This window comes from Bdellovibrio bacteriovorus (assembly GCF_025558485.1).
Classification (GTDB): domain Bacteria; phylum Bdellovibrionota; class Bdellovibrionia; order Bdellovibrionales; family Bdellovibrionaceae; genus Bdellovibrio; species Bdellovibrio bacteriovorus_G.
In genome coordinates this window covers 1,434,424-2,357,169 of the sequence record NZ_CP102930.1, presented here as the reverse complement: position 1 = coordinate 2,357,169, position 922,746 = coordinate 1,434,424, and the positions used below count along the sequence as shown (strand labels likewise).

Sequence of the window (922,746 nt, the reverse complement as noted above, 5' to 3'; positions counted from 1 at the left end):
TTCTAAAAATATTAAACAGGATCTGAGTTGAGAACAAAAGCAGATAGGTGTCCAAAGCCGACAAGGCCAGGCTTTGCATCGGAGTTTTCCAAATCAGGCGATAAGCATCAAACAATGTTGTCAGCACACCCGGAATCAACAGATGGAACACGATCAAAATCGCCAGGACTTTAAACCAATGACGACGCACCACTTGAGCAGACCCCTTCAGCGCGTCCACGCGACCGTCATCGTAGTCCTTGGACGAAGTCACCACAAGAGGCACCATGGTGTACTCGATATATTTCCAGACTCCCGGCAGAATCAAAAGTAACGACCACAACAGCGTCTTTCCCCAGGACCTTAAGGTTTCAATATACATTTGGTTTAAATAGCGGGCCCAGAAGTCCTGAAGGCTTTTTTGCAGGCTTTCCAGATTGGCAAAAGCGAAAAGAGCGACACTGATTAAGAGCACCGGGAAGAAGATGCTGCTGAGGATCGAAAAGAAGCCATAATATATGACATTACTTTGCACACCCAGAGGGTCGCGCAGGGCATTTTCCATCTTCAGATTTAGGTATTGATCTATGTTGTTCGACAGGACGACCAGGGCGAACAGGGGCAAGAAAACTTTTTTAAAGACCTTCAGGTTCTCGGCAAAAAAATTCACTTAAGTATTTAGAGCCTTAAAGGGCTGGGGAGTCAAGCGGACTCTTGCCAAGAAACAGATCTGTTTGGCGCTGGGACTTGGCATAATAGAGATGGAGGCGCTTATGGAACTGCGAATAATGGTCACGGGGGCCACCGGAACCATGGGAAGCGAATTACTAAAGATCCTGACTCGTCAGGGCATTGATGCTGTGGCGGTCAGTCGGTCTTTGGAACGATTGCCCGCCGGAGTGCGGGGAATGCAGCTGCCCTTTGAGAATCGTTATCTTTTAGAGCAGGCCCTGCGCAATGTGGATGTCTTGGCCTTTATCCAACCGCTGTGTGAAGACATGTTAAAGCAGGCCGAAAACGTGATTGCTGCGGCTCGGGCTTCAGGGGTGCAGTTTGTCCTGAAGGTGTCGGGTTTGGGGGCTTCGCCAGTGTCGCCATACTTATTCCAGCGCATTCAAGGGGACGCCGATGAAATGCTGCAGGAGAGTGGTCTGCGCTACTGCATTTTGCGCCCCAATATCTACATGCAATGCTTTTTAAAAATACATCATGAGGCTCTGATGCAGGGGATTTTATATTTACCTCAAGGGGAGGGGCGTACCAGCTTTGTGGACGCGCGCGACGTGGCGGAAGTGGCGGCTAAAATTCTGGGTGATCCATGGCTGTATAATAAGAAAACCTTGGAACTGACCGGGGAAAGAGCCCTGTCCAATGCCGAGGCTGTTTCATTGATTGCACATTATTCGCAAAGGCGTTTGGCCTATGTGCCGGTGACAGACGAAGCCGGATTGAAATTGCTTAAAAAAAACGAAGAAAATGAATGGATGGTGCAGGCGTTGATGAGTCTGCATCGGGCCACCCGCAGTGGGGCTGTGGCCCCTGTGACGTCGGGGCTGGCGCAGTTTTTAGGTCGGGAGCCGCGAAGTTTTGAGACCTTCTGCGCCGATATGAAGCAGGGGTGGATGTTACCCCTGGCTCAGGAAAACTTACTCTGACCAAAGTTCGCGAACCTCAAGAATATTGCAGCGGGAATCCACCAGAACTTCATGGGCGGCATCGCCACCATGGTAGTTGGTGCGAACGTAGTAAACTTTGTCGCCGTTTTCCAAAGTCTTTTGGAACTCTGCCTGACGGGTTTGATATCCTTGTGCGCGGAAATGGTCTTCGATTTTACCAGTGCAGGAACGACCGGCAAAGCTTGTGGAGGACAAAAGGGCTGTAAGGGCAAACACCAAAGTCTTCATTTCAAAATCCTTGTTAAGGTTCTGCGCCTGATATACCGATCGGCGCGGGCATTTGCCAGTCAAGATTGTGTTTGGAAAGTCTTTCAATGACCTCAGTCGTCCAGATAGGATTTCAGCTCTTTCAGGTGATAGCTCCAACCCAGCTTGAAATCCTTCATGGCGGCCTTTTTAAGAGGCTCTGGCAGCGTTTCCCAGCCTGTGTGGGTCAAAGTGAGGATTCTTTCCTTCCCTGTATCTTCAATTTTCAGGGAACACTCTGTGACAGCTTCTTTGGGCCACGTCTTTTCTTTCCAGGTAAAGACAATGAATTGTTCTTTCTTAAGCGCAAGCACTTTGCCGGAAGCCAACTGGCGTTTTCCCGTGTCGTCTTCCCAGGGCTCTTTGAACGAGCCACCCACTTTGGGTTCCAGCACGACATCTTCGCTCCACCAGTTTTCCAGTTCGCTTTGGTCAGTCAGGGCGTTCCAGATCCAGCCGGCGCTGGCTCTGAGTTTCACGGATAGTTCGATGCTGTCTTTCATTGGGGGCTCCTACGGGAGTTGCATGGTGGCTTTGCATTGATCTTCTGACAAAAATTCCTGATTGGCAAAGATCTTGGCTTTTAAGAAGAAATACTTTTCTTTTTGCTGGGCAAGAAGCCTGCGACCATTAAAGCGATAGGCGACCACGGATTCAGCAAAGTCTTCCGACGGATTGAGCATACCGTATTCGGAAACCGCTTTTTCAGGTTTTTCCAGAACATAATCCCTGTAGTTATGTCCCTCGAAATTTTTTTGCACTTCCTTCCAGCCGCCAATGGCCAGCCATTCTGCGGAGGTGTCCAGTCTTTGGCGATAAGCCAGGGTGTGTCCCAGTTCGTGCAGGAGGGTCTGTTGACGTTCACCAAAGGGCAGTTCGTTCCAGGCATCGAAAATTTCCATGCTGGCATTGGCGATGATATTTTCGCCAAAACTGTAGCGCTGGCCGCGGGTGAAATGGATCAGGCGTTTGTTATAAACCACCGGATACAGATGCAGGGGATAATCCTGCAGGGCTTGCAGGATTTCATTAAGTTCGCTGGCAGACCATGCAGACGCTTTGGTGGTGCGCAGATGAGATCCGTTAAAGCCAAACTGCTTTAGCAGAAACAAAAGCTGCACACCTTCGCTGTTGCCATAGAGCTCTTTCATGGCGCAAAGAACCCGGGTGCAGGACGTGGTAAAGCGCAGCTCGGGTTTTCCGCGCAGACTTAAATCGTAGGTGTGCAGATCTGCAAAAAGTTGCAGCAGGGAACTATTTTCATTTTTAAAGGAAATACCGTGAAGAACCCTGGATTGAGAGCTGCCCGGAAGTTTCGTCAGGGCTTGTTCCATAAACTCTGCAGTCGGGGGACGCTGGGTTTTGCATGGGGCTTGCAGGACCTCTTCAGCGCTGGCCGCCCACCACGGAAGTGTTTCTGCGGCTTTGGAGGTCAGGCTCCAAATTATCAAAAATGCCGATAGATAAAGCCGCATGTATTTTCCCCTTAGCTTTGCAGAGTCTTAACATCGGCGCGAAAGAGAGGCAAAAAATCCGTCCAATGGAGAGAATTAAAGCCCCTGAAATGAAGTTTTTTCTGTGTCAAAAGCAGACGTCGCGGATTTGTAATCTAAAAATTATTTACAATCTGCCGAAAAGACCAATGTAGGGGGGCGCGTGTCTGAAGATAAACCCACGAAATCATGGAATCTGTTTTGGCCGAAAATTGAATCCCCAGGGGATGCGGAAAAAGCCATCAAAGGAGCTGCGGGTATTTGTGCTTTTGTGGCGGTGATGGGTTTTTTGCTGAGCCTTGCATATAAGTACGGTGTCCTGCAAATTCCGGCAGCCAAGGATTCCTGGTACAATGTTTTCACCTATGGACCACTGGCATATTTTATCTATGAAAAATCCAAAACGGCGGTGTGGCTGGCATTGGGTCTTTATTTGGTGGATCGCCTGCTGACTTTACCGCACACCAATGTCGGAGGCCTTTTTATTTCGGTTATCTTCACGTGCACTTTTATTTCGGCACTGCGCGGACTGAAGTATCTGGAAAAGAATCCCCCGGGGAAAGCGGGTGTAGAGTCCCCGGAATCAGACAGGAAAGCCGGTTAGTCCAGAAAGTGCGCTGGACTTTACGCAAGGAATCCTTGTTGGGGGCAGACTTTCTTGAGTCTGCCCCTTTTCACTTTCAGAATATCCCTTTAACTCACACCTAAGGGAGGTTTTTGAATGAGAAATGTGATTCTGGGGCTGGTTGTTGTGGCTCTGTTCAGCGGTTGTGTGTCGTCTTCCAAACACCGTGCGGAAGTGGACAAAAAGAACGAAGAGATTCAAAAGGAAAAAGAGGCGTTGAGCGCACTTTCCAAGGAAAAATCCCAGCTTGAGGAAAAGCTGATCTCTGTGACCAAGGATCGTGGTCAGTTGAAAAGCTCTTTGGATGAAATGAAGCAGGCCATGGAAGAAATGCGCCAGCGTCAGGCCGAACAAAGAAAACGCCTGCGTGAGTTTGAAGACCTGACAGCCCGCTTTAAAAAGCTGACTGATGCTGGGGCTTTATCTGTAAAAATTGTTGATGGCAAAATGGTTGTGAGCTTGGGTTCTGACGTATTGTTCCCATCTGGTTCTGCCAAGCTGTCAGCAGCAGGTCTTGAAGCGGTGAAGGAAGTGACAACACAACTGCAGGCGATCACGGGTAAGACTTATCAGGTGGAAGGTCATACAGACAATCTGCCAATCGCAACAGCGGCATTCCCGTCCAATTGGGAACTGGCTTCGGCGCGCGCCCTGAATGTGACTCGTGCGATGATTGATGCGGGGATGCCTGCAACACGCGTCAGTGCGGCAAGCTTCGCGGACACTCATCCGGTTCAAAGCAATGACTCTGCGGAAGGTAAAGCGGCCAATCGTCGCATTGCGATCGTGGTGGTGCCGGATCTTTCCACTATGCCGGGTTATGAAGAGCTGAACAAAGTCGGTGCACAGCAGGCGACAGCTCAAGTGAAAGAAAATCAATAAGCAGAAATAGCAATTGAAAAATGAAAGCCCACAGCCGAATAGGTCGTGGGCTTTTTTTATCCGTAAATGTTAAAGCTCGTATTCCATTACACCCATGGCGCCGTTGCCACTGATCGGGAAGACGATTCGTTCTGGCAATGTGGAATCCGAGGCTTTGTAAAGCATCGAGCGACCGGTGCAGAAGATGCCCGGTGGCAGTTGCACTTCATAAATGGGATAAGCTCCGGTCAGTTCCTGGTATTTGAAACGCCCCAGATTGTTACAGAAATAGATTCTGTTATTGAGCTTCAGGAAGCTTGTCATGATTTCACCGGGCAGGGTGGTGACGTCCTCGATTCCTGCACCGATCTTGATCTTACGAATGTAAGATCCCGCAGGGGCATCCACGCCTCCGGGCCAATAGCCGACATCGAAGATTGGCACCAGCCAGGAGTTTTCTGCAGGCAGGTACTGAGATGTGGCCTGCATATAGAACGTGGGGTAGCGATGCGCCACACAGCTTTCAGAAAGCGTGCCTTCAGGACACAGGTTGGGATGTGCGTTCGGGGACTGCTGACCGCCACCGTAAATATTGGTGGCCAGAGTTGTGGCAATATTGACAACCTTCGCAGCAGAACTGTACTGAGCCCCATTCCAGGTTTGTGCACCGATCATCAGGAGCTTGTTGTTGCCGCTGTCCTTTGCAAACTGCATGATCATGGGGTTGTAACCAATGCTTAAAGTTGAATAGTTGGCCGGAGTTGTGGTGGTCATCCACGTTGTTCCCGCTGTTGTGCTCATCAGATAAGTCCAGGTCTTTGAACTGTGATTCAGGCGACAGATGGTCAGGCCAAAGCAGTTGCGGAAGACATCCCCGGTTTCGGGGTCGGTGATCAGCATCTGCTGGTTGTTGTTCTGAATCCCCATCTTGAGTCCGGAGGTCAGGGCAGAGGCTCCGTCAGTGGCTTCGGTCACAGTGCCATTGCCACCCAAGTGCACCATGGAGTTGGCATTGGCACCGACAGACACTTCGCGTATTTTCATCGCATCAATGTCCTGAATGATGACATTGTTGGCCGGGCCATGGGCGATGTCCTGAATGGAGCCAAAGCGCGACTTCAGCGAAGGCCCGCCATCACCCTGATCTTTGGAGATTCCATACAAGGTGTAGATCTTGCCGTTGCCATTTTTTACGACGCGGATTTTTCCGGCTTCGATAAAGTAAATATCACCTGTGCGTGTGACAAAGGCGGCCTCCATACGAACAGGTGAATTGATTGCTGAAGAACCATCCGGGCTGATGCCCACGGCGTCGCCACCCAGAACGCGGGTCCAGGTGCCGTCGGCCTTATTCAGCTTTTTTACATCAAGTGTGAAGTTTGAGTAGCTGGTTTTATTGTAAATATATGTTTCGCCATCCAGAGAGGGCAGGATTCTTGGGGTGTTGGTGGTGTTCGTGTAAGGCTGAGTATAATAAGGGGAAATAAGTGATCCATCCAGATTGATTTTTGAAAAGCGGATGTTGGTGTTTCCCACCACGTGTTCGGCCCAGCTAAGATTCAAGTGCGTGGTAATACGGTTGATGTTCCATTGGGGCATATAGCCCAGCAAAGGGCGATTTGCAGTCGATAAAGAAACATCGGACCAGACACCAGTGATACCGTTGTAGCTTTGCCAGGTTCCTGTGCCTGTGGTTTGGATTCTTTCCAGGCGGGGACTGCTGAGGCTGCCGCGGTAAACAAGTAAAGAAGCTCCTTCGTCGTCAGCGGAAAAATAAAGATCTCCGTTCGGTGCGGGGACCAGCGGTCGCCCTGAGTCGGTGTTATAGACTGTATCGATTTTCAGATCACGCGGGTCCAAAATGATGTCGTTATTAAGGGTGCCCAGGACGTTGTCGTTGGTGCCTCCGATGATGGATTCAATAATCCATGGTGTGACATGGGTGTTGATCCGACGGATTTTTTGGTGATCGTATATCCAGATGTTGTCGTTGAAGTCCACGGCAACTTTTAAAATTTTAATGGCCTTGGCCAGACGGACCGGTCCACCGTCACCTGAATAAGTGCCGGAGTTAGTCAGGGTCAAAAGCACTTCTGTCTGTCCGGCCTGGGGATCAACCAGAACCAGACCGCGATTGTCGTTGACCAGTATCTTTCCATCAGACATGACGGCCATGCCGTAGCTCATGGCATTGGAATAGTAAGGTGGCGAGAATAAAGCACCGCGGGCATCGCCGCCGTCGCCGGAGTTAATATTGCCGGCAATGATGCGGAACTGAGAGGAATTGAACGGGGTGCTGAGCCCCACGCCGATCTGACCGTCGTTGTCTTTGGCAAGGACTTTAATAAAGAAGGATGTGCCTGAAGTATAGGTGTTGGTCCAACGCGCGCATCCGGTGAAATCCGCCGACAAAGCACAACTGCCATTCACGCCATTGTTTAGTCCTGTGGCGATGTTTGTGTAGTTGATTCCATCGGTGCTGGCTTGCAGGTCAATGGAAGTCACGGTGTTATTATCGGTGGCGTTCCAATAAATAAAGACTTCGCTGCCTTGATTGACGATGGTTTGGGAACTAAGCGGGGGCGAGAAGGGGGCGCTGGTATTCGCGGCCAGAACATAAGAAACCTCAGGGATGGGATTTGGACTGTAGGTGATCGCAACATAATCTTTCCCGACCACGGGCGAAGCGGTTTGCACGGAGATATTTTGTTTTCGGTCCATCACCCACAGATGGATGTTATAGGTGCCGCTTACCGGTGGCAGAAGGACGTACTTATAGTCGCTCACGACAACATTGTTCGACGGAGCAACGCCAATATCCTCCAGAGAAATCCAGCAGGAGTCTGCGCTATTTACAGGAGCTGAATTGGTTGTCTTCAGACAGAAATGGGTTGTGGCCGTGTCGGCATCCTGAGTGGCAAAGGAAATATCCAGAACACTTTTGATGGTTGCTGCAGGCGTGGTGCTGCCATTGATCTTAAACAGGGGTGAGGTGATAGTGGGCGGGGCGACGTCATTAACGATTGTGAAAGTGTTTGATTCAGCGGTTGTGGTCAGGCCGCTGTTGTCGGTTACGGCGACGGAAATTTTTTGTCCCGCGCCAACAGTGCTTGGGGAATAACCGACTGACATCAGGTATTCACTTAGAGGTCCATTTTGACCGACAGTGGGCGTGGCGATGGTGGACCAAGTGCTGCCGTTGTACCATTTCACAGTGACGACGTTGGACGAATTGATCGCGGCTTCGGTGATTTTCCAGGAAAAGGCATAGGCTATTCCTGATGGCAGTGGGTCAGGGACATTTGTGATCTGAATTACCGGAGCTTGAGAGTCATAGTTTAGATTAATGCTTGTGGATGGGCTGATGTTGCCCGCTTCATCGCGGAAGAAGAACTTCACCGTGCGCAGACCATCGGCTCCCGCCGTCAAATCCCAGATGTAGTTGTCGGTGACGACAGAGCAGGCTTGCCATCCTGCGGTGGCTAAGGTTGGTATGGTTCCGCTTTCAGTGATATAGACGTAGGTGGCGTCGTTGCAATCCGAAAGTGTAAAGCTGGCATCGGGATGAGAGTCCAGAAGATGTTTGGCTGTGATTGTTGGGGCGACAATGCTGGTGTCCTTAATCACGGATTGAGAAGCTGAGTTTGTATTTCCCAGAGCATCTTCTGAGCTCACTGTAAATGTTTTGTTTCCGTCAGCACCACTGAAGACAACAGTTTTACTGAAGTTGCCATCCAGCGGACAGGTCATGGAATAAGGAAGACCGCTGTCGTCCCCACTGATGACAAGGGTGTCACCCGCATCGCAGCTTCCCAGAAGTGTGTAGCCGTTTTGGTAACGGCTGACCGTGGGGGTGCTTAAGCTTAAGTGTGAGGCCGTGTCGATGGTCAGCAAGCTGGAGGATGTTGGAACAGTTTGATAATTTCCTGCCAGGTCCCGGGCAAGGGCACAGATTTGATAAACGCCGTCCGAAGGGATATTTAAAGTATAAGAATCCCCTGTGCTGAGTTCTGTTGAGGCGATAAGATCCGCCAGACGCGTGATGCATAGTTCATCTTTTACCGCGAAAACTTTAAAGTGAGAAGAGTCTGCGGGAAGGATAAAGCCGACGGTTCGGTCGCTGGTGGAAGCGGAAGGACTGGGTGTCATGCCAGAGAAAGTGATACTTCCTGAGGGGGCGATGGTATCTTTTGTTGTGGAGGCAAACGCCACCATGGTTTCATTGTGAGCAGCATCGCTTTGTTTTGCCGTCAGATTCAGTGGCCCTTCGGCGGCTGAAGTCAGATCCAAAACCGCAGAGTAAGCCCCGGACTGGCAGGTCAAAGTCATCAGCGGGGTGGCGTTGAGGAAAAGAGCGACAGGAAGGTCTTCTTCACTGCATGTCCCGGCAATCGCTACCGTTGGAGCGGCCGTGGCATTCAGATATGGCGCGGGAATGTTGGTGGTGACCGTTACAGAGGGGGCTGTGGTGTCTTTGTGGATGGTCTGGGTGGTTTTGTGAATGACTCCGTTGCCGTCGGCTTGTCGAACCTCCAGTTCCAATATTCCATCGGGCCATGTGGAAGTGTCGATAATCACGGCATACTGACCCTTGATACATTTTTCAGTTTGCTGGCTGCCATCAGGAAGTTGAATAGTTACCGGGTAGTCGGCATCACAACTGCCGGAAAGTGAATATTGGTTCGGAACCGTGGTGTTGATCAGAGTGTCGCCCACGATGGAAGGGGCGTTAATATTTCTGGATGACAAAGAAACATTCATACTGCAACCGCCAGTGACGAGCGCAGACAACAGAAGAGTTGCCTCTATCCATAGATGAAAAATGACCTTGGGCCGCAACGTTCCATAATAGATTTTCATATTTTATCTATCGGCGTGCTGGGGTGATCTTTATAGCAAGAAAGGGAACGTTCCAGGTGATTCCGCTCCAGCCTGGGGCGGGTGAATCAAAATGAGAATAAGGACCTTAAGGAAGGTCTTGTTGCAAGGTGAGTTCAACGTCCCTCAGGATTTTTATTTCGATCGCGATGACCCCTAGGACCACTAAAATTTCGGCCGCCAGCACGATCCGACCCCAGAGGGTGAGTTCAGGATAAGTAAAAATCAGCAAGGCCGAGATCAGGCAATAACCTGTGTTTGCAGCGATAATACTTTTCAGCATCCAGAGCTTGGTCCGTGTTGCCAGAAAAAAACAGCTTAAGGAAAAAATAGAATAAAGAAGCGGGAAGAGAGCCAGACAATAAAGAATATGTCTGGGAACTCCCAGCAGTTCTGAAAAGTGTGGAAGTATGAAGCCAGTCAAAAGAAGGCTGAGCAGTGCCCCCACTCCATCAAAAAGGAACACAGTTTTTCCGTTGAGATATTTCATAGGGGGCGTGACGGATTTTAACATTTCTTAAGGCTATGCGAAGTCGTTTCCTGTGCAAAGGAGTTTCTTGTCTGATGATTGCCACTTGTGTTCAGTATTTCATATCTGCATAATGAAATGGACGCATTGCAGGAGTCAGCTCGATGATCTATTGGTTAGGGGAATTTCTTTCGCAGTATTACGGTCCATTTCGTCTTTTGACGTCGCATCTGGTTTTAAGCGGACTTAATTTTCTTTCCTGCTTTGTCTTGAGCTTCTTTCTGCTGCCAAAGCTGATGCACAGATTACCTCGCGATCGCGGTCGTAACCATGCTGTTCAGGCGGCGGTCGCGGCGGGGAAGCCGACCGGGGCCGGGGTGATCTTTATCTGCCTGTTTGTGGCGATTGAACTTTTGTTTTTGCCTTGGTCCATTGAAGTGCTAGGTATTTTACTTTTGACCTTTGCTGCCATGATGTCGGGCTGGCTGGATGACAAGTCGGTGACCTCGTGGGGGGAATATAAAAAAGGTCTGATTGATATGGTTCTGGCGGTCCTGACGGCCTTCCTGTTAAGTGGCTTAAAGGATGTTGAAATTTGGCTGCCATTTACCTCTCAGATGTTTTTGGTCCCTTTGTGGCTGTTTGTACCTTTGGCGACAATTCTTCTGTGGGCCACCATCAATTCCACGAATTGTACCGACGGCGTTGATGGTCTTTCCGGAACCCTGGTGGCCTTTGCTTTCACCAGTTTAGGGGCCTTGCTGTATTTCGTGTTAGGTCATAAGGACATTGCGCATTACCTGCTTCTGCCTCATTACGCGGATGGTTCTGTCTGGGGAATGATGTCCTTTGCAATGGTCGGCTGTCTTTTGGGGTATCTTTGGTATAACGCAAATCCGTCGGTGCTGTTGATGGGGGATGCGGGCTCGCGAGCTTTGGGCTTCCTGCTGGGGGTCTTTGTGATCAAATCCGGCAATCCATTTTGCATTTTGATTGTGTCGGCTGTTTTGATGGTCAATGGCGGGACGGGGCTTGTGAAGGTGGCCATCATGCGCTTCTTTAAAGTGGCCTTCCTGAAAAGTGTTCGTTTTCCTCTTCATGATCACATGCGCCACAATCGGGGCTGGTCCAACACGCAAGTTTTGGTGCGCTTCACGCTGGTTCAGGTGATGATCACTTTGACCCTTTTGATTTTCTTCATCAAGGTGAGATAGCGGAATTCTGCTTGAGTTTTAAGCAATTTGAGCCCATTAAGAAAAGCGTTGAGGCAAATATTGACGTTTGTTGGCGAAAATGTTTGAGTTACTGTTCGCGTGCCCCGGTGGCGAAACTGGTAGACGCACAGGACTTAAAATCCTGGGCTTCGTTTAAACGGGCGTGCCGGTTCAATTCCGGCCCGGGGCACCACTTTCAGTTCAAGGGAGTTCTATGAAAACATCACTCCAGCCTTCCCAGGATGCACTAAAAAATTTAGAACAAGCTCTTCTGATCAGTCAGCCTACGGATCTTGAACGTGATGGGACTATTCAACGCTTTGAGTACTGCTATGAAATTATGTGGAAAGCAGCACAGCGAATTCTCAAAGAAAATGAAGTTCATGCCGAAACGCCTAAAGTTGTCTTTCGGGAACTGGGTCGCTTGGGGTGGATCCAGAATGTTGAAGATTGGTTGGAGTTCCAAAAAGCACGCAATGAAACCAGCCATGAATATGGTTTGAAATTAGCTTTGCACAGCTATGAGTTGGCCAAGAAGTTCCTTCCTTTAGCGCAAGGTCTTTATAAAGTTTTATTCGAGAAAAGTCGTGACTAAACCCTTAGGTCTTTCGGACTCTCAAATCGAACTCATTGAAATCATCCTCCGAAACTTTCTTAAGTCTAAAGTGGAGTTCACAGTTTCAGTCTTTGGCTCTCGAGTTCGAGGCGGATATCGCCAGTATTCGGATCTAGATCTCTGGATTGAAGCGACTCCAGCACTCACTCGCTCTGAAGAGGCCGACTTAAGAAGCTTATTTGAAGAGTCCAGCTTGCCTATCAAAGTGGATATTGTGACTCCTGAAAGTTGTCTGGAATCTTATCGGGAGAATATTTCGGTGGAAAAAAAAGTTTGGTTGAAATAGAGAGTAAGGTTTTTACTCTGTCTTGGGTGGGCCCACCGAAAGTTTTGCAGAAATTGGTGCATACATTGCCCTAGATCCTGGTGCCTCTACCTATAAAGCAGGCCCGGGAGCGACCCTCTGTGTTGGAATCTGGCAGCTAATCCCGCTTCATAATCATAAAACGGTCTGAAGAGTTGCTGCGATATTGTTTGATTCTATCTTGCAGGAAAAGGGGACTGTCTTCTTCGCGAATGACTTTGAATTGAATCAGACCATAGAAGGACTCTAGGTGATCGTAAGGAATGCAGTAGGTGGGGCCGATATTATTTTCATTCAAATACTTTGCAAAGCTTTCAAGTATTTTAGCCCCGATTTTTTGCGAACGCAGAGAAGAATGAATAATCATGCTTCTTAAAAGAGGCGTGTTTTCCTCCACGCAAAATCGACAGACCCCAACGACATTGTTGTTTGCAAAAGCGATAAAGAATAAATCATCCGGGCGGGATTTGGCAAGGTCGGGGTGCCTAAAAACTTATGGCATCTCTAAAAATTACTAATTGGTCGTTCATGGATGCTTTGTGCGGTGGTGAGGTCATTCAAGCTGCATATTGAAAAGCGGGGCGGGCACATGGGATATCTGCATCAGGGGGCCCTGCCTGTGGGTGGTAAGTATGTGGCGATGCCTGAAAAGTGGGACTGGGCCGAAAGTGTTCTGCACGAAGTGCTGGTGGAAAATAATCTGCCGTTTGAAGAGGAAGCCGGAGAGGCCGCCTTTTATGGTCCGAAGATTGATATTCAAATTGAATCGGTGAATGGAAAAGAGGAAAGTGCTTCCACTGTGCAGTTGGACTTTATCAGTGCAGAGCGCTTTGATTTATCTTTCATCAACGAAGCCGGTGAAAAAGAACGCCCCGTGATTTTGCATCGGGCACCACTGGGTTCGCACGAACGCATGGTGGCCCTGTTGGTGGAACTGTATCAGGGCGCGCTTCCTTTGTGGCTGGCTCCGGAACAGGTGGTGATTGTGCCTTTGGCAGATCGCCATGTCGCCGCTGCGGAAGAGGCCCGAAAGATGTTACATAATGCTTTCTTGCGGGTGCGGGTCGATGAACGCGTGGAATCGCTGCAACGAAAACTGGCCGAAGCCTGGCAGGGGAAGGCCTGTTACGTCGTGGTCATCGGAGATAGGGAAGTGCAGGAAGGCCATGTCAGCGTGCAAAGGCGGGGAGAACCCGCACGCAAAAAAGCTTCCGTCGCAGAGTTGCGGGATTCCTTAGTCAGGGAGGTGGCGGAGCGCCAGTAAAAGGTGTCCGGCAGGCACCTTTTACCTAATAATGGAAGCTCATGCGGTCGGCGATGGATTTTGGCAGAGGTGGGACCTGTGATCTTGGGATCAGGAAGGTTGTCAGGTTGAAGAAGTCGCCAAAAATCTTATGCTTGCCGGTGGCATCAGCCAGGTACTTGTGACCGCTGGAACCTCCGGTGCCGATCTTCTGGCCTAACATGCGCATCGCCATCAAGGCGTGGCGATAGCGCCATGTGGTCATGGTTTCGTCGATGTCTAAAAGGGCGCGAATGATTCTGAACGGAGTTTGCAGAATCGGCTGATCGCGGTGCAGTTGAATCAATAAAGCCGCGTGCATGGCCTTGTGACTTAGGCGGAACTGGCCTTCGGCGCGCAGCTTTTCAAACGCCTTTTCGTCAAACAGAGCATCGAAGCTTTTCAAAGTTTGTTCCAGACCCTCGACGGTTTTCTTTTTGATTTCATCGCTTAGCTGCGGGTTTCTATTTACCGTGTTGATGTCGTCCTGGAACATTTTGTTCACGGCTTCTTTGTAGGATTCCCAGAAGTTGAAGTTTTCACCTTGCAGGAATGGAGTTCTTTCCAGCCATTTTTCCACGCAGTCATGCAAAGAGGGCTGTTTTAAAATTTCCATCATCTCGGCCTGCTGGGATTCACTTAAAGACTTATAGAACGGGGACTGGTTGTAAGCCAGACGATCCCCCATGCGCAGACCCAATTTTGTTTCGATCAAACGCCACTGGTAACTTTGGAAGCCGGAAGCCGGATAAAGCATGTCACGGAAATCCAGGAAATCCAGCGGTGTCATGGTTTCAAGCACATCAATCTGACCGATGATCAGTTTCAGGATGCTGACAATACGCTCTAAGCGCGCACTGGCCATGCCCATTTCCACTTCCGCCACCACGGGTTTTTGGAAGGTGGAAAGAACCGAATTCAATTCAAAGAGGATCTGTTTGAACCACAACTCGTAAGTCTGGTGAACAATAATGAAAAGCAATTCGTCATGAGCCGGTTTTCCGTATTCAACACTTTTCGGATGTTGGGCATCCAACAAAGGGTCCAGCCCAAGATAGGAATGATAATGCACCGGTGGGTATTTCATTGTGAAAGCTCCTTAAGTATTTGAACAAAACCGTCGATGTCCTGCTTTCGGGTGTCCCATGAGGTCATCCAGCGGCATTCAAAAGTGTTTTCGTCCCAGACATAGAAAAAATAATGTTCACGCAACTTTTTCACCCAGTGACTGGGAACGGTTGCGAAAACGGCATTGCTCTGTGGAACTTCCCGCACGCTGACGCCGGGAATGTTCTTGCAGGATTCGTAAAGATATAAAGCCATATCGTAGGAATGGCCGGCGATGTCCTGCCACAGATTGTTCTTAAAATACGCCTCGAACTGACAGGCGATAAAGCGGGTTTTTGAAGGTAATTGTGCTGATTGTTTGCGGATGTATTTAAAATCCGTGGCCAGATCCTTGTTCAGAATCACAACTGCTTCGCCCATCATCAGACCGTTTTTGGTGCCGCCAAAAGAAACAATGTCCACGCCCAGGTCCGTGGTGATTTCCTTGAAACTTTTTTTCAGGAAATAAGCGGCGTTGGCCAGGCGGGCACCGTCAATGTGAACATACAACTTGCGCGCCTTTGCCCACTGAATCAGATCTTTCAGTTCCTGCACAGAATATGTCGTGCCCAGTTCCGTTGGCTGTGTCAGGCTAAGCACTTGAGTTTGGGAATAATGCTGATCCCCGCGGCGGATGAAGGCTTTTTCCAGAGTTTCCACCTGAAGCTTTCCATTCACGGAAGGCAGTGGAAGCAGTTTGCAGCCCGCCATATATTCCGGGGCCCCACATTCATCCACATGGATATGGGCCACATCAGAACAGAATACGGATTGATGGGGCTTTGCCAGAGCTCGCAAGGCGGTGACGTTGGCAGCGGTGCCGTTAAAGACAAAGAACACCTGTGCCTCAGTGCCGAATTGTTTTTTAAATTCCCCCAAGGCTGCTTCGGTCCATTCGTCTGTGCCATAGGCTGGGGCGTGTTCGGTATTCGCCGTCAGCAATGACTCCAGAATGCGAGGATGAATGCCTGCGTGGTTGTCACTGCCAAAACCGCGTTTCATGCGCTAGCTCTTCTTTAGATTTGCAAAAATAAAATTATGAGCCAGCAACGCCGCCAGCTTGCTGGTGCGGTTGTCCTGATCCAGTGGCGGGGAGACTTCGTAAATGCCGATGCCGCGCACGTCGAAATTTTCAATCATCCACAGATAGCTTTGCAAAAACTCTTTGGTGAAAAGGCCGGTGGTCCAGGACTGACTGCATCCCGGGGCTTCGCTGGAAGTGAAGGCATCGATGTCGATGCTCAGGAAGATTTTCTTTTTCTCTTTGCCTTTAAGATAAGACTGCAAGACATCCTGCAAGCCGCGTTCGTTCACATCGTCCAGAGTGAAAACTTCCGCGCCGTGATTTTTCGCCCATTGAATGTGAGCTTTGCTGTTGCATTGGTTCTGGATGCCGACTTCCGCAAAATCCACGTGGCCTTGAAATTCAGAAAGCACACGATGGAAAGGGGTGCCAGAATTAAATCCCTTGTCTGTCGGGCGCACGTCCATATGAGCATCAAAATTGATCAGAACGGCCTCGTCCTTAAAGACATCCAGAAAGCCTGCACCATCGCAGTAGCCGTAGTCATGGCCGCCCCCCAAGGAGATCCAGCGCTTGCCTGACTGTGCCAGTGCGCGCGTGGTTTCACGCGCACGTTCATGTCGTTCGGCCAAAGGTTTTTCTTTGTCGATCAGATCACCCAAATCCAGAATTTGCGGCAGACGGGTGCTTTGCAGGTGCGGGGTCATTTTATACAAGTAAGTGCGGATTTCACGAGGTGCAACCTGTGCACCCACGCGGCCGCCGTTCAGGCCGATGCCCTCATCATCGGGAAAACCGATGATCGCAAAGTCGAAATTGTATTCAGGAAGTTTGCTTAGGTCGCCTTTGGCAAGGAGCTGGACGCATTCTCCAAGACGTGGATCTTCTTTGTCGTTTTTGGTGAAAAGAAGATGTTTGTCGATGGAATGTAGCCAGCTCATTATTTCAGGTCGCCCCACTTATTTAGGTGAAGAGTCCGAGTCACGTTACCCGTTTCGGAATCATAGATTTTCATTGTAGCACGGGATTTATTGAAGCGGATAGTGGCAAAGGTCGTGGACGTCGCGTCAGACAGGAAGACCACCCAGTCTTTACCGGTGGAAGGTGTCACGCTGTAACGATAAGTGATCGGATCAACAATAGTGTAATCCTGACCTTTTTGGAAATCCTTGATACTGATCGGATAGAAGCTCAACGAGTTGAAGTCACGAACAGTCAGCAGACCGTCGGAGCTGTGCCAGTAACCCAGCATTTTCTTCAGACCAACATAGTCCACGCTTTCAATGTAAGCGACACAGCTGTCTGTATCCAAAACTCCCGCAGCAGTCACAGAATCACCCGTGGAAAGACGGCGGATGTTGAATTCAGCATCTTGAGATTTGGCTTCAATTAAAAAACGAACACAGGCAGAATCGGCTCTCAGGTAGGTGCCGGTAATATCGCGTTCAATCGTGCCCGAAAGAGGGCGCGCTGATAAGGCAGCAGATCCTGAAATCAGAATGAGGACGAAAAGCAGAATTCTCATGCCCCACCTTTTTTCATGGGAGCAAATCCCGGTCAATAGTATTCCTACTCCATTTATTTGACCGAGCGAGTCAACTGCCGAAATATGCAGCATTTCTGGCGAAACTCCCGAGTAAAACTCGACATTTCTTGCCCGTCGGCCATGTGTGCTTCTAGGATTGAAATAAATGACCAATGAGAACCAAAACTGTCACTTGTTTTTCCCGTGGAACGGGGACCTGCCGTCCGCGGAAGTCGTCGTTCTGCGCGACGTGGAAATTGTCGGCGTGGGGGCCTTGCGCCGCCATCAACTGGAGACTTTGAAAAAGACCAAAAAGCTGGTGGTGCAAACTCACGAACCACAGATTCCCGATCAGGTGCGCGCGATCTACGACGCTGAACTGTTGCGCACTCTGGAATGGCTTCGTCCTTTCAAAGTGGAAGCCGGGCAGGCCATCGAATTTCAGGCGGAACAGTGGCGACTTTTTGAATTGTTGTTTCCGAAAACGCGGGAATCTTTAGGAGTCGCAGCCGATCGTCTGCGCAACGAGTATCTGCAGAACATGGAATGGAGCAGTTGGCTTTTGCAGGATCACTGGCGTTACTTCGTGGGCTTTCTTCGTCAAAAATTTCCGGGACAGGCGGATATTCTGGAATTAGCGCACTGGGAATGGGTACAGGCGTGGATTGAGATTCAGCCTTTCGATGGTGAAAGTGCCTCTGAACCTGATGTCCTGTCATTGAACCCCAGTCTGCAAATCGTGACTTTGACCAGGGAAAACCCCGTCCTGAAGCGAGACAAAGGTATGTATGCTTTTGTCTATAACTCGCGCACGGCCACTGTGGGGGAAAGGCCACTGGACCTGACAGAGGCGCTATTCATCGACTTATTACAGGAAGACAGGAAGTATTCAAAAAAGCAGCTTCTTGAAATGGCGGCGCTGGGCTTAAAAGCCACACCCTCGCCCTCAGCCGAAGAATTGGAAAAAAAGTTTTTATCACTCGTGGCAGACGATATACTCAAAGACGTTCCTTAATTTCAAACAAGGAGTCTGAATGAGTAAGAAAATCTTTGCCCTCGTTGCTGTTATGATGACAAGCCTCTATGCAGGGACTTCTTTGGCGGCAACCGCCAATGGTGTGATGTTGACGGCCAATGCCTTTATGTACAACACCACTGTGGAGGTCACGCCGGGCACTAAAAGTGAATCCAAAGTCAGTATCTATGACATCAAGCTGGGATATCTAAGTGGTAACGGTTTGTATCTGGGGGGCATCTACACCCTGAGAAATTCTGAAGCGGGCAATAGCAGTTCTGACGGAAATGCGATGGGAGCATCGATTGGTTATGTTGGTTCCAGCGGTTTTTACGTGAAGGGGCACTATCTGGTCAGTGCAGAGCTGGGTGACAACAAAGAAGGCACTGGCATTCAGGGGGACTTTGGTTATCTGACCAATATCACCGGTGCTCTGGTTGTTGGGGTGGAGCTGACTTATCGTTCGATTGAATACAAGAAGAATGACACCGCACCCACCATGGAAAAGCTAAAGCAGGACGAACTGTTTCCGATGCTGACAGTCGGTTTTGTGTTCTAGTTTGAATTTTGCAAAAAAAAAGATTTTTATAAGGGCCTCTTGTGGCCCTTATTTTTTGTTCTGATGCAGGAAATCCTCTTTGACCAGATCATAGAAGGATCTTTTATGGAACATTCGTGAAGCGCTCACTGCAATCGCCGCACTTAGCATCATTGGGAAAAGGGCGGAGTGACGATCCGTCATTTCAAAGATCAGAATAAACGCTGTAAAGGGCGTCTGCATGAAGCCGGACAGAAAAGAAATCATGCATGTCAGAATCAGCAGGTGATGGTTATGAGGCCAGAGGATTTGGGCCATGAATGATCCCATCACGGCTCCGACAGCAAGCGACGGGGCAAACAACCCGCCGGCCGCTCCGGCCAGTGCCATTAACAACGGCCCCGCAATACGCACCAGAACATCCAGGGATTCAGCAGATCCGTCCCTGAAAAGAAGATCTAAAATCAGGGATTTTCCGCCGCCGATGGCGTGGTGACTGATAAAGTAAACACTTGCCCAGAATAAGACCCCACAAGCTACATTTAGCAGGCTTAGGCGTGTGAAAGAGGTTATTTCCTTTCGACGTTGGTGGATGGAGAAAAGAACGGAGCCAAAACTTGCCCCGGCAATGCCAGTCACCGCCGAGGTCAGCACGACCCAAAGATAGGTTTCCCAGCTGATGGATTCGATGCTGGGAAAGCCCAGATAGAGATAGCTTCCCTGAAAGGTCTGAACCAGAAGACCTGTGGTGATGACTGACCAGATGACGTAGGTTTTGAAGTTGTTGAAATAGTCCTTGCTGAGTTCTTCCAATGCATAGGCAATCCCGCCCAGCGGGGTGTTAAAGGCTGCCGCCAGTCCTGAAGCACCCCCGGCCAGAATGAAGGAACGCATGGAAATCTGCTGAATCCATTTCGTGGATTTTTCCCCGATGCGATAGAACAACCCGGAGGCGATTTGCAGTGTGGGTCCTTCCTGTCCAACGGCGCCTCCGCCCAGAACGCAGGCGATGGAGGCCAGGATTTTCATTGTGATCGTGCGAATGCCAATCAAAGAGCGAATCAGGGGTTTGTCCGAGCTGGGATCAAGTTCGTTGGCAATAAGCATCTGGGGAATGCCGCTGCCGCCAGCCTGTTTGGCGAAGCGATAAGGCAAAAACCAGCTGAGATACACCATGGTGATGGTTGAAAGCAGAGAAAGGCTCCAATGCAGTTGTTCCACCACGTTGAGAGCCATTTCCTCGCCCCAGAAAAAAATCTGAGAATAAAGCAAAGAGGTGAGTGCCGCAACAAGACTGGCCACCAGAAAAGGGATCAGGCGCAAAGTGTCCTGATATTCAAAGCGGTCGATGATATTTTGCCAGTTCTGGCGCACGGATGCAAAAGTCATGTTTAACCCTTACTCCTGTTACGCCATGATGGAAACCTTTTTCTGGGAAAAATCACAATCCTTTCAGGATATCATTCAGAAGCTGCAAATGATTCAGAGGATGTTTCCCGACGTGATCGATCATCAGTTTTTTTGCCGCTTCATTTTTCGGCACACCTTCAAAGGTGATCAGACGATCCATCGCATTGGCTGACGACACCAGAACAGCCAACGGGTCCATGTCTTTTTCGCGCAACCCCTTGGGGCCGGAGCCGTTGATGGTTTCCTCGTGCTGGCCGATGATATTGATCACGGTTTGATCAAAGTGCTTTTTATCCTGCACTTTCTGGGCGCCGTCTTCGGGATGTTTCTTCCACAGAGCTACATCGGCTGCCGACATTTGCGCCAAAGGCTGATTCAGATTCAAGGGCGAGTTGTGGTGGCCGTAGTCATGCAGCAAGGCCCCCAAAGTCAGAAGCTGGGTTTTCTTGGGGTCATTGATTCCTAATTTTTGTGCCAGCGCAATGGACAGGGTTGCCACAGTCACACCGTGATGGGAGATGGTTTTGTCCGTGTTTTCAATATTCATCACCGCTGACATGGCCTGTGCGTTGGTCAGTAGGAAGTTGACGTACTTGCCGGCGGCATCTTTGGCGTCATTGTAGGTCGCCACGTTTTCGGGATTTTCAAAGACCTCTTCGGCGTTGCTTTGTTGTGACCCCTGAATGATTTCCGCACGGGTTTGTATGTCTTTGCTGCCGGTGCCGTCATAGGCGGTTTCGATATTCCGTTGCAGATAGGTGCGATAGTTGTTTTCTTCATCCGTCAGGATGTACATTTTGCGTAACTTTTTGTCCTTAAGACGTTGCAGTCGCTCACCTTCGAAGCTGTCGCCGCGACGAAGGTAGAGAATCATCTTGTCGTTGATCTTCACATAGGCATTGAAGTCGATTTTTTGATCACCGCGCAGGGTGCTCACACGAATAGAAACATAATCCATTGCCTGGGTATCCTTCGATTGTTATCGTTAATGGAATGGCGATTGATAAAGAAATTGTAGAAGATTTTGTGTCCGAGTCAAAGTCCTTGATTGAAGAGCTTATTGAGCTTCTCGAAAGTATTGAAGGTGACTTTTCGCAGGTGCAGAAACTGGCCGATTACGGCAACAATGTCGATCGTATTATGGGCGGAGCCAAGAGTCTGGCCTTGATGGCCCCCCCGGATCACGCCTTGCACATGATTGCGGACTATGCGGCGATCTGCAAAGCGGTGGGTTACAAGGCGTCACAAATCAAAGGCAATGAACAGTTCTTTGATATCTGTGTGGCTCTTTTGCTGGATGCGACTGAAACGCTGGAAACACTGTTGGGGCGCATTCATCAGGAGGGACGGATGTTGCGTGAAACGATTCCCCAGGCCTTTATCGAGCGTCTGCGCTGGGTGTCCAGTCAGTTCAGTGAATCCGTCAGTATCAGTGTGGGGACCGGTGCCGCTCCAGCTAAAATGAATCAGTCGGAAATTGATGATTTGTTGAAAAAACTGGGTCTTTAATTTGAAATTTTTTGCAAAGTCCACTGGGCCAGCTCGCCCAGTTTTTCATGTCCTAGCAGGGCCTCCACCTCAGGGCGGAGTTCCTGCAACTTACGATTGGCACAAACCAGCAAGGCATTGCGTTTTAAGCCAAAAGATCCCGCGCGGGCCAATGGAGTCCCCAGAAAATCCCGGCTGATTTTTTTGCCGGAAGCACTCAGGATATAGCGCAGATCCTCCACCAAAAGCTGTTCTTCGGTCCCTGAAAGCGACAGGGATTTTTCTATCGACAACTGACCTTTGAATACTTTTTGATTCCACGGACACACGGTCTGGCACAGGTCACATCCAAAAAACCAGTCACCGATGGCTTCACGCAGGTCCTCGGAAGGGACCTGGCGGGATTCGATGGTCAGATAAGAGATGCATTTTCGGGCATCCATTTTTCGTGGTTCAATCAGGGCTCCGGTGGGACAGATATCCAGACAGCGCGTGCAGGTGCCGCAGAAATCCGGCAGAGGCTCCATTTCCGTGTCGATCTTCAAAGAGGTGTAGATTTCACCAATAAAAAACAAGCTGCCTTTTTTGGGATGAATCAGACAGGTGTTCTTTCCAACCCAGCCAAGGCCGGCGCGTTTTGCCAGATCCCGTTCCAGCACCGGGCTGCTGTCGGTGAATGCTAAAAATTCCTCCTCCGGGAATTGGGCTTGAAGCTGGGTGCACAATTCCTTCATGCGATCCTTGAACCAGAAATGATAATCCATGCCTTGGGCATAAAGACTGACCCGGGCCTGCTTTAGCGGGAATTCGGATTTTTTCTGGGGATGGGGGAAGTAGCTCATGGCAAACACCAAAGCGCTTTGTGCCCGGGGCCACTTGCTTTGCGGATTTTCTTTGATCGGGGCGTGTTCCGCCAGATAGGTCATGTCGCCGTGAAGACCTTCCTGCAGCCATTCTTTGTAGAATTCAAAACTAAGGGGTTTGTTCAATGGCGTGATACCGAAATGGGAAACCCCCAATTCGGTCAAAGTTCCATCAATCAGATTTTTCATCTCCTGTGGCGTCACAAGAACAAACTCTTTCTTTCGGGCCGGTCTTTTTCTACACTGTCAGGGTGAACTCAGTGCAAAAGCTTATTCATTCTCACCCTCATTGGTCGGCAGTGGAATCAATCTACCACACTCTGCAAGCTCATGGCTACAAGGCCTTTTTGGCCGGGGGCTGTGTGCGGGATGCGCTTTTGGGCCTTCAGGCCAATGACCTGGATGTGGCGACAGATGCGAACCCGGATCAGATTGAGTCTTTGTTTAAAAAAACCGTTAATGTCGGTAAAAGCTTCGGGGTGATGCGTGTTCTGGTGGACGGCGCTGATATTGAAGTGGCCACTTTCCGCAATGATGGGGCTTATCTGGACGGGCGACGCCCGGAATCGGTGATTTTCTCAACTCCAGAGGAGGATGCACAAAGACGGGACTTTACCGTCAATGCCCTGATGTATGATCTGGCGACAGAGGAAGTTCTGGATTATGTCGGTGGACAGGCGGATTTGCAGGCAGGCATTTTACGTACGGTGGGTGATGCTGAACGCCGTTTTTTGGAAGATCATTTGCGCCTGTTGCGGGCGGCTCGTTTTTCCGCCCAGTTGAATTTTGTTATCGAAGAAAAAAGTTTTCAGGCCATGACCCGGATGGCCTCGCTGGTGAGCAAGGTCAGTGGCGAACGCATTCGCGATGAGATGAACAAGCTGCTTAAGACCTCGGCGGTCTTGCGCGGCTTGCAGGCGATGGCAGATGCTGGGCTGATGAAAGAACTATTTCCCTTCCGGCTGCGGGATAATTCCTGGCAGCAGAACAATCTGGCTTCGCAGTTCTGGCAGGCTTTGGCGCTGTTTGTGCGGCAGGCGGATTCCGTGGAAATGGAAAAGGCGCTGGATCTGTTAAAGCTTTCCAGTCGCGAACGAAGATGTATCGAGGACTCCTGGGCTGTGTGGCAGGATGCCCGCGCCCTTTTAGAGCTGAATATGGGAAAAAAACTGCAAAAGATGGCCCGTGACGGGGTGGCTTTTGCCCTGCGGATTTTACTGGAGGAAGATTCCGAAAAACTGCAGATTCAGGAGCTGTTTACTCAATGGAACTCCTGGCAGTGCGAATTGCCGAGGCCTTTTTTAACAGGCGAGGATGTTAAGGGGACGCTGACTGGCAAGGCCATAGGGAATTGTCTGGAACAAGCCTATGAATTGCAGCTTGAACGAAGTCTGCACAGCCGGGATGAGGCTTTGCAGTGGTTACAGACGTATTTGAAGAAAGAATCGTGATGACAGAAGCATATGTTCCCAGCACCTGGAGAAGACTTTTTGCCTACAGCATGGATCAGCTGGTGGTCCTGCCATTTTATCTGCCTTTTGCGGGGATCTTTTTACGACTGTTTTTCACTGACGACGAGGTCGTGGTTAATCTGACTCAGTTGTTGGTGCTTTATCTGATTCCGGCGGTGTTTGAAGTTGTGTTTTTGGTTTTGATGCAGGCGACACCGGGAAAATGGCTGATGGGTTTAAAGGTGGTTCCGGCCACGAATTATTCTGAAAAGCTGCATTGGTCTCAGTGTTTGTTGCGCCCGTTGGCGGGACGCTTAAGTTTCTTTTTCTCTGTGGCGATTTATGCCGTGGCCTTCTTTCGTTATGACCGCACTCATCTTTGTGACTGGATTGCGGAAACCCGGGTGGTGCAGGGGACTCCTCGTCCGAAAAAGGCCCAGATCCGCTGGATTCTGGGGACTTTGGTGGTTCTGTTGTATGTCTATGAAGGCATGGTATCGGCCAGGATGATTTTAAAATCCATCGACTGGCAGGAACGTCAGGCGGATTTACGCGAAGTCTTTGATTTGCAGGACTATGTGGACGTCAGTTTCGAGTGACTACTTCAGAACACTGATTTTCCCATTGGTTTCCAGCACGGCCTTTTTGACCTCTTCAGGATTTTCGACACCGTTTTGTCTTAAAGAGGACAGCAGCTCTTCCTGAGTGATGAACTCCTTCCGGCAAAGTTCCTCGTTGATTTTGCCGTCCTTAATCAGGGTTTTTGCGCTCCCATCCAAAAGCTGTTCCATTTTTCGGGAACGAAATATGACCAGATCCACTGTGCGATTCAGAGTTATAAAGGTGGCCACCGCAATCAAGGCTGCGGGGACCGAGTTGTCTCCGCCGGTGATGGCGGAACTGACGGATTCACTTAAGATCAGCAACAGGACCAGATCAAAAGGTCCCATTTCAGCAATCTACTTGTGTCCAAAGAAGCGCAGAAGCACAAAAACTGCCGCGTAAATTATTAAAGACCGTAGAATGTATTCCCACCACGGAAAGCTCAAGGTCCACATGGACTGACTGTAGAAAGATTCAGGATGCCGGGCAAGGCAGGAAAGTGTGTCTTGCGGCAACTTAGGCCGCTGCGGGTTTCCACTTTTTGAAAAGAGATGTGGTGAGCAGCAAATCCACCTCGCCATTGCCACTTAAGGCCTCATCACGAAGATCCGCGATGGCCTGACTGGCGGTTCTAGCTTTTTGATTTTCCTGCAAGGCGGTCATTTCGTGGAAGCGATAGGCAAAGCCCAGTAGTTTGCCCAGTTCGGAGATGTCGCCTCCCTGAAGCTTTTTCGGGAAGCCTTTGCCGTTTCCGGTTTCGCGGTGTTGTCCGATGGCTTCGGCGATTTCCAAAGGCAGCGGAACTTTTTTGGCTTTGACCATATTCACTGAACGCTCTGGATACAGGTGGTATTCAGACTGTTCTTCGTTGCTGTATTCTGTCACGGATTTGCAGCCCACGCTGGCTGGCAGCTGTGCTAGGCCGATATTATGCAGAAGGCCTGCGATCGCAGCGGCTTCGCGCTTTTCCACAGACCATCCCAGCAGTTGGGCAAAGTAGGCGGCATAGGCCGACAGACAAATGCAGTCGTGATAAAGAGTGCGGTTGTTGCCCGCAAAGCGGGAGATTTCATCAAACAGTTCATCCGTGGAAAGGTCCTTCGTCAGCTCAAAGTCAGCGACGATGGATTTGCATTTATCCAGGATTTCTTTCCCTTCAGAATAGTCCGTGGCAGAGCCGCTTAAGAACTGCGCCATGATCTGATAAATCACCTGTTTGGAACGGTGAAACTTTTCAGTCATGGAAATCGGGAAGGGCATGTTGCGCATGCTCATCACGGTGCGGGCGTATTCAAAGAACTGTCCCATCTGGGTTTTCTTGATATACATCTGCTGGCGCAGGGTTTTAAATTTGTCCAGATGCTTTTGATCGACGATGTCACCGGCTTTGCGCATCAGTACAGAACGATGATTGGCGGGCAGGTGGACATAGACATCAAAGTTGATTTGGGTGTCGGCATCCATGTCACGCAGATCCACGGGCATCAACGCGGTGATGGGGATCTGATCGCCTTCCATATTGATGGGCGCAAGTTTTAGCACCATGTCAGAAATGAATTCGCGGTCGAAATTGATGTGCATGATCTGGTCGGCGCCGTTTTTTTTGAGAACCTCAAAATCCAGCGGAGCCAGGGACGAGTGCAGTACAATCACCGGGCAGTCGGGGAAATTCATTTTTGTGGATTGAATCCATTCGCTGGTCAGATTGGTGCCATCCTGACCGTCAACCAGCGCCAAAATCGGGCTGAAGCCTTCCGAATTGCCATAATCCAGGGATTCATCAATAGAGCGGAAGTGTTTCAGGCGGTACGGATAGTAACCCTTCAGGACAACGGTGATGGTTTCCCAGAAGGAGTCGCGCGGACTCCCGATAAGAACATCAACCGTCTTGCCTGAAGCTGAAGTCATTGTTGTACCGAGATTTCCACATAGAAAGTGGAGCCGTTAGTCAGGTTGAAAGGGATCACCAGAGTGGCACCTTTGTCAGCGTGGGTGATTTTAAACTCACCGGAGATGACAGTGGGGATGGCCATTTCAAAGTTATAACCCAATTGATTCAAGGTTGTTTTTGCAGAGCCATAGATCATGTTGGTCATTTCACCCACAGCATCGGAAACATCCCCGTTGATGGAGGTGTATTTTTCGCCCAGCATGTTTTCCAGAATGTGGAAGATGCTGTCTTTGCCATAGGAAATCAGCAAAGTGCCTTTCAAAGGGGGTGCGACCATTCCGACCATGCCGGCGATTTCCCCTTTAAGCACAAACTGAGGCTCGATAAAGGGCTTACCCGGTGTGGCGTCTGTTTGAGCCATGGTTTTCAGGGTTTTAATAACGCCATCAACGAAGGCGTTGATCAGGCGTTTGTCGAAAAGGGGATTTAGGGCCTCTACTTTTGGTGCAGCAGACATTGATTACTCCTGGGCAAAGGCTTAGGAAGCTTTTGCCTGAGTTGAAGGGTTGTGTTTCGCCCAAACGCGCTCCATCTTGGCTTTCAAAGTCGCCGAGTTGAAAGGCTTCACCACGTAGTCGGAAACGCCGGCTTTTGCGGCCTCCAGAATGTGTTTTTGTTCGGACTCTGCCGTCACCAGCATGAAGGGAACAGACTTAGTGCGGGGATCTGCTTTGCAGGCCTTCAAAAGGTCAATTCCCTGCATTCCGGGCATATTCCAGTCCGAAATGATGAAACCGTAAGGCTGTCCTGCATCATGAGCGGCCTGGATCAACGGCAGGGCGGTTTTACCATCGTCAGCCTCCTCAACATTGGTGTAGCCCAGCTCATTTAGCACTTTTTTAATGATTTTTCGCATAGTTGCGAAGTCATCAACGACCAAAAACTTTGTATTTGTGGGAAACATAATATCTCCTGAAGGTTGTAAACTGTGTAAAATCCTCATGCTTATCGGTCTAGTTTTTTAAAACTAGAGTCCAAAGCTATTGCGAATTTCAGTTTTTGTTGTCAGACTTTATTACAGGTGGTCGAGGCTGCTTTTGGACATGAGTCCTGGGTGGCGTTGAAGGTTTAGACGGATTTAAAAACTAAAAACAATTAGCGGGAGGGAGCAAGGATGCTCAGAGATGTCCTGATTCAAAAAGGTCTTTCAAATAGAGAGGCAGAAGTTGCTGAACTTGTGTCTAAAGGCTTGTCCAACAAGGAAGTTGCGAACCAGCTTTTTGTAACTGAGAAAACAGTTAAATTTCACCTCACAAACATCTACAAAAAAATGAATGTGAAGTCTCGTGCACAGTTGATCGTATGGTGCTTGCCTCACCTTGGTTTTGTTGAAAGCGAAATTCGCGCTGAAAACAACAACCAAAGTGCAGCTGCTGCGACTGCATTCAATAACAACGCAACTCAAACGATCCCAGCTGGATCTGCGACAGTTGCAGGTACTACAACTCTACCAGGTAGCGGTTTGAACCGTGGCGGTAATTCCGATATTGGTATGGGCGGCATCTAATCTTTATTGATTAGATTGGTTCTAAGGCGCAGGATGTGGGAACACAGACCTGCGCTTTGTTTTTTTAGAAAGGGGCTGCAACTTGGCTGCTTCAAAACCCGTCTCATCTTCTCAAGTGGTAATGACTCAACTGGTTCTGCCTTCCCATACGAATTCCTTGGGAAGTGTCTTCGGCGGAACGATCATGTCCTGGATCGATATCTGCGCCGCCATCTGTTCTCAACGGCATTGTAACAAGGAAACTGTCACGGCCAGCATTGACCGTCTGGACTTCGTGGCACCGGTTTATAAGGGCTGGGTGGTAAACCTCAAAGCAAGTGTGAACTACACTTCACGCACTTCCATGGAAGTGGGGGTTCGCGTGGATGCTGAAAATCCAAAAACAGGCGAAACTTTCCATACGGCTTCGGCATATCTGACTTTTGTAGCTTTGGGCTCTATGGGAAAACCCACGGAAGTTCCGGGCTTGGTGCTTGAAACAGATGATGACAAGCGCCGCTATGAGCAGGCGAAAAAACGCCGCGAGATCCGTCTGCAGAACAAGAGTAAGTAGTTCTATTTACAAAGAAGTTCGATCCAGCGAAGGGCTTCCTTCACTTTTCGATTGGCAGGTGAGTCTTCGTTCTGGTTGTCGCCGGTCAGGACATCCTGCTTTTTGCGGGCGCAGTCTTTCTTGGATTTGTCTTTCATCTTGGCCAGCTCAAAAGCTGGTTCCATCGTATAAAACAGACGGGCCACGTTTTGTTCCTGATCATTGCCTTCCGTCGGGTGGGCCTTTTCGTACTGATTCAAAGTGAATTCAAATGATTTTTCCAGCTCTTGAAGGGCCGGGACTTTTTTTGCAAAAGTGGTTTCCTTCGAGGCTTTTTCAAATGCCGTCTGGGATTCCTTAAAAAAATCCTCGACCGATTTCAAAGGGGCAGCCTGAGCCTGGATCAGCAATAGAGTCAGGATTACATAAGACATGAATCCCCCTTTTTATCCGCGGGAGTGTGAGGAGCGCCGGGCTTGTATTCATCCAACAGTTCATTCATTTTCGCTTCGGTCTGACGGACGTAGGCGTTGTTTTGGATGATCTTGGAAACGGCTTCTCCGGGAGGGGTGTTATTGGAAAGACGCAGGCGACGGATCAGGGATTTGGCTTCAGCCGGACCTTGTGGACCATAGGCTACCAGAGTCAGATAATTCAAAACATCCTGATTTGCAGCAAGCTTACCGGAACGGGCTGCAAGGGCCGGTTTAACGATTTGATCGCGGATATGAGCATAATATCCCAAGGAATAAATCAGATTGCGTGCAACACCTTTTCCGGGGCTGACCCAGGTGCAATAATTTCTCGCAGAACCCGGGCGCGGCGGAGGATTCACCAGATCATCCTTCATGATTTCCTTGAAGGGCTTGCAGGCGGGGTTGGTGCTTTTCATCAGGGTTTCCAGAACATGTCGTCCATTGCCCTCGATAAATTGGCCGTCCTCTTTCCATCCGGCAATTTCTTTCACTGGATTGGAGGTCAACTGGCCCATGCCCACGCCACCGTTGTAGGCGACGTAGAAATTGAATGCGGTCTCGTTGTTGATTTTTTTCAGGATAAAGCGCGGATCAATCGGGGCACGTCCTGAAGACATGCAGGACAGGGCTTGATTCAGTGAATACTGGATAAAGTCCACGGTGGAGGAATTCAAGCACGGAGCGGATTTTCCGGCATTTTCAAATTTCACGGGTTTGTCTTTTAAGCAGCTATAGCCCTGATTGCCAACCTCGCGCTGTAAAGAGGCCTCAATGCATTCGCGGCGGATGGCTTTTACCGGACTTTGGGTTTTGGCCACCTTGACGATGTCCTTGCTGGCTTTTTGCAAAGTCTTAAAGCGGTCTTGCAGCTCGCAGGCCACGACATAACCCGCTTTTTGCGAGGCTTCAAAGTTGGAATAGGCAAAGGCTTGAGTCAGGGGATCGGTGGCCTGAATCAGGCTGCGATTGATATCCAGATTCGAGGCGCCTTTCTTTCCCGATTTATCATTCACGCATTGAGGGCCGTCGGCCCATGCGGGCGCTGTCGCAGCAAGAACAAAAGCCATCGTAATGAGTTGGGAAGTAAAGTGTCTCACCTGCGGCTTATCGGTGAGATTGTGGAAAAACTGAGTTAAAAATGAAAAATCCCAAGACCTTTGTCTTGGGATTTTTCATTAAGTGATCCTTAAATTTCGGGCAGTTATTTGACCAGATATTCTTTCCAGCGATTCAGCAGGGACGGCGTCAGTTGAGTGTAGCATACAGTCCCTTCCGTCGCGGTTTCTTTGCGCAGAATCTGGGCTTCGCGCCCCAGGTCGAAGATTTTGTATTCTTCAGATCTTGGGAAGTAAAGTTGAACATCCTGTTGCATCTCGCTGACGGTCTGAGCCATCAGCTTTTTCAACTGCTCCATGCCTTGTCCGGTCAAAGCGCTGACGAACACGCGTGGATAGGCTTTGACTCTAAATTGTCTTTCCAAAGGTGCGATATCACTTTTGTTAAAGACATGGATGATTTTTTTATCCTGCCAGTTGAATTCCTTGATCAGTTCCTCAACAACTTCAATTTGGCGTTCCATATTGGGTGAAGACAGATCCACCACATGCAGTAAAACGTCGGCTTCGGAGGATTCTTCAAGTGTTGCTTTAAAGGCTTCAATCAATTGAGTTGGCAGTTTGCGGATGAATCCCACGGTGTCAGTGACAACAGCCGGTGGACCATCTGGCAAAAAGATTTTGCGAGTTGTCGGGTCCAGGGTGGCGAAGACCTGATTCTTGGTCATCACTTGCGCCCCGGTCAGACGATTCAGAATGGAGCTTTTTCCAGAGTTGGTATATCCGATCAAAGCGAAAGACGGAATTTCGTGACGACGACGGGATTGTCTGTGTTGTGCACGGTTTTGGCGAACACTTTCAAGTTTCTTCTTAATAAGGGCCACGCGTTCACGGATGCGACGACGGTCATTTTCCAGCGCGGTTTCCCCAGGCCCCCGGGTTCCGATACCGCCCCCTTGACGGGACAGGGAATCCAGCCACGCGCCGACATTGCGAGGCATTTGATCCAGCAGTTGTGCAAGTTCCACTTGAAGTTTTCCTTCAAAGGTCTGCGCACGCTGGGCAAAGATATCCAAAATCAATTGATTGCGGTCGATCACGCGGGCTTTGACGATTTGCTGCAAGTTTCGTTGCTGAACTCCGGAAAGCTGGTGGTCCATCACCACAATTGTAGCGCCGCTGTCGCGAACCATCTCAGCCACTTCCTCGACCTTGCCGGTCCCGATCAGTGTTGCCGGATTCCACTGTGGCAGAACCTGAATAATAGAACCAACGATTTCTCCGCCTGCGGCAGAAACCAGCTCTTCAAGTTCCAGCAGATTTTCTTTGATTTCAGTAAGGGGCTCGGTCTTCAGACCGACACCAATGACGATTGCTCTATCCTGGTCTTTGACATGGGCTTGATTATTCAATCAGGAAAACCCTCCCTTGGTCTTAATTTTAGCACGGTCGCAGAAGCTCACAAAGTTAAATTTTGTCCTAACAAAGAAACGATTCCACCACCGAGAATCAGAATTGCACTGGGGATGCGGCGGGCCAGCAGCCGTAAGCTTAGCAGGAATAAGGTCCAGCTTAAGGCCCCGGTCAGGGAACCCATCGCAAGCGTTATGAAGACGGAAATCAAAAGCCCCACCGATACCGCCACGACACCTTTTAGAAAGTGTTGCAGGGATTCAGAGTTTTCCAGTCGGCGATGCAGAACGATACTTAAAGCCACAAATACAAATGCGGGCAGAAAAATTCCCAATGTGGCAACTGTAGCTCCCAAAGGCCCGTGCACCAGATAGCCCACGAAAGTGGCGGTGGTGAAAACCGGCCCCGGTGTGAACTGTCCGACCGCGACGGCATCCAGTAATTGTGTTTGGGTGATCCAACCGCGTTTTTCCAACAACTCGGTTTGTAGAAAGCTTAGTAAAACATAGCCACTGCCAAAAAGAACAGAACCGATTTTAAAGAACACCCAAAAAAGCGGCCCCAGATTCCACAGGCGCTTTTCAGGATGCAGAACCACCCACGCCAGTGCGCCCCCCACAAACAGCAGTGGAATTTCTGAAATGCCTCGTTGGTGCAGCCCCACCGTGATGCCCACGGCGGTTCCCATAAAAATATGAACAGGGGATAGGGAGCCTTGTTGCTGGAAAAGCTCCCGATAGGTTTTCTTATCAAAAAGACTTAAAATAAATCGCCCCAAGGCCTGAAGAATGATCGCCAGAATAACGGCTTTCACACCCGATAAAAAAGTTTCAGTTTCAGGGAGCTTTGCATAAAGACTGTAGAAATAAGCCAGGGTCAGAACAATCAGAAATGCGGGCAGGATAAAGCAGGCTCCGGCAATCCAGAAACCTTTCCAGCCAGCGCGGCGATAACCAATATGAATTGCAAGTTCGGTGGAATTGGGGCCGGGAATTAAATTAGCCAAAGCCAGAAGTTTTAAAAAATCATCCCGGCTGATCCATTGGCGATGGTGGACACACTCTTCCTCCATCATCGAAATATGGGCTGCGGGGCCGCCAAAAGAGGTGGCCCCCAGCTTCAGAAAAATCCTTGCCAGCTCTGTCACAGAGCTGGACGGACTATTTCTTTGCACGGTTTTTTAGAACTTCCTTGATGAACTGTGCTTCCAGCGCGGTGAACACCACAGAGTTCACGATGCCATCCACAGTTGTGGTTCTTTGCAGAACGTTTGCGGATCTGCGAATGCCTGTCAGGAATGGGCCGATCACTTCGACTTTGCCGATTTGTTGGATCAGTTTGTAAGTGATATTGGCGGATTCCAGATTCGGGAAGACCAGAATGTTGGCGCCACCTTTCAAGTCCGAGAATGGGAACAGGCGTTCCATGATTTCAGGGTTCACAGCCGTGTCGGCCTGCATGTCACCTTCGACCATCAGTTCCGGGCGGATTTCGCGCACCAGCTCTGCCGCACGTTTCATTTTCTTCGGAGTGCCATCGGCGCCGCTGAAGTTGGAATAACTTAGCATTGCCACGCGTGGCTGAATACCGAAGTATTCTACGATGCCCGCGGCCTGCAAAGCGATCTGCGCGCATTGTTCTGCTGTGGGGTTGAAGTTGACGGTCGTATCCGCCAAAACCAGGAATTTATCTTCAAGAAGAACAAAATTCAGTCCGGCAGGAACTCCATCTTTGAAAGTTCCAATGGATTGCAGAATTGGACGAACTGCATCGGCATAGTTGATGGAGGCCCCACTCACCATACCGTCAGCATCACCCATGCGCACCATCATGGCGGCAAAGTGATTTGGCTCTGCCATCAAGCGTTCGGCTTCTCTTAGGTTCACCCCTTTACGTTGTCTGTAGGCGTAAAGCTTTTCAACGTAAGAATAATACTTCGGATAAGAAGACGGGTGAATGATGGTGACATCTTTCAGTAGAGGAATATCCAGCGCGTTGATTTTTTCTTTCACGCGGTCCGGGTAACCCAAAAGAATCGGCTGGCAGATTCTTTCTTCAACCAAAGTCGCCAAAGCCTTCAAAACCTTGGTGCTGGTGCCTTCCGGGAAAACAATGCGCGGCAGTTCACCGCCATTGGCATCTGCATTCTGGTGCACACGATTGATAGCAGAGCGGATGAACACTTTAGACGGGCCCTGCAAAGCCTCCAAAGTTTCCAGATAAGAATCCCAGTCTTCGATTGCGCGAGTCGCCACGCCGGACTTCATTGCGGCCTTCGCCACCTCCGGAGCCACGCGCAAAAGCACGCGCGTATCAAATGGTTTTGGGATCAGATAGTCACGGCCGAATTTAAAGCTCTTACCACCGTAAGTGGCAGAAACTTTGTCCGGCACATCTTCGCGTGCCAGTTTTGCCAAAGCATGAACCGCCGCAAGTTTCATTTCTTCATTGATTTGGGTGGAGCGTGTATCCAAAGCTCCACGGAAAATGGATGGGAAGCCCAGAACGTTGTTCACCTGATTTGGATAGTCTGAACGGCCTGTGGCGATAATTGCATCCGGACGAGCGGCACGCGCCTTGTCCGGCGTGATTTCCGGTTCCGGGTTGGCCATGGCGAAGATGACAGGATCTTTAGCCATGTCTTTAAGCATTTCCGGAGTCAGTGCTCCAGCCACAGAAAGACCGACAAACACATCCGCGCCTCGCAAGGCTTCAGAAAGCGTGCGCGCCTCTGTATTAGAGGCGAAGAATTCTTTGTATTTATTCATGCCCACCGTGCGGCCTTTGTAGATAACGCCTTGAGAATCACACATAATGATGTTTTCGCGACGTGCACCCAGAGCGATAAAGATACGCGCGCAGGAATTTGCAGAAGCTCCTGCGCCGTTCACGACGATGCGGATTTCTTCCATTTTGCGGTTGGTGATCGCGCAAGCATTCAACAGCGCGGCCCCGGAAACAATCGCAGTTCCGTGCTGGTCATCGTGGAAAACCGGGATGTTCATTTCTTTTTTCAGACGCTCTTCGATTTCAAAACATTCGGGAGCTTTAATGTCCTCCAGATTGATACCACCGAAAGTGGGTTCTAAAACGCGAACGGCATTGCAGAAAGTGTCCACGTCATTTGTCGCCACTTCGATATCGAAAACATCAATGCCCGCAAACTGCTTGAACAAAATGCCTTTACCTTCCATCACGGGTTTGCCGGCAGCAGGACCGATATTTCCCAGGCCCAAAACGGCTGTCCCGTTAGAGATCACGGCCACCAGATTTCCCTTGGCTGTGTAGTCGTAAACTTTGGAAGGATCTTTGGCGATGGCTTTACATGGCGCTGCCACCCCCGGAGAATATGCTAAGGAAAGATCTTTTTCCGTCGCGCAGGGCTTTGAAGAGATGACTTCAATTTTCCCCGGCTTTCCCATTTGATGGTAAACCAAAGCTTCTTGATCGAAGTTCGTCGTCCCGGTTTTAGTATCGTTTTTCGTTTCCAAGGATGCTCCTTTATTTTTGCCCCTTTTAAGGGCAGTTGCCAGACTCCCGCAGAGAAGGATTTTACGACCCATTTCAATGGGTTAGGGGGAGTCCAGTTACAAGTGCCTTTACTCTACCGAGGGGTGCTAGGTGGGTCAATGAATGGGCGGATTGGCGCGGCGAGCCTTGTTCGTAAAAAAATCTTTCAGAATGAAAAGTGCTCGCTTTTAGAGCAGAATTTCTAGTTCTGACCGAAAAGCCCGCATTGGCGCACCTTTCCTGTTCCTAGACCAACAGCTCCAGAAGAAGCGCTTTGAACTCCGACCCAGATGGGGTGCTTTTACTATTTGGTGGAACTGCCGAAAAGACATATCATTTTAATGGTTTATACAACTAAGGAGTCAGTTCATGAAATCACCACGTGATGTTGTTCTTGTAGAGGGTCTGCGTACGCCTTTCGCAAAGGCAGGAACAAAGCTTAAGAAAGTTCATCCGGCAGAGCTGGGTAAAGTTGCTTTGAAACAAGTCATCGCCCAGGCAAATCTGGATGTGAATCTTGTCGATGAAGTGATCATCGGTAACACCGGAAATCCGCCTGATGCCGTGAATATCTCTCGCGTGGTGGCATTGAATGCCGGTATTCCTTTGAAAACTTCCGCTTATACTGTGCACCGTAATTGTGCCTCGGCCATGGAATCCATTTCCAACGGTTATGAGAAAATCAAATCCGGAACCATGGATGTGATCATCGCCGGTGGGACCGAGAACATGTCCCAGATGCCAACTCTGCCTCCGAAAAAGTTCCAGGAAATTTTTGAAAAACTTTTTGCGGCAAAAGGTCCGAAACAAGCCCTGCCACTGCTGTGGACTTTGTTCAAAGCTGACATGAAACAGATCAAAGCTTTGCTTTCCGGAAACATGAAGGATGAATACTTCCCGGTGATTTCCGTGATGGCGGGTCTGACAGACCCTTTTGTCGGCATCAACATGGGGCAGACCGCAGAGATTCTGGCAAAAGAATGGGGCCTGTCCAGAGAGACTCAAGATAAGTTTGCTCTGCGTTCTCACTTGCTGGCTTCCAAAGCCATGAAAGAAGGCCGCATGCGTGAAGAGATCGCTCCGGTGTATCTGGCTCCGGAATACAAGGAAGTGGTTTCTGATGACGTGGGTCCGCGGGAAAGTCAGACGATTGAAGCTTTGGCAAAATTAAAACCGTTCTTTGATAAAGCGACGGGTTCTATCACAGCCGGAAATTCCTGCCCGATCACAGACGGCGCGGCGATAGTGCTTATGATGTCCCGTGAAAAGGCCGAGGCTTTGGGTTACAAACCACTGGCAACCATCCGTTCTTATGGCTTTGCTGGTCTGGAACCGGAACGCATGGGTCTGGGCCCGGTGTATTCTTCACCAGTGGCATTGAAGCGTGCGGGTTTGACCATGAAAGACATCGGCCTGGTAGAGCTGAACGAAGCTTTCGCGGCTCAGGTTCTTTCCTGCCAAAAGGCATTTGATTCTGACAAATTTGCTCAGGAAAAACTGGGATTGTCTTCCAAAATCGGGGAAATCCGTGATGAGATTCTGAATGTCAACGGCGGGGCGATTGCTTTGGGGCATCCTGTGGGCGCCACCGGAACTCGTATTGTTCTTACTTTGGCTAAAGAGATGAAGCGTCGAAACACTCAGTTTGGTCTTGCTACTTTGTGTATTGGTGGGGGTCAAGGTGGAACCATGATCCTGGAGAACGAGGGTTAATTAAGAAACTCTCGGGGCCGAAGCCCTGACGACAGAGCCCAGCTCTGCGCTCGCAGCTTCGGACAGTCCTCGCGGACGCCTCCCTTTGGGATGAGCTGCTGTGGAACTTGCTTCGAGCCCAGAGCTGGGCTCTGTCGCCAGGGCTTCGGGAGAGGTTCTTTGAATCAGGTTCGCAAGGACTGTGTGGTTGGTGTGTTAAAGAATTAAGAATGTTTTTGATTTTGCAACTTAGGAGTTTTCAGAATGTCTATTCAGGAAAGTATTAAAATTGTTCCTCAGGGTGAGGTTGCTGTAGTTGAGTTTGATCTGGTGGGGGAGAAGGTTAATAAGTTCTCCACCCCGGTGATGATGCGCCTTAAGGAAGTTATTGAGGAGTTGAAGAAGTCCTCTTATAAGGCGGTTATTTTTAAATCCAATAAGGCAAAAATATTTATTGCCGGTGCGGATATTGAAGAAATTAAGAGTATGACCAAGACTGAGGAATTTGAGGCTGCCGTTAAAGGCGGGCAGGAAGTTATCAGTATGGTGGAAGATCTGCCGATGCCTACGATTGCGGCTGTGAATGGCGCTTGTATGGGTGGTGGGTGTGAGTTCATTTTGGCTTGTGACTATCGTATTGCCTCTGAAGATTCTTCCACGAAGATTGGGCTTCCGGAAATTCAATTGGGGATTTTGCCGGGCTTTGGTGGCTGTGTTCGTTTGCCTCGTGTGATTGGTTTGCAGGCGGCTTTGGATATTATTCTGGCTGGTAAATCTGTGAATGCCAAAAAGGCTCTGAAAATGGGTTTGGTTGACAAAATGGTTCATCCGAATCTGCTGGAGTCTTTCTCTTTGAAATGGGCGAAAGAAATTATTGCGGATGGTGGTAAAAAACGTCGTAAGAAATTCCAGCCTAAAGGGGCTGTGAATGGCATTCTTGAAAGTGCTTTGGGTCGCGGTATTGTCTTTAAGAAAGCTCGCGAGGGCGTTCTGAAGGCGACCAAAGGTCATTACCCGGCGCCACTTCAGGCTTTGGAAGTGATTCAAAAAACTTATGGCATGTCTGATCGCGAAGCGGCTTTGCGCATTGAGCGTGAAGGCTTCTGCAAGTTGGGTGTGACCGATATTTCCAAAAATCTGATTCACGTTTTCTATTTGACCGAGATGGTGAAAAAACAAAACGGTGTGCCGGGCGTGGATGTGAAGCCTCGTGATGTGAAAGGCCTGGGCGTTTTGGGTGCTGGCACCATGGGTGGTGGTATCGCTTACGTGGCGGCTGATAAAGGCATTCAGGTTCGTATGAAGGACTTGAACACCGATGCTTTGGGTAAGGGTCTTAAGCACGCCAGTGATCTTTGGATGAAACTGGTGAAAAGAAAATCCATCGACAAATATCAGTTCCAGCAAAAAATGGACATGGTGTCTGTGACAACGGATTATTCCGGATTCAAGAGTTTGGATGTGGTGGTGGAAGCCATCGTGGAAGACATGGGTATCAAGCAGAAAGTCATCGGTGAGTGCGCGGGGCAAATGCGCCCTGATGCGATCATTGCAACCAACACCAGTTCCCTGTCTGTGACAGAGATGGCCAAAGGCCATCCGCGTCCTGAGTATTTCGCAGGGATGCACTTTTTCAATCCGGTGAACAAAATGCCTTTGATCGAAGTCATCCGGGGTGAAAAAACTTCTGACGAAACCATTGCGACAATTTACGAGCTGTCCAAAAAAATGGGTAAAATGCCGGTGGTTGTAAAAGACGGTCCGGGCTTCCTGGTGAACCGTCTGCTTTTGCCTTACATGGGTGAGGCGGCGTTCCTGCTTCAAGAAGGTATGAGCATCGAATTCGTGGACAAGGTTTACGTCAAAGAATTCGGTATGCCGATGGGTCCGTTTGAATTGATGGATGAAGTTGGTTTGGATGTGTGTTTGAAGGTTCTAAAAATCTTCAAAAAAGCCTTCGGCGAACGCATTGAACTGGCGGCTTGTATGGAAGCCCTGGGGAACTCCGGCCGCCTGGGTCGTAAGAATGGAAAAGGTTTCTATACTTACTCTGAAGACGGTAAGCGTGGCGCGGTTGATCAGACTGTTTATGCGGCGTTGGGCTTGGGGCAGCCAAGCAATCCTTATGACTCTAAAGAATGCATCGAGCGCGGTGTCTTTGCGATGGTTAATGAATGCTCTTTGGCGTTGATTGAAGATCGCATTGTGGAAACTCCGCACGAAGTGGATCTGGCGATGATCATGGGAACAGGCTTCCCGCCATTCCGTGGTGGTTTGATGAAGTACACGGACAGCGTGGGAACTCAATACGTGGCTGATCAGTTGGCGATGTATGCTTCCAGTCGTAAGGCGGCTCGTCTGAAGCCAGCGACTCCGCTGACGAACATGGCAAAAGCCAACAGCAAGTTCTATAAATAGATTTTTGCTAAATAAAGATCTTTATAAGACCGGGCTCCAGTAGTGGAGTCCGGTTTTTTTATATGGGCATTTCATCATAGCCATCGCCGCGGCCGATGTTGAGTTTAAAACGAAACTGGGATTCATCCCATTGAGCATGCAGTGCGATCGGGTGACAGCAGACTTCGCAGTCGTAAACAAATTCCTGATCTTCACCATCCTCACGATAGATGGTCATCCAGAACTTCTCCCGGCAATAGGGACAGATGACTTTATATTCCATAAAACCTCCTGAAGTCCTCCAGTTCCATTGTCGGACGGAGACAGGGGACTTCAAGCTGCTTTGTGGAAATACATTTATTAGATTTCCTTACCCAGAGCTTGGGTCAGGAACTTGTGGCAGACAAAGAACAAGATCGCCGGGATCAGACTTAAGCCCGCCAGTAGCAGGAAGAAGTTATCTTTCCCGATCACCTCATAATACATGCCGATATAGCCTGCGACGTAGTTCCCAAAAAAGGCCGCTAGGAACCACACACCCATCATCATCGACACGATCTTGGCCGGAGAAACCTTGGTCACCAAAGACAACCCGATCGGAGAAATATAGAGCTCGGCCATTGTCAGCAGGAACGTGGAGCCGAACAGCCACAGCACAGATCCTTGTCCTGTACCGACAACTTGCGCGGCAATGTACATCACACCCAGAGCCAGTGCACCGATAGCACACCCCAAGGCCATCTTGGTCACTGTGGAAGGCGCATTTTTATGGCGAGCCTGCCATGCCCAGACGCGATCCAGTAAAGGCGCAAACAGAACGATCACAATGGGGTTGAAGGACTGATACCAAGTGGAAGGGATTTCCCAGCCGAAGAACACCCAGTCGGTGTTCTGATCAGACCACAGTTGCAAAGTGTTTCCTTGTTGTTCGTACACCCCCCAGAAGAAAATGGTAACCATGCACAGGAAGGTCAAAGCCCAGGTGCGGGTCCATTCCTCCTTGGTCAGGGGTTTGTGTGCGGTGGCCTCCACTTCGCGAACGGTTTTCTTGTGTTCTGTTTCCGGCAGATGTTTTCCTCCAAAGTGATAGATCACCATGGACAAAAGCATTCCCACGCCTGCCGCTCCAAAGCCCCAATGCCAGCCGACCTTTTGCCCCAGGGTTCCGCAGATCAGAGGTGACAGAATCGCGCCCAGATTGATCCCCATGTAGAAGATCGTATAAGCCCCGTCACGACGGGCATCGCCCTGCGCATAAAGGCCGCCGACCTGAGTGGAGATATTGGGTTTAAAAAAGCCATTTCCCACAATCAGAAACAGCAAGGCCGGGAAGAACATGCTTTCCACCGCCATCAGGAAGTGCCCAATGGCCATCAAAAAGCCCCCGACATACACCGAACGGCGCTGACCGATGAAACGATCGGCAATAATTCCCCCGAAAAAGGGTGTAAAATAGACAAAGCCCGTATAGAGCCCGTAGATCTGCGAGGACATGGCTTGATGGGAAAGCGTGCCAAAGAAGTACTCTTGGATGGACTTGATTGTTTCATACCCCCAAACAGTTTTGCCTTCTTGAGCCTGAATGAAAAGGTATTGAGTCATATAGAGCACGAGAAGAACGCGCATCCCGTAGTATGAGAATCTTTCCCACATTTCAGTGAAAAACAGTGTAAAAAGTCCTCGCGGATGTCCCAGAAAATTCTTCTCGGCGGTGGCACTCATGTCGGGTCCTCGTTGTCTAAGTTATGAACATTGCAAATTATCTTTTTTTCAGATGCCTTTTGATCTTGGCAATAGTTTGGCATAAAAGCACTCAAATTGTATGTCCGTGGGAGGGTCCTTCATGACATTTAATAAGCACTTCCTGGTTGTTAGCGCCTTGATTTCAACTTTGACGATGACTGCCTGTACGAAAACGGAAAAAGAAATCATCCGTGAAAAGCAGGCTCCCACGAACGTGATGCAGTCTTTCAGTCAGCCGACTGTGGAAGACCTTTGTGAAAAAGCCTCCTGCATCAAAATCCAAAAAGACGCTTTGGGTAAGATCTTTCTGTTGATCGCCTCCGGTATCACTTCCGGTTCCACGCCTCAGTGGTATGACCTGAAACCTTTGGTGGTCAGCTTTGAAAAATCCGGCAAAAAAATTGCGCTGATCGGCGAAAACTACAACAGCATTTATGAGGAAATCCGCACCGTCAACCTGCTGCAAAGCTTTGATGTGATTGCCGAGGACGACACTTCTGTGACCTTCGATTGGGGTCAAGGTCTGAAAACTTTTGTCCTTCAGCGTTCCTATGATGTCGATGCTCCACGCGGGAATGTGGATTTGACGGAAAGCTCTTTAAGCTCTTTGCCTGTGATTGATTCATTTGTGACGGGCATTCAGTTTGACGAAAAGAATATCGAACTGAACCAGCTTTCCAAGGTGCGCAGTGATGTGATGCGTGTGGGGTCGGACAAGAGCCTGAATGGGGAAGCCCGTGAAGAGACCATCAACATGAACATCCAGATCCGCGCTTATGATCTGGGAGATAACTTTAAAAAGAAAGAATACGACAGCTCCCGCCGTGTGGGCTTCTTTGTGACGAAGGTGGCTAAAGCCGGCTACAGCAAAGAGATGACCAACCTGATCACCAAGTGGGACTTGTCTGCGGAAAAAGGCCCGATCGTGGTGCGTATCTCTGATGCGGTTCCTGCCGATTATGAACAGTCTGTGATTGAAGGGGCCATGTACTGGAACAAGGTGTTCGGCCGTGATGTGGTTCAGGTTGAAACCAAAGTTCCGGCTCATGCGGCACCGAAAGATCGCACGATCATGGTGCGCTGGATTCCTTGGCTGGATTCCGGAGCAGCTTATGCTATCGGCCAATCGGACCCGTTAACCGGAGAACTGTTGCGTGCGCAGGTCTTTATGCCTTCTGTGTTCACCCGCGTGGGCTCTGCAGATTTGGTAAAATTGAACGGGGATATTCCAGTGGTGGCAGCGGGTGCGGTGGCCTGTGATTTGTCCCAGTCCTTGTTGGCTCTAAATAAGCTGGCTCGTGAAGCCAGTGATTCCCAGCGTCTGCGTCTGGCGCAGGACAGTGTTCGTTCCACGGTGGCTCATGAACTGGGCCATGCGTTGGGTCTTCGTCATAATTTCGCCGGTTCTTCATCAGCGAAAGTATCCACTTCTGAAATCTATGAATCTGCCAAGACCTATCTGAAAGATCTGGCGCATCAGGGATTGGAAACCTCCACCAGTATCATGGACTATGTCAGTGGTATTGATGATGTGTTGATGTCAGCTCATTTGAGATACGCGGCTTTGTCTTATGATAAGATGGCGATGGACTGGGCTTATTCTGAAGGTGATTCTGCCCTGAACGAAAAAATCTCCCGTTACTGCACGGATGACGATATTGCAGTGGCGAACTCTCAAGGTTTGCAGATTTATGGCTGTGAACGTTTCGATGCGGGTAATAATCCTCTGCAAAGAAAATATCTGGATGCCACTGATGAACGCGATGGCTTGGTGAATGTTCTGTTTGCCTCTATCATCGGACGTCTGCTGCCGGGTGACCAGCCGGACGCTATCGGCAATCTGGATGCGGTTCTTAAGGATACAGTAAAATGGTCCAAGGCTAACATTGATCTGACCTTTGTGGCGCAGACCCTGTTTGATAGTACAAAAAACGGTGCTCCGGCGGCGTCTTTTGCCTCTTTGTCCGGGGTTAAGAATGGTCAGGTGATCTATGCCCGATTTGGTATGGATCAGACCTTCAAGGCTGAACGTCAGATTTCTCTGCAAAATGCAGGCGGGTATGCGGCGTTGTTAAATGGTCTTTTGCGCGATGAAAACGGACAGATCAATATCCGGTGGCTGGACCGTCAGATTGAGGCCTTGAAAAACAGCTCCTATCTGGCTTCCGGCAAAACTCTTTCCGGTCGTGAGTACACTCTGACGCAGGAAGAACAGCGCAAGATTCTGCGCTTTATGGAATCCTTGAAGACCGCCAATGACAAGATTCTGTTGAAAGCGGCTGCGGCGATTCTGCCTCGTTTGAATGAAAAGATGGAAGATGAATCCGGCAAAGAGGCGATTGTGACCTCCGTGTTGGCGGAAAATGTGCTTCGTGCCGAAGATGCGGAATCTCTGACTCAGCTTTATCTGGATCTGACATCAGCTACGACAGGCACAGTGGCAGTAAGCATCGGCACCGGTCTGGCAAAACAGGTTGTGCTTCCGTATTACTATTTAAATGCCGAGGAAAAAGCGGTCTTTGCCAAGCTTCTGTCCTCCCAAGGTCTGCGCTTCAATATGACTTTGAGAGTGGCTCAGGCCAAGGCGGAGCTGGAAAACAAAATCAACGATCTTTTGGCTGAAATTGATCCGTCCTTAAATATAGTCACGGAAGCAGAACCTTCCACTTTGGCTTTGCGTTTGTTGCAGGCGGGTGTTGTGGATTCTGCCGCTGCCGCCTGGTTGAAGTCTGAAATCACAGTGCTGGGCGCCCTGAAAGCTGTTCAGTAAGTTCTTCGTCTCAAAATGAGATTCACGGCAAAGGCATGGATGCGCAGTCCATGCCTTTGTTGTTTAAAGTTTAGTCGTCTGATTCCCAGAAGTGGCTCTGGGGGCAATTGTGTTCCAGCGTGAAACGAAAGAACGCCCTCAGCTCAAATATAAGTATGGCATACCTGGTCCGGCTCTTGCCTTAGTGATAGGCAGGAGGCGATTATGATTAACTCTTTCTTTAAAAACAAAATGCTGGGTGTTCTGCTTTTGGCAGCTCTTTCCTTAAGCGCATGTGCGAAGAAAGACGGAAGCGCCGTCCGAGTTGCAGGCCGCGGAGCCGCGACAGGTGGAGTATCACAGGGTGGAACAACCACAACTCCAAATGGTTCCTGCAATACCAGCACAGCCGGTAAGATCTTTGATCCCTACGCTTCAGCTACTTTTGAACAACAGGTTAAAAGCTTTGTTTCCGCCACTTTGGATCCTGTAAACCTGGGTTCTATCAGCGGTAACATCTACGACAAAACAGGAATCGATCTTTTTGCAACATTCCGCTTCGACAGCACAGGAAACATTGTGGCTGGCAGCTCAAACGTGACGATTAAGATCTTCGATTCCTATGCGAAGCAAGTTTATAATGGTCAGGTGATCGAACCTTATGTAGTTCAATTCAATGCTGCATCTGAAGGCATGATTGATCGCAACACGCGTCAATTCCAAGTTAAGTTCAGAGATGGCTATGGTGAGATCATTTTCCAAGGCTCATATGACAACAGCATTGCTCAAGGCACTGTTTACTACCAAAACTACACAGCGGTCAGTGGTTACTCTCCAGCCAGCGGCACTTTGGGTTCCTTCCGCCTGTACTCTTGCTCCTTGATCACGCAATAAGCGGCGCGTCTTGCCTCGCCCCCTGTCGAGTTTAAGATAGGGGGTATGCCTCAACGTTTCATTTTTGATTCATCCATACTGGACTCCGTTGTCGGAGGACATTCAGCCATTGATATTCCGAAGCTGAATATTCATTCTCTTGAGGCTGCCAGTTCCTTTTTGCTTAGTTATGGCTTTGATTTGACCCGCGAAGAAGACGTGGAAAAGCTATGGTATTACCATCGCCGTGCTTTGGTTCTGATGCTGGAAAAACTGGGTTTTCAGGAAGCAGAGCTTCCCGAGGTCTTTCGTGATTACAAACAACTGGGCGACATCCGCCAGTTGCTGATCTACGCCAGCTCACAGAATCCTGATGAACAAAACCTGCAACGCTGGGCCTGTGCGATCATTCGTTGCATGCACGTTTTTGTTCATGCGGAAAATGATCTGTTCAGTTCTTTTGCCGAGGAAATTCAGTCTCAGATCCTGACACCGTTTCAGGATTGTATCCTGCATGACGGGAATACCCACCGCACATTCCTGAAAAGCCCGGCCGACCACCTTGATCCAATCGAGCTTTTGGGGTTTGAAGTAAAGCCGTTTAAAACCTCTTCCAGCACGGTGATCAAACTTTTGGCAAAACCCGATGCTTTGGCGATGAAGATTTTCGACAAGCTGGGCGTGCGTTTCGTGACCCGCAACCTGTTTGACACCTTCCAAGTGGTGCGTTTTCTGATCAAAGAAGATGTGATCAGTTTCCCGCACATCATGCCGGATCAGAGTTCCAATAACTTGTATCCGGTCAGTCTGTTTATGAAAGTGTGTGACGATCTGTCGCATCGTCTGGATACACTGGATGAAAAAAGCATCCAGGAGGCCTTTGACCTGAAGCTTCAGGAAGAGGGTGACAATGTGAAGTTCCTGCGCAAGGAAAATTTCTTTTCGGGTGAGGACTATCGTTTTATCAAATTTATTTCCCGTAAGTTGATTCATATCAAACCGCAAGGGGGGAAAGAAGCCTTTAGTTTCTTCTACCCATTTGAGGTGCAGATTATGGATCACGCCGCCCATGAGCGCATTTTATCCGGGCCTTCTGAACATCAGGCCTATAAAGAGCGTCAGCGCACGGCGGCCCGCAAACGTCTTTTCCCGGACCCGAGCTGAATATGTTTTTAAAGCTGTTATCTTATCCTCGTTCACTGATCGGCGTGGTTCTGCTGCCTATCCACACAGTGTTTTGTGCCGGATCGCTGGTGCTTGCCAACATTCTTTTTAATAACCGCAAGCTGGAAGATCACATTGTGGAATTCTGGACTCGCAACTGCTGTCGTATGTTTGGTGTGAAAGTTGTGGTGAAGGGCCTGGAAAATCGCCCGGAAGGCGGTTTTCTGTACGTCTTTAATCACACCAGTTTTTTTGATATTTTCGCCATGAACGGCTGGTTGGGCAGCTTCCGTTTCGGAGCCAAAATTGAACTTTTCAAAATTCCTGTTTTTGGAGCGGGGATGAGACGCGCGGGGATTTTGCCTATTGCACGCAATCGCCGTGATGAGGTCTTTAAGGTTTATCAGGCGGCAGAGGCCCGTATTCGTGCCGGGGAGCGTTTTGCACTGGCGCCAGAGGGCACTCGTCAGGAATCGGAAACCCTGGGCTCTTTCAAGTCGGGTCCTTTTATCTTTGCCATTAACGCCAAGGCGCCGATTGTGCCTGTCATCGTCAAAGGTGCGGCGGCGATTATGCCCAAAGGTTCATTCCTGCCGAATTGGGGCGTGTGGAGTCGCACGATCACTTTGGAGGTTTTGCCTCCAATCAGTCCGTTAGGATACACTTTGGATGAGCGTCCGGTTCTGCAGGACAAGGTTCGTAAAGTCATGGAACCCTATTTTGCGATGGATAACTTCTAAGAGGTCTTTGATGAAAAGCTTTGCAGAGTTCTGGCCTTTTTACCTTCAGGAGCATTCCCATCCGTTAAACCGTCGTCTGCATTTTGTCGGGACGTTTCTGGTGCATGCGGTGTTGATTGCAGCCGTACTGACGCAGCAGTGGGTATGGTTGTGGACTTTGCCGGTGATCGGCTATGGCTTTGCTTGGGTGGGACATTTTATCATCGAAAAAAACCGTCCGGCGACGTTCAAGCATCCCCTGTGGTCTTTGCGCGGGGACTTTAAAATGTTCTATCAAATGTGTGCCGGGAAGTTGTGGAACTAAGCTCTGTTTAAGAGCTTAGTTGCGAACGACGTTCCAGGTGTTTCCTTCCAACGAACTGCGCAGTTTTACGCGCGAACTTCCGGTGTCCACCTGAATCTGAATTTGGGAATTAGGTAAAGATTCAATCTGCGTCAGGCGCAGAATTTTTGGGTTTTTGTGATAAGCCGATTCAATGGCCTGCGCCAGCTTGTCCCAGCGGATGAAGGGTTCAAAGCTTTTGCCCTGATTGATGCTTTTGAAAGACCCCACGAACCACACACCGCTGGGATGAATGCTAACGGGGTAGTTCTGTTTTCCAAACTGTGGGATGGCTGTCCAGGTTAAACCGTCGTCGGTGCGATAAACCCCTTCAGAGGAAACAAGTCCGCGCACGGACGTTTTGCTTTCAAAGGCGATCGAATAGATTTCCCGCTTTAAAAGTGTGTCAGTCAGGATGTTTGACACGCTTTCGGTCTTTGCCACAGGCAATAGCAGATCTGTTTTTTTCCACCACACTTCGCCGTGACCGTCCACGCGGCTGATGCCCCAAATGTGGGCTTCAGGCTTTTGGATTTCCACGCGTGCACGCAAAGGCGGGCCGTAAGATGCAGAATCAGGGCGAACGACAATGCCGCGTAAAGGGCTGGTGACGTAACCCAGGACTTCATTCATCGGAACATTTTCACCTTTTTTAGTCAGCACTTTGTTGTTGTTGCGGAAGGCAACGGTGATCCAGTTTTTCTTGGGATGGTAGGCCAGTGTCGCAAAGTCAGCGCGGTTCACAAAATGTGTGATATCGACATAGCCGACATGATTTTTGTAGCGAATGCGCAGAAAGCCATCGTTAGCAACCAGTGGAATCACTCGCTGCAAACGCGGCAAAGTCGTCAGAACTTTGCTGTCACTGGAGGGCTGAGAACGGATGTAGGTGTCGATCAGATTTACGTAAACTCCGGAGTCATCATGACGGGAGTTCAGGTGCTGCAAAGCCACCCAGCCTTCAGAATTGGTTTTCTTGTCGCGAACGCGGGCCCAGTAGTCGTCACATTCCAGAATTTCCAGTGTGTATTTTCCGGGCACACCTTTGACGATAGAGGCATCACTGCGGTTCAGGCTTAAAAGATTGATCGGGTAGCGCGTATCGACCAGGCGAGCCACTTGAATGTCGCGCAGAATACGGTCCCCCGCCATGGTGTATTCTTTGTGGTCCCAGGCAACTTTAAAAGAGGCATCCATTTCCGAGCGAACCAGGGACTTCTCCAGAGAGCTTCGACTCACCTGGCCAGAGGGAAAGGCGCTGTTTTTATTGCGATAAAAAGACACAGCAGACGTGGCGTCCGTGGCTAAAGCCGCAAAAGTGCTGGAAGAGGCAAAAAAAATCGACAGGGACAGGCTTAAGACTGAACGCATTCCTCTATTGTGAGGGGTGCGGGGAGATGCTCTCAAGGCCAGAAGTTTCGCGGGCTAGTTTTAGAAGTTTTGACCTCTCGACCAAAGTAAAGTACGAATTCGGGGTTGGTTTTTGTTTTTATAACGCAGAGTGAGGTTTTTATGGAGATTAAATCTATTGGTGTTGTTGGTGCCGGGCAAATGGGTAACGGGATTGCTCAGGTTGCGGCTCAGTTTGGTTTCAACGTTGTTATGATGGACGTCAGTGGTGCTGCTTTGGAAAAAGGCATGGCGACGATCTCTGGCAGCTGTGATCGTTTGATCAAAAAAAATGCGATGACTGAAGCTGACAAGGCAACTCTTTTGGGACGCATTAAAACTGCGCAGGAAACTGCTGGCCTTAAGGATTGCGATATCGTGATCGAAGCGGCGACAGAAAACATTGATTTGAAACTTAAAATCTTCAAAGATCTGGATGCAACTGTAAAACCGGAAGCGTTGCTGGTGTCTAACACATCCTCCATCTCCATCACAAAAATTGCAGGCGTGACAAAACGTCCGACAAAAGTGGCGGGCATGCACTTTATGAACCCGGTTCCATTGATGAAGCTGGTGGAAGGTATCCGTGGTTTGCAAACTTCTGATGAAACCTTCAAAACGGTAAAAGCCCTGGCGGAAAAAATGGACAAGGTTTTCGTGGAGTCCGTGAAAGACATGCCGGGCTTTATCGTCAACCGCATCCTGATGCCCATGATCAACGAAGCTGTTTACACACTTCATGAAGGCATTGCTTCTGTTGAGGCGATCGACAACGCCATGAAGCTGGGAACAAATCAACCTATGGGTCCTTTGACTTTGGCGGACTTCATTGGGTTGGACACGTGTCTTGCAATCATGAACGTGTTGCACGACGGCCTGGGTGATTCCAAATATCGTCCATGCCCTTTGCTGGTGAAGTACGTTGAAGCCGGTTGGTTGGGCCGTAAGACAGGTCGTGGTTTCTACGACTATGCTGCAAAGTAATTTTTAGACAGGACACTGAAGATGGATTTTTCCTTTAGCACAATTAAACTTGAACAAAAAAGTCATGCCGTCTGGCTGCTGACGATTCATCGCCCCGAGGCGCTGAATGCCCTGAACTCCACAGTTTTGAACGAAATGGGCGAAGCCCTTCGTCAAATCGGTGAAATGGATTATTCCGATGCGCGTGCGCTGATTATTACCGGATCTGGTGAAAAAGCTTTCGTGGCGGGTGCGGATATCAAAGAAATCAATGCACTGGATGAAGAAAAAGCTCAAATCTTTGCAGAACGTGGCCAAAGCATTTTCCACGAACTGACTTTGTTGAAAATTCCGGTGATCGCAGCGGTAAACGGTTTTGCTCTGGGGGGCGGCTGTGAACTGGCGTTGGGTTGTGATTTTATCTATGCCTCTGAAAATGCCAAATTTGGTTTGCCGGAAGTGTCTCTGGGATTAATCCCGGGCTTTGGCGGAACTGTGCGCATGGCTCGTGCCATCGGTCAGCGTCGTGCTCGCGAATTGACTTACACAGGTGGTATGATCACCGCAGCGGAAGCTCAGACTCTGGGTCTGGTAAATAAAGTTGTTCCTCAAGCTGAACTGATGAACACAGTGATAAAAACTGTGGAAGCTATTTTGTCGAAAGCGCCGATTGCGGTGGGGTCTGCGAAGTTCTCTATCAATCAGGCGTGGGACATGGACGTTGAAGAAGCACAGAAAAACGAAGCAAGAATCTTTGCAGAGTTGTTCTCTTCTGAAGATGTTAAAGAAGGCACTGCTGCCTTCATCGAGAAACGTAAAGCTGAATTTAAAGGTCGATAATCTAAATGTACACACCGAAGAATCCGATCCGTATCGTAACTGCTGCCGCTTTGTTTGACGGCCACGACGCTAGTATCAACATTATGCGCAGAATCCTTCAGGATTTGGGCGCAGAAGTCATACACTTGGGCCACAACCGCTCGGTGAGTGATGTCGTCAAAGCCGTCTTGCAGGAAGGCGCTCAGGGCGTCTGCATCAGCTCCTATCAAGGGGGCCACATGGAGTACTTCAAATACATGAAGGACCTTCTGGATGAAGCAGGGGCTGGTTACGTTCGTATTTACGGCGGTGGCGGCGGTGTGATCGTCCATGACGAGAAAAAAGAGCTTGAAGCCTATGGCATCGCTCAAATCTTCCACCCGGACGACGGTCGTCGTTTGGGTCTGGAAGGCATGATCCAGATGATCGTTGAAGGTTGTGACTTCGACCTTCTGGCCAAACAAAAAGAATTTAAAACCAAAAAGAATATTTTCAAAGGCGACACGGTTCCTTCTGTGGAGCTGGGTGTGGCGCTGACGGCTATTGAAAATGGTCACGGTGATTATTCCCTGAATAATTTTGGCCTTGAATCTTTCAAAGCCAAAGACCGAAAGCCTTTGGTTCTGGGTATCACTGGAACAGGGGGGGCCGGGAAGTCCTCTTTGATCGACGAAATGGTTCAGCGGTATCTGAATGCGTACCCTGATAAAAAAATCGCCGTGGTGTGTGTGGACCCTTCCAAGCGCAAAACGGGTGGGTCTTTGCTGGGGGACCGTATTCGCATGAACTCTTTGTCCCGCAACCACGTTTACATGCGCTCTGTCGCTTCCCGTGGTTCAGGACGTGAAATTGCCTCATCACTGCCGGTTCATACCTTTCCGAGTCTGGCTTCTCACACCAATTGCTGGTTCTGGGGATCACCGGAACAGGTGGCGCAGGGAAGTCCTCTTTGATCGATGAAATGGTTCAGCGCTATCTGAATGCCTATCCGAACAAGAAGATCGCCGTGGTGTGCGTGGATCCGTCCAAGCGCAAAACGGGTGGCTCCCTGTTGGGCGACCGTATTCGTATGAACTCTTTGTCCCGCAACCACGTTTACATGCGCTCGGTCGCTTCCCGTGGTTCTGGAAGGGAAATTGCCTCTTCATTGCCGGATATTTTAAAATTCATCCGTCAGTTGGATTTTGATTTCATCATTGCAGAAACCTCCGGTATCGGTCAGGGTAATATGGCGATCACGGAAGTCAGTGATATGTCCATGTACGTGATGACGTCTGATTTCGGGGCGCAGTCTCAGCTTGAAAAAATCGACATGATCGACTTTGCAGATCTGGTGGCGGTGAATAAAGCCGACCGTCGCGGGGCTTTGGATGCTCTTCGTGATGTGACGAAGCAATATAAACGCTCGCGCAAAATCTTTGATGAAAAAGTCCAGGTGCCGGTGTTCCTGACTCAGGCGTCTCAGTTCAATGATGGCGGCGTGAATAAGTTGTTCTTTAAGCTGGCTGATGCCTTAAACGAAAAACAACCGGGCCAGTGGGTCATCGACAGCAAATACAAGGAAAACATCCTGTCTGCGGAAGAACATGTGATCATTCCGGCAGATCGTCAGAACTATCTGGCGGAAATCACCTCCACAATTCATAAATATAAAAAACGCACGGAAACATTGGCGGAAAAAGCATCCCAGTTGGGTGGTTTGCAAAAAATTGCTCCTTTGCTGGGTGCCACGCCTGAAACCGTGAAAAAAGTCGAGACGGATTTGTCTGCGGACTTTACTCAGGAAGAAATCGATCAGCTTAAAAACTTTGACGGTTTGATTGAAACCTATTCCGGGGACGAGTTGGTGTTTAAGGTTCGTGATAAGGAACTTCGCCAGCCGTTGGTGCGTGAATCTTTGTCTGGAACTAAGATCCGCCGTGTGGTGGTTCCAAAATTCAAAGACTGGGGCGATCGCTTCCGTTATTTGAAACTTGAAAACGTGCCGGGGGAGTTCCCTTATACAGCCGGGGTGTTCCAGTTAAAACGTGCCGATGAAGATCCAAAGCGTATGTTTGCGGGTGAAGGCACGCCGGAAAGAACCAATCGTCGTTTCCATTATCTTACAAAGGGTGAGACAGCTCATCGTCTTTCCACAGCGTTTGACTCTGTAACATTGTACGGTCAGGACCCTGATCAGCGTCCGGACATCTTCGGTAAAGTGGGTGAATCCGGCGTGAGCATCTGTACTTTGGATGATATGAAAAAGCTCTACGCAGGCTTTGATCTGATCAATCCAAATACCTCTGTCAGTATGACTATCAATGGTCCGGCGCCAATGATTCTGGCGTTCTATTTCAACACTGCTGTGGACCAGCAGGTTGAAAAGAAAGAAAAAGAACTGGGACGCAAACTGACCCAGGATGAATGGACTGATTTGGCGGTTTGGACTTTGCAGCAGGTGCGCGGAACCGTTCAGGCTGACATCCTGAAAGAAGACCAGGGTCAGAATACTTGTATTTTCTCTATTAACTTCGCTTTGAAGATGATGGGCGATATTCAGGAATACTTTGTTAAAAGTAAAATCCGTAACTTCTATTCTGTCAGTATCTCGGGCTACCACATCGCAGAGGCGGGTGCGAACCCGATCTCTCAACTGGCGTTCACGCTATCCAATGGTTTCACGTTTGTTGAGTATTATCTGGCGCGTGGTTTGAAAGTGGATGATTTTGCTCCGAACCTGTCGTTCTTCTTCAGTAATGGTCTGGACCCGGAATACTCTGTTCTGGGTCGTGTGGCCCGCCGTATTTGGGCGGTGGCGATGCGCGATCTTTACAAAGGCAATGATCGTTCTCAGAAGTTGAAGTACCACATTCAAACGTCCGGGCGTTCCCTGCATGCGCAGGAAATCGACTTTAACGACATCCGAACGACATTGCAGGCTTTGATTGCTCTTTATGACAACTGCAACAGCTTGCATACCAATGCATACGATGAAGCGATCACCACGCCGACAGAGGAATCCGTTCGTCGTGCGATGGCGATTCAGTTGATCATCAACCGCGAGTTCGGCATGACCATGAATGAAAACCCTATGCAGGGTTCCTTCTTCATTGAAGAGCTGACCGATCTGGTGGAAGAAGCGGTCTTGAATGAATTCAAAAAGATCAACGAACGTGGTGGTGTTCTGGGTGCGATGGAGACTCAATATCAGCGCTCTAAAATTCAGGAAGAGTCTTTGTACTATGAAAGACTTAAACACGACGGCACTTTGCCGATTATCGGCGTGAACACGTTCATTGATCCAAAAACAATGGCGGCCGACTATGTGCCACCAAAAATCGAGCTGGCGCGTGCATCTTACGAAGAAAAGAACGCCCAATTGGACAATGTTCACAAGTTCCAGGACAGCCACGCCACTCAAGGTGAAAAAGAATTGCAGAACCTGAAGAACACAGTTCTAAACGGTGGCAACATCTTCGCAGCCCTGATGACAGCAGCAAGACATTGCAGCTTGTACCAAATGACTCAGGCCTTATATGAGGTCGGAGGCCAATACCGCCGCAACTTGTAGGTCGGTAGCTTCAAAAGGTGCCTGGTTGTTTTTTCTGGCAATAGTGCGTTAGGTAGTTTGAGAAGAGATGGGGAGTCTGATGGTGAGTCGGGCTCCCTTTGTTTTTTCGGCTGCTTGGATATTTTCCAAGGCGACGCTGCCGTTGTGAAGTTCGGCGATGGCTTTCATAATTACGGAGCCCAAGCCCAATGAGAAGTGACCGTCTTTGGTGATTTTTCGGCCCCGGAATTCGCGGCGCTGGCCGAAGGACTTTAAGGACTCCGCATCGGCTCCGCTTCCGTCGTCGTTGATCTCAATGATCAAATCATTTTCTTTTTGTCGAATGTTGATCTCTACCTGTGCCTGAGCGTAGCGGGCGGCATTGTCCAGACCATTGCGAATCAGTCTTAAAATCAAATGACTGTCTCCGAGGACCACGGCAGAATCGGGGGCGGAGCTGTTAAAGCTCCATCGTAAATGGTTCTGGTTGCTTTGGCGATAGTGCACTTCCTGTGACAGAATATCCTGCACCTGAATTTTTTCGGTGCTGGCTTTAAAGTGTGGTTCATCCAATGAGGCAATCGTCATCAATTGTTCGATCAGATCTTTGAAGTAATCAATTTCGCGCACCAGAACATTGAAAAGCTCATTGCGTTCGGATTCAGAGATGCGGTTGTAGTGAATCTGCAAGGTTTCAAAAGAGGTTTTCAGGCTGGTCAGCGGTGTGCGCAGATCATGTCCCATTTCCTGCAACAACTGTTTGCGGGTTCTTTCGGTCGCGTGAATGCGGCTGACCAGTTTTTCGATCTCTTCGGCCATGCGGTTGAAGTCCAGCATCAGTTCACCGAATTCATCCAGACGGTGAATTTCAAAGCGGGCCTTTAGGTCGCCTTCTTCCAAGCGACGCAGGACAGAGCGTGCTTCGACGGACTTTTTGCGCATATAGAAGAACAAAGACGCCATCGCCAGAATCAAGGCAATGACAATCATTGCGGGTTCTTTCGGTCGCGTGAATGCGGCTGACCAGTTTTTCGATCTCTTCGGCCATGCGGTTGAAGTCCAGCATCAGCTCACCGAACTCGTCCAGACGGTGAATTTCAAAGCGGGCCTTCAGATCACCCTCTTCCAGACGACGCAGGACCGAGCGTGCTTCGACAGACTTTTTGCGCATATAGAAGAACAAAGACGCCATCGCCAGAATCAAGGCAATGACAATCATCGAAGCAGTCAAAAGGGCTTGAGTCAGAATCAATCCCCCCAGAATCGGGCGGGGCGGCTCTTTAACCACCAGATATGTCGGGCTTTCCGTGTCGAGCTTTAAGATCATATAAACCGTGCCCAGACGGAAGAAATTTTCAACGCTGACAACTTGCTTGCTGACCTTTGGATGAGGCAGTTGATTCCACGGGATAGGTAGCGCAGGAATGCGTTTAGCGATCAGGATCTCGCCGTTTTCATCCACGATCCAGGTTTCAAAATCCATAGGTGGTGGTGGGCGGAAACCGTCAGGTGGTGGTCCTTTCGGGAAGTCACGGTGACGTGGCTCTTCGTGGGGAGGGCGCGGCATGGGTGGAGGTCCCATCATGGCTCCCGGCGGAGGCATAGGAGGGCGGAAGTCGCGGTCCCGGCGCAGAATATCTTTTTGTTTTTTGATCTCGTCCAGCGAAAGACCTTGCAGGCGTTGTTCCAAAGATTGCGCGTAAAAGCGCAGGAAATCATCGCGGAAGCGGGCGCCTTGAATGGACATAAAGCGATGCATGAACAAAAGCGAAACCGCACTCAACGCCAGAGCAATGGTAAGGCTGAAAAGGGAAATCTTGATGAGAGCTTTTTTATTCATGGCTGAAGCACCTTCAAGGTAGTATCGGACAAAAATTCATTCCACTCATCATAAATTTAAAGCCAGAATTGTTGAGGCTTTGTGGAAATGCCCGGACCTTCGGTGAAAGTCTCATAATGAGAGGGTGTTTCAGAAATAAAAACGGCCCCGCTTCCATAGGTGGAGAAGCGGGGCCGTAACCTTCAGGACCGTTAGAAGGTTTTATTCACGATAAACTGAACTTTTTGGCCGCCCAGGTACTGAGCGCTGTCACGACGAACCACAAGGTCCATGTACAGTTTTGTGGAAGAAGATGGGTTCAGGTTGATCGCTTTCAGAGCGATACCCAGTTCATCTCCCGCCAAAGTGATGGTTTCACGAGTGAAGTTCTTTTCTCCCAACCATTCAATCTTGCCATTGGACAGTTTTTTCCAAACAACCAGTTTGTACTGGGATTGAACCTCTTCCATCGCCGGAGTCTGGTCGCGAATGATCACCACGCGCTCAGCCCCTGTGCCTTCGATGCGCAGGATCTGCACCTGAGACGCATTTTTCAGGTTCTGAATTTCGTCCTGGTCCAGGTCTTTCTTTTCATAAAGAGCGGTTTGTTCGAAGCTCAAAGCTCCGGAAGCCACGTTGGCACCATGACGTTCCACACGCAACTGGATGCTGTACTGACCTTCACGAGCCAGGCCCGGAGTCGCAATCGTCACGATCTTAGCGGCGGTGTTTTCCGCACGTTGTTCAAAGACCACGGCCTGACTTTGTTGATCACGGATAACCACTGTGTAAACAGATGTCACGCGTGCCGCACCGATGGATTCTTTGAAAGTGATTTGACCTTGTCCTTTAGTGAACTGAAGTTTCAGACCTGTCACTGTGGCAGTTCCTGCGTTGCTGTCGTTCCACTTCGGAGTTGTCTTGACCACGAAGACTTTTTCACGGCCTTCTTGTTTGGACTCTGCAACAACATAAGTGAAGATTTCAGACTGGATGGTCAATTGTACTTCAGGTTTTGCTTCCGTGCCGCCCAGAACCAGTTTGATCTGTTCAGTTTCACCAGCCAACAATGCCGCTTCTTGCGGGAAGATCACAGACACTGGTTGAGTGTACTGGTGATCGAACACGTCTCTGTATTTAGTTACGCAGCAACGTGTTTCTTCACGGTATTTTGTGACAGTGCGTGTGCGTGCTTCGGAACGGTGTTTGGTCACGGTGCGAGTTCTGGTCTCTTGACGGTATTTAGTCACAGTGCGAGTGCGCAGTTCCTGTCTGTAATGGGTTTCGTCACGGTAGCGGGTTACAGGACGGGTTTTGCGAACGCGTTCGTTGCTGCACTCACGATCAGTGTAGGGAACCTGACGGCATTGAGGAACGTCACGGCAGACGCGAGGACCTTCGGTGCACTCGTTACGTGTTTTACAGATACGCTCTCCGTGGGCATTGGTGCCGCACTCAGTGATGGGCTGACAGGTGCGTCCACCGGGTTCGCACAGGCGTTCGTTGGAACATTCCTGACGATATTTGGTGACGTTGCGGCATTGATATTCAGTATCCCAGTATTCCTCGTAGTCTGTGTAAGCTACACGTTCCGTGTAAGGAACATTTTCGTAGTATGTTTCAGTGGTTTGGTAGGGGACATCAACAGTATAAGTTTCTTCAGCCTGATAAGGGACATCGACATAGTAGGTTTCTTCGGCTTGATAAGGAACTTGTTCCGTGTAATTGGCCTGATAGGGCTCTTGTTTGTAAACGTTGGCAGAAAGCTCGCCTCTTACTGTGGTTCCGGATTGAGTGGTGCGTGTTAGTACGGTTTGCTTGGTTTCTTGCGGAGCTGCAAATGTTGAAGCTCCGATCATCAGAGTCACAATGGCTCCGATTAGTGGTTTTAGTGTCATGAATCCCCCTTCATTTTTGACGAAGAAGGACATTTGCAAGCACCAAGCCAAGACAAAAGGTGCCTGGTGATTTTTAAGCCAAATGGCTAAAAAATCACCAGGCACCTTTTTCCTTTTTCTCTTGCTGCGCCGTGGCCAGAAAGGCTGGGAGGGGGGGCGGCAGGCACCTTTTAAAGTTGGGCGATGATCTTTTCGGCGATGCGAACGCCGTCGCAGGCGGCGGAGGTGATTCCTCCGGCGTAGCCAGCGCCTTCACCTGCGGGGTAAAGACCTTTGTGGGAAACGCTTTCCAGTGTTTCATCATCGCGGGTCACGCGAACGGGACAGCTTGTGCGGGATTCCACGCCGTACACTTGGGCGTCTTCGACCAAAAAGCCTTTCATGCTGCTTTGGAATTTTTCAAAGCCTTCGCGCAGACGATCGCGCATATTGTTTGGCAACAGTTCATCCAAGCGGATGTTCAAAGCCCCTGATGGAGAAGACCCCGCACGCAAAGGGCGTGGGCCGGTTTTGCTGTTGGTGCCATACAGGAAGTCCAAAAGATTCTGGGCAGGAAGTTCACGGGTGCCTCCGGCCTTCAAAACAGATTGATAAGCGCGGGTTTCCAGTTCACGGCGCATTTTCATGCCACCAAAGACGTCATCACCGAAGTTCTTTTCATGATCAATACTGACCACGATCGCGGCATTGGCAAACGGGGAATTGCGATTGTAGTTACTCATTCCGTTGCACACGATACCGTCGGCCTCAGTGCCTGAAGACAGAACATAGCCGCCCGGACACATGCAGAAGGAATAAACCCCAATGCCGGATTTGTTGTCGTGGTGAGCCAGCTTATAGTTCGCGGCCCCCAGTTTCGGGTGCTCGGAAAACTGACGATATTGGATTTTGTTGATGGACGCTTGAGAATGTTCCACACGCAGACCCATCGCAAAAGACTTTCCATCCAGTTTGACACCAATATCACGCAAGTGGTTGATCATGTCTTCCGCCGAGTGCCCCGTAGCCATCACCACGTGAGGCGAACGGAATTCAGTTCCGTGCTCAGTGCGCACGCCGACGACTTGCTTGCCTTCCAATAAGACTTCAGTGACCTGAGTGTTGAAATGAATTTCGCAACCATTGGCGCGCAGGAATTCACGCAGTTTCGGAATCACCCGGCGAATACGGTCCGATCCCACATGAGGATTTGACAGCCATTGGATTTCCTCCGGCGCGCCAAACTGCACCAGACGGTTCATCACATAAGGAATGTGCGGGGATTTGATACGTGTGATCAGCTTGCCATCAGAATAGAGGCCTGCTCCACCTTCACCGAAACAGACATTGTTGCGCGGGTCCAGCTTGCCATAACGCCAGTATTGATTGATGCCCTTGATGCGCTCGCCACTGTCAGAACCACGTTCAAACAGCACGCAAGGCACACCCCGTTCAACAAAGCGCAGGGCCGCAAATAAACCCGCCGGGCCCGTACCCACAATCAGGGGCTTTTCCTTGGGGTTTTCAAGGCGCTCCATTTTAAATTCCGGCAAAGACAGGGCTTCGCCTTTTTCAGCGACTTCGACAGTATAAACAAAGTGAGGGGAATGGGATCTACGGGCATCCACGCTTTGGCGCAGAATACGATAAGGCCCGTGTTCGGGCATCAGCCACTGGAGTTTTTCTTCAAGATCATTATCAATAGGAATTTCGAGATTTTGGAAAATCTTGGACATGCAGCTTTGGACTCCGGGTCCCTGTTAAGGACCAAAATGGGGGGTGTATTGAGAACTATCATACTTGAAAGTCCTTTTGGTGACAAAGGGGTCTGTCTTAGATATAAAGATTTCTATGTCAGCAATTACAAGAATTCTTCCAAAACGTCGTCTCAGCCGCTGGATCGGTTATTTCATGCATTGGCAGGGGCCTTCTTTATGGGCTCGTCTGTCTATCCGTGGCTTTGCCTGGATGTATAATATCGACCTGAATGAGGCTGAAAAAGCCTATAGCGAGTATCCTTCTATTGGCGAGTTCTTTGTGCGTCGTTTGAAAGCAGGTCTTCGCCCTGTGGGGAATTCGTGGGCGGTGCATCCGGCTGACAGCAAAATCACTCAAGCCGCCCCCATTGACAACGGCACCCTGATTCAGGCCAAAGGACATACCTATAAACTAAGCGAGTTTACTCAAGATCCGGATTGTTCCAAAAAGTGGGCTGGCGGTTTCTTTATGACCTACTATCTTTGCCCTACGGATTATCATCGTGTGCATTCGCCAGTGGACGGGCAGATCACGGATGTCAGATATATGCCGGGTGAGTTGTGGCCGGTGAATGAATGGAGCACCAGCAATGTGCCGAATTTATTTTCTGTGAATGAACGTGTGTTGGTTGAAATTCAAACAGACCTGGGCCCGGTGGGTGTGGTGTTTGTCGGAGCTACAAACGTCGGTCATATTGTCTTGAGCTTTGATGAAACAATTCGCGGAAATCAAAAAGGCCCGCATATTTTCCAGCATAAGCACTATTCACCGGAAATTCCTGTTCATAAGGGATCTGAGCTGGGTATGTTCCGCATGGGTTCCACAGTGGTAATGTTGTATCCGCCAGCGTTCCGTCAGAAGTTTGAAAAGAATCTGAATCTGGGACCGGCAGTTCGGGTGAATGCCAGCCTGATTTCCTAAGAAGTGACTACGCCGGGTAGGAACACTCTGTCAGGGGTGTTTCTGCCACAGTGATTTTTGTCAAAGTCGGTAGCACGGCACGGGCTTTATCAAATAGCCATTTCGCCAGCAGTTCCGACGTCGGATTCTCAAGACCCGGAACCTCATTCAAAACACGATGGTCAATCTGTTCCAGAATAGGCTTCATCACGGCCTGAATGTCATTGTAATCAATCACCCAGCCAATTTGAGGGTCTAAATCACCCACCAATGTCAGGATCAGCTTAAAGCTGTGTCCATGCATACGAGAGCAGGGATGGCTTGCCGGAAGGTGTGGCAGGAATCGGGCGGATTCAATTTGAAAATGCTGCTTGAGTTCGAATTTCATGCTACTACTATAGTCATTCCGAGGTGATTATGTCCACGACCACATTGCATTTGGCGAAGCAAAATTTCAAATTTTCAGCGGCACATTTTCTGATCTTTGACGAAACGCACGCCGAGCGTCTGCATGGTCATAACTACCAGGTGAAAGTGGACATTAAAACCCCGTCTGAGGCCGAACTTCACGCTGACGGTTATTTTTTGGATTTCAACGTTTTCAAGAAATACATCAAAGCTCGTCTGGATCAGTGGGATGAAATCGTACTGTTGCCGGAAAAACAAAAAGATATGAAATTCAAAAAAACAGAGAAATCCCTGGAAGTCACTTTCCGCGACCGGTTCTATGTTTTCCCGCTAAACGAAGTGACTTTGTTGCCGGTGACAAACACCAGCGTGGAACAGCTTTCCCGTCTGTTGGCAGAAGAATTCCATGCCGAATTTAAACAGTATGGGGTTAAAGCCGTGCGTGTGTATGTCGAGGAAACCCGCGGGCAGGGGGCTTCCACCATCGCACCGACTAAGGCTTAAGTTTTCCGGAAGAAACCTCTTCCGCAGAAAGTTCCTTCACCACACGATAGCGCCAGAAACAGATGCGACCACCTTCATTCAGTTTTTGCATCAGGCGCTCTTCGGTCAGCTCAGGGCTGCCATCGCAGTCGATATGGGCAAAATCTGCAAAGGCATCCACACGATTCACTGACCAGGAATACGGAGCCTTGTCACGCGCCAGAAGGGCACGATTAAATCCACCATGACCCAGTTCAATTCCCGCCACCACGATTTTTTCCAAAGCCGGGTTGCGAATCTGCTCGCGAGCCGTGGCGATCAATTCGGGCTTATCCAAAGCAATCACAAAAGCCTCTTCAGGGCGGGCATCCCGGGTGGAGACCATAAAGTAAGTTTTGGAAGTATCCACCGGTAAAGAAACCGGCTTCATCGCCACAGCCGGGCTGACTTGTTCAGATGTGCCATTGTCATAAGTTAGAACCGAATGCAGGCGTTCCTGACCTTGGACCTCGATGCGAGCCACATCCTGTCCCAAGGACCATTTGAAGATTTCCGTATCATAATAGTTTTTCAACTCAACCTGGCGTTCTGCCACGGCGACCCCCAGTCGGTTGTAGGCCTTAAGCTGAACTGAGTTGGACTTCAAGTAAAGGTTCATAATATGAAGCTTCACAGTTTGCACAGAGGACGGCAGCCAGTGGGTGACTTCAGGGGAGGTCGTATCAGTTAAAGGGGTGCTGAAAGAATCTGAGCAAGTGCTGGTGACTTGCACGGTATTTTTGTCCCAGGCCTTGATAGAAAAGCCTCTTTGCGTTGGCAAGAACTCCGTACCGCGAATTTTAATCTGGGACTTGGGGTCCAGATCATGGTGGAGCTCATCAATGTCCTGATCGAATCTTATTTGAGTCCAGACTCTTTGCGGTTCTGAGGATTTATTCGTCACAAAGATGGTAAGGTTTTCCGGAGGGCATAAAGCGGGCGAATAGAATAACTGAGAGGCCGCTGCCGGAAGGTGGGTCAGAAGGATCAAGCTGCTAATACTGATAGAAGTCTTAATACTAAAATCCATGGACTTCGGATCGGCTTTGGCCGCGGGAACTTAACCAAAGGTCCTAAAAACCGGACTAAGATAGGGTGTTTGAGTGGAGCTCAGGATCATTTTCATTTGGTTTTCAACGCCCAAAAGCCGGGTTAAAGGGCTTCCCTTTGAGTCGGCAAGAACTTAACAAAGAGCCATAGATACAGAGGCAAAGTATGAAGTTACACGACACTGCGATCAAAACCGGGCAACAGGTCGAGATCACTGGTTTTACTGGTGAGGACGTTTTGCGGGAACGACTGCATGAGATGGGGCTGAGAGTCGGCTCTTTGATCACGATTTTGGGAAAAGCTCCATTTGGTGGCCCTTTGTTGATTCGCTTTAACACCAGCTTTCTGGCCCTGAGAAGTGAGGAAGCCGCATGCGCTCTAGTGACGTTGAAGTAACAGTTGAAGAAAAATGCATTGCTCTGGTGGGCGCGCCGAATTCCGGCAAAACGACGCTGTATAACTGGCTGACGGGATCACGTTTTAAAACTGTGAACTATCCCGGGGCCACTGTGGAATTTTCCATTGGTCATTTGGCTTCTCATTTGGGTGAGGGATTGATGGCAATGGATACGCCGGGCACCTACAGCCTGCATCCAAAATCCGCGGACGAATGGGTGACTCTGCGTTCGATCTATGAAAATCCAAAAGTAAAAAAAATTGATGGCATCGTTGTTGTGGTGGATGGAACGCAAATCTCCCGCCACCTGCAACTGGTGATGCAGCTGAAAGAAACCGGCTTCCCGATGATGGTGGTGATCACCATGTCGGATCTTCTGCGCCGTGAAGGTGTTGAGGTGGATTTTAATTACCTCAGCCAGACGTTCGGTTGTCCGGTGCTGGCTTTTGATGGTCTGCTGGCCGGAGGTCTTCGCGAAATTGTGACCGCAGCCAAGGGGCTGGGGTCCACACAAGTGCCGTCCCGGCCTGTGCCTTGGGGATTTGAACTGCAAGAACAAAAGCTGAAAGAATGCGAACGCATTGCTCAAGAGGCGCTAAGACATAAAACGGATCATGCGCTGGAGCGTTTGAATCGCATTGTGGCGACCACAGAAAAACTGGATCGCTTTCTTTTGCATCCTGTATTTGGGTTTGCTTTCTTTATTCTGATCATGGGTGGTTTGTTTGCCAGCGTGTTCTGGCTGGCAACGCCATTTATGGATACGATTGACGGCTGGTTCTCGGCGTTGGGTGAACAAGTGGCGGCGATGGGGCCGGGCACTTTGTGGGCGGATTTCCTGGCAAACGGAGTGGTGGCAAGCTTTGCCGCCTTCATGGTGTTTGTGCCTCAGATTTTCATTCTGTTTATTGCCATCGGTCTTTTGGAAAGCACGGGTTATTTAGCCCGGGCCGCGACCTTGATTGACCGGCCGTTTTCTGCTTTGGGTATGAGCGGACGTTCTTTCGTTCCTTTGCTGTCAGGTTTTGCCTGTGCGGTTCCGGCGATCATTGCCACCCGTAACATCCCGTCCACCAAAGATCGTTTGATCACGGCCTTTGTGATTCCTTTGATGAGCTGTTCGGCGCGTTTGCCAGTGTATGCCCTGTGTATTGCCTTCTTATTCCACGGTCAGTCGGCTCTTTATGCCGGACTTGCGATGGCGGCTTTGTATCTTGGCTCCATCATTGTCGGCGCGATTGCGGCAGGGGTGGTCAGTAAATTTATTCCTCGTAAAGAACCATCTTTCTTTATGATGGAATTGCCCATTTATCGTCGCCCTAAGGTGCGCGTTCTGCTTCGTCAGGCCTGGACAAGAACTCTGTCCTATGTGAAGCGCGCCGGTCCGATTATTTTTGCTTTTGCTGTGGTCATCTGGGTGGGAACGACCTTCCCGAATTATCAGACAGAAGACGCCCATCAAAAACTGGAAGACAGCTATGTTGGTCAAATGGGTAAATTCATCGAACCTGTGGTGGCACCGATGGGTGTGGACTGGCGTGTGGGGGTGGGGTTGATTTCAGCCTTTGCCGCGCGTGAAGTGTTTGTGTCTTCAATGGCTGTGACTTTCAATATTACCGATACGGACGAAGACACCCAACAACAGGCTTTGCTGACTCAGATGAGCACCGCGACCAATGCCGCCGGGGAAAAGATTTTCACCGTCAGCTCGGTGATAGGTCTGATGATCTTCTTCCTGATTGCCTTGCAGTGTATGTCCACTGTCGGGGTGCAAATCCGCGAATCGGGTTCATGGAAGTTTGCGATCATGCAGTTGGTGGTGGTGCCCAGATAATAACTGCGTTTGTAAGCAATCAGCAGGAGGGCCGGAGATTCATGTTGCGGGCGTGGATCTGATCGTTGTGGCTGTGGTGCAAGGACTCCGTGCTGTCGGAGTCCCTTAGATTTGAGATGCTACTTGAGGACAAAGTCCGGATAGTTCTGCAGGTGAGTGCGCAGATAGTCCGGACAGTCGGCCAATGGGTCCACGATTTTTGTTTTGATTCCTGTCCCAAACAGATCGCCGCCGGAAGAAATCAGTTCGCGGATTCTTTCCGGGGATCTGTTGGTTTCCGTGTTGTGCTCCTGATGGGAATAGGCTTCCAGCTTTTGCAGAACACGATCCACTCCACCCAGCCAACTATAGTGCCAGCCACCGTTCTCAATGAAACTGCGTTTTGTTTTCTTTTGATTGCGCGAGGTGCGCAGATCCTCAAAGTTTGTAAAGTCTTTGTAGTGAACCGCAATGCTGCCATGCCAGGGCATATAACCTTCCGCACAGTATTCAATTGGCTCGTTGTAGTCATACACAAAACAATTCACATAGTAATAGAACATCTTCTGACGGAAGACTTTCAGGTAAGGCAATGACTTGGCTTTTTCGATGGCTTCTTTGCGGGGAATTTCATCCACATCAGAAAGCAGAATCAAATCATCCGGCTGGCAGTCAGTCAGACCTTTGCTGACAAAATCCCTTTGATTGCGCTCAAAGTCCCAGGTTTTCGTGCGACGAAAACGTGTAAAGAAATTAGGATATTTATCAACGACAATGTGGCGGATCTTGGGCAGGAACTTGGCAAAGCGTTCCTTGTTCTTTTCAAAGATCAATTCTTTGGGTTTGTTTTGGAAAGACCGGCTGGCTTCGACCAAAACAAAAACATCCACGACATCATTGAGTTCATTCAAACGAATTTCCAGCAGATCCAGTTCATTGAAGAACGAAAAACAATCATAGACTTTAGCCACGATTAATTCCTTCCCAGCTCGTTATACAAGGCCAGGGTTTTGGTAAGAGTTTGTTCCCAGGAATGCTGGGTCAGAGTCCACTGGCGGGCCTTCACGCCTTGTAAGGGAACCTGATCCGGGTTCTGGATGTAGTATCGTAAAGCTTCACTAAGGCTTTTGGCATTGCGGGGCTCTGTTAAGAACCCACGCTCGTTCCGGCCGACTTGTTCGCTGGTGCCTCCTGCATCTGTGCCGATGACAGGTTTTTCCATCAACATCGAATCCAGAACACTCAAGGAATAGGTCTCATTGTAAGAGGCCAGAATAAAGACATCCAAAATATCAATGTAGGGGATGAAGTTCTTTTGAAACGGCACGCGGTGCAAATGCCCTTTCAAACGAGGCTCTGAAGCCTTTTTCGTAATCCAGTCAGCCAGTTCGATGGACTGACTTTCGTAAGTCAGATGGCCTTCGGAAGTACGCCCTAAAATGGTCGGATCGCCGACGATCACCATGTGGATCTTTTGAATTTCCTCGTCACTAAGGTAATCCAAAGCTTCAACCAGTTCACGAACGCCCTTGCCGGCATCAATACGGCAAAGAGTTCCAAAGACCAGATCACTTTTCCCAAGTCCCATCTTTAGACGCAGTTGTTCGCGTTGTTTGGGGTTTGTGTGATACTCCTCGGTCTTGCGACCATAGCGCATCAAGCGCAGTTTTTCCGGCGCGATGGGGAAATTCTTACGGGCTTCACTTAACACCCATTCCGAAGAACTGCACAGGGCATCGACCTTGGAAAAAAGCCAACGGTGAACCAGATCCTTTTTCGGTAAAGCATTCATGTACAGGTTGTAGATGTGCTTCGGGTGTGCGGAGGCCCAGCGGGACAGAACACACGTCCACATGTCGATGCGAGTGTGGGAATGCAGATGCGTGATGCCGTGTTCACGGCTGATTTTTCGGATCAAAGAGGCCGCTTTCAGTTTGGAAAGCTTTTTTTCCGGGAAGGTGATTAGTTCCACCTTGGTGTGACGAAGTTCTTCTGCCACACGGGAATGAGCCGAACAGAAAACGCGTTGATTAACGCCTGCTTCCGCAAGCTTTTGAATCAGCTCAGCCGTATAAATTTCCAATCCCCCCCAGGAAAGGGATTGGATGCAGTGAAGGACTTTTACTTCGCCCATAGGTTTTTGAAGTATTCGATCGTTTTTGCCAGACCTTCTTCCTCGAAATGCACAGTCGGATTCCAGTTCAGCTCACGCTGTGCTTTGGAATAGTTGATGGCATAACGGAAGTCATGACCTTTGCGGTCTGTAACAAAGCTTAGCAAGGATTCAGGCTTACCCAGATGTTTTAGAATCATCTTGGCAACGTCCAGATTCTGTCTTTCGGAATTCCCACCCAGGTTGTAAACTTCGCCCGCTGTTCCTTTGGTGAAGGCCAGCCACACGCCTTCGTTATGATCATCCACATAAATCCAGTCGCGGATGTTCATGCCGCTGCCATAGATCGGCAGCTTTTCGTTAGCAAGGGCGCGCTTGATCATCAGCGGGATGAATTTTTCCTCGACTTGCAGCGGACCGTAGTTGTTAGAACAGCGAGTGATCACCACCGGCAGTTTGTAGGTTTCAAAGAAGGCACGGCACATTAGATCCGCACTGGCCTTGGAGGCGCTGTACGGGCTGTTTGGCGCAATGGGTGTGTTTTCCGTAAAGGCAGGATCTTCCATGGTCAGGGTGCCATAGACTTCATCTGTGGAAACCTGCAAATAGCGGAAGTTCGGGTTTTTTTCAAAAGCGTTCAGGCTTTCTTTCAGCAGATTCAAAGTGCCCAGAACATTGGTTTCCACAAAGATGTTGGGATTTTCGATAGAGCGGTCCACATGGGATTCTGCCGCAAAATTCAGGACACCGGTGAACTGGTGTCTGTCGAACAGTTCGTGCATTTTTTGGGTGTCACGAATATCCGCTTGCACGAAAGTCAGGTTGCTGTGGTTTTGCAATTCCGCTTCAATGTTGGAAAGGCGACCGGCATAGGTCAAAGCATCCACGATCACAAAATCGTATTCGGCCTTAACAGCTTCGCGGCACGCCACAGTTTTTACAAAATTAGATCCAATAAAACCGGCACAGCCGGTCAGCATGACAGTCTTTTTCATAGTTCCTCAGAAATAATTTTTTCCAGATAGCTGCGATAAGAGCACTTCGGAAGCTCCATCGTGATGGCTTGAAGCTGTTGCAGGGTGATGAACTTCATACGGTAGGCAACCTCTTCAAGACAGGCGACTTTCATTCCCTGACGTTCCTCAATGGCGCCGATAAAGGACGCGGCATCCAGCAGGGAACGCGGAGTTCCCGTGTCCAGCCAGGCAAGACCGCGATACATCATCTCCACACCCAGCGTGTCTTCGTTGTGATAGGAAAGAATCAGATCGACGATCTCTGTTTCGCCACGCGGGGAGGGTTTTAAACCCTTCGCACGTTTGGCAACGGTATTGTCAAAAAGGTAAAGCCCCGGAATCGCATACTGGGATTTCGGAACTTTGGGTTTTTCCTCGATGGATTTTACTTTTTTGGTGTTCTTGTCAAATTCAACCACACCATAAGCCGACGGATCAGCAACGTAGTAGGCAAACACGCGGCCATTCAAACCACCCACTTTGTTTTTCTGGGCCTGAATTGCTTCACGGAAGAAGGTCAGATCACCGTAGAACAGATTATCACCCAGCATCAGGCAGACATCATCATTGCCGATAAAGTCTTCCCCCAGAACAAAAGCTTCCGGCAAACCATTGGGTTTTTCCTGAATTTTGTAGGACAGCTTAATGCCGAACTGGGACCCATCGCCCAGCAGGCGTTGGAATAACGGCTGATCATCCGGAGTGGTGATCAGCAAAACATCCCTGATCCCACCCAGCATCAGAATGCTTAGCGGATAATAAATCATAGGCTTGTCGTAAACAGACTGAAGCTGCTTGGTCATCACCCGGGTCATTGGGTACAGTCGGGAACCGGCTCCGCCGGCAAGGATGATACCTTTCATCGGGTCTCCTTAAAAAAATTATGAACTTCGTCCAAAACAGTTTGCGCATCCTGTAGCGACAGATCGGCGTACATTGGCAAGCGCAGCAGGCGGGCTGCCTGATCGTCGGTCACCTCAATAGATCCTGCCACACGACCGTATTTCAAACCTGCCGGAGCGGAATGCAAAGGCACATAATGGAACGTGGACTGAATGCCACGTTCTTTAAGATAAGCCCACAGATCCTGACGGATTTTTACAGTCGGCAAAAGCATATAGAAAATATGTGCATTCGGCTGGGCCTCACCCGGAATCGTCATGCGTTGCAGTTGTCCGGCTTTTTCCAGATCCGCAAGGCTTTGATAATATTTGTTCCAGATGGCCAGACGTTTTTTGGTGATCTGTTCACCTTCTTCCAGTTGCGCATACAGGAAGGCCGCTGCCAGTTCAGAAAGCAGGTAAGAAGATCCCTTATCCTGCCAGGTGTATTTATCCACCTGACCGTTTAAGAACTGCTGGCGGTTGGTGCCCTTGTCGCGCACGATTTCCGCGCGTGCCACCAGACGGGGATCGTTGATGGTCAAGGCGCCACCTTCGCCGCAGACAATGTTTTTAGTTTCATGGAAACTAAAGGCGGCCATATGACCCCAAGCCCCCAGATTCTTTCCTTTGTAAGAAGCAAAGATTCCCTGGGCGGCGTCTTCCACAACCCAGATATTGTGTTTGTTGGCCAGATCCATGATGCGATCCATTTCACAACCCACACCGGCGTAGTGAACCGGCATGATGACTTTGGTTTTTGGTGTGATGGCTTTTTCAATGGCATCCACATCAATGTTCATGGTCTTGGGATCAATATCGACGAACACCGGAATCGCTCCGTACAGAGCCACCACGTTGGCGGTTGAAGTAAAGGTGAAAGAGGGCAGAATAACCTCGTCGCCCGGAGTCAGATCGGCAAGAACCATCGCCATTTCCAGCGCAGAGGTGCAGGACGGCGTGATAACAGTCATTAAAGTCGGGATATTTTTATTCAGCCATTCGGTGCATTTTTTGTTGAACTGACCTTCGCCGCTAAGTTTTTTTGCGGCGATGGCTTGAGAAATGTATTTCTCTTCATTGGAGCTTCGGGGCGGAATATTAAAGGGTATTTTCATGCTCCCACATACTAGCTGAAGGCCGCAGTGGGAGCAAATCTTTAAAAGCCGTCAGTGGTTCCGACTTTGCCGCGTCCTTCGTCTTCATCGAACGGGATGATAGAGCTGCTCTGTGGCTTTTTTTCCACTTTCGGAGTTGCTGCTTTAACGGGCTGTTTTGGGAACGGAATCACTTTTTTAGGACTCGCAGACTTGGATGTGGACGCCGTCACCGGGGCCTTCGTCGCTTTCGCGGCAGGGGCGGAGGATGTCGGCGCCGCTTTGTCGATATGAACCCCTGCGACCACCTCATTCAGGTTGATCACCATGGTCTGCATTTGTTTAGCCTGGGCACTGATTTCCTCAGAGGACGCCGCGATTTCTTCAGAAGAGGCGGCATTGGCCTGTGAACCCTGATCCAGTTGGTTCATCGCCTTGGAAATCTGCTGAATTCCTGTGGTCTGTTCGGAACTGGCCGCAGCAATTTCAGTATTCAGGTCGGACACCTTTTTGACGGAATTTACGATGGTATTTAGAACATCACCCGAACGATCTGCAATTTGAGAACCGCGATCGACTTTTTCAACACTGTCTTTGATCAGCGTGGTGATGTCTTTCGCCGCAGATGCGGAGCGTTGCGCCAATGCGCGAACCGCTTCGGCCACAACCGCAAAGCCTTTACCTTGTTCGCCGGCGCGGGCGGCTTCCACGGCTGCATTCAGGGCCAGCAAGTTTGTTTGGAAGGCAATATCATCAATCACGCTGATGATTTCCTCGATCTTTTTAGAAGACTGGGAAATATCGTTCATGGATGTGATCAACAGCTGAATTTCAGACTGACCTTGTTCCGCCGCATCTTTAGACGACTGGGACAGTGCCGCCGCCTGTTTGGCGTTGTCAGAATTCATTTGCACCATGGAAGACATTTCCTCCAGAGAAGCCACGGTTTCTTCAAGGGACGCCGCCGCTTCGGTAGAGGATTGAGACAGCGTCTGCCCCGCAGCCGTCAACTGAACGATGGCACTGGAAACCTGATTGCCGGACTCAGAAAGGCCTGTGGCAATAGTGCCCACAGTATTAGAAACACGGTAAGCAATCCACATCAGAATACCGAATACCAGGAAAGAGCAGAATGCAGAGATAAGCCACAACAATTGAGTTTCATGAGTGCGTTGCTGCTGCTGAAGCTTATCGTTTTCTGCGGAAACGTCTCTATAAACCTTCATGTTGTCGGCAATCATGTTTTGGTAGGTGATAGCCATCACATGCCAGTCGCCACCATTCATCGCTTTGTGAACTTGTTTGTTGGCATCGGCATTGTTGGCCTCTAATAAATAAATCATCTGATCCGTCAAAGCATAGAACCGATCTTTGATAGCCTGGGTTTTTGCATAGTTTGCAGCTTCTTCGGGAAGGAAGTTGGACTTGGTATAAACATCTTCAAATTCCTTGAACCCGCTAAAGGCTTCGCGTGCTTTTTTTGTAAAGACTTCCCGGGATTTTGGATCGTCATTGTTGGCGAGGGCGGCCCAGATAAAGTAACCGATGCGCGCACGCTGCATGCCCAATTGTCCCAGGGCATCCATATTAGGAACAACATTGGTATAGGCGTCTGTCAGCATGCCTCCCAGATTGCTCATGGACTTCCAGGCAATTCCGGTCAGAATTGCAAAAGCCACGATGGGAAGAGTTGCAGAGAAAAGCAGACGTCCGCGCAAACCGCGGAACCAAGTCGTAAGGGAATTCATTAACCACTCCTTAAATTTATGAAGGAACCCACTGATTCTCTCTTTTCGACATTTGCATTGCGCTTCTTTAATTTAAGGAACGAGTTGTAATGTTAAATGACTGGACTAAGGTGCGGCGCATCCTAACCTATTTAAATATTTGAGTTTGTCCGCATCATGTTGATACGATTTTTCATACGTCTAGACTCAAGGAGGGGAAAGTCATGACAAATACGACACTACGTCGTGCGTTAGCCGTTGTTGCATTGGTTGCAACTGTAGGCTTCACGAACCAAACAGCTACGAAAGAAGTAAGTGAATTGTGCGCTGGCTTCGTACCAGAGAACAATTTGAATATCCCAGTGGGTCTTTTCACTGTGGGTGGCATCAGCGAAGAACAATTTAACCAAGTGATCGACCGTATCGAAAAGCTTTACACTAAAGACGTGGAAGCTATGGGCGATCGTTTGAAAGTAAATCGTCTATGGAATGACGGAACTGTAAATGCGTCTGCCCAAAGATCAGGCAATACACAGATTCTGAACATGTACGGCGGTTTGGCTCGTCACCCTGCGACAACTATTGAAGGTTTCGCATTGGTTATCTGCCATGAATTTGGTCACCACAACGGTGGCGCTCCTAAAATGCAAAGCTGGTTCGGTGGCGCATGGGCGACAAACGAAGGTGGATCTGACTACTATGCAGGCTTGAAATGTCTTCGTCGCTTCTTTGCTGAAGACGACAACGCTGCGATCCTGAAAGATCTTGAATTGGATCCGGTTGCTGAATCCGCTTGTACGGCTCAGTTCCCGGAAGAACAAGATCGTCTTATCTGCTTGAGAACTTCTTTGGCGGGTCAATCTGTAGCAAACTTGTTCCAAGCTTTGCGTAAAGAGACAACTCCACCAAACTTCGGTACTCCGGATAAAAAAGAAGTGACTCGCACTGACGACAGACACCCTGCGACTCAGTGCCGTTTGGACACTTACTTTGCAGGCAGCTTGTGCGTTGCTAAAGAAAGCGAAAAGCTAAGCAACTCTGACTACAAAGCAGGTTCTTGCTACACTCCACGCGATGCTGTGGGTGCGCGTCCACGCTGCTGGTTTGCTCCAGGCAACTAATTGCCGGGACTTCCAATAAGTAATACTGCAAAAAGCCGGGAATTCCCGGCTCTTACAACCGTCTTGGAGTGAATTACGGCGTTGTAAGTATCAATGGTTATTGGGATCTAACTCTGTAATTAGGTAGTCGATTTGAGATAATGGGGCAACCTTTAACCTTAAGCTAATATCAAGTTTTTCTGAAATACATAATACCGCAGTTTTTGTTGCTGGCTTATCTAGCCAAAGTTTTTCTTTTTAAAAGTTCTTTTTCTTATGCGGGAACGGTGGAGGTCACCAAGGTGGACATCCCTGCGCGCGTGGCTTCGGTCATAGAAGCCTTTCCGGTCAAAGAAGGTCAGACTGTACAAAAGGATCAACTGCTGGTCAGTCTGACCTGCGAGGAAATCAAGCTGGGATATGATCTGGCGAAACGAAACTTTGACCGGGCGGCACAGCTTTATCGCAGTGGCAGCATTGCTCAGGACAGCTTCGATCAGATTAAAAATAAAAAGGACGACATCGAAACCAGGAAAGGCTGGTGTTCGGTCATGGCGCCTCTTCAGGGCACGGTTTTAACGACCTACTTTGAACCCGGCGAAATGGTCCTTCCCGGAGCCAAGCTTCTGACCATCGGTGATTTGGAAGAGATCTATGCTTATTTCTATCTTCCCCATGATGAAATTGCAGCGCTTAGGATGGAACAAAAAATCGAAGCGATCCTGCCGGAAATGGACGATAAGAAATTTGCCGGAACAGTTTCCTATATCAATCCGGAGGCCGAGTTTACACCCAAGAACGTGCAAACTCGCGATGAACGAACACGTTTGGTGTATGCGGTAAAAGTGCGTTTTAAAAATCCCGACGGCATCTTAAAACCCGGGATGACTTTGGAATGGCAGAAGGATTGATGAACACGTCGGGTGTTTCCCTGAAGGTGACAGGTCTTTTTAAAAAGCTTCGGCAGACCCAGGCTTTGCAAGGGCTGGATATGACTTTTGAGTCAGGCCTGATTCACGGAATTATCGGTCCGGAAGGGGCGGGAAAAACCACTTTGTTGCGCCACCTGATGGGGCTGCTGCATGCCGATCGCGGTGAAATTCAATATCGGCGACAGGACGGGGACATTTCTTTTTCCGAACTTCGTCAGAATATTGCCTATATGCCGCAAACTCAAAGTCTGTACCCGGAGTTGAGTATTCACGAACATCTGGAGTTTTTTCGCACACTCTACCAGCTTTCCGATCAGGATTACGCCGAACGCCGCAGGGCTTTGTTGCAAATGTCCCGGTTGGAGGAATTCACAGAGCGTCTGGCTTCGGAGCTTTCCGGAGGAATGTATAAAAAGCTGGGGCTGATTTGTTCTTTGCTGGCATCGCCCTTGGTGTTGCTTTTGGATGAACCAACCAATGGAGTGGACCCGTTAAGCCGGCGGGATTTCTGGCAGCTTCTGTATGACCTGCAAAAGTCAGAGGACATTCTGATTCTGGTCACGACATCCTATATGGATGAAGCCCTGAAATGCCAAAAGGTGCATCTGCTATTTGATGGCAAGACTTTGCTGGAAGGACAGCCCGACGCTATTTTGCAGCAAAAGAAATGTAAAAGTTTTGATGAGGTCTTCCTGCAATACGACGCTTTGGAAGAATCCCCATGAGTGCCGTGCAGGTTAAGAATCTTTCTGTGCAGTTCGGGGATTTTTTTGCGGTAAAGGATTTGTCTTTTTCGGTGGAAAAAGGCGAGGTCTTCGGATTTCTCGGGGCCAATGGGGCAGGTAAGACGACAACAATTCGTGTGCTATGCGGCTTGCTTTTACCCAGTGCGGGGCAGGCCTCTGTTTGTGGTCTGGATGTCCTGAGTGATGCGTTTGAAGTGAAAAAGAAGGTGGGCTATATGTCGCAGAAGTTCACCTTGTATGATGATCTGACCGTGAAAGAAAATCTGGATTTCACATCTGCTTTGCGCAAGATGGAACCTGAAAAGTTTCGGGAACAAAAAGAAAAGCTGTTAAAAATGATCCGTTTTAAGTCATCGGAAGACATCTTGGTGCGGGATTTACCCGGGGGAATCAAGCAGCAGGTCAGTCTGGTCGCCGCCGTTCTGCATGATCCGGAGATTGTTTTTCTGGATGAACCCACCGCCGGGGTCAGTCCGGCTTTTCGTCAGCGCTTCTGGAAATTGATCGGTGGTTTGGCGGCTGAAGGAAAAACAGTTTTTGTAACCACTCACTACATGGACGAAGCTGAACAATGTGGGCGTATTGCCCTGATGAAGTCGGGGGAGCTTATCGCTCTGGATTCCCCGCAGGAATTAAAACGAAACAGTTTCCCTGACAGGGAACCGCAGGAAGTCAGTCTGGAGGATGTTTTCATTGAACAGGTGGAGGGAGGATGAGGCTTCGTTCGGTTTGGGCTGTGGCGAAAAAAGAGGTCTTTCATATCGTGCGGGACCCTTTCACACTGGCACTGGCCATGGGAATGCCCGTGATCATGGTGATTTTTTTCGGATACGCGATTGAATTTAACATGAAGCAAATTTCGCTGGCGGTCTTTGACAGCAGCAAATCGCAAAGTTCGCGGCAATTGCAAAAGACCTTTGTCAGCTCGTCTTATTTTCAGTCGCTGGCGGTGCTTAGTCCCGCAGAGGCGATTCAGGCGTTGGATGAAGGCCGGGCTCACGCGGCTTTGTTAATTCCTCCGGCGTATGCTGAAAACCTTCGGCCCCGGTCTGAAAGTTCAGTGCAAATTCTGATAGATGGTGCCGACAATTCATCGGCGGGGTCCATCCTGGGATATCTGGGGGGGATTCAGCAAAAGGTTTTATCGGCGGAGTTCGGACCTTATTCCGAACCCATCACCGTGCAAACCCGTTTTTTGTTTAACTCTGAACTGAACAGTCGGTGGTTTGTGGTGCCGGGTCTTTCGGCAGCGATCATCGCCATTTTATCGATTCTTCTGACTGCGTTGACTGTCGCCCGGGAATGGGAAAATGGTTCGATGGAGCTTCTGTTGTCAACCCCAGTGCGTCCGGTGGAAATTATTCTGGGAAAACTTTTGCCTTATTCGGTGATGGGGCTGGTTGCGGTGTTTTTTGTATTTATCATGTCACAGATTGTTTTTGCTGTTCCTTTTCGGGGGAATTTTCTTGTTTACCTGCTGGCGTGTTTGATTTTTTTATCCACCTATCTGGCTCAGGGGTTGTTAATTTCAGTTGTGACCCGCAAGCAGCAACTGAGTATGCAGATGGCGATGCTGTCGGGGTTGTTGCCGACAATTCTGCTGTCAGGATTCATTTTTCCGGTCGAACACATGCCGAGGTTTTTTTATTATCTGACCATGATCTTACCCGCCCGCTGGTTTATTTCCCTGAGCAGGGATTTGTTTTTAAAAGGTGCCAGCTTGCAGAATATTCTACCTGGTTTTTTAGCTCTGTGTGCTTTGTTTGTTTTAATGATGGTCCTTGCCACACGGAAATTTAAAAAGGATGTGGAGCCATGAAAACTTTGTGGGGCTTCATTCGTAAGGAATTTCGTCAGACCCTGCGCGACCCGCGAATGAGGATACTGCTGTTTTTGGCGCCTTGTGTGCAGTTGACGATCTTTGGTGTGGCGCTTTCCACTGAGGCGAAGAACATCCGTCTGAGTGTTGTGGGGGGATTGAGCGACACGACCTTGCAGGAAATTCATCGTAAAGCTCTGGCTTCAGGCTGGTTTATTCCGGCACGCACATCTTCGCAGGATCCTTTTATGCAGATTCAAAATGACGAAGCCGATGCCGTGATGGTGACTCCGGTGGGCGGACTGGATCGCAGTCTGGGGCGTGGGACGGGGGAATTACAGTTGCTGATCAACGCCACGAATGTCACCCGGGCGCAGGGAATTGAAAGATACTTTTCAAGCATCGTCAGGTCCCTATATGAATTTAAGCCACCGCTAAGTTTTGATGTCAGGGTTCTGTACAACCCCGCCATGCGCACGGCTTTATTTTTGGTCCCGGGGGTGATGAGTATGCTGGTGTGTCTGATCACGATCCTGCTGACCAGTATGTCGATCACCCGGGAAAAAGAACTGGGAACTTTTGAAACTTTGATCGCGGCTCCGGTAAGGCCCGAGGAAGTCATACTGGGGAAAACTGTGCCGTTTGTTTTGCTGGGGATGAGCAACATTCCGTTGATCGTCGGTGTGGCGATGGCTTTATTCGGAATGCCGCTGCGGGGAAGCTTATGGCTGTTGCTGCTGTCGGCCTTTGTGTTTGTCTGTTGCACGGTGGGGATTGGATTATTTATTTCCACCATTGCCCGGACTCAGCAGCAGTCGATGATGGGGGGATTTTTATATCTGTTTCCATCGGTGCTGTTGTCAGGAATGGTGTTCCCGGTGGAAAATATGCCGTGGGTCCTGCGAGTGTTTTCCTATATCAATCCGCTGACTTATTTTATCGAACTATTGCGCAACATAATGCTTAAAGGTGGTGATGCGCGCTTGATTGTGTTTAATATTTTGATTCTGTCTGCCATGGCTTTGTTGGCGATCACGGTCAGTTGGCGTCGCTTTAAAACCACATTGTCTTAGTAAAGCTTTTCCAGATCGACCTCGATAACATCCAGAGTTTTGGTCACGTCTGAACGCAGATGCACGGAAAGATGATAGAGACCGTTTTTAAGGCGGCGTAACATCACGACCTGACCTCCGTGGCGTCCTTCATTGCTGTAGATGGCAAAGGTGTCGCTTTTTTCGCGATAGCGGGCCGCTGGTTGATCTTCCAAGCTGGCGGGCAGGGTGAGTGTCAGGGTGTTATGATCCTGCGACGGATCGCCTGTAAAAGTGATTGCAGTAAAAAAGACCTCAGCGCGGATTGTAAGCTGAGCAAACTGGCAAACCGAGTTGTAGGGTGTGGCCCCGAGGTTTTCACAACCCAGAACCTGATAGGTTCCCTGAAGCTGTGAAAACAAAGCAGCATAAGCAGAGCTTGAGATCAGCAGGCCAAAGGCAATTCCCCAAAGTGTTTTCATGTGGTCTCCTTAAACTAAAATAAGTTCATGGAACCAAACGGGGGCGGAGTCATGTTTTAATCAGTTAACCTATATGACGATTTCGTAGCATTACTGGGGATTGCTTAAAACCGGCGCGGGAGTCGGAGGTTTTTGCTTTTGGCTTTGCCCCCAAATATAGCCCGCAAAATAAGCAGAACAGCCTATAAGAGCAAAAATCATCCATTTTTTGATGCGTCCGTACAATAAAGTCTTCATTTTTTTGATTTTTACCCGTTGACAATAGGGTGAGGCAACTGTAATTTTGGTTCTCTCGAAACGACACTGCGGGAGTAGCTCAGTTGATAGAGCGTCGCCTTGCCAAGGCGAAGGTCGCGGGTTTGAGCCCCGTCTCCCGCTCCAAATTTTCTCTTTTGAAAATTTTTGAGCAAAAATTCAAAACCCCTGATGAGCAATCACCAGGGGTTTTTTCTTTTTAAGCCGTCTTACTTAGAACTCTTTGAGCGATGCGCTTGGCATCCAGAATCAGGGCCGTTTTAGCGGCATCATCCTGTGTGCGGTACTGCACGGCTTCGATAATATCAACCATACTTTCTCCGGCCTCGCGATACATCAGTTCCGGTAGTTTTACTTTTTCCCCATCGGAAATTGAAATAATGGATTGCACGGAATCCACCAGCAGACCGAAGTGCACATCGTCGGTTTTAAAGATTAAAATTTTACCGTCATTTTCAGCGTCCTGTTTTTTCTTTTGATACATGGTTCTGGAATCAACGACCATGACCATTTCACCGCGCAAATTCGCGATACCGCGATAGTGGGGTGGCATTCCCGGAGGTGTCATCAGGGATTCAGGAATGTCGATGATCTCGCGCACATCGGAAATGCTGATGGCATACTCCTGTTCAATCGAGAAGGTGATAAAGGTGCGACGGACGCCGCTTTTGGTTTTGTCCTTTTTGGCGTCAGCGTCTTTGCTTGCATAAAGTTTGCTGTGTCCGTGAGTGATTTCGGTGATTTCAGAATCCGTCAGGATCTTGCGCTCGTCCAGCAGCAGCACATCCTCCTTGTCGATGGTGGAAATGCAGCCCCTGACCATTTCCATGCGTTCTGTGACCAGAACGGGGAAATGTTTCAGATCATCATCGTAGAAGGTGATGATACTATCGACTTTATCCACCAATAAACCAAACAGCTCTTTGCCAATTCTCATGACCACGACCCGGCGATCACCAGTGGTGGCCTGTGCACTGGAGTCTGTTTCGCGGTATTTTAGCAGGGCTGCAAAATCAATCACCGGAACCGTTACTCCACGCAGATCAAAGGTTCCAATGCAATTTCCCACAGCCAAAGCGGATTCGTTGACATGTTTGATCATCAGGATTTCCTGAATCTCGCTCATTTCGATGGAGCACTTGGAAGCACCCACCAAAAAGGAAATGGCCTGTCTGCGTTTGCCGCGATTGTTGGCTGTTTTATTACCGAACTTGCCGGCATCGGCTCTTTTGGGAAGATTTTTTAAACAGAAGATAGAGCCCACATCCAAAATCTGGATGATTCTTTTTCCGTCGTCTTTTTTAAAGACACCTTTTACGACGGCATGATCGTCGTCGTCCAGGAAGTTGCTTTGCTCTTCCATGTTGCTGCGGAAGACCTCTCCGGTCTTATCAAACAGCAGGCCGACGAAGTTCCCCTCCAGACAGATAATCGCGATTTTCTGTTCAGGGGCGGATGTGCCATCTTTTAGATTTAACACTTTTTTCAAGTCAATGACGGGGATGATAACCCCGCGCAGATTGATAAGACCTTTAAGGTAATCCGGTGCCAGTGGCATGGTGGAATAGTTTTCGGGGGTGTTGATAACCTCCTGAACAAATGACACCGACAAGGCGAATTCGCTGTGGTTTAAAAAGAAAGAGCAGAATATCTGTTTTTCCTGAGTGGATGTTGTCTCTTCCATCATTTTACTTTTCCCCTTTGCTGGCCAGTCTTGGGATCACATCCACGCGATAATTACAGGTGGATGAATCAATTATGACCTTGCGACCCTGACAGCCGCCGTGTTCTGTGAACACAATTTTCATTCCTTTTTTATTCAATTCCCGTTCGGCCACCTGCAGGTTTTGTCCACCTATAAGTTTTGAGTTATCGGCAGAGTCGGGATTTGTCATATTCCCGCCCCCCACAAAGATAACCTCAATGTCGTTCACATCCTCGTCGGCAATTTTCATAAGCGCGAAGAGGGAGGCGACGGCCTGGTCCACGTATCTGCCGCTGATCGCAAATGACTTTTCCGGGTTTTCCGGTAACAGACAGTGCGCCAAGCCACAGATGCCTTTCTTTTTCCAAATAAAACCAATCCCCACACAAGAGCCCAGGATCGCTTTTAAGGTTTCTCCATTTTTGGCAATTTTGACCTCGCCAATATGGACGTTCAGTACTTTCTCAGACACGTTTCATCCAGATGCTTTTCTGTAAATCAGATTTTCCACCTTGGCCAGTCCTGCATTGATGCCGGTGATACTTTCAGATTCTCCGATGATCAGAATACCGCCCGGGTTCAGGCGGGGCAGGATCAGATCCAGAACCTTTTTCTGATCAGCTGGTGTAAAGTAAATAAATACATTTCGGATCAGAATCAGATCGTACATTTTTCGATCTTTGATTGGTGCAAACAGGTTGTGCTCAAAGAAGTTTATTTTCTTCTTTATGTCAGCCTGAACCGAGAACGCCTCGGGGCCGTTTTTCACCATGTACTTGCTGAAGGCCAGTGGCATGGAGCTTTTAAAGGTTTCAATCGAGCGGCCCTGATAGATTCCGCTACGGCAGGCCGTGACGACTCTTTGGGAAATGTCGCTGGCGGAAATCTCGTAGTCGAAAGAATTGTTCCTGTCTTTAAACTGCTGGCATAGCACCGCCAGAGAGTGAGCTTCTTCCCCGGTGGAAGAGGCTGCCGACCATGCAGAAAAGGTTTTCCCGGGATGTTTTTGAAGATGGTCCGGCAGAAGCTGGGTTTCGATATAGTTCCAGATACGGGGAGTTCGGAAGAAGTAGGTTTCGTTGGTAGTCACGGAGTCAATGAACGGCGTTTTTTCCGCCTCGTTATTCACCACGAAGTCAAAGTACTCTTCATAACTTTTCAGTGAAAGGGCAAGGACGCGCTTACGCAGACGTCCTTGCACCATGCTTTTTCGGTTTTTGGCAATAGTGATGCCTGTCAAAGCATGAATCAGATTGATGAATTTTATAAAACAACCATCATCCAGCGTGTCCAGGCTATCGACAGACATATACACAATTACCTCGCAAATCTCAATACGGCTTCACGCAGTTGCTCAGAGCCCTGAGACAGATCCTTGGTCGCAGAAGCGATCAGATCCGAAGCTGTGGCGGATTTTTCTGTTGCGTCGGCCACTTCCTGAATCGCACTCGCCACATCGCGGGAGGCGGATTGCTGCTCTTGCGCGGCAGAGGAGATTTCAGAAATTGCCTGAGTCGTTTTGGAAACACCCTCCACGATTTTCTTAAAGGCGGAAGCGGCTTCCTTGGAGATTTCGCCACCCTGATTCACGCGTTTCATGGACTCGTTGATCAGTTTGGAAATATCCTTGGTGGCCTGGGATGATCTTTCCGCCAGTTTGCGAACCTCGTCCGCAACAACAGAGAAGCCCAGACCGTGTTCGCCGGCGCGTGCGGCTTCGATCGCGGCATTGAAGGCCAGAAGATTTGTCTGGCTGGCGATTTCGCTGATGACTTTCACGATCTCACCAATTTCCTCAGAGGATTTGTTGATCATTTCCATAGCCTCGATGGATTTGGTGATCGCCTGAACCCCGGTGTCCGCTTCTCCTTGAGTGGCTTTGGCAATCTGATCCGCGGACTTCGCATTTTGTGCGATAGAGTCAATGGAGGCGCTGAGTTCCTCAATAGAGGCGTTCATTTCCTCGGTTGTTGCACCCAGGGACTGGGCGCCGGAAGCCACGGTGGTGGACTGGTTGGAGATCTCTTTGGACTTGGATGAGAACTCTTCAACCACTTTAACCACTTCCTCTTCAAAGGCTTTTTTGTAGTTCACCTGTTCTGTCACGTCCGTTGCGATTTTTACAATCTTAATGACGCGACCGACTTCGTCGAAGACAGGGGAATAAATGGCCTGCAGGTAAGTTTCCTTGCCCGCTTTGTTCAGACGCTTGAAAATGCCGGATTTGTTTTTACCGCTTTTCAGGTCCGGCCAGAACTGGGAATACTCCACACCGGCTGCGTAAGTGGCATCACACAGCAGACGATGATGTTTGCTTTTCAGTTCTTCCACGGTGTAGCCCATGGTGTTTGTGAAGTTTTTGTTGAAGGTAAGGATGTTTCCTTCAGGATCGAATTCGATATAAGCGAAAGACGCATCGATGGCGGCGATAACGCCTTTCATGTTCTGTCTTTCGATTTCCGCTTCGGTGATATCGTAGCGAACACCGATGTACTTTCTTGGTTTGCCATTGTCGCCCATAACCGGGGCAATAACGGCATCAACATAGTAAGGAGTTCCGTCTTTGGCGCGGTTTTTCACCATACCACGGAAGATTTTACCGCGACCAATCGTGGACCACATTTCCTTGAAGACCTCTTTGGGCATATCAGGGTGACGTGTGGTGTTGTGGCCTTTGCCAATAAGTTCATCTTTAGGGTACTTGGACACTTCCAGGAATTTTTCATTCACGGACATGATGTCGCCCTTAAGATTTGCTTCAGACACGATGCTTGTCAGGTTGATGATATCATAAAGAACTTTAAGTTCGACCTTGGAGGCTGTGATGTCCGTGGCAATCTTGATGACCTTGGTCACTTTGCCGGAGGCATCGGCAACCGGGCTGTAAGAACCAATGATCCAGATCTCTTTGCCATTTTTTCCAACGCGCTTGAATTCTCCGGAAGCAGGTTCCCCCGCAGCCAAAGTCTGCCAGAATTTTTTGTAGTCATCAGAATCCGCGTAGGCTGGATCGCAGAACATTTTGTGTTTTTGACCGATGATTTCCTCTTCAGAATAGCCCATCGTTTTTAGGAAATTGCTGTTTGCACCAGTGATAGTGCCGTCCAACAGAAATTCAATCTTCGCCTGCGACTTTTCAATAGCATTCAAAACGGCAGCGGCGTTGTCATATTGCATTTCTTCAGCAGCGACCATGTTGGTTAACTTTTTTGCTTCTTGCATTTTCCCTCCAGAAAATAGCTCATATATATGTGAATGGATTGCGTATCGGTATAGCAAGACAGAACATAACGTCTATGTACACTTGCTAGTCCTTTGTGTTCCATTGTTAAGGAGTTGCAAAGAGAAACAGGATGAAGATCCAGTCTGGTTTTTTTGAGATTTGCAAAGGTTTAATATTGTTCCCGTTTTTCTTGTTTAGGGATAAGCCAAACGGGTGAGGGAAATTTCGGATTTTAAAAAATAAAAAAAGCGTGGTGTTGAGCCACGCCTTTTGTTCTTAGTGAGTTTGTAGGTCGGTCATTTCAAAGAAGCTGGTGGAAAGAGCGAATAAAGAGTCCTTGTCCTCGCAGTCTTGCAGTTCCTGCATCAGCTCCAGACGGAACTGGCGGATTTTCTGCGCGACTTCCTTGGCCTTGTCGCGATTGGTGGGAACCATTGTGCACCCCATATCCCAGCGCCGTTTATTATCGGCACTCATTGCCTCAACAGCTTTGGTCTGCATTTGTAGGAAATAGCTGCGAGCTGCTTCCGATGAACCGCCGTAAGTGGAGGAATACTTTCCGTCATCCGCCACCCAGCGGCCTTCCGGCGTTTTCATCACAAGCTTCAGGGATTCCAAACGCTCCAGTGCTTTTTCAACGATATCCTGGCTTAGTCCCAGGCGTTGTGCGATGTTTTCAACGGAAGGGTCAAAGTCCTTAAGCAAAAGAATCTGTGTGATCGCTGTGTGATACCAGTCAGAGATCACGGCAAACTGTTCTTCGCCGATTTTGCCAAAGGCCTCTTCACGGGCTTTCACCCGCTGTGCTGCCATTTCTCGCAAAACCGCACTGCGGGCATGTTCTGACAAAGCCAGATCGACAAAGAATTCCTGTTCAGACGGAGACAGATTCAGCTTTGAAGCCAGATTCACCGCACGGCTTTCAGACAGTCCGACTTTGCCGTTAAGAATCTCGGAAAGGCGTGAACAAGGCACTTCCAGATCTCTGGAAAAAGCGCGAAGTGAGTACGAAGGGTTCTTGCGCTGACGGCGTTCAAGTTCCTTCAGGATATAGTCTCTATAGTGGTGCTTCTTGGTCATATCGATGCTCCCTAATGAGTGGCTTTTATATATCTGATTTTCGCGAAGTCATCTAGGGGAGGCTGATCGAGTTTGCATTTTGTTCCGGGTTATTCCACGACATTCCGATTTTGGAACCTATCGTGAATCTAGGCACTTAAGAAAGATATACAAGCCAGGCTCAGAATCGTGATGAGAGCCATTTAAATGCGATATGAGAGCTTTTTGCGGACTTTCCGTTTTTTCAAATCGTCGGAAAATATGCGGATTCGGAAGGTCGGGTGTCGTTCCTTTTGAACCCCGGTTTTTGGTAAAGATTGCAGTATGCAGGCAGGCTTGCGGGGCTGATGACCTCTGACAGTTCCGCAGAAGGTCGATAAGTTTCTTCTATCCTTTGCGGAATATTAAAGCGTATTCTGTTTGTAATTAGACAGATGAGGACACCGATGAAGTTACCCCATGTGAAAGTCATCCCGGCTCTTATTGCCTTTGTTGTGACAGGTTTATTCTGGTTTGTGATGGCTCCGCCGGAAGGGGTGGACATCAATGCGTGGCGCTTGCTGGGGATTTTTGTTGGCACTATCGTCGCCATCATTGGCAAGGCCCTGCCTATTGGAGGAGCTGCCATGATCGGGATTTTGCTGGTTGGGATTACACAGGTGACCAGTCCGGGGAATCCGGCCAAAGCCATGGCTGATGCCTTAAGCGGGTATTCCAACACGCTGATCTGGTTGATCGGAATTTCATTTTTTATTTCTCGTGCATTTATCAAAACCGGTTTGGGATCGCGGGTGGCGTATCACTTTGTGCGCGCTATCGGTAAGAAGACCCTGGGTATTAGCTACGGACTTTCGTTTGCTGAGCTGGTCTTGTCACCTGTGATGCCCAGTAATACGGCCCGCGGTGGCGGGGTGCTGTATCCCATCAACCGTTCAATCTCTGAATCCATGGGGTCGTTGCCTGATGAGGCCAGCCGTTTGAAGGTCGGCGCGTTTCTGACCTTGGTGGCTTATCAGATCAACGTGATCACTTCAGCGATGTTTGTGACAGCGACGGCTCCGAATCCGTTAGTGACAGCCGGGATTCGCGATATTGCCAATATTGAGGTGTCCTGGGGGCAGTGGGCCCTGGCGGCGATTGTGCCGGGGGTGCTGGCGATTTTGATTATTCCGTGGGTGCTTTACAAGTTGTATCCTCCGCAGATCAAGGAAACTCCGGATGCTGCCGGTTATGCGAAAAAGAAATTGGATGAGCTGGGGCCGTTGAAACTGGATGAGAAAATTCTGATCGGGGTTTTCTTTCTGCTGCTCTTTATCTGGGCGGGTGGGCCGGAACTGCTGTCTGATGATCCGCTTTTAAAGGTGGATGCGACGGCCGGGGCCTTTGTGGGCCTGGGAGTGCTGCTGTTCAGTGGTGTTTTGACCTGGGATGATCTTTTAAAAGAAAAAGGTGCGTGGGATACGGTCACTTGGTTTTCTTCTCTGGTGATGATGGCGACCTTCTTGAATAAGCTCGGTGTTGTGGGGTGGTTTTCAAAGACGGTGGAATCCTCGATTGCTCACTGGGGCCTGGGGTGGTTTGAAGCGGCGGCGATTCTGGTTCTGCTTTATGTGTTTATCCATTATTTCTTTGCCAGTAACACGGCTCATATCTCGGCGTTGTTTGCCTCCTTCTTTGGGGTGGGGGTGGCCTTGGGGGCTCCGCCATTGATGTTTGGTCTGTTTCTGGGGTTTGCATCGTCATTGTGTGCGTCGCTTACGCATTACGGGACAGGCTCGGCACCGGTTCTGTTTGGTTCGGGTTATGTCAGCATGGGCGAGTGGTGGAAATGGGGTTTTGTCGTCACTGTGTTAAATTTGCTGGTTTTCGCCGTCGGTTCGGCTGTTTGGTGGAAGGTGTTGGGGTATTGGTAGGGGCTGGCGGAGCCTATTATCTGGGCATCCTGAAAATCCTTTTATGACCGTCTGCGAAAACAGTTCTAAGTTGTGAAAAAATAGTTCAAGATTGATTTTCCATTCGATGCGCGGGTGGTGGAATTGGTAGACACGCAGGTCTCAGAAGCCTGTGGGAGCAATCCTGTGGGGGTTCAAGTCCCCCCTCGCGCACCACTAAAAAAGCCGCTCTTATAGCGGCTTTTTTTTGTTCTACCAAGCAGGGCGAAACTGGATATGAAACTTGCATAGTCAAAATGCACATAAACACACCCTTGTCTGTTGTCGCGATTTGTAACCGGTTGTCTATAGCCTAAACCGGGGGCTGGCACCGTCTCTAATATGTTGTATCTGGCGGTGGCGAATCACTTGCATCACTCTTTTGGACTACTTCGGACAGGTGTGATGTGAAAATAAGAGCTTTACTATTATTGATGATTTTAAGCGCGGCAGGGCAGGCTCAGGCCGGCATGTTTACATGGCGTCGCTGGCATCCAGAGGCTGTAAAAGTCTGTTTTGCCAACCCCGTTGCGAACTCCAAGGATGCATATCGCCGGTCCACATGGAGTCTTGAAAACAAAGAACAGGTTCGCCGCTGGGTCGAGGATGAGTTTACCCCTTCGCGCACAGGGATTCACTTTGTCGGATTTGAAAACTGTGTTCGTGGTGATAACAGTAAAGTGATCATCAATTATCGCCCGAAAAATGCGTTGAAATGGCTGGGTGGTACACTTGCCAGTGCATCCATTGGATATCAGCTTGTCTATGTCTCCAAGGATTTTCCTGAAACCGCGGGCGTCATGCACTTCTTCGCTGGAGGTCTTAACAGATCAACTGTAGTGCACGAATTTGGTCATATCGCCGGTCTATACCACGAACACGATCATCCTCATTCCACATGCACTATTGGTGGCAAAGAAAAAGAGGATATGAAGTGGGGCTTCGGCTACACGGAATATGATGCGGACTCGATCATGAGCTATTGTGTGACCCGCAAGTGGGACGACCGGGGTTTGAGCGCCGGAGATCTCTTTACCCTGAAGTTGATGTACATCGATAAGATCGACTCCATGACTTCCACGGGTATCTTGAGATAGCTAGAACCAGCCTTCCTTTTCAAAAAGCCTGCGGCAGTCTTTGGACTTTACAAAATCCACGAATTTTAAGACTGCCTCTTTTTGCTTTGTGTTCTTCGCAACGGCAGTTCCCATGGATCGGTAGATTGTTAAATTCCTCTCGGTGGGAACGATGTCAGCAATGTCGGGGTTTCTGGTGCCCCAGATATTAAAGACCAGCCAGGCATCAATGCTGGAATCCTCTTTCCATTTTGTCTCGGCTTCGCCGGTGTTCTTTGCGGCAAAAACAATGTTAGCGCGAAATTTATTTAATGCTTCGGCACTTTTAAGTCCGCCGACGATATCTTCCCACATTCCGATCTGGCCTGCGCCATTGACGACGATGATCTTCATTTTTTTATTCACTAAATCCTTGATGCCCCGAACTTTCAATGGATTCTTTGGACGAACCAGGATTGCGGAGGGGCGTAGGTAGTGGGTCTGAATGCTCGCAGCATCCAGATTGGGGATTTTTTCTGTGAAAGAATCCATCATGTTTTCAGATCCGGAATAAAAAAGATCAGCACTGTCTGACTGTTTCTGCCATTTGTCCAAGGGGCCTGCTGTGATCTGAACTTTGGTGCCAGTGGATTTTTCGTAAGCTGTGGCGCAAGCCTTCATGGCGGGAGCTGGTCCGCCCGGTCCATAAACTTGCAGTGAAGTTTCAGCATTAGCGGAAAATGAAAGGGCAAATGTGATGGCAAGAGTGGACAGCATGAAGACCTCCGGATGTGTTTATCCTCTGTGAAACGAAGTAAACTCGCAAAGGAAAAATATAACAATTCAGGGTTGTGTGAAGGCGCAGGGCTGCGTATTCTTAAAGTATGTTCTGGCGAAGCATTTTTTCTTTTTTCTGTGCGTTGCAGATAAGTCCGATGGTATGGGCGACGGACTACAGTGCGGAAGTTGTTCGTTCAGCGCAAAAATACAATATTTCCATTTCCGATTTGTCAGCCCTTATTGTCAGTGCTGATAAAATCCCCAAGACCTTGGTCGATATCAATTCGGACCAGCGTATGAGTCTTGCCTCCGTGTCCAAAGTCATCACCTCCATGAGTGTCTTAAGTAACTTCGGGGCCAAAGAGCGCTTTGAAACAACGGTTAAGATGGCAAATACCCCCAGGGGCGGCACCTACAAAGGTGACTTGTATCTGATTGGTGGAGGAGATCCGTCATTTGGTGTTGCAGGAATGATGGATCTGGCAGCCAGGCTTCAACAGAGGAAAATTAAAAAGATTCAGGGTGATCTTGTTGTTGATGAATCTCTTTTTGAACAGGTCCGTTACGACAGTCGTGATTATGACCGGGTGGATGCTCTTCATGATGCCCGTATCGGAGCGATGAGTTTTCATTGGAATTCCTTTAAGGTGCTGGTTCAGCCCGGTCCGTTAGGAAAGAATGCAAAACTTCAAATGGTTCCGGCCAATGATTATATTAAAATTGTCGGACATATTAAAACGGTCAAAGGGTCTGCCAATGGGGTGATCGCCGAAAGACGCAAATTGTCCTCCGGGCAGGAGGTTTTGTATGTCAAGGGAACCTTGGGACGTGGATACACAGAATACGAGTTTGAAAAAAATGTTTCCAGTCCGGCGAAATGGTCCGGGCAGGCCCTGAAGTATCACTTGAAACAAAAGGGCATTCAGGTGACAGGAAAAGTAAAGCTGGGGAAAGCTCCGGCGGACGCGGTGACTGTGGCGACTCACTCCGGAAGGACTATTGCGGAATTGCTGGCGGACTTGAATAAGGAATCCAACAATGTGGTGGCTGAAATGCTGGCCACGCAAATTGCGATCAAGCACCATCGCAAGGCCTCAGTGTCTGAAGGGGTTGAAATTATCAATCAGCAATTGCTGGGAATGAATCTTCCCAAAGGCAGCATTACGTTCCTGAATCCGGCGGGGTTGAATCATGGCAATCAAACCTCTTCGCGGAATATGTTAAAAATCTTATCCAGCGTGGTTTCAGATGAAAAGTTGAGACCGGTGTTTATGGACTCGTTGCCAATTTCGGGTGTTGATGGAACGCTTAAGAAGCGTGGCCTGGCCTCGAAGAGCATTGAATGGGTGAAGGCCAAGACCGGCTATATGAAAAACGTGATCACCATGGTGGGCAGAGTCAAGGGATCGGACGGACGTATTTTTAATTTCAGCTTTATGTACAATGGCTCCGGCTCGGACCGCAATGTGATGCGCTTTTATGATGAGCTGCTGGTGAATGTGGTGGAAAAAGAACTGCAAATGTATGAGGGGACCTAAAGTATGAAAACCATTTATTACGGTGCCACCAGTCTGAATGGATTTATTGCCGATCAGAACAATTCTTTGGAATGGCTTTTTCAGTTTGATGGGGGCTCTGGTGCTCCGGATTTTGAATCCTTCATTCGCGATATCGGCGCCATTGCAATGGGTTCAACGACCTATATGTGGCTGTATGACCATTTACTAAAGAAAGACAAGCCCGAGCCTTGGCCTTATCAAATGCCATCCTGGGTTTTTACCACCCGCAACCTGCCGCTTTTTCCGGGTGCGGATGTTCGCTTTGTAAAAGGCGATGTTAAGCCGGTGTATTACGAGATGAAAGAAATTGCTGCCGGAAAAAATATCTGGATCATGGGCGGCGGAGAGCTGGCTGCAAAGTTTTACGATCAGGGGTTTTTAAACGAAGTGGTTTTAAATATTGCACCGGTGACCTTGTCGTCCGGGGCGCCGCTGTTTCCACGCACGATGAACCCTCCCATGAAGCTGAAGGCTGTTTTGGATCGAAATCCATTTGTTGAGCTTCATTATGAAGTCCCGGCTCCCGGGCTTTGAGTTCTTTTGACTAAAAGCGTGAGTTCGCAGTAGTCTTCCTGTTATGAATAAAAATGAACTTGTAATCACGGACACTGTTGTCGGCACTGGCGTTGAGGTCGTAAAGGGCGCTCTGGTTATCTGCAATTATGAAGGGCGTCTTGAGGACGGCACCAAGTTTGATTCATCTTACGATCACGGCAGACCATTTCAGTTTGTTATCGGTGCCGGGCGTGTGATCAAAGGCTGGGATATCGGTCTGATGGGGATGAAAGAGGGCGGAAAGCGCACTTTGTTTGTTCCGGCACATCTGGCCTATGGGGAGCGCCAAAAGGGGCCGCATATTGCACCTCATTCCAACCTGATCTTCGATGTTGAAATGATTGAAGTTCGTCCGCGCGAAAGTTGATTATGAGAATCAGGCAGGTTGGGTTTTCCTCCAGACTTAAAGCTCATCGCAAACTTCTGACGTTAGAGACGTTGAAATTTATCGTGGAATATCTAAAGGACGGCAATGCTCGTATGGCGGCATTTCGCTCCGGGGTTCCGGAAAACTACGCTTCCAAACAGGGGCAGTGGCTGAAAAAGCATCCGATAGTGCTGGCCGCGATGGAGGCCGAGGTTGATGAGAGGGATATGCTGAAGCTTGAAAAGTCCCTGGCTGAAATCGAACGGCATATGGAATCCTGCAAAGAGATCCTGGGTTTACAGGATTTTTGAATGCCGAGAGTGTCTATAGTTTGGACATATTAATAGCTTAAGTATGCATGTAGTGCATATCTGAATTCCATAAATGGCCTCACTCCTGCCAGTGGGATTCTGTTATTGTGTGTCCATGAAGCAATAACAAAAAAAGGAGGCTTCGATGATGGAATTTCTTTCATCCCTAAAAGTAAGATTGTTCGGTGAATCAACAGATCTTGAGATGCAAAACTCAACTCTTCTGTCCTGTTTAGCTCATCTCGAATAGATGACGCTGAGCAGGGGCTAATGCCCCTCTTTTTTTACACTTTTCCTTTCCCAAGCGTGTATTTGTCCTTTTCATGATCCTCCCGTGGTGGTACAGAAATAAACATCACCTTCAAAGCTAGGATCGCCAGTGAAAAAAGAAATCCTCAAGATGTATGCCGGCTTCCGCCGATTTCACGACCGCTTTTTTAATGAAGAGTCCTCTGTCTATAATCGTTTGGCCAGCAGTGGTCAGAGCCCCAAGACTTTGATGATCGCCTGCAGTGATTCCCGTGTGGATCCTGCAATTTTGTTCTCGTCTTCGCCGGGGGATATTTTTTGTATCCGCAACGTTGCCAATCTGGTGCCGCCGTTTGAATCATCTATTGGGTTCCACGGGGTGAGTTCGGCGATTGAATTTGCGGTGGTGAATTTGAAAGTCGAAAATATTGTGGTGCTGGGGCACCGTCAGTGCGGCGGGATCAGAGCCCTGTTTCAGACAGAAAACGTGAAGAAGGACGGCTTTGTGGCGCAATGGATGACCATCGCCAGCGATGCCCGCGAAAAGGTTCTGGTGCGTGCCCCGCATGCGGATGTGGATACTTTGTGTCGCGAGTGTGAAAAAGAATCCATCGTGACGTCACTTGAAAACTTAAGAACATTCCCGTTTGTTGAAGATGCTGTACAGGCTCGTGGTTTGCAGCTTTTGGGGGTTTACTTTGATCTGGAAAGTGGACAGCTCTGGTACTATGACGAAGCCACTCGGGCATTTGCTGAACTAAATCTGTAAAAATAAAAAAGGCGTGGTAAGCGCCTTTTTCTTTACTTGGACTTTTCTTTTTTGCAGGTCGGATGAATGGCCTGCCCTGACCACACACCATCTTTACATGTGATTGTGTCTGAAATGCAGATGTCATCCGCAGGCACGACCGCTTGCAGGTACCCTGTGGCTTTGCCGCCATCTGGAATTGTGCCCAGCGGGGTGTCGCAGCGTTTCCCTTCAATTACGGGCAGGGCCTCTTTGGCTGGAGTCAGCTCGATGGCATTTGGAGCTGCATGTCCCCCGTAAGTTGTGGTGGTGCCTCCGCGGGGAGGAGATGCTTTGGGAAGGTTTGCTTCGACCTCTTCTGGGGTGGCTTTGGGTTGGCTGGAGCAACCGGCAATGAAAATCAGGGTGGGAATCAATAGTCTTTTCATACTTCCTATTGTGAAGCAAAAAGAGGCCATTTAACAAGTCAGAATTCGATCAAGGGTCTAGGGGCCCCAGAGCCACCCGTGATCTTCCGCTTGAGGCTTATGGTCCGTAAATTTTCTAAGAATGGTGCCTAAGTCAGACCTTGTTTTTGACAAGGACAATGGGCGGGCCGGGGCCATGTTCTTTGGAAGTATTCGACCTTTCTGCTTCAATGAAGTCTCATCTTCTTTAAGATCATCTAAAAGGAGCTTTTTCGTCTTTATAAGAAAGAGGTGATTTATGATTTCCGGCTTTCTTTCTGCAGTGCTTATTGGATTTTTCCTGACCAGTCCGTCTTTTGCGGTAACGCCGAAAGAGGCGGATCTGGCTTGGGATCAGGCTCATCAAAGAGTTACACAACTGGTGGAGAATCTTTTTAATTCCGGCCAGCTGACCGACATCGACAGGCTGTTGTTGGTGTCGGACTTAAATGGCTACAAGACGGCCTATAAGGCCTATGCCAATTCTGCGGCACAGACACACACTTATTTGAAAAATAAAAAGCAGCGTGAAGAGCATTATGCCAACAAGATGATCTATGTGGCCGGTCGCTTGGTGAATTTAGCTAATCAGCACACCGGGTCTATTGCTGATCTGACGGAAGAGGTGACGGACTTTGTGCCTGCGGATCAAAAGTGCGGTGTGCCGGTGGACCTTCCCTGCGTTGCGCAGGAGGTTGAGCGCCGCATGGATGGAATCTATGTCAACATCAGTCGCCGCAGTTCCAAAGTCCGCGCCAAGTTTAAAACTGTCGCAGATCAGGGGCTGCATGCGGCGGAACTCTATGCCCGTATTCTGGCGTCTTTGCGAACGGATGGCGGAGCTCTCTATCCGGCGGAATATATTTATGACAAGGACCGGCTGGTCATGAGTGTAAAGCAGGAAATTGAAGAGGGTTACTAGGTGCAAAAGTCACTGGGCCTGATAATGCTGACATTTTATGCCACCGGAATGATTCTGGGGGCGGGAGTTTACTCTATTGTCGGTAAGGCCGCCGGTGTGGCACAGGAAGGGTTGTGGTTAAGTTTTATTTTAACTGCTGTGGCGGCTCTGTTGACGGCCTTATCCTATGCAGAGCTTGCGACTCTTTTTCCACAGGCCGGAGCTGAGTATATCTATCTGAAGACGATCTTTCCGCAGCATCGGATTCTGGCTTTTTTGTGTGGATGTCTGATGATTTTTGCCGCTATTTGCACGGCGGCAACGGTGTCTCTGGCGTTTGCGGCCTATGTGCAGGATTTTTGGAAAATTTCCGAGGTTCTGATCGCGGTGGCGATCCTGGTTTTTTTCACGCTGGTCAATATCTGGGGCATTCGTCAGTCGGGATGGGTGAACATTCTTTTTACTGTGGTTGAAGTTTCTGGATTAATTATTTTTATATACTTTGGTGTCCAGCAGCCTGATTTCGGCAAGGCTCTTTCCGCTTCGGTGTCCTGGGAGGTTGTGACCGGTGCATCTTTGATATTCTTTGCTTATCTTGGTTTTGAAAGCATGGTGACCTTATCAGAGGAAACCAAAAATCCGGAAAAGAACATTCCCCGGGCGATTTTACTGAGTCTGGCGCTGACCATGGTGGTCTATGTTTTGGTGGGGCTGTCAGCCCTGGCCTTTATGAGCCCGCAAGATCTGCAAAAATCGGATGCCGTTTTAAGTCAGGCACTGCGAAAAGAATCCGTCAGCGGAGCGCAGGCCTTGGGTGGTATTGCTTTATTCGCCACTGCCAACACCGTGATGATTGCCTTGCTGGCCGCCAGTCGAATCACACTGGGGATGGCGCGCGGTCGGGATCTGCCGCAAATGTTTTCACAGATAATGCCAAAGCGACAAAGTCCGTGGTTAGCATCTGTTTTGGTCTTTTTTCTTTCTTTGATTTTTTTACCGTTAAAGAAAGTTGAAATCATCGCCAGTGTTTCGTCTTTTGTGACGATGATCGTTTTTATCGTGATCAATGTGACGGTGATTTATTTTCGTCGGAAGGAGCCGCACCGCCAAAGACCCTTTATGATTCCGGGGGCGATAAGGGGATGGCCGGTTCTGCCCGTATTGGCCACGGCGATTGTTTTATTTTTTCTTTTTCATTTTGAAGAACAGGTCTATTACGTTGGCTGTGGTATCGTTGTCTTTATCCTGCTTGTGTATCAGATTTTGCACCGGCGGCGAGCTTAGAGGGCTTGTCCTGAATAAATTGGCTGACAACACAAGGAAGTTCTCTTTAGAATTTTTCTAAAGGGAGTTTTCAGCATGATGCGTCCTTGGGTGATTAAGTTTATGAGTTTTTGGCCGCCCTTTGTCGGTGCGGGCATTCGTGTTAAGAAGGTGGCTCCTCGTTTTGATTATATTGATGTCGAAATGAAGCTGCGTTTTTGGAATGCGAACTATGTGGGAACCCACTTCGGTGGCTCGATGTATTCCATGACTGATCCTTTTATCATGTTGATTCTGATTCAAAAGTTGGGGCGTGACTATATTGTCTGGGACAAGGCTGCCACCATTCGCTTTAAGAAGCCCGGCAAGGGGCGTATTCGTGCACGCTTTGCTGTGACTGATGCCGAGCTGGCGTCGATCAAAGAACAGGCTGCCCGGGATTATAAGGTCGAACCTGTTTTTACAGTGCAAATTATGGATGAACAAAACGAGGTCGTGGCCGAGGTGGACAAGGTTCTTTATATTCGCCGTAAAGACAAGACCAAAGAAGACTCTAAGTCTTCTTAGTCAGTCTGTTCCAGCCGCCGTAGAGTCGGTCCAAAGCCCCGGTCAAAGAGTGTTGTTGAATATTGATACTTTGCAGTCCCAGGGGCTTTTGCATTTCTTCATAAATCTTTGCCGTGGACAGTCCGTAAGGTTCACCGTCGGCATTTGAAAGTACAAAATACACTTCTTTGATTCCTGTCATGTGCATGGCGCTAAGGCACATCGGGCAAGGCTGGCCGCTGGCGTAAATCACACAGCCATCAAGGCGCGGGGATCTTAGGACCTGGCTGGCGGATCTCATGGCTGACAGCTCTGCGTGAGCCGTGGGATCGAAGGTCGCCAGAATGTCATTCACTCCTGTGGCGATCACTTCACCGTCCTTAACCAGAACGGCACCAAAGGGGCGGCCCTGGTGTTCTTGCAGGTTTTCCGCTGCCAGATTGACAGCCATTTCCAAAAAACGAATTTGATCTGCGTTCATGTCGGGTCCTGTTGAATAAGAAGTTTGGGAAGAATTTCCTTTATCAGTTCTTTTTCTTTGGCAGTCAAAGGGGACAGGAATTCATTTTCCATTTCTTTCTGTACTTTGACCAGCGCTTCCAGACCCTTTTGTCCTTTGGGGGTTAATTCGACCATTTTAATACGGCGATCGCCGGAGGCGGGGATTCGGCGGACATATTTGATTTTCTCCAGTCCGTCGATGAACTTAACCATGGAAGCTTTGTCTATAAACATCTCCTGACCCAGTGTTATTTGACTCTTGGGCCCCTGAATCTGAAGGAGCTTCATAATTCCCAATTGCGGGGTCACTATACCATAGTGGGCCAATGCCTGAGCTGTCATGGTCTTGTATTTCAGGGCGGCTTTATTAAGGCAATAGCCAAAATAAACTTTAAGGGCAGGATTAATAAAGGTGCTCTCGCAATGAGGGATGGGTTTTGCCGGTTTTTTCAAGAACACCTCCTGTTTGATAGATAGTATCACAAATCGTTTGCAACGCAAACTGTTTGGGCGTAGAACGAAGAAAGATTAGGTGGCTTATGATCACACACAATATCAGCAGATTTCTTGTTGTTGGTGCCCTGCTTACATCGTCCTCTTTTGCCCGGGCGGAAAGTCTTCGCTTGCAAGAGGCCCTGAAGGAAGCTTTGGCCCAATCCCCAAAAGTGCAAAGGTCGGAATCCCAGTACCGTGAAACCAGTTGGAAGAAAACGGAAAGCTATTCAGGCTTTTTACCGACTGTGTCGGCGCAGGCCAGTTATCTTTTTGATAAAAAGTATGCCTTGCTCGATGTGGACTTGATGGGATCGGCGCTGTCCATTCCTCAGGTGGTGCCAACGACCAATGCCTATATTACTGCCCAGTGGTCGGTCTTTGATGGTTTTTCCAGTACAAACAGATATCTCAGTGCCGATGCCTTTAAGGAATCGGCTAAAAATGATTTCGACTGGACCCGGTTTCAGGTGCAGCGTGAAGTGACCGTGCTTTTCTATAAGGCTCTGGCCGCCAAAGAATTAAAATCTGTGGCCGAACAAAACGTGCGCGCACTGGAGGATCATCTGAAGGATGTCCGTCTGTTTAAAAAAGTCGGATCGTCCACCAACTACGATGTTCTGCGCGTGGAAGTTCAGATGAGCGAAGCGCAATCCGAACTGCTTAATGCCGCCGACAATGTGGAGCTGAGCCGGGGACGTCTTAGTGAAGCGCTGGGAATGGATCAGGATGTCCCGGATGTGGACGGGGTTTTGCCGCGTCTGAAGCCTGAGCTGGTGACAAAGCTTGAAAAGGCTGAAATCGCGGATCGTAAGGATTTGCAGGCTTTGCGCCAGAAGGCGGAAGGCTTTGCTCATCAAGAGGACTCTGCGGAAAAGTACTGGGTGCCGCGCATCGCTTTGGTGGGGCAGTACCAGTACTACAATAATCGCAATGATCGGTTCGATGACTATGAAAACTTCCGCGATGCCTATCAGGTCGGTGTGACTTTGAATTGGAATCTGTTTGACGGAATGACCTCGATTGCAAAATCCAAACAAAGCATCGAACAGAAATATCAGGCGGAAAAAGCTCTGCGACAGGCCGAACTTAGGGCCCAGCGTGATTTTGATTTGTGGAAGAAAAAGTATCTTTACTACTGTGCTGTGTACGAAGCTCGCCTGAGCGACGTTCAGAAATCAGAGGAAAGTGTGCGTCTGGCCCGCGAGGGGCAGCGCGTGGGCGCGCGAACAAATACAGATGTGCTGGATGCCGAGGCCGAGTTGTTCAGGGCTCGTGCCGGTGTCGTGAATGCTCAGATCGGCGCGATAGAAGCCATCGTGAATTTGGAAATGAGCACGGGTCAGCAGTTGGTTCAGTTTAATTAAGGATCAGGAACATGGATAAGAAGAAAAAGATTTTAGCAGGTGCCGGGGTTGCAGTTTTATTGGTTGCGACCTATTTCATCTATGAACACTTTATGTACGTGACCACGGACAATGCACAGGTCGAAGCTCATTCCGTCATGATTGCGGCCAAGGTGGGTGGATATGTCAATGCGGTTCATATTACGGAAGGAATGAAAGTTCAAAAGGGCGACCTTCTGGTGGAAATTGATGATCGCGATTATCAGAACCACCTGCGTCAGGTGCGTGGGGAGCTTTCATCCATGGAAGCCAAAAAGCGCGATCTTGAAAAAAACCAGCACCGCTTCCAGGAACTGTTTTCCAAGGGCGTGGTTTCGCAACAGCAGTTTGAGGCGTCCACGACAGCGCTGGCTGAAGCCAAAGCAAAATATGAAGCCCTTTCCGCGCAAGTGGCACAGGCAGAGCTGAACTATCAAAATACAAAAATCAAAGCTCCTTCGGATGGTTTTATCGCCAAGAAATCCGTTGAGGTGGGGCAACTGGCGTCCCCGGGTGTGCCTTTAGTCGGCTTTGTGGATGCTGGCGAACGCTGGGTGACCGCGAACTTCAAGGAAACGGAAATCGAAGGGGTTGCGCTGGGTAAAAAAGTTGATATCAGTGTTGATGCGATTTCCGGCAAAAGCTTTGGCGGTGTTGTGGAATCCATCAGTTCCGCAACCGGGGCGACCTTCACGTTGCTTCCGCCGGACAATGCCACGGGTAATTTCACAAAAGTGGTCCAGCGTGTCCCGGTGAAAATTCGTTTTGAGGGTGTTTCGGCCGAGGAAGTTGAAATTCTGAAAGCCGGTCTTTCAGCGTTCGTGAAAGTTCATAAGCACTAGGAATTTGCCGCGAGGCTATTATGAAAAGAGAATCCGTACTGATAGTCGTGGTGGCCGTAATGGCCTCCTTGCTTGAGATCGTCGATGCCTCCATCGTGAATGTGGCCCTGTCGTCCATGATGGGAAATCTGGGTGCCACCTTGGAGGACATCAGTATGGTCATCACGGGCTATGCCATTGCCAATGCCATTGTTCTGCCGGTTTCGGCCTGGTTGGGGGAGCGTATTGGGCGCCGTGTGTATTTCCTGGGGTGTATTGCCCTTTTCACACTGACTTCGGTGGCCTGCGGTCTGGCTCCAAATCTGGAAGCCCTGATTGTTTTCCGAATTCTGCAGGGGATGGCGGGCGGTGCTTTGTTGCCGACATCGCAGACTTTGATTTATGAACAGTTCCCGAAGGAAAAGGCCGGCATTGCTGGTGCGATCTTCGGGATGAGCGTGATGATCGGTCCAGCGCTGGGGCCTGTTTTGGGTGGCTATCTGACAGACACCTTCGGGTGGAGATCTATTTTCAATATCAATCTTCCCTTGGGGATCATTGCACTCTTTATTGGCAGCCTTGTGATCTTTGATCGCGAGAAGGAACCCGGTAAGGAAAACGAAAAACCGGAACTGGATATTTGGGGTCTGACTTTCCTGGTTCTGGGGATCGGCTGTCTGCAATACGTTCTGGAGCGTGGGGAGGCGGATGATTGGTTCTCCTCCAATATTATCATTCTGAATTCGATTATTGCCGTCGTCAGTCTGCCGCTGTTTGTGTGGTGGGAACTGCGAGTGAAGAATCCTATCATCAATGTACGACTGTTCTTGCAGCCGATTGTCAGCAATGGTGTGTTTCTGATGTCGATGATTGGATTTTTCCTGTATGGGGTTGTCTTTATCCTGCCGGTTTTTGTTTCCAGAACACTTCACTATGATGCGACTCAGATCGGGTTGTTGTTTATTCCAGGGTCTTTATTGACGGCGGCGATGATGCCCATGATCGGGCAATCCATGTATCGTGGTGTGGACCCGCGCAAGCTGATCTTTGTGGGGCTGGTGTCTTTGGAGCTTTGTTTGTATTCCATGACACTTCTGTCGCCGCTGTCCTCGGAAGGGGAGCTGTTGCGTGTGCTGTTTATTCGTGGATTTGGCATGGCCTTTATCTTTGTGCCGATCAACTCTTCGATCTTAAGCCAGTTCAAAGGTATCGAAATGGGGCAGGTTTCAGGTTTGTTGAATCTGTCACGCCAGATCGGGGGCAGTGTCGGGATTGCCTTGATTGGAACGATGCTAAATAAAAACAGCCATCAGAATTATTTGGATCTGACCTCCAAAGTGTCACTTCTGAATGCCAATACTCAGAATGTTTACTATTCCTCGGCCAACAGTTTGGGGACGAAGATGAGTGACGGTTTGGGAATGGCAACGGGCACTGAAGCGGCTCTGAAAAGTCTGTATGCGCGAATTCAGAATCAGGTCTTTATGTTAAGCTTTACCCAGATGATGTTTATGATGATGATTGTTTTTGCAACGGCATTCATCCCGCTGGCCTTGATTCGCTTTAAAGGAAAAACCACCACGGTCGTGGATGCTCATTAAACGAAAAAAGCAGACCTTGTAAGTCTGCTTTTTTTATTCCCGGTTTTTTTGATTTTAGCGAAGTGCTGAAATGATCGAGGCGCTGGCGTATTGAATCGGACTTTGCGGCTTCCCAGATGAAAGCTTCACGAAGCTGCACAAAAGCAGCGCCAAGAAGATAAAGAACCAGTTACTGGGAGTGTATTGCATTAACATACGTGTTTTCTTTTCAGTCCGCTTTGCGACTTTTAAGATAGCCTAAATAGTACTCAATACCGCTGGTTATACTCAAAATGACGCTGACCCACAAGACCCCGTAGCCGATTTTGTCCAAATAAGGGACGAGGGGGTCCATATTTCCAATAATTACAATGGGAATAGCGACCATCTGCATGGCGGTCTTCCACTTTCCTGCGGGTTTGGCGGCAATAATAATTTGATCTGCCGCGGCAACTGAGCGAATACCCCCGATAAAGTTGTCTCGGGCCAGAATAATAATCACCATCCAAGCGTCGATTTTGCCCTGAGCCAAAAGCATCGCCAGGACGCTGGTGACCAGAATTTTATCAGCAATAGGGTCCATGAATTTACCGAAATTGCTGACGGCGTTGTACTTACGCGCATAGTAACCGTCGTAGTAGTCCGTGATAGAGGCCAGAATAAAGCAGCAGGCAGCGGCAATATTCCAAGGCATTGTATTGGGCCACATCAGTGCCACAATAACAGGCACAAAAAACACACGGCTCAGTGTGATTCTGGTTGCAAGATTCTTTTGAAACTCAGTCGCGGCCACAGGCTCTCCATTCCGTTGAAGTCTCTGCACACAGTCACGATACGTTGCAGAGGTTGCAACGCAGCTAGAAATTAAATGCGACAGCGTACTGGACTTAAGGTAGCAATTTAGAATAGTAATAATCAATGTTTATTCATCGTCACAAAGTGCAGTTTTACGAAACAGACCTGATGGGAATTGTTCATCACAGCAATTACCTCAGATTTTATGAAGAAGCCCGGGTGTCCTGGGCGCATTCCAAGGGTTTGCTGGATTATCAAAAGCCCGGGTCTGCCAGTCATTTTGCGGTTTATGAGACGCAGGTGAAACATCTGAAACCCACCTTCTTCGGTGATGATCTGGAGATTGAGGTTCAGGCCCGCACGGAAGGCAATCGGCTGGTGTTCCAGTATCGCCTGCACGGACGTGACGGCGAGGTGTGTTCGGTGGCAAAAACCGTCCACGTCCCACTGGGGTTGGATTTAAAATTATTAAGACTTCCGGCAGATATGAAAGCCATTGTGAATACAGAACTGGAGAAAGAACCATGGACAGAAACCTGGCTTTAGAATTCGTACGTGTGACTGAAGCAGCCGCTTTGGCTTCCGCTCGTTGGGTGGGAAGAGGCGAGGAAAAACCCGCCGATGCTGCCGCTGTCGATGCCATGAGAAAGGCCTTCGACATCATTCGTATGGATGGCACCGTGGTGATCGGTGAGGGGGAGCGTGATGAAGCCCCGATGTTGTATATCGGCGAAAAAGTCGGTGACACTTCCGGCGGAGACATCCCCGCTTTGGATATTGCTTTGGACCCATTGGAAGGTACAACAATCTGTGCCACAGGTGGCGTGGGCTCTATCTCTGTGATCGCTGTGGCTGAAAAAGGCAAGTTCCTGCATGCGCCGGATACTTACATGGATAAAATTGCCTGTGGTCCTGCGGCCAAAGGTTCTATTGATATTGATAAATCTGCGACTGAAAATATTCACGCCGTTGCAAAGGCTTTGGATAAAGCCGTGAACGATCTGACCGTGGTGATTTTGAATCGCCCCCGTCACGAGGCTTTGATTGCGGAAGTTCGCAGAACAGGCGCGCGCATTCATTTGATTGGTGATGGCGACGTTTCTGCGGCAGTGGGGGCGGCATGGCCGGATTCAGGGATTGATCTACTGATGGGTATCGGTGGCGCACCGGAAGGTGTGATTTCCGCAGCAGCGATGCAGTGTCTGGGTGGGGACTTCCAGGGGCGCTTGAAATTCAGAAATGACGAAGAGCGTGCACGTGCCACTCGTATGGGTATCAAGGATCTGGATAAGAAATTCACTGTGGATGAACTGGCTTCTGGTTCTGTGATGTTTGTGGCCACTGGTGTGACGGATGGGCCGTTCTTGAAGGGTGTTCGTTTCCTTCCTGATGGTAAAGCGAAAAGTCACTCTGTGGTGATGCGTTCCCAGACTGGAACGATCCGTACGATTGAAGCCTTCCACGATCTGTCTCGTAAACCGAATAAATAGGCTGGTTCGCGAAGCATGGCAACAACGCTGCACTGTTTTAATTGCAACAAAGAGCTGACATTCCCCGGGAATGTCGGCCGTCGTGACGAGTGCCCGCATTGTCGCTCGGATGTGCATGTTTGTAAAAATTGTGAGCACTATGATCCGAAGGTCTATAATGAATGCCGCGAAACGCAGGCCGATGTGGTTCGCGAAAAGGATCGCGCCAATTTCTGTGATTACTTCACGCCTCGAAAAGGGGCGAATTCTGCCGAAGATAAAAAGGCGGCGCTGAGAGCCGCAGCTGAAGCCCTTTTCAAAAAGAAATAAGCGTCCACGCTCGCGTAACATAATCGTTTTTTAAGAAATTAGTATGGTCTAGGCCCGCGTTGACTCGATGTAAACAAATAGTCACACTAAAGGCCTATGGCAAAAGCATCCACAACCGAAGTCTTTAATTGTACGGTCGAGCAATTCTTTAAAATCATCTCTGACTACGAAAAATATCACGAGTTTCTTCCTGAGGTTAAAAAGTGCACTGTGCTTAAGACTGAAGGCAATCGCAAACTGGTGGAATACAACGTGTCTGTGATTAAGAGTTTCAAGTATTCTCTATGGATGACAGAGACGGCTCCCAAAGGGATCACGTGGGAATTTGCCTCTGGTGATGTGTTTAAAACATCTGTCGGTTCCTGGAAGCTGGAAGATGAAGCCGGAAAAACCCGCGCCACTTATTCTGTGGAAGCGACTTTCAGCATGTTTGTTCCGGGGCCTATTGCCAATGCTCTGGTCAGTGTGAATTTGCCAAATATGATCAGCAGCTATCACAAACGAGTGAAACAACTTTATGGCAACTGATGGAAGCAAGAAAGATGACAAGGATAATTCCGGGGACCTGAAAGGTCTTCTGGGTGACACGGTGAAAAAAGTTTTCACCGCAGGTGTCAGTGCGGCCTTTATGACCGAGGAAAGTCTGCGCGCCTATGTCTCTGAGTTAAAACTTCCCAAAGAGGCTTTGAATCTGCTGATTCAAGGGGCCAATAAATCCAAGGAAGAAGTTACTCAAAGAGTGACAAAGGAAATCCTGGGAATCATTCAGAAAATTGATTTTGTGAAAGAGGCTTCTAAGTTTGCGGAAACGCACAAATTCAAGATCACTGCTGAAATTGATATCATCAAAAAAGACAGCCCGGACTCTTCATCCGGGGAAAAATCCTAGACCTAAGCAGATCTCAAGTTGAGACATCTTCCTGCCGAAGAGTTCGGTATGGAACAAATGCTTTTAAGCCTGATCTCTGTGACTTTATTTTGCGCCTGCTGCCATCAGTTTATTCGAACTGTGTTAAAGCCCATTCCGGCCTTGGCATCAGAGCGGGTTTACGCTCGCGGGGCCATGCAGCTTGGCAAGTTCTATAAGTCTTTGGCGTGGGGAACCATGACCATGGCATTTTTGGGCGGACTTGTAATTTCCTTTCAGGAAGTGTTCTTCGCTTTGTAAAATTCCATCCGACGCGCCGAGAGAGGCGTGATCTCATTTAGTGTGGCAACCTTAAGCTTTTCGGAGGTTGTCATGAGCAGTTTTCAGACCGTGAACCCCGCCACAGGGGATACTCTTAAATCCTATCAACACCTCACCTGGGCTGAGGCGGAAAAACAAATCGCACAGGCAGCAAAAGATTTTCAAGTGTGGCGCAGGGTTTCTTTTAAAGATCGCGCGAATGTCTTAAACAAACTTGCCACCGCCTTGCGCGCCCATAAGACCGATCTTGCGCAAATCATGAATCAGGAAATGGGAAAACTTTTGGCAGAAGGAAAAGCCGAAGTCGAAAAGTGTGCGGTGACCTGTGAATATTATGCCACTGAAGCTGAAAACATGCTTAAAAACCAAGTCGCTCCGGCGTCTCCGTATGCTCATGCGGAGGTCAGCTTTCAACCTTTGGGGGTTGTCTTTAGTGTGATGCCGTGGAATTTCCCTCTGTGGCAGGTGCTTCGATTTGCAGCTCCGGCCCTGATGGCGGGGAATGTGATTTTGTTAAAACATGCGGACCTGACTGCCGGAACAGCCGAGCTGATTGGAAAGATTTTTAATGATCTTACTGCGGATTACAAACTTCTGCGCAACTTGCAGGTGGATCACGAGGTGGCCGCGCAAGTGATTGCTGATCCGGCAGTTCATGGGGTGACCTTTACTGGCAGCAGCCAAGGGGGGCGCGCGGTTGCGATGGAGGCCGCAAAGAATTTGAAAAAAATTGTTCTGGAACTGGGGGGCAGTGATGCGTATCTGGTTTTGGATGATGCTGATGTGGAAATGGCAGCCAGGGTTTGTGCCAAGGCCCGACTGGTCAACTGTGGGCAAAGCTGCGTGGCGGGAAAGCGTTTTATCGTGCATGAAAAAGTGGCCAGGGATTTCCTGCATCACTTTGCCAATGAAATGAAAGCGGCGGAACTGGCGCCGCTGGCGTCAGTGAAATTCCAAAAAAACATTGTCGGTCAGGTGGAAAAATTAAAAAACTGGGGTGGCAAAGTGATTCTGGGCGGTTCTGTTCCGCAGGGGCCGGGGGCTTTTTATCCTGCGACGGTGGTGGTTTTTGAGCAGGACAATCCCGAAGTTCATAAGGAAGAGGTCTTCGGTCCGGTGGCTTCGGTGTTCATCGCCAGGGATGAAAAATCCGCGCTGGAAATTGCCAATTCCTCGCCGTTTGGTTTGGGTGGCGGTGTCTTTACTCGAAACACCAGCAAGGGCAAAGAGCTGATTGAAAAAGAGTTGCAGGCTGGTTTTGTCGTGGTGAATGATTATGTGAAATCCGATGCGCGCATTCCTTTTGGGGGAGTGAAAGAATCCGGTTACGGCCGGGAACTGGGGCATTTTGGAATCATGGAATTTGTGAATGTCAAAACAGTGGCTGTCGCGGGAGCTTAAGTGAGGCTGACAAGAGCAAAGCAGGATTTGGATCATCATGTTTGGAAATTGATCAAGCTGCACAGTTTGCAGAATAAAAAGATTCTGGTGGCCTTGTCAGGGGGAACGGACTCCGTGGCGCTTTTGCGGGTGCTGAATAAGGTGCATAAGAAAGACCTTGTGGGGGCGTGCTATTTTCATCACGGCGAGGATTCCAACCGTGAGTATCGTAAAGAAGCGCAGGAATTCTGTGAAAGGTTGTGCAAAAAGTTGGGCGTGGATTTTTACCCTTTAAAGGCCTCCCAATTGGCCAAATCAGAAGCAGAGTATCGCGACCTGCGTTATGAAGCTGTGGAGCGTCTGAAGAAGGACGAAGGGTTTCATCTGGTTGCCACCGGCCATCATCGGGATGACCTTTTGGAGACCCGGTTGATGCGTTTGATCCGGGGGACGGGGGCGCAAGGCTTTACCGCAATGCATGTTTTGCGGGATGGTTTGTTCCGTCCGTTTTTAGAGATTTCTAAAAAAGAACTTAAAAAATACCTTCGCGAAGAAAAACTGCGAAGCTTTGAAGACCCAACTAACAAGTCCCTGGACCCTTTGCGCAACTGGCTTCGGGAGGAATGGTTAAAATCCCTTGAAAGGCGCTCCAGAGGCTCGACAGCAGCCTTGGCCCGGTCGTTGGAAACGATAGCGCAAGAGATTGAGAACCGCCCGTGGGGGGATCTTTTGGGCCAAAATGAGGCTTATAAGTCACAGGGCCTGCAAAGGGCTTTTTACCTCACATTGAGTCCTTTTGAGCAAAAAAGATTGCTGGCCCAGTATCTATTTTCGCTGGGGAAAAAAGATTTTTCTCAGTCGCACCTTGAAGAAATTCAAAAGCGCCTGGACAAGTCACAAAAAGTGATCACATTCAAAGTCGCTGGTTGCCAATGGGAAGTTAACGCAGAGCAAATCAAGGTCCAGTCCTGATTTGAGAGGACTCATTTCTCACTCTAAAGTTTCTTTTTTTGAGATGGTAATCATGCTACCCTTGAGGGGTAATTAGACCTTCGACTGAAAGGAACTGAAATGCGATCAACCCAGAAAACGCTGGCTCTATGGTTCTTCCTGATCATCATGGCTGTGTTTTTATTCCAAGCCTATGAGAGCAAGCATCAAAAAGCGATTGCTGACTTCAATTTCTCCAAGTTCACTGAAGCGGTCAAAGCGGGCGAGGTGGCAACTGTCACTTTCCGTCAGGACACCAGTGAAATCGTTGGTGAGATGAAGCCTGATTTTGAAAAGAAATATAACGGAACTCACTTTGCCATCATCGGTAACACGCAAGATGAAGGATATAAATTCCTGCAACAGCATGGGATTACTCCGAACTACGAGCGTGCGGATAACGGTGGTTTCTTCCAGTCTCTGATCGTGAACTGGTTGCCACTGATCCTGATTGTGGCGATGTTCCTATTCATCATGCGCCAGATTCAAGTGGGCGGCGGCAAGGCGATGTCATTTGGCAAGTCTCGTGCGCGTCTTCTGACAGAGCATAAAAACCGCGTGACCTTTAAGGAGGTCGCAGGTGTGGATGAAGCCAAAGAAGATCTGCAAGAGATCGTGAGCTTCCTGAAAGATCCGAAAAAATACACAAAACTGGGCGGCCGTATCCCGAAAGGGGTTTTGCTGGTTGGTTCTCCGGGGACGGGTAAGACTTTGCTTGCGCGCGCTGTGGCGGGTGAAGCGGGTGTGCCGTTCTTTACAATCTCTGGTTCTGACTTCGTTGAAATGTTCGTCGGTGTCGGTGCCAGCCGTGTTCGTGATTTGTTTGAACAAGGTAAAAAGAATGCCCCGTGCCTGATCTTTATTGACGAGATCGATGCTGTAGGTCGCCATCGTGGTGCCGGTATGGGCGGTGGTCACGATGAACGTGAGCAAACTCTGAATCAGTTGTTGGTTGAGATGGATGGTTTTGAGTCCTCTGAAGGTGTGATCATGATCGCCGCGACAAATCGTCCGGACGTTCTGGATCCAGCATTGTTGCGTCCGGGTCGTTTCGACCGTCGTGTGATCGTGAACAAGCCGGACCTTAAAGGTCGCGAGCAGATTCTTGCTGTTCATATGCGTAAGACTCCATTGGGTCCTGATGTGGATGCTTCCAAGATTGCGCGCGGAACTCCGGGCTTCTCGGGTGCGGATTTGGAAAATCTTGTGAATGAAGCGGCCTTGGTGGCGGCTCGTTCTGACAAGAAGTATCTGGACATGGAAGACTTCGAAAAAGCCAAAGACAAAGTCACAATGGGTGCGGAAAGACGTTCCATGGTGATCTCTGATGAAGATAAAAAGGTTACGGCTTACCACGAAGCAGGACACACACTGGTTGGTAAAAAGCTGAGTGGCTTGGATCCAATCCACAAGGTGACGATCATCCCTCGCGGTATGGCGTTGGGTGTGACCCAGACTTTGCCGGAAAAAGAAAGCGTGTCTTTGTCCAAGTCCAAAGCTGAAAACATGATCGCTTTCCTGTTCGGTGGTCGTGCTGCGGAAGAACTGATCTTTAAAGACATCACAACCGGTGCCGGAAACGACATCGAACGTGCCACAGAGATCGCTCGTCGCATGGTGTGTGAGTGGGGAATGAGCAAGCTGGGGCCTTTGGCTTACGAGACTCGCGATAATCCGGTCTTTATGGGTATGAACTACGGCAACAAACAGAAAGAATACTCTGAAGCCAAAGCTGAAGAGATTGATTCTGAAGTTGAAAAGATCATCAAGCACGGTTACGACGTTTCCATTCAGATTCTGCGTGATCATCAGGACGCGCTGGAACGTTTGACTCAAGCTCTGCTTGAATACGAAACCATCGACGGCCACGAAGTGGATATGCTGGTGAATGGTGCGGCTGTTGCGGAAATTGAAAAATACCGTAATACCAAAAAGGACACCAACGCAGCGATCATGAACGCGGCGGAAAAGAAAGGGTCGTCCGGAGGAGATCCTGTTGGTAACACAGGGCCGGTGACGATCTAAAAAAATTCTGAACACTGAGCCTGCCGACGTTTCTGTCGGCAGGTGTTTTTAACGACAACCAGTTATAAAGGCATCTTGATGTTGCAGCAGTTCATCGACAACCTTGTCTTTATCGTCCAGCACCTTCGTGTGCAGGATGCCATCGATATGCTTCTGGTATGGATGGTGGTTTACCGTATCCTGGTCCTGATCAAGCGTACAGGAACGATCCAGATGCTTTCCGGCCTTGGAGTTTTAGCTATCGGCTACATCCTCAGTATCTGGCTGGAGCTTTTCACCTTTAACTGGATTCTGGAAAAGTTCTTCTCAAATTTATTCGTGATTGTGGTGGTTCTGTTCCAAGGGGAGATTCGTCGGGCCCTGGCGCATATCGGCAGCAATCCGTTTTTCAGTGATGCTTCAACAATTCAAGAAACCCAGGTCATAGAGGAAATTGCCAAAGGCATTATCCTGACCGCACAAAAAGGTTTCGGTGCCCTTGTCGTGGTCGAACGGGAAATTGTCATCGACTATCATATTGAGTTCGGGACAGAAATGGATTCCAAAGTCTCGGCCGAGTTGGTGGCTTCCATCTTCCATCCGGAAAGTCCGATGCATGATGGGGCGGTTTTGATTCGTAACGGAAAAATTCATTCGGCAGGTTGTTTCCTGCCTTTAAGTAAAAACCCGGCTCTGGATAAGAATCTGGGAACCCGCCACCGCGCCGCTATTGGTCTGACGGAAGAAACCGACGCTTTGGTTTTTGTGGTGTCTGAAGAAAATAAATCCATTGGTATCGTGCAAGGGGGCCACTTGAGTCCTAACGTGGAACTTGGCGATATTCGTAAAGCTCTGTATGAAACCTTCGGTCTTAAGTACAAAGCCTTCTCTCAGCAAGGGGAGGTTTCATGAAGCGTCGCTGGTCTAATATTGTTACTGAAAATTTCAGTTATAAAGTTGTCGCATTGTTTATCTCTTTGATCCTGTGGCTGACCATTTTGGGGCGCCGGGATTTCGTCCTAAGCAAGAATATCGACGTGGAGCTGATCACCGCGCCGGGCACGCATATCGTGGCTCAGACAACGGATCATATCAAGGTCAAGGTTTCAGGACCGCGATCGTCATTGAAAAAGTTTTTGGAAAGCTCGCTGTCTCAGAACATCACGCTGGATATTTCCCAGCGCGGTGAGGGTGTGGTGAATGTGGATATTCCATTGAACAAAATCGAAGTCCCTTTGGGGGTGCGTATTTTGGGAGTCCGCCCGAATCAGATTCAAGCAGAAGTTTTGTCGATAAAGGAAAAGCCCCGTGACGAACAAAAAGGCCAATAAAGTGGAAAAGAAATCAAGACTGTTTGGAACAGACGGTATTCGTGGCACTGCGAACCAGTGGCCGATGACGCCGGACATGGTTGTGAAAATCGGTCAGGCGATCGGTTATCTGCTGCGCAAGGAAGTGGAGCACACTCCGGGGGCGGTTCGTAAGGTTGTTATCGGAAAAGACACGCGTCTGTCCGGTTATATGATCGAACAGGCTTTGGCTTCGGGTTTGAATTCCATGGGTATCTTTGTGCAGTTGGTGGGCCCCCTGCCAACACCGGGGATTGGTTATCTGACCCGCACCATGCGTGCGGCGGCGGGTATCGTGATCTCGGCTTCTCACAACCCCTTCCATGATAACGGAATTAAAGTCTTCGGATCTGATGGTTTTAAAATCTCTGAAGACATGGAACGCGAAATTGAACGTCTGGTTTTGGAAGAAGACCTGACGCCACTTCTGCCGCCAAGTAAAGAGATCGGCCGCACTCGCCGTATTGAGGATTCCCAGGGTCGTTATATCGTGTATGTGAAGGGTACGTTCCCTTTAGAATACACTCTGGATGGTATGCGCATTGTTCTGGATACGGCCAATGGAGCTTCTTATAAAGTGGCGCCCTCTGTGTTTCAGGAACTGGGCGCGGAAGTGATTCTGTTGGGAGATGACCCTAACGGTATCAATATCAACGATAAGGTTGGCGCTCTTTATCCTCAGAAGCTGGCAGAAGCCGTGATGCAGTATCGGGCGGATGTCGGTATCAGTCTGGATGGTGATGCGGATCGCGTGATCATGGTGGATGAAAAGGGTGAGATCGTAAATGGCGACCGCATTTTGGCGATCTGCGCTTTGCATATGAAAGAGCGTGGACTGTTAAAGGGTGACACTTTGGTGGCGACCCAGATGTCGAACTTCGGGCTGGAAAAACGCATGAACGAAGCGGGCATTAAGCTGGTAAAAACCGGCGTGGGTGACAAGTATGTCGTCGAGGAAATGCGGAAAAACGGTTACAATCTGGGTGGTGAGCAGTCCGGTCACATCATTTTCCTGGATCACACAACGACCGGGGATGGTTGTATTGCAGCGTTGAGTGTTCTGGCGGTGATGAAACAAACCGGCAAAAAAATGAGCGATCTGAATCACGTCTTTGAAGATGTGCCGCAGATCCTGATCAATTGTCGAGTGAAACGTCGCGCGGAATTGCATGAGCTTGCAGGATACAACGACATGATACACGCCATTGAAAAGAAACTGGCGGGGAATGGTCGCGTGTTTGTGCGCTTCTCTGGTACAGAGCCGGTGATCCGGGTTCTGGTGGAAGGCTCTGACAAAACTCAGATTACTCAATTTGCGGAAGAAATTGCTTCTTTCCTGGAAAAAGAACTGTCTTAGGTAAAAGGGGGATGATTCTTTCCGGGTCATCCTGAAATTCTATGAAAAATAAAATTCGTCTTGGTGTAAATGTGGACCACGTGGCGACACTTCGTCAGGCGCGTGGAGGGACAACAGCTTATCCAAATCTGCTGGATATGGTGAAAAAATCCGTTAAAGGTGGGGCAGAGCAAATCACGATTCATTTGCGTGAAGATCGCCGTCATATTCAGTTGGAGGATTTGAAAGTTCTTTCCAAGCAATGTCCGGTGCCTTTGAATCTGGAAATGGCTGCGACATCTCAGATGGTGTCTTTTGCAAAAAAATACCGTCCTGATTGGGTGTGTTTCGTTCCTGAAAAAAGAGCCGAGCTGACGACCGAAGGCGGTCTGGATGTGAAAAAGGGCATGAAGAAGATGCTGCCTATGGTTGAAAAGCTTCAGCGTATCGGCATTGAGATTTCCATGTTTATTGAACCATCCATTGAGCAGGTCGAGGCCTCTTATGAAGCCGGTGCTGATGCTGTGGAATTCCACACGGGCAAATGGGTGATGCTCAAAGGGGCCAAGAAGAACGCTGAATGGAAGCGTCTGTGTGATGCCGCTGAATGGGCGCATTATCTGGGCATGAATGTTCATGCCGGACATGGTTTGGATTACGAGCACTCCAGACTTATTAATAAGTTGCCGCATCTTCAGGAAGTAAACATTGGACATTCTTTGGTGTGTTACGCGCTTGAGTATGGCATGGAAGAATCTGTTCGTAAGATGAGAAAAATCTTAAAGTAACATGTCCACCATTTTGAATTCCCAAAGAATTATTAAAAATCTGGAGGAACTTAAAGCCTTTTGGCAAGAGTTCCTGCCGCATTTGAACGACCGCTGCATTTTGCTTATGAGCGGTGATGTCGGAGCGGGTAAGACCACATCCGTCCAGATGATGGCATCAGTTTTGGGAATGAGAGACGTTCAGTCACCATCGTTTGCGATTCATCTGCGCTATGAAAATGCTGCTGGCAAAGCCATGGATCACTTGGATCTGTATCGGTTAAAAGACGACGACGATCTGGAAAGCTCCGGCTTTTGGGATCTGTTCGCACAAAAGAATTCACTGATCGTGATTGAATGGGCCAACCGTCTGGACTTCGACTATCTTCCACTGAACTGGCAAAGAATCGAAGTCGTCTTTGAAAAACTCTCTGACACAGAAAGAAAAATCACCACCCGAATAGTTTGAAAGGTATCGCGCTAGTTGTAGCCGTTTTGGTAGGCCATTTCGTAGTTCGGGAAGAAGACTCTTTTCCAGACGGGGACTTTGGTGATTTCTTCCGGGGGAAGAATCTTTTTTAGTTCCAAATCGCCGACAGGATTTCGGCCGACTTGTTTTTGCACTTTCATGCGGAATTGATAAGGCTCTTGCGTATCGCGATAGTCGTTTGAGAAAACACCGCGACGGTTGTCAAAGGCCTCTTTGGAGGCTTTGCTGTAATCACTGACGATGCGCTTTTCAAAGGGATAGATAAAGTAAATCATTCCCCAGCCATTTTTCAGCATTTCCAGATTCAGGTCTTTATTGCCGACCAGCAGTCGTCCCAGGATTCGTCCGTGCTTATCCACCTGACTGTCGTCACTCAAGATGATGATGCCGTCAGTGGGAATCAAAGATCTCAAGAAATCCCGAGCAGCCAGGGCCACCGGCCCTTGAGTTTCTTTCATAAAATCAACTTCGGGAGTGTCCACGCCCATCAGGCGGACTTTGTAGCGAACGGAAGGATCATCAGCGCCCACAGCAGTCAAGGTGTCACCGTCATGCACGCTGATGACTTTGATGCGCGTGCCTTGGGCCCAGAGGAAAGAAGGAAACAAAAGGACTATGAAGACATAGGACAGGTATTTCATGTCCCAAGGAAGTAATCGGTTTTCCTGCGGATTTCAAGGCGGGGAGGAAAATAGCGTATTAATTTCCCGTCTGTGTGTCGGGCTTGGGAGCTTTTATCGTGTTCCTGTGGAGCTTTTGGAATTTGCAGGGGCCGGATGGAATTTATTCCCGATGCCGTGGGATTTTAGATTATTCACGACCTCTTTGCATTGGGAACGATTGCCACGATGTCGCCAGGAAAGTTGGGCATCCCCTTTGGAGCCGGGCTGGGCATCAATGTGCAGTTCAATGCGACGGCGCAGATTGCGATTAAAGGACTTTTCTGCCGGAGAACAGGCTTCAGGTGTCATTAAGAAGATGACCTTGGCAATGCGACCACGAGAAGCGTCCTGCACGCTTTCCACAGCCAAGGGGCACGTCACAGTTTCTGTCGGCGACTGGATGGTCAGGCTGGCACGATCCAGGTCCTGAATATCAATGCCTGCGGAAAGCTTTTGCCCCTGCAGCCATTTGTCCTGGAGCTGGCAGGAATACATTAGTTTTTTGGATTGCGCCTGGGCCACTGAGAAACTTAAAAATACAAGGACGGTCAGTGCAATAAGACGAATCATTTCTGGCCTCCTTGAGGGCGGCAGTAGCGCATGGCATGGCTGGAACAGTGCAAGTTGCCATTCAGAGTGTGAGCAAAGTGTGTGTCGATATAATCAGTGTTCAGGCCCAGATCCTTGATGGATTTGTCGATGTCTGCTTTGAAGGCAGGGTTGACCGGTTCTGGCAGAATAAATGTGTTTTCGACAATTTCACCATTGGTGGGGTTCGGGAAAATCGAATCCGCGGACCCCACGGCATAAGTGGGTGGTTCGACGTCATAGTTCATGTCGCCAAGGAAAAGATCCGGCAGATCCACGGTTTTGGGATTGCATTGTGGGTAGGCTTTTTTAGCTTTGGCCAGTAGTTCCGCCTTGAATTTTTGCGTCGCTTTTTCAACAGACTCGTTGAATTCTTTCATCTCGAAGTCATCTTCAAACATGTCCGCCAGATCTTTATTGGTCATGTTATAACAATCTTTCAGCAGCGGGCCGGCATTTTCAGTCTTGATCATTCCAGCTTGTCTTAGCAGCGCACGTTCGCGGTTCATGCGATCAATTCGCGCCTGACGACGGTCACCACTGTCCAGCGGCGGGTCCGAGACACCTTCTTCATTAAGTGTTGCAATGTATTCTTCCATGCGCAGCGACTCGGCGTCTTTTTTCGTGGCGATAAAACTTCCGGCAGAAACCGGAGGAAGGATAATATCCAGCAGGAATTGGGAAACCCCGCGCATGCGCTTTTCCTTGCTGTTACCGGGTTTTATTCCACGGTTTTTTAAAGCTTTGGTATAGGCGTATTCCATGCAAATGCGGCTGTAGGGGGCCTGTCGCATGCGGACCATGACTTCTTCCGGTGAAACATTGGAAAAATCAAAGGCACGGCCTTGAGGATTTTTCTTTAAAAGCTCCAGACCTTTTTTCGGGCTGGCGAAGGCCAGACTGAAATCGCAAGGGGCTTTTTGTGATGGATCTTTCAGGGTTTTAAAGAATTCGTCCGTGTGTCCGACCCCTAAAAAGTCCGAGGGTGTTTTGACTGCGGCAGCCGGATTTTCACAGGTGACTTTGGCGTATTTGTCCCACTCATCGCCCTCAAAGTGGTCAGAACCCACAAGGCACAGTCCGTTCACAGCTTCGATATTCCCGCCACTGTGTCCTGATTTGTAATAGTCATTGCTAAGTTCTTTTCCGGCCTTAATGGAACAATCCGCGCCGGAGGCTTTGGTCAGATCTTTGAACGCGTTGCCGTGGCGGCCATAACCCTGTACTTCACGCAGAACCGGTCTTCCGGTTTTGCTGTCAAAGAAGCTTTCAAAATAATCCTGCTGCCAGTTCCAGCGATGGCGGGTTTGCACACGGCTTAAACCGGCAATCCAGCGTTTGGCGGTGGCTTCGTCAGGGGCTTGCTTCCTGATTTCCCGGACCACTTCGTTCCAGGTGTCATCAGTGACATGCAGAAAAAACTGAGGTGACTTGGTCGGCTGGGCTTTTAAGACTTTTGTGACATACTCTTTAACATAGCGGGAGCCCCCGGCATCATCAGAAACCGTGGCGGCCATGATCGGGTAGTTTTCCGACAGAAGTTTGCTGCCCGTGGTTGGGCAGGCCGGAACATCGGGACTCATCGGGTTGTGCTGATTGCAGGAGTTGGAGTTTGTTTGGGCAAATGTAACGGTCAGGAGAAGATGCAGAAGAAGCATCATAAATTATGCCGCCTGAAGACCTTTGATGAAGTCGGTTGAAAGTTTTTCTGCCAGATTCAACGAAACTTTGTTGTAAGCGGACTTTTCTGCAAAGCCCATCAGCATACCCACCATCTTTTCATTGATAATAATCGGCGTGATTGTGACATGGTCGGGGATGCGCCCTTGATTCCAGCCTTCGAAGAATTTTTCGTTGGTTTCGTTCAGGGAGATATAGCCATGATAAGGCTTCTGGGTGGATGCCACGATACTGAAAATGCTTGGCACTTGCAGAGGGAAGCGCATGGAGGTGTCCTTCATGCCTTTGAAATTTTCATCCCAGGCAAAGGCAATCATCTGCGTTTCCTGTTCATCCAAAGTCAGAATCATTGATTTTTCAAAATGCGCCTTCATTTCGCTTAAGACCAATTTGACCTTGTCGTTAAGGGCGGCGGCATTTTTCTTTTTGATTTTATCCAAAGCAAAGTGCCCTGTGGCCACGGGATTGATCGTGGGCTTGGCCACTCCCGCAGGACGAGGTGTGATGGCAATAGGGCGATTGCTGAAGCTGTCCTCGAATGGAGGCGGCAGATCAGATTTTGGAGGTGGTGGTGGAGTCGCTTTCTTGGGAGCCGGGCTTTCCTGTGCTTGGGCTGCGACGGGTTCAATCACCACGGCCGGAGCTTCCTCAACAACAGGTGCTGCGGCCGCCGGAGTTACCGCTGGCAATGGCATGATAGTCGTTTTCAATTCAGTCTCTGGAATGTCCAAAGACAGTTCCAAATCAGCGGTCGGAGCAGCAGCTGTTTCAATTGCCGGAGCTTCTTCAGAGGCCGCACTTAAAGCCTCCAGACGAATCACTGTTGGGCCATCAAAAAGACCGTCCAGTTTTTCTTCCGGTGTGCCTTCAACAGAAAGTTCATCAGAAGACAAAGGTTCAAAGTTAGGGGAAGATCCTTCCGCAGCGACACCCAAATCATCAAACGAGAAGCTGTCCGATTTTTTCTTTTGAGGTGTGCTTAAAGAAAGGTCAATACCTTCCGGAGCCGCTTCAACGGCAGGGGCTTGCTCCCTTTCCGGGTGCAGTTGTTTCCAGACTTGCTCCAGGTTTTCATAGGTGGCAAAAACCAGAATACTGGAAGGGAAGGAAGGAAAATCCTGCGGCGGCTGAAGACATGCTACGATGAGGGATCCGTCCCACTCCGCCACAGGCAGACACTCCGCAGACCACGGATAATGGGTCGCCCACTTCGCGAACATTTCCTGGGATACGGGAGTTTCTGTAAAAAATCGTGACTGAAGCAAAGGAAGTCTATGGTGAGTCATAGCCCATTGCAGATAGGCTTCAGAGCTGAGGCGCTGTTCCTTAATGGCATATGCCAGAAGGCTTAAGTGCGTTCCGCTTTGTTCAAAGGCTTCGGTAAGTCCTTGAAGTTGCTCTTTAAAATGTTCAAACCATAGGTGATGACTCATCACTGTGTTTATCGGAATTCTTCAAGAAAACCTGAGTAAAAACTGAGGTCTAGTCCAGTTGGGCCCCCGGCCGGGTATTTTGGGGTGTAGAATTTTCCCGAAATGTTAACGCGCTGGACACCCGGGGTTGGCAAATTATCTTAGAAGTTTTAAATACTTAAGAACTGTGATAGGTTCCGTGCGCTTATGATATCAACCAAAGTCCTTCACTATTTTGATCACAATGCCACGACCCCCGTGTGTGCAGAAGTTCTGGCTGCTTTGCCAGAGCTTGCGCAGGCCTGGGGGAATCCAAGCTCTATCCACTGGAGCGGCCGTCAGCCGAAAAACATCCTGCGTGATACGCGTAAAGCCATGGCCGATGCGGTCGGCGCACATCCTTTGGAAATCATTTTCACTTCCGGTGGCAGTGAAGCGAACAACACCGTTCTAAAAGGCCTGTTTGATTATTACCAGACAGCTCAGTTCCTGACTCCAGAACAGCGCGGTCGCACGCACTTCATGTGTTCTTCCGTCGAGCATCCCAGTGTGATGAAGACCATGGAACATCTGAAAGCTCTGGGCGCGCGCGTGGATTTTATTCCCGTGAATCGTCAGGGACAAATTGATTTGAAATTCTATGAAGAACATCTCAGCGAGGAAACCGCTTTGGTTTCTGTGATGTTTGCCAATAATGAAACTGGCACCTTGTTCCCGATCAAGCAGATGGCCGAGATGGCTCACAAAAAAGGCGCGCTCTTCCACACGGATGCGGTTCAGGCTTTTGGCAAAGTGCCAGTGAACCTGCACGATCTGAATGTGGACTTTGCCTCTTTCTCGGGTCACAAGTTTTATTCTGTCAAAGGCACCGGGGTTCTTTATTCCAAAAAAGGTTCCAACGTGAGTTCTCTGATTCACGGAGGCGGTCAGGAAAGACATCGCCGTGGTGGCACTGAAAACACTTTGGGTATTGGTTGTCTGGGTGTCGTGGCAAAACGAGTGTCTTTGATCGAAGAAAAGGCTCGCGCTATCGCAGCACTTCGCGATCACATGGAAGCCCGCATTCTGGCGGAAATCACCGACGTGACAATCACGGCCGTGGAAAGTCCGCGTCTGCCGAACACCAGTTCTTTGATTTTAAAAGGTGCTGACGGGGAAACCATGCTGATGTCTTTGGATATCAAAGGCTTTGCCGTTTCCACAGGGGCAGCCTGTTCTTCCGGAAATCCCGAACCCAGTCCGGTGCTTTTGGCGATGGGCTTGGCACGTTCTGAGGCGCAAAACAGTCTGCGAGTCAGTCTGGGGTGGGAAAGTACTTTGTCAGAAGTGGACTTGTTTGTAGATACATTGAAAACAGTAGTGGATCGCTTGCGATCACTGAACGATGACGAAGGAGATTCTTGTCATGTCTAAAGGGAGAGTCCTTGTTGCTATGAGCGGAGGCGTGGACAGTTCCGCCGCGGCTGCGCTCTTGGTCGAACAGGGTTATGAAGTTATTGGAGCCACGATGCAAGTCTGGGATTATTCCTCTTGCGATATTGAGGAAGGAAACGGCACCTGCTGTTCCAGTATCGACGTGGACGACGCCCGATCTGTGGCGGACCGCCTGGGGATTCCGTTTTACGTTATCAACTGCGAGGCGAAATTCCGTGCTGCGGTGATTGATCCTTTCTTGAAAGCGTATCTGGAAGGGCAGACGCCGCTTCCTTGCGTGAATTGTAATACCTATTTGAAGTTTGATCATCTGGTCAAAAAGATGAAAGAGCTGGAGTGCGACTACATCGCCACCGGCCACTATGCCAAGATCGTGACCGATGAAAAGGGCAAGTCCTCTATTCACACTTCCACAGATGACTGGAAAGATCAGACGTATTTCCTGTTCACTATTGAGCCGGAACTGGTTCCGAAGCTTTTGTTCCCTATTGGGGATATGAAAAAGCCGGAAGTGCGGGCTTATTCTGAAAGTCGCGGTCTGGTGACAGCTCGTAAGAAAGACTCTCAAGGCATCTGCTTTGTGGGTGGACAAGGGTATCAGAACTTTATCAAAGGCCAAGTACAGCCGGAAATTCTGGCGTCCAAAAAAGGTCTTTTGAAGCGCTATCCAAATGGTGAGGTGATGGCCCCGCACAACGGGATTCATAACTTCACCTACGGTCAAAGCAAAGGCTTGGGCATGGATCACCATGAAAAGCTTTTTGTTATTAAAATTGATGCCACTGACAACACGGTCTGGGTGGGGGACGAAAAATATCTTTTCGCCAACGAAGTCGATGTGGTTGATCCAAAACTGCTGGATGAAATTCAGGACGGCGAGATCATGAACGTGAAGATCCGCTATCAGCATAAAGGCTCTGAGGCCAAGGTTCTTAAAACTCCGAATGGCTTTAAATTGCAGTTCTCTGAACCACAAAGAGCCGTGACTCCCGGTCAGGCGGCTGTGTTCTATCGTGATAAGCAACTTGTGGGGGGCGGATGGATCACTCTATGAAGTATCAGGTCCACACCTTCGGTTGTAAGGTGAACACTTACGACGCGGGTCTGATTCAGAAGAACCTGAATGCCAGCGGTTTTGCACCGATTGTTTCCGGCGAAAAAAACGCGCGTATTCACGTGCTGAATACCTGCGCGGTGACGGCCGAAGCCACCAAAGAGGCTGTTCGCTATATCCGTCGCCTGAAAGTGAAAGATCCTTTCTGCACGGTGGTGGTAACGGGCTGTGCGGCTCAGGTGGATACCGGGTCGTTTTCAAGTTTGCCGGGGGCGGACCTGATTGTGGCCAATTCTCACAAAGGTTCTTTGCCGGATCTTTTGAATAAACACTTCCGCGGAGAATTGACTGAAAAAGTATTCAAATCCAACATCTTCAAAAAAGAAGATCTGGAAGCTGGTGGTGGCATTGAAAAAGAACACACCCGGACTTTCTTGAAGATTCAGGACGGCTGCAATAGCTTCTGCACTTATTGTATTATTCCTTACGCTCGCGGGAAAAGCCGTTCCATCCCTGTGTCGGACCTGGTGAATCGTATCAATGATCTCTACGCTCAAGGTTCCCGTGAAGTGGTTCTGACGGGCGTGCATATCGGGGATTACGAAGACAAAGTCGGTGATAAGACTTATGTGATGGAAGATCTGCTTGAAAATCTTCTGTTGAAAACCAAAGTTCCCAGGTTCCGTCTGGCAAGTTTAGAGCCGGTGGAAGTTTCTGATCGCCTGTTGGACTTGTATCAGGATTCCCGCCTGTGCCCGCACTTCCATATGAGCATTCAAAGTGCCAATACGGATGTGCTTTTCCATATGAAACGCAAATATACGCAAGCTGACGTGCAAAAATCTCTGCGTGCGATTGCAGATCGTGTGCCGGGCAGTTTTGTGGGGATGGATGTGATCACCGGTTTCCCGACGGAAACGGAAGAACAGTTTCAGGATACCTATGACTGTCTGAAAGACTTGCCATGGACGAAGCTTCACGTATTTCCCTACAGTGAGCGTCAGGGCACTCGAGCGGCGGCGATGGATGTGTCTGTTTATCCGCATGTTCGTGCTGAACGGGCCGCACGTCTGCGTGATTTAAGTATTGCCCGTTATGCCGAACAGGCCCAGCTTCAGATCGGAACACAGAAGAAGGTGTTGGTTCTTAAAAATGCCGCCAAAGGCGGTCAGGGATTAAGTCATGACTACTGGCCAGTGGATATCACAGGAGCTGACAGCTTCCTGGATCACTGGGCAGGTCAGGAAGTTGAAGTTAAGATTACAGGATATGATCATTCCAATAAGCAACACATGGAAGGGCATCTGATTGGCGAGGTCCTGACATGAATGATCAGTATCGAAAGGTTCTGGAAGAGCGTCTGGGATATCAGTTTCAGAATCAGGCGCTTTTAAAAAGAGCTTTGACCCACAAAAGTTTTGCCAATGAGCTGCGCAACTGTGTTGAGCACAATGAAAAATTGGAGTTCCTGGGCGACGCGGTTCTGGATCTGGTTGTGGGGGAGTTCTTATACGAAAAATTCCCGACAGACACCGAAGGGGGCCTGTCGAAAAAAAGAGCCAGTATCGTCAATGAGGAAGTTCTTTCTGAACTGGCTCTGGATATGGGTTTGAACAAGCTGATGCAGCTTGGAAAAGGCGAAGCGCAAACAGGTGGTGCGCAAAAACCGCGATTGATCGCGTCTTCCTTTGAAGCCATTATCGGAGCTTTGTATTTGGATGGTGGTTTTACGGTGGCGCGCAGTTTTATCCGTCAGGAGTTTGTTCCGTTGGCGGATCGGGTGTGTCGTCACGAGGACTTCGAGCGGGATTATAAAACCCGCTTGCAGGAACTGGTCCAGAAGTCCTCGAAAGAAACGCCAAGATATGAGGTTCTGGCGGAAGAAGGACCTCCGCATGACCGGGAGTTCCTGGTGTGTGTGAAAGTAAAAGAAGATGTCTGGGCTCAAGGGCGGGGCCGCAGTAAAAAGAATGCCGAGCAAATGGCGGCAAAAAATGCCCTTGAGATGAAATACAAGGAGACGAATTAAATGAGTTACAAAGCCGGATTTTTAGGTCTGATCGGACAGCCAAACGCAGGGAAGAGCACACTGATGAACTTCCTTGTGGATGAAAAGGTGTCCATCGTCTCTGCAAAGCCTCAAACAACCCGTCGTCGTATTCTGGGGATCTGGAGTACGGACAAAGGACAGATTATTTTCGTGGATGCTCCGGGTTTGATCCGTGCGGATGAAGGTCTTAATGGCTTCCTGGCTCAGGAAGCCAAAGAGGTTATTGGCAGCTCTGATGCCCTGCTGGCGATTCTTTCTGTTGATGAAGAGCGTCCTGAAGACGCTGAAAAAGTCATCGAAATGGTTTCCAAAAGTGGCAAACCCTGGATGGCGGTGATTACCAAAACTGACATTGAGGAAAAAGCTCACCGTGTGATGATCATTCGCAAGATGGTGGAAGACGCTGGTGGAAAAGCTTTCTCTGTTTCCGTCAAAGATTCTAAAAACGATCAGGAAGAGCGTGAAGCACTTTTGATTGAGTTCATGGAACTTCTTCCAGAATCGCCGGCTCCTTTGTACGATACAGAGCTTTATACCAATGAAAACGTGCGGGAAATGGCCTCTGAGATCATCCGTGAAAGATGTTTCGATGCTCTTCATCACGAAGTTCCTTACTCGATCGCAGTTCGTATTGTGAAGTTCGAGGAAGACGCCAAGCCGGTGCCTAAGATCTATGCCGAAATTGTTGTCGGCAAAGAAAGTCACAAAGCGATGGTTATCGGAAAAGGTGCCGCCATGATCAAACAGATCGGCATGGAAGCACGCAAGGAAATTGAAAAACTGATGGGAGAAAAAGTCTTCCTGGACCTGAATGTGGCGAGCAAGCCTGAATGGTTCTCCAATAAACGTATGATGAAGGAGCTGGGCTATGTCGTTGAATCAAAGGACTGAGTTTGCGCCGAAGGTGGCGATCATCGGTCGCCCGAATGTAGGTAAATCAACGCTATTTAATATCATCACGGACACACGTAAGGCCGTGGTAAAAAATCAGGCGGGCGTAACCCGTGATATTATCATTGAACCCGTTGATATCTGGGGTAAACAATTTGATTTGATCGACACTGGCGGTATCACAGAGGCCGGGGATATTTTCTCTAAACTGATCAAAGAACAAGTGACGGAATTCCTGCACTCTGTGGATTTGATCGTGGCGGTGATGGATGGTCGTGCCGGTCTGGTGCCGGAAGATCGTGATATTATCCGTGTGGCCAAGCAGACTGGAAAGCCGTTCCTGCTGGTGATCAATAAGGTGGACCGCGATTCTGAAGCGGATATGGCCAAAGCGGATTTCTATGAATTCGGTGTGGATATCATTTCGGCTTCATTTGAACAGCGCCGTGGCGTGGCTGATGTTCTGGAATGGATCACCAAACAAATCCCTGAAAATCCGGGCACGGTTAAAGAGGGCATCAATATCGCCATCGTGGGTAAGCCCAACGTCGGCAAGAGCTCTTTGTGTAATGCGATCCTGGGTGTGAATCGTATGATCGTTTCCGATGTTGCGGGAACGACGATTGACTCTGTGGATTCTCCGTTTGTTTATAACGGGAAGAAGTACACTTTGGTTGATACCGCAGGTCTGCGTCGCTCAGCCAAGCGTGAGGAAGATCTGGAAATCATCTCGGCCTTTAAATCTCAGGAAGCCATTCGCCGGGCGGATTTGATCTTGCTGGTGGTTGATGGGACTATTGGACCCACGGATCAGGATGCCCGTATCATGCAGTCCATTCTGGAAGATCACAAGGGTGTGATCGTGGTTGCAAATAAATCTGACTTGGGTGGCAAAGAAGTTCCGGAGTATCGCAAGACCTTCCGTGACCAGATTGAACGCGTGTTCCACTTCTTTACTGACGTCAATGTTGTTTTCACCAGTGCCAAGACTCAGTATGGTTTGGAAGACATGTTCGAGATGATCGAGCGTGTGGCTGATCAGATGACCATGCGTATTCCAACGGCGGAACTAAACGACTTCTTCTTTGAAACGATTCGTAAGGCCCCGGCTCCGGTTTGGGGGACGACGAACGTGAAGTTCTATTATCTGACTCAGACGTATCAAAGACCACCGGCATTTATTGCCTTTGCCAACCACCCTGACGGGGTGACGAATTCTTATCGTCGTTTCCTGATTAAGAACATCAAGGAACGTTGGGATCTGCACGGGATGCCGATTCGTATCTTCTGTATGAAATCACGCCGTGGCGGCAGTGGTGGCGGAGAATAATGGCAACTAAGCGCGGCTCCTGGAAAACACGCTATGGATTTTATCTTCTGGCCGTGGGCTCTGCCTGCGGTCTTGGAAATCTTTGGCGTTTCCCTTACGTGGTGGGGGAAAATGGGGGCGGGGCTTTTATCTTGTTATATGGATTCATGGCTTTGGCGATCGGGGCTCCGCTTCTGATTGCCGAGCTGATGCTGGGAAAAGGCACACGTCGTTCGGTGATCGTGGCCACTCAGCAGATGGGGCAAAAGTCCGGCGTGCGTTCTTTGCGTTGGGTCGGGCGGCTGGCGGTTTTGGTCAGTATTGTTGTTCTGTCGTATTATTCGGTGATCAGTGGCTGGGTTTTGCACTTCCTGACGCAGTTTTTGATTTCTCTGTTTTCGTCTTCGGATCAGGTGGTTGATAAAACCAACCTGGCGGCCTTGATGTCTAACGGCTGGTTGCAGTTGATGTTGGCCAGTGCGCATATTCTGATCACGGTTGTGGTTGTGGTCAAAGGGGTTCAGCAGGGCCTTGAACGCTGGATCGGTTATACGATGCCGCTCTTTGTGGCTTTGGTGGCGATTCTGGTGATGCGCTCTTTCTCTTTGCCATCCACGCCGGAAGTTTTGCGTTTTCTGTTTTATCCTGATTTTTCAAAGTTAACCTGGTCGTCTTTAAATCACGCCTTGGGGCATGTGTTTTTCACCTTGTCGGTGGGTTTTGGTACGATGGTGACTTTTGGTTCTTATATGCGTGAAGAGGACCATATTCCCACCGCAGGATTCCGTGTGACGATTGTCGATACGATGATTTCCATGATTGCGGTGGTGATGATTTTCCCGGTGGCATTTCAGGCATCCAATGTGCCGTTAACGGACCCGGCATTGATGTTCGAGGTTTTGCCGAAGTATTTACTTGGGGTTCCGGGCGGGGTGCTGTTTGGTCTGGCGTTCTTTGTGTGTCTGTATTTGGCGGCTTTAAATGCCAGTATCGGTTTACTGGAAGTGGTTGTTTCCAACTGGGTGGATGCACAAAAGGAAATGGAGCGCGGAAAGGCCACATGGTATTCCGGTGCGATCGCATTGTTGCTAACAGTTCTGCCGGCCTTGTCGAGTTCCATCTTTAAAGACATTCGGGTGGGCGGGCGCTCATTGATTGAAAATCTGGACTCTTTGCTGATCAATTGGTTGCTGCCAGTGGTGGCGCTGGGAATTCTGATTGCTTTTAATATGGGAATTTCAGAAAAGGAAAAAGAGCTGGGTTTTGTCGATAAGGACAAGTTCGTCAGCTATTCCATGTATCCTCACTGGTTGTTTATTCTGCGCTGGGCAGGCCCTATTGTGATTTTGCTGGGCCTGTTGTTGCAAATCGTGGGTGTTTTTACCCAGTAGCGCTGGCTTAGAAGTTCATTCCCAGGATCACCAGGAAGTTATAGAAGTCACCGGCCAGATTCTTTTCCAGCTTTTCTGTACCATCCACGTAGTTTTTGTTTTCATCGCTGAAGTTGACGTAGTGATAAGTGCCCTGCAAGCCCAGATAGGCTTTTTTGCGCATCAAAGGAATCTCAAGACCGGCACCGATATCAAAACCCATTGTGGAATCACGGCTGAATCCATCAAGTCCCGCAATGGTGTAGGTGCGATAGAACTGCCCCAAGCCGCCTAGGATGTAGGGATTTAAATCCGCCAGACCGCGAGTGACGTTCTGAGTGTTCATGTAGTACTTTAAGTCGAAATTGATCGCCGTGATCGACACATTTCCTTCGTAAGGATCGGTTTTGTTTAGAACTTTGAACTGAACCGAATGGTCACCAGTTTGAAAGCCCAAAGACATGGCCAAACGAAGATCAAAGAAGTAAGTCAGGAAAATACCAAAGGTCGGAGCGGAGGAATAAGCATCTGCAAAGTTACCGGTAAAGCCGCGCATGCCTCCGGCAAGACCAATCGTGAAAAAGCGTCCGTTACGGAAAAAGTTGATGTCCGCTTCTTCGTCGGATTCCTCTTCAAACTCACTATAATCAGTGAATGGATCGTAAGCCTCGTCCACATCAACTTGAGAAAGCAAATAGGATTTTTGATCAGACTGAGCCAGTGATTTTTGGGGCATGGCCATCGCCATGGAAAAAAGAACTACAAGAAGGCTGTATGTACGTAATCGAGCTGTGGTTTTCACAAGATCCCCCTTTTGATATTATCGAATCAAAACGGGGAAAACTTCAAAGTAAAGTATCAAAACGAAGTCCAGATGTCGCAGTTTGTCTCAGGCTGAGACATCTAGAGTGGCTCGTTGAGGGCCTTTTCGACGGCCTTGGTGATGCTGTCAGAGGAAGGTTTGGTGATGGAGCTCCATCTTTCTATGACCTGCCCCTTGCGGTTGATCAGGAACTTTTCAAAATTCCAGGCCACATCTTTGAATAGAAGTCCCGGCTTTTGTGTCGTCAGGAACTGGTACACGGGCTGTTTGTCTTTGCCTGTGACCGGGGCCTTGTCAAAGAGAGGGAATGTCACGCCAAATTCTTTTTCCGCAAAGGTCTGAACCTCTTCATTGGAACCTTTTTCCTGCTTGAAGTCATTGGACGGAAACGCCAGAACCACGAAGCCACGGCTTGCATATTTTTTGTACATTTCTTCCAATTCTTTGAGCTGCGGAGTGAAGCCACACTGCGAAGCTGTGTTTACAACAAGGACGACTTTGCCTCTGTAAGTTGAGAAGTTCACTTTCTTACCGCTTAAGGAATTGGCAGAAAGATCAAAGAAGCTGGTCGGGGGTGTGGAAGTGTCAGCCCACGCCAACTGAGTGCAAAAAACGAGGCCGAGGAGAGTTAAAAGACGCATGAGTTCCTCCTAATGAGCGTATTCTAGGTTCGCTCTTTGGAAATCACAAGAAAAAGCCGGGCGGGCAATTTGGATGCGGTGCGCACCTTTGACTTTATCAATTCGTGATTTTCTAATCATTAAGAGCCTTTAGGATTCAATTTCAATTCAAAAACAGGAGACATTTGCGGCGATGGAACTTGGCAGTCCCGTTATCCTAATTTCAGCTTTTGGTCGAGGTCACTGGTTGGCCGCTGCTTTGGCGAAAGAGGGAATCAAAACAACTCTTGTTGATGTATCAACTAAACTGGGTGTGTGGCCGTCGGAAGACGTCGAAGGACCTTTTGGTTTTTTCCGTAACGAACGTATTTCAGAATCTCAGTCTGAAAGAATGTATTCGGATGATCCGTTCGATGAAGTTTCAAATGGATTCACTCTGTGGTTGAAAGAGGGGCCTTTTGAATTCAAAGGTCCTGTTACAAAATATAAAATCGATCAGTCCTCGTTGTCGTCACAGGTGAAAGAACATCTGATCGGTGGTGGCGGAGACAAAGCTGCCAGAAGTTTATATAAAAATCTGGATGCTCTTGATTTTGATGCCAGTTGGATTTTGCATCTGGCGCATCAGTGGTCAGGCACGACTTACACGTCCAATGCCAAGGGCGCGCGGATGGGAGTTTCGACTCCGCTATCGTCTTCGTTTCTGGTTCGTCAGGCCACTCGCAATGGCCTGGAAAAATCCTTAAGCTGGTTGGCCAGCAAAGGCGTGGAAGTCATTCGACCGCATCAGATCATGGACGTTTCGTTTGGTGGCGGCAAGTCCATCACCGGTCTGGAGCTTTCTGGTGAAAAACAGGGGCTGTTCCGTCTGGAGCAGATTGTGTGGATGTTAACCAGTGAAGAAACCTATTTCCTGAATGAGCGTTTGGGGAAATATTTCTTCCCAGAGGGTGCTCTGGAGCCGGAATGGTGCTGGGTGCGTTACCGTGTGGGTCTGCAATCCTGTTTTGAGCGGGACCGTCTGCCACTGCATACGGTGGTCATTGACGATGTGGACTCCCCTTGGACACACGAAAATATGATGGTGCTGCAGAGAACTTCTTTGCCAGAGCAGTTTGATGTTTGGATGCGAATTCCCACAGTGCAAAGATTTAACAAGGAATATCTGACTGTGCGCAGTGAGCGCATGAAGAATCACCTGAAAGAACGCATGTCTTTGACTGATCCGCAAATTCTTAGTTTCCCGCAGGAGTATTATTACACCTATGCACAACTGGGGGCTTCGCGTTTCCCGGTGTTCGGTGAAAAACAAGGCGTGCGCCGCGGCCGCAGTTCTTACGGGAACCTGCATCTGGATGGTCCGGAGGTCTGGCCGAACTACAACTGGGGTTCGTACTTTGACAACCATGAATCCATCCAAAGTCGCATCGTGACCTGGTGGAAAGAAAAGCTGCTCAAAGAACAAAAAGAGAAGAAGCGAAAGGAACAGAACTCGTGATTGAAAGATACACTCGCCCTGAAATGGGTCTTCTTTGGGATTCTGATCACAAATTCGGTAAGATGATGGAAGTTGAAATCGCTGTTGCGCAAGTGCAGGCTCAACTGGGCATCATTCCGAAAGGGGCGGCGAAGACCATCGCACAAAAAGCCCGCTTCAACGTTAAAAGAATTTCTGAAATTGAACGCCAAACAAAGCACGATGTGATCGCCTTTGTTTCCAATCTGGCTGAAAACGTGGGGCCTCAAGGTAAATTCATTCACTACGGTCTGACATCTTCAGATGTTCTGGATACGGCTTTTAGTTTGCAGGTTCGAGAGGCCGGTATGGTCTTGATGAAATCTGTGGAGGGTCTTGAAAAATCCCTGAAGGTTCTGGTGAACCGCCACGCGGAAACTCTGTGCGCAGGGCGCACGCACGGCATGTTTGCCGAACCGACCACTTTTGGTTTTAAAATGGCGGGCTTTCTGGCTGAAACTCAGCGAAATAAAAAACGCGTGAAGGCGGCTTTAGACGGCATGATGATCTGCAAGCTCAGCGGAGCTGTGGGCACTTATTCCAGTCAGGCGCCAAAGATTGAAAACATGGTCGCTAAGAAATTAAAACTAAAAACCGAAACCATTGCCACGCAAGTAATCCCGCGCGACCGTCATGCTGAAATGCTGTCGGCTTTGGCAATTCTGGGCACGGGGCTGGAGCGTTTGGCCGTGGAGCTTCGTCATTTGCAGCGCAGTGATGTAGCGGAAGTGACTGAAGGTTTTACGAAGGGGCAAAAGGGCTCTTCGGCCATGCCTCATAAGAAAAATCCTATCAGTGCGGAGAATATCACGGGATTATCACGCCTGCTGCGCGGCTATGCGATTGCCGGTCTGGAAAACGTGGCCTTGTGGCATGAACGTGACATCAGCCATTCTTCAGTGGAACGCGTGGTGTTCCCGGATGCATTTATTGTGGCGGACTATGCCTGCCATCGCATGACGATTCTTTTGGATGGTCTGGATGTGAATAAAAAACGCATGTTGGATAATATTGAAAGTTCGCAGGGGCAGATATTTAGTTCGCATGTTTTGCTGGCACTTATTCAGAAGGGCATGATCCGCGAAGAGGCCTATGCTCTGGTGCAGCGCCTTTGCCATTCTCTGTCCTATGGCGAGCACTTGAAGGACAAGCTGATGGTGGATGATCAGATCAGTAAATTACTGAAACCAAAAGAAATCGACGAGATCTTCACTGGGAAAAAGCATAAAAAAGCCATCAAAGAAATTATCAAACGGGTGTAGCTCATGACTGGAAATTGGAAGTTTTTAAAAGAAGGCGATGTGATTGATGTGGTGGCGCCGGGCTATCCGTCAAAGCCTCATGAAGTTGAGGGCGCCCGTGATTTCCTGTTGAAGTGGAGCTTGCAGCCACGCATTCCTAAAGGGATCATCAAGCCGCACTTTCTGCATGCGCACGAAGATGAGGCGCGCTGGACTTTTTTAAAGGCTGCTCTTGAATCTAAGGATTCTCAGGTGATCTGGTGTCTGCGCGGTGGGTATGGCAGCAACCGTCTGCTGCCTTATCTGGCAAAGTTAAAGAAACCGAAAACGCCAAAGCTGTTGATTGGGATTAGTGATATTTCTTCATTGCATACTTTTGTAACGCAGGAATGGGGCTGGTCCACGCTGCATGCGCCGCTCTTGGATCGCCTGGGGCGCAATATGGTTTCCACCAAACATGAAAAAGAAATTCATGACATTCTGTTTGGGAAAGTTCGCCAGATTGAATTTAAAAAACTGAAACCGCTTAATCAGGCGGCTCGCGAGGTTAAAAATATCAAGTCGCGTATCACCGGGGGAAATTTGACCGTGCTACAGTCTTCGATGGGGACTCCGTGGCAGATCAACGCCGACCGAAAGCTTCTGTTCGTGGAAGATATTGGCGAGCGCGGTTATCGCGTGGACCGTATGTTTGAACAGTTCCGTCAGGCGGGTGTGTTTAAGAAATGTCAGGGCCTGATTTTAGGTGATTTCTTCGGGGGTGAAGAACCCGGCGGGAATGGCGAGGATAAAACAGGCAAAGTGTTTAAACGTTGGGCTGAGGATCTGGAGATCCCGCTCTTTAAGGGACTTGAAGCCGGGCATGCGCCTGTGCAGCGTCCAGTTCCTTTTAATACTTCCTGCGAACTCAAGGTTGCTAAAGGCCGTGTGTTGTTGCAGATCGAAACCGGAGGACGTCCGTAATGAAATATTCTATCTTGGAAAAAAATCTGATCTCGCAGTTGGAAGACCGTATCCGTGATACGACCCCGGGTGTGATGGTCAGAGCGTATCAGGGCGGTCGCATTATCTGTGACATCGCTGTGGGAAATACTTACGCATATTATGATCTGGCCAGTCTGACGAAAGTGATTTTCTCGACTCAGGCGATGTTGCAGGCCTATGAAAGCGGCAAATGGAATTTTGAAACCAAGGTCAGTGATTTGTTGTCGTGGTTCCAGCACAAAGAAACCCGCGTGACAGAGCTTCTGACTCACAGCTCGGGGCTTCCATGGTGGTTGCCGCTGTATCAGGAAATCAACACGTCTTTGCCGCGTGAAAAACGCCGCGAGCAATTGCAGTCCATTTTGCAGGGATTGAAATTGGATAAGCAGGAAACGGCTGTCTATTCTGACGTGGGTTTTTTGGTTTTAGGCTATGTGATTGAAAAACTTTACGATAAATCTTTGGATGATGTCTGGGGGGACATTAAGAATAAATTCTATCTGGGGACAACCCTGGAATTCCATCCGAACAATCAGATGACAAACAAGGTGTCGTTGTATGCTCCAACTGAAGAATGTCCCGTGCGCCGTAAGCTGGTGCAGGGGGAGGTTCATGATCTGAATGCCTGGGCGCTCGGTGGGGTTTCGACACACGCCGGATTGTTTGGAAGCATTGATGATGTGGGGTGGTTCTCACTGCACTTGCGTTCGCATTTGCTGGGTATTGCTCGTTATTCGATCCGTCAGAAGACGGCTCAACTTTTCGCCAAGCGTGCTTTGCCGGAAGGTAAAGGGGACTGGGCGATGGGTTATATGATGCCGACGCCGGGCTCTGCAAGTTGCGGGACTTATTTCTCTTTGGACTCTATTGGGCACACAGGTTTTACCGGGACGTCGGTCTGGTATGATCCGAAGATGGACTTGAGCGTGTGCATCCTTTCAAATCGCGTTCTTTATGGAGCGGACAATAAAGCCTTTGGCAAACTTCGTCCGGAAATTCATAATTGGATTGTCGAAAACTACAGAAGAAGTGGACTTTAAAATGAATATCAAACCAGGCAGTCACATTCACTTGATGGGTATTTGCGGAACCGCGATGGCTTCAATGGCCGGTCTTTTGAAAGACCGTGGTTTCAAAATCACAGGCAGTGATTCCAATCCGTATCCACCGATGTCCACGCAATTGGAAAATCTGGGCATCAACATCATGAAGGGCTACAAGGCGGAAAACCTGCACCCGAAACCGGATTTTGTGATTGTCGGGAACGTGATTTCCGCGAATAACGAAGAAGCGCAAGAGCTGATGAAGCTGGGGATTCCCTACACGTCTTTGCCAAAGGCGATGGGTGAATTCATCATTGAAAATCGTGAAAGCGTTGTGATCTCGGGAACTCACGGGAAAACCACGACAACTTCCATGATGGCGTGGGTGGCGGAAAATACGGGCGTGAAGCCGGGCTTCCTGATCGGTGGAATTCCGAAGAATTTTTCTCAATCCTTTAAAAACCCTGAAGGCAATTATTTTATCATCGAGGGTGACGAATACGACACGGCCTTCTTCGATAAAGTTCCAAAGTTCATTCACTATCGTCCGAAACATGTGATTCTGACTTCGGTGGAATTTGACCATGCGGATATTTATAAAGATCTGGACGATGTAAAAAAATCTTTTGCGCGGTTGATGAGCTTGATTCCGGAAGAAGGCACTTTGCTGGCGTGTTCAGAAGATGCCAACGTGATGGAACTGCGTAAACTTGCCAAGTGCAAAAACTCGTTCACGTATGGTTTCGGTGCTGAGGCGGACTTCCGCGCGAAGATCATGTTCCAGAACGCCAATGGTCTTGGTTTTGAGGTTCATCATCGGGGAGAGATTCTGGGGCCTTATGCTATGCAGATCACGGGCGAGTACAATGTTCTGAATGCGACGGCTGTGGTGGCGATGTCGAAGATGCTGGGCTTCTCTGAAAACCGCATCCAGATTGCCTTGGAATCTTTCGAGGGTGTCAAGCGCCGTCAGGAAATTCTGGGAGAGCCGAACGGTATTTTGGTGATTGAGGACTTTGCTCACCATCCAACGGCCGTGCGTGAAACCGTGAAGGGCATTCAGAAAAAATATCCGGGCCGCAAGGTGTTCTCAGTGTTTGAGCCCAGAAGTGCAACGTCCCGTCGCAAGGTCTTCCAAAAGGACTACGTGGAAGCTTTTAAGGGCTCTCACGAAGTGTTGCTGGCAAAGGCTTTTGATCAAACCAAGATCGACGAAGAAAACTGTGCAGCCACAACAAATAGAAAGTTCAGAGGGAAGCGACCGTTGTTCATGGTGCCATCATACTCTGGGGCAGATGGGTGATATCGAGCGCCGTTTGGGTAAGATCTCTCAACCACAGTGCAATGGTCGTGATCTTCTGGCGTTGGCTGGAAGTGTTCATGCCGGGATCAGTTCTTTGGAAGTTCTGGTTCATGCCACCGGCGGCACCGCGAATTTTGAATCTTTGCGTGAGCTGGCTTATAAAATTGAGCGCACTCTGGTCGAAGATCCTCCTTTGGCAACTAAACAAGGTTACCTGATTCGCAACGGAGTTTCCGCAGAGCTGGATGAATTGATCGAGCTTTCCACCAATGCGCAGGCCATGGTGTCTCGCATGGAAGCGGAAGAAAAAGAAAAGACCGGAATTTCCAGTCTGAAGATCCGCTATAACAATGTTTTTGGTTACTACATCGAAATCACAAATTCTCACAAAGACAAAGTCCCTGCGAACTATCAGCGCAAGCAGACTTTGACTAATGCTGAACGCTATTGCACGGATGAATTGATCGAGCTGGAACGCAAGGTCTTGAGTGCCAACACCAAGCGTGCGGATCTGGAATTTGAATTCTTTGAAGCTCTTCGTAAAGAGATTCTGAATCAGTGCCCGGCCTTGTTGGGGCTGGCGCATGAGTGCAGCGAAGTGGATGTGGTTTCAAGCCTTGCGTGGTTGAGCCTTGAAGAAAAATACGTTCGCCCAAGTTTCACTGCCGATGGTTCTTTGAAAATGAAAGCCAGCCGTCATCCCGTGGTTGAACAAACTGTGAAAAAGAACTTTGTCGCTAACGACATCGAACTTCGCCAGCATTCTTGTCTGCTGCTGACCGGACCGAATATGGCCGGTAAATCGACTTTGATGCGTCAGGTGGCGTTGATCGCGATCATGGCGCAAATGGGTTCTTTCGTTCCTTGTGACGAAGCTCAGTTGCCAATTTTTGATGCGATCTTCACGCGTATTGGTGCCAGCGATCAGTTGTCTGAAGGTCTTTCCACGTTCATGGTGGAGATGACAGAAACTTCTGCAATGCTGAAGAACGCCACCAAAGATTCTTTGGTGATTCTGGATGAAGTGGGTCGCGGGACCAGCACGTTTGATGGAATGTGCCTGGCGCAATCTATTTTGGAACATCTTCTGAGTGAAGTGAAGGCGCTGACTTTCTTTGCGACTCACTATCACGAACTGACCTCTTTGGATCAAAGCTTTGGTCAGATCACTAACGCCCACATGACCGTGGCGGAAAGAAATGGCGAAATCCGTTTCTTGCATACTTTGGTCAAAGGGCCTGCGCTGAAGTCTTACGGGGTGCAAGTGGCAGAGTTGGCAGGACTTCCAGCAACAGTCACGCGTCGTGCGAAAAGCCTGCTAAGAGATATTGAATCCAAACGTGTTCAGGCCTCCAGTCAGTTGTCTTTGTTGGATTCCTTGTCCGCGGATGTGGAAATTCCGGCGCTGGAGATGGATCTTCCGGAAGCGACTCAGATTTCAGAGAGCTTGAAGAATTTGCTGGATGAGGTGGAGAAGTATCCGCTGATGCAGATGAGTCCACTAGAAGCGATGAACCAAATCGCCAAATGGAAAGAACTAGTCTCCAACCAGTCCATTAAGGCTTGATCCTGCGTTGCTCGGTCGGTGCGCTTGTGCGGCCTACTGAGAGTAGGCCTCCGCGCTTACCTTCCTCCCGCCTTGTCTGAAGCCTTTATAGGCCGATTGACTCTTGCGGAGGGATTGAGAACTTAGGATTTTGTTTTGCTTGGGCTGGGGCTTCGTTTACCATGGGTGTATGGCGCAGAAGTCTTTTTTGAATTCGGAACAATGGAATCAAGCTCAGGAGGTTTTAATGCCTCCTTTGATGACACCTGACGGAGATGTTCGTCAGGTGTTTTGCTTTTCGGCAGAGAATCTTTCCCTGTGGCTGGGGGATCGGCTGGAAGAGCTTTTTAAATCCCGTCCGGAATGGAAAGACTGTCATCCTATCATTATTGGCTCTTGGGCGCGCGGGGAGCTTTGTCCTAAATCCGATATTGATGTTTTATTCTGTGGTGATGAAGAAAAAGTTCGCCTGCTGGTGGATGCGCTTCAAGAACAAGGCCTGAAGCTGCGCTATCGTATGCCCCAGAATCCGGCAGACTGGACTGAGAATGTCGAAGCGTTTGATATCTTAGCATTGTTAAAAGCCCGCCCCTGGACCCCGGAGGCCGCGCAAAAGCTATTCGAACAACAAAAGCGCATCTGGAGTAAAAAAAATCAATTCCGCCGTGGTCTTTTGCGTGCCGTAAAGGACGAACGCAAGAATCGTGAAAAGCGTTATGATTCCATCACCAACTATCTGGAGCCCAACATCAAGTTCGGCCCGGGGGGATTGCGTGATCTGGAACAAGGCCTGCAAATATACGAACTGTTCGCAGAAAAGTTCACCAATCCCGGCCATGCCTTGAACGTTCTGCAATACTACCGCAGTTATTTCCTAAGCTTAAGGCAGAAGCTTCATTTGGAAGGTCATGGCGACATTCTTTCCGGTGCTGTACAGTTTGATATGGCAAAATGGATGGGCTTTAAGTCGCACAAGGATTTTATGCGCGACTTGCAGCGTGGTTTGTCCCGCGTGCATTTCTATTCGGACTGGATCGTGGAAGTCGCCGAGGCCTCTGAAAAAGATCTGAAGAAAATCGAAAACCAATCCTTCAAAAAGTTCGAGGATTTTTTAACTGCGTTACATAAGAGTTCCCGTGTTTTAGTTCAGAAGAAAGTCCGCGAGAATCTGGACACATTGTTGCCGGATAGCGTGGTGAAGTCTGCGGCGAAACGTCGAGGACAGGTGCTGGATAAAGTTCTGGATGTAAAAACCTCCGACGAGCTTTTAGTCAGCGTGTTTCGCTCTCGCCTGATCGACAAACTTGTCCCTGAAATCAGACGCTTGGTCGGTTATGTTCAACATGATCAGTACCACCGCTTCACAGCAGATTCCCATATCATGCAGGCCTGCCGCGAGGTCAAACGTGTCTATAAAAAGCCTTCCGAACTAGGGCCACTGAAATTCATCGCCAAAGAACTCACAACTGAGGACTGGCGTATTTTAAGCTGGTCCTGTCTTTATCATGATCTGGCCAAGGGCATGGAAAGCACCGAACATCATTCGGACTTGGGCGTCACTATCACTGAGCGTGATTTCAAGTCCTATGGATTCAGCAAGGCTTTCACCACCGAAGTAAAGTGGATGGTGCAAAACCATCTGGAGCTTTCGCAAGCCGCTTTCCGCAAAGACCCCAAGGACCCCAGGGTCTGGCAGGAACTGCGCAATAAAGGCGCTAGCGGGGCCCGGCTTTTACGTCTGGCCCTGTTCACCGCCATCGACATTCGTGCCACCAATCCTGAGGCGTGGAACGAGTGGAAAGCCAAACTTTTAAAGGACTTGGTGCTAAGTCTTCAATCAAAGCGTGCGCAAAATTATTTTGATTTTGCGGCCTTAAAGAAAAGCAAGAAGTTGCAGCTTGATGCCGAGGTGGTGGAAGAGCTGGGACTGCAATTGCTTGAAAGTGTTTCGTTAAAAGATCTGGTGACGGATTTGAAAAAAGCCGAGATCAGTGAGGCTTCGTTAAAGCCTTTGGTGATTAAAACCCGCAAAGGGGACCTGTGGATTCGCTTCCATCACAAAGAGGACCGTCAAGGGTTGCTCAGTGATTACGTGGGACAACTCTATTCGCTGGGCCTGGGAATTCGTCATGCCTCGATTCAGACTTTGCCAAAAGTCGGAGTTTACGACTGGTTCCAGGTCAGCAGTTCACGGCCGGTAACCACCCTGACCAGGATACTTGAAAACAGCTCGACACAAAGTAAGCCCATTCCGAATGTGAAGTTTGATTCGATTCAAATTGTCAGTGCCGATGAAAAAGAATGGGTGATCAGCTTTAAGGCCGCCGATCAAACGGGCTTACTGGCTTCCGCCGCCCGGGCTTTAAGTGATTTGGGGATCAGTATTAAGTCAGCACGCGTGCATACCTGGGGGCGACAGGTGGATGATATATTTATCGTGAAAGCTCAAGGGGAACCTGAGTCAATTGTGAGGGCTCTTCAAGATAGATTCCGTCCGGCATGATGCCAGTCATGCTGTTTGCGCATTTCTAAAAAGTAATAATTCAGACTCACCGATAGACGGGATGTTGCAAGAGGTGAGTTATGAAAATTCTGAAAAGTCTCAATGGAAGACTGCTGCTGCTTTCCACGGTGCCTGTGCTGGGTTTGATTCTGACTTCGGTGGTGGCTTTGCGGGGAATTCAGAATCTGGATGAGGTGATTCGCGGATTAAGTTCAAAGCGCATCCCCATCACACAGATGATCGGGGATGCCCGAATTCATTCCAACGCGATTTCAAGACTGTTGTGGCAGGATCTTTCCATTCACGACCCTGATCAGCAAAAGATCACAGTCCAGTCCTTAAATAGAAGATTCCAGGAGATGGATCAAACCATCGAAAGCCTGCAAAGGATTGGGCTTGTTGCGGAAAACCAGCAGAATCTGAAGGACTTCGTGCAAATCTGGAAAGATCTGGAAAAAGACTACAAGAAAATTCTTTCTCGTGTGGGAATGGATGACGCCAATGTATTGGCTAAAGAGCTGGCAGCAACGGTGGGACAAGCCAACCAGATGACGGAAGTACTGTTGCGCATGGGGGCTGTATTGAAAGAGGCCAATAAGAAATCCATTGCCGATGCCGAACTTGTCCGTGAAAGAGTTCTGTTTTTGATGTGGTTGTCTGCCGGGATATTTGCGGCGGGCAGTTTGATTTTTGCCGCTCTTTTAAGTCGAAAGCTAAATAGAAGTTTTGAATCTCTTTCGGCCACGCTGAATGAATCCGGTTCTCACGTCGAGGCGGCGGCTGCAGAGATGTCGAAATCCAGTCAGGCTTTGTCCAGCGCAACAGTACAAGAGGCGGCGTCATTGGAGGAAACTGTGGCATCGTTGGAGGAGATCAACAGTCAGGTTACCTTGACTTCGGATCGGGCCGAGATGGCCCGGGACTTAAGCTCAACTGCGATGCGCTTTTCAAAAGAAGGCGAAGCGCAATTGCAGGAGCTCTTAAGCTCAATCACAGAGATCGAGGTCAGCTCCCGGCAGATTCAGGAGATTGTGGGCATTATTGATGACATTGCCTTTCAAACAAATCTACTGGCTTTGAATGCCGCAGTCGAGGCCGCCCGGGCTGGAGAGCAGGGGAGGGGTTTTGCCGTGGTGGCTGAAGCCGTGCGTGGACTTTCTCAACGAAGTGCCACTTCGGCCCGGGAGATCGCCCAATTGATTTCCCAAAGCGCGGAAAAAACCGGACAGGGTGCGCGACTGGCCAGTAGCAGTCACAAAGCCATGGAGCAGGTCTTTGCGGCTATCGAAAAACTAGCCTTGGTGAATTCAGAAATTGCAGTGACTTCGCGGGAGCAGGCACAGGGGTTGGCGCAGATTTCCACGGCGACAACACAGTTGGATTCTGCGACTCAGGCCAACGCGGCGGCGGCAGAGGAGACCTCCGCGGCGGCCGAGGATCTGAATGCTCAAAGTAAAGAGCTGCGTCGTTTGGTGGAAATGCTGAATCTGATGGTGCGCGGGGAAGAATCGAAAAAGCTGGCGGCTTAAAAACAAAAAACCCAGCTTGTTATGAGCTGGGTTTTCTTTCATTTGGCAGAGAATTTAGTTATTTTTCTTTTTTGCCGCACCGGTAATGCCAGTGTGGTTACGCCAGTTATACTGAGGGTCTGTTTTCGTGCGGTTGTGCCACATTTCCCAGGTTTTTTTAGGAAGTTTGTGAGAGACCTGACCCTTTTCATCAAAGATATCCGGATCTTTACCAACTAGAAATTGACCGATGGATTTAAGAATTCCCATTATAAAACCGCTCCTTAGATTGCCCATTCAATATAAGCGACCTCCCCAGTAACAGCAAGACCCCAAAAGGTACCTGCTTACTTTTTCCGAAGCGGTGCGTCTTTAGGAGCGTGGGTTGGCGCAGACGTCGATGATGTCCAGACCACGGTCTTCAGAGACCTTTCCAGTGCCTTTGTAGAAGTTGAAGCACTGTTGAGCGGCTTGTTCGTAGGCTTCCTCGTAGCTGCCGGCGGATCTTCTGAGTTCCAGACTTTGGCCAGCCATTTTGTATTTGAAGGTGTACTCTTTAGAAGCAACATCGCGGCTGCTCCATGCAAAGGAAGTGCAGGAAAAAGCCAGGATTGCGATAGTGATGATGGTCTTCATAAGTCCCCCTGTTATCAGGTTTGTTTCGTTACTTTTACATAGAGCAAGGGGTGGGCCAGGGCCCTTCGGGGCGAGGGTGCTAAAGGGGTTTGTAAGATATTGATAATACTTGCGAAAATAGTCTCAAGGTGAGTCGTATCAAAGGGGTATGCAGAAATTCGACAGGTGACATGAAGGGGAATGCGGTTGATAAACTTTTAGACACTGCTTAAGCTTGAAAAGAACTCAAAATCACAAACAAGGACGTGTCTGGTGAGAATTCTTCTTTTTGTCTTGATGATGCTTTCGGTTTCGGCCTCCTTTGCCGGGACTCGCGGGCAGTTTTTGGGAATGCAGTTTATCGTGAATATCGCTTCAGTGATGTATGATGGTTCCAACGACAGCTCCCCTCAGATACTTTTTGAGGCCATGGACCGCCCCGAACAAGATTCGATGATTGGCCGCGGGAAGGTGCTGGAATCCCCTCAGAAAGTGCTGAATTTCATCTGTGCCCGCAAAGGTGAAAATAATTATCACTGTGCCATTTATATTCACAAGTCCGCTCTGGGGCGTATTGCGCCGGGGAAAGCTTATTTCGATGCTCGGGGCGAACAGGCCCGTGCTCTGTTTGAGCAATTCCACACGGAAAATGGCCGCCTGTCCTTCAAGGATGGCGATGGTCTGTTTCAGATCGAGGCCACGCCTGAGCGCTTTGTCATGAAATTCGACGCTCAGGGTGTTTAATACAAGGTTTACAGAAAAAGGCCCTCGGCAAAGGGGCTAATGTGTTATAAAACCTCCTGCCAAAGAGGAGGTTTGACCTGATGAAAACATGGATTGCTTTTGTTCTGCTTTTGCTCAGCCTTTCGACGGAAGCGAAGACTCTTCTGGTCAGTGATATCGACGACACCATTAAGCTTGCGCATGTTAAAGATTTTTCCGAAGCGGCCCGTTATGCCTTTGATTCGCAAAGCCGTTTTTTGGGAATGAGCGAGCTTTACCAGATGATTGATCAGGATCAGCCGGATCTGGAAATTGTTTATCTGTCCCGCGCACCGAATTGGCTGATGGGGCGCACGCACCGCAAATTTTTGCTGAACGGTGGTTTTCCGGAAGGCCAGTACATCAACCGCACCAACTATGATTCTGATGTGCACAAGCTCTACTCATTGAGAGACGTGATGAACCGGGTGCGTCCCGACACGGTGATCTTTCTGGGGGACAACGGCGAGCAGGACGCTGAGGTCTATCAGCAAATCTCGGAAGAGTTTTCCAATAAAGGCATTCGCTTTCATCAGTTTATCCGCGTGGTTTATTCCAAAACGTCCTTTATGGTCGTGGATTCCTCGTTGCAAACAGGTCAGGTGGGCTTTGTAACGCCGATTGAAGTGGCGGTTGAGCTGGAAAAGGCCGGAATTTTGAAAACCTCCTCTGTGGATATTTTGATGGATGCCTTGATTCCTGAAATCATGATCCAGAAGAACTACACTGCGGAGGGTGTTGTGGCCTTCCCGTATTTTGTGAACTGCCGTGATTTCGTATGGAAATGGGATGCGGATGTGGCGCGCTTTGCGCCGTTGAAAAACTTAAAGCAACGCGTGGTTGAGCGCTGCAAGATCCGTCCTTGAGGCTTATGTAAGAAAAAACATGTTATTGAAATATCAGCTTCCCCGCATTTATGAAAACATCCTGCCGCGAGAAATTCTGCAATTTTCTCCGGAGGAAAAGAAAGCCACTTGTGACACTTGTGCGATGGCTCGTCCACGCAACAAGGCCAAGATTCATTATCGCGAAGATCTGAAGTGCTGCACCTTTCATCCGTTTTTAGCCAACTATCTGGTGGGGGCCACTTTACTGGATGAATCCTCAACGCAGGCCCATGGTATCCTTCGGGACAAGATGGCGCGCCGGGAGTATGCATTGCCGATTGGAATGGTGGCCCCGGTTAAGTATCAGGTCGAGTTCAACAACCGCGAAGAAGGCGATTTCGGTCAGCGCGAAGACTGGCTGTGTCCATACTACAATAAGCAGACTCAGAACTGCAATGTGTGGCGCAACCGCGGGGTGGTGTGTACGACCTTCTTTTGCAAAAGCTCTTATGGCAAAACTGGTCTGAAATTCTGGGAAAAGTTCAGTAATTATCTCTGGTATGTGGAGCTGGCCCTGTTGGAAGAGGCTCTGGCGATGCTGGATTTTTCCCCAAGACAAGTTATGACTTTACTTGATTATCACAACCGCTTTGATGGCACAGCGGCCGAAAAAAAGTCCTGGGTTTTGCCAGAAAAAACCTCCCGTGAGCTTTGGAACGGGTATTATGATGATCAAGAGGGCTTTTATAAAAAGAGCTTTGAGATCGTGGCGAATATGGATAAAAGGGCATTCCACGAACTGATCGGTGAACAAGGGCAATCTTTGGAAGAGGAGCTTTTCACCATCCTGCCCCAATTGAAAAGTGAATAAACTAAGATGACCATTCAAGAAAAACAAAACAAAGTGATTGCTGATTTTTCCGCTCTTTCCCAGTGGGAGGATCGCTATAGAAAGATCATTGATTTGGGAAAAAGCCTGCCGGAAATGCCCGAGTCTTTAAAGACCGAGCAGAACATGGTGAAGGGCTGCCAGTCCCAGGTCTGGTTGTCTGCGAGCTTGAATGAACAGGGGCAGATGGTTCTTCAGGGTGACAGTGATGCTTTGATCGTGAAGGGGCTTGTCGGACTGGTGTTGAGTGTTTATTCCGAAGTGACTCCGGCAGAAGTTCTGGCAACACCGCCGGAGTTTTTAAAAGCTTTGGGGTTTGAAGGAAATCTGTCTCCGAGCCGGGCAAACGGTCTTCATTCCATGTTGAAGCAGATCAAACTGTATGCGACAGCTTTCGATTATTTGTTAAAAACAAAAAAATAGTTTGTTTTTCCCTGTATTTTTACACAGACTTGTAAAGGTGGATGACCAAGAGGGTCGTTCGGAGGGGAAATCGTGAAAAGGAATTCATTCGTCGCGGCGCTTTCTGTCGCTGTTGCAGCTACGTTTTCAGTTGGATTTGTCAATATCACTCCCAAAGTCATTTACGGTGAAGATAATCGCGCGGACGTTTATCAGGTTCAGCGTTCTGATATTCGTGAAATCGCCGATTCAACAGTGGCGTTGATTCCTAAAAGCTCCCTGGTTCCAGGGGCTGAAGGTCAAATTAAAGTTCATGCTAAAATCTATGGAAAACAAATGAATCTTTGTTCTTCCGAGCCTTTCTATGACCAGCCAGCGGCTGCAAACTGTTCCGGCTCTTTGGTGGGCGAGGATTTGATTGCGACGGCCGGTCACTGTATTAGCAGCTCTGATTGCGGCAAGTACGCTTTCGTCTTCGGTTATCGCATGATTGACGAAAGAAGAGCTCCGCTGTCCGTGGCGGAAGACGATGTTTATTCCTGTAAAGAGATCGTGGCGCGTGAATACACTCGCGAGCAGGATTACGCTTTGGTTCGTTTGGACCGTCCTGTGCGTGGCCACCGTGTTTTGACGTTGCAATCCACTCCGGTTGAAGCGGGAGACGATATCTACGTTGTGGGTCATCCATCCGGTCTGCCAACCAAGATTGCTGATGGTGCGAAAGTGCGTTCTCAGAATGGTGCTTACTTCCAGGCCAACTTGGACACTTATGGTGGTAACTCTGGTTCTGCGGTCTTCAATGCCAAGACCAACGAAGTCGTGGGTATTCTGGTTCGTGGTGCACAGGATTTCTCTTATGACCGAGAGAACAAATGCACTGTCAGCAACCGTTGCGCTGATGAAGGCTGCCGTGGTGAAGATGTGACAAATATCTCTTACATCATCAAAGCTCTGCAAAAATAATTCTTTTAAAGACAGATGATAGAAAAACCCACAGCGCACACTGTGGGTTTTTTATTTTCAGCACCACTCTATTGGAAGCGCAAAGGTCTTCCGGGGTCCGGAACATTGGAAGGAGCCAGGGGATGACGTTTGATAGCGCCTTCTTCCGGACAATTCTGGTTGGTGCTTTCCAGTCTGGCCATGTCTGACAGTTTATCCCGGGCAGCTTCTCCGGGGCAGGGAAGCAGGGGAGACTCCTTCTGAGAGGAGGCTGGTTTGCGTTTCAAGTCCTCGGACATGGTGGAGCTGCTGCCAGTCGTGTCTTTGCTTTCCGACTGATAAGGAGCCCCGTCGGTCAGATGGGGAACTATCAGCAAAGCGGCCAGTATCCATAAAGCTTTTTGTCTCATAACGGCCTCCTTTGTGGAAGGACTCCTTTTTGAAACGGGAGCTTGTATATCTATTTTAACACAGCCATCGGGCCTGAAAAATATGTGTCCCGACACCGGATCAAAGTAAAAGAGGAGACCTTGCGGGTCTCCTCTTTATTAAGGCGGTTATGAAATAAAAATTTCTTTTAAATAGTTGCGTGAACGCGGTGAGTGTCGTCCATGTCGTCAAGGTAGTTCAGGAACTCCTCAACGTCTTTTCTTTGTTCGTCGGAAAGCTCTGTGATGTTCTTGGCTTTGTAAGAAAGCTCACCCGTGGTGATCTTCCAGCCACGCTTGGTCAAAGCTTCACGAACGGCATCCAAATCATCCGCAGAAGTGAAGAACTCATAGGTTCCTTCATCTACAGAAACCTCATTGGCGCCGGCTTCGATGGCTTCTTCATCCGGGTCGAAAGTGCCTTCTTTGGTGCCTTCAATCAGGCCGACGCGATCAAACATCCATGCTACAGAGCCGGATTCACCCATATTGCCTTCGTGAGATTTGAAGGCATGGCGCATGTCCGGCGCTGTTCTGTGTTTGTTGTCGGTCTGGCATTCCACGATAACGCCGACACCGTGAGGACCGTAGCCTTCGTAAGTCAGCTCTTCGATGATTTTTCCATCATCAAGAAGTCCCGCACCTTTTTTGATCGCGCGGTCGATCGTATCATTCGGGCAGGACACTTTCTTGGCGGCATCAATAGCCATACGAAGACGGGCATTCGCATTGGGATCAGGGCCACCAGCCTTTGCAGCAACAGCAATCTCGCGCGCAAGTTTGGTGAATATTTGGCCTTTTTGTTGAGCTTTCTCAACTTTACCGGCGTTTTTCCATGATTTACCCATATGTCTCCTTCTTCGCCTTGGGAGTTATTATTGCAGCAAATCAGGAAATATTTGGCAAGAATGGGAGCGGGATGTAAAAGGGGCTATGTTCAGTTTTTCCATCCCCGATGTGTTGAGCTTTCTCAACTTTACCGGCGTTTTTCCATGATTTACCCATATGTCTCCTTCTTCGCCTTGGGAGATATATTGCAGCAAATCAGTATATATTTGGCAAGAATGGGAGCGGGATGTAAAAGGGGCTATGTTCAGTTTTTCCATCCCCGATGTCTGGGAAAAAATAGGCACCATCGAACAGGCATGTGAGGCGGCTTTCAAATTAAAGCAGCCGTGGACGGATATGCCCGAAGACCCGGCCCGCGACGTTTTGTTGCTGCATCCCAAAGAACATCCTCCCAAAAAAGGTTTTGCCACCCCGGAAGGGCAGGCCCGCATGCTGCACGATCTGGCCAGTATCGAGCTGCAGGCCATGGAGCTGGGGCTGCGCACGCTGGTGGAATATCCCGATGCTCCGGAAGGCTTCCGGGAAGAGCTGGTTGCTGTCACCGTCAGTGAAGCCCAGCATTTGCGCATGTGTCTGGAAGGTATTGAGGCCTTGGGTTACAAGTGGGGGGACTGGCCGGTGCATTCCGCTTTGTGGCGTGCGGTCAGTGCTGAGGACTCTTTGCTGGATCGTATTTTGATTGTGCACCGTTATTTGGAAGGCAGTGGTCTGGATGCGGGCGACACCTTGATCCGCCGTCTGGAAGGCACAGCCGGTAAGGATACGATTCAAAAAATCGTCAAACAGATCAACTTTGAAGAAATCGGGCATGTGAACTTTGGTTCGGTTTGGTACCGCGAAATCTGCCGTCAGAACAAAATTGATGCTGCCCAGGATTTCCCGGAGCGTATGGCCTCCCTGCGTGTGCGATTGCCGAAGCGGGTGGAGCCGATCAATCGGGTGCTGCGCACCAAGGCTGGATTTTCGGAAGAGGAAATCAAGTACTTTGAAGATCTGCGTTTGGACTTCCTGAATCGGAAGTCCTGATTCTTAATCCAGACTTTCATCATCTTCCAGGAAGCGCCATTGGCCTTCCGGAAGTTTTCCCAGGCGGATGTTGCCAATACGCACGCGTTTAAGGCCTGTGACCTTCAAGCCCACCAGTTCGCACATGCGACGGATCTGGCGCTTTTTTCCCTCTTGCAGGACAAAGCGCAATTGATCTTCATTCAACCATTCGACCTTCGCGGGCTTTAGTTTTTTTCCATCCAAAGAAAGACCGTGATTCAAAAGTTTTAACTTATCCGGCGGAAGCTTGCCTTCCACGCGCACGATATACTCTTTTTCCAGTTTGGATTCTTCGCCGATGATACGTTTGGCGATACGTCCGTCCTGGGTGAAAAGCAAAAGTCCCTGTGAATCAATATCCAGTCGTCCGGCAACGGCCAGTCCTTTGAAATGCTCCTCTTTCAGGCGCAGCTTGGATTGGCCAAATTGGTTCTGGGCCGTGATCAGTTTGATCGCGGGCTGATAGGGTGGTTCCGGCTGGGCTGATACATAGCCAATGGGTTTGTTCAGCAGAATTGTCGCCAGTCGTTTTTGTTGCTTTAACGCCTGAGCTTCCAGAGTGATGCTGACATCTGGGTCCACCTTGGTGCCCAGTTGGCTGATGATCTCACCATTGACTCGCACCAAGCCGCGGGAAATGTAATCGTCAGCCTCGCGGCGTGAACAGATTCCGCGTTCTGCCATCAGTTTGGAAAGGCGTACTTTATTGTCTTCGCTCATAGGCGGATCTCCGTCCAGATGGTGTCCATCTCATAAAGGCGAAGGTAAGAAAGGCTTTCGACTTTGACCTGCTCTTTAAGTTTGTTCAGAAAGTATAGTGCAATATTTTCTGTCGTTGGGATGGTGTTTTTAAACTCCGGAATCACAAAGTTCAAGTGTTCATGATCAAGTTTCCGGGTTAATTGATTTAAAAGCTCTTCCAAATGGGGCCTTTCCTGCTTCCAGTCCTGAGCAGATACATGGAACCCCACCTCCAGAGTGTAGTTGTGTCCATGCCCATGCGGGGTGAAGCAGCGGCCAAATTCAGCCAGATTGGTTTTCTCATCCCATTGGGGCTGATAATAAAAGTGCGCGGCACTGAAGGGGCTTTTCAAGGTTAGGATCACAGATTAATCCCACCATCGACCGGCAAAATCGCTCCGGTGATCCAGGCTGACTGGTCAGAACCCAGGAAGTAGGCGGCCTTGGCGATATCCTCGGGTTGACCAATGCGACCCAGCGGTTGCAGGGATTTCATCTTGTCGGTGACTTCGTTTTTCTTTTCGGCGGGAAGATCGTGGAAGCTGTGCAAAGGTGTATCGACAATGCCAGGACACACGCAGTTGGCGCGAATCTTATAGGGCCCACCTTCCTGAGCCAGACTTTGTGTCCAGTTGATCAGTGCGGCCTTGGAGGCGGCATAAGCGGATGTCGGTCCTTCCGGGCGAAGCCCCAATGTCGAGGCGATGTTCACAATGCTGCCGCCACCTTGTTCTTTAAAGTAAGGGAAAAACGCACGGGCAATACGCAAAGGTCCCAGCATGTTGATTTCAAACTGACGGCGCCAGATTTCATCACTGCCTTCTTCCGTTGAATGAGTTTCAAAAACCCCTGCGTTGTTCACCACGCATTCCACGCGATGAATTTTGGCTCCGATAACCTCACCCAAGCGCTTGTTCAGGGCAGCTTCATCAGACAGATCACAAGAAACAATAGAGGCTCCGCTGCGGCACTTTAAAGCCACGTTCTGAAGACGCTCCTTGTTGCGTCCCATCAGATAAACGAAGTATCCGTTTTTGGAAAATTCGATGGCGATGGCGGCTCCGATGCCACTGCTGGCTCCGGTGATAAGGGCGGCTTTTTTCACTGTAAGGACTCCCGTTTTTTGAACTGGACTTATGGTAGCAAAGGAGGGGGCCGATGAGAAGTTATGTCCTTGCGCGAAGCGTTTTCTATTGGAATAAAGTTCTTTTTTGTCGGCCTGATGATTTTTGGGGCCTTTCTTATTCAAATTCCCTGAGCCTTACAAATGAAAAAAGCCGGGTGGGAAACCCGGCTTAACGGAAGAATTCGAAATAGGAACGGCTTTAAGCCACTTTTTTGGCTGCCGTATAATGGTAGTACTTCTTGTCGAAGTCCGGCGCCTTCATGCCTTCTTTGGTAATCAAACCGGCTTTAAACCAGTCAAAGTGCTCAGCGCAGAAGCCGGCTTTTTCGGATTTCTTTTTGCAGCCTTCGCCGCAGCAGCGTGCTGATTCAAGGGAAACAACGTTGTTGGGAATCTGTTTGGAAAAATTTTTGTCAGCCATCGAGTGACCTCCAGATGAAATCTTAAGCTGGTTAATTGTCTTAAGACATAAGACTTATCGGCGAAGGTCTAATGGACTTTAGGAAATCTTCTCAAGTTTGGAAGATCTCAAAATGAAACAGTTGCGGACTTATTTTTGGGTGTGCATTCGTATTAAATCAACTTCAGGAAACGCCCCAGATCCACCGGTTTGGAGAATAAATATCCCTGACCATAACGAGCACCCAGAGTCTCTAAAACCAGAGCTTCTTCATGGTGCTCGATCCCTTCGGCGATAACTTCGATATCCATGGCATGCGCCAAGTGGATGATGGAACTCACCACGGCTTTGGATTTTGGATCGCTGAGAATCTTCATCACAAAAGAGCGGTCGATTTTTAAAAAACTAATAGGCATCTGGGTCAGATACTGCAAACCGGAAAAGCCCGTTCCGAAGTCATCGATGGAAATGGCATAGCCCAGGCTGCGGCACTGGTTCAGGGCATCCAGGGCAATAGCCCCATCCATCATGATTCTTTCGGTCATTTCCAGTTTGATATTCTGAGTTTGCAGATCATGCTTTTCGCGCAGATCCTCCAGATTGTTCACGAAGTCGGAATGCGTGAACTGACGTCCGGAGATGTTGATGCTCATCATAAAATCATCGGACATCTTTTCTTTTTTATTCAGGCGCAGTTGATCCTGAATCGTGCGCAAATCCTTCAGGGCCTGATTGATAATCCAGTGACCAATCGGGATCACCATAGAGGAATTTTCAATAATATCAATAAACAGGTTTGGGGAAACCAAACCATGCTGAGGCGAATTCCAGCGCAGCAAGGCCTCACAGCCGGTGATTGTCTTGGTTTTCAGATTCACAATCGGCTGATAGAAAAGTTCAAATTCCTTGTTCTGGAAGGCCTGGAAGATTTGATTTTCAAGTTTAATTTGATCCAGAGCACTTTGCGTGCCGTCAGCACCGGCTCCGGAGTTGTCGATTTCCACTTCAGAAATTCTGGCAGGGCCGCCCATGTTTTTCCGGCGCAGGCGTTTTAATAAAACCCGCATCAGAAGCTGCACCACTTTATCGGCCGTGGAAACACGTTCCAGAACTTGTTGTTTGGTGACAATGGCCAGTCGAACATCCTCCAGCGCCCGTACCGAGGCGGAACGGTTTTGGTTGTCGATCAGGGCCATTTCGCCAAAGATTTCACCTTCACCCAGAATGGTAAGTGGAATTTCCTCTTTGTCCTTGGTCAGATAAATAAGAACCCGGCCCTTTTCGATAATATAGGCGCAGTCGCCCTCATCACCTTCGCTGAATATGATCTGGTCTTTGTGGATATCGACGGACTGAGTTGCTTCATTCATAGATGTTTATCATAGGGTCTTTAGTGCAGGTTCGACAAGTCCAGCTGATTCATTTGATTGATTTTCCAGCCCGTAAATTCCGGTTTTACCAGCATCGAGAAATGAATCCCGCCCAAGGGAATCCACAGATGTCGTTGCATCAGGAAGTCCATTCCCGCCTGACACCATTTTTTTTGTTCAGCCTGCTTGTTGGCTTTCGCAAGTGAGGACAAAATTCGCGAATACTCCGGGTCTTTCAGGCGGAAATAATTCTCGGGGCTTTCCGGGGCAAAGGTTTCCAATGCGGCCAGACAGGTCGGGCGATCCGGAGAAACACCTTTACGGAACAGGGCTGGGGGGCCGCTTTGCAGGATCTGCAAATAGACTTTATTTTCTTTGGCCTCAAGATGGGTTTTTAAACCTGCATGATTCATCCATTGATTTTGCATCCACTCGGTGGCGCGCTTGTGATCTTCGCCGCCCAGACTGGAAAACATAAATGTATAAGTGCTGCCGGAAAGACCCTTTTGCAGTTTCTTCAGGTCAAAATCGTAACAAGGTGCTTTTGTCGGGAACCAGTTGTCAGGTACACCCACGCAGCCCGGACGTCCTTCAGAGGAAAAGATCTTCTGTAGCTCCACGTAGTTCAGTGAATAAATAAAGGCCTTGCGCAGATCCTCGCGGTCTTTCAGTTCGGGGCCAAACCCCACATAATCCAGTCGTGTGACCGGAATCCAGTGAAAGTCCGGGCGTTTTTTATGGCTGGGAATAAAGAGCGTCGGCAGGCGACGCAGGAATTGCAGTTCATTTTTCTCGTAAAGCTGCAAAGCCACGGTGTCTTCCTCGATAAATAGAAATTCCACCACGGGGCGGGAGGCGTGGCCCCCTTGATAGGTCTTATTTGGGGCAAGAATAATCTTTTGTCCCTTTTTCCATTCTGCCAGTTTGTAGGGGCCGGAATAGGCAGAGAGATCACTTTTAGTCGGTGCCAGCAGGAAGCTTGCCAGATTGTATTCAAAGTCGGGATCTGCTTCCTGAAATTCAAAACGCAAAGTGAGTGCATCTGGTGTGGTGATTCCCAGCGCACCCATCTTTGTTTTGCCACTGTAAATATCCCGGGCGTTTTTGATTTTAAAAAGCAAATCTGCGCGCGGTGCCGCTGTTTTCGGGTCCAGAAGCTTTTTGTAAGTGCGCAGGAAATCCTCGGATGTCAGGGCAGAGCCATCGCTCCATAGCAGGTTCTTTTTCAGTTTGCAGGTCAGAATCTGTTTCCTGTCGCGCGAACACTTGCCGCCCAGATCCGGAACCAGACCAGCATTGTCATCAAAGGTGAAGATATTGCGATACATATTTCCCAGTAGATAGCTGGAGGCCGAGGTCTTTTGTTTGTTCGGGTCCAGACTACCGGGTTCGGTGGCTAAATGCAGACGAAAGACTTTGTCGGCGGAATAACTTAACAGGGGAAAAGACAGAAGAAGCGCAAGGATGATTTTCATGTCCTTGATCTTAACGGAGATAGCAGGTGAATTGAAGCGGGAAAACGTCCTGATGCCTGTGTTTTCGTTGCAAACTTCTTGCCCTCGGGAAGGGGGCTTGCTCAGAATAAAATCTTGAAAGAGGTTTTATGCTAAGACTGCTTATATCGCTGATGTTGCTGCTGTCCCTGGCGGCCTGCCAAAGTGCGAACCTAAAAAAACCAGAAGCTGAAATACCTCAGACCGAAGGGGCTATCCCAAGTGGAGGCCGCTGGGTGGAGGGGGCGATGGTCTCCGGGCGCAGTGCCTTTGTGGAAGTGGACAATAAATCCTCCAGCACCACCGAGGAAGCTCTGCTAAAAGATCTGAAAAAGAAGATCGAAAACCAACTGGTTGATGTGGGTTTTAAGCTGGTTTCTGAAAAAGTGGCAGCTCATGTTTTCGTGCGTGTTAGTTATTCCGAAGTCAGTTTTGATACAGCGTTCCCGACGGTGGGACTGGGGTCGGCCGAAACAACGCTGCCACTTGAATCCGGAACTGTTTCTGTAAAAAGAAATGTGCAGGTTCTTGTGGATGGCACATCGTATTCTTTACGCGCTGAGGGGGATCAGAAGGTCGGTGATTTCTATTTGGCTGTTTATGCACAAAACTATGGTGATCGTCCTACGGATATCTATTGGAGTCGTCAGCGTGGTCTGGCCGGCACGCAGGCACTTCTTGGTGCCATTCAGGATTTCACAAAGAATTGGCTGGCAGGGTTGGGAACTTTAAGGGACCGTGTGCAGGAACAAAAGCAGGCGGGGCTGCCGGGATGTATCCCTCGATTGGGGTTTGCGGTGGAGCCTGTGGCGATGAAAGGACAGTTGTATTATCTGGTGACCGCAGTGGATAAAAAATCCCCGGCAGAAAAAGCCGGAATGCGCACCGGGGATTTTGTTCTGGAAGTGGATTCGCATTCTTACGGTGAATTTTCCAAAAAACCGGAATTTAACAAGACAACTTATAAGGACTTAAAGAAGGTTCCTTTAAAACTTCTGCGTGGGGAAAAAGAGGTTCTGTCGCAGATTCAGGCGCAGATGGCCTGCCAATAAAATAGGCTGGAGATAGAATAAAAAAAGCTGGGAGGTTGTACCTCGCCAGCTTTTTTTTTGTTGGGGATGGGAAAAATAAAAACTATTTATCCAATTCCATTTTTGCAATCGTTTGCAATTGCATGTTGGTTGTGCCTTCGTAGATCTGACCGATCTTGGCGTCACGCCAGAATTTTTCAACCGGATATTCTTTCGTGAAGCCGTTACCACCGAACAAGTCGATCGCTTTGGAAGTGATTTTCTCTGCCGCGCGGGAAGAGTAAAGTTTCGCCATCGCTGCCGCTTCGATGAAGTCCTGACCTGCGTCTTTCAAGCGAGCCGCATTGTAAACCATCAAACGAGCTGCTTCCAATTCTGTGCGCATTTCTGCCAACTGGAACTGAACGCCCTGGAAGTGAGCAATAGGTTTGCCGAACTGCTCACGACCTTTAACGTAACCCAAAGCCGCTTCGTAGGCGCCTTGTGCGATACCGATCATTTGCGCGCCGATGCCGATACGGCCTTCGTTCAGTGTTTCAATCGCGATTTTGTAGCCTTTGCCGACTTCGCCCAAAACGTTTTCTTTTGGAACTTCGCAGTTTTCAAACAACAATTCGCAAGTGGAAGAAGCGCGGATGCCCAATTTGTCTTCTTTCTTACCAACTGTGAAGCCTTTGAAGCCACGCTCAACGATGAACGCTGTGATGCCTTTGTAGCCTTTTTCTGGAGCCATGTTCGCGAACACGATAAAGATGTTGGCCTCGTTGCCATTCGTGATCCACAGCTTGGAACCGTTCAGAACCCATTTGTCACCTTTGTCTTCGGCTTTCAATTTCAGTGCGAAAGCGTCAGAACCGGAAGAGGATTCAGACAAAGCGTAAGCGCCCACGGATTTCGTAGCCATTTGGCCCAGGTATTTTTCTTTCTGAGCTTCCGTACCCCATTTAAGGAAGGCATTTGTTGTCAGAGTGTTTTGTACGTCGACCAGAACAGAAACAGAACCATCCACGCGGCCGATTTCTTCCACAGCCAGGCAGGCCATGAAGAAGGTGGAACCAGCGCCACCCCATTTTTCAGGAGTTTCGATACCCATCAAACCCATTTCGAAAAGCTTCGTCAGGATCTCTGGATTCATGGCCGCTTTTTCGTCCATGTGAGTCACGTGAGGTTTGATTTCAGATTCTGCAAAAGATCTTACGGCGTCACGGAAAGCCAATTCGTCTTCAGAAAGTGTGGTTAGAGCTGGACGTGCATTTAGAGCATCAGACATTAAATTTCCCTTCGATCGAAAGCCACCAGCCAAAGGCTCCTAACTTAGATCTGCCCCTGCGAACAGTCCTCGCGGACGTGGTCCTGCTGGGACCTACTGCTGCGGAACTTGGTGCCGACCTAAGTTAGGAGCCTTTGGCTGGTGGCTTTAGTTCTTGTTAAAGCGTGTTTGAAAAGCGGAATGACCGTATCTGTTTTGGGGGATGATTTCAAGATTTTGAGAGGACAAGAGGGTTACTCTTAACAAGCTGTGTTAGACTGATTGCACTTTAAATGTGCAAGTGTTTCGCCGCACTAGACAAGGGTCTAGGTGTGTTTTAGCGTGAGGGTCTATGGATTTGATGGAAATTGGTGCCAAGATTGGCGTTTACTTTATTCCTTTTCTTTTTGCACTGTGCTTTCACGAGTTTGCGCACGGATGGGTGGCGCGTCTTCGTGGGGATAACACAGCAGAGCAAATGGGTCGCCTGACGATGAATCCGTTGGCGCACATGGACATGATTGGAACGTTCATTCTGCCGTTGGCGGCGATAATTTTCTCTTCGCCGATCTTTTTTGGCTGGGCGAAGCCGGTGCCGGTGAACTCGCGCAATTTGAAGAACCCCCGGGTGGATATGTTCTGGATTGCGCTGGCGGGGCCTCTTTCTAACATTCTGCTGGCGTGTGTGGGTGCTTTTGTGATTGCTCTGGTGGCGAAATACTACTCTTTCGGGATATATGCCAAGGGTGCGGTCACGATTCTGCAAACGTTTATTGTGACCAATATGTTCCTGGCTTTCTTCAACCTTTTGCCGGTGCATCCTCTGGATGGTGGCAAGGTGCTGGCGCGCTTCCTGCCTGCCAGCCTGAATTACAAGCTGGAACAGAATGAACACATCACCAGCATGGTGCTGATGGTGTTGGTTCTGACGGGTGTCCTGCGCTTTTTGGTGGGCCCGGTTATTTGGAGCTCCGAACGCCTGATCGGTCTTGCGATGGGTGGAGTGGGGATTTAGAAAGTTGTTGAATTAGTGCAGGCGGCTTGATTGAATTATCGCCGCTTGGCTTGTGGAACGAATGAAGAACGTTCTAATGAAATTGGTAGAGGGGACCATCTTTCATGAGTATTACAGTACAGTTGCCTAAATTCGAGGGACCTCTAGGGCTGCTTCTTTACCTTATCCGTAAAGAGGAAATGGACATCATGGACATCAAAGTCCATGAGATCACCAAACAATACCTTGATTATATCAAATTGATGAAAGAGCTGGATTTGGAAGTGGCCGGGGAGTTCGTGGCGATGGCTGCGACCCTGATTCAGATCAAATCCCGCATGCTTTTGCCTCAGTACGATGAAAATGGCGAGATCGTTGAAGCCGAAGATCCACGTAAAGAACTGGTGCAAAAACTTCTTGAATACCAAAAATATCAAGAGGCCGCGAAGCTTCTTTATGACCGTCCTTTGGTGGGGCGTGATGTGTGGTTGCGTGGAACACGCGAATCCCTGGATGAAAAAGAAGAAGAAATCATCCTGGAAGATAATGCTTTGTTCTCTTTGATCGCCAGCTACCGCAAAATGCTTCGTGCGGTGAAAAAGAAAATTCACCAGGTGACAGCAAAAGCTCAGTCTATCTCCAGCCGTGTGTTGGAAATCAAAGATCGTTTGATCGTGGGGCAGAAAACCACTTTGATGGAACTGGTGACTGCGACCGAAGATCGTGCCCGTCAGGCTCTGATCACTTTCCTTTCTTTGTTGGAGCTGGGTAAAATGGGTTTTGTCGGTCTTTATCAGACCGAAGCTTACTCTGATATCTGGGTGGATACGAAAAAGCCGATTGAAACGGACGTCCTAAGTCGTGTGGAAGAATACGACTCTATGGGCGCGGATCAGGTGGCTGCCAAAATGATGGAAGATTCAAAGAAAATCGACGCTGACGAAGAATTCCTTCTGACAGATGCAGAAGATCTGTTGGAGGAAAACAGTCAGATCCAAATGGAATTGGGTGCTGGTCTTGCAGAAGGCACAGAGCTGGTTGAAGGCGCTGGTGCTGACGTGACGATATCGCCACGGACGACGAAATCTTGGCTGCAGAAAATGAATTGTTTAAAGATGACGTGACGGAAGTGTAAGAGGGGACCATGTCTGAAGAAAAAGACGAATTGTTGAATGATGAAGTAAATCACTCCGAAGATTCTGAAATGGTGGAAACTGAAGCTGCGGAAATGTCCGACGCTGAAGAGTCCTCTGACGAACTTGCTGCCGGTGACGTGGATACAGAAGCGTCTTTGTTCCTGCAAGAGGAGGAAGAAACTGAAGGCTTCCTTCCTGAAGTCAGCGAGGACGAAGTGGCTGAAATGGAAGCGGCTTCCGATGACGAAGTTTCCGTGGATGGCACTGAACTTGACGGTTTTGATTCCGCTGAAATTGAAGAAGTTGAATTTGTTGAGGAAGAACGTCTGGAAAGCATCGTGGAAAGCGTTCTTTTTGCCTCGGATCGCCCGGTCAGTCTGGCTTCCTTGAAGTTGCTTTTCAAAGGCACCAACATCCGTGGTGACAAGATCCGCAGAGCTTTAGATCAATTGGCTGTGGAATACGCGGGTGGCCGTCGTGGTGTGACCCTGGAAGAAGTTCCGGGCGGTTACCAGCTGCGCACCAAAATCGACAATATGGAATTCCTGAAGCGCACTTTGAAAGCCCGTCAATTCAAGCTTTCCGGTCCAGCTTTGGAAGTTCTTTCCATCGTGGCTTACAAACAACCCACTGTTAAAGCAGAGGTTGATGAAATCCGTGGCGTTGAGTCCGGACATTTGCTGCGCGCTTTGATGGAAAAAAATCTGGTTTGCTTTGAAGGTAAATCCGAATTGCCAGGTCGTCCTATGCAATACGGAACCACCAAAAAGTTCCTTGAAATCTTCGGCCTAAGAAGCTTGAAAGAGCTTCCGACTTTGTCTCAGATCGACGAGTTGCTACCCGAAGGTATTGATGAACAACAGGCTGAAGAAAAACCAACTTTGGCCATGATTACTGACTCTATGTCTGAAACCTTCATTGGTTCTTACTCTCAAGGGGAAGAAGAACTGATGAAGATTCAAGAACAACTTGAAGATATTGCGACAACCAGCAACTTCTTCGAGGAAGAAAAACGCCGTCAGGCGGAAAAACGCGATCAGGAACGCGCACAGAACATCCGCGATGCTTTGGCATTCGGAGAGCCGGTGTCCACTCGTGATCAAAACTGGCTGACCAAGTACGACGAGGCTTTGGCCGCGGGTACAACCTTGGTTGCTCTGGCTGCTGAAAAGAAAGCGGCCGCCTTCGCTAAAAAACCTCTAGCTTCCATGGAAGACGGTGAGGCGGGCGAAGGAGTCTCTGCAGAAGGATCTGAAGAGACAGCTATGGAAGCCTCTGAAGAAGATATGGAATCCACCGGCGGGGGGGATTCTGATCTGGAAGATGCTATCGTAGCATTTGATAATGACGAAGATCAGGATGAAGCTTCAGACGATCAATTGTTTGCTGACTCTGACGATGAATCTTCTGACGAAGACGAGGAGTTGCCTTTCCTAGGCGAGGCAGACGATATTGATGAAGAAGGTGAAGCTTCTGTTTAAAGCTCTTTTGAGCTTGTGGATTGTCTATAATATCTTTGTGATGTTGGTTATGCCCAATGTAGGAGCCTACTTTGGGCGGGTCACCGCGAATGTGGTGACCCCGTACGCCAACACCGTCGGGTTGAATGCGGGCTGGAATTTCTTTTCTCCGGAACCCGCTCATCCGATGTATCTGAAATACACCGTTTATTACCCAGAACCTGAGATCACGCCTGAAAACGCGCCTGAAAGTGAAGAGGGGAGCGGGAGCTCTTCACCGTTGGAAGAGCGCGATCCTGTCGAGGGCTATTTCCCTGTTCAGAACGACAAGCGCGATGTTCCCAATATCACCCACAAACGTGAATGGGCCTTGATGCGCTATATGGTTCTGGATGCGAAAAGGTTGCGAATTCTGATGGGGCCTTGGTTGTGCCGTCAGTACCCGGGGGCGGTGTCCATTACGATGGAACATGTGATTGAAACCATACCGTTTCTGGATCAAGCCGTGCGCTTTCAGGACGAGAGTATGAAGGATCTGTCCAAAGAAGTTCAATCCTTGCGAGAAACTGTCTCCTGTCAGGGCGGAATGGACGAGGAGAGCTTATGATTAAGAAACTCTGGGCTCAATGGGATTGGTTCTGGTTTGCTCCGCAGAGTTTGCTGGGACTGGCGTACATGCGGATCATGTTGTGTGCGACCTTGCTGTATATGAACATCACACGTTTCTATAATCTGGAATTTTACACGGATTCCAGTTGGATTCCGCGGGTTCAGGCGATGAAGGTGATGCCGGAACTGGGACGGCCGCTATTTATGTGGATGTTCTGGCCGGATTCCATGAATTTTGCCATGAACCTTGTACTGGTAATTTTCTTAGGCTTACTGACATTGGGAATCGGCGGGCGCTGGTTGATGTGGATCACGTGGATCATCAATGCGGGCTTCCTGCAAAGAAACTACGCCGTGAATTTCGGCGCGGATATCATCGGAGCCTTGTTCCTGTTCTACATGTCGTTCACGCAGTCCTGTGAGCGTCTAAGTATTAAAAATCTGATTTTACCTAAGACCCAATTCCGTCAGTCGGATATTTTAAGCTCGGCGATGATTCGCATGATGCAGGTTCAGATCAGTGTGATCTATGCCTATACAGGATGGGAAAAACTCAAAGGTGGCAGTTGGTGGGATGGCACTGCGCTGTGGAGCGTGCTGGCCAACCCACAGATGACGACAATGGATTTTTCATTCCTGCGCCACTTCCCGTGGGTGATTCCGGTGATTGGCTATGTGACCATCCTCTTTGAAATCTACTTCCCGGCGATGGTCGTCTGGCACCGCACCCGCTACATCTGTCTTATGCTGGGATTGTCATTCCATGCAGGCATCGGCCTCTTCATGGGCCTCATGCCATTCGCCACAGTCATGGTCTCAACCTACTTCCTCTTCCTAGACCCCCAGCTCCTCGAAAAAGGTACCTGCTTACTTTTGCCGAAGCTTCGCGTTAAAGTCCGAACCTCGGACACCTAAGCCCCTCATCACAAGCTAGTTCATAGAAGGCACCTGCATGACTTGCCGCTTCTGCAAAAGTAAGCAGGTACCTTTTTTTCTCTGTTTGGGACGGGGGTGGGGGATTTTTTTTTGAATTGGTGTGTCTTTTTGAGATTGGGGTTATGCCAATGGTTTAGTTTGCCGATGAAGATAGGTATTCTAGTTTAGTGGGGGAACTTATGCGCTCAGTGCAGTATTTAGCAGGACTTTCGAGTCTTTGTCTGCTGGTGACGGCTTGTCAGCCGATCCAGGGGGATTCGCTTTTGACTGATCGTAAAGAGGATTCCAGCGCACACACTGTCAGTAAAGAACCCAAGTCCGAAGAGTTGATGCTGCAAATGTCCAACCCCAATGTCAATATGACCAGCACAGACACCAAGGCAGAACTGACGGGTGAGTGTTATGTGTCCACTTACCCCTCTCACTCCATTATTGTTTTAAACGGCCCAACGCCATTGCCAGTAACAGATTTAAATTCCAATACCCCGGCAGGTTCGGGGTATGGTACCTGTCGCAATGGAAGGTTTAATATTTTATTGAACATCACTTCTTTGGGCTCTCCCGCAGTTCATTCCCTGCGTCTTTATCTGCAGGCTCGCGATGCTGATGGTAATGTTGTCATCAATGAAGCTCGTGGTGCGCCGATCTTTAATCTAAGCAAGTAAAGCGAACCAGAGGGCACGGCAAGCCCTCTTCCGTGCGACAAAATACGTCCGTTCTTCAATCACTAGACATGCTCTAAAAAAACACGCACCCAGGGACTAATTGGTTTGAGGTGATCGTCGTTTTCTCACTTTGAGACAGTGCCTTTCTGGCCTCGGGATTGCACTTCTTAGAGGTATGAAACAAATTATTTTTCTTTTTATAGGCCTTGTTAGCTTTTTAGTTTCACCTGCATTTGCAGAAGCGCCGGAATACTTTGAAAAGATGAATCAGTTTGCGCGCCTGACCGAGCATCAAATTATCTCTTTTGAAAACTATGTTCAGGAAGTGCAGAAGGTGTCCCCGCAAGCACAGGCGCAGCTGAGTCAGTCGTTGAAACTTCAGCAAAAAGCCCTTTGGGGTGAGATTGAAAGGCTGAAATCCCTTTACGACAAAAGCTTCGTGGCAAAAACTGCAACCAAGGAAGATCGCAAGGCTTTGGTGTATCATGAGTCAAACCTGTCCATCGCAGTTCATCGTCAGTTGGTTCTGCTTCATGATTTCCTTAGTGAGGTTTCCCCGAAGAATGCAGAAAAGAAGCTGGCTGTTTTAGTGCGTAATATGGATGCTATTTCTGTTGATTTGCAAAAGGGCAAGTCCATCGAGGTGCCCGCAGGAATGGGAATCAATCAGGTCTTTCAATCCGGACAGAAAGTCGCCGTGTCCGTGTGTAAGCTTCTGGCGGGGTTTTGCACTCGAAAATCACTTTCGGGTCTGATGGATTCCTTGAATGAAGGAAATTTCCTGCGTTCAAAACAGTATGAACTTATCGGTGTTGAAGAGGCCAAAAAGGCTTTCCCTGCCAATGAAAAGTCAGTTTTCATTCTGATCGGAAATCATGATCAGCCACTGATGGATATTGCTCTGGCTCGCAAGGTTTCTTTGGCTTTGGGAAGCGACCATCATGTGACCATGACCAGAAAATCCGTTTATCCCATTCCGCCGCCAGTTTCAGCTGGTGACGTGGTCTTTGTTGTGGATAATGATCCTAAATCAAATCCGGTTCAGGAAAGTCTGGATATTTTAGCTAAAAACATCACAGAAAAATCCCATAACCGCGTCAGCCTGGCGGTTTATCCGGAAGGGATGCTGCCTTATACAGGCGGGCAAATGCCAATGACGGTGAAAGAGGGAGCCTTTGTTATTGCTCGTAAGATGGCGCATCAACTGTCACAGCAGGGGGTATCCGTGTATCTGGTGCGCATGAAATCCAATATCATTGAACATCTGACTGCGGCTGATACCATCCCGGCAAGAGTGGTGATGGAATCCGTGGAAAAAGTGCCGGATACGGCTATTGATCGCAGTCGTCCGGATGAATGGATTGAAAGAAACCGTCTTCAGGCCGAGAATTCATTTAATTCCCATCGTGGAAAAACGCAAATCGACATCTTTAACTTGGACAAGGTGCCTTACTCCAAAATACCATTAAGTATTGAGATAAGAGCATGTTCGAAAGTATTTGTCCTTTAGCCCATATTGTTGCCCTTGGTTGGTGTTTCCTTTTATTTGCCCCGGCGAAAAGGATTCGCTGGGGATGGCTTTGGTACGCCCAAATTCTCGCGACTGAGTGGGGATTTGCCACAGTTTTTTTGGCCATCGTCCTGACTCTTATAGATTCTTCAGCTATCTGGTTTCTTGGATTGGCCATCTACTCAATTCAATCCCGGTCTTGTCAGTTTTATTCCAGCGATATTTCCCTGCCCGCACTTTCAGGTATGCAGAAGCTCAATCAGGCCTTTGTTGGCATCTGGCCTTTTCGCTGGCCCCCTCAAGGGGAGACGTACCGGCTTTCAGGTGAAGATCTGAGTCATCTTAAATTTTTTCCTTCCCCGGGAGGAAGAGTCTGTATCCATATTCACGGCGGTGCCTGGATTCATGGAAGTGCCGATCAGTTAACATATTTGGCGGATGTTCTTAAATGTCATGATTACGAGATGGTTTCATTAAACTATAAAAAACATCCTGAATATTTATTGCCAGAGATTATGGCTTCAGTGGAAGAAACCTTCAAAAAAATCAGCGCCGCCTATGGGGCGGAACAAAAGTTTTTGCTTTATGGCCGTTCTGCCGGGGGACATTTGGCTTTGATGCTGGCGGCAAAGTTTCCTGCTCAGGTGCAGGCGGTGGTGGCTCTTTATCCTGTGACAGATTTTTCTTCCTTGGAAGAAACTGCCACCGATTCAGATATCCTAAAAACCAAAAGCTGGATTCGGAATTTGTTTGCGGGAAAAGAAAATCTAAAATCCGCGATGAGTCCCGCACAAATCTGCACCGCTGAGATGCCCCGGACTTTGCTTGTTCATGGCCGCAATGATCCCGTCGTGCCTATCCAGCAGAGTGATTTATTGTATAGCCATCTTCATGAATTGAAGGTCCCGGTCAGCTATTTAAGGTTTAGCAAAGGCACCCACGGTTTCGATGCCCTGTCAGAAGGTCTTTCGATGCAGACTTTTAAACAAGCCCTGGCAAAGGTTTTAGAAAGCTAGATTTTTTCTTCAAGCCATTGTTGTGTTTGGTGAAGGAAAAGATCCAGAACCTCTTTTCCTTTATCCAGTTTTTCCGGCCCCATTTTGTAAGGGCTGGGTCTTTTAAAGAAGAATGGATTTTTGTGCAGATGTGCATAGAAATATTTATCTTCAATGCGACTCATAAAGCCCTGAGCATGCAGATAGTGAATAACGGGGGTCAGAGAACTTGCTTGTACACCCTGAACTCCGGCGCGATCGCGAATGCCGCCATCCCAAAAATACTCGCCCTGAATTTGCACCGGATGAAAAAGGACCGGAACCGCGGCCGAGGCCCGACAGGCAGGGGCAACAAGTCCGCTTGTAAACACGGTGGTTTTTTGTTTGTTGATATTAAAGGCCGAGATATGAAGGGGGATATGAGTTTCAGCAAAGGTGCTGACACAATATTGTCCTAAAAGCTCTTCGATCTTCTGACCTTTTAAAAATCCCCAGCCCCAAGCCGGGTCCCAGAAGTCACTTTTTTTGATTCCCAGAAAGATCTCTTTAAGTTCGGAAGCAGAGCGACCACTGGCAAGTCCCGCGGCCACCAGAGCCCCCGCACTGCTGCCGCTAAGGCAGGAGGGCTTCAGGCCTTTTTCCTCCAGCCAGAGCCAGAGCAAAACCCACATGGGCGAAATAGCCAAAGAATCCCGAGGACAGGCTTAGGGAAAAAGGTTGTTCAGCAAGGACTTCTGCACGGGTTTTCATAGGCCTAATATCCTTTTTTCCGGGTGACGGGTCAATACCCGCTTCAAGTAAACAAGGAAAGCTGAGGTGACTATTATGGCCTGCTGTCGAAAGTTTTGTCGGACTTGAGCGCCATTAAAAAGCCTATTCCCACCTGCGTAGGCATCCTAATTGAAACATTTATAAAACTATGAAAGAAACTAAACGCTTCCTTAACAATAAGTGGTCCGCGCCTTTAACCGCCCTTCTGATTGCCGCCGCAATTCCTGCGGTGGTCCAGGCCGACGCCGCCCAGTGCGGAGCTGTGTTTCAAATTGAGACGCAGGCTTTGGCAGCCAAAAAGGAAGTCGTAAAGCTTGTCAGTCAGGATAAGCCCCAGACTCTGCGGGAAAAGCTGGAAACGAACTACAAGGCTCGCAACGAGGTTCTGGCAAAACGTTATCCTCAGTTGGAATACATCTTTAAAGACCCGGAAGCATTCGTGCAAACCATGAAGCAGCGTTTTGAAGCTCAGAAGCGCATTACGCCTGAGGACCCGCGCATGTTCGACTTCCCGGAAGCAGCTACCACGATGAAGGATATCCGTGCTGATCTGGAGGCGTTCCGTCAGGAGGTCGCGGCGGATCTTCGTTCCAATAAAGACACCTTCCGCAATCGTCTGGCACACACATTCTTGGGTCGTCGTTCCAGTAAAGTCGAAACTCTTTCAAAAACACTTACGTACATTCACAAGCTGCAAAGAGATCTGGATGTGATGATTGATTCCAATCACTATCCTTATCGCGACACGGTTTATACCTTGTATTACTATTCCCGTATTCGCGGTATTTTCCAGTTTAAAGAATTAAACACTTACTATCAGGTTGCGAAGTATATTGATATGTCCATGCACGGCTACCGCCGTTTGAACATTGATGCGGAATTAAACCTGTATAAAGCCAAAGAAAGTCCGATCATTCAGGTGCGCAGTGGGAAGATCGCTCACGAATTTCGCGTGGCTGAAGTTCCATTCCGTGAATCCTTTGAAAGACTGGATAAGCTCGACTTTGTGATTATTCCATCCACACATGCCCTGGGGTCTTCCGCCTTTATGCATGTTCTGCCTCACAAAATTCATTTCCTGGGTGCGACGAACACACCGGTTCCTGCGGATGGATTTAACAGACCGGGTGGTTTGTTCTGGATGCACGACGTTCGACATGAAGCTGATAGATTTATGAAAATGACCTCTTATCGTAAGGCCAATAACCTGACGGCAAAACAAGAGGAAACAATAGCTCTGCTAAGTCAGCAGTGGCAGGCGGACTTCCTGAAGTTGAAAAACTCAATCACCGACCCGGAACTTAGGGCTTCGGTAGAGCACTATCACTTCTACACTCACCATGATGTCGGCGTGCCACTGGTTCCAAGCATGTTCCTGAATCATCACAAAGACGGTATGGCTGTTTATTATGCATTCTTGTTCCACAAACGCAATGCCGGTCAGGAAGTTGGATTTAAAAATTGGTTTGAAAACACACGCAAAACCCAGGAGATTCTAACGAAGTTCTGGCAGGAAAGACTGCCTTTGGAACAACAGCTTCTGCGCAAAGAACCGGTTCGTCTTAAAAATTGGGAAGAATGGTTCCCGATGACTTACAAGCTGGATAAGTCACAGACCTCTGTGCTGAATCGCGCGGTGGAATCCGGATCGCTGGTTCGCCTGCAAACAGAGATGGCGGGTGTGGATGGCATTCTTTCCAAGGTGATCTATAGCAAGGATGGGCAGCCGATATATGTTCAGTTCTCCGGGGCAGCAAGACTGTTGGACCGCGCAGCTCAGGAACTTCCGGGGCAGGGTGTGTCTGTGCATTCGCAAGGCTATTCTTCTCCTATCGGAGCTGTAAAGCAGATCACGGCTGATGGTATCGTGAAGTCTGAGTTCTCTCAGATCCGCGAAAACCAGATGGTCGAAATTCAGTACGAATCAGGCATCGTGGTTAAAGGGCAGATGAAAGGCCTTACTCGTGATGAAAGTGGCGCTGTGAATGTTGTCACTTTCAAAACTGCCGAGGCCACTTTGGGCGAGCAAATGCTTTATAAGCCTGAATGGGGCAGTTTTGATTTGATGATAGGCTCCAAGATTCAATCTTTTGAATTCCTGAACTAATACTGGCGCCCGTTCGCGGGCGTTAAAGAATAAAATTAAAATCGTTCTTAAGCTTAAGAGGAGCTTCCTGATCCTTGGTTTCCAGAATCAAGGTGTCTTTCAGTTGAAGATCACGAATAAATTCCGCGCGCCGGTGCAAAGGGATTTCCTTTGCCGTGACTGTGGAAAAAACGGAATTAAAAGGTGTCTTTAGCAGACTTTTTTCCTGGTGTTCCGTCGAAGTCAAAGTGTCCAGAATCTCCAGTGCCAGGTCCTTTTGAGTTGAATTGGCGGGGATCGCTGCCCCCCAAATCAAAAGTGCACTTAGCAGCGGGTGTGAGCCTTCCTTGAACTCACGATTCAGTGGAGCTTCCACTGCGCCTTCGTCACTGGTTTTGGAAAGCTGGTCCAGTTGCAGCGTCAGAATTCTTTTTTGTGAAACCTGATCCCAGATGCCCTGATCCTTCCAGACCTGGAAGTGTTTTAGCAGCAGGTCTTCATCTGCCAAAAGAAACAAAAAGCTTTCTTTCTTGTTTTTCAGGAAATCCAGGAAAGTTTCATCCAGAGGTGTGTCGATACCGGTTTTGATCCAGTAAAAAGGCAGGAAGTGGAAATCCTCGGCCTTTTTACTTTTCACAAAATCCGAAGCCACTCGTTGAAGTAACTCGCCACGTGCACCCGCGGTATTTGCCAGCAGGTTTTGCTGAGTCAAAGTATTAGCCCAGTAAGAAGGCAGGAAAATCAGATCGGCAGAAGGACTGGCCACCACATTGGCAAGCATGGATTCCCAGTCGCGAGTCACCGTGACCGAGAAGCGAACATGAAGATCCTCTTCCAGTTCATGGCGCAGACTTTCGGGAAAGAGAATTTCATCAGTGGTTAAAACCTGAACTTTGCGAGGACTGACAAAGTAGGCTCTGGAAATGCCTTGAGGCAGGACTCCGTGAAGAAATCCCACCCCCATGCAGATTAGAAAAAAGAAGATCCAAAGAATGTTGCTTTTCACGCAACTCGATTAAAAGGCTTCGTCGAAGGCAACGGCGCCGGATACGCCTGTTTGGTAGGCGGAAACGCGTCTTTCGAAGAAGTTTGCAAGTTCTTGCATGTCCTGAAGTTCCATGAAGATGAACGGATTCTTCACGTTGTAGCGTGGAGCAATGTTCAAGCTTTCAAGGCGCTGATCCGCGCAGTACTCAAGATATTGTCTCATGTCTTTTGCAGACAATCCGGCAACACCCAGGTTCAGTACGTCGTGAGCAAATTCCATCTCACACTCAATGGCGTCTTCAAGCATTTGCACAACCATGTCTTCCATTTGCTGGTTGAACAATTCCGGTTCTTCTTTGCGAGCTGTTTTAACAACTTCGATCGCGAAAGCCATGTGCATGGACTCATCACGGAAGACCCAGTTGGTACCAGATGCCAAACCAGCCAAAAGACCTTTGGAGCGCAGGAAGTAAACATAAGCAAACGCCGCATAGAAGAACAAACCTTCAACGCAAGTTGCGAAGCAGATCAGGTTCATCAGGAAACGACGACGATCTTCGATCGTGTGCAGTTCATTCAGTTCATTGATGGAATCAATCCATTTATAGCAGAAATCAGCCTTCTTTTTGATGGAAGGAATGTTTTCAACAGCGGCGAAAGCCTCTGCGCGCTCGTCTGGATTTGGAATGTAGTTATCCAAAAGTGTCAGATAGAACTGAACGTGCAATGCTTCTTCATAAAGCTGACGGGACAAGTACATGCGACCCTCTGGAGAGTTCACGTGCTTGTAAAGGTTCAACACCAGGTTGTTCCCCACGATAGAGTCACCCGTTGCGAAGAAAGCCACCAAACGACGGATCAGATGTTTTTCTGATTCAGTCATTTTAGAGTGCAAATCCACAAGGTCCGTAGAGAAATCAACTTCATCCACAGTCCAGGTGTTTTTGATCCCGTTTTTGTACATTTCGTAGAAAACAGGGTATTTCATCGGGCGCAAAGTCAGATTAAAGCCAGGATCTAGAATCATAAAAATCTCCAAAAAAGTACGCGCTTATTTGCGCTGGTTCAACTTGAGGGGCTTGCGGCCCCGCTAGCTCTCCGCAGCTACCGCTGCTGGTTCAGCTTCGGGGGTGCAAGCCCCCCCTCAGCACTCCGGCTGCCGCCGATTACTGACAAGCTTCGCAGGCCTCTGGGTTTTCCAGAGAACATGCGATCACTTCTGCATCAGAATAAGTTTTCTTCGCAGTTGTTTCCTGAGCAGGAGCTGCATCCATGCCGCCTTCAGAAGCGTTTGGAGTCACTGTGCTGCCAGAAGCTTTAACAGTTGTTTTTGCGATCTTCGTCGCAGGACGGGAACGCAGGTAATAAGTCGTTTTCACACCTTTTTTCCATGCATACATGTACATGGAGGAAAGTTTGCCGATAGTCGGGCTTTCCTGGAACAAGTTCAAAGACTGAGCCTGATCGATGTAAGCGCCACGGTCAGCAGCCATATCAACCAAAGACTTCATCGGGATTTCCCAAACAGTGCGGTACAATTCCTTGATTTGTGGAGGAATCATCGCCACGTCCTGGATAGAACCATCCTGAAGTTTGATTTCGTTACGAACGTCTTCAGTCCAGATGCCCATCGCTTTCAAATCGCTCACAAGGTACTTGTTGATCTGCATGAATTCTCCGGAAAGAGTTTCACGTTTGAACAAGTTGGAAACCTGTGGCTCGATCGCTTCGTAGCAACCCACGATGGAAGCGATAGTTGCTGTTGGAGCAATCGCGATCATCAAAGAGTTTCTCAAGCCGTGCTTTTTGATTTTCTCCTTCAACTTCTCGAAACGCTCTGGTTGAGAAGGTGTCACACCCCAAAGGTCGTATTGCAACAAACCTTTGGCTGCTTTGGTCTGCTCGTAAGCGCCGTGAGGACCCAGTTGCTCAGCCAATTCACAGGAAGTAACCAGTGCATTGTAATAGATTTCTTCCTGAACTTTTGCAGAAAGATCACGAGCCGCTGCAGAGTCAAACGGAAGCTTCATAAGGAACAAAGCATCTTGCAGACCCATTACGCCCAAACCAACTGGACGCCATTTGTGGTTGGAGTCCTGAGCTGTCTGGATAGGGTAGAAGTTGATATCAACCACGCGATCCAGGTATTTCACAGCTGTGCGAACAGAACGAGCCAGTTTTTCAAAATTGAACTGACCGTTTTCCACGTGGCGAGCCAGATTCACGGAACCCAGGTTGCACACCGCAGTTTCTTTGTCAGAGGTCACTTCAAGGATCTCTGTGCACAGGTTGGAAAGGTGGATCACATTTCCAGCTTCGCCAGTCTGGTTGGCTTTCAAATTCGCATGGTCTTTGAAAGTCATCCAGCCGTTACCAGTCTGAGCCAATGTTTTCATCATACGGCTGTACAGGTCGCGAGCTTTGATTTGTTTGATGTAAAGTTTCTTTTCTTCCGCTTCAGCGTAAGCTTTTTCGAACTCTTCACCGTAAGTGTCCACGAAATGAGGAACCACTTTCGGATCGAACAAAGACCACATCGCATCAGCTTCAACGCGTTTCATGAACAAATCTGGAACCCAGTTTGCCAGGTTCAGGTTGTGCGCGCGTTTTGCTTCGTCACCTGTGTTATCGCGAAGTTCCAGGAACTCCTCGATGTCACCGTGCCATGTTTCAAGATAAACGCAGGCAGCGCCTTTACGTTTACCACCCTGATTTACAGCCGCAACGGAAGAATCCATTGTTTTCAGCCAAGGGATGATACCGTTGGAATGACCGTTTGTTCCTTTGATCAAAGAACCACGGGAACGAACGCGGGAGTAAGCCACACCGATACCGCCGGCGAATTTGGACAGAAGGGCGATGTCACCGATACCGCCGGCGAATTTGGACAGAAGGGCGATGTCCGTGTATTTTTGATAGATGGCAGACAAGTCATCGCTTGGAGAATCCAATAGATAACAAGAAGACATCTGCGGACGCATAGTGCCGGAGTTGAACAAAGTCGGGGTGGACGGCATGTAATCGTGAGAAGAGATCAAACGATAGAATTCGATCGCTTCTTCCACGGATTGAGCCAGACCGCAGGCAACACGCATGAAGAAGTACTGAGGAGTCTCAAACACCTGACGTGAAGTTGGGTTTTTCAAAAGATAACGGTCATAAACAGTTCTTAGACCGAAGTATTCAAAGCGGTCTGTTCTGTACGGCTCAATAGCAGCGCAAAGAGCAGCTTTGTTGGCCTCAACGAATTTGTAAGTGCTCTCAGCCAGAAGACCTGCCTGGAAGCCGAAGCTTACAGAGTCTGCGAAAGATTGAATCTTCTGAGAACGAACTTCTTCGTCAATATATGTGGAAAGAAGGCGAGCCGCCAGACGGGAATACTCTGGATCTTCACCGATCAGCAATGAAGCTGTCTGGATACAAAGGTTATCCAATTCTTTTGTGGATGCGCCATCGTAAAGACCGCTGATGGCCTTAGTGGCAACACGCAAAGGATCCACTTGAGTCAACCCTTGGCAATTCTTGGTTACGCGCTCAACGATTTTCGTTACGTCCACTGGCTCCAGTGTGCCATCGCGCTTTTTAACTCTCATGATGTGAGCTGTTGTTTCCAACATGGCTGTATCCCCTCTGCCCAGTTCCGTTTGGGCAAAAAAATCCCGCCCCAAAATCTTCACCCCTCGTAAAGACTTAGGTCTGGTTAGTGCATATATAAGTTGTATGGTAATTGGTGAGAACGAAGTTGCTAATCCTTAGCTGTTTCCCTTGAATCCCCCTTAGTTCGCCTTTCGGCTTGCCACTATATCTAGTGGTCTCTAATTGGTGACATATCCATATGCCGGGTATCTCTCTCAATTCCGATCTTGTAATTCTTTCGGGATGGTGTCCAGAACATTTTTTAAAATAACGCCGATTTTTTTGTGACGTTGCCCATCAAATAAGCAGAAAAAGACTTCCCCTTGACTCGATCTGTCTGCATTCAAAACTGGCAAGAGGATGTATTTCTACGTCGTAAAACTTTTGTCTAGGTTTAAAACCCATGTTTTGGGGCAATAAAGCTGAAATTTCCCTGTACTGATCTTACACGATCTTAAATTGCGCGGAAACTAAGCACGAACTGCGTCTGATCGTTGCGATTTTTCGAACAAACGCTTTTGCAAAACGACCTCAGATTCGGTGGCAGGCTGAAAATTCTGGGATTGGTAGGCCCCGTGAGCACGAAGAACATCAATAATGTGCTGATGTGTGCCCATTTTGTTCTTCGTCCACTCTGGCGCCACCAGTTCATCCCAACGGGACGAATAAGCCGCCAGACGGTGTAAAGCCAAACGTGGGGAAAGATGCCGTAGGAACAACTCTACACGGCGAGTGTAGGTGTCTTTATCGATCGGTGTGAATTCACCCTGGTGATACATCTCTTCCAGAGGGGTATTTTTCAGGACATGCAGGTTGTGCAGTTTCACGTTGGTGATCGGCAGGTTATTGCAGATTCTGGCTGTTTCAATAATCTGCTCGTCTGTCTCTGTCGGACTTCCAAAAATCAAATGAATGCCCAGATCCACTTTCGTGTTTTCCGTGATTTTGTGAATGGCGGCGATAGAGTCTTCCGCGGAATGCCCCCGGCGCATGAACTCCAGCTGATCATTGAAAAAGCTCTGCACGCCCAGTTCGACGGCAACAAAAGATTTTTCATGATATTCCTGCCATAGATCTAAAACCGACTTGGACAGGCAGTCCGGGCGGGTGCCCACAGTAAAACCCTTCACCCACGGATAGGACAGGGCCACGTCGAAGTTATTGCGCAAGGCTGACACTTTCGTGAAAGTGTTGGTGTAAGCCTGGAAATAGATAAGAAAGGCCTTGGCGTTGTACTTCTTGCTGATATGGCCATGGTACTTTTCGATCTGCGTGCGAAGTTCCATGGACAGACTTTCGGCGTTGGCAGCAGAGCCCCAGACGTCACAAAAAACGCAGGTCTGCATGCCTTTTAAGCCTCGGCGGTTCGGGCAGTCGTCCACGACGGACACCGGCACTTTATAAACCTTTTCGCCAAAGAGTTTATTGTAGTGCTCACTGATAGTGTGATAGGGAAGCCCTAACCAGCCTTTTTCCATAGGCACTTTTACAGTTTTCTTCTGCGGGAAGTCAATCAAATGAAGTCATGGGTCGATATTGGATTTGAAATTGAAATCACGGGCGATCAAAGCCCCAGTCTGCGCCTGTTGGAATCCATAGACGGTGCCACCGACCGTGGCGAATCCATGCACCACTCTGGCGGAGCCTGTGCTGAAACCTTGATGATTTATGGCGAACCCATTGGCAAAGTTTTTCAGAAAATCCAGAAACCTCACTTTTTAGTCGTCGGTTTGGGGTTGGGCTATATTGAGCTGGTGATTGCCCGCGAGGCTTTGCTGGCCGAAAAAGATCCTCAGGATGTGGGTTTGATCACCAGCTATGAAAGCGTGCCGGAACTGCGGGAGTTTTTCTTTCACTGGCTGGAGGACAGAAAAGACCTTCTTCATGAAGAAGTCTGGAATACCTATGATCTGGTTTTGGAACATGTCCTGCGTGGGACTGAACTATCGCCCGGGAAACTTAAGTTTTTCTTGAGGCAGCATTTTAAAAATGTGTCTGACATCCATGCCGCATTGAACGCAGATGTGGTGCTGCCGTCCCGGTATCATTGTATCCTGTATGATGCTTTCAGTTCCAAGACTTCTCCGCATTTATGGGAAGAGGAGTTTTTGAATTACATTCTGAAAACAGGGACTTTTGCAAACAGTCTGCTCTCGACTTATGCCTGCAAGGGCACGCTAAAAAGAGCTTTGAAGCAACAGGGCTTTGAAGTGATCTTGCGGGAAGGGTTTCAAGGCAAGAGAAACTCTACTCTGGGCTTGAAGAACCTCTAAAAATTGTAACGAAGCCCAGCCCGAAAGCCCTTGCTAAAATCTATCAATAAATCTTTACTTAGTTATGTCTCTGATTCGGAACGTCGCTGCTGCTATTTTATTTTTTCCCGCTGTGGTCCTGGCAAAGCCTTTGGTGCTGGCGACTTTCACCATTCCTTTAATGGTAGAAACCCCGGACAAGGGGCTTTTTATCTCTTTAACCCGGGAAATTGCCAAACGTAACAGCCGCGCGGTGGATATTGTGGTGCTGCCAACAGGAAAGACGTTGCTGGCATTCAGTAATGCCAAAGTGGATGGGTTCTTTCCGGCATTGGATGTGTATGTGCCAAAGACTTCGGCGAAATCCAGCCCGTTCTATCATAAAGTGGACTATGTCTTTTACCGCAAGTCGTCTCCGTTACGCAGTATCAAGGATCTTGAAGGTAAAAAAGTCGGTCTGACTTTCCGTTACCCTTACGGAAAAGATCTGATCAATAATAAGAAAATCAAATTTGAATATGCTGCTGATGATGTCTTGAACATGAGAAAACTGGGGCAGGGGTTGATTGACGCGTTTGTGGTCGAGGAAAGATCCGGCCTGAAGGCTCTGCAACTCAGTGGTGAGCGGGGCATCGAATTTGACAAGACTCAGCCCTTATCGGAACAAACAGTTTATTATGCTTTCCACGACAACGAAGAGGGACGCAAGCTGGCGGCACTTTTTTCCAAAACCATTGAGGATATGAAAAAAGACGGCAGCCTCGATCGGGTCCTGACCGAAGCTGCACAATCCCCGCCATGATTTACTCCACAGTTCCCAGACGGATTTCAGCATCAAGGACAACATAAAGTTGCATCTCTTCGCCTAAACTCCACTGTAAATCGTAAAGCTCACTTTGACGTGGGTATTTTTGAATCAAACCTGATAGCAGGGTGCGGGCCTCATTGCGGTACAGCTGCTGGCTGGCGCGGGACTGGCGAGCCTGCGGCTTCAGTGTTTCCGCACGGAATCTCCATAGATCCAGTTGGAAGTTTTCATAAGGGTGCAGGCTGTCCCCCAGCCGCGCGGCGATTTCAGAAAGTTTTTGCTGAGCGTCCGACAAGTCCTGGAAAGCCATCTCACGCTGTCCGGCCATAATATTTTTAGCGGCACGAAGAACCTTGATACGCGCCCACATAAATTCATAAGGGAATTCATACACGCCACTTTGAGCAGCCGTTGCAGAGGCATTTTCCAGAAGAGCCAAAGTGCGATCCAAGCCTGCAATGGTGCTGTGATCCTGTTCATTCGTCAGATAAGCCTGAACGTAATATTTCATGGAATCATACCATGCTGTCTTGCTTGGATCTTCCCAGGCTTTTGTAGTTCCTAAAATCTGTACGGGAACTTTGGCATCCGGACCCAAAAGGCGGAAGCCGACAAAGTGGGAACGATTGGTTGGATAGGTTTCCGCAACGCTCATCCACCATTCCTGACGGCCCGGCAGCATGACGTGAGTTGCCGCCGTGTAAAGCTTCGTTGTTGTGCGACCGAAGCTGCGCGGGCCCACCAGTTCATCGGTGTGGCCGCTCAGACGATTGATCACCCATTGGGCATCGATCTGCCCGAAGTCCTGCGCCAGTGTGCGTTCCACATGCGCTAGACGGGCCCGGGTTTCCAGAGTTTTATTCAGACTGTATTCATAGCCTTCCTGGCTGGTTTTTTCGCCCAGGAAGTGATTGCTTTGACCCAGGAATTTATTCTGGGCACGGCGGGCCACCACCACAGTGTTGCCGCTAAGTTCAATCGAGGCGGATTCATCGGTTTTTGAATCAGAAACAAAAAAAGTCCAGGCGCCAAAGCCTTTGCGGGTTTGAATCATCGCAATGGCTTCATTCAGCGTTCTTGCTTTCATCAGCACAGAATGCAGTAGATACGGGGCAATGTCCGATGCACCGTCGTCATAACGAAGCTGGGTGCCTTCAGTTTGCAGTTCATGCAAGCTGACAGACAGGCCGTAGTTATTAAAACCACTGATGCCACCGGCATAGTGCAGGCCTGCGGAACCAATGCCGACGGACGTCATTCCGTTTTTCTGACGATTGATGACGACAACCTGTTCAGGTTCATAGAACCCCAGAAGGCCGGTGTCGAAATTACGACCGTGAATAAGAGCTCCATCCCTGGAGCTGTTCGCAGATGCACTAATCCCTGTGCAACCCATTTTGATGGAACGAAGACCTTGAGCCAGCTTTTTAAACGGCTTGGCAAGGGCGTTGCCAATAAAATAAGGTGCGCAGGAGGCAAAGACCTTCAAAGATCCTTTGCGCGGGTTTTCATCGAGCTGGCGCTGCATGGAATCAGCAAAGATGGAAAACTCCACCATGTAATTGCTTTCTTCAAAGCGTTTCCAGTCCACAGAGCTTCCGGCAGCTTGCAGGCCCCGGTGCAGGTTTTTTAATCCACTTTTAAATTCGTCAGACACGCTGGAACGGTAATTGTTGATCACACACTTTTTGATCAGTTCAATTTTTTCGCGGCTGGATTTGTCCAGATCGGAGAAAGCTCTTTCCGTGCGCACCTGAACGCCCTTTAAGACCCCGGATTCAATTTCCTTTTTAAGGAAATAACCGTGATAGTAGGCGGTTTCAGCAAAGCCACCATAAAGATCCAGAACATGCACGGACTTGTTGGTGCCCGGAGCCTGACAGATAAAGTGTTTTTGACCGTTAAGTTCACTTTTAAGAACACAATCCGCCAGAGCGCCAGCGGGCAGGGAGAAGGCCAGAAGAAGAATTAATTTTTTCATAAAATCTCCAGAGAAAGATAAATGGAAAATCCGAGAAAGCCGCAGGCAGCGACAATTTCAATCTTACGCAGGAACTTTTTTAAAGGTCCGTGCAGTTGTTTAAGTCCCCACAGAAGCCCCAGAAAACTCAGCACGAAAGTCAGAAGATAAACTCCCGCTCCCAGCCACAGGGCCGCATTCTTTTCACCGCTCAGGTTTACGAACAGGCCGGCATAGATTAAAACCAGATGGAAATTGCTTAAGGTCAAAAGCAGGCTTTTTACAAATCCTTGAGCGGGAACCTCCAGACCGTGTGCCTGGGGCTTGCTTAGCAGAACCTTCACGGAATACAGAAGCAAGACTGTGGCGGTGAGGGCCGTCAGCAGATTTTTTAGCCAGACTTCGTGGAACAGCGGGCTTTGCAGCAAAGCCATCGCCAGCACGATGTAGATTAAATCCCCCACCAGAAAGCCGGCAATCGAGGACCACGGCCATTGACGGCGTGACACCAGACTGCGAATGATACTGAAGCTGGCAGGTCCCAGGGCAAATGCCGACAGGAACCCGACGGTGATCATCCAAAGAATCATTGAACAGCTCCGGCTTGATCCAGATGAAGATTGATAAAGTTCAGATATTCTTCAGCAGTTTCAAAAGTGGTTTTCATTTTGAACTGACCGCGGCTGCGGTTTTTTTCAAAATATTTTTGCAGGTAATCAGCGCTCATCAGTTGCACCTGTGCAGCACCCAGAACACCAACTTCACGGCAGTCGGAATAGTCACCGTTCAACTTTTGCATTTCCTTATCCAAAGTTTCCGCCAAAATCAAAGGATCAACCTGCGTTTTGGTCGGAACGAACAGCGTCCACAGATAAGAGGCTTTGCCATCTTTCATTTGCGGAGACAGGAAGAAGTGACGCAAATCCACATTGGTCGCGTTTTTTGCATTCAGATAGCAGTCCAGGATCTCATCGTCGCTGACTTTTTCCGCTGCCAGATTCATACCCGTGCTTTTGCGGCCGACAAATTCAAAGACCAGATCGTCATTATGGCGCTCAAAGCTGATAACGTCCTTCATGGAATAATGAATCATGCCATTGGGAGTGCCGATGTTGATATAATAAGGAACGCCCATTTCAATTTCATGCAGGCCCAGATTTCTCTTGGTGCCTTCCACCGGAGTGAAAGAATAAAGCAGATCCGGGTTCAGGAAATATCTTTGGCGGCCATTTTGATATTTTTCATAAGGCAGGCCAATCGCCGCTTCGGTGGCGGCATACAGACCGTAGTAGTTCAGTTCATGCCCCACCAGGCGGTCAATACGTTCCTTGTATTGTTTGATCGGAGTCGCAGCATAGACGAAGACTTTCAGATTGGGCCAGATTTCGCGGATCGTCTTTTTGCCGGTCTTCTGCAAAACCGCCTCGAAGATGCTGATAATATAAGTTGGGATTCCGCTCACCACTTGAATGTCCTGCTGGATGGATTCGGAAACCAGCATTTCAATCTTTTTATCCCAGTTGGAAATAGCCAGCACCTCCCGGCAAGGGAAGGTGTTTTTGGCCAAAGCCTTTGGAACACGGGTGCTCAGAATCCCGGAAATGTAACCAAATTTAAAACCGTTCTGAGAATACAGATACGGATCGGACCCGAAAGTCAGTCGGCCGACCTTCAGGAAGTTGATCTCAGGCTCCAGCGTGCTTAATTTACTGGCCACGCGTTTCTGAGATTTTACGAACATGCGGATCATGCGCTCATTATAAGGCACGCGTTTGGAATCCTTGCCGGAGGTTCCGGAGGACAGACCGAAATATTCCACTTTGTCTTTGAAAAGAATGTCATTGTGACCAGCTGCAATCATGTCCACATAAGGAGCATACTCGTCGTACCCGTACACAGGCACATGGTTCACGAACTCTTCATAGGATTGGATATGGGACAAGCGCAGGTCTTTGTAAAGGCGAGTGCCAGCAAGGCCACGTTTAAGGCTGGCGAAATTCTTCTCTTGTTTGGAAAGAAGATCTTGGTGAGTGACGGTCATTCTTTGACCGTAGGTCTTCAGATACTTTTGGCCCAGAGACTGAACAACATGATTCACTGCGAACATAAAAAACTCCTTCTTTGGAATGAAGGCAATTTATTGTGGTTTAGAGCGCTTGTCGCTTTCCGCCGTTGACAGGAATTGGCTAAATCTGTCGAAACTGGTTAGTTTCTGGGACCTTCCATTGACAGGTTTTGGTCTTTTTTGTCAAAATTACGAAATGGCAACTCAATCGAAGGAAGAAATCTATTTCGCGGTTTGTAATGCGATCCTGAAAATGGAGGTCGCCAAGGGGCATCTGGCATGGACTCTGTCGGATATTTCCCGGGAATCCAATGTCACCCGGTCCTTGATTTACTATTATTTTGGTAAAGAAAAGGAAGTGGTGCTGGAGGAAGCCTACAAATTCGTTATCTCCCACGTCTTTAATATCGAACGCACAAAGTCTGTCGGCATTCGCGACCGTCTGCGCGCGATTTTAAAAGACGTGAAAAACATGCCCTATCTGTTTGTTCTGTATTATCTGGAAAAAAATGCGGGAACTCGTTTCGGAAAAATGATTCATGAAGCCGAGGGCTTGCTATTAAAGGCGATGAAGCATGAGTTTCCCGACCTTCAGGACAGACAACTGCTGGAAATCTATCTGAAAGAACTCGGTGCCGTGGCCTTTCAACTGCCGCCAGAGCAGGTGGACACCCTATTTGAAGACTATATTAAAAAGCCGAACTAATCTTCTGCCAGTTTTTTTGGTGTAAAGCGGCTGGCGGTGAGTCCCTGATCCAGCTTGATCTGGGTCAGAACGATCACCGTGGATCTTTTATTCTGAACATTTTTAATGCTGATCTTGGAAGCGCGCATTTTCGTGCCGCCGACATTTTTATATCCGGTGAAATCCAGGACTTTTAAAAGTTTCCCCTGTTTGTCGAAACATTCCACTTTAATCGGGACATAGTCGGTGGCCGAAACATAGCTGATGATTTTGGAATAGCTGCCGGAGGTGCCGCCCACATCTGATTCAACCAGCAGATATTTTTTACCCTTAATGTTCAGCTCTTTTTTTACCGCACTTTGCGCGCTTTGATCGCGGTTGAAATCAAAATCCTCGGTGCTAAGTTCTGACCCCAGAATCCCGCCCTGACCCGATTCGCCAGTCAGGCGGCGGGTTTGTTTGGTGGACGGCAGATAAATCCATTTGTCCTCCTGATCACCTTTTAAGGTGGCCAACAGGGCGGTGCCCTTTAAATCCTGAGGCTTTTGCATACGAACCAGCAGATAGTGTTCTTTCTTCTGCGGGCTGAAACGCCAGATTTTCATTTCGCGATCTTTACTGGAACCGTCGGCTTCGATAATTTTCATCCGTACCACAAATTGTTCGTCTTTTGAGCGCAGGCGCTGTCCCATTTCCTCACCAACTTTTTCAACAGTGGGGAGCTGGGCATGGGTGCGCACCGGGGTCAGAGTCACCATCAGGGCAAAGAAGATCATTGCAGCTGTCGCCATAGTTTTCTCCTTTTTCCAAGGTACTGGCGTCAACAGCCAAGGGCAACTTTTCAGCAAAGTTGGAAGAAGAATCAAATCCCCCACCAGTCCAGCGAGCATTGACAAAAGCATGTAGAAGCCAAAGATCCGGTTCATTGCAAAATAGGAAGCCATAAAGACAGAAAAGCCGGCCAATAGAACCAATGTGGAAATCAGGCAGGGATTGCCTTCGCGCCACAGGGTCTTTTCAATTTCCAGATCCCTGCTTTTGGAGTTCTTTTGCAGGGCACGCAGGCGCTCAAGAAGGTAAACTGTGTTGTTAAACGCCAAACCCAGGGCAATCGAAAAGATAATTGCAATGCTGGGCTTGATCGGGGTTTCTGAGATCGCCAAAAAGCCCAGCAGGGCCGCAGGTGGAACCAGATTGGGAATACACGCCACCAAAGACCAGCGGACAGAGCGGAACACGATAATCAGCACCACGGCAATGGCCAGCATGGAATGCCAGAAGCCAAATATCAATTGTTTGGAAAGATCATTGTTCAGGTGGTGGATGGTGGACCCCATGCCCGTGATTTCCACGTTCATTTGCGGGAATGCCAGGGTGGCTTTTTCTTTTATTGCCTGAACCAGTGATTGCAGCTGGTTGGAGGGAAGATCGAATGTGCGCACGGAAACGCGGGTATTCGAGGAATCCGTGTTCAGGAAATTTTTTAACGGACTGTTGCTGGAAAGTGAGTAAAGAAAAAAGATCTCTGCGGTCTGTGAGCGACTGGCGGGAAGGCGCGTGTGGTGAATATTTGCCGCTGCGACCAGATCCGGCAGGCCGACCACGCTGCCGACACCTTCTGTTTGACGAATATCCTCTAAAAGCTGATCCAGACGGGCCAGTAACGCCGGATCATTCCAGGTGTCGGAAGGGCCTTTGACTTCGATATCCAAAGGAATCATCCCGCCCAATTCCCGGTCAATGGTTTCGGTGGAAAGGCGCACCTGATGATTTTTAGGAAGATCATCAAACAAGCGGGCGGACCACGACAGGCTTTGTCCCTTGATGGCCAGGGCCGAACAAACCAGAATAATTAGAAAAGCCCAGATGCCGGATCTGCGGAATAGATACAAACCCCAGCGCGCTTTGGCCCAGGCCCAGTCACGTGCTTTGGGTCCCGGCAGGAAGTAAAGCATCGGGAATAAGGTCAGCGTCATAACGACCCAGCCAATGACAATGGCTCCGGCGGCGGTCAATCCATAATCGCGAATCAACGGCACCTTGGTCACCAGCAGACTTAAAAAGCCGATCATGGTGGTGGTGGAAGCAAAGAAGTTCGGCCCCAGCAAAACCTTAAATGTATAAATCACACGCTCCTGATGGGTCAGGTGCGGCTGGTTTTTCTGCTCTTCAGAGTATCTTAATAATGTATGAATGATCAAAGACACCACATCCACGGTGGTCAGAATCGGGATGGTGGTGGAAAGAACTGAAAACGGATACCCGGCCAGAGCCATCACCGCCAGCACAATAATGTTGGCGCAGACAATCACTACAAAAGAAATAATCAAAGGCGACCAGTTGGCAAAGATCAGCCCCAGCACCAGAAAGCAGGCCAGAAAACCCAGCACAACAAAGTTGCGCAGCTCTGTTTGCAGTAACACCCCCACATCGGTCTGCACCGCCGGGGTCCCGCCAATTTCAATATGGGCAAACGGAACTGACGCGGTGGCGGTGACCTCCAGATTCTGGCGCAATGCCAGCAGTTCCTGTGTGTGCAGGGGTTTGATGTTGACAATCACCGAGGCGGTTTTTCCATCCTGGGAAATCAGAGTCGGGGAAATCAGCGGATTCTTAAGGGTTTCAGCGCGCCATTTTTGATAGGGCAGATTTTTCAGTAAAGGTCCCACACTGAGTCCGTCATCGCTGGTGATGGCACCTTGAACGGTGGCAAGGCTCAGGGTGTTTTTCACACCCGGATAATTTGCCAGCAGATCGGTCAGGGAAGCCAGGCTGCGGATTTTTTCTTTGTCAAACCAGGTTTCAGAATCCGCTTTCACTTTGGCAGTGATAATAAAAGGCTGGGAATCGGAAAGCTGGAAAAGTTGTTTGGTGTGATCATCCCGTTCCAGCAGCGGATTATCCTTGGGAAGAAATTGTTTTAAACTGTACTGCGTTTGTAAACGAGGAAGTGCGAACAGACCAAGGATGGTGACCAGAAAAACAAAAAGAAGAGTGGAAATGCAGAGAGTTTTGACGGAAACTTGGGAAAAAAGTTTGGCGATTTTCGTATTCTTCATTGGACTGTCTTCTTTCGATTCTGCTGGTAAAAGTTCCTTTAGATTTTTCAGTTGTAGCCGTAACTTAAGAACATGATGTCTATCGAGATGAGGAAACGAAGTTCTATGATGACAAGAAAACTATCGGTCGCGCTACTCACATTCTTAACTTCTGTACCTGCCTTTTCCGCTGCGGTGGTGGAATCAGAGTTTGAGTTGAAACTACCTAGACAATTTCAACAAAGTTTAATTGAAGAAAAGTGGAAAAGCCTCATGACTGAAAAGTTTGAGGCGAATTGGCAATTTCCTGATCAACGTCTGGTCAGTCAGGAAATTCCTGTGGATATAAAAGGTCTGTCCCTGCAAATGAAAACCCAGTTGCAGAAACCGTCCCTGGGATCGGCGGAAAGCACGCTGGAGCTGACTTCCAGAGATCTTGCGGCGCAGTTGCATATTGCGGAAGTTTCTGTGGACCATGTCATTGAAAAGAATGTGGGTGGCATTATCGGACGCTTCCGGGTGCAGGCCGTCTGTAAGGATATTGTCCTGAATCTGGGAAAAAACCAGGGGCAGTTTAAGGTGGTGGTGACCCCGCAGGTGTCCGGTGCTCAGGCGGCGACCACCGTGAATGCAGTTGATCTGTCCTGGAATCCGGGAGGCTGGGATTACAACAGTGAATTTCTATGCACAGGCGCGGAAGGTTTTGATTCCATTCTGCGTGCAGAGGTGGAAAAGATCATCAATGACTCGGCAAGCTTTATCGAGCCTCAGCACGATTTGCTGAAGAAATATGTTCAGGACTATCTGAAGAATGTGACGCTAGATTTTTCAGCTCCGCGCAAGCTGGTGCTGGCTCGTCCGGATATAGATGTGGTGATGAAAGTGCAGGATTTCACAGATTTTGGGGAGGAGGGCCTGCGTGCCAAAGGGGTGTTTGAAATCACCTTTGCTCGGATTCAGGATTCTTCGCGCACGGTTTTAAAGCTGGATGGGGATTCTGAAGTGAAGTCCGCAGATATGGCCTCTTTGCGTTTGCCGAAGGATTTTATTAAAGTGATTTTATCAGAGGCCTACCGTGCTAATACGTGGCTGCATCAGGTGAACTCCAGCCAGTTGCCGGGTTTTTCCACGGTGATGAATTCGCGCTTTGTGCAGTTCTTTGTGTGGCCGGCATTGATGAGCTTTTCCAAATCGGCAAAGTTTATTTTCGACGTGTACTCCAATAAGGATGTCAGCATCTCAGGTCAGGGGTTGCAGTATCAGGTGAAAAGTCAGATGTATGCCCGCATGCAGGCTCCGAAGTCCGGGGCTTATGTTCCTTTTATGAATTTCTCCCTGCCGTTTTCCTCCAAGATTGATGTCAAGGTCAGCCAGGGGAAAGCGCAGGCTAAATTTGTAAACCCCACGCTGGGAATGTCGGCGTCTTTTGATTCTGGGTATGTGGCCCGATACAGTCCATCCAGAAGATTTTCAACTTCCACCATCCGGGATAAAATTGTGGGTGGCTTGTGGGGGCAGACGATCAGTATGAGCATTCCTAAAGTGCCCGTGGCGGAAGGATTGAGCTTGCAGGTGAAAAAGCTGCTGACCACGAAATCTGCGGATCTGGTTTTGCAAGTGGCCCCTTAAAAGGAACGACTTAAAGAAAGCGAGTAAGAGCTGTTTTTGCCGTACACTCCCAGTGGCGTGTCACTGGAGCCTTGAATAAAACCTGCTGTCCCGGTCAGCACCCAGGCATCCAGAAAACGGCGGCTGAGGCTGTACTCCTGATAAGTGCTGCCGTGGATGCCGTCATAGAGTCCCAGGAAATTCGCGCTCCAGACCTCTTTCCAGCTAAGACGGCCGCCTCCCATATAGGCGCTACGAAAGATTTCTGAAATGGATAAATTCGAGTCGTTCTTTTTTTCGGTGTTTAAAAAAGAATATTGAAGAATGGCGATTAGCATGCCGCTGTCGCCGAAAGTGAAGGTTTTTTCCAGTCCCAGAACATTTTCATTGCTCCATTTTTGCAGATTTGGATTGTCTTCCAGTGTTTCTGTGTAGCTGCCCACAGCCTTAAATAGAAAATTCATCTGATTACTGACAAAAGAAATCCCACCCTGACGAATGCGATAGTTGTAGCTGTTTAAGGTTACATCCGGGTCCACGCGAATGACGGTCTTTGGCGACACCTGCACGATGGAGCCGGTCACTTCCGGGATAATCAGGGGAAAGCCCGCAGTGCCCTCAAAGGCGCTGATGGAAAAATCAATGAAATCCCCGCGACGTTGCAGACGAAGGGCATAGTTGTTTTCTGCGGAATCCCCCAGATTTTTGCGTGAACGGGAATGATAACGAAGATTTTCCGGTAGCAGGAGCACGAGATCATTCCCGGCTGTTTGCGGCAGAAAGATTTCCCGGGGCAGCCAGCGGCTGTTGTCTCCGGGCAGGACAGAGCCCTGATTCTGTGGGATGAAAATCACTTCATAGTCCCAGTTTCCCAGTGTTTGAGAATAAACCACAGACAGAAGCCCCAGCTTACGACTGTGCAAAGGATCGAAGTATTGCTTGGGATTGATGATGTCCAGGGGGTTGTAGCCATCTGTCACACCCCAGGTGAAGATGTTGTATCCGGCCTGCAACGAAAAACTTTCGCGTTGATAGTGCACAAAGGTCTCGCCGGGATCAAAGAAAGTCTGCTCTGTTGAGGACTTGTTATCCGGATTGGCAATAAACAGCGGCTTAAAGGTGAAACGGACCGAGTCCAGATATTTCCAGCGATAGATCGGAACAAGCTCCAGACGGTACAGTGACTCATTGGTGTCTTCGCCATAGACCTGCGGAAAGATAACGGCGTCAAGCCTGCTGTCCAGATGAATACTCCATTCTGTCTTCCGGGCCGCGCCAGCGATCGTCGTTGATAGTAGAATCAATGAAGAAAGAAAAAAAGCAAGAAATGGCATTCTTCATAGCACAGCACAGTTGCCCGCAAATCTCTACATCAGGACTGATGTTAGATTGCAGGGTGCTTCGGGGCTAAACGGTGGCGAACTTGCGAACGTATTCTATGATGGAACTTTTAAATTCCTCTGGCAGCCCCACAAAGCGCAAACCGGCATAACCGTCGTTACCGACATAGACGACTTCGCAAGTGGTGTTGATTGTCACAAAAAGATTGGGGCTGGTCAGTGTGCCTTTGAAGCGTTCGCCGATTTGCAGGTTTTGGGCATCATTAACGCCCAGACCGCCTTCACTGATGGAAATCACACGGCAGCTGAACTCCCCCTTGGGGCTTTCGCAGGCCAGGGTGCCCACCATTGGCACGCGCGGGTGAGAACGGCGACTGATGCCCAAGTCATCCACGATGCGCGGGACAGAATAAATTTCCTTCCAGACTTTGGAATTATCCGTGCAAACATCCACGGCGGAATAGTCTGTGAGTTTTTTTAAAGAGGCAATCATATCCGCGTATTTCATGGCGGGGTGTTCTTTACCCTCCACTCGCAGCTTCCACAGACCGGGAGGCTCATTTGCAGAGGCTGCCGCCACCTGGTGATGGTCTTTCAGTGACTGGCGCCATTTTAGCGGCGTCATCCATTCAGCCTGACCACGTCCCCAGATCTGGGCTTCTTGAGTATTGGTCAGGCGGGATTCGATCTCTTCATGATCAAAGGGGCCGGTGACCTGTCCTTCGCTAAGAATAAACCAGATTTTTGGATTCACGGTGATGCTCCTCGGCTTGCGCTTGTGTTTTATTACAGCGAAAGGTATATGACTTTGTCTAGGAGAATTACTCATGAAATATATCATCGCCGGAACAGATCGCCCGGATTCAAACACTCTGAAAGTTTCCAAAATTATCCAGGCTATCTACAAAGACCTGAACGAGGATGTTGAGATCATCGACCTGCGCGAAATCAAACAGCATCTGCACGATGATGTTCAGTACGGCAAGCCCAGTGAAGCTCTTAAACCTTATCTTGAAAAAGTCCTTGCGTCCGAAGGTTTGATTGTCGTGTGTCCTGAGTACAATGGTTCCATGCCGGGGATCTTGAAATACTTCATTGATCACTTGAAGTTCCCGGAATCCTTTGAATACCGTCCAGTGTGCTTTGTTGGTTTGGGTGCGATGTTCGGAGCTCTTCGCCCGGTGGAGCATTTGCAAGGCGTCTTCGGATACCGCAATGCCTTTATCTTCCCGGAACGTGTTTTCATGATGAACGTCTTTAAGATCATCAATGCCGAAGGGCAACTGACGGATGAACTGATGAAGTCGCTGTTGGTAAAACAGGCCCAGGGATTCCAGAAGTTCGCACAGGCCTTGAAGGCTTATGGACTGGATGCGAATTCGTTTATTGAGAAAAAGAAGTCGATGTAGGCTGGCGATTGCTTACCACCAGGCGATCCTGAACGCGGCCCTCAAAGTAAATCAATCCAAGGATTAAGAGGGCTGCCAGAAACCATTTCGATCGAAAAAGTGCATTCCGTATCATCCCTTAATGATGACAAAGAGCTTAAATTGAAGGCAACTGAAGTTCCTGTAATAGAGCGCCCTTGCGTCATTTTTTCATTGGGGATGCTGACAAGTGGGGTCTTCTTCTCTAGACTAAGAGCTTGTTTTTCAATTTAGACGGGGTCTTTTCTATCGAAAATCCGGGTCATCAAAATAAAAATGCCAATATCTTAATGCTCTCTTTAGGGGCCCTTGGAGTGGTCTTCGGAGACATTGGAACAAGTCCACTTTACGCGATGAGAGAGTGCTTCGGGGAATACGGTCTTGCGCCCACTCCGGAAAACGTCATTGGTATTCTGTCTTTGATTGTTTGGACACTGGTTCTTGCGATCTGTATCAAGTACATGGCTTTTGTGATGAGAGCCGACAATAAAGGTGAGGGGGGAATCCTTTCCCTGATGGCGCTGGCTGTGCGCAGTCAGCATGCCAAGGATGTTTCCCGTCGTCGCTGGATCATGACCATCATTGGTTTGTTCGGGGCCGCCTTGCTTTATGGTGACGGCATGATCACTCCGGCGATCTCGGTTCTTTCTGCGATGGAGGGTCTGACGCTGGTGGCGCCGCAATTCAGTCCTTACATTATTCCGCTGACCGTGTTTGTGATGAACGCCCTGTTCCTGATGCAGAAATATGGCACAGGCCGTATTGGGGTGATCTTCGGACCGATCCTGCTGGTCTGGTTCACCGTGCTGGGGCTTTTGGGTATTCGCGGGATGGCGGAAAACCTGCACATCTTCGAGGCGCTGCTGCCTCATCATGGTATCGAGTTCATGATGAATAATGGAGTGGCCGGATTCCTGGTTCTGGGATCTGTCTTCCTGGTGGTGACTGGTGGGGAGGCTCTGTATGCGGATATGGGGCACTTTGGAAAAAGGCCGATTCGTTTGGCCTGGTTCTTTGTCGCTTTGCCGGCCTTGGTGCTGAACTATTTTGGACAAGGGGCTTTGCTGCTGAATAATCCGGAAGCGGTTTCCAATCCTTTCTATATGCTGGCTCCGAAATGGGCGCTGCTGCCGATGGTGATGCTTTCCACGATGGCGACTGTAATTGCATCCCAGGCTTTGATCACAGGGGTGTTTTCAATCACTCGTCAGGCGATTCAGCTGGGTTTCTGTCCGCGCGTGAATATCATTCACACCTCCAGCCAGGAAATTGGGCAGATCTATGTGCCGATTGTGAACTGGTCTTTATTCATTGGTGTGATCTGGCTGGTGTTAACATTTAAGACCTCCAGCAATCTGGCGGCGGCCTACGGTATTGCTGTTACCGGGGCGACCACGATCACAACAATTCTGGCTTTTGAAGTGGCCCGTCAAAAATGGAAGTGGAGTCTTCTGAAAGCCTCTGCGATCTTTGGCTCTTTCCTGGTGATGGATTTGGCATTCTTCGGTGCGAATTTGCATAAGATTCCGCATGGGGGCTGGGTGCCACTCTTGATCGGGGCAGTGATTTATCTGTTGATGACGACCTGGCAAAAAGGACGTCAGATCCTGTTCCGTCGTTTGAAAGAGCGCTCGATGCCAATCGAGGACTTCTGTCAGAAGCTTCTGCGAGAGCCACCTTTACGCGCGCCGGGAACCGCGATCTATATGGCGGGTGATCCGTGGGGTGTGCCTGCACCTTTGTTACATAATCTGAAACACAACAAAGTCCTGCATCAGCGCGTGGCGATTTTGACCATTCAGACCAAAGAAGTTCCGTTTGTATCCAAGCGTGATCGTATTTCCATCCAGGAAGTCATTCCAAACATCTATCGCATCATTGCGAATTATGGGTTTATGGAAATTCCGAAGATGAAGCACATTCTGGAAGCCTGTCGTCAGCGCGATATTAATTTTAACGTCAACGAAACCACTTTCGTGCTGGGGCGTGAAACGATCATTGCGGAAAAAGGTCCGAATCGTCCGGGCGAAGCAGGTATGGCGCACTGGCGTGAACGCCTGTTTGCGATCATGTCCAAGAATGCGCAAAGACCGACGGCCTTCTTCCGTATTCCGCCGAATCAGGTGATCGAAGTGGGTATTCAGGTTGAAATCTAAACCTGAATACTACGGTTCAGAATTTTACGGTTCCAGAAGCAGGCGGCGAATCTGCTCTTTTTCCCGCATACCATCTTCGTAGCCAATTTCCAGCAGGCGTTCAGAATAAGTTTTTTCAAACAGCAGAAAGCTTGTGATTTCGCTGGCCTCATGAAGCGTTCCCAAGCCACGCAGAAGATAACGAATCATCGGCGGCAGCGAATGGGTTTTATCCGAGGCAATTTCCGAAAGATCGCGGGACGGCGAAATCCACAGATAGTCCACTTTGCGCACAGAAATCAACCCCAGTTCCCGTTCGGTTAGCTTGGAAAGATTGCTGTTAATGCGCTCCAAACGTTCAATATCAACCTCCAAACCATCCATCATGACGGCATTGAGCATGACACTGAGAACACGCGCCACGGACGGAGGTTCCGTGGTGTTGACCTTTTGTGAGGCATAACACACGTCCTGTCGTTTACGAATCCCAATGGCCAGCAGTTTATTTGCGCCCAAATAAATTGCCGGAGCACAAGGGGAGTGATTGCGAATGCAACCATCGCCAAAGAATTGCCCGTCAACCGTCACCGGGGGAAATAAAAGGGGAATGGCCGCCGAAGCCATGATGTGATCGGCAGTCAGTTGAGTGTTCACGGCCATCTTGCGCACCCGTTTCCAGAGCGGAGTTTTTTCCTCACCCTGAACAAAGCTGACCGTGGAGGTTGTGAAATAATCCAGAGCCGAAACGGTGACGGCCCGGAATTTCTTTTTCTCGATGTTCTTTTGAATGTTTTCAAAGTTACAGTTTTCCGCGATCAGTTTGCGTAAAGGGGTTGTTTCCAAAAAGGAACGGTTCGGAGAAGAGTCTTTAAGACCTCCCAGTGACAGAGCCAAAAGCCAGTGCAGGCCCCCCTTGGATAAGGAAATGGGATCGGTAATAAACACCTGTTCAGAGGAAATCTGACTCCACAGTTCGGTCAGGCGACGAGTGCCTTCGTCGAAATGATCGTGGCTGGAGGTTGTTAAAAATGCGGTATTGATCGCGCCAGCGCTGATGCCGGTATAAAGTTGAAAAGGATTGGCAATACCTTCCTGTTTGCAGATGTCTGCAATGGCGTTTAAAACACCGACCTGAAAAGCACCACGTGCCCCACCGCCCGAAAGAACCAGTCCCAAAGATGACATGAGAAAATTCCTTTTTCTGTTTTACAGACTAAAACGATTGACGGCCAGATAACAGACTTTTTCTGGACTTGCAGAAAAATACAGACGAGAGATACTAAGCGTGAACGAGGTCACAGTGATATTTTTCAGTCACTGATCCCATTGAAGGGAAACCTGCCTCGTAAAAGGGAGTCCGAGCGACTCCCTTCTTATTTCAGGATTCATTATTTTTTCATTTTATTTTCAACTGTCTTTGTCCTTGGTCCGGCGCTCCGGATTTAGGTGTTAATCTTTCTTTTCTGTATTGATCTCTGTTACATTTTGCGGGAGAGTCTTGATGGTTGACAGTGATGTTAAACAAAGGGAATTGCGAAGGAGAATATTGCAATGTTTAAAACTGTTTTTGCTGCACTTATCATGGTGGCGGCTGTCCAAGTACAAGCGGCTGATGTTTATAAAATTGATACCAAAGCAAGCTCTGTGGCTTGGAAGGGTACAAAGAAAATGGGCGATGCGCACAATGGTGGCATCTCTGTTAAAGAAGGCGATGTGACAATTGATAAAGGTCAGCTGACTTCTGGTAACGTGGTTGTGGATATGACAACGATCACGAATGCTGACGTTAAAGATGCCGGCTACAACAAGAAGCTTGTAGGTCACTTGTCCACAGAGGATTTCTTCAACGCAAGTAAATTCCCTACATCCACTTTCAAAATCACTTCTGTGGCTCCGGCCAAAGCAAAAGGTGAGGTTGTTGTGAAAGGTGAATTCACAATGATCGGCGTGACTCACCCAATCGAGTTCCCGGCAAAAGTGACTGTGGATAAAGGTGTTGCGACAGGCGAAGCGGTAGTGAAAATTGACCGTACAAAATGGGGCTTGAAGTACGGTTCAGGCAACTTCTTCAAAGAACTTGCTGGTGATAAGATCATCAACGACGAATTTGAACTGACTTTGAAACTTGTGGCAAAAAAATAAGCCTGAAAATTCAAGGCGTTTGTCAGGGGCATCCTCTTGGGGGGTGCCTTTTTTATTTGTCTAGCATGTGTTCAGAGTCCGGCTAAAAATGTTACTGCCGGGGAATGTGTTTTGAAGTGAGACGTGTTTCAGGATGAGATTCCTTAGCAGAAACAATCTCTTGCAATCTGTTATCGGGTGGTCAGTTCCTTGCACTTTTAAAGGTCAGCAAGGAGCTGACTATGCAAAAGAAAAATCTATTTTTTGCCTTTCTGTTGATGGGATCACTGGCGCTAAGTGCCTGCGCGAAGAAAGATTCCAACTTTGCAGCTCGCTACGCGAAAAACCGCATGGGTGCAACAGTGGTTGACGGGGTTAAGACCCAGCAGGCCGCAGAACAGGCTGCGGCTCAGGGGGTGGAAGCTGATATTGTTGGTGTCAAACGCTACTGGACGCCGGAAGGTCAGCCCGGCCCGCGTGTGGTGATGGCAACAATTCTGATTAACAATACAGAGTTCCCGGTGACCAGTCATCACTCTGGAACAGAGGTTGTCAATGGCAGCGTGACCGTGAACGGTTACAACATCAGTTACGAAGCCATGTGCGGAGATTCTTCGTGCAATCCTTATTATGCCTCAATGAAAGTGTACAGCAATGGTCGTCTGGTGATTCAGGAAGGTGTGCGTATCTTCTTTGAAAAGAACAATCAGGCGCAGACGGATCTCTATCAGTGGTTGCCAGCAGGGCAAGAACTGCCATTCATGGGTTCGGACGTTCAGGATACGCGCGGCATGGTGGGTTACCTGAACCAGTACGGAGCCAACAGCGGCTCAGGCATCATTCAGTAATATCGTTGTTTGAATTAAATCATGAAACAGGTGAGGAAGAGTTTCCCAGGGATCTCTTCCTTTTTTCTTTTTGGATCTGTTCGTTTAAAAGTTCCGACAGCAAGGTGTGACGGGCCTTGATCTGATAGTCGATTTTGACCAGTGCACTTGCCAGGTTGTTAAACAGCCGTTCAATTTCTGAATCTGTTTCCAGTCGGCCTTCCTCTTCTTTAATTTCCTCAATCAGGCGATCAATTATAAAGAGAGCCCCATTTAAAGAAACCCCCACTTCATGAAGGAAAGCTCTTTCGCGATCCAGTTCGGCAGGTTCAGCCATAAAAACCTCCTTATATAAGTATTGAAATGCGAGAGGCCTTCGGCAACTTGTAGGTTTGCAGGGACAAAGTGTCCCTGAATAAATTTCATCGCGCCATGTCGTAACGACAAGTTGAAAGTTTAATGAAACATGCTGACACCACCATAAAAAGGCCTTTCAGTGCTCAAATCGAATTAAATGCATGTTGATAGACAGTTTTTTTAGATATCCGTCAAGAATTGCTATTGCCGCCCAACCAAAGTCGTGGCACCTTACTTGCTTTATAGGCTACGTGGCTCCAATTTGGGACCATTTAGGCTCTTTTTCGGCACCAGGGATGTTCCGGGGGCCGAATTAGTTTGAAGAAGATTTTTAAGTCGCAAGACGGAAATAAATTAAGAAACATAATTAACCATTATTGAAAGGGAAAACAGTGAAAACACAAATTTTGATGTCACTGATTTTGGCAGCTTCCATGACTTCTGTTGCTCAAGCAGAAGAGCAAAGCTCAAACACAAGCACAGTAAAAGTGTCTGATGTTCAGGCTAAAGATGAACAAGTAAAAGACTTGGATCAAGAGATCACCAACGCGAAAATGCGCGCTGAATCCGGTTCCAAATCAAAATGGTCCATGAGTGCTGACCTGACTTTCAACGGTGGTAACCTTGAAGAGCCATTCGGTGCAGTTCGCCCGAACTATTCTGGTGAAGCGGCTCTTGACGGAAGATCAAACATCTCTGGTGAAATCGGTGTTTCTTACCGTGTAAATCCAAACAACCGCGTTAGCTTGTCCACTGGTGTGTCTGTATTGACTCCATTCCAAAGCCGTGGCGAAGACATGTTGAAAATGGCTAAAGACGGTGGTGCTTCTGATATCTCCACTCCGATCGCCGCGGCTATTACAGCTTACAACGATCGCAAATCCAAAGACGTTCGCCAGCTGAACCTGACTTCCAAGTTGATCGTTGGCGGCACCATTTGATCACGAATTGCCATCACACAGAAGGCAGATTCGATGGCACCGGCTGCACCCAAAGCATGACCCATCATGGACTTGGTGCTGGAAACCCAGACCTTTTTCGCATGATCTCCCAGCAAGCGTTTGATCGCCGCTGTTTCAAGGCCATCACCCACTGGCGTGCTTGTGCCGTGAGCGTTGATGTAATCAATTTCTTCAGCTTTTAAGCCAGAGTCTTTGAGTGCCATGGACATCGCTGCATAGCCACCAGCACCTTCCGGAGCCGGAGCCGTCATGTGGTAAGCGTCTGAAGAAACACCGTAACCCGTCACCTCACACAAGATGTTCGCACCACGTTTAAGTGCGTGCTCCAGGGATTCCAGGCAAAGCACCGCAGCACCTTCAGCCAAGACAAATCCGTCACGGTCTTTATCCCAGGGACGGCTGGCTTTTTCAGGAGCATCATTGCGTGTGGAAAGGGCTCTCATGGAAGCAAAGCCTCCGATAGCCAGACCACAGATTGTGCTTTCCGCACCACCAGCCAGCATCACGTCCGTCACGCCGTCGCGAATATAGCGAACAGCATCTCCGACAGAGTGAACGCCTGAAGCGCAGGCAGAAGTCACAGAGTAGTTCGGACCTTTCAGGCCCATAGCGATCGTCACCTGACCTGCGGCCAGGTTTGTGATCACAGAAGGGATGAAGAACGGACTGATACGGCCCGGACCTCTTTCCTTCATTTTGATGGCGGTTTCTTCGATGTTCGCAAGACCACCGATGCCGACACCAATGATGACTCCCGCTTGATTCTTCACTTCCTCGGTCAGTTCCAGCTTGGCCATTTCTACGGCCATTTTGGAAGCTGCGATCGAGTACTGAATGAACTCGTCCATTTTCTTTTGCTCTTTTTTCTCGATGTATTGGTCTGCATTGAAACCTTTTACTTCGCCGGCAAAAGTCACATCAAAGCCTGTCGTATCGAATTTGGTGATCTTAGCGATACCAGATTGCCCACGTGTCGCGGCTGCCCAGCTCTCCTCCAGGGTGTTACCAAGGGGAGTGACTGCGCCCACTCCGGTGACGACAACTCTTCTTTGTGGTTTGGATGGACGTTCAAATCGGGAGTTCATAATAAATTAAGCTTTTCCTTTTTTCTCAAGGTAAGAAGCTACGTCTTGAACTGTCTTCAGCTTTTCAGCGTCTTCGTCAGGGATTTCAAGATCGAATTCTTCTTCCATTGCCATCACAAGTTCAACGATATCCAAGCTGTCAGCGCCAAGATCGTCGATGAAAGAAGCTTCCGCTTTAACTTTATCTGGATCTACGCCAAGTTGTTCTACGATGATATCTTTAACCTTTGGATGAATAGCCATTTGTGCCTCCTAATAGTGCGTTCAATATTACTTATATTGCAAGTCTAGTCTAGTGCATTAGCTCTATCATGTCGCTTGTAGGCGAGATGATTTTATTCGCGAGTTAGCTCGCAAATATTAGTTCATATGCATGCCACCGTTCACATCCAAAGTGTGACCGGTGATGTATTTGGATTCATCACTGAGCAAGAAGCGCACAGCCTGAGCCACGTCAGTGCCTTCGCCGATTTTTGCCAGCGGAATCTTTTCCATCATTTTTGCTTTCACGTCTTCAGAAAGAACTTCCGTCATTTCTGTGCCGATGAAGCCGGGTGCCACGTTGTTCACGCGCACGTTGCGAGAAGCCAGCTCCAAGGCCACGGACTTCGCAAAAGCGATGGTTCCTGCTTTGGAAGCGGCATAGTTGGCCTGTCCGGCATTACCGGTTTCGCCGATGATGGAGGTGATGTTAACGATGGAACCTTTGCGCGCTTTCATCATAGGTTTGGTGAAAGCCTTTGTTACCAGGAACGTTCCGCGAAGGTTCGTGTTGATAACAGAGTCGAAATCTTCCGACTTCATACGCAGCAAAAGCTGATCTTTTGTGATGCCGGCATTGTTCACAACGCCATCGACATCGGTCCATTTTTCCAAAATATGTTCAACCGCCGAATTTACGGATTCTTCGTTGGCGATATCCATTTTGATGTAGAAGTGACCTTCACCCGGAAGCGTGTGAGCCACTTGTTGTGCAGATTCTTCACGAGACGAGTAAGTGAAAGCCACTTGTGCGCCTTCTTCCGCCAGAAGTTTTACAATAGCAGCGCCGATTCCACGGCTGCCGCCAGTCACAACAATTTTCTTTCCTTGAAGCGATTTTCCGCTCATGTGCAAAATCCTTTTAAGCAGTAACCTGTGTTGTTTTCAGCACACTTTGGCCGAACTCTGAGCAAATCTCAAGAAAATTTAATGACTCGTAGCTTTCAGGGAATCTTCAATAATTTTCACATCTTCCATTGAAGTTGTGGTCATGACTTTGAAGAAATCTGCATCGATCTTCTTAAGCAGTCCCTGCAAGACTTTGCCGGCGCCACACTCGATAACTTGAGCGCGTCCCATGCCCTTAAGGACTTCCATGCTTTGAGTCCAGCGCACCGGAGCAGAAACCTGACGAATCAGATTTTCACGAAGCACAGGGCCTTCCACCTCCGCTTTGGCGTGGAAGTTTTGAATGATCGGGAAGGAGGCTGTTTTAAATTCCATCGCGGTCAGAACTTCACGCATCTTGTCTTCGGCAGGCTTCATCATTTCACAGTGGAAAGGAGCCGACACAGACAGGGGAATCAACTTTGCTCTTTTTGGAGCTTCCGCAAAAATCACTTCCGGTTTGAAATTGTCTTTCAACCAGTTGATCGCGTTTTGTGAACCGGAAATAACAATTTGCCCAGGGGAGTTGAAGTTCGCCGCAGACAACGGACCTGCGCCCGAATTTTTCACAACATAGTTGCAAAGAGTTTCAACCTGTTCAGGCTCAAGACCCAGAACCGCGACCATGCCGCCTTTGCCGACGGGAACTGCGGATTGCATTGCCTGACCACGGGTCTTTACTGCACGCATGGATTCGTCAAAACGAGTCACGCCCGCAGCCACCAAAGCCGCGTATTCACCGATAGAGTGTCCTGCGGCCGCCACAGCTTTGATGCCGAATTCTTTGGTCAGAACTCTTTGGGTGGCCGTGGAAACCAAAAGCAAAGCTGGTTGAGTATTTTCAGTCAGTGCCAGATCCACTTCGGAGCCCTCAAAGCACAGCTTTTTCATATCCAGCTTCAACGCTTCAGAGCCTTCTTCGAAGGTTTCCTGAGCGATCTTGAAGTTTTCAAACAAAAAACGGCCCATGCCAGGTTGCTGGCTGCCTTGTCCTGGGAATACAAATGTAAACATGTCTTAGTACCTCAAAAGAATACTGCCGGAAGTAAGACCTGCACCGAAAGCGGTCAGCAGAATCGTCTGGCCTCTTTTGACTTTGTCGTTTTTAACGGCCCAGTCAAATGCAAGCGGGATGGATGCGGCAGATGTGTTTCCAGTTTCCTGAAGATAAACAATCACGCGTTCCATTGGGAATTTGAATTGATCAGCCACAGCTTCAATAATGCGCTTGTTGGCTTGGTGAGGGATGATCCAGTCCACCTGGTCCGGAGTCACCTTGTTGTGCTCCAGAGCTTCCTGGCAGCACTGGGCCATTGTACGAACCGCGCTTTTAAAGATTTCGCGGCCCTTCATGGTCATAAAGTTAAGACCCTTGTCGATGGCTTCATGAGATTGCGGGATTTTGCTTCCGCCCGCAGGAAGGATCAAAAGATCCGCCAGGTTGCCGTCCGCATGCAGGTGCGTGCTTTCGATCACGTTCTTATCACCTTCCGCGGCACGAGAAACCACCCACGCTCCTGCGCCGTCTCCGAAAAGAATGCAGGTTTCGCGGTCTTTGTAGTTCATGTAACGGGAAAGGACTTCCGCACCGATAACCAGAATGTTTTTGTACATGCCTGTGCGGATGAATTGATCGGCAATGCTGACGCCGTAAAGGAACCCGGAACAAGCTGCGTTTAAATCCACAGCCATGATGTTTTTAGCACCGAGTTTGGCCTGAACAAAGCACGCGGTCGAAGGCATCTGATGGTCACCAGTGACGGTGCCCACCAAAATCATATCAATGTCTTCGACTTTAAGATTTGCATCTTCAAGAGCGCGCTTGGCGGCAATGACACAAAGATCAGAAGTGGCCTGATCTTCAGAGGCGATATGGCGGCGTTCGATCCCGGTTCTTTCAACGATCCACTGATCGTTGGTTTCTACCATCTTTTCCAGATCCTTATTTGAAAGAATCTTTTCTGGTAGATAGGAGCCTATCCCTGAAACTCGAGATCGATACATTCCTGCCATGGAGTCAACCTATTCTGTTATCGCGCGAATTACTTCGCTGCGCTGATTTGTTTGCCTTTGTAGTACAAAGCGCCATCAGCACCTTTGGATGCGCGGTGAGGACGAACCAGCTCACCAGTCTTTTTTTCTACAGCTACTGCTGGAGAAGTAAGACCATCATGAGAGCGGCGCATGTCACGCTTAGAGCGGGATGTTTTTTTCTTAGGAGTTGGCATTTCAAACCTCGTTATTGAATCAGTTCTGATTGAAGCACGTTAATTTAACCAAAGAATGATAAAAATCAACAATTTAATTAAGTTTTAAGTTCTTAAGGGCGGCAAAGGGGCTCTGCGGCTTTTCAACGGGCATTTCCTCGTTGTAGCTAAAGAGCTGACCTTCCTCAGGAATTCTGCAATCTGAGGGCTTTCCATCGACCGTTTCCGGACATGCTGGATTAAAAGGCGCAGCAAGAGCAACCACTTCATGCAGGAACTCGCCCATATCAAATACCATATTTTCGTACTCAGACACCTCAGGGCCGCCTTCAGGCAGGTCGCTGACGTGATTGACCTTGGAATACTTGCCATTGCGAGGCTGACCTTGTTTAGGGATCAGGATCTCGTGGAATTTTTCATTCACTGGATAATCAATATCAATACCGCAGCGAGAGCAGACTTCCGGGGATTTTGTCACAATACGACCTGTCAGCTCGTAATCCTTGGAGTTCAGCGGTTTAATAAAAAACTCAGCTTCATAAGGATTCTTGCCCACGATATCCGCCAGAACCGCATTGGCTTCGCCTGTTTTGGTTGTCCAGACGTAGGATCGGCCCTCTTCAGGCACCTCAGTTAATTTGATTTTCATAGAAACTCCTCGGTTCTGCCACGGGAAAGCAAGGGCAGGGAACAGGAGGTTTTAGTTAATTTGGGGCGCTTGGTCAAGGACTGTTTTGGTCCAGAGGGCCTTGTTGCAACAGGAAGAGGGAGTAATCTCAGGCTGGAAGCCGAAAGGGGGTCTTATGGCAACCTTAAGAGTCAACAGTCATGAGTATTACTATGAAGATCATGGCTCTAAAGACGCCCCCTGCATCGTGCTGAGTCCTCTGTTATATACAGACACCACGGTTTTTGAACCCCTGACCCGCATTCTGGAGGATGACTACCGAGTCATTTGCTATGATCACCGGGGCTTGGGTCGCAGCGCTGGTCCTTCCATGAACAATCTGGAAAACAACGCCAAAGATGTCGCGGCCTTTATAGAACAGCTCAATATTGGACCCTGTCACTTTGTAGGGAACTGTCTGGGAGCTTTTGTAGGTCTGCAACTTGCCATCCATCGTTCTGATCTTTTGAAAAGCTGCACCTTGATGGGAGCCACTGCCGATGCCGACAGTGAGGAAACCATCCAGCAGATGGACGGCTTTGTCGCGAAAGCGAAGAAAGAAGGCATGAAAGCCAATGTTAAGGATTTTTCTGAAATGTGGTTTGGCTCAACATTCAAAGCCACCAAAGATCCGGTGCAAGTCAGTCGTCGGGAAAAATGGATCAGTCACGTCAGTCACATGAAGCCCGAAGAAATTGATGCCGCCACACAGATCTTCCATAGAAAAGATCTGTCCACGGATTTGTCGAAGGTTCGTTGTGCCACCCTGATTCTGGCTGGGGATGAAGATGCCCCTTCCAATTTGGAAGCCTATCGTCGTCTGGCCGATGGAATCACCGGGGCTGAATACAAAACCATTCACCATGCGGGATATGCGCTGGTGATTGAACAGCCTGAAGAGGTTGCGGAAGTCATTCGCAGCTTCGTCGGTAAAGTGGAACGTCAGTGGACTCGTCAGAGCAGGCAAGCTCCGCGCGATTTGGGCGCAGCAAGAGCCATGTAAGTTGAAGTCAATGTCAGCCTCTCTTCACGGAGGGGCTGGCATCTAAATGTACTTGGTGATTTCCTTGATTTCGTCCAGATCCAGATCTTTATGGTTTCCATCCAGACAGTGTTCGATATGGTCGTGAATATAGACACTTTTGGCGGCGGAAATCGCCTTGACCACGGCATGAAGCTGGCGGGCCACATCGACACATTCACGTTCATCCGCAATCATTTTAATGACAGTTTCAAGGTGGCCTCGGGCTCTTTTTAAGCGCTTCGAGACATCTTCATGACTTGCATGTTGCTTTTTGTGTGACATATTCCTAGTATCCCCTCCCGGGGGATAGGATGTCAATGAAGCTGCAAAAAACATTTGGAATTGAGACACAGTTGCTACTTGGAAGGTTTTTGACCCGGTCGGGTGATCAGGCATGGGACTTTGTGGTGCCCTTTGCCTTGCTGCATGTCTTTCCGGGGAAGCTACAGATTGCGGCATTCTATTATCTGATTATTAAACTGGGAACATTTTTTCTAACGCCATCGGCGGGGCAATGGATTGACTCCACTCAACGTCGCCGCGTGGTTCGATTTGGTATTTGTGTGCAGTTCTTTGCCGTATTTGGGGGGATGATTTGCTTTTATACCCTGGATCGTTTCGTGCACGCTGGGAATGGCAGCCCTTCTGTCGGTGCCGTAATATCTTTATTTTCCTTGTTGGCTGTTTTTGGGGTGATGGCTTCACTGGGGTCTTTGATTACGGATATTTCGGTGGGAAATGATCTGGTTCCGACTTTGGTTTCTTCGCACAGGCTGACACAGTTCAATAGCTGGCTGCGCCGGATTGATCTGGGAACTGAGGTTGGAGCCCCGATTGCAGCGGGCGCTCTTTTTGCTTTTTCATCTTCGCATATTCATTTGGCGGGATTGCTGCTGATTGCTGTCTGGAATCTCATTTCGTTTGTTCCCGAATATGTGTTGCTGCAAAACGTGATAAAGAAATCCGGTTTGCAAATCAAAAAAAACGGCACGGCAAAAAAATGGAAAGAGTTGCTTGGCCTGAATGTACAAGAGTCCGTATCCAACCCCCTTTTTTGGCTTATTTTCAGTTATGCCTTGCTGTGGCTTTCTGTTTTAAGTCCTCACGGCGTTTTGCTGGCAGGATATCTTAAGGATCGTGTGTCTTTGCCGGAAGCCGAAATAGGTGTTTTCCGTGGTTTGGGAGCGGTCTTTGGACTTATTTCGACGGTGACATTCCCTTATCTGGTGGCGCGCCGGGGACTGATTGCAAGCTCGAAGCTGCACCTGGGGTTTCAAGGAATGACTTTAACCGTGGGAATTTGCGCATTTGCCTGGGGCTCATCGCTATTGTCGGTATATGTTTTTTTGGGGTGTATCCTGCTTTCGCGCGTGGGGCTTTATGGATTTTCCAACGGAGAGTTTGAACTGCGCCAGCGACTGATTCCCGAAGGTCAGCGAGGGGAGTTGAATTCTTTAAGTTCATTGACGACCACTTTTGCGACGTTGATTTTATTTGGAATGGGCAGCCTGCTACCCAATACAGCAGATTTTAAATATTTGGTTTATATTTCTTTGGGAGCTGTTTTGCTGGCCAATATTGTCTTTTTGAGATGGGTCAGACAATATAACCACGCTCTGTCGGTAAGCGCATTGCCAGAGAAATCCTGATTCGCGCGAAACATGCCAAGGATTGAAACAATCACGAAATATAAGAGAACTGTAATCTTAAGGATATAAAAAGAGTCTCGTGATAATCCGAAAAGACAGTCATGAAGATCTTGTTCGTTTTCTTACTTCAGGCTCTCTTTTTTACTGTCTCATGTGGAAACATCTCGGCCTCGCTGGAAGGTGCTTTAGATAATCCCGGGTCTTTACCCTCGGAAGGGGTTCCTCGCGATCTGTTTGCCGCGCGGGGGTTTCTTACTGCGAAGATGGGGGAAGCAACAGACAGCCGCTATCAGAGTGTTCAAATCGCTGCGGACGGATCTATTTTTGCCGCTGGTGAATGTGTGGATGCCAGCAATGCATACAGTTTCTGCGTGTCCAAATTCAGACCCAATGGAATCCCGGATAGTACATTCGGAAAGAACGGACAGGCCAGTGTCGGCTATTACAGTGCGTTCTTTTCTCAAATAGCCTTGCAGGACGATGGCAGGGTGCTATTGGCAGGATCGGCCTTTACCCGTTCTTACACCCGGGATGGTCTGGTCGTTCGCCTGAATACCGACGGCAGTGTGGATGAATCTTTTGCCGATAAAGGATTTTATATTTTCGACAATGGCGGTACCGAAGAATTTTTCGATATGAAGATTCTTGGCGATAAAACCATCTGCGCCGCAGGTCTGGCGGATTTAGGAGCGGTGGTGGCTTGTGTAAACCCGGATGGCAGTCCTCAAACAAACTTTGCCAATGCGGGGAAGCTGGAGCTGGGTGACGGAAATGAGATTACTTCTTTCGCCGTGGATGATTCGGACAATCTTTATCTGTTCCGATATAAAATTCAGGCGGATACTTCATTGAAAATTCATAAGGTGAATTCTGCGGGGGCTCCTGACACTGGTTTTGATGGCGATGGAGTTCTGGAGATTTCCGAGGCTGGTGTGGACCTTTTTGCCGGCATTCTGCAGCTGCAGAATGATGGAAAAATCATTCTTGCTGGATATGAAGATAGCGAGATCATTCTTATACGACTGAATGCTGATGGCAGCGTCGATCCATCTTTTTCCGGTGATGGAAAAACCAAATTGAATCTGGGGGCGCCAGCCCGCCCTGAGGACATGGTGCTGGATAGCGATGGCAGAATCTATATCGCCACGAATATTCCCGATGGAGATTCTTTCGGCGAGATGTCAGTGGTACGGATGCTGACGGATGGCAACCTGGATCTGTCGTTCAATGGAACGGGTGTAAAGTCCTACGATATTGCAGGACCTGCGGGGACACAGGCTTTTGGAATTGTCCTGAGAGACGGTGGAAAAATTCTGATCGCTGGCGGCGTCTATGCTGATTTGAATAAGTCTTTTCTGTGGCAGCTTAACAGCGATGGATCGGTGGATAGCGGTGTCTTTAGCTCCGGAAGCTATATTGAAATTCTGGGTAACAACAGTGATGAGGCCTTGGCGGTGCAAAAAACCTCTGACGGGTCTTTAGTGGTGCTGGGTGATCTGATTGATGCCGAAGGAAACGTGAAGACCTACGTAAGCAAGATATCTGCAACCGGCAGTTACGACAGCTCGTTTGGAACTGAGGGAACCGCGATCATTCCGGTACATAAGTTTCCCGCAGCATTTAAAGTCCTTTCAGATGACCGGATCGCCATTCTGCTTGAAGATGAGATTTATATGCTGACTCCTAAAGGGGCGCTGGACACTTCGTTTGCCGGAGATGGTTCGCTGACCGTGGATTTGGGATTAGGGGACCATATTCTGCGTGCCCTGACTGAATTGCCGGATAAGAAAATTTTAGCTGTCGGCTCAGGATATGATGTGGATGACCGAGTGATTGCCGTGCGAATCCTTCCTGATGGGACCTTTGATGCCACTTTTGATTCTGACGGAAAATGGATGTATGACTTTGGGGTGGGTAATGATGTCGCTTATGCGGTTGAAATAACCTCTTCAGGAGACTACTTAATTGCCGGCGAACTCAGTCAGGGAGGGGCGAGAGATCTCTTTGTCGCCTGCTTAAAAGCGGATGGCAGCTTCAATACAAGCTTTGCCTCTGCAGGATTTTTCACTTCAGATCCCACAGGCTCTGAGGAGCTTTTTAGGGGTTTAAGGGTTGATTCTCAAGGCAGGCCTTTGGTGCTGGGAAGAAGACTGAGTTATCCTAATGACACGATCATCCTGCGCCTGACACCAGCAGGGACTTTGGATTCCAGCTTTGATGGAGATGGTCTTAAGACTTTATTGGCAACAGCTGGAGCTGTGCAGGCAGAGAATCTGCTTCTTCAGGATGATGGCAAGATTCTTATTGGTGGCAAGGCCTTGAATGTGGCCACTGATGAAATGGAACCTGCGCTGGTAAGGCTGAACACTGACGGCAGTATCGACACCACTTATGGTGTTTCAGGAACAGCCGTTTTACCCATTGTTAAAAATGAACTCTATACCGATTCGGCAATCTATTCATTGACTCAGGGAAGTAATGGCGAGGTGTATGTTGCCGGACACCTTGATTGGCATATGGGGGCGGATTCGTTCATTGCCCGTATTGGAAAGGACGGTTTCTTCGGGCCTTTGTAAAATGGCCCGAAGGTGACAGCAGGATCTTTGTGGTTACTTTATGTAAAGGTCTGCGGCTTTCGGAGTTGTCTTGATCAGCTTTAATTTTTTTAGCTGCCCGACCAACGTGTTCCAGCGCTCATCACTCATGCTTCCCAAACTCACGCCTGCGGGCTCGATCAAGGGCTTTTGAATTTCAGCGGCTTTGTTGAAAGTGTCCAGATCAAAGGACTTATTCAGGTTTGCCATGTGTTCGTTGGTGGCTTTGGGATCTTTTTGATAAGCCTGCCAGCCTGCGCGTGTGGCTTCGACCACTTTTTTCACCAGTTCGGGCTTGTTTTTTAGAACCTGCTCGGTCGTGGCAAGAACAACCAAATAAGGATTAAAGCCTTCATCTGCAATCAGGAAGGATTTTACTTTGGCCCCGGCTTTTTCTGCCGTTAAAGGTTCGGTGGTGACGAAGCCCTGTTGGGAAAATGTTTTGTCGTTCACGAAGTTGGCGACGCCTCCCATGTAGGGAACCACGCGAACTTTGGGTTTGCCGAATTTTTGCACCAGATATTGGTAATAGGGAAGACCGGATTGCATGGATAAAAAGCCTTCGCTGATAAAGACATCCTTCAGAGTTTTAAAGTTTCTTTCAGCGTGAGTCATCACGATGTACGGCGAAACCTGATAGACCGCAAACAGGGCTTTGACTTTATTGAGCTTATTACGATCCTGCGAAATAATCAGTTCATCGGCGCTGACAATAGCAAAATCCACTTTCCCGTTGGCCAGCATCTGCACCGTTGGGGTGCCAGAGCCCCCTTCCAGAATTTTCACATCCAGACCCTGGCCTTTGTAAAGGCCTTGCAAAGAGGCCGCATAGAAGCCCCCGAACTCAGGTTCAGCTTTCCAGTTCAGAGCGATTTCCACGGGCGTATCGGCAGCTTGAAGTGAAAGCGGTAGCACAAGGGCCATAAGAGCAAATAGAAACTTCATCAGCATCTCCTATTCCTGAGAAAGAGTCGCCAAGGGGCGTTTTCTTAAAATCATACGATTGATTAAAGCCATGGCGCCGATAAATAGCAACCCCATAAGCGAAAGCAATAAGAGCGCCCCAAAAACAATATCCACACGCTGCTGAGTGCGGGCGGAATCAATCAGGGCTCCCAAGCCGCCGCCTGCGACGAACTCCCCAGCGATGGCTCCGATAATGGACAAACCGGCGGAGATCTTAAGGCCTGAGTAAATATAACTGTAAGCATGCGGCAGCTTGAGCTTCCACAGCACTTTTAGTGAAGGTGCCTGATAAATCCGGAACAAATCCCGTTGAGCTTCACTGGCGCTTTCCAAACCCATCAGCGTGTTGGCAATGATCGGGAAGATGGAAACAATAAAGCTGGAGGCAATCACTGTCGGTGCGCCAAAGCCGAAATAAATCACCAGCAACGGCGCAATGGCGATGATCGGCACTGTTTGAAAGAAAATCGCAAAAGGTAAAATCGCTCGTTTAAGAATTTCGGAAAGCGAAAACAAAAATGCCACCAAAGTTCCGATTCCAATACTTAAAAACAATCCGGCAAGCACGTTGAAAAGAGTCTCTTTGAAAGCCAGCAGAAAATCCGCACGCATTTCGCTGAGGCTTTGTAAAACCATGGAAGGGGAGGGCAGAAGAGTCTCACTCACCCACCCGCCACGCACGATCAATTCAAGACCTAAGGTAAGGATGATAAAACTGATAAAGGCCGGAAGAAAACGTTTCATGCGCGCAGCCTTTCGGAAAGGCCGGCGACGATTTTATTGAAAGCCTCTGTGGTGCGCAGGCTTTCTTCCCGCACTTGTGGCAAAGTCAGTTTTTGATCCAACACGATCTGGGCTCCGGCCCCTTTTAGCATGATGATTCTTTCAGATAAAAAGGCGGATTCAAACAAAGAATGAGTCACAAAGATCACCGTCATGCGCTCTTTTTGCCAAAGGGTGTGCAATTCGCGCTGCATTTCAAAGCGGGTGCTTTCATCCAAAGCGGCAAAAGGTTCATCCATTAAAAGCAGCTGTGGGGAATTGACCAAGGCCCGGGCCAAAGACACCCGCATCTTCATGCCACCGGAAAGCTGATGGGGAAAAAGATTTTGTGAGTCTTGCAAATGAACTTTTGTAAGGGCTGCGGAAATACGTTTGTGTTGCTCTTGCGGCGAAAGAACCTGCAAAGATTTGCTTAATTCAAAAGGCAGGCGGACATTTTCATAAACGGTGCGCCAGGCCAGTAAGTTGGGGTCTTGAAATACAAAACTGAAATTTGTGGCGTCCCCGGAATCTTTTTGAATAGTGCCGGAACTGGGAGTTTCCAATTCTGCCACAAGTCTTAGTAAAGTGGATTTCCCACAACCTGAGGGGCCCACGACAGACACGAAAGATCCGGGGGCAATATCGAGATTCAGGTTCTCGATGACTTTCTTTTGGGAAAAGTCTTTATGCAGTTTTTCAATCCGAATTCCCACGCCGTCTGACATGCCTACACCCAGTCGTAATTAAAGCTGATACTGATGCGTTCCTTGTCGGCCGCATTCTGCGGAACTTCGTGACGGGTCCAGGATTCAAACAGCACCACGTGGCCTTCTTGTGGCGCCAGCGAATAGTAACGTTGATTGTGAACTTTGGCGTCGTGCTTTCTTGGGGGGGAAGCCATAAAGGATTCCATGCGCGGATCTTCAAATTTCAAGGCCGAGCAGTTCTTCGGCGTCTGCACATAATAAGTCCCGCTGATGACAGAAAGCGGGTGAATGTGCATCGTGTGAATCACATCTGTGGGCATGATATTCACCCAGCAGGAAGTCATTTGCAGTTCCCGGGCATTGATGTCCATTTCCAGATGTTTGGCAAATTTGCGAACATGCTTATCAAGCATCTTTTGTAGATCCTCAAAGGTGGAGGAAAACTGATGCAGTTGGCTCATAGATCCGTAAGAAGTGTAACCGCCCTTGTAGTTTTTCCGCGACCAAAGCTGACCTTCTTCATCGATTTCTGAAATCTTCAAAGATTCGGCTTTAAGTTCTTTGTTCAATTTAGTGACGCCCTTGGCGGTCTTTCCAGCCAGGGGTGCATAGTAAACGAAGGTGGGGAAAAGGGCTTTTATCATTCTGAGACACCTATAAATATACTTTTCACCATAGGGCTAATTCTGTTTCATTACAAGAATTGATAACTACTTCTTAGACAGTTGTAAGCGACTTTGTCGGGTCTTTGCGGCCTAAAGCAATTAAAGAAGGCGCCGGGTGGCATCAGCCTTGCTTTGAATAACTGTATCGAGCCAAGGAGCAAGTATGAAGAAGCAAGCACTTATCGCAGTTATGACCCTGATCCCAGCAATCAGTTTTGCCAAGATCTCGGACTTTAACGCTTTGATCAGTGAAAACACCAAAGCGCAAAGCGAGCTTCACCATACTGTTCAAAGCAACCTTGAAGCGACACGCGATAAAGTGGCCGCCCAGGAGAAAATACGTGAGCGCATCGTTGTGGTGGAAAACTCTGGTACTTCCTATAATGCTCCAACCAGAAAAGATCTGTTGGCGTTCAAAAAGGAAAAATCCAATCACCGCGCGTCCGAAGAAAAGCAATTTGAACGCCTGGCGACTGAAATTCGTGGTATCGACGAATAATCAAAGAATCAGTTTGCGTAGCTCTTGCTGAGAATAAACGTAATCCGCATAAACCATGGTGTTGGCGATATTTCGATGTCCCAACGCCACCTGGACCAGTCTTAAATCCTTCGTCTTCTGATAAAGCTCAATCGCAAAAGTATGCCTTAAGGAATGGAATTTCTTTGGGACGGGGCGATACAATTCCCAGATTTGAAACAGTCGATTGTATGAGATCGGAAAAACCGAGGTTCCGCCTTGCTGTTCGGCGAAGCGATGAAGTCTTTCAAAGAAGGCCGAATGAACCGGAATTTCCCGGTCATTGGAATTCTTTAAACCCCGGATAAAGATGCTTTCATCATAGGGGTTCAGATCCGACCTTTGAATATTGAGAACTTCCTGAGCCCGGGCCCCGGTTCGCAAAGCCGTCCAAATCATCAAACAATTGCGTGGATCTTTATCCTGAAAATCTGTGAGAATTTTTCGCAAACGTTCTGATTCGGGTGCGAGAAGATATTTGTTCTTGTTGAGTTGATACCGAGGTGCCGAAGCCATGATTCATCATTCAAAATGAAGAGGGTCTTTGACAAGGGGTATTCATGACGCCTTGCATTCAAAGTGATGATAGGTAGAAATATTTTGTTTAGTCTAGTCTTGGTTTTTAATGACGCCATGCATCTCTTTGATCCAATCCAATATCTCATAATAAAAACATCAGTAAAATCAAATATATAGCACTATAGAATACAGCTATAAGCTTTAGTCTGTTTTGAAAAAGGGTATGTTGGGCTATGCCTTTGTGGATTCTTTTGTGGTTTCAACAACTTAGCTTGACCTTCCAAAATCACTTCTGGAATTATATCTGTATTATACAACGTCTTTTGTTGTGAAAAACAATATAAATATTGTGAATTACAACAGTCCAGAGAGGTTTAAATGGAAAAGGATCTCCAGGGTCTGGTCGAGGACTCCCTGCAAAAAGGCACTTTAAACGAGAGCTTTATAGAGGATGAAATAGGCCCCCGTTCAAAGACCTCTTTGCGCATGCATTACGAGGCTCAGGTTCAAGTCATCCAGAATCAGATCGGGGATTTGGAGAAAATCCGCGCTGATTTGGGGCTTTCTCAGCGTAAGATGGCGCAGCTTCTTTTGGTGGATCCTTCCAGTTGGACTCGTTGGGTGAAGCAGGGGGATGAGGCTCCCCCACATATTTGGCGGGCTTTGCAGTGGTATTTGACTCTGCGTGAAAAGATTCCGGGCCTGACGCCAAACTATTTCCTGGGTTCAAGTCCTCAGGTGCTGCATCAACAGGCCTTGCAGGAATTGAATTTGGAACGTCAGACGCGCAAGGAAGAGATCGAAAAGCTGTCTTTGGATCTGCAGGGAGTGTTTTTAGAGCGCGATCGCCTGCAAACGGAGCTTCAAGTCTTGAAAAAAGACCTGAAATTCCACAGAAATACCAGTATAGTTGTCCTTCTTGTTTCACTCGCCTGGGCGGGCGTCTTTTTCTTCTGGAAAGGTCTATGATTAAACACGACTCCATTCGATTGCTTGCGACAAACTTACTTAAATCTGCGATTGGTCGCGCTTATCCAAATGCTGATGTTTCCGCTCTTGAGGACGACATCTATAAGTCTTTGGTGAATCCTCCAAAATCCGAATTAGGAGACCTGGCGTTTGGCTGCTTTATTCTGGCGAAGAATCTAAAAGCGGCTCCCCCGCAAGTGGCTGCGGCGGTGGCGGCTGAGTTGACAGGAGCTTCCGGAATCCAGGAATCCAAAGGGGCATTAACAGCCGTTGCGGCGGGTCCTTATGTTAATTTGCGCTTCAACGAGCAAACTCACGGAGAGCAGGTTTTAGCCACGATTCTGGACGGAACTTTCTTTAAAAAACAGTTGGTTGAAAAAGCTCCTAAAACCATGATCGAGTATTCCCAGCCAAACACCCACAAAGAGCTTCACGTGGGTCATATGCGAAATCTGTGTCTGGGCGATGCGGTTGTCAGAATGCTTCGTTACAGTGGCCGTGAAATCGTGTCTTCGACTTTCCCGGGGGACATGGGAACGCATGTGGCGAAATGTCTTTGGTACATGAAAAAGCACAATCAAGAGCCGGTTCCCGAAACCGGAAAAGGTGAATGGTTGGGCAGCATGTATTCCAAGGCCAATCTGCTTTTGGAAGATCAAAACGGAACTCCGCAAGAAGAAATCAATCGTCAGGAATTAACCGCGATCTTGCATCAGCTGGAAGGCAAATCCGGTCCTTATTATGATCTGTGGCTGGAAACCCGCGAATGGTCTATCGCCCTGATGAAAAAGGTCTATGACTGGGCCGATGTCAAATTCGACGAATGGTATTTTGAATCTGAAATGGACACGCCTTCCGTGCAATGGGTGAAAGAGCTTTATGCCGAAGGTAAACTGGAAATGTCCCAAGGGGCTATCGGTAAGGATCTGGAAGCGGAAAAGCTGGGCTTCTGTATGCTGTTGAAGTCCGACGGCACAGGACTTTACGCGACTAAAGATTTGCTTCTGGCAAAGCATAAGTTCGAAGACGTCCATATTGAAAAAAGCGTTTACATCGTGGATATGCGTCAGGCTTTGCATTTCAAACAGGTCTTCCGCGTTTTGGAAATGCTGGGCTTTGAACAGGCGAAAAATTGCTTCCATCTTCAGTATAACTATGTGGAATTGCCAGACGGAGCAATGAGTTCCCGTAAGGGCAACATTGTGCCTTTAACGGCGCTGGTTCACAACATGGAAAACCATGTGAAGACCACGTACTTGAGCCGCTATAAAGGCGAATGGACAGAGGAAGATATTGAGAAGGTTGCAGGTCAGGTGGCCAAAGGTGCGATTTTCTATGGTATGCTTCGCATGGATACTAATAAGAAGATTGTCTTTGATATGAATGAATGGCTGAAGCTGGATGGTGAGTCCGGGCCGTTTGTACAATATTCTTACGCACGTATTTCCAGTTTAAGTCGTAAGTTCACGAGAACCTCGAATCAAGTGGATTGGAGTCGTTTGACTCACGCTTCAGAACGTCAGTTGATGCAGTCTTTGGCGGGCTTCAACAGTGCCGTGGCGCAGGCTGCGGAAAACTTCAAGCCGGCGGCGATTTGTACTTATTTATATGAACTGGCAAAAAGCTTTAACGTCTTTTATCACGAGTGTCCGATTGGAACAGAAAAAGACGAAGCTATTCGTGAAGCACGTCTGGCTTTGAGTGAAGCTGTGGGGCTGGTGCTGAAGAACGGTTTGAACGTTCTGGGCATGCCGGCTCCTGAAAAAATGTAGTTTTATTGAGAATATAGGCCTCTAAATGAAAATTTGGAGGCCACACCTTATACCCCGCATTAACGCTAGTCTTTTTACTCGATTGGACCCATGATCGTTCGGCAATTCAAAAAATGAAGGAGCCTACATTGGGAACTTTTGAGATTATCTCTAAGCATGGTGATCATGAGCAGGTTGTTTTCTGTAACGACCCTCATGTTGGTTTGAAAGCGATTATCGCTATTCACAACACGGCTTTGGGGCCAGCGCTGGGTGGCACCCGTATGTGGAACTATAAGAATGAAGACGAGGCTCTTGTTGACGTTCTTCGTTTGTCCAAAGGTATGACTTATAAAGCAGCAGCTTCCGGCCTGAATCTGGGCGGTGGTAAGGCTGTTATCATCGGTGATCCTAAGACGCAAAAGTCTGAAGGTTTGTTCCGTGCTTTCGGTCAGTTCGTAAACTCCCTGAATGGTAAATACATCACTGCTGAAGACGTTGGTACGTCTGTTCAGGATATGGAGCACATCTACATGGAGACTCCTTGGGTGACTGGTATTCCGAAAGACTTCGGTGGTTCTGGCGATCCATCTCCATACACTGCACACGGTGTTTTGATGGGTATTAAAGCTTCTGCCAAAGAAAAATTCGGCACAGACGCTTTGAAAGGTCTTCGTATCGCGGTTCAAGGTCTGGGGAACGTGGGTTCCAACCTTGTAAAATACCTTGTTGAAGAAGGCGCTGTTATCACGGTGGCTGATATCGACATGAGCCGCACAAAAAATGTTGCTGATAAATTCGGCGCTAAAGCGGTTAGCTCTGACGACATTCTCTTCACAGAGTGTGATATCCTGGCTCCATGTGCTTTGGGTGCGATTGTTAATGATCAATCCATCACAAAGTTCAGAACCAAAGTCATCGCTGGTGGCGCGAACAACATCCTTGCTGAAGCTCGTCACGGTGACCAGTTGAAAGAATTGGGCATCCTTTATGCTCCAGACTACGTTATCAATGCCGGTGGTTTGATGAACGTGTTTGTTGAGCTGGAAGGTTACTCTCCAGAACGTGCGTTTGAAAAAACGAAGCGCGTTTATGACAATATTCTTAAAGTTTACGAAATTGCAAAACGTGACAATATCGGCACGCACACTGCTGCGGACCGTTTGGCTGAAGAGCGTATCAACACAATTGGTCGTCTAAAACAGCGTCACCCGGGTAAATCTTCCCGCGCGTTCACCACGCTCCGCGAAGTTCACAACAGATAGTTTCAAAAGGGGGTCGCGAGGCCCCTTTTTTATGCGCTGAGTGATTGACAAGCCATCTCGACCAAAGAACAATCTTTCCTCGTAAATACTTATTTTAATTAGCCGTTTCAGCGAGGAAGAATGAGCACAAAGATTTCTAAAGACGATTTGAAGTCCCCAGATCAGGTTACACAAACTTTGAGAAAAGGTTTCGTATGGACGACGGGCCACTCCAAACTTGTGATTACAGCCGTGGCAGTCTTTGTGGTTCTTGGCGCAGGCCTTTCCCTGATGAGCTTCCTTTCCAATAAAAAGGAAACTGAACAACAGGAAAAGTACTTCGCATTGGAAAAATCCTACACAGAGAAAAAACGTGGCTTTGAAGAGGCGGCTCGTGCTGAAACTATCAATGCTCAAAGCAAAGATAAAAAGAATGTTCCAGCGTTTGATCCGGCGAAAAAAGCTTCCGGCGATCTTCAAAAAGACTACGGAACTGTTGTTGCTGGATTTGAATCCTTCATCAATGAAGCTCCTAAAACAAAAGCGGCTCAAATGGCGGCTTTGAACCTGAGCGAGATCTATATCAACTACAAGAAATCTGATGAAGCTTCCGCTATTCTGGCGAAGGTTGAATCAGGTCTTTCCAAGGGTGATATGCTGACAGGTCTGGTTCTGATGCAAATCGGAAACGTTCTGGCGGACAAAGGTGACTGCAAGGCCGCTGTTGAAAAATGGCAGACACTTGTGGATGCCAAAGGTCTGGCATTTGCGCATGACGAAGCCAAACTTCGCATGGGTCTTTGCTTTGAATCCATGAACGATCTGGCAAAAGCAGAAGCTCTTTACACAGAAATCGCACAAAAAGAGGATTTGAACACCACTGACTTTGCAGCTTCCAAAGAAGCGCAAAAGTATCTTCGTCTTCTGAAAGCGAAGAAAAACCTTTAGTCCTTATTGAGGGATATCAATGAAGATTGTCCTGCTTGGCGCTCTTTTGATGACTTTGGTTGGGTGCTCCACTCTGAACTCCGGTTTGGAAAAATGGAGCTCCCTGAATAACAGCAAGCGTGAATACGAAGTCAAAACCGCCTGGGTTCGTCGCACCACCGAAAAAGACAATCTGGGATTCCGTAAAATCAATCGTATGACTCCAGTTCTGGCCGGAGACCTGATTATTCAGGGGAACGGTATGGATGGCATTGTGGCTTACAACCGCGATAACGGCCAGGAGCGCTGGAGACTTCCGATCACCAATGGGGCGGAACCCAGCGCCACCTTGATTCGTGACCGTCTTTTTGTCGGGGCCAGTGACGGGAATTTCTATTCCATTGAAGCCAGCACCGGGGTGGTTCAGTGGACCTTTGCCACGAAATCTGAAAATCTGGCAGCTCCTTTGTTGGATGATGGCATCGTTTACTTCCTGGCTGGCAATAGCGTGTTTTATGCGCTGGATGCAGCAACAGGACGTCAATTGTGGTTGTACTCCCGTCAGGACACTTCCCAATTTTCAATTCGTGGCGGCAGTCAGGCTGCCTTGAGTAACGGAACATTGTATGTGGGCTTCTCTGATGGGTCTTTGGTGGCTTTAAATGCCAAGAATGGGGCTGCGGTTTGGGAGGTTCAGTTGAACCGAAACAAACGCTTCCGTGATATGGATGCAACACCTGTGGTGGACGGCAATCAGATCTATATGGCGGGTTATGATGACAAACTGTACTGTATTTCCGCAGACAAGGGCGAGGTTCTTTGGCGTGTGGATGGCGGCGGCTACAGTGCTGTGACCATCATCGGGGATAAACTTTATTATCCGACAACAAATGGCGAAGTCGTTGCGCTGAAGAAAAGCAATGGTGATAAAATTTGGTCTTATAAACTGAAAGAAGGCATTGCCACGCAGATCAAGCCTTATAAAGGGGTCTTGGTTTTTGGGGAATCTCAGGGCTTCCTGCGCTTTATGGATGCGAATTCCGGAACTGTGATTGGCGGCTTTGAGCCCGGTCGCGGTATTCTGTCAGCTCCACAAGTGGACGAAAAAAATGGCCGGGTTTACTTCATCTCTGGAGAAGCAAATCTTTGGGCCATGGACGCTGGATGGATCAGAACCCCTTACTTTTAGGAGTAAGCTATGAAAAAATTCGCAGTATTATTGCCTGTCTTTGCTTTGTTGGTGGGTTGCACTCATGGCAACTGCCGCACACAAAAAGATGCTAAAAACGCCGTTGCCAGCGAGGTGGTCGTGGACAAATCCAAATCGACGGATCGAGTGAAGGTGTTTAAATACGATGGTTCTTTGCAGTGTGGTCAGGGGAAGCAAATCCCTGTGGCTGAAATGCAAAAAGACCTGAAGGGCATTCAGGTCTTTTCTTCATCCAATCAAAACGATGGAATGATGCGTATTCAACTGTGTGGTTCCCCAACCGGCAACGCCAATGTTTACGAAATTGATCGTAAGGACTTAGACGCTGCCCTGAAACTGGGCTTTAAAGAGTGGGTGGCTGAATAAGCACGCGCTCTTTAATTTTTTCTGTCGGAAGAGGTCCTTCACCTGGGACATAACGTCCTTCGATGACCAGGATCTCATTCGGTTTCTCGATATTTCTTAGCAAAGTCTCCATGACTTTACCGGCAGCATCCAGCCTTTGGATCAGCATAACTGCATCCGGATCTGTCGCACCGATACCCATGACCTCCGCCTGACGGCCATAAGTGTAAGCAAACTCATTGTCGAAGGCTTTCAATCGGCCCAGATCCACGTCTTTCATTGCGCGGAAAGAAGCCACATTAACACGGGACTTCAACTGCGCTTGCAGAGCCGGGTCCATGTGCTTGCCATATTCACCAACAACCATCGCACCCATGGCGAAGGCCTTACCAACCACTTCACGCTTGGAAGTGGAGTAACCGTAAGAAATACCGTACTTAGGACCACTTCTGTGGTGATCAATCGCCATTTCAATCATGTCGCCGTTCAAGGTTTCTTTATTGTACAAAGCGAAGTCCTGTTTAATAGCCTCTAACAGCGGAGTGCCATTGCGAATCGTTCTTAGAACACTGTTCGATGACAGGTGAGTTGCCGGTTTCTTGAAGTAATTCAACAGTTCTGCACGGGATGGTTCTGCGGTTCTGTTAGAAAGACCACGCCATACCAACAGGTTCTTGTCGTACCAACGATCGATCTTCGCATCCCAACGGGATTTGGAGCCCGCCGTTGTCACACCGAAGGTATCGATGAAGTCCGGTTCGACCAGGCGAACGCCGATCTCACGTTCGCCATCTTTATCGTGCACGAAGCGCACGGTTTTGGACTTGTAGTATTCCACGAACATGTCAGCAATACGGGACATTGCACGCAGACGGTCCGTTTGGATTTCCTGTTTCAATTGCGGATGTGTCTGAACCAAGGTTCTTAGGAAAGCACCGAATTGATCGCTGTTCAATTTTGTTTGCGCATAGTTTTCAACTTCTTTTGCAGAGCCTTGTTTTTTCAGGGAGATATTCACCATCTCTGGCAAACCTGGGTACAAAAGTTCCGGAGAGTATTCGACTGTCAGACCGTTTTTAATGCGGTAAGCGACGTCAGCCTGCAATTGAGCACTGTTAACCACACCTTTATGAACATATTCACGCCATTCTTTTTGTGAAACCTGAACATCCAGGAAAGGGTCCACCAGACGCACTGGAGGCAGGCCTTCTTTGGTCAGAAGGTAATTCATCACCAGACGAGTTGTGCGGCCGTTACCATTTAGAACCGGATGGATTGCTACCAGATCACGTTGTAAATCAGCCACGATATCGATATAACGTTGTTCGTTTGTGCCTACGCGGATTTCACCCAGCTCAGCGCGATCCTTATTGAAACGGGCAAAGCGTTCTTCCACCAAAGCCTTTGTGAAGGCCTGCTCCAGAGCTGTTGGGCCCTGTCCCTGGTAGCTGGTGCCTTTCTCAGCACGATATTCCATGATCTGTTTGTAAACTTCCGGGTGGGAGTTTTTGATCATATCAACAGTGGCCTGCTTCGGAGTCGTTACAAATGGGTAGTGGATGCGGCCACTGATCAAAGTCGTGTCACCAGTTTCCATTACCATGTCTTTGTGTTTGCCCCAGATCTTGATGTTTCTCCAGACATTTTCGTTCAGATTGCTGCGATCATGGGAACCTTCCTCGAAGGAAAGGTAAGGGTTTTCCTTAACAACTTCCACTTCTTTGGGTTTCATTTTGAATTCACCGGCAACGTTACCCATCCAGTGACCATTGCGCCACACGCCCAGTTGTTCAGAGCGAATGCCCTCAACACCATCAACCATGATGCGCTTATGAATTTCAGTCAGAAGTTCCGCTGTAACCGCCGGTTTTTCTTTTCGTAAATAGTTATCGCGAGCATTAATAAAGCCATTGAAAGGAGCACCTTCGGTCAGCTCACCGCGATCATACATCTTGGTAAAGTCGAAGGTCTTGCGTGTGCCTTCCAGGAAGTTTGGAAGGATTTCTTTTGCTGTGTGGGTGTAATCGAAGAATTCCACAGCTGCCAGCAGGTGTTCAACCTCGGCTTGCCTTTTTGGGGACAGGGTTTTAACTGTGCTCCAAAGATTGGCCTTGATCTCTTTATAGTTCAGCAGCTCTTTCGGGGTTGGCATTTGTTTTGTTTCGGAACGAAGACCGAAATCCACACCACGGGCTTTAATTTGCGGATCGACGAAAACATATTCGCACATTGGGGCCGCATGAGCGGGGCTCAAAAAAGCCAGGGTCATCCAAACAGACAAAAACAAACGCGTTACTTTATGCCACGACATAAGCAAACTCCTCTTCCTCAGAGGCTTACTAAAGCAATGCCCGTGCTAAGTGATAAGCAATATAAAGGATCTGAAAGGCGGGGAGAGCAGGACTCCCCGTCTCAAATTGAGAAAAGCGCAATTTGCGTAAGCAGCCGATCACACCTTAGACAAGCCCGTGCGATGATCTTTTAGAATTTGCACAGCCTTGCTGAGTTCTTCCTGAGTGTTATGAATATGCGGGGTCAGGCGCAGAATCTGAGCCCCCGGTAAGCGCGGCAGTCCCACTTGTAAAGGTGTGTCTTTTAAGAAAATCCCCTGAAACTGCGCATGGGGAAATTCGCCAACGTTGTAACATAAAAAAGCAGAGTTATAGTTATTTACCAGCGCAAAAATCCCGGCATCAGCCAAAGAATCCTTCAGATATTTCATTCTGACTTGAATCTGTTGGCGAATCACATCCGCTTTGTGATGTGTCCAATAACTTAAAGCCGCTTCCAATCCATAGTATGCCGTAAAGCTCTGTGAATGTGACCACAGCATGCGTGAAGCAAATTCTCCGGGGGGTGCAAAGCTTGCCATGTTCGCCGGGACATTTTCAGACATCGTCCAGGAACCATATTGCGGGTTTAATGTGCTCTGGTGATCCGGATGAACCCAGCCAAAGGCAGTACCTTTCGGGCCCATAAACCATTTATGCAGATTTCCAGCATAGAAATCGACCTCATGAATCTCTTGCTTGAAATCCAACTTCAGCAATCCCGGTGCGTGGGCTCCATCCACGACCAAAAGGATATTTCTTTTACGCAGTTCTCGGGCCAGCTTGGCCAGAGGTACAATCAGACCGTTGCCAGTGAAAACATGGCTGATTAAAAGCATTCGGGTTTTCGCAGAAACAGCTTTTAGAATAACTTCGACGACAGCCTCATCCGTGGAGCAATCATAAAGCGCGCTAAAATCCTCGCTACGCAAAGAAAGATCATCCCTTTGGCATTTGTGCTTCAGGATATTTACGACGGCGCCATATTCAAATGTGTTCGTCAGAATTTCGGAATTGGCGGGGAGGTTCAGTCCCATGATGATTTCATTTAAAGCCAAAGTGACGTTGGGACGCAGAAATAGATCCCGGGGGTTCGCGTTTAGAAAGTCTCCCAGACCTTGCTGAATCCTCCACAAACGAGCCCAGGCATCGCCGTAACCAGAAGATGTGTTCTTTTCAAAGATTTCCAACTCGGCTTTTTGCTGATCGATTACCACTGAAGGACACAGTCCCAGGGTGCCATTGTTTAAATTAATAAACGAAGTGTCTTTGTAGCTGGCAAAATCCTGGGAAAAGTTCTGAAACATAATCTAATTGTTACGAGCTTTGCAGTTTCTAAGCGAAAGATCTTCGGTGGTGTCCAGGGACAGTTGGCCGTTTTTCAAAAGCTCACGGATGTCCATCCACAGCAGATAATAATGCCATTCACGAGGAGATCTTTCAGAGACTCCATGATCCGGAAGAAGTTTCAGGTCTTTGGTGGCCAGAACCACTTCAAGAACCTTTGGATTCTGACGAAGCTTTTCGATCAGGGCATCCCAGATCAATTGATAATGCTCCTGGGGTTCTTTGGTCGCAAATGGAATCACTTTTCCTTCAAAAGTCACCCAGTTGGCGTCGTTTTTTTCCATCAGGAAGTTGGCATAACCGCCGGCGCTTTTAGCAGCGTAACCATTCATCTGGGAAACATGTTCACGCGTGTACTTCCAGTTTTTCGCCCATTTCCAGCGCGGATCGTTTTCTGTTTCCGGATATTTCATCATCTGCCAGAAGGCTTCGACGGTCGGATAACAAACTCCATGGAAAACAAACGGGGTTTCGGTGAAGTTTGAAAGCAGACCCAGTTCGTTGCGTTTGCTTAGAACAACTTCTTTATAACCGGCATCCTGCGGAAGAACTTCCCAGGATTTGGCTTCTTCGCGAGGAACCGGTTTCCACCAGTGTGCCGGGAATTCATTTTTCCAGGAATCATCCGCCTGACCCGCTGGCGTGATCGGAGTTTGAGGAACTTCGGCTGAATTAGGTTTGGTACAACCCACCAGTAAAGCTGTTGGAATCAATAGCAATAAGATCCAGAATGCTTTCATAATTTCCCCCTCACAAAAGTCCGCCCAGAGACTAGCGAACCTTCAGCCGGAATACAATTCTGACCGAACGCATTAAAGGTCAAAAAACGGTTAGTTTAGGGGGTATTCTAAAGAAAGTTCGACGGAAGGATTTGCATATATGGAAATCGGCTTTTTAGGCGCAGCTGGAACGGTTACAGGATCTAAGTTTTTAGTCCACGATGATGGCACGCGCATTCTGGTCGATTGTGGAATGTTTCAGGGCTTTAAAGAACTCCGTGAACTGAATTGGGAGGATTTTCCGATTGATCCCAAAGATCTGCAAGCCGTGGTGTTGACCCATGCTCACTTGGACCATAGTGGGGCTTTGCCTTTGTTGGTGAAGCGGGGTTTTAAAGGCACGATTTACTGCACGCAACCAACCTTGGAACTCACCGAAATCATTTTGCTGGATTCGGCGAAGATTCAGGAGGAAGACGCTGAATACGCCAATAAAAAAGGCTTCTCAAAACATGCTCCGGCGTTGGCCTTATATACAGTGGAAGATGCGCAGAAAACTTTGCCGTTGCTTAAGGCTGTGTCTTTGCATGAAGAATTTCAGATTGGCACACTGAAGGTTTGCCTTTATGGCAGCGGCCATATCTTGGGGGCAGCTTCAGCCTGGGTTTCCAATGGAGAAAAAAGTATTTATTTCTCTGGTGATTTGGGGCGAAACAATGATCCTTTAATGCCTCCGCCAGAACCGCCGGTGGCCGCCGATTACATCGTGATGGAGTCAACCTATGGAGATCGTGATCATTCACCGGTCAGCTCCAAAGAGATCCTTAAACAGTGTATCTTGGAAGTGGCAAAATCACGGGGAGTCCTGTTAATTCCAAGTTTTGCAGTCGGGCGGGCACAGAATTTATTATTTGAAATTACAGAACTAAAAAGAGACGGGGAGGTCCCCGCCCAAATCCCCGTTTATTTTAACTCCCCTATGGGCCATGAAGTTGCCAAGTTGTACGAGGAATTCCCCCAGTTCCATCGTCTGGGTCCGGGACAATTTGCTGAAGTCATGTCCGAGGTTCATTCCGTTAAAACGGCTGATGATTCCAGAGCTTTAAATGACGATAAATCCGGGCCTAAAATCATCATCGCAGCCAGCGGAATGCTGACTGGCGGCCGGGTTTTACACCATTTAAAAGCCTTCGGACCGGACTCAAGAAATATTTTATTATTGGCTGGATTTCAAAGCCCGGGAACTCGTGGACATAGTTTATTAAACGGCGCCAAGGAGCTTAAAATCCATGGTCTTTATGTGGATATAAACTGCAAAGTTGTCCCATCAGATTCATTTTCAGCCCACGCAGATCGTACAGACCTGATGAACTGGTTAAAACAGGCCCCAAAAAAGCCTGCCAAAGTGTTCCTGGTGCACGGAGAAAGCACAGCCGCAGACGAGCTTCGTAAACGCATCGATAAAGAGCTAAAATGGAACGTTTCAGTGCCTAGAATGAACCAGATTATAAGCACTTAGGACCCATCCTTCAGGAAAAGTCCTCCAGGTATCGTTACATAATATAACTTATCAGAAGATTATATATCCAAGGCCCCGCCTGTAGATGGATCCAGTTCTTATTCTTCAACAACGTAATCGTTCAAATTGAAATCGGAAACCCGGTCCATCAAAAATATCATTTTCGTAAAGTCAGTTGCTGTGACGTTTTCAAAATCTATATTCTTGGCTGGTGATCCATTTAAGGTTGAATATGAAACACCTCCGGCACCATCCATGTAGCCACTGCCGTAAGCGATCACCACGCGATCCCGGCCCGCAGAGGCTTTTCCCCAGAAGATAAAATCAATAATACTGGCATTATCAGTTTCCATTCCCATAAATGTGCCTGTGGAAGATGTGTTGAATTGCGTATTCGGATCACTGCCGACTTCAACCGGAACAACATATGGCAAAGCAAAATCACCTTCTTCAAGAATGTCACCATTGGTATGACTTAAACAGGCGGCCTCTGAAGCATAATTGATTCCCCAAATTTTTAAACGCGTATCGACGACAAAGATATATCGCACCCAGCTTCCGTTCATCTCTGCGCAAGTCGAAACCCAGGCATCACTGCTGGTTGTTTTAAAATCACTGACTTGCCAGATGGGACTTTCAGGTTCTGTTTCTTCTTCGTCTGGGCCATCACCGCCATCATCAGGCCCCCCGTCCTCGTCATCTCCGACAGAAGGAAGTGTTACTCCGGGCAAACCATTTTTAGCTGAACAGCCTTGAAGCATTAGAATGAAGCCAAGACTTATAACGATAAGCTTTAGAAATTCTCTCACTGAGACCTCCAGAAGAACGTGCCACTTTATTCATATTTTGACAGTATTCTGATCGGCTTGGCTGGACACCTCTTGATATTTATTCGTGTTTTTGTGTTCCACATTACACAGATGTCAAAGATCTTTGATAATTCATCTCATAGTGAAACACGTTTTCTGAACTCAACGACTTTATCAATCAAACCAAATTTCTGTGCTTCCTCGGCACTAAGATAATAATCCCGCTCCATCACGCCTTCCAGATGCGCCAGGTCCCTGCCTGTGTGAACCGCATACAGTTCGATCATTTTCTTTTTTGTGCGCACCAGTTCGCGGGCATGAATCTCTATATCTGTCACCTGTCCGCCGATCCCACCATCCCCCAGATGAGGCTGGTGCAGCAGGATACGGCTGTTTGGCATCGCATAACGCTTTCCCGCAGTGCCGGCCATCAACAGGAATGATCCCATGCTGGCGGCCGTTCCAAGACAGTAGGTCGCCACATCACAACGGATAAATTGCATCATGTCGTAAATGGCCAAGCCCGCAGAAACAGACCCACCAGGGGAATTAATGTACAAGTGAATGTCTTTTCCGGGGTCATTCATTTCCAAAAACAACATCTGCGCAACAATCGAATTGGCAATATCGTCCGTGATGGCGGTACCCAGAATGACAATCCGATCCTTTAGCAGTCTGGAATAGATGTCATAACTGCGCTCTCCGCCCGATGTGGATTCAATGACATAGGGATTGATAGCCATAAAAAAGCCTCCTTCATTTCTGATATTGATAATAAGTAAATAACCATTTACTATCTAGAGATATGGCAAGACCTAAAAAAATCAGTGATTCTGACGTGTTGCTGGCAGCTTTCGAGGTGATTTCCCGCGAAGGTTTTGAGTCATTTACTTTTGAACAGGTGTCCAAAGCCACCCGACTTTCACCTGCGGCGCTGGTGAAGAGGTTTAAAAGCAAGCAAAGGCTGGCTCTGCTGGCGCGCAATCAAAAGTGGGACGACAACCTGATGAAAATGGGTTCATTTTCCATCGAGCAGCTGCATGGACTGAAGGGGTTATTTGAGTTTCTACGACTGATTGCCAAAAGTGTCGATTCCAAGAGGCTGGGAGAACATCTGCGCTGGCTGGGTACGGAAGCCGAGGACATCAAAGCCCGCAAAAAAGTGGGTGCGTATTTCGCAGAAACAAGAAGCATTCTGCACCGTCTGCTTCAAGAGGCTATTACAAACAAAGAACTGAAAAAAATCGAAAACATTCCTGATTTCGCCATGACCTTGGAGGCTTTAGTACAAGGGTCTATCTTTCAATTTGCTTATTTTCAGGGTGGCACGATTGACCGTCATCTGGAAGAGCGCATAACATCCGCGCTTCAATGTTATCTTATAAAATAAGAACATAGCTTACTCTGTCACGTATCTTTTATAGATTTCCAGAAAGGCCTTCTGGGATTCCAGCTTTTCGAAGGAATCATTGAAGGAATCACGCAACTTTAAATCCCGAAAGGCCACCGAATAGCGGGACTCCCCAAATAAAGAATGTCTTTGCAGTTCCGGCAGGCTCTTCTTGTCGCCGGATTGGATGTCTTTTTGGTTTATTTTCAAGGTTCTTTCTTCGCAGATAATGACATCCACCCGGTCGGCAAATAGCATTCGTAGCTGTCTTTTTTGATCCGCGTATTCTTCATAATTCAGATTCTTTGCCACGGCCTTGTCGAAATCCGAACCAAAGAAAAACCGTGCATTCTGAAAAGCGATCACGCGATATCGCCCCAAATCCGCCAGGGCTTTTAAGTGAATCTGTCGATCCTTCAAAGTCCAAGCAAAGTTTTTAAAAGTGATATACGGAGCCGACAGATGAAACTTCGGCATATTGGTGATCGTGGCCATCGCATCCACACGCCCCAGTTCCAGACTTCTGACAGATCTTGCCGGCGGCTGAAAGATGGGAGTCATGTCATATCCCATATCCGTGAAAACACGGCGAAGAATTTCGACTTCCAGGCCGCTTTCAGAGGCCCGAATCACATAAGGAGGTTTGTCCAAAGAAAAAGCCACTTTGATGGGAACCAGAGCCCAGCTTGCCGACGACAACACCAAAATAAAAAGCACAACGAATGTCTTCAAACAGATCTCCAGAAAGCATTATCTCTCCTGAAGGTGCTGTTCAAAAGATCTATTTTGCTCAGGAACATTACAATATGATCTTGAAAAAACTCAAGATCCGCAGTGGTTTATGGGCTATTTTTTTAGGATATTCTGAATTTCCGAGAGATGCGAAATTTCGTAGTCCGGCTGGAATGAATAATTATGTTGCGTCTTTTCAGGGTTAAACCAGCAGCTGCGCAGACCAAAATTGCGGGCTCCAAGAATATCGGTTTCCATGCGATCACCAATCACCACCGCCGAGTCTTTATGGAATTTTCTGGCCATCTTGGCGCTGTGTTCAAAAAAGCGAACGTCGGGTTTTGCGTAACCACATTCTTCCGACACGCTGGTAAAACTGATGTATGGGGCCAATTTGGAGTTTTCAATGCGCTTCATTTGCACCGCATGCATGCCATTGGTGATAATACCAATTTCACCTCTGTCGGCCAGCCATTGGCAGATTTCCTCGGCATGGTCCATTAGAACAACTGTCTCTGGCAAAGTCTCAAGATAGTGATCGCTGGCCTTGGCCGGATCAGCCTCAATCTTAAAGGCTTCAAACACCCGACGGAATCTTTCAACCTTTAAATGTTCTTTCGATGTTCTGGCTTCTTCAAAAAGAGTCCACAGCTTGCGATTTTCAATTTGATAAAAACGATAAAGTTCATCCAACCCATCCTGCACCCCCAGATTTTTTAAAACAGTGACAAAAGAGCGGCGTTCGGATTCTTTAAAATCCAAAAGGGTGTCATCAAGGTCGAATAAAAACAGGTCGTATACCATAAAAGCAGAATAGTCTTTCCAAAGGCAAAGACCTAGTCCAGTTCACTGTTCGCATCAAGGCCCTTTTTTGAATCAATTCACGCCCGCCCCAGACCAAGCTTTTCCCAAAGAACATGAAACGGAACAAAAGGCACTTCAGGAATAAAGACCCGGGCACGCTCGTTGTTGTTAAGATATATTTCTTCCTGCGCCCACACATAGTGATCGTAATGACAACCCCAGGCCTTTGCTCCATCAGCCAGCTCTTCCGCCGACAATGGATTCAGGTCCAGATAGGCCTTCAGGAAAACACGGCTTAATTCCGGTTGCAGATCGAACATATAAGAAGCCACACGCACCACTTCAAACGCACGCGGCATAAACACCGCCTGATCCCAGTCAATCACACCACAGACGGTTTCTTTTTGGAAAAACAGATTCCCCTGATGATAATCCCCATGCAAAACCTGAGCAGGAAACTTCGGAACATAAGAATGCGCACAAACAGGATCTTGCAACCACTGCCTTTGAGCGCGAAGTCTTTGCAGCACCCACTGGTCCGCCTCATTCAAGGAAGTTCTGGCCAGAATTGCAGACTCGATGCGGTTCAACCGCTCAACCCATTCCGGACCGTTCCAGTTCAAGGAATACTTACGATAGCCCACATCCGGCAATGGTTTCAAAATCTTATGCAGCTGAGCTAACATTTTCCCTGCAGCCTGCGCATGCCCCGCTGTCAGCTCTGACTTCGGTATTTGTTTTCCGGGAGATTCAAAATACAGCGCCCCGAACTTGCCATCGTGTTCAATCAGGGAAGACCCGTAACGCGACGGCAGGGTCTGAACGGCCGGCAGATTGTGGGCGGCCACATATTCCAGCAAGGCGTGTTCTCTTTCAACCCGGGCCCTTTCGCTGGTTTTATAAAGGCGTAAATAGAAGTTCCCCAGACTGGCCTGCACGCGATAAACCTGATTGACCGCTCCATTAAGGATTTCCTCAACAGATGTCACCGCCCCTAAAGGCCAGTACTTCAGAATGTTATGCAGTCGTTCAAGCTCCGCCGGATTTTTCATCAGTACTGCAAGGATACCTAGGGTTTGCCCTCAATTCCAAGGAAAATTGAAAACTTACCCCTGACTAAACCGGGATCTCAACAATCGAACGAATGCCTGTCCGGGCCGTCATCGCATGAACCACAGCCCGCAGCCCCATGATGGTTTTACCTTGTGTTCCGATCACCTGCCCCAGGTTTTCTTTGGCACAGTTCACCCGGTACACAGTGGTCTTCGGGCCCACATAGGTGCTTACGGTCACGGTGTCCGGGTGATCCACCAAAAGCTTTACCATGTGTTCTATAAGCTGACGGATTTCCTCCCGGTATTTTTCCGGATCTATATCAGCCCCTTTGATTTTACGTTCTTCATACTTAAAGGCTTCGATGTCATTCATAGAACCTAATCCCCCATGATGAAATTAGCTGTGCCAATCCTTTTAAAGTTACAGTGCCCACCCGGCACCGGGACCCAACTGAACAGGAAGGAAAAAGCACTGGCTCTTTGCGTGAACAGTCGGGAGCCTTCCTGAAATCCATAGCCATCACTGGTGCCAATGGAAACATAAAATCGCGGTTTCTTGCTGGAAGAATAATTTTTCATCAAACGCAAAGGATCGTGATTATCCCAATCCTTCTTGTCCAGAAACACCGCTCGAGAAATCCGCAGCATCTTGGTCACCAGACTGCGCCGCGCACCTGTGCGATCAATATAGTCCTCGATCTCACGATCACTGGCATAAGGACCCACCGTGGCAATCGCCGGACATAACAGCGCCACCCGGGAAAACATCCCCGGCTTTTTCAAAGCCAGTTCCGCCCCATTGAACCCGCCCATCGACTGGCCGATAATATGCCGTCGCCCGCCTTGCAGTCCGCCCATTTTCTTTTCCAGAAAGGGCATGACCACTTTGGTAAAGTACGTGATCAGGGGATAGCGTTTATTTTCCACCATCAGCCACTGCGGTCCAAAAGACACCGAAACAATGCGCGGCCGATAACCGCGTAATGTCCACCAGTCCTGAATCATTTTTGTTCCCAGACACTGGCGGTGCCAGGTTTTCTCGGACCCGCCCAACCCGTGGAAGAAGTAAACAATATCGCTGTCATTGGCCGTGTCCGGATCACGATAGCAATATTTGAAATGGCCGCCCTGCAAATCTTCCGAACCGCAGATGAAACGACTTCGCTCCGTTTCCGGCAGGTCTTCTTCGTATAATAAATCTTCACTCGCGTAAGCTGTCAGAGAAACGTACAGAAGGAGAAAAGCCAAAGTCAGACTTTTCATAAAACCCCCTCTACACTTGTAAAAAAGGTTCCCTTGGTGAATTGGAAAAATCAATTTGCAATATCGAAATCTTCGCGAACTCTGTGTTTAGACACGAGCACTTGCTCGCCTGTATTTAAGCAGCGCAAATAGAAGTGGTTGTAACCTCTGTTGGTCACCACAAAACGGCGTGGACTTTGCGGGGAAATCTTTTTGGACAAGACAGACCCCACATCCAGATTTTCATATTTATGCAATAACTTGCTACCGACCTGAGTGCGCAACAGGTGGAGCAAAATGGCTCCACCAACCAAAAGGGCCGCCACCGCGCCCGCTAAAAGCCAGTGAATCTTTTGATTGATCAACCATGTGAACGAAACGGGAGCCAGAACCGACAGCAAAACCAGTCCGCCGGTATAGAATCTTTCCTGTCGTTGGTATTTTTTGAATTCTTCCACAAATGAAGACATCGACCGCTTCCTCGCTCCTAGAGAGACTCCTATAAAAACACAAACGGTTAGTGCCAATCGAGTCCAGATTTGGTTATTTTCCTTGCCGCTCTGCCTCCGAAGCTGACAGCCTGTTTTGACTGGGTTCTGCTATTTACAACGAGGTGCACATGAAACTACTTGGAACCATCTTTTTCGTATCGACCCTTTGGACATTGAACGCTTCCGCTCAAGATCAAACGGCTGTCTGTCAGGAAACTGTTGAGAGACGAGGCAGCATTCAAATGCAAATGATCCCCGCATCTGACGGGAATTGTTTTGTTTCTGTTCACAATCGCAAAGCCCAAGGCCTGCTTTACCGTGACTATCTATTCACAGCCGATGGTGAGCTGATGATTTTTAATTCCTTTGGTCCCGGCGATGAATCACAAACCACCGGAGCCCGCGAATTCTTCATGTTCCCACGCGTGCAAAGCACCCCGACTTATGAATGGAACGATGAAACCCGTCGCCTGACCGTGACGACAGTCAATGGCAACAGAGCCTCTTTCGATTACGAAGACGCCGAACTGGTGGAAATGACAGGTGCCACCATCAAACGCGCCAGCTCCATTGTCCCTGGCAATCGTGGTGGCATCGAGATTCTGAATTATCAGGGCTTGCTGCTGGACGGAGGGTTCAAAATGGGTTCGGCTCCGACAGGAAACTCCCGTGCGAATTCAATCTTCACAGACCGCACTGGGAAAACCTGTAAAGTTCAGAATTACGAGCTTTTCAAATACACCTCGGACGGTGATGTGATCTTCAAGCATTCCGACAAAGGTCTGCAAAGCCTGCTAAAAAGTCGTTGCCCGCAACTGAATTTCTAATTCCTGATCCAAATCAAACATAAAAAAAGACCTGAAGAATTCACTTCAGGTCTTTTTGTTTTTTCAGTCCTTTAAAGAACTTACTCTTTTAACTTCGGTGTAATTTTAAGCTCCAGCGGCTTGCCATCGCGAAGGATCTTCATAACCGTTTCCTGATTCGGCTTCACGGATTGCAAGGTGTAAACATAGTCATACAGATTTTCAATCTTGGTGCCACCAAACTCTGTGATGATATCTTTGTCTTTCAAGCCTGCTTTTTCCGCCGGACTGTCTTTGGAAGCACCAGAGATTCGCACCCCTTTGACGCCTTCCTGGGAATAATCCGGAATCGTTCCCAGATACACGCGGAAACTGCGACCTTCCAGACGATTCTGGGCGCTGGCCACTTTCACATATTTCACCATCGGAAGCTTTGTATCCACCAGCAAATCCGCCAAACCACGAACCGCAGACAGCACGCGAGCCACGCCGTCATAATTGATCAGCTCCGGAATATCGCGCGGACTGTGGTATTCTGCATGTGAGCCTGTGAAGAAATTTGCCGTCGGAATACCAGCCATATAAAACGCCAAAGAATCCGTTGGCAGATAAGGGTCCTCCTGAACAATCATCGGAACTGCCGTGCGAACACCAACTTCTTCCGCCAAACGGGTCCAGTTGTCTGCAGATCCCAATCCTTGAACAAAGACGCGATCCTTGAATCGACCGATCATATCCATGTTGATATAAGCAGTTATATTATGTTTCGCAGAGGCTTTGGTAAAATGGGACGATCCCAAATTCCCCAGTTCTTCGCCGGACCACACGCCAAAGTAGATATTCTTTTGTAACTTATGCGAAGCCGTTTTCTTTAACTGCGCATAATAATGAGCTAATTCCATCACCCCGGCCACTCCAGAGGCATTGTCATCCGCACCCAAATGCGATTTTCCGATCTCGGCTCCTTTGGCAAGACTGCTGCCGAACTGACCATGCCCCAGATGATCGCCGTGAGCACCAATCATGATCGCAGATGTCGAACCGGACACTGGCAGTTTAGCAACAACATTAATCCCTTGGGCCTTTTGGAATTGCAAATCCACCCGAGCCTTCACATAAGCTGAAGGAATGGCGAAGCCCTCGATCATTTCGCCTTTATCAAGTTTCATCTGTAGTGCAATCAGATCCTGACCCGCATAGCGAACCATGCCTGAAGCTGCATCGGTGGAAAGACGAATCACACCCAGTGTGCTTTCAGACAAAGAGCCTTCAAATTTGATGTTGCCAAACTTTTCCGGCAAGCCACTTTCCGGGCCATTGGTGATAAGAATACCCACCGCACCTTCGTTTTTTGCCACCGTCACTTTGTGCTGCAAACGAGAATACAGATTCAGGTAATGACGACGTTGAGGGGTCACATTCGATGGCAGATCCGTAAAGACCAGCACCCACTTCCCCTTCACATCCAGACCTTTATAGGAGTCGTATTCCGGCTCCTTGTCACTGGCTGGAGCTTTAATACCGTATCCGGCAAAGACGATCGGAGCTTCTTTGAACTCTCCGGTTTTTGAAAATGAAATCGGTTCAAAATCCCTGGAAACGGTGTAGTTCTTTTTATAAGAGCCCACAACTTCAAGTGAATTATTAGATCCTAGCTTTACACCTGAAGTGAATTCAAAGGTTTCGAAGAAAGAACCCTGCGCGCCCGCCCCGACCAAACCCCAGGACTTAAAGGCCTGCGCGATCTTTTCCGTGTAAATCTTTTCTTCGCCAGAACCGGTGCCACGTCCCTGCAAATCCGGGGAAGCAAGATAGTGGACCCATTTTTTAATATCATCCACTTTCATGTCCGGACTTAAAGAGCCCGCCATCGGGTCTTGTGCAGAAAGACCCAAAAGCTTTCTGGCCTGAGCATCATCCCACTTGGCTATCAAGATCTGGGAATCACCTTTTTCATTTCTGTGAGTCCAGGAAAGACTGTTGCCATCCGGAGTGAACACCGGAAGACCATCAAAACCCTCATCAAACGTCACACGCACAGGCTCTTTCCTGCCGGCCGTGTCCACGATGAAAAGTTCAAAGTTGGAATACCCCAGAATGCTGGAGCCAAAAATAATATAATCCCCTGACGGATGGAAGTAAGGTGCCCAGGACATGGATTTCAACTGAGTCACTTGTGTTTGATTGCTACCATCCACATTCATGGTGAAGATTTCAGCCGTGGAACCATTCGCAGAGAATCGACGCCAGGTGATTTTCCTGCCATCCGCACTGAAGAACGGACCGCCATCGTAACCTTTGGAATTTGTCAGACGCTTCACTTGAGAGCCATCCGCCTTCATGATGTAGATATCCATCATGTAAGAAGGGTCCTGCTCAAAAAGTTTTTTATCTTCGCCTTCAAGTTTTTCCGTGTAACCGGCGCGATTGGAGGCAAATGCGATCCACTGACCATCCGGAGAATATGATCCTTCCGCATCATAGCCTTTTTCCCTGGTCAGGCGCTGAATGTTTTTACCATTCAGATCCGAACTGAAGATGTCGTAGTTTTCATCAAAGCTCCAGGAATAACGGGCCTTCACCGCCTTCTTGCGATTGTCGTATTCTTCCTGCGTTTTTTTGTCTGTCTGTGGGTCCAGATGGGTGGAGGAATACATGACCTTCTTCATGGAAGGATGAATCCAGCCGCAAGTGGTTTTCCCTTTTCCCGGGGACACCAAAGTGGTTTCGCCGGAAATAAGATCCAGAACATACATTTGATAAAAAGGATTGCCTGCGTGCCTTTCGCTTTGAAAGATCATCTTCTTGCCGTCCGGACTGAAATAACCCTCTCCTGACTTAGGTCCCGTGAAGGTGATTTGACGGGGTTCTGCAACCAGTGTGTTGGGCTCGTTCACGAAAGCTCCTGTGGCTTTGACTGGAGTCTCAGAACTGGATTTTGCCGGTTTCGTATCCTTCACCTGGCAGGAAATTAGCGAGAAAATGCAGGCACTTGTAAGAAGAACTTTCACTTTTTTCATAGTCTGTGTAGGCTAAAAGGAGGCCCACCTTAAGTCAACCCAACCGAAGGAAAAGAGAAATCATGATGCGTGCGTTTCACTTGGTTATCATCTCGCTTTCGCTGACTGCCTGCGCCAGCAAATCCCCTTATGCTCTCTCGTCTCTCCAGTATTCCAGTGAGGATCTGAAGCCGAAAGCCACTCGGAGTGTTGCCTCTGTTTCACCCGCCAGGGAAAAGCCTAAAAGTTATTTGTCTTTGGAACTGCCTTATCCAGCCTTTGAAAAAATGCGCCAAGAGGTGGAAAAAAGCCAGCACGTCAGCCTGCAACACCGCGGAGAAGCTCATATCACAGTGGTTAATCCGATGGAGTTCACCAAGCTGAAAAAGAAAGTTTCGATGAACGAGATCAATGCCCTGGCAGAACAAATGGATCTGCAAAAGGCCCCTTATCACCTGCTTTGTGTGGGGAAAGGATCAGTGAAGGACGACAGCACTTACTATGCGGTTGTCGAATCCGATCGCCTTTTCCAGATCCGCAAAGCCATTCACATACTGTACACATCCAAAGGCGGCAAGACTGAAGACTTCAGCCCTGAGCAGTTCTATCCACATGTAACTTTGGGATTTACCAAAAAGGATCTTCACTTTGAAGATGGTGTGATCAAGGACGCGAGTTCTTGCATTTATTCACTGCGCCCCGAAGAACATAAAAAGAACTAATACGTTTTAGAAAGCGCCTTATCCAAGCCTTGGTTGTCATCCGAACCAGGGCCCATCCACAAAGTCGTTTCTTCCATCAAAGAATTATCTGAAAATTTGCACAGATTGAAGGTCTGACCTTCGCTGTCTTTGGCTTGAACAACTTCCGCATCAAAAGAACCACAAACACCACCACGCGCTGAAGAAGCATTGCGGTTTTTATAGGCCTGAACCGCTTCCGTGGAACCCGTTTTGGCTTTAAACATAAACAAAGCTTCCGCCCCCACAGCCGCATTGCCAAAGAAACACATGGAGTATTCCTCGGAACCCGCTTTAAGAACCCAGAACTGGCCTTCCTCAATACGACATGTGCGAATCCAAGGGTTGCTTGCGACTGCCCAAGTCGCAGTTCCAGCGAAGATCAACATGATGCCAGCAAGCAATAAAACTCTCACCATTCCCCCTAAGTTTTGCTAAGATGAGGTTTTGATATAACAGCTATCCGGCCGGGGCAAGCATTCAATGCCAAACTTCCATGATTTCGAAATCTTTGACAAAGACTTCCAGGAGAAATGTCCCTATTCCCAGGACTGCGGCGGCTGTCAGCTTTTGGAAACGCCTTATGGAGCACAAATTGAAGGCAAAAGAACAGAGCTTTTGAACCTATTTAAGGGGGCGAATCTTCCCCTGCCTGAGCAAATCAAAGCCCTTTCCGCCGGTGCGTCTCATCTTCGTGATCGTCTGGATTTCAGCCTGCAAGAGGGCCGCTTGGGACTGTACCACAAGGATCGTCACGAGGTCTTGGATATCGATGTCTGCGCCCAGCTTTCCCCGGAACTACAACTGTGGCTGAATGATTTCCGTCAAATCCAATGGCCTTTTAAAAAGGGTTCATTCCGCCTAAGAGTCAGCCCTGAAGGACGCCGTGGAGTGTGGATTGATCTGGCCAATATCGACATCAAAGCTCTTTTGGACGAACAGAATATCCTAAAAAAACTTCAGGCCGGGGCATTCGTGGAGATCGGCCAGCGCCGCAAAGTGCCGGTGTGGACCGGAACGGAATTTAAATTGCGCGACCCTGAACACCATGTGTGGTTTCAATCCTGGGTGGGCGAAATCGCGGTGGATCTTTATTGTCAGGTGGCGAGCTTTACCCAGCCCAGCCACAAAGCCAACAGACTAATCTGTGACGTCATTGCCTCTTGGGTGCAAAAAGCGCCGTCCTCGCGAGTGATTGAGTTTGGCTCAGGGATTGGCAACCTGACCTTCCCGGCGCTGTCGCAAGCCGACAGCCTGCTGGCCTGCGAGATCGACGAGCTGTCTTTGCAGGGACTGGAGCATTCTTTAAATCAGCTTCCGCCCAGTCTGGGGCATCTTAAAAATCGCGTGCAAATTTACCGCGGGGACTTCCAAAAGAAACTGACGCAGAATTTTTCTGAATTTGATGTGATTCTGGCCAATCCGCCAAGATCCGGGCTGATGAACTTCCTGAACCCGCTGAAAGAGCTCTCTGCAACTCAGCGTCCGGAGTATTTCATTTACATGTCCTGTTTCCCTGAATCCATGACCCGGGATCTGATGACACTGAATGAATGCGGATATCAGATGCAGGAAGTTTATATCCTGGATCAGTTCCCACAGACTTCACACTATGAGGTTTTGACTTTACTTCAAAGAAAACAGGCGTAAGCCCGAAAGTGCCCCGGCCAGATCTTTACCGGAAACCACGGACAAAAGTGGCAGAGTCACAATCCCTGTCATCAAAATCAAAGTGCTGCGTAAAGCAACCTTGAAGATATAACTGGCATGCAGGCGCTCATGCGGCTGCCCCAGACGCAGATCACAAGCCCACTCGCCGATGGTGGAGCCCATCAAACTGCGAATGGTGATCATATAGAACCACGCAAACACCACAAACACTTCAACAAAGAACATCATCTGATGATGACTGTGCGACAGCCCCTTCAGAACATGCCCCACAGAGGTGTTTAGCACCATCGAAAACATCAGCATAAAGACACAGCTTAAAGCAATCAGGATCAGGCCATCGATAAAAGACGCCAGCCACGACCATAGGGCCAGACGTGCGCCTTTGCGACGCGAAGGCCCTCCGTGAAAGCCCGTGCCCTGCTCAAAATTCAACCCCTGACGGTCCTTAAACAAACCGTTCACACGCGAAGGAGCTGGCGTTGCCGGGCCTCGACGGCGCGGCATTACTGGCCCTTTTAACGGCACAGGGGCTTCCCTTTTCTGGGGAGCCCGCTGCGGAATGATTTTATCTTGATGCTTGTCGATATTCATTCAGTTTTAGTTCCTTAACGAACCCCGCCTGCGCGGATGGAGCCATCATTTAAGCTGCCACCCTCGGATTCCGGTGTCGGAGGAGGTGTCACCACCACTGGCACACAGACGTTATTGATCAACTGATTCGGAGCCGGACATGGAGCCGTTGGCGGCGGGTCCACTGGAGCCGGAGTCACCGTTGTTGTCGTTGTCGCGGTAGGAGCCGGAGGCGCTACAGGAGGTACATATTCATTTGTGCTTTCATTGGATTTTGATTTGTTCTTACTGAACAACCACCAGAAAGCACCCAAAGCCAACAGACCCACACCCACCGGGATGATCCAGTTTTTATTACGGCACCAGAATCCACAGCTGTCTTCAGTTCCCTGACCCACTTCAGTTTTACCACCTGGCAAATCACCTTCGCCACCGGTTTCGATAACTACGCAAGTCGGTTGAGAGCTGCCTTCTTCCGGCTCGGATTCTTTTGTACCTTCAGGGCACACGCAACCTTTGCCATCAGCACCGGTTACAGAACCTGGCTTGTTCACAGAGCAGTCACCCGCAACCGGACCCGGAGGCGGAAGTGGTTCTGGAGAAACCACGAAGGACTGCAAAGAGAACGCACGAGTTCTGATTTCGTTACAAGCAGACACCTGGTCTTCACGTTGTTTTTGAATGTCTTTCAACGGAGCCTGATCACACGCACCCACAGCTGTCTGGATGAAGGATTCAAGGTCACCCAGATACTTGGAGATCTGATCATACTGTTCCTGAGAAATCTTACCTTCTTCGTTCAGCACCAGATTGATGTCCTGACCGTTTTTCTTCAGGTAGGATTCGATAATACGTTTTTTATCTTCACCCTCAGCTTTAACATCACCACGACGAAGTGGGGATTTCTGGTTACATACGCGAGTCGCATACTTCACTTCAGAACGACTGACGCAATGAGGGGAACCACTGCCATCGAAACCGTAAACCATCGGATTACAAGACACGGCGTTGCCAGAGCAAGTCGCATTCATGCCTCTCATCTGTCTGCTTAAGTCTTCAGCGCCGCTCTTGGAGCCACCACAAGATCCATTTTCACCGTAAGTGGACTTATAACCCGCCACGATACATGGCTTGCCGGTCAGGCCGGAGGCAGCATAAGCTTCTTCACCGAAGAAGTACTGATACACCCACTCATACTTATTGTTGATCTCATTCATGGCCTGAGCGCCATAGATCACCTGATAAACTCTTTGTGCCGCGTCCATCGCACCACGAATACGCACGAAGTACTCAGCTCTTTGGCGTGGAGTCAGTTGATTGAATTCCTTGTAAGTCAGACGCAGATTTTTGCTCAATGGCTTTTGTTTGCCGGTTTTCAGCGCCTTGGCCACAACCGGGTCCAATTTCGCCATTTTACCAGCGATCTTGTTGAAGCTGTTGTAGTTCATCAATTCTTTGCGACCGAAAGAAACACCATTCACTTTTAGCGGAGTGTCTTCATCACCTGTGAAAGTCAAAGTCGTCGTTTGACCTGCATGAGTCAGAGTCAAACGCACTTGTTCTTTTCCATCAGAGCCTTTGTAGCTGGAGGCTTCCACCGCAGGCATCATTTCGTGACGATTCAACGCCACCCACTGATCCATCTGTCCACGCAGCTTTTGCGGATAGACGTGACGAACCATTCTGTAGAATTCACCCACAGTCATTTTCTTCGTAGTGAGCCCGGTTTCCTTGAGATACTGATTGATCAGTTTTCTCTGATCCTTCGCCGCCGCGCCTTGCGCAACAGGAGCCATACACATCGTAAACGCCGATGCACATGCCGCAACACTCTTCATTAATGACTTCGGTTTAAACATCCATCTCATAACGACCTCATGCTTTTGAGTCTTTTCGGTACACATTTCAAATTACTTAACAAGAACCCGGACTTAACCTTGCTTTTCCAGCCTTGTCTCAATCTGAGACTTCAACCAGTCCTGCAAATAGGCCCGATCACGCCCCGTAAGGTCCTTAAACTTCAGGCGAAGTACATTATCCCGATATTCCACGACTCGACTTTTGACCTTGATATTACGAACCTCAGGAAAAATCACATCCACAAAGCGCAGGCCCTGAGAACTTTCCATATCCCTTTGCAAACGAACCCGGACACCGCTTAAAGAAACTGATTCCGTCACGCCGCTAAAAATATCCTGCGCGACAACATCCACAGGGGTTCTAAATTCATAACGAGCCGCGGCCTGAAACATCCACTGTGCGCGACGATCCAAATAAGGAAAACGGAAATAAAAAGCCAACAGCAGGAAAAACGCCGTGATCAGACAGGAGATAAACAACTGCCCGTGAATCAAAGCTCCCCCATCCGCGAATTCGCCATTGCCCCAGCGATATAAGTTAATGAATAAAACCAGCATCAACGTGCCAATTGCCAAAGACCATGTGGCTTTGTGTGGGCGAAGTAATAAAATGCCGGTCAGAAGCAAAAGCCCCAACCATAACCAATCCAATGTTGTAATTGAATTCAAAGCATGGACCCATTGTTGAGGATTCTGCCAACCCACATGGCCCCAGAAACTCAAAAAGATGTTTCCCAAAGGAGCAAGAATAAAAAGAATTGCCAATAGGTAGATGCCTGTTGGTCTTTTTAATTGCTCACTTTCCATGAAACCTCCAAAGGTATGTTAAACTAAAGCAACTTGACCGTGAATCATCTCTTAAGGTCTCTAGACCTTAGTTATGAACATAAAAGCTTTAATTCCCATACTCTCTGTCGCCCTTCTTGCAACTTCGCTGAGTCCCCGTGCGGGAGCCTCATCCAACAAGGTGATTTCCGATTCTTTAGTCGAGAATCTGGCTTGTTCACGAGTTTCCACAAGTGAAATCTACCGCCGCATTCGACCGGAGGCTTTTTCCAGCCAGTATCACAATCTCTCTGTGAACTGGCCTTTTTCCACCAAGCTGTATGATCTGGCGGCCTGCTGGTCGCTGGCTCGCACGCAGCGGCTGTTTTTCTATCTGGCGCGCTGGAATCAACCACAGGACACAGCACGGGTTTCTGACGTTTTGGATGGTGCGCGGCAGTCGGCCCTATCTGACCCGGTATCTAAAACGCGTTGAAGAATCTCCGCTCACAGACTTTAAGGTTTTTGCCCAGCGGGATTCAACATGGCGAAGCACTTCTCCGTTGTAACGGACGCGTGGAAATCGTGGTTTACGATTCAAACCAGCCATTGCGGGATCAGGTCCTGACTTATGATGCAAATCAGGAGGACTTCTTTGCTCCGGATATCGTGCGCGGACTGGCCAGAGTCAAAGACCCGCAGGCCGCCCTGGGGGTCTTTGTTGTCGATGAATACGATCGCAGTCTGATAGAAACGGCCCTTTTGAAATATTATAAAACTCAATGCCTTTAAAAAAAACAAAAGCCCCCGGATTTCTTCGGGGGCTTTGGGTGTTTTACGATTTTGTTTTTCGCTTACTGAGCTTTACCCGGAATATTGATGTCTTTTAGTTCGGGCTCTTGCTTAGCAATGTCTTCAGCCATTTTAAGAGGGTTCGAGGTCGCACCTCGTTCACGAGCTGCACAGATTTCCACTTCGGCTTTGACCGGAACCAGAGCAAACAGCTCTTCGATTTCCGGATTTGTGACGGCAATACAACCACGAGTCCAGTTGATAATCGGGTGAGCTTTTTCCACAAAAAACTGGGACGTTTCATCATTCGGCAGACCGTGGATCATGATATCACCACCCGGATTCAACTCCTGACCGGTCTTTTTGGACAGCTCCTTGGTTTGCGCCACGTCTGCTTGATTTGGGTAAGAGATGTGCAGTGCACGATGGTATTCACTTTGCTTTTTCTTGAAATCGACGATGTATTTTCCTTCAGGGGTTTTATTATCACCCTCTTTAAGCTTATCGCCATACGGAGAACGGCCCAAAGCCACAGGGAAGGCTCTTAGCAGGGTGTTACCGCTAAACAGATAAAGCTTCTTGCCTTCTTTGGAAACCACAATGCGGTCACCAGAGATCTTTTTTTTCTGCAAAACCGCCACGCTTTCGTTGGACAAGTCCACCAAAGCCGAATCTTCACCGATATAATCGATATTTTTGCAGTCGTATTTATCTGCCAGCGCAGTTTGAGTTAAACCCAACAAAGTTGCGATCAAGACCAAACGTTTCATGAAGACCTCACATCCTCGATATTTTATTCCACAGGCTCCAATCAGCAACTTTAGGGCCGCCCTGGAAAAGCGTTTAATTCCAAGGCGCCTGTCCATACTTTCGACAGCAGCCTATTTTGAGCCCGGCGCGGACCTATTTTTTAGAGCAAAGCAGAGTATATGTTTTATTGTACGGTGTTGCCACGCTGCCAAAGTAGAACCCTTTATCCTCAAGCCCGCCTTGAACGTTGCTCAGCTTATCGAAGTAATAAGTGGAATCATCCGTGGTTCCAATATAGTTAGGCATGGAGGCATCGCCTGTTTCCATTTTCACCAAAACTGTGAAACCGGGACGAGAGAAGCCCACGTTATGCAGATACTTCGCACTTTTTCCACTTTCCTTATCAACCACCACCAGCGTGGAGTTATCCATGGAATGTGCAAAGCGAGTTCCCTCGTGAGTGCAGAACTTACGGCCGGCACCATCAACCAAAAGCTTTGCCTGACCTTCCACTTTTTCTTTTTCTTTCCACACATTGCCAGCGCGCTCAGCAAAAGATACGGAACCTGCCAACATAAGACCTGCCATAACCAACAAGGACGCTCTCATAAAAATCTCCTTTTATAATTTCGGAAGTCTTTTCTTGCGTAATCCGTGCCCGCCTCAGGATGATTTTATCGTCTCTGCAGCCCTGTGGGCCGTTGATCTTTTGAAAGGGTGCCCATTCATGTCACCCCAAAGCGGAAAAACAAAAAGGGTCTGCCTGTTTCAGGCAAACCCTTTTTTTGGTTTTAGATCAAACTTTCTTAGCGACGCAGGGAAGAGCAGCTTTGGATGCAAGATTCGCGTGCCATTTTCACACGAGGAGCCATGCACTCGGATGTGCCTTTGTGACGGATCACCGACAAAGTTCCCAGATTTGGTGTGTAAGTCTTATTATTCACTTTCGCCAGACACGCATAGTAAGCGTACTTTTCAAGGCCTGTTTTCATTTTCGCGCTTGTTGGCAGATACACCCGGGCATCAAAGAAGTTAATACCCACCCCGCCTTTGCTTGGAGAGCTTTGCGCCACCGTAAAGTCAAAGCCAGAGGACTTCAATTTCGAGCAGTCACTTTCTGTTTTTGCATTGCGGATACCAAACGGATCTGTCCCGGCTTTATCAATGATCAGCACGTGACCGTAAACAGCCACAATGTCGCCCGCTTTCATTGATGTCGATGGGGTGACAGAAATCTTGCTTAAACAAGTCAGGCCGTTGTCCTGAGGTTCCACATAAGAACTGGAGCCCCAAGCCCAGGAATCTGAAGCTTTCAAAGCACGTCCGGCTTTCACACGCAAGCCTGCGGTAGCCATGGAGGTATAAACATAGCCAGAGCAGTCAATACCCAGCACCTTCGTGCCGTCACCGTTATTTTTAAACATATCAATCGCAGAATCCGCAGCCGTGGTGCCATAAGGCTTCCCGCCGTAGTCATAAATCAACGGATTGGATTTTACATTGAAGCAGCCTTCCCCGTAACTGGAAACGCCTTTCACATAAGGGTGTGTGCTCTGTACCTGTGACAAGCTGGCTATTTCACGTTTACTGCCCACGCCATCAGAATGTTTGCCGGTGATTTTAATCCCCTGCAAATCCGGAGTTTGCGCATTCATATCCGGCAGACTGACGCTTTGACAAGTCTGATAAGTCGTTGCAAAGGCCCAGCGTGCACCAAAGACCGCCAGAGATTCCCCGGCATCCACAGCCTGAGCTTTATGGTAAGCATAGTCACGGTTGACTTCAGCTGGTGATTCTTCCACGACATTGCCCCCCTGATTCTGGCCGTCTTCATCCGGAGTGGATGGAGTGCCGGAAGAGGCATTGTCATTACCACTGTCGTCCTTAGGACAGTTCAGATCAAAAGTTTCAATGGTTTTATTCAAGCGGGTAAAATCACCGCGCACCTTGTCCTGCATGTAAGAGCGAAACACTGTGGAACGATCACCAACGTCAATGGCTGACAGCAGCAACAAGAGCTGTTCCGGCGTTTCCGCGCGCTCGCCTTTTGGAGCTTCCTCCAACAAAGACACCACCAGCTTTTCAAGGTCCGCATTCAGGCGTTCCTGATCCTCGCGGCTCAGTTGTGGATTTTCATCAGCCAGCTTTTGCACCTGATCACGCAGGGCTTGCTTTAAGGCTTCCGCTGATGGCATTTCCTTTTGCTCGATCAGGTGTTCCTTTAAGCCATCCCACAGCTTCATTTCCAACTTGGAGTCTTTGCAGGCAATGTCATTTGTGACGTTGGAAGCAATATTGTTCATGGCCTCATAGCCCTGAGGGGCGCAGGCCGTCATCATCATCCCTAATAGAAGTGTCATTCCGTAGTTTTTCATACAGAACTTATCGGCTGGGTCGCTCCGACAGATTACAGTCAGGAAGAATTTTAGACTCGACTAGACTAAAAAATAGTCACTATAATCAGAGTTCGCGAGGAACCAAAAACATGGCAGAAAAGTTTATCAAAATTCAGGCACTTTACGGACTTTTGGAATTAGAGCCCTTTATACTTTTGGGCTGCCTTATTGCCATTACCTGGGTGTTTTACAAGTTCTTCCTAAAAGAAGCTTCTGATGAACGCCATCGCAGTATTCGCAATCACTTCCGCACGTTACTGCGCCATTACATCATTCTGGCCTTCCTGTTTTTGACTTTCATTTTCCTGCAAACCTCGGAACCCCAACTGGGCCGTCTGGGGAAGTTCATGCCCTATATTGCCTTCCTGACTTTCATGTGGGGCAATATCGTTTTTGTTAAGACCTCCCGTCTGATCGTCCTGCAATACCTGTTTTTAGGCTCCATGAAGCACGGTGTTCCACTGTTGCTGGTGAACATTTTTTCGCTGATTCTTTCGATCGTTTTGGTGTTCTGGGGGATCACGCATGTCTTTGGTTTAGAATTGGGACCTTTACTGGCAACATCGGCAGCGGCTTCGGTGATTCTGGGTCTGGCGCTGCAAGACACCTTGGGAAATCTGTTTGCCGGTATTTCCCTGCAACTGGATCGCAACTTTGAAATCGGCGACTGGCTGGAGATTACGAGCGGTATTCAGAAAGCCACAGGTCAGGTGCGCGAGATCACCTGGCGCTCCACCACTCTGGTGGGTTTTTCGGATGAGCTGATCACTTTCCCGAACCGCTTTATGGCCAATGCCCAGATTTCCAATTTCTCCCCGCCGGAAAATCCGATTGTACGTCGTCAGATCTTCCGCCTGGCTTATGGAGAAAACATTGAACTGGCCAAGCAGATTCTGGAACGCACGGTGGCTGGCATTGGTGAAATCCGAGGTATTCCGGCCCCGTGGGCCTATGTGAGCGATGCCAATGAAAACTGGGTGGAACTAAAAATTATCTACTTTATTGATAATTATGGGTCTCAGTTCAATATTGGCGACAAGGTCTATGTGCGCGGTATCGAGGCTTTGAAAGGTCAGGGCCTGAAATTAGCTCGACAAGTCATTGAGCTATCGGATAAAACTGCGGGCCATGACAATACAACCAGTCAACTTTGAACATCCCCTAGCGATTAAAATCCGCAAGCAGATCGTGCAGGCGCTGAACGACTTCAACATGATTGAAGACGGCGACAAAATCATGGTCTGCGTTTCTGGCGGCAAGGACTCCAGCGTTCTTTTGGCTCTTTTGACAGAAATCCAAAGACGTTCTGAACGCAAGTTTCAGATTGAAGCCGGGATTCTGGATCAAAAGCAGCCGGGTTTTGATGCCGCTCAATTCAAACTTTGGGTGGAAAGCCTGGGCGTGAAATTGCACGTCATCGAAAAAGACACTTATTCGATTGTAAAAGAAAAAGTTCAGGGCGGAACCTTCTGCTCACTTTGTTCCCGTTTACGCCGGGCAATTCTGTATGACTTTGCCCACGACAATGGCTTTACCAAACTGGCTTTGGGTCATCACCGCGATGATGTGGTTCACACGGCTTTATTAAACTTGTTCTATGTGGGAACGACCGCCAGCATGCCGCCAAAACTGAAATCCGACGACGAACGCAATATTTTGGTGCGCCCTTTATGTTATGTTTCGGAAAGGGATATCGAAGAACTGGCCACAGCCTGGGCCTTCCCGGTGATTCCGTGCAACTTGTGCGGATCGCAGGATGGCTTGAAACGTCAGCGCGTGAAAAGACTTGTTCGAGATCTGGAAAAAGAAATCCCGAACATTTACGCCTCCATTCAGACAGCCATGTCGAATGTGAAGCCCAGCCATTTGATGGATCAAGAGCTCTGGGACTTCAAAAATCTGAAGACCTAGCGGTGATTATCTGAATTTTGTCTTTAGGCGTGAAATTGAGAGAAAGAAATGGTGCGAATAACTGGACTCGAACCAGTGACCTCTTCCATGTCAAGGAAGCGCGCTACCAACTACGCTATATCCGCACGATCTGAAAAATCTATCTGAATTGTGCGGGCGCGGCAATCATAGATGCACTTGGTCAAGAGTCCCGTTTTCCAGAATATGAGCCTATGCTTTGAAGCTCAGTCCGCAAAGGAGACCTGAATGATCGAATTCTATACTGCTTCCACTCCGAATGGCCGAAAAGTCGCAATCATGCTTGAAGAATTGGGACTTAAATACAACGAACACAAAATCAACCTCAAGGACCTTGAACAAAAGCGTCCGGAGTTTCTGGCAATGAACCCCAACGGAAAGATTCCGACGATTGTGGATAACGAAGGGCCGCAAGGAAAGACCACGGTTTTTGAAAGTGGTGCGATCCTTTTTTATCTTGCTGAAAAATACGGAAGGTTTATCGGGAAAGACCTGACGGAAAAAACCCATGCCATGCAATGGGTGATGTTCCAGATGTCGGCGATTGGTCCTATTTTTGGAAATTACTATTATGGTCTGAACACCTTAAAGCCCCATAATCCGGGTTTCATTGAACGCTTTGAAAAAGAGGCGCTAAGACTTTTGGGTGTGATGGAAACACAGCTTGGCGACAATGACTATCTGGCGGGTTCAGAGTACACCATCGCAGACATTGCCACCTATCCTTGGATCGCCGGTTTTATTCATGGGCAACCCAAATGGTTTGAAGACAAAGTCGCGATCAAAGCGTGGGCGGATCGATTGGCGAAGCGCCCGGCTGTGCAGAAGGCTATGGTCTAAACAAATTATTTAGGAGTAGTCCTGGAATCAAACTTCCAAATACATCGACAGATTATCTGAAACCTCACCAGTCGGCAGGATGAAAGCTTTAGGAAAAACGCCTGCGTGCTTGAAGCCCAAGCTTTCATACAGCTTTAAGGCCGACTGATTGTTCGTCATCACATCCAGCTCGATGATTTGGATTCCGGCAAAACGTTTTATGTTTTCCAATAAAACTTCCATCAGCTTTCGTCCCAGACCACAACCGCGATACTCGGCCAGAATTGAAATTCCCAGGCCCGCACGATGTTTTCTTTTGATGTCTTTGTAACTGCGCGCATCACAAAACCCCACCATGCGGCCTTCATGATAGACAGCTAAAATAATCGCAGAATCACTGGCGGCACTTTCCTGAAACCATTTCACCTGACCTTCAACAGGACGCTTGGCAAAGCTTTCCGGTGTGCCAAGAATGTACGGACTTTCCCCTGCCACAATGACCATCATATCCAGCGCAGCTTGCGCTTCGTCCTCGCGTGGTGTGCGGATTTCAAATTTCAGATTGTTTTTTGCAGTGAACAGAACTGGTGATTGAATCATTGGAAGCCCCTTGACTGCTTTCATCTTACAACAATGAAAGTCGCCAGGTCATATCCAATATAATTATCTCTGGTATAAGAGAAAATCCAGTTCCAGAACGGAACTGGATTGTTAAAACTCGCTGTCTTTACTTATTGGCAGGAGGCCTGGAAAACCAGATTCTTCGCAGCGAACAGAACATCATAACGATCCTCTGCGGCGTTATAGTTCATCGTCACATGCCCTGCATCCAGATAGATACCGCCGACCTGCATTTTTAAATCACTCAACGACACAATGGCACCAACATGCCCCTCGGCCAGTTGCTTGGACAAAAGGCCTTCAGAGAATTGAGAGTTCACATACGCCGTGGAAGTGTCGCCATCCATCGCGTAAAGAATCACCGACAATTTTTCTTTGCCGTTATCCAAAGACTCCACCTTGATGTCCATATCAGCAGGACCACTCAGACGACAGATCAAGGTTTTGCTGCCAGCATTCGCAGCCACAGATAGCAAACTTGTCACGACAAAGATCAGGGCTTTTTTCATCATAAAGGTCTCCGTTTTTACAGGTAAAACGCGCCCACAATAGCCCAACTAAGAGGTGTTTTTCGAATTATTTGATTTTAACCTAAAAAGCCAGTGTAAGAAGTGCTGGAGTGTTTAGAAACTCGACACGGCACTGGCATTAGCGGGAAATGAAATCCGCGACTTTCTGCGTGACCACAGGGTCTTTAAGAATGCGCCGGTGTCCTAATCCTTGAGTTGCCAAAAGCTCGGTCCGAGGCCAGGTCTCATGGATTTCCAAGGCGGCTTTATAGCGTACTTCTTTGTCTTCTTCGTCATGCACAATCAGTGCAGGGACATTCAGACCATTTCCGATACGGCCGACATTCATTTCTGAAGCAGGCATGCCGACTTTGACCTCCAGACTACGGAAGAAGTGCTTTTGCGACAGCCCACTCAGGCCAATAAATTTAAGATAGTTATTTACCACCAGTTCATAGCGCGAAGGCCCCGCCACCAGCACCAACTTTTCAGCCTGCATCCCGCGATGAACAGCCAATACAGAACATCCAGCACCGAAGGAATGGGCCACCACCGCTTTCAAAGGCCCCAAGCTCTGCTGGGCTTCGATCATAAAGCGCGCATAATCACCGACGTTGGTTCTTAAGCCTTGCGAAGCCCCATGAGCCGGCCCATCCACCGCCACCACACGAAAGCCTTTTTCCACCAACGGCTCGGCAAAAGCCCCCATCTGCGTTCCCCGTCCGCTCCAACCATGCACCAGCAGGACCACAGGATGATCGCTGGAACCCCAAGCATAGGCGGCAATACCACCGGGTAAAGTTATCTTTTCGGAAGACTTATAAAACCCCTCTTCAGAAAGCGGGCGTGGCACCCGGGACGGAGTAAGAAATAAATCCTCCGCCCACAAAGCTGTTTGGCGCGGCAACACCCAGGAAAGATATCGCCACGAGCCAATCCACAATTTCTGCATCAGGGACATTTTCATAAAACTACGGTCTTTCCACGATAGCCGTGACACCCATACCGCCTGCGGTACAGATGGAAATCAAACCACGCCCGGAACCTTTTTCCACCAGCATCTTAGCAAGACTGGCCAGTATTCTTCCACCTGTCGCAGCGAAAGGATGTCCCAAGGCCAAACTTCCGCCTTTGACATTCATTTTGGTGCGATCAATCGAACCCAACGCCTTTTCTTCACCCAGCTTGCGGCAGTATTCATCAGACTCCCACGCCTTGAGTGTGCAAAGAACCTGACCTGCGAAAGCTTCGTGAATTTCATAAAAATCAAAATCCTGAAGTTTCAGATTGTTCCGACGTAACATACGAGCCACGGCATGAGCCGGAGCCATCAACAGACCTTCTCCGTTGACGTAATCCACCGCCGCGTATTCCGCATCCACCAGATAAGCCAGCACCGGAAGATCATGCTTCTTGGCAAAATCCTCGCTGCCCAACAAAACAGCGGATGCACCATCTGTTAACGGAGTGCTGTTCCCCGCCGTCAGTGTGCCCGTGCCGCTGAAATCAAATGCCGGTTTTAGTTTCGCCAGTTTTTCCATGGTCGTGTCGGCACGAACAAAAGTGTCCTTACTTAGACCTTTAAACTCAAACACCAGATCTTTATAAAAACCTGCCTCATATGCTTTAGCGGCATTCTGATGACTGTGATAAGCCAGCTCATCCTGGGCTTCACGGGAGATCATCCAGTCCTTCACCATCATTTCACAGTGCTGTCCCATGGAAAGCCCGGTACGGGGTTCCTGCACATTAGGGAAGCGCGGTTTTAAATAACTTAACTTTAATTCAGAAAACTTCTTCAGGCGCGCAGGCAGGGATTTTTCCTTTTGCGCTTCCATCATAATCCAGGAAAACTCATGCGGCAGAACACCTGCGATATCACTATTGGTGTCCGTTCCTCCGGCAATGCCACTTTCAATCTGACCTGCCGCGATTTTTAAGGCAATTTGCGCAGCCGTTTCCAAGCCCGTACCACAAGCTCGCTGCACATCATATCCCGGCGTGTGCGGGTCCAGTCCGGCTCCCAATAAAGATTCGCGGGACAGATTCCAGTCCGAGGCATTTTTCATCACGGCCCCCAAAGCTACGTCCCCCAAGCGCTCACCGCGCAGGTTGGTTTTATCCACCAGATTTTTCAATGTCGCTGTCATCAACTCCCGGTTGGAAGTACGCGAATAATTCGTAAAGGACTTTGTAAAGGGTGTGCGAGATCCAGCCAGAATTGCCACAGGTCGAAGTGTCTTATTTGGAGCCAATTTGCGATCCATATTTACCTTTCCTTTTTTCTTGCTACCTACCTACTGATAGGTAGATAATAAAACAGTGTTATAAACAAAGCAAGGACTGATAATGGACACACGAACACGCGCCCTGGACCTCGCCCGTCACTATCTGCAAACCCTTGGTTTTAATGGGTTTAGTTTTCAAACGGTAGCTGACGCTCTGGGTATTCGTAAAGCGAGTCTTCATTACTATTTTGCATCAAAAGAGGATCTGGGTATGGCCCTGATTCAGGACTATCGCACACACTATGAAAACTGGGCACGTAAGAATGCAGCCCTGCCCGCTCTGGAAAAACTGGAATTGCTTTTTGTGATGTTCAATAAGATTGCCACGGATGAACATAAAATCTGTCCTGTGGGTGTTCTGACTGCGGACTTTAACAGTCTTTCAAAGCCACTCAAAAAAAAGATTCTGGAATTTCACCTGGGGCAACGTGCCTGGCTGCTAAAAACCTTCAAAGAAGGCATTGAACAAAAATCCCTGCGCAAAGACCTGGATATTGAAGCAACCGCAGAACTTTTTCTTTCAAGTATTCAAGGTGGACTGTTGATGGCTCGTCTGCGCAATGATCCCAAAGTCTTTAAGGATCTTGGCAGAAATTTGTTAAAGAATATAACTGCGCCGTAATGTCGCGGTACATTTCACGCACTCCACAATTCTTCCTCTTTTTCCAGTTATTAACTCCATATTCCTGATTTTTCCTGCTAGGACATGGCTGGCATCAGCCTTGCTTTAAAGACTCCGATTCGATTTTTTGGAGTCATTGTGCAACCACGAAGGCACTCGTGCAGAACCTTCGTTCGCAGCAGGAAACGTGTGAGTATGAAATACAGCTCTATATTGGTTTTTATCAGTCTGATGACTTCTTTCAGCGTCTGCAGGGCTGCGTCACTAAAGCCTGTCTCTGAGGTCAATACGACACTGATCCGCGAATTTCTTGCAAAAACCGAAATGCGCTTGCCACCGCAGGTTCTTTCTTACGTGGGGTCTCAAAATATCGCGTTTAAGGACATGGGGTCATTCCCTAGCTCCCTGTGCAGCAAAGACGTGGACTATAAAGAACTGGTAAAAACCGATTTCCTGCGTCTGCGCAAGCGTATTTATCTGCACAAAGGTTTTCTGCCTTACCTGAATGGCAGTAATAAAAACTCCCTTTGCGCCAATCAAAACATGCATGATCTGGCGGCCAAAGCCTTAATCTTCCAAATCGCCCGTCTTTACGATTCTGCTGACGAACACTGGGACAACAAGGCCGACAAACAGGAAATCTCCAGTTGTGATTTTCAGTACCGTGAACAGCGCAATGGCATGTCCACAATCTGCGATTATTATCTGAACAATTCACACCGTGTTTCCGGATCGCCTTCTTACAAAAATCTTTCCGACTATAAAGGCAACCGCATTCGCAGCAAGAACGAGCTTTCTCTGCGCCTGGGGAACGTTCACGAACTGGATTCCCCGGCAGAACATTTTGCTTACAACTTCACCCAGTTTTTAACGGACCCAAGCTACCGCTGCCGTAAACCTTCTTTCCACACTTTCTTCCAAAGACTTTCCAACTTTAGCGCGTTCAGTGACACTTCCTGTGCTCCTGTCAGCCACTTGTACACAAGCACTGGCGGCTGGAAAATTGATGTGGACCCCACAAAAGTTTACGAGGTTCATTTCCTGTTCGCCTCCAAAGGCGAGGAACTAATGAGCCGCTGGGGGCATTCAATGTTGCGTCTGGTAATCTGCGCCCCGACACGCAAAACGGTTGGACCGGAGTGCCTGGCCGATGTGGCCTTCCATGTCGTACTAAGCTATCGCGCCAATGTGGATGATGTGATTGTGAACTACTGGGACGGCCTGACTGGCAAGTATCCTTCACAGATCATGACTTTTTCCATGAATGAAGTTGTCGATGAATACACCCGTGGCCAGTGGCGCGACCTGATCAGTCTGCCCTTAAAACTGAATGACTACGAAAAGAAAATCCTGGTTGAAAATGCGCTGGAACACTATTGGTCCTATGCGGGCGATTACAAGTTTTTGAGCAATAACTGTGCTTCTGAAACCGACCAGTTGATGCGCGCAGCTTTACCAAAGTCTCACCCCTATCAGGACACTTACGCTGCTAGCCCTAAAAAAGTTTATCACAACCTGTCCCTGTACAAGCTGATCGATGTGTCTTTGCTAAACGATAAAATGGAAGCCCGTCGCAAAAGCTATTTCTTCCCCAGCCAGAAAGAATCTTTGGACAAGGCCTTTAATCACATGAAGCACTACTTTATGGGCTATCGTGATCTCAGCGAATGGGCCGAATATTCACGTGCCGCCGACAGAACGCGCGTCTATGAAAAACTGGAATCATTTGAAGATATCGGCAACGCTTATATTCTGGAAAAGTACGCGAATCTGACCCAACAAATCTCCCAGGGCAAATTGATCAGCCGTCTGTTGCAAGGGGAAAACCGCGAAGCTGAATTTGTTCAGGTCATTGCCGGGATCAATCAAAGTGCACAGAAGCGCCTGCCTTGGTATTTGGCTCAAGGGGGATACGGAGTCCCCGTGGCATCAGAAGTGGCTTCTGATGAAGAGGTTCAACGCCGACTGGAAGAAGCCATCAAGTGGGGCACTTCCTACAAACAACTGCTTTTAAAGAAGTTCCCTGACATTGATCAGGAACTGACAACTATTAAATCGAATCTGGAACTACTAACTAACCGCAGGAGGTTTTAATGAAAAAACTAGTACTGGTAGCTTTGCTGATCGCAGGCATTGGTATGGAGTCCGCAATGGCGCGTCCTCACCACAGACCTGAACACAGACCAGGCCATGGTGGCCACAGAAATGGCGACTTCGGCGACGGCGTCCTTGCAGGACTTTTACTGTCCACGGCGTCTTTGTTCATGAGCGACATCACAGCCAATCATTCTCAAGCCGTGTATTTGCATGCAGATCAGGATGCAGCAACGTTCCTGGCCGAAGGTGGCGAACCCACTCCGGCATTGGCTCAGGCCATGAACTATGAACGTGACTTTCTGGCACGTGCCGAAGTTCAAGGGTCTGACAGTCTTTCCGATCAGGAAGTGGCTTACCTGGTTATGAGAAGAGCTGAAAGCCTGTAAGACAAAGCGCTTTCAAGACCATTCAAAGGGGACCTGAGGGTCCCCTTTTTTTATTCCGAATCCGAGTCGATTTTGCATTCAATTATTCTGTTTGGCGTATCCCCGGAATAAGCCTATAATGTGCCCATGACAGATACAAAAAGAATCTCCGACATTAAGATCTCTGTTCTGGACCTGGCCCCGATCGCGCAAGGAAAGACCATCGCGGAATCCTTCCGCAACACTTTGGATCTGGCTCAGCACGCAGAGAAATGGGGCTACAATCGGTACTGGATGGCGGAACATCACAATCTCGATGGCATCGCCAGCTCGGCAACTTCAGTCCTGATTGGTTATGTTGCCGGGGGCACAAAAACCATTCGTGTTGGCTCTGGTGGTGTGATGCTACCCAATCATGCACCACTGGTTATTGCTGAACAATTTGGAACACTGGGCACCTTGTATCCGGGTCGTATTGACCTGGGGCTGGGACGAGCACCGGGCACCGATCGCCTGACCATGCACGCTTTACGTCGCGACATGAACGGTGGCGGGAACAATTTTCCTGATGATGTGCGGGAATTAATGGATTATCTGGCACCAAGCGCTGGTCACGAACGCGTGCGCGCGATTCCCGGTGCAGGAGTGGATGTGCCAGTCTGGTTGTTGGGATCAAGCCTGTACAGTGCACAGCTGGCCGCAGTCATGGGGCTTCCGTATTCTTTCGCCGGACATTTTGCACCGGAACAGATGATGGAGGCTTTGCATGTGTACCGCGCAGGATTCCAGGCTTCGCGCTATCTAAAGAAACCCTATGTGATGATTGGCCTGCAAGTTGTCGCGGCAGATTCACAAATCGAAGCTGAACTTCTGGCCACGACCTTATATCAACGCTTTCTGGGCATCATCCGCAATCAGCGCGTGAATCTGCTGCCACCAACCGATGCCATGGACAGCATCTGGAGCCCCGGTGAAAAAGAGCTGGTGCTGGATAAACTAAGTAATGCCATCATTGGCGACAAAGAACGTGTGCGCCAGGGCCTGCAGGATTTTATTGATAAAACCCAGGCTGATGAACTGATGATTCTGTCTGATATGTATGAACATCAGGATCGCCTGCATTCTTTTGAACTGATTTCAGATATTCATAAAAGCTAATCGTGAGACAGCAGATGCCAGTCCTTCAAACTGTAGCGATTTAAAATACGCTCCAGCTCCCCGGAGGCTCTGGCACGCAGGAACCAGTTGTTTAAATGCTGAGGAACTGCACCAAATTCCGGCTCTTTAGGAACACTGACCATCACCAGGGAACTAAAGCCCGCCACAGACGTCGGCACCAGCTTCAGACTTAAGCCCGTTTTTCGTCCCATGGAATAACTAAGCAAATTATAATCCCCCAATGCCAGATCCACACGGCGATCACTTAACATCTTCACCATGCGATCAACAACATCAGAACCGATCAGTTTGATCACTTTGCTGGAGCGACTTTCTGACAGGAATTCCGGTCCTTCACCACTGCCAACATCAGCATAAACCACTTTGCGCGAAACCAGTTCATCCACATCAATCAAAGACTCTTTGAAAGTGCCCGGCACCAAAGCGCCCAGATAACTCATCCCCAACGAAGGACCAACAATGCGAATATCCGGCAAATAGCGCACCAGATACGATGGCACAATAACATAATTGAACTTGCGCGCCTGAAGACTTGCCACCGCACGGGTGTTAGAGATGCTTTCAATTTGCAGAATAAATCCGTGTTCTAAAGAAACTTCTTTCAGAATATCGTAAATATACCCGCCCCAGACACCCGGCCCCTTTTCGCAAAGATACGGGCACAATGGGGCCGCACCAATCTTGACGATCAAGCGATTGGACGAGCGGGACCCCCCAGGAAGTTTCTTCGTGGTGGTTTTTAACGATGCCTGAGGAAGCTTCTGCCCCGGCGTGGGGCGTCCCATCCAGCCCGGATAATCTTTCACAGTTTGCAACGTCACAGGATAGGTCGGAACCAGAACTTTAGGCGCCACCCGATTCTTTTTAAGATACGAAATCAGCGCCCGCGCCGTTTCCCGCCCCAGCTCTGCACAAAACTGAGCAGAGTCGATTATCGTCAAACGCTTGTTTTTAATATTTTCAACCGAAGCAGGATCTCCATCAAAGGTGGCATGTTTGATTTCGGTTCTTTTTTTATCCCACAAACTTTTAACAATGGAAATCCCACCGCCGTCATTGACCGTCAGAATCAGATCCACACTGCCTCCCACAAAATTTTAACAATGGAAATCCCACCGCCGTCATTGACCGTCAGAATCAGATCCACACTGCCTTTGCCCGGAAAGTCCTTTAAGAACTGTCTGGCTGCAGCCTCTCCAGAACTTGGGTCCACGGCTTCATATCTTTTTAAAACTTTAAAACTGCGATCATGCGACCTGAGAGAATCAAAAAAACCATCCACCCGATCCATGGTGGAAGAAACCCGCGGGTACTCGAACACCACAATACGGATTGTTTTTCCTTTTTCAAAAACTTTATCAATGTAGTCACCATTGTCACGACCACCCTGATAGTTATCACTGGAAAGAAACGAAGCCAGATTGCCATTTACGATATACTGATCGTAAGCAATCACCGGAATACCCTTAAGATTTGCCTGCTGAAGTCCCCGCGCCAATGCAGAGTTGTCTGTTGGCTGGATCACAATCACATTGGGTGTGCCTTTTAAAGCCTCGTCCATCTGTGTGGCCTGATTTAAAACACCGCGACGACCTTCTCCGGCCACAAAACTTTGCAGGCTGATTTTATCGGTATTGGCAGAATTGAACTTTTGAACTTCCTCCTCAAAACCTTTGCGCATGGCCACTTGGCCTTCGATTTTCATGCTCCAATACAAAACTGGAACATTCCACGTAGTTGCTGCAACTGAAGATTGAAGAAATAAAATGACAGAAAGAAAAGCTAAAAAAAGATATCCCACGCATCGGAGTATAACCGAGCGGAAAGCCGACTCCAAACAAGCAATCCTTGATTGCTATCTGTTAATCTTTGGTCAGCGTTCCACATTTTTCCACAAAAGAACTTAGGAACAAAAATACCTAGTACAATTCGACGCGGTCATTTTCGCGAAAACCAGATCCAGAGTGGATCACGGCGATAGCACCGTCATTTCCAAAGTAACTGATCACTTCCAAAGTGCCTTTCAGACGCCCCGGAACTCTGCCGATATGGCCACCGCTTTCTGGGTCGTAAATGTCATCACCATCTTCTGTGACCTTCAACAGATCGCCGACCTGAATACCTGAAACACGGCCCACATTCAGATAAATACGATCCCCGTTAATCGCAGCAATGCGCCCTTCCCAAATCACCTTATCCAAAGACGCCAATACCTGCGGAGTAAAATCCAGGAAAGCATCCTTTACAATCACCGTAATCATGTCCGGATTGTTTGCCAAAAACTTATCCGTTTCCACGCGCTCCCCAACACGGACGCCTTGCTCCTCAACAGTGACTGTCTTGATGGTGTTAAACACCTCGCGCCCCGCGCGACCTGTCACGACACGCACCTGCGCCACCACTTCAAAAGCGGTTGTCAGATGGCGAACCACGCCAACATTGTCTGCTTTGCGCTTGATACGAATATCGATGATTTTACCTTCCAGAACCGTATTCACCCCCAAAGCCTGCGCTTCCTTGGCGATGTCCTGAAGCTTGTATTGGCCATTTTGAATATTCTTGGCCAGATCCACTTTTAGCTCCCGACTGTCCAGAGCAATCACTTCCCCCGTACGGTTCAGATCGGTAATAAAAGCACTGCGCGCCTGATCACGCAGCTCCTGAGGTCTTTTATCCCCGGCATCCAGAAACGGCAGAACCATGATGCGCTTGCGTGGAGCAGAATCATCTTTACGGGCTTCGTAATTCACATCTTTGATTTCACGACGCATGGTCGGATTTGTACGGTCAAAGGTGGTGCAGGCACCCAAAGACAAAACAACAACAGCCAACAAAAGCTTTTTCACATCCAACCCCATTACTGCATCCATTTCAAAACGATTTCATTCTGGCCCTCAGAAACACGCGACAGCTTTTTGCCGTCCAGCTCTAAAGCCTCCAGTTTACCAATTAGCTCCGCAGCCGGCACAGACGTGTCCACCTCGAAACTGACCGTATCCGCACTCACCAGACGCTCCCGAATATTTTTCACCTGTGTCACCTGTGAACGGATCTTTTCCTTAACACCCTCCCAAACAGGCAGAGTTTGACGGCCCTTGATGGTCAGACGAATCACAGAAGTTCCCACGGAACCTCTTTGCCATGCCTCCATCACCTGCGCTGCAAGATCATTTGCCGTGCCTTCCACAACCTCTCGCAGCTTTTTATCCACGGCACTTTCAAACGATCCCGCATCCGTATCAAAACGACGGGACACATCGGCAATCGCACGACCATTGCTGACCTGCAAAGCCGTCAAACGCAGCTCGATACGGTAGTTTTTGCGTTCCCCTTTGGTCAGATTAACCTGGCCATCCACCAGGACCGGTGCATTGAAATACTGAGCAAAGAACTGAGCATCCTCGCCCCCGACTTTTTCGTTCTGGAAGTCCGCCGGCACATTTGTCGCCAGACCGGATTCAATAGGTTTGATCAGATAAAAATTATTTTTCTGGAAAGCCCCGCGCAAGGCTTCTTCCAGCACGCGGCCCTCTTTCACCAGAAAGCCCGCTGGTGCTTTGTCCAAAGACAACCACCAGCGATAGCTGCGCCCCTCAACCCGGTCCTGCCAGCTGATCATGGGAAGCACCACCGGTGCCGCATCGTTTTCATTCAGCAGGGAATTATCCTGAAGCATCTGTTTTAGATCCTTCAAAGACACCTTCATTGCCACCGACATTTTATATTCTTCCCCGTCCTGAGTCAGAGCCGAGGGTTTTGTAAACGGAATATAGCGTGCGGAATTGCGGATAATTTTATTCTGAATCAGGGTTTTGTTTTTCAGGAAACGATCGTTACCGATCAGCTCCTGAATGATTTCCTCAGAGATCTTTTGAAAAGCGTCATCCTGAATCACACGCTTGGCAAGCTGAGGGTTGGTTTCCTTGGAAACACCGGAATAAGTTCTGTCCACCAACTCTGTTTGCTGTGCCTTTGCGCCGAAGCCCAAAGCGAAGATCATCCCTGCTGCTGCCACTACACTTGCTAAACGCATTCCTAGCTCCTCAATTCAATAAAGTCCGTTCTTCCAAACAGGGAATGAACGCCTTCAAAGAATTCATTATTCACACTGATTCCCTGAGCTTCTTCCATCTCCATTAAAACACGGCGATTCAGCTCGGCCATCTCGATTTCCAGACTGACCGAAGTGGTTCCCGGGAACTCCTTCATCAAAGACTGCAATCGTGGATAGTCATCAGGGTTTATCTTATCCAATCTTAATACCATTCGCTTGGTTTTTTTAAGAATATCTTCCAGTGGGGACACAGTATCGACCATGATTTTCGCCGATCCTTCCTCCACCTCCAGGCCGCCGCCAACCAGAACCGGTCGTTCATCGCGCAGCTGCGTCTCAAAACGCGCATAAGAATCCGGGAAGATCACCAATTCACAGCTTCCTGTCAGGTCCTCGACCTTGCCGAAAGCCATACGAGTCCCTTTTTTCGTGATAAGTTCCCGCAGCTCCGTGATAAGGCCGGCAACCACCACACGTTTTTTACCCGCATCACGGTTTTTCCAGTCCTTTTTGGCCGCCTTCAGCGCTTCGGCCTCCGGACTTCCCGGAGCTGGCATCTGCGCTGGCAAATCAATCACTTTGCAGGTTGTCCACAACTCAGAAAGCGTGTCGAAACCTTTCAACGGATGATCACTCAGATAAAAGCCCAGAACCTCTTTTTCGTAAGTCAAAGAGGCTGTTCGTGCCCAGGGTTTTACATCCTCCAAAGTCACTTTGGTTTCAGTCGATGGCCCCAGATCAAACAATGAAGACTGTCCCAGCTCACGGTCTTTTTGCAGACCAATTGCCCGGTCCAGATACTTCTGATAACCCGCGATCAGTTGCGCACGATGAGATTCAAAGCCATCAAAAGCCCCGGCCTTGATCAAACACTCAATCACTTTTTTATTCACACGGCGGGTGTCGATGGAATTAAAGAATTCATCCAAAGAGGTAAACTTTTTATCCGGCAGATTGTTGCGGGCCTCAATAATGGCCTCGACCGCATTCTGACCAACACCTTTGATCGCCCCCAGACCGAAGTAGATCTCGTCACCATGAACGTCGAACAAGTAATCTGAATAATTCACGCTTGGCGAGCGCACGATCAGACCACGCTTGGTTGCATCTTTGGAGTATTTTACGATCTTGTCTGTGTCCGACAATTCCGTACTTAACAAAGCGGCAAAGAATTCCGCCGGGTAATGACACTTCAACCAGGCAGTCTGCAATGTAACAACGGAATAAGCAGCGGCATGGGATTTGTTGAATCCGTAGTCGGCAAACTTATACATCAGATCAAACAGATCGTTTGATCGCTGTTTATCATGCCCCCGTTCAATCGCCCCTTTCATGAAGCGCTCACGGTGCTGATCCATCTCCTCTTTAATCTTCTTACCCATCGCACGACGAAGCATATCCGCTTCACCCAGAGAATATCCGGCAATGCGAGAGGCGATACCCATAACCTGTTCCTGATAGACCATGATCCCGTAGGTCTCAGACAGAACTTCGCGGGTGTCTTCCAGCAGGTATTCGACCGGCGCTTTTCCGTGCTTACGATCGGTAAAGTCCGGAATATTCGCCATCGGACCCGGACGATACAATGAAGTGATCGCGGTGATATCAGCAAATGAAGAAGGTCGTATTTTACGGGTGGCATCAGTGATGCCCTCACCCTCGAACTGGAACACCCCCGCCGTGTCCCCGCGGGACATCATCTCGAAAGTGGCCGTGTCGTTCATGGGAATCATCTGCGACAGGATTTTTTTGCCGCGATTTTTCACAATCAGCTTCAGCGCGTGATTGATGTGGGTCAGGGTCTTCAAACCCAGGAAGTCGAACTTGATCAGGCCGATTTTTTCGGCGTGCTTCATGTCGTACTGAACAACCTGCTCGCCGTCAGCGCCTTTATAAAGTGGCGCATGACGAACCAACTGACCATCGGCGATGATCACCCCGGCGGCGTGGATACCGGCATGGCGAACCATTCCTTCCACACGTTGCGCCAGATCCATCAGTGTGTTTACTGTGGGATTCATTTCCATCATCTCACCGATACGAGGCTCCATTTCCATGGCCTCTTTCAGGTGGATACCCAGTTTTTCCGGAATCAGCTTCGTCACGGCATCGACTTCCGGGAAGGTCATCCCCAGAACGCGCCCCACGTCCTTGATCGCAGCACGGGCTTGTAATTTTCCATAGGTGATAATCTGAGAAACCGACTCCTGACCGTACTTGCGGGTTACATACTGAATCACTTCCTGACGACGGTCCTGACAGAAGTCGATATCGAAGTCGGGCATGGAAATACGTTCCGGATTCAGGAAACGCTCGAACAGAAGGAAATTTGGAAGTGGATCAAGATCCGTAATACGCAAAACATAAGCGACCAAAGAACCCGCACCAGATCCCCGCCCGGGACCGACAGGAATGTCATTGGCTTTTGCCCAGTTGATGAAGTCCTGGACGATCAGGAAGTAACCATTAAAGCCCATGCGGTCGATAATGCCCAATTCATATTCCAGACGCTTGTCGTACTCGGGCTTCTTTTCTTCAGGCACAGTTTCGCCACGAGCTGCTGCTTCTTCAAAGCGCACCAACAATCCGGCCTTGGCCTTGCGGGCGATATCCTCTTTTAACGACAGCCCCTCGTCCGTTGGGAACGTTGGAAGGTGATAGATCGGCTTCCCCTGATCATCTTTCAGTTTAAATTTCACATCACAGCGCTCTGCGATTTCCAAAGTGTTGGAAACAGCCTCTGGAATATCCGCGAAAAGCTCCAGCATTTGTTCAGGCTTTTTTAGATAGAACTCATCTGTTCCCAAACGGAAACGGGATTCATCACTCAGGGTTTTATTCGATCCGATACAGATCAAAACTTCCTGCGCCATCTGATCGTCCTGAGTCATATAGTGAACATCGTTGGATGCCACCACAGGAACGCCCACAATCTTGGACGCCTCTTGCAGGAACGGATTGATACGATCCCACTCTGGAACGCCTGTGCGGCACATCTCAAGATACAAACGATCGTTGAAGATTTCCTTTAACTGACGAATCTTGGCCAAAGCGGCATCCGGACCTTCACGCAGGAAGGTGTCGGCCACCTCACCACGCAAGCCCCCGGTCAGACAGATCAGGTTTTCATTATACTGCTGAATGACTTCGTAATCGATACGCGGTTTCCAGTAGAAACCCTCCTGATAACCAATCGAAGAAAGTTTACACAGATTGCGATAGCCATCATTGTTTTGCGCCAACAACACCAAACGTTTGGGACCGGAGTTGACTTGATCACGATCCTGTTTTTTCTCCAAACGTGATCCCGGAGCGATATATGCATCCAAGCCCAGAATTGGTTTTACGTTGTTATCCTTACAGGCAAAGAAGAATTCAACGGCACCGAACATGTTGCCGTTATCTGTAAGAGCCACCGCCGGCATCTGCATCGCCGCTGCTTTTTTGGCAATGGCTTTCACCCGGCAAGCGGCTTCCAAAAGGGAATATTCTGAATGGACGTGTAAATGAACAAAAGACATGACAATTTCATATCTTAGCCCCCTTTTTGATTCAATAAAAGGGGGTATTCCGGCGCAACTTTCACGCTGCGTTACAGGACGCGGAGCTGAACGATCGGGTGAATAGAAACTCCCTCAGGAATTTGCGCCGAATTCAGGTCCAATCGGTCATTTTTCACAGGAATTTTGATGACTTTCTGACCCAGACCCGCATCCACGACGATTTTCAATAAAACTCCGGAAACTTGTGCTGGCTCCGTTGTTCCATCGACATTCCATAAGGTGACCTGATCCCCGCGGAACTCGATTTTATCACTGTTCGGAGCGGCCGGGTCTTTTTCCAAGCGCACTTCTAATACGCTGGCGGCATAGGTTTCTTTAACTTCCATATCAACTTGCAACTTCTGGCGAAGCATTTCGTTGGCATATTTGATCAACAATGCGGGCTGCTTTCCTGGTGTGGGATCGACAAAGTCACGGTCCCGGGTGCTGTCCTGAGAAAGAACTCCCAGATAGCGAATCGCCATTGGGGAATTAGGAACCTCCAAAGAAAATGGCTGCGTCACTTTCTCGCGATAGTTGAAATCATTAAACGACAGCAGCAATCGCCCGGTTTCCAAATTAAACAGGCGATAGCCTGTCATCTCGGCACAACACCCCTGCTGACCGGAAACCAGCACGGGATAGCTGTCATGAACATTCAGCTCGGTCACGGTTTCGGTTTTTCCCCAAAGCACCTGTTGCAAACGATCCCCTTTGCGCACGCTCCAGGAAACACTGCCGGAGATTCCTTCAGCATCCAGATACTGCTCGGTTGTTTTGGCACTGGAAACCAGGAATAGCTCGTCGCCACCTTCTTCCGTAAAGCGACGGTAAGTCTGATAATCCTGCGAGGATCGCTGAATCACCCGCATCCCCTGTTCTGTCTGCTTCAACTTGAAACTGGAAATGCCCGAGCTTTCAAAAAGAATCTGCCCCGCCGCCGCCAAAGCCGCAACACAGGAAAGAACAATCAATAATGTAAGACCCTTGGAAAATTTTTGAAGTGCTTTTGTTTTCATCCCAACAAGGCTAACAAAGCCCCATCCCCAAAAGCAGTTACAGAACCATCATTAAAAACAAAAAAAGGTACCTGCTTACTTTTGCAGAAGCGCTGCGCCTAACGTGCTGCTTCTGCAAAAGTAAGCAGGTACCTTTTGGTTATTCCCATTCTATGGTGCCGGGGGGTTTGCTGGTTATGTCATATACGACGCGGTTGACGCCTTTGACTTTGTTGGTGATCAGATTTGAAACTTCGCGCAGGAATTCAAAATCGAATGGATACCAGTCTGCGGTCATTCCATCACTTGATGTCACGGCTCGCAGGGCCAGCACGTGATCATAGGTTCGGGAATCCCCTTGCACTCCCACAGTCTTTACCGGCAATAACACACAGAAGGCCTGCCAGATTTTTTCATAAAGTCCGCGACGACGAAGCTCTGAAATATAAACCTCATCCGCTTCTTTAAGAATTTGCAGCTTTTCTTTCGTGACTTCACCTAAAACTCGAATTGCCAATCCCGGCCCCGGGAATGGATGACGCCACAGCATTTCCGCAGGCAAACCCAACTGGGCCCCCAATGCACGCACTTCATCTTTAAACAATTCGCGCACAGGTTCAACCAGACCCAACTTCATTTTTTCCGGCAAACCACCCACATTGTGATGCGATTTAATAGTTACGCTGCCGCCAACTGACGACACACTTTCAATCACATCCGGATACAATGTCCCTTGCGCTAGCCATTTGATCGGAAGCTTGTGATCATAGCTTTTATCAAAGATTTCGATAAAAACACGTCCGATGGTTTTGCGTTTTTCCTCTGGATCTGACTTACCCTTCAGTTCGGACAGGAATTCTTCCGAAGCATCCACACCCTTCACATTCAAGCCAATACGACGATAGGATTCCAGAACATTTTCAAATTCGTTCTTGCGAAGCAGGCCATTATCCACAAACACACAGTGAACACGTTCAGCTCCCAAAGCCTTCGTCAGAAGTGTCGCCACCACTGTGGAATCAACCCCACCACTAAGTCCCACAAGCACATGATCCGTCGGCCCAACTTTTTCCTGCGCATCCCTAATCAGCATGTCCTTGATATGAGGAGCATCCCAATCCGCCTGAGCCTGACACATTCCCGAAGCAAAATACTTTAGCAGATCCACACCGTGATCCGTGTGCGCCACCTCTGGATGGAACTGCACAGCCAAAACCCCCGGCCCCTGCATAGCCGCCGGATGATTTCCGTCAGACATCCCAATAATGGAAAATCCTTCTGGAACTTTTTCCACCACATCACCGTGGCTCATCCACACTTTTTGTTTTTGCGGCACGCCCGGAACAGGACTAGACCATGTTACATAATTTAATCCGTACTCGCGATGTTCAGCCTTCGCCACTTTTCCACCCAATTGATGAGTCAGCAGCTGCATACCATAACAAACACCCATCACAGGACTTATGTTACGAAGCTCAGTGACATCTCTTTGCGGAGAACCTTTTTCATAAACTGAATTTGGACCGCCACTAAGAATAATGCCATACGGATTTTTTTTGCGGATTTCCGCCGCAGGATATTCAAAAGAATGAATCTCTGAATAAAAACCCAGTTCGCGAAGACGACGGGCAATCAATTGCGTGAACTGCGAACCGAAATCAAGAATAACAAAACCACGCATAGCTTAAGACTCGATTCTGTAGTTAGGAGCTTCTTTGGTGATACTCACGTCATGCACATGTGATTCACGCAGGCCCATCGCGGAAATTCGCACGAATTTTGCCTTGCTTTGCAGTTCGTCGATATTGCGCGCGCCCACATAACCCATACCGGATTTCAAGCCACCCACCAATTGATGAATCACACCTGAAGCAGAGCCCTTGTAGGCCACTTTTCCTTCAATACCTTCCGGCACCAGCTTGTCATTTTCTTCCACATCCATCTGCCCGTAGCGATCCTTGGAGCCCTTGGACATTGCACCCAGACTTCCCATGCCGCGATAGACCTTGTAAGTACGGCCCTGGAATAAAATTGTTTCCCCCGGGGATTCCTCTGCACCAGCCAGCAGATTTCCAATCATCACTGAGTTTGCCCCCAAAGCCAGCGCCTTGGTGATATCACCAGAGAATTTAATACCGCCATCTGCAATAATGGTTTTTCCGCGCGCACGCGCAACCTTCGCACATTCCACAACTGCAGAAATCTGCGGCATACCCACGCCAGCCACAACACGGGTCGTGCAGATACTGCCCGGCCCCACGCCGACCTTTACGACTTCAGCTCCGGCATCCAGCAGGGCTTGTGTGCCGTCCGCGGTCACAACATTTCCGGCCACGACAATCACATTTTTGTGCTTCTGCGCAATATACTTCACCATCTCAATGACATTTTTGGAATGACCGTGAGCCGTATCCACACACAGCACATCCACGTCCGCGGCCACCAAAGCCTCCACACGATCACGGGAATCCGGCCCCACGCCCACCGCTGCACCGACAAACAAACGACCGTGTTCGTCCTTGGTGGCTTGAGGATAGTTCTTGGCTTTTTCAATATCCTTGATCGTGATCAGACCTTTTAGTTTTCCCTTGGAATCCACCACCGGCAGTTTTTCAATGCGATGCTTTTGCAGAATTTTTTTTGCTTCATCCAAAGTGGTTCCCATTTTTGCTGTGACCAGATTTTCCCTGGTCATCAGATTTCTAATGGGCTGATTGAAGTTTTCTTCAAAGCGCAAATCGCGGTTGGTTAAAATCCCCACCAACTCGCCATTGACGGTCACCGGAACACCGCTGATGGAATACTTTTCCATCAAAGCCACAGCTTCCTCGACCAGATGATCCGGTCCCAAGGTGATCGGGTCCATGATCATGCCACTTTCGTATTTTTTTACTTTTTCGACTTCCAGAGCCTGTTTGTCGATATCCAGATTTTTGTGAATAATACCCAGACCACCGTGCTGAGCCATGACTCGCGCTATGCGATTTTCTGTCACTGTATCCATCGCCGCTGATATAATCGGCGTATTAAGATATTTGCCGCGGGCAAACACTGAGCGAGGCACCACATCCGTGGGAGTGATCTCAGAATATTGAGGAAGAAGAAGAATATCGTCGAACGTCAATGCGTAAGGGACTTCACGATCCATAACAAAGCTCCTAGAGGCAGGTTTTTGTTATTTTGAGCGGAAATCCCCGTCAGTTCAAGCAAAACCGGGACAATAAATTATTCGTACCAGGTTTTATACAGCAGATAATTATCCGCTGATTTTTCAAGCAACGCGACCTCTTCATCCGTCAGAGATCGCTTCACTTTACCCGGACGTCCGACCACCAGACTGCGTGGCGGAATTTCAGTCCCCTCGACCAGCAAGGTGCCTGCACCAATCAGACAGTGCTCGCCGACCTTGCAGCCATCCATCACAATAGAGCCCATTCCCACCAGTGTGCCTCGACCAATTTCACAACCATGCAGCATCACCAAATGCCCAATAGTCACGCGATCATGAAGCGTTGTGCCCCATTTACCGTAAGTGCCGTGCACAACACTGCCGTCCTGAACATTGACCTCCTTACCAATACGAATTGGCATCACGTCGCCGCGAACCACCACATTGTACCAGATGGAAGAACCTTCACCAATTTCGACGTCACCGATAATGCGAGCATTGTCAGCAATAAAGACTTTTTCTGCGATCACCGGGGATTTTCCGCGGGCGCGGATTAGTTCACTACTCATAGACACCTCGACCTTAAGGCTAAAGTTTCCCGGCTATAGAGGCAACTTGTACTACGCTGTTCTTGACGTTTTCCTGACAGAAGCTGAGTTTTTATCATGCGTCAGAAATGCTGTGATGCGGTCCTGTTCCTTCATTCCGTCGGAAAAACCAATTTCAATCAACTGGCGGCAGTAATGCGGCGTAAACATCAAGTAACTAAACATCTCACTGGATTCATCCAAAGATCCCGGACCGCGCAGCAAATACCGGATCATGCGCGGCAGTTCGTTTTCTTTTTTCTGCGCCAGTTCGGAAAAATCAATAGAGGGCGCAATCCACAGGGCCTCGATCTTTCGCAGAGACACGCGCTCTCGCTCCGTGGCGGAGATTCCAGCCAGACTGTCATTGACCTGATGAATTCTTTGAATGTCTGATTCCAGACCGTCCATCATCACGGCATTCATCAACACATTCGCCACCCGCGCCACAGTCGGAGCCCCTGTGATGCCCTGGTTGTGATAACTGTAAAACGTATCCTGTCTGCGGCGCACTCCAATGGCAATAATGCGCTCTGCCCCCAGATAAATCGCCGGACCACAAGGGGACTGATTGCGAATACAACCATCCCCGTAGTAACGCCCTTGAATCTGAATCGGTGGAAATAAAAGTGGAATTGCTGACGATGCCATCACATGTTCTACCCCCAGAGTGGCTTTTTCACTGCGATGCATGCCCCTTTCCCAGGGTAGTAATTCCGGTCTTCCCTGAAAGAACGTCACGGTGGCCACGCTTTCGTAATCCAAAGCCGACACGGAAACAGCCCGCAGTTCTTCGGCGTTGATCTTTTTTTGAATTTCCTGAAATTTGCAGGCCTCGGTCAGAAAGTTATTCAACGGATGGGTGCTTAACAACGATCGCAAAGCCATGGTGTCCTTGCCTTTGCTTCCCAGCGACAACTCGGTCATCCATTGCAGCCCTCCACGGGACAAAGCCATCAGGTCCGCGTAAAAAACATTATCACTGTCGATCTTGCTCCACAGGTTGACCAGATTTTTACTGCTATGAACGAAGTTGGCCGGATGCGCGGCCAATAGGGCCACGTTGATGGCTCCGGCACTGACACCAGAATACACCTGAAAAGGATTGTCGATTTTAAGGCGGGAACAAATATGAGCTATCGCTGCCAGAACACCGGCCTGATAAGCCCCTCGGGCACCGCCACCAGATAAAACAAGCCCCAGAGTCGGCATAGCCCCTCCTGCGAAAATTTTAAAAAGCAGAAGGGACCTGAAGCAACGAAAAGTGGTTTAAACTGTCACCTGACTTTGTTTTCTATCAGAAACAAGCCAGATCAAATCACCTTCCTGCAAAACAAAGCTGGCACGAGGCCCCAGAATACGCTGAGCACCACGTTCGATCCCCACCACCATTCCGTGATAGGCTTCGCGAATCCCGCTGTCGCGAATGGACTTATCTTTGCAAACAGAGGCGTCGTTCACCACAAACGAAGACAGGCGATAATCTTCCTGACGAGCCGGAGCGTCCGGCCCCGGAGCCACTGACACTTTTTCCTGCTCCAGGAACATGTGGAAGCTTTGCAGTTCTTCCTCGCTTCCGAAGCAGATCAGTTTATCATAAGGCCAAAGAATGAATTCTCCATCCGGAGCAAAGTAGCGCTTGGAGCCACGATAGACCGCCGCCACATTCACGCCGTACTTTTCCTTAAATGATAAATCCCGCAGATTGCGCCCGACCAGCACGGATTCCGCATTTAAATCATAGGTCCCCAGGCTGGCATCCCAAGGCAGGAATGTGCGTGCCACTTCGGAAGACACCAGTTCCTTGCGCTCTTTTTCCGTCAGATTCTTCAGGAAATTTTTTTCAATAAACTGATACAAACGGCGCACCCAGAACTGACCGGCCAGGGCCGCAATCGCAACAACTGCGACAATCACACCCAATGCCATCTTCAGGGTCACAAACTGAATAATCACGGCATGCAAAAGCAAAATCGCCAGCACCAGACGTCCGACAAAAACACCAAACTGCAAACCACGCAATTTTTCCAGCTCTTCAAACTCCCGCTGCGCTTTCAAGGAGGGACCACTCATGACGATTCCCCAGAAGAACGGAGCCATCAACCCCAGACAGATGAACAGGGAAATACTCCCCGCCCACGGACTCTGTTCCAGATAGCGCTGCACTTCCGCATTCAGGATCGCCTTATAGGCGGCTAAAATCGCAATCACCATCACGGTATTCAGAATGATCTTGACCCCGTAGGTTTTAAAAATCAAAGAGCCCACACTGCTTTTCCCCTCCCTGTCGAAAGAGGCCTGATAGCGGTCGAGCATTCTTTTAATCCCGTCAGGAAGTCTGGCATCCACCCAACGATACGTCGGCTCTGCCACCTTAATCAGATACGGAGTCGTAAAGGTCGTCACCGCAGAAACGGCAATCGCCAATGGATACAGGAAGTCACTGGTAACTTTCAAAGTCACACCCAGGGAAGCAATAATGAACGAGAACTCCCCGATCTGCGCCAGACTCATACCGGCCTGGAAGGATTTTTTACGGCTTTGCCCGGACAAAATCGCCCCCAGGAAAGAGCCGACAAACTTCCCCACCACCGTCAATGCCGTCACCAGAATCACCAAGTCCCAGCGTTCGATCAAAACTTTCGGGTCAATCATCATCCCCACAGAAACGAAGAAGATCGCAGCGAAAAGATTTTTCACCGGTGTCAGGATATGTTCCATCTTGTGACCTTCAGGCGTTTCCGCCAGAAGCGATCCCATAACGAAAGCCCCCAGCGCGGCCGAGAAGCCCACCCCCGCAGCAATCATAACCATCATGAAACAAAGTCCCACCGCCACTAAAAGCATGGTCTCGTCTTCCAGAAGGTTGCGAATTTTTCTTAGGAAAATAGGAATCAGGAAAATCCCCACCACAAACCAAAGCGCAATAAAGAACAACAAGCGCAACGCCGAGAACCCCAGTTCCATACCCGAAACCGCGCCGGAACCGGCGATCGCCGCCAACAACACCAGCAGTAAAATCGCCACGATATCCTCGACGATCAAAATGCCAAACACCAAATCAACAACCTTCTGCCCGCGCATCCCCATTTCCTGAAAAGCACGCACGATGATCGTCGTGGAGGACATGGAAAGAATCCCCCCGAAGAACAAACTGTCGATGTTGTTCCAGCCCAGCATGCGCCCGACCAGATAACTGACCCCCATCATGAAAACGATTTCAAACACAGCGGTAAATCCGGCAGAACCACCGACCTTGAATAATTTCTTAAAGCTGAATTCCAGACCTAAGCTGAATAAAAGGAAAATAACGCCGATTTCCGACCAGACCTGAATGCTGGCTTTGTCCACCACGGTCGGAAGGAAAGGAACATGCGGACTAACAAGGAAACCCGCAATCAAATAACCCAAAACCTGGGGTTGGCCGAGCTTTTTGAACAGCAGCGTCGAAAGAGCCGCAATCATCAGAATAAAACCAAGATCTGTAATTAAATGAGGTAGATGATGCATGTCTCATAATTACAAAAACTAATTCAAATATCCAGATCCTTTGTCCATCAAGCCAAAATTTTGCAACTTTTGTGCAGCGCCCTCAGTCTCTGCGCTCATCACACGAGAACGTCCGATAAAGTTTTTTGTCGCAAAGAGAGGCACTTCCAAATACAGACACAAAGACATGGCCTCATCCGCGCGCAGCTTCACGGAATTTGTCTGCGGATGACCACTGATGTAAAGGCGCAGATATTGATGGGCTCCTTTGATTTCCACAAAAACAGCCTGTTTAATCTGAATCCCCAGCGAGTTCAGCAGCACTGCGGTGAACTTGTGCGGAGACGATTCCAGAATCATCCGGTTGCTTTGCGACAGCGCCACGCCCGCATCAATGGCACTGACCGCCACTGGCAGCGTGTATTGATGAGCTTCATCCTTCAACAGCAAAAACGGACGGGCAGCATCCGTGGTCACGGAAAGACCATAAGGGAACAACTGCACCAGCTCACTTTGATGGAAGGTTTCCTCTTCCTGACTTTCGTTGGCGAAGACAATCTGCGCTTTGAAATTTTCAAAATCCAAAACTTCTTTCATGACCTAAACCAATTCTCCTCTGAAAACCGCCGGGAAGGCTTTGGTGATTTTCACATCGACCGTTTTACCGATCAAATCCGCCGTTCCCAGGAAATGCACCAGTTTATTGCCGGTGCTGCGTCCTTGAATTTTTCCATGATCCCGGTCCACATTTTCTACCAGGACTTTCATTGTTGTGCCTTCGTATCGTTTGACAGCTTCAAAAGCCATCGCCTCATGCACGTCAAACAGACGGTTAAGGCGTTCATTTTTCACGCCCTCTGCCACTTGATCCTCGAACTTCGCCGCTTTTGTAAACGGCCGCGGGGAATAGGCAAAGGCAAAAATCGTTTCAAAGCCGACTTCCGTCACCATATTCAGAGTGTCCTGGAAGTCTTCTTCCGTTTCCCCCGGGAAACCGACAATAATATCCGTGGAAAAACAAACATCCGGAAGACCTTTTTTGATCATCGCAATACGCTCCAGATATTCTTCACGGGTGTAATTGCGATTCATGCGTTCCAGCACCTTTGTGCTGCCCGCCTGAAACGGCAGATGTATGTATTCCATAATTTTATTGGAATGTTCCGACATAACATCCACCAGCTTCTGATTGAAATCCTTCGGATGAGAAGTCGTATAACGAATTCTTTCCACGTCGGTTTCTTTTGCCACCAGAGCCAGCAAGTCGGCGAAGTCAACGCCTTCATCGCCCTTGTAGGAATTCACGTTCTGCCCCAGCAGCGTGACTTCTTTCACCCCGCGCTTCACCAGATGGCGAATGTCCGTCAGAATATGCTGAACCGGACGGGATTTTTCACGCCCGCGAGTATAAGGCACCACACAGAAGGTGCAGAAGTTGTCACAGCCCTTGGTGATGTTCACATAAGTGGCCACCCCCGGGTTTCGCACCAGCGTTTCAATATGATAAGGCGTGCGGTGCTGAAAACGGGAGTTAACCAGTTTGCGCTCACCCGCGAAGGACTGCGCCACCAATTGCGGCAGATTGTCGATCTGATCCGTGCCAAAAACAAAATCAATCATCGGCTGAGTCTTGATCAGGTTTTCTTTTTCCTGCTGTCCGACGCATCCCCCGACACCGATTTTCAGGTCAGGATTTCTGCGCTTCATATATTTGTATGTGCCCACTTCAGAATAAACTTTATGCACCGGCTTTTCACGAACACTGCAGGAATTAATAATAATCAGTGAAGCCTCTTTCGGATCACGAACAGGAACAAAATTCTGCATCTCCAAAAGAGCATACATTCGTTCCGTGTCATTCACGTTCATCTGACAGCCGTAAGTCGAAATATAGACGCCTCGGCCCATGCCGATATCCGTACTTTTCTCAACGCTTTCAAGATTTTGGGTGATGTCGTCCACGAGTTCTTACCTCTTGTGTCATCAAAAAAGTTGAGTTATAGAGGAGCGTCTTAGAAATGTCAAAAAATGAAGTTCGATGGAGATCCGCTCATGAACCCAAGACTGAAAAGCTCAAAAAAATGGACCGCCTTTCCTAAAGAGTACTCAGAGCAAATTTTGGGAGTTTTCAAAGAAAACTTCGCCCAATATCTTGGCGACGCAGAGCTGATCGTAGAGGGGCGTATCTATCAGGAAGAAATTGCGCTGCGCGTTGGCTATCTTGAGGAAGGCCGCTTGGCTCAAGCGAATTTTGAAGTATCCATGAACTATTCTCAGGAACAGCAGGATGCCATCACCCGCATTCACAACTGCGTGGATGCCGCAGCCAGCATGATGATGGAATATCTGGAAAACGATGGCGAAGTCGATTTCCCTTACACTTGGAAAGAAGTTCCGTTCCAGGGTAAAAAAATCTATCTGCGCTTCTCAACTGAAAACTCTTCTTTGGAAGCTGAGGCCAATAAACTTTTGGGTTTGAATGAAGACGAAATGCTTCACGACGAAGAACAGGTTGATGAGGATGCTTTAAGTCGCGCTGAACAGAGTGAAGAACTGTCTCCGCCTCGTGATGATGAGGACTATACAGAGGAAGAGTCCGAAGATACAGACGAGGACGATTCTGGCGACAACAAAGGCCCCAAAATGTTCAGTGGAAAATCCAAGAAGTCCCTGCACTAGGTTTGCGATATTCTTTGGAACAGAATATTGGAACTTTAATAAACAAAGTTCTTTTTCCCTTGGTACATACGGATGATCGAGAGATAATGAGATTCTATCATGATTCGAATTGCTCTCGTTCTTATACTCACCTTTACTGCTCTCTGTGTTCGCGCTGAAACTATCACCATTAACGGTGAAGACGACTGGGCCCCGTATTCTTCGGCCTCTGCAAACTATAAAGATGTGATAGGACTGGCGCCTGATATTATCAAGGCCGCCTTTAAATCCCAGGGTGTTCAGGTGATCACGCGCCCGGTGCCCTTTGCCCGTTGCCTGCATGAAGTTGACGAGGGGAAATCCATCGGCTGCTTTGACACCGTCATCAGCAGCGAAACCGAAGGTAAATACATCTTTCACCCCACGCCCTTATTTGAAGCCGACATGGTGGTGTATGGTGCCCCGACAGAAAACAAACGCCCCATGACCTTCAAGGATCTGGAGGGGAAGATTGTCGGCACCACAAATGGTTACACTTACCCGACCGAATTTCTGCAAAACAAGCGCATCACCCATTCCCCCGGCCCTACGGAAAAATCACAACTGGAAAAACTGGCCAGCGGACGCGTACACTATGCAGTGCTGTGGGGTCTGACAGCGACCTATTTGCTAAGGGAAAATCCAGCACTGAACAGCAAAGTGAAACCTCTGGGGGTTATTTCACGCACAGGACTTTATTTAAGTTTTTCCAAGAAACACAAAGACGGTGCCAAATATGCCGATATTCTGGAAAAAGGATTACAGACCATTCTTGGCAATGGCACCTATGCGCGTATCACCGGCAAATTCAACGCCGTTCATCTTGAAAATCCCAAGCCCTAAAAACAAAAATGCCCATGCCTTTGTCAGACATGGGCGCCCCTCGACAGAGAGAATATTCTTGTGAATTAAAGTGCTCTTACACGAGCTTCAATTGCCGGAACTTCATCCAGATGATGTTTGGCTTGAATAATAATTTCAATTGCATCTTTTTGCATCAAACGACCCGCCGCCATTTTTTCGCAGATCAAGGCTTCCAACTTATCCGTGATTTCGTAAACACTTTCGTGCTGCGGCCACAGATTTTTAGCTTCATTGGAACCACCCGCACAAAGTGGGATGTAGTGATCAATCTTGAATGCCTGACGCTTCATAGAACGAGTTCTATAACCGATTTGATCATATTTTTGAAAAATAGCCGCTTTTTGAGATGTGGACACATCACGTTCACAGTATTTGATTTTTTCAGGGTAACGATATTCATCAGGATGGTTACAAAGAGCACCCGGAGTCAAAGCATCATCCGGCCCTTTAGGAAACGCCTCAAAAGCTTGAGACAGGGTTGCAAAGAACAAAACCACAACAAACAACGCTGCGCGCTTAAACATATCCGCTCCAAATAGACTGCCCTTTACGGTGGCAGGTAGAAACGTCAGACCCTATCTCCGACTTATATTTGAGTAACCGCGGTTAGTACTAATGTTGAGATTTCCTATTTGCAATAAAATTTACACCCCATAACGCACCCAAGCCCACCCCTAAAACCAAAAAAAAGACCCACCCTCATCAGGCAGGTCTCCCAAAAATTCTTTTTAAAGAATCAATCTTTAAGGCAGATTCTCACAGAGATTCTCCCCTCTTAAACCAATTCCAAGGCCGTTGAAAAGGGTTCAGCCGCAAGGCGGAGGCCCCTTTTCGAAACGGAGGCGTGCTCCAAGCACGTCGGAGAGAAGAAAAGGGACCGACAACGCAGTCGGATGGACCCTTTTCAACGGCCGGGGGCTAGTATTCGTCGTCTTCTACGCTGGATCCGGACCCCTCTCCCATCCCACGTACTTCTTCGATAAACGCGCTGTTATCCTCTTCAAACTCATTATCCACTGCTGATTCGTCGATCTCCAGCTCTTGGATAGCGGCCAGGAAGTCTTTTTCCGTGCGCAAATCACGACGGATCATTTCCAGGAACTTATCCGGATAACGGGAAGTCAGTTCTTCCACATAACGCTCAAGTTTACCGTCCTGAAGGATCTTCTTACGAACTTGGATCTTCTTCCAGAACATCAAGTAGTGATAACGGCAATAAGCATCCACGATAGCGATCTGATCGCAGTCACGGGCACGGCAATAACGGCGACCTTCTGCGTCAGTAAGAACAACCTCTTCGTCGCCTTTTACTTTTTCTTCGGCAACCCACTCTTCATCGACTTCGACTTCCTCTTCGGATTCCTCGACAGCCTTCAGTTCTTCTTCGTATTCGCCGATCTCATCGCCCATCATGTCGTCATCGGCAATATAATCGTCTTCCAGCTCTTCTTCGTCCTTTTCCTTTTTAGCTTTGCCTTTTTTAGGGGCTTTCGCCTCTTTTTTAGGCGCCGCTTTTTCAGGAGTAGGTTGTGGAGTGGCCTTTTTTTCCAGCTTCTTGGCAGCTTCGACCTTGGTTTCTTTAACCTCTTTGGTCTCTTTCGCAGCCTTCACCGGAGCCTTGGCAGGCTTCACTTCCGGTTTTTTCTTCGCCTCAGGCTTTTTAGCTGCCTTTACAGGAGCTTTGTCCGCCTTCTTTTTTACAACGGCTTTCGGAGCCGGCTTTTTCGGAGCTGGCTTGGCCGCGGCTTTTGCGGGCGCTTTTTTAGCTGGTTTTGCAGCAGCCTTGGCTGCGGGCTTCTTTTTTACGATTTTTGCCATAGTTCTACCTAGATAGTGCTTTAGAGATCATTCCATCTGTCAGACATTTGAGAAAAGCTGTCAACTCATTTCACCGAAATAGTGCCTTCTTGACTGCGCACAAAAATGCTTCCTCTCGGCGCGTCGCCACGCAAGCGACCACGCGCTGTTTTCTCTGCACTCAGTTTGATCACACGAACTTCCTTCGGGACCACGATTTCACCTTCCACCGTCATCAAATTCAAACTGGCACCCGAACCTGGCGGAGTCTGGATACTCACACGGCCCGACTTGGACTTCACATCCACTTCCGAATCCAATGCCATCCCAATGGTCACCGCACCATCCTGATTCTGGCCCTCGATGCGCCCCTGGAATCCTTGGATATTCAAGTTCCCTTTGCCGCTTTCAAACTGAACTGTGCCATTGCTTTGATTGATTTTTGCCGTGGACTGCTGGGCTGATACCGTCAGAAAGCCGCGCACTTTTTCGATATTCATCTGGCCCGCAAACAGGGATGCTTCCACATCTCCTTGAATGTTCTTCAGACTCATGGAACCCGTGTAAGAATCCGCACTCACTTTTCCCAGATGATCAGCCACTGACACATCGCCTTTTTGCACATAAACCTGTAAGGAGCCAGCCCCATTCAAGACCGCCACACGCCCTTGAGTCAGACTCACTTTCAAGTCCTTACTCCATTTCTGCGCCACCACGGACCCACCGCGTAACTGAACGTCCGCAGGAAGAGCCGGCCCGATAATCTCAATTTTCTTCATTTGTGAGGCGGCTTTCGGCAAGATGTTCAGCCAGGTTCTTTTGCCATCGTATTCATTCATACGGACTTCGATGATATTATTTTTCTTTTCGATAGTGAAAAGGCCTTCCGCACTGGATTGTTCCACCCCGGATACACGCAGCGCTGTGCCAGGCTGCCCCACCATCTGAACCTGCGCCTCCAGTCCTTTTAGAACCAGGCGATCACCTTCAGAAACGGGAACTTCAAATGTAGCTGCCATCAAGGGCTGAAAAATGAGGTGGACAAGAATGAAACTGATCGCTGACATGCGTTGACTCCTTAACCCTGACATTTGACTCTGTCTTTAAAATATAAAAAAGTATCCGGGCATTTACAATAATTTGCAAGGGCCCTCCGCTTCTGCGTCAGCACGAAGGACAAGGCAGGAGCCCCCAGCACAAGAAAGCTTGGACAAAAAGCTAAAGAGGTAAAAAATGGAAAATGTCGTAATTGTGAGCAGTGTAAGAACTCCTGTGGCCTCCTTCCAAGGTGGTTTGGCTTCCGTACCAGCACCAAAACTGGGTGCCGTGGCAATCAAAGAAGCTATCACTCGCGCAGGCGTATCTGCTGATGAAATTGACGAATGCATCATGGGCGAAGTTCTGACTGCGGGTGTGGGCCAGGCTCCAGCTCGTCAGGCGGCTCTTTTCGCAGGTCTGAAAAATTCCACACCCTGCCTGACTATCAACAAAGTTTGTGGTTCCGGCCTAAAATCCGTGATGCTGGCAGCAGATTCCATCGCCTTGGGTCACACAAAAATTGCCGTTGCCGGTGGTCAGGAAAACATGACTTTGGCGCCGCACTTGCTTGAAAACTCCCGTTCCGGCTACCGCATGGGTCCAACACAAATGACAGACTCCATGATCAAAGACGGTCTTTGGGACCCGTACAACAACTTCCATATGGGAAGTGCTGCGGAAATCTGCGTGAAAGAGCACAACTTCACTCGTGAAGAACAAGATGCTTTCGCAGTTGATTCCTACAAAAAAGCACAGGATGCCTGGGCTAAAAATCTGTTCAAAAACGAAATCGCTCCAGTCACCGTGGAAGGCCGCAAAGGCGCTGTCACTGTGGAAAAAGACGAAGAGCCTTTCAACACAAACTTCGACAAAATCCCAGGCTTGAAGCCAGCATTCGACAAAGCCGGAACAATCACGGCAGCCAACGCCTCCAAAATCAACGACGGCGCGGCAGCCCACGTTTTGATGTCTGAATCCGAAGCGAAAAAACGCGGCATCAAACCTTTGGCGAAAATCGTGGCGCACGGCACGTTTGCGCACGATCCAAAATACTTCACCACGGCTCCGGTGGGCGCGATCAAAGGCGCTTTGGCAAAAGCCAATTTGAAAGTGGGCGACATTGATCTTTGGGAGATCAACGAAGCCTTCGCTGTTGTCACTCAAGTGGCGATGAAAGAACTTGAAATCCCGGCTGCCAAAGTGAACGTTCACGGCGGTGCTGTGGCGATCTTCTTCAACAAGATGTGGATGGGCTTGCGTATTCCACAATCTTACATCAATGGTTCAGCTGACGGTGGCGCTATCTTCCAGGGTACGAACTATCAAAAGCGCATTGAACAAAAAACGATTGCCAAGGGTTAGGACTATTTATGCCATTAACAAGAGAGCAAATTGCACAACGTATCGCTCAAGAAGTTGAAGATGGTTACTGCGTAAATTTGGGAATCGGCATTCCAACATTGGTTGCCAACTACATCCCCAAAGACAAGTTCGTTATGTTACAAAGCGAAAATGGTCTTTTGGGCATGGGACCATTCCCCAAAGAGGCTGACATTGATGCGGACCTGATCAACGCCGGGAAACAAACTGTGACGGCCTTGCCGGGTGCAAGCTTCTTTTCCAGCGCAGACAGCTTTGCGATGATCCGTGGTGGCCACGTTGACCTGACTGTTTTAGGGGCGATGGAGGTTGATGAAACCGGCAGTATCGCCAACTGGATGGTTCCGGGCAAAATGGTCAAAGGCATGGGCGGCGCCATGGACTTGGTGGCTGGCGCACGCAATGTGATCGTGGCCATGCAACACACGGACAAGGAAGGAAACTCCAAACTGCGCAGCAAGTGCACACTTCCTTTGACCGGCGTGAAATGCATCAAGAAAATCGTCAGCGATTTCGGCGTGATCGAAATCACACCTGAAGGTTTTGTTTTGAAAGAATACGCCCCGGATCTATCTCCGGAAAAGGTTCTGGCAGCCACTGAGGGCAAAATGAAAATCGCCCCTGACTGTAAAGCGATGACATTTTAAAAAAAGGTACGGCCTTACTTTTGGTACTGCAACTGCGTTAGACGCAGATGTGCTACCAAAAGTAAGGCCGTACCTACGTCATAAGTCCAGCCGTGCGTTGCTCTGTCTGAAATTCCCATAGATAATAAGTCTTCACGTACTTGCGAGTGGGGTTTTCGTGGCAGAAGCAAAAAAAGTGGCAAAAGACACCTATCTATTCCGAGATGGGGATGCTCCCGATGCGATGTACATCGTTAAAACCGGCGGTTTTGCCATCACCAAAAGCAAAGGCAATACCGAGGTAGTTATTGCGGAAATTCAGCCCGGCGCCATGGTTGGTGAAATGGCCTTGTTTGATAAAAAACCCCGCAGCGCCAACGTCAAGGCCACCAAGGATTCCGAGGTCATCGCACTTCCTTACGACTCTTTGAACAAGCAAATGGATCAGTTGCCGGTATGGGTTCGCGCGATCATGAAAACGCTGAATGAAAAACTGCGTGATGCGAATCAAAAGATCCGTCTTCTGGAAAACACCAATCCGGATGAAGAGCGCTTCCCGCCTCATATTGTAAACAAATACATCTCCATTCTGAATCTGGTCGGAAATAAATATGGAAAACCGGAAGACGGCGGCACTTTAAGCTTCTCCTCTGTATTGATTCGCAATTACACGATTCAGATTTTCCAGGAAGCCACCAACAAAATGCAAAGCGTGGTGAATGCCCTGACCGATCTGGGGTATCTGGCGCAGGAAGACCGCGGCGACGGTACGCAGAAAATCAGCAACCTGAAACCTCAGGAACTTTTTGGCTTCGTGGACTGGTACAACGAGTGGCTGTTCAAGCAGGACAAAGACCGTCTGCCCGCGCTGTCAGAACAGGAAGTGGCTATTCTAAACGGCATTCTGCTGTTTGCCCGCCGTGTGGAGCCCAACCACAAAGGACTTTATAAAGTTGATCTGACCGACGTGCAGAACGAATCCATGAAAGAACTGGGACAACTGATCCGTGCGGATGACGTGAACTCTTTGATCGAAAAGAAATATCTGACAGAAAAGATCATGGATGAAAAAGGCGTCTATATCATGGTGGAACTGCCGTATGTAGAGCCACTGGCGCGCAACTGGACAATTGTAAACAATCTAAAACGCAAATTGCGTTAAACAAAAAAGCCAGGTTCCAAAAGGTTCCTGGCTTTTTTATTCTTACTTTCTAAAATACCTATTCAATATCCGGGATTTCCTGACAACGCAGTGGCAGCTTTTCGTTTGCAAGCTTCGCCACATTTTCCCCACCCACCGTATGAACATAGATGGAGTTGGTTTTGGCTCCACAGGCAATAGGCTGCCCCAGAGTCAGAATCACGCGGTCACCGGTTTTACCCAGACCGTGCGACACCAGCAGCTGATCCACTTCACGCAGAATATCCTCCATCGTCTTGTAGGGCTTGATCGCGTGAGTCTGAATTCCCCAACCCAGTTCCATGCCATTTAAAACATCCAGATGCTGAGTTACAGAAATGATTCGCGCCTTCGGACGGAATGCAGAAATAATATTTGCAGTTTTACCCGAAGTCGTCAGACAGATAATCGCAGTGGCATTCAACTTCAGCGCACTTAAAGAGGCACTGGCAGCAATTGCCGCAGGAGTGCTTAAGAACTCATTTTCCAATGAAATCTTATAGTACTCCTCTTCGTTGCGTTCAACTTCTGTGATGATTTCATGCATGGTACGAATGCAACGGAAAGGATATTTCCCGCTGGCAGATTCTGCCGACAACATCAAGGCATCAGAACCATCCAAAACGGCATTGGCCACATCTGTGATTTCTGCACGAGTCGGCCGCGGATTTTCAACCATGCTATCCAGCATCTGAGTCGCTGTAATCACGGGCTTACCCAACAGATTACAAACCTGAATGATGCGTTTCTGATAACCCGGCAAACGACTTTGACCAACTTCCACCGCCAAATCCCCGCGTGCCACCATGACGGCGTCACTCAAACGGCAGATCTCCTCCAAATTCTCAATAGCTTCCACCATTTCAATTTTGGCAACGATTTTAGCGTTGGAATTCCTGGCTTCAATTCTTTCACGCAACTGACGGATGTCGCGAGCGTGGCGCACGAAACTCAAAGCGACATAGTCCACTTTGTTTTCCAGTCCAAATTCAAGATCCTCGATATCCTTTGGCGTCATACATTCCACTGGCAGATTCACGCCCGGAAGATTCATGCCTTTGCGATCTTTTAAAATACCGCCATAGATGACTTCCACATCAAGCTCTTCCCCGCGGACCTGCAGGACTTTTATTTCCATCAGACCGTCATCCAGAAGGATGCGCGTGCCTGGCACACAGGCCATTGGCAGCTCTTTAAAGTCTGAAGGAATCAGGCCGGGCTTTCCCAGCACACTCGCGGTGGTAACCACCAGACGATCCCCGGGTTTGATTTCAATGGAGCCATTTTCAAATTTACCAACACGAATCTTGGGCCCCTGCAAATCCTGCAAAATCGCCACAGGAGCATGCAGTTCCTGTGAAAGCTTACGCAAGGACTTAACCACCTTCAGGTGATCTTCATGACTGCCGTGAGAAAAGTTAAGGCGAGCCACATTCATGCCCGCCTTAATTGCTTTTTCCAGATTTTTCTCATCACGAGTCGCCGGCCCGATAGTGGCCACAATTTTTGCTCGACGATCTGCCAACATTGAATCTACGCCTTCCTGCTGTATGAATTCATTTTCACAGACAAGTTTTGCATATCTTCCTGGTGCCGTCTATTCATTCTATCAAGTTGATCCTGATGCGACTGATTTAGCTGGGCAATCTTGGCCTCGTACTTCATCTGTAAAGACTCTTTTTCCATCTTTCCGGCTTTTTCCTGTTCACCAGAACGAGTGGCATGCAGATTTTCCAAACGCTTCATCTCGCGCGCCTGACTGTCCTGAATCGCACCGATACGATCCTCATAGCGTTTTACAGTTTCCTCAAGTTTGGAATTGAATGAAGCCTCCATTGTTCTGAAGCGCTCCGTCATGGCCTTATTTAAAGCCGCATGGTCCGCAGAGTTCTTTTCACGAACAACATCCATACGGTCCTGATAATTAGACTTCATCACATCCAAAGAGTCCGCATAATAGCGCTCCATCTGGGCGTTATTCTTATTGGTCAAATCAATCACCTTGCTGACCCGGGATTCGGCATTATTCGCCACCTGAGTCACCTGATCCTTGTGCTGCATGATCAGGTTTTCTCGTTCTTCGCGATGACGGGTGTTCATAATGCTAACCTGGGATTTGTTCTCGCGGTCCGCATTACGCAAAAGCTTTTGATTTTCTGTCAAAACCCTTCCAATACGATCGTCGTTGATTTCCTTCATCTGATCCACAGCGTTTTCACGCTGCTCTTCTGACAAAGACAGACGCTTTTCGTAAGCCTGGGTTAGATTGCGGCGCTCAATGCCACGCAGTCTTTCATTTTTTGAAATTTCATTATTCAGCCGCCCGTTCAGACGCTGAATCTGACTGTCCCGGGACCGAATCTGACTGTTGATACGACCATTCACTGAATCACGGAAATCCTGATTCTGGGAGTCCATCTGCGCGGACTTGCTATCCAGCGCATTTTCATATTTATCACGAATCGCTTCACGCTCCTGATTCATGATCATCTGTTTCATATCCAGATTGTCGCCATACTCCTGTTTGCTGTTCACCACATAATCGCCATATTTCTGGGACCAGCGGGCGTTGTCCGCCTCACGCTGACGCTCGCTTTGCTTCAAGCGGGCTTCATAGGACTTGCGCATCTCCTTGCTGTTGCGATCTTTACCACGCAAGGTTTCATCATGACTGTTTAGCAGGGCATCACGCTCTTTTTCATGGGCTTCGTTCAAACGACGGGTGTTATTATGAATAGCCTCTTGGGATTTCTGACGGTTTTCCTGAATGGCCTCGACAAAACGTTCATCGCGGCCGGAAATCTCGGTGTTCATCTGTCCGACCAGATTCTGTTTCTGAGCCTCGTTGATTTCCTTTTGCTTTTTCAGCGTGCCTTCGTAACTGGCACGCTGCTGTTCGCGGGCGTTATAGGAATCCTCCATCTTATTGCGCAAAGATTCACGATAAGTCTGACGGACTTCATCAATTTTTTTGCTGTTTTCATAGTCGCGCTGATTCAGGGTTTCGCGATTGCGATCCTTCAGTTCGGCGATGCGGCCTTCATATTCATCAGTGATATTCTTAATTTCCTCGTGATGACGCTGTTCAAGACGCTTCACTTCCGCGTTTCTGCGTTTGGCATTTTCACTTTCCCGATTCTCATACTCTTCCCGAGTCTGACGAATCTTTTCGTCCTGGCGTGCACGATCCGATGATGAAATAGAAGACATCCTATCCTCCCAGACCCCAGATTAACATGAGGACCAGGCAGAAACTGCAACTGACATGGATCGTAAATTAAAATCAGGACCTAGATCTAGCGCTCAAACACGCGCTGACGATAAAGCTCTTTGATCTGGCGGTCTTCGGCGGCTTTGCGCTGCCGACGGGCCTCTGCGGCCTGCTCTTTTTCATTCACAGAAGCAATTTCACGCTCGGTCAGGTGCTGATACAGACGACTGCTTTTTTGTACCAGATCCCCCCAGTTTTCCCGATAATGACGAACTTCCCTGACGAAATCATCCTTGCCGCCACGATATAAAGAGTTCCACAGAACAAGATGCTCTTTCATATTAATGGGTTCGATCATTCCGTAGTCAGACTGCCCTTTGGAATTCAGCGCGGAAATCCACAACTCAAAACCTTCGGGAATATCCAGAACTTTTCCATCCCGCAAAGTGACCTTCAAGGATGCGGACATGTTGCGAACCAGAACCCGGGAATCCTTTTGCAAAACCCAGTATTCCCCGAAGCTGGCTTTAAAAGAGGCAAACAGGGTTTCCACTTCCAATCCACGGCCGTCTTCCACCCACAAAGACCCTTTGACCAGACGCCAATGCTGGGGACTTTGCATCACCACAGCCGACCCTGCCGTGGCATGAAGCTTTTGTTCAGCTTTTTCAAAATGAAAGGAACTTCCGGTAACTTGCAAGGCACAGTTCGAGATCGCTTTAAGACATTCCGCCGGCTGTTCAATAACGTCCCCGGCGGCACGCACACGAACTTCCATCTGAAACGCCATTAGAAAGATAAGAACCCGAACAATTTTCTTCATGCTTATTCAACGCTCTGAGCAAGCTTGCGAGCCTGCTTTTTAAGGTTTTCATTCTTGAAGTTTTTAGAAACGGTTTTGTAGATTTCAGCAGCCTCTTCCGTCTGGCTGTTCATTTCACTGATCTGCCCCATGCGCAGCAGAATGAATCCGGTCAGATCATGCTGCGGATACTGAGTGACCATTTCATCAATCTGCCCCAGACTGCTGCGATAGTCTTTTTTAAGAAAATAGCTTTCCGCAATAAAGAAGCGGGCTTCCACATTGTGCTGAGACAACGGGTAAGTTTCGATCAATTTGTTAAATTCACGAATGGCGCGATCATATTCCTGACCGTTAAAGTAACGCTTGCCCTTTTCATACAAAGCCCCGGATAGATCCAGTGCATCCGCACTGGCTGGCGCACGCACAACCGCTGCCAGATTCTTAAGTTCATACTTTGCCTGAAGTTTTTTATCCTCCGGCAGCACCTGCGCCACCGTCTGCTGGAAATCCTTTAACTGATAGGTCAGAAGGGAATTGTTAAATCGTTCTTTTTCCACCTGTTTTTGCAGGTTTGCCAGACGCATTTCATACTCTTCATGACCATTGAAGTGCCCGATAAGAACGGCATAACCGCCCACCAATCCCACCGTCAGGCACAAACAAAAAACAATGAATAAAGAGTTCTGATTTTTCATGTCTCACTTATCGGCAAAAACCGATAAGAATTGAGACTGTCTTATTTCGAGACGGACTTCTGGTCCTTTGTATAGATCACTTCCGCATCCAGATCTTTCCACTTCCCGTCCCGCATTTGTTTCGGCGCCACGCGCCCCTTCATCAGGCGCAGCTGTTTGTCGGAGTGGGAATACCATAAATGAATAGGGTCCACCAAAGCTGCAATCACGAAGCTCGTGGGCTTCATGCGCAATTCCATCCATTTTTCCCCTTCTTTTTCCATTTCACCGCGCTTCTGTAAGGTAAACCCCACAGTTTCCAGACGGTCCCACACAGCAAAGCGCACATCCAGAGCTTTCCCCTGAACCAGTTGATCCCAGTTTGTTGCCACGAAGGCATTGAAATTGGATGTGCTTAAAACAAATCCGCTAACTTTTTCTTCCGAGGACTTTTTCCGACCCTTTCCCTCGTACTCAAAAAAGATCTTTCCGTTTTCAACACGGAAACGCCCCACTTCGCCTGTCTGCTCCTGACGAATTTCGTAGCTTTGAACATCAGCACCCTTAATGCGCCCTGTCTCTGTGACGGCCATCTTGCCATCCAAATCACGATACTGCGCCTGTGTACGGAAAGCCCCGTCCTGAGTCGCAGACACATCAATATCCAATGTAAAGAGTTTTTTCTGCTGATTGGATTTCAAATCATAAAGATTGGCGTTGATTGTTTGCTGGGCAAAACCAAACACCGGAAACAGCAAGGTCAAAAGAAGCATCATAAAATCCCCCACACAAAGGTCCATAGTATTCAATGAAATTTCAAAAAACAAAAAGGATGACACCTAACAGAACACATTTTCTGCGTCACATTCTGGACCCGCCGACTTCATTTTTCTTGACCATTTTTTCGGTGAATCTTAGGTTTTATTTTCTTCGAGACAAGGATTGAAACGCAATGAATAAAGCTCAATTGGTGGAACTGGTCGCAGAAAAAACAAAGACAACCAAAACTCAATCCGAACTAATTCTCGATGCCACACTGGAAGCCATTCAAGAGGCCCTGAAAGACGGTGAAGAGGTCAAGCTTGTCGGATTTGGCACCTTCACCCGCACCTCCCGCAAAGCCCGTCAGGGGCGCAACCCCAAAACCGGTGAAACAGTCAAAATCCCCAGCGCCTATATTCCCAAGTTCAAACCTGGCAAGGATCTCAAAGACGCCCTTAACTAAATAAACTCAGGACGATCCTGAATTTTACACCAGCCACTCAAGCCCGATTTCCAAACATAGTTTTGCAGGGAAATTCGTTGCTCTGTCACAGATGTTTGAATTTCCCGCACAGAGTATGGACCTTCCTGCACCAAAGTTTTTCCATCTTCAGAAGACACCAACAAAACCCATTCTTTTTCATCCGGGGCCACTTCCACGCCGGGAATAAACTTTTGTGCCGCTGGGAACAGCGTCATTTCAAAAACTCCCCATTCGTAAGCGGGCTTCCACTCCCCGGTCGCCTCGCAGGAAATCAGATCATGCGGCCCCACTTCGCCTTTATAAATGCGCAGACGCATTTCCTCCTGTGACAGAGGTCCCTGGGGTTTTAAATCCTTGTTGTAATACCAAGAGGCTTTTTTCATAACTTTTCCCTTTTACTCAAAAACGGCGCTGGCAAAGATTCAATCACTTCCAACACCTCGTAGTAAACCACATCGAAATGAGGACTTCCCACAGGTTTTTTCAGGAAACTGGCCAGCGTTGCAGGACGCACCAGCTTTTTCCGATAACCGCCGAACAGCCTTTCCCCCATCATTCCACCCAATAAGGTGGCCGCCATCACATAGCTCCATTTTTTCTTAGGCCTGGCTTGCAAGCGATGCCCCAGAACCCCGGTGATCACCATCAATTCGTGCATTTTCTGCGCTAAAGCCAGTTGCAAGGCCTCTTTTCCAATATCTGAGGGGCCGCGCACAGCCAGGCTGGCTTTAATATCCGCCACCGTGTCTGTTTTGCGCTTATGATTGATCATCTTGGAACCAAAGTAAGCCACCGCCTCTTGCCAGATCAAACGCAGGAAATCCGCCGGAACATCCATATAAATCTGCTTTTCCCCGCTAATCTGTGCATGCACAAAGTACATGGCCAAAGAAGCCGCGTGATTCACCGTTCCCCGGGCCAAATAGGCCGCCCCGATTTCCGGCAAATAGAAAGAACTTTCATCCGCAATCAACATTTCAATCCAGCGCAGTTTTTTGGGATCGTAATGATCTCGCACCTGACTCCAGAACGAACTGTCCTGAGCGGTGTACACAGACAGCCCCGCCGTTGAAACTGTCACACCCAACTCATCCGCAATGATCTTTACATAACGACCTACATGATCCGTGTAATCCAGAAGATCTTCGTCATCGTCGTCATCATCATCCAGCCCCAGATCATAAGTCTGTTCCAGATACATCAGATAATTCTGCCACTTCACCCACGGGGGAACACTCATCAGACAGAAGACATTTCGGGAAAGACGCACCAGATCCGCAGAGGATTCCAGTTCCTTATTCAATAACTGAAAATAGATTTTTTCCGCATTCTGAAAAATTCGCAGGATTTTTTTTGCAAAGGCCGGCCCCAGTATCCGCGTCACTTCCGCCGGGATATGCTCCCCAGCCAGATGCAGATCGCCATAAATCACAACCACCAGCGCGTCCGGATAAGTTTTCACCAGATCCGCAATCTTTTTCCCGGCGAAAACATCACGGGATTTTAAGGTGGCTGCATTGCGTTTTTTATAACTGCGATTGATTCCCTGAACAGGCACCTTGTGCTTCTGCGCCCACCGCAACAAGGGACGATAGTGATCCCATGGGAACCCCCACTTCGTCTGCCATTGCGTGGCCTTAAGGAAGTCTTTTTCTGACATCTTCCCGGACAAATAGCGGTCGATCTTATCCTGATCGGCCGCCTCAAAAAACTCCACCGCCAGAATCACTTTGCGGTCTGTCGGCATATTGCGCAGGATTCGTGCCTGCGCCTTCTGGGATTGATGAAGGGCGTGAAAATCCCCGATCATCACAACCTGGGATGCAGCCATTTGTTGCCACAAGGCTTCTTTGCTGGAAACTGTCCATTTTTTGGAAAATTCTTTTTCGTAAACCTTATGATAACGCATCAACTCTGGAGTATCCTGCCCCAGGCGATGGCGAACCTGCTTTTCCATTTGCAGGTAAAGGTCTTTTCTTATGCGAATCCATTTTTGTAGGTCGTTCAAGCTGTCTTCCTTGATAGCACTGCAACGATTTTTGCATAATTTCCATTGATTTCAAACACGAATCTAAGATTCAATGAAGGCATGAAAAACACAGCCAGCAAAAACACATCCCTGCTTCTTGCAATGATCGTCACCCTAATCGGTGTCGGTGTACACATCTATCTAAGCCTTCATTACTATGACGTGAAGTTCGGCCTTTCTGATGGTCAGTCCTTCTGTAATATCAATGAAGTTATGAATTGTGATGCAGTCAGTGCCAGCAAGTTTTCATCGCTCCTTGGGGTTCCGATCGCTCTTTGGGGCGTGATGACAAATCTGGTGCTCTTCTACTTCCTGGCGGTGACTCGCTTTAACATGGTCGAAGATCAGGAACGCACCTCCCGTTACGCCCTTTTGCTTTCTGGCGTGACTGTGGTGGCTTCCGTGGTGATGGGCACTATTTCCGTCACAGCGATGAGCAACCTTTGCTTGTTCTGTATCACAGCCTATGTTCTTTCCATTATCGGCTTTATCTTCACATGGCTGGGCGCCAGCGATGTTTCTGCTAAAAATATCAGCAACGATATCAAGGATATTTTCTCTTCAGAAAAATGGGTTCTGGGCTTCCTTTTGGCGATTCCGGCTTTCGCTTTTCTGGCAAATATTATGTACCTTGAAAGCCATGGGCTTTCTGATATCGAAAAAATCGCCAAAGAACGCGTGGCTTACTGGCAGGTGGCTCCGCAACAGAACTTCGACCTGACAACCGGCCTCAGCATGCAAAAAGGCACGGGCGAGCCAGTTATGACAATTGTGGAGTTTGCAGACTTCCGCTGTTCTCACTGTAAACATGCCGCTCCGGTTCTGCACAACTTTGTGAAGAACCATCCGGACGTGCGCCTGATTTACAAGCCCTTCCCACTGGATGGCACGTGCAACGAAGCCATCAAAGGTGGCGGCGATGGCATTTCCTGCGGTCTTGCCGTGGCGGCCCTGTGCTCTGAAAAACTGGCGCAAAAAGGCTGGGAAGCGCACGATCATATCTTTGAAAATCAGGATGAAATCATCCGCACAATGAATCTGGATAAAAACCTGGAATCCATCGCGACCGTAACTGGGATCAAATTGGATGATTTAAAAGCCTGCGTGAAAGGCACGGAAGTTCCAGAGATCGTCAGAAAAAACGCCAAAGAAGGAGAAGTGGCACAGATTCAAGGAACCCCGGCCATCTTCATCAATGGCAAAGTGCTTAACGGCGCCCAATCCATCCCAGTGCTGGAAGCTGCCTATAAGTCCCTTAAAAAATAATCTAGAAGCCGATCATTTCGGCCAGAAAATTTGCTAACTTTCCAAATCCGTCATCGAAGACCAGGACACTGGTCTTCGCCAGACCATTTACGATGTCCATCCAGAATGCAAGGATGATCACAGCAAGACTGGCAAACCACGCAGCCTTCACCACATAGATCGTGGAACGAACATCCTGCACGCGCAGATCGCTTTGAATTTTCTCAACAACCTTAAGGACATACTGCAATTCACGGAAGTGTTCTTTAAACTTTTCCCGTAGTTCCTGCTGTTTTGCACGAGTCAAAGAATTGATTCCAGGAAAGCTTCTTTTGGCTTTAATAGCATAAATCAAATCAATGGAATGATTAATAAAACGAGTGATCTTGGACTTGAAGTTCGGATACTCAGAAGGCTTTTCCAAAAAGTCCTTCAGCTCATCAATGGCCTTGTCATAGCGTTCATCCAAAACCCAGGTCAGGATGTTATAGCGCAAAGAATCCGGACGACCAAGATCCGCTTTATCAACGCTCATCTCAAAGAAGGCACCTTCCTCCTTCTTCTTTACTTGATCGACTGCAGCTGTGGAATCTTTGAGCGCTGGTACTGACATATCCTTTCTTTTCGGCAGTTTAGGCTCGATATTAAGCTCTTTTGTTATTACCTTGGTCCAGTCTTGGTGGGTTGATTTGACTAAAGTCGAATCATTCTGAGAAAATGGACCAAGGGCGACCTAGACTTCATGGAGGAGGGCTATGGAAACCGATTCTTTCCAGACCGCGAAATTGGGACATTTAGACTTTGACTCAACCCGGGATCAAAAATCCGTGGGTCAAATTCCTTTGCCTGACGAAATGCCTCGTCAGAATGACTTCAGCCATCTTCCCAAAGAGATTCTGAAGTCTTCCACTGTTGAAAATCTGATCTCTCAGAACGAAGACCTGATGGCTCGTCTAAAAGTGACGTTGCGCCGTCTTTCTTTACTGGAAACAGAAAATCAGCGCTTCAGCGAAGAGGCCAACAAAGCCCGCTTGTCGCAATCCTCTGTTACAGATCAAATTCTGGTATGGAAGGAAAAAGACAATATCTGGCGCCAAAAGGTTGACCAGCTGGAACGCGAAAAGGAAATCCAAGGCGAAAAGGTTCGCGCCCTGACCGACAAGGTCCGCAATATGACAACCGAACTGGCCCGTCATGCGAAATACCATGAGCGCATCAAAACCCAGGTGAAGCCTTATATTTCTCAGTTGAAGGAATACTCCCGCACTCAGGATCTGCGCCTGCAGGGCCTTGAAGGCGACTACGCCCACAAAGAGGCTTTGTTGCGCGACCTTCGCCACCAGATCATCGAAGTGACCAAAAATTCCCGTTACCAAGTCGAAGCCTCCGAGAAAAAAGCTCAGGAAATGGTTCAGTTCTACGAAGAACAAATTGAACGCATGAATAAAGAGCTGGCAATGCTGCACCATACTCAAGAGGAACTTGAAGTTAAATCCATAAAACTTCACTCCGCTTTGGAGCGTCAGGATACTTTGGAAAACGAAGTTGTGACACTTCGCCGCAGCAAAGAGGAAATCAAAGATCGTCTGGAAAAAGAAATTGAACGCCAGCAAGAGCGCATCAGCGAACTGTCCCGCCAGAATCAAAAACTGGGCGTCGAACATGCCGACTTGCAAATCCGCGTGGTCGAGGATCAGGAAAAGATTCAGAAGCTTGAAAAAGACAACTATCAAGCTCAGGAACAATTGGAAAGCCTGCGCTACATGTGGACTGCCAAGAACGAGGAAAACGAAAAGCTCAAGGTTGCTGCGGCCGCCTTGGAGCGCCTGAACCTTGAGCTAAGTCAGAAACTAAATGAATTGCGCAAACAGGACGGGCCCACCGCTTAAAAGCTTTGCAGGGCCCCTTCGATACTTTCATGAACTTCTAAATTAGAACATTCAGAAAAAGAGAAAAGGCGTTGGAAATCCGGGGTCAAACCCGCGATTTTCACGCTCATTTGCTTATCCACATTCAAATCATTCAAGACACTAAAGAATGACTGAATCCCGGAAGAACCCACAAAGTGCAGGTTTTTCATGCAAAACACGACTTTTCTATCAGAAAAGTTTTGCAGGCAGGCTTTCTTAAAGGATTGTGTTTTTTCAATCTCAATACGACCACTCAAAGACACAACAGTGATATCACCGTCGAGCAGGAGTTTGACTTCCATGTGTAAACCTCTTGGATTAAGTTATGTGCCTTATCTTAACGGCCGAAATTCATGACATTTTGAGTCCAAAAAGAGGCCAGTTTCACCTCGACAAAGGCCCTAATCCATCCCTAGAATACTTTGGTGCTTCAACGCTGGATCGTCTTTGTTTCATTCTTAGTTCTGTCAGTCCTGACAGAGTCTCCTCTGTGGGCTGCTGAGCCTACAGCGAAGATCCATGGCATTATGATCAATGCCGACCACATGTTCCGCGATAACGAAAAAGAACTGGTGGAGCTGGAAGGCAACATCCAACTGGTCTATCAGGGCCAGCACATCAAAGCCGATAAGGCCATCGTATCCCTGCGATCTCGTCAAGTGGAGCTTTACGGCAACGTGGAAATCATGGACGCCAAAAACACCATCGCCGGTGACCAGATCTTTTTGGATTATGAAAACAACACCGGCCTGATCTATAACGGCTATGTCCAGTCCGGCCCGATCAGCTTTTCGGGCGAACTGCTGCAAAAAACCGGAGAATCTGAATTTATCGTCAGCTCCGCAGATTACACCGCCTGCACCAACTGCCCTGCGACCTGGAGTTTTTCAGGCTCCACCATCCGCGCAGAACTGGGCGGCTATGCTTACATCAAGAATGCAGTTCTGCGCTTAGGGCATGTTCCCTTCTTCTGGCTTCCCTATCTGATCGTTCCTTTAAAAAGCGATCGCCAATCCGGTCTTCTGACTCCGGGCTTTGAGCTTTCCGACAAAGGGGGGATCGCAATTTCCCAGCCGTATTTCTGGGCGATTTCCCGCAGCACGGATGCAACGATTGAACTGAAGGATTACACCAAAAGGGGCCTTAAGGGCCTGGTGGAGTATCGCTATCTGCTAAGTGAAAATTCCAGCGGAACATTGAACTTCGGAACGATCTTCGACAAGGCTTTCGCGGAAGACGACCGCCTGAATTTGTACCGCCTGCCTGAAGACAAAAACGATCCGTTAGAACGCTGGTTTCTGCGCTACGAACACTACTATGAAATGCCTGACGGAATCATTCATCGTGGTCAGCTGAATCTGGCCAGTGACCTGCAATATCCGAAAGACTTCCCAAACGAAACGATGAACCACGGCGACTCGGCCATGGAAAATCGCATGTCGTTCACCAAGAACACTCTGGATCAGCACTACAGCGTGGATACATCCTACTATGTCAACATGCTTCAGGGAAATCCCCTGTCCGGCAATGAAGATGCTGTCCACCGCATTCCTGAACTGCGTTTTTCCCAAACACAGGAAAACATCGGCGACACTAACTTCATTTACTCTGTGAATGTCTCTTATGTGAACTTCACCCGCTCTGGCCAGGCCTATGACGACATGACCGAGCAAATGATCGGCGGCAACAAGCTGCGTTTCCCGAAAAACACCTGCAACGATCCCAAATGGCAGGACAACCCAGGTTGTAAAAGAATTTACGATGGGTCATTCGACCCTGCCGTGGATCAGATCCGCACAGGTCAGCGCTTGGACGTGATGCCAGCATTGTATTACCCAATCAAGTTCGGTGACGGTCTGGATGTTATTCCGATGGTCAGCTACCGTGAAACCCACTACGGATTTAACGTCGATGAAGATCAGTACCTGGCGCGCCGCTATCTGCGCACCGAGCTGGGCGCACGCACAAATTTAAGCCGTATTTATGGTGACACCGTGAATTCCAAAGCCACACGCTATAAGCACGAGATCATTCCCGAAGTGGTGTATTCCCGCCTGCCGTGGGTTTCTCAGGACGACAGTCCTTTCTTTGGCAGAGGCTCTATTTCCGATGCGCCTTACACGGCCCGTGACAGTATCACGGATCTGGATATTGCCAGCGACTATGGTGTGCAGTTTGACTATTACGACCGGGTTTATGATCGCAACCTTGTGACCTTGGCATTGATTAATAAGATCACAGAAAAACGCTGGATCGGAGACCGCCCGGAATACCGTCAGGTCGGCTACCTGAAGCTGGCGCAGTCTTATGATGGCACTCAGGAAAACAAAGTCGGCGTCAAGGAGCCTTGGTCTGACGTGACCGCCACTTTGGATGTGCGCTTGGATCGCTTCCAAACATATTCCATCTTCAATTATTTCCCTTATCAGAACGTGACCAACGCGTCGTCGCGTGTGCGCTTATTAAATGACATGGGCCAGTTCTTCCAAGTGCAGTTGACCCGTCAGTATAAGATCACGCCAGGACAGGCTGTGAACACCAGCGATCGTCAGGAAGATTATACATTCTCTGCCGGCTTCACTTCGCGGTTCATCAATCTGATGGGGAAGTTTGTGTATGACGCCAACTGGGCGGAATCCACCACACAGGACAAAGTCAAATCCTGGGCCTATATTGCGCAGTTCAAACCACCCGGCGACTGCATGATGATCACTTTTATCCACGATCAGGTCACAGGTGGTGACACGAACTTTAAGCTGAACTTTGAGTTCACGTTCGATGGAAATCCAAAACCGGCGTTACCGCCAGAAGCTTTGGATTCTTACGGATTCTAAAAATCAAAAAGAGTTTTGGTGATTCGAACACCTTCGACCTGACCTTTTTCAAAGGTCGGAATGATCGCGAAGTCCGGCTGCTGATAAGTCGCAGGCGGCCTGTTCATCGCATAAAGACCGTAGCCCATTCCCGCGTAAAGTCCCAAGGAAGCCCCGCGGGCCACATTGTTCCAACTTTCGCTGGGCTTGTCTTCAAAGGCCAGACTGACAACACCAAGAGCTGCTCCACCCACAACACCCCATCCACAGGTCGCCAGAAAATTTCGCAAAGACTGTGCATGGGCACTTTGAGCTTGAATAGTTAGCAGAAAAAGAAGGGTCAGGATTTTCTTCATAAATCATTGTCCCCCGAATACGGCAGCTTCAGTCAACCACTGATGTCCTCAAACACCGTGATCTCCCCTTCTTTTGTGACAAAGGCCCAGTGGACTTCCACCAACATATCCCAACGGGATGCCAGAAACTGCATCGCCCGCAGAAGTCGCGCCTTTTGTTTTTGCGAAACCCGGAATGGCTGAAACTCCATAAGGTTTGCAGTCTTCACTTCGACCATCAAAAGATGCCCTTGCGGAGCGCGCAGCAAAAGATCCACCTCGGCAAAAGGCGTTTTGACCCTTTGCCCAACCAGCCGATATTGCTTTTTCAGATAGTGATTCAGAACATGATTTTCAGAATGCAGACCCCGCTCGTGCGCCCAGTACAGGGCGGTTTCCGATTTAGCGGACGTATTCCTTGACGCCCGCGAAAGAGCGGCGGTGCACGATGCACGGTCCGTGCGTGACGATGCTTTGTTTGTGGACGGGCGTGGAGTAGCCCTTGTGAACTTCGAAGCCATAGTGCGGATACTGTGCCCCCAGATCTTTCATCAAACGATCACGAGTCACTTTCGCCACAATGGACGCCGCAGAAATCGGCGCCACACGTAAATCACCTTTAACAACAGTGGTCTGATCAAAGCCACGCAGATCCGGAATTTTCTTGTTTCCATCAACCAGCACATGGCCTTTTTTTACACCCAGTTGTTCAACGGCTCTTTTCATCGCCAGCAATGAGGCATTCAGAATATTCAACTCGTCGATTTCCTCCACCGTTGCGAAGCCGATGCCCACATGGTGTTCCTGCAAAATCAACTCGGCCATTTCATCGCGACGCTTTTCGGATATAAGTTTGGAATCAGTAACCTGATCACTTAAGGCGTCTGATTTAAAAATCACTGCGGCAGCATAAACCGGCCCCGCCAAACAACCGCGTCCCACCTCGTCCACACCAATCACAGGATTAGGGGAAAATGTGCGCCAGTCGATTTTGGGGAATTCAATTTTTTCTTTTTTAGCCAAGCAGTGCCTCGATGTAAGGCCACGATCATATAGAGGAAGACCCAAAAAGGTCACTGAGTACTTCGTTAGACAAGCTTTTTCCGCGCTGCTTCGTCAGAAAGCAAAAAACCCGGAGTCGCTAAACTCCAGGTTCTTGTTTTTAAAGCTTTAGAAGCGTTAAAACTATTCTGCTTTGGAAGTAACCAATTCAGATTCGATTTTCGCAGCTTTACCTTTAAGGTCACGAAGGTAGTAAAGTCTTGAACGACGTACTTTACCCATGTTCACGATCTCAACTTTATCAATAGCTGGAGATGCGAATGGGAAAGTTCTTTCAACGCCTACACCAGCAGACATCTTACGAACTGTGAAAGATTTTGAAGTACCAGAACCTTGAATCTTAGTTACGATACCTTTGTAAAGCTGAACACGCTCTTTCTCACCCTCTTTTACTTTAACGAATACGTTAACAGTATCACCAGAGTTGAAGGACTGGATGTTTTTGTTAGCAGCTTTAGCACTAACGCGACGAACGAGGTTTGTTTCTTTAGCCATTGCTTAATCCTTATAGCAGTCAATTTTCACAAAAAGTAAAACAAGGGTCTACCATGGACCCATGACACGGTCAAGACAGATACTTACGGCAGATCTTACTGAAAGATGCCGATAATCTTTGGGGGGAGCACCCCTAATACTCTCCAGAACCCCTGAACAGGATCTGATGAGATCTTCCGTCAAACCGAAGCCTGTACCAAATAGCATAAAAACTGGCTTTTGGGCCACATGCATTTCATTGCGCAGCTCAGCAAAACTGTATTTATGCTTCGCCCACTCTGTACGGGCTGTGGTTGCGATTGTTAGTGCCTCGGGCACATTCCAGTCAGCCATCGCCTGTTCGACGCTCTCAACGGCCATTACGTTGCCCAGAGCGGTCTTTCTCATGGGGTTGAACTTCGCCCCTTGTCCGGTGCGCCAGTGGTCCAAAACACGGTCCACGAACATGAGCTGCTCTTTCATGGGATGGATGATGTAATATTTTTCCACCCCATAGACCGTCGCCGCACGGGCAATGTCATGGATATCGAAATTAGTCACATTGGTGGCCACAGTTTTTTGCAGACGATCACGAACCGGATAGTGAACCAGACCAATCGCCAAACGTGGCACGTAGGGTGTTTCTTCAGCCATTGAAGTCTTCCTCATTCAACCCTTCAAGACCCAAAACTTTACGGTCCTGAAAAGACATTTGCTGCCAGAACTTCAGAAGTTCCTTTAAAGGCTCGGCAGTCTTTTTCTTTTTCTGCGCATGATATTCTTCACGCTTCACTTTAAGATATTCTTTAAATAAATCCGGACGCTTTTTCAACGTCACCAGGGCCGACACTTTTTCTTTCCACTCGGCGATCAGCTTGTGATTCCCACTGAGCAACACCTCTGGCACTTCCTGATCCAGATACTGTCGCGGTCTGGTGAAGTTGGGATGCTCAAGCAGTCCTTGAGAAAAACTATCCTGATCCGCAGAATCCGCATGCCCCAGGACACCGGGAATAAATCTGGAAAGCGCATCAATCACCACCAACGCCCCCAGCTCCCCGCCGGAAAGCACATAGTCCCCGATAGAGATTTCTTCATCGACATAGGTGTTGATGATTCGCTGATCAATGCCGCCATAACGGCCGCAGATCAAAACCAGATGTTCAGCTTCGGATAATTTCCGCGCCTTTTCGTCAGTCAGCACGGAACCTTGCGGGGACAGATAGATAACTTTGGAGGTATTATGTTTCACCTTTTTCAGAGTCTTTTCTAGAGTCTCTGAAAGCATAATCATGCCGTCGCCTCCCCCGAAAGGACGGTCATCGACGGTCTTATGCTTGTCGGTCGCAAATTCGCGCGGAGTGTGCGCCTGAACAGACAGCAGATCACCCTTTAAAGCCTGACCCAAAACGCCGTGAGAAACAGCGTTTTCAATCATCTCAGGGAAAAGAGTGACCACATCTATCTTAAGCATTTTCCAGATCGAGCAGACCTTCAGGAAGATCCATCACCACAGCCTGGTGTTTGAAATCAATTTTTTTGATGAACTGATCCACAAATGGGATTTCGGCCTGTTTACCCGTGACAGTTTCAACCACCAAAAGATCCTGCACACCGTTGGAAGAAAAACCAACGATCTCGCCCAAAACAGTCTGCTCTGGATTCTTCAGTTTGAAGTTTTTGATTTCTTCCAAGTAAATCGTTTCGCCCGGCTTGGACACCAGAAGCTCGTCGTCGATGTAGAACTCCATGTGCTCCAGACCTTCAGCCATTGTGCGATCCGTAACCTCGCTGGCTTTAACAATCAGACCTTTTTTGAATGGCTTGGTACGCTCAACCGTGAAAGGACGGATCTCATCAGAGTCCTTGGCTTTCAAACCGAAAGTTTTCATGCGCTTTGCCCAAGCGATCTCACCAGAAAAAACAAGAACGTAAAGGTCCCCTTTAAGTCCGTGAGCTTCGCGAATTTTTCCTACTAACTTCATTTTCGTCTCCAGCAAGTCCACGCTTGCCTCAAATAAGAAAGGGGTTACCTTATTGGCAACCCCTTCCATGAGAATTATCTCTAAATTTTATCGAGCTAACTTATTCAACGATATCCAAATGATAACGTTTGTTCAGCTTTGTACCAGCTGCGCGGATGATAGTTCTCATTGCCGCAGCAGTTTTACCTTGCTTACCAATCACTTTACCAAGGTCTTCTTTATCAACCTTCAAAGCAAGAAGTGTGGTTTGCTGCCCAGGGATTTCATCAACTTCGACATTCTCAGGCTTGTCCACCAGGGATTTTGCCATGAACTCAACGAGGTCTTTCAAGCTATCCATATTTACCCCCACAGATAGTACCTATCCGATAGTTTAACAAAACCGAATAGGAAGCCAACAACTTATTTAGCTTGAGCCAATTTGATCACGTGTTTTACGCGATCTGTAGGTTGAGCACCTTTTTTGATCCACTCTTCAACTTTAGCCAGATCAAGTTCAACCTTTTTGTCGTTACCTTTTGGAGATGGAATGTAAGTTCCAAGGATATCAAGGAATTTACCAGTCACATAACGACGAGAATCCGCTACAGTTACGCGGTATTTAGGATCATGCTTAGCGCCCATACGAGCCAAACGAATTACAACTGCCATTTCTAAACCTCATGTATCAAAAACAGTAAGTCCAAGTTTGTACTTGGTTCATGGTTAAATATCAAGCCCTAAAATGGAAACTTCATTCCGCCTCGACCCATACCCATTTTCATCAGCCCGCCCATCATCTTTTTAGCGTCCTCAAACTGCTTTATCAGCTTGTTCACGTCTTGAACCTGAGTCCCGCTCCCTTGAGCGATCCTCATGCGACGCGACGCATTTAAAATCTTATGGTTGTGCCGTTCCTGGTACGTCATCGAGCGAATGATCGCTTCAATTTTCTTCATTTCTGCATCCGGAGGGGTCATGTTCTTAAGCTGTTTGCTCAACTCCCCCATGCCCGGTAAAAATTTCAAAATACTTTCAAAGCCGCCCATCTTTTTGAGCTGCTGAATCTGAGTCAGGAAGTCTTCCAGCGTGAACTCGTTTTTCATCAGCTTTTTCGCCGAATCCCGAGCCGCTTTTTCATCAATCACTTCCTGCGCTTTCTCGACCAAAGAAAGCACATCCCCCATATCTAAAATACGTCCTGCCAGACGATCCGGATGGAAGACTTCCAAGGCAGAGACTTTTTCCCCCACACCCAGGAACTTAATAGGAATCCCCGTCACCTCACGGATCGACAGAGCCGCACCACCGCGCGCATCCCCGTCCACCTTGGTCAGAACCAGGCCGGTTAGATTCAAGCGCTTGTGGAAGCCTTCAGCTACGTTTACGGACTGCTGCCCTAACATCGCGTCGGCCACCAGCAAGATTTCCTGGGGCGTCCAGATTTCTTTCAGGCGTCCCAGTTCGCCCATCAGGTCTTCATCAATCTGCAATCGACCTGCGGTATCGACGATGACCACTTCGACCATGTTGTCGCGGGCCCACTGCTTGGCTTTTTCCAGAATCTCTTCCGGTTTCATGCCCACTTGGGTTGGGAACGTTGGAATGTTGTTTTGCTTACCCAAAGTCTGCAACTGATCAATCGCCGCCGGACGATAGATGTCCGCCGGAACCAGACCCGGCTTTTTGTTCAATTTCTGGCGGATATACAAAGACAATTTCGCAGCCGACGTGGTTTTACCCGCCCCCTGCAAACCCACCAAAAAGATCACGCTTGGGTTTTCGCGCACGTTGATTTCAACCGCGCCCCCACCCAGAACATTCACCAATTCATCATGAACGATTTTAACAAACATCTGGCCCGGATTGACGTTCGTCAGAACATCCTGCCCCAGAGCTTTTTCTTTTACTTTGTCGATGAAGATTTTTACGACCTTGAAGTTCACGTCCGCTTCAAGAAGGCTCAGACGGATTTCCTTGATCACTTCCTCAATATTGGCCTCGCTGATCTTGTGCTGACCGCGGACCTTCTTAAGGCTTGTCATGATTTTATCTGATAAATTCTCAAACATGTGAAACTCCTGAAGGATCTTTCTTTACCCCATCCCCACCGGAATGACAAAGAGGCAGGGACTGAGAATAATATACTCCGGCAGCGCGTCAAGGCATTCTTTATGGATAGTTTCCCGGTATGAGGACTCACAAAGGGGTACTTTTATGAAAAAATTTGTACTTGTTTCTGTACTAGGGGCTGCGACTGTTGCATCTGCGCAGACAGGACTAAGAACGTCTCATTCCACCACAATGGAAGGCCTGAGAGATGCTCGTAAACAAATGGAAGTCCAAACTGAAAATACAATTCTGGAAAAAATCGAAGCTCAACGCCTTGAGGACGAAAGAAGACGCTACAAGGAATTTGAATCTTTGAATTTCAGCGTGGTGAACGACGGAACGCAAACTTCCGCCTCCCCTACTCCTGCGTCATTCTAATTCCCGCCATCACACACAATCCGGTGGTCCCGCGCCGCCGGCATCCGACCACCCCATTAATGGAACGACCCAACCACTTCCACTGCGCTTTTTGATTCTTACGAAATGCCTTCATAAATCACCAACGCTGGAAAGAACCTTTTTTCAGACTGAACTTCGCCACGGCAAAAAAGACAACAAAACCAATCGTCGAGATGACTGCTGCCGTCCAGACATTGACGTCACTGACACCTAAAATGCCATAACGAAGGCCGTTGATCAGATACAACAAAGGATTCGCCTTGGAAACAGCCTGCCAGAATGGATGCAGGTGTTCGATCGACAAGAACACCCCTCCCAGATAGGTCAGCGGCAGCAGAATAAATGCGGAAAACGCTGACAACTGATCGAATGTCGTGGCCCAGAACGCAATGCTAATGCCGATCATTCCGAAGATCAGGCCCGCCATCACCACAAAGAACAACGTCGTCAAAGGATGCGCCACCATCAACCACTCGCCCTGTCGGTAGTACATGAAAAGCGCGCCAACAGAATAAGTGATCAACGCCACAATCGTTCCACGCACCAAAGAGGCCAGACTCATCGCCCAGATGATTTCCTGATCCGTCACCGGCGCCACACGCAGATCTTCCAGATCACCGGAAAACTTGGACGAAACCACCGATGAAGAGGCATTTTGGAAGGCGTTATTAATAAGGCCCATCATCATCAAGCCCGGGATTAAAAAGCTGAGATAACTAACCCCCTGATGCACCTGCATCTGTTCACCCAAAGAAACCCCGAAGATCAACAGATACAAAAACGAGGATATAAACGGCGTGATCACCGTTTGCACGATAACTTTTAGAAAACGCGCGATTTCGCGCTGAAAAATCGTAATGAATCCGGTCATAGCGGCACCTGAACGTCTTTTCTGCTGACAAGCTTTAAGAAGGCCTCTTCCAAGTCACCTTCCTCAATGTGAATATCCTGAATCAACGCTGTCGGGATCGTCACTTCACTAAGGAACTCCCCCAAGGTTTTATTCTGAGGAACAACGAACAGATATTCTTTTCCGATGACTTCACGCAGGTATTCAGATTGCAACAGATGTTTTTCAGTCAAAACAACGCGGATTTTTTTATGCGTGTACTGACGAATGATCGCCTTGGTTTCCCCCAGTTCGACCAGACTGCCCAGATTGATAATTCCCACGCGGTCACAAAGCTGCTGGGCTTCTTCCAGATAGTGTGTTGTCAGAAGAATCGACATCCCGTCATTACGAAGCTCTTCAACAAAACGCCACAGGTCTTCACGCAGACGAATATCCACGCCTGCCGTCGGCTCGTCCAATAGCAAAAGTTTTGGATTGTGAACCAGAGCCTTGGCGATCATCAGACGACGCTTCATCCCGCCGGAAAGTTGTTTTACTTTCTTATGGCGATGTTCAAACAGCGACAATTTTTCCAGAAGGAAGTGAATGCGCTCTTTGTTATTGCGAAGCCCATAGTAGCCAGAATGGAAAGTCAGGATTTCTTCCACATCAAAAAAGCCTGAAGTGATGACTTCCTGATGAACCACACCGATCTGACGTTTGGTAAAAAGCGGATCTTTTTGAACGTCCACCCCGAACACCTGAACAGATCCCGAAGTCGGTTTTTCCAGCGTGGTGATTGTTGAAATGATCGTGGTCTTACCTGCACCGTTCGGCCCCAGAAGACCAAAGATCTCGCCCGGCTTGACGGTGAAAGTAACCCCCTTCACCGCATCGACCGTGCCGCCTTTGTAGGCTTTGCGCAGGTTGGAAATTTCTAATGGTAAATTCATAGTTGCTACTCCAGCTTCCGCGACTACCGTCGCTACAGCACTGTGGCTGCCGCCCGGCTACCGTCACTACAGCTCTGTCCGCTAGCGGGCGCGGCTGATGCTTGTGCAGAATTCGACTGTTGGGTTTTCGCGTTTCAGCCAGTTCAAGTCCCATTCCTGATTTACCAGCACAACCGGATTGTCCTGTAAATCGCGGAACATGTTTGCACCACCCTTAAGATCGGAAACAGCCTGGCCATCTTCTGTGCGCGGCCAACGGGCCACACCGTATGGCAAACGGCTCAACTTCACTTCCAGATTGTATTCGTCCATCAGACGGCGCAACAGCACTTCAAACTGAAGTTCACCGACCGCACCGATAATTGGATCTTGCGGACCAATCAAGGGATCAATAAACAACTGAATGGCGCCTTCTTCCGACAAGTGATTCAGGGCTTCGTTCATTTTCTGACGTTTCAAAGCATCGCGCACAGAAAGCTTCCCGAACAATTCCGGAGCAAACTTCGGAATGTCCTCGAAATGCACTTTTCCGGAAGCATACACGCAGTCACCAATCGCAAAGTTGCCGGTGTCCCCGACCCCAACGATATCCCCTGCGTAGGCATCATCCACGGTTTCCTTGTCGGCCGCAACAAACTGACTGGCATAAGACAAGCGCAGTTCCTTGTCGTGGCGGGAATGTTTCACCTTCATGCCACGTTCAAACTTGCCAGAACAAATACGGATAAAGGCAATACGGTCACGGTGACGTTTATCCATGTTGGCTTGGATCTTAAACACAAACCCTGTGAAGTTCGCATCACAAGGGTCCATGTCCTTGCCGTCTTTGGTGTGACGAGGCTGTGGCCCCGGAGCATATTTAGTGAAAAATTGCAGGAAGGTATCCACCCCGAAGTTCTGTTTGGCAGAACCAAACGTCACCGGAGAAATCGTTCCGTTCAGAAATTCGTTTACATCAAAGGGCGGCAAAGCGCCTTCAATCAAATTCAGTTCTTCCAAAACCTGATCTGCGGATTCCTTATCCAGATGGTCGTACAAAAGCTGATCGTCTTTACCGAGTTCAAACGGAATGATTTTATAATCTTCCACTTCTTCACGACGTTGATCGTAGATCCAGATTTCTTTAGTCAGGCGATTATAAATACCACGGAAGCGCTGACCGATCCCCAGGGGCCAGGTCACAGGGTAACATTGCATGTTCAGGGTTTTTTCAACCTCGTCGATCAAGGTCAGAGGGTCTTTCCCCTCACGATCGAGTTTGTTGACGAATGTGAAAATAGGAATTTTGCGCAGACGACAGACTTCGTAAAGTTTCTTGGTACGCTCTTCCACGCCCTTGGCAACGTCGATCAGCATGCACGCGGATTCCACGGCCATCAAAACCCGGTAAGTATCTTCGGAGAAATCTTTATGCCCCGGAGTATCCAGAAGGTTCACTCGCAGACCGTCGAAATCAAAAGTCATCACGGAAGATGTGATGGAGATCCCTTTTTCACGCTCCATCGCCATCCAGTCGGATGTCACCGCTTTAGAGCCCTGCTTGCCCTTGACCTCGCCGGTTTCGTGAATCACCCCACCGTGGTAAAGCAGCTTTTCAGTCAACGTTGTCTTCCCGGCATCCGGGTGCGAAATAATAGCGAACGTGCGACGACGTTGAATTTCTTTTTGAATCTGCGGAGTTGCGAGCATTTGGATCTTCCTTAGTGAAAAGATCTTTTTACGAGGAAAAGCCCCGTCTTACAAGCAAATGCCGCGCTGCGATCATAATCCCGGTTTTAAATAAGCTTCCATCACATAGCCGATAGTGACTGACGGCGATTCCTTATGGCTGGCCGTCAATTGCAGGCCCAATTTATCAGCACCATGGTAAATCAAATTGCCAATGGGCTGCCCCTCGGAAACCGGGAAGCTTAAAGAAATACGCCCCTCATAACTGCGCACCACAAAATACAGGTTTAGCTTCTTCTTCATCAGACGAACGGTGTCTTTCAAAAGCCACTCTTGCGTGCTGGACCCGTTGTGGCTTAGCACCGGTGGTTCCTCGCCCGGGTAAAATTCGACATCCACAGTGCGCATTAGGTTGGCCAAAGGTGCTCGCAATTCTTCCATAGGAGCATTTGGTTTTTCCGACTTAACACAACGAGCAACCTGAGGGTTTTTTCGCCCACATGAATGCCCCTCTTTGCGCAACTGCTTTACACGGGCCTTGCCCTCGGCTGTGGTATCGGGAATATCCTCCACGCGACGAATCAGCGTGACGATAAAATCATCCTGGTAATTATAAAGCCCCTCCAATCGAGGAATGGGCATCGGATCTTCCGCCCGGGCAGAAAATGCTGTCAAAGTGATCGCCAGTAAGGAAAAGACCAAGAATTTCATACAAATTACCCCTCGTATTTAAGGCTAACCGGGTCAGGACTCTTGCCTCAAGGGAAAAAAGCCCCTATAACAGCCCCCATACTTTTTAACTCCCCTTGGTTTGGAGCCAAGACAGCCATCAAGCAGTTGATGGTGGATAATGGAAGGTGACAACATGACTGATGCGTCGAACTATTATGTTACGGCTTATTATAGATTTACAAAACTGGCGGACCTGCCAGCCATCCAAAAAGCTCTTGAAGACAAAGCCGAAGAACTCAATGTGAAAGGCCTGGTAATTCTGGGTGAAGAGGGTTTTAACTCCACCTGTGCAGCTTCATCCGTTGAGTCTTTCGAAGCATGGAAAAGCTTTATTCGTGAATTCTTCAATTCTCCGGATCAGTTCTTTAAGGACTCTGAATCAGAAAAATCCCCGTTCCGTCGTTTCAAAGTCAAAGTCCGCAGTGAAATCGTCACCACGGGGATTCCCGGCGTGATGCCTCCGGAAGGCGTGAATCATCACCTGACTCCGACAGAATGGAACCGCGTGATGAAAGAAGAATCGGACTATGTCATGATCGACACGCGCAACTGGTATGAATACAAAATCGGAACCTTCAAAGGTGCTCTGAATCCAAATATCGAAAAATTCACAGAGTTCCCTCAATACATCGAGGCGCAAGGCATTCCTAAAGATAAAAAGATGCTGATCTTCTGCACCGGCGGCATTCGCTGTGAAAAAGGCATTCTGGAGCTTCAGGACAAGGGCTACAACAATGTCTTCCAGTTGGATGGCGGTATTCTGAATTACATGAAGGAATATCCAAACGACCAGTTCGAGGGTGAATGTTTCGTATTTGATCATCGCGTGGCTGTTGACCAAAATCTGAAGCCCACAACCAAGTTCGGCCTGTGCCCGCATTGCGGCCAGCCTTCCACGATCAAGATTGAATGCAAACGCTGTGATGCTCACGAGCTGATCTGCGAAGACTGTATCAAGGTGGAATACGCCAAGGACACTTGTTCCAAAAACTGTGCTTATCAACTTGAAAAACATCCGGCACGCAAAGGCAAAAAACAAGTGGTCCCATTTGAAATCGAAAAGATGGCTGCTGAAGGAAAAGACCCTTCTGAGCTTCCCACGATTCGTGTGACCCGAACCAAATATATTTCCATGAACCCTCGAGGCGAAGCTGAAACCGTCTCTGAGAAAAAGAACCCCTAGAAAGGACCTTCGTATGAAAAAAGCTTTTGCTGTATTTGCCCTTGTGTTTGCAGCCCAATCCCTGTCTTACGCAGCGACATGCCAGCCAGACGTTCTAAAGGCGGCTTATGACCACTATTCTTATATTTACGGTCAAGAGGCTTTGGTTTCCCTGAACCTGGCGGATTACGTGACTGAAGGTGATTTCGTGCTTTATCGCGTGGATATCACAGACCTTGAAACATCCCGTGTGACAGAGTCCTGGGTTAAAGCTGAGGTTCGTTCCTGCAAAATCGTGGGCATCAACTAGCCCAATATCCTGCTTACATCCTGAATGCGGGGCCCTTACGGTCCCGCTTTTTTATTTCCAAAGACTTCCCTGCGGAAAATGCTTATTCTAAAAGCATATGAAAAATTCTGCACTTTCCACAATGGCTCTGGTGTTTCTGGCACTTCCTGCGTTTGCCTCTCAAGAACTTAAAAATCTGATCGCCTGTCATGAAGCCTTGGATGGAAAGTCCGAGGCCCGCACCCAGAAGCTCAATCTGGAATCCCCCACTCCGTTTGTCCTTAATGCCAATAAAAAACTTTATTTTTTCACTGACACTTCAGTCGGCGTTCTTCCCAACACCTACGCCAACAAATCTTTGGTGGTGCAACTGACTGAAAAACAAAAACCTTTCTATCGGGCTTTGCAATTCCAGAAAAACGGCGATGTGGGGAATATTTCGTTTCAGGATGTGACCGCCGAACAAAAGGCGACCAGCGAGGCACCCAAAGCTCAGCTGGATGAAAGCTCTTTAAAGATTCTGAAAAAAGAACTGCTGCGCCAGATGAACAGCGTCACCGGAGAGTATCAGAATAAGTATGACCCCTCCGGCACTATTGAATCCCTGAATATTTGCCGCAAAGTTGATTTGCCGGAAATGCAAAAGAGCATCGACAAGCAAGTGGCCTTTTATGAAAAACTTGTGAAGAACAAAAAGTCCTCCGGCGGATACAGGAAAGCTCCGGGAGTTAAATAATATCTTTAAAAACAACAAAGCCCGAATTCAATCGGGCTTTGTCTTTTCATCACACTAAAATTCTATCAGCTATTCTGCATCAACAGCGTTGTCATCTTTGACCGCCGGGAAATAAACTCCCTTTGGACCAATCGCATGACCGGCAGGAATGCCAGTCCCCAGTTCTTCCGCACGCAGCACGCTTTCAGGAAGATTCAAAGACTTGCGCAGCTCATTCACTGTGTCCGGCACAAACGGAGCCAACATGATCATTAGATTCTTCAGCACATAGAAACAGGTGAAAAGGGCGTCTTTTCTTTCCGCTTCCGGCGCACGATCATCGTGCGGTTTGTATTGTGTGAACAATGAATTGATTTGTCGCGCGTAGTTTTCAATCTGCCCCAGCAAAATCGCATAGTCGCCTTTTTGCATCGAGCGCAGATACATCTGCACGATCTTCACGGTTTCAGCTTCAGCCTTGCCGATCAGCTTTCCTTCAGGAACTTTGCCATTAAATTTGGAGTTGCAGGCGGAAATTGGCTTTTCAATTGCCGCGTTCATCGGACCTGCCAGGAACTTATTGCGTTCCGCAAAGTGCTCAAAATCAAAGTTAGAGGCTTTGACCGGCAAACTCAACAAAGCCAGGAAATAACGAACCTGATCCGGGGAATAACCCATCTCAAGCAACTGATCCCCGGTGTAGAAGTTCCCTTTGGACTTACTCATCTTTTCGCCGTTCACCATCAGGTGATAGCAACTTAGAATCTCTGTCATTTGCAGATCACCTTTTTGCGGTAACTGCTGCGGATTTTGTTTGTGGCCCAACCACATCGAACCCTGCATGATCACGTAGAAGAACACATTATCCTGCCCCAGGAACTGCACCACAGTCGCTTCCGGATCACACCAGAATTCTTTGTATTGTTCTGCCTTGCGACCGGACTGTGTCAATGCCACCTGTGTAAACACAATAGGAGCAATCAAAGAATCCGGCCACACATACAGGGTCTTGCCTTTCATTTCCGGATCAAGCTCTGCCGGAACTGGAATCCCCCAGGACACGTCACGAGTGATCGGACGATAGCCCCATTTGTCTGTGACGACAGAAGGAATCCCCGCCGCTTCCAAAGTGTTCTGGGCCTGTGCCAAGTCCGCCTTGGAGTCAAACAGACATTCCACTTTTTTACCCGCAACGTAGCGGGATTTATGTTTTGGTAAAGTCTCTTTGATTTCTTTGTATTTGGCTTCAAACTGATTTTCAAAACGGCAGCCAATCAGAACCGTGTTGCTGACTTCCTGAACAACCGCAGAACGCCATGCCTTTTGTTTGGTGTCGATCCAGGCCTTCAAAGGGTCTGCGACCTTCCACATATCCAGCCACCAGTGAGCCGTGTCTTTCAGTTCCGGCTTGGCGTCGCTCAACTGACTGCGTGGGTCCTGCAAAGTACTGGGATCAAACTGCGTTCCACAGGCATCACATTCGTCAGAATACGCTTCGGTGTTACCGCAGTTCGGGCAGGTGCCGCGCACAAAACGATCCTGCAGGAAGCGATTCATTTTTGAATCGTACCATTGTTTGGTGATGCGTTTTTCCAACATTCCGTTTTCAAACAAACGGCGCAGGAAATCCTGAGAATACTGTTCATGCAAAGGATAGGTTTCCGGACGCGAAGTGCCCGTGAAAACATCCGTTTGCACGGAGTACTTTTGCAAAGTCTCTTTTTGCTTTTCATGAATGGTGTCAATGAACTCACGGATGGTTTTACCCGCTTGCACCGCTGCCACTTCACTGGTGGAGCCGTGGTCATCGTTACCGTTGACGAATAAAACATTTTCCGCACCGATCAACATGCGCATCCAGCGCGCATAGATATCCGCCGGCACATGCGCCCCGGCAAGGTGACCCAAATGCAAAGGACCGTTCGCATACGGCATACCTGCCGTGACTACAACCTTCTTTGGTTTTTTGAACATGCTAAGAACGGATTTTACATCTGTTGGCGGAGAGAATTTATTTTCTGGCTTTGATCCTGGCTGCATTTTAACCCCTAAAGGCTTTAATTTATCGAAAATCAAAGAACGATGCAATGAGAGGTCCCCTTGCGCACCATATCAACAACCTCTCTAAGATTTGGATTTCTTATTCTACGGAATAAACGACATCACAAAGTACGTCAGCAGGATCACCCCGTGAACCGCACCCTGTAACAAGGTGGCCTTGCCTGTCCCCAGCGTGATCATGCCCGCCATAAAGGTCATAATCATAAACACGGTGTCCTTGCTACTTAGACCCAGCATCAAGGTTTGATTGGTCAACAGACAAAAGACAATCACTGTTGGAATTGTCAGCGCGATACTGGCAATCCCCGACCCCAAGGCCAAATTCAGACTTGTCTGCAGGCGATTGGCTCTGGCTGCATTGATGGCCGCCCACGTTTCAGGAAGAAGCACGATACCCGCGATTAATAAACCCACCACCGATTTCGGTGCGCCCACATAATCCACGCCGTGTTCAATTAAAGGCGAAATCATTTTTGCCAGACCAATCACGGCCACCAGACTTACGCACAAGGAAATAAAGCTAAGCCAGGCATCCGCAATAGAGATTTCGTGCGTCTGCTCTATCGGGGTGATGTCACTGGCCCTATCGACGGCCTCGAAATAAGCCTTGTGAGTCGTTGTCTGGAAGAAAATAAACAGAAGATACAACAGCACACAGATCGCGCCGATAAAGATCATCTGTGGGGTATTATAGGTCCCCGGTGAAGTTGTCGTCGTAAAATTCGGAAGCACAAACACCAAAAGCGCCAGGGTCATTAGCACGACCATAAGACTTTTTGAGCCCTGAACCTGGAACTCCTGCTCTTTGTACTTCAATCCACCCAGTATCAGACACAAGGACACCATCCCGTTGGTGATGATCATCACTGCGGCAAAGACGGTGTCACGAGCCAGCACCGAAGCCGCGGCGCCGCCTTCCGCTGATTGATTCATCAACGAAACAATCAGTCCCACCTCGATGATGGTCACACACAGGGCCAAAACCAAAGTTCCCAGACCTTCACCGATTTTATGGGCAATAACTTCAGCGTGGTGGACCGACGACATGACGGCCACGCCCAGAAAGACAGCGGCTGTGATAGAGACCCACAAATTTCCGTCAACAAAGAAACCGGACACCAAAAAGACAAGCAAACTCAAAGATGAAACCAGATGTTGGGGTTCCAGTCCTTTTCGGACAAATTGTGCGGCACTCATGATCATGCTGATATCTCCTTTGTGAATGTCACTTAAAGCCTTAGAGTGGAATGACAGTTTTGCGCAAGCTTGAAATGAAAAAAAATCACATGGGAGCTAAAATGGAAAAGGCCCGATGGTTTACCATCGAGCCTTTATTGGTTGCGGGGGCAGGATTTGAACCTACGGCCTTCGGGTTATGAGCCCGACGAGCTACCAGACTGCTCCACCCCGCGACAAGTGAGATGTGACTATATGCCTCTAAGGGGGATGGGTCAACACTTGATTCCAGATAAATGTAATATAGCACCACGTATCATTGCTCCTCGACTTAAACTGTGATTCAGTTCGTCTGTATTACAGGAGACGCGCATGAAGTGGAAGAATACTCTTAAAATCCTCTCTATCAGCTTGGGTCTGTGCCTTGTTGTACTGACCGCTCTGGGGCTTTGGGGGCTGTCCAGACTTCCAGCAGCTTATCAGATCAAAAATGCACTGGTCCCTTCGGCCATGACAAAGGCTGCTGAAGAAAACAGCACAACAGCAGAAACAACGACAATGTCTCCGGGCAAAATGGCTTTGCAGGTTCTGCGTGATGACTTCGCAAACACAGAACGTCCTTTTTCCGAAGGCTGCAAGTATCTGACAAAATCCTCTGAAAGCACCTTCCTGAAAGATCCAAATCACGCCACCTTCCGATTTTTCATCACCACTCTTTACGACAACCATGATCCGCTGGTGGAAACTGCCGCCCCGGTCTTTCGCTACATCTTCCGCCTGCCGGGGATGAACGAAGTTGTTCCTGCAGTTCTACAATCCACAGAAAACGAACAGGGTCTTTTTCAAAAGGCACTGTTTTATTATCATCTGTATCAGGCTGGTAACCATCTTAGCCGCCACCCGGAAAAGCTGGATGAGATTCTGCAAAAAAGCTACAACCTGCACCATCTTGTCAAAGCGGTTTCCCTAAAACCGGAACTGGCCACAGACTCTGAAACACAAACCTTCTGTGATGAGCTGGAAAAAGAGCTGAATCTGCAAGAACCTTTCGATGCCAACAAAATTTCTGAACGCCTGACAGCGTTCTTTGCCAATAAAAATATCGACATCAAAGATCTGAGCTACGATCCTGAATACCGATCAAAAACCCAGATCCAGCTGTCTGGCAGCAAAGTTGGTGTGCAGGACACCTGGGTGGCGAAACTTTTTGCCAAAGATATTGAAGAGCGCGAGAAACGAAAAAAGAACACCCACTAAGAGGTTCCATCCATGAAATCCGTGTTGTTTGTTTTAATCCTTACATTGTTCGGATGCCAGACAACCACCACGGCGGACAGGGCTGAGGCTCTGAATAAAAAAGAGCTGCGCGGATATTTTACTCAGAATTTTCAAAACTTCCCCTGGAGCTCCAAAGCCCGATCCCGTGCTTTGGGAGGAATGCGTGCGCCACCACCTCCCGTGAAGGTTCAGATCCTTGACACTCGCGACCCGAAGATGGCCCTAGCCGACAACTGGAAAGATGAAAGCCGCCTGAAATCCACCATCACCCCCTTACACTGGAAAGAACTGATGGATGAAGAGCAGCACGCACTTCCTGACGTGCGCAGCAGACTTGAAGATGCGGGCCTGCAACGATATGAGCTTCTGTTGATTCTGGCAGACACACCTGAGCGCGCCCAGCGACTGGCAGAGATCACACTGCATGCCGGCTTTTCAAAAACCAAATACTACAATGCCCCGTATGTTGGCATCGCCGACATTTTTACAGAATAGAATTTAATTGGCATTAAGAACACCGGCAGAGGTTTCCCCGGAAAAACGCACTTCAATGGACTGATCGTCTTTAAGCTGGAAAGCTGTTCCCAGCCAGGCGCGAACAAAGTCCTCGACAGACTTACGGGCCTGCTCGCGAACCAGAGCCCGATGTTCGATAGACCGGTCCACCAGCAAACCTGACAATTCCTGCGAAAGACGTTGCAGAGATTCCTGTTCATTACGAAGAATGCTGCCTTTTTCGATTCCCAGCTTCATTCCCGCAATGTCCACGGCAGGCTTGCTACTGGTTAAATCAGGAACATACACCACCAAAATCGTCTGATTTTTTTCAAAACGCCAGCCGGCTGTCAGGTTTACAAAATAATTATACTCCACCGGGACTTCCGCCTTCACCACAACAGAGGGCAGATCAAACCACAGGGCCTTGGCACGAGACGTTCTTTCAAACACCTCAGTCTGCTGAAGCTTGGCCACATACAGGCTTTGTTTTCCCGTGATTTTGGTGGCATAGGCGTAAAAACGGTCGGTGATTTCCTCTGTAAACAAGTCCGGCATCGTTGACGAAGACGCCCGGTAAGTGGTCACCAGCTTTTGCGCGATCATCAAAATCACCACAAAAACAGCCACAGCAGGAAGAGTTTTCAATAGCAGTATCCACTTGCGCATATAAATTTATCGGCTGAATTTGACGTCTTTGCAAGTCTAGGGTATGAAACGTCCATATACGAGGACCCCTATGGATGAACAGCGTCTTATCAATATCGAAATCAAGATGGCCCATCAGGAACACCAGCTGGAAGAGCTTCATCAAGTGATCTATCAGCAACAAAAGACCATCGATAAACTGGAGATTTTACTGCAAGGCTTAACCAGCCGCCTGAAAGAAGCTCTGGGTGATGGTGGTGAAGAAATCCGTGGCAACGAAAAGCCGCCGCACTATTGAAGTTTGCGCGGCACCAAAACCTGGAAGTAGTACATTGTCCAGAACAAGACCCCGGACGTAACCACCGGAATCACAAAGCCTCCGTGCCCCAGCAGACTGAAGGCGAAGCCTCCGATCACAGATCCCAGGCCGAAGAAAGTGATGATCCCCAAACGCATCAGATTGGCCTTCAGCTCCCCGTCAAAGGCGATTTCTTTTTCAAGCTTACGATAATTCAAAATACGACTTAAACCGATCCCCAAATCCGTGGTGATCCCGGTCAGGTGTGTGGTGCGAATAACAGAGCGGGACACTGTAGTGATTGTGCCATTTTGAATTCCACAGATCAAACACAGCAAGATCAGCAGAGTATAATCACGCGACTGACGAAGCGGTTCTCCAAAAACACCGAAGTACCCCAGAAGCCCCCCGATAGCCACCACCGCCGACAGAAAGAAGATCATGCCAAAGCTGATATAATATTTTGGCTTTTTATGAAGCTTCAGACGAACATCCACCAGCAAACCGCTGATCATGGCACCAAACAGGAAGAACAGCGGAACCGCCAGCATCCCCAGTGCCATTTCAAAATCAAACTGACTGACCTCGTGCCCGAAGAAAGTGGCAAATCCGGTGACGTGAGACACAAATCGGTGGCAAGCCATGAACCCACCGATATTCAGGATTCCGGCCTGCATGGCCATCAACATCCAAATGCAGATATTACTTCTTGTATAGTGGGAAATGGATTCATTTCCGTAAAGCATGACTTTCCACCCGGTGGCAATACCACCTTGATCTAAATTCCTTTGTCTGACACCTGATACACTGACAACTCGGGAGGAGTCACGCCCTGCTGTTTCATTACTTGCGGATCACGCAGCTCAATACGAACCGAGTTGAACCCATGACGATCAATAAAACGAATGACAGTTTCATCCCCATCCTGACTGGCGCCAGAGACAAAAAGATTCATATCAAACAGCGGACGAACTGCACGCAAACGCAACACACCATCTGCAATGTCCCAAGTGCCCTGACCGTCACCCAGCTTATCCACCTGATAGTAGAATTTTCCGTTGGCAAACAAAGCCATCCGCATCGGATAATCTGACCCGGTTTGCAAAAGTTTTAGCTCATCCAGCTTTTCAGAGGCGCTGTTCACACTGTCCGAAGGATTCACAAAGCGCCCATAAAAGGCCGCATCCTTTTTATTAGCGGTCATTGTTGACATCGGCGAACACGCGGTCACGAAAAGGGCCAGGGAAGCTACAGCGATAAAGACAGCCTTGAACATAGATGCAAAATCCTCTTAGAATATTGATTTAAGCCTACAACTTAAAATTTATAAGTCAAATCAAGTGGATGCATTCAAGGCCTCGGACCAGCGCAAAGCACCACGCATTGACGTTTCCCCGTCCAGCTTTCTAAGATGGCGGTCGATTTTTAAGGAGCTCTCACGATGGCATTTCGCTGGATTGGCAAATCAGAAGACGGAAAAACAGTCACCCTTCGCCGCTTGGAAGACTGCAAACTCAACACCCCCGCTTATGCCACCACAACCTGGGTTCGCGACAATGCCGACATCATTCGTTTCGGCGCCGTTCTGGATGTGGAAACCACCGGCTTAAACCAGACAGAAGATCAGATCATTGAGATCGGCATTCGTCAGTTCATTTTCAACAAGAACTCCGGCGAGGTTCTGGCAATCACCAAGTCGTATTCCAGCTTTCAGGACCCGGGTCGTCCGATCTCTGCTGAAATTCAGGACCTGACCGGTATTACCGATGACATGGTGGCTGGTAAACAGATCGACTGGACCGAAGTGGATAAGCTTTTGGGGGAATGCCAGTTGATCATCGCCCACAATGCGAAATTCGACCGCCCGTTTATTGATCGCAAATCCAGGATCTCGACTGAAAAAGTCTGGGCTTGTTCCTACAAGCAAATCGACTGGTCCGCGAAAGGATTTTCCAGTACCAAGCTGGAGCTTTTAAATATCTATCATGGCTTCTTCACGGATTCTCATCGTGCCATTAACGATGTGGATGCCTTGCTTTATCTGCTAAGCCTTGAAGAGGAAAAATCCAACAAACCTTACCTGCTGGAGCTTATCACCAACGCCCGCCGCCTGATGACTCAGGTGATTGCAACCGCAGCACCTTTTGAATCCAAAGATCATCTGAAAACCCGCGGATACAACTGGGACAGCATCAATCGTTTCTGGCACAAAGTGATTTTCAAGGACGAAGTTCCGCACGAAACCAAGTGGCTGGAAGAAACCGTTTATGTCGGCCCCTTCGGCGGCATGACCCGCGACATTGCACTGGTGGATGCGTTTAAAAACTGATTCCAATTTCTGCTGGACCACAGCGGTGACTTTTAACACAGCATAGCCTCTGAGCGATCTTTCTCCGGCAGCAGTGATAAAATGATCTGGCTGGAGGCAGCGTATGGAAGTCAGTACGATGCAATCTTTAGAACTCATCAAAGACATCTACAATGTCGACCAGCTCCTTTCCGGGAAGTCCTATATCCAGGAACTTGTTCATCGTTTGGCCAAAGCGCTGAATGTAAAATATGTGATGGTCGGTCACGCCATCGAGCCTGAACAAAAAAGCATTCAGACAGATTTTCTTTGGGCTGGAGATGGTTTTGTTCCCAATGTCGTCTATGAATTGGCTGACACCCCCTGCACTCACGTGATCTGCGGCACCCGAGTGAACTGCTATAATTCGCAGGTGCAACTGGCCTTCCCCAAAGATCGCATGCTACAGGATATGAACATTGAGTCTTATATCGGAGCCCCCTTCCTGCACACTGACGGCGGACTGATTGGGCTTTTGGTGATCATGGATGAACATCCCTTTAAGAACCCGGCCATGCTTTCATCCGTGGTGGAATTCTTTGCCGCGCGCATCGGAACCGAATATCGCCGACTGGCCGCCGAAGACTCTTTACTGCGCATCAAGGAAAGTCTGGAACAACTGGTACAGGAACGCACGGCGGAACTGCAACAGGCTTTTGCCTCTCTTCAGCAGACCCAGAAGCAACTGATCTCTCAGGAAAAACTGGCAACCATTGGCCGAATCACTTTCGGTATCGCGCACGAACTGAAAAACCCCTTAAATATCATCATCAATGCCTCGGAAATTCTGCAAACAGAAGACCTAGACCCTGATTCTTTTAAAAAGGCCGCCGACATGATTCAACAGCACAGCCTGCGCGCCAATGACATCATCACCAACATGCTGAAACAAGCCCGGCAGGAATCCAGCCAGCAGCCGGAATGGATCAACCTTTCAGCCATGCTGGATCGCTCTCTGGACATGTATCTGCGTTCTTTGACGGACACGGAGCTGCGTTCACGACTTCGCAAAAACATCGCCATCAGCCCGGGCATCAAGGCCTGCCTGCTGGATGCCCCCGGTATTGAAAGAGTTTTCATCAATATTGTTGATAACTCCCTTTATGCGCTGGCGGCAAAAATGCACCAGGGAGAAAATTCATATACCCCCGAAATCAACGTTACTTTAAATCAGGAATCCGGATTCTGTCGCATCACCGTGCGCGACAATGGTATTGGCATTGCCTTAAAACATCTCCCCAATGTTTGCGACGAATTTTACACAACCAAACCTGCGGGCGAAGGCACCGGACTGGGGCTTTGGATTGCCAAGCAGAATGTGGAAAAGAACCGCGGCTCTTTTAGCATTACCAGCGAAGAAGATGTCTTCACTGAAGTCATCATTGAACTTCCCAACCCCACCGAACTGGAGGTGCAGGCATGATGGCGCACGAACCATTAAACGTCGTGGTCGTTGACGATGAAGCCAGCGTGGGGGTCCTGTGTGAACTGCGTTTTCGTAAATCCATTCAAAAAGGTGACGTGCATTTTCATTTCTTTGAAAATGCCCAGTCGTGCCTGCGTTATCTGGAAAACTCGGAAAGAACACCGGGCTCCGAAGTTTTGCTGACTGACATTAATATGCCCGAAGTATCTGGATATGATCTGCTAAAAAAAGTGAAACAAAAATTCCCCGGCATCGATGTCTATATGATGAGTGCCTACGATGACGACCTGAGTATTCGTAAGTCTTTGAATCTTGGTGCGGATGGCTACTTTACCAAGCCGGTAAACTATAAAGAACTCGCATCTCGCATAGAAAAAGATTATGGCGTCCACCTGACTTGACGAATCTCAGATCGACCCCATGTTTAGAAAGGCCCCTTTTATTTGGGGAGAAATGAGGTACACGTGTCTTACGTCTCTGGCTTCGTCCCGGTGATCCCTCTGAAGAATTCTGTGTTGTTCCCCGACATCAGTATGCCTTTACGGATTGGACGAGAAAAAAGTATTTCAGCGTTACAAAAAGCGCTGCGCGACAACCACTGGGTTGTTCTGTTAACACAAAAAGATCCCAATGCACCGGTGAATGGCATTGAAGATCTTTATCAGATCGGGACTTTGGCAAAAGTGGAGTCCTTCCGTGCGGATGAAGACGGAAGTTACAATATTTTTGTAAAAGCTCATCAACGTGTTCGTGTTGTGCAAAATCAAGAGGCCGAAGGCCATCTGGAAGTGCAAACCGAATCTTTGGAGGATTCTGGCAGACTCGACAAAAAAACCGAAGAGGCTCTGCTGGCAAGCTTGCGTCAACTCAGCGATGATCTGTTGGATTTACTGCCTGGAAACACAAGGCAAATCCGTGAGATGATTGCTGAAATTGAAGACCTTTCCACACTGGTGAACATGTGTGCCGCCTACGCGGATATCGGCCTGCAGGACAAACAGGAAGTTCTGGAAATCACGTCATTAAAAGACCGTGCCCTGAAACTTTTGGACCGTCTGCAAGAGCTTAAAGAACGTCTGAAAATTCAGCGTGGCATCCGCGACAAGCTACAGGAAAGCTTCCAGCAGAATCAAAAGGAAAGCATTCTGCGCGAACAAATGCGCGTGATCCGCGAAGAATTGGGCGACAACGACGGTGAAGACCTGTTTACCAAGTTCAAAGAAAAGATTGAAAAATCCGGCATGCCAACAGAAGCTCTGGAACTGGCACGCAATCAACTGAAACGTCTGGAGACCTCCAATTCGGCCTCACCGGAATATCAGATGATTCGCACACATCTTGAACTGTTGACTTCACTTCCCTGGGACCAATCGTCCGCTCAGCAGGAAATTGATCTGGAGGCTGCGGAAAAAATTCTGAACGAAGATCATTATGGTCTGGATAAAATCAAAAAACGCATCCTGCAACATCTGGCGGTGATGAAACTGCGTAAGACCCATCAGGGGTCGATTCTGCTCTTCATCGGACCTCCGGGCGTGGGTAAGACTTCGCTGGGTAAAAGTATCGCCCGAGCCCTGGGTAAAAAGTATGTTCGTGTGGCCCTGGGTGGGGTTCGTGATGATGCGGAAATCCGCGGGCATCGCCGCACCTATATCGGCGCTCTTCCCGGCCGGATTATTTCAGCCATCAAAAAAGCCGGTGAAAACGATCCTGTCTTTATTCTGGACGAGATCGACAAGCTAACCCGCGGTTTTGGCGGTGACCCAGCCAGTGCCATGCTGGAGGTTCTGGACCCGGAACAAAACAACAGCTTCCAGGATCACTATCTGGACACACCATTTGATCTTTCAAAGGTCTTCTTTATCGCCACGGCCAACTCTCTGGAAGGCATCCCGCTTCCGTTGCTGGACCGTATGGAAGTGATTGATCTCAGTGGCTACACGATTGATGAAAAACGTCAGATTGCACGCAATCATCTATGGCCGAAACAGCTTGCTGAACACGGGCTGGATGAAGCGCAACTGCGCATCACCGATGAAGCCCTGACCAAGTTGCTGACGCACTACACGCGCGAAGCCGGTGTGCGGGACCTGCAAAGAAAGATCGCCACAGTCTGCAAGCATATGAGCCTTAAGATCATCAAGGCCGCCAGCCTGCCTTTACTGGTGGAGGAAAAAGATCTGGAGGACATCTTCGGTGCGGAAAGATTCTCTGCCGATATGATCGGAAGTCTGCTGCCGCCGGGTGTGGTCACAGGATTGGCCTGGACACCTGTGGGTGGGGATATCTTATTCATCGAAGCTGCGCAAATGCCGGGCCAGGGCCAACTGCTTCTGACCGGACAACTGGGCGAAGTGATGCAGGAATCTGCAAAGATCGCATTGAGTCTTTTGAAATCGCGTTTGCCGATTTTAAATCCTCTTCTGGATTTCAGCAAAAAGGACATTCACGTTCACGTCCCTGCCGGGGCTATCCCCAAAGACGGCCCGTCTGCGGGGGTGACGATGCTGACTTCGATTGCCTCGCTGTTGCTGAATAAACCGGTGGACCCAAAGCTTGCAATGACGGGTGAAATCTCCTTGCGTGGAAGTGTTCTTCCCGTCGGGGGCATCAAGGAAAAAGTCATTGCCGCTCACCGCGCTGGAGTTCAGGAGATCCTGCTGTGCCGAAGAAACGAAAAAGATCTCCGGGAGATTCCGGAGGATATTCGCAAAGATCTGCGCTTCCATTTTGTGGAGGACGTCAACGACGTTCTTAAAATCACTCTGGGAGTGGACTTGCCGCGCTGGGATCAGCCTCAACAGCTGCCTCCACCACCGCTTAGTTCCACAGACGCAGGGACATAAAGCTGGTCACAATGGCAATTAAGGCCGTCAGGGGAAGTCCGATTTTCAGGAAATCGATAAAACGGTAATTCCCGGGCCCCAGAATCAACAAGTTTCCGTGATGACCGATCGGAGTCAAGAAAGACGCAACGGCTCCGACGGTCACACACACCACAGCAGCCGTCGGTGACACCCCGGCTGTTTTTGCAAAGGCCACAGCAATCGGCGCAATCAGAACTGTCGTTGCAGAATCAGACAGGATTTGAGTCAACAATCCCGCAGCCACAAAAAACGCTAACATCACTGCCCACGGGTCCCAGGTCGCCATCAGAACAGACAAGCTTTTCGCAAATAGTGCCGCCAAACCTGTTTTTTCCATCGCCAGTCCCAAAGGAATCACCCCGGCGATCATCACAAATATTTTCACCTCAATGGATTCATAGGCATTTCTAAGGGATACGTAAGGGTTGGTTTCGCTCATCAACTCTTCCAGCTTCTGAACCGCATCGTAGGTCGCAGCGCGAACATCTACACCTTTTCCATCATTTTTCCGAAGCCACCAAATCGCCGCGGCAAATCCACCGGCAAATCTGGCTACAAATGGAGATGGCACGAAAACAATTCTATTTTCTGGCGGAGGCGTCATTTTCGCCGCTTCATAAAGACCTTTAATAGCCTTTTTCATCTCTTCACGGTCATGATCGTCCATCGCTTTGGTGCTCATTGCGTTGGCGATCCATTTATCTGCATGAGGCTTTAAAAGCGCTCGATGTTCTTCGGTTAGAGTGTACTTTTTCACTTTTTCTCCTTTTGGTGATTAACTTCTAAAACTCAAAGCAAGCAAAATCATGCGCCTTTGATATTTTTTTGATTTTTGTGGAAAACTTCGAAATATCGTTTTCTAGTGTGGATATCTTTGGGGAGATCGAACTCCTTTTTCAGAAATTCAATGAACTCGCGCTGAGCGTTGATGATTTCTCGCTGCGTATGATTGATAAATTCCAGGCGCTTGATTGCCTCGTTTGTTTTTTGTTCACTCATGCCGCCGCCTTTCTTACGCATACCAGACGATCCATGCCGCGCACAAATTTCACCTTGTACTGGAATCGTTTTCCGATTCTGATCAGGTAAGCATTCAGGACTGAAACGTAAAGCGGATGGGTGACAATGCTTCTGATGACTCTTTTGCGGTTCACCGATGAGAAGTTGTTCCCGCAGACTTTCTTCCTTGCGACACTGATTGAGTCGCCGGATTCCAGATGTTCGTTGATTTGCAGAATAGCCACAATGATCTGCTCCGGAGTCAGGCCGTCTTGCTTTCCTGAAACGAGTTGGGTTTCATGGTTTTTCATATCGTCACCTTATTTTTCTGTCTTGTGATCACGCCCTGGAGTGCTGAGATTCTTCGCGCAAGTCTGCGATTTTCTTTGGTAAGATCCTCTTCACGTTCCCTGAGGTATCTATTTGACCGCAGAAGTGAGTCATAGTTTTCAGCCATCTTTTCAGTGGCGTCAGCGATGCGCTGAAGACAGCCGGAATTAATCTCCTGAATAGTTGATGTACTCGTCCAATTCCTTCTTGAATCTTCCCTTTGAGTTGCCATTATTTTACCCCTCCAAACTCCGACCGGGCGAACCACCACAGAACCCCGGCCGTACAAACCCGCCAGTTACTCGTTGGCGGGGTTAAAAATTAATGCTCGTTAAACGAACGGAATTGTCCCCCGTTCTTGAGATCGAGATAGCCCGAAGGTGTTTCCCCGTTCGGACCAACGCAGGCCTTTACGGCGACCTGGGAGACCTCCCTCATAACCTCTTTGCATTTCTTCTCGGTTTCGAAAGGCCCATATGTCCCGACGGGTTCGCCGCCAATCATTTCAGTCCCTTCAAAATTCCAAAGACTGAGCTCAAAGTAAAATTTGCCATCATCGCCCTGTCCGGATCTGGCTCTAATTCTCGGTATTCTCATCACGCACTCTCCTTATTCGGGTTTAAGTTTTTCCAGGATCGCTCCAAAAGACCTGCAACCCTCTTCACCTCGAAATCGTTATTCTTCAGCCCGCGGATAAACTTTGGCCCGCCGATGGCATTCACATAGGGCTTGCGAGATTCACCAAGCCATTCAAGAACTTTGAAGTCCGAATCAAAAAGCGTGACAGCCAAAAAACACTTCTCGGCCTCGTCCCTAAAATCAATTTTTGCGGCACTTTCTATATCTTCTTCTTTATCTTTATCTTCTTCTTTATCTTGGCGCGCTCCGGGCGCGGCATTGGCGCGCAGCTTGCGCGCTCTTTTTGAGTCTCTATCTAAGAATTTCAATATCTTAGGAAAGTAGATGTTGAACTTCTCATCAACTTTACTGACTTCGAACAGCGTGAGTTCCGCACATGTTCCCAGGAACTTCCCAAGATTAACCGACTTTATCCGCAACTTCTCCCGGAGTTGTCTTTCGTTGAAACTGAACTTCATGTCGGCTTCGTTGAACTCTCGGTCGGCGGGTTTTTCCAAGCTTTTGATGCAAAATTCAGCAAATAGCCAATACCGCCCATAGGCCTCAACCCCGAGTTTATTCATGAGATCATTCAGCGTGCCTTCGTCGGCATCTGTAAAATGCTTAAAGAACTTCACGACTACCCCTCCAACATTTCCAAAGTTCGCAAGTGGTAGTTGATCCGGCGCTGAATCAGGTCCCTTTCTTCCTGGTCTCCGGCCTTGATGAATTGGGCCCGTAGCTTATCCAGCTCCAATTTGATTTTCCTGATTTCCGATGTTGTTGATGACATTACCCCTCCATGAACGTGCAGAAGACGCGCGAAAACCTTTCCCGCGGCCGATGATTTTTGAATTGATTTGCTGATTTTTGATTGAGAAAATGAATGTGATTCAAGCCCAAGGGCCTGTCTTAAATTGGGAATGTGTATAGCTTGCGATACCCCAATTTTACCGCAACGTATGCCTTCTTTTGCCTTCCGTTTGCTGCCGTTATGTGCAGATTTACACCCATCAAATGGGGCACTCGAAACAGAGTAAATTCTCGTAAAATCAATAACTTGAGATGATAAAACAACCCTAGGACGCGATTTCGCGCGCAAGCCTCGGTAGGCTGTGTTAGGTGGGCTGTTTGATGGGACTTTGTGAGCCGCGATTGCGGCGGTTTTGGGACCGGGTCTCTCTTCGCTGGAGAGTGGTCAAGGACCTACCGAGGTTAGAAGGGAATCTTTTCGATGTCTCCTTCTGAAACCCAACATATCGCCCTGGACCTATAAGCACAAAGTCATAATTTTTAGGTTTTCCATAAGTTTTGCTTATGGATATTTTCAGGCTCCAAATAAACAACTTCTCGAGTGAAAAGCATGAAGTTTTTGCAGCGTACCATAGAGTGCTCGAAAGAAAAATCGCGGAGGTCCCCCAGGATCACCACTTTCCCGCGCCCTAACACAATCTTAAAATAACTTCGGCAGAAACTCGGGCTGTTTAGATTGCCAAGTGCGCATTTTTCCTTTAGCTTCCTCGAAATTTTACCGGAGGTTCCATGGCATTACTACTCGTCAGCGCCTGTCTGTTCGCGGTTATTTTCTTGTACTTCAAGAACAATCCGCTGGGACATTCACGCAAGTTCATGATTCGTCGTTTCGTTAACTGGTTCCCTCTTGGTATGACCTATGCGTTCTTGTACATGGCACGTTACAACCTGAACGTTTCCAAGAATGCTCTGGGCGACATGATGACCAAAGAACAGTTCGGCATCATCTTTGCGGCAGGTACAATCACTTATGGCTTCTCTTTCCTTCTAAATGGTCCCATCGTCGATAAAATCGGTGGTAAAAAAGGGATCATCATCGCGGCGCTGGGCGCTTCTATCATGAATCTTTTGATGGCCGGTGTGACTTATCTTTATTTGATGGGCACGTTGAAAACCAACATGGTTCTGGCCTTCTCTGTTCTGTTTGCTTTGAACATGTTCTTCCAATCCTACGGTGCGGTTTCCATCATCAAGGTGAAAGCTTACTGGTTCCACGTTCGGGAACGCGGCATCTTTGGCGCCATCTTCGGCACCCTGATCTCCTTCGGTGTTTACTTTGCCTTCGACTGGGGACAGGCGATTGTCGAAGCCTCCACTTTGCAGCTGGATCATGCTCCAACAGCATTCCAAAGCTTCATTCGTCATATCTTTGCGATCGACACGGGTGTTACCAATGCCACCTGGCTGGTGTTTGCAATCCCGGCCTTCCTGTTGATGGTTTGGGCTTTGATCGACATGATTCTTTTGAAGGATTCTCCGGCAGAAGCCAACTTCGGCGACTTCGATACAGCGGACGCCTCCTCTGACTACGACGATTCCAACGTTAAAATCACAATCGGCTTTATGCTGAAAAAGATCTTCACAAACCCTGTGATGATCACCATCGCCCTGGTGGACTTTACTTCTGGTGTTTTACGTAACGGTATCATGCAGTGGTATCTGGTCTTCGCTCACGAAATGAAAGACAAAGATGCTTTGTTCTATGAAGGCTCTCAGTTCTTCATCAAAAACTGGGGTCTGTTGCTGTGCTTGACCGGTATCTTTGGTGGCTTCATGGCCGGTATCGTTTCCGACCGCTTATTCCAGTCCCGTCGCGGTCCTCCGGCGGCTATCAACAACTTCGTAATGATCATTCTTTTGATCATTATGGCCTTCAGCCTGATGTCCAATCCAACAGTATTGGGCATCGTAGCTGTTATGATCACTTTGACTGTGATCGGGGTTCATTCTTTGATGTCCGGCACAGCGGCTGCTGACTTCGGTGGTAAAAAGATGACAGCCACAGCATCTGGCATCGTGGACGGTTGCGTTTACCTGGGCTCTGGTATTCAGTCTTTGGCGATCGGCTATCTGTCTCACAAAAGCTGGACATACTGGCCTCTGTTCCTGATCCCATTTGCGGTGATGGGTCTTCTGCTTTCTTTGCGCATGTGGAATGAGCTTCCTAAAGCGACCAAGAAATACATTGAAGAAGTTGAAAAGGCCGAAGAAAAAGCACAAAAACGTGGTACCACCACGGCGATGTCCTCCTCTTCTGATCCTGCAACTTCCACATAGTTTGCAGATTTACACAAGCTTGCGATAAAGCCCGCCCTCTGGTGGGCTTTTTTTGTTTTAAAAGCCTCTGAGTGCCCCTTGTTTCCCAACAAGAAACCCGCCGCAGCCTTGCCGCCTACCCACCCCGCAGAGGCAAAATAAGAGCTGGGAGGTTCTATGAGAATCATCTGGGCATTGGATGCATTTGAGGACAACAAAGAACTTAACCAAAAGATGGCTGACTATCTGGCGCAGATCCACAAAACCACGATGGCGGAAATCGAACCGCTGTATCTGCTGCGGGAAAACGAAATCGTCCTTCCCACCTACGAAGTCCCTGCCTGGGTCACTGATCATTCCAAAACCGCAGAATCCCTTTTCCGCGAGGTTCTGACGGACTACAATCTTCCTTTCCTGAAAGATCCCAAAGTCATTCCTCACGCATCCCAATCCCATGCCGGGGCCGCTGAAGCACTTTCACAATATGCTGCCCGCACACAAACGGATCTGATCGTCGTGGGAAGCCACGGACGTCAGGGACTGCAACGTTTTATCCTGGGAAGCTTTGCTGAAAGCCTGCTTTTACAAAGCGAAATCCCCGTCTGCGTGATCGGCCCCCACACCGCACACACGCATGGGCCCAAGAATATTCTTTTCCCCACAGAGTTCGGGGAACATTCCAAAGACAACTTCCGCCACACGCTGGAACTGGCAAAAAAACTTCGCGCCAGCATCACCTTGCTGCATGCCATTCCCCGCCCCATTGAAAGCCTGTTTGAAATGGACACGCGTCCAAAGGTTTATAATTACAAAGGCCAGATGCTGTCCCTGGAACAAATCGTGGAAATGACCATCGAGTCGCAGTCTCACCGCGCTCAATACTGGGTCACCTGGGCTGAAAAAGAAGGCGTCACCGCACAGTTCATCATCGACAGCTCTTTTAAGGCCGTGGATGAACTTATATTGGAAACAGTAGAAAAAGCCGATATAGATATGATTGTAATGGAGGCCCAAAGCGGCCCCCTGAGCGCCGCCCTGCTAGGCAGCTACACTCGCAATGTCGTCAGAAAAGCCAATTGTCCGGTGTATGTGCTGACCCGGCACTTTTATGACAAACAAGAAGACCGGTTCACCGAACCGGCCCCTTAATAAAATCCAAACTAACCACGCACCTGAGACGGACGCATTGATGCCGGAAGTTTTTTATAAATATTGTTCAGGTGGGTTTTCAAAGTCGCCTTGGAAATAAACAGCTTTTCAGAAATCGCGGCATTGGTCATGCCTTGCAAGACCATTTGCATGATGCGGATTTCACTCTTCGTCAGGCCACGCTCCCGGAAGTAGGCTTCCTGCTTCTGGAACTTTTCTTCGCTTTCGTCCAAAGGATACAACAGCGTCGTGATCTTATCGCCGTCGTTAACAATCAGCGCATCCACTTTGTGTCCTTCGATCTCTGTGGCTTTAAAAAGCTTCATCCCTTCAGAAATGGCGGAGCATTCTTCGATGGTGCGATACAATGTCATACAGGTTTTTGTGCACTGCTGATCCATCATATTGCCGCAGGTGCGGATGCAATTGTCGTTCTGGAAGAGCACGCGCTTTTCCTGATCTTTCACGCACAAACCCAGCTTCGTTCCCAGATTGGCAAAGTGTTTTAAGTCTCTTTGTTCGTCCATAGCATCCCCTATTCTGAGGCTATTGTGCCTAAGACGCTGGCAACAAGACATGATCGAAATCATGAAATGCGATAATATCTTCTAAGTTTTAAGCACTACAAATGTTCGTAATCCTACATACTTAGGAAGCTTAATAGCCCCCGTCAAAATGTGAGGACCAAGCTTCAGAATCACTTTTCGCAACGCAATGTACGACATACTAATAATCAATACTTCGCAAGCTAAGCGATGCTTATTTGCTTATTTTATGTGCTTATTTTTGAAGTCATTTTTAAATTTTCACTCTGAGCTGCTTAGTAAAAAGTGAACTTACCTACGGCATTTTAGATAAAATAGACTGATTTTCTCTGTTTTATACCACTTTTTGATTACCATAGAGTAATGATTCTAGATTTTCGCCTGATGGAACCAGAATAAGACAATAGTTTGTGTTTCATGTTAAGATTTTGTAAAGACGTACTCTCCGGAAGGACTTCGGTACTATATTTTGATACTTAAGTAACCAGTATTGAATTACAGTCCCTGATGACCGAATATGAACCTGAGCCAAGTTTATAAACCTCAAAAAGGAGGAAACTATGGGTGCAGCTCCACAAACTCACACAAACGCTGACAAGAAGTACATGCTGAAAATCCCCGTTCAAAAACGCTCTAAAGAGACGGTGGCAAGCATTGTTGAATCCTGCGCAAGACTTCTGGTCCAAGAGCCCTACCACGCGATCACTACCGACAAAATTGCCGAAATGGCTGGCGTGAGCATCGGTTCTCTTTATCAGTTCTTTGCCAATAAGGAAGCGATCGTCGCTGCGGTGATTGACGATCTTCTGCAAAAAGACCTGGCATACATTGAAGAAAAACTGGCTCATCTTCAATCTCCGGATCTGGATGCAAAGATTCATGCCTTCATCGACATCGGATTTACGCGCTTCCATGACAACCGTCCTCTAAGAACGGCCCTGCAAGGCGTTCAAGGCATGCTGGATTACTGGGAAACACGCCGTGTGTTCTTTGAACACTATCAAAAGGCCGTCCTTGCCCACATGCCGGTATATCCGGGCCGTGACCGCGAAATGATGGCTTTATTCGTGGTGTCCTGCTTCAACAACATTCTGCAATTGGGACTTTTGGGTCCTCAATCCCCAGAACACGAAGAAGCAATCAAAAAAGAAGTCTTCACTCTGTTCAGCAGATACCTGAAGCCTTAAAAAAGACTTGCGTCCTTTAAGCCTCCTCGTATCCTTATTCAAGGCGAGGAGGCTTTTTTTATGCTTAAAAAGATCAAAACCGGTTTTACAGAATCCATGGGTATTGATTACCCGATTATCGCCGCCCCCATGTTTCTGGTCAGTAACACCGATATCGTGGTGGAAGCCAGCGAAGCCGGAGGCATCGGCACCTTCCCCGCTTTGAATTACCGCCCGATTGAACAATATGCCGAGGCCCTGAAAAACATCAAAAGCCGCACCAAAAAGCCCATTGGCGTGAATGTGATTGTGAATAAAAGCAACACTCGCCAGGCTCAGGATATCAAAGTCGCCCTGGATCACGGCGTGGACTTGTTTATCACTTCTCTGGGAAGCCCCAAGTCCGTCATTCAGGATGCCCACAAAAACGGAGCCAAAGTGCTTTGCGACGTCACCAACCTGGAACACGCAATGAAAGTGCAGGATCTGGGAGCCGATGGGGTGATCGCTGTGGGCGCTGGAGCTGGCGGACATGCCGGGCCGATCTCTCCACTGGTTTTGATCCCGTGGCTAAAAACCGAATTGCAAATCCCCATTGTCGCTGCGGGCGGGATTGCTCATGGTTCGATGATCGCCGCTTGCCTTGCCTTGGGTGCTTCCGGAGTCAGTGTGGGCACCCGCTTTATTGCCAGTCGTGAAGCACAAGTGGATGCTTCTTATAAAGATGCCATCGTCAAATCCACACCGGAAGATATCGTGATGACTACAAGAGTTTCAGGAACGCCTGCCGCTGTCATCAACACGCCTTATGTGCAAAAAATGGGAACAGACCTCCCGTGGGCAATGAAGGTTCTAAAAGAAAATAAAATGACCAAGAAATACATGGTGCCATTGATTCATCTGATGGGAATGAAATCTTTGGAGGAGGCTGCGCAAAAACCCACCTGGAAAACCGTCTGGACAGCCGGCCAATCGGTGGGTCTGGTCGATGACATTCTTAGCGTGCGGGAGATTTACGCCAAGCTCATCAACGAATATGATGAGAGCGTAAAGAATCTTTCCACTCTAGGACTTCAGTGATCGATTGCGCACGGAAAGAGTGAGCTCGTAAGTCATTACGGGCTCTGTCTCACTCACAGAAGGCACCACGGCGTAGCCCTTCATTTTTCTTTCAATACGTTCAGGATTGGTTTTAGCCTCTTCAATCAAGGCCTTTACAGCCTCGACTTCGTCACAAATAAAGTGAACATCCCCCGCCGCCCGCTTCAGATACTGCCCGGTAAAATCCTTGAAAACAAAATCGATCTTCATTTTGCTTTCACTGATTGCCGCCACCGCAGCAGCGGCAATGGAAAGTTCCGCACCGATTCCCAAAGCTCCGAAGTACATGGAGTTCAGGTGGTTCTTCGTGCGATACCCCAGCGGAATTTTCAGCACGAATCTTTTGTCGCCCGCTTCAATCACGCGCGGACTTACAAACAGCACCAAGGGGATTTTCATCAAGCCATAAAGATGTACGAACAAAGTGAATTTGAGATTTTTAGTATTCATATTTAAATCTTAGGACCGCAGCCCAGAGATGGACCAGCACTTTTACCTGACACCTCGACCTTTTGACAAAATGCGAAAGCAGGCGTGTACTAAAAGCAAATCCCTGCCTTTTTCCTGACCCCTTGACACTGGCCTTCAAAGGAGAGGATATAAGTGAGAGGGGTCTTTCTATTCATGGAACAAACACCACCAAAAACCAAATTTCTGGATCGCTGGACACCACAGGTCCTGCGTGAAGCCAAACAGGTTTTCCGCGAAGGCGGCCTGAAAGGCGTTATCCGTCGCTACGGCTGGAAGTTTTTTGCTGTGTTTTTTGCGTATTATTTAATTCGCGACGTGACCATTTACATTCTGATCCCGTGGTACGTCGCCAAAAAGTTGATGTGATTCTTTAGATGTCAATTCCCAACAGGAAGCTGCCAACCAAAGCGATAAAGACGGCAAAAGCCATGATCGCCAGCCCCTTGTCTTTTTGCTTGATGAATAAAACCCCGGTCATCAACACACGAATCAAAGGCAGGCAAACCAAAGCCACCAGCCCAAACAAGGACACCAGTAAAGCCCGATCATTCATCACCAGAGCCCAATGAATATTTTCAATCAAAGGCCGGGGTTCATAACTTGTGAACGTTTGCAGATTGTCCCCGTCACGAAACCACATCCACAGCCAACCGATCAAAAGAAAGATGCCGGCAAACAGGACCCCGCCCCGCAGAATCTGACTGATGATAAGCTCTAATTCATGAAGGGAGTCTTTTTTAGGCTCTGCACTCATTTCAGCCCCTTGATGATCATCTGAATGGAAACGACACCCAAAACCACCACAAAAATCTGTCGAATGCGAACCGCCGGGATCTTCACCATTGCTTTAGCTCCGACAAAAGAACCCACGATAATTCCCACAGCCACCGGAGCCGCGATCTCCGGACGAATATCCCCGCGCAGCAGATAAGCCCCGGCACTGGCCGAAGCGGTCACACCAATCATAAAATTGGATGTTGCCGATGAAACTTTGATTGGCAGCTTCATGGCTCCATCCATCGCCAGCACTTTGAAAATACCGCTGCCAATCCCCAACAAGGCCGACATCACCCCGGCTCCAAACATTGCAAAAAGTCCCAATGGCACATTCTGCACTTTGTAGGGAATCATGCGATGTTCCTGCTCCGGGTATTCACCATCGAGCTTTAATTTTTCCGCCCAAGGATGGTTTACCGTGGAAATATGTTCACCACGCTTACGCAGCATCATCACCGCTGAAAAGAAAAGAAAGACACCGAAAAGCAGAAATAAGAATTGAGCTTTGATAAAAGACGAAACCAAAAACCCAACAATAGCCCCACTGACTGTTCCCACTTCCAGAAACACAGCCAGACGCAAATTTGTCAGAGAATCCTTAAGGTAACTTGCCGCCGCCCCGGAAGACGTTGCCACGATAGAGATCAGGCTTGCTGCAATCGCATACCGAATGTCGATATGATAAACCAATGTCAAAACCGGGACGACAATAATCCCGCCACCAAGCCCCAGCAGGGCCCCCAGAAAGCCGGCGCCGACAGAAGTAAGCAACAACAAGATCTCAGGCATCAGACGGATGAACTCCCTTTATTGGGGACACTCATACAAGCGCACCAAACGCGCGCCAAAGAAAGTGTCCTTTTTGGTAAATTGCCAAGGTGGATATGGCAGGAAGACAGCTTCTGCACACTGACCGGGTTGAGCCACCGCCCACTGACGGTCTTCAGAAGACGCTGTGTAGATTTCACCTGTTTTGGTATCCTTAATGCCGATGGCAAAAGAGAACACCTGAGACGTGATATTTCCTTCAGCACGCGTGACTAAAGCCACCGGGATCTCCACACGCTCAACGCTTGTGATCTGCCCCACAACAGTCTTGGAGAAAATGACGCTGTAATTCGCCAGAATCACCCATAGAAGAACACCGATAATCAATAGAACCAGAACAAACTTCGTAAACTTCCAAATTGTTGCCATATCAAAGGCTTATCGGTAAGTTTGAAACACGTCAACAAAAAGGACCCCCGTGTTTTCCAAACAAGAAAAAGTTCTTCTCGCCATCCTGGCATCCATTCAGTTCAGCTCCATCGTGGATTTCATGATCATGATGCCGCTGGGTCCGCAGTTGATGCGAATGTTCTCAATCAACCCGCATCAGTTCGGACTCCTCGTGTCATCATACACGTTCTTTGCGGGTTTAAGCGGCTTTGCCGCCTCTTTCTTTCTGGATAAGTTTGATCGCAAAACAAGTCTGCTGTTTTTCTTTATCGGCTTTTCATTAGGAACGATTGCCTGCGGCCTTTCACCCAGCTACGAACTTCTGCTTTTCGCCCGCGGCCTGACTGGTGTCTTCGGTGGCGTTCTGGGTTCCTTGGTGCTTTCCATTGTCAGTGATGCGATCACGTATGAACGCCGTGGAAGCGCCATGGGCGTGATCATGACCTCTTTTTCAATGGCCTCTATCCTGGGGGTTCCCTTCAGCCTGTTTCTGGCCAATGAATACAACTGGCATGCGCCGTTTATTTTCCTGGGCGGCACTTCGTTGCTTTTGTGTGCGCTGATCTGGTTTAAAATCCCCTCCATGCGCAAGCATCTGGATGGCCCGCAAAACAAAGAGCCTTTGTGGAACACTCTGACCCGCATTGCAAAAAATAAAAATCAGCGCCGCGCCCTGTACTTCATGTCCTCGGTGATGTTCGGACACTTTGCCATTATTCCGTTTTTGTCGCCTTCACTGGTGGCCAATGCCGGCCTGACCGAAGCGCAACTGCCGTTGATGTACATGATTGGCGGCGCCTTCACGATTTTCTCCTCTCCGTTCATTGGCCGACTGGCCGATCGCTTCGGGAAGCATCAGGTCTTTTTATGGGGGGCTTTGGTCACACTGATTCCCTATGCCGTGATCACCAATTTAGGCAATTCCCCGCTATGGGTGGTGCTGGCCATCTGCGCTTTCTTCTTTGTGGTTTCCGGCGGGCGCATGATCCCGGCAACGGCTTTGGTTTCCGGAACAGCCCGTCCGCAGAATCGCGGCAGCTTTATGAGCATCGTCAGCTGTGTGCAGCAGTTGTCGTCAGCGGTTTCCAGCTACATTGCCGGACTGATCGTCACCACAGGGGCCGACGGGAAGCTTGAACACTATTCCGTGGTGGGTTATATCGCCATCGCCTTTACATTTGTGGCGATCTTCCTGTCCCGCCGAATCGAAGCCATCGAAGGCGGCGGTCATGAAACCAAAACCCATCTGGCCGAACCAGTGGTTTAGTCAGTCTTTGATTTTCTGTCTGAGATTTTTGGTTTCCGAGTGCCTGCGCTTGCTATCCAGGCGCTTGCGCACAGAGCTTTTGCTGGGTTTGGTTGCCACGCGCTTCTTAGGCACAAAAAGAGCCTTGCGCAAGATCGCATGCAGACGCGCAATACACTCTGAACGATTCTGATCCTGATCCCGGTGCACATCACTGCGAATCACCAGATCACCCTCTTCCGTCAACTGGCCTGCCAGTTTTTGCAACAGGCGCATTTTCAATTCTTCCGACAACACCTGGGATGAAAACAGATTCCAACGCAGAATCGCCGCTGAGTTTGTGCGGTTGACATTCTGACCACCCGGCCCGCGCGAACGAGCGTAGGTAAAATCCAGCTCTGCAAAAGGAATCTGAATCGAAATCATTCAGAGGCACTTTCAAACTGTGACTGGCCGTCGCCGATTTTCTGATCGTTCAGGAACACCTGATAGTGAATCGGCGAAGCCTTCACAATCATCGCACTTACGCCGCAATATTTGGTCATGGAAAGATTCACAGCCTTCATCGCCTGCTCGGGCTTCACATCCCCGCCCTGAATACGGAATTGCAGTTCAACGGTGGTGAAAATGGAGGGATGCCCTGTCGTGGTGTCAGTTTCCGCATTCACCTCGCAGGATTGAAGATTGACTCTCATCTTTTTTAGAATGGAAACCACGTCCATTCCCGTGCAGCCACAAATGCCGGCCAAAACCAGCTCTTTTGGACTTGGCCCTTGGTCCTTGCCGCCGAAGTCACTTTTTGCGTCCATAGCAACCTTGTGGTCGCGAATTTGCGACTCAAAACCCATTTCCCCCGTCCACTTCGTTTGACACGCCATATGACCCATTACTGCCTCCTTAAACGTCACTGAAAATGAGCCTACCGCTCATAACGCCAGAAGTAAAGAGCCCCCGGGGGGACGGAAAATTTGCTTTGCACGCCGTGAGAGAGTTAGAATAACGGGGTTAGGAGTACCCTTATGATTGCAATGATTGCTACAGCCATAATTGGAATTGTCGCCGGTGGTGGTTTGGGCTGGGCCTTGCACAAGTTTCTAAGAGCGCGCACTCTGCGCCTGGCCCGTGAGGAAGCCCAAGATATTATCGACGAAGCCAAAGAAGCCGTTGAGCTTCGCAACCTGGAGGAAAAAGAACGCATCCAGGAAATTGAAATGGAACTTTGGACAAAAGTGGAACCTGAAATGCTTAAGGCGGAAGGCCGCATTGAGGATTTACAGGAAGTGGCCAACGAAAAGAAAGCCAAAGCTGATGCCATTGTTCAGGAAGAAAAAAAGAAGCTGCAAGAGCGAGAAGCTGATGTAAAAACTCAGGAACAGGCCTTGCGTGGCCTGGAAGCCGAACTGAACAAACTCAAAGACGTTCAAAAAGGCCTGAATCAGGATCTGGTCAGCAAACTGACCGAGCGCCTGGGAACATCTGCGGAAGAATTTAAAACCCAGCTTAAAAATCAGATGGAAGAGGAAACCCGCCGTCGTGCCGCTCGTATCGCACAGGAAACTGAAGCCGATGCCAAAGAGCACGCCGAACAGGAAGCCAAGCGTGTTCTAAGTCTGGTGATCGACCGCTTCGCCCGCCCTTATTGCGCCGAACGCGGCATTGGTGCGGTGAACTTCCCGGATGCACACATCCGCAAACTGTTCTGTGATCCGGCCGGAAATAATATCAAAGCCGTTCAGGAAGCCTGCGGTTGCGACATCATCGTGGAAGAAGGCATGGAAATGGTCGGCGTTGCCGGGTTTGACCCTGTTCGCCGCGAACTGACTCGCCGTACTTTAGAGCGCATCTTCAAAGAAAAGAAAAACATCAATCCGGATTTCATCAGAAAAATTGCTGAAAACCAGAAGAAGGAACTTTTCAAGAACATCAAGCACGATGGTGATTCTTTGGCCAAAGAACTGAAACTGGAAGGCTTAAACGCCGAGATCCGCCAGATGATGGGATCTTTGCGCTATCGTTATTCCTTTACACAGAATCAGTATTTCCACTGTGGTGAAGTCGGCTGGCTGGCTGGCCTGATGGCGGCAGAGCTGGGGCTGGATATCAAGAAAGCCCGCCGCGTGGGCATGCTTCACGATATTGGTAAATCCATGGACCACACTGTGGAAGGCGGACACGCCGTGATTGGTGCGGATTTCATCGCCGCCCGCGGTGAAGCTCCGGATGTTGTTCACGCCGTTAAAGCCCATCACTTTGACGAACAGCCTTCGACAGATCATGCCTTCCTGGTTATCGCAGCCGATGCGGTTTCAGGGGCTCGTCCCGGCGCTCGTCGTTCGACAATTGAGTCCTATAATCAGAAAGTTTCTGAACTTCAGGACATTGCCCGCAGCTTCCCTGGCGTCACCGACTGCTTCGTTTTGAGCGGCGGACGCGAGTGTCGCGTTATGGTAAACGGCAAGAAAGTCGATGATACGCAGGCTATGGATCTTTCCCGCAAGATCGCCGCTCGCATTGAGGAAGAGTGCAATTACCCAGGATCAATTAAAGTGGTTGTGGTGCGCGAAGTCCTTGTCACAGAACAGACCAGAAAAGAGCTTGCGTAATATATACGCGAGCTCTGTCTGCATTTTAGCAGACCTTCCATTAAAATCCCTTCATGGTAGCTCTTTTAGAAGATTCTCGGATCTACATCGGTTCAAATAATCGAAGTAGGAGCTACCGCAAAATCGTCCCATTCTGTAACAGATGCGCTTTTTGTGAGCTCCCCGATAAAAAGGGAGATACTCATGGTGCTAGAAACAAATCTCGAAAAACAACGCACACCTCGCGTTCTGGTGATCGATGATAGCTTGGATTCCGTGAAGCTTATGTCTCACATCCTGGATCACTACAAATGCGATGTCACGATGGCTTTCGACGGTCAAGATTCCATCCCACTTCTTGCGAACAGACATTTCGATTTGGTGATTTTAGACTGGCAAATGCCACAAATGGGCGGTCGCGACACTCTTTTATTGATGGATCGCCTTCTGACGGAAAGAAAGGTTCACAAGATTCGCAAACCCATCCCGGTAGTGATTTACACAGGTCACAGCGAAGAGGAACTGGATCTGCCACTGGTGAGAAACTTCACCTATATGGGCTTTATTAACAAGCGCCAGGCCTTCAGCTCCATGATGAGATCATTTAATTTTATTTTGCGTTCTATCTAAGGGAACTTGGGAATGCATGCAAAGGGACTTCGGGCAGGATGTCCGAAGTCCCCGAACTATCCTAAGGCTTTGCGCAAAGGCCCTGGCTTTGGCAACGAAGCATGTCTGTGCGATGATCGTGCATCTCTTTCAGAGTGTAAGCCAGCTCCACATCAAACCCCTGAGATGCGGAACCCTTCTGGGCAATAGAGAAGAACTCTTCCACTTCATCGAACAATTCACGCTCAAAGGCCTGATGACTGGAAGTGGAACGGAAGAATAAAGGCTTGCTGGAATTATTGTATTTCAGGAAACGGGCTCTTTGATCCATGGCTTTTTTCAAACCACCACGCACGTCTTTCCAGCATTTTACTTCCGCGATTTTGATCACTTTATTCTGGCGAAGATCCATAATCACGATATCCAGTTCACCAATAGTGCGGGAGCCATCACCGTAAGCAATCCCCACTTCCACTTTGTATTGCGGAGCCGGGAATTCCTTCTGCATATCCAAGCGAGCCACTTCTTCACAGATGGCACCGGAATCTTCATAACTGCGCGGGATGCTTTTCAGCTCTTCAAAATCCTGAGCCCAATCCGCGAATGCAGAACCGGAAGCCAGAAGAAGCAGGGACGTTAACAGGACGAACTTTTTCATAAGATAGTCTCCATAGTCGGACATTTACGGCGCCCGGTAGAAACGCGACCCCATATCGGTCACTTATACGGTTAATGTTAGGCACCTTAATGCCTTAGCTAAGACACAAAAGGCAAACATAATGTCCTCAAGTCTTACGACACGGCGCATACGCAAACACCCTACTAGCGCATTGTCCCTTTCGGAGAAGTTCTCGATACGCTAGATTAAGTGCCTATGGACCCAGACCCTTACCCGAAAACGTTATCCCTGCCCCTGATGTGCTCCCCTTTGCGTGGAGCTTCCTGTGACTGAGTTTATTGTTGTTGCCGCCTGCCTGTTCGTGAACATGCTGCTTTCCGGATCGGAAATGGCTTTTGTCACGGTCAATCGCCAGCAATTAAAACGACTGGCACCGACAAATAAAAATGCCCGCCGCCTGTTGCGCTTAAAAGAAAACCCTGAAAGGACTCTATCAGTCATTCAGATTGGTATCACTTTGGTGGGTGCGATTGCCGCCGCTGTCGGTGGTGCCGGAGCAGAAGAAGCCTTAAGCCCTTGGCTGATGGAGACCTTCAAAGTTTCCGAGCACAGTGCTGAAGCTATTGCCATCGGAATGGTCGTTCTGCCGATCTCTTACCTGAGTGTCGTAGTCGGCGAACTGGTTCCGAAAACCCTGGCTTTGCGCAATCCTTTGACGATCGCTCTGTGGACTTCGCAAGGTCTTTATATCGGTGAAAAACTTCTATCCCCGGCCGTCACCGTGCTGGAATGGTCCACAAATGTGGTCCTGAAGCTTTTTACTTTCGGACAAACACATGCCGGTCAAAAAGAAGCCCATATTGAATTTGAAGATCTGCCTCAGCAGACCAAACAATATGTGGTGAATCTGGTCAGTGCGGATAAGAAAATGGCCCGCGAAATCATGCTGCCATGGAAAGACGTGATCTTCGTTCGCAAAGCAGACTCTTTAGAGGATGTTGAAACCATCATCATGAACTCGCGCCACACTCGCCTGCCCGTGCTGGATGAAGACAATGAAATTGTAGGTCTGATCAACACCAAAGAGTTTCTGACCGCACGCCGCTATGGTGAATCCGAGTGGCAAAATTTGATTCGCCCGATCCTGCGCTTTAAATCCTTTGAACCCCTGTTCCGCATCCTTTTAAAAATGCAGGAACAAAAGTCGCACATGGCAATCATCTATGACCAGACCAAACCAACAGGTCTGGTTACGATGGAAGACATCTTTGAGGAAATCATCGGGGATGTCTTTGATGAAGACGACGATGGCCTGATGAAAAAGATTCTGGCCTCGAAATCGCGCCGCCGCCCCATTTAACTTTCAAAGGCCGGGAATTTAAGCACAGCACAAGCTCCCCGGCCCGCTGAAGATCGCAATTCAAAATTCCACGAATACAACACCACCACGGACTGCACCCAGGCCAGCCCCAGGCCGGAGCCTTTTTCCCTGCCCGAACGATGCGGGCCTCGATTAAAAGGTGTCCCCAGTCTTTCCACCACTTCAGCAGGAATTCCGTCCCCCTGATCCTGAACCTCAATGACAGAATCTTTCACAGTGATACTGACCAAATCACTGGTGTGCTTTAGGGCATTGACCACCAGATTTTCAATCACCTGTTCCAAATGCAAAGGGTTGGACAAAATCTGAAAATCCGTGCTTACCACCACCCGTCCATAACCTGATCCCAGGTCAATAAACCGACACCCTTCCGAAGGTTTGATTTCCCGTAAAGCTGTCAAATCACCAATTTTCCGTATTAGCCAGATCCGCCCAATCCAAAAAATTGGTGATTGTGCGTGAAACCCGATTCAGCTGTCTCTGCACTTCCTGATACTCTTCCGAAGCAAAACGATATTTATCCTGCAACTTTTCCACTTCACGATTCAGCAGCGTCAACGGCGTCTTGATTTCATGAACCATTTGAAAGGTCCATGACTTGGTGAATTTATTATTCAGATTCACCCGGCGAACCAAGTGGGAAATACCCTCGACCAGATTTTTAAATTCATCCTGTCTTTTCAGACCCAAAGCAGCGGGGGCCAGCATTCGTGCCGGAACATCGGGGATTTCCTTCTTGCTGGCCAGCATTTCAACAGCTTCGCGCAGAAAACCTTCCAAATCCCGCACGGGTGAAAACAGCTGTGCGGATAAGAACCAGGTCATAATTAACACCAGCACAACAATGGAAGCCACCAACACGACCGAACGACTGGTCAGCGTGGACCAGAAAATAAAATTGGAATCCGTAATGACCCCCACCTGCAAAGTGCGGTTGGGAAACTTTGGAAAACTGAGATTTAAAACCCGAATCAGACGGCCATCCTGTTCAATGGTCACCCAGGTTGGAGCGCGCGGGATGCTTAGTTCCAGCAAGCCGACGTTGTCGGTCTGAAATAAAACTTCATCTTTGGTATTGCGCACGACAAAGAACTTTCCGACACGATCGGGCCCCAGCTCCTCTGAAATCATCGCATTGGCGATTTTATAATCATATGTCTTCAGGTCGGAAAGTTCGGAATCAACAATGGCCGTGGCTGTTTCACGGATCTGGTCATCCAGAAAGAACAATCTTTCACTTTGATAGAAATAGGCCAGCAAAAACGTGATGCAAAGACTGGTGAAAACCAGAGTCAACAGTGACAGCAAAAAGAATTTAAGCCTCAAGCCAATACCCCACGTTGCGAACGTTTTTGATTTCCGATCCCGAGCGATGCGTTTCCAGCTTGCGGCGCAAATTATTCACCGTGGCTTCGACCACTTTGGATTCCACATCCGCTTTGGTATTCCAGATTTTTTCCAGCAGAACTTCCTTGGGAAAAACCTTGCCGGGATGATTGGCAAAAAGTGACAACAGGGAAAACTCCTTCTGCGACAGGTTCACCAGTTCGCCCTGCACTTCAACCTGACGGGTGGCCATATTGATTTCAAGTCGTCCCACTTTTAAAATATCAGAAGACGAAACCAGCATAGATCTGCGCCCCAAAGCCTTAATACGCGCCACCAGTTCAGAACTGGAGTAAGGTTTGGCCACATAGTCATCCGCCCCTAAATCCAGCAAACGTGCTTTTTCGTTGCTGGTATCAATTGCTGATAACACCAGAATCTTGGTGTCGATAAATTGCTTTTTGATCCTTTCCACGAAATTTGCAGAATCCTGCCCGGCGATAATCCGGTCCAGCACCACGATCTGAGGATAAAAGGACTTCGCCTCCAGCACACCTTGCAGTTCGGAAATAGCCTGCACCCATTTTACAGTCCAGCCATTGGACTCAAAAGTGATCATAAGCCGCTTAGAGATTTCGTCGTCGTCTTCCAGTAAAAGGATGTTCATGCCCCCACTATAGCCGTAACGGAGGGAAGTCTCAATATGGGTATTTTTCGAGGTTAAAAGCTTTTTTATTTTCAACGATTGTGGCTTTACAGGCTTTTGCTAGGCTCATCAAAAAGGAGTCTTTAATGAAGTTTCAATGGATTGCACTACTAGCTTTGTCTTTCGCTTTCACCTCCCCAGTTTTCGCTGGTGGCAAAGTTTCCAAAAAAGAAATGAAGGCATTTCAACAGTCTTGCAAAAGCGAAAATCCAAATGCGAGCAAAAAAGAAATTCGTAAATGTGTAAAAGAAAAAGCGAAAGCGGCCAAAGCCTAAGCAACAAACAAAACTCGACTAGAAGTATGGGTGAATTTCCCTTCATATATACTTCGGGAACGCCTGGGGCCCTTGATCCCCGGGCGTTTTTTTTATTTTCGGAACACCTGTAAAAGCTGATCCTTTTTGGAACGCACAATTTTCTGATTTTTATAAATCCCCAGATGCCCGGTCATAAAGTAAGCCACCCAGCACGCCAGAAGCGCATAGGGCGCGATCTGCCAGCCAAAAAGCTCGCAGGCCATAATGGCACAGGCAATCGGTGTATTCGCGGCCGCTCCAAACACAGCTGCAAATCCCAACGCTGCCAGCAAAGGAATTCCCAGTGGCAGCACCACGGCCAGCGCACTCCCCAGACTGGTGCCAATGAATACCAGCGGTATAAACTCCCCGCCCTTAAAACCCGATCCAATCGTCAACCCGGTCATAATGGTTTTTAAAACAGGTTCCCACCAGGACAGGGAATGATGGAAGGCTTCCTGAATCACGGGAATCCCCAACCCCGCGTAACGATCACTGCCCTGCCACCAGTACAAAAGAACCAGAACCACGCCCCCGACAAAAGGACGCCACATCGGGCTTTTCACAAATCTTTTTTGCACCGATTCCACCGCGTGCGTGAAGCGCATAAAGACATTGGCTGCGACTCCAAAACACACTCCCGCGATCAGCACCCAGACAAAGGACATCGCACTGTAAGACACCTCCGTCACTGGCGGGAAAATCGAATGGGGTGCCCCCAGCCAGCGGCAGAAATAATAGGCCACAAAAGAGGCCATCAAGCATTCCACCAAAGCAAACAAACGCAGTCGTCCGACCTGAATCACTTCCAATCCAAACAAAGCCCCCGCCCAAGGAGCCCCAATCGCAGCACTAAAGCCCGCCCCCGCCCCGGCGATCAATAAAATTTTTCGTTCTTCCCTGCTGACCGGAAAAAACCGGGAAAGCTGATCTGCCAAAGATGAACCCATCTGCACCGCAGTGCCCTCGCGACCTGCCGAGCCTCCGAACAAATGAGTCAAAACAGTTCCCAAAAGGATCATCGGAGCCATCCTGAGCGGGATCACATTCTGTGGATCATGAATCTGTTCAAGAATCAGTCCCGTGCCTTTTTCAACACTGTGCCCATAGAAATGATAGAAGGCTCCCAACGCAAGCCCTGCCAATGGCAAAAACCAGATAATCTGGGGATGTGCATCCCGCCAGCGGGTCGCGCGGTCCAGAGAAAAAAGAAATACTGCGGCCGCAGCACCGGCCATCAGCCCGGTCACAGCACCTAAAACAATCCACTTGAAGATTTCACGGGGGCTTTTCTGAATCATGGTTTTAACTGTTGCATGGATTTACGATAACGTTCAACAACCAACGGCGTGGTCATAGTGATCCATTTTTCCACGCCCGGAATGCCTTCTTTGGCAAACTGACGGTGATGTTCTGCCAGAAGGCCTGCCTGCACACGCAACATGGCTTCCAGCTCCTTTTTCGACAACTCATCAAGATCCAACGAGGACTTCACACGACTGCGCACCAGAAACGGCCGGTTTCTGACTGAAACCACATCGTAAAAATCAGGACTCTGACCCCAGATGTATTTCTTCACCCTGACCATGCGCTCAGAATCGCTCCAGGCTGGCTGCTCCCATGCGCCATAGGCAGCTCCGGCCCGCGCCACTTCTTTAAGCTCAAGAATATCCTGCTCTTTATCCTTCTGCACCAGCAGCCAGTAGCGGCGCAGGCCCGCACTGCCACCGGTGGCACGATGAATCTCCACAGCATCCAGCAAACCCACGCCGGAAAAAACCGGCAGCTCTTTAATTTCTGCCAACAACGTCTTTTTATCGGAATCCGCCATCTGCGAATAATCAGAAGATCCCTTAAAGATTTTTGCCTGAATATACTTGCGCAGAATTTTGTCCCTTTTCTTTTGCAGATTTGGAATCAGGGATTTTTCCAGATGTATGGCTTTTTTACGACCCATTAAAACTTCGCTGTATTCCAAAGCCATTTTTTCCAACAGACTGGCATTTGGGAAAGCCAGTTCCACAGAGGCGAAGTAACGAAGAATATCAAATTCAATCGGACACACCCCACTGTCATCCAAATCGTTGAACACATAATGGGTTTTTCCAGCAAAACTCATAAAACCGAAATTTTCAATATGAGCATCCCCCAAACACAGCACCAGATTCGGAGAAACAACATTCCGGGACATATCCTGATAAAACGTATTCACAAAAGAACGGAAAAACATCAGGTCTGTGGCCTGGGCCCCTTGCAGCTTTTCCGCAAAGGCCGCATCAGAAAGATGTTTGTACGTTTCACGAAACTCTGAAACAGGAATCATCTCATTTTTAAATGAAACACTGACAAGACTGGCTTCCATGGATTTGGCAGGCTTGCGAGAGATTTGAACATCAGAAGACAGCGACCACATGGACGTATCCGGAACCTTCCGGGCCTGCGCCACGGAACCCGCAATATTGAAAGACAACCCCAGTAAAATAAAAAAACTGATTCCGAAAGTTCTTTTCATGGCGTCAGCATAAAACAAAACCCCCAAGAAAGCTTGGGGGTTTTTATATTTTTCAGAATTTTAAATCTGCTTAGGAATGGCGGGACATATATTCTTCTTGAGAGAAGTCATCCACCAGAATTGCGTCGTAACGAACAGCATCAGACTCCTGGATCAGCTTCAACTCATCCTGAGTGATCACGTTCTTTTCGCGAGCCTCATCCAGCAACAAGTGAACTTTCTTCTTCGGCAGAACGCCTTCGCGAATCGCTTTTTTCACTTTCTTTTCTGCCGCTTCAGCTTTGTTCACAACAGCAAACGCATGTTCCAGACGACCCAGGGATTCGTTGCGGTCTGTTGGCAGATAGATACCATCAGACAGACGTTCACGGATACCGCCCTCTTTCAACATTGCAGATGCAATACCATGAGACCAGCCATCAGACGCCTGAGAACCAATGGAGTTGATACGAGACCAAGCCCCGATCCAGCCCTTGAAGAACCAACGAAGACCCGGAATTTTCAGGTTGTCGAAGATGCCGTCAAAACCTGTTTGGATGTTCGCCATACAGCGTTTCAGGTTGTAGTGAGCAAAAGCCAGATCCTCTTCACGACGACCTTCCGCCTCGAAACGACGAATCAAAGCTGTTGCCATGTACATGTTCGCCAAAATATCAGCGAAACGACCTGTGATTTTTTGTTTTGCCTTCAACTGACCGCCCAAAACACCCATTGCCACGTCAGACAACAAAGCAAAGGTCGCAGAAGTCCAGGCCAAACGACGAGTATAAACTTTCATCTGAGGGTGAACATCAGGAGTGGATGCCAGGAAACCACGAGAGCAGGACAACAAGATCGCGCGGCAAGTGTTTCTAACAACGTGACCAATGTGACCCCAGAAGGCTTTATCAAAGCCTTTCAAATCACCCGCTTCAGCTGTTTTTACTTCAGCGTAAGCAAATGGATGGGCACGAAGAGCCCCTTGACCAAAGATCATCAAAGTACGAGTCAGGATGTTTGCACCTTCAACCGTGATACCGATCGGGGTCGCAATGTAGATTTCAGCAAGAACGTTACGAGGCCCCATAGAGATACCCGCACCACCCATGATATCCATCGCGTCGTTGATCACGTGACGGCCCATTTCAGTAGCATAGTATTTTTGCATCGCTGTGATAACGCCCGGCTTGATACCTTTATCAATCGCACCCAGGCAATATCTTCTCATAGCTTCCAGCTGATAAGCCGCAGCCCCGATACGTGCCAAAGGCTCTTCAACGCCTTCAAAGCGACCGATGGACATACCAAACTGACGACGAACCAAAGAATGAGCAGAAACAACACGCGCTGCCAATTTCGCGCCACCTGTTGCCTGTGCCGGCAAGGAGATACCACGACCTGCTGCCAGACATTCCATCAACATCAACCAGCCCTTACCGGCATTGGCGATACCACCGATGATCGCGTCTTCCGCGTTCACGATAACGTCTTTACCTTGAGTTGGACAGTTGTAGAACGGAATACCCAATGGATCATGACGACGACCCAACACAACACCCGGAGTGCTGGATGGAATCAACGCACAAGTGATACCCACGTCTTCACCTTTACCCAAAAGATTTTCCGGGTCACGAAGACGGAATGCCAGACCAATCGTTGTAGAGATCGCAGCCAGCGTGATCCAACGTTTGTTCCAGTTCAATTTGATTTGCAATTTGCCATCCGGACCTTTGAACAAGATACCAGTGGAAGTGATAGAACCCGCATCAGAACCTGCAGTCGGCTCAGTCAAGCCGAAGCAAGGGATCTCTTCACCCGTTGCCAAACGTGGCAAATAACGGTTTTTCTGAACATCAGTACCGTAGTGAGCCAGCAATTCCGCAGGCCCCAAAGAGTTCGGAACCATCACAGTGATCGCTGTGGACAAGGAACGAGAAGAGATTTTCATGATCACTTCAGAGTGCGCCAGCGCGGAGAATCCAAGACCGCCGTACTCTTTCGGGATGATCATCCCTAAGAATTTTTCTTTCTTGATGATATCCCAGGCTTCTTTAGGGATGTCTTTGTCTTTGTGGATTTTCCAGTGATCCAGAACTGCGCACAGTCTGTTCACCGGACCATCCATGAAGGCCTGTTCTTCCGCAGTCAATTGCGGGTAAGCTTCTTTCAGAAGATTGTCGAAATTAGGGTTTCCAGAGAAAAGATCTTTTTCAATCCACACGGCACCGGCGTCCAAAGCCGCTTTTTCCGTATCAGAGATTTTAGGAAGGAACTGCATCTTCTTCATGAACGCCAAAAGACCTGAGGTCACCAGCGCAGCACGCAGCGGCGTGATAAGGAAAATGATCGCCAGCACTGCATACACTGCCAACAACCAAATCGGCGCACCAAAACCTGCCAAAATGGCAGCCAAGGCAATCGCCCACACAATCAGAGGGCTGCTAAAGAAGCCCACAAACAACAGAAGAACGACAGAGCCCAATACCCAAAGGCCCGTGTAGCTCTCCAAAAACATTCCATAGAATGAGCTGATAGAATCCACGATGAATCTCCTTTTATTGAAATACTCAATAATTAGAACCTTTAATGTGAGTATGCGCAAGTGATTCAGGCCTGATATCTATATGTAAGCGGAATATGAGGAGAAATATAAAAGACGCTTCGGCGACAGAAGGAAAAACTGTCGAATGTGCACCCGGAGGTGGAAATAAAAAAAGCCCTCTTGCGAGGGCTTCATCAACTTAAGTACTAAGTCCTAAGACTAATTACTTAGTTTCGCCAGCTGGAGCTGCTTCAGTTGGAGCCGCTTCAGTTGCTGCTGGAGTGCCTTCAGCAGGAGCTGCTTCAGTTGCAGTAGCTTCTGCAGCTGGAGCTGTTTCAGCAGGAGCTGCTGTCTCAGGTTGATTTTTAGAGCAAGTAAAACCAGTCTCGCCCTCAGCCGAAGAATTGGAAAAAAAGTTTTTATCACTCGTGGCAGACGATATACTCAAAGACGCCGAAAAAGCTGCGAAACATGCCGCCAATCAGGTCGCCAATGGAGTTCGCGATGCCTTTGCTGTTGTCGGCAACGCCACCGGCCTGACAGACGTGATCGAATCCAATACCGAGACCTTCACCAACGTCGGCCGCGGCTATGCGTGCATGGCCACATTCTGCTACAGCGAAGAACTTAGAAAAAAACAATTGGAAGAAGCAGAAGCCGAAGCGAAAAGAGAATACGACCGCTACGTCGCCGAAAAAGTTCAGGAGTACGAAAGCTCCAGCAAACAGGAACGTCGCGAAGCTGCGTGGAATGCCTGGAAACTGGCCGAGAACCGCCGCAACATTTTGAACGAACGATACAAATTGGCGCAAACGGAAGTGGAAGTCCTGCGTGCCTTTATGCTTGGGGTGTCCAAAGAATCCGAGTTCAGAAAGAAGCTGGTGGAAAACAACATCACCGGACGTCCTCTGAAAAACCGGGAAATGATTCCGGCCGCTGATGAGTTCGTAAAAACCTACAAGCAGGACTATCGCGGCGCACTGAAAAAGCTCAATGAAGCCATCGCAAGTCTTAATCAAACCACCCAGCGCAGCCATGCGCAATTAATGGCAGAATTCCTGCGCATCGTGGAGCAAAACACTTTGACTGAGATGGTAAATGCCGTGACTGCACAGATAGGTATTTTGCAAATGGAATTTCAAAATCTGCAACTGTCCGCAGTGGAGGCCGCGACTGATGCCGAAGTTGCCCGCCTGACTTACGAGCAGGAGCAATTCTAATGAAAACCGTGAGCGCATTTCTGCTGATTGTCTTTTTCACAAATATGGCTCACGCCATGGGCGATCTTGAACGCGGGGTTTTATTCTTTTCCAATGCCTATTCTTTCGGAACGATGCTGCCGGATATCGAAGGCCGTATCGCCGTTAAGAAACTGGAGTATGAAAAGAAAAAAGCCGAATTCAAGCAACAGCTCGAAAAAAACCGTCAGGAACTGCACAGGCAGTTTCTGCAAACTGAAAAGTCCCGGCAACAACAATTCCGGGCCTTTTTAGTGGAACAACAACAGCTGGTACAGAACAAAAACACGTCATTCAATCTAACTGTGACGCTGGCGCAGGATCTTTTTCAAAACGTCGTTTCCAAAGAGAATCTGGCAGCGGAAATTGAAATTCGCGGCTCTGAAGACCCTGGCTTTGCTGCAACTTGGGAAGCCTTGTTCAAAGACGCACAAATCGTCACCTCACCGGACCAACTGACTATTGAGGAAACTGAGCATCTGTTATTCACCGCTCTGGATCTGCAATCCACACTGGAAGCCATGGCTGTCAATATTCAGCTGCAAATCGAAACGGTGGATCTTGACCTGCAACTGCTGGAACAAAAGTTAGGGACTTTGCCATGAAACGTCTGATCTGTTTTTTTCTTGCCATGACCATCCCGCTGCAAAGCTTTGCCGCCCATGTCGCCCCCTACACCGTGATTGATATTCATATCAACCATGAAACGGCACAGACGATGGATTTCAGGATTGATGGTGACCCCTCTGACACATATGAAATGCAGAGAATGTATTACTTCTATTCTGCGGGAAACTACTATTCCGCGATCTATCAAGGCAAAGATCAAAATGGCAAAACACGCTGGAGCAATATCGACCCCAGCGCTCCTCCGGAAATGATTATTCAGGATGACAAGGCACCCCCCGCTCAAACAAATCCCTCTGACACTGCTGCTGGCCCGGGCTCTGGCAATAGCAACGGAAGTGGTGGCAGCGCACATGAAGGCGCCCTGGGAGCCGCCATCCAGACCGGCATCGCCCAGGCCATCTATCGAGGCCTGATCTTCACCCCGGAATTTGCAGCCGAGATGGCGCGCTTGAATCAGGAGATCGCAGCTAATGCGGAGCAAACTGCAAACAACTATGAGGCCATCAGAAGCTCCCTGGAGCAGTCGCAAAGCAAATTTGCACTGGCCCTGAATGGTTTCCAAAAATCTCTTTCACAAAACACCCTGCCCGGAACAGGCTTTCAGTACTCATCACCCGATCCCGCACTGGTAAGTGAATTGCAAACCATTGAAAACGTTCTGCGCTCAGTGCGCACCAGTGACCCCAACCGCCGCGAATCCCGTGACTGGGGGTTAAGACTGGTGCAGCAATCTGATCAAGCCTCTGCACTGGGTGATGCAGAAACTGCCGAGGCCTTCAGAAAGTATTCAGAGGTATTTGCAGATCTGGCTGTCGGCCTTGATCCCATCACCGGGCCCCTGCGCGATGTGTATGAAGCCTTCACCGGGAAAAACCTGGTGACCGGTGAATCTCTGGATGGCTTTGATCGCACCTTTGCCGTGGTTGGAGCTTTAAGCTTCGGCTTTGGTTCCAAGATTGGCAAAGGTCTAAAGATTTTCAATAAAATCAAAAATCTGGATTTCGTGCGTGCGGCTGCAAAAACCGAGGCAGTGGTTCATCATATCGAACGCAATGTCCCGCAAAGTCGTGCCGCTTATGACCGCTACATTCGGGACCTTAGAAAAACCATGGATCGCCCCGTAATCAAGGATCCACAATTACGCAAGTTTGTAAATGAACGCTATTGGAAAGATGCCTCCACAGTTGGCAATGGCAGCACCGCTGCGGCCATTCGTGTGGAACGCATTGAAAATCTTCCGGTCAAAGGGCGATACCACACCCAAAAGGGACAAAACAGTCTTGTTCATTTTGAAAATTGGCTGAAGAATAATCCCGAGGCGGCCACCAGTGACCGTACCGCAGTTGAAAACATGATTCTGGAACTTCGCGATGCTTTGGAGGGTCATCTATGAAAACAGATAAAGAATGGGTCGAACTAATTCTGTCCCGCATGAAAAAAGGTCAGGAGTCCTTGCACACCGAGATGACCAAAGCCGTGCAGGAACAAAGTGACATGCCCGAACGACTGTGGGTGTATTATACACTCAGTGTTCTGATGAGCCACCCCGAACAAACGCGCTGGGATCTGTTGCTGGCAGAAATCGAAAACCTGATTCAGGATGAATCCCAAGGAAACCTTTGCGAAATCATCTATCAGGAGATTCTGGAAACTTTCGCCAATGCCATTTCCAACCAGAGTTTTGAACACCACTGGATCACGCCCCACATTGGCCCCCGGTCCCGGGACTATATTCAGGCCTATGACAAATTCATGGGCGGAAAAACCCCGGGATTCTAAAACCCACGTCCGAATTCCAAGACTGAGGACTTTTTAAAGACCCCGGCCACATCCATAAGTATTTGTTTTTACTATAATTTAAGATATATCACCAGCCAACCCCTTTGTGTCCGGCCTTTGCAATAAGGTCGGACATCACAAAGGAGCTTTCCATGAACAAATATCTTCTTCCCCTTCTTGTCCTGACTTTGGCAGCCTGTGCCCCCACACCTGAAGAACTCGATGACATCAAGAAATCTTACTCCACCCCACAAATGGGCTTTTCGGGTCTTGTAACCGTCCAACACGCTGATTTGGATTTGCAATCACCGCAACTGCCCCCGCAAATCTCTGTCGAATTTGAAAAAAAAGCCACCATTGGCAATCACTTGTCATTGTATAAAACGTCGTATTATCCCGAATTCCCCCACACCAATGAAGACTTTGTGTCTATTGGCTGTAACGCCAGCACCGACATTGCAGAACTGCCTGCTTACTTGAACGTCGGCACGTTGCAAATCTGTGGCTACCACCGACTGAATCACAACACCATGAACATCACTGCCAATATGATCATTCTGGAAAATGCCTCGCTGGAGTTCATCCCCGGGCAGGCTCTGCAAAGCAATCGTATAGAAATGAATTCCAAAATTTTCTGGGTTGACGGAAAAAACACAATCACCCTGCAAGGGGCGAAAATTTCCGGCGGTCGCGCCCTGGCACCCACGTTAAATTTGAACGCCGGATTGGTCACGGGTGTGGGGCATGTAAATATACTTTCCAAAGCCAATATTTTCTCGGTGAAGCTTAAATGAAGAAAATCCTTGCCGGCCATCATCGGATGCACCGCCCACGAATTCCCCACAGGGCGAAGACCTGCTTTCAAACGACGCACAAAGAACTCGCCATAAGAAGACGACGAAGAGCCCGAAGAGCTCGAACTGCCCGGACTGACCTTGCCATATTTAGGCTTGGCCCCATACATAGCGCGCTTGCGGTAATCATAACGAGGACGATCCTCCAGAAGTCCCAATTCCTGAGCTTCGGTGGGAAGACTTGTTCCGCGTGTGACAATCTTTTGTTTGTTTCGCTTTTCTATATAGCCAAGGCGTTCTTGCTCATAAGCGTCATCGAATTTCTTCTTAGCAACTGCATCAGCCTGAGCTTCAGGGCCCTCGTCGGAAATGTTTCCGGCCTTTTTAGTTTTCTTATAGTCGGCCAAAGAACGATCTTTTTGGTTTTCCCACTGTTCTTCTTCCTCTAAATACGCCCGTTCACCCTGTTGGCGGGCTTTTTCAAAGCGTTCCTGGAAGTTTTGATGCTGAGCAAAACCTTTAAGACGCGCCTCTTCCGCACTCTCACCAAAGGCGGTGGAGCCCAAAAGAAGCAAAACCAAAAGAAAGGCCTGACGAGCTGAAGAGTTCATTCCTGCCGCCAGTCTATCAGGCTCCCCGCTTTTTTTTGAGCAAACAAAAAAGATGCTCGACCTTTGGCTAAATCATGAATAACGTACACCTTTGTCTCTAAGGAGTACTATGGACGCATTGCAGAGCATCGGGATTTTCGCAGCACAGACATTTCTGATTCTATTCGCCATTCTGGCCGTGATTCTGGTGATTGCTTTGCTTGCTGCCAAGGCCAGCCACAAATCCGAAATCCAAATCGAGCTTCTGCACAAGCGCTACAAAAACTTCCGCCACATGTTGAAAGCTCACACCGTTACCAAATCTGAACGTAAAGAGCTGAAGAAGAAGTTGAAGGAAGAACGCAAAGCCCTTGAATCCAAAAACAGCGACGGCGACAAAAAGATCTTTGTCATCGACTTTGAGGGCGACGTGAAGGCCTCTGCCGTGGAAAACCTGCGCGAGGAAGTGACCGCTGTTCTGACAATGGCCACACCTCAGGACGAAGTGGTTGTCCGCGTGGAAAGCCCCGGTGGCGTGGTTCACGGCTATGGCCTGGCCGCCTCCCAGCTTCTGCGCATTCGTGAAAAAAACATCCCGTTGACAGTGTGTGTGGATAAAGTAGCCGCCAGCGGTGGCTACCTGATGTCGGTCACGGCCAATAAGATCCTGTGTGCACCATTTGCCATTGTGGGCTCTATCGGGGTTGTGGCTCAATTGCCAAACCTGCACCGCCTGCTGAAAAAGCACGATGTTGATTATAAGGAATACACGGCCGGGGAATTCAAGAGAACCGTCAGCCTTTTGGGTGAAGTTACTGAAAAGGGTGAAGAAAAGTTTAAACAGCAACTGGAAGACACACACACATTATTTAAAAGCTTTGTTGGCCGCTTCCGCCCACAACTGAACCTGCCAGAAGTTGCCACCGGTGAATACTGGTATGGTGAACAGGCTTTGGGCAAAGGCCTGGTGGATGAAATCCGCACTAGCGACGACTATCTTTTGACCCTGTCTGAAAAGCATCAGGTCGTTAAAGTAAAATTTGAACATCACGAAAGCTTGAGCGACAAGCTGACAGGTGTCTTGGGTCGCGCCCTGCGCAAAGGGGCCTTGTCAGCGATTGAAGAACTTGAAGCAAGACGCTTTCTTTAAGAGGACTTAAGCAATGTCAATTCAACCATTACTTGAAGTAAAAAACCTCGAAACAACATTCCGCACCAAAGCGGGGCCGGTTCGCGCCGTAAATAACGTCAGCTACGACATTCACAAAGGGCAAACCCTGGGTATCGTCGGCGAATCCGGCTGTGGAAAGTCTGTGACCTCTTATTCTTTGATGCGTTTGATTGAGCACCCGGGACGCGTGACTGGCGGACAGGTCCTGTTGAATGGACGCGATATTCTGAAGCTTTCAGAAGGCGCAATGGAAGAAGTCCGCGGCGGCGAAATGGCCATGATCTTTCAGGAGCCCATGACCGCTTTAAATCCGGTGCTTACCATCGGCTTCCAGATGGATGAACAGATCATGAAGCACAAAAAGTGCAGCCCCAAGGAATCCAAGGAGCGCGCGATTGAAATGCTTCGCTTGGTCGGCATCCCATCCCCGGAAGAGCGTTATAACTCCTACCCTCACCAACTGTCCGGGGGCATGAGACAAAGAGCCATGATTGCCATGGCCCTTTCCTGCGATCCGACATTCCTGATTGCAGATGAACCCACGACAGCGCTGGATGTGACGATCCAGGCTCAGATTCTGGAGCTGATCCAGAATCTGCAGGAAAAGCTGAACATGACCGTGCAATTTATCACGCACGATCTGGGAGTGATTTCAGAGATCTCAGACCGAGTGATGGTTATGTACGGTGGCCAGACTTGTGAACAGGCCGACACATCCGAACTGTTCCTGAACCCAAGCCATCCTTACACGGCCGCCCTGATCGCCTCCCGCCCGAAATTTGGCGAACGCGTTCAGCGCCTGACCACAATTGAAGGCAGCGTTCCGGCGCCGTTTGAGCTTCCCAAAGGCTGCCCTTTTGTGAATCGCTGTTCTCGCGTGAAGAGCGAATGTGCCGGCACCAAACCACCTTTGATTGAAATCAGACCAGGCCACAAGGTGGCTTGCTTTAATCCTCTTTAATATTGGGAATTCAGACGATGGATAATATCATTCTTGAAGCCAAAAATATTAAGAAGCACTTCCCAATTAAAAAAGGCCTTCTGCTGCGCGAAGTAGCCAGCGTCAAGGCCGTGGACGATGTGTCTTTGGTTGTTCACAAAGGGGAAACTCTGGGCCTTGTTGGTGAATCCGGCTGCGGCAAGTCCACTTTGGGCCGCACCCTGATTCGCCTTTATGAACCCACCGCCGGAGAAATCAACTTCGACGGCCAGAACTTCCTGAAACTAAAAGGCGAGGACCTGCGCAAAAAACGCAAGAACATGCAGATGATTTTCCAGGACCCTTACGCCTCCCTGGACCCGCGCATGACTGTGGGACAGATCATCCGTCAGCCCATGGATATTCATAACGTGGGCAGCGCCACCGAGCGCGACCAGCGCGTACTGGAACTGATCGAACTTGTGGGCCTGCGCAAAGCCCACGTGAACCGTTACCCGCATGAGTTTTCCGGCGGCCAACGTCAGCGTATCAGTATTGCTCGCGCTATCGCCCTGAATCCGGAGCTGATTATTTGCGATGAGCCGGTCAGTGCCCTGGATGTTTCCATTCAGGCCCAGATTCTGAATCTACTGAAGGATCTTCAGGAAAAACTCAGCCTGACTTATGTGTTTATTTCTCACGACCTTTCTGTGATCGAACACACTTGTGATCGCATCGCCGTGATGTATCTGGGAAAAATCGTGGAAATCGCAAGCCGCGATGAACTGTTTAAAAATCCGCAGCATCCTTATACTCAGGCCTTGATCGGTGCGATTCCGCGTGTGGGTCAGGGCAAAAAGAAAATGAAGAAGTCTTTGGGGGGCGAGGTGCCCAGCCCGATCAATCCTCCTTCAGGCTGCACCTTCCACCCGCGCTGTCCTTATAAAATGGACATTTGTTCACAAAAAGTGCCGGTTCTGGAAGGATCTGGAACTCATAAAAAATCCTGCTGGCTGGAAAAAGCCCCGCAGGTTTAGGTTTTGTCTTTAATGTTTTCATCAACAAGGAGAAAGTAATGTTGAAGAAATTTGCCAAAGGACTGTGTCTGGTTGCCGGCTTGGGCCTTAGCACTCAGGCTGTTGCAGCTCCGACGAATGCCGAACTTAAAATCGGTATTTCTCAGGAATTTGAAACAATGAATCCTCTGATCATGTCCATGTCTGCCTCTGCATACATGTATCGCATGGTGGGCCGTTCTCTGGTGGTTCTGACTCCGGACGGAAAATGGGTCACACAACTTGCCAAAGAAATTCCATCTCTGGAAAAAGGCACTGCTAAAATCATCGAAGAAGGCGGCAAAAAGAAGATCGTTGCCAACTGGGAAATCATTGAAAGCGCCAAATGGGGCGACGGCAAACCGGTGATCTGCCAGGATTTCATCACTTCTCACACTATCGCAACCAGCCCGACTGTCAGCGTGGGTGAAAAAGAGCAATGGACTCAGGTTGAAAAAATCGACATTGATCCAAAGAATCCAAAAAAGTGCACTTTCAAATATGAAAAAGCCAAATGGGATTTCTTCACTCTGGCGCAGTTCTTCCCGGTTCCAACTCATTTGGAAAAACCTGTCTTTGACAAGTACTCCAAGCAAAAAGAGGGTTACGAGAAGAATTCCAACTACGTTCGCAATCCGACCAATCCAGGCCTTTACAACGGTCCTTATGTCATCAGCGACGTAAAATTGGGTTCTCACGTGGCCTTTGCTCCAAATCCAAACTTCTACGGCAAACAGCCGAACATCAAAAAAGTGATCGTGAAGCTGATCCCGAACACCGGCACGATGGAAGCCAATCTGCGCTCTGGCACGATTGATATGATTTCCACTTTGGGTCTGGATCTGGATCAGGCTTTGGCCTTTGACAAAAAAGCCAAAGCGGAAAAACTGGCTTTCGACACTCACTTTGTTCCATCTGTAACTTATGAACACATTGATCTTCGTTTGGACAATCCCATCCTGAAGGATGTGAACGTTCGTAAGGCGTTGCTGTATTCCATCAACCGCGATGATCTGGTGAAAGCCCTGTTTGAAAACAAACAGCAAGTGGCTTTGCACAATGTTTCCCCGAAAGATCCTTGGTTCACAGCAGATCCAAAAATCATTACAGTTTACCGTTACTCAAAACGTGAAGCTGGAAAACTATTGGATGCTGCCGGCTGGGCAATGGGTAAAGATGGCTACCGTTATAAAGACGGTAAAAAACTTTCCATCGTCTTCCAAACAACTGCGGGCAACAAAACTCGTGAGCTGGTTCAGGTCTATCTGCAAAACCAATGGAAACAGGCTGGCATCGAGGTTCTGATCAAGAACGAACCGGCACGCGTGTTCTTCGGCGACACCATGTCCAAGAGAAAATTTGAAGGCATGGCTTTGTTTGCCTGGGTTTCATCTCCTGAAAACAGCCCGCGTTCAACTGTTTATTCCAAGGCTATTCCGAACAACAGCAACGGCTGGTCCGGACAGAACTATCATGGCTGGACAAATGCCACCGTGGACAAAGACCTGGAAGCTCTGGATCTTGAGTTCAGCGCGAAAAAACGTGCGGACCTGGTTCATGAAATCCTGAAGCTTTATACGGCGGAAGTTCCCGTATTGCCGCTTTACTACCGTTCGGACATCTCTGTAACTCCTAAGAATCTTAAGAATTACAAAATGGCCGGCCACCAGTTCTACGAAACGAACAATATCGAAGACTGGAATTTGAACTAGATCCTGGATTTCTGGAGGACTCTGTTATGACTACATTTATCACCCGCCGCATTTTGCAGACACTCGCTGTGATAGTGATCCTGTCCTACGTGTGTTTCTATTTGATGAGCTTGATGCCCGGTGATCCGGTGGACATGATGGTGGCCTCCAATCCCAAGATCACGGCTGAAGACGTAGCCCGTTTGAAATCCCTGTATGGTTTGGACCAGCCTGTTTACAAGCGTTATGCAAGCTGGATGGGTTCCATCGTGCAGGGTGATCTGGGCTACAGCCGCACCTATCGTGTTCCAGTTCAGGAACTGATGGGTCCCCGTCTGTGGAATACGTTCCTGCTTTCTGCGATTTCCTTGATCCTTTCCATCGCGATTGCCGTACCGCTAGGGGTTCTTTCCGCCTTGAAACCGGGAAGCAAAACCGACTATGTGGTCAATCTGTTCTCGTTCGGGGGGATTTCCATTCCTTCGTTCTGGCTCGCGATCGTTCTAATTATTCTTTTTGCCGTAAAGTTTCCTCTTTTGCCTGCGGGAGGAACTCAAACTATTGGCGCTGAAAATATGGGCTTCTGGGCGGATATTAAAGACCGCTCCATCTATCTGATTCTTCCGGTTCTAAGCTTGTCGATCCAGCAGATCGGGCGTTTTTCCCGCTTCACTCGTTCCACGATGTTAGAGGCCATGCGCAACGACTTTATCCGCACGGCACGCGCCAAGGGGCTTTCCCGATCCACAGTGATCTGGCAGCATGGCTTCCGCAATGCCCTGATTCCATTGATCACAATTCTGGCGCTGAGCTTTTCCGGTTTATTCTCTGGAGCCATCCTGACAGAAACTGTTTTTGCTTACCAGGGCGTGGGCAAGCTGGTTTATGACTCCATCATTGGTAATGACTATAATGTGGCGATGATTTCATTTGTGATCTCTGTGAGTATGGTTCTGCTGATGAATCTGGTCGCTGATATCCTTTACGGTTTTGCGGACCCACGCATCTCTTATCAATAGGATCTGTGTCTATGAGTGAAATGACAATGAACGAAGTTGAAATCGAAACCAATCAATTGTCCTCCAAGGATCGTGCGGAGCTGGAAAAAGCCCAGCCCATGTGGAAGATGGTGCTGACCCAGTTTATGGACCACAAGCTGGCCGTGGCTGGAGCCGTGATCATCACTCTTTTCATGCTGGTTGCCATCTTTGCAGGAACCATTCAATCCATCACGGATATTGATCCGGATGCACAGAATGTTGGAAACCGCTATTTGCCGCCACTTACAACGGCACAGGTGGGTCAGGATGTTCGGGAAACTGATATTGAAAGATACATCACCGAAAACCCTGAAGCTGCCGACGCGGTCCAAAAAGCTCTGGTCGAAAAAGAAATTGTGGCCGTGGCTGAAGCCGATGCGATCTATGAACTGGGCGCCAAAGAAACCAAAGAGGCCATTTCGGCCTTGCAGTCCCTATCTTTAAAAGAGGCGGCCGGATTTATTTCTTTGTTTAAGTCTTTTGAAACCTTCCACCTGTTCGGCACAGACGAACTGGGCCGCGATGTTTTTATCCGTCTGGTTTACGGCACACGTGTATCCATGGGTGTCGGCGTTTTGGTGGCTATTGCTTCGGCCCTGATCGGACTTCTGATCGGCAGTATCGCCGGATTCTATGGCGGTCTGGTGGACACCCTGTTAATGCGTGTGACCGATGCACTGCTGTCTTTGCCGCATATTCCGGTTTTGATTGTGATTGCTGCCATCGACATGTCCAAGATCCCTTGGCTGAAAGCCATCATCAGCACCTCTAACGAGAGTGTCTTTAAGATGATTATTATTCTGTGCCTGTTCTCCTGGATGTCTGTGGCCCGTCTGGTGCGTGGAAGTATTCTATCCATTCGTGAGCGTGAATTTGTTCTGGCCGCGCGCACATTGGGCGCTAAAGACAGTACAATTATCGTGCGCCATATGTTCCCGAACGTGATTGCCCCGATGTTGGTGGCTATTACCCTGGGCGTGGGTGAATCCATTTTGTTTGAAGCCGCCTTAAGCTTCCTGGGTCTGGGAATCATGCCGCCCACACCAAGCTGGGGGAACATGCTGAACAATGCGCAGGAACTGATTTATCAGGCACCGTTCCTGGCAATTCTTCCGGGTCTTTTGATTTTCCTGACAACTGTCAGCTTCAACTATCTGGGTGATGGTTTGCAGGACGCTATTGATCCGAAGGCGATCCGCCGCTAAGAGTTTTTTCTGGGACCGTGGTCCACGGTCCCTTGGCTCTTTTCAGATAAAATTCATCCAGAATTTTTTTATTATCTTTTAAAGTTTCCGCATCCAGCCAGGATTCCACAGCGGCCTGATACCCGCGCGTGGGTGCAAGACTTTGCAGGGTCTCGTCTGCTTTTACGACCACATCCCGCCCCCAGTCATTCTTGGTGCAGGCCAGGTAGAAGGTCACAGCCGGATGGGATTCCTTGATATATTTCATCAACAGCGGCTTTTGCGGATAGTTTCGGTCATTAAATGCACGCACCACGGATTCGTATTCTATCGCATAGTCGTAACGGCCCTTTTCAATCATCCGCATCACTGGAACATAGCCCTCTGGAGTAGGTTCAATAAAAATCGGGGATTTTTTAGCGGCCATCATCAGGATATTATCAATGTCCGCGCCGTAAGAACGATTCTTGACGAAAACCCCTTTCCATTTTGCCCTGGCCAAAAGAAGTTTCAACGAAGGCTCTTTCGGAAGATCACTTAAAAGATCCGCCCGTGCAGTCAGAACCACATAGCGATGCGGAACCTGATAAGACAACGCAGTAAAGTAAGCCCACTTTTCCCGCTCAGGAGTTTTCAAGGCCGCCCCCGCGCAGACGTTTTTATTTTTCTTCCATAAATCCAGAGTGTGCGGCATATCCGCATACAGATCCGTAAACTGGTAGTTCCGCATGTGCTCAGCCAGAATCTTTTTCAGCCGGTCCGCTCTGCCCATCTGCGCATTTGGACCTTTTAGAATATAAAAAGGCTCCCAGTCCATGACTGCCCAGGGGACCGAAACACGCGGTTCTCCACTTATGGTAGGCGTCTGAGCCCGCAGAGGTTCACCAAAAATCATCAAAGCTGTCATCAAAGCAATCGCCATTCTCACATCAACACCTTGGCTCCAATGTACTCCTGAGGGGGTAAATCCCCAGCATGTAATTTACCAGTTGCCACGACCCTCCGGGTGCCGACAAAAGACTGTTCAAAGATGTAAAAAGCACAGGGCCACACAGGCTAAACCCCATTAGGTCGCGTTCTGCCGCGGCACAGATCTTGTTATATGGAAGCTTGTTAAAAATGGGGTTGATATGAAAACGATATTATCTTTCTTCGCCACAGTCTTCTTCTCTTTATCCGCTTTGCCACAAACATCTGCGGAACTGACCTGCCGCGCGCAGGCTAAAGAAGTTGCCTTGCAGACCTATTCTTCCTGCATCACCGAAGCCCGCAACAATCAGGTGGATGAAATCCGAAAAAATTATCAAAAGGAATTGTCTGACCTGAAGGCCAAGTACGACCAGGAGCTTAAAAAAATGGGCTCCGGAACCGCTAAAAAAGGTCGTAATGCCCCTACCGCCAAGGTTCAGAAGGCCCCTGTTGCCACCAAGGGCATAGCCAAACAACTGCCTGGCAAGGCTCCTGTAGCATCTGACGACGCAATGCCGGTGCAAACCGTCTCAGAAGGGACCAAAGTTGTTGCTGTGGGTATTGAGGAAAGCTCTGATGCCCTGGAAAAGGAAGCGGCCGACGCTGACCAGGTCGAAATTATCGAAATGCCGGTGGAATAACCCTAGACAGGCGTTGATTTTCCTCCCAGACAGGTCTAAAAAGTGTACACTTTAAGACATTCGGGAGGACCCCCATGGGTGAGTTTAGCCTTACGCACATTCTTCTTCTTGCTGTTATCTTTTTGATTTTCTTCGGCCCAAGCCGTTTACCTCAATTGGGTCAGTCCATGGGTAAAGCGATCCGTGGTTTCAAACAAGGTTTGAATGAAATCGACGTGGACGCCAAAGACATTCAGGACAACCAACAGGTTTCTCACCAGCAGAACAAACAGTCTGTCGGTCAGACGCAAAAGCAAAACGAAACACATAATTCTTAATTGAATTTTGGTGCTCGTCTTTAAAGCCTTCACGGTGCTAAGCTTTCACTTAGAATCATGAAGGCTTTTTTATTTTATTCCCGTTACAGTCTTTCTTATCTGATGGCTTTGGGCAGTTTGCTTGGAGCAAGCCTTGGCGGCGTCTGGACTTATCTGGGCGTGGTGCTGATCTTCGTACTTCATCCCCTTATAGATAACTGGCAGGGGCCCGCCACTCACAATCCGGAAAATCGTCCCCCCTCCAAATGGGCCGACGTTCTGGTGATTTCCGCTCTACCGTTTATGTGCGTGTTTTTATTTGTGGGTGTCTTTCATGCCATGACAGCTTCCCCCTTTGAATTGATCGGCTTGATTCTGTCTTTTGGGGCCTACAGCGGAGCCCTGGGTATCAACACCGCTCACGAATTGATTCATCGACGCGAAAAACAAATGCGCGGCCTGGGGGTCGGACTGTTGCTGCTTTCCAATTTTGGCCACTACGCCATTGAACATGTCTTCGGACATCACAAAAATGTCGCCACCCCGCTCGACCCCGCTTCGGCCCGCAAAAATGAATGGATCTACACTTATCATACACGCTCTTTCTTTGGCGGGCTTTACGGTTCTTTTGCCTTTGAATACAAACGCCTGCGCAACAAGGGCTGGTGGCAGATTTTAAAACACCGGGTGTTCTGGTATGTGGTGATTCAGATTTTACTGACGTTCACAGTGTATGCTCTGTATGGAAAAATCGCTTTGATTTTCTGGCTGGGGCAAAGTGCGGTGGGGATCTTGCTTTTACAGACGGCGGATTACATTGAACACTATGGTCTGCAACGCGAGCCCCGTGAAAATGGTTTGTATGAAGGCTTCAAAGCCACCCATTCCTGGGACAGTTATCATCGCTGGACAAATTACAGCCTGATCAACCTGGGGTATCATGCACATCACCATCTGAAAGCGACTTTACATTTTCCGGAACTGCAACAACAGGATCAGGCCCCACGCCTGCCTTACGGATATTCCGCAATGGCCCTGCTGGCCTTTATCCCGCCTGTCTTCTTTAAGGTGATGAATCCGCTTTTACCACGGAATCAGAAATAACACTTAAAGCACCCGCCCGCAAAAACTGCCGGGCCTTTTCCGGATCATTCACAGTCCACAAACCCACCGGAATCTGACGTTTTTTCCAATAGGCAATATCCTCGGGCTGAACATAGTTCTGATCCAGATGCAAAGCATGAACACCGATGTAGGGTGCCAACCACATTTGCCGAAGATAGATTTTATTTTCGGCATCATCCTCCTGAGTCGCCAGCAAAGCCCGCGGCACTTCCGGAAGAAGTTTTTTTATTCTCCACAATGCCAGCGGATTAAAGCTTGAAAAAAGCACGCGCGATTCACAGGCATGTTTGCGAATCAAAGCCGCCACAGCCTGCTCCAAAGCCCCATCCAGAATGTGATTGGATTTAAGTTCGATGTTAATAAACCTCGGAACATCTGCGGAGGTCAGAACCTCTTCGAGCAGACTGACCTGTGCCCACTGTTTCAAATTTTCAGCCGTTGTTGCCGCCACCAGATCTTTTCGTTTTCCACCCAGCCGCAATAAGTCCGCATCATGAAACACCACCGGAATTCCATCAGCGGAAAGACGCACATCCAATTCGAACATTTCAAATCCTCGGTCCCGGGCGGCCTGAAATGCCATTAAAGTATTTTCCTGGGCTCCGCCCTGCCAATACCCACGATGAGCCTGCAAAGGCGGTGGACGCAAAGCTGCCTGAGGCCAGGTCAAGGCTTTCCAGGTTTTGTGGCGATAAACAAGTATTCCCAACAAAAGCACCGCAAGCACAAGGGCTGTCATTTTTTCTCCACGAACACCGGCTGTTCACGATTTCCCTGAATCTGCCAACGGCGCTGGATCTTGCCGTCTTTCACTGCCACGGTGCCTTTTAGCTGGGCGTTTTCATCCCAAGCACCTTCTGTCGTCAGACGTCCCGTCTTACCCACCTGCCCCTGAAAATGCTTCCACGAAAGGTGCTTAAGGTCGTCTGATTGCAAAACACCACTGACAGATTGCAAAGGTAAATTCCCCGACTTCCACCAGGAATTTAAAGTCACTTGTTTTAACACCTGTGCTGTCGGCGACTGTGGCCCCACTTGCATGGACTGAATCTGGGTGTTCAGAACAACTTCATCATGAGCCCAGTCAAAGGTGGCTTTCGTCTTTCCGAAGCTCACCCCTTCAACATCCATGGAGTGCAAGCGCACCAGACCTTTTAGCAGCTGAACCTTGCCCTGCTTCAAACGCAGATCCCCGTCCATACTTAACAAGCCAATGCTTCCCCCCTGGGTCATCAGCTTTTGCACCGGAGGTGCCAGCGACAGCTCGTCAATGTGGGATTTTACTTCAAGCTCTTTAAAGTCACGGTCAGCACGGAACCGGACATCGCCGACAAAGACGCCTCCGCGCGGCTCCACCCGTTTGATCTGAAAAGTCCACAGGTCCCTGTCCAGATTTACATCACCAGTCATGGTTTCAATCACCTGAAGTTCACGCTGACCTTTGTTGGAAAATACAAATTCCAACCCGGAATGTTCCCCGGTCATGCGCATCTTCTGATCGGAAATAATCTCTGCACGCCCTGTGAATGTTCCCAAATGCCCCAAGATCCCGGTTTCTTTCGGACGATTTAACAGGACCAATAATTTTTCAACATCCAGCTTCTTCACATCGATACGGATGGGGTCGTACTTCAGTGGCTCCAGCGAAGTAATGTTGATTCGCTCGACATACATTTCCCCCAGATCGCCTTCCATTTTCAGATCCCGAATCTCTAACGGCGAAGAACGGATTTCATCCAGCGGTGCAGAAAAACGTGCTTTGGCGGACAGCCACACCTGACGACCGTTAAGATCCCTGGAAGCCAGATCGTATTTCTGCAGGATTGCCAGAATCTGACTTAAAGGAATGTGCTTCAAATCAGTTTCCATCGCCAACAACTGGTCGCCCAGGTTGTAATTGGCAATCACGCTGTAATGCCCTTCGCGCCAGTTACCAAAGAAGTGCGCCTGAACTGTGGCTTCGGGGGATTCCTTGTACTGAAGATACAGATTTGCGTGGGATAGATAATCCCCCACCTGACGGTCCTTTAAAAGATGGCTCTTGGCCGTGACCTCAATGATCTTGGGTTCAAAGGATTTCACTTTTACTGCAAAGTTCATCAGCTCGGTTGAATACTGCGGATGTTTTTCAGACGAGATCCGCAAAGTGCGAACAAAAACCCCGCGAATGTCATTGCGATATTTATTGCTTTGCTCTGAAGGAGACAGCATCACCGCCGGACGTGGTGCCGGGGCATTTTGTTCCGGCGCAGATTCTTCCGGAGAACAGTGAGTCGGGTCCGAACGCAACGTCAGTGCCATTGTGTTGGCTTCAATAGTGCGCACCGGGGGTCCGCCACGCAAAACACTTAACAGGGACAAAGGCAGACGAAGTTCGTCGATTTCCATGATGGGAGAACCCCAGCATGCCTCTGCCGCCTCCATTTTTACATTGGAGATAATCACGGCAAAACGTGGCAGAATACCATTGCTAAGACTGAGCTGAGCCGATGAAAAACTGACTTTGACGTCTTTATGAATATGACTGGCTGCTTTTTCAATTCGTGCGGCTATCCGCGATGGCGACAACAGGGACTTGGTTGTGTATCCCAGAAAAAAAGCCAGGATCAAACCAGTCAGCAGAATGGTCATTCCCGGCTGTTCAGCAATAAGATGTCGATCGGATAAACGTCTGCGCGAGTCCATGTCTCATTCTCACAGGAAGGACATGGACCGACAAGAGATTACTTGTACTCGAAGGAGATGATTTCGAATTCTTTATCGCCCTTAGGGCTTTGTACGGTTACAGTGTCACCGTCTTTTTTGCCAATCAAAGCGCGCGCCAATGGAGACAGGATGGAGATCATGCCTTTTTTAACGTCTGCTTCATCGACACCAACAACCTGATAAGAGAACTCCTCTTCAGTTTCAGTATCAACGATCTTAACGAAAGCACCAAACACGATGCGATCTGCCTTGATAGCAGAAGTGTCGATAACGTCAGCACCCGCCAATTTGCCTTGAATTTCAGCAATACGGCCTTCAATCATGGCCTGGCGTTCTTTTGCAGACTCGTACTCTGCATTTTCAGAGATATCGCCCTGAGCACGAGCTTCCTCGATGGCCAAGATCACAGAGGGTCTTTCTTCCAACAACAACTTCTTAAGCTCAGCATCAAGCAAAGCTTTTCCGCGGATAGTCATAGGAAGTTTATCAAGTGTACCATTAGCCATTTCAGCTCCAGTGTTAGAAGGACACATGTTGTACCGGATTCTTGGTCTCTTTTCAATGCACCTATGACGCTTAGCAATACTAAGGGATCTCGGGTACCTTTTTCGGATGCGGGGCATTACAATTGACCCATGGGCGCCAAGAAGAAAACCGAAATCATCTGCCGATGCAACAATGTGAGTCGTGAGACCATTGAGCAGGCCATCCGTAATGGCGCCACCACCTTAAACGATATTTTTGATACCACTTCAGCCGGCGTCGGTCCCTGTGGTGGGTCCTGCCGCAGAAAGCTGGGCCCCCTGCTGGAGCACTATCTTAAGACCGGCACCTTCCCCGACAAAATTGTCGAGGATCTGACCGGCAAAGTGCCTCCACCCAAGAAGGACGAATAGTTTTTTATTTTTAGGCTGTTTTTTTACCCAAACGGAAATCGATGATCTTCTGCACTTCCGGGCGACAGGTGCCACAATTGGTACTGGCATTGGTCTGACGACTGACCACTTCCGTTGTGTGAGCCCCGGCGATGATCGCCTGATCCACTGTGTGTGCCGCCACAGAACGGCAGTGACACAACTCCTCTTCCTGATATGGGAACACCCACTCTCCACGCAGTTTCAAAATCATTTCCCGCAATAGCAAACTGGAGTGATCCTGCCCTTCCGGCACTGGCCACTTTTTCAGATCAGCACCGAAATGCTTTCTCATTGTCTGCATCATATCCATAAACTGCGAGCAACCCATGATCGAAACCTTTTCAACGGCACCGGGCGCCTGGGGATTTTCCCCCTGGCAGTCCACTTCAATAAAATCACGGCCGTCCAACTCTACTTTAATCTTCATATAAACATCTATGATATAAGATCCAGCCAAAGAACCAAGGCCAGTTATGTGAAAACGCAAACACACCTTGGTCTTGTCGTCAGCGTCTGAAACTGGGACACTATTTCCAAGACAAAGGACGCCCTTATGAAAACTGAACGAGTCGAGCTGCTTCCCATATTTGACGACAACTATGTCTTTGTTCTGATCAATGATGACCTGAGCTCGGCAATCGTGGTGGACCCCGGTGAAAGCTCCGCCGCCGAAGAATTCCTGATGGAACACGGCTTAAAGCTTACCGGCATTCTACTGACCCATCATCATGCAGATCATATCGGAGGGGCCCTGGAACTGAAAAATCGTTTTTCCTGTCCGGTCTATGCACCACTTAAAAACAAATCCCAGATCCCTTTTGCCGATCACTATTTACAGGAAGGCGATGCCGTTGATCTGCCGCCGTTTTCCTTTCAGGCTCTGGAACTGCCGGGACATACTTTGGGTCACATCGCCTACTGGGATGAAAAACATAAATGGCTCTTTTCAGGGGATGTGATCTTTGGTCTGGGCTGCGGAAGACTTTTTGAGGGCAGCTATGACGAGGCCTACGCAAGCCTGCAAAGAATCAAGGCTCTGCCCCCGGAGACTCTTATTTACTGCACCCATGAATATACTGAGCGCAATCTACAGTTCTGCCGCATTCTTTCTGCGGACGACAATACTCCTATTCTGGGAAATGCTGAAATCCTCGACACCTATGCACTGGATCTGCATAACAAGCGCAGTGCACGACGCCCCAGCGTCCCTTTAAGTCTTGCCATGGAAACTGAGACCAATCCTTTCCTGATGGCCCGGGATGTGGAACAGTTCCGCTATTTGCGCGAACTGCGCAATCGTCAATAGACTCTAGAACAGCCGTCGAAAACTTTCCGCCGCTATATTCTTACGGCGGAAAGAAAAGATATTTTCAACATCCTTACGGACAAAGCGACTGGCCACCAACCACCCCAGATATCCCATCGGCATCTTATAGCGAACCCGATCCACCAAAAGTGTTCCCCCACAGAAGGGACGGAATTCCGGCGTGTGCGTCCACTTCTTCAGTTTAAATCCCAATGTCGGAGGCATGACTTTCTCAAGATGATGGGCGCCTTTAAAAAGCGGAAGCAATTTTTCCGGAGTTACCGGAATAAACTGCTCGGCCACAAAGAACTCTTCGCCCCTTTGGAAGGGAGCACAAACATCATTCAAGGCTTCTTGGAGTTCTGGATAATGAAACTTATAACCCCACTCTCGGGATTTATCAGCGCACCCCCGATTTGAAGCCACCAATGACGAGGCCAGATCACCAAACAGCAAATTCAAAGCAAACATGGGCACCGGGGGCCCCAAATGAGAACCCACAGCCTGGGCCAGAGCTTCTGAAAAATCACGATTGGTCACCGGAAACGGGGCCACGCCATTCATGGGACCATGCGCCTGCGGATTTTCCAAAGCCAGCAGATAAAGACCCACGATATCTTTGATATGAATCCAGCTCATCCACTGTTCGCCCGTACCAAGCACACCGCCAATGCCACTGCGGAATGGAAACAGCATCTGATCCAAAGCGCCTCCCTGACGAGCCAGAATCATTCCGGTTCGCACAAACACACTGCGCCCCGGAGCCCGGGCGGCGGCCGCTTCCCAGTCTTTGCACAATTTCGCCAGAAAATCCTGTCCAGCCACACCATCCTCAGTCAGCACCTCGGCACCGCTGTCGCCATAAAAACCAATTGCCGAGGCCGAAACCAAAACCTTGAGACTTTTAGGCAGACACTGCACCAGATTCCTTGTTGCAATCACACGGGAGTCATAGATTTTCCTCTTTTTCTCTTCCGTCCAGCGACTGTCGGCGATGGGCTCGCCCATCAGGTTTATCGCCGCCTCAATTTTTCCCAAACGAGAATCCGACAACGGCCCCTGACTTAAATCCCCCTCGATCACCTCGCAGGGAAAAGGTAAAATCTCTTTGGCCTTTTTTCCATTGCGGCTAACGACAAAAAGATCATGTCCTTTTTCTGCAAGATTTTTTCCCAACTCCCGTCCGATAAGACCTGTGGCTCCGGTTATCAGAATGCGCATAACAACCTCTATTTTTTTAGAGTTCTGGTGAAGGCCTGCAAACAACGGCCGCGGGCCTCATGATGATCCACCATCGGCTCAGGGTACTGATCTGTTTCCAGTTCTGGAACCCATTTTTTTACATACTCCCTTGTTGGATCAAACTTGTCCAGTTGGGTTGCAGGATTGAAAATGCGAAAGTACGGAGCCGCATCACAACCTGATCCTGCCGCCCACTGCCAGTTGCCATTATTAGCGGCCAGATCATAATCCAGCAGTTTTTTGGCAAAGTATCTTTCGCCTTCCTTCCAATGAATCAACAGGTGCTTGCACAGAAAGCTAGCTGCCACCATGCGCACGCGATTGTGCATGAAGCCCGTGGCATTCAACTCCCGCATCCCGGCATCAACCAAAGGATACCCCATCTGTCCCTCACACCAGCGGGCGAAATCCTTCGGCGCCCGACGCCAGGAAATTTGATCGTATTCAGGCCGGAAGCTATGATTTTCAACCTTTGGGTAATGCCACAAAATCTGCATAAAGAAGTCACGCCAAAGCAGCTCACTCAGCCACACTTCAGAATACTTTCTGCCTCCCCGTGCCAGCTCCCGCACACTGACTGTTCCAAAGCGCAGGTGCAGCCCCAAATGAGAGGTCCCTTTTACCTTGGCAGGAAAGTCGCGTTCTTTGGCGTAGTTTTTCAACATCCGTGTTGAAAGCTCCAGAGACGGAAATTCAAGATTTGTTCTGATGAATCCCAGATCTTTTATTGTCGGCATGGCTTCAGCCTTGCTAATCTTCAGGTAGCTGCTTTCGTATAGATCATTCGGATAAGATTTCAGATAAAAGTCATTCAGTTTTTTTAGAACCTTGTTTTTGTAAGGCGTAAAAATCGTGTAGGGCTTTCCACTGTCAGTCAGGATTTCGTCCTTTTCAAACAGGGTTTGATCCTTGAATGTTTTAAATTCAATCTTCTGCTTTTGCGCCCAGAGCGCGACTTTTTCATCCCGCTTCCGTGCGGCGGGTTCATAGTCATGATTAGTGTAAATGGCCTCGACTTGAAATACCCGTGCCAACTCCTGCAAAACCTGCAAAGGGCTTCCGTGGCGCACCAGTAAATCCGAAGATTTCTTACGAAGCAGCTCTTTAAGATCGGACACGGTGTCATAAATAAAACTCACGCGGGCATCGGCGGGATCCGTCAACTTATCAAGAATGTCAGTATCGAATATAAAGACCGGCAGAACGTTTTTATGCTCTTTCAGGGCATGATAGAGACCTGCATTATCATCAACACGAAGATCTCTGCGGAACCAAAACAATGTGATTTTTGACATAACAATAAAAGTTTAACATTTCAGCCACTTAAGGTAAATTGGCAACCTATGGACGATAAAAAGTCTGCCAAAAAACAAAATACGCAAAACAAACAACTCAACAAGATCAAGTCGTCTGTTTTTTCTCGCAGCCTGTCCTTGGCGAAACTCACGCTTCAGGCCGGGGCCTCCATTGCCCAGCATGGGGTCACCACGGCTCTTAAAAGTAAAGAAAGCAAAGAGGAAACCTGGAAGCAGCTGCTGCAGAATCAAGCTCTGAACATCAGCTCGGAACTGGGTGAACTTAAAGGCAGTCTGATGAAAGCCGGGCAAATGCTGTCCATGTATGGTGAGCATTTTCTGCCACCGGAAGCCAATCAGCTTTTGAAATCCCTGCAACATGATTCCCCCCCTTTATCCTGGGAGGCCATTGAGCCCAGCTTGCTCAAAAACCTTCCTGCCGAAAAGCGTGATCTTTTGGAAATCGAGAAAGAGGCTTTGGCCTCAGCCTCGATGGGGCAGGTCCACCGGGCGCGTATCAAAGCCACCGGGGAAAGTATTGTCTTAAAAATTCAATATCCCAATGTGGACCGCGCCATCGACAGTGATCTGCGCGCCATTCGCACGTTATTGAGCACCTTGAAGCTTCTGCCTAAAGATTTCAATATGGACCCGATTTTTGCGGAAGTCCGTGAGATGCTGGTGCAGGAGACTGATTATGAACTGGAAGCACAACTGACCGAACAGTTTTATGACCGGCTGGCCGGAGATTCCCGGTATGTTGTTCCGCGTGTCCTGCGGGAGTTTTCGAGCCCCAAAATTCTTGCCACCTCTTTTGAGCGCGGCCTTCGCGCTGATGATACGCTGATTCAAAGCCTGCCACAAGAACGCCGTAATCGTTTGGCTTTAAATTTCCTGGATCTGTATTTTAAGGAAATTTTCGACTGGGGTGTGGTTCAGACCGACCCGCATGCCGGGAACTATCGCATTCGCATTGACCCGCAAGGACGTGATCAACTGGTTCTTTTTGATTTTGGCGCTACCCGTTCTTATGATCTGAACTTCCTGACCCCGTACCGTCGCATGGTGAAGGGGTCCTTGTTAAACGATCGCGAGCTTTTCCTGCAAGCCGCCCGTGACTTACGCTTTATCCGCGACAATGATGATCCGGAGCTGCAGAAGCTTTTTGAGGAATTCTGTTTTGAAACGGTTGAACCTTTTATTGAGCACTCTGATCCTCGCAACAGTGATGGACAGATTGACGTCGATGGCACCTATGACTGGAAAAACACGACACTGCCACAAAGACTTTCCAAAAAAGTTTTTCAGATCATTCGTGGTTTCCACTTTAGAACTCCCCCCCGGGAAATGATCTTTCTGGACCGCAAAACCGGCGGAGTCTTTATTTTCCTGTCCGTCCTGCGCGCTAAAATCCGGGGGCGCGATCTGTTGCTGAAATACACTGAAAGGATCTCTTAGTTCCATGAAAGCATTCGCATTGACTCTTTCCCTGTTGCTGATCTGCCTGCAAGGCTTTGCAAAGAACCCTGTGCCCGAAGTGGAGTTCAGGAAACTTCCTGCTGTGAAACTTAACACTCACAGTATTTCCAGCATCAAAGACTTGCAGGGCAAGGTCGTTCTGGTGGATTTTTGGGCTTCATGGTGCAGTCCTTGTAAAGAGGCGCTGCCCCACTACGGTAAGCTTTATGAAAAGTACAAGGATAAAGGGCTGCTGGTGATCGGCATCAACGAGGACGATGACATCGCGGAACGGGATGCGTTTCTAAAAACCATGCCTTTGAAATTTCCCCTTTTCTTTGATCAGGATAAGTCCGCAGTGGCAGACTTTCAGGTGAAGGCGTTACCCACCTTATATGTCTTTGATAAAAAACTAAAGCCTGTGGCCATGCATCGGGGGTTTGATGCGAAGGACACACAGGCTTTGGAAAAACAGATTCTGGATCTGTTAAAGTAACTATTACTTCTGGCTTAGGCGGGTTTCCACCGGAGCCAGCCAGATATCCACGATTTTGCCTTTTTTGGTTTTTCCTTTTTCCTTAAACCAGAAGTCAGCAGTTTCGCGGCCTTCGGCGTGAGGACCCATTGGAGTCAACACATTCTCTTTGTACTTCAAAGAGATCTTCACAACACGTTTGTGAAGCTTTTCAACTTCTTCCTTCTGTGAAATTCCATCGCCGTTTTTATCATTCCAGATAACAAGCTTTTTAAAGTCCTTATCGCGATGATCGATCACACCATCGCCATTGGTGTCCATCTTCTTCAGGACTTCAAAGCCATTTTCAGCATGAGCATTGTCACCGAAAAGCTCGTCCTTTTTATCAATCATGCCAGACTTATCGCGATCCAGCGCCACAAACCAGCCCGGAGAACCTGCTTCCGGCCAATGTGTCTTGCCAAATGGATTCAGCGGGAAGTCACTGCTGTTTTTAAACTCTGGACGTCCATCATCAAAGAAGACCATCAGAGGTGACCAGTAACCGCCACAGAATCCGGTTTCACCCGGGAAAGCGATATTGAGTTCAACATTCGATTTATCCGAGGAAACTGAGATTCCTCCAAACGATGCCGAAACCAGACCTGTTTTACCCATATAATCACCGCAAGGATAGGTCGGCGTATAAGAAGAATATCCATAGCCGCCATAAACTGCGCCGCCATTACAACTTTGAACCGTTTGACGGAAGCTGTAGCTCTTTAGATAAACATCCTCGTTCGGAGGAACATTGATATTTCCGGCAGCATCCACCGTCACACCGGTTGGAATCGGAGTATTCAGAATGACAGAGTTGCCGAAAATAGCCGCCTTACCTCCATTGGGAATGGAGTAATTGCCAGAGGCGATTTCCTGAATTTTACCGGACATCGCCATACCTTCAGGGCGCACCACCAAAGCCGGATAGTTCACCGTGATGGGATAATCCTTCCCACCAATTGAGAGCACCAGATCAGCATTCACAATTGCACTGGCCGCCAGCGGATTACCGACACCACGCAAATTTGTCCCGAAACAAGAGTTATTAATTTTGATAACGGTTGTCGTCTTACCAGACCGTGTAACCATTCCCGAAGCCGGTGCAGATGTCACCGAATCGCCAGAACTTACACTATTAACCGCCATGGGAAAATCTTTGTCTGCCGCATGCACTGAAGCTCCCAGCGCAAAGACCACCGCAATTCCCCCCAGATTTACGTACCTCATAACTCCCCCTTACACTTAAATTACAGACCTGCCGTCTGCTGAGTGTCTTTTTTCTTGGATTTATTTACTTTGAAATAAATCATTCGCTTCAAAACTGAATCTCTTTTTAGCTGTAAAGACTCAACCTTGTCCGCCAATAGCATTGGTGATGACCACCGTCCACTTTCATAAGTCTGCTTATAAAGAAGTGCTGGCGTCCCTTCCAAAGTATTATCCTTTTGCGGTTCGACGTAATAGCGTATAAGTCGTACCGGACGAAGCCGAACTATCGCCTGACCTCCCCCAATAGAAGGGGCTCGGCGCAAAAAAGTATCTACGCTATCCATCAGGATATTCGTCTGCGGGTTGCGCATATCAATCGCGTTCTTAATAAGCGCATCACTCACCACAGCCTCACCACTTATCAAGCCAACAAAAACCGGGCTGCGTGGAGCAATCTTCATATTCACATTCCCATTAGTATCTACAGGGCGTAATCGAGCCGGTGTATCGAGCATTACCATCCGTCCATTTTTCCAGAAATCTGGATTAGATGTTTGATACAATTTGGATACCCAGCGATTTCTGTTCAGCCCCTGAAACTGCAAAGAGGCAGCTGTATTAAAATCATCAGGCGCCTGTCCAACGTCATAGGCGGCAACCGGGTCATAGTTGGAAAGAGGCCCCGCCTTGATATCCTGAATCAGAATCACCAATTCTTTTCGCGTACTGCCAGATCCAAGCCCTAACTGAATATTTCTATCAAGACGTCCCGGTACACTATTCGCCGGAATATCCGGATAGTAGTCAAAAAACAGAAGCTTATTATCATCCAGTAAAGTGAGATTGTTATAAGACGGATCAATACCATTGAAATCCATAAACAAGATCCGTTCCGCCAAATTAGTATCGATCGAATCTTCAAGCTGATTTTTCAACTTGAGCTGATCCTTTGTTACGAACAATTGAGTCGAAACCATGATGGTTGTCAGCATGGCGACAAGGCCAATTCCAATCATCATTTCTATAACGGTTACACCGTGGTTGTTATTAAATTTCTTCATTTTGCACTCACCACAAAGACATAGTCACGGAAGGCTTCATTCTTTTCCTTCCATGAAGTATGGGTCATTCGCAAAGTCACTTTATACAAACCTCGATAGTTCTCGTAGGGTTGAATAGTGAATCCATATCTACCAGCACAACCTTCACATTGCTCCTTAGGAACCGAAATTCCATTATCCCATGCCATTGGCAATGAGTCCGGAGCCAGAGCTGACGAAGCTCCTTCTTTATAATCAAAATTTACCTGATAGTTTTCGACACCGGCCTTAATATTCTCTGCAATATCGTTAATCTGTTTATCTGTTGAGGAAACCTCAACCGTGTTACGTGTGGTATTGCGAAGCGACACCATCCCGCCGGTAAAAGCAAACCCAACAATTACAATCAGTCCTAGCCCAACAAGAGCTTCAACCAAACTTTGACCTCGGCTGTTTTTAAGCATCCCTGTCATTTTTCTCATAGGCCAGCCTCCCGAGACTGCTCCACAACGAAGAATCGAACCAAACGTCGCTTACACGTGGTATTTGTTGCGTTTTCCAGCAATCCACAATCAGGGTCCACCGATGTCCACTGGAATGGGTCCGCCTTGGCACGCAGACTGATGGTATTGCAACCACGACGATCCGCCACCTCCTGCACAGAAGGAATCGGATGCCAGATTGGCTCACCACTCTCATCATTACAGTCTTTACCTGAGAAGGATTTCAAGACCTTGGCAGCCCGGAGCTCTCTAGTGGCCTGCGGGTGATAAATCGCGCTCCAAATAATTCCTGACTTCAAAGCCGTCGGGTGCACTTTCATACTACCAACAATAAACGTGCCTATTATCCTAAGGGGTGAATTACGTGCCTCGATGACAAGCTCGTCGCAGGCATAAAATCCAGTAACAAAGCTGGAATTTGATTTGATTACGCACTTGCCAACGATAGACCTAACATTAAATACAGCGTTGCTTCGACTTGCATTATCAAAAACTATTTCGTTCAAAATAGGATCAGAACCCAATTTTGAAGATGAAAGCCCCGCAAAGTTCCACGAATTTCGTGTTCCCTGGGCAAAACTGACGTTCCAACCGGCACTTCCAAAAGATTGCGAAGGCTTGGCATCTCGAGCGACCCTACACTTTTCATCCAAAGCGTCATAGTCAATTTCACTTTCATTAAATGCCAAAGACGCTGATGAATTTGCCTCAGCGGAAACACTGCTTGGGGGATTGATCTCGTTTCGATTGGAGGCGACTTTAAAATTCAAATAGCGTAAAAGCTGCGCATTTGCGCCCCCTTGAGATACCGGCCTGCTATTATAAAATGTATTATCGTAGGCCTGAATTCGCAGAACAGGGTCCACATAGTTTCCATTCGCATCAATCAAACTTTTTACATTGGAAAATTTAATCTGAAAGTCCAGTCGATCACTTTGCACTCGTCCAATGATGTTTTTGACAGGATCAACATCCACAACAACTGTTGGCGGATTCGCCACCAAGGTTTCATACGCATTCTTATCGGTACGGGCCTTGTCATAGCTGTAGGAAGCAGTATTTATCTGACTTTGTTGATTGGGAATAGTTGTATTATTGTAAGTCTTGATGATTCGCTTCAACTCACTGATCTCTTTCTCAAGACTCTCAATTTTATCCGGGTCCTGATACTTACCGGAACCCACCGTTGTAGAAGATCCTGATGACGAACCCGAACCAGAGTCCTCCACTTCAGTCTCAGGCGCCGCCTCCACCACTTTTTCTACTGTTTTACCACCACCGGCAGCTCCTCCTCCAGATCCTGAGGTTTCAGTACTCGCCGGAGCTTTAACAATCGGTTTAACTGGCTTCTTCTCTTCCGCAGCCAATGCCAACTCCGCAGTATTCAGATCGGATCTATACTTAGAAAGCTCAGTCTGCAAAACGTCATACGCCTTCAGCGCCTGATCGTAAGCTTTCTTTGTCTCATTTACGGCCGCGATAAATTTATTATAATACTCCTGAGAACCCACAGGAGCCTTCATCGTCAATTTGCCATCACTATCCAACTGTCCCTCTACAGCTCTATTTCCCAAAATCAAAGAAACTTTAACTACACCATCAGCGTTTTTGGCATCAGCTGTTGCTGTACCATTGCCCCAATTGAAGAATTCAATCGTTGATGCATTATCTTGTTGAACAAACTTATTTCCATTGGAGAGTGCCATACGATATTCAAAGTTGTTTGTTCTGGCCGACGTTAGTCGTCCTGAGAGCTGCGACTTATAAAGCAAATCTTTGGAAGCCAACTCATTCCCACGCTTGATACAATCTTCCATGTCCTTGGTGCTTGGAGGTGTTCCTGTCATAACTTTACCAAAGTATGACAACCCCAAATCCAACCCGCCGTCGTTTTCAATCCCTTTTAAGAATCCACCAAATGTACGGGCATCAGACCAAAATCGGTCAAGACTCCCGCCCGAGGAACGAGGCGAGTACATACTACCATTCGAGAAAACCCATCCATTCCCCATATAAAGCCGATCCGCAAAAGTCACAGGACTATAACGAATGGAATCCGGTGAAGCTTCCGCAGAAGCGTCATCAACTGGCAAATGAACATTACGATTCACGAAAACAGGACTCTGGAACACCAGCCCCTGACTTCCTGCCAGTTCAGCACGACTACTGAACATATGCAGCGAAACATCTCCTGTTTCACCGGTATAATCCCAGGTTTTATCCAAATGCAGATCGTTTGGCACAAGAAGGGCGAATGAGCCAACTTCACGAGGGTATATCACCACGGACGAAGAAAGCACCAATGGCGTCGAGCCAATTTGGATCGGCTCCTTTTCTTTTGCGCTGGTCTTCAATGCCACTGTAATTCTCATATAAACTTCGCGACCCGAACGCGGAAGATAAGGACTGTCATCTCGTTTCAAAGTTACAGAAACCCCATCAACTCTGATAGATCCATCATCATCAGCAGCTTTCACATCCTTAAGCGCGTTTAGAACCGGAAACAAGGGGTGGCTCGCAGTCACGGCACTGATCTGCACATAACGATTCACCTGAGACAAACGAATATTATTCTTATCCACCGGCCCTACATTCTTATTATTGGCAATCAGCTGACGGATGAAGTTTTCCTGCTCTACAGACATAATCAAACGTTCAACACTTCCCTGATGAGAAAGGTTGCACTGATCCGTTGGACTGTTTAGAAGAAGATTATCATCAGTAAAGCAGTACTTTTGGCGAACGCCGAAAATCACATAATCCAAAGTACTATTCATGGCAAAACGAAGTTTCACCATATTGTTGGTTTTCACAATCTGCTGTTTCTGCCCGATGACGTAGTTTGTAAGGAAATAAAACGACGTGCTCATCACAGCGGTAGCAGCCAGAATCTGTAGAAGGACGTTACCCTTCTTATTACGTACCGAATTTACCATAAATGATTCCTTATTTTTTCCTAGGCTACTTATCGGCAATTACGGGGAATTTTTGAGTTATCCCGCGTTCCATAATTGATTTGAAATGTAGAGCGTACAGAGATGAAACGACAGCAACGAACATCGGGACTGTGTTGGATCTGAGTGTTTCATTTTTGGAAATAAAAAATCACGGCCCGTCAGGAAGCCGTGATTCATCATGATACATTTTTACAAGGTTTTGCTCAGGTCTTAATGATGTTCCGGATCTGCACAATGAGAACCGGAAATTTCAGTTTCGATAGTTGCTTCGATAATTCCGAAATCTTTCACCAGCTTCTTGATTTGATTTTTAATTCTTTCCATATCCGCCAACCCCACTTCCGGGGCCAACACCACATGGCCAGTGAAAACATGGCGTTCGCCATCCAAGGACCACAGGTGTCCGTGATGAACACCCTCGACTTTGGCGACCTTCAAAATCGCCGCTTCAACTTCCTCGACTTTCACCTGACTGGGCGATGCCATCAAAAACACCTTCATCGCCTCACTCAGATTGCGCACAACATTGTACAGTATCCAGCAGGCCAAAGCGATCGCCATGCCGGCATCCAGTTGCGGAACATCAAAGAACTTCATGACAACTGCGCCGACCAGAACCATGACCCAGCCCAGAACATCCTCGATCATATGCCACATCAGCATTTTCTCATTCAAAGAAGTTCCCTTGGAAACACGATAAGCGGCATAACCATTCACGCTCACCCCTAGCACTGCCAGCAGAATCATCCCGTCAGCATGGGGCTGTTGAGGAGAGAACAGTCGCGGGACCGCCTCCAGCAAAATAAAGATCGACCCCACCACCAGAATCATCCCGGTGACCACAGCCCCCAGGGTGGAAAAACGACGATATCCGTATGAAAAATGTCCATCGCTTTGCTTGTGCGAGATCTTTTCCAGAATGATCGCCAGCAACATCGCAATAGCATCACCGAAGTCATGAAGTGCATCACTAAGAATCGCCACACTGTTCGTCCAAAGCCCCCCGATCAGTTCGATCACCGCAAAACTCAGGTTTAAAACCAGGGCGAAACTCATACGACCGACAACCGCGCCATGGGAATGATGATGGTGATGTCCATGACTGTGGGAATGGTGATGATGGGCGCTTTTGGATTCAGACATAGCTCATTTAACGCCGTCCGCTGCACGGAAGTCAATGTCGCCCCGTATAGAACTCATTTTAAACCTGACCGCTTCAGACGACCGTGATAGTTCCAAAAGTCTATGACACGCTCTGAATACAAGAAATTTGCATTTAGCCTTCTTATCTATACAATTTTGGTCATTCTTTGGGGAGCATGGGTTCGCATTTCTCATTCAGGTGATGGCTGCGGCGACACTTGGCCTTTATGTCATGGACGCTTAATCCCCGAGGCCGAGCGCGGAAAAACCTGGGTCGAATACGGCCATCGCCTGATGTCCGGCATCTACGGCCTGGTGGTGATCTACTTCTGGTGGGTGGCGCGCAAGCTTTATCAACCCGGACACTTTGCCCGCAAAGCAGCGCTGGCAACTTTGATCTTCACCATCACTGAGGCTCTGCTGGGAGCCAAACTGGTTCTGTTTAAACTGGTCACAACAAACGACACCCCCTATCGGGCTTTTGTTATGGCCTTGCATCAGGTCAATTCGTTCATGCTAACCGGTGCGGTGGCCTTGGTGGCGGTGGCTGCCTTATCACAAGCTGAAAAAGAAATGCCTTCAACAAAAGAAGCTCACCGCTTCTTCCCATGGATCATCGTCATTATCGGGATCACGGGGGCCTGGGCTTCTTTGTCCAACTCTCTTTTCCCGGCAGAGAATCTGTGGGATGGCTTTATGGCGGACTTTGCACGCGACTCTCACTTCCTGATTCGCATTCGCGGCCTGCACCCGTTGCTGGCCTTGCTTGGCGGAGGTGGCTTGGCGCTTTACTTCTGGTTGAAAGCGCAAACGGCGGAACTGGAAGTCATTCAGAAGCGATCTCTTCACATGAGTCTGTTATTGATTTTTGGAATTATGTTCGGGATCGCAACCCTGCTTTTGCATGCTCCGGTATGGATGAAAATCGTCCATCTGGCTCTTGCCCACAGTATTTGGGTTGTCATGCTCCAATGGGTTTACCTCGCGCGCACCACCGCTAAGTAGTTAATTCGTTGGACTCCATCAGACGGTGCAGGAAGTGGATTTTTTCATTGAGGTCGTCATATTCCAGCACCATCTGCTGCAAGTCATAGTCGCGCACCAGATAGGACGCAAAGCTGCCGACAATTTCTTCCGGATGAGTCAGATTGCGCATAAAGAGATCCCTTTGCGCCGGATCTGGAATATGAGTTTGAATCCAGCGAGTCAGAATCTTATGCAAAGAATTAAGTTCCAAACGAAGGGACGGTTCCAGCACTGTTTTTTCTGGAATAATCTGAGCCTCACACACCATGTACGGTGTACCACGATCCAGGACCTTACCCAGACGTAACTTACCCTGGCCCTGAATAAAGACCAAAAGGGTTCCATTCAGACGCTCTTCAATGATCTGCACATAGCCATAACCGGCAACTTCCCGCACAAAAGGGACTTTGTCCCCCGGACGCACCGGGACCACTTTGGAAGGGTCTTCAATAAAACCCACAGCCACCGGAGTCTGGGTTGCAACCGCTTCTTTTATCATGGACAAGTAACGAGGCTCGAAGATATTCAAGGGCTTCGTGGTTCTTGGGAATAATGCCACGTTGACGAGTGGAAAAAGAAATACTTCCATGTGAACAAGACTCCTCGGCTTGATAATCCATTATAAGGACTGTAGGCTGTAATTGCTATGGAAAAGGTAGAACTAACAACGCGAAATGTGGTCTTTTTTGATGGCGTCTGCCATCTTTGTAACGGTTTTGTCGATGCTGTGATCAGCCGCGACCAAAAGCATGCGTTCCTCTTTGCCCCACTTCAGGGAACAACAGCAGCAGACCTTCTGCCTCCTGAGGATCGCTCTAAACTTGATACAGTGATCTACTTTGAGGCGGGAAAACTCCACTATCGTTCCGCAGCGATTCTGAAAATTCTCACCCAGTTGGGGGGAGCCTATAAACTCTTTGCTTTGGCGTGGGTGATTCCCGGACCTTTGCGTGATTTCTTTTATAAGATTATCGCGAAAAATCGTTATGCCTGGTTCGGTGAACGTGAGTTCTGCCGTCTGCCCACCCCGTCTGAAAGATCCTATCTTCTGCCTTAGGAAAGATGGCGCAGTCTTGCCACAAAAGGCCGGTCTGCCGCCGACAACTCCTCGACTTGAATCTCATCAAGTGTTTGCCACTTAAAGGCGTCGTGTTCGGAAAGTTGCAGTTCTTCATCCCCGCGCACCAGGGCGCGATACACCCGCAGACGAATCAGCTTGGTGGGATAGGCATAGTCCTCTTCACCAACCAGGTCCTTCACCCGAATGGTCAAAGCCAGCTCCTCCTGAATTTCACGAATCAATGCCTGCTCGGGTGATTCTGCCGGCTCGACTTTGCCACCGGGAAACTCCCAAAAGCCCGCCCCCGACTGGTCAGGTCCTCGACGGACCACTAAGATCCGGCCTGTAGGATCACCATCTCGCTGAATCACTGCCGCCACCACAAGGACGGGTTCCTGCTTTCTGGTCATGAGTATTCCTTCTGTAGGACTTAAGTATATAGCCTCATTTTGAATTTTTTAAAGAATTGTTTTAATCTAAGAAGGTTCACGCGCAGTATTGGGGCTTCCTAATTCCAGACAGTGTTGTTAGAGTAAGAGTTTTCAGAGCCCCTACAAGCTCACACGACTTTACGGAAATACGCAGCATGATCGATTCGGGCAATTCATATTTTATACTTCTTCTCAGCGGGGTCGCCCTGTTCCTTTACGGAATGAGCATGGCTTCCTCTTCGCTGGAAAAAATCATGGCCGGGAAAATCACCGGTCTCCTCAATCACCTTTCACAAAGTAAGTTTCTAGCCATCCTGACCGGGGTTGTACTGACCACCCTGATGCAAAGCTCAGGCGCTGTGACGACGATGCTGGTGGGGCTTGGCTCCGCCCGCGTGGTGAACCTGCGTCAAGTGATGGGCGTGATCATCGGCACCGCCGTGGGCACCACCCTGACCGTGCAATTGATCTCTTTGGATCTGACCCAGTATGCCCTGCCTGTTTTCGCCATTGCCTTTGCTTTTTATTTCAAAGCCAAAAAGACCATCTTCAAAAATATGTCACTGGTCTTTATGGGCTTCGGTCTTTTGTTCTTTGGGATGAAGCTGATCTCGATTTCGTCGCATCACTTTGCTGAAAATCCGATGATGACAGAAATCTTCCAGAGTGTTCGTGATAACCCGGGTTATTCACTTTTGATTTCCGTCGTCTTCTGCGCCTTCGTGCAAAGCAGTGCCGTGACCATCGGTCTGGCTATGAGCTTGGCGATGGTCAAAGCGATCACATTCTATGATGCCATGCTGTGGGTGTATGGTGCCAATATCGGAACCACTTCTGTAGCGCTGATTGCCGCGGCCGGTGGCAACTACGTTGGCCGTCAGGTGGCCTGGGCGCATTTCTTCTACAAAACCATCAGCGTGGTGATCTTCTATCCGTTCACCCAGATCTTTATTGATTTCATGCTGACCTTTGACACGACGATTGCCCGCTCCATTGCTAATGCACATTTGATCTTCAACGTTCTGTCTTCGATCATCTTCTTCCCATTCATCAACAAAGGTGCAGAGCTGATTGAAAAGATGTTCCCAAAAGCCGCCAGCGAAGAGTTCGGCACCGAATTTGTGAACATGAACAACTATCAAAGTTCGGCACTGGCAATTTCTTACGCCAACCGCGAGATCATGAGAACCGCCGATATTGTGCTGGGCATGATCAAGGACTCTTTGCGCCTGTTTGAAACCAACGATCCGAAAGACTTTGATTCCATCAAAGACCGCGACAACAAGGTGGACTTTCTGTATCGCGAAACCAAAATGTTCCTTCTGGATCACGCCAACAAGTCCACCACGGTTGTACACCAGAATGTGATGAACATGATCATGTTCCTAAGTGATCTGGAGCGCGCAGCCGATGCCATTGACATCAACATTCTGGCCCTGGCGATCAAAAAGAACGCGCTGAAACTTGAGTTCTCTGACGAAGGCTGGGCGGAAATCCGCCAAATGCACGAACAGGTTGTCAAAGTGGCGGCCATGGCCATCAACGCCTACCAAAACAAGGACCTGGCCGAAGCCGCCATACAGCTGAAGCGTGATCTTGCCAAAACAGAAATTTCTTTGCGCGAAAATCATATCAGCCGTTTGAACCGGGGCTTGAATACGTCCATCAACACCAGCTCCATTCACCTGGACCTGCTCAGCGAGTATCGCCGTATTGCCAGCCTGCTTTGCAACCACGCCTATAATCAGAGGTCTCAGTCATGATGAATAATGCGTATGCCCCTCTGGGTCTGTTGCTTATCTCCAACGTGTTCATGACATTTGCCTGGTATGGACACTTAAAGACACTGAAGTCCTCAGCCCTGTGGTTGGTTATTCTGATCAGCTGGGGTGTGGCCTTCTTTGAATACGTCTTTCAGGTTCCGGCCAATCGCTTGGGGTCCAATTATTACTCATTGCCACAGCTTAAAATCATCCAGGAAGTCATCACCATGGTGGTCTTTGCGGGGTTCTCGGTTCTCTATATGAAACAGTCCCTGAAACTGGACTACCTGTGGGCAGGGCTTTGTTTGATCGGCGCCGTTTATTTTATATTTCGGTCACCTTAAAAAACTGCTTCCCCTTTTTGGCTCATTTCAGGATATAATGAAGGCATGAAGTTCATTTATATCCTGGAAGATGATGAACGCACCCAAAAAGATCTATTTGAAACTCTAAGAAATATAGATCCAAAGCTTGCTATTCGCTTTTTTCACAGCCTTTCTGAATTCCATGAATGGTTAAAGATATCTGTCTCAGAAGGAGCCCTGGCTCTGGCCAACGGTGGCCGTCCCTACAAAGACGACACAGGCCCTCCACTGGAACCCTCCAGCACTCACGAACTGCGTTTGGTTATTGCCAAAAACGAGTTCATGGGGATTCAAAATATCGGGCTGATCAAGCGGGCCCGCGACTTCTTTCTGCGCAAAAAAATGTGTTCCGAACAGGAACCCACCGCTTTGATTCTGACCGCCTTCGACAGTCCTGACTTTGATATCGGGCTGGCTGAAGAACGCATCATCAACAATGTCATCTTTAAACCCTTCGACAAACTGATTCTTCGCCAGCATTTGGAATATGCCCTGACTGGCCATCATCCGGTGACCTCCACGGCGGTGGCTTCGATGCAGATCAATTCCACCATCGAAATGTTAAAGGAAGTCAGTTTAAACAGTATCTCTGAAATCGGCTTTACGACCGTGAACAACCACGCCATCCGCATAGGAGCGCTGACGAAGTATTACAGCGATTCATTCACGACGGACAGCAAAAAATCCCTGCTAGCCTATTGCAATTCCTGCAAGGAAATCGGTCCGGAACAATTCCTTTGTGAGTTCCTGTATATCGGAGCCGACAATCAACAAGTCAGCCAGATTCGCCGCAATATTTTACAGAATAAGGATCATACCAGCGAAGCGGTTCTTCAGACCTCCAACACCAGAAAACATATCCTGATTATGGATGAAGACGTCCCACTGGCCATGGAACAAAAAACCTTCCTTAGTGAACGCTTCGCAAATTCAGAAGTTTATACGTATTCCAATTACGGACAGCTGCTGTCGGATCTGGCCGATAAAGACACGCCAAACCGCCAGATGCTGCCTGTGCAGTTCGATGTCATCTTCACGAACTACGAACTGTTTGAAATTGAAAAACAAAAAAAATGGGAACAACTGCAACAATACTTAAAAGACCGCTGCAAGGCCCATGAAACCGAAATGACAGCCGCACCAGAGCTGTACTTTATCAGCCGAAAACGTCTGCCCATTGATGAAGTTAAAGGCCTTTCATCCTGGGCCAAAGAAGTCTTCTTCACACCACTGGATAAAACCTATATCACCAAGAAGCTTTTAAAAACACATTCAGACCTGGCCAATAAAACTGAAGTGACCGTGGTTCACCAGAAGGATAACAACCCGTTAAAAGTGGCCAATCCCGTGGAGATCACACAAATTTCCGAGGCCGGATTGATTCTGAAATACTATCGACAAATGAGTATTGGTGCCTTCCGTGAATTTATTCTGTGGCGCCCGGAAGAACTGGAAACGCCGGAAATTATCGGCACGGTAAATTACACCGAAAAAGACAAAAGTGGCGGCGACTATCACCTGAACCACTTTGTCTTCTTCGGCATGAAGGATTACTATCTTAAACACATCCGTTTGTGGTTAAGAGAGGCTTATATCAAAAATAAAGCCTCTTAGATCTTTTTACGCTTCAACAGCAGCGAGTTACTCACCACGGAAACAGAACTCATTGCCATAGCGGCGCCGGCAATAACCGGATTCAACATCCCCAAAGAAGCCAGCGGAATACCCAACACGTTATAGATAAACGCAAAGAACAGATTCTGACGGATTTTTTGTAAGGTTAAATGCGACAGTTCAATCGCATGCGCCACCGACATCAAATCATTTTTCATCAAAGTCACATCCGCTGTTTCTATCGCAATATCAGTTCCTGAAGACATCGAGAAACTGACATCCGCCATCGCCAGGGCCGGAGCATCGTTAATGCCATCCCCGACCATTGCAACTCTTTTCTTTTGGCGTTTCAAGGTCACAATGACATTGGCTTTATCAGCGGGCTTCACGCTGTGCTTAAAGTCAGTGATACCGGCCTGGCGGGAGATCTCACGCGCAGTGCCCTCGTTATCACCGGTTAACATCATCACTTTCACGCCACGCTTTTGAATTTCCGCGATGGCCGCCTTGGAGCTTTCGCGAATACGGTCCGCCACGGCAATATAGCCCAGCACCCGTTCATCATCCGCCAAAGCCATCAACGTCTGCCCCTTGTTTTCAAGATCCGCAAGAAGCTTTTGATCCAAAGAATACGGAGCTGCCACCCAACTTGTTTTTCCAAGTTTTAAGTTGCGATTTTCAATGCGTCCCTCAATCCCCTGACCCACAATGTTTTTGAAATTCTGAACCGATTTTAGCTCCAACTTTTCCTTTTTAGCTTCTTCGACGATGGCGTGTGCCAGTGGATGCGAAGATCCCATTTCCAGACTGGCAGCCCAGCGCAAAACCTCGTTCCGATCCTGACCTGCGGTGACGTGCACTTCTGTGACCACAGGTTTTCCCTCTGTGATGGTGCCGGTTTTATCCAACACCAGAACGTCGATTTTTTCAGCCAGCTCCAGCGCCTTGGCATCGCGGAAAAGCACACCTGCCCCCGCCCCCTTGCCAATTCCCACAACCACAGCGGTCGGCGTCGCCAACCCCAGAGCACAAGGACATGCAATCACCAGAACAGAAACAGAGGATATAAATGCTGACGTCAGATCGCCAGTCCACAACCAGGTCCCAATAAAGGTCAGCACGCTGATACCCACCACAACCGGCACAAATACGCTGGAAATCTTATCCGCCAAACGCTGAATCGGGGCCTTCGACCCCTGAGCCGTGGTTACAATTTTAATGATTTGTGCCAACTGGGTTTTTGCGCCAACCCCGGTGGCCTTGATACGCAGGCTACCGTCCTGATTCAATGTCGCCGCATACACGCGGTCATCCACACCCTTTTGGACCGGCAGACTTTCCCCGGTCAGCATGGATTCATCGACAGTGGAAACGCCTTCCACCACCAAACCATCCACAGGAATGGACTCGCCATTTTTCACAACAACGATGTCACCGGAAACCAGTTCTGAAATATCAATCTGCTTAAGCTCGCCATTTCTTTCGACAAAGGCTTTTTTAGGCTGCAAGCGCAGCAAGCCTTCCACTGCTTCTGACGTTTTTCCTTTTGCGCGGCTCTCCATCAGCTTACCCAGCAAAATCAAAGTAATCACCGCAGTACTGGCTTCAAAATAGACGTGATGATGATGCCAGTTCAGGAATGTAATCACCGCACTTAAGCCATAAGCCATCGTGGTTCCCAAGGCCACCAGCACATCCATATTGGCACTGCCGGATCGCAAGGCATAATAGGACCCGCGATAAAAGCGCCAGCCAATCCAGAACTGCACCGGTGTCGCCAAAATCCACTGGAACCAGCGAGGCATCATCTCATGCCCACCGCCAGTGAACATCGTCACCATCTCAATCATAAAGGGCAAAGTTAGAAGAGCGGAAATCACAAACAGCCGCAGTTCTTTACGGTACTCTGCCGCGGCTTCCTCTTTGGCCTTCTGCGTGTCCACCTCAGAGTTCACCTCGAAAGCCTGATATCCCAGCTCTTGAATCATCTTAATCAGGTTTTCCACCTTTAGTGGACTGTCACCAAAGTCCACATGGGCTTTTTCCGTTGCAAAGTTCACGGACGCCTTGACCCCAGGAAGAGCATTCAGGCTTTTTTCAATTTTCCCGGCACAGTTCACACAGGACATGCCAATGAGTTGCAATTCAGTGGATTCTTGAACCGTTTCTTTTTCCATAACAACCTACTTACTGACGAGATTCATGATCTCGTCGATTTTTTTTGCCACTTCTTTTTCATCCCGAGATTTTATGGCCGTTTTGACGCAACCATGCACGTGGGTCTTCATAATCTCGTTTTCCATCGCCTGAAGAGCTTTGGCAGCGGCGCGGATCTGAAAAACGATGTCGGGACAATAACGACGCTCTTCAATCATCTTCTGCACACCATCCAACTGACCACGAACACGATTTAAACGCTTTAAATGCTCGCTGTGATCCGGATGCTGGGGGGAATCTTTTTTCATGACACACCTCGATTTCGATTCCAGTATATACCCCCCTGGGGTATGTATTTCAAGAGGGTTGTGCAGAAAAAAATTTTCCTCATTTTGTCACAAATCGGAAAGCCCAACCCTAATAGGCCATAGCAGAGGATTTATGCTGGATAGAATTATTAAGTATTCCCTAACTCATCGTCTCATTGTGGTCGCCCTGGCGGCACTGGCTATTGCTTATGGTGGCTGGGCCCTGGTCCACCTACCCGTGGATGTGTTTCCCGATTTAAACCGTCCGACAGTTAACATTATTACCGAAGGTCATGGCCTGGCCCCGGAAGAAGTTGAAACGCTGGTGACCTTCCCGCTGGAAACAGCGCTAAACGGACTTCCCGGGGTAGAGCGCGTGCGTTCGTCCTCGGGCGTGGGTTTAAGTGTTATTTATGTGGAGTTTGGCTGGGACACGGACATCTATCGCAATCGTCAGATGGTTCAGGAAAAAATTGCTCTGGCCAAGGAAAAACTACCGAAGAACCTCTCTCCGGTTTTGGGGCCCATTTCCTCTATTATGGGCGAAATCCAGTTTGTCGGCCTGAGTTCTCCTGACAATAAAGTTTCCGGCATGGAACTGCGCACTCTGGCTGACTGGACACTGCGTCCCCGTTTGATGAGCATCCCCGGTGTTTCCCAGGTCATTGCCATCGGTGGCGGCGTCCGTCAGTTTCAAATTCTGATTTCCGCAGAGAAAATCCAAAAACTGCAACTGACGATGGATGAAATCGAACACAACCTGTCTGATGTCAGTGTGAATTCTACCGGGGGCTTTATCGACCTTCAGGGGCAGGAGTTTCTGATCCGCAATATTGGTGGCGTTAAGGAAAAAGAAGAAATCATGAATTCGGTCGTCGGCATGCACCTGGGCCGCCCCGTTCTGGTTAAAGAAATCGCCGAAGTTGTTGAAGGCCCGCAAACCAAACGCGGTGATGGCAGTATCAACGGCAAGCCCGGTGTTATCTTAAGTATCCAAAAGCAGCCCGGAGCCAGCACTCTGGAACTAACTGAAAAAGTTGACGAAGCCCTGAAGCAGTTCCAGTCATCGCTTCCGGCCGGGGTCGAACTTCAACCAAATTTATTCAAACAGTCCCTGTTCATTGAAAATGCCATCGACAATGTGAAGATGGCCTTGCGCGACGGTGTCCTGCTGGTTCTGGTGGTGTTGTTCCTGTTCTTAATGAACTTCCGCACAACAGCCATCACCATGACAGCCATTCCTTTGTCATTTGTTCTGACCGCCATTGTCTTTAAGATGTTCGGTCTGTCCGTGAACACTATGACCTTGGGTGGTTTGGCCATCGCCATCGGCGAACTGGTGGATGATGCCATTGTGGACGTTGAAAACGTCTATCGCCGTCTGCGCGAAAATAAAACTCTGTCCACTCCTCGCAATCCCTTGGTGGTCATCTATGAGGCCTCTTCCGAAGTCCGTAATTCGATTGTTATCGCCACCCTGATTGTGGTTCTGGTTTTTGTGCCTCTGTTCAGCATGAGCGGTATCGAAGGACGCCTGTTTGTGCCACTGGGGATTTCTTATATCGTATCCCTGCTGGCATCCATGGTGGTGTCTCTGACTGTGACTCCGGCCCTTTGTTCGTACTTCCTTTCCAAAGGGGAACTACTTGAACACAAAGACGGCGCCATCGTTCGCTTCTTAAAAAAACACCAGGCCCGTCTTCTGGAAAAAACATTAAATCATCCCAAGCCGATTCTTATTTTTGCTTCTTTGCTTTTGGTGGCGGCTTTGGGACTTTCTGCAATTCTGGGGCGTGACTTCCTTCCGCATTTCAACGAAGGATCAGCCATGATTTCTGTGGTGGCCAAACCGGGAATTTCTTTGGCTGAATCCAATAAGCTGGGGTCTCAGGCCGAGCTTATCATTTTAAAAACTCCAGAGGTGGTGACTGTTTCCCGCCGCACAGGTCGCGCGGAACTGGATGAACATGCCGAAGGTGTTAACACGTCAGAAATCGAAGTCGATTTCAAAGAGGAAGGGCGTCCCCGCGGTGTGGTTCTGGAGGAAATCCGCAAAAATCTGGAAGTGATTCCGGACGTGGGCATCAACATTGGCCAACCGATCTCTCATCGCCTGGATCACCTGCTTTCCGGGGTGCGCGCGCAAATCGCCATCAAGGTCTTTGGACCGGAGCTACCCATTTTAAGAGCCAAGGGTGCCGAAGTCTATCAGGCCATTAAAGATGTTCCGGGGCTGGTGGACCTGCAAGTGGAACAACAGGTTCTGATTCCTCAGGTTAAAATTCATTTGATGCGCGAAGAGGCCTCCCGTTACGGCATCACCGTCGGGGATCTGGCACAACTGTTGGAAAAAGCCCTGCAAGGTGAAGTGGTCGGACAAATTCTTGAAGGCCATAAAACTGTCGATGTCTTTATGCGCTTTGATGACAAGTCCCGCACAGACCTGGAGCTTATCAAAAAGACCCCGGTAAAAATCATGCCTGACGGCAGCCGCATCACCGTCGAAAAGGTCGCCGACGTTTATGAATCCACCGGACCCAATATCATTCAAAGAGAAAACGCCCAAAGACGTATTGTCGTTCAGGCGAACTCTGCCGAAAGATCCCTGGATGCAATCATGGCGGATATCAAAAAGAATATCGACGAAAAGGTCAAACTTCCGGCCGGCTACTATGTGGTTTATGGCGGGCAGTTTGAAAGCCAGCAACAGGCATCCCAGCTAATGGTTCTGCTGGGAGCCCTTTCTATCGTGACCATCTTCCTGATTCTGTTTGCGCACTTTAAGTCCACCTTTATCTCAGTTCAGATTATGCTGAATATTCCGATGGCGTTTATCGGCGGGATATTTGCGATTTATCTGACCGGCGGCACTCTGAGTATCGCAAGCCTCGTGGCCTTTATCACTCTTTGCGGCATCGCCTCCCGTAACGGCATTATGATGCTGTCGCACTACCTGCACTTAATGAAACATGAAGGCGAATCCTTCACCAAGGACATGGTGATACGGGGCTCTCTGGAGCGTCTGGTGCCTGTGCTCATGACGGCGCTGACTGCAATTCTAGGACTTTTGCCTTTGGCAATGTCTCCGGATGCTCCGGGCCGCGAGATTCTGCATCCGGTGGCCATTGTCATTGTCGGTGGATTGCTTAGCAGCACGTTGCTGGATATGTATGTCACCCCGGCGATTTTTTATCACTTCGGCAAAAAGTCCGCCCTGAAATCCATTGAAGAAAGCAAAAAAGAAGGAGTCCTTTTATGAAACTAAAATCTTTGATCGCGACATTGGCGCTATCCCTACTGGCTTCGACGTCTTTTGCACACGAAGGCCATGATCAGGTTCCCGGCAGCCTGAAGGCCATGCACGGTGGCATCCCAAAAGCCGGCAATCTGATGAATATGGAAATGCTGGCTATTGAAAACAAAGTGCAGTTCTTCCCCCGCGCCCATGCAGATGAAACTTTGGATATCAACAAAGTGAAGATCAGCGGCACGGCGAAATCCCCAAAAGGGAAATCGCAAACTTTGAAGTTCACCAAAACTGATAATATCTTCAATACAGAAGTGGACTTCCAGGGGTCTCACCGTGTGAATCTGGAAATCAAAGCCGAGTTTGAAGGCAAAACCGACACATTCAAGTTCCTGGTTGAAAAATAAGGAGTTCCCATGTCACTGCGGTCCTGGGCTTTTGCAAGTCTTTTGATTTCTTTCTCGGCGGTGGCGCAGACCTCGCCGGGCCTTTCCCAATTGCAAAAACAGTTGGTTGAAAACAACAACGAACTGCGCGCCAGTCAGGCGAAACTGGAAGCACAAAAAGCTCAGGCCCAAAGCAGCTGGGGTGCCCTGCTGCCCGAACTTTCCGCCTCTGCCGGATATGCGAAAGAAAAGACCCTGCATGACAATGATGACGGTTATGTCGGCTACCTAAACGGCAGCTGGAATATCTTCCGTGGCGGTCAGGACTGGCAGAATCGCAAGATCTCCCAGCGTGAATACGACATCGCGGGGCTGGATCATGAAATAATCTCCCGCCGCCTGCATCGCGAACTGGGGGAAACTTATTACAAAGCGCTTCTGAACAGCCAGTTTATTTCCTTTGATACGGAAAAATTGCAGTTCTTAAAAAACCAGCGTGCCATGGCCGCGAAAAAAATCAATGCTGGCCTGACTTCCAACGTGGATGCCATCGAACTGGATTTGGAGGAAAGCACCCTTTCCGCAGAAATTGAAACCCATAAAACGGATCTGCAAATTTCTTTGGACGAACTTAAAATTCTGATCAATTCACCGGACCCGGTCGCAGTTTCCGCCAAAGACACCTTCCCCCGAATGAGCAAAGCGGACTTTAGCCTGACGGATCTTTCCCGCAACCCAAGTATTATGAAACAGAACTCTATGGAGGAAACCAGTCAGTTGCGCCGACGTCAGGCCCTGGGCGAATTCCTGCCCACGGTGGATCTAAATGCCCAGTACGGGCGAATCATTCCGCAGTATGATGATCCGTTGCAGGGAAATGAATCACGACTTTCCGTGCTGATGACGTGGACCTTCTTCTCGGGTTTTGAATCCTGGAACAAGTCCAAGTCAGCAAGCTCATTGGAAAAGTCTGAGGCTTTTGCCAAATCCAATTTAGCACAACAGCTGCAAACACAAGTGCACAGCCTGTCCAACAAAGCCTCTGAGCTTTTGCAATTACAACAGCTTTTGGAGAAACGCCAGGTGCTGACTCAGAAGTACTATGACCTGACTTTGTCCGAATACCGCCGCGGAGTGAAGAACTCTTCGGATCTGGCCAACGCCACCAACAGCCTTTTTGACAACAAAACCCGCTTGATCGAGGTTCAAAAAGAACTGGCTGTTTTAAAACTCAAATTTGATGAATTGACTAAATAAGGAGATCTGAAATGAAACTACTGGCAACTCTGATTCTGCTTCCATCCTTGTCCTGGGCTCACGGGGAAGACAAACCAGGTCCTCACGGCGGCCACATCCAAATGCCCGGAGCTTTTCATACGGAATTGGTAGTGGGCAAAGATCAAAGCGCGCACGTCTATCTTCTGGATATAAACTTTGAAAATCCCACATCTCAAAACTCAGACGTCAAAGTCACAGCCAGAAATAAAAAATCCGAAGTAAAATACACCTGCGAGGTGATGGATGGAAATCACTTCCACTGCATTCCCAATAGCAAGGTTCCGGCCAAAACCGAACTGGTTATCCAGGCCACTCGCGACAAAGCCGTGGGCAATGAGGCTGTCTATAAACTTCCTCTAAAACCCTTCAAAGAAGGCAGCAAAAAATCCGAAGGCCACCACCACCACTAAGGAACAGGGCGGACCTTTTGGGTGGCTGTTACGATTGAGATGAATTCTTTCTTGAAAAGCATCATCAAGTCTTCCGCCACCCGGCGTGGGTCCAACTGCAAATCCTCGAAACACAATGTTTCCACGGGTGTACCTTTGTTTGTCACATTCATGGCAAAGTGAACCATCACAGACACCGGGGATTTTGTGGCAATGCTAATACTTAATTTTTTCTCGCCCAGATAAATATCATCACCAGAACGATGCAGTTCTTTTCCGGTCAAAAGTCCTTTGCCATGGACCTGTACATAGTCCTTGGCTATCGCTGCGAACAAACGCTGCAAGGAAACACCCGAGAACAAATCGCGATCAAAAACCTCGATGATGAAATGAAGCATTTCATCCCCCTGAATCACCGCATTGGCGAGCAGGTCTTCACCGTCAACCATATGACTGAAAGGAATTGAGCACGGCCCAATCCAGGAAATAATCGAAGGTCCCAACACCCCATGGTCCAGATAAGCAAACAAGGAATGCAACTGAGATCCGTCGTAAGCAAATTTCTTTTCAATGAAATGTGTTTCCACTAGGGCTCCTTAAAAAGATGTTTCACATCAATGCTTGCAGATGCAAACGCACGCTTGGAACGCAGACAGGATTCACACTGCCCGCACCACTTTTCACCCGAGAAGTAACAGGGCCAGATCAATTCCCAAGGAATCTTCAGTCCCTGCCCCAGACGAACAATTGCCGGCTTGTTCAGATGAGCCGTATAACATCCGACTGTCACATGATTGGACGTGGAATAACGTAAGGCTTTTGTGGCCTGCTCCAGAAACTCACGGGAATTGTCCGGGAATGTGGCAGCTTCTTCGGCATTAAATCCGGGAATCACGGCGTCCGCCCCCAATGCTTCCGCATAGGCTGCCGCAATATTCAGGAAAATCCCATTGCGATTGGGAACCCACACGGACTTCGCCGTTTCCTCAGACTTTTGCAGATTATCAATTTCAACAGCAGATCCCGTCGGAACTTCCTGAGTTTCCACCAACAAAGAGGACCTGTTGAAGTCTTTAAACCAGGGAAGCTCCACCACCTGGTGAGGCACCCCCAGGTGCCTGGCGATTTTCGCAGAATGTTCGATTTCCTTCATCGCCGCCCGCTGGCCATAATTGAAGGTTAACGCCAAAACGACTTCATGATGATGCTTGATAGCCTCGTAGGCATTCACCGTCGAGTCCAGCCCCGCCGATAAAAGCACTACGACTTTCTTGGTCTTTTTCATGTCGCTGCCTTTAAGTCACGAATAAGAATCTGTACTGTTTTCTGTCCCGCAAAATAGTTCCACTGAAGCTCGCCCAAAATATGGTAAAAGCCCGGAACCACGGTCAAAGAATCCAACTGTCGAGGAGTCGGAGTAAATAACAAGGCCTCAGCCGAAGCGCCCCCATCGGGGTCTGCAATTTTCAAACGCAGATGCCCACCCTTAAGTTCGCGTTTGGACAAAACCTGAATATTGGTAAAATGAATCAACGGGATCGAGAACCCTGCTCCGAATGGACCGACAAAGTCATACCACTTCATCAGGCCTTCGCTGACCTCGCTTAAACCTGCTTCGACATCATAGAAGATTTCCAGTGGCTTTGGTTTTTCACGCAGGTCTGCAAAATGATCCGCCAGCTTTCCGATAAAACCAGCCACGCGGGATTCAGCCACCTCAAAGCCCGCCGCAGCGGAGTGTCCGCCAAAGCGACTTAACAGTTCCTGCGCTGAAGACATCGCCTCCACCAGACAGGCCTCCTGACCTTGAGGAAGTCGGGCACTGCCGACGATCATACCATCGTCACCCACTGATCCGACAAAGGCCGGCTTGTTATAAACTTGCGTCAGCTTGGTTGCGATCAATCCCAAAACCCCGCGATGGAAGTTTTTGGACGCCACAAAGACAAAATCCTGATGAGGCCACACTTTAAGTATTTCTTGAGCTTCCGCCTCGGCATCCCCCTGAAGCTGCACTCGTGTGGAGTTATTCTTCATCACTTGGCGAACCATATCGCGGGCTTGGCTTGAATCTTCCAACAAGAATATATCAATCGGCAAAATACCGGATTCCATACGCGAAAGAGCATTCAACTTGGGAGCAAAACGAATCGCCACATCCTGACTGGTTAAGGGACGATTCACCAAATCAAGTTCTTCAAGTAATGCTCGAAGTCCGGCGCGTTTGGTTTCAGCCAGCTTCACCAGACCATGCTTTACCAGCACGCGATTATCGTCCACCAGCGGCACCATGTCCGTCAAAGTACCAATGGTAAAGTAATCCAAGACTTCTTTTAAATCCCAATTATTTTTAGGTAGTTGTGGATGATCATGGAAGTAACGTTTCAATCCGCGCACCAGATAGAACGCCACCCCGGCACCGCACAGATAACCCAGACCCGACGGGCAGTCCCCCTGATTGGGATTCACCACGACAAAGGCGTTGGGAATTGTATCGGCTGGCAAGTGGTGATCCGTCAGAATAACATCCACACCCAGCTCATTGGCTTTATCAATCGCCGCGTGAGCGGTAATTCCCACATCCACAGTAATGATCAGACTGACACCCTGTTTGTGCAATTCCTCCACCGCATGGGCGTGGAAGCCGTAACCTTCAGCCAGACGCTTGGGTTGATAATGCAAAACATCCGGGAACCCCAAAGCAAGCATTCCAGTTTTTAACAAGGCCAGCCCGGACGTTCCATCCAGGTCAAAATCAGCATAGATACAGATTTTTTCTTTATTCAGGTAGGCTTTACCCAGACGCTCAAGAGCTTGAGACATCCCCTTTAAAACCAGGGGATCTTTCAAATCAGCGAGCTTCGGAAAAAGAAGTTTTTCAACTTCCGAAGAAGACGCGAACCCTCGCGCCGCAAGAACCTTTCCGATGAGCTCGGGCCACTGCCCCTCGACTTTCGCGGGGGCCATGGGTTGAAGCTCAGATTCTCGCAGCGTCCATAAAGGGTTCATCAAAATCCCTTAGGCAGCTTTGGCTTTTTTGATTTGGAATTTATCCATCAAAAGAACGAAAGGAGCTGCCACGTAAATAGAGGAATAAGTACCGAAGAAGATACCAACACAGATAGAGAAGGCGATATCTTCAACCGTTCCATCCGCAAAGATGTACAAACACAAAGCGGAAATGAAAGTGGTTCCGGAAGTGATCAAAGTACGCACCAACATTTCATTGATGGACTTGTTGATCACAAACTTGAAGCCTTTATCATGGTTCCCAGTGTCGATCTCACGGATACGGTCAAATACGACGATGGTATCATTCAGAGAGAAACCAATCAGCGTCATGATCGCAGCCAGGATGGATACATTCACTTCCTTACCCACAAGAACGAAGACCGCCAAAGTGATCACCGCATCGTGGAACAAGCACAAAACCGCGCCCGGAGCAAATTTGTAATCGAAACGAAGTGCCACGTAGATCAGGATCACAAGCAAGCAGTAGAAAACTGCCAGCAAACCGTTACGCTTCAACTCCGCACCCACTTGAGGTCCCACGGTGTCGATACGACGGATGTCCGGATTGGAAGCCACAAATTTTTCTGTGATGATACCGCGAACTTTTGCAAGATCCGCATTCAGGATATCATTTGTTTCTTTATCTGTGGCACCCTCACGTCCCTGGAAACGGATGATGTATTCATTGCCTTCACCGAAGGACTGAACGCCCACTTCACCCAAATCCAAGCCCGCGACAGAGTCACGAACCTGATCAATTGTCACACCCTGGTCAAACTTAACCTGGATTTCAGTACCACCCTTAAAGTCGATACCATAAGAGATCCCGTGAACCGCCAGATATACCAAAGACGCGATCACCAGAATCAACGAAACTCCACCAAAGAACCAAGCCTTACCTACGAAATCAAAACGGCCAAAAGATTCTGTTTTATTGTTAGCCATATTCACCTACTAAACCGACAACTTCTTGAAGTTGAATTTATTCACCAAAGTATCAACGATCACTTTAGACACGAACACGTTCGCGAACATGGAAGTGACGATACCGATCAACAATGTCACCGCGAAACCACGCACCGGACCTGTACCGAAGTACAAAAGAACCACGGCGGTTGCCGCTGTTGTTACGTTGGCATCGATGATCGCAGACATCGCACGGTGATAACCTTCCTGAACCGCGACCTTGATACTGTGACCCAGTCGTATTTCCTCCCGGATCCGCTCATTGATCAGAACGTTGGCATCAACCGCAAAGCCCACGGTCAATGCGATACCCGCAATACCCGGCAAAGTCAGTGTCGCACCAAATGTCGTCAACAAAGCAAAGATACCCAGAATGTTCAGACCCAAAGCGAAGGAAGCCACCACACCCATGGATTTGTAGTAAACGATCATGAAGAATACGATGATCGCCGCACCCACGTAGGAACCCAATTTCGCTTTATCAATCGCATCGGCACCCAAAGTAGGGCCCACGCGACGTTCTTCCAACTGCTCCAAAGAAGCAGGCAAAGCACCGGCACGAAGAGATGTAGAGATCATTTTTGCCTCGTCCATCATACCGTTACGGTCACGGCCACCACCCAAAGTGATCACCGCAGAACCGCCCGCGATACGATCACGCACACTTGGTGCGGACTTCACGATTTTATCAAGAACAATCGCCATTTGCTTGCCAACGTTGTTACCCGTCAAATCTGCAAACTTCGCCGCACCCGCAGTATTAAACTGCAAGGACACCTGCGGAGAACCATACTGGTCATACCCCACAAATGCGTCATCCAGTGCACCACCACCCAAGTCTGTGTCTGTTCTTAGCAGATATGGAATAGCGCCCGCATCAATTGTCGTTACGTTCGGAGCTTTTTCAAAGTAAACAACCGTTTTTTCCGGAAGCTTGCCTTTCAAGGCCTCATTCACGCGAGTCACGTAGTCAGAGTACTTGGTGTTTTCCATGTTGAAATTGCCGGCTTTTTCAGCCTCAGCCACCATCACCTGAAGCTGTTGAGAGTTCAGTTCGTTAGAAACGATCATGAAATCAAGTTTTGCCGTTGTATTGATCAACTGTTTGGCTTTTTCCGCATCCGCCATACCAGGAAGCTGGATCAGGATACGATTGGCACCTTGTTGGGAGATGGACGGCTCAGCCACGCCGAATTCGTCAATACGGTTACGGATTGTTTCGATAGACTGCTGAATAACGCGATTTTTATAGTCATTCAGATAGCTGTCGAAGTAACGAGCTGTCACACCCGTGTCAGTTGTACTTACAACTTGCAAAACCGTGGAATACTTATCAGCCAGGAATTTTTCAACTTTGGCTTTGTCAGCGGCGTTAGCTACAACCACTTCAACAGAACCTGTTTCCGGCTTCTCAGACTTTACATCTGTGAATGAAACCGTTTCCTTGGTCATTTCAGACTTCATGGAGGCAATCAGACGAGTTGTGGACTCTTTCACCACGCCATCAACATCGACACCCATAACCAGGTGCAAACCACCCTGGATATCCAGACCATAGTTCAATTTTTGCTTAGATGGCCACCAGGACATTTTGTCCATGTTCACCAAGTTCGGTAGTACCCACACGATAGATGCGGCTACACCCAGCACTGCTACAAACGTTCTCCAGCGAAGACCTTCCATTATTTCTTTTCCTCTTGAGTTGCTGCTTTCTGAGATGTCGCGATTTGGCTGCGAAGCATTTTAACCTTCACACCATCGGCAATTTCCAAAGTTACAAACTGATCGTTGATACCTTCCACACGGCCCAGGATGCCGGAAGAAGTGACAACTTCATCGCCTCTTTTAACTTCATTCAAGAACTTTTGATGTTCTTTCTGGCGCTTGGATTGAGGGCGAATGATAAGGAAATAGAAGATAACAAAGATAAAGATGAACGGCACAAACATTTCAAAAGCTGAGGGCTGGCCGCCACCAGAAGCTGCTGTTTGCGCATGAGCTGTGGATACTAGAAGTCCGTATAACATTGATTCCTCCATAAACTTTCATTTCAAGCTGACGTTAAAATTCAGCATTAATCCAAGGAAGAATCAATAGTTATATTAAATTAGCTACTTACGAATCTTTCTTGGCGAAGCGTGTTAAGCAGTTATCACGATACTCTACCCAACGTCCTTCTGCGATGGCCTCACGCGCCTTTTCCATCACCTTCATATAGAAATGAATATTGTGAATGGTATTCAGGCGAGACCCCAGAATCTCTCCGCTCATGAACATGTGACGCAGGTAAGACTTGGTATAGTTCTTACAAGTATAGCAATCGCATTCAGGATCAAGCGCGGATGGATCTTCTTTGTACTCACTGCGCTTGATGCTGACCTTTCCATTCCAAGTATAAATAGTCCCGTTACGTGCCACTCTTGTAGGCATGACGCAGTCAAACATATCAATACCTGAATCAATAGCAATAATCAGATCTGTCGGAGTCCCCACGCCCATCAGGTAACGCGGCTTATTAGCCGGCATCTTTGGCGCCACTTCAGGCAACAGCGCGTGCATCAGGTGCATTGGCTCCCCGACGCTGAATCCGCCCAACGCATAACCCGGTAAATCCACCGAACAGATCTGCTCCATGCTCTTCATACGGTGCTTTAGGCTCAAGCCCCCTTGCACGATCCCGAACAGCAGGCTTTCCTTGCGGGTCATCGCCGCTTTCGAACGCAACAGCCAACGGTAAGTCAAAGCCATGGACTTTTCGATCTCTTCTTCTGTCGCCGGATATTTCAAACATTCATCAAAGGCCATGATAATGTCCGACCCCAGATCCATTTGAATTTCCATGCTCTTTTCCGGAGAAATAAAATGCTTTGCCCCGTCCAAATGCGAACGGAATTCCACACCCTCTTCAGTCATATTGCGAAGCTGGGAAAGGGAAAACACCTGGAAACCGCCCGAATCTGTCAGAATCGGACCGTGCCAGTTCATGAACTTATGCAAGCCCCCCATGCGTGCGATGGTCTTTTCACCAGGACGCAGGTGCAAGTGATAGGTGTTACCCAAAACAACCTGAGTACCGCATTCTTTCAGTTCTTCCGGAGTCATCGCCTTGACCGTGGCTTTGGTCCCCACCGCCATAAAGACTGGCGTTTGCACCGGACCGTGCGCTGTCATCAAAGTGGCGCGACGGGCATTCCCGTCGGTAGCGTGAACCGTAAATTCACCCAGTTTCATTGCGGCATCAGTTGCTGTGCCATTGGCACCCACTGCTGTTTTGTGTCCATCCAACATAACTTCATCCTTCATTGTTATTTCCAAACTTTATCGACCGACGGAGAAGTCCAGACCGTCAAGTCGCCATAGGAAAAGAGCCGGAACTTTCGCTCAATGGCCCATTGATAGCAAGCTTTTACTCTTTCAAGGGAGGCAAATCCCGCCACCAGCGCCACCAAAGTGGACTCGGGCTGGTGGAAGTTCGTCAGAAGCCCGTCCACCACTTTAAATTCATATCCCGGCTGGATTAAAAGCTTCGTAAAACCCTTAAATCCTTCGTCCGCTTCCGCCCCTAAAAGTCCCTGAGCAGCACTTTCCAGTGATCTTGTCGTGGTCGTTCCCAAAGACCACACATGACTTGAATGTACGGAGGCAGTGGCAGCTCTGCCACTTTTTGAAAATAGTCCTCGCCGACTTCCTGGTTTAAAGCGACTTTTTGCGGGCGGCCCTTTTCAAGCAAAGTCATCTGCACACCCAACGGAAGTTCCAACGTCGCGCCGACCTTGAACTTTTTGGACGGGAATAAAACCTCCCAGTCCGTGGCATTAAGTTGTTTTAAGAACAAAATTTCGACATCACCGGAAAACACCCGGCGCTTTAAAACACGCGTGTTATTCACCACCAGAATATCGCCGGAAGGAATCCGCTTTAAAAGCTCCCGAATAGTGATTTCCTCAGGCTCCACGGCCCCGGCAGACACCCACATCACGCGGGAGGGTCTTTGCGGAGCTGTGGCAATCAGCTCTTCCGGAAAGGCGAAGTCTAAATCGGTTATTTTCATAGGTGGCCGTGATACCACAGTCTAGCGCACCACGGCAGTTTTTTCTGGTGCTTTTCCCGGGTTTGGGGCTAAAACAGCCTTATGACTCTTGGACCCTTGTTGCTTTTACTCTCTGCCCTGCTTCATGCCTCCTGGAATGCCCTGGCCAAGGCCTCTAAAGACAAGGAAAGCTTTCTTTTTCTGACCATTCTTCTCAGCGGCGTTTTAACCGCGCTGGCGATGATCGTTTCCGGGCAAAAGTTCATCTTTCCGGGACCGCAAATTTTCGGTATTGCCGTTTTATCGGGGCTTTTTGAAGGCCTTTACTTCCTGACCCTTTCCAAGGCTTTGCGTGCATCCGGACTGGGAAAATCCTACGCGATCATGCGTGGAGGCGCGATGGTGCTGGTGTGGGCTTATTCCAGTCTTTTGTTGCGGGAACAAGCCAGCGCCCTGCAAATAACCGGCGCTGTTCTGGTATTGGCAGGAATTCTGGCCATTAACTTTAAGGACCTGCGCCACGGCGGACTTGCCAGCCTGAAAACGGATATGTGGTCTTTTTTAAGTGCGCTCTTTATTGCCGGTTACCATCTGTCTTATCACGAGGCCCTCAGTGAACAAACAGACCCCATGCCACTTTTCCTGGTGGCAATGGTGGTGTCACTGCCTTTTTTACTGTTCGGTATCCGCTCGGCCCCTTTGCAGCGTGTTTCAGCCACATTGCGATCTCACCCCTTGCGGGTTCTTGCCACCGGAACTTTTGCCACAGCCTCGTTTTTAATTTTCCTTTACGGCCTTCGAGTTTCCGCTCCGGGGTTTGCCATATCTTTAAGAAATTCTTCCATCTTCTTTGCCGTGATCTTTTCATTCTTTCTGAAGGAATCTTTAAGCCGAATGCAACTGGTGGGGGCCTGCACGATTGGCTTAGGCGCACTGCTGCTAAGTCTGTGATTTATTCTGGACTGCCCAGCACTTTGGATATTTCCTATACTCGATGTCATCCAACATAAAGGAAATATTATGAATCATATCTATCTTCGTTTGGGACTTGTTTCTATCGTTACACTTTTCGTTGCGGCTTGCGCCCATCATCCGGATGTTCGCGCTGGAGCTGATGGTGTTCATCGCGTGGTTATCGCAACAGACGACAAAGAGGCCGGCTCCCGCGAAGCCATTCGCCAGGCCAACAGTTTCTGTAAAGAGCGCAACATGACAGCCGCCTTCATAAATGAAAACTCTCAATATCAGGGTGATCTTGATGAAAGTGATTATAAGATGGCGAAGAAGGCCAGCACCGCTGCAAAAATTCTGGGTGGCACCACTTACGTTATGGGTGGCAAGAATGAATCCAACGTCGGCGGCATCGTCGGATTGGGCGGCGCTGTGGCCGACGGTGTTCTGGGTAAAGGTTATAACGTCGAGATGAAATTCAAGTGCATGTAAGACTTCACAAAGTCTGAAAACAAAAAAGGAGAAGTTTGCAGCTTCTCCTTTTTTTGTTTTTTAACCCGGATAAATCTCTGCATAAGTGCGGATGCGATCTTCCTCGACCCGCTTGTGCAACAAGCTGCGATCCAGATCCGAGTGTTTTGCCACACCCATCGCGCCGATCATGTGTGCCACAGTTTCCAAAGTTTCCTGATGGAAGTTCTTTACACGCACACGCTTGGTCGGAATATGAAGCCCTTTAACCAAGGCCGGGTCCTGCGTTGCCACACCCGTCGGGCATTTATTGTTATTACAACGAAGTGCCTGAATACAGCCCAGCGCCAGCAGCATCGAGCGCGCGGCATAAGTCACATCTGCACCGATACACAACAGTTTGATAATATCAAAAGCCGTGGTGATTTTGCCGGTGGCGATCACTTTGATTTTATCCTTCAGACCGGCCTTTTTCAGCGTGTCCACCACAATCACCAAAGCATCCATTCCCGGCATGCCGATGTAATTGGTAAATTCCAACGGAGCCGCCCCGGTTCCACCTTCCGCGCCATCCACCACGATAAAGTCAGGGTAACGCTTTTCCGCAACCATCAAATTCACCAGTTCTTCAAATTCGTGACGGTGACCAAGACACAGCTTGATTCCAACGGGCTTTCCCCCGGACAGATCACGTAACTGAGAAACAAAATCCAACATGCCATGAGAATCCGAAAACGCTTTATGTCCCGGAGGCGAAATCACATCCTTGGCCAACGGAACGTTACGGATATCCGCGATTTCCTGAGTGACTTTTTTCCCTGACAGCATCCCGCCGTGACCGGGCTTCGCCCCTTGAGATAACTTCAACTCGATCATCTTCACTTGCGGATGACTTGCGTTTTTCCTGAAAAGCTCCGGATCAAAGGCCCCATCATGAGTACGGCAGCCGAAATAACCCGTGCCAATTTGCCAGATCAAATCCCCACCCGGTTCCAGATGATAAGGGGAAATTCCCCCTTCGCCTGTATTATGGGCAAAATTTCCGTCTTTGGCGCCACCATTCAAAGCCAGAATACTGGCCTTGGAAAGTGAACCGAAGCTCATGGCGGAAATATTCAACAAAGACATGGAATAAGGTTGTTTACAAAGATCACTGCCCACCATCACACGCAGTTCCTTGCGATCGACATGCTTTGGGTAAAGGGAGTGCGTGACGAACTCATAACCTTGTTCATATACGTTGTGCTGAGTTCCAAACGGAACGGTGTCGAGAACTTTTTTAGCACGTTGATAGACCACCGAGCGCTGTTCACGGCTGAAAGGTTTTCCATCAGTGTTGGATTCGATAAAGTATTGATTTATTTCAGGTCGGATGGATTCCAGAATATAACGGAAGTGTCCGAAAACGGGGAAGTTGGATTTAATCGCGTGGCGCTTTTGAATAATGTCGCGGAAGCCCAAAAGAAAGAACGGAATAAAGAAGAGCAGAGAATACAGTCCTGGCGGCCAGTATAAATAAAACACCATGTTCATGATCAAGCAAACAGCAAAGGCTGTGTAAAACTCTCTTCTCATCTTTTCCGTTCCCCAGTTCCCAGCACCGTGGTTCTAAAATCCTGTTTATCGACAATTATCAATCCGATCAAACAGCGAATCTAGTCCAACTGGACTGAAAAGGCAAAAGGGAAAGACCCGGGGCGTCCCGGGTCCTGATTTCTCAGAATGTCAGAGGAAAGCTCATACTCAAAAGACCGACTTTGTTCTTAAGCTTGGAATCCAGTTCGCCGCTGACCGGTCCGGCTTTTTCCAGCTTGGATTTGTTGTATTCCAGGTCCATGTACTCCAAATTCACGCTGACCATGAAAAGCTTGATCCCCACACCCACTTTCGGGCCCTTGGCTTCTTCAAACTTCACATCCACGCCATTATCTTCTTCAGGGTCTAAATCACCACCAAAGATATAACCGCCCCAAATCCGCAGCCCCACCACCGGCATCTGTGCCCCGACCACCGCCCCATAAAGTGTGGAAGTGGCATCCGCAGAATAATCCGTGGCAGAATTTTCAAACTTCGGTTTGGAATAAGCCCCTTCCAGACCAATAAAAAAGACATCATTGGCGTGATACCCAAGCTTCAAATCAAAGCCCAACCCCCTGGTTGTTCCGGTGGAACTGCTTAGGGGAGCCGGCCAATCCAGCTCATTATCCCCTTTTTCATAAGTGATTCCCGGCTCGATATAAAACCCGGCATAAGCGGGGGCCGCCAGTAACAGACCCCAGCTTAAAAACACTGCGTTTAGCATTTTCATAAAACCCCCGATGCTCAAGCTTGTGCTGACCTTACTTCGTATAGATCATGATGACTGCTTTGGAAGCCTTGGCTCTTTGGTTGAAGAAACCTGTCTCATCCTGAGTGCGTGGCGCCGCACCTCTTTCTTCCATGGCCGTTTTTGTTTTAGCCGTGTCAGTGCGAACAAATCTCTGAAGCGCATTCGGGCGTTCGGTCATATTATATGTATTCACCGAATTCACCTTCAGCTCATCTTTGATAAAATTCTTCAGGGCTTTGGCGCGATCATTGGCCAATGTCACATCCTGCTTGGAAGCCTTTGTGCCCTCGGCCGGATATTCACGATCCGCCCAGACAGCAACCTTCATTTCATCAATTTTCCCCTGCTGCTGGGCTTCTTTAACCTTTTCCCGCAAGTCATTTTTGGTTTCATCCGTCAGGATGGCCTTGCCTTCCTCGAATGAAATTTCCGAAACCACTTTTGCACCCATCGACTTTCCAGTGGATTCCGTATCGCCGGTGGCAAAAGCCTGAACGCCCAGCAGGCAGGAAGTCAAAAGAACAGCTGTCATGTGTAGTTGCATTTTCATGTCATTCTCCTTTGTTGGTTCAAACAATGTATTGCAGTTTTCAGTTTTACTTCGGCGGCTCTTTGTGCTTCATATGAAATTCGTTTTCGCTGCCCGGCTCCAGCGGCTGTCGGAAGCCATGCTCCAGCGCTTTCCCCACAAGGTCCGCCAGACTCCATTCAAATTGTCCGTTCTTATAGGAAAACTGCGTCTTGGTGGAAACCGTCCGATCATCCCCGCGACGAAAGATCACCTTGGCAATTCCTGCCGCCAGCTCCATCGTCATATACCATTCCACCGGCACCACGCTGCTATCGACCTCTCCCCGCATTTGCACCTCCGCGCCACGCACGTCCAGCCTTGAAATCTCCACCGGGAAAAGTCGGACACCGGCTTTTTCAGATTCCTCCTTGGTCTTTTGGGAAATCAAAGCCTGCTTGACCGTATCACTCCAGATTAACTTTGGTTTGTGCAAAATAATGTCAGTCCGAAAGCGTAACGACAAAAGATCCCGCCAGGCCAAGGACACATCAACATATTCCACAGTCAGAAATTCTTTATGATCGGGCTTGGTGAAAACCTTGACGCGCTCAAAGCGATAAGCCCCGCGCAGAAAACTTAATCCCAGATTATCCACATGAGCGGCATAGGTTGCAGAAAACCCCGCCAAATATCCGTTCAGTCGATGCAAAGCAATATCTGTCAGAATCAGCCTGATCCCCACCAGCAGCAGCACGACAAAAATTAAAACGGAAATTTTCGGATGCTTTATTCTCATGGCCCAAGGCTAAAGACAAACCATCGCGCAGAACACTTTTAGATCCATGTTTATGAACACAATCCCACCGATGTGTAATAAAGAATGTATTGCCCAAAAATTAAAACTGCTTTTCCATGAAAGACTGGGAGGTCTTTATGGATTCACCGAAAACACCCAAGGAAAACCCCACACGCCCTCCGCAGACCCAGCCCCCCGAACCTCCTGTCAAAGAACCACCTCAACCCGAACCCGTTCCGGAAATTGATCCCAATATGCCAACGGAAGATCCAGCTCAGGACCCCGGCACCCCACCGCCCAGCGAGGGTTGAATAAACTGTGTATTTTTGCACAGACTTTTACCTTTCACCGACGTTTGAAGGACTCAATAATAAGAACGAGGTCTTTCATGACGAAAGTGAAAAATTTCGTAGTCACCTTTGCTGACAGATTTACCGAGTGCCACACCATGACCTGGGCGGCTTCGGTGGCGTTCTACACCTGTTTTTCTCTGGCACCGCTGATTATGATCTCTTTAACTTTGGTTGCAAACATCGGCTTGGAACTTCAGCAGGCCTTTCTGCGTGAGGTCGCCAATCTGGTTGGCCCGGTGGCAGCAGAGGCTGTGGACGCCATTGTTCAAAATGCCAAAGAAAGAACCGATCTGATTTCCATGGCCGGAATTGTCGGCACCGTCACCCTGGTGCTTTCCGCCGGTCTGATCTTTGGTGAAATGCGTTCGGCGCTGACCATGATTTTAGGAAACCCCGAGCAGCCCGAAGACTTAAGCATCATCAAGGCCACTCTGGCCTATCTTAAAAATCGTCTGTTCCATATCGGTCTCGCGTTTGGATTTATTTTTGCCATGATGGTCTCGCTGATTATTTCCACTGTCCTGAACACGATTGTGCGCATCGGGCTGATTAATAATGGCGATGGCGCCTTTGTATTAAATATCGGGATCTCTTTATTGTTCTATGTGATTCTGTTCACCGGCATTTTTCATTTCCTTCCGGTGCCCCGCTTTCCGGTTCGCGCCTCGGCTTTTGCCGGCCTGATCACGGCCATTTTGTTTGTTCTGGGCAAGGAACTTGTCGGTGTCTATCTGGGCAGCAGTTCCATCACCTCCTCTTACGGTGCAGCCGGTTCCATCGTCGTGCTGCTGGCCTGGGTTTATTATTCAACTCTGATTGTTTTTATTGGCGGACATACAATTTTTGTATGGCGAAAGGAGATCTCCCATGCAGTTGCATCACCAAATTAATCCTTCTTACTGGCAAACCGTTTCCTTCCCCCCTCTGCCAGCGTTGCGCAGGGACCGTTCTGCGGATGTGTGCATCGTGGGCGCGGGTATCGCCGGCCTGACGACAGCTTATGTGCTGCTGAAAAACGGCTTTAAGGTGATTCTTTTGGACAAGGACACTTTGGGTAACAATGAAACCGCGCGCACCAGCGGGCACCTTTCCAATGTGCTGGATGAGGGGCTGACCCAGTTGATCTCAACTCTGGGGGAAGAGTCGGCACGCAAAGCCATCGCCAGCCATACCGACGCAATGGAGCTGATTGAAAAAATCATTCAGGAGGAAAAAATCGACTGCGATTTCAAACGTGTGGAAGGATATTTGTATCTAAGCCCTGAAACCAACAAGGACTATCTGAATCAGGAACTGCATTCCGCACGCAAACTGGGTTTTTCGGACGTGGAACTGCAAGCCTCACCCACCCACTTCGCGGATTTAGAAGCTTAATGTACTGAAGTTCCGCCTGCCAACAAAACTTTTACGGGTTGACAATTCCCCCCCCTCCAACAGCATGATTATACTTACAGCAGGTCTGCTGCTGCCCTTAAGCAGCCTTCAGGCACAACCGCGAGGTCCGCATGAGCGGCGCCCGCTCGGGCCTCCTCCACGCACATCCCAAAACACTCTGCTGGAGGGACAAAACGAGATCGAACGCCGCCAGGAGCGCATCCTTCGGGAACACCGAAGACAGATGAACGAACAACGTCAGCGTGAGGAACAAATGCGGCGGGATATGCAAATCATGCCCGACGGCCGCACTTGGGACTAAGCACAAACCAAAAGCACTCGTGACCGCGAGTGCTTTTGTCCGGAGAGGACCAGAGTCCAGCTCAGATCAGAAAGGGTGTTGCTAGAAAGCACCACCATCTCGGTAAAAAAAGATACAGCCTTTGGATGCACGGCAAACAAATATCCCGCGTGGTTGCAACTTGTCAGGACCTGTTGGATAATTTCCTCATCGACTAAACACTTTCCTCGAGAGAAATACTATGAGCATTCAACAAGTTCCATTTATCACACTGAATCGTTTTGAACCCGGTTTCCGCGATGAATTCCTTGGCGGTGTTGCAAACCTTTTTGATAAAACCCAGTTCGTGGGCGGCCCTATCGTTGCAGAGATGGAAGCCAATCTTGCAACTTACACTAAATCCAAACACGCTATCGGTTGCGCAAATGGCACTGATGCCATTCAAATCGCCCTGCGCGCAGTGGGCGTAAACAAGAACGATAAAGTTCTTGTTCCTGACATGACTTTCTGGGCCACTTTTGAAGCCGTGGTTAACGTGGGTGCAAACCCTGTCACTGTGGATGTGAATCGCGAAACCTGCCACTGGGATCTGGCAACTTTCAAACAAGCTGTGGAACAATTCAAACCCAAAGCCGCAGTGATGGTTCATCTTTACGGCTGGGCTTCTGCTGACACTTTGGAAATCCGCAAGTTTGCAAAAGACGCTGGTGTTTTACTGATCGAAGACGGCGCACAATGCTTCGGCACTGAAATCGACGGACAGTCCATTCTGGGCACAGCTTTGATTTCCACAACCAGCTTCTACCCGGCAAAAGTTCTGGGTGCTTCCGGTGATGCCGGTGCGATCTTCACTTCCAATGATGAATACGCGAAAAACTGCCGCACCTTGATCAATCACGGCAGAACGGATCACTATTCTCACGGTATGATCGGCTGGAATTCCCGCATCGGTGCTTACGAGTCCCTGTTCCTGAACATGTCCTTGAAACACATTGATGCACGCATTCAAAGCCGCATGAATGCTGTGAAGTTCTATGAGGAATCCCTGAAAGGTCTTCCTTTGAAACCTGTACGTGCAAAATCCAACATCAAGGAAAACGGCTACTGTGCCGTGGCGATGATTGAGCCCTCCCTGCGTGCTTCCCTGATCGACAGTCTGAAAAAAGCCAATGTTGGCTTCGGCACAATCTATCCGGGCGCGATGAGCCACCAGTCCGGTTCTACGGGTCACCTGGCCGGCAAAATCGACAATGGCAATGCTCATCACATTTCCCAGGCTGTGTTGAATCTTCCTTGTTTTGCTTACATCACTCAGGAAGAGCTTCAATACGTTTGTGATACGGTCAAGAAGCACTTCTAAGCTTCTTGACTGGCAAAGTAGGGACCCGGGAAAAATACTTCCCCCAAGGGTCCCTGCCGGTCTTTAAAAGCTGCAATGCTTTTACCAAACTGATCGCGTCTCCGCTTTTATATTTTTTCAACTGCCCCCAAGCCACTGGCCACGCTACAGAACTAGTCTTTCTTGCCCGCAGTGAATACGGCAGCACACTGGTGGACCCTTTGGAGTTCCGAAGATAATCTATAAAGATCTTTCCCTTGCGAATTTTTTTGGACATTTTACTGACATACTTATCCGGGTAACGACGCTCCCAATTCAAAGCCAGTTGATGCGTAAAACGTTTCACTTCATCCCAACTGGGACCTGACTTAAAGGGCACATGCACATGCAGCCCCTTCCCGCCACTCAGCTTTACAAAACTGGAAAGCCCCAAGCTCTCCAGATCTTTTTTAATCATCAAGGCTGTTGCCACGACCTCCTCCCAGCTCACCCCTTCGCCCGGGTCCAGATCCAGAACAAATTGATCCGGCCTGGCCGGGGCCTCTGCCCGACTGTTGCGTGCATGAATCTCGTAGGCCCCCATTTGCACCAGTTCCAACAGTCCACGCACGTCCTGAACATAAAGAGCCGCATCTTTTTCAAAAATCGCCACCGCATCGGCACGCGTATTAAGGTGTTTCTGGAAGAAGCATTTTCCCAAAGCGCCTTCTGGACAGCGAAGCACTGCCAGCAGACGGTTTTCCAGATAAGGCCGCAGACGTTCTGACATGGCAATGTAGTATTCCGCCACCTGAAGCTTGGTGATCCCCTCTTCCGGATAAAGAACCTTGTCAGGATTACTTAACAACAAAGAATCCGAAGTGACTTCAGGCGCTGGCTTGTCTTTTCTTAGCTCCACAAAAACCGGCGCACGCAAATGCAATCCATGAGTCCAATTGGCAAAGCTCACTTCCGCCAGCAATTTCGGCTGTACCCATACAATATTTCTTCGCGGAGGATCTCCAGCCTGAAAAGGGTTTTCTTTTGTGTGGATTTTCTTAAGTTGAAGCAGCAAGGATTTTATTTTCTTCTGATCAAAGCCGGTTCCCACCTTGCCAACAAAACGCAGCTTGTTTTTTTCGTACACACCTAATAACAAAGCTCCGAATTCAGACCGGCTGCCTTTTCCCAAAGCATATCCGCCGATCACAAATTCCTGGCGATTTAAAAATTTGCTTTTAACCCATTCCCCCTTGCGCCCGGAAACATAGCCACTCTCAATCTTTTTGGAAACCACCCCTTCCACACCCTGCTTTTGCAACTTTCCCCAACTGCCGGCATCGACAGATTTAAGTTCCTGGCTTAGGCGAATATGACCGCGCCGTCCTTTTAAAATCTTCTTCAGTCTGCTGCGACGCTCTTTCAAGGGCAGTCCCCGCAAATCCTCGCCATTTAACATCAACAGATCAAAAACCATGTACGTCAGTTTCTGTGCCGGATCGAACTCGAAGTAATTTTGCAGGCTTTGAAAGTGACTGCGACCCTTTTTATCCAGCACCACCACTTCCCCGTCTAAAACCGCCGACTGCACATGAATGCGTGAAAGTTCCTTTGCCAGTGATGGCATTTTCCCAGCCCAGTCATGCCCCGCCCGAGTGTAAAGTTTTGGACTGTTCCCGGCCAGATGAGCCTGAATACGATAGCCGTCCCATTTAGTTTCGTGCAGCCATTCTTTTCCCTGTGGCGGCTTATTCACCAAGAGTGCCAGCATGGGCTTAACAAAATTGACTTTTTCCATCGGGGCCTCATATCCCGGCTTGGCATAAGTGTCATCGCGCTTTACCAAAAGCCATTGAGGGCTTTTACCCGCAAACTTGGTCCGAATCAGATCCCACGCCCCTTTCAGACGATGACCTTTGAGTTCAAATTCCAAGTGTCCTTTCTTCAGTCCCGCTGCCGGGGATGACTTGGGAATCCAGATTCCGGTGTCCCAGATATAAACCTCGCCCGCGCCATATTGATCCTTGGGAATTGTTCCCTCAAAACGGCCGTAGTCCAGCGGATGATCCTCCACCTGCACCGCCAGACGCTTTAAATGCGGGTCCAGTGACGGCCCCTTCGGAACAGCCCAGCTTTTTAAAACACCCTCCCATTCCAAACGAAAATCATAGTGCAGATGCGAGGCATGATGCTCCTGCACCACGAACATCATTGATGACATGGACTTCTTCCGGCGTTTTTTCGCTGAAGGCTCTGGTGTCTTCTTGAAATCACGTTTGTGCCCGTATGTTCGCAGCGACATGACTTAAGCTCGCAGACGGGTTTTACGTTTGGTCTTCTTGCGGGCCTGAAGACTTTTTTGCAGCAGGGGCATTAAATCAATAACATTATCCGTGGCCTCAATCTTTTCAGCTTTCGCTTCGGACACTTTATGGCCCTTGCCTCCGCGCACTTTGCGCTGAATCGTCTTCATCACATCCTGATAATAAGTGTCGCGGTATTGATCCGGGTTCCATTTGGAAGTCATGCCATCGACAAGGTCCTCAGCCATTTTCAGCTCCTTCGCACTGTAGGAACGTTTTTTCATACTGGCATTTAAGAAGTGGACCTGTTTTTCACTTTTCACCTCGTGCGAGAAACGTAAAAGCTCCAGAACCAGATAGGGTCCACGCGCCATCACCAGCGCCAAATGCTGTTTAATACGAATCACAAGCTTGGCCACAGCCACTTTCTTGGTTTCCTGCAAGGCATCCCTTAAAAGAAAATATCCTTTTTCCGCCCCTTTTTGCGGAGCCAAATAATAGGGCCGGTCAAAGAACAGCGGGTCCACCTCAGCCAGCAGAACAAAATCCTCGATATCAATGGTCTGTGTGGCCTTGGTATTGGCTTTCTTCAGTTCCGCCTCACTTAACACCACATAGCGCCCACTTTGATATTCGTATCCCTTGACGATACGGTCCCCGGGGACTTCCTGGCCGGTTTTGGCGCTGACTTTTTTGTACTTGATGCGCGACATGTCCTTTTTATCAAGCATGGAAAAGTGAATCTCCTTTTCACTCTGCGCGCTTTGCAAGGTGACGGGAATATTTAAAAGACCGAAACTGATAGAACCCTTCCAAATACTCGCGGCCATAAGCACCTCCTCTGACTAGAAAAAACCATCCCCGCATGATTGAAAAGGCTGCACCGCCATTTTTGCCAATAAGCGCCGCCCCTTACCCAAGGCCCAGTGGCGACAGACACAGCTTCCCGTAAAATTCCATGTCAAAATCCGCAGAACGGTGCTATTCTTTCTGGCATTGAAACGGATGGTCCCATGCAAAATAAAACAGTCAAAATCGGAAATATCGAGGTCGCCAATAACAAGCCTTTCGTGCTTTTTGCCGGACTGAATGTTCTGGAATCCCGCGATCTGGCCATGCAGGTCTGCGAACACTTCGTTAAAGTAACAGACAAACTGAAAATCCCTTACGTCTTTAAATCCTCGTTCGACAAAGCCAACCGATCTTCCATTCATTCTTATCGCGGTCCGGGCATGGAAGAAGGGCTGAAGATTTTTGCGGAACTAAAAAAAACCTTCGGCGTAAAAGTCATCACTGACGTTCATGAAATCCATCAGGCAAAACCTGTGGCGGAAGTTGCGGACGTGATCCAGCTTCCGGCCTTTTTGGCACGTCAGACAGATCTGGTGGAAGCCATGGCTCGCACCGGGGCCGTGATCAATGTTAAAAAGCCGCAATTCCTTAGCCCCGGCCAAATGGGTAACATCGTTGAAAAAATTCAGGAGTGCGGTAACGACAAAGTAATTCTTTGTGATCGCGGCACCAATTTTGGTTATGACAATCTGGTTGTGGACATGCTGGGCTTTAACATCATGAAAAAAGTTTCCAAAGGAAGTCCGGTGATTCTGGATGCGACACACGCTTTGCAATGCCGCGATCCGTTTGGTGCAGCTTCCGGCGGACGCCGCGGTCAGGTGGCGGAACTTTCCCGCGCAGGCCTTGGCGTGGGGCTGGCAGGGCTTTTCATTGAAAGCCATCCAGATCCAGACAAAGCCAAGTGTGACGGCCCATCGGCCCTGCCACTTTCAAAAGTGGAACCGTTCCTGCAACAGATGAAGGCGCTGGATGATCTGGTGAAATCCTTCCCGGAACTCAATACAGAATCTTAAAAACAAAAAGCCCCGTTTTTAAACAACGGGGCTTTTTTTATTTCAAATAACTATAGACTTCTTTTAACGACCTTTGACTCTTTCCAAAGCCCGGATGACGAACGAAATATCTGTCACATCCTCACCACGACAATCCTCATCCTGACAATGATAGCTCATATTGCAGGAACGCTGGCTGTCGTAATCAAAGTCCATCTCTCCACGAACAAGAATACCCACAACTTCGTTCGTGCGTGCATTAAACACAGCAGAACCGGAGTTCCCGCCATAAGTATCCAGATTGGCCGTAAAGAATCCCTGCGATACAGAGCGCACATGCGCTCCTGCCGCCACCTTCGTTGGCAATCCCGCCGGGTGACCAATCACAAACAACTCATCCCCAGGATTCACAGAACCCTTCTGCAAACGCACAGGCGTCCGATTTACCACCGGACGATCCAAACGAATCAAAGCATAATCCTGCTTGGAGGAATATTCGCGATACACCAGTTCTTTACAACCATAGACGTCATCATACATCGATGTCAGAGGCGCCGTCTGCTCATCCTTCATGCGATAACCAAAAACAAAGGAATACGTCTTACAGTCTGCGGTGCTTTTCACACAGTGCCCGGCCGTGGCGATCAAGTCTGTACCCACCAGTGATCCGGAACAATTTGCCGAAGTTGGCTGTTCAAAAAAGGCTTCATCCGAACAAAGTTCGCGCTCCCACCCGTACTTGGTGGGTTTATGGGTGAAACCATCCTTGCGATTATCGTAGAGGTCTTTTTTAGGAATCAGGGCCAGTGTGGAATCGGCAAGCTGACGAATGTCCTCGCGCTGCACTTGATAGACATCCACACGATTGTCTTCACCATAAATAACTTTTGGTGTGACTGATACGAAGCCCACAGACAGGGTGGCTGCAAATGCCACTGACAAAGCCGCAACGAACGAATTCCTTTTCACGATGCTTCCTTTAAGTTTCCTTCATGGAAACTTCTTACCATCATCTTGCCGGTAAAGATTTTTGATTTCAAATAACTTGGCAGCAAAGTCCAGTATTAGAAGGTGTTATTTCAGATCCAAAATATCGTAAATCACAAATCCTGATTCGGTGATTTCATACTTTACATCGTGCCCAAGAATGTCCATGCCGTAGCGTAAGCCCCAGGATTTCTGCTCTGACGGCGGTGATTGGCGCTTTTGAAATGCCGGTCGCGGATCAAGCTCGATCACTTCGATAATCAGCGCCTTCAGATTGTCTTCACCAGCCGGGTCGCGCTGTTGAATTTCTGTTTCAGCTTTTTCAGAAAACAGGACCGGATATCGGGGAATCGGCTCTGCTGCCCAACCCGCCCCCGCTTCGGGAACCGAATCCGCATAGGCAATATAAGGTTTAATATCCAAAACCGGAGTTCCATCAATCAGATCCACGCCCGCAACATGAATCTCCGGCCCTCCTGCGGCCTCCAGATCAATCTTTTCGATAGTCACCACTGACAAACCAATAGGATTGGGACGATGCGGGGAACGCGACGCCAGAACACCGACCTTGCGATTTCCACCCAAGCGTGGCGGACGAATGCTGGGCTTCCAGCTTTTGCCACCATGATCGTGAAAGACAAAAACAATCCACAGATGCGTGAATTCCTCAAGACTGCGTAAGGCTGTTTTCAAATTTGGATCAGGATGAAGCTTAATCACCCCTTTCGCGTTGGAAGCCAGGCCCGGCTGGCGAGGAACACCGAATCTGTCTTTAAACGGTGTCTTCACCTGCCCGATGGCAGAAAACTCAAAAACATCCCCCCACTTATTCATTATGAACGTGGAAGACTGGTCACACCGATTTTAATCACCTGACCGTCGATGTCGGACGTTTCAGTGTGCTTGCCGGTCGGCTCTGCTGCCAAATTAATGATGTTCAGATTCTTCGTCAAAGTTTCGGAAGTGATCATGTCTTTATGAGCCTCCAAAGCCTCCAACAAAGCGCCATCACAGGCGATATTCAGAGTGATCTTGTCATCCATCTGGAAGTCCGCTGTTTTACGCGCCACCTGAATCTTGCGCATGATTTCACGCGCCAGACCTTCACGTTCCTGTTCTGCGGTCACGGTCGGGTCCACTTCGATGGAAACAATCTGATGCACGGAAAGATTCGTGTTATCACCCTTCGGCGCACGACGGATTTCCACATCAGAAAGCTGAATTTCTTCACCTTCCACCAGAACCGCTTCACCGTTTTCAAGCTTCAGCAGACTTTCCAAAGAAAGCTTCTGAATCCCGGCGCCCACCGCCTTCATCTTAGGCCCCAGACGTTTACCCAAGACTGGGAAGTTCGCTTTGGCAGTGACTTGCACGAACTGATCTTCGTTGGCGTTGTAAACCACTTTGCGGAAATTCAGCTCGTCCACGAAGAACGGCTCAAACTTTTTCAATGTTTCTAAAAGTGCGGCACTTCTGTGGATGATTTTGATTTCATTCAGTGGAATCTTGGCCTTCACACCGATTTTTTCACGGTGGTTACGCCCCAAAGTCACCAAAGTGTCCATCGCCTTCACTGCTTCTTCCAATTCCGGACGAAGCAGGGAAAGATCCGCTTCCGGGAAGCTTTCCAAGTGCACAGAGTCTTTCTTATTTGGCAGAACCTGCGCCAGGTTCTTATAAGTCACTTCGGACATGAACGGCGCAAATGGCGCCATCAAACGCGACAATGTCGTCAAAACTTCGTGCAAAGTTTCATAAGCATAGCGTTTGGTTTCCGGCATCCCATCCTGCCAGAACAGACTTCTGTTGAAGCGAATGTAGGTGTTCGTCAAGTCCTCGATGAACTGAAGCAAGTGAGGGACCACGTTATACAAACGATAAGCGTCCATTTCCTTGTGAGTATTGGCGATCAGTCCGTTTAAGCGGGACAGAACCCACTGGTCTAGAATGTTCGGTGACTTCTTCGCATCCCCTTTAGGAACAAAGCCATCGATATTGGCGTAATTGGCAAAGAAGGAATACGAGTTCCACCATCTGAGCAAAATCTTACGAACGATGTCGTAAACACCTTTTTCAGAGAACTTCAATTCCTGCGCTTTCACGACAGGAGAATCAATCAGGTACAGGCGCAAAGCATCCGCACCGTGCTGATTCAGAACTTCCATAGGGTCTGGGTAGTTTTTCAAGGACTTGGACATCTTACGTCCGTCTTCAGCCAACACCAGACCATTCACCACCACATTTTTGAATGGTGCTTGATTGAACAGGGCTGTTCCGATGATCGACAACGTGTAGAACCAACCGCGGGTCTGATCCAGACCTTCTGCGATGAAATCCGCCGGGAAGGCTTTTTTGAAATCTTCCACAGAAGTTTCCGGATAGCCCCACTGCGCGTATGGCATGGAACCGGATTCAAACCAGCAATCCAAAACACCATCCACGCGCTTCAACGGGGATTTCCCTGTTGGCGACGGAATGGTGATTTGATCCACAAACTCGATATGTAAATCGTCGATCTTCTGGCCGGATAGCTTTTCAAGCTCGGAGCGGGACCCTACACAGATCACTTCGCCCTCTGGATTTCTCCAGATCGGCAGTGGCGTTCCCCAGAAACGGTTGCGCGAAATCGCCCAGTCACGGGCGCCTTCCAGCCAGTTTCCAAAACGTCCATCACGAAGATGATCCGGAACCCAGGTGGTTTGCTTGTTATTCGCGATCAGTTCTTCTTTGATTTTCTCAACAGCCACGAACCACGAAGACACCGCACGATAGATCAGCGGCGTATCGGAACGATAGCAGAACGGGTAACTATGCTGAATCGTGTCCTGCTTAAACAGGCTGCCGCGTTTTTTAAGGTCCGCGATAATATCCTTATCCGCTTCCTTCACGCGCTTGCCGGCATAATCAGGAACTTCAGATGTGAACATGCCATCATCATCCACTGGATTCACCATCGGGATTCCCGCCTTGGCACAGGCATAATAATCCTCTTCCCCGAAGGCTGGCGCCATGTGCACCACACCCGTACCACTTTCCGTGGTTACGTGTTCAGAGGAAATAATACGGAATGCGCCCTTATCCGCGCGATCACCGAAGTACGGGAACAAAGGCTCGTAAGTCAGACCGACAAGCTCTTTGCCTTTCATCATTTGCAAAACTTCAACTTCCTCTTCTGCTTTTTTGAAGACAGAGGACAACAAAGCCTGCGCCATGATCAGCTTGCGACCTGTGGCCTTTTCCAGAACCTTCACATAGTCAATATCAAGACCTACTGCCAACGCCAGATTCGACGGCAAAGTCCAAGGGGTTGTCGTCCATGCCATCACCGCTGTGTCCGGTTGATTCACCAGCTTGAACATCACGGTGATCGCAGGGTCCTGCACCATTTTGTAGTTTTGATTGGCTTCAAAGTTGGAAAGCGAAGTGGAAATCCCCACAGAGTATGGAACCACTTTGTAGCCTTCATAGATCAGGCCCTTGTTAAACAACTGCTGGAACACCCACCACACGGACTGCATGAAAGACACGTCCATGGTGAAGTACGGATTTTCCATATCCACCCAGCGACCCACCCTACGAACTGTGGTTTTCCACTCGGTGGAATATCTTTTTACAATCGAACGGCAGGCATCGTTGTAATTAGCCACGCCCATTTTTAGAACGTCTTTACGGCTTTCAATTTTATGAGTCTTGTTGATTTCGTATTCCACCGGAAGACCGTGACAGTCCCAACCGAAACGACGAGGCACGGTGTAGCCCTTCATCGTCCAGTAACGAGGCACAACGTCTTTCAACACACCTGCCAGCAAATGACCATAGTGCGGAAGACCCGTCGCAAAGGGAGGACCATCATAGAAACTGTAAGTCTTCTTACCTTGCGGTTCCAAAGAACGCGCAAAAATCTTTTCCTGATCCCAAAAATCCAAAATGGATTCTTCCTGCTTGGCTAGCTGGACATCGGGTTTTACTGAGGAATAAGGATTGGTGCGGGTGTTATTTGCATTTGTCATAGGTCCTTAATAACTATCAGCTTTTTAAGGAACTTGCACGCAGAGATGCCCCCTTTTCAGACCTCCACCTGTGTTTTGGCATTGCGTCACATATCGTTCCCCCACCCATGACACAGCTCGGGCCTTGTCTAACCCCCAAACAGGCCTTTTCATCGGTGATCAATCACCATGCCTCCCTCTGGGAAAGCGAGGGCTAGCAGGTTGCAAGATTGTGACGTGTTGTCCGGCAGATGGTTATTTGCGGGCTGACTCCCGGCCTGATGTCCGATAAAATTTCATTTTAATCCCAAACACGACTGGAGAAATACGATGGCAGAACTTATCACCTGCGTTTGGTTTGACCACGGCGAAGCCAGCAAAGCCGCCAGCTTCTATGCAAAAACATTTCCCGACAGCAGCGTTGGCAAGGTCAATAAAGCTCCCGGCGACTTCCCCGGCGGTAAAGCGGACACAGAACTGACCGTCGAGTTCACAGTGCTGGGACGAAAGTTTGTGGGTCTGAATGGCGGGCCGATTTTTAAACCCAACGAATCTGTTAGCTTTATGGTGGTGACTGAAACACAGGAAGAAACCGATCACTACTGGAATGCCATCGTCAACAACGGCGGGATGGAAAGCGACTGCGGATGGTGCAAGGATCGCTGGGGATTTTCCTGGCAAATCACGCCCCGAATTCTGCTGGAACTTACCACCAGTTCCGATCCGGCGAAGGCGAAAAAAGCCTTTGACGCCATGATGACGATGAAGAAAATTGATATTGCGAAACTTAAGGCCGCAATCTAAGCCCCGCCCTCGAAGGGCTAAATATGTAAAGCGTTGCAAAGTATCGTATTTGCAACGCCTCAATTTAGCCCGTTCCGCCAAATATAGGCCACACCTTAAACAGTTTTCCTGCCAATTCATTCTCTAGCTTTTTTTAGGGAACACTCTGACACACTCCTGTCTTTAGAGTGAAATTCTGATTTCCGATAAACTAAATATGACTCTCTCAGAATTGATGGGTCTGTTCAATTCGCCTCCAGGCAAATGGGCCATAAACAATAAGCTCAATGGCAACGTCGGCGACGGACACGACTTTGAAAATGCCTCGGCCCTGTGGATTGTCCATGATCCACGCTTTATGTTTCTTGAAGACGTCCCCACGGGCTTGAAGTATATGATGAACGGCCAATAGATTTGACCTTTAGCAAAGCAGGGGCCCTTCAGCGAGCCTCTGCATGACATAGACTCTCAAGGGTTTATAGTTTTACTGTTCAGTACAAACTCTAAACTTCAGAGAGGTCTTGCTATGAAACACTTTTTGTTTCTTCTCTTATGTTTAAGCCTGATTGCCTGCTCACCTTCCACCCCACCCATTGAGAAAAATGTCGATGTCGTTCTGGTTGGTGGCGGCATTATGAGCGCCACCCTGGGAACGCTACTGAAAGAGCTGGCCCCCGACTCCAGTATCGAAATCTACGAACGCCTGGGCACTGTGGCTGCGGAAAGCTCGGCGGCCATGAACAATGCCGGCACCGGCCACTCGGCCTTCTGTGAGCTGAATTACACCCCGGAAAGATCTGATGGAAGCATCGACACCAAAAAGGCCGTGGAGATCAATGAATCCTTTGAACTTTCCAAACAGTTCTGGGCCTATCAGGTTCAACAAAAAGTTCTACCCGATCCAGCGGCATTTATTAACAACGTTCCGCACATGAGTTTCGTCTGGGGCGATGACAACATCCGCTATCTGAAAAAACGTCATGCGACCCTGACTCAAGAACCTCTGTTTAAAGGCATGGAATATTCTGAAGACCCTGTAAAGCTGAAAGAATGGATTCCTTTGGTTATGGAAGGACGCGATCCCCATCAAAAAGTGGCGGCCACGCGCATGGAACTGGGAACCGATGTGAACTTCGGTTCTGTGACCGAAGGACTGTTTAAATCCCTGATCTCGCAGCCCTCAGTAAATTTGAATTTGCGCCACGAAGTGCGCGACTTAAAACGCAATGAAGACATGAGCTGGACTGTCGTGGTGCGGGATCTGGGCTCAGAAACAACCCGTGCTGTGAAAGCGAAGTTTGTCTTTATCGGTGCTGGCGGAGGCGCCTTAAAGCTTTTGCAAAAATCCGGCATTCCTGAAGCCAATGGCTATGGCGGTGTTCCGGTGGGCGGTGAATGGCTGGTCACCTCCAACCCAGAACTGATCGCAAAACATCAGGCCAAAGTTTATGGCATGGCCTCTGTCGGTTCACCACCCATGTCCGTCCCGCATCTGGACACGCGAGTCATCAATGGGAAAAAAGCCCTTTTGTTTGGACCATTCGCGACGTTTTCAACCAAGTATCTTAAGAATGGTTCCTGGTGGGACCTGCCGCGCGCATTAAATCGTCATAATCTGATTCCCATGATCCGCGCCGGTCTGGATAACATTCCACTGACTCGTTATTTAATAAGCCAGCTTTTGCTAAGTGACGATGAACGAGTGGCTTCACTGCGCGAATATCTGCCGAATGCCAAGAAAGACGATTGGAAGCTGGAAATCGCGGGACAGCGGGTTCAAATAGTCAAAAAAGACAAAGAACATGGCGGAATCCTGCAATTCGGTACGGAAGTCGTAACATCAGAAGATGGCACGATGTCGGCCCTTCTGGGAGCTTCGCCGGGCGCTTCGACTGCCGCGCCGATCATGCTGAAATTGGTCGAGAAGTCCTTTAAGGACCGCCTACAAACGACAGAGTGGCAAAATAAAATCCGACAGATATTTCCTTCTTACGGATACCGTCTGAATGAAGACATCGCACTGGCCAATAAAACCCGGCAGTGGAGCAGCTCTTTACTGAAACTGAAATTTATAAAAGTGGAAAGCACAGCCAGCCCCAAGCAGGCATTCAATCAGTGAACCCGTTCACCAGACGCAACAGCCTATCTGTCAACATTCCCGTGCGGAGGTCGGTTGCCTGAACCACCGGCAGAACCTCCGCCAGCGTATGCAGTTTGAGCAGCGCCAACAACCAGAATGGATGCGATTAACAGCGCAATAAAGAATTTCATTGTTCGTTCTCCAAAAGAGTATCCACTACAGTAAATGCAAACACCGGGATATCGCCCTTTGCCTGCGGCTTTTCCAGAAGCTTTACGCGTTCTTTAAAAGCTCTTTCTTCTATCAAAACCCACTCACGATAGGTTTCTTCACTGACCGTCTCAAAATACAAAGACATAAAGTTTGCAAAGTTCGTATCAACATTCGCCGTTTTTGAAAAACGTTCTGTCAGTCTGATGCCAACGGACTTGATGGATTCCGCTGAAAATGGGGATCTTATTTCGCCCTGGCCGTACAAGCCATTACCCAACGGACGAATGACTTTAAGTTCCAGCATGCGTTCCAAAACAGTCAGCCCATAAGAGCCAAATCTGTCCCGAACATAATGGTCATCAAACGGCCGTGTTTCTGACAGAACATAAAGCTCGGTAAAACACGGGTCTTTCTGCAAGTCCGTTTCCAAATCAAAATTAAAACGATGCAAAGGCGACGACTTTAGCTGCGGATCAGTCCGTTGCAGCTTTTCGCGCACCACCGGCGGAACTTTTTCCACAAGCTGGTTCAGGTCCCGGGTTTCCAGAAGACAAGAGTATAATTTGTAAAGAGTTGAGTAGTTTGGATTGTGAGTTCTTTCACGCAAACGATTCAGCGTCTTCACGTGAACCTGAGACTTTGCCGCCAGCATATTCAGACCCTTCTTCGGATCCTTAAAGCGCAGCAAGTAAGATTCAATATCCTGTGACACCTGGTCCGGAATTGAACTTGCAGTCATGTGTGTGTTCAGCTCAGCGTTGATCTCCATCGTCCCCTCAGGTGGAGGGACTAACTCATCAGAACAGCTGTTGCAACAACACAAAAACTCCGGGGCTTTATGTCAACGCCCCGGAATTTCAAGTAACACTATTACTGGCAGTTTGGAACGTTCAACTGTTTAGTGAACAAGTACTTGGAGTAGTCGTTCTTAGTGCTAAGTTGTCTGTAAACTTTCACGTTCACAGTCAGTGGGTAAGTTCCAGAGATAACTTTGTCTTTGCAAGTACGGTGTTTACCGTTAACAGACCAGTCACATTCCCAGGAAGTGCGGGAGTAGTTGATTGGAGTGGAAAGGTATTTGGAACCTTTGTAGATTTCTTTACGCTGGTTCTTACCGATAGTGATTACGTCGTACTGAGCAACTGGCTTTTTAGTGCGAAGGTTAGCACCGTCAACACACACGAAAGTGTAATCAACAGCGTGACCCATGAATACAGTTGGAGCTGCCAATTTGATTGTTGGATCGTTCTCAAGAACTTCCCAAGAAGTGTCAGCAGTGTGAGCAAATGCAGTGGAACCCGCCAATAGCGCGATCATAGCGATGAATTTTTTCATGTTATCCCCTTTTTGTTTTTGGGGTGCCTTCATTTTAGAAAACACCTTTGTTTTGAATGAGACGGTGTTTCCTTTTTTTCGGCGCAGATGTAAACTTTAAAAAAGAAGATCCCGGGGGATTCCTGGACAGACATAGTTTGTCCCGAAAAAACATCGAACAAAGTGAAATCTGTCCGACATGTTTGCCGGTTTTGAGGATGCAGTGCAAAGGGGTAATGAAATCCTTTTGATAAAACCATTCTTAACGGAATATTCCGTCAGCATACGGAAGAGCACGGAACGGGCAATTGCTTCAAAAACTCAGCACGTTGAGTCCACTTTATCTTAGGCTATTGATCCAGATAATTCTTTAAATACCCTTCCATCCAATCCATAAAAGCCCTGGCTCTTTTGGATAAAAGCTTTCCGTCGGGATACAGGAAGTAAAGATCCATGGGTTCTGATTTGTACTTCTTTAAAACCTCTTTTAACTGACCTGTCTTAAGATGATTTTTCACAACTTCCGTCAAAGGAATCTGCGCAATTCCCAGCCCGGCCACACAAGCCGCCATATAGGACAAAGTACTATTCACCATCAGCCTGTGCCGGGTCTTCTGCATGACATAGCGGTTACCATCATAGAACTCAAAACCACTGGCGGTGCCACCAAGACTTTGTGAGTAATGGACTTGAATATGTTTTTTCAAATCCTTGATGTCCTTGGGCTCACCGTATTTCTTTAAATAAGAAGGACTGGCGCAATTCACGATTTGATAGGTACCGATCTTTTTTGCCGTCAATGCAGAATCCCCCATCGCCCCGGATCTGACAACAAAATCAAATCCTTCTGCCGTCAGATCTACTTTTCTATCTGTGCTGCTAAGTTCGACTTCAATATCAGGATGCAGGGAAAGAAATTCCGGCAGATTTGGAATAACCGCATTCACCGCAATGGGTACCGCCATATCCACACGAATCCGGCCAGAGATATTCCCGCCTTTTTTGAACATGCTTTCAATTTCATCAAGTTCTGACAGCAGCGTCTTACAACGTTCATAGAACTGTTTCCCGTCATGAGTGATGGTGACTTTTCGCGTGGTTCTTTGCAGAAGCTGGACGCCGACAGCTTCTTCAATCTTCTGAATAGCGGACGAAATACTGGATTTTTGCAGACTCATGGCCTGCGAAGTCGCCGTGAAGCTTTTGGTTTCGCAAACGGATATAAAAATCTTTATGAGCTCTGGCTTTAGCATGGGAGTTCCCTTAATTGTTCATTTATATAGAACAATGTTATCTGAAATGGGATCTTTATTCGACTGTTTTTAACTGCTAAATTTAAGCAAGAAAGAGGTCTTTATGAAAACAGCCATTATTACAGGATCTTCCCGGGGAATCGGAGCCGCCATTGCCCAAAGACTGGCCAAAGACGGTCTGGCCGTGGTCATCAACTACGCTAACGACAAGAGCAATGCAGACAATCTGGTCAAAAAAATCCAACTCGACGGAGGAAAGGCGGTGGCAGCCCAAGCTGACGTTCGCGATTCACAGTCGGTTAAAGCCTTATTCGACGTCACCGAAAAAGAATTCGGGCCTGTGGATATTTTAATCAACAATGCCGGAATTATGAAGCTATCCCCTGTGGCCAAAAGCAGCGATGAGCTTTTCACTGAAACCATCGACATCAATCTGCGAGGAACCTTTAACTGCCTGCGCGAAGCCGCCACCCGACTGCGCGACGGAGGACGGATCATCAACTTTTCAACCAGTGTTGTGGGGTTGTATCAGCCAACATACGGCGTATATGCCGCCACTAAATCAGCCGTGGAAACCCTGACACATATTCTTGCCAAAGAACTCGGCGCAAAAAGAATCAATGTCAACTGCGTGGCTCCAGGCCCCACCGCGACCGAATTGTTCCTGAAGGACAAAACCGAAGCTGACATCGCTCCGATCATTGGGCGCACGCCCTTGGGGCGCTTGGGGGACGTGAATGATATTGCCAATGTTGTGTCCTTTTTAACAGGCCCCGATGCGGCATGGATCACTGGACAAATCCTGCGAGTCAACGGTGGTATCATATAGCCGGTAAACCGGCGGCTTCTTACCGGGCCCTCGGCAGCTGCCGGGGTTCCGGCACCCTATAGCTGGTGTAAGCTACTGAAATCACTTGGTCGAAGCTGTGGCATGCCGCCTGCATTTTAGTTCTTTGAAACGCCCACACTGATGTGGACATAACAAAGGAACTGAAATGAAAAATCTTATGATCGCAGCTACAATTGTTCTTTCCTCTCTGGTCGCAAAAGCAGATGCAGATACCGGCAACACAATTTTTCCCACAACGATTCAGTATGAAAATGACTCAGACCGCTCGGTTTGGATGACGGTCTATAACGCCCTCGGATTGATTGGGGATCGTGGTTGTTTGCAGCCGGGTGATAGCAAGACCTTCATAAACTATCTTCCGGGTTTCTACTATGAAGTCCGTGTGGAGGTAAAAGAGAACCGCGATTGCGGAGGCCACACCCTTTATGACATGTCAGAGCTGCGAAAAATGAATGCCTGGTATGGCATATACGTCAATATTTACAAGAAGGCCGACACCTACCATATGTCCGTATTCAACGGAGATCCCTACAGTCCTCTGGCTGATGAACCTCAAGAATAAAACCTGACTGCAATCACATGCTAGGTTCAAATATAAAATCTGAACCTAGCAGCCCCAATTTCGTTCTTTCACCGACGTATCTGGAGTCAGCTATGAAGAAAAAGTATTGATTATACATGGTGCGCGAGGGGGGACTTGAACCCCCACGCTTGCGCATACGCCCCTCAAACGTACGTGTCTACCAATTCCACCACTCGCGCGCACCTATAAGAAATTCTGATAGAGGGAAGAAATAATTAATCATTTTCACCCCTCAGAGTCAATAAAATGCCCTTAGACCCCTTGTCCACACCTGGACCTTTTTGTGCCCACAATTTTAGCAAAAATCTTTAACCCGAAACTCACCCCTGCCTGTCATATCAATAAGAGCACGGACGCTCTTACAAGCGGAGACAAGAGGACGCTAGGATGGCACCTCGACGATCCGAAGGCCAAGGAAGGCCGCAAAAAGTAAAAGGAGAGAACATGACAGACTTACATGATGTAGCAATGTTCTGCCTCTTCTACTCGGGAGTTGTGATGTACGCTCTCTGGATAACGGTGGCCAGACGCCCCGCCCGAGTTGAGGCGAAGAACAAGCGATACTAAAGCTTGATAAAATTTTAGATGTTGGGCGACTCAGTGAAGGTTTGGTGGTTCCCTTCACACGAGTCCGGGGGGCCGATGAGGCCCCCCATTTTTATTTTAAATGTCATTTAAGCGCGCCAAGTCATGAAAATCCCACATTTTCACCATTAAAATTTGCCCCACTGGTCATAACTCCCTATGGTGATTTTATGACTAATAAGCCTCAACCTATTCCGTTTGGAAAATCTGACTTATTCTCGCTGGGTGTCGAAGTTGAGCTTCAAATTATCCACCCGCTGACCCGCAACCTTTTTCCCATATCTCCGGACATTCTGGAAGAATGGTCCTTACAAAGCCCTCACCTAAAGCCTGAAATTTTTCAGAGCATGCTGGAGATCGACACTCCCATTTGCAAAAATGTTCAGGAAGTAGAACAGGAATTGCTATTAACCAGCCGAGAGCTGCTGCGTATCTGCAAAAAACACGGCGCCCGCCTTGCTGCGAACGGCACGCATCCTTTCGCGAAATGGCACAATCGTCTGTTCTACCCTTCTGACCGCTATGAATATTTGATTGAGCGCAATCAACACATCGCCCGCCGTCTGATGATTTACGGACTGCATGTTCACTTGGGCATGAAGGACGGCGATCACTGTATCGCCATGATGAATGAATTCCTGTACTATCTGCCGCACATGCTGGCGATGTCCGCAAGCTCGCCGTTCTGGACCGGACACGACACGGGCCTAGCCTCTTCCCGCATCACGGTCTTTGAAGCCCACCCGGCCGGAGGCACCCCTTGCAAAGTTGAAAACTGGGCCGACTTTGAAACGATTGTGCAAAAATTAACTCACAGTAAATCCATTGGAAGCTTCAAGGACATCTGGTGGGACATCCGTCCAAGTCCAAACTATGGAACGCTGGAAATCCGTATTTGTGATGGAGTGCCGGGGATTCGCCGCACCACCCGTCTGGTGGCCTTCATTCACCTGCTGGCTCGGCACATTCAAAAACGCCTGGATCAGGGATACCGTCGCCAGACACCGGCAGACTGGATGATCCGTGAAAACAAATGGCGCGCATCCCGCAATGGATTGGATTGTGACGTGTTGATTGATAACGACGGCATGACCAAGAACCTGCGCGAGGATATCAACGATCTTCTGGCCGCCATGAAAGACGACGCGACAGAGATGGGTTATACCGAATATCTGAAAGACCTTGAAAAAGATCTGCAAAATCCCAGCTATGAAACCCAACGCCAGCTCTTTGAAAAGACAGGCGCACTGGAAGACGTGGTTGACTCACTTTGCGACACTTTTGAAAAGGACCTCGAAGTCATCTAGTGGCTTGGGCCTTGCTTTTATAAAGCGATATGCAGGGCCCCTTTGTCAGATCCTCTATATTACTTCTTAAGACCCTCGTTGTCACATTTGTGATCAGTGTGATGCCGTTCATGGCCTCAGCAGAAAACTTTGACAGCTGCATGGCCCACGCATTGAAAACCTCTTTCCCCCGTATTGCCGAAGGGGAAAAGTCGCAGCTCTTCGTAAAATGCACCACGGAAAAATCCGTCCCACAACCCGGCCAAGCTCGCCCACGCTACAGCACAGGCGAAATCAAAGCCTTAAGCCAGGCTTTTGCCGCCATCACTGACTGTCTTGAAATCGACCCGCAATGGCTGTTTCCGAAATTGATGATGGAAAGCGGCTTCCACACCTTGATTCAAAACCCCAACGGAGACGCTGGAATTGGCCAACTTACCGGCAAAGCCATCACCGATGTGGATCAGGTTCTGCCTGTTTATAAAAACATGATCTATCAAAGCTCACGCAAATCCTGCCAGTGGCTGAAAGTTCGCACGCAAGCCCGCACAAACTTCTGGAAGCCCGTAAAAAACGAACGCAAGTGCGCTTTGATGAATAAGACCTCAAACCCCTTGCGCAATCTGCTGTATGCCGGAATCTTTCACAAGCTGAATGAAAAATACGTGGCCACAGAATTTGAAAAACGCCATATCCCGGCCCTGCTGAAAGAAGCGGGTTATGCGTATGGTGACTACACCCAAATTAAACGCCTGCTGGTGACTTTGGGATACAACACCGGGGGTGCTGTAGCAGTTAAAAATCTGGAGCAATTCCTGTTTAGCCGCGTGGACTTCATTCGTCGTAAAAGTCAGGAGTTCAATTTGCAACTGCTTGGCAGCCTTAGCCCTGCTGACCGTGCCCAGGCCCTGTCTTACGTTTCGCCGAAAGATTTTGATTTCAAAAAAGGTCTGAAAGACTTCCAAAACCACAAAAAGAATCTAAAGGAACAACTGCAACAGCAAAATCGCCAACTGACAGACGATCAGGTGGATGTTGCAGCATCAAGACTGCTTAGAAATGTTTCCGCTTCACTTTACACCTTCCCTGAATGGCTACAGGTCTGGCAAAGCCATGGCGGCCCGGGATATGTTTCCAGTCTCGCCCAAACCTCTTTACAACTTGAAAAGAAGTTTGGAAGCGCGTGCTCAAACTCTGACAACTACCGCGTGATTGAAGCGGCCCAATAATCAGCCTTTGGATTTCCCTGAGCTTAAATAACTTGCGATGGATTCCTGTGTGACCTCGCCGAGGTATTTACCATCCCCGTCAATCACCGGAAGCCAACTGGAATCCAGTTCATACATTCGAGACAACAACACCCTTAAGTTTTCGTCCCATGCCGCCGTTGCTTTAAACGGCTTCAACGCCTCCCCACAGGCTTTCAGAGACCCCTCTCGCAACCCTTTGCGCGACACATATCCCAGAGCAATATTATTGCCATCTGTCACCGTCAGATATTTCGTATCGACTTCGTCCATTACTCCCAGTGCATCCTGCACATTTGTTTCAGGACGCACAGTGGGAATATCCTGAGCAGCATCACCGGCCCGAACCAATAATAATCGCTTAAGAGTCCGATCCTGTCCCACAAAGGCCGCCACAAAATCATCCTTTGGTTGGGCCAGCAGTGCATCCGGTGGAGCAAACTGAGTCAACGCTCCCGCTCGAAACACGGCCACTTTGTCACCCAGCTTGATCGCCTCATCGATATCGTGACTGACCATCAGTACGGTCTTTTGCAATTGTCTTTGCATCTGAAAGAATTCATTCTGAATGGATTCTCTGTTGATCGGGTCCACCGCCCCGAAAGGCTCATCCATCAATAAAATCGGCGCGTCTGCGGCCAAAGCCCGAATGACACCGATACGCTGCTGCTGGCCTCCGGAAAGCTCTCGCGGATAGCGGTTCATGTATTTTTTCGGATCCAATGCCACCATCGACATTAATTCCTGGGCCCGTTCATGTGTTTTCTTCCGGTCCCACCCCAGCATCTTGGGAACAATGCAGATATTTTCTTCAATTGTCATATTCGGAAAAAGTCCGATCTGCTGAATCACGTATCCAATGTTTCTGCGAAGTGTGACTTCGTCAATGTCAGAAGTATCCTGATCATTGATATAAACTTTCCCGGACGTGGGCTTAATCAAACGGTTGATCATTTTTAACGTCGTCGTCTTGCCACAGCCCGAAGGCCCCAGAAAAATACATATCTCTCCTTTGGGAACAGAAAGACTGACTGAATCCACGGCTTTAACTTCGACATTCTTCTGCTTGAAAGTTTTTGAAAGCTTATCCAACTTGATCATCTACGAATTCCTTTCGGAGTTAAAATCTTCTGTAGCCACTGCAACACCAGGTCCATTCCAATCGCCAGCCCGCTGACCAGCACGACCCCCACGATAAGTTTTTCTGTACTGCTTTGACTGATCGCGCGCAAAATCAGCACACCCAGACCGCCGGCGCCAATAACGGCGGCGATGGTCATCACTCCCACGTTCATCACCACGGCAGAACGCACACCTGCCAAAATCACCGGAACGGACATCGGCAAATCCACCCAGCGCAATCTTTGCCAGAAGGTCATACCAATCCCCTCTGCGGCCTGTTTCAGGCCCTCATCAACATTGGTGATCGCCAGATAGGTGTTGCGCAAAATCGGCAGCAATGAATATAAAAATACGGCGGTAATCGCTGGAAGCTTCCCAAGACCGGCACCAAACTTTGCAAAAATCGGAATCATCACACCGAATAGTGCGATAGACGGTAAAGTCAGAACCACTGTCGCAGCCCCCAACAGCGGCCCCACCAGCCAGCGAAAACGGGTCATCAGAATTCCCACCGGGACCCCTAATATAACGGCAAATCCCACCGCGACAGCCACCAGGGAAATGTGCTGCACCGTCAACTCCAGAATAAACGGCCATTCCGACTGAAGATAAGAGGAGATATCCATCATAACAATCCCTCCTTTTTTAGGAATTCTCTGGCCACACGCTCGATCGACTGATGTTCAATATCCACCCGTCGGTTCAACTCACGCATCTTGTCTGTATCGAGCTTCTTAGAAAGCTCTCCCAACAGTTTTTCAAGTTCGGGAAACTTCAGCAGGACTTCCTTGCGCACCACCGGAGTCACAAAATAAGAAGGGAAAAATCCCCGGTTGTCCTTCAGATCCGTCAAATTAAAGCCCGCAATGCGACCGTCCGAGTTGAAGGCCAGACCAATAAGCACCTGTCCATTGCGAAGGGCCGTGTAAACCAGCCCCGGGTCCATTTGCTTGATATCTGTTCTTTTGAATTCAAATTCATAAGCCTTTTGTAACGGCTTTAAACCATCAGGCCGCGACGCAAACTCATACTCAAGGGCAAACAAATGCTTCTTCTTAGGGAACTTCTGCTGTTCCGACTTGATATAATTGGCCAGTTCTTCAAGAGTGGTGATCCCGAGCTTTGCCGCCACCTCTTTTTGCATTGTCACAGCATAGCCGTTATCCAATGCAGACGGACTTAGCCACATCAGATCTTTTTTTGCATCCAAGTCGCGAATACGCTCATAGCTGGCATAGCCGGTCAGCTTTTCCGGAACGTGATAATATACGATCAATCCCGTGCCCGTATAATCCCACACCAGATCCAACTGCTTTACTTCCAAAGCCTGACGCATTACCAACGTTCCCAAACCCGTCGTAAGTTCGACCTCATATCCGTTCTTTTTTAAAAGCTCTGACGTCATGGTCGCTAACAGGAATTGTTCAGTGAAATTCTTTGCTCCGATGCGTATCTTTTTCTGCGCCCATGCTGGAGCGGCAAAAATAAAGCTTAAAACAACCGACAGGATTAAAATATTCTTCATGCAAGCCCCCTGCGACGAAGCATCACATGCCCGAATAAGGCCACCAAGCTATCCAAGAACAAAGCCAGTAGTGCCGTCGCCAGGGCCCCCAACAACAGTTGCCCCTGATTGTTAAGATAAATTCCCGGGAAAATCAGACCACCCAAGCTGTCGCCACCGATAATGAAGGACAAAGGCGCTGTTCCAACGTTAATAGCCAGCGCCGTCCGCACTCCGCCAATGATGATGGGTATGGCATTGGGAAGTTCCACTTTAAAAAGACTTTGATTCGGCGTCATTCCCACGCCCTTGGCAGCCTCTAAAAGCGCCGGAGATGTGCGGACCAAGCCTTCATAGGTATTACGCACAATCGGCAGCAAGGACGCCAGCACCAGTGCCAAAATCGCAGGAACATCCCCGATGCCAAACAATACCAGCGCCAAAGCTAAAACCGCCATCGTCGGAATCGCATTTCCCACATTGAAAATCTGAATTATTTTTTCAGCAAAGCCCGCAAAACGCGGACGACTTAGAACTGTTCCCGCAGGAACACCGATGACAAGGGCCCAAAACATGGACCATCCGACAAGTTTGATATGACAAAGACCGTAATAGATCAGGTCTTCCCGATAAATCTGCAGGTCATCCTGAAGCCAATAACCCGCCAAAGCCACTACAAAAACCAAAGAAAGCAAGGAAACCACTGTCCTTTTTATAAAACTCATCATTCTCCTCTGCGACCAAAGTCAAAGTGCATAGCACAGCCGACAATGCAGAAAGAAAAAGATCTTACTTATTCCGCCTAGGACCTTACAGGATTTACAAAGACGAAGACATTAACAACTATGAGCGCTCGACTGGAGCTTGCGATCAATATCTCAGAGCAAAGCTGAGCTGATCAAAATAACTGTAAAGTCCTATCCTACAACAAACGAGCATATTAAAAAAGACTTTAATCCCGCTCAACTGCGACCAGTGGCTTCTCACAATTTTTTATCTCGCACTCTGTTTAACATGCGAGCATTCGCAGGCAAAGTTTGGCTTCGTCTCATTCTAAGACACTGGGACCTAAAGCATTTCGATTTCATCTCTTATATCGTGGCATCTATTTTGAACAACCTCTGGGTATGAATATCGTGAAATCCCTTTTCGTGGCCGCCGTTCTATTTATTTCTCTTTCCAGTTCAGCCTCTGAACTGGTGCGCCTGTATGAATGGTCCCCAGGGAATACACTGGCTCCGCTGATTCTGCCGGTAAAAATCAGTGAAACCCCAGAGCAGGCGGCACAAAGATATTTACAAAATCTGGATCGCAATCCTGAATTGATGGAACTTTTTGAAGGCCGTCTGCCCGATGTCCGAATGTCAGGATTCAAACCGCTGGATGAAGTCACCCGCGAATCCCGCGCCCTTTTACTGGCCAATCTGCCAAAGGATTACACGCGTAATTCCCAACGTGTGGAAAACTTCCAGAAGATTTTCGCCAAGGCCAAACACAGCTCTTACATTTTGCCAATCAACGCCAACCTGGGACTTTCACAAAGTGAAACCCGCGACCTGTTCACGCAGATTTCTGAAAAGTTCCCGTTCCTGGTCGCCATGGGTGGCGATGATGTGGAACCTTCCCTGTATAAGAAACAAAACACCCACTCACGCAACACCATTCCCGCTCGTGACATATTCGAGATCGAGCTGATCAAGTCTTATGTTACCCGCGAAAAAGGCTTCCTGCTGGGGGTTTGCCGTGGCTCGCAGATTTCTTCCGTGGCTTTGGGTTACAAACTGATTCAGGATGTTCCTTTCCATGTCGGCACCGACGTCAGTCATGGCAATGACTGGCATGAAATTGAATTAAAGCCGACTAAGAACAACATTCTGGCTTCTTTGCTGGCCGAAGGCCAAACCCGCATGACAGTCAATTCCCTGCACCACCAGTCCGTAATTTTTAAAGAAGGCGGCCCGTTACAACTGGCGGCCCACGGGCACGACGGTGTGACAGAGGCCACAGAGTTTAAGAATGGACGCGGCCTGCTTTTACAGTTCCATCCCGAGTTGATGAACAATGATTTGGGTTCCAAGATCCTTTGGCGCGTGCTAAAACAAAAGAATGTCGTCATGCCGGGCCGTTGCGGGAAGATTTTTTCCTTCTAACAGCCAGCCATTGCCAACTTAAACATTGCCTCCATTTCACAGTGTTCTAACATAGGGCTATGTTGGAACAGATCTTTCTTCATCAAAAGCAGTTCTCGCTGAAACTTCGCAGCGAATCCCTTGAAACCCGTATCCAAAGCCTGAATGCCTTGGAAAAGGCCATCGAGGCCCATCAGCCCGAGATCATCGAGGCTCTAAAAAAAGACTTCAACAAACCTGAAGCCGAAACTCTGCTGTCAGAGATTTATCCCGTCTTAAAGGAACTGCACTTCACACGCAAAAATCTTAAGAACTGGTCACGCCCGCACAAAGTAAAAACGCCGCTGACTTTGTTCGGCAGCCAGAGCTTCATTCAACCCGAAGCCCGTGGCGTGTGCCTTTTGATCGGTCCTTGGAACTACCCCTTCCAACTGGTGTTCCTGCCGTTGATCTCGGCCATCGCTGCCGGCAACTGTGCCATCGTAAAACCTTCAGAACTGACTCGTCACACAAGCTCGTTAATTAAAAAAATTGCTGAAGCCGCCTTTTCCACCGAACACGTATTTGTCGCCGAGGGGGGCGCTGAAACCACACAGGAACTTCTGAAGTTTCCGTTTGATCATATTTTCTTTACCGGCAGCACCCGCGTGGGAAAAATCATCATGGAAGCCGCCGCCAAACACCTTAGCAGCGTAACGCTGGAACTGGGTGGAAAATCCCCCACCATCATTGATGCCACGGCAGATCTTCCCTTAAGCGCCGAAAAAGTGGCCTGGGCCAAATTCATCAATGCCGGACAAACCTGCGTGGCACCGGATTATCTTTTCGTGCACGAATCTGTGGCTTCAGCATTTAAAAAGCATCTGGTCAGCGCTATTGAAAAGTTTTACGGATCATCTGCAGAACAAATTCAAAACAGCCCGGATCTGGCGCGTATGGTGTCGCTAAATCATACCCAGCGACTGAAGGATTTGATTGATGATGCTGTCTCTAAAAAAGCGGAAGTCATCTTTGGCGGTCACTGTGTGCCCGAGAAGCACTATTGCAGTCCCACGTTACTGGACAAGACAGACCCGCATGCCCTGGTGATGCAAGAGGAAATCTTCGGTCCGATTCTGCCGATGATGACGTTTAAGGAAATTTCCGAGGTGATTCATTTTATCAACGATCGCCCGAAACCTTTGGCGCTGTATTTCTATTCCCACAGTCAGATGAACACTGAAAAAATCCTGAAAGAAACCAGCTCTGGCGGGTTGGTCTTTAATGATTCAGTGATTCACTTTGTAAATCCCCATCTGCCTTTTGGCGGAGTCAATCACAGTGGACTGGGGCGCTATCACGGCCTGCATGGATTCCAGACCTTTTCCCATGAAAAGGCAGTCCTTAAGCAGTCCTTCTTTGGAAAGGTGCTTCGGATCATGTACCCACCTTATACAGAATTCAAAATGAGCGCTTTAAAAAATCTTTTGCGCTGGAGGCTCTAGTTCAGTTGCAGGATCTTATCGCGATCGCCCACGATCCACAGCAGGTCTCCTCTGCGCAGGGTTTCGCTGGAATCCGGATTTAAGATCCGGCCACCTTCGCGTTCAATTCCCACAACAAGACCATGGGTCATTTCACGTAAACCGCATTCACGAATGGTTTTATTCAAGAAGGGCGAGGCCTCTGTCAGCAGATATTGTTCCAGACTGTATTCGGCCTCTTCTTCAGCCGCTGCCTGTGCTGGCAGGTCTGCTTCAATGAAACTCTTAAACTGAATCAACTGCGCATCTGTTCCGATCACAAACACATGGTCATGCGGCATCAGACATTCCATCCGTCCTGGAGCCGTCACCCGACGACGCCCCCGTTCAATCAGGGCAATGGTCACGCCGTATTTCTCCCGAATAGACAGCTGGTGCAAAGGCACCCCGACGTACGGAGCTTCCGGCGGGATTTCAAATTCCGTAATATGCGCATCCCACGGAGCCAGAGCACGGCTGTGTTTACGCGCATGATTCTTTTGAACTTCGTCATTCAGATTTGTCAGGAATCGGCGTTCAAACCACTGATAAATATCCTGAAGTTTTTGCGACAGCACATACCCCACCACTACAACCATCCACAGAGTGATCGCCACGGCCCACATTAACGGCACAAACTGCGCAACCATCGCCCCCAACAGCCCCACTGCCAGCATGATCCGGGAAACTAAAAAGACATAGTTATGACTTCCTTTGCCCTGCCCAACCATCAGGGCCTCAAACTGCTTGGTGCGACCAAAAGCCAGCGCCCACAAGAACGGCGCACTTAAAATCAATGTCGTGCTTAGGGTGATAAATTTCGCAGGCCCCTCGGCAATCTGACGCTCCAAAAGAAACGGCAAAAACACACGGGCCATGGTCAGGAACACCGCCACGACCACGACGGCATTCAACAGAACTTTTAAAATGTAAGCCCGGACCTGATCGCGGTAGTCCTTGCTCCCGGACATGGAAAAAGAAATCACGCTGTAACTGTCCAGGGTCTGAATGAACTTCGGTGGCAGCACCTTTTCCAGCCAGCCATAAACTTTCTCTGCCGATCTTGCCATGTAAGGTGTGGTAAACGCCGTCATCACCGAAACGGCCACCGCAATCGGATAAATCTTTTCACTGATGACTTTCAGACTTAGACCCAAAGTCGCGATGATAAAGGAGAACTCACCGATCTGCGCAAGGCTCATCCCGGACTGTACAGAGGACTTTAGCGTCTGCCCCGAAAGCACTGAGCCTAAAGTAACACTTAAGGTTTTACCCACGATCACCACGGCTGAAAGCAGCAGAACTTCCTTCCAATAAGTGGAAATAATCAACGGATCTATCAGCATCCCGACCGAAATAAAGAACACGGCCGAAAAGAGATTCTTAATCGGCGCAATCAGATGGTGAATACGCTCACCTTCAATGGTTTCCGCCAGAATAGATCCGGTGATGAACGCACCCAACGCGGAAGAAAACCCAACATTGCTGGCAAAGACCACCATCATCAGACAAAGCCCCACGGCCACCACCAGCACGGTTTCTTCCGACAACAACTTTTGTGCCCGCTTCAGGAAGCTTGGCAGCAGGAAGATCCCAGCCACAAACCAGATCGACAGGAAGAAGGCCAGCTTCAGCACCGCCCCCAGCATCTCCGTACCAGAAAAATCCCGGGTCAATGCCACTGTGGTCAGCAAGACCATAAGAAGTACTGCAACCAGATCCTCGATCACCAGAACACCGAAGACCATACCGACAAACTTCATGTTTTTAAATCCAAGCTCTTCCACTGTCCGGATGATAATGGAAGTTGAAGAGATCGACAGAATCCCCCCCAAGAACAGACTGTCCATAGTGGACCAGCCCAGAATCTGTCCCGTGGTGTATCCAAACAGAATCATCAAAGAGACTTCAAACAACGCCGTAAAGCTTGCGGAACCCCCAACGCGGATTAGCTTTTTAAAGCTAAATTCCAATCCCAGTGCAAACAGCAAAAAGATGACACCAATTTCCGCCCAAAGATTGATACTGGACACCCCGATCACTGTCGGAAAAATAGAGGTCTTCGGGCCTACCAAAAAACCGGCGACCAGATATCCAAGAACAATAGGTTGATTAAGTCTTTTAAACAGAAGGGTCACCAAGCCAGCTGTTCCAAGAATCAGGGCCAGGTCATGAATCATAGCGGGTAAATGCTGCATATCTAATAACTATGCGCCCACTTCCACCCAAAAGGTACCTGCTTACTTTTGCAGAAGCGCCGCGCCAACGCGCTGCTTCTGCAAAAGTAAGCAGGTACCTTTTCGGAGGGGGCCCCAGATGTACCTTTTAAAAGAAAAACGGCCTCCTGTTTCCAGGAAGCCGTTTCTTGTTTGTCGCTTATTTGCTTATTTAAAGAGGCGAATTACTTCGCGTCGATTGCAGCTTGAACAGCCGCTTCTGCGTTTACGATACCTGCGCCAAGCTCGTTAGCAGAGTTTGGAGAAAGTGGCGTTGCAGTACGCTTCAAGATTTCTTTTACTTGAGCACCAGTCAAAGCTTTGTTCGCAGCTTTCATCAAAGCAACCACACCAGATACGTGCGGAGTCGCCATGGACGTACCGTCGAAAGCAGCATAGTCAGTCGCTACAGTTTGCAAAGTAGCAGATACTTCTTTACCAGTACCGATAACACGCAACAACTCTTGACCAACAGCTTGCTCAATCATGAACACGCCGATTGGAAGAACAGAACCATCATCAGTCAAAGCACCTTGGATCAAACCAGGAGCGTTATTGTAGATGATCGCGCCAACAGCACCCGCTTTGATAGCATTTTTAACTTTTTCAGAGAAGTTGATTTCACCGCGAGAGATCAAAGCGAATTTGCCTTTAACGTCTGCTTTAGCGAAATCTTCAACTTTACCCAAACCAGCTGGAACCAATACGTTCGTTTCTGGAGTCAAAACTTCCTTCGCGCCTTGGAATGTAGAAGAAGCTACTTTTACATCTTTCTGACCGTTAGAAACTGAAACAGAGGACTCACGACCAGTGCCCATTGGTACGGAAGAAACAACCGCAACACCCGGAGCAACTACAGCCAATTCAGGACCGTATTGAGAGAAGTCAGCTTTTTTCAAGCTGCTGTCAACCGCACCAACTGCGATAACAGTTGGAAGAGCCGCTGGGTAAGACACACGGTTCGTACCGTTGTTACCAGAAGCCGCCACAACAGTGATACCTGCACGGTCAGCTGCTGCAACTGCATTTCTTTCAGCAGGAGTGGACCAAGCGCCACCCAAAGACATGGAGATTACGTCCACTTTTTCCTGGATACCCCAGTTGATACCTTGAGCAATCGCTACGTTGGAGCAACCTTGCTCAGAGCACACGCGACCAGCCAGGATTTTTGCTTTTGGAGCAACACCAGTGAAACCAGTTTTATCCAAAGAACCAGCGATTGTACCAGCTACGTGAGTACCGTGACCAACGTGGTCAGTGTAGTCAGAACCATCACTTGCATCAGTGAAGTCTTTACCCGCTTCAAAGTTAGCTTTCAAAGATGGGTGAGCTGCATCGATACCAGTGTCCAAAACAAGAACACGAGCACCGGAACCGCGCTTAGCTTTAGACCAAGCTTCAGTTGCTTTAACTGCATGGATACCCCATGGAGTTTTTTGACCCAATTTTTGGGATTGTTGTTTTTGACCAAGGAAACCTTTAACTGGAGCTGGAGCTTCGTGGAAGATTTCCTTCTCAACGTAAGCCACCGCAGGATTTGCTTTCAGTTTTTCAACCTGAGCATCGCTGGAAGCGTTAACAATAAGTGTATTCAAATTAGCAAGACTGTCTTCCAGCTGACCTACAGCTTGAGACTGAACACCCAAGTCGATCCCTTTGGCTGCATAAGACCCCTTCATCTTATAAGCCATGTGAGCTTTGTTGAAAGACGCTTGGTCCTTCATGATCACAAGTACGCGCTCTGCTTGAGCTGATGCCGCGAACAACACCGTAACGATGAGTGCAAACACGTTGAGTTTCATTAAAATCCCCCCATATCCATGGACTCCAACTATTGAAGTCCTCTATGGGTAGGCACTTCATTTCAGCTTGAAAGATTTATCAAGTACTCTTTTGGAACCACCTGCACTTTTTTTTTGACCCCAAAAAGTGAAAAAATCTGTCATGGCACTGCTAGTTCCAAAGTGGAACCCCAGTTCAATTTTAGGACCACAGCAGCCTCTAGTATTAAAACTCCTTATAGTTACCATCATTTATTTGTAGTTGAGCTGCCTAATATTAAATCAGAGCAAATGACTCGAGGCGGCGTTATTTTTTTGTTCCTGAGCAGATATTGGGCGTTAAAGCCGATTGGCTTATCTGATGTTCTGCAAACGACGGCGCATTTTTCTGACAGCAAAAAGCATTTCCAAACTGTCACGCACGATATGAACACGCGAAGAATCCCTGTGCTGCCAGCGAATAGGCACTTCCAGCACTTTTTTGCGATATCTCTCCATATATAGGATTAATTCCACATCCCAGGCAAAACGCTCAACAGACAGCTGTGGCAGAATTTTCTGACGGAAGACCTCGTCATTGTGAACAAGTTTAAAACCGCATTGCGTGTCTTTATAAGGAAGCCCCACAAACAGACGTAAAATCTTATTAAAAGTCTTCCCCATCGTCTGACGAATCCAGTGCTGACGAACTTCGATCTGGCTTTGCGGCAAGGCCCGCGATCCCATGATCAGATCCGCCTGATCCATAAACGTCTGAAGCTTGCGCAGCTCCTCCCACGGGGTCGCCATATCAGCATCAGCCACCAGCACCCATGAAGAACGTGCTTCAATCAGACCTTTTTTTACCGCAGCCCCCTTGCCGCGATTTTCAGAAAAACCAAAAACTTTCAGCAGACTCCATTCCTGTGCAAACTGCTCCACCACCTGACGAGTGTTGTCCATGGACCCATCATCCACGACCAGAACTTCGGTGATACTCACAGACAGCACATCCTCGGTACAAAGCTCTTTTAACACCTGCAGGGTTTCCGGCAGGCGTAAAGCTTCATTATAGGCAGGAATCACAATGGAAACATCTGTCATCAGTGACCGTGATTTCCACCAGAGGATTTTGGCACATTCGCCCCAACCGGCAGGAAGAAGCTAAGCGGACTGGAGAAGAAGCGCTTAACCACGGCCTGACGAATCGCCTTTCTTTGCGGCGGCTGAACACCGCGGGCTTTAATTGCCACCCACAAGGCCAGACCAAAGCTGATCAGAACGTTGAAGGCACCGATAAAGAAGATACCGATCACAGCTCTCCAGAAATCCCAGGTCTTCATAAAATCAAGCCCCAGAACCGGCAATGCGCCCCCTAAAGTCCCCGAAGACAATGTCACGTGACGGACATCCAAAGGAATCCCCATGAATTTTAAAATCTCCGGAGTCATTCCCAGCATCACACCCAACGAGATATTCCCCGCCAAACCTGAGATGTTGTTTTCAAAGAAGACCGCAATATTGCGGGCGCCCCGCTTGCCAAACACCGCCTTCAGCGTTGGACTGCGTGCCAGGGTTTTTCTTAAGGCATTCAGTGCGAACCAGTTGTCACTCCAACCGGAAAACACACTGGAAGACCACAGCAAAATACCCGTGAAGCCTGCATAAATAAACGCCGGCCCCAGAATATCCACGGACTTAAAGGCGTACTGTGCCTTTTCCACCGACATCATGTGCCCGCCAAAAAGCAGATTGAAAATGGCATCAATTAAAATCACACAAGGAACCACAAACATCACGTTTCCGGAAACTGCCGCCACCTGTGAGCGAATGATATGTGTGATGTCCGTGACCAGATCGTTCATTCCCTTTTCACTGTCCACATCCTGCATTTTGGCCGCCAGTGCCGGCGCCGTCATTGCAGGCTGCTTCGTTCCCAGAGTAAATCCAGCCAGATGAATCGCCACGAAACTCAAGGCATAGTTAATCGACGCCAGCATCCCTTCCATAAAGCCGGAAAGGCCCAGAGCCAGAATACCGATCTTCACATACACCGTCAGCGCCGTGATTGCCCCGCCACCACCGGCCGCCTGAAGCATACGGCGATACTCATCCTTGGTACGCGTGATGTAGTGCTCACCGGTTTCCGCCGCTCGTTCAACCACTTTGCGCGCCAGCAAGGAAATATTCTGAGACATCAAAGAGGAAATACTGCGCAGATCCTGATTTTCCTCCACCAGTTTGGACAGGAAGCTTGTCACTTTCTTTGCATCCAGACGCTCATTCAAAAGAATTTCCAACAAACTGTCCACTCGCTGTAAATAAGTACGCAAACGCGCCATCTGGAAAACCAGATCCACGCTGACGCCATATTCATCCAAATGCTTATGCACCTGTGCCAGTTCCCGGCGACACTCCCATACGATCATGCGAAAACGCGAAGCCTTTTCCAGCGTCAGATTGCGATCGCCGGCATGATAGGCATTCACAAACTCTTCCAGTCCGCGCACCAAGGCAAAGAATGCTGAATCACGGAAGTTGGGCTTATCCAGACGATAACGAATGGCCGGAGACAGCCCGATCGCCCGCACCTGAATCACCAAATATACCAGAGCATCTTCCAAATCGATGCTGAAACGGTTCCAATCCTGCTCATCAGTGCCGACTTCAAAATTGAACAGCTCCACCAGTTTGTCGAAGGTCACATTGTCGATAGAGGAAATCCACAAAGGGTCCTCTTTCGCCGGGAACAACGCCCAGAACAGATAACCCAGTTCGTGATCAAGCGGCGGCGTGGGCAGCAACTTCATCATCAGACGATCCGACAGCTCACTCCACAACCCCAATTCGCGTGGAAGGCCGGTTTCTGTGTAAAGTTCCAGACCACTGACTTCGTGAACCACAGTTCGCAGAATCACGGCGATTTCTTTTTTCCACGTCAGATTGCGATCCAAAACCATCAGCAAATAGCGCAAGCGAGCCACCGGCAAACGGCCGGTTTCTTTTTCTATGATCGCGGTTTCAGGAACCATCGGCATGTAGATTGTAACCACATCACCTTTTTAACCAGCGTCGAATCCGACGTAACTGCAAGACTGCACCCCAATGTCGTAAGTGGGTCTCCGTTGCCGTCGATCAGACTTGTTTTCGCGGTCGTCAGATTGACGGTTGTTCCGGCTGAATAAGTGACGGTGAACACAAACTCTTTACTGGAATTTCCCACTGTCGGCGTGGGAGCCGACACAGCGATGGCAGGAAGTGTGTTTGTCACGGTGGCCGCAGCAGAAGTTGCTGAAGCCAAGAAACTTACCCCGGCGCTATTCACAGCCATTCCGGCAGGAAGAGCAATCATCACCGTTCCATCCCCAGAACATCCCGTAACGACGACTTTTTTCTTCTGGGCATCCACAGGATCTATACGAACCACACAGTCCTGAGTGGCTGTTCCTGACAGAATCACATCCGTATCCGACAAGGTGATCGAAGTCGCATCCGGGAAATCAACAACCCAGGCAAATTCAACTCCTGCATTCCCCACCGCTGGATTCGGGGCCGCAATTTGAGGCATAGGTCTCAGCCCCAGATTTTTAAAGTTCCAGGAAAATTCCTGTGTCGTTCCAGCATTGACATATTCAACACGAATTTCATTTGGTCCAAGAGGAAACTCTGCCAGATCCGATAAGTCCAGACTCAATGAAAAATGATTTCCCGTACAGGCCGTCGTTGCAGACTGGTAGCTGCCATCAAGACTCTTCACCTGCACCGTAGCGCCATTGTCAGCGCAGTAACCCATCAAAGTGAAGTTCGCCAGTTGGTCAGAATAGTAGCCCGCATAAGGAGTGTTATAAATCTGTAAATCCCCATCATTCGGCGTGCGCCCATCGACAAAGGATTGAAAGGCTTTGGCATTATCCACCACAAGTGCAGGACCCACTCCGTAAATCAGTGGCGTCATCGCGGCAGGAACCGAAGCTACGGTGGTCTGCCCCATTTTTACGGAATTCATATAAGCTGTAACGACTTTTGTAGCCTGATCCACCTCACAGCCAAAATAGCTGTCTTCAGAAATAGGATAAGAACTTACAACACGGGACGGAGGCAAAGTCCCGCCAATGAAGCTCATAAAGTCGCCGACATAAAAGCCAACGTCTCCATTGGCTGCGTAATCAAGAAAACATCCCACCAGATTGTATTCAGGAACTCCGCCAACGACTTCCATTCTTGCATAAGGCATAATGCCATAAACCTGTTTATTGATATCCGGAGCCGTGATTCTGATAGAGGTTTCCAGATAAACTTTGGCCAGCCCCTCAATATTTGGATTGATAACAATCTGCGAAGAGTTTTTAGCAGCATCTATTTGTTGGTCCGTCAGCTGAGTGGCCGCAGGCAATAGAGGATGCACCACCCAGCGATTAAGCAGGTCTGAGGTCAGCAGTTGAGGTGCACGATTGAAATCATCCTGAAAGAACGGTGGGTTGACGTCCACTGGAAATATACAATCCTGAGGACCACAAGTTCCGTTGTCGTTGCCGCCATCACCAGCGTCCGGATCTGGTGTCGGCCCGTTGATAATTTCAGCCAATGAATTCCAGCTTTCGGCTTTTAAAGAACAAGCCGGAAGACAAAAGAGCGCCAATAAGATGGTGATTAAATATCTGTTAAACACGTGCCTGACTCCCGATAGTAATTCACTTATCGGGAGAAAAATCGCACAGATAAAGACCTTCGACCCACCCTGAAACACGATATCCGATCGCATTTACAAGAGGAACAGGACAAAAGCGCATATAGTCGCTATGAACTTTAAGCGCTTAGGCACTTATCAACAGTTGCGTGAAGAGAACCCTAAGGCTTAGAAACGCAAAAACCCGCATTTAGCGGGTTTAAGTTTGGAGGTGACGAGCGGATTTGAACCGCTGTAGCAGCTTTTGCAGAGCTGAGCCTAACCCCTCGGCCACATCACCGTCGAAGGAAGGTTAAAACTAATCTTTCCCCCCTTTTCTGTCAACGCCAAACACTTAGTCACCACTAACACCCCAACCGTTTTAAGGCCTCAAATGGCAGGTGGGTGATCTTCAAAGCCTCTTCCACATGCAAGGGATGCAGTTTTTCGGCCTTCATCAGGTCAGCAAGACTTCTTGCGACTCGCAGCGTTGCAAGTTCGCGACGGCGCGAGGACAGCTCTTTCGGGAAAAGTTCTCGCATATAGAAGCTCGGCAGATCCTGAGTCAGCTCATCCCAACTCCAGCGAGCGGCCACCTTGCGAAACCTCCGATCCTTTTCTGCCATCGCTGCTCTAAAGCACCGGGCCTCTTCCAGCTCTTGCAGTAAACTCTGCCCGGTGATGGTTCCTCCCTCTTCACGTTTGCGCGTAAAGAACGTCACTTGGAAACGATCCACCAACGGCCCCGACAGGCGCTCCATATAGGACTGGCACTTCTTGATCGAGCGCCCACAGATCACCCGAGAGTTGGGCACCCAGTCCCCGCACGGACACAGGTTCGTGGTGGCGATCACCAAAGCTTCGGCCGGATGTTCTTCCACGTAACGCCCGCGACGAATGCGAATCCGAAAGTCTTCCATCGGTTCTCGCAAGGCCTCTTGCGCGCGCGTGTGAAACTCCAGCAACTCATCAAGCACCATCATTCCCTTATGGGCTCGCGTGATGTCGCCTTTAAAAGGAGGAACACCCCCACCAATCAAGCCGAGGGGAGTCGTTGAATGATGGGGATGCACCAAAGGACGCCAGCTTAACGGAGTCTCGCTGCCACCCTTGTTATTCTGTCTGATTTCATGCATCTCTTTTTGTGTTGGCGCCAGCAAAAGCGAATGAAGACTTTTGGCAATCGTGCTTTTTCCGGACCCCGCAGGTCCCGCCAACAAGACAGAGTGTTCCCCCAAGGCCACCAGCTTTAGCAACTTCGCCTGACGCTCTGGAAATTCCAGATCAAGGCCGAAGCAGGGACGCTCCACCACATATTCCCGTGGCGACAAAGGCACGATCTCGGGCTGACTGGCATCTTTCAATTGCGGCAATCGCCACCTTGTGAAGGGTGCTTTATTATCAAACCCTGCCCCCGTCCAAATCTGTACACTTTCTTCGGGATCGAAGTCTTCCATCAGGTCGTCCGGTTCAAAGACCTCTCCGCCTAAAGACAGTTCTCCATAGACAAAAGCTTCTTCACCGTCAGGCTTGGGGAGCTGTTCTGTTTCCCACAAAATTCCCAAAGCCACGGCCAGCTCCAGACCGCGCGAGGTTTTCTTTAAGTGCGACGGCCGCAGATTCACCAGAATTTGCTGCGCTTTCGGGAACTCGAAGCCCTGATTACGAATGGCACTTTTAATTCGATGGATACTTTCTTTAATGGCCTGATCCGGTAGTCCTAAGAATTGAATTTGCGGCAGGCCCGCGACGAAACTCAGTTCAACTTCAACCGGCACTAAACGATCTTGATTGCGAATAAGAGATTTTATTTTCATAGCGACGGGCAAAAAAGCAAGAAAGGTCCCATCGTCAAAGGGCAATAAAAAAGGCCTTCACAGGGAAGGCCTTCGGGTTCCGGACAAATATTTATCCGCTACTTATCCGCGTCCACCATCTGCGACAGCGGATGGTGTTCTTCGATGGTTTTAGTCATCGTGTTGGTGGTCACATTGGTATAGATTTGTGTCGTCTGAATGCTCGCATGTCCCAAAAGCATTTGGATAGAACGCAGGTCTGCACCGCTTTCCAACAAGGCCGTGGCACAACCATGACGGAATCTGTGCGGATTTACCGGTTCCTCAAAACCAGCACGCGCCGACCATGCTGCCAGCCATCTCCATACATCCACGCGTGAAGGTCGATGACCGCGGTCATTGATCAAAATAGACGGGCCGTTTTCTTTCATCAGGGAAGGACGATGCTCTTTCAGATAAACCGTTAGATTTTCCGTCAGCTTTTCTGTCAATGGCACCAAACGCTCTTTGTTGCCTTTCCCCAAAACCTTGATCCAACGATCGGTCTGGTTAAAGTCCACAACGTTTAAAGAAATCAATTCAGAAACACGGCAGCCCAAACCGTACAGGAACAACAGCGTCAGTTGATTACGAGCCGTCTTCACCGGGTCGTTGACCTCTGCGGCATCAAAAAGCTGCTGGAATTCCTGCGGAGTCAGGACCTTTGGCAAACCCACTTTGACTTTAGGTGGACGAAGCTCACGCAGCTCCGGGCACTTCATCCCGCGGGTTTCACAAAACTTGAAGTAAGTGCGCAAAGACGAAATCACCCGCGCCTGAGAGCGAGTGGAAAGGTTCTGTTTTTTCATATATTCGTAAAAACCAGGCACTGATTTGTTGTTTTTACGATACTCGATATAAAGTTCCAGGTCGCGGCGATAAGCCATCACCGTATTCTGGGAGCGTCCTCGTACTTGTTTTTACGATACTCGATATAAAGTTCCAGGTCGCGGCGATAAGCCATCACCGTATTCTGGGAGCGTCCTCGTACATTTTGCAGTTCATCAAAGAAGTCGATCCAAAGAGGTAGTTCCATACCCTATTAGACCCAGACTTTCATCCAAGCGCAAGAAATAAAAAAACCCCGGGATAAACCCAGGGCTTGGTGATTTTACAGCTAATCTAACTTCGCTCCTTAGTTTACTGTGTCATAGAATGTTTGAGAACATGCCATGCCATTCACACTCAGGATCTTCACAGCGCCATACAGCTTGGTTCCACCTGTCATCAAACCCATTCCATAAGATGCCGGAGCTTCAATTCTAATGACGATATTATGAGTTGTCGTAACCAGATCCAACTGCAAGTCCTGCCCGTAAATTCCCAAAGAGCCGGAGTTTCTGTTCTGCAAAGCATAGGTACCAGCAGGAACCACACACCCTGTGCCATTATACCAGCCAAATCCACTGCCCGTATCAAAGAACTGTTGATTCACAACCAACTGTCCCTGCCCAAGAGCCACCGGCCCGGTATAGCTTTTATAATATTCAGAAGCCGGGATATTGGAAACTCCCGCTTGTGCCAACAACTGCATATTCTGCAACTGGAACGCTCCTGTCGCCGCAGTTCCAGAGAAAGTGGTGAGCAGAGTCGGATTACTAATCCCACCACAGCTTCCATTGGCACAGTTCCAACCGACATTGGTGTTTGTACCACCGCCACCGCCGTCTTTTCCACAAGCCGCCAAGGCCAATACCATTCCCAGCGCTGCGAAAGCTCGTTTGAAACTCTTTGCTGGAAAACTTAAAGTCTTTTTGTTAAGTCTTTCCATGTTCTCTCTCCTGTTTTTCCGGGTTAACATCTCTTTATTAATATAATTTTCTATTTAAACGCTTCGGATACAACCAAGCCGGAGAATGTTCCAAGCTTTCTGTAACCATCTGCAGGGTATGGACTTGTTTTGTTCATAACCGCAGAAGCGCGACAGTTGTATGGGCCAGAGCGGATGTACCAGCATTTTCTGTAAGGAGACTGCTGTACATAAGACTGACCAAAGTTCTTGTAGTAAACAGAGCCTGACACTGTGCTGGAACCCTGACCGTCACCTTGGTTTACAACCTTGTCGATAACCACAACAATTGCACCGTATTGATCCTGAAAGAAGCCGTTGAAGACTGTTTTACCGTTGTAAGTGAACCATCTGTTGTATTCAGCTTCCAACATGTTGTTGTCCTGCAAACCGCTCATTTTCACATTAGTGCCCAGACCAGAATCGAAAGTTCCTGTGTAAGAGTACCCCGTGTCCACATAAGAAAGCTTCACAGTGCCGCCGTAACGATTGCTGCCCACGTTTTCCAGATCAATCGTCAACTTATAGTTGCTTGGATTGTTCAGTGGACGAATACCCACATAAGAGTTCATCTCTGCAAAAGAAACCGGTACGAAATCAACCACGTTACCGCCGGAAGTTGAACCTGAAGAAGTACCGCCTCCATCTGGAGCTGCCGGAGCTTCACCACCAATACCGCCATCATAGATAGGCTGATTTGTATTGTTAGATCCAGTCTGGAACTGATTGCTTTTTCCGCAACCCACGCCCATCAAAGAGAACGCTGCCAGCAGGAAGATCAGTTTAGAGTTGAATGTTTTCATATCAGCCTCACTTAAAAGGTCCGGTTGATTTATGGACCTCTCACAGTGACTCTATTGCGATGCTTGTGCCAACATGCCAAGCCTTTCAAAAGGGATGTAAGCGCATGATATAACTGGCAATATTCATCCATCCCGGAGTGATACAGAATCACCAGAGCGTCTAATGTCTGTGGAAGGTGCGCAAAAGGGGCACCACTGTCACATCTTGATATGCACAAAACTTCGACGAAAAAATGAAAATTTAAGATTTTTCCTCATCTTACCGAAATGGGATGTATCAAACTTAAAAGAGGATTTTACGATGACAATGACAGCGACAAATGCATTGATTCTGGGCGCGGTTTTCATGTTCGCGGCCCGCGTTTTCCTGGCTTTCTAATTTTGAGGCCTTGAATTTTTTCCTGAAAGAGACTCTCTTGCGGAGCTCTTTTTCTTTTTTAAAAGCCCTTCCGAATCTTTCTATCCCACCTTCTTCGGCTGAATAGTTATCTCCAAACCAACAGACGCCAACAACTTCACAACATTACGAAATGAAGGATTACCGCTTCCACCAATCATTTGGTAAATAGCCTGCCTCGCAATTCCCATTTCAGCTGCGATTTTCGCCGCTCCGTGGACCTTAACAACGTCCGACAATGCTTCAGAAAGAAACTTTTCCTCCCCCTCTTCCAAAGCCGCCGCCAGATATGCTGCCGCAAAGTCAGGATCGAGAAGCTCATACTTTAAATGATCTTGAAAAGTGGTGCCTTTAGCCATGATCGCTCTCCACTCTATGTAGCTGAAGATATTTCTTTGCCATTTGAATATCCCTGGTCTGTGACGATTTATCCCCCGCCACCAGCAACAGTAAAATCTCTTTTCCTTCAATGGAAAAGTAAACCCGGTAGCCGGGACCGAAATGGACCCTCAACTCGTAAAGTCCATTTCCTAAACTCCGATGATCCCCCAAATGCCCGAACTCAGCCCGAGCGGGCTCTCTGCCCGAAGCAGTTCGATAATAAGTTGCGGTCAATCTCTTCAACTCAAGACTCCTCCGTTGTCACATATAATTGTCTAAATGTCAATTATATGTGACAACAATGAGAGCCGACTTAGAGCGTTCTGCCAACAAGCAGCCCAAAGGCCGCCCTTGCAATAGGAAAACCACTTAAGGACTGAATATACTTGAATACAGCCAACAGCTTCCCAGAACCCGGACAGCTTTACTGCAATTTTGCCAGTGGATAGTAGTGATTTAAGATTTGTTTGTAGGTGTATCCCTTTTGTCCCAAAGAGCGACTGCCCCACTGACACAGTCCCACGCCGTGACCGAAGCCGCGCCCCTGGAAAAGAAATTCTTCACCCTGTTTTTTCATTTCAAACAAAGCGCTGCGCAGGTCCTGGAATCCCAAAGACTGACGGAAGTCATTGGCAGACAGAACTTTTTCCGGACTGCCGTTGAAAGCCACACGCACGGCTTGTACGCGCTGGTCCTGCGGGTTTCTGTCGAACTCGATACTGTCGAAGTCAGCCACACGCAGGCGTTTTTTCAAGTCGTCCTTTGTTAATGTCAGCTTCCACTGTCCGCGCGGATTCGTGGGGCACGAACTATCCACCACAATCCCGGTGTTCACCCCATAGTTCCAGACATTCTTGGAAGTTGTCGTCTTCCCCCCGCAATCGGAATGATAGAAGGCTTTCAGAACACGGCTTTTCGGGTCCCACAGCTTAATGCCTTTGGTTTCTTCCACGGCCTGCATCGCTTTTTGAATCAAGGGACTTGTGCGATCTTCAGCAACGACATGGCGGAAGACCTGATCCAACACACTGCTTTCCAAATGATAAGGCTTGTCTTTGCGTTCATTGATCACAGCCAAAGCATAGGATCTTGCCGCGATAGCCTGAGCCTTCAACGTTTCCAGTGGCCAGGACAGGGGCATCTCGCTGGCCAGAACACCCACAACGTATTCATCCAACGGCATCACTCCCACGACATCCACCATTCCGGCATTCATGCTTAACAAAACCCGTGACGGCAGGGACTGAGATCCAATGCGCACATTATGACCTTGAATCAAAAGGTACTTATCCGTGAAAAGATGTTCGCTGGCTTTGGTTCCCGTGCGCAGAGCCCAGATTTTTTTACCGTCTTTTTGCAAAACACGCACTTCGGCTTGGCCATCCTGAGGGATCGCCACCGGACGGAAATTCTGGGTCAGATTCTGAAAGCGCAATCCCAAGCCGGAAATTTGAATTTTAGAGGAAAGCGATTTCAAACGCACTCGCACCAAAGGGGCATCCTTGCCTGAGGTCATGGAGGAATGAGCGTCAGAAACAAAGCTGACGAAAACCAAGATGAAAGTCAAAGATGCCCATACTAGCTTCACTGCCAAACTCCGTCCGTAGAGTTTTGAAAATAAAAAAGGGACAAAGCATCCAGCCTTGTCCCCTCTATTTAACCAACAATAGTCCAGCGATAAAAGTCTAGTTTTCCTTTTTTGTCATCTCCATGAAGGGTCTGATCAGGTCTAGTGGCAACGGGAATAGAATCGTATTGGTCTTGTCCCCGGCAATTTCAGTCATCGCCTGCAAATAAGCCAACTGCAAAGCAGACGGAGACGCCGCCAAAGTGTTGGAGGCTTCTTGAAGTTTCTGGGCACGCTGAACTTCCCCTTCAGCAGAAATAACTTTTGCACGACGCTCACGTTCAGCTTCCGCCTCACGCGCCATGGCTCTTTGCATTTCTTTTGGAAGGTCAATCTGCTTTACTTCCACCATGGTTACTTTGATACCCCAGGACTCTGTGGCTTTATCCAGGATCACCTGCAAAGCGGCGTTGATTTTGTCACGATGTTCAAGAACGTCATCCAGATAGTACTGACCCATCACAGAACGCAAAGTCGTTTGCGCCAACTGGCTGGTGGCAAAGTAGTAGTCTTCAATTTTCGTGATCGCTTCCATCGGAGAAACCACTTTAAAGTACACAACAGCATTCACCTGCATGGACACGTTGTCCTTGGTGATAACGTCCTGAGGCTGTACGTCCATGGTGATGGTACGAGTGTCGATCTTGAGCATGCGTTCAACGAACGGAATCAATAAAATCAAACCAGGTCCACGCACACCAACTGCTTTACCCAGACGCAAAACCACGCCGCGTTCCCAGTCATTCAGGATCTTGATCATCGAACTGCCGACGATACCGCCGATCACAATCAGGCCAATTAAAAATTCCATTATTTTCTCCTTATTTAATCTTTTTCACATTCAAAGTCAGACCCTGTCGTCCTGTCACATGAACGCGGTCTTTCACCTGCAACGGGTCCTCTGAAACAAAATTCCAGATTTCGCCGATGATCTCCACCTGACCACGGTGACCATTACCCTCCACCGTCATCACCACACCGTCCGAGCTTTGCATTTGTGCATCCGCATCCCGGGTTTTCAGACGGATGGTTTTCAGTGCCAGATAACCAATTCCCAGGAACAAAACCCCCAGCACACCCACCACGGAAATAATCAAAGAAAGCGGCAAAGTATAACCTGTCGTCTGAGCATCAAACAAAAACACACTCCCTACAAAAACAGCAATCAATCCACCAATTCCCAAAGCACCAAAACTTGGAATGAACATTTCCGCGATCAGGAACGCAATCCCCAGCAGAATCAAAGCCAGACCACCCCAGGTGACATCCAGTTTATGGAAGGCCACCATCGACAACACCAAACCGATGCCACCAATCACCCCCGGCGCAATCAGACCCGGGTGAGTGATTTCCACATACAGCAACGCCAGACTTCCCATAAATAACAAATAAGCAAACTCAGGATCAGCTACAAAGCTCAGCACCTTGTAACGCAGGTCCGGCACGAACTCGTGCAGATCATGAACTTCCACAATGGATGTTTCTTTCTTTTCACCAATGACGACTTTGCGCCCCTGAGCTTTTTCCAGAAAATCCAGTTCCGAGGTTGCCAGAATATCCAAAGCACCCTCTTCATGTGCAGACTCACTGCTTAGAGATTTTGCCTCGGTGATAATTTCCCTGGAAAACTTCAAACTGCGCCCGCGAAGTTTGGTGATGCCTTCCATCCAGCTCACCGTATCGTTGATCAGCTTTTTGCGCAGGTCTTCCGGGGTTTCACCACCGGAACCAAGAATCGGTGTTGCCGCTCCAATATTGGTTGCAGTCAGTCCGCCGTTCACATGACAGGCCTGCAGAATAATCGCGCCGGCACTGCCCGCATGGCCCCCACGCGGGGCAATCAAACAAAGATACGGAACCGGAGACGCGAGAATGCGCTCGACAATCAAGCGCGTACTTTGCAAACTTCCCCCCGGCGTGTTGATACGCAAATACAAAGAGCTGCATTTATTTTCCACCGCCCGGCGCTCAGCCCGCTCCAGATAATCGGAAGTGGAGGCGGAAATAGCTTCGTTGATGGTGATGGCCGTGGTGCACTCAGCCTGCGCTGCTGTCCCCACTATAAAAGTCATGAACAGCATCATCAGGAACTTCATACGCCCAACTCCTTCATCACTTTTTGCAAATCATTCCAAACCACTTTTTTAGCGCCCGGGTCTTCCAGCAGATAAGCCGGACTGTAGGTCTCAAGCCACTTGCCAGGCCCCTTGAAAATCAACTCACCAATGTCCTTGGGGAAAGAGCTATAGACGACGACCACTTTGCTTTCACAAACTTTAGCCAGTTCTGAAGGTAACTGCGAACGATCATCCACAGTGCAATCCAGTTCCAGCACCTGCAAATTACGCAGCTTCATTGCCGCTTTCATTTTCGCAGCCAAATCCTGCACTTCCGGCAGGAACAGACTTTCTTTTTTTTGCGTCAGAATATTCAGAAACACCAGCTCGTAATGACGAATCTCTGATGGGTTGAAAGGCCCTGTGGAGGTGAAAAACCGCGTCCCGACAGACTCCGTTTGTGAAGCCTGATCTTGCGAGAGCATAACATTTTGCAGACCCAGGACGTCTTGCAGATACTGGATGTAGTCTTTCATAGGGCCCGATTGTATCTGGACCTAGGTTTAGAGACTATAAAAACCGGCCTTAATGCACTGCCTAAACCCTATGTCATGGTGCATTTTCGTCTCAAGTTGAGACGGACTTTACCGATAAGAAAGGTATCTCAGCACAGACGGCCTTTAAGGAGGTTCCCATGGAAGTTTTCAAGTTCAATATCATCCCGACAGAAGAGTTCATCAAACGCGAATCTTTCCGTCAGGCGATCAATAACTGTGAAAAATGCGGAACCGCTTTGGAATTCAGTTACCAGCAGATGAGCGAACATGCCGTCTTGTCCGAAGAAGCCTCCTGCCCGTGCTGCGCACAGAAACAGGAAGCTCGTCATCATCGCATTCACTAAAAACAACTAACTTTTCCAGTTGAAATAAGCCATTTCATAAACAAACTGAAGCATTCGCTCGTACAAATAAAGTGACTCTGACATTCTTGCAGAACCACCAGAAGCTGACAGATAAGACAGGCCGTGCGCATACGCGGCAATAGCCTCGCTGGCTGCGGCCATGGCTTTCGGGTGCATCCCCTTCAGCTCACGCATGCGCTTTTCACACTCCCGCTGAATACAGTTCAAATGATCCGCCATGGAATCGGTGGATGCACATTTGTTTTCAGAATAGTTTGAAAACCCGCCGGTCACAGGAAAGTATTCCTCTGTTTCCTGAGCCATAATCCGCATCAGCAGATAAGACATCATATCAAGCTGATATTTTTCGCAGGAACTTAACTGCCGACCGCCTCTTTGACAGATAAATGCCGCATACTTCATCCATTCCTGCTTAAAGATTTCCATGGATTGAATCACTTCCTGTGCCACGTCCGGGTCTTCCGGGAAATGATTGCGCGCAAAGATGGGAATCTGCTGATTTATTCTAATGAAAAAATCACGGCTATCCTGCAAAGATTCGCCTCGCGGGGCCGGTTTGACAACCGGAGGAGCTTCCTGTTTTGGAGGCGCTGCCGGGGGCGTCGGTGGATTTTTAGGTCGTGCCGGAGGAACTGGAGGTTTGCCATCATTTTCCAGAGCTGCCTTAACCAGATTGCATTGATCATGAACCGAGCAATCCGCCAGCGGAATTTGATAACCACCCGCCTCGGCATATCCTTCGTACTGCACTTCATTGCGTGTGGTGATACGCGCAAAATAAAATTCATTGGCAAGAACACCACCATCAAGATTCAGAAAAATTTCCAACTTGCTGTCGCGGAAGCCTTCCGCAGCCAGATCAAAACGATACCAGCCAAAACCCGCGGCATCTCCGTTCACACAGGCTCCGCTCCACGAAGCCTGCGCAGGGGCTTTCCACGGCAGATCCGGATGCAGAAGAGCACACCCTTCCAAAGTGCGAATCTGGGAATTTCCATAAGCCGTCCCGGCAACAAACAACAACAGCAAAGCAACAAATCTTTTCATCAGAACCTCAAGAGTTTTATTAAACAGGCTGAAGTTGATAAAAGATTGCCCTGCAGAAGCCAAGTGATTTCACCGGACCACTGCGTTCTTTCCGTCTTGTAATACTTAAGAGGTCATTCCTAGCTATCTCGTGGAACAAATTCCTTTAAACCTTTGGAAAAACCGATCAGCGCCAGCCCCGTGGCAGCAACAACCAACGCCAAAGATGTCGAGCTGACTTTTGCAACAGCCCCCCAAGTGATGGCACCCAACGCCATTCCGGCATAGAAGACTGCCAGAAAAACCCCGAGCATGGTCGCCTTTAACTGCGATGCCCCCGTGATCTGGCGTGAGCTCATGTTCATCAGCGTGGCCAGCACCAGCCAGCCGATACCGGAAAAGAACATCGCCGCGCACACGTACAAGTATCCCGGGGCAAGCCCCAACAACAGAACTCCCACAGCATAGATTACATAGGACCCTGCTAAAGATTTATTAGTGCGATGAGGCTGCATGATTTTTTCTGATAACACAGCACTGACACAGGCCCCTAGTCCCAAAAAACCCAGTAAAGAGCCGTACTGCAACGACGACAATTGCAACTCAATACGACCGCGTGTTGGATACAGGGCCCACAGCGATGAAGCAAAGAAAGTGACACAGAAAATTTCCGCCCACAGCTTCATGTTATGCAAGGACAACAACGGCTTCCAGTCGTTTTCCACGATCTTGATATTCTTTCTGCTGGAAAGATCCTCTTTCACCGGCCACTTCCAGAAAAACAAAATCAATCCCAAAAAAGAAAAACTATTCACCAAGAAGGCGGCACTGGGGCCGAAACCGCTTAAGATCCCCCCGCCAATGGTTGGCCCGAGCACTCGAGTGATATTAATCCCCATGTAATACACTAACACGGCCTGCGCCTGCATCGGTGTCGGCACCAAGTCTGTCAGCACAGACTGAAAAGCCGGATTCGTCAGAGCAAACCCAATTCCCATCACCAGCGACAAGCCCAGCAGACTGACCTGCGTGACCTTTTCCTGCCAAACCAAATAAGCCAATAGCCCAGCGGCACAGAACATAAGCCCTTGAGCAAAGAGCAACAACTTGCGCCGATGCCCCAAATCAGAGACGTACCCCGAGGGAATGCTTAAAAACAAAACCGGCAGACTGCCGGTGAAAGAAAGCAAGGAAACAATCAACGGCGACACCGACAGATGTGTCATCACCCAACTGGCGGCCACATCCTGAATCCAGGTTCCTAAATTTGACAAAAAAGCACAGATCCAAAAGGATCTGTAAACGGAAATTTTCAGAGGGGACCAGACTGAGTCGTTCATGACAAGAACAGCATACTCCTGAAAAACTTTGCGACCAATCTCTTCTTGGAAAAAAATAGAGCTGTCAGGAGGTGCTTATGAAGATCCTTTTAAGTATTATCCTCACAATGATCCTGCAAATGCCTGTTTTTGCCTTGGCCTCCCCGGTGGAGTTGACTGTCAACGCGACCACCATCGAAGCCCAATCCAGCAAGCGTTATTACTATAACCTTGGCAGCGTGCGCGTGAACTGGAGTCAGTATGCAGATCTCTATCTGCGCAGCACCGGCAGGAACCCTGTGCAAGTTTTAGGCGTCTATATCAGTGGCGCCGCCTTCTGGGCCTGGAGCCAATGTCCGAACTATCTGCTGCCCGGCCAAAGCTGCCTGACCCGGGTGGAGTTCCGTCCTTGGCATGATGGCTACTTTAGTGGCGCACTCAGATTTAAGTTCCCCGATGGTAATATCTTCGTGGATCTTTATGGCTGGGGTGTCCGGTACTAACGAATACGGCGCAGGATTTTCTGCAAAAGACTGTGGGCTTGTTCAACCTTCAAGGCATAGCCCATGGCAAAGTATAACACTCCGTAAACCATCAAAGCGACTGCCGCTCGAACAATGACATGCAAACCCGGATCAACTGCAAGACGCACAACCAGGGCCCCGGCTCCAGCGCCGACCAAAGCCATAAACCAAACCTTGGCTTGGAAAAGCAAAGGCAGGCCCGTTTTACCGATTTTTTTATTCAAAGCCTGACGAAGAAGATAAAACTCTATCCATCCGGCGGTCCCCGCAGCGACGGTCAAACCAACAGAGCCCCACTGCTTCTCAAAGCCCAAAGTTTCTGGCAGATAGAAGGCACACAACACACCCAGTACAGTGGCAAAAATCACACGCACAATAGCAAATTGCAAAGGAGTGCGAGTGTCTTTTAAAGAATAAAATGTCGAGGAATACAAACGACCCAACGTCGTTGCCAAAAGACCGACAGTGTATCCCACCAGCACCAGCCATACATAACGCGTGTTTTCAGCCTGGAACTGCCCGGTCTGAAAGACCGCCCCGACAATCAAATCCCCCAGCAAAATAAACCCCACCACCGAAGGAATGATAAAGAAAGCAATCTGCTGCAACCCGCGATTCAAGCGGCCTTGCAGATAATGACGAATATCCTCTTCACTGCCCGTGGCCTGAGACATCGCCGGAAGCTCAGCCGCAGAAACACTCATGCCAAATAAGCTTACCGGCAGCAAATACAAAGTCTGAGCATAAGCCAAAGCCGACACGGCTCCTGTGGGAAGCAAGCTGGCCAGGACGTTATCAATATAGGCGCTGATCTGCACCACACCACGAGAAAACACCACCGGCACAAAGTTACCGACCACGGTGCGCACCGCAGACATCTGAAAATTCAAAGAAGGAGAAATCTTTTTCCCCAAACGCAGAGCCGAAGGCAGCTGAATAAAGAACTGCAAGAAGCTTCCGGCCACAAGCCCCCAAGCCACAGTCACAGCAAGATCAAATTGCCCTTGTTTGCCACCCCATAAAACCAAAGCAGCAATAATCGACAGGTTCCAGATTACTGGCGCGACATAGGACAGGAAGAACCGACGATGAGAGTTTAAAATCCCCAAACACCACGCTGACATCACCAAAAAGCCCGTTCCCGGGAATAAGATCTGCACGATTTGAATCGTCAGTGTGCGTTTTTCACCCGAAAATCCGGGCGCAATCAGATCAATCAGAAAGGGCGTTGCAAACACGCCGCCCAAAACCAGAAACGAGGTCAGCAGAAACAGCAAGCTGCCAATCACAGAGGCGACTTTAGCGGCCTCTTCATCGTGCTTTTTTGCCAGAAGTTGCGCATAAACAGGAATAAAGCTGGCTGATAAAACACCTTCGCCGAAAAGGTTTTGCAAGAAGTTTGGAATCTTCAAGGCGGCCTTGAAAGCATCCCCGGCATCGGAGTTCCCGAAAAAGTGGGCAAACACCCGTTCGCGGACCAATCCCGCGATACGGCTTAAAAATATCCCCAGTCCCACTAAGAGCGCATGACTCTTCACTCTTCAACCTCAGTTTCTTCTTCTTCGCCTTCATTAAGCTGAAGCAAAATACGCTCGGCAAGAACTCGATTGAAAGTCTTAAGCTTCGCAATTTCTTCAGGGTCGGCCATTTTGATTTCATCAATAGACTGGAATCGAGTCAAAAGAAGTTTCTTTCTTTTTTCCCCCAGGCCGACAACGTAATCCAGTTCACTTTCCAACGACGTGCCTTCACGCAACTTGCGGTGATAGGTAATGGCAAAACGGTGGGCTTCATCACGAATGCCCGTTAAAATATGCAAGGCCTCTGCATTATGTTTGAAAATCACTGGATTTGACCGCCCCGGCAGGAAGAATCGCTCTTCGGTCGACTCCACTTCCTGCTTTTGGAAGTCACTTTCTGTGCGCGCTTTCGCCAAGCCCACGACAGGAATGTCTTTACGCCCGATTTCTTCCAAAATCTTCATCGCCTGCGCCAATTGCCCTTTACCACCATCAATCACAATCAAGTGTGGGTCTTCGTATTCCGTATGCTTAAAGCGACGACTTAGAACCTCGTACATCGAGGCAAAGTCATTGATCCCCTGAACGGTGCGGATTTTATAACGACGATAGTGTTCCTTGGCCGGAACACCGTCCTCAAAGACCACCTGAGATGCGACCGTTTCAGCCCCTTGGAAGGTCGAAATATCGTAACACTCAATACGACGAGGCCGTTCCTGCAAACCAAAGCGCTCTTTGATTTCGTCCAGACCGCGCAGTTTTTCTTCGGACTTGGAAACATACTTAAGGAAATGCGCTTTGGCATTTTCATGGGCCATTTCAACCAGATTGCGGCCCCGTTCATCTGTTGCAAAACGGACGGTGGTTTTACTGCCCGAGCGTTCCTTGAGAACCTCTTCCATCAGCTTGGTCAGATCACCCCCAATATCCAGGGGCAACAAAACTTCGTCCGGAATAAAGTTGTCGTCGTAGTACTGATTTAAGAAATCCACCAGCCATTCGCGCGGATCTTCAACAGCGTCATTCGGGTCAAAGTGCGGTAAGTAATGCGACCGGGTACCAATCACCCGGCCGGCACGCACGTGGACCGTTTCAATCAAACAACCCCGTTCATCGCCGAAGAAGCCCACGGCATCCTGATCTTTTTCAGAAGTATCGTTGATAACGGCCTGCTTTTGCAAAATCGCCTTGATGGATTCCACCGAATCGCGCAAACGAGCTGCAACTTCAAACTTTTCCTCATCGGCGGCTGCTCGCATTTTTTCGGTCATAGCCTTGACCACTTTTCGATTTTGACCTTTCAGGAACAGTTTGGCCCCTTCAACTTCGCTGCGATAATCGTCTTTATTGATATACTCCACACAAGGAGCCGTACAGCGCCCAATCTGATAAGTCATACAAGGACGTTTGCGGGTTTTAAAAACGGCATCCGTACAATCGCGGATTTTAAAAGTGCGATTCAGAAAACGAATAGTCCCCTGCACGGCAAATCCAGAGGTGTAAGGACCGAAATAAAGCGATCCGTCTTTTTTCACCTTCCGAGCCAGATACAAACGCGGGAACTCGTCCCCCCAGCTTAACCGAATGTACGGGTAAGCCTTGTCGTCACGCAGGCGAATGTTGTACTTGGGACGATGTTTTTTAATTAAAGAAGCTTCCAGCAGGAAGGCTTCCACTTCGGTCTTGGTCAGAATGTATTCGACTTCGTGGATATTGGAAACCAGAAGGCGAGTCTTCGGGGAATGATCCTTGCTGTCGGTAAAGTAGCTGCGAACACGGCTGCGCAGATTTTTGGCTTTGCCGACATAAATAATTTTGTCGGCGGTGTTTTTCATAAGATAAACACCACTCTGCGTGGGAAATTCTTTTACCTTGTCGCGAACTTCCTCGAACCTACTTGAGGCCATCCTTGACAACCTCCGCGCTTTCGCTTTCAACCTCACCACTGCGCACATTCAGCTCGACAATTTGCAGACGCTTGATTTCATCGCGGATCTTGGCCGCTTCTTCAAACTCCAAGTTGGCTGAAAGCTCTTTCATGCGAGCCCGTAGTTTGGTGATTTCCTGTTGAATCTTGTCTGGTTGCTGCGCGAACTTGCTCATAATCGCAGCAGATTTGGATTCCCCCGCCAATGGCGTGGAAACAGTTCCATCGAACAGCTCCCCCAGACCGTCTTTGATTTTCTTTTTCACGGACTGAGGCGTAATCCCATGCACTTCGTTATATTCCGACTGAATACGACGACGGCGTTCGGTTTCATTGATCGCCTTTTGCATACTTTCGGTAACTATGTCGCCATACAAGATCACACGACCATTCAAGTTACGGGCCGCACGGCCAATTGTTTGCACCAAGGATCTTTCAGAACGAAGGAAGCCTTCTTTATCGGCATCCGTAATCCCGACCAGACTGACCTCCGGAATATCCAAACCTTCTCGCAGCAGGTTGATCCCCACCAGCACGTCGAAAACCCCCAAACGCAGATCACGCAGGATTTCCATACGTTCCATTGTATCGACTTCGCTGTGCAGGTATTTCACTTTGATACCCAGATTTTCGTAATACTCTGTCAGATCTTCGGCAGAACGTTTGGTCAAAGTTGTGATCAGGACACGCTCTTGCTTTTTGATACGTTCGCGGATTTCTTTTAACAGATCATCGACCTGATGTTTTACCGGACGCACTTCCACAACCGGATCAATCAACCCTGTTGGGCGGATGATCTGTTCCACAATCACCCCTTCGGATTTTTGCAGTTCGTACACGCCCGGCGTTGCCGAAACATAAACGACCTTATCCATCATCTTTTCAAATTCCTGGAAATTCAAAGGGCGGTTGTCTAATGCCGATGGCAGACGGAATCCATGTTCCACCAAATTCATCTTACGCGCGCGATCCCCACGGTACATCCCCCCGATCTGAGGAATGGTGACGTGGGATTCATCCACAAAAGTCACAAAGTCTTTCGGAAAGTATTCCAGCAACGTCGGAGGTGGTTCCCCCGGCCCGCGCCCGGTCATGTGGCGGGAGTAGTTTTCGATCCCCTGACAGAAACCCATTTGTTCCATCATCTCGATGTCGTAATAAGTTCTTTGCTCTAAGCGCTGGGCTTCAAGCAGCTTCATTTCCTGATTCAACTGAACCAGACGATCACGAAGCTCATCTTGAATGGTTTTAATCGCGTGCTTCAGACTTTCATCACTGGTGACGTGGTGGCTTCCCGGATAAATACCGATCTGGTCCATTTCCTCCAGCACTTGTCCCGTCAAAGGATCAATCCAAGAAAGACGTTCGATAAAATCACCGAAGAATTCCACGCGCACGGCACGTTCTTCTTCGTAAGGCGGGAAGATTTCGACATTATCCCCGCGCACTCGCACGGTTCCACGCGAGAAATCCACATTGTTGCGCTGATACTGAATACGAATCAGCTCCCGCAGCAAGTGATCACGCTTCATTTCTGTATTAGAAACGATCTGGATCATCATGCCTTCATAGGCTTCAGGCGACCCCAAACCATAGATGCAGGAAACCGAACTGACAATGATCACATCACGACGATCAAACAAAGATCTGGTGGCCGAGTGGCGCATGCGATCAATCTGTTCATTGATGGCCGAATCTTTTTCGATATAGGTGTCAGTCGATGGGATATAAGCTTCCGGCTGGTAGTAATCGTAGTAACTGACAAAGTATTCCACCGCATTGTTTGGAAAAAGCTCTTTGAATTCGGCATAAAGCTGGGCTGCCAAAGTTTTATTGGGTGCCAAAACCAAAGCCGGCTGGTTAAGGTTGGCAATCGTATGCGCCATGGTGAAGGTCTTCCCCGACCCGGTGACCCCCAGCAGAGTTTGATGCTTTAATCCCGCCGTAAAGTTTTCCGCAATCTGTTCAATCGCTTTTGGCTGATCACCAGAAGGTTTGAATTCCGACACCAATTGAAAGTTCTTTTTATAGGTAGAGCCCATCCCTCCAAGAATAGCACTTCCTTGCGAAAGTACCCGCACTTTTTTACCCCTAGCCCTGCGTTATATGCGAGGTGGCAATAAAGGTCCTTGCCTGAGTGCTTCGGTCAGTCGAGAGTTTTAGAATGAAAATATTCAAGCGAAGCCTTCTCGTATTTACTGTACTGGTTTCTGCCCTGATCGTGGGCAGCTTCTTCTTTCTGAAAAAATCCCTGCCGCCGATGGACGGCAAACTTGCTCTGCCGGGCCTGGCGTCCCCTGTGTCGGTGATCCGCGACCAATACGGAATTCCTCATATTAAAGCCACGACTAAAATGGACGCCCTGCGCGCTCTGGGTTTTGTTATGGCCAGCGAAAGACTGTTTCAAATGGAGCTTTCCCGCCGCATGACTCACGGAACGCTCAGCGAGATTTTTGGCGAGCTGGCTTTGAAAAGCGATAAGCTTTACCGCAGTCTGATGTTACGCCGTTCTGTAGAGCGGATGATTGCCAAAGAAAAAGTCGAAGGCCGTTTTGACCAGCATATGTGGGACGAGATGCAGGCCTATTTTGATGGCGTGAACGAATACATCAAAACCCAGCCATTGCCTTATGATCTGCAAATTGTCGGTATCAAGCCTGAACCCTTCACCCCTTGGGACGCCTATATCATGACGGGCCACATGGCCTATAGTTTTGGTATTGCTTTAAAAGCCGACCCACTGATGACCGAATTTGCCAGACAGCTTCCTGAAGAGGCTTTTCAAGCCCTGCGCAATGATCCACTGAAAGCGCCGTTGAAAGTTTCCGCATGGAAGGACACATTGGCGCCGTTCGTGCTTCCTACCGAGGATCTTTTTGCAGGAACTTTTGAAGGCAGCAATGCCTGGTTGATTTCCCCCGAACGATCTCAGTCCGGAAAAAGTATTTTTGCCAACGATCCCCATATTGGTTTTTCTCATCCGGCGACCTGGGTGGAAGCTCATATCCAGACACCGAACTTTGAACTTTATGGCCACTATCTGCCTCTGGTTCCATTTGCGATTTTAGGTCACAACCGCCACCATGCCTGGGGCTTCACGATGTCTTTGGCCGATGATATGGATCTTTACGCCGAAACCTTAAACAAAGACAAAAAAACCGCCATCTTTGCCGGCAAGGAAGTGCCTTATCAGGAATGGACAGAAACAATCAAAATCAAAAACGAACCGGATCTGGTTCTGAATATGATCGAGACCCTGCATGGGCCGATCATGGACGAGGTTCTGGATCGCAAAGATCTGGCACTGAAATGGGCTTACCACCGCCCTGACAACAACCCCATGAAGGCCCTGCGTGAAATGGCTGAATCCCATGACATCGCAGCCTTTGAAAAAGCTCTGCAATATGGAACAGCTCCGGGACTGAATGTGATGTATGCCGACGCTGGCAATATAGCGTGGTGGATCTTCGGTGATATCGCGGTCAAACAAAACCCCAATTCGGATATGATCTTGGACGGAGCCTCTGGCAAGGATGAATACACTCGTGTTCTTGCATGGCAGGAAAAACCACATCAGGTAAATCCAGAATCCGGCATCATCGTCACTGCCAATTCCCGCCCACAGGGTCTGGACCCGATGATTCGTGGCGACTGGCAGTCCGATGATCGCTATCAAACCCTGATACGCGCGTTGAACGAAAAAGACCTGTGGAGCGTTGATGATGTCAAAGCCCTGCAAACAGAAAACTACAACTATCAAACCCGACAGTTGCTGGATAAGCTTCTGGAAAATCTGACCTTAAACGATTCAGACAGACAGCGCTTTGATAAGGAACTTAAAGCCTTAAAAGGCTGGAATCTGCACTCAGAAGTTGATTCCACGGAAGCCAGTCTTTATCACCAGTGGAACAACGAACTTGCGGTGAAGCTGATTGAAAAGCTGCCCGCCGAACAACGTGCGACGTATTTGACCACTCCCTACGCCTGGGCATTTTACGAGCGAACCTTGTTGGACGATGCCTCCCCTTGGTGGAAAGATCAGGACAAGACGAAAATAATTTCTGAAGCTTTCCTCAACGCCCTCGAAAAAGTGCGCGGAACAAAATGGGGCGAAATCCACACCGTGGAATACACACACCCACTGGGTCGTGGTTTTCCGTTGAACAAAATCTTTAATATCGGCCCTTATCCGATGCCGGGTGCCTACAATGAAATTAACAACAACAAAATGCGCGGACTTGGTGGCGATTTCAAGGTTGTCGCAGGCCCGTCCACTCGCCGTGTGATTGATTTTGCTCAGCCACAGGAAAGCTGGGGCATCAATCCGATCGGTATCTCGGGTCATATTTTGTCCCCATTTTACGACGATCAGGTGCAGATGTTCCTACAGGGGAAATATCGCCCTCAACACATGAGCGATGAAGGCATTCAAAAGAATACCCGCTACGAAATGACACTGGTGCCTTGACTCTGGCGCCTTGTCATCGCGTAGAATAGGGTAAACAAATTCGCCCTGGAGATTTCATGCGCCACCTAATTTTGACGACAGCTCTTCTGACTGCGGCTTCCTCTGCCCAGGCCTTCGACATCAAACCGGGCCTGTGGGAAGCCAAGATGACATTGACTCTGGACGGAAAGACTTTCGATCCCATGGCCGAGATGAATAAGGCCCTGGCTCAGGTTCCACCAGAGCAGCGTAAACAAATGGAAGAAATGCTGGCGAAGTCTGGCAGCCAAATGCCGATCACCAAAGATGGTTATCGTATTTGCTATACGGCCGACATGCTTAAAAATCCCAGCTCTGTGATGGAGGCGACGAAGTCCTGCAAAACCAAAGTTACAACCCAAACGGCGAAGAAAATTTCTGGCACATTCGACTGCCCGAAAGAAGATGCCAAGGGAACTTTCGATTGGACAGCCAAATCCGACACCCAGTATGAAGGCGTGATGACTGGCAAAGACAGCAAAGGCAAGGACACTGTCATTCGCTACGAGGGTAAGTTCGTCTCTGCCGATTGCGGCAAAGTGAAGCCTGTAAAATAGCACCCGGACTTCGTTTTTCTTCGAGCTTCCCGTCCTCCCGTGCATCATGAATGGGTCAAAGGAGGCTCTTATGTTTCTGGCAAAGACTCTTCTTGCCGCCATCATTTCACTTATACCCCTGACCGTCGTTGCCTATCCATCCATAGGTGACAAAGTTTCCTGGACAGGAGAAATCAATCGCAACGGCGAAACACTGGGTGTGAAGATCACCAAAGAAATCCTTTCCCACGATAAAGAAAACCATCTTTGGAAAATCCGTATCGACGCCTCTATCGGCGACGAAAACAACAGTCATATTGTTGAAACCCCGGACATGTACACGCCTGAAAAGTTTAAAAGCATTATCGCAGATTGTGTAAGAAAAGGGGGCAAGCTGGAAAAACTGAAGGCTCCGGCGGGCACTTATAACACCTGCAAAATGAGCACAACACTGACTGATGGAACTTTGATTGAACGGTGGTGGGGCGACATCCCCTTTGGCGTTGTCAGTAAAAGCACCCGCGACAGCGGCAAAATCCCCGTCGCCAAACCGGACTTGGATTCCATCATCGCGGGACTATAACTACGCAGCTTTAGAGGCAGTGACTTTGTCGTACATCAGATACAAACTTTCCTCTTCACGGCGGATACGACTTGCCAACGCCGAATGCAATTTAGCGAAATCGCGTGCGAACTCCAGAGGATCGCCGCCTTTTTCATACTTTGCAAAGAAAGCCAAAGCCGCAGGCGCGAGAGTTTCCATATCTTTCGCCAGAACATTCAAAGTGCTCTGAATGGAGGAATCACTGGCTCCGGCTTTTTTCAGCACAGGATACAGCTCCACATCTTCGTGTTTTAAATGGGCAAGCAATGTCGCCTTGGCAGAGATAAGTTTCTTCGCAGCGTCCGGGTGGGAAATACCTAGAGCTTTGATTTCTTCAAGCGCCGCTGCAAGGGTCTTATGATCGTTCTTCAGTTTGGACGTTAATTGAGACATATGGGCTCCTTTTCATAGTCCTTATCGTCCACCCCCGGTTAAAACTCGAACAAATGACCTATAAACCCAACGAAGGTCGAGCGTCAGACGAGCTTCAAGTAGGTCTGAAGCCCACTACTTCGTCACTTCCCAGAAGCTTCCTTCCGGAGTGTCGCTGACAGAAATCCCCAAAGCTGTGATCTTCGCTCGAAGCTCATCGGACTTCGCGAAGTCTTTAGCCGCGCGAGCTTCCCCGCGTTCAGCCACAAGCTTATCAACAGCGGATCTTTCCAGGTTCATTTTCTTTAGCAACATATCATCCAGTTTGATCAGGAATTCATGCGCTGGCTCCTGGACAGTCAGCTTGTAAGTACCCGCCGGCAAGCCGGACTTTTCGATCATCTCAAGATTGTTGATGTGATCGTTCATGCTCAAAGTTTGACCATTTGGCAAAGTCAGAACCAGATCCAGGTCGTTCACCAACGCTTGAGCCGCATTCGCAGAACCCGGAGCATCCGTCCAAACAAGGTTCGCATAGATGCTGCCCGCATTTGCCAATGTGAACTCGTAAGTCACCTCAGCACCTTGCGCAACACCTTCACGGTTGTCGATAAACTTGGTGCCCGCACCCAGATTTGCGATATTGGCAACGTCCACACGGCCATAACCTTCATCAGAGTTTGGACGACGAGTCAGAATTTCCTGACCACGAGATGCACCCACTTCACCGTATTGGCCTGGGAACATATCCACTGCCGTGTGAAGCATAGTTGCTTTCATCAATGCCGCAGACGGAGTCGCGATACCGATTTTTTCAACCAGAACCTGACGAGCCACCGCCGCCGCCCCCGCTGTCAACGGAGTCGCCATGGAAGTACCACCGGACCAAACATAGTCCTTATTGTAAGCACCCCACAATGGAGAAGCGTCCTTTTCCTGAGAGAACACGCTTAGGATGTTTGTGCCCGGAGCCACGATATCCGGCTTCGTACGGCCATCTTGAGTTGGGCCACGGGAAGAGAACATCGCAATCCCATCACCTTTATCAGAGATATAGGAGCTGTAGATTGGCTCTGCCGGCCATTCGTCTTTGGCTGCACGAAGTTGTTTAATAGGAACCTGAATACCCCCGGAAGAGGTCACGTTTTCAGAAGCGCCCACTGTCAGGACGTTTTTCGCTGTACCCGGAGAAGCCATGGAGTTCGCATCAATACGACCGTCTTTGTTTTTATCCGCACCACTGTTACCAGCAGCGAACAAAATCAACATGTCTGGATTTGCGTAAGACCATTCATCGACCTGAATCGCGAAGTTATCATAAGCACCGAAAGTACGCGCACCACCCCAAGAGTTCGTGTGGATACGAGCGCCATCAGCATAGGCTTTTGTAAATAAATCCCCTAGTTTGGACGGAACACTCAAGTTCTTCATCATCGGGGACCACATGCCTTCAGCCACCATGTTTGCCTCATAAGCGCCGCCTTTTAGCAAGCCCTTGGAAGCTGTTCCACGGCCCATCACAGATCCGGCAACGTGAGTTCCGTGACCCATAGGATCAGACCAGGATTTAGACCACAAACCAAATGGGTAACCAGAGACCACGCCACCCGCGAAATCCTGATGAATCGCGCCTGCGTTACCGGAATCCAAACCTGTATCCGCCATGGAAACAGTCTGACCACGGCCCGTGTAACCCATTGCCCATGCCGCATCGAAGTTCATCAAACGCGTGCCGGACTCATCACCTTTAAGGTCTGTGTAATCACCTGCCGCCGCCGCAGAAACGTCGTCTGCCAGATCCTGATCCATCGCAAAATGGAAGGATTCAATTACAGGAGCTGGTTGAATATGTTCAACACCTGTCAGTGCTGCCACCGCAGGAACAAGTCCGCGAGGAATCAAAGCAGTGATATGCTTTCCATCAACAACCTGAACAGATACTTTAACATCCATTTTTTCCATTCTGGATGCGATAACTTCAACTTCATTGGGTTTGAACGTGTTCACCAACACGGCCACCATGGAGTCTTTATTAAAGACGCTGGCCGGAGCAAAGTCGTTGCTGACTTTGTAGGTATTGGCATACTTCACCACTGCCTGAACGCCGGAGTGAGAGTTTTTGAATTTCATCAAATCGGAATAAGTACCACGAACCACCAAAGCGTCATCCGGAAGATAACCGAAGATCTCGAACTGAGTTTTCAGGGCTGCTTTGTCTTTTTCAGTGACAGCCTTTTTGAACTGCACGATGTATTCAGTTGCACGGACATCCATCGCCCATGTTGCTGCATAACTGCTGGAAAGTTTATTTGTATCAACAGCACCGGAATTGAGTTTCAAAACCGTGCCCGCTTGCGCTGCGCTGACAGAAAGAACCACAGCGGAAACTGCGAGACCCTTCACAAGATGTTTCATAATACCCCCTCTGAACTCAAAATCAGATCACGACAGAAGTCCAGTCGCAAGGGGTACTTAGTATATTGATGCGGCGGGCGAATTAAAGTTGATGAGCCATCACTGCCAAAGACAGATTTCCAGCAGTGCGCCCCTTGGAATTCATGCCAAATTCCATCTCTTGATTTTCAGGAGCAAACACCTGAGCGCGTTCCGACAGTTTCTGCTGACCACGCACACGCTTGGTCACAGTCACATCCAGATACAAACCGTCTTTATTATTCACTTGGGATTTACGAGCAAAGACTTCCACCAAAGTTTCGTTTTGTCCGTCTTCAGAAATTTCACTGACAAAACTTTTCTTGCCGGATTTTGCCACGGTATTAACAGAAATAGGAGCTGAACCCTTTAAGCCCACGCGCATATTCACCTTATACGCCGGCGCTGCCGCCCAAGAGTTCAATGAAAAAAGAATTGTTGCCGTAACTACGCTGAAAATCTTCATAAGATCACATCCTTGTGCTCTACAAAAAGCATGACAAACAAAAATCGCGGATGCAACAGCAAAATGTTCCGTAATTTTTTCTTAGAAAACCAGTGATCACTTCGTATCGATCACCCTAAGAATGTTTCTCGCGCCCAGATAAGCATCATTGTAGGTGTAGTTCAGCACGACTTCCGAATCCCCCAGAACAACAAACTTTCTGTCCACCAGATCCATTTCAAATTCACCGCCCGCATCGCCGTCCTCCTGCCGCTGGCGAAGACTTTCCAGCACCACCCAGCTTCCCAAAGTGGCCCCCACCGTCACCACCGCATAGTCATGACTCGGGTCAGAGACTAAATAATATATCTGCCCACCAGACCAACTCACATCCAACGCCTCTGCCGGCGCAGAAACCACGGGATTCCAAGTCAGACCGTGATCTGCGGAACTCAGGAAGCTGTCACCCTGATAAACCCAGATGTCCCCTGAGGGAGCATGCCGCAATGTGAACTTTAAAGACCAATAATTCTGATCATTCGGGCCACGCAGAACCTCGGACCAATTTGCACCCCCATCGCTGGATCTGTGCACCACAATCGTCCCCAGAGCTCCCGCCTTTTCCAGAATAACAAGGTAGAGATTCCCCTCACTGTCAGCAGACAAGTTCATTGCCTCCAGCGCACTGGCTCCACCAGAGGGCGCCAAACTGCTGACTAAGTTCCAAGCCGTCCCGTTCGTGCTTTTTCTAACAAACACATTGAAGCCATCGTTATCGACCAAATACGTCGCAGAAGTTTTATTGGTCGCCAACAAGGCCGCATAGCCCACTGCTGGAATCGAGTAAACATCAGCCCAAGAGCTGCCATCCACAGAACGTCTGATAATTCTATTTGCGTCACGCACTCCGACGACATAGACAGCTCCATCGTGCCCCTGAAGAAGATCCTCAACCCACTGATTGCCCGGATCTAAAAACCGATCCGAATCCTGCCAAGTGGCTCCATTGTCAGAACTCTTTGCAATCACCCAAGGCCATTCACCGTCCATATCACCCGTGTCGAAGTGGGCATACAGCTCTGTCGCAGAAGTCCGGATGATTTTGTCCGCCTGACTCCAAAACGCCCACTGAAAACGAACTTCACCCACAAGAGCCCAGGTTCCGCCGCCATCAGCGGAAAAGGCCACTGACGACTGCCAGCCCTTATCGTTATAGGAAAACGCCAGCACTTTGTTATTTGACGGATGTGCCACCACACTCAGGCCATAGGGATCTTTCACCGCAGCAAGCATCGCATCCAGATCTGTTGGCGTCCAAGTCACACCATCCGCTGAAGAGACAACCTTCCAATCGTTTGGATCTGTGCTTCGACTTCCACCCGTGGCAATCAAGGTTCCGGCGGAAGTGACGGTCATACCCTGCAACATATCCTGCCCGGCGTAGGCCTGAACCCAAGTCACCCCTGCGTCGGTAGTTTTATAAATTTTCCCACCACTACCGCTATCCCGACAGGAATAGTAGGCTGTATTGTCATCAACAACCTGCAAATTTCCACGCAACTCATAATCACCGTAATTTGTAACCGCAGGTACAGAACTTGCCGGAGTCCACGTCCAAGTTCCCGCCGCAAAGGTTCCTTTCAGGAAATACATTGTATCGGCTGCCCCCGTGCGCCCCATGATAAACAGATGTCCTGAAGGAGAAATATCCACCTGATACGCTGAAACCTCCGCACCTCCACCAGCTGCGGGGTTATTCTGATAGATGGTCTGCCAAGTGGCACCGTCATCTTTACTTTCCCGAACGACCCATTTCCAATCTGCCCACGCCCCGGAATAACCGACCGTATAGATATAACCGGTCAGCGGTGACACTGCGACATCGTAACAAACAGTATCATCTCCGGCATTTTCCCACCACGAATCCACGGTAGCCCAAGTGGTTCCACCATTTGTGGATTTTCTTACAAACCAAACCGAATTCGGGTCCTGAGCTGTGCCGTCGTAAGAGTACCCATAACCGCAGGTAAAGACGGTGTTGCCCTTGGCGGCAATAGATAAAGCATGTGATTCCCCGTAGTAATCAACCCCCATAAAGTGATCGACACGACTCCAGTTGGCGCCGTCATCAGTGCTGCGGAATGTAGCCCAGCGTTCACCCGAGTTATCACTGGCAACAGCCGTCACAAGAACAGCACCTGACGTCAACCAAACCGCATCAGATAGGTAGTTTTGATCCTGCACGGACTGAGGCATGTCTATTCGTCGGAATTCCCGGAAGCCTTTGCGATGAACCGTTACCGCGAACTTTTTACCGACACTATCGGTGACCTCAAGGGTCTCTTCCGTCACTTGCGCATTCGGAGGTATTGTATAAAGGCCCGTTGTCGTATCAAGATACCCCGAAGAGGATGCGCCATATGTGTAAGGCGGAGTTCCCCCCACAGGCTCGATGGCTTTGGCTGACCCCACGTCCATAGTCAGAGAAAGAGCAATACGCCCGTCCTCGCCATCTATTGTGGAGGAAATTTGATCTTTGATCAGGGAGGCATCAAGGGAGCATCCCACACAAAACAGAACAGCGACATAAAACAGAATCCGAGACGTACAGAAATATTGAAGCATATATATACTTATCGGTGTTTCTGGGTGCCTGTTTTAGAGGCCGAAACAATAAATACTCGTAATCGTGCCTCAGACTGAGACGGCCAGTGGTCACACATCTCCACAGAAGGAAAATCAACCCTAATCCGAGAATACCACTCCGCTTGAATCGCCTCCTAAGCTCGTGTCTCCCCATGTAACGACACTGCCGTTATCCTTAAGCGCGGCAAAGGCACTGTCGGTGGCAAAGACAGCCTTCACTCCCGAAGCCAATTTTGCGGCGTTAGAGCCGGCATTACCTCCGTAAGCACTATCACCCCATACCACCACGGCGCCATTGGATTTCAGCGCCGCAAAGGCCCGCGCCGAAGAGGCAACCTCTTTAACATAGCTCAATGAGGAACTGACGGATGACAAGTCAGCCCCGGCAGCAGCCTCACCAGCCGTCTGTATCGAGCCACTATCCAACAAGAAGGTTGTGGCCGCCAAATTTGTAAAGACACGAATAAAGCGATGTGAAAAATTCGTATTCAGAGTCGTGTTTCCGGCGCCGGTAGCAATATCTCCCCAACTCACTACGCTACCATCGGCCTTATTGGCGAAAAAGCCTTTCCCAGTTGAGGTCACTCTTAAAACATTCGACGTTAAAGACGCACTCACCGAAGAACCATCGCCACCAAAAAGAGAATCACCCCATGAAACAACGGCCCCCAAAGACTTCACAACTGCAAAAGCTCTTTCCGACGAGGTTACGCTGACGATACCGTTTGACAGCGATGCTGAGACGGACGAAGAGTTTCCACCCGCCAAGGCGTCGCCCCAGGTCACAAGGCTGCCATCATCCTGCAAGGCCGCGAAGGCTCTTTTGTTGGAATAGATCCGGACTGTTTTTGAGGTCAAAGCTCCAAGCACTGAGGCGCCATCCCCACCAGCACCGGACTCCCCCCATGTGACAACACTTCCGTTGTCTTTTAATGCCGCAAAAGCCGTATCAGTGGAATAAATCCGAATAATACCTGTCAACTGACCTGAGACGACCGAGCTATCCCCACCAAATGACGAATGCCCCCAGGTCACCACAGTCCCATCCGTTTTAAGTGCCGCAAAACTTCGACTATTCGAATAGATGGTCTTAACTCCGGAAGCGAGCAATATACTTGCCGCCCCAACATCTCCGCCATAATCACTGGCACCCCATGAAACAACAGAACCATTGGACTTAAGAGCCGCAAAAGCTCGTTCTGTCGAAAAAAGATCCTTCACCCCTGTGGCGACCGCCGCACTTGAGAAGTTGGCGATATCGCCTCCCCAGCTCACCACAGAGCCATCCGTTCTTAAGGCCGCAAAGGCTTTCTTAGAGGCGATAACTTTTTTCGTCGATTTATAAGAACCGTTAAGAGAAGCAGTGACAGCACTGGTGTCACTGTCCAATCCCCAAGACACAATCCTTCCATCTTCCTTCAAAGCTGTAAAGGTGCCATAATTAGAGGTCAGCTTAACAATCCCGGAGGTAATAGAAGATGCCGCAGCACCCGCATCTCCTCCATAACTGGCAGATCCTGACACCACAACCGAACCATCTGACCTAAGAACCGCATAACCGCCAGCTGTTGTAGTGTCAGCAGCAACACCATCGGCAGCAACCAGCTCTGTGGCAACTCCAGAGCCACTATTTACAGTGTATATCGCCCCGTTGCTTTTATAAGCAAAAATGCGACCACGCACCACCTCAATATCTGAGACCCCCGAAGAAAGCTCTGGGGGTGACGCTGAGAACGGGGTGTATCCTCCCCAAATAAACACAGCGCCACTGGAGTTCAAGGTTACAAAAACACTGCTTGTACAAATAATTTTGCGATTCTTTTGAAGCTGAGCAAGGTGCGCAGAGGGATCGCCTCCAGCTTCGGTGCGGCCCCACGAAATAACAGAACCATCTGCCTTACGTCCGGCAAATGCCCCTTCATTATTAGCACACACGAGGTCAATGACCCCTGCCGGAGCGACGGCATTTCCACCATAGCCAGTCGAACCCCAGTGATAAATAGAGCCATCTACGCGCATAGCCGACCAGGAACTTCTCATTCCCGCAGCCGCAATAACTCCGGAACCAGGCGTTGTAACAGCCCCCGGAGCCGAGGACTCACTAGAATATCCTCCCCAGACCACAGCGGTTCCATTGGCTTTCAAAGCCAGAATACTGTCCCTTGCCGCGATAAGTTTATAAACCCCACTGTTGGCTGCGGTTGTGGAGGCTGGGGGACTTCCTCCCGACCAAGTATATCCCCAGCCAAAAACCGTTCCATCACTTTTAAGACCGGAGAATGCTTCTTCGTTAGAAACCATTGAGACAATATGCTGAGCAGAAGAGACATCCGATACCGCTCGCGAACTTCCCCAATTGACCAGCGAACCATTTGTTTTCAAAACAGTAAATGCATCTTCATAGTTAGCACTGATAACTGTTTGAATTCCAGACTTGATGGCATTCTGTGTTGTCGAGGTCATGACCGTTACAGCAGAGTTCCATCCCCATGGAACAAAAGATCCATCTCCAAGTAAAACCCCTGAATTTCGTCTGGTATTGAAAATATCCGCAACCCTATAGATCTTCGAGGGAATCGCAAACGAACGCGAGTCCGTGATGCTATTTCCGGCAGCATCCTCATAGGTTACGTCCACGTCGAAGCTGCCAGAACCAATACCTGACACATCAAGATCTGCAGTCCAGACGCCGCCACTGCAAAGAACGGTGTTATTCGCAGGATAATTTACGTAGATATCAGTCCCAGTGCCATCACAGACACCGCTCACAACAAAACTGCCACTGTTCGCAACAGTGCTTCCAGCAATCGGAGCCATTATTTCAAGAGAAGGAACCAAATTATCTACAGTAATCAAAAAAGGTGACGTGGCTTGAACACTTGCTTTGCCATCGCCACTTCGGGCAACACCAGGAACAACACTGACACTCACGGCCCCATCACCAGCGCAATTATAAAGCTCGACATAATAGCCATCAGAATCATCAAAATAGACGTCACACGTGGCGGAACTCCCCAGCACGACGATATCAGACTCATCAATTTCAATGACATCTGCATTTTCAAACTGCAACTCAAACCAGAGGTAACCGTTATAGTTCAGACTAAGTTGTGATGGAGAGGTAAAGGTCACCACAGGGACATCGGAAACAGGCTCACTCTGAGCCGGAGGAATGTCCTCAATAAACCGGGAGGTGGCTTCCCTCACGAGGGATGCGTCCAAAGAGCATCCAAGACAAAACACCGTACCAATAGAAAGTAAAAGCCGAAACGTCCAGAAATTTCCCATATAGATTTATCGGTGTTTCTGGGTGCCTGTTTTAGATCGCGAAACAATAAATTAGGGTTTCGGTTACCGTACCCGTGTAGTATACCCGGATATCATCTGCATAATACGTTACCGCGGTGCCGGTATTTATATTATTCTGCACATGCAGAAAATACTCCCAGCCTGCTTCCGCCGTAAACGTAAACGTAAGCTCTACATAACCAGAACTCGCACTCTTTAACTGACCACTTACCTGCTGAAAGTTGGCCCAGTTATTCGGATCCCGGCGACGTACCGATACATTTACCTGGTGCGTGTTCTTGATCTTTACCTTCATCGTATAGCCCGTTCCCGGAGTAGTGCTGAAGTAACGGGCCATACCGCCGTAACGGGTACTGGTTTCCAGCTTCAGCTCCGTATTGCCTCCCCCGTCTGTTTGTACCGTAGCCGTTATTTCTGATTTGTGGGGCCCCCTCTTTCTGGAAGCCTGCTTTTTTGGAAGCCAAATACAATTCCAACCAGAAGAATTCATCAAAGATGATTCTTTTTTGAGCGGCTGTTTTAAACTCCGCATATTCTTTGGCTTTATTCGGATCAGGGAAATGAATGTCCTTTAAGGCATCCTGGCGCGGAATCAGTTTGTACTTTTCGCGCATCCATTTTGGCAAAGCCTCTTCCGGCCATTCTTCGATTTGCGCAAAAGCTGAGCGCACAAGCTTCATGATTTTTGCGGTCGCCAGCCCTTCGATTTCTGTATAAAGCGGAATCAATGCGTCCTGAGTTTCCTCATCAGGCTCTACATCTTTGATGTCAGGGTGATGGAATTCGATACGACCGCGGTATTCGGTGACCTTGCCAACAACACGCACTTCAGTGAAGGGCTTGAAACGTTCAAAGTATCCTTTGTAAGGCACCCGGAAATATTTGCAGTGAATCTGTCCCGAAGCATCCCGTAAAACCACATCATACATTTTACGCGCCGAGCGGCCCATATTGATGCTATGAACAGCCACTACGGTGGCCTTGATACTGACAATGTCATCAGGACGAAGGCTTGCGATATTGCGAGCCGCCCGTTGATCTTCATAAGCACGGGGATAAAACTCAAAAAGATCCGCTAAAGTTTTTAAACCTTTGCGCGAAAACAGGTCTCCCAACTTGGGGCCGACTCCTTTTAAGTATTGTATCTCTGTGGTTAAACGCATTGCCATCGTCTTTCGATTATTTCTGATTTCTGCAACAAGTCAATGAATGCCGCCGCTATGACATGGCACTCTTTTGTCGAAAACCCGACACCTGCCGAGCTTCCGACAACGCAGTCTGCCGGGATTCCGGCGATCTTCTTTTCAAAACAGTTTTAGGCCCTGCTGAGCCCCGCAAAAACTTGGCATCAGCTGTGCTTTCTTCAACTGGTGTACAGCTTTTCAAGGAGCTTCCCATGATTCGCACTTCTTTAACTCTTATCTTAAGTCTCACCTTGGCTGCCTGTGCTGGCTCCGGCACGGGCGGTTCCCCCTCTCCCAATCCCACACCTGCACGCTTTTCATATATCTTAAATTCCGGGGATGGCAGCATTTATTCTTATCGCATTGAAGCGGATCAAACTTTGACCTTCCTTGCCAGCACAGCAACCGGAATTTCCCCCAGAGGAATGGCCATGGCGCCTGACGAAAATTTCATCTATGTGACCAACAGCCCTGACGACACGATTTCGTCATTTAAGATTTCCTCTGACGGAAGTCTGACAGCCCTAACAACAGTGGCTGCGGAAAATTATCCAGTGTCCTTGCAGACCTCTCCCGACGGGCGCTTTCTTTATTCCATGAACATGGGGGGAAGCATTTCTCAGTTCACAGTCGCAGCCGATGGCAACCTGGTCCCTTTAACACCTGCTCAAGTCCCCTCCTCCGGCTGCCCTTCCGGGCCAGTGGGTTCTTATAAAAATGCCAGCGGAGAATTTATCTATGTCCTTAGTTGCAGCACAGACGAGCTGGAGGTCTTTGCTGTTACGAAATCAGGTCCTCTACAGTCCCTGCAAACCGTTGCCACTGGGGCAAGCCCTCAAGGCCTGACAATCAGCGGAAATCAGCTTTACATCGCCAATGCCTATGGTCCCAGCCTGTCACATTTTTCAATTCAGGCCGATGGTCGTCTGGGAGCCCAGACAAAAATCACTGCGGGCACGTCGCCAGAAACTCTTAGCATTGATGCCGCCACCAAGACAGCTTACATGCTTGATTACGTCGAGGACAAAGTGCTGCAATTCCAGGTGAACACCGACGGCAGCCTAAATCCTTTAACCGTCCCGGCCATTTCCACAGGACAGGTTCCCGTGCAAATTCTTCTGAAACATTGATATTTTCAGTCTCGGATTGGCACGTTGTGAGAGAGTCTCAAGCCCGCCCATTCTGGACTAAAGACCGAGGCTCCTGTTTATTGCAGAATTAGTTCCATCACCCGGGGTTCCGTGGCAAAATTTTTCTATGGATTCAACGACTTACTTTCGCATCCGCCTAAGCACGATACGCCCTGATAAAGTCACGTCTTTTGATATTTTCATCTATGTGGATGGCAAGCATATCCTGTACCTCCGGGCTGGAGACAAGCTGGGTTCCGGCAAAATCAAAACCCTGCACAACCGCGACACCGGTGATTCCTTCTTTGTGCGCATGGAGGACAAACAGATCTATCGCGACTGGGTCAAAGAGGAAATGAATTCAGATCTTCTAAATCCTTTTGATAAAGCCAAAATTCTGCGCGAATCCTCTGTGGCCCTGATGGAGGATCTTTTTGAAAATCCCGATGTCAATCGTGCGCTGGATGAATCCCGCCCGATCATCACGGACTTTATTGAGCTGATGGAAAATGCACCGGAAGCCATGGGCTTTATGATCTCGTTATCCGGGCATGACTTCTACACTTACAATCACTCTCTGGATGTCAGCATTTATTCCCTGGGCCTGGGAAAGGCTTTGGGATACGACGCTAAAACCTTGGAAGAACTTGGCGTGGGTGCCCTTTTCCATGATATCGGAAAACGCAATGTCAGCTTGGATATTCTGTGCAAAAAAGGTGGACTGACGGATGCCGAGTGGGAGCAGATGAAAATGCACCCGCAATACGGACTGGTTATTTTGAACAACCATCCAAACATCAGCGATGCCATCAAAGCCGCCTGCTTTGAACACCACGAATCCTGGGCTGGGAATGGTTATCCTCAACAGTTGGTGGCTGAAGAAATTCATCCATTCGCGCGCATCGTTGCTATCACCGACACCTATGATGCGATGACCACGCAAAGATCCTACAACGTCCCGATGACTCCGGTGGATGCGGTCACCATGATGAAAGAAAAGCTGGCGGGTCGTTATGATCCCGACATGCTCAAAGCCATGTATTCCGTACTTTTCAAAATAAAGGTCGCCTAGATGAAGCTTCTTGTGAATTCCCTGTTTTTGATCGCTGGTATCCCATTGATTGCCCTTGCCCTGGAACCCACAAATCCTTCAGGCCTTTGTGATCGCTTTACCGGTGAAAAAGATATCACCGAATGCCAGAAGAAAACCGAAAAAGAAAATGCCGACTGGTACGCCACCACAGTGTGCAACCTGCAACAGGACGACAAAGCCTTCTGGGCCTGCTGGGACAGTATTCAGGGGCAAAGCTTCAGGCCACAGGCCCTGCAAAAATGCGGGGAAGCTCAGGATATGACAGATTCTCAAAGACAGACCTGTCTGGATTCTTCCAAACAAGGCCGCGCACCCGCTTCAGCTGACAATGCGGCTGGCTTTCAGCCTCTGAAAATAAAGGGCAAATAGCTCTTTATTCCGCTCGGCGCTGCTTACCCTTTGGACATTCCTGTATTTTATACTTCGCCACTAAATCGCTTCCCCCTGCCCTTGGTTTTTTGATAAAACAACGCCCATTATGCAAAAATACCTTTTGTCATTTTTGGTTGTGGGATTTTCGTTGGCAGGCTGTAGCTATCCTATGGAAGAGCTGGGTCTGTTCAAAAACAGCGGTGTGGAGTTAAACTTCGCCAAGGCCTTCCAGAATAAAGAACTCTCTTTTGAAGTTGTAAAGCAAACCTCTTTAAGAACCTGTCTGGAGTGTCACGCCTCTGGCGCGCGCGCCATGGGAACTGCGGCTCAGGTGTTGGCGCAAAAAACTGAAATTTTAGATGTTATTCATTCGGGCGCCATGCCGCCCCGCTCTGGCGGCTACAGTCCTTTAAATTCCTGCGAAAAACAGATTCTGGAAACCTGGCTTGAAGATCAATTGCACAGCCGTGTTTCCACACAAAAAGTTGGCGACCTGACAGCTTGTGCGGGTGCCAGCGCCCCGAAAGAAAAAGTTAAAACGGACCTTAAGAAGCTGGAACTTAGCTACGCCAATCTGAAAAAAGAAATTCTGCAACCCAAGTGCATGGTCTGCCACACTGCTGAAAGAGCCAAACGCACCGTTTTGGATGAAGTGGAAAACCTGCATGACCGAGATCTTCTGGCCGACACTGCAGAGGACAGCATCCTTTATCAAGTCACCGTCCCAGGAATGAATAAACGCTTTATGCCCCCACAAAGAGGAAAAACAATTCTTCCACCACTGACCGCGGAAGAACTTGATTATATGAAACGCTGGATTGAAGCCGGAGCGCCGAAGTAATTATCGAAGAGACATCAGCGTTTCAGATGTCTTTTTAATCCACGGCATATAAGCGTCCGCTCGTGAATAGATCGAGAACTTGTCACACTTTGGGCTGATCAACATCACTGCGGCATCCCCGCGGCTGGCAACACCGGCCAGATACAACTGACCGTCTTTTTCCACATAAGCCGGGCCGCCAGAATCCCCGCTGCATACGCCCTTTTTCAAGGACTGCTTTAGCATAAATTCTGTTTTCCCATACTGGGCCTGGTCGATTTTTAGTTTTGTCGTGCGCAGGATGCCCGCACCTTTTTTGACCCCCAAAGCCCAGCTTAAGCCATACCCTGCGACGACCACCTCGTTACCACTTTGCATGCTGGCGGTGTTTTCATGGATTTTGGCCGGCTGATAGCCTGCTGGCAGGTAATTCCCGCGGATTCGCACCAAGGCAATATCTGCTGTATCCGTTTTACGATTGCGATCATAGTCTTCATGCTGCAAAGCTTTGATGGCGTATTGAGAATTGTAGGCATTCATATTTTCCAGATTATTGGTAAAGAAAACCATCAGCCCCGTCGAGCCCGGTGTCACACAATGCGCAGCCGTCAAAACCAGTTCCTTGGAAATCAACGTGCCCGTGCAAAGAGACCCCGTCATTTCATCATAAAGTCCCACTGTTGAAGTCATCACGGCACTGCCAAGTTGAACCTTGTCTCCACCAATCACGCCCGTGGAAGACTCACTATCCAGAATTTCCGCTGTGTTTTGCTGAGCACATGCCGCCAGCAGGGCCACTGCCGCTAACGTCAGAGAGAACTTTTTGAACATGAACTACCTCGTGGTTTTAGAGACATAGTTTTACCAAAATTTCAGAGGGAATTGGGAAAAAATATACAAGGTGACGTTTATTGTTCTGTGTCTGAAAGTTCGTCAGGCAGGTTGTCAGTTAATGCGTTTTAAGTGATTTATTCCAGCTCGCCCAAAAGGAACTTCATCTGTTGATAGTCCTGCGCGGCCACCAAAGGACTTTGTCCCTTGCCACTTCCGACCTTTTTGATTTCAGTGGATTTTGATTTTTTAGGGCCTTTGCCCTTCGCTGCGGCCACCTGTGGAACCGCCGTTGGAATCCATTTTTCAGAGATGGAATTCCCGGCGACGGCTTGCTTAAGTTCAGAGGACTTCAACTCGGCTCCGGCTGCAATTAAAATAAAACGATACTGAATTTCTTCGCTCTGATTCAGCCACAGTTCTGCACAGTAGCGCGTGGACTTTTTGGTGACGACGAGTTTCAGAGCATGTTTTTGCAAAACTCCGAAACTGTCGGTCACTTCGATGTAAAAGGCCTGCCCCTGTTCAAGACGGGCTTCCAATAGTTCCACGTTGGTGATTAGTTTGTCACCAACGGGCCGGGTGGAGTCTAAAAACAAGGGATTGTTCTTTTTCAAGCCCACATTTCCTGCGCAAGATTGGCCAAAGCCAGGCCTGCTGGATTTTTCGGTGCAAATTCATTTACTGGCAAATGCTTGTGATGGGCTTCTTCAACTGCGATGGATTCCGGGATGTAGTTATTAAACACTGGAATCGTGTAGTTGGTGCGAAGATCACTGATGACCTTTTCCACGATACGGCGGTTGCGGTATTTGGAAATGATGATCCCGCGCACATTGATCTGATGGCCCAGGCCCATCTTGATATTTTTCAAAGTTTCCAGAATCAGGTCGATCCCTTTTAAAGAGAAATACTCTGGACAGATCGGAATCACGATATCCTTGGAAGCAATCAATGCATTGACAGTCAACAGTCCCAGCGACGGGGAACAGTCGATCACGATGATGTCGTATTCTTCTTTGATTTCACTAAGGGCTCTTTTCAGGATGCTTTCGCGGCCAAACTTAGAGGATAGAATGATTTCGATACCGCTAAGCATAATTTCTGACGGGATCACGTCAAAGCCAAAGGACGGAGAATGAACAACGGCACTTTGCGCTTCAACTTCGCCGGTGATAACATCGTAGATAGTGTCTTCAAAATCCTCGTCACCGAAGATCGCGCGGGTGGCTGACGACTGCGGGTCCAAGTCGATCAGCAGAACTTTTTTGCCTTCCTTAGACCATTGAGATGCCACGTTGATAGCGGTGGTGGTTTTTGCAACCCCACCTTTTTGATTGATGAACGAAACTACGCTGCCCATTGTTAACTATTCCCTTCGTGGAATGATAAATATTCAACACGTAAGTCTAGCTATTTTTGAAAATATGGGAAGCGGGTTTTTAAATTCACGACGCGAGAGCGAAAATTCAGATTTGCTCCCGGTCGCTTTACCTCGCCTTTAATATTCAGAGAACTCGACTCCGTAGCCACACGGAGTGTAAGACGTGTCTCCCATAAATGAATGATCAAAGGGGTAAAAGCCGCTGCTAATCCACCAAGAGGAATCCACGGTAATACCAATTGTCTGCGGAATGTCCCAATTAGTGGAATCAAAAGAAAGAACCTCGCTCATTCCTGCCATATTTCCATTTAACATAAACCCAGATGTTTGTGACACCGTCACAGTGGTCGGCTCCGATGGCGGGTAAGGCAATGAAATGTCGTAGTAATCTGATCCCCAATAACTGTAGATATAACCACTGCTTGGAGAGCACACCAATTCAGTCGTTGGATCTTTGATCGTCACCTCAATATCTTGAACTGTGATATTATCATAACCGCCACCGCTAAATGCATTAGAGATGTATTCCTGCCTGTCGCCATCTGCAATTGAATTATCAGGAACAGATATAAAGATCTCTTTCGGAGTCGTCCAATTCGCCAACGTGTAAATCAGATTCAGCGTAGAGCTCCAATTTACACCATCATCTGAGAAAACCAGACCGGAATACGTCGAAGAAATGCTCAAGGTAACATCGCTGGTAGGCTCACGATTGATTATCACTGTATAGGAGGCATTTTGATGCCCCTCCATTGTTTCTAGAGCATTATGAGAAATCACCACTGGATTAGGCTCTGTAACAATCAAATTCAGACTTTTGGTGGCGATCAAATTACGCATAGTAAATTGAACCCCCACCAGAGCGTCCATAATTCCGTCCAGATCATTGATCTCCGCCAGATAGAATACTGAAAGAGCTTCATTCAGAGTCGAGTCTTTCAGCAAACCTAGATTCAACTTTCGTATCCCCGCCTTTCTTACCGCATTATCAATGGAATTAAAGGCTGCCTTATCTTTGATAAAAAGACTGGATTCAAAAGTGTGAGTTCCCAATCCCGCGATCGTGGTATCGACATCAAAATAATAGGTACTGAGATCTAATCTTGAAGCTAAAACACTTTGTCCCATGAACTTAGCCGTCAGATCGCTCAACATAGGTTCCGAAACTCCAAAATGCTCAGGCCGGACAGTCATTGTCACGCGCACAGACTCACCAAGAACGGCGCTATTATTCAAACGATCTGTCGCCAGCTCCAAGGAATCCATGATGGCCCGACTTCGTAACTTTGTAGAGGTGACAGAAAAACTCAGATTCTTGCTTTCAACAAGAGTTCTAAGAGCCGCGAGCTGCCCTTGCAAAACCACAATTTGATCCTGACTGTTTTGAATGGCCGCCTGAAGGTCAGCAATATTATCCGGGTCCGTTTGACCGCGAAGTAACTTTTGCAAGTCACGAATTGTTTTCTTTTCTAATTGTAGAGCTCCAGAAATTTCTCGAGCCGCGATCTTGTTCTGCTTATAGACTGACACAGCCCAAGTCACAGTTCCTGAATTCAAAGCAGGAGAAATTGCCGCAAATTCATTTTCTGCCAAGGCGATGGTACGAAGAGCCAAGGCTTCGAACTCACTGACGGCTACATACTCTTCCGTATCAGGATTTACCAATGGTTTGGCGGAAAGCAATAGCACGGCTTTTTCGCCTTGTGTATAGGATGGCTTATCCGAGCGCATAGTAAGCACGCTCTGAGCAAGGCCTTGAGAAACCAAAAACAATGTCGTTATAAATATAAAGATTTTTGCCATTTTACTTGCCTTTTGTTCCCGGATCTATAACCACAACCGGAATTGCCACATTGCCAGTGGCGGAGCCATCACCCAAATTGCCACCATAATTTTTGCCCCAACACTTTAGCTCCGCACCATGGACTGCGCAGCCAAAACGCTTGCCCTCTGAAATATCGATAGCATTGGAGTAAATACCTATCACTTGAGAGGGAAATGGGGATGCGCCCCCGAAGAACCCATTACCCAAAGCCCCATCTTGAGGTGAGCCCATACACCGACCCGATCCGTTCAAGATCATGCACATCGCCTGAGTCGAGACCGAGAGATGAGAAACACCAGACTCTAAGCCGGCAACAACAATAGGATAGTATGAATAGTCCCCTGACCACCCAGTTCCTAACAAGCCCGCCAGATTAGAACCCCAGCATTTTCCTTTACCGCCATCAATGACACAGACGTTGTCATCTCCCACAGAAACCTCGGAGGCATCATTAATAGAAGGTACTTTTATAGGCACCAGAGACGCCGTCGAAGTCGAACCTTGACCTAATTGACCTTTGTCGTTCTTACCCCAGCAATAAAGTTCTTTGGCCGTCGTGATTGCACAAGTGATGTTCGTTCCCGCAGAAACTTTTATAACATCATTCATGATATTTACAGGGTGCGCGGCATTAGTGATAGTACCGTCACCCACCTCACCATAGCCGTTGTAGCCCCAGCAATAAAGACTCTTATCCTCGATAGCACAGGTATGCCTTGCACCCGCACTGACTTGCCTTAGGTTTTCAAAGGGATAAATTGCGATTGGAACGACGAAAGAACCTGTGGTTTCTCCGTTTCCAATACGACCGTATAAAGCGTTGCCCCAGCAATAGAGCCGTCCATATCGTGTCGCACAAACATGCTGATCTCCGGCATCCACAGACCCAACACCTCCGGACAAACTTACCGGATATATCGGCATCGTCGTTGAAACGTAGTTTTCTGTGGCTAACTGACCATAGCCATTCATGCCCCAGCAATAAAGGTCTTCTCCGAAAATTCCACAGGCGAAATCACCTCCTGCGGATACCTTCCTAAACTGCGGTGGGGCCGGGGTTATAGTTATGGAGATCGCTTCACTCGTTCCATAGTAACGGATTCTGTCATTCAGATCCCACAAAGCCACCTGTATCCGTGTTAGGTGGTCACTTTCCCTCTGATAGTACTGCTTCAAATAAGGATCGACCGTTGTCTCTGCCAACAAATAAAAGTGGGTGGACATCGTCGAGGCTTTTGCGTAAGCATCCTGATAAGAATCGGAATAGAACTTATTTCGATAATAACTGTACGCCGAAACCGAAATCTCACTCATGAAAAAATCTCGTTCCTCCAAATCCAGCGTATAAAGATCGTTGGAAACTTTTTCCGCGGTGCGGGTATAATAATTTACACTTGGGAATAGTTCGTTCTTCGTCGGTCCGCCCAACCCCTCTGAGAACTCAAAAAAGACGCGAATCGGTTCCCCGAATACAAATGTGTTGTCTTCCCGATTGGTATAAATACGAAGACTGGGAGGTGCGTCGCTGGCAGCGGCGCGAACCTCATAGACATCCACCGACAAAGCTTCCTCAGCCAATAAAACACGATGACTAGCGAGCGTATTCTCAAGACTTAAGTTGGTCACACTTTCTGCATCAATCGCGTCCTGCAAAAGAGCCTTCTTCGCAAGATCAGTCTCGATCGCCAGCAGATCCTCCAGCTCGGCGATCTTGTTTTCAGACTTGATAATGCTTAAAGCAATATTCTTTGCAAAATCACGGTCCTGCAAAAAGGCGCGTACCTTCCATACATTATTGCCTGATGCGGTCATTTCAGGCGACACCGTCCCCGCTTCTGTTTCAGAGATTCTGGTGATCTTAATAGGCTGATCATTGAGCTCAGCCTCCATAAAGACCTCAGTATTTGCCTGAGTCGGCTTCATACGCAGAGAGGCAATCAAAACGAGCTTATCCCCTACGGAATATACCATTTTTCCCTGATTGAGCTCTAACGGAGGTGTGGTTTCAGCATGAGAAGACATTCCAAGAAACACAAAGATAACTGCAAAAATTAGATTTTTCATAGCTCTTCTCCTTATGGTTCTTCCGGTGCCACGAGAGTCAAATCACAGGTGTATTCAAATGGCGTTTGATAGCCTTTTACTTTGACTTGTACTTTGCCTTGATAGACGCCAGCCGCAAAATTTTCAAAATCCGCTCGCAAGTCTATACCCGTGGATCTGATATAATCGATATTCCCAACAAGCATACTTCCCGGCCACGAGGTTAAATCCAAATAGAAATCCCCATTATCGTCGTCGGTCACGGTGATACTTGAAACCTCCGCAAAGCCCGCAACACTTCCAAGGAAGTCAGAAGGCACTCTCAAGTACTTACCGGGAGGATAATAGCCAGCCTCATGTTCACCAAAGTCCACTGTAACAGCCTGACTAGTAGGAGCTGCCAATTTATATGTCTGGAGCATTAAAACTCGTGACGGTCCGTTGATTTCAGTTTCCCACTCAAGCATTGCCTCCGCGATATTTCCAATAAAGGTTCCAGGACTCACTAAAATCGGGAATAACACTTGGTCATTAGCCGGGATCTCAATGCCACCAGTTGGCAAGTCGGCAGAAAATACTCCAGCACTACCGTTCAAGTGAGTAATAACTGGAGCCTGAGTAATCGTGATCGCAGACGATGAATCATTTCTGATAACAATAAATGTTTCTGCCGCTTCATCATAAGTACCAAATAGAGGAACATACGAGGACTGCGATAGCACTTCCAAGTCTTGTTCTCCCGCCCATTGGGATGCGGAGAAACCGGTCAAAAGCGACAATGCTGTAGCTGCTACTGGAGCAACTTCAATATTCAAAATTTTAGTAAAATGAACAGGATTTTGAACAACAAACGGAATATCGAAGTTCAATGTGGTAGTTCCATAGTTTGTAACAGAAAACTGGAACGTCTGACAGTTCCCCTTTGCAATAACTCCTCTTTTAAACCCGGAAATCAGAACTATACGGTTGGCATTAAAAAGCTGGTACCGCATTTCGGACTGAAGATTATTACAAGCCCTGAATGACCCAATATAGACACCATCTTTGGAAACCACTCCAGAAATTTGGGATGGTGTTAAAGTAACAGGATCTTTCGGCCCCACAGTAACAACTGTCAAAGAGGGAGCACTTTGCTTTACTCCATTTGATACAACCAGCGAAACCACGTAGGTTCCACTTACAGTCGCTGAAAAAGACGGATTGACCAAAGTAGCGTCATCAAGAACTCCATCTTGCGTGCCTGCCCCTGCTGGCTTAGTTACCACCGTCCACAAATACGTTAAAGCAGCTTCATCAGGGCTGTACGAAGCACTGCCATCCAACTGCACCGGAACTTCTGCCGGGGTGTCTTTCGGAACTCCAGCAAATGCCACTGGATAAGCTGGTCCTACAGGACCTCCGGTTTGCACTTCAATAGCAATGTATGCATTTTTAAGACGCGTGGTTACGGTTGAACCGCCCGAAGTGGATTCCAGAATGACTTCTTTAGCTCCTTCAGTAGAAGCCGGCGTGGTAAAGGTAATGGACGTTCCCGTAATCACCAAAGAAGAAAAGGGAATCTCTTCACCTCCAAATAGAAGTTTTGTTGTTTCTTCCAGGTTTTCGCCCGTAATAATGACCTGCTGTCCTCCGTCCTTGGAGCCATAAGATGGATCTACAGCAGAAATACTTGGCTGATCCACGGGAGTAGTAGCATGCCCGATATCGAACACCGTTGTTTTTGAAGCTACCGGGCGCTTCAATGCTTCCAGACTATTTTGAAGATCTATGACGTAAGACTGTCGAATATCGCGTTGGGATTCCAAGTAGGCCTTGCGCGCAGGATCTGTTTCTTGGGAAATCTGACGATTTAACGACTCGATATCAGTCTTAGCTTCAATAAGCTGTTTCTGGATAAATTCTGATTCATTGCGATTTTGAACAAACAGTTGAGCTGTATGTGGGAATGCCCCAGCAGCTTCAATAAGAACCGCTTCCGTCACCCACAGTCGTCCGCCGCGATGATAAGACTTCAAAGGTTGTCCATTGAAGCTTACTGAAAGAATCAGATCAAGTTCTGCAGGGCCTTCAAATCCCGTTACAACCTCTATCGCAAAACTTACTTTTTGTCCCGGATTCGGGTTGGAAGGCAACATACTGACTTTTGCAATCGAATACTGCTGATTCGTACTAATAAGATTCTGAAGCTTCGCTGAGTAATTAAAACGGAGGCTTTCGGCCTGAGCACTTAGCGAGAACGCAAAAATAAATGAAAAGGTTATTATTGATCTGATACATCGAGCAAGATTCATCTCTCGCAGCCTCCTGTAAATAACTTTATGTTTTCACAAGGAGATAACGAGAATTACAAAATCGCAAAACAAGATTTCTTGTTTATACTTTGCGACAGAAAACTAGGCCGACGAAGGAGAGACTTTGTTACCTCTCTTAGAAGTATCTATCCTCCAATAGGAGACAGCAACATTGTCCTGAAACTTACTTTTGCATGGCTCCCAGACTTTGAAGACAGACTGAAGTTCCAGCCATGGCTTCTTTGAATTTTTCAATCCTTTTACGACAGAGGACAATTGTTCATCTGCTTTTTGGTACTCTTTGTTGCCGCAGGCCACCACCGTCGAGCCCGCACGACTTTCCATAGTACAAAGCAACAGGAACACTAAAATAATTTTTTCCAAAATAACCCTCCTACAAAACGATTATCGAAGTTAGTGGATCGGTAGATAGCAGCACTTTCAAGACACTCGTGGCATCATCAGTGCTTCGAATAGACGTAAAGCACGCTGGTCTTTTCATGAAATTCAAACCAGGACTCACAACCTCAGTTCTCAGTCTTCTAAACGGCCGTAGCCGTAGCATAACCGAGCTTCATCGCACAGTGGACTCCAAGCGCTTCCACGAATATGGTGGGCAATTAATAAAGACCATCTGCCCTACTATATTCAAATTTTCAAAAGTATATATCTCACCGAACAATGTTAAGTTACTATCTCCGTCCGCACACTGGGGAAGCCGAGAAGAAGACTTTTTATTTTTAATCCACACAACAGCCTTGCGAACTCCACTTTTTTCCAGCATAGCGATGGATAAATCTGGATCTTTCCCACTCGCCAACCCAACAAACCTCAAGCCATCAACAACAATCTTATATTTACATTTTTCTATCTGTATCTTCTTTCCAACATTCTCCTTATCTTCAAAATATCTCATCAAGGATGCAGCCACCTTTCCTTCGGCCTTATCCATATCCAACAAGTCCTTTCCGTAAGGACAGGGAAGTGCAGAATATCCACCTACACTAATAAGGAAAATTGCCGCAAAAACTAGAGAACAAAATAATCTAATTAACATAAAACGGGGATTCGCCATAAACTTTAAGAAACTCTAAAAAATTCGATTCCAGGCCTGAAGCATCAGAAATAACGACATCATGATGGTTAAAGAACATACGATTTTTCCCGTCTTTCCCGAGGCCCTGTATAGCTTCAAGAATGCTGCTAAAGCTAGAGCTTCAAGCCCCATACAATACCAGAGAATTCGGCTGTAATCCTCTGAGCTCGCCAATCCAAAAACGCCACCGGCAACCATGAGCCCCAGCCCTATGCCCCATAGAATAAAAAATTCAACTCTGCCCTTACTTCCCATTACTTCTCTTTCCACGATATGGCACCTCAACCCCTGGAGTCGAGTTGAACACATTTTCACTAAAGCCCCTGCAAGTTCCTTCTTTCAAATAGTTTCCCTGCCTACCCACTTCAGCATCTAGCTGCCGAATCATTTCACGATCAACTGATGAAGTAGTAATTTTATATCTGAGAATATTACCTCCCAACTCAACATCAGGATAAACATGTCCACCCAAAGGGCGACCTAGATCAAAATCATAGGCAAAACTATAAGACTTATAATCTCCATCTGGTTCTCCGACATTAACACTCCAGTGCCCCATTGGCTCCTTTTCATTCGCACCTTCAATCCACACATCAGTACCAGATGGATCATATAAGTTGATAGGGTCTTGGAGTACATAACCATAAAGATTTACATCCCCACCACTGAACAATATCGGATCCTTGCTCGTCCATCTCCCAGTCTCCGGTGGTGATCGGTGTTTATCATTCCCGGCAGATACAGCAGCGCCGCCATCAAAAGCCCCAGTACCTGACTTAGCCCCTCCAAAGGAGCCACCCGGATCGTAGAGAATCGGACTACCTCCATTGTCAACTTGAAGAGCAACGTGATTACCAAATCCAAGTGCATTTCTGGTTATAAGTATTCTGGTTTTGAGACCACTTGGATCAATACCGTTAATAGGGTCACTATTCACGTACCCATACAAGTTCGTATCCCCACCACTGAACAATATCGGATCCTTGCTCGTCCATCTCCCAGTCTCCGGATCATAATCACGAGCTCCGAATCTCACAAACCCCGTATCATGATTCACAATTCCACCAGCAAACGAGAATGGCTGAACCCCGACATTTGTATCACGCAAGACCTTACCCCAAACATCATACTCGATTTCCTGCAAGATTTTACCATTTTCAACATCCACAATCAGCCTTGGAGAGCCCAGATGATCTGTAATGAAACGATATGCTCTCCCTTTGTAAGTCATATACGAAGGTGTTAACACATACTCTCCGTGAACATAGAACTGAGAAGTACGTGCTACTTCATCGAATGTCCCAACCAGCCTTACTCCTTCATACATATCATAGCGAAGCGACGCCCCATTTCGCATCCAGCGCACTGTCTGCCCCTGAGCATTTTCGAGAAGCTCTCCTTGTTTTCCATTGGCTTGAACATAGGACTTCATCTTACCCAGAGGACCATAAGAATAGCTATGTGGTCTGCTTAAGATTGGCTCTTGAATTCCAACAACATCACCCGAATTGTTATGGAGGTACTGCTTCCCATTATAAGTTAAAATTCGATCCTGATCATCATAGGTAGCCGTGAATGCCATTCCTTCATTTATGCCAGAAAGTCGATTCCCATTTCCATCATACTCGTATTGGCTAATAACAATTCCATTTTTTCTTACTGTCGATAGTCGCCCGGCACTATCATAGACATAATTATATACATTTGTTTTCTGAAGAACAGTTTCCGTCTTTTGAGTAATACGTCCAGCAAGATCTCTCTCCAAAGTATAAGAGTACATAGGAATGGGACTTCCCAAGACAAAAGAAGACTGATACGAAGAAATTTCCCCAAAACTATTATAACCCCATTGATCGTGAACATTTCCAATAGCTGCTGTAGTAGCTCTCCCGCTAACCCCATCGTAGGTATAGGAAATCTCGCCGTTTTGCAGAGGTCGTCCATCCTTGTCATAAGTTGTCTTGATTACGATATCCTGGGGTAAATAGCTTGCAGAAATCGTTTTCTTCGATGGACGAAAAAAATTGTCATACGTGTATAGTACCTTTGATACAATCTCTACCCCAAAGACAACTCTTTGAGTAATGCCAGCAAGGAGTCTCCCTGCATATTCATAGGAACTTTCAACACCATCAAAAGACGTAACTTTCTTTACTTGAGATGAACTAGGATAGTACTCGTACTTTTGGCTCTTCTCGGGCGTTCTTATCGAAGCCAGTGTTCCATTAACAGCATATACAAATGACAACTCCGAATAGCTCGGCTTGAGAATCGACCTTATCCTCTTGTCCCTATCGTACTGATAGCTAATTGACGCATCAACGCCGCTAATGACAGGAGGACGATAGCCGCTGACTCCTCCCCAGGCATTATAAAAGAGCCAATGAGCCGGCTTTCCTGCCGGGGTAATAGAAGACAAAAGACCATCTGAGTTATATTGATAGAAGATTGATTGCCCGTTGGGCATCGTTGTCAAAGTCACCCTGCCTGCAAGATCATACAAGAAAGAACTTGTTCCATATCCAGATTTACTAATCGAGCTTATATTGCCACTTCCATCATACTGCAACTCGCTGATAGTTCGGGCACCACGTTCAATTCTATGAATTTTTCCTCGAGAATTATAAGTAATATCAATCGGCTCATCTGTGCCGTGCCAGGACGCTATGATTCTCTCGTTTGCATCCAACTTGTAGCCAGACTCAATCCCCTCTGCCGATGTCATCGTCATGGTTTTAGTCGCCCAATTAAAATACGCAGAATGCACCATCCCGTTGATACTTACCTCTTCAGTAAGAGATGTATAGCTAAAAGGAGAAGTGCCACCGCCAATCAAATCCTGACTAATCCTAGTAGTTCGTTCGATCGCACGCTCTGTCTCAACCAAATAGTCTTGTCGGGGAAGCGCTGCTCCAAAACGAACGTCATTATCAGTAAATGACGTAACCCAACTATCTCGAAGCTGTGTCGTCGCCGAACCATCAAGATCTTCATGGTAACTTGAGACTTCTCCCGTAGGTCCCTTCTCCCATCTTACATATGTATTTCCTGAAAATTGTCGATAGCTGCGGAAGCGCGACATCACCCCTTCGGTGGAACGCTGAACTATATAGTTGCCATCACGTTCCTCATCGCCAACTATTGAAAAATCGTATCCTGTCCCAGCCTTTCGAGTACTTTTCAATCTTCCTTTTGCATCGTATGTTACCGCTGTTGCGGCTCCAGACGGAAACTTGAACTCACTTATAAGATCCGTACCGGCTTTATAAATGATACTGTGAACTTCACCTGCAGGATTAATAATTCGATTTATGCGTCCCTGACTGTCCACCTGAATATTTGTCGCCAACCCTAGTGGAGGAATAACTTCTTTCAGCGTATTATCTATTCTACGAACAAAGTGAGTTTCATTTCCATAGAGATCAGATATCTTAGTCAAATACCCACTGGTGTCATAGGTAAAAAGATACCTAGTAACCCCCGTTAAAAAAGTTAGAGTCCGCAAATGACGACCATTTACTTTTGAAAAAACATAAACCTCTCCAGAATCAGGGACCATTATTTCCGTTGAGTTCAGATCAATATACGGCTTAACAAATGAACGGCCCGTCCCATGAAAAAGACGCTGTTGAGATAAGTCATAGGAATGCACCAACGACACCATCCAACCTTCCGGATTAAAAGAGGCATATTTAGTCCGATTGATATAAGGAACCTCATATCCCACGGAAAGCTCGCTAGAATAAACTAACGACACACTTGTGCCAACGACAGGAACTTCTTCGCCAAATGACAGGTTATCAACTCTAATAATTGATCCGCTTTGCGTCTTTATACAATTACAAGGCTCGACATGAGTAGATTGTCCCGTCTGAGGAGGCGCATCAGGATCATCGTCGTCTTCAGGCAGTTCAACCGGATCTTCGGGCCCCAAGCGATAAGTAGATGAACCTTTGAAGTAGTATCTATGCTGAACACTACGCACTTGATTTCCACCGGACATAAAACGCCAGATAACTGAAAAGTTCGAAGTTTCATTAACGATACTCTTAGGATCAAACCTAATACCAATATAGCAAGTTTCCTCTGTAGGAAAATCCTGAAAAATACCCGGACAGTTGCCTATACCAGCCGCGTACATACTGGATGAATAGTACTCCAAAGGATCTTGGTGTAACCACCAAATCTGGAGAGAATAAGAGCTCTCGTTAACAACTTTGCAAAACAGTTCGTTCTGGGTATTCACATAAACTTCCCCAAAATCTCCTGTCACACTCACATCACCAATTGTGTCTCTAATTGTGATAGTACAACGATTGTCCACAAACTCTTCTGGAGGCACGTTCGGAAGCTCCACCGCGTTCCCGTGTAAGGCCCAAGCTTCAAGTGATAAAAGAAAGCATAACCAGAAGATCGTAGTTCGCACGTCTCCCCCTTTTTATTTAGATGATAGGCAAATATTAGTGTCACAGAATGGCAATCAACAAATTGTTTATATGACGCCACATAGCCACCACAGTTAAGAACCAAACAATTTTGTATTTTCACCGAAAAAACAAAAAAATCCCGCAATCACCGATCGTGGGATTCCATTTTCAAATAATATAATGAGTGCTGAATATATCTTCAGAAAGAGTGAGGTCCAGTATAATCAAGACCTCTTTAGTAATCTTCAAGACACGCCGATAACGTAAATACGTGTGTTTACGCATCGGACACCTCCTGTTGAATTCGGACAGGAGATCCACCAAAAGCGAGATTGGCGAAGGCTCTTCTCGCTTTTGCATTTTTAGGACCGACTAGAACAAATAACTCGCCGTCAATCTGACATCACAGCCGGGTTCAAAGATCGGATTCACGGCACCTTGAACCTGGTAAGGCGTTCCCTGCGCGACATACTTCTTATCAAAGATATTCAGCACAGAAATACCCACGCGGGTTCTTTCATTCGGCATCCAGCTTGCCGCGATATCGTGAATGTCATATCCGGGCTGCTCGACAGAACCGGAAGGAACATCTGTCAGCTCCATCGCCACAAGACTGTCCCAAGTCAAAAGCACGTTGTACTGACTTAGCTTGTAATCCACGCCAAACACGAAGCGATCACCAAAGGCACTGCCTTTAGTGGAAACAGCATAACCCAACGGTTCGCTGCCATATTCAGACTTGTTGTGGGAATACCCGCCGCGAATCACATAGTCGCCTGCTTCATAGTTCGCGTTCAGGTTCACACCCTGGAACTTCAAATCATCGGCGGCGTTCGAACGGGTCATGATTCCTGTTGTGCGGTTGGTACTGACTTGAATCACATCACGCATGACCGTGTGATAAACAACGGTGTTCACTGTCAGCCCCTGCACTTGCGCCGTCACACCAATTTCAGAGGTGTCGGCCGTGGTGCCTTTTAAGTTACTGACCGGAGCCACACCCTTCACGCCACTCATCACAAAGGCTTCCATCGGAGTGGCCCCTTTAAAGGCCTGAGACCACGAAGCATACGCCGACCACATCGGGTTAAACTGATAACCCACGCGCGCATTCGGGCTAAGATGGTGAGAATTGATCATCTCACTGGAAACGTCCTCAAGATCATAGTTGTCGTAACGAAAACCTGCCGTCAATGTCCACGCCGGTGCCGGACGGTAAACCCCTTGAGTGAACAAACCAAAGATGCGACCGGTTTCAGATTCTGTGCCGGTTGCACGATGCCCCTCGGAACGGTCCACATTGTAGTCCGTCCCCACCGTGACTGAGTTCAAAGAACCCAGATCCATCTTGTTGGAAATCTGACCACCAAAACTTTTGGCTTCCGCTTCAGATTTGGAAGTGGTTGTTTCCTGACTCATCTTGGTTGATGTCGTATAGACTTCAGATCGCAAATTCACCCAAGGGGTCGCCGGATTGTAAGTGTGTTGAAGAGTATAACTTTGACTGCCAAATTCCTGATCGTTCGGTGGATTGAATGGCAAGTCACCAAAGTGGTTGCGCAATGAACGACGGGCATTGTCCTCGCGAAGGTTCGCCGCCAAGGTCAGCTTTTGTTCATTGCTAGGGGTAAAAACGATTTTACCCAGACCACTTTTGGGTTTTCCCGCCGTAAATCCAACGCCATCGCCGCCGCCAGCGTGATAGTTGCCGGATTCCGCAAAGTTTCCGTACAGCAGGAAGCTAACTTTATCCAAAGGCTTTCCAAAGAAACCAAGGCTTCCGCCTTTTTCATCGGCGTTTGTCGCATAGCGAGCTTTCACCAAAGCACCATAGCGCTGCCCCGGCAACAAAAGATCTTCGGCATCTTTGGTTTCAAAACGAACAGCACCGCCCAAAGCTCCCGGGCCGGAAAGAGCGTTTCCAGTTCCTGCATCCACATCAATTTTCTTTAGCAATTCGGTATCAACACTCAATCGACCTTGGTGATGAAAAAGATAACCGCTTTGACGGGCTCCATCGACAGTGACGTTCAACTGAGTGTCCTCGATACCACGAACATAAACTTTCTGAGCACTCTTCTGACCACCACCCACTGTCACATCAGAAATCCCCTTCAAGGATTCCTTGATATCCTCCGCTTGAGTTTGTTCGATTCTTTCCGCACGCAAGGTGGTGCGGGTTTTAAGTTCCTGATCGTCTTTAATAACAACAGCATCCAGTTCAGACGAAGCCGTCGTCTCTGTTGCGGGTTCCTTAGATACAGTCTCTTGGGCCCAAGCCATGCCGTGCAGACTTAAAGCAGATGTCAGAATAAGGCCTTTGATAGCCGTCGTTGTTTTCATTCGTAAAACTCCTCAATGATGGGATTTTCTTTAGTACCTAAGCACCTCTAAAGACAAGCATTCCCCGGTCGAACCGAAAGATTGAAAAAGAACGGAAATCCAAGGGAAAACAAGATGATAAAGCGAGCGGGTGTCAGATAACTAACTAGGACTCCGAAGCGATTTCACCCCGCCTGCCTATGCACTCGACAGCCTTGGAAAGCTTTACCTTCGCTCCACTGAAATCACCGGGCCGTCCACTTTTTTGCTAAATTAGCGACTTATGAAAACTGCTTTTTCCACTCTGATCCTGTTGATGATCTTTTTCACCTCTGGTGCATTTGCTAAAGGCCTTCCCGCCTGTTTTGATCGCAAGGACCGTCTTGGCTTTAATGAAAGTCAGGTCATGGCCTGGAAAGAGTTCACCGAAAATAAATTTCTGGCCCGGGCGTTCGTGCGCGGAATCGCCGTGCGCCTGATTGAAGATCGCCAAAAACACATTCACATCGAAGTGGATTTGGATAAAGACATGAACACCACAGACGACCGCGTGGAAGTCATTTACAACACCAAATTTGGCACCCTGCCGGAATTCCGATATGGAGATGAAATTATCGCCTGCGGAGACTTCATCAAAGACAGCTATTCCCCTGTCGGCGCCGTCATACACTGGCTGCATTTAAATCCCAAAAAAGGTCCCCATGAAGATGGTTTTATTGCCATCAACGGACAACTGGCAGGCCTAAGCCCTGAAAAGAAATAAAATGAAGACTGTTCTTCCGCTTTCCATTCTGTTTTCATTTTTTGTTCTGGGATGTTCTCAAAACAGCAACACCTCCGCCGTGGATGCGTCGGCCACAGCTTCCGTGATTTATCACGGTGACAGCCGTCAGGAGATCTCAACACAGAACCCCTCCGAAGCCGCCGTTGCCAAAGCCGTTGCGGTTGTCTTTGCTCCGAACAAATTAAAGAATCTGGCACCGGCCCGCTATACTTTAAAAACATACAAGCTGTCTGAAGCTTATCCTCTTTGCCCGAACGAACGGTTTTTAGACCAACCTTTGCTGGGACATTGCACCGCCAGCCTGATCGCCCCGAACAAAGTTCTGACGGCCGCTCACTGTATGGACAGTAAAAGCAGTTGTACCGAGGCACGCTTTATCTTTGGCTGGGATAAAGACAAAGCGGCCTCCCTGGAAACTTCTGATGCGGAAATCTACAAATGCAAAAGCATTCTGAAAGCCGAGCAGACCATGAAAGGTATCGACTACGCCGTTGTCGAGCTGGATCGTCCTGTCGCGGGCATTGTGCCTTTGAAAATGGCAAAAAGCACAGACTTGTTGAGTCCAGGGACGAAACTGCTAAGTCTTTCCTATCCTCTGGGACTTCCGCTGAAGAAAGATATCGGAATCGTCCTTTCAAATGACAAAGGCCGCGTGAACTTCAAAATGGAAATAGACACCTTCCAGGGAAGCTCGGGTTCACCGCTGTTGAATGCGCAAGGTGAAATTGTTGGAATCTTGTCCAGAGGAATGGATGATATTCTGGAAGACGATATCTATCGCATTCAAAGCGAAGGCGGATGTTTAAACTTTAACACCTGTGCTGCTGGCACCTGCTTTGGTGAAACTTTCTTTAAAGTTGATCGTATTGACCTTTAACATATTCCGATCTCCGTTTTAGCCTCACTCTGCAAATGCTTCTAAAATAAAACCATGAAAGAGAAGCATTTGCCCGGGTGGACGTGGGTCGTCCCGTTTTTCATTTTACTAGCAGGCACTCTTTTGAGTCTTTCCTTTAAGGCCTCGCATGGTGTGTATTGGATTTATTTTCCAATTAATCTGGGCGTGGTCATGGCTCTGTGGTGGGGCCCACGGGTGCTGGCTGCCGTCTTTATCAATGCCCTTATCGCAGTAACCCTGTTTGACCTTCCCAACAAAGCTCTTTATCCCCTTTATGCCCTGCCGGAAACCTTCGAGGTTCTGTTCTCATGGATTCTGGTTCGAGAGCGCTTTAAAGATGTACGTGGCTGGAAATCCAGTCCGAAAAACATCAGTCTTTATTTTGTCTATGGTTTGTTTATTCCCTCAGTTATCTGTTCTGCATTTATTCAGGGCATCTTCACGTTTTCAGGATTTCAGGACAAATCCCTGTTCTTTTGGAATGTCCTAACCACCTCTGTTGGTGATCTGCTGGGGGCTGTCTTTATCAGCATCCCCACACTGATCTTAATTTCGCCCTGGCTAAGCCATAAAGGACTGTCTCTGTTTCCTTTCAAGCCCCTGCCTCCGTTGCACTGGGACCGACTGGTCAGAAAAGAAAAAATCATTTTTGCCATCACCTTAAGTGCGATGTTTATTCTGGCCGTGGCAACAGACCTGCCAAAGACCTGGTACATTTACGGGATCGTGATGCTGGCTTCGGCTGCCTGGTATGGTCTTTATGCGGCTTTGTCCGTGAATACCTTTGTGGTTTTTTTAACTGTGATTCTGCCAAAACTTTTAAACCTGCCGTGGTCTTCCACACTGACTGAAATACAAAACCCAGCCACTCTTTTAACATTGTGTTTCTGCTCTTTGATCACCGGTTCTGCTGTCACCACCTTAACCGGAAAAATTCACGAACTAAGTGAAACTGAAGGGCAACTGAAATCCGCCAAAGAACAGGCCGAAGAAGCCAGTCGTGCAAAATCAGAATTTCTGGCTCGTATGAGCCACGAAATCCGCACCCCTCTAAATTCTGTTCTGGGTATGCTGGAGCTGCTGCGTGAAACCCAGCTGTCCAAGGATCAGGAACGCTATCTGACCCTGTTCAGCCATGCCGGAGAAAACCTGAAAGCGCTGATCAATGACCTTTTGGATTTTTCAAAGATCGAAGCCAAAGCCCTGACAGTTGAAAATGTCAGCTACAATATCCACAGCACCGTTCGCAGCGTCTTTGAAATTCTACAGATTAAAGCCGAGGAAAAAGGTCTGCATTTTGAACTCTTCCTGTCCAAAGAGGTTCCGCCCTTGCAGTGGGGGGACCCAACACGTTTGCGGCAGGTACTGTTCAATCTGATAGGAAATGCCTTAAAATTCACCAACGAAGGATCTGTGACGGTCAAAGTTGATCTAACCAAGAACGCTGCTGAAAAACTGCTGATCGAAGTGCAGGACACCGGCATTGGCATTCCTCGCGACAAACAATCCAAACTGTTTTCACCGTTTTTTCAGGGTGATCCCACAATCACCCGCAAATACGGCGGCACCGGATTGGGACTGGTGATTTCAAAGAACCTGGTGGAGATCATGGGCGGCAACATGGAAATGAAAAGTCTTGCCGGTCGCGGGACCACTTTCCGCATCACCCTTCCCCATCGTCCGGACTTTTCCAGTAATATCGAAAAACAGAACAAGCCTTCGCTGGTCTGGACCCAACTTAAAACCGGACAGCGCTTTCGCATTCTTTTGGTCGATGATTCCGAAGACAACCGGGTTTTAATGATTCACTACTTAAAAAGCCTGCCTTTTGATTGCGAAGAGGCGGTCAATGGACAGGAGGCTGTCGATAAATTTAAAGAGAAAAAATATGATCTGATCTTTATGGATATGCAGATGCCGATTATGACGGGCTATAAGGCCACCGAGATGATTCGTCACTATGAGGCAGAACAAAAAATGCCACACACTCCGATCATCGCCCTGACCGCCACCGCGGTGGTCGAGGACCTGCAAAGAGCCCTGACCAGCGGCTGTGATTCCTATGCCGTCAAGCCCGTGAAGAAGGCTGAAATTCTGGATATTCTGGCTCACAATTTAACAACGAAATCGCCCAACAAAGAGGCCTTTAAAGAACCCCCTTCACCCAGTATCTGAGTGCGGATCATTCCACGCACACGGCCCGTGTCTTTTAAGGTCTTATAGAAGTCCTCTTGTTCCTGAGGTGATCTGAACTCACTGACCACTTCAAAGTCAGTTTCCACCGGACGCAGATATTGAATTTCCCCTTTGGCGATCACAATATTTTCCGTCGGGATCTGCTGGGCTTTCAATCCGGCCAAGGCCAGAGCATAGGCCGCCAGCACTCCGCTGGCGTAAAGACTGCCGCCAAAAGCAGTGCCCTTGTGATTGCGATTCTTTTCCAACGAAACCTTAAAGCGAACACGCGAAGCACTGATGTCTTCAACTGTAATGCCAAGATGCTCGTACAAAGCGATCTTGTTTTTCAGAATGGCGATCAGCTCTTGCGAATTTACTTCCATTGTTCATAGCCTCCGGCAAAGTTGGCAGCATTCTTGTAACCCAGATAGTTCAACGCATACACCACAGCCCCTGAACGCACGCCGTGATTGCTCAGAACCAAAATACGATTGTCCTTGGTGATATTCTTTTCATAAAGCAGACGCTCGATTTTCTTTGTTGGCAGACCTTTTTCTCCAAAGAATTCACGCCATTCAATATTGATCACTGGCGCTTTGACAAATTTCTCTGTGGAGATATTGCGCAGGGTAAATTCCTGGCTGGAACGAACATCCAACACCACCACCGGTCTTAGTTCCTGCGACACATCGGCCTTAAAGACCTTTACATCCACGCTCAAACCTTCTGCCACCTGTGGCTTCCAGTATGGCTTGTTCTTGACCGGCGGAACTTCGCGATTCGGGTTCGTATTCATCTCGCGATAAGAGGTGTGCAAAAGGGTATAAACACTTTTCACCCCAAGAACCTTCAAAGTCCAGGCGATACGCCCTTCTTCCCCCGTTCCTTGTGCCCCTTTCCCCAAAACCACAATCGGGGTTTCAGGGTCCACTCCCACCAAAGACAGGCGTCTTGCCAGAGCAAACAGATCCGCCTGCAACAACCCACGAGCGCGCGGATTTTGTTGAGAGAAATCCTCCCAGCGCACATTGATCGAGCCCGGAACGTGCGCCAGATTAAATTCAAAGGCAGGTCTTGCATCCAAAATCACCGGATTCTGTTTCATCAAATGCTCGGCCGTTATATTTTCCCCCATCAAAGGTTCTTCGACAGTCACTTTGGTCGGCTTCACCTGACACGCAGAAAGCATCATGACAGCAGCAAGGAAAAGGATCTTTTTCATACACACCCTCTTTAAAGCACAAAGGGAGCTTTCCGCTCCCTTCGTCAGGACTATTTTGTGATTCTCATCGTCGGGAAGAAGATGATGTCTCTGATGCTTGGACGGTCCGTCAACAGCATCACGATACGCTCAATACCGATTCCCACACCGCCTGTTGGCGGCATACCAGCGTCGATCGCCAACAAGAAGTCTTCATCCATTGGATGAGCTTCTTCGTCTTTGGCACGATTGGCTTCCTGCTCTTTCAAACGCGCCAACTGGTCTTCCGGATCATTCAGCTCAGAATAAGCATTGCCGATTTCCATACAAGCAGCGAACGGCTCAAAACGTTCCACCAGACGGTTGTCGCGACGATGAATCTTCGTCAATGGAGAAATCTCCACCGGATGATCCATCACAAAGGTCGGCTGCCACAGGTGCTGTTCCGCTGTCAGCTCGAACAGCTCCATGATCATTTCACCGCGTTTACCCGGTTCATCAATGTCGCCACCATTCTTGCGAATAGCCTGGAAGATTTCGTCATCAGACGCTTTGTCCGGATCAATCCCTGCGTATTCTTTCACACCATCATGAACGGTCAAACGTCTCCATGGCGGAGTGAAGTCAATTTCTTTACCCTGATAAGTCACTTTCATGCTGCCAGTGATTTTCAGCGCAAGATTTGAAATCAGCTCTTCAAACTGCTTCATCTGATAATTGTAATCAGTGTAAGCTTCATAGAACTCAAGCAAAGCGAACTCTGGATTGTGAGTGCGGTCGATACCTTCGTTACGGAAGTTTTTGCTGATCTCGTAAACCTTTTCAAAACCACCCACGATCAGGCGTTTCAAATAAAGCTCCGGCGAAATACGCATGTAAAGCTTCATATCCAAAGCTTTGTGATGAGTCGTGAACGGTGTTGCCGCAGCTCCGCCATAAACAGGCTGAAGCGTTGGTGTTTCAACTTCCATAAAGCCGCGATCATCCAGAAAACGACGAACTTCTTTGATGATTTTGGAACGGGTTTCAAAAACTTTGCGGGAATCCGCATCGGTCATCAAATCCAAATGTCTGTGACGATACTTGATTTCGATATCCTGAACCCCGTGGAATTTTTCCGGCAATGGTTCGATTGTTTTCGTCAGAATCTGGAAGCTCTTCGCGTAGATAGAGAACTCGCCTTTTTGGGATTTAAACACATAACCATCAACCCCGACGATATCGCCCAAATCCACCAATTCAAATGCCGCGCGATCCTGTTCAGAAAGTTCTTCCACTTTCACGTAAACCTGCACCGTGCCTGTTTGATCCTGGATATTAAAGAAGGACGCCTTACCCATCATACGCAAAGTCATCAAACGACCCGCAATACGGTAAGAAAATTCCGGCTTCTTTTCACCCGGCTGCAAAGTGGCTGCGTGTTCTGCCGCCACTTCAGAAATCTTAGCCTTGTTTTCAAAGACATAAGGGTACGGGTTGATGCCTTTCTCGCGAAGGGCATGAAGTTTTTTACGTTTCTCCGCTCTTAGCGGATTTTCATTAATGCTCATAGTTTTTTACCTGCGAAGGCTTCCATTACGTTGTGTAGCAGTTCAAGCGCTTCTTTTTTCGGACGTTGGAAGGCATTGCGGCCCATGATGGAACCGAAAGCGCCACCTTGTGCCAGTTCGCCCACTTCTTTCAAAAGATCCTCTGTGCTTTTCGCTTCGCCACCAGAGAAGATCACAATGCGCTTGCCGTTGAAGCAAGACTGCACGATGTGACGAGTGCGATCCACTTGAGAGGAAACTTTGATGCCTTGTTCCTGATAAACTTTGGCAGCCGCTGTTTGTTCGATGTGGGAAGTGGAAGGTTTTACTTTGATAATGTGCGCGCCCAATTGAGCCGCGATGTGAGCTGCATATGCAACCACATCAATCGCCGTTTCACCCTCTTTGGAGATTTGTTCACCCCGAGGGTAAGACCAAATCACCACAACCAAACCAGCCTCTTTCGCTGCGCGAGCTGCATTGGCAATTTCCTCGTACTGCTGTTTGCGATCTGCGGAGCCCGGATAGATGGTGAAACCAACACCCACGCAACCCAGTCTTAAAGCATCGTCCACATAAGACGTCAAAGCAGAGATCGGAGCTTTGTTGGAGTATAGAGAATCAGAGTTGTTGATTTTCAGGATCAAAGGAATTTCACCTGCATAATCGCGCGCGATGGCTTCGATTGCACCCAGTGGCGCGGCATAAGCGCTGCAACCGGATTCAATCGCCAGCTCAACGTGGTAATTCGGATCATAACCATCTGGATTTTTCGCGAAAGAGCGAGCCGGGCCATGTTCAAAGCCCTGATCCACTGGCAGAATAACAAGCTTTCCAGTTCCCTTTAGCTTACCGTGATTCATCAGGCGAGCCAGGTTCGTCAATACTCCTGGATTGTCAGCTCCGTACCAGTTCAAAATCTCTCTAACTCTTGGCGTCATCTGGATCTCCTATAACCTAAAGAAAACTTACATTCATATTTTTACGGTGCGCCTGAAGCAAGGGCAGGCACAACCCTAGGACCGGGTAAATTTATTGAGTTTTTTGGATATAATCAAGCGCGTCTCGTGGATTAACACGCTTGGCAGAAAACCCCCTGTGGTATAATGTTCCTTGTCCCTAGAGAGGTCTCTATGAGTGCAAGTGCCACAAATACAAAAAGTCAGGTTAGTTTTGAATCCACCCCGAATCCAGCAACGATGAAGTTTCTGCTTCACCGCAAGGTGACGGACGAGGGCTTCGATTGCCCGACCGTGCAAGAGGCCGACAGATCCCCTTTAGCTGCCAAAATCTTTGGCTTCCCGTGGACCAGCTCGGTTTACGTGGGCCCGGATTTTATTACCGTCACCAAACAGGACTGGGTGGACTGGGAGCTTTTGGCGCACCCGTTAAGCGGCCTGATTCAGGAACATCTGGATCGCGATGAACCCGTGGTTGTGTCCTTCATCCAAACGGAAGAGGACGATACCAACGACAGCCCAATGGTTCGCAATATCAAATCTGTTTTGAATCGCGAGATCCGCCCGGTGGTGGCACTGGATGGTGGCGATATCGTTTTCCATAAATACGAAAATAACGTGCTTTACATTCATATGAAAGGTGCGTGCTCTGGCTGTCCAAGTTCCACGATCACCCTGAAAGAGGGCATCGAAACCCGCATGAAGGAACTTTTCCCGGAGATTTCTGAAGTTGTCTCAGTCTAAACTTGTTCACGAAGGAAAGCTTTTAGCCAGGCTTTCCGGTCCTATCGTTATTGGCCAGGTCGGTCAGAATCTGATCACTCTTGCTGACACCATCATGGTGGGGGCACTGGGGTCTATTGCCTTGGGGGCATCAGCATTTGCCGGAAGTGTCTTTATCGTCTTTCTGCTTTTTGGAATGGGGATGCTGGCTCCGGTCACGGCCCTGTTTGCACGCATGCAGGGACAGGAAAATTATCCATATGGCGGAGTTCTCTTACGCCACAGTGTGGTGGTCGCCGCCGGGCTAAGTGCCGTGATGATTGCCGCCCTTTATGCGCTTCTTCCCAACTTAAAAATTTTCGGCCAAACCCCGGAAGTTTTGGCAATGGGTTCCGCCTTTTTTGAAATCACCATCTGGTCGGTCTTCCCCAGCTTGCTGTATCAAGCCTACAAACAATTCACTGACGGCATCGGTAAAACCAAAGTGGCCATGTCTGTGATGATCTTTGGCGTGATTTTCAACGTTGCCGGGAACTATGTCCTGATCAATGGGTATTACGGATTCCCGAAGCTGGGCCTGAATGGCGCAGCTTATGCGACTTTATTTGCGCGCACCCTGATGGCGTTGATGATGGTGTTTTATGTTCACGCCCATCCGCATTTTAAAAAGTATCTGGCGGAACGCTGGACGCATCGTTTTGATCATCATCTGCTAAAAAGCATCATTCGTCTGGGGATTCCCAACGGCATGACCTATATCTTTGAAGTCGGTGCATTTTCTTCTGCCGCAGTGATGATGGGCTGGTTTGGAGCAACCCCACTGGCTGCACACCAGATCACCATCAGCCTGGCCAGCACCAGCTTCCTGATCACACTGGGCATCGGCATCGCAGGCAGTATTCGCGTAGGCTATGAACTGGGACGCGGTGATTATTCCTCGGCCCGCTTTGCCGGGTTTACCGCCATCAAAATGGGTGGCGCCTATATGGGGATCTGTGCCCTGGGCTTTTTCTTCCTGCGCGAATGGTTCCCGACTTTTTATGTGAATGATGTGGATGTTATCGCGTGGGCTGCAAAGTTCTTTGTCGTGGTGGCGATCTTCCAAATCTTTGACGGTGTTCAGGCCGTGGCGATTGGTGCCCTTCGTGGCATGAGCGACACACAGTGGCCCAGCATTATTGCGTTCTTCGCCTATTGGGTGATGGGACTTCCGGCAGGTTATATGCTGGCCTTCCATTTGGGCGTCGGTCCGGTGGGAATCTGGATTGGCCTGTTAATGGGATTGATTTTCGCCTCTATCTTGCTGACGTGGCGATTCCACATCCTCAGCAAAAGGTTTTTGCAATCTTAAGGATGATAGACGCAGCGGAAGCCACCATTGGTCACTGTACCCAGCGCATTGGCGGTTCGCTTTGCAGAGAAGACACCCACGGTATTTCCTTCGTAGGCAGCTCCACCCCTCCAGATTGTGGTGATTCCACCGGCTTCATTTGTAAAATCGATTTTACCAAAACCACAATAGTCGGGACTGCCCACGGATGAACAAGTTAAGATTGTACCGTATTTGGTATCCAGCGTGTAAGCTGTCTGAGTGGCCGCATAAAGATATTTTGCATCTGAATAAACCACACCATCGGCATCCTTGACCACTTCCACCGCATTCCCGGCAAAATCCCAAATCAACTGACCATGCGGAAGATAGTGTGAGCGACGAAGGGCATTGCTGTCACACAGTGACGGCATATTCGGGGCACATGGATCTGCCACATTGACGGCAGTTGAAGCCGAAGATTGATTGTCCCCGCGCTGAAGCAGGCCCGTCCCCATTGTCCCGGAAGTCCAATTGGCTCCCTGTCGAGCGATCAGATCCGCAATTGTGTTCCATTCCTGATTGGAAATAAGGTCATATCCATCTCCCATTCCGGTACAGGCGGCAGTGGCTTCCATCAAGCTCAGCGAACTCGGAGCATAGGTCGCAATGAAACGAGGAACACCGCCGCTCATCTTGGCCTCAAACTGGCCCACGCAGAATGGTTCAACCGCTGCGATGTTCGGATTATGAATGTAAACAAATTCATTTGGACAGCTAAAGGCTGGCAGGGTCTTTACTGTCTCAATACTGATGTTACCTGCGGCATCCGTCGCTCGCAAAGAATACTTATAGACAACTCCGGAACTCACCGTCGTATTGTAATAGAAACCTGAAGACACTTGCTGCCAATTCAAGACAACAGAACCGCTGGAGTTATTTTCAATACGAACTTCAACCACAGCCCCGGCTTCGGTTGAGAAATTAATGGCCGCCGTTCGGGTCAAATAAGTTGTTTGAATCAGTGTCACTCCGGCAAGGTTTGGAGGCACACTGTCGAATACACGGGAAAGAGCTGTGGCTGCGGTATTCGTATTCCCAGCTGCATCCTGAGCCACATCTTTTGCAATCGCCACAGTCACTGTTCCCTGTATATTCGGACTGAAGGTGAAGGAATAATTCGCACCACTTCCGGTGAAACCAGAAATCGTCCCGCCAGTCGCGGTGATATCCGCAACAGCGAAGTTTAACACAGGTTCACTGAACGTGACGGTCACAGGAATGGCCGTATTCGTGGCTGTCGGGGCTGAGGATGCAAGACTCACCGTTGGTTTGACAGAGTCATAAACACGACTCAGTGTCGCCGTGGCGTTTCCATTTCCGGTGGTGTCGGTGGCAACGCCAGCTGGCACCGTGACATTCACAGAACCCTGAGCGGTTGGCGTGACTGTAAAAGTGTAGGTTGTTCCCGATCCGGCAAATCCACTGACCGTACCGTTGGTCATAGTAATATCCGACGCCGCAAAACCAGTCACAGACTTACTAAATGTCGCAGTCACCGAAAATGCAGCATTTGTATTAGCCGCTGCGGCCGATGTTAAGGTCAGCGTCGGAGCCGCAGAATCAAACACACGGCTTAACGTAGTCGCGGCCGTATTTGCATTTCCGGCGGCATCTTTGGCAACACCGGCACCCACAGCAACAGTCACAGTCCCTTGCGCCAACGGCGTGACAGTGAACGTGTAGGTCGTTCCCGAGCCTAAAAGGGACGAAGCCGTCCCATTGGTGATCACGACCTCTTCGATAGTAAAGTCCGTAACACTTTCACTGAAAGTCACCGTCACTGGAATTTGCACATTGGTCGTGGCCGGTGCACTGGAGGTAATGGTCACACCGGGTTTGATATTGTCATAGATTCTGTTTAAAGCCGTTGCCGCCAAATTGGTGTTCCCGGCAGCATCAAAGGCAACGGCGGCCGGAATACTCACGGTCACAGGACCTGCGGCCGTTGCTGTTACCGTGAAATTGTAAGTCGCTCCAGATCCACTAATAGTCCCAAGAGTTCCCCCACTGACTGTCACATCCGCCGCCGTAAAACCTGTGACTGCTTCACTGAAGGTCACAGTCACCGGAATGGCCGCAATGTTGGTTGCACTGGGTGCCGTCGAAGTTATCGTAACTGTGGGACTGGCTGTATCAAAAGTACGATTCAAAGTCGCGGCCGCGTTGCCATTTCCCGTGGCGTCGGTTGCCACATCCGCAGCCACCGACACGCTGACAGCTCCCTGTCCCGCAGGAGTCACTGTAAAGCTATAATCCTTCCCACTTCCAGTAAAACCACTAAGTGTGCCGTTCGTAACCACAACATCGGACGCTGCAAAGTTAATAACAGATTCACTAAACGTCGCGGTCACAGGAATCGTTGCCGCATTGGTGGAGGCGGACGTGGCGGAAGCCAAAGTCAAGGTGGGCTTAACACTATCAAAGGTGCGCGTAAATGCCGGGGCTGCGAGGTTCGGGTTACCCGCTGTATCCGCAGCAACACCGGCCGCAATAGAAACAGAAAACACACCCTGAGCCGTTGGCGTTACTGAAAAACTATAGCTTTTTTCACTGCCTGTAAAACCTGTCACAGTTCCACTGGAAATAACAACATCAGATGCCGTAAAACCAGTAACTGGTTCACTGAAAGTCACCGCCACTGGAATCGCGGAACTTGTATTGGCCGACGCCGAGGATGACAGGATCACCGACGGCTGGACGCTATCAAAGTTGCGAGCCACAGAAGCCGCCGTGGAATTAGGATTGCCCGAAATATCCTGAACAGCCCCCTCTTCCAAGGTCGCCGTAAAAGGCCCCTGATTGGCCGGTGTCACAGAGAAAGTGTACACGGTGCCACTACCAGCAAACCCGCTGACCTGTCCGCTGGATAAGACCACATCGGTGGCATTGAAATTACGAACCGGTTCACTGAAGGTCACTTTGATGGCAATGGCTGAATTTGCGGGGTCCGGGGTTACAGATTCCATTGTGACAGCGGGTTCAGTCACATCGACCTTCACAGTTTTTTCGACTTCGGAATACGAGCGATACGCCCCGGCTTTAGAGTGAGTCACACGGATCGTTGCCTCTGTTTTATTTGTCCCGCCATTATAGTGAGTGGGCACAGAGAACTGTTTGTGTGTATCACAGTTTGCTGAAAGCGGAGATCCATTGAAAGGGCCTGTCACGGCAATCACCCCTTCCGCCTCTGCACAGCTTCCGGAAATTACATAAGAACCTCCGGCAACAGCAGCGACGTTGATATCTGTCGCTTCCTCGATCAGCAATTGCGGTGCTTTGAACTTCAGCGTTAAAGTGCGATAGAAAACCTGCACTTCGCCGAGCAGATTTTTTACATACCAGCGAATCTGGAAATCCTGAACCACATCACCGGGTTTTGCCGGTGCCTGATAAGGAGCGATATAATCCAAGGGAAGCTTCAGCTTGGCCTGCCCACTGGTTGCACAGTCAAACTCGGTGCCTGAAGCCAATTCCGTGACATCGCGCCACTGGCTGGTTTGGGGATTTTCAACTTCAATCTTATCAATGGCCTTGTCACAGGTTACATCCAGATCCACCGGCCCGGTGCCTTCAGATACCAGCTCACTTCCGCCACCGCTTCCGGTGTCGATAACGAAATCACCCTGGTTGCCCTTGGTGGTGCTGTTCAGGAAAGACATTTTCAGATCGCGCTCGGAACAGGCAGACAGCATCAGAACAAATGCGAACAGGGGAATAATATCCCCCAAAACTGACCAAAGTTTCGCATGTCCCCATCTGCACGTATGCATGATGAACTTATCGGCTATATCCTAAGCATGTTTAGTTCCAGTCTGAGACTTGCTCGAGTATGTTGTCCCTTTAACGATCAAAGGGAACACCTCTGCGCTGACAGGCAAATCTCAAACCGATACTAGTGCCAGCGCACATTGCGGTCTTCGCGAATATAAAGGCTTCCCACTATGAAAGTCATCAGTGCCACCCCTATAGGGTAAATCAATCCGGCAAAGTGATTTCCTGTGGCGGCCACAATTGCTGTCCCAATAAAAGGCACCAGCCCCCCGAAAACTCCGTTCCCAATGTGGTAAGGTAACGACATGGACGTGTAGCGAATCTGGGTGGGGAATAGTTCCACTAAAAACGCCGCAATCGGCCCATAGACCATTGTCACAAAAAGCACCTGCACAAACACCAGCACCGTCAGCATCGCCACATTCGGATTCACTGCTGCTGCCAAAGGGTCTGCCGGATTCCAGCCGGAATAAGCTTCCATCGCCTTATAAATGGGATAATAACAAAGCGCCGCGATCAAACATCCCGCCATCATAATACGTTTGCGCCCGATTCGATCAGACAAAGCTCCAAACACCACAAAGAACGGTGTCGCAAACAGCAACGCCACCGCGATAATCTGATTGGCCACGACAAAATCGACTTTTAAAACTGTTTGCAGATAGTAAAGCGCATAGAACTGTCCGGTGTACCACACCACCCCCTGCCCGGCTGTCGCACCGAAAAGTGCTAAAATCACCAACCGACGATTTTCCGGATGCAGGAAGCTGTCGCGCAAAGGACTCTTGGAGCCTTTTCCTTCCGCCTTCATCTGTTTAAAGACCGGCGATTCTTCCATCCTTCTGCGGATTAAATACGACACCAGAACCAAAACCACAGAAAGTAAAAACGGAACCCGCCAGCCCCAGTTGCTAAAAACCTCTTCCCCCAGACTAAGGCGTGTGGCCAGAATCACCCCCAACGACACAAACAATCCCAGTGTCGCCGTGGTTTGAATATAACTGGTATAATATCCGCGTTTACCGTCAGGACTGTGTTCCGCCACATAGGTCGCAGCCCCTCCGTATTCACCACCCAAAGCCAGTCCCTGCAACAGTCTTAACAGCAACAGCAGAATCGGCGCCATGATTCCGATACTTTCATACCCCGGCAACAACCCGATAGCGGTCGTCGCCAAACCCATAATAAGCAGTGTCACCATAAAGGCATACTTGCGCCCCACCACATCACCAACCCGGCCAAATACCAAGGCACCGAAAGGCCGAACAATAAACCCTGTGGCAAAGGTGGCCAACGTGCTTAACAAAGCAACTGTTTCATGTCCCTTGGGAAAGAACTGTGATGAGATGATCGTGGCCAGACTTCCGAAAATATAAAAGTCGTACCATTCAATCAGCGTCCCCGCACTGGACGCACCGATCACTTTCCAAATTTTGCTTTTTTCAGAATTGGCAACACCCGTGGTTTGGGCCGCAGTGGCTGTCATAAAGGTCCCCCCCTGATTTAACATCATTTTGATCAGGAGGTTCACCAACAACAAACAAATTTAAAGACGATTTCAAAGTCTTAATTTGCCCTTGTCGCCAGACATTTTTAATTAAAAATCATCTCGCAACGAATGGCTCCGGCATTGATCGCTGCTTCCGGCAATTTAAAGCCCAGGGCCTCTTTCATCTCAGACCAACCCAGCTTAATCAAATCACGGTGGGATAATTTCTCTTCCAGCACTAAAGCGCGATACACAACCTGCGGATTTTTCTTGGCCATGCTCTTCATCAGCTCAGTGACTGTCAATGAGCTTCCCGCGTCCGCTAAAAGCTTATTCACAATCACCAATCCACGATTCAGACTGACAAACTCATAAGGCAGACGCAGCCCCAGATCCATGGCAAAGGCGGTCCATTTTTCCATCGTCAACGCCTCTTCATAACCGATGCGAATGTTATGAACTTTCGCCATGATCAACTGATGGAAATAAGACTCAGTGATCGTGTTCTTGCTTTTATCACTTAACTTCCAGAAGGCCCGTGCAATCAGCTCTTCATTTAAAAGCTCGGTCCCAGCCCCCAGCAGCATGACCTGTCTTTGCATTTCCTTTGAAATCACCCCGCCCATTCCGTAATCCAGAATATTGACGATGATTTTCGGTTCCGTCACCTGAATCATAAAGTTCCCCTGATGCAGATCCGAATGGTAGAAACCTCCACCAAACATCACTTCATAAGACCAGATGCGCGCCATTTCCTCGACAATCAGTCTTTTCATGTCCGGTGCGATTTCTTTATAAGGGGCAATTTCTTTATCCAGCTTTTTACCAATGACCAGTTCCTGCACCATCAGGTCCGAGTTCTTCGGGCCATCATAAATTTTCGGGACATGGAATTGCAGATCATTTTTATACTGAGCCGACTTCAAGAACGCCGATTTTTCATAACGACTGGACGCCAGCTTCTGGCGAAGCACGGTGTCGGCCTGATTCAGCTCTGCCACGACCGTGTCAGTGATATCCTGAACCACAGGGCTGAGCTTTGGAGCACCCGTCTTACGGAATTCCTCATTAGCATCCAGAATCTGCGCCACCTCTTGCAGAATACGCTTGTCCTCTTCAACGCGTGCCTGAATACCCGGCTTAATAAAGCGCACGACCACATCGTGGCGCTTCCCATCAATCATCACCTTGGCGCGATGAACCTGCGCCATGGTGCCCACACCCAGTGGTTTGTGTTCAAAGTAAGTGAAATCAAATTTGTTGTTTTTGCCTTTTAGAATCTTTTCCACTTGTTCCCATGGAACCGGGCGCACGGAATTTTCAAGACCCTTAAAGACCTCCAGCATCTCGGGCCCCAGATCCGCCTGGCGAGCCACGACCTGCAACAGCTTCTGCAACTGCGGTCCACTGTTTTGCACCATCAGTTCAAATTTTTTCATATCTGACAGATGCAGATCCCCGCCCAGATAAGACGACACAATCAGCTTTTTGGAAGCCGGACTAAGACGCGCAAAATATTCCGTAAACATGGTTTGCAGGAAGATTTTCATTGTGGCGTCCTGCTGAGCGGCCAAATTGGATTGCGCAATTTTTTCGCCAACATGATCCAATTCCGCCATTTTAGAATCCAGCATCCCTTCACTGAACTGCAAAAGTGCGCGTGCTATCTGCATACGACCGGATTGGCTTTGGGCAGCCCCTTGTACGCGCTCCAAAATCTGCTCCATATCCAGAGCATTCAAATCTCCATCCATCATCTTCATCAGTTCGGCCTGTTTCCATTCCTGATAGCTGTCGATTTGTTTCTGCACACGGGCGGATTTGGACGTAAATACAGAGGCCGCCTTGGGCCCGCGGGCTTCGATGGACTCGACATCCAACGCCAGACTGTGAGTGTTCGGCCAGGAGCCTTTATATAAAGTCAGGAACTCCTTGAAGTTACGAACTTCAACCGTTTTAACCGGAATCTTGTAGGAGTTTTCAAGATAACTCATGGCTTTTTTAAGAATAGCCTCTTTGGCTTCCGGTGTCTCATTGTGAGACAAAAGCGCATAACTTAAAACCAGACGCTCTTCAAAGGACAGATGCAGCCCCACCTTTTCTGGTGAAACTGCCTGAGCCCAAGAGCCCACAACAAGGACGAAAAATAAGATAAAGCCGATATAACGAGACATGACCGTCTGTCTTGCAGGGATCACGCCCGGCGCTTTGTTCGTTTAAGTTGAAATGACTGATTAAGGACTAATCAGCGCGCAAGAACTGTCAGTTCCGAGCCCTACTCCAAAACTTCAACCGTGTCGCCTTTGCGAACAATACCAGGATTTTCTGGAATCCATAAAGTTCCAAAAAAGACATCCTTGCCGTCACGACGATACGTCGCCAGCGTCTTTAAAGGCTCCGCCCCCGTTCGATCCCCGGTGATCTGATCAATGGTTGTGATGGTGCAGCGGCTGCAGCGTTTGGGTTGAGAAAAAACCACTTCGCCAATGCGAATTCGTTTCCACTTTTCCTCTTCAAAAGGCACTTCACCGGAATAAATCAAGTTACCCCGGAAGCGATCCACGCTGACCGGCTCCGCCAGACGGGAGTTCAGTTCCTCCAGACTTTTCAGATTGATCAACTGCACGGGGCGCGCATCAGCGAAACGCACTTCGGGTTTCCAGTCCATCGAATGAGAAAGCACCCGACGCTGTGAAAACGGCGCATAACGAACCAAACGCAAATTTACACCCAGATACTGGGACAGTGCCTGTGAATACAAATCCGGCTCTAACGCGGCATCGACCGTGTCATTCCAAATCTGAACTTTCACCTGACGCTGAAATGAGTTTTTTGTGGAAATCTTGAAGAACATCTTTTGAAAACCCACCGTCAAGGCCGAGTCTTCGTAAAAGACCTCCACCGTCGCAAGCTTCGGCAAAGTTCTTTGCGTAACGAATTTTCCCGTTTCATCCACCAGCATCCATTGACGATCGCCGACAGGTCCTTCATGTGTGATTGTCATCTGATTGATTTTCTGAGCACGCGCGGACTTAATGGGATAAATGCAAAGTTCTTCGATCTTCATGGGCTTATGCTTTCGCGCTGTCGAGTGAAAGGCAAGCGGATTATTTTTCTTGCTATCAGCACCAATCACTTCTACGATTATCTTCGCCAAACGGCATAGAGGCCCTTTCGCAGCCCATGCGGAAAATCGTAGAGCTGTTTTTATAACCGCAGTCACTCAGCTCAAACCAATACAACATTGTTAATTCCCGTTTTCGAGAAAACCCTTCTCGGAAACGAGAAACTTATGTCCTTTCCAGCAAAGTTCATCAAACTTGTATTGGTTTGGTCGAAAGGTCGTCTATGAGTTTGAGTAAAAGCTTACGTCGGTTAATGACAGAGAAAGAGCTCAGCGTTGCGCAAATTTCCCAACAATCCGGAGTTCCCGCCAAAACCATATACCATTGGCTGAACGGGCAACAACCGCGCAAAATCGAGCATCTTTTCAGCATCTGTGATGTTTTAAACATCACTCTGGATGAACTTTATGGGCGACGCACCCGCAAGAACCCGCCCCAGCCCCTGCCGAACAATGTCCTTCAGGATCTGCATGCCGGAGTTTACGAAGTCATCCTTCGCCCGATGCAACGATCCAAATGATTTCCGAACAACAACCCTGTTTAAAATAAAAAAAGGGTCCCGAATGGGACCCTTTGTCTAGTCTTAGCTTTTGTTTTTTTTAAAACTACCAGCCCAAAACATAACCGAAGATCAAAGGCACACAGATAGTGGCGTCAGATTCAACGATATAGCTTGGCGTTGTTGGAGCCAGCTTACCCCAAGTGATTTTCTCATTTGGAATCGCACCAGAGTATGAACCATAAGAAGTCGTGGAATCAGAAATCTGAGCGAAGTAGCTCCACAAAGGAACATCTTCGTGACCCAAGTCTTGTTCAAGCATTGGAACAACGCAAATTGGGAAGTCACCAGCGATACCACCACCCACTTGGAAGAAGCCCACTGGAGCTTTTTTAGAAGCTCCCATGTACCATTCAGCCCAAGTTTTCATATACTCGATACCACCCTTAACAGTCGTGGATTTCTTGATGTCGCCCTTGATACAGTGACTGGCAAAGATATTACCCAAAGTGGAATCTTCCCAACCCGGAACAACCATTGGAAGGTTCTTTTCAGCCGCAGCCAACAACCAGGAATTTTTTGGATCGATCTGGTAGTACTGGTTCAATTTGCCGGAAAGAAGAATTTTGTACATGAATTCATGCGGGAAGTAAGATTCACCCTTAGCATCAGCCTCCTGCCAGTACTCAAGAACAACGTTTTCGATACGACGGATGGCTTCTTCTTCAGGGATGCACGTGTCAGTCACGCGGTTCAAATGCTTCTCAAGAAGCTTTTGTTCATCTTGCGGAGTCAAATCACGGTAATTTGGAATACGCACGTAATGATCATGAGCAACCAGGTTGAACACGTCTTCTTCCAAGTTCGCACCTGTGCAGGAAATAGCGTGAACTTTACCCTGGCGGATCATTTCAGCCAAAGAAAGACCCAGTTCTGCTGTGGACATGGCACCTGCCAAGGTCACAAGCATCTGGCCACCGTTATCCATGTGAAGTTTGTAGCCTTTAGCAGCATCTTTCAATGCAGCGGCGTTGAAGTGACGGTAGTGATGATCGATAAACTGAGTAATTGGACCCATTTGAAGTGACGGTAGTGATGATCGATAAACTGAGTAATTGGACCCATGATTTCTCCTAAAAATTTTAGCTTTATCAAGAGCCAAGGAAACTACCAGAAAAGATCGAAAACTCAAGCACAGAATGAGGAAAAATCCAGTCCTTTAGGGCGCTTATCTCACCCCCTGAATCGAAAAATCCCACACTACTCTGCGGGTTTACGCGCCAGAAGAGCTTTCGCAAAAAAGCCCTGATCCTTGCGTAAATTTGTAAACCCAGCGGCATTCAACAGACCTTCCATCGGATTTTGGGTGTAGTTCTTGTAAAAGGGCTCGTGAAAATCCACCGGAAACTGTTCCAAAGCCCACTCAAAATCCCGGGCATCATCCTTTTGCAGTGAATCCACCAACCCGTAACAACCGCCGGACCTCAAAACCCGATGACCTTCAGCCACCACCTTGCGGCGAATTTCATGGGGCAGTTCATGGAACATGAAGCAGGAATAGACCAAATCAAACATTCCATCCTGAAACGGCAGCTCTTCGGCCGCCCCTTGCACAAAATCCAAACGGTCAAATTCGTGCAGATTATCCTGCGCCTTTTTCAAATAAGGATAACTTAAATCCAAAACGGTGATCTTCGCTTTGGGATACGCAAGCTTCATAAATCTTGTCAGCCGCCCAGTACCTGCTCCCACCTCTAAAAAGTGCATCCCTGTGCCGTCCCCCGGCAGCGCTTCTTTCGCCAAAGGAATAATCAGACGGCGCATGGCATCCGCAGAGCCCGAAAATAAAATTTCAACCTGATGCTCGTAAAGCTCTGCCGATTCACGGGTCAGATAGCCGCCCGTCTGAAAATGGAAATTGCGTTGATAGTACTCGGGCAGATCCTTCAGAAAATTTTCCGCCTCTTCACTAAAATCCCGTGCATCCTTATCGGAACGACGTTTGGAAATCGCATAGCCATCATAAATAATCCGCGGATATCGCAGGAAATGATGTGCCACCTTTTCAGGCTTCAGAACCTCGACAGGATAAATGCCTTTGGCGATATTCTCGCTGTCCTTTTTCAACAGATTAAACAGCTCTGTGTAAGCTGCCCGCATTCTTTGGGGCTCAAACTGAGAAGGCTTGCGACGTCCCGTGGTAATAAACTCAAAAAGCGGCAACGACAACTGCTGAGCCGCAAATCCTGCAGAGCGGGCCAAAGAATATCCCAAGGTGATTTTATCCTGATAGGGAATCTTGATTTTCATGGGTCGCCTCCGATGCCTCAATTTTACCGCCGCTTTTCAGTAAAACTCAAGTGGTGTCACTTCGACTTGGCATGTCCTTTGTATTGGCTAGAAAGGCTCCCGAAAGGGGACCGTTTTTCGGAGGGGAATCCATGAACTTAAAAACCACTGCCTTAACTTTAGGAGTTTTATCACAACTCTGCAGCCCGCTGACATGGGCCGCTGACGACGCGAAGGTTTCGCGCAGTCTGGAAGAGGTCACTATTGCCAAAGAACAAACCCAGCTTGTGATGAAACAAGTCACTTCCAATGAACAAAAAGAACGCCTTCGCTATGTTTCCGACCGCCTGACCAGTGCTGAAGAATTACTTCGTCAAGCCCTCAACGGTGGCGGCGGCAGCAATCCCCGCCCGCCTCAATATCCAAGCTCTGTCGAACTTTATCATTCGGACAGTTGCTCCGGCAGCCTGATTGCCCGCGTGAATCCCTACACATCCTGCCAAAGTTTTTCCCAAGCCCAAGACACTTGGGGAGTTAAAATCGACGGCAAATGCCTGAACATCAATGACACTCCCACAGCCCAGGCTTGTGAGGCCTTTAAATCCGGAAGCTCGCCCGCTGTTGTGAGTATTCACCATTCCGATTCTTGCAGTGGACAGGAAGTCGCTTTGGTATCACCGGAAACCCAGTGCAGCGCCCTTGAATCCACGGGAACGGCCGCTTGGGGCATCAAGATTGACAACCAATGCATCAACATCACCGACACCGCCCCTTCCAAAGCCTGTGAAGCATTCAAAAGTGCCCGCAATCCACAAGCTGTGAAGATCTATCATTCGGATAGTTGCAGTGGCAGCCTGACGGCGGTGGTGGACTACAGCACTCGCTGTGAAAATCTGCGCGGACTTCCTGATGCCTGGGGCATTTCCGTCAATGGTCGTTGCGAGAACATCAGCGACATCGACATTGTCCAGGCGTGCGAAAGATTCAAGTTCTAGTAGGATTTGGCCTTTCTTGAAGTCACCGACGTCTCAAGTTGGGCCATTCCCATGCGAGAAAGAAACACATTCCTTCTAATTTCAACGGCAACACTCAGGAGGCCTCATTGAAGAACCGAAAAGTTCTTCGGAGGCCCTATGAAAAATCGGTACGTTTTATTCTGCCTAATCTCTTTGATTTTCTCCACGGGCTGCGTTTTGCAAGCGCACCTAACCCCGACTGAAGCCAACGCGTCTGAAGGCGACACGAATTTGGGCTCTTCACAAAGCGCCTTCACGGCAGTGTTCAAAGCCAACAACACCCACTTGCTGGGTCTTTATGATGAAAACACAACAGCAGCGACAATCGGTGGTGTGTGCAAACCCGGCGATCTGATCATGATGGCCGGAGCCGACGAGCTGGTTCACAGCCCCTCTGTCTTCTGTACTGATAACGGGACCTGGTCTGTGCCAGTGGACCTGACCGTTTACCCGGGATACAGCGCCCACGATGCCTACCAGACCATCACCGCCAGCACCCGCGGCAGTACGAACACCTCGGCAACCATTCGTTTTACATATTCTCCGACGACCATTCCCGCTGCTGGTGCCGCAGCCAGTATTGACACCTATGCTGGCAAAACAACCGCGCGATTATTCATCGGTGGACAAGGCGGAACCGGAGCCCTGTCAGCCAATGTGTCTCACGTCGGACTGACGCAGAAGAAACAATATCAATATCGTTTGGAAATCTATCGTTCAGGATCACTCCTGATGACTCTGGGTGAAATCGCCGAATTAAGTACGGCGATAGAGGTCACGTCCCCTTATACATGGCAAAATGGCGACACCCTGAAGGCGACGCCATTTGATGCTACCGGAGACAAACCCGGCATCAGTGTTTCGATCCCGGACTCGCAACCTGTGTCGATTTAATAAACTGGCAGATCTTAACTATTGGCAGAAGCGGCGCCAGCGGCGGCAGCAGTGGCTGCCGCTTTTCTTTTGGCTTTATCCTCTTTGTACCAGTGCCAGAACGTTGCACCCAGAAAAGCAAAGCTGAAAAGGATAATAAAGGCAATCAGTGTGAACCAGGCAATGACGATCATTTCTTTTCCGCCTCACCCCATACTTGCGCATGGATTTCCTGAACAATGTGGGACGCCAAATGCAGTCCAAATGCTCCGGTAACAAAGCTTGCGGTCCCCCAGATCACGTTACGACTGTCACAGTTGTGCAGATCATTTTGACCTTTGGGGCACACGCATTTAAAGCCCTGACCGTGGTCGTATTTCAATTCCACCGGCTGAATTGGAGTTTCATCCGAAAAGAAGCAGGGAATGCCAAAATTCTTTTCCGGGAAATCAAATTTCTGACGAAGGATCTTGCGCACCTGAGACGCCATCGGGTCCCCGTGAGTCGCAGACAAATCCGCTTTTTTGATACGCAGTGGATCCATCTTCGCCGCTGTTCCACCTGTTGTGACAACTTTGATACCCCGAGCACGGCATGTTGCCAGCAGGTGAGTTTTCGCCGTCAGGTTGTCGATCGCATCCACGATATAGTCCGGCTTATGGGACAACATCATTTCAGAATTAGCTTCATTGTAGAATTCCGGAATCACTTTCACCGTGTTCTGCGGATTGATCTTGCGCAGACGCTCGCCCATGACTTCAGCTTTTTTCTTACCGACAAGACCTTGCAAGGCGTGCATCTGGCGGTTGGCGTTGGTGATGCAGATTTCATCGAAATCCACCACGGTGATCTTACCCACACCGGAACGAGCCAGTGATTCGGCCGCCCACGAACCCACGCCGCCCAAACCAATCACCATCACGTGAGTGTTGAACAGACGCTTCATCACTTCATCACCCACTAAACGACCCATACGGTCGAAGCGGCGGTGAAGCACGTACTCCGTTTCTGGTGGTTGAGGCAGATTTTCAGTTTGTGTTGTGTCCATATTTCGCCCTCACTCTATTGGCGGTGCAAATCTTCGAAAGTTTGCAGTAGTGATATCTAATATTTCCATAGGATCAAGGGATTTTAGCTCCCCTATAGTTCTTGCCACCTCCCAGATGCTTTCAGGAGGGTTTAAGCCGCCTTTATAGGCAGGTGGCGCCTGATCCGGGCTGTCGCTTTCGATTAAAAGCTGCTCCAGCGGTATTTCCCGCACGGCTTGGTGCAACTTTTGGTTGTCCGGACGACACACCGGGCCCCCGACAGACAGGAACAGACCGCGTTTTAAGAACTCCTGCGCCTTCCCCCAACTGCCGTTGAAAGAATGCACCATGCCCTTTTGCTTTGGAAGCCCCCAAACGTCCATAATTCGCAGGCTTTCCTCATGCGCCTGCACCAGATGCAACACCAAAGGTTTTCCGGTCATATGACCCAATTCCAACTGTTGCTCAAATACACCGATCTGACGCTCGCGGGAATCCTTCATAATGTGAGGGCGGAAATCCAACCCCAGTTCCCCCAAGCCTTGCGCCTGAGGCAGCAGCCCCGCCAAGACATCCAGAGCCGCTTCGCACTCGTCTTCGTCATGATCCACCACCCAATACGGATGCAGCCCAAAACAAAGGCCAATGTGGTTGGGATATTTCTTTTTCAGTTCGATCTGCCGGGCCCAATCCTCGGGCCCCACACCCCCTTGCATAAAGAAGGCAATCCCGCGCGTGCGAGCACTTTCAATCACTTCATCAACCCGACCGTCCCAACGTGAATCAGCCAGATGTCCGTGGGCATCGACCCAATATCCAAATCCAACCATAGGTCCAGGTTATATCGCGAAATCCCAGACTCGAACAAGGGCGAAGTTCCTCCGATACATGTTTGGATAGGAGTATGTATGAAGCATAAATTGCGCTTGGGTTTTGACGTTACTATGGAAAAAGGCTCCACTTGGAAGCCTCTCAAAGTCCAATTTTGGAATCAGGAATCCGCCTATGAGAAATTCAAAGCCTCTGAGCCGTTCAAATATATGTCTGACGCTCTGGTGGGTTTGTCTCTTGTCAAATTGAACCATTACATCAAAAGCCCTGTGGCAACACCTCATTTGGATTACAACTTCGCGACAGAGGCATGGAAAGCCTTGGACCCGCACACCGAACTTTATGACAGATCCTCCCCGCGCGTACGGGCTTTGCAATCTCACATCGCTGTCGTAAATCCGGAAATCTGTGCTGAGTTTGAAAACAATTTCAACGAACACTTTGAAACAGCTTTGAAACCCTGGGGCGTTGATTTGACAGCCTTGTGGCCATTGCTGGACAGTTTCTCGTGGTTTGAAAACAAAATGGGTCAGCCATTGATGTATAACTTCGGCCTGAACTTCTCAAAACCCTTCGTGGACAAGCTTCAGTACCTGTACTCTTTCCTCTACAACCTGCGCAGCCTGGTCGCTGTGGACCACAATGCCCACGTGGAAGACCCTTCCCATGAAGGTGTGAAAGTCGATGCCATCACTGATTACCTGCCGCGTGCGGAATATGTGGTGAATGATGCTTTGTTATACTGGAATTTTAAAAAGTTCTCTCAACCATTCAGTGGTCCGAAAACTCCGGACAGCCGCGTGGACAACTTGTTTGTAAATCCGATGGAAAAAGCGTTCCAAAAGTATTCTCACAACGCCTGCCATCTGGTGAACAATCTGCCGAAAAACTTTATCACGTCCTTAAACCCGATGGAGCTGGAAGAAGCCTTCTATCTGGTGCAAATGGACTGGCTGCTGGGCTCCCCGGCAGGCTTGTTGTTTAAAATCCGTGAAGAGATCTTTGCCCTGCAAAGCGGCTATGAAAAAATCTTCTGGAAGGACGTGGAACCACAATTCCACTCAAAACCTGTAAGCCTGCACTTGTGCTGCGAGATCACACCAGACATCATTTACGGCGAAAATGCCGCTTAAGGAATTTATTAAAAGAAAACAAAAAAGCCCAGCTTAAAGCTGGGCTTTTGCGATCCAGCGTTCGCGGATCTTTTTGATAACGAAATACATCACCAGCACAGCGATGATTCCAAACACCACCAGCTTGAACTGGCGAAGGTATTTCAGGATTGGCTCCCCGTAATGCGCCAACAGATAAATCTGCGTCGGCACACTGATCAAAGCCGCAATACCGTCAATAAGAAGGAACTTCCACACAGGGTATCTTAACATCCCGCAAGCCAAGTGCCCCGGGAAACGCAATCCTGGTGTAAAACGGAAGATCCCACAGGCATAAGCGCCATATTTGTGAGTCCACTCTTCCACACGCTTCATCATGTGATCCGGAAAGAACTTATGAACACGCGGATGATACAGAAGCTTTCGCCCGAAGACCCGGCCTATAAAGTAAATTAAAGTGTCGCTGGCAACAACGGCCGTAAAAGCAATGATCGAAGCCGTGTGAACGTTAATAACAGGAGCCCCTTCAAAAGGCGGCGGAAAGTGAGCCGGATGTGCGCCCATAAAGGCCAGGATACCGACACTGATCAATGTCACTTCTTCAGGCAGCGGGAAACCAACGGCAGATAATGCCATCATCGCAATCAACCCGGCATAAACCATACCCGGCTGATAAGCGAACTGAGACATCCATTGAAATATTGGCTCGTTAGCAAACTCCAAACTGCATTCTCCTGTGGGACCTACTATGAATTAAACAGTCCCGCTTGAACACACTTACCACACCGTGCTATGTGTCTTTCTCACAAGAAGATTTAAGTATGCAGAGTGCCAGAGGATTTGAATACGGAGTCAGACATATTTTAAGCCCTCAGTCTGGTGGGCTTTGTGATGTATTATTAAGCAATCTGGAACTTGATCGCGATCAGATCCTGTTTTTGCTTCAGCTCGGTGCCATCTATCACAACCACCAACGAGTTACGGAGAATTCCTCGGTTTCAACGGGCGACTATATTCGAGTCCATACGAAACCCCGCCGCTTCCCTGCCAACGACGGACAATGGCTTTCACGTATCCTTTTTCACAACGAACATTTCGTGGTCGCGAACAAAATCTCGGGCCTGCCTGTTCATGCCAGCGTCGATAATCTGCGCGAAAACCTGCAGGCCTATTTGCAACAGACTTTGGAGGTTCCCGTCCTTGTCACTCACCGCTTGGACGTGCCAACACGCGGGTTGATCGTGTATGCCAAGACCGCGGAATTTCAAACCGAGTTCAACAAACTGCTTATTCAGCGCGAAATGCACAAGGTCTATCGAGCTCGCGTGCAGGGACAGAACCTTTTCCCAGGACTGCTTCGTCATTACATGGAGCCCTCACCACGCGCACCCAAGACTGTCAGTAAAGAGGCGCAACTAAAATGGCAGGAATGCCTTCTTGAGATTCTTGAGTTTTCCAAACTTGAAAACAATCAGGGCCTGGCAAAAATTAAGTTACACACCGGGCGCACGCATCAAATTCGCGCGCAACTCGGGGCCGAAGGTCATCCTATTGTCGGTGATTTTGCTTATGGAGCAGAAAAGCTGTGGGAAGAACTGAGGCTTTTTGCCTTTGGCAATCAAGGCGGCGCTATTAAAATAAGGACGGCCCTTTTTCTGCGGATTCTTTGTGATCAAACCCATGATCACCGGCTCTGCCAGAAGAAGTCCGGCTTGATACCGTAAGAGATGTAAGAGAAACGACCGATAGAGTAGTCAAAGAACATTTCCAAACGAAGCTTGGCAATCATACCGGAGTTTTCAGCGTACTTACTGGTTGGAAGATACAGTTTCGCATTACCCGCCAGATCCACGTCACCGATATAACCCAAATCATAGTTCGCGTAAGCAATGTGAATGTCAGACAATTGCGCTTCTTGTTTTACCTGATCGCCATAAGCATTCTGACCTGCGGTATTGAATACAAATGGAATGCGCAGAGAAACTTTTTGGTCAGCGTTAATTTTGTAGTTGGCGCTAAGATAAGTGTAGGAATCCTGAGAACGGCCGTCTGTCTGCGTTTTACCCGGCTTCATGTTCGCTTGGGAAACAACTGAGAACAAAGTGAAGTTCCAGTTTCTGCGAAGGGAGTCACCGACAGACATCACCATGCTTTCTTCACGCTCTTGAGCAAAAGCGACGGTTCCAAAACAAGAGAAAACAAGGGATAGGGCCAGGGCCTTTTTCAGCATGAAAGCTCCTCAGTGACAAAATTCGGGTGAAATATGCCATATCGCACCACGTTACACAAGGGGCAAAATTTAGACGGTGTGAGTCTCAACGAATTCCTAAAACTCTTTCAACTTGAGTCCCCCTCCCCCATCCCTTACAACTGAGGCATGAAAAATTTACTGCAACTTAAGAACCTGACCCTTGCCCTTCTTCTGTCCTTGCTTGTTGGCTGTGCCGTCACCTTTAAAAAGGCGGAGTTTAGCCTTCCTCCAAAAGCCGCAGACGAAATCGCCGTGATGTCCTTCAACGTCGAAAACTTGTTCGACACGACTCACGATGCAGATCGCAACGACTATACTTATATGCCGTTATCCGCCAAGCAAGATCCGGCGATTCGCCAGGCCTGCAAAGACAACAACGACAGCGGCTATCGTCTGTCCGAGTGCCTTTCTACTGACTGGAGCGAGGCTCAGCTTGATAAAAAGCTGCAAAACCTTTCCAAAGTGGTTCTGGGTGTGGATGGTCAAGGTCCGGACGTCTTGATGCTGATCGAGGTTGAGAATGAAAACGTTCTGAACATCTGGAATAAAAAATATCTGCAAAAAGCCAACTACGGCACTGTGATTCTGATCGAGGGCCCGGATAAACGCGGTATCGACGTGGGCTTGATGTCCCGCCTGCCAGTTGTGGGTAAACCGGTTCTGCACAAGATCCCATGGAAACCTAAAAACGACGAGGACAAAAAGTGGATGGAAGCATCCCGTGGCGTTCTGGAAGTGACGTTGAAAGCTCCAAATGGCGATCCTATCACGTTCTTTACAGCTCACTTCCCGTCTCAGGCCAACCCGACTTACTGGCGCCAACAGGCGGCGGAGTTTGTTGCTCAGTTGATTAAGGATAAAGGACCAAATGCGATGGTGATCGCAGGTGGTGACTTGAACATCACTCACGAGGAAGAGGACAAAGAAAAGATCTTTGCTGGCACATTCTCTCCGGTGGGTGCGGTGTCTCATTTCGTTGGTTGCAAAGAGTGCCCGGGCACGCACAACTATCGCAAGTCCTGGTCTTTTCTGGATGCGCATATCTATTCAAAAGCTTTATTGGCTGACGGAACCGGCAGCTACCAGATGGAGCCAAACACCATCGACGTTATTCGTTACGATGACGTTCACTTGAAAAAGGGCAAATACCCATTGCGCTGGGACTATGACCGCATGATCGGGGTGGCCGATCACTTCCCGCTTTATGTGCGTTTAAAACAGCGTGGCGAGGCGAAAACGCCGGTGAAGGACGAAGCTCCTGCCAAGGAAACAAAGCCCGCTAAAGACGCCAAGAAGACGAAAAAGAAGTAAGCTTCAAAAGCACCGAAAAAAGCCGCGAGAGATCGCGGCTTTTTTTTGATTGCTTGAGTCAGATTAGTAGATCAGCAATAAAGAAAGATCGATTGTTGGGCGAGAGCCACAAGCGGCGTAAGTGGACTTGAAACTGGATGAAGTCACCTCAATGCCTTCCGCAGTGGAGATCATGGTTTTAGGGTTTTTCCCCTTCATCACTGAATCAAAAATCGCCACGTTACAAAGACCTTGAAGCTCAACATTCATTTTGCCGGCCTTCAATGTCGTGGACCAAGGCTTGCCGTTGTCCTTGATGTAATCCAATTTTGCATCCAGCTTCTGAGGCGCCACTTTTCCGGATAGCAGGGATTCCAAAGACACTTCCAGAGTTTCAGAGAACTCGTACTTTTCGCGAGTTGCTGCATTTTTCAAGCGTCCATTGATCAGACCTTTTGCGGTGATTCTGACCTTTAGAACTCCGCCTTCATTCAGCGCTTCAACAACGGCTTCGTCTTCGTTCATGTTGACGAAAGTCTTTTCAAGATTTTTTTGATCCAAAGAGGCACGGGACTTAACAGAAACAGCCTTCACCGTCGCCACTTGACCATCAAGGTAAGTCACGTCGATTTTCCAGGTTTTGCTAAGCGTGGTGCTGAACTCACCTTTGCTTGTGGTGTAATTCGTCACTACTTTATCCGCCACCAAAGTCACGGCATCACTGCCGTCATCGCGTTTTTTCACGTCAGCTTTATAAACAGACTTGTGAACTTCCTGCGAATCCAAAGCATAGCGAAGAACTTCCAAAGCCTCGATCTGCTTGCCTACAACAAGTGTGGTGCTGGCAAAAGAGCCGAACTGGAATTTAAAGCCAGTTTGACCTGGTTTAGAGGCCTTACCGCTCTTACGGTTGTTCTGAGCAATAATGCGATCGCGTGTAGCTTTGTCGGTGACAGCTTCGTCCTTAGGCGTACAGGCAGTCGTCAAAAGGGCGGAACTCAAAAATACGGCGGAAAGTAATTTGGCTGTTTTCATGGAACAGGAATGTAGCCGGAATCCCGCCAAACTTCCAGAGGGACCATCGGCAGTGCCGTAAATTCTAACCATTTCCTAAAAATTTACAGGCGTGTCAAAATAGTGAACAGGCAGCGCAGGCCCCCGTTATTGATCCTAATCTCTTTAAATAGCTTATAGCCCGCCGGGACCTCCGAAAGGCGTTCTTTTTCAGGGTAAAGAACCCCCATCTTTTGCGGCTTATGACGCAGGCAGAGCTCTTTAATAAGCATCTTCAAGCCCCCCTGACCGGCTACCGGCAACCTTTCCCCATAGGGAGGATTTACCACCAGCCACAAAGGCCCCTCTCCCGGGGTTTCCAGTTTCAGGGCATCACCGGGGATAAACTTATGCGGGGCCGCTACAAACCCCGCTCTTTGATACGCCTTAAGTTGGCGCTCCACTTCGGCAAAGTTCTTCTCTGCTGCGGGGATCATATCAACGTCGATGTCGTATCCAATATAGGACTTAAACGGCATGCGCGCAGGCAGGGTGTAGTTCAAAGCAAAACTGGGTGAAGCAAAAAGCTTCGGCGCCCGTTTCCATTTTTTGAAAGCAAAATCCCGGGCGAACTGTCCGGCCCACAAAGCACGGGCCTCCCCCAGAAATGTTCCCGAACCCATCATCGGATCAAGCAGAGTGATTCCCGCAAGCTCTGCCGCAGGGGTGTTGCCGATCATTTCTTCCAAAAGAAAAGCCGCGATGGTTTCACGCAGAGGGGCTTCGCCTTTCAGCACAGACCAGCCGCGCTTGTGCAAATGATCGCCTGTGGAATCCAGACTGATCGTGCACAGATCATCATCCATGCGGATGTAGATACTGGCACAGGACTCAGGTCCTTTTTGTCCTTTGAAGATTTCTATTAGTGCGGTTTCGGCACTTTCTTGCAGGCGTTTTTCATTATTCAGACGGCTTTTTTGCGCCGCCACTTCCCAAGTGACATTCGCATGCGGCAGAAAATCCAACCACGGCAGGCTTTTAAATTTTTGATAGAATTTGGGAAGATCCTTCGCCTTGAAAGAGGTCATACGCAACAAAATGCGATTGGTTGTTTTCAGGAAGAAATTAAGTTGCAACCCTATGAACAGCTCCGTTTCAAACTCCAGACCGCCTTCAAGAACAGCGACCTCAGGAAACGGCAACGCATGCGGTTTGGCATCCTTACCCAAAAGATACGGCCAGATGTCTTTCATCTCTGCCAAAGCCCGCTTTTCAAAATCCAAAGGAGTCGCCACAAAAAACTTATTCAAAAGGTACCTGCTTACTTTTGCCGAAGCGCCGCACCACAAAAGGTACGGCGTACCTTTTTGTAACACACCATAGCCGGAAAAAACAACCAGGCACCTTTTGCTGAGTGCAGCCAGGGCCCCAGATGCAAGGCGGAGGAGACCCGCACAGCGTAGGCGTGCTATTGCACGTCGAAGCGAGCAGGTCGAACGACAACGCAGTCAGATGGGGTCTTGGATGCGCTCAGAAGCGCCAATAAGCATCGAATAACAAGTAATAGCCGTCTTCGGGAGCGAATTTTACTGAGGTGATATCCGTGGAATTCAGGGACAAGCTGAAATGGAACTGGTCCCAGATTTTTACGTAGCTGAGATAGCCCCCGACTGCTTTGGATTCAAAGTTATAGCTGGGCCCCAGCAGAACGCGATTCCAGTCATCCAGAATAAATTCATAACCTGTTTGGAAAGAGCTGGTTCCCAGGGATTTGATCGCGGTGGTATTTTGAGCGTCTTCAAAACTGAACAAGGCCACGGACAATAACGTGTGCGAGATCACACTTTCTGAGGAAATCGAATCCCAATAGATATTCAAATTCAACGTCGATCTGGTTTCAGACGGAATGCGTGCGAAGTTCAAACCGGCGGCGAAATTGTTCGAGGCGGATTGATAGACGCGCATCTTGCCTGTGGCATTGTAGGCTCCTAACAAATCTGCCGGAATAATGGTGGAAACTGTCAGCCATTCTTTCCAGCCATAGTTCACCTGACCAAACCACGTGACCAAATACTCGCCTTCCCACAAGGTTTCAGCGGTTTCACCGACAGCAATCCCCTGCGTGAATAAAGGTTTGTACTTGGAGGAGGTTTCCTTGGTGCCTTTTTTAATAATCAGATCTGTTGTGCCAGTGTATTTGTGATTCTCCGAACTCAGATCCAAGTGCATGATCTGATCACCGAGCTGAATGAAATTCATACGGGACTGGCGCAAAAGTTCACAGCTTAGCTCGTAAGTACCGTCCTGCTTGTTCTCAATTCCGGTGACTTCCACAAAACCCACAATCCCGACGGCTGGAGTCTGGGATTCAATGGCCACAATTTCACCGATGTACCAGTCACTGGCAGTGCTGATGACTTTCAGAGTTTTATTATCGACAAAGGAATCAATGCGCCCACGAGCCTCGTATTGAGGCTTGGGAAGATCCGAGGCTGGTTCGCGAATAATGATCGGCACTTCCTCGTCCATGGACGAAAAAGCATGTGCCGACAAAGACACGAACAAGGCTGTGAAAACCGCAAGGGACCGCCAAAGCATGTCCCGAAGCGTAGCTTACTTTCCAACCTTGTTCAATTGATCCTTCAATGTGCCAAAAAGACGGGCGATTTCCATGCGCTGGGCATCGTCAAGACCCCAAAGCTTGCTAAACTGGAAGCCCAGAATGCCACCAGCCCCCGGAATGTCGCCATAGAACACCAGATGAGCAAAGCCTTCTTTGATCAGGAACTCAAACGACGTCGGGCTGACCTTTTTAAAGAAGGACATAAATCGCGGTGCGGAAGAATAAACCTCATCCAGCGACAAGCCTTGATTATGATCGGCATCGTAAATAACCATGACGGTTTCAATATAATGCAGGATCGTCACCATCGTGCGCACATTGGCTGTTTCAATCAGTCCCGGCTTTTGCGTTGGACTGAGCGAAGCCGCCAGCAGATAGGCAAAGAACTGATTCCATTGTTCTTCATTCAGGCCACGCACATAATTCACCATGCCCGGCAGATTATTGAAATAGATGCCGATGTGTTTTCTCAATTGCGCCTTAAAGCAGGCCTCTTTCATGTAAGCAAAACCAAAGACGTCGGTTTCAGCCACCGTACACTGCGCCAGCTCCATGTGTTTGGAAACAGCATTGGAAGTGGATAACCCGGCAGAAAACAGGATACTGACAAATTCAAAAGTTTCCTTCTGATCCATTCCGCCATCCCCGTTCCCGCTGAAGGTAAAGAAGTTAGCTTCCAGGAAACTGCGTGAGCCTGAATTGGCTGAGCGAGGATCAAAGGCTTTTAACAGCAGTCCCAACTCCTGGAAGTCCTCGTACCACTGCACCAGTCCTTTTTCGCTCATGGCGGCTTGATTCAGGCGGCCCGATACACCATCGCCATACCCCAATAGCAGCATGCGCGACAACGCCCGCATCAGATTGAACTTGGTCAAGGCCTTCCAGCTTTGCTTCATATCACCCGTCGCAATCACCATGCGACCATCGGCATTGAAGCTGACCATGCGAGGATTTTTAATCAGATCCCCCAGGTCCAGCCATGAGTTCTGCAACGCTTTTTGTTCAAAGACATCTTCGCTGAGACCTTTTTCGATCACGGCGGTTCTGTCAAATTTTTCATAGGCCTGAATCAACTGCTTTTGTGTGACGCCGCCTTGGGATTCTTTAAACGGCAGGAAGTCGATAAAGCTTTGATGCAGACGCCAGATATTCAGTTCACGCAGAATACTTAGTAAATGTTTTTTCTCCAGCCCCAGCAAACCACGGGAATCCTGCGGGCGAGCCGGGTCCAGAATCTTCATTAACACCACTTTGTAGGTCTTGGTGATCGCACGATAGTATCCATCCACGCGTGCCTGCTTTTGCACTTCGTTCAAAGAGGCATCCACCGGCAGAAGTGACGGCAGCATCTGACGAATCAAATTGTCGATATCTTCCACCGGGATACGACCGGAGGTCTTCATCTGATGCGAGTTCAGAAGCAGATCCAGACCTTGCTTGATAAACTGACTGGTTTGGCGCAGTTTCGCCGGATCGTTGAACTCCAAATCCCCGATGACGTAATAATACTTCAGCGCCAGTTCATACAGATCCAGCAGCGTATCCAGACTTTCACTCCACTGGTAAAGACCGGCGAAGTTGGCCCGCTGACCCATTAAAACAACTTTGACAGATTCCACCATCGGAACCCAACTGCTGTATTTCTGATAAGGGGCAAAAGGCTCCTGGCCGCGAATAAATTCTGCAAAGCCGCTCAATGCGTGTTTGGCATCGTCAAAGCTGTAATCAGATTTTGCTATTTGAGTTTTTTCCAGCAGGCGTTGCAGGGACTTTCGCAACTGGGAAATAGCAGAGGAAATCTGTTCCCACTGCGCTTTATTTTCCAGATTCTGATCCAATAACACCTTCACGTGCGGTGACAACTGAATGGATTCATCCCGCATCAATTGCAGAATCTCCACCAGACGCACGATTTCGTCTTTGGTGATGTGCCCGACAGACCCACCCAGCAGGGCTTTTTTAATCTTCATAAGTTCTGCGGCAAATTCCGGGGACACATTGTTCTTTTTCAGGAAGTATTTCCCGAAGAACTTGCGCATTTCCTCGACCGTGTAGCCATCCTGCAAAGAACCGAAGGTTTTTTTATTAAAGTAAGTCAGGGCCTCGGTCATGCAATTAAAGCCTTCAGAAATTTCAGACGACTTGGCTTCACCGATAGAGAACTTTTCCAGATGCGACGGGATCTCCTGCAAACAGGCAAAGCGCTTGTCCGAGAATTCAATCACTTCCGGTTCGATTTTTTTGCCATTCAGGAATTCACTGCAACCCACCGTGCCGGTCACGACTGACACCGCAATAAGGCAGCCCAAAGATTTACGCCAGAGATTGAGAGCTTTAGAAGACATAGGCCGCCCCCAACATTAATCGGTCATTATTCACAAATTGTGCAACTTCATTTTGGTTGTTCTTATCAGCCGGGTCCGCTTTGACCAACTGGGCCTCTCCGATAAAGGACCACAGGCCCGACAGACGGAACCGGGCACTGACTCGAATCAAATCGAATTTATTCTTTTCGGAATGAGTGAAGCTTAACTTCGTCATCAGACGCTTGGTTTTGCGGAAACTGAAATTCCCCATCACCGACACCTGCGTGGCTTCCTGATAAGGATAGCGAGTCATCAAAGCCGCCCGATTGTCACTGGCAAGCTCGCCTTCTTCTTTTACCTGACCGCCGAAAATATCCAGGTGCTGCACGGCCACCCCGAAGGCTCCCGTGGCCCACTCGATAAACGGACTGACCAGAACGGCATCTTCAAAGACCGGATGGGTCCACTTTTCCTCAAAGATATCATCTTTGCTTGGTTTATCGTAAAGACCACTCACACCAAAGCGGAAGCGGTTGTATTTATAGCTGATATCCCCACCCACCAAAGAGTGATAGAAAACTTGCGGCTGCAAATTCACAGCACCTTTAAGTTCGGCCACATTCAGATTGCCTTCATAGCCGATCGCCAGTTGGTTGGCGGGTTTATAAGTATAAGCCATCTGCCCGCGCAAGCCCTGTGGATCACCAAAGGACAGCTTCAGACCGAAAGAGTTTTGCAAGACCACCTGGCTTTCACTCGGCTTTTCAAATTTATAGTCGATGGCCGTGGCTTCCTGCCAAATGCGAATGCTTTCCGGCGGACGACGGAACCAGGGATTTCCCTTAACGAAAGTCCCATCTTCGATTTCAAAGCTGGGCCCCTGATCCGGGATATATAAAGGAGAAGCAAACAACACCAGCGTGTAATAAGGCTTATCAACCTGCCAGAACAGGCCCGTCAGACCCTGATTTTCAGCATTCAGCGGGTTCCACTTAAACAGAGGCTCCCACACGCCCAGATCCCAGCGCGTGTCGAGTTCGTTCCAGAGCATTTTCTTACGCCCCAGATAGAAAGTCTCGGTCTCGCTTTGGCGACTTTGCACATAGAATTCAGAGATATTCAGATAATTTAAAAGTGGCGCCCCGATGGCGACTCCACCAGCCACGTCCATTTTCAGGCTGTCTTCCGAGAACGCATCGGTTTTAATCTGAGCCCCAACAAACTGATAGTTGGTCTTTTCAGCCGATTCAAACGTCGGGCTGATAAAGGAATCTGAGAATAAACGCATCTCGGTCTGCACTTGCGCAAGTGCAGATGACGGGGTCAAAAGTAACACCAATGAACCCATTAAAGATGCTAAATAGGCCCCCAAAACGGGGACTTGTTTGAAAGCCATGGGCCTCCTATCCAAGGATCTTTACTTCAATGCCCATGCCCGGTCAGATCGCCTATACGGGGAATACTCTTAAAAGCTTTTAAACAAGTGACCTTTTTCGGCGCCTTTGCTAATCTTAACCCCATGTTAGTACGGGCCCCTAAAAATGCTAAATTTTTAATCATCCGCTTTTCCAGCTTCGGAGATGTCGTTCAAACCCTGAGCGTACCTTCGGCTATCAAAGCGTCCTTCCCTGAAGCGGAAGTGCATTGGATCACCCGTAAGGACATGGCGCCTTTACTGAAGAACCACCCGAATATTGATAAGATCTGGGAGTTCGACCGCAAAGCCGGTTTAAAAGGCCTGATTCGCCTGTGCCTGCAAATGCGTCGCGAAGGTTTTACCCATATATATGATGCTCACAACAACATGCGTTCACGCGTGATCACGTGGGTCCTTCGTCCGCTGGGACTTTTGGGCGTCGGTCCCAAATTCATCCGTCGTTCGATTCGTCGTTGGAAAAGATTTTTACTTTTCAAGTTCCGCATCAACACTTTTGAAATGCCGTTTTCAGGTCAGCGTGATTTGCTGGAGCCTTTGCAGTCTTGGGGTGTTTCTAAAGTCTCTCCGCCAGCTCCGCAGATTTTCCCCAGCGAGGAAAGTCATAAAAAAGCACAAGAGGTTCTGGGGCATTTTGCAGATTCTGTGGCCTTGGCCCCTTCTGCAGCGTTTTTCTTAAAGCGCTGGCCGAAGGAATACTGGAAAGAATTGATTCTAATGAATCCCGATCAGCGCTTTGTTCTGCTGGGTGGCCCCGAGGATTCCTTTATCGAGGACATCCGCGACGTGGCCCCGGAAAGAGTTTTGAATCTGGCTGGGAAATGTTCCCTGCAAGTCAGCTCCAGCGTCGTGGCCCTGTCCCGCCTGCTTATCAGCAACGACACCGGGCTTTTGCATGTGGCGGAACAACTGGGGCAAAGGACGATTGCTTTGATGGGGCCCGCCCCCTTTGGCTTTCCTTCCCGGGGCAGCACGAAGATTCTGGAAATTGAGCTTCCCTGCCGTCCGTGCAGTAAACATGGCCAGGGGCCGTGTGTGAATAAAGAACGCTATCATCAGTGCCTGGTCGATATCACTCCGGAACAAGTCACTGTCGAAATGAAGCAGATTCTAAGGGCTTCGCAGCGATGAACACCCTGGTATTTTTGCTTTATAAATACGTCATTGTTCCGCTGGCCTTTATGCTGCTGCAACTGACACGTCCTTTTTTAAAGGGCAAACTGCGCGAAATGATCGAGGACAAAAACTCGGGTTTTTACCGTATCAAAATCAAAGACAGCGAAATCGAACTGGCGGCGGCCCGTCCGATCTGGATTCACGCTGCCAGTGGCGAAATCGAATACGCCCGCCCGGTGATTCGTGAGCTGAAAAAACAGTATCCTTATCTGCCAATCATGGTGACGTATTCCTCCCCGTCGGCGAAAAAAATTCTGGAAAGTCTGCACGATGTAGATCTGTGGTGTGCGCTTCCCTGGGACATCGATTTCCTGGTGAAAAGATTCATCAAAAAATGGAATCCGCGCGTGCTGCTTTTCTCTCGCACGGATGTATGGCCCGTGCTGGTGGAAGTCGCGAAAAAAGAACGCCTTCCCGCCGCACTTTTTTCTGCCACTTTTGCAGAATATCGTATAGGTATTTCTTTTCCTGAATCATAGCATTCTGGCAGAGCTTTACACCTGGGCCGATATTGCCTTCATCGGTGGGTCCTTCAAAAAACAAGTTCACAGTGTGATGGAAGCTTTGGCGGCGGGGTTACCCGTCATGGTCGGACCTTTCCATCGCAATAATCGTGAGGCACTTTTCTATCAGAAAAAGAATTATTCTTCCGGCATGGTCGTGCAGGTCGTTCACAGCTCTGCCGATGTGGCCGTGCTGCTACAAAGGATGAAGAAACAACAAGATCAGATTCCTCATATTAAAGAGGAAATCCGTGCCGAGATCGGCAAGAACCGTCACTCGACTCAACGAGTGCTTTCTGCCATCGAAAAAGTTCTAAGCGAGTGCTAAGTCTGCTTTTTTTATTCACTTTGACGCGTCGTTTCGATGCGTAGCCCAATGCGTTGACGATACGGACAACTAGGGACATTTCTATGGGCCTCTACATAATAGGAGCCCACGTGTCATCCCAAGAACTCAGTCGTCGTCGCCGTATCCTTCTTATTTGCACTCTTAGCTGCGCCGTCGCGGTCGCCAGCGTAGGCATCGCACACCTGCTTTTGCTGGGCATCAACTTCTGCACCAACCTGTTTTACTATCAGACGTTCTCTTTGCATGAAAGTTCACCGGCCCAGAATAATCTGGGACTTTTGGCGATTGTCGTTCCTGCCATTGGGGGCTTGATTGTCGGAGTCATGGCAAAGTTTGGCTCTGCCAGCATTCGCGGTCACGGTATTCCCGAGGCGATGGAAAACATTCTTCAAAAAGAAAGCCGCATTCCCCGTCGTATCACTTTCCTAAAACCCATTTCATCTGCCATCGCCATTGGCTCAGGTGGTCCGTTCGGTGCCGAAGGCCCGATCATCGCCACCGGGGGCGCTTTGGGGTCATGGCTGGGGCAAATCGTTCCCGTCAGTCCTTATGAACGAAAAATTATTCTGGCCTCTGGTGCTGCTGCGGGGATGACCGCAATCTTTGGAACTCCACTGGCGGCAGTGCTGTTGGCGATTGAGTTGTTGTTGTTTGAATATCGTCCGAAATCCTTCGTGCCGGTGGCTTTGGCAACTGTGGTCGCAGCAACTTTGCGCACTGTTTTTATGGATACGACAAATGCTTTCTTCGTGATGCCCAATCTGGTGATGCCGGACATGCGCAGTCTTTTTGTCTATCTGATTTTTGGCGCCTTAACAGGTGTTTTGGCAGTGATTGTGACCAAATCCGTTTACTGGGTTGAGGACATGTTTGAACATGTTCCCTTGCATTGGATGTGGTGGCCAGCATTGGGTGGATTGGCCGTGGGCGTGATCGGTTTGCTGGAACCCCGCGCACTGGGTGTGGGGTATGACAATATCACGCTCAGCCTGGCCGGAACACTGACTGTCGGCGCGGCCTTTAGTATTTTCTTCTGGAAGTTTTTGGCATGGTCCCTGGCTTTGGGAAGCGGAACTTCAGGAGGAACTCTGGCTCCGATTCTGACTCTGGGATCTGCTTTCGGTTTTCTGGTGGGAACTTTTCTGGCAACTTATTTCCCGGAAATGCACACTGACACAAGCACGATGGCTTTGATCGGCATGGCGGCACTGTTTGCCGGTTCTTCCCGTGCCCTACTGGCCTCGGTTCTATTTGCGCTGGAAGGCACAAAGCAGCCGGTGGGACTTGTTCCCTTGCTGGGATGCTGCTCTATCGCGTATCTTATCTCTTTGACCACGATGAAAAACACGATCATGACTGAAAAGATCGTTCGTCGCGGCTTAAAAGTTCCCCATGAATACTACGGAGGAAACCAACCATGAGCACCACCAAAATTCAGGCTATCGCCAACAGCAACTTCGATAAAATCGAATACGGCACAGCCGAAATTCGCAGTTTTTCCCCGCGCGAGGTGCTGCAAAAATCACTGAAGCAACTGGGGCTTTTCTGGGGGCTTGCCATCGTCAGTGTGTTGTTGCCGGTTGTGCATTTTGTCCTGGTGCCTTTGTTCTTTTTCATGGGGGCCTATCTGGCTTTTCGCGCCCGCAAGGTCAAACAGGAAATTCTTTCCGGCACTGTGAACTGCCCGCAGTGCAAACAGCCCGTAACAATTAAGAAATCCCCGTTTTTGGAAGAGCACACAGAAATCTGCCAGAACTGCACATCTGTGGTGAAGATTTCACTGCCGTAAAGCGGCACCTCTTTGGAAAATTCTTTCCTTGCGAAACTTTCACGGGAAGCATTCCGGTGCCTTCTGTTATGGTCTTGCCTTATGCAAAAAATTTTCTTCCTTCTGATTCTTGGTTTTTCCAGTCTGGCGCAAGCTCAGGACCCTCTGTGCTATCAGAAAGAAAAAAATCCCGTCACTCGTCAGGTTTTTCAAAGCGAAGATGAATACAACTCCGTTCGTGAGGCCTGGGCCCAACGCAATCCCGGGACCGGAAATCCATTTTCTTTGATCAAGGCCTACAAGATCTACAAGAATGAAAAAAACAAAGCCGAACGTATGGGGTCTGACAAACTGGCACATTGCTATATGGGGTGTCGCATTTCTCAGGAAACCAGTTTTACCACTGCGGACTACGTGGGCTGGCTGAAGGAAGATCGCGACATCACCGACTGCAATGTGAAAACTCATTTTGATGAAGACGACTATGAAGCCACTCGCCGGGGTGCTCAATTCGGCGAATCCCAAAGAGACACCCAAGGGTGTGAACAGGCCTGTAAACAGGTCTATCGCTAAGATTTCCTTCATAAAATGAAAAAACCTCGCAGGTGACAATTGAGGGCACACTGTCGAAGGCCTTTCTATTAAGTCTTATATCTTTGAAATGGTCCCCCTAAAACCGCGCACGGAACTTGAAATGATTCTGGGTAGGTAATGGGGTTGGCATGAGAAGAACGGCGATTTCAACACTTTGTCTCACTTTGATACTGACTGCGCAGACATGGGCGCAAGGTCAGATCAGTACTGTATTGCCTGAGACAAAAGAGCAAAGCCGCTTTTCCGCCGAATGGAGACTGCGCCTTCAGGGTTCAGACATCCACGACGACCGCAGCCAGGCTAAACTTGTGGATATTCGCACGGATATCAAAGCTAAATATCTTTTACATCGCACCCTTCAACTGGACATTCAACCGTCCTTGCGCCTGCAATCCGGCCAGACTCAGTCTGTGGATGGCGCGGATAAAGCTGAAAACAAGATCATTTTAAATCAAGCGGCAGCTCATTATCTGCCGGCGTCCTTCCTGCGCCTGTCTGCCGGGGCTTTGAATCAGCACCACATGCACACAGACATTCTGGTGGACAGTATTGCTTTCCCGGCCGCTCGCATGGAAGGCCTGATGAAACTGGGTGACACCAAAACCACTCTGGGAGTGGAAACGGCGATCCCGACCTCCACATCTTTAAGTACAAACACCAAGGATCTGGAGGCGACTCCGTCCCTGAACACAGCCTCCCTGAAGTTCCAGTGGCAGGCGGCTCGCAATCTGTACTGGAAAGCATCTGCGGGTTATTTCATTTACAACAATCTGCCTTCTGCAGTAGCGCAAAAATCCAATCTGCTGGGGAACGAAGTGGAAAAAATCTCTGAGGCTCAATATGCCTTTATGTACAAATACGAAGGGATTGAGGCTTCCACAGAGCTGGAATTCCCGGTCTTCAGTCTTTTGGATGTGAAAGTCGGTGCGGAATACCTGCAAAATCAAAAAGCTCCATCTGATCAAAACACCGCCACCCGCTATTTCCTTGCGGGGAAAATTCATTTCAGCAAAAACACGGATCTGGTGGTGGAAGGCAGCTACTTCTCCATCGCTCCGGAAGCGGCAGTGGCCTACTTCAACGCTTCCAGCTTTGAAACCAACCGTGTTGGTTATTCCGCTGAAAGCTATCTGGCCTTTAAAAAAGAAGGCTTCAACGTCGGCGTGAAATACACCGATGCCGAAGTCATGTTTCAACGGGAACCTCAATCACGCGAAAAGACTTTGATGATTAAGCTGGAGACATCCTATGCAAATCTCTAAGACCACCCTTCTTAAAGCTCTTCTAGGTCTTTACGCCCTGTCTTTAGCGGGATGTAACCTGCCCACCCCACAGCAGAAAGAAAGCCTGGGCGGCAGTGCTGCGACATTCACAGCCCAGCCAATGGCGGATAAATCCAAAGCTTTGGAAGTTTCCGTGAATGGCACCTTTGCCCTGCCCGATTCCAAAGTTTTCAACCTTCAGGCATGTATCAAAGACGTGGCCTTCGATAAGATCGTGGCTGGTCACACTTTCATCGTGGAAGAAGTTGAAAAACAAGTTACCACCGACAAAGCAGGTTGCCTGACCTGGGCCGAACGCGTGAACTTCAACTTCCTGGCGGAATCCCAATACATCCGTATCGAAAGAACCATCAAAGGCACTGGCATACACAGAGGCACTCAGAAAGTGGCCTTTGCCATCAACCCGTGGTCTCACGGTGAAAACCTGACTCCGGTTTTGAATCCTGATGATGGCAATAACATTCCACGTCTGGTGGACAATCAGGCACAAGGAAAAATGGCCCTTAAAGGCCTGTCCAACGATGGCAGCACCGAAGCCCGCCGCCCTCTTTGGGTGGAAGATGGTCGTTTATTCGTGACAGAACAAAAAATGACGTCGGACGGTATCACCTTGGTTGTTGAAATGCGCCCGAACGCCTCTATTCAAATGACCAAAATGAATGGCGAAATCTTCCTGCGTCCTCTGACCGCGGGCTCCTTCAAGGCCAAAATGCAGTTGATTCATATCTATCAGCACGACAATAAAGAAGTGCGCCGTTTGATGACTGTGTCAGAAACACTGGACATCAAAATGGAAAATGGTTCTCTGGCCATCAAAGCACCTCTGCACCTGACGGCGCTGCCAACGCGTGGTCAGTTGATGCTGGGCCTGAACTTACAGCCGGTCAATGGCCCTAAAGGTCTGTTGGATTTTGAAGGTCTTTACTTCCTGGGCGAATACGATCAGGTTAAGGGCGCATCCTTCCTTAAACTAAACACAATCGTGGCGCAGACCAAGGACTTCAAATTGTCTGAGTACGTAAATGCCCAGATGAACGAAGTATCGCAAGTGAACAAAAGCGGCACAATGGATCAGGACACTTATCAGAAACCAAAAATCGAAGTATCCCAAATGGAATTCCGCTATATCCGCGTGGGTAAGGAAACCACTTCCACTCGCGAAATCTTCTATAACATCCGCGCCTGTGTTAAAAACGGTCTGGATCAGAAGAACACCCGTGCGCACACTTTCACGATTACCAAGTTCCGTCAGTCCGCGGATGAAGCCGCCCGCACGGTGACTTTGAAAACGGACAATAACTCCTGCCTGAACTGGGATGAAAGCATCACGTTTAACTACTTCGATTGCCAGCACTACATCACAGGTCATGTACAGATTGAAAACAGCGATCTGGGTATGAGCGAAAAGCTGGATCTGATTGTCAACCCTTGGGAGGCCTCCAGTGCCGTGGCTCGTGACATGCGTTATGTGGATACCACAGAAAAGCTGGTTCTAAGCTGCTCTCAGGAAAGCCGCCCGCGGTCCCAGGTGATGCTGGACAGCTTCACCTACAACACGCTGTCTTATAAGTATGCCATCGACAACGAACTGAATCTGACCGTGACCAAACGAGTTCAGTTCAAAATGGACCCACGCCTGTTGATCTACTCCAGTCTTTCCAATGGTCGTTCTGAAACTCAGCGTCTGCGTGACGGCGTTTACCTGATGAAAATCGCCATTGTGCAAAATCGCGACTACGATCAGCAAAACACTTACGTGGCGTCCGCAGATCGTTTCGTCAACGTGATGAATGGTCTGATCAATACGGACATCACTTTCCAGACTCAGGATCTAAAATCCCTGGGGAACCGCAATAACATTTTGGTTGAAATCCATCCGGTGGATGAATCCAAGGTGATTGTAGACAAGGAGGAAATCCGCCTGAAGGATGCTTCCCAGTCCGTGGACTCTGCGATTGACACAGCCTCCACTTTGGAAAATCCGACTTATATCGGCCCAATCACATTGAATATCGACGAATCCACAAGACCTCTTAGAATTATGGACGCTTCGGCAATCAGCGCATTCCTTCTAAAAGGTCAGGGAGAAAATAACACCTCCCAGAAGAATATTATTTCCCGCATCGTGGCGGACGGTTTGAAAGTCAAAGCGACCATCAAACAAAAAATCCAGGCTCGTGCACAGAAAGAGATCTTCGCGAAGGAAAACAACCTGAATCTGATCAACATGAATCAGGTCGATGCCGCCCGCCCGCTGTTGAAAGCGCTGGGAATCACATCGACCATCACAGACCGTTTACAAATCACCAAAGCCGATTTGCAGGGACTGATGGCAACAGGAACCCTTTCCCCGGCCACAGCAGAAAAGCTATGTGCGTTCTGGTCCACAGACTATCTGGGTAAGGCCATGTTCCAAACCAAGGGTGGCGCGATTAATGATCAGACCAAAACCGCTTTCGGTCTGGATTGCATGGGCATGACTCGTAAAAATCCGGCGAAATTCTTCCAGGTCGAAAAGCATCTGGTAGCAAAAGAAGTCGGTGGCATGCAGTACCTGAAAGGTCTGAATCAGGGACTTTCGGTGGGAACAAGCTTCTCATTAAGCGCATCCACATCGAACTACTCCAGCCGCTCCACCAGCATCAGCGCCAAAGTGGGTCTGTCCAAGAAGTTCCTGGATCTGGTTTCTTTGGGTGTGGATTTGGGTTACACCATGCAATGGGGTGTTTCTGAAAATAAAACAACCGGAAACTCTGTTTCTGTGAACAGTTCAACGTCCATGACCGTGCAGCAGAACATCTTCAAGGTGCGCGTGAATAAATATGAACAATGTGTGGTGGTTCGCATGAATCCGACATTGTTCATAAAGGACACCAAATCCTGGTTTGGCCGCCGTGATTATATCAACGTCCTGAATCATCGTCTGACTGACGATGAAAAAGGTCAGGCTGTCACTCGCGGCATCATGTTGTGTGAGGGTGTTGTCAGCGCCAAGCCAGTGGATATTACGGAAAATTATTATCTGATCGCTCAGGAAACCAGCTCCAGCCAAATGCAGGACGCCGGGGACGCTCGCAACAGAAATTTCTTCCTGGCTTTGCGTTCGACTCAGGATTTCAACCGCTTTGTTCTGGCAATGAAAGGCAGCTTCGGAATGCCAACAGGTTCTGCGAAAGAGGAAGACCCTCAGACTCAAGCCACGAAAATGATGGAGCAACTGTTCCAGATGCCCGCACCGTCTTACCCGGGCATGCACTTGATGAAGTAATAGAAATCTATTGAAAAATTACCAGGACCCACAACCTTTTAAAGTTGTGGGTCCTCTTAAACCATTAATCTTGTATTTCCTAAAGACTCAAACCCAACGACTCAACCACTTGGTTATTTTCATCCATCAGTTTCAGCTTCACAGTCTTCTTTTTCCAGTCCCATTCGATCAGGCCGAAATTCGTGGCAGAAACCGCTTTACCCACATAGTGGAAGTCCTCTTCACGATTTTCAGTGGCACCATTCAAAGGCCCCACTGTCATATCATACAGCGGTCCATAGCCTTCCAGCAGATCCACTTTGGCCAAAGAGCCAAAACCACGATTGCCACTGACGATCACGACTTTGTTAGCTTTCGTCGCGCGCAAAGTATCAAAGAATTTTTGACGATCCAACGGGAATAAGCCCCAGCGTTCCCAGCCGCCGGAATTTGCTGCCATTTGCAGCGGGGATACGATCACGCGATATTCGGCCTCTTTACGAAGCTCTGACTCCAGCCAAGTCCACTGGGCTGGTCCCAGCAAAGAATCGGATTTGTTCCAGTTCTTTTTAAACTCCCCGTCCACACCGGCATCCAGCCATGGCGTCGCATAGAAGCGTGTGTCCAGCATGATAAACTGCACACGTTTCCCCGGCGCCCCCAGAATTACAGAATGTTCCACCCCTTTGACCGACGCAGGCTGAAGTTTTCCGATGTACTTCCAATAGTCCAAAAAAGCCTGACGGTTTTCACTTTTACCCTGAAACGCGGAATCGCCATTACGAATACCGAAATCCAGTTCATCCCATACCGCCATGAAAGGAACCTTGTTGCGAAGATCGCGGTATTCTGCAATCTGATCCATTTTTTTGTATTGCGCAGACAAAGGCTTTTCGTCATAGCGAACAGAACTGACCGAGTTGCCAGTGAACACCACGACATCCGGCTGACTTGCTGCCACCTGGGTCCACAACTTTTGTTCCTGATCCTGCAAAGCACAGCACACAAAGGCCACGCGATGCACATCTTTGACCTGACGAAGATCCTTCTGGGGTAGTTCAGACTGATAATTGGCCTCGGCCTGCATGCGCATCATTTTAAGGGTCAAAGACTCTGGTGCCTGACTTTTTTCAGCGCAAGATGTTGCCAGAAGAGTTGCTAAAGCCGCCCATAAGAGCCGGGACGCCCAAGAAGACATTTCCATAACGTGCAGATCCTTCCACTAAGAATTCATTCATGAAATCACGAGTTTTAATTGTATCTTAACAGGATGATCTGTCTATGAATTCTTCGCGTAAGCTTCTTTTAGAAACTCCAGACTGCGGACGCCAAACCAGGAATAAGATTCCCCATTCACGACGGCCCCATCAATGTCCATCGCCTTCAGATCCATGATTTTTTTCTGAAAGGGAAAAGGTTCGGATGAAAATAAAGCGAAGGCGTCTTTGAAGTCCTCAATCTCAATCACCGGATACTTATCACCTTCCGGGAAGCTTACGACTTTAGCACCTAATTTTTCCAGCACCGAACCGATGTAGGTTTCGCGGCTGACTGTCATCCAGGGCTTTTTCCAGATCAGATACAGAACCTCTTCGTAATGTCGCGAAGGCGGACGGACCCACTCCAGAAAACCCGGGATCTTTTGCAAATCCCATTTTAACGGTGGGGCCTCGACAAGATCCAAGGCCTCCACAGCCATTTCCATCAAGGCCGGATTTTCAAAGTGTTCTCCCAAACGCGCCAGTTCTTTTTGCAGTGTCGGTAAAGAGGAAACATGGGTCGCCAGATAAGGCACCGGACATTCTTCGGCCATTTCTAGCGGGTTTTCCTCTTGATCCAACAGCACCAGATCCGGCTTCAAATCCATGACCAGATCCCAGGAAACTTCCTTGGTGCCACCGACAATGGGAATGTTGGTGATCATTTTAGGCGGATGAATGCAAAAGCGCGTGCGGCCAACAACCTGCACTCCGGCTTTTAACAGCGTTTCGGTCCATGACGGAACCATACTTACAACTCGCACCGCATCCTCCTGAAGCACTTAATTTGTACATCGTGGCATCCTTTTTTACAAGGCACGAGCAGGAAGGCGCACCGACAAAAAACTTGACCCATAAAGGGGGCCGGACAAGTATGTGTGGCTATATTGTGAGGTATTTATGACGCAACTTTTCCCTCTTAAAGAAAAACCGGCTTTGAGCCCCTACAAAAAAGGCGATGTCCTTGTATTGTTTGGAGAGCTTTTCACGCGCGGCTATGCCAACGGTTTGGTTGAAGAGGCTGAACGCCGTGGCATGACAATCGTTCGCGCCACTGTAGGTCGCCGCGAAAAAGACGGAAGCCTGCGCCCTTTGACGGCGGAAGAATCTGCAAACATCCCGGCTCCATTCATCAATATCCCTTTAGAAGCTGGCTTTGACCTGGAGCCGGACTCCAAAGGTGTGACTCCATGCTCGCAACTTGAAGGTGTTAAAATGAGCGAATGGGAACAGGTCCAATTGGACTGGGCTTCCATTGAAGAATCCGAGAAAAACGGCGTTGCCAGATTCAGAAAAAACACCGAACAGTTCCTTAAAGAACTTGAACAGCACATTCCAGCGGGTGCCAACGTTCTGTTTGCGCACTTAATGGCGGGCGGCGTTCCACGCACTAAAGTGATCATGCCGGTCTTAAACCGCGTTTCCAAAGGAACCGGGGATCGTCATATTTCCTCCAAAACCCTGATGGATTCCCAAATCGGTCAGCTTTGCCTAAAAAGCTTCAAGGAAGTGACTGCGGAAACATTCCGTCACCTTGTCGAACTTTCCACGCCTTTGCGCCAGAAACTGGAAAGCCAGGGAGCTCACGTTTCTTATACAGCCTACGGCTACCACGGCACTGAAATCCTGATCCGCGGGGAATACAAATGGCAGACTTACACTTGTTACTTCCAGGGCTGGGCTAAGATGGCCTTGGAAAAACATGCTGAAAACTTCGCCAAACAAGGTGTTCACTGCTGCGTTTACAACTGCCCGGAGATTCTGACAAACTCCAGCTCCGTCTTCCAAGGGGTTGAAGTATCACTTTATCCTTTACTTGCAGCTATCCAAAAAGACGCCGGAGACAAGACTCACGCAGAGCAGGCCCTGAAAGCCTGTCAGGAGCTTTTGAAAGACGACGTGACCTTTGCGCAAATCATCAAGTTCGCCGATGACTATCTGACGAATCCACTGACTTTGGAGTTCACAAACTTTGCACAGTGGCCTCAACATTCCCGCAAGGACCAGATGGAATACATGCTGTCCTGCTCTGACCATCTTTTCGATCTGCACAAAGATCCGAAAAACCTGATCACGGCGGTTCTCAGCGAAGTGGTCTTTAAGTCTTGTGGCTATGTGATGCTTCACGATTCCTGGAAGCCAAAAAATCCTGTTGCCTGGATCGGCCACGACCTTGTGGCTCGCTGCATGTAGTTATGTCAGTTCAAGCCGGAGAGAGCTGGAATCACAGCAAATATAAATTCCATGGGCTGTCGCTGTCGGGTATCCGTACAGCGATTTCCATGCCCGAACTCTCTTTGAGCTTCGACGTGGCTCAGGGCTACCCGTTTCTTTTAAACTTAAAGCAGTTCTTTATCTCTCATGGCCATCTTGATCATGCGGCTGGGATTCCTTACATCATCTCGCAAAAAGCCATGACTTCGCAGCCTCCGGGCAAGTTCTATATGCCGGGGTCTTTGGTGGAGCCACTGGATCAAATCATGAAGATCTGGGAAAAGATCGAAGACCATCAATACAACTACGAGTTTGTGGCAGTCCAGGCCGATGACGAAATCCCCCTGAATGCCCAATGCTATATCAAGGTCTTCCCGACCACCCATCGCATTGAGTCCTACGGTTACACTCTTTTTGAGATTCATAAAAAACTAAAAAAAGACTATCTGGGTTACACGCAAGAGGAAATCGTGGATCTGCGCCGTCAGGGCATTGAGGTCAACGAGGTTTCCCACATCCCAGTGGTCAGCTTTACCGGAGACACCCAGATTGAGTTTCTGGATTCCCGCCCGTGGATTCGCCAGTCCAGGATTTTATTTTTGGAAGCCACCTATCTGGATGAAAAGAAAAGCATCGAACATGCGCGCACCTGGGGCCACACCCATATTGACGAAATCGTTCCGCGCCTTAAGGACATCGAAAGCGAAAAGATTGTTTTGATTCATGCGTCCAGCAGATATTCCGACAGAGAAGCCTTGCACCTTCTGAAACAAAAAATCCCGGCAGAATACCGGGATCGTGTGGTCTTGTTTCCAGGACGCTAATTTTTAGAACAAATCACCCAAGTCCAACCATAGCTTGCGGGTTTTCATTTTCTTCATACGGAAGTGTTCAACCCATTCGGAAGAAGAACGCTTTTGCCAATTGCTGGCCAGATTCGCGGTAAAGATCAGCGGGCTGTAGCCCTGTCCAACCAAATCTCTGGGCGCGCGCAAAGCGGTTAACATCTCCGGACCATAGAAACCAATCACCGGGAACAGACGGTCTCTTTCACCCAGTTCACCAATAATCAAAGCGCCATGAATCTGCCCCAGGATGGTACGGCTTAACGGACTGGAAGCTTCAGAGGCGCGCGGGCCTCCGGCTGCACCGACAATCACCAGACCGGAATCGGCCTTTTTATTCAGAACATCCACCAACTCTTTATTGGTGTCGTTGGTTTTCATGTTGAAATCAAAAAATACGAAACTGGTACCATCCGGCAGGGATTCCACGCGCTCTTGCAGGGATTCCATATCCACTTCACCGGTTTTTGTATAAGGGGTATAGTTCAGGATCTCACAGCTTTTGCAGGACTTCACAAAGTCAGCAAAAACAGGCTTCACCTTCAATTCAAAGTCTTCCGCTTTGTTTTGTCCAAAATAGATCACCGTCGTCTTCGCAGATGGAAGAGCCGCATGAGCCCATGTTGCTCCGCAGAACCCCAACGTCAAAAGGCCACCGACCAGAACTCTCTTCAGATTATTTATGTTGCTTAATGCCATAAAGTGAGTGTGCCCTCCCCCGCGCTTTGCTGTCGACTTTTTTAATAAATTATTGAACAATTGCGACATATGGAGTCATGGAGCCAAGCTCAAATATTCTACAACGGTGACGACTACTTCCATAGTCTCACTCAAGATATAAGACAGGCTCGTCGCAGCGTCACTATTGAATCCTACATCTTTGCAGAAGACAAACTGACCAAAACCATTCTTGCCGAATTGAAAAATGCCCGGGAACGCGGCTGCACGGTGAAGCTGGTGGTTGATGGCTTTGGATCTTATACCTCGATCCCGTTTTTGGATCGCTTCTGCACCGAAAATGGACTGGAGCTGCGCGTGTTTCACCCGCTGCCTTATCCCTTGCTGTGGGCCCATCAGTTTGTTCTGAAATATTCTGTGCGCGGTTCTTTGCTGTTTCGCCGGGTCAACCGTCGAACCCACCGCAAGATCACCATCATTGATGAAACCCGCGCCTATCTTGGCAGTTTGAACTTCACTCAAGTTCACTGCGCAAGCTTCGTTGGCGAAAACGCGTGGCGCGACACCGGCGTTTGGGTGGAGGGTGAACCTGTCAAACGACTGGTGCTGGCTTTTCAGATTTCCTATTTGCGCACCTTCATGAAAGGCCTGCTAAGCTGGGTGGGACGCTGGAAGCTGAACGAAGACCCCGCCAAAGAAGTATTGCGCCTGAACACCACCCAACGACTGCGCCGCAAACTGTATCGCGATCTGCTGCGCCGTCTGACCCATGCCCGGTCGCGGGTCTATCTGACCACGGCCTATTTTCTGCCGCGAAGATCCCTGCTGCGAGCCCTGATGAAGGCCTCCCGACGCGGGGTTGATGTGCAACTGCTGATCCCCGGAAAATCCGACGTGCCATTGGTCAAGTGGGCGGCTTTTTATATTGTCCGCTTTCTGTTACAGCGTCGAATTCCGATTTTCGAGTATCAGAAGTCCATTCTGCACGCCAAAACCATGATCATCGACGACGAGGTTTTCATTGGTTCTTTCAACCTGAATCACCGCAGCTTTATTCATGACCTGGAGGTCGAAGCCATTTTGAACGACCACGCCAGCCTTCACAGCATGCTGACCCAATGGCAAACAGATGTCAGTCATTCCAATGCCGTTTCAGAGAAAGATTTCGCCGCTCCTTCCTGGCTGACACGAATTCTGTACAAAATTGCCTTCAGACTGCGTTACATGCTCTGAAACAGTTTTTTATTTTGACCTCATGCCCGGTTATTGGGGACCATAGTGATATGGATTCATCAGTTAAAGTCGCTATCACCGGGGGCCCTTCAGGGGGAAAAACAACACTTATCGAAGCTCTGAAAAAAGAGCTGGGCCAGCGTTGTGCCATCGTTCCTGAGGCCGCCAGTATTCTGTATCGCGGTGGTTTTCCGCGTTACAAAGACCCCCAAACCGTGGTCCATGCCCAGCGCGCGATCTATGCCACGCAGTTTGAACTTGAAGCGATGATTTCTTATGTCAGTCAGAAAAATCTGATCGTTTGTGACCGTGGCTCTTTGGACAGTGCCGCCTACTGGCCCAGTTCCGCACCGGTGGACTTCTTCACTGCCCTGAACACCACCAAGGAAAAGGAACTGGCACGCTACGACTGGGTGATTCATCTCGACACCGCTTCAGCAGATTACTATGACGCTTCCAATCCAATCCGCACAGAAACTTTTCAGGAAGCCTGGGATTTAAACAGCCGTATCAAGGATGCCTGGAATGGTCACCCTCGTCGCGTGGTGATCACTCACAACGAGGATTTCCTTTCCAAAATGACGACTTCTTTGGCCGTTATTCGCGCCATCATGGCCCACAAAAGTGCGGAAGAAATCAAAAAGGAGCTTTTGTAATGAAACTGTTTTTGCTCTCTTTGCTGTGCATGCTTTCCACGACCGCATCTTTGGCACAAACCCGTTCCAGCAAATTAAAGCCTTTGTATTTCCAGGCGGATAAAAATAATTTGCAGGTTCTTCCACAACGTTTTGAATATACGCTGATGGATGAAGACCGTCTGAAAGTCGGCGATATTCTGATTGATACCACCGAAGTGACCTTTCAGATTGAACCTTCTACGGAAAAAAAAGGTGCCTATCGCATTCGCTTCACCTGGCCTGCGGGTCTTATCAAGGAAGGCGAACTGGCAATTAAAAACAATTCCGGCAAAGCCATCTTCAATGCGGTCCTGAACAAGGACAACGTTAAAATCTCTGCCGCCGGCGTCAGCAATGACGAAGAAGGTCTGCGTTCGGAAAAAGCGGACTTTGTCGTGGACGAGGTCGAAACCTCTTTGGTTGACGACATGAAGTATCTGCCCTTTATGGTTTTCTGCATTTATCGTGAAAGCGAAGAAACGCGACTGTACCTGTGCTCGAATGAACTTTATCTGAGTTCTCAGCAGGGCCAGATGCTGGTCAAATCCCGTTCCAGCACCAAGAAGCCCGCGCAGATCGAAATTAACGGCAAGGTGGTGGGCAATCAGGGGATCATCTATCTGAATGACCGCAGCGAAAACGTCGCCTTCAGAGCCGCCACTCGCAGCGGGGCTTTTCTGGAAATTGAAACCCGCAAGAAAGATGTCGATTTCAAAGACATCGTGGTTTCTGATGACAACGAACGCCTGATTCTGACCGCCTCCGGAGCGGAGCCGGTCGATGAGAAGAAGGTTAAAAAGATCTCGGAAACCGAATGGCAGATTTCACTTCCAAAATCCCGCCCCGTTCTTTTCCTGAAGGGCGATGGCGACATCCCGATGCGACAGGAGTTCTATATCCGGGGTCAATTGCCACGGGAAAAAAACCGTCCCTACCTGTCATCCCGTTCCGCAGTCAGGACTTATTCCTCGTCACTGAGCTTTAATGGTGTGGCCCCTGCCGGAGTCGCCGTCAAAGTTCCGGAAAGTGATAAAGAGGCCCACCTTGAGATGTCCAGAAAAAATCAGTTCGTATGGACTGTTCAGGATATTCCGGCCGGTGTGGAAAACCGCCGTTATCTGAATGTTGCAGCGGACGGACATAACTTTGTCGTGGGTAATGATGTTTTCCGTGGTCAGCCGTTTGGACTGGGTTTGGGGGGACGCTATCAAACTCCGGCCGGTGTGGCCTATGGCACTTTGGAATTCCAATGGTGGATTGAGAACTTTATGTGGATCAATGCGGACTGGTCCCGTTTCCACTGGGGACTGGCTTTGGAACGTCAGCAACAGCTGATGGAAAATGACGACTATGCCAAGGTGGATTTGACCACGGTGGAACTTTTGTGGCGCGCGCACGAGGGCTTTAATCTGGTCGATGCTTCATGGGGTCTGTCTCTGCCTCTGCAGATGATTCAGGGGGAAAGCGCCAGTGCCAATGCGTTCGGGGTCGGAGCCTTCCTGATCAATAAGCCCCATCGCTGGTTCAAATCCCTGATGGACTGGTCTGAGCTGAAGTTGCAGTATTACGCCGGATCTTCCGGAAGTGATTTTAAAATCAAGTCCGCCTATGTTCTAAAGGCACAGGCCTACGTGCAGCTTTCCAATCAGTGGTTCTGGCGTTATGGACTGGATCTGAATGAATATAAATTCGATCCGGCGGCGGCCAAAGAAGAAATGCAAATCGGTTTGGGAACAAGTTTGTTCTGGAAATTCTAAAAGGACCTTTCATGAAAAAAAATCTGCTACTGGGACTTTTGACTTTCATCGCCATCCCCGCTTTCGCGGAATCCTTGGACCGGGTTCTGCTGCTGGGCGATTCCCATGCTTATGGCAAATACGGCGAGGTTTTGGATTCTCATTTTCGCGCCACAGCCAAACAGGTGACTTCCTTTTCCAGTTGCGGGTCCTCGCCGTCAACATGGACAACAACGTCCGCCAACTTTAAATCCACCAACTGTGGCTTCTGGAAGAAAAATGCCGCCGACCGCGAAACCCGCGTGAAAAGTCACAAGCTGCCCTCTTTCAATGCCGAGCTGAAAAGTCTGCGCCCTCAACTGACAGTGATCACCCTGGGCACGAATATCCTGGGCAGCACCGGGAATATCAATTCTGAAAAGAAGCATATCGAAAGCATGATGAAAGCCATCCGCGCACAAGGCTCTGAATGTGTCTGGGTGGGGCCTCCGGATCTGGCCAAGACACCGTTTAGCAAAAACCTGCAAAGTGGGGTGGCGACGATCAAAGCTCTGGCCGACAAGAATCAATGCCATTTTATCGACTCTACCAAGCTGACCCAATACCCTTCTGGAAAGTCTGATGGAATTCACTATGGCCCGGGTGATTCGGCCAACTGGGGAAAAGCCGTTATTGAAAAAATCAAAGGCTTGAATTTGAAAGCGCCACAACGGACGGCGCCCCCGGCTCCGGCAGCTCCCAATACACCGGCAGGGGTTCGTTAAGAATTACTGCTGCTGGGAAGCTTGCAGCATTGCTGATTCCCCCAGATTGCTGTCCTGTTGCTTTTTGACGTTCACCCAGATCTTTTCACTAACCGGGCCCGGCAACAGGCCGTTGATGCTTCTTTCTGCGGAAGGGTCCACGGCTGACCACTGATACAGCGCCTCGGCTTTCACTCCCGCCAGAACCTTGCGATCCATTTCATTCACCGCCGTGTTTTCCACGGTGGGATCTGCAACCACATTTTTCAGAACCTCAATGGCAACCTGACGCATATCCGTGTTCAAAGACTCAAAAACAAAATCCAGTGCGGAGTTTTGCATGGCCTGTGAAGCTTCGTCCACCGGCGCGGTCTTCATCAGGGTTTCCAGACTGCGCAGGAAATTTTCATCCTTCAACAGACGGCGTTTTACCAGCTTATCGGGTTCCAGCAAGATGGCCTTTTTTCCCAGATCCGTGTACTTCTGCAAATCCCGGCTGTATTTATAATCTTTCCACACCGCGATGATTTCAGGTTTGGCAACGCCAGCCGCGGGAGTTTTTATTTCCCCCGCAGCCACGGCCTGTTCTTTTTCATTCTCAATCGGACTGACTGCCGGTGCCTCCTCGCGAACCGGAGTCGCTTGGGACTCCGATTCGGGGGCTTTTCGTGAATTCGAGTACATGGTCAAACCAATACCCACACACGTCAGGGACACCGACAGGATAATCAGCGTTCTTGTTCTCATTTTCCAAACACTCCGCGAGTCATGTTGTTACGGAAGATGGTTCTGTTCATCTCTTTCGCACCGGCATTCTGGAAGAACGCCGTGCCATTCAGGTAGCCATTGATCAGCACCACATTTTTATGAGGTGCATTGGACTGAACAAAGAGATTATACACCTTACCGTAGTAGCTGATCTCGTTGATGGACACGATTGGGTCCAAAGTGCCGCCGCTTTGAACCAGCGCCTCACCCACTTTGAACTCTTCGGCCACCTTCATCGACCCGTCCTTATCCAGAATCGGATGGTTTTTGGTCACACGCAGCTCTCGACCGGATTTCATTTTGAACACCAGAATTTCGTGAGTGCCATCCACCAGCTCTGTCACCCATTGATCCACTTTCGTTTTAACAACCGCATTCTTATTCAAAGAATCCGCGGACTGCATGGTTCCAACATTAGCCGTCTGCTGAGTGAAGGCATCAATGAAGGACATGTATTTCAATTTTTTGCTAACGACGTCTTCCGCCAAAATCTGCTGTTCTGGTGTTGCACAGGATGATACGCAGACAGTTGCCACATAAGCTGTTGCTGGCATCGTGCACGGCGCATTGGATTTCTTCGGAGCGATCCATGGTCTTTCAGGATTGTATGCGCGATCCATGAAGGTCGCATACAGTTCCTGACCGGAAGAGCCCAGACCCACTTTTTTACCGCCGACAGAGACCTTCACATCAGCAAAACTTGTCAGGAATTCTTTGATAACAGGCAGTTGATCCTGACATTTTACCATCCAGTCATAGCGACCTTTGGCTTCCGTGTTGCTCAAGCTGTCCTGCGAACAACGGCGAGCCACATAATCACGGCAGTATTTTTCCTCTACCCAGGCACCCGGAACCGCCACTTCACTTTCCAACTGAACGGAGTGGTCAATACAAGCGAAGGTTTTAGTGGTCACCACTTCGCGGGTCTTAACGATCACACCAATCTGATTGGCCGGACATTTGGAGGAACTGTTGGCTTCTTCCAAAGTTGTTGTGGAGCTTTGACTGCGCACAGCTTCAGGGTTGGCATCACACAGACGCTCTTCCACCGGCATGGTTTGATCGGCACAGCGAACATTGTCCACCTGCGTGCCTTTGTCATCCACACAGATAAAGATGCGGTTCTGCTTACCACCACAATCTGCCGTACAAGCTGTGAACTGCTCCGTCGGAACATATTTATAAACCGGGCATTTACCGGCTTCTTTCATGGTGCCTTGACGTGTGTTGGAACTTACAATGCTGCCATCAGTACAAGTCTGATCAGAAATCTCTGTATAAAGATCGAAGAAGCCCTCTTCATTGAAAGAGCATTTCAACGGAACTTTCACTTCGCCTGTCACCACGCCCGTTTTCACAGTACCGTGAGAACCGAAGCTGCCGCAGCCCTCATGACAGATTACTTGAGTGTGAGTCGCAGAACCGGACAGAACACCGTTACTGCAAGTGCGTGTTTCACTGACAGAGGAACAGGAGTTCACCGGAGTGGATGTGGAATACATCACTTTGCTGCCACCATCCGGCAGGATGCTGCCATCAGGAAGCTGACAGGATTGTCCCTGACATTCACCTTCGTTGGTCACTTCTTTGTTACGGGAAACTTCAACCCAGGTCAGTTTTTCAACCACAAGTTTACATTCTTCTTTGATACGCTCGCGGTAAGAAACTGTTTTCTTGCCATTCAAACCGCAGGCCACTTCCTCAGAGGAAAGTTCGCCCTGGGATTCACGGGTCGCACCCTGTTCGGTACAAGCCATTGGGTCCACGGGAACTTCCGGCTCCGGATCAATCACCAGATCCTCGATCACGCGAATGTCGTGATCCAACATCACCCAAGGTTCCTGACTGCTGCCCAGGTACAACGTCGCCGTCACATGATAACTGCCGACTGCTGTATAAGCGTGAGTCACAGACTGATTGGATGCCGCACCTCCATCACCAAAGTTCCAGCGGATGGCACCCACTTTATCAACCAGACATTGCGGCAGGAAAACGTGCATGGCTGTTGCCACGTTCACCTTGGCCTCGCTGGCACCGGAAATCGCCAGTTGCTCCACGCAAGCCGCACCGTCCATATACATAAGAACATTCACCCGGTGAGTCAGGTTGCTGACCTTACCATCAGCCTGAGTCACGGTGACCTTCATTTGATAAGTGCCTTCGTTATTAAATGCGTGTTCCACGGCATTGGATGTTCCCAAAGCCGAACCATCGCCAAAGTCCCAGGACACGGATTGGACCTGAACATCGGAAGGAACAATCAATTCAAAACGCAGCGGATTGAAAACGAATCCGGCTTGTGGCCCCGCCACTTCCAGTTCCTGATTTACAACCGTGGTTATAATAGATGCCACCTGTGCATCAGAAGAAGAGGTCTTTTCCTGAGCAGTGACAACATAAGATCCGGCAAGTTTAAACACCGACGTGGCACCGGCAGAACTGGTGCGCAGGCGATTGGAACCAGCGGCTTTCCAGGTCACATTCTGACCGTTGATACAGTTACCGGCCTGATTTAAGGAGTAGCTGACAGCGCTTCCGGCCTCTGCTGCTGACTCACCCACAATGGTTAATTCATCCGAAGTGGACTTGGAAACTGTTCCCACACATGCGGAAGCGGCTTCCATCGTTTCTGAACCTTCACCTAACGAATTTTTCTGACATCCTGCTAGAACTAATAACCCCAGGGGCAGTAAGATTCTTCCGTAGTTCATCGGCGACTCCTTGCTTGCTTAGAATTAATGTTGGCAAGTGCAAGCAGAAATCTCCATACTTTTAGCACAATCGGGTCATTATGATTAAGACGACCCACTAACAATTCGACACTAAAAAAAACAATCCCCGAATGTTCAATTTATCGTAAAAAGTTTAATCATCCCTCTCGAAAAAACTCCCCGCTGGCACGCGAGTTGTGGCAAAGCCACCAACAAGCCAAGACCGCGGAGTTGCGGGCAAAGCCCGCAACCAGCCAACAAAATATCGAGGAAAAGAAGCGATCAAAACGGTTCAGCCGCAAGGCGGAGGGGTTCCGCTGAAGCGCAGGCGTGCTCCAAGCACGTCGAAGCGAAAGCGGTCCCCCGACAACGCAGTCGGATGGGCCGTTTTCATCGCTTCTTGAAGAAGCCGGAGATGGCTTGTTTCAGGTCCATATTAAAGACATCCTGCTTCTTATTCTGCGAACTCAAAATAGAGATCTCGCGTCTTGCAGGAATAAAGGACGGATCAAGGGCCACACTCTTCTCGAAGGATTTGCGGGCAGCGACGACGTCGCCTTTGATCTTATTAAACAGACCAATCACGAACGGGAAAAGGGTGTCATAGCGTTCATCTGGCGGAACCTGTAAAAGCTCCAGCTCCACTTCCTTCAGAACAAATTGCTTTTTGCTCATATCGACTGAACCGAGCTTAGCCCAGGCACTGTACAAGTGAAGCTGATGCATTTGCGGATTCAAAGTGGCCACTTCGCTCAGAATCTCCAAAGCCTTGGCAAACTGAGTGTACTGCAGGGCTTTTTTCACCTCTTCCATCAAAGAAGTGGCTTTCAGTTTTGCCTCTGCTTCAGAACGCTGGCTGGCCTGGCGGAACTGGTCGATCTTGTTGCTGTCCTTGGAGGCGTTGACCGCCTCTTCAGCCAAAGCCCGAACCTTGTGCCAGTAGGAATAAATCTCGGATGCGCTGTCGGAAGGCTCTTCCCCCAACAGACTCATAAAGTCGGACAGAATGGATTCTGTGGAAGCGCCACCGGTTCCGGTTTCCATATAAGCCACGATCTCATAAGAATTTTTGCGTTCCAGTTCAGAATGGATTTTACGAATGACTTTAAGCTGTTCTGCCGGATTGGCAAATGCCGCCTTTTGTGCAAAGACCACAAGCCCCTTGGTCAAAAGGAAATGAATGGCCTTGTAAACCGCCACTTCGCTATAGCCTTTGATTTCCAAAAGCTGCGTCAGCGTGACCTGATTGTTCAGTTTCACAGTCAGGCCTTCCAAAGATTTTACCAAAGACATGGTCAATGCCGGATGATCATCACGGAAAGTCGGACTTTTCACGATGATATTCCCCGCCCACATCACATAAAGGGACTTCAGCCAGTTGACAGAAATCTTCGAGGCGATCCAGTCATGCAAATAATAAGACAGTGTGTCGGCATCAATGCTTGGATTGCTCATCTCCACTTCGGCAGAGGCAAAGTTCACGCGGATTTTCTGATCCACGATGGTGCGCACCAGACGGATGTTCATTTGCTCCATCAGGATCAAATCAAACGCATGGGGGCTAAGCTGATTGTTCTGAATCAGGTAGTTCCCGATCTTACGATTGTTCTTGTCGCGCAGGGCTTCCTGCACGTCTTTCGGGGTCGCATAACCGCTTTGAATCAACATCTCACCCAGGAAGGTGGTGCGATCATCCACATCCACACCCACGATATTTCCGTTACAGAAGGAAATACCGGATACTGAACCATCGGCATTATAGATATTCAAATAACCACTACTTTTGGTTTCCACCAAAAGAGAATAAAGGAAAGGCAGATCGAAACCGCTGACTTCCTCAATGGACTCAATGACTTTTCGTTTCTGACGATTGGTCACAGTCGGATTGGCAAACATCTGATAGAGCTTTTTACGCGCGGTGGATTCCTCGCGACGAGGTGCCTCTTCCTTCTTCACGATTTTAAGCACCTGCTCCATATCGAAGGGCTTTTTCATGAAAGCCACTGCCTGAGTGCTTTGCGTGGCTTCCTGGATGAAGGCTTTATCCGTGTAAATACCGCTCATCAGCACGACTTTAAATTTAGCCGCTGGATAATTGGCGCGAGCCTGTTTGATGAAATCAAGCCCCGTCATTTGCGGCAACAGACAGTCACAGAACAGGAACTCCAGTCCACCATTGGCCGCCAAAATACCATTGGCTTCATCCGGCCGACTGGCGGTAAAGACAGAATGACCTGCGCGGCTCAGAATCTCTTTCAATGAGTTTCTGACCGTCTCGTCATCTTCTAAAATAAGGATTTTTGACTTTCCCTGTTCCACGCTTCCTTTTCGGCTCACTCTTATGTTCAATTTAGAACAAAAAGCAAAAAGCGGGACTGATGTTCAGTGCCCGCCCCTAGATCTGGACCTTTGTCTGTTGTTTCTTATTTTTTCAGGAACTTAAAGTACTTCGATTCGATGACATCCATCTCCATTTCGTTGCCTTCCTCATCCTTCACGGAAGCTGGAGGTGTCACCCCGCCCTCGGTGAACTCTGTCCCATAACGGAACAGGACGTTCTTTTCCGAACCGGAATCGTCGTTATAGTACGGCACAAAGAAAGAGCTGACCTTGCCAGTGGCTGGCAGAAAACCATCCACCATGTTGATCTGATCCACAATCACTTTCGGGCAGTTGCTGAAACTGATTTGCGCCGGGCCTGCTGTGCCCATCCACTTGATCCATTCACGGATACCACAGGAGTTGATGCTTTTCAGTCCGCTCAGCTCCACTTCAATCTGTGGATTGCCGCCAAGGCTGAACTGCGAAAAATCAACATCCTCATCGATAGTTCCTGCCATTTGGACAGTCAACTTGTCGGCGGCTTTGTTCATTTTTACATCGAGTTTACCCATAATGTTCAAATCTCCTCGTTCAGATACCAATTTTAACTAAGACCTTCATTTTTAACTACAAAAAACGTGACGTCATCGATTAAGGGCGCGCCTTGACGATGGGCTTGGAAACTCTGAGCAAATCTTTCGACCGAGTCACTCACACCCGGGAAATCCTTGTTCGCGGCAATCAGAGCCTTGATAAATTCGCGTTCTCCCCACGCTGCTTTCGCAGGGTCCTGAATATCAGGAATTCCATCCGTATAGAAGAAAACAAGATCTCCTGTTTCAACTTGAATGGTTGTCTGCTCGTAAACCGAATCACGGGCCTGACCCAATCTGGGATTATTCACTTCATTCAGCGGAATCAGATCTTTTTTCTTTAAGGGCCCCTCACCTTTTTTCATCAGGAACGGCGCCTCGTGTGAAGCGTTACAGTAAGCCAGCTCGCCTGTTTCCAAATCAAAGGACGCCAGGAAGAACGTCATCATAATGCGCCCTTTGGAAACATCATAGATCGAACGATTCAACAGCTCCAGCGCCTTGGCCGGAGTGATATTCAGTCTTTCAATGATCGTGGAAGCTGACTTCGCCGCACTGGTGATCAACGCTGCCGGAGCCCCGTGCCCCGTCGCATCCCCAATCCACAGAAAGATCTTGTTACCGATCTGACAGTAGTGCCACCAGTCGCCACCACACTCACTGGCAGGTTCATAGTAGCCCGCAATCGCCAGCGGCCCGATCTTGGCCTGTGTTTCCGGGAACAGGGTTTCCTGCACGGTCTTGGCGGTTTGCAGCTCGGACTCCATACGCGCTTTTTCCGCCGTCTGATCCAAAAGACGGGACACTTCCGCCGCCATGATATTGAAATTATCCGCAAGGCTTCCCACTTCATCGCTGGATTTCACATCCACACGAATATTGAAGTCCCCTTCGGCCACCTTCTTGGTCGCATCAAAAAGCTGAGTCAGCGCCTGAGTCAGACCGCTGGAGGCAAACAGACTCAAAATGACCGTCACAGAAATCAAAAGACCGAAGAAGATCAAAGATTTTCTAATCAGAATCTGCACCGCACCCAGGGCTTTTTCCTTTTCCACCGTGGTCACGTCAGATTGCGATCCAAAACCATCAGCAAATAGCGCAAGCGAGCCACCGGCAAACGGCCGGTTTCTTGGAACCTTCACCACACGGCGGGACGCCTCCACTTCAGCAAAATAAGAAGGCATGTGGTTCTGCAACTGCGCCAAAACACCGGCGGTCTGATCCGGAACCTTTTCCAAAATCGCGGATCTTTCATACGCGCCCGTCGCGGAAGGCTTAAACACCACAATCGCTTCCAGATTAAATTCATTCTGGAAAATGGATTCCCCTACAGAGGAAAATTTTTGTTGACTAAGATAATCCTGAAAGATCGGCTTCGTGGTTCCCAGCACTCCGTTAAGCTGTGTCTTAATTTGAGCCGCCATGGTTCCTGACATTCTGCTGGAGGAATCAAAGACATAAGCGATCTTGTCTTCTTCAAAGATTCGCAAAGCCAGGATTAAATACACAGTCAGTGTAATTAAAGGCAGTGAAGTGAGGAGCAAAAGAATTTTGTATCTTATTGATAATCCACGTTTTTTCACGAGTTCATTATGCCCTTTCACAAGGACCCCGAAAACAAATTCTCATATAAGTTAGCCAAAGGTCTGTAAAACTCTTGTCTTTTCCGACCGATAAGCTTTGAGCAGGAGTCTTATGTCGCGTTTTGGACGAACTGAAAAGATGATCTTCACCGGAGCCCTGCTTGTGCTTCTGGTTTTCTCGTACTTCTTGTACGACGACTCTTTGCTATTCCCAAAAGCCAATAACAGTGAATTGGAACTTATTGGTTCCGTGGCGATTTCACAAAATGATGTGCGCCGTAAAAATCTGGATACCTTTAGCTGGCTGCCCGCTTCCCGCCAGGACAGCGTCTATCAAAATGACTCTATCTTCACGGGTGACCGCTCCGAAGCCACCATTCAACTTCAGGATGGCACACAGATTCGTATCGAACCGAATTCTCTGATTACGCTGAATCTGAAAAACGGTCAGATGAGTCTGGATCTGCGTTACGGTAACCTGACCGGGGAACTGGCTCAAGGGGCCTCCCTGACCATCACTTCCGGTAAAGAGGAATTCAAACTGGAAAGTGCGCCGACGAACTCGCAGGAAAAACCTAAAATCAAATTCAACAAGGCCCACAGCGGCACCGTGGATTTGAAACTTCTTTCCGGTGATGTGAAATACATCGACAAGAAAAAACAGGCCGTCAAAGAGCTGCCGAAGAATGCCGTCGTGGCTGTTAAAAAAGATGGCGACATCAAGCCTGTGGAAAAACCGCAGTTGATGTTAAAGACCGCCGACAATATCAACTGGCTGCGCATCAACCCTGATGATCCACTGCCATTTGAATGGTACGGAAAAGGTGATATCGCCCGCTATGAAATGGAAATTTCTCCGAGCGAGGATTTCAGTTCTGTAGCCTTATCCAAAACCACCGCCGAGCAGCGCATGGCGGTCACCGAGCCCTTACAACCAGGAGCTTACTTCTGGCGTGTGAAAACTTATGATCGCAACGGCGAAGTGGGTGTCGTTTCAGCTCCGCACCGCATGAATATCTCTCATTTGGCAGGTCCGGAAATTATCACGCCACTGCAGGCCGCCCAGATCAATCTGGAACTGAAAGTCAAACCTCAGGAAGAGCTGGCAACCACCACTGAAGTTCAGTGGAAAGCCCCGGCTCAGCTTAAAAACTTCACATGGCAAATTTCTCAGGACCCGGAATTCCAAACCATCCTGAAAGAAGGTCAGACGGCAACTTTAGCCGCCCTGACTCCTCGTCTGTCCAGCGGCACTTACTGGGTGCGTGTGCAGGGGCAAACTGAAAATAAAAACCTTTCACCTTGGTCTGAACCTGTGTCCTTCACTTTGAATCTGGCGGCTTATAAAGAAGAGCGCCCAAGTCGCCCGGTTCTGGTGACGAAGAAAGTGGACTTCAAAGCACCCACAGGCAAAGACCGCAACCCTGCTTCGCCGGAAGCTCCGAAACTTGCGTGGAAGCCGGTATTGCAAGTCAAAGCCTATCAGCTGCAAATTGCCAAAGATGCCAGCTTCTCTGAAACAGAAAAATACGAAATCACCCAGAACCAGGTGGCCTGGTCCCAGTTCAAACCCGGCAAGCACTACTATCGCGTCTTTGCCAAGGGACTCAATGGACTGGTCAGTGAACCAAGTGAAGTGGGCACCATCGATGTCAGCGTCGGCGGATTGACACTGAACCCTCTGAAAACAATTTCAGCAATCGGACAAGCCCCGGGGCCAAAAGAAACCCCTATCAGCTGGAGCGAAGTGCCGTTTGCAAAATCCTATCTGGTGCAGGTGGATAAATCGAAGGACTTCTCTCACCCGCAGCAAATGGAATACACCACCAGTTCCGGAGCTTTGGTGCTGAATGACCCGGGCAACTATGCCGTGCGTGTGCAGGCATTGGATGATGCCAACAAGCCTTTAACCGAGTTTTCAAATATTCAGGAAGTGCTTTACACCTTCCGCACACCTTTGACCGCCCCTTCCTTGATGGAGCCGTTCAATAACGCGTCCATCTTCCTGCAAACTGAGATGGAACCGTTCATCTGGCTGGAATGGAAAAAGGTGGAAGGCGCGACTTCTTATCGCATCGAGATTTCCGACAAAGCGGACTTCTCTCGCACGCTGATTTCCAAATCATTGGCGGGCAATCGTTATCTGATTAAAGAAAAAGTTCCTCTGGGGAAAATCTACTGGCGCGTCCGGGCTGAAGCCAAAGGTGATGTTGAGCTTTCGGAATGGGCGGAAAAACGCGAATTCACTCTTTATCACCAGAAAAATGAGACGTTCGTAAAATGAAGATTCAATACTCTCTTTTTGACACCCTTTTGGAACCGGTTTTTGTTCTTAATGCAGAACAAAAGGTTGTCTATTGCAATGAAACAGCGGCCATTGTCGCCGGCCTGTCCATCCGCAAGATCACAAAAGGGATGAAATTCAACGAACTCTTCCAGTTCAGTGAGCCCATCGAGGCGCTGGATAATTTAATCTCTATCTGCGATGCCACTCCCTATAAGGAAGTGAATTTCAAGGCCCTGCATGCGGACGAGGGCAAAGTGCAAATCACCCTGCAACCAATCTTTGATTCCATGGGCGATAAAAACTGGATCGTCTTTGTGCGTGACGTGACTTTGGAAGAACGTCTGCAAAAGAAATACAGAGCCGAGCTGGAACAAAAAGAAGATGTCATCAAAGCTCTGGAAGACGCCAAGTCCCAGCTTGAAGACTACAGTAAGAACCTGGAACAAATGGTGGCCGATCGCACCCGCGAATTGTCGCGTTTGAATCAGACCATGTCTGCCCTGCTGGACAGTCTGGGGCAGGGTTTCTTTATCTTCAACGCCGACGGAAAGATTCTGGATGTTTCTTCCAAGGCCTGCGAAGCCACGGTGGAATGCAAACCCGATGGTCAGCTGATCTGGGATGTACTGAAACTTCCGGAAAATAAAGTCGAAGGCTTCAAAAAATGGATGCAGACCCTGTTTATGGAAATGCTGCCGTTTGAAGACCTGTCCTGTCTGGGGCCTGTGACCTACCCGCACAGCAAAGAACGCAATATCTCTTTGGAATACCATCCTTTGCGCAGCAACGAAGGCGCGATGGAAGGTGTCGTGGTCGTGGCTTCCGACATCACTTCACTGGTCGAGGCCCAAAAACAAGCCGAACGCGAAAAGGAACACGCCAAACTGATCATTCACATGATCAAGTCCAAGCGTGAAATCCACCGCTTTATTCAGGAAGCTCAAGGTCTGTTGCTGCAAGTCCGCGAGGAAGTCAGCAAAGACGACGGTCCTTACAACACTGAAGAGCTTTTCCGCAATCTGCACACCCTGAAAGGCGGCGCAGCGCTGTTTTCGATCAAAGATGTCGCCGAAGCCTGTCATCAGGCCGAGGGACTTTTGGCCGAGTTAAATGAATCGTGGACTCATCCGGGCTTTATCGCGCTTCGTGGTAAGTGCTTCGAGGTCGATGAATACTTTGAAAAGTTCCTGAATCAAACCAAGGAAATCCTGGGAAGCTCTGGCATCCCCGATGAACGCCAGATCGAAGTGGCAATCAGTAAGCTGAATCACATTGCCCGCAAGGTGGGAAGTCTTCCTGGCGGTGGTGCTGTGGCTCAGGAACTGCTGCTGGAACTGGCAATGGAACCTGTGGCCCGTTTCATCGAGCCTTATGGCGATGTCATGACTCACGTGGCAGGTCAGATCGACAAGATGGTGGCTCCGCTGAAAATCACCAATGGAAACATCATGGTGATTCCGGAAATCTATAGCGGCCTTTTTGCCACCTTCGTGCACGCCTTCCGCAATGCTGTGGATCACGGTATCGAACTGCCTGATCTGCGTGTGGATCAGGGAAAACCTGCTGAAGGCCATGTGGAAGTGAATTTCAACTTAGCCCACAACACCCAAGGGACCTATCTGTTGGTGCAAATCAAAGATGATGGTGGCGGTATCAATCCTGAGCGCATCCGCGAAAAACTGACACAAAAAGGTGTGGACGTCGCCAAGGAAAGCGATCAGGAAATCATCCAGCACATCTTTGACAGCCAATTCTCGACACGAGATCAGGTCACTGACATCTCCGGCCGGGGTGTGGGTATGGATGCCATCAAAAACGCCGCCAAAGAACTGCAAGGCCGCGTCTGGGTCGAATCCACAGTAGGTCAGGGCAGCACCCTGTTCGTAGAAGTCCCTTACATCACCGAATTCCAAAAAGAAAAATCCCTCAAACCCGCCGCCTAAAAGGTACGGACTTACTTATGGTAGTGCAGCAGCGTTAGACGCTATGCTGCTACCATAAGTAAGTCCGTACCTTTGAATCTCGGCATTTTATCGACATTTTTGCTAATATATCGTCCTTTTGCCAATATAAGGACCGACACCTTCCCCGCGCGCAGTCCCCGCACTATCCTGACCTTGGATTTTCAACCTGAACAACCAAGGAGACCCTTATGTCCTTTCAACTTCCTCCCCTTCCCTATGCTCAAGATGCTTTAGTTCCCCACATGTCGGCAGAGACTTTGGAATACCATCACGGCAAACACCACAAAACCTACGTGGACAATCTGAACAAACTTGTTCCCGGTACTGAGTTTGAAGGAAGGTCCCTGGAAGAGATCATTATGAAAAGCTCTGGTGGTGTTTTCAATAACGCTGCTCAGATCTGGAATCACACTTTCTTCTGGAACTGCCTGTCCCCGCAAGGTGGCGGCGAACCCACAGGTGAATTGGCAGAGGCCCTGATCCGTGATTTCGGTTCTATCGAAAAATTCAAAGAGCTTTTCGCGGATGCCTCCATCAAACAATTCGGCTCCGGCTGGGGCTGGCTGGTAAAAAATCCAGCAGGCAAACTGGAAATCCTGAGCACCAGCAATGCGGAAACACCGATGACCAAAGGTCACAAAGCCCTGCTGACTTGTGACGTGTGGGAGCATGCCTACTATATTGATTATCGCAACAGCCGTCCGAATTTCCTGGCGGCTTTCTGGAAGATCGTGAATTGGTCTTTCGTGGAAAAAAACTTCCGCACTTAAAGCTTCGGCGTCAGCGTGACCACGCTCAGGCCTATCGCACGGCCTGAGCCGGTATTGACATAGTTATGCGCAGAATCGCCGGGGAATGCCAGAACATCTCCGGCCTTTAACGTAAAACTCTCGCCGCTAACAACGACAGTCAGCTCCCCCTGAACACAGTGCAGATATTCCTTCGTCCCAGCGGAATGAGGCACCCCACCCAAACGCGCCCCCACTTCAAATTCCATGCGATCAATGGCCATCCCTGGAATCGGGTCCGGCAAAAGTTTATAGACCAGAACATTGCCCCTGGCCTTCTTCGTCGCGGGAATTTCATTTTTAGGAATCAGTTTGGTTTGTGATCTTGGGGTCGCCAGCAGTTCTTCAAAAGACACCTGCAAAGCCGCACAGACACTGGCCAGGTTCACCAAAGAAGGATTCCCCATACCGCTTTCCATACTTGCCAAGGTCGAACGCGGAATCCCCGCCAGCTTCGCCAGCGCCGCTTGAGTCAGCCCGCGCTTTTTACGAAGCTCTGTGGTTTGCGCCGCCAAATTCTTTGCCAAAACATCATAGGAAACAGTCATGGATCCCATGGTACGGACTTACTTTTGGTAGTGCAACAGCGTTAAACGCATTGCTGCTACCACAAGTAAGTCCGTACCTTTTTGCAAGTAAGTCCGTACCTTTTTGTTTTTCGTTATTTATTGTGTTTGGTGTAGGCGCCTTTGAGTTTGTCTTCAAGTAAGTCCGTACCTTTTTGTTTTTCGTTATTTATTGTGTTTGGTGTAGGCGCCTTTGAGTTTGTCTTCAAAGATTTTTGCAGAAAAAGGCTTTACGATGTACTGGGATACACCTGCCAAAACAGCTTCGGTGACCTGATCGCGTTCGGATTCGGAGGTCAGAAGAACAAAGGGAAGATTAGCAAACTCTGCCGTCGCACGAACTTGCTTAAGAAGTTCCAGCCCTTTCATCTTGGGCATGTTCCAGTCGGAAATCACCAGTTGAATGGAATTTCCCGCAGAGTTGTTTTGCAGCAGAATCTTCAAGCCCTGCTCACCGTCTTCCGCTTCCTGAATATTTTTGTAACCCATGGCCTTGAGCGTGTTCTTAACCAGATCACGAATAGAAGGCATGTCGTCGATAACCAAGATGCGCGTTTCCAAGGGGAACATAGATGGAGTCTCCTCTACATCCCCCTATTCTAGGAAACCTAAGGTGAATCTCAAAGACTCCTTTATAAGCCTGGACTTTTCGCCGGGGCCAACCAAAGGAAGTCGGCGCGAGGACCCTCTTGCTCTGAAGGGGCGATCTCGCTGGCAATTTCGGACTCACTCAAGCCCAGAGTATTGACCTGTGAAAAGGTCAGGACCGGAAACTCAAGCCCACGAGCGCGCAGACGATCCGGAAGACCTCCGCCGAACTGCACGTGGAAGTCACCGACCACAATCACCAGCACCTGATTTGGATGGGAACGCAAGAAATCCGTCGCCTGCCATGCCATGGTGTCGTCCCAGATAGACTGCGCCGTAAAGTAACGCTCACCCGCCTCGGGACTTGGAATATGCGGCATCATGGAAAGAAAACGGCGCTTGTAAGAATCACGCCCCAAAGAAAACTGCGGAGGCATCAAAGCCATATCTTCGGGAGTCAAAGCCGCCAGCCCCTGCTTGGACACTTTGCCTGTCAAAGAGCGAGGCGCATTCAAGGCCACGGTCGCCGCCCCTTGAGTCAGATCCGGGAAAACCGCCTGATCACGATAGAAATCATAGGAAGGACTGCCCCACTTGATCTGCTGAAGGAACTCAGGCTCGGACAAAACCCCCTGACGATAGGCTTCCACAAGAGGCTGATCTGTATATGTAAAAAATTCCATTCCGACGGAAACAACCAGCCCCTGAGCACGCAGGGCCTGCATGATAGCGACCTGCTGAGTCTGATGTTCAGTGAAGCCGTGATTTTCCCCGATGACCACGATAGAACCCGGCCTGACGTTCTGGACGGCTTCAGTCAAAGAGACCGGTTGAAGGCTGTTTCCAGCCAAAATGCCACTTGTTTGGGCATGAGCGCAGGCCAACATGAGCAAAGAACTAAAAAAAAGTCCAAAACCCTTCACGATTCTCCTCCTAGACACGAAATTGCCTGTTGAAGTTTCCTTTTTCCTTTGATACCTTGAGCCCCTTTGAAAAGGTATTGTCATTTTTTCTATGCAACGCATGGCAATACAAACGGTTCAATTTAAGGGGTACCGCAATGGCTAAAAAGACAGGAAGAATCATCGTAACTCTTGAGTGCACTGAAGCTCGCGCTGAAGGCAAACCTGTTTCTCGTTACACTACTACTAAAAACAAAACTAAGACTCCAAGCCGTCTTGAGAAGAAGAAATACAATCCGAATCTTAAGCGCCACACAGTTCACAGAGAAACTAAGTAATGATTCTTACGGATCAGCAGATTCTCGCGTGCATGGATGAAGGTTCAATTAAGGTTGAACCTTTCCGCAGGGAGTGCCTGGGTACGAACTCTTATGATGTTCACCTTGGTAAAACCCTGGCTGTGTACGAAGACAAAGTGCTGGACGCTAAGAAGCATAACCAAATTCGCACCTTCGAAATCCCAGAAGAGGGCTTCGTGCTTATGCCGGACACTCTCTACTTGGGCGTGACTTTAGAGTACACTGAGACTCTGAAACATGTCCCATTTTTGGAAGGTAAATCGAGCGTTGGTCGTCTCGGAATTGACATCCATGCCACAGCGGGCAAAGGCGATGTCGGTTTCTGCAACTATTGGACTCTGGAAATTTCCGTAAAACAGCCTGTGCGTGTTTATACTGGAATGCCTATCGGTCAGTTGATATACTTTGAAGTGAAAGGTGACATTTTAACTCCTTATAATGTCAAACCTTCCGCGAAGTATAACTCTAAACAACCGATACCGGTAGAGTCCATGATGTGGAAAAATCAATTCTAAAGTCTCTCTTTATATTAGTTGTTTTGGCTTCGGCAGGCTGTGCGCCTGGCGAAGTTGAGTCTATTTCCGGCCTTGATAGCTACACGGTCACGGGTGGCTCATTTTCCCAGTCCGATTCCTCTATCGTTCAGGGTACGGGATCTATCACTTTCACAAGCTCTGTACCTAATTTCAGCAGCCGCTCCATGGCTCTGAAAGCGTCTTTGGACAATATCACCCTGGGCACAGTCACGGCAGTGATGTATTCCAACAGCACGGTATTGCCGTCTTCGTCCGGAGTCCGTGTTAAATTCATCCGCACTGGCGCCAGCGTCAGCATGCAAATCAGTGTTAATGGCAGCACTCAAAACGTCACCGGAGGCAACACCAGCTTCTTCTTCCCGACAGCTCTGGATGTGGTGATTGATGTTCACAACGTGGGCACCAAAACCCGAGTTTACGTCTGGCGCCGGGACCTGACGGCTTATGCACCAGAAACGGCCGACATCGATTCTAATACGGATCTTTCCGGCTCTTTGCCAAATGCCGTGGGGAATGGCACTCTTAATGGCGTGATTCTGGAAAATGCGACGGTCACCGCCGCTCAGGTTTCCACTTCCAAAGTTCTGGATTAAATTTAAAAGACAGCTAAAAAAACAAAAGGCCCCGGTAATTCACCGAGGCCTTTTTTTATTGCTAATAAATTTCAATTTTTACTGCTGCGGTTTAGGCATCACTGCCGGCGATTTCGCCACTTCCTCCGCGATATACCCCAGGATCTGCGCCAATTGAACGCGGTCGGCCCAGACATCCCATTTTTCAGGCTTACCCTTCCACTTCAGCAGGAAACGGGCTTTTTCCGTCAACGTGGTTGGTGGTTTTCCATAGCGCAGGATAAAGGTAAAGACATCCAGCAGGTCTTTTTCTTTCAATGTTCCACTGTTCAGCAGATCCTTGGCCAGCTCTTTCAAAAGACCTTTGAAGGCCGGGAAGGCATTGATCGCCTCCTGTGTGGAAATGATTGCATCCTTATTTCGGTCAAAACGGGCAAAAATCATCTCCACATACTGGATCACATGCGGAGTCAGGGCGATATCACCCATCATCGCCATATTCTGATCATTCGGAATATATCCAGCCGCCATAAAGATGTTGTTCATATAATAAGCCCAGTCATCGGCACTGGCCTTCTTCATAAAGTTCACATATTCAGGTGTTGCAGACATAATATCCGTCATCACACCTTTATAGGCCTTGCGCACGCAGCTCAGACTTACGCGGCTGGCATCCGTCACGATCTCGCCCGGCTTAAAGCAAACTTTCACCAATTCTTCGCGCAGCTCATCGTTGATGCTCACACCGGACCAGATCATTCCGATCAGATCCGTGATCTCCGCCTGAGACGCCAGACTGTTGCCATCCGAATGCGGTACAAAGATATTGGCTTCGCGGAAACGGGACGACGCAAAAGTCACATTCTTCGGGTCCAAAAGTCCCATTTCAACAAAAATGGATCTTAAACTGTTAAAGCCACCTTCGACCTCTTCCAGAGTTGCCCCCTGATAAGTCTCAATGCGCTTCATGTCTGTGGCAAAAGAACGAATCAACAATCTTGCCACCGCTCTGTTACGGTTCAGATCGCGCAGACTTTTATGCGTGTAAAGCTGCTCGAACTTATTGGAGATAACCACAAAGCCCTTTTGATTCGTGGTCATTGGGACCGGACTGTCCACCGAAAGCAGCAGCTCCTGCATTGCCGCCAACAACGGACCATTGGACGCATCCAAAGCCCGGTTGGTACGCTTTAACTGCTCCAACAGGTCTTTACCCCGGATGCCTTCGTCTTCACGCCAGCCTTCGGCCATCTGGGCAAACATCAGTTCCGCATCAACCCAGATCTGCATTTCCTGACGAGCAACTTCCACCGAAGTCAGAGTCAGAGCATCTGGCTGATGACCGGAAATACGCGTTTCCGGTGGTGTCAGAATATTGTTCAGAACCACTTTCACCAGTTGATCTGCGGACTGTTCGTTGATCGCTTTCGGGATAAGCTCCAGACGGATCAGGTGTTTTACCAGTTTGTTCAACTCGGCATGACTGAATTGATTTTCCTTTTTCACCAACAGCAAATCGCGCAGGATGTTCAGACTTTGATTGGCAAAGACGGACAGGTAACTCAAAATCACCGGCTGCTGGAACGACTGATCTTTCAGGAAGTAATCAAAGTACAGGTAATCAGAGTAAGCACGCGCCGCAAAGCCCAGCAGCACACTCCAGTTGGACTTGCGCAGTGAAGAATCATTCCCGCCCAGCACGATATTTTTCGCATCAATGATCAATGGCAGATATTCTTTTACTTTCCCCGTCAGGCTGCGCCCTTCCTGTGGAGGATATAAAATTTCGATCTCACGAACGATATTGTACAGATCATTCAGATCGTAAGAGCCCTCAAACAACACCCCGGCTTCGCGCACGGTGGCTTCCAGCACGAACTGGGACTCCATATACAGCTTTTGCGATTCTTCCGGACCATACATTGCCGGGTCCCATTCACGACCGTAAATGGAATAATAAGGCATGAATCGTTCAATCAGTGTCTTGATACGGCTGACTTTCAAGCGGGCCGTTTCAAAGTCTGTGGTCGTCAATGAATCCACACTGCCGCCAAAGAACAGCTGCTTGATCTTCATGCCCTCAAAGACCAACCCCGAGGAAACACGGAATTCCGGCCAGACAACTTCCAAAGTTTTCAGCAGATCAAAGATCTCGTCGCGGGAAACCACGCCTTCCGGTTTTTCCGCCACCAGATCCTGGAAGACAGACAGAACATCCTCCACCGTGCGGGCCAGATAAGACAGGCGATACCCAGTGCCGGTTTCAGGCACGGATTTGATAAAGTAATGATAGCGCAGGAACTGCACGTAACCGCGCGCGCCCAGCAAACTGAAACGGCGCCATTCATTCGGTGTGATGGAATTTTCATCCCCCCCCGCCAGGGCCTTTTTCACCTTCTTGATGATCGGCATGTACTTGCTGATCACATCAGGGAACTCCCAGGTTTCCCCGAACAGCTGCGACATTTCACGCATCAGAACAACGAAATCCGACAGATAATAGCTCTGACCGTTTTTCTCAATCAAAGAAGCCAGCGTACGGGCTGCATCCTGAATTTCTTTATTGGCATCTTCAAAATAACGAACATCACGCTGCATGCTTGGGGTTTCGGAAACCTCCCAGCGCAAAGCGATGACTTTCATATAAGGATTCAGATTCACCGTGATTTGACGCAGGCTGCGCATCAGGGACAGGGTTTTGTCCAGTTCGTCACGGGTCAGATAATCCCGGCTGCCGCCCAGAAACACTTGCTTCAGTTTCATGAACTCCACTTGCAGTCCCGGAGAGATCGTGATTTTTTCCTTCGGATCAAGGAAGTTTCTTTCCAGGAAAGTTGCCAGTTCCTGAGATGTGTAGCGATCGGCATTGCGCCCACGCACATAGCGCTTGAACTTTTCCACCGCGCTGCTGATGCAGTCCCAGGTCGTTTCCACGTCCTCGGTTTTTGCATCCCCCACAATGAAGGCTTTCACCACCGGCTTGGCATCACTTAAGCACTGAGTGCCACCGAACTCCTGAGCATCCGGTGGTGGCGGTTCCTCGCCGACCTTAGAGTCACAGGCGGCAAGTCCCGCCGTCAGGCTCAAAAGCAAAAGGGCCTTTATTATCAGACCCGAAGTTAAGTTCGCAGAAATTTTAGAAAACATAAGTCATGCCCCCGTAGAACCGGTCGTTCGCACGGTATTGATTGAGGAAACCTGACGGGTCATGATTTTCATCCTGCACCCCCAGCACATCGCCTCCAACGACCAAAGCCCACTTTTGACTTGGATAATAAAGAAACTCGGTATTAAGCAACGAGCCCCGCTGATCATAGTCGTACAAATACTTAAAACGAGTCACAAACGGACGGCGGAAGAAGGATGCCAGCTGCCCTTCCACGCGAACCGACAGCGCATTGGTGAACTTCAGACGTTCATCGAACATCGTGAAATCATCCGGCTTGCCATCCGAAAGAATATCCTGAATCCCACCGCCATCCACTTTCAGGTATTCGACCTGAAAAGCCAGGGTTTTCGTGAAAATATCAGACAGGGAAAAATCCACAGCGGCAGCATAGGCCTTGATGGGCATCAGCTTCTGAATCGACCAGTCCGGATCAGGGCGCTTTTCCACCGGATCGTCCTCCAGATAAGACACAGAGGCTTTCACACGGCCCACGGTATAACCCGCATCAATGGACTTTAAAATATGATGAGTCACATCCGGAGACACCGTCACATCGACCTTTTCTTCGGAAGCGGCTTTAAAGTTTTTGCGCTTTAAGATCAATTCATTCACCGGCAGATAACCACCACTGACGACCACCCATGGGCCCTTTTCCTTGTTTCCAAGGCGCCCCATCACCGCAGCACCACCGTTGTCGGCAAGCTTGGTTGCCTCTGGAATATCAAGTTTGTATTGAATGGTGTTGATGTTGTTATTGAAGTCGTAGTTGCGTGAAGGGGCACGATACCAACGGCTGTCAGAAACCAGTCCGCCGCCTTCTTCACGAATATCCGGACCCATGCTTGGAATGAACACCGGGGTTGCCATCCCCACGATTTCCCAGCCACTGGTGTTGTAATCGGCAAAAAAGCCCGTCAGCCCCTGCTCTTCCGGACGAAGAGCATCAATGGCAAACTTTGGCTGCCACAGTCCCAACTGCCAGCGACGGTCCATTTCGCTCCAGTCTTTCTTTTTACGACCGGCAAAGACACGGAAGTTCTGTCCCTTGGAAGCAATATAAGCCTCAGAAACCACAATGTGTGACTGTCCCCGGGAAAAGAACGTTCCCGCAGAAAAATCCCCGGCAAAGTCCACCCAGGAGGTTTCTTTCAAACCCGTCAGACGAGCAGAAAGAAGCTGGCTGTAAGTCAATTGAGGCGATTCAGGAATGACAGACAGATACTGCATGCCTTCCATACGGATTTGACCATAAACGGTCGCTGGTTTTGAAGTGGGAACCGGGGCCTGGATAGAGTTCACCCCTGCGGCTTGAGGTAATTTCAAGCTCGTGGATTGGGCCATCGCCTTGGGGGCTGCCGCTGTACTTAAAAAAGCCGCGACAATATAGGTCCTTACTCTCACATCCGCCTCTGGATAAAAGTCTAGGGGATAGAAAATAAGAAAAGCCCTCTAGAGTCAACGGAGCCACGCGTTGATATGTCTCAAATCAAATATAGAGCACTTGGTGGTAAAAAAACCTCGATATGTTTGAAAAATCTACCCCGAAAAAGAACCTCGAAAAAAGCCTTTTTAGAGTAACTGCTCCAGCAGCCATTGCGGGTCGTCAACCGGAACATCGTGCCCGGCCCAAGGATGCATCTGAGGTTTCAAACCCCACTGTTCGGCAATTTTCAAGGTGCACTTTGCCGACACCAAACGATCCCCGTGACTTCCCAGCAACTTTATATCGCCGGGAGGCTGTTCCGGAAAACGATACTGCGAAGCCGCCAGCAACTGGCGAAACACGTTGGCCGGATTCATCGGGTACTTTTTGGAGTATTCAATCATCAGCGGCATTTCGGCTTCGCGACGTTCCTGATTGTTCACGATCATGCCCAGGATGGTTTTTTCCCACAGTTCGGCATCCTGCTGCTGACCGATAAGCTTCAGTCCGCGCGGCACATTGGCCAGATAAAAACGATGATAGAACGGAGAAAAGCCTGCAGAGCTGGTGCAGGTTAAAAACGCCTTTTTAACCTCATGCGGATATTCCCGCATCCATTCCACCGTGATCATCGAGCCCAGCGATACCGACAGAATCTGAAACGATTCACCGTTTTTGACGTAGCTGCAACGAGAGCGCAGGTCTTTGACATAGTCAGAAATGCGCAAAGGACTGCTTTCCAAATGACGGGAGCCATTGCCCGGCAAATCCAGAAATTCAAAACGATCCTCAGGGAAATGTTTTTGAATGGTTTCAGCAAAAGAACCCCAGTGCCCCACTCCACGCGCAAGACCGCGCAACAAAAGCCAGTTTCTACCTTTCGCCATACCAAAGCTCCTTTGCCTGTTGCTCACGCTGCTGCATTTTCAGGGGCTCGGTGGTGGCCCATGCCTGAGGTGAGCTCAAAGCACGAATCAGAAATTCCATCAAAGTGTTGTGCCGGCGCAACGTGCGCTTGTGGCGATGCCCTTTCAGCGGATTGAACGGACCTTCCGCGCTGAAAATCTGCCACGGATTTTTTTTCACCCACAACCAGGAACCCATTTCCAGACACAGCGGAACATAGACCTGCCCCTGAACGCGGCCCCGATGGTTGTCGTAAATATAATCCCACAGGTCCCCGTGCGTGGTGTAGTTCCGGGCCTGCGGTTCAACACGATAAAAATGATGCGGATAAGTGCGGTCCAAAAGTTCTTTCAACCCATAACACAAATGCAGATCAGGATACGGCTGCACTGTTTTGGCGTAAGGAAACCACAGACGATCCTGCAAACCAAATCCGGAATGTAAATCCAAAGTGATCGCCAAAGAGCTGTGCGCAATTTCCTTTTCAACCGCATTGACCAAAGCCTGCGCCTCTAACTGCATGGGGGCGCCCAGCTCCCCCCGATACCAGGGAAGTTTTTTGCTGTAACGGTGTCCACCCAAAAGAAACTGTGGATTGTCAGCATCAATGGGCGCATTGCGCATCAGATCCACACCCTGAGGGTTGCAACGGGTTTTGCGATAGATGCCCACCGGATTCACTGTCGGAATAAAGAAAATGCGAATATTCTGCAACGTCTGCTGAATGGTGGCATCCCACTGCGCCAGTTCCGCCAAAGAATTCATCAATGCCACGCAGACCTGCGCACCGATGCGCTCCAGCCCGTGCACTCCGCCCACAAACCCCAGAACGGGGGCTTTGGGGTCCTGACTTCCGAAGCTGACTTTATAGATTGGGAAACGCAGATCCCCGAGCTCACTGTAAGTCAGAATCTCCGCCCGCCCGGTGGAGCCCAAAGCTTCAATCTTTTTTTCGATTTGTTGGATCTCAGGCAACGATGTCATTTTTTCCCCGCTGAGTTCTTATTCTGAGTGATATTCCGACTGCCTCCAATGCTTAACGCTCACAGCCATTGAAGGGTCGTTGCGCCGCTGTGCCAAGCGGAGTAATCTGCCCGGATACAGGAGAGAAAATTATGATGAGTCTGGATACCCTATTGGAAAAAATGTGGGTTGATTATTGTGAATTAAACCCTGCTGCCAAACGCATTTATGACATTTTCACTGCTGAAGGCGAAACGGTTCTGAACGACCACATTGCTCTTCGCACTTTTAACCACCCGCGCCTGGGGATCGAATCCCTGGCCAAACATTTCAAAAAACTGGGTTATGTTGAAAAAGGCGACTACACTTTCGTGGAAAAGAAACTTTACGCGAAACACTACGAACATCCCAACATGGACAATCCAAAAATCTTCATTAGTGAGCTGGAGCTTGAAAAAGTATCCCCGTTCATTCGCGAAACCGTCAACAAACTGGTGGAACAGGTTCCGGATTCCCTGATTGAAACAGAAACCTTTGCCATGGCGGGACGTCCCTGGAAAGTGAGCTGGGATGTTTACGCAGCCTTAGCCAAGGAAAGCGAATATGCAAGCTGGGTGGCTGCTTACGGCTTCCGTCCGAATCACTTCACTGTGAACATCAACAAACTGAAAAAATTCAGCGACATCAAAGTTCTGAATAATTTTGTCCAGGAAAAGGGCTACACCCTGAATAAATCCGGCGGTGAAATCAAAGGCACGCCGGAAGACTTCCTGGAACAAAGTTCAACCATGGCCTCTGAAATCCCGGTCAAATTTGACGACGGCAGCACTCACAACATTCCGGGCTGCTACTACGAATTTGCCAGACGCTATCCACTGGCAAACGGCCAGTTGTATCAGGGCTTTGTCGCCAAATCCGCCGACAAGATCTTTGAAAGCACGAACAAACAATAAGAAACAACAAAGCCCTCTTCCGAGGGCTTTGTCTTTTTTGGTTTAAGCAATTTTTTTAATCAGGTATTCCAGAGTGTCCTGATCCTGTGGCTGATCTTTCCAGTGTCCGTGGGATTGCAGGAAGATTTTCACCAGTTGCGGATCAAACTGTGTCCCCGAGCAGCGTTTAAGCTCCTCATACACCACTTCCATCGGCAGACCCTTGCGATAAGCTCTGGTAAGCCTCTCGCTCACTAATCCCTTCCTTGAATTCGTTTAAATTATCAAAGCTCTTCATACACCACTTCCATAGGCAGCCCCTTGCGATAAGCACGGGTCTCGGACATGGCATCACAGGTGTCCACCACCAGAATAATGCGCGCAAGCAATGGGATTTCATCACCGTTCTTTTTGTCGGGATAGCCCCGGCCATCCACACGCTCGTGATGACCGCGAATCCCCGGAAGAATTTCCGCAAAGAAATCATGCTGCGCCAGAGGCTTGATGATTTCCTCACTCAGCACCGGGTGGCACTTCATCAGTTCATATTCCTGATCTGTCAGCTTGCCGGGTTTGGCAATGATCTCCTGAGGCACGCCGATCTTACCAATATCATGGAAAAGACCTGCAAATTCAGCGAGCTTTTGTTGATACTCATTCAGACCGGCATCACGGGCCAGCTTACGGGACATTTCGCCCACGCGACAGCAATGCGCATAAGTCAATGGGTCCACAATCTTCAACGATTGCATCAATGCTTGAGCAGCATCATACGCCCAAGTTGGAATGTTTCCCCAGGAAGAAGACATGGCACTCCCTTTGTTCCCCTGTTACCCAATCTAATTCGGCCGAAACACTGGAATACTTAAACTTTAGGAATGTTCGAGTCTCGTTCTGAGACAACTTCTCGTTGACAGCCCCACAGGGGATTGAAAGACTTTAGTCTGATACCCCGTCATGGAAAGGATAACATGAGAAAGTTCCTAATTCTTTGTGCCCTGCTGACCTTTTCTTCCTCGGCCTTCGCACAAAAAATCAAAGTTCGTAAAGTCAAAGGCAGTCAGGCCATTATTGATTTTTCCGGCGGCAGCCTGGCTCCGGGGCAGGTGTATGAGCTTGCGCCTGATGAATTTGGCGACACGACCATGAGCCAGTCCATGCGCAAGTACCTGGTCTCTGTCAGTCTCAGTCTGACCAACACCAAAGCCGACAGTGCCGGTTCCTCCAACGAAACCGACATTTCCCTGTCCGGTCGTTTTGGCTGGAACTTCGCCTCTTATGAGTTCGGGCCTTTGGGTTCTTATTCTTCGGATGCAACGGGCAGCGTGACCGCCACAACTTTGTCTGTCGGCGGCTGGGCGGACTACAACATGATCTCAAACACCCCGGGTGAAATCTTCATCTATGGTGTGGGTGGCCTGGGTTCTTTTGGTCAGCATGACAATGGTTCCGGAGCAAAAAGTGATTTAATGACGGCCTTCGCCGGACCGTTCGTGAAGTGGTTCCCGACTGGCAGCAACGTTGGCTTCCGTTTGGACGGCGGCTATATCTATCAGAAAAAATCCGGCGGTTTCGGTTCCGACGTCACGGTTTCCGGCCTGTCCTTGCAAGCCGGTTTGATCGGTTACTTCTAAAACAGATAGACCAGTGTGCCGGTGGTGCGCTGGTCGGTTCCCCGACGGGTCTTGATTCCATTGGCCGAACCTTCTCTTTGCAGAATTTCGTGCGCCAACTGGAAGCTCAAATTCTTTGTGATTCTAAAACGAATATAAATTTTGTGCGCGACCAAAGAGTCCCTGAAATCCGCAGGGTTGGTGGCGTCCGCTTCATTGCGATGACGGTTTTTCACATCATGTGCTGACGACACCTGGGCCTCGTAACCAACCCTGACACTGCCCTTTTCAACGGACAGCGCTGCCAGAGTGCTGGTTCCCAGTCCCCAGTAATAGCCACGCTTGCGAACCACGCCGTATTGATCGTTCAGTTGCCCGCCATTGGATTCTTTGAAATCATTTAAAGCCCACGCCTTTACCATCGCAAAATCGCCGTAGAAGCCAAATTCAGCCTGTATATTATAACCTTTGTAGTAAACATTCGCGCGCGCCGTGGCCCCTAACACGTTAATGGTCCCGTAGAAGTCCTCGGTGTTGGATTTTCGTTCACCACCGCGATCTCTCCATGTGCTGGCAGAGCCCACGCCCAGAATTAAATCATAGCCGCGCAACTGTCCCTGCGGATCCAGATCCAGTTTCTTTTCATGATAAGCCGCCATCACCACTTGTGCGATGACCTTAAGATCGCCTGTTCCATCCCCGCCACTTTTTTCCACGATGGCTTTGGCCAAAGCCGTATCATAGACCAGCTTGGAACTGCTGCCGGGTTTTTGATAGTCCTCGATATTCACAACGTCCGCTTCAAGACCCAGAACATACGTGGTGTCTTTGCTGCCTTCATAGGCTTTTTGACCGTGCTCCAGACCGATATACATGGAAATTTCTGACCAGCGTGGTTTTTTGCAATCCGGTTGGGACGCGTATTTATCACCAGTCATGCGCTTATCAATCGCATGATTCATGGCCAGTCCCGGATTGATGGTATAACCCAAGGCCTTGGCCACCTTGCCACCTTTTTGCAGAAGCGCGCAGGAAATCTGATAGGAAGCTTCACCGATCACATATCCGCCGACCGGGGTCAGAATCTGATCGTTTAAGGAAAAGACCTCGTGGTATTCCATAAATTCCCACGCGGCAGAGGACGCAAACCCCACCAGGAAGGATTCCAAAGAGTTAAATCCATTGGCTCGCGCCACTTGATAATAAAGAACACCGGCATAAACGTGGCCATAGTTGGCGAACTTATCGTTGTCATCATACAGGATCGCTTCGCCGTTAAATTTCTTTCTTAGACCGTCGCGGAAACCATAGTCAAAGTCCTGCTTGTTATAAACCAGATTCTTATAATAAACAGCCATGCCCGCGGACAGCAAAACACCCAGCTCCACACCCGTGCGCAAATAGTTTTTCTTACGCTCGCTTTCCCCTTCATACAGGGAATAGGCCTGATTGATTGTCAGTTCCTGACGCATTTGCTTATCCAGAAAGACACCTTTTTTCTGGTCGTATTCCACACGATTGGATTCATGCACACCGTTGACCAGCAGACCTGCTTTAAAAGCCTCTTCATTGGAAGCATAGAAGAAGAAATTCGCCAGTGCCTTGGCCATAGCCTCCTGACGTTTGGACTTGTCCAGACGATCCTCCCGGAAGTTCCAGCCAAGGTTTGTGAAATCCGTCTGATGACGGCGATTCCAGTTGGTGACATCCACCTTCACTTCATCATGAAAAGTGCGCGTGATGCGCAGGTGATAGGCAAACTGCCCCTGCGCCACCTTCAGATAAGGATCAACAAAGTTGGCAGTGTCAAAAGTTCGACAAGTCACATCCACGCCACTGTCACTGACTTGATTGCCAATCGCGTGAACCAGAGCGCAGGTTTCTTTCTTCCACAGGCTGTAAGAATTTTCTTTCAGATCACCCACTGAAACCAGAATTTTTCGGCTGCCCGTGAATGCCTCAGCCGTCAGTGACATCGTCAAAAGAAAACATGTCAGAGCGGTAATAAAATAAAATTTCATGGCCGTTCCTTTCACAAGCAGAATAAAAACCTAACAGAATGCAAAGCTGTGGCCAGATGTCAGAGCCTCTCCGGCGTTATAGGCAAACTGGCGACAAAACCCCAATGACAAAAACGAAATTTAGCAAATAGTGCCCGCCCTTTTTCCGCCTCTGTCAAAAAACTAGACACATCATTCCCGCTATTTTTTACGCCCGCCTTCCGGCATACTTTGCAGGCTTTATCAAACGAACAAGTGTAATTACGTGGAACGTAAGGAGTGACCATGAAAGCAGTTCTCGCCGTTTTAATAACCTTGTGTGGCTCGGCCGCAATGGCTTCACAATTTGAAACCTCAAAAAAAGCGACAGAGGTTTTGCTTGCTCAGGCCGGCTCCACTTTAATAAAGGTTCACGAAGGCACCAGCCACAGTGAAAAGAAGCTTTCTGTGGTTCTGGCGGAAGCGCTGATTGCTGCTGATGGTTCTGTCTCGTTAAGTTCCACCTACTGCACGGGCAACAGCTATGACGGCACCGACGACTGTACTCTTTCCATCACCAGTAAAAACAGTGAAGGGAAAACCCAGATTCTGAAGGTGTCTTTTGAAACATTCCGGGATAAGAACGGTCAACCTGATGCTTTGGTCACAGCTCCGCAGGCCTTTCTTTCCAAATAAGCCCCTATCTTGACAGAGCCGCCAACGGACTCATCTTTGTTGGCGGAGGTCCTCTATGCAACCCACGCCCCCTTTGACGGAAACCACCGGGTTTTCGGTGGTTCGTCGTACCTGGCTAAGCCACCGCCCCCGCTTTCGCGCCAGCCTTATCGCAGCTTGGTCTGTCTTTGCATTGATTGTCACCGCTGTGATCTATTGGAAAGATCTGGGGGGTGCTGCCGCCGTGATGCCCGCCTCGGGTGAAAGTGTTTTACAAAAGCACGAATTCTGGCGTCTGTGGACGGCCTTGTTTGCACATGCGGATCTGGGACATCTGGCTTCCAATTCGCTGGGGATTTTTGTGCTGGGCTATCTGCTGACGGGATATTTCAGCCTGTGGCTTTTCCCTGCTGCTGCGTTGGCGGTCGGTGGCCTTACGAATCTGCTGACGTTATTAAGTTATGAACCTCAAACGCGGCTGATTGGTATTTCAGGCGTGGTGTATTGGATGGGGGGCGCATGGCTGGTGCTGTATCTTCTGTTGGATCAGCAGCGCAGTGTGACTCAACGAATTTTGCGGGCGCTCGGAGTCGCCTTGGGAATCTTTATGCCCGCTTCTGCATTTGATCCGACGATCAGTTATCTGTGTCACTTTTACGGATTTATCCTGGGCCTGGTCAGCGGTGGAATTTATTATGCCGTTAACCGGAAGACTTTCCTGAAGGCTCTTATTATTGAGCAGGTTGTTGAGGATTCCCCCTCCGAAGACAATCCCCCGGAAACGGTTCCCCCATCGTTTTAGGCAAAAAAAAGAGGCTCCCCGATCAGGGAGCCTCTTTAAGTATCTAAGCTAGATAAGCCCGACAATTACCAGTTGAAGCTGGATTCGTCGTAACCCCAGTTAGCAAGAGCTTTTTTGTACATGCCCTTCATGAACTTCTGAGCCTGGTGAGGTTTCAAACCCAAAGCTGCAGCAGATCTGTTAGTTAGATCTTGCATGCCACCTTTGTCGCCCAGGGAAAGATCTTTAGCAGCAGCCAAAGCGTCAGAGAACTGAACACCGAAGACAGCTTTGAAAGTCTTGTCCATGTCTTTTTCAGATGTAGTGCCGCGTTCAGCAGCCGCTACCGCCCAAGAATTCAATGCAGAAGCCACAGCCACTGCTTTGTCTTTTTGGAATCCGTATTCTTTCATCAAACGATCAGAAGCCATTTTAACAAGCTCTTTGTTTGCATCAGAATTCAAAGCAGCAAAGTTTGTGTCTGAAGCAGAAGAAGCTGTTTTATCGTTGATCGCCTGACCGTAGTTGGATTCACCGGAGTTTGCATTGTACAATACGCCGTTTTTACCCAACCAGTAAGTCCCGTTAGCGATATCTTCCCAGTAGAAACCAGTTGTACCAACACCGATAGTAGTGCCACCAACGTAACCAGCGAATTCGCTTACGTCAGCATAGTACTGGAAACGACCCAAATCATCGTAAACAGCAGCTTGACCGTTAGAATCGAATTTAACATACCAAAGATCGTCAGAACCGTAGCCACCTTTATTGTAGTGTGGATCATCCGTCACTTTGATACGCTGACCGTTGGACTTCAAGAATGTACAACCAGGAGAAGCTTCCTGAGTTTGACATACGTCGCCGTAAACAGTCTCGTATGGGTAGTAGATCACTTGGCCGCCACCGCCGCCACCACCGCCGCCACCGCCACCGCAGGCAGCAAAGCCAGTAACAACAACTGTCGCTAGAATTCCACGCAAAACATTCTTCATGATGGTTTCCCCCTTATATAGGTTTTTAAATTGCGATCCCTAAAAATCGTCTTTTGTTTAATATGTCAAGTTAACCCGTAGCAATTTATCACCACAGTAGTAGTCAAACGAGTGTGCTCCCTTGGCTCCATCGAACACCGGCGTCTCCAAAGGACGACAGCCTGTTCCCGACTTCAATCTCAGGCGAGCTGGTGACACCAGTTCAACCGCAGATCCATCCCTTGCAAAAACCGGTACCAACATTCTGACACCACGACTGAGGCCCGAACCTTCCGTCGTAAATAAGGCAGGGATCTTCGTTGTCGCATCGCGCGCATCCCTTAAAGTCAGCGGATAATAAGAATTAGACATAAATAAGTCAGGGAAGAACGTATAGCGCTCATAACTGCGGCTGATCACGCGTTGCGTATTCAGGTCATGATACTGAATTTCAGAGTTTGTCAGAACGAACGCACCCTTGCGCTGAAGCCCTGAGTAAACCGCACGAACCCACAAAGCGGAGTCAAATTGGGACCGTTCTGCCTTCAACTGCTGATCTAACAGTTCCCAATTTTTATTGTCGAACACGGACAGACGCTGCTGACGATCCAGGCCTTCGCTGAACCAGAAGCTGCCTGCAAATTCATCTTTTTGATAGTCCAAAGAGTGAACCTTATCGACACGCGTATCCAAAATATTTCGGTAAGTATTCTGGTTGGCGAACAGATCCAGCTCCATGAAGTTTTCAACACGCCCGTCAATCACTTCAGCAATCGCAAAATTATACAGGTAAGAAGGCTTTGCTTCTGTTCCCTGATTTTTCGCCAAAAGAACAGGAACACGGCCTGCCACGACTTGTTCACGGCGCGGCTCGATCACGTCGATGATTTTATAACCGTTGTGCTCTTCCAGGGACTTCAGTTCGTTTTTCTCATTGATATAGTAGAAACGTGTCTGAGATCTTTCGATGTTATCCGGATTTTCCCAGCGATCTTTCAGGCTGCGCTTCTTGGCCGGATCTTTACCCGCACCCACCCAGGCCGGACGTTTGGTGCCACCCACTTTTTGCCAGTACATCGCAAATGGAATCTGCGCCACTTCGCTGGAATACTTGAAACTATCCAGAAGCTTCATGGACTTATCGAAGAAGAAGAAGCTCATTGGGGATGGCCCCGGCTCCGTCGCCTCACTACGGTCTTCAAACACACCCAGGGCGTATTCACTTTGACCGTCGTTATTCAAATCCAGACGCACCAGAATCTGCGCACGCAGCTTTTCTTCAGCTTCCATGCGGATTTTCGTGCCGCCAACAACAGTATAGGTATCTGAACCATTGTTTGCAGCCACCCACAACTGCCAGTTTTTCTCATCGCCCGCCTGTACGAAGTAATGACGCTCTTCCGGATGATTATCCAGATTTTCGTCAATCGGCAGGAAGGACGTACGAGTTCTTGGCATGCCGGAAAGCTTGAACGTGTTCACGTCCTCACCCACCGAGTCCGAGTTGATTGGAACGATGATTTCACTTTCCAAAACATAGCGACGGGCTTCCTGACCGGAAACACTCACGTCCACAGTCAAATCCAGTTCACTTGGGATACGGGACTTGGACGGGTCGCTGTGATCATTAATGGTCATCATCACCACGTACTTGCGCACTTCATCCTGTTTCCAGACACCCGGGTAAGGAGCCGCTTCTTTGACTGCCGTGATCCACGGACGAGCGGCATCCACATGAGGCTTCAGGAACTGAGCATTCATTTTGACTTTGCCGATTTCAACATCCTGCCATTTATTGACGAAGGACACCTCGTAGCTGAGGTCCTTGCTTTTACGGTCCCACAGGATTTCTGTCTTTTCCTTGTCAGCAGGAATGATCAACGGCTGCGCTGTCACTTTTAAAGAACGTTCCACGTCCATATTTCCGGCAACAGCAAATTTACGATAAATTTCCCTTTCCGGGCTTAAGGTTTGTCCATTCTGATGAGAGCCGCCTTCAACCAGAGAAAGGTTGGCTTTAACCGGGCGTGCACCCAAAACCAGTCTGGCGTAAACGTCTTTAGCCGGAACTCCACGCGCCAATAGCTCTGCCACAGCAGCAGCCACATATGGCGACGCCTGGGATGTTCCAGAAAGGAATTCATAACCCAAAGTCGAACGGAAACGCACCGGACGTTTGCTTTCAGGATAAGTGCTCAGGATATTTACTCCGGGCGCCACGATATCCACACCGGAACCAAAGTTTGAGAAATGCGCAAACGCACCATCCGGGCCGGAAGCACCCACGCAGATCACGTTCTGATAAGCACAAGGACGCAACAACGCACGAGTGGAATCGTTTCCGGCTGCGGCCACGATGATCACACCGCGGGCCTGTGCTTCCAGAATGACTTTTCTCATAAAGTCAGAATCTGCCGCCTGTGGCCAACCCATGGAGAAGTTGATCACCTGTGCGCCAGAACGCATCGCATAGATCACGCCGCGACCGACCATATCACCGAGGCTTTCCTTGATGTGAGTACGGCCTTCTTCCAACGGAGAATCATAAATCGACAAAGGCTTCATCGGTTCGCTGGGCTGAACCCCAATCACCTGCACCGGCAGAATCGAAACGTTTTCGCTTAAACCGCGCACACCGATATTGTTGTCCACTTCGGCCGCCACGATACCCGCCACGTGAGTTCCGTGCCCCTGATCGTCGCCAAAGTCAGGACGGCCCATGATGCCAGCGGCATTCACGCCACCCAGCAAGCTCCACCCCTGACAGTCCAAAGGATAACCGTTCTTGTCCTGATCCACTTCCGGATTGTTCAAATCCATCCATTTCTTTTCACAGGTCACACGGTCTGAATCCTTCACACAGGCTTCAAACTTCGCCAAAGCCCGGCACTCGGATTCATTGCGATGAATAACGTTTTTCAGATCCGGGTGAGTCTTTTGAATCCCCGTATCCAGAACCGCCACGATGACTTTCTTCTTGGCTTTAACTGGCATCGGCAGGCGCACATCTTCCTGCGCACGTGCAGGAATTTTATACGTGTGCAGCGGGTCCAGGTCGATCATTTGCGGCACGCCCTGATTGTTCAAGCCCCATTGCATGATTGAGAACGGATCGGCCGCCAAAGCTTGTTGAGTCACACTGAAAGATAGCAGGATAAGAAGCAGGTATCTCATCGGAAGCTCCCCAGAGTTTTATCCAATTCGATCGGAGAAATGCGCGTCTTCGTCGCAAACATCTGGATCAGACCGTTGGCATATTCAATATGCTGTTTCGGATCACCCAAAGTGTTGGAGAAGTATTCAATATCCCCGTCTTCATCGCCCATGCGGAATCCGTTGATGCGCACGAAGTAGATGTAATTGTCCTTACCCAGGAACTTTAGCAACTGTGGCAGTGGGATTTCCTCTTCCAGGATGTAGATCACGTTGGTCATCCACTGTGTCTGGGCTTTTTTGTCCTTGGGATAGTTCGCTGACAACTTCATCAGACGTTCCAGCCAAGGAAGCATGCAATCAAAGTAAGTTCCGTTCACCCAGGAACCTGTGTAGTTCATGGTTTTTTCTTTTTTATGACGGTCTTGTTCTTCCTGACATTCGTCGATGAACTTGCGCTCACCGGCTTTGAAGTCGCCGTTACCCAGAACCGTCAGCATGTCTTTATAGATCTCTTTGTCATGCGGACGTGCCTCACGACCCAGTTTTTCACTGATCTTCTGGAACAGACGACCGATGAATTTGGCCTTCGGAACGCTCTTACCGTCCTGATCAGGCGCCAGCACCAGATCACGGATCTTATCCAGCCCCACGGGCAGGATGGAAAGATTCGCCGTGATACGGTAGAAATCCACCGCCGTCACATTGGCGAAAGCCTCCGGCTCGATCAAACGATAGGACGCCACTGGAGAGTATTTCAACTCGCCCTGAACTTCATCAATCAGCTTCATGAACTTCTTGCGGTTCAAGTGCCAGCCACCCCAGACGTGTTGAACCACGCCCACGGATGGATACTGCTTGCCTGTTGTGGTGAGGTCCGCCTCGGTGTTGACAGTTCTCCAGTAGGCCTTGCCAAATGGTGTGTTCGCCGGATTCGGGTCATCACTGCGAGCCAGATCCACACGACCTTTTGGCGCCCATTTATTAAGCAAACCTTCCACCCAGTCAAAGGCGAAGCCCAGAAGATCACGACCTTTTAATTCCCCACGCTTGTTAGAGAACAACGTCACTTCTTCATCTTTCGGGTTGAGTTCCGGAGCTTCTTCACTGCGTGGGTAGCGGATTTTCAACAAGTGGTCCTCGTTGAAGGAATTCACACGCATGGCGAAGAACTTGGAACGGACCTCACGGGTTTTCAGGTTGTGATCGATCTCAAATTTTCTGTGCTGGAATTTTGCGTACAACAGTTCCGGATCGTTGCTCTTAAACAGAGCGCGCAAAGCCGGCTTCAGGTTGTCACGGGTTCTTTTGAAGTCTTTCACGAACTTCGCTTCAGAGTTTTCAGAATCAATGTATTCCGCATACTCCGGATTGTAATCAATCACGAAGGCGTCGGTGTTCAAATCCGCCCAAGTGGTGTTGGAACGAACGCGCAGAATATTGATGAAGTAATTCACGTCCAAAGTCATTCCCAAAGCCTTGCTGGTCTGAGAACGCACATAAACCTGAACACCTTCTTTGGTGCGCATGAAGCTGGTCTGGCGCAGGATCGCACGGTTGGCGTCCACACCCACTGCAACTGTATTCAGGAAATTCAGAGGAGAAATACCCATCAGCACATCCAAAGATGACGAAGTCTGGGCATAAGCCGACAACGCGATGGAATCCGTGATAGTGAAGACTTCCCCTTCACGCAAGTCCGCCAGGAAAGCATCCAAAGGCTGACGAGTCGGCGCATCCGGAGTGGAGCCTTTAATCGGGTCCTTTTCATCCAGAACACTGGAAAGCTTCGTCATGAAACGTGGGATCAGCATGTCCTTCCAGGAAACCTTGGTGCCTTCCTGAATGGAAGTCAAAGGACGAACGTGCGTATAGTCCCGCATCACCATGATATTGGCACCCGCCATTGGTGTGACTTTAGGCACCCCGTCCAGAGTCATAAAGTAACCCAGACGACCGGCCACACTGACGTTATCCACCAACTGAATCGGTGCGGAACTTCCGAAGTAAGTGCCTGTGGTCACGTGGCGAGTGGCGCCGAAGTTGAAACCTCCGACAGGACCGCCCCACGCTTCGACTTTTTGATACAAAGGCTCGTAAGGGCGCTGACGGATGTGTTCGATCACTCGTTGAGTCATCTCATCACGACGGCTTTGATACAAATCACCCACCGATAGAAGATCCAGTTTTTCGTTGATATGATTTAGAACTGTGCTGATCGCCGCGGATTTCGCGCGAATGCCCATGTAACGTTCCAAATCACCATCCTGGAACGGCGATTGACGGTCCCCGTGCGCAAAACGCTGAGGATAGCCCGGAACGAATTCCTGGGTTACTTTCCCGTCTTATCAAAGTACTCTGCCACGGCTGGCTCCAGCACCGCATCGGCAAAGACCACGGAATGGTTTTGTGTGTTGTCTTCGGTCACCCAGCCACGACTGTCAAAGTCAGAGATCATGGATTCCTGGGCATTTTTCAGGAAGGATTGCTTTTCTTCTTCAGATTTAAAGAATACACGCAGATTGCGGTAATACTTTGGAGACGGAACATAGTATCCCAGTTTACGCAGCAAAGCCGCACGCATTAGCGTCGTATGAGTCAGACGGCTTAAACTTAAACGATAGAACAGGTTTGGATTTTCGTTGGACTGAACGCGGGACATGTAAGTAAACGGCAAAGCCGCTTCTTCCGAAAGGAACTGCACACCTCTGGCAGCCACGGGATAACTTCCTGGCACGTCCTCAACACCCGGATAGACACGGTTTTGCCACATCTTATTTTCAGCAGGATTCAGAATGCTCAGGTCTTGTCCCTGATTCGCCAAAGCCGCAGCCTGACCGACATCCAAAGCAGCACCCGTTTGACTGATAAGATCCTGAGCCGGTTTTTTCACCGAGTTCAACGGCAAAGAAACGCTCTCGGCACTCGCGATCGAGAGCGCCATCAGGCATAACGCGCAGACTATGACTATTCGGAGGGACATGGCGTATCCTTTTTTAGTGGTGTCAAAGAGACCTTTAAAAGATCCCCGTCACCGGTTGAGCAAATACCGCGCCAGAAAACGGCTGCCGTTTTGAAACTATTACCCGTTCAAATGGACCTGAGCTGCAAAGACCGCAGGGGGGCTGCGGTCTTTGTGAAGCATTTATAGCTTCGCTCAGTTTTTTATCATTAATCGACCCACACAAGCTTCGTGGTCATGCGCTTGAAGGTCTTGCTGTCAACCCAGTACGAACCTGTTTCTTTGTCACAGATAATACCGGGCTTGTAAGAGCATGACGTGCCCCAGGAGTTGCGCACCAGATAGTGGCACTTGTTATTGATCACTTTACGACCCACAACAGAAGACGCATGCCAACCGCCGAAGATACCACCGACTCCGGTGATGTGTTTGGCGTTGTACTCAAAACCCACAACCTTATTCAGATTCAGTTGACGGTTTAGTTTCGCAATCAGAGTTTGTTGAGGATCAATAGTTTCCTCTGGATATTTGTCGAAGTTGTTGCTCTGACGACTGGTGTCCCCGCCTGTGCGAACATTCAATGAACCCGGCACTTTTATTTTGCCAGCGCCACAACCCGAATCCATCAACTTAAACAGAACGTCTTCCAAACGGGAATCCCGGGAATTGATCACATAGCGTTTCACGTCGATGATGTTGAGTTTACCGAAGAAGTAATCAAACAAATAATCCACGCGCTTTTGGCACATTTCATCGTTGCACTTGTTTTCGCGCACCATTTCCATATATCTGACCAAATCGCCAGTTCCAGCCATGGACACATATCTTGGCACCAGTTCAAAGGTAAAATTCCCATTCTGTGGCAAAGCTTGAGTGCTACAGGCATAGCCGTTCTTTTTAATGTCTTTCAAAGCTCCGGCAATGAAACCACCTTCAGCGACAGCAGTATCACCATTTAAAATGCTGCGGAAGAAGCGACCCGCACCAGTAATGCGACTTGTATAATTAGAGGAGGTATAGATAGCAGAAAGAGGAATGCCCATTTTCTGGCTGAGGATGTCATTGGCGGCATAACCGTAACACCACCCGATATTTCCCTGATCGGAAGGAGTCATAAAATACTTCTTCAACTGAGGCGACATATACTCGCGCACATCCCGAGGAGAACAGGCCGCCAGATCTTCAGCTTCCGTGGAAGAGGCATAACCCTTTTCGGGCATGAAAACCAATGCCGAGGCAAAGGTGCACAAAAACAGGAGAGCTGCTTTGATAAATCTCATTTCGACGTCCTTTCTTTTATGACGTCGAAGGCTAGAGCAATTCACAATCCAAGGCGTAGGACTGTTTAAATCCTGCTCAGCTGTCAAAGGCCTGAACAGGTGACCTTAAATGGTAGGCCTTAGAACTCCATGTTAAAGGTCAGTAAAGTCGCATCACCAGACACCACGGGCATAATGGTGTAGCTGTCCTTCTGTGGATAAAGAGCGCTGGCTCGGCCCCAGTAAATGCCCAGAGCGGCCCCGGCGACAACGTCAGACAGCCAGTGGATGTTTTCATTCACACGGGACAAAGCCACGAAGCTGGCCGCCATATAAGCCGGAATCCCCGCTTTATAGCCATAGGCATAAGCCAAGGAACTGGCCGTCGCAAACGCAGATGAAGCATGCCCCGAAGGGAAGGAAAGTTTGTTGCGCTTGCTGGGACGCTCGCGCTGCACCAGCGTTGCCATCGTGATATGACTGGCCGCTGTCAACGCAATGGCCTTTCCATGACGAACACCATTGGAGGTATCAAAGAACAACTGAGTCACTGCGATGGCGATCCCAGGGGCGCCACTGCCCAGCCAACCACCGAAATCCGCTGTGCGATGTTCCAGCCAGCGATCTGATTCAATCTGGTTGTGATTAAAAACAGTCTGATCATATTGTTTGGCAGCCACCGTGGCCGCAGCCCCAGTCAACAAAACCATGCGCCCACCCTGATCAAAAGAATTCACCAGCGTCGGCTTAAGCTCTTGTTCCCAAAAACCAGCAAAGACATTGTCTTCCTCAACAGGCGCCACCTCTTCCGCATTCCCGAAAGACGCCAGCATCCCCACCAACAAAAACAAACCCACAGAAAAAAACTTTGTCATGATCCAATGTCCCCTCTAAAATGCCAAGATTCCGATTGTCCAGGTGAAGCTGTAGATGTTGGAATTATCATCCATCTTCATCGACGACACCACCACCGGCACATCCCCATCCATGCGCACGCTTTCTTCCTGCTCCAAGGCCTGAACCGAAAAGGACAGCTCTGTGAACCAAATCTGGCCTTTGCTGTTTTTCTTCAAGGCACCCCAGCCAATCCCGGCGACAGGACCGTCAAAATGCAGACGACTGACATTGGGATCAGAAATCTGATCCACTTGGCCACCATTCAGGAATAAAACTGTCGGAGCTCGTCCAATAAAGAATCTGGCATACGGCGCTCCTAAATCCCACGGGGAAATACTGGGAACCTGACGGCGCACACCAATTGTCAACAAGGTGTCCCACAGCAGATAACTGCGCACTTGGTTGAACTTGACGTTCGCACTCCACTCCAGCGCCCAGTTGGAATCCAAAACATACAACAAATCTGTTTTGATATTCAGCCCCAGACCGCCATCAATACGCTCTTCACTGGCAGAATACACAGAGGAATTCACACCTCCACCGGCCAGCAGATGCAAACCTTTGCTCCAGCGATCGGGTTCAAATTGTTCGGCGGCCGGAGCCGTGACTGCAACAAATAACGACGAGATACAAAGCAGAATCCACTTTTTCATGCTAGTACCTCCATAAGACGGAAACACCGACAGTTTCGTCCTTAATCACCGGCATGGCAGCCAGGTCATACTGCGGCAGCAAGGTGAAAGGGTTGAGCACCACCCCCAAGGCCCGCACGAAAATGGATTCGCTGCTGCGGAAGTAAGCGCTCAGTCGCTCAAAGCCCATCCCCACCAGCGTTCCATAGATGGGGGTCTGATAGATATCCTGAATGCTGGGTTTTTCGGTATAAGTTTCCACTGCGAATTCGAAGGCCAAAGAAGAAAGGAAGGTCCATGTGAAGGCCTCCACCTCAGAATACCCGCGATAGCGATAAAACAAATAATAATACTGCCCGGACCAGGCATGCTTAAACAGATTGTAGTCAAAGCTGTCCTTGTCGAAACCAGGATGGAAAGGATAGTGAAAGAAATTATCCCAGGAACCGTGATCCCGAATGGTGTCTTCCTGAGTCACCAGATACACTGCCCATTGAGCGGCATAGACTGTGGAAAAATTCAGCGTGTATTCCAAAGCACTGCGCTCTTGGACGGGAGCTTCTTCCGGTAAGGCGTCGCCTTGCTGGGCTTTCCCCACTTGAGGACCTAGCACCACCAGCACCATTGATATGAATAGTTTGAACCACGACCGCATAGAGACTCCGAAAAATATATACACCCAGGCACTAGTATATGAATTCAGCAAGCATAGCCAACAAATAAAAAACGGAAGCCCTTCGGCCTCCGTTTTAAATTTCATTCTAACTTGCAATGTCAGGGCTCTTAGAAGTTAATCCCCAGTCCCACGGTGCCATAGAATGTGTTCAGCTCGGCCTTTTGATTCAGGGAGGAATCTTTAAAGCTGTAGCGTTTCATACCGAAGCCCGCCTCCCCGAAGTAACGCTCGGACCACAAAACCTTCCCGTGGAAGTTCAGGGACATTGGCGCATTCAAAGTCACGTTAGAATCCATGGAGTTGATGTAGTAGATGAATTCCATGTCCACCCATTTTGGATAACGCATGAACGGAACGATGTTGAAGAAATCATCAAACACCTTCGGCATGGAACGCGCCCAGAAAGCACCCACACCCAGCATTGGCGCTTTCAACTTATCAAACGTCACGCTTTGATAAGACACCATCGCACCAACGGATTCATCACGCCCCCACAGACCCGGAGTCGCACGGTATTTCAAATCCACCGTCATAACACTCAGTGGAGCCGTATTCCCTGCAGAGTCCACTTTCAACTGATTGAAGGACTGGAAGTACTTCGCACTCACGCCCCAACGCTGACGGGACATCCAGTAGTTTGTCCAACCGAACAGGTCTTCAAACCATTGGTTGTACGCCACCTCGCCCATGATGATAAATTCACTCTTGGCCTGAACACCAGTAAAGCGTCCGGAGACCTCTCGCGGATAACCTTTATAGATTTCATAATAAGACTTGTAGGTCTTGCCATCCATCTCGACTGTCAAATAAGAGCGGTTGATCTGACCTCTTTCGGTCGCGCGGAAATTCCACACGAAAGAAGCCGGATCTTTCGGATTTTCCTGGGCGGAGTTCTGATCACTGGTGACTTGCGCCACAGGCTGCTTGCGCCCCTCCAACTTGATGCCGTCGATGTAAGTTCCAGTTGGAGCACGTTTGCTAAGATAAACACGGGACTGCGCACGAGGGATTTCTGACAGCTCAAATCTTTGTTTGAACACGCCCCCGCCCTGACCTGGAAGATAGATTTTCGGATCGTCTTTTTTTACGGCCGCGGCCCAGAACTTACGAGGATCACCGATAGTGGATTCAAAGCCCAGAATCTTGGTCAAAGAACTGTACTGATCCGGATTCAGAATCACCGAACGACCGACAGGTCTTGTGTCGTAACCCACGATGCGCAATGTGCCTGGCTTTTTGGTGTCTGAAATATCCATCAGCTCCAGTTTGTTTGGCACTGTCACAAATTCATAGGACTCACCCGTGCCCAATTCCGCAAAGAAAGAACTTGGCATATCTGCTGCCACGGGTACGGAATTTTTGATCGCCGCGTCTTCGTTATTCACCAGCACACGCGGAGTCACAGCATCCGAACGCACTTTTCCCATGATCACATTTTTGCCAGAGGACTTCGTGCCATAACGTTGCGAACACATTTTCGTGGAGTTGCGACCATCCGTCTGAGTCACACAGAAACGGAAGGATTCTTTCTGACCCCAGAACGGAGCCTTCGCCCCTTCCACATCCATGATGGCAAACTGAGATCCAAAGATACCCGAACGCACCACATCTTTTGCGGCAACGCCTTTTTCCACCAGAGCTTTTCTCCAGCCATCAAGCTGCTTCTGCCATTTTGCACGGTCTTCATCCGTGAAAGAATAACTCCACAAAACTGTTCCCGTGCGCGAGATCATTTCGATAGTGCCGTGGCTCATTAACTTATCCGGCCAAGCCATCACCAGCGCCACTTTACCCGCGTCACTGCCACTTAGAACCTGGGATAACTGAGAATGTGTTTTTCCCAAAGGCAACAAGGCAAAGAAGAAATTCTTTTCATTAAACTGCAAGTTCCCCAACTTCAGGTTTTTCCCACCCGTCAGATCGTATTCCAACTCCAGCGGCGGCAAAATCACACCATTGTCGATTTGGTCAAAATAAAGGGGTTTATTAAAGTCCCGGGTCGCCGCCGTTTTTAGCAAGGAGCGTTGAGGGGCCGGAACCTCCTCCGACTCTGTTGCTTCGGGGGTCTCGGAGCCCTGAGTGCTTGGGGCATTTTGCTGAGGTGTTCCCTCAGTTGTTTGTGCGTGTACAAAGGACGCAAAAGCCAAAAAAACGATCAAAACCAGATGCTGCGCACTATTCACGGTTGTACCTCTCCTGCTGAGCCTTAATTTTATTGAATACGAGGTTTTGTAACAAGCTAAAACATTGGACTGTCTGGCTTTTTCGGATTATTAAGACCTCTCGAAATATGAAGGAGCCCTATGTCAGCCGCTCGTACGATCTACCACATGAGAGTCACAGAGATCATCGACCACACGCCCACAGTCCGGGAACTGGTCCTTAAAACGGAGACTCCCAATGAATTCGGCTTCAAAGCCGGCCAATTCGTCATGCTTCATGTACCTCAAGGGGAAGCAAAGCCGGCTTTGCGTGCATATTCCATCGCCTCCGATGACCGCACTAAGGATGGCTTCCGTCTTTTGTTCAAGTTTGTTGAAAATGGCTTGGCCTCGACTTTTGTTTGGCAATTAAAAGGCGGAGAGCTTTTGAACTTCACCGGCCCGTTCGGAAAAGTCTTCTTCCAAGAACCACCAACAGAGCAAATCGTCTTCCTGAACACTGGAACAGGTTTGTCTCAACATATCTGCTATTTGCTTTCCAAAAAAGAACAGTATCCAAATCTGCGCTACAGAATGCTGTTCGGCGTGCGCACAGAAAAGGACATGTACTATCAAAAAGAAATCGAAGTTCTGGAAAAAGAACTGCCTGATTTCAAATTTGAATTTGTTCTAAGCCGCCCACAAGACGACTGGAAGGGCAAGAAGGGTTACGTTCAAAACTTTATTTCTGAATTTGACTATAAGAACATTCCAACCACGTTCTACCTGTGCGGTAACGGCGGGATGATCAAGGAAGTAAAACATCAGCTTCTGGAAGTTGATGGCTTTGATAAAACCAAAATCTGGGCAGAGGCGTTTGACTAAAAATCGCGCCGCCTTAGAATTGATTTTTGCCGGAATCCTGTGGGGCTTCGGCTTTGTCGCCACTGTGTGGGCGCTGGAAGCTTTTACTCCTGTTGAAACTCTTTTTCTGCGTTTTGTAATTGCAGGAATCGTCGGCGAAATTCTGTATCTGGCTATCAAAGGCCCCAACTTCACCAGCCTGCGCGAGGAACTGACCCGCGCCCTGCCCGCCGGACTTCTTTTGGGGGGAATGCTTTTACTGCAAACCATCGGATTAAAATACACCACGGCCACCAAGAGCGGTTTTTTGACGGCTCTGTATGTGATTATGGTGCCGCTGTTCAATGCGTGGTTCTTTAAGACTCAAAGTTCTTGGCGTCAGTATGCTTTAACCGTACTGGCATTGGTGGGGACTTTTATTCTGGTTGGTGGCCATATTGACAACATCAACACCGGGGACCTGTGGACCTTGGGATGCGCGGTGTTTGCAACCTTTCATATCATCTATATCGGGCGCATTTCCAACCGTGTGGGCAATGCCTTTCGCTTTAACAACTTCCAATCGCTGTGGTGCTTGCTGGCGTTGACTCCGTTGTTGTTATCGCAGGATCAAATGTTTGTGGGCACACCGACAGCCAAACCCTGGCTTGGGGTTCTGTGTCTGGGACTGGGTTCCAGCATCATCGCCTTTTATCTGCAAATCAGAACGCAGAAGATTCTTTCCGATTCCACCGCGAGCATGATCTTCCTGCTGGAATCCCCGTTCGCGGCGATGTTCGGCTTTATGATTCTGAACGAAAGACTTTCCCCACTGCAAATTTCCGGCGCCGTCCTTATCATGACCGCTTCGGTCCTACAGATCCTGTGGGACCCGTCCAAAAAAGAAACCTAAGAAGCTTCTATGTTGCCTTTTTTTAGGGACCATAGGAATGACGTCAGGATGATGACCCCGCCACTCAGTCCTGTGAACCATTCAGGAATGTGCAAGAATGGATCTGCCAGCATAATCATGGATAGCAAACCGATAGCATAGAAAGCCCCGTGTTCCAGGAACGCAAACTTGGTCAGGGCTTCTTTTTCCACAAACATAATTGTCAAACTACGCACGAAGAAAGCGCCGATACTGAGACCGATCATGATAATGAACAGATTGTGCGTGATCGCGAAGGCCCCGACAACACCGTCGAAGCTGAAGGACGCATCCAGAACTTCCAGATACAGGAACATCCCCGCACTGGCTTTGTGCACATCGTGCATTTGTTCGTCAGACGCTTCCAACCAGGAACCAATACCGTCCACGATCACATAAGTGATCAAACCGGCCATACCTGCCATCAGGAATGGCAAAGCTTCTTCTTTGGGCAGGAAGTGTGTGATCAGAATCAGAATGATCAAGCTTAAGCAGACCTCAATCGCTTCGACTTTGCTGCCGATATAACGAGTGGGTCTTTCGATGAACGGAATCCAGTGCAATTCCTTGCTGCCGTCATAGAAGTACTTCAGCGCCACCATCAACAAGAAGCTTCCACCGAAAGCGGCCACTTGAAGATGTGCATCCAGCATCATTTTGGCATAATCATCCGGCTTTGTCGCCGCGATCACCAATGCTTCCCACGGGTTCACGTCGGCCATAAAGGTCACGATCAGCAACGGGAACACCAAACGCATTCCAAAAACCGCGATAATCATACCCCAAGTCAGGAAGCGATGCCGCCACACCGGAGTCATTTCCTTCAAAACCACGGCGTTCACAATCGCATTATCAAAGGACAATGACACTTCAAGAATCGCCAGAATGGATGCAATAAAAAGAGCCTGAAGTCCGGCGGTCACTGTGCCACCGTAGTAGTGACCGACAAAGTAGGACGCAATCAGACCGATGATTGTAAAGACGAAGGAACCTGTAAAGTATTTCATTCTGACAGATTTCACCGATTCCGCCCTAAGAATCAAGGGCGGTCGTTGAAGACATGGCTTGTCAAAAAAGACGTGAGCCTTATTTCAAGAGAGGCTTCAGGAATTTGCCTGTTTCACTGGCAGTGATCTTGGCCACCTTTTCCGGAGTCCCCGTGGCCACGATATAACCGCCGCCCTTGCCTCCGTCAGGCCCTAGATCAATCACATGGTCGGAAGTTTTAACCACTTCCATATTGTGTTCGATCACCAGCACGGTGTTCCCTTGATCAGCCAGCTCCTGAATCAGCTCTACCAGTTTGCGAACATCATCAAAGTGCAGACCGGTTGTCGGCTCGTCTAAAATGTATAAAGTCTTACCTGTTCCGCGACGGGACAGTTCTTTGGAAAGCTTCACTCGCTGGGCTTCACCACCGGACAGCGTTGTTGAGCTTTGTCCCAGGGTCATATAGTCCAAGCCCACACGATGCAAAGTTTCAAGCTTGCGATAAATCTGGGAATGGTTTCTGAAAAACTCCAGGGCCTCGCCCACACTCATTTCCAGAACATCGGCGATGGATTTGTTTTTGTATTTTACGTTCAGGGTCTCGCGATTGTATCTGCGCCCCTGACAGGTATCACAGGTCACAAAGACGTCGCTAAGGAAGTGCATTTCCATACGGATCTGCCCGTGGCCCATGCACGTTTCACAGCGCCCGCCTTTGACATTAAAGCTGAAACGGCCCGGTTCATAACCACGCAGTTTTGAATCCGGCAAATTCGCAAACAGGTCGCGAATCATCGGGAACAGGCCCACATAAGTCGCCGGTGTTGAACGCGGAGTTCGGCCAATCGGTTTTTGATTGATATCAATGACTTTGTCGATGTGCTCAAGGCCTTGAATCTTTTTGTAAGGCGACGGTTGCGCCAGTGCCTTGTAAAAATGCTGCGCCAAAATTTTGTAGAGCGTATCAATGATCAGCGTACTTTTGCCAGAGCCCGAAACACCCGTCACCGTAGTGAAGGTCCCCAGGGGAATTTCCAGATCCACGTTGTGCAGATTGTTTCCGCTGGCTCCTAGCAATTTCAGCACCTGACCGTTGCCTTTGCGGCGCTCTTTTGGGACAGGGATGCGGATTTCTCCGCTTAGATATTTCCCCGTCAAAGAATTCGGATTGGCAGCCAGTTCATCCGGCGTGCCCTGCGCCATTTTTTCGCCACCCAGAATCCCCGCGCGCGGGCCCAAGTCCACCACAAAATCAGCATAGCGAATGGTGTCTTCGTCGTGCTCTACCAACAAGATGGTGTTCCCACGATCTTTCAGTTCACCGATAATATCCAGCAAGCGGTGATGATCACGTGGATGCAAGCCAATACTTGGTTCATCCATCACGTACAGACAACCGATCAAGGCCGAACCGACCTGTGTCGCCAGACGAATGCGCTGAGCTTCCCCACCAGACAGTGTGCGCGAAGGACGACTGAGTGACAGATACCCTGTCCCCACGCGAATCAGATAATCCAAGCGCGCCAGAATTTGTTTTACGATTTTTTCGGCAATCAACTGGTCTTTGGCTTTCCACTCCAGTTGCGCCACCCAATCGCGCAGTTCCACCGCCCCCATATCAGACAACTCTGCGATGGTTTTTCCGCCCAGACGGATGTTCAAGGCTTCCTGTTTCAAACGGCTGCCATGACAATCCGGGCAGTCGTTCAGAACCATTTCTTCGCCTTCTTCATCGTCCTCGTCAGAGGTTTTTTTGCCTTTGTATTTGTAAACGACTTTGTCCAGTTTTTTACCACCGACTTCGCCGTCAGAGAATTGTTCTTCTTCTTCCAGATCAATCGTGCCCAAGCCGTTGCACGTTGGGCAGGCTCCGCGAGGATTGTTGAAACTGAAAAGTCGGGGTTCGATTTCCGGGAAACTGAAACCACATTCAGGGCATGCCGAATGAAGCGAGTAAGAAACACGCTCCCCGTCCAGGGTTTCAATCATCACGCGGCCATTGGCCATGGACAGAGCCGTGTTGATGCTTTCAGCAAGACGCAGTTTCATGCTGTCTTTTAAAATCAACTGATCAATCACCAGATCAATATCGTGACTTTTGGTTTTGGCAAGCTTGGTGGCTTTGTCCAGGTCGATCATTTTTCCATCGACCTTGGCTTTGACAAAACCTTTCTTCGCCCAGCGCTGGAATTCGGCTAAGAACTCCCCTTTTTTCCCGGACGCCATCGGAGCCAGAACATAGAACTTAGTCCCCTGGCTTTTCTTGAAGACTTCTTCGATAATCTGCTGCGGGGTCTGACTGGTCACCGGGATGTGGTGAATAGGACATTCAGGGATTCCGAGCTTGGCATAAAGCAAGCGCAGGTTCGGCTAAGAACTCCCCTTTTTTCCCGGACGCCATCGGAGCCAGAACGTAAAACTTAGTCCCCTGGCTTTTCTTGAAGACTTCCTCAATGATCTGCTGCGGGGTCTGACTGGTCACCGGAATGTGATGAATAGGACATTCAGGGATTCCGAGCTTGGCATAAAGCAAGCGCAGGTAATCGTAGATTTCCGTCACCGTGCCCACGGTCGAACGCGGATTGGTCCCGACAGATTTCTGATCAATCGCAATCGCCGGAGAAAGCCCGGTGATGGAATCCACTTCCGGTTTTTTCAGTTGTTCAAGGAAGTTTCGCGCATAGGCGGAAAGACTTTCCACATAACGTCTTTGCCCTTCGGCATAGACCGTATCAAAAGCCAACGAGGACTTTCCACTGCCACTCAACCCCGTAAACACGGTGATCTTGTTGCGAGGGATAGTGACACTCACATCCTTGAGGTTATGCTCTTTTGCGCCCTTAACTACGATTCCATCTTCAGCATGCGACATAGCCCCTCATTCTATGCCCCTCCCCGAAAGAAGAAAAGGTGCCTGGTGATTTTTTACGTCTATTGTGCGTCATTAAACACATAACGCAATGTAGATGTAAAAAATCACCAGGCACCTTTTAGAGGCCGAAGCCGCATTTGGATTTTAGGTAGGCGTCAAAATCGGAGTCTGAGAAGTATTTGAAATGGGCGGCGGAGGACTGACGTTGATCAGGCCACAGGTCTTTGGTGGGGACCCTGCACGTGCGCCCTTGTTTGGTGATTGTGGCGGTTCCGTTTTTCTGCAAGCGAGGCTCGTCCCCGCGAGCATCGACTCGCACCACGACGCCCGTTCCGCGATAGGTTACTTTCGGAGGGTCAAGCTTTGTACCGCCCCTGGTGATCGGACCGTCTTCGCTCATAACCCCGCCGATCACTTCGCGGGTTTGTGCATTGAAAGTCACCGTTTCACCCGTTGGCAGGGTCACAATTTGTTTGTTTCCTTCAACCCGGATGTGCGGCAGCGTTTTGCGCGGAAACACCATCATATAAGTTTCCTGAATCTGACTTAACGTGGAATTCGGGGAATCACTGATATAGAAGCCCAGATCCTGCCGGGCCCCGCCCTCGTATTCAAAGGTCCAAATACGATCCCGGTTTTCAGCCTTGGCCGGAACAATACGATTCGGGCCACGATTAAAGAGCTTAAACTTACTTTCTGCTGGATCACCCTGATTTGTACAGGAATCATAAGAGCCTACAGTTCGACATGTCACCGGACGAACACCGTAGGGATTAATTGTGCGAGTCGGAGAACGCAATGTCGGCGCATCGGCCGAAGGCTTTCCGACAAATTGGCTGATCTTAGGAGTGACAGCATCCGACTGTTTCACATCACGGGAATAAAGTTTTGAAACTTCACAGTCACGGCAAGGTCCGCCGGGCTGAGCTTGCTCTTTCACAGCCTTGTTGCCCTCTTGAATCTGACGGGTCACTTCGGCAGCAGTTTCTTTTTTCTCTTTTTCCTGAGCACCGGCTGGAATTCTTAAGGCTTCCGTCTTGCGAGTGGTGCGCACACGCTCGGCTTTTTCAACTTCTTTGGTGGTTTTATTCCGAGCTTCGGCCGGCTCGTTTTCATAGAGCTTCATGCCGGGATTGGAAGGATTGTAATAGACCCAGGCCTTTTCGCCTTTTTGTTTGCCATCAAGCACTTCAACACTGAGCCCGTATTTGCCAGAGCTGAACTTCTTCACTTCCTGAATTTTAGCCTTAGTACCCGGAGGCAAAACGAAACGCACATTGCGCGTGGATTTTAGAAAGTTGGCGGAATAACGGGCATTAAAGTAGCCTTCAAGCTCAATAAGCCCGCCACTGCTAATACCCAAAAAAAGAGGCGCCAGGAAAATAACTCCCCACCTTTTCAAAGCCAACTTCATATAAGTCGTATCGGCCGCACCAAAACAAGACTTAATGAATTCCCAAAGACATTAATATTTTAAATGAATGATGAAACACAATCGAACAATTCTAAGGTCGAGAAAGGATGTCAAAAATGTCCCAGTGCGAATGAGGTCTTTCCACTATCCGACCAGAGATAGAGCTGGTCAAAAAGGCTCAAATGCAAGGCGGAGGGTCTTCTCCGCAGCGGAGGCGTGCTCTAAGCACGTCGGAGAGAAGGAGAAGGCCCGACAACGCAGTCAGTTGGGCCTTTTTCACCAGCTCTATAGGCTTTTGGCTTGGCATGCTGGACAGACGCCGTACAGCTCCAAAATATGATGAGTCAGTTTAAACCCAAACTGATTAGCCACTTTTTCCTGAAGGCCTTCGATCGCTTTGTTTTCAAACTCGCAGATCTTACCGCACTTCACGCAAGTCAAATGGTCGTGGTGACCTTTCGGAGTCAGTTCATAGCGCGCAGGCAAACCGCCCATGCGCACTTCCGTCACAAAAGCACCCTCTGTCAGAGTGCGCAGGAAGCGATACACCGTCGCAAAACCAATATCAGGATGTTCTTTGTTCAGCTTTTCGTAAAGCTCTTGAGCTGTGACGTGACGACGACCTTCATGCAGAGCTTTCAAAATCGCCATACGCTGGCTGGTGACCTTCAGATTCAACGCACGGATAATGCGTTTAAGCTCCGCCTCGTCAAACTGATCGGAATGAACGATAATATCGTCGTCATGTTGGCGCGGAAGGAATGGAACAGAATCTTTACCCATAATATGGTCACCTCAGGCCCCTAGTTATAGGTGAGCCCCCTAGATAAGTCCACACAATTAAGAATCATTATCAATTGATTTGCGCTAGCCTTGCTTTTTCTGAAGAAAACTAAAAACTACGTAGTTTCAAGCCCTTAGAAATGTGAGAAACCGCATTATGTGGGTGCAGGCTTTCCACATGGCTGAATTCAGCCACATAGTCCAAGATCGCAGGCTTGGCATCCAAGGCATCCTTCACCCGGCGAGCAGCATCTTCACAGAACATCAGGTTCTGACCGTTACGAAGAGCGAACTCCTGCTCGTCTTCGCGTTTAACGGCCCCTTGCACGGCCGTTTGCAAAGCCTCCTCCACCACGTCGATCAGGTCGCCGTACTGGAAGTCAGGACCGACTTCGGCTTTCACACGGGCAAAACTGCGCTGAGCATGCGGCGTCGCCACAATCCCCTGCGGAGTTCCCAACCACGCATGCACAATATCAAAATCCAAAGTCTGATCGGAAGAGAACTGCTGTTTGAAACCATCCTGAATCAACTGACGGGACAGCGCCGCAGAAGCAGGACAAGTGCTGGAGTAAGTCACAATCACTTCGGCAAAGTGGCTGATTTTGCCATTTTCATTAAAGGCTGACAGCACCACGGGATAAGAGCGCCATGCCTGGTTGCTGCTTTTCAGCGCTTTACGCACCAGTGGAGCCTCGAACTGCACCTGCACCAACGCGCGAGAGGAAAGGTCTTCATGAGTGCGCAGGAATTCAGAAGTGACATTGCCCAAAAGGCCCAGAGTCAGTTCAGACTTGGTCATCATTTCCTGAGACAGCAAATACAAGCGTGACATGTGAATGCCACGGGAAGGTTTTTTATCAAGACTGACTTTGGCATCGACTCGGGCCGGGATACGATACTGGCCATCGGCCTGCTTCAGGATCACAGGAAGCTCAATCGCTCCCATCCCCACCCAGTCAATCGGGGCAAATCGTTCGGCATGAGTTTCTTTGGCTACGTCAGGAAGAGTTTGTTTCGTCATAAGCTTATATCCAATTCCCCCTCTTCTTAGCGCAATTTCCTGCAAATGGCTCTCACTTTCACCCTTGATGATATTGTCAATTACTGCACGTAGCTGTTCTTTACGGTCCATTTTAATTCCTTATTGACTTACGAACCCCCTGTTCAATGTCTTTGAATGTGGAGGAACTTTGGAAATGTTCCAGCGTGCGTTTGTTTTCAGTTTTGATTGATTTGCGAATCGTTCCAGACTTCCTGCAAATGGACCACATCGCACTTGGGAATTCCCTGTAACAGACCGGTCATACGCTCTGTTCGGCCTTCAATATCCTTGGCATAAATAGGACCGTAAGCATTGAAGTTTTGCAGACAGAAGCGTGGTGGGCGCGGGTCCGGCGACCAGTAGCTTTCCGCAAAAGCCTGAGCGGACATCAATAAGGCGCCTCCAAGAATCAATGCTTTCAATTTCATACGACACCCTCGTAGGTTGTGCTGCAATTAAAGGAATCCACGTATTTCAAAGCAAAGCCAATGCCCGCCTAAAAATCACCAAGGTCCCAATAGGGCCCTCAAGGGTGTCTAGAAGATCGACACCGGGCCTCGCATTGTCAGTTCATTAAAGAGTCAAAAGAATGTCCTGAGAGCTCAGGCGAACTTGAATATCCTGTAGCAGGCTGCCGGATTCCAGAAGGTGGCCCTTGCTCAGGCCGATTTTACTTAGAAGATCTTCAAGCCCCGAGGCGTTTTGCAGGGACTTCATAATCTTGAAGCCTTCATGCTGAAGATCGATGTCACAAGATTCGGCACGAAGCCAGGTCAGCCCCACACGCACCAGCTCAAACTCCCCACCCACTGGCAGAAGTTCCAGATAATGGGCATAGGTCCAACGAACACCTGTGGGTGCATCAGACAAATTCCAAGACAAGCACAAGCCGCGCTCTTCCCTTAGCACCAGACTGTGCAGTTGCACATCACAAGAGGCCGCCTTCGCGATCAATTCAGCACGGAAAGAATTCACCAAATCATGAAGATTTGACCAGTCCTTCTGTTCTGCTGCCGTTTTGAGTTCAGCCAGCCAGCCATCCACTAACATCAGATTGACGCTCATGCCCGACAGCGGATCAATCTTTCCATCCTGGCGTGCAAAGCCTGCGGCCAGATGAAATAGAAAACCCCGTCGTGATGACGGGGTTTTCTGCAAGATGATTCGAATGGGAATCTCTCTTACGAATTGCAGCATTTAGTTCAACTGCAATGCTTGAGTGTTCATGGTGACGTGTGATTTAGAGCGGAACTGATTGATCCACGCTTCAAACATACCGTCGCCACGACGCTTTTGAACCATTTCAACAGACATTGGCTCCAAAGTGGTTTTGACCTCTTCAACTTTGGATTCTTTCAACTTCAATACGTACTTCGCATTGCCGTCACGAACCAGACGCTTCAAAAGAGGCTCTGCCTTAGTCAGCTCAAAGACGGCTTCTGTTGCCACAGAACTGGTGATTTTTGGGAAAGTCTCGGAATCCAAAGACACCAGACCTGTTTCTTCCCAAGTCGCCTTCAATTCTTTCAACTGTGCGTTAACAGCAGCTTCATCACCTTTAACCAAAGCTTCATCCAGAGCTTTGATAGCCGCTTCAGCTTTTTCTTTGGTCAGGGCCTTACTGGCCGCTTCAGAATCAATTTTCACGAAAGTAACGTTGATTTTAGAACCACGGATGTCGTGCATCTTTTTCAGCTCCACCGCCGTCGGCTGAGTCACCAGCTCAAACAGTGAACGTGTGCGAACATTGGCAATGTCCTTACGGATCTTGTCTTCAAAGTTCGCCGGATTCGCACGAGTGGATTCCAGATAACGAGTGTAGAATTCTCTCTGGAACTGACCGTTTTGCTGGAAGAATGGAATGTCTTTTACGATAAAGTCGCGAACTTCCGCGTCTGTCGTCAAAATGCCGTTTTTTTCAGCAGCCTGGGACACAAGCTCCATACGCACAAGATTTTCCAAAGCCTGCTGGCGCAATAGTTGACGCTGAGAGCTAAAGTCCATCTGATCTCCGAACAGGTTTTTATAGTACTGTTGGATACGATTTTCTTCATTTTGGAAATCAGCCACAGAGATCAACGTGTTGTTTACACGTGCCACGGAACCGATTCCTGCGCCCATCTGACCGGGCATCCCGAAGAAGACAAAAACCATAATGATAGCTCCGAAAACCATCATTGCGGTGACGCTTTTCGCGGAGAGCTTTCTCTTCATCTTATCTGCCATACTGTCGCTCATAACTTCATCCTTCCTGAAACGAACTTCAAAAACGCCGATTCATTACCCAACTATTTTTATTTTTTTTCAAGGGGAAATTGTTGAATTCCCTTAAGCTTTTGACTAGCGTTGGAAATATTAGACAGGGACGCACCAAAAAACCGTCCCCATCCATACTGCAACAAAGAGGAACCGGTTTTGAATTTCTTCAACTTTGATCTCAAGAAACTTGTGATGATAGGGATTGTTTTGGCCTTGCCGCTTATTTCTATCAACATGCAGCAGCGTCCGCAGGAATCCAACTGGTTGGTCAAGCCCTTCAGCCTTCTTGGAAGTGTGGTGTCAGAAACCTTCTATGGCTTTAGTTCCGGCGTCAAAGGCACGACGGCCATGTACCTTGATCTGATCAATATCAAAAAGCATAGCGAGCACCTGACCAGCACCAACAACGAATTACAGGCCCGTTTGGAGAAAATGAACGAGCTTTTGATCGAAAATGACCGCCTGCGCGGACTTTTGGCGTTCAAAGAACAAACCAAGATGTCCCTGACCTCTGCTCAGGTTATCGGACGCGATCTGGTGATCGATCACAACACCATCACCATCAACAAAGGCACTCAGGACGGTTTGAAAGCCGGTCAGGCCGTTATCACCACCGGTGGTGTTTTGGGTTACGTCTTTAAACCGGAGACCTTCACCGCCCACGTTATGCTGATCACCGACCGCTATGCGGTGGTGGATGGGATCGTGCAAAGAACCCGCGCTCACGGGATTGTGGAAGGCAAAAGCCAGTACAGCAGCACCCTGCAATTGAAATATGTGGAAAGAACGGAAGATGTTCAGGAAGGTGACTTGGTTGTCACAGGTGGCTTGGACAATATCTTCCCGAAAGGCTTCCCGGTGGCCGTGGTTGAATCCGTCGAAAAGAAAACGTTCAGTGTTTCTTTGAAAGTGGATCTGCGCCCGGTGGTGGACCCTTACAAAGTAGAAGAAGTGTTCATTGTTCTGCAAAGCAATAAAGAGGACTTTGGCGACAAGTACGCCCCTGCGGCTGCGACAACTGCTCCGACCGACGGTACCGCTGCCAGTGCAACAGAAGCCACCCCGACGGCGACTCCGACAGCCACACCGGCTGCAACAGCCAAGCCTCAGGAGAAAAGACAGTGAAGATCCGCTGGAATATCCTTCTGAATTTTTTGGTTTTCTTCGCGGTGCTGATGCTGGTTGCAGGCTTTCAAACCACATTCTGGTTTCAGCTTTTCGGGAATGTTCCGTCTCCGTTGCTGTGGCTGAATCTGGTTGTATATGTGATCCTTTATCGTAAACCGTTCCCGGCGATCTTCACGATTTACGCGATGGGCTTCATTTTGCTCACATTTACAGCCATGCCTTTGAAGATGATGTGGATCAGTCTCATCATTCTCTTTACCTTGGTCTATGGAATCAAAACCCGCGTCTTTTGGTCCGGCTCAGGATATTATACGATTATGTGTGCCTTCTCTGCCGTGGCTTATCACCTGATTTATTTCTTTACTTCGATGGTGATAGAGAAGACCCCTGCAAGCTTTGAGATTGTGGACCGACTGGTACAGATTGTTCTGACTCCTTCTTTTGCGTTTCCGATGTACTGGCTCCTGGCCAAGATCGACAAGATCACTCAGGACGAACTAATGCATGAGCCCGGAGGATTGGAACTATGAGTACCTATGTCAGTAATCCGGACGAGGCCAAGGAGTATCAGAGCCGATACAAGCTCTTTTACATCGCCATCGGTTTTGCCCTGACCGTTTTCACCATGCGCCTGTGGTATTTGCAGATTATTTCCGGAAATGAGCTGCGCGAGTTCTCGGAAAAGAATCGTATCAAGCAAAATAAAATCACCGCACCACGCGGATTGATGTTGGATCGTGATGGCAAAGTGCTGGTGGAAAATCTGCCGGGCTTTGAAGCCATCCTGTCCCCGCAATATATCGAAAGCCTTGATGAGCTGGCCAAAGCCGTCGGCCCTGTGCTGAGCATGGAACCGGAAAAGGTCATTCTGAAAGTACAAAAAAGCCGTCGTCAAAACGGTCCGTTTGCACAGATCCGTCTGAAGGAAAACCTGAGCCGTGAAGAGGTCTTCCGTCTGAAGCGCATGCGTCTGGACACGCCGGGTCTGGAGATCCGCGAATCCATCGTGCGCTTCTATCCCCTGCACGACAATGGCGCGCAGCTGTTTGGTTACGTCGGCGAGATTTCCAAACGTCAATTGCCCATCCTGAATGAACAATACAAAGGCGCACTGAAGTTTGATCAGGGTGACATCATCGGTAAAAGCGGTCTGGAAGAAACTCTGGAAAAAGACATCCGGGGTTCTGACGGCGTCAGCTTTATTCAGGTGGATGCCCACGGGCGTGAAGCCGTGACACAAACTCCAAATATTTACGGCGAAGAGATCAAGGACATGATTCCGGTTCACGGAAACAACGCCATCCTGACCATCGACCGTGATATTCAGGAAGTGGCCTTTAAATCCTTTATGAGCCTGAACCGTATCGGTGCCGTCGTGGCCATGAGAGCCAATGGGGAAATCCTGGCCTGGGTCAGCACTCCATCCTTTGACCCGAATGAGTTTTCCACTGGTATTTCCGCGCAAACCTGGTCCAAGCTGATCAATGATCCGTTCAAACCTTTGCGCAACAAAGTGATTCAGGATCACAACGCTCCGGGTTCGACGTTCAAACCACTGGTGGCTGTTCCCGCTTTGCAGGAAAAAGTCATCACACCGACGACCATCGTTTCCGCACCGGGCGTGTTCTACTTTGGCCGTCGCCCTTACCATGACCACTTAAAAGGCGGTCACGGGAACATCACCGTCTTTGAGGCTCTGGAAAGATCTTCCAACGTCTTCTTCTATAAGATGGGTATTGCTTTGGGCGTGGATAAAATGTTCGACTACATCAGCCTGCTGGGCATCGGTCAAAAAACCGGTATCGAACTGGCGCGTGAGGTTTCCGGAACCATGCCAAACTCTGCGTGGAAAAAAGCCACCGTGGGTGAAGAATGGCAGCCGGGAGAAAACCTTTCCACGGCTATCGGTCAGGGCTTCGTCACCGTCACACCGCTTTCCATGGCCGTGGCCTACAACGCCATTGGCACTGAGGGTAAAGTTGTAAAGCCCTTCCTGCTGCGCAAGATCATAGATCAGGATGGAAAAGTTCTGCGTGAAAACTTCCCGCAAGTGGTGCGTGATCTGCAACAAACTCAATCCAATGGCGTGCATATTTCACCGGACACATTTAAAACCGTCAAAGAAGGTCTAAGACGCGTGGCCAACGGTGACCGCGGAACTGCGAAACACTGGAAGGTTCCGGGCGTGCAGATGGCTGGTAAAACCGGAACGGCTCAGGTTATGGGCTTCTCGGCGGATCAGATCTATGCGAAATGTGAAAGCCGTCCGATTCATATGCGCCACCACGGCTGGTTTGTCGCGTTTGCTCCGGCGGATAATCCGGAAATCACGATTGCCGCTTTGGCGGAACACTCCTGTCATGGAGGGTCCGGTGCAGCCCCGATTGTACGCGATATCATTCAGGCTTATTTCACGAAGTATCACCCTGAGGTGATCGAAGCGGCTTTAAAAGCCAAGGGCGGCAAAAGAGCGCAGGCTCCGGTGATTGCGCCAGAAGTTGAAGGAGAATAAGAGTGCTGACCTCTTTGCATGTTGAAGAAAGAACTCTCTTCAAAAAATTAGACATCAATCTGATCATCGTCATTCTGGCCCTGAACGTGATCGGACTTATTAATCTGTGGAGCGCCACTCACGGCCCAACGACTCAGGATGTGGCCTCGCTGTTTATTTCCCAGATCATGTGGTTGGTTGTGGGATGGACGGTGTTTTTGGTGGTCACAATTGTCGATTATTCCATCGTGATGAGAATTGCGACGATCGCCTACGTCTTGAATCTGGGCGCCATTCTGTATGTGACCTTCTTTGGTAAGGTGGCTTTGGGGGCGCAGCGCTGGATTGATCTGGGTTTCTTCCGTTATCAGCCCTCTGAAACCATGAAGCTGGCATTGATTATGGTCATGGCAAAGATCCTTTCAACACGAACCACTTTTGGCCGTGGCATGGGCTTAAAAGAACTGGCCCTGCCATTGATCGCTCTGTTGATTCCTTTTGTTTTGGTTGTTGAACAACCGGATTTGGGAACTGCGATGATGTTGGCGGCCATCGGTGGTTCCATGATGATCTTTGCGAAAATCAGAAAGTCGATTCTGGCCACGATCATCGCTCTGGGCATCATTGCCCTGCCGATTGCGTGGCAGTTTGTTCTGCATGACTATCAGAAAAACCGTGTTTTGACCTTCCTGTCCCCGACCAGCGATCCTCGTGGCACCGGATACAATAGCATTCAGTCAAAAATCGCCGTGGGTTCCGGGCGCTTCTTTGGCAAGGGCTTTATGAAGGGAACTCAGTCCCAACTGGAATTCCTGCCGGAACGTCACACGGACTTTATTTATTCTGTATTAAGTGAAGAACATGGCTTTGTCGGCTCTATTGCCGTGATTGGCTTGTTCTGTTTCCTGTTTATCACAGGAATCCGCATTGCTTCCAATGCCCGCGATAAGTTTGGGGCTCTTTTGGCGGTGGGTGTGCTTTGTTATATCTTCTGGCACATGTTCGTAAATATTGGAATGGTGATCGGGTTGCTGCCTATCGTGGGGGTCCCGCTGCCGCTGCTGTCCTACGGCGGATCAAGCATGCTGACCACCATGGCAGGTCTGGGTCTGATATCGAGTGTGGCTTACCGCCGTTATCTTTTCTAGAATCATCCGACATTAAAAAAACAAAAAGGCAGGGTCTTTTCCTGCCTTTTTTATTTAGAACAGCTCATGCACCAGAACCCTGCGATTCACCCGATCCAGCATTAACAGCCCCCACGGAGCAATCTCCAGACGATTCTCGGTCACTCCCAGATCCGCCCCGCTGACAATCCGGGTGCTTGGTGGAATGCTTAGACCCGCCGTTGAAAGCTGACGCCAGCCCAACGTGGCATGAGCAGCCCACACCTGCACGATCCCCATTGGTGATTCTGAAGCAGAACTTACAAAGTACATCCAACCCGTGGCTTCGTCATACCTCGCGTGAGTCCACAAAGTGATCGAAGACGGATATCCCGCCAGCGCCGTGTAATCGACAACATCGAAATACCCATTACTAAAGATGATTGGATCATCCGGGTTCAGCCGATATTCATAGTATTCAGGAATAATTCCTGTGGCCTTGAAGGAAATGCTTTTTGAAGCGCTGTAGGCTAAAACGTTTCACTCTTTTCTTTTCGGTCTTTTGTTCGATATTTAAATATTATTTTGTGATTCAAGAGAGTTAACTGCTCCCATTTGAGCAAATCTGGTCCCCGCTTTCAGCCGCCTCGGGTTTGTCTCAGAAAAATCGTTTCAATTCGGGAAAGCGTCCTATTCCGACTAACCACTAATCAGACAGTGTTCATACATTGGTTGACACCCCCCGGTCCAGCTCAAAGTAATGGGACTTGATACCTGCTTCATTCCAAGACCTGATTGATTCCGCGCGCTTAGGCAATCGGCACAGCCCTTGAACTATACCTTCTGTAACAGGAGGACGCGGATATGAAAACGAAACATCTCAAAATCGGAATCGCCTTTGTCACCGCTTCGCTCACGTCGGTTCTATTTAACAACTTCTCTTTCCCGGGCTTGCACCATGAGCTGCCTGCCATTGAAAGCGTGAATGAGGCTTCCCGCATTGCTCACGCCAAAGAGCTTCTGGGCCGCGACTATAAAGGCAGTGACGCCCAGGCATTGGAAGGTCAAAAGGCTTTGAATGAAGCCATTTACCACAAGGTGCAAAACCAGCTTCCAGCCAAATTCAAATATCAGGCGCGCGCCATCGCCCGCACTGTGATCGCTGAAAGTGCCAAATATGAATTGGACCCGGTGTTTGTTCTGGCTGTGATTAAAACAGAAAGTAAATTCAACCCGCTGGTTGTGGGTCGTCACGGTGAAATTGGTCTGATGCAGATCAAACCTGACACGGCAGAATGGATCGCGAAAAAATTTGACCTTCCTTGGAATGGCAAAAAGACTTTGCAAAGTCCCGGCGCCAATATCAAGATCGGTCTGGCTTACATGAACTATCTGCGCAGCAAGTTCGACAACAAAGCCATGAAGTATGTCAGTGCCTACAACATGGGTCCGACGAATGTGCGTCGCCTGCTGGCGAAAAACGTGAAACCTGCGGAATACAACTCTCGCGTGATGAAAAACTACGGTGAGCTGTATGCCAAGATGAATGCCTCCGAAATCGGCCATCACCGCATCGCCGCTTTCTAAAAAAATGGTCATGATGATTCTTAATCCGGCCTCAGGGAGCACCCCTGAGGCCTTTGTTTTTTCTGCCTGCTCACTTTTTTGACAGGAGCCCAAAGCCGTCCCTGCCACAGGAATTTATACAACTCCGACGGTCTGTTCTCGATTTAAACCCCTTCCCGGTTTGGAATAAGATTCGCAAAGCAGTCCATCATTAGGAGATCGCAGGCTTTTTCGGGAATAGTTCCCGAAAATCTTTCGAACAAAACACTTTATGAAAAAGAAACTGGCTACACTACTTTCATTGTTGATGTTGGGAAGCATTGCTCAGGCGGCCCCTTACTATACCGGCGTTGGCTGTAACGAAACAGGCGACCGCTGTATCTTCGGAAAACCATCCAAGCGTGTGCTGCAATGGTCCCGTAAAGGCACAACCCAGGAACTGGGCGAGCGCTGTGAAAAGTTCATTGAAAGCATTGACGCACGCAAAAAGGACATCGCCTCCAAGCGCGCTCTGGATCTGCAATACAAAAAATTCACTTACAGCTGGTCCAGCGAAGTGGACAATAACGGCCGTGCAAAAATCGTGTGTAATATCGAATTGCACTCTGAACTGGCAGACGTGAAAATTGTCGGTCAAAAAGTAAAAAGCCTCTTCTGGGTTTGCGCCGATAAAGACAGCGCTGGCATCTGCAAGAACTACGCAAGTGATTGCGAAAAGATCCGTCAGGAGGCTTTGAAAGGCGAAAATGTTCTGGATGCAACCATCTATCGTGGCGCTTCCCTGCTTCAGGGTGAAATCTGCGACATCTATGCAGCAACCGTAAAATAGTTTTTCTAAAAAACCTTGAAAACAAAAAAGCCCTTCCACAAGAAGGGCTTTTTTGTTTTTTATTCAGCAGTAATAATCAGGCCGCCTTGCTTGTCCGGCTTTTACCATAAGCCACGCATTCATCCAGCATCTGCTTATAGTACGTCAACGACTGGCGCAGGTTGCTCAACACCAGTTGCTGTTCATCCGGCGGCAGATGGTTGATCTTTTCCATGGCTTCCTCGACGTGACCAATATCCTCTTCGGCATGCACACGCAGGAAATGCGCTGCTTTCGGACCAAAGCTGGTTTCCACCTTCTTGCCGATTTCACCGCCAAAGCGCGCGGCCAAGGCCTCCAGGGCCAGAATATAGCCAAAGAACGCCATTGGGGAAGAATGCTCGATGTGATAATACTGAGTCTGATACATCGCCGAGGCCGCAGCCATCTCCGGCCAGTCAGACATCCGTTCACCCAGGCCCTTCATATCATTCACCAGAAGCTTTTCATGGCCTTTTTCTTCCGCCGTATGCGCCAGAAAACGCACATGGTATTCCTGTGCCACCAAGGGCGTGCGCGCCGCTGACAAAGCCAGCAATCGCGTGGAATGGCTGACAAAATAATATGTTTGAGCCACCCAGGCCGAATAGCAGGCGCGGTCATGCCACGGAAAGTTGTCGATTTTATTTTTGCATTCGCGCATCAGGACATTGAGTTCATCCGAAACATTCATTCTCATAAGAGCCTCTTTCGCAGCTATTAAGCTGCTTTCTTGTTGTATTTGATTTCTTGATTCAAAAATGGAATATGGTTGTCTTTTTCCGCCCACAAACGGTCCACCAGGGCCGCCGCCTTGGGATCTTCAAAAGGTGTGACTTTGCCTTTTTCCGTGACCAGAATTTCACACACATAGTTCATCTTCATAATGTCACCAAAGTATTCAAAACCACTGTGAGCAGCTTTGCGGCGCACATGCAGATCCTTGCGCCCCGTCCCGATCACCGCATCCCAGCTGGAAACATCCATCACCCGGCTGCCCAGGGCGATAATGATTTCAGACCAGTTGAACTCGGAATTGCGCGAACGGTATTCCGGCAACACAGTCAGGTACTCCATGCTCATCAGGGTGTTGATTTTGCGCGAGCGGAAACGCGCCAGTGTGACTTCGTCGAAGGCCTTCATATAGTGATGATCCAGATGCGCCTTGGAACGCAGATCGAACACACTGTATAAATGAAAGCCGACAAGCCTGTCGTCGTCAGTGATGCACACGATAATATCGTTGCGATGGAAATCATCCGCATTCAGCGGTTCATTCACAGAGCCCAGAACTTCGCTGTACACTGCCCGCCACGCTTCGTAAATTTTATTGCTAAGTGCCGCTGTTTCCGGAGTCAGCTCTCTTGGATTGAACAAATGATATTTGAAGTTGCCCATGGATCTTCTCCTTGCATGGGCAATCTTTCGGAATCATCAGAGGTGAACTTAATGGTGTTTATCAAACCAGTACGTTTGAAATTGAGAAGTTGAATTATTTTGAGTTTTTCAATTTTGTAACATTTCAACTTTTTCCAGAACAATCACAGCCGCCACTTTTTTGTTTCTGTAAAGTGGACTCATGCGACGAATCTCCATGGACTGACAAAGTCGGTCGGCAGAGCGAATTTCGCGCAAAACATGCTTCGGAATGTTCGGAGTGAATGTTTCACGAATCTCTTCGGAAAATACTTTGCGAACTTCTTCAATGATCTTAGTGGTGATTTCTTCGTCTCTTTCAAAAAGAGCCCACCATTCATTTGTATGAAGCTCTTCCAGCGTATAAGAACAGAAATCAAAGAAAGTGAAGTTTCGGAACAACTGAATATGATCCTCAGAATAGATCTCAACGATATCCTCATTGCGGATATGGTTGAACAGCTCCGCGCGAGGCACCAGCCCCAGGCGACGGAAAGCACGCCATGTAAACGACAGACTGTCGTTGATACGATAGCCTTCGGCCAGTTGAGAATGACACAAATCCTGATAAAAGCGCAGAGTTTCCACAACTCGCTTTTTACCTTCAGATGGCAATTGGGAGAAATACGGCAAACCCGGAAGATACGGAACAATCACCTTACCTTCGGTCGCCAGCATTCGACAAATATCTGTCGCAATGACCTTGAAATCTTCGCTTAAAATTTCATCAAGACTGCCATCTACCAAAGAATTTAACTGCATTACGCCCTCAATTAAACATATCGAAACGATACAGCGAAATCATAGTTCAAGGTCCTTACCAATGTCCAATTCAAAGAATTTTTTGCCCCCTCCCGGTGGCATTCCTTACAAACTTCTCATCTTACTAAACAAGAACTTCAGAATAAAAAAAAGAGACCTCATGGAGGTCTCTTTTCAGAGTTTCATATTTTAAGCAATGCGAGGAACTAAACGTTCTTGTTCAGGAACTCAAGGATAGCATCTTTCGGGTGATTGCCAACCAATTGGCCCACTTCACTGCCGCCCTTGAACAACAACATCGCAGGAATACCGCGAATGCCATATTTGCCAGGAACACTTGGGTTTTCATCCACGTTCACTTTTACGATCTTAACTTTTGCACCCAGTTCTTGGGCCACTTCTTCCAATTTTGGAGCCAAAGCACGGCAAGGTCCGCACCACTCAGCCCAGAAATCCACCAGGACCGGAGTTGTAGAGTTAAGAACTTCAGAGTCAAAAGATGTATCAGTAACTGCTTTCGTAAATGTGCCCATGAGTGGCCTCCATTATCTAAACTAAATGTGATCACGAAAACTGTATCGTCAAGACCGGTGAGGATCAATTACTTTTTAAAGAGGGCTTTTGTGAATTCCTGCCTTAACTTATCAATTTCATTAACATTTTCTTTATCCCAAGCCTCTTCCATGACCTTCTGGCGACGACGCGCTTCAACTCGAGTCACTGTACTTTTCGGAGCGACCTTCACATCCTCAACCATTTTTGCATATTTATTCATCTTCTCGCGCAGGCCTTCATCCGCCTTTTTCAGGCTTTCCAAAGCCCGTGCGCTGACCTCTTCCAGGTTTTCTTCCGTCGGCGAAGACTGGGCCGACAAAACCTCATCCACCACTTGAGGTGTGGCTTCATCAATGCGCTCTACTTCCGGAACTCCGCCCCCGAACAATTCCCGTTCAAAGGCTTTCATATCCACATCGGGAAAAGCCTCTTCCGCCACCTCGGTGGAAGCCTGTTCAGAGTCCGCGGCCTGCATGCGGTCACCAAAGCGGAAGGCCACCTTTTCGCTTTGCTCTTCGTCGCTTAATGCCACATCTTCAGGGTTTTCTTGAACTCTTTCCGACCGCAGGGAGGCTTCCTCTGAGGACTCTTCCGGCGTTGCACCTTTGACATAAATAGCCTCTCCTTCCGGAGAATACTTGCCCGAAACGGTGGTCGCCGTTTTTTGCGGGCTTTCCAGATGCATGGCCTTGTTCAGACGATCCAGCAACATGGCTTCATCATGCCCCAGCATCCGGCCCACCACCTGCACCAAGCGCAGCGGCGGCACCGGGGATTCCAGCACCATGTCCACGCGAATTTTGATCAGGTCCTGAGGATTGGGCTTAAAGTTTGCCGGGAAAATCAAAATCGATTTCCCCTGCCAGCGGGTCATGTCCTTCAAACGCTTGCCAACCCCCAAAGAGCTGACCTTTCCCCCCTTGCCGGCACCGATAACAAGATCCGGATTAAAACCGAGCATTTGTTCTGCCACGGAATATTCGCTGGTCAGACCCATCACGTCGAAGCCCACCTTTTTCAAAGTGCTTTCAACCGACATCAGGTCTGCATAGTCCTCATATACCAAAAGAATCTTGTTCATATCCCTATTGTCAGATAAGGAATCTAAAGGGTCAATAAGGCTTCTTCTGGACAATAGACGCGATGACGTCGCCCAAAGGGCAGTCTAGAATGGGAACAAATACGGAGACCACTTTTGAGCATCTTTAACGGAAAAAAAGCCGCGCAGTACATCTTCTTTGAAATGCTTCCCAGTTTTATTTTGGGGCTTTTGGTGTTTATTTCCATCATCCTCATGTTCCAAGTGCTGCGTCTGACAGAGTTTGCCCTGGTGCATGGTGTGGCCCTTAAAACCATTGCTGAGATCATCGGATATGTGATCATCTCGATGCTGCCCATTTTATTCCCGATGGCCCTGCTGTTTTCCGTCCTGCTGACCTATGGCCGTCTTAGTCAGGATTCTGAAATCGTTGCCATGAAGGCCAGCGGTCTTCCCATGGGCACCCTACTACTGCCTGCTTTGATTCTGGCCACAATGGTGGGCATCATCTCAGCTCAAATGTCCTTCAATATTGCCCCGTGGGGAAATCGTCAGTTCGAGGTTCTGTATTCCCGCCTGGCCAACACCAAGGCTGCGGCAGTGATCAAGGAGGGAACCTTTTCTGAAGGCTTCTTTGACATGGTCATCTATGCCAACGAGGTCAACACCGACAAGGGTCTTTTGAAGAAGGTCTTTATTTATGACGAAAAAAGCGGCGATGTGCCTCTGACCATTATCGCCAAGGCAGGGGAAATCGTTCCCGACCCCGAGCGTCCGGGGCATGAAATTTTACTGCGCCTGAATCAGGGGGAGATCCACCGTCAGGCCAAAACCCACACGAAAATCAGTTTCGATAATTACGACGTGCGCTTTTCCGAACCGTTGAATCTGGAGGAAAAAGCCAAATCCCCGCCTTCCCTGACTTTGCAGGAAGTGCGCAATCGTTTGAATGAAAAAATCGAGGACAAGGATCTGCTGCGCACCTTGCAGACCGAATACCACAAGCGCTGGGCGATCTCCGCTCTGTGCATCGTGTTTGCGATGATTGGCGTCGGCCTTGGCACCACCACCAACCGTCGTGCCGCCAAAGCCGGCGGCATGATCATGTGTATTGGAATTATTATCTTCTATTGGGTCTTGTATGTGGCAGCAGAAGGTGCCGCCCGCGGAGGCACACTGCCAGCAGCTTTGGCGATCTGGACACCAAATGTGATCTTCGCATTCTTGGGTGTGGAAACTTTAAGAAGAAACTGGAATTAAGCTGAAAAGAAAAGGTGCGGACTAAAAATAGAGCGATGCAGTAGCATCCTTACTACCACGGTCGTCCCTGACCACATCGCCCCTCCCTTAACTCAAATGGTAGGGGCAATATGCAGAGCTTGCAAAAGGTTTTTTCAGAAGCTTTCATTTTTTTCCCAAGCATTTTCATTACTTATGATACCCACTACAGGTAGTGCGATGATTCTATAAAGCTGCTACCCCTACTGGGGACATTTGCGCACTGACATTTTCTTCGTGGAAAAACATGAATAGATCTTGAGCATCGCGGACCAACTGCGCACCGTCCAATAACAAATCCAAACCACCCAGAAAATGCATATCCAGCGGGTGCCCGGGAACCACCCACACCGGACGCCCCAGTTGCACTGCTTGGGACGCAGTGATCAGCGTTCCGCTGCGACGACGAGCCTCTACCAATAAACTTGCCTGCCCTAGCGCTGCGATCAAACGATTGCGATGATGAAAAAGATGCTTATGCATTTTTTGCTGATAGTCGTATTCGCTCAGAAAACATCCGCCTTGTTCCATCACCAAAGGCATCCATTCACGCAAAGAGGCCGGGTAGATTTCCCCCAGCCCCGAGGGCAGAACCACCACCGTCGAACACCCCTTGCGCAAAGCCACGCTGTGAGCCTTCTGATCCACCCCCCGGGCCCCGCCACTGACAATGCAGGGTTTTACCTGTTCACAGAAAGCCGCCAGCTCTTTTTCCATCCACAACAAAGAATCTGCCGCAGGCTCCCGACTGCCCACCACAGAAAGCGTTCTGTCATTCAGCCAGGCCGGCGCACCAATATAACTTAACGTCAAAGGCGGGTCCGTCATACGGTAGCACATGGCCGGATAGAGCACTTCACCATAGATAGCAAACTGCACACCCTGCAGTTGAAGTTTCACCGTTTCTTCGCAGTGCTGTTTAAACAGGGCATGATTTTTATGTAAAGCCTCGTGCAGTTCCGGCCAGCGGGTGCGCAATTCGGCCATAACCCCGGCCGCCTGCAAGCGGCCTTCACGCGACAGGGAAAGATACAGTTGATGAATTTCATCCCGATGAACAGCATACAGGGGATGGCTTTTTATAATTTGTGAAAGGGAGTACAGATCATTCATGCACAAAGGGCCCTGCAATCCGCAGAGCCCTTTGTGTTGTGTTTAAAAGTCCAAATCAGAATCTTCAGATCCGGTGTCCGGCGCCGGCGTATCGGCCGGGGCTTCATCGAATTCCTTTTCAAAATCCGAATCCACTTTGGCAGGAGCCTCCACTACAGGAGCAAAGTTCATGGCTTGGGTCATTGGTTTCCCAACATAGTCACCCACCACCACATTGTCCGATGCTCTTACCACATATCCCGTGGCAAAGTTTGGCGACACACGCACAATTTTCACCGTTCCGATCACACGATCATTCATCACCGCCTGATTTTTCTTATTGCGCACACGCTCGTCCGCAAAGATGGCCAGCGACTGGCCTTCCTGCAAGCCCTGACCAGAACCGCCATCCAGGAACACCAGCGTGTTATTGCCAAAGATATTGCGCTTGCGATCAAACTGCCCACCCATGATTCTTGCTCCGACACCAGAAGTGATCTCTGCCGCTGACGGGTCAATCATCGGAAGTCGTCCCGGAGTCAACAACGCCCCCACCTCAATGGGTTGCAGGGATTTCTTCACAATCGCGCGATAAATGTTCTGCTGATCGTTTACTTTTTCCAGAACCTCGATCTGCCCTTGCAGTTCCACCATCTGGCCTTCACGCTTTTTCACCAGCGGGTCAGCAACTTTGGTCAGATTTTTCTGCGCCACGAATTCCTTGCTGCCGCTGTCATCCAGTTGCACATAAATGAACTGGTATTCACCGGCGGTCTTCATATCCATCTCGGTGGCGGTCACCCGGCCGACACCTGTGACCGGCGTGTCGGTCATATAGTATTCCAGATACTCTGGCGCAGTGGGGAACTGATTTTTGGGAAGCTCCACCTGAAGTTCCACCGCCGTATCACGCAGAACACCCATGCGATACTGAGGCAGACTTTCCGGCAGGGTTTTTAACAACGGTGCCCTTTTCTTGGGACGAGGAATCGTCGCACCGGCCGTGCTTTTCACGTCCGCGACAGTGGCCGCTGCCGCCGGAGCGGTGGCATCCTTCTGAACCGCACTGGCATCGGCCAGATCCAACGTCGGTGCTTCATCGGCTGTGCCCGGGAAGAACTGGATATTCATCAATGGGCTGATCTCATGGGGATTGGTGATCGAGCCGTTATTCAAAGACCAAATTTTTGGCCAGAAGTTCGGATCGCCAAAGAATGTCGTGGACACTCCCCACAGGGTATCGCCTTTTTGAATCTGATAAACTTCAGACTCGCGGGCACCCACGGCTTTTTCCCACAGCTCCACAGAAGTGGGCTGTTCGTTATAACTTTTGTAAATGCGATGGAATTCGGCCTCACGTGAAAAATCCGGTTCTGAACCCACGGTTGTACTTGGGGTGACAGCCGGAGAGCTCTCTACGGTTTCAGTTGGTGGAGGTGCCACTTCCGCCGGTGCACCAGGAGCAACCTCTTCAAAACTGTTTTCAGGGGCTGCCACATCCGGAGCCGCCGGCGCGGGAACCGCAGCCCCCTCTTCCGGGATTTCTTGGAATTCAGGAACTGTGGGTTCAACCACATCCTTCTGCTGACTTTCCAAAACGTCCAACGGATCGGATTCCCACGTTGCATCCGGGGGATTGTCCTGGGCTTGTGCCATTAGCGCCGTCAGAATCAGTGCCATCATTAAGGAGAACTTCTTGTTCATCACTCTTGCATCCTTGCCGTGATAATTACTTCAGAACTTTCAGCTCAGCGTCCGCGCGGAACGATTCCGGACTGCCTGGGTACTTCGAACGAACTTCCACAAGAGCCTTGCGCGAGAACTCTGGAAGATTCATTCTTTTGTAGGTCATCGCCTTGGCGTACTTGGCCGCAGCGACCTTGTTGCTGCGCGGATATTGCTTTTCGATCTGAGAGAAGTATTTGATCGCTTGAGCGTAATTGGCGTTATCCACCGCCATACGCCCCGCCAAGAACAACGCATTGTCAGCGTAAGCACTTTGCGGGAAACGGCTTAGAAGGCTTTGCAGACGGCTTTTTAAAGCGATTTCATCATTGCCGTCATAAGCGCTTACCATTTCAGCATACAGAGTGATGTCACTTTCTTTAGAAAGGTCTTTCCCTGTCAGCTCCACCAGTAAAGCTTCTTGAGCCATATCGCGATTTTTGGCTTTAGAGTTTGCCTCCCCTGTTTTTGCTGGGGACGCCAAAGGCAGGCTTAAAAGGACCGTTGCTGCTAATAGTCTAAGTTGCTTCATCTCTCGACACCTCTTGATCTTTCCTTAGTATGACACGCCTTGAGAAGTGCAAACAAGCAGGAGTTATCCACATAAAATGTTGAGTTATTGTAATCCTAGACCTTAGACCTATTTGTTTTCAAGGCTTTCAGCGATTTGCTTGAAACGTAAGCACATTATAAACATATGATTTTACTAAGATAAACTACATTAATGCCGTGTAATTATGCGTTTGAATTTCAGATCTTAAAATCCGGCCCCCGAAGACGCACGGACCCAATGACAGAATATTTTAGAAATCCAGCGCGTTATGAAATTTGCTAAGTGCTTATAACCATGATCATTCTTGTCACCCTTGCTCTTTGCTTAAGCATGGCCTGTCCGTCTGTTTTGCTGATAAACACATCACAGCTTGCGCAGAAATTTCAGCAAAAGTGTGTTCAGATTCTGCCGAGGAATTCACAGGAACAGCAGTCGCTTTCCTCACTTCTCTGTGGAGAAAAAATCACAGACCCGGAATTGCAAAAAAATTTGCAGCGAACTTCGCTGATTCACATCTTTGTTATTTCCGGATCTCATCTGATTTTGCTTGATGAACTCTTAAGCATTCTGCGAATTCCACTCTTTGTAAGATTCACCGTTCTGGGGCTGTATTCACTGGCCGTGGGCTGGCAGGCTCCGGCCGTGCGTGCGCTGCTGGGACTTTTCACTCGCGGTTTGCTGCAAACTGCACGCTGTTCATTCCCTGCGGATTTGACGGTCCTGATCACGGGACTGCTGACACTGACTCTGTTTCCGGACTGGTGGAATTCCCTCTCATTAGTAATGAGCTGGTGTGCCGCACTGGCTTTGGGATGGCCTTCCCTACTGCGCATTCGCGCTCCTCTGGCCCGGATTTTTCTGGCGCAGATTTCTATATTCTTATTTATGTGCGCCCCGCTGTGGGGGCTGGGCAGCCTGCACCCGCTCAGTCTGGTTTACAATCTGCTGCTGGCGCCGGTGGTGTCTTATATTCTGCTCCCCTTGGCTTTTCTGACTGCTGTAGTGCCTTCTTTGACCGGGGTGTTTGATCAGGTCATGGGATTTTTTAAAGACACGCTGGCAATACTGGCCGAACCGGTCGTTCTTAGCAAAGGCACACTGCCGCGAATTGAAATCTTATGGTTATGGATTTTGTTCTGGCAGGTGTTCATGCACTTTCTGCGTTTGCGCCTTTGGCAGGGACGGGATTCGCGATGAATTTGCTGCTGTTTCTTTTACTCACCTTCAGTGCCACACCCTTGCAGAACTTTTTTTCCGGAACTTATTTGGTGATTTGGAATGTCGGACAGGGACAATGGGCGACGCAAATCACGCCGGAACGCTGTCAGCACTTTGACATGGGTGGCGAATTTTTTCCGTGGAAAAAGCTGCATCAGGCCTGCGGGGATAAAACGAACGAGATTTATTTATCCCACTGGGACTGGGACCATATCGGTGCCCTTTCCAAACCGGCGTTGCGCCGGACTCTGGGCCATCGCTGTCTGGCTCTGGCTCCTGACGGACCCGCTTCAAAGTATAAAAAATCTTTGCTGGCAAATCTCAGTTCCTGTTCTGCGCGTGATTCTGATCTGAAGATATGGACACCGTTCACGGCGGAAAAAGACAGCAATGCCCGCAGCCACGTTCTGCTGCACCGGGAAGTCCTGTTGCCCGGAGATTCCCCGCAAAAACAAGAGGTCCTATGGAGCCAGCTCCCCTGGGTGCGCACCGCCCGGGTGGTGGTCCTGGGACATCACGGAAGCCGCACCAGCAGCTCAGAACAGCTCTTTAGGGCCCTTCCCCGCGTGCGTCTGACCATCGCCTCAGCCCGCTGGGCCCGCTATCGGCATCCGCATCCTCAGGTTTTAGAAAGACTGCGACAGCATCACCTTCCCCTGCTGCGCACAGAGGACTGGGGAAATATCTGGCTGGAGGGGCCGGAGCATCCAACCACTTCGGGCAAATAAAAAACCCGCATCTTTCTGGGATGCGGGTTTGATTTTTCTTAAATGAAGAAAATGGAAATTAAGCTTTGTAAGGCTTGTATTCCATGTGCAGGTCGCGAGCTACCGGCTCATAGACAACATGGCCGCCGTAGGTGTTCAGACCCTTCATCAAAGCTGGAGATTTCGCCACAGCGTCTTCAACGCCCATAGCGGCAATCATGGAGCCGTATTTCAAAGTCACGTTCGTCAATGCATAAGTGGAGGTTCTAGGAACCACGCCCGGCATATTTGGAACGCAATAGTGAATCACGCCATCAATTTCGTAAGTTGGGTTCGTGTGAGAAGTTGGGCGGCAAGTTTCGATACAACCACCCTGGTCAACGGCCACGTCCACAACCACAGAGCCTTTGGACATGCTGGAAACCATTTCTTTGGAAACCAGAGTTGGCGCTTTGTGACCCGTGATCAGAACGCCACCGATAACAAGGTCAGATTCTTTTACGGAATCTTCGATATTTTTCGCGTTAGAGAACAAAGTCATGCAACGGCCCTGGAAGATATCATCCAGATACTCAAGACGTGCTGTGTTCACATCAAGGATTGTCACGGAAGCACCCAGGCCCACGGCCATTTTCGCCGCGTTCGTACCAACAACACCACCACCGATGATGGTCACTTTGGCAGGTTTAACGCCCGTAACACCACCCATAAGGATGCCTTTACCACCGTGATTTTTTTGCAAGTAAAAAGCACCGATTTGAGTCGCCATACGACCGGCAACTTCAGACATTGGAGTCAACAATGGCAAAGAGCCGTTATCCAACTGGATGGTTTCGTAAGCAATCGCCTTTACCTTGCGCTCGCAAAGAACTTTCGTCAGCTTCGCTTCGGCAGCCAAGTGAAGATAAGTGTAAAGGATTTGGTTTTCTCTCATCAATTCATATTCGTCAGGAAGTGGTTCCTTCACCTTTTGGATCATGTCCGCTTTCGCGTACACTTCTTTTTTGGTGTCGATGATTTTTGCGCCCGCTTTTTCGTACTGTTCGTTGGTGATGCCAGAGCCCACGCCCGCATCTTTTTCAACGATCACCGTGTGACCTTCAGTCACGTACTGGCGAACACCCGCTTCAGTCAAACCAACGCGGTTTTCAGAAATTTTAATCTCCTTAGGAACACCGATAATCATGATCTTCTCCTGTCAGGCGCAAAGCGCACCCTCAATATTTGATTTTTCCGGTTGTGAAACCCAGCAAATATGCCAGATCGGCAATAAAAAGCAAGATAGCTCGTAAAAGGTGCCTGGTGATTTTTTCTGGCTACGGCGCAGCAGGCCCCAGAGTCCCGTCGAAGCCACCCCACTCCCTAGCCCCAAGGGTTGGGATCAGACCAAAAGCCCTCAACCGCTGCGTTGTAGCTAGAAAAAATCACCAGGCACCTTTTCCTAGGCACCTTTTCCCTTTTCCGCCCTTTCCGGACGTTTTGGGGCGGGAACGGGTAGTTTCTACTGTCCAAAATCCTGACAGGGGAAATTCAGCCGGAAATCGTTTACTCTCCTCCAGATTTTAATAGCTGGAGAAAAATATGAAACTTGTTGGACGTCTATCGCTTATGCTCCTTCTGTCTTCCGGAGCTTATGCCCAGAACAACGCCGCAGCAACTCAGTGGCGCATCACTCAACCATCGTGGACTGAAACCCACGAACAACAATTCGGCCAGTTCGTGGCCCGCCTTGGCGACGCCGTTGAACGCCGTCAGTGCGGCAAAGTTGATACGTGTCTTAAAAGCACCGCCAATCTTTATTACGGAACTGATCCTGCGGGGTTGAAGTATTATTCTGACTGTGCGGATCTGCCTTATTATCTGCGCGGTTATTTTGCGTGGAAAAACGGTCTGCCATTTTCTGTTTCCGCAGAGATCAAACCAAGTCCATTGAACACCGAAAAAGTCAAAGACGTGCGCTACACTTCCCACGGCAATATCGTAACCAAACGCTATGATGTCCTGACTAAAAACGGGATCTTCAAAAACACCTACCCAAATGCCCTGGAAATCCTGAACAACATCGTTCCGGGTCTGACATTCTCGGCTTCTTTGCGTATGGCTGGTAATGAAGACACCGATCTTTTCACGGACTTCTACCCGACTCGCATCAATCGTCAGGCGATCCGTCCGGGCACCGTGATCTATGACCCCAACGGACACGTGGCCATTATCTATAAAATCTCTGACGACGGTCGTATTTTCTATATTGATGCCCATCCCGACAATTCTTTGACGATGGGTATGTTCACGCCGAAATTCGTGCGCAGTAATCCAAATCAAGGCGCGGGTTTCAAAAACTTCCGTCCTTTGACTTTGGTGGATGCCAAGGTTGACTCCTCAGGCGCCTATGCCGGTGGTAAAATCGTGGCTTCCCGCAACGCGGAGCTGCCGCTGTACGGTCAGGAACAATTCTATGGAACACACCCGGATTCCGCCGGCTGGAGCAAAGGGAAATTCATCTTCAACGGTCAACAGGTTAACTTCTATGACTATGTTCGTCTTAGCCTGACCGAAGGTGAAGCGCACATTGATCCACTCAAGGACATGGCCCAGCTGACTGATGATATCTGCGTCAGCTTGAAAGACCGCGTGGATGCCGTCGATACGGCACGCACTGCCGGAGTTGCCTTTAAAGCGCACCCGGAAAGATTGCCGATGAATATCTTCGGTACAGAGGGTGAATGGGAAAACTATGCAACCCCATCCCGTGATGCCCGTCTGAAAGTGGCCTTCATGGACTTGCTGGCTTCCACCAAAGCCAATATCGAACGCTACAAAAAACGTGACAGAGCCATCCGCTATAACGGTGGCAATCTGGCACAGGACCTGTTCAATGTTTATGCTCAAAAAGCCCAGGCGTGTCAGTTCTCTTACACAACTTCCAGTGGTCGCACTGTGATGTTGAATCTGGAAGCTGCCCGCCAAAGACTGTTTGCGATGAGCTTTGACCCTTATCACTGTATCGAACTTCGCTGGGGTGCGCGCATCCCGCAGGAAATGGCTTCCTGTCAGGACGATGCGAACAAGCGTCAATGGTATGAGCGCGAACAGTGGTTGCGCAATCAGTGGGAACGCCGTTATGACGCCCGCATGGATTATTCTTTGAATGAACTGAGCGGTCCGCTTCCGGGTGTTGGCATTGCGACTCCGCCGGATGTTGATATTGTGGGTTACCTGAAATCACAACGGTAACTTGTCTTAGAAGGTCCGCGTGGTCGTGGCCCCGCAACGGTTATAACCCGTGATGGTCAGACTGCGCGACGCCCAGTCTGACGGCCACGCACTTGTGGTCAGACAGTCCACCGAAGTTCCGCCGAAATTACATTCCAGCGAGCCGACGCCTGCTCCGTTATCAAAGACGATAAGAGCATCCGCCGCCGCTTTGGTCTTATCAAAGATAAAGGTCGGCACATAAGCCCCGCGCACATCACACATTTCTGAAACCATATCGCCGGAAAAATGCTGACCATAGGCCGACGCATCGATCTTGATCCCAATCCCGGTGGTGTCTGCATAAGTATTGGTGGCAATGTTCAATGTATAAAGGCGCATGTTTTTCACGGATGCATAAGATGACTTTACTGTCAGTGACACATACAAGTACCCATCAACCTCTGTGAAAAGGCCATAATACGAAGCCAACGCATAGTCATCCGACGGCACAATCCACAGATAGTCCGCAGCGTTGCTCATATAAGAAGGCTTCGTCATTTTAAGGGTGATACTTTGCCCCGGAATCAAAGTGACCGGAGTTCCCGAATTTGGATAAGTCAAAATGGCTGTGTCAGTACTGGAACTGTCACCAGAGGAGGTATTCGTGTCTGTTGAAGTGGACGCCGATTCTGTTGAACTTGGCGCACAGTTTTGAAAAGTCAGAGTACACACGGTCAGGACAGCAAAAACGATAACGCTGCCCCAGATTTTCTTTTGATTCTGCATACATCCCCCACCCGAAATAACAGTCTTATTACAGTACCACCATTCTTAACGGCAAATGTTGAGAAAACATGGAATAAGACTTTTCCGTCTCACACTGAGACGGAAACTTTCAGACAGGAACGGTCCAGCCTGTGTAACGCTGAACTTCCTCGGAAATATCCGCACCCAGCTCGACATGGCGATAACTGTTCGGGGAATCCCAGATTTTGCGCACAAGCTTGTTCATCACATCATGACCGGCCTTATATAACACCACATGCCCCATCAAAGGCATTTCCAGTGTCACCAGATCACCCAGGGCATCCAGTGCCTTATGACGTACAAACTCATCGGCCCAGCGAAGCCCCCCGGGGTTCACAACCGTTTCACCATCCAGAACCACACAGTTGTCCAGACTTCCGCCCTTGGCCAGACCACGGGACTTCAAGGCTTCCACGTCTTTCATGAATCCAAAGGTGCGGGCGTTGGCAACATCACGTCCGAAGGATTGTTCGTTGATGTCCAGATCAATGGTTTGTTTGCCAATGGTCGGATTCGGGAAATCAATGGTCACGGTCAAACGCAGACCATGATACGGAACCACGTAGGCATGCTTATCACCTTCGCTGAAATAAATAGGCTCTGTAATGTAGCAGTACTTGCGCGGCTGATCCTGTTCAACAATCCCCACGGCCAGCAAAGCATCCAGGAAAACTTTGGCGCTGCCATCACCAATGGGAATTTCAGGGCCATCCAGCTCGATGAATAAGTTATCAATGCGAAGTGCGGAAAGCGCGGAAACACAGTGTTCAATCGTCGCCACGGAAAACTCCGGACCCCCGATGGTTGTCTGGTGCGAGGTGGCCTGAACATTGCGGGCTGTGACTTTCAAAGAAGGGCTTCCCGGTAAATCTGTGCGGATAAAGTAAACACCCGTATCAGCAGGAGCCGGTCGGAAGGTCAGAGTGCAAGGATCGCCAGAGTGAATTCCGATCCCCTGAACAACAGTCTTTTTGCGAATTGTTTTCTGTAAGAACATCTTGTCTAGACTGTACCGTAACTGTCAGCCCTTCGCAATGCGGATTTGCCCGACCACGTCTCCACGCCAGTTGGTGATGACAGGCATGGTGTATTCAGAAAGAGCCTTAAATTCCTCTTGTGAAAGACCGCCCAGCTTCAATAACAACGAAGCTGTTGCCACCTGAGCCGCACGTCCCGCCCCATCTGCGGCTTTCACCGCAAAAGCGACTTTCTTTTCAGGAAGAACACCACAGAACACACCTTCCGCACCACCTTTGATAATAGCCCGGCCCTGTGACTTTTCGATCACAACTGTGGCGAAATTGTCACTGCCGGAAATATAAAACGGATGCGTGCGCACGGCGTGCAAAATCCTTGCTGCTGCGGCTTTGCGAGCTGGATTTTCCTTTGGATTGATGAAGGTGGACATGCCCACGGCCATGGATTGCAAAGGCACGGCATAGGTCGGAATACCACAACCATCCACACCGTAAGGAAGTTTTGAATGATCCACTTTCAAAGTTTCCGTCAGAATCTTGCGCAATCTTTTCTGGGCATTGTGTTCGTATTTTTCATAGCCCGCAGGATCTTCCCCCAAATGCAGACACGTTGTGATGATACCGGAATGTTTTCCGGCACAATTGTTACAGAACACCGTGGGCTTATGCTGATGGCGGATCATTTCATGCGCACTGGCTTCGTGGTATGGCAGATGTGGACCGCACACGAATTGCGATTCTTTCAAACCCGCCTTTTCCGCCCACTGGGCCAGTGCTGCCAGATGTTCCTTTTCCCCGCGATGGGATGAACAGGCCAATGCAATATGCTTGTCTTCAAGATTGAATTTATCTGCGGCACCGGATTCGATCAAAGGCAAAGCCTGAAGCATCTTGATGGCACTGCGGGGCATGGTTAAGAACTGGGGATGCCCCCAATACTGAATCACACTGCCAAGCTCATTGACGACCACAACCATGACCTGATGAAGACTTTCCACGACGGGGCCCCTTAGGACCTCGATGCTCAACGGTTGTTTCGATGCCATATTTTTCTCCCCAAAAATCAGCCCAGAACAAAATATCGCCCGATTGTCATAGGCGAACCGCTGATTATTCTAACAGGATGATGGGGACCCCAACATAAAAACCTGCAAAAGACTCAAAATACGACAAACAACAAAGCCGGATTTGCTCCGGCTTCGTGAAAAAATCATATTTTCTGAAAACGATTTACAAAGAAAAGACCTACAAGCCCCAGATCGTGCGTGGGAACGGGAAACGGTCTGCGGTTCCCACAACTCCCTTGTTGTTATCACCCATGCACTTCATTTCGCCGCTTTCAAGTACAAAACAGGTGCTTTCATTACCCACCGATACGTCACGAACGCCTTGTGCAACCACCGTCGCCGGACCAGATGAAAAACATTGATCGGTCGTGGTACCAATACCCAACTGCCCCTTGTTGTTCTGCCCCCAGCAGACAAGACGGTGCTCATCCCCGACGATCGCACACATATGAATTCGTCCAATAGAGACCTTCTTCACATTTGCAAGCAACGTCGTCGGGGTGTCATTGCCAGTCCCCAGACAAGCCATGCCGCTTCCCCAGCACTTCATGTCACCATCTTTCATAACAGCACAGGATGCCGGCACCGTTTCACTTCCGCCCATAGAAACGGAGTCCACACCCGATAACAAAGGCGTCGCGGGAATGGTGGTTCGATCCACGGTGTCCCCCAAACCCAGTTGCATTTGCGAGTTATCCCCCCAGCAGAAAAGATCGTCATTCGTGGCAATATAACAGGCAGCCTGCGACGAGGTTTCAACATCCCGAACCCCGGACGACAACACCAGATTCGGAAGAGAGCTGCTGCTGGCGCTTCCGGGCTTGCTCTGACCACTGTTATTGTCGCCCCAGCAATTCAAGCCACCCGTGGTTAACACGGCACAACCACCATCATCATTCAACGAAACCTTGCTGACATCTTTTTCAATAATGATTTTAGGAGTCTTAAAGACTGTAAACGTGGCGCTCACCCCAAGGCTGTAATTTCCAGAGTTCTGCCCCCAGCATCTTAGCTCGCCGTATGAGGAAACTGAACAACTTCGTTCGCGACCGGTCGCGATCTGCCGCTGATTACGAGACAAGGCCTGAGTCGGCACCAATCGAGGGAACAAGGTGCGATCCCCGATTTGCCCCACCGAATTCTGACCCCAGCAAAGAACTTCACCAGAGTCCATCAATGAGCAGGCGGATTGGTAGTTTTCATGAAACACATTACTGACCGAGACCGACTGCACGCCGGAGGGAATCACAGTCACCGGAAGAGTTTTATTCACCGGCAGTGGCGACACCATCCAGCACTGCACAGAGGAATCCTGCATCAGCACGCAACGTGGGTCCATCCCCTCGAAGGGACCATATCTATTCGACATTCTCAGTAACTGCTTCACCCCACCACTGATCAATTGCACTGGCGCCGAGGCCGCCACCATCGGATTCCCACCAGGGATTCGGCCTCCCGCCCCCCAGGTCCAGACACTGCCGTCGTTTTTTAGACCAATCAATGATTCCTGCGAGGTGACGATGTCCTTGTAATCGGCACTCATTTCAACCGGTACAGCAGACCCCGCACCACTGGCGCCCGGAGTCAGCTGGCCATTGCTGCCACTTCCCCAGCAGTAGTTCTTGCGCACGGCGGGTGCGCCTTCATCTTTTTGCACACAAATGCTGTCGTTAAAAAGGTCGTAGGAAACTATATTTTCCGCCAGTGGAGTCGCCGGCACAGTCGCTGTGTTTCCTGAAGAGTACCCTGTCGATCTGTTACCCCAGCAGAAAAGGTTTTTCTGAGTCGGTGTCACAGAGTCCAGCTTAACCGCACACAGGGTGTTGCCGCTGGTGGCGGCAATAAGGCGCATTTCCTCCACCTGCCCTGTCACCAACTGCGGCGAACCAATCGTGCGACTGGCATTCATGGAACCCGTACCGAAAACACCTGAATAGTCAGTTCCCCAGCACATCAGATCCTTGTTCGTTTTCACATAACAAAATGCGTTTGAACTGGCCGCAACCTGGGTAACACCTGAGTTCACAAATTTCGTTGGCAGCAGAACACGGCCCCCGACAGATCCCGGCAGGCCACCGTCGTTATCCCGCCCCCAAAACACACAAAAACACTATAAATGGTAGCATAGCTATAGCATCTTCCTTACTTACAAACCCTTCCTTCTATTCTAGATACGAACATGACCCTTGCAATGAGGGTCAGTGTTGTGATAGCATTCGCGTCCAGAACGCAGTGGTCGCCCCCACCAAAGTGAACGGCGCCAAAGTGAATTTCATCGAGCGCGCGCCCAGGCCTTCACCCGTCACGATGTCGATGTAATAATCTTCCATCGCTGTATAAAGATATTCTTCCACATGACGGCTCAGACGATGAATTTCATCAATGAACAACACCGAGTTGGGTTTCAGGGAAGTCAAAATCGCCGCCAGATCACCCTTTTTGTCAATCGCAGGCGCCGATGTCATTTTGATTTCCGCGCCCATGTCGTTGGCAATGATCTTGGACAACGTGGTTTTACCCAAACCCGGAGGCCCCGCCAGCAGCACGTGATCCAAAGATTCACCACGATGTTTGGCTGCCGCCACGAAGACTTTTAATTTCTCTTTCACGTCGTCCTGTCCGGGGAAATCCTCAAAGCGCTGGGGGCGCAATTCATTTTCCCAGGACTTTTCGCCCTCAACCGGATCACCTTCCAAAATACGACTCATGACAAGCTCCCAGACAAGGTCTGAAGACCTTTACGAACACCGTCTTCAACGCTGATATCCACAGGCAGCGTGGAAACAAACTGATCCACCATCTGGGATTTGTAGCCCAGATTGAGTAACGCCGAAGTGATTTGCGTGTGTCCCTGAGATTTGGATTTCACCGGGCCGTTTTCCTCGATGGAAACCAGCTTGCCCTTGAGGGTCAGGATGATCTGTTCAGCAGTTTTTTTGCCGACCTTCGGTAAACCGGAAAGCGCCTTGGCATTCCCCGCCTCGATCATTTCCTGAATCTGGGCCGGACGACCGCCGGAAAGAATGCTCAATGCCATCTTAGGTCCCACGCCATTTACTTTTAGCAAAGACAGAAACAGATTTTTTTCTTCCTTGTCGTGGAAGCCGAACAACTGCAAGGCATCTTCGCGCACGTGGGTGTGAATCCAGACGATGATGTCATTCCCCAGAAGAGTCTGCAAATCCCCCAAAGTATGAGCGGAGGCCAGGATTTCATACCCCACCCCTTGCACATCAATCAAAGCGGAGTCGTTCATCACTTCAATAATTTTACCGCGCAGATATCCAATCATAAACTCACCGCTCTTTGCATAATCGCTTTTTTCTTCATCTCGAAGGCATGGTAACAGGCCATGGCCAGGGCATCAGAGGCGTCAATGCGGCTGATGGTTTTCAAGCTCAGCATGACTTTTAAGATGGCCTGAACGTCCTCTTTGGAGGCGCCCCCGTTTCCGGTGACACCTTTTTTTACGGAACGTGTGGCGTATTCCTGCACTTCCGCCCCACCCAAACCGGCTTCATACATGATGACTCCGCGGGCGTGGCCCAACTTAAAGGCACTGTCGGCGTTTTTTCCCAAAAAGATTTTTTCGATGACCACTTGCTGGGGTTTGTACTTTTCCATGACCTCGCGGAATGCCGAACCCAGCTCTTTCATGCGCAGCGGGAAAGCATCGTCAGCGTCCATCAGGATCACACCGTGATTGATATGTTCAATCTTTCCGTTGTGAACACGGACAACTCCAAAACCTGTAATGCGAGAACCGGGATCGACCCCAAGAATGATCAAAGAATGTTCCTTTTTTATATTTCCACTATGGCGTCGTAGATATTGCTTAGTCAATAAATCTGCTCTAGTATCAGTCTATGCCCAAAATTGAAGCAAGCACCATCGAAAAGTACCAGAGTCTCCTTGAGAAAGATCCGAATTCTCAGGTTTTCGCCCCTCTGGCCGAGGCATATCGTGAGATGGGAATGCTGCAAGAGGCCCGCAAAACGGTGACTTTGGGCGTTCAACGCCACCCGCTATTTGTCGGCGGCTTGGTCACCTTTGCCAAGGTGATGCGTGATCTGGGCGAGCTTGGAAAAGCGCAAGAGGCCTTGAAAAAAGCCACCTCTTTGTCTGCCGAAAATATTCTGGCGCACCAACTGACGGCGGAAGTTTACCTGGCTCAGAAAAATCCGAAAGACGCCCTTAAAGCCTTTAAAATGGTTTTATTCCTGAATCCCAATTCCAAAAGCGCGCAAAAAGCCGTGCAGAAACTGGAATCCCTGACGGCGGACGAATACGACGAAGACGTCTTTTCCATGACGAAACTTCCGGAGGTCAACCTGCAAGCGGCGGCAGCAACGACCGAACGCCCGCCTGATTTCGCCCCGGAAGAGGTGGTGATCCGCCCGACCCCGGTGACCACCAATAAGGCATTGGAACGCATGCTTTCCCTGATCGACGCTTTTATTGTGCGCAATGACTTGGAAAAAGCGCATGCTCTTTTAAAAGACACCCGCATTGAGTTTGGCGATCATCCGGAAATCCAACGCCGCATGAACACCCTTCAGGTTCGCTATAATGATTCTGATGAGGCCATTCCCCTGAAGCCACTTCTGCCACGCGAGCAACTGATCCGTGAAAAGAAGCTGGAAGTCCTTGAGATGATGCTTCGCAAAATCGAAGACTACCGCGCCCAAGGTTGACCACCTGCGCCCCTTTAAGTCATGATGCCCTTCTAAATTCAGCCAAGAATTTTAAAAAAGGATTTAACATGTACGAAACGTCGGACTTTAGAAAAGGTCTTAAAATCATGCTGGAGGGGAAACCCTACGTCATCGTGGATTTCCAACACGTAAAACCAGGTAAAGGGAATCAATTCACCCGTACTAAACTTAGAAACATGCTGACTGGCCAAAACTTGGAATCCACTTTCAAGTCCGGTGAGAAGTTTGAAGTTCCCAACGTGGAAAACAAAGAGATGTCTTTCCTTTACAAAGACGACACGGGCTACAACTTCATGTCTCAAGAGACATTTGAACAGATCGCCATCTCTGAAGAGGACCTGGGCGAATCCAAGTACTATCTGACAGAAAACCTGAAAGTGGTTATCTTGTTCTATAACGAGAAAGCTGTTGCTTGTGATGTGCCAAAAGCTGTGAATCTGACTGTGGCTCAAACAGACCCAGGAATCAAAGGGGACCGTGTGACAGGTGCAACCAAGCCTGCAACCATGGAAACCGGCCTTGTTGTTGGCGTGCCTTTGCACATCAGCGAAGGTGATGTTCTTCGTATTGACACCTCCACAGGTGAGTACGTAGAGCGCGTCAGCCAAAAATAAGTAACGCTCAGTATTAAGTCTCCGCAACCACTCAATTTTATCGCAAAATAAATGAGTTAAGCTGCGGAGGCTTTTTTTGTCCACTTATGTCGAATTAGAAATTCAAAGTCTTCTCAGACAGTCTGAAGATCTCACTGAGGTTGCCACGCAACTTATCAGCAGTATCGAGTCTTCTCCCGATCACTTCACACTGGACAACATCAACGCCCTTTCTCGCTTTCTGATTCAATCACGCAACGAACATCTGCTGATTGATTTTGTTCTTCGTCATATTGAAAACGAATCCTTCCCGATTCCATGGCCATATTTTTTAGAGGCTCTGAGTTTCTTCAGCGACAAGCTGGAGGAAAAATCCGTGCGCGCGCTGACAGACGGAATCGAAGAGGACAATGCTCAAGCTGAGGCCTCGCGTTCTTTGGCACTTCGTCAGACTTTACAAACCCTGGGCGAATGGCGCAGCAACCGCAAGTACAAACTGCACAAAGATTATCTGAACAACAAACGTTCTTTGCTGGAACAACTTATCACTCTGCGCACGCAGCAGTTGTATGAGCAGGAAAAATCCCTGTTGCAACGTCTGCAAAAACTTTATCCCGGTGACAGCGACATCCGCCGCGAAGTGAATGAACACAAGCAGCGCTATGCCCTGGAGATTCTGTCACGCAGAACTCCGCGTTCGCGCAAGGTCAGCATCAACACCGAGGAATATTCCCCGCGTGATCCGGAGGTTGAACAGGCCTTGCAGGTGCTGATGCAAAGTATGCACGAACACGCGGAACAACATCCCGACATGGCTTTTGATTTTGCCGTGGCCGCTTACATGCTGGAAAGTTTTGAAGACGCCTTGTCCCTGCTTTCATTCAGCGAGGAAACGGAATCGTTGATCTGGTTCCGTCTGGAAGTGCTGTTAAAATGCCGCCGCTTTGTGGAACTGCTAACCGATCTTGCAAAGGTCGAGATCTTTTTTGCCCACGATCCGGAAACCTTCTTTGCCACGGCGTATTTGCGTGCGCAGGCGATGTGGGGACTGGGCCAGAAACACACAGCCATTGAAGTTCTTGAAGGACTGCTGGCAGCACGCCCGCACTATCGCGCGGCCAGTGCTTTACTGAGTATCTGGAGCGGACAGTGAAGCGTGTCTTTTGGATTCTTATCACTCCGCTGGCTGTGATTTTGGTGCTCTGGGTGCTGATGGCCCAGGTCTTTGCACCCAAAATTGAAGCCTGGACACTGAATAAGATCCAGACTTATTCCGCAGAAAACCTGCCGGTGAAAATCCGCGCGGAAAAACTTTCGTTGCGCTTCCTGCGCCCCTCAGCCGCTCTGGAAGGTGTCATCATCGAAGGTCAGGGCCCGCTGGCTGAAGCACTGCCGGAAATTAAAATTGGCAGCGTGCGTGCCTTCGTGGACTTGTTCCATCTTTTGGGGGGACGCCTGACTTTGTCTGCTGTGGTGGTGGACGCCCCGCAGGCACAGATCAATCTTGATCCTTTCCTGAAGGACGACTCCCCGTCCAAAGAACTTCCGATGGATCAGATTTTTGCGGTTTTGGAACAGTTGCCGCTGCAAAGAATTTTCCTGCAAAATATTCAGACGCAAGTGACTTCGCAGCAACTGAAACTGAACGTGCAGGTGCAAAGCGGTGACCTGCTGCTGACCAACATGGGAAAAAACCTGACAGCCAAAGCCAATCTGCCCGAGTTGCAGGTGAAGCTGACCGGCTTTGGGGATTTTTCCGGTTCAACCGATGCGCATTTGTACCTGACACGACAATCCCTGAAAATCATCCAGTTGGGTGTGCGTCTGGGGGAATCCGAAGTTCTGGCACGAGGGGAACTGACTAACTTTGCCCGCATTGCGATCAAACCTTCCGGCGTGCTGGATCTGACTGGCAAAGTGAACTTAAGTGATATTTACACCGAAATGAAACGTCTGCGCCCGGACATCAAGCTGCCGGTGATTGGCGGCGAACTGATCACGGAAATGGACACCAAGTTCAACGGCTTTGATGACATCAAGGCCACGGCAGAAATCAACACCCGTTCCGTGACACTGGAAAAACTGGAATTGGGCGATGCACGCATTCAAGGGGAATACCACAACGGCGTGATCGGACTTTCCGAGATGGAAGTGCATCACCCGGCCGGGGAAGCCACCCTGACCAAGTCCCAACTGCAACTGGATGGTAAGTACGGATTCAAATCCCTGGTGACAGTTCACAGTCTGGATCTTTACAAGCTTTTCCAAAGTCTGGATCTGGCGAATATTCCCGTCGGTCTGGAACTCGATGGCCAGCTGCCATGTGAAGGTCAGATCCGTCCCACCTTCCAGGTCACTTGCTCCAATGCTTCTATCAGCGGAAAAAATCTTTGGGTTAAAACAGACATCAAACCCAAAACGCCGGATCTGGTGAATATTGATGCGATGTCCGCCAAGGGTCAGGTGCAAGTGACTCTGGATCAGGTTTCTTACGCAGCTTCCGTCACCATGGGCAGCAGCAATGGCAGCTCTGATGGTGTGATTGATTTCCACAAGGGTTTTAAGATCAACTATAAAACTGAAAAGCTCGATCTGAAGAACGTGCGCAATCTGGCACACTTAAAACTGGTCGGCACCACCAGCATTGAAGGCTCCACGTCCGGTGACTCCCACGCGGCAGTTTTCAATATGAAACTCAATGCGCGTGATTTTGTCTTTGAGGATTTCACTTTGGGAAATCTTCTGACCCATCTGCGCTACAGCAAGGGCATTTTGTTCTTTGAAAACATTGCCGGCGCCTTAAACCGCACTCAGTATCTGGGTGAGCTGGATGTCAATCTGAACAACAACACCCTGGAAGGCGACTTCAGCATCCCAACGGCAGAGCTGGGGGATGTGGCCACAGTATTTGAAAAAATCTATCGTTTCCCGCTGTCTGTTTCTGGTATGGGTGCCGCCAAAGCCCGGGTTGAAGGACCTCTGAATTTCTGGAAGCTAAACTACAAACTTGAATCTGCATTCAAGGATGTGACCATCGGCCCGGAAAGCTTCAATCAGTTGCTGTTCAATGCCTCTGCCACAGATGGCAATATCAAGGCTGACAAGGTGCTGCTGCAAAAAGCCAATTCCGTCCTGACTCTTCAGGGGGGCATCAGTTCAGAGCGTATTATGAATCTGTATGCCGACGGGAAAAACTGGCATTTGGAAGAATCCGATCTGATCAGCAAAATCAATTCCAATATCACCGGCAATGTCAACTTCGCCGCCGAACTGAAGGATTCCGTCAACAATCCACAAGTGCTGTTGAAAGGCGCTGTCACCGACACACTGTTTGAGGATCAGGAAATTCCAAATTCAAACTTTATCGTGCGGGTCAATCGCAACAGCCTGGGTGGACAGCTGACCTTCTTTGGTGACAAGGTTCGCGCTGACTTCCAGATTCCGATGGAAAAAGGGCGTTCTCCGCTGGTGCTGAAGGTGAACACCAATAACTGGAACTATTCAACAGTTCTGGGTCTGATCGGCGGCGCCAATCTGGCCAGTGAATATGACTCGACACTGACTTCCACGGTGGATCTGCGTTCTGATCAGGGGGATATCCTGAAAGCCAGCGGCAAGGTTCATATTGAAACCTTCAACCTGAAACGCGGACCTTTAAGCTTTGCCAATAACGGGCCGATTGATATCACGGCTGACAACGGCGTAGTGAACATCCGCAACTTCACCTTGTCCGGCCCCAATCATCTGTTGCAAATTCGCGGTTCTAATTTTTCTGCCGAAAACCTGAATCTGGGAGTTTCCGGCCACACGGATCTGCGCCTGCTGCAAATCTTCACCCCGTTCCTGGAGGACATGGGCGGACTGGTGCATATTTCCACAAATGTTTCCGGTTCTTTGATGAAACCGGAAATTTTGGGAAATGCGAATGCCCAGAACACGTTTATCAAAATCAAAGGTTTCCCGCACCCGCTTGAACGCCTTTCCACGGAAGTGGTTTTCTCGCAAAGCCGTATCCTGATTAACTCTATCAAAGGTCAAATTGCCGGAGGCACACTGACGGGAGATGGCGGCATCATGATCAATGGCATTAAGGACATCCCGACCACGATTCGCGCACATCTGGATGGCGTGACCTTCAATGTTCCGGACAAGGTGCGCAGCAGTGGCAATGCGGATCTGCTGTTTTCGGGCCGCTGGTTCCCGTTCACTTTGTCAGGCACCTTCCATGTATCCAGTGCACTGGTTGAAAAAGAGTTTACCGAGGATGCCGGCACCGTGGCCGGAGTTCGTCAAAGCCAGTATCTGCCAAAACTTCTGCGTGAAGGTCAGTTCGAGCCGATTCTACTGGATCTGCAAATTCTTTTGAATCGCAATATCGTGGTTAAAAATTCGCTTATCGACGGCTCGGTGACCGGACAACTACAGGTGAAAGGGGCACCAACCGAACCGGTTCTGCTGGGTAAAATCAGTATGGAGCGCAAATCCAAAATCATCTTTAAAGACAAAGTCTTTGATATTCAAAGCGGTGTGATTGACTTCAATGATCCTGACGAGATCAATCCGAATCTTTATATTTCAGCGATTTCGCGCATCAACGAATACGATATCACTTTACTTGCACAAGGCCCTTCCAAAAACATGACCATTCACCTGAACAGTGTTCCCCCGCTGTCAGAACAGGATATTATTTCCCTGATTGCCTTGGGGGTTACGTCCTCGGCCATGGATCAAAACCTGCAGTCCCGTCAGCAGGCGGAACAACTGGGTGTGGAAATCGGTGGCGCGGTGCTGGCCAAACCAATCAACAAACAACTGGAAAGCACGCTGGGTCTGAATCTGGCAGTGACTTCGCAGTATGACTCCACCCGCAACATCAGTGTGCCGAAAATCACTTTAAGCCGTCGTCTGTCTGAAAAAATGAAAGTTTCCGGCAGCCGTCCCGTGGGTGACACACAGTCTTACGATATCAAGCTTGAATATCTTTTGAACAGCAATGTCACGGCCATTGGCTCTTTTGAAAGCCGTGGTTCCACCGAAGAAAGCACCAATGTTCAGTCCACCCAACAAGAATCCCAAAGCATTTTCGGTTTGGATCTGGAGTTTAAGCGGGAGTTCAAATAATGCCGTCGTCCTTGCGATCCCCTGCCGTATTTTTGCTGCTGACACTGACTCTTGGATGGGGGCTGCCGTCGTGGGCCTTAAAGAAGCCACTGAATATCTCCAACCTTCCGCAGGAGCTTCAGGAGGACCTAAACAAAAGATTTCCGGATCTTTCCAAGGAACGTCTGACTCAGGATCAGGTGGACGAAATCATTCGCCATCTGCAATTGAAGCCGCAAATCAAGCGTGTGCGTATTCTGGATGATGGCAACAGTTCACCGTTGCGACTGGAATATGAACTGACCCGTCGAATTTCCAGCGTCAAAGTGGTGGGAAACAAAAACTTTTCCACTTCCGAAGCCGAAGGCTTGTTCGGGGTTAAAGCCGGTGATGTCTTCGATCAGCAAACCCTGATTGAGGGGGGCGAAAAACTGCGCCAGGCCTATCGGGATCTGGGCTACTACAATGCCGTGATTGACATAGAAATGCCACCAGAAAGCCCGGAAACTGTCAGCGTGCTGGTGCGTGTGAATGAAAACAAACGTTCTTTGGTGCGCAATATCGTTCTGATCAGTCCGAATGAGGATCTGAATAAAAAAATCATGAAAGAGATCGACGATTCTCTGAATGATCCCTACACCGACGCCACGCTTTCGCAAATTCAGAAGGCCGCCCGTGAATACCTGACCCAAAATCGTTATATCCGCGCTGATCTGGTTGGTCCCACCACGGAATTCAGCGAGGATGACAGCGAAGTGGTGCTGACCTACCGTCTGGAAAAAACTGACAAATACATGTTCGATTATCAGGGCGTTCGTTTCCTGGCGATCCGGGAAATCGAAAACGCGCTGGAGCTGGACAACTATTATTCGGCCAGCCCGTCCGTCGGCACAGAGCTGGCACAGAAGATTCGCACTTATTATCTGGCCCGGGGTTATGCCCGTGCCGATGTGAAAGTTGATGAATCCGAATCACGCAAGTTCCAAAGAAAAGTGACCTTCCATATCGAGGAGGGTCCGCGTGTTAAAATTCAAAAATACAACCTGACCGGGCGATTCAACCGCCGTGAAAAGTATTATATCAACTTTATTGAGGGCCACAGCTCCCGCACAGTGGAAAGCGGTTATTACAATAAAGAGGACATCGACACAGGTTTAAAAAACCTGATTCTGGAACTGCAAAACAACGGCTACCTGCAAGCCAAGATTCTTTCCACGCGCACGCAATACAACAAGGAACGCGACGCCGTCACCATCCACATCAATCTGGATGAAGGACCTTTGACGATTGTGGAATCCGTGACCTTTGAAGGAAACAGCTCTTTCGGGGAAGAGGAACTGCTGCGCGCCACCCGTCTGCGCGCAGGTCCTTTGCGCCTGACCCATATTGAAGACTCCATCGCACGGCTGAAAAGTTTTTATAAAGAGCGCGGCTATATCGAAATGCTGCTTTTAAACGAACGCGGCGATGTGGTGACTTATGATGAAACCAACACCAAGGCCAATTTGAATTTCAAAATCTTTGAAGGCCCGCAGGTTCGGGTGGCTTCGATCATTCTGGAAGGCAACACCTTCACCACGGACTATGTCATTCACAAAGAATTGGAATTTAAAAACGGCGATCTTCTGACCCCCTCCAATCTGGAAGAATCCGTCGCCCGCCTGCAAAGAACCGGCTTCTTCAGCTCCGTGGAAATCCGCACGCTGGAGGAAAAAACCAATGTCGCCAACCGCACCGTTTTGGTGAAGGTCAGCGAACGTGATCCGGGGGTGTTCACTTTAGGGGCTGGTGCCACCAATGAAAGAACACTGACTCTGCGTGGTTATACCGGTGTGGCTTACCGCAACTTGTGGGGCACGGGGCGCGGAGTTTCCTTGCGTCTGGAAGGAAACTACAACGTGGCTGACATCAAGTATCTGGAAAGCCGTGTTGTCCTGGGGTATCTGGAACCTTATTTATTTGATTCCCGCGTGCGTGGCCGTATCAATCTCACTCGCTCCAGCACCGTCACAGATTACGACATCAAACAGGTTTCCGATGTGCGTTCGACGACGTATTCCCTGGAAAAGGATTTCACTTCGCGCATTCTGGGCATCTGGGATCTGTGGTCTTTGGCCACCATCCGTGACTTCGGTTTGGATGATTCTTACCCTTACGATACGGTTGAACAAAATATCGCGACCACCGGCCCTCAGTTGGATTTGGATTTCCGCGACAACCCATTCAATCCCACCAAAGGAACTTTCACGCGCTGGAATGCCGAATACGCCTCCCCGCAGATTGGCTCCAGTCCGACCATTGAATACTGGCGTACCACGTTGAGTTTCACCCACTATTGGACGGTGGGCCGACTTTCCAAACAGCCGGTTGTCTGGGCCAATCAGGGCCGTGCGGGCTATATGAAAAATCTTAGCCACGGTGGTGGTGTGCCCTGGGACAAGAAGGGTTTCACTTTAGGAGGCCAGTCCACAGTGCGCGGCTATGAAGCCGGAACTCAGGAAGTCTTCCCGAATCGTCAGGATCTGGGACTGACCGACACTGATCCGACTTACTATCTGACCTCCGATTCAACCATGTATCTGATCAAATCCGAACTGCGCTTCCCGGTTTATGAAAGTTTGGGTGGCGCGATCTTCTATGACGGTGGATCGGTGAAAATTGAGGACCTGAAATTCACAGATCCTTATCGGGATTCCGCAGGATTCGGTATTCGCTATAACACCCCAGTGGGACCACTGAGTCTTGAATGGGCCTGGAAACTGGATGCCCGCCCGGGGGAAGAACCTTGGCGCTTCCATCTTTCCATCGGAACTTTCTAAAGAGCCCAGGTGCAATCGGCCACAGCCATGATCCCGTCGCTTTGGCCGTTTTTAAACAACGGCTCCAGTTGCAGATTCTGCATCTGCACCTGCAAACGCTCTAGGGACAGACGCTCTTTCAGAATATGAGCCTCTGGCACGAAAATCGGCTCGCTCAGATCACCCGCCAACACCTTGTTGGCTTCGCTTAAAATGCGCATCGTCATGGATTCTTCCCGATCGTAAAGATGCACCCACTGACGACAGTAAAGATCCTCAATCGTGTAGCTGGTGAACTCAAAAAAGTTCAACGACCGGAAAAACTGCGTGTGCTTGCGGGAATAGAACTCCACCATTTTTGATTGATTCTGCCGCAGCTTCGCCAGAGTCTGTGGGAAAACCTGATAGCCATAATACTCCAGGGCCGTTTCCACCAAAAAAGGCATGTCTTTCAAGCGTCGCCCTTTGGAATACACGCGCTGGCAGACTTCCAAATACTGGCGCAAAAGCTCGGTCGTGCTTTCGCGTTCGGATTCATTTAACTGTAAAAAGAATGGCAAAGACTCTGAATGGTAAGGACGAACGGCCCACCCCTCTTGCTCAATAAAAGCACACAATTCTTCTGCATACTTTTTAAAGCTTTGGGCCGCAAACGGGGTCTTAGGACTCATGATGCACCGCAAACCTGACATAAAACAATAAACTATTTACAGTTTTGACATAAAAAGAGCTCCGCAAAGGGAGCCCTTCTTCTTAGTCCTGCAACAAGCGCGAATTAACGAGCTTTGCTGCTGGCAAATTTACGACGCAAATCCTGAGTTACTTCATGGATCGTTGCGTTCAACGTCACTTCAAACAAATCATCAGCAGAGACTTTATAAAGTTCTCCCAATTTTTTCAAAGCGTTGATTGGAGGGTGAGAAACGCCTCTTTCCCAGTTTGAAATGAACTGTGGAGTGGAGTATCCCAATTTGTCTGCCACGTCTCTTTGAGAAAGACCTGCTGACACACGTTTTTGCTTCAAGAAATCAGCTAACATATTTTTTTGTCTCATGCGTTTCCACCTAACGATGATTTATTTATACATAACAAGGCGTTTGTGACAAGCCTTTGCTTTCAAAAATAATCTCATCAATATAAATACATTATAGCTTATTTGATCTAAATTACTTCCTGTTTTTTTGCAATCCCTAATCTTTTCTGTGTTTGAGATATGAGCATTTTCATGTTTTCTTACAGATAAGATATGAGAGGATGTGAGCATGCCAAACATTACCAACACCCCTTGGACAGAAAGCTTCCACATTACCAGTCTTTTAGTCAATCCCATGGGACGCTTGGGACTCTATGGATTGCTGAATCTGTTGCAAGAAACCGCCTGGATGCATGCGGAAAACCTGGGGTTCGGCATGCAGGACATGGAAAAAGACGGATTGTTCTGGGTGCTTACCCGCCAGACCCTGCAAATGAAACAGTGGCCGCGCTTTGGCGAAAACATTCAAATCCAAACCTGGCTGCGCCCACCGGAAGGCGCCTTTGTCAGTCGCGAGTTTGCTGTGATCAACCAGCAGGGACAGGAGATCGGCCTGTGTTCGACAAGCTGGCTGGCTCTGGATCGCAACACTAAAAAAATCCTTCCCGCGCAGAATCTGCGTCCTTGGGAAAGTCTGACCAATCCCCGCGCCACGGGACTGATCCCGGAAAAAATCCCGGTGCAGGGCACCTACGAAAAAATCGCCAAATACCGTGTGCGCAACTCTGATCTGGATATCAATCAACATGTGAACAACACCAAATACGCCCAGTGGATTCTGGATGCCGTTCCTTATGATCTGCACAAGGCCCTGAAGCTGAACAGTTATTCCGTCAATTTTCTGACCGAAACCCATCTGGGGGACGAAGTCGAAATTCACCGCAGCTGTCAGGCGCCCAAACCGGAAACCGAGGACGCCGGGATCACCAGTTATCAGGGATTGCGGGTCGGTGACAGCAAAGTTCTGTTCACCGCCCTGCTGGGATGGGAGAAAAAAGCATGAAGTCTTTAAAACCTTTCAGTAAAACCGCACTGACCGAAAGCATCTCCGTTCAGGGGGATATCACGCCTCTGGCGGACAACCGTCTGCTGGTGAAATTTAAAATTGCCGGCAATATCGAACGCATTCTTTGGCCGAAAGCCGCCACCCAAATCAGCCGCGAAGACGGTCTTTGGAAGCACACCTGTTTGGAGGCTTTTGTGGGAACAGGCTCTACACCACGCTCCCCCTATCTGGAGGTGAATTGCGCTCCGAACGGCCACTGGAATGCTTACTCTTTTAGCAGCTACCGTGAAGACATGCAGCCCGCACTAGACACCCGTGTGCGCCTTCAACACCATGAGCCGGAACAGCAAGAGGCCCTGTTTGAGATCGAAATCGACAGTCAGAAGCCGTTTGATTTCACCTGCCTTGGCCTGACGGCGGTGATTGAATTCACCGATGGCTCGCTGAGCTACTGGTCCCTGTCCCATCCCGGCTCAGATCCTGACTTCCACAATAAAGACGGCTGGATCGCTCTTTCGACGCATTGAGCGAAGCTATTCGCAGACCCCGCCGCTCCCTTGACCCTTTCTGGAGCCCAAGATAGCTTGGGCTGTTTCATTTTCTAAATCCAGAAAGGACCTTCCCATGAAGAAACATACCGTTCGTGTGTACCCATCTAAAGAAAAGTTGGATCGTAAAGACCAACTGGCTTGGAAAATTGCAGAGATCGCTTCTGACAATGCTCCGATCAAAGCCGACGTTGTGGATATGGTTATCAACCGTATCATCGACAATGCCTCTGTTGCTATCGCGGCTGCCAACCGTCGTCCGGTGGCTTCTGCACGTGCTATGGCGATTGCGCATCCTCGTAATGGTGGTGCGACTGTTTTCGGTATGCCGAACGATCAAAAATTTGACTGTGAATGGGCAACATGGGCGAACGGCACTGCGGTTCGTGAGTTGGATTTCCATGACACTTATCTGGCAGCGGACTATTCCCATCCGGGTGACAACATCCCGGCTATTCTTGCAGTAGCTCAACAAATGGGTAAAACCGGCAAAGAGCTTCTAAAAGGGATCGTGACTGGTTACGAAGTTCACGTGGATCTGGTCAAAGCGATCTGCCTGCACGAATACAAAAAAGACCATATCGCTCACTTGTGCCCGGCTCAAGCCTGCCTGCACGAATACAAAAAAGACCATATCGCTCACTTGTGCCCGGCTCAAGCGGCAGGCATCGGAACTTTGTTGTCTCTTCCAACTGAAACTATTTTCCAGGCGGTTCAACAAGCGGTGCACGTGTCTTTCACGACTCGTCAATCCCGTAAAGGTGAAATCTCTTCCTGGAAAGCGTATGCTCCGGCACACGCTGGTAAACTGGCTGTTGAAGCGGTGGACCGTGTTATGCGCGGTGAAGGTGCTCCGTCTCCAATTTATGAAGGTGAAGATTCTGTGATCGCTTACATGCTTTCCGGTAAAAACGGCAAGTACGAAGTTCCACTTCCAGAAGTGGGCGAAGAAAAACGCGCGATCCTAGAGACTTACACAAAAGAACACTCTGCAGAGTATCAGTCTCAGGCCTTGATCGACTTGGCTCGCAAAATGAAGCCGATGATCAAAAACTTCGACGACATCAAAGACATCGTGATCCACACGTCTCACCACACGCACTACGTGATCGGTACCGGCGCGAACGATCCACAAAAGATGGACCCGAATGCATCCCGCGAAACTCTGGATCACTCTATCATGTACATCTTCGCCGTGGCATTGCAGGACGGCACTTGGCACCACGTGAACTCTTACGCTCCAGAGCGTGCTCAACGTGCTGACACTGTGGCCTTGTGGCACAAAATCTCCACTGTTGAAGACAAACAATGGACAGCTTGGTACCACGAAACTGATCCAGACAAAAAACGCTTCGGTGGCCGCGTGGAAATCACCATGAAAGACGGTTCCAAAATCGTTGACGAGCTGGGCGTGGCTGATGCTCACCCAGCGGGTGCGCGTCCATTCAAACGTGCGGACTACATCCGTAAGTTCGACACCTTGACTGAAGGAATCATCACCAAAGCAGAACGCGACCGTTTCATCAGCCTGGTTGAAAATCTGGAAAACCTGACTGCAGAACAAGTTCAGCAGTTGAACGTACAGATTCCAATCGAAAAGCTAGTGAATAACAAGAGAGACACCAAAGGTATCTTCTAGTTCGCGGGGAACGCATGGAGTGCGAAGCGCAGGGCCGGACCTTTACGGGACACGGCCTCCTGCCTCGCTGCTCCAGCCTCCGCTACGCTACGGCTGGGGGCCATCCAGGCCCCGCAGAGGTCCCTTCAATGTCCAGCCCTGCACTCCGCCCTCCATGCTTTTTGCTATCCACGAAGACACCTTTGGCGTCTATCTTGAGGCAAACTAGGTTTGGCATGTGCTAGAATCTGTTACGAAAACGCCCGGGTGAACCCGGAGTTGAGAGATGAGCGCTGAATTTGTTCGTGCTTGGCTCTGAACTGAAGAAAACTATTTAATTGTTACACGATACCCGAGAGCTGCTTGGGGATGGGGAGGGAGCTTAGCCTTAAGCTCTTCACCAAGTTCCGCAGCAGCTCATCCCGAAGGGATGGCGTCCGCGAGGACTGTTCGCAGGGGAAGGGCTTAAGGCTAAGCTCCCTCCCCGTCCCCAAGCGGGTCGTGAGGAAAGATGAGGCGAATATGTTGTTTCCTGAAATTACTCCTGCGCAAAAACGTAAAAACTTTAGAGAGGCTTTGAAGTCCGGGAAGCTTTTGCAGTTTCCGGGTTCTTGGTCACCTTTGGTGAGTATGGGGATTGAGAAAGAAGGCTTTGATGGGGTTTATATCTCGGGGTCTGTTCTTTCCAATGATCTTGGCTATCCTGATATTGGTCTGACTTCTTTGACAGAAGTGGCTCAGCGTGGTCGTCAGATCGCGCGCACGACGAAGCTGCCAACCATTATCGACATCGACACTGGTTTTGGTGAACCGATGTCTGCGACTCGCACGGTTCAGGAAATGATCGAAATGGGTCTGGCGGGTTGCCATATCGAAGATCAGATCAATCCGAAGCGCTGTGGTCACCTGGATGGCAAAGGGCTGGTGACTCGTGATGAAGCGACTCGCAAAGTTGCGGCGGCAGCTCTTGGCAAGAAGCTGGATGAAAACTTCCTTTTGATTGCCCGTACTGATGCCCGTGCTGTTGAAGGCCTGGATAAAGCCATTGACCGTGCGAAAGCTTACATTGATGCGGGTGCTGACTGCATCTTCACAGAAGCTTTGGAAAATGAAAAAGAATTTGAAACTTTCCGTAAAGCCGTGAACGTTCCTCTTTTGGCGAACATGACAGAGTTTGGCAAAGGTCGTCTGTTCACTTATCAGGAACTTTCCAATCTGGGCTACAACATCGTGATCTATCCGGTGACAACATTCCGTCTGGCGATGGGTGCGACCATTTCCGGTCTTAAAGAAATCAAAGCCAAAGGCACACAAGAAGGCCTTTTGGACAAAATGCAAACTCGTAAAGACTTGTATGCGCTGTCTCGTTACGACGAGTACAATTCTTTCGACACCAGCATCTTCAACTTCACTTTGAAGTAAGAACCAAGGGAGGCTGCAAGCCTCCCTTTTTTTGTTGTTCCGTCTGCTTCTGCAAACAGCGGCGAATTTAAGACCTTCTCGCATCCTGTAACAAACTTGCCCTTAGACTCAGCAGCGCGTACATCTTCCCCCGCAAGATTAAGACGCAAATTCCGACCTGAGTCTTAATTGTTTTTTCCACGCAGTCAGACCTCTTAAACTCTTCTAAGATGATTCAATGAAGAAAGAGTTCTCACTACAGACCAAAATCGCCCTGCCTATTTTAACCATCACTGTCATCGCTCTGGGACTTTTGACTTACTTCTCGGCCTCGCGAAGTTTTCAAACAGCACAGTCCGATGCTGAATTCAAAGTCACAAAATCGGCCGAGGCTTTTGCCAACGCCTTCAAAGCGGATTTGGATACCAGCCTGATGGTGGCGCAACAGGTGGAAGCCTATCTGGAGACTCTGCGCAAACAAAGCAGCAAACAGCGTTCTGAAGTGAATGCCGTTTTAAAAACCATGCTGGAACAGGCTCCTTCAGTGTTTGGTGTGTGGGCGACCTTTGAACCCAATGCCTTTGACGGACAGGATGCACACTATCTGGGGCAGCCCGGTTATGAAAAAGTCGGCGGCTTTGGCCCTTACTGGAATCGCGCCGGGGAAAATGGTGCTCTGGCATGGGAAAATGACATCAACTACGACGGAGAATTTTATCTGGCCCCGAAAAAAGCCGGGCACCGTATTTTAACCGAGCCCTACTATGACGAAGTCAACGGGCAGAATCTTTTGATGACCTCCGCCGCGGCTCCGCTGTACGAGGGCGGCAAAATGATGGGCGTGGTGGGTATTGATCTGCTGCTTTCCCAACTGGAAAAACAAATCGCGACCGTCAAACCCTATGAAACCTCTGTCGGATTTTTGGTTTCAGACCAGTTCAACTATGTCACCAATCCGCAAGCAAACCTTGTCGGCAAACCCGTCACCCTGCCTTTTGCCAATGAGGAATTCAAACAAGCCCTGAAAGAGGGGCGCTTGCTGCTAAAGTCCGGAACCGACACGCAATCCGGCGAAGAGGTTTTAAATCTGCTCGTGCCCGTCTCGATCCCCTATTCAAAAACTTTTTGGGGAGTTCTTATTTCCACGCCGATAAAAACCGTTCTGGCCAGCGCTTACTCTTTACTATGGAGTCAGCTGGTGGTGTTTTTGATTTGTCTGCTGGTGATGGGTGTGGCGGTATTCGTGATTTCACGCCGTATTTCCAAACGCTTCACGACTTTGACCACCAGTCTGGATCAGGCGGAAAATGTCGTCACGGCGGCAATTGATCAGCTTAGTCGTGCGGGACAAAATCTGGCCCAGTCTGCCACTGAATCCGCAGCGTCCATTGAAGAAACTGTCGCCAGCCTTGAAGAGCTGACATCCATGGTGCAACTGAACGCTGGCAACGCCAAGGAAGCCGCCCGTCTGTCTTCGGATTCCAATCACAGTGCCGAGCGTGGCAACACAGAAATGAGCGCGCTGGTCGGAGCCATGGACGAAATTTCCGGATCTTCCAAAAAAATTGCTGAGATCAACAGTGTGATTGATGATCTGGCCTTCCAGACCAATCTGCTGGCCCTGAATGCTTCCGTCGAAGCCGCCCGCGCCGGAGAGCACGGAAAAGGTTTTGCCGTCGTGGCAGAGGCCGTCAGAACTCTGGCGCAAAGATCCGCCTCTGCCGCCAAGGACATCAATGGTCTGATCAATGATTCCATTGAAAAAGTCCAGCGCGGCAGTCAGAAAGCGGAAAGCTCTAATTCCAACTTAAAAGAAATTGTGGATTCCGTCCGCAAGGTCAGCCATCTGAACGTCGAGATTTCCTCGGCCAGTGATGAGCAGTCCACCGGCATCCAGCAGATCAGCAAAGCCATGAATGCCTTGGATCAGGCCATTCAGACCAATGCCGCTTCGGCAGAGGAAATTTCCGCCACGGTTCAGGAGATTTTAAATCAGGCTCACGTGATGAAGAATGTCGTGACGGAGATGAATTCTGTGGTTCACGGGAACTAAAAAAAGGGCGGGCCTTCTGCGCGCCCGCCTTAAAAATTCTAATGCCCGCCAGCGGTGACCTTTAAACCGATGATTGAAACCAGCAACAGCCCCAGGAAGAACAGTCTTGCCGGAGTCGCCGCTTCATTGAACAGGAAAATCCCCAGCACTGCGGCACCCAAGGCCCCGATCCCCACCCACACTCCATAAGCGGTGCCGATAGGTAAAACTGTTGCTGCGCGTGCCAGTAAAAACATACTGCCCGCCAAAGCCGCCAAGGTTAAAAGACTGGGTGTGAGTTTTGAAAAACCTTCGGTGTATTTAAGGCCGATGGCCCAACCGACTTCAAGAAGACCTGCGATTGCCAGAATGATCCATGCTACTGTGTTAGACATACCAACACTCCTTTCGTTAGAAAAAAGCGTCGTCTTGTCCTGACCGGGTACGTCGCACATCGTCCGGGCACATCAGTCGCAGAAAACTGAAATACCGCCCCATTTAAGCGTAAAATCAGGAAAAAGTAAAGAACGCCTTTTATTCTTTCCCTCTCATTTGGTTTACAAAGTCCAGAGATCAGCTCCTTTGCCCCAAAGCCGACACTGATGCCTTATACTCTTTCTTGACCCTTTGTTGAGGGCGGACTAGGTTGGGCCCATGCAAAAGCTTAAAGTATTTCTTTCTGACAGTTTGAATCCGCACTTGAATCTTGCCACCGAAGAATGGATCTTCCATAACCTTGATCCATCTCAGCAGATCCTGTTCTTGTGGCGCAATGAAGAAACCGTCGTTATCGGGCGCAATCAAAACCCGTGGTCGGAATGCAATCTGGCGAAAATGAAAGAAGATAAAGTTCATCTGGCGCGCAGAACCACCGGGGGCGGTGCGGTTTTCCACGATCTGGGAAACACCAACTTCACCTTCCTGTCACCGAAAGAATCCTATAAGCGCGAAAACAATGTTCAGGTGATCTTCAATGCCCTTAAAAACTTCGGCATTCAAGGCGAAGCGTCCGGGCGCAATGATCTGCTAATCCCGTTCGAAGACGGGCCCCGCAAATTCAGTGGCAGTGCATACCGTGAAAAGAAAGACCGTGCCTTCCATCACGGAACCCTTTTGATGCACACAGATCTGACCCGTCTGGGGAACTATCTGACTCCGAACCCGAAGAAGCTTCAGGCCAAGGGCAAGGAATCCGTGCGTGCGCGCGTGGCGAACTTGAATGAAGTTTCAGCAAGCATCAACCATGACCTTCTGGTTGGACCTATGATCAAGGCGTTTGAGGACTTCTATGGCGCCAAAGCCGAGATCGAATCTTTGACCATGAAAAGCTTGCAGCAGATTCCAGAACTGAAAAGTCAATACGACCAACTGAGTTCCTGGGAATGGCTGTACGGAAACACTCTGGAATTCAACCACAAGATGGACGATTATCTTTCCCTGGGTTTCTTTGATGTTCACTTCAAAGTGGAAGACGGACAAATCAAGGATTTGAAATTCTATACCGACTGCCTGTATCCCGGTGTGATTGACGAACTGACCGAAGCTTTGCGCAACAAGCCTTATAAAGGCGAAACTGTTCGCACAGAGATGTCCGCTGTTATCAACGCGCATCCGGATTTAAATGCGGGATTGAGCGAACTGCGCGACTGGCTTTGCAAAAACATCGAGATCTAAATCTCGAAAAGTCATTCTAAACAAACAGATCCTGACGGACTCATGTTTTTCCTGTCAGGATCCTGCCCTTGATCGGGTTTATTACAACTCTCTGCTTTCCGTTTTTTATTCTTCAGAAACTGTCTAAAGCTCCAGCAGTAAATGTGACTTAGACCTGAGTCCATTTTACATCCACGCCTTATTCATTATTTTAGCTTAATGTTTTCGACCTTTGTTACGATACACACTGTATGAAAACAAAAGCCACCGCCTCCTTGCAAATTCTTGCGGCCTTTTTTCTCGTTTTTACCTTAGCTGCGTGCATGCCCCAATCCTCTGAAATTCTGACCGAAGCACCGGGCACAGATTCAGAAAACTCTTTCACCGATCCTGGCAGTGAAGATCCGTCATCGCCCACCTCGCCGACAACTCCACCAGAACAAGGTGGCAGCATCGAGGACAGCGCGAAGTCTTTAAAGATCCATGCCTTTGCGGATATGAACATCGACACCAGCGGAACCTATGCCAGCAGCACGATTTCAATTGTGAAGTCCATGATTGCGCGCCAGCCCGCTGCAATTCTCGGTGTCGGTGACTATATCGATGGCGAAAAGAAGACGTTGTCCGACAGCACCTATGTGAGCATGTGGAACTCGTTCTCGAAAAAAGTTCTGTCCCTGATGCGCACGGCAGGTCTGCCATTTTTGCCGACCCCGGGCAATCACGACGCCTACTACAGTCAGGAACGAAAAATCTATGACAGCTTCTGGGGCGATAACAAACCCAACGTCGAATACGTCGATGACGACAACTTCCCGTTTTATTATTCCTTTATCAAAGAGGACGTCTTCTTTGTCTCTTTGGATGATGCGAACTATTCCAAGCTTTCCAATCGCACGGCACAGTTGAACTGGTTGAAGGAACAACTGTCTTCCGCCCGTGCTCAAGGAGCTCGGGCCCGCGTGGTCTATGGGCACATCCCGCTTTACTCAATTGTTAGCAGCAAGGCCAACAGCTCGACTGTATATGAAAATGGTGTGCTGACCGGGGAACGCCGCACAGCGGGCTCTTTCACGCTGGAATCCATTCTGCTTGGTAACAATGTGGATCTGGTGATCTTCGGACATTCTCACGGATTCTATTCCGGACACTACACTTACCCTGACGGGAAAAAACTTCAGGTGGTTTCCATGCCATGTGCGGGAAGCTCGCCGCGCTATCTGGTCGGAACTAGTATTAGAACTCCGCAAGGTTATGTGGAACTTGTCTTTTCTGAAACGAATCAGCTTAGCATCCGTTACTACAACTCCTCCGGCACGTTGCAAAGTCTAAGCTCTCTGCCCGCTTCTTTGACCTTGGATTCCAAGAATGGTGTGAAGTACGTTCGCTGAAAAACCTTGCAATAAAGTAACTTGGTTTTAAACATACCGGGAAATAGTCTCCGTCCCCATAATACGGAGACTTTCCCATGTTTGCTTCACTTATGTCCTTTGTTCTTCTAAGTTCCAATGCCTACAGCTATCTGGACCCGCAATTTGAAAAACACGCAGTCAAAACCTACAACATCGAAGTACCCGGCAAAGCCCTGCGCGAAAGATGTTATCTGCTGCAAAGATTCCCCGGCATGGAAAACAAGATCAACAAAGATGAAGACATCCTGTGCGCGATGAATCTGTACGCTTCCTATGGCGATCACCCCAAGCTGAAAACTTTCTATGGCTGCCCGAAAGTAAACAGCACCTCGGTCGCAGTGGAATACTACGAGGTCCCGGCCGGAATGACAGAGGCACAATTCCAAAAAACCATCTGCCCTTTGACCCGTTCAGAGAAAAAGAAAATGAAAGCCCGCGTGGGCTATCCGGACAAAGAGGCCAAGTTCAAGTTTGCAGCTCCGGGAGTTTCCGTGGGAAGTATTTTGGGATATTCCCGCCTGACTCAGCTTTTTAAATCCGTGGATGTTCCCCCCAGTGTTTTGCGCACTGTGGATTTGGATACCGTGCTGGATCACGCTCTGGCCGGACGTTATCTGGGCCTGCAAATGGGTAACAGTTATTTGAACCAATACTGGTATGATCTTATCGGTCATCTGGTTCGTGCCAAGCATGGCAATGTAACACAGCTGCCAGACGTCTATACCAAGCCACCGCATGGTCTGGGCATTGTGCCGGCTTCTTTCTACAAGGATGGAAAGCGCCGAGGTGTTTCTGCCAATAGCACCGCTTACTGGTCAACGCGCATCCTGAGCGAAGACAAGCGTCAGGTCTTTGGCGTGCTGGCGGAAAATCCGGGTAATGAAGAACTGTATGCCGAAGCTTTTGGTTTGAAACAGGATAAAACCCGCATTGATCAATTCCGCAATAGCAGCGTGTTCTGGCCGATCTTAAAAGACCCTCGCCCGATTTCGCAAATTCTTGGCAGCACGGAGCTGGCCAAGGCCGGTCAGAAAATGCTGGGCATGCAGGATTCTTCGGACATGCTGGTGATGGACTTCCTGCTGGATCAGGCGGACCGTATTGGAAACATTCACTACAAACGCCGTCAGTTCTTCCTGACCGCGCAGGGAAAAGTGGATGATATTTCTGATAAAAAGTACCGCGAAATTCTAGCGAAAGCTCCGGGCACACTGACTCCGGCGGAAGTTGAACTGCTCAACGCGATCAAGCAAACCGGTGCTTCTTTGAAAGTGATGCTTTTGAAGGACAACGATGGCGGCTTTGATATGAACACAGCTAAGAAATATCATCTGATCGCTGATGTTAAAAAGCCTTCTTCTGCTTACGACAGCTGGAAAAACAATGCGGATTTGTTTCTGAATGCCACGATGGTGGTGCGCCACTTCAGCCCCTTAGTTTACAAAGGCGTCGTGCAACTGCACAATCAGGTGTTCGGCCCCCCTGAATCCCAGGCAGCGATGGAAACTTACTTCCGCAACTCTGTGCAATTCACGGCTGCAGAATATACGATCTTCAAAAATAATTTGCTCAGTTTATACCGCGCGCTTTACAACAACTGCAAAAAAGGAAACCTGCACCTGGATTTGGATATGAAAAGTTATTTTTCAGCAAATCCAAAACCCATCCTGACGACGACTCCGGGCGTGTGTGAAGGGCAGTTCTAAAGCAACAACGAAACAATGGCGATGGCTGCGGGTGCAATCTGCACCATCGCTGCCCGCCAAAGTTTTGGCGACGACAGCAACAAGACCAATCCTGCTGCTAAAATAGACACCAATCCGTACAGAACCAGCGTTGTTCCGGCAGTGCGCGTGACCTCACCTGTTCGCAAATGCAGGCCGAGCAAAATCGCCACCGCCAAAAACAGATTGTAAAACCCCTGGTTAAACGCCATGCCTTTCGTGACCTTTGCGTCCGCCTCACTGATGCCGAAAGTCTTATTGGTGCGCTTTCGTCCCCAAAGCAGACTTTCTAAAACAAAAATATAGACGTGAATAAGTGCCGGAACGAGTGCGAATGATATTTCCATAGTCCCAGTTTGCGGAGACCACCCCCGGTCCGTCAATCCCGCCGCTGCGCAAAGTAGAGTCCCAGCACAACTCTTGACCGCTTTCGGCCGCCGCGCTAGTTTTGGTCGTTAATCATTAGCAATGTAACGCGATGAGTCTTTCAAGGACATCACGCAGTGATTTCGCCGGAGGAAAAATGGCTGAGTATATCAATCCAGATTATGTTCCAGAACCAGAGAAAATGAACGTTAAAAAGGGTCTTGATGGCGTTGTTATGGATACGTCTTCTGTATCCAAAGTAAACCCTCACACCAACTCTTTGATCTACCGTGGTTACCCGGTTCAGGATCTGGCAGAAAACTGCTCTTTCGAAGAAGTGGCTTTCCTGATGTACAATGGCGAATTGCCAAATGCAGCTCAGCTTGCAGATTTCACTAAGAAAGAGCGCAGCTACCGTGAAATCTCCACAACTTTGTTGAATGTGATCAAAGCACTTCCACAAAAATGTCACCCAATGGATTCCATCCGCACGGCTGTTTCCTTCCTGGGCGCGGAAGATGCACGTATCTGGGATGCAACGCCTGCAACAAACATGGACAAAGCCATGAACCTGCTTGCGAAAATCCCTACAATGGTGGCAGCGGACTACCGCTTCAAAAAAGGTCTGGATTTCATTCCACCGAAATCTGATCTGTCCATCGCGGAAAACTTCTTCCACATGTGCTTCGGTAAAGTTCCACAAAAAGAAGTTGTTAAAGCTTTCGACGTTTCTTTGATCCTTTACGCTGAACATAGCTTCAATGCTTCCACGTTCACTGCACGTGTTGTGACTTCCACTCAGTCTGACATCTATTCTGCAACTGTTGCAGGTATCGGTGCCCTGAAAGGTCCTTTGCACGGTGGTGCGAACGAAATGGTTATGCACATGATGAAGGAAATCGCTGATCCTGCGAAAGCAGAACAGTGGATGCTGGATGCATTGGCTCAAAAGAAAAAAGTTATGGGCTTCGGTCACCGCGTTTACCGCTCTGGCGATTCCCGCGTTCCAACCATGAAAAAGTACGCTCAAGTTATGGCTGACGTGACTGGCGAACAAAAATGGATGCAGATGTACACGGCTTTGGAAAAAGTCATGGTTGATAAGAAAAAGATCTACCCGAACCTGGATTTCCCAGCGGGTCCTGCTTACTACATGATGGGCTTTGAGATCGACTTCTTCACACCGATCTTCGTGATGGCTCGTACCACGGGCTGGTCTGCTCACATCATGGAACAAACTGCTGACAACCGTATCATCCGTCCTCTTTCCGAGTACGTGGGTGCAGAACAGCGCAAAGTAACTCCAATCTCTGAGCGCAAATAGTTTTCACTGAAAAATTGAAAACAAAAAATGGGAGCCATAAGGCTCCCTTTTTTTATGCGTCGCTTCGGAAAAACTGGGGTGGGCCCTCCTGCGGAGGGTACACCAGAGGTACCTTTTTAGTTGTTGAAGGCGATCATTTTGGCGTCAAAGTTCAGACGCTCCTGATTGTATTCGGCCAGCACTTTTTCCGCTTGAATGGCCAGCTCGCCATTCTGAGCCGAGGCATATTCCAAAGCCGTGCGCGTGGTGTTCACCGCCAGAACGTAATCGCTTTTGCGCATCAGATTCTGGAAGTCGAATTCATATAGCTTTGAAAATTTATTTCCGAAAGAGCGACGCATCTTCATCAGATGAGTCATGGAACGCAAATGTCCCAGAACACGCTGGGAATATTCCACCTTGACCAGATCCAGATCAATGCCCTTCTGCCAGCGCTGCAAGCGCCCCATCGAGGACACTTCCAAATAGCGTGTGATCTGATGATCCAGGCTTTCTGCCGACGTATTGGCTCTTTTCAAGCCCAGTCGCACAGCCTGATGTTGCTTCTTTTCCTGCGCCATTCTTTGAACAGCGGCGCCCTTTGTCGGCTGTCTCAGTCTGAGATTCATCCGATCAAATGAAGCTAATGAGGACTGACCATGGAAAATAGTCAGTGCTACAAAGAAAGCTGCCAGTATTCTGCCTAAGAGAGTCGTTTTGCTTGTCATACCTAAGGATCAATACAAAGCCCGTGCCGTGGATGATTTTGAGACAAAATTGGTTGAGCTATTCATCGGTCAGATTCCAATCCACCGGACCATGCTCTTCACGACGTGTGTTGAAGAGTGTGCGTGCCCACAAAACAATTTCGTCCACGGCAGTTTCCAGATGGGCCTCATCCACAACAATGCTGGGAATATCCAGACGGGCGACTCGATTGCGCGTATCATCCGTGGGGCTTTCAACAAAGATCAGGCCTTTTAAAATATCCGTGCGACGACTGGCTTCCGCCAGAAATTCGCCCCCGACACTGACACCCACAGCGAAAATGCGATTTTTATCGACCTCGCCATAATCCTCAAGAAAATGTAGAGCTGCCAGGATGTCCTGCAGTCTTTTAAATGGCGACTCCCACGGCTGCGGTGCGGTTTCATCATCGCCAAAATAGTTGTGATCCATAATCAGGGTGACAAAGCCCTGATGACTGACTTCCCGGGCAAGATAATCAACCACCTGAGCGGTGGCTCCGGTCATCGCCCCTTCAAAAAGGCAACCCGCCATGATCTCGTCAGTTGTGTCAGGAATATAAAGTGTTCCTTCCAAAAGGCGCCCTTGCGATGCAAAGTTGACTGTGAGTTTCATACAGAACCTCCGCGGCTTTTTCCATTAAAACACCGTCGGTCCTCTTCCTCTAAATGTCAGGCACAGGGCTGCTGCAATACAGGGCCCGAACACGGGGCCTTGTGATTTCACACCAGCGTTTGGTCGAAGATTTTTAATCCAGACTGATAAGATTTAAATTGATCATAAAATTACGAGCGATGCGATAAGCCCTGTGCTTGGCTTCGTCAGCTTTAAGTCCCACGAAATGTTCATCGACAGTTGCGACAAACAAACGCAGCCACTGTTCAAAATGCCCCGGCTGCAAATTCAATTTCATGTGCGGAGGAAATGGTCTTCCACGATAAGAGTCTTCGCCCAAAAGAAGATCTGCCCAGAAGTTATATAATTTCGGCAGATGCTCGTCCCAGTCCACCTTGGCCACATCCGTAAAAATCGGTCCGATATAACCGTCGGCACGAACCTTGGCATAAAATCCATCCACCAAAATTTGGATATCTTCGCGGGTTTCAAGGGGCTTGCGTTTCTTTTCCATGTCTGTTCTTTCTCACACCCAGGGGTTTACCACAAGCTTTTATGATCCTCGGTCTGCTTCACGCCCTCCGGGATTCTATACCACCCCGAAAATAAACCCCGGGGTGATATCCTCTCGACATCTCCTAAGTAATTGGCAGAACATCCAGATCTTTAGGGCGAATGCGACGAAGTTCCTCTGGAATGGATTTTAAAATAGCCTCTCCTAAGGCCTCGATCAGTTCGCTTTTATAGTGTTCGCGACGATAGACCAACCCTATTTCGCGGGCGGGAATGGGACGTTCAAACTGCACGATCTGACTGCGATCCCCGATTTGTTCCGTCGCCAGATGCGGCAGCAAAGTGTAACCGCCATACAGATCCACCAGATTTTTTAAAGTTTCCAGACTGCCGCTTTCAAACTTATAGCGTCGCCCCGCCCCTTTGTTTTTTTTCACCGAGCACAAATCCAGAACCTGATTGCGCAGACAATGCCCCTCTTCCAGCAGCCAGATGTCCTCCATGCTCAAGTTCTGATATTTAATCTTTTTCAGATGGGCATATTCATGATCTTTTTCACACAGCACGTAGAACGGCTCATAGTACAAAGGATATTCAAACATCTTGGCAACCTGTGTGGGGGTGGCCAAAATTCCCACGTCGATTTCATCATCGTCCAAAGCTTTCAGAATCTGTTCTGTTTGCAGCTCCTTGATATTCAGTTCGACCTCGGGGAAAAGCTCTTCGCACATCGGCAAAAGTCGAGGCAGCAGATACGGCGCCACTGTCGGGATGACACCAATGGACAAAGATCCTTGTTTCGCGCCTTTGGTTTCCTGCTGAATAATGCTGCCAATTTTCTTGGCCTCAAACAGGACCGTCTGCATTTGAGAAATCAGTTTCTTCCCCATTTGGGTCAAAAGAATGGGTTTCTTGGAACGATCAAAGATCACGATCCCCAGATCATCTTCCAGCTTCTGTATCTGCATGCTAAGCGTGGGTTGAGTCACGAAGCAGGCCTGAGCCGCCTTGGCAAAATGTCCGTGCTTATGGACCGCCATCACGTATTCCAGCTGCGTCAGAGAAAAGTTCACTTTAGGGCCCATACAAGCCTCCCCGGACCCATTATGTCGCAATAGACAAAATCTATCAATAGATACTTTTAATTGATTTCCTTAAAAGTGGTTGATCCCGTAGTCTCAAAGACGAAAGATGTCTGCTGGCAATTAACAACGCTGGTGGACCCCTAATTTGGCCATTGGCCCCAATACAAACCACTTTATTCTAAGGAGAATAAATGCAAACTCTGATCAACACGCAAGTGCCGGAATTTAAAGTTCAAGCTTATCACAACAACGACTTTAAGACTGTGACTCACAACGATCTTAAAGGTAAATGGTCCATCTTCTTCTTCTACCCTGCGGATTTCACATTCGTATGCCCTACTGAATTGGGTGATATGGCTGACAAATACGCTGAATTCCAAAAATTGGGCGTGGAAGTTTACGGTGTTTCCACTGACACTCACTTCACACACAAAGCATGGCATGATGCTTCTGAAACAATCAAAAAAATCAAGTACCCAATGCTTGCTGACCCTACCTTCCAATTGACTCGCGCTTTCGGCGTGCACATTGAAGAAGAAGGTCTTGCTTACCGCGGTACTTTCCTAGTGAACCCTGCTGGTAAAATCGTACTTGCAGAAGTTCAGGACAACGGTATCGGCCGTAACGCTGATGAATTGTTCCGTAAAACTCAAGCAGCTCAATACATCGCTGCAAACCCAGGCGAAGTCTGCCCAGCAAAATGGACTCCAGGCAAATCCACACTAAAACCAGGCCTGGATCTGGTAGGTAAAATCTAAGATTTGATTCTTAAAGCGAGTCCCCGCAAAAGCGGGGACAAGCCCACGGAGTCAAAAAAACTCCGCACCACAGAAATTAGCTGAAAGGCGCAAATGCCAGTCAGTTGCGCTTTTCAGGTAATTTCCCCCGTAAAAATGGAGGCCAAAATGTTAGATCAGGGTCTTAAAGAGCAGCTTCAATCTGTTTTTGCCGCTCTCGAAAACACCGTCGAACTTGTTTACGCAAACAGCTCCCACGAAGACAATAAAGAACTTGTGGAAATGCTGGAAGACGTTGCAGGCACATCGAATAAGATTGTGGTTCGCAAAGGCGACACGACCTCCCCGGCTCCTTTGTTCCACATCGAGCACAAAGGCAAACCGACGGGTATTTCCTTTAAGGGCATTCCCGGTGGTCACGAATTCACAACTTTGATTCTGGCAATTCTGAACACAGACGGCAAAGGCAAGCCTTTGGACAGCGTTATCGCAGCCAGGGCAAAACGCCTGAAAAAGAACATCACCATTCAGTCCTACATTTCTTTGACGTGTGAAAACTGTCCGGACGTGGTTCAGGCGATCAATCAGATTGCGCTGGCTCACGGAAGCATCAAGCACGAAATCATCGACGGTGGTTACGTTCAGGACGACGTTCAAAAACTGGGCATCCAAGGGGTGCCAAGTCTGGTGGCGAACGCCAAGATGTTCCACTCGGGCCGTATTCAATTGATGGATCTGATGGCGAAATTGGAATCCACTTTCGGTGTCGATGATTCTACCGCACCGGCAGAGCCCGTGAACGCCAATCTGGGCCATTTTGACGTTTTGGTTATCGGCGGCGGCCCTGCGGGTGCATCTGCGGCGATCTACACTGTTCGCAAAGGTCTTAGCACTGCGATGATCACTGAAAAAATCGGCGGTCAGGTGCAGGAAACCAAAGGAATCGAAAATCTGATTTCTGTGACTTATACGGAAGGCCCGCAACTGGCGGCGCAATTAAATCAGCACGTAGCCAGCTACCCGATCAAAGTTTTTGAAAACCGCCGTGTTAAAAAAATCCTGACCGAGGGAAAAAGCAAAACGATTGAACTGGAAAGCGGCGAACACATGACCGCGGATTCTGTCATCGTCACAACCGGCGCCAAATGGCGTGAACTGGGTGTGGACGGAGAAAAAGAATATCTGGGTCGTGGCGTGGCGTACTGCCCTCACTGTGACGGTCCTTTCTACAAGGATAAAAAAGTTGCGGTGATCGGTGGCGGCAATTCGGGCGTGGAAGCGGCGATTGATCTGGCTGGCATCGTTCGTGAAGTGGTGGTCTTTGAATATAATGACCAGTTGAAAGCCGACAAGATTTTGGTGGATAAACTAAAATCCCTGCCGAATGCTTCGATCATCACCAATGCCAAAACTGAAAAAGTGATTGGTGACGGCCAAAAAGTTCAGCAGATTCAGTATTTGGATCGTGGCCTGAACAAGACAGAAAAAATGGATTTGGATGGCATCTTCGTGCAGATCGGCCTGGTCCCAAACAGCCAGTTCCTGAAAGACACGGTCGAGCTGACCAAGTTCGGCGAAATCGTGGTGGATGAAAAAGGCCGTACCTCTGCCAAAGGCATCTATGCCGCTGGTGACGTCACCACGACGCCTTACAAGCAGATCGTCATTGCCATGGGCGAAGGAGCCAAAGCCGCTCTGGCCGCCTTTGAAGACCGCATGTACCATTCTTAACAAAAAAGGTATGAAAAAAGGTACGGACTTACTTTTGGTAGCATCACTGCGTCTAACGCATGCGAGCCACCAAAAGTAAGTCCGTACCATTTCCTTCTCTTGACTCCAATGGTGGCTAACCTACGATAAAGTCACCAAAACAGGAGTCCATTTAATGACGACAGTATTGAAAGTGCCTCTGATGGCCGCTCTGGTTTTCTCCATGAGTGCCTGCCAATCTTTAAATAAAAAAGAAACCGTGAATTCCGAATATATTCCGCGTGAAGTTCTTTTCGGCAATCCGGATATTACGGGAATCAGAATCAGCCCGGATGGAAAATATGTGGCTTATCTTTCTGAACACAAAGGTGTTTTGAACATCTGGGTTCAGGACTTTGGCAAGCCAGAAACGGCAAAGCCAGTCACCCACGACAGCAAGCGCGGTATTTTCCGCTACAACTGGACTTATACCCCGGGCACTTTGATCTTCAGTCAGGACACCGCGGGTGATGAAAACTACGGTCTTTACACCCTGAATGTTGCCACGGGCGAAACCACAGAAATCACCAAACCCGGCAAAACCACCTCACAGATCGCAGAGATCAGCCATCTTCGCCCCAATGAAGTGGTGATTATTTCCAATGAACGCGATCCAAAGTTCTTTGACTACAAAATCCTGAATCTAACAACCAAAGCGACCACGGCTCTGTTCACGAACACCGAAAACTTCGCCGGCATTCTGTTTGATAAAAACTATCATCCCGTTCTGGCCAGCAAATCCAACAAGGACGGTTCTTCCACCCTTTATCTGTGGAATGATAAAAACAAAAAATTCACCAAAAAGAGCGTGATTCCATTTGAAGACAGCCTGACCTCTTCAGCGGTGGACGTTTCTCACGATGGCAGCAAGGTTTATCTGGTGGACAGTCGTAAACGCGACAAGGCTGCACTGGTTGAATGGGATCTGAAAACCGACAAAACCAAAGCGCTGGCTTCAGATGAACGCTCGGATATTCAAAACCTGCAAATGCATCCCCAAACCGGAAAGCTTTTGTGGGCATCTTCCTATTATTTGAAACGCGACATCCAGTTCTTTGACAAGGATTTCCAGACTCACTTTGAAGATATCGAGAAAAAACTGAACACGGAAGTCTCTGTGACCTCCATGAGTCTGGATGGAAACCAGTGGGTGTTGTTTGCGGATTCCACGGATAAACCTGTGGCGTTTTATTTCTATGATGTCAAAACCAAGACACTCAGTGCTCCTCTGTATCATACGCAAGACATGATTCCTTACGCCGACCGCCTGAACCCGATGGAGGCTGTGGAAATTCCATCCCGCGATGGCTTCCAGCTGGTTTCCTATCTGACTCAAGCCCGAAAGCCCGCTGGCAAGTCTTTGGTGCTATTTGTTCACGGTGGCCCTTGGGGACGTGATGACTACGGCTATAATCCCTACCATCAATGGCTGGCGGACCGGGGCTACAATGTCCTTAGTGTGAACTTCAGAGCCTCCACCGGATTTGGGAAAAAGTTTTTGAATGCCGGAGACAAACAATGGGGTCGCAAAATGCACGACGACCTGATTGATGCGGTTAACTGGGCTGTTAAAAACGGTTATGCTGATCCCGAGCAAGTGGTCATCATGGGTGGATCTTATGGCGGCTATGCGGCGCTGGCGGGGGTGACTTTCACTCCGGACACTTTTGCGGCAGCTGTGGACATCGTCGGCCCGTCCAATCTGGAAACCTTGCTTAATACGGTTCCTCCTTACTGGGAAAGCTTCCGCGCAAACCTGTACAAACGCGTGGGTGATCCAACCACCAAAGAAGGCAAAAAGCTTTTGAAAGAGCGTTCTCCGCTGACTTATGCGGATAAAATTAAAAAGCCGCTGCTGATTCTGCAAGGAGCCAATGATCCTCGCGTGAAGAAAGCCGAGGCCGATCAGATTTACAACGCCATGATGGCAAAAAAGATCCCGGTGGAATATGTGCTGTTCCCGGACGAGGGCCACGGTTTTGCCAAAGCCGCCAACAATATGGGGGCGAATGCCATCACCGAAGAGTTCCTGCAAAAGTATTTGAAGGGGCGCTTGGAGCCGATCGAGGCTCATGTGAAGGCTTCTTCGGCGCAATTCATCACAACGCCTCAGTAGAGGACATAAAAGAAAAAAGCCCCGGACTGATCTGTACCCCGTTTCTGGGACAGATTAGACAACCGGGGCTTTTTTTATAGTTCGCAAAGTTCGATGGAATGGCCGTCAGGGTCCAAGACGATGGCTTTTTTGCCATCAGGCATATCCGTAGGGTCTAAAATGCACATAGCCCCCGGGACTTTGACAAGTTCCTGCACCGTTTTTTCCAGATCAGTGATCTTAAAGCCCAATTGCAGGCTCGGAATCTGAGACCTCTGCGGATTCTGGATATTGTACAAAGAGAACTCGACACCGTTATGAACGGCTCTGTGGACTTCACTCCCCTTATCAACTTTTGACGCTGTAAATTGAAAGCCGATAATTCGATAAAAACCCAACATGCCCTGTAGCTGCGTGGTGTTTATTGTGATAGAAGTGAAAAGTAAACTCATCTGCCCATTATCCGAATCGAGGCCTTATGAAACAAGAGAAAATTTACCTGAAAGACTATAAAGAGCCAGCGTTCACGGTGGATTCCGTAAACCTCGACTTCAATCTGAATGAAGACTTTTGTCGAGTTGTCGCAAAAAGCCAGGTTCGCAGAACTGAAGCCGGTGCCGCCCTTCACCTGAACGGCGAGGAATTGAAGCTGGTCAGCATCAAAATCAACGACAAGCCCCTGAGTGCCGACCAATACCAGATCACAGCTGAAGAGCTGATTGTTCCATCAGTTCCCGACAGCTTCACTTTGGAAATCGAAACAGAACTGCAACCGCAGAACAACACCTCGCTGGAAGGTCTTTACAAATCCAACGGGATCTTCTGCACACAGTGTGAAGCCCAGGGCTTCCGCAAGATCACTTTCTTCTTTGACCGTCCGGATGTGATGACCTCTTATTCCGTGACCATCGAAGCGGACAAACAAAAATATCCGGTGCTGCTGTCCAATGGGGATCGCATCAAAATCGAGGACCTGGGCAATGGCCGCCATAAAGCCTTCTGGAAAGATCCGCACAAGAAACCGTGCTACCTGTTCGCACTGGTTGCCGGTGACTTGGGTGTGATTCGCGACACCTTCACCACTGTGAACGGTCGCAAGGTGAATCTGGAAGTGTATGCAGCCCACGGCAAACAAGAGCGCTGCTGGCATGCGATGGATTCCCTGAAAAAATCCATGAAATGGGACGAAGAGGTCTTCGGTCTGGAATATGACCTGAACGACTACATGATCGTGGCAATTGATGATTTCAATGCGGGCGCGATGGAAAACAAAGGCCTGAACATCTTCAATTCCCGTCTGGTGCTGGCGGATTCCAATTCGGCCACAGACGTGGACTTCCACAGTATCGAATCCGTCGTAGCACACGAATACTTCCACAACTGGACAGGCAATCGTGTGACTTTGCGTGACTGGTTCCAGCTTTCTTTGAAAGAGGGTCTGACCGTCTTCCGCGATCAGGAGTTTTCTGCTGACATGACAGATCGTGGTGTTCAGCGTATCGAGGATGTGGATGCTTTGCGCGCAGGCCAGTTTGCTGAAGACGCCGGCCCCAACGCGCACCCGGTTCGTCCAGAGTCGTGCATGGCGGTGGATAACTTCTTCACCATGACCATTTACGAAAAAGGCTCTGAAGTGATTCGCATGATGCAAAAAATCGTGGGTCGTAAAGGCTTCCGCAAAGGCATGGATGAATACTTCCGTCGCCATGATGGTCAGGCTGTGACAACCGAGGACTTTGCCTCTGCGATTGCCACTCCGAATGGCAAGGACTTCACACAGTTCCGCCGCTGGTATCATCAGGCCGGAACTCCGGTGGTGACAATTCAGGAAAACTTCGATGCCGCCAAAGGTGAACTGACGGTCACATTGGAACAAAGCTGCCCCGCGACTCCGGGCCAGCCGCACAAAGAACCGTTCCATATTCCATTGATGATGGGTCTTCTGGACAAATCCGGAAGCGATTTAAAACTGAATTGTGACAAAATCACAGTGAACAGTGACGGCAAAAACCTGATTGAGCTAAAAGAGCAAAAAGAAGTTTACACCTTCACAGGCCTGAAAGACCGCCCGGTTCTTTCAATCCTACGTGAGTTCTCTGCACCTATCAATTTGAAGTGGGAAGCTTCGGAAGAAGACCTGTACTTCCTGATGGAAAAAGACACGGATTCTTTCAACCGTCGTGAGATGGCACAAAAGATCTCCCTGCGTCTGCTGCACAAGCTGATTGATCAGGCTCGTAACAAGCAAGCATTGAATGTGGACCCGCGCTTTGTTAAAGCAGTGAGCGCCATTATCGCTGACGAATCCATGGACCCGTCTTTCAAGGCTAAAATGCTACAACTGCCAAGTTACGCCGTTTTGGCACAGGAAGAAGCCGTTCTGGATGCAGAGGCCTTCTATCAGGCGCGCACAGCTTTACGTCAGGCCATTGCCAAAGAAAATCGTGGTGCTTTGCTGAACATCTATCGCAAGTTCCACAATGTAGAGCCCAAAAGCCGTGACACCAAAGTCTTTGGTCATCGCTCTTTGAAAAATCAGGCTTTGACTTATCTGGCGGAACTGCACGATCCGGAAATCATGGAAATCGTGAACAAGCAATATTGGGAAGCGCAAAACATGACAGATCGTATGACTGCCATGATGATTCTGGCGGATTCAGAATCTGCTCACCGTGAAAAAGCTTTGCAGAACTTCTATGAAGACTGGAAGAATGATTCTGTGGTTCTGAACAAGTGGTTCACGGCACAGGCGACAACAAATCGCAAACAGGTTCTGGAAGACGTCAAAGCTTTGACGAAGCATCCGGCATTTAACATCACCAACCCGAACAATGTCTATTCATTGCTTCGCGCCTTTGGTGCAAATCTGGTGCGCTTCAATGATCCGAACACCAACGCTTACGAGTTCTATGCTGACAAGATCCTTGAGATCGACACCAAGAACCCGCAAGTGGCCGCCCGTCTGTGCGCTGCTTTCAATTTTGTGCAAAAGCTGGAACCAGCCATGAAGGAAAAGGCCCTGACCCAAATCAAACGCATGGTCGCTGTGGAGTCTTTGTCCAAAAACTCCCGCGAGCTACTGCAGTCTGCCCTGTCATAAAAACAAAAAAGGGAGGTCTCAAGCCTCCCTTTTTTTTAATATTTCGTTCGGCAGTGCTCGAGGAACTCTTCGCGGGTTTCCATGCGGCTCTTGAAGTGACCTCTGAGGTCACTGGTACTGGTGGTGCTGGAGGTGTCTTCAATACCTCTCATCATCACACAGTAGTGTTTGGCATTGATGTGAACAGCCACGTGTTCAGTGCCCAGAATGTACTGCAAACAATCCGCGATCTGCTTGGTCAGACGCTCCTGCACCTGAGGGCGTCGTGAGAAATACTGCACAATACGATTGATCTTGGAAAGCCCGATGACCTTTTGGTTGGGAATGTACGCCACTGTCGCAAAACCATCAATTGGCAGGAAGTGGTGTTCGCAGAAAGACAGACAACCGATATTTTGCACCACGATCATTTGATCGTAGCTCATTTTATTTTCGATCACTGTCATCTTCGGGAATTTTTTCGGATCCAGACCACCAAAGACTTCATTCACATACATCTTGGCCACACGACGAGGCGTTTCGCGCAAGGAATCGTCATCCAAATCCAATCCCAGGGTCTGCATGATGTCCGTGAATTTTTCGGTGATACGTTCGATTTTTTCCTCGTTGGTCAGACCGTTATGCACCATTGGTGTCGGACGGACATTTTCAAGGATTTGTTTTACGGTTGGCGCAACGTCAACAGACAAAGATTCCTCTTTGTTCCTGGCTGCTTTTTTAGATGTGTGCTTGGATGTTTTCTTTGTTGTTTTCGCCATGCGATCCACCTTGTTGGAAAAGCCCACTTATGCCCTAAAAATGACAGAGACGAAAGAGGATTCTATGTTTTTTGCAGATTTTGGCTGGAAAGCCACTGACGAAGCAGCTCTTTTTCACTGGAATTCAGTCCTGCGAAGTGAACACGCAGAATACCGCCCTGCATGTCAATCACCCTGCCCTCGCACTGAATATCATTGATTTCAGAAAGCTGAATGGAAACGGCCTGCCCTTTTGCGTAAGAGCCCGTCCCCTCTGGCACCGCGATGCGAGCCCCGGTATATGACAAATCCACAGTTTGAGCTTCAGTTTTCCCGTCCAGTTGATACCATCCGAAGAAGTCCGATAGTTATAGCTGTTAAGGGTCACATCCGGATCCACGCGGATCACGGTCTTGGGTGACACTTGCACGATGGAACCTGTGACTTCCGGGACAATAAGCGGTCACCTGTCGGCGCAAACCAGTTTTGACGACGATCCAGATACGGATAACGGAAAAACGAAAACACAGTGACGACAATAAACACAACGATCAGACAATCCAGCAGTCGCGCAGAACTGACAATGGGATCAACGGCGTTCAGCTCCTGGACCAAATGATATGAGGTGTCCACAACAAATGCCGCACACAAGACAATGCCGATGATCCATGAGGATTTATGACGAATCATCAGCGTCACGCCAGCGCCGAACACGAAGATCCAACTAAGCCAAGTCAGGATGGAAACGCCTGATCGCTGCATCATCATCACATCCAGCAAGGGAGTGAGAATCAGCACCGCTGCGGCCATTTCAACAGTCCTGGGACGTTCTAGAGTGGTGGTTTTTACTTCCATGGGAAACTTATCGGCCAGTATGCGTGCCAGATATAGATTTTTATTGATTATCTTGTCTCGTCACTTAGAATTTCTCATTGTGAGACACATTAAATATCTTCTGGCAGTTTTCATCTTTGCGGCGATTCTTCAAACCGAAACGGCTGAGGCCTACCCTGACTTTATTGGCTACTCTTACTCCTCCTGCATCACCTGCCATTACAATGGTCTGGGTGGCGGCGCGCTGAATGACTACGGTCGCGCCCTGTTTGCCGGTGAAATCACCTCCCGCGCCGTGTTCCCTAAAAAAATGGAAGATGAAGAAATCTCGATGATGTCCGGATTCTTGGGAACCAAACAACTTCCATGGTGGGTTCGTCCAGGTTTAAAATATCGTGGTCTGTGGCTAAAGACCTCTCCGGGCTCCAAAGCCACGATCGAGAAGTTCTACAACATGCAGAATGATATCAACATGAACTTCTTCCTGGATAAAAAGCAGACCTATGCCCTGATCACCACGATTGGATACACAGGTCAGGAAGCGTACTACGGAAAAACCAACACCTGGTTTATGCGTGAATACTATCTGCGCTGGAAGCAAAGCAACAACCTGTGGATCTATGTGGGCCAGATGGACAAGGCTTTCGGCATCCGCAACGTCGATCACTCGGCGGTGAATCGTAAAGTCATCACACTGGGACAGTTTGACCAGTCTCAGGGCGCCATTGCCCACTTCACTTATCCTGACTGGGACATTGCCCTGAATGCCTTCTTTGGAAATGCCGCTCAAGAGGACAACGAAAAACAAAAAGGCTATTCCATCGCGGGTGAATATCAGGTCTTTGAAAAATTCAAAATTGGCGGCTCCTTCCTGATGTCTGAAAGTGACCTGGAAAAGTGGAAGCTTGCAGCATTCACCACGCGCATGGGCCTGTCCAAAGGCTCCGCCATCATGGCGGAAATCGGTTTGAAAGAGCGCACACCACAAATCGGTGTCACTGATCCTGAACTGGGAACTTATGCTCTGGTGCAAACCCTGGTGAATCTGGAACGCGGATACAATCTGCTTTCCGTTATCGAACATTCCAAAAGAACCATCACAGAATCCTCCGACGAAAGCATGAAGTGGGCGATCGGGGCCCTGATGTTCCCCCTGCCCCGTACCGAATTGCGAGTGATGGGCGTGAACAACAAAACTTATCAGGCTTCCGGCGGTGCTGAGGATCAATGGTCCCTGCAAGGCCAAGTGCACGTTTCTTACTAGGAGAGCTCATGAAAAAAATCCTGCTGCTGCTTTTGACAATGGGCTTAGTGACTCACACCGCCTATGCCCAGGAAGAAACCGACGAAACGACGGAAGAATCCACTCCGGCCACAGAAACAGCGACCAAAAAACCGGCACGTTCCCGTTCATTGCAAAACTGGGGTGTCAGCCTTTCCACCCTTCAGTGGAATGAAACCCTGCGCGTGCAGGACGGCATCAATATGAGCCGCCAGCCCGCAAACTACAATGCCATCACCGTCACCCTGATGAAGGAAATCACTTATTATCGCTGGGGCTGGAGTGCGGGTGTGTTTATCGGGTCCGGTCGCGCCAATGGCGGGGTTCCGGGCGAAGGTTATCTGCAGGACAAAGTGGCCTTTACGACTTACGGAGTCTCCCCTCGCGGCTTTTATCGTTTCTCCGGTCGTATCAATGCCGGCGTGACCTTGATGGGAATGTACAAGAACATTGACTGGCCCCGCGAAACCTCCACGCAAATTGTGGATGCCGGGCGCAATCTTTATGTCGCAGGTCTGTTGGATTTGAATATTCGCCTGTTCCGCAAATGGGATTTCTATTCAGGCCTGGGCCCCCTCAAAGAGGGGGACACGCTTTGGAAAGTCGGCGTTAATTACCGCTTTTAGGACTTAACCGGCAGATTCACATTCAAGGTGACTTCGTCTTCCACACCAACACCCATGTAGTTGATGTCGCTGATACCGAAGTCACTCAATTTAAGCTTGAATGTTGCCTTCAGCACTTTGCCTTCAACTTTGTAAGTGCCCGCGATGTCTTTTTCCACGCCGCGGATTTTGATCTTACCAGTCCCTTTGCCGCCTTTACCCGTTGCAGAAAGCAAAACTGCTTCCGGATACTTGCTGGTTTCCAGATACTTTTGCGTGTGTTTGTCCCGCACTTCCACGCCGGTTTTAATATTCTTCAGGTTGACCACGATATTCTGAGCAGAGACCTCGTCTCCTTTGACAATCGCTTCACCTTTAACATCGGATGTCTTGCCTTTGAAATCCCCCATTGGATTCAAAACAACATCCACGACCACGCTTTGAGCCATCGTTGCGGTTGAAATCCCCATCGTGACAATCAATGCTGTCAAAAACTTCATATGTACCCCTCCACCCTTTTGGTGATTGTTGCTTCAACGTACTTTGTTGTTATTAGTTTTCAATACTGTTAATCCAGTCTTCGACTGCTTGTAACTCGGCAGCACTCAATGTGCCATCGGTAGGCATAGTTCCACTCGAATTGACTGAATTTCCCTTCAGATAAGTATATAACTTAGAACCCGCCAGATTTTTTGCGCGGACCCAGTTATTGGCAATAGCTTTTGTTTCTGTCATATTTTTCAGGTTAGAGCTGTGAATATGACATGTCACACATTTCGCGTCCAGCAAGGACTTCACCGGAGCAAACTTCGGATTCTCTGGCGCTCCCCCATCTTTGCCTTCGTTTGCAAGACTTGGATCGAATATCACATTTTCAATTAAATTATTGGTTGCGATGTAGCGAGACATCACATTCAATTCACCTTTGGTTAACACAGGAACCTGAGCACTATCCCCCGCATAAACGACATATTCGTAGATCTGCCCGGCAGTCCCGCCAGTCTCAACATCTTTCATCGAGTTATAGAAGCTATCCGCCTCTAAAACTTTCTGAATAGTACCAGCCTGAACCACTCCATTAATAAGAAGGGAAATTTCCGTCGGTTTTGTGCCGAATCCCGCCGCGATTATCATTCTTTCACCAAGAGACGGTAAGTTAGCCTCCATATAAGTATATTGACCACTTGTTGTGGAAGCATGGGTTGCGCGAACTTTGCCGCCGGAAATACTGATAAATGCGTCCTCCTGATTGGCACCAGAAGTGACAGAAATAATTTTCCCTGTAATAGAGCGATCCACTGCAATCACCATCGAGGTTTGATTAGCGTAAAAGATACCTTTATCAACAAAGGACGGATTGCCCGGTTTGGACCAAAATACCAATTGATCGGATTCGACATTGGTAAGTTTGGGAAGTGCTTTTTGATCCAGCGCTGTTTGAGAGTCAAACAAACCCTGTTCGTACAAAACCTGGTCCTGCAACGCAAAGTCACTGCAATTCTGGAAACCCAGAACCATTGCCATAATGGCAACACCTGCAAATGTCTTTTTAAATCCCCCAAGTTTCATCCTACGCTCCCCAGTACTCTTATCGGACACTCGTACTATATCAAAAGCCGTTTTGTCTGTTTTTCCCCATCAGATCAAAACGGCTCATTTTGATACACCGTTATTGCGGTGTATTGGTATCCACCCACTTATCGACGATCGCGCGCATGGATGAAGACATCACACCACTGCGTGGCATCGGATTGTTGGCGTCGTTCACACGTTTTTTGATGGCAGCAGCCTTGGCTTTCGCCTGTGCATAATTACTCAGATCCAAACCACCATCAGCAGATGCTCCTGTATGACAACTCAAGCACTGTGTTTTAAACACATTCACTTTGCTGTCCGTACCCACCAGCATACTGTAGGTCACCACGGAAGGAGTTTCATCCACCGGGATCACAACATTGGAACCAATACCACAAGTCGCTGTTGATTCCGCTTTTTCAATGGATGTAAACTGCAACGCAAATTTGTCCGTCGTTTTGGTGGTAGAAACCACCAGCAACTGAGCATTCCCCACCGGAGCCAGATTCAAAGCTGTTCCCGGACAGATCACCGCATTGATGCTGCGGTAAACCGTGGCAGAGTCAAAGAGTGCATTGTTCACATAGAAGAAGACTCCACGCACACGATACTTCGCCGTACCGGATGTGATGGACATGGTCGGATTGCGAACGGCATAGCCCACTTCTGTTCCACTGACCTTGGCCACTTGAGCCTCAACAGAAACTTTCAACGGGAACAGCGCTGCCTTGGATGGCATGTCGGCCGCCGTGCTCATGTTCCATTCCAATTTTGTCCAGGTTGCTGAATTGGCCTTGCTGTTCACGATCGCTGCATTGGTTTTGTAGTTGGTGACCACAGATTTGTCTTCACCATCCACACCCTTACAGCTTAGGAATGAACTCTGCGCCGTTTCCCATTCACTTTTCAAACTGGCAATCGCCCCATTATGCGTGGAACCCGTGTATGGCGGGTTGTGAGTTTCACTGATCGCATTCAAGGACACCAATTGGTAGCCTTTATCCTTAAAGACCTGATAGGACATCAAAGAGTTCTTGGAGGCAAACGCCGGCGCTTCGTGCTCACCATTGTGGCAGCCCGCACAGTTTTGCTTCAGGAACTGGTAATAGCCGGAGCCGAACTTGGCAAACAGTTGATCTTCACAAAAATCCCCTGTGCTGGCATCAGAGTTATCAACGTCCTCGTCGGGAGTGGTTCCCGCTCCGGCATTGGAACTTCCCTGACTGATCAGCTTGACCGACTGAGCGTCGATCTCAAAGCCTTCCCCCAGGCTCTGCGCACAGTTTTGGAAGCTCACTACAAGAATGAGTCCCCCGAATAAGGCGCCAGATATCTTCAAGGCTTGAAGTTTCTTCATTCGCTTCCCCTTAAGCTACGTGAAGTTTAACAACTTGCTCAACGTCATCGGCTTGTAAAGTCGCCGGTGCGAGTTGCTTGAACATCCCCATTTTATAATTCAGATTCAAATAATTCGCCAGAATAGCTGCCGCGACATAATCCGGGCGAGACCCCACGAGCGTGGTATTATCCACGCTTTGATCCGGCAGATAATGCCCCACCTGAGTTCCACTGGAAGTCACCTTACCTTTTGGATCAAAGGCAATAATGAACTGCAAAGACGACGTATAGTCACTGGACCAGATGGATGTCGGACTGTCAGAGGTTTCTGAAACGCAAGCCCCGTCTGTTGTCACCATCAGGAACAACGGTTTTTGCATCTGGTTTGCCAGTTCCAGCATACGACCAATCTGAACCCCGGCATCGAAGTCTTTTTTATCCGCAGCGGTTCTCACACCTGGAGAATGATAGTCATAGCCGCCCAAAGTGATGCGACCGTGAGCAATATTACCATTCAAGGCATTGTAAACCACACCGGCTGTCACGGCATTGGCGTTGTTGGCCGCTGTACCGGTTGCGATACCATAAACCTTTTGCACAATGGCGTCTTTACGAGGATCCACGCCGCTGGCCCCACCGGCTTTGATAATGTCTGCGGATTTAATTCCGGCCTCTTGCAACGCCAGCTTCAAACCATCGTCTTTGGAATTCAGACGAGCGATCTGCGACTGGGTCATCTTGCCAATGAAAGAGCTCAGCGTTCTTTTCTGAGCGGCATTCAAAAGACCGTTATCAGCCAAAGTGCTGGAATAGTTCAATGCACCGAACATATTATCCAGACTGGCCAGTTCCAACATCGAGTTTGGAGAAGTGAATACAGGACGAAGGTTCTCGGCAGTCGATCCCTGATGCACTCCGGGAAGAACTTTTCCTATCAGACCAGCACGCTCCAATGGACCGGACAGATCATAGAATGGGCGAAGTGCGGCCTGACCTGCGGTATCGTTCGCAGTATCCGTACACAAAGCCACCAAACGAGCTTTACCCAAAGTTGCGGCAGAAGCCACAGACTTGATACCTTTATGCAATTGAGAGGTCGAAGCAAAGTCCGCACCCATAACTTTCTCTGTGGCAAAACCGGCCTTGCCCAGACCCAGTTTGCTATAAGAGCTCAGCAGACTGCCGCCTTTGTCTCTGACAACAAAGTTACCGTGCAAAGCAGCTCCACCACTAAGACTCAGAGTCACGAACGGCATCATTTGCACCGCCGCCTCATCAGCCTGAGCACGACTGGTCATACTCAGAATAGAAGTCACTGCTCCCGGTACTGCCACGCGGGCTGCAAAGGACAGCACACCTGTTTCCAGCAGTTCCCTGCGGGAAAGTTTCAGGCTGGAGATATCTGTTTTTTCATCCAGAACTTTTTTTAATTTATCGTTTTTCATCTTTCCCCCACTATCCCCAAAGCTTACAAAAGGTATGAATCCGGAACCGACAACATGCCCGTGCAGATAAACACGGCCAGTTTGTCAGACTCTGTGGCTTTGCTCATCGCCGCCGAGTCCAGAGTGCTGAAGTACTCATCCACAGTCTGAGAAATCAAAGCCAGTTCTTCCTTGGAAGGCTGACGCATCCAGAAACGATCCACCAAAGAAACATAGGTATTGATCGCACCCAGTTTTCCGTAGCTGGAAGGCCCTTTGGCGAAATCAATGTACTTGAACAAGTCCTTGGCGCCCTTTTTTTCCTTGGTCACAGCCTGTTGGCAAACCACCCCAGCTAACGACGTGATCGCAATGATCGAAGGAGAATTCACCAGCGTCAGATCATTCTGCGCCATCAGCAAGTTACGACGATAATTGATCTCTGCATTAACCGCTGTCATATTGATGTCCGTGCGGGAAAGACCCAGCAACGACATCATGGATTCCAGGGTCTGCTTGGCATCAACAGGAGCCCCGTCAATGTCTGTTTGCGGTTTGGAATTGGAACTGCCATTGGTGATGTCACTGCCACCACCGTTCAAAGTCACTTCCTCAAGACTGGCAAAATCCACCTGTTTGGCGCAGTTCTGAAATGAAGCCGCCACAAACAGGAAAGAGAAAGTCACACCAATCACAGCGCCGATTTTATTTCTAGCTTTCATGGCTTACTCCCCCTTTACCACGCCGCAGACAGGATCCAGAGCGACTTCAGTGTAAAGATTCTTCAGGTTATAACCTACCGCTTCGAAGCGATCGCCCAGACGCACCAGTGTGGAATACTGAGTCGCCTCAAGCTTTTTCAGACACACACTTTCATACACACGTTTTGCCATACACTGGCTAAAACGACGGGAGTCCGAAAGCATACGACCGAAATCCTTCACGCCGGAACCACCCGCAGATGCAGGGCCGCGCCAGCCGAAGAACGAGGACTTGCTGCCCAGAGTGGCGTTATTCACGAAGTTGTCACTGTTCACAACGAAACCATACGGGTAGCTGCCTTTATTCATTTTCACAGCCACACCAGTCGTGGAGTCAAAATTATTGCGCGGGAACTGTATCCGTTTACCCGTGGCCTGCAAGTATGGGGTTGCCAGATTTATGTTTGCAGGACGGCCCTTATTGATCAGCTTGTTCAAAAGGCGTGTTTTCTCTGCATCAGCCACTTTGGCGGCTGTCAGTTTTTTGTTGTAGAAATCATAAATCAAAGAAAGTTCTTTCTTTCCATCCAGATTACACACCAGGAAGTTATCTTCGCGCGCTTGCGCTGTGCCTGCTGTTGTACCCAATTTATTCAGACAGTTCGCCGTATATTCAGTGATGTAGTTGGCAGCTTTATAGTTGGCTTTGATTGTCGCCAGCACTGTTTGATTTGCGGCAATGGAGCGATATTCCGCGAACAAGGCATTAGCCACCGCCGGATCACGAATGGTATTCAAAGTGTTTCTGGTTGTCGTGGTTGCCGCCGCCTGAGTCTGACCACGGCTGACCAGATAAGCCACGCGCGCTTTAAACCAAGTGGAGTTCTCTTGATTAGTCACAAGGTCCGGAAGGATATTGTTGATTGTTGGAGTCACAAATTCCTTATAGTACGCATTGTAATCGTCAAGAATCCCCTGCTTCACGAAGAAGTCACCATTCATATGAGAATAGGTTCCCGTTGCGCCACCGTGTGTGAAGTTCACATACTCCATTTTCGCAAAGGCACCGCGCATACCATCCATTACGGAATGGCAGCTCTTACAGCTTGTAAGATACTTATTGTGGTCCCCCGCCGGAAAGCGTTCCACGTCACGCCCCACATATTGGTCTGAGGCACTGGAATCCGCCGCTTCCGCCATGGAAACACAAAGGAATTGTTTCAAAGAAAACTCAACAGCACGACGGTTGGTACCACCGCTGAGATTTCTTTCCGCAAAAGTGCGTGTTGTGAAAACACCTGCTGCTTCAGGGTTCGTGCCCAAAGCCACTACCGGACCAGCTTTATAGTTCGCCTGTGTGTCCTCTGTATCCCAGAAGTTTCTCACAAGCTTCTGGCTGCTGTTTTTCACCAAGATACCCTTATTGGTCATATCCAGATACGTTGTTTCAATCGGTGTGTAATTGTTTTGATTGATGTAACGGGTTCTTTCATCTGTGTCGTTGGCAACACCACGAACTTCGTAAGAATAATCCGCCGTCAAAATATCACGGAAGTCCGCATTGTCACGCACCACCCCGACCACCAGTGCCGAGAAGTCGTTAAATGGAACTTTCACGGATTCATCTTTATTAGAAAGACGAAGTGAAAGGTTTTTAACCTGGACGTTCAAAAAATCCGGAGTTGTTGTGATGTAGTTAGCTGCACCACGATCGTTGTTCTGAGAAATCAGCTCAGCAACTTTCTTAAGCTCCGGTTTTGTCGAAGACACTTTAACGCCTGTCATTCTCTCGTAGAGTCTCTTGGCCTTTAACATGTCTTTATCTGCTGCGTGCGCATTTGCCATAGACAATGCCGACGCAACTACAACCAGATATTTGTAGCCCCTCATACTCAATTCCCCCTGAGTGTTTACATTATCGTCTAATTCAGGAAAAATTGTGATGCCTTCGCAAAAGAATTTTCACAGCGGAGCTTGGTCAAAAGCTTCGACAGCAGCTCATCGTGAGACACTTTTTTCGCAACATGAAAGCTAAGTGATTGAATGCAGGAACACCTCCTGTTCAGGCTGAGACAACCACCCCGCCGAAGAGGTGGGGAAAAAGTGTTCCCCACCCTGCGGGAGCGCCATTTTTCGCGCATTTTCCGTTTCACTCTGAGACTGCAATCCCGCAATCGTAAGGGAGCCTGCCCGATTCTTGAGGGTTTTTCAGTAAATAGCGTCTTTCTTAAATTGCAAGCCCCATGATCTTGCCTTTAGTTCCAAGTTAAATTGTCGATAAGATCAATATGAGATTCTTGATTGCAACACTATTGATATCATCTTTGGTTTCACCAGCTTGGGCACTTAAAACAGTCGTTGTTAAGAATGACCGGGCATTGCTTGATCTTGAAGGCGAAGACCTTCAGGTCGGAGACAAAGTCGGCGCCCGCGATGCCGATGGCAAAGCACGCGCACTTCTGGAAATCAAACAGATCAAAAACGGAAAAGCTGTTGCCGCTGTACTCAAGGGAAAAATGAGTCAGGAATACTCTGTCAGCAAAATCGGCGGGACCAAAACTTCTGCCGGTGCTGCAAAGGCTTCCTCTCCAAAATCCCCGCGCAGCAAATCCGCATGGGGTGTGACTGCGGGCTATGCCATGAACAGCATGACCGTAAAACCCAGCGCCAACTCGTCAGTGTCTTTATCCGGCAGCAGCATCAATGCCTCCGGCTTTTATCAGATGAACCTTGATGGCAACATCAGTGCCCGCTTCCTGGGGGGCTATGAAACTCTGGTGGCCAAGGGGACTTCCTCCAATGTCACATGTTCAGGCACAGAGTGCTCCGTGGACATCAGCTATCTGGGTGTTGAAGCTTTGGTTCGCTACTCTTATCTGCGCAATACCAAATTCGATGCGTGGGTTGGTGGCGGTTTGGGCTTCCTGTTTGCGATTGGCAAATCCAGTAACGTCCTCAACACCAGTAAGATCAGCACCAACCAGACCTTCGTGGGTTCTTTGGGGCTGGATTATCACCTGAACAAGAAAAACTTCATCCCGGTGCAACTGGATTATGCCATGTACCCGGATAACAACACTTCTGCTGCGAACCAGATCATTCTTCGCGCCGGCTGGGGTATCAACTTCTAATTTACATGCGGAGTGTTTCGGATGAATAAAATTCTGTTCTTTCTTCTGGTGGCATTTATTGCCACTTCTGCGTATTACAATAACAAAGAAGGAAGTTCAGATCTGGCCTCCTCGTCCCCGCGCCAGTTCACGCCACTGCGTTTGCCGTTACTGCCGAAAACCGGCTTGAATACCTTTAACACAGCCGCAGAAGCCTACAACTATCAGGAAAGCCAGCACGAACGTGCCGCCTTCGACTGGAATCCGGGCTATCCCGTTTATATTCCCACCTTCGACAGTCAGAACCGTCCCTATCTGCGCAAACACGAACGCAGTCAGACCACAGATCTGACGAATGGCTTTGTCCGCTATGATGGCGGAGGCTGGACCAGTCTTCCGCTGACTCTGGATTCACTTCAGTCTCTGGCACCGGAAAACACGCTGGAAGAACTTATTCGCAGCAACCGTCAGGACATCCTGTGGGACCCGAAAATGGCGGTCTTTGACCGTGATGACATCATGTACACGACTCTGCGCTTGAAGGCTGGAAACCCCGCAGAAAAAAGTTACGTCGTGATGTATTCCAAAGATTACGGGCGCAGCTGGAAAAGTCTGACCTTGCAAAAATCCACCAGTCTGCCGGAATGGTATGATCTGGAGCGACCTTATTCCCCGGCGCCTCTGCAAGGGCCTCCGGCGTTCCTGTATTATCAGGCCACCGGAAAAGCTCCGGGTTATGAAAAAGGTTTTGAGTACTGGCAGGGCACCACCGGCAAACTGATCTTTCAGGCCTCGCACTTTAATGCTGACGGAGATCTGGTCACAGATCTGCCTGTGGTTTTAAGCGAAACGGCCCAGCCCATTGGTTATCGCAGCGGCAGTGCCGTGAAGATTCTGCGTTCCAACGACAAGTACTATATCACCTGGTTGGAAGCCACAATGGACCACAAGCTTGAAAAAAACGAGCGTGGCCGCCCCACCAACACCAGACCGGACAAGCTGGGCAATCCATACTCTGGAATCTGGATTGCGGAATATGACATCAAAACCAGAAACTTTATAAAAACTGAAATTTTAAAAAGCTGGCCTTTGAACGACAGTCACAATCAACCCGGTATCGTGCGCAGCAAAGACGGACGCCTGCATGTGATTGGCGGCGCTCACGGGGCTCATTTTGCCTACACTCATTCCCTGCAACCGGATTCCATCAAAAGCTGGCAGGAACCTGTGTATGTGAACACCACGGACAGCGGCTATTCCGCAAACTTCAATATCCCGGGATATAAAGGCGGCAGTCAGACCTATGTGTCTTTGGTGATCGATTCCCAGGACCGTTTGCATCTGGCATATCGCCTGTGGGCGCACGACAAATCAGTTTTTGATTTCGAGTATTTCGGTGCCCTTGCCTATCAAAGCGCTGCCCCGGACAGCTCTGGCAAAAGCTGGAAATGGTCGGAACCCAAAATTCTGGTTTATCCTAATGCGCAGGAATATACGCACTATTATCAGGTGCTGACTTTGGATCGCAAGGATCAGCTTTATCTGGAATATTCCCAGATGCGTCCGTATGCACCCTACTATTTCAAGGCCCCCAGCGAAGAGCAGGTCAACACCTCGCCCATGCTGAACTCGGCTTTGCTGAAATCAGAGGACGGCGGAAAAAACTGGTTTCTGGTTAATGACCGGGACTTTGCCAAATAAAAAAGGCGGCTTGAAAGCCGCCTTTTTAGTTTTCAAAAATGCCCGATGTAATTACTTGATGGACATCAGCAGTTCTGCTGTTTCCTGAATCCACGGCACATAAGCATCCACTCTTGTGAAGATGGACATGATAAAGCAGTCTGGAGTCAGTGGAATTGGCAAAGAATCACCACGGCTGACAACACCCATCAGATAAAGCTTTCCGTTTTTCTCAACATACGCCGGGCCACCGGAATCACCGCTGCACACGCCTTTTTTCAAGGACTGATCAATCATGATTTCAGTGCTGCCATAAAGAGGCTTTTTCACTTTCAAATCTGTCGTGCGCAAAGTGCCAGCACCCTTTTTAATCCCCCAGGCCCAGTTCAAACCGTAACCTGCAACCACGACGCGGGAACCTTTTTGCAGCTCACTGAAGTCCTTGTACAACGGAGCGGGCGCATAACCTGCCGGAGCTTCCCCTTCGAAACGAACCAAGGCAATGTCAGCTGTGTCTTCCACGCGCTCTGGATTATAAAGCTTGTGTTGCAAAGCTTTGATGGTTTTACGGGACATGGATTTATCAAGGTCTTTAAGTTTCTGACCGAAGAAAACAATCAATTCATTGGAATTTGGGTCCACACAGTGTGCTGCTGTTAAAACCAGCTGTGGAGCAATCAAAGTGCCTGTGCACAATGCTCCAACCTTGGCGTCGTAAAGACCCACAGTGGAACGTGCCACGATACTGTTATCAGCAACAACATCGCCACCAATCACACCATTTTGAGCTTCAGTAGTCTGTACCTGAGAAGAGTTTTGCTGACCGCAAGCTGCCAACATGGCCGTCGCCATCATAGTCATCGTTATCTTTTTGAGCATGAATAACCCCTTTTGATTTTTTCGATGCGCCCGTTCTATCAAAAACCGGACAAAAAGGTTGAACTAAGATTCCGCCCTGATCTTTTTTCCCGAACCTTCCCTATTTACATTGGCCGCCACAAAAGGTCCCCTGTCTCACTTTTAGACACCCCTAAACGCTTCAGGGACCAATATAAAGAGGTTTGAGACTGTCTCAAAATGGACCCGCCTTTGCATCTTGGGGCTTCGGACCATAGCCCCTAATAATGAGGACTACAAAATGCCAAGTCGGTTACCTACATCCAAGATGCTGATCCCGCTTTTGCTGACCCTGCAAGCGATGACCGCCCATGCCGTCACCGATGCAAATCCGCAAATCGCCAATAAGCATCTGTTGAAAAATGCTGTACGTGTCCAGATCACTCAACGCGGAATGAAATACTTCGACACCCGCCTAAGTGAAATTCTTGGCAACCTGGGTGTGAAGCTGGATGAAGGTTACTTCCCGGCCATGACCTATACATTTGAAAAACCGTTAAAACCTGAAGACATCATGGCCTCCAATCCGGAGATGGTGAAGATGTACAATCAGGTGCGTGGTCTTCTGACGCAGTGGCTGGTGGGCTTCTCTATGAATGACCATCAACCGCAAATCGAGATCGGTGAATCCGGCTATCTGGCGCAGTTTTCACGTTTTGGTCTGGTCACTGATGAACGCCTGATGAACACGCTGGGTAAACGTGACGGTGCTATTTTGGCAATCGAGCTGGAAGTCAAAAAGATGACTCTGGCAACCAAGTCCGTGGTGGCATGGGACACTCAAAATGAATTCCTGGGTAAAATCGGTTTTGAAGACGTTTCGCTGGAAGCCGGAGATCAGGAAATCCCCCTGCGCATTCGCATTCCGTTCTACATTCGTATGAATGCCTATGGCACCCTGGATTTTGAGGCACTGGAGATCGACAATAACTTCGATAAGACGTCTTTGGCCTTGCAGTATAAAAAACTTCTGGTTCCAACGTTTGCCATCGAGGTGAACGGTAAAAAATTCTATTTAAACAATGCAGAAATTGAAAAGCTCTTCGCGGCTCAGGCCCCGATGATTCTGGAAAAGGTCCGGGAAAATATCGGCGAGTTTGCGCGCAAACAACTGCCGGAAATGCTGAACCAGAAAGCCAAGGAATTCCTGAAAGGCCCTTTGGAACAAGTTCAGGACATGGCCGCTCCGGGCCAGGAGCCCACCGACAGCCGCCCGGCGTTTAAGTGGGGTCTGCAATTGCAAAACATCAATCTTAAGAATTCCTTAAACATTGATCTGACCACTTATGTGGAAGACCCGGTCAACAGCCGAAGTGGCCCGGTGGCCAGCCATGCCTCCCGTGGCGCCCCATCCTTTACAGCTGTGTCTCAGGAGGGTTACGACATTGGCTTAAGCGTGGATCGTTCTTTGATCAATCGCGTGTTGCAGCTGGCTTTTGAGCGTAAAAACTTCGAGCAGATCAAACAAACGGATGGTTCCGTTTTGAAACTGGTGGCGACACCATTGATTGACTATGTAAAAACTCCAGTTGGTGTGGCTTTGAAGCCTACGGAAACCTTCGTTAAATTAAGAGTTTCCGTCGAAATCAAGCCCGGCTCGATGTTCCTGAAAAACATCATCGTGGTGGACTTCGATATCATTGCAAAATTGCGCCAGTTAGAGGATAAGAGCGGCATGCAGCTGCTGTTGCACTCCATCGACACAGATTCCCTGTTCCTCGATGACAAATACATCTCCATGGCCGGCAAGCTCTTCAAGGGCAAAGTCCGTGAGGGAGTAAAAGACGAGTTGAAAAAACGCAGTGCTAACTGGAGCAAAACAGAGGAGTCCCTGCCGGGCGGATTGCCTCTGCCTCCACAGATTTTGGGAATTAAACTGGATATCAATCGCGTCATGATGGACCCCAACGGCCACCTTGTGATGTATCTGGACTACGCGAAAACAGGAGCAAAATAACATGCGATCCCTCAAACTTATCATCATCAACGCTTTGACTCTGATTATCGGTCTGGGCCTTATGAGCGGTTCGGTTTCCCAAAGAAGTGCGGAAGCTGCACGCTTTGAATCCATCCCGGCTTTGCAGGTCAATCGTCTGGGGAATTACAAAGGCCAGTACCTGACAGTTCTTTATGCTGTCGGCTCCCGCCCGTTTATCTCCACCGATTCCTCCCAGATTTCCATTTCTCAGGTGAAGGAAGCCCGCACGGTTTATATTTCTGCCGACACCATGAGCCTGCCGGCCGTTCAGGTTGAAAAAGAGGGCTTCCGCCCTTCTTACAATATCGTGGTGTTCGTGGTGTCCCCTCAGGCCAATTACAGCTGGGTGAACGCCGATGGTTCTTTGCCTCAAGGTATGACCGCTACAGGCAACCGCATGAGTTCTTTGATCAATGCGATCAACAAGACCGATGTGGACAGCTTCATCAGCTCTCAAGGTGAAGCCGGTGTTCTGCAAGTGAATCTGGTAAAATAATTTAATTTTTTGCACGTTCCGGAAAAACGAAAAAGGCGTCATCACCATGACGCCTTTTTTTATTTAGCGCAGAATATCCACTGCGGCCCTTTGCCCGGATTCCAATGCTCCCTGCAAAGTTCCGGCAAAACGCAGACTGGTGTGTTCCCCGGCGAAATGCAAATGCCCGGACAATTCCGGTTCTGCCGCGATCCCGCGGTATTTCATATACTGACCCGGTTTGAAAACCGCCATAGATCCCAGAGACCACTTGCGCTGACGCCAGTTGATCATCGGTTGAATGGAGCTGATTCGGGCCGGGACTTCACCATAGAAACGCTCCAGATCCTTGCGTGCCTCGTCTGCAGCGGTGGCCCCGGCTTTTAAGCCTGAACTGCCGCCCCGTTGCCAGGTCAGCAGACCTTGAGTTCCTCCTTGAGAACGTCCGGAGTCCCAGATTTTTTCCGAAACAAAATCGCCAGTGAAGTTCCCCAGATTTGCCGGAGTGGAAGCCACCTGATTTCGCCAGAAGGGACTGGCAAAGGCCACGACTCCTTTGCTGTGGGTCGCGTATTCCTGATTGCGAATGGCTTCTTTTTTCAGATCGGAAAGCTCCAGATCCATCAGACCTTTGACTTCGCGCAGTTTGGAAAACGGCAAAGTGCAAATCACATTGCGTGCCCGGAAAGTTTCTTTTCCCTGAGGTCCCTGGAAGGTCAGTTTGAAAACTTCTTTTTCATATTCCACTTCCACCAAAGCCATATTCATCTTCATGATATGATCCGGAATCACTCCGCCAGCACGATCAGCCAGGACTTGCATCAGGGACGACAAGCCCCCTTCCATGCGATAAATCATGGAACTGCTTAACAAAGAACTTCCTTCTGCATCAACAGTCGAAAGGAAATGCAGGGCCGACTGATCTTTGGCATCCACACCAAAGCGATTGACGGCCTGAATCTCGATCAGTTCGCGCAATACCGGATCCAGCTCACTGGCCCAGGAATCCAACAGGTCTTTCAAAGACAAACTGTCGTAATAGGCCGAGCGTTCAAATTGAAAGGCATTCTTGTAACTTAGCAAGACATCCTGATCACGAAACAAATCCAAACGCACCCGGCGCAAGGGATTTTGCAAGGTCTTCATTTTCGGGATCAGATCCTTCACCCGATACTGACGGCCTTGAAATGAAAACAGGTGGGCTTCCACACCGTTGGCACCACGAATTTCGCGCAGAGGCAGATTCAGTTCTTTGGCCAAAGCCAGAACCTGCGCATGGGAGCCATCCACAAACTCCGCTCCCAGCTCCGCCACCGGGCCTTCTTCAGAAAAGACGGAAACGGACTGCACTCGGCCACCAACACGTGAGGATGCCTCAAAGATCCGGAAAGGAACTTTGCGTTTTTTCAGTTCAAAGGCGGCTGACAATCCTGCCGCACCGGCCCCCAGAATAACCACCTCATCGCGCAAATCCCGAGTGTCGCCCATAAAGAAGCGTTCGGTGCTGGCACAGGCTCCTAAAGCCATGGCCCCGGAACTCATAGCCGAGATTTTCAAAAACTCACGACGGGTAAAAGAACTTTTTGCCATTGCTCCCCTCACCTGAATAGAATGGCAACACTTTGGAACAGAATCAAATCAATCTCATAAATCTGGATAGAATGTTGGAGTCTCTGGCCCAGGATAACTGGGCCACAGCAAACGACATTTTTCCCTCTGAATTCTGCCAGGCGCTCGCCCAAGAGTGTCATCGCCTGCACCACGAAGGAGAGCTGAAAAAAGCCTCCATCGGGCACGCAGGCAGCAAAATGATCAACACAGAAATCCGCGGCGATTTCACTCTGTGGCTGGAGGAAAACCCCGCCTCGGAGCTCCAACAAAGCTTCCTCGATCAGATGGAGCTTTTAAAACAGAAACTCAATCAGTTCTTTTATTTAGGTCTCAAAAGATTTGAATCTCACTTTGCCCTGTATCCTCCGGGCGGAGGTTATGATAAGCATATTGACAACCATCGTGGTTCGGGTGCGAGAAGAATAACCTTTGTTCTTTATCTTAACTCAAACTGGAAAAAAGGAGATGGTGGCGAACTTAGTTTGTATGAGCCTGAAAATGAACATCAGCTTATCACAGAAATTGAACCTCGCCTGGGCACCTTTGTTTTATTCCGCAGCGAACTTTTCCCGCATCAAGTGGAGAAAAGTCATTCACACCGGCTCAGTTTGACCGGCTGGTTTAGGAACGATGCATCATGAAGTCTCTTTTTGCTGAAGTAGTTTTCACTCGCCTCCACGCCCGATTCACCATATTGGCGTGTTCGTTAATCGCAGCTGTTCTGGGGCTTTTGGGGCCGTTCTTTCAAAAAGAGTTCATTGATCAACTGACCGGCACAGACAGCCGACTGCACTTTTTCCAGTTTGATCACACACTGGCTTATATTCTGGGCGCATTTTTCTGTATTCTTCTGGCACAAGCCTTTACACAACTGACAAACTTCCTAAGCGTGCGTGAAGCGCTTTATATGCAAAAGGTCTTTGCCAAAAGACTTTATGACAAAACTTTGAATCTGCGTGTGGATACCATGAGCGGACGCCCCGTCGGGGAAATCGTTTCCCTGTATGCGACGGATGTGCAAGGGGCCACCGTGTTTTTGGATCAGACACTTCCTGCGGGAGCTTCAATGCTGTTCCCGTTGATTCTGGCACCTTTTGCCATTTCCCTGCTTTTCGACGTGCCACTGTGGCCGACGATTGCCGTGATGCTGGCGATTTCCTGTTTGAACACTTTCATGGCCTTCCGCCAGTCGCGTTTTTTCTTTAACTTCAAACAACTGGCGGCAGAACGCATCGGTCTGGTGAACGAATGGATTCAGAACATTCGCACCATTCGCATCTTAAGCTGGACCCACTATTTTGAAAAAAACATCTTTGCCAAACGTGTGGTGGAAACCCGCAATCGTGTTTCGATGGTCACCAACGGTCAGATGATGAACTCGATTGCCACATCCATCACCTTCTTCCTGAATGCCGTGGCCCTGGCCAGTCTGGTTTTTTATTCCAAGCACCAGGTCACCAGTGGTGAACTGCTGGCGCTGCTGTGGATTGTCGGTGTGTTCCTGACCCGTCCGTTCCGTCAGATGCCGTGGTTCTTTACTTTCGGCTTTGATTCCTGGACCTCGCTACGCCGCTTGGAAGACTATTTTTCAACCCGGAATAACACTACAGCGGACAGTTCCGAAAACACCCCCGTCGAAGGTCAGGACACTTACGCCCTGCAAGTGCGCGGTTTGAATCTGACCGTGTCCCAGCGCCGTATCCTGCGCAATGTTTCCCTGGATGTTGCGCACGGCGAATTTGTGGCCGTCGTCGGCGAAGTGGGTGCTGGAAAATCCATGCTGCTGCTGTCACTGTTAAAAGAAACCGGTGCGCGTTTTGAATCGTATTATCTGACCGGAAAAAACACAGAACAAATTTCCGTGGACGAAGTTCGTTCGCACTTTGCCTATGTGCCGCAGGAAGGCTTTATTATGAACGCCACCTTGCGTGAAAATGTGGCGTTTATTTATGACATCGAGGCTGAACGGGATTCCATGGTCGAAGAATCTTTGCGACTGGCGCAATTTGACCTTAGCACCGAACGTGTGGAAAAAGGCCTGAACACCGAAATCGGTGAACGCGGCGTGAATCTGTCCGGTGGCCAAAGACAGCGCGTGGGGCTTGCACGTGTTCACTATCACGAAGCCCCGATCATGCTGCTGGATGACTGTCTTAGTGCTGTGGATGTTGATACTGAACAAAAGTTATTTGAACAATTGCTGCTGGGGGCCTGGGCGGATCGCACACGCATTCTGGTGACTCACCGTCTCAGCGCCTTAAACCGTGTGGATCGCATCCTGTTCATGGAGGAAGGTCAGATTATTGATTCAGGAACTTTCGAGGAGCTTCTGGCCCGCAGTGAAAAATTCCGGGCTTATACAACCAGTGTTGCCAAAGAAGCCGCTGGCAAGAAAGCGGAGGCCGCACATGTCTAATGCCCCGATCAAACCGAAATATCTTTCTGATGGCGAAACAAAAAAAGACGGCGGATACAACAAAAGCATCTTTGAAACTTTGAAGTATGCCTACAGTCCGTTCATGGCCCGCATCATTCTGTGCATCTGTCTGGGCATCACCGGACGCGGCTTGCTGCTGGCGAACACCAACGTCATCGGCTACTGGGTGGACAATATCACCGGTAAAGAAAACATTCTTAGCGGTCTGTCGTCCGGACAGATCATTGCGTTACTTGCAGGTATGGCGCTGGCCGGGTTTATTATGACCCTGTCTTTCCGCGTAAGCTTTTCCCGCCTGTCGGCGCAGGCAATTTCGTCCTTCTATGATGAAGTCACTTTGCGCACCTCGCGCCTGCCGATGAGTTTCTTTGATAACACCCCGGCCGGTCGAATCATCACGCGTTTTTCCAGTGACTATGGCAACGTCTTCCGTTTGTTTGGCGGACCGCTGGCGGAATTTATTTCTATCATCTTTGACCTGACCATGATGGTGATTCTGGTGACCGTGGCCAGTCCGATTTATCTGATCTTCGTCGTCTTTATCGGCATCATGAACTATCTGGTGTTCAAACTGAATCAGAACAAACTGCGCACAGCCCGCCGGGAGCTTTCGGCCAGCCGGTCCCCAAGCATTGCGCATTTTGCGGAAACCACTCAAGGGGCCAGCACCATTCGCTCCTTCCGCCGCCAGCAATCCTTCGGTGAACGTTTTGAACGACTGGATCGTTACTTCCTGACCCAGAAAATGAACACCACCAAAAGCCTGCTAAGTTTTTCTTTGCAGATGAACAGCCTGACGGCATTGCTGCTGCTGATCACCGGGGTGTCGGCTTACTTTATGGTGGAAAAAGGCTGGGCCACGGTCGGTTCTGTCGGGGTTGCCTTTGCCTTTATCGCACTTTCCGGGAATACCGTGCAGATGTTCTTTGAATGGCTGACACAGTTTGAAGAGGCCATGATCGGCGTGGAACGACTGGATCAGTACATGCGCATGGATATTGAACGCGGGTCTTTGCTGCCTTCCACGGCACAATTTGCGACCGGGCATCCGACCTATTCCGCTTCGGTGGAAAGATATCTGGCACACCGTCGTTTGACGGAGGAACGAAATGCTTCAGTCCAGGTTCAGGATGTGTGGTTCCGCTATCGCGAAGACCTGCCGTGGGTGTTAAAAGGTGTCAATTTTGAAGTCAAAGCCGGTGAACGTCTGGGTATCGTGGGCCGTACCGGTTCTGGAAAATCCAGTTTGATTCAGGCTTTGTTCTATCTTTATCCGATCGACAAGGGTCAGATATCCATCAACACTCACCTGCCGAAACTGTCCGAAGAGGCGTCAGGTGTGGATTTGAATTTGTATCGCAAATCCATGGCCTTTATTGCGCAGGAACCGATTCTTTTCCAAGGCAGCCTGCGCTTTAATCTGGATATTGACGGACAAATCCCCGAGGAAAAACTGCTTTCTGTTTTGGAACAGGTCGGTTTGCGCGAATGGGTGCTGGCTCAGCCCGGCGGGCTTGAAATGAAAATTGAAGAGCGCGGTAAAAACCTGTCCTTGGGGGAACGCCAATTGCTGTGCATGGCGCGCTGCCTGCTGCAACAAGCCCCGATTGTGATCATGGATGAGGCCACCAGTTCTGTGGACCCGCAATCCGAGGAAATCATGGTCCGCGCCACCGAGGAATTTTTCTCTGACAGGACACAAATTATCATCGCTCACCGTCTGTCCACTTTGGCAAAATGTGATCGGATTTTATGGTTACAGAATGGCGAAATCGTCGCACTGGGTCCAACCGACGAAGTACTTCCTCGCTTCAAAAACACCGAGCTGGTCTAGCCCTGGAAACTTTGGGAAGGACAGCTAAAGAATAAGTTTGCGCGGGCCGATATTAGAGGGTATTTCATCGGGAAAACGATATGAGTTTCGCAACAGGTGGGGCCCAATGGACAACAACGAAAACCACAGCCATGAAGAAGTCCAAGATCAAGACACCGTCTTGTCACTTTCAGACAGCTGGTCTGCCCTAAGTCCTGCTGAACGCCGCGAAAAATTCAAAGAACTTCCCCGCACTGAAGCTGAAGAGCTTTTCCTTAGCCTTAAAACGCACGATCAGGCCGAACTGATCGAAGAAGCCACCCATCTGGAAAAAAGATCCTGGATTCGTCTGCTCGCGCCCGATGACGTGGCCGATTTGATTCAGGAAATGGGTCCGGACAGTCGCGAAGACATTCTGTCGTTGTTAGACCCGCAAACCAAGCGCGAGGTCATAGCACTTCTGGCCTATTCCGAGGACGCCGCCGGGGGCTTGATGAGCTCCCGTTTCGTGCGTCTGCGCCCGGACATGAGCGTAGATGAAGCCATCAGCTATATCCGCATTCAAGCCAAAACCCACGTTGAAACGATTTACTACGCCTACGTTCTGGATTCAGAACAAAAACTTCTGGGCGTGGTTTCATTCCGTGAATTGTTCCAGTCATCACCTGAAAAGAAAATTGCCGAAATCATGCACACCGATGTTTTGAAAGTTCCGGTTGAAATGGACCAGGAACAAATCGGTCGCATTTTCTCTCAGCAGGATTTGATGGCGGTTCCGGTTGTCGATGAAAACGGTATCATGAAAGGTATCGTCACCTTCGATGACGTGGCCACAGCCATTCAGGAAGAAGCCACTGAAGATATCCATAAAATCGGGGGTGTTGAATCCCTGGATGCACCGTACTTGAAAATCTCCATGCTGGAGATGTTAAAAAAGCGCGGCGGCTGGTTGATGATTCTTTTCCTGGGGGAAATGTTCACGGCCACGGCCATGGCATTCTTTGAAGACGAGCTTTCCAAAGCTGTCGTTCTTTCCATGTTTATTCCGCTGATTATCAGCTCGGGTGGTAACTCGGGTTCCCAGGCCTCCACGCTGATTATTCGTGCGATTGCTTTGCGCGAGGTGCGTTTGCGCGACTGGTGGCGTGTGCTGGGTCGTGAGATCCTGACCGGTGCGTGTCTGGGGCTGGTGCTGGGTATGATCGGCTTTATCCGTATCATGTTGTGGCCGAATCGCGAACAGCTTTACACCGTTCACTATGTGCAGGTCGGTATGACCGTCGCTGCCAGTGTTGTGGGTGTTGTGTTGTGGGGTACAATTTCAGGTTCCATGCTGCCATTTATTCTTAAAAAGGTCGGCTTCGACCCGGCTTCCGCTTCAGCCCCTGCCGTTGCCACTTTGGTGGATGTGACAGGACTTGTGATTTACTTCAGCGTGGCGTCCTTCTTCCTTAGCGGCATCTTACTGTAAAATCGGAAACGTCATGAAGAAAACAGTAAAAAAGAACACTTTGACTCAGAAGTATCTGAAAAACATTTCTACCCTTTTCGCCTTGCCGGTGGCGAAGAAGTACAATTCCCTGACCCTGGAAGAATACCCTTTCGACGCACAGCTGCTGAATGCCAGCAGCCTGTACCGCCAAAGTCGCAATCTGTATCTGTCTTTGGATGGAAAATACGCGGCGCGAGTGTGTTCCACCATGCGCTCGCTAAGTGCGCAGGATTTATTTAAAGATCATATCGAATACAGTCCGATTTTAAGTGAAATGCTATGGTTTAAAGATCATGCGGCAGAGGTCGCTGATCCAGAAGCCTCGGTTCAATCCCTGCTGGCCTACAGCGAGATCTCCCTGTTTCATGAACAGAATCATCGCATTCTGTGGCGTTTGCTTCCCCCTGCTCCGAAAGAACAGCGGGCCTTCTGTCGTTATTTGAATTTCGCGGAAAGCCTGGTTGTGACACTGGATCTGGCCCTGGGGGACGAACTGGGAACAACTGTTTCAAATTCATTTGAACAAGTGCGTGCGATCTATCGTCCGGGCGGCGTGGATAAGTGGTCCCAGCTGCCAAAGAAAGAATATCGTCAATATCTGTATGCTCTGCTGACAGCGACATATCTGCTGTTGGAAATGGTGCATCCAGAGGACATCGAATCTGCGGTGAATTACATCGTTCCGGGGAACAAACCCATGGTGAAGGCCGCCACAAAAAGGGCCCTGGAACTTAGTGAGCTTTTCACTCACAACACTAATCAACAGTGGCAGCAGCGTTTTTGGAAGCAGGCCCAGACCGGACTGTCCAAACTGCATAACGGCTCTAAATCCCAGATCTGGCACTTGCCAGAAGACCCTCTGGATTTAAACGATGAGTTCCTACTGGCTGACCGGGTCTTTGAAATCTTCGGTCTTTAATCAAACATATTAAAAAAACAAAACGGCCGTGAAGTTTTAATCTCACGGCCGTTACTTTTTAGCTCTTTTGATTTAGTGGCGTCAGGACCTGATCATCCCGGCTGTCCAGTCGCGGATCATAGCCAAAGTTCCCTGTCGGGCGTTGGCGAATTGAACCCCATAGGCCTTGTTGGCTTCACACCATACGACCTGCCCTTGAACTTCGATGACTTCGTGGCCATCCGGGCTTTGAATGCGCATGGTGACCAGACCGCCTTTTTCCAAAGCTTGATCGGTATTAAAGGACAGACCACCTTCGGAAATCGTATTCATCGCACCGACCAGTTCACGGTCACCGACTTGAACACGGATTTCAGAGCTCATTTTAAAGCGTTCAAACTTTCTGCGTGATTTCGGATCACGGGCACGAAGAACCTGCCACAGAATCAGCGGAATCATCAAAAGCCCCACAACCACACCCGCAGTTCCACCACCGGAAGAACCACCAGTACCACCGCCCGGGCCCTGCTTCAGAACACTTTGCACCAGACCACAGCCACCAGCCGCAGAAGCTGCCTCTGCCGGAGAACGATCCGCCGCTTTATAAACCGGCTGCGAAGCCGCTGCTGTGGACATGTTCTGCGCAGCACTCATTAAAGTGACTGCATCCACACGCGCTTTGGATGAAACCACACCGTTCAGGCTGTAAACCTGATCTGCGGAGCTCATCACCAGTTGTTTGATCTGATAACCCGACAGGCTTGGGGCTTCACGCATCGCCAAGGCGGCCATACCCGCCACCAGCGGCGCGGCCATACTGGTTCCGGACATTTTCATGGTCTCGTTACCCGGCACAGTACTTTCAATATATTCGCCCGGACTGCCAACATGCACAGAATAGTTTCCGTAATTAGAGAATCCAGAACGATCATCCCAACGGCTTGTCGAAGCCACGGCGATATTGCTTGGCACATCGTAGTTGGCCGGATACATCGGGCTTGAGTCATTGTTACTGCCATAGTTACCGGCCGCAGAAACCACCAGCACATGACGGTCGTACGCATAGGCAATCGCATCCTGCAACGAACGGCTGTAACCGGAACCACCCCAGGAATTGTTGATTACGCGAGCCCCGTTGTTGACAGCATAATAAATCGCACGAATAGCATTGGCTGTGGAGCCAGCGCCACCTTTGGCAAGGAACTTCAGCGGCATGATTTCAATTTTTGATTCATCCAAAGGACGGGCAAAGATATTCAGACCGGCACCCACCACAATCCCGGCTACATGAGTCCCGTGATCGTCGTCGTCATAAAAGTTAGCCGTGTTGCTGATAAAGTTCCAGCCATTGATATCATCGACAAAACCGTTTTGGTCATCATCCACGCCGGGACGCCCATTGGCCTCAATTTCATTTTGCCAAAGAGCCCCCGTACCGCCGGCATTGACCGGTTTAAAGACATCGTGATTTTTATCCAGCCCTGTATCCACCACAGCCACGATAATCTTACCGGCTGCGGAAAGAGATTTCTGATAGGACCACGAGTCAGAGACACGCGTGTCCGCGGCAGACTGGGAATAAATTGTCGGATTGCTGGAGGCATAACCAGATGCGATGGCGTCTTCATAAGATAGACGCTCGACCGGGCCATTGGGTTCAACTTCGTTCTTTTTCAGAATATAGTTTGGTTCGATGTATTCAACATCCGGATCGTTTCTAAGCTCTTCCACGTCCGCGACAGCCTTCATGGAGACCTGGAAAACTCCCAGCCCCGGGAACGTGGACTTCAAACTGGCTTTCCCCTGCAACTTGGACTGCGCCAGTGCCGGACCACCTGAAGAGTCTTTAAACTTAATGAGATATTCGCCAGGAACCGCTTGAGGAGCTTCCTGAGCCCCTGCGGTCCACCCAACCAAACTCACTGTCAGAAATAAAGTTCTTAGAATCGGCGTCACCGGTTCTCCTTTTCCATTCAAAGAACTCTTCGGCCAGAAGTCGGGGTCGATTTAGACAAATTATTTTTTATTGTTCGTCTCACAGTGAGACAGCGTCAGAACTTGATGCGTTTTGACTTAGCTGATATCTATTTGTTGCCGATAGGTTTTAAAGGACAGGACATCTAGCTATGAAACAACTCCAGAAGATCTTCTTGCAGGGCCTCGTTACATTTTTACCGATTGCACTGACGATCTATATTATCTATGCCGGCGTCGCAATTGTGGACAGCTTCCTGGGCGATGCCCTTCGCCAGATTCTTCCGGTTTACATCCCAGGCCTGGGCTTCCTGATCACTATTGTTCTGATTCTTTTGCTGGGTCTTATGCTTAACAACCTTCTGGCAGGTGGTATTTTCCAAAAGCTGGAACAAAAGCTGACGAAAGTTCCCTTTATCAAAGCCATCTACAGTCCTTTGCGTGACTTGATGAATCTTTTCTCAAAAGGTGGCGGCCCGGGCGGCTTGCAAAAAGTTGTGCTGGTGGATTTGGGTGAAGGCGAAACCACCATTCGCGCCATGGGTTTGGTGACCCGTGAAAACTTCAAGGATGTTCCTGCCATTGAACAAAATGCCGGGGACCGTATCGCCGTTTACATTCCCATGAGTTATGGTTTAGGGGGCTTCACATTGATGGTTCCCCGTTCGCGCATCACACCTTTGGATATGCCGATTGAAAAAGCGATGAGCCTTGCCATCACCGGCTGGGTGAAGGCCGATAAAAATGAAGGTGAGACCAAATAATGTCCGACTCCATTGAAAACACCCTGAGCAAAGCCCGCAGAATCAACCAGGACATCAGTCGCTATGGTGTGTTTGCGGAAATTGGAGCCGGTCAGGAAGTGGCCCGTCACTTCTTTCAGGCGGGAAAAGCTTCTCAGACGATTGCCAAAACCATTTCCGCCTATGACATGATTGTCAGCGACGATATCTATGGCCGCGAAAAGAACGGCCGCTATGTCTGCGAATCGCGTCTGAATAAGATGCTGACTCACGAATACGATCTGCTGGTGGACCGACTGAGCCCCACTCGCGGTGCGCAGTCGCGCTTCTTTGCCATTGCCAATACAGTCGCGACAGCGTCTTCGGGCAGCAACAAACAATCCCACGGCTGGATGGGCGTGCGGTTTCAAAGTGAACCCGGCGGCCCGCCCAATGACATCGTTCTGCATGTGCGCATGCTGGACCGTCACCGTCTGCAACAACAGGAAGCTTTGGGTATTTTAGGCGTCAATCTTTTGAACTGCGCTTTTTACCACCTTCCGGAAACAGAAAGCTTTATCACGCAGTTGGTGGATGGGCTTAAAGACGACCAGATCGTGATTGATGTGATCAAGTTCAGTGGTCCGAATGTACAGCACTTTGATGTGCGCCTGATGAATCTGGAGCTGGTTCGTCGTGGTTTGGCAGAGGCTATTTTGTTCTCTCCACAAAACGAGATCCTGAATATTTCCGACGCCGTTTATGGCAAGTCGCTGTTAATTCAGCGCGGAACCTTCCGTCCGGTTACAGTCACCCACCTGGATGTTCTGCAAAAAGGTTTGCAGCAGATCAAAGGTGATGTATTGAAATCTGAAGGCAAAGAACTGGAAGTTCTGCCAATCATGGAACTAACCATGCACAACCTGACCGCCGACGGACATGTGAATGAAAAAGACTTTCTGGCCCGCGTGGAAACCCTGACCAGTCAGGGACTGCATGTTTTGATTTCCAACTTCTTCCTGTTCTATGGGCTGAAGCGTTTTATCCGCCGTTACAACCCGCATTTTATGGCCTTGGTTGTCGGCGCCAGCCACCTGAACAAACTTTTTACGGAAGAACACTACGGCGATCTACAAGGTGGACTGTTAGAAGGCCTGGGAAAACTTCTGGAGCAAAAGACCAAGCTTTATATTTATCCGCACAAAACACCGAATCTGTGTCTGACGTCGAAGAGCTTCTTCCCGTCCCCGCACTTGCGCCATATTTATGCTCACTTTATCGAAAATCAGCAGATCGTGGATATTTCCGGCTGCGATGAAACCGGCGAATATCTGCACTCTATTGATGTGATGAAGATGATTGAAAAAGGCGACCCGCAATGGGAACAACTGGTTCCCGAAGGGGTCCGCGAACTGATCAAGAAACAAAAGCTTTTTGGCTTAAAATAACAAAGCCCCGGGGAACCGGGGCTTTGTCGCTTTTATTTAGTGAATCCATCCCAACAAGATAGCACCCAGAGTAGCACTGCCGACCAGCACCCACAGAATCACACCCTGCAGGAACGGTTTGATACCGACACTCTTCACCGTTTCCCGGGTCAGGCTTGCCCCGATCAGGAATAAGGTCACAACCAGCAGGCGCTTGGAAATGGAGTTCACCACCTCCCCCGCAGGCTTTAACACGGGAATCCATGTCACGATGGCGGCGGCAATCAGAAAGCCCAGAATAAACCAAGGACGCTTGGCTTTGGCTTTTTCCCCGGTGGCATTGGATTTTTTTGAATACACATAACCAACCAGGAACGCGACCGGAACAATCCACAACGCGCGTGCCAGTTTTACGGTTGTTCCCACTTGCAAGGCTTCAGCGCCATACTGCATGGAAGCCCCAACCACTGAGCTGGTGTCATGAATGGCCAGCGCACTCCACAAACCGAACTGGTGCTCGGTCAAAGAAAAGAAATGCCCCAGTGGCGGGAACACAAACAACGCCACAGCATTTAGCAAAAACACCGTCCCCAAAGCCACAGACACCTCATGATGTTTGGCGCGAATCACCGGGGACACGGCTGCGATGGCGCTACCTCCGCAAATGGCCGTGCCCACAGAGATCAAAACAGAGGTGTCTTTTTCAGTTTTAAGCAAACGCCCCAACAGAATTCCCAAACACAAAGACAAGGAAATCCCCACAACGGTGTAGCCCACGCCCTGCAACCCCACTCGTCCAATGACGTGCAAATCCATACCGGCTCCCATCCCCATCACGGCGATGCCCAATAAAGAGTGAGTAATTTTCCGTGTATAATCCAGATAAGGATTTCCGAAGGCCAGTGCCAAGGCCACGCCAGCAAAAAGGGCCACGCCCGAAGAAACAAAAGGAGCCAAACTTACCAGTGCCACCAACGGAATCAGGATTCTCGCCAACATATTCAACCTCGCGAGTCCCTACTATGCGGCTATTTTGCAGGCGGTACAAACAAAAAGACACGCTCCCATTGGCGCGTGTCTTTGCAAAAAAATATTTTAAAAAGTTTTAGAAAGTCTCGCAGCGAGGACTTGCTGTGCAGTAAACGGCATTCACGGAACTTCCGCAGGCACTGCGGGCCGCGAACTCCGCTTCGATCAATGAACGGCCTTCGCCTTTGAAAGTCTTATTGTAACCTGTATCAGTCAGCACACAAATGGCACCGCGAATGTTCGCGTCTTTCTGAGGATCACTGCACTTGGCCGCCGCATTACAGTAAACGCTGTTCACCGCTTTGCCACAGGCCTCGCGAGCGGCGGCTTCAGCTTCCAGTTTTATACGTCCCTTCCCCAGGAAGACTTTGTTATAGCCGGTATCCGTGACCATGCAGGCCACCTCCCGTGCGGGTTCCGGGAATGGTTGAGGGCGTTGGCCGTATTCCAGATTGGCCAGACGTTGATTGATTTGTGAAAGACTGCTTTCAAGCTGATAAACCCGGGATTCCAGAACGCGGATACGCTCTTGAGAGTTGCGATCCTGAGCGCCTGCATTGTGCGCGAAGAAGAAGCAAGTTGCTGATAGCATAAGGACCAAAGAATTTCTTATAGCTGACATCATGAAAACCCCCGAAGTTTCGACTTCTTCGCCCCATCGAAGAAGCAAAAACTTCCAGAGCAATTTCAAGGCCAATTCTTTCAGTGTCAGAATGACTCTAAGGAAAGATCCATGTCGTAACGTCAACAGGGGTACCCCACATGCGGAAGACGCTATCGTTGGCCAGTCCACCATAACGATTGCTTCCCCAGCATTTAAGCACCTGACTTGCCGTCACACCACACATCGATACTCCCGGAGAACCCAGAGAAACATACGAATCACTGTCTGAGATCGCCTGAGGTGTGGTCGCCGCGACGTTATTATTTCCCAAGACTCCCGTCAGCACTCCATAAGGACTGTTCGTCCCCCAACACATCACGCGCTTATCAGAAGAGCGAATCGCACAACCCGCGTTGCCGCCAGCCATTACTGAATCAAACTTAGTCCCTGAAGCCACTAACTGAGGTGCATTGTAGTTGTTGGTGTTACCCAAGCCCAATCTGTAGTAATCTCCCTTACCCCAACAGTATAGATCCTGGTCTTCGCTGAGGGCGCAGGCAGAATCCCCGCCCAAGGAAATATCTATAAATTTTGTCCCATCCATCACTACTTGTGGCAGATTATAGCTATTCACGTTATTTCCCACTCCCACAGCACCGTAGTAATTATATCCCCAGCATTTAAGAGTGCCACCAACAGTAATCGCGCAGCTATTCCAGCCTGCAACAGATACTTTCTTATAAGCCACACCAGAGTCAATCACCACCGGAGTCGCATAACTCGACGTCGCAGACCCTGTACCCATGGAACCATTGGTGTTCGTTCCCCAACATTTTAGAACATCCGATGTCGTGATCCCGCAGGAATGCGAGCCCCCTGCTGAAACGGCCTTGTAAGTCACGGTCCCGTCCACTTTAAGCGGGCGGATATAATTTGCTCCATTGTTGATTTTACCCCAGCAATACAGGAAGCCCGTATCGCGGATTCCACAGCTGTGTGAACCGGAAGATGAAACGTCTGTATAGATGCGTCCCCGATCAATAACCACCGGTGATGTTCGTAAAATATTTGTGCCATCACCGATAGAGCGTGTTCTTGACGATGGGTCATATCCATCCCAACCTGCCCAGCACTTCAGCAAACCAGCCGAGGTGATTCCACATCCACCGCCGGCACCTGTGGACATACTGGAGTAGGTTTCTCCCAGATCTGAAACCGCAGGCACCAGACGAATGTGCCCCGCCGGATCAGCCATAAAGCCACGATTTAAATCTCCCGAGCATTTCACACGTCCGACAGAATTCACACCGCAAGTGGCGTTCCATCCCGCGCTCATCGAAGTGAAGGTGTCGCCGCCTAAAACCAGTTCCGGCTTATTGGTGGTGGTGCCGGTGATATAAACACCATTCCCCAATCCACCCAAAGAATTCCAGTTATAAGAGTTCGATCCCCAACAACGAAGACCTCCACCCGTTAATTTTCCGCAGACGTGCAAGGTCCCCACGGAAACATCGTCAAATTCATAACCGCCAAAGGTTGCGGTCGGCACCAGTCTTTCTGTGGTGGTGCCATCGCCCACCAGCCCATTGCCATTACTTCCCCAGCAATAGATAAATTTATCGTCCTTCAAAGCACATGTTGTTTTATTGACGTAGGACACAGCCTGAGCGCGCACCTTTACAAAACCCGTTCCGATCAACACCGGCAGAGTCTTTGCGGTCTGGGTTCCGTCACCCAATTGACCATTCAGATTTTGCCCCCAGCAATACAGTTCCTTATCCGTATTAATCGCACAGGCGTAGTCACTGCCGGTCGATACCTCGACAAAGTCCGCCGCCTGATCCAGCGTCAGGCCCGGCACTGTGCGAGTACCACCCGTGGTGCCGACACCCATTTGTCCGCCCCAATTTTTACCCCAGCAATAGACATCACCATTTTTAATTCCACAGGTAAAATCATCCCCGGCGGAAACCTGAGAATAGCCACTGTCCACCGTAAAGGGAAGTGAGCGGGAGGCCGTCAAACCATCACCCAGTTGAGACGATCCATTGCCACCCCAACATTTAACATCGCCATCCACAGTCAAACCGCAGACGTGGCGATATCCCAAAGAAATATCACTGTAAGTCGTTGTCGCATCCACATCCACGGGGAAATCCCGCACTTCCGTGGTTCCATCACCGACTTGGCCGTTACTGTTGGCTCCCCAGCATCTTAACTTGCCCGCTGAGGTCAGCACACAGCGGTTTTCATTGCTGACCACCACCTTTGCGGCTGTGGCCCGCGTGACATTATCAACATCCTGAATCAGCACACGGCTTTGATACTGATTCGAGAACGTGGCGGCCGGGGTGTTCGCATAGTATAAGTTTAACTGCGCGTACTTGTTTTCATTGGAACCGCCATTCGCAGACACCTGGAAAGGCAAATTAACACTGGTGGCACCTGCCGGAATATGCACAGAACCGGAAGCCGGAATATCGTGATCCATCCCTGACACCGCAGTTCCCAACGTGCGATAGAAAACGTCAACATCATAAGGTTTGGCGATGCTCAGATTCACAGTGATATTCTTCACAGCGCCGTCTGTTTCTTCAATCACCTGTTCCTTTTGAGCCAGGGAAATCGTCACAGGTGTATTGTCGTAATAAAATTCTGCCGTTGGAGACACCACTGTGTTCAGGTTTTCTGCCAGGTCATACACTGCGGAGGCTTTCAGAAAGACCGTCTTCACTCCCGTTGCTGGCGCCCCATTCGGGGTAAAAGTCATGGTATAAATAGCCCCACTGCCTGTAAATCCCGACAAGGTTCCGCCCGTAACAGTGAAATCCCCGGTTCCAGCTCCCGTCACAGGTTCACTGAACGTCACGGTCAAAGGAATTGGAGAGTCAAAATTGTAATAACCCGCATCGGCCACAATCACGGCGGTGGGCGGAGTTATATCATAATTAGTAGAGAGTGTATTTGAAGCCTGGGATGTATTTCCGGCAGCATCCTGAGCCGCATGTTCGGGAAGAGTGACACTGAAAAGACCTTCTGCGGAAGGAGTCACGGTCAAGGTGTAGCTGCTGCCACTGCCGGTCAATGTCGCTGTGGCATTTACAAACACAAAATCTGACAACGTCACGCCCGTCACATTTTCACTGAACGTGGCGGTGACAGTCAGGGGTACGGTATTCGTGTAACCCCAGCCCCCGGCCAGCACCACCGTCGGACGAACGCTGTCAAAAAGAACAGTCAATGAAGAGGCTGTGTTGTCTTTTCCCGCACCGTCCGTAAAGCTTCCTGCCGCAATGGAGATCGTGACATTTCCCTGTGCGGCCGGAGTCACCTCCGCCGTCCAGTGGGTTCCATCCACACTGACAAAATTAGCCAGCGTGCCGTTAGTCACTGCCACAACCGAGGCCGTGAACCCACCGATGGCTTCACTGGCTTCAAACTCCACGGCGAAAGGAGAAGTTCCTGTCGTGGTTCCCTGTACGGACGTGATGGTCATACTGGGAGCAAACAGATCATAATACCAAGTCAAAGTATTGGAGGCCGCATTCCCATTGCCTGCCACATCCGTTTTCGCGGATGCTGGCAATTGCACGCTCACAGCTCCCTCGTCGGTGGCTGTGACGGTGAAAGAATAACTGGTCCCGCCACCTGTCAGCCCCGTGATGGTTCCATTGGTGACCGTAAAGTCACTGGCCGATAGCGAGCTTGAGAAAATCTCACTGGACGTCAACGTTACAACCACACTGGCCTGAGTGGTCGGACTGGTCTCGGTTTTTGTGAGCGTCACCGTCGGGCCGGTTATATCATAAACACGATAAAGAACATTGGAGGCCAGAGAGGGATTCGATGATCCATCCACGGCGGCACTGTCTTTCACCTTAACGGAAAAAGTCCCAGGGGAAAGCGCCGTCAAGGTAAAGCTATAGCTGTCACCACTGCCGGAAAGACCGGACACCACCGCATTTGTCAGTTCTAAATCAGAAGCATCAAAACCCGTGACAGAAGTGCTGAACAATACCGTCACTGTGATATCCGTCGTATTCACAGACGACAGTGCCGTACTGCCTAAGGTGACCGTGGGGCGATTGCTGTTGAAGGCGACCGTCACATCATTGGAAACCAGATTTAAATTTCCAGCCAGATCGTGAACGCGATCCGCCTGATACACCAACCCCACCGTGGCACTGGAAGAACTGGGAACAACTTCCACAGTATAAACCTTCCCACTACCCGTCAGATTTGTGGCGGTTCCGTTGACGACCAAGAAATCACTTAAGTCCGGCACTTCCGCCAAATCTTCGTCAAAGATCACATCCACCAAGATTGGAGAAACATTGGTGGGATTCGCCCCCAGATATCCCAGCGTCACCTGAGGTGGGGTTCGGTCGCTGATAAAAGAAAGACTGTTAGAGGCTTTATTGGGAACTGCAGAAAAACGACCTTCACCTTTATCTTCCGGCAGAACGACCGTGACCGCTCCATCCGCAGTGGGAGTGATTTGCAACGTCCAGGTTTTCGCATCGACTTGTACTAAACTTGAAGGAGTTCCATTAGTGATTTCAAAATCACTGATTTCAAGCCCCAGAAGTTCTTCTGACAATTGAACAGAGACTTCCCACGAAGAGACACTGGAATGTGCTTGGATCACAGAGGTCAGAACCACCTGAGGAGGTGTCTGGGAAATTAAAGAAGCCAATTTTCCTTTGAGTTCGGCGGACAAAGTACAGCCCGATAAAAAGAACGCTAACAGTCCGAATAGGACCGTGGACTGGAGACTTAAAAAGGTGCCGTGGACGTGCCGAGATTTTGTCATTACTTACTTTACGGACAACCTTAAGGGCCCCTAAAGCTGATTCACGGAATGCGATGGTTTTTCTGCTCCAAAAAAGTGCAAAATCTCAGAACGGGAACAGAAGGCGCCCTCGTTATTCGAGGGCACACCTGCTAAAAAACTACTTGGTAAGACGAGCGTTCAGGAACTCGATCAGACACTGGACCGGCTGGCCACTGCCACCACTGGAAAGCAAGGCCCCTTGCGCCTTATCCGTCCAGGCATAAACATCCAGATGCGCCCATTTTTTACCGCGCACGAATCTTTGCAGGAACAACGCTGCCGTGATGGCTCCGCCGAAACCGCCACCGGAGTTCTTACAGTCCGCAAATGGGGATGCCAGATCGCCCCAGTATTTTTCAAACAACGGCATACGCCAGTTTAAATCCCCGGCACGCTGACCGGCTTTGGTCAAGGCCGTCGCCAGTTCATCATCGTTTGAAAACAGACCGGCAATTTCAGCACCCAGGCCGACTTTGATAGCGCCCGTCAAGGTTGCCACGTCGATCACCACTTCTGCTTCATCGGCGGCTTTTTGCGTGCAGGCCACATCCAAAACATCCGCCAGAACCAAACGGCCTTCCGCATCGGTGTTGTCGATTTCCACTTTCATGCCGTTACGAGCCGTGATGACATCACTTGGACGGAATGATTTTCCGTCCACCGCATTTTCAGCCAGTGCCAGATAGAAATCCAAAGGACCCGGATAATTGCTGTCCGCCGCCCATTGTGCCAAAGCGATCACGCTGGCGGCCCCGCCCATGTCTTTTTTCATCAGGCGCATTGCCGAAGAAGGCTTGATATCCAACCCCCCCGTGTCGAAAGTGATCCCTTTACCAACAAAGGCCACAGGTTTTAAAGACGACTTTTTCGTCGGACGGTATTTCAGGTGAACCATGCAAGGTCCATTTTCAGCCCCCTGGCCGACCGCTACATGCAGACCCATTTTTTCCTGAACCAGTTTTTTAGTGTCCCATACAGTCACTTTGGTGTTTTTCGGGAACCCCAAACGCTTGGTCGCCATTTCTGCGAAAGATTTTGGATTCAGATCATTCGGAGGCAGATTCACCATGTGACGAGCCACATTGACGGCGCGAGCCCGCAAGCTGGCCTCTTTCACAACATTCTTGTCCCAGGCTCCCAATGATTTTTTCAAAGCCACCTTTGGCAAATCCACCAGCTGTTTGCCGTCAACAAATTGACGGAAGCTGTACGCCGCCATATCCATACCGGTCAAAGCCCCCAAATCCTGAATGCCTTCCGTGCCATGGAATTCGATTTGCACGGCTTTGATTTGCTGAGCTTTGAAATGAGCCGCCAAAGAACCAAACTGATCGCGCGCCCAAGTGTAAGCCGCTTCATCAATCAGACCATCATGTCCCACCGTTGTTTTTTTGCGCGGACGCAAGATCCAAACCGGCCCCTGACTGCCGACGAAGGAAACCACTTCCTTTTCACTTTGTTTCAAGGATTTTGCCTGCCACTCTAATGCGTGGGCTTGAACCAGCGAAGAAAACTTCGCAGTGTCATCCACCCCCAGGAAATAAACGTATCCTGTAATCTCATTTTTTACTTTAAGTTCTTTCCCGAAGTCGAAAGTTTCAATCCAGGATTGGAACTGAAGTTTGCCGGATACCTTTGCTGCCGGAGCCGCTTTTTTAGCCACTGTCTGCCTCACTTTTATTTTAATGCGAAAGAAGCCTCCTGAAGCTGCCAGCATACGAAGCGATGCAGCAGCGGTGTTTTTAGGGTGGCTTCTAGGGCGGTATGTTCCGTAAAATCATAATATGACGTGGACCGAGACCACAAACCTAAAATTTTGCTTACTCAATGCAGAGAACCTGTTTTTGATGTTTGATGGAACTCCGTCCAAGGATGTCTTGAATCTGAAGGAAGCTCAGTGGCAGCGCCTGTCCACTTCGGTTTACGAAAATAAGCCCCTTCGCAAAACGCAAGAAATCGCAAAAGCACTTAAGGACATCAACGCCGACATCGTCATGCTGTGCGAAGTCGGCGGCTTGGAGTCCCTGAATAACTTCAACCTTCTCTTTATGGATGACGCCTATTCCCCCTGTCTTATTGAAGGAAACTCGGAACGCAATATTGACGTCGGTTTTTTGATCCGCAAAAATCTGCCTTTTTATTTCGACCTGCAATCCAATAAAAATCGCCTGATCAACTATCTGTACCCCCATGAGCGCGACAGTCTAAGCAACGGCTATCCGGTCAAGGGCGGCAAAATCACCACCAGCCATAAGTTTTCCCGGGACGTTGTGGAGCTGAAGCTGTTTAAGAGCGATCAGGACAAGCCCTTCCTCATCATTCTGTTAACGCACCTTAAATCCCGCCTGGACCCGGAGCGCATTGATCCCAATGGTTTTGAACGCCGTCAGGCAGAGCTTAAAACCCTGCTGGATATTTATGCGGAACTAGAAAAGACCCACCCGCAAGTTCCGGTCATGATGGCTGGTGATTTTAACGGCAATGCCAGCTCACTGGGTACGGACGAGGAATTTAAAGACCTTTACAGCCGCACACAGCTTCGTGACGTTCTGGAAGCGGCCGGTTTGACGCCGGAAGAACGAGCCACTTTCTATCAGGTTCGCAACGGCTCTCGGGCCGACGGACGCCAGATTGATTTCGTTTTTGCTCCACCATCATTGCAGGCCTTCATCAAACCGGGATCATGCAAAGTGTACCGCTATAAGGACGAATTCGGAATGGAACACGACATCCCACGAAACATGGATGCAAAACTCAACCTGCCATCAGATCATTATCCGCTAGTTTTCGAATTGGAGCGCCTCCCACTTCGCTAGAAGGTACGCCGTACCTTTTTGGAGTGCGCCGTGTTGCAAAAAGGTACGGCGTACCTCTTGCCCTTGCCGGAAGTCAGGGAAAGAATTATTCTGATCCCCGTATGAGCATGCAAAAAACATCGGTCCCAGATTTTCAAATCTCGGCAAAAGTCGTTTATGTCCCTTCAGAGTCCAATCCTGAAAAGGGTTATCATTTTTTTGCATACAAAATCTCTATCACAAACATTGGATCTTCCCCGGCCCAACTGATGAGCCGTCACTGGATCATTACAGACGCCGCAGGCAAAAAAGAGGAAGTCCGTGGACCTGGTGTTGTTGGATTGCAACCTAAAATCCACCCCGGGCAAACCTTTGAATACGACAGCGCCTGCCCGCTAAACACCTCCACTGGCAGTATGCTGGGCCGCTATTTTTTCGTGGCGGAAAATGGCGAAAGCTTCAGCGTAGAAATCCCCGAGTTCTATCTTGTGGCCCCTTTGGCGCTGCATTAATTCCCTCATAATCCCCTTATTTCTTCGGAACATTTTCGAGGTCCAGTTTTACCCTTTTCACTGGAGTTAAAAAATAAAGCTGTGCTAAACCCTCTGGCAGTTTACGGGAGGCTGTATGGCATGGTTTAAAAACTTGCGAGAACTCTTGGGTCTGGAAAAACCGGAAATGTGCCTGTGCATGGTGATCTCTGAACAAGAGGGCGCAGAAATCTGGGTTGAAGATCAAAAGACCCGTTACGTGACACCAAAACTGGTGGCAATCAAAAAAGACCACCCCGTCAAGATCACTGTCAAAATGGTGGCTCATGAATCCCACACAGCGGTGGTGCGCAGTTCGCACAATTTGACCTATTTCTATTGCAACTTAAAACGCATCCCTCTTAGACTTGTCAGCAATGAAGTCTATAGATCTGCCTCTTTATAAAAAAACCGCCCGCCTGATCCTGCGCCCGCTGGAAGAAACTGATTATGAAAACTGGGTGCAGGCTTATTCCAGCATGAATCCCCCACAAAATGAATGGGACGAAACCAACTGGGCCGACAGCGAGCTGACTAAAAAGAAATTCAAAGAACTTCTGAAAAACGAAAAACAGCAGCGAAATGCAGATCACTTTTATTCTTTCGGTGTTTTTCTAAAAGACGACGGAATGCTGATCGGCAACGTCAGTCTGATGGATATTTCCCGCGCGGTTTTTCAAAATGCTTATCTGGGCTATCGTATTTTCAATCCCTATTGGGGATACGGCTTTGCCCAGGAAGCCAGCTTAGGCGCATTGGATATCGCTTTTAAAAAATTAAAACTTCATCGCGTGGAAGCCGGCATTGCGCCGACCAACAAGAAATCCATCAAGGTCGCCAAAGCACTGAAGATGCGTAAAGAAGGTCTTAGCAAACGTCGTCTGCTAGTGCATAAGAAGTGGCAGGACATGGAAATCTGGGCCCTTACCAAAGAAGAACACCGCTAGCTCGATGCGGCGCACTCCAAAAAGGTACGGCGTACCTAAGGACTGCGCATCAGGCGGTTCCAGGAACCATCCGCCGTGCGCTGATAGATGTAGCGTTCGTGCAGACGACCGCCCAGGCCGAACCAGAATTCAATTTCAGTAGGAATCACTCGCCAGCCGCCCCAGTGTGGTGGGCGTGGCACGGCTTGACCGTCGAATTGTTTTTCGTATTCCTGCACCCGGCGGGACAGCCAGTTAATGTCCGGGATCTCTTCGCTTTGGTGGGAAGCCCAGGCACCGATCTGACTCAGACGCGCGCGCGTGGCAAAGTAAGCATCGCTTTCCGCGGCAGAAATTTTTTCAGCTTTACCTGTGATACGGATTTGTTGCCAGATAGCTGGCCAGTGGAAGTTGAGGCACACCATCGGGTTGGCCTCGATATCATGTCCTTTATGGGAATTGTAGTTCCCGTAAAAAACAAAGCCCCCCTTGCTCACCTCTTTAAGATAGACGATGCGCACGGAGGGCACACCCTTTTCATCCACGGTGGCCACCGACATCGCGTTGGCTTCCGGGATTTGCTTTGCGACCGCCTCTTTCATCAGGCGGTCGAAATGCTCAAAAGGGTCTTTGTTGAAGTCGAACATTATTTCTTCTTCTTAGTGTCTTGTTTAACGATGTCGATCAGCTCAACGTCGAATACAAGAACAGAGTTTGGCGGAATGCCTGGGCGACCGGATGGGCCATAAGCCAATTCAGGTGGGATGAAAAGCTTGGCCTTGCCGCCAATTTTCATCAACTGAAGAGCTTCTGTCCAGCCTGGGATAACGCCGCCAACCGGGAATTCTGCAGGCTGACCACGGTCGTAAGAAGAGTCGAACTGTTCACCGTTTGCAGCCGACTTGCCACGCTGGCCTTTGGGCTTCAAATCCACAAACACCACCGACGAAGCACGCAGACGGATAAAGAAAGTCGCTGGTTGATAGATCCGGCCAATCAGACGGCTTTCATCCTCCACCACAGGTTTGATTCCACCCTTGATTTTGTCCTCAAGAAGAATCAGCTCCCGCGCCAGACGATTTTCATAGTCGATCTGAGTCGGCTGTTCCCCATCCATCGCCCCAAAAGCCGAACCACGATGCCGGGCCAGATGCTCCAGATCCAACAACGGGTAACGGTCCCGCAGGCGATGCAGCAAATGCGTCTTCCCACTGCCCGTCGGCCCCGACAAAGCCAGCATTTCATGGCGAACGGAAAACTCATCGATTTGTTTCATCAGATAATTCCGGGCCGCCTTATACCCCCCGGTGATCAGCGGCACCGAAAGCCCGGCTTCCTGCAACCACTGCTGAGTAATCTGCGAACGCTTTCCCCCGCGGAAACAGTAAAGAATCGCCCCGGGATGCTTTTCAAAAAAAGTCCTCCAGGCCTTCACACGTTCTTCTTTAACGGCGCCTGAAACCAGAGAATAGCCCAAACGCACGGCCGCGTCCTGACCTTCGCGCTTGTAGGTGGTTCCCACACTGGCGCGTTCTTCATCATTCATGATGGGCAAATTCACAGCCCCGGGCAGACTGCCTTGACGAAACTCCACAGGGGCCCGCACATCCACCAACGGAATGTTCCGGGAAAAAAGTTCTTTGAGTTGATCGGGTTTGATATTCTTAAGACTCAAAAATCACCGCTTTATCCTGTAGAGGCAAAACCTCTCCAATGATCTCAGCAGATTTAAACTTGGCACGCAAGGCCTGAACCATTTCACCACTGACCGCCGCAGACACGGACAGCAACAAGCCACCGCTGGTTTGCGGGTCATGGGCCAAAAGTTTGTGAAGGCCATCGACCTGCATAAAACTCACATCTTTTTCGGTGTACTGGGCGTTGGATCGGTGCGCTTTGGTCAGGAAACCTTTTTCCAGGAAGGCCAGCGCCTTCGGGAAACGCGGCAACTTCGCCACTGAAATTCGCAAACTGACCTTGCTGGCCTTCGCCAGTTGCATCGAATGCCCGGACAGACCAAAACCAGTGATGTCGGTCGCGGCATGAACTTCTTTTTGCAGGTGCGGAGTCATATAGTCCACAGCATTGTTAACTGTGGCCATGCTGATCAAAGCTTCCATGATATCTTCTTCTTTGGCTTCCAGACGTTTCAATCCGGCCGTCAAAGTTCCCGTCCCCAAGGGTTTGGTCAGAATCAGATGATCCCCGGGGCGAGCCCCCGCATTGGACCAGACAAAATTTGGGTTCACAAAACCCGTCACAGCCAGACCGAACTTCAAGGTGTCATCATCAATAGAATGCCCGCCAACAAAATTCGCATCGGCTTCAGCAATCTTGTCACTGGCCCCTTGCATGACATCCACAATGACTTCAGAAGGCATCGTCGCAATCGGAAACGCCAGAATCCCCATGGCTGTTTTGGGTTTTCCACCCATGGCATAAACATCGCTTAGCGCATTGGCTGCGGCAATTTCACCAAAAAGTTTCGGGGTATCGACAATAGGAGTGAAAAAATCCAGAGTTTGAACGAGAGCAATGTCATCGTTCACTTTGTAAATCGCCGCATCGTCAAACAGTCCGCCATCGACCATCAAGGCCGGGTGAGCCGCAGGAAACTTCACCTGCTGCAGAATGTTTCTTAGCTCAGAGGCAGCCACCTTGGCGGCACAACCTCCCTTTTGCACGGTCTGAGTCAGGGCGATTTTTGAAGAGCTCATGACTGTTTGTGAGAGTCTTTTTTCTCTTCAGTCTGCTGAGTCTGCTCATTCATCGGCTTTTGCTGATTCTGAGAGATCTGCTGTTTTGCTTCACGCTCGTCAGTGGGATCTTCATTCAGGCCTTTTTTGAAGCCACGAATGGATTCACCCAAAGAACGTCCCAAATTGGGAAGCTTGCTTGGCCCAAAAAGAAGCAAAGCGATACCGCCAATAAGAAGAATTTCAGTCCAACCCAAATTCATAAGGTCTCCTCGTTAGATCCCACAAACCCTAGCATAAGGCCTATTGCGCGGCAACAAAAGGAGGTGCATTATATTGAGAAAGGGGGAAATACAATGCTGAGTTTCATCATGGTTCTGCTTCTCACGGGTGATGCGCAGGCCCAAAGCAAGAAGATCAATACCTCCATCTATGAACAGGAAGCCGAACCCGAAAAAACGGAAAGTTTTTCCGCCAAGGTTCGCGTCGTGCGCGATATCTCTGACGAAGTTGAAGTTTTCTTTGAAGGCGACAAAGCCAAGGGAGCCTATATAGTCCCCCGCTCTTTGCCGCGATATGGCGCAATCGTGCAGATGCTGGAAAAGTCCCGCAAGCCCGGGGGCCCGGCGGTGTCTGTCACTGCCGACAGCGAAAAGCGCATCAAGTCGGTTGAAGCGGCAGCCAAAGGCGGCGGTTTCCAAGTGCCTGAAGACCCTAATCAGAAATGGGATTTCGGTAAAATTCCAGATTGATCCTAAGCCCGGGAAGTGAGACTTTCACTTCCTCCATGAAAAACGTTCGTGCACAGTGGTTCAATCAGTCTTGGCTCTATCTTAAACGCATTCTGATCGTGAATGTCGTTTTCCTGTTTATTGGCTTCCTGTGGCGCTGGGCCTTTATGCTGACATTTGGGGATTCCCGCGAACTGTCCGGGCTTTCCGGTGATGTTTTCAAAGCTTTCGTGCTGGGTTCACGCTTTGACAGCACGATTTTGTTTTATATCAATGCCATTCCCCTGCTGCTGCTTTTCTTGTTCAGCCTTTTCACTTTCTGGAAGGGTTTCACCCCGGTTCTGAATCCGCTGTTTTCACGTTTTTCCAGATTCCTGATCCCGTACTACACGGTGATGCTTTTTATCGTGATGTTTTTCTCGGCCGTGGATTTTGGTTTTTACAGCTTCTATCAGGATCGCATCAACGTTCTGATTTTTGGATATTTTGAAGACGACACCTGGGCTTTGACCAAAACCATGTGGAGCAACTACCCGATCATTTGGATTATTCTGGGCCTGGGCCTTTTCACTTATCTGCTGTGGAAGGGGCTCAAGATCAATTTCACCCAAGGCCGGGAATGGCTTCCCGCCGGAATACAAAAGATCTCTTACCCGGTTTTTGTGCTGTTCTTTTTTGTTTTGTTTGTTCTAAACGGTGTCGGAGCCCGGGGTTCTTTGGCTCTGTTCCCGCTGAGTGAAATGGACACCGGGATTTCCAAAAGTATCTTTGTAAATCACTTAAGCTTCAACGGTGTGCGCGCGCTGACCCGTGCGATGGAGCTTAAGTCCCAGCAAAATTCCAAATGGGACAGCAACCTGCGCCACTTTGGATATGGTGAAAACTATCGCCGGGCCTTTGCCGACTTCTATCAGATTCCCGAGGCTCAGGTTCCTGCCGATCCTTTGCAGTTGATGAAGAAAACCACCCCCAAAAACCTCTGGGCGGAAAAAACACGTCCGCACGTTTTGCTGCTGGTGATGGAATCCATGGGGGCCTACTGGTTCAATTACAACCATCCGGAATTCAACCTGCTGGGGGATTTTGAAAAACACCTGCAACAGGACACTTATCTGACACATTTCCTGTCCAGCACCAATGCCACCATTGGCAGTTTAAGCTGTCTGATGATTGGCTCCCCACAGCGACCGATCAGCGAGTTCCTGACTGAAAGTGGCTATCTGCAAGTGCCTTTCCGTTCCAGTCCGGCACGGGTCTTTAAAAGTGCGGGCTACAAAGCAAGGTTTCTGTACGGCGGGAATCCCGGCTGGCGCGAAGTGAATAAATTCGCCTTCCAACAGGGTTTCGATGCCGTGGACGGCGAAAATGAAATCGCCGAAGGCCTGGGGGGACTCAAGGAAAAACACGACTGGGGTATCTATGACGAGGATCTTTTCGATTACGTGTTTAAAACACTGTCGGATGCCAAGGACCCTCAGTTCCTGCTGACGATGACCACCACAAATCACCCGCCTTATCAGCTGCCCAGCACGTATCAGGCGCCCGCACTGACGGCTCCGGCAGAATTGAAAGGCCGTTTGATTGGCGATGCCTCTTTGGCGGAAAAACGTTTTAGAACTTATCGCTATTCCTCTGACAAGCTGGCCCAGTTCATGGCGAAACTTAAAAACTCGCCTTTAAAAGACAAGGTGATCGTTGCCATCACTGGTGATCACACCTTCTGGATTGTAAACTTCACCGAACAAGAGCTTCTGCAAAAAGGCTCTGTGCCCTTCTATCTGTATATGCCATCGGCCATTCGTAAAAAAATGGACCCGGAGGCTTTCGGATCACAGGCGGACATTCCTCCGACTCTTTACAATCTGGCGCTGTCAGAAGTCCCTTACTATTCCCTGGGACGTGATCTTTTTGGCAAAACCGGTGACTTTGCCGTCAACAATTCCAACCTGATCGTGGATCGTACCGGCGGGGTTTTGGCATCCGGCAAAGCAGCCGACGATCAGGCGCTGGACTGGGAAGGTCGCTTTGAACGTCTGGTGCGCGGTGAAAGCACTGAACATAAAAAACAACTGGCTGTGAAATACAAATCCTTGATGAGCATCCTGGATTACTATTTCATGAAAGAAAAACAAGATCAGAAAGGACCCGTGGATCATGCGGATTCTAGTCGTTGAAGATCAGGTAAAGATGGCGAACTTCCTGAAGCAGGGCCTGAACGAGGTCGGCTATGCCGTTGATCTTGCCGAAAGCGGATCGGCTGCTGAATCCTATATGGCACAAGGTGATTACGATCTGGTGATTTTGGATGTCATGCTGCCGGATCAAAGCGGTATTGATACCGCCCGCCACATCCGTCGCGACGGTTTTGACGGACCGATCCTGATGCTGACGGCTCTTTCCACCACCAAAGACAAAGTTCACGGGCTGGATGCCGGGGCTGACGATTATTTGACGAAGCCCTATTCTTTCGACGAACTGCACGCCCGCGTGCGCGCCCTTTTGCGCCGTAAAACACCGGCCAACGGCAATGCCTCCAACGTTTTAAAGTATGCTGATCTGGAGCTGGATCTGATCCAGCGCAAAGCCCGCAGAGCTTCCCAGGATATCTCCCTGACCTCCAAAGAATTTGCCTTGCTGGAATACTTTATGCGAAATCCGGAACGCCCTTTGGGACGCGTTTCCATCGCTGAACATGTTTGGGACATCCATTTTGACTCTGAAAGCAACGTGATTGATGTCTATATCAATCTGTTGCGCAAAAAAATTGATGCCCCCTTCCCGAAACGCTTGATTCACACTGTGGTGGGCACCGGCTATGTTCTTAAAGAAAATTCGTAATTTTCTTTCCAGTTTCAGCATCCGTCTGCGCCTGTCGCTGATCTTTGTTCTGATCTTCGGAACAACGACCGTGTTCTTTAATATGTTCCTGTTTCAAATGATGATTGATAATCTTCAGCAGGATTTTGACGATGCCTTGTTCAACTACTGCGTGGACGTTTCCGACGGGATTGAAATCGGCATCAAAGGGGATTTAAGCTTTCCGCCATTGCGTCTGGATCACGGAAAAATCCTGCCGTTTCCTTTGGGAACAGCCTTGATTCAAGTTCGCCACAGCTCCGGCGCGGTGCTGGCCCGGGTGGGAAATTTTGGTGAATTCAATCCGCCCTATAAAAAAGATTTTGAACGCATCTGGAAAGGTGAAGAAGCCACCTACCGCACCATTGAACACATTCGCAACATCCCATCTGCTGAAGCGGATTCCTATCGCCTGATTTCCTTCCCGCTGGACAATGCCGCCAAGCCGCAGTTGCTTTTGCAGATTGCTGTGCCCATGACCTTGCTGGAAACTCAGATCCAAAAGCGTCTGACTCTGATGCAACTGGGGATTCCCATTGTTTTGATCGTTGCCACCTTTGGTGGTTTGTTCCTGTCTGCACGCGCCCTCAAGCCTGTGAACAACATCATTCACATCACCAAGGAAATCAAAGCCAGTGAACTGTCAAAGCGGGTTCCAGTTCCCCACGCCAATGACGAAATCAAACAATTGTCACTGACCTTAAATGAAATGCTGGACCGTATTCAGCAGGCGTTTTTAAGCCAGGAACGCTTCGTCGCGGATGCGTCTCACCAACTGCTGACACCACTGACCATCATGCGTGGCGAGCTGGAGCTTTTGCAAAAAACAGAACATCGCGATGTCGATCAGTTTATTAAAAGTGCTTTGCAGGAAGTGGACAGTCTGTCCAGTATCGTGCAGGAAATGCTGCTACTGGCGCGGGTGGATGCCGGAATTGGCGCCATGAATTTGCAGGACTTGAATTTTGATGAACTGGTTTTTGAAGCGTTAGCTCGCTGTGAGAAACTGGCTAAATCCAAAAACATCAAACTGAAAGTCACCATCAACAATGAGCCCGGTGAAGACCACCGCCTGATTCGCGGGGACAATGATCTGCTGGAAAATCTCATCGTGAACATCGTGGAAAATGCCATCAAGTATTCACCCAATAACGAAGTGGTTTCCATCACGCTTCACCACACCACAGAGACCTCCGCACTGATTGTCGAAGACAACGGCCCCGGTATTCCCGTTGAACAACTGCCGCTGATTTTCGAGCGCTTCTCGCGCGGGTCTAATATGGAAACCCGGGTTAAGGGCTTTGGTCTGGGACTGGCGATTGCACAAAAAATCGCCATCCTCCACAACGCCCGCCTAAGTGCTGAAAATCACTCGGGGTCCGGCGCGAAATTTATGTTTGAAATTAAAAACATTTAATCTGTTTTTAATTAGGGTTTTAACCTCCTTTGTTAGGCTTTCTTTGTTCCGCAATTGAAGCTCACAAAGAACCATTAGGAGGTTACTATGAAATTTGCTTCTATCTTGATGTCTATCGCTTTTGCTGGTGTTGTTGCTCACGCTAACGAAACAGCTCCTGCTACAACAACTGCTCCAGCCGCTCCTGCTGCTGAAACTGCTAAAGTTGAGAAAAAAGCTGCTAAGAAAAAACACACTAAAGAAGCTGCTCCTGCAGCGGCTGCAGCTCCTGCTGCACCTGCAACAGCTCCTGCTGGTCACTAATTCCTGCTTCACCGCAAGAACGTGACAAAGGGAACCTTCGGGTTCCCTTTTTTATTTAGGTCCACTATTTCACCCAAAGCTCCATACGAGGGACCGAAATCCCCACACCTGCCACATCTTCTGACGCTGGCAGCCCTGGAGTCGAGGCGCCCCAACTGTCGGTCTTGGCGCCCACAGCATAGAACCAATTTGTGTGATTCACAGAACCATCAGCCAAAGTACTTGCCGTCCCATTGTACTCCAACCCACCCCAGAAGTTACTGGTGGAATCAATCGCCACGGCCGTGTAGCCCGCAACAGGTGATGTTGTGAAGTTACTGGTTTGGGTCCACCAGTTGCGCTTGGTGGAGGTTCCAGGCCAGTTGATTCTCAGCTCCAGCTTTCCGCCGCGATAGAATCCGGCCAGACGATTCAGAATAGAATATTTTTTTGCCAAAGGCGTGCCCGAATTGACATTAAGGGCTTCAGCATCGCTGGCAAACACGCCCGCTACGGAATAGTCATGATACATGATCCGTGTCCAGCCGCCACCGTCTGTGGTCATGTCACAGTAAACGGGAATCTTCGTCCCGGTGTTACCAGGATCAATCGTATAAAGACCATTTCCAATAGAAGCCCCCGCATCCAAAATGGCTTTGCAGGAATTGTAGTTCGTCACAGTGTCATCTTCTTTGATCCACAAGTTGACTTCACTCACTCCAACGTTGCTGCCCAGGACCGAACTTGCCATGGGTATCCCCGCCGGGGTTCCATAGGCGACCGTGGAACCGATGGCGTACCACCAGTCCGAACGCTGCGCTGATCCGTCCAACAAGGCTTGATTCGAATTCGCCGGTCCATGAGTTCCATTACCAAGCTCCAACCCATTCCAGTAGTCTGAGTGCAGATTCACTGCAATTGGAACAACTCCGGCAGTGACGACGTCACTGGTGGGGTTTGTGGTTTGCAGCCAGATGTTTTTTTGCGTGTATCCTGGCCAAGTCTGGCGGAAGCGGTACTTTCCATTCACGACGAAATCACCAATCTTGTTAATGACTGAATGAAGATTCCCCGTTGGAGCGGCCGTGTTCTTGCTAAGTGCATCGGCCGTGTTTGCGAAATACCCTCCAGCGATATTATGACGGAAGATACGTGTCCACCCGCCTCCATCGGTGGTCATGTCACAAGAAACCTGATACTGGGCATTGCCTCCCACCCCATCCGAATCAATTGTATAAACTCCGTCTGCGGGACTTCCCAGAGTGTCTTTGATCTCTTTGCAGGATTTGGGATAGCACTGAGTAGCAACGATAAAAGCCGGCTTGCTGGCTGCAGTGAAAGCATTCCACTCGGTGCTGGTTTTCGTGGGTACAAACAAATCACTGGAGGCATGATTGTTTTGAATATAATAACAGGACCCCTCTGCTCCATAGGGCAGATACAGACGCAAAGAACCACTGAAGGGGATACGATACCCCTCACTGAGAGTGTTGATTCCCAGCATGAATGGCGTTGTCATAATCATCATTGCGATTCGCAGTCTCATATCCAATTACGTCCCATTCTAACGAAGATAAAATTTAAAGCTGCACGCATTCCCTTTGCCACTGTAACAGACTTCCGTGGCTTTATAGGCAGGAACGATCCCTTCGTTCCCCGAGTTAACGGCGATATTAAAGGCGTCGGAACTGGCGTAGTGATCGTTGGCATTCTGACCTGCACATCCGGCCGTGCGACTGGTATGGCGAAGATTACCGGTGCATTTGGCAGTATTATAGTCCCAGTTGCCTCCGGCCAGATCAATGATCGGCGCACCACCGTTGTAAGACGGTGAAACAAACATCGCATCAGTTGTGTTGACGGCTATCGAGAAAGCTTCCGCATTGATTGAAGCTTGCTGGGCCAATGTGTGTTTGCCAGCATTGGGCAGACCGTAGGTATTCACAAAGAAATCGTTCGGAGTTGTGCCGGTCACAGCACCATTGGAATAAGCCACCAGTGTCCAACCCCCACCTGAAGTCGTCATGTCACAAAAAACTTCATAAGGAGCTGTCGCCCCGGCTCCATCAATATCGATGGTGTAAATGCCATCCCCTTTGGAAGCCCCGGCGGCCAGAATAGCTTTACATGAATTATAGATTGTGTGCGTATTGTCCTCGCGAATCCACAGATTCACTTCAGGAACACCGTGACTGGCACCCAGCACATCTGACGCCGGCAGACCCGGCGGCGTCGATCCCCAGACAACATAGGCCCCTACGGCATAGTACCAGTTGGCGTGATTGACCGAGCCATCTAAAAACGAAGATGTCGAGGCCGGACCATGCGCCCCGTTAGACAGTTCCAGCCCACCCCAATAGTTCGAATACCCTTGCACGAACTCGGTCGTGTAGCCCGCGACATTCACATCAGCCGTGGGATTGGTTGTTTGAAACCAGATGTTTTTTAGCGCCTCACCCGGCCAGGTCAGCCGAAAGTGATATCTATTGCCTGAGGTCTTAAAATTATCAATCCGATTTAAGATCGAATGAAGATCGGCCGTGGGATCTGAAGCATTCTTCGTCAATGTATCTGCAGCATTGGCAAAATAGCCTCCCGCAATGTTATGTCTGAACAATCGGGTCCAGCCCCCTCCATCGGTAGTCATGTCACAGTAGACGGGAAATGGAGAACCGCCTGTGGGATCCACGTAATAGACGCCATCCCCTTCAGAGCCATTGTTATTCAAAATGTCCAAACACGAGGTGCAGCTTCCCAAGGTCACACCGGCGGGCAGGTTTGAACGAAAAGCCGTCCATTCAGCCGCAGCTTTGGTGGGCACGAAGAAGTCTTTGGTAGCATTGGCATTGATGACCTTCTTGCAGACATTGTGCGCGTTGATGGCTTTGGTCGTCGAACGATTGACCCGATGACCCGTGTCCTGGGTGTTCAGCGCCAAAAGCAAGGGCGCTGTTGCAAGTATGAGGAAAATCTTCCGTCCATGTCTCACAGGTTTATTTCCCCTTCAAAAGGGCCTGTTCCAGACGCTCCAAGCGCTGTTTCAAATCCTGGTTTTCTTTCTCAAGCTGCTGCATGCGAACCTCAGAGTTTTGCTGAACACTGGCCAGTCCGCGAGACACCGTGGCAATCTGGCTTTGACAAAGTTCTTTGTCCGCAACCGCCTTGCTCATATCTGAAAGATGGGCCTTCACCAGCGCCTGACTTGGAATGTCTTCGGTGGTTGCAAGACTTGCCACCGCGCGGGCGATGGAATTTCCTTTGCGTTTGATGAATCCCAGATCCATTAACAGATCCAGACTTCGCTGCACACGATCCACTGGCAAGGCCAGACGATCCGCGATCCATTCAGGCTCTGCCTGGAAGGTCTTCATGCGAATCATGTTCAGGATGGCATAATGCTCCCAACTGGAAAGCATCTCCATCTCTTTTTCCATCAACACTTTCTGGGCGGCAAATTTACGCGAACGCGTGGAGATCAAAGAATAAACTTCATTGCGCTCTTCTGATCCCAGCTCCAGCCCCAAAACAATTTTGTTGGCATAGAACTCACTCAAAGGACGCTTACCGTGCATCAGCTCATTCAAACAACCGGGGGAAATCCCCACTTTTTTTGCCAATGACCGAAAAGAAAATCGAGGGTTCTTTTTTTGAATTTCCTCGAGTTTGGTTTTTAACAAGGCGCCGAATTTGTTAGACATTATCCCCTCAAGCTGAAATGAGGGAATTTTTACATTTAATGACGAAGTTGCAAGCTTAAAATATCAGAAGGGTTTCCTTTTTCGGCCCAAGGGAACGCTCTTCACTCAGATCACCAGCTCAATAATCGCTCTAAAACCGTGATTGCCGCTCATCGCACCAATAATATTTCTCAACGACATGATGTTTTTTCCTTGGGCCCCAATGAGCTTTCCACGCACCTCTTCCGGGACCACCACTCTATACACGGTCGTTTTATCGCCCTCGGTATAGCTCACTTCCACCTTGTCGTAGCAAGACGTCATCTCTTCAATTACGCTCTGTAAAACCCCAGCAAGGCGGTTACGAATATCAGTCACATGTTCCTCCGTAAACCTCATTGTGTGGGACTCCATTCGGGAAGAGCAATACTCCTGCGTCCTGCTAGGACTCCAAAGTGTTCCACCAATATTCTAGGAGCGTCCTTGCCCCAGAATGATGACAGAGCAACTTTGCCCAAAGGTTAATCAAACAACACTCAGTGTCGAAGCTTAGCGTCAATACATGTCATGCCATTCACCACAGGCACTGTTGAAATCCTTTTCTGAATCAGGGTTTGCCGCTTCAATGTGAATATGGCGTCTTGGAATAAACTTGGATTTGTAGAGGAACTAAAACAAAAAGAGCTTCAACAGCTTGAGGTTCATCGCAGCAAAATCGCTTTAATTTATAAAGACAACGAATTCACTGCCATCTCTGGCGTGTGCAATCACGTCGGCGGCCCTTTGGGAGAAGGCCAACTGGAAGGCGACTATGTAGTCTGCCCGTGGCACTACTATAAGTTTCATTATAAAACCGGCGAAGGCGAACCCGGTTTTGAAGCTGACCGGGTGCCCGCCTATCCACTGAAAATCGAAAACGGAGAACTCTGGATTGACCTGAATAAAGCCACTTCGCGCAGCAGACTTCCCCATGCGCCCCATCCCCTGACCCGCAAGCCTGAGCGTAAAGACGGACCGTTGCGAGTGGTGGGAATTTCCACAACAGTGATGGACTCATCTCACCCCCGGGTTTCAACTTCCGAATTGCTGTTGTTGGAAACGCTGAAGTACGCCGCAGAAAAAGGTTATGAAACCCATTTGCAGAAGGTGCGTGATCTGAAATTTCGGCACTGCGAGGGGTTTTATTCCAAAAGTGCGCACGCCTGCACCTGGCCGTGTTCTTTGACTCAACTGGACGACACCGATCAGCTGGATCGTATTTATGAAGACCTGATCCACTGGGCGGACATTATGATTCTGGCCACGCCGATCCGCTGGGGTTCGGCCAGTTCGCTGTATTATAAGATGGCCGAACGCTTTAACTGCATTCAAAATCAGATCACCACCCACAACAACCAGCTTATTCACAACAAAGTCGCCGGCTTTATTATCACCGGAGGCCAGGACAACGTGCAGTCCGTGGCCGGACATCTGATGGGCTTTTTTTCAGAACTGGGATTTCACCTGCCACCTTTTCCTTTTATCGCCCATTCACTGGGCTGGAGTTCAGAAAACATGGAACACAACGTGCGCTACGTGCAACACAGCCGTGCCCTGGCCGAAGCATCGCAGGAATTACTGGATCGCTGTGCGGGACTATCCTGTGCCCTGCTGGCCAATCAGGAACTGCCCCTGCAACACCGGGCGGGACGCAAGGCTTACAACGCAGAAAAACACCGGGGTTCTTAAACAACAAAACAGGTCACTGTCGAGGTTTTCGACAGGCCGGGGTCCGCAGAACATCATCAGAATGTCCGGGGCGCTGGAATCAGGCTTGCAGTTTTTAAACGCAAATGAAAAACCGCTTTTTCCTTTTTCTTGCCACAGCCTTCCTGATGTCGCTGGCAGCCCCCGTAACTGCCTGGTCCTGTGGCTGTATCGCCGATCCTTTTAGTAAGAAATATCAACTTTTTGAAAAGACCTGGTATGGCACCAAACGCAAGTGGACCTGCGTTTACACCTGTCAGGACGCGCAACAAAAACGCATGGAAATTGTGGGGTCTCACTCTGATTGGTATATGACCGACAAGGGGTTGGAAGGCATCTGCGACGGTCTTCACTATGTGAACACTTACAGCACCTTTAAGATGGATTTCGTCTGGGTTTTCGAGGAAGCCCGCTGGTTCAGCCCCGCCCAATCCAAGGCACCCGAACTGGCGCGATGGAACAAAGAACACTGCCGCTGATTTTTTTACGACAGATCAAAAAACAAAAACCCCGGTGAAACCCGGGGTTTTTAGTTTTCAGCTTTTTGCAGTGAAAATTACTGAGCGTTTTCCATGATCCAGCTGTAGGCGCTGCTTACTTTAGCGTAAACGCCGTAGTAGTTGGCACGAGCGCAACCCTGACCCCAGCTCACAACACCAACAAGGTATGTTTGGTTGTTTTCGTCCTGAGCCACAAGAGGACCACCAGAGTCACCTTGGCAGGAGTCTTTACCACCGGATTCATAACCAGCACAGATCATGCTGTCTTTGATTTCGTTCTTATAAGACTTGTTACAAGCCTCTGTGGAAACCAACGGCACGCTTACTTTTTGCAACAAAGTTGGCAAAGAGTAAGAGCCTTCACGCGTCGTGCCCCAACCTGCAACAGTTGTCATGATTTGAGAACCGTCTTCCGGAAGAGTGATTTCAGATGGATTCAAAGCCACCGGAGTGTAAGAGGAATCCTGAGAAAGCTCGATCAATGCAAAGTCATTTTCCATTGTGCGAGTGTTGTAACCAGGGTGAGCGATGATTCTCTTCGGAGCGATAGATTCTGCATTCACCGCGTTTGTGCGATCATGAAGACCGATCACAACTTTTTTCACAGTACCACCGCGTACGCAGTGAGCCGCTGTCAAAACCCAGTTCTTCTTGATTAGAGATCCACCGCAGAAGTGGCTGCTGCTCTGTAGAGAAACGATGTAAGGAAACTCACCGATGGAAGCTTCAACGCCACCAACGATTTTACCTTCTACAGGGCCAGACTTCGCAAATACCGGAGCAGACATCATCATGAGGCCTGCGATTACAAGATGGTTCATTTTCATTTTTTTATCCCCTCTGAACGCGAATCCTTCGCGATCTGATATCAATCGTTGTCTGTTTTCCGGCAATGCTCAAAGAGTAGGTCGCGTCCCAGATTGGAACTGGCCCTCTTTTAGACCTTTGCAGAGGGGAAAATTTTGCCCCCGAAGATCTTTTCCTCGACTTACAACGCGTGATTTCGGTGCCAACAGGCCGGACGGGAACCTCTTCCTGCAGCACAACCCTCTGCAGAGCGGTCTTTTCTGATAAAATCCAACGGAGCCTGGACCTTGCACAGAGCCCCTGCGACCAGGGTGTCCAGACGACACTGACGTGAGGGATACTCCGCATCCAGAGTTTTGTCGGCAACAGAGTCATCCTGTTCACTCAAAGATATAGGGAATTCCATCACAAAATTTAAAAAATCCAAACCTGCCAACGCCGTTCGCTGACACTGGAAGGAACCTTCGCTTCGCACGCCCCAGACCGCATCACAATCCTGAACCAGTTTCCGTGGAAGCAAACGGCCCTTCAAAAATTCCCGATGATTCTGACCCGCCGTTAAATGACGAAAACACACGGACGTGGCGTAATAGTCCGACTGCCCTTCGGCGGAAAGCAGACTTTTGCCGCTTTCATCCAAGGGTCCTTCCCATTCTGCCGGTGCCGGTCTTAGTGGAATTCCGCCAAACAGATGTCCCGCCTCATGGCACAGTGTCATGCGCAGGTTTTCCGACGTCAGTCTTTTATAAACCAGCATCCCGCCATCAACCCCGATCACATATTTATTGGCAATGTCACGATTGGCACTGGCCCCGGCTGAAGGGCGATCCCACAGGATCTGAATCTGAAACTCGCCTCCGGCTTTTTGTGCCACCGGCGCATACAAGGCCTGCAACTTCTGTAAAATCCCCTGCAATTCCTCGGGACTGACCGGAGCTGTTTGCGCCACGGCGGTACTGCCTGGGAAGGTCGTTCCAACCCCCAGGACGAAAGCCAATACTGCAATTAAAAGGCCCTTTGAAGACATAAACGCTTATCGGTCTTATCCTCTAAAAGTAAAGCGGACACGGCCAGCACCGTGTCATTGAGGTCATTGTGCTTGGCCCCGCAAATTCTATTGAAATGGGGTCCCTTTTATGAGAACCAATTTAGATGGCTGATTCAAAAATTCGCAACGAAATCCATGTCTTTATCAACGGTGTCGAACATCGCATCGGTGGTGAAAAAGCATTCCTTCCCCTGGCCCAATATCTACGCACCCATTCCCTGCCGGGAACCAAAGTGGTCTGCGCCGAAGGAGACTGCGGGGCCTGCACCGTTCTGGCTTCCAAACTGAAACAAACTTCTGCCGCAGCCGTGGAATGGACATCATTCCAGACTATCAATTCCTGCATTGCTCCGATGTATTTGTTCGATATGGGTTCCTTAGTCACTGTCGAAGGTCTGTCCGAACAGGAAGAACTGAACGAAGTGCAGGATCAAATGCGCGCCTTCCACGGTGGTCAATGCGGTTATTGCACTCCGGGCATGGTGTGTGCGCTTTCATCTTTGGCGGAAAGCAGTCATTGTTCCGGCAAAAACATTTCAGAAAAAAAAGCCCGTAATCATCTGACGGGAAATTTGTGCCGCTGCACGGGGTATGAGCCGATTCTGCAAGCCGCGACACATTTGGATTTATCCAAGTGGAAGCCCCTGAAGGACAAATATCTAACAGCGTCTCAGGCGCAGGGGTTTGCTGTCCGCCTGAATGATTCTTTGATGATTGAAGCCGGGTCTCGCCGCTTCAGTGCCCCGGCTAGTTTTACCGTGGCAGTGGATCAAAAGAATCAATCCCCGGAAACACGACTGGTGGCAGGGGCGACGGATTTAGGAGTTCTTCATAACAAAGGAAAAGTCTTTCTGGACAACGCGATGAGCCTGCATAAGATCGCCGACACGGAAAAGATCGATATCCGTGCCGACGGAGTTTGGGTGGGCGCACGCGTGACGTTGACTCAACTGGAAAATTTTGTAGCGAACACCCTGCCGGAACTGTCCCGTTTGCTGCGCATCTTTGCTTCGCCGCAAATCAAGAATCAAGGCACCCTGGTGGGGAACGTGATGAATGGCTCCCCGATCGGAGACAGCATTCCGGCACTGCTGGCCCTGGAGGCCCGGGTTCACCTGCAATCTGTCACGGGTTTGCGCGAGGTTCCTTTAAGTCAGTTTTACAAAGCCTATAAAGTTTTTGACGTAAAACCCAACGAGATCGCGACTGGGGTTTTAATTCCGGTGCTGGGTACGGAATGGAAAAGCCGTTTCTTCAAAGTTTCCTTGCGCAAGGATCTGGATATTTCTGCAGTGACTTTTGCCGCTGCCCTGAAACTGGATGGCACCAGAATCAGTGAAGCCCGTTTTGCCATGGGCGGCGTCGGTCCCACAGTGGTGCGCCTGCCGGAACTGGAAAAGGCCGCGCAAGGACAAAAATTCAGTGAAGCTCTGTTTGCCGATTTGGGAAAACAGGTTCGCTCTTTGATCAAGCCTATTTCAGATCTGCGCGCTTCGCATGAATACCGTCTGAAGGTTGCGGAAAATTTATTTAAAAAATGTCACTTGGAACTTGAACAGGAAATCCCATGTCCGTAGGTCAAAACATTCCCCATGATTCATCCCGAGGCCACGTCACTGGCGGCAGTGTCTTTATTGATGATCGTCCCCTGATGCAAGGTGAAGTCCAGGTGCTTCCCATCGGCGTTCCTGCCGCCGCCGGAATCCTGAAGTCCATTGATTATACCGAAGCCCTGAAAGCCCCCGGTGTCCTGGCGGTGTTCACAGCCAAAGACCTTTATCACAATTCCTGGGGGACCATCGTGGCAGAGCAGCCGATTCTGGTGGCGGATAAAATCGGTTACTACGATGAACCGGCCCTTTTGCTGGTGGGAACAGATATGGAAGCCCTCTTGCGTGCGAAAAAATTCGTGCGCTTTGAAGTGGAAAAAGCCCCGGCGATCTTTACCATTGATGAAGCCATTGCCCAGCAGAGCTTTATCTATAAAGCCAATGCCTTCAAGGTCGGTGACGCCGCTGCCGCCCTGAACAAAGCCCCTCACCGTCTGCAAGGTGCGTTCGAGTGTGGTGGTCAGGAACACTTCTATCTGGAATCCCAGGCCTGTATCGCTTACCCGATGGAAGATGGTCAGATGGAAATCCATGCCAGTTCCCAACACCCGACAGAAACTCAGCACGTTGTGGCTGAAGCCCTGGGGTTAAGCCTGCATGAAGTGGTCTGTGTTGTGAAACGCATGGGAGGCGGTTTTGGCGGCAAAGAAAGTCAGGCGGCGCCGTTTGCTGCCATGGCGGCCTTGGTGGCGCAAAAAATGAAACGCCCCGCACGTCTGTGTCTGTCCAAGGACGACGACATGATGATGACCGGAAAACGTCATCCCTTTAAGAACTACTATGAAGTGGGCTTTGACGATGACGGCAGAATTTTGGCGCTGAAAGCACACCTTTATGCTGACGGGGGTGCTTATGCCGATCTGTCCAGTTCTATTTTGGATCGTGCCATGTTCCACGTTGATGGCGCCTACTATTTGGCTGATGCGTTTATTGAGGGCTCTGTGGTGCGCACCAATTTATACTCTAACACCGCCTTCCGCGGTTTTGGCGGCCCCCAAGGCACGATGACGATTGAAAGCATCATCGAAGACATCGCGCTTTACCTGAAAAAAGACGCCTTGGAAATCCGCGAACTGAATTGCTATCAAAAAGACGTCAGAAATGTGACTCACTATGGTCAGCATTTAGGGCACAATCCATTACCGGACCTTTTTGCTGAATTGAAAAAAACCTCTGACTACGAACAACGCCGTCGCGAAATTGACGCTTTCAATGCCAGCAGCAAAACCCATGTCAAAGGTTTGTCGATGACCGCCACCAAGTTTGGTATCGCGTTCACCGCCCGATTCCTGAATCAGGGAAATGCCTCTGTGAACGTTCACAAGGATGGTACTGTGCAGGTTTCCACCGGTGCCACAGAAATGGGTCAGGGTGTGAATACCAAAGTGCAACAGGTCGTAGCCCATGCCTTTGGCATCCCGGCGACTTCAGTGAAGGTCATGGCCACATCAACAGAGAAAAATCACAACACCTCCCCCACTGCGGCATCAAGTGGTTCGGATATCAACTGTGCGGCCGCCTTAAAAGCGGCCGATGGTATCAAGAAGCGTCTGGCGTGGTTGTTCCAAAATATTCTGGCGCAGACCCCGATGAATGATATCGCGGAATGCCCGCCACTGAATGAGGATCTGCTGCATTTTGATGAATTCCATTTTGAAGATGAAACCATCACCCACTCTCCTTCCGGAAAAACCCTGCGCTGGGCCGAGGCCATTCAACAGGCGTATTTCAATCGCATGTCCTTAGGGGAATATGCGCACTTTAAAACCGAAGGACTGGGTTTTGATAAAAAAACCAGCCAGGGAACTCCGTTTAAATATTTCACCAATGGGGTTGCGGTCAGCGAAGTGCAGGTGGATGTGTTAACCGGCGAATACAAAGTTCTGCGTTCGGACATCCTGATGGATCTGGGCCGCCGAATCAATCCGGGCATTGATCGCGGGCAGGTCACAGGGGCTTTCGTACAGGGTATGGGCTGGGTGACATCTGAAAAGCTTTTCCATAACAAAGACGGAAAGCTGCTAAGCCATTCTCCGACCACTTACAAGATTCCGAATGTGCAGGATACGCCAAGGGTCTTTAATATTGAATTTATCGAAAATCATGAAAATCGCGAAAACGTTCATCGTTCCAAAGCCGTGGGTGAACCCCCATTCCTGCTGGGGATCAGCGTATGGACCGCACTTAAGGATGCCGCCAATGCCAAAAGCAAAGGCTTGATTTCAACGTTAAAATCCCCGGCCACACCGGAAGACATGCTGATGGAGCTTTCCCGACATGAGTAGATTGAACTTTGAAGACTATCTTTCCGCCGTTAAAACCCTGCAAGAAACCGGGAAAACTTTTGTCAGTGTCACCCTGGTGAATCAACAGGGTTCATCCCCCCAGGAAGTCGGTGCACGCGCCCTGGTGTCGGCGCAAGGACTGGAATTTGGCACCGTGGGTGGCGGCAAAGTTGAAAAGCGTGCCATCGAAGAAGCGCAAAAAATGATTCAGGCCAAAACACCGCATATTTACGCTTCTTGGAATCTGCAAAAAGACATCGGCATGACCTGTGGCGGAGTCGTCAGCTTCTTCTTTGAACTGCACGAACAAAACCATCCGGTCACCATTTACGTTTTCGGCGCCGGTCACATTGCGCAGGAACTTGTGCGACTTCTGATCAAACTGGATTGCAAAGTCACCTGCATTGACCCCCGTCAGGAATGGATCGACAGAATGCCTCCGTCCACAAAGCTAAAAACAATCTGCACCGATCAAATGAAAGAGCTTGTACCTTCCATCCCCGACAACGCTTATGTAACACTGATGACAATGGGACATGGAACCGACCTGCCGGTGTTGATCGAGGTGATGAAACAGCGGGATCGTTTTGCCTATGTCGGCAATGTCGGCAGTGACCAGAAGGCCCGCCGTTTAAGGCAGGATCTTTTGGATGCCGGCCTGCCTGCGGAATCTTTGACCCGCTTCTTCTGCCCGATGGGTGAAAGCTTCGGGACCAATTCGCCGGTTGAAATCGCCTTTAGCATCGTGGCGCAAATTCTTAAAACACGGGATCAGGTCCATGAGCTTGCATAATAAGAAAACCCAGAAAATTTCATCTGAAGAAATGCCTGAACGTCTGGCGCAGGCGCGTGGCGACGGACAGCTGGATCTGTTGATCACCAATGTTCAACTTTTGGATGTCATCACCGGGGAAATTTATCCCACCTGCATCGCCATCGGCGGTCAGCACATCGTTGGTGTGGGACTGGATTACCAAGACCAACCCGCCAAACGGATCTTTGATGCCCAGGGGGCCTTTGTCACACCGGGCTTTATCGACGGGCATTTGCACATCGAATCCTCGATGATGTCACCGTTTGAATTTGAAAAAGCCACCCTGCCTTTGGGCACAACCACCGCCATTTGTGACCCGCATGAAATCACCAATGTTCTGGGTGGTAAGGGCTTTAGCTGGTTCCTGCGTTCTTCAGAACTTATGCATCAAAACTTATTTGTGCAAATGTCCTCGTGTGTGCCCGCCCTTCCAGGGTTTGAAACCACAGGCAGTGACTTCCCGCTGGACGAAATGAAAAGCTTCAAAGATCATCCGGCAGTTTTAGGGCTGGCCGAGATGATGAATTTCCCCGGCGTGATTTACGCTGACAAGGATGTTCATGCCAAGATCGAGGCTTTTGAAGACTTGAATATGGACGGACACGCCCCTTTGCTGCGCGGGAAACCTTTGAATGCCTACCTGTTGGCAGGCATTCAAAACTGCCATGAAACGGTCACCTTAGAAGAAGGCCGTGAAAAGCTGCAAAAGGGCATGGGCCTGATCATTCGCGAAGGCAGCGTTGCGAAGAATTTAAAAACGCTGGCTCCGCTGGTGAATGATTTTTCCTCCCCACAGTGTCTGCTGTGCACGGACGACCGCAATCCATTTGAAATCGCGCATGAAGGCCATATCAACTATCTGATTAAAGAGCTAATAAACACCCACGACGTCGCAGTGCCTGTGGCCTATCGTCTGGCGACTTATTCTGCGGCAAAACACTTTGGCTTAAAACGTCTGGGGCTGGTGGCCCCGGGGAAAAAAGCGGATCTGGTGTTCCTGAAGGACCTTAAGCAGGTGGATATTCAGGACGTGATGATCGGCGGACAATTTGTTTCTGAATTGCAGTTGGAAAAATCCCTGCAGAAAAAACTCACCGCATCGCAGCCCCCTTTGGAAAACACGATGAAACGGGCACCGCTTAAGGCCAAAGACCTGACAGTGAATCTGCTGCCGGGTGTTTATAACGTGATTGAAATTGTGCCTCACGAAATCATCACCAAGCACCTGACCTTGAAATTTGACGGTCAGAAGTTCGCACAGGACGATGTGCTTTTCATGGCAAACATTGAGCGCTATGGCAAAGGCCTTCCTCCGGCGTTGGGGCTGGTGAAAGGTTTGGGTTTAAAACATGGCGCCTTGGCAAGTTCCGTGGCCCATGATTCCCATAACATCATGGTCATCGGCACCAACCCTCAGGACATGGCCGTGGCGGTTAACACCTTGATTGAAAAAGGTGGCGGCTTTGTCGTTGTCGATCAGGGACAAGTTCAGGCGTTGGTGGAACTGCCGATAGCGGGACTGCTCAGCCTGAAAAGTTCTGAGGAAATCAAAGATGGCATTGCGGATCTAAAGAAAGCCTTCCGCAGTTTGGGCGTTACCTTGGACGAACCATTTATTCAGATGGCGTTTCTGGCCCTGCCGGTGATTCCAACGCTGAAGCTCACAGACCGCGGGCTCGTGGATGTGACAAAGTTCAGCTTTATTCCGCTGGAAGCCTAGAAAGCAAGATGTCCCAATGTCTGAAGATTCAGGGTTCTTTCCACCTGCCCTTGAGCATTAAACACGCTCAGGCTGCTAACGGTAGAACCCCGGAATCCCAATAATTTCCCCTGATAGCTCGTCAAGGCAAAACCGAACTGACCTCTGTCGTATTCAACTTCCGTGTGAGCTCCAGTGGAAAGATCAAACTTCCACCAGTCATCGCCGTCAAAAGTATAGAACGTATTTTCATCAGCCAGAAAGGCTTCTTCCCCCCAAATGCTCAGGCCACTGTCCACGGCCATCACAACCTCGCCGCTTTTATTAAAGACCGCCAGATCCGTGTTTACGCCTTCATCAGGCAACCAGACACTTCCCCGGGCAATCAAATGATCCTTGTTTGCGTAGAGCTGCCTTCCGTCGATCTCAAATTCCTGTTCTTCGCCTGTTTCCAAGTTCAACTTTATCGGCTGCATGTCCGAGCCTGATATATAGAGTTCGTTGTCCAGCACCGCCATCGTCTCTATTAAATCGCTCGACACACTGATATCCAAATTTTTAACTTCTCCAGATCTTAAACTGAAAGCCACAAGTCCATTGGTCTCAAGCCCGTTGACTTCATTGATTTCTCCGGCCATGTACACCCAGTCACCATCAATGGCCCAGGCTGATATCCAGTCAGCCTGAATTTCAGGAGCCTGCCAGTCCAACACCTTCCCACTTTCCAAATCGTACCCAAACATCCCGAACTTTTCCGTCATTTCCCGAGCAAGCAGAAATCTTCCCTGCAGGTAAAGATCGTCCCCTTCCGAAAAAACGGCATACACGTCGCGGAAAGGGGAACCATCGGTGATCGAATAAGTATTTTCAACTGACAGATCCGCTTTATTTAGTCTGTAGATATCTATCATTCTTCCGTTCGAGTAGGGTTTGGGAGCATAGATCAGCGAAGTTCCATCGTCGTATAGAGTGGTGTTTTGCAGGCTATCTTTATTGAGATTCAACTGATCCTGAATGACCAGGGTGTCGGCATCGACAGAGAAAACCCCGGTAACAGGGTCTGTTCCCAGCATGCTAAATCTGCCCACCGCGATCAACTGATTACCGTTGACCAACAGATGTTGAATCTCGCCATAAGAATTAGCTGATATTGTCAGCTTTGCAGCCTCCACATTGACAGAAGTCACCGTGGTGAGATCCAGCTTGATCAAGCGAGGATAATTGCTGGTGTTCAAAGCACTCACAAAAAGAGAGTTGTTATAAAATGCCAGCCTGAATTCATAAACAGAATTCTTAAACCCGGCAATATTCGGGCTGCTGACTGTTCCGTCCTGCTGCTTTATCAACGCAACTTTGCCAACGATATTAGTGCCATTCACACTGACAAGATCCGCTGCAATGGCAATATAGTCGTCTGATATATCCAGATCCCCAATCGAATAGTAAGGGGTTGTATAGACCAGACTGATATTTGTACTGCTCAACACACCAGTCTCTGCATTCACGATGGCAAATTTGCTACGAGCAGAACCATTGACTGTGCTAAATCCGCCCAGCAGATAGATCTGACCTTTGTATATCTTAGCCTTATGGACCGGCCCATCAAGTTGTGCCAGGTCCGCCTTGGCACCCGTCTGCAAATCATACGAGCTGATGACATAGGTTCCCAGATCTTCATCCCCCAGACCGATAAAGACTTTGGTGCCAACCTTGCCTAAAAATTCTCCATTGATCGGAGTGTCTGCCACTTCATTGGTGACGGTGGAATATTTCGCAGCATCGGCAACATAACCACCAATACCCTGAATCGCGCCATACACAAACATTTTAGAACCAAAGGTTTTAGCGCCGTGAATATCTCCATGAACAAAGTATTCCTGAATGGAATCATCCGCAGGAGCCGTAAAAAAATTCTTTTTATTAAGAACAACAGGCGGGATAATTTCCGAGTTAATACCCGACAGACTTTCTTCAAGTGAAGCCGACAGCGTGCAGCCACCAGCACCCAAAAGAGTTATCAAAATTAGAAGCGTCCGCACGAGAGTCTTAGAATAGAACAGATCTGTGACGTACATGATTCCCCCAAAAGAACGTCCAAACTATATAAGTTCTTTTCGGCAGAAATCGCGGCATTTTATAGATCTTTTCACAAAGATCCCATATAATTGTGTTTTGAGCGAAACGCTCTCTAATCTTGAGTTTCCTCAAGATTGCGCATATGATCTGCAAGGCGCAGTAGTGAATGCAGAAGTTCACTGCGCAGGGGTTCTGCTATATTCAATTCATCAAAAGCCTGCACCATACAGAGCATCCATTGATCTCTTTCTGACTTACCAATCTTAAAGGGAAAATGGCGCATGCGCAGACGAGGATGCCCGTAACGTTCCATGAACAGATTCGGCCCGCCCAGCCAGCCTGATAAGAACATAAAAAGCTTTTCCTCTGAACCACGCAGATTTTCCGGATGCATCCGGCGGATGCCCTGCACCTCAGGAAGCGTGTCCATGATTTCATAAAATCTTTGGGTCAGGCGGCGCAGGACCGGCTCACCACCTAGCAATTCGTAGGGCTTTTTTTCTTCAGACATTACAAAAAAGTACTCTTTAATCCCGAAGAAAGGCAATCTTCTTTCCCCGTGTCTCAGATTAAGACGCGAACATTTCAAGATTCATTCAAGGGCCCTTTTCATCTTCAGAAGAAGTGATAAAAATCCGATTATTTCTCCATATATACGGGGTTCATTGACATGAAAAGACACATACACCAGTACGTTATCTGCGGCCTCTTCCTGTTCACTTTGGGGTGCGATCGCCTGACCGTGGACAGTAGCAAAATTTCTTTGCAAGTTCCGAGAAGTCTTTCCGGAAAAATGAATTCCGCTTCAACCCCGTTAAGCCTGAAACATCTGGCGGTTCAAGTCACTGCCGCCGACATGAGCCAGCCAATCACTTTCCTGCAGGATGCTGGTGACTCTTCTGCTCTGGGTTCTGAAATCACTTTGGAAATTCCTTCTGGCACCAACCGTCTGGTGCAGGTTCTGGCCGCTTATGCTCCGGCAGGATCTGATGACGGCGCAATTTTATATTATGGCGATGTCAGCAAATCCCTGACCGGCACCACAGAAAATCTGGATGTGCCGTTACAAATGCTGGGCAATGAAAGTTCTGTGGAAGGTCGCCTGCAAGGCCGTTATCTTTCCTCAACCAATACCGGTCCCAGCGGAGAACTTAAACTATTCTATCGCCCCGCAGGCAAACCCGCCCTGCTGGTGGATAAGAAAATGATGTTCGGTGGCTGGTTTGAAATGGTCGCCTTTAACAATATTCCGATGGACTATGTTCTTCCTGACGGCAGCTTTATGGGCGAACAGTGGACCACAGAAAGTCTGACGCCGGGACCTCATCTGATCAAAGTGGCCAAACCCGCCACCTATCGTCGCGACTGGAGCAGTCCGGGGGCGATGCTTTGGAAACCACAAACAGCTGAAAACAAATTCTTTGGTTTCTTTGCCAAGAACGCTTCTTTCCTGACTGACAAAACCGTTTGCATTCAATCAACAACCATCAACGGCGATACGATTTATTCCGGCAATGACTATCTGACAATGACCATGAACACGCCCTTGCCGTTGAAACACTTCCCAACAGGAACGACGCCGACGGTATCCGCTCAGGCCCTGACCTTTATCGGAGGTCGTGATATCACAGTTTGTAATTCCCAGGCTCCGGCCAATGAGTTTCAAACCTATTTGAAGTTCACAACCAATCCTTCGGACAATCGTTTCTACAGCATTCAGGAAAGTATCGGAATCAAGGGTCTGCACACCCTTTTTGCCCAACCGGGCGCCAAACCCATGTATAGATATGACATGCATTTCAGTGCTGACAGTGCCGGTGTTTTCTTTGAACTGCGCACTTTACCAGGGGCCATGGAAGGGCTGGACAGCTATGTCGTCTATACCCGCACGCCGCCAACCAATATGTACAGCATGGAAGACATCCGCTGTGAACCGGAGCATCTTCAGCGCAATAACTGGAGCCAGATTCGCTCCCTTCCCCTATTTAGCGCCGACAACACAACACTTAAGGTCTATCTTGCTGGTGTAAATCCTGAGATCGGAAAACAAAGTGTTCTTTGTCTTGCAAAAGCCGGTCGCCCTTACGGCAATGCCCTCTCCTTGTGGCACATGGATATAACTACGCCGATAACTTCAAGTTTGTCCATTACAACGTCCCCCACAAGCGGCGTGCCTGTAAATGCATCCCCTGCTGTCGGAGAATGCCGGCCCGTGGATGTTTATCTGCAAAGCCCTTCTTTAACTCTGAATCCATACACGGATTTAAACTATACGGTTACAGCCACTGACTACAACAGCTCTCCTGTCGCCGTCCTTTACACTTCCAGCGATTGCTCCGGCACTCCCATGCCCTCTATAACCAAAACCTTCCCGGCCAAAGTCACGGATTCGACCTTCTACGTGAAGTCCGGCTCCAGTGGCAACTTCACTCTGACTGTCATCAACAACAAAGGCCTGGCCAATCCATATCCTTACGTTCTAAATATTATGACTCCTGAAAGCAGTCCTATGAGTCTAAGTCTGGCCGTGGATACAGGATTTAGCCTGGGCTCATTCCCGCCGCTGTCCAATATCTTCCCTCAGGGTTGCCAATCCGTCGTGGCGTTCTTCCACTCTAATGGTATTCCAGTCAGTGCCAGCGGAACGGCCACAGTTTCCTGGAAAGAACCCGATGGCATCAGCCCTTACTCACCACCTTCCGATATTAAGATCGTCAATAACTGCAGTTCCCGCACTGCTCAGGGATCTTCTGTCGCTATCACCAATGGCATAGCTCGCTTCGGTATTGAAGCCGGAGCCGGCACTTTAACCAATGTTAATCTTGTTGTTGACGGACTGGGACTTTCCGCCGGAGCTTACATCAACAATGCTCCTCTGGTTCACCACCTGGCTTTGAATCTGCCGGCGGGCACTCCCACTGTAAATCAGTGCACGGCTGTTAATGTGCAAGCCCAGGACAGCAACGGAGCTTCAGCCTTAGTTCCGACCAAAAAGAAACTTATTTTCACCGTGCAAACCCACGGACAGGATATTTCGGCTCCCGGTCCGGGAGTATCGTACTATTCCGACAGCAGTTGCATGATTTCCATCAATCAGGCCGAAATCCCCGCAGGCAGTTCTGCAACGACGGTCTATATGAAAGTCACCTCTCTGGGAGCTTTTTATCTGGGCTATTTCAGCGAGCATGCCGAAGTCGGGTCCAGTACTCCGACAACGGAAATCCCTGTGAACCCACTTCCCGGCCCGCTGAGTGTGGATCTTGGTGGCAACATCAATATTCCGAACACAGTGCAAATGGGCTATGGAATTTGGGGGGGAACTCCGCCTTATACGGCGACAGTGACTCAAGGTTCTGCGACAGTGGCGATTATTCAACCTTATGTTCCTAACTGGCAGTTGTCGGTGACACCGACTGCTGCGGGGTCTTTGCAAGTCCTGGTTCAGGACAGTGCAGGACAAAGCACAACCGTAAATCTGACTGTGTACTAACAACAAGAAAGCACCATGAAGACAGAAAAAATCAGCATCTTGATTGGCATTATTATCTCGGCTTTTTTTGCGTGGTTTAGCAGTTACTACTTTAATTACTCGCGCACACCGGCCATTCAGCGCCCCTACAGCCCCCTTCTGGAAAGCACCGAAGTGCTGGATCTGCGCATGAATGATTTCAAATATAAAATGCGCCCGTCCGTGCAAAGTCAGGCTCCGGTGGCATTGATTGCCATCGACGATGCGTCTGTGCGTGAAATCGGTCGCTGGCCGTGGAGCCGCGAAATGATCGCGGAAATGACCGGCAAGGTCCTACAACACGGAGCTAAATCTGTTTCCTTTGACGTGATCTTTGCAGAACCCGAAGCTGCCAACCCCACCGCGGATAGCGCATTGGCAAAAGTTATCGAAGCCAACCCCGATAAAGTGGTGCTGGGGACTTTCAGTGAAAATCTGATCGACTTTCAACCCCATCAGGATCTGTGTGTTGCCGAAGCCTTTCTGGCAACCGGCGGCGAACAACTGGTCAAAATCAATCCCAGCTTTTCCATCGATGAAGAAACCCACGCCATTGATGATCTGAACTGGGCCCCGCTGTTTAAAACCTTTTTTGACAGCATTCAAGAGCGCGAAGAAGAAGACCTTCTGAAAAGTCTGGGAAAGTCCTCGCGGGAAGAACTTTCAACATTCCAAAAGAACAATTTAAAAGCCCGTCAATCATTGGCGTTATTTGACTACTGCAAATCCTGGCTGACCAAAGAGGACGTCTTCCTGAAAGGCGAAAATCGCGCGCAAGTGGCTCTGCTTTATGCACAAGTCACCAAAGACTCTGCGGCACTGAAAAACCTAAGCTTTGACAACCTGCTGGCACGCATCCGCAGCTCTTATAAAACACATCCCATCCCGCAGTATGGTGAATGGACCCCGAACATTCCGGAATTACAAACACCCGCGACCTACACCGCTAGCTTTATCGCCCAACTGGATTCTGACGGCTACGTGCGCCGCTATCCCCTGTTCTTCCGTTCTGGTCACAAGCTGGGAACAAGCTTTATTCCCTCGATGGCTTTGCAAAGCTTCCTACTGTCCGGCCCCTACCGGGCCGAGCTAAAAATGAACACGGGTAAAAAAGGCGAAAAATCCCTGGAGTCCTTTAACATCTACGACACCTCCAAAGATCCCGAGGTGAAAATCGCCAGCTATCCGGTGGATGGATCCGGTCAGCTTTTGATTAACTTCTATGGTCGTCAGATGTCGCTGCCTTATGTATCAGCCAAAGAACTTTTCAATGACAGCCCGACCGTCAAGGTCACCACCAGCGTGCTAAATCAACAATCCAAGCAGCTTGTCTATGAAACCAAAGAATACGATAAAAAAGAATTCTTTAAGGACCGCAGTCTTATTGTCGGGGCCACTGCCGTGGGACTGTATGATCTTCGTAACACCCCGCTGGAGGCCAACTATCCGGGGCCAGAACTGCATCTGACCATGCTGGCCAATCTGTTTGATAAAAACTTCCTTAAGCCCTGGAATGCCGAATCCACCCTGATGCCGTGGATTCTTTTAATCGGCGGAACCCTGCTGGCCACCGCCTGGGCACTTATGGGCCCCCTAGCTTCCATTGCCGGATTTATGCTGGTCTTTGCCTTGATGGCCGCATTGGATCTGTGGCTCTTTATGTCCAAACAAATCCTGCTGCATTCGTTTCTGATTTATATCAGTGCTCTTACCGGATTTATCGCGATCCAGTTGTTTAAATACTTCACAGAGGAAAAAAAGAAGAAGGAACTGAAATCCACATTCTCGAAATACGTTTCCCCGGCAGTCGTGGACGAGCTTTTAAAAGATGCCGCTAATCTGAAACTGGGCGGGCGTCGTGAGCGCATGACTGCGTTTTTCTCTGACGTTCGGGGGTTCACAACGATCTCTGAAAAGCTTCCGCCAGAGGAACTGTCACGCGTGCTGAATCTGTATCTGACCCCGATGACTGATATCGTGTTTAAAAATCAGGGCACCCTGGACAAGTATATGGGCGATGCGATCATGGCCTTCTTTGGAGCTCCGGTAAAAGATTCTCAACACGCAGCCCATGCCTGCCGCTGCGCTTTGCAAAGTCTGGTGAAACTTAAAGAATTACAAAAAGAATTTTCCGACAAAGGTCTTCCATATATTGATATTGGAATTGGCATCAACACCGGCGAAATGAGCGTGGGAAACATGGGTTCTAATATCGTGCAGAACTACACAGTCATGGGGGACTCGGTCAACCTGGCTTCACGTTTGGAAGGCATTAATAAAGAATACGGCACCAGAATTGTGATCAGCGAATTTACCTACAATGACATTCAGGAGGAATTCACCGCTCGTGAAATTGACCGTGTGCGAGTCAAAGGAAAGCTGGAGCCGGTGCGTATCTTTGAACTGGTTTGTGAGGGCACCAGTTCAGGAAAAGAAGCCGAGATGCTGGCCTTGTTCCAACAGGGATATGAAACTTATCACGCCCGCAAGTTCACGGAAGCCCAGAAGCTGTTTAAGGCCGGACTGGATCTTTACCAGGGACAGGAGCCGGTCTGTGAATTGTATATTGAAAGATGTCAGGATTACATAGACTCCCCGCCGCCGGAAGGTTGGGATGGAGTCTATGTGATGAAAACCAAGTAGAACTACTTGCCTAAAATACTGTGGGTGAAAGTGAAAAGACTGGTCACAACAAATTTGTTGTAGTCGTAAGAATCTTCGTCTGAATCACCCACATTGTATTGAACGCTCATCAGCCAGTTCACATTACGCTTTAAATCCTTGTTAAAGGCCGCCGTTACAATCGGATTTGAATCGATACGTGTGGTCACTGCTTCATCATAGTTCTGACTGGAATATTCAGCGCGTAAGCTAGCGTTACTTTTCCACCAGGCCGCAAAGGCATAAGTCAGCCCGACAGAAGATCTTTTGTAACGATAGTTACGGCCTTCCGCCTGATTGATCAGATAGCCTGCATCCAAAGTTAAGGACTTTTCCCCTTTTAGATCCAAAATCCATGTGGGCAGCAAGGTTAACCCGTAACGAAGCGCACTTTGATCGTCATCCCCGACAGAGGAATCCAGCAGGGTGTCTTCCTTGGAAGCTTCCACACGCACTGCCATCAGCATGTCACTTTGAACCGGGGCCGCCAAGGTCGTGTTAACTCCCAAAGACCGGATCACTTCCGAACGGGTTCCGCCCGTCGGGCTCATATAGATGCTGCGATAAGTGGGCACCAGTTCCCAGTTCAGGGAACGTTTTGAAAATTCAAATTCTTTATGGAACGGAAGACTTAAATCCAATTGCAATGGGTCAGCTGTTTGTAAAACCGCATCCCCTTGAAAGCTGGTGTTCATGCTGTAATAGTCCGAAACACCAATCTGGGTTCCAAAATCCGAAGTCGGTGTTCTGTTCCAAATGGCCAGTGCACTGGCCCCGTAGTTCAAACGGTAGGCTTTGACGTCGGTGGTGACATTATTTTCTGCGACGTTCAAAACGTTGCCATCATAAACTGCACCGATAAAGCCGGTGAAACGATACTTTTCTTTTTTGCTTTCGTAGAAGGCCTGCATTTTGTCGATCTGATTTAGCAGGTCCTCTGCCGAACGATCCAACTGCGGGTCCTTGGAATTATCCAAAACATATTCCATGCTGGACCGAGCTTCAGGGAATTTCTGCTGCTGCATTTCGATATTTCCGGCAAAAAATGAGGCCATCGGACTTAAAGTCGCATCGTTTTCCGCGCGGATTTCGACGAACTCTTTGCGAGCCTTGTCATAGTCGCGCAACTTTAAGTGATTAAGGGCAATATAGTAGTCTTTTTCCAATGACAGATCCGCAGGCACATCCGCCATGGAAAGTGTTGCCAAAGACTTGTTATAGTTTTCCACCTTGTACAGGGTCACACCATAGCGGTAATAGTAAGAATCCTCTTCAGGGTCCATATCCACGGCCGTGGCGTACTTGCGCTCGGCTCCGGCATAATCCTGTTTGGAGTAAAGCTTGTCAGCTTCCTTAACCAGATTCGTCGCGGCTGACTTCTTGCGATTTTTCTCTGCCAAAGACAACGCCGCCTGCTGTTCCAGCAACTGGGCTCTTTGGGCGGCCTGCTCTGTCTCCAAAGCCAGCTGAGTTTTTTCCTGCTGACGCTTTTCTTCACGCTCCTGTCGTTCCAAACGACGCACAGCCTGCGGGGAAAGAACTTTCGCGGCCGGAGCAGCAACCACTGGTTTGGCCTTTTGTTTTTTTTCCTGAACCGCCACAAACTTCGCCAGATCATCTGCCGACTTAAACAAAACAATTCGCTGCACTGTCTGACCGGGAATGGCATAGGCATAAAACGGAGCCTGTCCCGGATCAGAGAACTCCAGAATGCGCGGCCGATTGTCACCAATAAAGAATTGAATAATAAAGAACCCGCTCCAGGGACTGCCGGGGCCTCCCCTGCGGTGTAACATCACTTGTGCGACTTTGCCGGATTCACTGTCCCGCACACGCAAGGGACGTGATTCCCCTTGAACAGAATTATCCTGAAGCTCCAGCTCCAATGACTGTGTCTGAGAAATCTTTGCATCCAGCGCATAAGCTGAATGAGCAATAAAAACACCCGCAATACCCAAAGCTGCCAATTTCATAGATGTGTCTTCTTCTTAATTTGATTATTGAGGAGTCGGACGAATAATAACCTTGGTCTTTCCACCCGAACGCAGAACGTCCTTTACAGCCGTATCCGTATTCGGAGCACGAACCGTCGTGCTTGGAGGAGCCATCACCGTGTTTCCAACCGGCTTGATGTCCTTCGCCATTCCCATATCCATGTCCTTGCTGTCGATCATAGAAGTGCTTGGCGCTTTTTCAGGACTGACCGCAGGCGGAGACTCAGAAGCGATTTCACGACTGGCCCCCGTTTCTGCAAGTGGAGCTACTGGAGCCAGATTCGCTGCCAAAGAGTCGTTTTCAATTTGTTTCATTTCCTCTTTAGGAAGAGCTTTCGGGGCTTCCGGTGCGCTGGCATTCGGAGCCGTTGTGGTCATCTGACCTTTTTTAACGATCACAGGTTGACCCATCGGACGGCCTTGAGGATTCACGGCCATCACGGCCACGGAGCCTTTAAAGGTCACAATCGAAGTCAGGCTGGTTTTCGGATCAAAGCCTGTTTGGAATTGTGTTCCGCGCACACCGGCGACAGCTGTCGGGGTTTTCACCTGGAATTTATTCTTTTCACCATCGTAGTTTTGCTCTACATTGGCGCGCAACTTACCGGCACCCAGCTTGATTTCAACATTCTTCTTTCCCGTTGCCGGGTCATTCTGATAAGTGGCAATTTCAATTGTCGTGTCGGGATTCAAATTCAAGACGTTGCGATCAGACATGACGATCTTTGCACGGGAATCCGCTGCGGTGATCACTTTGTCACCTTCATAAACCTTGGCGCCGACTTTGGCTGCGGCTTCCGCTTTGCCCGGAGACTGGATTTGCACCCCGCCTTTGACAACCATAAAGACACCGTACATTTTTTCTGCGGCAGAGACCTGCACAACAAGCCCCAAAACAAATAAACCCACAACCGTATTTAAAGACGCTGTCTTAACGTTCATACCCATCCCTGTACTGTTAAATATGATTTCATTTTAGATGAGAAATTCTTGGATTAAAAAAATACTTTGTCAGTTGTCTCGCTTTTGGACCGAGGTCTCAGGGCCTCGACTGGACTTTTATTAAGACAAAAGTCCGATTATGGCGAACGTGAAATCTTTCAGCTCTATTTCGGTACAGGATTTTCTTCAAGGACTCTTCAAGATCCACCCATCTATTTAGAAGGCCTATCAAAAAGCCGACAAGTAAAACATGAAAAATTATTCCGTTCTTCTGTTGTCGGGTCTTTTTGTCGGCCTTACGGGTTGCGATCGTTTGTCTTTGCAGGACTCCTCCAAAGTGCGCATTCAGTTCCCTTCCGCCCAGTCATTGGCTGCCAAAACTGAAACATTTGCAACAACCGGAGGCACGACAAATGACGGTCGCCCGATCCCAACGGGTTTTACGGGTTCAGCCCCGATCAACTGCTATCTGGTGACGGTCACAGGTCCCGAGGAATCACTTCGTAAAAATACCTGCACGCGTGACGACAACTCAATGACTCCCAAAAAAGTGGGCCCCTGGACAGGAGGCGTTCCTGCTGGCGGAGAACTCACCATGGAAGTTCCTTCCGGTGAAAGCCGGGAATTTTCTGTCATTGGCTTCCATGCTCCTGAAGGGCAATGCAAAGACTTTAAATCCGCAGGTTTCGGCGACGCTCTTTCACGTCCGTATATGCTGGGTGGTAAGTCAGGCTTAAAACTTCGTGCAGGCGAAACTGTGGTTGTGGATGTGCCGATCACCTACGACCCTGAAAAATGGTTTGATAGCTGCGACGGTCCCGATTTTCCGGACGACCACTCTGGCCCCGGCGGCAGTTCCCCCACCCGCATCGCCAGCAGCAAAGACTGGTTTCCAGCCAATACATATATCCTAGGAGCCTGCTCCAGTGTCGGTGTTTATCTTTCCGATGATCAAAATAGACACGGGGTTCTTCCTACAGACACGACCTTTTCTATCTTCCTGAACGGCGTGCAAACAAACATTTATCAAAGCTATGAAGAATGCTCTCAGTCGCTGGGGTCTTTCTCGACTGCGACAATTCCAGCGGGGGAAAATTTCAAGGATGTGGTCTTCCGTGTCCCTGACGTGCAGGGAAGCCTGAGTCTGACTATCGCAGACATTTCTTCCTCTGTATTGTTGCAACCTCAAGCCAAGACTTACAATATCGTCGGCTTGGGACAAAAAGGTGTTGAGCTGGAAGGAGCCTCCTCTGTTTTGCCGGACCTCTGCTATCCTTATAAAATCACCCGTCGCTCTATGGATGCTGGTGGTAACCCCGACAACGCCATGTCTCCGGGAACAGTTGATTTCAGCACTGGCCCCGGACTTTCCATTTATACGACGGCTGGCTGTTCAGGAACTCCGGCCATAAAAGCCACGATTCCCTCTTACTCTGCCTCCACGGCAGTCTGGATTAAGACCTCCGGCACAGCGGGGGAAAACACCATCACACTTTCCGGTTCAGGCTTTACGACTTTGACTCAAGCCCTGCGTCGCGGAGGCGGTCAGAATATTCCATGGGGAATTGAAGTGCGCGGTCATCGTGATGGTCCGTCGCGTGACTTCTGCTATAACTCCCCTTATCAAACTATTCTGGTGAATGAACAACACACAGCCGTCCTTGCGGCAGACCGCGTGGATATTGAACTGCCATCACCGGGCGCAGATTATTACACCGACAACGGCTGTATGACCACGGCCACCAACAGTGTCAGCATTCCAACTGGAGCCTATTCCACACCATTTTATATCAAAGCACGCATGCCAAAGCTGCTGTCCTTGCAGGCGGTGGCAACGGGCTTACAAGCCGGTTCCTATCTGATCAATATCCGTGGTCCGTTTAGTTCGGGAACAGAAAGCGTCGCTGTCTCTCAATACAATGGTGTGTGCGCTAAGTCCCCGATGGGCACCTACTGCTGGGGTAATCCCAATGGCGGGCGCCTGGGCTATCCCGTGGGCACTCAGCAAAATATTCCAAAGTATGTCGCCCCAAGTGGAGTTGACTGGAGCTACGTAAAAATGGGTTATGATTTCTCCTGCGGTCTTTCCATGGCTGGCGAAGTCAAATGCTGGGGTCTTAACAACAACGGCCAACTTGGTGACGGCACCACAAACCTTCATGACCTGCCTGCACCGATCAGCGGAGCTGATTATTATTCTTCCCTTTCCGTGTCAGCGGCTTCGGCCTGCGCCATCACCTCTTCCGGAGCCCTGAAATGCTGGGGTTCAAATTCAACCGGCGTGGTGGGTGATGGCACCACTGCGAACAGAAGCACACCTGTTACCATTGATGTGGGAGCAAGCTACAATCAGGTCTCTGTCGGTGGCACCCATGCCTGTGGCGTCACCAATACAGGCACTTTAAAATGCTGGGGCATAAACACCTACGGCAAGCTGGGAACAGGCGATGTTGCCAACTACTACATTCCAACCGTCATTGATGCGGGAACGCCCTATCAAAGTGTTTCTGCCGGAACCACGCACACCTGTGCCGTTACAACCTCCGGACAACTGAAATGTTGGGGCGGTGACGACTTCGGTGCCATCGGTAATGGCGCCGCCAGTGGAAATGTGCTGACGCCCTCTGTGATTGATGCGGGAACCTCCTATACGCAAGTGGCCGTGGGTGAACAAATGAGCTGTGCAGTCACCAACATGGGCACCGTCAAATGCTGGGGCCTTAATAATAATGGCCGTCTGGGTGTGGGTACCACGAACCCGTCCATTGAAGAACCGACCCTGGCCTCCCTGCCCGGTCCGGCAAACTCGGTTTCCACAGGTTCAGGAACAACGTGTGCCATTCTTTCCAACGGCAAACTTTGGTGCTGGGGGGAAGGTCTTGAAGGGGAGCTGGGCATCGACAACCCCATGGATTCCTCCACTCCGGTGGAGCTAAATCTTTAACTGTCCACCCACTTGACAGTCCTGCAAAGACTGCAAACCCCTAAAGCCCCTATTGAAAAATGCAGTTAAAATATCGAAACTGCGAAGGTTCAACAGGGGTTTTGTCATGATTCAAAGACCACATATCATTGGCGTGGCTGGCGGAAGCGGCTCGGGAAAAACACACTTCGCCAAAGAACTGCAACAGGTTCTTGGTGAAGAAAACTGTTCCATCCTTTATCAAGACAATTACTATATTGACCAGTCCGCCCGCTTTGACGGCGACGGTGGATCGGTGAACTTCGATCACCCAGATGCTTTGGACTTTTCCCTGCTGGCGCAAGGCCTGCGCATTTTAAAATCCGGCATCGCCTTAAATGTTCCCATCTACGATTTCGTAACCCATTCGCGCAAAAAAGAAACTCTGTTAAGCCAGCCTAAAAAAGTGATTATTGTCGATGGAATTCTGATTCTGCATTCCCGCGAAGTCCGCGCCGAACTGGATGAGGCGATCTTCTTTGACACACCGGAAGTTTTACGTTTTGAACGTCGTCTGAACCGCGATGTGCACGAACGCGGACGCACTCCGGATGGTGTGCGCAAGCAGTTTGAACTGCAAGTGCGCCCAATGCACAATATGTTTGTGGAACCATCGAAGGAACACGCCCATTTGATCGTAAAAGACCTTGGGGACTACAGTCAGGCTCTGACCCAGGTTCAATCCCGACTGGCGCAAAGATATCTGCTTTAGAATTTTTCAGGTGACAACACCAGCGCTCCCGCCACCGAGGCGGTTTCATTGATCACCCTCTGGGAAATGGCCGGATCCCTGCCAAAATAACCAAATGCTCTTAACTGATTGGGACGCACCACATCCGTGCGACTGGAATTATTTAAGTTCCACACACTGGTAAAGAGCGCATCCCGAAACTCACTTTCCCATAAAAACTGCGGATACTGTTTTCTGGCCCACTGATAGGTCATGTTCGCCATGTGGCAACTGGCGCAATCCAAAGTGCCTGGATTGTGTTTGTCCGGATTCTCGTACCCAGCAATGGTTCTTACCAGTTCCCGAACCTGCGTTTCAGAATAACGCTTTTTAAAACTATAAGAATCACTAACCAGTTCCGCAAATTCCCGGTCCGCATCAGGTTCCGGCGTTATTCCGCCGGTGTAAGACTGAAACTGAAAGGAGGTCTGAGTCACCGCATGCGTCGGCCCGCCAACCCTGGGTACTGTCATGGACTTACTTTTCCCATCGACAATATCAAAACCTGAAAATATCCAAAGCTGTTCTTCGGCCATGACGTTCATGCTGGTCATGCGCACCAGATTTTTCTCTCCGCAGTATTCCAGGATAATATTGCGCAACACTTTCCAATAAACGCCTTTAAACCCTTCCGTTCTTAAACGCGGATGCACCTGCAAAATGTCCGTGCGGCTCCCTGAAGCCAGTCCCCGCCACTGCTGCCAAAGTTCGGCAAAAGTTCTTTCATCGAATTCGTAAAAACTATGAATAGCAGCATCGCGGGTCAGATAAGCACCCTCTTCCCAAATCACGGGCTGCCAGACCAAGCGGATCTGGCGTCGGCAGTTCCATGGCCCCGGCCCCTCGACAAAGCATGGGTCCAATCGCACAGCCACCACCTTCAACTGATCACGCCACAGGGCTTCGTTGGAATGTTCCGGAACCAACTGGAAAAACTGCTGATAGGTTCTATACGACAGCAGGGCCCCCCGTGCGCCGACACTTTCCGGACGCAGCAAAAAAGCTTCCTCTCCAGCACGCGGCAAAGGCAGCAAAATGGAAAAATCATTCAGACTGAAAGCCCCCGCGGAAGCCGCAGACAATAACAGCGAGACCAAAATCATCCGGAAAAACTTCATTTGCATGCCAACTTCATGGCAGGTTCCCTCGACCTTTTCAACGTTCCCAATACAAATGAAAACGAAATGAGGGATTTTGCCGTTTTCCTTCTTGCTCTAAGGGACTTCTATCTGAAAAGATGAAAACAAGTTTACATCAAAGGATCAGCATCATGCGCGTTACGACGGCTCTTCTTTCACTTCTTTTCCCCCTTTCGGCAATGGCCAATGTTTTGGGGGATATGCAAACGTTTTCTCCAAACACGGATGGTCTGGACTTTATCTCAGTTCATTCCGCCCGTCCGCTGCCGCAGGGCTACTTTGTTTTCAGTAACTACCTGAATTTCGCCAAGGATCATTTGCTGGTCTATAAAACACTGGGTGCCCAGGACCGCATTGACTACGAAGATTCCCTTTTTGAGTACGACTTCGGTGTGGCATACGGTTTTTCTGAAAATCTGCAATTCAGTTTACAGATGCCGGTTTTGCTAAGTCACTCCACCGAAGAACAGGATGGCGTGCGTGTGAATCTGACAGAAGGTATTCACAGCTTCCGTCCCGGTTTCAAGTGGACCTCTGCCACGGGTAAAGACACCCACTGGGCCCTTTTGGGTTCCGTGGATTTCCCGTTCCTGGAAAACAGTCCCTACACTGGCACTGATTCCCTGCCAATTTTCAATCTTGAAGGTGCTTACAGTTGGTCCAAAGCCACGCGTATTCAGTCCATCAACGTCGGAGCCCGCGTCAGAAATCCAACAGACACACCATCTGACGCCCACATGTTCCCTTTGAAAAGTCAGCTGACCGTTTCCTATGGTATTTCTGACAAGTTCTCCTCGACAGCGCGCTGGGTGTTTGAAGCTTTCTCCAGCTACCCTTTGGATAAAGAGCCCTACAAGGAAGCCATGGATGCGTCCTCCCTGGATTTGTTGCTGGGTCTGAAACATCGCTGGTATAAAAATCTGAACTTCGACTGGGGTGCCACGGTTGAACCGGGAATTAAAACCCTGTCCCCGGCTTATCGTGTGTTTGCCGGTTTGGTTTATTACTGGAAACCTGCCAGCAACAGTGAGCCTTCTGGCGAAAAACCTGTTGAAAAGGCCTTTGTCATTGTGCCTGATGACACCACCATCAACACCTTCGAATGGGTGCAGTACTATGCCGAAGGCGATGTGCAAATTGAAAGCTGTCAGGTTGTTGAAGGCCCGGGCAGCCTGAATAGTGCGTGCGAATTTACGTCAGATCAAGCGGGCTTTAGCCGTCTTGAATTTAAAGACAGCTTCGGCCGCACAGTCACTCGCACCGTCACGATCCGCGAAACAACCGTGCGCAGTCCTTTGCGCTTCACTCAGAAAAATTACGAGGTTTACACGGGCTCGTCCCTGCAGGTGGAAGCTGAAGGCGGCGAATCCCCATATCGTTTCAGTATCGTTCGCGGTCAGGGTACGATGGAAGAATCCGGCTTCTATGAGGCCCCACTGCGCAAACAGGTGGTGCATATTCTGGTGACAGACCATCAGGGGCGCACGGCCAAGTCCACTATCAAGGTGATTGAACCGCCAAAAGAGGACAAAGCCATCGACCTGTCGAATCTGGAATTCGTTTCCGGCAAAGCGCAACTGACAGACGCCTCTTTGGCTCAATTGCGTAAAAACCTGCAAAACCTACGTCAGGTTCAGATCAAGAAACTGATTGTTGAAGGTCATACGGATTCTGTGGGCAGTGATGCCTACAATCAACGCCTCAGCCGTAAACGCGCTGAAACTGTGAAAGACATTTTAAGCAAAGAACTCAGTCTGGAGCGTAAAAACATCGAGGCCATCGGGTACGGGGAATCCCGCCCCATCGCAGCGAATGACAACGCCACAGGACGCCAACGCAATCGCCGTGTGGTCCTGAAAGTGTATTATAATAAATAAACACTCTTGTCTTAAAATGAGCACACAAAGCCGGTGGACCTCCACCGGCTTTTTTTATAAAATAAACTCTGTCAGGAGGCTTGCATGACAAAGAAAAAAGCAGAAGTTTCCAAAGTCGCAGGCGCTCTGTATGATCTGGTGACGACCTCCCCGACGTCCAAACTTCCTCAGGCCGCAAATCCACAACAAGCTTCTTTGGATATTATAAAAATGGCCGCGTGGAAGTCCGCTGGCGTTTCCGGAGCGCTGGCTATTCCGCCCGGCCCCTTGGGAATGCTGACCATTCTTCCTGACCTTCTGGCGATCTGGCGCATTCAGGCACAGATGGTCGCGGATATTGCCGCAGTCCACGGCAAGTCCGGCTATCTGACCCGAGAAGCCATGCTATTCTGTCTTTTTAAACATGGCACCAGCCAATTGCTTCGCGATGTGGTGGTCCGTGTCGGCGAACGCTATGTTCTGCGCCGAACCAGTCTGCGCGTTATCGAACGCATTTGCGAACGACTGGGCCTGCGGGTCACCCAGCGAATGTTAGGGGCCAGCATTTCACGCTGGATTCCCATTGCCGGTGCAGTTGCCGTGGGTTGGTACACACGCTATGATACCAAACAAGTTGGTCAATCCGCCCTGGATCTTTTTTCCCGGGAAATTGACACCGAAACCACGGAAATGAAAGATGTCGGAGACGATCTGACAGAAAGGAATCTTCCTTGAAAAAAGCCCTCTGCACATTACCCCTGGTCCTGCTCTCGCTTTTGGGTTGCGCCACTGCTGAAAAAGACACGGAGACTTCTACCATGACACAGGAATCTTCTCAGTCCACCTTCAAAGACATCCGCTGGGAACTTGTCGAGCTGATGGGGCAACCTGTTAAATATGCCGCGAAAGATTCTCAAAAAGTTTATATCCAGTTCAACAGCGGTGACAGTCGCGTGAATGGAAACGATGGCTGCAACGCCTTTACCGGCGCCTTTGAGGCTAAAGACGGTCAAAGAATTTATATCTCAAAACTGGCTTCGACCAAAAAACTCTGCATGCAAATGCCGACAGAGGAAAACTTCGTCGAGATCCTGCAAGGCATCGACAACTACACCGTCAGTGAAGGCATACTGATCCTGACCAAGGCGCGTATGGCCCCCATGGCCCGCTTTAAGGCGGTTGAGCTTTGAATCGCTGTCTAAGAATCTTTTCCGGCTTTTTGACTGTCTTTCTGTTCTGCAGCGGCAGTCAGGCCAAATGGAAGAATCAACAGCCTCGGGATATCATCTATCAGGGCATGACCGAGGACTTCGTCCCGTTTAACTATCTTGAAAATAGCGAAATCCAGGGCTACGCCACTGAAATGGTGCGCGAAGCCTTTAAGCGCGCCGGTTTAAAGACCCAGCTCACTTTATGGCCCTGGGCCAGAGCCTACAGCGCCGCTCTGAAAAAAGAAAAACACTATGTATTTTCCACTTCGCGCTCGGAAGATCGAGAAAAATTATTTAAATGGGTGGGACCTATTGCCAAAGACTCGGTGTATCTGGCGGCTTTAAATTCGTCCTTGTTAAAACCCGCCCAAGACTATCGCAGTTTTAAAAAGTATTCCGTCGGTGGCCAGTTCGATGACTACCCAGTTCAGGTTCTGCAAAAAGACGGCTTCAAAGTCAGCATTTACCGCAGCGAAGATGAACGCATGGAAACCTTTAAAAAAGGCCGGATTGATTTGGACATTGTCACTGACGGCAGTCAGGAAACCTATGAAAAACGCTGGAACATTAAATACAAAAGGTTAGCCTTTATGTATGCCACAGATTACTGGATGGCTTTTCATATCAGCACACCGGATGTCGTGATTGATGGGTTAAACAAGGCCTTGCTGGAAATGAAAAACGACGGCACTGCTCAGAAAATTGCCGAAAAATATCTTCGCGCCAACCGATACTAGATCAAACGTCGGTAAACAAAATAATTCGCTGGACTCAAGGATTTGAGAAGGACTCTGATAATACTTCTTCAGCACTGAACGGCTGTCCAGATTTCAAAGCTCTCTGCCAAATTCCACAAAAGTTTTTCCGGCTGTTTTACACTGTAGCTCAGCATACATGGAGATCTATATAATGACGCGAACTCTGTTCTATCTGAAGACTCAACTGATCAAAGCTTACGAATTCATCAAGGAACTGGATCAAATCCCGATGCGCAATTTCCACGGGGACTTCTACGAAGAAAAATCCAAAACTCCCCGTGCGAGCAGACAGAACAAGGTCAAAGTGGAAGATCTGCGCCCGAAGCCCCCTCAAGACTAGCCCCTGTTTCTATGCATGCTGCGCGGGGGTCGGCTTCTCCTTAGAATAAACACATAAAGGAGGAACTATGAAAGCACTCGCAGCTTTTCTTTTAACAAGCTTGTTGGTTCTGCCCGGTTATGCCATCAATCGAATCAACATCTCCCCATCCGATATCGATTATCTTAGCCTTGAATATGGTGAAGTTCCGTTAAACCAAACTGCGCTGGCCGAAATTGGCATCAATGCCCCCAGCGATCGCCCGGTGGACATTCATGAACTTCTGATCTTTGGCGACATGTACGCCGCCACCACAGACTGCGGTGACCAAGTGGCCGCAGGAGAATACTGTGTTATTGACATCTACTTCACCCCGACTGCAACGGGAGAGCACTATGGCGAGATGTCCATCAAAACCAGCGAAGGAAATATCTTGCTGAAACTCTACGGCACCGGAATTTAGTTTTTCATCTTTGCGGGTGAGGCAATACGCCTCACCCATTCTGAGGTCAGTGTGTTCTTTGCTTGGACACCCCTAAACAATCCTCCTTTTCTTCCTGACTTTATACAGTCAGGTCATTTTCAGTTCTCGCGTGTTCGATTTTTCTGAAAGATAAGGTCTCATCAAAAAAAAGGAGACCCATCATGTTGACAGCACGCCTTTCCGCGACCTTGGCTTTCCTGCTATCAATTCTGTCTTTTTCCAAGGTCCCCGCCGAAGAACTGCGCTCTTCTTTTTTTCCGCAGGCCTCTGCCGACTACAATGCACTTTTCAATCAGATGGATTTACGCAGCCTGCGCCACGCCAGTTTGAATTCCTGGCGCCACGGGGTGAACCCCAAAATCTATTGGACTGAGTCCATGGAGACTTTGCTTAACGCAGGCAATACCAGCAAACTTCGCCCCCTGGCCAATCAAGCCTTCCTGCGCCTTTTAAAAGATATTCATCTGGGAAGCGTCAACCCTCAGAACGTCGGGCGTGACATTAAATTTGTACAGAAAGATTTTTTGACACCCAAGCAACTGCAAGTCGTCATTTTGACAGCTGCGGAAGATCCCAGTCGTCTTTTGGATTTAATTTCCCCGCAAAATTCCCCTTATTTGGCGGTCAAATCCGCATTGGAAAAGGTTTACCCCTCCTGCCTTAGCGGTCAGTGGAAACCCATCACACCACTGAACACAACTTTACGGTTGTTTTCTCAACACCCCACAATTCTGGAAATCAAACAAAGGCTGGCCCTTTTGGGTTATGGCTTTAAAATGATGGATGATCGTTTTGATGGCGATCTGCTTAACGCCATCAGTGACATTCAGTGGAATATGCGGATCAATCCTGATGGCGCAATTTCTCCGAACGGCAAGGTTTGGGCTTTCTTATCCGTGTCGTGCATGGAGCGCGTTCGTCAGTTGCAAGTTGACATGGAAAAAATGCGCTGGTTCCCCCAATACTTTGAAAGCCGCTATATCTTTGTAAATCTGGCGATGTCGTACTTTATTCTAATGGACCAATCCACTGAATGGACCCGGGTCATGAGCTTTCGCACCGTCAATGGTCGCCCGGCTCGCAAGTCCCCAACCATGCGAGACGAAATTGTCAAAGTCATTATCAATCCCTATTGGGTCGTGCCACCCACGATCTTCTATGAGGACAAGGTCAATGATCTGGCAAATCTGAATAATGAACAGATTCGGGAATACTTTAACTCGCATCACTACGAAGCCTGGTCCAAGGATTTCCGACGCAAGATGGACCCCACTGAAATCGACTGGAAAGGCATCGCCGACGGACGCGTGGAACCAGACGTGAACATTCGCCAGTTGCCGCATCTGGGAAATGCCCTGGGTGTTTTAAAGTTTGATCTGACAAATTCTTTTGCCATCTATCTGCATGACACGAATCAAAGGGAACTTTTCGATACCCCAAGCCGTCAATTAAGCTCTGGCTGCATCCGCTTGGAAAAGCCTTTGGATCTGGCCGAGTTTCTGCTGGAAGACACGCCTTGGGATCGCAAACTGATTGCCGCCATGATGGCGCGTCCCGGAGAGATCGTGACGAAGTCCACCGAAATCACCGTACCCAGCTATAAAAAGACAATTGTCTATACAGCCTATCTGACTTCAATGATGAGCTCTGACGGGGTTGTACGTTTTGTGACAGATTTATACGGACAGAACAAAGCCATTGCAGGAACTCTGCGTGGCCTGTTCCAAGGTGAATAATCTGTAAATTGAATATGCCTGTTAAACGAAGTACGAAATCTGAATGCAATAAATTCGAAAGGAGTTCGAACATGTATTTACGTTCTGCTGTTCTAGCCTTGCTCGTTCATGGACAAATTGCCTACGCGGCTCCGGAGCCACCAAAATCAGATTTGCCGAAACCACCGGCTCCGCCGACTCGCCCTTCCGAACCACCTCAGTCCCCTCAGTATGAAGGTGTCGGTCGTATTGATCAAATCACCCGCGACCGAGGTGGAGACCTTTATCGCCTGGATCTGATCAAGTCCCTTCCTCTGGTTCGTCTGGAGGCCAAATCCAAACTTGGGCGCATGAAGATCTATTCTGTTGCTCTGGTCACAGATAAAAACGAAAAGATTCAGGTGCGTCAGTATGTTGGACTTAATCTGGATGAGTCCCAGACGCCGCTTAGTTCCGAGCTGTTCCAAACTGCCGCCAACATTGCTGGCATTGAAGTTCTGGCGGAAGCCATGGGCGGCGAAGCGGCTTTGGAAATTAAAGCCTTTTCAACCAAAGAAGCCCCACGCCTGACTTTAGGCAGTCGCATTCCGTCTTTTTCGTGCAAACGCAATATCGATGCTTTGCTTAAGGACAAGCTTGATCCTGTGCAACTGTGGGTGAAGCGCGCTGAATCCAGTGCTCCGGGCTCTGTGCAGGAAAAATTTGCGGGGAATCAGTTAAAAGAACAAGTGAAGGACTTTGTCGCGACCATGAATACAGCGGGAAGCTACACTTCCCACACCTATCTGGTAACGCTGATGAACTTCTTTGCGGATCAGTACAACGCCGTTCGTACCGGAGGGGTTTCTGAACCCGCATACAAGGACCTTTTAACAGCCACTTATGATGTCCTTGTGATTGCCATCCAAAATGAACTGCCTTGTCGTCGCTACCCAAGCGATACGCTGCTAAGCATGTCGATGGACTTCAACAAAAAGGTCAAAGCCATGCCTGCCGATGGTAAAGCGCGACCTCTGTTCACAACCATCATGAACAAAATTCGCGACTTTGCTCCGGAACAGTATCGCAAAGAAATTGCGGCTGCGAACTTGAGCTTCCGCGAAGCCGACACGGAAGGAAGCAAGTACTTTAAACTCTACCTGGCATCTCCGGATGGCGAGTTCCTGAAGGACACTAACAAGAACATGAGCGCCTATGCCTTCGTGGTGGCAGAACAAGCCCTCAAACGCGAAGTGAAAATGATGGACATCGAACAACGATTCCAATTGATCGTGGAATATCAGGGCAAGATGAACAGCGGCACGGAAATCCCACAAGCTGTGGCGGCCCGCTATCTTAATATTCTGGCGGAAGAAACCTACGGTTTCCCATTCTTTATTGAGTAGCCACAAAGGCCGGGATATCTTCCCGGCCTTTCTTTTTGAGCCATTCAAGTTGATACACATTACATCTTATCAAAATATTTTTATTGCGCTTTAGTAATGACCCTATTCACACGATAGGATTTCTACTCCTATGTGTAATAGCCATGCACTGCCTTTTATTCTTTTCACCCCGTCCTTAAGCCCTCAGGCTTTAGGCAAGGCTCCCAATGTTCGGGACCGCTTCGAGGTCACTTCCCGAGGTTTCCGTGTCGGCTGGTGATTGGAAGGAAATGTATCAGGCCGCCCAGAATGGCAATCTGGAACTGGTGCGCTATCATATTGAAAATGACGTCAATCCCAACTATCAACATCCTGAAATTCTGGCAACGCCACTGGTTGCGGCCATCACGGCGGGACATTCAGACGTGGCCATCTACCTTTTGGAAAACAAGGCCGATCCATTTTTGAAATCTTTTTTTGACGATATGACAGGTATCGAAGCCGCACTTCATTATAAGAACCACGAAGTGCTGACCCATCTAAGACGGCAGGGAATCCCCACTCGAAAAAGCTGGAAATCATTTTTATCCCAGTGGCTGCGACGCTAGCTCTCGCAGCAATCCCGGCGTGACTTTGCATCACGCCGGGATTTGGCTTTTATTGATTCGCCCTATTTCTTAGGAAATTGCTGTGCTCTGAAAGAATCACAAGATACTTCATCATGGTTTCCTGCGGATAGTTGGCAGGATCATTGTATTTTGCCTGAAATTCAACAATCAGCTGATAGGTCTTTTCATTGTCGAACTCCTTAACCTCTTTCATCAGAGCTTGCTCTGCCAGCGCGTAAGCATTGGTGCTCATTTCCTGATAGGCACCTTTAAGCAGCCCTTCCGGTTTGCTGGCTGCAAACTGTTTATAGTATTTGTAGCCTTCTCCATCCGCCTGACGGAAGGATAGATTCTTCGTCGCGAGCTCCTTGCGGTACTGCACGGGAATCAGCTTGGCCAGCTTGCCAACCATCATTTCATACATCTTGCGAGCACGGCTGTCAGCCTTGCTGGATTCCTGTTTTTTCTGGAAATCCAAGGTGAGCTCGATCAAGGATTCCGTGGTTACCACCCGGCAGGTTTGTTCGGTCTGCAAAGAGGTCAGGAAGACTTCAAAGGTCTCTGTCGCCATGGATTTATAGCCTTGTTCTGCCGCACTTCCCGCCCGACTGACATTGTGACGTTCTGTGAAGAAGTTCAAAAGAGTCAGGGTGTATTCCGTTGAGGCAAAAGAACTTTTGGATTCTTTCAAAGTCGTGATGAAATCAGCCACATACTTTGTAAACTCTTTGCTGGCGTATTTTTCCTGCCACGAATCCGGTGTGCTGGATTCAGCACGTCCTGCCCAGACCTGCACTACATCCAGTTTTTCTTTCAGGATGGCATCAAACTTTTTACTGCATGACAGATCATCGCGCAAAACCAGTTGCGGAGCTTCCTGACTGGAAATCGCTGTTAATTCCAAAGCAGCACTGCCCCCCATGGCCTCGGCTTGAATTTCGATCATCGCAATCGGGACTGTCGAAGCCAGAGCTTCAGATGCCAGTGGCTGATCGGTATCGGCCAGATTGGCATTACCGAATGCTTTTACCGGAATCCGTTCCTGCTTTTCCGTCACCAGAGTTGTGCTCAGAATTTTTACTTTTCCCGACTTGGATTTGATTTTAAGCGCCGTTAACGGCAGAGGCTTTGCCAGATCCAGACGATACAGGCCCCCACCCGTTTTACGGGTGATATCAGTGACCCGACCGACGCCTTCAAATGCAGCGTAAGGATTGATCGCAGTCATTCGATCTGCGCCACTGGTGTAAGGACTGATATCTGCCTGCGCCGCCAACACCGGAGCCTGAAGCACCATAACAGAAGCTAAAATTCGTTGCGCCCATTGACGTTCCATCTTTGTTCCTTTCAGGTTAAGTTCATTCGACTTTTGTCGCGAATAGTGATTCTGAAACGCCAACCCCGAAAAGCTTGAACAAAGAATGCGAAACCTGCCTAAAATCAAGATAAAGGCCTGTTGAATTACAAAATTATATGTCATTTCAGCAAGTTATGGCCGATCGACATAAACCTAAGCCTTTCTCACTCTGCGCCCAGATATTGGTCAGCTCCGGGTGATTTTTTCGCACCTTCTTCCCTCTGGAAATTCCCCTTGTGCAGAGAGCGGCCCTTAGCTAAAAACACGCTCATGGAAATACAAAATTTGAAACGTCCCGAGCTGTTACTTCCCGTAGGTACCAAAGAGATGGCCATGGCGGCTATTCACAATGGTGCTGATGCCATCTTCATGGGAGTCCCCGGCTTCAATGCCCGCGGCCGCAGCTATGACTTTCAAATCGAAGAAGTCAAAGAGATCATCGACACCTGCCACCTGTATGGCGTGAAAGTAAATCTGGCCTTCAATATTCTGGTATTCCAAAACGAACTGCAAAAAGCTGTCGAGGTTCTGCAAAAGATCCTGCCGTTGAAGCCGGATGCTTTTATCGTTCAGGATCTGGGATTGGTGCGCCTGATCCGTCAAATGGCGCCGCACCAGCGCGTGCATGCCTCCACACAGATGAGCATCAGCAATGCCGAAGCCATTCAGTGGTTGGACGATCTGGGCATTCAACGCTTTGTTCTGGCGCGTGAAAATTCACTTAAAGAAATTCACGCCATCAAACAAAACACCGCCAAAGAAATCGAAGTCTTCGTGCATGGCGCCTTGTGCGTCAGCTATTCCGGTCAGTGTTTTACTTCTGAAGGCATCGGCGGCCGTTCCGCCAACCGGGGTCAGTGCGCGCAAAGCTGCCGTTTTAATTACGAAATGCACGTCGATGGCGAAAAGCGTGATTTGGGTGGCAAGTCCTTCCTGGTCTCCCCACAGGACCTGTGCGGTATCAATGAAGTTCCAAGTCTGCTGGAGGCCGGGGTTGATTGCTTTAAAATCGAGGGCCGCCTGAAAACTCCGGAATACGTGGCGACAGCCGCCCGCAGTTTTGATGAAGCCATCACGTCCGCACAAAGAAACCAGGCCCTGGCAAATCCTATCCTGCTGAAAAAACAAATGGCCACTGCATTTTCCCGTGGCTTCTACAGTGGATGGTTCCATGGCGTGAATCATCAGGAACTGGTGGAAGGCACATTCAGTGCCCACCGTGGTTTTGAATTTGGTAAAGTTCTGCGCGTAAACGGGAACTCTTTGGAAGTTGAAATCACCGAAGACAAAGCCCAGCAAGGATTGAAGGCAGACTTTATCCAGGCCGGTGACGGTATTCTGTGGGTGTACAAAGATCGCAATGGCCAAAATGCGGAAAAAGGCGGATTCGTCTTTGCCGTGAAATCCCTGTCCCCGCGCCGCTTTGCTTTGGAGTTTTCACGCGATATCGCGATGGATGGCATGTTTGTTGGTGCCCGAGTATTCTACAACCACGATAAGGACTTAAAACGTGATGTCGCTTTGAGTGTTGAAGATAAAGAACGAAAAAAGCGCCTGCCTGTGTCCATTCGCGCGGAAGCCTCTTTGGGGCAGCCTCTGAAGGTGACTTATTCTGACAGCAAAAACACTGTCACGGCCTGTTCTGAAAATATCTGTGAGGCTGCCAGAGGCAAGGGACTGAACTCTTTGGACTTGCGTGAAGAGCTTTTCGCGCTAATGGGAAGCCCTTTCCGCGGCGAAGAGTTTGCATGTGAACTGGATTCTGCAACGCCGTTATTTATTCCGAACAAGCAAGTCAAAGAACTGCGCCAGAAGCTTGTCAAAGAATTGACTGATTTACGCATTAAAAATGGTGCCGATGCCGAAGTTGCACCACAAGACCAGGTGATGAACTGGATTCATGGCAAAAAGATCACAGCCACCCCCAATCCCGGCGTAAAGCTGAATCTGCTTTTGCGTGACAAGGAACAAGTGGAAGACGTGGCCAAAGCTATTGCCAGCGGTGAGCTGAATGTTGACGGCCTGAATCTGGTGATCCTGGATTTTGAATTTGGTTTGGACTTTGAACCCAGCTTGAAGGTTCTTCGCGAGCAAGGCATGAAAGTCGCTATTGCCACGACTCGTATCTTAAAGCCCAATGAACACCGCAATGTGAAGCATTTGCTGAATCTGAACCCTGACGCTATTCTGGCGCGCAATCTGGGGGCCGTTCAGTATTTGCAGGCAAACTCTTACACCGGTCAAATTCTTGGCGACTTTAGCTTGAACGTTGCCAATCATCTGACGGCTCAATATCTGTTGGACAAAGGCCTTTCCAGCGTGTGCCTGGGCTATGACCTGAACCACGTGCAGGTGGCTGAACTTATTCAAGCCGGCCAGGCAGAGCGCTTTGAAGTCACGGCTTATCAATACATGCCAAGCTTCCATATGGAGCACTGTGTGTTTGCCGCCTTCCTGTCCAAAGGTTCCAGCTTTAAAGATTGCGGGAAACCCTGTGAAAAGCATCAAGTGAAATTGAAGGACCAATTCGGCAACTGGCATCAGATTAAACCCGACCAGGAGTGCCGCAACACCATGTACAACAGTACCTCGCAATCAGCGGCACGCTTTGTAAAAGAATGGGAATCTTTTGGTTTGGGCTATATCCGTTACGAAGCTTTGAAAGAACGCGGGACCGAACTGATTGCCAAAATCCAGGGACACTTGGACTTTATCAAGGGCAAAAAGGACTTGGATGCTCTGATTAAGGATCTGGGAGACGTGGAAAGCTACGGTCTGTCAGAAAGTCACTTCCAACGCGAAAAAGAATACCAAAGTCGTAAGAAGTAAAAACTTAGAACTGCGACTTTAGGTATTTTTCATATTCTCTTAAAATGGAATTCATGACGCCTTTAAGAAGCTCGTCGAATTGGGGATCTCGGGGCTGATGGGGTTCCATATTCACAAAGTTCTGGATAATCTGCTCTTCGCGCTCGGGGCTAAAAAAAGGCCGGCCCTGCTCTTGCTTGATCTTCCACACTGCCACAGTCAGCTCACGACGACGCAGCAACAGAGCGTGAAGCTCTTTATGAACCTGATCAATTTCCTGACGAAGACTGGCGATGCTGTCCACTTTTAAACCTCTTTGAAATCAAACTTAAAAACTAATCCAGACGGAAAAGCGCAAACTTCAGATAACGAAGCTCTTCCATTGCCGCAGGATAGGGGTGATCCACCGGCTGCCCACCCTGATAAATCAGCGTGCCCTTCTTACGTGCACGAGAAAAGGCTTCCTTGCATATTTCCATAAAATCCCGGGTGGCGATATGGCTGGAGCAAGAGCTGGCCGCAAATAGGCCCTCGGGGTTGACCAGCTTGATGGAATTGCTGAAGACTTTCGTATAGGCCGCTTTGGCTTGTTCCACGGACTTTTCATTCGGAGCAAAGCTTGGTGGGTCGGTGATCACCAGATCGTATTTTTTCTTTTCGGTATTTTGCTTTTCCAGATACTCGAAGGCATCCGTGGCGATGTCATGATGAACGGTGGTCAAACCATTGATTTCAAAATTTCTGGCAACCGCCTGAATGGCCACCTTGGCAATATCCACGCTGGTCACTTCTTTAGCTCCACCCTTGGCGGCGAAGATGGAAAAACCACCGGTATAGCTGAACAGATTCAAGACCGTTTTACCTTTGGCAAAGTTCTGAATCATCTTACGATTGTCACGTTGATCCAGGAAAAAACCCGTTTTTGCCGCATCACGGATATTCGAGGCAAAAAGCACTCCATTTTCCAGGAATTGAACCTCGGGCGCCAGGGTGCCTACGATGTTGGTGCCTTTTTCATCTGCGTCGTTACGGCGCTTCAGATACACACAGGTAACTTGAGGAAAATCAGCCTGGATTTTTTCTGCGATCACTTTGGCGTTCCAGGTCTTTTCCATAATGGCGTGATCGTGTTTGATCACAGCCGTGTCGTTATAAACGTCAATCACCAGCCCCGGGAAGCCATCGCCCTCCCCGTTAATTAAACGGAAGGAATTGGTGACGGAAAGATCGAAGGTCTTGCGGATTTCCACGGCTTTACGCCACTGGCTTTCAAAATAAAGTTCCAGCGTGCGCTTCATGTTGTTGCGACGGAAAATGGGCTCTTCAGCCAGCACCAGTACGCGGAAACGCAGTTGCGTGTCCCCCTGCCAAATGCCCAAAGCCAAAGGCTCGCCCTTGTAGTTTAAAATATGAATGCCTGATTTGATCGGACGACGTTCTTCAAAGCAGTTGGCGAAAATCCAGCGATGGCCCTGTTTTAGGTGCTTGGTCACGTCCCGCTTCAGCTCGATGGTCAAAATGGGATCTTCAAAGGTAACAGGGGCTGCATTCATGGCGGGGTTTCTCCAGAGGGGCCTTTTTATGATAAATCCTAGGTAATCACAAGGGGTTATGCAGCCCACGACGGGACGCGGGTCAAATTTACAAGCCCCTCACTGGAGCGGAAGTTTTTACGGTGCTTTATTTGACTCTCGCGGTGATCTCAACGACTCTGCCGGGCATGAATACTCTTGATCAAAAATTTTGGCGACATTTCGCCCGGAATATCTGGGAGAAAAAGACGTTGGCTCTTAAAAACGTCAAATCCGGTCTGCTGGAAATGACCGATGCCGAAATTTTTGATTTGCTTGTCTTGTATGCAGATCACTGTCGCAAGCTGAATGACCCTTCCGGGTTTAAATTTTTCATTGATGGCTTTAAGGCCGAAGAAGAGGACGTTCTGCAAGTCCTGCCGGAGAAAGAGGACCAATCCCTTTTGGGTTATCATGCGCGTATGAAGGCGCTTTTTCCGGATTACTGCCTGGTCTGCGATGAGCTTTTGCAGGTGAATCACAAAAAACAACATCTGCTGACCGAATTTACTGACGAACTGTATCGCCATGTTGGCTTCCCCAATCGCTTTTCTGAAATGGGCTTGTATTTGGGGAATTACCGTAAAACTCCGTTCGGAGTGCATGTGGATTCCTGCGGGGTCTTTAGTTTCCCTGTAGCTGGCGTCAAACGCTTCCGTTTGTGGAAGCCCGAGTACGTGAAAAAGAATCCTTCTCTGGATCGTGCGTTTAAATATGAAAAACACAAAAAAGCTTCCGAGCTCTTAGAAGCACGCCCGGGTGATATGACCTATTGGCCTTCATCAGCGTGGCACATTGCTGAATCCGACGGATCGTTCAGCGCGACATGGAGCCTGGGGGTTTGGGTGGATCAGCCCCACAAGAACATGGTTGCCGGATCTTTAAAAGGCCTTCTGGATGGAAAGCTCGGAACGACAGGCGCTAAGGTTGCCACGGCCTTTAAAAGTTTGCACAGTGAAACCGGGGAAGTTCGTGAGCTTCCTGATTCTTATGTGCAAGCCATCGAGTTACTAAAAAATCTGACCGCCGAAGAGCTGCAAGAGACGTTCTTAAAGTCTTGGATGCAGCATATTTCCTCGCAAGGGTTTAAAATTGTTCCGGGTGCTGGTGTGAAGATTTCAGCAAAGTCCAGGATCCGCCTGCGCAGTAAGAAGTCTTTGATCCTATGGCAACATGGTTTGACAGGAAAAGGGGTCGTTTACTTCAGCTTTGGTGGTGCGACTGTTGTCAGTAAAAATTCTGGCGGGCTGCTGAAGCTGGTGCAGGCGTTGAACGCCGGGGATGAGTGCTTAGTTGGGACCGCCTTAAAAGGTGCTGGCTTGAAAGAAGATCTTCGCTCTTTACAGGTGCTCTCTGATGCTGGAGCGTTTGCGTAAAGCGACGGCCTTGTCTTCCCCTACTTTTCCAACTGGAATTTTTCAAATCTCGCTAATTCCTGCTCGATCAATTGCTTGTGCTCTTTTGACTTGTGTTTTCCCAGCCAGCTCCATTGTTGGATCAAGAGCTTTTGATTCTGCCGGTCCGTTTTTAAATCCAAAACGGCTACGGCCTGATCACCGATGGTCACGGGCAAAGCGAAGTAGCCGTACTTGCGTTTTTCTTTCGGCACATAGGCCTCAAAACGATGGTCATAATCAAAGAACATATGAAAACGCTTTCGCTGAATAACCAGAGGGTCAAACGGCGACAGGATGTGTGTCAGATTGCTGACAGCATCTGCGGATGCTTCCAGCAGTTCCGGCTCGGCCCAAAAGTGAATTCGCTCAAGGTCTTTGACTTGAACCGGAATCAGGGTTCCCTTGCGCACGCGAACTTCAATAGCTTTAAGGATTTCTTTTTTGGGCGCCGCTTTTTCCATATAGGCAGCGGAATCCAAACCAATCACCCCTTGCGATTTTAAGGCCCGATCAATTTTGTATTCAGTGACATCTTTCAAGGTTGCAGCTTTGGGTCTTTTTTCCCAGTCGAAATGACGATCGGTCAGTTCGTATTTTTTTAGCATACCCAGCCGCTCGGCAATAACCAGTTCCCCACCATTGAAACCGCATTGCAGGAATTTCTTTGATGGTTTTTTGCTACCCCAAGGATGTTTCTTTTCTTCCAAGACATCGTCCGTTACATCGCGAATCGAGATAGGACCCAGTTTTTTAACTGTCGCTAACATCTTTCTGACATCGGCTTCAGTGACAGAGGAATACCACTGCGACGGATTCTGCCTGCGGCGTTTCATGTCATTCATGAAGTATTTGAAGTCATCCGTGGCAACATAGGCCAGCGCGTGAGTCCAATATTCAAAGACAGTCTTATCTTTGCTTTGGGCTTTATGCAGGTGGGATCGCTTGTAGTCTGGAATACGGGAATACAAAATATGATGATGCGAGCGCTCGATCACATTGATAGTGTCAATCTGAACATACCCCAAGTGCTGGATCGCTTTGACCGTGGCCTTAGGACCGCCGCCAAAGGGTTTCAGCTGATCAAGTCCTTGAGATTTTAACCAGAGCGCGCGCGTTTGGGATTTTGAAATTTTATGTTTCAAGTTTGGCCCTCTTTTTTTGGGGAAGCAGATCGTAAAGTTTTCCGTACCAAATCGTAGGATATGGGCCAACGGTGTGGCAAGCCTCTAAACGCCACTCTTGCGCCCTGTCCAATCCATCAACAGACAGCCCGTCTTCCGAACAAACCAATAGCATCATAGCGAGGGTTGGTATGGCATAGCTCTGGCAATGTAGAGGCTTGAATATACGGATCATCTGTGGTGTCTCATTATGAGACGGGAGAATTGTATGCCGAAAAATCTGCTTTGCCTTCTTTCGCAAGTCTTGTTGTTGTCAGCCCTTAGCACAACGGCCTTGGCTTCGGAAACAGACAATATCACCCATCGCAATCTGAAAACGGACGCGCGAGAATGGTTAAACCAACGAATGAATGACGCCATCGAAGAAGCAGCGATGAAGGCGAACCCCAAAAATTCCTATTCAGTTCACAAGAAACTTTTCAAGTCCTTAGGAGGACTGTTCTGGGCAAAAATTGAAAAATGGGCGGATGAACCGGGATCTCCGGCCGAGCATGTGAAGTTTGAAGACTCGATCTTCCGCGATGTCGGCAATGTTCGTGGAGACAGCAGTTTCTTAAGAAAACTAATCAAGTTTAAATCTTATTATTCGCCTGGCATCTACAAAATGGATAACGTCGTCTTTGGTGCAGATAAGTTAGGCCACTTCTTGCAGCTGGGCTACAGTATGTATCTGGCCAATGAAGTACAGGATAATCCCAAATTCAAAGACGTTCGCCCTTTCCATATTCGCATGGCTGACCGCCTTACGGGAGACAAAAAGTTCCGCGATCGTGCGCAGTCCACGGGGCTTCAACTAGCGATTGAATACAGCGACTTTGAAGAAAATGGCTCCTGGGGAATGACCGGCCCATTGGCAAAATCCTGGGCGGATATGGCCGCCAACGTGGAAGGCTTCAAGTTCTGGTCCGAGCTGACTGACGGCCCGAATCCTTATGTTAAGCGTGACACCAACGGCAGATGGTATCAAGCCCGCAAATTCGACTGGGCGACCTATGTCAACCCGGCTTGGGATGAGGCTATTAACCGTTCGGATTATGACCCGAGAATTCAGGGTGAAATCGACAAGAGATTTGAAGAGGCTTTCAAGAATTCTCGGGCAGAGCTTCCGAGTGTTAAAGAAGTCATAGAGGTTTATGGGGAAGATACCCCGAAGATCTTTAATACTAGGTATGGGAATGTTTTTGCTTGGTGAAGCAGGAGCGTTCGATCACATTGATGATAGCGATTTGAATAAAATGGACAGCTATTGAAGACAAAGGGCGACCGGCATCTCCGTCGCCCGCCTTCCATATTAAAACTTATCTTGTTTTTTAAGCTGCCTTGGACATTGCCTCAAGAATAGCGTTATTTACGCGATGAACCCAATCTCTATCGAACGAATGGAATGCCTTAACTTCACCCGAACTGGTACTCAGCTCGATAAAATGTTTGCGTTTTAATCCTGTCCATACTTTATAGGCGACTCCAAGACCTAAAATCCAAGGCATGGCCATTCCAAGATATTTCAGAACAGGCACATTCACTACCATTGCATTGAAGATCACCCCAACGATAGCACCTACGAAGAACCCGCCAAGCGCTGGTCCGATTTTAGAGGGGTCTTCATACGTCAACTTCGTAGAGTTGATCTGGCGTATTTGATAACTTGTTCCGTCCGAAACTTGAACTAACGAATTTGTTACGATGACAAGATGATCCTTATAAATAGGCTCCACAAAATTCTCCTTATGTTTGAACTCTGATTCTCCTAAAACGACATAAAATAATTTTATGTTTAAACAATTTATCTTAACCAGACATTATGCCCTTGAGTCTTTCTTGAAGTGGAAGACTTCGCAACCTTCCACAATTTCAAAAATTATTAAATTTATTTTTATCCCTTAAATCTTCGCTAAGAGTTTCCGAATAGGTAAAACACAAAATTGTTTTTGCCAAAATAACGTTTAAGGGAGATATAATGTCCAAAAATACTTTTACAGCGGCTCTTGGAGTGGGGACTCTGATACTAATGTGCGGATGCGCAAGTATAGTTAAGTCAGAAAAAACACCTGTTCGGTTTATCGGAGGGCTGAAGTCGGGAGATACTCAAGTCAACCTACCCGATGGACAATACAGCTTAAAAAACGGACAGACCACTGTGCTAGTCTCCAGGTCTAAAACAGACATTCCAATCTCAGTGACCTGCAATAATGAAACTCGGGATGGTGTTATACAAACAAAATACGATGCCGTTGCCGGAATATTGGGAAATATTGTCTTTGGTGGAATTATTGGCATGGGTATCGATTCCTTTAATAACAAAACCTACGATCCACCAGCGACATTTAACCTAAGCCCACTTTGTATGGATTCTGAAAAATCTAATATCGCAGAGGATAATTCTACAGGTCGCAGTGTATCTTCTTTGCCGGAATAGTTTTTTGCAGGGGTCAGTCTTCTACGGGGACTGGCCCGCGATTCATCGCGGCCTTTTTTTGTTTATACTTTCGAATCATTTCTAGAGTGACATCAGAACGATAGCATAGAGGCGAGGCACCGCCTGCTTTCGAGTAGGCACTTCTTTTTCCGCAACGTCGGCCCACTCTATCTTTAAAATCAGGACATGGACAATTACTTCTATAGTCAGTGATAGAGGCCAAGATAATTTTATCGCGAATAACATCGTCTGATTCTGAGAACGCTTGAAGGGGTACTAGTGCAATCAAGATGACCGCAGCAACGGTATGAAGACTCATCCACAACATATCGGTGAAAATATAAAATAGTTTACCTATCGGTTCGTTAAAATTCAGTCAAAACAGCATGTGCTTTATATTTAGCCATGCCTAAACTTTTGCCTAAACAAGCCGAAATAGACCCCACATAAGGAGTCACCATGTCCAGAGAAACCAAACAAGACAGAATCATTCGCAACCTACTTGATCAAACTACAGAACATCTGCACGAACTAAAAAGTTTGGACTCTAATCCCAATACAAAAGAGCTAGATGTCGAGCGCTGGGCTCAAAGCTTCCTAAGAAATTGTCTGGGATATTCCGCTACTGCCGGCTATTCAATTCGTGCCCAAGAAACCAAAGGTAAAATGCGTCCCGACCTCATTGTTCTTTACCAGGATAAGCCTATCTTCGTAGTCGAAGTAAAAAAAATGGGTTTTGATCTAAACAAATCTGACTTCCGTTGTGGCAAAGTTCAATTGAAGGAATATCTTAGCCTGATCGGTGATGTTCGTTGGGGCATTCTCACAAACGGTTGTGAATGGAAGCTCTATGACTTCTCCCTGCCTGAGTATGGCGGCATCGAAATCGCAAACTTCGATTTAAAGTCCGAAGATGCAATTGAAGTATCCAAGAAAGCCGTGGAAGAGCAAGCTTACGAGTTCTTCGACTTCCATGAAAGCTCTTATACTACTTCGATGTGGCCCGAGCTTTCTAAAGAAGCCATGGCCTTTTCTCCGGAGTCTTTGGCAAAAGCCATCTTGTCAGTCGATGTTGTTAAATACGTCGCCAAGTATGTACGGGGTGAACATGAATTCAAAGCGAATCATGAGATTTTGACTGACCGATTATATTGGCTATTGGAGCAAGGTTTGAACGATGCCATCAAAGGATGGAATGACACCAAGGCCGCGGAAATTCATAAGTTCGTAAAATCGCAAAAGAGAGCTTCGCGTAAGACAAAAAGAACAAGAAAAAGTCATGAGCCGGTGACAGAGAGTGTTTGCCAATCACAACCAGAGTCTTCTGTTCCAGCAACTCAACCCGAAATGCCAGAGAACAAAACCGCTTCTTAAGCCGACCGCAGTCAAGCAGTAGCCGCTGCTTGACTGCCCTCTGATAAATTAAAGCTACTTTTCTTTACTAGAAGAGAGCCAAAAATATCCAGCTACTCTGTATCAAGCACAATCTGTCCAAAGGAAACCGATTCAGATAGCACTCGAGGCTCCTGTATCCTCCGTGAAAGGGAGGTGTCTGGCCCAGACACAAAAAAACCCGCAGTTACGCGGGTTTTAAAAAATTGGTAGTGAGAGGCGGACTTGAACCGCCGACCTACGGATTATGATTCCGTTGCTCTAACCAGCTGAGCTACCCCACCACACAGTAACACACCCGACAGGGACGAAGCCCTATTGGAAGTGCGTGAAGCAAGATTTTTAGTTGTGAACACGCAGGAAGTCAATAATGGGCTTTGCGTTAAATCAGATTCCTTAAAATTTCTAAGATTCCTCGCCTTAGGTCTTGACCCTGTGGCTTTTCCGCAATGCAATTACAGACTGTGACAGATTTTGGGCCTTTAAGATAAGGGTCCAAGTGCGCGACGCGAGGAGGAAGCTGTACAGCTTGTACCGCGACGACGAGCAACAAAGCAATTGGGCCCTTAGCTTAAAGGCCCCCACCACGGAGGGAAATTTATATGAAAAAACTAGTGATGGCCTTGGCCGTCCCGGCTTTCCTTGCAGGCTGTTCGGACCACAAAGGCACTCAAAAAACCGACACAAATGGTTTCGCCGGTCTGTTCTGGCAGCAATCCACAAACATCATCTCTATCCGCACTTTTGATGACAAACCCGTTAAAGGCGCTCAAATCCTGATCGGTGATGCCCTAAACTCCCCGTTTGCTGGCAACTTCCTGACAACAGATGATAACGGTCAGGTCGAAATCCCCGCAGCCTGGAACACTGGCCTTCCGGTGACCGTGCAAGCTCCTGGCTTCCTGCGCAGCACGTACATGAATCAAGAACCCGGTGCCCTCACGATCAAACTTCGTGCACAAGCGACCAAGACTCAGTATGAAGTCAAAGGTGTGACCTCGGGTCTTCCGATCCAAAACAAAGACGGTTACGTCGACTTCGGTTTGGTGATGCCAGCGTTCTCTAAAATGGATCTTCTGGCTTTCGACATTAATAATGTAATCAGCCCACAATATGATCGCATCACAGCGATGGGTCAGGACATCGACATTCCGGCGAACATCTCTGTCCCGGATCAAAGTGAAAAATATGGTCTGTTCACGATCAATCTGGATAAACCGACTTATCGTATTTACTACGGAAACTCCGGCGTGAACCGCGTCTTCGCAGCTCGCGGCAGATTCCCATTCAAATCCACAGTGGATGCCCTTCGCGGCGGAGCTGAGTTCTATGAACTGATCAACTCCTTCACCATCAACGGTGGCGCGGTTCGCGATATCGAAGTGAAATCCGGCAGCACCCGTTTGGATATGCCTACACGCGAGCTGAACTTCACAGAGAAAAAAGAAGTCGGTGCCCCTGGTTTCCGCTCTGACGAGATGTTTATCGCCGTGGGTGTTGCGAACCAATCCGGTTACCTGATCCCGACAGACGTTAAATCTGTTCAGAATGGCAAAAAAATGGGCTTGAACGTTCTTCCGGGCTCCCCTGCGATGGTTCTGGGCGTGCTTAAGAAAACGGCAGAGCTTAAATCCGGTGGCGACCGCATGAGTGCAACATTGCTTCCGTTCAACGCAGGTACGACTCCGCAGATGTTGCCTCTGATCCCAGATCCGACGCTGCAGGCAGGCGAGCTTTTGATGCCTAAGTTCAACACGATTGATGGCGTCAATCCAATTGCCACCTACTCTGTTCTTTCCAAGGAAGAAGAAGTGGTTCAAGGTTCTGCAAAGGTGAAAATCCTAAACCCACAATGGGAAGTGTACTCTCAAAACTGGGCAGAGCGCGTGAAATTGCCTCAATGGCCGAACGATTCCGCGATCACTGGCAAAAAACGTTGGGAAGTGAACTTCGTGGGCAGCCAAACTGCTTCACAAGCGGCCCTGGGTCCTGCTATGATTGAAGCTGCAACACATGTCACACACAGCTCAGTCTCTTTCTAGAAAAATCCTTCTTGGACTTGTGATTATCACAGGCTGCTCTCTATTTGGGTGCAGCCTGTTCGATAAAAAGCCTTCCGCCCATCAGCGTATGGGCCAGATCAATAAACAAAAAGTCTTCTTCGCTCCTTACGACAATGTCTGGAGAGCCGCTCATGCGGTCCTTAAATACCCCATCGCTCAGGAAAACCAAGACACTGGCGTCATTGAAACTGAATACATCAAAGGCATTGACGGCTGGCAGCCGCCAGGGCAAACGGAGCGTCCATCCGGTGGCATTCGTTATAAATTGACCCTGATCTTTGCCCGCGGAAAAACCGAAGGACGAGAATCCACGCGCGTGACTATTGAAAAGCGCATGGAGATTTTAAAAGATTTCTTCTCTGAACCTGAAACCATGGAAACCGACGGTTTAGAGGAAAAAATCATCTTCTATCGCATCGAACGTGAATTGATTATTAGTGAAGCCTTGAAAAAAGCAGGCTTCTAGACCGTCCAACAACACTGGAGGCAATAATGGCTCGTTATGTAGATGGATTTCTAATCCCGATCCCCAAGAAGAATTTAAAAAAGTATAAGAAAATGGCCACTCTGGGAATGAAGACCTGGATGAAACACGGAGCCCTGGATTACTACGAGTGCGTTGGTGACCAACTGGATCTACCCTATGGCATTCCCTTTACAAAACTGTGCAAGCTAAAGAAAGACGAAACCGTCATTTTTGCCTTCATCGTCTATAAGTCCAAATCTCACTGCAATCAGGTGAACAAGAAAGTCCACAAAGAGTTCCAGGAAATGGGCGGAGAGATGGAAGAGATCTTCTCCATGAAACGGTTCTCAGTGGGTAAGTTTAAAGTTCTGGTGACCAATAATAAAAAGTAACCGGACGGGCGCTTCAGAGATTTTTTGGAAAAGTCCTTTTCCTGAGGGCGCCCTTGCTGTTAGCATTTTTGCATATGTCGAATACTAAGCTAAAAAAAGTAATGGTCGCTGCCTGCATTTTCCTTCTTCAGCCGATGATGAATCCCGGTTCTGCGGCTTTTGCAAAAAGAAGAACTCCACCAAAAGCCTATAGTTTTATTGCCGAAGGCGGCAAAGCCTCCCAAGGCGAATGTGACGGAGAACGTAAAATTCCCCGCCTGAAACGACTGAAAGAACTTTCCAAAGCCAGCTCTTACATGGGCTCAGAACTTCAAAGCCCCGAGATCAAAGGAAAAATCGACGGAGAAATGTGGAAACATTTCTTCCGAGTTAAAGCCTCCTGCAACACCGTATTGGCTAAAACCCCATCTTCTGTAAACGAGGCACTGACAAGCGCCAAACCTGAACTTCCAGCAGAAGAAGACATCGAAGATACCGACACGAACGAGCAGACTGACGGCCCAACAGAAAATCAAACTGAGAACACCCCAGATCCTGAATAACTAAAAAAGCCGGGTTGCCCCGGCCTCTTTTTTAGTTATTTTTCTTTATATAGTCTTTCCAAAGATCCACCAAGGCCGTCTGTTTCATCGGCTTGTCGTTCAGCCGTACTCCGGTCAGGCGCTCAAGCCCCCGCACCGCAGGCATATGAACTCTGGCATCTTTGTCCGTCAACAAACCGGCAAAAGAGGACATTTCCCGGTCCATCGGTTTTTTTGCCAAAGCTTCGACGATCTGATGGCGAATCCATAAACTTTGACGATTCTTGAAGTTATAATCCTGATTCAGCTCTTCCCATAAAAGCTCACGATCCAAAGACCCGCTTTTTTCCAAAGTCTCTACCGCAGCAGAACGGACCACCAAGGCTTTATCTTTGATCAGCTTCTTAGCCAGCTTTTCAGCTTCCGTCGGATTGACTTCAGCCAATGCAATCAAAGCGGCATTGCGCATGAACCACTGACTGTTGGCCCCCGCTTTTACCAGATCCGGAGTCGCTTTTGCCCCACGAGCTTCAGCAGCTGCCATCAGTGCGCGCCAACGCAGCCCCATGGGTTGCGCTTCACTAAATGCCAACGCGATAAAATTCTTATAATGTTTTTCGCCCTGAACCTGGACTACCATGCGACGGTTTTCACCGGGAAGTTTCAACAACTCAAGGGCTGAAGTTAAAGTGCTGGATGAAGGTTTAGTCCCTGCCGCCAAAGCACTTGAAGAAAGTCCCGCAAACAAAACAGAGGCCAAAAGAAACTTATTCATAGCTTTTAACTCTTTTTGGAAACGAAGTTTTCAAACTCACTCATCAACTGATTGGTTTCATCACCGGCTTTCGCAGACTCGTCACTGCCGTCCCCGGCTTTTTCAGCAGCCTTGTCCAAAGCTCTTTGACCTTCCACAGCTGCTGCAAATTCTTTCATCAAATCATCATCAATCAAGTCAGATCCACCCTCGGCCGGGGTCGCTTCTGCGGGCGGTGCCACGTCAGGTGCTGGTTCTGCCGCCGGAGCCTCCGCTGGTGCGGGAGCTGGCTCGCTTGCCGCTGCTTCTGGCGCTGATGCCACTGCCCCACCTGCCTTCAAGGCATCCAGCTGCTTTTTCAGATCTTCGTTTTCATCACGATAGCGGGAAAGATCCGCAATATCTTCACTGATGATTTCGTATTCCGCCAAGCGAGCTTCCAAATCACGAAGCTTGCCGTTAAGTTCTTCTTTTTCCGCAGATGACATTCCGCCTTCTGCCGCCGCCCCGTCAGTTGGTGAGGCCTGTTCTGTGGCTTGAGCCGCCTGCAATTGCGCCTGCAATTCGGCAATTTTCTGATGCCCCTCAGATAAGGACAAACGAAGCTGTGCCACTTCCGCAGCAGACTCTTTCGCCCCTTCAATGGCAGCACTGACCTCAGCAGCACTCGCCGTGGCGGCGGCTGCCGGAGTCGCCTGTCCACGCACAGGCGCCGGAGAATCATCCATCTCCACATCCACACCGAAATCTTCTGACGCAGCGGCACTGCGCGATGACTTCCCAGAGGCCTGTTGATTATCCAGGATTTTTTGCAAAGTCTTTTCCAGCTGAGCAGCGTCTAAAGACCCGTTCCCAACGTCCGCGCCACCTTTGTCTTTCTTCGCAAAGAAAGCGCGATAGGCCAGAAGCAATGAAATAAGAATAATGAGGGCAACGAGGCCTTCAATGATAGCGGTATTGTGCTGGTCCCAAAAGGAGAGGAATTTTTCAACTGTCACAATTCAAATTCTCACCTATCCCAGAGGTCTCGTCAACGCTGGACCTTCGAAGGTATCTAATGATAGCTTGAAGTCATTCCGAGGTGATACATGTCTCAGCCACGTCCCTACGATCTGATCATTCAAGGCGGCACCTGCCTGCTGCCCCATCCTTCCGAAACGGGCCTGATCGAACAGCAGGCCGACATTGCCATCCTGGATGGACGCATCGAAAAAATCCGGGAATCCATCAACGAACCCGCACTGAAAATCATTAAAGCCCACGGACTGCACGTCCTGCCCGGGGTGATCGACAGCCAAGTTCACTTCCGCGAACCCGGACTGGTTCATAAAGAGGACCTTGAAACCGGCACTCGCGCAGCCATCTTGGGTGGGGTTACGAGTATTTTTGAAATGCCCAACACCAACCCCTCGACCACGACTAAAGAGGCCTTCGAAGACAAACTCAACCGCGCCAAAAACCGCTGCCACGCCAACTACGCCTTTTTTATCGGCGGCGCCCACGACAACGTGGCCCACATTGCCGAACTGGAGCTGCTTCCCCATTGCTCGGGGATTAAAATCTTTATGGGAAGCTCGACCGGGAATCTGCTGGTCGAGGACGATGAGACCCTAGAAAAAATCCTGATGCAAGGCCATCGCCGCATTATCTTCCATAGCGAAGACGAAATGCGCCTGCGGGAACGACGTCATATCGCTGTTGATATGGCCGATCCTCATTATCACCCGGTTTGGCGGGACGTTGAAACAGCCGTGAACTCCACCACTCGACTGCTGCGTCTGGCGCGCAAAACCGGACGTAAGATTCACGTTCTGCATGTATCCACAGGCGAAGAAATGGACCTTCTAAAAGACGCCAAAGACATCGCCACTGTCGAAGTGCTGCCGCAGCACCTGACCTTGTATGCTCCTGACTGCTATGACAAGCTTGGCACCTATGCCCAGCAGAATCCTCCGATCCGGGAAAAGCGTCACTTGGACCGCATCTGGAAAGCCCTGCAAGACGGAACTGTGGATGTGATCGGCTCTGACCACGCCCCGCACACACGCGAAGAAAAAGAAAAACCTTATCCGCAAAGCCCTTCAGGGGTTCCCGGCGTGCAAACGCTGGTGCCGATCATGCTAAACCATGTTCATGAAGGACGTTTAAGCCTGCGCAAGTTCACAGAACTCGTGACCGAAAATCCCTGCCGCGTCTTTGGCGTCAAAAACAAAGGCCGCTTACGTCAGGGATTTGATGCCGACATCACCATCGTGGATTTAAAAAAAGAAACGACAATTGATAATTCCTGGATCGCCAGCCGCTGCGGATGGACTCCGTTCCATGGCATGAAGGTCACAGGTTGGCCGACGCACACCATTGTCAGCGGAAAACTTGTGATGGAAAACGACCAGGTGGTATTGCCTTCGCAAGGTCAGCCGGTTGATTTTTTGGATAAGACTCCATGAACCCGACTCCTAAAAAAACGGCCGCCGGTCTGTTCTTTGGCGGTCTTCTTCCGGTTATCGCTTTTACATTTATCGAGGAATATTACGGGATCATTCCGGGGCTGATTGCCGGGATGATCTTCGGTGTGGGCGAAATCATCTGGGAGCTTTATCGTCACAAGAAAGTTCAAAAAATTACCTGGATCGGAAACGGAATGTTACTTGCTTTGGGTGGGATTTCTTTGATCTCGTCTGAAGGCATTTGGTTCAAGTTGCAACCAGCCCTGATGGAGGGCGCCTTCGCCCTGGTGTTATGGGGCTCGTTAATTGTGAAAAAGCCTTTGCTGGTTTATCTTGCTGAACAGCAGGGACAGACCTTCCCGGCAGAAATCAAATCCCGCATGAACGGCATCACATTGCGTGTAGGGATTTTCTTTGCTCTCCATGCGCTTCTGGCAACTTGGGCCGCCCTAAAGTGGAGCACCACCAACTGGGCCCTGTTAAAAGGCGTCGGCTTGACCGTCAGTTTTATCCTGTATCTTGTCATAGAGGCTTTGCTGTTACGACGGGCCATTTTAAAACAAAGATAGGATGAAAAAGATTTTTCTTTTTGCTCTTATTTTGGCGTCTTTGGGATGCAGCCGTCTGGATATGGTTGCCCGATGGGCCGATGTTACCGCCGTATCCCGCGCAGATAAATATTTTGATCTGACCAGCGCACAGGAAAAAGAGCTTAAGAAAGACCTGCAACAAGATATCAACCGACTGCGCAAAGAACTTCTGCCAGAGGTCGCAAAATCCCTGCGGGAACTTGAGCCGGAAATTAAAAACGGTCACATGAATCCGGCCCTGCTGGCAAAAAACTTTATGCTGGTACAGGATTACTTAAAAAAAGGCGCTGCTTATTTTAAAAACACAGCAGCAAAAACAGCAGCTCAGCTTAAAAAAGATCAATTCACTTACTTTGCCACGAAAGTCCGCGCTGACATTGAAGAATCCAAACAAGACAACGACACGGCAGACAAAGCTCTGCGCACGACCTACAAGCGCTATCGCCGTTCAGTGGAATTCTGGATCGGCGGTATTTCCGCCAAACAACAAGAGGAACTGGAAAGCTTTCTAAAAGCCCATCCCTATCCTTGGGATCTGCAAAACAAAAGCCGTGAATACAGTTTAAAATTATTCCTGGATTCCCGGCAAAACCCCGAAGCTTTGAAAAAATTTGTTTTGGATTACTACACTGACTATGAATCCAGCCGCCTGCCCGAATTCACAGACGCCTTAAATGCACACAAGTATGCCTTTCAAATCTTTTTGGCTGAAAAATTCTGGAAGGGTCTCAGCCCGGAACAAAAAGAAAACCTTCAGGAAAATCTAATCGCTCGCGCCGAGGATCTGGAAAAAATTGCTCAGCGCCCTTGATAGTCCACAGATTTTTTATCTTTCATCGCCTGCAATGCAAGGAAATGATCTTCCGTGCGTTGAGTAATTCCCTGATAAGCCGCTGAAACATCCAAAATGGTCGAAAGATCATTCAAGTAAGCCATCTTCATCGCCTTTTTGGTCATCTGCACCGCCACCGGAGGATTCGCCGCGATTCGCGATGCCAGCATTTCAGTTTCTGCTTCCAACGAAGCTTCATCGACCAGGTAATTCAACAAGCCCCATTTCAAAGCTTCTTCGCCAGATACCAGATCGCCAGTCAAAGACATCTGCATGGCCTTGCTATAGCCAATAATTCTTTGCAGGAAGAAGGTTCCCCCATCCCCCGGCACAAGGCCCAATTTCACAAATGTTTCACCGAATTTGGATTTAGCAGAACCAATACGCAGATCACACATCATCGCCAGATCACACCCAGCCCCAATGGCAGGACCATTCACCATAGCAACAACAGGTGTGGAAAGTTCCTCGATACACTTAGGAATCTGCTGAATCCCATGAATATAGCGCATGCGAAGCTCATTGCTTTCCCCGGCAAACATGCCTGTTTTATTCTGCATGGCCTTAATATCACCACCGGCACAGAACGAAGTCCCTTCGCCCTTAAGCACAATCACACGAACCTCAGGGTCAAAATCTGCAAACTTCAAAACCCGAACCAAAGAATCCACCATCTCCAAAGAAATCGCATTACTCTGCTCAGGATTATGAAGCGTCACCCAAAGCACATGATTTTTAAGCAAAACAGAAAGATGAGTAAATTCCTGAGAATAAAAAGACATCAAGTCCCCCACAAATCCAGACTACTGAAGCCAAAAAAAATATGCAACCCCACATCCCCAAACGTGAGCCCGAGAAAGCAGAAGCCGTCATTGAAATGTCAAATGCAAGGCGGAAGAAGGAGGCGTACCACTGGTACGTCGACGCCGACCAACGCAGCAGTTGGCGTTTCAAGGGCGGCTTCGGGTAGAAACGAAAAAAGGCTCCCTTATCGGGAGCCTTCTTAATTACTGACAGAATGGAAGATCTGGTTTGATTTGGCAGATGATCTGACAAATCGCTGGATCGCCCAGTGGGCATTCACCCGGTTCGCCAGGAGATGGCAAACCACCACCGTCATCTGGAGGAGCTGGATTGTTACCACCACCAGAAGAAGCACCAACGTGCATGTTCAAAGTGGAAGCAGTTTTACCGTCAGCATCAGTCACTGTAATAACAGTGGAACCGTTCGCTACAGCAGTCATTGTACCGTTGTCAGATACAGTGGCTACAGAAGCGTTGCTGGAAGCAAACTTGAATGGAGCCTTACCGTTCAATACAGAAAGCGGAAGAGTCTCAGAAGTTTTAATTGTCGCTGCAGATGGAACAACAACCATTTTTTTGGACATAACGGCTTCTACAGCTTCGTAAGCGTCCACACGGCAGTTACATGCAGTTTCAATGGAAACTTTAGTACCAGTCGTCTGCATGATCGCGCGGATTTGCGCACCAGTCAGAGAAGGATCTTGAGCTTTCATCAAAGCCACCAAACCAGACACTAGCGGAGTCGCCATGGATGTACCGGAAAGGTTACCGTATTTGTTCTTAGGCAAAGTGCTCATGATGTTTTCACCAGGAGCTGCCACGTGAACTGTTGCAGTACCGTAGTTAGACCATGATGGTTTTGCATCAGAAGGACCGGAAGCCGCAACTGTGATGGAATTAGGATAACCGTTGTTCGCCGGGAACATTTCAGTTTTATCGTTGTTTTTACCATCGTTCGCCGCTGCTGCAACAAAGATGATACCTTTATCATCAGCACGCTTAACTGCCTCAAGAAGCGGAGCTGCTTGAGCACGAGGAACCGCCGCACCCCAAGATGCAGAGATCACGTGAGCACCTTTTTCAATCGCATAATCAATAGACTTGATCGCGTTGTTCAGGTCACCAGAGCCGTCAGCACCCAAGAAACGAAGTGGCATCATGGAAACTTCCGGAGAAAGACCTACGATACCGCCGTCGATCAAACCAGTCGCACCAACCGCACCCGCACAGTGTGTACCGTGGCCTGGGTTTTGGAAGCCAGTGATATCCATTGGATCGGAATCATTATCACGGAAGTCATAACCCGCGATCATGTTCGGAGCCAAAGCCGGGTGAGTGTAGTCAACGCCCGTATCGATAACCGCTACGATCACGTTTTTGCTACCTTTGTTACCCGCGCGCTGCCAAGCCTTCTCAGCTTGAACTTTAGCGATAGACCATTGTTCTTTCAAAGCTGCAGCATCAACTGGAGCAGCGAAAGCTCTGATTTTGAAGTTAGGAACGATATACTCAACTCCTGGCTGTCCCAAAAGAGAAGCCAAAGCCTGAGCTTCGTGATTTTTCGCGATATCTACAAGCACCAAGCTTGCAGTGTCGTTGTGATCCATCATTTGGACCGTGGACACCTTGGATGTCGTCATCGTATTCAGCATGTTGAATGCGCGTGTGTTCGTGTACTTCACCAGGTATTCGCCTGCGAACGCCTGAGAACCGAACAGAACCGCACCAACTAGTAATGCACGTTTCATATTAAACCCCCTCCGTGGTGAAAAAATCATATTCACCTTTCTTCTGCGTTGAATACAAAAATCTTAAACAAATCTTAAAATCTTTTGACACAACCCATCGAATATTGAACCCACAACGCTTCTTTTCAATGATGTGGGCGACTGTTTTTACGCAGCGAAAGAGAGTTTCATCATGAGTTTTCTCCACGCCATCATCCTCGGCATCGTCGAAGGTATCACCGAGTTTCTGCCAATTTCCTCCACCGGGCATATGATTATTGCCAGCTCCATGATGGGAATCGAAGACAGCACGTTCACCAAAGCTTTTGAAGTGATCATTCAATTTGGCGCTATTATGTCCGTGCTGGTTTTGTACTGGAAGCGCTTCCTGCCCCAATGGGGATTCTATAAAAAGCTTTTTGTGGCATTCCTCCCCACGGCAATCATTGGCTTCATTATTAAAGATGTCGTCGAGCATCTTTTGGGCAGCGTGCATGTTGTCGCATGGTCGCTGATCATCGGCGGCGTGATTCTGGTCTGGTCCGACAAGATCTTTGCACACCTGACGATGATGGGCCGAAAAACAGATGATCTGACATATAAGGACTCGGTCAAATTGGGGCTCTTCCAATCCATCGCCATGATCCCGGGAGTCTCGCGGTCCGCAGCCACTATCATGGGCGGATTGACACTTGGCATGAATAAAAAAGAGGCAGCTGAGTTTTCATTTTTTTTAGCGGTCCCAACAATGGCCGCAGCGACATTATATAAATTGTTGAAAATCTATAAGACCATTGAGCCTGCACAAATCAACGTTCTGCTGGTCGGTTGCGTGGTGGCGTTTCTTGTCGCCATGCTTGCGATCAAGTTCTTTATCGGTATAGTGTCTCGCTATGGCTTCCGAGGGTTTGGATATTACCGAATCATCCTGGGCGTCATTTTACTTGTACTACTTTATACGGGTCACAATCTGCAGGTGATGTAAAATGAAAGAATTGTCTGGCATGGAAAAGTTTCTGTTCGAGGACTCTCAGTGGTTCTCTGCCGAAATGAGCGAGTTTTTAAAATCCACGGTCTTTGTTATGCCGACCTGGAAATGGGCTTTTCTGGGAATTGCGTTCGCCGTGGGGATCTTCGTGCTGCGTCCCCTGTTCCATTTCATTATCAAGGAACTAAAAAAACACAACCCGATCGTTAAAAAGTACCCCAAAAGCTTCTGGGGTTATTATCTAAAATCCGACACAGATCGCCCCTTGGCCTGGATTTTGGTGATCCTGCTGTGGTTTGCTGCCGGAGACGCCGCCGAACTCAGCGGAAAGTTTGCCAATTATTATGATCACTTCCTGCGTGGCCTGATTGCGATCTTTATCATTCGCCTGATCTACTATCTGGTGGATTCGGGCTGTTCCGTTCTTGCCGACTACACTTCCCAAACTCCAAGCACTTTTGACGACCAGTTGGTTCCGTTTGCCTCCAAGGCAGCGAAAATCTTTGTCGTTGTCATGGGCTTTTTGATTGTTCTGCAAAGTTTTGGCTTAAATGTCATGTCATTGCTGGCCGGTCTGGGGCTGGGAGGTTTGGCGCTGGCCCTGGCTGCACAAGACACGGCCGCAAATTTGTTTGGCTCTATCACCATTTTGTTTGATCGTCCGTTTCAGGTTGGCGACTGGGTGAAAATCAAAGACATGGAAGGAACCGTGGAAGAAATCGGCTTCCGCTCGACTCGCGTCCGTACTTTCTACAATTCTTTGATTACCATCCCCAATGCCATGATGGCCAAAGAGACTGTGGACAATATGGGTGTTCGACCTGCCCGCCGCGTTCGTCAGGTCCTGGGTCTGACTTATGAAACTCCTCCGGCAAAAATTGAGGAATTCTGTGATCGCGTTCGCTATCATATCAAGACCGATGAAAAGGTGGTTTCTGAAACGGTCACGGTCCATTTCAACAACTACAATGCCTCGTCTTTGGATGTGCTCGTCAATTTCCACTTAAAGGTGTACACTGGACCGGAAGAGCTGGCCCATCAACAGAAAATCTTTATTGAGATTCTGAAGATTGCTGCCGATATGAAGGTCGATTTTGCATATCCAACGCAGACAGTGTATCACATGACCCCTGCACCCCAACAATAGGACTCAGGCCCGATGTCAGTAAAATTGGATTTCGTTATTTTAAAAGAGCAGAATGTCGCCAAGGTCAGCCTGGGCGGTTTGCTTGAAAATGACGAAAAATCTCTGTCAACTTTGCACATTCCAGAAGCCCTGGATTTACACCTGCATCTGGATCAGTTGCGCGGAATCAACTCTTTGGGCGTTCGGGCTTTTGTAAACTGGATGTCCACAGTGAAAAACACCAAGATCCTGATTTACGATGCGCCCAAGTGTTTTATCGATCAGGTGAACATGGTGGACGGCTTTTTACCCAAACAAGCCCGTGTGCGCAGCTTCTCTGTACCCTACTATTCCGAATCCACTGGCGAGGAAACACCTGTGTTGTTTTCCATTGGAATTAACTTCTATCTGTATGAAGGCCACTGGAAATTTTCCTTCCCAGAAGTTCACGACAGCAACGGCCAGTTGATGTCCGTGGATATTCAGCCGGAACGGTACTTCCGCTTCCTGGAAAAGATGAAATAAAAAAAGCCCCGGGAATCGGGGCTTTTGATTTTTGTTCTGTTGAACAATTATTTTTTCTTCTTATTAGCTTTACTGGTCAGACCGGCTTCCATGCGGATCTTAATCGCTTCCAGCCTCATCTGTTCAGCTTCCGCATCCGCCTTCACAGTTGCCACTTTGATGCGCGACTCTTCAGCGGTGTTTTTCACAGAATCCAGTTTGCTTTCAAGTTTTTCGCGTTCTTTCTCGGCTTTTTCCGCCTCTTCCGTCAAGCGCTTCAACTCGCCTTCTGAACGTGCGATTTCCGCCTCGTATTCAGCAATGGCTTTTTTAGCGCGGGCAATTTCCAGATTCGCAGTCGCCTGTTCTTTACGAAGATTATTACGATTGCCTTCCAGTTCCTGACGGGCCTTGGCCGCGGACTGCTTCAACTTCTCTTCCTGAGATTTTGTTTCAGTCACCTTCTTGCGCTCAACCTCGGCATCTTCCTTGGCCTTCTTGGAGGCTTCCAGTGCCGCCTTCAGTTCACCATCCACTTTTTCAATCATGGCCTTGGACTGTTCATCCTGAGCTTTTAAGCGCGTCATCTCCGCCTCGGCACGAGCGCGATCCGCTTCCGCACGCGCGATCTCCTGCTTGGCCTTGGCTTCACGCGCTTTGGCCTCAGCCACTGCTTTTTGTGTCAGCAGTTTAGCCTTGGACAGATTTTGTTCGGCCTTCATCGTTTCAGCTTTGGCAACCTCTGCCTCCTGAGAAGCCTTCATGCCTTCTTCCGTGGCTTTGCCAGCAAGCTTTTCCTGCTCTTTAGCTTCGTCACTCAGTTCTTTGGCTTTGGCTTCAGATTGTTTGCGCTTTCCTTGCGCTTCATCACGAGCCTGCTGGGCTTTTTGAGTTTTCTCTTGAGCGGCTTTAATACGGGCCTGCGCCGTGGCCTGCTCTTTTTCCGCCGCCTTCTGGGCACGATCATGCTCTGCTGCTTCAGCTTTTAACTTGGCGGATTCGCGTTCGGATTCGGCCTGTTCTTTCTTGGCGTCACTTTCCAATGAACGGGCTTTATTGATGGCCGATTGCGATTCCGCACGCACCTTGTCCCGGCGCTTGCGATCCTCTTCAGCCCGCTTCTTGGCTTCATTTGCCTCGGCTTTCGCGGCTTCGGCATCCGCAGTGGCTTCTTCAGCTTCAATCTGCGAACTGTCCACCTGCGCTGTTGCTGTCAGGGGCATGGTTGAGGCCATTAGAGCTGCCAACAGAAGAGTCCCAAGGGGTTTTAACTGCATTGAATGTCTCCTTCGATGTTTCAATCGATGTTCAATAGCAATTAGGATAAAGGGATTTTGGGCAAAAAAAAAGCGACCAGGATTGGGGGGGGAGGGGTCCTGGCCGCCATGGGGGGTTGACTTGTACTAAAGCAACGGCGGTGCCATGCCTACTACTTTGCCAGATCCGATTAAACTCGCAGCCGATGCAAATCCTATGTCGAGGTTTTTGACAGAAAACGACAATTGTCGGACCGAAGTTTCACATAAACGTTTCTTTGTGGGAGGCTCTACCTCGACGTTCGCCAGTTCAGTATCACCCATTTTTTTTAGTCCGATTGTCTCAAAGTGAGCCCGATTTCATCTGACGCAGGTCCGGAAATCCATCAAAACTCCACCGTATCGCTTATCCGTGCGATCCCCAAACTTGATTCAATGCCTCAGTGTGAAGCAACAACCCCATGTTTTGAAAGGATAACAAAACAAGTGAAGCACTTAAGAATGAGTCTAAACATCGTACTTGCAGCCTCCCTTCTGGCGACAGTCTCCTGCTCTGACAGCAAAAAATCCAATCCAGGCTCTACCGAACCGGATCTTACTGGATACTGGAGAACCGAATGCCAGGCGGCACCTACTCTTTTGGCTATCGGCAGTAACTATGACTATTTCCAACTAGATGAAGAAGGGACTCAAAACCTCTTCCGCGTAAACTACTCAAGTGTTGATTGTAGCGGCGATGTGTTTAGCATTGATAATCTTGGCACCAACACTGTTGAAGTTGGCAATATTGTATCTCAATCTCCTTGGACGGTAGAGCTCAATTCTACAAGATGCACTACAACAACTTACCTAACGGCGAAGCTTGAGTCAGAAAAGCTCTACATCGCCGAAGGTGAATGTGGCAGTGAACCTGAAACACGTTGCACTGACTTCGACTACTCCCCAGCTTACTCCCGCATGACCGAAGGCGATATTCCATCCGTTCCAGTAAAAGCTTCCCCTTCCTTCTGTATTCAGTAAGACTTTTGGAGCCTGCATCTTCGCAGGCTCCTCTCCTTGACCCACGGCTAGGTTCCAGCCGATTCAGGCTCTGGACTCGACACACCTTCTAGTTCTTTCTTATTCTGATTTTATGAACAGTCCGTTTCTAAAACAAAGCCTCGGGGCTTTGCTTATTCTGTGCGCCTCCCCTGCTGCCAGCGCTTTGCATGTCATGCTCGATCCCGGGCATGGGGGCGTGGATACAGGAGCTGTTTACAGCGGCGCTAAAGAAGCGGATCTCGTCTTAAAAGTTGCCCAAAAGCTGCAAACCCTGCTGGAAAAAGACAGCCAGTTCACCGTCAGCATGACTCGTACCAGTGATCGCAATCTGGGGCTGCCTGAACGAGTCAAAATGGCCGAAAACTCCAAAGTCGATCTGTTCGTCAGCCTGCACGCCAATGCGGCGGCTGATCAGCGCGCCAAAGGTGTTGAGTTCTTTTTCCAGAACAATCTGCCTCCAGATGAAGATGCTCTTTTCTTGGCCAGCCAGGAAAATCAAATGGTCTTGAATCGTCGCGAATTGCAGGAAATTTCAGGCGGCGATGAACTTTCCAAGAAAGGTGATGTGGCCGCCATCGTTGAAGACTTACAACGCCAAAGTCGCATGACCAGCAGCCTGCGCCTGACGCAAACACTCACTCAGGTGTGGGAGCGGGATTCTTCTGCGGCGCAAGCCACGATCAAACAAGCACCCTTTTACGTGATTTCAAAAACCTCCATGCCCTCAGTTTTGATTGAGATAGGATTCCTCACAAATCCCAAAGAGGTTAAAAAGCTGGTCAGCGCGAATTATCAAAGCGACCTTGCTCAAAAAATATACAACGCCCTCCAGTCCTACAAAGAAAAGATGGACAACCACAACGCAAAAACCCTAAATTAGACAAGTCTTACCACCCCCAATTTAAGACTGTTCAAAAGGTTGCGCCGCAAGGCAAAGCCACCGCACGACTACGCATCGGACGGACCAATCTTGACAGTCGCAGGAGTTTTTATGCGCGCTGATGGCCGCTTATTTGATCAACTACGAAATATCAAAATCACACCAAATGTTTCTGAATATGCTGAAGGTTCGGCACTGGTGGAATTTGGTCGCACCAAAGTTCTTTGCACAGCGACCTATGAAGCCAAAGCGCCCTCTTGGTTGGTGGGCACTGGGGCTGGCTGGGTGACGGCTGAATACGGCATGCTTCCTCGCTCCACCCACACACGTATCAAGCGTGAAAAGTCCATGACGGGTGGACGCACTCAAGAAATCTCTCGCCTGATCGGGCGTTCCCTGCGTGCTGCTGTGGATTTGAAACAACTTGGTGAAAAACAGATCATCGTGGATTGCGATGTTCTGAACGCTGACGGGGGCACTCGCACAGCGTCTGTTACTGGCGGTTTTGTGGCATTGGCTCTGGCTCTTAAAAAATTGCACGCTGTCAGTGAAATCAAATCCATGCCTTTGACGAACTATGTGTCTGCCATCAGCGTGGGTCTGCATGAAGGTCAAATTTTGCTGGATCTGAACTATGATGAAGATTCTGCCATCGGAACTGATATGAACTTTGTCATGACTGACAAAGGCCAATTCGTCGAAGTCCAAGGAACGGCTGAACACTTGCCCTTTACGCGCGATCAGTTGTTCAAAATGATGGACGTGGCTGAAAAAGGCTGTCGTGAACTTTTCATTCACCAAGCCGCTGTTATGGGCGAAATCTATAAAATTGCGGGAGTTTAAAGATGGAATTGTGGATTGCGACTGGAAACAAAGGAAAACTTGCTGAATACAAACAACTGCTGCGAGAACTACCGGACTTAAAAGTCTTTTCACAAGGCGACATTCCCTCTTTCACTCCCCGCCCTGAAGACGGAAAGACTTTCGAAGACAATGCTCGCATCAAAGCCAAAACATTGCGTGCAGTGAAAAACAATGTCTGGGTTTTGGGTGAAGATGCGGGCCTTGTGGTGGAAGGCCTTAATGGACTGCCAGGCATTCACTCGGCCCGTTATGCAGGCCCCAAAGCGTCGGACAGCGAAAACGTGGCGAAGCTTTTAAAGATGATCACTTTAAAACCCATGCCCAACAAAAACGCGAAGTTCGTCTGCACCACAGTGGTCTATACACCGACGGGTGAAGAGTGGATCTTTACCGGTGAAATGAAAGGCACGATTGCCTCTAAACCCGCGGGCTTGCATGGCTTTGGTTATGATCCGGTATTCATCCCGGAAGGACAGACTCAGACTCTGGCAGAACTGGGCACGGGCTACAAGAGCCTGCTGTCCCACAGAGCGATGGCTTTAAAGGCTTTCCTGGAAAAGCTTCAAACTGTAAACCCTTAAAAAAAAGACCCCATAATCTGAAGGATCATGGGGTCTTTTTTTTAAATTCTCTGCTTTCAATCTATTCGCCACCCATCGTCAGCTTGCAATCCAGCGGGCTCTTATTCAAAATAGTTCGCCCGTTCTTGATGATCGTGATGGTACCTTTCTTCAAGTCCAACTGAAAGGTGCGTTCTGCGATGTCACTGTAAGCTTCAACGTAGATCCAATTTTGCATTCGCTTGTCGTTGCCCGAAACCTGGAATTCAATTTCATTGGTTCCAAACTTCAAATCAGTATCACCCACTTTGTTATCGCGGTGGCGCATAAAGGGTCTCAACTGCCCATCGCCATAACGATTGCCTCTGTATTCAAGTGTTAGTAACTGGGCTGTATTATCGTATTCATAACTGCAGCGCCACTCCGTTCCCGCCTGGGCAAGTGGAGAAAAGGCCGAGATCGCAAGAATTGCCATTGTGATAGCTGACTTCATTTTCATAAGATTATCCTTTGTTCATTTGGCTTTCGCCGATGGTTAACTTTTTACTTAGTCTGCTGACAAAGTGAGGTCTTGCAGCTTCAGTGCCACTCCTATCCAATCCCCGTCCAGTCACACTAAATCGCAGCTCAAGGACATTAACCCCGAACTGGCGCACCTTGAGGTGTGGCTTGCGTATGTGCCACAGCTCAACTTTTTTACGCTTTTTTAAGCTAGGGACATTTCTGGGACGCTGGTCGCAAGACCTGGGCGCAGGTATTACACTCTTCACGGAATAAGATAGAACACATTTGCGAAGCCTTCTCTGGAGATATCTTCATCTTAATCCAATAAACCTTCAGCACTTCTTCTTTGCTGCCGATAACTTCGTCATGGAAATTCTGGGACGTTTTTTAATCATAATTTGTCTCATCTTGAGCCAAACAGCGTGTAATATTCAGGCGACGCTGACCGATATTTCCCCTTCGATAATCTCTGGAAAGATCATTCTTCCTGAAAGTCAATTTTCCACCGGCATTCTAAAAAACCTAGGTTCCTACATTGGTCTTGGATGCTCCGCTAGCGTCTCACTCTATCGCGGTGACAATCCGGCAGCCCTGCAGACCGTTTCTGTTTCAAGCAACGGAAACTATTCATTCAGCATCAGCGAAGCAGACCGAGACAGTTTGAAAAATGGAAGTCTTCAATACAAAGCTGTGATGAACAATTGTGACTCCAGCTTCAGTCGCCCCTTGACGGGCATGGAGAATCAAAACATTTCACTCGGAAGCGAACTCACCGAGCAAGCTCTGGCGGTAGCAGCCTTCCATGGTATCTCCAAAAGTGTTATTGACAAGACGGCACTGGGAAATTTTGTCGCACGCCTGCAAACGATTGAAAGTGAATATGGTCTGCCATCTCTGGAGGGCACCTACCTCGAAATCAAAAACTCCCCAGCCCTTTCTGCCGAGTTTTTGAAGGTCTTTGGCTTTAACGTTGAAAAAGTTGAAGACATCACTCCTGATATCAAAAAAATGACAGTAACCTCGAGCTTCGGTGAGGGACAAACGCTGGCCCCGATAGTGGAAACTCAGCACTGGTCTTCAAACTATCTGACAATCTACAAGTGGGAACTGGATGGTCAAGTGGTCTCCCATACCAGCGCTCCCTCCTTCAGCAAGGTCCTTTCGGCCAACTTCCAAGGTTCGCACACCATGAAGATCACCCTGGGTCGTGATGACGGCTCCGGAAAAGTTGACACGACAAAACCTATTTGGACTCGCACTTTTAACGTACAAGTTGACAACACAATTCCACCAACCTCCCCGACCTTCACCAAAGCCACGCCAACAGGGGCGTTTGTCAACTCAGCAAATGTCGTCCTAAATCTCAATACAGGCGCCTCTTTAACCAACTGCGAGTCGTTTTCGTCACTAGCGCTGACGGAAAATGCTGCCATTGCACCGACCAACGAGTCTGCTTACAACATCATCTGCAACACCGCAGGGACTCAAACCGTCAACTATACTCTGACTTCCGAAGATGGTCCGATCATCCTGAAACTGTGGGCCCTGGATGCCAGCAAGACGATCTCCACCTTCCCAACCCAAGTGACCTTCACGCTGGATCGACAAGCTCCGGCGGTCTCTCTGACAGCATTAAGCTCGGCCAACCTGCAGGGAAATTCTTTGGTGGATCTTACCTATTCCGCCACCGATTCTTATGGAATTGCCTCGCTCACCTTGCAAATTGCCGAAGACGGCAGCACCTTCACGGATGTCGCAACACTTGCTTCTTCAGCAACCTCTTATCAATGGCGGGTTCCAACTCTGGACGCCAGCGGAGTCAAAATCCGACTGGTCGCCATCGACAATGCTGGCAATATCAACACTTCAACAAGTGCAGCCTTTAATATCTCTAGCACGGCTCCAAACCCTCCCGTACTTTCCTTAAATACTGTGACTCCGTCTCAGTCCACCAGCGTTTCTTTAACCAACCAAAACTGCAATAAGGCCGCGTCTCAGATCATTTTCACAGACTCCACTCTGCAGCCTGGCCTTGGTGACAGCCGTTGGCAGACCTGCACTGCGGGAGGCACCCACACCTACACAATCCCCGCAAACCAGGGAACTCACAATATCTATGGCTGGCTGCGAGATCTGGCCGGGAATATTTCGTCATATTCTTTAGTGGAGTTCACCCATGACACTGTTGTGCCCGTCGTGGCACTGACCTCGCTGAACAGCGGCCTTTACAAAGGTGGATCGACCCAAACGTTCTCTTGGACAGCCAGCGATGCGGGAGGACTGAGCAGTTCTCCTATTGCCTTGGAATACTCTACCAATAACGGCAGCTCTTGGACCTCCATCGCCTCAGGCCTTAGCAACTCAGGCGTATATCTCTGGACAGTTCCAAGTATTGACTCCAACACAGTCAAAGTTCGTGTTACGGCCACCGACAAAGTCGGCTTGGCGGCCTCATCTGTCTCGTCGGGAAGTCTGACTGTGGACTCCACTGTGCCAACATTATCCCTGACCAATCTGCCAGCCACTATCCAGGGTGCCACCCCTTTCAATCTGCAATTTTCAGCCAGTGATACCAACAATATTTCTTCATTAACATTGCAGTTTGCCCAAGATGGATTAACTTTTACGGACATCGCCACACCCGCCGCTGGAAGTACCAGTTATCTTTGGACTCCGCCCGCCGTCAATACCGCGGGTTCAAAAATAAGACTCATTGCAATTGATATGGCCGGGAACTCTTCCTCGATCACCTCTGCCGCTTTTGGCATCGACAGCAATGCCCCGACTCTTTCTCTGACCTCGTTTAACAGCGGCAGCTTTAAAGGAGGCTCCGTCCAGGCGATCACATGGAATGCTTCGGATGATGTCGGCCTCAATAGCGGAGCCATCAGCCTTGACTATTCCAGCGACAACGGCCTGACCTGGAATTCCATTGCAAACACTCTTGATAACGCAGCCAACGACGCGTGTGTGGTTCCCGGTGGTAGCAGTGGATGTTATTCATGGACTTTACCCCTGATAAACTCAAACCAAGTCCTGGTTCGCGCCAAGGCCACTGACAGTTCTGGTAATAGTAAAACTGCAACCTCCTCTGCCGCGCTGGTTATCGACTCAGCGGCGCCGACAATTTCACTGAGTAACTTTAACTTTGGGATTTTCAAAGCTGGCAGCAGCGAGGCTATCGCCTGGAACTCCTCTGACAACTTTGCTCTTGCCGGAAGCCCCGTAGCTATTGAATACAGCTCCAACAACGGCAGCACCTGGACAACACTCTCCTCCGGCGCAATCAATGGCTCCACCGGTGGCTGCAGCATACCCGGCGGAAGCAGTGGCTGCTATGCTTGGACGCTGCCTTCCCTTGACTCCTCCACCATGCTGGTTCGACTGTCTGCTTACGATGCCGTTGGCAACTTCAGTCAGACGCTCTCCACCCTGGCCTTCACCGTGGACAACACGGTTCCATCAGTCAATCTGACTTCGATGAACTCGGGAACATATCAAGGCGGCTCGCTTCAAAGCATCAGCTGGAGTTCTTCTGACAATATTTCTTTGGCAGGTTCTCCTGTCAGCATTGACTACACCACTGACGGTGGCACCAGTTGGAACAGTATTGCCACAGCTCGTTCTGCATCTGGGACCTATGCCTGGACAATACCGAGCACTATCAACTCCTCCCAGGTTAAAATTCGTGTTTCAGCCATCGACTCAGCAGGCTGGAGCAACTCTGCCGCCTCCAGTTCCAATCTGACTGTCGACTCCACAGCTCCTGGCTCGCTTGTGCTCACTCGCACCAGCAATGCTTATAGCAATGCAAACTCAATTACGATGAACATTGCCGGATGCAGCGGTGATGCGGTTAAAATGCTTTTCTCTGAAAGTGCCACCGTGCCCTTAGCGAACGATCCTAGCTGGACCCCTTGCGCTGCCAGCAAAGTATTTACAACCAGCATCGGGGATGGTCTGAAGACAGTTTATGCTTTTGCTATGGATGCCGTCGGCAACGTCAGTGCCGTGAGTGCACCTGCCACTTTCACACTGGATACAGTGGCACCATCTTTTACTTTCAGCTCAGCATCCATTTTCCAGGGTAACAGTTCAGCCACCTTCTCTTGGCTTCTCACCGAACAAAACACTTCCAGTTCCCAGAACTTTGTCATTGAACTGGCCTCTGATGGTAGCAACTATGCTGCTCAACCCGCGGTTTCTGCAGCCAATGGTCCTCTGAGCAACAGACCTTTTAATACCAGCTTAAGTCTGCCCAATGTGTCCCAGGCCGCAGCCAAAGTCCGAGTCTCCTTCACTGATCTTGCCGGGAACTCCGCCAGTGCGGTCTGGACATTCAAAATTGACAACTCCAAGCCAACTATCAGCAGCTTTAATCTGAACAATGGTGCTGCCAACACCTCGAACAACAACGTTCAAATCAGCCTTAATGCTGCAGATTCTTTCAGCAAAGTGAATCGCGTGTGCTTCCTTAGCTCCAGTATTGGAACTCCGGCCACACCTGCGGACAACGCCCCCTGCTGGACGACTTTGGCAACGGGGCTGCAATCACAAACAGTCTCAATCACTCCGGCTGACGGAATCTACTATCTTTTGGGTTTCACGAAGCAATCCTACACTGTCTACGTCTGGGTGATGGATGAAGCCGGCAACATCTCTGCAAACAGTGGCAGTGACGGCGTCGATAAAAAATCAATTTACTTTGATCCCGGCACACCGCCCGTGGTTAAGGACGTCATTGCCGCGAATGTCGATGTTCCATCGTCTCCACCGCTGAAGTCACAACTTAAAACCAGCGTCAGTCAGAAAACCGTCTATATCCGCTGGAACGCCTCCGACCTTGAAGGACTGGCCGCCAATCCAATTTCGCTGTCTTATACGACAGATGAAGTGAATTTCATTGATATCACTGGCGCCCAGAATCTTCCGAATGCCATCAATGGAGGTTGCACCAATCAAGACTCCTCCACCGGGTGTTACACATGGACGAATGCGCCGACTACGGGATACTTTTCGATTCGTGTGACGGCAAAGGATACCTTGGGACTAAAAACCTTTGCGCGTTCCTCCGGCTTCAATGACGACAATCTGCAGATTATCGCCGGCAATATCGGCTCCGGACTCAAAGGCAGCGCCATGGGTTACACCTTCAGAACCGGCAGCCAAACATCGGGCTACACCCTGGATTCAGGCGGTTTGATTTTTGCTGATGACGGACGTGTCTTTGTTCGGGATCAAGTCGATGGACTGTTGTGGATCAATCCGGCCACGGGAGTCATTGATAAATTCATTCCAACAACTGGAACATCCAGTGGCGATGGGGGCCCAGCCACCTCTGCAACTTTGAAATACCCAGAAGCCTTGAGGCTTGATTACAACAACGGACTGCTGATCTGGGACTCTGATCGCATTCGTCGCGTGGATCTTAACACCAATACTATCACCACCATTCTTGGCGGTGGAGCAAGTACTGATCCGATGGAGACACAAGTCGACTGGAATCAGATAAAGCTTGCGGCCTATGATGATGCCACCGTTGGCTGGACCGTGCTTCCCAACGGTGACATGTACCTCCGCGCTTCCAGCAGCGGCAATGGCATCTTCCAGCATTATGTTGCAGCAACTCAGAAGGTAGAGCGTATCCAGACTCAAGGGCCGGGCTTTGACACCAATGCCAGCGCGCCGTGGACCCCTCAGGGTGGTTACACTCGCTATCCCAGAGCTATTCACGTAAAATTCAACCCAACAACCTCAGCCGTCGAGCACATGCTGGCCATGATTTACTATCTGGTGCTGGGGAACGATCAGCAAAGTTACGCCCGCTTGGATTTCCTGAATGGAAGTCATAATCAAACTTACTCCACTATGGCCCCTTATGACATTGCCTTCCCTTACCACCCGTGGTTGATGACCGGGATGGATGGCAAATTCTATGTGGTGGCGCACGACCGTAGTGGACTTTATTCATGGGATCCAGACACGAACTCGCTCACATTGCTATTAGGCACCACCAGCGGCTCAAGGGCCATCTGTCCCGATGGAACGCCCAAAACAAGTTGTGCGCTTATGCTCAACGATGTCTTCATTTCCAAAACCGGACAGATCTTCTTTATGGAAAAAGGTTTGATCCGCACCATAGATAGTGACAACAAAATCCTGACAGTGTTTGGTCAGGGCCTCACCTCTGGTGATGGCGATCGCTCCACCAATGCTCGTATCAGTTCAATTATGGACCTTGAGTTTGGTAAAAACATTGGCGGTGCCCGCGATCGGTTCTATATCATCGACTGGGGTAACTACTCGATTCGTGAATTCCAACTGGGTGGCAGCATCCGATATATCGGCTATGGCGGACTTTATAACTTCGCCTCAGATCCTGCCACTGGCGATATTTTCTGGGGCAATTCAGGCGGGCTTTATCGCCTTGATTACAGCACTCTTGCTTCGAATCTGGTTGCCGGTGGCGGAGGTACTGCCTTCACGACCGCAGCGGATGGAACTAATGGCGCCAGTATCAGCTTCACCGCCGGGGCCAGCATTGCCTACAACGGCCAGGTTCTGGCCTGGGACGGAAAAGATGTGTTACAGCATAAATCCCGTTGGAACTCGGGGACCGTTGATGCCATGTTGAAAATCTATGACAGCAGCAGCTCTTACAAACAGTATCATGTTGCCGGCGTGACCGGAACCAATGGGCCTTTCCCAACAACGACAACCCCTGCCGCTACGGCCTACCTTCCCTCCTATGGGGGACTCTCTGGCGCCTACCCTTCCACCGCAAACAGTTGGCTGCTGACTCCGTTTAGCTCCACCATCTATTCGGTCACCCGAGGCGGAGATATTTCTCCCTATAAGAACTTCCCTAGAAGCATGACTGGCTTTGCTTGGGACAATAAGGTCCACGATGCCACTCGTGAACGATTCTTCTATTGCAACAACAACAAGCTTTACCAATACGATATGAAAACTGACTCAGAATCACAGTTAAGCTGGTCCCAGCCAGGCCTGTCATGTGTAGACTCAGCTCGTCGACTGCTCTATCATCCCGAGCGCAACTCGGTCATATTCGCGGTGTATTCTTCCGGATTCTATGGTGTGGCAGAATACTTCCTGCCAGACTGACCTCTTTTGCACCAGGGACTTGCATAATTTCCAGATATAGAGAATACTTTAGAAACACCCAAACAAAGGAGGGCTGATGATTGTTCTATCTTCTATCAAATTTGCTGGCTCTCCTGCGGCTGTTTAATTCAATTTAAATTTCAAATTCGCCCCACGAGAGCTCCTTTTTTTTATTTTTAACTAAATGGAGTCATCCGTGAATTTTAATCACAGCATCCTCGAATGGGGATGGAATGTATTTTTCCAGACACAACTGGAAATGCGCCCGCTTGCCAACGATGAAGTGGTCGCACGAATTATCAACCAAGAACGCGAAATGTACCGGGTGGTTTATTTTACCGCTGATGGTGCTGAAAAAGCCCAAGCCCAACTGACCGGCAAGTTTCGCTATGAACACGAGCACATCAACCTGGAATACCCCGGCGTCGGCGACTGGGTGATTTGCAAACTGCACTCGGACGGTGATCAGGCCCTGATCCATGAAGTGTTGGAACGAAAATCCTGCTTCTATCGCAAAGAACCCGGCAGCGGGGCCCGAGCGCAAGTGGTGGCCGCCAACGTGGATACGATCTTTGTGACCATGTCGACGAATCAGGATTTTAACCTCAAACGCCTGGATCGTTATATGAGTCTTGCGTGGGAAAGCAACGCCTCCCCTGTCATTGTTCTGACGAAGGCAGATCTTTGTGACGACATTGACAGCCTGATTCTGGACGTCGAATCCCAGCACATGGGCGTCCCTGTTCACGCCGTCAGCGCCTTCCAACCGGAAACGGTGCTCACACTGAATCCCTACCTGGCGCCAGGGAAAAGTTTGGTGCTCTTGGGGTCTTCCGGAGTTGGAAAGTCCACTTTGGGAAATGTGCTTCTGGAAAAGGATCAGCTCAGGACCCAGGACATCCGCGAAAGCGACGACAAGGGAAAACACACCACGACGTCGCGCTCCCTGTACCAGCTTCCCTCGGGAGCCCTACTGATGGACACCCCCGGGATGCGGGAACTGGGCTTACTGGATCATCGCGACGGCTTCGAAAGTCAGTTCGAGGATATTGTCGATCTGGCCACCCAGTGTCGGTTTTCTGACTGCCAACATAGAACTGAACCGGGCTGCGCCATCCTGCGGGCTTTGCAAAATGGGGAACTTTCCACAGACAGATGGGAAAGTTTTCAAAATTTGGATCGAGAACTGCGTTATTTTCAGCGTAAATCCGATCCGGAAGTCGCCCGGGAGGAGCGTCAAAAGTGGAAAAAAATTTCCCTGGATCTGCGCGTGCGCCTAAAGCACAAATCCAGAGGGGAAATATAGAGAAAGGGGCCCCTAAAAAGGCCCCTTTTGGGTGGACAAAATAAGCCCCCCTTGTTAGCTTCGATCAAACATAAACCCTACTCCGGTCCTGCCGGAGTGAATAAAGTCAACTCAGGAGACTACGAGTGATGAAGGGCCTAAAAATCTTTACTGCCAATGCCAATCCCCAATTAGCCAAAAAAGTCGCCGAAGCCGCTGGAGTTGAGCTCGGATACTGTGAAGTCAGCAGCTTTGCTGATGGCGAAATTCAGGTCGAAATCCATGAAAGCGTTCGCGGACAGCATGTCTTTGTCGTCCAAAGCACCTGCCCTCCGGTGAATCAGAACTACATGGAGCTTTTTGTGATGCTCGATGCCCTTCGCCGGGCGTCTGCGGCTTCCATTACGGCCGTGATTCCCTATTACGGTTATGCCCGTCAGGACCGTAAAGTGGCTCCCCGCGCGCCCATCTCTGCCAAATTGATGGCGGATTTGCTGACGACTGCTGGAGCCGACCGGGTGGTGTCCGTGGACCTGCACGCCGCCCAAATCCAAGGATTCTTCAATGTTCCCGTGGATCACTTGTTTGCGATTCCGACTTTGGCTCGCGCCTGGCGTGAAGCCTATGGCCAGGGCTCTGAGTTTGTCGCGGTGAGTCCAGACGCCGGAGGGGTCGAAAGAACCCGTGCTTTTGCCAAAAGGATCGAGTCTTCCATGGCGATTATTGATAAACGCCGATCCGGGCCTAATGAGGCCAAAGCCCTGCATTTGATTGGGGATGTGACTGGTAAAACGGCCGTTATCGTGGACGATATGATCGATACGGCGGGAACTCTTACACAAGCAGTTGACAGCCTCTACAAGAATGGGGCAAAACGTGTGTTCGCCGTTGCAACGCACCCCGTTTTATCGGGTCCCGCGATCAATCGTTTAAAAGAAAGCCAGATCGAAAAAGTCTGGGTGACTGACACGATTCCGCTGACTGAAGCGGCGAAAAACTGCGGAAAAATTGAAGTGGTTTCTGTGGCTCCGGTTCTGGCCGAAGCGATCAAGCGTATCCACGGCAACGATTCTGTCAGTTCTTTATTTGACTAAAACAACCCACTTTCGGGTGGATATTATTAACTTCCTCTATCGGACTAGAAGGATAAAAAATGAAAACAAGAATCGACCTTACAGTTGAACCTCGTGAAGCTGGTAAACACAACAGCCGTGGCTTGCGCGTTAGCCGTAACGTTCCTGCTGTTATCTACGGAGCAGTAACTCCAACTAACGTTTCCGTTGGTGAAAAAGAAATCGTTAAGTACAACACTCGCGCTTACGAAAATGCTCTTTTCAACTTGAAATCCACTGACAAAACAGCAAACGGTATCGTTGTTTTGATCAAATCCGTTGATGTACACCCACTGACTCGCCGTCCTCAACACGTTGACTTCTTCGCTTTGGATCTTAAAAAAGCAGTTCGCGTTAACGTTGAAGTTCGTCTTGAAGGTAAAGCAATCGGTCTTTCTGAAGGCGGTTTGTTGAACGTTGTTCTTCGTTCCGTTGAGGTTGAGTGCTTGCCAACTGAAATCCCTGAGTTCTTCACTGCTGACGTTTCTAACTTGGCAGTTGGTGATGCTCTTCACGTTTCCGACATCAAAGTTTCTGGCTCTGTGAAAATGATCACTGGCGCTGAGCAAACTGTTGCGGTTGGTGTCGGTGTTGGCGACGGAATTGGTAGGTTTGGATTGATGAAGGAGAATCTTTATGTTCGCGGTCCCCGCCATTTAAGACGTCTGCATATCAATACATCTGTTCTGCGATGGAAGCCGAGATCGCTTTGTTGCCACCAGAAGAACGCAAGGACTTCCTGGATGCATTGGGCGCGGAAGAACCAGGCTTGAACCGTCTGATCCGCGAAGCTTACACCTTGTTGGGTCTGCAAACCTACTTCACAGCCGGTGTGACAGAAGTGCGTGCATGGACGATCCGTGCAAACACAAAAGCTCCGCAGGCAGCAGGTGTCATTCACTCTGACTTTGAACGTGGCTTTATCAAAGCTGAAACTTACCACTGTGAAGACTTGTTCAACTATAAATCTGAACAAGCCATCAAAGATGCCGGTAAATACCGCATCGAAGGTAAAGAGTACGTGGTTAAAGACGGCGACGTCTTGTTCTTCAAATTCAACGTTTAATTAATTCCGAGAGGAAGAGGAAAGGGAGCTCGCAGCTCCCTTTTGTTTTTTATGAATGAACTTCTGAAGCTTTCTGCTGTTGAACTTAATAAAAAAATTATCGCTAAACAGGTTTCTCCGACCGAAGTGCTGGAAGCGCACATTGCCCGTATTGAACAGGTCAATCCCGCTTTAAATGCCATGGTCGAAAATGACTTCGTTCGTGCCAGAAAATTGGCGCACGAGCAAACTGAACAACTGGCCAAGGATAACACCAATTTACCCGTGTTCTTCGGCGTGCCTTTCACCGTCAAAGAAATGTTCGCCTATGCGGGAATGAAACGCACAGGTGGCAGCATCCATCGTAAAAACGAAGTGATGAACTGGGATGCCACCGTTGTGGCCCGCATGAAAAAGGCCGGCGCCATTCCGATGGGAACCACCAATGTTCCCGAATTGGGGTTCTGGTTTGAATGTTACAACCCGGTTTATGGCCGTACCAACAATCCCTATGATCTGGGCCGCACCTGCGGTGGCAGTAGCGGTGGCGAAGGCGCTTTACTTGGTGCCGGGGCTACTCCTCTAGGTTTGGGCAGTGATATTGGCGGCAGCATTCGTATGCCTGCCACCTTCTGCGGGGTCTTTGGCCATAAGCCTTCTCGTTATTTGTTGCCTCTGACGGGTCACTTTCCGTTTGTGGAAGATGATTTCCGCACCACTTTGTTGGGTGAGAAATATCCGTACACCTCCATGGGACCAATGACCCGCAAAGCAGCCGATCTTTACCCGATGCTGAAAGTTTTGATGGGTTCTGATGATGTCGATCAGTTGACTGTCAAATCCCCGTCTTTGTCAGATCTGACAGAAGAATGGGCGGGCAGAAAAATTCTGATCTGCCCGACTCCGAACTTCCACCGTGCCCGCGGAACCGATGACGATATGGCACAAGCCGTGCGCAATTGCGGAAAGCTCTTCCGGGAACTAGGGGCTGAGGTTGAAGAACTGGATCCGCGCTTCTTTGTTCGCGCGGTTGAACTATGGTTTGCTGCTTTGAAAAACTCCAAAAGCCGCAATCTGTATGAAACTTTGATGGGGCCCACCCAACACCTGTCCGTCGGAAAAGAAATCCTGAAACTGACATTTGGGAAAGGTGACTACACCCTGCCAAATCTTTTGGTGTCCCTGGCAGAAATTTTTGACACTGGCAAAAAAGACTTCGCAGAAGAAATGCAGGCCCTAGCTCAAATGCGTGCAGAGCTGGATGCCAAGCTCGGCGAAGAAGGTCTGTTGATTCTGCCTCCCCATCCACGAGTGGCTCCGAAACATCGCGCACCCCTCTGGTCGCCATTTGACTTCATTTATACCGCGATCTTTGTGACGCTGGGACATCCAGCGACTTCCGTACCAATGGGACTGAACGAAGACGGTCTGCCATTAGGCGTGCAAGTCGTGGCTCCTTACATGAAGGACCATCTGGCTTTATCTTGCGCCGAATTCCTGGAAACCACCTTCGGCGGCTGGCAACCTCCCAAAAACCTCTAAAAGGTACGGACTTACTTATGGTTGTGCAACTGCGCTAACGCGCATGCACTACCATAAGTAAGTCCGTACCTATTTTCTTCTTACATAATCAAGAATGATGTGGAAGCTCCAGACTGTTAGGAACAGGATGAGGCTGGGGAATAAGATCAGGTGCGGGAAACTGGATAGAGTCTTCCAGCCTTCTCGCACTAGAATCCCCCAACTGGTATAAGGTGGATGGATTCCCAGGCCGATAAAGCTCATAAAGCTTTCATAAAGAATATTGGTTGGGATTTGCATCGCTACTAAAATCAACAATGTTCCCAGCATATTTGGCAGAATGTGCTTCACAAAAATATGACTGCGACTGCCACCTAAAGCAATCGCAGCTTCTACAAAGGGCTTGCGTTTTATTTCCAGCACCATCCCACGTGTGACACGGGCCAGACTCATCCAGTGGGTTGCAGCAATACTGACACACAAACTAATCAAGGAACGCGTCAGGGGTTCCTCAAATGGCAAAAGCAACTGCAAACTTAAGCACAGCACCGACACCAGAATAAAACTGGGAATCGCCATCAGAATATCACAGAAGCGCATCATCACCCGATCGGTCAGACCTTCTGACCAGCCCGCGACACCTCCGTAACAAAGCCCCAATGCAAAAGCCAAAAGCGATCCCACCAAGCCAACAACAAGAGAGATCCGGCCCCCCAACAACACGCGTGCAAAAAGGTCCCGCCCCAGACTGTCTGTTCCAAACAGATGCTCTTTTCCCGCAGGTAAAAGAATGTTTTCGACATTTTGTTCCAGTCCCGTGGTCGCAATCAACCAGGGACCAAAAATGGTCGCAAACAATAAAACTCCCAAAAAGACCACGGCCAAAGCAAACAGGGATTTTTTCATGCCTGCTCCTTTAAACGAGGATCTGCCAGCCGTAGCAGTACATCAATCAGCGAGTTCACCACAATCAACAGACTGCCATAAAAAAGTGTCAGCCCCACGATTAGGGTGTAATCCCGATCATTCAAAGCACTGATAAATTCCGTTCCCAGGCCCGGCACCGCAAATAGCACTTCAACCAGAAATGAGCCTGACAGCAAAGATACAATCAAGGGACCGACATAACTTAGAAATGGTACAAGCGAATTCTTTAAAACATGCTGAATCAAAATTCCCCACACCCCGATACCTTTGGCTTTGGCAGTGCGAACATAGTCCATCTGGAAATTTTCATTCAAAGAATTTTTCAAAAGGCGAATCAAAGAGGCCAGCGGGCGCAGGATTAATGTTAATACCGGCAGCACATAGTGCATCGGCGACGTCAGAAAGGCCACAGGCAAAAGATTCCAGTAAAAACCAAACAGATAAATCAAAAGTGGACCCCAGAACAAACTGGGCAAAGACAGAAAAGCAATCACCACTTGATCTATCAGGGCTTCAACCCACGTTTCACGGAAGCGAACCGCCGCCACGGCAATAACAAAAGCACCACTTAAAATGCACAACAAGGCAATCCCGTTTAAAGCCAGCGTATTGCGCACGCCTTGCGCGATGATCTCGGCCACCGTGCGGTCCGGCTTTGTCATGGAAATTCCCAAATCCCCCTGAGCCACGGCTGCAAGATACCCAGTCACCTGCCCCAGTGCGGATCGCTGAACACCCCAGTGTTCTGAAAGTTTTTCTTTTACCAATGGATTTAAGGCGGTTTCCTCATCAAAGGGACCACCGGGAAGAGCTTTCAGCAAAAAAAACGTCAGCGCCGCCAGGACCACCAGCGACGCTATCATTTCAAATAATTTTTTTAAGACAAAACGAAATCCCGTATCGCTCAAATGTCATCCCAGTTTTCTTTTCCCGCCAGTTCGGCTGTGAACTTCACCGGCACAGAGCCTGCCAGATAAGGGAAAAGATCTTTTTTGTTGCCGTACAATTGTGAGTATATATGCGCATTGGAAACCACACGCTTCACGTAGTTGCGTGTTTCCAGGAACGGAATGTGTTCAATAAATTCATCCGTTTCCAGATTGCCGAAGCTGGACAGCCAGTTTTTCACCCGGTGAGGACCGGCATTGTATCCTGCCGCAACCAAAGGAATCGTATTTTCAAAACGATCCATCAAACGCTTCAAATAACGGGAGCCAATCTTCACAGATGTTTCCGGCTGCAACAACATGGGCGCCTTAAAATCTTTTTCGTTCAGCAAAGTTGCAACCTTGTGGCCTGTGAACGGCATAACCTGCATCAGGCCCAGCGCCCCGACCGGAGAAATGGCGTCGCGACGATAATGCGTTTCCGCGCGCATGATTCCCCACACCAGTTCTTCAGGCACGGCAAATTTCTTTGTGAATTTTTCCACATGTTCGGAATACGCGCGGGGATATGCAAACTCCCACAAATAGCGGATGCCGTCCACTCCATGGGCTGCACGCTGGGCGCCGAAATTAATCTGTGCAATATAAGAAGAGCGGTTGTAGTGACCTGCTGTATTGTACTCGCTCATCAACGTGCGCAGATATTCACGATTGGACGTCTTGCGTTCGATATCGTACAAGTCCCAGCGAGCCCATTCGTTTTCACCCATGATCATCATGTCACGAGCTCGTTCAAAGCGCTTCATCAACACAGGGTTTGAAAAAGTCGCCACTTTTTCACCACTGGCATCAGGCACTTCATCGGAAGATTCCACGGAATCAGCCACTTCCACGGATTTCAAATCCGGGTTGTCCACGACTTCAGCCTCTTCCTCTTCACCTTTTTCATCATCGGCGGAGTATTGAGTCAGAATCAGATTTTCTTCAGATTCACTTTCATCCCCACGATAGCTTTCCTGAGAAAATGGCATCAGGAACTCTCCCGCAGAAAAACGGGAAACCACACGCGGCTGAGTCGGCAAACTGGATTCTGCCAAACGCGGTGTTTTGGCCTCTTCCATTTTTTTCAACCGTGCCTGGGCCGCAATAGAATAGTACCCCAGCAAAGAGTCCTTCGCCAAAGAGGACATCATGGTCCGCGCCTGATCAACCTTCCCCTGACGGTACAAGCTCATGGCCATCCAGTAAGTCACACGGTCTTCCGGGAAAGACTTCCAGGCTTTTTTATTTTTCTTTTTCGCGGCATTCAAAGCTCCCAGAGCCTTGTAAGAACCCTGATAGTCACCCTTTAAATACTTCAACCAAGCCAGGTGCCACTGAGCATCGCGGTTCAGACCGGATTTAGGGTAGGCCTTCATAAATTCCTGGAAGCGGCGGGCGGCACCATCATAATCCTGGAACTGATAACTAAGAAACGCAGACTGATACAGCGCCTGACGGCCGGTTTTTGATTTCGGGCTCATCTTGTAGGCGGAGTAATAAGAACCCACAGCCAACTGCACCTCACCAGCACGAGCCGCCGCCGAGGCAAAGAGAATCAGGAAGTCGAAGTTTCTTTTATTGGCCTCGTAATAAGGCTTCAACAATTCAACGGCCTTAACCACTTCCCCTTCTTGCAGGAAAAACTGCGCCTGTAATTTATCGGAAAGGTACTTGTCCGACTTTGGCAGTTTGTTTTTCATGATGTTGATTTCAGCCTGAGCCTTTTGATCCTGTCCAGCCCACAACAAATAACGAACGCGTGTGCGGAAGTCCTCCGGCGTGGCCTTACAGTCAGTTGGTTTACCCTGGAATTCATTGCTGGCCAGGTCCACACTCCAGTCAGCCACCTTCGGATACGCCGGATGACGTTCGTAAAGTTTTACCAGCCATTTGCACATCGGGCCGTGGCGGTTCAAACCTTTTTCCGCGATCGCCAGATTGTAGATCACATCCGGATAATCTTCCGTGTTGCGCGTGCGTTTTTCCAGCTTCAGGAACTGAACGCTGGCCTGTTTGAAGTTTTTCTTTTCCAAGGCAATCTGTCCCATCAGATTGGAAGTTTCGATGGACATCTTCACATTGGGGGAAAGTGCGAGAACCTTTTTCAGCTCCCCTTCCGCCTCATCCCACTTGGAGGTTTTCATATAAGACTGCCCCAGATAGAAACGCACATATTCTTCCAACGCCGTTTTGTCTTTTAGGATTTCCTGAAATGCCGGAATGGCCTCTTCATATTTGGCCGCGCGAAACTGTTCCAGCGCCTTTTTAAAAGGCTCCAGATCATTCTTGGAAGCTTGAGCAGACGCCAACGGTCCCATCAATAAAGAAAAAACAATGCATTTCAGGAAGACTTTCATGTCCGCCACTCCAATACGAAAAGTTGTACAGTCCTTGTAAAAAGAAGCCCGTCCCAGTCATTTTAGAGGTGGCTTCTGTCATTTAATAATGATACCGAATATCTATGGCAAAATCGAAAACTAAAACGATCTATACCTGTCAAAATTGTGGGGCCCAAAGACCAAGGTGGGAAGGAAAATGCTCTGACTGCGGCGCGTGGAATTCCTACGTTGAAGAATTGCAGATGCCTGAGGTTAAAACTCGAGGATGGTCCACTGGCTCTCCGGAGAGGGATGTTGCCGCTTCCAAACCAGTCACCCTGGACCAAAGACTTGAGGAAGTGAAACTGGATCGTTTTGATACAAGCTTCGAAGAGCTCAATCGAGTTCTTGGCGGCGGCCTTGCCAAGGGCAGCTTCGTCCTTTTGGGTGGATCTCCGGGTATTGGCAAGTCCACTCTTTTGCTGCAAATGGCTGGTGGTTTAGCCAAAAACAAGCATAAGGTTCTTTATATTTCCGGCGAGGAAAGTGTTTCTCAAACAGGCTCTCGTGCTCACCGTTTGGATATTCGCTCCCCACTGATTGAAATTGGCTGCGAAAGCAACTTGCAAACCGTGATGGAACTGGCTCGTTTCAAAAAGCCTGATGTTCTGGTGGTGGACTCCATTCAAACCATGTTCTTGCCGGATTTGCAGGCAGCCCCGGGATCAGTTTCCCAGGTGCGTGAGTGTGCCGGTCATCTGATGGGTCTTGCCAAACAAGAGGGCATCACCGTGATCCTGATCGGCCACGTCACCAAAGATGGCAGCATTGCCGGTCCAAAGGTGCTTGAGCACATGGTCGATTGCGTGCTGTCTTTCGACGGCGATGTTTCCTATAACTTCCGTCTTTTGCGTGCGCTGAAAAATCGTTTTGGTGCGGCTCACGAACTGGGTGTTTTCCAAATGAATTCACGCGGCTTGGAAGAGGTCTCCAACCCTTCCGAACTGTTCCTGGAAGAACGTGGGGATCAATTAATCGGTTCCGCCGTGTTCGCCTCGATGGAAGGAACAAGACCCCTGTTGTGTGAAGTTCAGGCTCTGACTTTATCCAGTCCAATGGCAATGCCTCGCCGAACGGCGCTGGGGATTGATATCAACCGTCTGCATTTGCTAACGGCGGTTCTGGATCGTCATTTGGATATTCGCCTGGCTCACAGCGATATTTTTATCAATGTCGTGGGTGGCTTGAAGCTGGTGGAACCCGCTTCTGATCTGGCTGTGGCGGCGGCGGTGCTTTCAACAGAAGGACGCCGGGATTTGGATTCCAAAACCTGCTTCTTTGGCGAGATTGGTTTGACGGGTGAAGTTCGTGGTGTTTCTTTTGTCGAGCAGCGCATTCGCGAAGCCGACAAGCTGGGATTCCAACATTTTGTGATTCCATTTTCAAACAAACGCCATCTGGAAGACGTAAAGCTTTCCAAGGACAAGAAAATTTCATTTGTCAAAAATGTGCATGATCTGAATAGAATAATTAAATAGATCACTTTCCCCTGCGAGGATTCTGACATGGAAGCTCAGAGCGCTATTGTAAAAGAAAGCTATCAACCCGGAGACTACATCTTCTTTGAGGGCGATATCGAAAATCATTTCTATATCGTCGAATCCGGTGTGGTGAATATTTTCACAAAAGATCAAATGGGAAAACGCATTCATATCTGTGATATCACTGATGGGGAATCCTTTGGTGAATTCGCCTTGATTTCCAAAATGCCACGTTCAGCCTCTGCCCAGGCAACCACCGATGTGGTTCTGGTGAAGGTGTCTGAAGAAGGTTACCAACAACTTCTGGCGGAACTTCCGACCTGGGCCGAGTGCATGCTGAAGTCCTTCACCGATCGACTGCAAAACATGACTGAAAAAATACGAGAAATGGAGCAGTTCAAACGTCGCAATCCCTAAAAGACACCCCCTATTCAGGGTGTTTCTTAAGGATTATCCTCACTTTCCTGAGCGCATTGTAATCTTCAATGAAATGGTTATTTACCCTATGACCATGTATGCTGGGGCCAATGATTAGTAACATGAAGTATCTTCTTTGCCTTTCTGCACTGCCAGTGCTTTTGCTGATGGCCCCCGTGGCATCGCAAGCGCATCACCTGGACAGAATAAAATGGACAGGCCCCACAACGGGTCCTCAAGCTCAAGATTTTCGCACCGTCCATTTCATTGCCTCGGATTTAAAAAATGGTGGCACCAGCGCTATCAGCGAAAGCTTTCTGTCCGCCGTGCGCGTGCTGAAGTGGCAAGCTCAGATTTTTGATGGCAAAGGCAACCCGACCTTGATACGCCAACAGCTGCTTCATTCAATTTCGCAAAAAGTGGACGGCCTTGTGTTAGGTGGCTTCGATGCCGAAGATCACCCCGAGGAAATCAAACGCGCCCAAGCCGCCGGCATCCGTATTCTGGGCTGGCATGCTTCAGCCAAACCCGGCCCTTCAAAGCTTCTTTTCACCAATATCACCACCGATCCTCTGGATGTGGCTGAAAGATCCGCGTTGATGGTCAGAAAATTCGGCCCCAGCAAAGCAGGTGTGGTGCTGATCACCGACAGTAACTTTGCCATTGCACTGGCCAAAACCGAGCGCATGAAAAAGATCCTGGAGGACTCCAAAGACGTGAACGTCCTGACAACTCTGGATCTCTCCATCTCGCGTGCGGATCATGAAGCCCCCAAGGCGGTGGAGACTCTGCAACGAAAGTATGGAAAGAAGTGGACCCACACACTGGCGATCAACGACGTTTATTTTGATCACATGAATTTTCCGCTGAAAAAAATCGGTAGGAAAGAGATCGTGAATATTTCCGCAGGTGATGGATCTGTCACAGCCCTGACCCGCATCAAATCCGGTCTGTCACAACAGGTGGCCACGATTGCGGAACCTTTACGCGCACAAGGCTGGCAAATCGCGGACGAGCTAAACCGGGCCTTTGCGGGACTTTCCCCGAGCGGTTATGTCAGTGATCCTATTGAAGTCACGAAGGTTTCTTTGGATGAGCACTCTTTAAAAGAGATGGAAGGCCGGATTCCATTTGAAGATTCTTATATGAAGATCTGGTATCCCGGAGGCCACTAAGGCCCCCGGACTTTTTAGGAACTAGTAACGAACAGGGTAAATAGAAGGCGCACCGTAGCTGGATGACACACGTACATCCAAGTCAGCATTGCCACCCATGGATTCTGCGCGAATATCAATCGCCACAATTCTTTCCCCAGCCATCAGATATTCAGACGTCAAGCCAGAGTAGAATGTTCCCGTGTAGCTCAAACGATTCAACTGAACACGGCGACCGCTTTGAGTGATTGCATAGGTTTCATGCAATTGAACTCCGGCACGGTACACACTGACACGAACATAATCCACGTAAGCTGCGTAGTTAAATTGTACACGCAACCATTCACCACCACTGCGACGGCTTACACCATAGAACTGAACACTGGATTCACCATAGTGATTGCTTGGAGGTGGATTTGGGTTGTGCGGAGGATACGGATTTGGATATGGATCAGGACGTGGGTTTGGACGTGGATACGGGTCCGGACGAGGATTCGGTCTGACTGGTGGACGAGGTTCTGGACGAGGACGGATTCCGCCACGGTCGTTACGGTCATCACGACGATCATTATCAGGGCGCACGTTGCCACGATGGTCGTTGCGGTTGTCATTGCGATCTTCGTCACGATAGCGCTCCGGAGGATTGTTTCCACCGCGGCGGTCTTCACGACGATCATCATTGCCACGATCCGGGCGAACTTGCGCGGACACCAATGGGCTTTGCAGCAAAACGGCTGCGGCCAAAAGAGTTGTCATTAATGGTAGTTTCATAAAGGCTCCTTTTTAATCAGACACAACAATCTTTCCAAGATGCGTGCCGGACAAAATGACACCAACTTTGAATGGTAAAATCTACCGTCCGTCTTTTTTAGGGTATTTTAGGAACAGTTCTCGCTGCAAATCCATCATCAAACTCAATAGACGCGTTTCCATCATCTGATTGATGTTTAAGAACTGCAACCCGGCAGTTTGAATGATCTCTCCGTCCTGATCACGTTTCTGGGCAAAACGCACCTCCACCTCAAACTCCATCGCCCGGCGACTCCCAAGACGCAGAGCGCCTTTGATACGATCACCGATTTTTAGTTCCGGTGAAGCCCCCTTAAAGTCTATTTTCAGGCCCCCGGCACTGACGTCCTTGACCCGGGATTCAATAAAATACACCCGGTTGCCATGATTCAGGATACTGAAAATCGCCTCGTACTTTGCCGGCAAATCAATACGGGCATTGGCCCGACGCTGCAGTTGAAACAGGTCCACATCCGTTTTTAAAACAGCCCAGCCAACACTAAAAGACAGCTCGGTCTGAAGAAAATAGCGCTCGCTTTTAAATGGAAAATTCACCACCACTTTTTGAGCTGTGGTGACCTCTTTTGAATCCGCCGTATGATGACACAGCAAAGTTTCATCCTTATCGACTTGCACGGCGATCAGATGAAAAACCTCATCATTCACAGAGCCCTTCAGTGACAACTGAAGCTTGTCGTCCGCAATTTCACGGAAAAGGAGCTTCTTTTCTGACAAGGCCACCTTTTTAAAAATAGTCTGCGGACCGGCCGGACTGTTCATGCGTTACACTCTCTCCAAAGCCTGTGCCCATTTTTGCAAACGATCCTTGCGCTCTTTCGTGGCCATCTTCACTTTGAATTCCTTGTCCACTTTCCAAACACGCTTGATTTCCTTCAGATCTTTCCACACCCCAGCCCCCAAGCCTGCCATAAAAGCCGCTCCCAAAGCTGTGGTTTCCAGATTCTTGGGCCGAACAACATTGGCCCCACAATAATCAGCCTGCATCTGCATCAGAAGATCGTTGGCTGCGGCTCCGCCATCAACACGGACTCCGCGCAATTTTTTACCCAGATCTCTTTGCATGGTGTTTAGGATATCCACGTTCTGTAACGCCATCGCCTCTAATGTTGCCCGGGCAATATGGGCTTTGGTACTTCCCCGGGTCAGTCCGCAGATCACACCGCGCGCTTCAGGCTTCCAGTGAGGAGCCCCCAAGCCCGTCAGTGCCGGAACAAACTCCACACCCTCGGTGGTTTGCACTGTCTTTGCCAGCGCTTCAATATCCGAGGACTGCTGGATCAAGCCCAATCCGTCACGCAGCCACTGAACAGCAGCGCCGCAGACAAATGCGCCCCCTTCCAGCGCGTAAATCATTTCCTGATTTTTCAGTTTCCATGCAATAGTGGTTAAGAGTTTGTTTTTGGACTTCACCGCTTTTTTTCCGGTATTCAAAAGTAAAAAACTACCGGTACCAAATGTGCACTTGGAATCCCCGACATCGAAACAAGTTTGCCCGAATAAAGCCGCCTGCTGATCACCAACAATGCCGGTGACAGGAATTCCATCAGGCATAAACCCCAGACCTTGAGTGACGCCAAAATCAGAATTAGACGGACAAATTTCCGGCAAAATTCTTTCCGGTATTCCAAAGAGCTTTAAAAGATCCTGATCCCACCACCCGGTGTGGATGTTCATCAGCATGGTGCGCGAGGCATTGCTCACGTCTGTCTTATGCGATTGTCCGGCTGTCAGCTTCCACAGCAGGAAACTATCCACTGTCCCGGCCAAAGCTCGCCCTTCACGGGCCTTCTTGGCGGCATTGGGAACATTCTTCAGCAGCCACTGAATTTTGGTTGCAGAAAAATATGGGTCTAAAACCAGACCGGTTTTGGCCGTGATCATTTTTTCTTTTTTGTTTTTCTTCAACTTTTCACAGAGCTCCTGCGTGCGGCGGCACTGCCACACAATGGCGTTATGCAAAGCCTTGCCACTTTGAGAGTCCCATAGCATGACGGTTTCACGTTGATTGGTGATGCCAATGGCGCGGATCTGAGAGCCCTTAAGACCGGCTTTTTCCAATGCCAGACGCATGGATCTTTGCGTGGAATACCAGATGTCTTCAGGGTCATGCTCCACCCAGCCGGGCTTGGGGAAAATCTGTTTAAAGGCCTCACGTGCCTCTGCGACAAGACCTCCGGCTTGATTGATGATGCAGGTTCTTGAGCTGGTTGTCCCTTGGTCAATGGCCATGATAAAAGAAGACATAAACACTCTCCAATCGATGTATTAATAATGAAGAATTTCCTGAAGAAACCCAACGAAAAAATTTTTGGCTTGCGCTCCCTGGATCGCGACACTTTAATTTTTCGCGTGCTGCCGCGCTTTCTTCTGGAAATCATGCGCAAATACTTCCGTCTGGAGATTGAGGGCGTCGAAAACATCCCGCGCCGAGGGGCTGTGGTGCTGGCTCCGAATCATTCCGGTTATTCCGGATTTGATGCCATCTTGCTTGGACATATTGTCCAGCAGGAAGCCAAGCGTGTTCCGCGTGTTCTGACTCACCACTTTTGGTTTTTGACCGAAACGACCGCAATCCCGGCCAATAAAATGGGTTTTACCGAGGCCACTTATGAAAATGGCGTCAATGCCCTTAAAAAGGGAAATGCCATCGTTCTTTTCCCCGAAGGAGAGCAAGGAAACTTCAAACCGACTTCGGAACGCTATCAGCTTCAGGAGTTCAAACGTGGTTTTGTGCGCATGGCTCTGGAAGCACAATGCCCGATCGTGCCCGTGGTGGTGCTGGGAGCGGAAGAAACACATATCAATTTAAAGAAGCTAAAATTCACGAAGTTCCTGAAAGGCACCGTGATTCCTTTACCTTTAAATGTGATTCCCCTGCCCGCAAAGTGGCGCATTCGTTTTCTGGAGCCCATCGCCCTGCCTTACAAGCCGGATGCCATTAACGATTCTGAATTGATGAATGAGATCGCTCAGGATATTCAGGAAAAAATGCAGACAGCCATCGAAGAAGAACTGCAAAAACGCGGCAACGCCTTCCTTTAAAAAGCTACTTTCCGTCGGGAAGATCGTCGGCTATGACTTCTAAGATATTATGCCATTTCGCGACCAGGATGCCGGGGTCATCGGCATTGCGGCTCACCAGTCGACTGACCAGTACAGCGGCAAGACTCACGGCTAGGACGAGGAGGAGCACATACTCCACCACGATTTGACCTCGGTTATTCATATTTCAGATTGTATCACACTTCCGCAGGAGAGGTAGTGCGCACCACTGGGGCTGGACGCCAGTTTTCCATTGTGAGACGCAAAGTCTCAACCAAAAGGTCGAGGTTTTCATCTTCAATAGGGCCACGCAGGCCGATAACCACGTCATCGTGCCATTTTTCAACTTCCAAAGGCCCGATGTGTTTGGCTGCATCTTCAAAAGACAACAGGAAGCTGTCCTCTGTCGGATAGATCATCACCAGAATGTTGGCTCCGGAGGCCTTCGAGGCATCCTTGGCTTTCACCATTTCGGCAGTGAGCTTTTGCTGAATTAGAAAGTAAATCTTCAGCGCCAGTGCCTCATGGAACTGGGCGAAGTAAATACGCACGGGACCATCAAAGATGGCACTATTAAAAGCAGGATTAAAATACTTCGACTGCATTAAAGTGGTGTATGACGACCTCATGTTGTAGCTCCCCCCTCCACAGACACAACCCAAGACTAGGAAGAAAACCCTTCCTAATTCAAAGGAAATTTTAAGAATCTTAAATTTTCTGACGCATCAGATTAATTTAAGAAGTCAAAAACCTTCTTTCCTCTCGAGAAAACAACCTTCTCAGCAGCCTCTCCCACACTGTAGAACAGACAGGACCACCCCTGATCAATGCCTATTATATCAGCAGACTTGCCCACTTCGATCGAACCCACTTCCTTGTGAAGATTCAAAGCGTGAGCTGCGCCGACGGTGTAGGCCGCAATGACTTCCGGCAAGCTCATCTTCATTTCCAGTCGAGCCAAGAGTCCCACAAGATTCAAATCCTGCGTAGGCGATGTTCCCGGATTGAAGTCTGTCGCCAAGGCCACGCGCACGCCCGCATCAATCATCGCTCGCGCCGGAGGATATTTTGTTTTGGTGTAAAGATCCGCCGTCGGAAGCAAAACCCCCGTCACCTCCGATTTCGCCAGATTACGAATTTCCTTTTCTTCAACCTGAAGCAGATGGTCGCCAGACAGCGCTCCAATGCGCACAGCCACGTCACTGCCGCCACTTAAGGACATTTGATCGGCATGGATTAAGACTTCAAAACCCAGCTCCTGCGCGCGACGCAGATACCTTTCAGAAGCCTCGACCGGGAAGAAGCCTTTTTCGATAAATACGTCCACTCGGCGAGCCAATTTCTTTTTGGCGACGACAGGCAAAACTTTTTCAGACAGGAAGGTCAAATACTCTTCATAAGATTTGTATTCCGGTGGCAGGGCGTGAGCCCCCAGGAACGTACTGACTGTGCGGGGGCCTTTGAGAGCCTGAACAGCCTGAAGAACTTTGATTTCATCTTTCAGATTTAAAGCATAGCCGGATTTAACCTCCAGCGTGGTCACACCTTGAGATAGAAAGTGGTCCACCCGCTTCTGCCCCGTCGCAACCAGATCTTTTAAAGACGATGACCGTGTTTCTTTCATCGTGGATAAGATCCCGCCGCCTTTGGCAGCGATCTCCTGATAACTGACGCCCTGATTGCGCATCTCAAACTCCGCAGCGCGGTCTCCGGCAAAGATCAAATGCGTGTGACATTCCACGAACCCCGGCAAAACAGTTTTGCCTTTCATATCCAGTTCGCGCAGTCCCTTTTTCTTTGCCCACTCTTTTGGAAGTTTTTTGTGAGGCCCCACCCAGGCGATTTTATCTTTATCCATAATGACAGAGGCTTGGTGTAAAATGCCCAAATCCTCTTCTTTGATATGGCGGCCGCTTTTAGCGGCGGCGCCCTGCAAGGTCAGCAATGTCGAAATATTTTTAAGCAGAATACCCATGCACTTATTCAAGCACATGGGTCCTGAGGATCAAGCTAAAACCTTAGCCCTACATAATCTTGATAGTATGACTGCGCGCGCCCTCTGCTTTTGGCAGCGAAATATGCAGCACGCCGTCTTCAAAGTGAGCCTCGATCTTTTCAGAGTTCACTTGCGTTGGCAGTGTGAAGGATCTTAGGAACCTGCCATAAGATCTTTCCGTGTAGCGCCCCTCCCCTTTGCTTTGACGAGTGCGCTCTCCTGAAATCGTCAAAACATTGTCCGACAGGTCCACTTTGATTTCGTTCTTTTTCAAACCCGGCAGATCGGCCGTGATCAGATAGACATTGTCCTTTTCCTCCACATCCACGGCAGGCGCAAAATCCATTCCGGATCGCGCCAGACTTGATCCCAAGCCCCGGTCAAAGTCGTTAATAAAATCTTCAAATTGATTAAAGAGGTCCGAGGACCCCAGGCGGCGCTGGCTGTTCCAAGGCGCCAATGAACGCATAGACATAATATCCTCCTGATATTTTATTGCTGATCCGAATTATGACTCTCGCATTCAGTAGGTCAATGTCAGGAGAATTGATCTGTCAAAAATTAAAAAGCCGGAATGCTTTCACACATTCCGGCCTTCTTTTATTGCCATTTAAAACTGGACTATTTCATCTTCGGAGAGAACCACATATCGATCACGCGGCCTTCCTTCTTCTTGCCTTTTTCCTTGAAGACAAATGTGCTCTTCTCGCGAATTTCAGCACGGTCTGCAACCGAGCTTACCGCCGAAGCATCATACTTCAAAGAAACAGATTCGATGCGGGATTTCAAAGGCACCAATTCGCCCTTTTGCACTTTGCCATCGCCGTTTTTATCAAACCACAACAGAAGCTTCGCAAAATCCTTATCCTTCTTGTCGATCACATCGTCTTTGTTGGAATCAAATTCGCGCAGGGCCTCAAAGCCGTTTTTATATTTGTCGCCCTGATTACCGAACAGTTCATCTTCGGTCGTGATCAAACCATCACCATTGCGATCCACGGCAATAAAGGCCCCCGGTGCACCGGCTTCCGGCCACATGGTCTTACCTGTTGGATTCAACGGGAAGTCCACAGCCGCAGAGAACTGAGGCAACTTATCATCGAAGAAGACCATCAACGGAGAGAAGTATCCGCCACAATAGCCATTTTCACCCGGGAAGAAGGCAGAGATACTGTACTGTCTGCCGTCTTTGGAGCCGCTGGTATAAACGGTGGCGGAGAGGTCACCGTTGAACCCCATAAACTCCTGCTTTTGACGGGCATCGAAAACCTGCTCGAATTTAATTGCCTCAAGCTTGGCCTCAAAATCGTCTGAAATATTGCCCTGCTCGTCCACGGTCGTATTGAAGTTAATTGGCAGGACAATCCTGACGTTGTTTCCGGCATAACTGGCTTTCACCGTATCATGCTTAATGACGGCTACATCCGTCTCGCCCGCCTTCATAACAATGTTGGCAGGATAAAGAACCTCATAGGTCTTCATCGCACCTTTGACATTCATCGTGATTTTAATTTTAACCTGAGAAGCTGGTGAGATCGGGTTCGATACGTGGCGAAGATTAGTACCGAAGCACGTATTGGCCACATTGATAGTCACACCGTCAGAAGAGGCACGAGTCGCCTGCCCCGAAAGTACAACCCCTTGAAACCCAGCCGAACCACCCGCACCGGAGTTGACAGCTGCCGGTTGCTGTTCGCTCTGAGCATATACCACATTCGATGCCAGTAGCACCGCAGCGGCGCAAAGCCCTTTACGCATAAACATACAAGCCCCCTTTTATTCCCCTAAAAAACTCAAAACTACTTCTTCTCAGGACGAACGATCTTGAAGTAAATCAAGGAATCCTTCGCGTCCTTTCGAGAGAACTCCACCTTTTGCACATCATATGCAAACAATTGAGGCTGAGTAAAACCTTGCAGCCCATAAATCGATCGCCACAAGTTGATCTGCTTCCCGCTTTGATCCTTGGCTAAATAATACTTGATTATATTAACAACTTTCAAGCGCACAAGAGGAGCAGCTCCCCCCATTGGCGGTATATCCCTTAAGAACTTATCTTCGTTGGTAATTGTCTCATTCGGATACATGGGATTGCTCATGTCGATCAAATTTGCCAGATTGATACGCGCTAAAGTGCTGGCTCCGGAGTTCGCCACCACACCCAGGAAAATCGGAGAGCGCGCAGGCTTGGTATAATTCGGTCCGGTCGGGGTCATTTCCCGCACAGTTGTTGGCGTATCCAACATCACGACGTTGCCCCCAATCCAGATCTTGTCATTGGCAAAGGTCACTTCGTTATTTCGATTCAGAGAAACAAAGTTTAAAGAGGCCGCCTGTCTTGGGTCCGCCGGAGGATTTCCCACCTCATAGGCAGAAGCTGGCGTGTACAAAATCGTTCCGCCTTTTCTTTCCGCCACTGAAATAAATATAAATTCGTGACGACGACCAGCTTCTAACGTCAGCATTCGCTCTGAATTGTCGATTGCAGATTCGCTGGCATCCGAAACATAGTCAAAAAAACGGCGACCATAATCATCCAGCACATTCAAATTATTAAATGACGGCTCAGAGCCTTTAAGATCTCGCAGAATCAGGCGTTCCGCCAGAATGCTATCCACCTTGTCTTCAATTTCGTTGGTAATCTCTGTCTTTGTTTTTGCAGTAAAAACAAAGAACGATGCCGCCACCATGCCCATGATTCCCATCAAGGCCACGCCGACGATCATCTCTGCCAATGTAAAACCGCGTTGATTCTTCATCATTGTGCATTCACCACAAACTGATAGTCCACCGAACCATAGTTCGCTGGAGTGGGTTTAACCGCCTTGCCGTCTTTATCAGTTCCATCCCCCCAATCTCTGTGGGTCAAACGAACTGTTACCAAATACAGCCCCTTCATGCCGGGATAGGCCTGAATCGTAAAGCCATAGCGCCCTGGACACCCCGGACATTCCTTGGCAGTGGACATCATACCATTCCCCCAAGCCATAGGTAGTTGATCCTTAGCCAGAGCCGCTTCACGCTCTTTATCAGAAGTAAAGTAGTTGATCTGATACATACGAACATTCGGACGAATATTCTCGATAACATCATTGATCTGCTTATACAGGGAATTTTTCACGCCACTTTCCGTGGCTACTTTCTTCATACTCAAAATACCCGAGATAAAGAAGGACCCCACCAGCGTCAGCATGGCAAGCCCCAGTAACACTTCCAGAATCGAAATACCCTGTTGATTGCGGATGAGCGACTTCATATGCCGGACTCCCGTGAAATTTCCAAAACATAGAATCGCACCAGACGGTTTTTACAAACTGTCGAGTTACCATTCTTAATAAAGCCACAATCCGGGTCCACCGAGGTCCATCGGAACGGATCAGCCTTGGCACGCAGGGAAATGGCATTACATCTGTACAAATTGGAAACATCTGTGATGCTTGGATACGGATGCCATACCGGATAACGATTGATCACAGAACAATCAGCGCTATTGTTCCCTTTAAGAACACCCGCCTTACGAAGTTCGTAAGTCGCCATGGCATGATAGATAGTGCTCCAACGAATACCGCTGCGATAAGCAGAGTCATCGATGGACATGCCCTGTGAAAGAATGAAGCTGCCGACAATCCTTAACGGTTTATCACGAGACTCAATAACCAGTTTTTCACAGTTCATAAAGCCTGATACAAAATTCGCGTCGGACTTGATGTAACAGGTTTTTGCCAAAGACACGACCTGGAAAGCTGCGGTACTGCCGCCGCTGTTGTCCCAGTAAGCATTGTTTCTGTCGAAGACAAAATCCTTAGCCTCGCCATACTTCGCTGTAAATGACCAGGACTGCCGTGCCGATGATGCAAATGACTGGGACCAGTCAGATCCGCCAAAGGCCGATGAGCTTTTACCAAGAGCCTCACAGGCTTTATCCAGATTGATATAAGGATCTACATCCTCAGGATAGCCGGACTTGGCACGCCCGGAAGAGTCCTGAAGACGAGAACCGACCTTAAAATCCGCTCCATCTGGTTCGAACACCAGCCAGCCTTTGTTGTTACCTGCTGCCCAGTTTTTTCTCAGATTTCGCCCATCATAATAACCAACATCATAAGCCACCAGCTCCAACGAAACCGGCAGCCGCTCTCCCATGGAGTTAACCAACATGGAGGCATTGTCGAAACTGATATCCAAGTCCTGGAAGGACGCATTAGAATTATTCTTTTCCGGATCATCCCCTGGCTTCAGGGGTTTTTTCATAGAGATATGGATCTTCGGCTGAATATCCATACTGGCACGGACTTTACGCAACTGTTCGCGCGTCGCACTGAGTTTGCGTTCGTTCGCATCCAGCTCAGCTTCCATACGGTCCTTGTATTGTTTGGCCTGCGCCAAATCATTACGGGCACTGTATAAATTAGAGCGCGCACGAGCCAGACGATCTTTATCAACAGGGTTACGACGTTCTTCTCTATCCACAGCACTTTCAGCATCATTCACATCACGAGCAGCCCGTTCCACCGAACGAGCCGCCTGATTCAAGCGTGCCTGACTGCTGTTCACATCAGACTCCGCCTGACTGGTCTGGCGCTCCAAACTCTTTTCCAGAGGGCGCAGGTCGATCTTCGGCTCCAGAGTTACAGAGCCTTCTGCCGGAATTTCCCCGGTAAGATACATGTTCCCGAACTTGATATTATATCTTGTAGCCGCCAACTTCTCCTGACTTAGAGAAAAACCTTTCAAGAGATCACGGAAGCCCCACCAATTATCAGGAGAATTCGGTTTTTCAACGTCCTTATTCTGAACGGTGAACATATTCCCGTCTGTTAAGGCCAAACGATAATTATACTTGCTTCCCTTTTGCCCCAACAACTGCCCGGTCAACTGACTGTTCTCGGTATTAGATAACTCGTATTTGATCTTTTCATGGCGCAAACACTGAGCCATCAAACTCGCATTCACAGTTTCACCCGTGGCAAACCCGGAAAGATAGTCCAACCCCAAATCCCGCGCCCCATCGACTTCGACACCCTTTTGGAAGCCACCGAACTGACGAATCTGAGCCCAGAACTGATCGTCCTGTTGACCGGCGTAGCGTGGTTTAAATTCTTGATTATTGCGCATCACCGGACCATCACCCAGAACCACTTTGTCTTTAAAAGTTACCGGAGTATAAACAGTGTCACCCCCCGTGAGATCAGCACCGGAATCCGGAGCCATCGGCAGATGAATCGAGCCGTTCACAAAGACCGGACTTTCAAAGATCAGCCCCGGGTATTTGATGTTGGCCAGACGAGACCCCGTCTGCTTGATAAGCGCGTCGCCTTTTTTCAAGCCTGATGTCGAGTTGGAGGTTTTATCCAGATAAAGATCACCGGCCACCATAACGGCGAAACTTCCAACCTCACGAGGATAAACCCCGACATAAGAAGTCGTTTTCAAAGTGCTGGAGCCCACTTCGATCACTTTGCCTGAGCGGTCCAGCAAACTAACGTCAATGCGCAAATACACTTCGCGACCGTATTCCGGAATGGAGGCTCGCACGTCGCGTGAAATTTCAACGTCGATGGAAGCAACTGTATAACCCTTAAGATCCGCTACGATTTTGTAAACAGGGTGCAGGGCCGAGAAGGACTCAATATTAATTCTCTGATGGATTTTAGAAACCGGTACTTTTTCCGGATTTGCAATCCCAATCAAACGCAGGAAATCGACCGTTTCTTTTTTCATCAGGATACGTTCGACGGAACGCGGATGGCTTAACAGCTCAACTGCCGTCGCAGGGACACTCTTCCCGCAACTTTCCTGCATCCAGGATTCTGAAAAACACCAGCGCTGGCGAATACCAAATAAAGTGTAATCGACCATGGAATGTAACGCCAGGCGTGCTGTGATGATCGAAGCTGTCTTTGTAACCTGCGTCTTGTGCTTAATGACCGTCGGCGAAAGGAAGTAGATCATAACGCCGACCACACCCACGGCCACAAGAGCCTGGACGAAAGCGCTTCCCCTGTTATTAAAGACAGAACGTGCCTTACGGACTGATTTCACGGTGGTTTCTCCTGTCTCTTGTATCGACATTAATCGTATCAAACTTAAGAAAAGACAGGGCAAACGTGACTCATTCGCGGGGGTTTTGTATCACTTCAAAACATTTTATGTATCATTCCCGTATGACAAAAAGGAAAGGCTCCTCTCGGAGCCTTTGTTGAAGCACTTATTTGGCCTTGCCTTGGTTGGCAACGGCCTCGATAGCGGCCTTCACTTCTTCCGGATCGCCGATGAATTCTTTCTTAAGAACCTTCAAGTTGGCATCCAGTTCGTACATCATCGGAATACCTGTTGGCATATTGACGCCCATGATCTCGTCCGGGGTCATCCCTTCCAAATGCTGCATCAGGGCGCGCAAACTGTTCCCGTGAGCCACAATCAGCACTTTTTTGCCTGATTTTACAGCAGGTGCAATCGTGCTATTCCACAGCGGCAAAAAGCGCGCAACGGTGTCTTTCAGGGATTCGTTGCTAGGCAAAAGTTTAGCATCCACATCCTTGTATCGAGGGTCGTGACTAGGGTGACGAGGATCACTCAGCTCCATCGGAGGTGGCGGAGTGTCGTAACTACGGCGCCAGATCTTCACCTGCTCCTCACCATGACGGGCCGCAGTCTCGGCCTTATTCAAACCTTGAAGTGCTCCGTAGTGTCTTTCGTTCAAACGCCAGTCTTTGTGGACAGGAAGCCACACTTGATCAACCTCATCGAGTACGAAATTCAGAGTTTTAATCGCTCTTTTAAGCATGCTTGTATAAGCGACGTCGAAATTGAAGCCTTTTTCACGAAGAGCCTTGCCACCCTTTAGAGCTTCCGCTCGACCTTTTTCGGAAAGATCTACGTCCTGCCAGCCAGTGAAGCGATTCTCCTGGTTCCACACACTTTCACCGTGTCGAATTAGCACCAACTTATACACGTTTAAACTCCTTCATTTTGGATAGAAAAAGAGCTATCATGACAGGGCTTTAAATAACATCAAAAGCTGGCGTTTTGCTGCGCATTAAGACGTGTCAAATCCCCAACTTTTTGAAAAATTAGCGAGCGCAAGCGAACCGTTAGACAAGTTAAATCAAGGCGCATGGAGGAAGGCGTACTCCCTGTACATCGACGACGCAGCAACGCGGAGTTAATTTGTCTAACGGTTCGCTCAACAATCGACGTTTGAGGTTAATCGTGAGCAACAGTGGCATCAACAGTGCGAATCTAGAATATATCGAACAACTCTATGCTGATTTCAAAGCGAATCCGGATTCTTTGGCAGTTGAATGGAAAAGTTTTTTTGAAGGTGTTGAGTTTGCCCAGGGTGGTAAATTCGGAATGTCCGACAAAGAGCTTGCCGTCTTCCAACTGATCCAGGCCTATCGCGCTGACGGACACACTGAAGCCAATCTGAATCCCCTCTATGCTCCGCAAGCCAGTGAGCTTCTTTCGCTGAAACGCTTCGGTCTGACAGAAAAAGATCTGACAGCAAAATTCCAAATCGGCTCTGTGATCGGCAAAGCCAATGCCACGTTAAGTGATATCATCAATCATCTGAAAGCCACATACTGCGGAACTCTTTCTTTACAGGCGGCTGATGCGGCTCCCAAAGAAGTGCAATGGCTGACACAGCAGTTTGAAAGCAATCCTGCGAAACTTTCCTTGGAAGACAAGAAGAATGCACTGGCTTCTTTGACCAAGGCAGAGTCATTGGAAAAATTCGTACACACTCGCTACGTCGGCACAAAACGTTTCTCTGTGGAGGGGGCTGACTCCATCCTGCCTATGATGGATGCCCTGGTGAACAAAGGCACGGCTCAGCAAGTTCAGGAAGTTTACGTGGGCATGGCCCACCGTGGTCGCGTGAACATTCTGGTGAACTTCTTCGGAAAACCTGAAGAGTACGTCTTTGGTGACTTCAACGGTCCATTGGAACTGGCAGAACCTATCGAGGACTTCGACAACGACGTGAAGTACCACTTGGGCTATGTCACGGAAAAGAAAACCGCAACAGGCACTTGCAAGGTCACGCTGGCCTACAACCCTTCTCACCTGGAAACCGTAAATGCGGTGGCACTGGGTATGGCGCGTTCGGCTCAGGATCAAATCGGGGCTGCCGGCAAGAAGAATGTCGTTCCTGTTTTGATCCACGGTGATGCGGCGTTTGCCGGTCAGGGCATCGTACAGGAAACCCTGCAAATGGCAGGGGTTCATTCGCACTCCACAGGCGGAACTCTGCATATCGTCATCGACAATCAGGTGGGGTTCACGACCAGCGGCAAAGACACCCGCTCCACTCGTTATGCTTCTGATGCGGCCAAGATGACTTTCACACCTGTTCTGCATGTGAATGGTGACGACGTTGAAAGTGCGGTGCGCGCGATGGATATCGCCCTTCGCTATCGTCAGGAATTCGGCAAGGACGTTGTAATCAATCTTCTGTGCTATCGTAAATTCGGTCACAATGAAGGTGACGAACCTGCGTTCACTCAGCCGCAAATGTATGAGCTGATCAAAACTCACGCCACTGTTCGTGAGTTGTTTGCAAAAAAACTGGCTGCCGAAGGCAGTGTGGATCAAAAAACGTCTGAAGACCTTTACACTCAGGCGATGGATCGTTTGCAGAAAATCTATGAAGACACCAAAAAGAATCCTCCGAAACTTAAAAACTTCAAGTTTGAAGGAAACTGGAAAGGTCTTCGCAAGTCCAAGGACTCTGATTTTGAAAAGCCCGCCGACACCACTTTCGATCTGGCGAAGCTAAAACAAATCGGTGAAAAAATCGGCAGCTACCCTGCGGACTTCACACCTCACCCAAAACTGATCAAGCTTCTGGAAGCCCGTAAAGCCATGGGCACAGGAAAAGAAAACATCGACTGGGGTATGGGCGAAATGCTGGCCTACGGTTCCCTGCTTAGTGAAGGCACCAACGTGCGTCTGACTGGTGAAGACTGCGTGCGCGGCACGTTCACTCACCGTCACGCGGGCATGTATGATTTCAAAACCGGCAAAGCTTACTTCCCACTGGCTGACTTGAATCCAAAAGCTCAACTGCTGGTGGCAGAAAGTATTCTGTCCGAATATGGCGTTATGGGTTACGAATACGGCTACACTGTTCACAACCCACAACCGTTGGTTATGTGGGAGGCCCAGTTTGGTGATTTCGTGAATGGCGCTCAAATCGTGATCGACCAATATCTGGCGGCTGGCGAATCCAAATGGCAGCAAATGAGCGGCTTGGTTCTTCTTCTGCCTCACGGCTACGAAGGCCAGGGCCCGGAACACTCCTCTGCCCGTCTTGAACGTTTCCTGCAGCTTTGTGCTCAGAACAATATGCAGGTTGTGAATCTAACGACACCGGCGCAAATCTACCATGCTCTTCGCCGCCAAGTTTGCCGTGACTTCCGCAAACCGCTAGTGGTGATGTCGCCAAAATCTTTACTTCGTCACCCGCGTGCTGTTTCCACAATTGACGAGCTGGCAAAAGGTCGCTTCCAGGAAGTGATTGCTGACACTGTTGATAAATCCAAAGTGGACACGGTCGTTTTCGTTTCTGGTAAGCTTTACTACGAACTTCTGGAAGAACGAGAAAAGTCCAAAAAAGAAAACGTCGCACTGGTTCGTCTGGAACAAATCTATCCATTCCCAGCGGCCCAAGTGACAGAGGTTTTGAAGTCTTACCCGAAAGCGAAGACTTTGATCTGGGCTCAGGAAGAACCAAAGAACATGGGTGCCTTCCAAAACGTGTATTTCAAGTTTGTTGATGTCGTATCCAAAGCCGGCCTGAAACTGGGCTTTGAATACGTGGGCCGTCCAGAGAGATCCTCTCCGGCGACCGGCTCTATCTACAGACACAGAAACGAACAAGCTGAAATCGTAAAAGCCGTGTTCAGTAAGTAGTCAACTGGATCGACAGAGCTGGCGCGGCGAATGCCGCAGAAGCTGAAGTAGTAAGTAATTTGATTTTTAGAAAGATTTAAAAAAGGACGTTGCCATGAAACAAGAGATTAAAGTTCCCGCGGTTGGGGAATCCATCACAGAAGCAACCATCGGCAGTTGGACTAAAAAATCCGGCGACTTTGTAAAACGCAATGAAGTTCTTATGCTTCTTGAAACCGACAAAGCCAGCGTGGAAGTTGTTGCTGAAAATGACGGTGTATTGACGATCAATCCGGGCTGCGAAGCCGGTGCCGTTGTACAAATCGGTGCTACGGTTGCAACTCTTGATACAGATGCAAAACCTGCTGCAGGCGCAGCAGTTCCTGCGGCTGAAGCTCCAAAGGCAGCTGCTCCAGCTTCCGCACCTGCCGGTGCTGCAGCTCTTCCGGCTGCCGCCGCGTCTGCGCACTTGTCCCCTGCTGTTAACAGAATCGTAACCGAAAAGGGTCTGGATCCTTCTGCGATCTCTGGAACAGGCAAAGACGGCCGCCTGACTAAAGGTGACGTTCTTGATGCCCAGCCCGCGGCGAAAGCGGCGGCTCCTGCTCCTGCAGCAAAACCTGCTGCGACAGTAACTCCGGTTGCTAGCGGTCCTTCCAAGCAGGGAGATAAAAAGCTTGTTCCGATGACCACCATCCGCAAACGTATTTCTGAAAAACTGAAAGAAGCACAAAACACGGCAGCTCTTTTGACCACCTTCAACGAAGTGGACATGGGCAAAGTGATGGAGCTTCGTTCTAAATACAAAGACAAGTTCAAAGAAAAGTACGGTGTGAACCTGGGCTTCAATGGCTTCTTCGTAAAAGCCGTGGTTGAAGCACTGAAAGACTTCCCTGCGGTCAACGCATGGATCAACGGCACCGATATCGAGTACCACAACTACTACAATATCGGTATCGCGGTATCGACCGAAAGAGGCCTGATGGTTCCGAATGTGAAAGATGCTGATACACTTTCATTGGCTGGTATTGAACTGGCAATCCGTGATTTGGCTGCAAAAGGTCGTGATGGTAAAATCACACCGAACGATCTGGGCGGCGGCACATTCTCAATCACCAATGGCGGAGTGTTCGGTTCTCTGCTTTCAACTCCAATCCTGAACTTCCCACAGTCAGCTATTCTGGGCCTTCACAAAATCCAGGATCGTCCAATGGCGATCAACGGTAAAGTGGAAATTCGCCCGATGATGTATCTGGCTTTGACTTACGATCACCGTATTATCGATGGCAAAGAAGCAGTCAGCTTCCTTGTGAAAATTAAAGAACTTGTCGAAGATCCTGAAAGATTGCTTCTAGAGGTATAATCATGGCAGACACTCAATTTGATCTAATTATTATTGGTTCCGGTCCCGGCGGTTATGTGGGGGCCATCCGTGCAGCTCAGCTGGGTCTTAAAACAGCCGTGATTGAAAAAGATAAGACCTACGGTGGCACATGCCTGAACGTGGGTTGCATCCCTTCCAAGGCACTTCTGGAAAGCTCGGAGCACTATCAGGCGGCTCAGCATGATTTGGCGGCTCACGGTGTGAAAGTGTCCAAAGTGGATTTGGATCTTCCGACTATGCAAGCTCGCAAGGATAAAGTTGTAAAACAAAACACCGAAGGCATCGCCTTCCTGTTCAAAAAGAACAAGATCACTCCTTTCAACGGCATGGGAAAAATCGTGGCTCCGGGCAAGGTGGAAGTGAAGGGCGCTGACGGCAACACGCAAGTTCTGACGACTAAATCCATCTGTATTGCAACGGGTTCTGTCCCTGTTGAACTTCCATTCCTGAAATACGATGAAAAGCGTATTGTTTCCAACACGGGCGCTCTGGCTTTGGATCAGGTTCCAAAATCCATGATCGTTGTCGGTGGTGGTGTGATCGGTTTGGAGCTGGGCTCTGTATGGCAGCGTTTGGGCGCAAAAGTCACTGTGATCGAATATGCCAACCGCTTGGGCGGCCCGATGGATCAGGACTGCATGAATGTACTTAAAAAATCCCTGGAAAAAGAAGGCATGAGCTTCCTACTTTCCACAAAGGTCACAGGCTCCAAAGTCGGTAACGACGGAGTGGAAGTGACTTATGAGTCCCTAACTGACGGCAAATCTTCTTCCATGAAAGCAGATGTTGTTCTGGTTTCCACCGGACGCAAAGCTTTCTCGACCGGTGTGGGTTGCGAGGAAGTGGGCATTCAAAAAGATCCTCAGGGTCGTATCATCGTGGATAAACACTACCAAACCAACGTTCCGGGCATTTATGCCATCGGTGACGTTATTGCCGGCCCCATGCTTGCGCACAAAGCGGAAGAAGAAGGCGTGGCACTGGCAGAAATGCTGGCTGGTGGCGCAGGTCACGTGAACTACGACACGGTTCCAGGTGTGATCTACACTCATCCGGAAATCGCTTCAGTGGGCATCACTGAAGAATACGCCAAAGAAAAGGGCCTTGAGATCAACGTGGGTAAATTCCCGTTCATGGCCAACGGCCGTGCACGTGCGAAAGGTTACACAGAAGGTTTTGTGAAGATCATCGCGGATAAGAAAACAGACAAAATCCTTGGCGCCCACATGGTGGGTCCGGGCGTGTCTGAGCTGATCCACGAAGTGATCGTCTGTATGGAGTTCGGCGGCAGCAGTGAAGATCTGGCAAGATCCTTCCACGCCCACCCGACCCTGTCAGAGGTTGTTCGCGAAGCGGCGCTGGCCGTGGAAAAACGCCAACGTCAAATGTAAGCTTGCGGCCCTGCCCCGGCAGGTCCCAAAAGAATAAAATAAAAACCACAGTCTCAAGCTGTGGTTTTTTTATTTCTTCCCCCGCTTAATCAAGAAAAGATGACAGCGAGTTTAAAATCGGAATATCCACGTTTAACATGCGATAAGAATAAGTAAAGCGCGCTTCCAATTGGATGGTGTCCACAGCCCCACCCAAGAAATCCGTGGTGGTATTATCGGAATGAACCTGAATATCAAAAACGTGGATCTGCCCGTTGTAACCTCCGCCCACTTTCGCATCAGAAAAAAATCCGACAAAGCTTTCGTCAAAATCGTCTGATCCCGAAAATCTGCCCACCACTTTTTGCCAGGACGGTCCGATCGCGGCAAAGCCCGTCAGATACCACGGACCGTGCACCCAGATTCCACCCAAGGCACCGCCGACACCAGCGTATTTTCTATCCAGTTCCTTCAAGGTGCCAAGACGTTCAAACTTTGTCGCCGCTGAAGGTGGCACAAAAGGATCATCTGCATAAATCTTATTATCTCCAACAGCGACGCTGGCAAAATAAGCCCAGCCGCTTTGTAACTGCCTTCCATCCTGCGCAAACCCAACAGCCAGAGTATAATCCTCTTCCTTCAGGTTCCAATGCATAACGGCCCCCAGGTTGCGGGCCTTGATATCAGAGCGTTGGTATTTAACACCTGCGGGTGCAAGGCCCGAGGCCAACTCATCTGTATTTTTAAGATAGAATCCATCATAAGACTGGTAGCTAAACTCGTAGCTGCGTCGTCCATAAAAACGCAGGTGAAAATCCGTCGCATGACTTTCCCCCATTTCCGGAATGGTGGAACGGTAGTCACCTTCAGCTCATCGGGATTTTGCCCTTCCCAACGTGCAGCTTGAACATTCCGGCCCGTCAAAAAAATTACGAAAAGAATTCCTGCAACACGAGCTACTGACACAATGAACTAAGGACCTTCCATGCAGGCTGAACAGCCGGCTCTTGTGGAGTCTCTTCGGCAGTGGGTTCGTACTGATTGATCAAATCACTTTCGTACTTGGGACAGTCTTTCTTTTTAAAGATTTTTTCCGGCGGTAAGGACTCCAGAATCGAAACCATCAAATCCATGTGGGCCTCGTCCTGGGCGCCTTGAGGAACACTGTTGTCACGCAAACTTTTGATCTGTCCCACGACTCTATTCATGGCGCGAAAACGATCGCGGTTATTTTTGGCCCTGTTAACTTCCTTTTCCAGAAGTTCCGCCAAAGTATCAACCTGTTGCCGTACACTGCGGTTGCTATAGATCGCGATCTCTTTTCCCCCAGCCCCATAAGAAACTGAAGTGGCCCCCAAGCATAGACTGCTCAAGACTGCCATATTTAAGATGCCCGATTTCATAACTACCTCCAGCCCCTTTATCTTACGTTCCGGAGGTTTTTTCAATCTCGACTCTATTGACGGCCCAAATACTGATGATTTTTTAATTATGATTCATGAGAATCGACACCCGCCTGCTTAGGAGCAGATGCCTTCTATGATTTCGTAGGATCTTTTTAATGCCGGGTGCGTCGGACGATGCTCCGCATAGGGCTCAAAGTCGATCATAACACGGGCTTTATACTCAGGACATTTTTCAACAGAAAACGCACCATCCGTTGCGACATGTTCCAGGGAAGCCGTGGAATAATCCAAATAGACTTCTTTATCCACTGTCTGCACAGAGTTTTGTTTACGAACTTCTTCGATGCTGGAAAGTGTCTGTTTCAGCATTTCCACCTTGGCACTGGCGGGCATGCGGGAATGGACCTGTCTGTTCAACGTGTTCAAACTGCCATCAACACTGCGAACCACATCCGCCACTTTCATGACAGAACCCTGACCACCACCGGTGAATGGCGCACGCACCTGAAAAGTAAATGCAGATGTCAGCAGGACAACGGAAACCGATCCTAGAACTGCAAGTATTGGTCTGCTGTACATACTTTAACCCCCATCTCTTTTTCCAACTGCTTATGTTTTGCGGCCACAAAGCTTAAATATCCCGGAGCCCCACCCGCATTCGGGTTGGTGATAATCGCATAGGCATGCGCGATTCTCATATACTCTGGCAAAGTCAGCTCATCGGATTTGGCAAATACAGCCTTCAACAATGGATGGCGGTATTTATCGTATTTTACTTTCAATTCATTGATTTTCTTCTGTTTGGCATCTTCAGCAAGCTTGGCATTACCAGTGATCGCCCTTACTTCTTTTTGCACGTGAGGACGAAGGTCTTTGTACATCTTCTGTGCTTTCACAACATCCACACCCAGTTCACGCAGAACTTCCAAAGACGTCAGGGCTTTATCAAATTCCACCGCATCCTCAGAGCCCAGACCACGCCAGAATGTTGGCAGATTCGTCACGATAGCCCATTTACCAGTGCTGATATTCTGGAAGTCGATGTCTTCATTCTTAATATATTTCTTTTTTTCTTCTCTTTGTTTGATGTAGTTATCCAGATAGATCTTACCGCTCTGAATACCGGCATTAAAGCCCAAAGAAACCAGAATCTGCTTGATCACAGTCAGATTGGCATGAGTCGCGCCTAAAGCACGCAGACGCTCAACATAATTGCCTCGGCCCATGTAGCCGTTTAGTTCTTCGCCTTCTCTGTAAATACGACCATTCAAAATATCACTGCCTGCGCCATAACTAAGGCCTGTGGCATTTTTAAGCATGCTGCGATAGAAAATACCCGTAAACAGAATGTTACGAAGCGGGTTGGACGGCACTGTCATAACCACACAACGGTTGGTGGAAGACCACGGAGTATAGCAGTCCTCGCCCTCGGATTCCCCCACCAGACACAGTTTCTTGCCCGTCGGAACTTCCAGCGTGTAAGCACTTTTTTCCGCCACAATCCTTTTGCAGGATGCTTTGTCGGACTTGGCGATCTCTTTCATGTACCAATCCAATGTGGATGGCTGTTTGACGTCCATGTTGTAGCGGACAAACACCTCTTTAAGAGCACTGACTGTCAACTGCCCCACACCGGCATCAAAACCGCCACCCAAAGTGTTTACATGCAGGCCGCTTTCGTTGTAGAGCTTCGGCAAAAGTTCCTTTACCGGAATATTCAAACAATCACCCACATCAACCAGTGCATTGTAAACACTGTTCACGTATGGCTCTGTTGTACATGGCGGCTGAAAGCCCAGGCCATCAGCACCTCGGGTGGGTGAAGACAGCAGTTCACCCTTGGCACCACGGCACATGGAAATAGCGCCCGATTTGGAATTCAAAGGAATGAAATTTTGCATAATGAAAGACACGCATTCTTTCGGTGGATTATTGCCTGCCAGTTGGGCGCGGGTGCGATTGCCAGCAAAGACCGATGACATCTTTTTAAGATCATTGGCAAAATAGTTACGAGCCGGACCACACTGCTCTGCTGTTTCAAATGCACCTTTGGATGCAAAGTCAGCCGTTCCCGCTGATTCAGAGGATGTGTTCAATGATAGCTGATGCCAGCCAAAACCGGCAAAAGCCACGAAACAACAGAATGTGGAAAACCAGAAAGAAGTACTTGAACGTCGCACGAGCTTCTCCTATCAAGTGGAATATCAACTTCTTATCTGTTTAATTGACTGAAAACTGAATGAACGAAAGTCCAGTAAACGCCTAAAAGGTGTAGGTCACGGCCAACAAGGCGTTAGCGCCGCCCAGGAAATAGAAAACCGAGCTGATCTCTTTATTCTCTTCTTGAGTCGCTCCATAGATATTAGCCGCCGCCAGCAAAGCATGGGTGGCGACGCGAATCCACTTGGCCTTGCGTTTTTCCTCCTGCTGTTTATACAGGAATCTTTGCAGGACCTCGTTTCTTTCAGCCAGACTTAAGGATGAACCCTCGATGGCATAGTAAAAAGAATCCAGCTCATTCCCCGTCCAATAATAAGTCGCCCCCAGCCCTATCGCCGCCAACCCCAGATTCGAGGTGATGGCAAAAATCGTCCGACTGAAGATTTCTTCAGACTGCTGGTAGGCGATAGTGCCGCCTGCCGCAGCGATTGCCCCGGAAATCATATAGGCGATTCCCGTCCGCTCATCTTCCTGCTGTTGATGCAGAACATACTGACGGAACTCGGTCCAGTTCGCGGCACCGGCAAAAGCTGCTTCTCTTTTAAAAGCCCCTGCGGAGCTTGAAAACAACAAGGCGATCATCACCAAAAAGATCTTCACAGGCTCACCCCGAACTGAATAAAGACGCTTTTATTCTGTTTTTCACTCCAGTAAGAAAGCCCCGTCGAAAAACTTTTATATGTCGCCAGAAAACCCACCGACTGGTCGTACTGAGATCCACTGACCACCGCCTGCAAAAGCCCCAACTGATAAGTGATCGCTGCGCGCACGGCATCTTGAAAATTTTCGGTTTCATTGTGAATTTGAAATTGCACACCCACTTCCAACAGTCCCAAGGGAACTGTTGGTTTTATCGAAGCTCCTAAAAGCCCCTGCGGACGGATGGGATACTGCTGTGATTTGTAAGAGCTGACACCCCACTGGGAAAGCATGGCAGAAATCTGCGGCTCCCACACAGCGTCCTCCCAGGCATATAAAAAACCGGGCTCAACATACAGGATATCCTGATTATGGATTTCAAAAAGTTGATCGCTATCTCCGGCCATGGCCTCGGCAATCGAAAAAGAATTTCCGATGTACTTGATATGGGTGTAGCGCAACTGCAAGCCCGCATAAAAGTTGCCCGAGGTGAAGCTGGCCAGCTGTGCTTTGATACTTTGTTCTTCCGAGGCAATCATGTCCACCATTGGAAGAGCCGCATTTTCAAACTGATAGACATACACCAGTCGATAAGGTTCTACTGAAATGCCCCAGGTCGGCCGCTGAAAGGATGCTTCGATGGAAATCTCGCCATCCACCATTTCTCTCCGGGAGAATATCTTTGCCACAGCCTGTTCGTCGCTTTTGCCGTCCAGAAGCTCTTCTGCCTCTCGCAGATATTCCATATTACTTCCCAGCATCAGATCGGCATCAAAACGTGGCGCTTTGTCCTTGGCCACAAAAGCCGGATTGCAGGGAAGCCCGCGACGAAAGCTATCCATCGAATAACAAACACTTCCCAAAGAACGGACTAAAAAGCGACTGCCTCCGTCACGCAATACCGGGGAATATGTCGCTGCTTTGGCAACCACTCCCGCGCCCGACATCAGCACTGTCAAAGTCAACACATGCCTTAGAAGCATATTTTCTCCTGAGGCCAGGGAATCTTTTGCGCTTCCGCTTTAAAAACCGCAAGTTCGGTTTCATATTTGGCAAATTCCTTTTGCCGATCAGGAAATGCCCCTTGCAGGTCACGGGAAATAAAAATCAAGGTGTCTGTCAATTCCAGCATCCATTGGAAGTAGGGCTGCAATTGGTCTGAACAAAGACTCTGCGCCGTCACCTGCCCCCAGGATTGCAAGCCCTGTTCGACCACGGACTTCAAAAGCACCACACGCAAGACTCCTGAATAAAGACGAACACCCGCGTTTGTATCCTGCTGCAAAACTTCCACGGCATGCCCAACGTCTGCTCGCCCTTGTTCGGAAAGCACAGGCACCTTCTTCCAGTGTTCAGCATAGCGGGCCAAAGACCTCACCAGATTTTCTGTTTGCTGATTTAAAGAAAGGCCTTCCAGTGACACGGCCTCGGCCTGAAAGTCCCGTAGCACCACAAAGGTATAAATCTTTTCAATGCGAATCCCCGCACGTCCCGCATAAGCCGACGCCAGCGCCATCTTCACATGGGGATGGGGATCTGCCTGAAGCAGCTTTTTAAAGTAGCTGACAGCCTCACCATAGCGTCGCTGGTCTATGAGCTGATGCCCCGTGGAAAGACGACTTTCGCGAGTCACAACAGACTCTTTCCCCTGACAAGACAGCAGAGCAAAAACGGCCGCAAAAAGTATGAGCTTTATGATTGTTCGCATAGATAACGCGGCATACTAATGTCGCTAAGCGCAAAATTCGAGATGACACATGAGGCAGTATAATAATTCCATTGATCCTTACCTCTCAGCAATATACCCCTGCCCCGGTGTAACACTTCAGGGAGGCTACATGCGTAATTTTGCTTTTGCTGTAATGATGTTCTTCGGAATGTCCGCTCAGGCTGCGGTTTGGACCGAAGCCAATGAATGGTCTCCGGCCTATGAAGACCGCTTTGCAGAGTGGGTTCGCACGGAATGGCGCACAGACTTCTTTTCCCGTAAATCTTTGAAAAACGGTCAAAGCAATCCCTACTATGGCCTGCGTGTGGATTGCGCAGACACAGTTTATTCCATGCGTATCGTATTTGCTTACGAAAACCGTCTGCCATTCGTAGCTCAGGACCCGACGTCTTCCGGCAAAACTCTGTCTAATAAAATGAGCCGCTGGGATGGACAAAGCGAAATCAATCGCGTGCGCAACTTCCTTCTGTTCATCTATAACACCATGAGCACTCGTTCTTTGCCGAACGATACTTATCCTGTAGCGATCAGCCGTGACACCATCCGTTCCGGTGGGTTGATGGCGACAACAAAAAAGAATCATCACTCTTGGACCATCAAAGAAATTCTGCCCATTGGTGTACCTTACTTGGTTTACAACTCTGTGGTTGGAGCAAACTCCGGTTTTGGTTTGCAAGAGCGCCAGTCCTGGCCAAATCCGGACTGGGTGTTTGAAGGTGACTACACGGCTTCCAGCGGTGCGGGCTTCCGTTACTGGAGACCGGCTGCTGCATTGAACAAACCCGTATGGCAAACTCCGGGCTACAGCGATGAACAATTCAAGATTCCTTTGAACAAATGGGTTCGCTACGTACAAAACCGTCTGGCCTTGCGCCAGGAAACAGACGATCAACTGATTGCCCGTTTGATGAAGACGACTTGTGAAGGTTTCACGGGCCGTGTGACTTCCATCAACGAAGGGATCGATTATCTGAAACGCAATTCCAAGTGCATGGACTATGCGACCTATGACACGTACTCCACACCAAATCGTGACCGTCGTATTTTTGACGATTTCATGACTTTGCGTCGCTCCTATCGTGAAATCCTGCACATCAATGGTGGCAACCAGCTTAGTGCAGCTACGAAAGCTCAACTGGATAAGATCTTCCCGGCAATCAGCCTGTCAGCCTCTCAGGAGGCTTCCAAGATGACCGCTCAGAGCATTACAGCGGCCTCTGTTTGTTCCACGGCTTATCTTCCTGGCCGCACTATGGATCTGGCAGAGTTCAAACGTCGTTTGTTCCAGGGTCTGATTTCCAACAACCCTCATGATGGCGGCGAATACCGCTGGGGCGATGTTCGTGGGCCTTCGCAGCGTGCAAGAAGCTGTCAGTCATGGGACCATTGGGCTCCAGACTTAACTCAGGAATAATAAGGAACTATGAGATCGACAAAACTTAGCACTTGGCTTCTGTGGGCACTGGCACTTTTCCTGTTAGGGATTGCAACGGATTACTATTTCCTGCACATCCTTTTCCACCAAAAACAGCAGGAAGCCTTGCAAGTGATGGAAGATCAGGGGATCGCGGCCACTCCAGCCGGAACACCCGAAACCACGGGAGCTGACGACAGCTTCCTTGGTGAAAAAGGTGACTCCAGTGCCCCGGCAGATTCGGGCAAAGATAATTTTCTGAACTCTTTGCAGACCTGTGCTCCGGAAGTTGCCGCGCAGGCCGTGGCAACACCGGAAGCCTTGATGGAATACCTGCAAAAAAGCGTGGGTATTGAAAAAGAAGAAGTCTCTTTGGAAAACTACCATCTGACTTTGCCTGACGGGTCTTTCCGTCGTGTGCATCTGATCACAGCAGATAACACCAACGCGAAAGATCGCGTGGAAATGCGCTTCTTCAAACTGGACGCTGAAGGCTATCCAGAGCGCCTGGCATTAAAAGGCGATGAAACGCTGGAATCTTTGCTGGCCTTGGGGAAAGTCACTCGTCATGAGGTGAAATCCGAACTGTTATTGCGTGATAAGACCTCTGTGGCGCTGGAAAAGCACGACAACAAAGTATTTGAGTTCCAGTATAACAATCACGGCAAGATCCTGTCCTGCCGCTTTAAAGAATGTCAGTGCCAATAGCACCCATCCAAGGTCCAGGACCTTATTAAGAATCCGTCACATTATTTCAATCCACAAGCCCTCTGTTAAGATTAAACACAGAGGGCTTTTTTCATGACAAAGACAGGTTCCTTCTTACACAGCCGAAGCTTGTGGGTCTATTACACCCTGTTCTTTTCAGGATCGTTGGTCCTTGTCTATCAAGCCGTCGGTTGGGAAGTAATCGGCGATTCAGTCAATTTTCTGTGTCTGCTGTTTATCATGAATGGCCTGCTGGCCCGTCGGTTCATTCATGTTATTGAAAATTCTTTGCTGCTGACTTTGGGATATATCCTTCCCCTGCTGATTCGCAACTGCCTGAAGCTGTCTTACAGTGAAGCCCCTTCTGTAAAGGACTTCCTGCAACTGGCATTGGTTTCCACTTCAACCACTTTGGCTTTGGGGCTGGCATTTTCCTTTGTGGGAATGGTTTTCTTTCATTTTGCTCATAAGATTAAAAAAGCCAGTCGCAGCCGGGTGACCACCAACACCCTGTCTTCTGACGATTAGCCAGCTTCGCTCTGCCTGCTGCCAAACACTTAATCCCCTGTGCTACCCAACGTGGCCTGCTCAAAACGATTTTGTTCCGCCATCACCATCTGTGACAGTTCTCTTTTTAAGTTATTAAAATCCGGATCGGCAGGATTGCGTGGACGTGGGATTTCCACATGCACATCTTTTTTCACCGTGCCCGGGCGATAGCTCATCACCACAATACGGTCAGCAAGATAGATGGCCTCTTCAATACTGTGGGTGACAAAGACCACGGTCTTTTTTAAATCACTCCATATCTTTAACAGTTCGTCCTGCAAGCTCCGGCGAGTCAATGCATCCAGAGCGCCAAAGGGTTCGTCCATCAGCATGATCGGAGGGTCCAGCGCCAGAACACGCGCAATGGCCACCCGCTGTCTCATCCCACCGGACAGGTCTTTGGGAAAACGACGGCGAAAATCCGTCAGTTTCAGTGTCTTTAAAAGTTGTTGCAGCTTTTCTTCAATCTTATGGGGCTCGGCTTTTTTTATCTTTAAACCAAAGGTGATGTTTTCTTCCACCGTCATCCAGGGAAATAAAGCGTACTCTTGAAAAACCATTCCCCGATCCGGTCCCGGCTCAACAACCTCGTGCCCTCCGACGACAACACTTCCCTCTGAGGGCAAAGAAAAACCGGCAATAGCATTCAGCAAAGTGCTTTTGCCACAGCCAGAAGGTCCCAGCAAACAGACAAACTGTCCTTCAGAGATATTAAAGTCGATGTCCTTAAGTGCCACCACGTCTTGTCCGGAGCCCTTAAAAACTTTGGAAACATGTCTGATCTCGATCTGTGCCTGCTCTGCCATTATTCCAAACCTCGATGCCACCGCAGCAGATAGTTGTTCAAGCGACTGACCACCGTATCAATGGCAAGCCCCAGAAGTCCGATAGAAAACATTCCGGCGATAATTTTATCTGACCAAAAATATTCACGCGCCTCCAGAATGCGATAGCCCAGGCCATTGTTCACGGCGATCATTTCCGCAACGATCATACAGATAAAGCCTGTCCCAATACCGATACGCACGCCACTTAAGATATATGGCATGGATGCCGGAACGATGATTTTTCTAAACATCAAAAAAGATCCCGCCCCCAGATTTTTTCCAGCGCGGATATAAATGCTGTCAACAGCGCGAACACCGACAATCGTGTTCATCAAAACCGGAAAGAAGGCTCCCAACGCAATCAGAAATACCGCAGGAGGATTTCCCAGACCAAACCACAAAATGGCCAAAGGAATATAGGCAATCGGAGGAATCGGGCGAAGCACCTGAATCAACGGATTCATATAATCATAGATGTGCTTGCTGGCTCCCATCAAAAGCCCCAAGGGCAATGCCAGTCCGGCACCGATCACAAACCCCAGCAGCACCCGATAAAAACTTTCCCAGAGATCCCGCACAAGCTCACCGGAAAAATACCAAGCCAACCGACTTCCCTGTGTCGGGTCGTAAGCCTCCAGAGGCATCAGGTACTGATACCACTTTATCAGCACAGCAGAAGGAGCCGGCAACACCTGCGGATTCACCCACCCGGCACGCACCACAGCCTCCCAGACAATGATAACAATGGCCGGGACCCAGACACCTTTCAGCTGCGACAACAGGCTTTTTCTGACCGCCATCTATTTGACTCCCAAAGCCGTCTTGGCTTCGGCCAATAAATCCAGCTTCACCCAGTCCGCAGCTTTTGGTGGCTTCTGCATTCTTCCCACTCCGTACTTTTGCATAAAGTCCGTAGTGATTTGAATATGCTCCACCGTCAGATCGTAAGTGTACGGAGAATTACCAATGGCATCTTTAAAATCCTGGGAGGTGATTTGATTTTTGAACATTTTAGAGATCACATACTTTTCCGCGACCTCTGGCTTTTCGATAAACGTCTTGGTCGCCTCGACAAAGCACTTCATAAAACGCTCTGCCACCGGGCGTTTGGTGTTATACATTTTTTCTGTCATCACCAACGTACGAATCGGTTCTCCCATCGGAGTGTCATAAGGTTTTAACAGCTCCATCCCAAAGCCCTTGTTAATCGCCTGCGAAGCCTGAGGCTCACTTTGCGCCATCGCATCGATATTCTTCGCCTGCAGGGCCTGATTCAGGTCCGCAAAGGCCATATAGACGATGCGCACATCTTTCCCCGGCTGATCCGACCAGGTCAGGTTGTTCTTGGCCAGTTCTGCAAGCAAAAGAAGCTCTTGTGCTCCACCGCGCGCAACCCCGACCTTGCGGCCTTTAAAATCTTTGACGGACTTAATGGGTAAATCCGGGCGAATCACAATGCGGGCGCCACCTTCGGCAAATCCTGCCACGGCATAGATGGGCACTCCTCCCGAGCGCCCGGCAATAGCGGCATCTGCGGCACTGGCAGCCACATCGATTTCCCCGGCAATAATGGCCGGCATGATATCAATGCCTTTGGCAAAAACCCGTTCCGTGACTTTCAGATTGTATTTTCCGCAGAACTCGCTCATGTAGCTGATCGCACCATAGTGAGCGAATTTTAGATTCCCAACCCGTACAACATCGGGCTTCTGGGCATAAGCATGAAAATGAAAGAATGAAATAAGAAGAATCGAACCTGCGAGCTTGGCCGCTTTCATAAAGTCCTCCTGAAACGAAAGAAATCTCTATGAAAATATCGTCAAACTATTGGCAGATGATGGCAAGACGAAGACAGGGCTTTGTGTCTTTACACAGACTCAGCTGGAAATCGGGCAAAAAAAAGGCCTCTCGACATAACATCAAGAGGCCCGGCAATGACTTCTAATTAGATCCAAAGACTGCGAACGCCGCGCTCTTTGGCCACTTGTTCTGCCAGCTCGTAGCCCGCATCCAAGTGTCTGAAGACACCCATTGCCGGGTCAGCGGTCAGAACTCGCTCTAAACGACGAGCCGCTTTTTCAGTTCCGTCCGCCACGATCACTTGCCCTGCGTGCTGACTGTAACCCATGCCAACACCACCACCGTGGTGCAAGCTGACCCAGGTGGCTCCGCAAGCGGTGTTCACCATGGCATTTAACAAGGCCCAGTCACTGACAGCATCAGAGCCGTCTTTCATCGCTTCGGTTTCACGATTTGGACTTGCAACAGATCCGCAATCCAAGTGGTCACGACCAATCACGATCGGTGCTTTCACTTTGCCTTCAGCAACCAGTTTATTAAATAACAATCCTGCTTTCGCACGCTCGCCATATTCCAACCAGCAAATACGAGCTGGCAGACCTTGGAACGCAATACGTTCTTCAGCCATATCCAACCAACGCAGAAGATCTTTTTTGTGCGGGAACAATTCGCGAAGCGCATCGTCGGTCACTTTGATGTCGTTAGGATCACCCGACAAAGCCACCCAACGGAAGGGGCCTGAGCCTTTGCAGAACAAAGGACGGATGAACGCTGGAACAAATCCCGGATAATCGAAAGCATTTTCAACACCGGCTTCCTGCGCACGCGCGCGCAGGTTGTTACCGTAGTCAAACGTCACAGCACCGCGATCTTTCATGGTCAGCATGCCACGAACGTGTTTGGCCATAGAATCATAAGCGGCTTTCAAATAAGCCTTTTGATCTTTTTCACGGAAGGTTTTTGCTGTTTCCACAGTGTAGCCTTCTGGGATGTAGCCTACCAAAGGATCATGCGCAGATGTTTGATCTGTCAAAAGATCCGGAGTGAAGTTTTTCTCGATCAACTGATGAATGACAGTGGCCATGTTGCCTTGAAGTGCGATGGACTTCGCTTCACCTGCGGCCGTGTATTTCTTAATACGCGCCAAAGCATCGTCAAGGTCTGTGGCCACTTCATCGATGTATTTGGTTTCAAGACGTTTTTGAATACGAGTTGGATCAATTTCTACAGCCAGAACACAAGCGCCGGCGAAAACACCCGCCAGAGGCTGGGCTCCACCCATACCGCCCAAGCCTGCGGTCAGAATCACTCGACCTGTCAGGTTGCCATTGAAGTACTGGCGACCGGCTTCAACGAAGGACTCGTAAGTCCCCTGAATAATCCCTTGAGTCCCAATGTAAATCCAAGAACCCGCCGTCATCTGACCGTACATCATCAGACCTTTTTTATCGAGTTCGTTGAAGTGCTCCCACGTCGCCCACTTAGGCACAAGGTTGGAGTTCGCCAAAAGAACGCGAGGCGCATCCTCGTGAGTTTTCAAAATACCGATCGGCTTACCGGATTGAACCAGCAGGGTTTCATCGTTTTCAAGTTCTTTCAAAGCTTCCAGAATCTTGTCGAAAGATTCCCAGTTACGGGCCGCTTTACCGATACCACCATATACAACCAGATTTTCCGGATGTTCTGCAATCACCGGATCCAGATTGTTTTGAATCATGCGGTAAGCCGCTTCCTGCAACCATCCCTTACAAACCATCTTATTCCCAGTAGGAGCTTTCACAACACGAGACATAAATCCTCCAAAAGGTACCTGCCGGGTCACCCTCCACAGGAGAGCCCGCCCCGGTTTTCCCGAAGCAGTGCGACAGGTCTGAGTTAATTATTCAATTACCATTCCAGTTCGCCGACAGCTTGTTCGACGACTTTCATCAGTTCTCCAGAAACCATCATGGCTTTGATCGCCTCAACGTCCTTAGAGAAAATGCGGTCTTCTTTTGCAAACGGCACAGTCTTGCGAATGTGCTCATGCGCAGCCTTCACGGCCGCAGATGGCTTCAACGGAGCCAGCAAATCCAAGGCTTGAGTTGCAGACAACAATTCCATTGCCACCACGTTTTCTGCGTTTCTCAGGATCTGTGCGAACTTTCTTGCCGCAATTGTTCCCATGGAAACGTGATCTTCTTTTTCTGCTGACGTCGGGATGGAATCCACGCTCGCCGGATGGGCCAAAACTTTATTTTCACTGACCAAAGACGCGGCTGCCACCTGCACGATCATGTGACCGGAATTCAAGCCCCCGTTCGGAGTCAGGAACGGCGGAAGCTCACTCATCTGCGTAGAGATCATTTTGGAAATACGGCATTCACTGATACTTGCCTGGGAAGACAGCGCAATCCCCGCAAAGTCCATCGCGTGCGCCACTGGCATCCCGTGGAAGTTACCGCAAGAAAGAACCTTGTTTGCATCTGCAAACACCAGCGGGTTGTCCGTGGAAGAGTTCGCTTCAGTTTCCAAAACTTTGACAGCATATCTCAAAGCATCTTTGGCTGCGCCGTGAACCGCTGGCATACAACGCAAAGAATACGCATCCTGAACGCGCGGATCATTCACCGCGTGGCTTTCAGCGATCGGGCTGGTTTCGCCCATAAGTTTAATCAAGTTACGACCGGTCTTGCCTTCACCAGCGTGAGGGCGGCTGGCTTGAATCAACGGATCAAATGGTTTTCTGGAACCACGCAAGCCTTCCAAAGACATCGCACCTGCAAGATCAGCCAACCACAACAGGCGGCGGTTTTCCCACAAGGACAACAGACCAATGGACGTCATCACCTGACAACCGTTGATCATGGAAAGACCCTCTTTCGCTTTCAGCTCTAGTGCAGTGATGCCCTTTTGTTTTAACAACTCGGTCACGTGCACGATTTTACCGTCAGCGCCCCACGCTTCGCCTTCACCGATGATGGTCAATGCCAGGTGAGAAAGCGGAGCCAAGTCCCCGGATGCACCTACAGAGCCCTGAGAAGGCACTACCGGGATGATGTCGTTATTCAGGAACTCAAGAATTTTTTCTACCACCAACGGACGAATACCGCTGTGGCCTTTAGCCAAAGCATTCGCACGCAGAACCATCATCGCGCGGGTTTCTGTTTTCGTGAACGGCGCACCGATACCCATGGAATGGGAACGAATCAGATTTCTTTGCAGCTGTTCAATTTCAGCATCAGAAATACGCACGGATGAAAAAGCACCAAAACCAGTGTTCACACCGTACATCACTTCACCACTGGCAATACGACCCTCGATATAGTCGCGGGACTTTTGCATGTTGGCTCTTCCGGAAGCGGAAAGTTCTGCCTTGATCGAAGGGTTGTGGGCAATCTGATATAGGTTTTCAAGTGTGATATTCTCACCAGTAATCTGCATAGTAGGCCTCTCTAAAAGAAGCCGCATCCTAGCCCAAAACCCCCACCCCAATCAAAGAAACGCGCCAAGAAAGGTGCCTGGTGACTTTTTCTAGCAACAGCGCAGCATTACGGATGACGCGCTGTAGGTGTAAAAAGTCACCAGGCACCTTTTCGGAAGGGCTTTTAAATGGCAAAAGCCATTCTGGGGTTAGCAGAATGGCTTTTTTTGACTTAAATTCTTTTTGGAAATTAGAATTCCAGAGGAAGGGACACAGACAAAACGTAGCTTTCATTTTGAGCGTCTGTAGTCAGGCTGTTGCCGTCGAACTCATCCCATGTGTCTTTGATGTACTCAAGGTTCAAGGACACAAATGGCAAACCAGTAAAGCCCACACCCAGTTTCATGTTTTTACCAGTCAGTTTGCCGGAATCCAATTTCAGGTCATTTGTGAAACCAACACCCAGCCATGCTCTTAGCAAGATTGGGAAGTCGATACCCACAACACCTGACAACGTCGTACGCTTTGCATCTTCTTTAGGAGTAGAGTCAGGATCAACCTCACCACTTACACCCATTGTGTAGTCTGCGCCTACCCAAAGCATCAGCGGAGTTTTATAAGCCAAGCGCAAACCCAATTGAGAGCCTGTCAACTTACCATCTGGATCTGTTGTTTTACCAAATTCATAACCAAGGTAGGGTTCAACCAAAACGTCTGCGTGAGAAACGCTCCCGAATCCCAGAACAACTGCCAACACTACTAAGAGCTTTTTCATAAAGTCTTCTCCTTTTGTAACCCAAAAATATTTTGGACTCCCCTAAAATTCTGAGAGGAGTCCGCCCCAGGGTCAATGACGCAAAGACCAAACCATCCCCCTCTGGCCCTTAAGCTGGCAGGACTTTTACACAGGGGTTTTTCATGTACAAAGATGACAAGGAATACTACGCCTCCCTTCCTCGCAAACGTATTGGAGTAGGAGCCCTGATATTCTACAAAAGAATGCTGTTAATCGTTCAACCTGGATATAGTTCCAGCTGGATTCTGCCTGGGGGCACCGTGGAATACGAGGAGTCCCCATTAGAAGCCCTGATCCGCGAAGTGCAGGACGAGTTAAAGCTCAAGATCGTTCCCAAAAACCTGATCGCCGTCGATTATGTCGCCAACACCGACGTTAAAGGCGAATACCTGCAACTGCTTTTTTCAACTGAGGATTTAACAGAAGAACAAGCCCAATCCATCGAGGCCAAATTCTACGAGGTCAAAAACTACCGCTTTCTGGATTTTGACGATGCCCTGTCACTGCTTGCCCCCAACATCGCCCGGCGTCTGCAAAGCCTGCAAAACCACCCCAACGAAATCCTGTATCTGGAAAACGGAAAACAAAACCCCATCGCCCTGCTAAATCTTTAGGCGTTTTTAAGAGTAGAGATGGCGGAACGATAGTCTTTGCCAAAGACGTAGCTGCCAGCGACGAAGACGTCGGCTTCGCGGCAGATTTTTGCGGTTTCGGCGTTGATGCCGCCGTCCACTTCGATCAGACAATTCAAATTTTTGGACGAGATTTCTTCGCGCAAGCGCGTGATTTTTGGAACCTGATCATGCATGAAAGATTGACCGCCAAAGCCCGGCTCTACAGTCATGACCAGCACCAGATCACACAAGGGCAGCAGTGGTAAAACTTGTTCCACCGGAGTGCGCGGTCGCAATGTAATCCCCGCCTTTGCACCCAGCTCGCGGATCTTGCGCAAAGTTCCTGCAGCGTCTTTTGTTGATTCTATATGAATGGTCAAATAATCACTGCCCGCTTTGACGAAGTCCTCAACATAGCGTTCAGGTTCTTCGATCATCAGATGCACATCCAGCGGCAAGGAAGAAACCTTCTTCAAAGATTTCACCACCGGAATCCCAATCGTGATATTCGGAACAAAACGTCCGTCCATCACATCGACATGCACCCAGTCCGCCCCGGCTTCTGTAATGGCTTTGATCTCTTTTTCAAGATTCGCAAAATCCGCCGACAAAATAGAGGGCGCAACGAGTTTAGACACCGAGCTTGTCTCCGACTTTTAATGGATGCCCTTTCAGGAAGTCCTGCACCAACATGCGATTGCGGGATTCAGGCTGAACCTCATAGAGTTTCAAAATACCATCCCCCGTCGCCACGCTGATATGATCCTCATGAACTGACGTAATTGTCCCCGGGGCCACCGTCGTAACGCCGGAAACAGGAACCACCTTATGCAGCTTCAATTTCTTCCCCTGCAACAAAGTATAAGTGCCCGGCCCATAAACAAAGCCACGCACCTTACCGTCAATCGCCTTGGCTGAAGTGCCCCAGTCCACCTGGGATTCCTGCTTTTCAATTTTCTTTGCCACAGTCACTTGCGATTCATCCTGCGGAGTCGGCGCCAGATTTCCGCGCACATAATCCATCAGTTCCACCTGCAAAAGCTCCGCACCCAAACGAGCCAGCTCGTCATGCAGTTCCAGTGCATTCATTTCAGGAGTGATTTTCACACGACGAATGCCAATGATGTCACCCGCATCCAGCTTGCGCACCATTTTCTGCAAAGTCACACCGGATTCCACATCACCCGCTTCAATCGCACGTTGAATCGGAGCCGCCCCACGCCAACGTGGTAAAACAGAACCATGCACATTCACACAGCCAAAACGGAAAGAGTCCAAAAACTCTTGCGTCAGGATCTGACCGAACGCCACCACAACGGCGACCTCAGCCCCCCAGGTTTTAATTTCTTGAAGCATCAATGGATTGGCTTTTAAAGATTCCGGCGCCAGCACCTTCAGACCGTGGGCCTGAGCCAAAGCCTTCACCGGACTTGGCGTCAATTGCAACTTACGACCCGCAGGACGATCCGGCTGAGTCACAACACCGACGATCTCAAAGTGCTCATCAGAAAGAAGAGCTTTCAGTGAGGTCACCGCAAATTCAGGCGTCCCTAGAAAACAGACTCGGACCTTGCTCACACTTCACACTTTTCTTCGTCAACAGCTGCTTCAGCCTGCGCGTCCCCGGACGCTCCGGCACTGCCGGCCTCCGCCGCTTTTTCTTTAACTGGGTAGCCGTACTTTTTGATTTGGTTTTTGATTTTGTTGCCTTTAACGAAGCTCAGATGGTCGATGAACAAAGTTCCCTCCAAATGATCCAGTTCGTGCTGCATGCAGATCGCAAGCAAACCGTCCGTCTTTACGATAAATTCTTTCCCGGTCGCATCGAAAGCTTTCATTTCAATGTATTCAAAACGCTGAACCGTTTCGTAGTAACCCGGAATGGACAAGCAACCTTCGTCGAAAGTGGTTTTGCCTTCGCCTTTAACGATTTCAGGGTTGATCAAAACCAGCGGTTGTTTCACAGCCGCTTCAAGCTCTGTCATTTCTTCGTATTTATAACGGCGGCCCTTTTCATCTTTAGGGCGTGTGTCGATAACCACCATGCGCTTCAGCTCACCCACTTGAGGGGCCGCCAAGCCGATACCATTGGCGTGGTACATGGTTTCAATCATATCCTCTGCCAGTTTGGCGATATCAGGGCCAAAGGCCTCTACCGGTTGCGAAACTTCACGCAACTTCGGGTCAGGGAATGTGAGGATTTTCATGATCATAGGAACCTCCGGGAGGCCCCCATTATATCAGCGTTTCAGCTTTTTGAGAAGAACGAAGGCCACAACCAACATAACTATGTTGGGGGCCCAAGCCGCTGCCACCGGAGGTAGCGTCCCGTGCTGCCCCAGGGTGATCCCGGACGAATAAAACACGTAATAGGCAAAGACCAGGGCCAGACAGATCCCGACATTCAGCATGGTCCCGCCGGAACGAGCCCGCCCCACGCTGAAAGGCAGCCCCAGTAAACACATCACCAGCCCGGCAAAGGCGAAGCTGATTTTAGAGTGGTAATTCACCTCGTAAGCGATGGTATCCAGCCCCGCCGCACGGTTTTTATTGATGAAAAGATCCAGCTCTTTTTGTGACATCATGTCTGCGGTTTGACCGGCACTTTGCAGGTCCTTAGAGTCTTCCGCCATCACAATATTTTTGGTTTTAAACGGACTGGTCAAAGGGAAGCTTGAGTCCTTGCTAAATACCGTCACTGTCCCCTGTTCCAGCAGCCACTGCGCCCCTTGAATTTTCACCACAGCGGCGGTGATCATCTGAACCAGATCCCAGTCATCGCTAAAGAAGTACATGGTCAACCCCTGAGCCCCGTCCCCAGTGGCATTCAGGGTTTTGATATTGAAAATCGAATTTTTCGAGCGATACCAGATACGATCCGTGCGGATGGTTGAAAAGCGATTCGGTTCTTTCTTAAGGTCATGGTAAAGGATGTAGTTCTTCTTCACCGTCGCCCGCGGCAGCACCCGGTCTGAAACCGCATACCCGACGGCCGATATCGCAACCACCAACGCCAGCATAGGTACCGTGATACGGATCAAACTCATCCCGCTGGCGAATAACGCAACGAGTTCATTGGCTTTATTCAAGCTGCTTAATGTCAGAATTACGCCCAACAAACAGGCAACTGGAAGCAGTTGCTGGATGATACCCGGAAAAGAATACAGGTAATAATTCACCAAAGCCGACGGAGCAACATCCTTGTAATTGACCATCGTTCCCATCGCATCCACAGCCGTAAAGAGCGTCAGAAACACCAAGAGGCCACCGACGAAGTAACCTAGAAAAAGCCCTGCTGTGTATCTATCGATTCTGTTCACGGTAACCCTCTTAAACTATCTGCTTCAGCTTGCGCGCCTTCCGGCGCTCCAGCTCTGCCGGCGGCCGCCGATAAACCTTGACTGGAGGCGGAAATCCTATTTTACTTTGCTTATGGCTTTACGCGTCTTGCTTGCAGATGAGAGTTCCACAATCAAAAAAGTAATGCAACTGGCATTGTCTGACTTCGGGGTTGAAGTTAAATCCGTCCCTGTTGGTCTTGACGTATTGCAAGTGGCTAAGACCTTTAAGCCTGACATCGTATTTGCCGATGTGCTTCTGACCAAAAGATCCGGTTACGAAGTCTGCGCCGATTTGAAAAATGATGCCGAAACAACTCACCTGCCCGTCGTTTTGATGTGGAGTGGGTTTATGGAAATCGACGAAGTCAAAGCCGCCGAATGCCGGGCGGACCGTCGTTTGGAAAAACCGTTTGATGCGGATCATTTGCGCACGATTGTTTCTGATTTGGTTCAAAAAACCAAATCCAACCCTGTCAGCAGCTTCCTGACTTTCCCGGAAATGCCGGAATTCGAGGAAACTCCTGCTGAAAATGAGGCTCCGGCCCAGGAACAAGCCGCTTATACTTTGCCTGAAGAAAAATCCGACAGCTTCCTGAATATCCCGGAAATTGACGCTGACGAAGCCAATCTTCTGGAGGTTTCCGGCGAAGAGTTCTCAGCCGTGCCTTTGACTTCCCCGAAAGGTGAAGATGAACACGACGAGGGCGGCTGGGCCCATCAGGATCTGACCAAATTCAAAATCCAAATCCCTGAAGTTGAAAGTGCCGACTTCGCATCTAAGTTTGTTATTCCTCAGGATGACGAGCTTTCCGGCGCTCACATTGAGATGGACGGCGACTTCGAGGAAATCAGCTTTGTGAAGCCTTCCCCGGAAGTGACAAAAACCAAAGCTCCGACAGCCGAATCCTTTATTTCCAACGTGGAAAAGTCCGTCAAAGATCAAATGATGGAAACACTTAAAAAAGGTGCAACAAAAGTCACATCCACTGGGGCGGCCCCGCAGGCTGCTTCTAATGCTAAGCCCAATACACAATCCAAGGTGGACTTAGACCCCAATATGATGGAAAAGGTTATCCGTGAGGAAGCTCGCGAAGTGATCGAATCCATTTGCTGGAAAGTCCTTCCTGAGATCGCTGAGCGCATCGTGCGCGAAGAAATCAAAAAGATCCTCCGCGAAACTGAAAAGTCCATCTAAAGCGGTCAGCTACAGATCATAAAACTGACCGCCATTTGTGAGGTCACGCTTATGACATTGCTGGAGCTCATCCGCGCCGCTATCAAAGAAGACATGCCTAATGGCGATGTCACCACTGAATCTCTTGCCTTAAAACCCCGCATGGGACGCGCCCGCCTGAAAGCCAAGGAAGACATCGTTCTTTCCGGCGCGATGGCGTTTGAACAATCCATGCAGGCGCTGGAGCCCACCTGTCGCATCAAATGGCATTTCGAGGAAGGCGATGAGGTTCTAAAAAACCAAATCCTTTGCACCATCGAAGGGGATCTGGTGCAGGTGCTGAAGGCAGAGCGCGTGGCTTTGAATTTCCTGGGTCACTTGTCCGGTATTGCAACTCACACTCGTCGCTTTGTTAAAAAGATCGAAGGCACTAAAACCAAGATTCTTGACACCCGTAAAACCACCCCCGCTTTCCGTGATCTGGAAAAGCGTGCCGTTGTCCATGGTGGTGGTGTGAATCACCGAATGAATCTGAGCACGGCGATTCTGATCAAGGATAATCATATCTCTGTCATGGGTGGCATCACCAATGCTATCAATCGCATCCGTGAGCACAGCAATCTTCCGGTCGAGGTGGAAGCCTCCAATCTGGAAGGCGTGAAAGAGGCCGTGTCCATGAACGTGCAAAGAATTCTTTTGGACAACATGGATAACGACACTTTGAAAAAAGCTCTGGAAATCATCCCTGCTGAAATCGAAACCGAAGCCAGCGGCAATATGAATCTGGATCGCGTGGCTTCTGTGGCTGCGTTGGGTGTGAATTACATTTCCGTGGGCGCGCTGACTCACTCTGCACCGTGTGCGGATGTCAGCCTCGTCTTCCAGTGGGAGGACTAATGGCAGACACTCCTGTTTCTGATATTCGCATTGGTTATGTGACTTCACAGTGGGCGGAAAGCAATCACCTGTATGTTTCCTATCAAAAGGAAATGACCAGCACGAATGCTTTGGCCAAAGAAGAAGCCTTCGCCGAAAACCTGATGGAAGAATCTTTGTGCCTTTATGTGACCGACCACCAAACCGCCGGTCGCGGTCGCGGCAAAAACACCTGGGTTGATTCTCGTCCTGGCAGTGCGTTGCTAAGCTCCTGGACTTATCTTCTGGGGACGAAGCCACAACCGACAACTTCATGCCTGATTGGACTTGCCGTTTATCGTGCGTGTTCCACCACCTGGCCTTTCCTGCCGTGGAACCTGAAAGCGCCGAATGACATTTACATTGGCAGCAAAAAAGTCGCGGGCATTCTTTTGGAAAATGTTGCCCAAGGTGACGAGGTTCGCTTGATTATCGGACTGGGCCTGAATGTCACGGCTTCCCCGGAAGAAGTGGAAACATCCACGAGCATTATTGAATCCCTGCCGATGGGTGCGCCTTTGCTGGGCCAGGACTACATGGGCTTCCTGGATCGCCTGCTGTTTGAGCTGACTGATGCTGTTTCACATTCCGATGAAGAGCTCAGCCCGACAGATCAACTGTCTTTGCTGACAGCTCTGAACCAACATCCATTGCTAAAAGAAAAATACACTGGAATGAAAGCCGATGGCAGTTTGCTAATTGGTGACAAAGAAATCAACTGGTCCACATTGTAGGTGTTGCTATGGCTTTGACGTTCACTCCTTTTCCAGATTTGGGTAACAGCTGTCCGGACTTCACACTTCCGGCAGTTGATGGAAAGACTTATTCCCTGACTGACTTTGCCAAAGGGAATCCTTTGGTGGTGATGTTTATCTGCAACCACTGCCCGTATGTGCAGGCGATCGAAGACCGTCTGATCCAACTGGGGGCCGACCTGAAAAAGCAAAATGTATCCGTAGTGGCCATTTGTTCCAACGATGAGTTCAGCCATCCCGAGGATTCATTTGCAAATCTGAAAAAACGTGCCGAGGAAAATGGATACACCTTTACCTATCTGCACGACAAAACCCAGGACGTGGCCAAAAAGTTTGGTGCCGTCTGCACGCCGGATTACTTTGTGTATGACAAGAATCACAAGCTGGCTTATCGCGGACGTCTGGACGATTCCTGGAAAGATGCAGACAAAGTCACCAAGCGCGAGCTTTATGAGGCCGTTCAAGTGTTGTTAAAAGACGAAAAAGTTTCTGAAGATCAAACAGCCTCCATGGGCTGCTCTATCAAGTGGGTTTAAGACAATGAAATATGTTTTGGTATTTGTTCTGGTGACGATGATTTCTTTTGGTTTGTTTCTGGCAAACTATCTGGGCGCTTTCCGTGGCGTGGAAATTTCAGAAGTGACTCAAGGTCCGTTCAAAACAGTTTTTGTTGAACATGTCGGCCCTTACCACAAAGTGAACAAGCAGTTGGAACGCATTGAAAAGTACATGAAATCCCAAGGCATCACTTGCGGCCGCACCTTTGGGGAATACCTGGACAACCCTCGCGAAGTGGAAGAAGCACGTCTGCGCTCTAAAGTGGGTTGCATCCTTGAAGGCGAGCCACCACAACTGACTGAAGGTCTGCAAGTTGGCGAAATCCCGCAACGCAAATATGTGATGGCGGTCTTTACGGGATCGCCGGGCATTGGGCCTTTGAAAGTTTATCCTAAAGTGAACGACTTCATGTTAAAAGCACACCTAAAACAAACTGGTGCGGTGATTGAGATTTACGAAATCCACTCCATCACTGAGAAAAACGCCATGACCACAACTTATCTGTTCCCGGTTCAATAAATATGAAAACGGTGCTGCTGGCTTCTTTGATTCTGGGGGCGGGCCTTATGGCCTCGGCCCAGCCCTGCCCGACAGCTTGTGGCAGCGAGGCTTTAAAGAAAGACAAGATCCCCTTGTCCAAAGTGATTTCGGAACCGGCCTGCCTAAAGCGTGCGGCCGACGAAAGCAACGAAGATCTGGCCAAACAGCACAAACTGACTGATTTTGAAATTCTGGCCCGTTTGGTTTTCGCTGAAGGTATTTCCACCAACCTTGAAAAGTGCGACAAGTATGGGGCCTCTCTGTTTGAGAGTCTGGCTTGGGGCGTGGAAAATCGTGTGGCTCTGGCGAAGGCCAGTCCTGCTTACGCTAAAATGTTTGGAAGTGGCATTCAGGGCGTGATCTTTAAAAAAGCTCAGTTCAATCCGGCCGTGTCAAAAAAATCCTCCTATTCAAAGCTGTTTTTGTGTCCAACTGAACATCCCGAATGGAAGAAGTATTGGGCCTATTCTACCCAGGCCGCCGACAAGGTCATGCAAGATCCCAAACAGAATCCCTTCCTGAAGGCCGGTCCTCAGAAACATGGTGTTTCAGCTGTAACTCATTTTTATTACCCGCACAGTTCGCAGGCCACCCAGCCGCCAGTGGCATGGGCTGATCTATCCAAGAGCGCTGCCAAGAAAGCCTATGTAAAGGCGGTGTCCATCGACGGACACGCATACAGCAACGAGTGCGTGCAGTTTTTCTCTTACTAACCCACGCACTCTTACTTAAGAACTAATTGATTTCGTATTCTGCTGTGACTTCCACACGAACTTTGATTTGGCCGGAAGAAAGCTCTGTCTGTGCCGCATCTGCCGCCATGGTTTTCAAACCGAAGTTTCTGAAAACTGGTTGTGGCGGGTTATAACCGGAAGTCCCGTGACTGATCTTGGAAACGCCTTTGATTTTAACCCCGGCTGCTTTGGCAATTTCATCGGCTTTGGTGCGAGTCACACGAACCGCATCCCCCAATGCCGCCGTTTCTGCCACAGAACGCTTGTCAGAATCCCATGCCAAAGAGTTCACGTTCACACCTGAATCTGCGGTCTTTTTATCTGACACCAAAGCATCCAGGAAGGTCCCGGCATCCTCGACCTTACGCAAGGTTACGGACAAACTTTGCGTCACACGGAAACCGACCAGCTTATTCTGACGAAGCTTTTGGTCGTATTCGTACTCCGGATTCAAGGAATAGTTATCCGTCTGAATATCCTCTTTTTTAATCTTGAAATCATCCAGGGCCTTTTTGACCTGCTTAAACTGATTTGCCGCCAGTTGCTGAGCCTGTTTGGCCGTGTTGGCCTTACTCCAAACCTCGACGTTCATATGAACCAAGTTCGGGTCCAATCCTTTTTCAGCGGCACCACTTACCACGATAAAACGGTCTTCGGCGTGTGCGCTCACTCCGGTCATCAATGCCACTGCCAAAAGGCTGGCTCCTAGAACTTTCTTCATGCAATACCCCTTTCCTTGGGCCTATACCTAAGAGCATAAATCAGACTTTATGGAAGGCAAAGGGCAAGAACTCTTAGTGCGGTATCCCAACCAGACGCAGTGATTCTTGTATTGCACTCTGACAGAATTTATCCGGATAATAAGGCCTCATAATTAAGGAGTTCCCCCATGAAAAAGATGATTCTGATCGGTGCTGCCGTGGCAATGATGCTGTCTGGTTGCGCGACAACTAAAGAAAACCCTAACACAGCCAAAGGTGCTGGTATCGGTGCCGCGATTGGTGCTGTGGCTGGCGCGGTGATCGGTCACCAAACCGGCAAGCGCAACGAAGGCGCATTGATCGGTGCCGCTTTGGGTGCTGGTATTGGTGGTGTTGTTGGTAACCGCCTGGACAAACAACAAAAAGAACTGGCAAAAATTGCTGAAACAAAAAGAACCGAACAAGGTCTGATCACCAAGCTAAAAAGCGACATCCTGTTCGACTCTGGCAAAGCTGATTTGAAGCCAGCCGCACAAACCAACATCAGTCAGTTGGCTGCTATCATGAAGAAATACCCTGAAAATGTGCTGACTGTAAAAGGTTACACTGACGACACAGGTTCTGCGATGGTGAACAACCCGCTTTCTGAAATGCGTGCAAAATCCGTCAGCGCTCAGTTGATCGCGGCGGGCGTGCCGGCACAAACTGTAACTTCTGTTGGAATGGGCGCTGCAAATCCAGTGGACCCTGCAAAAACCAAAGAAGCTCGCGCAAAAAATCGTCGTGTGGAAATCGAAATCACAGTGGACGAATCCAAAGTTCCTAAGTCCTAGTATTCAGGATACCGAAAAAGAAAAAGGGTGAGACTTCCATCTCACCCTTTTTTGTTTGTTTTGCTTAAACTCTTTATCTTTTCAAAAGACTCTTAGCCAAATCCAGGAAGCGTGCTTCTGTCACTTCCGGCGGCCAGGGAATGATCGGGAAATCAAACGGTTCATCCTCTGAAATATTCCAGGACTTCAAATCTTTCGTGATCAGGTCACGAACTTCAGTGGCCAGCAAACGACGATCAATCTGTTTCACCACTTTTGGCAGCGGGTATTCCAGATTAAAGCGTTTGGAAATCGCCCAGTGAATACGGGACTCAATAATTTCAAAATCCGGCAATAGGGCTTTTACCGGGGACACCAGATCACCGATGTAAGCTTCCGTCGCATCATGGAAAAGCATGTGCAAGGCGATTTCCTTGGTCGGAGACACTTCCGCCCCGATGCAAGAATGCTGACCCACGCTATAGAAGAATCTGGTGTGACCATTGAAACGCGCCTGACGAGCCAATGCGCAGGCAATATCTTCAATCATCACCGCATCCGGCTCCGGCTTCAAAATACTGAAGCGGTTTCCAGACAGGGTCACAACCCAGGATTTCTCGATAATTTCTTCGCGATTCAACTTTTCTGGCAGCGTGGGGATTTCAAAATTCATGGAAGGTGCTTACCTTATGGCCCCAGCAGTTGCATGAACTTTCTCGTGACCAAAAGCGTTAGATGTAGAAATTGCCGGAACAATAAAAGGACGAAACACCTCTTCTTACACGCCCTTAACTTGAGCAAACCCGGTGTCTTGCCACAAAGTGCCGCCATCTCTTTGCGCAAAGAAGAAAACATTTAAACCCCATTTAGGAGAACCTTGAAATGAAACAGTTCCTATCCCTTGTTATTGGCCTTCTGACCGCAGCCCCTGCTTTTGCTGGCGTTAACGCCTCCTCTTCCTGGGAAGAGATCATGCGCGATAAATACGCGATTGTGAAAGCCCCTACCGTTTATATGGGCCGCTCTATCGACTACACATTCGTGTGTCAGGACGGCGACCGCCTGCGCACCATGAAGCCAGTGGACACCACTGTCAGCAGAACCCGTGGCGACCGTGAAGAAATCATCGTGATCGACCGCGACTACCTGTGGACTCCGATCAACTATCGTCATGAGGTGGACAACTGTGACTGGAGAGGCGAGCGCCGCATTTGCAAGACCGAGATTGTTACGGGCTCCTACCCATTGACTGTGAACATCCCGGTTTACCGCCGCATTTCCAACAGAAATGTCGAACGTTACGAACTGCTATTTAGAAAATCTTACACAGTCCCAACTTGTGAAAACGTGACTGTCGATTAAGGACTCTCATTTCCCTTTCAACAAGAGGGGTTCCATGAACTCCTCTTGTGTCTTTATGAGGGGAATTTTATTAAGACGCCATGCAAAGACGTGACTTCCTTAAAACAGGTATTTCTCTAGCGGCAATCTCTTCCCTTCCAGCCTCCGGCCTTGCAAAAGGTTCGGAATGGGTGAATTCCAACATGCCAGATGACTGGCCTGTGGCACGCCTGAAAGACTCTGAAAATAACAGCATCGACTTTAACGGTGATGATATCAATCGCCCGCACGATGCCTTCTGGAATATCGACGGCTATATCGCCAAAAAAGGCGGCGAACCTTCCAGCATCTCAGAAGATCTCGATGTGGTTGTTGTCGGCGCCGGGGTGGCGGGTCTTTCCACCGCTTACTATCTTCGCGACAAAAAAATTGCCGTTCTGGAAATGGACTTCCGTTTGGGAGGAAACTCCAAAGGGGAAGCTTACAAAAACGCGATGTATTCCACCGGAGCTGCTTATTTCGTTGAACCCGATCAACAGGCCCCACTGGGCCAGTTGCTGACAGAGCTGGGGGTTTGGGATCACGCCCGTCGTGAGTCCTCGGATCACACCACGGTTCTTTACAATAATAAATTCACCTCCCCATTCTGGAAAGGTGCCACCGACAAGGCAGCATCCGAGCAGTTTAAAAAAATCTTCACACGTCTGACTGAGATTGGTGCTGAAGCTGATTTCGACTATAATGGCGAACTGGCTCGCACCGTGGATCATCTGACTTTTGAAGAATGGTTGAAAAAAGAATTCGGAGATGTGCATCCTCACCTGCTGGAATACTTCCAACTTTATGGCTGGAGTTCTTTCTGCGGTTCCACCGATGAACTGTCTGCGTATCAATATCTGGGCTTTATCTGTGCGGAAACCGGCAGCCTGATGGCTTACCCGGGCGGCAATGCCTACGTCGCGCACAAAATGGCTCAGGCCATCCGCAAATCTGCGGGAACCAAATCCCTGCGTGCGGGGGCGATTGTTTTACGTGTGACGACAGAAGGTGATTCTGCTGTTGTTCTTTACGAAGATGCGATGGGGAATCTTAAAAAGATCCGCGCGAAAAAAGTTGTGATGGCCTGCCAGAAATTCGTGGCCAGACGCCTGATCCCGGAAATGCCAAAAGAACAGTTCGATGCCCTCGGGCAACTGATGTATCGCGCGTATCTGGTGGGTAATATCATCACCAAAAAGCCGTTCCAAAGCCCAAGCTATGAATTGTACTGCCTGCGTGGCCAAGTGCCACCATCTCCAACACCAATGAGACGCGGGGACCGCAGCTTTACGGATATCTGTTATGGCACCTGGGCCCAACAGGAACAGGTCGATCACAGTGTTCTGACCTTGTATCATGGTATTCCTTATGATGGGGCCCGCCAGTTCCTGTTCAATCCGGCATCGCATGACAAATACAAAAACAAATATCTGACGGATGTAGAGCCTATTCTGAAAACAATGAATTTGGGGCTGGATGATATTCATGGCATTCGCCTGACTCGCTGGGGCCATGCTTTGCCTTTGTCTCAGGCTGGTTTGATTCAAAAAGGCATCCCGCAAAGAGCTTCCACGAATATCAACAACGTGATTCATTTTGCCAATCAGGACAACTGGGCGAATCCGTGTTTTGAAACGGCTCACCACTGTGCACTGGAAGCCGTGCACAGCATTTTGAACGATTAAGTTCATTACATCAGGATCTGGTGGCAATCCGCTGCCAGATCCTTCTATACAGCTCCCGGCAAAGCGCGTAAGCTGTTTCCATGAGTGATCACAAAAATTACGTCTTTTTGATGGATTGTGCAGATTTTTCCGAAGCACAAGTGGTTCGTTCCTTTTTGATGGCGCAAGGGCTGCACCCTCGCGTGAAAGACGAACAAACTCGTGGCGTGGCTCCTCACTTTGAGCAGCTCTTGGGAAAGCTGACTCTGGAAATTCCCGAACACGAATACATGGAGGCCTCTCAGCTTCTGGAAAGTCGTGAACAACCACGCATTCAAATTGTCACCGTTTCCGAAGTTGATACCGAAGCCCTGGCAAAAAAAGCCTTGTGGAATGCCATCCTGGGGTGTGTCTTTGTTCCTTTGATCTGTAACTTCTACTCGATGGTTTTAGGTTACCGCGTGCTTCGACAAGAGCGCCCATTAGGATCTGTCAGCCGTAAAAGATTGCTCTTGGCGATCTTGTTCAATTCAATGGCTTTTTACGGCTGGCTCTATTTTGGTCCAAAGCTGTTTCCGAACTTTTTCAAATTCTGATCTGTTTTTACACACCGGACTGCCATGCCATTATAGAGAATCCACCCGGCAGGGTTAATCTTATGGTATGAGCAGAGCAATCTCTTTCCTATTCGCAGCCTTCTTTACTGGCTCAATCTCTTTTGCGGCTCCGTCCATGACGATTGTCGGTCAGGACTATGAACCTTTCTATTTTAAATCCGGCACTTCCGGAGTTCAGGGGGCGTGCTACGAAATCATCCAGCGCCTTTGCCAAATGGAACAGGTTCACTGCAAATTCAAAGTGGCTCCGTTAAGACAATTTCTGGCTATGCTGAAAGAGGGAAAAGCGGATATTGGCTGCCCGATCTCAGCCTCCCCGCAACGGGAAACAGTTTTCTTTATGAGCCCGGTTTTTTCCACGCGCTATTCTTTCTTTGGCGCTGAAAACTATGTCAAAAAGATCAAAGGCTATCCCGACTTAAAGGGTATGAAGGTCGGCGTTTTCAGCCCTTCGATGACCGAGGTCAGTCTGCAAAAAATCCATGAGTTTTCAGACAAGGGCTTCACCATACAACCCGAAACCACTGTCTTTGTGTCCTTAAGAAAACTGCAAAACAAGGCCTACCCCCTGGCCTATCTGAATCGCGATGTAGCCCAGACCTGGATTCAACGCACCCGCAGTCAATTGCTGGAAGTTCCCAATCTGGGGGAATCCGTCAGCTACTATATGGCCTTCTCAAAAAAGCGCTTTAATCAGACGCAGTTTTCACGTCTGGAAGGCCACCTGCTGGAAATGCGCAAGAATCGCTTTCTGGAAAGCATTGCTGAAAAATACAAAGTCCATCTGTTTGATGGGGCTCCACGCAACCCCTGACGTTTCACTTTGATACATTGGGCGTGTTCATCTTTTTTTCATGTCAGGATTTACAACCGTACGGGGAAAAATCAGTCTCAATAAAAAACTGACACATCAGATCTCTTAGATTGCAGCCTGGCTGAAATTCCAGAGATTTCCATGAAACATTCTGCTTAGAACATTGACTCCTCCGCTTGTCGGCAGCACATCCCCATGGAACATTCTAAGCATTTGATTCCACTATTTTATTTACTGTCTTTTCAGTTCTGCCGAAAAGCACCAAAGATTGGTTTAAGCATTGCAATAGCATCCTGACAGTCAATGGGTGGGGAAACAACATGAAATCAAAAATGATCAGATCCGGTCTTACACTGGCTTTTCTTTTTACCACGGTCACCGTCTATCAAAACTGCGCCCCACAGAATGTGAACTTTGAAACCTCTTCCGATGAGCTGGCCAGCCAGGTTCGCGGTCTGGGTGAGGCCTCCATCACTCTGAATGACGGAAATCCTTTTACCTCCAACAGCACTGTTCAGGTTAAAATCAATGCCGTGGAAGCCACGCATGTTTATCTGACAGATGATTCCAGCTGTAAAACCGGTGGAACCTGGCAGACGATCTCTGCAACAAAGCCCTGGGATCTAAAAAGTCTGAACGCCCTTAACTTCGTCTATGCAAAGTTCCAGAAAAAAACCCGTCTGTCTGAAATGGATTCTGATTGTTATTCAGCCTCTATCACTCACGATGATATCGCCCCCGTGGTGATCCTAAACCAAAAACCGGACAGTTTAAGCGCTTCCAATGAAGCCCGCTTTTCAATGCGTATCAATGATGACCTGAGCGGTTTGGACTATTATGAATGTCAGGTTGTTGGCACCGGGAAATTCACTTCCTGCGACAGTGTCAAAGACCTGACGTCCTTACCGGACGGAGAAAAACGCTTCCAGATTCGTGCGGTGGATCGTGCGGGCAACCGCTCTGAAATCGTCGAACATTCCTGGATTGTCGATACGACAGATCCGGTTGTCAGTATCACTTCCAAGCCCGCAGCCAACGCAGCATCCAGCCACGCTGTTTTTGAATTCGCCGCTGACGATGGCCAAGGCACGGGCATTGCGCAAACCCGCTGCGCCCTGGACAGAGCCGCTTTGAAAGCCTGCTCTTCCCCGGCTTCTTATTCCGGCTTGCTGGAAGGAAATCACACTTTCACGGTTCAGGCCATCGATCAGGTGGGCAATATGTCAGCACCGTTGACTTACACCTGGAAAAGTCAGGCCTCCAGCACAAATGACTTTTCCATTCTGGGTTTGACTGGCGGTCAGGACACGATCAAAGACAAATATCTTGGATCTGTTTTGCAACCCACGGTTCATTGGTCAGCATCCCCGGGCGCCAGCGGTTATCGTGTGGCAATTTTGAATGCCGCAGGTTCTGCCGTGGTCTGCCCTGAGGTGGCAAGCTCAGCCACCTCTTATGCGTTTACCTCATCACAATGTACATTGGTGAACGGTACTGCTTATAAAGCGCGCGTTGCCGCCTATACGACTGCCGGTGCCATCAAAGTGGCACCACTTTATGATTTCGCTGTTGATGTGACAGCTCCGGTGATTACTGTTTCGGCGCCGAAAATGTCTGAAGATCAGAAGCAGGCGACATTCTCTCCGTTCTCGATCAAAGACACTTTATCCGGCATGAAATCATCAAGCTGTGTTCGTAAAATGGGCACGGCTTCAGAATCCATTAGCAACTGCCATTCTCGGACCTCACTGGTGTTTAAAAATCTTTTGCCGGGTGATCATACCTTGACCGTCACCGCCACAGATGCCGCGGGGAATGTTGCGACAAAAGCCCTCGCCTTTGTGGCCAAGAAAATTGTCTGTGATCCGTTCTCGACCAGTGCCATTTCCTGCCGTCAGGGCTGGAAAGGCAGCATTTATTATTACGCTGGCGAAGGCGGTGGCTGGACGCAATTGAAAGATTATTTTGAAAAAGGCACCGATGCGAATGTGATTCTTTATATGTCACAGATCTTCGTGCCGACCCGCACTTTCTCTAACGGCTTCCCGACAACGGACGGCGATTTGGTGAAAAAGAAAGCGTCTGACGGTGGCAGCAAACTGGTGGAATGGTTCGCGCTGCGCATGAATACGATCATGAAATTAAAATCCACAGACACGGCTGGCTACTATCAGTTTGCCCTGCTGTCGGATGACGGTTCCAAACTTTATATCGCTGACAGCAAAACAGCTTCGTTCAAGCAGGTCATCGACAATGACTTGAATCATTCCACCAAGATGGCTTGTTCCACCTCAGCGATCTATATGGATGCCAGCTCGAAAAAACCGGCCCGACTGGAATACTATCAAGGTCCTCGCACGGCCATCGCCCTCAGTCTGGTGTACCGCAAGGTTTCCAGTGCGACTCCGCCAACGGCAGCTCCGTGCGGTGACGTGACTCAGGATTTCTATGGTTATATGGACAACAACACCGGTGTTTATACTGGCAGTAAGTATGAAGAGGCCATGAAACAAGGCTGGAAACCGATGACCGCCGACAACTTCCTGCTGGACGAAACCATTCCGTAATTTTTGATTTCTTAAAAAGAAAAAGCCCCGGCGTTTTGCACCGGGGCTTTTTTGTTTTTGAACTATTCAGGATCTAATTAAAGACCACGGATCAGGTTCAGCGCACTGCCCGCGCGGAACCATTTCAATTGTTCTGCGTTGTAAGTGTGTTTCAACTCGATGGATTCAGTGGAACCATCTTTGTGTTTGATGTTCATTTTCACTGGTTTGCCTGGAGCAAGATCTTTCAGATCTACCAATGAAACATGATCTTCTTCCTGGATTTTGTCGTAATCTTTTGGATTTACGAACGTCAAAGCCAGAACACCTTGTTTTTTCAAGTTGGTTTCGTGGATACGAGCAAAAGACTTCGTGACAACCGCAGTGGCACCCAGGAATCTTGGGCACATTGCCGCGTGTTCACGGGAAGAACCTTCACCATAGTTTTCATCCCCGATGATAACCCAGCCTTTGTTCGCCTTTTGGTAAGCACGAGCCACCTGAGCGAATTCTGCTGTTTCACCCGTCAGAAGATTTTTACCTTTACCGATTTCACCTGTGAACGCGTTATCCGCCCCCAACAACATGTTGTTAGAAATGTTGTCCAAGTGACCACGGTAGTTCAACCATTTACCACCCGGAGAGATATGATCTGTCGTGCATTTGCCTTTTGCTTTCGCAAGAACCAAATTATCAACGAAGTCCTTACCATCCCATTTAGTGAATGGAGCCAAAAGCTGCAAACGCTCGGAAGTTGGGCTGACCGCCACTTGAGCTGCTGCACCCGCTGGTTTTTGGTAACCTTCAGTGTCAGGGATGAAACCTTTAGCAGGAAGTTCCGGAGCCACTGGAGCCTGCAACTTCACTTTGCCTTTTGGTCCTTCAAGTTCGTCTGTTGCCGGGTTGAAGTCCAAACGACCAGCCAGACCCAACGCCATCACAATTTCAGGGGAACCGATGAATGCCAAAGTTTCAGGATTCGCATCGTTACGTGCACGGAAGTTACGGTTGAAGGAAGTCACGATAGTGTTCTTCTCTCCAGTCTTAATGTCATCACGCTTCCATTGACCGATACAAGGACCGCAGGCATTTGCCAACACAGTCGCGCCCACTTCGTTGAAGGTCGCCATCTGACCATCGCGCTCGATGGTTTTTTGGATCTGAGTGGAACCCGGGGAAACCAGGAACGGCTGATTCATTTTCACACCGATATCCATGGCTTGTTTTGCCACGAATGCCGCACGACCGATGTCTTCATAAGAAGAGTTCGTGCAAGAACCAATCAACGCAGAGGAAATCTTGATTGTGTAACCTTTTTCCGCCGCTTCTTTTTTCAAAGCAGAGATTGGGCGAGCAATGTCCGGAGAGTGAGGACCCACCAGATGAGGTTCCAAAGCAGACAAATCGATTTCGTAAACTTCGTCGAAGTACTTGCCAGGGTTTGCCACAACGTCAGCATCCGCAGCCAAAAGTTCCTTGTGACCGTCAGCCACTTTGGAAAGTTCGTCACGACCTGTGGATTTCAAGTAAGCCGCCATGCGATCATCGTAAGGGAACACAGAGCAAGTCGCGCCCAGTTCCGCACCCATGTTTGTGATAGTTGCTTTACCTGTGCAGGAAATGGAAGTTGTGCCTTCACCGAAGTACTCAACGATCTTGTCAGTTCCACCTTTAACAGTCAGCATTCCGCAAAGTTTCAGGATCACGTCTTTTGCAGACGCCCAGCCAGTCAGCTTGCCTTTCAAGTGAACACCGATCAGCTTAGGATTTTTAACTTCCCAAGGCAGGCCCACCATCACGTCAGAAGCGTCAGAACCGCCGACACCCACAGCACACATACCCAAACCACCCGCATTCGGAGTGTGAGAATCTGTACCGATCATCAACCCACCTGGGAACGCGTAGTTTTCCAGAATAACTTGGTGAATGATACCTGCGCCTGGTCTCCAGAAGCCGATGTTGTAACGGGAAGAAGTTGTTGCCAGGAAGTCGAAAACTTCTTTGTTGGACATGTTGGATGCTGTCATATCAGCATCTTTACCTTTGTACGCCTGGATCAAGTGATCGCAGTGTACAGTGGAAGGAACAGCAGCTTCATCTTTACCTGCAAGCATGAATTGCAACAAAGCCATTTGCGCCGTTGCATCTTGCATTGCCACGCGGTCCGGTCTCAAAAGCAGGAAGCTTTCACCACGAACCAATTCTTGATTTTGTGGGTCGTCCAAGTGACCGAACAAAATTTTCTCCGCCAAAGTCAAAGGGCGGTTCAAGCGATTGCGAACAACAGCCAATCTTTCAGCTGTCTTCTTGTAAACGTTCTGCGCCATTTCAGGCGTAGTTTCGATTTTGGAAGCCATTGTATTGCCTTTCTTTGAAGAACGCCCCATCCTAATGAAAATCAGTTGAAATCTCAACGAATCCGGCACGTTGCGCGAGGCATAATGGACTTAAGGCTTTTTAAGAATATAGTGATCCTCACAGGCGCTGGAATCTCGGCTGAAAGCGGGATTCGCACCTTCCGGGACCAAAATGGCCTTTGGGAAGACCACCGAATTGAGGATGAACATTTTGAATGGCTTTCGGATCTGGCCGTGGAGGAACCCTGCCCTCATTGTGGGCGCCGCGGCGGAGTTCGCCCCGACATCGTCTGGTTCGGGGAAATGCCCCACCATATGGAAGAAATCTATGAAGCTCTGGACAAGGCCGATTATTTTGTTTCGATAGGAACAAGTGGCAACGTCTATCCCGCAGCCGGATTCGTAAGGCTGGCGTGGAAAGCGAAGAAAATAGAAATCAATCTCAAAGACACCGAGATCTCCCCCGCGTTCGACAAGCACTTTATCGGCCCGGCATCCACGGAGGTTCCTCGGTTTATCACGGAGTTCCTGGAATAATCCGAGCCCCGTTTTCAAGCCTACCCCCCGTCCCCTCAATATCAGTTCTTGTTGTGGTATCCCCTCTGCAATAACTTCCCTGTAACTTGAAATTTACGTCAAAATGACGTAAAAACCTCATGGATCAAAGAGGTTCATAAACATGAATACTAAAAAAAGAACTGATGCTCTGGAGATGATGGAATCAAAATGGGGCCGTCTGTCTGTTGCCAAACTGTTGACTTCATGGAGAACCACGGACGAGTTATCACAGACACAGTTTGCAAAAAAACTGGGTATGTCTGTGCAAAGCCTTTGCGACCTGGAAAAAGGACGACGTATCCCCACACCGGGCCGGGCCGCAAAAATTGCAAAAAAAATGGGCTACCCCGAAATGGCCCTTATTACCCTGGCCATTCGGGATGCCCTTTACGCTGACGGATTTAAGTATAACGTAAAACTCGAAAGCGCTTAACGACTACCAGCCAGAATAGCAGCGGCTGGAAGTGATGACCTTGTCGGCGTCGCGAACCATGTACAGGCAGCTTTCGTAGGCCATGTGCAACTGGATGCGAACGTGAGGGATCACCTCACCTTTGACAGTGATCACGCGGGAAGGCTGCGCCTCGATATCCAGAACTTTCGGCAAGGTGCAAAGCTCTTCAAAAGTGAAGTCCTCTTGAGCGGCCACAGCTTTGATCGCCGCGATATAACGATCACTGTGAGCCCATTTTGTGCAAAGATCCCCTTCAGCAAAAGCTGCTGAAGAAACCACCATAGTCAATGCTGCCAATAGAATGCGCATTTTCATTTCCTCCTTCAGGATTATTAAAGCCAGCGGACCTTAATGTCTGCTCTGGCTTTTCACAACCTGATTTGCCTTCAGCACAGAAATCGAAAATGCATTGAGAATATCAGCCTGGCACTTCGCTCAATACCCCGGCGCTCCGGCTTCGTTTTCGCTACCCTTCAGATGGGGCTGCTCACGATGAAAAAGTTCGAGATAGTCCTGATAGCCTTCGTGTTTCAGATCTTTGACGGGAACAAAACGCAGCGCAAACGGATTCATCCAGTAATCCCCTTGGGCACGAATCAATATGGGCTCCCCGGTTTTGCCATCCACAAAAAGACCTTCGATCTCTTCCCCACCGATGTCATTCAAATGGCGAAAGGGAGAATAATCCGGTGTCATAGGAAACCTCCTTGGTGCGAGCCTCTATTTTCGGCCTCGCCCGCCGCCTCTGTCTATTTGCCACTAAGCAAAACAGCGCTAATTTGTTCTTGGCATTCTGCTTCTGTTCGATAGTCTAGAGGCATGATTCAACTTTTATTTGTCCTGACACAACTAGCTTTCGCGGCTCCACAACAAGCTGTGACTTATTACGACCGTCCCTGCTACAGCGATGATGGGGATGTTCTGACCACACACCTGCAAATTCAGACCGACCAATGGATTCTGACTCATATTGCTTACGAGGAAGACGCCTGCCAACAATCCTATCTGGCATTTGAAATCCAGTACGGCGTGCGCACCGAAGGCGGAAATGTCGATATGACAGTGACAGAGTCCTCTTACACTCCCCTGACGGAAGAGGTCGCCGAGGCTTTAAACATGGTTCACTACTGCGACTATACGGACTGGAGACGCGGGGAAAAGAAAATTGTTTCCGGCTATCTATGCGATGAATACAAAGCCCCGAACGTGGGGGATAAAACTTATTCGATTTTTAAAACTGAAGCCAAAGACGGTATGGAACTTTTCTATATTGGCACGTCTTCACAGGAAGGCAGCGGAAAGTCCCCTTTTCAACGCCACAAAAAGTTTGAGCGCCTGCCATTTTATAAGCGATAAAAACATAAAAAGGGCCGGATATCTGACCCTTTTTATATCGTTATCCTGGCGTTCTTATTTTACCTGAGCCAAATATTTATCCAGACGGTCTTTATGCATCAGGAACTGCTTTGACAGATCCTGAGAGCCGGTTTTCACTTCAGCCATATTCACCGGATTCCCCACCTGAATCACACCGACCATCGCCATGGCAATGTGGGCTTTACATTCATAAACGTACACGCCCTCTTCAGTGACTTTCGTGGTCACCGCTTTACCGATAGCGCCCTTAAAAGGTTTTGCGCCTTTGGGGATTGTCACAGAAGACACATCGTGCGCCGGATCTGTAGGCACGAACTTGATGGTGTCGCCTTTATTGACCTTCAGGAAACCGGGTTCAAAAACCATGATTCCGTCTTTTCCGTTGTTCAGCATTTTTACTTCGTGAGTGGCTGCTTCAGCCATGCTTGCAGCGAAGGCCAGACTCAGAAGAGTTGCAGAGAGAACAAAATACTTTTTCATACGAGCCTCTTTTCTTTCTTGGCCCGATTTCACTCCTGCAAACTCAAATAGTCAAAAGAGACGAAAAAAGCGCTCTAAGTGAGAGCGCTTTTTTCAATTCTGTTTCATTCGGTTTTCAGTTACGTCGCAAGGGGTGCAACAAACTATTGCTTCACGCTTTTTTTATTCTCAAAGATATAAGGGTAAAATACATTTACTACTTTGCCCTTTTTCTGATTCTGCAATTTTTCAAATTTCGTCTGGCGAATCGAGGTTTCAATACAGCCATTCAAAGCCGCAGATGCAGGACGAACACGATTTTCCTTAAACTGGAATTGCGTCACTGTGCCTTCTGAATCAAAACTGAAATCCACCACCACTTTTCCAACCGGGATGGACAAATTCTGTGCGGCAGCCTCTGCCACCGTCTGGTCATAACATTTTTTCAGTTCAGCCATCGCCAGATCTTTGTTCGTGTGATGGGCACTTTTTAGTTTAACATCAGTCTTGCCTGGGGTCAGTGTGATCATGGGTTCTGGCATTTCTGCCTGACCCGTTGCCGGAGCAGGCTCCACAGCGGGGGCTTGAGCCTGAAGTTGAACTGACAAAAGCAATGCTGATACCAATACAAATGTTTTCATAAGACTATTTCTCCTCGACGGCCGACACTACAGAGTTTAGAACTTTTTTCGCCTGATCGACCTGTGTCCTCATCGTATCTTTTTCTTTCATTTTGCCAAGCATTTCTTCCGGAGCAAAACTCAGGGTTTGGAAGAACTCAAAGCTCTTGGCAACAGCGTCACCGTGGTCACGGCGAATGCTTGGCGGGATCATTTCCAACAGGCGTTCGATTTCAAGTGCTGCCCCACCACTGCCGGAAATTTCCCCCAGCACGGTGTAGAACGTGTTTGTCATTTCAACGCCAACCTTGCGATAGTCGTTCTTGGCATAGGCACCATCAACGACCTTAAAGCGTTTTTGCACCAGCTCTTTCAAGCTGCGACGACGACGGCCCCAACCGAACTCACGCTGAGCTTTGACCAGCAACACAGCAGACGCCACAGAATATAGCACCGCCCAGAACCAGGGGCGATAAAGGACACTGGCTTCTGCGGCTGGCTGCCACTGCATCAACGGATCTGGCAGACGGTTTTCCACCTTAGCTGGAGTTTGTTTTTTCGTATCAGCCATCCGGGAAGACGCCCCGACTGGAGCGTTGGGATTGTTCGACACCTGAAGTGTAATTGGTTCGGTGGAACGGCTGTAGTACTTGCTGGTTTGTGGATCAAACATGCTGACACTTAAGCCCGGGATGACCATCTGGCCTTCCTGACGTGGGATCACCATGACCTCAAACTCTTTATAGCTTCTGCCGTTTTTAAAGAACTTGGATTCAGACTTGCTGTCGTATTGCTCCAACCCGGTCGGCAGATTCAAAGCCGGAAGATCAATCATCTTGGCGTTGCCCGCCCCCTCAAAGCGAATCTTCAGACTGAAGGGCTGATTGACCAGCACATTGGGGCTTTCCACAGAAGCGTGGAATTCAAACTGCCCCACGGCACCGGTAAAGTCCGCCGGACGCCCTTCCAATGGCAAAGGTTTTACTTTGATAGGCACGCGTGCAGAGCTTTTGGTGTACTCATAAGGCTTCCCGTAAAAACCAAATCCTTGAGCTGGCAAGCGAACGCGGGATTTGATTTTGTATTCATCAATCGTCGCCGTTCCGGGCTTGATCGGAAAAAGAGCATGAGACGCCAACAGAGCTTTTTTCCAAGGCACACCATTGACGATTTCCTCCATAAACTGAATGGAAGGAACTTCCTCGATGATCTCTTTCCAGAAACCTTTCAGACTTGGGAACTTCAGACGATCCAGGGTTTCCATCTGACCGCGCGTGTAGATGTACCAATTCACCGTCACTTGTTCGCCCTCAAAGACTTCTGCTTTATCAACTTCCACAGAAATAAAGAAGGCTTCGTTGGGATTGGTTGGCAAACTGCGGAAAGCCGCTTCCGGCAGATTTGAAGCTGTCGGATAACCGTTATACTGGTCTTCCTGAGCCTGCTGCCCACCACCCAAAGCGCCGCGCATACGATTGCGCAACAACTGATCAAAAATTTCCTGTTCAGCGCGATCCATTTCTTCAAACGGATCATCAAAACCCGGCATGGTTGGACGCTTCGGTGGTTTCGGTACATTGCCCTGGGCATCGTTACCAACTTTAATCACAACAGGCTGGGTACGGTGGACTTTACCGTCGACCACGACCTCGAAAGATCCCACGCTTAAAGTTCCGGTTTTTTTCGGGGCCATCTGATAATGAAACTCCCGGCGACGCTGGGTTTGGAACTGCATTCCAGAAGGAGTTTCCACCAGTTTTTGAGCCACAGCCGTGGACGGCCAGCTCTGTAAAAGATCAAATCCATCCAGATCCGGTAAACGCGGGTCCTGAATATTCACATCGTCCGTGGTAACAACCACCACGCTGAAAGTAAAAGTATCCCCCAAGCCCATCTCATTGCGATCAACTGTGGAGGTCACAGTGGTCCCTGCTGCCTGAGCAAAAAGCCCAAAGAAAATAAAACTCAGAAAGAACAGGAAATTACCAGTCTTTGTCACGAGGCTGCTCCTTCACATCTTTGCGATTGTACTCGGCACGGATCTTTTCTTCCTGCTGCTTCAGCTCGCCCAGGATTTTTTTCACATCAGCTTCAGACAGCTCTTTACCGTTAAACGGACGAGGCTTGTATTTTTGCGACTGTTGCTTCTGCTTGCCCTCTTGGGGGTCTTTTTCCTGATCCTTTTGATCTTTCTGATCCTTGCCGTCTTGATTTTGCTGATCCTGATTTTTCTGCTGGTCACCCTGTTGTGGCTGGTTCTGTTGACCTTCACCGCCACCTTGACCTTTTTGCTGCTGAATCAACAATTCGATATTGGTTTTAACTTCATTGGAAGAAGGAATGATTTCCAGCGCCTTTTGATAAGCTGCCAAAGCCTCATCCACCTGTTTGGATTTCCCCAAAAGCTGCGCCTGATTAAAGCGCGCCATAAACACCAACGGGAAGTTCTTATCCAGCAATGCCAGTTTTTCGGCTTCCTTATAAGACTGCAAAGCCTTTTCAGCCTGCTGCTGCCCTTCGAAACTCAAACCCAAATTCAAATGCAACTGCCCAATAAACGGATCATACCGTAAAGCCTGCAGATACTTCTCCATCGCCGCCGGATAAGTCTGCGCCGTAAGAGCATTATTAGCCTCACGATTCAACTCCAACGTCTTCAAATGAGGCCGCCCCGGCCCACATCCTATTGATGCCAACACAAAGCCCATACACAAAGCCTTGGCTGTGGTTCTTGCTCGAAGCAAGTTCCACAGCGAGCCACAATAAAACATATTAACCCCAAAGCTCTCACGAGCGAGGACTGTCCGAAGCTTCGAGTAAGAACCACAGCCAAGGCGCTTCATGCGGGAGGTACCTCGTAGCGACCTTTCCAGAAGCGGAAAGAGGTGCGGCGTTCACCCATGAAGAGTTCCAGCAAAGCGATGATAATTCCAATCATCAGGATGGTCTGGAAGCGTTCTTCATACTGAACGGCCATCGTGGTGTCGAACTGAGCTTTTTCAAGTTTACTGATGTCTTCCACCAACAGTTTTGTCTGCTCTCCGCCAAAAGTGGCGAAATAGAAACTGCCCTGCCCGGCTTCTGCCAAGGCACGCAAGGCGTCCCCTTTAACCGTGGTCAGAATCGTCTGCCCCTGCCGGTCTTTTTTGTAACCTTTTAAGAACCCCATGCCATCACGAACTGGAATTGCGCCACCTTTTTCAGTTCCATAAGCCAAGGAGAAAATACGAACGCCCTCTTTAGCCATCTTCTGGGCTTCATCCAAAGCCCCTTGTTCATGGTCTTCCCCGTCCGAGGCAATTAAAATCACTCGTGTGACTTTCACAGTGTCATCGGTGGTGACGCCACCGCGTTCAAAGGCTTCTTTGGAAATTTTCAAAGCTTCAGTAAAGTTCGTTCCTTGCGAGGAAACAGAACTTGGTTCTAAAGATTCCAGATACATTTTGATCGCGCCCGGGTCATTTGTTAGCGGCGACAACAACGCCGCCGATCCGGCGAAGGCCACGATGCCGACCTTATTTCCCGGCATCAGATCCACCAAACGGCTGAGCTCGGCTTTGGCTTGTGCCAAGCGGGATGGTTTCACATCTTCGGCCATCATACTTTCAGACACATCCACGGCGAAGATGATTTCCACCCCTTCACTTTTGACTTCCTGCTGGGATTCACCCATTTGTGGGCGTGCCAGAGCAATGACAAAACAAAGAACGGCCAAAACCTGCAACGCAGTTTTGATGGAGCGTTTTTTGCGCGAAACCGAACTGGACAAGAACGGATACAATCTGGAGCCAATCGCCGTTTCCATTTTTTTTCTGGCCCGACGATCAAAGAAGATTCCAATAAGGATAATTACCGGAATCAGCCATAAATAGTTAAAGGCGGCTATGTTTTCAAAGCGAAACATTATGGCACCCTCCTTAACCAGGAACGCCCCAGCAGCAGACCCACCAGATAAAGAATCAATCCCGCAATCAGGAACGGAGGGAATTCTTCAGTGTAGTTTGTGTATTTATTCACATCAATCTTGGTTTTTTCCAAACGGTCAATGTCGTTAAAGACCTTGCGAAGCGCGCCTTCATTGGTGGCGCGATAGTATTTACCACCCGTATCCGAAGCCATGCGATTCAGAAGGTCTTCATTCACGGTGCTTTCAAATGGCTGGTAGGTCTTTACTTTCTGTCCAAAGATATCACGGCCATAAACCGGGATGCGTGTCGGGCCGTCTTTACCGATACCGATGGAATAAACTTTGATACCGTAACCTTTGGCAATTTCCAGCCCTGTTTCCGGATCAATTGTTCCAGAGTTATTTTCCCCGTCCGTCATAAAGATCATCACACGACTGCGTGCTTGCGAATCTTTCAAGCGGCCTGCAGCATTGGCCATCGCCACACCCAACGCGGTTCCGTCTTTGATTTTGGCACTGGAAGCGCTTGAGATATCGCCCACCCGTTGCAGGATCATTTGATAATCCAAAGTGGGCGGAACCATTGTGAAGGATTCCCCGGCAAACACCACCAGACCGATACGATCCGAAGTACGGCCTTCGATAAACTTCCCGATGGTTTCTTTCGCGGCCTCCAAACGATTTAGCGGCTTCATGTCTTCGATCAACATACTGTCAGACACGTCCAGACAGATGACGATATCAATACCTTCCACGTTCTTACGAACCTTGGTGTTCATCGTCTGCGGGCGGGCCAGTGCCATAATCACCAATACCAACCCCAGAGCTTTTAGAACATTCGGCAGATGCATCAAACGTGTGCGTAAAGTTGGCGCAACGGACTTCAGCAGTTCGACAGAGCCAAACTGCAACGTCGGCGTCTTCTTCTTGCGCTGCCAGAAGATCCACACCAAGACCAAAACCAAAGGAAGCAGGAACCACAAGGCCCATAAAGAATGGTAGGTCATGACGACAACCTTTCCATCTTTTCCGCCAGAACGCGGGCTTGATTCGCCAGATTCAGAACGTCGTTACTGGATAGTTTCTTTTGATCTTTAAAAGCGTGCTGATATTCGCGCAGAACTTTTTTTAGGTCCTCGGAAAGCTCGGTATAGATTTTGGAATGATACTTTTTCAGGTCCTTGATAACCAAACGTTCGCTCCATTCCAATGCTGGTACATGGAACTGGCGGGTCAGGAACAGTTTAAACATTTTATTGGTTTCAACCAGAACTTCGTTGATCTGACTGGCGTCGGCATCCTTGCCAAAAAAGACCGGATTAGCCCTTTGCAAGCGTCGGAAGTGCTGATGGAATTCCGCCAAAGGACTTAGCGCAGAATCATGTTCACGCAAACGATCCAGCATATTGCGTCTTTGCACCACTCTATACACTTTGGAAATAGCGATCAGAACCAGCAGGCCGATAAAGCCTGCCAATAGTGCCCAGTACAGCATCGGCACACCAATACTGGCTGGCCCGATGGGACCAAACGGTTCCTGCTTCACCGGGGCCTCGCCCGGTTGCTGTTGTGGCAAGACCGTCTGAACCGCATAATGAATCGGTCCTAGACTTAAAGTCTGAACACCGTCGGAAATTTGCAAATCATCGAATTGGATATTACCCGCAGAATAGACTGTCGCCTTGATGTCGGCCTGCGTAGGGGATCTGAATTCAAAGCCTAAAAAATGGATCTGATATTTCTGTTCCGGTTTCAGAACAAAATGAAGCTTTTCCTGCTGAAGATCCTTGGGGAAATCCCCGTCACAGACCAACAAAAACTCCCGGCCCACGGTGAGCTCGTTGTTCTTTAGTCCCTCGACATTGGGAATTTCCGCCTTACACTGAATCGCTGCCATTATTTTCTCTTTTTAAAGAAGGCCACCAACGGATTCACATAATCCTCGCTGGACTTCACATCCACCCGCTCCACCTGCGCCAGACGAAGCATCTTATCACGTTGATCTTTGCGTTTGTTCACAGCCTCTTCGTACTGGGTCCGGAAGCCCTGAGAAGACGTATCGACCGTGACAATTTCCCCGGTCTCGGCATCCTGCACTTCGATGACACCCATCGCAGGCAGTGAATATTCCGCAGCGTCGTTCACCACGCAGGCCACGACGTCGTGTTTTCTTCCCAGTAAACGCAGGGACTGTTCAAAGCCCTGATCCATAAAATCGCTAAAGACAAAGACCGTCGCACGTTTTTTCAAAACCCCTTGCAGGTACGAAAACCCGGCAGAAAGTTTGGTGCGATGGCTTTTGGGTTTATAGTAAAACAAATCACGCAATAGACGGTGCACATGGCCCCGTCCTTTTTTCGGCGGAACGAAGTGTTCCACCTGATCGCTGAACAACAACAGACCAATCTGGTCATTGTTCTTCACCGCAGAAAACGCCAACAGCGCTGCCATGTGAGTCATCACTTCGCCCTTGAAATAAGGACCCGTGCCAAAATCACTGGAACCGCTGACGTCCACGGCCAGAATCAAAGTCAGCTCACGCTCTTCCTCGAAGGTTTTGATATACGGTTTTCCCGTGCGCGCTGTCAGCGGCCAGGAAATCGAACGCACATCATCGCCCGGAACGTATTCCCGGAAATCCGCAAAGGTCATACCCTGGCCTTTGAATGCCGTATGGTATTCACCGGCAAAGAGATTATTCACAAGCTTCCTCGTGTTGATCTCCAGCAGTTTGACCTTTTTTAAGACCTCAGGAGGCAAACTCACTACGGCACCTCAACCTGACTTAGGATTTCTTTGATAATGTCGTCAGTTTTGATATTTTCGGCTTCCGCTTCATAGGTCAGAATCAGACGGTGGCGCAGAACGTGGTAAGCAATCGCCTTCACGTCTTCAGCCGTCACATAACCGCGGCCACGCAAGAAAGCGTGAGCCTTCGCCGCCCGATACAAGCTGATCGTCGCACGCGGTGAACCACCGACATTGATCAGATTGGCAATACGGCTAAGCCCATATTCACCCGGTTTACGGGAAGCCATGATCAATTCCACGATGTAGTTTTTAATTTTGTTATCAACATAGATCTGATCCGCACGCTCGGAAGCACGCAGCAGATCTTCTTTGGAAATCACAGAATTCACAACCGGCTTTTCGTTCATGCCCATGCGATTCAGGATTTCAAGCTCTTCGCCTTTACCCGGATAAACGACGTTGATCTTGAACATGAAACGGTCCATCTGCGCTTCCGGCAGTGGATAGGTTCCCTCTTGTTCCAAGGGATTTTGCGTCGCCAGAACCAGGAACGGAGCAGCCAGCTTGTAGGACTCTTCCCCGATGGTGACTTGTTTTTCAGCCATGGCTTCCAGAAGTGCTGATTGCACTTTGGCTGGCGCACGGTTGATCTCATCGGCCAAGACGATATTGGTGAAGATGGGCCCTTTGCGCGGAGCGAATTCACCTGATTTGGGATTAAAGATCATCGTCCCGATCAAGTCTGTCGGCAGAAGATCCGGTGTAAATTGAATACGTTGGAAATCCAAAGAGATGGATTTGGAAACCGTTGCGATGGTCAGCGTCTTCGCCAATCCCGGCACGCCTTCCAGCAGGATGTGACCTCCGGTCAGAAGGCCCATCATGATGCCCTCCACCATTTCTTTTTGCCCTACGACAACTTTGTTGATTTCCGCCATCATTTTATCAATGAACTGGCTTTCCTGCTTGATCGCGGCATTTAGGGCCATGATATCGACTTCACTCACGTTCTTGCCTCCCGGAGAATAGAACTGGGCGTGACCCGATAAGCCAACGCCCAATATATTTCACAATTATCCTAAAGACTTCGCAAGTTTAGAGTTGCCATGTCAGGAAAAACTATTTTGAGGGCTGGCATAACGCCGCGTCCTCCCGGCTTGCCAACCCGGCGATTAAGTGGGACAAATTTTATATGATTAACAACAATACAAAAGTCTGGATTTTCATTCTTTCAAGCTCCCTGGCCCTGTTGATTTTGGGCTACCAAATGGGAGAACGTCTTGGTCTTTTGATCGGCTTCTTGTTGGCGGTTCTTCTGAACCTTTTCGTCTTCATTTACGGCGAAAGTCGTGTACTGGCAAAATTGAACGCCAAAAGAATCAAGGGTCAGGATTCCTGGGGTTTGATTGACAAGGTGGAACGCCTTTCTGCCGAGCTGGCCATGCCGGCCCCGGCTGTGTACGTGACCCCCCATGCCTCTGTGAATGCGTTCTGCGTGGGGCATTCCTGGAAACGTGGCTCTTTGGGATTCACGGTGGGACTTTTAAATAAGCTAAATGACGAGGAACTCGAAGCCGTCGTTGCCCATCAAATTTGCCACATCCGTCGCCTGGATACTTTTGCTTTTAGCGTCAGCAGTACGCTGGCAAATTCCGTCGTGGGCCTGGGGCAGTTCTTGGACAATCTTCTTCCCTACAACTTGCAATTCTTTATGCCCCTGCTGTCCCCGATTGGCTGGTTGATTATCAAGATCGTGGTGGTGGAAAAATCCTTCTTTGAAAATGATCTGATGGCGTCTGAGCTTTTGGAAAGCCGTAATAAGCTGGGCGAAGTATTGTGGCGGATGGAGGGGCTGGCGCAAACTCAGCCTTTAGAAATCCCCGCCTGCACCAGTCACCTGTTTATGGTGAACCCCGAGGGCTTTAAGCAGAAGAATTTATTCTTAAAATCCCATCCCACTATTGAGGTGAGATTGCAAAAACTGATGGGTTACTACCCTATCTAACTTGACAGAATAAATAGAAAACTCAGATTAGAAAAAGGACCTGAACTATGACTGAAAAATTAGAAGCTTCTTTCTCGGTTTTGATTATGTCTGTGGCGTCTTCCGCAGTCATGGCCATGGGCCTGGCCCCGAACCCAGCCAATGGTGAAGTGAGCAAAGATAAAAATATGGCTCGCTTTAATATCGACCTTTTGGTGGTCTTGCAGCAAAAGACCAAGGGTAATTTAACTGGCGACGAAGCCAAATTTTTGGAAAACTTAATCAGTGATTTGCAAATGAAATTTGTGTCTATGTAAGGAGAATTTTTCTATGAAGACACTGCTCGTTCTTTTCCTTTCTATCGCGATGACGGCTCAAGCCCAAACCGGCGCCAAGGAGCTTCCTAAAGACCCGCCAAAAATGAAGCTGAGCGATCCACTTCCGGGCAATCTTTTTGTCGAACTGGCAAAAGCCATCAACCCGGCAGTTGTGAATATCTCTACGACAGCTTTACCAAAAAATTCCCCGCGTATGCGTGACCCGATGCTGGACATGCTGGAACAGCTTTATGGCTTCCGTATGCAGCAGCCTCAACAACAGCAACGTCCGCAACAGATGGGCTTGGGAACTGGGTTCATCATTCGTGAAGACGGTTTGATCATCACGAACAACCACGTGATCGCGGGCGCAGACGTTATCAACGTTCAGCTGAGCGAAAAATCCACGGACGTTTACGAGGCCACTTTAGTGGGTAGCGATGAGCGAACCGATATCGCTTTGATCAAGATCACTCCGAAAGGCAAACTTCCGGTGGCGGTTCTGGGGTCTTCCAACAGCGTTGAAGTCGGTGAATGGGTGGCGGCGTTCGGGAATCCGTTTGGTCACGGTCACTCGATGACAAAAGGGATTATTTCCTCTAAAGGTCGCGACATCACAGAGATCAATAAGATCCCATTGCTGCAAACAGATGCCAGCATCAATCCGGGGAACTCGGGCGGTCCACTGGTAAACACCAAAGGTCAGGTGATCGGTGTGAACTCGGCGATCGATGCCCGCGCGCAAGGAATTGGTTTTGCGATTCCGATTGATGAAGTGAAAGCCATTTTGCCTGTTCTGGAAAGCAAGGGTCGTATTGCTCGCGGATTCCTGGGTACCAACCTGGGTGATCTTGATCCTGAAGCGGCAGAGTATCTGGGACTGGGCGATGTTCGCGGCGCTGTGATCACGGGAATTGCTCCGGGCAGTCCTGCGATGAAGGCTGGTTTGAAAATGTATGACATCGTGACAGAGTTTAATGGCAAAACCATTCGCTCTACTTTGGATTTGATGGATGCGGTAGCTGATGCCCCTATTGGGAAGCCAGTAAAAACCAAGCTGATCCGTAACAACAAAGAAATGACCCTGAACGTGACGACAGCCGAACGCATGGAAGAAAAACGTGTCGCTCGTGCCGGTGTTAAAACTTATGCGGGCCAAAAGGCGCCGTTTAATTTGGGTTTCTCGGTGATTGATCCGACTCCGGAACTGCGTCAGGAATGGGGCTTGCCGGATGATATGAAACAGCCGGTGGTTATTGAAACGGAGCGCTTCTCTATCGCCACCAAAGGCGGCCTGCGGGTGGGGGATGTGATCCTGGATGTTAATAAACAGCCCGTGGATAATTCCAAAGACGTTCTGAAGTCCCTGAAAAAGGGCAAGAACACCCTGCGCATTGCCCGCAATGCTCGTATTCAGATCATTAATATTGAATAGATTTGAGCCTGTAAAATTTAATAAAGAGCACTGCTTCAAAGCCCATCTTCGGATGGGCTTTTTTATTTCGCTGCTATATAAGTAAGCACTGCCTCGTTTTGGGGCATTCGCGGGACAAAATGGCGAAATATAAAAAAATCCTCGACCTAGGTCTTTAGTTTTTCAACGTCTCACCGAGAAGAAATACGGGACCATAGCTTGGCTCCAAGATTGCGACGAAAGGGCTGCCAAAGGCGGTTCAAGATGAGCAACGGATATTGCAACAAGAACGGCAACAAGAAAGGGACTGTATGAAAGTCACCGAGGTGAAAGTTTTCCCCGTCAATGAGGACCGGCTGAAGGCCTATGTCTCGATCACTCTCGATAATTGCTTCGTGGTGAGGGATTTGAAGGTCATTCAGGGAACCAGCGGCTTGTTTGTGGCTATGCCCAGCAAGAAGCGCAAAGACGGTCAGTTCCGCGACATCGCCCATCCTCTGAACCAAGAGACCCGGGCGATGATTGAAGACCTCATTTTTGAGGCTTATGAAAAAGAACTAAAATCCATGGGTGAGACCCTGGTCAGTCTAAAACGCCAGAAAGCTCCTGGGAGCGATTACGGCAACGACGACTACTAGGCCTGACTTGATTCACCCCGGCTCCGGGCCGGGGTAGAGCTCCCTGCTCACACGCCAACGGGCCATTTAATGTGGAAATGACCCGAAACGGCGGCTTCAAACACCCCATGGAATCTTTAAGCCCGTCAGTTCCCTGACGGGCTTTTTTTAAAAGGTGCCTGGTTGTTTTTTCTGGCAATCCTGCATCATTCTTACGACGCAAGAAGTCTTTTCTTGATTTTAGGCCGCAAAATCCGTAGTTTGGGTCTTCGCAAATGCATCTTGTTGGGGTATCGACAAGTTGGTAAGTCAACAGATTTTGATTCTGTCATTCGCAGGTTCGAGTCCTGCTACCCCATCCATTTAAACCCGCCGCAAGCGGGTTTTTGTTTTTCTGCGAAGATTTCTGGGGTTCTACGGTTCTATTCTACAAAAGCTTGCTTCGCTAAACTCGCCGTTCTTGCCACCGCGATCATGCGTTTTCTGATTCGCAAATAAAATGGAAACATTATGATACGGTATGGGAAAGGCTGACTTCGCCAGTTTACCTTAATGCTTTCATACAACTCTTTTTCGATAAAACTCAACATTGATATTGCGGTTGTTATCTCAGGAGCATTCAGGACAAACCCCTCTAAGACCAACCGGCAATCTTTATGTGCTTTTTCATTAAGGCTAGAAACCTTGAGCACGTTATGAACACTCTGAATCACAAAGGGATTGCACATAGTCACCTCCAAATAAAAAAGGAAGAGCGATTAAAGAATACGATCACGACTGGTATCCAATTTGAGTTGCTGAGATTTACACGGGCATGAGAAACGGAGAACTTTATGCTCTTTCGTGGGATAACGTCGGTCTTGATCAACGCCTTATCAAAGTTGCAACCACGTGGAATCATGTTGATGGCTTTAAAGACTACACAAAAGCGGCGAGGATCGCATGTAGAAATTGCTCCTCCGCCACTTCACCTTCTTAAAGAATTAAAAATAAAGAGTGCTGATTCTGTGTTCGTTCTTCCAAGAATCGATGATTGGGATGCGGGGAGACAAGCTGAGATTCTTCGTACATTTCTTTTTGGGATCAACTTACCACGCATTCGTTTTCATGATCTTCGCGCGAGCTGGGCAACCCTCTGCTTATCAAGAGGAATAGAATCCGTGAAAGTAATGTCTATGGGAGGATGGAAAGACCTAAAGACGATGATGGTCTACGTCCGTAAAGCAGGAATCAACATCCAAGGAATGACCGACTCATTGAACTTTCATGATACCGCTCAAAATACTGGAAAGATTCTCAAACTGAAACAAACAGCCGAAGATTAGACCGTGGTATATCGTAGCACTTTAAAGTCCTACCCTAATAATTTCAATATGTTAGGGCAGCCCCCCAAAAATCTCGCCGCCATTTTTTTTTCCTTTTTACCTTCTGTTAAATCTAACTAAAGTAGGCTTGATATTTGATGCCGGGCTTCACTGGGGAGTAATTTTGACACTATTTAGTTGAATTTGTTCAATTTTTTGCCAAAATCAGGAACGAAAATGCGCTCAAATGTAATATATTAAAGATAGGACAGTTTTTGCACTGGCGCTTGAATTGCATCAAGTTTCATTGTGAGATTATTAGAGGTTGCCTATTCAGTTTATTTGGAATATTCCGATCTGAATTAAGAAGTCTAAGGAGGTAAAATGAACAATAAAGCTAAAAATACAAATGATGAAAATACCACTCAGCCCCTAGACAGTGCCGAGAAAAAATAATAGTTTTTTGTTTATCTTTATATAATTTGAAAATACCCTGCTTTTAGCAGGGTTTTTTTTTACTAGGAGCCTTAGTGATTAAGAGAATTGGCATACACAACTTCAAGGCGTTTGGCGAACTCCACTACATCGACTTCTCAAATCTTACGTTACTATCGGGTCTTAATAGCTCGGGTAAAAGTTCCATTTATCAGGTTTTATTACTATTAACTCAATCTTTTGAAAGTTCGCGGCACGAGCGTACTGGAGAAGTTCCCATTTTAACCTTGAATGGTGATCTTCTACAGTTGGGCAAAAAAGAAGAAATTCTTAATGATCAAAATACAAAGAGCGTAAGATTTGATCTGCTCTTTACTAATAACGTTGAACTGGACTTAGAGTTTACCCTTCACACACATTCCACTCACGGCATGCATTCTGAAGACTTTATGCTTACTCGCCTAAAGTTTCTCAATAATCGTTCGGGTGCAAAGTACGATCTGAAATACAATCTAAAATCCAATGGATGGTCTATAAAAGCGTCATCAGTACTAGAGATCAGCGAACGCTCTTTTGAACGCGTATTCCATAGACACCTGAAAGACGTCACTCCCAAGGATGCGGTACTATATAATCCAGATGTAGAATTCAGTGAGATCACAGGAGTCACATTTTTTGGCTATGATTTGCTAAGTTTTAAAATTAAAAATGAAGACCTCATACAATGTATTAATCCCGAGTATCGGGATAAGCTGGATATCGCAAAAATCAAAGAACTTTATCTAAAAGAGAACAACACCGAATACAACGAAACGCACGTAACTTTAGAAAACAATTATAAAATCACAAACTCTAATCTTTTATTTCGCAAAGACATCAAGTATATCCCGCCTTTCCGGGGATATCCGAGACGCTTTTATACTGAGGGATCTATAAATAATCCTTTAATCGAATTCAATAAACACCAAAATGAAAAGGTTAAGTATCATTACGATATGGAAAAAAAAGTCGCTAATACTTCAAAACTCAGTGAGGCATTACACTTTTGGATCGTGGATCAGTTCAAGTTTGCAGAAGAAGTAAAAGTTGACGAGGCTATCCCCGGTTATACCTCAGAAATATTTCTACTTAAATCCAACAAAAAGATTCCAATCAATAATATGGGCTTTGGAGTAAGCCAAATTCTTCCAATAGTTTTCAACCTACTTCAGGCAAATTCATCTAGAATCTTTATAGTAGATGAACCGGAAATTCATCTACATCCAGAAATTCAATCTAAACTGGCAGATTTTTTTATTCATATGGCTCTTGTTGGAAAAACCATTATTTTAGAGTCTCACAGTGAATATCTAATCAATAGCTTGGTATATTATATGGTTAAATATCCACATCTCAAAGATTCAATGAAGCTATATTGGGTAGAACAGTTTCAATCATCAGCCAAAACTAAAGAAATCACCTTCGATGAGTTTGGCTTCATGGATAATGCTCCCATGGGTTTTCTTACCGAGAGTGAATCAACCACGGACAAGTTAAATGCCCTGAGACTTCAAAAGATGAGTAAATCTAATGGCTAAACCAAAATTTTCTTGCACCATTAGTCCGGAAGTAGAAGAAAAGATTATAAAGCAGGAAGATCTCGATATCATCGCAGATTTTTTTATTTCACTCAAAGAGTCGACATCACCTTTAAAGGACTATCTGTTAGTTTTTTTGCCAGGTAGCCTAAAAAGTTATATTACACATCCAAAATTGAAAACCGCGTGGAGCATATTACAGTCCGGTGGATCACAGTCGATATTTTCCACTGTTTACCCTCCCCAATACGAGCACTGCGAATCTGCTTGCGTGGCGCCTCTAGTTGAAAAAACTCTTCCTGAGTCGACTGCTAGGTTAATAATTAATTTCTTACATGATGCGAATTTTCCAATAATCTTAAGTAATACCGAGAACACAATCTCGAAGTTGGAATGCTCCTCTTGCATTGGGAAAAAGCTATGTGGTGAGTCCTTCTCTTTTAGTACAACGAATCTTCCTAGTACATTAAATAAAATGAGAGACTTGCAAAAAGAAATGCTATCTGATCTAAAAAAATCAGACGGAATTACTTTTGAAAAAATATCCGAAGAACAACTAAGAATGACCATTTTTCTGATGTGTGTCGCTCAAGATGTACCTCATGATAAAATACACAATGTTTCAAACATGTTTTTTACTTCTGATTTTTTATCCGACATCCGCAATTTGTCAGGTAAGGACGTAAAAAATATTTCTTATTGCTCCTTCCGGGCAGCTACATATCCGCCTCTCGATGACAGACAAAATGCGTGTGAGTTCTCCATAGATTGGCACCAAGAATCACCAAAAGAAATTGATGGAATACCTCTTTTTAGGTGCGACGTGGTGGAGCCAAACGAACGAGGAAAAATTAAAAGCGGCAGTAAAAGAGTGCTTTTGGGTAACCACGACGGATTGAAGGTTTTTCTCGCCTATAGTCCAGATCATGATTTTGATCATGCAGTTATTAAAGAAAGAATTAATAAGATGAAAAACGAGGTCGCCGAAAGCAGGCGAAAAAGAATCCGCTTAGTATAAGCATTTTCGCGGAAGAAATCCTCTATACTTATCCGTCGTTATTGGTAGTTATTACGATAATTTTACCCATATAATCAATAGCTCAGATATACTTAAAGATCCCCATCCATTTAAACCTCCTTTACGGAGGTTTTTGTGTTTTCTGAGATAGCATAACAATTTTACGGTTCTACTCGTTCGATGGTGGAACATCACTCAAAATCTCAAACATCTTAATATTTAGCAAACGAGATTGCAGCCCCGGCTCTGGAAGGTTAGGCCGGAACCCAACCTAGCAAGACCAAGTCCTGCCAGCTGGTTCCAAACCAGCCGCCACCTAGCGCTTACAACCAATCACTGCCAACCCATGAATGGAATTTTTAAAGCGCTTTAGTTTGCCTTTTTCATTCTGAATCGTCAGGAAGTCACACTTCGTGCCGCTGCAAGTTTCACTGGAGAAAACATATTCAACACCGGCAGCCTTATCTGCAATTTTCACCTTTTTTTCAGGACCCCATTCACGTTCATCAAGCGCTTTGAAGGCGTCGACTTGTTCACGCGTCAACGCAAGAATCCTTGCGCCCGGGTTCGCAGACGACGACACAATCAGGTTGTTTCCTATCTGGTGAATCTGCAAAACAGACTGAATACACTGGCCCGTCTGGACATAGTAAGAATTGTCCGAGGTAAACGTATATCCACGAGCATTAAAGGCTGCATAGTTCTGCAAGAAGGCTCCGGAGATCTGATACTGCCGATCATCAATTCTGGCAAGCCCCAGGTATTCATGAAGCAGAATCGCCATCGCCCGGCTTTGTACTTCCAGTAAGTCCAAACCGCACAGCTTGGAAGAAACGAAAATCTCGTTGGCATCGGGATAGTTAATGGCATCTTTCAGTTGCCCGTCCAGACTAAGGCTTTCACTTAAATAGAACTTAGCCACGGAAATCTTGTACAAAAGAGCTTCTCTTTGCCCCTCGCTCAACAGCTTGGGCATCTCTAAAATCAGACTTACAAGCTTCTCGGTATTTTGGTGGATGGACAAAGCGCAAGAATTCCCGCCGCCACCCGTTCGAGGTCCCTGGGTTTTCAAAAATGTCTGAAAGTCCTTAATACCTTTTAATTGCGCATTATCCAGAATCAAAATGCGGTCAGGCTGAATTAAGTCCTTAGTCTCTACACGACCGGCGTCCGATGTTAATTTTGGAAGGTTTGTGATTTTTAAGTCCGCAGGGCCAGAATCCAAAGCAAAGGCATTCAAAGCGAAAAACGTCACACACGTGATTAATAACTTTTCGCTAAACTGTTTGTAGATCATAAAAATGTCCTTTGTCTGCTTTAATTAGTACAAAGCAAGGGACATACCACGGCGGTGGCTCAAAATGAGACAATGCCTTAAACCCGGAAAAGATCGATATTAAAACAAAAGGCGTCTTCGGGCTCTGAGGGGTCCGCGACTTTATTAAAGTCATTGATGAAATAGGCGATCTTTTTCTTCAGCTTTTCAAAGTCCTCTTCAGAGAAAGACTGAATCGCGCTGTAATGGGTCGCATCCCGGTCATTTCTTTGGACATTGTCCATGGCGCGGGCACGCCAGTTCGTGTGATGACTACTAATCCAGGCACTGCTGTCTTCCAAATGAATATTGGATGAATTCCAACGGAACTTGTCGCCGCTCTTTTTAATAAGTTCCATTTTCTCAAGATAACTTGTAACCGCAGCAATACTCTCCGGATTCAGATTCAGCCTTTTCCCCAGGCTTGCCACACTTTGAAACTGAGGTACCGATGTCAGGGTATGAATAGCCGTCGCAAGCCAGGTAGCATAATAGAAGCCTATGCTTGAATCCCGTTCCGTAATAATGATGGAATCCTTTTGCTGGTTCTTAAGCCTAAAGGCCTCGCGGGCCATTTCTTTGCCTTTGCCTTCAAGACGCCGACGAAGCGACGGTGTTACCGCCTTTTCCTTATCAATAAGCAGATAGAAATAGTCTTGCTCAAAGTCTGATAGTTCCAGGTATTCTGCGATCCCATAGGCTTGGTCCAAGCTCAGCTGCCCCTTGCCTTTGAGGCAAGTGGACAAATAGGACTTTTGGGTCTGGGCGGCGTCAGCCAAACGAGTCAGTGCACCCCTTTCAGCATCACAATAAGCTTTTAAGAAAGCCTTATAGGACTTGAAATCAAATATATTCATGACCCGCACCACCCTCTAAAGTTTAGACAATTGTACACTAAAACTGAACGTAACGTTTACTAATTAATAACGTCTATCTGTTTTTGAGACATGGTCGAGGTTATATTGCATGTGAGTTACAGATACCAATTCACAAGCTAAGCCCTCCCCCCTTGAGCTCAGCAACTATTAAAGGAGTTTTTATGAAAAACATGATTCTGGTTTCTTTGTTCACAGTAATGATGGCTTCTTCTGCATTTGCCGGTTCAAAATACAATGACTCTCTGAAAAAGATCGACGCGGTCCTTTCCGACGCAAGTGTGATCTCGGCATTGAACGGTGAAGCTGTGCAAAAAGTTGAAGTCGGCGGCGATGACAATCTTGATGTTCAAATCACTTCAGACAGCTGCCAAACGATCGTGGGTTTGACATACGTTATTTCCAACGAAGAAATCATTGGCTACAAAGTCGAAAATATCGCTTCTTGCCAATAGCTGAATTGCTGCTGGCAATAAAGCAGCGGCATAAACCTTAAAATAAATAACTAAAAAAATGGAATCCTCTATGAAAAAAGTATTCTGCGCACTTCTGATGCTGGGTCTTAGCTCAACAGCCCTGGCTGCCAAGCCCTACTATGTTTGCAGCCTGAATCACGCCGGTCCATATGTACAGGCCGATGCCGAAATCCTTATTCAATTTAAAGGCAATCAGATTGCCATCAAGGGCAGCGAGGCTACAGGTACCTGCATTGGCGAAGTAAAGTATATGGGTAGTGATGGTCACTATGGTTCAAGATTCAGCTTTGGTGGCGATTACGGCAAAGCCAATGCGAACTGCAACAAGTTTGACGATGTTCAATGGTACTCTACAAACGAAGGTTTTGCTTCCCTTCACCCCAATACAACCGTGGACTTGGACAATATCTTCGTCGGCGGCGTTTGGGCTAGATACACCTGCAAATAAACCAACCCACACAGGAGTCCTTTTATGCGCTTTATTCTATCATTGGCTTTAATTCTTAGTTCCTCTTTGGCATTTGCTGGTGGCGACAACGCCTCAACAACAAAATGCGAAGCTGGCAAATACAAACTTAAAATCAAAAGAAAAGGTTCTTTCTTTGGAGAAGACAGAATCGTTCTTCAACACGGATGGTCTCGTCTGAGTGAAGAATACCAACAGGACTGGAGCCCGGAAGGAAACACAGCCATCGAAAAATTGGCACTTAAAGAGCTGCCTTGTTCTAGTAGCGATTTTTATCAATTTCTAGAGTCCGCAAGCACCTATGTCTTACAGTCCTATCCAGGTGGCTCAACATGCGAAGACGCCGGTGAAATCGCAACAACGTACGTTCAACTTAAAAGTACCGGGCAAATTTTAAAATTCACCGATTGCGAAAAGGACTGATTTCTCAGTGGCATTTGGGCTAGGTATGCCTGTAAATAGCTCTGCTTTAAAAGGCTCCGCAAGGGGCCTTTTTCCATAATCAAAGGTCAAATCTACAAAAAATTCAAAACTCCTTGCCTATCCCCCCGTTTTTATGGGATTTTTCCCCACCATCCCCTCAAAACCAGGAAATACGTTATGCAAGACTTTATCCCTCCACAACCACCGAAATCCTTCCGCATTGTTCTGGAGCTGTTCAAATCTGCCAAACGCCTGGATGGGGTTCTACTGACGGCGATCAAAAATCAAAACGAAGACCTGAACCTGCGCGAGATCTCTCGCACCGAATACAAGGCCCTGTTCAACTCCGGAAAAATTCTGATTAAAGGTCAAAGAGCCACGCCGTCCTCTTCCGTTGCGAAGGGCATTACCTACGTGGATATCCTGGGTTTCAAAAACAAATAGTTTTAAAGATGCGGGATGCTTTATGGAGCACCCCCGTGCAATCACCCAACGGCATTCTTGAATTCCTTTTCCGATCTATATGCCAAAGCACAACTTGCCTGCCTCAGGAAGTAGCGAGAACCTTAGAGACAGCAAGGAGGCCGCCGTGGAAGAAAAGGAACCTCATGTCGAGTTTACCGCTGAAATGGAAAAGGTCGATCACCTGATCAGAGGCATCCCCATTGTCATGATGACCTTCATCAACGACAACAACAAACTGTGCAGTTTCCCTTTGCTGAATCAGGATTTGGAATTTGATGGCAGTTTATGGTTTTTGATCTCGAAAAGTTCCGCAAAGTTTCAAGATCTGCAAAAGCATAACGACGTCAGCCTGTCTTACTCTGACAAGAACAAATGTGTTTCCATCAATGGCATCGTCGAGTTCACTGAAAATCGGGACATGGTTCGAGAACTATGGCAAAAACCCCATGAGGCCTGGTTCCCTGACGGACCTCAGGACCCGACAATTCAACTGCTAAAGGTGCATGTTCAAACTGTGGAATATTGGGAAGGTCATACCTCCCCTATTTACAAAATGATTGATTTTGTAAAGGGTGCTTTGGGACGACCCACCAACAAGGAAAGCCATAGCTCCTTTGATTTAAAGCACTGACTTAGTTTAATCGACGAATATAAAGTGACACAGAAACTCTCTGACCACCCACTTGGCCACTCAGTTCCGTGAGCAGGCCCTCGTGAAGGCGCAGGACCGCTGACTGCTGAAACAAGTTTTCCCCGGTCATTTTGCTGGCGCCGGTAAAGTGGAAAAGAGCGCTAAAAGAATTCAGCTCCGAGGTTTCATTTTCAAAGCGATAGGCCACTGAAGCCAAGGAAAGAACGATCCCGTGTTTCTTTTGAAGTTCTTCCGGGGCTGCGAAATATCCTCCCTTGGCGCGCAGGTCAGTACTCAAGTTGATAATCTGCTCTCCAACCAATGGAAGATAAACTTCTGTCTGACAGTCTTCATCCACACACCATAAGGCCGACACCTCGATGGCAGGATGATGGGCAACAGGTTCTTCCGTCTGTGGGGCTTCATCAGAGCGGCTATAACTATTGCAATGATTCCGCCGACAGACTTCAAGCTGCAGATCTTTCTTAAAATAATTTAGCGTAAATACAGGCGCGTCCGTTTCTGAAGAGTCTTGAACAGACAGCTGACCTTCCGCCGCCGCAAGAATTTTGTACTTAATTTTAGTGAAGTGTGCCCCCAAAGTCAGAATCTCGTCCACCGCATCCGAACCGATGAAAAGCCAGCTCTGATAATATTCTCCATACCCACCATCGGCGGGCAGATAATTTTTGGCAACCCAAGTCCCCTGAATATCTTCGGGGACTTCAGAAGCAGAAGCAGAAGCAAAACATGTACATAAAAGCGCCAAACAAAGAACTAGTTCTTTCACGGAGACCTGCTTTTGCCAAAAGGTTCACTATGAACATGACTATCTCTTTAGGACCATCCGGGAGTCAACAGCCTTGCGCATTGTCACTAGTGAAATCACCACAGCCACCGCAGAAATCAGTGCAGCACCGGCACCAAGCGCAACCAAACCCGGGCCGTGATCAATAACAATTCCTCCACCCCACGCCCCAAGAGCATTCCCGACATTGAAGGCTGCGATATTCAGCGCTGATGCCAACACGGGGGCCTGACTTGCACTTTCCAGAACATTCATTTGCAACGGCGGAACCGTCGCAAATCCAGCAAAACCTAACAGGAAGACAAGAACAAACATGGCCAGATAATTATCCGAAAAAAGTGAATACGCCCCACTGACCACCGTCAAAGCCACAAGACTGCCGACAAGTGCAAGGTTCAAGTTTCTGTCAGCAAGCTTTCCTCCGAAAATATTTCCGAAAATCAATCCCAACCCAAACAGCAACAGCAGCGGAGAAATCCAGGATTCAGGCAACTTCGTCAGCGTTGTTAAAATCGGTGAAATATAGGTAAAAATCGCAAATACGGCGGCAAACCCAACAACTGTAATTGCCAGACCGCTAATTACCTTTGGCTGTCGTATAGCTTCAAGTTCCGCCTTCAGATTGACTTCAGTTTGGCCATTATCCGTTGGAATAAACAAAGAAAGTGCCAGCATTGCCAAGGGTCCAATAGCCGTCACCGCCCAAAACGTCGAGCGCCAGCCAAAGTGCTGCCCCAGCCAGGTTCCAAAGGGAACTCCCGCAATATTGGCAACCGTCAGACCCGTGAACATCAGGGCAATGGCAAGAGCCTTTTGATCTTTACGAACAACATTCGTAGCCACGACAGAACCGATTCCAAAGAATGTTCCATGCGCAAATGAAGTAACAACTCTGGCAATCATCAACAATGAATAATCCGTCGCCAAAGCACAGATAAGGTTTCCAATAGTAAAGATCCCCATCAGTAAAATCAGCATTCGTTTTTTTGAAGATCGTATTGCCAGTATAGACAAGACCGGAGCCCCAATGGCGACCCCCAGCGCGTAGCCACTAATAAGCATTCCCGCTGATGAAATGCTCACCCCTAAATCGCGACTGATTTCCTGTAATAATCCCATGATAACGAACTCTGTCGTTCCGATACCAAAGGCGCCGATCATCAGCGCATAGATCGCCAGGGGAATCTTTCCTTTTTCTTCAGTAATACTTGTGTTCATAGTTTCCATAAAAATTCCTTAAACAATCAGTCCCAAATCGGGGAAAAGTCAGGATTTGCCAGGCGCTCTCCCCGATCCAGCTGTTCAATGGCCTCAAAGTCTTGTGCAGTTAAAAGTCCTTTTCGCACCTTCAGATTTGACAGAAGATTCTTTCTCTTTGTCGAAGACGGGATCACAATCATGCCCCTGTCCAATAACCACGCCAAAGCAATCTCTGCCGGAGTCGTTTCATACTTGTGCGCAATTTTCTGAAGAACCTCATCGGTCATCACTTTACCGTAAGCCAGCGGCATATAGGCAGTAACCTTGATGCCATGAGTTTGGCAGAAGTCGATCACTTTTTGATTCTGCAAGAAAGGATGAACCTCAATCTGATTTGTCAAAAGAGCTTCCGTTCCGACAATCTCAATAGCCTGCTTCATCTGAGCCACAGTAAAGTTCGACAACCCGATATTTTTCGTCAGCCCCATCACGACAGCTTCTTGCAGTGCCTCCAGCGTTTCATGCAAAGGAACTTCATCCTTCGGGGATGGCCAGTGAATCAAAGTCAGATCCACGTTATCAGTGCCAAGTTTTTTTAAGCTTTCTTGCAGACTTGGGATCAAATTTTTCCCGGATAGATTTGAAGTCCATATCTTGGTGGTTAGAAAAATATCTTTCCGATCAACAGCTGACTGCCTTAATGCGACGCCAACAGCCTCTTCATTGTCATAAATCTGTGCTGTATCAATGTGGCGATAGCCAAGATCCAATCCAGCCACAACCGAAGCTTGCGCTTCAAGACCCTTAAGTCGAAAAGTTCCTAAACCAATTTGGGGGATTTCCATATATTGCTCCTTTAATCGTTCCTGCAAATAATAGCGGCGAATTTATTGTTTATTAAGACAACAAAATGCAATATATTATTGCATTAGGAGCAATAATGAAAATCACTCTGGATGAAATTCATATTTTTGTAACTATCGTTGATACGGGGTCTTTGACCAAAGCCGCAGATCAACTCGGCCAACCCCTCTCAAGTCTTAGCCGCAGCCTGGGAAGATTGGAAAGCAAGCTGGACGTCAGTCTTTTCCGTCGAACGACCCGCCGTATAGACCTCACCGAAGAGGGCGAGCGCTTTCTAAGCAACGCGCGAGAAATTCTTCATCAAATCGAAGTCGCTGAGGACTCCGTCAAGGATAAAGCGCAGGCTCCATCGGGATTAATCCGCGTGGACTCAGCTTCTCCTTTCGTCCTTCATTCCATTGTCCCGGTCATGAATGAGTTTAAAAGCCTTTACCCTGATATTTCTTTTGAAATTCACAGCCACGATCGCATCATTGATCTTCTGGAAAAGCGCATTGATGTCGCCATTCGCATTGGAACTCTTGAGGATTCAACCCTGCGTGCCGCCCACCTCGGCACCAGCCGTCTAAGAATCCTAGCCAGCCCGGGTTATTTAAACAAACATGGCATCCCCAAAAAAGTGGAGGATCTTGCAAAACATCATCTTCTTGGCTTTACAGCCCCCAGAGAACTGAATCAATGGCCCTTAAAGACGAAACATGGAAACTATTCCGTCGAAAGTCCCTGCATTGCCGCATCCAGTGGGGAAACTCTTCTACAGCTGGCAAAATCCGGATTGGGAATTACCTGTTTGTCTGACTTTATGACCCAGCAAGAACGCTCTTCAGGAGAGCTGGTCCAGATACTAAAATCCCACACCATGGATGTGCGGCAGGACATCCATGCCGTTTACTATAAAAATCTAAACCCCTCACGACGGACGACACTTTTTGTTCAGTTTCTGAAAGAGAAGCTAAAGCCCATTCTAAAGAATAGCTTTTCTGACAGTTAATAAATCCACACTAAAAGTCACCATGTCACAGTCCCAAAATCCCGGCCTTCCTGCGGACATGCATAGGTCTGGCTGAGATCTGCCATAGCACTATCAAAGTTTTAGACAGGTCCCGGAAACTTTTTCAGCCCTTCGGATAGCCGGGGGGAACAGTATTTTTCCATGTTATAGTGCCGCTTTCGACCTAAATCATTCGAGGAGAATATCTTGAAAAAGCTAATGATGCTTCCAGTTCTATTCTTGGGGTTTAACTCTTTTGCTTTGGCCGACTCTCAAGTCGAAGCCATCACAGCCAAGCTAAAAAGCCTGCATGGCCGCGTGGGAACTGTTGTCAGTTCTTATGAATCCGGTATTGAAGGCCGTTCTTGCCGCCTTGCTACCGAAGACTATGACTTTGAAATGGCTGGCAGACAGTTTAGCGGGACAAAAGTAACCCTGGAAGACACAGGCATGTACTTCACACCAGGTGTGGAAATTGACAACGACACCAAGTCCTATGGCGCAAACACCCTTCTGGTATCCACAAGCTCCAAACGTGCCGGTGGCGATGCCTGCGGTGACTGGGGTGGTGCTGTTGGTTATAAAGAAACTATTTCTGTCGAAGGCAACACTGTGACCATCAGACAAAAATTCAGATGTCTGTGGGACGCTTTTGAAAAGTTCGATCTTGCGACTGTCTGCAAATTCTAAGTGATTACAAAAAAGCCGGTGCAAACACCGGCTTTTTTATTTCTTTGTCTTGTTTAACATTCCCATCAAAAAAACATTTTCACGTTTCTTGGCATCTTTCCGGACTTTGGATGCTTTCTTGCGAATCTCATCTTCAGGTGTTTTGGCCGGTTTCGGCATCCCTGCGAACTTCACCGGAGTTCCCAATAAAGGATTACGCTTGGTGATTTCCCGCACAAACTGCCGGACTTCGTCTTCAAAATTTTCAGACTCGGCCGGGATATACAGCCAGTCCTTGTTGGCCGGATGATTTTCCAGAAAAGAAAACTTTAAAAAAAAGGCATTCTGCTTACGGTACTCAACTGGCAGGATGCAGCCATTCCAAATCTGAAAGGGATACGTAACCCCTTTGTGCTCATAAGTGCTTTCAGGATTCTCAACCAGAATCATGATCAGCTTCATGTCCAGATAGTAGGCCATCCCGCCATGCTTAGGCGCTGACTCCGTCCCTGCTGGCAGCAGTTCTTCTATCCACAGAAATTCATTAAGCCCGTTTTTCATGCCTCCATGCTATCATGTTAATCCTGAGTCTGGAAGTTAGGGGTCACAAATTCAGCACCATCTGAAGTCTTCAATTTAAAGCTGACTGAACTTCCTGACTCAATTGTGCTGACAGCCTCCAAGCCTCCGGCGGAAAGCAACTGCTGTTCAACCATCTTGTCAGAAAGAATGCTGTACAGCAGCCCCTGCGCCCGCACCGGGATATGACTGTGGTTTCTCCACTTCCCACCCTTGGGACAATCTGTTGGCGGCGGGGCACCCCCACCAGAACCGCAGATACAAGGATTGCAGGCCGCCGCCGCCAAAGACCCTGTGAACAAAGTCGCCATTATCGCCAAAATCACTTTAGACATAAATAACCTCCTTCTTGATATCTATAGAGGTATTTTAATTTGACCTTTTTTATAACTAATTCTAGTAAAAGGTCAGATTTTGACCTCTTTTGGAGCAAGCTTAGGACCGTCCATGAAAATTGAAGAAGCAAAAATCAAAACCAGCCTGAAAAATCTGATGAAAGAACAGGGCCTTCAATACGATGATCTGGCAAAAAAACTGCGCGTTTCCACTGCGACAGTCAAACGACGTCTGAACAAAGGCGAACTGAGTATTTCCGATTTAAGCGATATCGCCAGTTGTCTGGGCACTTCATTTTATGACCTTGTGGAGCTAAGTAAGAACAACACCCAGAAAGCCTATCTTTTTACTGAAGAACAGGAAAAACTTTTTGCCGGGGATTTAAACTATCTGCTGCTGTTTCGTTCCATCGTCATGGGACTGAACTTTACCCAGTTGAAAGAATATCTGGGTTTAAAGGAATCCGAGTTGCGTAAAAAACTGCGACACCTTGAAGAGGTCGAGCTTATTCAGCTAATGCCACGAGATCGCATTTATCAGCTGGCGCGATTCCCTTTTAAGTGGCGCGAAGACGGTCTTTTACAAAAAGCCTATCACCAAAAAAATCTGCAATCCATCTTCCGCACTATTTCCACACGATATAAGTCCTCGACTTATGATGAAGACACCGGGACTCTCTGCAAACCGTTTGAACTTCTGCTGACACCAGAGCAAAGAAAAATATTTTCTCGTGAACTGACAGAAGTTCTGACCAAATATCAAAACCTGTCCCGTCTGGAGCTCAATACAAAAAACCTGAAAGGCGTTACCGTGTCGGGCATCATCCACGCTGATAATTTTTCCATCTGGGATGCAAACTGATGACGAATAAAACCGTACTGATCCTTGTGGCGATGAAAGAAGAACTTCAGGATATCCAGACCGAGGCCTCCCCGGCTTTGTATCTGAAGCCCTTTAGTGTTCCGGTCTGGGAGCTTGCAAAAACACCGGTTCGCATTTTAGCGGCGCAAGTCGGTATTGGTCCGATCAATGCCAGCTCTGTCCTGACAACCCTGCTGAGCGAATGTAAAATAGATGCCGTGCTGCTACTGGGACTGGGTGGCGCGATTGATGACAGACTTAAGATCGGTGATACGTGCATCAGCACTCACGTCATTCAGCACGATGCCGTTTGTTCAAAAAGTAATGGGATTGAATACATGGCGTGCGGCGAAGCTCACTTGTCTTTGCAGCCCCATCAACGTCCAAACATCCGCCTGGAATCCAGCCCCGAGTTTTCACAAGAGCTGGCCCGCTATCTAAGACAACATGGCCATCGCGTTCATGAAGGAACCATTCTTTCCGGTTCTGAATTTGTGGGAAGTCATTCCAAAAAGCTTCATTTGAAACAAGTGTTTAATGATGCCTTGATGGTCGATATGGAAGCCTGTGCCATTGCCTACCTGTGCAACAAAGCACAGATTCCTTTCACCATTGCAAAGACGGTCGCAGACACACTAAGTCCCTCACCATCCGAAGAGTATCTGGATTTCCTAAAATCCAGCAGCAAAAAGGCCCTGGACATCATACATTTCTGGCAAGAGAAAATCTGATTCCTTAAAATACAACTACTCTAACTCTTCGTAAAACGAAACCAGTTTCAAGTTGGTATTGCCAACCTGCCAAAAAATCGCGTGCAGACTGCCCATTGAGAGCAATCAATGAGCGAACAAGATTCAAATCGGCTTTTGTTTCTTTTAAATGACAGCACCACCCAAAAGCCACTGCTTCTTTGCAAAGGTAGGACTTCCTCTCTATACTTGCACGAAAGGATTTTTCTAATGAGCTCTGCACTCAACACTACCGAGCAGTTTGTTTCTCTTCAGAGTGCCACGATCTATGTCAAAACATGGACCCCGCGCAATATTCTGAAAGAAATACCCATCATACTTCTGCATGATTCCTTGGGTTGCACTGATACATGGAGGGATTTCCCCAGCCTTTTAGCAGAAAAGACAGGATGTGTGGTGGTTTCCTATGACCGCTGGGGGTTTGGAAGGTCATCAGCCCGCAACGAGCTGCCATCTATCCATTTTATCTCTGAAGAAGGCAAAATCCATCTGCCCGCCATCCTGGATGCCCTGAACATAGAAAAGTTCCTGCTTTTCGGCCACAGTGTCGGGGGTGCCATGTCCGTGGTGACAGCAGGCGCCCTGCCTCGCCGTTGTCACGGAATTATCACTGAATCCGCACAAGCTTTTGTGGAAGATCGCACCCGTGAAGGTATCAGCAAAGCTGAAGTTGATTTCAAAGATCCCAAGATGATGGCTCGTCTTGAAAAGTATCATGGTGATAAAGCTCGTTGGGTATTGGATGCGTGGATCAAAGTGTGGCTGTCACCGAATTTTTCCGTTTGGAGCCTGAAAGATCAACTGCCACTGGTTCAATGTCCCTTAATGGCCATTCACGGCGACAAGGACGAGTATGGTTCCTTCCAATTCCCCGAAATGATTCATCGCCTGACAAAGGGTCCGTCAGAAATGCATATTCTGCCCGATTGCGGGCATGTCCCCCACCGGGAAAAAACGGAAGAGATCTTGAAACTTTGTTCACGATTCTATGGAGACCTCTAACATGACCACTTCACAAGACCTGCTACCCACTGTATTTCTTCCGGGCTTTCTTTGTGACGAACGCGTGTGGGCTGACACCATTTCCCAGCTTACGGCCCCGGGGCCTTTCGTGTCTTTGCACTTCAAAGACTGCAAAGATCTGCAGGACATGCTAAATCTGCTAATCCAACTTCCCTATCCACGCTTTAATCTGATCGGTTTTTCCATGGGCGGTTACGTGGCGGAACTTTTTGCCACCCAATACCCCGAAAGGCTGCAACATCTGGCGCTGATCGCCGTAAATGTCGGCCCTTTAAGCGAGCGCGAAAGGCAATGGCGCCTGAATATGAAAGAGATGCTGGGGAAATTCCAGTATCGCGGCATGAATGAAAAAGAACTGTCCCGCTTTCTGCATCCGAATTCTTTAAGCAAGGCCCATGTCACCAATACCATCATCGACATGAGCGCAGGATACACTTCAGAAATGTATCTGAACCAGATGATGGCCACCTTGGACCGGAAAGATCTGGGGGCCGAGCTGGCTCAGCTTTCCTGTCCGATTCTGCTGGTGGCTGGCAGGGACGACCGGGTCGTTCCACTGAAGCAAATCGAATCCCTGCATCAGCAGGTACCACAGGCCAAACTGCATATTATTGATGAATGCGGGCATTACGTTCCGTTGGAAAAACCCGCCGAACTTGCACAAATTTTAAACCGGGCACTGCTTGCTTATTCCTGATTTCCGGTGTTATCTAGGGCCACGGGCGAGGTAAATCATCAGACAAAAGCGTCGATTTAACAAAGTGAACATCGAGATCAGCAATATCTGCAATTTGCAGTGCAGTTTCTGTCCTCCGGTAGAGCGCGAAAAGAAAATGATGAGCCCCGAGGTCTTCCGGTCCGTGATCGAACAGGTCGCCCCCCTGACAGATCAGGTGACCTTGCATCTCATGGGCGATCCGCTGGTTCACCCCCGACTGGCCGAGTTTATCAATATCTGCAAAGAACATCAGGTCCCGGTTTTCTTCGTAACCAACGGTGTCCTGATGAACGAGATGAAGGAAGACCTGCTTCTTGATTCGACAATTCGTCAGATCAATTTTTCCCTGCACAGCTTTCACGATAATTACGGCGAGAAAGACCCGACCGTTTATCTGAATAAAATTTTCCGTTTCACCGAACGGGCCTTTTCTGAGCGTCCGGACCTGTATATCAACTACCGTCTGTGGAATTTGGATGAACCCTTGGGCGTGGGCCTGCAAAACCGTTCCATGCTGGATCGTATTTGCGCGCATTTTGATTTTGCCTTTAATGAAAACATTGATGTTCGCAGGCAAAAAAGTGTGAGAATTAAAAACCGCCTGCACCTGCATTTTGATACCGAATTCACATGGCCTGCACTGGATCTGCCTTTGCTGGGAGAACGCGGGACATGCTATGGGCTGAGCAGTCATTTTGGTGTTCTGGCCGATGGCACGGTTGTACCGTGCTGTCTGGACAAGGAGGGCAAGATTCCTCTGGGCCGGATTCAGGAGGACTCCATCGAATCCATCTTGAACAATGAACGTTCACAGAAAATTCTGAACGGTTTTAAAAACAACCTTCTGACCGAAAGCCTTTGCCAGCGTTGCAATTATATCACGCGCTTCAAGTAATGATTGCGCTCCCAAACAGTTGGCCAAAAGAAAAACCGGTCTTTTTTAATAATATTACCCGGGTGATATTGACTTTCTATTTTATCCGGGTAATATTCTTTTAAAGAAGGAAGGCCCCGTTATGAAGTTTACAGGCTACCAAAAGTTCGTCATCGCCCTGCTGGCGTTCTTACAATTTACCATCATTCTGGATTTTATGATTCTGTCCCCGCTGGGGGCTTTATTGATGCCCGCTTTGAAAATCACCGCCTCCCAGTTCGGCACGGTGGTTTCCGCTTACGCCATCAGTGCCGCTGTATCCAGTATGCTGACCGCCGGTTTTGCTGACCGTTTTGACCGGAAAAAATTATTGCTGTTTTTCTATGGCGGATTCGTTCTGGGCACTTTGTTCTGTGCGCTGGCACCGAATTTTGGCCTGCTACTGACGGCCCGAATTGTGACTGGCATCTTTGGGGGCGTGATCGGCTCTATTTCATTTGCAATCATGACCGATATTTTCCCGCTGGAGCAACGTGGACGGGTTATGGGCTTTATGCAGACGGCCTTCGCCGCAAGTCAGGTTCTGGGACTTCCCATTGGGCTGTATCTTTCCACGCTGTGGGGATGGCATGCTCCGTTTTTAATGATTGTCGCCGTCAGTGCCATTGCCGGAATCTTCATCTGGCGCTATCTGCAACCACTGACCGGACATCTGGCTTTGCAAACAGATAAAAAAGCTTACCTGCATTTGTGGCATACACTGACCGACCGTCAGTATATTCTGCCGTTCGTGGCCACCGCATTGTTGTCCATTGGTGGCTTCATGATCATGCCTTTTGCCAGCGCCTTTACCGTGAACAACCTCGGTATTGCGATGGAAAAGCTGCCGGTTATTTACATGATCACCGGTCTTGCCTCTATCATGATCGGCCCCTTGATCGGAAAAGCCAGTGACACCTACGGAGGCATGAAAGTCTTTTTCTTCGGCACTCTGGTCAGCTCCGTGATGGTGATGGTTTACACTCATCTGGGGCTCACCCCGCTATGGATGGTGATTGTCGTGAACGTGGCAATGTTCGTGGGAATTTTCTCACGCATGATTCCTTCACAGACTTTGATGTCGGCGATTCCGTCCCCGGCCAATCGCGGGTCCTTCATGTCGGTCAGTTCATCCCTGCAACAATTGGCTGGCGGCTTGGGGGCCATTATTGCCGGAGCCATCGTGGTTCAGGAAAGCTCAGGCCTGATCCGTCACTTTGAAGTGATTGGCTACATCATGGTGGGCCTGGGCCTGCTGATTTTAGGAATGATGTTCTATATCAATCGTGCGGTTGAAAACCTGAAAGCCGCCAGAAAGGAGTCCGTATGATTCCCCAAACAAATCGTCCATGCACGGCCTTTGCCAATGAGAAAATCATCGCAACAGGCGACATTCAGGAAGTGGCTTTGAAAGTTAAAAACTTTCTGAATGATCACAAAGCCAATATTCTGATCTTTGATGACGCCACCAGTGCGCAGATCGAGCTGGATCTGCGTGGCACTATGGATGCCGTCACCCGCAGACTGGAAAAAGTGTTGGAGCCCGAAGAAAAAAAATCCGGCCCGGGCCGCCCCAAACTGGGAGTGGTTTCCAAAGAGGTCACCCTGCTACCACAACATTGGGAATGGCTGGCTTTGCAACCCGGCGGCGCATCCGTCACATTGCGCAAGCTGATCGAAGAGGCCAAGAAGAAAAATGCCCATAAGGATCAACTTCGTCAGGCTCAGGAAGCCACTTACAAGTTCATGCACGCCATGGCCGGGGACCTTCCGGACTATGAAGAGGCTTTGCGCGCCCTGTATGCCGGGGATGAAAAGAAGTTTGAAAAGATGATTGCAGCATGGCCGGGTGACATTAAAAAACACACGGCAAAGCTTGCTCAAAGTGCATTTTAAATCTGTGAAAGGTGCGCTGCGCACAGCGCTCAGCGCACCTAGTTGTTGTTGACTACCCCCGGTAGAGAAATAACAATTCAGTGTGTTTAAAAAACTCTTCTTTCTTTTTCTTCTGTGTCAGTTAACCCCGGTGTCCTTCAGTCAGGCCGCCCCTTTGGGAACAATTCCCACTGTGGAAGATCGCAATCTTAGATTTATTTTTGATTTCAGATCCGATCTTTGGTCATCTCCCTACAGTTACAAATCATCTCCGATTCGCCTGCTTCAGGGCGAGGTGCGCATTCCCTTATACCGGGACAACGGCTGGAGTGTTTCACTGGATGCATCTGATGAAAGTCTTTCTCTGGGCCGGGCGGAATATCAACTGGGGAAAGAATCTGTTTTCCTGAACAATGCGCTACTAACCCAAAGCATCGGATTGGGGGCCAAAAAAGATTTTGCAAACGGCAGCTCCATAAGCTTCTTTGGTTCTTACACCACGGCCAGCGAGGCACCTTTCGAGGCGGATCGTGACACCTGGGTGGATGGCACTGTTATTTATCAATCCCATCTTATCGAAAATCACCGCTGGCTGATCGCTGTGGATCGTTCGCAAAATCGCGGCATCGAAAATGGCCGGATCTTTCCTTATGTCGGTGTGATCTATGAACCGGAAACCGACTTCCGCGCGGTCTTCGGATTCCCGTTCCTGCAACTACGCTGGGGTCAGCCGGAAACCCGTAAAGTTTTATTCCACCTGACACCTTTCGGAAGCCGCGTGGAACTGGAAAAAAATCTGCCCGATGATTTTGTCGGTAAGATCGTTCTGGGTATGACTTTACACTCTTATCTGCACAGTGCCCGTGTGGATGACAATGATCGCCTGTACTTTCAGGAGGTTTCCATCTCCGGACAAATACGTAAAAACGTGACCACCACCACGGGGGTGGTTTTCGGTCTGGGATATGCCTTTGAACGACATCTTTATGAAACTGAAGTGGTTTATTCCCCGAATTCCAAAATGACCCGAATTGACAATGACTTCTTTGGCCGCCTGGGGATGGAGTTCCGTCTATGAAAAAGATCTTGCTGGCCCTTGCGGGCTTTCAACTCTTAAGCTCCTGCGCGCCGTTTGTGGACTCCCCGTTTTCTGATCAGTTGTTGCGCCCTGAACGTGGCCTGAATGCACTAGCCACTTCACGTATTGCAAATGTCGGTGCAGATAGTGTTCTGCGTATCGCGGTTTTTTCTGATTCCCACCAAAACTACAAGGAACTGGACAAAGCCACCTACGCGATCAATCAGACCAAGGACATTGATTTTGTCGCAAATCTGGGCGACTTCACAAATTCCGGTTACAATCTGGAATACGATCAGTTCATTGATGCCGTCGAACACATTAAACCACCCACGATCATGGCCTTGGGAAATCATGACGCCATCGGTGCCGGTCCCCAATTGTTCCGCAAAGCCTTTGGACCAACCAACTTTTATTTTGAATCCGATGGTTACCGGTTTATTTTCTTTAACTCCAATAATCTGGAAACACCGGATGACTTCAAACCCGCCTGGCTGAAAGACGCCGTCACCAGCTCCACCCTGCCAGTGCTGATTTTCTCTCATGTGCAGTTGCGCGATCCGGATCGTTTTTTCGATACAGATGCAGCCCTGTTGAATGATGTCATCACCAACAGCAAGGTGAAGGTTATTTTTAACGGACACAATCACGTTTATAATCTGATCATGGATAATGGAACCGTGATGATGCAATGTGGGCGCGTGGAGGCCCCGGGAAATGCCCACTGGTTGTTGGTGGAAATCACCGGCAATAACTTCTGCGTAAAACGCATGGATACGAAGGAGAGCACGTGCGAAACCTTAAAGCCGTAATCTTTCTTATCCTTATCTTTGCAGGCCTGCACACTCAGGCTGCCGACTGGCGCGCGCTGTTTGAACGGGCCGGCTTCATGGGAAAATACGCCATTGGTGCCAGCTATGAATGGTCCCCGGAACATGCTGTCAGTTATTTATTGGGAAATTATCAAATTGAAGGTGAAGACTTCTATCAATCCAATTTGATCTATCGCTATTCTCACTGGCAGGCGGACTTCTTTGGACATCACTGGCGACCGTTGCAGTTCGGGGTGTTTTTAGTCTATGCCATGAACAACCAGAAATACTTCCTGAAATCCCCGGACAAATACCCTTATGCGGATTATTATGACGAAACGGCGCTAAGATACGGTGTGGAGTTCGGATCGACGCTGACCTTTATGCCTTCCCGCGTGGGACTGGGGTACTATATTCGTGTCTTTGATAACGGTGTGATTGCCACATTTAACAACTCAAAGAGAGACTTGCAGTATTATATTTCTTCAGGTCTGTCTTTGCAGTACTTATTCTAAAACGAAAAATTATGCCTTAAAACGATGTGTGATAAGACCGTGTGTTGGATCGTAAGGAGAGACGCCGACAGTGACACGGTCACCGACCACAACCTTAATTTTGAACTTCTTCATTTTTCCACACAGGCGAGCACGAATATCGACTCCATTTTCCAGCGTAATAAAATAAACTCCGCCGCCTGAAAGATCCGAAACTTTTCCATCAATCATAACCAGATCATCTTTAGCCATGCTTTTGCCTCCTTAAAAAGCCAGGGGTCATTCGCAGAAGACAAAAGGGTATCTAATGAAGTGTGTGAACGACGAACTGAAAATAGTAGAACACAGGGAAACAGATATAGATATGCCTAAAGGACATATTTGAACTTAATATTAAACACGGTGCTCAACTCGAACACCGCAGCTCTAGCAAAGATTATGATCTGACTCTCAGGACCAATGACACATTAGAAACGAGAGGAGCACACAGTTTTCGCACGCACGGAGTTCATGTCCGAAGCGCAAAAAATCCCGCGTCCTGTCAAGGAATCGACGTTCAAACGGAAAGCCTCTGCACCCAATTGCATCTCTGACAAGGCATTCAATCCCGAAATTCTTTGAGCTGATTTCATACCCGGCATTGGCGCCACACGCGCATGAGTGTTCGTCAAAGGAATGACTTCCACAGCGTCAATTTTTACTTTACCCGTGTAAGGGTCGCGTTCCAAATATAAACGAGAGAACATGCCCCAGTCCGTGTTGATATCCAATTTTTTGGTGATATCCGCAGATCCCAGCATCAGGTAATTTCCCAAACTGTAGAAAATCATCCCGTCACCTTTTTTCTGAATCGGACGAATGACATGGGGATGATGACCAATAATCAGATTCACCCCGCCGTGCTTCAAGGCATACTCAAAACGTGTGCGCTGACCGGGGTCCAATTCTGTTTTTCCTTCCGTGCCGAAGTGAATGGACAATATCTTAAAGTCAGCCTTGCTTTTGGCAAAGTTCTGCACCAGTTGCTGATAGTCACGATCATCACGGATGAACAACATCCCCGGACGATCGTTGCGAGCCTGGAATTGCGGGTCCCCGATAGAGGCTGTGGCAAAGGCGAAACGAATTCCGTTCAGCTCAAATTCCAAAGGCTTGATCAGATCCTGACGATACCCCACCCCATGATACGCAATGCGGGGATTCTGCCTGCGCAGCTCTGACATTTCCAGGGCGGTTTGATGAATCCCGGGATGACCATAGTCGTAAGTGTGATTGTTTGCGAGATTGAAAAGATTAAATCCCAGGTCGATCAGATTCTGAACAGCATTCGGGTGGCTTTTAAAAGCAAACTTTTTATCTTCATCAGAAAGATCGTTGGTGGACGACACCACCGTTTCAATGTTGGCAAAGTTCAGATCACCGTTAATCAGTGACTTCAGATTCTGGGTAAAGGATTTCCACGAGATTCGGTCTGCCCCGTATTGCACTCCATCGGCATAGACGGCATTGCGGTTTTTGTTGAAATTAACGTCGCCACCCATCGTCAGAACCACATCGGCCGATGCCATCTGATGAAAGCTTAACAGCATAAAAGTAAGGAGGTGAAAATATCTCTTGCCCATCCCACTTTAGGATTCAAGGGTTATGCCCCCTGAATCGCATTATAGAAGCTCTGAAGGGGCCTTTATAGCCTTACAAATGGACAATGCCCCAATTTGTCAGTCATAACTTCATTGGCGTCCCCATTCCTTGACAAGATATTCCGGAACCCTCTAAAAGCAGGTCATAAATAGATCCAAAAGTAAGGGAGTCTTCATGAATTTGCCTGGTGTTTTTTCCGCTGTTTTTGTTGCCATGACCCTGGCGCTGCCTGCGTCAGCGGGAGAAAAACTGGATCTGGCTGCGGTGACAAAAACATACTTTCCGGCATTTTCCGGCAAGCTGACTCTGACGTCTCAGGACGGTTATTGCAAACTCACCATCACAGAAGAAAACAATGTCCTAAACTATGATGTTTCCATGGGTCGCAGACCTTCTGATAAATTCATCAGTCCTCTTCTGTTTCAGGAAGACACCGAAATGATCGAACAAGTGGGTCGCAATCCGGAACAGGGTTATTATGCCTATACCAAATTCTATCAGGGCCACGACAACACCACTTTGATCAAAGGCATTTTCTTCTACGAGCCAAGTTATGATCCGGCAGACAGTGTTCAGAATGTCGTTACCGAACAAAAGGTCTTCCTGCAAAAAACCAAAGATGCCACGATTCTGCAATTCACCGTTCGCGGCGGGGAAAAACCAAAGTATTACAACTGCAAATTTTAAATTCAAAAGAGCAGACCCTTAAAGTCTGCTCTTTTTTTGCTTATTTTCCAGACAGGCAGGCCGCAATGGCTTTTTTGAATTCCTTGGCACCGGTCACGGATGTTCCAGAGTTTGTGTAGCGAGCCCCTGCTTTTACCATGTACTCAGCTCTACAGCCGCCGTGTGTGTTAATACCGACCACCTCGTTGGTCTTTTCATTGATCACCGGGGCACCCCAACTGCCGTAAGAGGTGTCCGCATCGTGTTCGATGATTTCCGGAATCAGGAAGATCCCGGCCTTAACCAATTTCCCGTAAGACACCTGCTGGGCAAAATGCATGGTTTCAGGATACTTACTGGCTGGAATTGTGCCCTGACGAATGTCATAAAGATCGTTCAAGGCATAAGCATACTGAACAACGCGGATCGGATCGCCATTCTGAGATTTCTTTTCCGCCAGACGATAGAAGCCCTGAACATCACCTGCATTCTTCTGTGTCACTTTGTTGGGATACAAATGCAACACAGCCCACTGACTGCCGATGCCACCACGCTTGAAAACTGTTTTACTTTTATCAACGTAATAAACATCTTCAGAAGCAGATGCCTGGGAAATCCCCGCCACAGATGCCGGAACATTAAATTCCACCAAATCACGATCCTGCGCACATTCACCAATCGTGATCACACAGCTGGGTCCGATCAGCGTGGCACCACAGCCTGACTGCGCGCCTTCTTTAACCAGTCGGCCCACCTTCGCATCAAACGACGGGACACGATCATCCGTCTTACCGCAGATTTCCGCCTGCGCAACACCCGCGGCCAGTAACAATCCCAGAACCACATTAAGAACTTTCATTATCAAAACCTCCGCAAAAAATTTTGCAAAGATTATTTTGCGCAGAAATTTTGTCTAGAAGAAAACAGGGAGTGCAACAATAAGACGCGGCTTTGATCGAAGGGAATTTTCGAACAAAGCTGTTTCCTTGAAAAAAGAAAACAGCTTTGTAATGAAGGCTCTGTTAAGGATGCAATTGGGAATCGCGGTCCTGTTCTCTTTCCCGGGCGGCCCGGTAAGTTCTTTGCTCCCAGTTTTTGTTTGTGGCGGCATCAAGATTACGACGGACTTTTTTCAAGGACACCCCCATACCGATAAAACTTAATCCCGCCAGAATCAAATCGACGCCCACAAAAGTTCCGATAGTCCAGAAGGCCGACACCGGAAAAGTCAGCAGTACGATACCACCGAGCACAAATGACATCACACCACTGGCAGCAAGCCAACCCCAGCCCAGGGAACGTTCGCTTAAAGCTCCGATCATTTTGGTCAGACCGGAGGCCAGCAAAAGAAAGCTGATCAATAAAGTCAGCCCCAAAGTATTTTCAATCGGGTTTCGTGCAATAAGAAACGAACACGCCAAAGCCAGAATCCCCAGCCCCAAATGAGGCCAAAGCTCCCCTTCCTTGCGCCCTTGAATGCCATAGACAATTTCAAAAATGCCTGCGACACACAAGACAGCACCCAAGAAGACCACGGACGCCAAAGTGGTCGCCCCGGCAAAAGTCACAGCCACAACCCCCAGCAGAAGCAGGATGCTTCCCAGAAAGATCATGCGATTTGACGGTTTCATGAGGACCTCCCGTTGTTGTAGATGGTCCTACTATATCAATCCCCGTCACAGGGGTATGTGAGTATCTTAACACCAGACCTGCTGGCTGTCGGCTATTTCCAGTTGGAAGGATATTTATAGCCCGGGAAACGTTTTTTCGCATAAGTCTGGAATTCTGCCGAGGCCAGAACTTCTTGGACTGCTTTGACAAAAGCAGAGTTCACATCCGCCGTGCGTGCCACCGCCCAGTTGACATAGCTGTCACTTTTTTCAACTGCCAACGCTGTCGTCAGCGACAAACCGGAACTGACCACGTAGTTTCCATTGATAATTGCAAAGTCCACATCCTGACGGGCCCGCGGCAGTTGTGCAGCCTCCAGCTGAATGATTTTGATATTCTTAAGATTCTTTTTGATGTCCTGCGGAGCCACCTTGAACGCATCCATTTTTTCCGGCAGTTCCACCCAGCCCAGGTCACGCAAGATCACCAACGCACGCGCCAGATTCGTTGGATCATTTGGCACTGCCACCGTGCTGCCGCTTTTCACACCATTCAGGTTTGCGATTTTGCCAGCGTATATCCCCAAGGGGGCTGTGGGAACCTGAGCCACCACTTGCAACGCCAGTCCTTTTTCTTTCGCAAATTGGTCCAAGTACGGTTTGTGCTGGAAGATATTCAGGTCCAATGCCCCATCCGCCAATGCAATATTGGGCTGAACGTAATCCGTAAATTCCACCACTTTGATTTTGTAGTTCTTTTTTTCCAACGCCGGTTTTAAATGCTCTCGCACCAGATCAGCGAAATCACCCACGGTCGCACCAATAACTTTTTCAACGGGTTTGGTTTGCCCCTGACCGGACACGGACCATGTCAGAATCATCGCCAATAAAATAATTTTTTTCATTTTCGCTTTCCTATCTTTTATCCATTTTTCGGGAAAAGTAATTTCCGGTGCTTTGAATTAGCTGCACAAACAAGATCAAGCCCACCACCGTTGCCACCATGATCTCGGTTTGAAAACGATAGTAACCATAACGAACCGCCAGGTCCCCCAACCCGCCACCGCCAATAACCCCGGCCGCGGCAGAATAAGACAGATAGCTAATACACAGTGACGTAAACCCCAGAATCAATGAGGGACGCGCTTCCACTAACAGGACACTGAAAACGATCTTGCGCAAAGAAGCCCCCATCGACTGCGCGGCTTCCACTGTTCCTTTGGAAACATCCATCAGGGACAGTTCCACCAGACGCGAGAAATACGCAATCCCGGCAATGGACAAAGGCACCGATGCCGCCACCGGACCGATGGTGGTGCCGGCAATCAAACGCGCCAAGGGGCCAGCCGCAATCATCAAAATCACAAAGGGGAAAGAACGCACCACATTGACCAGACCGCCCACGATAAAACGCAGCTTGGGGCTTTTTAGCAGTCGTTCTTCGCTCCATAGATAAAGGAAAACACCAATGGCTCCGCCAAAAACCGTCGAGGCGCTTAGTCCCACGGCCAGCATGATCAAAGTTTCCTGCAATGCCTTCCACAGTTCGGGCCAAAAGGAAATAAAGCTTTCAATCATAGATCCTCCACGAAGATTTTTCCGTAGGCGCTTTGTGGGTGAATCTGTCCGTTCACGACATCCAGAGTTTCTTCGGTCCTGCCGCCACGGAAAAGGGTCACACGATGGCATAACTTACGAATCACTTTCATTTCGTGGGAGGCAATCACAATCGTCAATCCCAGCTTCTGATTCAGTTCGGCCAGACAGTTCAGAATTTCCCCTTTGGTCAACGGGTCCAGAGCACTGGTTGGTTCATCCGCCAGAAGAACCTGCGGATGGTTGGCGATACTGCGGGCAATGGCCACGCGTTGCTTCTGCCCGCCGGACAGCTTGGCTGGATAGGCCTGGGCTTTGTCAGTCAGGTGCACCAATTCCAGACACTCGATGACTCGTTTGTAGATGTCCTCTTTCTTCCACCCGGCAATTTCCAGGGGTAATGCAATATTTTCGCTGACTGTGCGATTTGCCAGCAGATTGAAGTGCTGAAAGATCATGCCAATTTTTTGGCGCAGATGCCGAAGTTCTTCCGGGGATTTCGTTAAAATATTTTCGCCATTGAAAAGGACCTGTCCTGAATCCGGGCGCTCCAGCAAATTGATGGCTCTTAAGGCCGTGGATTTTCCGGCTCCGGAATGCCCGATCAGTCCATAAATCTGCCCACGCTGCACGTGAAAGCTGACGTCTTGCAAAGCCTGAATCACCTGGCCGTGTTCGAGAAATTTTTTTGATATTGATTCAATTCTAACCATAACCCTCAAAGCGATCACGCTGTGAACGACCGGTTCTTAAGAGCAGCTATAGCAGGAAAAAAAGAAAAAGACCTTAACGCTTTAGCTGTTTTTTCCGCCCGCAAGCTGCACTCAAATCGGCGTGAAACATAGTTTCCTAACGCAAAGCTACTGCAAGCCCCCGGAGCTGTCAACCGACCAGACCGGTCTGTCTTAAAATGGAAGGTATTCTTGATTTTTTGATTTTGCGGACAAGTGAAATTCACTCAAAATGATTATGTCCGAAAATGGCCACTTTTTTCCAAAAAAAGAGCTATACTAAGTCCATGAAAAAGAGCGACATCTATTATGAAGCCATGAAAGCCCGGGATCACCGTTTTGACGGCAAGTTCTTTGTCGGCGTCAAAACCACCGGGATCTATTGTCGCCCCATCTGTCCGGCCAAACCGAAGAAAGAAAATGTGGAATTCTTTAATTCCCATCTGGAGGCGGAAAAAGCAGGATACCGACCCTGTCTGCGCTGCCGTCCCGAAAGCGCCCCCCAATCCCCGGCATGGGTTGGAAAATCCGCAGTGGTTCAACGGGCCGTGAAGGTTCTGAACTCACAGGAAACTCTGGAGTTTAACGAAGATGATTTCGCGGCCCTGTTTGGTGTTAGCGCACGCCACTTGCGTCGCTTGTTCATTGACGAAATCGGCAAGACGCCAAAACAGCTTTCTTTTGAAAATCGCCTGAATCTGGCCCGTAAGCTGATCGTGGAAACATCACTTCCGGTCACCGAGGTGGCCTTTGCCGCAGGCTTTGATTCCATCCGGCGCTTTAATGATTCCTTTAAGGACCGATTCAAAAAAGCCCCGCGGGACCTGCGCCGCCAGAAGAGTGAAGTGAGTGACGGACTTTGCGTGACACTGGCTTACCGCCCGCCTTTTGATTTTGCCGGACTTTTGAACTCTTACAAAAATCATCGCGTCGGTTCACTGGAATGGTTCTTAGAAGATAAAATGATCCGCGTGATTGCCATCGACGGCAAAGTCGGCACGGTCACCATTTCCGACGATCCTGCACGATCCTCCCTCATGCTGGAAATTGATTTTCCTGACACATCGATGATTCATTCGATCATTTCCCGTGTACGTAATTTATTTGATCTGGATTCAGATCCGGTGATTGTTGCCAATTGCCTGGAATCAGACAAAGAACTGAAAAAGATGCTGCAAATCTATCCTGGCATTCGTCTGCCCTCGGGCTGGGACCCCTTTGAAGTCGCGATCTCGGCTATTCTGGGGCAACTGGTCAGTGTGGAACGAGGACGGGCCCTGGTCGCAGATCTGATCGAGCTGGCAGGAAAAGACAGCGGCTTTATTTTAAATAACACGCGGATCAAACTGTTTCCCACCGCCCAGGATATTTTGGCTTGTGATCTGCAATCCCTAAAAACCACCACGATCCGCAAGCAGACATTACGGGAATTTTCAAAAGCACTGGCTGAAAAGAAAATTTCCCTGCAACCCACACAGGATGTGGATCAGTTCCTGAAAGACATCCAGAACATTCGTGGTATCGGACCGTGGACGGCTCATTATATGGCGTTAAAAGTTTTGCGCCACACAGACACCTTCCCGGCCACCGATTTGATTCTGGCCCGGGCCCTGGAAAAACATCACAAGCTGAAACTGAAAGAACTCAGCCCGTGGCGGGGCTATGTCGCGGCGTTATTCTGGCGTAACTACGCCCACACCCTGACCAAGAAAAAATCTGTTAAAAAGAAAGGCCGATCCCATGACAAAAGCACAACTTAAAATCAAAACACACTTGGGGGATTTATATCTGGTGGCATCCCCTTCCGGCCTGCAAAGCATCTTCTGGACTAAGTCCAAGATTCCGATGCTGGAAAACCCACAAAGCCCGGAAGGAAAAATTCTACGTCAAACCGAATCTCAGCTGCAGGAATATCTGCAAGGCCAGCGCAGAAAGTTTGACCTTCCTTTGGATCTGAAAGGCACTGAGTTTCAAAAGAAGGTCTGGAAAGAGCTGCTAAAAATTCCCTATGGCAAAACCACGTCCTACAAACAACTGGCCACTGTCTTGGGAAGTCCCCAGGCCAGCCGTGCCGTGGGCACCGCCAACGGAAAAAATCCCGTCTGCATCGTCGTCCCCTGCCACCGGGTTATCAATACCGATGGCGGACTGGGCGGGTATTCAGGAGGCCTTAAAATCAAAAGTCAGCTTCTACAGCTGGAGCAAGGACGCACTTAAAACAGTGCTGCCCAGTCGTTTAGGAAAGATTCCAGATGAGCCTTCCTTTTCAGCGCTTCCATAAATGGAAAGTCCACCAGATCCTCCAACGGGGTTGAAACTCCGGCCAGACGCAGGTGAAAACTCGTCGTTTGATAGCGGAAGCGTTCGCTTAAATTAAATACAACTTTGGCCAGCGCTCTTAAGGACTTGATCTGCCGGGAATCAAGATTTTTCAAACCGGACAGGCTTAGCATCTGACTCATATCATGGTCTTCAAACTGTTCACGCAAAAAATTTGCATGCAAATAGGCCAGCACCAGAAACTTGCTGACCGGTCCCACACCCCATTCATCCAGGGCCTTGTGAAGATAAGACCTGCTTTCAAATTCACACACATAAGAATTCATTTCATAGAACATGCGGTGAATGGAGTCTGAGGCCTCAGCCACCCCCAACAGTTCGCAGGCGTTGGCACAGGATTCCTCAAGCAGCATACCCAGTACATAGTCACGCTGGGAATCCAAAGAGGTTCCCGGCCCCGAGGGCGTGCCAAAGTGCTGAACGGCTAAAGCACGAACCACAGCATGACTGGCTTCGTGAAAAACGTAGTTCTTTTTTAAATTGCCTTCAAGATCATCCCAGGTCAGAGCTTCCAACTGGGACTTGGACAGTTTGGTAAAAACACTGACGTTATTCACATACGGCAACGTCCTGTCTTCCAAAAGTTCTTCCAATTGCAAAAGAGGAAAGGCCTCATAGAATTCGTTGCGCTGATTGCTGAAGGTAAAGCCATAACCAAGCGCCGCCTGCCGAATGCTGCGATAAAAGCGATTGTGTTGCACCAAATAGCCATCCCCAAAACTGGTGACAAGCCCCTGGTCTGCGAATTTTTGATGCTGTTCCAGCAGTCGGCTGATTTTCATGACTGAACCTTTCTTGTCTGCTCGTGCCGTGGAAAAACCAAATGCACTTTCGTACCGGACTGAGAACCTTGACTGCGGTGAACGGACTGAATCTCTATCGAACCACCAAAAAGCTTCATATACTCCATTACCAAAGCCGTTCCCATTCCCGATCCCTTTTCATTGGCGGTTCCCGTGCGGGAAAACAGATGTGTCCCTTTGAAAAGATGCGCCAGTTCTTCTTCAAGAATACCAATACCCTGATCCTGAACCGTCAGCACCAGCGAGTCCATTCTTTCCGACATCAGCAAAGAAATACAACAGCCCGATTCACTGAACTTGATGCAATTTGAAAGCAAATTGGAAAGCACCTGGTTAATCAATGCCGCCCGATCGGCACGGACATAAATGCCCGTAGGCACTTCAACATGAATGGAAAGTCCTTTTTCCTGAATCTGCCAGGAATAATGGTTTAAGGCTTCCCAACATGCCGGGCTTAATTCCACGGCCTGCAAATCCAAATGAGCCCGGTTGCTCTGAAAAACCTCTTCCTGTCGAACCGAGCGCAAAATACCATTGAGCTGCTCGATGGATTTTGTAATGCGCCCCAGATGTAGTTGTTCCGCTTCCCCCGGACAGAACTCCTGCAACATTTCAGAGTGATAGATTAAACCCGACACCGTATTGGCCACGTCATGCGAAAGCACACGCACCAAGCGATGATAGCGCTCTTTATCCTCTGCCGCCTGCTGCGCCCGCATTTTTTCTTCGTTTAAAACTTTGATCTTGTAAGCCAGTCCCAAAGACAGAATCAGCATTTCGCCCAAATTTGCCAACAGCAGCGAGTATTGAGTCCAGGCATTGTTACGAACCAATCCGTGAAAAGAGGCCAGCCACACCGAGGTTCCCAGCAACACCACCAGCCAGCTGAAAAGAAAATACCGCGCAAGAAGGTTGCCCTGTCGGTACAGACTGTAAAAGCCGCAGAAAATAAAAAACACAATTGCAGCGGCAATCGAAATATCAATCCAATATCCAAAAAAGAACAGCCCGCGCTGATCCGGAGCAAAGAAGCTGGCCACCATCGTCACTCCAGCCAAACACTGGAACAGACGAACACCCCAGTAGCCCACGGCGAAATCTTTTTTGATGCTTAAAAAGCTGCCGACGAAAAAACTGGCTGCAAACAATGTCAAAGAGGAAAAGAACATCAGATAATTGGAAATCACCACCGGAGCATTCGGCCAAATGTAAGTGTCCACCACCCCGTGCAAGACCAGAGCTGTAACCCCAAAGCTGGCTGCAAACAATGAATAGCTCAGATAGTCCTTCTGATGCGTAACCAAGCCCAGCAACAGGTTGTAAATCACCAGCGAAAAAATCCCGCCCAGATAGAAATAGAAAATCATCTTGGCCTGAGCCTCATCACTGGCGGCTTCTTCCTGGGTTTGCAAAAACACCCGGGTGTTCAAAGCATGATGGACATCCCGCTGTACATAGAAACGGACTTCCTGCTCTGGTTCAAGCTTTAGTAAAAAGGCCCCCAGCCGCGCGGGATACTGACGCTGCTGCAAGGGATAGCCCGGCCCCGAAACCAAGGGTTCTTCCTGTAAACGTCCGCCCTGATAGAGATGCAACCGTCCCACCAGTGGGGAATCAAACAACAGCAGTTTTTCCACCGCGTGCTGTTCGTCGTTGCGCAGATCAATGCGCATCCATTGAGTCAGCGGAGTGTAACCGCGATTGATCTCATTTTGGTCGGAGTGAATATAATGAACCTGTAAAGGATCACGAAGTGAAGCCGGGGCTTCACCCCAGCGAACTTGCGGTGTGATATCCGCAGCTCTGGCTTCAGAGAAGGAAAACAGAAGACAGGCCCAATACAGAAAAGATCCAAAGGCACCCAGTTTTGTCATGGCCTCGATTATCAGGTGGGCTGCAAATGACAGTCAAGACTTCGTCCCGCTGAAGTTTGAGTCCACCTGCCCTGACTAAGAAGACGCATGTCGATAGGTGCGATAGATGGGATACCAGTAGTTCTTATCAATCGCACTGAGCAGTTCTTCGTCCGTGGTTTTCAAGGCCACATCATCGGCCTGCGCCGCCTTACCAACTTTAAAAGCAATCAAGCGAGAGACTTTTTCAATGTCGCGCAAATCCGGCAACAAAGCTCCTGACCCATTCTGCGCCAGCGGAGAACAATCCGCCAAGGCCGCACTGGCCGCCATCAACATGGAATCCGTCACCCGGCGAGCCTCAGAGGCCAAAACCCCCAACCCGATTCCCGGGAAAATGTACGAGTTATTACACTGGGCAATCGGATAAACCTTGTCCCCGTGATGAACCGGCACAAAGGGACTGCCCGTCGCCACCAAGGCCGCCCCATCTGTCCAGCGAATGATATCGGCAGGGACAGCCTCCACTCGCGAAGTGGGATTGGAAAGCGGCATCACTATGGGATGCGTGCAGTGTTCGTGCATGGTACGAATGATTTCTTCAGTGAAAAGTCCCGGTTGAGCAGAAACCCCGATCAACACCGTGGGATGAGCATTGCGAACTGTGTCCAGCAAAGAGATTTCCTCCCCTTGCGTCTGCCAGTGTGCGATGTTCTGATGCTTTTGCACCAGCGCTGTCTGGAAATCCAAAAGGTTGGGCATTCTGTCAGTCAAAAGACCGTAACGATCCACCATGTAAATGCGCGCGCGAGCGTCACCGTCACTGAGCCCTTCCAGCTTCATCTGCGCCACAATCTGTTCAGCAATTCCGCAACCCGCTGATCCTGCGCCCAGGAAAACCACACGCTGGTCCCGCAATTTGCCCCCGGCCGCACGGCTGGCAGCAATCAGACTTCCCAAGGTCACCGAGGCTGTTCCCTGAATGTCATCGTTAAAACAACATATTTCATCGCGATACTTGCGTAAAACAGGCGACGCATTTTTCTGTGCAAAGTCCTCGAACTGCAAAAGCACGTTCGGCCAGCGACGCTTCACCGCCTGTACAAAAGCTTCCACGAAGTCTTCGTATTCCTGCCCTGTGATGCGCGGATGACGCCAGCCCATGTAGAGCGGATCGTTCAACAACTGCTGATTGTTCGTGCCCACATCCAAAACCAGCGGCAGAGTGTATGCCGGACTGATCCCGCCACAGGCCGTGTACAAAGAAAGCTTCCCAATGGGAATTCCCATCCCACCGATCCCCTGATCACCCAGTCCCAGAATGCGCTCCCCGTCCGTGACGACGATCACTTTCACTTTTTGTTTGGTGACGTTTCTAAGCATTTCATCAATGCGGTCTTTGTTGGGATAGGAAATAAACAAACCGCGTGAAGCACGATAGATTTCAGAGAAGTGTTCACACGCCTCACCCACCACCGGCGTGTAGATGATCGGCATCATCTCATTCAGATGATTAACCACCAGATGATAGAACAGAGTTTCGTTAGTGTCCTGCAAGTTGCGCAGATAAACGTGTTTGTCGATGTCGGACTTTAAAAGACGATACTGGGAATACACACGCTCGGCTTGTTCTTCGATGGTTTCGATTGTCTGTGGCACCAGGCCATGCAGATTCAGGTGACTGCGTTCTTCCTCGGAAAAGGCCGTTCCTTTATTCAGAAGAGACATTTCTAACAGCACCGTTCCGGAGTAAGGGATATAGACCGGGCGATTGTATTTATTATCTGTTTCCACAATGCTTTCCTTTTGGGATGATGGCCTGAACCTACTCCTAGCTTTCATCTTAAGCAAGACAGAGCCCGGGGCGTCTTAGTTCTTGCCAAAGCGCAGACACAGGTCTATTGGATTGGGCATGAAAAAGTGTCTTTTTATCCTCATCTCCGCTCTACTTTTCTCTGTTAACAGCTTTGCCGCCGTTCTGCACTTTTACAGCAATCCGAATGTTCCTCAGCCCCTGTTCCATGTGATCCTGGAATACAAAGGGTATGCTTATGAGGCCGACACCCGTGCCGGGGGACGCCGCCTGCCGATCGCACACTTGGGTGGAAACCTGGGTCACATTCAAATTGAAATTTCTGATTCTTTGGTGAACGAACAGGCCCTGATGTCCCAAATGGGGCTGCCTTTTGATTACAAATTTATCTGGAACAACAACAAAACCTACTGTTCAAAACTGGTGGGAATTGCCTTGAACATGGAACCGCAACCCATGACTTTCGCGGGCACTCACTATGTGCAGTATTATCCGGACTGGATCTATCGCAATGATCCCGGTCTGTCGCCAGACCAGGTGTATGAGTTTGGCATGCAGCACGCCCTGCGCGTGACTCGTAAAAACCGCTAAGAACTATTCCCGGTAAAACACGGTTCCTGCAAACAGAGGGCGGGCTGTTCGGAAGAAGCTTCCACCCACGGCCTCCCACTGACCATTCCGTTCCTGCACGCGTGCGCTTAAAGTTAAAATTCCCGACGGCATTGAAATATGAATTTCTTCCGAGCCTGCTTTCGCCAGTCCTGCGACTACAGTCCCGGGAATCTGCGACGCTACCGCGGCACACAGGGACACTGTCAAAGGCAAGGCCTTGTGCGGCTGTCCTCCGGCGATCACGCGCATGTTAAAACTTGCAGTGCCATCCAGCGACGGACTGACCAGTCCAACATAAGGAACCGACACCAGATTTTTTGCCACGTCCAGATCCGCCGCAAGCCCCATGGCCACTGCCGCCTGACGACGAAGCTCATCCAGTCCGGCCAGCACCTCTTTGTGTGCGGAAAGTTCTTCCGGAGATTCAAATCCGGAAACGCCCACATCCGCCGCGCGCACGAAAACCACCGGATTAGCGGCATCCACCAATGAAGCCTCAATTTCCTTTCCCAGATACATCAGACGATTTGTTTTTTCTTTTGTGGGAAACAAATGCCCTGTGGTGGCCCCGCCGGGATTTTGAAATTCCAAACGAATGGCGGCACCAGTTCCGGAAACACCGGGAATTTGCAGATCACCATCATAGACCGGCTGATTCCCTTGTGCCGGGAAATAGGCATGAATGATTTTTCGTGTATTGGTGTTAAAGATACGCACGCAGGCTTCTGCGCCCGGGGCCTGACACCAGCCCTGCGCCAAGGCAAAAGGCCCCACGACTGAACTGATGTTGCCACAGTTGCCTTTATAATCCACATTGCTTTCATGCACGGACACTTGCGCAAATGTGTAGTCCACATCGGCATCATCACGCTGTGACGGTGACAACACACAAACCTTCGACAAAGATGAAATGCCGCCGCCCATGCCATCCAACTGACGTCCATAAGCATCCGGACTGCCCAAGGCAGACAGAAAAATTCCGTCCCACAGCTTAGGGTCCGCAGGCAGATCCTCTTTTCTAAAAACCAGAGCCCGACTGGTGCCGCCTCTCATATAGACAGCAGGCAGTGACTTAAGAGCCATGTGTCGGACTCGTTTCGGAAAGAGGCTTTAACAAACGCCAGGCTTCCTCGGGATGCTTTTCAAACCAGCGATGCACATATGGACATGTGGGAATCACTTTCACACCTTCATCCTTGGCAAACTGCAAAGCCTCCAGCACCAGCTTTTCAGCAATGTTCTGTCCCCGGGCTTCGGGTGGCACTTGCGTGGAATAAAGATCCAAAGAGTTCTCCGGGCCACGACGATATTTCAAACGAGCCTCTCCGCCGGTCACCTGCACTGTGAATTTCTCATTAAGAATATTCTCGATTTTCATAGGTCCTCCGATAATCTGATCTTATCTTGAGTCAGTGGGTTTGATTAGCACCATTTTTGCAACAATATATTGCATTAATGTGCCCTTACGCAACAATCAAGACCATGGCAGCATAGACCCATAAACAACACTTCCCACAGGAGGAATTTATGGCTCAGGCAACTTTCACAATCGACTCGGCTCACTCCAGCGCAAACTTTTCCATCAAACACATGATGATCGCCAAAGTTCATGGCGGCTTTGAAAAACTCTCCGGCACCCTGCTGCTGGACTCTGCTGATGTCACGAAGTCCTCTATCGAGGCCGTGATTGATGCTGCCAGTATCAACACCCGGGAAGTCCAGCGTGACACGCATTTAAAAAGTGCTGACTTCTTTGATGTTGAAAAATATCCGACGTTGAACTTCAAATCGTCAAAAGTGGAACGCGATGGCGATGACCTGAAAGTCACCGGAGACTTGACCATTCATGGCATCACCAAAGAAGTGGTTCTGGCTGTCGAGGGACCTTCCGCGGAAATGAAAGATCCCTATGGCAATATCAAAATCGGTTTCTCAGCGACCACCAAAATTAAACGCAAGGATTTCGGTTTAAGCTGGAATGCCACACTGGAAGCCGGTGGGGTTCTGGTCGGTGACGATGTGGCGATTTCTTTGGATTTGCAATTCGCCAAGAAGGTTTAAACAGATAAGTTTGAAAATGTTATGGCGGAAAGAGCTGACAAAGTTCTTTCCGCCTTTTGCTTTTAGGCCAGATTACGCTTCAAAGCCCAAACACTGATTTCAACGGCATTGGAAAGGTTCAGCTTTCTCATCACATTGGTCTTGTGTGTTTTGATCGTATGCTCGGAACATCCCAAAGCCAAAGCCACTTCCTTATTGGTTTTTCCCTGGGCAATCATGCGAATGACTTCAATTTCCCGCGGAGTCAGCACCGAGGTCAGACGAGGCTCTTCCAAAAGCTTTCGCATCACCGGGCAGATATAAGTGCGCTCGTTCAACAGATGCTGAACAGCCTCTTTCAGAACTTCACTGGCGGAAGTCTTGGCCATCATCACACGCACACCCAGCTTCTGATACTGCGCCAGCACTCCGGCATCATCACATTGGGTCAGCAAAACCACGCGCACGTAAGGCGCTTTTTGACGAAGTTCCGTGACCAGATCCAAACCGGATTTTCCCGGCAACGCATGATCCAGAACCACAAAATCCACAGTGCTGCTTTCAAAGAAACTCAGTGCTTCTTCCGCACTGCCCGCTTCACCACGGCAGACCATTTCATTCGACAAAGACTCCAGGGACACTCGCAACCCATGTCGGGTTACAGGGTGATCATCCACAATAAAAAACGAAGCTTTCATATTCTCTGACATAACTCGAACATATCTCCAGCTTTAACTATTTCGTTCTGCGCGTTTAGGGTCAAACAAATAAAGGAAACTTGACCGAAACGCGAGTGCCTTGAGGCTCACTTGCCTTCAGTTGAATCATACCACCCATTTGGGCTACAAAATCGGTCGTAAATCGCAAGCCAAGACCAAACCCCTCCCCGTGAGCCACAATCGGCGCCGTCGGGTCAGACAGTTGCAAAGCCAGCTCTTCTGAAATGCCCGGCCCCTGATCCTGAATGACCAGTTCAATATGAGCCCCCACCAGTTGGCCATGAATATCAATCTGGCCTCCGACCGGACTAAACTTCACTGCATTGGACAGAATATTTCGCACAATCGCTTCGACCACTTTTCCTGATCCGGTCAAAATAATATCCTGATCAGGCAGTTTGAGGTTCATGGTGATATTTTTTTGCAGCACCTGGGGTGACAGCTGACTTACGGCCGTCCGCACGCGCTCTTTGAACTCCACCTTGTGAATGTTTTCCTCTTCATAGCTCCAGGTCAGCAAGTTCTGCAACAGAGCCAGTGAGGACTTATTGGCCTCACTGGCACGATGCAGGGATGACAAAGACTCAGAGTCCCCGCTTCGTTGCAACTGCTGAATCACGCCGCCCAAAAGAATCTGCACTCCGGACAGGGCTCCACTTAAATCATGGGCCAGAACCGTCTGCACTTTTTTATTGAAGCGGGTCATTTGCAGGATTGCACCGTTCAAGTCACGCAGGGTGCGGTTGCTTTCCTCCAGCTCGCTGACATCATTTAAAACAAAAATCTTCGCCTGACTTTCACCACCATGAAAATCCAACGTGTGACGAATCACCTGATAGCTGCGATCGGCAACCTGATATTTTCCGACGGTGTTGGTGATCTCAGCCAGCAGCGGGATGTCCGCTGCTGTTCGCCCGCGCCAGTTTTCCTGCAGATGCAAAGAGTGCTTGGCCGCCAGATTGGCGTCCCAGAATTCCCCGCGCGTGTTCAAAATAATCACCGGACTGGGCAGATGTTCAAAGACCTTTTGCTGGGCCAAAGAAACGATTTCCAAAAGATCCACGCGACTGGCGGCATAGTGCATGCCCCACACCGCAGGCCACAGCCCCAGAACCGTCAACTGAGCCCACGGGATATTCCCTGTGTGCGCCATACGTGCCCAGGCTTCCACAAAAGTCGGCCAAATCCCCGCCAGCATCATCACCAGCACGTAGAATCGACGCCTCCCCCGCAGTGTCGCGTAGGCATAAAAGGAAATCCCGAAAGCCGCCACCACACAAATAGTGTTGTAGCCAAAGGAGGATTTTAACAAAGCTCCGCGCGTGAAGCCAACCAGTCCACTCAATCCCGGGAGGAGATAAAAATCATAGAAAATCCATTTTTCCGCAAAAGAAAATCCCAGCATCGACAGAATGTTTCCACTAATCACAATCGCCGGAAAAAGAAAAACCCAGCGCAGGTGGCGACGCAATTTATCTGACAACTGCGGGAAGAACAGCGCCGCCGTCAACAGCGTCCAAGCCGGACAGATCAAAGGCAAAAGAAGCTGACGAGCGTGAGTCATGAAAATCTTAAACTGCATGTCCTCCATCGCAAAAACACTGATCAGAGAAAATGCCCAAAGAGCATACGTCGATTCAATCAAAAAAATCAGACCATGCGTATAGGAACGACGATAGGACCAAGAGCGAGTTGCATAGACCGTGCAGATAATGAAACTCAAAGCTGTGGACAAATAGATCAGGACCAACGTCATGAGAAAATTCTAACTCGCCTCATGAAGAGTGCAATAGATTATGTTAGGTGACGGATGTCATTTTGCTTGAGTTCTCCTTGAGGATTCACCTCGATGTTTTGCTCGAAACAATCATGTAAACGAGCAAAAACGCCGATAGACAGAACATGGCCAAGGCATTTTTCATCACCATCTTGTTTAGTTTTTTCAGTGTTCAGGCTGCTGATGATCTTTCATCGTTCGTGACCGGTCTGGATTCCACATTGCGCCACCTGAATTCTCAGCAGACTGTGAAATGTGATTCGGCCAAATTGACCCAGGCGTTTTCAGTGAATACCAAGCTTAACGACGACCGCGCCTCTGTCATGAGTGAAAAGGATGCACAGAAGCTGTTCAACGAACTGAAAGCCAATGGAGAAATCCCCTTCGAGTTTTCCATTGCGGGCTGCGAAGAGCGTGCACACGAAATGTCACGTCTGATGCTGCTAAAAGGGATCACTCCCATCAAAGTGTTCGCATCAGTGGATGAGAACGAGTCTCCTCGCCTGCGTCGCCCCAACCCGACGAAGACCGGCAGCACTGTGGAATGGAAGTACCATGTGGCTCCGGCGATTCTGGTTAAAAAGAACAACGAACTGATTCCCTATGTGTTAGATCCTTCATTGGAAAAAAAAGCCGTTCCTGTCAGCGAGTGGCAGGCCTCCATGACCCGGCACAACCCCAAAATGAAAGTGCAGATCAAGTTCACTCCGGCGGCACAGTTTGATGACCGCGGGCGCATCCGCACAAACTTTAAAGACAATGACTTCAACAATTCAATCAAAGAAACTTTGCGCGAACATAAAGCCCGCAGCAAAAACGTCGAAGGTGAAGATCAATACTGGTTTGAACTGCAACGCAATGAAGAACGCATGATGATGTTTGACGAAGGCGGGTACTAAGAAACTGCTCCAATGTCCTAGTGCATCGTTGGTTCACTTTGCGGCAAAGGCTCTTTGCGACGATCCTGCGCCGGGATCTGCCAGAAAATTGCCGCTGAACTGCACGTCACTAGCCCCATACAAATAAAGGTCGCCCGGAAAGTCTGCAAGGCTCCCCCCGTGCTGGCGGCGCCTCCGAACTGATCCGAAAAGGCATTTAAGATGGCTCCGGCAGCGGCCACAGCCAAGCTCATCGCCAGCATTTGCATCATTGAATACAGACTGTTTCCACTGCTGGCATACCCGGCCCCCAAATCTTTCAGGGTCAAAGTGTTCATAGCCGTAAACTGCATCGAATTCACCCAGCCAAAGAAGAACAACTGCGCGATACGCAGCCACATGGGCTCCCCTTCAGACACCAGCGCAAAGCTTGCCATCGCCAGTCCCACCAGCAGTGTGTTACCGACCAGCATGTTGCGATAACCTGTTTTCAGAATCAACGGCGTCGCAAAACGTTTGGCCATAATACCTGCCACGGCCATCGGAATCATCATCATCCCGGCATAAGACGGTGAATACCCCAGTCCCACTTGCAAAAGCAGCGGCAGCAGAAACGGCATACTGCTGCTGCCGATACGGGCGAACAGATTTCCCAACAAACCGATGTTGTAAGTTCCGATCTTAAACAGATTCAAAGAAAACAAAGGCTCTGGTGTGCGCGCAGCATGGAACCAATAGGCCGCCAGACTGGCCAGTCCAAACACCAGCAAAATCATCACAGCACTGCGAGGCAGTCCCAATTCCGCCATGCCTTCCATCGCAAAAGAAATGGCCACCATACTGAAAGCTAAAAACAGATAACCCGACAAATCAAAGCGCGACACATGCGATGCCCGCACATCCGGCATCAAACGATAGGTGGCCCAGCACCCCACCAGTCCCACAGGAATGTTGATCAGGAAAATCCAGTGCCACGAGGCAAATTCCACCAGCCAGCCGCCAACCGTCGGTCCAATCAAGGGTCCGATCAATCCCGGTATCGTCACAAAACTGATGGCCTGCAAAAACCTGTCTGACGGAAAGGCCCGCAACACTGCAAGCCTTCCCACCGGCAACAGCATCGCACCACCGGCCCCTTGCAACACTCGCGATATCACCAGCTGATTTAAAGTCTGCGACAAAGCACAGCACAGGGAACCAACCGTAAACACCAGAATCGCTGACAGATAAACCTTCTTGATACCAAAGCGATCCGTGATCCAACCCGATGCCGGAATCAGCAAAGCAATGGTCAGTGAATAGGCGATCACCACCGACTGCATGTACAACGGGCTTTCACCCAAACTTTTTGCCATACCCGGCAAAGCGGTGTTCACGATGGTGGAATCCAGGGTCTCCATAAAAAAGCCTATGGCAACCAGCCATAGCAAGAGGCTCTGAGATCTTTCTTCTGATTTCGGAGAAACAGCAGAGGTCATAAAAATCTCGATATGTTGATACCGGGATCTTACTAAAGATTCGCCTCTGGAACAATCACTGCGCGCCCGCGTATTTTTCCTTCGTGGAGCTTATTATATACCTCGGGTGTTTCATCCAATTTAAAATGCGTCACTTCCGCGTGAATACGTCCCGCTTCCGCTAAAGCCAGAACTTCCAATAATTCCGCGCGCGATCCCCAGTAAGGAGTACTCACCATACAACCAAACGGAACAGCCGCGCCCCCGTCCATTGTGAGTTTTCCTCCACCCAGCCCGACAATCGTGAAGTGACTGTTCATACCCACAATGCGACTGCCCAGATTGACCGTGGGCTGTACGCCCACACAATCCAAAACCAATGCAGCCTTGCGCGATCCGGTGAATTTCAGAATCTTTTCCGCGGCATCCTCATTTTTGGTGTTTACCACCAGATCAGCTCCCATTTTTTTTGCCATTTCAAGCTTGCTGTCATCCACATCCCCGGCCACGATGCGTGCCCCGGAAAGGCACTTGATCAATTGCACAGCCATATGTCCCAGGCCACCAACCCCCAGCACCACCGCTGTCGCATCCGGAGTCAGCAGCGGCAACGCCCGCTTGATTGCGTGATAAGGGGTCAACGCCGCATCACTTAAAGGTGCGGCATCCTGCGGTTTTAATTTCCCCAACGGCACCAGCAGACGTTCTGACGGGATCAGCATATATTCCGCCATTCCTCCATCAGCCCCCAGACCGCCGCCATAAGCCTGTCCCGGCTTCCAATTTTCGCAATAGTTTTCAAAAGACTGCATGCAGGCGTGACAATAACCGCAGCCCCACGGCCCGTAGATCGCCACGGCATCGCCATCTTTCCAGTTGCGCACACCGGCTCCGACACCGGCCACCCAGCCTGCATTTTCATGTCCCAGAGTAAACGAATGATCAATGCCGATACCATCATGCAGAACATGCAGATCCGAGTGACAGACACCCGCCCCGCCGATTTTCACCAGCACTTCTCCGGCTTTGGGTTCCGGTTTGGGCAGCTCCACAACTTGCGCAGGTTTTCCCACTCCGACGAAACGGACGGCTTTCATGGTTTCCTCCTCTAAAAGAGTCTCAGAGAAGAGTTTAAAGATCCCCGCCGACACTCTCAAGATCGAGTGTCGGGATACAATCCGTCAGGAATTTTTAACACCGACATGCACCAGTGTCGGGGCCAACAGACGAACCACTTCCTGCGGCTTCAAAGAAACCAGGAAGCCTCTTTTGCCACCGTTGATGTAGATCAGTTCCAGATCAAGAATGGTTTTTTCCATGTAAACAGGCATTTTCTTTTTCGTCCCGAAGGGCGAAGTGCCACCGACCTGATAACCCGAGTGACGATCGGCCACCTCCGGTTTGCAGGGGGAAATGGTTTTAACCCCCAGTTCACGCGCCAGTTGTTTGGTGGACACCTGTAAATCCCCGTGCATCAAAATCACCAATGGTTCTTTGTTTTCATTTTCCATGATCAGGGTCTTAATCACCTGATGCTCGGAAACACCAAGTTCTTTCGAAGAATGGGAAGTCCCGCCTTTTTCCTCATAGGGAAAAAGATGTCCTTCATAGCTGACTTGATGTTTTAGCAACTCACGAATGGCCAGAGTGGTGGGGAACTTGTCTTTGTCGCTCATAACAAAACACTACACCCCAAGCCCCTGTCGATCATCACATTTTCTTCTGACATAGAAAGTTCATCAGCGGTCCCTCCGGCGGCAAACGTCGTTCACTGCCAAACAGAGATGCTGCATGTTCCAAAGCCTCTTTGTTTTTAGTGACAGGCCAGATTTCCGTGCCTTCGCGGTAGGTCGGCGTATAGGCCGCACCGAAAATTTTAGCCCGGCCATTTTCTTTTACCAGCCCCACATAAACCACGACTCCCGTTTTGCGGGGCACCCCCGCCTGTCCGGCAACAAAGTTCCCCAAAGAATAAGCGATCAAAGTCTCACGCCCGTCCTTGGTGACATATTTTTCCCAGGGCTGCAAAACATGGGGATGTGATCCAATGATCGCAGTGGCGCCGGCCTCCAGATATTTGCGGGCGTAGCTTTTCTGCCGGGCATCGGGAGCATGTTTGTATTCCTGTCCCCAATGCGGCAACAAAATCAAAGCATCCACATCCGGGCGCGAGGTGATTTCACGAATCAGCTCCACCATCTTACCGGGATCCTTGTAACAGAACAAAAGCTGGTCTTTGTTATCGCTGTGGCCGTTGCTCATTTCTGTACAGCCCAGGAAAGCCACACGCAAACCACTGACAGAGATGACGTCATAAAACGGGGCATTTCGTTCGGAAGCCTTGCGAATCCCCACAACGGGAAGGCCAATCACCCGGGCCGCATCAATGGTCTTATCAATCCCCAAAGAAGCCCGATCCAAAGAATGATTGTTCGCCAGAGTCAGCAGATCATATCCTGATCTTTGCAGATCCGTCAGAATGCGCGGATGATAGTTGAAGGAAAAGTTAGATCCGGAGTACACCACCTCATCATAGATAAATCCGACATCTCCATGATCACGCCCCCGGCGATCCACTCCCAAAGCCGCTGGGCCTTCCAAATTGCCCACCGAAAAATGGGCCTTGGTCATCAGACTGTCCGTGCGCCTCCAAATCTGACTGAAGTTTTGAGTCCCTTTTACCACGGCCCGATAAAGAGCCTCGTGCACCAGAATATCCCCCACAAAAGACAGACTGATCCGGTCCTGCCCGGATTCACATTCCGCCTGGAAACGAATGTCATTTCCTGCGGCATGTGCGCCTGAAGCCATCAAAAATCCCCACGCCAGAAATCCCAAAAGTATGTTTTGTCTTTTCATAAGCCCTTATTGTGAGGGTTTTGGCAGCAGAGGCAAAAAAGTGCTCTGCACACTGAAGAAAAACATGAGATTGCTGGTAGCCCCTTAGATTTTAACCAGCTTCTGAGCATATTTAAAAAATAAATTATCCGGACCCAGTTTTTTAAGCAGGAATGCTTCGGCTGAAGCAGCCTCTAGTTCCTGCGATTCCCGCCACAGGTCTTCAAATAAATTTTGAGTGGCGGCCATATTCAGGGATGGAAAGCTGGAATCCTGCACTTCACCATAGCCCACCAGAAACAGATAATTCCACAGTGGTTTCAAAGCGCGGTTGTAGTGACTTTCCATCATCTTTCCCTGCCAGCCCAGATTTTCTTTGATAATTTTGGTGCTTTGCGGGGAATCCAGCAGGAAACTGTCCAGCGCCTCCTGACTGCTGCGAGGCAAAGTGACCCGTCCTTGTGAACTGCCCAACCAGGCCAAGAGGTTCACAAAGACCTCTTTGGAAAAGAATGTCGCCCGATTACGGAACCACTTGGCGTAAATGACCTCTTCACTGCGCGACAGTTCCTCGCGCAGCACCCACATTTCAGCCACGCGGTTGTCACCTTCCTGATCCCACTCCCAGCGCATCTTCGTGCGGGGATAAAGCTCACTCCAAAGGCTGGCCGGTTCCTTGCGGTTTTCCAAAGGATACACCAACAGGCATCCGCGCTGGTTGATGGCAGCAATCATTTTGGCTTTTTTCTTTTGTGAACTCATGGGGAAATTTTAGAACTGTGCCATGGCTTGGGCAAACCAATTTTACGGAGTTTCCTCGTCGTCTGAATCAAACTTCAGATCCAGGAAATCCAGTAGCGAAGCTTCAGCTGTTTTTGGAATGGCAGGTGCCACACGATTCAGAATCCGGCGCTGACGACCAACAACATAGTTTGACGGACGATCGATGCGGAAACGACGGGGGTTGGGTAAAACCGCTGCAATCAAAGAGGCCTGATAGGAATTCAGGTTTTTGGCACTGCGCTTGAAGTATCTTTGCGAGGCCGCCTCCACTCCATAAACGCCCGGCCCCAGCTCTATCACATTCAGATAGACTTCCATGATGCGCTCTTTCGGCCAGGTGGTTTCAATCAGCACGGTGAAGTAAGCCTCAAGACCTTTGCGAATCCAGTCCCGCTGTGGCCACAGAAACACATTCTTGGCCGTCTGCTGGGAAATGGTGCTCGCACCCTTTTTCTTTTTATGGGTCTTGTTGTACTTGATGGCTTTTTCAATGGCATCAAAGTCAAAGCCACTGTGTTCAAAGAAACGATAGTCCTCCGCTTTTAAAACCGCCCTTTGAACAGAAGGGGAAATTTCCTCCAGCGGCACCCAGTCTTTATGGATGCCGACCCACTCATCCCCCCACAGGGAACTGACGGAACGAATGACCATCAACGGAGTAACCGGAACCGGGACAAAGCGATACAGCAATACAAAGCCCAGACTGCTCACAAAAAAGAGCAGCACGGCTTTCAGTACCCACTTTCTAAGAAACGGCCCCCATCTGCGCATTAAAGAAGACCCGGCTGAACCACTTCAATCCAGTATTGATCCGGGTCCTTGATGAAGGCGATATTTTTCATGCCACCTTCGCCCAGACGTTTTTGGAAGTTCACACCCAAAGATTCAAAACGCGCGCAGGCTTCCTGAATGTTCGGTACAGAAATACAGATATGACCGAAACCGCGAGGCTCGGTGTTGCCGTTGTGATACGGAGTTGTTTCAGCCTCTTCCGTGCCCCAGTTGTGAGTCAGTTCCAAAACCGCTTCACGTCCAAACGCATATTTGGCGTTGGCTTCGTTGTCGGCTGGAACCTGAGTTCCTTCCGGAACATAGGCCAGGAAGAACAAAGAAAACTTCCATTCTGCAAAGTCCAGCTTACGAATCAACTTCATCCCCAAAACACGGGTATAGAAATCCAAAGAGGCGTTGGGGTCTTTGATCCTTAACATGGTGTGGTTGAATGTATAAGCTTGAGTTTCTTTATCAGGGGTCTGACAAAGGCCGGGAATAGTCTGCATACGGATCTCCTAACGAGGTCTATTGATAGCACAATTTTGACTACAGTACAAAAACGCATTTGTCCTTCCGTCGAGAGATGTATTGTTTCCCCGCCTGAAGCCCGATAAACTTGCATTATGTTTAGATCCCTTCTGCGTTCATGGTTTGTTCAGACTCTTCTGATTGCCTTTCTGTACTATATTACCGGCAAAGTGGGCCTGCTTTTAGCGCTGCCTCCGGGATACGCCTCCCTTATTTGGGCGCCATTGGGTTTAAGCATCGCAGCTCTGTTGCTTTTTGGAATCAATCGCTGGCCCGGCGTTTTTCTGGGCGCGTTTCTGATTAATATTCGTAACCTAGGGGTGTTGGCAGACCTGCTGACTCCTTTGGGCGTTGCGGGGGGAAGCACTCTGGGAATTGTCACCGGAGCCTGGCTGGCTGGCCGCTGGTTGCAGTTTCCAAAACGTTTTTATCTGGAACGCGAAGTTCTGCTGTTTCTGCTGGTGACCGGCCCCCTTGCCGCCCTGATCAGCGCCACTTTAGGTGTCAGCACTCTTTATCTTTCCGGCCTGGTTGTTCCCAAAAGTTTCTTTCTGAACTGGCTGCATTGGTTTGTCGGGGATGCCGCTGGCGGACTGATCTTTGCTCCTCTGGCCCTGATGCTTTCCACCCAGTCGCGCAAGTACTGGCTGAAATCAGTCACTAAAGTTCTGCTGCCAGTGGGGATTTCCTTTGCTTTGATTCTTGCGGTTTCTCACTATCTGAACAGGGCCGAACAAAGCAAGTGGCTGGCGGAATTCACCAAAAAATCCGAGTTCACTTATAACGTTCTGGAAAAGGATCTTAAATCCAATCTGGACATGCTAAGTTCTTTGCAAAGCTTCTATGAAAGCTCTGCGGAAGTGACGGCTCAGGAGTTTAAAAACTTTGCCGGCACCCTGCATTCCCGCCACCCTGAAGTACAGGCTCTGGCCTGGCTGCCCCTGCACGCCAAGCAGCCTGATTATTTTGAAATCGCCTTCATCGAACCGCAGGCCAATAACACCCAGATCCAAAATCTGAATTTCAACACCCACCCTGTGCATCAGGAACTTTTGAAAAAAGCCTTAAGCACCAAACGCATCATCACCTCCGATCCGATGAAAATCACCGAGGCGGATTCAGGTGTCTTTTTATTCCTGGCACTGGGACATCCCAAAGGGGTTCTGCTGGAAGTCCTGCGCCTGGACAGCCTGCTGAAGGATCTGACCGAGGTGCTGAACGATTCCAGCTACCGGGTGAGCATACGGGATGTAACCTCCCTTCCGGCGCGCATTGTTTTGCAGTCCGACCGGGCCCCTTTTGACGACAATCCGTTTATGAAGGACTTCCGCTGGAGCAGTCACATTGAACTGGGCGATCGCATGTGGGAAATCACCATCGAACAGGATCCCACACAGCCTGTTTCCCCGACCTCCAATTCCAACCTGTTTTTGCTGGCCTCGCTGGTGTTTGTGTTCCTGCTGTGCGCTTTGCTGCAAACCATCGCCAATCGCATTATCACGGTGGAGGAAATTGTCGATGAAAAAACCCAGCATCTGATTGATTTGAATTTGCAGCTGAAGAAAGCCTCTGAAACCAAGTCCGAGTTTCTGGCCAATATGAGCCACGAGATTCGCACGCCTTTAAATGTTATTATCGGAATGTCCGACATGCTGGAAGAATCCCCGCTGAACGAGGATCAGGCCCACTATGTCGAGATTTCAAAAAAGGCCGGGCAAAATCTTTTAAACATCATCAACGACATTTTGGATATTTCAAAAATCGAATCCGGACTGATCACACTGGAAAAAACCCACGTGAATCTGCACGAAGTCGTTCAGGATGTCTGTGAAATGTTCGCCCTGAAGGCCCGGGAAAAAAATCTGGAGCTGTCGATTGTCCTCAGCCAGGACACACGTCACATCTATCAGGGCGACCCCACGCGCATCCGCCAGATTCTGGCCAATCTGATCGGGAACTCTTTAAAGTTCACCATGCAGGGACGCATCGAGGTTCACGTGTCCCGCAACACCCGGACGAATCTGCGTGGCAATCTTCTGTTTCAGGTCAAGGACACGGGCATTGGCATTCCTCAGGAAAAAATCCCGCATCTGTTTCAGCCTTTTACTCAGGCTGATTCCACGATCACCCGAAAATTTGGTGGCACGGGACTGGGGCTTTCCATTTCAAAGCGGCTGGTTCACATGATGAACGGTGAAATCACCATCGAAAGTGAACTGCACCGGGGCAGTGTGTTTTCCTTCACCCTGGATCTGCCGTGGTTGCAGGATATTGAAGCAACTCAAAGCACGGAAAAAGAGCACCCTGCCCCCGCACGACGCGCTGATGCCACAGTCGAGGGCCGCGGACTGTCCGTGCTTATCGTCGATGACACTGAAGACAACCGTCTGCTGATCAAGGCTTACCTGAAAAACTCACCTCATCAAATTGAGGAAGCCGGCAATGGTCAGCAGGCTTTGCAGATGGTGCAGCAAAAACATTATGATCTGATCATGATGGATATGCAGATGCCGGTGATGGATGGCTTCACGGCCACACAAAAAATCCGTCAGTGGGAAAAAGAGAATCATAAAACGCCGGCAACAATCTGGGCACTGACAGCTTATGCACTGAAAAACGAAATGGATCGCAGTCTGGAGGTTGGTTGCAATTTGCATCTGGTGAAACCTCTGCGCAAAGCCGACTTGCTGCGCAACATTGCTGAACTCAGAGCCAACATGCCACCATAAACGATGGCCCGACCCTTGCTATATCTGTTTCCCAGGTGACGGTTGTCACCAGTTTCTGGGGGGAAACAAATATGTGGCGGGGAATTTCATCTTTATTAGGTCTTGCTCTTTTAGCTTCAGCACCGGCAATGGCACAAACTCCACCGGGCATTCGTATTCACAGTATTCAAGCCGTGGGGTCTGGCTGCCCGGTTGGCAGCTACAACGCCACCATTTCTCCGGACGCACAAACCTTCTCTTTACTTCTTGATAATTTTATTGCCGAATCCTCCATGCAACGACCGATTGTTCGCTTGAACTGCGAACTGCGTGTGAACTTCCAGGTTCCGGCGGGATGGACTTTTGCGGTGACCTCTGCGGACTATCGCGGATTTGCCTATGCCGAAGTCGGAACGCAGGTAACACATCAGGCACTGTATTCATTTGACGGAAGCAAACCCCGCAATGAACGTCCGGGCTATGAAAATGGCGGCACTTATAACTTCCGTGCCCAGGAATTCCGCGGACCTTACAACGACACTTATTACATTCGTCATCAGGTGGATCCGCGTGTCGCTCCATGGGCGGCGTGCAATGCCAATTCCATTCAGTCTCTTTACATCACCACTTATTTAATGGCGCGAAATCTGAATCTGTCATCTTTGCTGACCGCGCAAATCACACTCGACAGCATTGACGGTCAGGTGCAATCACAACGCTATCAACTAGCGTGGAAGCAGTGCCGTCCATCCGGCGGCGGATCTGTGACACCACCAAGACGAGAGCCCGGACAAGGCCGCCCAAATCCCGCACCGGGCAGACCGCCGCGTTTTCCGTAAATAAAATTTAAAACCAAACTTTTGAAAGAACAAAAACACACATAATCCAAGGGGGAATTATGAAAGGTACACTATTACTTGCGATCGTCGGTCTTATGTCCGCAGCGAGCATTTCTGCTCAGGCACAGCAAATACGTCTGGGTCAACCAGCCTACGGTGGCACCGGTTGTCCCGCCGGAAGCGCCAGTGTCACCGTCAGCCCGGACGCCTCAGCATTAAGTATCCTGTTTGATAACTATGTTGCCGAAGCCGGAAACGGTCGTTCGATGGATCGTAAATCCTGCAATATCTCTGTGCCCGTGTCCGTGCCAAGCGGTTACAGCGTAGCGGTGTTCCAGGTGGACTATCGCGGATTTAATTTTGTGCCACGTGGAGGCATGTCACGCTTTGATGCTGAATATTTCTGGGCCGGTGCACGCGGACCTCGCATCAGCCGCACTTTCATGGGCCCGGTGAACGACAGCTACACAATCTCTGACGGTCTTATTGCCAGCACTATGGTCTGGACGCCGTGCGGAGCGGACGTAAACCTTCGCGTCAATACATCCATGATGGCCCGATCCAATGGCCGTGGCGAGCAAACACTGGCGACTGTGGATAGTGCCGATATCAGCTCTGGCCTGATCTATCACCTTCAGTGGAGACGCTGCCGCTAAGTTCTAAAAACCCCAAGGGCTCCTGTCCTTAAAAGTAGATGTCAAGACTCCAAAAATGAGCTAGCATCGGTCTTTTAAGCCCAACAGGAGCCCAACCCCATGACTCATTCACATCATCACGCCAACACTCTGCGAGTTCGCCATGCCCTGTGGGGCCTGCAAAAAGAAACTCTGACGGCTCTTAAACAAGAGTTCGATCGCGAAAATGGTTATGAAACAACTCCGACAGAATGGTTCCAGGCTTTGATGGGCGCTGAACGCTATGTTTGGTTGCGCGAGTTCACTTCCCTGATGGCCGATATCGACACTTTGACAGAACTTGAATTCATCACCGATCAACATGCCGGTGTCGCCCGCGCTGAAATTGAACGCCTGCTGTTTGAAGAACCACCTCATCAGTCTGAATTCGGAAAACAATTCCGTCAGCTTTTGATGTCCGGAACAGAACTGCTGCCGCTGCACTCCCAATTAAAGGGACACTTGCAATTGCTTCCAGAAGTGAATGTTTCTAGAGATCAGGGGCAGGTTGAAAGACGTAACTGGCAGGAAGAGCACCGCCACCAAGCCCGTAAAAAGCGCAATTAAGCGAAAAAATTTGATATTCTACAGCCCTGCCCTCGTATGCCTGATCACAGGTTAAGTTTGTGTTAAAATCGGGGTATGTCGCAGCTAAAATATCTTCTTTTCTCCTGTTTGCTGCTTCTCTCGCAGCCGGGCTTCTCTCACGAAACCACCTTAAGAATCGTGACAGAGCACTGGCCTCCTATGACCTTTGAAAATTCCGGCACGGCCCAAGGTATGGCGGTCGAACTGACCCGCCTGATTCAGAAAAATCTTTCCATGAAAGATGAAATTGAAGTACTGCCTTGGCCGCGCGCTTATAACACCGCCCTGACACAACCCAACGTTCTGCTGTTCACGGTTGTGCGCACCCCGGAAAGGGAAAAAAACTTCACCCTAATCGGCCCGATCGCCGACGGTGAAATTTCGCTGTACATGCAGGCGCATGTCGCCGGTAAAAATACCTTCCGTCTGGAGGACATCAAGCAACGCCTGTCCGTGGGCACTCACCGGGGCACGGCCTTTCATGCTTTGCTAAAACAACAGGGCTTTCAGCACATCGTGCCCGTGAATTCTCCAGAAAATGCTGTGCGCATGTTGATGAGCGGACGCGTGGAAGTGTTATGTGATGATGATCTGGCTGTGGCCGAATTATTCCGCCGCACGGGATATCAGACTGAAGATTATGTCAAAGTGGCTTCACTGAAATCAAGCTCTCTGTATTTTGCATTTTCACGAGGCACAGAGCCACGCGTGATCAGCAACTGGCAAACAGCTCTGGCTGAAATCAAACGCACGGGTGAATTTGAAGGTCTGTATCGAAAATGGTTTTCGCATCTGAAGGCGCCAAAAGAACTTCTGCTGCTGACGCCTCCGGTTCAGGTGGGACTTAAACTTCTTGAAATGCCTGTAAAAAGACCTCAAGTGGCTGAGCTCCTGATATTCCGACCTCCCGATTTAAAATAAAGAACGGAACACCGGAAATACCAAAGCTGTAAACTTCCCCGATCAGGGTTTCCACTTCACGAATGCCCTGATCACTGTCCAGGAAAGTCTGGATCACCGGAGCTTCATACCCAAGGCGCGCCATCACACTGGCCAGATTGGCTTTCCTGGAAAGGTCCAAGCCCTCTTCGTAGTAGGCCTTGTAAAGTTCGTTGGTGGCTGCCAGTTGCTTACCGTCTTTCCCGGCCAGCCAGATCAGACGATGACAGTCCATTGTGTTGATTTGCATCTGAATCTTTTCAAAGTGCATTTCAGCACCGGCATTTTTTGCGGCCTGAATCACGCGAAGTTCTGCCTCCGCAAAGCGCTCCCCGCCCCCGAATTTCTTTGTCAGATATTCAGAACGAGGCACACCTTCCGCCGGGACATCCGGGTCCAATTGAAAAGGAAGGATTCTCACATCAAATTCAATCTGATCTTTTAAGGAATCCATGGCCTTTAAGAGTGTTGTTTTTCCGACATAACACCAAGGGCAGACGATATCGACAACAACTTCCAGTTCAATTTTCTTTTTCATATTGGCTCCTGCCAAGTAGTATAATGGACATTATGAGCTTACGCCATCATATCGATGAACTTCTCAAAATCAACCCCGTCCCATCGCCGTGGCCGCGCATGTTTGTCTGCGCCCTTTCGACGACCATTCCTCTGATTATCGGGTTGCTGACCCATCAAATGGGGGCCGCGATTTTCGGTTCGTTAATGGGTTTTTTGCTGGTTCTAAATGATCACATGGGAACACTGGGACACCGTCTGTGGACGATCACCCTGACCTGCATGATGATGTTGGGTGGACTGACACTGGGAATGCTGACTCATGGTGAACGCTGGCTTCTGATGCCACTGCTGTTTGCTATGGTGTATTGTCTGGGTTTGATGGGCGGAGGCAAAGGAGCCGAGCTGGAACGTGCCCTGCTTTTTTCAGTCTTTCAGATCCTAGCCGGAGCTTACATCCAGGGACTGGACCGCCACATGGTGCCGGTGCTGTCCTATGCCTTGCTGGGCTATCTGTGTGTGGTTCTGTGTTTGACTTCGCTGGTGTTTTTACGACGACACAAGCCCAATCCTTTTGCGCGCCTGCGGGCTTCATTCAAACAGGCCCTGACAACTGAAAAATCCCATCACCTGTATGCGACGGGATACGCCAGTGCCATCGTGTTAAGTTTGCTCATCGTCGATTATTTCAAAATTGATCACGGCTACTGGGCGGTGGGCACGGTGTTGATCATCATGCGACCGGAACTTAAGCAAAGTATCTATCGCAGCATTCAGCGATTTCTGGGAACTTTGCTGGGGGTTTTGATCGCTGATATTATTATTTACAGCGTGCATTCCCCATGGGTTGCGATTGTCCTTCTGGGACTGATCAGCTTCTGGGGCCCGTGGTCCATTGTGCGCAGTTACTGGCTGGGATCAGCAGTTCTGGTGGTGATGCTTTTGATCATTCTGGATATGCCCAACCTGCAACGAGGTGATCTGCATACGCCGATGGTGCGCCTGACGGCCACCGGAATCGGCTGTCTGCTTTCGCTGGTGGCCATTGTACTGGTGAATCCGCAGGAACTTTGGCGACGGCGTCCGCACTAACAGATTTCCTCATAGTTTTTAAATTCAGCTTTGATGAAATTCACAAAAGCTTTCACTTTGGGATTACGCACTTTTTGTTTTAGATAGGTCAGATAAAGAGCCACGCCGGGGTAATGCCACTCCGGCAAAACCCGCAGCACCTGTCCGGATTCGAGTTCTTTTTTAAAGAACATCTCTGGCAAAAAGCCAATCCCATGTCCCTGCAATACAGCTCCACGCACAACCTGTGGCTGGTTTGATAACATCACCGGCTGAATCGGCACCTTGCACATTTCCCCGCTGACATAAGATGTCAGCGGAATCAGTTCTGAAACCTCGTGCATGGACACGCAGGAAAAGCGCGGCAGTTCATCCAGATCCTGCGGCAGACCTCTTTCCTGTGCGAACCGAGCACTGGCGTAAAGCTGAATATCAATTTCCATCAGCTTTAACGCCACCACTTGCGGTGGCATGTCGGTGCCTCCAGCAAAGGCCACGTCGTAGTCCTCCTGTACCAGATTCGGTCCCTTGGGCAGCAAATCCAGATGCACACGCAAAGCCGGATTGCGCCGACGGAATTCCCCGATCATGGCGACAAAACTGTCCGATGCCATCGCCACAGGGGCGGCAATACGGAACTCCCCACTCAGCATTGAATACGGTGAAACCAGATTATCCAGTTCAGTGACAATGAAATCAAAATGCGATTCCGTCCGATCAAAAAGTTTTTGGCCTTCAGCGGTAAGCTCTAACTGGCGTGTTTTTCTTTTCACCAGATTCACAGCCATCTTTTTTTCCAGACTGCTAAGTTTGCGACTGAGTTTGGACTTGGGCACATTCAGTGATCGCGAGGCGGCGGAAATACTTCCCGCCTGCATAATGCGAATAAAATAGTACACTTCATTAATATCAAGATGATGAAGATTCATGGCGCCCATAATGAACCTCCGCAAAAAAAGCGCAAGAGCAAACAGGTTCAAAAGTAATAACGTAAACCTATGGAGGCCGAAGTGATATCCTGATATTTCAATGCCGCTTCCGTGTTGTACTGGGCAATCAGATCCGTATCCAGCAGCACATACTCGGCGTAAACAGACCAGGTTCTATTTCTCCACGCCATCCCCAGCGGAATGCCAAAACGAATGGCGGTGAAATCGTAATATTCCTCTTCCGGAAACTCACTGCCGCTTTTAACAAAGAAGGCTGTGTCGTCCGTGTACATCGCCTGCACACCAACGTAAGGAAGAATCACTTCCCCGTACTTTCCAACACCCCGGATAAATGGCTGAAGGCGGGCTTTTAGATTGAGCTGCCGCACGGACTTTCCATCGCTGTCCGAACTAAATCCCACTCCCAAATCCAATCCGAACCAGCGGTTCTGATTTTCAAAACCTGCGGCCACCGAAGCTTCGCCCATGAAACCCGCGTGCTGCAAAGACATCTGCCATTCAACCGCCTGCGCCGACAGGGGGCTCAAAACCAGAAGACTAAGGAGCCACAGTCCGACAATGTCCTTTTTGGCAGTACCAAACATGAAGTTCTCCTTCCTTAAAATCCAAAATGTTATATTGACGATCCTGGATGCGCGGCACTTGCAGTGACAGATAGTCCGTCATCGCGCGCATAAGAAATGTGTGCTGATGTCCATTCAGAACCAGATTCACCTTGCTGTCTGAATACAGCTTATCAAACTGCATCACCTGAGCCGTCGTGAAGTAATTGGTGGAATCCGGGTCCACATGATGAGCCACAATCACCCGGTCAAAACCCTGACTGTGAGCGACCTCATTAAACATCCAGTCAGCAGACCATGAACTGATAAAGTCCAGACGGTTGTTATTGGCAATAATGATTTTTGTACCGTTGAAGTCAAAGGTGAAGTCAGGATTTCCGAACACCCGGCGATACAACTGCGGTCCCTTGCCAATGCTGTCGTGATTGCCAATCACCACCACCGAGGGTTTGTTCAGGCCCTTCATAATATCGACAAAGATATCGTATTCAAAATTGTAACCACGATCTGTAAAGTCTCCCAGATGGATCACAAAGTCGATATCACTGCGGGAATTGATTTCCCGGATCACCGCACGAAGATCATTGTAATTGGAGTGAGTATCGGAAATAGTGGCGATTCTGAATGTGTCATTAAGATTCAAAGCCTGAATCTTTGCAACATTCCGAGCATTCCAATTGCGAGTGTTTGTCTGAAGTTCATCCGTGAAAGGTGAGTTTTTGAATTCTGCGCATCCTGCAAGGAGCACTGCAAATTTCACCAAGATGAGTAGTATCACAAGGGGTTTCATCTTCAACCTGCTTTCAGGTGCCAGACTACTCCCACTCGGTGGAATTGATTAGACGGTGAAATCGGAAAGGATCGTTCCGAATATGGAACGATACACTAAAATTTACTTCTGGATCTTACCTACATACTTCGGGTTCAAAAGATTTTCCAAAGAGAAAATCTCGTCCAGCTGCTCTTGTGTGACCACGCCCCGTTCAAGCGCCACTTCCGCAACACTGCGACCTGTTTGTGCGCAGATCTTGCCGATACGATCACCTTCATCATGTCCTATGATGGGATCAAGGTATGTGACGATACCAATGCTGTTCATCACATACTCGCGGCAGCGCTCAACATTGGCCGTGATACCGTGAACACATTTGTGCTCCAAAGTTTCGCAGGCATTTTTCAAAAGATCCAAAGACTCGAACAAACTGGAGGCGATCACAGGTTCCATCACGTTCAACTGCAACTGCCCGGCTTCTGCCGCCAGAGTGATGGCCAAATCATTACCCATGATTTTGAAACTGACCTGATTGACAACCTCAGGAATCACCGGATTAACCTTGGCTGGCATAATGGAAGATCCCGCCTGCATTTCTGGCAGATTGATTTCTTTCAAACCAGCACGCGGACCAGAGCTGAGCAAACGCAGGTCATTGCAGATTTTAGACAGCTTCACCGCAGTTCTTTTTAAAGCTCCGGAAATAATAATATAAGCGCCACAATCACTGGTTGCCTCGATATAGTCCTCAGACTTCACATAAGGATGTCCAGTCACCTCGGCCAGTTTCTTCACTGCCAGCTCTGCATATCCCGGCGGAGTGTTAATCCCGGTGCCGATGGCGGTCGCACCAAGATTCACTTCCAGCATGAACTTCTGCACAGTGCGGGTCAGACGACTGTCTTCTTTCAGAAGCGTCGCAAAGGCATTGAATTCCTGCCCCAGGGACATTGGCACCGCATCCTGCAATTGTGTGCGGCCCATTTTCAAAACGCGCTGGAATTCCTGCCCTTTCTTTTCAAAGGCCGCCGCCAATGAATCCAAGGCCTGCAATGTGCTGTTCATGTGTTCAAACAATGCCACACGGAACGCCGTTGGATAGGCATCATTGGTGGACTGGCACTTGTTCACATGATCGTTCGGATTAATGACAGAATAAGTTCCCTTGGCCACGCCACGCTTTTCCAACGCGATGTTCGCGATGACCTCGTTGGCGTTCATGTTGATGGAAGTCCCCGCACCGCCCTGATAAATATCCGAAGGAAACTGCTGACCCCATTTTTTCGGATCATGCAAAACCTCATCACAGGCCTCCACCAGTGATTTGGAAACATCAGACGGAATGGTCCCCAGTTCACCATTGGCAAGAGCACAGGCTTTTTTAACCAGAGCCAAACCACGCACGAAGCTTTGATTGGCGCCCACCGCCTGACCGGAAATTTTAAAGTTTTCGATCGCACGCACAGTGTGAATGCCATAGTAAGCTTCGGCAGGAACCTGCTTTTCACCCAATAAATCTTTTTCTACACGGAACTTGTCCATACAACTCTCCAACAAAAACTATTTTTTAATTTCCACTTTAAGAATCTCGCCATGTTTCATGACGTGAATGGCGTGGTCTTCAAGACCGGCTTTTTTCCGGGCCTCGGCCAGTTCAACTGGCGGGGCCGCCATGGGCTCGTCGCTTAAACGGAAAGTGCCCCAATGCACACCGATGGATTGCTTTGAATGTAAATCCTGATGAATCTTCACAGCGCCTTCGGGGTCCACATGCTGCTGTCCCATAAACCAGCGAGGCTCATAGGCCCCAATCGGAATCATCGCCAGATCCACATCACCACGACGGGTGTGAATATCCGCAAAGTCCCTGGAATATCCCGTGTCCCCAGTATAGACAAAATGGAATCCTTCGGTCTTGATGGACCAGCCGCCCCACAGGCTTTGATTGCGCTGGAACAGCCAACGCTGAGTCCAGTGCTGCGCCGGGGTGAACATCAACGACACATTTTTGATTTTGACTTCGTCCCACCAGTCCAGTTCCTGAACATGACGGATTCCTTCTGACTGCAAAAGTTCGGCATCGCCCAACGGAACCAGAAAAAGGGTCCCGCTGTCTTTTTGCCCCAGTTCGCGCAAAGAAGGCACATCCAGATGATCGTAGTGACTGTGAGAAATCACCACCGCATCAATCTTCGGCAGATCCTTAATGGCAAACGGAAGCTTTACCAGACGCTTCGGCCCCATAAAGCTGACCGGAGAAACTCGCTCAGAAAAAACCGGATCAATCAGGATATTTAAACCATCGATCTGCAAGAGGGCCGTGGAATGTCCCACCCACGTCAGTGTCGTGTCGTGGTGATTTTGCAGAAGATAGCCCAGATCTGTCGGGATGACTTCGGGCTCAAAAGGCGGCTCTGACGGTTTGGAACCTGTCCAGCGCTCCCACTGCCACTTCCAGAAGCTGGCTTTGGGGGAATTGTCATAGTTATTATAAAACTGCGTTTGCCCACGATGCGGCTTTTGCGGGTCATAATAGCGGAAGCTCTGACACCCCATCAGCACGAATAAACCAGTAAAAAGAACCATGGACAATTTCATGCCCCGCAGAGTCTCACCGAGCGCCTTGGGAGGCAAGAAAGCTTCAATTTACACCGTTTGTCATGCGGGGATGTGTTGCCAGCAACGCCCCAAGATATTACGACAGAGCTTTGACACAACAACCTGATTTCGACCGTGAGGACCTGCCGTGATTCGTGAATTCTGGAAGCAGCAAAATCTCTCTCAAAAAGTAGTCATCCTGTTTATTTTGACGCTCTTTTTCCGAGCTTTTTTCTCACTGCATATCGGTCTGATTGATGACGAGGCCTATCACTGGTCCTGGGCCAAATGGTTGCAGCTTTCCTACTTCGATCATCCGGGCATGATTGCATGGTTGGAGGCCATCACCACCAGTCTTTTTGGTGACACCTATTTAGGTGTCCGCCTGCCGGGGTTCCTGTGTTTTGTTGGAACAGTGGTTTTGCTTTATAAACTCACCCGCGATCTGTTTGACGAATGGGCGGCGATCTTTGTCGGTGTTATTTTGCTGTGGTCCCCGTTCTGGGGCTTTGGCGGCTATGTGGCCTCCCCGGAGCCTCCGTTCATGTTATGCTGGGTGGCGGCTTCTTACGTCTTCTGGCAAGGGGTTCGTGAAGACAACAAAGCCTGGAGCGTGAAAAAAACCTGGCTGTGGCTGGGTGTTCTGATGGGACTGGGATTAAATTCCAAATTCATCATTGCTTTACTGGCACCGGGTTTTGGGATTTATCTTTTGGCAACGCCGTCACGTCGCAAGGACTTCCTGACACCGTGGCCGTGGGTGGGCTTCCTGATTGCGACCGCGCTGGCGACACCGATCTTCCTGTGGAATCATATCCACGAATGGCCGGGCTTTAAATACCAATTCCATGATCGCCACACGGGCGAATCCTTCAACCTGAATCGCTGGTTTGTGTTTTTCAGCGCGCAGTTGCTGTTTGCAACTCCGTTCCTGTATGTGCTGATTGTTTTGGCCTTCATCACGTCCTTCTTAAAACGTCAGGAAGCCCGCTGGAGATTCCTGCTATGCCTGACCCTGCCTTCGATTGCAATCTTCTACCCCCAGCCGTTGTTTGCTGACTACAAGCCTCACTGGAGTGGTGCTGCCTACACCTTGTTGCTGATGGGTGCCGGGGCCATCTGGTCCCAGGGTCTTTTCTGGGGTCGCCGCCAGATCGTGAAAGCGCGCAGCAAGGTCTTCACTTGGGGTATCGCCGGATTCTTTATCGTGCTGGGCTTGATCAGCTACACGCCGTTTGCGTACCCGTGGATTCCCAAAGCCTTCCATCTGTTCAATCCAAACGGCGAATGGAAAACCACTTATGATTTCAGCAATGAATTCACCGGCTGGGAAGAACTGGGTAAATACGTGAACCGTCGTCAGCGCGAAATCCACGCCGAAAGCGGCAGCAAACCGTTCATCGCGGCTCACCGCTATGAAAATACAGCGCAAGTCACTTGGGGCACAAAGCAGAAAGTGTACATGCTAAGTTCCACTGTCAGTAACTATACGGTGATGCAATCGCCGGAGGAAATGAACAACCTGAAAGGTCAAAACGCGATCTTTGTAAGTTCAGAAAAATATCCGGCCAATCCGATTGAATGGGCGAAGTGGGATTCCTGTGAAAAGGAAGAACTAAAAACCTTCCGTCACGGCATTCACGCCCGAACGTTCTTCATCTATTTCTGCAAGAACTTCCAGGGCATCACCAAATAGGTACGCCGTACCTATTTGCAACGCGGGGCACTCCAAAAAGGTACGGCGTACCTAATTTAAGACATATTCTATGGGGACGGTGATAACCCAGGAGGTTTTCTGGATTTCGTGTGGGAATGGCTTCATACCGTGGATGCCCTTCACCAGATCGTGAGCGGCTTGATTCAAAGTATCGTAAGGGGCTTTTTCCAGAACCTCGCTGGCTAACAAAGATCCATCCTGAGCCAGCGTAAAGCGCATGGTGACTTTCCCGGTCTGCCCCATCTTCTTAGCCAGCATTGGGTAGCGCTTGCGACGCTCCAGCAGTTTTTTGATTTCATACAGATAACGTTGCTCCGGGGATACTTCGATTCCGTTGGCAACACCTTCACGGCCTTCCAGTGCCCCCTTGTCTGAAGTTCCAGCCAAAGACCCCGCTGTTTTTCCAGTCGGGATTTGTTCTTGCGGGGCTTCCGTGATTTTTTCCGTTTTGATCGCCGGTCCGTCAGAATTATCAACCACTGCCAGTGCTTTCACCTTCGGAGCTTTGACAACTTCTTCCTGCTTGGGAGCCTGAACTGTCCCGCCATCGCCATACATCAGCTCCACACCCACAGGCAGGGGCACCACACCGGGCGCTGCCATCACCAAAGCCAATACGAACAACCCTCCGTGCAACAAGACGGAAAGAATCAGGGAGACATTCATGTTCGGGGCCAGCTTGGATATTTTCATAGGATTTGCTTGCCACTTTTATAAGTTCTTGGCCCCAAAAACTCAACCCGACGGCTCTAAATTGGCCTCAAATGTAATTAATTTAGCTTTAAGACCGATCCAATGAAAACGAAATGAAAAAATAGACAACTTCCAGCCAAGCTTTTACAACTTCCCCACCCTATGAGTTCCATTAATCCTCACTTTACCTTCAACTATGTCCAGCCAGAGGAATACCGTTTTTCCCATGATTCGGTGTTCTTGGCGCGCGAAGTTTTTGAGTTGCTGGAAGGAAGTTTAACCCCGGCAAGAGCTTTGGATCTGTGTTCCGGTTGTGGGATTATTGGCCTGGATTTTCTGTTTCATTGCAGGCAAGCCGGACGCCCCCTGCCCGCGCAATTTGATTTTCTGGAAGTGCAAAGCGTGTATCAGACATACTTCGCAGAAAATCTGAAAAGCTTCGGCGCAGGCCTGCCGTCAGTGAGCTTCATCAATCAAAACTATGAAGTCCTGAAATCACCGGACATGCAGGGACGCTATGATTTGATCCTGAGCAATCCGCCGTACTTCCGCTTGAATCAGGGAAAAATGTCACCTTCGGAATTTAAAAATCGCTGCCGCTTCTTTATTGATTCAGATTTTAAAAATTTGATTGAAGCCATCGACAATGCACTAAGCCCGCAAGGGCAAGCTTACATTCTGCTGCGGGATTTACAGGATCACGGATGGAATCCATTAAATGAGGCCCGCAAAATTCTGGCCGGCCGCCGGGACATTCAGCAGGTGGCCGACATTCGTGGCACACCCGTGGTGCGGATTTCTTAACGACAGAACAGATGACCGATATTATGGGCCGGCAGTGGAAACATCTGTTCACGCTGAATCTGCCCAATCACATGACCACTAAAACCATGTTCCAGACGTACAATTATTTTGCCTTCCCCGGCACGGTTTTCAGTGCAGACGTGCGTCACTAAACGATCCTTGGCAGAAGACTCCGTGGAATTACGGCAAATCAGGCTGAGCGCTTGATCCCCATCATATTGCAAAAGCCCCTGAACAAAGCCAACCACCGCTGTTTCCCGCACAGTGAAGGTGACTTCCGTTCCGTCAGACAACTTACCCTGGCAGGCCGCATAGATCGCAGGAATCAGGCTGGCTTGAGCCGTCCCACCTATCAACAAAGACACCAGAGCAAATACAAATTTTTTCATAAAAGATCCTCTCGGTTCGTGATGATTGCGAACCCGGTCTAACAAAGTTCACAAGGCTATGCCAGAGCTTTCCCTGAACCCTTCGGAAATTTCATGAAAGTTATTGAAAAGATGTTCCGGCGAAAACGGCGAGCTGCTTCGGCTTGCGCGCCTGCCGGCGCTCCAGCTCTGCCGGGCAGGGCCGACTGCCGGACCAGGCCGACTGCCGGGACGGGACGAATAAAAAAGCCCCCATCCATGAGGACAGGGGCTTTGGTGGTTTTGATATTTATCTATAAAATTTAGACGTAAGATCCGCGTTTGATTTTCTCAAGAATCAGTTTTTCTGTCTTGATTGGATCGTTCGGGTCAACAGAGAAGAAGGATTGCTGTTCGCAACGGACCTTTTCTTTGATCAACCAGCGCAGAATATCCGCCAGATTTTTATTCTTTTTATCCAGGAAGAACGGATCGTTTTCCAAAGCATCCTTGGCTTTTTTCAAAGCACGGGCTTCGGCTGGATCGGATTCTTTCACTTTGTAATGAGGCAGATCGTATTTCTTCACGTCTTCCGGCAACACACCCAGGAATTTTACATTCGGGGCGGAGAAGTCAGCATTACGGATCAAAGACGCCGCAGAACCGGCTTTCAAAGTACGGTAGATGTTTTGCAATGTATAAGCATCGAGATCCCCGAAGAAGTACATCGGAACATCCAATTCGTCCTGAATCAGTTTTGACCAGCCACGCACACCGTTGGACGGAACCCCTTGAGCACCCATCACGATACAGTTATTACGTTTGGTGAAACCCATGGTTACCAGCGTATTCGCGGTACCTTCGGATTCCACAATCAGACAGAAGTCGATTTTCTTTTTCGCTCTTAGTTTCAATGATTGTGGCTTGTTCTTTGGCTGGAATGGAGATGTTCCCAGTGTGGAAAGATCCACCACGGCTTTATCGCCATCGGCCAAAGTTTCAGTCACGATCAATTGCTGGGAATAAGTCTGACCACCGCGATCATTGGCGAAGCAGTTCAGTTCTTCACGGTAAACTTCCAGCATATCACCAATAAAATCGATGATCGCATCAGATTCCGGCTGGTCATCAAAGTCCAAAGGCTTCAAACGTGGATTGCCTTTGATCAGACCTTTACACATGTAATAAAGCTCACGCTTGGTGTTGACTGCGCCTTTTTCCAGATTATTCAGAAGGATTTCCAAAACGAACACCACACGCGCCAGTTTTTGCACAGAAGACACGTTCAGCTCGGTACGAACAACCTTATCCCCCGGAGTCAGATAACCGACCTTGGAGTTGTACAAAGAGTTGTCCAAAGAAGTCTTCACGGCTTCAAGAACCGGACGTTTGGAAGATTCCAGATCCTTCAGCATTTTATCTGCAAGAATGCGGGCTTCTTTAGGAATATCAATTTTTAATTCGCGAATGCTGAGTAGTTTGCCCATTAGCTTTTCTTCCCAGTGGTTTTCTTAGTGGTTACAGTCTTTTTCGTGGTGGTTTTCTTTGTCCCTTGCGGTGCTGAGGCCTCTTCCACCAGGTCTTCAGAGGAAATCACATCGACTTCATCTTCGTCACCGTGATCAATGCCCTTTTTCTTTTCGCGTTTTTTCTGCTCCAACAACTTGGATTCAGCCGCTTCCAGATCCGCTATCGCCGCTTCAGAATCACGGCCCAAAAGTTTCTTCAAACCTTCTTCCGCTTTTTTCTTACGTGCTTCCGGCGCCTTGATGATTCTTGCCAAACCCTCCACCAGAATCGGACCGAACTGCTCGATGTGAGCCAGTTTTCTTTCCAGATCCGCTTCCTTCACCTCTTTTTTGATGTGACGGGACAGCTTTTGACCTGCCTGGATCAAAGCCAAACGGATTTCCGCAACCAGTTCCTCGGAAGCATCAATCGTTTCCTTGGAGGCATTTTTAAACTTGATGAACGGAGACACAATGGAAACCGCGAAGATGTACGGCCCCAGTGGCAAAGAGTCTTTAGGCTGACCCAGGCCATAGGCTTTCCAGTTCACGGACTCAATCGCCCAGGTGATCGCACAACCGGATTTATCGAATTGCAACGGCACACGATTGGCAAAACGAAGCAAAGTCACCGGTGAGTCATTTTGTTGATTGCGGTCTTTGAAACGGGCCAATGCCACTTCCACCACAACTGGTTTGAAGTCACAAATGGTCGGTTTACGGGTCACAACCGCGAAGAAGTCGATTTCCCCCAGACGAGTGATGGATTTGGACAACGCCTCTTCACCCACTGTCAGAACGGACTTCGTGCTTGGTGCCATCAAGTCTGTGTTTTGTACGGCCTGGAAGACTTTTTTGAAATCCTCTTCACTTAACGCCGTCAAAGGCTTTTCCAAAAGACCTTTTGGCAGGCCTTTTTTCACAAAATCAGAAATGGACTGGTCAGAAATACGGGAAAAACCCGTTTTCAGGAACTTGGACAAAGTGGTTTTACCGAACAAAGTGGAATGAGTGATAAACTCTCCCAGTTTGAAGGTGTGAGGATGTGGCAAAGAAGCCTCTGGAACTCTTGGAACATCC

The 922,746-nt window shown here is 48.9% G+C and carries 863 protein-coding genes, 9 tRNA genes, 7 pseudogenes and 3 riboswitches (2 of these 882 cut by a window edge); of the genes and pseudogenes, 407 read left to right on the top strand and 472 right to left on the bottom strand.

All coding sequences use genetic code 11. The annotated features are described in order from the left end of the window. Positions 1-649 carry the 5' portion of a hypothetical protein gene (locus EZJ49_RS11580; protein ID WP_262552304.1) on the bottom strand. 32 nt of this gene lie to the left of the window's left edge, so 649 of the gene's 681 nt are visible here — the first part of the coding sequence; it begins with the start codon at positions 647-649; its stop codon lies off the left edge, out of view. 103 nt (positions 650-752) lie between these two features. Here EZJ49_RS11580 and EZJ49_RS11575 point away from each other — a divergent pair, with 103 nt between their 5' ends. Beyond that, positions 753-1,634 (top strand): SDR family oxidoreductase, encoded by an 882-nt coding sequence (locus EZJ49_RS11575; RefSeq protein WP_262552303.1) that lies wholly within the window; start codon positions 753-755, stop codon positions 1,632-1,634. Here the strand turns inward: EZJ49_RS11575 and EZJ49_RS11570 are convergent. The 3 genes from EZJ49_RS11570 to EZJ49_RS11560 all read right to left on the bottom strand — a co-directional run bounded on the left by EZJ49_RS11570 (position 1,626) and on the right by EZJ49_RS11560 (position 3,376). Beyond that, the gene (locus EZJ49_RS11570) at positions 1,626-1,883 is read right to left on the bottom strand and encodes a hypothetical protein (RefSeq protein ID WP_262552302.1); all 258 of its coding nucleotides are present in this window, start codon (positions 1,881-1,883) and stop codon (positions 1,626-1,628) included. The two genes, EZJ49_RS11575 and EZJ49_RS11570, sit on opposite strands and share 9 nt — an antisense overlap. 92 nt (positions 1,884-1,975) lie before the next feature. Next, positions 1,976-2,404 carry an SRPBCC family protein gene (locus EZJ49_RS11565; protein WP_262552301.1) on the bottom strand — a complete coding sequence of 143 codons (429 nt, stop codon included), beginning with the start codon at positions 2,402-2,404 and terminating at the stop codon, positions 1,976-1,978. Between the two features lie 9 nt (positions 2,405-2,413). Next, the gene (locus tag EZJ49_RS11560) at positions 2,414-3,376 is read right to left on the bottom strand and encodes a hypothetical protein (RefSeq protein WP_262552300.1); all 963 of its coding nucleotides are present in this window, start codon (positions 3,374-3,376) and stop codon (positions 2,414-2,416) included. Between the two features lie 181 nt (positions 3,377-3,557). Between EZJ49_RS11560 and EZJ49_RS11555 the strand changes: the two genes are divergently transcribed. Further along, positions 3,558-3,998, top strand: coding sequence for a hypothetical protein (locus EZJ49_RS11555; RefSeq protein ID WP_262552299.1), 441 nt, complete (start codon positions 3,558-3,560; stop codon positions 3,996-3,998). 117 nt (positions 3,999-4,115) lie between these two features. After that, positions 4,116-4,901, top strand: coding sequence for a flagellar motor protein MotB (locus EZJ49_RS11550; RefSeq protein ID WP_262552298.1), 786 nt, complete (start codon positions 4,116-4,118; stop codon positions 4,899-4,901). 69 nt (positions 4,902-4,970) lie between these two features. On the opposite strand, the gene EZJ49_RS11545 is transcribed toward EZJ49_RS11550, so the two are convergent. Together EZJ49_RS11545 and EZJ49_RS11540 are read right to left on the bottom strand one after the other, a co-directional pair. Next, positions 4,971-9,671 (bottom strand): hypothetical protein, encoded by a 4,701-nt coding sequence (locus EZJ49_RS11545; protein WP_262552297.1) that lies wholly within the window; start codon positions 9,669-9,671, stop codon positions 4,971-4,973. A gap of 175 nt (positions 9,672-9,846) precedes the next feature. Further along, the gene (locus EZJ49_RS11540) at positions 9,847-10,248 is read right to left on the bottom strand and encodes a hypothetical protein (protein ID WP_262552296.1); all 402 of its coding nucleotides are present in this window, start codon (positions 10,246-10,248) and stop codon (positions 9,847-9,849) included. A gap of 143 nt (positions 10,249-10,391) precedes the next feature. Between EZJ49_RS11540 and EZJ49_RS11535 the strand changes: the two genes are divergently transcribed. The 4 genes from EZJ49_RS11535 to EZJ49_RS16435 all read left to right on the top strand — a co-directional run bounded on the left by EZJ49_RS11535 (position 10,392) and on the right by EZJ49_RS16435 (position 12,343). Beyond that, a complete protein-coding gene (locus EZJ49_RS11535; protein WP_262552295.1) occupies positions 10,392-11,441 on the top strand; it encodes a hypothetical protein in 1,050 nt (349 codons plus the stop codon). Positions 11,442-11,542: 101 nt separating this feature from the next. Further along, positions 11,543-11,634 (top strand) — tRNA-Leu (locus EZJ49_RS11530). A 21-nt stretch (positions 11,635-11,655) separates the two neighbouring features. After that, entirely contained in the window at positions 11,656-12,036 is a 381-nt protein-coding gene (locus tag EZJ49_RS11525) for a nucleotidyltransferase substrate binding protein (protein WP_262552293.1), read from the top strand. Further along, positions 12,029-12,343 (top strand): nucleotidyltransferase family protein, encoded by a 315-nt coding sequence (locus EZJ49_RS16435; protein ID WP_410468737.1) that lies wholly within the window; start codon positions 12,029-12,031, stop codon positions 12,341-12,343. Before EZJ49_RS11525 ends, EZJ49_RS16435 begins: the two co-directional genes overlap by 8 nt. Before the next feature lie 136 nt (positions 12,344-12,479). Here EZJ49_RS16435 and EZJ49_RS11520 read toward each other — a convergent pair. After that, positions 12,480-12,815, bottom strand: a pseudogene (locus EZJ49_RS11520) (GNAT family N-acetyltransferase); the annotation flags it as partial. Between the two features lie 135 nt (positions 12,816-12,950). Between EZJ49_RS11520 and EZJ49_RS11515 the strand changes: the two are divergent. Next, on the top strand, positions 12,951-13,625 hold the full coding sequence (locus EZJ49_RS11515; protein ID WP_262552292.1) for a His/Gly/Thr/Pro-type tRNA ligase C-terminal domain-containing protein: 675 nt from the start codon (positions 12,951-12,953) through the stop codon (positions 13,623-13,625). 25 nt (positions 13,626-13,650) lie between these two features. On the opposite strand, the gene EZJ49_RS11510 is transcribed toward EZJ49_RS11515, so the two are convergent. The 4 genes from EZJ49_RS11510 to EZJ49_RS11495 are packed head-to-tail and all read right to left on the bottom strand — an operon-like array spanning position 13,651 to position 17,299. Beyond that, positions 13,651-14,730, bottom strand: coding sequence for a tryptophan 2,3-dioxygenase (locus EZJ49_RS11510; RefSeq protein ID WP_262552291.1), 1,080 nt, complete (start codon positions 14,728-14,730; stop codon positions 13,651-13,653). Further along, the gene (locus EZJ49_RS11505) at positions 14,727-15,752 is read right to left on the bottom strand and encodes a threonine aldolase family protein (RefSeq protein ID WP_262552289.1); all 1,026 of its coding nucleotides are present in this window, start codon (positions 15,750-15,752) and stop codon (positions 14,727-14,729) included. Before EZJ49_RS11505 ends, EZJ49_RS11510 begins: the two co-directional genes overlap by 4 nt. Before the next feature lie 3 nt (positions 15,753-15,755). Beyond that, the gene (locus EZJ49_RS11500; RefSeq protein ID WP_262552288.1) at positions 15,756-16,715 is read right to left on the bottom strand and encodes a formimidoylglutamase; all 960 of its coding nucleotides are present in this window, start codon (positions 16,713-16,715) and stop codon (positions 15,756-15,758) included. Continuing rightward, positions 16,715-17,299, bottom strand: coding sequence for a hypothetical protein (locus EZJ49_RS11495; protein WP_262552287.1), 585 nt, complete (start codon positions 17,297-17,299; stop codon positions 16,715-16,717). Before EZJ49_RS11495 ends, EZJ49_RS11500 begins: the two co-directional genes overlap by 1 nt. Positions 17,300-17,465: 166 nt before the next feature. On the opposite strand from EZJ49_RS11495, the gene EZJ49_RS11490 reads away from it, so the two are divergent. Both EZJ49_RS11490 and EZJ49_RS11485 read left to right on the top strand, forming a co-directional pair. Then, positions 17,466-18,314 carry a hypothetical protein gene (locus tag EZJ49_RS11490; RefSeq protein ID WP_262552286.1) on the top strand — a complete coding sequence of 283 codons (849 nt, stop codon included), beginning with the start codon at positions 17,466-17,468 and terminating at the stop codon, positions 18,312-18,314. Between the two features lie 19 nt (positions 18,315-18,333). Next, positions 18,334-18,873 (top strand): hypothetical protein, encoded by a 540-nt coding sequence (locus EZJ49_RS11485; protein WP_262552285.1) that lies wholly within the window; start codon positions 18,334-18,336, stop codon positions 18,871-18,873. Positions 18,874-18,921: 48 nt separating this feature from the next. Here EZJ49_RS11485 and EZJ49_RS11480 read toward each other — a convergent pair whose 3' ends face one another. Both EZJ49_RS11480 and EZJ49_RS11475 read right to left on the bottom strand, forming a co-directional pair. Continuing rightward, positions 18,922-20,241: a chloride channel protein gene (locus EZJ49_RS11480; RefSeq protein WP_262552284.1), complete on the bottom strand. Its 1,320-nt coding sequence runs from the start codon at positions 20,239-20,241 to the stop codon at positions 18,922-18,924. Positions 20,242-20,293: 52 nt separating this feature from the next. Continuing rightward, a complete protein-coding gene (locus tag EZJ49_RS11475; RefSeq protein WP_262552283.1) occupies positions 20,294-21,220 on the bottom strand; it encodes an HD-GYP domain-containing protein in 927 nt (308 codons plus the stop codon). A gap of 68 nt (positions 21,221-21,288) precedes the next feature. On the opposite strand from EZJ49_RS11475, the gene EZJ49_RS11470 reads away from it, so the two are divergent. Continuing rightward, the gene (locus EZJ49_RS11470) at positions 21,289-21,771 is read left to right on the top strand and encodes a hypothetical protein (RefSeq protein WP_262552281.1); all 483 of its coding nucleotides are present in this window, start codon (positions 21,289-21,291) and stop codon (positions 21,769-21,771) included. On the opposite strand, the gene queG is transcribed toward EZJ49_RS11470, so the two are convergent. Then, a complete protein-coding gene (queG, locus tag EZJ49_RS11465; protein WP_262552280.1) occupies positions 21,768-22,817 on the bottom strand; it encodes a tRNA epoxyqueuosine(34) reductase QueG in 1,050 nt (349 codons plus the stop codon). The two genes, EZJ49_RS11470 and queG, sit on opposite strands and share 4 nt — an antisense overlap. Positions 22,818-22,873: 56 nt before the next feature. Here queG and EZJ49_RS11460 point away from each other — a divergent pair, with 56 nt between their 5' ends. Together EZJ49_RS11460 and EZJ49_RS11455 are read left to right on the top strand one after the other, a co-directional pair. Then, a complete protein-coding gene (locus tag EZJ49_RS11460) occupies positions 22,874-24,064 on the top strand; it encodes a CCA tRNA nucleotidyltransferase (protein WP_262552279.1) in 1,191 nt (396 codons plus the stop codon). Beyond that, complete coding sequence (locus EZJ49_RS11455) at positions 24,031-24,663, top strand: RDD family protein (protein ID WP_262552277.1); 633 nt, start codon at positions 24,031-24,033, stop codon at positions 24,661-24,663. Before EZJ49_RS11460 ends, EZJ49_RS11455 begins: the two co-directional genes overlap by 34 nt. On the opposite strand, the gene EZJ49_RS11450 is transcribed toward EZJ49_RS11455, so the two are convergent. The 4 genes from EZJ49_RS11450 to EZJ49_RS11435 all read right to left on the bottom strand — a co-directional run bounded on the left by EZJ49_RS11450 (position 24,664) and on the right by EZJ49_RS11435 (position 27,522). After that, positions 24,664-25,014: a DUF421 domain-containing protein gene (locus tag EZJ49_RS11450; protein ID WP_262552276.1), complete on the bottom strand. Its 351-nt coding sequence runs from the start codon at positions 25,012-25,014 to the stop codon at positions 24,664-24,666. It lies immediately after the preceding gene. Between the two features lie 169 nt (positions 25,015-25,183). Next, positions 25,184-26,575 carry an HD-GYP domain-containing protein gene (locus EZJ49_RS11445; protein WP_262552275.1) on the bottom strand — a complete coding sequence of 464 codons (1,392 nt, stop codon included), beginning with the start codon at positions 26,573-26,575 and terminating at the stop codon, positions 25,184-25,186. Beyond that, complete coding sequence (locus tag EZJ49_RS11440) at positions 26,572-27,075, bottom strand: chemotaxis protein CheX (RefSeq protein WP_262552274.1); 504 nt, start codon at positions 27,073-27,075, stop codon at positions 26,572-26,574. The genes EZJ49_RS11445 and EZJ49_RS11440 overlap by 4 nt, the downstream gene beginning before the upstream one ends. A 21-nt stretch (positions 27,076-27,096) precedes the next feature. Continuing rightward, positions 27,097-27,522, bottom strand: a complete 426-nt coding sequence (locus EZJ49_RS11435) for a response regulator (RefSeq protein ID WP_262552273.1) — start codon at positions 27,520-27,522, stop codon at positions 27,097-27,099. A 210-nt stretch (positions 27,523-27,732) separates the two neighbouring features. Between EZJ49_RS11435 and EZJ49_RS11430 the strand changes: the two genes are divergently transcribed. Both EZJ49_RS11430 and EZJ49_RS11425 read left to right on the top strand, forming a co-directional pair. Beyond that, positions 27,733-28,125, top strand: a complete 393-nt coding sequence (locus tag EZJ49_RS11430; RefSeq protein WP_262552272.1) for a helix-turn-helix domain-containing protein — start codon at positions 27,733-27,735, stop codon at positions 28,123-28,125. Between the two features lie 121 nt (positions 28,126-28,246). After that, positions 28,247-28,678, top strand: coding sequence for an acyl-CoA thioesterase (locus tag EZJ49_RS11425; RefSeq protein ID WP_410468766.1), 432 nt, complete (start codon positions 28,247-28,249; stop codon positions 28,676-28,678). 2 nt (positions 28,679-28,680) lie between these two features. Here the strand turns inward: EZJ49_RS11425 and EZJ49_RS11420 are convergent, their stop codons facing one another. The 5 genes from EZJ49_RS11420 to EZJ49_RS16390 form a co-directional block, all read right to left on the bottom strand. Next, positions 28,681-29,091, bottom strand: a complete 411-nt coding sequence (locus tag EZJ49_RS11420) for a hypothetical protein (RefSeq protein WP_262552270.1) — start codon at positions 29,089-29,091, stop codon at positions 28,681-28,683. Next, a complete protein-coding gene (locus EZJ49_RS11415) occupies positions 29,079-30,230 on the bottom strand; it encodes a hypothetical protein (protein WP_262552269.1) in 1,152 nt (383 codons plus the stop codon). The genes EZJ49_RS11420 and EZJ49_RS11415 overlap by 13 nt, the downstream gene beginning before the upstream one ends. Positions 30,231-30,334: 104 nt before the next feature. Continuing rightward, positions 30,335-31,600 carry a GTPase HflX gene (hflX, locus tag EZJ49_RS11410; protein WP_262552268.1) on the bottom strand — a complete coding sequence of 422 codons (1,266 nt, stop codon included), beginning with the start codon at positions 31,598-31,600 and terminating at the stop codon, positions 30,335-30,337. Between the two features lie 47 nt (positions 31,601-31,647). After that, positions 31,648-32,775, bottom strand: coding sequence for a chromate efflux transporter (gene chrA, locus EZJ49_RS11405; RefSeq protein ID WP_262552267.1), 1,128 nt, complete (start codon positions 32,773-32,775; stop codon positions 31,648-31,650). Further along, a complete protein-coding gene (locus EZJ49_RS16390; RefSeq protein WP_410468765.1) occupies positions 32,762-35,023 on the bottom strand; it encodes an NADP-dependent malic enzyme in 2,262 nt (753 codons plus the stop codon). The genes chrA and EZJ49_RS16390 overlap by 14 nt, the downstream gene beginning before the upstream one ends. Before the next feature lie 457 nt (positions 35,024-35,480). On the opposite strand from EZJ49_RS16390, the gene EZJ49_RS11390 reads away from it, so the two are divergent. Then, a complete protein-coding gene (locus EZJ49_RS11390) occupies positions 35,481-36,824 on the top strand; it encodes a thiolase family protein (RefSeq protein WP_262552266.1) in 1,344 nt (447 codons plus the stop codon). Between the two features lie 243 nt (positions 36,825-37,067). Then, complete coding sequence (locus EZJ49_RS11385) at positions 37,068-39,221, top strand: 3-hydroxyacyl-CoA dehydrogenase NAD-binding domain-containing protein (protein ID WP_262552265.1); 2,154 nt, start codon at positions 37,068-37,070, stop codon at positions 39,219-39,221. Positions 39,222-39,279: 58 nt separating this feature from the next. Here the strand turns inward: EZJ49_RS11385 and EZJ49_RS11380 are convergent, their stop codons facing one another. Further along, positions 39,280-39,483 carry a CPXCG motif-containing cysteine-rich protein gene (locus EZJ49_RS11380; protein ID WP_262552264.1) on the bottom strand — a complete coding sequence of 68 codons (204 nt, stop codon included), beginning with the start codon at positions 39,481-39,483 and terminating at the stop codon, positions 39,280-39,282. 77 nt (positions 39,484-39,560) lie between these two features. Continuing rightward, positions 39,561-40,922, bottom strand: coding sequence for a peptide MFS transporter (locus EZJ49_RS11375; protein WP_262552263.1), 1,362 nt, complete (start codon positions 40,920-40,922; stop codon positions 39,561-39,563). A 121-nt stretch (positions 40,923-41,043) separates the two neighbouring features. On the opposite strand from EZJ49_RS11375, the gene EZJ49_RS11370 reads away from it, so the two are divergent. From EZJ49_RS11370 to EZJ49_RS11350, 5 genes are all read left to right on the top strand, one after another. Then, on the top strand, positions 41,044-43,713 hold the full coding sequence (locus EZJ49_RS11370; RefSeq protein WP_262552262.1) for a zinc-dependent metalloprotease: 2,670 nt from the start codon (positions 41,044-41,046) through the stop codon (positions 43,711-43,713). 204 nt (positions 43,714-43,917) lie between these two features. Beyond that, on the top strand, positions 43,918-44,586 hold the full coding sequence (locus tag EZJ49_RS11365; RefSeq protein WP_262552260.1) for a hypothetical protein: 669 nt from the start codon (positions 43,918-43,920) through the stop codon (positions 44,584-44,586). A 45-nt stretch (positions 44,587-44,631) separates the two neighbouring features. After that, a complete protein-coding gene (locus EZJ49_RS11360) occupies positions 44,632-45,729 on the top strand; it encodes a TIGR04552 family protein (protein WP_262552259.1) in 1,098 nt (365 codons plus the stop codon). 2 nt (positions 45,730-45,731) lie between these two features. Then, positions 45,732-46,469: a lysophospholipid acyltransferase family protein gene (locus EZJ49_RS11355; RefSeq protein ID WP_262552258.1), complete on the top strand. Its 738-nt coding sequence runs from the start codon at positions 45,732-45,734 to the stop codon at positions 46,467-46,469. 10 nt (positions 46,470-46,479) lie between these two features. Next, positions 46,480-46,773, top strand: coding sequence for a DUF962 domain-containing protein (locus EZJ49_RS11350; protein ID WP_262552257.1), 294 nt, complete (start codon positions 46,480-46,482; stop codon positions 46,771-46,773). 15 nt (positions 46,774-46,788) lie between these two features. Here the strand turns inward: EZJ49_RS11350 and EZJ49_RS11345 are convergent, their stop codons facing one another. Then, positions 46,789-48,162, bottom strand: a complete 1,374-nt coding sequence (locus EZJ49_RS11345; RefSeq protein ID WP_262552256.1) for an SH3 domain-containing protein — start codon at positions 48,160-48,162, stop codon at positions 46,789-46,791. Positions 48,163-48,303: 141 nt separating this feature from the next. Between EZJ49_RS11345 and EZJ49_RS11340 the strand changes: the two genes are divergently transcribed. The 4 genes and pseudogenes from EZJ49_RS11340 to icmF all read left to right on the top strand — a co-directional run. Beyond that, positions 48,304-49,164: a 3-hydroxybutyryl-CoA dehydrogenase gene (locus tag EZJ49_RS11340; protein ID WP_262552255.1), complete on the top strand. Its 861-nt coding sequence runs from the start codon at positions 48,304-48,306 to the stop codon at positions 49,162-49,164. A 21-nt stretch (positions 49,165-49,185) separates the two neighbouring features. After that, complete coding sequence (locus EZJ49_RS11335) at positions 49,186-49,983, top strand: enoyl-CoA hydratase/isomerase family protein (protein ID WP_262552253.1); 798 nt, start codon at positions 49,186-49,188, stop codon at positions 49,981-49,983. Positions 49,984-49,988: 5 nt separating this feature from the next. After that, entirely contained in the window at positions 49,989-50,915 is a 927-nt protein-coding gene (locus EZJ49_RS11330) for a cobalamin-dependent protein (RefSeq protein WP_262552252.1), read from the top strand. Further along, a pseudogene (gene icmF / locus EZJ49_RS11325) lies at positions 50,870-53,515 on the top strand (fused isobutyryl-CoA mutase/GTPase IcmF); the annotation flags it as partial. The gene EZJ49_RS11330 and the pseudogene icmF, both read left to right, overlap by 46 nt. 48 nt (positions 53,516-53,563) lie before the next feature. Here icmF and EZJ49_RS11320 read toward each other — a convergent pair. From EZJ49_RS11320 to EZJ49_RS11305, 4 genes are all read right to left on the bottom strand, one after another. Beyond that, positions 53,564-54,481, bottom strand: a complete 918-nt coding sequence (locus tag EZJ49_RS11320) for an ATP-binding protein (RefSeq protein WP_262555948.1) — start codon at positions 54,479-54,481, stop codon at positions 53,564-53,566. Beyond that, positions 54,363-55,334 carry a HAMP domain-containing protein gene (locus tag EZJ49_RS11315; protein ID WP_262552250.1) on the bottom strand — a complete coding sequence of 324 codons (972 nt, stop codon included), beginning with the start codon at positions 55,332-55,334 and terminating at the stop codon, positions 54,363-54,365. The genes EZJ49_RS11320 and EZJ49_RS11315 overlap by 119 nt, the downstream gene beginning before the upstream one ends. A 191-nt stretch (positions 55,335-55,525) precedes the next feature. Further along, entirely contained in the window at positions 55,526-57,211 is a 1,686-nt protein-coding gene (locus EZJ49_RS11310) for a hypothetical protein (RefSeq protein ID WP_262552249.1), read from the bottom strand. A gap of 170 nt (positions 57,212-57,381) precedes the next feature. Continuing rightward, a complete protein-coding gene (locus EZJ49_RS11305) occupies positions 57,382-58,926 on the bottom strand; it encodes an NAD(P)/FAD-dependent oxidoreductase (RefSeq protein WP_262552248.1) in 1,545 nt (514 codons plus the stop codon). A 115-nt stretch (positions 58,927-59,041) separates the two neighbouring features. On the opposite strand from EZJ49_RS11305, the gene asd reads away from it, so the two are divergent. After that, positions 59,042-59,869 (top strand): archaetidylserine decarboxylase, encoded by an 828-nt coding sequence (gene asd, locus EZJ49_RS11300; protein ID WP_262552247.1) that lies wholly within the window; start codon positions 59,042-59,044, stop codon positions 59,867-59,869. Positions 59,870-59,876: 7 nt separating this feature from the next. Here the strand turns inward: asd and queD are convergent, their stop codons facing one another. Beyond that, positions 59,877-60,236 carry a 6-carboxytetrahydropterin synthase QueD gene (gene queD, locus EZJ49_RS11295; protein ID WP_262552246.1) on the bottom strand — a complete coding sequence of 120 codons (360 nt, stop codon included), beginning with the start codon at positions 60,234-60,236 and terminating at the stop codon, positions 59,877-59,879. A 29-nt stretch (positions 60,237-60,265) separates the two neighbouring features. Here queD and EZJ49_RS11290 point away from each other — a divergent pair, with 29 nt between their 5' ends. Next, a complete protein-coding gene (locus EZJ49_RS11290; RefSeq protein ID WP_262552244.1) occupies positions 60,266-60,760 on the top strand; it encodes a 6-pyruvoyl trahydropterin synthase family protein in 495 nt (164 codons plus the stop codon). Here the strand turns inward: EZJ49_RS11290 and EZJ49_RS11285 are convergent. Further along, positions 60,750-61,808, bottom strand: a complete 1,059-nt coding sequence (locus EZJ49_RS11285) for a hypothetical protein (RefSeq protein ID WP_262552242.1) — start codon at positions 61,806-61,808, stop codon at positions 60,750-60,752. The two genes, EZJ49_RS11290 and EZJ49_RS11285, sit on opposite strands and share 11 nt — an antisense overlap. 185 nt (positions 61,809-61,993) lie before the next feature. Between EZJ49_RS11285 and EZJ49_RS11280 the strand changes: the two genes are divergently transcribed. Beyond that, positions 61,994-62,224: a ferrous iron transport protein A gene (locus EZJ49_RS11280; protein WP_262552241.1), complete on the top strand. Its 231-nt coding sequence runs from the start codon at positions 61,994-61,996 to the stop codon at positions 62,222-62,224. Continuing rightward, positions 62,200-64,059, top strand: coding sequence for a ferrous iron transporter B (gene feoB, locus EZJ49_RS11275; RefSeq protein ID WP_262552240.1), 1,860 nt, complete (start codon positions 62,200-62,202; stop codon positions 64,057-64,059). The genes EZJ49_RS11280 and feoB overlap by 25 nt, the downstream gene beginning before the upstream one ends. 119 nt (positions 64,060-64,178) lie before the next feature. Here feoB and EZJ49_RS11270 read toward each other — a convergent pair whose 3' ends face one another. The 6 genes from EZJ49_RS11270 to EZJ49_RS11245 are packed head-to-tail and all read right to left on the bottom strand — an operon-like array spanning position 64,179 to position 70,893. Then, complete coding sequence (locus tag EZJ49_RS11270; protein ID WP_262552239.1) at positions 64,179-65,009, bottom strand: hypothetical protein; 831 nt, start codon at positions 65,007-65,009, stop codon at positions 64,179-64,181. A 2-nt stretch (positions 65,010-65,011) separates the two neighbouring features. Next, positions 65,012-66,121, bottom strand: a complete 1,110-nt coding sequence (locus EZJ49_RS11265) for a glycosyltransferase family 4 protein (protein WP_262552237.1) — start codon at positions 66,119-66,121, stop codon at positions 65,012-65,014. A 38-nt stretch (positions 66,122-66,159) separates the two neighbouring features. Continuing rightward, positions 66,160-67,146: a dTDP-glucose 4,6-dehydratase gene (gene rfbB / locus EZJ49_RS11260; protein WP_262552236.1), complete on the bottom strand. Its 987-nt coding sequence runs from the start codon at positions 67,144-67,146 to the stop codon at positions 66,160-66,162. Continuing rightward, positions 67,143-68,030, bottom strand: a complete 888-nt coding sequence (gene rfbA / locus EZJ49_RS11255; protein ID WP_262552234.1) for a glucose-1-phosphate thymidylyltransferase RfbA — start codon at positions 68,028-68,030, stop codon at positions 67,143-67,145. The genes rfbB and rfbA overlap by 4 nt, the downstream gene beginning before the upstream one ends. After that, a complete protein-coding gene (gene rffA / locus EZJ49_RS11250; protein WP_262552233.1) occupies positions 68,027-69,166 on the bottom strand; it encodes a dTDP-4-amino-4,6-dideoxygalactose transaminase in 1,140 nt (379 codons plus the stop codon). Before rffA ends, rfbA begins: the two co-directional genes overlap by 4 nt. Before the next feature lie 41 nt (positions 69,167-69,207). Continuing rightward, positions 69,208-70,893 carry a methyl-accepting chemotaxis protein gene (locus tag EZJ49_RS11245; RefSeq protein WP_262552232.1) on the bottom strand — a complete coding sequence of 562 codons (1,686 nt, stop codon included), beginning with the start codon at positions 70,891-70,893 and terminating at the stop codon, positions 69,208-69,210. 203 nt (positions 70,894-71,096) lie between these two features. Between EZJ49_RS11245 and EZJ49_RS11240 the strand changes: the two genes are divergently transcribed. From EZJ49_RS11240 to EZJ49_RS11215, 6 genes are all read left to right on the top strand, one after another. Continuing rightward, positions 71,097-71,993, top strand: coding sequence for a hypothetical protein (locus EZJ49_RS11240; protein WP_262552231.1), 897 nt, complete (start codon positions 71,097-71,099; stop codon positions 71,991-71,993). A 206-nt stretch (positions 71,994-72,199) separates the two neighbouring features. Next, positions 72,200-72,883: an efflux RND transporter periplasmic adaptor subunit gene (locus EZJ49_RS11235; RefSeq protein ID WP_262552230.1), complete on the top strand. Its 684-nt coding sequence runs from the start codon at positions 72,200-72,202 to the stop codon at positions 72,881-72,883. Beyond that, a complete protein-coding gene (locus tag EZJ49_RS11230; protein WP_262552229.1) occupies positions 72,868-73,629 on the top strand; it encodes an ABC transporter ATP-binding protein in 762 nt (253 codons plus the stop codon). The genes EZJ49_RS11235 and EZJ49_RS11230 overlap by 16 nt, the downstream gene beginning before the upstream one ends. Next, positions 73,626-74,366, top strand: coding sequence for an ABC transporter ATP-binding protein (locus EZJ49_RS11225; RefSeq protein WP_262552228.1), 741 nt, complete (start codon positions 73,626-73,628; stop codon positions 74,364-74,366). The genes EZJ49_RS11230 and EZJ49_RS11225 overlap by 4 nt, the downstream gene beginning before the upstream one ends. Beyond that, the gene (locus EZJ49_RS11220; RefSeq protein ID WP_262552227.1) at positions 74,363-75,469 is read left to right on the top strand and encodes an ABC transporter permease; all 1,107 of its coding nucleotides are present in this window, start codon (positions 74,363-74,365) and stop codon (positions 75,467-75,469) included. Before EZJ49_RS11225 ends, EZJ49_RS11220 begins: the two co-directional genes overlap by 4 nt. Continuing rightward, the gene (locus EZJ49_RS11215) at positions 75,466-76,542 is read left to right on the top strand and encodes an ABC transporter permease (RefSeq protein WP_262552226.1); all 1,077 of its coding nucleotides are present in this window, start codon (positions 75,466-75,468) and stop codon (positions 76,540-76,542) included. Before EZJ49_RS11220 ends, EZJ49_RS11215 begins: the two co-directional genes overlap by 4 nt. On the opposite strand, the gene EZJ49_RS11210 is transcribed toward EZJ49_RS11215, so the two are convergent. Beyond that, the gene (locus EZJ49_RS11210) at positions 76,539-76,982 is read right to left on the bottom strand and encodes a hypothetical protein (protein ID WP_262552224.1); all 444 of its coding nucleotides are present in this window, start codon (positions 76,980-76,982) and stop codon (positions 76,539-76,541) included. The genes EZJ49_RS11215 and EZJ49_RS11210 overlap by 4 nt on opposite strands. Before the next feature lie 305 nt (positions 76,983-77,287). On the opposite strand from EZJ49_RS11210, the gene EZJ49_RS11205 reads away from it, so the two are divergent. Next, positions 77,288-77,363: transfer RNA gene (locus tag EZJ49_RS11205), tRNA-Gly, on the top strand. A 73-nt stretch (positions 77,364-77,436) separates the two neighbouring features. On the opposite strand, the gene EZJ49_RS11200 is transcribed toward EZJ49_RS11205, so the two are convergent. The 5 genes from EZJ49_RS11200 to EZJ49_RS11180 form a co-directional block, all read right to left on the bottom strand. Then, positions 77,437-78,924, bottom strand: a complete 1,488-nt coding sequence (locus EZJ49_RS11200; RefSeq protein WP_262552223.1) for a chemotaxis protein CheW — start codon at positions 78,922-78,924, stop codon at positions 77,437-77,439. A 1-nt stretch (position 78,925) separates the two neighbouring features. After that, a complete protein-coding gene (locus EZJ49_RS11195) occupies positions 78,926-79,414 on the bottom strand; it encodes a chemotaxis protein CheD (RefSeq protein WP_262552222.1) in 489 nt (162 codons plus the stop codon). A gap of 3 nt (positions 79,415-79,417) precedes the next feature. After that, positions 79,418-80,251 carry a CheR family methyltransferase gene (locus tag EZJ49_RS11190; protein ID WP_262552220.1) on the bottom strand — a complete coding sequence of 278 codons (834 nt, stop codon included), beginning with the start codon at positions 80,249-80,251 and terminating at the stop codon, positions 79,418-79,420. A gap of 8 nt (positions 80,252-80,259) precedes the next feature. Then, positions 80,260-82,164, bottom strand: a complete 1,905-nt coding sequence (locus tag EZJ49_RS11185) for a PAS domain-containing methyl-accepting chemotaxis protein (RefSeq protein WP_262552218.1) — start codon at positions 82,162-82,164, stop codon at positions 80,260-80,262. A gap of 277 nt (positions 82,165-82,441) precedes the next feature. Beyond that, a complete protein-coding gene (locus tag EZJ49_RS11180; protein WP_262552217.1) occupies positions 82,442-83,245 on the bottom strand; it encodes a TIGR02147 family protein in 804 nt (267 codons plus the stop codon). A 425-nt stretch (positions 83,246-83,670) separates the two neighbouring features. Between EZJ49_RS11180 and EZJ49_RS11175 the strand changes: the two genes are divergently transcribed. The 3 genes from EZJ49_RS11175 to EZJ49_RS11165 all read left to right on the top strand — a co-directional run bounded on the left by EZJ49_RS11175 (position 83,671) and on the right by EZJ49_RS11165 (position 86,252). Beyond that, complete coding sequence (locus tag EZJ49_RS11175; protein WP_262552216.1) at positions 83,671-85,137, top strand: anion permease; 1,467 nt, start codon at positions 83,671-83,673, stop codon at positions 85,135-85,137. 108 nt (positions 85,138-85,245) lie between these two features. After that, a tRNA-Leu gene (locus tag EZJ49_RS11170) sits at positions 85,246-85,332 on the top strand. Positions 85,333-85,625: 293 nt separating this feature from the next. Beyond that, positions 85,626-86,252, top strand: coding sequence for a hypothetical protein (locus tag EZJ49_RS11165; RefSeq protein WP_262552215.1), 627 nt, complete (start codon positions 85,626-85,628; stop codon positions 86,250-86,252). Here the strand turns inward: EZJ49_RS11165 and EZJ49_RS11160 are convergent, their stop codons facing one another. Continuing rightward, positions 86,253-86,987, bottom strand: a complete 735-nt coding sequence (locus tag EZJ49_RS11160; RefSeq protein WP_262552214.1) for a substrate-binding domain-containing protein — start codon at positions 86,985-86,987, stop codon at positions 86,253-86,255. A 158-nt stretch (positions 86,988-87,145) separates the two neighbouring features. Between EZJ49_RS11160 and dacB the strand changes: the two genes are divergently transcribed. The 5 genes from dacB to EZJ49_RS11135 all read left to right on the top strand — a co-directional run bounded on the left by dacB (position 87,146) and on the right by EZJ49_RS11135 (position 90,800). Beyond that, positions 87,146-88,528, top strand: coding sequence for a D-alanyl-D-alanine carboxypeptidase/D-alanyl-D-alanine-endopeptidase (gene dacB, locus EZJ49_RS11155; RefSeq protein WP_262552213.1), 1,383 nt, complete (start codon positions 87,146-87,148; stop codon positions 88,526-88,528). Positions 88,529-88,531: 3 nt separating this feature from the next. Beyond that, on the top strand, positions 88,532-89,083 hold the full coding sequence (locus EZJ49_RS11150; protein ID WP_262552212.1) for a dihydrofolate reductase family protein: 552 nt from the start codon (positions 88,532-88,534) through the stop codon (positions 89,081-89,083). Positions 89,084-89,126: 43 nt separating this feature from the next. Then, entirely contained in the window at positions 89,127-89,471 is a 345-nt protein-coding gene (locus EZJ49_RS11145; RefSeq protein ID WP_262552211.1) for an FKBP-type peptidyl-prolyl cis-trans isomerase, read from the top strand. A 2-nt stretch (positions 89,472-89,473) separates the two neighbouring features. Then, positions 89,474-89,782, top strand: a complete 309-nt coding sequence (locus tag EZJ49_RS11140; protein ID WP_262552209.1) for a terminase small subunit — start codon at positions 89,474-89,476, stop codon at positions 89,780-89,782. A gap of 379 nt (positions 89,783-90,161) precedes the next feature. Beyond that, complete coding sequence (locus EZJ49_RS11135) at positions 90,162-90,800, top strand: carbonic anhydrase (RefSeq protein ID WP_262552208.1); 639 nt, start codon at positions 90,162-90,164, stop codon at positions 90,798-90,800. Positions 90,801-90,832: 32 nt separating this feature from the next. Here EZJ49_RS11135 and EZJ49_RS11130 read toward each other — a convergent pair whose 3' ends face one another. After that, the gene (locus EZJ49_RS11130; RefSeq protein WP_262552207.1) at positions 90,833-91,207 is read right to left on the bottom strand and encodes a hypothetical protein; all 375 of its coding nucleotides are present in this window, start codon (positions 91,205-91,207) and stop codon (positions 90,833-90,835) included. 277 nt (positions 91,208-91,484) lie between these two features. Between EZJ49_RS11130 and EZJ49_RS11125 the strand changes: the two genes are divergently transcribed. The 3 genes from EZJ49_RS11125 to EZJ49_RS11115 all read left to right on the top strand — a co-directional run bounded on the left by EZJ49_RS11125 (position 91,485) and on the right by EZJ49_RS11115 (position 93,956). Continuing rightward, entirely contained in the window at positions 91,485-92,147 is a 663-nt protein-coding gene (locus tag EZJ49_RS11125) for a hypothetical protein (RefSeq protein WP_262552205.1), read from the top strand. Continuing rightward, positions 92,148-93,410, top strand: coding sequence for an APC family permease (locus tag EZJ49_RS11120; RefSeq protein ID WP_262552204.1), 1,263 nt, complete (start codon positions 92,148-92,150; stop codon positions 93,408-93,410). It begins immediately after the preceding gene. 75 nt (positions 93,411-93,485) lie between these two features. Next, positions 93,486-93,956 (top strand): DUF4442 domain-containing protein, encoded by a 471-nt coding sequence (locus EZJ49_RS11115; protein ID WP_262552202.1) that lies wholly within the window; start codon positions 93,486-93,488, stop codon positions 93,954-93,956. Here the strand turns inward: EZJ49_RS11115 and EZJ49_RS11110 are convergent. Both EZJ49_RS11110 and EZJ49_RS11105 read right to left on the bottom strand, forming a co-directional pair. Next, positions 93,943-94,416 (bottom strand): nucleoside deaminase, encoded by a 474-nt coding sequence (locus EZJ49_RS11110; protein ID WP_262552201.1) that lies wholly within the window; start codon positions 94,414-94,416, stop codon positions 93,943-93,945. The two genes, EZJ49_RS11115 and EZJ49_RS11110, sit on opposite strands and share 14 nt — an antisense overlap. Further along, on the bottom strand, positions 94,413-94,889 hold the full coding sequence (locus EZJ49_RS11105; protein ID WP_262552200.1) for a MarR family winged helix-turn-helix transcriptional regulator: 477 nt from the start codon (positions 94,887-94,889) through the stop codon (positions 94,413-94,415). Before EZJ49_RS11105 ends, EZJ49_RS11110 begins: the two co-directional genes overlap by 4 nt. Positions 94,890-94,975: 86 nt before the next feature. On the opposite strand from EZJ49_RS11105, the gene EZJ49_RS11100 reads away from it, so the two are divergent. Genes EZJ49_RS11100 through EZJ49_RS11090 form a run of 3 tightly spaced genes read left to right on the top strand, consistent with a single transcriptional unit; the run spans position 94,976 to position 98,735 of the window. After that, on the top strand, positions 94,976-96,295 hold the full coding sequence (locus tag EZJ49_RS11100; RefSeq protein ID WP_262552198.1) for a TolC family protein: 1,320 nt from the start codon (positions 94,976-94,978) through the stop codon (positions 96,293-96,295). 11 nt (positions 96,296-96,306) lie between these two features. Continuing rightward, positions 96,307-97,155: an HlyD family secretion protein gene (locus EZJ49_RS11095; RefSeq protein ID WP_262552197.1), complete on the top strand. Its 849-nt coding sequence runs from the start codon at positions 96,307-96,309 to the stop codon at positions 97,153-97,155. A 20-nt stretch (positions 97,156-97,175) separates the two neighbouring features. Continuing rightward, entirely contained in the window at positions 97,176-98,735 is a 1,560-nt protein-coding gene (locus EZJ49_RS11090) for a DHA2 family efflux MFS transporter permease subunit (RefSeq protein ID WP_262552196.1), read from the top strand. A gap of 54 nt (positions 98,736-98,789) precedes the next feature. Here EZJ49_RS11090 and EZJ49_RS11085 read toward each other — a convergent pair whose 3' ends face one another. Both EZJ49_RS11085 and pgsA read right to left on the bottom strand, forming a co-directional pair. Further along, positions 98,790-98,930 carry a hypothetical protein gene (locus EZJ49_RS11085; RefSeq protein ID WP_262552195.1) on the bottom strand — a complete coding sequence of 47 codons (141 nt, stop codon included), beginning with the start codon at positions 98,928-98,930 and terminating at the stop codon, positions 98,790-98,792. 13 nt (positions 98,931-98,943) lie between these two features. After that, a complete protein-coding gene (gene pgsA, locus EZJ49_RS11080; RefSeq protein WP_262552194.1) occupies positions 98,944-99,507 on the bottom strand; it encodes a CDP-diacylglycerol--glycerol-3-phosphate 3-phosphatidyltransferase in 564 nt (187 codons plus the stop codon). Positions 99,508-99,632: 125 nt separating this feature from the next. Here pgsA and EZJ49_RS11075 point away from each other — a divergent pair, with 125 nt between their 5' ends. From EZJ49_RS11075 to tsaE, 14 genes are all read left to right on the top strand, one after another. Next, complete coding sequence (locus EZJ49_RS11075) at positions 99,633-100,055, top strand: acyl-CoA thioesterase (protein ID WP_262552193.1); 423 nt, start codon at positions 99,633-99,635, stop codon at positions 100,053-100,055. Beyond that, positions 100,034-100,999 carry a class II fructose-bisphosphatase gene (gene glpX / locus EZJ49_RS11070; RefSeq protein ID WP_262552192.1) on the top strand — a complete coding sequence of 322 codons (966 nt, stop codon included), beginning with the start codon at positions 100,034-100,036 and terminating at the stop codon, positions 100,997-100,999. Before EZJ49_RS11075 ends, glpX begins: the two co-directional genes overlap by 22 nt. Before the next feature lie 15 nt (positions 101,000-101,014). After that, positions 101,015-101,308 (top strand): hypothetical protein, encoded by a 294-nt coding sequence (locus EZJ49_RS11065; RefSeq protein ID WP_262552190.1) that lies wholly within the window; start codon positions 101,015-101,017, stop codon positions 101,306-101,308. A gap of 96 nt (positions 101,309-101,404) precedes the next feature. Next, a complete protein-coding gene (locus EZJ49_RS11060) occupies positions 101,405-101,836 on the top strand; it encodes a type II toxin-antitoxin system RatA family toxin (RefSeq protein WP_262552189.1) in 432 nt (143 codons plus the stop codon). Further along, positions 101,826-102,197 carry a hypothetical protein gene (locus EZJ49_RS11055; protein ID WP_262552188.1) on the top strand — a complete coding sequence of 124 codons (372 nt, stop codon included), beginning with the start codon at positions 101,826-101,828 and terminating at the stop codon, positions 102,195-102,197. The genes EZJ49_RS11060 and EZJ49_RS11055 overlap by 11 nt, the downstream gene beginning before the upstream one ends. 18 nt (positions 102,198-102,215) lie before the next feature. Continuing rightward, the gene (locus tag EZJ49_RS11050; RefSeq protein ID WP_262552187.1) at positions 102,216-102,476 is read left to right on the top strand and encodes a hypothetical protein; all 261 of its coding nucleotides are present in this window, start codon (positions 102,216-102,218) and stop codon (positions 102,474-102,476) included. Between the two features lie 72 nt (positions 102,477-102,548). Next, a complete protein-coding gene (locus EZJ49_RS11045; RefSeq protein ID WP_262552186.1) occupies positions 102,549-103,898 on the top strand; it encodes an NAD-dependent succinate-semialdehyde dehydrogenase in 1,350 nt (449 codons plus the stop codon). Further along, positions 103,899-104,849, top strand: coding sequence for a tRNA lysidine(34) synthetase TilS (gene tilS, locus EZJ49_RS11040; RefSeq protein WP_262552184.1), 951 nt, complete (start codon positions 103,899-103,901; stop codon positions 104,847-104,849). Between the two features lie 99 nt (positions 104,850-104,948). Beyond that, a complete protein-coding gene (ftsH, locus tag EZJ49_RS11035) occupies positions 104,949-106,892 on the top strand; it encodes an ATP-dependent zinc metalloprotease FtsH (RefSeq protein ID WP_262552183.1) in 1,944 nt (647 codons plus the stop codon). A gap of 78 nt (positions 106,893-106,970) precedes the next feature. Next, complete coding sequence (gene cdaA / locus EZJ49_RS11030; protein WP_262552182.1) at positions 106,971-107,783, top strand: diadenylate cyclase CdaA; 813 nt, start codon at positions 106,971-106,973, stop codon at positions 107,781-107,783. Beyond that, positions 107,780-108,202, top strand: a complete 423-nt coding sequence (locus EZJ49_RS11025) for a CdaR family protein (protein ID WP_262552181.1) — start codon at positions 107,780-107,782, stop codon at positions 108,200-108,202. The genes cdaA and EZJ49_RS11025 overlap by 4 nt, the downstream gene beginning before the upstream one ends. A gap of 1 nt (position 108,203) precedes the next feature. Next, complete coding sequence (glmM, locus tag EZJ49_RS11020) at positions 108,204-109,577, top strand: phosphoglucosamine mutase (protein ID WP_262555946.1); 1,374 nt, start codon at positions 108,204-108,206, stop codon at positions 109,575-109,577. 41 nt (positions 109,578-109,618) lie between these two features. Continuing rightward, complete coding sequence (locus tag EZJ49_RS11015) at positions 109,619-110,344, top strand: pyridoxine 5'-phosphate synthase (protein ID WP_262552180.1); 726 nt, start codon at positions 109,619-109,621, stop codon at positions 110,342-110,344. A gap of 1 nt (position 110,345) precedes the next feature. Next, positions 110,346-110,792 carry a tRNA (adenosine(37)-N6)-threonylcarbamoyltransferase complex ATPase subunit type 1 TsaE gene (gene tsaE / locus EZJ49_RS11010; RefSeq protein ID WP_262552179.1) on the top strand — a complete coding sequence of 149 codons (447 nt, stop codon included), beginning with the start codon at positions 110,346-110,348 and terminating at the stop codon, positions 110,790-110,792. Positions 110,793-110,803: 11 nt separating this feature from the next. Here the strand turns inward: tsaE and EZJ49_RS11005 are convergent, their stop codons facing one another. From EZJ49_RS11005 to EZJ49_RS10990, 4 genes are all read right to left on the bottom strand, one after another. After that, positions 110,804-111,454 carry a thermonuclease family protein gene (locus tag EZJ49_RS11005; protein ID WP_262552177.1) on the bottom strand — a complete coding sequence of 217 codons (651 nt, stop codon included), beginning with the start codon at positions 111,452-111,454 and terminating at the stop codon, positions 110,804-110,806. Positions 111,455-111,547: 93 nt separating this feature from the next. Next, the gene (locus tag EZJ49_RS11000) at positions 111,548-112,045 is read right to left on the bottom strand and encodes a hypothetical protein (RefSeq protein WP_262552176.1); all 498 of its coding nucleotides are present in this window, start codon (positions 112,043-112,045) and stop codon (positions 111,548-111,550) included. After that, positions 112,042-113,724 carry a protein-arginine deiminase family protein gene (locus EZJ49_RS10995; RefSeq protein ID WP_262552175.1) on the bottom strand — a complete coding sequence of 561 codons (1,683 nt, stop codon included), beginning with the start codon at positions 113,722-113,724 and terminating at the stop codon, positions 112,042-112,044. Before EZJ49_RS10995 ends, EZJ49_RS11000 begins: the two co-directional genes overlap by 4 nt. A gap of 3 nt (positions 113,725-113,727) precedes the next feature. Further along, positions 113,728-115,176, bottom strand: coding sequence for a hypothetical protein (locus EZJ49_RS10990; RefSeq protein ID WP_262552174.1), 1,449 nt, complete (start codon positions 115,174-115,176; stop codon positions 113,728-113,730). Between the two features lie 186 nt (positions 115,177-115,362). On the opposite strand from EZJ49_RS10990, the gene EZJ49_RS10985 reads away from it, so the two are divergent. The 7 genes from EZJ49_RS10985 to EZJ49_RS10955 are packed head-to-tail and all read left to right on the top strand — an operon-like array spanning position 115,363 to position 123,284. After that, positions 115,363-116,568: a cysteine desulfurase family protein gene (locus tag EZJ49_RS10985; RefSeq protein ID WP_262552173.1), complete on the top strand. Its 1,206-nt coding sequence runs from the start codon at positions 115,363-115,365 to the stop codon at positions 116,566-116,568. Beyond that, the gene (mnmA, locus tag EZJ49_RS10980; protein ID WP_262552172.1) at positions 116,561-117,643 is read left to right on the top strand and encodes a tRNA 2-thiouridine(34) synthase MnmA; all 1,083 of its coding nucleotides are present in this window, start codon (positions 116,561-116,563) and stop codon (positions 117,641-117,643) included. Before EZJ49_RS10985 ends, mnmA begins: the two co-directional genes overlap by 8 nt. After that, on the top strand, positions 117,628-118,971 hold the full coding sequence (gene mtaB, locus EZJ49_RS10975) for a tRNA (N(6)-L-threonylcarbamoyladenosine(37)-C(2))-methylthiotransferase MtaB (protein ID WP_262552171.1): 1,344 nt from the start codon (positions 117,628-117,630) through the stop codon (positions 118,969-118,971). Before mnmA ends, mtaB begins: the two co-directional genes overlap by 16 nt. Further along, the gene (gene rnc, locus EZJ49_RS10970) at positions 118,968-119,672 is read left to right on the top strand and encodes a ribonuclease III (RefSeq protein WP_262552169.1); all 705 of its coding nucleotides are present in this window, start codon (positions 118,968-118,970) and stop codon (positions 119,670-119,672) included. The genes mtaB and rnc overlap by 4 nt, the downstream gene beginning before the upstream one ends. Next, the gene (gene era / locus EZJ49_RS10965; RefSeq protein WP_262552168.1) at positions 119,673-120,584 is read left to right on the top strand and encodes a GTPase Era; all 912 of its coding nucleotides are present in this window, start codon (positions 119,673-119,675) and stop codon (positions 120,582-120,584) included. Further along, entirely contained in the window at positions 120,562-121,914 is a 1,353-nt protein-coding gene (gene der / locus EZJ49_RS10960; RefSeq protein ID WP_262552167.1) for a ribosome biogenesis GTPase Der, read from the top strand. The genes era and der overlap by 23 nt, the downstream gene beginning before the upstream one ends. Beyond that, positions 121,914-123,284: a sodium-dependent transporter gene (locus EZJ49_RS10955; protein WP_262552166.1), complete on the top strand. Its 1,371-nt coding sequence runs from the start codon at positions 121,914-121,916 to the stop codon at positions 123,282-123,284. The genes der and EZJ49_RS10955 overlap by 1 nt, the downstream gene beginning before the upstream one ends. Before the next feature lie 7 nt (positions 123,285-123,291). Here the strand turns inward: EZJ49_RS10955 and EZJ49_RS10950 are convergent, their stop codons facing one another. Both EZJ49_RS10950 and EZJ49_RS10945 read right to left on the bottom strand, forming a co-directional pair. Continuing rightward, a complete protein-coding gene (locus EZJ49_RS10950) occupies positions 123,292-124,065 on the bottom strand; it encodes a porin family protein (protein WP_262552165.1) in 774 nt (257 codons plus the stop codon). Between the two features lie 101 nt (positions 124,066-124,166). Next, positions 124,167-124,727: a glutathione peroxidase gene (locus EZJ49_RS10945; protein WP_262552164.1), complete on the bottom strand. Its 561-nt coding sequence runs from the start codon at positions 124,725-124,727 to the stop codon at positions 124,167-124,169. Between the two features lie 172 nt (positions 124,728-124,899). Between EZJ49_RS10945 and EZJ49_RS10940 the strand changes: the two genes are divergently transcribed. The 8 genes from EZJ49_RS10940 (at position 124,900) to EZJ49_RS10905 (ending at position 136,371) form a co-directional block, all read left to right on the top strand. Continuing rightward, complete coding sequence (locus tag EZJ49_RS10940) at positions 124,900-126,204, top strand: hypothetical protein (protein WP_262552163.1); 1,305 nt, start codon at positions 124,900-124,902, stop codon at positions 126,202-126,204. Next, a complete protein-coding gene (gene purB / locus EZJ49_RS10935; protein WP_262552162.1) occupies positions 126,201-127,484 on the top strand; it encodes an adenylosuccinate lyase in 1,284 nt (427 codons plus the stop codon). The genes EZJ49_RS10940 and purB overlap by 4 nt, the downstream gene beginning before the upstream one ends. A 3-nt stretch (positions 127,485-127,487) precedes the next feature. Then, on the top strand, positions 127,488-128,426 hold the full coding sequence (locus tag EZJ49_RS10930) for an LD-carboxypeptidase (RefSeq protein ID WP_262552161.1): 939 nt from the start codon (positions 127,488-127,490) through the stop codon (positions 128,424-128,426). Further along, positions 128,426-129,487 carry a serine hydrolase domain-containing protein gene (locus EZJ49_RS10925; protein WP_262552159.1) on the top strand — a complete coding sequence of 354 codons (1,062 nt, stop codon included), beginning with the start codon at positions 128,426-128,428 and terminating at the stop codon, positions 129,485-129,487. The genes EZJ49_RS10930 and EZJ49_RS10925 overlap by 1 nt, the downstream gene beginning before the upstream one ends. Before the next feature lies 1 nt (position 129,488). Next, the gene (locus EZJ49_RS10920; RefSeq protein ID WP_262552158.1) at positions 129,489-130,793 is read left to right on the top strand and encodes a UDP-N-acetylmuramate--L-alanine ligase; all 1,305 of its coding nucleotides are present in this window, start codon (positions 129,489-129,491) and stop codon (positions 130,791-130,793) included. Then, a complete protein-coding gene (gene mutS, locus EZJ49_RS10915; protein WP_262552157.1) occupies positions 130,714-132,360 on the top strand; it encodes a DNA mismatch repair protein MutS in 1,647 nt (548 codons plus the stop codon). Before EZJ49_RS10920 ends, mutS begins: the two co-directional genes overlap by 80 nt. Positions 132,361-132,586: 226 nt before the next feature. Next, positions 132,587-134,842 (top strand): ACT domain-containing protein, encoded by a 2,256-nt coding sequence (locus EZJ49_RS10910; protein WP_262552155.1) that lies wholly within the window; start codon positions 132,587-132,589, stop codon positions 134,840-134,842. A gap of 80 nt (positions 134,843-134,922) precedes the next feature. Continuing rightward, positions 134,923-136,371 (top strand): methyl-accepting chemotaxis protein, encoded by a 1,449-nt coding sequence (locus EZJ49_RS10905; RefSeq protein ID WP_262552154.1) that lies wholly within the window; start codon positions 134,923-134,925, stop codon positions 136,369-136,371. Positions 136,372-136,425: 54 nt separating this feature from the next. Here EZJ49_RS10905 and EZJ49_RS10900 read toward each other — a convergent pair whose 3' ends face one another. Together EZJ49_RS10900 and EZJ49_RS10895 are read right to left on the bottom strand one after the other, a co-directional pair. Then, entirely contained in the window at positions 136,426-136,620 is a 195-nt protein-coding gene (locus tag EZJ49_RS10900) for a hypothetical protein (protein ID WP_262552153.1), read from the bottom strand. A 102-nt stretch (positions 136,621-136,722) separates the two neighbouring features. Continuing rightward, positions 136,723-136,986, bottom strand: coding sequence for a hypothetical protein (locus EZJ49_RS10895; protein ID WP_262552152.1), 264 nt, complete (start codon positions 136,984-136,986; stop codon positions 136,723-136,725). 252 nt (positions 136,987-137,238) lie between these two features. Between EZJ49_RS10895 and EZJ49_RS10890 the strand changes: the two genes are divergently transcribed. From EZJ49_RS10890 to EZJ49_RS10870, 5 genes are all read left to right on the top strand, one after another. After that, the gene (locus tag EZJ49_RS10890) at positions 137,239-137,709 is read left to right on the top strand and encodes a hypothetical protein (RefSeq protein WP_262552151.1); all 471 of its coding nucleotides are present in this window, start codon (positions 137,239-137,241) and stop codon (positions 137,707-137,709) included. A gap of 80 nt (positions 137,710-137,789) precedes the next feature. Next, positions 137,790-138,593, top strand: coding sequence for a phosphatase domain-containing protein (locus EZJ49_RS10885; RefSeq protein WP_262552150.1), 804 nt, complete (start codon positions 137,790-137,792; stop codon positions 138,591-138,593). A gap of 19 nt (positions 138,594-138,612) precedes the next feature. Further along, positions 138,613-139,425, top strand: coding sequence for a hypothetical protein (locus tag EZJ49_RS10880; protein WP_262552149.1), 813 nt, complete (start codon positions 138,613-138,615; stop codon positions 139,423-139,425). Positions 139,426-139,431: 6 nt separating this feature from the next. Then, positions 139,432-139,866 (top strand): SufE family protein, encoded by a 435-nt coding sequence (locus tag EZJ49_RS10875; RefSeq protein WP_262552148.1) that lies wholly within the window; start codon positions 139,432-139,434, stop codon positions 139,864-139,866. A gap of 72 nt (positions 139,867-139,938) precedes the next feature. Further along, complete coding sequence (locus EZJ49_RS10870; RefSeq protein ID WP_262552147.1) at positions 139,939-140,808, top strand: trypsin-like serine peptidase; 870 nt, start codon at positions 139,939-139,941, stop codon at positions 140,806-140,808. 68 nt (positions 140,809-140,876) lie between these two features. On the opposite strand, the gene EZJ49_RS10865 is transcribed toward EZJ49_RS10870, so the two are convergent. Together EZJ49_RS10865 and EZJ49_RS10860 are read right to left on the bottom strand one after the other, a co-directional pair. Then, positions 140,877-141,197, bottom strand: a complete 321-nt coding sequence (locus EZJ49_RS10865; protein ID WP_262552146.1) for a hypothetical protein — start codon at positions 141,195-141,197, stop codon at positions 140,877-140,879. A gap of 167 nt (positions 141,198-141,364) precedes the next feature. Further along, positions 141,365-142,063, bottom strand: a complete 699-nt coding sequence (locus EZJ49_RS10860) for a YebC/PmpR family DNA-binding transcriptional regulator (protein ID WP_262552144.1) — start codon at positions 142,061-142,063, stop codon at positions 141,365-141,367. A 241-nt stretch (positions 142,064-142,304) separates the two neighbouring features. Here EZJ49_RS10860 and EZJ49_RS10855 point away from each other — a divergent pair, with 241 nt between their 5' ends. Continuing rightward, entirely contained in the window at positions 142,305-143,090 is a 786-nt protein-coding gene (locus EZJ49_RS10855; protein WP_262552142.1) for a ferritin-like domain-containing protein, read from the top strand. Between the two features lie 3 nt (positions 143,091-143,093). Here the strand turns inward: EZJ49_RS10855 and EZJ49_RS10850 are convergent, their stop codons facing one another. From EZJ49_RS10850 to EZJ49_RS10825, 6 genes are all read right to left on the bottom strand, one after another. Continuing rightward, entirely contained in the window at positions 143,094-143,831 is a 738-nt protein-coding gene (locus EZJ49_RS10850; protein WP_262552141.1) for a pseudouridine synthase, read from the bottom strand. Further along, entirely contained in the window at positions 143,828-144,217 is a 390-nt protein-coding gene (locus EZJ49_RS10845) for a 6-carboxytetrahydropterin synthase (RefSeq protein WP_262552139.1), read from the bottom strand. Before EZJ49_RS10845 ends, EZJ49_RS10850 begins: the two co-directional genes overlap by 4 nt. Further along, positions 144,214-144,957, bottom strand: coding sequence for an SDR family NAD(P)-dependent oxidoreductase (locus tag EZJ49_RS10840; RefSeq protein ID WP_262552138.1), 744 nt, complete (start codon positions 144,955-144,957; stop codon positions 144,214-144,216). Before EZJ49_RS10840 ends, EZJ49_RS10845 begins: the two co-directional genes overlap by 4 nt. 220 nt (positions 144,958-145,177) lie before the next feature. Further along, positions 145,178-145,399, bottom strand: a complete 222-nt coding sequence (locus EZJ49_RS10835) for a hypothetical protein (RefSeq protein WP_262552137.1) — start codon at positions 145,397-145,399, stop codon at positions 145,178-145,180. 152 nt (positions 145,400-145,551) lie between these two features. Continuing rightward, positions 145,552-146,748, bottom strand: a complete 1,197-nt coding sequence (locus EZJ49_RS10830) for an EAL domain-containing protein (RefSeq protein ID WP_262552136.1) — start codon at positions 146,746-146,748, stop codon at positions 145,552-145,554. A 20-nt stretch (positions 146,749-146,768) separates the two neighbouring features. Further along, positions 146,769-148,223, bottom strand: coding sequence for a peptide ABC transporter substrate-binding protein (locus EZJ49_RS10825; RefSeq protein WP_262552135.1), 1,455 nt, complete (start codon positions 148,221-148,223; stop codon positions 146,769-146,771). Positions 148,224-148,351: 128 nt separating this feature from the next. Between EZJ49_RS10825 and EZJ49_RS10820 the strand changes: the two genes are divergently transcribed. Beyond that, on the top strand, positions 148,352-149,293 hold the full coding sequence (locus EZJ49_RS10820; RefSeq protein WP_262552134.1) for a PDZ domain-containing protein: 942 nt from the start codon (positions 148,352-148,354) through the stop codon (positions 149,291-149,293). A gap of 82 nt (positions 149,294-149,375) precedes the next feature. Here EZJ49_RS10820 and EZJ49_RS10815 read toward each other — a convergent pair whose 3' ends face one another. Next, positions 149,376-150,542, bottom strand: a complete 1,167-nt coding sequence (locus tag EZJ49_RS10815) for an acyl-CoA dehydrogenase (protein WP_262552133.1) — start codon at positions 150,540-150,542, stop codon at positions 149,376-149,378. A 331-nt stretch (positions 150,543-150,873) separates the two neighbouring features. Between EZJ49_RS10815 and EZJ49_RS10810 the strand changes: the two genes are divergently transcribed. The 8 genes from EZJ49_RS10810 (at position 150,874) to EZJ49_RS10775 (ending at position 158,847) form a co-directional block, all read left to right on the top strand. Then, a complete protein-coding gene (locus tag EZJ49_RS10810) occupies positions 150,874-151,536 on the top strand; it encodes a site-2 protease family protein (protein WP_262552131.1) in 663 nt (220 codons plus the stop codon). 104 nt (positions 151,537-151,640) lie between these two features. Next, positions 151,641-152,639: a segregation and condensation protein A gene (locus EZJ49_RS10805; protein ID WP_262552130.1), complete on the top strand. Its 999-nt coding sequence runs from the start codon at positions 151,641-151,643 to the stop codon at positions 152,637-152,639. Between the two features lie 20 nt (positions 152,640-152,659). After that, complete coding sequence (gene scpB, locus EZJ49_RS10800; RefSeq protein ID WP_262552129.1) at positions 152,660-154,132, top strand: SMC-Scp complex subunit ScpB; 1,473 nt, start codon at positions 152,660-152,662, stop codon at positions 154,130-154,132. Further along, entirely contained in the window at positions 154,107-154,718 is a 612-nt protein-coding gene (locus EZJ49_RS10795) for a hypothetical protein (RefSeq protein ID WP_262552128.1), read from the top strand. Before scpB ends, EZJ49_RS10795 begins: the two co-directional genes overlap by 26 nt. Continuing rightward, a complete protein-coding gene (locus EZJ49_RS10790; protein ID WP_262552126.1) occupies positions 154,715-155,635 on the top strand; it encodes an HTTM domain-containing protein in 921 nt (306 codons plus the stop codon). Before EZJ49_RS10795 ends, EZJ49_RS10790 begins: the two co-directional genes overlap by 4 nt. 200 nt (positions 155,636-155,835) lie before the next feature. Continuing rightward, positions 155,836-156,321 carry a hypothetical protein gene (locus EZJ49_RS10785; RefSeq protein WP_262552125.1) on the top strand — a complete coding sequence of 162 codons (486 nt, stop codon included), beginning with the start codon at positions 155,836-155,838 and terminating at the stop codon, positions 156,319-156,321. Between the two features lie 175 nt (positions 156,322-156,496). Further along, positions 156,497-157,831: a hypothetical protein gene (locus tag EZJ49_RS10780; protein WP_262552124.1), complete on the top strand. Its 1,335-nt coding sequence runs from the start codon at positions 156,497-156,499 to the stop codon at positions 157,829-157,831. Then, entirely contained in the window at positions 157,807-158,847 is a 1,041-nt protein-coding gene (locus tag EZJ49_RS10775; RefSeq protein ID WP_262552123.1) for an alpha/beta hydrolase, read from the top strand. Before EZJ49_RS10780 ends, EZJ49_RS10775 begins: the two co-directional genes overlap by 25 nt. On the opposite strand, the gene EZJ49_RS10770 is transcribed toward EZJ49_RS10775, so the two are convergent. Continuing rightward, positions 158,844-159,512 (bottom strand): patatin-like phospholipase family protein, encoded by a 669-nt coding sequence (locus EZJ49_RS10770; RefSeq protein WP_262552121.1) that lies wholly within the window; start codon positions 159,510-159,512, stop codon positions 158,844-158,846. The genes EZJ49_RS10775 and EZJ49_RS10770 overlap by 4 nt on opposite strands. 233 nt (positions 159,513-159,745) lie before the next feature. Between EZJ49_RS10770 and EZJ49_RS10765 the strand changes: the two genes are divergently transcribed. After that, positions 159,746-161,704 carry a hypothetical protein gene (locus tag EZJ49_RS10765; RefSeq protein ID WP_262552119.1) on the top strand — a complete coding sequence of 653 codons (1,959 nt, stop codon included), beginning with the start codon at positions 159,746-159,748 and terminating at the stop codon, positions 161,702-161,704. A 22-nt stretch (positions 161,705-161,726) separates the two neighbouring features. Here the strand turns inward: EZJ49_RS10765 and EZJ49_RS10760 are convergent, their stop codons facing one another. From EZJ49_RS10760 to EZJ49_RS10745, 4 genes are all read right to left on the bottom strand, one after another. Then, the gene (locus EZJ49_RS10760) at positions 161,727-162,647 is read right to left on the bottom strand and encodes a hypothetical protein (RefSeq protein ID WP_262555945.1); all 921 of its coding nucleotides are present in this window, start codon (positions 162,645-162,647) and stop codon (positions 161,727-161,729) included. Positions 162,648-162,698: 51 nt separating this feature from the next. Next, entirely contained in the window at positions 162,699-163,697 is a 999-nt protein-coding gene (locus tag EZJ49_RS10755) for a ribonucleotide-diphosphate reductase subunit beta (protein ID WP_262552118.1), read from the bottom strand. Between the two features lie 139 nt (positions 163,698-163,836). After that, on the bottom strand, positions 163,837-166,287 hold the full coding sequence (locus EZJ49_RS10750; RefSeq protein WP_262552117.1) for a ribonucleoside-diphosphate reductase subunit alpha: 2,451 nt from the start codon (positions 166,285-166,287) through the stop codon (positions 163,837-163,839). Positions 166,288-166,776: 489 nt separating this feature from the next. Then, positions 166,777-167,784 carry a TIGR01212 family radical SAM protein gene (locus EZJ49_RS10745; RefSeq protein ID WP_262552116.1) on the bottom strand — a complete coding sequence of 336 codons (1,008 nt, stop codon included), beginning with the start codon at positions 167,782-167,784 and terminating at the stop codon, positions 166,777-166,779. 39 nt (positions 167,785-167,823) lie between these two features. On the opposite strand from EZJ49_RS10745, the gene EZJ49_RS10740 reads away from it, so the two are divergent. Together EZJ49_RS10740 and EZJ49_RS10735 are read left to right on the top strand one after the other, a co-directional pair. Continuing rightward, on the top strand, positions 167,824-168,579 hold the full coding sequence (locus EZJ49_RS10740; protein ID WP_262552114.1) for an MnmC family methyltransferase: 756 nt from the start codon (positions 167,824-167,826) through the stop codon (positions 168,577-168,579). A gap of 64 nt (positions 168,580-168,643) precedes the next feature. Further along, positions 168,644-169,360 carry a substrate-binding periplasmic protein gene (locus EZJ49_RS10735; protein WP_262552112.1) on the top strand — a complete coding sequence of 239 codons (717 nt, stop codon included), beginning with the start codon at positions 168,644-168,646 and terminating at the stop codon, positions 169,358-169,360. 1 nt (position 169,361) lies between these two features. On the opposite strand, the gene EZJ49_RS10730 is transcribed toward EZJ49_RS10735, so the two are convergent. The 3 genes from EZJ49_RS10730 to EZJ49_RS10720 are packed head-to-tail and all read right to left on the bottom strand — an operon-like array spanning position 169,362 to position 173,433. Next, a complete protein-coding gene (locus EZJ49_RS10730; protein WP_262552110.1) occupies positions 169,362-171,347 on the bottom strand; it encodes a C45 family autoproteolytic acyltransferase/hydolase in 1,986 nt (661 codons plus the stop codon). Beyond that, positions 171,344-171,916 carry a LysE family transporter gene (locus tag EZJ49_RS10725; protein ID WP_262552109.1) on the bottom strand — a complete coding sequence of 191 codons (573 nt, stop codon included), beginning with the start codon at positions 171,914-171,916 and terminating at the stop codon, positions 171,344-171,346. Before EZJ49_RS10725 ends, EZJ49_RS10730 begins: the two co-directional genes overlap by 4 nt. Further along, a complete protein-coding gene (locus EZJ49_RS10720) occupies positions 171,913-173,433 on the bottom strand; it encodes a GH3 auxin-responsive promoter family protein (protein WP_262552108.1) in 1,521 nt (506 codons plus the stop codon). The genes EZJ49_RS10725 and EZJ49_RS10720 overlap by 4 nt, the downstream gene beginning before the upstream one ends. A 154-nt stretch (positions 173,434-173,587) precedes the next feature. Here EZJ49_RS10720 and EZJ49_RS10715 point away from each other — a divergent pair, with 154 nt between their 5' ends. After that, on the top strand, positions 173,588-174,097 hold the full coding sequence (locus EZJ49_RS10715; RefSeq protein ID WP_262552107.1) for a TetR/AcrR family transcriptional regulator: 510 nt from the start codon (positions 173,588-173,590) through the stop codon (positions 174,095-174,097). Here the strand turns inward: EZJ49_RS10715 and EZJ49_RS10710 are convergent. Continuing rightward, positions 174,094-177,135, bottom strand: coding sequence for an outer membrane lipoprotein-sorting protein (locus EZJ49_RS10710; protein ID WP_262552106.1), 3,042 nt, complete (start codon positions 177,133-177,135; stop codon positions 174,094-174,096). The genes EZJ49_RS10715 and EZJ49_RS10710 overlap by 4 nt on opposite strands. A gap of 252 nt (positions 177,136-177,387) precedes the next feature. Between EZJ49_RS10710 and EZJ49_RS10705 the strand changes: the two genes are divergently transcribed. Continuing rightward, positions 177,388-178,743: a hypothetical protein gene (locus tag EZJ49_RS10705; RefSeq protein ID WP_262552105.1), complete on the top strand. Its 1,356-nt coding sequence runs from the start codon at positions 177,388-177,390 to the stop codon at positions 178,741-178,743. On the opposite strand, the gene EZJ49_RS10700 is transcribed toward EZJ49_RS10705, so the two are convergent. Next, the gene (locus tag EZJ49_RS10700) at positions 178,740-180,056 is read right to left on the bottom strand and encodes a hypothetical protein (RefSeq protein WP_262552104.1); all 1,317 of its coding nucleotides are present in this window, start codon (positions 180,054-180,056) and stop codon (positions 178,740-178,742) included. The genes EZJ49_RS10705 and EZJ49_RS10700 overlap by 4 nt on opposite strands. 73 nt (positions 180,057-180,129) lie before the next feature. Beyond that, positions 180,130-180,816, bottom strand: coding sequence for a PilZ domain-containing protein (locus EZJ49_RS10695; protein WP_262552103.1), 687 nt, complete (start codon positions 180,814-180,816; stop codon positions 180,130-180,132). A 73-nt stretch (positions 180,817-180,889) separates the two neighbouring features. Here EZJ49_RS10695 and EZJ49_RS10690 point away from each other — a divergent pair, with 73 nt between their 5' ends. Together EZJ49_RS10690 and EZJ49_RS10685 are read left to right on the top strand one after the other, a co-directional pair. Then, positions 180,890-181,471: an NADPH-dependent FMN reductase gene (locus EZJ49_RS10690; protein ID WP_262552101.1), complete on the top strand. Its 582-nt coding sequence runs from the start codon at positions 180,890-180,892 to the stop codon at positions 181,469-181,471. Positions 181,472-181,707: 236 nt separating this feature from the next. After that, positions 181,708-183,645, top strand: coding sequence for a potassium transporter Kup (locus tag EZJ49_RS10685; RefSeq protein WP_262552100.1), 1,938 nt, complete (start codon positions 181,708-181,710; stop codon positions 183,643-183,645). A 24-nt stretch (positions 183,646-183,669) separates the two neighbouring features. Here EZJ49_RS10685 and EZJ49_RS10680 read toward each other — a convergent pair whose 3' ends face one another. Then, positions 183,670-184,809, bottom strand: a complete 1,140-nt coding sequence (locus EZJ49_RS10680; protein WP_262552098.1) for a patatin-like phospholipase family protein — start codon at positions 184,807-184,809, stop codon at positions 183,670-183,672. Between the two features lie 366 nt (positions 184,810-185,175). Between EZJ49_RS10680 and EZJ49_RS10675 the strand changes: the two genes are divergently transcribed. Further along, positions 185,176-185,766, top strand: coding sequence for a YceI family protein (locus EZJ49_RS10675; RefSeq protein WP_262552097.1), 591 nt, complete (start codon positions 185,176-185,178; stop codon positions 185,764-185,766). A gap of 221 nt (positions 185,767-185,987) precedes the next feature. Beyond that, the gene (locus EZJ49_RS10670; RefSeq protein ID WP_262552096.1) at positions 185,988-186,593 is read left to right on the top strand and encodes a hypothetical protein; all 606 of its coding nucleotides are present in this window, start codon (positions 185,988-185,990) and stop codon (positions 186,591-186,593) included. A gap of 19 nt (positions 186,594-186,612) precedes the next feature. On the opposite strand, the gene EZJ49_RS10665 is transcribed toward EZJ49_RS10670, so the two are convergent. Beyond that, entirely contained in the window at positions 186,613-186,909 is a 297-nt protein-coding gene (locus EZJ49_RS10665) for a hypothetical protein (RefSeq protein ID WP_262552095.1), read from the bottom strand. 412 nt (positions 186,910-187,321) lie between these two features. On the opposite strand from EZJ49_RS10665, the gene EZJ49_RS10660 reads away from it, so the two are divergent. Continuing rightward, positions 187,322-187,870, top strand: a complete 549-nt coding sequence (locus EZJ49_RS10660; protein ID WP_262552094.1) for a hypothetical protein — start codon at positions 187,322-187,324, stop codon at positions 187,868-187,870. On the opposite strand, the gene fabF is transcribed toward EZJ49_RS10660, so the two are convergent. The 7 genes from fabF to EZJ49_RS10625 form a co-directional block, all read right to left on the bottom strand. After that, complete coding sequence (fabF, locus tag EZJ49_RS10655; protein WP_262552093.1) at positions 187,795-188,976, bottom strand: beta-ketoacyl-ACP synthase II; 1,182 nt, start codon at positions 188,974-188,976, stop codon at positions 187,795-187,797. The two genes, EZJ49_RS10660 and fabF, sit on opposite strands and share 76 nt — an antisense overlap. Before the next feature lie 6 nt (positions 188,977-188,982). Continuing rightward, the gene (gene acpP, locus EZJ49_RS10650; protein ID WP_011164461.1) at positions 188,983-189,219 is read right to left on the bottom strand and encodes an acyl carrier protein; all 237 of its coding nucleotides are present in this window, start codon (positions 189,217-189,219) and stop codon (positions 188,983-188,985) included. 117 nt (positions 189,220-189,336) lie between these two features. Continuing rightward, complete coding sequence (gene fabG / locus EZJ49_RS10645) at positions 189,337-190,086, bottom strand: 3-oxoacyl-[acyl-carrier-protein] reductase (protein WP_262552092.1); 750 nt, start codon at positions 190,084-190,086, stop codon at positions 189,337-189,339. Between the two features lie 78 nt (positions 190,087-190,164). After that, a complete protein-coding gene (fabD, locus tag EZJ49_RS10640; protein WP_262552091.1) occupies positions 190,165-191,139 on the bottom strand; it encodes an ACP S-malonyltransferase in 975 nt (324 codons plus the stop codon). 3 nt (positions 191,140-191,142) lie between these two features. Further along, the gene (locus EZJ49_RS10635; protein ID WP_262552090.1) at positions 191,143-192,129 is read right to left on the bottom strand and encodes a beta-ketoacyl-ACP synthase III; all 987 of its coding nucleotides are present in this window, start codon (positions 192,127-192,129) and stop codon (positions 191,143-191,145) included. Positions 192,130-192,167: 38 nt separating this feature from the next. Continuing rightward, positions 192,168-192,353: a 50S ribosomal protein L32 gene (gene rpmF / locus EZJ49_RS10630; RefSeq protein ID WP_262552089.1), complete on the bottom strand. Its 186-nt coding sequence runs from the start codon at positions 192,351-192,353 to the stop codon at positions 192,168-192,170. A gap of 73 nt (positions 192,354-192,426) precedes the next feature. Continuing rightward, positions 192,427-192,981 (bottom strand): YceD family protein, encoded by a 555-nt coding sequence (locus EZJ49_RS10625; protein ID WP_262552088.1) that lies wholly within the window; start codon positions 192,979-192,981, stop codon positions 192,427-192,429. Between the two features lie 154 nt (positions 192,982-193,135). Between EZJ49_RS10625 and EZJ49_RS10620 the strand changes: the two genes are divergently transcribed. Then, a complete protein-coding gene (locus tag EZJ49_RS10620; protein WP_262552087.1) occupies positions 193,136-194,002 on the top strand; it encodes an alpha/beta fold hydrolase in 867 nt (288 codons plus the stop codon). 42 nt (positions 194,003-194,044) lie between these two features. Here EZJ49_RS10620 and EZJ49_RS10615 read toward each other — a convergent pair whose 3' ends face one another. After that, positions 194,045-194,305, bottom strand: coding sequence for a metal-sensing transcriptional repressor (locus tag EZJ49_RS10615; RefSeq protein ID WP_262552086.1), 261 nt, complete (start codon positions 194,303-194,305; stop codon positions 194,045-194,047). 29 nt (positions 194,306-194,334) lie between these two features. Between EZJ49_RS10615 and EZJ49_RS10610 the strand changes: the two genes are divergently transcribed. Both EZJ49_RS10610 and EZJ49_RS10605 read left to right on the top strand, forming a co-directional pair. Continuing rightward, positions 194,335-195,672 carry an ABC transporter substrate-binding protein gene (locus EZJ49_RS10610; RefSeq protein ID WP_262552085.1) on the top strand — a complete coding sequence of 446 codons (1,338 nt, stop codon included), beginning with the start codon at positions 194,335-194,337 and terminating at the stop codon, positions 195,670-195,672. Positions 195,673-195,935: 263 nt separating this feature from the next. Continuing rightward, positions 195,936-198,248, top strand: a complete 2,313-nt coding sequence (locus EZJ49_RS10605; RefSeq protein ID WP_262552084.1) for a hypothetical protein — start codon at positions 195,936-195,938, stop codon at positions 198,246-198,248. A gap of 33 nt (positions 198,249-198,281) precedes the next feature. Here EZJ49_RS10605 and EZJ49_RS10600 read toward each other — a convergent pair whose 3' ends face one another. From EZJ49_RS10600 to EZJ49_RS10585, 4 genes are read right to left on the bottom strand one after another with little or no spacing between them, the layout of a single operon-like run. Then, a complete protein-coding gene (locus EZJ49_RS10600; RefSeq protein ID WP_262552082.1) occupies positions 198,282-199,211 on the bottom strand; it encodes an ABC transporter substrate-binding protein in 930 nt (309 codons plus the stop codon). 9 nt (positions 199,212-199,220) lie between these two features. After that, positions 199,221-199,976 (bottom strand): ABC transporter permease, encoded by a 756-nt coding sequence (locus EZJ49_RS10595; protein WP_262552081.1) that lies wholly within the window; start codon positions 199,974-199,976, stop codon positions 199,221-199,223. Continuing rightward, positions 199,973-200,722, bottom strand: coding sequence for an ABC transporter ATP-binding protein (locus EZJ49_RS10590; protein ID WP_262552080.1), 750 nt, complete (start codon positions 200,720-200,722; stop codon positions 199,973-199,975). The genes EZJ49_RS10595 and EZJ49_RS10590 overlap by 4 nt, the downstream gene beginning before the upstream one ends. A gap of 2 nt (positions 200,723-200,724) precedes the next feature. Beyond that, positions 200,725-201,348, bottom strand: a complete 624-nt coding sequence (locus EZJ49_RS10585) for a 2OG-Fe(II) oxygenase family protein (RefSeq protein ID WP_262552079.1) — start codon at positions 201,346-201,348, stop codon at positions 200,725-200,727. Positions 201,349-201,532: 184 nt separating this feature from the next. Here EZJ49_RS10585 and EZJ49_RS10580 point away from each other — a divergent pair, with 184 nt between their 5' ends. Next, entirely contained in the window at positions 201,533-201,868 is a 336-nt protein-coding gene (locus EZJ49_RS10580; protein WP_262552078.1) for a hypothetical protein, read from the top strand. Here EZJ49_RS10580 and EZJ49_RS10575 read toward each other — a convergent pair whose 3' ends face one another. After that, positions 201,869-202,402, bottom strand: coding sequence for a tyrosine-type recombinase/integrase (locus EZJ49_RS10575; RefSeq protein WP_262552077.1), 534 nt, complete (start codon positions 202,400-202,402; stop codon positions 201,869-201,871). Between the two features lie 381 nt (positions 202,403-202,783). On the opposite strand from EZJ49_RS10575, the gene EZJ49_RS10570 reads away from it, so the two are divergent. The 6 genes from EZJ49_RS10570 to EZJ49_RS10545 all read left to right on the top strand — a co-directional run bounded on the left by EZJ49_RS10570 (position 202,784) and on the right by EZJ49_RS10545 (position 208,872). After that, positions 202,784-203,374 (top strand): hypothetical protein, encoded by a 591-nt coding sequence (locus EZJ49_RS10570; protein WP_262552075.1) that lies wholly within the window; start codon positions 202,784-202,786, stop codon positions 203,372-203,374. Then, positions 203,371-205,146, top strand: coding sequence for an arginine--tRNA ligase (argS, locus tag EZJ49_RS10565; protein ID WP_262552074.1), 1,776 nt, complete (start codon positions 203,371-203,373; stop codon positions 205,144-205,146). The genes EZJ49_RS10570 and argS overlap by 4 nt, the downstream gene beginning before the upstream one ends. Before the next feature lie 113 nt (positions 205,147-205,259). After that, positions 205,260-206,390: a Glu/Leu/Phe/Val family dehydrogenase gene (locus EZJ49_RS10560; RefSeq protein ID WP_410468736.1), complete on the top strand. Its 1,131-nt coding sequence runs from the start codon at positions 205,260-205,262 to the stop codon at positions 206,388-206,390. Between the two features lie 120 nt (positions 206,391-206,510). Further along, positions 206,511-207,317, top strand: coding sequence for a tetratricopeptide repeat protein (locus tag EZJ49_RS10555; protein WP_262552071.1), 807 nt, complete (start codon positions 206,511-206,513; stop codon positions 207,315-207,317). Between the two features lie 19 nt (positions 207,318-207,336). After that, complete coding sequence (locus EZJ49_RS10550) at positions 207,337-208,485, top strand: PQQ-binding-like beta-propeller repeat protein (RefSeq protein WP_262552070.1); 1,149 nt, start codon at positions 207,337-207,339, stop codon at positions 208,483-208,485. A gap of 9 nt (positions 208,486-208,494) precedes the next feature. Further along, positions 208,495-208,872 (top strand): hypothetical protein, encoded by a 378-nt coding sequence (locus EZJ49_RS10545; RefSeq protein ID WP_262552068.1) that lies wholly within the window; start codon positions 208,495-208,497, stop codon positions 208,870-208,872. On the opposite strand, the gene EZJ49_RS10540 is transcribed toward EZJ49_RS10545, so the two are convergent. The 3 genes from EZJ49_RS10540 to EZJ49_RS10530 form a co-directional block, all read right to left on the bottom strand. Continuing rightward, positions 208,850-211,162: a Fic family protein gene (locus EZJ49_RS10540; protein ID WP_262552066.1), complete on the bottom strand. Its 2,313-nt coding sequence runs from the start codon at positions 211,160-211,162 to the stop codon at positions 208,850-208,852. The two genes, EZJ49_RS10545 and EZJ49_RS10540, sit on opposite strands and share 23 nt — an antisense overlap. Positions 211,163-211,300: 138 nt before the next feature. After that, positions 211,301-212,488 carry an aminotransferase class V-fold PLP-dependent enzyme gene (locus EZJ49_RS10535; protein WP_262552065.1) on the bottom strand — a complete coding sequence of 396 codons (1,188 nt, stop codon included), beginning with the start codon at positions 212,486-212,488 and terminating at the stop codon, positions 211,301-211,303. Between the two features lie 3 nt (positions 212,489-212,491). Further along, on the bottom strand, positions 212,492-213,268 hold the full coding sequence (locus EZJ49_RS10530; protein WP_262552063.1) for an NADAR family protein: 777 nt from the start codon (positions 213,266-213,268) through the stop codon (positions 212,492-212,494). Between the two features lie 139 nt (positions 213,269-213,407). Between EZJ49_RS10530 and EZJ49_RS10525 the strand changes: the two genes are divergently transcribed. Further along, positions 213,408-214,766, top strand: coding sequence for an MBL fold metallo-hydrolase RNA specificity domain-containing protein (locus EZJ49_RS10525; RefSeq protein WP_262552062.1), 1,359 nt, complete (start codon positions 213,408-213,410; stop codon positions 214,764-214,766). 98 nt (positions 214,767-214,864) lie between these two features. On the opposite strand, the gene EZJ49_RS10520 is transcribed toward EZJ49_RS10525, so the two are convergent. Together EZJ49_RS10520 and EZJ49_RS10515 are read right to left on the bottom strand one after the other, a co-directional pair. Continuing rightward, positions 214,865-215,575 carry a hypothetical protein gene (locus tag EZJ49_RS10520; RefSeq protein ID WP_262552061.1) on the bottom strand — a complete coding sequence of 237 codons (711 nt, stop codon included), beginning with the start codon at positions 215,573-215,575 and terminating at the stop codon, positions 214,865-214,867. Positions 215,576-215,712: 137 nt separating this feature from the next. After that, on the bottom strand, positions 215,713-216,318 hold the full coding sequence (locus EZJ49_RS10515) for an ATP-dependent Clp protease proteolytic subunit (protein WP_262552059.1): 606 nt from the start codon (positions 216,316-216,318) through the stop codon (positions 215,713-215,715). A 62-nt stretch (positions 216,319-216,380) separates the two neighbouring features. On the opposite strand from EZJ49_RS10515, the gene EZJ49_RS10510 reads away from it, so the two are divergent. Beyond that, positions 216,381-216,965 (top strand): TetR/AcrR family transcriptional regulator, encoded by a 585-nt coding sequence (locus EZJ49_RS10510; protein WP_262552058.1) that lies wholly within the window; start codon positions 216,381-216,383, stop codon positions 216,963-216,965. Positions 216,966-216,974: 9 nt separating this feature from the next. On the opposite strand, the gene EZJ49_RS10505 is transcribed toward EZJ49_RS10510, so the two are convergent. From EZJ49_RS10505 to EZJ49_RS10480, 6 genes are all read right to left on the bottom strand, one after another. Beyond that, the gene (locus EZJ49_RS10505) at positions 216,975-217,697 is read right to left on the bottom strand and encodes a substrate-binding periplasmic protein (protein WP_262552056.1); all 723 of its coding nucleotides are present in this window, start codon (positions 217,695-217,697) and stop codon (positions 216,975-216,977) included. A 114-nt stretch (positions 217,698-217,811) separates the two neighbouring features. After that, positions 217,812-218,501 carry a YjjG family noncanonical pyrimidine nucleotidase gene (locus EZJ49_RS10500; RefSeq protein WP_262552055.1) on the bottom strand — a complete coding sequence of 230 codons (690 nt, stop codon included), beginning with the start codon at positions 218,499-218,501 and terminating at the stop codon, positions 217,812-217,814. A gap of 77 nt (positions 218,502-218,578) precedes the next feature. After that, positions 218,579-219,553, bottom strand: coding sequence for a phosphotransferase enzyme family protein (locus EZJ49_RS10495; RefSeq protein ID WP_262552054.1), 975 nt, complete (start codon positions 219,551-219,553; stop codon positions 218,579-218,581). 64 nt (positions 219,554-219,617) lie between these two features. Then, positions 219,618-219,929, bottom strand: coding sequence for a KH domain-containing protein (locus EZJ49_RS10490; RefSeq protein WP_262552053.1), 312 nt, complete (start codon positions 219,927-219,929; stop codon positions 219,618-219,620). Between the two features lie 5 nt (positions 219,930-219,934). Beyond that, complete coding sequence (locus tag EZJ49_RS10485) at positions 219,935-220,819, bottom strand: alpha/beta hydrolase (protein WP_262552052.1); 885 nt, start codon at positions 220,817-220,819, stop codon at positions 219,935-219,937. Between the two features lie 50 nt (positions 220,820-220,869). Further along, complete coding sequence (locus EZJ49_RS10480) at positions 220,870-221,268, bottom strand: hypothetical protein (protein WP_262552051.1); 399 nt, start codon at positions 221,266-221,268, stop codon at positions 220,870-220,872. 149 nt (positions 221,269-221,417) lie between these two features. Between EZJ49_RS10480 and EZJ49_RS10475 the strand changes: the two genes are divergently transcribed. Continuing rightward, the gene (locus tag EZJ49_RS10475) at positions 221,418-222,116 is read left to right on the top strand and encodes a hypothetical protein (protein ID WP_262552050.1); all 699 of its coding nucleotides are present in this window, start codon (positions 221,418-221,420) and stop codon (positions 222,114-222,116) included. An 80-nt stretch (positions 222,117-222,196) separates the two neighbouring features. On the opposite strand, the gene EZJ49_RS10470 is transcribed toward EZJ49_RS10475, so the two are convergent. Further along, positions 222,197-225,115, bottom strand: coding sequence for a M28 family peptidase (locus tag EZJ49_RS10470; RefSeq protein WP_262552049.1), 2,919 nt, complete (start codon positions 225,113-225,115; stop codon positions 222,197-222,199). 62 nt (positions 225,116-225,177) lie between these two features. On the opposite strand from EZJ49_RS10470, the gene EZJ49_RS10465 reads away from it, so the two are divergent. Then, positions 225,178-225,816, top strand: coding sequence for a hypothetical protein (locus tag EZJ49_RS10465; protein ID WP_262552048.1), 639 nt, complete (start codon positions 225,178-225,180; stop codon positions 225,814-225,816). Here the strand turns inward: EZJ49_RS10465 and EZJ49_RS10460 are convergent. Next, the gene (locus tag EZJ49_RS10460) at positions 225,813-226,253 is read right to left on the bottom strand and encodes a hypothetical protein (protein WP_262552047.1); all 441 of its coding nucleotides are present in this window, start codon (positions 226,251-226,253) and stop codon (positions 225,813-225,815) included. The two genes, EZJ49_RS10465 and EZJ49_RS10460, sit on opposite strands and share 4 nt — an antisense overlap. A gap of 64 nt (positions 226,254-226,317) precedes the next feature. On the opposite strand from EZJ49_RS10460, the gene EZJ49_RS10455 reads away from it, so the two are divergent. Then, the gene (locus EZJ49_RS10455) at positions 226,318-227,484 is read left to right on the top strand and encodes a methyltransferase (protein ID WP_262552046.1); all 1,167 of its coding nucleotides are present in this window, start codon (positions 226,318-226,320) and stop codon (positions 227,482-227,484) included. On the opposite strand, the gene EZJ49_RS10450 is transcribed toward EZJ49_RS10455, so the two are convergent. The 3 genes from EZJ49_RS10450 to EZJ49_RS10440 form a co-directional block, all read right to left on the bottom strand. Continuing rightward, the gene (locus EZJ49_RS10450) at positions 227,461-228,009 is read right to left on the bottom strand and encodes an RDD family protein (protein ID WP_262552045.1); all 549 of its coding nucleotides are present in this window, start codon (positions 228,007-228,009) and stop codon (positions 227,461-227,463) included. The genes EZJ49_RS10455 and EZJ49_RS10450 overlap by 24 nt on opposite strands. 101 nt (positions 228,010-228,110) lie before the next feature. After that, positions 228,111-229,943, bottom strand: coding sequence for a hypothetical protein (locus tag EZJ49_RS10445; protein WP_262552044.1), 1,833 nt, complete (start codon positions 229,941-229,943; stop codon positions 228,111-228,113). 63 nt (positions 229,944-230,006) lie between these two features. Further along, positions 230,007-230,741, bottom strand: coding sequence for a PilZ domain-containing protein (locus tag EZJ49_RS10440; protein ID WP_262552042.1), 735 nt, complete (start codon positions 230,739-230,741; stop codon positions 230,007-230,009). Between the two features lie 73 nt (positions 230,742-230,814). Between EZJ49_RS10440 and EZJ49_RS10435 the strand changes: the two genes are divergently transcribed. Continuing rightward, positions 230,815-231,195, top strand: coding sequence for a hypothetical protein (locus EZJ49_RS10435; protein ID WP_262552041.1), 381 nt, complete (start codon positions 230,815-230,817; stop codon positions 231,193-231,195). Positions 231,196-231,275: 80 nt separating this feature from the next. Next, positions 231,276-231,491 (top strand): hypothetical protein, encoded by a 216-nt coding sequence (locus EZJ49_RS10430; protein ID WP_262552040.1) that lies wholly within the window; start codon positions 231,276-231,278, stop codon positions 231,489-231,491. 62 nt (positions 231,492-231,553) lie between these two features. Here EZJ49_RS10430 and EZJ49_RS10425 read toward each other — a convergent pair whose 3' ends face one another. From EZJ49_RS10425 to EZJ49_RS10415, 3 genes are all read right to left on the bottom strand, one after another. Beyond that, on the bottom strand, positions 231,554-232,261 hold the full coding sequence (locus tag EZJ49_RS10425) for a murein L,D-transpeptidase family protein (RefSeq protein ID WP_262552039.1): 708 nt from the start codon (positions 232,259-232,261) through the stop codon (positions 231,554-231,556). A gap of 133 nt (positions 232,262-232,394) precedes the next feature. Further along, positions 232,395-232,850: a hypothetical protein gene (locus EZJ49_RS10420; RefSeq protein ID WP_262552038.1), complete on the bottom strand. Its 456-nt coding sequence runs from the start codon at positions 232,848-232,850 to the stop codon at positions 232,395-232,397. Positions 232,851-233,047: 197 nt separating this feature from the next. Then, positions 233,048-234,616 (bottom strand): hypothetical protein, encoded by a 1,569-nt coding sequence (locus EZJ49_RS10415; protein WP_262552037.1) that lies wholly within the window; start codon positions 234,614-234,616, stop codon positions 233,048-233,050. A 110-nt stretch (positions 234,617-234,726) separates the two neighbouring features. On the opposite strand from EZJ49_RS10415, the gene EZJ49_RS10410 reads away from it, so the two are divergent. Further along, the gene (locus EZJ49_RS10410) at positions 234,727-235,791 is read left to right on the top strand and encodes a mechanosensitive ion channel family protein (protein ID WP_262552035.1); all 1,065 of its coding nucleotides are present in this window, start codon (positions 234,727-234,729) and stop codon (positions 235,789-235,791) included. Continuing rightward, on the top strand, positions 235,766-236,548 hold the full coding sequence (ttcA, locus tag EZJ49_RS10405; protein ID WP_262552034.1) for a tRNA 2-thiocytidine(32) synthetase TtcA: 783 nt from the start codon (positions 235,766-235,768) through the stop codon (positions 236,546-236,548). Before EZJ49_RS10410 ends, ttcA begins: the two co-directional genes overlap by 26 nt. Positions 236,549-236,597: 49 nt before the next feature. Here ttcA and EZJ49_RS10400 read toward each other — a convergent pair. Beyond that, a tRNA-Val gene (locus tag EZJ49_RS10400) sits at positions 236,598-236,673 on the bottom strand. A gap of 121 nt (positions 236,674-236,794) precedes the next feature. Between EZJ49_RS10400 and EZJ49_RS10395 the strand changes: the two genes are divergently transcribed. Next, on the top strand, positions 236,795-237,406 hold the full coding sequence (locus tag EZJ49_RS10395; RefSeq protein WP_262552032.1) for a glutathione S-transferase family protein: 612 nt from the start codon (positions 236,795-236,797) through the stop codon (positions 237,404-237,406). A 27-nt stretch (positions 237,407-237,433) separates the two neighbouring features. Here EZJ49_RS10395 and EZJ49_RS10390 read toward each other — a convergent pair whose 3' ends face one another. The 4 genes from EZJ49_RS10390 to EZJ49_RS10375 form a co-directional block, all read right to left on the bottom strand. Then, positions 237,434-237,985, bottom strand: coding sequence for a GNAT family N-acetyltransferase (locus tag EZJ49_RS10390; protein ID WP_262552031.1), 552 nt, complete (start codon positions 237,983-237,985; stop codon positions 237,434-237,436). A 131-nt stretch (positions 237,986-238,116) separates the two neighbouring features. After that, a complete protein-coding gene (locus EZJ49_RS10385; protein WP_262552030.1) occupies positions 238,117-238,518 on the bottom strand; it encodes a hypothetical protein in 402 nt (133 codons plus the stop codon). Positions 238,519-238,654: 136 nt separating this feature from the next. Next, positions 238,655-239,482 carry an alpha/beta hydrolase gene (locus tag EZJ49_RS10380; RefSeq protein WP_262552029.1) on the bottom strand — a complete coding sequence of 276 codons (828 nt, stop codon included), beginning with the start codon at positions 239,480-239,482 and terminating at the stop codon, positions 238,655-238,657. A gap of 4 nt (positions 239,483-239,486) precedes the next feature. After that, positions 239,487-240,782 carry an acetyl-CoA C-acetyltransferase gene (locus EZJ49_RS10375; protein WP_262552027.1) on the bottom strand — a complete coding sequence of 432 codons (1,296 nt, stop codon included), beginning with the start codon at positions 240,780-240,782 and terminating at the stop codon, positions 239,487-239,489. Positions 240,783-240,864: 82 nt separating this feature from the next. Between EZJ49_RS10375 and EZJ49_RS10370 the strand changes: the two genes are divergently transcribed. The 4 genes from EZJ49_RS10370 to EZJ49_RS10355 all read left to right on the top strand — a co-directional run bounded on the left by EZJ49_RS10370 (position 240,865) and on the right by EZJ49_RS10355 (position 245,045). Continuing rightward, entirely contained in the window at positions 240,865-241,425 is a 561-nt protein-coding gene (locus EZJ49_RS10370; RefSeq protein WP_262552026.1) for a TetR/AcrR family transcriptional regulator, read from the top strand. A 195-nt stretch (positions 241,426-241,620) separates the two neighbouring features. Beyond that, positions 241,621-243,519, top strand: a complete 1,899-nt coding sequence (locus tag EZJ49_RS10365; protein ID WP_262555943.1) for a DUF4105 domain-containing protein — start codon at positions 241,621-241,623, stop codon at positions 243,517-243,519. Then, positions 243,519-243,908 carry a hypothetical protein gene (locus EZJ49_RS10360; protein ID WP_262552025.1) on the top strand — a complete coding sequence of 130 codons (390 nt, stop codon included), beginning with the start codon at positions 243,519-243,521 and terminating at the stop codon, positions 243,906-243,908. Before EZJ49_RS10365 ends, EZJ49_RS10360 begins: the two co-directional genes overlap by 1 nt. A gap of 126 nt (positions 243,909-244,034) precedes the next feature. Next, positions 244,035-245,045 carry an LLM class flavin-dependent oxidoreductase gene (locus tag EZJ49_RS10355; protein WP_262552024.1) on the top strand — a complete coding sequence of 337 codons (1,011 nt, stop codon included), beginning with the start codon at positions 244,035-244,037 and terminating at the stop codon, positions 245,043-245,045. On the opposite strand, the gene EZJ49_RS10350 is transcribed toward EZJ49_RS10355, so the two are convergent. The 13 genes from EZJ49_RS10350 to miaB all read right to left on the bottom strand — a co-directional run bounded on the left by EZJ49_RS10350 (position 245,042) and on the right by miaB (position 262,867). After that, the gene (locus EZJ49_RS10350; RefSeq protein WP_262552023.1) at positions 245,042-246,145 is read right to left on the bottom strand and encodes a hypothetical protein; all 1,104 of its coding nucleotides are present in this window, start codon (positions 246,143-246,145) and stop codon (positions 245,042-245,044) included. The genes EZJ49_RS10355 and EZJ49_RS10350 overlap by 4 nt on opposite strands. Continuing rightward, positions 246,136-246,771, bottom strand: a complete 636-nt coding sequence (locus tag EZJ49_RS10345; protein ID WP_262552021.1) for a substrate-binding domain-containing protein — start codon at positions 246,769-246,771, stop codon at positions 246,136-246,138. The genes EZJ49_RS10350 and EZJ49_RS10345 overlap by 10 nt, the downstream gene beginning before the upstream one ends. 214 nt (positions 246,772-246,985) lie before the next feature. Further along, on the bottom strand, positions 246,986-247,912 hold the full coding sequence (locus EZJ49_RS10340) for a hypothetical protein (protein ID WP_262552020.1): 927 nt from the start codon (positions 247,910-247,912) through the stop codon (positions 246,986-246,988). 11 nt (positions 247,913-247,923) lie between these two features. Continuing rightward, positions 247,924-249,099, bottom strand: coding sequence for a hypothetical protein (locus EZJ49_RS10335; RefSeq protein WP_262552019.1), 1,176 nt, complete (start codon positions 249,097-249,099; stop codon positions 247,924-247,926). Positions 249,100-249,101: 2 nt separating this feature from the next. Further along, a complete protein-coding gene (gene dnaE, locus EZJ49_RS10330) occupies positions 249,102-252,641 on the bottom strand; it encodes a DNA polymerase III subunit alpha (RefSeq protein WP_262552018.1) in 3,540 nt (1,179 codons plus the stop codon). A gap of 71 nt (positions 252,642-252,712) precedes the next feature. Next, on the bottom strand, positions 252,713-253,681 hold the full coding sequence (locus tag EZJ49_RS10325) for a hypothetical protein (RefSeq protein WP_262552017.1): 969 nt from the start codon (positions 253,679-253,681) through the stop codon (positions 252,713-252,715). A 139-nt stretch (positions 253,682-253,820) separates the two neighbouring features. Further along, the gene (gene guaA, locus EZJ49_RS10320) at positions 253,821-255,341 is read right to left on the bottom strand and encodes a glutamine-hydrolyzing GMP synthase (protein WP_262552016.1); all 1,521 of its coding nucleotides are present in this window, start codon (positions 255,339-255,341) and stop codon (positions 253,821-253,823) included. Between the two features lie 3 nt (positions 255,342-255,344). Then, positions 255,345-256,808 (bottom strand): IMP dehydrogenase, encoded by a 1,464-nt coding sequence (gene guaB / locus EZJ49_RS10315; protein ID WP_262552015.1) that lies wholly within the window; start codon positions 256,806-256,808, stop codon positions 255,345-255,347. Between the two features lie 77 nt (positions 256,809-256,885). Next, positions 256,886-257,398 (bottom strand): gamma carbonic anhydrase family protein, encoded by a 513-nt coding sequence (locus tag EZJ49_RS10310; RefSeq protein ID WP_262552014.1) that lies wholly within the window; start codon positions 257,396-257,398, stop codon positions 256,886-256,888. Positions 257,399-257,449: 51 nt separating this feature from the next. Beyond that, on the bottom strand, positions 257,450-258,628 hold the full coding sequence (locus tag EZJ49_RS10305; RefSeq protein ID WP_262552012.1) for a patatin-like phospholipase family protein: 1,179 nt from the start codon (positions 258,626-258,628) through the stop codon (positions 257,450-257,452). 57 nt (positions 258,629-258,685) lie between these two features. Continuing rightward, positions 258,686-260,926, bottom strand: coding sequence for a cation:proton antiporter (locus EZJ49_RS10300; protein WP_262552011.1), 2,241 nt, complete (start codon positions 260,924-260,926; stop codon positions 258,686-258,688). An 18-nt stretch (positions 260,927-260,944) separates the two neighbouring features. After that, positions 260,945-261,502: a bifunctional nuclease family protein gene (locus EZJ49_RS10295; protein WP_262552010.1), complete on the bottom strand. Its 558-nt coding sequence runs from the start codon at positions 261,500-261,502 to the stop codon at positions 260,945-260,947. 3 nt (positions 261,503-261,505) lie between these two features. Beyond that, positions 261,506-262,867, bottom strand: coding sequence for a tRNA (N6-isopentenyl adenosine(37)-C2)-methylthiotransferase MiaB (gene miaB / locus EZJ49_RS10290; protein ID WP_262552009.1), 1,362 nt, complete (start codon positions 262,865-262,867; stop codon positions 261,506-261,508). Positions 262,868-262,957: 90 nt separating this feature from the next. Here miaB and EZJ49_RS10285 point away from each other — a divergent pair, with 90 nt between their 5' ends. Together EZJ49_RS10285 and EZJ49_RS10280 are read left to right on the top strand one after the other, a co-directional pair. Further along, positions 262,958-263,584 (top strand): hypothetical protein, encoded by a 627-nt coding sequence (locus EZJ49_RS10285; protein ID WP_262552008.1) that lies wholly within the window; start codon positions 262,958-262,960, stop codon positions 263,582-263,584. Between the two features lie 99 nt (positions 263,585-263,683). Continuing rightward, on the top strand, positions 263,684-264,445 hold the full coding sequence (locus tag EZJ49_RS10280; protein ID WP_262552007.1) for a substrate-binding periplasmic protein: 762 nt from the start codon (positions 263,684-263,686) through the stop codon (positions 264,443-264,445). A 65-nt stretch (positions 264,446-264,510) separates the two neighbouring features. Here EZJ49_RS10280 and EZJ49_RS10275 read toward each other — a convergent pair whose 3' ends face one another. From EZJ49_RS10275 to EZJ49_RS10265, 3 genes are all read right to left on the bottom strand, one after another. After that, a complete protein-coding gene (locus EZJ49_RS10275) occupies positions 264,511-264,990 on the bottom strand; it encodes a hypothetical protein (protein WP_262552006.1) in 480 nt (159 codons plus the stop codon). Continuing rightward, positions 264,983-265,080: riboswitch (purine riboswitch) on the bottom strand. Its footprint overlaps the gene before it by 8 nt. Positions 265,081-265,384: 304 nt before the next feature. After that, entirely contained in the window at positions 265,385-266,284 is a 900-nt protein-coding gene (locus EZJ49_RS10270; RefSeq protein WP_262552005.1) for a hypothetical protein, read from the bottom strand. A gap of 65 nt (positions 266,285-266,349) precedes the next feature. After that, positions 266,350-267,330, bottom strand: a complete 981-nt coding sequence (locus EZJ49_RS10265) for a DUF4097 domain-containing protein (protein ID WP_262552004.1) — start codon at positions 267,328-267,330, stop codon at positions 266,350-266,352. Between the two features lie 166 nt (positions 267,331-267,496). On the opposite strand from EZJ49_RS10265, the gene EZJ49_RS10260 reads away from it, so the two are divergent. From EZJ49_RS10260 to EZJ49_RS10250, 3 genes are all read left to right on the top strand, one after another. Further along, a complete protein-coding gene (locus EZJ49_RS10260; RefSeq protein ID WP_262552003.1) occupies positions 267,497-268,663 on the top strand; it encodes a thiolase family protein in 1,167 nt (388 codons plus the stop codon). An 8-nt stretch (positions 268,664-268,671) separates the two neighbouring features. After that, positions 268,672-269,328: a CoA transferase subunit B gene (locus EZJ49_RS10255; RefSeq protein WP_262552002.1), complete on the top strand. Its 657-nt coding sequence runs from the start codon at positions 268,672-268,674 to the stop codon at positions 269,326-269,328. A 157-nt stretch (positions 269,329-269,485) separates the two neighbouring features. Beyond that, positions 269,486-270,469, top strand: coding sequence for a cyclic nucleotide-binding domain-containing protein (locus EZJ49_RS10250; protein ID WP_262552001.1), 984 nt, complete (start codon positions 269,486-269,488; stop codon positions 270,467-270,469). Between the two features lie 58 nt (positions 270,470-270,527). Here the strand turns inward: EZJ49_RS10250 and pyk are convergent, their stop codons facing one another. The 5 genes from pyk to EZJ49_RS10225 form a co-directional block, all read right to left on the bottom strand. Next, positions 270,528-272,015, bottom strand: a complete 1,488-nt coding sequence (gene pyk, locus EZJ49_RS10245; protein ID WP_262552000.1) for a pyruvate kinase — start codon at positions 272,013-272,015, stop codon at positions 270,528-270,530. Positions 272,016-272,020: 5 nt separating this feature from the next. Further along, positions 272,021-273,697: a hypothetical protein gene (locus EZJ49_RS10240; RefSeq protein WP_262551999.1), complete on the bottom strand. Its 1,677-nt coding sequence runs from the start codon at positions 273,695-273,697 to the stop codon at positions 272,021-272,023. Between the two features lie 86 nt (positions 273,698-273,783). Continuing rightward, positions 273,784-274,521: a hypothetical protein gene (locus EZJ49_RS10235; protein ID WP_262551998.1), complete on the bottom strand. Its 738-nt coding sequence runs from the start codon at positions 274,519-274,521 to the stop codon at positions 273,784-273,786. A gap of 2 nt (positions 274,522-274,523) precedes the next feature. Further along, positions 274,524-275,198 (bottom strand): tetratricopeptide repeat protein, encoded by a 675-nt coding sequence (locus EZJ49_RS10230; RefSeq protein ID WP_262551997.1) that lies wholly within the window; start codon positions 275,196-275,198, stop codon positions 274,524-274,526. A gap of 41 nt (positions 275,199-275,239) precedes the next feature. Continuing rightward, the gene (locus tag EZJ49_RS10225) at positions 275,240-275,953 is read right to left on the bottom strand and encodes a hypothetical protein (RefSeq protein ID WP_262551996.1); all 714 of its coding nucleotides are present in this window, start codon (positions 275,951-275,953) and stop codon (positions 275,240-275,242) included. Between the two features lie 176 nt (positions 275,954-276,129). Between EZJ49_RS10225 and EZJ49_RS10220 the strand changes: the two genes are divergently transcribed. After that, positions 276,130-276,402 carry an HU family DNA-binding protein gene (locus EZJ49_RS10220; RefSeq protein ID WP_262551994.1) on the top strand — a complete coding sequence of 91 codons (273 nt, stop codon included), beginning with the start codon at positions 276,130-276,132 and terminating at the stop codon, positions 276,400-276,402. On the opposite strand, the gene EZJ49_RS10215 is transcribed toward EZJ49_RS10220, so the two are convergent. Both EZJ49_RS10215 and EZJ49_RS10210 read right to left on the bottom strand, forming a co-directional pair. Then, the gene (locus EZJ49_RS10215; RefSeq protein WP_262551993.1) at positions 276,399-276,806 is read right to left on the bottom strand and encodes a DUF4339 domain-containing protein; all 408 of its coding nucleotides are present in this window, start codon (positions 276,804-276,806) and stop codon (positions 276,399-276,401) included. The two genes, EZJ49_RS10220 and EZJ49_RS10215, sit on opposite strands and share 4 nt — an antisense overlap. Then, positions 276,803-278,431, bottom strand: coding sequence for a ChaN family lipoprotein (locus EZJ49_RS10210; RefSeq protein ID WP_262551991.1), 1,629 nt, complete (start codon positions 278,429-278,431; stop codon positions 276,803-276,805). Before EZJ49_RS10210 ends, EZJ49_RS10215 begins: the two co-directional genes overlap by 4 nt. An 81-nt stretch (positions 278,432-278,512) precedes the next feature. On the opposite strand from EZJ49_RS10210, the gene EZJ49_RS10205 reads away from it, so the two are divergent. Then, positions 278,513-279,718 carry a DsbA family protein gene (locus tag EZJ49_RS10205; protein WP_262551990.1) on the top strand — a complete coding sequence of 402 codons (1,206 nt, stop codon included), beginning with the start codon at positions 278,513-278,515 and terminating at the stop codon, positions 279,716-279,718. A 1-nt stretch (position 279,719) separates the two neighbouring features. On the opposite strand, the gene EZJ49_RS10200 is transcribed toward EZJ49_RS10205, so the two are convergent. Further along, entirely contained in the window at positions 279,720-280,310 is a 591-nt protein-coding gene (locus EZJ49_RS10200; RefSeq protein WP_262551989.1) for a hypothetical protein, read from the bottom strand. Between the two features lie 142 nt (positions 280,311-280,452). Here EZJ49_RS10200 and EZJ49_RS10195 point away from each other — a divergent pair, with 142 nt between their 5' ends. Continuing rightward, the gene (locus tag EZJ49_RS10195; RefSeq protein WP_262551988.1) at positions 280,453-281,586 is read left to right on the top strand and encodes a hypothetical protein; all 1,134 of its coding nucleotides are present in this window, start codon (positions 280,453-280,455) and stop codon (positions 281,584-281,586) included. Here the strand turns inward: EZJ49_RS10195 and EZJ49_RS10190 are convergent. Next, on the bottom strand, positions 281,583-281,909 hold the full coding sequence (locus EZJ49_RS10190) for an STAS domain-containing protein (RefSeq protein ID WP_262551986.1): 327 nt from the start codon (positions 281,907-281,909) through the stop codon (positions 281,583-281,585). The genes EZJ49_RS10195 and EZJ49_RS10190 overlap by 4 nt on opposite strands. 123 nt (positions 281,910-282,032) lie before the next feature. Here EZJ49_RS10190 and EZJ49_RS10185 point away from each other — a divergent pair, with 123 nt between their 5' ends. After that, on the top strand, positions 282,033-284,441 hold the full coding sequence (locus tag EZJ49_RS10185) for an LPS-assembly protein LptD (RefSeq protein WP_262551984.1): 2,409 nt from the start codon (positions 282,033-282,035) through the stop codon (positions 284,439-284,441). On the opposite strand, the gene EZJ49_RS10180 is transcribed toward EZJ49_RS10185, so the two are convergent. The 10 genes from EZJ49_RS10180 to ffh form a co-directional block, all read right to left on the bottom strand. After that, positions 284,438-284,776: a hypothetical protein gene (locus EZJ49_RS10180; RefSeq protein ID WP_262551983.1), complete on the bottom strand. Its 339-nt coding sequence runs from the start codon at positions 284,774-284,776 to the stop codon at positions 284,438-284,440. The genes EZJ49_RS10185 and EZJ49_RS10180 overlap by 4 nt on opposite strands. A gap of 32 nt (positions 284,777-284,808) precedes the next feature. Beyond that, entirely contained in the window at positions 284,809-285,276 is a 468-nt protein-coding gene (locus EZJ49_RS10175) for a YraN family protein (RefSeq protein WP_262551982.1), read from the bottom strand. Then, positions 285,158-285,778, bottom strand: coding sequence for a ribonuclease HII (locus EZJ49_RS10170; protein ID WP_262551981.1), 621 nt, complete (start codon positions 285,776-285,778; stop codon positions 285,158-285,160). Before EZJ49_RS10170 ends, EZJ49_RS10175 begins: the two co-directional genes overlap by 119 nt. A gap of 162 nt (positions 285,779-285,940) precedes the next feature. Continuing rightward, positions 285,941-286,312, bottom strand: coding sequence for a 50S ribosomal protein L19 (rplS, locus tag EZJ49_RS10165; protein ID WP_262551980.1), 372 nt, complete (start codon positions 286,310-286,312; stop codon positions 285,941-285,943). Between the two features lie 48 nt (positions 286,313-286,360). Next, positions 286,361-286,945 (bottom strand): RNA methyltransferase, encoded by a 585-nt coding sequence (locus EZJ49_RS10160; RefSeq protein ID WP_262551979.1) that lies wholly within the window; start codon positions 286,943-286,945, stop codon positions 286,361-286,363. After that, positions 286,938-287,765: a tRNA (guanosine(37)-N1)-methyltransferase TrmD gene (gene trmD, locus EZJ49_RS10155; RefSeq protein ID WP_262551978.1), complete on the bottom strand. Its 828-nt coding sequence runs from the start codon at positions 287,763-287,765 to the stop codon at positions 286,938-286,940. Before trmD ends, EZJ49_RS10160 begins: the two co-directional genes overlap by 8 nt. Beyond that, positions 287,758-288,276 carry a ribosome maturation factor RimM gene (rimM, locus tag EZJ49_RS10150; RefSeq protein WP_262551977.1) on the bottom strand — a complete coding sequence of 173 codons (519 nt, stop codon included), beginning with the start codon at positions 288,274-288,276 and terminating at the stop codon, positions 287,758-287,760. The genes trmD and rimM overlap by 8 nt, the downstream gene beginning before the upstream one ends. A 100-nt stretch (positions 288,277-288,376) precedes the next feature. Next, entirely contained in the window at positions 288,377-288,616 is a 240-nt protein-coding gene (locus EZJ49_RS10145) for a KH domain-containing protein (protein WP_038446499.1), read from the bottom strand. A 62-nt stretch (positions 288,617-288,678) separates the two neighbouring features. Then, on the bottom strand, positions 288,679-288,927 hold the full coding sequence (gene rpsP, locus EZJ49_RS10140; RefSeq protein WP_262551976.1) for a 30S ribosomal protein S16: 249 nt from the start codon (positions 288,925-288,927) through the stop codon (positions 288,679-288,681). A 68-nt stretch (positions 288,928-288,995) separates the two neighbouring features. Further along, positions 288,996-290,327, bottom strand: a complete 1,332-nt coding sequence (gene ffh, locus EZJ49_RS10135) for a signal recognition particle protein (RefSeq protein ID WP_262551975.1) — start codon at positions 290,325-290,327, stop codon at positions 288,996-288,998. 145 nt (positions 290,328-290,472) lie between these two features. Here ffh and EZJ49_RS10130 point away from each other — a divergent pair, with 145 nt between their 5' ends. Then, the gene (locus tag EZJ49_RS10130) at positions 290,473-290,745 is read left to right on the top strand and encodes a hypothetical protein (RefSeq protein WP_262551974.1); all 273 of its coding nucleotides are present in this window, start codon (positions 290,473-290,475) and stop codon (positions 290,743-290,745) included. Positions 290,746-290,863: 118 nt separating this feature from the next. On the opposite strand, the gene EZJ49_RS10125 is transcribed toward EZJ49_RS10130, so the two are convergent. The 4 genes from EZJ49_RS10125 to EZJ49_RS10110 all read right to left on the bottom strand — a co-directional run bounded on the left by EZJ49_RS10125 (position 290,864) and on the right by EZJ49_RS10110 (position 294,930). Further along, a complete protein-coding gene (locus tag EZJ49_RS10125; protein ID WP_262551973.1) occupies positions 290,864-291,637 on the bottom strand; it encodes an ABC transporter permease in 774 nt (257 codons plus the stop codon). After that, a complete protein-coding gene (locus EZJ49_RS10120; protein WP_262551972.1) occupies positions 291,634-292,551 on the bottom strand; it encodes an ABC transporter ATP-binding protein in 918 nt (305 codons plus the stop codon). Before EZJ49_RS10120 ends, EZJ49_RS10125 begins: the two co-directional genes overlap by 4 nt. 81 nt (positions 292,552-292,632) lie before the next feature. Continuing rightward, positions 292,633-294,240 (bottom strand): peptide chain release factor 3, encoded by a 1,608-nt coding sequence (locus EZJ49_RS10115; RefSeq protein ID WP_262551971.1) that lies wholly within the window; start codon positions 294,238-294,240, stop codon positions 292,633-292,635. A 72-nt stretch (positions 294,241-294,312) separates the two neighbouring features. Further along, positions 294,313-294,930: a hypothetical protein gene (locus EZJ49_RS10110; protein ID WP_262551970.1), complete on the bottom strand. Its 618-nt coding sequence runs from the start codon at positions 294,928-294,930 to the stop codon at positions 294,313-294,315. A gap of 154 nt (positions 294,931-295,084) precedes the next feature. Here EZJ49_RS10110 and EZJ49_RS10105 point away from each other — a divergent pair, with 154 nt between their 5' ends. The 3 genes from EZJ49_RS10105 to EZJ49_RS10095 all read left to right on the top strand — a co-directional run bounded on the left by EZJ49_RS10105 (position 295,085) and on the right by EZJ49_RS10095 (position 297,138). After that, complete coding sequence (locus tag EZJ49_RS10105; RefSeq protein ID WP_262551969.1) at positions 295,085-296,134, top strand: rhodanese-related sulfurtransferase; 1,050 nt, start codon at positions 295,085-295,087, stop codon at positions 296,132-296,134. A 13-nt stretch (positions 296,135-296,147) separates the two neighbouring features. Beyond that, a complete protein-coding gene (locus EZJ49_RS10100) occupies positions 296,148-296,423 on the top strand; it encodes a hypothetical protein (protein ID WP_262551968.1) in 276 nt (91 codons plus the stop codon). A gap of 97 nt (positions 296,424-296,520) precedes the next feature. Then, on the top strand, positions 296,521-297,138 hold the full coding sequence (locus tag EZJ49_RS10095; protein WP_262551967.1) for a hypothetical protein: 618 nt from the start codon (positions 296,521-296,523) through the stop codon (positions 297,136-297,138). A gap of 69 nt (positions 297,139-297,207) precedes the next feature. On the opposite strand, the gene EZJ49_RS10090 is transcribed toward EZJ49_RS10095, so the two are convergent. The 3 genes from EZJ49_RS10090 to EZJ49_RS10080 form a co-directional block, all read right to left on the bottom strand. Then, on the bottom strand, positions 297,208-299,157 hold the full coding sequence (locus EZJ49_RS10090; RefSeq protein WP_262551966.1) for a methionine--tRNA ligase: 1,950 nt from the start codon (positions 299,155-299,157) through the stop codon (positions 297,208-297,210). Between the two features lie 105 nt (positions 299,158-299,262). Further along, positions 299,263-300,381, bottom strand: coding sequence for a calcium:proton antiporter (locus EZJ49_RS10085; protein WP_262551965.1), 1,119 nt, complete (start codon positions 300,379-300,381; stop codon positions 299,263-299,265). A gap of 132 nt (positions 300,382-300,513) precedes the next feature. After that, positions 300,514-300,590, bottom strand: a tRNA-Met gene (locus EZJ49_RS10080). A 136-nt stretch (positions 300,591-300,726) separates the two neighbouring features. On the opposite strand from EZJ49_RS10080, the gene EZJ49_RS10075 reads away from it, so the two are divergent. Together EZJ49_RS10075 and EZJ49_RS10070 are read left to right on the top strand one after the other, a co-directional pair. Next, positions 300,727-301,611: a hypothetical protein gene (locus EZJ49_RS10075; protein WP_262551964.1), complete on the top strand. Its 885-nt coding sequence runs from the start codon at positions 300,727-300,729 to the stop codon at positions 301,609-301,611. 12 nt (positions 301,612-301,623) lie between these two features. Further along, positions 301,624-302,127 (top strand): hypothetical protein, encoded by a 504-nt coding sequence (locus EZJ49_RS10070; protein WP_262551963.1) that lies wholly within the window; start codon positions 301,624-301,626, stop codon positions 302,125-302,127. A gap of 3 nt (positions 302,128-302,130) precedes the next feature. Here EZJ49_RS10070 and EZJ49_RS10065 read toward each other — a convergent pair whose 3' ends face one another. Beyond that, the gene (locus tag EZJ49_RS10065; RefSeq protein WP_262551962.1) at positions 302,131-302,796 is read right to left on the bottom strand and encodes a hypothetical protein; all 666 of its coding nucleotides are present in this window, start codon (positions 302,794-302,796) and stop codon (positions 302,131-302,133) included. Positions 302,797-302,866: 70 nt separating this feature from the next. Here EZJ49_RS10065 and EZJ49_RS10060 point away from each other — a divergent pair, with 70 nt between their 5' ends. After that, positions 302,867-303,073 (top strand): SlyX family protein, encoded by a 207-nt coding sequence (locus EZJ49_RS10060; RefSeq protein WP_262551961.1) that lies wholly within the window; start codon positions 302,867-302,869, stop codon positions 303,071-303,073. Here the strand turns inward: EZJ49_RS10060 and EZJ49_RS10055 are convergent. Together EZJ49_RS10055 and EZJ49_RS10050 are read right to left on the bottom strand one after the other, a co-directional pair. Beyond that, on the bottom strand, positions 303,067-303,819 hold the full coding sequence (locus EZJ49_RS10055; RefSeq protein ID WP_262551960.1) for a YoaK family protein: 753 nt from the start codon (positions 303,817-303,819) through the stop codon (positions 303,067-303,069). The genes EZJ49_RS10060 and EZJ49_RS10055 overlap by 7 nt on opposite strands. Before the next feature lie 32 nt (positions 303,820-303,851). After that, positions 303,852-304,349 carry a transposase gene (locus tag EZJ49_RS10050; protein ID WP_262551959.1) on the bottom strand — a complete coding sequence of 166 codons (498 nt, stop codon included), beginning with the start codon at positions 304,347-304,349 and terminating at the stop codon, positions 303,852-303,854. Positions 304,350-304,514: 165 nt separating this feature from the next. Here EZJ49_RS10050 and EZJ49_RS10045 point away from each other — a divergent pair, with 165 nt between their 5' ends. The 4 genes from EZJ49_RS10045 to lon all read left to right on the top strand — a co-directional run bounded on the left by EZJ49_RS10045 (position 304,515) and on the right by lon (position 309,692). Next, on the top strand, positions 304,515-305,402 hold the full coding sequence (locus EZJ49_RS10045) for a 3'-5' exonuclease (protein WP_262551958.1): 888 nt from the start codon (positions 304,515-304,517) through the stop codon (positions 305,400-305,402). A 103-nt stretch (positions 305,403-305,505) separates the two neighbouring features. Beyond that, entirely contained in the window at positions 305,506-306,843 is a 1,338-nt protein-coding gene (locus tag EZJ49_RS10040; RefSeq protein WP_262551956.1) for a GAF domain-containing sensor histidine kinase, read from the top strand. Continuing rightward, positions 306,840-307,247, top strand: a complete 408-nt coding sequence (locus EZJ49_RS10035; protein WP_262551955.1) for a response regulator — start codon at positions 306,840-306,842, stop codon at positions 307,245-307,247. Before EZJ49_RS10040 ends, EZJ49_RS10035 begins: the two co-directional genes overlap by 4 nt. Positions 307,248-307,310: 63 nt before the next feature. Next, entirely contained in the window at positions 307,311-309,692 is a 2,382-nt protein-coding gene (lon, locus tag EZJ49_RS10030; protein ID WP_262551954.1) for an endopeptidase La, read from the top strand. On the opposite strand, the gene EZJ49_RS10025 is transcribed toward lon, so the two are convergent. The 5 genes from EZJ49_RS10025 to EZJ49_RS10005 all read right to left on the bottom strand — a co-directional run bounded on the left by EZJ49_RS10025 (position 309,667) and on the right by EZJ49_RS10005 (position 312,453). Then, positions 309,667-310,470 carry an SLC13 family permease gene (locus EZJ49_RS10025; protein ID WP_262551953.1) on the bottom strand — a complete coding sequence of 268 codons (804 nt, stop codon included), beginning with the start codon at positions 310,468-310,470 and terminating at the stop codon, positions 309,667-309,669. The two genes, lon and EZJ49_RS10025, sit on opposite strands and share 26 nt — an antisense overlap. Positions 310,471-310,517: 47 nt before the next feature. Next, complete coding sequence (locus EZJ49_RS10020) at positions 310,518-310,733, bottom strand: hypothetical protein (RefSeq protein ID WP_262551952.1); 216 nt, start codon at positions 310,731-310,733, stop codon at positions 310,518-310,520. Then, positions 310,709-311,023, bottom strand: a complete 315-nt coding sequence (locus EZJ49_RS10015) for a hypothetical protein (protein ID WP_262551951.1) — start codon at positions 311,021-311,023, stop codon at positions 310,709-310,711. Before EZJ49_RS10015 ends, EZJ49_RS10020 begins: the two co-directional genes overlap by 25 nt. Positions 311,024-311,638: 615 nt before the next feature. Further along, the gene (locus EZJ49_RS10010) at positions 311,639-312,298 is read right to left on the bottom strand and encodes a hypothetical protein (protein ID WP_262551950.1); all 660 of its coding nucleotides are present in this window, start codon (positions 312,296-312,298) and stop codon (positions 311,639-311,641) included. A gap of 2 nt (positions 312,299-312,300) precedes the next feature. Then, on the bottom strand, positions 312,301-312,453 hold the full coding sequence (locus EZJ49_RS10005) for a hypothetical protein (protein ID WP_262551949.1): 153 nt from the start codon (positions 312,451-312,453) through the stop codon (positions 312,301-312,303). Between the two features lie 749 nt (positions 312,454-313,202). On the opposite strand from EZJ49_RS10005, the gene EZJ49_RS10000 reads away from it, so the two are divergent. Continuing rightward, positions 313,203-314,750, top strand: a complete 1,548-nt coding sequence (locus tag EZJ49_RS10000; RefSeq protein ID WP_262551948.1) for an MFS transporter — start codon at positions 313,203-313,205, stop codon at positions 314,748-314,750. A 156-nt stretch (positions 314,751-314,906) separates the two neighbouring features. Next, positions 314,907-315,878: a universal stress protein gene (locus EZJ49_RS09995; RefSeq protein WP_262551947.1), complete on the top strand. Its 972-nt coding sequence runs from the start codon at positions 314,907-314,909 to the stop codon at positions 315,876-315,878. An 11-nt stretch (positions 315,879-315,889) separates the two neighbouring features. Here the strand turns inward: EZJ49_RS09995 and EZJ49_RS09990 are convergent, their stop codons facing one another. Continuing rightward, complete coding sequence (locus EZJ49_RS09990; RefSeq protein WP_262551946.1) at positions 315,890-316,405, bottom strand: helix-turn-helix domain-containing protein; 516 nt, start codon at positions 316,403-316,405, stop codon at positions 315,890-315,892. 578 nt (positions 316,406-316,983) lie between these two features. Between EZJ49_RS09990 and EZJ49_RS09985 the strand changes: the two genes are divergently transcribed. Together EZJ49_RS09985 and EZJ49_RS09980 are read left to right on the top strand one after the other, a co-directional pair. Then, a complete protein-coding gene (locus tag EZJ49_RS09985) occupies positions 316,984-317,610 on the top strand; it encodes a TetR/AcrR family transcriptional regulator (RefSeq protein ID WP_262551945.1) in 627 nt (208 codons plus the stop codon). A gap of 60 nt (positions 317,611-317,670) precedes the next feature. After that, positions 317,671-318,669: an NAD(P)H-dependent flavin oxidoreductase gene (locus EZJ49_RS09980; RefSeq protein WP_262551944.1), complete on the top strand. Its 999-nt coding sequence runs from the start codon at positions 317,671-317,673 to the stop codon at positions 318,667-318,669. On the opposite strand, the gene EZJ49_RS09975 is transcribed toward EZJ49_RS09980, so the two are convergent. Next, a complete protein-coding gene (locus EZJ49_RS09975; RefSeq protein WP_262551943.1) occupies positions 318,655-319,140 on the bottom strand; it encodes a DUF4442 domain-containing protein in 486 nt (161 codons plus the stop codon). The genes EZJ49_RS09980 and EZJ49_RS09975 overlap by 15 nt on opposite strands. Positions 319,141-319,314: 174 nt before the next feature. Between EZJ49_RS09975 and EZJ49_RS09970 the strand changes: the two genes are divergently transcribed. Next, on the top strand, positions 319,315-319,527 hold the full coding sequence (locus tag EZJ49_RS09970; RefSeq protein ID WP_262551942.1) for a hypothetical protein: 213 nt from the start codon (positions 319,315-319,317) through the stop codon (positions 319,525-319,527). Positions 319,528-319,531: 4 nt separating this feature from the next. Here EZJ49_RS09970 and EZJ49_RS09965 read toward each other — a convergent pair whose 3' ends face one another. The 3 genes from EZJ49_RS09965 to EZJ49_RS09955 are packed head-to-tail and all read right to left on the bottom strand — an operon-like array spanning position 319,532 to position 321,135. Beyond that, positions 319,532-319,915, bottom strand: coding sequence for a DUF1634 domain-containing protein (locus tag EZJ49_RS09965; RefSeq protein WP_262551941.1), 384 nt, complete (start codon positions 319,913-319,915; stop codon positions 319,532-319,534). Beyond that, positions 319,912-320,727, bottom strand: a complete 816-nt coding sequence (locus EZJ49_RS09960) for a sulfite exporter TauE/SafE family protein (RefSeq protein ID WP_262551939.1) — start codon at positions 320,725-320,727, stop codon at positions 319,912-319,914. Before EZJ49_RS09960 ends, EZJ49_RS09965 begins: the two co-directional genes overlap by 4 nt. A gap of 18 nt (positions 320,728-320,745) precedes the next feature. Continuing rightward, a complete protein-coding gene (locus tag EZJ49_RS09955; protein ID WP_262551938.1) occupies positions 320,746-321,135 on the bottom strand; it encodes a hypothetical protein in 390 nt (129 codons plus the stop codon). 49 nt (positions 321,136-321,184) lie between these two features. Here EZJ49_RS09955 and EZJ49_RS09950 point away from each other — a divergent pair, with 49 nt between their 5' ends. Further along, a complete protein-coding gene (locus EZJ49_RS09950) occupies positions 321,185-322,423 on the top strand; it encodes an MFS transporter (protein ID WP_262551937.1) in 1,239 nt (412 codons plus the stop codon). Here EZJ49_RS09950 and arfB read toward each other — a convergent pair whose 3' ends face one another. Both arfB and EZJ49_RS09940 read right to left on the bottom strand, forming a co-directional pair. Then, positions 322,424-322,828, bottom strand: coding sequence for an alternative ribosome rescue aminoacyl-tRNA hydrolase ArfB (arfB, locus tag EZJ49_RS09945; protein ID WP_262551936.1), 405 nt, complete (start codon positions 322,826-322,828; stop codon positions 322,424-322,426). Continuing rightward, complete coding sequence (locus tag EZJ49_RS09940) at positions 322,825-323,289, bottom strand: OsmC family protein (RefSeq protein ID WP_262551935.1); 465 nt, start codon at positions 323,287-323,289, stop codon at positions 322,825-322,827. The genes arfB and EZJ49_RS09940 overlap by 4 nt, the downstream gene beginning before the upstream one ends. Before the next feature lie 132 nt (positions 323,290-323,421). Between EZJ49_RS09940 and EZJ49_RS09935 the strand changes: the two genes are divergently transcribed. Further along, the gene (locus tag EZJ49_RS09935; RefSeq protein WP_262551934.1) at positions 323,422-325,005 is read left to right on the top strand and encodes an Rnase Y domain-containing protein; all 1,584 of its coding nucleotides are present in this window, start codon (positions 323,422-323,424) and stop codon (positions 325,003-325,005) included. Between the two features lie 183 nt (positions 325,006-325,188). Continuing rightward, positions 325,189-325,614 carry a response regulator gene (locus tag EZJ49_RS09930; protein WP_262551933.1) on the top strand — a complete coding sequence of 142 codons (426 nt, stop codon included), beginning with the start codon at positions 325,189-325,191 and terminating at the stop codon, positions 325,612-325,614. Between the two features lie 61 nt (positions 325,615-325,675). On the opposite strand, the gene EZJ49_RS09925 is transcribed toward EZJ49_RS09930, so the two are convergent. Next, entirely contained in the window at positions 325,676-326,251 is a 576-nt protein-coding gene (locus EZJ49_RS09925; RefSeq protein ID WP_262551932.1) for a hypothetical protein, read from the bottom strand. Next, positions 326,245-326,342: riboswitch (purine riboswitch) on the bottom strand. Its footprint overlaps the gene before it by 7 nt. 195 nt (positions 326,343-326,537) lie before the next feature. Between EZJ49_RS09925 and EZJ49_RS09920 the strand changes: the two genes are divergently transcribed. Next, on the top strand, positions 326,538-327,572 hold the full coding sequence (locus EZJ49_RS09920) for a hemolysin family protein (protein ID WP_262551930.1): 1,035 nt from the start codon (positions 326,538-326,540) through the stop codon (positions 327,570-327,572). On the opposite strand, the gene EZJ49_RS09915 is transcribed toward EZJ49_RS09920, so the two are convergent. From EZJ49_RS09915 to EZJ49_RS09905, 3 genes are read right to left on the bottom strand one after another with little or no spacing between them, the layout of a single operon-like run. After that, on the bottom strand, positions 327,569-327,994 hold the full coding sequence (locus EZJ49_RS09915; RefSeq protein WP_262551929.1) for a sensor histidine kinase: 426 nt from the start codon (positions 327,992-327,994) through the stop codon (positions 327,569-327,571). The genes EZJ49_RS09920 and EZJ49_RS09915 overlap by 4 nt on opposite strands. Position 327,995: 1 nt before the next feature. Then, a complete protein-coding gene (locus EZJ49_RS09910; protein ID WP_262551928.1) occupies positions 327,996-328,919 on the bottom strand; it encodes a hypothetical protein in 924 nt (307 codons plus the stop codon). Beyond that, positions 328,909-329,586 carry a response regulator transcription factor gene (locus EZJ49_RS09905; protein WP_262551926.1) on the bottom strand — a complete coding sequence of 226 codons (678 nt, stop codon included), beginning with the start codon at positions 329,584-329,586 and terminating at the stop codon, positions 328,909-328,911. The genes EZJ49_RS09910 and EZJ49_RS09905 overlap by 11 nt, the downstream gene beginning before the upstream one ends. 125 nt (positions 329,587-329,711) lie before the next feature. Between EZJ49_RS09905 and EZJ49_RS09900 the strand changes: the two genes are divergently transcribed. Further along, positions 329,712-329,900, top strand: coding sequence for a hypothetical protein (locus EZJ49_RS09900; protein WP_262551925.1), 189 nt, complete (start codon positions 329,712-329,714; stop codon positions 329,898-329,900). A gap of 92 nt (positions 329,901-329,992) precedes the next feature. Here EZJ49_RS09900 and EZJ49_RS09895 read toward each other — a convergent pair whose 3' ends face one another. The 3 genes from EZJ49_RS09895 to EZJ49_RS09885 form a co-directional block, all read right to left on the bottom strand. Beyond that, positions 329,993-331,222, bottom strand: a complete 1,230-nt coding sequence (locus EZJ49_RS09895) for a chloride channel protein (protein WP_262551923.1) — start codon at positions 331,220-331,222, stop codon at positions 329,993-329,995. Beyond that, positions 331,219-332,433, bottom strand: a complete 1,215-nt coding sequence (locus EZJ49_RS09890) for a DUF2252 domain-containing protein (RefSeq protein ID WP_262551921.1) — start codon at positions 332,431-332,433, stop codon at positions 331,219-331,221. The genes EZJ49_RS09895 and EZJ49_RS09890 overlap by 4 nt, the downstream gene beginning before the upstream one ends. 70 nt (positions 332,434-332,503) lie before the next feature. Next, complete coding sequence (locus tag EZJ49_RS09885) at positions 332,504-334,954, bottom strand: acyl-CoA dehydrogenase (protein ID WP_262551920.1); 2,451 nt, start codon at positions 334,952-334,954, stop codon at positions 332,504-332,506. A gap of 428 nt (positions 334,955-335,382) precedes the next feature. On the opposite strand from EZJ49_RS09885, the gene EZJ49_RS09880 reads away from it, so the two are divergent. The 11 genes from EZJ49_RS09880 (at position 335,383) to EZJ49_RS09830 (ending at position 347,066) form a co-directional block, all read left to right on the top strand. Beyond that, positions 335,383-336,174: a hypothetical protein gene (locus tag EZJ49_RS09880; protein WP_262551919.1), complete on the top strand. Its 792-nt coding sequence runs from the start codon at positions 335,383-335,385 to the stop codon at positions 336,172-336,174. Further along, complete coding sequence (locus tag EZJ49_RS09875) at positions 336,174-336,797, top strand: hypothetical protein (protein WP_262551918.1); 624 nt, start codon at positions 336,174-336,176, stop codon at positions 336,795-336,797. The genes EZJ49_RS09880 and EZJ49_RS09875 overlap by 1 nt, the downstream gene beginning before the upstream one ends. Continuing rightward, positions 336,794-338,215 carry a pre-toxin TG domain-containing protein gene (locus EZJ49_RS09870; protein WP_262551917.1) on the top strand — a complete coding sequence of 474 codons (1,422 nt, stop codon included), beginning with the start codon at positions 336,794-336,796 and terminating at the stop codon, positions 338,213-338,215. The genes EZJ49_RS09875 and EZJ49_RS09870 overlap by 4 nt, the downstream gene beginning before the upstream one ends. Then, complete coding sequence (locus tag EZJ49_RS09865; protein WP_262551915.1) at positions 338,212-338,601, top strand: hypothetical protein; 390 nt, start codon at positions 338,212-338,214, stop codon at positions 338,599-338,601. The genes EZJ49_RS09870 and EZJ49_RS09865 overlap by 4 nt, the downstream gene beginning before the upstream one ends. A gap of 152 nt (positions 338,602-338,753) precedes the next feature. Continuing rightward, a complete protein-coding gene (locus EZJ49_RS09860; protein WP_262551914.1) occupies positions 338,754-339,395 on the top strand; it encodes a hypothetical protein in 642 nt (213 codons plus the stop codon). A 720-nt stretch (positions 339,396-340,115) separates the two neighbouring features. Further along, the gene (gene sohB, locus EZJ49_RS09855) at positions 340,116-341,135 is read left to right on the top strand and encodes a protease SohB (RefSeq protein ID WP_262551913.1); all 1,020 of its coding nucleotides are present in this window, start codon (positions 340,116-340,118) and stop codon (positions 341,133-341,135) included. 13 nt (positions 341,136-341,148) lie between these two features. Further along, positions 341,149-342,117: an ABC transporter ATP-binding protein gene (locus EZJ49_RS09850; RefSeq protein WP_262551911.1), complete on the top strand. Its 969-nt coding sequence runs from the start codon at positions 341,149-341,151 to the stop codon at positions 342,115-342,117. 17 nt (positions 342,118-342,134) lie between these two features. Continuing rightward, complete coding sequence (locus EZJ49_RS09845) at positions 342,135-343,112, top strand: ABC transporter ATP-binding protein (RefSeq protein WP_262551910.1); 978 nt, start codon at positions 342,135-342,137, stop codon at positions 343,110-343,112. A 38-nt stretch (positions 343,113-343,150) separates the two neighbouring features. After that, positions 343,151-344,842: a peptide ABC transporter substrate-binding protein gene (locus EZJ49_RS09840; RefSeq protein WP_262551909.1), complete on the top strand. Its 1,692-nt coding sequence runs from the start codon at positions 343,151-343,153 to the stop codon at positions 344,840-344,842. A 26-nt stretch (positions 344,843-344,868) separates the two neighbouring features. After that, complete coding sequence (locus EZJ49_RS09835; RefSeq protein WP_262551907.1) at positions 344,869-345,840, top strand: ABC transporter permease; 972 nt, start codon at positions 344,869-344,871, stop codon at positions 345,838-345,840. Between the two features lie 11 nt (positions 345,841-345,851). After that, the gene (locus EZJ49_RS09830; RefSeq protein WP_262551906.1) at positions 345,852-347,066 is read left to right on the top strand and encodes an ABC transporter permease; all 1,215 of its coding nucleotides are present in this window, start codon (positions 345,852-345,854) and stop codon (positions 347,064-347,066) included. Here the strand turns inward: EZJ49_RS09830 and EZJ49_RS09825 are convergent. Then, complete coding sequence (locus EZJ49_RS09825; protein WP_262555942.1) at positions 347,038-347,967, bottom strand: hypothetical protein; 930 nt, start codon at positions 347,965-347,967, stop codon at positions 347,038-347,040. The two genes, EZJ49_RS09830 and EZJ49_RS09825, sit on opposite strands and share 29 nt — an antisense overlap. 208 nt (positions 347,968-348,175) lie before the next feature. Here EZJ49_RS09825 and EZJ49_RS09820 point away from each other — a divergent pair, with 208 nt between their 5' ends. From EZJ49_RS09820 to EZJ49_RS09810, 3 genes are all read left to right on the top strand, one after another. Further along, positions 348,176-348,655 carry a hypothetical protein gene (locus EZJ49_RS09820; RefSeq protein WP_262551905.1) on the top strand — a complete coding sequence of 160 codons (480 nt, stop codon included), beginning with the start codon at positions 348,176-348,178 and terminating at the stop codon, positions 348,653-348,655. Positions 348,656-348,729: 74 nt separating this feature from the next. Then, a complete protein-coding gene (locus EZJ49_RS09815) occupies positions 348,730-348,972 on the top strand; it encodes a twin-arginine translocase TatA/TatE family subunit (protein ID WP_262551904.1) in 243 nt (80 codons plus the stop codon). Between the two features lie 57 nt (positions 348,973-349,029). After that, positions 349,030-350,055, top strand: a complete 1,026-nt coding sequence (locus EZJ49_RS09810) for an alkane 1-monooxygenase (RefSeq protein WP_262551903.1) — start codon at positions 349,030-349,032, stop codon at positions 350,053-350,055. Here EZJ49_RS09810 and EZJ49_RS09805 read toward each other — a convergent pair. The 3 genes from EZJ49_RS09805 to greA are packed head-to-tail and all read right to left on the bottom strand — an operon-like array spanning position 350,015 to position 353,288. Continuing rightward, positions 350,015-350,815 (bottom strand): glycerophosphodiester phosphodiesterase, encoded by an 801-nt coding sequence (locus tag EZJ49_RS09805; protein ID WP_262551902.1) that lies wholly within the window; start codon positions 350,813-350,815, stop codon positions 350,015-350,017. The two genes, EZJ49_RS09810 and EZJ49_RS09805, sit on opposite strands and share 41 nt — an antisense overlap. Further along, positions 350,812-352,761 carry a hypothetical protein gene (locus EZJ49_RS09800; protein ID WP_262551901.1) on the bottom strand — a complete coding sequence of 650 codons (1,950 nt, stop codon included), beginning with the start codon at positions 352,759-352,761 and terminating at the stop codon, positions 350,812-350,814. Before EZJ49_RS09800 ends, EZJ49_RS09805 begins: the two co-directional genes overlap by 4 nt. Before the next feature lie 38 nt (positions 352,762-352,799). After that, complete coding sequence (greA, locus tag EZJ49_RS09795; RefSeq protein WP_262551900.1) at positions 352,800-353,288, bottom strand: transcription elongation factor GreA; 489 nt, start codon at positions 353,286-353,288, stop codon at positions 352,800-352,802. Between the two features lie 129 nt (positions 353,289-353,417). Here greA and EZJ49_RS09790 point away from each other — a divergent pair, with 129 nt between their 5' ends. Then, a complete protein-coding gene (locus tag EZJ49_RS09790) occupies positions 353,418-353,678 on the top strand; it encodes a (2Fe-2S)-binding protein (protein ID WP_262551899.1) in 261 nt (86 codons plus the stop codon). A gap of 10 nt (positions 353,679-353,688) precedes the next feature. Here EZJ49_RS09790 and EZJ49_RS09785 read toward each other — a convergent pair whose 3' ends face one another. Beyond that, the gene (locus EZJ49_RS09785; RefSeq protein ID WP_262551898.1) at positions 353,689-354,126 is read right to left on the bottom strand and encodes a bacterioferritin-associated ferredoxin; all 438 of its coding nucleotides are present in this window, start codon (positions 354,124-354,126) and stop codon (positions 353,689-353,691) included. A 126-nt stretch (positions 354,127-354,252) separates the two neighbouring features. On the opposite strand from EZJ49_RS09785, the gene gloB reads away from it, so the two are divergent. Then, a complete protein-coding gene (gene gloB, locus EZJ49_RS09780) occupies positions 354,253-355,005 on the top strand; it encodes a hydroxyacylglutathione hydrolase (RefSeq protein ID WP_262551896.1) in 753 nt (250 codons plus the stop codon). A 3-nt stretch (positions 355,006-355,008) separates the two neighbouring features. Here gloB and EZJ49_RS09775 read toward each other — a convergent pair whose 3' ends face one another. Beyond that, the gene (locus EZJ49_RS09775; protein ID WP_262551895.1) at positions 355,009-356,226 is read right to left on the bottom strand and encodes a TIGR01777 family oxidoreductase; all 1,218 of its coding nucleotides are present in this window, start codon (positions 356,224-356,226) and stop codon (positions 355,009-355,011) included. An 8-nt stretch (positions 356,227-356,234) separates the two neighbouring features. Further along, positions 356,235-357,542, bottom strand: coding sequence for a cryptochrome/photolyase family protein (locus EZJ49_RS09770; RefSeq protein ID WP_262551894.1), 1,308 nt, complete (start codon positions 357,540-357,542; stop codon positions 356,235-356,237). A 48-nt stretch (positions 357,543-357,590) separates the two neighbouring features. Here EZJ49_RS09770 and EZJ49_RS09765 point away from each other — a divergent pair, with 48 nt between their 5' ends. Together EZJ49_RS09765 and EZJ49_RS09760 are read left to right on the top strand one after the other, a co-directional pair. Continuing rightward, a complete protein-coding gene (locus EZJ49_RS09765; protein WP_262551893.1) occupies positions 357,591-359,000 on the top strand; it encodes an ABC1 kinase family protein in 1,410 nt (469 codons plus the stop codon). A 4-nt stretch (positions 359,001-359,004) separates the two neighbouring features. Beyond that, the gene (locus EZJ49_RS09760; protein WP_262551891.1) at positions 359,005-359,496 is read left to right on the top strand and encodes a TlpA disulfide reductase family protein; all 492 of its coding nucleotides are present in this window, start codon (positions 359,005-359,007) and stop codon (positions 359,494-359,496) included. Positions 359,497-359,499: 3 nt separating this feature from the next. Here the strand turns inward: EZJ49_RS09760 and EZJ49_RS09755 are convergent, their stop codons facing one another. The 5 genes from EZJ49_RS09755 to EZJ49_RS09735 form a co-directional block, all read right to left on the bottom strand. Beyond that, on the bottom strand, positions 359,500-360,741 hold the full coding sequence (locus EZJ49_RS09755; protein WP_262551889.1) for an EF-hand domain-containing protein: 1,242 nt from the start codon (positions 360,739-360,741) through the stop codon (positions 359,500-359,502). A 20-nt stretch (positions 360,742-360,761) separates the two neighbouring features. Then, positions 360,762-361,784, bottom strand: coding sequence for a hypothetical protein (locus EZJ49_RS09750; RefSeq protein ID WP_262551887.1), 1,023 nt, complete (start codon positions 361,782-361,784; stop codon positions 360,762-360,764). Next, entirely contained in the window at positions 361,781-362,245 is a 465-nt protein-coding gene (locus tag EZJ49_RS09745; protein ID WP_262551885.1) for a hypothetical protein, read from the bottom strand. The genes EZJ49_RS09750 and EZJ49_RS09745 overlap by 4 nt, the downstream gene beginning before the upstream one ends. Beyond that, on the bottom strand, positions 362,242-365,202 hold the full coding sequence (locus tag EZJ49_RS09740; RefSeq protein WP_262551884.1) for a hypothetical protein: 2,961 nt from the start codon (positions 365,200-365,202) through the stop codon (positions 362,242-362,244). The genes EZJ49_RS09745 and EZJ49_RS09740 overlap by 4 nt, the downstream gene beginning before the upstream one ends. A 231-nt stretch (positions 365,203-365,433) precedes the next feature. Next, complete coding sequence (locus tag EZJ49_RS09735) at positions 365,434-366,366, bottom strand: cation diffusion facilitator family transporter (RefSeq protein WP_262551883.1); 933 nt, start codon at positions 366,364-366,366, stop codon at positions 365,434-365,436. 102 nt (positions 366,367-366,468) lie between these two features. Here EZJ49_RS09735 and EZJ49_RS09730 point away from each other — a divergent pair, with 102 nt between their 5' ends. Next, positions 366,469-367,371: a COX15/CtaA family protein gene (locus tag EZJ49_RS09730; protein ID WP_262551882.1), complete on the top strand. Its 903-nt coding sequence runs from the start codon at positions 366,469-366,471 to the stop codon at positions 367,369-367,371. On the opposite strand, the gene EZJ49_RS09725 is transcribed toward EZJ49_RS09730, so the two are convergent. Continuing rightward, on the bottom strand, positions 367,364-367,981 hold the full coding sequence (locus tag EZJ49_RS09725; RefSeq protein ID WP_262551881.1) for an LON peptidase substrate-binding domain-containing protein: 618 nt from the start codon (positions 367,979-367,981) through the stop codon (positions 367,364-367,366). The two genes, EZJ49_RS09730 and EZJ49_RS09725, sit on opposite strands and share 8 nt — an antisense overlap. Positions 367,982-368,038: 57 nt before the next feature. On the opposite strand from EZJ49_RS09725, the gene EZJ49_RS09720 reads away from it, so the two are divergent. Beyond that, on the top strand, positions 368,039-368,449 hold the full coding sequence (locus tag EZJ49_RS09720) for a thiol-disulfide oxidoreductase DCC family protein (RefSeq protein ID WP_262551880.1): 411 nt from the start codon (positions 368,039-368,041) through the stop codon (positions 368,447-368,449). On the opposite strand, the gene EZJ49_RS09715 is transcribed toward EZJ49_RS09720, so the two are convergent. Further along, positions 368,446-368,862: a (deoxy)nucleoside triphosphate pyrophosphohydrolase gene (locus EZJ49_RS09715; RefSeq protein WP_262551879.1), complete on the bottom strand. Its 417-nt coding sequence runs from the start codon at positions 368,860-368,862 to the stop codon at positions 368,446-368,448. The two genes, EZJ49_RS09720 and EZJ49_RS09715, sit on opposite strands and share 4 nt — an antisense overlap. 176 nt (positions 368,863-369,038) lie before the next feature. Here EZJ49_RS09715 and EZJ49_RS09710 point away from each other — a divergent pair, with 176 nt between their 5' ends. Genes EZJ49_RS09710 through EZJ49_RS09700 form a run of 3 tightly spaced genes read left to right on the top strand, consistent with a single transcriptional unit; the run spans position 369,039 to position 372,625 of the window. After that, a complete protein-coding gene (locus EZJ49_RS09710) occupies positions 369,039-370,646 on the top strand; it encodes a Na/Pi cotransporter family protein (RefSeq protein WP_262551878.1) in 1,608 nt (535 codons plus the stop codon). After that, on the top strand, positions 370,643-370,990 hold the full coding sequence (locus tag EZJ49_RS09705; protein WP_262551877.1) for a DMT family protein: 348 nt from the start codon (positions 370,643-370,645) through the stop codon (positions 370,988-370,990). The genes EZJ49_RS09710 and EZJ49_RS09705 overlap by 4 nt, the downstream gene beginning before the upstream one ends. 45 nt (positions 370,991-371,035) lie before the next feature. Continuing rightward, complete coding sequence (locus EZJ49_RS09700; RefSeq protein ID WP_262551876.1) at positions 371,036-372,625, top strand: hypothetical protein; 1,590 nt, start codon at positions 371,036-371,038, stop codon at positions 372,623-372,625. Here the strand turns inward: EZJ49_RS09700 and EZJ49_RS09695 are convergent. Beyond that, the gene (locus EZJ49_RS09695; protein ID WP_262551874.1) at positions 372,622-374,802 is read right to left on the bottom strand and encodes a heavy metal translocating P-type ATPase; all 2,181 of its coding nucleotides are present in this window, start codon (positions 374,800-374,802) and stop codon (positions 372,622-372,624) included. The genes EZJ49_RS09700 and EZJ49_RS09695 overlap by 4 nt on opposite strands. A 6-nt stretch (positions 374,803-374,808) precedes the next feature. Beyond that, complete coding sequence (locus tag EZJ49_RS09690) at positions 374,809-375,090, bottom strand: metal-sensitive transcriptional regulator (protein ID WP_262551872.1); 282 nt, start codon at positions 375,088-375,090, stop codon at positions 374,809-374,811. A 133-nt stretch (positions 375,091-375,223) separates the two neighbouring features. Between EZJ49_RS09690 and EZJ49_RS09685 the strand changes: the two genes are divergently transcribed. From EZJ49_RS09685 to EZJ49_RS09670, 4 genes are read left to right on the top strand one after another with little or no spacing between them, the layout of a single operon-like run. Continuing rightward, positions 375,224-378,349, top strand: a complete 3,126-nt coding sequence (locus EZJ49_RS09685) for an efflux RND transporter permease subunit (RefSeq protein ID WP_262551871.1) — start codon at positions 375,224-375,226, stop codon at positions 378,347-378,349. After that, entirely contained in the window at positions 378,346-378,744 is a 399-nt protein-coding gene (locus EZJ49_RS09680; RefSeq protein ID WP_262551870.1) for a hypothetical protein, read from the top strand. Before EZJ49_RS09685 ends, EZJ49_RS09680 begins: the two co-directional genes overlap by 4 nt. Positions 378,745-378,753: 9 nt before the next feature. After that, positions 378,754-379,980 (top strand): TolC family protein, encoded by a 1,227-nt coding sequence (locus tag EZJ49_RS09675; protein ID WP_262551869.1) that lies wholly within the window; start codon positions 378,754-378,756, stop codon positions 379,978-379,980. An 11-nt stretch (positions 379,981-379,991) separates the two neighbouring features. Further along, on the top strand, positions 379,992-380,411 hold the full coding sequence (locus EZJ49_RS09670) for a hypothetical protein (RefSeq protein WP_262551868.1): 420 nt from the start codon (positions 379,992-379,994) through the stop codon (positions 380,409-380,411). Here EZJ49_RS09670 and EZJ49_RS09665 read toward each other — a convergent pair. The 9 genes from EZJ49_RS09665 to EZJ49_RS09625 form a co-directional block, all read right to left on the bottom strand. Next, on the bottom strand, positions 380,408-380,977 hold the full coding sequence (locus tag EZJ49_RS09665) for a DUF366 family protein (RefSeq protein ID WP_262551867.1): 570 nt from the start codon (positions 380,975-380,977) through the stop codon (positions 380,408-380,410). The two genes, EZJ49_RS09670 and EZJ49_RS09665, sit on opposite strands and share 4 nt — an antisense overlap. After that, positions 380,977-381,675 (bottom strand): 7-cyano-7-deazaguanine synthase QueC, encoded by a 699-nt coding sequence (gene queC / locus EZJ49_RS09660; protein WP_262551866.1) that lies wholly within the window; start codon positions 381,673-381,675, stop codon positions 380,977-380,979. Before queC ends, EZJ49_RS09665 begins: the two co-directional genes overlap by 1 nt. Further along, positions 381,672-383,399 carry a single-stranded-DNA-specific exonuclease RecJ gene (gene recJ, locus EZJ49_RS09655; protein WP_262551864.1) on the bottom strand — a complete coding sequence of 576 codons (1,728 nt, stop codon included), beginning with the start codon at positions 383,397-383,399 and terminating at the stop codon, positions 381,672-381,674. Before recJ ends, queC begins: the two co-directional genes overlap by 4 nt. A 9-nt stretch (positions 383,400-383,408) precedes the next feature. Then, positions 383,409-384,347 carry a protein translocase subunit SecF gene (secF, locus tag EZJ49_RS09650; protein WP_262551863.1) on the bottom strand — a complete coding sequence of 313 codons (939 nt, stop codon included), beginning with the start codon at positions 384,345-384,347 and terminating at the stop codon, positions 383,409-383,411. A 9-nt stretch (positions 384,348-384,356) separates the two neighbouring features. Next, positions 384,357-386,051 (bottom strand): protein translocase subunit SecD, encoded by a 1,695-nt coding sequence (gene secD, locus EZJ49_RS09645; protein ID WP_262551862.1) that lies wholly within the window; start codon positions 386,049-386,051, stop codon positions 384,357-384,359. Next, a complete protein-coding gene (gene yajC, locus EZJ49_RS09640) occupies positions 386,051-386,395 on the bottom strand; it encodes a preprotein translocase subunit YajC (protein WP_262551861.1) in 345 nt (114 codons plus the stop codon). The genes secD and yajC overlap by 1 nt, the downstream gene beginning before the upstream one ends. Before the next feature lie 88 nt (positions 386,396-386,483). Further along, entirely contained in the window at positions 386,484-387,599 is a 1,116-nt protein-coding gene (gene tgt / locus EZJ49_RS09635; protein ID WP_410468764.1) for a tRNA guanosine(34) transglycosylase Tgt, read from the bottom strand. 74 nt (positions 387,600-387,673) lie between these two features. Continuing rightward, complete coding sequence (locus tag EZJ49_RS09630) at positions 387,674-387,982, bottom strand: S-adenosylmethionine:tRNA ribosyltransferase-isomerase (RefSeq protein WP_262551859.1); 309 nt, start codon at positions 387,980-387,982, stop codon at positions 387,674-387,676. Then, the gene (locus tag EZJ49_RS09625) at positions 387,931-388,419 is read right to left on the bottom strand and encodes an S-adenosylmethionine:tRNA ribosyltransferase-isomerase (protein ID WP_262551858.1); all 489 of its coding nucleotides are present in this window, start codon (positions 388,417-388,419) and stop codon (positions 387,931-387,933) included. The genes EZJ49_RS09630 and EZJ49_RS09625 overlap by 52 nt, the downstream gene beginning before the upstream one ends. A 99-nt stretch (positions 388,420-388,518) precedes the next feature. Here EZJ49_RS09625 and EZJ49_RS09620 point away from each other — a divergent pair, with 99 nt between their 5' ends. After that, on the top strand, positions 388,519-389,349 hold the full coding sequence (locus EZJ49_RS09620) for a DMT family transporter (protein WP_262551857.1): 831 nt from the start codon (positions 388,519-388,521) through the stop codon (positions 389,347-389,349). 69 nt (positions 389,350-389,418) lie between these two features. Further along, positions 389,419-389,841, top strand: a complete 423-nt coding sequence (locus EZJ49_RS09615; protein WP_262551855.1) for a hypothetical protein — start codon at positions 389,419-389,421, stop codon at positions 389,839-389,841. Positions 389,842-389,901: 60 nt separating this feature from the next. On the opposite strand, the gene EZJ49_RS09610 is transcribed toward EZJ49_RS09615, so the two are convergent. From EZJ49_RS09610 to EZJ49_RS09595, 4 genes are all read right to left on the bottom strand, one after another. Continuing rightward, positions 389,902-391,395 (bottom strand): FMN-binding glutamate synthase family protein, encoded by a 1,494-nt coding sequence (locus EZJ49_RS09610; protein WP_262551854.1) that lies wholly within the window; start codon positions 391,393-391,395, stop codon positions 389,902-389,904. Between the two features lie 142 nt (positions 391,396-391,537). Continuing rightward, positions 391,538-392,128 carry a porin family protein gene (locus tag EZJ49_RS09605; protein WP_262551853.1) on the bottom strand — a complete coding sequence of 197 codons (591 nt, stop codon included), beginning with the start codon at positions 392,126-392,128 and terminating at the stop codon, positions 391,538-391,540. Between the two features lie 31 nt (positions 392,129-392,159). Continuing rightward, positions 392,160-392,699 (bottom strand): hypothetical protein, encoded by a 540-nt coding sequence (locus EZJ49_RS09600; RefSeq protein ID WP_262551852.1) that lies wholly within the window; start codon positions 392,697-392,699, stop codon positions 392,160-392,162. Between the two features lie 46 nt (positions 392,700-392,745). Further along, positions 392,746-393,456 (bottom strand): hypothetical protein, encoded by a 711-nt coding sequence (locus EZJ49_RS09595; protein WP_262551851.1) that lies wholly within the window; start codon positions 393,454-393,456, stop codon positions 392,746-392,748. 137 nt (positions 393,457-393,593) lie between these two features. Here EZJ49_RS09595 and EZJ49_RS09590 point away from each other — a divergent pair, with 137 nt between their 5' ends. The 4 genes from EZJ49_RS09590 (at position 393,594) to EZJ49_RS09575 (ending at position 396,844) form a co-directional block, all read left to right on the top strand. Continuing rightward, positions 393,594-393,767, top strand: coding sequence for a hypothetical protein (locus tag EZJ49_RS09590; protein ID WP_262551850.1), 174 nt, complete (start codon positions 393,594-393,596; stop codon positions 393,765-393,767). Positions 393,768-393,844: 77 nt separating this feature from the next. Then, entirely contained in the window at positions 393,845-394,699 is an 855-nt protein-coding gene (locus EZJ49_RS09585) for a YihY/virulence factor BrkB family protein (protein ID WP_262551848.1), read from the top strand. Further along, positions 394,677-395,183, top strand: coding sequence for an NAD(P)/FAD-dependent oxidoreductase (locus tag EZJ49_RS09580; protein ID WP_262551847.1), 507 nt, complete (start codon positions 394,677-394,679; stop codon positions 395,181-395,183). The genes EZJ49_RS09585 and EZJ49_RS09580 overlap by 23 nt, the downstream gene beginning before the upstream one ends. Positions 395,184-395,725: 542 nt before the next feature. Then, a complete protein-coding gene (locus EZJ49_RS09575; protein WP_262551846.1) occupies positions 395,726-396,844 on the top strand; it encodes a DegT/DnrJ/EryC1/StrS family aminotransferase in 1,119 nt (372 codons plus the stop codon). Here the strand turns inward: EZJ49_RS09575 and ligD are convergent. Further along, complete coding sequence (gene ligD, locus EZJ49_RS09570; RefSeq protein ID WP_262551845.1) at positions 396,828-399,104, bottom strand: DNA ligase D; 2,277 nt, start codon at positions 399,102-399,104, stop codon at positions 396,828-396,830. The genes EZJ49_RS09575 and ligD overlap by 17 nt on opposite strands. Before the next feature lie 3 nt (positions 399,105-399,107). Next, positions 399,108-399,935 carry a Ku protein gene (locus EZJ49_RS09565; RefSeq protein WP_262551844.1) on the bottom strand — a complete coding sequence of 276 codons (828 nt, stop codon included), beginning with the start codon at positions 399,933-399,935 and terminating at the stop codon, positions 399,108-399,110. A gap of 183 nt (positions 399,936-400,118) precedes the next feature. Between EZJ49_RS09565 and kdsA the strand changes: the two genes are divergently transcribed. Then, positions 400,119-400,973 carry a 3-deoxy-8-phosphooctulonate synthase gene (kdsA, locus tag EZJ49_RS09560; RefSeq protein ID WP_262551843.1) on the top strand — a complete coding sequence of 285 codons (855 nt, stop codon included), beginning with the start codon at positions 400,119-400,121 and terminating at the stop codon, positions 400,971-400,973. Positions 400,974-401,036: 63 nt separating this feature from the next. Here kdsA and EZJ49_RS09555 read toward each other — a convergent pair whose 3' ends face one another. From EZJ49_RS09555 to ileS, 3 genes are all read right to left on the bottom strand, one after another. Next, entirely contained in the window at positions 401,037-401,921 is an 885-nt protein-coding gene (locus tag EZJ49_RS09555; RefSeq protein WP_262551842.1) for a trypsin-like serine peptidase, read from the bottom strand. A 105-nt stretch (positions 401,922-402,026) separates the two neighbouring features. Continuing rightward, positions 402,027-402,773, bottom strand: a complete 747-nt coding sequence (gene tsaA / locus EZJ49_RS09550; RefSeq protein ID WP_262551841.1) for a tRNA (N6-threonylcarbamoyladenosine(37)-N6)-methyltransferase TrmO — start codon at positions 402,771-402,773, stop codon at positions 402,027-402,029. After that, positions 402,773-405,949 carry an isoleucine--tRNA ligase gene (gene ileS / locus EZJ49_RS09545; protein WP_262551840.1) on the bottom strand — a complete coding sequence of 1,059 codons (3,177 nt, stop codon included), beginning with the start codon at positions 405,947-405,949 and terminating at the stop codon, positions 402,773-402,775. Before ileS ends, tsaA begins: the two co-directional genes overlap by 1 nt. Positions 405,950-406,258: 309 nt before the next feature. Between ileS and EZJ49_RS09540 the strand changes: the two genes are divergently transcribed. The 3 genes from EZJ49_RS09540 to mqo all read left to right on the top strand — a co-directional run bounded on the left by EZJ49_RS09540 (position 406,259) and on the right by mqo (position 408,830). Further along, complete coding sequence (locus EZJ49_RS09540; protein ID WP_262551838.1) at positions 406,259-406,732, top strand: VOC family protein; 474 nt, start codon at positions 406,259-406,261, stop codon at positions 406,730-406,732. Between the two features lie 196 nt (positions 406,733-406,928). Further along, positions 406,929-407,123, top strand: coding sequence for a hypothetical protein (locus EZJ49_RS09535; protein ID WP_262551836.1), 195 nt, complete (start codon positions 406,929-406,931; stop codon positions 407,121-407,123). Positions 407,124-407,237: 114 nt separating this feature from the next. Continuing rightward, positions 407,238-408,830: a malate dehydrogenase (quinone) gene (mqo, locus tag EZJ49_RS09530; protein ID WP_262551834.1), complete on the top strand. Its 1,593-nt coding sequence runs from the start codon at positions 407,238-407,240 to the stop codon at positions 408,828-408,830. A gap of 23 nt (positions 408,831-408,853) precedes the next feature. Here the strand turns inward: mqo and EZJ49_RS09525 are convergent, their stop codons facing one another. From EZJ49_RS09525 to EZJ49_RS09510, 4 genes are all read right to left on the bottom strand, one after another. Next, the gene (locus EZJ49_RS09525) at positions 408,854-408,982 is read right to left on the bottom strand and encodes a hypothetical protein (protein ID WP_262551833.1); all 129 of its coding nucleotides are present in this window, start codon (positions 408,980-408,982) and stop codon (positions 408,854-408,856) included. After that, positions 408,979-409,773 (bottom strand): hypothetical protein, encoded by a 795-nt coding sequence (locus EZJ49_RS09520; RefSeq protein WP_262551832.1) that lies wholly within the window; start codon positions 409,771-409,773, stop codon positions 408,979-408,981. The genes EZJ49_RS09525 and EZJ49_RS09520 overlap by 4 nt, the downstream gene beginning before the upstream one ends. Before the next feature lie 101 nt (positions 409,774-409,874). Beyond that, positions 409,875-410,339, bottom strand: coding sequence for a hypothetical protein (locus tag EZJ49_RS09515; RefSeq protein ID WP_262551831.1), 465 nt, complete (start codon positions 410,337-410,339; stop codon positions 409,875-409,877). Between the two features lie 329 nt (positions 410,340-410,668). Continuing rightward, a complete protein-coding gene (locus EZJ49_RS09510; RefSeq protein WP_262551830.1) occupies positions 410,669-411,571 on the bottom strand; it encodes a LysR substrate-binding domain-containing protein in 903 nt (300 codons plus the stop codon). A gap of 103 nt (positions 411,572-411,674) precedes the next feature. Between EZJ49_RS09510 and EZJ49_RS09505 the strand changes: the two genes are divergently transcribed. Together EZJ49_RS09505 and EZJ49_RS09500 are read left to right on the top strand one after the other, a co-directional pair. Further along, the gene (locus EZJ49_RS09505) at positions 411,675-412,400 is read left to right on the top strand and encodes an SDR family oxidoreductase (RefSeq protein WP_262551829.1); all 726 of its coding nucleotides are present in this window, start codon (positions 411,675-411,677) and stop codon (positions 412,398-412,400) included. A gap of 166 nt (positions 412,401-412,566) precedes the next feature. Next, on the top strand, positions 412,567-412,983 hold the full coding sequence (locus EZJ49_RS09500) for a hypothetical protein (protein WP_262551828.1): 417 nt from the start codon (positions 412,567-412,569) through the stop codon (positions 412,981-412,983). Positions 412,984-413,100: 117 nt separating this feature from the next. On the opposite strand, the gene EZJ49_RS09495 is transcribed toward EZJ49_RS09500, so the two are convergent. Next, a tRNA-Leu gene (locus tag EZJ49_RS09495) sits at positions 413,101-413,183 on the bottom strand. Between the two features lie 576 nt (positions 413,184-413,759). On the opposite strand from EZJ49_RS09495, the gene EZJ49_RS09490 reads away from it, so the two are divergent. Then, on the top strand, positions 413,760-414,896 hold the full coding sequence (locus tag EZJ49_RS09490; protein WP_262551826.1) for a YbdK family carboxylate-amine ligase: 1,137 nt from the start codon (positions 413,760-413,762) through the stop codon (positions 414,894-414,896). 110 nt (positions 414,897-415,006) lie between these two features. Further along, a complete protein-coding gene (locus EZJ49_RS09485) occupies positions 415,007-416,104 on the top strand; it encodes a hypothetical protein (RefSeq protein ID WP_262551825.1) in 1,098 nt (365 codons plus the stop codon). Here EZJ49_RS09485 and EZJ49_RS09480 read toward each other — a convergent pair whose 3' ends face one another. From EZJ49_RS09480 to EZJ49_RS09465, 4 genes are read right to left on the bottom strand one after another with little or no spacing between them, the layout of a single operon-like run. Further along, positions 416,105-417,223, bottom strand: coding sequence for an ABC transporter ATP-binding protein (locus EZJ49_RS09480; RefSeq protein WP_262551824.1), 1,119 nt, complete (start codon positions 417,221-417,223; stop codon positions 416,105-416,107). Then, the gene (locus tag EZJ49_RS09475; RefSeq protein ID WP_262555940.1) at positions 417,220-417,870 is read right to left on the bottom strand and encodes an ABC transporter permease; all 651 of its coding nucleotides are present in this window, start codon (positions 417,868-417,870) and stop codon (positions 417,220-417,222) included. The genes EZJ49_RS09480 and EZJ49_RS09475 overlap by 4 nt, the downstream gene beginning before the upstream one ends. Then, on the bottom strand, positions 417,870-418,769 hold the full coding sequence (locus EZJ49_RS09470) for a glycine betaine ABC transporter substrate-binding protein (protein WP_262551823.1): 900 nt from the start codon (positions 418,767-418,769) through the stop codon (positions 417,870-417,872). The genes EZJ49_RS09475 and EZJ49_RS09470 overlap by 1 nt, the downstream gene beginning before the upstream one ends. Beyond that, positions 418,766-419,476: an ABC transporter permease gene (locus EZJ49_RS09465; protein WP_262551822.1), complete on the bottom strand. Its 711-nt coding sequence runs from the start codon at positions 419,474-419,476 to the stop codon at positions 418,766-418,768. The genes EZJ49_RS09470 and EZJ49_RS09465 overlap by 4 nt, the downstream gene beginning before the upstream one ends. Positions 419,477-419,884: 408 nt before the next feature. Here EZJ49_RS09465 and EZJ49_RS09460 point away from each other — a divergent pair, with 408 nt between their 5' ends. Beyond that, complete coding sequence (locus tag EZJ49_RS09460; protein WP_262551821.1) at positions 419,885-420,898, top strand: gamma-glutamyl-gamma-aminobutyrate hydrolase family protein; 1,014 nt, start codon at positions 419,885-419,887, stop codon at positions 420,896-420,898. A 59-nt stretch (positions 420,899-420,957) separates the two neighbouring features. Further along, a complete protein-coding gene (locus EZJ49_RS09455; RefSeq protein ID WP_262551820.1) occupies positions 420,958-422,361 on the top strand; it encodes an aldehyde dehydrogenase family protein in 1,404 nt (467 codons plus the stop codon). Here the strand turns inward: EZJ49_RS09455 and EZJ49_RS09450 are convergent. From EZJ49_RS09450 to EZJ49_RS09370, 17 genes are all read right to left on the bottom strand, one after another. Next, the gene (locus EZJ49_RS09450; protein ID WP_410468735.1) at positions 422,358-424,577 is read right to left on the bottom strand and encodes a cation:proton antiporter; all 2,220 of its coding nucleotides are present in this window, start codon (positions 424,575-424,577) and stop codon (positions 422,358-422,360) included. The two genes, EZJ49_RS09455 and EZJ49_RS09450, sit on opposite strands and share 4 nt — an antisense overlap. 203 nt (positions 424,578-424,780) lie before the next feature. Next, entirely contained in the window at positions 424,781-426,397 is a 1,617-nt protein-coding gene (locus EZJ49_RS09445) for a S8 family serine peptidase (protein ID WP_262551817.1), read from the bottom strand. A 333-nt stretch (positions 426,398-426,730) separates the two neighbouring features. Further along, positions 426,731-427,459, bottom strand: coding sequence for a dolichyl-phosphate beta-glucosyltransferase (locus tag EZJ49_RS09440; RefSeq protein ID WP_262551816.1), 729 nt, complete (start codon positions 427,457-427,459; stop codon positions 426,731-426,733). Beyond that, positions 427,459-429,408 (bottom strand): site-specific recombinase, encoded by a 1,950-nt coding sequence (locus EZJ49_RS09435; protein ID WP_262551815.1) that lies wholly within the window; start codon positions 429,406-429,408, stop codon positions 427,459-427,461. Before EZJ49_RS09435 ends, EZJ49_RS09440 begins: the two co-directional genes overlap by 1 nt. Further along, positions 429,363-431,024 carry a hypothetical protein gene (locus EZJ49_RS09430; protein ID WP_262551814.1) on the bottom strand — a complete coding sequence of 554 codons (1,662 nt, stop codon included), beginning with the start codon at positions 431,022-431,024 and terminating at the stop codon, positions 429,363-429,365. The genes EZJ49_RS09435 and EZJ49_RS09430 overlap by 46 nt, the downstream gene beginning before the upstream one ends. Positions 431,025-431,248: 224 nt before the next feature. Beyond that, positions 431,249-431,322, bottom strand: a tRNA-Cys gene (locus tag EZJ49_RS09425). Positions 431,323-431,386: 64 nt separating this feature from the next. Further along, on the bottom strand, positions 431,387-432,838 hold the full coding sequence (locus EZJ49_RS09420) for an ATP-binding protein (RefSeq protein WP_262551813.1): 1,452 nt from the start codon (positions 432,836-432,838) through the stop codon (positions 431,387-431,389). A gap of 98 nt (positions 432,839-432,936) precedes the next feature. Next, positions 432,937-433,743 (bottom strand): tyrosine-type recombinase/integrase, encoded by an 807-nt coding sequence (locus tag EZJ49_RS09415; RefSeq protein ID WP_262551812.1) that lies wholly within the window; start codon positions 433,741-433,743, stop codon positions 432,937-432,939. Then, entirely contained in the window at positions 433,743-433,892 is a 150-nt protein-coding gene (locus EZJ49_RS09410; protein WP_262551810.1) for a site-specific integrase, read from the bottom strand. The genes EZJ49_RS09415 and EZJ49_RS09410 overlap by 1 nt, the downstream gene beginning before the upstream one ends. Positions 433,893-433,991: 99 nt before the next feature. After that, positions 433,992-434,627 (bottom strand): hypothetical protein, encoded by a 636-nt coding sequence (locus tag EZJ49_RS09405; protein WP_262551809.1) that lies wholly within the window; start codon positions 434,625-434,627, stop codon positions 433,992-433,994. Positions 434,628-434,677: 50 nt separating this feature from the next. Continuing rightward, on the bottom strand, positions 434,678-435,448 hold the full coding sequence (locus tag EZJ49_RS09400; RefSeq protein ID WP_262551808.1) for a hypothetical protein: 771 nt from the start codon (positions 435,446-435,448) through the stop codon (positions 434,678-434,680). Between the two features lie 459 nt (positions 435,449-435,907). After that, positions 435,908-436,204 (bottom strand): DNA-binding protein, encoded by a 297-nt coding sequence (locus EZJ49_RS09395; protein ID WP_262551807.1) that lies wholly within the window; start codon positions 436,202-436,204, stop codon positions 435,908-435,910. Continuing rightward, positions 436,197-436,460: a type II toxin-antitoxin system RelE/ParE family toxin gene (locus EZJ49_RS16430; protein ID WP_262555938.1), complete on the bottom strand. Its 264-nt coding sequence runs from the start codon at positions 436,458-436,460 to the stop codon at positions 436,197-436,199. The genes EZJ49_RS09395 and EZJ49_RS16430 overlap by 8 nt, the downstream gene beginning before the upstream one ends. Before the next feature lie 190 nt (positions 436,461-436,650). Then, positions 436,651-437,814, bottom strand: coding sequence for a SpoIID/LytB domain-containing protein (locus EZJ49_RS09385; protein WP_262551806.1), 1,164 nt, complete (start codon positions 437,812-437,814; stop codon positions 436,651-436,653). A gap of 97 nt (positions 437,815-437,911) precedes the next feature. Then, the gene (locus EZJ49_RS09380; RefSeq protein WP_262551805.1) at positions 437,912-438,664 is read right to left on the bottom strand and encodes a slipin family protein; all 753 of its coding nucleotides are present in this window, start codon (positions 438,662-438,664) and stop codon (positions 437,912-437,914) included. 10 nt (positions 438,665-438,674) lie between these two features. Next, positions 438,675-439,949 carry an NfeD family protein gene (locus EZJ49_RS09375; protein ID WP_262551804.1) on the bottom strand — a complete coding sequence of 425 codons (1,275 nt, stop codon included), beginning with the start codon at positions 439,947-439,949 and terminating at the stop codon, positions 438,675-438,677. Then, entirely contained in the window at positions 439,946-440,446 is a 501-nt protein-coding gene (locus EZJ49_RS09370) for a hypothetical protein (protein ID WP_262551803.1), read from the bottom strand. The genes EZJ49_RS09375 and EZJ49_RS09370 overlap by 4 nt, the downstream gene beginning before the upstream one ends. Positions 440,447-440,604: 158 nt before the next feature. Between EZJ49_RS09370 and EZJ49_RS09365 the strand changes: the two genes are divergently transcribed. Further along, positions 440,605-440,811 carry a hypothetical protein gene (locus EZJ49_RS09365; protein ID WP_262551802.1) on the top strand — a complete coding sequence of 69 codons (207 nt, stop codon included), beginning with the start codon at positions 440,605-440,607 and terminating at the stop codon, positions 440,809-440,811. Positions 440,812-440,817: 6 nt separating this feature from the next. On the opposite strand, the gene EZJ49_RS09360 is transcribed toward EZJ49_RS09365, so the two are convergent. Together EZJ49_RS09360 and EZJ49_RS09355 are read right to left on the bottom strand one after the other, a co-directional pair. After that, positions 440,818-441,879, bottom strand: coding sequence for a hypothetical protein (locus tag EZJ49_RS09360; RefSeq protein WP_262551799.1), 1,062 nt, complete (start codon positions 441,877-441,879; stop codon positions 440,818-440,820). Positions 441,880-441,998: 119 nt separating this feature from the next. After that, the gene (locus EZJ49_RS09355; RefSeq protein WP_262551798.1) at positions 441,999-443,198 is read right to left on the bottom strand and encodes an MFS transporter; all 1,200 of its coding nucleotides are present in this window, start codon (positions 443,196-443,198) and stop codon (positions 441,999-442,001) included. A gap of 77 nt (positions 443,199-443,275) precedes the next feature. Between EZJ49_RS09355 and EZJ49_RS09350 the strand changes: the two genes are divergently transcribed. Continuing rightward, on the top strand, positions 443,276-443,680 hold the full coding sequence (locus tag EZJ49_RS09350; RefSeq protein ID WP_262551797.1) for a hypothetical protein: 405 nt from the start codon (positions 443,276-443,278) through the stop codon (positions 443,678-443,680). Here EZJ49_RS09350 and murJ read toward each other — a convergent pair. Genes murJ through uvrB form a run of 3 tightly spaced genes read right to left on the bottom strand, consistent with a single transcriptional unit; the run spans position 443,677 to position 449,190 of the window. Further along, on the bottom strand, positions 443,677-445,239 hold the full coding sequence (gene murJ, locus EZJ49_RS09345; protein WP_262551796.1) for a murein biosynthesis integral membrane protein MurJ: 1,563 nt from the start codon (positions 445,237-445,239) through the stop codon (positions 443,677-443,679). The two genes, EZJ49_RS09350 and murJ, sit on opposite strands and share 4 nt — an antisense overlap. Continuing rightward, complete coding sequence (gene uvrC, locus EZJ49_RS09340) at positions 445,236-447,128, bottom strand: excinuclease ABC subunit UvrC (protein ID WP_262551795.1); 1,893 nt, start codon at positions 447,126-447,128, stop codon at positions 445,236-445,238. The genes murJ and uvrC overlap by 4 nt, the downstream gene beginning before the upstream one ends. After that, a complete protein-coding gene (uvrB, locus tag EZJ49_RS09335) occupies positions 447,115-449,190 on the bottom strand; it encodes an excinuclease ABC subunit UvrB (protein WP_262551794.1) in 2,076 nt (691 codons plus the stop codon). The genes uvrC and uvrB overlap by 14 nt, the downstream gene beginning before the upstream one ends. A gap of 122 nt (positions 449,191-449,312) precedes the next feature. On the opposite strand from uvrB, the gene EZJ49_RS09330 reads away from it, so the two are divergent. The 3 genes from EZJ49_RS09330 (at position 449,313) to EZJ49_RS09320 (ending at position 452,753) form a co-directional block, all read left to right on the top strand. Further along, positions 449,313-451,616 (top strand): penicillin acylase family protein, encoded by a 2,304-nt coding sequence (locus EZJ49_RS09330; RefSeq protein ID WP_262551793.1) that lies wholly within the window; start codon positions 449,313-449,315, stop codon positions 451,614-451,616. A gap of 56 nt (positions 451,617-451,672) precedes the next feature. Beyond that, on the top strand, positions 451,673-452,191 hold the full coding sequence (locus EZJ49_RS09325; protein WP_262551791.1) for a DUF3617 domain-containing protein: 519 nt from the start codon (positions 451,673-451,675) through the stop codon (positions 452,189-452,191). 70 nt (positions 452,192-452,261) lie between these two features. Beyond that, a complete protein-coding gene (locus tag EZJ49_RS09320) occupies positions 452,262-452,753 on the top strand; it encodes a hypothetical protein (protein WP_262551790.1) in 492 nt (163 codons plus the stop codon). Here EZJ49_RS09320 and EZJ49_RS09315 read toward each other — a convergent pair whose 3' ends face one another. The 7 genes and pseudogenes from EZJ49_RS09315 to EZJ49_RS09285 all read right to left on the bottom strand — a co-directional run bounded on the left by EZJ49_RS09315 (position 452,754) and on the right by EZJ49_RS09285 (position 463,148). Then, positions 452,754-453,167, bottom strand: a complete 414-nt coding sequence (locus EZJ49_RS09315) for a hemerythrin domain-containing protein (RefSeq protein WP_262551789.1) — start codon at positions 453,165-453,167, stop codon at positions 452,754-452,756. 114 nt (positions 453,168-453,281) lie between these two features. Continuing rightward, positions 453,282-453,503 (bottom strand): annotated as a pseudogene (locus tag EZJ49_RS09310) (cysteine--tRNA ligase); the annotation flags it as partial. Between the two features lie 387 nt (positions 453,504-453,890). After that, positions 453,891-454,844, bottom strand: a pseudogene (locus EZJ49_RS09305) (S8 family serine peptidase); the annotation flags it as partial. Between the two features lie 799 nt (positions 454,845-455,643). Beyond that, complete coding sequence (locus tag EZJ49_RS09300) at positions 455,644-456,045, bottom strand: hypothetical protein (RefSeq protein WP_262551788.1); 402 nt, start codon at positions 456,043-456,045, stop codon at positions 455,644-455,646. A gap of 96 nt (positions 456,046-456,141) precedes the next feature. Then, positions 456,142-458,649 (bottom strand): sialidase family protein, encoded by a 2,508-nt coding sequence (locus EZJ49_RS09295; protein ID WP_262551787.1) that lies wholly within the window; start codon positions 458,647-458,649, stop codon positions 456,142-456,144. A gap of 120 nt (positions 458,650-458,769) precedes the next feature. After that, positions 458,770-461,892 carry a hypothetical protein gene (locus EZJ49_RS09290; protein ID WP_262551786.1) on the bottom strand — a complete coding sequence of 1,041 codons (3,123 nt, stop codon included), beginning with the start codon at positions 461,890-461,892 and terminating at the stop codon, positions 458,770-458,772. 317 nt (positions 461,893-462,209) lie between these two features. Beyond that, complete coding sequence (locus tag EZJ49_RS09285; RefSeq protein WP_262551784.1) at positions 462,210-463,148, bottom strand: OB-fold nucleic acid binding domain-containing protein; 939 nt, start codon at positions 463,146-463,148, stop codon at positions 462,210-462,212. A gap of 227 nt (positions 463,149-463,375) precedes the next feature. Here EZJ49_RS09285 and EZJ49_RS09280 point away from each other — a divergent pair, with 227 nt between their 5' ends. From EZJ49_RS09280 to EZJ49_RS09265, 4 genes are all read left to right on the top strand, one after another. After that, complete coding sequence (locus EZJ49_RS09280; RefSeq protein WP_262551783.1) at positions 463,376-464,293, top strand: lactonase family protein; 918 nt, start codon at positions 463,376-463,378, stop codon at positions 464,291-464,293. A gap of 127 nt (positions 464,294-464,420) precedes the next feature. Next, on the top strand, positions 464,421-465,365 hold the full coding sequence (locus tag EZJ49_RS09275; protein WP_262551782.1) for an HD-GYP domain-containing protein: 945 nt from the start codon (positions 464,421-464,423) through the stop codon (positions 465,363-465,365). After that, positions 465,366-465,755 carry a hypothetical protein gene (locus EZJ49_RS09270; protein WP_262551781.1) on the top strand — a complete coding sequence of 130 codons (390 nt, stop codon included), beginning with the start codon at positions 465,366-465,368 and terminating at the stop codon, positions 465,753-465,755. A 124-nt stretch (positions 465,756-465,879) separates the two neighbouring features. Beyond that, entirely contained in the window at positions 465,880-466,599 is a 720-nt protein-coding gene (locus EZJ49_RS09265) for a hypothetical protein (protein WP_262551780.1), read from the top strand. On the opposite strand, the gene EZJ49_RS09260 is transcribed toward EZJ49_RS09265, so the two are convergent. The 11 genes from EZJ49_RS09260 to EZJ49_RS09210 all read right to left on the bottom strand — a co-directional run bounded on the left by EZJ49_RS09260 (position 466,600) and on the right by EZJ49_RS09210 (position 482,818). Beyond that, positions 466,600-467,409, bottom strand: coding sequence for a S1 family peptidase (locus EZJ49_RS09260; protein ID WP_262551779.1), 810 nt, complete (start codon positions 467,407-467,409; stop codon positions 466,600-466,602). Positions 467,410-467,546: 137 nt separating this feature from the next. Beyond that, positions 467,547-468,032, bottom strand: a complete 486-nt coding sequence (locus tag EZJ49_RS09255) for a hypothetical protein (protein ID WP_262551777.1) — start codon at positions 468,030-468,032, stop codon at positions 467,547-467,549. After that, positions 468,023-468,772 carry a ParA family protein gene (locus tag EZJ49_RS09250; RefSeq protein ID WP_262551776.1) on the bottom strand — a complete coding sequence of 250 codons (750 nt, stop codon included), beginning with the start codon at positions 468,770-468,772 and terminating at the stop codon, positions 468,023-468,025. Before EZJ49_RS09250 ends, EZJ49_RS09255 begins: the two co-directional genes overlap by 10 nt. Positions 468,773-468,910: 138 nt before the next feature. Continuing rightward, the gene (locus EZJ49_RS09245; RefSeq protein WP_262551775.1) at positions 468,911-470,596 is read right to left on the bottom strand and encodes a type IV secretion system protein; all 1,686 of its coding nucleotides are present in this window, start codon (positions 470,594-470,596) and stop codon (positions 468,911-468,913) included. Between the two features lies 1 nt (position 470,597). Next, entirely contained in the window at positions 470,598-472,682 is a 2,085-nt protein-coding gene (locus EZJ49_RS09240) for an RCC1 domain-containing protein (protein WP_262551774.1), read from the bottom strand. 11 nt (positions 472,683-472,693) lie between these two features. Further along, on the bottom strand, positions 472,694-474,952 hold the full coding sequence (locus tag EZJ49_RS09235) for an IPT/TIG domain-containing protein (protein ID WP_262551773.1): 2,259 nt from the start codon (positions 474,950-474,952) through the stop codon (positions 472,694-472,696). A gap of 102 nt (positions 474,953-475,054) precedes the next feature. Beyond that, positions 475,055-475,336, bottom strand: coding sequence for a hypothetical protein (locus tag EZJ49_RS09230; RefSeq protein ID WP_262551771.1), 282 nt, complete (start codon positions 475,334-475,336; stop codon positions 475,055-475,057). 190 nt (positions 475,337-475,526) lie between these two features. Then, positions 475,527-476,027, bottom strand: a complete 501-nt coding sequence (locus EZJ49_RS09225) for a hypothetical protein (protein ID WP_262551770.1) — start codon at positions 476,025-476,027, stop codon at positions 475,527-475,529. Positions 476,028-476,042: 15 nt separating this feature from the next. After that, positions 476,043-476,318 carry a hypothetical protein gene (locus EZJ49_RS09220; protein ID WP_262551769.1) on the bottom strand — a complete coding sequence of 92 codons (276 nt, stop codon included), beginning with the start codon at positions 476,316-476,318 and terminating at the stop codon, positions 476,043-476,045. Further along, the gene (locus tag EZJ49_RS09215; RefSeq protein WP_262551768.1) at positions 476,293-480,474 is read right to left on the bottom strand and encodes an RHS repeat protein; all 4,182 of its coding nucleotides are present in this window, start codon (positions 480,472-480,474) and stop codon (positions 476,293-476,295) included. Before EZJ49_RS09215 ends, EZJ49_RS09220 begins: the two co-directional genes overlap by 26 nt. Before the next feature lie 373 nt (positions 480,475-480,847). Then, on the bottom strand, positions 480,848-482,818 hold the full coding sequence (locus EZJ49_RS09210; protein WP_262551767.1) for a TonB-dependent receptor domain-containing protein: 1,971 nt from the start codon (positions 482,816-482,818) through the stop codon (positions 480,848-480,850). Positions 482,819-483,080: 262 nt separating this feature from the next. Here EZJ49_RS09210 and EZJ49_RS09205 point away from each other — a divergent pair, with 262 nt between their 5' ends. From EZJ49_RS09205 to EZJ49_RS09195, 3 genes are read left to right on the top strand one after another with little or no spacing between them, the layout of a single operon-like run. Then, entirely contained in the window at positions 483,081-483,560 is a 480-nt protein-coding gene (locus EZJ49_RS09205; RefSeq protein ID WP_262551766.1) for a hypothetical protein, read from the top strand. A 1-nt stretch (position 483,561) separates the two neighbouring features. After that, positions 483,562-484,458: a trypsin-like serine peptidase gene (locus EZJ49_RS09200; RefSeq protein WP_262551765.1), complete on the top strand. Its 897-nt coding sequence runs from the start codon at positions 483,562-483,564 to the stop codon at positions 484,456-484,458. 54 nt (positions 484,459-484,512) lie between these two features. After that, the gene (locus tag EZJ49_RS09195; RefSeq protein ID WP_262551764.1) at positions 484,513-486,654 is read left to right on the top strand and encodes an ATP-binding protein; all 2,142 of its coding nucleotides are present in this window, start codon (positions 484,513-484,515) and stop codon (positions 486,652-486,654) included. Here EZJ49_RS09195 and EZJ49_RS09190 read toward each other — a convergent pair. From EZJ49_RS09190 to EZJ49_RS09175, 4 genes are read right to left on the bottom strand one after another with little or no spacing between them, the layout of a single operon-like run. Further along, positions 486,588-487,040: a thioesterase domain-containing protein gene (locus EZJ49_RS09190; protein ID WP_262551763.1), complete on the bottom strand. Its 453-nt coding sequence runs from the start codon at positions 487,038-487,040 to the stop codon at positions 486,588-486,590. The genes EZJ49_RS09195 and EZJ49_RS09190 overlap by 67 nt on opposite strands. Then, entirely contained in the window at positions 487,031-487,879 is an 849-nt protein-coding gene (locus EZJ49_RS09185; protein ID WP_262551761.1) for a sulfurtransferase, read from the bottom strand. The genes EZJ49_RS09190 and EZJ49_RS09185 overlap by 10 nt, the downstream gene beginning before the upstream one ends. A 50-nt stretch (positions 487,880-487,929) precedes the next feature. Beyond that, positions 487,930-489,408 (bottom strand): lysine--tRNA ligase, encoded by a 1,479-nt coding sequence (gene lysS, locus EZJ49_RS09180; protein ID WP_262551760.1) that lies wholly within the window; start codon positions 489,406-489,408, stop codon positions 487,930-487,932. Continuing rightward, complete coding sequence (locus EZJ49_RS09175; RefSeq protein ID WP_262551759.1) at positions 489,405-490,328, bottom strand: class I fructose-bisphosphate aldolase; 924 nt, start codon at positions 490,326-490,328, stop codon at positions 489,405-489,407. Before EZJ49_RS09175 ends, lysS begins: the two co-directional genes overlap by 4 nt. A 192-nt stretch (positions 490,329-490,520) precedes the next feature. Here EZJ49_RS09175 and EZJ49_RS09170 point away from each other — a divergent pair, with 192 nt between their 5' ends. Then, positions 490,521-491,090 (top strand): NifU family protein, encoded by a 570-nt coding sequence (locus tag EZJ49_RS09170; protein WP_262551758.1) that lies wholly within the window; start codon positions 490,521-490,523, stop codon positions 491,088-491,090. Then, positions 491,077-492,420: an MATE family efflux transporter gene (locus EZJ49_RS09165; protein ID WP_262551757.1), complete on the top strand. Its 1,344-nt coding sequence runs from the start codon at positions 491,077-491,079 to the stop codon at positions 492,418-492,420. The genes EZJ49_RS09170 and EZJ49_RS09165 overlap by 14 nt, the downstream gene beginning before the upstream one ends. Here EZJ49_RS09165 and EZJ49_RS09160 read toward each other — a convergent pair. From EZJ49_RS09160 to EZJ49_RS09145, 4 genes are all read right to left on the bottom strand, one after another. Further along, entirely contained in the window at positions 492,417-496,211 is a 3,795-nt protein-coding gene (locus tag EZJ49_RS09160) for an Ig-like domain-containing protein (RefSeq protein WP_262551756.1), read from the bottom strand. The two genes, EZJ49_RS09165 and EZJ49_RS09160, sit on opposite strands and share 4 nt — an antisense overlap. A gap of 122 nt (positions 496,212-496,333) precedes the next feature. Beyond that, positions 496,334-497,698, bottom strand: a complete 1,365-nt coding sequence (locus EZJ49_RS09155) for an MFS transporter (RefSeq protein ID WP_262551755.1) — start codon at positions 497,696-497,698, stop codon at positions 496,334-496,336. A gap of 107 nt (positions 497,699-497,805) precedes the next feature. Beyond that, entirely contained in the window at positions 497,806-499,875 is a 2,070-nt protein-coding gene (locus tag EZJ49_RS09150) for an AarF/UbiB family protein (protein WP_262551754.1), read from the bottom strand. Between the two features lie 101 nt (positions 499,876-499,976). Further along, positions 499,977-500,768 carry an MOSC domain-containing protein gene (locus EZJ49_RS09145; protein WP_262551753.1) on the bottom strand — a complete coding sequence of 264 codons (792 nt, stop codon included), beginning with the start codon at positions 500,766-500,768 and terminating at the stop codon, positions 499,977-499,979. A 281-nt stretch (positions 500,769-501,049) separates the two neighbouring features. On the opposite strand from EZJ49_RS09145, the gene EZJ49_RS09140 reads away from it, so the two are divergent. Next, positions 501,050-501,346, top strand: a complete 297-nt coding sequence (locus tag EZJ49_RS09140) for a helix-turn-helix domain-containing protein (RefSeq protein ID WP_262551752.1) — start codon at positions 501,050-501,052, stop codon at positions 501,344-501,346. 85 nt (positions 501,347-501,431) lie between these two features. Here the strand turns inward: EZJ49_RS09140 and EZJ49_RS09135 are convergent, their stop codons facing one another. Both EZJ49_RS09135 and EZJ49_RS09130 read right to left on the bottom strand, forming a co-directional pair. Continuing rightward, the gene (locus tag EZJ49_RS09135; RefSeq protein WP_262551750.1) at positions 501,432-502,403 is read right to left on the bottom strand and encodes a deoxyhypusine synthase family protein; all 972 of its coding nucleotides are present in this window, start codon (positions 502,401-502,403) and stop codon (positions 501,432-501,434) included. Between the two features lie 182 nt (positions 502,404-502,585). Next, the gene (locus EZJ49_RS09130) at positions 502,586-503,635 is read right to left on the bottom strand and encodes a class I SAM-dependent methyltransferase (RefSeq protein WP_262551749.1); all 1,050 of its coding nucleotides are present in this window, start codon (positions 503,633-503,635) and stop codon (positions 502,586-502,588) included. Positions 503,636-503,766: 131 nt separating this feature from the next. On the opposite strand from EZJ49_RS09130, the gene EZJ49_RS09125 reads away from it, so the two are divergent. Beyond that, complete coding sequence (locus EZJ49_RS09125) at positions 503,767-504,609, top strand: hypothetical protein (RefSeq protein WP_262551748.1); 843 nt, start codon at positions 503,767-503,769, stop codon at positions 504,607-504,609. Positions 504,610-504,747: 138 nt separating this feature from the next. After that, positions 504,748-505,524, top strand: coding sequence for a hypothetical protein (locus EZJ49_RS09120; RefSeq protein WP_262551747.1), 777 nt, complete (start codon positions 504,748-504,750; stop codon positions 505,522-505,524). A 14-nt stretch (positions 505,525-505,538) separates the two neighbouring features. Here EZJ49_RS09120 and EZJ49_RS09115 read toward each other — a convergent pair whose 3' ends face one another. From EZJ49_RS09115 to EZJ49_RS09105, 3 genes are read right to left on the bottom strand one after another with little or no spacing between them, the layout of a single operon-like run. After that, positions 505,539-505,697: a hypothetical protein gene (locus EZJ49_RS09115; protein ID WP_262551746.1), complete on the bottom strand. Its 159-nt coding sequence runs from the start codon at positions 505,695-505,697 to the stop codon at positions 505,539-505,541. Next, entirely contained in the window at positions 505,694-506,551 is an 858-nt protein-coding gene (locus EZJ49_RS09110) for a tRNA threonylcarbamoyladenosine dehydratase (RefSeq protein WP_262551745.1), read from the bottom strand. Before EZJ49_RS09110 ends, EZJ49_RS09115 begins: the two co-directional genes overlap by 4 nt. A gap of 9 nt (positions 506,552-506,560) precedes the next feature. Next, a complete protein-coding gene (locus EZJ49_RS09105) occupies positions 506,561-507,361 on the bottom strand; it encodes a TatD family hydrolase (protein ID WP_262551744.1) in 801 nt (266 codons plus the stop codon). Between the two features lie 78 nt (positions 507,362-507,439). Between EZJ49_RS09105 and EZJ49_RS09100 the strand changes: the two genes are divergently transcribed. Next, complete coding sequence (locus tag EZJ49_RS09100; RefSeq protein WP_262551743.1) at positions 507,440-508,495, top strand: hypothetical protein; 1,056 nt, start codon at positions 507,440-507,442, stop codon at positions 508,493-508,495. Between the two features lie 33 nt (positions 508,496-508,528). On the opposite strand, the gene EZJ49_RS09095 is transcribed toward EZJ49_RS09100, so the two are convergent. Further along, on the bottom strand, positions 508,529-509,164 hold the full coding sequence (locus EZJ49_RS09095; RefSeq protein ID WP_262551742.1) for a DedA family protein: 636 nt from the start codon (positions 509,162-509,164) through the stop codon (positions 508,529-508,531). A 131-nt stretch (positions 509,165-509,295) separates the two neighbouring features. Here EZJ49_RS09095 and EZJ49_RS09090 point away from each other — a divergent pair, with 131 nt between their 5' ends. Then, positions 509,296-510,198 carry a pseudouridine synthase gene (locus EZJ49_RS09090; protein WP_262551741.1) on the top strand — a complete coding sequence of 301 codons (903 nt, stop codon included), beginning with the start codon at positions 509,296-509,298 and terminating at the stop codon, positions 510,196-510,198. Here the strand turns inward: EZJ49_RS09090 and EZJ49_RS09085 are convergent. After that, positions 510,159-510,704: a hypothetical protein gene (locus tag EZJ49_RS09085; RefSeq protein WP_262551740.1), complete on the bottom strand. Its 546-nt coding sequence runs from the start codon at positions 510,702-510,704 to the stop codon at positions 510,159-510,161. The two genes, EZJ49_RS09090 and EZJ49_RS09085, sit on opposite strands and share 40 nt — an antisense overlap. Positions 510,705-510,851: 147 nt before the next feature. Here EZJ49_RS09085 and EZJ49_RS09080 point away from each other — a divergent pair, with 147 nt between their 5' ends. Further along, a complete protein-coding gene (locus tag EZJ49_RS09080) occupies positions 510,852-512,036 on the top strand; it encodes an endonuclease/exonuclease/phosphatase family protein (protein ID WP_262551739.1) in 1,185 nt (394 codons plus the stop codon). A 63-nt stretch (positions 512,037-512,099) separates the two neighbouring features. Here the strand turns inward: EZJ49_RS09080 and EZJ49_RS09075 are convergent, their stop codons facing one another. From EZJ49_RS09075 to EZJ49_RS09055, 5 genes are all read right to left on the bottom strand, one after another. Next, positions 512,100-513,050: a hypothetical protein gene (locus EZJ49_RS09075; RefSeq protein ID WP_262551738.1), complete on the bottom strand. Its 951-nt coding sequence runs from the start codon at positions 513,048-513,050 to the stop codon at positions 512,100-512,102. Positions 513,051-513,133: 83 nt separating this feature from the next. Then, entirely contained in the window at positions 513,134-514,318 is a 1,185-nt protein-coding gene (locus tag EZJ49_RS09070; RefSeq protein ID WP_262551737.1) for a class I SAM-dependent RNA methyltransferase, read from the bottom strand. Between the two features lie 220 nt (positions 514,319-514,538). Continuing rightward, a complete protein-coding gene (locus EZJ49_RS09065; protein ID WP_262551736.1) occupies positions 514,539-515,606 on the bottom strand; it encodes a hypothetical protein in 1,068 nt (355 codons plus the stop codon). Between the two features lie 15 nt (positions 515,607-515,621). Then, positions 515,622-517,976 carry a hypothetical protein gene (locus EZJ49_RS09060; protein ID WP_262551735.1) on the bottom strand — a complete coding sequence of 785 codons (2,355 nt, stop codon included), beginning with the start codon at positions 517,974-517,976 and terminating at the stop codon, positions 515,622-515,624. Continuing rightward, on the bottom strand, positions 517,966-519,333 hold the full coding sequence (locus tag EZJ49_RS09055) for a hypothetical protein (protein ID WP_262551734.1): 1,368 nt from the start codon (positions 519,331-519,333) through the stop codon (positions 517,966-517,968). Before EZJ49_RS09055 ends, EZJ49_RS09060 begins: the two co-directional genes overlap by 11 nt. A gap of 123 nt (positions 519,334-519,456) precedes the next feature. Between EZJ49_RS09055 and EZJ49_RS09050 the strand changes: the two genes are divergently transcribed. From EZJ49_RS09050 to EZJ49_RS09015, 8 genes are all read left to right on the top strand, one after another. Further along, the gene (locus EZJ49_RS09050) at positions 519,457-520,503 is read left to right on the top strand and encodes a glycosyltransferase family 9 protein (RefSeq protein WP_262551733.1); all 1,047 of its coding nucleotides are present in this window, start codon (positions 519,457-519,459) and stop codon (positions 520,501-520,503) included. Continuing rightward, on the top strand, positions 520,500-521,027 hold the full coding sequence (locus tag EZJ49_RS09045) for a 3-deoxy-D-manno-octulosonic acid transferase (RefSeq protein ID WP_262551732.1): 528 nt from the start codon (positions 520,500-520,502) through the stop codon (positions 521,025-521,027). The genes EZJ49_RS09050 and EZJ49_RS09045 overlap by 4 nt, the downstream gene beginning before the upstream one ends. A 73-nt stretch (positions 521,028-521,100) precedes the next feature. Continuing rightward, positions 521,101-521,379, top strand: coding sequence for a hypothetical protein (locus EZJ49_RS09040; protein WP_262551731.1), 279 nt, complete (start codon positions 521,101-521,103; stop codon positions 521,377-521,379). 110 nt (positions 521,380-521,489) lie between these two features. Beyond that, positions 521,490-522,821, top strand: a complete 1,332-nt coding sequence (locus EZJ49_RS09035) for a chloride channel protein (RefSeq protein WP_262551730.1) — start codon at positions 521,490-521,492, stop codon at positions 522,819-522,821. Beyond that, positions 522,818-523,189 (top strand): hypothetical protein, encoded by a 372-nt coding sequence (locus EZJ49_RS09030; RefSeq protein ID WP_262551729.1) that lies wholly within the window; start codon positions 522,818-522,820, stop codon positions 523,187-523,189. Before EZJ49_RS09035 ends, EZJ49_RS09030 begins: the two co-directional genes overlap by 4 nt. 81 nt (positions 523,190-523,270) lie before the next feature. Continuing rightward, positions 523,271-523,741, top strand: coding sequence for a hypothetical protein (locus EZJ49_RS09025; RefSeq protein ID WP_262551728.1), 471 nt, complete (start codon positions 523,271-523,273; stop codon positions 523,739-523,741). Between the two features lie 149 nt (positions 523,742-523,890). Continuing rightward, positions 523,891-525,024: a hypothetical protein gene (locus tag EZJ49_RS09020; RefSeq protein ID WP_262551727.1), complete on the top strand. Its 1,134-nt coding sequence runs from the start codon at positions 523,891-523,893 to the stop codon at positions 525,022-525,024. Then, positions 525,011-528,313 (top strand): hypothetical protein, encoded by a 3,303-nt coding sequence (locus tag EZJ49_RS09015; RefSeq protein ID WP_262551726.1) that lies wholly within the window; start codon positions 525,011-525,013, stop codon positions 528,311-528,313. The genes EZJ49_RS09020 and EZJ49_RS09015 overlap by 14 nt, the downstream gene beginning before the upstream one ends. A 79-nt stretch (positions 528,314-528,392) precedes the next feature. On the opposite strand, the gene EZJ49_RS09010 is transcribed toward EZJ49_RS09015, so the two are convergent. Continuing rightward, complete coding sequence (locus EZJ49_RS09010) at positions 528,393-529,496, bottom strand: alkaline phosphatase D family protein (RefSeq protein WP_262551725.1); 1,104 nt, start codon at positions 529,494-529,496, stop codon at positions 528,393-528,395. Between the two features lie 75 nt (positions 529,497-529,571). After that, positions 529,572-530,315 carry a helical backbone metal receptor gene (locus EZJ49_RS09005; protein WP_262551724.1) on the bottom strand — a complete coding sequence of 248 codons (744 nt, stop codon included), beginning with the start codon at positions 530,313-530,315 and terminating at the stop codon, positions 529,572-529,574. A gap of 136 nt (positions 530,316-530,451) precedes the next feature. Here EZJ49_RS09005 and EZJ49_RS09000 point away from each other — a divergent pair, with 136 nt between their 5' ends. Then, entirely contained in the window at positions 530,452-531,744 is a 1,293-nt protein-coding gene (locus EZJ49_RS09000) for an enoyl-acyl carrier protein reductase FabMG (RefSeq protein WP_262551723.1), read from the top strand. Positions 531,745-531,746: 2 nt separating this feature from the next. Further along, on the top strand, positions 531,747-532,589 hold the full coding sequence (locus tag EZJ49_RS08995) for an MBL fold metallo-hydrolase (RefSeq protein ID WP_262551721.1): 843 nt from the start codon (positions 531,747-531,749) through the stop codon (positions 532,587-532,589). A gap of 3 nt (positions 532,590-532,592) precedes the next feature. Here the strand turns inward: EZJ49_RS08995 and EZJ49_RS08990 are convergent, their stop codons facing one another. Further along, positions 532,593-533,309: a hypothetical protein gene (locus EZJ49_RS08990; RefSeq protein WP_262551719.1), complete on the bottom strand. Its 717-nt coding sequence runs from the start codon at positions 533,307-533,309 to the stop codon at positions 532,593-532,595. Between the two features lie 69 nt (positions 533,310-533,378). On the opposite strand from EZJ49_RS08990, the gene EZJ49_RS08985 reads away from it, so the two are divergent. From EZJ49_RS08985 to EZJ49_RS08970, 4 genes are read left to right on the top strand one after another with little or no spacing between them, the layout of a single operon-like run. After that, positions 533,379-534,521, top strand: coding sequence for a phospholipase D-like domain-containing protein (locus EZJ49_RS08985; protein WP_262551718.1), 1,143 nt, complete (start codon positions 533,379-533,381; stop codon positions 534,519-534,521). Between the two features lie 50 nt (positions 534,522-534,571). Then, positions 534,572-535,177: an ATP-binding protein gene (locus EZJ49_RS08980; RefSeq protein ID WP_262551717.1), complete on the top strand. Its 606-nt coding sequence runs from the start codon at positions 534,572-534,574 to the stop codon at positions 535,175-535,177. Continuing rightward, positions 535,177-536,955 carry a hypothetical protein gene (locus EZJ49_RS08975; protein ID WP_262551716.1) on the top strand — a complete coding sequence of 593 codons (1,779 nt, stop codon included), beginning with the start codon at positions 535,177-535,179 and terminating at the stop codon, positions 536,953-536,955. Before EZJ49_RS08980 ends, EZJ49_RS08975 begins: the two co-directional genes overlap by 1 nt. Before the next feature lie 11 nt (positions 536,956-536,966). Beyond that, on the top strand, positions 536,967-537,698 hold the full coding sequence (locus tag EZJ49_RS08970; RefSeq protein ID WP_262551715.1) for an SGNH/GDSL hydrolase family protein: 732 nt from the start codon (positions 536,967-536,969) through the stop codon (positions 537,696-537,698). Positions 537,699-537,701: 3 nt separating this feature from the next. Here EZJ49_RS08970 and EZJ49_RS08965 read toward each other — a convergent pair whose 3' ends face one another. The 5 genes from EZJ49_RS08965 to EZJ49_RS08945 all read right to left on the bottom strand — a co-directional run bounded on the left by EZJ49_RS08965 (position 537,702) and on the right by EZJ49_RS08945 (position 545,579). Beyond that, positions 537,702-538,424 carry a hypothetical protein gene (locus EZJ49_RS08965; protein ID WP_262551714.1) on the bottom strand — a complete coding sequence of 241 codons (723 nt, stop codon included), beginning with the start codon at positions 538,422-538,424 and terminating at the stop codon, positions 537,702-537,704. Continuing rightward, on the bottom strand, positions 538,421-541,156 hold the full coding sequence (locus tag EZJ49_RS08960; protein WP_262551713.1) for a PKD domain-containing protein: 2,736 nt from the start codon (positions 541,154-541,156) through the stop codon (positions 538,421-538,423). The genes EZJ49_RS08965 and EZJ49_RS08960 overlap by 4 nt, the downstream gene beginning before the upstream one ends. A gap of 390 nt (positions 541,157-541,546) precedes the next feature. Then, positions 541,547-543,475, bottom strand: coding sequence for a response regulator (locus EZJ49_RS08955; protein ID WP_262551712.1), 1,929 nt, complete (start codon positions 543,473-543,475; stop codon positions 541,547-541,549). Between the two features lie 104 nt (positions 543,476-543,579). Then, the gene (locus tag EZJ49_RS08950) at positions 543,580-544,050 is read right to left on the bottom strand and encodes a hypothetical protein (protein WP_262551711.1); all 471 of its coding nucleotides are present in this window, start codon (positions 544,048-544,050) and stop codon (positions 543,580-543,582) included. Between the two features lie 32 nt (positions 544,051-544,082). Beyond that, positions 544,083-545,579: a PP2C family protein-serine/threonine phosphatase gene (locus tag EZJ49_RS08945; RefSeq protein WP_262551709.1), complete on the bottom strand. Its 1,497-nt coding sequence runs from the start codon at positions 545,577-545,579 to the stop codon at positions 544,083-544,085. A 187-nt stretch (positions 545,580-545,766) separates the two neighbouring features. Between EZJ49_RS08945 and EZJ49_RS08940 the strand changes: the two genes are divergently transcribed. The 3 genes from EZJ49_RS08940 (at position 545,767) to EZJ49_RS08930 (ending at position 550,675) form a co-directional block, all read left to right on the top strand. Beyond that, positions 545,767-547,938, top strand: a complete 2,172-nt coding sequence (locus tag EZJ49_RS08940) for a FecR family protein (protein ID WP_262551708.1) — start codon at positions 545,767-545,769, stop codon at positions 547,936-547,938. Beyond that, positions 547,935-549,884 (top strand): ATP-binding protein, encoded by a 1,950-nt coding sequence (locus EZJ49_RS08935; protein ID WP_262551707.1) that lies wholly within the window; start codon positions 547,935-547,937, stop codon positions 549,882-549,884. The genes EZJ49_RS08940 and EZJ49_RS08935 overlap by 4 nt, the downstream gene beginning before the upstream one ends. Positions 549,885-550,093: 209 nt before the next feature. Continuing rightward, positions 550,094-550,675, top strand: coding sequence for a superoxide dismutase (locus EZJ49_RS08930; protein WP_262551706.1), 582 nt, complete (start codon positions 550,094-550,096; stop codon positions 550,673-550,675). On the opposite strand, the gene EZJ49_RS08925 is transcribed toward EZJ49_RS08930, so the two are convergent. From EZJ49_RS08925 to EZJ49_RS08915, 3 genes are all read right to left on the bottom strand, one after another. Beyond that, on the bottom strand, positions 550,672-551,250 hold the full coding sequence (locus EZJ49_RS08925; RefSeq protein WP_262551705.1) for a helix-turn-helix domain-containing protein: 579 nt from the start codon (positions 551,248-551,250) through the stop codon (positions 550,672-550,674). The two genes, EZJ49_RS08930 and EZJ49_RS08925, sit on opposite strands and share 4 nt — an antisense overlap. Positions 551,251-551,424: 174 nt before the next feature. Further along, positions 551,425-551,829 (bottom strand): response regulator, encoded by a 405-nt coding sequence (locus tag EZJ49_RS08920; RefSeq protein ID WP_262551703.1) that lies wholly within the window; start codon positions 551,827-551,829, stop codon positions 551,425-551,427. A gap of 62 nt (positions 551,830-551,891) precedes the next feature. After that, on the bottom strand, positions 551,892-552,698 hold the full coding sequence (locus EZJ49_RS08915; RefSeq protein ID WP_262551702.1) for a ChaN family lipoprotein: 807 nt from the start codon (positions 552,696-552,698) through the stop codon (positions 551,892-551,894). A gap of 209 nt (positions 552,699-552,907) precedes the next feature. Here EZJ49_RS08915 and rpmG point away from each other — a divergent pair, with 209 nt between their 5' ends. The 3 genes from rpmG to EZJ49_RS08900 are packed head-to-tail and all read left to right on the top strand — an operon-like array spanning position 552,908 to position 554,237. Continuing rightward, positions 552,908-553,087 (top strand): 50S ribosomal protein L33, encoded by a 180-nt coding sequence (gene rpmG, locus EZJ49_RS08910; RefSeq protein WP_011164830.1) that lies wholly within the window; start codon positions 552,908-552,910, stop codon positions 553,085-553,087. Beyond that, the gene (gene dcd / locus EZJ49_RS08905) at positions 553,087-553,623 is read left to right on the top strand and encodes a dCTP deaminase (RefSeq protein ID WP_262551700.1); all 537 of its coding nucleotides are present in this window, start codon (positions 553,087-553,089) and stop codon (positions 553,621-553,623) included. Before rpmG ends, dcd begins: the two co-directional genes overlap by 1 nt. After that, entirely contained in the window at positions 553,605-554,237 is a 633-nt protein-coding gene (locus EZJ49_RS08900; protein ID WP_262551699.1) for a hypothetical protein, read from the top strand. The genes dcd and EZJ49_RS08900 overlap by 19 nt, the downstream gene beginning before the upstream one ends. A gap of 78 nt (positions 554,238-554,315) precedes the next feature. Here the strand turns inward: EZJ49_RS08900 and EZJ49_RS08895 are convergent, their stop codons facing one another. From EZJ49_RS08895 to EZJ49_RS08880, 4 genes are all read right to left on the bottom strand, one after another. After that, complete coding sequence (locus tag EZJ49_RS08895) at positions 554,316-557,363, bottom strand: hypothetical protein (RefSeq protein ID WP_262551698.1); 3,048 nt, start codon at positions 557,361-557,363, stop codon at positions 554,316-554,318. Then, entirely contained in the window at positions 557,353-558,786 is a 1,434-nt protein-coding gene (locus EZJ49_RS08890; RefSeq protein ID WP_262551697.1) for a transposase, read from the bottom strand. The genes EZJ49_RS08895 and EZJ49_RS08890 overlap by 11 nt, the downstream gene beginning before the upstream one ends. A gap of 168 nt (positions 558,787-558,954) precedes the next feature. Continuing rightward, a complete protein-coding gene (locus EZJ49_RS08885) occupies positions 558,955-559,695 on the bottom strand; it encodes an alpha/beta fold hydrolase (protein WP_262551695.1) in 741 nt (246 codons plus the stop codon). Further along, positions 559,682-560,698: a M14 family zinc carboxypeptidase gene (locus EZJ49_RS08880; RefSeq protein WP_262551694.1), complete on the bottom strand. Its 1,017-nt coding sequence runs from the start codon at positions 560,696-560,698 to the stop codon at positions 559,682-559,684. Before EZJ49_RS08880 ends, EZJ49_RS08885 begins: the two co-directional genes overlap by 14 nt. Before the next feature lie 131 nt (positions 560,699-560,829). Between EZJ49_RS08880 and EZJ49_RS08875 the strand changes: the two genes are divergently transcribed. Next, positions 560,830-561,630: a DUF1338 domain-containing protein gene (locus EZJ49_RS08875; protein WP_262551693.1), complete on the top strand. Its 801-nt coding sequence runs from the start codon at positions 560,830-560,832 to the stop codon at positions 561,628-561,630. 42 nt (positions 561,631-561,672) lie between these two features. On the opposite strand, the gene EZJ49_RS08870 is transcribed toward EZJ49_RS08875, so the two are convergent. Both EZJ49_RS08870 and EZJ49_RS08865 read right to left on the bottom strand, forming a co-directional pair. Next, positions 561,673-561,864 carry a hypothetical protein gene (locus EZJ49_RS08870; protein ID WP_262551692.1) on the bottom strand — a complete coding sequence of 64 codons (192 nt, stop codon included), beginning with the start codon at positions 561,862-561,864 and terminating at the stop codon, positions 561,673-561,675. A gap of 29 nt (positions 561,865-561,893) precedes the next feature. Then, positions 561,894-562,418, bottom strand: coding sequence for an HD-GYP domain-containing protein (locus EZJ49_RS08865; RefSeq protein WP_262551691.1), 525 nt, complete (start codon positions 562,416-562,418; stop codon positions 561,894-561,896). A gap of 162 nt (positions 562,419-562,580) precedes the next feature. On the opposite strand from EZJ49_RS08865, the gene EZJ49_RS08860 reads away from it, so the two are divergent. Next, entirely contained in the window at positions 562,581-563,243 is a 663-nt protein-coding gene (locus EZJ49_RS08860; RefSeq protein WP_262551690.1) for a hypothetical protein, read from the top strand. Here EZJ49_RS08860 and EZJ49_RS08855 read toward each other — a convergent pair. Continuing rightward, complete coding sequence (locus EZJ49_RS08855) at positions 563,240-565,243, bottom strand: DUF3943 domain-containing protein (protein ID WP_262551688.1); 2,004 nt, start codon at positions 565,241-565,243, stop codon at positions 563,240-563,242. The genes EZJ49_RS08860 and EZJ49_RS08855 overlap by 4 nt on opposite strands. Positions 565,244-565,507: 264 nt before the next feature. On the opposite strand from EZJ49_RS08855, the gene EZJ49_RS08850 reads away from it, so the two are divergent. Further along, positions 565,508-565,897: a hypothetical protein gene (locus EZJ49_RS08850; protein ID WP_262551686.1), complete on the top strand. Its 390-nt coding sequence runs from the start codon at positions 565,508-565,510 to the stop codon at positions 565,895-565,897. A 55-nt stretch (positions 565,898-565,952) separates the two neighbouring features. Continuing rightward, positions 565,953-566,678 carry a rhomboid family intramembrane serine protease gene (locus EZJ49_RS08845; RefSeq protein ID WP_262551685.1) on the top strand — a complete coding sequence of 242 codons (726 nt, stop codon included), beginning with the start codon at positions 565,953-565,955 and terminating at the stop codon, positions 566,676-566,678. A gap of 65 nt (positions 566,679-566,743) precedes the next feature. On the opposite strand, the gene EZJ49_RS08840 is transcribed toward EZJ49_RS08845, so the two are convergent. The 9 genes from EZJ49_RS08840 to EZJ49_RS08800 all read right to left on the bottom strand — a co-directional run bounded on the left by EZJ49_RS08840 (position 566,744) and on the right by EZJ49_RS08800 (position 579,390). Continuing rightward, positions 566,744-567,649, bottom strand: coding sequence for a hypothetical protein (locus EZJ49_RS08840; RefSeq protein ID WP_262551684.1), 906 nt, complete (start codon positions 567,647-567,649; stop codon positions 566,744-566,746). Positions 567,650-567,706: 57 nt separating this feature from the next. After that, positions 567,707-570,802, bottom strand: a complete 3,096-nt coding sequence (locus EZJ49_RS08835; RefSeq protein ID WP_262551683.1) for a S8 family serine peptidase — start codon at positions 570,800-570,802, stop codon at positions 567,707-567,709. Further along, positions 570,799-573,039, bottom strand: coding sequence for a hypothetical protein (locus tag EZJ49_RS08830; RefSeq protein ID WP_262551682.1), 2,241 nt, complete (start codon positions 573,037-573,039; stop codon positions 570,799-570,801). Before EZJ49_RS08830 ends, EZJ49_RS08835 begins: the two co-directional genes overlap by 4 nt. A 74-nt stretch (positions 573,040-573,113) precedes the next feature. Continuing rightward, entirely contained in the window at positions 573,114-573,689 is a 576-nt protein-coding gene (locus EZJ49_RS08825; RefSeq protein WP_262551681.1) for a hypothetical protein, read from the bottom strand. 263 nt (positions 573,690-573,952) lie between these two features. Further along, positions 573,953-575,023, bottom strand: a complete 1,071-nt coding sequence (locus tag EZJ49_RS08820; protein ID WP_262551680.1) for a hypothetical protein — start codon at positions 575,021-575,023, stop codon at positions 573,953-573,955. A 119-nt stretch (positions 575,024-575,142) separates the two neighbouring features. Next, a complete protein-coding gene (locus tag EZJ49_RS08815; RefSeq protein ID WP_262551679.1) occupies positions 575,143-575,877 on the bottom strand; it encodes a phosphatase PAP2 family protein in 735 nt (244 codons plus the stop codon). Between the two features lie 15 nt (positions 575,878-575,892). After that, the gene (locus EZJ49_RS08810; protein ID WP_262551678.1) at positions 575,893-576,552 is read right to left on the bottom strand and encodes a hypothetical protein; all 660 of its coding nucleotides are present in this window, start codon (positions 576,550-576,552) and stop codon (positions 575,893-575,895) included. A 1-nt stretch (position 576,553) separates the two neighbouring features. Next, a complete protein-coding gene (locus tag EZJ49_RS08805) occupies positions 576,554-577,186 on the bottom strand; it encodes a DUF3943 domain-containing protein (protein ID WP_262551677.1) in 633 nt (210 codons plus the stop codon). A 128-nt stretch (positions 577,187-577,314) separates the two neighbouring features. Further along, positions 577,315-579,390 (bottom strand): hypothetical protein, encoded by a 2,076-nt coding sequence (locus tag EZJ49_RS08800; RefSeq protein ID WP_262551676.1) that lies wholly within the window; start codon positions 579,388-579,390, stop codon positions 577,315-577,317. A gap of 120 nt (positions 579,391-579,510) precedes the next feature. Here EZJ49_RS08800 and EZJ49_RS08795 point away from each other — a divergent pair, with 120 nt between their 5' ends. After that, a complete protein-coding gene (locus EZJ49_RS08795) occupies positions 579,511-580,233 on the top strand; it encodes an FAD-binding oxidoreductase (protein WP_262551675.1) in 723 nt (240 codons plus the stop codon). After that, on the top strand, positions 580,226-581,104 hold the full coding sequence (locus tag EZJ49_RS08790) for a DMT family transporter (RefSeq protein WP_262551674.1): 879 nt from the start codon (positions 580,226-580,228) through the stop codon (positions 581,102-581,104). Before EZJ49_RS08795 ends, EZJ49_RS08790 begins: the two co-directional genes overlap by 8 nt. Here EZJ49_RS08790 and EZJ49_RS08785 read toward each other — a convergent pair. From EZJ49_RS08785 to EZJ49_RS08745, 8 genes and pseudogenes are all read right to left on the bottom strand, one after another. Then, positions 581,101-582,144, bottom strand: a complete 1,044-nt coding sequence (locus EZJ49_RS08785) for a DUF475 domain-containing protein (protein WP_262551673.1) — start codon at positions 582,142-582,144, stop codon at positions 581,101-581,103. The genes EZJ49_RS08790 and EZJ49_RS08785 overlap by 4 nt on opposite strands. 64 nt (positions 582,145-582,208) lie before the next feature. After that, positions 582,209-584,926, bottom strand: a pseudogene (gene uvrA, locus EZJ49_RS08780) (excinuclease ABC subunit UvrA); the annotation flags it as partial. Between the two features lie 176 nt (positions 584,927-585,102). Then, complete coding sequence (locus tag EZJ49_RS08770; protein WP_262551669.1) at positions 585,103-586,386, bottom strand: hypothetical protein; 1,284 nt, start codon at positions 586,384-586,386, stop codon at positions 585,103-585,105. A 297-nt stretch (positions 586,387-586,683) separates the two neighbouring features. Then, complete coding sequence (locus EZJ49_RS08765; protein WP_262551668.1) at positions 586,684-587,181, bottom strand: Fur family transcriptional regulator; 498 nt, start codon at positions 587,179-587,181, stop codon at positions 586,684-586,686. Between the two features lie 109 nt (positions 587,182-587,290). Continuing rightward, the gene (gene folE2 / locus EZJ49_RS08760) at positions 587,291-588,205 is read right to left on the bottom strand and encodes a GTP cyclohydrolase FolE2 (protein ID WP_262551666.1); all 915 of its coding nucleotides are present in this window, start codon (positions 588,203-588,205) and stop codon (positions 587,291-587,293) included. A gap of 197 nt (positions 588,206-588,402) precedes the next feature. Next, positions 588,403-588,654, bottom strand: coding sequence for a hypothetical protein (locus EZJ49_RS08755; protein ID WP_262551665.1), 252 nt, complete (start codon positions 588,652-588,654; stop codon positions 588,403-588,405). 145 nt (positions 588,655-588,799) lie between these two features. Further along, positions 588,800-589,423 (bottom strand): hypothetical protein, encoded by a 624-nt coding sequence (locus EZJ49_RS08750; RefSeq protein ID WP_262551664.1) that lies wholly within the window; start codon positions 589,421-589,423, stop codon positions 588,800-588,802. Then, positions 589,424-590,464 (bottom strand): SurA N-terminal domain-containing protein, encoded by a 1,041-nt coding sequence (locus EZJ49_RS08745; RefSeq protein WP_262551663.1) that lies wholly within the window; start codon positions 590,462-590,464, stop codon positions 589,424-589,426. Positions 590,465-590,641: 177 nt separating this feature from the next. On the opposite strand from EZJ49_RS08745, the gene mreC reads away from it, so the two are divergent. Genes mreC through rodA form a run of 4 tightly spaced genes read left to right on the top strand, consistent with a single transcriptional unit; the run spans position 590,642 to position 595,252 of the window. Next, positions 590,642-591,610, top strand: coding sequence for a rod shape-determining protein MreC (mreC, locus tag EZJ49_RS08740; RefSeq protein WP_262551661.1), 969 nt, complete (start codon positions 590,642-590,644; stop codon positions 591,608-591,610). After that, a complete protein-coding gene (locus EZJ49_RS08735; protein ID WP_262551660.1) occupies positions 591,607-592,143 on the top strand; it encodes a hypothetical protein in 537 nt (178 codons plus the stop codon). The genes mreC and EZJ49_RS08735 overlap by 4 nt, the downstream gene beginning before the upstream one ends. Next, positions 592,140-594,125, top strand: coding sequence for a penicillin-binding protein 2 (mrdA, locus tag EZJ49_RS08730; RefSeq protein WP_262551658.1), 1,986 nt, complete (start codon positions 592,140-592,142; stop codon positions 594,123-594,125). The genes EZJ49_RS08735 and mrdA overlap by 4 nt, the downstream gene beginning before the upstream one ends. 2 nt (positions 594,126-594,127) lie before the next feature. Then, on the top strand, positions 594,128-595,252 hold the full coding sequence (gene rodA, locus EZJ49_RS08725; protein WP_262551657.1) for a rod shape-determining protein RodA: 1,125 nt from the start codon (positions 594,128-594,130) through the stop codon (positions 595,250-595,252). Between the two features lie 54 nt (positions 595,253-595,306). On the opposite strand, the gene EZJ49_RS08720 is transcribed toward rodA, so the two are convergent. After that, complete coding sequence (locus EZJ49_RS08720) at positions 595,307-595,543, bottom strand: hypothetical protein (protein WP_262551656.1); 237 nt, start codon at positions 595,541-595,543, stop codon at positions 595,307-595,309. A 531-nt stretch (positions 595,544-596,074) separates the two neighbouring features. On the opposite strand from EZJ49_RS08720, the gene EZJ49_RS08715 reads away from it, so the two are divergent. After that, complete coding sequence (locus EZJ49_RS08715) at positions 596,075-596,797, top strand: lytic transglycosylase domain-containing protein (protein ID WP_262551655.1); 723 nt, start codon at positions 596,075-596,077, stop codon at positions 596,795-596,797. Between the two features lie 250 nt (positions 596,798-597,047). After that, positions 597,048-597,605, top strand: a complete 558-nt coding sequence (locus EZJ49_RS08710; RefSeq protein WP_262551654.1) for a hypothetical protein — start codon at positions 597,048-597,050, stop codon at positions 597,603-597,605. A gap of 76 nt (positions 597,606-597,681) precedes the next feature. Here EZJ49_RS08710 and EZJ49_RS08705 read toward each other — a convergent pair whose 3' ends face one another. From EZJ49_RS08705 to EZJ49_RS08685, 5 genes are all read right to left on the bottom strand, one after another. Next, a complete protein-coding gene (locus EZJ49_RS08705) occupies positions 597,682-598,323 on the bottom strand; it encodes an iron-containing redox enzyme family protein (RefSeq protein ID WP_262551653.1) in 642 nt (213 codons plus the stop codon). Positions 598,324-598,343: 20 nt separating this feature from the next. Then, positions 598,344-599,021, bottom strand: a complete 678-nt coding sequence (locus tag EZJ49_RS08700; protein WP_262551652.1) for a hypothetical protein — start codon at positions 599,019-599,021, stop codon at positions 598,344-598,346. Between the two features lie 108 nt (positions 599,022-599,129). Beyond that, positions 599,130-599,801: a hypothetical protein gene (locus tag EZJ49_RS08695; protein ID WP_262551651.1), complete on the bottom strand. Its 672-nt coding sequence runs from the start codon at positions 599,799-599,801 to the stop codon at positions 599,130-599,132. Positions 599,802-600,007: 206 nt separating this feature from the next. Next, a complete protein-coding gene (gene trxA, locus EZJ49_RS08690; protein ID WP_262551650.1) occupies positions 600,008-600,334 on the bottom strand; it encodes a thioredoxin in 327 nt (108 codons plus the stop codon). A gap of 68 nt (positions 600,335-600,402) precedes the next feature. Next, positions 600,403-601,437, bottom strand: a complete 1,035-nt coding sequence (locus EZJ49_RS08685; RefSeq protein ID WP_262551649.1) for a hypothetical protein — start codon at positions 601,435-601,437, stop codon at positions 600,403-600,405. Positions 601,438-601,551: 114 nt separating this feature from the next. On the opposite strand from EZJ49_RS08685, the gene lptF reads away from it, so the two are divergent. Then, entirely contained in the window at positions 601,552-602,655 is a 1,104-nt protein-coding gene (lptF, locus tag EZJ49_RS08680) for an LPS export ABC transporter permease LptF (RefSeq protein ID WP_262551648.1), read from the top strand. A 204-nt stretch (positions 602,656-602,859) separates the two neighbouring features. Here lptF and EZJ49_RS08675 read toward each other — a convergent pair whose 3' ends face one another. From EZJ49_RS08675 to EZJ49_RS08665, 3 genes are read right to left on the bottom strand one after another with little or no spacing between them, the layout of a single operon-like run. Continuing rightward, positions 602,860-603,786, bottom strand: a complete 927-nt coding sequence (locus tag EZJ49_RS08675; RefSeq protein WP_262551647.1) for a DNA-processing protein DprA — start codon at positions 603,784-603,786, stop codon at positions 602,860-602,862. A 42-nt stretch (positions 603,787-603,828) separates the two neighbouring features. Beyond that, complete coding sequence (locus tag EZJ49_RS08670; RefSeq protein WP_262551645.1) at positions 603,829-605,469, bottom strand: LysM peptidoglycan-binding domain-containing protein; 1,641 nt, start codon at positions 605,467-605,469, stop codon at positions 603,829-603,831. A gap of 25 nt (positions 605,470-605,494) precedes the next feature. Then, positions 605,495-606,022 (bottom strand): tetratricopeptide repeat protein, encoded by a 528-nt coding sequence (locus tag EZJ49_RS08665; protein WP_262551644.1) that lies wholly within the window; start codon positions 606,020-606,022, stop codon positions 605,495-605,497. Between the two features lie 315 nt (positions 606,023-606,337). On the opposite strand from EZJ49_RS08665, the gene EZJ49_RS08660 reads away from it, so the two are divergent. Both EZJ49_RS08660 and EZJ49_RS08655 read left to right on the top strand, forming a co-directional pair. Then, on the top strand, positions 606,338-607,240 hold the full coding sequence (locus EZJ49_RS08660) for a ComEC/Rec2 family competence protein (protein ID WP_262551643.1): 903 nt from the start codon (positions 606,338-606,340) through the stop codon (positions 607,238-607,240). Then, on the top strand, positions 607,237-607,989 hold the full coding sequence (locus EZJ49_RS08655) for a ComEC/Rec2 family competence protein (RefSeq protein WP_262551641.1): 753 nt from the start codon (positions 607,237-607,239) through the stop codon (positions 607,987-607,989). The genes EZJ49_RS08660 and EZJ49_RS08655 overlap by 4 nt, the downstream gene beginning before the upstream one ends. A gap of 58 nt (positions 607,990-608,047) precedes the next feature. On the opposite strand, the gene ald is transcribed toward EZJ49_RS08655, so the two are convergent. Beyond that, on the bottom strand, positions 608,048-609,154 hold the full coding sequence (gene ald, locus EZJ49_RS08650) for an alanine dehydrogenase (protein ID WP_262551638.1): 1,107 nt from the start codon (positions 609,152-609,154) through the stop codon (positions 608,048-608,050). A gap of 395 nt (positions 609,155-609,549) precedes the next feature. On the opposite strand from ald, the gene EZJ49_RS08645 reads away from it, so the two are divergent. Continuing rightward, a complete protein-coding gene (locus EZJ49_RS08645) occupies positions 609,550-611,202 on the top strand; it encodes a hypothetical protein (RefSeq protein WP_262551637.1) in 1,653 nt (550 codons plus the stop codon). 6 nt (positions 611,203-611,208) lie between these two features. On the opposite strand, the gene EZJ49_RS08640 is transcribed toward EZJ49_RS08645, so the two are convergent. From EZJ49_RS08640 to ruvC, 7 genes and pseudogenes are all read right to left on the bottom strand, one after another. Beyond that, positions 611,209-611,949 (bottom strand): hypothetical protein, encoded by a 741-nt coding sequence (locus EZJ49_RS08640; RefSeq protein ID WP_262551636.1) that lies wholly within the window; start codon positions 611,947-611,949, stop codon positions 611,209-611,211. A gap of 109 nt (positions 611,950-612,058) precedes the next feature. Then, on the bottom strand, positions 612,059-612,967 hold the full coding sequence (gene lpxC / locus EZJ49_RS08635; protein WP_262551635.1) for a UDP-3-O-acyl-N-acetylglucosamine deacetylase: 909 nt from the start codon (positions 612,965-612,967) through the stop codon (positions 612,059-612,061). Positions 612,968-612,991: 24 nt separating this feature from the next. Continuing rightward, complete coding sequence (locus EZJ49_RS08630) at positions 612,992-613,993, bottom strand: asparaginase (RefSeq protein ID WP_262551634.1); 1,002 nt, start codon at positions 613,991-613,993, stop codon at positions 612,992-612,994. A gap of 199 nt (positions 613,994-614,192) precedes the next feature. Then, positions 614,193-616,115, bottom strand: coding sequence for an RCC1 domain-containing protein (locus EZJ49_RS08625; RefSeq protein ID WP_262551633.1), 1,923 nt, complete (start codon positions 616,113-616,115; stop codon positions 614,193-614,195). A 130-nt stretch (positions 616,116-616,245) separates the two neighbouring features. After that, positions 616,246-616,722: pseudogene (locus EZJ49_RS08620) on the bottom strand (AAA family ATPase); the annotation flags it as partial. Continuing rightward, the gene (ruvA, locus tag EZJ49_RS08615; protein ID WP_262551629.1) at positions 616,719-617,306 is read right to left on the bottom strand and encodes a Holliday junction branch migration protein RuvA; all 588 of its coding nucleotides are present in this window, start codon (positions 617,304-617,306) and stop codon (positions 616,719-616,721) included. The gene ruvA and the pseudogene EZJ49_RS08620, both read right to left, overlap by 4 nt. Further along, positions 617,303-617,803 carry a crossover junction endodeoxyribonuclease RuvC gene (ruvC, locus tag EZJ49_RS08610; protein ID WP_262551627.1) on the bottom strand — a complete coding sequence of 167 codons (501 nt, stop codon included), beginning with the start codon at positions 617,801-617,803 and terminating at the stop codon, positions 617,303-617,305. The genes ruvA and ruvC overlap by 4 nt, the downstream gene beginning before the upstream one ends. A gap of 77 nt (positions 617,804-617,880) precedes the next feature. On the opposite strand from ruvC, the gene EZJ49_RS08605 reads away from it, so the two are divergent. The 5 genes from EZJ49_RS08605 to EZJ49_RS08585 all read left to right on the top strand — a co-directional run bounded on the left by EZJ49_RS08605 (position 617,881) and on the right by EZJ49_RS08585 (position 627,241). Next, positions 617,881-618,708, top strand: a complete 828-nt coding sequence (locus tag EZJ49_RS08605) for a tetratricopeptide repeat protein (protein ID WP_262551625.1) — start codon at positions 617,881-617,883, stop codon at positions 618,706-618,708. Positions 618,709-618,776: 68 nt separating this feature from the next. Continuing rightward, positions 618,777-619,343, top strand: coding sequence for an elongation factor P (efp, locus tag EZJ49_RS08600; protein WP_262551623.1), 567 nt, complete (start codon positions 618,777-618,779; stop codon positions 619,341-619,343). Positions 619,344-619,419: 76 nt separating this feature from the next. After that, positions 619,420-620,475: a hypothetical protein gene (locus tag EZJ49_RS08595; RefSeq protein WP_262551622.1), complete on the top strand. Its 1,056-nt coding sequence runs from the start codon at positions 619,420-619,422 to the stop codon at positions 620,473-620,475. Then, positions 620,472-624,443: a translocation/assembly module TamB gene (locus EZJ49_RS08590; protein WP_262551619.1), complete on the top strand. Its 3,972-nt coding sequence runs from the start codon at positions 620,472-620,474 to the stop codon at positions 624,441-624,443. The genes EZJ49_RS08595 and EZJ49_RS08590 overlap by 4 nt, the downstream gene beginning before the upstream one ends. Then, a complete protein-coding gene (locus tag EZJ49_RS08585; RefSeq protein WP_262551618.1) occupies positions 624,443-627,241 on the top strand; it encodes an outer membrane protein assembly factor in 2,799 nt (932 codons plus the stop codon). The genes EZJ49_RS08590 and EZJ49_RS08585 overlap by 1 nt, the downstream gene beginning before the upstream one ends. Here EZJ49_RS08585 and EZJ49_RS08580 read toward each other — a convergent pair. Then, positions 627,238-627,891: a hypothetical protein gene (locus EZJ49_RS08580; RefSeq protein ID WP_262551617.1), complete on the bottom strand. Its 654-nt coding sequence runs from the start codon at positions 627,889-627,891 to the stop codon at positions 627,238-627,240. The genes EZJ49_RS08585 and EZJ49_RS08580 overlap by 4 nt on opposite strands. Before the next feature lie 104 nt (positions 627,892-627,995). Further along, positions 627,996-628,274 carry a helix-turn-helix domain-containing protein gene (locus EZJ49_RS08575; protein ID WP_262551616.1) on the bottom strand — a complete coding sequence of 93 codons (279 nt, stop codon included), beginning with the start codon at positions 628,272-628,274 and terminating at the stop codon, positions 627,996-627,998. Between the two features lie 208 nt (positions 628,275-628,482). Between EZJ49_RS08575 and EZJ49_RS08570 the strand changes: the two genes are divergently transcribed. The 5 genes from EZJ49_RS08570 (at position 628,483) to EZJ49_RS08550 (ending at position 634,879) form a co-directional block, all read left to right on the top strand. Continuing rightward, the gene (locus EZJ49_RS08570) at positions 628,483-629,256 is read left to right on the top strand and encodes an acyl-[acyl-carrier-protein] thioesterase (RefSeq protein WP_262551615.1); all 774 of its coding nucleotides are present in this window, start codon (positions 628,483-628,485) and stop codon (positions 629,254-629,256) included. Next, complete coding sequence (locus tag EZJ49_RS08565; protein ID WP_262551613.1) at positions 629,253-629,786, top strand: DOMON-like domain-containing protein; 534 nt, start codon at positions 629,253-629,255, stop codon at positions 629,784-629,786. Before EZJ49_RS08570 ends, EZJ49_RS08565 begins: the two co-directional genes overlap by 4 nt. A 97-nt stretch (positions 629,787-629,883) precedes the next feature. After that, entirely contained in the window at positions 629,884-631,446 is a 1,563-nt protein-coding gene (locus EZJ49_RS08560; RefSeq protein WP_262551611.1) for an MmgE/PrpD family protein, read from the top strand. 501 nt (positions 631,447-631,947) lie between these two features. Then, on the top strand, positions 631,948-632,847 hold the full coding sequence (prpB, locus tag EZJ49_RS08555; RefSeq protein WP_262551609.1) for a methylisocitrate lyase: 900 nt from the start codon (positions 631,948-631,950) through the stop codon (positions 632,845-632,847). A 217-nt stretch (positions 632,848-633,064) separates the two neighbouring features. Then, entirely contained in the window at positions 633,065-634,879 is a 1,815-nt protein-coding gene (locus tag EZJ49_RS08550; RefSeq protein WP_262551608.1) for a methyl-accepting chemotaxis protein, read from the top strand. A gap of 38 nt (positions 634,880-634,917) precedes the next feature. Here EZJ49_RS08550 and sugE read toward each other — a convergent pair whose 3' ends face one another. After that, entirely contained in the window at positions 634,918-635,253 is a 336-nt protein-coding gene (gene sugE, locus EZJ49_RS08545; RefSeq protein WP_262551606.1) for a quaternary ammonium compound efflux SMR transporter SugE, read from the bottom strand. Positions 635,254-635,276: 23 nt separating this feature from the next. Then, positions 635,277-635,348: riboswitch (guanidine-III (ykkC-III) riboswitch) on the bottom strand. A gap of 164 nt (positions 635,349-635,512) precedes the next feature. On the opposite strand from sugE, the gene EZJ49_RS08540 reads away from it, so the two are divergent. The 3 genes from EZJ49_RS08540 (at position 635,513) to EZJ49_RS08530 (ending at position 639,629) form a co-directional block, all read left to right on the top strand. Continuing rightward, positions 635,513-636,532 (top strand): lipoate--protein ligase, encoded by a 1,020-nt coding sequence (locus EZJ49_RS08540; RefSeq protein WP_262551603.1) that lies wholly within the window; start codon positions 635,513-635,515, stop codon positions 636,530-636,532. A gap of 230 nt (positions 636,533-636,762) precedes the next feature. Beyond that, positions 636,763-637,902 (top strand): metallophosphoesterase family protein, encoded by a 1,140-nt coding sequence (locus EZJ49_RS08535; protein WP_262551601.1) that lies wholly within the window; start codon positions 636,763-636,765, stop codon positions 637,900-637,902. Positions 637,903-637,979: 77 nt separating this feature from the next. Beyond that, positions 637,980-639,629 carry a hypothetical protein gene (locus EZJ49_RS08530; RefSeq protein WP_262551599.1) on the top strand — a complete coding sequence of 550 codons (1,650 nt, stop codon included), beginning with the start codon at positions 637,980-637,982 and terminating at the stop codon, positions 639,627-639,629. Here EZJ49_RS08530 and EZJ49_RS08525 read toward each other — a convergent pair. Beyond that, entirely contained in the window at positions 639,626-639,994 is a 369-nt protein-coding gene (locus EZJ49_RS08525; protein ID WP_262551598.1) for a DUF1304 domain-containing protein, read from the bottom strand. The genes EZJ49_RS08530 and EZJ49_RS08525 overlap by 4 nt on opposite strands. Before the next feature lie 176 nt (positions 639,995-640,170). On the opposite strand from EZJ49_RS08525, the gene EZJ49_RS08520 reads away from it, so the two are divergent. After that, positions 640,171-641,337, top strand: coding sequence for a bifunctional 2-methylcitrate synthase/citrate synthase (locus EZJ49_RS08520; RefSeq protein WP_262551597.1), 1,167 nt, complete (start codon positions 640,171-640,173; stop codon positions 641,335-641,337). 116 nt (positions 641,338-641,453) lie between these two features. Here the strand turns inward: EZJ49_RS08520 and EZJ49_RS08515 are convergent, their stop codons facing one another. The 4 genes from EZJ49_RS08515 to EZJ49_RS08500 form a co-directional block, all read right to left on the bottom strand. Continuing rightward, positions 641,454-641,945, bottom strand: coding sequence for a hypothetical protein (locus EZJ49_RS08515; RefSeq protein ID WP_262551595.1), 492 nt, complete (start codon positions 641,943-641,945; stop codon positions 641,454-641,456). Between the two features lie 157 nt (positions 641,946-642,102). Then, entirely contained in the window at positions 642,103-642,678 is a 576-nt protein-coding gene (locus EZJ49_RS08510) for an alpha/beta hydrolase (protein WP_262551594.1), read from the bottom strand. A gap of 133 nt (positions 642,679-642,811) precedes the next feature. Beyond that, positions 642,812-643,192 (bottom strand): group III truncated hemoglobin, encoded by a 381-nt coding sequence (locus tag EZJ49_RS08505; RefSeq protein ID WP_262551591.1) that lies wholly within the window; start codon positions 643,190-643,192, stop codon positions 642,812-642,814. Between the two features lie 124 nt (positions 643,193-643,316). Next, on the bottom strand, positions 643,317-644,276 hold the full coding sequence (locus EZJ49_RS08500) for a LysR substrate-binding domain-containing protein (protein WP_262551589.1): 960 nt from the start codon (positions 644,274-644,276) through the stop codon (positions 643,317-643,319). A gap of 191 nt (positions 644,277-644,467) precedes the next feature. On the opposite strand from EZJ49_RS08500, the gene ahpC reads away from it, so the two are divergent. From ahpC to EZJ49_RS08485, 3 genes are all read left to right on the top strand, one after another. Next, positions 644,468-645,034: an alkyl hydroperoxide reductase subunit C gene (gene ahpC, locus EZJ49_RS08495; protein WP_262551588.1), complete on the top strand. Its 567-nt coding sequence runs from the start codon at positions 644,468-644,470 to the stop codon at positions 645,032-645,034. Between the two features lie 147 nt (positions 645,035-645,181). Further along, positions 645,182-646,744 carry an alkyl hydroperoxide reductase subunit F gene (gene ahpF, locus EZJ49_RS08490; RefSeq protein ID WP_262551587.1) on the top strand — a complete coding sequence of 521 codons (1,563 nt, stop codon included), beginning with the start codon at positions 645,182-645,184 and terminating at the stop codon, positions 646,742-646,744. 154 nt (positions 646,745-646,898) lie between these two features. Next, complete coding sequence (locus tag EZJ49_RS08485; RefSeq protein ID WP_262551586.1) at positions 646,899-648,878, top strand: alpha/beta hydrolase family protein; 1,980 nt, start codon at positions 646,899-646,901, stop codon at positions 648,876-648,878. 74 nt (positions 648,879-648,952) lie between these two features. Here EZJ49_RS08485 and EZJ49_RS08480 read toward each other — a convergent pair whose 3' ends face one another. Continuing rightward, positions 648,953-649,309, bottom strand: coding sequence for a VOC family protein (locus EZJ49_RS08480; protein WP_041577782.1), 357 nt, complete (start codon positions 649,307-649,309; stop codon positions 648,953-648,955). 26 nt (positions 649,310-649,335) lie between these two features. Here EZJ49_RS08480 and pepN point away from each other — a divergent pair, with 26 nt between their 5' ends. Beyond that, the gene (pepN, locus tag EZJ49_RS08475; protein WP_262551585.1) at positions 649,336-651,957 is read left to right on the top strand and encodes an aminopeptidase N; all 2,622 of its coding nucleotides are present in this window, start codon (positions 649,336-649,338) and stop codon (positions 651,955-651,957) included. A gap of 35 nt (positions 651,958-651,992) precedes the next feature. Here pepN and folE read toward each other — a convergent pair whose 3' ends face one another. The 3 genes from folE to EZJ49_RS08460 form a co-directional block, all read right to left on the bottom strand. Then, entirely contained in the window at positions 651,993-652,715 is a 723-nt protein-coding gene (folE, locus tag EZJ49_RS08470) for a GTP cyclohydrolase I FolE (RefSeq protein ID WP_262551583.1), read from the bottom strand. 62 nt (positions 652,716-652,777) lie between these two features. Beyond that, positions 652,778-653,008: a PilZ domain-containing protein gene (locus tag EZJ49_RS08465; RefSeq protein ID WP_410468734.1), complete on the bottom strand. Its 231-nt coding sequence runs from the start codon at positions 653,006-653,008 to the stop codon at positions 652,778-652,780. 91 nt (positions 653,009-653,099) lie between these two features. Then, positions 653,100-653,549 (bottom strand): hypothetical protein, encoded by a 450-nt coding sequence (locus tag EZJ49_RS08460; RefSeq protein WP_262551582.1) that lies wholly within the window; start codon positions 653,547-653,549, stop codon positions 653,100-653,102. A 79-nt stretch (positions 653,550-653,628) separates the two neighbouring features. Between EZJ49_RS08460 and EZJ49_RS08455 the strand changes: the two genes are divergently transcribed. Beyond that, positions 653,629-654,792, top strand: a complete 1,164-nt coding sequence (locus EZJ49_RS08455; RefSeq protein WP_262551581.1) for a hypothetical protein — start codon at positions 653,629-653,631, stop codon at positions 654,790-654,792. A gap of 8 nt (positions 654,793-654,800) precedes the next feature. Further along, entirely contained in the window at positions 654,801-655,436 is a 636-nt protein-coding gene (locus EZJ49_RS08450) for a hypothetical protein (protein ID WP_262551580.1), read from the top strand. On the opposite strand, the gene EZJ49_RS08445 is transcribed toward EZJ49_RS08450, so the two are convergent. From EZJ49_RS08445 to EZJ49_RS08420, 6 genes are all read right to left on the bottom strand, one after another. Continuing rightward, positions 655,433-655,915 (bottom strand): YceI family protein, encoded by a 483-nt coding sequence (locus EZJ49_RS08445; protein WP_262551579.1) that lies wholly within the window; start codon positions 655,913-655,915, stop codon positions 655,433-655,435. The genes EZJ49_RS08450 and EZJ49_RS08445 overlap by 4 nt on opposite strands. Positions 655,916-655,967: 52 nt before the next feature. Next, complete coding sequence (locus EZJ49_RS08440; protein ID WP_262551578.1) at positions 655,968-656,984, bottom strand: hypothetical protein; 1,017 nt, start codon at positions 656,982-656,984, stop codon at positions 655,968-655,970. A 100-nt stretch (positions 656,985-657,084) separates the two neighbouring features. Next, on the bottom strand, positions 657,085-658,347 hold the full coding sequence (locus tag EZJ49_RS08435; RefSeq protein WP_262551577.1) for a hypothetical protein: 1,263 nt from the start codon (positions 658,345-658,347) through the stop codon (positions 657,085-657,087). 10 nt (positions 658,348-658,357) lie between these two features. Further along, on the bottom strand, positions 658,358-659,773 hold the full coding sequence (locus tag EZJ49_RS08430; protein ID WP_262551576.1) for a hypothetical protein: 1,416 nt from the start codon (positions 659,771-659,773) through the stop codon (positions 658,358-658,360). A gap of 23 nt (positions 659,774-659,796) precedes the next feature. Next, entirely contained in the window at positions 659,797-660,474 is a 678-nt protein-coding gene (locus EZJ49_RS08425; RefSeq protein WP_262551574.1) for a hypothetical protein, read from the bottom strand. Between the two features lie 3 nt (positions 660,475-660,477). Further along, the gene (locus EZJ49_RS08420; RefSeq protein WP_262551573.1) at positions 660,478-662,223 is read right to left on the bottom strand and encodes a hypothetical protein; all 1,746 of its coding nucleotides are present in this window, start codon (positions 662,221-662,223) and stop codon (positions 660,478-660,480) included. Positions 662,224-662,741: 518 nt separating this feature from the next. On the opposite strand from EZJ49_RS08420, the gene EZJ49_RS08415 reads away from it, so the two are divergent. Next, entirely contained in the window at positions 662,742-663,584 is an 843-nt protein-coding gene (locus tag EZJ49_RS08415; protein ID WP_262551572.1) for an outer membrane beta-barrel protein, read from the top strand. A gap of 21 nt (positions 663,585-663,605) precedes the next feature. Further along, positions 663,606-665,264: a BNR repeat-containing protein gene (locus EZJ49_RS08410; RefSeq protein WP_262551570.1), complete on the top strand. Its 1,659-nt coding sequence runs from the start codon at positions 663,606-663,608 to the stop codon at positions 665,262-665,264. 51 nt (positions 665,265-665,315) lie between these two features. On the opposite strand, the gene EZJ49_RS08405 is transcribed toward EZJ49_RS08410, so the two are convergent. Continuing rightward, entirely contained in the window at positions 665,316-666,122 is an 807-nt protein-coding gene (locus EZJ49_RS08405; protein WP_262551568.1) for a S1 family peptidase, read from the bottom strand. A gap of 259 nt (positions 666,123-666,381) precedes the next feature. On the opposite strand from EZJ49_RS08405, the gene EZJ49_RS08400 reads away from it, so the two are divergent. After that, entirely contained in the window at positions 666,382-668,097 is a 1,716-nt protein-coding gene (locus tag EZJ49_RS08400) for a DUF2785 domain-containing protein (RefSeq protein WP_262551566.1), read from the top strand. A gap of 1 nt (position 668,098) precedes the next feature. After that, positions 668,099-668,614 (top strand): hypothetical protein, encoded by a 516-nt coding sequence (locus EZJ49_RS08395; RefSeq protein ID WP_262551565.1) that lies wholly within the window; start codon positions 668,099-668,101, stop codon positions 668,612-668,614. A 63-nt stretch (positions 668,615-668,677) separates the two neighbouring features. Here EZJ49_RS08395 and EZJ49_RS08390 read toward each other — a convergent pair whose 3' ends face one another. After that, a complete protein-coding gene (locus tag EZJ49_RS08390) occupies positions 668,678-670,183 on the bottom strand; it encodes an FAD-dependent oxidoreductase (protein WP_262551563.1) in 1,506 nt (501 codons plus the stop codon). Between the two features lie 32 nt (positions 670,184-670,215). Between EZJ49_RS08390 and EZJ49_RS08385 the strand changes: the two genes are divergently transcribed. The 5 genes from EZJ49_RS08385 (at position 670,216) to EZJ49_RS08365 (ending at position 676,865) form a co-directional block, all read left to right on the top strand. Then, positions 670,216-670,845, top strand: coding sequence for a 2OG-Fe(II) oxygenase (locus EZJ49_RS08385; RefSeq protein ID WP_262551561.1), 630 nt, complete (start codon positions 670,216-670,218; stop codon positions 670,843-670,845). Continuing rightward, entirely contained in the window at positions 670,842-672,620 is a 1,779-nt protein-coding gene (locus EZJ49_RS08380; RefSeq protein ID WP_262551559.1) for an ABC transporter ATP-binding protein, read from the top strand. Before EZJ49_RS08385 ends, EZJ49_RS08380 begins: the two co-directional genes overlap by 4 nt. Next, entirely contained in the window at positions 672,613-674,475 is a 1,863-nt protein-coding gene (locus EZJ49_RS08375; protein WP_262551558.1) for an ABC transporter ATP-binding protein, read from the top strand. Before EZJ49_RS08380 ends, EZJ49_RS08375 begins: the two co-directional genes overlap by 8 nt. A 106-nt stretch (positions 674,476-674,581) precedes the next feature. Beyond that, positions 674,582-675,925 (top strand): magnesium transporter, encoded by a 1,344-nt coding sequence (gene mgtE / locus EZJ49_RS08370; RefSeq protein ID WP_262551557.1) that lies wholly within the window; start codon positions 674,582-674,584, stop codon positions 675,923-675,925. 13 nt (positions 675,926-675,938) lie between these two features. Next, positions 675,939-676,865, top strand: a complete 927-nt coding sequence (locus EZJ49_RS08365) for a hypothetical protein (RefSeq protein WP_262551556.1) — start codon at positions 675,939-675,941, stop codon at positions 676,863-676,865. 81 nt (positions 676,866-676,946) lie between these two features. Here EZJ49_RS08365 and EZJ49_RS08360 read toward each other — a convergent pair whose 3' ends face one another. Beyond that, a complete protein-coding gene (locus tag EZJ49_RS08360; protein WP_262551555.1) occupies positions 676,947-678,821 on the bottom strand; it encodes a S8 family serine peptidase in 1,875 nt (624 codons plus the stop codon). A gap of 149 nt (positions 678,822-678,970) precedes the next feature. Here EZJ49_RS08360 and EZJ49_RS08355 point away from each other — a divergent pair, with 149 nt between their 5' ends. Then, positions 678,971-679,582, top strand: a complete 612-nt coding sequence (locus EZJ49_RS08355; RefSeq protein ID WP_262551554.1) for a DUF502 domain-containing protein — start codon at positions 678,971-678,973, stop codon at positions 679,580-679,582. Further along, the gene (locus EZJ49_RS08350; protein ID WP_262551553.1) at positions 679,582-680,988 is read left to right on the top strand and encodes a hypothetical protein; all 1,407 of its coding nucleotides are present in this window, start codon (positions 679,582-679,584) and stop codon (positions 680,986-680,988) included. The genes EZJ49_RS08355 and EZJ49_RS08350 overlap by 1 nt, the downstream gene beginning before the upstream one ends. A 36-nt stretch (positions 680,989-681,024) precedes the next feature. Here the strand turns inward: EZJ49_RS08350 and EZJ49_RS08345 are convergent, their stop codons facing one another. The 4 genes from EZJ49_RS08345 to EZJ49_RS08330 form a co-directional block, all read right to left on the bottom strand. Further along, positions 681,025-681,966 (bottom strand): YeiH family protein, encoded by a 942-nt coding sequence (locus tag EZJ49_RS08345; RefSeq protein WP_262551552.1) that lies wholly within the window; start codon positions 681,964-681,966, stop codon positions 681,025-681,027. Positions 681,967-682,072: 106 nt separating this feature from the next. Continuing rightward, positions 682,073-682,621 (bottom strand): hypothetical protein, encoded by a 549-nt coding sequence (locus EZJ49_RS08340; protein ID WP_262551551.1) that lies wholly within the window; start codon positions 682,619-682,621, stop codon positions 682,073-682,075. Positions 682,622-682,715: 94 nt separating this feature from the next. Continuing rightward, positions 682,716-687,296: an Ig-like domain-containing protein gene (locus tag EZJ49_RS08335; protein ID WP_262555911.1), complete on the bottom strand. Its 4,581-nt coding sequence runs from the start codon at positions 687,294-687,296 to the stop codon at positions 682,716-682,718. Between the two features lie 256 nt (positions 687,297-687,552). Further along, positions 687,553-689,097, bottom strand: coding sequence for a M17 family metallopeptidase (locus EZJ49_RS08330; RefSeq protein ID WP_262555909.1), 1,545 nt, complete (start codon positions 689,095-689,097; stop codon positions 687,553-687,555). Positions 689,098-689,281: 184 nt separating this feature from the next. Here EZJ49_RS08330 and EZJ49_RS08325 point away from each other — a divergent pair, with 184 nt between their 5' ends. The 4 genes from EZJ49_RS08325 (at position 689,282) to EZJ49_RS08310 (ending at position 691,706) form a co-directional block, all read left to right on the top strand. Further along, positions 689,282-690,250 carry an endonuclease/exonuclease/phosphatase family protein gene (locus tag EZJ49_RS08325; RefSeq protein ID WP_262555934.1) on the top strand — a complete coding sequence of 323 codons (969 nt, stop codon included), beginning with the start codon at positions 689,282-689,284 and terminating at the stop codon, positions 690,248-690,250. 101 nt (positions 690,251-690,351) lie between these two features. Then, entirely contained in the window at positions 690,352-690,741 is a 390-nt protein-coding gene (gene apaG / locus EZJ49_RS08320) for a Co2+/Mg2+ efflux protein ApaG (protein WP_410468751.1), read from the top strand. Between the two features lie 115 nt (positions 690,742-690,856). Continuing rightward, positions 690,857-691,165: a hypothetical protein gene (locus EZJ49_RS08315; protein ID WP_262555906.1), complete on the top strand. Its 309-nt coding sequence runs from the start codon at positions 690,857-690,859 to the stop codon at positions 691,163-691,165. Continuing rightward, the gene (locus EZJ49_RS08310) at positions 691,137-691,706 is read left to right on the top strand and encodes a GNAT family N-acetyltransferase (protein ID WP_262555904.1); all 570 of its coding nucleotides are present in this window, start codon (positions 691,137-691,139) and stop codon (positions 691,704-691,706) included. The genes EZJ49_RS08315 and EZJ49_RS08310 overlap by 29 nt, the downstream gene beginning before the upstream one ends. A 35-nt stretch (positions 691,707-691,741) precedes the next feature. Here the strand turns inward: EZJ49_RS08310 and pdxH are convergent, their stop codons facing one another. Genes pdxH through EZJ49_RS08285 form a run of 4 tightly spaced genes read right to left on the bottom strand, consistent with a single transcriptional unit; the run spans position 691,742 to position 694,644 of the window. After that, positions 691,742-692,332, bottom strand: coding sequence for a pyridoxamine 5'-phosphate oxidase (gene pdxH / locus EZJ49_RS08305; protein ID WP_262555902.1), 591 nt, complete (start codon positions 692,330-692,332; stop codon positions 691,742-691,744). Continuing rightward, complete coding sequence (gene mnmH, locus EZJ49_RS08295) at positions 692,332-693,360, bottom strand: tRNA 2-selenouridine(34) synthase MnmH (protein ID WP_410468750.1); 1,029 nt, start codon at positions 693,358-693,360, stop codon at positions 692,332-692,334. The genes pdxH and mnmH overlap by 1 nt, the downstream gene beginning before the upstream one ends. Then, entirely contained in the window at positions 693,350-694,402 is a 1,053-nt protein-coding gene (selD, locus tag EZJ49_RS08290) for a selenide, water dikinase SelD (protein WP_262555900.1), read from the bottom strand. Before selD ends, mnmH begins: the two co-directional genes overlap by 11 nt. Beyond that, entirely contained in the window at positions 694,399-694,644 is a 246-nt protein-coding gene (locus EZJ49_RS08285) for a twin-arginine translocase TatA/TatE family subunit (RefSeq protein ID WP_262555898.1), read from the bottom strand. The genes selD and EZJ49_RS08285 overlap by 4 nt, the downstream gene beginning before the upstream one ends. Positions 694,645-694,737: 93 nt before the next feature. Between EZJ49_RS08285 and EZJ49_RS08280 the strand changes: the two genes are divergently transcribed. The 5 genes from EZJ49_RS08280 to EZJ49_RS08260 all read left to right on the top strand — a co-directional run bounded on the left by EZJ49_RS08280 (position 694,738) and on the right by EZJ49_RS08260 (position 699,688). After that, positions 694,738-695,133, top strand: a complete 396-nt coding sequence (locus EZJ49_RS08280) for a hypothetical protein (RefSeq protein ID WP_262555897.1) — start codon at positions 694,738-694,740, stop codon at positions 695,131-695,133. A 35-nt stretch (positions 695,134-695,168) separates the two neighbouring features. Next, positions 695,169-697,286: an LTA synthase family protein gene (locus EZJ49_RS08275; RefSeq protein ID WP_262555895.1), complete on the top strand. Its 2,118-nt coding sequence runs from the start codon at positions 695,169-695,171 to the stop codon at positions 697,284-697,286. Continuing rightward, positions 697,267-697,950 carry a response regulator transcription factor gene (locus EZJ49_RS08270; RefSeq protein WP_262555893.1) on the top strand — a complete coding sequence of 228 codons (684 nt, stop codon included), beginning with the start codon at positions 697,267-697,269 and terminating at the stop codon, positions 697,948-697,950. The genes EZJ49_RS08275 and EZJ49_RS08270 overlap by 20 nt, the downstream gene beginning before the upstream one ends. Beyond that, positions 697,928-699,385, top strand: a complete 1,458-nt coding sequence (locus EZJ49_RS08265; protein WP_262555892.1) for a sensor histidine kinase — start codon at positions 697,928-697,930, stop codon at positions 699,383-699,385. The genes EZJ49_RS08270 and EZJ49_RS08265 overlap by 23 nt, the downstream gene beginning before the upstream one ends. Positions 699,386-699,472: 87 nt before the next feature. Continuing rightward, a complete protein-coding gene (locus tag EZJ49_RS08260; RefSeq protein ID WP_262555890.1) occupies positions 699,473-699,688 on the top strand; it encodes a hypothetical protein in 216 nt (71 codons plus the stop codon). Positions 699,689-699,752: 64 nt separating this feature from the next. Here EZJ49_RS08260 and EZJ49_RS08255 read toward each other — a convergent pair whose 3' ends face one another. The 4 genes from EZJ49_RS08255 to EZJ49_RS08240 form a co-directional block, all read right to left on the bottom strand. Next, on the bottom strand, positions 699,753-701,213 hold the full coding sequence (locus EZJ49_RS08255; protein WP_262555888.1) for a fibrinogen-like YCDxxxxGGGW domain-containing protein: 1,461 nt from the start codon (positions 701,211-701,213) through the stop codon (positions 699,753-699,755). An 18-nt stretch (positions 701,214-701,231) separates the two neighbouring features. Next, complete coding sequence (locus EZJ49_RS08250; protein ID WP_262555886.1) at positions 701,232-702,656, bottom strand: fibrinogen-like YCDxxxxGGGW domain-containing protein; 1,425 nt, start codon at positions 702,654-702,656, stop codon at positions 701,232-701,234. 4 nt (positions 702,657-702,660) lie between these two features. Then, positions 702,661-703,365 carry a DUF4423 domain-containing protein gene (locus tag EZJ49_RS08245; RefSeq protein ID WP_262555884.1) on the bottom strand — a complete coding sequence of 235 codons (705 nt, stop codon included), beginning with the start codon at positions 703,363-703,365 and terminating at the stop codon, positions 702,661-702,663. A gap of 105 nt (positions 703,366-703,470) precedes the next feature. Next, entirely contained in the window at positions 703,471-703,722 is a 252-nt protein-coding gene (locus EZJ49_RS08240; RefSeq protein WP_262555882.1) for a KH domain-containing protein, read from the bottom strand. A 255-nt stretch (positions 703,723-703,977) separates the two neighbouring features. Between EZJ49_RS08240 and EZJ49_RS08235 the strand changes: the two genes are divergently transcribed. After that, positions 703,978-705,072: a Rieske 2Fe-2S domain-containing protein gene (locus EZJ49_RS08235; RefSeq protein WP_262555880.1), complete on the top strand. Its 1,095-nt coding sequence runs from the start codon at positions 703,978-703,980 to the stop codon at positions 705,070-705,072. Between the two features lie 104 nt (positions 705,073-705,176). Then, entirely contained in the window at positions 705,177-705,569 is a 393-nt protein-coding gene (locus EZJ49_RS08230) for a hypothetical protein (RefSeq protein WP_262555878.1), read from the top strand. Between the two features lie 77 nt (positions 705,570-705,646). On the opposite strand, the gene EZJ49_RS08225 is transcribed toward EZJ49_RS08230, so the two are convergent. Both EZJ49_RS08225 and EZJ49_RS08220 read right to left on the bottom strand, forming a co-directional pair. Next, on the bottom strand, positions 705,647-706,417 hold the full coding sequence (locus tag EZJ49_RS08225; RefSeq protein ID WP_262555876.1) for a S1 family serine peptidase: 771 nt from the start codon (positions 706,415-706,417) through the stop codon (positions 705,647-705,649). A gap of 161 nt (positions 706,418-706,578) precedes the next feature. Beyond that, positions 706,579-707,424 carry a hypothetical protein gene (locus tag EZJ49_RS08220; RefSeq protein WP_262555875.1) on the bottom strand — a complete coding sequence of 282 codons (846 nt, stop codon included), beginning with the start codon at positions 707,422-707,424 and terminating at the stop codon, positions 706,579-706,581. 125 nt (positions 707,425-707,549) lie between these two features. Between EZJ49_RS08220 and EZJ49_RS08215 the strand changes: the two genes are divergently transcribed. The 4 genes from EZJ49_RS08215 to adeD are packed head-to-tail and all read left to right on the top strand — an operon-like array spanning position 707,550 to position 713,874. Further along, positions 707,550-709,022: a xanthine dehydrogenase small subunit gene (locus EZJ49_RS08215; protein ID WP_262555872.1), complete on the top strand. Its 1,473-nt coding sequence runs from the start codon at positions 707,550-707,552 to the stop codon at positions 709,020-709,022. Further along, a complete protein-coding gene (xdhB, locus tag EZJ49_RS08210; protein WP_262555870.1) occupies positions 709,013-711,340 on the top strand; it encodes a xanthine dehydrogenase molybdopterin binding subunit in 2,328 nt (775 codons plus the stop codon). The genes EZJ49_RS08215 and xdhB overlap by 10 nt, the downstream gene beginning before the upstream one ends. After that, positions 711,333-712,133, top strand: coding sequence for a xanthine dehydrogenase accessory protein XdhC (gene xdhC, locus EZJ49_RS08205; RefSeq protein ID WP_262555868.1), 801 nt, complete (start codon positions 711,333-711,335; stop codon positions 712,131-712,133). The genes xdhB and xdhC overlap by 8 nt, the downstream gene beginning before the upstream one ends. Beyond that, positions 712,120-713,874 (top strand): adenine deaminase, encoded by a 1,755-nt coding sequence (gene adeD / locus EZJ49_RS08200; protein WP_262555866.1) that lies wholly within the window; start codon positions 712,120-712,122, stop codon positions 713,872-713,874. Before xdhC ends, adeD begins: the two co-directional genes overlap by 14 nt. Here the strand turns inward: adeD and EZJ49_RS08195 are convergent. Then, positions 713,871-715,928 (bottom strand): hypothetical protein, encoded by a 2,058-nt coding sequence (locus EZJ49_RS08195; RefSeq protein ID WP_262555864.1) that lies wholly within the window; start codon positions 715,926-715,928, stop codon positions 713,871-713,873. The two genes, adeD and EZJ49_RS08195, sit on opposite strands and share 4 nt — an antisense overlap. Positions 715,929-716,041: 113 nt before the next feature. Beyond that, the gene (locus EZJ49_RS08190) at positions 716,042-716,440 is read right to left on the bottom strand and encodes a group II truncated hemoglobin (protein ID WP_262555862.1); all 399 of its coding nucleotides are present in this window, start codon (positions 716,438-716,440) and stop codon (positions 716,042-716,044) included. Positions 716,441-716,599: 159 nt separating this feature from the next. On the opposite strand from EZJ49_RS08190, the gene EZJ49_RS08185 reads away from it, so the two are divergent. Together EZJ49_RS08185 and EZJ49_RS08180 are read left to right on the top strand one after the other, a co-directional pair. Beyond that, entirely contained in the window at positions 716,600-719,419 is a 2,820-nt protein-coding gene (locus EZJ49_RS08185) for a hypothetical protein (RefSeq protein WP_262555860.1), read from the top strand. 15 nt (positions 719,420-719,434) lie between these two features. Then, the gene (locus EZJ49_RS08180; protein WP_262555857.1) at positions 719,435-722,080 is read left to right on the top strand and encodes an adenylate/guanylate cyclase domain-containing protein; all 2,646 of its coding nucleotides are present in this window, start codon (positions 719,435-719,437) and stop codon (positions 722,078-722,080) included. A 2-nt stretch (positions 722,081-722,082) separates the two neighbouring features. Here EZJ49_RS08180 and EZJ49_RS08175 read toward each other — a convergent pair whose 3' ends face one another. Together EZJ49_RS08175 and EZJ49_RS08170 are read right to left on the bottom strand one after the other, a co-directional pair. Beyond that, a complete protein-coding gene (locus EZJ49_RS08175) occupies positions 722,083-724,071 on the bottom strand; it encodes a tetratricopeptide repeat protein (protein ID WP_262555856.1) in 1,989 nt (662 codons plus the stop codon). Between the two features lie 24 nt (positions 724,072-724,095). Next, complete coding sequence (locus tag EZJ49_RS08170; RefSeq protein ID WP_262555855.1) at positions 724,096-725,034, bottom strand: FecR family protein; 939 nt, start codon at positions 725,032-725,034, stop codon at positions 724,096-724,098. Between the two features lie 250 nt (positions 725,035-725,284). Here EZJ49_RS08170 and EZJ49_RS08165 point away from each other — a divergent pair, with 250 nt between their 5' ends. Next, positions 725,285-727,978 carry an RCC1 domain-containing protein gene (locus EZJ49_RS08165; protein WP_262555854.1) on the top strand — a complete coding sequence of 898 codons (2,694 nt, stop codon included), beginning with the start codon at positions 725,285-725,287 and terminating at the stop codon, positions 727,976-727,978. 109 nt (positions 727,979-728,087) lie between these two features. Beyond that, positions 728,088-728,708 (top strand): uridine kinase, encoded by a 621-nt coding sequence (gene udk, locus EZJ49_RS08160; RefSeq protein ID WP_410468763.1) that lies wholly within the window; start codon positions 728,088-728,090, stop codon positions 728,706-728,708. Here the strand turns inward: udk and EZJ49_RS08155 are convergent. Beyond that, entirely contained in the window at positions 728,705-729,850 is a 1,146-nt protein-coding gene (locus EZJ49_RS08155) for a hypothetical protein (protein WP_262555850.1), read from the bottom strand. The two genes, udk and EZJ49_RS08155, sit on opposite strands and share 4 nt — an antisense overlap. 146 nt (positions 729,851-729,996) lie before the next feature. Between EZJ49_RS08155 and EZJ49_RS08150 the strand changes: the two genes are divergently transcribed. The 9 genes from EZJ49_RS08150 (at position 729,997) to EZJ49_RS08110 (ending at position 738,180) form a co-directional block, all read left to right on the top strand. Then, positions 729,997-731,742 (top strand): OmpA family protein, encoded by a 1,746-nt coding sequence (locus tag EZJ49_RS08150; RefSeq protein ID WP_262555849.1) that lies wholly within the window; start codon positions 729,997-729,999, stop codon positions 731,740-731,742. An 84-nt stretch (positions 731,743-731,826) separates the two neighbouring features. Beyond that, complete coding sequence (locus EZJ49_RS08145) at positions 731,827-732,456, top strand: hypothetical protein (RefSeq protein ID WP_262555847.1); 630 nt, start codon at positions 731,827-731,829, stop codon at positions 732,454-732,456. 83 nt (positions 732,457-732,539) lie between these two features. Continuing rightward, on the top strand, positions 732,540-732,911 hold the full coding sequence (locus EZJ49_RS08140; protein WP_262555845.1) for an META domain-containing protein: 372 nt from the start codon (positions 732,540-732,542) through the stop codon (positions 732,909-732,911). Beyond that, on the top strand, positions 732,908-733,669 hold the full coding sequence (locus tag EZJ49_RS08135; RefSeq protein WP_262555843.1) for a substrate-binding periplasmic protein: 762 nt from the start codon (positions 732,908-732,910) through the stop codon (positions 733,667-733,669). Before EZJ49_RS08140 ends, EZJ49_RS08135 begins: the two co-directional genes overlap by 4 nt. A 172-nt stretch (positions 733,670-733,841) precedes the next feature. Further along, entirely contained in the window at positions 733,842-734,030 is a 189-nt protein-coding gene (locus tag EZJ49_RS08130) for a hypothetical protein (protein ID WP_262555841.1), read from the top strand. A gap of 67 nt (positions 734,031-734,097) precedes the next feature. Continuing rightward, entirely contained in the window at positions 734,098-734,472 is a 375-nt protein-coding gene (locus EZJ49_RS08125; RefSeq protein ID WP_262555840.1) for a hypothetical protein, read from the top strand. A 182-nt stretch (positions 734,473-734,654) separates the two neighbouring features. Further along, on the top strand, positions 734,655-736,229 hold the full coding sequence (locus EZJ49_RS08120) for a L,D-transpeptidase family protein (protein ID WP_262555838.1): 1,575 nt from the start codon (positions 734,655-734,657) through the stop codon (positions 736,227-736,229). A 71-nt stretch (positions 736,230-736,300) separates the two neighbouring features. Next, positions 736,301-737,593, top strand: a complete 1,293-nt coding sequence (locus EZJ49_RS08115) for a beta-sandwich domain-containing protein (RefSeq protein WP_262555836.1) — start codon at positions 736,301-736,303, stop codon at positions 737,591-737,593. A 245-nt stretch (positions 737,594-737,838) separates the two neighbouring features. Beyond that, positions 737,839-738,180, top strand: a complete 342-nt coding sequence (locus EZJ49_RS08110) for an ankyrin repeat domain-containing protein (protein WP_262555834.1) — start codon at positions 737,839-737,841, stop codon at positions 738,178-738,180. Positions 738,181-738,229: 49 nt separating this feature from the next. Here EZJ49_RS08110 and EZJ49_RS08105 read toward each other — a convergent pair whose 3' ends face one another. Continuing rightward, positions 738,230-739,516 carry a beta-sandwich domain-containing protein gene (locus EZJ49_RS08105; protein WP_262555833.1) on the bottom strand — a complete coding sequence of 429 codons (1,287 nt, stop codon included), beginning with the start codon at positions 739,514-739,516 and terminating at the stop codon, positions 738,230-738,232. Positions 739,517-739,807: 291 nt separating this feature from the next. On the opposite strand from EZJ49_RS08105, the gene EZJ49_RS08100 reads away from it, so the two are divergent. Continuing rightward, entirely contained in the window at positions 739,808-742,366 is a 2,559-nt protein-coding gene (locus EZJ49_RS08100) for a U32 family peptidase (protein WP_262555831.1), read from the top strand. A gap of 4 nt (positions 742,367-742,370) precedes the next feature. Here the strand turns inward: EZJ49_RS08100 and EZJ49_RS08095 are convergent, their stop codons facing one another. Both EZJ49_RS08095 and EZJ49_RS08090 read right to left on the bottom strand, forming a co-directional pair. Next, entirely contained in the window at positions 742,371-742,649 is a 279-nt protein-coding gene (locus tag EZJ49_RS08095; protein ID WP_262555829.1) for a chorismate mutase, read from the bottom strand. A gap of 31 nt (positions 742,650-742,680) precedes the next feature. Continuing rightward, positions 742,681-743,898 carry a class I SAM-dependent rRNA methyltransferase gene (locus EZJ49_RS08090; protein WP_262555827.1) on the bottom strand — a complete coding sequence of 406 codons (1,218 nt, stop codon included), beginning with the start codon at positions 743,896-743,898 and terminating at the stop codon, positions 742,681-742,683. A 230-nt stretch (positions 743,899-744,128) separates the two neighbouring features. On the opposite strand from EZJ49_RS08090, the gene EZJ49_RS08085 reads away from it, so the two are divergent. After that, a complete protein-coding gene (locus EZJ49_RS08085) occupies positions 744,129-745,292 on the top strand; it encodes a JmjC domain-containing protein (RefSeq protein WP_316963678.1) in 1,164 nt (387 codons plus the stop codon). A gap of 20 nt (positions 745,293-745,312) precedes the next feature. Here the strand turns inward: EZJ49_RS08085 and EZJ49_RS08080 are convergent, their stop codons facing one another. Beyond that, positions 745,313-746,455, bottom strand: coding sequence for a winged helix-turn-helix domain-containing protein (locus tag EZJ49_RS08080; RefSeq protein WP_262555825.1), 1,143 nt, complete (start codon positions 746,453-746,455; stop codon positions 745,313-745,315). Positions 746,456-746,702: 247 nt separating this feature from the next. On the opposite strand from EZJ49_RS08080, the gene EZJ49_RS08075 reads away from it, so the two are divergent. After that, positions 746,703-747,686 carry a hypothetical protein gene (locus EZJ49_RS08075; protein WP_262555823.1) on the top strand — a complete coding sequence of 328 codons (984 nt, stop codon included), beginning with the start codon at positions 746,703-746,705 and terminating at the stop codon, positions 747,684-747,686. A gap of 118 nt (positions 747,687-747,804) precedes the next feature. Here EZJ49_RS08075 and EZJ49_RS08070 read toward each other — a convergent pair whose 3' ends face one another. Beyond that, entirely contained in the window at positions 747,805-748,209 is a 405-nt protein-coding gene (locus EZJ49_RS08070) for a DUF6232 family protein (RefSeq protein WP_262555822.1), read from the bottom strand. A 242-nt stretch (positions 748,210-748,451) separates the two neighbouring features. On the opposite strand from EZJ49_RS08070, the gene EZJ49_RS08065 reads away from it, so the two are divergent. Further along, on the top strand, positions 748,452-748,910 hold the full coding sequence (locus EZJ49_RS08065) for a hypothetical protein (protein ID WP_262555820.1): 459 nt from the start codon (positions 748,452-748,454) through the stop codon (positions 748,908-748,910). A gap of 459 nt (positions 748,911-749,369) precedes the next feature. After that, positions 749,370-750,284 carry a type I restriction endonuclease gene (locus EZJ49_RS08060; protein WP_262555819.1) on the top strand — a complete coding sequence of 305 codons (915 nt, stop codon included), beginning with the start codon at positions 749,370-749,372 and terminating at the stop codon, positions 750,282-750,284. A 225-nt stretch (positions 750,285-750,509) separates the two neighbouring features. Here the strand turns inward: EZJ49_RS08060 and EZJ49_RS08055 are convergent. Then, positions 750,510-750,586, bottom strand: a tRNA-Met gene (locus EZJ49_RS08055). 318 nt (positions 750,587-750,904) lie between these two features. Here EZJ49_RS08055 and EZJ49_RS08050 point away from each other — a divergent pair. From EZJ49_RS08050 to EZJ49_RS08035, 4 genes are all read left to right on the top strand, one after another. After that, positions 750,905-752,344, top strand: coding sequence for a hypothetical protein (locus EZJ49_RS08050; RefSeq protein ID WP_262555818.1), 1,440 nt, complete (start codon positions 750,905-750,907; stop codon positions 752,342-752,344). Further along, positions 752,316-752,831 carry a hypothetical protein gene (locus EZJ49_RS08045; protein ID WP_262555816.1) on the top strand — a complete coding sequence of 172 codons (516 nt, stop codon included), beginning with the start codon at positions 752,316-752,318 and terminating at the stop codon, positions 752,829-752,831. The genes EZJ49_RS08050 and EZJ49_RS08045 overlap by 29 nt, the downstream gene beginning before the upstream one ends. 26 nt (positions 752,832-752,857) lie before the next feature. Continuing rightward, positions 752,858-753,223: a DUF1428 domain-containing protein gene (locus EZJ49_RS08040; RefSeq protein WP_262555815.1), complete on the top strand. Its 366-nt coding sequence runs from the start codon at positions 752,858-752,860 to the stop codon at positions 753,221-753,223. Positions 753,224-753,297: 74 nt separating this feature from the next. Further along, positions 753,298-753,765 (top strand): hypothetical protein, encoded by a 468-nt coding sequence (locus tag EZJ49_RS08035; RefSeq protein WP_262555813.1) that lies wholly within the window; start codon positions 753,298-753,300, stop codon positions 753,763-753,765. Positions 753,766-753,796: 31 nt separating this feature from the next. Here EZJ49_RS08035 and EZJ49_RS08030 read toward each other — a convergent pair whose 3' ends face one another. Continuing rightward, positions 753,797-754,519: a HEAT repeat domain-containing protein gene (locus EZJ49_RS08030; protein ID WP_262555812.1), complete on the bottom strand. Its 723-nt coding sequence runs from the start codon at positions 754,517-754,519 to the stop codon at positions 753,797-753,799. Between the two features lie 5 nt (positions 754,520-754,524). Next, entirely contained in the window at positions 754,525-755,496 is a 972-nt protein-coding gene (locus tag EZJ49_RS08025) for a hypothetical protein (protein WP_262555810.1), read from the bottom strand. Positions 755,497-755,586: 90 nt separating this feature from the next. Here EZJ49_RS08025 and EZJ49_RS08020 point away from each other — a divergent pair, with 90 nt between their 5' ends. Genes EZJ49_RS08020 through EZJ49_RS08010 form a run of 3 tightly spaced genes read left to right on the top strand, consistent with a single transcriptional unit; the run spans position 755,587 to position 758,346 of the window. Next, on the top strand, positions 755,587-756,945 hold the full coding sequence (locus EZJ49_RS08020) for a dihydroorotase (protein WP_262555807.1): 1,359 nt from the start codon (positions 755,587-755,589) through the stop codon (positions 756,943-756,945). Continuing rightward, a complete protein-coding gene (locus EZJ49_RS08015) occupies positions 756,942-757,514 on the top strand; it encodes an inner membrane-spanning protein YciB (protein WP_262555806.1) in 573 nt (190 codons plus the stop codon). Before EZJ49_RS08020 ends, EZJ49_RS08015 begins: the two co-directional genes overlap by 4 nt. A gap of 1 nt (position 757,515) precedes the next feature. Then, positions 757,516-758,346 carry a DUF6279 family lipoprotein gene (locus tag EZJ49_RS08010; RefSeq protein ID WP_262555803.1) on the top strand — a complete coding sequence of 277 codons (831 nt, stop codon included), beginning with the start codon at positions 757,516-757,518 and terminating at the stop codon, positions 758,344-758,346. Here EZJ49_RS08010 and EZJ49_RS08005 read toward each other — a convergent pair. Together EZJ49_RS08005 and EZJ49_RS08000 are read right to left on the bottom strand one after the other, a co-directional pair. Then, positions 758,334-759,149, bottom strand: a complete 816-nt coding sequence (locus EZJ49_RS08005) for an enoyl-CoA hydratase-related protein (RefSeq protein ID WP_262555800.1) — start codon at positions 759,147-759,149, stop codon at positions 758,334-758,336. The two genes, EZJ49_RS08010 and EZJ49_RS08005, sit on opposite strands and share 13 nt — an antisense overlap. Positions 759,150-759,374: 225 nt before the next feature. Next, positions 759,375-760,919 (bottom strand): S8 family serine peptidase, encoded by a 1,545-nt coding sequence (locus EZJ49_RS08000; RefSeq protein ID WP_262555798.1) that lies wholly within the window; start codon positions 760,917-760,919, stop codon positions 759,375-759,377. A gap of 172 nt (positions 760,920-761,091) precedes the next feature. Between EZJ49_RS08000 and EZJ49_RS07995 the strand changes: the two genes are divergently transcribed. Genes EZJ49_RS07995 through EZJ49_RS07985 form a run of 3 tightly spaced genes read left to right on the top strand, consistent with a single transcriptional unit; the run spans position 761,092 to position 763,537 of the window. Next, positions 761,092-761,883: an undecaprenyl-diphosphate phosphatase gene (locus EZJ49_RS07995; RefSeq protein WP_262555796.1), complete on the top strand. Its 792-nt coding sequence runs from the start codon at positions 761,092-761,094 to the stop codon at positions 761,881-761,883. 1 nt (position 761,884) lies between these two features. Further along, entirely contained in the window at positions 761,885-763,033 is a 1,149-nt protein-coding gene (locus EZJ49_RS07990; RefSeq protein ID WP_262555794.1) for a mechanosensitive ion channel family protein, read from the top strand. A gap of 12 nt (positions 763,034-763,045) precedes the next feature. Next, positions 763,046-763,537 (top strand): hypothetical protein, encoded by a 492-nt coding sequence (locus EZJ49_RS07985; RefSeq protein WP_262555792.1) that lies wholly within the window; start codon positions 763,046-763,048, stop codon positions 763,535-763,537. Positions 763,538-763,584: 47 nt separating this feature from the next. Here the strand turns inward: EZJ49_RS07985 and EZJ49_RS07980 are convergent, their stop codons facing one another. After that, a complete protein-coding gene (locus tag EZJ49_RS07980) occupies positions 763,585-764,793 on the bottom strand; it encodes a hypothetical protein (RefSeq protein ID WP_262555790.1) in 1,209 nt (402 codons plus the stop codon). Between the two features lie 480 nt (positions 764,794-765,273). Between EZJ49_RS07980 and EZJ49_RS07975 the strand changes: the two genes are divergently transcribed. The 4 genes from EZJ49_RS07975 to rdgB all read left to right on the top strand — a co-directional run bounded on the left by EZJ49_RS07975 (position 765,274) and on the right by rdgB (position 768,138). Continuing rightward, positions 765,274-765,792 (top strand): hypothetical protein, encoded by a 519-nt coding sequence (locus tag EZJ49_RS07975; RefSeq protein WP_262555788.1) that lies wholly within the window; start codon positions 765,274-765,276, stop codon positions 765,790-765,792. Positions 765,793-765,904: 112 nt separating this feature from the next. Further along, a complete protein-coding gene (locus tag EZJ49_RS07970; protein WP_262555785.1) occupies positions 765,905-766,693 on the top strand; it encodes an N-acetylmuramoyl-L-alanine amidase in 789 nt (262 codons plus the stop codon). Positions 766,694-766,804: 111 nt separating this feature from the next. Continuing rightward, a complete protein-coding gene (gene rph, locus EZJ49_RS07965; protein WP_262555783.1) occupies positions 766,805-767,536 on the top strand; it encodes a ribonuclease PH in 732 nt (243 codons plus the stop codon). A gap of 2 nt (positions 767,537-767,538) precedes the next feature. Continuing rightward, positions 767,539-768,138, top strand: coding sequence for an RdgB/HAM1 family non-canonical purine NTP pyrophosphatase (rdgB, locus tag EZJ49_RS07960; protein WP_262555780.1), 600 nt, complete (start codon positions 767,539-767,541; stop codon positions 768,136-768,138). A gap of 61 nt (positions 768,139-768,199) precedes the next feature. Here rdgB and EZJ49_RS07955 read toward each other — a convergent pair whose 3' ends face one another. Next, complete coding sequence (locus EZJ49_RS07955; protein ID WP_262555778.1) at positions 768,200-768,616, bottom strand: hypothetical protein; 417 nt, start codon at positions 768,614-768,616, stop codon at positions 768,200-768,202. 665 nt (positions 768,617-769,281) lie between these two features. Between EZJ49_RS07955 and EZJ49_RS07950 the strand changes: the two genes are divergently transcribed. From EZJ49_RS07950 to EZJ49_RS07925, 6 genes and pseudogenes are all read left to right on the top strand, one after another. Continuing rightward, a complete protein-coding gene (locus EZJ49_RS07950) occupies positions 769,282-775,746 on the top strand; it encodes a hypothetical protein (RefSeq protein WP_262555777.1) in 6,465 nt (2,154 codons plus the stop codon). A gap of 196 nt (positions 775,747-775,942) precedes the next feature. After that, positions 775,943-777,052, top strand: coding sequence for a ribosome small subunit-dependent GTPase A (gene rsgA, locus EZJ49_RS07945; protein WP_262555774.1), 1,110 nt, complete (start codon positions 775,943-775,945; stop codon positions 777,050-777,052). 128 nt (positions 777,053-777,180) lie between these two features. Next, positions 777,181-778,125, top strand: a complete 945-nt coding sequence (locus EZJ49_RS07940; RefSeq protein WP_262555929.1) for a ribose-phosphate diphosphokinase — start codon at positions 777,181-777,183, stop codon at positions 778,123-778,125. 59 nt (positions 778,126-778,184) lie between these two features. Continuing rightward, positions 778,185-778,916, top strand: a complete 732-nt coding sequence (locus tag EZJ49_RS07935) for a 50S ribosomal protein L25 (RefSeq protein WP_262555771.1) — start codon at positions 778,185-778,187, stop codon at positions 778,914-778,916. Then, positions 778,823-779,209: pseudogene (locus EZJ49_RS07930) on the top strand (DUF933 domain-containing protein); the annotation flags it as partial. The gene EZJ49_RS07935 and the pseudogene EZJ49_RS07930, both read left to right, overlap by 94 nt. Positions 779,210-779,260: 51 nt before the next feature. Continuing rightward, entirely contained in the window at positions 779,261-780,730 is a 1,470-nt protein-coding gene (locus EZJ49_RS07925) for an amidase (RefSeq protein WP_262555768.1), read from the top strand. A gap of 69 nt (positions 780,731-780,799) precedes the next feature. Here EZJ49_RS07925 and EZJ49_RS07920 read toward each other — a convergent pair whose 3' ends face one another. From EZJ49_RS07920 to EZJ49_RS07910, 3 genes are read right to left on the bottom strand one after another with little or no spacing between them, the layout of a single operon-like run. Beyond that, positions 780,800-781,615 carry an ABC transporter permease gene (locus tag EZJ49_RS07920; protein WP_262555766.1) on the bottom strand — a complete coding sequence of 272 codons (816 nt, stop codon included), beginning with the start codon at positions 781,613-781,615 and terminating at the stop codon, positions 780,800-780,802. Next, positions 781,612-782,499 carry an ABC transporter permease gene (locus EZJ49_RS07915; protein WP_262555765.1) on the bottom strand — a complete coding sequence of 296 codons (888 nt, stop codon included), beginning with the start codon at positions 782,497-782,499 and terminating at the stop codon, positions 781,612-781,614. Before EZJ49_RS07915 ends, EZJ49_RS07920 begins: the two co-directional genes overlap by 4 nt. A 41-nt stretch (positions 782,500-782,540) precedes the next feature. Next, complete coding sequence (locus EZJ49_RS07910) at positions 782,541-784,922, bottom strand: transglycosylase SLT domain-containing protein (RefSeq protein WP_262555763.1); 2,382 nt, start codon at positions 784,920-784,922, stop codon at positions 782,541-782,543. 104 nt (positions 784,923-785,026) lie between these two features. On the opposite strand from EZJ49_RS07910, the gene radA reads away from it, so the two are divergent. From radA to EZJ49_RS07895, 3 genes are all read left to right on the top strand, one after another. After that, a complete protein-coding gene (gene radA, locus EZJ49_RS07905; protein ID WP_262555761.1) occupies positions 785,027-786,421 on the top strand; it encodes a DNA repair protein RadA in 1,395 nt (464 codons plus the stop codon). 27 nt (positions 786,422-786,448) lie between these two features. Next, positions 786,449-786,841 (top strand): Crp/Fnr family transcriptional regulator, encoded by a 393-nt coding sequence (locus EZJ49_RS07900; protein ID WP_262555760.1) that lies wholly within the window; start codon positions 786,449-786,451, stop codon positions 786,839-786,841. Positions 786,842-786,963: 122 nt separating this feature from the next. Beyond that, positions 786,964-788,016 carry a substrate-binding domain-containing protein gene (locus tag EZJ49_RS07895; protein ID WP_262555758.1) on the top strand — a complete coding sequence of 351 codons (1,053 nt, stop codon included), beginning with the start codon at positions 786,964-786,966 and terminating at the stop codon, positions 788,014-788,016. 21 nt (positions 788,017-788,037) lie between these two features. Here the strand turns inward: EZJ49_RS07895 and EZJ49_RS07890 are convergent, their stop codons facing one another. The 3 genes from EZJ49_RS07890 to glpK form a co-directional block, all read right to left on the bottom strand. After that, positions 788,038-788,766 (bottom strand): beta-sandwich domain-containing protein, encoded by a 729-nt coding sequence (locus tag EZJ49_RS07890; RefSeq protein ID WP_262555756.1) that lies wholly within the window; start codon positions 788,764-788,766, stop codon positions 788,038-788,040. A gap of 81 nt (positions 788,767-788,847) precedes the next feature. Then, positions 788,848-789,564, bottom strand: a complete 717-nt coding sequence (locus EZJ49_RS07885) for a flagellar brake protein (protein WP_262555754.1) — start codon at positions 789,562-789,564, stop codon at positions 788,848-788,850. Positions 789,565-789,567: 3 nt separating this feature from the next. Further along, positions 789,568-791,049: a glycerol kinase GlpK gene (gene glpK / locus EZJ49_RS07880; RefSeq protein ID WP_262555752.1), complete on the bottom strand. Its 1,482-nt coding sequence runs from the start codon at positions 791,047-791,049 to the stop codon at positions 789,568-789,570. Between the two features lie 27 nt (positions 791,050-791,076). Between glpK and EZJ49_RS07875 the strand changes: the two genes are divergently transcribed. Then, entirely contained in the window at positions 791,077-791,847 is a 771-nt protein-coding gene (locus EZJ49_RS07875) for a lysophospholipid acyltransferase family protein (RefSeq protein WP_262555750.1), read from the top strand. A 197-nt stretch (positions 791,848-792,044) separates the two neighbouring features. Here the strand turns inward: EZJ49_RS07875 and EZJ49_RS07870 are convergent, their stop codons facing one another. The 8 genes from EZJ49_RS07870 to gpmA form a co-directional block, all read right to left on the bottom strand. Then, positions 792,045-792,476, bottom strand: coding sequence for a hypothetical protein (locus EZJ49_RS07870; RefSeq protein ID WP_262555748.1), 432 nt, complete (start codon positions 792,474-792,476; stop codon positions 792,045-792,047). Positions 792,477-792,577: 101 nt separating this feature from the next. Then, on the bottom strand, positions 792,578-793,840 hold the full coding sequence (gene hutI, locus EZJ49_RS07865; RefSeq protein ID WP_262555746.1) for an imidazolonepropionase: 1,263 nt from the start codon (positions 793,838-793,840) through the stop codon (positions 792,578-792,580). Between the two features lie 31 nt (positions 793,841-793,871). Beyond that, complete coding sequence (locus EZJ49_RS07860; protein ID WP_262555744.1) at positions 793,872-794,318, bottom strand: Hsp20/alpha crystallin family protein; 447 nt, start codon at positions 794,316-794,318, stop codon at positions 793,872-793,874. Positions 794,319-794,464: 146 nt separating this feature from the next. Further along, positions 794,465-795,607 carry an EF-hand domain-containing protein gene (locus tag EZJ49_RS07855; protein WP_262555742.1) on the bottom strand — a complete coding sequence of 381 codons (1,143 nt, stop codon included), beginning with the start codon at positions 795,605-795,607 and terminating at the stop codon, positions 794,465-794,467. A 35-nt stretch (positions 795,608-795,642) separates the two neighbouring features. Next, positions 795,643-796,605: a prepilin-type N-terminal cleavage/methylation domain-containing protein gene (locus EZJ49_RS07850; RefSeq protein ID WP_262555740.1), complete on the bottom strand. Its 963-nt coding sequence runs from the start codon at positions 796,603-796,605 to the stop codon at positions 795,643-795,645. After that, the gene (locus tag EZJ49_RS07845; RefSeq protein ID WP_262555738.1) at positions 796,602-797,099 is read right to left on the bottom strand and encodes a type II secretion system protein; all 498 of its coding nucleotides are present in this window, start codon (positions 797,097-797,099) and stop codon (positions 796,602-796,604) included. Before EZJ49_RS07845 ends, EZJ49_RS07850 begins: the two co-directional genes overlap by 4 nt. Next, entirely contained in the window at positions 797,096-799,885 is a 2,790-nt protein-coding gene (locus tag EZJ49_RS07840) for a type III secretion protein (protein WP_262555737.1), read from the bottom strand. The genes EZJ49_RS07845 and EZJ49_RS07840 overlap by 4 nt, the downstream gene beginning before the upstream one ends. Before the next feature lie 166 nt (positions 799,886-800,051). After that, positions 800,052-800,798, bottom strand: a complete 747-nt coding sequence (gene gpmA / locus EZJ49_RS07835; RefSeq protein WP_262555735.1) for a 2,3-diphosphoglycerate-dependent phosphoglycerate mutase — start codon at positions 800,796-800,798, stop codon at positions 800,052-800,054. A gap of 257 nt (positions 800,799-801,055) precedes the next feature. Here gpmA and EZJ49_RS07830 point away from each other — a divergent pair, with 257 nt between their 5' ends. From EZJ49_RS07830 to lpdA, 3 genes are all read left to right on the top strand, one after another. Further along, entirely contained in the window at positions 801,056-803,761 is a 2,706-nt protein-coding gene (locus tag EZJ49_RS07830) for a 2-oxoglutarate dehydrogenase E1 component (protein WP_262555733.1), read from the top strand. 94 nt (positions 803,762-803,855) lie between these two features. Beyond that, a complete protein-coding gene (gene odhB / locus EZJ49_RS07825; protein ID WP_262555731.1) occupies positions 803,856-805,103 on the top strand; it encodes a 2-oxoglutarate dehydrogenase complex dihydrolipoyllysine-residue succinyltransferase in 1,248 nt (415 codons plus the stop codon). Positions 805,104-805,105: 2 nt separating this feature from the next. After that, positions 805,106-806,515 carry a dihydrolipoyl dehydrogenase gene (gene lpdA, locus EZJ49_RS07820; protein WP_262555729.1) on the top strand — a complete coding sequence of 470 codons (1,410 nt, stop codon included), beginning with the start codon at positions 805,106-805,108 and terminating at the stop codon, positions 806,513-806,515. 85 nt (positions 806,516-806,600) lie between these two features. Here the strand turns inward: lpdA and EZJ49_RS07815 are convergent, their stop codons facing one another. The 7 genes from EZJ49_RS07815 to EZJ49_RS07785 form a co-directional block, all read right to left on the bottom strand. Beyond that, positions 806,601-807,332, bottom strand: coding sequence for a DUF4421 family protein (locus EZJ49_RS07815; RefSeq protein WP_262555727.1), 732 nt, complete (start codon positions 807,330-807,332; stop codon positions 806,601-806,603). A 118-nt stretch (positions 807,333-807,450) separates the two neighbouring features. Next, positions 807,451-807,897: a hypothetical protein gene (locus EZJ49_RS07810; protein ID WP_262555725.1), complete on the bottom strand. Its 447-nt coding sequence runs from the start codon at positions 807,895-807,897 to the stop codon at positions 807,451-807,453. 117 nt (positions 807,898-808,014) lie between these two features. Continuing rightward, entirely contained in the window at positions 808,015-808,479 is a 465-nt protein-coding gene (locus tag EZJ49_RS07805; RefSeq protein ID WP_262555723.1) for a hypothetical protein, read from the bottom strand. After that, positions 808,449-810,080 (bottom strand): hypothetical protein, encoded by a 1,632-nt coding sequence (locus tag EZJ49_RS07800; RefSeq protein ID WP_262555721.1) that lies wholly within the window; start codon positions 810,078-810,080, stop codon positions 808,449-808,451. The genes EZJ49_RS07805 and EZJ49_RS07800 overlap by 31 nt, the downstream gene beginning before the upstream one ends. Before the next feature lie 82 nt (positions 810,081-810,162). Beyond that, positions 810,163-810,720 carry a hypothetical protein gene (locus EZJ49_RS07795; protein WP_262555719.1) on the bottom strand — a complete coding sequence of 186 codons (558 nt, stop codon included), beginning with the start codon at positions 810,718-810,720 and terminating at the stop codon, positions 810,163-810,165. Then, positions 810,717-811,742: a hypothetical protein gene (locus tag EZJ49_RS07790; protein ID WP_262555718.1), complete on the bottom strand. Its 1,026-nt coding sequence runs from the start codon at positions 811,740-811,742 to the stop codon at positions 810,717-810,719. The genes EZJ49_RS07795 and EZJ49_RS07790 overlap by 4 nt, the downstream gene beginning before the upstream one ends. Next, a complete protein-coding gene (locus tag EZJ49_RS07785; RefSeq protein ID WP_262555715.1) occupies positions 811,733-812,392 on the bottom strand; it encodes a hypothetical protein in 660 nt (219 codons plus the stop codon). Before EZJ49_RS07785 ends, EZJ49_RS07790 begins: the two co-directional genes overlap by 10 nt. Positions 812,393-812,597: 205 nt before the next feature. Here EZJ49_RS07785 and EZJ49_RS07780 point away from each other — a divergent pair, with 205 nt between their 5' ends. The 3 genes from EZJ49_RS07780 to EZJ49_RS07770 all read left to right on the top strand — a co-directional run bounded on the left by EZJ49_RS07780 (position 812,598) and on the right by EZJ49_RS07770 (position 815,138). Then, complete coding sequence (locus EZJ49_RS07780; protein WP_262555713.1) at positions 812,598-813,902, top strand: hypothetical protein; 1,305 nt, start codon at positions 812,598-812,600, stop codon at positions 813,900-813,902. Positions 813,903-813,911: 9 nt separating this feature from the next. Further along, positions 813,912-814,610, top strand: a complete 699-nt coding sequence (locus tag EZJ49_RS07775) for a hypothetical protein (RefSeq protein ID WP_262555711.1) — start codon at positions 813,912-813,914, stop codon at positions 814,608-814,610. Between the two features lie 93 nt (positions 814,611-814,703). Further along, a complete protein-coding gene (locus EZJ49_RS07770; RefSeq protein WP_262555710.1) occupies positions 814,704-815,138 on the top strand; it encodes a hypothetical protein in 435 nt (144 codons plus the stop codon). Positions 815,139-815,167: 29 nt separating this feature from the next. Here EZJ49_RS07770 and EZJ49_RS07765 read toward each other — a convergent pair whose 3' ends face one another. The 6 genes from EZJ49_RS07765 to EZJ49_RS07740 all read right to left on the bottom strand — a co-directional run bounded on the left by EZJ49_RS07765 (position 815,168) and on the right by EZJ49_RS07740 (position 821,964). Continuing rightward, complete coding sequence (locus EZJ49_RS07765) at positions 815,168-815,965, bottom strand: ABC transporter ATP-binding protein (RefSeq protein WP_262555708.1); 798 nt, start codon at positions 815,963-815,965, stop codon at positions 815,168-815,170. Then, the gene (locus tag EZJ49_RS07760) at positions 815,965-816,786 is read right to left on the bottom strand and encodes an ABC transporter permease (protein ID WP_262555706.1); all 822 of its coding nucleotides are present in this window, start codon (positions 816,784-816,786) and stop codon (positions 815,965-815,967) included. Before EZJ49_RS07760 ends, EZJ49_RS07765 begins: the two co-directional genes overlap by 1 nt. Continuing rightward, complete coding sequence (locus EZJ49_RS07755; protein WP_262555704.1) at positions 816,787-817,764, bottom strand: ABC transporter substrate-binding protein; 978 nt, start codon at positions 817,762-817,764, stop codon at positions 816,787-816,789. Between the two features lie 167 nt (positions 817,765-817,931). Beyond that, complete coding sequence (hutU, locus tag EZJ49_RS07750; protein ID WP_262555702.1) at positions 817,932-819,578, bottom strand: urocanate hydratase; 1,647 nt, start codon at positions 819,576-819,578, stop codon at positions 817,932-817,934. 95 nt (positions 819,579-819,673) lie between these two features. Continuing rightward, a complete protein-coding gene (gene hutH / locus EZJ49_RS07745) occupies positions 819,674-821,209 on the bottom strand; it encodes a histidine ammonia-lyase (protein WP_262555700.1) in 1,536 nt (511 codons plus the stop codon). 230 nt (positions 821,210-821,439) lie between these two features. Further along, on the bottom strand, positions 821,440-821,964 hold the full coding sequence (locus EZJ49_RS07740; RefSeq protein WP_262555698.1) for a hypothetical protein: 525 nt from the start codon (positions 821,962-821,964) through the stop codon (positions 821,440-821,442). A 143-nt stretch (positions 821,965-822,107) separates the two neighbouring features. Here EZJ49_RS07740 and EZJ49_RS07735 point away from each other — a divergent pair, with 143 nt between their 5' ends. Further along, the gene (locus EZJ49_RS07735; protein ID WP_262555696.1) at positions 822,108-822,599 is read left to right on the top strand and encodes an NUDIX domain-containing protein; all 492 of its coding nucleotides are present in this window, start codon (positions 822,108-822,110) and stop codon (positions 822,597-822,599) included. On the opposite strand, the gene rpe is transcribed toward EZJ49_RS07735, so the two are convergent. From rpe to lptG, 4 genes are read right to left on the bottom strand one after another with little or no spacing between them, the layout of a single operon-like run. Continuing rightward, positions 822,596-823,237: a ribulose-phosphate 3-epimerase gene (rpe, locus tag EZJ49_RS07730; RefSeq protein WP_262555695.1), complete on the bottom strand. Its 642-nt coding sequence runs from the start codon at positions 823,235-823,237 to the stop codon at positions 822,596-822,598. The genes EZJ49_RS07735 and rpe overlap by 4 nt on opposite strands. Further along, positions 823,230-824,177, bottom strand: coding sequence for a methionyl-tRNA formyltransferase (gene fmt / locus EZJ49_RS07725; RefSeq protein WP_262555693.1), 948 nt, complete (start codon positions 824,175-824,177; stop codon positions 823,230-823,232). Before fmt ends, rpe begins: the two co-directional genes overlap by 8 nt. Continuing rightward, positions 824,174-824,812: a peptide deformylase gene (gene def, locus EZJ49_RS07720; RefSeq protein WP_262555692.1), complete on the bottom strand. Its 639-nt coding sequence runs from the start codon at positions 824,810-824,812 to the stop codon at positions 824,174-824,176. Before def ends, fmt begins: the two co-directional genes overlap by 4 nt. 27 nt (positions 824,813-824,839) lie before the next feature. After that, positions 824,840-825,919 (bottom strand): LPS export ABC transporter permease LptG, encoded by a 1,080-nt coding sequence (lptG, locus tag EZJ49_RS07715; RefSeq protein ID WP_262555690.1) that lies wholly within the window; start codon positions 825,917-825,919, stop codon positions 824,840-824,842. Positions 825,920-826,031: 112 nt separating this feature from the next. Here lptG and EZJ49_RS07710 point away from each other — a divergent pair, with 112 nt between their 5' ends. Genes EZJ49_RS07710 through EZJ49_RS07685 form a run of 6 tightly spaced genes read left to right on the top strand, consistent with a single transcriptional unit; the run spans position 826,032 to position 830,595 of the window. Further along, the gene (locus EZJ49_RS07710) at positions 826,032-827,135 is read left to right on the top strand and encodes a PleD family two-component system response regulator (RefSeq protein ID WP_262555688.1); all 1,104 of its coding nucleotides are present in this window, start codon (positions 826,032-826,034) and stop codon (positions 827,133-827,135) included. Positions 827,136-827,186: 51 nt separating this feature from the next. After that, positions 827,187-828,011 carry a carboxylating nicotinate-nucleotide diphosphorylase gene (nadC, locus tag EZJ49_RS07705; protein ID WP_262555685.1) on the top strand — a complete coding sequence of 275 codons (825 nt, stop codon included), beginning with the start codon at positions 827,187-827,189 and terminating at the stop codon, positions 828,009-828,011. Next, positions 828,011-828,763, top strand: a complete 753-nt coding sequence (locus EZJ49_RS07700; RefSeq protein ID WP_262555683.1) for a biotin--[acetyl-CoA-carboxylase] ligase — start codon at positions 828,011-828,013, stop codon at positions 828,761-828,763. Before nadC ends, EZJ49_RS07700 begins: the two co-directional genes overlap by 1 nt. An 8-nt stretch (positions 828,764-828,771) precedes the next feature. Further along, positions 828,772-829,320 carry a thioredoxin family protein gene (locus tag EZJ49_RS07695; protein WP_262555681.1) on the top strand — a complete coding sequence of 183 codons (549 nt, stop codon included), beginning with the start codon at positions 828,772-828,774 and terminating at the stop codon, positions 829,318-829,320. A gap of 4 nt (positions 829,321-829,324) precedes the next feature. Next, positions 829,325-829,861 (top strand): GyrI-like domain-containing protein, encoded by a 537-nt coding sequence (locus EZJ49_RS07690; protein ID WP_262555679.1) that lies wholly within the window; start codon positions 829,325-829,327, stop codon positions 829,859-829,861. Between the two features lie 2 nt (positions 829,862-829,863). Beyond that, entirely contained in the window at positions 829,864-830,595 is a 732-nt protein-coding gene (locus tag EZJ49_RS07685; RefSeq protein ID WP_262555677.1) for a cell wall hydrolase, read from the top strand. Positions 830,596-830,617: 22 nt separating this feature from the next. Here the strand turns inward: EZJ49_RS07685 and EZJ49_RS07680 are convergent, their stop codons facing one another. Then, positions 830,618-831,337: an SIMPL domain-containing protein gene (locus EZJ49_RS07680; protein WP_262555676.1), complete on the bottom strand. Its 720-nt coding sequence runs from the start codon at positions 831,335-831,337 to the stop codon at positions 830,618-830,620. Between the two features lie 168 nt (positions 831,338-831,505). On the opposite strand from EZJ49_RS07680, the gene EZJ49_RS07675 reads away from it, so the two are divergent. After that, positions 831,506-832,150 (top strand): OmpA family protein, encoded by a 645-nt coding sequence (locus tag EZJ49_RS07675; RefSeq protein WP_262555674.1) that lies wholly within the window; start codon positions 831,506-831,508, stop codon positions 832,148-832,150. Positions 832,151-832,223: 73 nt separating this feature from the next. On the opposite strand, the gene EZJ49_RS07670 is transcribed toward EZJ49_RS07675, so the two are convergent. Continuing rightward, positions 832,224-832,802, bottom strand: coding sequence for an HD family phosphohydrolase (locus tag EZJ49_RS07670; protein WP_262555672.1), 579 nt, complete (start codon positions 832,800-832,802; stop codon positions 832,224-832,226). 209 nt (positions 832,803-833,011) lie between these two features. Between EZJ49_RS07670 and EZJ49_RS07665 the strand changes: the two genes are divergently transcribed. The 5 genes from EZJ49_RS07665 to EZJ49_RS07645 all read left to right on the top strand — a co-directional run bounded on the left by EZJ49_RS07665 (position 833,012) and on the right by EZJ49_RS07645 (position 839,171). Then, positions 833,012-833,491 carry a hypothetical protein gene (locus EZJ49_RS07665; protein ID WP_262555670.1) on the top strand — a complete coding sequence of 160 codons (480 nt, stop codon included), beginning with the start codon at positions 833,012-833,014 and terminating at the stop codon, positions 833,489-833,491. 80 nt (positions 833,492-833,571) lie between these two features. Next, positions 833,572-835,194 (top strand): FAD-dependent oxidoreductase, encoded by a 1,623-nt coding sequence (locus EZJ49_RS07660; protein WP_262555668.1) that lies wholly within the window; start codon positions 833,572-833,574, stop codon positions 835,192-835,194. An 80-nt stretch (positions 835,195-835,274) separates the two neighbouring features. Continuing rightward, positions 835,275-835,769, top strand: a complete 495-nt coding sequence (locus EZJ49_RS07655) for a hypothetical protein (RefSeq protein ID WP_262555666.1) — start codon at positions 835,275-835,277, stop codon at positions 835,767-835,769. A 67-nt stretch (positions 835,770-835,836) separates the two neighbouring features. Then, positions 835,837-836,604, top strand: a complete 768-nt coding sequence (locus EZJ49_RS07650) for a substrate-binding periplasmic protein (protein WP_262555665.1) — start codon at positions 835,837-835,839, stop codon at positions 836,602-836,604. A 320-nt stretch (positions 836,605-836,924) separates the two neighbouring features. Continuing rightward, positions 836,925-839,171 (top strand): hypothetical protein, encoded by a 2,247-nt coding sequence (locus tag EZJ49_RS07645; RefSeq protein WP_262555663.1) that lies wholly within the window; start codon positions 836,925-836,927, stop codon positions 839,169-839,171. A 77-nt stretch (positions 839,172-839,248) separates the two neighbouring features. On the opposite strand, the gene EZJ49_RS07640 is transcribed toward EZJ49_RS07645, so the two are convergent. Beyond that, positions 839,249-841,507 carry an aconitate hydratase gene (locus EZJ49_RS07640; RefSeq protein ID WP_262555662.1) on the bottom strand — a complete coding sequence of 753 codons (2,259 nt, stop codon included), beginning with the start codon at positions 841,505-841,507 and terminating at the stop codon, positions 839,249-839,251. Between the two features lie 84 nt (positions 841,508-841,591). On the opposite strand from EZJ49_RS07640, the gene EZJ49_RS07635 reads away from it, so the two are divergent. Both EZJ49_RS07635 and EZJ49_RS07630 read left to right on the top strand, forming a co-directional pair. Further along, entirely contained in the window at positions 841,592-842,044 is a 453-nt protein-coding gene (locus EZJ49_RS07635) for a Sir2 family NAD-dependent protein deacetylase (protein ID WP_262555660.1), read from the top strand. A 142-nt stretch (positions 842,045-842,186) separates the two neighbouring features. Continuing rightward, positions 842,187-842,498 carry a helix-turn-helix domain-containing protein gene (locus EZJ49_RS07630; RefSeq protein ID WP_262555658.1) on the top strand — a complete coding sequence of 104 codons (312 nt, stop codon included), beginning with the start codon at positions 842,187-842,189 and terminating at the stop codon, positions 842,496-842,498. A gap of 3 nt (positions 842,499-842,501) precedes the next feature. On the opposite strand, the gene EZJ49_RS07625 is transcribed toward EZJ49_RS07630, so the two are convergent. Together EZJ49_RS07625 and EZJ49_RS07620 are read right to left on the bottom strand one after the other, a co-directional pair. Further along, on the bottom strand, positions 842,502-842,828 hold the full coding sequence (locus tag EZJ49_RS07625) for a hypothetical protein (RefSeq protein ID WP_262555657.1): 327 nt from the start codon (positions 842,826-842,828) through the stop codon (positions 842,502-842,504). A 126-nt stretch (positions 842,829-842,954) separates the two neighbouring features. Further along, positions 842,955-843,215 (bottom strand): peptide methionine sulfoxide reductase, encoded by a 261-nt coding sequence (locus EZJ49_RS07620; protein WP_262555654.1) that lies wholly within the window; start codon positions 843,213-843,215, stop codon positions 842,955-842,957. Positions 843,216-843,338: 123 nt separating this feature from the next. Here EZJ49_RS07620 and EZJ49_RS07615 point away from each other — a divergent pair, with 123 nt between their 5' ends. Further along, positions 843,339-843,875 (top strand): hypothetical protein, encoded by a 537-nt coding sequence (locus tag EZJ49_RS07615; protein ID WP_262555652.1) that lies wholly within the window; start codon positions 843,339-843,341, stop codon positions 843,873-843,875. Between the two features lie 54 nt (positions 843,876-843,929). On the opposite strand, the gene EZJ49_RS07610 is transcribed toward EZJ49_RS07615, so the two are convergent. The 9 genes from EZJ49_RS07610 to EZJ49_RS07570 form a co-directional block, all read right to left on the bottom strand. After that, entirely contained in the window at positions 843,930-844,376 is a 447-nt protein-coding gene (locus EZJ49_RS07610) for a pseudoazurin (RefSeq protein WP_262555651.1), read from the bottom strand. A 143-nt stretch (positions 844,377-844,519) separates the two neighbouring features. Next, positions 844,520-844,996 carry a hypothetical protein gene (locus EZJ49_RS07605; RefSeq protein ID WP_262555650.1) on the bottom strand — a complete coding sequence of 159 codons (477 nt, stop codon included), beginning with the start codon at positions 844,994-844,996 and terminating at the stop codon, positions 844,520-844,522. A 4-nt stretch (positions 844,997-845,000) separates the two neighbouring features. Beyond that, positions 845,001-846,974 carry a BatD family protein gene (locus EZJ49_RS07600; RefSeq protein ID WP_262555648.1) on the bottom strand — a complete coding sequence of 658 codons (1,974 nt, stop codon included), beginning with the start codon at positions 846,972-846,974 and terminating at the stop codon, positions 845,001-845,003. Next, on the bottom strand, positions 846,958-847,635 hold the full coding sequence (locus EZJ49_RS07595) for a tetratricopeptide repeat protein (RefSeq protein WP_262555646.1): 678 nt from the start codon (positions 847,633-847,635) through the stop codon (positions 846,958-846,960). Before EZJ49_RS07595 ends, EZJ49_RS07600 begins: the two co-directional genes overlap by 17 nt. A gap of 179 nt (positions 847,636-847,814) precedes the next feature. Further along, on the bottom strand, positions 847,815-848,879 hold the full coding sequence (locus EZJ49_RS07590) for a vWA domain-containing protein (RefSeq protein WP_262555644.1): 1,065 nt from the start codon (positions 848,877-848,879) through the stop codon (positions 847,815-847,817). After that, on the bottom strand, positions 848,879-849,889 hold the full coding sequence (locus EZJ49_RS07585; protein WP_262555642.1) for a vWA domain-containing protein: 1,011 nt from the start codon (positions 849,887-849,889) through the stop codon (positions 848,879-848,881). Before EZJ49_RS07585 ends, EZJ49_RS07590 begins: the two co-directional genes overlap by 1 nt. After that, positions 849,886-850,779, bottom strand: a complete 894-nt coding sequence (locus EZJ49_RS07580) for a hypothetical protein (RefSeq protein ID WP_262555640.1) — start codon at positions 850,777-850,779, stop codon at positions 849,886-849,888. The genes EZJ49_RS07585 and EZJ49_RS07580 overlap by 4 nt, the downstream gene beginning before the upstream one ends. Beyond that, positions 850,779-851,585 carry a DUF58 domain-containing protein gene (locus EZJ49_RS07575; RefSeq protein ID WP_262555638.1) on the bottom strand — a complete coding sequence of 269 codons (807 nt, stop codon included), beginning with the start codon at positions 851,583-851,585 and terminating at the stop codon, positions 850,779-850,781. Before EZJ49_RS07575 ends, EZJ49_RS07580 begins: the two co-directional genes overlap by 1 nt. Before the next feature lie 62 nt (positions 851,586-851,647). Continuing rightward, positions 851,648-852,622, bottom strand: a complete 975-nt coding sequence (locus tag EZJ49_RS07570; protein WP_410468762.1) for an AAA family ATPase — start codon at positions 852,620-852,622, stop codon at positions 851,648-851,650. Between the two features lie 203 nt (positions 852,623-852,825). Here EZJ49_RS07570 and EZJ49_RS07565 point away from each other — a divergent pair, with 203 nt between their 5' ends. From EZJ49_RS07565 to EZJ49_RS07545, 5 genes are all read left to right on the top strand, one after another. Further along, positions 852,826-853,638, top strand: a complete 813-nt coding sequence (locus tag EZJ49_RS07565) for a M48 family metalloprotease (protein WP_262555634.1) — start codon at positions 852,826-852,828, stop codon at positions 853,636-853,638. 47 nt (positions 853,639-853,685) lie between these two features. Beyond that, a complete protein-coding gene (locus tag EZJ49_RS07560) occupies positions 853,686-853,934 on the top strand; it encodes a DUF1844 domain-containing protein (RefSeq protein ID WP_262555633.1) in 249 nt (82 codons plus the stop codon). A gap of 13 nt (positions 853,935-853,947) precedes the next feature. Continuing rightward, positions 853,948-855,369, top strand: coding sequence for a trypsin-like peptidase domain-containing protein (locus tag EZJ49_RS07555; protein WP_262555631.1), 1,422 nt, complete (start codon positions 853,948-853,950; stop codon positions 855,367-855,369). Positions 855,370-855,659: 290 nt separating this feature from the next. Further along, entirely contained in the window at positions 855,660-855,986 is a 327-nt protein-coding gene (spoVG, locus tag EZJ49_RS07550) for a septation regulator SpoVG (RefSeq protein WP_011165187.1), read from the top strand. 265 nt (positions 855,987-856,251) lie between these two features. Further along, positions 856,252-856,327 (top strand) — tRNA-Gln (locus tag EZJ49_RS07545). Positions 856,328-856,387: 60 nt separating this feature from the next. On the opposite strand, the gene EZJ49_RS07540 is transcribed toward EZJ49_RS07545, so the two are convergent. Further along, positions 856,388-856,693 carry a hypothetical protein gene (locus EZJ49_RS07540; protein WP_262555627.1) on the bottom strand — a complete coding sequence of 102 codons (306 nt, stop codon included), beginning with the start codon at positions 856,691-856,693 and terminating at the stop codon, positions 856,388-856,390. 177 nt (positions 856,694-856,870) lie between these two features. Here EZJ49_RS07540 and EZJ49_RS07535 point away from each other — a divergent pair, with 177 nt between their 5' ends. The 3 genes from EZJ49_RS07535 (at position 856,871) to EZJ49_RS07525 (ending at position 860,299) form a co-directional block, all read left to right on the top strand. Then, entirely contained in the window at positions 856,871-857,290 is a 420-nt protein-coding gene (locus EZJ49_RS07535; protein ID WP_262555625.1) for a tyrosine-type recombinase/integrase, read from the top strand. Between the two features lie 509 nt (positions 857,291-857,799). Then, positions 857,800-859,281 (top strand): ATP-binding protein, encoded by a 1,482-nt coding sequence (locus EZJ49_RS07530; protein WP_262555623.1) that lies wholly within the window; start codon positions 857,800-857,802, stop codon positions 859,279-859,281. Then, complete coding sequence (locus EZJ49_RS07525) at positions 859,274-860,299, top strand: hypothetical protein (RefSeq protein ID WP_262555621.1); 1,026 nt, start codon at positions 859,274-859,276, stop codon at positions 860,297-860,299. Before EZJ49_RS07530 ends, EZJ49_RS07525 begins: the two co-directional genes overlap by 8 nt. Positions 860,300-860,615: 316 nt before the next feature. Here EZJ49_RS07525 and EZJ49_RS07520 read toward each other — a convergent pair whose 3' ends face one another. Continuing rightward, positions 860,616-861,596 (bottom strand): hypothetical protein, encoded by a 981-nt coding sequence (locus tag EZJ49_RS07520; RefSeq protein ID WP_262555620.1) that lies wholly within the window; start codon positions 861,594-861,596, stop codon positions 860,616-860,618. Positions 861,597-861,673: 77 nt separating this feature from the next. Next, positions 861,674-862,471: a DUF4423 domain-containing protein gene (locus tag EZJ49_RS07515; protein ID WP_262555618.1), complete on the bottom strand. Its 798-nt coding sequence runs from the start codon at positions 862,469-862,471 to the stop codon at positions 861,674-861,676. A gap of 182 nt (positions 862,472-862,653) precedes the next feature. Here EZJ49_RS07515 and EZJ49_RS07510 point away from each other — a divergent pair, with 182 nt between their 5' ends. The 5 genes from EZJ49_RS07510 (at position 862,654) to EZJ49_RS07490 (ending at position 864,950) form a co-directional block, all read left to right on the top strand. Beyond that, positions 862,654-862,944, top strand: a complete 291-nt coding sequence (locus EZJ49_RS07510; protein ID WP_262555616.1) for a hypothetical protein — start codon at positions 862,654-862,656, stop codon at positions 862,942-862,944. Between the two features lie 70 nt (positions 862,945-863,014). Further along, positions 863,015-863,413, top strand: a complete 399-nt coding sequence (locus EZJ49_RS07505) for a hypothetical protein (RefSeq protein WP_262555614.1) — start codon at positions 863,015-863,017, stop codon at positions 863,411-863,413. A 24-nt stretch (positions 863,414-863,437) separates the two neighbouring features. Then, on the top strand, positions 863,438-863,854 hold the full coding sequence (locus tag EZJ49_RS07500; protein ID WP_262555612.1) for a hypothetical protein: 417 nt from the start codon (positions 863,438-863,440) through the stop codon (positions 863,852-863,854). A gap of 177 nt (positions 863,855-864,031) precedes the next feature. Next, complete coding sequence (locus tag EZJ49_RS07495) at positions 864,032-864,298, top strand: hypothetical protein (protein ID WP_262555610.1); 267 nt, start codon at positions 864,032-864,034, stop codon at positions 864,296-864,298. Between the two features lie 145 nt (positions 864,299-864,443). Continuing rightward, positions 864,444-864,950 (top strand): pyridoxamine 5'-phosphate oxidase family protein, encoded by a 507-nt coding sequence (locus tag EZJ49_RS07490; protein ID WP_262555608.1) that lies wholly within the window; start codon positions 864,444-864,446, stop codon positions 864,948-864,950. Between the two features lies 1 nt (position 864,951). Here the strand turns inward: EZJ49_RS07490 and EZJ49_RS07485 are convergent, their stop codons facing one another. The 3 genes from EZJ49_RS07485 to dkgB are packed head-to-tail and all read right to left on the bottom strand — an operon-like array spanning position 864,952 to position 867,803. Further along, positions 864,952-865,740 (bottom strand): hypothetical protein, encoded by a 789-nt coding sequence (locus EZJ49_RS07485; protein ID WP_262555606.1) that lies wholly within the window; start codon positions 865,738-865,740, stop codon positions 864,952-864,954. A gap of 39 nt (positions 865,741-865,779) precedes the next feature. Beyond that, positions 865,780-866,943, bottom strand: a complete 1,164-nt coding sequence (locus EZJ49_RS07480; RefSeq protein WP_410468761.1) for an MFS transporter — start codon at positions 866,941-866,943, stop codon at positions 865,780-865,782. A gap of 59 nt (positions 866,944-867,002) precedes the next feature. After that, complete coding sequence (dkgB, locus tag EZJ49_RS07475; RefSeq protein ID WP_262555601.1) at positions 867,003-867,803, bottom strand: 2,5-didehydrogluconate reductase DkgB; 801 nt, start codon at positions 867,801-867,803, stop codon at positions 867,003-867,005. Between the two features lie 95 nt (positions 867,804-867,898). Between dkgB and EZJ49_RS07470 the strand changes: the two genes are divergently transcribed. Continuing rightward, the gene (locus EZJ49_RS07470) at positions 867,899-868,813 is read left to right on the top strand and encodes a LysR family transcriptional regulator (RefSeq protein ID WP_262555599.1); all 915 of its coding nucleotides are present in this window, start codon (positions 867,899-867,901) and stop codon (positions 868,811-868,813) included. 207 nt (positions 868,814-869,020) lie between these two features. Beyond that, the gene (locus EZJ49_RS07465; RefSeq protein WP_262555598.1) at positions 869,021-869,503 is read left to right on the top strand and encodes a hypothetical protein; all 483 of its coding nucleotides are present in this window, start codon (positions 869,021-869,023) and stop codon (positions 869,501-869,503) included. Between the two features lie 36 nt (positions 869,504-869,539). Here EZJ49_RS07465 and EZJ49_RS07460 read toward each other — a convergent pair whose 3' ends face one another. Beyond that, complete coding sequence (locus EZJ49_RS07460) at positions 869,540-870,043, bottom strand: hypothetical protein (RefSeq protein ID WP_262555596.1); 504 nt, start codon at positions 870,041-870,043, stop codon at positions 869,540-869,542. 17 nt (positions 870,044-870,060) lie between these two features. Then, complete coding sequence (locus EZJ49_RS07455) at positions 870,061-870,396, bottom strand: hypothetical protein (RefSeq protein ID WP_262555594.1); 336 nt, start codon at positions 870,394-870,396, stop codon at positions 870,061-870,063. 112 nt (positions 870,397-870,508) lie between these two features. Between EZJ49_RS07455 and EZJ49_RS07450 the strand changes: the two genes are divergently transcribed. The 10 genes from EZJ49_RS07450 to EZJ49_RS07405 all read left to right on the top strand — a co-directional run bounded on the left by EZJ49_RS07450 (position 870,509) and on the right by EZJ49_RS07405 (position 878,941). Next, complete coding sequence (locus tag EZJ49_RS07450; protein ID WP_262555592.1) at positions 870,509-871,258, top strand: helix-turn-helix domain-containing protein; 750 nt, start codon at positions 870,509-870,511, stop codon at positions 871,256-871,258. Continuing rightward, positions 871,258-871,989, top strand: a complete 732-nt coding sequence (locus EZJ49_RS07445) for a 5'-methylthioadenosine/S-adenosylhomocysteine nucleosidase (RefSeq protein WP_262555590.1) — start codon at positions 871,258-871,260, stop codon at positions 871,987-871,989. Before EZJ49_RS07450 ends, EZJ49_RS07445 begins: the two co-directional genes overlap by 1 nt. Positions 871,990-872,217: 228 nt before the next feature. Continuing rightward, complete coding sequence (locus tag EZJ49_RS07440) at positions 872,218-873,009, top strand: alpha/beta fold hydrolase (RefSeq protein ID WP_262555588.1); 792 nt, start codon at positions 872,218-872,220, stop codon at positions 873,007-873,009. Between the two features lies 1 nt (position 873,010). Further along, complete coding sequence (locus EZJ49_RS07435; RefSeq protein ID WP_262555586.1) at positions 873,011-873,727, top strand: alpha/beta fold hydrolase; 717 nt, start codon at positions 873,011-873,013, stop codon at positions 873,725-873,727. Between the two features lie 64 nt (positions 873,728-873,791). Continuing rightward, entirely contained in the window at positions 873,792-874,643 is an 852-nt protein-coding gene (locus EZJ49_RS07430; protein WP_262555584.1) for a radical SAM/SPASM domain-containing protein, read from the top strand. A 121-nt stretch (positions 874,644-874,764) separates the two neighbouring features. Further along, positions 874,765-875,991, top strand: a complete 1,227-nt coding sequence (locus EZJ49_RS07425; RefSeq protein ID WP_262555582.1) for an MFS transporter — start codon at positions 874,765-874,767, stop codon at positions 875,989-875,991. Further along, the gene (locus tag EZJ49_RS07420) at positions 875,988-876,557 is read left to right on the top strand and encodes a DUF2239 family protein (protein ID WP_262555580.1); all 570 of its coding nucleotides are present in this window, start codon (positions 875,988-875,990) and stop codon (positions 876,555-876,557) included. The genes EZJ49_RS07425 and EZJ49_RS07420 overlap by 4 nt, the downstream gene beginning before the upstream one ends. 82 nt (positions 876,558-876,639) lie before the next feature. Further along, positions 876,640-877,614, top strand: coding sequence for a hypothetical protein (locus EZJ49_RS07415; protein ID WP_262555578.1), 975 nt, complete (start codon positions 876,640-876,642; stop codon positions 877,612-877,614). Next, the gene (locus EZJ49_RS07410) at positions 877,611-878,426 is read left to right on the top strand and encodes a metallophosphoesterase family protein (RefSeq protein WP_262555576.1); all 816 of its coding nucleotides are present in this window, start codon (positions 877,611-877,613) and stop codon (positions 878,424-878,426) included. Before EZJ49_RS07415 ends, EZJ49_RS07410 begins: the two co-directional genes overlap by 4 nt. Beyond that, positions 878,405-878,941, top strand: a complete 537-nt coding sequence (locus EZJ49_RS07405; RefSeq protein ID WP_262555575.1) for a hypothetical protein — start codon at positions 878,405-878,407, stop codon at positions 878,939-878,941. Before EZJ49_RS07410 ends, EZJ49_RS07405 begins: the two co-directional genes overlap by 22 nt. Positions 878,942-878,950: 9 nt before the next feature. On the opposite strand, the gene infA is transcribed toward EZJ49_RS07405, so the two are convergent. Together infA and EZJ49_RS07395 are read right to left on the bottom strand one after the other, a co-directional pair. Further along, positions 878,951-879,172 (bottom strand): translation initiation factor IF-1, encoded by a 222-nt coding sequence (infA, locus tag EZJ49_RS07400; protein ID WP_262555574.1) that lies wholly within the window; start codon positions 879,170-879,172, stop codon positions 878,951-878,953. A 215-nt stretch (positions 879,173-879,387) separates the two neighbouring features. Further along, positions 879,388-880,488 carry a CapA family protein gene (locus EZJ49_RS07395; protein WP_262555572.1) on the bottom strand — a complete coding sequence of 367 codons (1,101 nt, stop codon included), beginning with the start codon at positions 880,486-880,488 and terminating at the stop codon, positions 879,388-879,390. A gap of 247 nt (positions 880,489-880,735) precedes the next feature. Here EZJ49_RS07395 and EZJ49_RS07390 point away from each other — a divergent pair, with 247 nt between their 5' ends. Beyond that, positions 880,736-881,248, top strand: a complete 513-nt coding sequence (locus EZJ49_RS07390; protein WP_262555570.1) for a hypothetical protein — start codon at positions 880,736-880,738, stop codon at positions 881,246-881,248. Positions 881,249-881,288: 40 nt separating this feature from the next. Here EZJ49_RS07390 and EZJ49_RS07385 read toward each other — a convergent pair whose 3' ends face one another. The 5 genes from EZJ49_RS07385 to EZJ49_RS07365 form a co-directional block, all read right to left on the bottom strand. Then, positions 881,289-882,086, bottom strand: coding sequence for a trypsin-like serine peptidase (locus tag EZJ49_RS07385; protein WP_262555567.1), 798 nt, complete (start codon positions 882,084-882,086; stop codon positions 881,289-881,291). 163 nt (positions 882,087-882,249) lie between these two features. Continuing rightward, positions 882,250-882,858 (bottom strand): HdeD family acid-resistance protein, encoded by a 609-nt coding sequence (locus EZJ49_RS07380; RefSeq protein ID WP_262555565.1) that lies wholly within the window; start codon positions 882,856-882,858, stop codon positions 882,250-882,252. 92 nt (positions 882,859-882,950) lie between these two features. Further along, on the bottom strand, positions 882,951-883,742 hold the full coding sequence (locus EZJ49_RS07375; RefSeq protein WP_262555564.1) for a MetQ/NlpA family ABC transporter substrate-binding protein: 792 nt from the start codon (positions 883,740-883,742) through the stop codon (positions 882,951-882,953). 10 nt (positions 883,743-883,752) lie between these two features. Continuing rightward, positions 883,753-884,415, bottom strand: coding sequence for a methionine ABC transporter permease (locus EZJ49_RS07370; protein WP_262555563.1), 663 nt, complete (start codon positions 884,413-884,415; stop codon positions 883,753-883,755). Further along, the gene (locus tag EZJ49_RS07365; RefSeq protein WP_262555561.1) at positions 884,412-885,146 is read right to left on the bottom strand and encodes a methionine ABC transporter ATP-binding protein; all 735 of its coding nucleotides are present in this window, start codon (positions 885,144-885,146) and stop codon (positions 884,412-884,414) included. The genes EZJ49_RS07370 and EZJ49_RS07365 overlap by 4 nt, the downstream gene beginning before the upstream one ends. Positions 885,147-885,451: 305 nt before the next feature. Here EZJ49_RS07365 and EZJ49_RS07360 point away from each other — a divergent pair, with 305 nt between their 5' ends. Together EZJ49_RS07360 and EZJ49_RS07355 are read left to right on the top strand one after the other, a co-directional pair. Further along, on the top strand, positions 885,452-886,924 hold the full coding sequence (locus EZJ49_RS07360; RefSeq protein ID WP_262555559.1) for a DNA-3-methyladenine glycosylase 2 family protein: 1,473 nt from the start codon (positions 885,452-885,454) through the stop codon (positions 886,922-886,924). Beyond that, positions 886,905-887,381, top strand: a complete 477-nt coding sequence (locus EZJ49_RS07355; RefSeq protein WP_262555557.1) for a methylated-DNA--[protein]-cysteine S-methyltransferase — start codon at positions 886,905-886,907, stop codon at positions 887,379-887,381. Before EZJ49_RS07360 ends, EZJ49_RS07355 begins: the two co-directional genes overlap by 20 nt. Here EZJ49_RS07355 and EZJ49_RS07350 read toward each other — a convergent pair. The 3 genes from EZJ49_RS07350 to EZJ49_RS07340 form a co-directional block, all read right to left on the bottom strand. Further along, complete coding sequence (locus EZJ49_RS07350) at positions 887,378-888,286, bottom strand: hypothetical protein (protein WP_262555555.1); 909 nt, start codon at positions 888,284-888,286, stop codon at positions 887,378-887,380. The genes EZJ49_RS07355 and EZJ49_RS07350 overlap by 4 nt on opposite strands. Then, a complete protein-coding gene (locus EZJ49_RS07345; protein ID WP_262555554.1) occupies positions 888,283-890,181 on the bottom strand; it encodes a sensor histidine kinase in 1,899 nt (632 codons plus the stop codon). The genes EZJ49_RS07350 and EZJ49_RS07345 overlap by 4 nt, the downstream gene beginning before the upstream one ends. Positions 890,182-890,256: 75 nt before the next feature. After that, positions 890,257-891,954, bottom strand: a complete 1,698-nt coding sequence (locus EZJ49_RS07340; RefSeq protein WP_262555553.1) for an NAD-dependent malic enzyme — start codon at positions 891,952-891,954, stop codon at positions 890,257-890,259. A gap of 118 nt (positions 891,955-892,072) precedes the next feature. Here EZJ49_RS07340 and EZJ49_RS07335 point away from each other — a divergent pair, with 118 nt between their 5' ends. Then, positions 892,073-892,564 carry a hypothetical protein gene (locus EZJ49_RS07335; protein WP_262555551.1) on the top strand — a complete coding sequence of 164 codons (492 nt, stop codon included), beginning with the start codon at positions 892,073-892,075 and terminating at the stop codon, positions 892,562-892,564. 3 nt (positions 892,565-892,567) lie between these two features. Here the strand turns inward: EZJ49_RS07335 and EZJ49_RS07330 are convergent, their stop codons facing one another. Together EZJ49_RS07330 and EZJ49_RS07325 are read right to left on the bottom strand one after the other, a co-directional pair. Further along, entirely contained in the window at positions 892,568-893,668 is a 1,101-nt protein-coding gene (locus EZJ49_RS07330) for a 2-methylaconitate cis-trans isomerase PrpF family protein (RefSeq protein WP_262555549.1), read from the bottom strand. Continuing rightward, a complete protein-coding gene (locus EZJ49_RS07325) occupies positions 893,658-893,963 on the bottom strand; it encodes a GNAT family N-acetyltransferase (protein ID WP_262555547.1) in 306 nt (101 codons plus the stop codon). The genes EZJ49_RS07330 and EZJ49_RS07325 overlap by 11 nt, the downstream gene beginning before the upstream one ends. Positions 893,964-894,112: 149 nt before the next feature. On the opposite strand from EZJ49_RS07325, the gene EZJ49_RS07320 reads away from it, so the two are divergent. Next, positions 894,113-894,646: a YceI family protein gene (locus EZJ49_RS07320; RefSeq protein ID WP_262555545.1), complete on the top strand. Its 534-nt coding sequence runs from the start codon at positions 894,113-894,115 to the stop codon at positions 894,644-894,646. A 62-nt stretch (positions 894,647-894,708) separates the two neighbouring features. Here EZJ49_RS07320 and EZJ49_RS07315 read toward each other — a convergent pair whose 3' ends face one another. Next, positions 894,709-895,323, bottom strand: a complete 615-nt coding sequence (locus tag EZJ49_RS07315; protein ID WP_262555543.1) for a response regulator transcription factor — start codon at positions 895,321-895,323, stop codon at positions 894,709-894,711. A gap of 61 nt (positions 895,324-895,384) precedes the next feature. Then, positions 895,385-897,100: an ATP-binding protein gene (locus tag EZJ49_RS07310; protein WP_262555541.1), complete on the bottom strand. Its 1,716-nt coding sequence runs from the start codon at positions 897,098-897,100 to the stop codon at positions 895,385-895,387. Positions 897,101-897,246: 146 nt separating this feature from the next. On the opposite strand from EZJ49_RS07310, the gene EZJ49_RS07305 reads away from it, so the two are divergent. Further along, a complete protein-coding gene (locus EZJ49_RS07305) occupies positions 897,247-898,020 on the top strand; it encodes a protein-glutamine glutaminase family protein (RefSeq protein ID WP_262555539.1) in 774 nt (257 codons plus the stop codon). Positions 898,021-898,037: 17 nt separating this feature from the next. Here EZJ49_RS07305 and mdtD read toward each other — a convergent pair whose 3' ends face one another. The 7 genes from mdtD to gloA all read right to left on the bottom strand — a co-directional run bounded on the left by mdtD (position 898,038) and on the right by gloA (position 904,357). After that, the gene (gene mdtD, locus EZJ49_RS07300; protein ID WP_262555537.1) at positions 898,038-899,477 is read right to left on the bottom strand and encodes a multidrug transporter subunit MdtD; all 1,440 of its coding nucleotides are present in this window, start codon (positions 899,475-899,477) and stop codon (positions 898,038-898,040) included. Positions 899,478-899,509: 32 nt separating this feature from the next. After that, positions 899,510-900,553, bottom strand: coding sequence for an NAD(P)-dependent alcohol dehydrogenase (locus tag EZJ49_RS07295; RefSeq protein WP_262555536.1), 1,044 nt, complete (start codon positions 900,551-900,553; stop codon positions 899,510-899,512). A gap of 84 nt (positions 900,554-900,637) precedes the next feature. Next, complete coding sequence (gene ybaK, locus EZJ49_RS07290) at positions 900,638-901,132, bottom strand: Cys-tRNA(Pro) deacylase (RefSeq protein WP_262555535.1); 495 nt, start codon at positions 901,130-901,132, stop codon at positions 900,638-900,640. Positions 901,133-901,166: 34 nt separating this feature from the next. After that, positions 901,167-902,315: a CapA family protein gene (locus EZJ49_RS07285; protein WP_262555533.1), complete on the bottom strand. Its 1,149-nt coding sequence runs from the start codon at positions 902,313-902,315 to the stop codon at positions 901,167-901,169. Between the two features lie 84 nt (positions 902,316-902,399). Next, complete coding sequence (locus EZJ49_RS07280; RefSeq protein ID WP_262555530.1) at positions 902,400-903,056, bottom strand: hypothetical protein; 657 nt, start codon at positions 903,054-903,056, stop codon at positions 902,400-902,402. 42 nt (positions 903,057-903,098) lie between these two features. Then, a complete protein-coding gene (mtgA, locus tag EZJ49_RS07275; protein WP_262555529.1) occupies positions 903,099-903,848 on the bottom strand; it encodes a monofunctional biosynthetic peptidoglycan transglycosylase in 750 nt (249 codons plus the stop codon). Next, on the bottom strand, positions 903,848-904,357 hold the full coding sequence (gene gloA, locus EZJ49_RS07270; protein WP_262555526.1) for a lactoylglutathione lyase: 510 nt from the start codon (positions 904,355-904,357) through the stop codon (positions 903,848-903,850). The genes mtgA and gloA overlap by 1 nt, the downstream gene beginning before the upstream one ends. Positions 904,358-904,474: 117 nt before the next feature. Here gloA and EZJ49_RS07265 point away from each other — a divergent pair, with 117 nt between their 5' ends. The 5 genes from EZJ49_RS07265 (at position 904,475) to EZJ49_RS07245 (ending at position 910,109) form a co-directional block, all read left to right on the top strand. Continuing rightward, positions 904,475-907,108: an ATP-binding protein gene (locus tag EZJ49_RS07265; protein ID WP_262555523.1), complete on the top strand. Its 2,634-nt coding sequence runs from the start codon at positions 904,475-904,477 to the stop codon at positions 907,106-907,108. 71 nt (positions 907,109-907,179) lie between these two features. Next, positions 907,180-907,926, top strand: a complete 747-nt coding sequence (locus tag EZJ49_RS07260) for a DUF4360 domain-containing protein (RefSeq protein ID WP_262555521.1) — start codon at positions 907,180-907,182, stop codon at positions 907,924-907,926. 59 nt (positions 907,927-907,985) lie between these two features. Further along, the gene (locus EZJ49_RS07255) at positions 907,986-908,582 is read left to right on the top strand and encodes a DUF4360 domain-containing protein (protein ID WP_262555519.1); all 597 of its coding nucleotides are present in this window, start codon (positions 907,986-907,988) and stop codon (positions 908,580-908,582) included. A gap of 99 nt (positions 908,583-908,681) precedes the next feature. Further along, positions 908,682-909,167: a hypothetical protein gene (locus EZJ49_RS07250; protein ID WP_262555516.1), complete on the top strand. Its 486-nt coding sequence runs from the start codon at positions 908,682-908,684 to the stop codon at positions 909,165-909,167. Positions 909,168-909,242: 75 nt separating this feature from the next. Beyond that, on the top strand, positions 909,243-910,109 hold the full coding sequence (locus EZJ49_RS07245; RefSeq protein WP_262555513.1) for a substrate-binding periplasmic protein: 867 nt from the start codon (positions 909,243-909,245) through the stop codon (positions 910,107-910,109). On the opposite strand, the gene EZJ49_RS07240 is transcribed toward EZJ49_RS07245, so the two are convergent. Continuing rightward, entirely contained in the window at positions 910,033-910,665 is a 633-nt protein-coding gene (locus tag EZJ49_RS07240) for a DsbA family oxidoreductase (RefSeq protein WP_262555510.1), read from the bottom strand. The genes EZJ49_RS07245 and EZJ49_RS07240 overlap by 77 nt on opposite strands. A gap of 32 nt (positions 910,666-910,697) precedes the next feature. Between EZJ49_RS07240 and EZJ49_RS07235 the strand changes: the two genes are divergently transcribed. Continuing rightward, positions 910,698-911,735, top strand: a complete 1,038-nt coding sequence (locus tag EZJ49_RS07235) for an FUSC family protein (protein WP_262555508.1) — start codon at positions 910,698-910,700, stop codon at positions 911,733-911,735. Here EZJ49_RS07235 and EZJ49_RS07230 read toward each other — a convergent pair. The 5 genes from EZJ49_RS07230 to EZJ49_RS07210 all read right to left on the bottom strand — a co-directional run bounded on the left by EZJ49_RS07230 (position 911,732) and on the right by EZJ49_RS07210 (position 916,597). After that, positions 911,732-912,652, bottom strand: coding sequence for a LysR family transcriptional regulator (locus tag EZJ49_RS07230; protein WP_262555506.1), 921 nt, complete (start codon positions 912,650-912,652; stop codon positions 911,732-911,734). The genes EZJ49_RS07235 and EZJ49_RS07230 overlap by 4 nt on opposite strands. Before the next feature lie 38 nt (positions 912,653-912,690). Beyond that, complete coding sequence (locus EZJ49_RS07225) at positions 912,691-913,248, bottom strand: hypothetical protein (RefSeq protein ID WP_262555504.1); 558 nt, start codon at positions 913,246-913,248, stop codon at positions 912,691-912,693. Then, positions 913,202-914,005: a metallophosphoesterase family protein gene (locus EZJ49_RS07220; protein ID WP_262555502.1), complete on the bottom strand. Its 804-nt coding sequence runs from the start codon at positions 914,003-914,005 to the stop codon at positions 913,202-913,204. The genes EZJ49_RS07225 and EZJ49_RS07220 overlap by 47 nt, the downstream gene beginning before the upstream one ends. 114 nt (positions 914,006-914,119) lie before the next feature. Next, on the bottom strand, positions 914,120-915,541 hold the full coding sequence (gene aspA / locus EZJ49_RS07215; protein WP_262555499.1) for an aspartate ammonia-lyase: 1,422 nt from the start codon (positions 915,539-915,541) through the stop codon (positions 914,120-914,122). 18 nt (positions 915,542-915,559) lie between these two features. Next, positions 915,560-916,597: an MBL fold metallo-hydrolase gene (locus EZJ49_RS07210; RefSeq protein ID WP_262555496.1), complete on the bottom strand. Its 1,038-nt coding sequence runs from the start codon at positions 916,595-916,597 to the stop codon at positions 915,560-915,562. Between the two features lie 148 nt (positions 916,598-916,745). On the opposite strand from EZJ49_RS07210, the gene EZJ49_RS07205 reads away from it, so the two are divergent. After that, positions 916,746-918,293 (top strand): ArnT family glycosyltransferase, encoded by a 1,548-nt coding sequence (locus EZJ49_RS07205; protein ID WP_262555494.1) that lies wholly within the window; start codon positions 916,746-916,748, stop codon positions 918,291-918,293. A 51-nt stretch (positions 918,294-918,344) separates the two neighbouring features. On the opposite strand, the gene EZJ49_RS07200 is transcribed toward EZJ49_RS07205, so the two are convergent. Further along, positions 918,345-919,007 (bottom strand): energy transducer TonB, encoded by a 663-nt coding sequence (locus EZJ49_RS07200; protein ID WP_262555492.1) that lies wholly within the window; start codon positions 919,005-919,007, stop codon positions 918,345-918,347. Between the two features lie 162 nt (positions 919,008-919,169). Between EZJ49_RS07200 and EZJ49_RS07195 the strand changes: the two genes are divergently transcribed. Further along, positions 919,170-919,811, top strand: a complete 642-nt coding sequence (locus EZJ49_RS07195; protein WP_262555490.1) for an RsmD family RNA methyltransferase — start codon at positions 919,170-919,172, stop codon at positions 919,809-919,811. Here EZJ49_RS07195 and EZJ49_RS07190 read toward each other — a convergent pair. From EZJ49_RS07190 to EZJ49_RS07180, 3 genes are all read right to left on the bottom strand, one after another. Beyond that, positions 919,808-920,200 carry a hypothetical protein gene (locus EZJ49_RS07190; RefSeq protein ID WP_262555489.1) on the bottom strand — a complete coding sequence of 131 codons (393 nt, stop codon included), beginning with the start codon at positions 920,198-920,200 and terminating at the stop codon, positions 919,808-919,810. The two genes, EZJ49_RS07195 and EZJ49_RS07190, sit on opposite strands and share 4 nt — an antisense overlap. A 281-nt stretch (positions 920,201-920,481) precedes the next feature. Continuing rightward, on the bottom strand, positions 920,482-921,645 hold the full coding sequence (locus EZJ49_RS07185) for a DNA topoisomerase VI (protein WP_262555488.1): 1,164 nt from the start codon (positions 921,643-921,645) through the stop codon (positions 920,482-920,484). Further along, positions 921,645-922,746, bottom strand: the 3' portion of a protein-coding gene (locus EZJ49_RS07180) for a DNA topoisomerase VI subunit B (protein ID WP_262555486.1). The gene runs 665 nt beyond the window's last position; the window shows 1,102 of its 1,767 coding nt (coding positions 666-1,767); its start codon lies off the right edge, out of view; its stop codon occupies positions 921,645-921,647. The genes EZJ49_RS07185 and EZJ49_RS07180 overlap by 1 nt, the downstream gene beginning before the upstream one ends.

Excerpts from the sequence above, each read along its gene's own strand:
- tgt (WP_410468764.1), bottom strand. The coding sequence starts at position 387,599 with ATGAAACTGGGTGAATTTACGGTTCACGCTACCGACGGGAATGCCCGT.
- EZJ49_RS08710 (WP_262551654.1), top strand. The coding sequence starts at position 597,048 with ATGAAAAAGAAACTGGCTACACTACTTTCATTGTTGATGTTGGGAAGC.
- EZJ49_RS10295 (WP_262552010.1), bottom strand. The coding sequence starts at position 261,502 with ATGAAAGAAGTTTTGGATTTTGAAAATTTCAAAGCGCAGATTGTCTTC.
- scpB (WP_262552129.1), top strand. The coding sequence starts at position 152,660 with ATGTCTGAAGAAAAAGACGAATTGTTGAATGATGAAGTAAATCACTCC.
- EZJ49_RS08275 (WP_262555895.1), top strand. The coding sequence starts at position 695,169 with ATGAAAAACGTTCGTGCACAGTGGTTCAATCAGTCTTGGCTCTATCTT.
- EZJ49_RS11210 (WP_262552224.1), bottom strand. The coding sequence starts at position 76,982 with ATGAAAACACTTTGGGGAATTGCCTTTGGCCTGCTGATCTCAAGCTCT.
- EZJ49_RS09515 (WP_262551831.1), bottom strand. The coding sequence starts at position 410,339 with ATGAAAAAATTCATCGCTATGATCGCGCTATTGGCGGGTTCCACTGCA.
- EZJ49_RS09380 (WP_262551805.1), bottom strand. The coding sequence starts at position 438,664 with ATGGAATTTTTAATTGGCCTGATTGTGATCGGCGGTATCGTCGGCAGT.
- EZJ49_RS10110 (WP_262551970.1), bottom strand. The coding sequence starts at position 294,930 with ATGAAATTCTTGGTCTTTTCCTTACTGGCGATCACTTTGACAGCATTT.
- EZJ49_RS10620 (WP_262552087.1), top strand. The coding sequence starts at position 193,136 with ATGGCAACCTTAAGAGTCAACAGTCATGAGTATTACTATGAAGATCAT.
- EZJ49_RS09325 (WP_262551791.1), top strand. The coding sequence starts at position 451,673 with ATGCGCCACCTAATTTTGACGACAGCTCTTCTGACTGCGGCTTCCTCT.
- EZJ49_RS08805 (WP_262551677.1), bottom strand. The coding sequence starts at position 577,186 with ATGCGGTCGTGGTTCAAACTATTCATATCAATGGTGCTGGTGGTGCTA.
- EZJ49_RS08365 (WP_262551556.1), top strand. The coding sequence starts at position 675,939 with ATGAAGAAAACAGTAAAAAAGAACACTTTGACTCAGAAGTATCTGAAA.
- pepN (WP_262551585.1), top strand. The coding sequence starts at position 649,336 with ATGAAACAAGAGAAAATTTACCTGAAAGACTATAAAGAGCCAGCGTTC.
- EZJ49_RS10380 (WP_262552029.1), bottom strand. The coding sequence starts at position 239,482 with ATGAAAATGTCCCTGATGCAGAAATTGTGGATTGGCTCGTGGCGATAT.
- EZJ49_RS07890 (WP_262555756.1), bottom strand. The coding sequence starts at position 788,766 with ATGAAACTACCATTAATGACAACTCTTTTGGCCGCAGCCGTTTTGCTG.
- EZJ49_RS07535 (WP_262555625.1), top strand. The coding sequence starts at position 856,871 with ATGGCTTTAAAGACTACACAAAAGCGGCGAGGATCGCATGTAGAAATT.
- EZJ49_RS10115 (WP_262551971.1), bottom strand. The coding sequence starts at position 294,240 with ATGCTCGCAACTCCGCAGATTCAAAAAGAAATTCAACGTCGTCGCACG.
- EZJ49_RS11165 (WP_262552215.1), top strand. The coding sequence starts at position 85,626 with ATGTTTACATGGCGTCGCTGGCATCCAGAGGCTGTAAAAGTCTGTTTT.
- EZJ49_RS11390 (WP_262552266.1), top strand. The coding sequence starts at position 35,481 with ATGAAATCACCACGTGATGTTGTTCTTGTAGAGGGTCTGCGTACGCCT.
- EZJ49_RS07185 (WP_262555488.1), bottom strand. The coding sequence starts at position 921,645 with ATGGGCAAACTACTCAGCATTCGCGAATTAAAAATTGATATTCCTAAA.
- EZJ49_RS08230 (WP_262555878.1), top strand. The coding sequence starts at position 705,177 with ATGAAAAACCGCTTTTTCCTTTTTCTTGCCACAGCCTTCCTGATGTCG.
- EZJ49_RS09845 (WP_262551910.1), top strand. The coding sequence starts at position 342,135 with ATGGATAATATCATTCTTGAAGCCAAAAATATTAAGAAGCACTTCCCA.
- secF (WP_262551863.1), bottom strand. The coding sequence starts at position 384,347 with ATGGCTAACAATAAAACAGAATCTTTTGGCCGTTTTGATTTCGTAGGT.
- EZJ49_RS09960 (WP_262551939.1), bottom strand. The coding sequence starts at position 320,727 with ATGCCTGAGATCTTGTTGTTGCTTACTTCTGTCGGCGCCGGCTTTCTG.
- EZJ49_RS09195 (WP_262551764.1), top strand. The coding sequence starts at position 484,513 with ATGAAAGAGAAGCATTTGCCCGGGTGGACGTGGGTCGTCCCGTTTTTC.
- EZJ49_RS10600 (WP_262552082.1), bottom strand. The coding sequence starts at position 199,211 with ATGAAGTTTCTATTTGCTCTTATGGCCCTTGTGCTACCGCTTTCACTT.
- EZJ49_RS09720 (WP_262551880.1), top strand. The coding sequence starts at position 368,039 with ATGGAAAAGGTAGAACTAACAACGCGAAATGTGGTCTTTTTTGATGGC.
- EZJ49_RS07635 (WP_262555660.1), top strand. The coding sequence starts at position 841,592 with ATGGACTTAAGGCTTTTTAAGAATATAGTGATCCTCACAGGCGCTGGA.
- EZJ49_RS07365 (WP_262555561.1), bottom strand. The coding sequence starts at position 885,146 with ATGGTTAGAATTGAATCAATATCAAAAAAATTTCTCGAACACGGCCAG.
- EZJ49_RS09365 (WP_262551802.1), top strand. The coding sequence starts at position 440,605 with ATGGAAGTTTTCAAGTTCAATATCATCCCGACAGAAGAGTTCATCAAA.
- EZJ49_RS09735 (WP_262551883.1), bottom strand. The coding sequence starts at position 366,366 with ATGTCTGAATCCAAAAGCGCCCATCATCACCATTCCCACAGTCATGGA.
- EZJ49_RS09225 (WP_262551770.1), bottom strand. The coding sequence starts at position 476,027 with ATGGCGAATCCCCGTTTTATGTTAATTAGATTATTTTGTTCTCTAGTT.
- EZJ49_RS11500 (WP_262552288.1), bottom strand. The coding sequence starts at position 16,715 with ATGAGCTGGCTACATTCCATCGACAAACATCTTCTTTTCACCAAAAAC.
- EZJ49_RS08190 (WP_262555862.1), bottom strand. The coding sequence starts at position 716,440 with ATGTCTGAAGAAAAAAAGCCCTACGAATTGCTAGGTGGTGAGCCGGTC.
- EZJ49_RS10810 (WP_262552131.1), top strand. The coding sequence starts at position 150,874 with ATGGATTTGATGGAAATTGGTGCCAAGATTGGCGTTTACTTTATTCCT.
- EZJ49_RS09065 (WP_262551736.1), bottom strand. The coding sequence starts at position 515,606 with ATGCTTTGGCGGTCCCTTGCGGTTTTCACAGCCTTGTTCGTGTCTTTG.
- EZJ49_RS08270 (WP_262555893.1), top strand. The coding sequence starts at position 697,267 with ATGCGGATTCTAGTCGTTGAAGATCAGGTAAAGATGGCGAACTTCCTG.
- EZJ49_RS10240 (WP_262551999.1), bottom strand. The coding sequence starts at position 273,697 with ATGTCTTCTATTTCATCATCGGATCGTGCACGCCAGGACGAAAAGATT.
- dkgB (WP_262555601.1), bottom strand. The coding sequence starts at position 867,803 with ATGGAAATCCCCCAAATTGGTTTAGGAACTTTTCGACTTAAGGGTCTT.
- EZJ49_RS11310 (WP_262552249.1), bottom strand. The coding sequence starts at position 57,211 with ATGACACTAAAACCACTAATCGGAGCCATTGTGACTCTGATGATCGGA.
- EZJ49_RS07470 (WP_262555599.1), top strand. The coding sequence starts at position 867,899 with ATGAAAATCACTCTGGATGAAATTCATATTTTTGTAACTATCGTTGAT.
- EZJ49_RS07860 (WP_262555744.1), bottom strand. The coding sequence starts at position 794,318 with ATGTCTATGCGTTCATTGGCGCCTTGGAACAGCCAGCGCCGCCTGGGG.
- EZJ49_RS10390 (WP_262552031.1), bottom strand. The coding sequence starts at position 237,985 with ATGATTCAATCACCAGTTCTGTTCACTGCAAAAAACAATCTGAAATTT.
- EZJ49_RS08845 (WP_262551685.1), top strand. The coding sequence starts at position 565,953 with ATGCAACCCACGCCCCCTTTGACGGAAACCACCGGGTTTTCGGTGGTT.
- EZJ49_RS07200 (WP_262555492.1), bottom strand. The coding sequence starts at position 919,007 with ATGAAAATATCCAAGCTGGCCCCGAACATGAATGTCTCCCTGATTCTT.
- EZJ49_RS09450 (WP_410468735.1), bottom strand. The coding sequence starts at position 424,577 with ATGCAGCATTTACCCGCTATGATTCATGACCTGGCCCTGATTCTTGGA.
- EZJ49_RS10490 (WP_262552053.1), bottom strand. The coding sequence starts at position 219,929 with ATGAATGACATCGAAGCCTTTAAGTATGAAGAACGTAAAATCAAAGGG.
- EZJ49_RS10955 (WP_262552166.1), top strand. The coding sequence starts at position 121,914 with ATGGCAACTAAGCGCGGCTCCTGGAAAACACGCTATGGATTTTATCTT.
- EZJ49_RS09840 (WP_262551909.1), top strand. The coding sequence starts at position 343,151 with ATGTTGAAGAAATTTGCCAAAGGACTGTGTCTGGTTGCCGGCTTGGGC.
- EZJ49_RS10180 (WP_262551983.1), bottom strand. The coding sequence starts at position 284,776 with ATGAAGAAAATCCTGACCCTTCTTTTTCTGCTAACTATTCAAGCTCAA.
- EZJ49_RS11160 (WP_262552214.1), bottom strand. The coding sequence starts at position 86,987 with ATGCTGTCCACTCTTGCCATCACATTTGCCCTTTCATTTTCCGCTAAT.
- EZJ49_RS09145 (WP_262551753.1), bottom strand. The coding sequence starts at position 500,768 with ATGAAGATCGAAGAACTTTGCATTTATCCCATTAAGTCCGCGCGTGCT.
- EZJ49_RS09110 (WP_262551745.1), bottom strand. The coding sequence starts at position 506,551 with ATGGACACAACACAAACTGAAAATCTGCCTCAACCACCAGAAACGGAG.
- EZJ49_RS07250 (WP_262555516.1), top strand. The coding sequence starts at position 908,682 with ATGACTCATTCACATCATCACGCCAACACTCTGCGAGTTCGCCATGCC.
- EZJ49_RS07225 (WP_262555504.1), bottom strand. The coding sequence starts at position 913,248 with ATGTTTGGTACTGCCAAAAAGGACATTGTCGGACTGTGGCTCCTTAGT.
- EZJ49_RS07370 (WP_262555563.1), bottom strand. The coding sequence starts at position 884,415 with ATGATTGAAAGCTTTATTTCCTTTTGGCCCGAACTGTGGAAGGCATTG.
- EZJ49_RS10730 (WP_262552110.1), bottom strand. The coding sequence starts at position 171,347 with ATGAAAAAATTAATTCTTCTTCTGGCCTTCTCCCTGCCCGCTGGCGCT.
- EZJ49_RS09330 (WP_262551793.1), top strand. The coding sequence starts at position 449,313 with ATGAAAATATTCAAGCGAAGCCTTCTCGTATTTACTGTACTGGTTTCT.
- xdhB (WP_262555870.1), top strand. The coding sequence starts at position 709,013 with ATGTCCGTAGGTCAAAACATTCCCCATGATTCATCCCGAGGCCACGTC.
- EZJ49_RS08180 (WP_262555857.1), top strand. The coding sequence starts at position 719,435 with ATGAAGACAGAAAAAATCAGCATCTTGATTGGCATTATTATCTCGGCT.
- EZJ49_RS10590 (WP_262552080.1), bottom strand. The coding sequence starts at position 200,722 with ATGTCAGACGGCGTGGGAATTCGGATTGAAAAACTGCATAAAGACTTT.
- radA (WP_262555761.1), top strand. The coding sequence starts at position 785,027 with ATGGCAAAATCGAAAACTAAAACGATCTATACCTGTCAAAATTGTGGG.
- EZJ49_RS10745 (WP_262552116.1), bottom strand. The coding sequence starts at position 167,784 with ATGGAAAAAGGCTGGTTAGGGCTTCCCTATCACACTATCAGTGAGCAC.
- EZJ49_RS11315 (WP_262552250.1), bottom strand. The coding sequence starts at position 55,334 with ATGAATAAAAAAGCTCTCATCAAGATTTCCCTTTTCAGCCTTACCATT.
- EZJ49_RS07585 (WP_262555642.1), bottom strand. The coding sequence starts at position 849,889 with ATGACCTACCATTCTTTATGGGCCTTGTGGTTCCTGCTTCCTTTGGTT.
- EZJ49_RS11095 (WP_262552197.1), top strand. The coding sequence starts at position 96,307 with ATGGATAAGAAGAAAAAGATTTTAGCAGGTGCCGGGGTTGCAGTTTTA.
- EZJ49_RS08130 (WP_262555841.1), top strand. The coding sequence starts at position 733,842 with ATGACGCGAACTCTGTTCTATCTGAAGACTCAACTGATCAAAGCTTAC.
- EZJ49_RS07615 (WP_262555652.1), top strand. The coding sequence starts at position 843,339 with ATGATTCAACTTTTATTTGTCCTGACACAACTAGCTTTCGCGGCTCCA.
- EZJ49_RS10355 (WP_262552024.1), top strand. The coding sequence starts at position 244,035 with ATGACAGATACAAAAAGAATCTCCGACATTAAGATCTCTGTTCTGGAC.
- EZJ49_RS09115 (WP_262551746.1), bottom strand. The coding sequence starts at position 505,697 with ATGATCGTCATTGCCTGGTTCACACTGATTGCCTTTATTATCCTTTTC.
- EZJ49_RS10200 (WP_262551989.1), bottom strand. The coding sequence starts at position 280,310 with ATGTCAGTACCAGCGCTCAAAGATTCCACAGCTGCAGTCGATCAAGTA.
- EZJ49_RS07335 (WP_262555551.1), top strand. The coding sequence starts at position 892,073 with ATGAAAAAGTGTCTTTTTATCCTCATCTCCGCTCTACTTTTCTCTGTT.
- EZJ49_RS09020 (WP_262551727.1), top strand. The coding sequence starts at position 523,891 with ATGAGAAGAACGGCGATTTCAACACTTTGTCTCACTTTGATACTGACT.
- EZJ49_RS08645 (WP_262551637.1), top strand. The coding sequence starts at position 609,550 with ATGAAACTTGTTGGACGTCTATCGCTTATGCTCCTTCTGTCTTCCGGA.
- xdhC (WP_262555868.1), top strand. The coding sequence starts at position 711,333 with ATGAGTAGATTGAACTTTGAAGACTATCTTTCCGCCGTTAAAACCCTG.
- EZJ49_RS08215 (WP_262555872.1), top strand. The coding sequence starts at position 707,550 with ATGGCTGATTCAAAAATTCGCAACGAAATCCATGTCTTTATCAACGGT.
- EZJ49_RS08510 (WP_262551594.1), bottom strand. The coding sequence starts at position 642,678 with ATGAAACTCACAGTCAACTTTGCATCGCAAGGGCGCCTTTTGGAAGGA.
- EZJ49_RS08325 (WP_262555934.1), top strand. The coding sequence starts at position 689,282 with ATGTTTGATGGAACTCCGTCCAAGGATGTCTTGAATCTGAAGGAAGCT.
- lpxC (WP_262551635.1), bottom strand. The coding sequence starts at position 612,967 with ATGTTCTTACAGAAAACAATTCGCAAAAAGACTGTTGTTCAGGGGATC.
- ruvA (WP_262551629.1), bottom strand. The coding sequence starts at position 617,306 with ATGATTGGATATCTGCGCGGTAAAATTATTGAAGTGATGAACGACTCC.
- EZJ49_RS08260 (WP_262555890.1), top strand. The coding sequence starts at position 699,473 with ATGAAATTTGCTTCTATCTTGATGTCTATCGCTTTTGCTGGTGTTGTT.
- EZJ49_RS08700 (WP_262551652.1), bottom strand. The coding sequence starts at position 599,021 with ATGGGCAACTTCAAATATCATTTGTTCAATCCAAGAGAGCTGACTCCG.
- EZJ49_RS07315 (WP_262555543.1), bottom strand. The coding sequence starts at position 895,323 with ATGAAAGCTTCGTTTTTTATTGTGGATGATCACCCTGTAACCCGACAT.
- EZJ49_RS11445 (WP_262552275.1), bottom strand. The coding sequence starts at position 26,575 with ATGACTTCAGCTTCAGGCAAGACGGTTGATGTTCTTATCGGGAGTCCG.
- EZJ49_RS10040 (WP_262551956.1), top strand. The coding sequence starts at position 305,506 with ATGGAAGTCAGTACGATGCAATCTTTAGAACTCATCAAAGACATCTAC.
- EZJ49_RS10375 (WP_262552027.1), bottom strand. The coding sequence starts at position 240,782 with ATGGATCGCAAATTGGCTCCAAATAAGACACTTCGACCTGTGGCAATT.
- EZJ49_RS07570 (WP_410468762.1), bottom strand. The coding sequence starts at position 852,622 with ATGGCCCTAAATGCCGCGATCAAGCAGGAAAGCCAGTTCATTGATAAA.
- EZJ49_RS10365 (WP_262555943.1), top strand. The coding sequence starts at position 241,621 with ATGAAATACAGCTCTATATTGGTTTTTATCAGTCTGATGACTTCTTTC.
- EZJ49_RS07925 (WP_262555768.1), top strand. The coding sequence starts at position 779,261 with ATGAATGAACTTCTGAAGCTTTCTGCTGTTGAACTTAATAAAAAAATT.
- EZJ49_RS07625 (WP_262555657.1), bottom strand. The coding sequence starts at position 842,828 with ATGCGCATTCTATTGGCAGCATTGACTATGGTGGTTTCTTCAGCAGCT.
- EZJ49_RS09715 (WP_262551879.1), bottom strand. The coding sequence starts at position 368,862 with ATGACCAGAAAGCAGGAACCCGTCCTTGTGGTGGCGGCAGTGATTCAG.
- EZJ49_RS11330 (WP_262552252.1), top strand. The coding sequence starts at position 49,989 with ATGTACACACCGAAGAATCCGATCCGTATCGTAACTGCTGCCGCTTTG.
- EZJ49_RS11150 (WP_262552212.1), top strand. The coding sequence starts at position 88,532 with ATGAAAACCATTTATTACGGTGCCACCAGTCTGAATGGATTTATTGCC.
- EZJ49_RS08245 (WP_262555884.1), bottom strand. The coding sequence starts at position 703,365 with ATGTCTAACAAATTCGGCGCCTTGTTAAAAACCAAACTCGAGGAAATT.
- EZJ49_RS08285 (WP_262555898.1), bottom strand. The coding sequence starts at position 694,644 with ATGAATTTGGGTTGGACTGAAATTCTTCTTATTGGCGGTATCGCTTTG.
- EZJ49_RS10905 (WP_262552154.1), top strand. The coding sequence starts at position 134,923 with ATGAAAATTCTGAAAAGTCTCAATGGAAGACTGCTGCTGCTTTCCACG.
- EZJ49_RS11180 (WP_262552217.1), bottom strand. The coding sequence starts at position 83,245 with ATGACCAAGAAGCACCACTATAGAGACTATATCCTGAAGGAACTTGAA.
- EZJ49_RS09870 (WP_262551917.1), top strand. The coding sequence starts at position 336,794 with ATGAAACGTCTGATCTGTTTTTTTCTTGCCATGACCATCCCGCTGCAA.
- EZJ49_RS08225 (WP_262555876.1), bottom strand. The coding sequence starts at position 706,417 with ATGAAAATGAACCATCTTGTAATCGCAGGCCTCATGATGATGTCTGCT.
- EZJ49_RS09420 (WP_262551813.1), bottom strand. The coding sequence starts at position 432,838 with ATGAAAATAAAATCTCTTATTCGCAATCAAGATCGTTTAGTGCCGGTT.
- EZJ49_RS11225 (WP_262552228.1), top strand. The coding sequence starts at position 73,626 with ATGAGTGCCGTGCAGGTTAAGAATCTTTCTGTGCAGTTCGGGGATTTT.
- arfB (WP_262551936.1), bottom strand. The coding sequence starts at position 322,828 with ATGATTTCGATTCAGATTCCTTTTGCAGAGCTGGATTTTACCTACGCT.
- tsaA (WP_262551841.1), bottom strand. The coding sequence starts at position 402,773 with ATGAATAAGTGGGGGGATGTTTTTGAGTTTTCTGCCATCGGGCAGGTG.
- EZJ49_RS09740 (WP_262551884.1), bottom strand. The coding sequence starts at position 365,202 with ATGGTAAATTCGGTACGTAATAAGAAGGGTAACGTCCTTCTACAGATT.
- EZJ49_RS09955 (WP_262551938.1), bottom strand. The coding sequence starts at position 321,135 with ATGGCAACAATTTGGAAGTTTACGAAGTTTGTTCTGGTTCTATTGATT.
- EZJ49_RS10300 (WP_262552011.1), bottom strand. The coding sequence starts at position 260,926 with ATGCATCATCTACCTCATTTAATTACAGATCTTGGTTTTATTCTGATG.
- EZJ49_RS08115 (WP_262555836.1), top strand. The coding sequence starts at position 736,301 with ATGTATTTACGTTCTGCTGTTCTAGCCTTGCTCGTTCATGGACAAATT.
- kdsA (WP_262551843.1), top strand. The coding sequence starts at position 400,119 with ATGCAAAATAAAACAGTCAAAATCGGAAATATCGAGGTCGCCAATAAC.
- EZJ49_RS11575 (WP_262552303.1), top strand. The coding sequence starts at position 753 with ATGGAACTGCGAATAATGGTCACGGGGGCCACCGGAACCATGGGAAGC.
- EZJ49_RS07610 (WP_262555651.1), bottom strand. The coding sequence starts at position 844,376 with ATGAAAAAGTATTTTGTTCTCTCTGCAACTCTTCTGAGTCTGGCCTTC.
- EZJ49_RS09510 (WP_262551830.1), bottom strand. The coding sequence starts at position 411,571 with ATGCTAAAGCCAGAGCTCATAAAGATTTTTATATCCGTTTGCGAAACC.
- EZJ49_RS09280 (WP_262551783.1), top strand. The coding sequence starts at position 463,376 with ATGATTCGCACTTCTTTAACTCTTATCTTAAGTCTCACCTTGGCTGCC.
- EZJ49_RS09725 (WP_262551881.1), bottom strand. The coding sequence starts at position 367,981 with ATGGAAGTATTTCTTTTTCCACTCGTCAACGTGGCATTATTCCCAAGA.
- EZJ49_RS11440 (WP_262552274.1), bottom strand. The coding sequence starts at position 27,075 with ATGTCTGCTGCACCAAAAGTAGAGGCCCTAAATCCCCTTTTCGACAAA.
- EZJ49_RS08255 (WP_262555888.1), bottom strand. The coding sequence starts at position 701,213 with ATGAGACTGCGAATCGCAATGATGATTATGACAACGCCATTCATGCTG.
- EZJ49_RS09595 (WP_262551851.1), bottom strand. The coding sequence starts at position 393,456 with ATGAGAATAAAGCATCCGAAAATTTCCGTTTTAATTTTTGTCGTGCTG.
- EZJ49_RS09240 (WP_262551774.1), bottom strand. The coding sequence starts at position 472,682 with ATGAAAAATCTAATTTTTGCAGTTATCTTTGTGTTTCTTGGAATGTCT.
- EZJ49_RS11435 (WP_262552273.1), bottom strand. The coding sequence starts at position 27,522 with ATGTTTCCCACAAATACAAAGTTTTTGGTCGTTGATGACTTCGCAACT.
- EZJ49_RS08020 (WP_262555807.1), top strand. The coding sequence starts at position 755,587 with ATGTCTCAGCCACGTCCCTACGATCTGATCATTCAAGGCGGCACCTGC.
- EZJ49_RS07255 (WP_262555519.1), top strand. The coding sequence starts at position 907,986 with ATGAAAGGTACACTATTACTTGCGATCGTCGGTCTTATGTCCGCAGCG.
- EZJ49_RS07665 (WP_262555670.1), top strand. The coding sequence starts at position 833,012 with ATGAAACAGTTCCTATCCCTTGTTATTGGCCTTCTGACCGCAGCCCCT.
- EZJ49_RS10530 (WP_262552063.1), bottom strand. The coding sequence starts at position 213,268 with ATGAAAGCATTCTGGATCTTATTGCTATTGATTCCAACAGCTTTACTG.
- EZJ49_RS08165 (WP_262555854.1), top strand. The coding sequence starts at position 725,285 with ATGAAAAATTATTCCGTTCTTCTGTTGTCGGGTCTTTTTGTCGGCCTT.
- EZJ49_RS09755 (WP_262551889.1), bottom strand. The coding sequence starts at position 360,741 with ATGAGGTACGTAAATCTGGGGGGAATTGCGGTGGTCTTTGCGCTGGGA.
- EZJ49_RS08315 (WP_262555906.1), top strand. The coding sequence starts at position 690,857 with ATGGCATGGTTTAAAAACTTGCGAGAACTCTTGGGTCTGGAAAAACCG.
- EZJ49_RS10260 (WP_262552003.1), top strand. The coding sequence starts at position 267,497 with ATGGAAAATGTCGTAATTGTGAGCAGTGTAAGAACTCCTGTGGCCTCC.
- EZJ49_RS08660 (WP_262551643.1), top strand. The coding sequence starts at position 606,338 with ATGATCATTCTTGTCACCCTTGCTCTTTGCTTAAGCATGGCCTGTCCG.
- EZJ49_RS08940 (WP_262551708.1), top strand. The coding sequence starts at position 545,767 with ATGTCGCGTTTTGGACGAACTGAAAAGATGATCTTCACCGGAGCCCTG.
- EZJ49_RS10680 (WP_262552098.1), bottom strand. The coding sequence starts at position 184,809 with ATGTCATCTTTGGGACTGGTTCTTTCGGGCGGTGGGGCACGTGGTGCT.
- ahpC (WP_262551588.1), top strand. The coding sequence starts at position 644,468 with ATGCAAACTCTGATCAACACGCAAGTGCCGGAATTTAAAGTTCAAGCT.
- EZJ49_RS11005 (WP_262552177.1), bottom strand. The coding sequence starts at position 111,454 with ATGAAATACCTGTCCTATGTCTTCATAGTCCTTTTGTTTCCTTCTTTC.
- EZJ49_RS07855 (WP_262555742.1), bottom strand. The coding sequence starts at position 795,607 with ATGTTTATGCGTAAAGGGCTTTGCGCCGCTGCGGTGCTACTGGCATCG.
- EZJ49_RS10835 (WP_262552137.1), bottom strand. The coding sequence starts at position 145,399 with ATGGCTGACAAAAATTTTTCCAAACAGATTCCCAACAACGTTGTTTCC.
- EZJ49_RS08765 (WP_262551668.1), bottom strand. The coding sequence starts at position 587,181 with ATGGGTAAAGATTCTGTTCCATTCCTTCCGCGCCAACATGACGACGAT.
- EZJ49_RS08010 (WP_262555803.1), top strand. The coding sequence starts at position 757,516 with ATGAAAAAGATTTTTCTTTTTGCTCTTATTTTGGCGTCTTTGGGATGC.
- EZJ49_RS08145 (WP_262555847.1), top strand. The coding sequence starts at position 731,827 with ATGACAAAGAAAAAAGCAGAAGTTTCCAAAGTCGCAGGCGCTCTGTAT.
- EZJ49_RS10195 (WP_262551988.1), top strand. The coding sequence starts at position 280,453 with ATGGAAACCGATTCTTTCCAGACCGCGAAATTGGGACATTTAGACTTT.
- EZJ49_RS09300 (WP_262551788.1), bottom strand. The coding sequence starts at position 456,045 with ATGAAGATTTTCAGCGTAGTTACGGCAACAATTCTTTTTTCATTGAAC.
- EZJ49_RS07675 (WP_262555674.1), top strand. The coding sequence starts at position 831,506 with ATGAAAAAGATGATTCTGATCGGTGCTGCCGTGGCAATGATGCTGTCT.
- EZJ49_RS09685 (WP_262551871.1), top strand. The coding sequence starts at position 375,224 with ATGCTGGATAGAATTATTAAGTATTCCCTAACTCATCGTCTCATTGTG.
- EZJ49_RS09465 (WP_262551822.1), bottom strand. The coding sequence starts at position 419,476 with ATGATGAGTTTTATAAAAAGGACAGTGGTTTCCTTGCTTTCTTTGGTT.
- EZJ49_RS11535 (WP_262552295.1), top strand. The coding sequence starts at position 10,392 with ATGATCTATTGGTTAGGGGAATTTCTTTCGCAGTATTACGGTCCATTT.
- EZJ49_RS10235 (WP_262551998.1), bottom strand. The coding sequence starts at position 274,521 with ATGAAGAAAATTGTTCGGGTTCTTATCTTTCTAATGGCGTTTCAGATG.
- EZJ49_RS10125 (WP_262551973.1), bottom strand. The coding sequence starts at position 291,637 with ATGACCGGATTCATTACGATTTTTCAGCGCGAAATCGCGCGTTTTCTA.
- rpmG (WP_011164830.1), top strand. The coding sequence starts at position 552,908 with ATGGCTAAAAAGACAGGAAGAATCATCGTAACTCTTGAGTGCACTGAA.
- EZJ49_RS10070 (WP_262551963.1), top strand. The coding sequence starts at position 301,624 with ATGAAATCCGTGTTGTTTGTTTTAATCCTTACATTGTTCGGATGCCAG.
- EZJ49_RS11385 (WP_262552265.1), top strand. The coding sequence starts at position 37,068 with ATGTCTATTCAGGAAAGTATTAAAATTGTTCCTCAGGGTGAGGTTGCT.
- EZJ49_RS07885 (WP_262555754.1), bottom strand. The coding sequence starts at position 789,564 with ATGAACAGTCCGGCCGGTCCGCAGACTATTTTTAAAAAGGTGGCCTTG.
- EZJ49_RS09745 (WP_262551885.1), bottom strand. The coding sequence starts at position 362,245 with ATGAGAAAAATGACAGGGATGCTTAAAAACAGCCGAGGTCAAAGTTTG.
- EZJ49_RS11375 (WP_262552263.1), bottom strand. The coding sequence starts at position 40,922 with ATGAGTGCCACCGCCGAGAAGAATTTTCTGGGACATCCGCGAGGACTT.
- EZJ49_RS09245 (WP_262551775.1), bottom strand. The coding sequence starts at position 470,596 with ATGGCAAAAATCTTTATATTTATAACGACATTGTTTTTGGTTTCTCAA.
- EZJ49_RS07540 (WP_262555627.1), bottom strand. The coding sequence starts at position 856,693 with ATGTGCAATCCCTTTGTGATTCAGAGTGTTCATAACGTGCTCAAGGTT.
- EZJ49_RS10760 (WP_262555945.1), bottom strand. The coding sequence starts at position 162,647 with ATGGGGGTGGGATTTCTTCACGGAGTCCTGCCTCAAGGCATTTCCAGA.
- rph (WP_262555783.1), top strand. The coding sequence starts at position 766,805 with ATGCGCGCTGATGGCCGCTTATTTGATCAACTACGAAATATCAAAATC.
- EZJ49_RS08425 (WP_262551574.1), bottom strand. The coding sequence starts at position 660,474 with ATGAAAGCTAGAAATAAAATCGGCGCTGTGATTGGTGTGACTTTCTCT.
- EZJ49_RS10335 (WP_262552019.1), bottom strand. The coding sequence starts at position 249,099 with ATGCGTTTAGCAAGTGTAGTGGCAGCAGCAGGGATGATCTTCGCTTTG.
- EZJ49_RS09080 (WP_262551739.1), top strand. The coding sequence starts at position 510,852 with ATGAAAAATTTACTGCAACTTAAGAACCTGACCCTTGCCCTTCTTCTG.
- EZJ49_RS10345 (WP_262552021.1), bottom strand. The coding sequence starts at position 246,771 with ATGAAAATCGAAGGCCAAGTGGCCATGCGCAAAGGTTTTGAGGAGGAA.
- EZJ49_RS09250 (WP_262551776.1), bottom strand. The coding sequence starts at position 468,772 with ATGGGCAGCGTAGTTTCGTTCATCAATCAAAAAGGTGGGGTTGCAAAA.
- EZJ49_RS09890 (WP_262551921.1), bottom strand. The coding sequence starts at position 332,433 with ATGAAAAGAACTTTCGGAATCAGTTTTTTTATTTTACTGGGGTTGTCT.
- rfbB (WP_262552236.1), bottom strand. The coding sequence starts at position 67,146 with ATGAAAAAGACTGTCATGCTGACCGGCTGTGCCGGTTTTATTGGATCT.
- EZJ49_RS09810 (WP_262551903.1), top strand. The coding sequence starts at position 349,030 with ATGAAGGCTTTTTTATTTTATTCCCGTTACAGTCTTTCTTATCTGATG.
- EZJ49_RS10230 (WP_262551997.1), bottom strand. The coding sequence starts at position 275,198 with ATGAAAAATCAGAACTCTTTATTCATTGTTTTTTGTTTGTGCCTGACG.
- EZJ49_RS08990 (WP_262551719.1), bottom strand. The coding sequence starts at position 533,309 with ATGGCATTAAGCAACATAAATAATCTGAAGAGAGTTCTGGTCGGTGGC.
- EZJ49_RS08810 (WP_262551678.1), bottom strand. The coding sequence starts at position 576,552 with ATGAAAAAGTGGATTCTGCTTTGTATCTCGTCGTTATTTGTTGCAGTC.
- EZJ49_RS11425 (WP_410468766.1), top strand. The coding sequence starts at position 28,247 with ATGACTCAACTGGTTCTGCCTTCCCATACGAATTCCTTGGGAAGTGTC.
- prpB (WP_262551609.1), top strand. The coding sequence starts at position 631,948 with ATGTTGTTTCCTGAAATTACTCCTGCGCAAAAACGTAAAAACTTTAGA.
- EZJ49_RS08505 (WP_262551591.1), bottom strand. The coding sequence starts at position 643,192 with ATGGAAAAGAAACGCAAGCCCCTTGAAACCCGCGAAGATATCCAAATT.
- EZJ49_RS08995 (WP_262551721.1), top strand. The coding sequence starts at position 531,747 with ATGTCAGTTCAAGCCGGAGAGAGCTGGAATCACAGCAAATATAAATTC.
- EZJ49_RS09535 (WP_262551836.1), top strand. The coding sequence starts at position 406,929 with ATGACTCTCTCAGAATTGATGGGTCTGTTCAATTCGCCTCCAGGCAAA.
- EZJ49_RS09830 (WP_262551906.1), top strand. The coding sequence starts at position 345,852 with ATGAGTGAAATGACAATGAACGAAGTTGAAATCGAAACCAATCAATTG.
- EZJ49_RS09320 (WP_262551790.1), top strand. The coding sequence starts at position 452,262 with ATGTTTCTGGCAAAGACTCTTCTTGCCGCCATCATTTCACTTATACCC.
- EZJ49_RS10755 (WP_262552118.1), bottom strand. The coding sequence starts at position 163,697 with ATGATTCTAGATCCTGGCTTTAATCTGACTTTGCGCCCGATGAAATAC.
- EZJ49_RS08220 (WP_262555875.1), bottom strand. The coding sequence starts at position 707,424 with ATGTCTTCAAAGGGCCTTTTAATTGCAGTATTGGCTTTCGTCCTGGGG.
- EZJ49_RS10105 (WP_262551969.1), top strand. The coding sequence starts at position 295,085 with ATGACTGATGCGTCGAACTATTATGTTACGGCTTATTATAGATTTACA.
- EZJ49_RS10175 (WP_262551982.1), bottom strand. The coding sequence starts at position 285,276 with ATGGCTTCGAAGTTCACAAGGGCTACTCCACGCCCGTCCACAAACAAA.
- acpP (WP_011164461.1), bottom strand. The coding sequence starts at position 189,219 with ATGGCTATTCATCCAAAGGTTAAAGATATCATCGTAGAACAACTTGGC.
- EZJ49_RS07870 (WP_262555748.1), bottom strand. The coding sequence starts at position 792,476 with ATGAGGTCGTCATACACCACTTTAATGCAGTCGAAGTATTTTAATCCT.
- rplS (WP_262551980.1), bottom strand. The coding sequence starts at position 286,312 with ATGGCTAAAGAAACAAACCTCGTTCGTCGCGTTAGTGCTAAAGCTGCT.
- EZJ49_RS07325 (WP_262555547.1), bottom strand. The coding sequence starts at position 893,963 with ATGAAAATCGAGAATATTCTTAATGAGAAATTCACAGTGCAGGTGACC.
- EZJ49_RS09970 (WP_262551942.1), top strand. The coding sequence starts at position 319,315 with ATGGAACAAACACCACCAAAAACCAAATTTCTGGATCGCTGGACACCA.
- EZJ49_RS10015 (WP_262551951.1), bottom strand. The coding sequence starts at position 311,023 with ATGAAAAACCATGAAACCCAACTCGTTTCAGGAAAGCAAGACGGCCTG.
- EZJ49_RS09770 (WP_262551894.1), bottom strand. The coding sequence starts at position 357,542 with ATGTCAAAAATCACATTGTTTTGGTTCCGCAGAGATCTTCGTGTTGAT.
- EZJ49_RS07190 (WP_262555489.1), bottom strand. The coding sequence starts at position 920,200 with ATGAAAAAATTTGTATTTGCTCTGGTGTCTTTGTTGATAGGTGGGACG.
- EZJ49_RS10090 (WP_262551966.1), bottom strand. The coding sequence starts at position 299,157 with ATGCAGCCAGGATCAAAGCCAGAAAATAAATTCTCTCCGCCAACAGAT.
- EZJ49_RS07390 (WP_262555570.1), top strand. The coding sequence starts at position 880,736 with ATGAATTTGCCTGGTGTTTTTTCCGCTGTTTTTGTTGCCATGACCCTG.
- EZJ49_RS07265 (WP_262555523.1), top strand. The coding sequence starts at position 904,475 with ATGTTTAGATCCCTTCTGCGTTCATGGTTTGTTCAGACTCTTCTGATT.
- EZJ49_RS10425 (WP_262552039.1), bottom strand. The coding sequence starts at position 232,261 with ATGAAACGTTTGGTCTTGATCGCAACTTTGTTGGGTTTAACTCAAACT.
- EZJ49_RS10910 (WP_262552155.1), top strand. The coding sequence starts at position 132,587 with ATGCCTCCTTTGATGACACCTGACGGAGATGTTCGTCAGGTGTTTTGC.
- EZJ49_RS08045 (WP_262555816.1), top strand. The coding sequence starts at position 752,316 with ATGTCACACACAGCTCAGTCTCTTTCTAGAAAAATCCTTCTTGGACTT.
- EZJ49_RS07670 (WP_262555672.1), bottom strand. The coding sequence starts at position 832,802 with ATGAATTTTGAAATCCCCACGCTGCCAGAAAAGTTGAATCGCGAAGAA.
- EZJ49_RS10310 (WP_262552014.1), bottom strand. The coding sequence starts at position 257,398 with ATGAGTAGTGAACTAATCCGCGCCCGCGGAAAATCCCCGGTGATCGCA.
- EZJ49_RS08100 (WP_262555831.1), top strand. The coding sequence starts at position 739,808 with ATGGAAATACAAAATTTGAAACGTCCCGAGCTGTTACTTCCCGTAGGT.
- EZJ49_RS08280 (WP_262555897.1), top strand. The coding sequence starts at position 694,738 with ATGCTGAGTTTCATCATGGTTCTGCTTCTCACGGGTGATGCGCAGGCC.
- EZJ49_RS10130 (WP_262551974.1), top strand. The coding sequence starts at position 290,473 with ATGAAAAAATTTGTACTTGTTTCTGTACTAGGGGCTGCGACTGTTGCA.
- EZJ49_RS07295 (WP_262555536.1), bottom strand. The coding sequence starts at position 900,553 with ATGAAAGCCGTCCGTTTCGTCGGAGTGGGAAAACCTGCGCAAGTTGTG.
- mgtE (WP_262551557.1), top strand. The coding sequence starts at position 674,582 with ATGGACAACAACGAAAACCACAGCCATGAAGAAGTCCAAGATCAAGAC.
- EZJ49_RS08950 (WP_262551711.1), bottom strand. The coding sequence starts at position 544,050 with ATGGGTAAACTCGATGTAAAAATGAACAAAGCCGCCGACAAGTTGACT.
- EZJ49_RS09860 (WP_262551914.1), top strand. The coding sequence starts at position 338,754 with ATGAACAAATATCTTCTTCCCCTTCTTGTCCTGACTTTGGCAGCCTGT.
- EZJ49_RS08605 (WP_262551625.1), top strand. The coding sequence starts at position 617,881 with ATGCCCAAAATTGAAGCAAGCACCATCGAAAAGTACCAGAGTCTCCTT.
- EZJ49_RS09200 (WP_262551765.1), top strand. The coding sequence starts at position 483,562 with ATGAAGACTGTTCTTCCGCTTTCCATTCTGTTTTCATTTTTTGTTCTG.
- EZJ49_RS10790 (WP_262552126.1), top strand. The coding sequence starts at position 154,715 with ATGATTAAGAAACTCTGGGCTCAATGGGATTGGTTCTGGTTTGCTCCG.
- EZJ49_RS08575 (WP_262551616.1), bottom strand. The coding sequence starts at position 628,274 with ATGAGACAAAAAAATATGTTAGCTGATTTCTTGAAGCAAAAACGTGTG.
- EZJ49_RS08140 (WP_262555845.1), top strand. The coding sequence starts at position 732,540 with ATGACACAGGAATCTTCTCAGTCCACCTTCAAAGACATCCGCTGGGAA.
- EZJ49_RS08705 (WP_262551653.1), bottom strand. The coding sequence starts at position 598,323 with ATGAGAATGAATGTTTCGGATGAACTCAATGTCCTGATGCGCGAATGC.
- EZJ49_RS07505 (WP_262555614.1), top strand. The coding sequence starts at position 863,015 with ATGAAAAAAGTATTCTGCGCACTTCTGATGCTGGGTCTTAGCTCAACA.
- EZJ49_RS09485 (WP_262551825.1), top strand. The coding sequence starts at position 415,007 with ATGGCCTCAGCAGAAAACTTTGACAGCTGCATGGCCCACGCATTGAAA.
- EZJ49_RS07780 (WP_262555713.1), top strand. The coding sequence starts at position 812,598 with ATGCGTAATTTTGCTTTTGCTGTAATGATGTTCTTCGGAATGTCCGCT.
- EZJ49_RS09730 (WP_262551882.1), top strand. The coding sequence starts at position 366,469 with ATGACACGCTCTGAATACAAGAAATTTGCATTTAGCCTTCTTATCTAT.
- EZJ49_RS10880 (WP_262552149.1), top strand. The coding sequence starts at position 138,613 with ATGTTATTGAAATATCAGCTTCCCCGCATTTATGAAAACATCCTGCCG.
- EZJ49_RS11430 (WP_262552272.1), top strand. The coding sequence starts at position 27,733 with ATGCTCAGAGATGTCCTGATTCAAAAAGGTCTTTCAAATAGAGAGGCA.
- EZJ49_RS11355 (WP_262552258.1), top strand. The coding sequence starts at position 45,732 with ATGTTTTTAAAGCTGTTATCTTATCCTCGTTCACTGATCGGCGTGGTT.
- EZJ49_RS07815 (WP_262555727.1), bottom strand. The coding sequence starts at position 807,332 with ATGGGGGAAAGTCATGCGACGGATTTTCACCTGCGTTTTTATGGACGA.
- EZJ49_RS10900 (WP_262552153.1), bottom strand. The coding sequence starts at position 136,620 with ATGGGAATTCTTAAATCCATCGGTCAATTTCTAGTTGGTAAAGATCCG.
- fabF (WP_262552093.1), bottom strand. The coding sequence starts at position 188,976 with ATGAACTCCCGATTTGAACGTCCATCCAAACCACAAAGAAGAGTTGTC.
- EZJ49_RS08155 (WP_262555850.1), bottom strand. The coding sequence starts at position 729,850 with ATGCAAATGAAGTTTTTCCGGATGATTTTGGTCTCGCTGTTATTGTCT.
- odhB (WP_262555731.1), top strand. The coding sequence starts at position 803,856 with ATGAAACAAGAGATTAAAGTTCCCGCGGTTGGGGAATCCATCACAGAA.
- glpK (WP_262555752.1), bottom strand. The coding sequence starts at position 791,049 with ATGTCTTCTTTTATCATGGCCATTGACCAAGGGACAACCAGCTCAAGA.
- mqo (WP_262551834.1), top strand. The coding sequence starts at position 407,238 with ATGAAACACTTTTTGTTTCTTCTCTTATGTTTAAGCCTGATTGCCTGC.
- EZJ49_RS08675 (WP_262551647.1), bottom strand. The coding sequence starts at position 603,786 with ATGAATGATCTGTACTCCCTTTCACAAATTATAAAAAGCCATCCCCTG.
- EZJ49_RS09580 (WP_262551847.1), top strand. The coding sequence starts at position 394,677 with ATGCAGTTGCATCACCAAATTAATCCTTCTTACTGGCAAACCGTTTCC.
- EZJ49_RS09785 (WP_262551898.1), bottom strand. The coding sequence starts at position 354,126 with ATGAAGATTAAAGTAGAGTTGGACGGCCGTGATTTTATTGAAGTGGAC.
- EZJ49_RS09260 (WP_262551779.1), bottom strand. The coding sequence starts at position 467,409 with ATGTTCAAAAAGTTCTCTCTGACGTTAGCGGCAGTGGCCCTGCTGGCG.
- EZJ49_RS09765 (WP_262551893.1), top strand. The coding sequence starts at position 357,591 with ATGGACGATAAAAAGTCTGCCAAAAAACAAAATACGCAAAACAAACAA.
- EZJ49_RS09085 (WP_262551740.1), bottom strand. The coding sequence starts at position 510,704 with ATGCTGAAAAAGGCCCTGGCCCTATCCCTTGTTTTCTCTTGTTTTGGA.
- EZJ49_RS10515 (WP_262552059.1), bottom strand. The coding sequence starts at position 216,318 with ATGGCTATCAATCCCTATGTCATTGAATCCACATCGGGCGGAGAGCGC.
- EZJ49_RS11065 (WP_262552190.1), top strand. The coding sequence starts at position 101,015 with ATGGCAACAACGCTGCACTGTTTTAATTGCAACAAAGAGCTGACATTC.
- EZJ49_RS07940 (WP_262555929.1), top strand. The coding sequence starts at position 777,181 with ATGAAGGGCCTAAAAATCTTTACTGCCAATGCCAATCCCCAATTAGCC.
- EZJ49_RS07555 (WP_262555631.1), top strand. The coding sequence starts at position 853,948 with ATGAAGACACTGCTCGTTCTTTTCCTTTCTATCGCGATGACGGCTCAA.
- EZJ49_RS09670 (WP_262551868.1), top strand. The coding sequence starts at position 379,992 with ATGAAACTACTGGCAACTCTGATTCTGCTTCCATCCTTGTCCTGGGCT.
- EZJ49_RS10035 (WP_262551955.1), top strand. The coding sequence starts at position 306,840 with ATGATGGCGCACGAACCATTAAACGTCGTGGTCGTTGACGATGAAGCC.
- tsaE (WP_262552179.1), top strand. The coding sequence starts at position 110,346 with ATGTCCACCATTTTGAATTCCCAAAGAATTATTAAAAATCTGGAGGAA.
- EZJ49_RS11505 (WP_262552289.1), bottom strand. The coding sequence starts at position 15,752 with ATGAAACGCGGTTTTGGCAGTGACAACCACGCAGGCATTCATCCTCGC.
- mtaB (WP_262552171.1), top strand. The coding sequence starts at position 117,628 with ATGGATCACTCTATGAAGTATCAGGTCCACACCTTCGGTTGTAAGGTG.
- EZJ49_RS10635 (WP_262552090.1), bottom strand. The coding sequence starts at position 192,129 with ATGTATCGATCTCGAGTTTCAGGGATAGGCTCCTATCTACCAGAAAAG.
- EZJ49_RS10805 (WP_262552130.1), top strand. The coding sequence starts at position 151,641 with ATGAGTATTACAGTACAGTTGCCTAAATTCGAGGGACCTCTAGGGCTG.
- EZJ49_RS08540 (WP_262551603.1), top strand. The coding sequence starts at position 635,513 with ATGCAAAAGCTTAAAGTATTTCTTTCTGACAGTTTGAATCCGCACTTG.
- EZJ49_RS08965 (WP_262551714.1), bottom strand. The coding sequence starts at position 538,424 with ATGAGAACAAGAACGCTGATTATCCTGTCGGTGTCCCTGACGTGTGTG.
- EZJ49_RS07320 (WP_262555545.1), top strand. The coding sequence starts at position 894,113 with ATGGCTCAGGCAACTTTCACAATCGACTCGGCTCACTCCAGCGCAAAC.
- ftsH (WP_262552183.1), top strand. The coding sequence starts at position 104,949 with ATGCGATCAACCCAGAAAACGCTGGCTCTATGGTTCTTCCTGATCATC.
- EZJ49_RS07655 (WP_262555666.1), top strand. The coding sequence starts at position 835,275 with ATGAGTGATCACAAAAATTACGTCTTTTTGATGGATTGTGCAGATTTT.
- EZJ49_RS10875 (WP_262552148.1), top strand. The coding sequence starts at position 139,432 with ATGACCATTCAAGAAAAACAAAACAAAGTGATTGCTGATTTTTCCGCT.
- EZJ49_RS08195 (WP_262555864.1), bottom strand. The coding sequence starts at position 715,928 with ATGTACGTCACAGATCTGTTCTATTCTAAGACTCTCGTGCGGACGCTT.
- EZJ49_RS11055 (WP_262552188.1), top strand. The coding sequence starts at position 101,826 with ATGGCAACTGATGGAAGCAAGAAAGATGACAAGGATAATTCCGGGGAC.
- EZJ49_RS08920 (WP_262551703.1), bottom strand. The coding sequence starts at position 551,829 with ATGTTCCCCTTGGAAACGCGCATCTTGGTTATCGACGACATGCCTTCT.
- gloA (WP_262555526.1), bottom strand. The coding sequence starts at position 904,357 with ATGCAGACTATTCCCGGCCTTTGTCAGACCCCTGATAAAGAAACTCAA.
- EZJ49_RS10560 (WP_410468736.1), top strand. The coding sequence starts at position 205,260 with ATGAAGGAGCCTACATTGGGAACTTTTGAGATTATCTCTAAGCATGGT.
- EZJ49_RS10765 (WP_262552119.1), top strand. The coding sequence starts at position 159,746 with ATGAAAGAAACTAAACGCTTCCTTAACAATAAGTGGTCCGCGCCTTTA.
- EZJ49_RS09590 (WP_262551850.1), top strand. The coding sequence starts at position 393,594 with ATGGATTCACCGAAAACACCCAAGGAAAACCCCACACGCCCTCCGCAG.
- EZJ49_RS07765 (WP_262555708.1), bottom strand. The coding sequence starts at position 815,965 with ATGGCAGAGCAGGCACAGATCGAGATCAGACATGTTTCCAAAGTTTTT.
- EZJ49_RS09940 (WP_262551935.1), bottom strand. The coding sequence starts at position 323,289 with ATGGGTCATATGGCGTGTCAAACGAAGTGGACGGGGGAAATGGGTTTT.
- EZJ49_RS10750 (WP_262552117.1), bottom strand. The coding sequence starts at position 166,287 with ATGTTGGAAACAACAGCTCACATCATGAGAGTTAAAAAGCGCGATGGC.
- EZJ49_RS09050 (WP_262551733.1), top strand. The coding sequence starts at position 519,457 with ATGTTAGTACGGGCCCCTAAAAATGCTAAATTTTTAATCATCCGCTTT.
- EZJ49_RS08450 (WP_262551580.1), top strand. The coding sequence starts at position 654,801 with ATGAAAAAAATCCTGCTGCTGCTTTTGACAATGGGCTTAGTGACTCAC.
- EZJ49_RS09775 (WP_262551895.1), bottom strand. The coding sequence starts at position 356,226 with ATGCGCATTCTGATAACCGGAGCCACAGGTCTTATCGGACGGGAGTTG.
- EZJ49_RS07285 (WP_262555533.1), bottom strand. The coding sequence starts at position 902,315 with ATGAAAAGACAAAACATACTTTTGGGATTTCTGGCGTGGGGATTTTTG.
- EZJ49_RS09815 (WP_262551904.1), top strand. The coding sequence starts at position 348,730 with ATGGGTGAGTTTAGCCTTACGCACATTCTTCTTCTTGCTGTTATCTTT.
- EZJ49_RS09615 (WP_262551855.1), top strand. The coding sequence starts at position 389,419 with ATGAATCATATCTATCTTCGTTTGGGACTTGTTTCTATCGTTACACTT.
- EZJ49_RS10625 (WP_262552088.1), bottom strand. The coding sequence starts at position 192,981 with ATGAAAATCAAATTAACTGAGGTGCCTGAAGAGGGCCGATCCTACGTC.
- EZJ49_RS10480 (WP_262552051.1), bottom strand. The coding sequence starts at position 221,268 with ATGTCTTCATTTGTGGAAGAATTCAAAAAATACCAACGACAGGAAAGA.
- EZJ49_RS08265 (WP_262555892.1), top strand. The coding sequence starts at position 697,928 with ATGTTCTTAAAGAAAATTCGTAATTTTCTTTCCAGTTTCAGCATCCGT.
- EZJ49_RS07850 (WP_262555740.1), bottom strand. The coding sequence starts at position 796,605 with ATGATGAAGAATCAACGCGGTTTTACATTGGCAGAGATGATCGTCGGC.
- pyk (WP_262552000.1), bottom strand. The coding sequence starts at position 272,015 with ATGTTGGCAGATCGTCGAGCAAAAATTGTGGCCACTATCGGGCCGGCG.
- EZJ49_RS09900 (WP_262551925.1), top strand. The coding sequence starts at position 329,712 with ATGAAGTTTCAATGGATTGCACTACTAGCTTTGTCTTTCGCTTTCACC.
- EZJ49_RS07560 (WP_262555633.1), top strand. The coding sequence starts at position 853,686 with ATGACTGAAAAATTAGAAGCTTCTTTCTCGGTTTTGATTATGTCTGTG.
- EZJ49_RS07210 (WP_262555496.1), bottom strand. The coding sequence starts at position 916,597 with ATGAAATTGTCCATGGTTCTTTTTACTGGTTTATTCGTGCTGATGGGG.
- EZJ49_RS10440 (WP_262552042.1), bottom strand. The coding sequence starts at position 230,741 with ATGGAAAGTGAGCAATTAAAAAGACCAACAGGCATCTACCTATTGGCA.
- EZJ49_RS08815 (WP_262551679.1), bottom strand. The coding sequence starts at position 575,877 with ATGACAAAGTTTTTTTCTGTGGGTTTGTTTTTGTTGGTGGGGATGCTG.
- EZJ49_RS07735 (WP_262555696.1), top strand. The coding sequence starts at position 822,108 with ATGTACAAAGATGACAAGGAATACTACGCCTCCCTTCCTCGCAAACGT.
- EZJ49_RS09800 (WP_262551901.1), bottom strand. The coding sequence starts at position 352,761 with ATGGACTCGCGCAGACGTTTATCCGATCGACATCTTATTGCTGAACAG.
- EZJ49_RS07380 (WP_262555565.1), bottom strand. The coding sequence starts at position 882,858 with ATGAAACCGTCAAATCGCATGATCTTTCTGGGAAGCATCCTGCTTCTG.
- EZJ49_RS09825 (WP_262555942.1), bottom strand. The coding sequence starts at position 347,967 with ATGGCGATTGCTTTGATGACAGCTTTGATGATTTTTGGTGAACCTCTG.
- EZJ49_RS08235 (WP_262555880.1), top strand. The coding sequence starts at position 703,978 with ATGGCGTCTTGGAATAAACTTGGATTTGTAGAGGAACTAAAACAAAAA.
- EZJ49_RS07995 (WP_262555796.1), top strand. The coding sequence starts at position 761,092 with ATGAGTTTTCTCCACGCCATCATCCTCGGCATCGTCGAAGGTATCACC.
- EZJ49_RS08035 (WP_262555813.1), top strand. The coding sequence starts at position 753,298 with ATGTCGAATACTAAGCTAAAAAAAGTAATGGTCGCTGCCTGCATTTTC.
- EZJ49_RS10930 (WP_262552161.1), top strand. The coding sequence starts at position 127,488 with ATGACTGGAAATTGGAAGTTTTTAAAAGAAGGCGATGTGATTGATGTG.
- EZJ49_RS10860 (WP_262552144.1), bottom strand. The coding sequence starts at position 142,063 with ATGGGTAAATCATGGAAAAACGCCGGTAAAGTTGAGAAAGCTCAACAA.
- EZJ49_RS08310 (WP_262555904.1), top strand. The coding sequence starts at position 691,137 with ATGAAGTCTATAGATCTGCCTCTTTATAAAAAAACCGCCCGCCTGATC.
- EZJ49_RS10610 (WP_262552085.1), top strand. The coding sequence starts at position 194,335 with ATGTCAATGAAGCTGCAAAAAACATTTGGAATTGAGACACAGTTGCTA.
- EZJ49_RS08980 (WP_262551717.1), top strand. The coding sequence starts at position 534,572 with ATGGATTCATCAGTTAAAGTCGCTATCACCGGGGGCCCTTCAGGGGGA.
- EZJ49_RS07500 (WP_262555612.1), top strand. The coding sequence starts at position 863,438 with ATGCGCTTTATTCTATCATTGGCTTTAATTCTTAGTTCCTCTTTGGCA.
- EZJ49_RS10510 (WP_262552058.1), top strand. The coding sequence starts at position 216,381 with ATGGCAAGACCTAAAAAAATCAGTGATTCTGACGTGTTGCTGGCAGCT.
- EZJ49_RS09025 (WP_262551728.1), top strand. The coding sequence starts at position 523,271 with ATGCAAAAAATTTTCTTCCTTCTGATTCTTGGTTTTTCCAGTCTGGCG.
- EZJ49_RS08850 (WP_262551686.1), top strand. The coding sequence starts at position 565,508 with ATGAAAGCAGTTCTCGCCGTTTTAATAACCTTGTGTGGCTCGGCCGCA.
- EZJ49_RS09370 (WP_262551803.1), bottom strand. The coding sequence starts at position 440,446 with ATGAAAGACTACATCCAGTATCTGCAAGACGTCCTGGGTCTGCAAAAT.
- EZJ49_RS09090 (WP_262551741.1), top strand. The coding sequence starts at position 509,296 with ATGCAGAGTGCCAGAGGATTTGAATACGGAGTCAGACATATTTTAAGC.
- EZJ49_RS08395 (WP_262551565.1), top strand. The coding sequence starts at position 668,099 with ATGCGATCCCTCAAACTTATCATCATCAACGCTTTGACTCTGATTATC.
- hutU (WP_262555702.1), bottom strand. The coding sequence starts at position 819,578 with ATGTCTCGTGTTGTGAAAGCTCCTACTGGGAATAAGATGGTTTGTAAG.
- EZJ49_RS11085 (WP_262552195.1), bottom strand. The coding sequence starts at position 98,930 with ATGTTAATGCAATACACTCCCAGTAACTGGTTCTTTATCTTCTTGGCG.
- EZJ49_RS11340 (WP_262552255.1), top strand. The coding sequence starts at position 48,304 with ATGGAGATTAAATCTATTGGTGTTGTTGGTGCCGGGCAAATGGGTAAC.
- EZJ49_RS10075 (WP_262551964.1), top strand. The coding sequence starts at position 300,727 with ATGAAGTGGAAGAATACTCTTAAAATCCTCTCTATCAGCTTGGGTCTG.
- EZJ49_RS10460 (WP_262552047.1), bottom strand. The coding sequence starts at position 226,253 with ATGGTGAGAGTTTTATTGCTTGCTGGCATCATGTTGATCTTCGCTGGA.
- EZJ49_RS09975 (WP_262551943.1), bottom strand. The coding sequence starts at position 319,140 with ATGAATACTAAAAATCTCAAATTCACTTTGTTCGTACATCTTTATGGC.
- EZJ49_RS09315 (WP_262551789.1), bottom strand. The coding sequence starts at position 453,167 with ATGTCTCAATTAACGTCCAAACTGAAGAACGATCATAAGACCCTTGCA.
- EZJ49_RS10925 (WP_262552159.1), top strand. The coding sequence starts at position 128,426 with ATGAAATATTCTATCTTGGAAAAAAATCTGATCTCGCAGTTGGAAGAC.
- hutI (WP_262555746.1), bottom strand. The coding sequence starts at position 793,840 with ATGTGCTTGAATAAGTGCATGGGTATTCTGCTTAAAAATATTTCGACA.
- EZJ49_RS08560 (WP_262551611.1), top strand. The coding sequence starts at position 629,884 with ATGAAGAAACATACCGTTCGTGTGTACCCATCTAAAGAAAAGTTGGAT.
- EZJ49_RS11215 (WP_262552226.1), top strand. The coding sequence starts at position 75,466 with ATGAAAACTTTGTGGGGCTTCATTCGTAAGGAATTTCGTCAGACCCTG.
- EZJ49_RS07520 (WP_262555620.1), bottom strand. The coding sequence starts at position 861,596 with ATGATCTACAAACAGTTTAGCGAAAAGTTATTAATCACGTGTGTGACG.
- EZJ49_RS08015 (WP_262555806.1), top strand. The coding sequence starts at position 756,942 with ATGAACCCGACTCCTAAAAAAACGGCCGCCGGTCTGTTCTTTGGCGGT.
- EZJ49_RS09455 (WP_262551820.1), top strand. The coding sequence starts at position 420,958 with ATGTTGGAACAGATCTTTCTTCATCAAAAGCAGTTCTCGCTGAAACTT.
- EZJ49_RS11060 (WP_262552189.1), top strand. The coding sequence starts at position 101,405 with ATGGCAAAAGCATCCACAACCGAAGTCTTTAATTGTACGGTCGAGCAA.
- EZJ49_RS09170 (WP_262551758.1), top strand. The coding sequence starts at position 490,521 with ATGAGTGCAAGTGCCACAAATACAAAAAGTCAGGTTAGTTTTGAATCC.
- EZJ49_RS09935 (WP_262551934.1), top strand. The coding sequence starts at position 323,422 with ATGATTGCAATGATTGCTACAGCCATAATTGGAATTGTCGCCGGTGGT.
- EZJ49_RS08380 (WP_262551559.1), top strand. The coding sequence starts at position 670,842 with ATGAAGTCTCTTTTTGCTGAAGTAGTTTTCACTCGCCTCCACGCCCGA.
- EZJ49_RS11565 (WP_262552301.1), bottom strand. The coding sequence starts at position 2,404 with ATGAAAGACAGCATCGAACTATCCGTGAAACTCAGAGCCAGCGCCGGC.
- EZJ49_RS08930 (WP_262551706.1), top strand. The coding sequence starts at position 550,094 with ATGTCCTTTCAACTTCCTCCCCTTCCCTATGCTCAAGATGCTTTAGTT.
- EZJ49_RS10285 (WP_262552008.1), top strand. The coding sequence starts at position 262,958 with ATGAACCCAAGACTGAAAAGCTCAAAAAAATGGACCGCCTTTCCTAAA.
- ybaK (WP_262555535.1), bottom strand. The coding sequence starts at position 901,132 with ATGAGCGACAAAGACAAGTTCCCCACCACTCTGGCCATTCGTGAGTTG.
- EZJ49_RS08345 (WP_262551552.1), bottom strand. The coding sequence starts at position 681,966 with ATGTTGGCGAGAATCCTGATTCCGTTGGTGGCACTGGTAAGTTTGGCT.
- EZJ49_RS11090 (WP_262552196.1), top strand. The coding sequence starts at position 97,176 with ATGAAAAGAGAATCCGTACTGATAGTCGTGGTGGCCGTAATGGCCTCC.
- EZJ49_RS10615 (WP_262552086.1), bottom strand. The coding sequence starts at position 194,305 with ATGTCACACAAAAAGCAACATGCAAGTCATGAAGATGTCTCGAAGCGC.
- ahpF (WP_262551587.1), top strand. The coding sequence starts at position 645,182 with ATGTTAGATCAGGGTCTTAAAGAGCAGCTTCAATCTGTTTTTGCCGCT.
- cdaA (WP_262552182.1), top strand. The coding sequence starts at position 106,971 with ATGTTGCAGCAGTTCATCGACAACCTTGTCTTTATCGTCCAGCACCTT.
- EZJ49_RS07350 (WP_262555555.1), bottom strand. The coding sequence starts at position 888,286 with ATGAAAATCAGCCGACTGCTGGAACAGCATCAAAAATTCGCAGACCAG.
- EZJ49_RS08755 (WP_262551665.1), bottom strand. The coding sequence starts at position 588,654 with ATGAAATTGAAAGCATTGATTCTTGGAGGCGCCTTATTGATGTCCGCT.
- EZJ49_RS08515 (WP_262551595.1), bottom strand. The coding sequence starts at position 641,945 with ATGAATCTCAGACTGAGACAGCCGACAAAGGGCGCCGCTGTTCAAAGA.
- EZJ49_RS07590 (WP_262555644.1), bottom strand. The coding sequence starts at position 848,879 with ATGTTTCGCTTTGAAAACATAGCCGCCTTTAACTATTTATGGCTGATT.
- EZJ49_RS07355 (WP_262555557.1), top strand. The coding sequence starts at position 886,905 with ATGACAAAAGCACAACTTAAAATCAAAACACACTTGGGGGATTTATAT.
- EZJ49_RS07805 (WP_262555723.1), bottom strand. The coding sequence starts at position 808,479 with ATGTACAGCAGACCAATACTTGCAGTTCTAGGATCGGTTTCCGTTGTC.
- EZJ49_RS10995 (WP_262552175.1), bottom strand. The coding sequence starts at position 113,724 with ATGATGCTTCTTCTGCATCTTCTCCTGACCGTTACATTTGCCCAAACA.
- EZJ49_RS07915 (WP_262555765.1), bottom strand. The coding sequence starts at position 782,499 with ATGATAGCGTCGCTGGTGGTCCTGGCGGCGCTGACGTTTTTTTTGCTG.
- EZJ49_RS09130 (WP_262551749.1), bottom strand. The coding sequence starts at position 503,635 with ATGAAAATCAAGATTCCCTATCAGGATAAAATCACCTTGGGATATTCT.
- EZJ49_RS08685 (WP_262551649.1), bottom strand. The coding sequence starts at position 601,437 with ATGAACAAGATTCTTTTGGTATATGAGGACTATGCAGACCTGATGTCG.
- EZJ49_RS07900 (WP_262555760.1), top strand. The coding sequence starts at position 786,449 with ATGGAAGCTCAGAGCGCTATTGTAAAAGAAAGCTATCAACCCGGAGAC.
- EZJ49_RS09525 (WP_262551833.1), bottom strand. The coding sequence starts at position 408,982 with ATGAAATTCTTTATTGCGCTGTTAATCGCATCCATTCTGGTTGTTGGC.
- EZJ49_RS10720 (WP_262552108.1), bottom strand. The coding sequence starts at position 173,433 with ATGTTCGCAGTGAATCATGTTGTTCAGTCTCTGGGCCAAAAGTATCTG.
- EZJ49_RS10065 (WP_262551962.1), bottom strand. The coding sequence starts at position 302,796 with ATGCGCAAGTGGATACTGCTATTGAAAACTCTTCCTGCTGTGGCTGTT.
- EZJ49_RS07495 (WP_262555610.1), top strand. The coding sequence starts at position 864,032 with ATGCAAGACTTTATCCCTCCACAACCACCGAAATCCTTCCGCATTGTT.
- EZJ49_RS07305 (WP_262555539.1), top strand. The coding sequence starts at position 897,247 with ATGGCCAAGGCATTTTTCATCACCATCTTGTTTAGTTTTTTCAGTGTT.
- EZJ49_RS11365 (WP_262552260.1), top strand. The coding sequence starts at position 43,918 with ATGATTAACTCTTTCTTTAAAAACAAAATGCTGGGTGTTCTGCTTTTG.
- EZJ49_RS09135 (WP_262551750.1), bottom strand. The coding sequence starts at position 502,403 with ATGGGTCCAATTACTCAGTTTATCGATCATCACTACCGTCACTTCAAC.
- EZJ49_RS11450 (WP_262552276.1), bottom strand. The coding sequence starts at position 25,014 with ATGGGACCTTTTGATCTGGTCCTGTTGCTGATCTTAAGTGAATCCGTC.
- EZJ49_RS09675 (WP_262551869.1), top strand. The coding sequence starts at position 378,754 with ATGTCACTGCGGTCCTGGGCTTTTGCAAGTCTTTTGATTTCTTTCTCG.
- EZJ49_RS09565 (WP_262551844.1), bottom strand. The coding sequence starts at position 399,935 with ATGGCCGCGAGTATTTGGAAGGGTTCTATCAGTTTCGGTCTTTTAAAT.
- EZJ49_RS08855 (WP_262551688.1), bottom strand. The coding sequence starts at position 565,243 with ATGAAATTTTATTTTATTACCGCTCTGACATGTTTTCTTTTGACGATG.
- EZJ49_RS11015 (WP_262552180.1), top strand. The coding sequence starts at position 109,619 with ATGAAAAATAAAATTCGTCTTGGTGTAAATGTGGACCACGTGGCGACA.
- rimM (WP_262551977.1), bottom strand. The coding sequence starts at position 288,276 with ATGAAGTTAGTAGGAAAAATTCGCGAAGCTCACGGACTTAAAGGGGAC.
- EZJ49_RS08630 (WP_262551634.1), bottom strand. The coding sequence starts at position 613,993 with ATGGCATCGAAACAACCGTTGAGCATCGAGGTCCTAAGGGGCCCCGTC.
- EZJ49_RS08820 (WP_262551680.1), bottom strand. The coding sequence starts at position 575,023 with ATGAGATTTATCAAAGCAGCTCTCCTGTTTTTGTGCACCTTTGCCTCG.
- aspA (WP_262555499.1), bottom strand. The coding sequence starts at position 915,541 with ATGGACAAGTTCCGTGTAGAAAAAGATTTATTGGGTGAAAAGCAGGTT.
- EZJ49_RS09150 (WP_262551754.1), bottom strand. The coding sequence starts at position 499,875 with ATGTCTCGTTATATCGGCTTTATCTTATTTTTCGTCCTTGTTGTGGGC.
- EZJ49_RS09295 (WP_262551787.1), bottom strand. The coding sequence starts at position 458,649 with ATGCTTCAATATTTCTGTACGTCTCGGATTCTGTTTTATGTCGCTGTT.
- hutH (WP_262555700.1), bottom strand. The coding sequence starts at position 821,209 with ATGCAGATTACTGGTGAGAATATCACACTTGAAAACCTATATCAGATT.
- EZJ49_RS07515 (WP_262555618.1), bottom strand. The coding sequence starts at position 862,471 with ATGAATATATTTGATTTCAAGTCCTATAAGGCTTTCTTAAAAGCTTAT.
- EZJ49_RS08520 (WP_262551597.1), top strand. The coding sequence starts at position 640,171 with ATGGCTGAGTATATCAATCCAGATTATGTTCCAGAACCAGAGAAAATG.
- EZJ49_RS07685 (WP_262555677.1), top strand. The coding sequence starts at position 829,864 with ATGAAAACGGTGCTGCTGGCTTCTTTGATTCTGGGGGCGGGCCTTATG.
- EZJ49_RS10450 (WP_262552045.1), bottom strand. The coding sequence starts at position 228,009 with ATGCCGCGCCGTCGAGGCCCGGCAACGCCAGCTCCTTCGCGTGTGAAC.
- EZJ49_RS09470 (WP_262551823.1), bottom strand. The coding sequence starts at position 418,769 with ATGAAGAATATTTTAATCCTGTCGGTTGTTTTAAGCTTTATTTTTGCC.
- EZJ49_RS09905 (WP_262551926.1), bottom strand. The coding sequence starts at position 329,586 with ATGAACATCCTTTTACTGGAAGACGACGACGAAATCTCTAAGCGGCTT.
- EZJ49_RS10060 (WP_262551961.1), top strand. The coding sequence starts at position 302,867 with ATGGATGAACAGCGTCTTATCAATATCGAAATCAAGATGGCCCATCAG.
- EZJ49_RS07425 (WP_262555582.1), top strand. The coding sequence starts at position 874,765 with ATGAAGTTTACAGGCTACCAAAAGTTCGTCATCGCCCTGCTGGCGTTC.
- EZJ49_RS10850 (WP_262552141.1), bottom strand. The coding sequence starts at position 143,831 with ATGAGCGAAGACAATAAAGTACGCCTTTCCAAACTGATGGCAGAACGC.
- EZJ49_RS07620 (WP_262555654.1), bottom strand. The coding sequence starts at position 843,215 with ATGACACCGGATTATTCTCCCTTTCGCCATTTGAATGACATCGGTGGG.
- EZJ49_RS09835 (WP_262551907.1), top strand. The coding sequence starts at position 344,869 with ATGACTACATTTATCACCCGCCGCATTTTGCAGACACTCGCTGTGATA.
- EZJ49_RS09045 (WP_262551732.1), top strand. The coding sequence starts at position 520,500 with ATGAACACCCTGGTATTTTTGCTTTATAAATACGTCATTGTTCCGCTG.
- EZJ49_RS11175 (WP_262552216.1), top strand. The coding sequence starts at position 83,671 with ATGAAGTTACCCCATGTGAAAGTCATCCCGGCTCTTATTGCCTTTGTT.
- EZJ49_RS07695 (WP_262555681.1), top strand. The coding sequence starts at position 828,772 with ATGGCTTTGACGTTCACTCCTTTTCCAGATTTGGGTAACAGCTGTCCG.
- EZJ49_RS10710 (WP_262552106.1), bottom strand. The coding sequence starts at position 177,135 with ATGAAGAATACGAAAATCGCCAAACTTTTTTCCCAAGTTTCCGTCAAA.
- EZJ49_RS11560 (WP_262552300.1), bottom strand. The coding sequence starts at position 3,376 with ATGCGGCTTTATCTATCGGCATTTTTGATAATTTGGAGCCTGACCTCC.
- EZJ49_RS16390 (WP_410468765.1), bottom strand. The coding sequence starts at position 35,023 with ATGGGAAAGCCGGGGAAAATTGAAGTCATCTCTTCAAAGCCCTGCGCG.
- EZJ49_RS08170 (WP_262555855.1), bottom strand. The coding sequence starts at position 725,034 with ATGAACGTTAAGACAGCGTCTTTAAATACGGTTGTGGGTTTATTTGTT.
- EZJ49_RS07690 (WP_262555679.1), top strand. The coding sequence starts at position 829,325 with ATGAAATATGTTTTGGTATTTGTTCTGGTGACGATGATTTCTTTTGGT.
- EZJ49_RS09275 (WP_262551782.1), top strand. The coding sequence starts at position 464,421 with ATGGATTCAACGACTTACTTTCGCATCCGCCTAAGCACGATACGCCCT.
- EZJ49_RS08040 (WP_262555815.1), top strand. The coding sequence starts at position 752,858 with ATGGCTCGTTATGTAGATGGATTTCTAATCCCGATCCCCAAGAAGAAT.
- EZJ49_RS09505 (WP_262551829.1), top strand. The coding sequence starts at position 411,675 with ATGAAAACAGCCATTATTACAGGATCTTCCCGGGGAATCGGAGCCGCC.
- EZJ49_RS10255 (WP_262552002.1), top strand. The coding sequence starts at position 268,672 with ATGCCATTAACAAGAGAGCAAATTGCACAACGTATCGCTCAAGAAGTT.
- EZJ49_RS08400 (WP_262551566.1), top strand. The coding sequence starts at position 666,382 with ATGCCAAGTCGGTTACCTACATCCAAGATGCTGATCCCGCTTTTGCTG.
- EZJ49_RS07630 (WP_262555658.1), top strand. The coding sequence starts at position 842,187 with ATGAATACTAAAAAAAGAACTGATGCTCTGGAGATGATGGAATCAAAA.
- EZJ49_RS08435 (WP_262551577.1), bottom strand. The coding sequence starts at position 658,347 with ATGAAGAAACTTCAAGCCTTGAAGATATCTGGCGCCTTATTCGGGGGA.
- EZJ49_RS09540 (WP_262551838.1), top strand. The coding sequence starts at position 406,259 with ATGGCAGAACTTATCACCTGCGTTTGGTTTGACCACGGCGAAGCCAGC.
- trxA (WP_262551650.1), bottom strand. The coding sequence starts at position 600,334 with ATGGGCACATTTACGAAAGCAGTTACTGATACATCTTTTGACTCTGAA.
- EZJ49_RS08715 (WP_262551655.1), top strand. The coding sequence starts at position 596,075 with ATGAAAACGAAACATCTCAAAATCGGAATCGCCTTTGTCACCGCTTCG.
- EZJ49_RS09605 (WP_262551853.1), bottom strand. The coding sequence starts at position 392,128 with ATGAAAATGCTAAACGCAGTGTTTTTAAGCTGGGGTCTGTTACTGGCG.
- EZJ49_RS09235 (WP_262551773.1), bottom strand. The coding sequence starts at position 474,952 with ATGAATCTTGCTCGATGTATCAGATCAATAATAACCTTTTCATTTATT.
- recJ (WP_262551864.1), bottom strand. The coding sequence starts at position 383,399 with ATGAACCCTTTATGGACGCTGCGAGAATCTGAGCTTCAACCCATGGCC.
- EZJ49_RS09055 (WP_262551734.1), bottom strand. The coding sequence starts at position 519,333 with ATGGCTTTCAAACAAGTCCCCGTTTTGGGGGCCTATTTAGCATCTTTA.
- EZJ49_RS07810 (WP_262555725.1), bottom strand. The coding sequence starts at position 807,897 with ATGAAATCGGGCATCTTAAATATGGCAGTCTTGAGCAGTCTATGCTTG.
- EZJ49_RS10020 (WP_262551952.1), bottom strand. The coding sequence starts at position 310,733 with ATGCGTAAGAAAGGCGGCGGCATGAGTGAACAAAAAACAAACGAGGCA.
- EZJ49_RS07510 (WP_262555616.1), top strand. The coding sequence starts at position 862,654 with ATGAAAAACATGATTCTGGTTTCTTTGTTCACAGTAATGATGGCTTCT.
- EZJ49_RS07910 (WP_262555763.1), bottom strand. The coding sequence starts at position 784,922 with ATGAAAGTCTTCCTGAAATGCATTGTTTTTTCTTTATTGATGGGACCG.
- EZJ49_RS07935 (WP_262555771.1), top strand. The coding sequence starts at position 778,185 with ATGAAAACAAGAATCGACCTTACAGTTGAACCTCGTGAAGCTGGTAAA.
- EZJ49_RS11480 (WP_262552284.1), bottom strand. The coding sequence starts at position 20,241 with ATGACTTTTGCATCCGTGCGCCAGAACTGGCAAAATATCATCGACCGC.
- EZJ49_RS10005 (WP_262551949.1), bottom strand. The coding sequence starts at position 312,453 with ATGTCATCAACAACATCGGAAATCAGGAAAATCAAATTGGAGCTGGAT.
- EZJ49_RS11380 (WP_262552264.1), bottom strand. The coding sequence starts at position 39,483 with ATGGAATATAAAGTCATCTGTCCCTATTGCCGGGAGAAGTTCTGGATG.
- EZJ49_RS07660 (WP_262555668.1), top strand. The coding sequence starts at position 833,572 with ATGCAAAGACGTGACTTCCTTAAAACAGGTATTTCTCTAGCGGCAATC.
- EZJ49_RS07710 (WP_262555688.1), top strand. The coding sequence starts at position 826,032 with ATGGCTTTACGCGTCTTGCTTGCAGATGAGAGTTCCACAATCAAAAAA.
- EZJ49_RS08860 (WP_262551690.1), top strand. The coding sequence starts at position 562,581 with ATGAGAAAGTTCCTAATTCTTTGTGCCCTGCTGACCTTTTCTTCCTCG.
- EZJ49_RS10785 (WP_262552125.1), top strand. The coding sequence starts at position 155,836 with ATGCGCTCAGTGCAGTATTTAGCAGGACTTTCGAGTCTTTGTCTGCTG.
- EZJ49_RS11245 (WP_262552232.1), bottom strand. The coding sequence starts at position 70,893 with ATGAATTCCCTTACGACTTGGTTCCGCGGTTTGCGCGGACGTCTGCTT.
- EZJ49_RS09705 (WP_262551877.1), top strand. The coding sequence starts at position 370,643 with ATGATGAATAATGCGTATGCCCCTCTGGGTCTGTTGCTTATCTCCAAC.
- EZJ49_RS10585 (WP_262552079.1), bottom strand. The coding sequence starts at position 201,348 with ATGATAAAAGCCCTTTTCCCCACCTTCGTTTACTATGCACCCCTGGCT.
- EZJ49_RS07240 (WP_262555510.1), bottom strand. The coding sequence starts at position 910,665 with ATGAAAAAGAAAATTGAACTGGAAGTTGTTGTCGATATCGTCTGCCCT.
- EZJ49_RS10895 (WP_262552152.1), bottom strand. The coding sequence starts at position 136,986 with ATGAAGACCATCATCACTATCGCAATCCTGGCTTTTTCCTGCACTTCC.
- EZJ49_RS08000 (WP_262555798.1), bottom strand. The coding sequence starts at position 760,919 with ATGAAACGTGCATTACTAGTTGGTGCGGTTCTGTTCGGTTCTCAGGCG.
- EZJ49_RS11220 (WP_262552227.1), top strand. The coding sequence starts at position 74,363 with ATGAGGCTTCGTTCGGTTTGGGCTGTGGCGAAAAAAGAGGTCTTTCAT.
- rdgB (WP_262555780.1), top strand. The coding sequence starts at position 767,539 with ATGGAATTGTGGATTGCGACTGGAAACAAAGGAAAACTTGCTGAATAC.
- apaG (WP_410468751.1), top strand. The coding sequence starts at position 690,352 with ATGAGCATGCAAAAAACATCGGTCCCAGATTTTCAAATCTCGGCAAAA.
- EZJ49_RS10465 (WP_262552048.1), top strand. The coding sequence starts at position 225,178 with ATGATGCGTGCGTTTCACTTGGTTATCATCTCGCTTTCGCTGACTGCC.
- EZJ49_RS09475 (WP_262555940.1), bottom strand. The coding sequence starts at position 417,870 with ATGGATATCTCCTCTTATCTTCAGTCGGAATGGCCGTTTATTCTGGAG.
- EZJ49_RS10830 (WP_262552136.1), bottom strand. The coding sequence starts at position 146,748 with ATGAATGAAGCAACTCAGTCCGTCGATATCCACAAAGACCAGATCATA.
- EZJ49_RS11285 (WP_262552242.1), bottom strand. The coding sequence starts at position 61,808 with ATGGATTTTAGTATTAAGACTTCTATCAGTATTAGCAGCTTGATCCTT.
- EZJ49_RS08050 (WP_262555818.1), top strand. The coding sequence starts at position 750,905 with ATGAAAAAACTAGTGATGGCCTTGGCCGTCCCGGCTTTCCTTGCAGGC.
- EZJ49_RS10605 (WP_262552084.1), top strand. The coding sequence starts at position 195,936 with ATGGGGGAAGCAACAGACAGCCGCTATCAGAGTGTTCAAATCGCTGCG.
- EZJ49_RS11510 (WP_262552291.1), bottom strand. The coding sequence starts at position 14,730 with ATGAAATACCCACCGGTGCATTATCATTCCTATCTTGGGCTGGACCCT.
- EZJ49_RS08880 (WP_262551694.1), bottom strand. The coding sequence starts at position 560,698 with ATGACATCGTTGCCTGAGATCCAACAAATCGAAAAAAAGATTGAAGCT.
- EZJ49_RS11515 (WP_262552292.1), top strand. The coding sequence starts at position 12,951 with ATGGGATATCTGCATCAGGGGGCCCTGCCTGTGGGTGGTAAGTATGTG.
- EZJ49_RS11230 (WP_262552229.1), top strand. The coding sequence starts at position 72,868 with ATGGCAGAAGGATTGATGAACACGTCGGGTGTTTCCCTGAAGGTGACA.
- EZJ49_RS08835 (WP_262551683.1), bottom strand. The coding sequence starts at position 570,802 with ATGAGATACCTGCTTCTTATCCTGCTATCTTTCAGTGTGACTCAACAA.
- EZJ49_RS08430 (WP_262551576.1), bottom strand. The coding sequence starts at position 659,773 with ATGAAAAACGATAAATTAAAAAAAGTTCTGGATGAAAAAACAGATATC.
- EZJ49_RS08935 (WP_262551707.1), top strand. The coding sequence starts at position 547,935 with ATGAAGATTCAATACTCTCTTTTTGACACCCTTTTGGAACCGGTTTTT.
- EZJ49_RS11100 (WP_262552198.1), top strand. The coding sequence starts at position 94,976 with ATGATCACACACAATATCAGCAGATTTCTTGTTGTTGGTGCCCTGCTT.
- EZJ49_RS10385 (WP_262552030.1), bottom strand. The coding sequence starts at position 238,518 with ATGATGAAAAAAGCCCTGATCTTTGTCGTGACAAGTTTGCTATCTGTG.
- EZJ49_RS11000 (WP_262552176.1), bottom strand. The coding sequence starts at position 112,045 with ATGATTCGTCTTATTGCACTGACCGTCCTTGTATTTTTAAGTTTCTCA.
- EZJ49_RS07770 (WP_262555710.1), top strand. The coding sequence starts at position 814,704 with ATGACAAAGACAGGTTCCTTCTTACACAGCCGAAGCTTGTGGGTCTAT.
- EZJ49_RS07975 (WP_262555788.1), top strand. The coding sequence starts at position 765,274 with ATGAGTCTAAACATCGTACTTGCAGCCTCCCTTCTGGCGACAGTCTCC.
- EZJ49_RS07955 (WP_262555778.1), bottom strand. The coding sequence starts at position 768,616 with ATGAAAATGAAGTCAGCTATCACAATGGCAATTCTTGCGATCTCGGCC.
- EZJ49_RS09185 (WP_262551761.1), bottom strand. The coding sequence starts at position 487,879 with ATGAAAAAGATCCTTTTCCTTGCTGCTGTCATGATGCTTTCTGCGTGT.
- EZJ49_RS09440 (WP_262551816.1), bottom strand. The coding sequence starts at position 427,459 with ATGACAGATGTTTCCATTGTGATTCCTGCCTATAATGAAGCTTTACGC.
- EZJ49_RS07460 (WP_262555596.1), bottom strand. The coding sequence starts at position 870,043 with ATGAAAAACGGGCTTAATGAATTTCTGTGGATAGAAGAACTGCTGCCA.
- EZJ49_RS08350 (WP_262551553.1), top strand. The coding sequence starts at position 679,582 with ATGTCCGACTCCATTGAAAACACCCTGAGCAAAGCCCGCAGAATCAAC.
- EZJ49_RS08865 (WP_262551691.1), bottom strand. The coding sequence starts at position 562,418 with ATGTCTTCTTCCTGGGGAAACATTCCAACTTGGGCGTATGATGCTGCT.
- EZJ49_RS10225 (WP_262551996.1), bottom strand. The coding sequence starts at position 275,953 with ATGATGCTTCTTTTGACCTTGCTGTTTCCGGTGTTTGGTTTTGCCCAG.
- adeD (WP_262555866.1), top strand. The coding sequence starts at position 712,120 with ATGAGCTTGCATAATAAGAAAACCCAGAAAATTTCATCTGAAGAAATG.
- EZJ49_RS11125 (WP_262552205.1), top strand. The coding sequence starts at position 91,485 with ATGATTTCCGGCTTTCTTTCTGCAGTGCTTATTGGATTTTTCCTGACC.
- guaA (WP_262552016.1), bottom strand. The coding sequence starts at position 255,341 with ATGCGTGGTTTTGTTATTCTTGATTTCGGTTCGCAGTTCACGCAATTG.
- EZJ49_RS10920 (WP_262552158.1), top strand. The coding sequence starts at position 129,489 with ATGAATATCAAACCAGGCAGTCACATTCACTTGATGGGTATTTGCGGA.
- uvrB (WP_262551794.1), bottom strand. The coding sequence starts at position 449,190 with ATGGGCTCTACCTATAAAAAGAACTTTCAATTGGTGTCGGAATTCAAA.
- EZJ49_RS09980 (WP_262551944.1), top strand. The coding sequence starts at position 317,671 with ATGCTTAAAAAGATCAAAACCGGTTTTACAGAATCCATGGGTATTGAT.
- EZJ49_RS10485 (WP_262552052.1), bottom strand. The coding sequence starts at position 220,819 with ATGAAAAGTCTGACTTTGGCTTTTCTCCTTCTGTACGTTTCTCTGACA.
- EZJ49_RS09060 (WP_262551735.1), bottom strand. The coding sequence starts at position 517,976 with ATGTCTTCTAAAGCTCTCAATCTCTGGCGTAAATCTTTGGGCTGCCTT.
- ileS (WP_262551840.1), bottom strand. The coding sequence starts at position 405,949 with ATGACAAATGCAAATAACACCCGCACCAATCCTTATTCCTCAGTAAAA.
- EZJ49_RS10305 (WP_262552012.1), bottom strand. The coding sequence starts at position 258,628 with ATGCCGACTCTGGGGCTTGTTTTATCTGGTGGCGGTGCCCGAGGGGCT.
- EZJ49_RS09695 (WP_262551874.1), bottom strand. The coding sequence starts at position 374,802 with ATGGAAAAAGAAACGGTTCAAGAATCCACTGAATTGCAACTCATTGGC.
- EZJ49_RS10740 (WP_262552114.1), top strand. The coding sequence starts at position 167,824 with ATGAAGTCATGGGTCGATATTGGATTTGAAATTGAAATCACGGGCGAT.
- EZJ49_RS10000 (WP_262551948.1), top strand. The coding sequence starts at position 313,203 with ATGGCATTACTACTCGTCAGCGCCTGTCTGTTCGCGGTTATTTTCTTG.
- EZJ49_RS08970 (WP_262551715.1), top strand. The coding sequence starts at position 536,967 with ATGAAAAAAAATCTGCTACTGGGACTTTTGACTTTCATCGCCATCCCC.
- EZJ49_RS07970 (WP_262555785.1), top strand. The coding sequence starts at position 765,905 with ATGAACAGTCCGTTTCTAAAACAAAGCCTCGGGGCTTTGCTTATTCTG.
- EZJ49_RS10540 (WP_262552066.1), bottom strand. The coding sequence starts at position 211,162 with ATGTCGTGGCATAAAGTAACGCGTTTGTTTTTGTCTGTTTGGATGACC.
- EZJ49_RS08030 (WP_262555812.1), bottom strand. The coding sequence starts at position 754,519 with ATGAATAAGTTTCTTTTGGCCTCTGTTTTGTTTGCGGGACTTTCTTCA.
- EZJ49_RS11045 (WP_262552186.1), top strand. The coding sequence starts at position 102,549 with ATGAGCAGTTTTCAGACCGTGAACCCCGCCACAGGGGATACTCTTAAA.
- EZJ49_RS10360 (WP_262552025.1), top strand. The coding sequence starts at position 243,519 with ATGAAAAAACTAGTACTGGTAGCTTTGCTGATCGCAGGCATTGGTATG.
- EZJ49_RS08550 (WP_262551608.1), top strand. The coding sequence starts at position 633,065 with ATGAAGAAAGAGTTCTCACTACAGACCAAAATCGCCCTGCCTATTTTA.
- EZJ49_RS10055 (WP_262551960.1), bottom strand. The coding sequence starts at position 303,819 with ATGCTTTACGGAAATGAATCCATTTCCCACTATACAAGAAGTAATATC.
- EZJ49_RS10205 (WP_262551990.1), top strand. The coding sequence starts at position 278,513 with ATGAAAAACACAGCCAGCAAAAACACATCCCTGCTTCTTGCAATGATC.
- selD (WP_262555900.1), bottom strand. The coding sequence starts at position 694,402 with ATGAGCTCTTCAAAAATCGCCCTGACTCAGACCGTGCAAAAGGGAGGT.
- EZJ49_RS07565 (WP_262555634.1), top strand. The coding sequence starts at position 852,826 with ATGATTAACAACAATACAAAAGTCTGGATTTTCATTCTTTCAAGCTCC.
- EZJ49_RS08460 (WP_262551582.1), bottom strand. The coding sequence starts at position 653,549 with ATGGAAGTAAAAACCACCACTCTAGAACGTCCCAGGACTGTTGAAATG.
- EZJ49_RS07680 (WP_262555676.1), bottom strand. The coding sequence starts at position 831,337 with ATGAAGAAAGTTCTAGGAGCCAGCCTTTTGGCAGTGGCATTGATGACC.
- EZJ49_RS08075 (WP_262555823.1), top strand. The coding sequence starts at position 746,703 with ATGCCGAAAAATCTGCTTTGCCTTCTTTCGCAAGTCTTGTTGTTGTCA.
- EZJ49_RS11570 (WP_262552302.1), bottom strand. The coding sequence starts at position 1,883 with ATGAAGACTTTGGTGTTTGCCCTTACAGCCCTTTTGTCCTCCACAAGC.
- EZJ49_RS09490 (WP_262551826.1), top strand. The coding sequence starts at position 413,760 with ATGACTAATAAGCCTCAACCTATTCCGTTTGGAAAATCTGACTTATTC.
- folE (WP_262551583.1), bottom strand. The coding sequence starts at position 652,715 with ATGGCGAAAACAACAAAGAAAACATCCAAGCACACATCTAAAAAAGCA.
- EZJ49_RS10145 (WP_038446499.1), bottom strand. The coding sequence starts at position 288,616 with ATGGATAGCTTGAAAGACCTCGTTGAGTTCATGGCAAAATCCCTGGTG.
- EZJ49_RS09585 (WP_262551848.1), top strand. The coding sequence starts at position 393,845 with ATGACGAAAGTGAAAAATTTCGTAGTCACCTTTGCTGACAGATTTACC.
- EZJ49_RS10475 (WP_262552050.1), top strand. The coding sequence starts at position 221,418 with ATGAAACTACTTGGAACCATCTTTTTCGTATCGACCCTTTGGACATTG.
- EZJ49_RS09400 (WP_262551808.1), bottom strand. The coding sequence starts at position 435,448 with ATGAAAACATTCAACTCTAAACTGATCTTCCTGCTGGCAGCGTTCTCT.
- EZJ49_RS10775 (WP_262552123.1), top strand. The coding sequence starts at position 157,807 with ATGTTCGAAAGTATTTGTCCTTTAGCCCATATTGTTGCCCTTGGTTGG.
- EZJ49_RS08895 (WP_262551698.1), bottom strand. The coding sequence starts at position 557,363 with ATGTTTTCTAAAATTTCTGCGAACTTAACTTCGGGTCTGATAATAAAG.
- EZJ49_RS07420 (WP_262555580.1), top strand. The coding sequence starts at position 875,988 with ATGATTCCCCAAACAAATCGTCCATGCACGGCCTTTGCCAATGAGAAA.
- EZJ49_RS10535 (WP_262552065.1), bottom strand. The coding sequence starts at position 212,488 with ATGTTTCAGAACTTTTCCCAGGATTTTGCCAGCTACAAAGACACTTCG.
- EZJ49_RS09930 (WP_262551933.1), top strand. The coding sequence starts at position 325,189 with ATGGTGCTAGAAACAAATCTCGAAAAACAACGCACACCTCGCGTTCTG.
- EZJ49_RS09270 (WP_262551781.1), top strand. The coding sequence starts at position 465,366 with ATGAAGCTTCTTGTGAATTCCCTGTTTTTGATCGCTGGTATCCCATTG.
- EZJ49_RS07450 (WP_262555592.1), top strand. The coding sequence starts at position 870,509 with ATGAAAATTGAAGAAGCAAAAATCAAAACCAGCCTGAAAAATCTGATG.
- EZJ49_RS10270 (WP_262552005.1), bottom strand. The coding sequence starts at position 266,284 with ATGGCAAAAATCGTAAAAAAGAAGCCCGCAGCCAAGGCTGCTGCAAAA.
- EZJ49_RS08875 (WP_262551693.1), top strand. The coding sequence starts at position 560,830 with ATGATGAGTCTGGATACCCTATTGGAAAAAATGTGGGTTGATTATTGT.
- EZJ49_RS09965 (WP_262551941.1), bottom strand. The coding sequence starts at position 319,915 with ATGAGTGCAGAGCCTAAAAAAGACTCCCTTCATGAATTAGAGCTTATC.
- secD (WP_262551862.1), bottom strand. The coding sequence starts at position 386,051 with ATGGAAGGTCTTCGCTGGAGAACGTTTGTAGCAGTGCTGGGTGTAGCC.
- EZJ49_RS09015 (WP_262551726.1), top strand. The coding sequence starts at position 525,011 with ATGCAAATCTCTAAGACCACCCTTCTTAAAGCTCTTCTAGGTCTTTAC.
- rpsP (WP_262551976.1), bottom strand. The coding sequence starts at position 288,927 with ATGGCAGTTGTAATTCGTTTGGCTCGTATGGGCGCTAAGCATGATCCT.
- EZJ49_RS11490 (WP_262552286.1), top strand. The coding sequence starts at position 17,466 with ATGACCAATGAGAACCAAAACTGTCACTTGTTTTTCCCGTGGAACGGG.
- EZJ49_RS07990 (WP_262555794.1), top strand. The coding sequence starts at position 761,885 with ATGAAAGAATTGTCTGGCATGGAAAAGTTTCTGTTCGAGGACTCTCAG.
- EZJ49_RS07985 (WP_262555792.1), top strand. The coding sequence starts at position 763,046 with ATGTCAGTAAAATTGGATTTCGTTATTTTAAAAGAGCAGAATGTCGCC.
- trmD (WP_262551978.1), bottom strand. The coding sequence starts at position 287,765 with ATGCTTAAGATAGATGTGGTCACTCTTTTCCCTGAGATGATTGAAAAC.
- mnmA (WP_262552172.1), top strand. The coding sequence starts at position 116,561 with ATGTCTAAAGGGAGAGTCCTTGTTGCTATGAGCGGAGGCGTGGACAGT.
- EZJ49_RS10160 (WP_262551979.1), bottom strand. The coding sequence starts at position 286,945 with ATGGCTGAAGAAACACCCTACGTGCCACGTTTGGCGATTGGTCTGGTT.
- EZJ49_RS07360 (WP_262555559.1), top strand. The coding sequence starts at position 885,452 with ATGAAAAAGAGCGACATCTATTATGAAGCCATGAAAGCCCGGGATCAC.
- EZJ49_RS08640 (WP_262551636.1), bottom strand. The coding sequence starts at position 611,949 with ATGCAGAATCAAAAGAAAATCTGGGGCAGCGTTATCGTTTTTGCTGTC.
- EZJ49_RS09600 (WP_262551852.1), bottom strand. The coding sequence starts at position 392,699 with ATGAAAATGCAACTACACATGACAGCTGTTCTTTTGACTTCCTGCCTG.
- EZJ49_RS11145 (WP_262552211.1), top strand. The coding sequence starts at position 89,127 with ATGAATAAAAATGAACTTGTAATCACGGACACTGTTGTCGGCACTGGC.
- EZJ49_RS09690 (WP_262551872.1), bottom strand. The coding sequence starts at position 375,090 with ATGAAAAAAGATTCCCCCCAGCATCCGGATCACAGCGAGCATTTAAAG.
- EZJ49_RS11525 (WP_262552293.1), top strand. The coding sequence starts at position 11,656 with ATGAAAACATCACTCCAGCCTTCCCAGGATGCACTAAAAAATTTAGAA.
- EZJ49_RS09210 (WP_262551767.1), bottom strand. The coding sequence starts at position 482,818 with ATGAAAACAACGACGGCTATCAAAGGCCTTATTCTGACATCTGCTTTA.
- EZJ49_RS07605 (WP_262555650.1), bottom strand. The coding sequence starts at position 844,996 with ATGAAAACATTTGTATTGGTATCAGCATTGCTTTTGTCAGTTCAACTT.
- EZJ49_RS11335 (WP_262552253.1), top strand. The coding sequence starts at position 49,186 with ATGGATTTTTCCTTTAGCACAATTAAACTTGAACAAAAAAGTCATGCC.
- EZJ49_RS10990 (WP_262552174.1), bottom strand. The coding sequence starts at position 115,176 with ATGAGTCATCACCTATGGTTTGAACATTTTAAAGAGCAACTTCAAGGA.
- EZJ49_RS11360 (WP_262552259.1), top strand. The coding sequence starts at position 44,632 with ATGCCTCAACGTTTCATTTTTGATTCATCCATACTGGACTCCGTTGTC.
- EZJ49_RS11290 (WP_262552244.1), top strand. The coding sequence starts at position 60,266 with ATGTCCACGACCACATTGCATTTGGCGAAGCAAAATTTCAAATTTTCA.
- EZJ49_RS10795 (WP_262552128.1), top strand. The coding sequence starts at position 154,107 with ATGAAGAAGGTGAAGCTTCTGTTTAAAGCTCTTTTGAGCTTGTGGATT.
- EZJ49_RS08445 (WP_262551579.1), bottom strand. The coding sequence starts at position 655,915 with ATGAAGTTTTTGACAGCATTGATTGTCACGATGGGGATTTCAACCGCA.
- EZJ49_RS10420 (WP_262552038.1), bottom strand. The coding sequence starts at position 232,850 with ATGAGAGCGTCCTTGTTGGTTATGGCAGGTCTTATGTTGGCAGGTTCC.
- EZJ49_RS09100 (WP_262551743.1), top strand. The coding sequence starts at position 507,440 with ATGAAGCATAAATTGCGCTTGGGTTTTGACGTTACTATGGAAAAAGGC.
- EZJ49_RS09820 (WP_262551905.1), top strand. The coding sequence starts at position 348,176 with ATGAAAACGATATTATCTTTCTTCGCCACAGTCTTCTTCTCTTTATCC.
- EZJ49_RS07235 (WP_262555508.1), top strand. The coding sequence starts at position 910,698 with ATGAGCTTACGCCATCATATCGATGAACTTCTCAAAATCAACCCCGTC.
- EZJ49_RS11550 (WP_262552298.1), top strand. The coding sequence starts at position 4,116 with ATGAGAAATGTGATTCTGGGGCTGGTTGTTGTGGCTCTGTTCAGCGGT.
- EZJ49_RS10370 (WP_262552026.1), top strand. The coding sequence starts at position 240,865 with ATGGACACACGAACACGCGCCCTGGACCTCGCCCGTCACTATCTGCAA.
- mtgA (WP_262555529.1), bottom strand. The coding sequence starts at position 903,848 with ATGCGCAGATGGGGGCCGTTTCTTAGAAAGTGGGTACTGAAAGCCGTG.
- EZJ49_RS07640 (WP_262555662.1), bottom strand. The coding sequence starts at position 841,507 with ATGGCTTCCAAAATCGAAACTACGCCTGAAATGGCGCAGAACGTTTAC.
- EZJ49_RS11305 (WP_262552248.1), bottom strand. The coding sequence starts at position 58,926 with ATGTCCAAGATTTTCCAAAATCTCGAAATTCCTATTGATAATGATCTT.
- EZJ49_RS10050 (WP_262551959.1), bottom strand. The coding sequence starts at position 304,349 with ATGTTCAAGGCTGTCTTTATCGCTGTAGCTTCCCTGGCCCTTTTCGTG.
- EZJ49_RS07310 (WP_262555541.1), bottom strand. The coding sequence starts at position 897,100 with ATGACGTTGGTCCTGATCTATTTGTCCACAGCTTTGAGTTTCATTATC.
- EZJ49_RS10435 (WP_262552041.1), top strand. The coding sequence starts at position 230,815 with ATGAACATAAAAGCTTTAATTCCCATACTCTCTGTCGCCCTTCTTGCA.
- EZJ49_RS10825 (WP_262552135.1), bottom strand. The coding sequence starts at position 148,223 with ATGAAAATCATCCTTGCGCTTCTTCTGTCTTTTCCCCTGTTAAGTTAT.
- EZJ49_RS10325 (WP_262552017.1), bottom strand. The coding sequence starts at position 253,681 with ATGAAAACAAAAGCACTTCAAAAATTTTCCAAGGGTCTTACATTATTG.
- EZJ49_RS08090 (WP_262555827.1), bottom strand. The coding sequence starts at position 743,898 with ATGAATGCAGCCCCTGTTACCTTTGAAGATCCCATTTTGACCATCGAG.
- EZJ49_RS10580 (WP_262552078.1), top strand. The coding sequence starts at position 201,533 with ATGAAGAAGCAAGCACTTATCGCAGTTATGACCCTGATCCCAGCAATC.
- EZJ49_RS10545 (WP_262552068.1), top strand. The coding sequence starts at position 208,495 with ATGAAAAAATTCGCAGTATTATTGCCTGTCTTTGCTTTGTTGGTGGGT.
- EZJ49_RS11190 (WP_262552220.1), bottom strand. The coding sequence starts at position 80,251 with ATGTCTGTCGATAGCCTGGACACGCTGGATGATGGTTGTTTTATAAAA.
- EZJ49_RS07755 (WP_262555704.1), bottom strand. The coding sequence starts at position 817,764 with ATGAAAGCGGCCAAGCTCGCAGGTTCGATTCTTCTTATTTCATTCTTT.
- EZJ49_RS09415 (WP_262551812.1), bottom strand. The coding sequence starts at position 433,743 with ATGGCTTATCGCCGCGACCTGGAACTTTATATCGAGTATCGTAAAAAC.
- EZJ49_RS08410 (WP_262551570.1), top strand. The coding sequence starts at position 663,606 with ATGAATAAAATTCTGTTCTTTCTTCTGGTGGCATTTATTGCCACTTCT.
- EZJ49_RS08565 (WP_262551613.1), top strand. The coding sequence starts at position 629,253 with ATGAAGTCTTTAAAACCTTTCAGTAAAACCGCACTGACCGAAAGCATC.
- folE2 (WP_262551666.1), bottom strand. The coding sequence starts at position 588,205 with ATGACGAAACAAACTCTTCCTGACGTAGCCAAAGAAACTCATGCCGAA.
- EZJ49_RS10985 (WP_262552173.1), top strand. The coding sequence starts at position 115,363 with ATGATATCAACCAAAGTCCTTCACTATTTTGATCACAATGCCACGACC.
- EZJ49_RS08745 (WP_262551663.1), bottom strand. The coding sequence starts at position 590,464 with ATGAGCGACAGTATGGCAGATAAGATGAAGAGAAAGCTCTCCGCGAAA.
- EZJ49_RS10525 (WP_262552062.1), top strand. The coding sequence starts at position 213,408 with ATGGAAATCGGCTTTTTAGGCGCAGCTGGAACGGTTACAGGATCTAAG.
- EZJ49_RS09155 (WP_262551755.1), bottom strand. The coding sequence starts at position 497,698 with ATGACAGCCACTGCGGCCCAAACCACGGGTGTTGCCAATTCTGAAAAA.
- EZJ49_RS10575 (WP_262552077.1), bottom strand. The coding sequence starts at position 202,402 with ATGGCTTCGGCACCTCGGTATCAACTCAACAAGAACAAATATCTTCTC.
- EZJ49_RS07280 (WP_262555530.1), bottom strand. The coding sequence starts at position 903,056 with ATGAGTTCACAAAAGAAAAAAGCCAAAATGATTGCTGCCATCAACCAG.
- EZJ49_RS08655 (WP_262551641.1), top strand. The coding sequence starts at position 607,237 with ATGAATTTGCTGCTGTTTCTTTTACTCACCTTCAGTGCCACACCCTTG.
- queC (WP_262551866.1), bottom strand. The coding sequence starts at position 381,675 with ATGAAAAAGACCAAGAAAGTCGTAGTGCTTTTATCGGCGGGGCTGGAC.
- EZJ49_RS11110 (WP_262552201.1), bottom strand. The coding sequence starts at position 94,416 with ATGAACGCAGATCAAATTCGTTTTTTGGAAATGGCTGTCAATCTGGCA.
- EZJ49_RS08720 (WP_262551656.1), bottom strand. The coding sequence starts at position 595,543 with ATGTACTTTGTAAGTTCTGCTTCAGAATCACCAATGGGGATCGTGCAG.
- EZJ49_RS09700 (WP_262551876.1), top strand. The coding sequence starts at position 371,036 with ATGAAGTTCATTTATATCCTGGAAGATGATGAACGCACCCAAAAAGAT.
- EZJ49_RS07895 (WP_262555758.1), top strand. The coding sequence starts at position 786,964 with ATGAAGTATCTTCTTTGCCTTTCTGCACTGCCAGTGCTTTTGCTGATG.
- rffA (WP_262552233.1), bottom strand. The coding sequence starts at position 69,166 with ATGAAAATACCCTTTAATATTCCGCCCCGAAGCTCCAATGAAGAGAAA.
- guaB (WP_262552015.1), bottom strand. The coding sequence starts at position 256,808 with ATGGATCGTGAAGTCCCTTACGCATTGACGTTCGACGATATTCTTCTT.
- EZJ49_RS08415 (WP_262551572.1), top strand. The coding sequence starts at position 662,742 with ATGAGATTCTTGATTGCAACACTATTGATATCATCTTTGGTTTCACCA.
- EZJ49_RS09030 (WP_262551729.1), top strand. The coding sequence starts at position 522,818 with ATGAGCACCACCAAAATTCAGGCTATCGCCAACAGCAACTTCGATAAA.
- EZJ49_RS08105 (WP_262555833.1), bottom strand. The coding sequence starts at position 739,516 with ATGGAACGTCAATGGGCGCAACGAATTTTAGCTTCTGTTATGGTGCTT.
- def (WP_262555692.1), bottom strand. The coding sequence starts at position 824,812 with ATGATCATGAAAATCCTCACATTCCCTGACCCGAAGTTGCGTGAAGTT.
- EZJ49_RS10415 (WP_262552037.1), bottom strand. The coding sequence starts at position 234,616 with ATGAAAAACTACGGAATGACACTTCTATTAGGGATGATGATGACGGCC.
- EZJ49_RS07790 (WP_262555718.1), bottom strand. The coding sequence starts at position 811,742 with ATGCTTCTAAGGCATGTGTTGACTTTGACAGTGCTGATGTCGGGCGCG.
- EZJ49_RS07330 (WP_262555549.1), bottom strand. The coding sequence starts at position 893,668 with ATGGCTCTTAAGTCACTGCCTGCTGTCTATATGAGAGGCGGCACCAGT.
- EZJ49_RS11140 (WP_262552209.1), top strand. The coding sequence starts at position 89,474 with ATGAGAATCAGGCAGGTTGGGTTTTCCTCCAGACTTAAAGCTCATCGC.
- EZJ49_RS08390 (WP_262551563.1), bottom strand. The coding sequence starts at position 670,183 with ATGGCAAAAAGTTCTTTTACCCGTCGTGAGTTTTTGAAAATCTCGGCT.
- EZJ49_RS07440 (WP_262555588.1), top strand. The coding sequence starts at position 872,218 with ATGAGCTCTGCACTCAACACTACCGAGCAGTTTGTTTCTCTTCAGAGT.
- EZJ49_RS10265 (WP_262552004.1), bottom strand. The coding sequence starts at position 267,330 with ATGTCAGCGATCAGTTTCATTCTTGTCCACCTCATTTTTCAGCCCTTG.
- EZJ49_RS07195 (WP_262555490.1), top strand. The coding sequence starts at position 919,170 with ATGAGTTCCATTAATCCTCACTTTACCTTCAACTATGTCCAGCCAGAG.
- EZJ49_RS09625 (WP_262551858.1), bottom strand. The coding sequence starts at position 388,419 with ATGAAAATAACCGATTTAGACTTCGCCTTTCCGGAAGAGCTGATTGCC.
- dacB (WP_262552213.1), top strand. The coding sequence starts at position 87,146 with ATGGTATGGGCGACGGACTACAGTGCGGAAGTTGTTCGTTCAGCGCAA.
- EZJ49_RS10780 (WP_262552124.1), top strand. The coding sequence starts at position 156,497 with ATGAAACAAATTATTTTTCTTTTTATAGGCCTTGTTAGCTTTTTAGTT.
- EZJ49_RS09925 (WP_262551932.1), bottom strand. The coding sequence starts at position 326,251 with ATGAAAAAGTTCGTCCTGTTAACGTCCCTGCTTCTTCTGGCTTCCGGT.
- EZJ49_RS10700 (WP_262552104.1), bottom strand. The coding sequence starts at position 180,056 with ATGCCATTTCTTGCTTTTTTTCTTTCTTCATTGATTCTACTATCAACG.
- EZJ49_RS10410 (WP_262552035.1), top strand. The coding sequence starts at position 234,727 with ATGGCAGAAAAGTTTATCAAAATTCAGGCACTTTACGGACTTTTGGAA.
- EZJ49_RS07775 (WP_262555711.1), top strand. The coding sequence starts at position 813,912 with ATGAGATCGACAAAACTTAGCACTTGGCTTCTGTGGGCACTGGCACTT.
- EZJ49_RS09805 (WP_262551902.1), bottom strand. The coding sequence starts at position 350,815 with ATGACAGCCCTTGTGCTTGCGGTGCTTTTGTTGGGAATACTTGTTTAT.
- fabD (WP_262552091.1), bottom strand. The coding sequence starts at position 191,139 with ATGTTTACATTTGTATTCCCAGGACAAGGCAGCCAGCAACCTGGCATG.
- dnaE (WP_262552018.1), bottom strand. The coding sequence starts at position 252,641 with ATGTCTTTTGTTCATTTACACGTCCATTCAGAATATTCCCTTTTGGAA.
- EZJ49_RS10705 (WP_262552105.1), top strand. The coding sequence starts at position 177,388 with ATGACTGAAAAGTTTGAGGCGAATTGGCAATTTCCTGATCAACGTCTG.
- EZJ49_RS08960 (WP_262551713.1), bottom strand. The coding sequence starts at position 541,156 with ATGAACTACGGAAGAATCTTACTGCCCCTGGGGTTATTAGTTCTAGCA.
- EZJ49_RS09995 (WP_262551947.1), top strand. The coding sequence starts at position 314,907 with ATGAGAATCATCTGGGCATTGGATGCATTTGAGGACAACAAAGAACTT.
- EZJ49_RS11200 (WP_262552223.1), bottom strand. The coding sequence starts at position 78,924 with ATGATGGAAGAGACAACATCCACTCAGGAAAAACAGATATTCTGCTCT.
- EZJ49_RS10045 (WP_262551958.1), top strand. The coding sequence starts at position 304,515 with ATGGCATTTCGCTGGATTGGCAAATCAGAAGACGGAAAAACAGTCACC.
- EZJ49_RS10815 (WP_262552133.1), bottom strand. The coding sequence starts at position 150,542 with ATGTCTGATGCTCTAAATGCACGTCCAGCTCTAACCACACTTTCTGAA.
- EZJ49_RS08535 (WP_262551601.1), top strand. The coding sequence starts at position 636,763 with ATGAAAACAAAAGCCACCGCCTCCTTGCAAATTCTTGCGGCCTTTTTT.
- EZJ49_RS08585 (WP_262551618.1), top strand. The coding sequence starts at position 624,443 with ATGCCGTCGTCCTTGCGATCCCCTGCCGTATTTTTGCTGCTGACACTG.
- EZJ49_RS09175 (WP_262551759.1), bottom strand. The coding sequence starts at position 490,328 with ATGACGCCAAGAGTTAGAGAGATTTTGAACTGGTACGGAGCTGACAAT.
- EZJ49_RS11075 (WP_262552193.1), top strand. The coding sequence starts at position 99,633 with ATGTTTATTCATCGTCACAAAGTGCAGTTTTACGAAACAGACCTGATG.
- EZJ49_RS08375 (WP_262551558.1), top strand. The coding sequence starts at position 672,613 with ATGTCTAATGCCCCGATCAAACCGAAATATCTTTCTGATGGCGAAACA.
- EZJ49_RS10445 (WP_262552044.1), bottom strand. The coding sequence starts at position 229,943 with ATGAGATGGATGTTTAAACCGAAGTCATTAATGAAGAGTGTTGCGGCA.
- yajC (WP_262551861.1), bottom strand. The coding sequence starts at position 386,395 with ATGTTATACGGACTTCTAGTATCCACAGCTCATGCGCAAACAGCAGCT.
- EZJ49_RS09010 (WP_262551725.1), bottom strand. The coding sequence starts at position 529,496 with ATGGAAATGTCTTCTTGGGCGTCCCGGCTCTTATGGGCGGCTTTAGCA.
- EZJ49_RS08405 (WP_262551568.1), bottom strand. The coding sequence starts at position 666,122 with ATGCTCAAAAAGATAACGATGACTATGATGGCGACGGCCATGTTGGCA.
- glpX (WP_262552192.1), top strand. The coding sequence starts at position 100,034 with ATGGACAGAAACCTGGCTTTAGAATTCGTACGTGTGACTGAAGCAGCC.
- argS (WP_262552074.1), top strand. The coding sequence starts at position 203,371 with ATGATTAAACACGACTCCATTCGATTGCTTGCGACAAACTTACTTAAA.
- greA (WP_262551900.1), bottom strand. The coding sequence starts at position 353,288 with ATGGCTAATGGTACACTTGATAAACTTCCTATGACTATCCGCGGAAAA.
- uvrC (WP_262551795.1), bottom strand. The coding sequence starts at position 447,128 with ATGGCCTCAAGTAGGTTCGAGGAAGTTCGCGACAAGGTAAAAGAATTT.
- EZJ49_RS08525 (WP_262551598.1), bottom strand. The coding sequence starts at position 639,994 with ATGGAAATATCATTCGCACTCGTTCCGGCACTTATTCACGTCTATATT.
- EZJ49_RS08485 (WP_262551586.1), top strand. The coding sequence starts at position 646,899 with ATGACGACAGTATTGAAAGTGCCTCTGATGGCCGCTCTGGTTTTCTCC.
- EZJ49_RS09405 (WP_262551809.1), bottom strand. The coding sequence starts at position 434,627 with ATGGAAAGACTTAACAAAAAGACTTTAAGTTTTCCAGCAAAGAGTTTC.
- EZJ49_RS07260 (WP_262555521.1), top strand. The coding sequence starts at position 907,180 with ATGTGGCGGGGAATTTCATCTTTATTAGGTCTTGCTCTTTTAGCTTCA.
- EZJ49_RS07385 (WP_262555567.1), bottom strand. The coding sequence starts at position 882,086 with ATGAAAGTTCTTAATGTGGTTCTGGGATTGTTACTGGCCGCGGGTGTT.
- EZJ49_RS10555 (WP_262552071.1), top strand. The coding sequence starts at position 206,511 with ATGAGCACAAAGATTTCTAAAGACGATTTGAAGTCCCCAGATCAGGTT.
- EZJ49_RS09575 (WP_262551846.1), top strand. The coding sequence starts at position 395,726 with ATGAGCATTCAACAAGTTCCATTTATCACACTGAATCGTTTTGAACCC.
- EZJ49_RS09985 (WP_262551945.1), top strand. The coding sequence starts at position 316,984 with ATGGGTGCAGCTCCACAAACTCACACAAACGCTGACAAGAAGTACATG.
- EZJ49_RS08885 (WP_262551695.1), bottom strand. The coding sequence starts at position 559,695 with ATGGCGAAAGGTAGAAACTGGCTTTTGTTGCGCGGTCTTGCGCGTGGA.
- EZJ49_RS08480 (WP_041577782.1), bottom strand. The coding sequence starts at position 649,309 with ATGAGTTTACTTTTCACTTCTATCACAATAAACACCACGCAGCTACAG.
- feoB (WP_262552240.1), top strand. The coding sequence starts at position 62,200 with ATGCGCTCTAGTGACGTTGAAGTAACAGTTGAAGAAAAATGCATTGCT.
- infA (WP_262555574.1), bottom strand. The coding sequence starts at position 879,172 with ATGGCTAAAGATGATCTGGTTATGATTGATGGAAAAGTTTCGGATCTT.
- EZJ49_RS09285 (WP_262551784.1), bottom strand. The coding sequence starts at position 463,148 with ATGGCAATGCGTTTAACCACAGAGATACAATACTTAAAAGGAGTCGGC.
- EZJ49_RS07845 (WP_262555738.1), bottom strand. The coding sequence starts at position 797,099 with ATGAAGTCGCTCATCCGCAATCAACAGGGTATTTCGATTCTGGAAGTG.
- EZJ49_RS09760 (WP_262551891.1), top strand. The coding sequence starts at position 359,005 with ATGAAAGCATTCGCATTGACTCTTTCCCTGTTGCTGATCTGCCTGCAA.
- EZJ49_RS09190 (WP_262551763.1), bottom strand. The coding sequence starts at position 487,040 with ATGGAAGTAAATTCGCAAGAGCTGATCGCCATTCTGAAAAACAAGATC.
- EZJ49_RS11130 (WP_262552207.1), bottom strand. The coding sequence starts at position 91,207 with ATGAAAAGACTATTGATTCCCACCCTGATTTTCATTGCCGGTTGCTCC.
- EZJ49_RS11350 (WP_262552257.1), top strand. The coding sequence starts at position 46,480 with ATGAAAAGCTTTGCAGAGTTCTGGCCTTTTTACCTTCAGGAGCATTCC.
- EZJ49_RS09750 (WP_262551887.1), bottom strand. The coding sequence starts at position 361,784 with ATGAAGAAATTTAATAACAACCACGGTGTAACCGTTATAGAAATGATG.
- EZJ49_RS10570 (WP_262552075.1), top strand. The coding sequence starts at position 202,784 with ATGGAAAAGGATCTCCAGGGTCTGGTCGAGGACTCCCTGCAAAAAGGC.
- EZJ49_RS09850 (WP_262551911.1), top strand. The coding sequence starts at position 341,149 with ATGTCAATTCAACCATTACTTGAAGTAAAAAACCTCGAAACAACATTC.
- EZJ49_RS07760 (WP_262555706.1), bottom strand. The coding sequence starts at position 816,786 with ATGGCGGTCAGAAAAAGCCTGTTGTCGCAGCTGAAAGGTGTCTGGGTC.
- EZJ49_RS09000 (WP_262551723.1), top strand. The coding sequence starts at position 530,452 with ATGACGCAACTTTTCCCTCTTAAAGAAAAACCGGCTTTGAGCCCCTAC.
- EZJ49_RS11540 (WP_262552296.1), bottom strand. The coding sequence starts at position 10,248 with ATGAAATATCTCAACGGAAAAACTGTGTTCCTTTTTGATGGAGTGGGG.
- EZJ49_RS10940 (WP_262552163.1), top strand. The coding sequence starts at position 124,900 with ATGGAACTTGGCAGTCCCGTTATCCTAATTTCAGCTTTTGGTCGAGGT.
- EZJ49_RS10215 (WP_262551993.1), bottom strand. The coding sequence starts at position 276,806 with ATGAAAAAAGCCTCTTGGTATTACAACAAGGATTTAAAACCCCAGGGA.
- EZJ49_RS09410 (WP_262551810.1), bottom strand. The coding sequence starts at position 433,892 with ATGGAACTACCTCTTTGGATCGACTTCTTTGATGAACTGCAAAATGTA.
- dcd (WP_262551700.1), top strand. The coding sequence starts at position 553,087 with ATGATTCTTACGGATCAGCAGATTCTCGCGTGCATGGATGAAGGTTCA.
- EZJ49_RS10100 (WP_262551968.1), top strand. The coding sequence starts at position 296,148 with ATGAAAAAAGCTTTTGCTGTATTTGCCCTTGTGTTTGCAGCCCAATCC.
- rnc (WP_262552169.1), top strand. The coding sequence starts at position 118,968 with ATGAATGATCAGTATCGAAAGGTTCTGGAAGAGCGTCTGGGATATCAG.
- EZJ49_RS10865 (WP_262552146.1), bottom strand. The coding sequence starts at position 141,197 with ATGAGACAAAAAGCTTTATGGATACTGGCCGCTTTGCTGATAGTTCCC.
- EZJ49_RS09350 (WP_262551797.1), top strand. The coding sequence starts at position 443,276 with ATGAAGATCCTTTTAAGTATTATCCTCACAATGATCCTGCAAATGCCT.
- EZJ49_RS10085 (WP_262551965.1), bottom strand. The coding sequence starts at position 300,381 with ATGATCATGAGTGCCGCACAATTTGTCCGAAAAGGACTGGAACCCCAA.
- EZJ49_RS09680 (WP_262551870.1), top strand. The coding sequence starts at position 378,346 with ATGAAACTAAAATCTTTGATCGCGACATTGGCGCTATCCCTACTGGCT.
- ald (WP_262551638.1), bottom strand. The coding sequence starts at position 609,154 with ATGATTATCGGTGTTCCTAAGGAGATTAAAATTTCTGAAAACCGCGTT.
- EZJ49_RS10855 (WP_262552142.1), top strand. The coding sequence starts at position 142,305 with ATGTTCAGTTTTTCCATCCCCGATGTCTGGGAAAAAATAGGCACCATC.
- EZJ49_RS09120 (WP_262551747.1), top strand. The coding sequence starts at position 504,748 with ATGAAAAATCGGTACGTTTTATTCTGCCTAATCTCTTTGATTTTCTCC.
- lpdA (WP_262555729.1), top strand. The coding sequence starts at position 805,106 with ATGGCAGACACTCAATTTGATCTAATTATTATTGGTTCCGGTCCCGGC.
- EZJ49_RS10945 (WP_262552164.1), bottom strand. The coding sequence starts at position 124,727 with ATGCGTCTTTTAACTCTCCTCGGCCTCGTTTTTTGCACTCAGTTGGCG.
- EZJ49_RS10665 (WP_262552095.1), bottom strand. The coding sequence starts at position 186,909 with ATGGCTGAACCTGCCGAACTGGATCGCGAAAGAGCTTTCCTTCATGAA.
- EZJ49_RS09140 (WP_262551752.1), top strand. The coding sequence starts at position 501,050 with ATGAGTTTGAGTAAAAGCTTACGTCGGTTAATGACAGAGAAAGAGCTC.
- EZJ49_RS09360 (WP_262551799.1), bottom strand. The coding sequence starts at position 441,879 with ATGAAAAGATTTGTTGCTTTGCTGTTGTTGTTTGTTGCCGGGACGGCT.
- EZJ49_RS10500 (WP_262552055.1), bottom strand. The coding sequence starts at position 218,501 with ATGGTATACGACCTGTTTTTATTCGACCTTGATGACACCCTTTTGGAT.
- EZJ49_RS10190 (WP_262551986.1), bottom strand. The coding sequence starts at position 281,909 with ATGGAAGTCAAACTCCTGCTCGACGGTGATATCACTGTTGTGTCTTTG.
- EZJ49_RS08840 (WP_262551684.1), bottom strand. The coding sequence starts at position 567,649 with ATGAAGAATGTTTTGCGTGGAATTCTAGCGACAGTTGTTGTTACTGGC.
- EZJ49_RS07525 (WP_262555621.1), top strand. The coding sequence starts at position 859,274 with ATGGCTAAACCAAAATTTTCTTGCACCATTAGTCCGGAAGTAGAAGAA.
- EZJ49_RS10550 (WP_262552070.1), top strand. The coding sequence starts at position 207,337 with ATGAAGATTGTCCTGCTTGGCGCTCTTTTGATGACTTTGGTTGGGTGC.
- fabG (WP_262552092.1), bottom strand. The coding sequence starts at position 190,086 with ATGAGCGGAAAATCGCTTCAAGGAAAGAAAATTGTTGTGACTGGCGGC.
- EZJ49_RS10095 (WP_262551967.1), top strand. The coding sequence starts at position 296,521 with ATGAAAAATTCTGCACTTTCCACAATGGCTCTGGTGTTTCTGGCACTT.
- EZJ49_RS07445 (WP_262555590.1), top strand. The coding sequence starts at position 871,258 with ATGACGAATAAAACCGTACTGATCCTTGTGGCGATGAAAGAAGAACTT.
- EZJ49_RS09865 (WP_262551915.1), top strand. The coding sequence starts at position 338,212 with ATGAAAACAGATAAAGAATGGGTCGAACTAATTCTGTCCCGCATGAAA.
- EZJ49_RS07645 (WP_262555663.1), top strand. The coding sequence starts at position 836,925 with ATGAAATCAAAAATGATCAGATCCGGTCTTACACTGGCTTTTCTTTTT.
- EZJ49_RS09895 (WP_262551923.1), bottom strand. The coding sequence starts at position 331,222 with ATGATTCAGAAAAGCCCCCGTGAAATCTTCAAGTGGATTGTTTTAGGT.
- EZJ49_RS10670 (WP_262552096.1), top strand. The coding sequence starts at position 185,988 with ATGCAAAAGAAAAATCTATTTTTTGCCTTTCTGTTGATGGGATCACTG.
- era (WP_262552168.1), top strand. The coding sequence starts at position 119,673 with ATGAGTTACAAAGCCGGATTTTTAGGTCTGATCGGACAGCCAAACGCA.
- EZJ49_RS09520 (WP_262551832.1), bottom strand. The coding sequence starts at position 409,773 with ATGGAGATCAACGCTGAGCTGAACACACACATGACTGCAAGTTCAATT.
- EZJ49_RS08060 (WP_262555819.1), top strand. The coding sequence starts at position 749,370 with ATGTCCAGAGAAACCAAACAAGACAGAATCATTCGCAACCTACTTGAT.
- EZJ49_RS08175 (WP_262555856.1), bottom strand. The coding sequence starts at position 724,071 with ATGAAATTGGCAGCTTTGGGTATTGCGGGTGTTTTTATTGCTCATTCA.
- EZJ49_RS08665 (WP_262551644.1), bottom strand. The coding sequence starts at position 606,022 with ATGAAGCAACTTAGACTATTAGCAGCAACGGTCCTTTTAAGCCTGCCT.
- EZJ49_RS11495 (WP_262552287.1), bottom strand. The coding sequence starts at position 17,299 with ATGAGAATTCTGCTTTTCGTCCTCATTCTGATTTCAGGATCTGCTGCC.
- queD (WP_262552246.1), bottom strand. The coding sequence starts at position 60,236 with ATGAAATTCGAACTCAAGCAGCATTTTCAAATTGAATCCGCCCGATTC.
- EZJ49_RS10725 (WP_262552109.1), bottom strand. The coding sequence starts at position 171,916 with ATGATTCTTTGGATGATCACCGTCGGGTTCCTGTCGGCATTTGCCCTG.
- EZJ49_RS10715 (WP_262552107.1), top strand. The coding sequence starts at position 173,588 with ATGGCAACTCAATCGAAGGAAGAAATCTATTTCGCGGTTTGTAATGCG.
- EZJ49_RS09075 (WP_262551738.1), bottom strand. The coding sequence starts at position 513,050 with ATGAAAACAGCCAAATTACTTTCCGCCGTATTTTTGAGTTCCGCCCTT.
- EZJ49_RS08695 (WP_262551651.1), bottom strand. The coding sequence starts at position 599,801 with ATGCAGTTAAATTCTTTGGTAGATGGCAGTCTTGATGAAATTTTAAGC.
- EZJ49_RS08125 (WP_262555840.1), top strand. The coding sequence starts at position 734,098 with ATGAAAGCACTCGCAGCTTTTCTTTTAACAAGCTTGTTGGTTCTGCCC.
- EZJ49_RS11280 (WP_262552241.1), top strand. The coding sequence starts at position 61,994 with ATGAAGTTACACGACACTGCGATCAAAACCGGGCAACAGGTCGAGATC.
- EZJ49_RS07435 (WP_262555586.1), top strand. The coding sequence starts at position 873,011 with ATGACCACTTCACAAGACCTGCTACCCACTGTATTTCTTCCGGGCTTT.
- gloB (WP_262551896.1), top strand. The coding sequence starts at position 354,253 with ATGAAAACTGAACGAGTCGAGCTGCTTCCCATATTTGACGACAACTAT.
- pdxH (WP_262555902.1), bottom strand. The coding sequence starts at position 692,332 with ATGTTCGACTTCAACAAAGACCCTTTTGAGCATTTCGACCGCCTGATG.
- EZJ49_RS08750 (WP_262551664.1), bottom strand. The coding sequence starts at position 589,423 with ATGCTGCAATTCGTAAGAGAGATTCCCATTCGAATCATCTTGCAGAAA.
- EZJ49_RS08340 (WP_262551551.1), bottom strand. The coding sequence starts at position 682,621 with ATGATGTCAGCTATAAGAAATTCTTTGGTCCTTATGCTATCAGCAACT.
- EZJ49_RS08530 (WP_262551599.1), top strand. The coding sequence starts at position 637,980 with ATGTTTGCTTCACTTATGTCCTTTGTTCTTCTAAGTTCCAATGCCTAC.
- EZJ49_RS10735 (WP_262552112.1), top strand. The coding sequence starts at position 168,644 with ATGTCTCTGATTCGGAACGTCGCTGCTGCTATTTTATTTTTTCCCGCT.
- EZJ49_RS09610 (WP_262551854.1), bottom strand. The coding sequence starts at position 391,395 with ATGAGAAGAGAGTTTTACACAGCCTTTGCTGTTTGCTTGATCATGAAC.
- nadC (WP_262555685.1), top strand. The coding sequence starts at position 827,187 with ATGACATTGCTGGAGCTCATCCGCGCCGCTATCAAAGAAGACATGCCT.
- EZJ49_RS11025 (WP_262552181.1), top strand. The coding sequence starts at position 107,780 with ATGAAGCGTCGCTGGTCTAATATTGTTACTGAAAATTTCAGTTATAAA.
- ligD (WP_262551845.1), bottom strand. The coding sequence starts at position 399,104 with ATGTCGCTGCGAACATACGGGCACAAACGTGATTTCAAGAAGACACCA.
- EZJ49_RS09875 (WP_262551918.1), top strand. The coding sequence starts at position 336,174 with ATGAAAACCGTGAGCGCATTTCTGCTGATTGTCTTTTTCACAAATATG.
- EZJ49_RS07345 (WP_262555554.1), bottom strand. The coding sequence starts at position 890,181 with ATGACAAAACTGGGTGCCTTTGGATCTTTTCTGTATTGGGCCTGTCTT.
- EZJ49_RS07230 (WP_262555506.1), bottom strand. The coding sequence starts at position 912,652 with ATGGGCGCCATGAATCTTCATCATCTTGATATTAATGAAGTGTACTAT.
- EZJ49_RS09990 (WP_262551946.1), bottom strand. The coding sequence starts at position 316,405 with ATGGACGAACAAAGAGACTTAAAACACTTTGCCAATCTGGGAACGAAG.
- EZJ49_RS08065 (WP_262555820.1), top strand. The coding sequence starts at position 748,452 with ATGTCCAAAAATACTTTTACAGCGGCTCTTGGAGTGGGGACTCTGATA.
- EZJ49_RS11240 (WP_262552231.1), top strand. The coding sequence starts at position 71,097 with ATGACAAATACGACACTACGTCGTGCGTTAGCCGTTGTTGCATTGGTT.
- EZJ49_RS09125 (WP_262551748.1), top strand. The coding sequence starts at position 503,767 with ATGAACTTAAAAACCACTGCCTTAACTTTAGGAGTTTTATCACAACTC.
- EZJ49_RS09355 (WP_262551798.1), bottom strand. The coding sequence starts at position 443,198 with ATGAACGACTCAGTCTGGTCCCCTCTGAAAATTTCCGTTTACAGATCC.
- EZJ49_RS10675 (WP_262552097.1), top strand. The coding sequence starts at position 185,176 with ATGTTTAAAACTGTTTTTGCTGCACTTATCATGGTGGCGGCTGTCCAA.
- EZJ49_RS10455 (WP_262552046.1), top strand. The coding sequence starts at position 226,318 with ATGCCAAACTTCCATGATTTCGAAATCTTTGACAAAGACTTCCAGGAG.
- EZJ49_RS10595 (WP_262552081.1), bottom strand. The coding sequence starts at position 199,976 with ATGAAACGTTTTCTTCCGGCCTTTATCAGTTTTATCATCCTTACCTTA.
- sugE (WP_262551606.1), bottom strand. The coding sequence starts at position 635,253 with ATGTCTAACACAGTAGCATGGATCATTCTGGCAATCGCAGGTCTTCTT.
- EZJ49_RS10220 (WP_262551994.1), top strand. The coding sequence starts at position 276,130 with ATGAATAAAGCTCAATTGGTGGAACTGGTCGCAGAAAAAACAAAGACA.
- EZJ49_RS10470 (WP_262552049.1), bottom strand. The coding sequence starts at position 225,115 with ATGAAAAAAGTGAAAGTTCTTCTTACAAGTGCCTGCATTTTCTCGCTA.
- EZJ49_RS11485 (WP_262552285.1), top strand. The coding sequence starts at position 18,334 with ATGAGTAAGAAAATCTTTGCCCTCGTTGCTGTTATGATGACAAGCCTC.
- lysS (WP_262551760.1), bottom strand. The coding sequence starts at position 489,408 with ATGAGCATTAATGAAAATCCGCTAAGAGCGGAGAAACGTAAAAAACTT.
- EZJ49_RS11370 (WP_262552262.1), top strand. The coding sequence starts at position 41,044 with ATGACATTTAATAAGCACTTCCTGGTTGTTAGCGCCTTGATTTCAACT.
- EZJ49_RS10885 (WP_262552150.1), top strand. The coding sequence starts at position 137,790 with ATGAAAACATGGATTGCTTTTGTTCTGCTTTTGCTCAGCCTTTCGACG.
- EZJ49_RS10690 (WP_262552101.1), top strand. The coding sequence starts at position 180,890 with ATGAAATATATCATCGCCGGAACAGATCGCCCGGATTCAAACACTCTG.
- EZJ49_RS10275 (WP_262552006.1), bottom strand. The coding sequence starts at position 264,990 with ATGTTTAAGCGCGCAGCGTTGTTTGTTGTGGTTTTGTTCTTTGCAACC.
- EZJ49_RS09790 (WP_262551899.1), top strand. The coding sequence starts at position 353,418 with ATGGGCGCCAAGAAGAAAACCGAAATCATCTGCCGATGCAACAATGTG.
- EZJ49_RS08670 (WP_262551645.1), bottom strand. The coding sequence starts at position 605,469 with ATGAACAAGAAGTTCTCCTTAATGATGGCACTGATTCTGACGGCGCTA.
- EZJ49_RS09445 (WP_262551817.1), bottom strand. The coding sequence starts at position 426,397 with ATGAAACTCAACGTGTTTGCACTCATCGTTACGGTGTTGTTCGCGGCA.
- EZJ49_RS09375 (WP_262551804.1), bottom strand. The coding sequence starts at position 439,949 with ATGAAGTTCCTGATGATGCTGTTCATGACTTTTATAGTGGGGACAGCA.
- EZJ49_RS08975 (WP_262551716.1), top strand. The coding sequence starts at position 535,177 with ATGAAACTGTTTTTGCTCTCTTTGCTGTGCATGCTTTCCACGACCGCA.
- EZJ49_RS09500 (WP_262551828.1), top strand. The coding sequence starts at position 412,567 with ATGAAAAATCTTATGATCGCAGCTACAATTGTTCTTTCCTCTCTGGTC.
- EZJ49_RS09105 (WP_262551744.1), bottom strand. The coding sequence starts at position 507,361 with ATGGTTGGATTTGGATATTGGGTCGATGCCCACGGACATCTGGCTGAT.
- asd (WP_262552247.1), top strand. The coding sequence starts at position 59,042 with ATGTCAGCAATTACAAGAATTCTTCCAAAACGTCGTCTCAGCCGCTGG.
- EZJ49_RS09205 (WP_262551766.1), top strand. The coding sequence starts at position 483,081 with ATGAAAACTGCTTTTTCCACTCTGATCCTGTTGATGATCTTTTTCACC.
- efp (WP_262551623.1), top strand. The coding sequence starts at position 618,777 with ATGTACGAAACGTCGGACTTTAGAAAAGGTCTTAAAATCATGCTGGAG.
- EZJ49_RS08005 (WP_262555800.1), bottom strand. The coding sequence starts at position 759,149 with ATGTCTTTTTATTCTCAGGAATTTACTCATCTTTCTGTTTTGCTTAAA.
- EZJ49_RS10820 (WP_262552134.1), top strand. The coding sequence starts at position 148,352 with ATGCTAAGACTGCTTATATCGCTGATGTTGCTGCTGTCCCTGGCGGCC.
- EZJ49_RS08150 (WP_262555849.1), top strand. The coding sequence starts at position 729,997 with ATGCGCGTTACGACGGCTCTTCTTTCACTTCTTTTCCCCCTTTCGGCA.
- EZJ49_RS07980 (WP_262555790.1), bottom strand. The coding sequence starts at position 764,793 with ATGCAGTTAAAACCCCTTGGGACTCTTCTGTTGGCAGCTCTAATGGCC.
- EZJ49_RS07245 (WP_262555513.1), top strand. The coding sequence starts at position 909,243 with ATGTCGCAGCTAAAATATCTTCTTTTCTCCTGTTTGCTGCTTCTCTCG.
- EZJ49_RS08355 (WP_262551554.1), top strand. The coding sequence starts at position 678,971 with ATGAAACAACTCCAGAAGATCTTCTTGCAGGGCCTCGTTACATTTTTA.
- EZJ49_RS07875 (WP_262555750.1), top strand. The coding sequence starts at position 791,077 with ATGAAGAATTTCCTGAAGAAACCCAACGAAAAAATTTTTGGCTTGCGC.
- ffh (WP_262551975.1), bottom strand. The coding sequence starts at position 290,327 with ATGTTTGAGAATTTATCAGATAAAATCATGACAAGCCTTAAGAAGGTC.
- EZJ49_RS07455 (WP_262555594.1), bottom strand. The coding sequence starts at position 870,396 with ATGTCTAAAGTGATTTTGGCGATAATGGCGACTTTGTTCACAGGGTCT.
- EZJ49_RS08925 (WP_262551705.1), bottom strand. The coding sequence starts at position 551,250 with ATGGGATCCATGACTGTTTCCTATGATGTTTTGGCAAAGAATTTGGCG.
- EZJ49_RS07395 (WP_262555572.1), bottom strand. The coding sequence starts at position 880,488 with ATGGCATCGGCCGATGTGGTTCTGACGATGGGTGGCGACGTTAATTTC.
- ttcA (WP_262552034.1), top strand. The coding sequence starts at position 235,766 with ATGACAATACAACCAGTCAACTTTGAACATCCCCTAGCGATTAAAATC.
- EZJ49_RS07700 (WP_262555683.1), top strand. The coding sequence starts at position 828,011 with ATGGCAGACACTCCTGTTTCTGATATTCGCATTGGTTATGTGACTTCA.
- EZJ49_RS08120 (WP_262555838.1), top strand. The coding sequence starts at position 734,655 with ATGTTGACAGCACGCCTTTCCGCGACCTTGGCTTTCCTGCTATCAATT.
- EZJ49_RS09095 (WP_262551742.1), bottom strand. The coding sequence starts at position 509,164 with ATGTCTCAGTTCGCTTATCAGCCGGGTATGGTTTATGCCGGGTTGATT.
- EZJ49_RS07375 (WP_262555564.1), bottom strand. The coding sequence starts at position 883,742 with ATGAAAAAAATTATTTTATTGGCGATGATTCTGACATGGTCCGTGTCC.
- der (WP_262552167.1), top strand. The coding sequence starts at position 120,562 with ATGTCGTTGAATCAAAGGACTGAGTTTGCGCCGAAGGTGGCGATCATC.
- EZJ49_RS10495 (WP_262552054.1), bottom strand. The coding sequence starts at position 219,553 with ATGAAAAATCCGGCGGAGCTTGAACGACTGCATAACATTCTGAAGTAC.
- EZJ49_RS08440 (WP_262551578.1), bottom strand. The coding sequence starts at position 656,984 with ATGAAACTTGGGGGATTTAAAAAGACATTTGCAGGTGTTGCCATTATG.
- EZJ49_RS09160 (WP_262551756.1), bottom strand. The coding sequence starts at position 496,211 with ATGCATACGTGCAGATGGGGACATGCGAAACTTTGGTCAGTTTTGGGG.
- EZJ49_RS09395 (WP_262551807.1), bottom strand. The coding sequence starts at position 436,204 with ATGGCTAAAGGCACCACTTTTCAAGATCATTTAAAGTATGAGCTTCTC.
- EZJ49_RS08500 (WP_262551589.1), bottom strand. The coding sequence starts at position 644,276 with ATGGGCCCTAAAGTGAACTTTTCTCTGACGCAGCTGGAATACGTGATG.
- spoVG (WP_011165187.1), top strand. The coding sequence starts at position 855,660 with ATGAAAGTCACCGAGGTGAAAGTTTTCCCCGTCAATGAGGACCGGCTG.
- sohB (WP_262551913.1), top strand. The coding sequence starts at position 340,116 with ATGGACGCATTGCAGAGCATCGGGATTTTCGCAGCACAGACATTTCTG.
- EZJ49_RS10120 (WP_262551972.1), bottom strand. The coding sequence starts at position 292,551 with ATGAATTTACCATTAGAAATTTCCAACCTGCGCAAAGCCTACAAAGGC.
- mrdA (WP_262551658.1), top strand. The coding sequence starts at position 592,140 with ATGAGTACCTATGTCAGTAATCCGGACGAGGCCAAGGAGTATCAGAGC.
- EZJ49_RS07410 (WP_262555576.1), top strand. The coding sequence starts at position 877,611 with ATGAAAAAGATCTTGCTGGCCCTTGCGGGCTTTCAACTCTTAAGCTCC.
- EZJ49_RS08580 (WP_262551617.1), bottom strand. The coding sequence starts at position 627,891 with ATGAGTCCTAAGACCCCGTTTGCGGCCCAAAGCTTTAAAAAGTATGCA.
- EZJ49_RS10280 (WP_262552007.1), top strand. The coding sequence starts at position 263,684 with ATGATTCGAATTGCTCTCGTTCTTATACTCACCTTTACTGCTCTCTGT.
- EZJ49_RS11185 (WP_262552218.1), bottom strand. The coding sequence starts at position 82,164 with ATGCAAGAAGCAAAAAAGTTAACCAACATGGTCGCTGCTGAAGAAATG.
- mdtD (WP_262555537.1), bottom strand. The coding sequence starts at position 899,477 with ATGACCTCTGCTGTTTCTCCGAAATCAGAAGAAAGATCTCAGAGCCTC.
- EZJ49_RS07740 (WP_262555698.1), bottom strand. The coding sequence starts at position 821,964 with ATGAAAAAGCTCTTAGTAGTGTTGGCAGTTGTTCTGGGATTCGGGAGC.
- EZJ49_RS08570 (WP_262551615.1), top strand. The coding sequence starts at position 628,483 with ATGCCAAACATTACCAACACCCCTTGGACAGAAAGCTTCCACATTACC.
- EZJ49_RS08185 (WP_262555860.1), top strand. The coding sequence starts at position 716,600 with ATGAAAAGACACATACACCAGTACGTTATCTGCGGCCTCTTCCTGTTC.
- EZJ49_RS07920 (WP_262555766.1), bottom strand. The coding sequence starts at position 781,615 with ATGAAAAAATCCCTGTTTGCTTTGGCCGTGGTCTTTTTGGGAGTTTTA.
- EZJ49_RS11420 (WP_262552270.1), bottom strand. The coding sequence starts at position 29,091 with ATGTCTTATGTAATCCTGACTCTATTGCTGATCCAGGCTCAGGCTGCC.
- EZJ49_RS07650 (WP_262555665.1), top strand. The coding sequence starts at position 835,837 with ATGAGCAGAGCAATCTCTTTCCTATTCGCAGCCTTCTTTACTGGCTCA.
- EZJ49_RS11475 (WP_262552283.1), bottom strand. The coding sequence starts at position 21,220 with ATGGATTATGTTTCTATTCGTGTGAGCACCCTGCGCGGTGATCAAAAA.
- EZJ49_RS11115 (WP_262552202.1), top strand. The coding sequence starts at position 93,486 with ATGATGCGTCCTTGGGTGATTAAGTTTATGAGTTTTTGGCCGCCCTTT.
- EZJ49_RS08795 (WP_262551675.1), top strand. The coding sequence starts at position 579,511 with ATGTCAGCCGCTCGTACGATCTACCACATGAGAGTCACAGAGATCATC.
- EZJ49_RS11345 (WP_262552256.1), bottom strand. The coding sequence starts at position 48,162 with ATGCGTTCAGTCTTAAGCCTGTCCCTGTCGATTTTTTTTGCCTCTTCC.
- EZJ49_RS09480 (WP_262551824.1), bottom strand. The coding sequence starts at position 417,223 with ATGATCAAGTTGGATAAGCTTTCAAAAACTTTCAAGCAGAAGAATGTC.
- EZJ49_RS10395 (WP_262552032.1), top strand. The coding sequence starts at position 236,795 with ATGATCGAATTCTATACTGCTTCCACTCCGAATGGCCGAAAAGTCGCA.
- EZJ49_RS09710 (WP_262551878.1), top strand. The coding sequence starts at position 369,039 with ATGATCGATTCGGGCAATTCATATTTTATACTTCTTCTCAGCGGGGTC.
- EZJ49_RS08985 (WP_262551718.1), top strand. The coding sequence starts at position 533,379 with ATGGAGTCATGGAGCCAAGCTCAAATATTCTACAACGGTGACGACTAC.
- rfbA (WP_262552234.1), bottom strand. The coding sequence starts at position 68,030 with ATGAAAGGTATCATCCTTGCCGGCGGAGCCGGTTCCCGACTGTACCCA.
- EZJ49_RS07580 (WP_262555640.1), bottom strand. The coding sequence starts at position 850,779 with ATGGCAGCGATTCAGTGTAAGGCGGAAATTCCCAATGTCGAGGGACTA.
- rpmF (WP_262552089.1), bottom strand. The coding sequence starts at position 192,353 with ATGCCAACTCCTAAGAAAAAAACATCCCGCTCTAAGCGTGACATGCGC.